Raw genomic sequence first — 648836 nt, forward strand, 5'->3', positions numbered from 1 at the left:
CCTTGCTCCCACACGCAATCCCGATCTTGCCGCCGCGCGATACGAGCTGGTGAAGGGATCGATGGTCGCTGCAGGATACATCACGCAGGAAGAGGCGGACGTGATGCGAGTGCCCGAACTGGACGTGCGCACTCGCAATGATCTGCCGACGGGCACTTACTTCGCCGACTGGGCACTGCCTGAGGCGCGCGAACTTTCCGAGGTAAGCTATTCGCGCCAGACGATCACCACAACGCTCGATTCAGAGCTGCAGAACATCGCCCGCCGCGTGATCGAACGTGCCCCGCTGAGGGATGCGCAGGTCGCGCTGGTGGCCATGCGCACCAACGGGGAAGTCGTCGCCATGGTCGGTGGGCGCGACTATTCACAAAGCCCGTTCAACCGCGCCACTCAGGCACGTCGCCAGCCCGGATCGACCTTCAAACTGTTCGTCTACCTCGCCGCCTTGCGAGCCGGATGGACGCCGGGTGACACGATTTCCAATCAGGAATTTACAGCGGGCAGCTATCGCCCCGGAAACTACGGTGGCAATTACTCGGAAGAGATCGCGCTGCGCGATGCCTTTGCGCAAAGCTCCAATGTCGCGGCGGTTCGCCTGTTCAACCAGGTTGGCAGCGAAGCAGTGATTGAGACCGCGCGCGAGCTGGGTATCACAACCCCATTGCCCGATGGTGATCCCTCTCTGGCACTGGGCACATCGACCATGAGTCTGCTCGAACTTACCGCCGCCTATGCAGGGGTCGCTGGCAATTCCTTTCCCGTCCGCCCGCATGCCTTCCCGCAGGAAGAACCCGGCTGGTTCGACTGGTTGTGGAGTGGGCAGGGCAGTCTGAACTCCAGCGACCATGATGATATTCAGGACATGCTGCGCGCTGCCATCAACAGTGGCACAGGTCGCGCGGCGACGCTTGCGATTGCCAATTACGGCAAGACCGGCACAACGCAGGACAATCGCGACGCGTTGTTCGTCGGTTATGCCGGCGATCTGGTGGTTGGTATCTGGATCGGGAACGATGACAATTCACCGCTTGATGGTGTAACAGGTGGCGGATTGCCCGCACGCATCTGGCGCGATTTCATGCGCGGCGCGCTGGGTGCAGCAGCTGCACCGCCGCGCCCGACACCCTCTCCCGACCCGAGCGGCCCTGTCGAACCGCAGGACGTACCCGATCTTGAGGACATTCCGCTTGGCGACGGTCGCACGCTGACCATCCGCGATGGGGAGGCGGTGTTCAGCACCGAAATCGAAGGCGTCCCGGTGGAGATAGGCGTTGGCGATGGCGGGCTGTCCATGGAAGTCGATGAGGAAGCGGCCGAAAGACGGATCGAAGAAGAAATACGGCGAGACAGGCAGCCTGCGCCCTAACTTTTGAAACTATCCGTGCGGCATGACCAGATACTTCTCACCCGTCTTCATCTGCGAATAGTCCATGATAGCATCTTTGGTGAGCATCTCTTCGAGCCCCACGCGTTCTTTGTAAGAGCTCGCGAATGTCGTTTTCAGGCCGCTGGCAACGCGTTGGCGCAGGCCCATCATCGTTGGTATGTCACAGCTCGCGAGGAATGGCATGAGCAGCCAGCCCGAAACGGTCCAGCCGAAGCCATAGGTCGGCGTGAGGATTGTCGGCGACAGATCGAGGCGACCGTAGATGTACATCTTCTTCGCCTGATCGGAGCCATACCGGCTGTACTCGGTCATCTTCGATGCCGCGACCCGCTCCATCGCGCGCAGGCACGTGTCGGTGGTCTGTCCGCCGCCAATCGGGTCATAGCCGAGATATGCGCCTGTATCGGAAATCGCTTCCGCCAGCTGCCTTTCGAAATCATCGTCCGATGAATTGACCACATGGCTCGCGCCCTGATCCTTGAGCAGCGTTGCTTGCTCTTCCTTCCGGACAATGTTGACGAGGGCCAGCCCATCTTCCTGACAGATGCGGTTTAACATCTGGCCAAGGTTTGACGCTGCAGCGGCGTGGATGATCGCATCATGACCTTCACGCTTGGCGGTCTCCACAAACCCCAGCGCTGTCAGCGGGTTGACGAACGAACTTGCGCCTTCTTCGGAAGAATGATCGCCGAGCGGCAGGCACATCATCGCTTCCGCAATCGCATATTCGCTGAAGGCATTGCCCGGCACACAGGACACGCGCTGCCCCATCAGTGCCTGCGCCATCTCGCCTTCGCCAGCGGCGATCACGGTGCCCGCGCCTTCATTGCCAACCGTTTGCGGCTTGCCGTGGCGCGAAGCCTGATTGGCGGCAATCTGCGGGTGGACCTTCGCGACAATCTTTCCGGGCGAATAATCGGCGTTTTCAAGGTCTGCGCCGGTCACCATCAGGAACAGGTCGGACGGATTGATCGGCGCCGCTTCCATCTTCACCAGCACCTGATTGCCGGTAGGCTGCGGAAAGTCCTTTTCCTCCAGCGCCAGCGTCAGGGTCCCGTCGGCGGTCAGCGTCGACATCAGTTGGCGTCCGGTGGTCATCGTTCTCTCCTCAATCGTCGTCTTCGTAATGCGCGGCGACAAAGTACAGCCCCTCTGGCGGGGCATTCAGGCCGAGCGCTGCGCGGTCTTTTGCTTCCAACGCCTCAGCCACCTGATCGGTCCGCCACTGCCCCTGTCCGACCAGCGCAAGGCATCCGACCATTGAGCGGACCTGATGATGCAGGAAGCTGCGAGCAGCAGCGCGCACGATAATGGCATCACCCTCGCGGCTGACATCGAGCCGGTCGAGTGTTTTGACCGGATCTTTCGCCTGACAGTGCGCGCTGCGGAAAGTGGTGAAATCGTGTACGCCGACAAGGTGCTGTGCGGCCTCGTGCATGGCGCCAGCATCGCAATCGCGGGCGATATGCCAGGCGCGCCCCTTTTCGATCGTCAGCGGCGCGCGGCGATTGCGGATGCGATACTTGTAGCTGCGCCCGACGCAGGAAAAGCGCGCATGCCAGCCGTCGGGCTTAACCTCGCAACCGATCACGGCGACGGGAACAGGGCGAAGGTGCGCGTTTAGTGCCTCCATCAACCGGAACGGCTGGATGTCCTTTTCGATATCCATATGGCTACGCATGGCGAGAGCATGGACACCGCTGTCGGTGCGCCCGGCGCTGTGGAGCGTAATGTCCTCGCCCGTCACCGCGTGTGCGGCTTCCTCGATGGCCTGCTGGACCGAAGGCGAGTGATCCTGCCGTTGCAGGCCGCAGAACGGGCCGCCGTCAAATTCGATTGTGAGCGCAAAACGGGTCACGAAAGCACTGTCCCCGCGTTGACCGGATTACCACGCAGGAACTCCTCACGGTTCATCGAGGGTTTGCCGGCTTTCTGCAGCGTAACAGGGCTCAGCGCGCCTTCACCGCAGGCTATCGTGAACTGATCATCAATCAGCGTACCGGGCTCGCCCGATCCATCGATCACCACGGTACGAAGCAGTTTGACCCGTGTTCCGTTGAGTTCGAACCACGATCCGGGGAAGGGTGCAAAGGCGCGTGCGTCGCGCTCCAGCTCATCTGCGGCTCGCGTGAAATCGAGCTTTGTCTCGGCCTTGTCGATCTTCGGGGCATAGGTGGCGAGGGCATTGTCTTGCACCTCCGGCTCCAGCTCGTCGAGCCGTTCCAGCGCTTCTACCATCAACCGTGCGCCCATTTCGGAGAGCTCGTCATGCAGTTCGCCCGTAGTTTTACGACCAATCGACGTCCTACCTTTGAGCAGCATCGGCCCGGTATCGAGCCCGGCTTCCATCTGCATGATGGTAATACCCGTCTCCTCATCACCCGCCTGAATCGCGCGGTGTATCGGTGCAGCACCACGCCAACGTGGTAGGATCGAACCGTGGACATTCAGGCAACCGTGTCTGGGGGCGTCGAGCACCGCTTGCGGCAAAAGCAGGCCGTAAGCGGCGACCACCGCAACATCGGCCCCAAGCGCGGCAAAGGCCTCCTGCTCGTCCGCACCTTTCAGGCTGACGGGATGATGCACTTCGATTCCATGCTTTGTGGCGCGCGCATGCACGGGGGAGGGCCGCTCCTGCTTGCCGCGGCCCGAGCGGCTAGGCGGCTGCGAGTACACCGCAACCACATCATGCCCCGCCTTCACCAGCGCATTCAGCACTGGCACGGCAAAATCGGGCGTTCCCATGAAAACGATTCTCATCGCCCATCCCCTAACCGCTCGCCCTGAGCTTGTCGAAGGGTCGTTCTCCCTTAAGTCGAGCGGTGAAAAGAAAAGGCGATGCTTCGACAAGCTCAGCATGAGCGGTTAGTGGAAATTCATGGCGTCACAGGAAATCGAAAATCTGGCCTCCGCACTGGCGCGGCTTCCCGGGCTTGGACCGCGATCCGCACGCCGTGCTGTTCTGTGGCTTGTGAAACACCGTGAGACAGCGCTCAAACAGGTACTCGATGCACTGGGTGCGGTGCAGGATAAGCTCGTCGAATGCGACACCTGCGGCAATGTCGATACGCAGAACCCGTGCACGATCTGCGCTGATCCGCGTCGCGATGCCAAGAGCATCTGCGTGGTGGAGGATGTCGCGGACCTCTGGGCACTCGACCGCGCGCGGCTGTTCACCGGCAAGTTCCACGTGTTGGGCGGGCGGCTTTCCGCGCTCGATGGCGTGCGGCCCGAAGACCTGACCATCGACCAGTTGCTTGGCCGCGTGGCCGAGGGCGGAGTGGACGAAGTGGTCCTCGCCATGAACGCGACGCTAGAGGGGCAAACCACCGCGCACTACATCGCCGAAAAGCTGGAGGATCGGCCGGTGCGGATCACCCAGCTGGCGCACGGCCTTCCGGTTGGAGGTGAGCTTGATTACCTCGATGAAGGGACCTTGGCGCAGGCTTTGCGCGCGCGGCGGCCACTATCCTGATTGAAACGTGCTGCCACCTGCACTAAATTACGCCCATGGCTATTCGCGAAATCCTTGAAGCGCCGGATCCCCGGCTCAAAATCGTGTCCAAACCTGTCGAGACTTTCGATGCGGATCTGAAGACGCTTGTCGATGACATGTTCGAAACGATGTACGCTGCGCATGGCATCGGCCTTGCCGCGATCCAGGTGGGCGAACCGATCCGCTTGCTGGTCATCGATCTGCAGGAAGAGGACCCGGACGCAGAACCGGTCGAATGCGAGCACGACGGTACGAAGCACACCCATCCCGCGATTATCAATGACCCGCGCGTGTTCGTGAATCCGGAAATCCTCGATCCGAGCGAGGAGCAGGGCACTTATCAGGAAGGCTGCCTGTCAGTCCCCGATATCTTCGCCGATGTCGAGCGCCCGGCGCGCTGCCGCGTCAAATATCAGGACCTTGGAGGCAACAGCCACGAGGAAGAGATATCCGGTATGCTGGCGACCGTTATCCAGCACGAGATGGACCACCTCAACGGCATCCTCTTCATCGATCATCTTAGCCGATTGAAGCGCAGCATGGCGCTGAAAAAGCTGGCGAAAGCACGCGCTGCCTGACCGGGCAGTCGCAGGTCGCGCTAGTCGGCCAAGGCTTGCCCGACATCCACAAGCTCGATTTCGTAAAACTGGCCCAGAATCTGGTCCAGTGTGCCTTTGTGTGAAGCACCTGTGATGACCAGTACGCGCGCGCCCGGGTCGTTTCCGGAAGCTGCCATGATGTTTGCCGCCATGCGCAGGTTGCGCGTGTGCCACCATGCGAGGTAGCTGCGGCCGGCCGCATCATGCATCTCTTCCGCTGCCACCGCTCCGAAATCGAGAGCAAAAACCATATTCTGAAATTCATCGCTGTTGATCAGCCGATAGTGAGCCAGGATCGTGTCGGGCGATGTCAGCAGCGCATCGGCTTCGTTACGCAAGGCTGGGTCACTCTCGCCTGCGCGGCCCCACACTGTTTGGAGGACTTCGCCCAGACGTTCGTCGGCACCGATGTAGATACTGTCAGCAGTGTGATCGTCCATCGCATACAGACGCGCATGCCCAAGCCGGTTTCCGAGCGCACCGCCAATCGATGCGTTCTCGTTGCGCGATGACAAGCCGCGTGTGAAACGCTCCGCCAGCTCCGTCGTCACGACATCATCTGCAATGCGTTCACCTTCGGCCAATCGGCTCCAGTGCATGAAGGCAGACCAGGCATCGCCATTGGCGAGGAACAGCATGGCCAGGCGACGACGATCAACCGCATCCGTAACGGGTTCTTCGAGTGCTTCGAGCAATGCGACATTCGCTTCGCCTGGCGTCATTCCAAGCGTCTCCAACGCGGGGCTTGAATCGGTGCAGTAATCATCCACCAGCTGATCGGTCAGCGGTGTGTAAATCCGCAACTGGACACATTGTTCGCCTGGTAGGCCTTCATACAAGATGATGTCCGGAGCAAATTGTTCGAGCCTGTCCAGCAATGGTTCCAGCGTCGTTTCGTCGACATCCTCATTGCCCGAGAGGTGGTACGAACCGAGAACCATGATTTGCGTGCGTTCTCCAGCCAATTCAGGCGTGACATCTTGAGCAGTAGCAGCGGGAGAAAATGCCAGCAGGGCCAGCATGGATGCGACAATCTTCTTCATTTCAAGGTCTCTCCCCGCCACAATGTACAATGCACCAAGGCCATGGGTCCTGCCCCGAGGCCGCGGTGGCATGGCTGGCACACTAGGTGCATTGGCTGTGTTGTAAACAGCTATCCCGCGAAGTGCAGGACGCGGGGGATTGGCAAGGATAGGGGCTTTTATAGGACTACTGTTCCAGCTATGTTCCCCACATGGATACGACTGCAATCATTCTCATTCTCGTCGCTTTGGTGCTGGGCGGAGTGATCGGCTGGTTTGTCGGTTCGCGCCCGGCTGCCGAGTGGAAAGCACGCCATGGTGAGCGCGATGCCGAGGCGAAGGAGCTGGACGACAAATTCCGCAAGGCCATCGTTGATCTGGAGAACGCGAGCGTCCGTGCCGCGCGGGCGGACGGGCTGGAGGCGAAGCTTGAGGAAACGCGCGAGGAGCTCACCGGACTAAAAGCGCAGGCTGCGGGTTTTGCCGAGCAGAAGCGCCTGCTGGAGGAAAGCCGCGAGAAGTTGCTCAAGGAATTCGAGAACACAGGTGCGGCAGTGCTGGGCAAGGCGCAGGAAGCATTTCTCGCCCGCGCGAATGAGCGGTTCGAGCATTCAGAGAAGGCGAGTGCGGAGAAGCTTTCAACGCTGCTCAAGCCGGTCGACGAGCGTTTGAAGAAGTACGAAGCGCAGGTCGAGCAACTCGAGGCCAAGCGCGTCGACGCCTTCGGTCAGCTAACCGGCCTGATCGAGAACATGCAGCGCGGGCAGGAAGAGGTGCGGCGCGAGGCGCAGCGGCTTGGCAACTCGCTCACGTCCGGCCCCAAGGCGCGCGGGCGCTGGGGCGAGAGGGCTCTGCAAAACGTGCTCGAGCAATGTGGCTTGTCGCAGCATACCGATTTCGATCTGGAACAGTCGGTCGATACCGAGGACGGGCGACTGCGCCCCGATGCGATTGTGCATGTGCCCGGGCAGAAGAAGCTGGTGATCGATTCCAAGGTCTCGCTCAACGCCTATCAGGCCGCGTTCGAGACCGATGACGACGCCGAACGCAAGCAGCATATGGACCTGCACGCAAAATCGATGCGCAACCATGTCCAACAACTCGGTGCCAAGAGCTACCAGAAGCAGTTCGATGAAGCGCCGGACTATGTCGTAATGTTCGTGCCGGGTGAGCACTTCGTTGCCGCTGCGCTGGAGGCCGATCCGGAGCTGTGGGACTTTGCCTTCAAGAACGGCGTTCTGCTGGCGACGCCGACCAACCTAGTCGCCATCGCCCGGACGGTGGCGCAAGTCTGGCGGCAGGATCAGATGGCCGCTGAGGCGCAGGAGATCGGGCGCATGGGGGCAGAGCTCTATGATCGCCTCCGTGTCGCAGCGGAGCATATGAAGCGTGTCGGCGGCGGTCTCGAAACCGCTGTGGCGAATTACAACAGGTTCGTCGGCAGCTTCGAACGCAATGTGCTGACCTCGGGCAAGCGCATGGCGGACAAGGGGCTCGAAATCAGCAAAGAGATCGAGGACGTTCCTCTGGTTGAGGGCGCGCCGCGTTACACCGGGGCGGACGCATCCGAGGTGCCTGAGGACCTGCTGATTGAGAAAAACGAGGAGGCCGCCGAATGACCTTTCGCCACTGCCTTATTGCCGCGACAGCTTGCCTTGCGGTTACCGCTTGTAGCGAAGCTGAAGAACCTGCGACGCAGACCATCGAGCGTGAGGCGGAGAATTCAGGTGAGCGCGCCAGTGAAACGCTCCCGGCGCGACCCGTGGGCGACTACGCTCCGCGCGATGAATGCCGCGATGTGCCGGGTGCCAGCGAGTTTCTGAACAGCCTCGAACGCGCGGTTACCGCGCGCAATGCCGACGCGCTGCTCGCGCTGACGAAGGATGACGTCTACCTCGATTTTGGCGGCGGTAGCGGCAAGCCTCTGCTGCGCGAGCGGTTGGCGGATAAGGAATACGAGCTTTGGGAAGCGCTGGATGACCTGATGACGCTGGGCTGTGCATCCGATGGTGAGAGTCTTACCTTGCCGTGGTACTTCGCGCAGGATCTGGACCCGATGCACGATGCCTATGGCAGCTATGTGATCATGGGCAACGATGTGCCGCTCTATGCTGCGGTTGACGGTGACGAGCAGCTCCGCACGCTCGATTGGGACATGGTTCTGCTCGCAGCCTTTGCCGGGGATGTTGAGGAAGATTGGGAAGCTCTACGCTGGCAGGTCCAGATGGAAGACGGGACGAGGGGCTTCGTCGCGCAGGATCGAATGCGGTCTTTGATCGATTATCGCATTGGCGTGGTTCGTGAGGATGGCCGCTGGCGCATCCGGAACTTTATCGCGGGCGATTAATTCGCAAGCCCCGCTTGGGTCGAAGCATACTCACTTATTCGCACGGCACACGGCGATATGTGTAAAGGCTCGCATCGGCTGGAACCGGGGCAGGCCGGCGAGCCCGTTCGACACAGATACTCGCCGATTGCCCTTCAACGTGTTCGTATCCTTCAATCGCATCATAAAACAATTCATCGTTTACGATGAGGCAGCGCATGGGGCCCACACCCTCGCACGGGACGGAATGGGCAGAGATTTCGAAAAGCTCGAAGTTGCCCTTAGCAGCACCGGCATTGCCGGTGTTTGCACACCCCGCACAAAGGCCTGCCGCGATGATGGTCAAGAGCAATTTGGATGACATGGATAGCCCCTTCGGAATGGACGCGGATTATCGGATACGAACTGCTCAAGCGCCCCTGACCAAGCCATGAACCGCTCTTGATCGGACGTATCTAGCCGTCGAATGCCGACAGCACCTCGTACCCCAGCACCGCCCCGGCAACGGCAGCGTTGAGCGAATCTGCGCGCCCCTTCATCGGCATGGTGACACGCAGGTCACAAGCCATCTCGTATTCTTCGGGCAGACCGCGCGATTCGTTGCCGACCATCACGAAGCACGGGGCCATATAGGGCGCGCCGCGATAGGGCACGGCTTCGCGTAAGGACGCCGCGACGAGCTGACCGTCGCCACCCCGCAGCCACGGCAAGAATTCGCTCCACTCGGCGCGCGCAATGCCTTGTGTAAACACCGCGCCCATGCTCGCTCGCACTGCTTCGACGCTGAACGGGTCAGCACAGTCATCGATCAGGATCAGGCCGCCTGCTCCGATGGCATCGCCCGTGCGCAGCATGGTGCCAAGGTTGCCCGGATCGCGTAGCGCCTGCGCCACCAGCCATATCTTCGCCGAGCCCCGATCCAGCATGGCAAGCGAGGTATCGAACTCGCCAAACACGCCGACCACTCCCTGCGGATTGTCCTTGCCGGTGATCTTGCTGAGAATGTCCGGCGTCGTGGCGATGATCTCGCCGCCGGATGCCTCGACCGCCGCTTCCAGCGCATCGATCAGCGGATGCGGATCGCGCGCACCGGCCATCACCAGCATTTCGGGCACGCGGCCGCATTCGCGCGCATCGGTCAGCAGGCGCAGCCCCTCGGCGAGGAACTTGCCCTCGCGCTTGCGATGCTTCTTCTCGCGCAGGCTGCGGAGGTATTTGACCGTGGGGTTGGAAAAGCCGGTTATCTCGCGGCGCATGGACCGTTGCCTTAGTCTTCGCCGAAGCCGGTTTCGACCAGCTGCACAAGCTCGGCGAGCCGCGTCTCGGCTTCATCGCCTTCGACCGAAAGCGTTACCGTATCGCCTTTGGCAGCGCCCAGCATCATCAGGCCCAGTATGGAAGTGCCCAGCGCATCATTACCATCCTTGGCGACCTTCACAGTGCTGCCTTCCATCGCACTGGCAGCGGCAACGAATTTGGCACTGGCGCGCGCGTGCAGGCCGCGCTTGTTGACGATCAATACCTCTTTGCAATTGTCACTCATGCCCCGTGTCCCCCCTAGGCGTGTTGACCAAGAAATTCTGACGCGACGGTGATGTAATTGCGGCCCGCCTCGCGCGCGGCCTGTGCGGCGTCGTGCAATGCCATTTCCTTGCGAGCCCCCGCCAGGCGAATGAGCATTGGTAGATTGATCCCGGCGATCACTTCGGTGCGGCCTTCTTCCAGCAACGAAATAGCGAGATTGCTGGGAGTGCCGCCAAACAGGTCGGTCAACAAGATCGCTCCGTCACCCTTGTCGACCGCTTTGATAGCATTGGCAATGTCGCTACGCCGTTCTTCCATATCGTCATTCGGACCGATACAGATCGTGGCGACCTGATCCTGTTTGCCCACGACATGTTCCATCGCGGCAACGAATTCGTCGGCCAGATGGCCGTGGGTGACAAGGATAATGCCAATCATCGGGAATACGTAAAGCTCTTGCTGCGCGACCGGTTCGTTTGCGGGGCGTAATCCATCATCACGGGTGCTGTGTACCTTCAACCAGTTCCGCAGCGCGGGAGCCCAAATTGCGGTGGAGGACCGTGGGCGAAAAGCCGCCATCGCGCAAGACCTGCGCCATCTTCTCCGCGCTGTAGACGCTGCGGTGTCTCCCCCCGGTACAACCGAAAGCGATGTTGACGTAGGCTTTGCCCTGCTCGGCATAGCGCGGCAGCAGTTCGAGCAGCAGCGCGCTGATCTTGGAGAAGGTCGAGGAGAAGACCGCGCTTTGCTCGATAAATTCGCCGACTGCGGGATCGAGCCCGGTCTGCTGTTTTAACCCGGGTGCCCAATGCGGATTGTCGAGATAGCGCATGTCGAACACCAGATCGGCCGTGGGCGGCTTTCCGCGTGAGAAACCGAAGCTGGAAACGGTGACGGTCATCTCTTTGGGGGCGGTCTGGGAGAACTGCTCGCGAATCGTCTGCTTCAGATCGTTGACCGAGAAATCGCTGGTATCGATCAGTACGTCTGCCCAGCGGCGCAGCGGGGCGAGCAGTTCGCGCTCTGCCGCAATGCCCGATGAAACCGGCAAGTCCTGAGCAAGAAAATGCCGGCGGCGGGTTTCGTTAAAGCGTCGCTCCAGTTCATGCCCCGCGCAGTCGAGGAACAGCGTGGTGATAGAGACCTGGTCGTTCTCCACCCAGCCTTTCACCCGCTCGATCACATCATCGGGTACAAATCCGCGCGTGCGGCAATCGAAACCGATGGCGAGCGAAAACGGCTCTGAATCGCGCTTCACCAAGCGATTGAGGAGCCGGATCGGGAAATTGTCGATCGATTCCCAGCCCAAGTCTTCCAGCTCGCGCAAGGCAGTCGACTTGCCCGCGCCGAGCATTCCGGTCACCAGCAATATCCGCTGTGATTTGGAGGCTTTTGCGTCACCCATTAAAGGCGCTGTGCGCTTTCATGCTGCAAAAGAAAAGCCCCACCTTATTCGGTATCGAAATTCTGCCCGTGAATTTCCAGTGCGGCCTCGGCGCGCAAGGGCAGGGCAGGGGTGTCAGGGAACAGATCGACCTGCGGAACCGGCCTGCCGAGCAATAGGGCTTCACCGGTGCCAAGCGGCAGTCGCTCGGCCTCTGGCGTCAGGTTGACTACGATGGCGATAGGCGCGGTGGCGGTGGGCACTTCGAGCAGGCCGACATTGCGGATTTCGATAAGCCCGGCGGTGTTCGGAGGAGGTGAGGCAATGATTTTGTCTGCCTCTTGTTCCAGCGTAACCCCGTCATCACCCACCAGTTCTGCACCACGATCAAGCAGCGCGAGGGCAAGGCTCGACTTGCCGCTGCCGGGTTCTCCCATGATCAGAATACCGCGACCGCGCATGGCGACACAGCTGACATTGGCAAGGAGTTCACTCATGCGATTTCAATCCCTCGGGCAATCATGCTGCGGGCAGTTCCAAAACAAGGCAGGCGCCGCCCAGCTCGGTGCTATCATCGACGCTTAGCGATCCGTCATGCGCTTCCGCAATGGTGCGACCGATGGCCAGACCAAGGCCCGAATGGTTGCCAAAGCTCTCGGTCTCCGGGCGATGCGAATGGAAGCGGCGGAACACCTTCTCGCGTTCGTTATCGGGGATGCCGGGGCCTTCATCGGAAACACGCGCTTCTACGCGGCCATCGACGTGTGCGATTTCAACAATGATCTTGCCGCCATCGGGGGAGAAGGAAATGGCGTTGTCGAGCAGGTTTTCGGCCACACGCTCGAGCCGGATGGGCACGCCCATCACGCGTCCGGGCCGATCAGGGCAGCGCACTTCGACCTCGCATCCGCTTGCTTCGCCGCGATCCTGTTTACGGCTGACGACGTTGGCGAACAAATCGCACAGGTCGACAGGTTCGAAGGTTGCACGGCTCAGCTCTGCATCGATCCGGCTGGCTTCGGAAATTTCGGTGACGAGGCGATCAATCCGGCGCACGTCATGTGCGGCGACATCCACCAGTTGGGCGCGCAGATCAGGGTCTTCTACCTTGGGCAGCGATTCCGTGGCGCTGCGTAGCGAGGCAAGCGGGTTCTTGATTTCGTGCGCGACATCGGCGGCAAAGGTTTCCACCGCGTCGATCCGTTGGCGAAGTGTAGTCGTCATGTCGGAAACGGCGCGGGCCAGTAGTCCGATCTCGTCGCCACGCTTGTGCATACGCGGCACCTCGATGTCACGCTCCCGACCGAGCCGCACCCGCTGGGTAGCCGTGACGAGGCGACGCAGCGGCTGGATGATGGTGTTGGCGAGATAGAGCGAGAGGATGATCGAAACAAACAAGGCCAGCAGGATGATAGTCATCAGGCTGGTGCGTGCGGTGCGCACAGCCTGGGTGATATCGACCGCGTTGCGCGTGGTCAGCAGGCTTGCGCCCTGTACGCCCACAGGCGCAGCCGCGTTGATCACGGGTGTGCCATCGGGCGCACGGCGCAGTTCGATTTGCGAAAGGCCTTGTTGGCGGACGCGTGCGAGCTCCGGCCAACTGTCGGCCATGGTATCGGCAGGCTCGGAATAGTCAGGAGCGCTAGGCGCGCCGACGACCACGTTTACCGCATTGTCCGTCCACCGCGCGAGGTCTTCCAAGAACGGTTCGGCCACCGGATCATCGAAAGTAAAGCTGGGCTCGTCGAGCTCAAAACTGTCTGCGATGAGATTGCCTTCGGCATCGTACATGCGCAGCCGCATGCGTTGTTCGCGCCCGATCTGGCTGAGCAGAGCCTCCTGCCTTTCGGAGGTCGCGCCGGCGAGCGCTTCTGCAGTGATCTGCGCCTCGATCCGGGCGAGTTTGAAGCGTTCATCCAGCAGCTGGCGGCGATAGGAGTCGAGGAAAAACAGGCTTCCCGCCAGTACCAGCAGCGGGATCAGATTGACGGTAAGAATACGGGTGGTGAGCGAAGTGCCGAGCGGGAAGGGCAGGCGTTCCAGCCGCGAAACCGTGTCTGCATCCTTACCCATCGGAAAAACTGTATCCCGCGCCGTAAAGCGTTTCGATAGCGCCAAACTCGCCATCCACCGCGCGGAACTTCCGGCGCAGGCGCTTGATGTGCGAATCTACTGTCCTGTCATCCACAAACACGTCATCGGGGTAAGCGGCATCCATCAGCTGGTTGCGGCTCTTGATCACGCCGGGGCGCTGGGCGAGCGCCTCCAGGATCAGGAATTCGGTCACTGTCAGGCTGACATTGTCGCCACCCCAGGTCACCTGATGCCGCGCCGGGTCCATGCAGAGACGCCCTCGCACGATCATGCCCGTGTCACTTGCGGCAGGAGCGGGAGCGCCATCGGCAGTCGGTTCCAGAGGTGCTGCGCGGCGCAGAATTGTACGGATGCGGGCGAGCAACAGGCGTTGGCTGAAGGGCTTGGCAATATAATCGTCCGCACCCATCGCGAGCCCGGCTTCCTCATCCTCTTCCTGATCTTTACTGGTCAGAAAGATAACAGGAAGGTCGGACGTTGCGCGCAGTCGCTGCAACAGTTCCATACCATCCATTCGCGGCATCTTGATATCGAACACGGCGAGATCGGGCGGATTGCTTTGCAGAGCGGCCAGCGCAGCCTCTCCATCCGAGTAAACACGCGTCGCGTAGCCTTCTGCCTGCAAGGCAATCGAAAGCGTAGTGAGAATGTTGCGGTCATCGTCGACGAGGGCGATGACGCGCTGGTTCTCGGCCCCGCCTTCCGCCTTTACGGCAGCATCATCCTGGTCGGTTTGCGTCATTGCGTGCCTCTCTTGCGACCGGACTAACTTTTCATGCCTGAATACACAACATCCCTGCGCGCTCACGCACCGGAAAACCCGCGCATTACCTATGTGAACGATAACAATGCGGACTCTTCGCTCGAAGGCGAGGGACTCAAATTGACGCATCAGGTCGAGGCCACTATGCGGGCCCCAAACCCAACGCATACGAATGCGCCAACCATGCCGGATTCGGCTTGTTTGAGGAGCAAAGTCTTGTCTGTTTCGCTTTCTGTCCCCCTGTCCGCACAGGGTATTTCGACCTCTGCCACTATCCACGCCAATCTGGATTCCTCCGCTTTGGTGGAGCACGCGCTTGCTAACGGAGAAGGGCGTCTCGCCAAGGATGGCCCGCTGGTCGTCGAAACCGGCAAGCACACCGGTCGCAGCGCGAAGGACAAGTTCATCGTCCGCGATGCGGAGACCGAGAACACCGTTTGGTGGGACAACAATGCCAGCATGTCGCCAGAACACTTCGCCGCGCTGAAGGAAGACTTCATGGCTGCGCTGGGTGACAAAGAGACGCTCTATGTCGCAGACCTGTTCGGCGGTTCACAGCCAGAGCACCGCGTCAACGTGCGCGTGATCAACGAATTTGCCTGGCACAACATGTTCATCCGCACGATGCTGTGCCGCCCGACGGCTGCCGAACTTGACGGTTTTGCGCCCGAATACACGGTCATCGACCTGCCGAGCTTCAAGGCCGATCCCGAACGCCACGGCACCCGCAGCGAAACCGTTGTCGCGGTGAACCTTTCCGAAAAGCTGATCCTCATCGGTGGCACGCAGTACGCGGGCGAGATGAAGAAGAGCGTCTTCGGCATTCTCAACTACCTGCTTCCGGCCAAGGGCGTTATGCCGATGCACTGCTCCGCCAATACCGGCGCGGACGGCAAGACGGCTGTGTTCTTCGGCCTCTCGGGCACCGGTAAGACGACCTTGTCTGCTGATGCCAGCCGCACGCTGATCGGCGATGACGAGCACGGCTGGTCGGACCAGTCGGTCTTCAACTTCGAAGGTGGCTGCTACGCCAAGATGATCCGCCTCGACCCGAATGCCGAGCCGGAAATCTACGCCACCACCAAGATGGCCGGAACCGTGCTGGAAAACGTGGTGATGGACGAGAACGGCGAGATCGACCTCGACGACAACTCGCTCGCAGAGAACACTCGCGGTGCCTATCCGCTCAGCAGCATTCCCAACACATCGGAAGAAAACCTTGGCCCGGTGCCGAGTAATGTCATCATGCTGACCGCCGACGCTTTTGGCGTTCTGCCTCCGATCGCGCGGCTGACGCCTGATCAGGCCATGTATCACTTCCTCTCTGGCTACACTGCCAAGGTCGCCGGAACCGAAATCGGCGTGACCGAACCCGAGGCGACCTTCAGCACCTGTTTCGGTGCACCATTTATGCCGCGTCACCCGAGCGTTTACGGCAATCTGCTGAAAGAGCGCATTGCCAAGGGTGAAGTGCAATGCTGGCTGCTCAACACCGGCTGGACCGGCGGCAAGTATGGCACCGGTAACCGCATGCCGATCAAGGCCACCCGCGCGCTGCTGAACGCTGCGCTCGATGGCAAGATGGACGGTGTCGAGTACCGCAAGGATGCCAACTTCGGCTTTGAAGTGCCCGTCAGCGTTCCGGCACTCGAAGAAGCCGGGATCGACCAGACGATCCTCGATCCGCGCAGCACCTGGGCGGACAAGGAAGAGTATGACCGCACGGCGCAAAAGCTGGTGCAGCTCTTCGTCGACAACTTTGAACCTTTCGCCAGTCATGTTGACGAAGGCGTACGTCAGGCCGCTCCAAGCGCCGCGTGATCGCTGCCGTTCACACAGTTTTACAGCTAAAAAGGGACCCCGCCCGGTTTTTGCCGGCGCGGGGTCTTTATTGTGCCACAAGCCACGCTTAGGTTAGGTGTCAAAGCAATCACTTATGGAGAGACAATCATGAGTATCTTCGACCAGATCCTTGGCGCTGCGCACGATCACCCGACAGTGAAGAACATGGCGGACAAGCTGGGCATCGACCAGGAAACCGCCGAAAAGGCGATCGCTGCACTGACGGAAGGTCATCAGGCTGAAGGCGATACGCTGGACGTGGCTGCCGACAAGAGCGGTATCGACAAGGGTGTGCTTGGCCAGGTGATGGAGCATGTTGGCGGAGAAGGTTCGCTCAACAGTTTCATGCAGATCCTGGACCAGGACCATGACGGCAATCCGCTGAACGACATCGCCGGCATGGCCGGCAAGCTTTTTGGGAAGAACTAAATCATGAGCCTAGCACAGATTCTCCAGCAGACCGGCGTCATCGAAAGCATGGCGCGCGAACTCAACATTGACGAACAGACCGCGCGCGCCGGCGCCGGCGCTCTGCTTCCGGCGATTGTCGCGGGAATGGGACGCAGCTCCACCTCGGGCGGCGGTTCCGATCCGCTAGGCGGTCTCGGTGGCCTTGCCGGTGCGATACTGGGAGGTGGCGGAAACAGCGGCGGCGCGGCAGGCGGACTTGGCGGTGCGCTTGGCGGCGGACTGCTCGACATGGTTCTCGGCCAGCAGCCGACTCCGGTGCAGCACGGCAACGACATCCTCGGCAACATCTTCGGATCGAAGGATGTCAGCCGCTCGGTCGCAGGCGAAGTGGCTGCAGTTACGGGTCTCGACGAGAACCTTCTGAAGCGCATGTTGCCGATCCTGGCGATGGCTGTTGTCGGCTATATGACCCGTCAGGCAGGCGATAGCTCGGGTGCGCAAGGCGGTGGCCTTGGCGGAATTCTCGGCTCGATCGTCGGAGGGTTGGCACGCCGCTAAGGCGCGCCTTCATCTACCAGACAGATTGATCATGTCAGAAAGCGGGCGATGAGGGGCTTGTACTCCATATTGCGCGCACCGGCATTGGTGGTGGCTGCATTCGCAATGGGCGGATGCGCCACCAGCTCTGCGCAAACGATTGAAGAGCCGCCCGAGGCCGCACCGGTCATTCAGGCCGAGCTGCAGCCGGTTGCGTTCTATGATGTCGAGATCGTCGCCGAGTACCCGCATGACGATGCTGCCTTTACGCAAGGCCTGCTGTGGCATGACGGCCATTTGTACGAAAGCACCGGGCGGCTGGGCACATCCACTGTTCGCAAGGTCGAGCTGGAAAGCGGCGAAGTCCTCGCATCACGCGATATCCCTGCCGATCAGTTCGGCGAAGGGCTGGCGCTTTGGAACGATCAGCTTATCAGCCTCACCTGGACGCATGGTATCGTGCACCGCTGGAATCTCGCAGACCTATCTTTGATCGAAAGTACGGGCGCTTTCCCCTTCGAAGGTTGGGGCCTCACCACACTGGGTGACCAGCTTGTATTTTCGGACGGCTCTTCAACGCTCCGCTTTCTCGATCCGGAAACGATGGCGGTCGAGCGCGAAGTCACCGTTACTCTGGAAGGAGACGAGCTTCGCGAGGTCAACGAGCTTGAAGTGGTCAACGGCGAAATCTGGGCGAACGTGTGGTTCACCCGGCTGATCGTAGTGATCGATCCCGAGAGCGGCGTCGTCACCAAGGTGATCAACCTTGCTGATGTTACTGATCGGATGACCACGGTGGACGTCAGCGATGGCGCCGTGCTCAACGGCATCGCCTATGATGCCGAGAATGACCGTATTTTTGTGACCGGCAAGATGTGGCCCAGCCTGTTCGAGATCAGGGTAGTTCCGGTCGAGCTACTGGACCTGTCCGCCCCGGCTGAGGCTCAGCCAGCCACAGGCTGATCAGCCCGGCGGGTTCGCTGTGTAGCGCGCAACATTGTCCGCCAGCACGTCGAGCGGCGCGTTGCCGCCTTCCACCACTGCCATGTTGAAATCGCGCAGGTCGTATCGACTGCCGAGTGCCTGACGCGCCAGTTCGCGCTGGCGCAGGATTTCCAACTTACCAACCATGTATCCGCAGGCCTGACCCGGCCAACTACAATAGCGGTCAATCTCGTTGGTTGTCTCGGCAACGCCTACGCCGCTATTGGTGTGGAAGAAGTCGATACACTGCTGACGGCCCCAGCGTTGCGCGTGGAGACCCGTATCCACCACCAGTCGCACAGCACGATAGGCGGCGGCCTGATAATAGCCGAGCCGCCATGCGGGATTGTCGTCATAAGCGCCCAGCTCGTCTGCCATTTGTTCCGAATAGAGCGCCCATCCTTCGCTGAAGGCATTGAAGGCCAGGATCGCGCGGATCAGCGGCAACTGGTTCGAGTATTCACCTTCCCACACGTGGCCGGGTATCGCCTCGTGATGCGTGAGGGTGACGAGATCGTAGGTTCGGTGCAGATCGGTATCGCGCAGGTTGATCCAGAAGGTGCCCGGGCGCGAGCCGTCAACCGCAGGCGCACCGCCATAGGCAGTGGGTGCGCCCAGCTCTTCATTGGGCGGAATGCGCTTAACCTGCACCGCCGGATCGACCACGCGGCGGAAAGCGCGCGGCATCTCGCCACGGATCCACTCGATACGGTTCTCGAGGAATTCGATGATCTGCGCGCGGCCTTCATCGCCTTCGGCAAATTTGAAGCGATCATCCTGCGAAAGCTGGATCATGCGCTGGCCGGGATTGCCTTCGGTATAGCCAAGGCTGCGCAGGATCGGGTCCATCTCGCTGTGGATCTGTGCCAGCGTATCGAGGCCCAACTGGTGGATCTCGGCAGGCGTCATGGAAGTCGTGGTCGAGCTCTTGAGGCTCCAGCGATACCACTCGTCACCCTCGGGCTGGGCATCCATTCCTGGCGCGCTTCCTGCCAAGCCGCGCTGCACGCGGAGTTCGGCAAGCTGTGCTTCGAGCGCCGGCGCGATCTGGCCTGTCACGATGGCGCGGGCTCGTGCATCCCAGTCTCCGCCGATGCCTTCTGCAGCGGTGCGGCGGACAATCGATTCGACGAGCGAACCGCCCTGCATCGCATCGGCCAGCTGGCGTTCCATCTGGTTGAGTGCGCGGTCGAGAAGGAAATCAGGCGGGATAACGCCCATCGCGCGGCCCGACTGCATCCGGCCGAGCTCTCCAGCAAGGACACCGGGATAGTCCTCCAACCGTGAAATGTAGGCTTCGGCATCAGCCTCATCACGGATCGGGTGATCGCTATCGAGCGCGCGCGGCAGATCGATATAGGCGCCGACATTCTGGATGACGGGGTAGGGCGCTGTGCGCCAGCTGCCCACCGGGATGTCGCCATAGGGCAGAGCGAAGCCTTCTACGGCGGTTTCATATGCGCTTTCGACCACGGCGAAGCTGGTGCGTGTGGCATCGTCCAGACCTGCTTTGGGGAACTGGCGCGCGCGTTCGAGGTCGGCAGAGAGCGTAGCGGCGTAGGCATCCTGTCCGGCCTGCGTGGCATCGTGCAAACGGCTGCGCAGTCCGGCGTGTTCGCCCACATCAACGCCCATACTGGTGGCGCGCGTCGGCTCATGCTGCAGCAGGTTCCACGCGAACTCTTCCAGCAATCGCTCTCCGGCTGCCTGACCGGCTGGCGGCGTCATCGCGCTGGTAAAAGGCTCGACCGTTGTAACCTGCGTTCGCGCGCAGCCGGGCAGAACGGTAAGCGCGGAAGTGGCCCCGAGCGCCCCGATAAAGGAGCGGCGGGAAAGCGATGCGTTGGTGTTTTTGTCCATAATGCGAGTGGTCGCCCAAGGGCGCGCTTCCGTCAAGCCGGTAGCCGCGCTAGAACGCCGTGATGTTCGATTTCATCGTCTCGCTCGTTATCCTTGCTGCCATCGCACTCGCTGCAGGTGGCTTCGTGTTGCTGCGCAAGGGCAATCGCAAACAGGCCGTGCTGATGTGGCTGCTCGCGGGCGTCATGGTGGCCAATGTCGCGATCTGGCTGGTGCCGACAGAAAGCGGCGAGTCCTTGGCAGACGTCGCTGCTGACGGTGATTGAACAAAGTGGAGAGCGAACCCGAAGGCCCGCTCCCCTGGTGACGTAGTTCTGAACTTGGGATTATTCAGGGATCTGCCAGGTCACCGTTCCTGTGTAAGTGCCAACAACCTCTTCACCGCGATTGTTGGTCGCCGGATCAAAGCGCGCACGGCGCTGGATCAGACGACAGGTCGCGCGATCGAGCGAGCCGTGCCCGGTGGAGCGGGTGACTTCACATGCGTCCACTCGGCCATCACTGCCGACAACAAGGCGATAGCTCGCCGTGCCTTCATTGCCCCGCGTGAGGTCGCGGCGCGAATAGTCGTTGGTCGTGATCCAGCTGCCCATCGCGTTGGATGGACGCGGAGGGGTGGGGGTATAGGTAGGGACCGGCGGCTCGACCGCGATAGGTCCATCATTGGGGATGACATCGGGAATGGTGCGCGTCACCGGTGGGAGATCGTCGGTGACATTGACGACGTTGATCGGATTGTCGCGCGGAATGGGCACTGGCGGGATCGGTGCCGCTGGCGGCGTGTAGGGCACCACCGTGTCGGGAGGAACGTCGGTCGGCTCTGGCGGAGGGGGTGGTGGCAGTTCGATGAACACGCCCTCGACCTTGTCATCATCCGGCTCGATAATCGTTGCTGTCACCGCGAGACCGGCAACCAGACCGAACCCAATCAGTGCGTGCAGGCCGATAACCGATGCAGCGGCTTTTGCCCTTTCTGCAGGGGTAACTGTGGCGTTGGCGTATGACATGATCTCTCTCCTTCCTCTAACCCAATGGGAGTCATGTTATACTGTAACATACATGAGGCATGAGGAATGGCAAGGGCTTGGTTTAACCTTGCTGTGACTCCAGTGGAAAAGCACCCCAGCGAGCGAGTGTGAACGCGCACTGCAATCGGGCGCTGAGAGCGACCGACAGCCCGCGACTGCGGGCCAACCGGTAGGCCGAAAGCCAAGCGGCGCGGACCCGCCCCGTCCGGCGCCTGAGGGACAAACAAAAAGGGCGCTCGAACCACCGTCCGAACGCCCTTATTGAGAACGTTGCGACCCGATCAGGTGATCGGGCAGCTCGGGTCGAGGCGGAAGTCGAGATAGTTGTCGACCGACTTCATCAGCTCGTCCTGCTCGTTCTCGAAGAAGTGGTTGGCACGCGGGATCTCATCGTGATGGATCGTGATATGCTTCTGCGTGCGTAGCTTGTCGACGAGCTTCTGCACCGCGGTAGGCTGGACCACTGTGTCTGCCGTGCCTTGGATAAAGATGCCCGAGGCTGGGCAGGGGGCAAGGAAGCTGAAGTCGTACATGTTTGCCGGCGGCGCGATGCTGATAAAGCCGCGCACTTCGGGGCGACGCATCAGCAACTGCATGCCAATGAGCGCGCCAAACGATACGCCCGCGACCCATGTCACCTGCGCTTCGGGGTGGATCTGCTGCACCCAGTCGAGCGCGCTTGCGGCATCGGACAGTTCGCCAATACCGTTGTCAAAGCTGCCCTGGCTCTTGCCGACACCGCGGAAGTTGAAACGCAGCGTGGCAAAACCACGGTTCACGAAAGTCTTGTACAGCTGCTGGACAATCCGGTCATTCATCGTGCCGCCGCCCTGTGAATGCGGGTGCAGGATCATGGCGACCGGCGCGCGCGGGCGCGGACCGGGAGAGAAACGACCTTCAAGACGGCCTTCGGGGCCGGGAAAAATGACGTGCGGCATGGGCGGTATGGGCCTTGGCAGAATGGTTGACACGCGCGCCACTGGCGCTGCGCAAGTGGGCGGCTATATAGGCATTATGCGCAATTTCGCAATTATTCTCGCCAAAGTCCCGGCATGAGCCGTATCTATCTGGATCACGCTGCCACTTCTCCGCTGCGCCCTGAAGCGCGGGCGGCGATGGAGGAGGGCTTTGCGATATGGGCCAATCCCAGCTCTCCGCATGCCGAAGGCCGCAAGGCCAAGGCCGCGCTGGAAGATGCGCGCGAGCGGTGCAAACGCGCCCTCGGATGGGATGGCGAGCTGATCTTTACGAGCGGGGCGAGTGAGGCGGCGCGTCTTGCATTCGATCAAGCGGACGTGATGCACGAGGCGGTGAGCGCGATAGAGCATGACGCGATTCACAACTTCGTGAAAGAGCGCGCCGTTGCCGAGATTCCGGTTGGGGTTGATGGCCAAGTCAACTTGACGTCTGTGGCAAGAGAGGCCGGACCGTCCGCCGTTGCAGGCGAGGTGGTTGAGAACCGCTCGCTCATCGCGATCCAGCACGTCAATTCCGAAACGGGCACAATGCAGAACATCGGGCAAGTTGCCGAAGTTGTTCACAGTTCCGGCGGTCTACTTCTCGTTGATTGCGCGCAAAGTGCGGGGAAGATGGAGATTCCAAAAGAGGCGGACATGGTCATTGTCGGCGCTCACAAATTTGGCGGCCCCATTGGAATTGGCGCTTTGTTAGTAAAGCAGTTCAACATGCTCACACCATCTGGTGGGCATGAGCGTGGCTATCGGCGCGGGACGGAAAACATGCCGGTTGTGCTTGGCATGGCGGCCGCGTTGGAAGCTGAGCCTTGGCCGAGTTTGGAATTTTCACATATCAGCTATTTTGATGAAAGGTTTGAGGAGACCCAGCCTGCAACCGGCCATAATCATGCCCATCACATCTTGGCACTCGAGCATCGCACCATGTCCGCACAAGCGCTTTTGATCCGCCTCGACGCAATGGGCTTTGCCGTTTCGGCAGGCAGCGCCTGTTCGTCGGGCACCCTGAAGAAAAGCCGCGTGCTCGATGCCTTTGGCGTTGATGATGACACCGCCAGCCGCACGATCCGTGTATCGCTTGGCTGGAGCACAACGCCCGAAGAACTCGACGCCTTCGCAGAAGCGTGGAACTCACTGACATGATCTATCTCGATTACCAGGCCACCACTCCGCTCGCGCCAGAGGCGCGCGATGCGATGTTGCAATGGCTCGACGGGCCGGATGGCACCGGGTTTGGCAATCCGCATTCGCCGCATCGCATGGGGCGTACCGCGGCGGCAGCGGTCGAATTAGCGCGCGATCGGGTCGCTGCGCTGATGCCGCCCGGCGGGCAGGTGCATTTTACCGGCAGCGCGTGCGAAGCGATCAATCTCGCCATGCGCGGTTCGGTACTGAAGGGCGGCAGTAAGCAGGGCCGTGTTGCCATTTCAGCTATCGAACATGCCGCCGTGCGAGACACCGCCTATGTGCTGGATGAGCCGCACATTATTCCGGTGGATCGGAACGGCATTGCCGACACCCGCAGCAATCTGCCCGGCGATACTGCGCTCGTCTGCGTGATGCAGGTGAACAATGAAATCGGCACGCTCCAGCCTGTTGCCGAAATTGCCTCGCAGGCAAAAGAGGCAGGCGCACTGATGTTGTGCGATGCGGTGCAGGGAATGGGCAAATTCGCCGCCCCCGGCGGTGCTGACATGATCGCAGTGTCTGCGCATAAGCTTTACGGCCCCAAGGGCATCGGCGCGCTTTGGGTGCGAGACGGGGTGGAGCTTGACCCGCAGATTACCGGCGGGCTGCAGGAAAAATTTCGGTCGGGTACGCTCAGCACTGCGCTTTGTGCAGGGTTTGGTGCCGCTGCCCAGCTCGCTGGTGAACGGATGCAGGCAGACAAAGATCACGCGAGAGACCTGTGGGATCGCGCTGTCGAACTGTTCGATGGGTGGGAGATCAATGGCAGCACTGAGGCGCGTAATCATGCCAATTTCAGTGTGCGCCGTGACGGTCTTGATGTCGCGCGCTTGATGAGCGATTGCCGCGAAGTGATGTTTTCCGCCGGTTCGGCTTGTGCCAGCGGATCGGGCAAACCGAGCCACGTGCTCAAGGCTATTGGGCTGACCGACCAGCAAGCAAAAAGTACCATCCGGATCGGCTGGGGCCGCTACACAACCATGGAAGAGCTTGAAGAGGCGGCGCAAAAGCTTATCAATGCTGCACTGCAGCAGATTTAGGGCAACAAGGACAGCGAGCATCAAAGTCACGTTTCTCACCCGCGATGGCGACAAGATTGAGGCCGAGGCTTCGGATGGCGATCGCCTGCTCGAAGTCGGGCAGGCTGTTGGCATGCCGCTGGAGGGAACGTGCGAGGGACAGATGGCTTGCTCCACCTGCCATGTGATCGTGGCGCGTGAATGGTTCGGCAGGTTGCCAGAGGCGGTTGAAGAGGAGGAAGACATGCTCGACCTCGCTTCCGATGTGCAGGCGACAAGCCGCCTCGCTTGCCAGATCGTGCTGGTCGAGGAACTGGACGGACTGACCGTGCAAATCCCCGATGACAGCGTAGACGTTCAGGGATTTTGACCGCAAAAGCAGCGGCCAAGGCATTGGGGCAAGGAACCTTCCAAAGTGCGTGAAAAGGTCAGGCAGCTTGTCGAATCGAGCCGGTTCGAAAAGGCGATTATCGCTGTCATCATCCTCAACGCCATCGGGTTGGGCATGGAAACATCGCCCACAATCATGGCGCGCTTCGGTGATATCGTTGGCGCGCTGGACAAGATCGCGCTGACAATCTTCGTCGTCGAGCTGTTGCTCAAGTTCTTCGCTTACCGCCTTGCCTTCTTCAAGAACGGCTGGAATGTCTTCGATCTGGCGATTGTCAGCGCGGCGCTTTTCCCCGCATCACAAGAACTCTCTATCCTGCGTGCGCTGCGCATCCTGCGTGCGCTGCGGCTTGTCTCGGTTGTGCCCAGCATGCGCAAGGTGATCGCCGGACTGTTCAGCGCCATTCCCAGCATCGGCACGGTAATCGTTATGCTGCTGCTGTTGTTCTATATTGCCGCTGTCATGGCGACGACGCTGTTCGGGGAGGCTTTCCCCGCATGGTTCGGCAATATCGGGCTGTCGCTCTACTCGCTGTTCCAGATCATGACGCTGGAAAGCTGGTCCATGGGCATCGTGCGCCCAGTGATGGAGGTCTACCCCTACGCTTGGGCCTTCTTCGTGCCTTTCATCCTGCTCACCAGCTTTATTGTGCTCAACCTGTTCATCGGTGTGATCGTCAACGCAATGAGTGAAGCGACCAGCGAAGAGGCGCATGGCGAACGCGAGCTGATCATGAATGAATTGCGCGGATTGACTGCGGAAGTTGCCGCGATGCGGCGCGAGCTGGAAGCGAATGGGAAGAGGGGCGAGCGCTAGACCCGCCCCACTCGTCCCGTCAGGCTTCGACTGCCGAGCGACTGTCTAACCAGCGCAAGAAGCGGCGAGTGCCCCAAATGGCTCCGCCCACAGGCAACGCGATGCTGCCGAGAACAATGAATGCGGCAAGCAGGTAGCCTAGTATGCTGCCCAAGCTAGCGAAGGCAGTGCCGACCGGACCGAAGAAGTCGCTCGCCGGGGCATTGGCGGTGGAATAGGACACGTTGATGCGTGTGAATGCCACACGGCCGCGCATTTCTTCCAGCCAGCTGCGTGCTTGATCGATTTCTTCGTTGATCCGCGCAACCTGGCGTTCCGCTTCTACAATTTCCTCTACGCTGCCCTGCCGCGTGCGCAGGACTTCCATCATCCGGTCGCGCAGTGCCACACGGCTGCGTAGGCGCGCTTCGGTGTCGACCATGCTGCGGGTCAGATCTTCGCCCGTAATCGCGGCGGTAATCTGTTCGCCCCCAGCATTGGTCGTAGCCGCGCTAAGCCGCCCGCCAAAGTCGCGCGCCTGATCGGCCACCACGGCCAGTTCCAGCCGCCCGGCCGCATATCCGTCTTCGACATTGCCGGAATGGCTTTGCGAGACAATCTGGCAAACATAGGGGCCTGCTGCAGCGCACATGTCGGCGTGCCGTTCCTGCATGGAAGCGATGTCGGCGGCATCCATGCGGAAGCCATAGTCATAGGTGTAGGCCATGCGCGGCAGATTAATCGAGACATCCGGCGCGGAGGGGGCAGGGCTGGGCGCCAGCACCTCGTCGGATGTCGTAATGGCCTCCTCATTGTCCGCCACAATCTCCGCAGAACCTGCTTCAAATGTGGCATCGCCTTCCACCATTTCGGCAGATTCGGTGTAATCCGCCGACTCGCTACACGCTGTCAGAGTTATACATGCTACTGAAAGTACTAGATAAAATCCTCTCTTACGCATTATTGCCTCCTTTTGGCCTTATTGCTGCCATAATTTGGCCATAATTGAGGCAACTTGGCAAGAGGCAACGAAAAGGCCCCGCTTCGCTGCAGTGACGGAGCCTTAAAATTGGCCGGCCTGGATAGGCGGAAGAGTATTGTCATGCGGCTTCGAGGCTACGCTCTTCGCGCTGCGGTTGCTCCTCAAGCTGGTTGATGAACGCGGCGCTAAAGGCCGGAATGTCGCTTGGATTGCGGCTGGGGAAACGCCGCCGTTCCGTGCTGTCCGCTGGGGCGAGGCAGTGATAGGGCGATCGACATGGTCACCCCTGAAGACACTCCTGATTCTGAAAACGGCATCACGCGCCAGCCGTTCGATAGCGCGCTGTCGGAACGTTACCTTGTCTATGCGCTCTCCACGATCACAGCACGCTCGCTGCCCGATCTGCGGGATGGACTGAAACCGGTCCACCGCCGCCTGCTGTGGACAATGCGCCAATTGAAACTCTCGCCCGACAGCGCCTTCAAGAAGTCGGCCCGCGTCGTGGGTGATGTGATCGGCAAGTACCACCCGCACGGCGATACAGCGGTCTACGACGCGATGGTCCGCCTCGCCCAGCCGTTCACGCTGCGGTACCCGCTGGTCGAGGGGCAGGGGAACTTCGGCAATATCGACGGCGATAACGCTGCTGCCTATCGCTACACCGAAGCGCGGCTGACGAAGACCGCGATGCAGCTGATGGCGGGTCTGGATGAAGGCACCGTCGACTTCATCCCGACCTACAATGGCGAGGAAGAAGAGCCCGAGCTGATGCCCGGGCTGTTCCCGAACCTGCTTGCCAATGGCGCGAGCGGGATCGCGGTCGGCATGGCGACCTCCATTCCCAGCCACAACGTTGCCGAAGTTCTCGATGCGGCCGAGCTGGTGCTGTTCAACAAGGATGTGACGCACGAAGAGCTGATGGGCGTGTTCCACGGCCCGGACTTTGCGACGGGTGGCCTGATTGTTGACGGGCCGGAGGCGATTTCCAAGGCCTATGAAACCGGGCGCGGGAGCTTCCGTGTGCGGGGGCGCTTCTACGCGGAAGAGTCGGAGAACGCGGAGGATCGCGATGCCGGGATCGAGCGGCAGAAGGGCGGCGGGTATCAGCTCGTCATTTCCGAGATCCCCTATCAGGTGCCCAAGGGCAAGCTGATCGAGCAGATCGCGCAGGCGATTGCCGACAAGAAGCTGCCGATCCTCGATGACGTGCGTGACGAGAGCGACGAGAACATCCGCATCGTGCTCGTCCCGCGCAGCCGCAATGTGGACCCCGATCTTCTCAAGGAAAGCGTCTACAAGCTCACCGATCTGGAAACGCGCTTCGGCCTCAACATGAACGTGCTCGATCACACGCGCACGCCGATGGTCATGGGACTGAAGGAATTCCTGACGAACTGGATCGTCCACCAGATCGAGATCCTGCAGAAGCGCACGCAGCACCGCCTTGCGAAGATCGCCGACCGACTGGAGCTGCTTGAAGGCTATATCATCGCCTTCCTCAACCTCGACCGCGTGATCGAGATCATCCGCTACGAGGATGATCCCAAGGCCGAGCTGATGAAGGAATTCAAGCTCACCGACCGGCAGGCCGAAGCGATCCTCAACATGCGGCTGCGCAGCTTGCGCAAGCTGGAGGAAATGGCGCTCCGCACAGAGAAGGACGAGCTTCTGAAGGAGCAGGAGGAGCTGGAGAAACTGCTCGCTTCACCCGCACGCCAGAAGACGCGCCTTAAGAAGGACATGGCCGCTCTGCGCAAGGAATATGGCGAGGATACCGCGCTGGGAGCACGCCGCACGACCATCACCGATGAAACGCCTGCGGTGGAATTCGATCCGAACGCAATGATCGAGAAAGAGCCCGTGACCGTGGTGCTCAGCCAGAAGGGCTGGGTGCGCGGCGCGAAAGGGCATGTCGATCTGGGCAAGGATCGCTGCGGCGATTTCAAGTACAAGGAAGGCGACGGGCCTGCCTTCGCGGTTCATTGCCAGACAACCGACCGCGTGCTGCTCGCCTGCGATGATGGCCGCTTTTTCACGCTGGGTGCGGACAAGCTGCCCGGCGCACGCGGCTTTGGCGAGCCGGTGCGCAATACGCTCGATATAGATGCCTCAGCCAACGTGATCGCGGTTGTGGTGCACGAGAAGGACAAGCAGATCCTGCTCGCGAACACGGTGGGCAAGGGCTTCGTTGCAGTGACCGACGAGCTGCTCGCCGAAACGCGGAAAGGTCGCCAGGTCGTGAACCTCAAGGGCGACGCTAAACTTACTGTCGCGCGAGCTGTGGCTGCCGCGCATGACCACGTCGCCGTGGTTGGCGAGAACCGCAAGCTTGTCGTCTTCGCGCTCGAAGAGATGCCCGTGATGACGCGCGGGCAGGGCGTGACGCTACAGCGATACCGCGATGGCGGCCTGTCCGATGCGACGACCTTCACGCTCGAGGAAGGCCTTAGCTGGGCAATGGGCGGCAAAGGCGATCGTACCCGGACCGAGACCGAGATCGGTATGTGGAAAGTGGCGCGCGGTGCCGCCGGACGTTTGCCGCCACAGGGATTTCCTAAAACGAACACGTTTTAGGATTGTTTGTTTTTCGAAAGCGCCTCCGCGCTTTCGTCCTCGGTGCTATTCGCTCCGCTTCGCTGCGCGGCACCTGCGGTCGCCCGGTCGGGCTCTGTCGTGCGCTAGTCGCGCCCGATATCAGCTCAACCACCCGCCTTTTCGCGGAGTACGGGCCGCGGGCCCGCAAGGGCGACCGCCCGCCCGCAGCCGCCCTGAAGCGTAGCGGAGGGATTCAGGCGAGGATAGCCAAGTGAGCGGACGCGAACGCCGGCGCGCGAGGCCCAAAAAAAGGCCCGATGGATCGCTCCACCGGGCCCTTTCTCTCAAATATCTGTGCCCGGGTTAGCGGACCCGCGTATCATTTACGGCGGCCATGATGTCGGCGTGATTTGCCATCACAACCACCGCGCCGTCTGCATCGAGCGCGAAGAGGGTTTTTGGCAGTGTGACCAATGCATTAGCTTCGCTTGCGATCACAACATGCGTTTCGTTGACACTTGATACAGTGCCAAGAGCCATGGCGTCGGCCGAGGTGACTTCCGCACCTTCAACCATTGCGGCGGCCAGAGCGACGGCAGCTTCGGCTTCGGCCTGTGCCAGAACGTTTGCCCATGCCGCTTCGAGATCGGTCTTGGTCATGTTCATCGTCCACACGCCTTCACGCTCGGCAAAGCTCTCCACCGGAAGCGGGATTTCATAGGTGCCGGTGTTGAGGACGGCATTGGTGCCATCGTTGGAATCAATGGTGCCGATCACGACATCGTCATTGCCGACGATCTCTACGCCAGCATCCTGTGCCATAGCGGGGGTGGAGAAAGCGATTGCTGCAGCGGCGGCAGCGAAAGCGATACGCATAGTACAAAAATTCCCTTCATTCGGGCGGCGGGTAAGCGCCACCCGGCTGTTCAAAATTCTTCCGACAAGGCCGGATTTCAAAGCGGGCGGCACACCCCGTCCGGGGTAGACACACGGCGCACCAGAAAGTGCGCACCCGTTATTGAAGGTAATACATGAAACCTTCTGAACGCTCCCTGTCTGACTTTACAACGCGTATCAAGGGCTGCCTTGCAGATGCGAACAGGGTGGCTTCAGCATGCGAGTTCTTCCTCGAGCATGCAGAGCACTGCCTCTCGGGCCGGGAACCGTTCTTCGATCCAGCGGTTTTCAATTGCCTGCAGGATCCGTGCAACTTCCGGACCGGCAGCAACACCGTGAGCAACGATTTCGCCACCTTTGAGTGGGAATTCAGGAGCTTCCCAGCCCTGAAGGGGGGAAGTGTCTGCCCCATCTATCAGCAGTTTATCGATAGCTAGCGAGTTGCCCTCGCGGTAAGCGAGCGCGCGCGCCGCGTCGGCTGTATCAACCTGGGCTGCATCCAGCTCGGCGAGCCTAACAAGATGTTTGCGCTGTACGTTGGACAGACGCAGACGTGCGGCAACCTGTTCGCGCACTTTCGCATCGGCTGGCAAGAGCGCCGCCATCCGGCGTATTTCCACCGGCTCGAAGCCTTGCTTTGCTTCCTCATCCACCAGGCTGCTGAAGCGCGCAATGTCCTCTGCACTTACCTCTGGTAAAATGACCTGCAGAACGCCTTGATCATGCATACGTGAAAGCGTTGCAGGAGCTGCGGCGGTCTTGAGCAGGTTAAGCAGTTCCGAGGCCACGCGTTCACGGCTCAGCCCTTTCAGCGTCGAGGCCAACTCTGCACAGGCCTCTTCGGCCTTGGCATCAAGCTCTGCCCCGAAGCGCGACTGGAAGCGGTAGTATCGCAGGATGCGCAGGTGGTCTTCGCGGATACGTTCACACGCATCCCCGATGAAGCGCACACGGCGTGCTGCCAGATCATCGAGCCCGCCGAAGTAGTCGGAAATCTCGAGCGTTTCAGGGTGGGCGAACAGCGCGTTGATTGTGAAATCACGTCGCGCAGCATCGTCCTTCCACTCGCTGGCGAATGCCACGGTCGCGCGGCGGCCATCGGTGGCGACATCCTTGCGCAGCGTGGTGATCTCGACATTGCCTTCGGGCAGGACGGCAGTAACCGTTCCGTGGTCGATTCCGGTGGGGACCGGCTTGATGCCCGCCGCCTTCAGCCGTTCCATCACCTCATCAGGAAGAAGTGTGGTCGCTGTATCGACATCGTGAACGTCCGAACCGAGCAGCGTATCGCGCACGACACCGCCCACCCAACGCAGGTTCTCTGCGCCGAGTATTGCGACGAGCTGCGCGAGGTCTGCGCGCTTGGTCCAGTCAGCATTTGGCAGCTTAGCCACCGATCAATTCCTCCCACACCAGCCGGTGCGACAAGTTGGCAATAATCCCGGCGGTGATCCCCCAGATGCGATGCCCCTCCCACATAATCTCGGTGTAGGGCAATCGCTGCGTGCCGAACATGCCCATTTTGCGCGTATGATTGCGCCGGTCGAGCACGTGGCGGAGCGGTGCTTCGAACCAGCCATCGACCTCACGCGGATCGGGTGTGATTGGCAGATCGTGTGGAACGAGGCCCAGAACCGGGGTGAGGTTGAATCCGGTTCCCGTTGCAAAGGATTCCGCATGTCCTACCACGCGTACCTGATCGGGCGGAATGGCGAGCTCTTCTTCTGCTTCGCGCAGTGCCGCACTGATCACATCCTCCCCCGGTTCCAGTTTGCCGCCCGGAAAAGAGACCTGACCCGGATGGTTCGCCATTGTCTGTGGACGGTGCGTGAGGAGCAGGCCGGGTTCTTCGCGGTCGGTTACCGCCATCAGAACGGCGGCATCGCGCAAGGGAGAGCGAGCCCAGCTGCTGTCATCGCGTATACCTTCGATGCCGACATGCTGGGTGGCATCGAACAGAGCGGAGAGGCGGTCGAACAGGTCGCTCATTCCGGCACCAGCGGGAATTTGGTGCCCTGACTGGTAACGGTGAGGTCTTCGTCTTGCGTCAAGGCGATCTCGACCAGCTGCAACCAGGTCGAGCGGTCAAGCCGCGCCTCGCATCCATGCCGGACCGCAAGATAGATGGCGGGGGCTTCAGGATCGCCTTCTGCGCGTAATGGGTTGTCCGGCCCTGCGAGCACCAGTTCATCTGTATTGAGTCGAAAGACAAGGGCATCGTCTTCTGCCTTTACATCGACTGCAACGAAGGCTGCGTCATCCACCGCGATGCTCTGCTTGTAATGCGGTGTGACAAGGAAGTAGCGCCCGTCCGCCTCGCGCCGCAGCAGGCTGGCGAAAGCGCGCACCATCGCCGGGCGATTGATCGGGCTGCCATCGTGAAACCAGGTTCCGTCTGCTGCCACACGCATCTTGCTGTCGCCATCTTCAGGAGGGTCCCATTGGTCAATCGGAGGCAACTTGCAGTCCGCGACCTGCTCCGCAATTTCGGCGAGCGACAGTCCGGCAAGTTCTGGGGGCGGGGTGTAGGGCATTGGTGTGTATCCGATGCCAGAGCCGGTCAGCCAATCCAAGGGCCAAGCGTGCCTTCATCGGGGAGCACGCCCGGATTTGGCGCGCGGACCATCAGGCGATGCTTCTCGTGCGGACCGGGAAGAGACCAGCCTTGCGTTGGAGCCGAGATAAAGCCGAAGCGTTCGTAGTATTCGGGATCGCCGATCAGGACTTGCGGCAAGGCAGCCTGCGGATCGAGCGCACTGGTCATCGCCGCCATCAGCGTATGGCCGAACCCCTCGCTCTGCCGCTCGGGCACGACCGCGACAGGCCCGACCATCAGCATGGGATGGCGGCGACCTTGGCTGTCTGTGAGTGCTAGAGGCCAGGTCTGGATCGTGCCCACCAGCATGTCGTCTGCATCAAGCGCGGCAAAGCTGAGCGCGGGCAGCCAGTCGACACCCTCACGGACTTTGTACGCCGTCTTGCCTTGCCGGTCTTCGCCAAAGGCACGGTCGAGCAGTGCCTCGATCATGGCGGGTTCGACCGCTTCTAACGGGATCAGTTTGGCAGCATCATGCGTCACCCGCGCGCCGATAGGGCGGGGCGGCGCCACACGCAATCACTTCCGGCTTTGGCGTGTGAAACTAACCCTTGGGCGTCAAGCGCAGGAGGCGGCCATCTTCGCCATCCTCGATCACCCAGATCGCACCATCAGATGCGATCTCGATATCGCGCAAACGCGTCGGGAACGTGTAACGACCCAGTTCCTCTGCACTGTTGTTTGCAGAATCGGTCGAGAGATGGACAATCGAGCGGGTCGTCAGAGCGGCAACAAGCAGCTGGCCCTCCCAATCGGCGAACATGTCGCCGGTATAGAAATCCATGCCACCGGGGCCGATCACGGGAGTCCAGTGGATCGCGGGCTTGGTGAAGCCGTCATCTTCTGTGTGGTCGGGGATGTCGACGCCGTTGTAATTGTCGCCATTGGAGCGGGTGGGCCAACCATAATTGGCACCCGCGACCACGAAGTTCAGCTCGTCACCACCTGCGGGGCCGTGTTCCAGCTCCCACAATTCGCCATCTTCGCGCATGGCGAGACCGAGGAGGTTGCGCTGGCCGTAAGACCAGATCTGGTCGGTCGGAGAGCCCTGATCGACGAAGGGGTTGCCGGCTGCGGGCGTACCATCAAGGTTGAGGCGAACGACTGCGCCAAGGTTGTTGCTGAGGTCCTGTGCTGGATCCTGCTCCTGCCGATCTCCGCTCGATACGAACATGTACGCGCCATCGGGTGAGAACACGATGCGGTGCGAGTAGTGCCCGCGGCGCCCTCCTGCCATGCTCTGGTGCCAGATCTCCTGCAGATTATCGATGCGGCACTCGTCGGCTACTTCGCAGACGAGCGTTCCCCTGCCGATGGTGGCGAAGGTACCGTTCCCGCCATCGCTTTGCGCCCAGCTAAGGTAGATCATTCCGCTTTCGGCGAAGTCTGGCGCAAAGGCGAGATCGCCGAGGCCGCCCTGACCTTCGTATGCCACTTCGGGCAGGCCTGTGACGGTGCCCAAGCGGCCGCTTTCCGGTTCATAGAACTTCATGGTCCCGGCTTTTTCGGTGATGAAGACGGTGCCTGTCTCAGGATGGACTTTAACGGCCCAAGGCTCGGCAAAATTGCCATGCGCTTCGGCAGCGAAAGGCGAACTTTCTTCAAGCTCAACCGGTTCACCGGGAGTGACCACCAGTGGCGGAGTTTCCCCCGATTGCGCGAAGCTGCAGCTTGCGAGTGCGAGTGCGGCGGAGGATAGGGCGGATGCGAGGACGAGTTTTTTCATGCTGTCAGGTACGCCTTCTGCTGATTTTTGTGCCCGTTTGGGTGACGCGCCGCTTGTCGCCGGGGTGGACGAGGCGGGGCGCGGCCCGTTGGCTGGCCCGGTTGTGGCCGCTGCCGTGCTGCTATGCAAGCCTACGCCTAAGGGCGTGAACGATTCCAAAAAGCTATCCGCCAAGGCGAGGGCAGAGGCCGAAGCGCGCATTCGTGAAAGCTGCGCATTCGGCATTGGCGTGGTCGATGTGGAGGAGATCGACCGGCTTAATATCTTCCAGGCGACCATGCTGGCGATGAGCATTGCGATGGAGCGCTTGTGTGAGGCTGTAGACGAGACCGGTTTCGCCACCCTGATCGACGGCAATCTGACGCCGGATGGCCGCTGCGATCGCTGGCAATGGCCCGCAACGCCTATCGTCGGCGGGGACGGGAAAGAGGCGTGCATCGGTGCTGCCTCGATCCTCGCCAAGGAATATCGCGACCGGCTGATGGTTGAAGCGGCAGAGCGCCATCCCCACTACGGTTGGGAACGCAACAAGGGCTACGGTTCGAAGGAACATATGGAAGCGCTGCGCATCCACGGTCCAACACCCCTGCACAGACAGTCTTTCGCCCCTGTCGCACAAATGGAGCTGAGCCTGTAAGGGCGCCCTCATGCTGATCCTGATCGCAACCATCATCGGCGGCCTGGTGGGCCTGTTTGTCGGCGGAGAACTGCTTGTGCGCGGAGCAGTCGCTATCGCGCACCGCCTTGGCATTTCGCACCTGGTGACAGGACTGGTGATCGTCGGCGCAGCCACCAGCATGCCCGAAATGGTGGCGAGCGTGCAGGCGGCGCTTGCAGGTTCACCCGGCATTGCATGGGGCAACGTTGTGGGGTCCAACCTCGCCAACACACTATTGATCCTTGGCGCGACTGCGCTGGTCTCGCCCATTCTGTTGCACGGCGTGGGCAAGCGCGATGCGGTGGTCGCTTTGATCGCCACGCTGGCGCTATGGGCACTCGCCTTCAGCCAGCTCGGCTCGCCGTGGCTGGGCGCGGCACTGCTGGCGGCACTTGTCGTCTACATAGTGTGGCGAGTGAACCACCCGCCAGAGGATCGCGAGGACGAAGAGGAAGGCAAGGAGCCCGGCCTTGCGTTGGCGGGGCTGCTTTTTGTCGCTGGTGTCACCATCCTGATTTTCGGCGGCGATTTACTGGTAGGCGGAGCGATCGAGTTGGCGACGCTCGCCGGCGTGTCCGAAACCGCAATCGGTCTAACAGTCGTTGCGGTCGGCACGTCGCTCCCCGAACTGGCCGCAACGCTTGCGGCCGCGCTTAAAGGCCGTTCGGACATGGCGGTCGGCAATGTCGTGGGCTCCAACATCTACAACCTGCTGCTGATCGGTGGTGCGACAATGACCATTGCGCCGATCCCCATCCCGGCAGACCTGCTCGATATCGAGCTGCCGATCCTCGCTGCATCGGCGGTATTGATGCTACTCTTCTGCCGCTACGCCCACTCCATCGGGCGCGGTCTGGGAGTGGTGCTGCTTGCCGCCTTTGCCGGAACCGTGGCGATCCAATTTGTCTGAATTTGACAGGCGAGTCATTCACGCCACACCACAGGATCATGAGTCCTGCTTAGGCAAAGAGACTCAACATCTTGTAGTAGACTCGTTTTGTTCCCCTCTAGCGGTTGCGGTGCGGCGTAAAATTGCTGCTTGACCGGGGAGTCCCGCGGACTCTACCCCCTGTGGATAACTTGAGGGGAACCCTGTGGGCCAGCTGACGAAAATCCGTACCGCCAAGGCGAAAACACGCGCACCAAAGGTCAATAAGGCGGATCTGCCTCTGGGCAAGATCCTGGCAGGCGACTGCGTGGAGGAAATGCGCAAGCTACCCGACGCGAGCGTTGATCTCGTCTTTGCGGACCCGCCGTATAATCTCCAGCTGGGCGGTGATCTCAATCGCCCCGATGGCAGCCATGTCGATGCCGTGACCGACGACTGGGACCAGTTCGATAGCTTCACAATTTATGACAATTTCACAAGGGATTGGCTGACAGAGTGCAAACGCATCCTGAAGCCTGATGGCGCGCTGTGGGTGATCGGCAGCTATCACAATATCTACCGCGTTGGGGCGATCCTGCAGGACCTTGGCTTCTGGATCCTCAACGACGTGGTGTGGCGCAAGACCAATCCGATGCCCAACTTCCGCGGCACTCGCTTCACCAATGCGCACGAGACGCTGTTGTGGTGCTCGCAGGGCGAGAAATCGAAGTATCACTTCAACTATCGCGCGATGAAGACGCTGAATGACGAGCTGCAGATGCGCAGCGATTGGACCTTCCCGATCTGCTCGGGCGCGGAGCGTTTGAAGGATGACGAGGGCAACAAGGCGCACCCGACGCAAAAGCCCGAGGCGCTGCTCTACCGCGTGCTGCTGGCGACGACCGAAAAGGGTGACGTCGTGCTCGACCCGTTCTTCGGCACCGGAACCACCGGCGCGATTGCAAAACGCTTGGGCCGAGAATGGATCGGCTGCGAGCGTGAGGCAAGCTACCGCAAGGTCGCCACAGCGCGGATCGAGAAAGAACTGCCGCTAGACGAAAGCGCGCTCACCACGATGCAAAGCCGCAAGACCCAGCCGAGGGTAGCGTTCGGCGCGGTGGTTGAAGCAGGACTGCTCAAGCCCGGTACCGAAATCTTCGACAAGAAACGCCGCTGGAAAGCGACCGTCCGCGCCGATGGCAGCATCGAATGCGGCAAGGAAGTCGGCTCGATCCACGGTGTCGGCAAGACGATCCAGAACGCGCCAAGCTGCAACGGCTGGACCTTCTGGCACTACGAGGCTGGTGGTGAGGTGAAACCGATTGATGCTGCGCGCGGGCTGTACCTGCTGGCAGCTGAGGATTGATGTACGAATGATGTTGGACTGTGCAAGTTGGCATCGAATTTAAGATTACGACGGGCTTTTGTGGCTCACGAAATTCAGTTCGCTGCGTCTTGTAAGATACTGAGTGCTCTTAAGACTGATGCGTGTAACTTGCGAACAGTCGATACAACTTCCTTACCTTCAAAAGGCTGTCCGTCACCAAAACAAATCTTCAAAGCTTCTCGAAGATCACCTCGGCACACGGCCCCATGAGGACCAAAATTAAAGAATTCCTGACCTTTTCCGGGCTCCGGCATACCTAGATGCCCGTCTATTGTAACTTTGCGCCCGCTTGGTAACCCCGATGCATCAAGCAACTCTATCGTAATTCCGCCTCCGAGGAACGCGCTTGTAGGAATCAAGACGAGGTGTTTGTCAGTGATGTCGAGTTGATGCAGACCATACAGATTTAGGGCACCTGAAGGGTAAGGTTGGATTTCGTCTAATATCGCTCTAATTACTTTGTTGCTTGGCGTGGTGCCCTGCTTTTGATACCCGTTCAGCGAGCCCTTTAGAGACTCCTTGTCCCCGCCAAACGGGAACCGGCGGTATGGGTTGAACGTGGCCCCGTTTTTTTCCGCAACAATGTGGTAGGCGTGGTCGAGAGCGACCCGCAGATTATGGATAGCATCACCTAGTGTTGTTGAGGTGTGCCTTGGAAAAGTCGCCGGTTCTTTTCTTGATACAAGCCTATTTCGCTTCGGACGCATGCGCTGCGCATTCCGACGAAGGTAATCACGTGCAATCGCCTCTAGGGCATGAATGTGATGTTCCGCTCTTTCAACTTTGAGCTGCGGCCCATAAAAATCGACGTTAGCCACGAGAGCTCCAAAAAATAGAGTGATGTCGTTCATCGCAAGGAGAAGGCTTGCTTTCTGACGTGAATAGTCCGCAACACTGATTGCACAAGGTTTGGCTTAACGTCCGACCTCAGCAGAACGACAGTGTGTGTGTGTGTGTGTGTCGAAACTGCCCTTTCACTTTCCTACAATCCTCTCCCTATGCTCAATCCCGTGCATGACCTTTACCAGCCCCTTGATTGCGGCTCGTTTGCGCGCTTCAACAGCGCCAAAATCGCTGCCTAAGAATTTCTTCGCCAGGACACTGTCACACCTGTCACACCCTCCCGCTAACCCGTTGAAAGCAAAGCCATGAGCCAGTCCGTCTACATCCAGCCGATTACTACGGTCACCGGTCCGCAGGCGGTTGAGGGGGATGCGGTGCGGCTGGCGGGTGGCATGGTCTATGCGCGCGAGTTCGCGGTGGTGGTGCGCGAGGGCGGGGTGGTGACCTCTCGCCGGATCGCGACCAAGGCGACGATGGGCGAGGTGATCGGTGGCTTGCCTGACGCGCTGGGCGGCGAGGCGGAGGCGCAGTGGGTGGGTCTTGCCAAGGTACACCAGCCGTTGGAGCTTGGCGGGCGCACCGTCCGGCTCGATCAGCCGCAGGTGATGGGGATTCTCAACGTCACGCCGGACAGCTTCAGCGACGGCGGCGAGTTCATGGACGACCCCGAGACGATGAAGGCCCACGCCGCGAAGATGCACGAGGCGGGTGCGGCGATCATCGACATCGGAGGGGAGAGCACGCGCCCAGGCGCAAAAGCAGTGTGGGAAGGCGAGGAGGTCAAGCGCGTCGTCCCCGCTATCGAGCATTGCGTTGCAATGGGCGCGGCTGTGAGTGTCGACACGCGGCGACCTGCGGTAATGGAAGCGGCGCTGGAGGTAGGCGCGCATGTGATCAACGACGTATCAGCCTTGCGCTACGACCCGCGCAGCCTCGAGTTCGCGGCATCGAGCGGCAAGCCGGTGGTGCTGATGCATGCGCCGGGCACGGGTGAGGATCTGCATGCGGATCCGGACTACACTGCAGTAGCGTTCGACGTGTTCGACATGCTCAAAGACGCTCGCGACCGGGCGATTGGTGCTGGCATTGCGGCAGACCGAGTGGTGCTCGATCCCGGTATCGGCTTTGGCAAGACGCTGGCGGACAACCTCGCGGTGCTCAACGCGCTGCCTATGTACCACGCACTCGGCTGTCCGTTGCTGCTGGGTGCAAGCCGCAAACGTATGATCGGTGCACTGAGCAACGAGGTAGCGGCGCACGAAAGGGTAGGTGGCTCGCTCACACTGGCACAGCTCGGCATGGACGCAGGCGTGCAACTGCTGCGCGTGCATGATGTGTTCGAGACGGTGCAGGCAAGGAACGTGTGGCGCGGCCTGAGGGATGCGGCGTTGACGGACTTCGGCGGGTTGGAAGCTTAGGGCTTTCCTACAGGTTTGGATCACCGCCAACGTCCTTCGACAAGCTCAGGACGAACGGAGATTAGGTGCAAGGAAACCGAACCGAAGGTGAGGCAAGGCCGACCGGCCGCCCGAGCTTTTGTGAGGAGCCAAGCGCACGGATGTGCGTGCCCGGCGCTTGAGGGACTACAAGCTATGCAGCGTTGTCTATGCCCAGATCGCTCAGCTTGCGGTAGAGCGTCGAGCGGCCAATGCCGAGGCGGCGGGCGACTTCGGTCATACGGCCGCGGTAGTGGCCGATGGCGAGGCGAATGACGTCGGCTTCGATGTCCTCGAGCGAACGCAGGTTGCCGTCTTCGCAGTAGAGCTGAACTCCGGCACTCTCACGCATCGGAGTGGCAGGCGCTTCGCATTCGCCGACGATCTCCTTGAGTTGCGGGAAGTCTTCGGTGGTCAGTGCATCGCCATCGCAGAAAACGGCAGCTCGGAAGAGCACGGCTTGCAGCTGGCGGACGTTGCCCGGCCATTCGAAGGCGGAAAGGAGGCGTAAGGCGTCATCGGTGATACCCAGCGGGCGCAGACCCGGCTGATCGCCGATGCGGCCAAGGAAATGGCGGGTAAGCGCGGGCACGTCCTCGCTACGCTGGCGAAGCGGTGGCAGCAGGATGCTGGTGCGCGAAAGGGCGGAGAGCAGACTCTCGCGGAAGTGCCCTGTGGCGACAAGGTCTGCCAGCGGAAGGTTGGAGGCGGCGATGATGCGGACATCGACCTTGAAGGCGTACTGCGCACCCAGCGGCTTCACCTGTCCGGTCTCGATCACCTCGGCAAGGCGATCCTGCAGGTCCATCGACAGGCGGTCGATCTCGTCGAGGACGAGCGTCCCACCGTCGCAATGCTGCAAAGCGCCGACCTGCTGGTCAAATGCGCCGGGGAAGGCACCCTTCTCGTGTCCGAACAGCACGCTCTCGAGGCTGCTTGCCGGCACACCGGCGATGTTGAGCATGCGGAAAGCGGTCTTGGCGCGGGGGGAGGCGGCATGCATGGCGCGGACCAGCATCTCCTTGCCGGTGCCGCTTTCGCCTTCGATCAGGACGTGGCCGTGGCCGCGCGCAGCTTTGGCTGCCTTGGCCAGGGCGTCGCGGAACGGGGTGGCGGTACCCACCATCGCGTCGAAATCGAGATCGGCATCGAACTTCTCGGCCAGCGGCGTCAACTCGTCCTGCGGCGTCTCGCGCGTCGTCGCATTGCGCATTGCCTGCATCAGGCGGTCGGGAGCGACGGGTTTGACGAGGTAATCGGTAGCACCGGCACGCATGGCCTCTACGGCGAGCTGCGGGCTGGTGCTTGTGGTGAGCATCAGGATCGGCAGCGCGGGGCGGCGTTCCTTGAGCTCGGCGATCAGTTCGCAGGCGCGGTCCCCTGGCACCCACTGATCGAGGATAATGGCGGAAAGCTGCATGCCCTGCCGTGTGCCGAGCGTGGCAATTGCGGTCTCCGAGTCGCTGACAACGAGTGTGCGCCATCCCTCACGCCCGGCGAGCGCGGAAATGAGCCGGCTTTGCGCCGGTTCGTCGTCAATCAGCATCAGCAGGCGCTGTTCAGCCTCGGCCATGCACTCTCACCTATGCGACCCGCACAATGCGGGTGTGAAGCGGTTGGAGTAGCAGCGAGGGGTAAAGACCCGATTAAGCGCGTTTACAAAGCTTGTGCGGGGGGCTTGAGCGCGGAGCTTTGCGTCGATAGAGATATGACCAACACATATTCGCCAAGCAGAAGGGCAACATAGAACAATGGGCAATCCGCACGACATGAAAGCCGCAAATGGCACGTACGATGGCTTTATCGGCATGCTGAAATGGTCGATCCCGCTGATCCTGGTGATCGTTGCTATCATTGTCGTGCTGATCTCCTGATTGCTCGCGGATGCGGATAGCGGTTCTTAAAGAGCAGGCAGCAGGGGAAACCCGCGTTGCCGCCACTCCCGAAACGGTCAAGAAACTGAGCGCTCTGGGCGCGACGCTGGCCGTTGAAACAGGCGCTGGAGAGAGTGCCGCAATCTCCGATGATGCATTTCGCGACGCCGGGGCAGAGCTTGGCTCCGCCGCTGCTGTCGTGAAAGATGCTGACATTGTTATGGGTGTGCAGGCGCCTGACGTCAGCGCGCTTGCCGGGGCGAAGAAGGGCGCGTGGGTTGCCGCCGTGTTCGATCCCTTCGGCCAGGCTGATCGGGTGAAGGCCTATGCCGATGCCGGTTACGAAGCGCTGGCGATGGAATTCATGCCGCGCATCACCCGTGCGCAGAGCATGGACGTGCTCTCCAGCCAGTCCAACCTCTCAGGCTACAAAGCGGTGATCTCTGCTGGCGATGTCTACGGACGCGCCTTTCCGATGATGATGACCGCTGCCGGCACAATCAGCGCTGCAAAGGTCTTTGTGATGGGCGTGGGCGTTGCAGGGCTGCAGGCCATCGCAACCGCCAAGCGTCTCGGCGCGCAGGTGAGCGCGACAGACGTGCGCTCTGCCACCAAGGAGCAGATCATGTCGCTCGGCGCAAAGCCGGTCTTCGTCGAAAGCGTCGAAGGGATCGAGGGCGAGGGCAGCGGCGGCTATGCCACCGAAATGAGCGAGGAATACCAGAAGGCGCAGGCCGAACTGGTGAGCGCGCATATCGCCAAGCAGGACATCGTCATCACCACCGCGCTGATCCCGGGCCGCGCAGCACCTCGCCTCATTTCCGACGCGCAGATTGCGACGATGCGGCAAGGCAGCGTGATCTTCGATCTCGCGGTTGCGCAGGGTGGCAATGTTGAAGGCAGCGTTGCCGACCAGATCGTAGAAAAACATGGCGTGAAGATCATGGGCTATTCTAACACCCCCGCGCACTTGGCCGCCGATGCGAGTGCACTTTTCGCGCGCAACTTGTTCAACTTCCTCAATGCCTTCTGGGATGCAGAGAGGAAAGCACCTGAACTCGACGAAGAGATCGGCGATGCGATCCGGCTGACCAAGGATGGGGCCATAGTGAACGAGAGGCTGAAGGGATAATCATGGACTTCATATCAATCCTCTCGATCTTCGTGCTGGCGTGTTTCGTCGGCTATTACGTGGTCTGGTCGGTTACGCCGGCGCTGCATACGCCGCTGATGGCTGTGACCAATGCGATCTCCTCGGTGATCATTGTGGGCGGGCTCGTCGCCGCGGCTGAAGCCGAGAGCGATGTTGCCAAGTGGCTGGGGCTGGGCGCAGTGGTGCTCGCCAGCGTCAATATCTTCGGCGGGTTTGCGGTCACAGAGCGGATGCTCGCGATGTACAAGAAGAAGGAGAAGTGACGATGACTATCGCTCCTCCAGATCGCGGCTCGCTCGAGCAATGCACGCCGGAAATGACTGCACGCGAATGCAATGAATTGATTGACTGGTTTGACGGCACCGGCGCTGAAATGGCCGAGGGTGCAGCAGCGCATGGCTCGGTAAACCCGTGGGTTGCACTTGCATACCTCGCGGCGGGTGTGTTTTTCATCCTCGCGCTGCGTGGCCTTTCGAGCCCGCAAACGAGCCGTACGGGCAACCGTTTCGGCATGATCGGTATGGCGATTGCAGTCGTCACCACACTGGTAACGCACGATCTGGCAACACTCCCCGAGATCGGGATTGCTATGTTCCTTGGCGGCGTCGTGGGCGTCACCGTTGCGCGTAAGATCGCCATGACTTCGATGCCCGAGCTGGTGGCGGGTTTCCACTCGCTGGTTGGTCTTGCCGCTGTGCTGGTTGGCTGGGCTGCCTATCTCGATCCGGGTGCGTTTGACCTGTTGGTGGGCGATGCTATCTCTCCGGTTTCGAAGGTCGAAATGGGTCTCGGCATTGCAATCGGTGCGATCACATTCTCGGGCTCGGTTATCGCCTTTGCCAAGCTGAGCGGGAAGATGAGCGGGTCACCGATCCTGCTGCCCGCGCGCCATGTGATCAATCTTGGAACGCTGGCGGCAATTCTGGTGCTGACGGCGATGTTTGCGCACACGCCCGGTATGGAAGCGAACCTGCCATTCATCATTGCGCTTACCGTCCTCGCCTTCATCATCGGCTTCCTGCTGATCATCCCGATTGGCGGCGCGGACATGCCGGTCGTTGTGTCGATGCTCAACTCGTACTCGGGCTGGGCGGCAGCGGCGATGGGCTTCACGCTCGGCAACACTGCAATGATTATCACCGGTGCGTTGGTCGGCTCTTCGGGTGCGATCCTCAGTTACATCATGTGCCGCGCGATGAACCGCAGCTTCATCAGCGTGATCGCAGGTGGCTTTGGCGCTGACGACAGCGGCGGCGGTGACGGAGAACCGCGCGAGCAGCGGCCATACAAGCAGGGCAGCGCGGCAGATGCGGCCTTCATGCTCGAGCAGGCCGAAAAGGTCATCATCATCCCCGGCTACGGCATGGCGGTAGCGCAGGCGCAGCATGCCTTGCGTGAGATGACCGATATCCTCGAAGAAAAGGGTGTCGAAGTGAAGTTCGCCATCCACCCTGTTGCAGGGCGTATGCCTGGGCACATGAACGTTCTGCTCGCCGAAGCATCGGTCGACTATGACAAGGTGTTCGAGCTGGAAGACATCAACAGCGAGTTCGCACAGGCGGACGTAGCCTTCATCATCGGTGCGAACGACGTGGTCAATCCGGCTGCGAAGACGGACAAGTCCAGCCCGATCTACGGCATGCCCGTGTTCGATGTAGACAAGGCCAAGCAGGTCTTCTTCATCAAGCGCAGCATGGGTGGTGTGGGTTATGCCGGTGTGGACAACGATGTGTTCTATATGGACCAGACCATGATGCTGCTGTCCGATGCCAAGAAGATGGTCGAGGAAATCGTGAAGGCGCTCGACTAGGTTAACCTGCTGGATTTGTTAGTATAGCCTCGCTACCCTCAACCTGAGAAACTGGAATGGGGGCACTTGGCTTTGCGTAAACTTGGAATGATTGGCGGGATGAGCTGGGTTTCGACCCACCGCTATTACGAACGCATCAACCGCCAGATCCAGCGCGAGGTCGACCCGAAGGCGTCAGCTCCCTTGCTAATCGAAAGCCTCAACTTTGCAGAGATCTATTGCCTGGAGAGCGATGAGGACTGGGAACGCGCGGTGGGGGTTCTGTCCGACGCGGCCAACCGTCTTGCCGATGCGGGGGCTCAGCAGCTCATCATTTGCGCGAACTCGATGCACAAGGTCTATCGCGAGGTGCAGGCGCGCGTCGAGGTGCCCATGCTCCACATTGCCGAATGTGTGGGCGAGCGCATGAAGGCGGACGGAATCGAGCAGGCAGCGCTGATCGGATCGCGTAATGTGATGACGGAAAGCTTCTATCGCCGGAGGCTCATCGCACATGGCGTGCGTCTGTTGCCTCCTGAAATGAGCGACGTCGATGATCTCAATCGCATCATTTATGATGAACTGATGGTCGGCAAAGCGCGCAAGGATTCCGAGCGTGTGCTCAAATCCATGCTGACGCGGTACGAAAGCAACGGTGCCAAGGGGATTGTGCTCGCAAATACCGAGCTGGAGCTGATCGTTGATGTGAATGCCAACGTTCTGCCGATCTACGATTGCATGCGTATCCACGCCGATGCGGCGGCGAAGTGGATTATCGGCGGATAATCGCGCCCAAATGCGCCTCTGAAGCGTCAATTCTGCGGCGTTCTCCCCCTGTTCCCGTTGTCACGGCTTAGTCTCTGACTTAGCCAGCATGGCCATGTCCCGCGCGCCTTTTGCAGCTGACCCCGCCAAGAGCCGCGGGCGCGAATTCGATCAGCCCGGCCATACCGCGCGCGGCCCTCGCAGCGCCTTCCAGCGGGACCGGGACCGTATCATCCATTCGATCGCCTTCCGCCGCCTTGCTGGTAAGACGCAGGTCTTCATCGCGCCTGATGGTGATCACTACCGGGTACGCCTGACGCATAGCCTTGAGGTTGCGCAGATCGGCCGTGTCATCGCGCGTGCTCTCGGATTGGACGAAGACCTGACCGAGGCACTGTGCCTTGCGCATGATCTGGGTCATCCGCCGTTCGGCCATTCGGGGGAGGACGCACTTGATGCCGCGCTCGCCCCGCGTGGAGGGTTCGATCACAACGGACATACACTGCGCACCATAATGCGGCTCGACAGCCCATATTGTGACATGCAGGGGCTCAATCTCAGCTGGGAAGTGCTGGAAGGGCTCGCCAAGCACAATGGCCCTGTGACGCAGCCCAAATGGGCGATGGCAGAGCTTGATGCAGCCTTTCCGCTCGACCTTGCCAAATGGTCCTCACTGGAGGCGCAGGTCGCTGCGCTGGCGGACGATATTGCCTACGACAATCACGATATCGACGATGGCCTGCGGGCGGGTTTTCTTGATCTGGAAGACCTGCTCTCGCTCGATTTTCTGGCCGAACTCTGGCGCGAGGTCGAAGGGCGCTTCCCGCGTGCGACCAAAGAACAATTGCTGCGCGAGTTCACCCGCACCCAGATCGGTGTAATGGTGAACGACCTGCTCGAAACGACTACGGCGAACCTGCATGGCATCACCAGTATCGATCAGGTGCGTGGCGCGGGCGGGGCGATTGCCGCGTTCTCTACCGAGATGGCGGCGCGCGAACGACGACTGAAGGCCTTCATGTACGAACGGCTGTATCACCATGAAGAGCAATTGCGCACGGCCAACCTGGCCAAGGACGTGATCGCGCAGCTGTTTGCTGCCTACGAGCAGAAGCCAGACCTCATGCCGGGCGAGTGGGTCCATCGCTTGCCGGAGGGAGAGCCCGCGCGAGGCCGCCATATCGCAGACTTCATTGCCGGGATGACGGACAGGTATGCGATGCGCCAATATGCGAAAATATTTGGATCGGTGCCCGAAGGGCTATCCAATGTGTAAAGTGACGCATGGCTGATCAATCCATACCACGCAGACGAGTTTTGCTGGTCGGCGCGACCGGTCTGGTCGGGCGCAGTGTGATTGCGCGTACCGCAGACCTTCCGCAGCTGGTATTGCAGGGTCTCGCGCGGCGGGAAATGCAGTTTCCCGAGGGCGCGCGGATGGAGCTGGTGCTGGCTGATACAGAGGACTGGGGCGAAGTCGTCTCTTCCATTCAGCCAGAAGCTGTCATTTGCGCTTTGGGCACGACGATCAGAAAGGCTGGCAGTCAGGAAGCGTTCCGCAAGGTCGATTATGATCTGGTGATGCAGGTAGCACGCGCTGCCAAGGAAGCCGGAACGCGAGGGTTTGTGCATGTTTCATCGGTCGGCGCGGAGACGGGCACCAAGAACTTCTATCTGCGCACGAAGGGAGAGGTCGAGCGCGACCTGAAGGCGCTGCATTTCAAACGGCTCGATGTGCTGCGGCCCGGTCTGCTGCGCGGGACGCGCGAGGGCGATGTTCGTTTCCTGGAGGGCATGGGGCGGTTGCTTGCTCCTGTCGCCGATCTGTTCCTGCAAGGAAGCTGGACCAAATACCGCTCTATCCGCGCAAGCGACCTGACCACCGCCGCGCTGCAATGCGTGTGGGAGAAAGCGGACGGACAGTTTGTTCACGAGCACGAGGGGCTACAAAGGCTGATCACCAAGTTTGAGAAAGCACAGGCCGCAGCGAAGGAGAATGCGCAATGAGCTGGGACACGATCTTCTCCATTGCCAACGGTTGGGCGCTGCTGATGTGGATCGTGCTGATCGCCCTGCCGCGAACCCAATTGGTGCAGACTTTCGTATTCTACGCGGGTGTTGGCCTGCTGTGCTTCGCCTATGTGCTGACGATGGGGTTGGTGCTGGGCGACTTTGTTGATCCGGCGCCGGTGGGCGAAGGCGGTGGCGGGGGTACTTTCACCAGCATCGCCGGAGTACGCGCGCTGTTCGCCTCAGACGGCGGTATCGTGATCGGGTGGATACACTACCTTGCCTTCGATCTGTTCGCCGGAATCTGGATCGCGAAAGACGCGGATCACAAGCATTTCTCGCGTCTGGTTCAGGCGCCAGTGCTCTTGCTCACGTTCATGGCCGGGCCGGCGGGGTTGCTCCTCTGGTTCCTGATCCGCGAACGGCGTGCGCGGGCGTCCGCCGGACCGCGACGCGTCAATTGAAACGCCACGCACCCGCTACCGAGCGTAACCGCAAGCCCATTGCAACGGTCCTGGAGCTTGAACTGCCTGCTAACGGGACGGTACTTGAGATAGCCAGTGGTTCTGGCGAGCATGCAGTCTACTTTGCGGAACGGTTTCCGCAGTTGATATGGCAGCCGAGCGATTGCGAGCCAGAGGCGATTGCCTCGATCTCTGCCTATCGGGATGAGGTCGGACTGCCCAACCTTGCCGAGCCGCTGGAGTTCTTCACTGTCGATCCGCAATGGCCGATTGATGCGTGCGATGCGATCTTTTGCGCGAACATGATCCACATCAGCCCGTGGGCATCGGCTCATGGCCTGTTTCACCACGCGGGCAACCTGCTCGCACGCGGAGCCCCGCTTATTCTGTACGGTCCGTTCTTTGAGGATGGGACCGCGACCGCCGCATCAAACCTTGCGTTTGACCAAAGCCTCAAGGCGCGTAATCCCGATTGGGGCATTCGTCACATCAACGATGTGGATGCTCTGGCCGAGGAAACAGGTTTCCAGCGGGCCGAGCGTTACGAGATGCCTGCGAACAACCTAACGCTGGTCTATCGCCGCTGCTGATACAAGAAGCGCCCACCAGCGGGGCTGATGGGCGTCTTGTGTGCAGCATTGCACAAGGTTCAAGTTTCGTCGTCGACCGCGTCTGCAGCTGAATCGAGGTCGGCAGCGATGCCGCGGACAGTGTTGCAGGCTGTCGTGCTCAGTGCGAGGACGCCAGCCGTAATTGCGATAACAATCTTACGAGCCATGGTTCATTCCTTTGCGACACCGAGAGCTAGCCCGGTCATGGAAGAGAAACGAAGTGCTAAGCCTCAGGTTCCTGCGGCAGGATGTTCTGCGGCGAAGCGTTCTTTGCGCAGGACATTCTCCCTCCAGGCGATGATGATGCCAGCCGCGATGATCAGTGGTGCTCCGAACCACAGATAAGGCGTTGGCAACACGGCAAAAAACAACCAACCGTAGAGCGTCGCCCAGATCAGGCTGGAATAGTCCATCACGATGACGGTGGAGACCTTGCCGTAACGCAGGGCGACAGTGATGAATACCTGTCCCCAGGTACCTGTGAGTCCGACCCCGAGCATCAGAAGCCATTGTCTGGTGGAAAGCGGTTCATGCACAACAAGCAAGACGGGCAGCATGACAAGCACGGTCGCAAGGCTGAACCAGAACACGATCACCAGTGGTTTGTCCGTCCGCCCGAGGTCGCGGATCTGGATCGAGATCAGCGCGATCATGAAGGCTGCGCCAAGGGCCACCAGCGCGCCATCCAACGGGATGGTACCGCCGCCCGGCTGCGCGATGATCACGATCCCGGCAAAGCCTGCTAAGACGGCGGACCAGCGCCAGATGCCGACGCTTTCCTTGAGCAGGATGGTGGAGAGGATCACCGCAAATATGGGCGCGGAAAAGCCGATTGTTGTCGCTTCGGCGAGTGGCAGCATCACCACGGCGCCGAAGTTCAGCACCATGCCCACTATCCCGTAAATCGCGCGGACCGCGTGGGCTCTTGGTCGCTGGGTAGCCAGCCGCCCGAGCCCTCCCGTGGCGAGGGCGAATCCGATCAGCAGGGGTAGCGATACAGCCTGCCGCCAGAAGACGATTTCGAGCAGATGGACGCCGCTTTCGGAAGCGAGCTTTATCAGCGCTGCCATCAGGGCGAATCCGGCGATGCCGAACAAACGGATGGCAAGCGCCATTAATGGCCTGTCGGTTGCATCTTCGCTCACGCGAATGGCCATAGGCCAGAGTGGTCGCAGATCAACTATTGTCGTTACAATGTGCGCTCGCCATATCGCGCGACATGCACTGGCCCAATTTCATTCTGCTTGCGAGCGATGCCACCCGTTACGCGCTGGCAGGTGGAGCATTGCTGCTGATTTCGGGCATTGCCATAATCGGTGACAGACGACGCTCGCGCCGCAAGGATCCCGATGCAGTCGGGATCATGCCCTGGCGTGACATCATCGCGCTCAGCACCTTTGCCGGGTTGGCACTATTGGCCTACGGCGCGGTCGGCTGGTTGAAGGGCTAGTTTGTTTTTCGAAAGCGCCGAGGACGAAGCCGCGGAGGCGGCTTTATGCGACAAATTACAAACACGCCTCAAGATAAGCCTGGTCGAAACCGAACTGGCGGGCCTTTTCGAGCGTATAGGGGCGCAGACCGGACGAGCGGTGCTCGCCGATGATCTTGCCGTCATCACCTTCATCGAGGTATTCGAAGGTGAACAGTTCCTGCGTCACGATCACGTCGCCTTCCATGCCGATCACTTCAGTGACGTTGGTCGTACGACGCGAACCATCACGCAGACGCTTCACCTGCACGATCAGATCAACCGATTCAGCGATCTGGCGCGAAATGGCTTCCTTCGGGATCTTGATGTCGCCCATCAGGATCATGTTTTCCATACGGCCCAGGCACTCACGCGGTGAGTTGGCGTGGAGCGTACACATGGAGCCATCGTGGCCGGTGTTCATGGCGGCGAGAAGGTCGAAACACTCAGCGCCACGAATCTCACCCAGGATGATGCGGTCAGGACGCATACGCAGGGCGTTCTTCACAAGGTCGCCGATGGTAATGGCACCCTGGCCTTCAAGGTTCGGTGGACGGGTTTCCAGCGGCAGCCAGTGTGGCTGCTGCAGGCGAAGCTCGGCGGCGTCTTCAATCGTCAGCACGCGCTCGCCCGGATCGATCATCTTCGACAGGGCGTTGAGCATGGTGGTTTTACCCGAACCCGTACCGCCCGAGATAACCACGTTCATCCGGCACGCACCGGCGATTTTCAGCGCGGTACACATCTTCTCGTCCATCGAGCCCCAACCTTTAAGGTTGTCGAGCGTGATGGGCTTTTCGGAGAACTTACGAATAGAGATCGCGGTGCCGCGCAGCGACAGCGGGGGAACGATGACGTTCACACGTGAGCCGTCTTTCAAACGGGCGTCGGCCAGCGGCGTGGTCTGGTCGACGCGGCGGCCGACCTGGTTCACAATGCGCTGGGCAATCTGGAAAAGGTGAGCCTCGTCGCGGAACTTGATCGGTGCGACAACCAGCTTGCCGCCTTTTTCGATATAGGTCTGGTCGGGACCGTTGACCATGATATCGGACACGTCGGGGTCGCCGAGCAGCTCTTCGAGCGGACCGAAGCCGAGCAGCTCGTCGATCAGCACCTTTTCCAGCGCGAATTGCTCGCGGCGGTTCAGGGTGACCTTCAGCTCGGCGAGCACTTCCATGATGATCGGGCGGAATTCCTCGCTCAGCTCTTCCTTGGAGAGCGTTGCAGCCGCTTCCGGATCGACACGTTCGAGCAGGCGCGGCAGCACCTGTTCCTTGATCTTGTGGACACTGGCTTCAAACCCGCCAACTTCCTGCTTTTCGTGCACTGCATCGGAACGCTGTTGCAGGCGATCAAGCGCATCTGCGTTCTTGTCGGCGCCTGGGCTTGCGACAGGGGTGCCTTCGGCAGGGACGGGCGGGAACTGCTCGCCGCCGGCGTCTGCAGCCTTGTCGGCTTCAGGAGCGGCACCGCCGCCACCACGCATAGGCTTGGCCACGCCGAAACTCGGGCGTGCGCCCTTGTTCATGCCGCCAGGTCCGTTCTTGCGTCCGAAAGCGCTCATTCCATGCCTCTCAATTCATCCCACGATGCGGATCTCAATAGGGATACCCGCCAAGTTGAAGAACGGTGTCGCCGAGTTTGGTAAATATTTCGCAAACCTTTTGCATTTTTGCCGGTCTGTTTCGGATGGGAGCAGGCAATTCCTGAATCGCGCGTTCACCATTCTCGACAAAAAAGTTGCGTCGTCAGACCTTGGCTTCGATCAGCAACCGCGCCTGCAGCCATTTTCCCAGAAAAGGCAGGTGCGAAAGCGGGTGGAGAAAGCGCAGCACATTGTAATGGGCAATGTACCGCACCGTGATCCCCGCCTCGGGAAAACCCGCTGCCACCAGCATTGCAACCGTGTCCTTGGCATCGCGGACCGCGATATGCTCCGGAAACTGTGCAATAATGCCCTTGTCTTTCGCCTGCTCAAGGAAGAACGCTGCGTTGGGAGTGTGGAGGTAGAGTTTTCCGCCGTCCGCTAGCGCACTCCGGATAGCGGCATAGATCGGCACCGCCTCTGCATCACTAACGTGCTCGGAAAAATCGAGCGTACAGGCGACATCGAACTGTTTCTGATGCTCGCCGCAAAAGTCGACAACATCCGCGCAGTGGAAACGGTAGTTCTTCCGGCCCTCACGCTCTGCCCAGGCATTGGCGGAATCGATGAAATCGGCGGAGAAATCGACACCCTCATAGGTGCCTTCACGGTCCCCTAAAGCGTGCAGTAGCATGCCGTTACCACAGGCGAAATCGGCGAGTCGCGTGTCACTTGATATGTCCATCATGCTGACAAGGTTTCGCACCCGATCGAGCGGTTTGCGGTTGTAGCGCTCGACATAGTCGCCGCTGTGCAAGGACAGGCTATCAGTCATGGACGGCGACCTTGGAAGTAGAATGGAATTTGAGCTCGACGAATGGCGCCAGCAAGGCAGTCCCCAGAAATTGTGAGATGCGATTGATGGCTACTGCAAGGAAGGCGATCTGCGGTGCGCTTCCCAGAGTCTCTGCCATCAGCGCGCCTAGGGCCTCGCTGATGCCGAGCCCGCCGGGGGCAATCGAAGACGCAGAGCCTGCAATGGCTGCCAACACATAGGGGAACGTGGCTGAGAGCGGCAGAATGGCCTTGAGGACGGCAAACGCCAGCCACAGCCTCACCGAAGCAAGGGCTAGACCCAAGATTCGCAACAACAATGCAAGCCAGGCGCTCAGCCATCCGCCTACCGCAGTGAGATAAGCAAACGCTCCCAGCGAGACTGCTCCGCCCCCAAGGAGCAGAGGCCATGCAGCGGCGGGAACAGCGGTAAGCATGAACAGGCCCGCAGCAAGGCACGCGAGGGCAATCCACATCATGGCGGAACTTATGATCAGCGCAGCGCCTCTGGAGACCGAGCATCCGGCTGAAATCAGGGCCGCAGACCGCACAATCGCTCCGCCCGGGATGGGTAAGGCTTCGGCCATCTGCGCATGAACAGAAGTGCGCATGCCTTGGACAAAGCTCATGCGAACCTGCGCGATGCGCGCGAGGACCATGAGTGAAAGAGCGCTGTAGGCAACCAGCACAAGGCCCATCGGTACGGTGAGCGCAAGCAACGCTAGGAAATCGAGATCACTTACGTCGAGGCTAAGCGAGACGAATGACCATACTGATCCGCTGATGAACAGTAGCACGGCCAGTACCAGAAGCAGCTTTTTGAACGAACCGGTGCTGGAAGGGCTTTGCGCAGGTGCGGGTGCAGGACTGCTATCAGACTCAACATAGGCCGCATACGTCTCGCGTGCGACGCGCTGCCAGCTGAATTGCTCCCGCGCGCGGTTTGTCGCAGTTTCGGTGAAATCACGCCGTTCCGCGTCGGACCAATTGGCAACTCTCTCAATGGCTGAAGCCCACGCGGCGGCATCTCCGCTTGGCAGCAGCAGCCCCGTTTCCCCGTCGAGAACCGCATCAGTCAGACCGCCATGATTGGCTGCAAGAACAACACCGCCTGCTGCTGCAGCCTCCGGCGCGACAAGGCCGAAGCCCTCGTACTCGCCATTCCCGGCATCGATGTTGGGCACCACGACGCACAAAGCGTTAGCATAGCGCTGCGCGAGTTCTCGCTGATCGACCGAGCCGAGGAATCGGACGCGTGGATTGTCCAGCGCAGCACGCTCGCTCTCGTCCCAGGCGGTGCCTGCTACGTCGAGCGTGATGTCTTGCGGCAAGAGTGGGAGGGCATTCTCAATGAACCACGCGCAGCCTTTGCGGCGCACCAGCCTACCCGCGAATAGGATCGTTCGGGATCCCGAGGTTGCGGTTTGTGGCGCGGGTAGGTCGCTCGCGAGCGGAACGATTTCGATGTGTTGCCAGCCAGTCTCCTGCGTGACAGCCCTGGTGGCGTGCGAATTGGCGATGATCGTGGCGCGCCTGTTCAGCAGCCGCGCGCCAAGACGCAGATAGGCGCCATAGAGCGTCCCTGTGATGCCGCCACGACGGTGAAACGCCACATCAGTACCATGTGCGGACAGGATCAGTCGCGTTTCGGGCCAGAGCCACGCAACCAGTCCGAGAGGCCAAATCGCCATGTCGGCCAGATGAAGGACGTGCGGGTTGTTTACACGCTGCAAGCTCGCGGCGAGGAAAGTGAAGGGGAAAAACAGCAGCGCCAGCAGACCGGGCGGCATACCGTTTGCATGCCCGGGCAGGGCGATGACCTGCACCTCGCCATGCTCGTCCAGAGCCTCGGTCAGGCGCAGGCAATAGGTCTCCATGCCGCCGGTGGCTGGGGCCCATTTGCGGGTGACAAACATGATTGGGGCACTACGTTCACTCATCAGAACTGCACCCAGATTGGGCCTTCGGGAGGGGATGCAGAAGGTGGTGCGATGTTGTCACCCCAGATGATCCGACTATCTGCTTGCCAGCCCTCGAGTACATAGGTGCCGCGACCTAGTTGTACGGTATCACCAGCGCGAACGAGCTCACCATCAATCGACATGCCTGCACCTGTGACGGTGAATGCTCCAGGGACCAGGTTTTTGTAGATGACCGTCGATCCGGCAGGCACGTGGCGTCCGGCGATCCAGAGTGGTCCCCAGAAGCGCACATAGTTGCCTTGCAGCGCGGCACGGTCTTCAGGCGCAAGCCACACGTCTTCGCGATCCGTGAGCACAGACGTCAGGATAAAGTTGTTTTCGATCACCAGCGGAACAGGCTCTGCCTGCATGGCGGGTTCGATCATTGTCAGACCGGCATTATCGTGGATCATCACTGTCAGGGGCGACATGAAGGGGTTGGCTTTGCCTCGCGTACCCAGGAAGCCGGGGAAGTCGAAGTAGCGCACTTCGTCGCCGAAAGTGGCGATCGTCACCTCGTGTAGCGCACGTTGCTGATCGAGCGGGCTAGGCTCTTCTGTGATCAGCGTCACAACGGTGCTTGCGCAGAGGATTGCTGCGATCAGCGGTGCGGAAAGGCGTGTTAGGGCTGCACTCATCACCGGCCCACAGGCGGCCAGCACGGGTGCGAGCATGAAGACGAAGTAGTAGGGTGCTGTATTGACGTAGATAATCGGCGTCAGCGCCACCGTGAACAGTCCTCCCAGCGCGAGCTTCTCGGCCGGCCGCCTTTCTGCTTTGGCAATGACGAAGGGGAAGGCTGCCACCACCAGCGTGACGAGCGGATTTGTTGTCGCCGCACGCAAAATGCGGCTCCAGTTGGGATTGTCGAAGAAGGTGAAGACAGCGCCAGCGGCGCGGCTGGTGGTCGCAGTGTCCTCTGCTCCGGCAGGGCCTGCAATCCACTGTGAAAGCAGCGCAAACAGGGCTGCGAATGCCGCAAGCGCCACAGCCCCGATGACCGCAAGTCTCAGAGGTGTCTGGCTGGTGAACCCATCATCTGCCCAGCGTAGGTAGGCGACCCCGGCAAAAGCAGGCGCGTAAAGCACAGCCTTGATCGAAATAAGCGGAAGCAGCGCGACGAGCAGTCCGGCGCCGACAATCACCTTTGCATCCAGCCTTGCGCTCAAGAACAGCCAGAGTAGACCCATAAGCGCAGCGGTGAGTGGCGGGTCGTAGCGGAAGGATGCACCGTGCTGGAACACGTAGCTGAATGAAATGTAGGCGAGGCCGCAAAGCAATGCGGGGGTGCGCTCCGCAAAGCGCGCCGCAATGCCGACTATCGCTGCCAGGGCCACCATTTCGCAAGCGAACATGAACAGGCGGATCACGATGATGTGGTCAATCGGGCTGCCGGGCAGGGCGGTCACCCAGCTGTAGGCGAAGGCGTGGAAGCGTTGCAGGACCTGCGGCAGAGTGCCTGCATGGAGTTGAACGATATGGTTGTAATGCCCGAACTCGTCCCAGTTGATCGATCGGGTAAAGACTTGCGCAAATTGCAGTGCCGCCACCGCGACGATGGCCAGCTTCACCCACGTCGCGGCTGCGATGCGGGGAGTGGCTGTGTCAGCAGGCATGGTGGGGGCAGCGTTGGTCACGCAGCGTCCTGTCGCTTGCGCTCCTGCTTGGCGGGGGCATCGGACTGCAGCTCGGCAATGCGATCCTCTAGCGCTCGGGTGCGGCGCAGGTTTTCCTCGATCAGCTTGCGGTTCGCGGCAACAAGGTCTGCCACCATGCCCATGATCGCGACGAGCGTTCCGAGCACTAGCAATGCGCCGCCGATGACCAGCGACTGGATATGTCCCGTCCCGTCACCCTGGGCGAAGAACCACAGGAACCGCAGGATCGGCAGCAGTCCGATAAAGGCGATGAGTGATCCCGTGCCGACAAAGGCGCGCAGTGGCTTGTGAGCGGTGAAGGCGCGGATCATCGTGATGCCGGTCTGCGAGATGAAGCGCGGGATCGACTTGAACAGCCGGCTGGGGCGGACAGCGGCGTGCGTGCGCACGGGCACCGTCAGGATCGCCATGCGCTTGCGCCCGGCCTGGATCAGCATATCGGTGGTGTAGGAAAATTCGGTGGTGATATTGATCCGCTGCGCTGCATCGCGGCTGATCGCACGGAAACCGCTGACGGCATCGGTCACCTTCGTCCCGGCGAGCGATTGTACGACGCCTGATCCAATGCGCTGCATCAGGCGTTTGGGAACGGAGAAATGGGCGTTATCGGCAACACCGCGATCGCCGATCACGATATCTGCGCGGCCTTCGACTACCGGCGTCACCAGGGCAGCGATATCCGCGCCTTCATACTGCCCGTCCCCATCGGTGTTGACGATGATGTCTGCGCCCTCGGCCAGCGCCTTGTCGATGCCCGAGCGAAAAGCTGCGGCAAGGCCGCGGTTGCGGCGATGTGTCTCCACGTGATGCGCGCCATGGCGGCGGGCGACGTTCGCGGTATCATCGCTGCTGCCATCGTCGATCACGAGGAATTCGATCACATCCACGCCATCGATCCGGCGCGGCAGGCGCGCCAGCGTTTCAGGCAGGCTCTCCGCCTCGTTAAGGCAGGGGATCTGGATGATCAGTTTAACCACGCACACTCCGCGCAAATCGGCCTTTGAGTGGGCCAGGATAGGCTTCTGTTAAGCATGACCGTTTAAGGCTTCGTAAACTTCGACAGCAGGCGTTAAAGCGATTGCGGCAAGGGCGCTGCGCCCCTAAGCGACCCCGACACACCGCGTGAGGGGCTTTCACACATGCAACAATCAGATCGGGCAGGACTGCTCTTCGCGCTGACGGGTTTTGTCCTGCTGTCGGTTGGTGATGTGATAGTGAAGGGCATCTCGGACGAGTGGACACCCACCGCACTGGGGGCATTCCGGTATTGCCTCGGCGCGGCGGTGCTCTCGGCCTTGTTGCTCGCGAAAGAAGGGACTGCGCCCTTCCTGAACGTACCAAAGCCCGGGGTGCAGGCTCTGCGCGGGCTGGGCGTTGGCGTGGCGACGCTCACGTTCTTTGGCAGTGTATGGCTGATGCCGCTGGCCGATGCCGTGGCGATTACCTTCACCCAGCCGATGATCACCGCGATCCTGGCATCGGTGTTCCTCGGAGAAAAACTACGCCCGAGCACTGTGGTTGCTACGGTAGTAGCCTTCATCGGGGTGTTAATCGTACTGCGACCCAATTTTGCGGAGATCGGCTGGGCAGCGTTGCTTCCTGTCGTCTGCGCATTCGGCATGGCTACGCTGATGACTGCCAACCGAGCAGCACGGGGAGCGGGGAGCGCGCTGGCGGCACAAGTTTACGTTGCGATCGGAGCGTCGGTCGTCCTCGTGATCGGCGCGGCGATTGGCGATGCGAGCGGTGTTCAAGGTGCCGAGTGGTACTGGCCCGAATGGCATGTGTTGGCGCGCACAGCGGTGGTCGCGTTTACTGCCACAACGGCGCATTGGCTGATCTTCAAGGGTACGCAGCGGGCGGGTGCGGCGACGGTTGCTCCGATGACATACGTGCAGATCCTCGTCGCGGCATCGCTTGCATGGATATTCTTTGGCGAGGCGCCCGATGCCATCGCGATGGGCGGTGCTTCGCTGATTATCGGCGCCGGGCTGTGGCTCTGGTACCTCGGTCGCAAGCGCGACATTCTCGCGGAGCACTAGTCGCGGCGGATCCACGCGGTGAGCGTGCGGTTGTGCATTTCGACCGAGAGGCGTTCCTCGTAACTTTCGGCGAGTGCCGCTTCGACCAGCGCCGTCGCCTCGGCATTCTGCAGTGTCATCGGGCGGCTGGCAGTGACGATAGCTCCCGGCTCACCCGCCAGAATGCGCGCGACTTCCTCTACCTGATCGACTTCGAGCGCATTGACCTCAAGCGCATTGTTTAGGTGATCAGGATAGACATAGCGCGTCGGCACGCAGCTGCCTGTCATGCGGTAGAGCGCGGTTGGGCCATCCCACAGCCACAGGCAATTGTCTTCGGCATCAACGTGCGGCGCGATCACTTCTGCCAGAGCATCGGCGGCGGAGCGCTCTTCCAGAGAAACCTCGCGCCTGTCGGGGAGGGACAGGAGCGCGAAGAAAGCGGCGACGATCAGTAGGCCGGGGAAAGCCTTGGCAGGACTGCGGCTGTCGAGCAGGGGCAGCGCCACCAGCGCGCACGGTGCGGCAAGCGCGGCATAGTAGTAGAGGTAGACCGTACCGGGCAGCAGAACGCTCGCGAGCGTGGATGCGGCCCAGCCGACGAAGAACAGCCAGTCGCGGAACGGTTCCGGACGGCGCATGCGGAAGGCAGCGTAGGTGCCGGTAATCACCAGCAGAGCCAGTGGCGCAACGCCCAGCGCGTGCTCGCTCGCCCAGCGGCCTTGCGGGGCGGGCATGCGGTCGAAGAAGGAGAGGAAGTTGGCGAACATGAAGGCGTTGAACTCGCCCGCAGCCGCGTAGAATGCCGCCACCGCCAGCGTGGGCAGCAGGCCAAGGAAAGCGAACAGCGCGCCCAGCGTGGCAATGCGCGGTAGCCTGGCTCCGCGCTTCCACTCCACCCACAGCGCGTAGAGGCCGAAGAACATGCATTGCGGCACCACCGTGTATTTGACCTGCAGCGCAATGCCACCCAACAGCATCGCCCACATGGCGCGGCGCGTGAATTGGGGGTGGTCGGAATCTATCAGCAGCATGACCATGCCGAGCATGAGCGGCAGGAAGAATACCTCGCTTTGCCCCGAATAGCTGGCGTAGGCACACAGCAGCATGGTGGAGATCGCCGCCGCCATCCATGCCGACAGAGGGCCGACAAGGCGGCGCGATAGCTTGTAGACCATCACCGCTCCGGCAAAAGCGAACAGCGTTGCAACGATCTGGTAGGCGAGGGGGCCGGGACCGAACAGCGCGTGGGCCACGCCGAAGATAGCGAACAGGCCAAACGGTTTGCGGTCCCACCAGTCGACAAAGGGCAATTCGCCCTCGCTCATGCGCCAGCCGATGAAGCTGTAGAGCTGCTCGTCGAAATCGGCGACGGGATCGCCAAACCAGATGCCGCGGGTGACGAGCACCAGCATCGCGAGCACGGCAAGCGGCAGCGCATCGCCGCGCATCAGCGCCGCAAAGCCCCCGGTCTTGTCCGTATCTGGCATGGCTGCCACTGTCGTCATCGCGTCAACACGCCTCCTGTCGGCCCCGCTTTGCGCGAAACATGGTTAAGGAAGCTTTATGAAATCGGCGGAGGAGCAAATTTGCTGGCTGTGTGAGAGACCGCTCGGGAAGCGCGTGCAGCATCATCACGCGGTGCCCAAGTCGAAGAAGGGGCGCGAGACGGTGCCTGTCCACCCGATTTGCCACCGCACGATCCATGCGCACTTCACCAATGCTGAACTGGTGCGGCTGGATGGCGAACGTGAGCCCCTGCTTGAGAACGAGGAGGTGGCCAGGTTCCTGTACTGGATTGCCGACAAACCACCCGATTTCCACGCGCCCACGAAAAAGGGCGCCAAGCGGCGCCCTTGATCATGAGTTGATGCCGGAAGCGATCAGCCTTCGACGTGTTCTGCCAGAACCGTCAGGCCCTTTTCGCCCACTTCGGCAAAGCCGCCGCGCACTTCGATGCTTTCCGGCTCTCCGCCTTCGGTCTTGTAGACCTGCACCGCGCCGTCGCGGATCGTGGACATGAAAGGCGCATGGCCTTCCAGCACGCCGAATTCGCCTTCGCTGCCGGGGACGACCACCATGTGGACTTCCTCGGAACGGACGAGCTTGCTCGGCGTGACCAGTTCGAAGTGAAGTGCCATGGTGATTAGGCTTCCTCAGCCATCTTCTTGGCTTTCTCGACGGCTTCGTCGATGCCGCCGACCATGTAGAAGGCTGCTTCCGGAAGGTGGTCGTACTCGCCGTCAACAACGGCCTTGAACGACTTCACCGTGTCTTCCAGCTGCACGAACTTACCGGGGATGTTGGTGAACACCTCGGCCACGTGGAACGGCTGGGAGAGGAACTTCTGGATCTTGCGGGCACGCGCCACGGTGAGCTTATCTTCTTCCGAAAGCTCGTCCATGCCGAGAATGGCGATGATGTCCTGCAGCGACTTGTACTTCTGCAGGATTTCCTGAACCGCACGGGCGGTTTCATAGTGCTCTGCACCCACAACGCGCGGCTCAAGAACGCGGCTGGTCGAGTCCAGCGGGTCCACTGCCGGGTAGATGCCCAGCTCGGAGATAGCGCGGTTCAGCGTGGTCGTTGCGTCCAAGTGGGCAAACGACGTTGCCGGTGCCGGGTCGGTCAAGTCATCGGCAGGCACGTAGATGGCCTGCACCGAGGTGATCGAGCCCTTGGTGGTCGAGGTAATGCGTTCCTGCAGGTTACCCATGTCGGTCGACAGGGTCGGCTGGTAGCCCACAGCCGAAGGAATACGGCCGAGCAGGGCGGACACTTCCGAACCCGCCTGGGTGAAGCGGAAGATGTTGTCCACGAAGAACAGCACATCCTGGCCTTCCTGGTCGCGGAAATATTCCGCCATCGTCAGACCCGAAAGAGCAACGCGGGCACGCGCGCCCGGAGGCTCGTTCATCTGGCCGAAGACGAGCGCCACCTTCGAACCGTCCGAAATGGCGTTGCCATCATCGTCCTTGGCGATAACGCCAGCGTCGAGGAACTCGTGATAAAGGTCGTTACCTTCGCGGGTACGCTCACCCACGCCGGCGAACACGGACACGCCGCCGTGACCCTTTGCGATGTTGTTGATCAGTTCCTGAATGAGCACGGTCTTGCCCACGCCGGCGCCGCCGAACAGGCCGATCTTTCCGCCCTTTGCGTAAGGCGCGAGAAGGTCGATAACCTTGATGCCCGTCACCAGAATGTCGGCTTCGGTCGACTGGTCGACGAATTCCGGCGCTTCTGCGTGGATCGGTGCGGTCATGTCGCTGCCGATGGGGCCGCGCTCGTCGATCGGCTCACCCACAACGTTCATGATGCGGCCGAGCGTCTTCGGGCCAACCGGCACAGAAATCTGCGCGCCGGTGTTGATCACTTCCTGACCGCGGGTCAGGCCGTCCGTGCCGTCCATCGCGATGGTGCGCACGGTGTTCTCACCAAGGTGCTGCGCCACTTCGAGGACGAGCGTCTGGTCACCATTCTTGGTTTCCAGCGCGGAGAGGATGGCGGGAAGTTCGCCTTCGAAAGCGACGTCGACAACGGCGCCGATGACCTGGGCGATGGTGCCGTTGGTCGTCTTGTTCATTGCGGGTGCGGTGGCCATGTTGGTTTCCTGTGGCGTTCTAAAGTGTTGAAACTTATCTAATTACTGGGCGCAAACGGCTTCTGCGTCGACGATCATCCAGTTCTCACCGGTGTCATCGACGGCAATCGTTGCGTCATTGCGGAGAAATTCGTCTTCGCCGAGGCCGTACTCGCAAAGCGCCTCGTCAGAGCCCATTGCGCGGCGGCAAATGGCGGTGTTGACCGGCTCTGCATTGGGGCAGGCATTGGCCAGCAGCTCGGTGAAAAGTGCCTGATCGGGAGCAGCGAGCTCAACCACGGGCTCCGGAGCAACGGTTTCCACCGGCTCGGGCGCGGGTTCTTCACCGCAAGCAGCGAGAGCGAGGATCGGGAGGAGGAGGGGGGTAAACTTCTTCATGATGTCTCTCTCGGCCTTACAGTGCTTCTGCACCGGCGATGATTTCAATGAGCTCGGTGGTAATCGCGGCCTGGCGGCTGCGGTTGTACTGGATGGTCAGCTTGTCGATCAGCTCACCCGCGTTGCGCGTGGCGTTGTCCATCGCGGTCATCGAGGCGCCTTGCTCTGATGCTTCACGCTCGAGTAGAGCACCAAACAGCTGCGTCTTGACGTAACGCGGGAGCAGTTCGGCGAGGATTTCTTCCTCGTCGGGCTCGTATTCCACGGCGGCGTCCGATTCTTCTGCCGTTTCGGGCGAGGGAACTGGCAGCAGTTGAACCGTCGTCGGGTCCTGCGCCAGCGCGCTCTTGAAGATCGGGTAGACGAGGTGGGCAACGTCGAATTCGCCAGCTTCGAAACGAGCGACCAGATCGTCTGCAATACCTTCGGCTTCGTCGAAACCGATGTTCTTCACCGTGCTGGTGTCAAAGTGGTGACCGATGCGATCGGCGTAATCACGTTTGATCGGCGCGCGGCCCTTCTTGCCGACGAGGTAGAAGACCACGTCCTTGCCTTCGGCGATCAGCTTGGCAGCCTGCTTCTTGGCTTCCTTGACCACGTTCGAGTTGAGACCGCCGCAGAGGCCCTTGTCGGTGTTCACGACCACCAGCAGGTGCTTCTGGTCGCTACCCGTGCCGCGCAGCAGCAGCGGGGCGCTGTCACCGCTCACCTTGCTGGCGAGCGAGCCCATGACGTCAGCCAGGCGATTGGCATAGGGGCGCGCAGCTTCCGCCGCCGCCTGCGCCTTGCGCAGCTTCGCAGCGGCGACCATCTGCTTCGCCTTGGTGATCTTCTGGGTCGATTTAACCGACCCGATCCGATCCTTGAGTTCCTTCAAAGAGGCCATGGTGGCTCCCTAGTCGTCTCGTTTGCGGCCTTAAGCGAACTGCTTGGCGAATGCGTCGAGCGCGCTCACCACAGATGCCTTGGTGTCGTCTTCGAACTTGCCCGTGTCGCGGATCGTCTTAAGGACGTCTGCGTGCTCGTTACGCATGAAGCTGAGCATGGCGGCTTCGTATTCGGTCACGCGGTCAACGGCGACATCATCGATGTAGCCATTGGTACCGGCGAAGATCGACACAACCTGCTCTTCCATCGGCATCGGCGAGAACTGGGCCTGCTTCAACAGCTCGGTCAGGCGTGCACCGCGGTTGAGCAGGCGCTGGGTCGAGGCGTCGAGGTCCGAACCGAATTGCGCGAAGGCAGCCATTTCGCGGTACTGCGCGAGGTCCAGCTTGATCGAGCCCGCGACCTTCTTCATCGCCTTGGTCTGGGCGGCACCGCCCACACGGCTAACCGACAGGCCGACGTTAATAGCCGGACGGATACCCTGATAGAACAGGTCGGTTTCGAGGAAGATCTGCCCGTCGGTGATCGAGATCACGTTGGTCGGAATGTAGGCCGACACGTCACCAGCCTGCGTTTCAATGATCGGCAATGCGGTCAGCGAGCCGCCGCCGTTGTCGCCGTTCATCTTCGCCGCACGCTCAAGCAGGCGGCTATGGAGATAGAACACGTCACCCGGGTAAGCTTCACGGCCTGGAGGACGACGCAGCAGCAGCGACATCTGGCGGTAAGCTACGGCCTGCTTGGAAAGGTCATCGTAAACGATCACGGCGTGCATGCCGTTGTCGCGGAAGAATTCACCCATCGCAGCGCCGGTGTACGGTGCGAGGTACTGCAGCGGAGCGGGCTCCGAAGCGGTAGCGGCCACAACGATGGAATATTCCATCGCGCCGTTTTCTTCGAGCTGCTTCACGATCTGCGCAACGGTGGAGCGCTTCTGACCCACGGCGACGTAGATGCAGTAGAGCTTCTTGCCTTCGTCATCGCCTGCGTTGACGCCCTTCTGGTTGATGAAGGTGTCGATGGCGACAGCCGACTTACCGGTCTGGCGGTCACCGATGATCAGTTCGCGCTGGCCACGGCCAACGGGAACCAGCGCGTCGATGGCCTTGAGGCCCGACTGCACAGGCTCGCTGACCGATTCACGCGGGATGATGCCGGGTGCCTTCGATTCCACGCGGGCGCGGGTCACGTCGGTCAGCGGGCCCTTGCCGTCGATCGGGTTACCCAGAGCGTCAACCACGCGGCCGAGCAGGCCCTTGCCGGTCGGCACGTCAACAATGGTGCCGGTACGCTTCACGCTGTCACCTTCGCGGATTTCGGCGTCCGAGCCGAAGATCACGACACCGACGTTGTCGGCTTCGAGGTTCAGCGCCATGCCTTCAACGCCATTGGCGAACTTGACCATCTCACCGGCCTGGACCTTGTCGAGGCCGTGGATGCGGGCAATACCGTCACCCACCGAGAGAACGGAGCCGACTTCGCTCACTTCGGCTTCGGTACCGAAGTTGGCGATCTGGTCCTTGATGACCTTGCTGATTTCTGCGGCGCGGATTTCCATGTCTATGCCTTTATATATAGTGGGAGCGCGCTCAGGCGCTCTTCATGGCTTGTTCAAGCGAGTTGAGACGGGTGCGGATCGAGCTGTCGATGCGCTGTGATCCAATGGTGACGACGAGCCCGCCCAGAAGGTCGGGATCGACGCGTGATTTCAGTTTGACGGTGCGGCCTTCGCGGGCGCGCAGTTTTGTTTCGAGCGTGGCGATCTGCTCTTCGCTCAATTCGTGCGCCGATGCGACTTCGGCCTGCACTTCGCCGCGCTGTGCAGCAGCGATGGTGGCGAAAGCGCGGATCATTCCGGGCAGGGCAGAAACGCGGCGGTTTTCCGCCAGCACGCCAAGGAAACTACGGGTCAGCTCGGACAGGCCAAGATGATCGCCGAGACCGGCCATCACCGAAGCGATCTGGCCACGGCTGATTTCAGGGTTGCGGATGAGCGCCTTGAGTTCGCTCGATTCGCCCAAGGCGACATCAAGCTTGTCGAGATCGGACTCGACGGCACTCACCGTGCCAGCTTCACTGGCAAGATCGAAAAGGGCACTGGCATAACGTCCTGCCAGGCTGGCCTTGATACCGGCGGAAAGCTCCACGCGTGATGGTCCTTCTAGGTCCGAGAAACGGTAAAATTCGGATGCGATGGAATCGGATGCACGAAGCACCCTGCCAAAGCTGGCGCGCGCCTAGCATCGGGTGGCATGGGATGCAAGCCGAGTCCGGGCGGGTTTTCGCCACCTTCTGCCCTTAATGTTAAAGTGCGCGAGTAAGCCAGCTGAGAGACAATGTCGCCAACCCGGCGAATCCCACTGCCACAAGCCACCATTTCCGGGCAAAGAACAGGAACACAAAGGCACAAAGGCCGAGCATGTCTCCTGAGATCAATTGGACAAACTGGCTAATGTTTTCAGCCCGCCGCATGGAATAGACAAACCAGTTTACGCCCAGCGGCAGGAAGAAGAGGATATAAAGGCCCCACATGTAACGCTGATTGGCCTGATAGTATTCGGCCAGGTCGATGCCTTCCTCGGGGATCTTGTCGGGCAGAGCGACTGCAGCAAGCAGGTTCAGCATCACCAGCCCCCACATGATAGGCATGAATCGGGCAAGTGTCATTTCCCCTTCGATTTCTCGTCCGGCGATCATCCACCATATCGACATGATCGAAAGCAAAACAAAGAATGCGAAAAGCGGCTGCGCCCAATGCCACCTGATATTGGGTGCGCGAAGCAGCTGGTGGAGGTGCTGCAGCTCAAAGGCTACGGCAATGCCGAGGACAATTGAGGCGAAGACGAGAGCTTGTTCCATGTATGTTACTCTGCTGGCTTTGGCGGGCCCAGCTCACACCGGTATACCAGCCGCTCGTTCGGGCGGTCGGGAAGGGCGGAGGTGATGGCGATTTGTCGGCTGCCGAGCTCACGGGCGGCCTGTTCGCCCACTCCGCAAGACGGGGCCTGATACTCGCCACGTGCACTGCGGGCAGCGGTCATTGGAGCGCGCGACAGCAGGTAGCGTTCCATCACAAATTCGCCCTCTGCCGGATTGAATGTGTTCACAGAAACCGCAGCCTCGCTTCCGGGCACAAACACGCGGGTCCAGCTGCCGTTGTCGAGGCCGTATTGGGTGCGACCGTTGACGCAGCCTTCGTCAGTCCAACCGAGGGTCATGTCTTCCTGTGGATCACCGACAAAGCGACTGCGATCTGTTTGCAGGACACAGGTGTACTCGCCGGCAGACGTGCTCACCGCGATGGGCCCGGCGTTGCCTTGTCCATCATCCACGCCCTCACGCAATTGCTCTTCGACGCGGGTATCGATCTCGGAGAAGGCGGGGCGGGTGAGCCATGCCACCAACGCGCCGACCACTGCGACCAGTGCCACACCGCCGGCGATTGCGCGCATGCGATAGTCTTTCGACTGGTGCGCAAAAGCAGCCGTGCCACCCGCGCCGCTGGCGATCAGCAGCAATAGAAAAGAGAGGGCAAGCTTGTTGGAGCGTTCGTCCATCACTTCATAAGTGGCGTTGCGGCGCAGCTCAGCAGTGCGCTGTTCCAGCGCCTCTGCCTCGGCCTCTGCGCGGCGTTCCTCGGCTTCGCGTTCGGCATCTTCGCGAGCACGCTCTTCGGCGTCGAGATCGGCAATGCTGCGGCATTCTGACGAATTGAGACGCGGGGACACGTTGTTGGCGCGCAAGAAGGGCAGCAGCTCGCGCGTCGAAACAGCGAAGAAGAACTCGGCATCCGATCCCTGGCTTTCAGCACCGAAGGAATTGACCCCCATCACCCGTCCGCAGGCGTCTACAAGCGGGCCACCGCTATTGCCCGCAGCAATCGGCGCGGTGTGGAGCAGCGTATCGAAATCGCGGCTCGGGCGACGACCCGAAAGGAAACCGGTAGCTGTAACCGGCGGCTGGGCGCGGAACATGTCGGAGAAGGAAAGACCCTGCGCGCGGTCCACATTCATCGGGTAACCGATAGCGGTCACTTGCCCGTCCTGTTGCGGATTTCCGGCGATGGTGAGCGGAGGCAGACCGAGAGGTTCGGTCGTCGCCAACAGCGCGAGGTCGTTGCGCGTGCTGACGGTGACAATGCGGGCGTAGACCGCCTCGCTTCCGTCTGCGGGGACAATGCCGATGGCCAGGCGATCATCACGCACCGCTTCGGCCACGACATGGGCGTTGGTAACAATCCGCTCTCCACCCACCGAAAAGCCCGTGCCGTGCGAAATAGGGAAGATCTCTGGCCCGTCATTCCCGATGATGACCACGCGAACGACGCCGCGCGATGCGGCTTCGATGTCGGCGGGATCGGCGAGAGCCGGGGCAGGGCGCAACAGCGTTACGCACAGCGCCAGAGCGAAGAGAGCGAGAATCCTTTGCATTGCGCACAATGTCTACCGTGGATTGCATTGACCGCAAGCTTCGGGACGCGCAGCAATGTTGTTTGTGGTTGAAAGCGTGGCATGACGAAATCAGACAAACTCACCGATGATGATCGTTGGCAGATTACGCTGGCAAAGGATCGCCGCTTCGATGGCGTCTTTGTAACCGGCGTGCATTCGACCGGCATCTATTGTCGTCCCAGCTGCCCCGCGCGCGCTCCCAAGCGGGAGAATGTGCAATTCTACGCCACGCCTGAAGCGGCGGAGGCCGCGGGACTGCGAGCGTGCAAACGTTGCGCTCCAGACCAGCAAAGCCGGGACGAGGCTGCGGTGTTGCAGGTAATTGCAATGGTCCGCGAGGCAGACACTCCAGTTTCGCTCGACAGGCTTGGTACTGCCACCGGATACTCCCCCGCCCATTTGCAGCGCGTATTCAAGCGGGCGGTCGGCATGTCCCCTGCGGCCTATTTCCGCGCCTTGCGGGAAGAACGGGCCAAACACGCGCTTGGCGAAGCGGAGCGCGTGACCGATGCGATTTACGATGCAGGCTATGAAGCGCCGAGCCGCTTTTACGAAGCAATGGAGGGAAAGATGGGCATGACGGCCAGTGACTGGAAGAATGGCGGGGCGGGCCGGGTGGTCCACTATGCTCTGATCGGCACAACGCTCGGCGACATGCTGGTTGCGGCGACAGAGAAAGGCGTGTGCTGCCTCAGCTTCAACGAAGGTGTAACGGAGTTACAGGCACGCTTCCCGAGAGCTGAACTGGTCGAAGGCGGTGAAGAATTCCGCGCGCTGTTCGAGCGGGTGGCGTCAGCGGTCGAAGATCCGGCCTCTCCTGCTACCGCCGAAATACCGCTCGATGTGAAGGGCACCGCATTCCAGCAGAAATGCTGGCAGGCTTTGCGTGAAATCCCGCCTGGCGAAACCCGGTCCTATGGCGAGCAGGCGGCGATGCTAGGTAATCCCAAGGCCAGCCGCGCGGTCGGCAGCGCCAACGGAGCCAATAATATTGCCGTGCTGATCCCTTGCCACCGTGTCGTGCCCGCAAGCGGAGGCGTGGGAGGGTACGCCTATGGACCAGAAATCAAGGCAGAACTGCTGCGGCGGGAAGGAAACTAGAACGATGACCGAACAGGGATTTGCAGCCTTGCACAGCAGTGTCGATCCGCTGGTGCTGTTCAACATCTGGGATGCGGGCAGTGCGCGAGCGGTCGCCAAAGCGGGGGCAAAGGCAATTGCGACAGGCAGCCACTCGGTTGCCGGAGCGCAGGGTTTCGATGATGGCGAATTTCTTCCTTGGCCATTGCTGGTGCAGACCGTGCGCCAGATTGCGGAGGCTGTGGACCTGCCGCTCACCGTCGATATCGAAACTGGTTATGCGGAGGATTGTGAGGCGCTGGCAGCCAACGGCCGCGAGCTGGCCGCGCTGGGCGTTGTCGGCTGCAACCTTGAAGACCGGCTGTTTTCGGGCGGAATGCGTGATGCTGGGGAACAGGCAGAGCGTATCGGGGCGCTGTCTTCGACAGGCTTGTTCGTCAACGCGCGGACCGATGTCTTCCTCGGGCCACTGATGGAGGGTGACAATCCCAACCGGCAGGAACTGGTCGATCATGCGCTCGAGCGTGCGGCGGTCTATGCTGATGCAGGCGCGGGTGGCTTGTTCGTTCCCGGCCTCAGCGATCCGCAGATGATAGCGGCCGTTTGCCAAGCGACGCCACTGCCGGTGAATGTGATGCATTTGCCGGGGATGGTAGGTAATGCCGAACTTGGCCGATTGGGCGTGGCCCGCATCAGCCACGGGCCGTGGCCGTGGAAGAATGCGATGTCGGCGCTGGAAAAGGCCGCGCAAGAAGCCATGCAGAGCTAACGGCAGTGTCGGGCTGCTAATCTATCCACGCAAACCTGCCTTTACCCCCTTGTCACTCCTTACTAGGCACCTGATGCAGGACTCTGAGAAAAGGCGGAGGCGTAAGTGGGTGCAGGAGATGTGGAAGAGGTAGCACAGGATAAGGCTGTGCAAGCGGAGAGCCGCCCTATCTGGCGCAAGGTATGGGAATTCCCGCTGGTGGCGATGGTCGTGGGTGTGGCGCTGATGGTTGGCGCCATCTATCTCGCGTCGACAATCATGCAATTGCTCGTTCTGCCGCGAGTCGAAGCGCCTTGGGATGACATCATTGGCGCGGTGCTCATCGTCCTGATCAGCGGGCTGACATACAAGCTGCTCGTCACACGGCTTGGTCGAAAAAGGCACGATGATCTGCCGTTCGATGGCCGCATGTTGCGCGATACTCTGGCGGGCTTTGGTGTCGGCGGACTGCTTATCTCGATCTGCGTTGCCCTCGCGGCTCTCTTTGGCGCCTATACCATTTTGGGTGGTGACGGATTTGGCGACTGGCCGATGATCATTTTCGTTTTCGGCCTCTACGCGGGTTTCTTCGAGGAAGTCGTGACCCGCGGAATTATCCTGCGCTGGCTGGAAGAGTTTGCCGGCACGTGGATTGCCCTTGCTCTGAGTTCGCTGTTCTTCGGTTTCATGCATGCCAGCAATGACAATGCGACCTTCTTCTCCTCGCTTGCGATTTCGATCGAGGCGGGCATCCTGCTCGGTGCGGCCTATATCCTTACCCGCTCACTATGGCTGGCCATCGGCATCCACGCCGGCTGGAATGTCGTGCAGGCGTTGTGGGATATCCCAGTTTCCGGCAATCCGACCGAAGGCCCTGTTGCCGCCACGCTGGAAGGCCACTGGCTGCTGGCCGGCGGCGGGTTCGGGCTTGAAGCGACGATCTTCGCACTTGTGGTAGCGACAAGCGCGGGGATCTGGATGCTATGGAAAGCCGCCAAGGCGGGCCGCATCGTTAAACCGATGTGGAGCCGCAAGGGTGAAGGCATTACCGCCTACTGATCGCGTTCGAGGAACCGGAACAGTTGATCGTAGATCGCGTCGGCGGATTCGATCTTCACCTGGATGCTCGCAATGACTTTTGGGGCACGCGCTTTTTCTTCGGGGCCGTAAATGCTTGCCTGCGCTTCGATCAGCGCGACCGTGTCTTCCATATCGGCACGAAACTGCTTGCGCGCCCGGATTACGAGCTTGCGCAGTTCGTCTTTGATATCGGCATCTGTGAGTTCGCGTGTGGCCATCGGGGGCTGGGCTCCATTGCTTTGCCGGACCCAATGGCTATTGCGCCCGTTACAGCAACGGCTTGTCGATCAGCGGGACTACGCACTCTGCCAGCGACGTGTCGGTTCGACGAACGACTACCCGGCGCGTGCCCAGCCTTTGTTGGCGGGTGTTAGCGTGCCCAGAAAGGCCTCTGCAGAGTCGAGATATTCGCGCTGCTTGTCTTCTCCCATGCGATCCCAGGTCGAGAAGATGCGACCCACACGCGGGTTTGCTTCCAGCCGTTCGCGGTGGCGATCCATGAAGCGCCAGTAGAGCGCGTTGAACGGGCACGCGCCTTCGCCTGTCTTCTTGCTGACCGAATAGGCGCAATCGGCACAATAGTTGCTCATCTTGTTGATGTAATTGCCGCTCGCCGCATAGGGCTTGCTCGCCAGCTTTCCGCCATCGGCATAGAGCACCATCGCAGCGACATTGGGCAGCTCGACCCATTCGAAGGCATCGGCATAGACCGCGAGATACCAGTCCTGCACATCGCGAGGGCTGATCCCTGCGATAAGAGCGAAATTGCCGAGCACCATCAGCCGCTGGATGTGATGGGCGTGGGCGTTCGCGCGCGTCGAGCGAATGCTGTCTGCAAGGCAGCGCATGTCGGTTTCGCCGGTCCAGAAGAATTCAGGCAGGCTGCGCTGCGCATTCAATGCATTGTCGCTTTCAAGCCCGGGCATGAAGCGCCAATAAAAGCCGCGCACATATTCGCGCCAACCGATCAGCTGCCGGATGAAACCCTCGACAGCGTTCAGCGGGGCATTGCCCTTATTGTATTCTTCTTCGGCGCGGCGGCACAGCTCTACGGGATCGAGCAGGCCTACGTTAATGCTGGTGGAGAGCATCGAGTGGAAGAGATCGTCCTCCCCGTGCACCATCGCATCCTGATAGTCGCCGAATTTGGGCAGTCGCTCTGCAAAGAAAGCATCGGCGGCTTCTTCTGCCTGATCGCGCGTGACCGGCCAGCAGAAGGGTTCGAGATTGCCAAAATGATCGCCGAATTTCTCCTCGACCAGATCGAGCACCTCGCGTGTCACGTCGTCAGGCTCGAACAGCGGGCGCTGCGGGGCTGACAGTCCGTCCTTGGGTGGCTTGCGGTTTTCGCTGTCGTAGTTCCATTCGCCGCCTTCGGGCTTGCCTTCATCATCGACAAGAATGCCCGTCTTACGTCGCATTTCGCGGTAGAAATACTCCATCCGCAGTGTCTTACGGCCCTCTGCCCAGCTGTTGAATTCGGCCTTGGAGCAGAGGAAGCGGTCATCCGGCTGAATGTCGATCTCGCAGTCGAATTTGTCGGGCCATTCTTCGATAGCTTCCTGCACCCGCCATTCGCCTGCCTCGACCACATGTATCGCACGCGGGGAATGGCGCTCGACAGCGCGCGCGACTTCGCCGGTGAAGCTGTGTGCGTTGTCTTCATCGGTCAGCCGGACGTAGTCGACCTGCCACCCCGCCTGTCCCAGTTCGGCAGCAAAGTGGCGCATGGCAGACAACACCAGCGCAATCTTTTGTTTGTGATGTTTGACGTAGGTCGCTTCGTCCCAGACCTCCATCATTAGAATGACGGTATCATCCTTGGTGCGCCCGCGCAGGGATGCGAGATCACGCGTGAGCTGATCACCGAGGATCGGAACGAGAATGGGGGAGGCCATGCATTCCCAATGCGTAAAGACGCAGCCGTTTCCCGATCTATTGATGAACACAACTCCGCTACACATTTCTGCCAACTGCAGTTGGGGTCAGACGAGTGCCGTTGTCCGGGCGAATGCCCCGCACCATCTCCGCCAAGAGTACGACTGAAAAACCATCCGATTGGCTGATCAGAGAAGGCCATCGGCGAGAGTGAAAAGCGAACCAAATTGGCCCGCTAATGTGGCCATGAAGCAGGAGGGGGTTCTGTGCAAAACGAAAGAGAAGATGATCGCGGGGCTTGGTTGAAAATCTGGCATTTTCCGCTTGTCACGATGTGCGTCGCCGCAACGGCCATGATCGCCGTGCTTGGCCTTAGCGAGTGGGTCATGCGGTTCGTCCCGGAAGGCCTGGACAGAAATGTGGATGTCATCGTCCGCTACGGTTTCACAATTCTGGCGGCGATCCTTGTTTACAAGCTCGTGATTCCTCGTTTGGGCGCGCACAAGCACGATGATCTGCCAATGCGCGGCGCGATATCCGGCATGTCTCTTGGTCTGGGCGCAGGAATAGTAGTGTTCAGCTGTGTCATCGCGGCTGCGGCCATTGGCGGTTATTATACCATCGTTGGTCCGGGCAGCTGGGTTGATTTCATCGAGATACTGATGACCACTGGTCTGGCTGCGAGCGTGATAGAGGAAATCCTGTTTAGGGGTATCCTATTCCGTTGGCTTGAAGAGTTTTCCGGTAGCTGGATTGCCCTTTTCCTGAGTTCGGCCATTTTCGGCTTCATGCATCTGCCTTCGGACAACCCCAATCTACTGATCGGTGTGATCATCGCGTTGGAGGGCGGAATGCTCTTGACTGCAGCCTATATGCTGACGCGCAATCTGTGGCTTGCCATCGGTCTTCACGCAGGCTGGAACATCGCGCAGGCATTCATCTGGGGGGTCCCGATGAAGGGGTTTGAATTCGAAGGCTTGGTGCAAGGGCAAACAAGCGGACCCGCATGGCTTTCCGGCGGCACGTTCGGCATGGAAATGTCCGTGTTCGGCGTCGTGGTAACCGTGACGGCAGGGCTATTGCTATTGCGAGCTGCCTACCGGAAAGGCCGGTTTGTGCCCCCGATGTGGAAGCAAGAACGCAGTTGAATGGATTGTCCTGAGTAAGGGGCGAGAACGGGGGTGTGGATGATGCCATCCCCGTTCAAATGACTCTGGGCGGCGCATGCTTCTGTCTTCCGACAGAATTCATGCGCCGCCCAGACATTTTCAGGCAGCAGGTTGCCGCTAGGGATCAGTCGTCGATTTCGCAGCCGTATTCTTCGGCAGCTGCCTCGAACTCTTCACGATCTGCTTCTCGGCGTGCCTCGCGGGCATCTTCATCGAGGTATTCGCCCGGGTGATCGGGGCGGGCAGCTTCCATCAGCGGCTCGGTATCACCCTGTTCGAATAGGTCGAAACGCGCGCGTGTGACGCAGGCACGGGTGCTGTTGCCCGACAGGTATTCGGCCCCGACAACACGTGCTTCTGCCACGCGGTTTTCCATCAGGAGATGATAGACCAGCGTACTCCGCACGCCGGCGTCAAACGCGGCATAGCGGAAGGCCTGTTCCAGCGCTGCGCGCGCACCTTCTGGCGGCTCCTCCAAATTCTCGTCGAAGAGAAATGTGAGGTAGTAGCGATACAGTGGATAGGCGTGATCGTTCTCCATCAGGTTGGCATCGATGAAGCGATCACGCGCTACTTCCAGTTGCGATGGATCGGTGAACGACCGGCGAAATGCTGCTTCGGCATAGTAGATCGCCGCCTCTGTCGATTCAGGATCAATCGCAAGCACGCGCTGCGCCAGTTCTTCGACTGCATCGTAATTGCGGACATCAAGCTCGGCCTCTGTCGCGGCGAGCAATACTGCGGCACTGTTCGGGTAACTCTCGACAAGACGGCGCGCTTCACGAACCCACCGTTGTGCCTCGTCCTCGTCCACACCGGCCTTGGAATTGATCATGAGCCGCATGCGGGCCTCTTCGGCCTCGTTCAGGCGATGTATCTCTACCGGCGGGTCGGCTTCAACCACGTAGGGCACGCGCAATGTGCGCGCTGCGCCCTGACGAAACTCTTCCAGTTCCTCGTGCAGCACGTCCAGATCGCCAAAGGCCATTTCGGCGGCTTCCATCGGCGGGTGCCCGGCAACAATGGCCTGGATATAGGTTGCCATCTGGCCGCGGCGATCGGGGTTGAGATCTAGGTGGCTCGCAATCAACCAGCCGTGGGCGTAGGTGCGCCCGGTGGTGTAACGATCCCGCTCGCGTGGCGGATCAAAGGTCGCTTCCAGATCGATCGGAATGGTGGCGAGTGACGCGCTACGCCAAGTCGGCACGTCACCGATTACGAAGCCGTCTTCCTCGAACCGGAGATTGGAATAGAGCTCTGCATAGCCCTCGCTGTACCACAGCGGGTAGGGCGCATCGCGATGCTGGAACATGAAGTAGTGGACATACTCATGGAACAGAATGCCACGCGGTTCGAGCAACATTTCCGAATCCACATCCTGCTGGCGGCTGCGCCCGCGGCGGACATTGAATTGGCGTGGCACGAAGGCAACGGCGCCTGATGCGCGAGGAATAAAGAAACCGCCGATACCGGCGTTACGATTACCGACAGCAAGCACTGCCATGTCGCTTGTCTGGCCATAGCGGAAGACGGTGACCTTGGTGGACTCCGGCAATGCTTCGTCCGAACCCACGCCGGTCATGAAGCGCAGGACTTCGTCCAGCCGCTCAAGATCCTGCACAAACTCGCGTGTGTTCTGCTCGGTATCTTCCGAATAGACGATGAAGTGGGCGCTCTCTGCCCGATACCAGTCGCGCGCCGCCGCCGTTTGTGCGGTCAGCCCGATTGAAAGGATGATGACGGCAAAACCGCCGAATATACGCTTAAACATTCCAGTGCCCGTCCCGTTAGCTTTCTGGTGAGATTCGCCACAATATTGATCCACCGCCGCGATGCAAGTGGGCGGAGTCCCTAATCCAGGTTGGGCCGCAGCCAGCGTTCTGCCGTTTCCAGATCGACACCGCGCCGCTTGGCGTAATCCTCCAGCTGGTCCCGGCCTATGCGCGCGACGCCGAAATACTGGCTTTCGGGATGACCAAAGTAGAACCCGCTGACCGCAGCGGTGGGCAACATGGCAAAGTTTTCTGTCAATTCCAGGCCAGCGTTCTTCTCCGCTTCGAGGAGTTCGAACAGGATGGGTTTGAGCGAGTGATCGGGGCAGGCAGGATAGCCGGGGGCAGGTCGGATGCCGCGATATTCTTCCTTGATCAGCGCCTGGTTGGTCAGCTGTTCGCCCGGCGCATAGCCCCACAGATCGGTGCGGGTGTGCTGGTGCAAGCGTTCGGCAAAGGCCTCGGCGAAGCGGTCTGCCAGCGCCTTCAGCAGGATGTCGGAGTAATCGTCCTTGTCCTCCAGGAACCGCTTCGAATACGGCTCGATGCCATGGATGCCGACAGCAAACCCGCCGATCCAGTCGCCGGCGGGGTCGATAAAGTCGGCAAGGCACATGTTGGCCCGGTCGCGTGATTTGCGCACCTGTTGACGCAGGAAGGGTAGAACGATGTGCTCCTCGCGCTTCACGCGGTGGATGGTCACATCGTCGCCATCGCGCGCGCATGGCCAGAAACCGGCGACGCCCTTTGCGGTGAGCCATTTCTCGGCGATGATCTTATCGAGCATCGCGTTGGCATCGGCGAACAGCTGGACTGCGGTTTCGCCGACGACTTCGTCCTTCAGGATCTTTGGATAGGTGCCGTGCAATTCCCACGCGCGGAAGAACGGTGTCCAGTCGATATATTCGCGCAGGTCCGCAAGGTCCCAATCGTCGAACACGTGCAGCCCGGGCTTTTCGGGCGGGGCGGGTTTGTCCGACAGGTAGGCGTCGTAATAGTTATCGCGCGCTTCTTCGAGAGAGAGGAGCACGCTGGGCGTTTTTCCTTCCCGTGCGAGACGGGTTTTCTCGTATTCCGACGCTGTCTCACTGACGAATTCTTGCCTTTGCGTATCCGATAGCAGGCGTGAGGCGACACCCACCGCCCGGCTCGCGTCGAGAACGTGAATGACAGGGCCTTCGTAAGCCGGATCAATTTTGAGCGCGGTGTGCACCTTCGAAGTTGTCGCCCCGCCGATCAGCAGCGGAAGGTCCATTTCGGCGCGTTGCATTTCCTCGCCAACAGTCACCATCTCATCGAGAGAGGGGGTGATGAGGCCCGACAGGCCGATGATGTCCGCCTGTTCTTCGCGCGCCGTTTCGAGGATTTTGGACCACGGCACCATCACGCCAAGGTCGATCACCTCGTAGCCGTTACACTGCAGCACGACGCCGACAATGTTCTTGCCAATATCGTGCACGTCGCCTTTCACGGTCGCCATCACGATCTTGCCCTTGGACTTGGCGCCTTCTTCCTTCTCGTCCTCGATGAAGGGAATGAGGTGCGCGACCGCTTTTTTCATGACGCGGGCGGACTTCACCACTTGCGGCAGGAACATCTTGCCGCTGCCGAACAGGTCTCCGACAACGTTCATGCCATCCATCAGCGGGCCTTCGATTACGTGGATCGGCTTGTCCGCCGCCTGCCGCGCTTCCTCGGTGTCCTCGACGATGTGCGCGTCGATGCCTTTGACGAGCGCGTGTTCGAGCCGCTTGGTGACGGGGAGCGAGCGCCATTCCTGCGCGGCCTTCTCGTCCTTCTCGGTGGCGCCGCGATAGCTTTCGGCCAAGTCGACCAGCCGCTCTGCCGCATCTGGGCGGCGGGCGAGAATCACGTCTTCGCACAGCTCGCGCAGCTGCGGATCGATCGTGTCATACACGTCGAGCTGGCCCGCATTGACGATGGCCATGTCTAGGCCCGCAGGGATTGCGTGGTAGAGGAACACCGAATGCATCGCGCGGCGCACCGTCTCGTTGCCACGGAAGCTGAAGGAGAGGTTGGACAGGCCGCCGCTCGTTTTCGCATGCGGGCAGCGCTTCTTGATCTCTTCAACCGCCTCGATGAAGTCGAGCCCGTAGCGGTCATGCTCGGCAATGCCGGTGGCGACTGCAAAGATGTTCGGGTCAAATATGATGTCTTCGGGAGGGAAACCGTTGTCCACGAGCAGCTTGTAGGCACGCTCGCAGATTTCGACCTTGCGCTCTTTAGTGTCTGCCTGACCGACTTCGTCGAAGGCCATTACCACCACGGCAGCGCCATAGTCGCGGCACTTTCGTGCCTGCTCGAGGAATTGCTCTTCGCCTTCCTTCATCGAGATCGAATTGACGATGGGCTTGCCCGAAACGCATTTCAGGCCCGCTTCGATCACGTCCCATTTCGAGGAATCGATCATCACCGGAACGCGCGCAATGTCCGGCTCGGCAGCAATCAGCTTAAGGAAGGTCGTCATCGCCTTTTCAGCGTCGAGCAGGCCTTCATCCATATTCACATCGATGATCTGCGCGCCGTTCTCGACCTGCTGGCGCGCGACTTCGACGGCGGTCGCATAGTCATCGCCCATGATGAGCTTCTTGAACCGCGCAGAGCCGGTAACATTGGTGCGCTCGCCGATATTGACGAAACGTGCGGAGGTGTTGGTGGTCATTTCTTGGCCCATCGTCCGGGGAAATCTTCTGGCAGTCCGCCGAGTGCGTTGATCAGTCTTCGCGCCTGATCGCGGATGCCGCTCCAAGTGGCATTGGTTGCGGTGGGATCGGCCCAAGCATCGTCTTCGATTTTTGGGAGGGACTTTTCGTATTCGATATAGCTCTCAATTGCTGCCTGTTCGTCCGGGTCAAAGAGTGACTTCCAACCTGTGTTGTAGTGCAGATCCATCTCGCCCGTCTGATCTGTCAGGATCGAGGGGTGCACTCTCTTCTCTCCAATTCGAGCGGCATCGAGCGCCTCATCCGGATCGAGCGCGAGTTCGTGGACCAACCCAATAAAGTATCGTCTTGGGTAGAGCGGATCATCGAAAGGCGGCTTTCTGTCCATCACGCAGCCAGCACAAACGGTTCGAGGCCTGCAAGCCGCATCGTATTGTCGCCCTCGGGCACCTTGCGCGGTGCCTTGCCTTTCACGCGTGCCGCAATCGCGGCGATATGTTCGGGCGTCGAGCCGCAGCAGCCGCCGAGGATGTTCACGCGGCCATTGTCGGCCCAGATGCCGGTGAGCTCTGCGGTCGTTTCGGGCAGCTCGTCATACTCGCCAAGCTCGTTGGGCAGACCTGCGTTCGGGTATGCGAGAAGCAGCGTGTCGGCGATGTCGGAAAGCACCTGCACATGCGGACGAAGCTGGTCGGCGCCGAAGCTGCAGTTGAGGCCAATGGTGACAGGGTTCGCGTGGCGCACTGCGTTCCAGAACGCCTCGACCGTGTGGCCTGACAGGTTGCGACCCGACAGATCGGTCAGCGTCATAGAGACCATGATCGGCACTTCACGGCCCAGCTTTTCGGAAAGCTGCTTTACCGCCATGATCCCGGCCTTGGCGTTGAGCGTATCGAAGATCGTTTCGATCAGGATGAAATCCGCGCCGCCTTCGACCAGCGCCTCGGCCTGCTCGAAATAGACCTCGGTCAGATAGTCGAAATCGATCTCGCGAAAGCCTGGATCTTCCACGTCAGGGCTGAGTGACAGCGTCTTGTTGGTCGGCCCGATGGCTCCGGCAACGAAGCGCGGCTTGTCGTCCTTCGCCGCATACTCGTCGGCCAGTTCGCGCGCGATCCGGCCCGATGCCACGTTGATCTCTTTCACCATCCCTTCGGCGGCATAATCGGCCTGCGAAATGCGATTGGCGGAAAAGGTATTGGTCGAAACGAGGTCCGCGCCAGCATCGAGATAGGCGCGCGTGATATCGGCGATCACATCAGGGCGGGTAAGGGCGAGGATATCGTTATTGCCCTTCTGGTCCGCACCAAGGCCCAGATCACCTGCGTAATCTTCTTCTGTCAGCTTACGGTCCTGGATCTGCGTGCCAAACGCACCATCGAAAATCAGCACGCGTTTGGCTGCCGCTGCGTTGAGTTCTTCGCGCTTGCTCATGCTGATTGCTCCTTTGGACGGCGGCCCAGCATATGGCAGATCGCATAGGCCAGATCGGCCCGGTTCAATGTGTAGAAATGGAAGTCGCGTACGCCGCCAGCGTAAAGGCGGCGACACAGTTCGGCGGCCACCGTCGCGGCGACCAGTTGGCGTGCGGCGGGGCGCTCGTCCAGCCCTTCGAACAGGCCATCCATCCAGTCAGGAATCACCGTGCCGCATTGCCCGGCGAATTTGCGCGCCTGCGCCACATTGGTGACCGGCAGGATGCCCGGCACCATCGGCGCATCGATACCTGCCGCAACGCATTTGTCCTGGAAGTCGAAGAATTTTTCGGCGGAGAAGAAGAACTGGGTGATGCCGCGCGTCGCCCCTGCATCGATCTTGCGCTTCAGGTTGTCGAGATCGCTCTGCGGGCAATCTGCGTCGGGATGTGTTTCTGGGTAGGCCGCGACCGAAATCTCGAAGTCAGCCACCTCTTTCAGGCCTGATACGAGCTCCGCGGCGTTCCTGTAGCCTTCAGGGTGCGGCACGAACGGCGCGCCCGGCTCCCCCGCATCACCGCGCAGTGCGACAATATGGCGAACACCCGCTTCCCAATATGCCTCGGCGATCTTCTGCGTCTCCGCCTTTGTGGCATCCACGCATGTAAGGTGGGCGGCGGCTGGAATGCCCGCTTCCCTGATCAGCCGCGCGACTGTGTTGTGGGTGCGCTCGCGGGTCGAACCGCCCGCGCCATAGGTGACGGAGACGAAATCCGGCGAGAGCGGCGCGAGTTCCTGCACGGCTTCCCACAGTTTGGCTTCCATCTTCTCCGTCTTGGGCGGGAAGAATTCAAAGCTTACGGCAATATCGCCCGGCAAGCCGCTGAAAAGCGGTGTTTCGCGGGAGCGGCGCGCCTCTTGTGTGGCGTCCAGTGGTACTGCGCCGGGGAAGGGGGCAATGGGAGGGGCGGAGCTCATCAGGCGATTTCTCTTTCTTGTGGAGCGGGGTGCTGGGCGCGCGTTGCGGACCAGATCTTTACGGTCAATTCACGCCCCGGAACTTCGACCGGGGCGGCCGGATCGAAACCGGCTTTGGAAAGCAGTTTGTTCATGGTGTCATCGGCAAAGCCCAGCCGCGCATGGGCGTGGCGGGTACGCAGCTCGTCCAGCTCGTGCCGCGCCAGATCGACCACCGCAATACGGCCACCGGGGCGGGTGACGCGGGCAGCTTCCTTGATCGCGAGCGCCGGATCCTGCGCGAAATGCAGAACTTGATGCAGCAGCACCGTGTCAAAGCTCGCTGCAGGGAAGGGCAGGTTGGTGAAGTCTCCCTGTGCCAGCTCTACCTTTTCAGGGGCCAGCGCTTGCAGGCGCGCACGGGCAACGCGCAGCATATCGAGGCTCTTGTCGAGCGCGACGATGTGTTCGGCGTGGGGTGCTAGCAGTTCGGCAATGCGGCCAGTGCCGGTGCCGATATCAAGCAGGCGACCGGGCGGCGTATCGGAAAGCAAGGCAAGAAGGGCTTCCTCGCTGGCTCTCTCCGGCCCGTGGATTTCGCGCAATGTGTCCCATTCGTCAGCATGGCGGGCAAAATAGCGGTCAGCTTCCTTTTCGCGCGTATCGCGGATTGCGGCGAGGCGGTTGCGGTCGGTTTCGGATTGCTCGGCAAAGGCGGGGTCTTCGCGCTCGGCTGTTGCAAGAAGGCGGGCAAAGGCGTCACCCAGTGGGCAAGGTGCGGCTTCGCGAAGATAAACCGAATTGCCTTCCTTGCGCCTTTCAACCAGCCCTGCATCGACAAGGCGCGCGACGTGCTGGGAGACGCGCGGCTGGCTCTGACCCAGTACTTGCGCGATCTCTCCCACCGACAATTCCATCTGCCCGACCAAGCGCATCACGCGGAGGCGCGAGGCATCGGAAAGGGCACGAAGGGCAGGTTCGATCTGCATAGATATAAGCATATAACGAAATTGTTATATGCTGAAAGAGGGTAATGCGGTTTCTTTGGAAACCGGTTTTGGCAAAGTTGCCAAATCGCTGAGCGATTAGACGAAACTGTATGGATCGATATCCACGCCCACGCGCACGCCGGGCGGATGATCGATCCTGCCTAGCCAGTCGCGGATCACAGCTTGCAGGTTGGCGGTGCGTTTGGCGTTGATCAGCAGGCGGTAGCGGTAGCGATTGCGCAGGAGTGCGAGCGGTGCAGGAGCAGGGCCGAGGATCATTACATCGTCCAGATGCGGACGGGTGTCTCCGATGCGGTTGGCGGCTTCGCGGGCTTCCTTGTCGTGTTCGGAGGAAACGATGATCGCGGCCCAGCGGCCGAACGGTGGAGCACCCGCATGGCGGCGTGCGTCGGTTTCGGCTTCGTAGAAGGCATCGCGATCTCCCGCTTCGAGCGCAGCGATGACGGGCGCGTCGGGGTGGCGAGTCTGGATCAGCACTTCGCCGGGTTTTGAGCCTCTCCCCGCCCGCCCGGCGACCTGTGCGACTTGCTGGTAGGTGCGTTCGGCAGCGCGCAGGTCTCCACCTTCGAGGCCGAGGTCGGCGTCTATCACCCCCACCAGCGTCAGCTCGGGGAAATGAAAGCCCTTGGTTACGAGCTGCGTGCCGACAATCACATCAATCGCTTTGGCTTCCGCCATCGCGACGAACTCCGCCGCCTTCTCGGGCGAATTGAGCGTGTCCGACGTAACCAGCGCCACCCGCGCATCGGGCAGGACTTCGGCAACCTCGTCCGCGATCCGCTCCACGCCGGGGCCACAGGCGACAAGGCAATCGGGCTCGCCGCATTCGGGGCAGACTTCGGGCGGCTTGGTTTCGTGCCCGCAGTGGTGGCAGGCGAGGCGGCGCGAAAGGCGGTGCTCGACGAGCCATGCGCTGCAATTGGGGCACTGAAAGCGGAAGCCGCAGTTGCGGCACAGCGTCAGCGGCGCATAGCCCCGGCGGTTGAGGAAAAGCAGCGATTGCTCGCCTTTCTCCAGCCGGTCCTCCAGCGCGGCGCGCAAGGGGGCCGCAATCCATGCGCCACGCCCGGGTTGCTCTTCGGTCAGGTTGATCAGTTTGATCGTGGGCAGTGTCGCGCCACCATAACGGCTCGGCAGCACGAGTTTTTCGTAAGTCCCGCTATCCGCCATATGCAGGTTTTCGAGCGCAGGCGTGGCGCTGGCGAGCACCACGGGGATCGCTTCAAAATGCGCGCGCATCACCGCGACATCACGAGCGTTGTAGCGCACGCCGTCTTCCTGCTTGAAGCTGATCTCGTGCGCCTCGTCGACCACGATCAGGCCGAGGTTGGCATAGGGCAGGAACAGCGCCGAGCGCGCGCCGACCACCACCTGTGCTTCGCCACTGGCAATGGCGCGCCACGCGCGGCGGCGCTCGGTCGATTTGAGGCTGGAATGCCAGACGATGGGCGGAGTCCCGAAGCGCGCCTCGAACCGGGAGAGGAACGCCTCGGTCAGCGCGATCTCGGGCAGCAGGACGAGTACCTGGCGATCCTGTCGCAGCGCCTGCGCTACCGCTTCGAAGTACGTCTCCGTCTTGCCCGATCCGGTCACACCATCGAGCAGGAACGGCGCGAACTCCTCGGCTTCTACTGCCTCAACCAGCCGCGCGGACACCTCTTGCTGGTCTTCGGAGAGGTCCACCGTCGCATGGCCCGGCTCGGCGCGGGGGTAGGGGCGGTCGACATCGACCTCCACCGGCTCCAGCACGCCCTGATTGACGAGGCCACGCAGCACGCCTTCGCTCACACCCGCAATCCCCGCCAATTCGCGGATCGTCGCTTGCTCGCCTTCAAGCGCCTCAATGGCGACCTGACGTTGCGGTGTCATGCGTTCAGGCACTCCGCCGGACAGGCGATATTCGGTCATCGTTGCCGGACCGCGCAGCGCGCCGCCGCTCGAAATCACCATCCGGGCCACTGCGGCCATTGGGGCGATGTAGTAGTCGGCCGTCCATTCGATCAGCCGCCGCAGCTCATTGCGAAGGGGCGGCACGTCGAGCATCGCCAGCAAGGGTCGCAACTTCGCATCGGGAACCGAATTGGCGGGAAGCTTCTCTTCCTCCCACACAATGCCCATCACCTGCCGTGGCCCGAGCGGTGCCATCACGACACTGCCGTATTCCACCGCCATCCCGTCGGGCACGCTGTAGTCGAGCGGACCAAGCGCGGCGTTCATCACCAGTAGTCGGGCACGTTTTATAGGCATTGATCGTTATATGGGCACCGCGCTATCGGTGCGGCAAGGAGAGGAATGGGATTATGACCGAATTCGACATCGAAAAGGCGCGCACCAGCCGTCGCAAGTTCATCGCCGGGGCCGGAGCGAGCACCGCGCTGCTCGTGTTACCGGGTTGCGAGAGCCTTGGTGGCTTCAGCCTGACCGATGCGGTGCGCCGCCTGCTCTACCTCTCCAGCGAACGCGCCTTTGTCCGCATGCTGCAGCCCGGCGGCTTCTGGGACGAACAGGTCGCGGCAATCGGCCTGGAAAACCTGATCGGTTCGCGCGGCGGTGTCGTCGGCTCCATCCTGACTTCCAGCCTGTTCAAGGATCGGCTGGAAGGTGCCTTCGCCGATGTTGCGATTGAAGGTGCCGAACGCGCCGCGCCGATCGTGACAGACGCGGTGCGCGTCATCGGCATCCAGAACGCGGTCGCTCTGATCAACGGCGGTCCGCGCGCGGCTACCGGCTTCCTGCGTGACAATATGGGAACGACGCTGGTCGAGGCCATGGTGCCAGAGCTTGGCCAGGCTATGCGCGTGGCCAGCGAACCCTTGGTAGGAGAGCTGCTCGCAGGGCTCACCGGCATTGACGTGCGCGGTGTGGCGCAGAACGTCTCCACCCGTGTCGACAATGCCATCTGGAACGAGATCGGCTTTGAAGAAGCCGCCATCCGCGCCAACCCGCGCGAAACGGGTGATCCGTTGCTGATCGGCGTGCTGGGCGGGGGCAGCTTGCTGTAACGGGCATGTCTCCCCTTGCGCCGCGCGCTGCGTGCTTTAGCTAGCCCCAGCAGATGGCAGACGAATCTCCTCTCGATAAGTTCAAGCTTGCGCTGACCGGCGCGGCGCGTGCCATTGCGCGTGACGAAGAGGTGGAGGTCGGTTTCACCGCCGATGCTGCGAGCGAGCAGGGCAAGACCGCGCGCGTGCCCATGCCATCGCGCAGTATTCCTGCGGCCGATGCTGAGCTGGCGCGCGGCTATGCCGACAGCTTCGCGTTGCGCCTGCGCCACCACAATCCCGCGCTTCACATGCGCTCCCGTCCGGGCGAACCCGATGCACGGGCCTGCTATGACGCTATCGAGCGCGCGCGTTTCGAGGCTATTGGCGAGAACAACTTCGCCGGCATGCGCGGCAATCTTGCCGCCATGCAGGAACGCCGCATTGCCGCGAGCGAAATCTCGCGTGCTGAGACTGCCGATGACGTGCCGCTGCATACCGCGCTCGGGCTGATGCTGCGCGAAAAGCTCACCGGCCAGCCGATCCCCGAAGCCGCGCGGGACGGTGTCGAAATGGTGCGCGAGTTCATCGAAAGCCGCACCGGCGATGATTTTGAGCGGCTGAGCGAGCAGATCGAAGACCAGTCCGCCTTTCAGAAGCTCGGCCTCGACATGCTCCGCCATCTCGACATGGTGCCTGCCGAAGTGGACCCTGAAGACGGATTCGACGATGACGAGGGCGAGGATTCGGACGGCAGCGAGGAAGACGACAAGCCTGAAGACGAGGACGGCGACAACGACGCCACCGACCAGCCCGATGCGCGCGCTGAAGGAGCTGAAGGCGAGGAAGGCGAGGCCGAGGATCAGGACGAGGCAACGGGCGACGAGAACCTGGCCGAAGGTGATCCGGGCGACGATGGCGAGGAGTTCATGCTCCCGCAGCGCCGCAACGCGCCGTGGCAGGACTTGCCGCAAACGTTCGATTACCAGCCGTTCACCACCGAGTTCGATGAAGTCGTGGAGGCCGAAGACCTCTGCGATGTCGAAGAGCTGACACGGCTGCGCGCCTATCTCGACAGCCAGCTTGCCGGGCTGCAATCGGTGGTGACGCGGCTTGCCAACCGCCTCCAGCGCCGCCTGATGGCGCAGCAGAACCGCAGCTGGGATTTCGACCAGGAAGAGGGGCTGCTTGATGCCGCACGGCTTGCGCGCGTCATCGTCAGCCCTGGCCACTCGCTCAGCTACAAGCAGGAGCAGGAGCAGGACTTCAAGGATACTGTCGTCACCCTGCTGATCGACAATTCCGGCTCCATGCGCGGCCGCCCGATTTCCATCGCGGCGATCAGCGCCGATATCCTCGCGCGCACGCTCGAACGGTGCGGGGTGAAGGTGGAGATTCTCGGCTTCACCACCCGCGCTTGGAAAGGCGGGCAAAGCCGCGAAAAATGGCTGGGCGATGGCCGCCCGCAAAACCCCGGCCGCCTCAACGATCTGCGCCACATCATCTACAAAAAGGCAGACGAACCGATGCGCCGCGCACGCCGCAGCCTCGGCCTGATGATGCGCGAGGGCCTGCTGAAGGAAAACATCGACGGCGAGGCACTGCTCTGGGCGCACGAACGCCTGCTCGCCCGCCCCGAAGACCGCCGCGTGCTGATGGTGATTTCAGACGGCGCGCCGGTCGACGATTCAACGCTCAGCGTGAACACGGCGGGATACCTCGAGGGGCACCTACGCAAGGTGATCGAATGGATCGAAAAAGCCTCGCCCGTGCAGCTCGTGGCGATCGGTATCGGTCACGACGTGACGCGTTACTACAAGCGCGCGGTGACGATCATGGATGCCGAGCAGCTTGGTGGGACGATTATCGAGCAGCTGGCCGATTTGTTCGAGGTGGAGTGATGGGTGATCTCAGATCAAGCTCGCACGTCGAAGGCTTTCTTCTAACTCCCAACCAATCTGGCGAACGCTAAAGTGTTCTAAGCCCATCATGTTTTGAGGTGGCTGTCCGTCTTGCTCATAAATCCAATGTGCCGTGCGCGACAACTTCACATATGCGTCGTTTGATAGTTGGGCGTCCACATGTCCCCCTCCATCTTGGTTACGTACGGAGGCTATGAGTTCTTTCCGCGTGAGCGACCAAGACATTTGGGGGCCAGCAGCGATCTTCTCTTGTTTCCACCACCTGTTAAAGTTCACCGTTCGGAGAAATGGACCGTCACCTAGAAATGCGAAGTAGCCGTTTCTCGCTCCGCCCATAGTTATCCCCACCAAGTCATGGCTCACCATCAGATTATTTGGATTAAGTGGCATTACCGTGGTGACAAAATCGATAGAGTTTCTGACACCTTTTTGAGTCAACAGCGAAGTAGTGCGGCCAGCGTCATGGCAGAGTATATGGATCGCTGACGCTATCCTAGGGGCCTCCCACTCTTCGCCTTCGTCAAATCCCCTGCAAGAGCTTTGCAATGCCCTGACTTGTCCTTCGAAGGCCCGGTCAATTTCCAATGGAGTTTTTTGATATGTCATAGACATCATGTAGTTGCCTACGCTTGTCTTGCAATTGAGATCCATCATGAAAAAACTCCTCACCCTCATCCTCCTCGCAGCCCTCGCATTCGGCGGGTGGTATTTCGCTTCGCCGTGGTGGGCTATGAAGTCGCTGGCCGATGCGGCGCAGGCGGGGGACATGGCGGCGCTGGAGGAGCGGGTGGACTTTCCTGCTTTGCGCGCTTCGGCAAGCGAGCAATTGGGTGATGCCGTGCAGCGGCAGCGTGATGAAGGCGGTATCCTTGGCGAGATTGGCGGGGCAATTGCGGATCGGTTGGGTGATGAAGTTATCGACCGGACGGTGACGCCCAATTCAGTCGGTGCGCTGGTCGCCTCAGGCGCCTTCGTTGTAGGAATGCTGCCCGAACGTCTGCGCGGTCAGGAGCTGAGCTGGGATGTGGAGCGCGAAGGCCTCGACAACTTCCGCGCGCACGGCACCTTCGAAGATGGCACGCGCGGCCCGACGCTGATTTTCCGTCGCGAGGGGCTGGGCTGGGTGATGACGGGGTTTGAACTGCGTGACCCGAATGAGCCCACAAACGAATTCGGGTCTTTCTGATTTCACTTTCCTACAGGCGGGCGAAATGCGCAGCTTCGCGCCATGTCCGACCACCCGCCAAGACCCGCAGAAATCCGCGCCTCACAGCCTCAATTCTCGCCGCAAGAATATTCCGCTCAGGACACTGTCACACCTGTAACACCTTGTAGGAGTTGCGGCCTTTCGCCAGCCGCTCTAAGCGCCTTTCCAACATGACCGACCTCAAGCTCTTCAACTCGCTCACCCGCCAGATCGAGCCGTTCGTGCCCGTCCATCCCGGCGAGGCGCGCGTCTACACCTGCGGGCCGACGGTCTACAACTACCCGCACGTGGGCAACATGCGCGCCTACGTGTTTGCGGATGTGCTGGGCCGCACGTTGAGCTGGAAGGGCTACAAGCTCACCCATGTCATCAACATCACCGATGTCGGCCACCTGACCGACGATGCCGATGCGGGTGAGGACAAGATGGAGAAGATGGCTGCGGAGAAAGCGCAGTCGATCTGGGACATCGCGCGGCACTATACCGAGGCCTACTGGGCGGACGTGGAGGCGCTGAACATCCGCCAGCCGGCGAAGTGGTCGGTGGCGACCGACTACGTCGAAGAAATGCTCGAGTTCGCAAAGAGCATTGCGGACAAGCACTGCTACGAGCTCGAAAGCGGCCTCTACTTCGATGTCTCGACCGTAGAGGACTACGGACGACTGGCGCGTGCTGTCACCGAGGAAGGCGAGGGCCGCATCGACACGGTCGAGGGCAAACGCAACGCCGCTGACTTCGCGATCTGGCGCAAGACACCTGCGGGCGAAAAGCGACAGATGGAATGGGGCTCGCCCTGGGGCAAGGGCGCGCCCGGCTGGCATCTCGAATGCTCGGTGATGGGCGAGAAGCTGCTCGGCTTCCCCTTCGACATCCACACCGGCGGCATCGACCACCGCGAGATCCACCACCCGAACGAGATCGCCCAGAACCAGGCCTTCTGCGGTTGTGGTGGTCTGTCAGACGCGACCAACTCGGGCGCGAAGATGTGGATGCACAACAACTTCCTCGTCGAACGCTCGGGCAAGATGAGCAAATCGAGCGGGGAGTTCCTCCGCCTGCAATTGCTGATCGACAAGGGTTATCACCCGCTCGCCTACCGCATGATGTGCCTGCAGGCGCATTACCGCAGCGAACTCGAGTTCAGTTGGGAAGGGCTGGAAGCGGCGCTCGTACGGCTGAAGCGGATCGTGATGCAGGTCGAGCGGATTACGGATACAGAAGCGCAGCCCGAGGCGGAACACCCCAAGTTTACGCCAATGCTCGCCAAGTTCGACGATGCCATGGCCGATGACCTGAATACGCCGCTTGCACTGACCGCGCTCGAAGAGGCGCTCGCGGTCAAGAAGGTCGATGCCGGCATCAAGCGCGCCGTGATCGAAGGGATGGACGAGGTGCTCGGTCTCGACTTGTTCGGAATCGACCGCAAGGCTCTACGCATCCGCCCGAAGGCCGCGCAGATCACCGAAGCCGAGATCGAAGACATGCTCGCCCGCCGCAAGGCCGCGCGGGCGGAGAAGGACTTTGCAACGTCCGATGCCCTGCGTGACGAGCTCGCGGCGAAGCGCGTCGAGGTCATGGATGGCGATCCGCTTGGCTGGGAGTGGAAGCTCGTGCAATAGTCGCGAGTTGTCGGGGGGAAACCGGAATGGCAAAGATCTATCTGAGCGTCGGATCGGGCTTAAGTGCGGAGCAGGAGGCATTCGTTCAGGCATTGGAAAGCCGGGTGCAGGCGGCCGGGATGACCACGCACACCGTTGGCCGGAACGAGTTTTCGAGCGACACGCCGCTAAAGGCCGTGATCGCACTAATGGACGAGTGCGACGGCGCCATCGTGCTTGCGCTTGAGCGTCTGCGTTTCGAAAGTGGTATCGAGCGCCCGTCGAGCGAGAAGGAACAGGTGCTCGGCCCCACGTCGCTGGCAACATCATGGAACCAGATCGAAGCGACGCTGGCATACGAGCGGAAACTGCCGCTTCTTGTCCTTGTGGATGACTGCCTGCGTCAGGACGGTATGCTTGAGCCCAACAATGACTGGTACGTCGAGAACTTACAGCTCGATCCGGGACAGCTGGACAGCAAGGAATTCATCGGCCGGTTCAGGCACTGGCTTTCCAAGGTAGAGCACTTCGATGGCCAAGCAACCGCGATGCAGGAAGCGGGCCAGACTGATGCGGACATCGCTTCCCGCAGCATTGGTGACTGGCTGCGCACGTTTACACCCGCACAAGCGTGGGGAATTCTAGCCTCTCTGGCTGCCGCAATCGCTGGCTCTTTCGCCTTGGGTCTGTGGTTGGGCAAGACAATCGGCGGCTGAACGTGTAGTGGGCACATCTTGTTTGCCCTCCACCAGCATGTCTGGTGCAAGTTGAAGCAGGACACTTTGCAAGCCGCCTGCTAGGGCGGATTAATCAGAACCGGCTGTAACCGGTCGATAAGGTCGCAGCGAATGGCATGGGGCAAGCGCCAAGGCGTTGCCCAAACAGGGGAATAGCGACTGTGACCGACACCAAGAAAGCATCAGACCTGTTCATCGAATGCCTGGAGGCGGAAGGTGTCGAGTACATCTTCGGTGTTCCGGGGGAAGAGAACCTCGACTTCCTCGAGAGCCTGTCCGACAGCAAGCAGATCAAGCTCATCCTCACGCGGCATGAACAGGGCGCCGGCTTTATGGCGGCGACTTACGGCCGCCACACGGGCAAGACCGGCGTGTGCATAGCTACGCTCGGCCCGGGTGCGACCAACTTCGTAACCGCGGGGGCTTACGCGCAACTCGGCGGAATGCCGATGATGATGATCACCGGACAGAAGCCGATCAAGAAGAGCAAGCAGGGCCGCTTCCAGATCCTTGATGTGGTCGAGATGATGGGGCCGATTACCAAATACGCGCACCAGCTGGCGGCGGGCGAGAACATCCCCAGCCGCGTTCGCGAAGCCTTCCGCCTGGCAGAGGAAGAGAAACCCGGCGCGGTACATATCGAGTTTCCTGAAGACATCGCCGAAGAGCAGTGCACCTCCCGCCCGATTCCCGCATCGGTTGCGCGCCGCCCGTCTGCGGAAAGCAAGGCTGTACGGCAGGCGGTGGAGGCGCTTGAGGCGGCAGAACGACCAGTGCTGGTGATCGGTGCTGGCGCCAACCGGAAGATGACCAGCCGCATGTTGCGCCAGTTCATCGAGAAGACCGGCATTCCCTTCGTCACCACACAGATGGGCAAGGGCGTGATTGATGAACGTCACCCGCTGTTCCTCGGCTGCGCGGCGCTCTCTGCCGGGGACTTCGTTCACCGCGCGATCGAGGCGAGCGACTGCATCGTAAACATCGGGCACGACGTGATCGAGAAACCGCCCTTCTTCATGGATCAGGGCGGGGCTACGGTGATCCACGTCTCGACCAAGACGGCAGAGGTAGACCCGGTCTACTTCCCGCAGATCGAAGTGATCGGCGATATCGCCAACGCTATCTGGCAGATCAAGGAAGACATCGTCCCGCAAGGCAAGTGGAACGCCGATGTTCTCACCCAGTACCGCCGTGCAGAAGAGGAGCACGCTGCCAGCCTCTGCGACGACGCGCGCTTCCCGATCTTCCCGCCGCATCTCGTCAAGCAGGTGCGCGAAAGCATGCCCGAAGATGGCATCATCTGCCTCGATAACGGCGTCTACAAGATCTGGTTTGCGCGAAACTACACCGCTTACCTTCCGAACACCGTGCTGCTCGACAACGCGCTCGCCACGATGGGGGCAGGGCTGCCCAGCGCGATGATGAGCGCTATGCTCTATCCAGAGCGCAAGGTGATGGCGATCTGCGGCGATGGCGGCTTCATGATGAACAGTCAGGAGATGGAAACCGCGGTGCGCCTCGGCCTCAACCTCACGGTATTGATCCTCAATGACAGCGCCTACGGCATGATCCGGTGGAAGCAGGCCAACATGGGCTTCAAGGACTGGGGACTGACCTACAACAACCCCGATTTCGTCGCCTACGCCAACAGCTACGGTGCGACCGGTCACCGCGTGGAAAGCAGCGATCACCTGCGCGAAGTGCTCACCCACTGTCGCGATACGCCAGGTGTCCATTTGATCGATTGCCCGGTCGACTATGCCGAGAACGACCAGATCCTGAACCATGATATCAAGGAACTGAGCCAGAAGCTTTGACTTGATAGAGCAGGAGGTTTCATGCCCACTCTCAAAGACACGTACCCGCTCTATCTGAACAACAAGGCCGCGCAGCCAAACACCGATCTGGAGGTGATCGACAAGTACACCGGAGAGGTTGCGTTCCGCACGGCTCTCGCGACGCCTGACGTGATCGAGGAAGGCATCGCCGGAGCAGTCCGAGCGACTGAACCGATGGCGAAAATGGCGAGCTTTGAGCGGCAGGCCGTGCTCGAACATTGCGTGTCGCGCTTCCGTGAACGGTTTGACGAGCTGGCCTACGCTTTGTGTGTCGAGGCTGGAAAGCCGATCAACGATGCCGAGGGCGAAGTCACCCGGCTGATCGACACCTTCAAGATCGCCGCCGAGGAAGCGACACGCAACTATGGCGAGGTGCAACCGCTCGACATCTCGGCGCGCGCGAAGGGGTACATGGGCATGTGGAAGCGCGTGCCGATTGGTCCGTGCAGCTTCATCTCACCCTTCAACTTCCCGCTCAACCTCGCCGCGCACAAGATCGCGCCAGCGATAGCCGTGGGTTGCCCGTTCGTCATGAAACCGGCGAGCAAGACGCCGCTCGGCGCGCTGATCATGGGTGAGATTCTGGCAGAGACCGACTTGCCCGAGGGCGCCTTCAGCATCCTGCCCGCCAGCCGCGATGGCGCGGATCTGTTCACCGAAGATGAGCGGCTCAAATTGCTCAGCTTCACCGGCTCGCCCGGAGTGGGCTGGGCGCTCAAGGCCAAGGCGGGCAAGAAGCCTGTCGTGTTGGAACTGGGTGGCAATGCGGCGGTGATTGTCGACAAGGATGCCGATCTCGACCACGCGCTGGAACGGATCATCTTTGGTGCTTTCTACCAGAGCGGTCAAAGCTGCATCGGCGTACAGCGTATCATCATCCATGAGGATGTCTATGACCGCTTCAAGGCCATGCTTGTCGAGAAGACCGCTTCGCTTGTTGCTGGTGACCCGAAGGACCCCAAGACCTTCATCGGTCCGATGATCTCCAATGGCGAAGCGAGCCGCCTCAAAGGTTGGATCGACGATGCGGTGGCGAATGGCGCGACGCTGCTGTGCGGCGGCGGGCTGACAAATGGCAACATGCTTGAGGCGACTCTGCTAGAGGGCGTGCCGCGCAATTGCGATGCCAACACCGAAGAAGCGTTCGGGCCGCTGGCGAACCTGTCCAGGTTCTCCGACTTCTACGAAGCGCTTGATCAGGTGAACGACAGCAAGTTCGGCCTGCAGGCGGGTATCTTCACGCGCGATATCCATCAGGTGCTCGATGCCTGGGACACGCTCGACGTTGGCGGCGTGGTGGTGAACGATGTCTCGTCTTACCGTGTCGACAACATGCCCTACGGCGGGGTGAAGGACTCAGGGCTGGGCCGCGAAGGCATCCGCTTTGCGATGGAAGACATGACCGAAATCCGGAACCTTGTAATCCGGCGCATCTAACCCTCCTCCAGCAGCAGTATCTCGCACGTCACCGTCAGGCACGGCGGATCGAGAACTGAATCTACCTCCACGACCGCAGCATCCGCCACCAGTTGGCCGGGGATGGCGAACTCGTGCTCCGGCAGGAAGGCGATGAAGCATTCGCCTGCTTCGACGGCTTCCCTGCCTTCGAACCGCATGACGACGCGGTGCCGCGCACCGGCAAAGGTGATGCTGGCCCAGCTGCGTTCTGTATGCGTAGTAACCGTACCAAGCCCCTTGGCGAGTTCGGCCAATGCTTCTGCAAGCTTCTCACGCGGACCCTTGCGTCGTTTGCGCAGAGGGTTCCTCATCGGCTTTGGATCAGTATGCACCAGTCGTCTCCCGATATTCGTTCATGAAATGTTCTACTCGTGCTTCCATTGCAGCACGGGGCATGCGGCCATTGCGCAGATCTAGCACAAAGCGCGGATCGCTGGCGGCGAGGCGGCCGAACTTGGTCGGCGGCATTCTGGTGTGGCGAAGGAAGACTTCGATCTTGCGGATGAGCATGCGTGTGACCCCTCACAGCTGAAGTTGGACCATTGGTGCGAGCGACTCGGCGTTGAAACTCCAGGCCGACTCGATGGATGTAAAACAGCGCGTGAAATCCTACTTGTCTAGGAAAAATACATCGGGTAGGAAGTTTTTGGTAACTACAGGTAGGAAAACTGCATGGATCCGCGCGAGAAACTGATGCTGGCAGCGAATGGTCATGGTAGCAGTCTAGCTGCCCTGTCGCGCATGATCGGAAGAAATCCAACCTATCTTCAGCAGTATATTACTAAGGGAAGTCCCAAGAAACTTGAGGAAGAAGACCGGCGCAAGCTTGCGCAGTACCTCGGTATTGATGAGGCAGATCTGGGTGGTCCGCAGGATAAATCCTACGCTCCGAATCGAAAGGGTGACTGGATCGATGTGCCGCGTCTGGAAGTGGATGCATCTGCCGGACCGGGTGCCATCCCGGCAGAGGAGAAGGCGTTCGACGCCTTCCGCTTCTCGCGCAAATGGCTTTCCGAGCAGGGCCTCGACGGCGCGCAGCTTTCCGCCATTCGCGTTGTGGGCGATTCGATGGAGCCTCTCCTGCGCGAAGGTGACGAGGTGCTTGTCGACCGCCGTGAACAACCCTTCCGCGATGGCGTCCACGTAGTTCGGCTGGACGACAGCCTGCTCGTCAAGCGCGTCGCAAATCAGGGGGCAGGGCGCTTTAGCCTGCTGAGCCAGAACTTGGCCTATCCACCGATCCAGGTGAACGCTGAAGAGTTTGACGTGATCGGCCGTGTGGTTTGGAAGAGCGGGCGGGTTTGAAGATGCTTGCCTTGCGTGGCCTCTGACGCCATCTGGCGCGCATGAGCAATCCAGTCCCTATCAACGCCGCCATCGTGCCCGTCACGCCGTTCCAGCAGAATTGTTCGCTAGTGTGGTGCACCAAGACGATGCGCGGGGTTCTGGTCGATCCCGGGGGTGAGTTGGACAAACTCAAGGCCGCCGTCGCCAAAGCCGGTGTGACGCTGGAAAAGATCATCCTCACCCACGGCCACGCGGATCATTGCGGGCAGGCAGGCATGCTCGCGAAGGAGCTGGGGCTGCCCATCGAAGGACCGCATGAGGCGGACCGGTTCTGGATCAGCCGCCTTGACGATGATGGTCCGCGTTTCGGCATGGAATGCGAGGTTTTCGAGCCCACGCGCTGGCTCGAAGATGGGGACACTGTCCGCTTTGGCGAAGTCACGCTCGAGGTTATTCACTGCCCGGGCCACACGCCTGGCCACGTGGTTTTCTTCCACCGTGAAGCCAATTTCGCTTTCGTGGGTGACGTGCTTTTCAACGGTAGCATCGGCCGTACCGATTTCCCGATGAGCGATCATCAGAGTCTGCTCGATGCGATTACGCAGAAGCTTTGGCCGCTGGGCGATGGTGTCACCTTCGTGCCTGGTCATGGCCCGACCAGCACTTTCGGCAAGGAACGCCAGAGTAATCCCTTCGTGGGTGATGCTGCGATGGCGCGGGGTTAGATTAGCTTTACCCCCGCAAGGATAGCGGCGATTGCCAGCCCCAGGGTGGGGATAAGCGTGCACATCATGCCGATCATTCGCAGCATGCCGGGTTTGTCTGCATCCAGCCCGATGGCGTGCAGAATGCGTCCGATCAGAAATAGGCCAGCAGCAACGCCCAGTAGCCAGCCGGAATGTCCGGTTATCTCCAGTGCGAAAACCAGCAGCAACAGAAGCGGGGTGTATTCGATAAAATTGCTCTGTGCTCGCATCGCCCGCTGCAAGGTGACATCGCCGCCATCACCGTGGGCGATCTTGCCTTTGGTTCGCGCGCGTCCGCAACGCATGGCAAGCCACAAGTTGGTCAGTGCCGCGATCCCCGCACTAAGCAGCGTAATGTGTAAGTCAGGCATACAATCTCCCGATTCGGTCCGGAATGATGCCTAGGCCTGGTCCACAGCGCTTGCAACGCGCGGAAAAGTCGGTATAGCGCGCGCCTTCGCCGCACCAGCGAGTTAGTTCGCCACCGCGCTTGCGCGTGGGTGAGCCTTCGCCTAGGGCGGCACCCAACAGTTTTTATCAGTTTACAGGATTAGGTGCCGAGATGGCTGTCCCTAAGAGAAAAGTTTCACCGCATCGCCGGGGCAATCGCCGGGGTCATGATTCGCTCAAGGTCGAGGCGTTCCACGAATGCTCGAACTGTGGCGAACTCAAGCGCCCGCACATGCTGTGCAATGCCTGTGGTCACTACAATGGCCGTCAGGTAATCGAGCCCAAGGGTCTCTAAGACTTCCGCATTGGATAGGAGCGCTAACGCATGACTCTGCCGCGTATCGCGATTGATGCGATGGGCGGGGATGAAGGCGTGCGCGTGATGGTGCATGGCGCTGCCGAGGCGCGCCGCAACCACGACAGGTTCCGTTTCCTGCTTGTGGGTGACGAAACGCGGATCAAAGCCGCGCTCGATGAACACCCGGGCATGGCATCTGCCAGCGAAATTCTGCATTGCGACGAGGTTGTGGCGGGCGACGAAAAGCCCAGCCGCGCGCTTCGCCGTGCGAAAACCACCAGCATGGGCCTGGCTATCAATGCGGTGAAGGAAGGCGAATGTGCTGCTGCGGTGAGCGGTGGCAATACCGGCGCACTGATGGCGATGAGCAAGCTCGCGCTGCGCACAATGCCTGGTATTGATCGACCGGCTTTGGCGGGTCTCATGCCCTCACTGGGCGATAATGATGTCGTGATGCTGGACCTTGGCGCCAACACCGATTGCGATGCCCGCAACCTGGTGCAGTTTGCCATTATGGGTGCCGCCTATGCACGGATTGTGACCGGCAAGCCGCAGCCGCGCGTACGCCTGCTCAACATCGGCACGGAAAGCATCAAGGGCACAGATAATTTGCGTACCGCCAGCCAGCTTCTGACCGATGCAGGGCTGGCCATGGAGTTCGACGGCTTTATCGAAGCGGACAAGATCAATCGCGGTGAAGTGGACGTGGTGGTGACCGACGGATTCTCGGGCAACATCGCGCTCAAAGCCATCGAAGGCTCTGCGCGTTTCGTGACCGATTTGCTCAAAACCGCGTTCTCAAGCTCGCTGCGTTCCAAGATTGGCTTCCTTGTCAGTCGTCCGGCTACCGAGCTGCTGCGCCATCATCTCGACCCGAACAATCACAACGGCGGCGTCTTCCTCGGCCTGAACGGCGTGATCGTAAAATCGCACGGCAGCGCCAATGCCAAGGGCGTGGCGAATGCCGTGCATGTCACCGCGCGCCTGTTGGAAGACGACATCACCACCCGCATTGCCGCAGATCTTGCGGAGCTGGGCGAGGATGCCTTGCGAGACAGTGGCCAGCCAGCTTCCAACGGAGAAGAGCAAAGCAAATGATCCGTTCGGTTATTCTGGGATCGGGTTCGGCCCTGCCGAAGCGCTGCGTCAGCAATGACGAGCTTGCACAGACGGTCGACACTAGCGACGAATGGATCCGCGAGCGCACAGGCATCACCCAGCGCTATATTGCAGGAGAGGGTGAAACGACCGGAACACTCGCCACAGCAGCAGCACAGGCAGCTATGGCCGATGCGGGTGTCACCATCGAACAGATCGACCTGATTGTTCTCGCCACGGCAACCCCTGACAACACCTTCCCTGCCACCGCCACACAGGTCCAGTCGGCCCTTGGCGGCAGCGGCTTTGCGGCCTTCGATGTTGCGGCTGTTTGCTCCGGCTTTCTCTACGCAATGGGTACTGCAGATTCGATGATCCGGTCCGGTATGGCGAAGCGCGCCATTGTGATTGGCGCCGAAACCTTCAGTCGTATCCTCGATTGGGAAGATCGCACTACCTGTGTGCTTTTTGGCGACGGGGCAGGGGCGCTTGTTTTGGAAGCGCAGGAAGTGGCAGAAGATGGCCCAGGTGTGCTCGCAACGCGTTTGCATGCAGAAGGTGAGCACTGCGAAATGCTCTATGTCGACGGCGGGCCTTCGACCACTGGTGAAGTGGGCAAGCTACGCATGAAGGGGCGTGAAGTCTTCCGTCATGCGGTGACCAACCTTTCCAGCGTTCTGGGAGAGGTTCTGGATGAAGCGGGCTATGTGCCTGCGGATATAGACTGGGTCGTACCGCATCAGGCCAACCAGCGCATCCTGGATGCAACCGCCAAGAAACTCGGCCTGCCCAAGGAAAAGCTGGTTGTGACGGTGGCGCAGCACGCCAACACCTCGGCTGCCTCGGTTCCGCTCGCTTACGACGTTGCACGTAAGGACGGACGGATCAAGAAAGGTGACCTCATTGCGCTTGAAGCAATGGGTGGAGGCTTCACGTGGGGCGCAAGTCTCCTGCGCGCGTAGGATTTTTCCCGCAAAAACAGCGTAGCTCGCTTGCTTTCCCTATCCTCTCGCTTCATAAACCATCTGTGGGTCGGCTGATTTTGGAGGATTAGGAATGGATTCCATGCGATCCGTTGGAACTTTGACACGTGCCGATCTGGCAGAGACGATCAACCACAAGATGGGTTTTTCCCGTGCGGAAAGCCTTGATCTGGTCGAAGCGATCCTTGCCAAGATGTGTGATGCCATGGCCGATGGGGAGAACGTGAAGATCTCCGGCTTCGGCAGCTTTATCCTACGCGACAAGAAAGAACGCATTGGCCGCAACCCCAAGACGGGCGTTGAAGTGCCGATCACGCCGCGCCGGGTGATGACCTTCCGCGCCAGCCACAAGCTGAAAGACCGGATCGCCAAGGCCTGATGGGTATGGAAAACTCCCCGGGGCCGCTGTTTGATGACGGCAAGGCTGAAGGTGCGATGCGCACCATCGGGGAAGTTTCCAGCGCATTCGGCATCAAGGCGCATGTCCTGCGCTATTGGGAACAGCAATTCCCTTCACTCCAGCCATTGAAGCGGAGTGGAGGGCGCAGGCTTTATCGCGCCGAAGATGTGGCCATGGTCGAAACAATCAATCGGCTGGTCAATCAGGAAGGCTACACGCTGAAAGGCGCAAAAAAGGCGATTGCTGCCGGCGCATCCGGCGCCATCAGCCAGCTTGCCGAAACGGCTACGACTGTTGCGCCTCCTGTGGCTGAAACGACCGGATCACCTCCACCTGAAGTGACCCAACAATTGCGAGCGATCCGTGATCGCCTTGCTGCGGCGCTGGACTAACAGCCTCGCTAACCCACTTCTGATCGGGCGTGTCTAGCCCATTGTCTGCGGGCCAAGATTCGCATCAAGGTCGCGCGGGCGGGCGAAGTGGACGAGCCTGCCGCACTCCGGCGCAAGATCGCTCCAGTCTTCGATTTCGAGCTCGAACATTGCAAATGCAGCGGTCGGGTACTTCCGCATCACATTATGAAACAGGTCGTTCTCGTCTTCATGCGCGACCAGGTTGAGCGCCAGCTCCTGCATTCCCGGGTTATGGGCGATGACCAGCACCGCATCACTATTACCGGCATGTCTGCTCACCAGTGTCATGAGAGTGGAGGCGTCTGCAAGGTATGCCTTTTCATCGAACGTAACGGGCAGATCGAGTTCGCTTGCGTCCAGTGTCCGCTTTACCCGTTCCGCCGGACTGGCAATGGCCATGTCCCAGTTGGCGCCATATTCACGGATATAGTCGCCCATCAGCTTGGCACCGCGTCTGCCACGATCATTCAGGCCGCGATCGAAATCCCGCAGGCTGAGATCGTCCCAATCGGATTTGGCGTGGCGCAGCAGGCCGAGGCGTTTCAAACTGGTGTGTCCTCTTGTCTTTCGTCCGCAACGCACGAAACACCGCTGGCCACGCGTTGTAAAGCCTCATCAAGCGAAAGCCGGATAATCGGCACACCTTTGGGAAAGGCGCTTAGTAACCGGCTGGGAAAGGCGGAGGAGAGTACAATGAAATGGCCCTTGTCATTACGGCTGCGGATCAGGCGTCCGAAGGCTTGCGCTAGTCGCCCGCGAATGATCCGGTCATCGTAGGCGCTGCCTCCTTGGGCTGCGCGGCGGGCGCGGTGGAGAATGCTGGGCTTGGGCCATGGAACCTGCTCCATGACCACACAGCGCAGACTCTCGCCCGGAACGTCCACGCCATCGCGCAAGGCATCGGTACCCAGCAGACTGGAGCGCGGATCGTCGCGGAAGATATCGACCAAAGTGCCCGTATCGATTGGGTCGACGTGCTGGGCGAACAAAGGCAATCCGGCGCGGGCAAGCCTGTCGGCAATGCGCCCGTGCACTGCACGCAGTCTTCTGATCGCTGTGAACAGGCCGAGCACCCCGCCGCCCGATGCCTCGATAATCCGCGCATATGCTCCGGCGAGCCCTGCAAGGCCGCCCTTTTTCACATCGGTGACGATCAGCACCTCGGCGTTGTTGGCGTAGTCGAACGGGCTTTCGGCCTCCGTCACACGCGGCTGGACTTCGATATGCGGCGCGCCTGAGCGGGCTATAGCGGATTCCCAGTCACGCCCTTCGGCTAGCCGGTCTGTCAGCGTGGCGCTGGTCAGCATGACGCCATGCGCGCCCTCCAGCACGGTGTTGGCAAAAGGCTTCATCGGATCGAGGAAGTGGCGGTAGAGACCGATGTCGAACTCGCGCGTATCGTTGCGGTCAACCGCCAGCCAGTCGACAAATTCGGGATCGGCGGGGCCGCCAAGTCGCCCGAGCAGTGCTTCCCATGCCGCCAACGTATCGATCCGCCAGCTGAGTGAGAAGCGCGCGCCGTCGATGCGTGCTCTGCCTTGGCCATCGAGCCAGTCGGGTGCCTCTTCCAGCATAGCTTCCAAGCGGACGCCCAACTTGATCAGAGGAATACGGATTGCAGACAGGGCCTGGGCTGCATTTTGTGCGAGCTCGATAAAGTTGCCTTCCAGTCCGGCCGCTTCGGTCTCGATCCCGTACCCTGCGTCCGCTGCGCCGCTTTCATCGCGAGCATAGGTCACCCCGCGAACGGCAGCGAGCAGAGTTTCGATCTCCCCTGACGGCGCATTCTCTGCGATGCGGCCTAGCCAGCCATCGGAAGGAAGCGCGAGCGCGGCATCGCGTGCCGCCTCAATCGCTTCGCCGCCCGCCTCGTCATAGCTGGCAACATCGGCGAGACGGGCAGAGAGTCCGCGCCTGCGGCCCTTGGAACCACGTTCCGGCCCAATGATCCAACGGCGAAGTTCGATGGCCTCCTGTCCGGTGAGTGCGGCAGAGAAGGTACTGTCGGCTGCATCAAAAACGTGGTGCCCCTCGTCAAAAATGATGCGGGTGGGACGTTGCGCATGGTCTCGCCCGCGCGCCGCATTGACCATTACCAGTGCATGGTTGGCGATCACCAAATCAGCCTGCGCGGAAGCTCTCGCAGCGCGCTCGATAAAGCACTTCCGGTAGTGCGGGCAGCCTGCATAGACGCATTCACCGCGCTGATCGGTGAGCGATTTGATAGCGCGGTTGCGGAACAGCGTGCCCAGCCATCCGGGAAGGTCTCCACCGATCATGTCGCCATCGCGGGTAAACGCCGCCCACCGCGCCACCAACTGCGCGACGACTGCCGCGCGGCCGCCAAAGCCGCCTTGTACAGCATCTTCCAGATTGAGCAGGCAGAGGTAGTTCTCTCGTCCCTTGCGAATGATCACTGGTCGTGACCCGTCTGCACGCTTCTCCGGCCATGCACGGCGGCTTTCGGCACGCAACTGGCGCTGCAGGTTCTTAGTATAGGTACTTACCCAGACCGTGCCCTTAGCTTCGCGCGACCAGAGTGATGCCGGGGCGAGATAGCCCAGTGTCTTGCCGATGCCCGTACCCGCCTCGGCCAGTAGGACGTGCGGTCGCGCATGCTTCTCGCGCGGGGCAAAGATGTTTCTGACTGCGCCGGCATAATTGCGTTGGCCTTCGCGCCTTTCCGCGCCCTCTCCGGTCAGATATTCAAGCTCATCAAGGATTACAGCCTCAGGAAGATTTACTTGTCCCGGCTGCGGCCGCTCGGGTACTTCCTCCCACTCAGGCAGGCGGGCAAAGAGCCATCGCTCAGCTTTTTCCGGCTGGCGAATGTGCGGCGCGAGGACCGGTGCCCACGGCCAGCGCAGCTTGGCGAGCGATTGCAGCACGCTCCATGCACCTTCACGCTCGGCCCAATCCTCTTTCTCACAGCGCGCAAGCAGTTCGCCTGCCGCCAGTTGCAAAAATTCCGGCACATTGGATCCATCAGCAGGCTCGTCCAGCCCAAGCGCATGCGCCAGCCCTTTGGGCGTGGGCACACAGAACTTCGCGGGATGGATGAAGGCGAACAGCTCGAGAAGGTCGAGGCCCGAGAGGTCAGGGTATCCCAAACGCGTCGCGATCAGTGGGGCGTTCACGATAAGGTGCGGCGTATCGGCCGCTGACATCACCGCCTCACCCTTGGAAATCCCGTGCGTTTCACAATTCACAGCGCGCGCCCAGCTGCCCGCATGGCTGGCGTGCAGAGCGGGAAGGGGGAGAGGATGCGCAGCCATCGGTGCCACTATCGCGCATGAGAACGAAATGTAAACATCGAGGGCATTCGCCCCAACAAATATCCCCGCCAATCAGGCGGATCCGTGGTACGCGAGGAGAGTTACGGCTTTGCCGATGGCAGTGAGTAATGCTGCACTGTCTCTGCTATATGGTGTCAAACGGTCAGGTGTCGTGCGTAATTGTGAGCCATCGCGGCGCGTGAATTCGGCATATTTCCGCCATAATTGCGCTCGCCTCACCGCAGCGCGCATTCTGTTCGCCTGATTTCCAATCTCTCAAGATATTGAAATATAAACATTAAAATTTTGACTGAACGATTGTTCAGGAAACTCGACGAAAATGTGGCGCGTTGGTTGGGTGTTATGAAGAAAACATACACACTCGCTCGTTGTGCCACTTCCGCGATTGCTGCGGCAGTGGCCTTTGGTTCCACGCAGGCGGCCGCTCAGGACGCATCTGGAGAGGCTCCGCAAGCTGCGGAATCCGGTACAGTTGCCCCTGCCGAGCAGCCGATCCTGCTCAACCCGATCAATCCGGGGCAGCCGGTCATTGTGACGCCGCTTCCTCAGGAGGCGACGGAGCCTGCGCCGGCTGCGGAGCAGAGCGCTACACAGCGCAACATTTCCGCGCCCGTGGTGCAAGAAGCGCCGATTGAAACCGCATCAATGGCGGACGAGACCGCCGCAACCGAAACCGCTGACGCGACCGCTCCCGCTACGTCCTCAGCAACCCGTGCGACTGCAGCCCAGAGTCAGCCGACGATCGCGACACCTGCGTCTGCGGACACAAGTGAAAGTGCCCTGATCGGCGATCGCGTTGAGGCTCCGCTCGATAGCGAAACCGCTGTTCTACCACCAGTTCCAGCCCAATCGGTGAGCGACATTGCTGCAGCGTCTGACAATGCTGCCGCTAGCGGTACTGCCACCCTGATGACGCCCGAAGCGCGCTATTTGCTGTTGGGCGGCGGTGGTCTCGTGGTTCTAATCCTGCTCGGCATTCTCGTTGCCCGTAAGCGTCGTGTGCCCCCTGCAAAGCAGGCGCGCATTGCAACGATGCAGAATGCTAAACCTGCAACCGCAAAGCCGGTGATGGCAGAGTCGCTGCCAGCGACTACGGCAACCCACATTGCTGAGCCGGTGGTATCGGCTGAAGAGGCGGACATGGCTTTCGTGACCCCCGGCGCGGAAAAGGAAGCGGTGGCAGTGTCAAACGTAACGCCAATGGCGACTTTCACTCCTAAAGATAAAGGCACCGAAGGGCCCGCGACCGCAGGCGCATCCACACCGCTTCCGCGCAGCAAGCCTGCAACGTTGGAAGAGCGCGTGGCGCTGATCGATCGCATCGCCAATGCGAAGCCGGACCGGGCCAATCCCTTCAGCTCGATGAAGGCGCGCCGTCGTCGGGCAAGGCTGATCGTGCAGTCGCTCGATCGCAAGTTCCGCAATGGCTCGTTTATCGACTTTAGTCAGTATCCGTCGAATTGGCCGCATCTTGCGCGCCGTGAGGAAGCAATTGCGGCTTAGGCTCGCAATCGATTGACCTGGCTATGGGAGAGGCGGTGTGTCTGAGGGCATGCCGCCTCTCTTTACTTGCGATTACAAGGTTGAGCGAGCCGGCAATCCGACCGCAAAATGCAGCCGTTTCGTCGCAGCTCGGGCAATGCTGTGATGCATTCTGAACAATTGTTCAGGCGGGCGTCACGCAAGATGCGTATGGGCTTTGCCGATGTCGTCACGCCAAATTGCACTCGCCTTGGTTCTTCTTATGGCGCCCGCTTCTGCCGCAGCGCAGGATACGGGCACGCCTGCGCCCGTACCGACGCCGATAACGCCGGTGCAAACGATCCCGAGCGACTTCAGACTCGATCCGGGTGAAGGGGAGCAGGCGCCTCAGGAGCCTGGTCCAGTGCCAAGTTCCACAGCATCGACAACGCCCCAGCCAGCGGCGACCTCGGCACCCGTTGTTCAATCTGTTCCTGAGGATGCTGGAGCGACACCTGCTCCACAGCCTTCAAGCCGGACGGGGCGGACGCAAGATCCGGCTACATCGGTTGGTCCACAAGTTACGCCGCAATCGCCTCAGCCAACTGCAACAGAGGGTTTGAATCCACAGGTAGTCCCTACCGCAGAGGCTCCTGGCGCGACTGCCGGACCTTCGATCAGCCGTACACAAGATGGCGTTCCTTCATCTGATGCACCTGAAACGCAGGGCGAAGGCTGGGGCTACTGGCCAGCGATGCTGGGCGCGTTGCTCGCCGCCTTGCTCGGTAGCTTTGTGTGGTTCAGGCGTCGCCAGAGAGAGGATGCCGAAACCTTGGTAGAGCGGCCGCAGGTGATCCAGGCAGAGCCTTCCAAGGCACCGGAAATGCCGAACTCCTCGACCGGATCGCTCAGTCCAACGAGCCAAGACAAGGTGGCCGACACTACCATCGGATCGCTCGTCTCCGCAGGGTCGGTCAATCCCGCGACGCTCGTTTCGACCGGCCAACCGCGAAACCGGCAGATGCTCGGGCATGGCGAGCCTACTCCGCAGACCCCGCCTTCGTCCGCTCCTACAGGCATGGTCACAACCAATCTTGCCGCCAAGCGCCGGGCCGAGGCCGAAGCTATCGAGAAGGCCCGGCGGGAAGTGCAAGAACGGCAAAAACAATCACAGGTCAGGATCAACCGAAGCATCAACTTCGACTGGGGCTAAATCTGCGCGGTAAGGTCAGTCGATTGTCTGCTGTTCGACGCGCAGGGGCTCGGGAAACATGTTGGTGACGATGGGGAACGGGATTTCGATGTCTGCTGCATCGAGGCCCTTTTTGATCGCCTTGATCGCCTCGCTCTTGGTTTCCCGGAGATCGCGAGATGAGGATTGCGCATACCAGCGGACGAGGAAATTGATCGAGCTGCCTCCAAATTCGTCTGCAAAGACATCTATCGGACGATCCTGGACCAGGGCATCTACCGTCTGCATCGCTTCACGGATTACCCGCTGCGCCAGTTCCAGATCGGCATCATAGCTTACGCCAACGACCACTTCGTTGCGGCGTACCGTGTCGTCTGTCAGAATTTCGACCGCGTTCTTGAATAGTATGGAATTGGGCATGACTGTCAGCTCGTTCGATAGCTGACGGATGTAGGTTTCGCGCAGCGTGATCTTTTCAACCTTGCCCAGCACTCCTTCGCACTCGATCAGATCGCCAATACGCATTTTCTCGCGGAGCATGATCAGTACCCCGGCGAGGAAGTTCTCGAAAATATCCTGAAATGCAAAGCCGATGGCGAGTGCGCCGATTCCAAGGCCAGCGATCAACCCGGCTGGCGTAAAGCCGGGTATCGCCACGATCAGCGCGAGCATGATGCCCAGAATCCAGACCGCCAATTTGGCGAGCGTATGAATCAACTGTCGCAGGGATGGGCGCAGATCCGCTTTGCCGACGATCTTGTCGGCAATCTTCGTCGCAAAGTTGGCCACAAGGGCGGTCAGGATGAGGACAACCAGCGCGATCGCCAGGTTGGGCAGCATGGCGATCAAACCTTGCCACATGTCGAAGACCTGACGCTGCAGGGTCTCTATGTAATTCAAAACGTGCTCCGTCCATAAAATGGGTTTGCTTTGCCAACGGCAGGGGAAACGCCTTGTTCCGAAATGTCTTCGCACTTGCGAAATGGACGTGCTTGGGCAAAAGGCGGCTTATGACATTCAGCACCGAACTCATCGAAGCAGCTCGCAATTCCAAGGCCTGGCCCTTTCAGGAGGCCCAGAGGCTGTTCAAACGCTATCGGGACGGAAAGCCCGGTGGCGAGCCTGTGCTGTTTGAGACGGGCTACGGTCCGAGTGGTCTGCCGCATATCGGCACGTTCCAGGAGGTCTTGCGTACGACCTTTGTGCGCCGTGCCTATGAGATCGTTGCTGCCGATGCGGACGGCAATCCCGCGTCGACGCGGCTTGTTGCATTCAGCGACGATATGGATGGTCTGCGCAAAGTGCCTGACAACATCCCAAACAAGGCTGTGCTGGAAGAGAACCTGCACAAGCCACTCAGCCGCATTCCCGATCCATTCGAGAAGTACGAGAGCTTTGCCGCGCACAACAACGCAATGCTGCGCGAATTCCTCGACCGCTTCGGCTTTGACTACGAGTTCGTCGCCTCAAGCGATCGCTACAATTCGGGTGCGTTCGATGATGCTCTGCGCGGTGTGTTGCGTAATAATCAGGCGATCCTCGACATCATGCTGCCCACACTGCGGGCGGAGCGTGCGGCAACCTACTCGCCGATCATGCCGATCAGCCCGGCGACGGGGCACGTTTTGCAGGTCCCGGTCGAAGTGGTGGACGCCGACGAAGGCATTGTTCGCTTCACCGATGAAGACGGCAGCGTTGTCGAGCAGAGCGCGCTGGGCGGCATGTCCAAGCTGCAGTGGAAGGTTGACTTTGCGATGCGCTGGGTCGCGTTGGGCGTCGATTATGAAATGTATGGAAAGGACCTGACTGACACCGGCGTGCAGTCGGGTCGGATCGCTAAGGTGCTTGGCGGGCGCAAGCCTGAGGGGCTGATTTACGAGCTGTTCCTCGATGCCAATGGGGAGAAGATATCCAAGTCGAAGGGTAATGGCCTGACGATCGAGGAATGGTTGACCTACGGTAGTGAAGAGAGCCTTGGCCACTACATCTACGCCAATCCCAAGAGCGCGAAGCAGCTGCACGTCGGCGTGATCCCGCGCGCGGTTGACGAGTACTGGCAGTTCCGCGGCAACATTACCGATCAGCCGGTCGACAAGCAGATGGGTAACCCCGCGTGGCACCTGTTGCGTGCCAACAGCGGCGGCACCGCAAATCCACCTGCGGGTGCTGGTGATACCCTGCCCGTGACCTACGGCCTCCTGCTCAACCTTGTCGGTGTGCTCGGGGCGGAGGCTGATCGCGATCAGGTCTGGTCCTACCTTGGTAACTACGTGGAAGACGCACGGCCAGAGGCGCATCCGGCGCTCGATGTGCTTGTGGAGAAGGCGCTCGCCTACAACCGGGATTTCATCGCCCCAACGCTCGTCAAGCGCGCGCCCGAAGCGAACGAGGCAGCGGCACTCAAGGCGCTCGATGCGCGGCTGGCAGAGGTTCCTGCGGATATGCCTGCCGAGGACTTGCAGACCATCGTTTACGAGATCGGCAAGGATGAGACCTTTGCATTCGAGTCCCTGCGTGACTGGTTCAAGGCGCAGTACGAGACGCTGCTCGGTTCTGCACAGGGCCCGCGTATGGGTAGCTTTATCGCGCTGTATGGCGTCGAGAATACGCGCAAGCTGATTGCCGAGGCACTCGCTCGCTAAGCGCGGTCAGTTCCAGCTCTTCGTCCGGTACCATTTGGTGATGATGTACTTGCTGCCCTGCTGAACGGGGCGGCCGGCGTGCATCGTCATCGTGTTGGTAATGCCATCGGGCTTGGCGTTGTTCCATGCGAGCAGGACGCCCGGCTTGGGTTCGATCGAGATGCCGATATCGGTGAACTCGGTCGCGCCGCCTGCTTCCACGTCATTGAGGAACACCATCGTCGTGTAGCTGCGCTGGCCGCCACGGCCCATTTCCAGATCCCAGTAGCTGGTGTTCGGATGGAACCAGTCATGATGCGGCTGGAATTCCTGCCCCGGCATATAGCGCTGGCCCTGCACGGTCTCGCCAAAGCTGGAATCTACGCCGAGCAGATCGTCGATCCGGCGGCTGATCTTCTTCACGAAGGGATCGTGCGGATCGACATCGCCCGAATAGCTGGTGCGGTATCCCGCCGAATAGTCGATATCGAACACCTGGCTTGGCCGCGCGGTGGCATCGATCAGCTCCATCATCTTGCGGCACTCGTCCGCCGTCATGAAGTCGCCGACAGCGTAGAGCTCTACCTCGTCACTCGGCACTTTGTAGGCGGCGGGATTGTCGGCCAGTCGTTCGCGCACGCGTTTGCCGACGCTCTTCAGGCCCGCCTGATCGGCATTGGGCGGAAACTCACTCTTCGTTTCGGTGCTCATATGGGTAAGAGCTTTTCCACCCGATCAGCCTGTAGGCAAGCCCCTTTTGCCCAGCTACGCCAAAACCCCCCGCCAACAGGGCGACGGGGGGCCATTACCGGCCACTCGCTCCGGCAATGTGAGGAGAGCTGGCGTTACCAGAAGAAGTCGTAGATCACGTCCACCACTTCGCCGGTGTAGATATCGACCAGCAAGACATCGTCGTAATAGCGCACCCAGCGATAGGGGCCGTAGACCTCTGGCAGGCGGTAATGCCACGGGTCATTGATCCAGTACCGGCTGCCGAAGAACACGTTGTCCAGGTAGAAGCCGATGCTCAGGCGGCGATAGCTGTAATTCCGATAGGGCGAGTAATAGCGGCCCAGACGGAACACGTTGCGGTTGTTATAACGATAGCGGTTCCAGTTGTAGCGGTTGTCGCGACGCCAGTTGTGGCGATCCCAGCGGCGATAGTCGCGTCGCGCATCACGGCGGCCTTCGCGATAACCTTCCCGATAGCGGCTGCGGTCGTGCGAGCGGTAGTCACGCCGCGCATCGCGGCGGCCCTCACGATAGCCATCGCGGTACCGGTTGCGGTCACCATCACGGTAACGGCGGTCACGATCGCGATCACGATAGCGCCGATCGCGACCTTCATAGGAGCGGTTGCGATCACGGTCGCGATACTGGCGACGATCCCGGTCGCGGCTGCCATAGCTGCGATCCCGATCACCCCGCCAACGCTGGTCGCGGTTACGCTCGCTACGCTCACCCCGGTTGCGATCAGCACCACGGTTCCTATCGCGGTTGCGGTCTGCACCGCGGTTCCTGTCACGATTGCGGTCTGCACCGCGGTCCCGATCACGGTTCCGATCAGCGCCGCGATTGCGGTCACCACGCTCGGTCCGGTCTCGGCGGTTCTCGCTGCGATCACGGCGGCGATCCTGTCTGGCAGGCGTGGCGCGCGGCGGTGCAACCATAGCCGGGCTAGCATCCTCCCGGTCAACCGCGCGGCGACCACCACCATTGCTATCCGAACGGGTTTGGCGACCACGGGCGCGTTCATTGCGACGTTCTCCGCGCGAGCGCTCACCGCGTTGGCGGCGGTCTTGTCGGTCTGCGCGATCACCCCGGTCTTGTTCCAATGCGCTATCGGCGCCCGCATCGGCAGCGACAGCAGGCGCGCTAGGCGCGAGCATGAAGGCTGCGATGGCGGCGAGGCCGCTTGATTTCAGTAAGTGTGCGAGTTGCATTGCAACATCTCCCTATGTTGACCAATGCCGCCCGAGTGATGCGGCCCAGTACGCTGTAATGTCGCAAGATGTAACGAGTCGGCATGAGCGTTAACTGAACCGCCTTGCTTGCTTAACGTTAAGGTTCGGGGTGACTTTGCTGAACCAATTGTGTGCTTCGCGAGCCGTTCTCCCAAGTGGAGCGGCGAACCTGTTACACCTGTTACACTGTCCTGAAGCTAAATCTCTCGCATGCAAAAAGGCGCGCCTAACCGTCCGATCAAGCGCGCCTTTGTGTGTGGTCTAAGCTCATAGCCGCCGCTGTGAAGCAGAGCAGGGCCTGTAGGAAAGTGTCTCAGGCCGCAGCCTTGATTGCACGCAGCGTCACATCGAAAGTGATGTCTTCGCCGGCGAGCGGGTGGTTGCCGTCGGCCTTCACCGTTTCCTCGCCCACTTCGACGATGGTCAGCACAACTGGCTGGCCGTTGGGCCCTTGTGCCTGCAATTGCATGCCCGGCTGCGGAGCGGGTTCTGCGGGCAGCTGGGTGCGCGGGATATCGACAATCGCCTCGTCACGGCGCGGGCCGAAGGCATTGTCGGAAGGCACGGTGACAGACTGCTCGTCTCCCACCGCCATATCGGCGAGCGCGGCCTCGACCTGCGGGAAGATCTGGTTCTCGCCCAGCTTCACCTCTTGCGGGCCGGTCTGCTCGGTATTGCCGACGACGGTGCCGTCACCCTTCTTGACGATATAGTCGATGGTCACGGTGTCGCCGCTGTTGGGAGTAGTCATGGAATTCCTTGGAAGTTGAGTGTTCGCGGCGCGAGCTTGCGCGCCGACCGGTACACGCGCCCGCGTGTCGAGCGCCTTGCGAGGCTATGTGGGGACCGGGGCGGGGGGAGTCAAATTTCTGACGCTGAACATCTAGAAAGGTGTTCTGGGGAAAACTCCGGCTTGCGTGTTGCTAATTTGTTCCGGAAGAGGCATGGTGATGCTTCGATCCTCATTGAAGCGTTTGGTAAGCGCCCATCAAGTTGAATCGAGATTGGCGGGTGGCAACCCCAGTCCCCAAACTGTCCGATGGGCAGTCGGATTGGCTCCACACACCAGACCGCCAGACTGAAGCAGATGCATATGTGGACGTCAGCCCGGAAGCCACCGACGGGGGTCAATCCGAAACGTGGCCGCGAATTCCGCTAACCTTTCAGGTCAGCGGCGCGCCGCGACCTGGGAGATCGGTCATGCCGAAATTCCAAGTCGAGGTGAAAGTTGAGACGAGCATCGACATTGCTGCCATCATCAGGTGGTTTGCGGTCGCGATCTGGCTCTTGACTTAACCGGGGGGCGGGGAAACCCGCCCCTTTTCGCATCAGCCACTAATTTTGGAATTTGCCGGGACGCTGTCCCATGTTGTTATCGACAGATTTTGTGGGGTAAGATGAGCGACGAACCTGACTATTTGCCGGACGAATGGTTGATAGAACTAGGGAAGGTAGTGAAGGCTTGGGCAACATTCGAGAGAATGTTCGATCTGATGCTGCAGAAGCTCGCTGGTTATAATGACCCGATCGATCCTTTTTTCACGATCCTTACAATCCACTCAAGCTTCCCCCAACGTCTCGACATGTTTGCGTCACTCTGCGAGGCGCATCTCCACGAAAGGCCGCACTTGGCCGAGTATAAGGCGACATTGAGAGACGTAAAGGAAGCTCAACGCCTCCGGAACATGTTCATGCACCAGCAAATTGGGCCGTACGAAAATGACCAGATGGTGATCAGCAAGATGTCCGCTAGAGGCAAGCTGAAAATGGAGTTGCGACCAGTCGAGTTATCCGAAATCACAGAGGCACATGAGAAGATCTTTCTCGCGGGACGGTCAATCTACAAGCTCGTATTGAACGCCGCTCCGTGGGAAGATGGTCTCACCTAGTCAGCTTCTTATACTGCACCCGGCTCGGACGATCCGCTGCGTCGCCAAGACGCCGCCGCTTATCTTCCTCGTAAGCCTCGAAGTTCCCCTCGAACCACTCCACGTGGCTATCGCCTTCAAACGCAAGGATATGCGTCGCAAGCCGATCCAGGAAAAAGCGGTCGTGCGAGATGACCACGGCGCAGCCGGCGAAGTTTTCGATGGCGTCTTCCAGTGCGGAGAGCGTTTCCACGTCGAGGTCGTTTGTCGGTTCGTCCAGCAGCAGCACGTTGCCGCCTTGCTTCAGCATCTTCGCCATGTGGACGCGGTTGCGTTCGCCGCCGGAGAGTTTGCCGACGTTCTTCTGCTGGTCCGGGCCCTTGAAGTTGAATGCGCCCACGTAAGCACGCGTGCTGGTGTCGTGGCCGTTGACCTTCATGTAATCGAGCCCGTCGGAGATTTCCTCCCACACGTTGTTCTTCGGGTCGAGGTGGTCGCGGCTCTGGTCGACATAGCCTAGGCGCACGGTGTCGCCGATTTCGACGGTGCCTTCGTCGGGCGTTTCCTTGCCGGTCAGGATCTTGAACAGCGTCGATTTACCCGCGCCGTTGGGGCCGATCACGCCGACGATGCCGCCGGGGGGCAGCATGAAGCTGAGGTTTTCGAATAGCAGCTTGTCGCCGTATGCCTTGGTGATACCCTTGGCCTCGATCACCTTGCCGCCAAGGCGCTCGGGCACCTGGATGACGATCTGCGCCTTGCCCGGCTTGCGGTTGCCCATTTCCTCCTGCAGCTGGTCGAACTTGCGGATACGCGCTTTCGACTTGGTCTGGCGGGCGGACGGGGTTTGCCGCATCCATTCGAGTTCGCGGGCGAGGGCCTTCTGCTTGCCCGATTCCTCGCGGCTTTCCTGCTCGAGGCGCTTGGCTTTCTTCTCGAGATAGGTCGAGTAATTGCCTTCGTACGGGTAGTAGGAGCCGCGATCGAGCTCGAGGATCCATTCCACCACATTGTCGAGGAAGTAGCGATCGTGGGTGATCATCAGCACGGCGCCGGCATATTCCTTGAGGTGGTTTTCGAGCCACTGGACGCTTTCGGCGTCGAGGTGGTTGGTCGGTTCGTCCAGCAGCAGGATGTCCGGCTTCTGGATCAGCAGGCGGGTGAGCGCGACGCGGCGCTTTTCACCGCCCGAGAGGTTCTCGACCGAGGCATCGGACGGCGGGCAGCGCAAAGCTTCCATCGCCACCTCGAGCTGGTTGTCGAGCGTCCACCCGTCCACCGCGTCGATCTTGTCCTGCAGCTCGGCCATTTCCGCGCCCAGCGCATCGAAATCGGCGTCGGGCTCGCACATTTCGGCGCTGATAGCGTTGTAGCGATCGACGAGGTCGGCGGTCTCACGCGCGCCGTCTTTCACGTTTTCGAGTACGGTCTTGCTCTCGTCGAGCTCGGGCTCCTGCTCAAGATAGCCGACGGTGATGTTCTCGCCCGGCCAGGCTTCGCCCGAGATATCCTTGTCGATCCCCGCCATGATCTTGATCAGCGTGGACTTACCCGCGCCGTTCGGGCCCACGATGCCGATCTTCGCGCCGCGATAGAACTGCAGGTTGATGTTCGACAGCACCGGCTTTTGCGCACCGGGGAAAGTCTTGGTCATGTCCTTCATGACAAATGCGTATTGAGCGGCCATCGGGCGGGTCCTTCGTATTCGTAATTCGGTGGGAATCTGTTGGCAGCGCAGATAGGGCGTTGCGACGCTATGGGCAAGGCACTTGGCAGATGGCTTGGCAGCCGGGAATACATGGTTTAGCCCTGCCATCCATGAACAAGACCATCCTTGCGCTCGCCGCGCTTTCGCTTGCCATTCCCACCAGTGCCGCTGCCCAGCGCTACGACCATCGTTATTCGCTGGAACCCGGCGCGCATGATGAAGTGGCATGGGATTTTCTGGAAGGCATCACCACCGAAGTCGGTCCGCGACTTGCCGGTACGGAAGATGAAACGCGGGGTCGCATCTGGGCGATAGATTGGCTGCGCAGGCACGGCTTCCAGAACGTTGCGGACGAGCCTTTCATGCATAACACCTGGGTTCGCGGGGAAGAACGCGCGCGGCTGATCGGCGCGGGCGCGCAGCCACTGATCCTCACAGCGCTGGGCTATAGCGGCGCGACGCCAGCTGAGGGCATCACCGCAGGGATTGTCCATTTCGAAACGGTCGCAGACCTGCGCGAAGCAGACCGCAGCGAAGTGGAAGGCCGCATTGTCTACATCGGCAACCCGATGCGCGCAGCACAGGATGGATCGCATTACGGCCTGTTCGGCTCGCCGCGCCGTCAGGGACCGGGCATTGCTGCGCAAAAGGGTGCTGCGGCCATCGTGATCCGCTCCATCGGCACCGATAATGACCGCCTGCCGCATACCGGCGCAACCAGCTGGCCCGATGGCGTTACGCCCATTCCCGCCGCTGCACTGAGCAATCCAGATGCCGACAATGTCGAGCGTCTGATCGAGCGCGGCGAGACGCTGACGATGGAGCTGGTGCTGACGCCGCAGTTTCTTGGCATGACGCAGAGCGGCAATGTGGTGGGAGAAATTGTCGGGCGCGATCCTTCGTTGCCGCCGGTCCTGCTCGCATGCCACCTCGACAGTTGGGACAATGGCACGGGCGCGATTGACGATGCCTCAGGCTGTGCAATTGCTGCTTCGGCCGCGCTCCATGCTGCCGAGGGTGGCCAGCCGCTCCGCACCATCCGTGTGCTGTTTGCGGGAGCCGAGGAAACCGGCCTCTGGGGCAGCCGCGCCTATTCCGAAGCCCATGCAGGCGAGGAAATCGGCGTGGGTCTGGAAAGCGATTTTGGAGCGGGCCTTATCTGGCGCCTGGAGACGAATTTCAGCCGTAGCAACCCGGCGCTGTTCCAGCAGCTTGCCGATGCAACGATGCGCTATGGCGTTCTCCCGGCGCCGCAGATCACCGCGACCGGCGGTGCAGACCTGAATATCGTGCGCGATCAGGGTGGGGCGATTATCGACCTGCAGCAGGATGGTAGCCGCTATTTCGATCTGCACCACACCGCCAACGATACGCTCGACAAGGTCGATCCGGGCGAGCTGGCGCAAAATGTCGCGGTATGGAGCGCGGTCACACGCGTTCTGGCGAACCATCAGGGCAGCTTCCTTGGCGCAGAACCGTTGCTGGGCGATTGAGACCGCTTGCCGAGCGGCGCAGCACCCATTAGGGGCAGCTCCGCACGAAGGGATGGTTGGGGCCTGTAGCTCAGTTGGTTAGAGCTGGCCGCTCATAACGGCTAGGTCGCGGGTTCGAGTCCTGCCGGGCCCACCACTCCTTTCGTGTGATCTCAGACAGACCGCGATGCGGCGAGGGCGGGGCAGTCTGCTGCCACCAGTCCGTCATCATCCCACCGTTCGACATACCACGCCTGCCCGGCTGCGAGCTGTGCGCAGGCGACGTTGGTGCCGCTTGCGTAAACAACGCCGAGCGTTCTGCCGTAGCGATCCTCTCCCAGCCGGATGATGGTCAGATCCGCGCCTTCGACGATTGCCTCCATCGTGCGCGTAGAAGCGTGCCCGTCCCCTTCCACGCAGCGCCTGCCCGCGCGGCAGGCCCGCGTTTCGGGTGCGTCGATGCCGGTAATGCGGATGCGTTCGTCACCACAGCGGATCGTATCACCATCGGTGACAGTGCAACCGCTGACGGGCGCGGCAGTGAGAGTGAGGGCGGAAGCGATGATGGGGATAAGCATGGGCGCGGCCTAAGCGGCTTTGCCCGGGGAGTACGCGGCCATGCATGTCCAAAGCGGAGGCATTGGAATAAGGGAAAATACGTAGGGATTTGCGTTTTACCCTGCGGATTGCGCTTTTAGGACTTGCACCAGTGCGGAGCAAAATCTAGGGGCCTCTGCGGTCCGGGGAGTGGCGCAGCCTGGTAGCGCACCTGTTTTGGGTACAGGGGGTCGCAGGTTCAAATCCTGTCTCCCCGACCAGCTTCCAAATTTTTGGAGGCACAACCGTGATAGCGAAGGGCGAGACCCAATTAGCCCTTCGCCTATCCCGGCTTCTTCACGCTTTGCCGTTCTACCAATCGCACCGGCGCGCGAGGGCGCGTGCCTTCTGCGGTTTCGCCGAGAGCAAATTCGACCAGCAAAACGCCTGCGCGGGCGAAGTCCGGCTCGATTGTCGTGAGTGGCGGGCTGGAATGTGCGCCACTGCCGAGCCCGTCGAAACCAATCACACTGACATCGTCTGGAACCGCGAGGCCTTTCTCGCGCAGAACTTCGAGCACGCCGAAAGCCATCGCATCGCACGAGCAGAAAATGCCGTCGAACTTGCGCCCGCTTTCAATCAGGCTGCGCGCTGAACGGCGGCCTTGCGCGGCGCGGGTTTCACCTTCTTCGAAAATGGCAGGACCGCTTTCAAAACCAAGCTCGTCAGCCAGCGTACAATAGGCATCGTACCGTTCGCGGAATTGTGGTTGGGATTCCCGGGTGTCGCCGATGAAGGCTATCTTGTGGTTGCCGCCGTCCAGTAATCGCTGAACAGCGACGCGCGCACCTTCACGATTGTCCGAATCGACGCGGCGATGGTCGACATAGGGAGAGCCCCAGCAAGCGACGTCTTCGCGGTTCAGAATGGCATGATGATGCGCCCAGGCGGCGTCATTGGTGCTCGTCCCGATAAGAACAACCGCATCTGCCTGCCGCGTCTCGACAAAGTCGCTGTAGAACTGTTCGGACGAGGATTGGAAAGAGACGAGCGCCTGATAGCCTTTGTCTGATGCCGCTGCGCAGACACTGCCAAGCAGATTGTAATGAAACGGATTGATGCCGGTCGCCTCGACGCCGGGTTTGGTGATGACCACGATGGCAATGGTACTGGTCTTTCCGCTGCGAAGGCGAGCGGCGCGTGAATCCACGCGATAGCCGAGTTCGTCAGCGGCCTGACGCACTTTTTCGCGCGTGGCGTCAGTGATGGATGTGTCGCCCGATAGTGCACGCGATACAGTCGACTGATTGACTCCGGCGCGCTCTGCTACCTCGAAAGATGTGACCCTGTGTGTGGGTGGTGTCTGGTTCGGCATCCCTGTCCTGCACTTGCTGTTTTCAGCCTATGGGTACTGCATAAGACAGCTTCGCACGTGAAGCGAGGCCCAAGAGCAGATCTATCTTTCGATGGATAGCATCACGTCTTTCACGCTCGACGATTTGACCCCTCGCTGACGTAGATAGGCGAGCACGCGGCGCCACCAGTCGTACAGATTGTCGAGATCGTTTTCGGTGCGCACATAAGGCGTATCGCCCGGGCGCAACGACGGACTGTGGAATGAAAAGACCAGCAGCGGGGCCCCGTCATCCAGCGCCATATCGATCCCGCGAATAGCCTCTTCTACGCTCACCCCTTCGGGCGTGAGTGGTACGCGTTCGAGCATGCCGAGTTTGGACAAGACGCCGCGCATAGAAGGCATCCGCCAGAGCCGGGGGTAAATGAAATCGCCCTGGTGCCGCAGCATCCCCCAGAAGGTTGAAGTAAGTGGGAGTTCGAGCAAGGTGTGCTCATCGTCCACCCAGTACGGATGGATGGGAAACCCGCGATAGTCCGGCCCGCCGGCAGAAGAATAGTCGAACTTCGGCCGAACCGAGCTGTCAACGGCGATACCTTGCTCTGCCAGCAGTTCGGCGGTGTTCGCTCCGGCTCCGTAGCGACCTGCACGATAGATCAGCGGTGCAATCCCGAAATTGTCTTCAATCGCGTCACGCAGTTTGGTGAGCTTTGCTCTTTCGAGCTCGCGCGGCAGATTGCCGGCGAAGGAATTGGTCTGCGTCACATCTTCATCATAGGGCGGATTGACCCACGGATGCAGCTGGACACCGATTTCGGCACGGCCATCCGCCAAGGGCGCACAGAGTATCTCGCGAGCCAGTTTGGAATTGGCGATGGGCCAATCGACCAGGTAGATCGGGACGATACCCTGGCGTTCGCAAAACTCCTGGAACTTAGACAACCTGCCCACGTGGTCGACGCCATGCGTGTCCCGCGAAAGCGGCTTGTTCCAATCGAACTCTTCTTCTGTATCGACCGTGAGCAAGCAGCGGGGAATGCGGTCGCGAAACCGCGCATGGCTGCTAACCGGTGGCGGATCGAGCAAGCTCCGCATCGGCACGTCTTCTCCCCTGTTAGGCGGTCTTTGAATCGCCTGTGCGTCCCGAACCCGCGCTATGGTCACCGGCTGTGGCGGTCAAGGCAGGAAGCAAGAGTGTTACACGATCTTTTTTACATTTAAGAGTCCCGCCTGTCGCTTCGGCTTCGGCTTGCGCCAGTTTGAAGGCGAAGTCGGGTCCGAACATACCTGCACTAAGTGCCCTCTCGCGCGCGGGATCGCCAGATGGGCGTTGGCCAGTAGCGGATTTTACAAGCAGCGATTGCGGTACTTTCAGGCGCAGTTTTACACGTTTGCCATTGCCGGACAGGCGCAAGGCGATCTGCTCTCCGGGGCCGAGCGCGCCTGCAGCTGTTGCCAGAATACGCCAGCACAGCGCCATCGCTTCCGGACGAGCCATCGCAACGTCGAACGGCGATCCTTTCACGCGTAGATCGAACCCGGCGTTGCGCGGGCGCAGCACTCCCTGCAACCGTTGTGTCGTTTCCGCGACCACGCTGCGCATGTCGGTTTCGCCATCTTCCAGATGCATGGCACCGGAATCAAGTTTCACCAGCCGGTCCACCTCGTCGAACGCTGCAAGCAACTTGGCCGCGTCGACCGAGATTCCTGCGGCATGGGCGCGGTATTCGTGTGGGGCAGGGCCGAACAACTGCTGCTGGATGATTTCGGCAAACCCCTGGATGGCGTTCACCGGCGTACGCAATTCGTGCAGGACCTGCCGCATCTGGTCTCCGGCGCTGTCCTGCTCCGATTCTGACTGTGCAATCACCGGGCGGCGCAGACACCCGCGATAGCCGTTGAAACGCCCGTTGAGTGGATCGAACAGCGGAGCCGCATCCAGCCGCCAATCACCGCTGATTTCCGGCGCGGCGTCAAGAGTGACGGGTGCAGAATGGACGGGTTGCCGGTCTGCAAGATCGCGCGCAGTTGGCTCGCCCATTTCCACCAGCATGCCGGGGCGCGGTGATGTCAGCATCAGGCCAACGACCAGCGGAGCAATCGGTCCGCTCGCCCAGGTTACAGCGCCTGACGCATCGCTGGCGAATTCGAAGCCAAGGAGCGGGGTGTGCTGGATATCGTCTTCGCCAAGCGGCAATCGCGGTGCAACGGGGCGGGTGCGGCGATCCTCCCGGAACTGTTCGATCCGGCGCAACAGGGCGCCAATGCCTTCGTCTTCCTTTGCTTCCACCGGAACAGGTGCCGCTTCGATCGGCGAGGCAGCCTGAGACGGTGCGGGAGCAGGGGCCAGTGTCGGGTCTTGAACCAGCGGATCAGGCAGCACCAGATCCTGCACGCCCAGTCGAGACAGCAGCGCCTTCACTTCAGTGGACAGGTCCCTGCGGTGCCGCAGGAAGCCGCGCGCATTCACGGGCAGCGTCGGAATAAGCTCCAGCCATTGCGCCTCGGTGAGTCTCGCGGTCGCCATTGCGGAGGCAGCGGGCTTCGCATTTCCATCCGCTAAAAAGGCCACCAGCTCGCTGTTGCGTAGCCTCAGGCCCGGTTCGCGCAGGATTCGCGACTGCTCTTCCTGCGGCAATTTCTCCATGATCTCGCCCAACCGGGCATAGGCTTCGTCAGCCAGTGGGCTGTCGGTTTCCTCGCGGGATGTTCCCAACAGGTCAAGTAACTGCCTGAATTGCGTGCGCAATCCGCCTTCGCTGTCCGTGCGCATGCGCAGCACAGTGGCAAGGCGATCATCGAACTGCATTCAGACTCCAGCTTGGCGAAGGTTAAGGAATTCCTACCTCGCCTTAGCGGGAGTACGCCGCAGGCACATGCACACAGCGCAGCGCGTTGCAAAAAGGGACAATTGCGTTCATACACAACAATTGTTCCGACAGTTGTTGTATTACGTGCCGGATATTGCCTGCTTCGGTAAGCAGGTTGCACGAAAAGCACGTGTAAGATTCACATGGGGGCTGACTGATGTCGACGCTCGATTCGATTGATCGCAAATTGCTTGCGGAGCTGCAGGCAGAGGGGCGGGTAACCAACGTGGATCTGGCGCGGCGCGTCGGACTGACCGCACCGCCATGTTTGCGGCGGGTTCGCGCGCTCGAAGACGAGGGCGTCATCCGCGGCTATCACGCTGACTTGAACGCTTCCAAACTGGGTTTTGCGATCACCGTGTTTGCCATGGTTTCACTGCGCAGCCAGGCAGAGGAAGACCTGAAAGCGTTCGAAGAGCATATCAACCTGCTCCCCGAAGTGCGGGAGTGCCACATGCTCAACGGCGAAATCGACTTCATCCTGAAGATCGTCAGCCGTGATCTTCAAAGCTTCCAGGAATTCCTTACCAGCAAGTTGACCCCTGCACCCAACGTGGCGAGCGTGAAAACTTCGCTGACGATCCGCACTGCGAAATACGAACCGGGAGTGCCGCTGGGATGAGCGGCGAGCAGTTGCAAGGCCATTGCCTTTGTGGCGCGGTGAAGATCACACTGTCCGATCCCAAGGATCACGTCGAGTATTGTCATTGCGACATGTGCAGACATTGGACCGGCTCAAACTATCCGGCGTTGGAAGGCGCGTCGTTTAAACTTTCCGGCGAAGAACACATCGCCACCTACAAATCGAGTGAATGGGCCGAGCGTGCCTTCTGCAGCAAATGCGGCAGCAACCTCTGGTACAAATTCCTGCCCACCGGCAATCGCAGTTTCCTTGCCGGCCTGTTCGACGGAGCGAGCGATCTTCCCGTCGGCCGTGAAATCTTCGTAGAAGAAAAGGTCCGTTGGGGCGAGATCCCTGGTGAACATGATCGTCTGACCGGAGAAGAGGTTATCGCAGAGGCAAAGGCTGCCGGCTTCAGCTTCGATTGACGTTTTCCGGTTCGTTCGCGTTCTTCACAGGGGCCAATTGTAACCATTCGTCGCATTATCGCCTCGCGCGGACGCTAGTTGGCGAGGAGCGTGGAACCGTTAATCGTTACGCGAAGTTTGGCTCTTCATCGGGGCGGCGTGTTACAAAATTTACGTTTCACGCCCTCTGTAGACGGGGATGAGTTGAGAATGGCTTGGCAGGTCGCGACTGGGCCTGCCGGGACTGGAGGAGTACAGTAATGAAGACGTTTTCCAACATGCGCACGGGCGTTGCTATGTTCGCTTTGCTCGCGGTGCCTGCCACCGGCAGTGCTGTCGCGCAGGAGCTGGAACCGGCACCGGTGACGCAGAATATCAATGTTTATGGCAGCTTGCCGACAGACCTTTCGGGCCTCCCTGCGGGACCGGAATTTGACGGTTTCATCTCGTCGCGAACAGGAAACGAGATCGAAGTCACCAGTGCAGACGGCTCGGTTACGAGCTTTGTCGTTGGTGCGATCACCGACATCAAGGCGCGCGGCGGTTTCCTTGGTCTTGGTCGCAGGGAACTGACCACCGCATCTCTCTACAATGGTTTGCCTGTCAGCGTGCAGACGGTTCAATGGGAAGATGGACTGCTGGCCAGCGAGATCCGTTTCTCCGCCAGCGACTATGAAACTGCGCAGATGGTTCGCAACGGCACCGAACAGCGTTTCGCCAACAACGAAATGGCGATCGAAGAGAACGCTGCGGCGGCAGAAGCCCTGCGTGGCCGGGTTGCCAACATCGACCAGTACAACGTCATGGGCGTGACCAATGTCTATTTCGACACCGCCCGCCACAATATCTCGCCGATTGCGCAGCAGGAGCTCTGCCAGTTTGCGACCGAGGCTGCAGCGGTTGATGGCGCGCAGCTGATTGTCGTTGGTTACACCGACAGTGTCGGCAACCAGGAATACAATCAGGCGCTGAGCGAACGCCGCGCTGAAGGTGTGGTCAACTATCTGCAGCAGGAATGCGGCTGGGCGCCGTGGCGCATGATGACGCCGACGGGCATGGCCGAATCTGATCCGGCAGCCGACAACACCACCGCAGCCGGCCGCGCACAGAACCGCCGTGTTTCGGTCAACATGCTCGTGAGCAAGGCTCTCGACGAAGGCATGGGCGGCTGAGCCGTTTGAAAGCGAAGCATAAACGAAAAGGGCGGGCCAACTACGGCCCGCCCTTTTTCATTTGAGCTAGCAAAATCCGGTTTGCCTACTCGCCCTTTGCCTCGCGCGCGGCCAGCCATTCTTCAAGCCACTTGATCGTATAGTCGCCGCTAATCACGTCCGGCTGGTGGATAAGCTCCTGGTGGAGTGGGATCGAGGTTTTGACACCTTCGACTACCATTTCCTCCAGCGCGCGGCGCAGGCGCATCAGGCAGCCTTCGCGGTTGCGGCCGTATACGATCAGTTTGGCGATCATACTGTCATAGTAGGGCGGGATCGAATAGCCGGCGTAGAGCCCGCTATCGACGCGGACGTGCATGCCGCCAGCCGGGTGGTAATAGCTGATCTTGCCCGGGCTCGGGGTGAAATTGAACGGGTCCTCCGCATTGATGCGGCACTCGATCGCGTGGCCGGTGAATTGCAGGTCTTCCTGCGCCACAGAGAGCGGTTTGCCATCGGCGATGCGGATCTGCTCGCGCACTAGATCGAAGCCGGTGATTGCTTCGGTTACGGGATGCTCGACCTGCAGGCGCGTGTTCATCTCGATAAAGTAGAACTCGCCGTCTTCCCACAGGAATTCGATCGTGCCTGCACCGCGATAACCCATGTCGGCCATAGCTTTCGAGACGATGCTGCCCATCCGCTCGCGCTCTTCGGCGTTGATCACGGGGGAAGGGGCCTCTTCGAACACCTTCTGGTGGCGGCGCTGGAGCGAGCAGTCCCGCTCGCCCAGATGGATGGCATTCCCGTTACCGTCACCGAAGACCTGGAACTCGATATGCCGCGGATTGCCGAGGTACTTTTCGAGGTACATGGTGTCGTCACCAAACGCGGCCTTTGCCTCGCTCATGGCGCGCTTCACCAGCGGTTCCATCGATTCCGCATCGGGAATGACCTGCATCCCGCGTCCGCCACCGCCGGCTGCAGCCTTGGCGATGACTGGATAGCCGATCTCGTCCGCAATCCGGCGCATGTCGTCGAAGTCGGAGATCGCGCCGTCCGAACCCGGTACTAGCGGGAGGCCGAGCGCGCCGGCGGTCTGCTTGGCGGCGACCTTGTCACCCATGGTGCGGATATGTTCGGGCTTGGGGCCGATCCACTTGATGTCGTGCGCTTCTACCACGTCTGCGAAGTGGGCGTTCTCGGACAGGAATCCGTATCCCGGGTGGATCGCATCAGCATCGCTGATCTCGGCCGCCGAGATGATCGCGGCGATGTTGAGATAGCTCTCGCTCGCGGCGGGCGGGCCGATGCAGATGGCATGGTCAGCCAGCCGCACGTGCATGGCATCGGCATCGGCAGTGGAGTGCACCGCGACTGTTTCAATGCCCATTTCATGCGCCGCGCGGTGGATGCGCAGGGCAATCTCCCCGCGATTGGCGATTAGTATGCGCGAAATGCCCATGTGGTCAGCAGCCCCCTCAGGCGACGACGACGAGCGGCTGGTCGAACTCGACCGGAGAGCCGTTCTCGACGAGTAACTGCTGCACCTTGCCATCGGCGGGCGCGGTGATAGGATTCATGACCTTCATGGCCTCTACGATCAACAGAGTGTCACCCTTCTTCACGCTGTCACCGACCGACACGAAGTTAGGCGCGCCAGGTTCGGGAGCGAGATAGGCAGTGCCCACCATCGGCGATTTTACCGCATTGGCGGCGTCCGAGCTGTCGCCAGCATCGGCCGGAGCCTCTGCCGCAGGCGCCGGGGCTGCTGCTGCCGGAGCCGCTGCAGGAGGGGCGGCCACCGCTGCCGGGGCAGGCGCCGCTGCAGCGGTTACATTGCGCGCCACTCGGATGCGCTTGTTGCCTTCTTCCAGCTCGATTTCGGTGAGGCCGGTGTCGGCCAACATCTCGGCCAGTTCGCGAACCAGCTTCGGATCAACAGTCATGCCGCTTTTGCTAGCGGCGCTTCCCTTCTTCTCGGGCATGCAATCCCCAATGCATTGTGAATGTGAGTGGCGTGGGGGCTAGACCCGCTTTGAGGCCAAAGCAAGGCTTTGCGCGGGTTTTCGACCCCACTCGATTTTACAGTTTTGCGGCGGCGTCCAGTGCCATCTCGTATCCGTATGCACCAAAGCCAGAGATAGAGCCGACAGCTCCCATCGCGACATAGCTCTTGTGGCGATAGGCCTCGCGCGCAGCGGGGTTGGAGATGTGCACTTCGATCACCGGAGTACGTATCGCGCGGATCGCATCGTAGAGCGCCAGGCTGGTGTGGGTGAGGGCGCCGGCGTTCAGGATGATCGCCTTGGCACCATCGGCCTGGGCTTCGTGCATCCAGTCACACAGGTGGCCTTCATGATTGGACTGGCGCATTTCGACTTCGAGTCCGAGCGCCTTGGCCTTTTCCTCGCACCGCGTGGCAAGATCATCGAGCGTTTCCGCGCCATAGACTTCGGGCTCGCGCACGCCGAGGAGGTTGAGGTTCGGGCCGTTCAATACGAATACTGTGTCAGTCATGCGCTGCCCTTAGCCGCTGATGCGGGGCAGGGCAAAGGGCAAACGCATGCTTTTGTCGGGTCTTTTGCGGGCAGGGGTGTGACAGGTGTGATAGTGTCCTGAGGCTATTTCTCCACGCCCTTCACTTTGCCCCACTGGCGCGCGGCGGTGTAGCCGAGATAGCCGGTGCCAAATAGCGCGTAGAGCGGCTCGGGAAGGCCGCCGAGATAGGCATTCATGCCCGTGCCGATATCGCGCGCGATCACCGGGTTGAACGCGGCCAGCACGCCCATCGGCAGGGCGAACAGGATCATCGTGTACATGACATAAAGGAAGCTCGGCCGCGCGCGGCTAGTCCACGGATCGTGACTGTTCGCCTCGGCGATAATTGCTGACAGCCGCGCTTCGATCATCGCCATATCCTGCGTTCCTTCGAGCTTGATCAGCTCCAGCTTGGCTCGCTCGCGCGCCTCTTTGTCGGGAATGATCTTGTCGATGATGCTTGCGATCGGGCCGATCAGGGATTCAAGAATTGCCATAGGGGGTGCTCCGTTGCGGTTGGATTCGCAGACGGGCGTGGAGGAAGGCGAATGCTGTAGGAAAGGGTCGTCTGCGCTAGATAATCCTGCAAATTCCCCTTTTGCTCGCTGACGGAGGTGCCTAGGGTGCGCCGATGGCCGACCACCGTCCTTCTTACGACATTTCTGCGCCGTCTATCCGCCCATACGTTCAGGAATTGTGGCCGGGTGGACTGGCGACGCCGTTCGATACGAAGGATGAGGAAGGTCGCAGCCTGAATCTGGCCGACGATCATCTTTCGGGCCGCTTTATCCTGCTGGCTTTATTGAGCGATCCGCACGCTACCCAGACGGCAGCACTGCTGGAGTCGCTCGCCGGACTTGAGACGCGGCTCGATGCGGCCAATGCAACAGTCATCGCCGTCAGCGCATCGAGCGATGCTGCGCAGAACAAGGCGATGAAACGTGCTGCTGGATTTCCATGGCCGGTCGTGTGCGATTCTCCGGGTGGCATTTTTGCTTCCTACGGTCTGCACAAAGGTACCGACCGGACGGCCCGACTGGTGGTGGTCACGCCATATCGGCAAATCCGGACGTGGTTCGATCTGAAAGAGGATGCAGACGCAACGCTGAGGGTAGTTATGGATTTGTTGGAAAACGCACAGGCCGTTGAAGAAATGCGCTGGAGTCCACCACACGCGCCGGTCCTTATCGTGCCCAATGTGCTGTCACCAGAAGAGTGCGCCAAACTGGTCGAGTCGGTGGAGACGGATACGCCCTTCATGGTTCGCAGACCGCAGCCGGGCGAGATTGCGGGCAACTACAAGATGCCCGTTTACGAACACCATCGGCAGGATCGCGTCGACATGGTGATCAAGGACAAAAACACGCTGGCTTTTCTGGACGAGCGGGTGTTTGGCCGGGTGGCGCCTATGATCAAAAAGGCGTTTGCTTTCGACGTAACACGACGTGAAGACCTGCACATCGCCCGCTATGTCGGCCGCCGTGAAGGGATTGAGATGGGCCATCGTGACAACACCAGCCCAGCAGGTGCACATCGGCGCTTCGCGCTATCGATGAGTCTGAATGACGATTACGAAGGCGGCGGAGTTGCGTTCAAGGAATTCAGCCCGAAAGGCTATCGCGTTCCAGCGGGTACGGCGATGGTGTTTTCATCGTCATTGCTGCACGAGGTGCAGGAGACCACATCGGGCGTCCGCTACAATCTGATATCGCACCTGTTCAACGATCAGGCGCTCGCACGATAGATCGCGCGAAATCAATCCGAATTGCGGTGAAAACCACTGGTCGGGAAGACAGGATTCGAACCTGCGACCCCCACACCCCCAGTGTGATGCGCTACCAGGCTGCGCTACTTCCCGAGACCAGTGGAAGCGCGCCTATAGAAAGGGCGGGGCTTGATAGCAAGCGCCTAAGAACTTGTGTCGTACGTCTTGCAAAACGGCCTCTGATTGCCACCTATCCGCAATGCTGCTAGGCGCGGCACCCACACGTCGGGGGAGACAAGGCAAGGCGCGGTTCAGGCCGTTCCCGCCAGCATCGTATTCCGGCTTTTCGTTTTGATTTCAACGCTCCTGAATGGAACGCACACATGCTTGATTTTCTCGCGGCCGCCTCTGGCCAGGCAGCCCCTCCGGGATGGGTCCAGTTTCTGCCGATCGTCGGTATGATTCTCATCTTCTGGTTCCTGCTTTTCCGTCCGCAGATGAAGCGGCACAAGGAACACCAGACCAAGATCGCAGGGATCAAGAAGAACGACAAGGTTGTGACCGCAGGCGGTATCATCGGCAAGGTAACCAAGGTGGATGATGACTATGCCGAGGTGGAGATTGCGCAGGGCACGCGGATCAAGGTGGTAAAGTCCACCATCGGCGACATTCTGCCTCCGGGCGGCGGCAAGCCGGCCAACGACTGACAGGTATAGGTTCGAAGGCTGCACGCGATGCTCGATTTTCCCCTTTGGAAGCGCATTTCGCTTTGGGCGGTGACACTGCTGCTGGCAGTGATGGCGCTGCCTTCCATTGCTTCGCTGACGGGTACCGCGCTGCCCGATTTCCTCGAGGATTCGCCAGAGATCAACCTGGGTCTGGACCTTGCGGGTGGCAGCCACATTCTGCTGGAAGCCGATCCGGCGCAGGTGGCCGATCAGCGGCTGGAAACGGCTGAAGAAACTGTCATCCAGCTTATGGGCGATGCCGAGCCGCGCATTGCGATTGGTGAACTGACCACGCTTGGCGGCAACGTCTCCTTCATGCTGCAGGACTCGTCCGATATTGATCGTGCGCGGGAAGAGCTGCGCGACTTTATCAATGGCACCGGCATCGTGGCCGAGTGGAGCCTCGAGGTTCTCGATGGCAACCGCATGGTGCTGACGCAGACCGAGCAGGGGCTCGAAACCGCGGTGGACAACGCGATGGAAAGCGCCACCGAAGTGGTGCGCCGCCGTATCGACGCGCTTGGTACACGCGAACCGACGATCATCCGTCAGGGCGACAACCGCATCGTGGTGCAGGTACCTGGCCTGGAAGATCCGCAGGCCTTGAAAGACCTGCTGGGTGAGACCGCCAACCTCGAATTCAAGCTGGTCCACCCCAGCCGCCAGAACGAAATGACTGAAGAGGCCGCACGCGCCGATCCGATCCCGGGCACAGAAATCGTGCCCTATGCGGAAGAGGCCGGATTGCCCGGCATGGTGATGGTGGTGAACCGCCTCGGCGGTATTCAGGGTGACTCGCTCACCGGCGCGCAGCAGGGCTTCTCACCCGAAACGAATGCTCCGGTTGTGAACATCCAGTTTGACCCGTCGGGAGGCGCGATCTTTGCGCGACTTTCGACCGAGAACGTTAATCGTCGCTTCGCTATCATCCTCGATGATGAGGTGATTTCGGCACCGAGCTTCAACGAACCGATCCTGGGCGGTTCAGCACAGATCTCGGGTAACTTTACCGTTGAGAGCGCCAACAACCTTGCGATCCAGCTGCGCTCTGGTGCGCTGCCGGTTGACCTGACTGTGATCGAGGAACGCACCGTGGGGCCGGACCTTGGCCGAGACTCCATCGTAAAGGGCGGCATCGCGATGGCCATCGGTTCGCTGCTCGTCGTCCTGTTGATGATCGCAAGTTACGGCCGCTTCGGCATCTACTCGACAGCAGCGCTGGTGCTCAACGTGCTGATGATCCTTGGCATCATGGCCTTCATGAACACCACGCTCACGCTACCGGGTATTGCCGGTTTCGTGCTGACCATCGGCGCGGCGGTGGATGCCAACGTGCTGATCAACGAACGCATTCGTGAAGAGCGCAGGCGAGGACGGCGCGTCGTTGCCGCCGTGGAAACGGGCTATAAAGAAGCCAGCCGCGCGATTTACGATGCCAATATCACCAACTTCATTGCAGGTGCTCTGCTGTTCCTGTTCGGGTCCGGTCCGGTTCGCGGTTTTGCTGTCGTTCTGATCATCGGCCTGTTCACCAGCGTGTTTACCGCAGTGACGCTCACCCGCATGTGGGTTGCCGGATGGCTGAAAGCCAAACGTCCGACCGAAATCACGATTTGAGCGGGAGGCAGGACCAATGAAACTTCTCAAGCTTGTCCCTGAAACGACCAACATCAAGTTCCTGAAATGGCGCGTGCCGTTCTACGTGGTCAGCCTGCTGCTGATCGCCGCGAGCTGGGCGCTGGTGATGACCAAGGGGCTCAACTACGGCGTGGACTTCGCCGGCGGTCAGGAAATCACCGGTACATTCCAGCAGGAAGCCGAAGCTCCCGTGGCGGAGCTGCGCGAAACGCTTTCGACGCTCGACTATGGCGAGCCGGTGATCCAGCGCTTTGGCGATGCGAACCAGGTCTCCATCCGCGTCCGCTTGCCGGAAAGCGCGGAAGGCGACCCTGCCGCTGCGAATCGTATTGCCGAAGAAATCATCTCGACCGTGACCACGGCGCACGAGGATTTCCGCGTCGACAGCAACAACACGGTATCGGGCAAGGTCTCGGGCGAATTCCGCGAGAAATCGGTCTACGCGCTGCTCTTCGCGATGATTGCGATCAGCATCTACATCTGGATCCGGTTCGAATGGCAATTCGGTGTAGGTGCGTTGTTTGCGCTGTTCCATGACGTATCGCTGACGCTGGGCATGTTCGCGCTGTTTCAGCTCGAATTCTCGCTCCAGATCATCGCCGCGATTCTTGCGATCATCGGTTACTCATTGAACGACACCATCGTTGTCTATGACCGTATCCGTGAGAACCTGAAGAAGTATCGCAAGATGCCTTTGCCCGAACTGCTCGATCTGTCGGTGAACGAAACGTTGGCGCGTACGGTGATGACCAGCCTGACGCTGCTCGTTGCGCTGCTGCCGCTGCTGTTCTTCGGACCCGCCAGCCTGTTCGGTCTGGTGGCTGCAATCGTGCTGGGTATCTTCGTCGGTACCTACAGCTCGGTCTACATGGCCGCGCCGATCCTCGTGTGGCTGGGTGTGACCTCGGACAGCTTCGTGCCCGAAGAAACCATCGCGGACCGTCAGGAAAAGAAGGCCCGCGGCGAGATCTGATCAGTCGATCAGTCCGGAGTAATATTCCGCTAAAGCCGCTGCATTGGCATCCCAGCTGAAGCGCGCGGCATTGGCGGCGACCTCTGCCTGTGCGTAATTCGCGGCCAACACTTCACGTGTGGCCTTGGCAAAGGGTTCGGGATCGAAGTCCGGATCGTAGGGTACAAGCCTTCCGGCAGTGTCGCTCTGCACCAGCTCGCGCGCTCCGCCGACGTCGGTGGTCACAACGGGAGTGCCGCAGGCGAGCGCTTCCACCCATGCATTCGCCAGGCCTTCGCTTGCCGAATTGAGCGCCATCACATCGCTGGCGGAGAGCACCACGGGTAGCTCGGTATGATCGAGCCCGCCGAGGAAATGGACGCGCTTGCCTACGCCCAGCTGTCTGGCCTCTGCCGCGAGCATTTCCCTGTCTTCCCCGCGGCCAACCAGTGCCAGATGTGTGTCTGGCATATCGGCGATCATGGCGATCAGGAGCGCCTGACCCTTACGCGGAATAAGCGCGCCGACCGAGGTAACGAGCTTTTCCTCCGGCCCGAGCGCAACCTCGAACTGTTCTGCCAGATGCGCGCGACATTGATCCCGATCCAGTGGTCTGAACAGTGAACGATCAAGCCCGGTGTAATGGACGGTGATCTTCTCCACCGGCAAGCCGATGTCACCCATGTCGAGCCGCAGCCTTTCGCTCACGGCCAAGACACCCGCAGCGCTTTTTGCCGCCTCGACCATCGCGGATCGACTGTAGTCGATCTCCCCCCAGTGCGAGATGTCGGCCCCGCGCGCTTTTATGCTGAAGGGTAGGCCAAGCTCCCGTGCTATCCGGGCCACGGCCGGTCCATCAGGATAGAAGAACTGTGCATCGAGCACGTCGAACGGCCGCTCCGCATGTAGCTTCCAGGCGAGGGGTAGTACCTTTCGTGCGATCATAGCCGGGTTGAAGCGACCGCCGATCTTGGGAAATAGCGTGAAACGTGGGCGATAGACCTGGACGCCGTTCTCCAGTCCGTCACACGCGGCCTTCGCCAGCGGGGCATAGCGGCCAGCGGCGATGGGCGGGACGCCGATGGGGTTGATGACTGTCACGTCCCAATCGGGGCGGGCGGCGAGTGCCTCCATCTGCCGCGCGACGAAAGTGCCGAAGCGCGGCGTATGCGCGTTGGGGAAGAGGGTGGAGAGCGAGAGGACGCGGGGCATGGGCCGGTTCGCCTAGAGCTTGCGTACCAGCATCTCGGCCACAGCGAGCCAAGCCGGATTGTCGATCACGATCTGCCGTTGGCCGATGCCGGGAGGAAGAAGTCCGACAAGCGAGCCCTGTCGATCAATCAGCCGCCCGAAGGCGAACCGCCCGCCCGAACGCGGAGCAAGGACATCACGGTTGATCAGATTGGCTGCGTCCTCGACCTTTACCTGCCGCATCCACAGCTGGTCCCCAGCGCGATATTCGCCCTGACCACTTTCGATCTCGAGACAGACAAGCGTACCTCCTTCGAGCAGCTCGGTTGGCAGGATGGCATCGCGCGGACTGGTAAGGCTTTCCGCGCCTCCTTCGGTCAGCCGGGCGATAACCTGCGGTTGTTCCTCATTCTCCGCCTTCACCAGTGTCTCGGGATCGACGCCTAGCGCAGCACCGATGCGGTTCATCCACGCGAGCGAGAGGTTGCGCATTCCCGTTTCCAGCCGCCCGATGGTTTGCGCTGTGGTCTGCGGATCGCAGGCGGCGGCCACTTCGGCCAGCGTCATGCCCTTTTGGCGGCGGATATCGCGAATGCGGTTGATCATGCGGATCGCCCCTCAATTAACCGAATTGGTTTCAAAAACCGCTTTCCTACAACCGATTCGATTTTGCAAGAGTCTCCTGCACGCGAAAAGGGGAAAAGCATGGCGCAACGCAAACTGGTCGAACGCGAACTCACACCCGAAGGTCCGAAGCGCAAGGGAGGCGTTTCACGCCGCCGTAGAAGCGTCACTGTCAACGTGGGAGAGAGTCCACTCGGGTGGTTGCACGCGCACGGCCACCTGGAAGATCGCCTGTTCGATGCCGGAGAGCGCCTGCGCGCCGATTACGAACGATCGCAGCTTGGCCCTAATGTGACGATGCGGTGGGACCCGGTGCGTGTGAAGAGCACTGGCGATGCGGGGCTGACTCCAACCGAGCGACAGATCGCTGCGAAGGATCGCTTCGATGGCGCGCTCCAGCAAGCGGGTAAGGGCCTGCAAGACATTCTCTGGCGGGTCGTGTGTGGAGGGGAAACGCTTCCGGTGGCGGAAAAGGCGCTCGCCTGGCCAGCACGTAGCGGCAAGCTTGTGCTCAAGCTCGCGCTTGACCGCGTGGCTGACTTTTACCGGATTACCTGAAACCGCTTAGCCGAACAGGCCGCGCAACCAGTTCCAAAAACGCATGACGATAGAGTTGCCTCGCGCGGCCTGCCGCTGGGCTTCCAGTTCGGCCTCGCGGAACAGCTTTGCGCGAAGAGCGCTTTGTCGGCCCTTGGGCGTTGCCGCAATCGCTTCACGTCGTGAACGCGGATCGCGCATGAAGGCACAGCCATCGACGCTATCATCGTCTGTGTAGGTTACGCTGTCGTCGGAGACGGACGCTTCGACTGGCGCTGGCGCGGCATAGTCTTCTTCGGCGACTAAGACCGGCTCTTCTTCGATCTCCATGGGAGCCTCTTCATGCTCGGCAATGCGTTTGCTCGCTGGTACGAAGACGAAGTCGTCATCGTCTTGCGGTCTCATGACATTCGGCAGCGGCGCATAATCTTCGACAGCCGGTTCCTCCGGCGGTTCATCGACGAACTCTTCTGCTGCGGACAGATCGCGTGGTGGATTGCGCTCCTCGAATGGGGGAATGTCGACCGTATTCGTCGCCGGATCGGAGGGCGACGGTGTCTCTTCAGCTGGCTCTTCAATAGCCGGGGTCTCGTCAACGGGAGGCTCGATAACTTCGTCATCGCTCCAGTTCTCGTCCCGCCACGCATGGATTTCGCGCGCTTCGACTTCATCCTTATCGAGATCGAACCAATCTTTCTTGTGCCGTTCACGCAGCTCTTCCGCGCTTTCGGGAAGTGGCTTGAGATCGGGTTCCGGCTGATTGTCTGCTGTCTCGGCAGCATTATTGTCCTGCTGCTCACGATAGCGCTGCGCAATCCGGTCTTGCAGCGCTTCGATCGGGGGCAGCGGCGCCTCGATCGGTTCGCTTGGCATGCTTGAGACCTCAGGCTCGGGTGCCTTTGAAATCTCGGTTTCAGCCGGGGCCATATCCTGCGGTTCAACAGGTGCAACGTCAGCCGGCAGGTCTTCCAGCTCTTCCTCAGCTGGAATAGGCATTTCTTCAGCTGCAACAGGCTCGGCGGCCTCAGGCTCATCCTGTTCGCCCAGGTCCGGCTGGATCGGCAGCGACGGGAAGATCCGGTTTTCGAGGTCGATATCGTCCTGCTCGGGGCCATCGGGATCGGCATAGCCGTAATCGCCAAAGCCTTTGGCGTTCATGTCTATATCGTCCAGGCCAAGACCGCTCTGATCGATAACAGGAGCGGCCTTGCGCCGTGTCAGGCTGAGAACGGCTTCGGCGTCCGGCTGACTGTCGTCACCATCGTCCTCGATCTCGTCCGACTGTCCCAGTTCATCGGGATCGTCATCTTCCATCGGCGCGAGGCCAAGGATCATCGCAGGCTTGGGAGCGCGTTCCACCTCTTCGCCGAGCAGATCGGCAGAGGCCTCGTGGAACATGGCATGCGCCTTTTCCAGCTCCTCCGGATCAAGCACGAGAACGGGCTTTTTCTTGAGCTTTTTGGGGCCGCCAAGCGTCTCCAGGCTGCCATAGGCAGGCCCGTCGGCAGCGTTTTCGTCACGCAATGCGGATGATGCGGCAATGCCCATAGAGGGCCTGTCTGCCGCGCTTTGGTGCAAACGCTGTAAGTGAACGTGGTTAACAGCGCGGTAATACCTTGGACCAGATTCTACCCTTCAACCTGCTCAGCAATAGAGAGCCAGCGTTCCTCGGCTTCGTCCTTTTCATTGCGCGCCAGTTCCAGTGATTTGCTGATCCGCGCGAACTTGTCTGGGTCTTTGGCGTAGAGGTCCGGGTCGGCAAGAGCCGCTTCGCCTTTGCCGATCAGTGCTTCAAGTTCTTCGATGCGCGCGGGAAGCTGCTCATAATCACGCTGGTCCTTGTAGGATAGCTTGGCCGATTTCGGTGGCGGAGGAGGGGGAGGGGGAGGGCTTGGCTTGGCCTCGTCCGTGGCTCGTTTCTCTTTCTTCGCCGGGCGCTTCTTTCGCTTGGCCTCCCAATCCTCGTAGCCACCCGCGACGATATCAACCGTCCCGCTGCCATCGAGGCCGAGCGTGACTGTCACCGTGCGATCAAGGAAGTCGCGGTCATGGCTCACGATCAGGACGGTGCCTTCGTAGTCGGCGATCACTTCCTGCAGCAGGTCGAGTGTTTCAAGGTCGAGATCGTTGGTCGGCTCGTCCAGCACAAGCAGGTTGGACGTGCGGGCAAATTCTCGTGCCAGCAATAGGCGTGATCGTTCGCCGCCAGAGAAGGTGCCGATTTTGGCATCGACCAATTTGGGATCGAACAGGAAGTCCTTGAGGTAGGCCTGCACGTGTTTGCGGTTGCCCCGCACGTCGATCCAGTCGCCGCCTTCTGCCAGCACCTGGCGCACGGTCAGTTCGGGCTTCAAGAGCGCGCGCTGTTGGTCGATCATTACGCCGGACAATGTGCGGGCATGGGTGACCGAGCCGCTATCTGGTGCCAGCTCCTTGGTGAGCATCTTGAGCAGCGTCGTTTTTCCCGCACCGTTTGCACCAACGATACCGATCCGATCACCGCGCTGGATGCGCAAGCTGAAGGGCTTGATGACTTCGCGCCCGTCATAGGTCTTGGAAATATCCTCAGCCACGATCACCGACTTGCTCTTGAAGTCCTCGTCACTCGCCAGCTTAAGCTTGGCAGTACCGCCGGGGGTGATCATGGCAGCACGCGCGGCACGCATTTCCCAGAGCTTTTCGAGCCGGCCCATGTTGCGCTTGCGCCGCGCGGTGACGCCGCGTTCTAGCCAGTGCGCCTCTATCTTCAGCTTGGCATCGAGCTTTTCGGCAGCGCGCGCTTCCTCGGCATAGACCTGCTCTTCCCACGCCTCGTACCCGCCGAACCCGACTTCCTTGCGCCGCATATTGCCGCGGTCGAGCCACAGTGTCGCGCGGGTCAGCCGTTTTAGGAAGGTCCGGTCGTGGCTGATGACGATAAAGGCGCCCTTGAACCGGTCGAGCCAGCTTTCCAGCCAGTCGATGGCCGCAAGGTCGAGGTGGTTGGTGGGCTCGTCAAGCAGCAGGAGGTCGGGCTCCTGCGCCAGCGCACGGGCAATCGCCGCACGACGCTTTTCGCCGCCGCTTGCGGTTGTTGCCTCGGTGGCCATGTCGATGCCGAGCTGGCCAGCAATGGACTCCACCGCATGCTCGGCTGGTGCGCGGTCACCTGACAATGCGAAATCCATCAGCGTTGCGTGCTGCGAGAAGTCGGGCTCCTGCTCCAGCCATACGATGTTGGCGTGGGGCTTGACCTTGCGCACGCCGCGATCGGCTTCGATCTCGTCGGTAATCAGGCGGAGCAGGGTGGTCTTGCCCACACCGTTGCGCCCGATCAGCGCCAGCCTGTCCCGCGGGCCGATGTGCAGGTCCAGTCCTTCGCCATCCGAAGGGTCACCGAACAGCCAGCGTCCGCCTTGTTGCAGGCCGATGCCTTCGAGGGAGAGGATGGGTGGTTCGGCCATGATGCGCGGCAGTTAGTCGGCAAGTGTCGGCGTGGCAAGGAACGTAATGCTTCATCCGCGCGTAATGGGGGAAGGTGCAAAGTGACCGCACATTTCTGGAGATCGAAAATGCCGAAGTATGCTCTTGCCCTTGCTGCTACTCCCCTGCTGGCCTCACCCGCGTTGGCGCAGGTGCAGGTTGAATCCTCGGGCCCCATCGTGTCGCTCGGAATCACTGAGAATGTCTCTCTCGATCCCGATATCGCCAACCTTGGCGCTGGTGTGACGACCGTTGAGCCAACCGCTGTCGAGGCCATGCGGGCCAATGCGCGGACGATGAACCGTGTGGTGGGCCAGATCGAGGAACTGGGCATTGACCGCGATGATATCCAGACGAGCGGAATCTCGCTCAACCCGGAATATCGCTACAACCAGCCGACCGGGCAGCAGGTCTTTCAGGGCTATCGCGCATCGAACCGGGTCAATATCGTCGTGCGCGATATAGATGAAGTCGGCCGCGTGCTGGACGCCCTGGTCGCGGTCGGAGCGAATGATATCGGCGGTATCGGCTGGTCGGTCGATGATTCTTCGGAAGCGATAGAACAGGCGCGGCAGACCGCATTCCGGACCGGGCGAGAGCGGGCGCTTGATTTTGCGCGCATGGCAGGCTTCAGCAATGTGCGCCTGCTGGAAATCAGCGAGAATGTGCAGAACACCCGGCCCATGCACTACGCCAACGAAATTGCCGTAACTGCTTCGGCGGTATCGCGGGATCAGCTCGCCCCGGTCCGCCCCGGGCAGGTGCAGGTCGGTGTGAGCGTCAATTTCACCTACGAATTGGTGCAATAGACAACGTTTTGCGATCCTGAACGGTAATTCATGGCGCAATTCACACCTTGTTCAACGGCGCTGGTTTAGGCAGATAGCCACTATGAAAAAGCTGAGTGCCATTTCTGCTGCGGTTTTTGCTGCCCTGATGCTGGTGGGAACGCCTGCATCCGCGCAGTCTTTCGACCGGGAGCGCGGTGATCGTGACCAGAACTCTGCTCGCGCGGAAATGCAGGCTGGCCGTAACATGCCGATCCGCGAGATCGAGCGTCGCATTATCCCGCAAATGCGTGATGATGACGAGTATATCGGCTTTGAATACGATCCTACAGCACAGGCATACCGCCTCAAATTCATTCGCAACGGGCGGATGATCTGGGTCGATGTCGATGCGCAAACGGCGCGCGTCCTGCGCGTTTCGCGCTAAGGGCCGCGACAATCCTCTCCCCACCGGAAACCTGCCACTCGCTTGACGCGTTCATGTTGTGAGCGCAACAATTCAGCACGATATTATACAGGGAATATTCGATGCGTATTCTGATCGTTGAGGACGAGCCTACACTCGGGCAGCAACTCAAATCGACACTTGAACAGAACGGCTATGCCGTGGATCTGTCTACTGATGGTGAAGACGGCCATTTCCTTGGCAGTACAGAGGAATACGACGCTGTCGTGCTTGATCTGGGCTTGCCGGAAATTGACGGGCTGACCGTGCTAGGAATGTGGCGCAAGGAGGGGCGCAAGTTCCCCGTACTTGTACTGACCGCGCGTGACAGCTGGAGCGACAAGGTTGCTGGCCTCGATGCCGGTGCTGACGATTACCTAGCTAAGCCATTCCAGACCGAAGAGCTGATCGCTCGCCTGCGCGCGCTTATTCGCCGTGCCTCGGGCAACGCTTCGTCAGAGCTGACTGCAGGACAGGTTCGCCTAGACACCCGCTCAGGCCGCGTGACGCTGGATGGAGAGCCGGTGAAGCTGACCGCACAGGAATACAAGCTGCTTAGCTACCTGATGCACCATAAGGGCAAGGTGGTTAGTAGGACAGAGCTTATCGAACATATTTACGACCAGGATTTTGATCGCGATTCCAACACGATCGAAGTCTTCGTCACCCGCATCCGCAAGAAACTTGGCGCAGAAGTGATCACGACGATCCGTGGCCTCGGTTACAGCCTCGACGACCCCGCAGACGCCCCCCGCGAATAGCGGCAGCGACACTGGAGAAGTCACTCCGCTGGAGGAGGCAACGGCCCAGGCCGAAGAAACAGTCGTGCCCGGTGATGTGTCGGTAGAAGAACAGGTAAGCCATACCGGCAGCCTGTCCCGCCGCATGATGATGATTGCAGCGGGCTGGATCATCATTCTGCTGTCGCTGGGCGGCGTCGCGCTGGATCGCATCCTGACCAGCCAGATAGAGGCGGAGTTCGACAACCGCCTGCTCATTCCGCTCAATTCGATGCTGCGCTCGGCGGAGGTGGACCCGGAATGGGGCATCCGCTTCAACTCGATCCTCGGCAACCAGTCCTATCTCGAACCGGGTAGCGGGTCGTACTGGCAGATCAGCGGCGAGGGGTACGAGCCGTTTCCGTCCAACTCGCTGTGGGACGATCGGCTTGTCGTGCGAGACGTCGTGGCATTGGAGCCGATCTTCTACGACTCGGTACAGTTCCGCGAGGAAACGCTGCGCATGGCCCAGCGCACGGTGCAGTTGCCCGGTAGCGACGTGCAATGGCAATTCGTGGTCGCGCAGGATCGCGAAGTCATTGATAACCAGATCAGGCAGGTTCGCTCGACGCTCGTGTGGTCGTTCGCGATCCTTGGCATTGGTCTGTTCCTGATGGCGATGGCGCAGACCTGGTACGGGCTGGGCCCGCTGCGCCGCGTGCGGCAGGCCATCGCGCGCATTCGCACAACCGGTACCAACCGCGTGACCGAGCCGCTGCCGCTCGAAGTGTTGCCGATGGTGGATGAGCTCAACGCACTGCTCGCGCATTCGGAGAAGCAGGCAGAAGAAGCGCGCACCCATGCGGGCAATCTTGCCCACGCGCTGAAAACGCCGCTCACCGTTCTCAACAACGCTGCCCATGCCAAGTCGCCCGACCTTGATGACACGGTACTGCGCGAGGCGGACGTGATGCAGCGCCATGTCGATCACCACCTCGCGCGCGCGCGCGCCGTGGGCCGCCGGGCAACGGGTCTTTCGCGTGCCAATGTGTTGGACAGTGCACAAGGCGTCGAACGCGCCGTATCACGGCTCTATCAGCATGTCCGCTTCGACATTGACGGCAAGCCAACCGATGTCGCGATTGAGCGGCAGGATCTTGACGAGCTGCTCGGCAACCTGATCGAAAATGCCGCCAAGTACGGTGGCGGCAGCGTGTTCATCACTATCGACGCGGAGCCCAAGGCCAAAGACTGCGTGATCTGGATCGAGGATGACGGACGCGGCATTCCAGAGAAAGAACGCGATGCTATCTTCGGTCGCGGCGCGCGGCTGGATATGTCCAAGCCTGGCACCGGCCTCGGCCTCGCCATCGTGCGCGATGTTGCACAAATCTATGGTGGTGAGGTGGCGCTACACGAAAGTGAGGATCTGGGTGGCTTGCTGGTGAAGCTGACGCTGCCGCGGGCGGGGTAAGTCTGAGATGCTAATTGTTCATCTAAAGTGCGCGAAACCTTTCAGTTTGCTGACACGGCCGGTCAGCATCAATGCACGGCCTGTCTGATACAAATAGCGACAGTTCTTAATTCCAGGGGATTTTCCGATGGCCAATAGGGTCTTCAAAATCATGTTTGCCAGTGCAGCAGCGTTAGGTCTGTCTGCCTGCGTCACCTATGGCGGCGTCGGTTACAGCACCGGCGGCTACTATGATGACGCCTATTACGATGATTACGGCTATTACGACTATGACGATGGCGCGCGCTATTACGGGTGGTACGACGACTTCTACTATCCGGGGGTAGGCGAGTACATTTACGACCGGTACGGGCGTGAGTATTTCTGGTCGATCCGTCACCGCGACTACTGGTACGGGCGCCGCGGCGGTTACAACGATTTCTACTTCAATTTCAGCCGCTATGGCTATCGTGTGCCGCATCGCTATCGCAGTTGGCACCGCTATAACCGCGACCACCGCTATCGTGATCGTCGCTGGGGCCGCTACGACCGTGACTGGCGCTATGATCGCCACAGCCGCAGCCGCGAAAGCAATCTTGTGCAGGCAGTGAGCGATGCAGTGGAACAGCAGTATGACCGCCGCGAAGACCGTCGTGACCGGCGCGGGGACCGTACGGGCCGCCGCGATCAGCGCGGGGAAAACGTTGTACGGCAGCCGCGCCGTGATGATCGTGCGGGGCGTTCCGAACGCCGGGGTGACCGGGTAACGCGCCCGCCGCGCCGCGATGACCGTGCAACGCGCCCGACGCGCCGTGATGACCGGGTGGCTCAACCGCCACGCCGTGAAGACCGCGCAAACCGTCCTGCCCGTAGGGTTGATCCGGTTGCGCGCCTTCCGCGCGAGAACGAACGAGGCGAGCGCCCCAATCGCCGTGATGATCGCACGGCGCGTCCGCCGCGCCGCGATGACCGTGCCCAGCGTCCTGATCGGCGCAATGATCGTGCCCGGCAGCCCGACCGCCGGAACGATCGCGCGCAGCAGCCGCAACGCCAGCCGCGCGGACAGGCCGAGCGGCAACGTCCACAGCAGGCGGAACAGCCACAGCGTCGGCCGCGTGCAGAGCGCCGGCAATCGAGGCAAAACCCCGAGCGTAGCCAGCGCCGCGAGCGTGGTCAGCGGCAGGAACGTGAACCCGATTGATTGCTGAGGCAAACAGCCTCGGCCATGACGGGGGTGAGAAGCGCAGGAAGGCCTAGCTTTCCTGCGCTTTTCTGTGGTGGCGGATCACCTCGTCGATAATGAACCGCAGCAGCTTCTCGCTGAACTCTGGATCCAGATCTGCCTCCACTGCCAGCGCGCGCAGACGGGCGATCTGTTCCTTCTCGCGGTCGGGATCGGCTGGGGGAAGGTCGCTCTTTGCCTTGTGCTCACCCACGGCCTGCGTGATGCGGAAACGCTCGGCCAGGATGTGAATAAGCGCCGCATCGATATTGTCGATACTGCGGCGGAATCCGGAGAGGACAGGGTCGATGTGCGGCTCTGTCATGGGGCGATGCTCTACTCTCTTTTCGTTGCGGTCGCTTCGTATGTGCGACCTCGTCGACAATGCGGCAGAAATGCTGACTTGCCAACCGTTCTCACACTCTTCATGGAGGCGGCATGAGCGACAATGTCGTGCCTTTGAAACGCACCAATGGCGAAGACCGGCCCACGCTGGCGCCGATCCTTTCGCTGACGGCGACACCAATGAATGCGGTCAATTCTATCATCCTCGACCGGATGCAGAGCGAGATTCCGCTTATCCCTGCGCTTGCCGGTCACCTGATTTCCGGCGGTGGAAAGCGCATGCGGCCCATGCTTACGCTCGCCGGGGCAGAGGTTGTCGGATACCAGGGCACGCGCCACCACAAGCTCGCCGCCGCAGTCGAGTTCATCCATACCGCCACACTGCTGCACGATGATGTGGTGGACGGCAGCGAAACACGCCGAGGCAAGGAAACTGCGAACATCGTGTTCGGCAATCCCGCCACCGTGCTGGTGGGGGATTTCCTGTTCAGCCGCGCGTTTGAACTGATGGTGGAGGACGGCAGTCTGAAGGTCCTCAAGATCCTCTCTGGTGCCAGCGCGATCATCGCCCAGGGTGAGGTCGATCAGCTCGTCTCCCAGCGCAAGATCGAAACGTCCGAAGAACGCTATCTGCACATTATTGGCGCGAAGACCGCCGCGCTATTTGCCGCCGCCAGCCGCATTTCCGCTGTCGTTGCCGAATGCAGCGAGGAAGAGGAAGTGGCGCTCGATGCTTACGGGCGCAATCTGGGCATCGCGTTCCAGCTGGTGGACGATGCTATCGACTACGATTCCGACGCTGCGGAAATGGGCAAGGACCGTGGCGATGATTTCCGTGAAGGCAAGATGACGCTTCCCGTGATCCTCGCCTATGCGCGCGGGAACGAGGAAGAGCGCCGCTTCTGGCAGGACGCCATCGCCGGTTTCGCAGTCGAGGATGAAGACCTCGCTCACGCAGTGGAGCTGATCCGCAAGCACGATTGCGTTTCCGCCACCCGCGAACGCGCGCGACACTTCGCCCAGCGGGCTTGCGATGCACTCAACATCTTCCCCGATTCCGCCGCCCGCCGCGCAATGGTGGAAGCCGCCCAATTTGCGGTGGCGCGCGGATACTGATCCGGTCGCGTGGCCGCCGATCTTCCCATACATGCTGTATTGCCGGACCTGCTGGCGTCGCTTCGCGAGCGATCAAGCGCGGTGCTCGTCGCACCTCCCGGCGCGGGCAAGACTACTGCCGTCGCGCCTGCGCTGCTCGATGAGGACTGGTGCACCGGCCAAATCATCATCACTTCACCCCGCCGCGTTGCAGCGCGTGCCGCGGCGGAGCGCATGGCGGAAATGCTCGGCGAGAAAGTGGGCGGGCGTGTCGGATACCTGACGCGGCTCGACAGCCAAAAAGGCAGCCGTATCAATGTCGTAACCGAAGCGATCCTGGTGAATCGGCTGCTCGAGGATCAGGAGCTTGAGGGCGTTTCCGCGGTGCTGTTTGACGAAGCGCACGAGCGGCATCTCGATAGCGATCTGGGACTGGCGCTCGCACTCGAGACACAAGGCGTTCTGCGTGAGGACCTGCGCATCTGCGTCATGTCCGCCACCATCGACGGTGCGCGCTTTGCGCAGCTGATGGGGGAGGGCACTTCGGTCATCGAAAGCGAGGGCAAGGCGTATCCGCTCACCGTGAAATGGCTTGGCGCATCGCCGGAGAAACGGTTGGAAGACGCCATGACGTCAGCCGTCCTGACCGCATGGAGAGAGGAGGAGGGCGATGTGCTGGCTTTCCTGCCTGGGGTGGGAGAAATCGCCCGCGTGCAGGAGCGACTGCAGGAGAAGCTGCCAAACACGCCGATCCTGCTGCTCCACGGACAAATGCAGCCACAAGACCAACGCGCTGCCATTCGCCGCGACGCTGACGCGCGACGCCGCATTGTCTTGGCCACCAGCATTGCAGAGACCTCACTCACGCTTGATGGCGTCTCGGTGGTGGTCGATAGCGGTCTTGCACGTCGCGCCGAATACGACCGCGCGGCTGGCACGACGCACCTCGTCACCCAGCGTTCCAGCAGGGCTGCGGCGGCACAAAGGGCAGGGCGTGCAGCACGCCAAGGGCCGGGCGTTGCTTATCGGTTGTGGGAAGAGGCCGGACACGCGGGTCGGCCTGAGTTCGATGTTCCAGAGATACTGAGCGCCGATCTTTCGCCTCTGGTTCTCAGCCTTGCAAAATGGGGCGTTGCCGATCCGGCGAGCCTGCAATGGCTCGATCCGCCGCCCGAGGCATCGATTGACGCGGCCAGAACGCAGTTGATCGCGATGGGCGCTCTTTACGATGACGGGCGTATCACGCCGCATGGCAGCCAGATTGCCAGCCTGCCCATGGACCCGGTGTCCGGAGCTGCCGTTCTGTTCGGGGCCGAAATCTCACAGGCGCTTGATGCCGCCAAGCTGGTCGCATTGGTGCAGGAACGTGGGCTGGGTGGACGCGGCGAAGATCTTATGGCGCGCCTCCAGCGCTGGAGTGGTGATCGCGGTAAACGCGCCGATGGCGCCCGCAAACTCGCCGAGCGATGGGCGAAGGCGGCTGAACGACTTGTTTCGGGCGCGGAACTGAATCGCGCACTCGATCCACCGCTGTTCCTCGCGATGGCGCGACCAGACTTTATTGCCAAGCGGCGCGATCATTCGGGCGAAAGCTGGATTTCCGCTGGCGGACGCGGCTTCACGCTTGATCCCGCGTCGCCACTGGCACGGGCAGAGTGGTTGGTGATTGCCGATGCGCAGGGACAGGCTAAGGGCGCGCGGATTACGGCGGCTGCGGAATTGACCCAGCAGGACATCGAAAAGCACTTCGCACACCGGATTGTCACGACAACGCAGGCCAAGTGGAACGAGAAGGAGGGCCGCGTTGAAGCGCGCAGCCAGAAGCGGCTCGGCGCAATCACCATTGCGAGTGGTCCGGACTCTGATCCCGATCCACAGGCGCTTGTTGATATCCTTGTGGAAAAGGCGGTGGAACGCCTGGGGACATTGCTTCCTCCCGGACTGCTGGCGAGGGCGCGGTTTGCGGGTGTGGACGCACTCAGCGAAACACAGTTGACCGAGCGCGCCGAGGATTGGCTCGCGCCCTTGCTGGCAGGCCGTAGGGATCTTGATGTGCCGCAAGGCCGAGTGGCAGAGGCGGCGCTGAACCTGCTTAGTTGGGACGAGCGTCAGCAACTCGACAACCGCGCGCCACGCCATTTCACCAGCCCGGCTGGCACGACTCACCCCATCGACTACGCAGGTGAACATGCGCCCAGCACCGAGGTCCGCGTGCAGGCGCTGTTCGGGCTCGACCAACACCCGATGATCGGCAACACTCCGCTGCTCATTCACCTGACGAGCCCTGCTGGCAGACCCATTCAGGCGACCCGCGACCTACCCGGTTTCTGGCGCGGCAGCTGGGCCGACGTGTGCAAGGATATGAGAGGGCGATACCCCAAACACCGTTGGCCGGAAGAGCCGTGGACCGAAAAGCCGAGCCTGAAGACAAAGAACGCCTTTAAAAACGCGGGCGGGTGAATTAGGGGAACGCTATGGCAGAAGCACGTATCTACAAGCGCCCGCAAAGCGCGATGCAATCCGGCAAGGCTCTCACCGATCAGTGGGTGCTCGATTTCGTTCCGGCAGAGGCGAAGAAGCCCGATCCGCTGATGGGCTGGGCCGGCAGCGGCGATACGCGCCAGCAGGTGCAACTAAAGTTTCCGAGCTGCGAGGCTGCGCAGGCCTATGCCGAAAAATACGGCATAGGCGCGCGCGTCCATACGGTGCCGGCGAAGAAGCTGAAAATTCAGGCCTACGCCGACAACTTCCGTTAATTCTCCATTGCTTCCGCTTCTTCGAGCGTAATGCCGTATTCAGGCGTTGCGGTTGCGCCCTGCCAGCGCGCTTCACCTGATTCGACCGCTGCCCGGCAATCGCTTGCATCGTGGCCGATGTCTTCATGCATATAGAAAAGATTGCTAGCATAGTCGCCGGTGAAGCGGATATCATCGCAGTCGCCATCGTTGGGGTAGTTCCCGGCATCATCGCCATAGACAATGGCGTCGGTGCTTGCCGGTTCTTCGAACAGCGGATTTAGCGTGATTGTGCCGGCGTCAAAAGCTGCGATGCAATCGGCGGCGTCCTGCCCAATGTGATCTGTATTTCGTTCGTCGGCACCGGGCATCGCACTGCCTTCAAAACGAACATCATCACATTCGCCATCGTTGGCATACATGCTGGCGTTGGTGCCGAAATCAATTCCGGAGGCTTCCGCCGCTCCACCGGCTGCAGGGCTGCCTTCGCCGCAGCCGGAAAGTGCCAGCGCCAAAGTAGCCGCGCCGAGTGAAAGTGTCGAAATTTTCATGGAGTTCCCCCTTGGTTGTTCGGCGCCGTTATGCGCGTTTCCGGAACACTTGCAATCCCATAATCCTGGCCCCATATGCGCTGCGGGAGTCGGGTGGACGTTCGCGTTTGCTCACCGGGTCAGGTCCGGAAGGAAGCAGCCCAGGTAAATGGCAGCGGGTCGCTCGGCTCCTTTTCACAACATCATCCGACATGTGCGATGACAATCGCGTGAGCAGCGCCTAGTCTCATTGCCATGAGTGATTCCCCGGAGAATTCTGACACGCCACCTTGGGGTGATAACGCGCCTGAGCAGGAGGAGGAGAACCAGCCTTCCGCTGCCGAGCTGGAGGCTGCGGGTCAAAATTCGATGTTTGGCGGGGAGCCTGCAGAAGCCGCGCTGGAACCGACAGTGGAAGAAACACCAGTTACTCCTCCAGCGCCGGCTCCTGCACCTACAACTGACGATACGGCGCAGCCCTATCGCGTGCTCGCGCGGAAATACCGCCCGCAGACATTCAGCGGATTGATCGGGCAGGAGCCGATGGTGCGCACGCTCGGCAACGCGATAGAGCGCGACCGGTTGGCGCATGCCTTTCTGATGACGGGCGTTCGCGGGGTCGGTAAGACGTCGACTGCGCGCCTGATCGCCAAGGCACTGAATTGCGTCGGGCCAGACGGGCAGGGCGGACCCACTATTGATCCGTGCGGCGAGTGCGAGCCGTGCCAGGCGATTGCCGAGGGGCGTCATATCGACGTGATCGAGATGGACGCGGCAAGTCATACCGGTGTGGATGACGTGCGCGAGATTATCGAGGCGGTGCGCTATGCCGCCGTTTCGGCGCGCTACAAGATCTATATCATTGACGAAGTCCACATGCTGTCTCGCAATGCTTTCAATGCGTTGCTGAAGACACTTGAGGAACCGCCTGCGCATGTGAAGTTCCTCTTCGCCACCACCGAAGTCGACAAGCTGCCTGTCACGGTGCTCAGCCGGACACAGCGTTTTGACCTCCGACGCATCCCGTCCGACCTGCTGCAAAAGCATTTCGGCTGGGTGTGCGGTGAAGAAGGTGTCGAGGCCGAGGACGAGGCGCTGGCGATGATTGCGGCGGCGGCGGAAGGTTCGGTGCGAGACGGGCTGTCGATCCTCGATCAGGCGATTGCCCATGCCGATATGGAAAGCGGCGATGCGGCGACTGTCGTGCGTGCGCAGAAGGTGCGCGACATGCTCGGCCTTGCCGATCGCGGTGCGCAGCGGCGGCTGTTCCAGCACGTGCTGGAAGGCGAGCCGCAAAAGCTGCTCGAGGCGATTGCCGAACAATATGCGCTGGGTGTCGAGCCGCTATCGCTCATGCGCGCGCTGATGGAGTTCACGCACCGCGTGGCTGTCGCGCAGATTGGCGAACCCGACGCACCTACCGAGGAAGAGCGCGCCGCTACCGCCGAGTGGGCGCAGCGCCTTTCGGCGGGGCAGGTCCATCGCCTGTGGCAGTTGCTGCTGAAGGGGCATGATGAGGTGCGCACCGCTCCCGATCCACTGGTGGCTGCACAAATGGCGCTGCTGCGCGTAATGCATGCCGCCGACATGCCCGATCCGGGCAAGCTGGCGAAGCAGCTCAAGGACTTTACGCTTACGGGCGCGGTATCTGGTGCGACCGGTAACGCTCCGGCAGGTGGTGGCGGTGGCAATCCGGCGGCGCACTGGCGCGATATTGTCGACCAGATCGACCATTCGCATCTGCCCAACGCCATGTCGCTCGCCACCAAGTTGCGCATGCAGATCCGCGTCGTCTCGCTTGAACCCGGCAAGCTGGAATACACCCAGCCGAAGAATTTCGACGAGGATATGGCGCCTGAGTTGCGGCAGGCATTCCAGCAGGTGTTCGGCACCAAGTGGGAGATTGCAAAGGTCGATGGCGAAGGAGCGCCTACTCTGGTCGAGCAGGATGAGGCGCTGCGCAAGGCTGAGAAGGACCGCATTCGCAACCACCCGCTGGTGGAGGCTGCATTCGCCGCATTCCCCGACGCGCAACTGATCGAGGATCAGGAGCCCGCACGCGGGCGCGAGGACTGGAGCCGCAGCGCCTGAACGCAGCGCTTGAAATCTGCCTGATGCTCCCAAGGTAGGAGCAGGGATAAATTACGCATTCTTTGCCGAGGAACGACCTATGCAGAACATGGAAGAAATGATGAAGGCCGCGCAGGAAGCGGCGAGCAAGATCCAGCAGCAGATGCAGGATGCGCAGGTCCAGCTCGACAATATCGAGGTGGAAGGCAGTGCCGGTGGCGGTCTTGTGAAAGTTCGCGCCAGTGCTCGCGGCCGCATCATCGGTGTCTCCATCGATGAAAGCCTGTTCAAGGAAGAGGAGAAGTCGATCCTCGAAGACCTCGTCACTGCAGCCTTCAACGACGCGCGCGACAAGGCCGACCGCAAGGCTGGTGAGCACATGGCGGAGATGCAGCAGGGGCTGGGACTGCCGCCGGGGTTCAACCTGCCCGGGATGGGGTGACAGTAACCTCCTTGATCGCGAGAACGGTTGACAGTGTCGCATGGCTGAGAGATTTTGCAGTAATGGACTGTCTCGTTGAAAAAGCGGCGTTTTCACTTGCTGCGTTCGCTCTCGTTGTTTCTCCGGTGGCTGCACAGGATGACGATGCTTACCGGCTTGCGCCGGCATCGCATTGGCACCTTGATATGGCGGAAGAGAGCTGCGGTCTCCAACGGGTGTTCGGACAGGAAGGTAACCAGGTTTACCTGCAGCTCCGGCAATATGCGCCGGATGACAGCTTGACCGTCACGGTTGCCAGTGATGACGTGCGCCAGCGCTCGCGTCTCAGAAATTTCGCTGTCACATTTCTCCCCGACAGCGAAGCAAACGAATCTGTGCGGCCAATGGCGGTCAGTTCGGATGCATTTGGTGATGGCGTTCTGTTCTCGGCCTCTCTCCTTTCAGCGGAAGACCGGGCTCGACGGGACGAAGCTGACGAGAGCGACGAGCCTTTCACCGTGCCGGAAGATGCGCGCAATGCCAGAGAGCAGGCCATCGAGAGCGTTTCGATCCGCGGCCAGTTCATGCGTGAGGTCGTGCTTGAAACCGGCTCGCTGCACCCGGCAATGACAGCAATGCGCGCTTGTATGGATGATCTCGTGGAAAGCTGGGGGATCGATCTGGAAACGGACAGCACTCTCAGCCGCAGGGTACAGGCAGTCGATATGGATCGCTGGACGCGCCCCATCACCGCCACCTATCCTATCAGGTCAGTGCAGAGGGGGCAGCAGGGCTACATCCGTATCCGTCTCATGGTGTCCGACGAAGGCCGAGCCACTGATTGTGTTGTTCAATCGGCGTTCAACGATCGCGCGCTGGACGAAGCAGCGTGCGAAGGCTTGCTTCGGCACAGCCGTTTTGAGCCTGCACTGGACGCGATGGGTTCTCCGGTCGCAAGCTATTGGACGACCGTGGTCATCTATACGTTAGGATAACAACCCGCAGGAGCATTACTGTTCCAGCGCCCATCCACACTTACTAATCCACACCCGTTGCACCTGCGGCGTGGCGCTCCCATATCTGGGGTCAAGTGAACGCGGCGCTATCAGGTGACCGCCAGACCAACGGATATGTACATGAACGCCTACCCCCTTCTTCCCCTGCGCGATATTGTCGTGTTTCCCGGCATGGTCGTCCCGCTGTTTGTCGGACGCGACAAATCTGTGGCGGCGCTGGAAGCCGCTATGGAAGCCGATCGCGACATTTTCCTCGTTGCGCAGCTTGATCCCGCAACCGATGATCCGGTGCGCGAAGACCTGTATGACATCGGCACGGTCGCTCAGGTGCAGCAGATGCTCAAGCTGCCCGATGGCACCGTGCGCGTGCTGGTTGAGGGGAAGGTCCGCGCGAAGATGAGCGATATGCGGCTGGATGAGGATTTTTACCTCGCGCAAACGGCGGCTCTCGATGAAACCACCGCAAGCGGCACGGAAGTTGCTGCGATGATGCGTAGCGCGCTCGAGCAGTTTGCCGACTACGCGCGTACCAACAAGAAGCTGCCCGAGGATATCGAAGGCGATCTGGCCGAGATCGACGATGCCGGCCGTCTGGCAGACGGGATCGCAGCGGCGCTTGCGGCCAAGGTGGACACCAAGCAGCAGCTGCTCGCCGAAACCGATGCGCTGAAGCGCCTCGAAATGGTGTTTTCCGTGATGGAAGGCGAGATTTCGGTCCAGCAGGTAGAGCGCAAGATCCGTGGCCGCGTGAAGCGGCAGATGGAAAAGACGCAGCGCGAATACTACCTCAACGAACAACTGAAAGCGATCCAGAGCGAGCTGGGCGGTGGCGGCGATGGTGAGGACGGTGACGAGATCGCCGAACTCACCAAGAAGATCGCCGAAACCAAGCTGTCCAAGGAAGCAAAGGCCAAGGCCGAGAGCGAGCTGAAGAAGCTCAAGTCCATGCAGCCGATGAGCGCCGAGGCGACCGTGGTGCGCAACTACCTCGACGTGCTGCTCGGTCTGCCATGGGGCAAGAAGAGCAAGCTCAAGAAGAACATCGCCAAGGCACAGGAAGTGCTCGATGCCGATCACTACGCTCTCGATAAGGTCAAGGATCGCATCATCGAATACCTCGCCGTGCAGGCGCGCACCAACAAGCTGAAGGGGCCGATCCTTTGCCTCGTCGGCCCTCCCGGTGTCGGCAAGACTTCGCTCGGCAAGAGCATCGCCAATGCGACGGGGCGTGAATTTATCCGCCAGTCACTAGGCGGCGTGCGGGACGAGGCCGAGATCCGTGGTCACCGGCGCACCTACATCGGCTCTATGCCGGGCAAGATCGTGTCGAACCTGAAGAAGGCCGGCACGAGCAATCCGCTGTTCCTGCTCGACGAGATCGACAAGCTGGGGCAGGACTTCCGCGGCGATCCGGCATCGGCGCTCTTGGAAGTGCTGGACCCCGAACAGAACAACAAGTTCCAGGATCACTATCTGGAGCTCGATATCGACCTCAGCGACATCATGTTTGTGACGACTGCGAATAGCCTCAACCTGCCGCAGCCACTGCTCGATCGCATGGAGATCATCCGGCTCGAAGGGTACACAGAGGACGAAAAGGTCGAGATCGCGACCCGTCATCTTATCGCCAAGCAGGTTGAAGACCATGGCCTGAAGGAAGGCGAGTTTACGCTCACCGAAGAGGGGCTGCGAGATCTGATCCGCTATTACACGCGCGAGGCGGGCGTGCGCACGCTGGAGCGCGAAATTGCCAACCTTGCGCGCAAGAGCCTGCGCAAGATCCTCGAAAAGGAAGTCGAAAGCGTCACCATAACCGCAGACAATCTCGGTGACTTCGCGGGCGTGCGGAAGTTCAAGCACGGCATGGGTGAGGAAGAAGCTCAGGTGGGTGCCGTTACCGGCCTCGCCTGGACGTCTGTCGGCGGTGAACTCCTCACCATCGAAAGCGTCACCACTCCCGGCAAGGGCGAAGTGAAGACGACGGGTAAGCTGGGTGAAGTGATGAACGAGTCCATCGCGGCGGCCTTCAGTTTCGTGAAGGCGCGTGCGCCTGCCTATGGCATCAAGCCGAGCATCTTCCAGCGCAAGAACGTGCACATCCACCTGCCCGAAGGCGCGGTTCCGAAGGACGGGCCGAGCGCGGGTATCGGCATGGTGACCTCAATCGTTTCCACGTTGACCGGCGTATCGGTGCGCCCTGATGTCGCGATGACGGGCGAGGTCACGCTGCGTGGCCGCGTGCTGCCTATCGGCGGGCTCAAGGAAAAGCTGCTCGCGGCGCTTCGCGGCGGGATCAAGAAGGTCCTCATCCCCGAAGAGAACGAGAAAGACCTCGCCGAGATTCCGGACAATGTGAAGGAAGGGCTGGAAATCGTTCCGGTCAGCCATGTCGATCAGGTTCTGGAGCATGCGCTCACCGCCATTCCGGCGCCGATCGAGTGGACCGAAGCCGATGATTTGGCGAGCCAGCCGCAGGGTCAGGCAGGTGGAACGCCGCCGGCGACCACGGCTCACTGATTCGCATTCTTGCGAGCCAGCCTGCGCGTCTCGCCCGGCATCACCATCGTGGAATTTCGGCAGAGGCGCGCTTCGTGCAACTTTCGACCAGTGGTGCGGTCGATTGCTTCATCTCGCCCCAAAAAAGACCCGCTTTGGTAAGGATTGCCTTTGACAGAGCGCAGTAAAATCGCTCAATTCGCGTCTTCGCGTTGCGAGTCCAGCGACATAAGAATTTCAAGGTTGAGGGGGTTCTCCAAAAAATGAACAAGAACGAACTGATCGGCGCTGTTGCAGATACCAGCGGCCTCTCGCGTAATGATGCGACCAAGGCTGTTGAAGCGGTGTTTGAAACCATCACGGGAACGCTTTCCAAGGGTGATGAAGTGCGACTGGTTGGCTTCGGCACGTTTTCCGTGGCCAAGCGTAAGGCGTCCACGGGCCGTAATCCGCGCACGGGTGAGCCGATGAACATTCCGGCCTCCACGCAGCCGAAGTTCAAGGCCGGCAAGGGCCTGAAAGACGCGGTCAACTGATCACAATGGGAGGGGCATCCGGCAGCGCATGGCGCGCCGGATGAAAGAAAGGGCTGCCCTTCGGGGTGGCCCTTTCATTTTGTAGATTGATAGAAATTCAGCTGCGCGTGGCGATAGCGTAGAGTGCGATGGCGCCAGCGTTGGATACGTTGAGGCTTTCCATCGCATCGCTGATCGGCAGCTTGGCGAGCGCATCGCAGTGCTGCGCCACATTGTGCCGCATGCCTTCGCCTTCCGCACCCAATACCACAGCGACCGGACCGGCAGGCAGCGCTTCGGCAAAGCTTGCCTCGGCCTCACCCGCCATGCCGATACGCCAGTATCCTGCCTCTGCGATCTCCTCCAGCGCACGGGCGAGATTGACCACGCGCACCCACGGCACGCTTTCCAGCGCGCCCGATGCGGACTTGGCGACCACGCCGCTTTCGGGCGGAGCATGGCGATCCTGCGTCACGATGGCTGCGGCATTGAAGGCCGCAGCTGATCGGAGCAGGGCGCCCACGTTATGAGGATCGGTGACTTGATCGAGTACAACGATGGGACGTGACGGGTCACCGCTCAGAACGTCGGACAGGTGAAGATCATCGAGCGGTGCGCATTCGAGCACGAGGCCCTGATGCGGTGCGTCTTTGGCAACCAGACGACCAAGGTCGGCAACCTCGGCGCGTTCCAGTGGAAAATCGGGCGGCAGCTCTCCGTCGAGCGAATCGATCCCGTCCAGCGTAGCCCACAACTTGTGGTGCTGGCGGCGTGGGTTCTTCAGTGCAGCCTCGACAGCATGGCGGCCCCAAAGGCGCACGTTTCCCTTGCTCGCGCGGCCCGAACCGCGGCCGCCCTGCATACGCCCCGCGCGGCCCCGCAGTGCCTTCTTGCCTTTGCCTTTTGCCATAAATACTCGCTCGCTGATCGGTTTATGCGTGCCTCCTGCCAGCCCCCCCATTGACAGGCAAGCGGTGCTTCGCCAAAGGGGCGCTTCTCGGCTGGAAGGCGTGCTTTGCTTGCGCCTCAGACCGCGGGAGAAATCTCGCAATCCGGCACCGGTGTGGACAGGTGGCCGAGTGGTTAAAGGCAGCAGACTGTAAATCTGCCCGCGCAAGCGTACGCTGGTTCGAATCCAGCCCTGTCCACCACCGAGCCGCCAGCTTTCATCGCTGCCGATAGGTCCATCACATGGTGCGCTATGAACCAGCGTTTCGTGCGCAGCACGGATGCGCTGGGGCGGAATCGGAGCGAAGCGGAGATGGCCAGAGCGTAGCGGCGGCCCATCCAGCCCTGTCCACCACCGAGCCTGTAGCTTCCACCTAGCGGTTCTGCCGCCCCTCAATGAGTCGGTCGACCAGCGATGGGTCGGCAAGCGTCGAGGTGTCGCCAAGTGATGCGTAGTCGTTCTCGGCAATCTTGCGCAGGATACGTCGCATGATCTTGCCGCTGCGCGTCTTGGGCAAGCCAGCGGTGAAGTGCAGTAGGTCTGGCGTGGCGATAGGGCCGATTTCCTTGCGCACCCATTGCCGTAGTTCAGCCGCGAGCTCGTCGGAGCTCTCCTCGCCTTCCATCAGCGTGACGTAGCAATAGATGCCTTGTCCCTTGATATCGTGCGGGTAGCCGACGACCGCTGCCTCAGCGACTTTGGGGTGGAGCACGAGCGCGCTTTCAACCTCGGCGGTGCCCATGCGATGGCCGGATACGTTGATCACATCGTCCACGCGGCCAGTGATCCAGTAGTATCCGTCTTCATCGCGGCGGCATCCGTCTCCTGTGAAATAGCGTCCGGGGAAGGTGCTAAAATAGGCTTCGATAAAGCGATCATGGTCGCCGTAGACGGTGCGCGCCTGTCCAGGCCAGCTGTGACTGATGCAGAGGTTGCCCGAGGTTGCGCCGTCCAGCGGCTCGCCTTCGTTATCGACCAGCAGCGGCTGAACGCCGAAGAAGGGCTTACCCGCGCTACCCGGCTTCATGTCGTGGGCGTAGGGCAGAGTGGTGATCATGTGGCCACCCGTTTCGGTCTGCCACCAGGTGTCGACGATCGGGCAGCGCGAACCGCCCACAACTTCGTAATACCAGCGCCATGCCTCGGGATTGATCGGTTCGCCCACCGTACCGAGAATCCGCAGCGAGGAGAGATCGTGCTTCTCCACCCAGCCATTGCCTTCTCGCATCAGCGCGCGGATCGCCGTGGGGGCGGTGTAGAATAGCTCGACCTTGTGCTTGGCGATGACTTCCCAGAAGCGACCGTGGTCGGGATAGTTGGGCACGCCTTCGAAGACCAGGCTCGTCCCGCCATTCAGCAGCGGTCCGTAGGTGACATAGGTGTGCCCGGTGACCCAGCCTATATCGGCGCTGCACCAGAACACTTCGCTGGGCTGGTAATCGAAAGTGTATTTGAACGTGGTCGCCGCCCAGACGCCGTACCCACCAGTAGTGTGCATCACGCCTTTGGGCGTTCCGGTCGAGCCCGAGGTGTAAAGGATGAACAGCGGGTCTTCCGCATCCATGTCCTCGCATGGGCAGTGATCATCACTTGCGAGATCAGTGAACCAGTTATCACGTCCTTCGGTCCAGGCGATGTCGTTGCCCGTGTGCTTGAACACTAGCACGCCATCGACCTCGACATCGGGCAGAGCGAGAGCTGCATCGACATTGGCTTTGAGCGGAATGAGCTTCGTGCCTCGCGTGCCGCCATCGGCAGTGACGATAAAGCGGCTTTTGCAGGCCTTCACTCGTCCGGCGATGCTTTCCGGAGAGAACCCGCCGAAGATCACCGAGTGGATCGCGCCGATGCGTGCGCAGGCGAGCATGGTTGCGGCGCCCTCCACGATCATGGGCATGTATATGGTGATGCGGTCGCCCTTCTTTACGCCCATCGCCTTTAGCGCATTAGCTATGCGGACGACTTCGCGGTGTAACTCGGAATAGGTGACTGTGCGGCTTGGTGTGGCCGGATCATCGGGCTCGAAGATGAAGGCGGTCTGGTCCGCGCGCTCGGGCAGGTGACGGTCCACAGCGTTGTGGCACAGGTTGAGCGCGCCATCGGCGAACCATTTGATATCGACCGAGTCGTAGGACCATTCGCCGCCCGCGCTGGGGGAAGTCGACCAATCGAGCGCCTGCGCCATCTCCAACCAGAAGCCGTCGGGATCGGTGATAGAGCGCTGGTAGAGCGTCTCGTACTGCTCAGGCATGCAATGGGTGGCGTGGCTGGCGTTGGGGCGGGCAATGATATCGGTCATGCCGGCAATCCTAAACCGATCCGCTGGGCGGACAAGGGGAGAGTGTCAACGCTCCGCTTTCGCCCGTGCCCGCGCGCAGTGAAGCACCGGCTCGGTATATCCCGACGGTTGCTCGGCACCGCTGATGATCAGCTCGCGTGCCGCGGCCACCGCAATGCTGGTGCGTATGTTGGGAGCCATCGGAACATAGGCCGGATCGCCAGCGTTCTGTGCATCCACCTTGGCAGCCATTTCGTGCAGTGCCTCGTCAATCATCAGGCGGTCGACAATGCCGTGCTGGAGCCAGTTGGCGATGTGCTGACTGGAAATGCGCAGCGTCGCGCGGTCTTCCATCAGGCCGACATCGTGAATGTCCGGCACCTTCGAGCAGCCGACGCCTTGGTCGATCCAGCGCACCATATAGCCGAGAATGCCCTGCACATTGTTGCGCAGTTCTTCGGCGATCTCTTCGCGCGTCCAGTTCGTGTGTTCGGCGAGCGGCACGGTCAGCAGTTTGCCCAGCGGCACAACGGTTTCCTCCTTACGCTCTCGCTGCCGCTCGCTCACATCGCAAGCATGGTAGTGCATCGCATGCAGCACGGCGGCGGTGGGTGAGGGGACCCACGCGGTGTTTGCCCCACTCGCAGGATGGCCGGATTTCTCTGCCAGCATCTGGTGCATCCGGTCGGGTGCCGCCCACATGCCTTTGCCGATCTGCGCCTTGCCCGCGAACCCGCAAGCGAGGCCGATTTGCACGTTACGATCTTCGTAGGCGGCGATCCACTCGGCCTGCTTGATCTCCGCCTTGCGCGCCATCGGCCCCGCTTGCATCGATGTGTGGATTTCGTCTCCCGTACGATCGAGAAAGCCGGTGTTGATGAAGAAAATGCGGTCCTTCACCGCATGTATGCACGCGGCGAGGTTGGCGCTCGTGCGCCGCTCCTCGTCCATCACGCCGACCTTCACGGTGTTGCGTGGAAGGTCGAGCATATCTTCGACCGCATCGAACAGGCCATTGGTGAAGGCGCATTCCTCTGGTCCGTGCATCTTCGGTTTGACGATATAGATGCTGCCGGTCTGGCTGTTGCGACCCTTGTCATGCATGCCGATGAGCACTGTGATCGCTGCGTCGAGAATGCCCTCTGGCATCTCATTCCCGTCCGGAAGGAGTACGGCTGGCGTCGTCATCAGATGGCCGACATTGCGCACCAGCAGCAGGCTGCGCGTGCGCAACGGCTGGGTGTTGCCGAGCATATCGGTGTAGGTGCGATCCGCATTAGCGGTGCGCGTCTGCGTCTTGCCGCCCTTGATGAAAGTCGCTGAGAGATCACCGCGTATCGCGCCGAGCCAATTGCGGTAGGCAGCAACCTTGTCTTCAGCGTCGACGGCCGCGACAGAGTCCTCCAGATCGACAATCGTTGAGAGAGCCGCCTCGAGACGAATGTCGGCAATGCCTGCGTGGTCGGTCCTGCCGATAGGGTGGTCGGGATCGATCACCACCTCGATATGCAGGCCGTTGTTGCGCAGGATCAGGTTGTAGCCTGAGGTGCCGAGGAACTGCGCAGGATCGGCAAGCGCAGGGATACCTCCCTTCCAATCTGCCCAGGACCCGAAGACCAGCGGAACCGCTTCATCAAGAAACGCCTTGGCCTTGGAGATGACCTGCGCGCCGCGTGCTGTGTTGTACTCACCGGCCGAAGGTACTTCGCCATCCAGAGCATCGGTTCCGTAGAACGCGTCATATAGGCTGCCCCAACGCGCATTGATCGCATTAAGCAGGAACCGCGCGTTGAGGGCCGGGACCACAAGTTGCGGCCCGGCGATACGAGCAATTTCATCGTCAACATTCGCGGTGCCGATGGAGAAGGGCTGCGGCTCTGGCGCGAGATAGCCGGTCTCGCGTAGAAAGTTCTCGGGAGTGCCGCGACCCGCATCGGGATTGTCGCGGTGCCAGCCATCAATCGCTTCCTGCAAGTGCGCCCGCTTGGCGAGTAGATCGCGGTTACGCGGTGCAAATTTCGCCGCAATGTCGGCGAGGCCCTGCCAGAAGTTCGCAGCGTCGATGCCCGTACCCGGAAGCACCTCGTCCTCGACAAAAGCTGCAAGCTCGTCGGCGACCCGCAGGTAGGAGCGAAGGGCGCAGCCTTGCTCGCTACCCTTGTTTGGGGAGGGGCGCTCGATCTCTGCCAGGGCCGCCCGACAAGAACTCATTGGGCTCATCGGGCGAAACGCCCCAGGCGGTGGTGCAGGTTCACGAGCTTGCGTGTCTCTGCATTGTCCTCACCGTTGCGGATGGCGACGGCGATGGCGTTGCGGATCAATCCGAAGTCCTCGGTGGAGAACACGGGGCGGGCCAGGGTTGGTGTTGCCATTGTACTTGCTCCTTCTTCGATACCGCGACGGTTAAGCCGCAAATTGGTTCATAGTGTTGTCTTTACCGCCTGCCTTGAGGGCAGCTTCACCGGCGAAGGCGTCCTTGTGATCATCGCCAATGTCCGAACCGGCCATGTTCTGGTGCTTTACGCAGGCAATGCCTTGGCGGATTTCCTCGCGCTGGACTTGCTTGACGTAGCCGAGCATTCCGTCGTCACCGAAGTAGCGCTTGGCGAGGTTGTCCGTGCTCAGCGCAGCCGTGTGGTATGTCGGCAGCGTGATCAGGTGGTGGAAGATGCCCGCACGCTTGGCGGCATCGGCCTGGAAGGTACGGATCTTCTCGTCCGCTTCCTTCGCCAGATCGCTGTCATCATAGTGCTGGCTCATCAGACGATCGCGATCAAAGTCTGTCAGGTCGCGGCCTTCTTCAACCCACTTATCATAGACCTGCTGGCGGAAGTTCAATGTCCAGTTGAAGCTTGGCGAATTGTTGTACACCAGCTTCGCATGGGGCACGACAGCGCGGATGCGGTCCACCATTCCGGCGATCTGCTCGACATGCGGCTTCTCGGTTTCGATCCACAGCAGGTCTGCACCATTCTGCAGCGAAGTGATGCAATCGAGCACGCAGCGGTCCTCTCCTGTACCAGGACGGAACTGGTAAAGGTTCGAGGGCAAGCGCTTGGGGCGCAAGAGCTTGCCCTCGCGGCTGATCAGCACCTCTCCATTGCCGATCGCCTCAGGGGTGACTTCATCGCAATCGAGGAAGGCATTGTACTGGTCGCCCAGATCGCCCGGCTCTTTGCTGAAAGCGATTTGCTTGGTCAGGCCAGCGCCGAGCGAATCTGTTCGCGCGACGATGATGCCTTCGGGAACACCAAGCTCGAGGAAGGCGTACCGAATTGCGCGGATCTTCTGCAGGAAGTCCTCGTGCGGAACGGTAACCTTGCCGTCCTGGTGGCCGCACTGCTTCTCGTCCGACACTTGGTTTTCGATCTGCAAGGCGCAGGCGCCCGCTTCGATCATCTTCTTGGCGAGCAGATATGTCGCTTCGGCATTGCCGAAGCCCGCGTCGATATCGGCAATGATCGGCACAATGTGCGTCTGGTGGTTGTCGATGGCTTGCTGCGCAGTTGCCGCAGCGGTCTCGTCACCCGTTTCGCGGGCCTTGTCGAGATCGCGGAACAGGCCGCCCAGTTCACGCGCATCGGCTTGGCGCAGGAAGGTGTAGAGCTCTTCGATCAGCGCAGGAACGCTTGTCTTCTCGTGCATCGACTGGTCGGGCAGAGGGCCGAATTCGCTGCGCAGCGCGGCAACCATCCAGCCCGACAGGTACAGGTACTTGCCCTTGGTTGTGCCGAAATGCTTCTTGATGCTGATCATCTTTTGCTGACCGATGAATCCGTGCCAGCAGCCGAGCGACTGGGTGTAGGCCGCCGGATCCTTGTCATAGGCATCCATATCGTCGCGCATGATCTTCGCGGTGTAACGCGCGATATCGAGCCCGGTCTGGAAACGGTTCTGCACCCGCAGGCGGGCGGCGAATTCGGGGTTAATCGCTTGCCAGTCCTTGCCGTTCTGCTGCTTGATGCCGGTCTGGCGGTGAATTTCTGCAAAATACGTCATGTGGGCTCCATCCGGGAACTTTGTTTGTGATGGAGCTGGTTTTGCATTGCATTCATGCGCCGTCGTGCAATTCGGTGTAATGTTGTCAAACTTTACAAGAAATGTGTGTAATGCTGTAAAGGTGTGTCCGATACGGAGGGATATATGGCTGGTAAAGCGCTCTATCTGGGGCCGAGACTGAAGAAACTGCGTCGCGATCTGGGCCTCACCCAGGCGATAATGGCGGACGATCTGGACATCTCGCCCAGCTACATTGCGTTGATGGAGCGCAACCAGCGCCCTGTTACGGCAGAGATGCTGATCAAGCTCGCGACGACTTACCGCATCGACGTGGGAGAGTTGGCCGATGAGGATGCAGACGAAACAGCGAAGCGCCTTCAAGGCGTGCTGAAGGATCCGATCTTTGCCGATATCGCTATCGAACCGCTCGATATCGAGGATATTGCAACGAGCTACCCCGGCATGGCCGAGGCACTTCTGCGATTGCATACTGCCTTTGGTGAAGAACAACTCGCACTGGCCGAGCGTCGCGAGAGCGCCTCGCCTTCGTCAACCGATACCGATGGCCCGAGCGATCCGGTGGGCGAGGCACGTGCCTTCCTCGCCGCACGCCGCAACTGCTTTCCCGAGCTCGATGACAGTGCTGCGCGGGCCGCACGTCAGCTCGATTCCTACGAGGCAATGCGTGATCACCTGAAGGACAAGCACGGACTTGAATTGCGGCTGACCGACGATGGACTCCTGCGCGGTGCGCTGCGCTGGCACGATTATCACCGTCGCCGCATCTATATCGCTGAGCGGCTCGATCATGCCGGGCGGCGTTATCAGGCCGCTTTGCAGATCGCGATCCTCGAGCAGGAAGCTGCGATTACGGATTTGCTGGCCGACAGCCGGATCGCCAGCGACGACGGTAAGCGCCTCGTCCGGCGCGCCTTGCAGAGCTATTGGGCGGCTGCTGTGCTCATGCCTTATCGCGCGTTCTTGAGGGCGGCTGAGGACCTGCGGTACGATATCGAGGCGCTGTGCGCCCGCTTTTCTGTCAGCTTCGAACAGGTGGCGCATCGTCTCACGACATTGCAGAAGCCGGGCGAGGAGGGCGTGCCGTTCTTCTTCTTGCGAGTGGACAGGGCAGGCAATGTCTCCAAGCGGCTCGACGGAGCGGGCTTCCCTTTTGCGCGGCATGGTGGCGGGTGTCCGTTGTGGAATGTCCACCGCGTGTTTGACAGGCCTGCCGAAGTCGATGCGCAGCTGATCGAGTTGCCCGACGGTGAGCGCTACGTGTCCATTGCACGTATGGTCCGCGGCGGCGGCGGCAGCTTTGGGGCGGCCAGCGTCAATCGCGCAGTCGCAATTACCTGCTCGGCCAGTCACTTCGACCAGCTGGCCTATGCCGACGCGCTGAAGGATGCGGAGCCCACGCCCATCGGCGTGGCATGCCGGATGTGTCACCGCCCGCGTTGTGTCGCGCGGTCTGCGCCCCCGATGGGACGCGAAATCACACCCTCGCGCTTCCGTGAAAGTGGCGTGCCGTTTGACTTCTCGGTGGATTGAAATTTGTAAAGCTGTCCCCCGCCGCCGATCAATATCGCCTTGTTAGGCTAGCCGCTTGAGCTTAGGTAATGCGCCATGGCTGGTGAATTGAAAGACAACCGAGGGCGGGGTGATGCGGAGTGGGGATTTCCCGCTATCCACCCCGAAGGTCGCAAGTATGGCGTGATCGCGGTCGGCATATCGCTGATTTTTCTGGTCCTTCTCGATTGGGAGATCATCGGATGGCCATTGTTGGCGCTTTCGGCAGGCGTTTTTGCCTTCTTCCGTGACCCTGAGCGCGTTGTGCCGCAGGGAGAGAAGGTGATCGTTTCGCCTGCCGACGGCCTGGTTTCGCTGATTTCGCAGGTCGAGCCGCCCAAGGAGCTGCAAGGACCCGACAGTGACGGGGGCGAAGGCCTCGGCAGCGGTCCGGTTACACGCATTTCCATTTTCATGTCGGTGTTTGACGTGCACATCAATCGCGCGCCGATTGCGGGAACGGTTAAGCGCATTTTCTATATCCCCGGCGCCTTCATGAACGCCGATCTCGACAAGGCGAGTGAGGAAAACGAGCGCCAGCACGTGATGATCGAGCGAGCCGACGGTGCGCGTATCGGGTTCACCCAGATCGCCGGGCTCGTTGCGCGGCGGATCGTGCCATTCATCAAGCCAGGCGACATAGTGGCATCGGGCCAACGCGTTGGCCTGATCCGTTTTGGCAGCCGCGTGGACGTCTATCTCCCCGCTGGCACTGATCCGAAAGTCTTGCTCGGCCAGAAGGTGGTCGCGGGTGAGACAGTGCTCGCCGAAATGGGCACACAGGGCTTGCTCGAGGGCGTTAGCCAGTGAACGGCGACAATCACGACGATCACGATTTCGATGAAGACGCAACCGCTACGCCCGGTCCGGCATGGCTGGGGCCCAAGGCCAGTGAGGGTGAACACGTAACGCGGTCGCGCGGGGGCAGGGGGCTTTCGGTCCGCGCCGTGGTTCCCAACGCCATTACTGCTGCTGCACTGTGCTCGGGTCTGACTAGCATCCTGTTTGCTGTCAGCGAGCAATGGGACAAGGCGGTGTTTGCGATGATCATCGCGGGCGTGCTCGATATGATGGACGGCCGCGTGGCGCGGTTGCTCAAGGCGCAGTCCCGTTTCGGCGCCGAGCTCGATAGCCTCGCAGATTCAGCAAGTTTCGGCATTGCGCCCGCTCTGGTGCTGTATCTGTGGTCACTGGTGGACATGCCGCGCTTCGGTTGGCTGGCGGCTTTGGCCTACGCTCTGTGCTGTGCTCTGCGTCTGGCGCGGTTCAATGCCCAGATCGATGTCGAGGATCAGCCGCATAAATCCGCTGGTTTCCTCACCGGTGTTCCTGCGCCGATGGGGGCGGGCTTCGCCTTTATGCCGGTCTATCTCTGGCTGGCGACCGAGGAACCGATTTTCCGCGACCCGTTGCTGGTGGGGCCGTGGTTGATCCTCATCGCGTTACTGATGGTGTCCAATATCGCCACACCGAGCTGGAAGTCTCTGCGACCGTCGGGTGACCTGAAGCTTGCCGTCATCGCAATGGCAGGCCTGCTTGTAGGTGGACTGATGTTCGAGACGTGGTGGACGCTGACCCTGATCGGTGTGATCTATCTTAGCCTGATTGCCTGGACGATCCTGCGCTATCAAAAGGTCAAAAACGAGCGGAAGCTCAAGAACAAAGCGCCAGTGCCCGGACGAAAGCCTCTTGCGGTTGACGAGGTTGAACGGTCACTGTCCGAGGGGCGCGATCCATAGCGGCGAGTTCTGCCCGCACAGCGCGATACTGCCTCGCTGCCTTGCGCAGCGACGCATGACACACGGCAAACGACACTGCGGCCACCAGACCGAAGAACAGCGAAATTGCAATTGCGAGTGTCATATCCGTATTTCCTCTTAGTGCCCCGACAGCGCTGTTCGCGGTGATTCGTTCCCGTTGACCCTGCCGATGGGTGGTTTGTTCCATCTCTGTTCTCACCCGTCAAGAACTTTTGTTCCACTTGTGTTCTCATATCGGCAGGCCCCCAAGATATGGGGTTCAATGGGAGAACGTGCGGGGGCGAGCCTTTAATTCGTCGCCCGATAAGCGAATCACCGCACATCACGATTTGGGGTGGATTTCTGCGTTGGGCTCCGCTAACTGCGCGCCCGTCGAGTGAAGACAGGGCGAATCATCGCCGCGTCCGATCCCGGCAAATTCACATGGAAGGCATACATACCGGTGCCATCCGCGGCTAACTTAAGCCGAGGACGGTTCCCCGCTTTCCAGAGGAACAACCGGAAAGGAATTTACCTATGGCGGCACCTACCGTCACCATGCAGCAATTGATCGAGGCCGGCGCACACTTCGGCCACCAGACCCACCGCTGGAACCCGCGGATGAAGCCGTACATCTTCGGCGACCGCAACGGCGTTCACATCATCGACCTGTCGCAGACCGTGCCGCTGTTCGCGCGCGCGCTCGACTTCGTGCAGCAGACTGCCCGCGCAGGCGGCAAGGTTCTGTTCGTCGGCACTAAGCGTCAGGCGCAGGAGCCGATCGCTCAGGCAGCCCGCGCATGTGGCCAGCACTTCGTCAACCACCGCTGGCTGGGCGGCATGCTCACCAACTGGAAGACGATTTCGGGTTCGATCAAGGAGCTCAAGAACCTGGAAGAAACGCTTTCGGGCGACACCAGCCTTCTCACCAAGAAGGAAGTTCTTCAGCTGACGCGCAAGAAGGACAAGCTGGAACTGTCGCTGGGCGGCATCCGCGATATGGGCGGCGTTCCGGACGTGATGTTCGTGATCGATGCCAACAAGGAAGATCTCGCGATCAAGGAAGCCAACGTGCTTGGCATTCCCGTGATTGCCGTGCTCGACACCAATGTCGATCCGGAAGGCATCGCTTTCCCGATCCCCGGTAATGATGATGCCAGCCGCGCTGTGCGTCTCTACTGCGACGCCGTGGCTCAGGCCGCGACGAAGGGTTCGGGTGACGGCGTAGTGGACTCGGGTGCTGACATCGGCGCGATGGACACTCCTCCGGTAGAAGCTACTGCTGAAGAAGCTCCGGCTGCCTGATCTGGCTTACGCCTGATTTTTCTGACAGGCGGGCGATCCGTCGCCTGCCTGTCACAATTCCAATTCATGGCACCGGTCATCCCCCCCAGAGGGCCGGTGTCACGCATCATTTGAAAAGGATCACAGACAATGGCTGCATTTTCCGCATCCGACGTGAAAGCCCTGCGCGAAAAGACCGGCGCGGGCATGATGGACGCCAAGAAGGCGCTTGAAGAAGCTGGTGGCGACATGGAAGCCGCAGTTGACGCACTGCGCGCCAAGGGCCTCGCCACCGCCGCCAAGAAGTCCAGCCGCACCGCGGCTGAGGGCCTTATCGGCGTGGCTGTATCGGGCACCAAGGGTGTTGCCGTTGAAGTCAACTCGGAAACCGACTTCGTTGCCAAGAACGACCAGTTCCAGGACTTTGTCCGCAAAACCACCGAAGTGGCTCTGGGCGTTGACGGCGACGATGTCGAAGCTCTCAAGGCTGCTGCCTACCCTGATGGTGGCACTGTAGCTGACAAGCTGACCGACAACGTCGCAACCATCGGCGAGAACCAGCAGGTTCGCCGCATGAAGACCGTTTCGGTCTCGCAGGGCGCTGTCGTGTCCTACATGCATAACGCCGTTTCGCCGGAAGCACAGGACCTCGGCAAGATAGGCGTTCTCGTTGCGCTTGAAGGCGATGCCAGCGAAGATGTCCTCGCGAGCCTGGGCCGCGATATCGCCCAGCACGCTGCCGCAATGGCTCCACTTTCTCTGGATGCAGACGGACTCGACGCCGAAGTAATCGAGCGTGAGCGTTCGATTGCACAGGTCAAGGCTGCCGAAAGCGGCAAGCCCGAGAACGTGCAGGAGAAGATGGTCGAAGGCGCAGTGAAGAAGTACGCCAAGGAAAACGCACTGCTGAGCCAGATCTTCGTGAAGGACGGCAAGGCGACCGTAGAAGAATACGTAGCCCGCGTTGCCAAGGAAGCCGGCGCATCGATCAAACTGGTCGATTATGTTCGCTACCACCTCGGCGAAGGCATCGAGAAGGAAGAAAGCGACTTCGCCGCAGAAGTGGCTGCTGCCGTTGGCGGCTAATCGCTTCCTCGAAGCAAATTTAGGAAAAGGCCGCTGGAGTTCGCGCTCCGGCGGCCTTTTCTGATTGGCCTTGCAACTCCACGAGCCAGATTTCGCCGCGCGTGCCGAAACGGATGGGAAGCAAGCTCGTCCCAAGTCCAGCGCCAACGATTACCGTCTGGCCACCCTCAACGATCTCGCCACATGCGAACCGATCACCATATGCGGACATGTAGGCAGGTGCCCCGATGAAGGGCAGGCTGATCTGGCCGCAGTGGGTGTGCCCAGCGAGGATCAACGAGATATCGGCAGGCACCTGCGGCGTGATATCGGGACTATGGGTGAGGATTAGGCGGCCACCTTGAAGACCTTCCATACGCTGCAAGACGAGCGAGAGGTCGTCCCGCCGGGTGTAGGCATCGTCCACGCCGCCAATCGCCAGTGGCCCGATCTGGACCGCCTCATCCTGCAGTGTGACGATCCCGTGCGATTGCAGCTCGCTACGCAGGCCTTCCCAGTTGAACCAGTGATCGTGGTTGCCGGGAACCACCACGACGCCGAGCGGCGCGGTGAGGTCGGCGAGTGGTGCAACCACTTCTTGAGGCGTGTAGATATGCGATGCGGTGCGCTTTTCGCTCACGAGATCTCCGGCGATCAGCACGATATCCGGCTCCAGCGCGTTGATCTGCTCGACAATGCGCGCCAGCCGTTCGGGTGGCATATCCGGTCCCGCAACGTGCACGTCGGAAATCAGCGCGGCGGTGACGGGTTCTGCGCCTGCGGGGTAGCCGTTCAACCGGGCCTCTGTACGCAGGACCGAGGGATCGCCCATCGTGTCTGACCATGCTTTCCAGCCAAGGAAGAGCGCGATCAGAACCAACAGCGATGCGACTGTTTTCCAACGCCTGCGAAGAGCGGAGATAATGCGGATCATAACCCGTAAGACTACGCCGAGAGCTGCCATGCACAAGCGCTCACCGCAAAACCGCCGGGGAACACTTGGATTCGTCGCGCACTCATTCTACAGCCGCGCAAACCACGGTTGAGAGGACATTCCGGAACATGCTGCTACCCGACACCAAGCGTATCCTGCTGAAGCTTTCGGGCGAGGTGTTGATGGGGGAGCAGGAGTTCGGGATTGACCCGTCCTACGTCATGCGGCTGGCCGAAGAGGTGAAGGCGGCGAAGGAGACCGGGCTCGAAATCTGCCTTGTCATCGGTGGCGGTAATATCTTCCGCGGCATGGCGGGCGCGGCGCAGGGCATGGACCGGGCGCAGGCCGATTACATGGGGATGCTCGCCACAGTGATGAACGCGCTGGCAATGCAGAGCGCGCTTGAGCAGCTGGGCGTCGATACGCGGGTGCAGAGCGCCATCCAGATGGATCAGGTGTGCGAGCCGGTGATCCGTCGCCGTGCAGAGCGTCACCTCGAAAAGGGCCGTATCGTCATTTTCGCAGCGGGCGTGGGCGCGCCTTACTTCACCACCGATTCCGGCGCCGCGCTGCGTGCTGCCGAAATGCGCTGCGATGCGTTGCTGAAGGGAACCAGTGTGGACGGTGTCTATGACAGCGATCCCAAGGGAAATCCCGACGCAAAACGCTTTGACACCGTCAGCTATGACAAGGTGTTGGCAGACAATTTGAAGGTTATGGATGCTTCCGCCGTGGCGTTGTGCCGTGATAACGACATTCCGCTTGTGGTCTTCTCGATCCGCGAAAAGGGCAATGTCGCACGCGTGCTGGCGGGCGAGGGCGTGCAGACCATCGTACAGAAAGACTGAGTGAGAGAGACAGATGCCAAAGTATGACAAGAGCGATATCGAACGCCGCATGGATGGCGCGGTGGAAAGCCTGAAAGGTGATCTTTCCGGTCTGCGCACCGGGCGTGCGAACACTTCGCTGCTCGATCCGGTTGTGGCCGAGGTTTATGGTGCGATGATGCCGTTGAGCCAGGTGGCTACCGTCTCCGCGCCTGAGCCGCGCATGCTTAGTGTGCAGGTGTGGGACAAGGCCAATGTCAGTGCGGTGGAGAAGGGTATTACCAAGGCCAATCTCGGCCTCAATCCCATGACTGACGGCCAGACGATCCGTCTGCCAATGCCCGATCTCAACGAAGAGCGCCGCAAGGAGCTCGCCAAGCTTGCCGGTGAATATGGCGAGAAGGCCAAGATCGCTGTGCGCAATGTCCGCCGCGACGGGATGGAAGCGCTGAAAGAAGACGAGAAGAAGAAGGAAATTTCCGAAGACGAGCGCAAGCGCCTGGAAGACGAAGTCCAGAAGGCTACTGACGCGCATGTCGCCAGCGTTGACGACGCCGTCGAGAAGAAGGTTCAGGAAATTCTGACGCAGTAAGCGCCAGAGGCTTTCTCCCGTGTCACAGGAAAACTACCCCCGCCATGTCGCCATTATCATGGACGGCAATGGCCGCTGGGCGAAGAAGCGCGGGCTGCCGCGCGCGCTGGGGCACAAGGCCGGCGGCGATGCGGTGAAGAAAGCGGTTCAGGCCGCCGAGACACTGGGTCTCGAATGCCTGACGCTCTACGCTTTCAGCAGCGAGAACTGGAAGCGCGAGGAAGAGGAAATTTCCGACCTAATGAACCTGATGCGCAGGTTTATCGAGGCGAACCTCAAGGATATGATTGAGCGCCGTGTGCGGCTCAGAATCATCGGCGATTACAGCGCCTTCGCCCCCGACATTGTCGAAAAACTTGAAGACGCGCTGGAGCGTACAAAAGACGGCGAGCGCACGCTTGCGGTGGCACTCAACTACGGCGCGCAGCACGAGATTGCCCGCGCAGCGGCTCTTGCGGCGGCTGAGGGAGCGGTGACGCCTGAGAGCATCGAAAAACATCTCTACACCGCCGACCTTCCACCGCTCGACCTGCTGATCAGGACCAGTGGCGAAGTCCGCCTTTCGAACTTCCTGCTGTGGCAGGCAGCCTATGCGGAAATGCTGTTCCTCGACCTGCTCTGGCCGGATTTTGACGAGGCCTGTCTGCGTGACGCTTGCGAGAACTTCGCGACACGGGAGCGACGCTTTGGTGGACGATGAAGACTATGCGGCGATGCCGCCCGAACGCCGCCGCGACAAGATAAAGGCGTTGGCCAGGAAAGCGCTCCCGGTGCCACTGTGGGTGCGCACGAGCGACCTACCCAAGCGCCTCGCCAGCGCAATTGTCATGGTGGCGATTGCGGGTACCGCGTTGTGGCTGGGTGGGCTGTGGTGGAGTACCTTCATTGGCGCAGTGGCGGTCATTGGGATCTGGGAGCTGTTCCGGATATCGCGTCGCTTAAGCACGAACTTCGCCCCACAGGCTGCGGTCTTTCTGATCGGCGCACTCTACATCGGCTATGCGGCCTATTGCCTTGCGAGCCTGCCGGCGGAAGTCATCTTGGGCGTTGTTGCCGTCGTGATCGCTACTGACACGGGTGCCTATTTCTCCGGCCGCGCCATTGGTGGTCCGAAGATCGCCCCAAGGGTCAGTCCTTCGAAAACCTGGGCGGGGCTTGCAGGCGGGGCGACGGCGGCCGCGCTGGTCTCTTTCGCGTTTTTCTATAGCAATATCGGCGAACGAAGCTTTTCCCTGATGGGTCTGGCTGCGCTCGGCATCGGCGCGGTGCTGGCGGTGGTCGCCCAAGCAGGTGATTTCCTTGAAAGCGGCCTGAAGCGCAAGGCGGCGGTGAAGGATTCGTCCAACCTCATCCCCGGCCATGGCGGCGTGCTGGACCGGGTGGACGGCCTTTTGCCCGTAGCCATTGTTGCCTCGCTATTGTGGTATAACGTGCATCCATGACCCGCAGCATTTCGATCTTCGGAGCGACCGGCTCCATTGGCGATTCAACGCTCGACCTGATCCGTGATGATCGCGCGAATTGGGACGTGGTTGCGCTGAGTGCGAATTGCTCGGCGGAGAAGCTGGCCCGGCTCGCCATCGAGTTCGATGCGCAGATCGCGGTTGTGGGTGATGAAAGCTGCCTTGCCGAACTGCGCGAACATCTGTCGGGAACGTCCATCGAAACAGCCGGCGGCGAACAGGCGCTTATCGAAGCCGCGCAACGTCCGGCGGACCTCACCGTTGCCGCAATCGTAGGCTGCGCGGGACTGGCACCCACGATGGCCGCGATAGAGCAGGGCAACACCGTCGCGCTCGCCAACAAGGAAGCGCTGGTCTCGGCAGGTGACGTCATGACTGCGAAAGTTGCCCGGCATGGTACCACGCTGCTGCCTGTCGACAGCGAGCACAATGCGATTTTCCAGTGCTTGCAGGGCAATGATATCAAAGATGTAAGCTGGATCACGCTGACCGCCAGCGGTGGTCCGCTACGAGCCAAGACCATGGCCGAACTTGAAGCGGTGACGCCTGCACAGGCCGTGGCCCATCCCAACTGGGATATGGGCGCGAAGATCAGCGTCGATAGTGCGACGATGTTCAACAAGGGCCTCGAATTCATCGAGGCGCACCACCTCTTCCCGGTCGGACTCGACCGACTGCGGATCATCGTCCACCCGCAAAGCGTGATCCACTCGATGGTAGAATACCGTGACGGATCAACGCTCGCACAGCTTGGCCCGAGCGATATGCGTGTGCCCATAGCTTCCGCACTCGCTCATCCGCGGCGCATGGATACGCAGTGCAAGCCGCTCGATCTTGCATCGATCGGCGAGCTCACCTTTTTCGCACCAGATGAAAGGCGTTTCCCCTCGACAAAACTTGCGCGTGAAGCCGCCTATGCCGGGGGTGGGGCACCTGCGGTGCTCAATGCCGCGAACGAGGTGGCGGTGGCGGCATTTCTTGCCGGTCAGGTCAAGTTCACCGATATTTCGGCAATAGTGGCTAGAACTCTCGACAGCTATGCGCCCGAAGCGCCCGGGAACCTTGAGGCGGTTTTGGCCGTCGATACAGAGGCGCGGGTGCGCGCGAAAGAAATGATGGAGCACGCCTGAATTGGATATCACGTCCCTGCCTTGGTGGATGTACATCGCTGGCTTCCTGCTGATGCTCGGCCCGCTCGTCGTCGTGCACGAGCTGGGGCACTACCTTGTCGGGCGCTTTTTCGGCGTCGGAGCAGAGGCATTTTCGGTCGGTTTCGGGAAGGAAATCGCCGGATATACGGATAAGCGCGGGACACGCTGGAAGCTGTCGGCGCTCCCCTTTGGCGGCTATGTCCAGTTCAAGGGTGACATGAATCCGGCGAGCGTGCCTGACCCGAACAATCCGGGCGAGCCTGACCATTTCCAGAACAAGCCGCTATGGCAGAAATCGCTGATTGTTGCCGCTGGTCCGGTGACGAACATCCTTGTGGCGATTGCGATCTTTGCTGCTTTCTTCATGGCCTTCGGCAAGCCTCTTCCGGCGGACCCGACCCAGGAGAACTTCATCGCGGCGTTCGCTGAAGATTCAGCAGCGCAGGATGCAGGGCTGGAGATCGGTGACCGTGTGATCGCCATCGACGGTGAGGAAATGTCCGACTTCCGTCAGTTGCAACAAACCGTGATGCTCCATCCTTCGCGCACATGGGATGTGACCGTTGAGCGAGATGGTGCGCAGATCGATTTCGAGGTCACTTCACGCCCGTTCGAAATCGAAGACGAATTTGGCAACAAGTCGACCATTGGCCTGCTGGGCATCGAAACCAATCCGACCGAGCGGACCTATCAAGACGTTGGTGTGTTCAGCGCAGTTGGCTTGGCAACGCAGGAAACGGGCAAGATGTTCGAGCTCATCGTACTCGGCATCAAGCAGATTGTTATGGGTGAGCGTTCGGTCAAAGAGCTGGGCGGCCCGGTGACGATTGCCAAAGTCTCTGGTGAAAGGCTCTCTCTGGGGTGGCTGGAATTCACCAGTTTCGCCGCTCTCATCTCAATTAACTTGGCATTCATTAACCTCCTGCCAATCCCCGCACTCGACGGTGGGCACTTGGCATTTTACGCGGTTGAGGCAGTTCGCCGCAAACCGGCCAGTCCCCGCAGTCAGGAGCTTGCGTTCCGTGCCGGTATCGCCATTGTCTTGGCGCTGATGGTCTTCGTGACGTTTATTGATATTGCCAAACTGCCGATATTCGGCAGCTAGGCGGGGAAAGGTGACGGTTTCAGCGTGAATTCCCGGATGGTCGCTTGATTGCTATGCTGGCATCGGGCAAGGGCGCACTTTGCGCCTTTTGGCTAGAAGAGACGACCGGGTTTGTGCCCAAAGGGGTTGGGCTTTTCGGGCTGATCATTGGGGCGCTGTTGTCGACTAGAGTGGACGGATAATGGGTTCCAAAACACGGACAATCACTGCATCGCATTACGCCGCGGCCCTGATGGGTTGCACCATGCTGGCCGGGCTGCCTGTTGCAGTTGCCGCGCAGGACGGCGCTCCGGCGCCGCAGGGTACGCAGGAACAGCCTGCTCCTGCGCCGGTACAGGCCGAGCCGAACATCATCCGTTCGATTGCCGTTTCGGGCGCCCAGCGCCTGGAGCCGGAAACCATCGTCAGCTACATCCAGCTGCGCCCGGGTATGGAATACTCGGCCGCCGCAGCCGACCAGGCGCTGATCGATCTGGCTGGAACAGAGCTGTTTGCCGACTTCGGGATCGACTTTAACGAGAATACCGGCACGATGACGATCTCGGTGGTCGAGAACCCGATCATCAATCGCATCATTCTGGAAGGCAACAATCGCGTAGACGCGGAAGAATTGCTGCCGGAAATCAACCTCGCGCCGCGCCAGATCTTCACTCGCAGTCGTGTGCGTGCAGACGTTGCCCGCATTATCGAACTGTACAAGCGGCAGGGCCGCTTCGCCGCTACGGTCGAGCCGCAGATGGTCATGCTGGATCAGAACCGTGTGGACGTGATCTTCGAGATTACCGAAGGACCCAAGTCCAAGGTTCGCCAGATCAACATTATCGGCAACGAGCAGTTCTCTGACGGTGAACTGCGCGGTGCCATGATCACGCGCGAAGACAGCCTGTTTGCGTTCTTTAGCTCCAACACGAGCTATGACCCGGACCGGATGGCCTACGACCAGCAGCTTTTGCGCGAATTCTATCTGACCGAGGGTTATGCAGATTTCCGCATTGTTTCGGCAGTTGCCGAGCTGACGCCTGACCGCCGTGACTTCATCATCACTTACGTGGTGGAAGAGGGTGAGCGGTATCGCTGGGGCGACGTCGAAGTCGTTAGCCAGCTGCGCGACTTTTCCAGCGAGGCACTGACTTCGCAGCTGACGATTGAATCCGGCGACTGGTTCAACTCTTCGCAGATTGACGACATCGAAGAAGGCCTGGCTGAAACTGCCGGTGCCTTTGGCTATGCCTTTGCCGACGTGCGTCCGCGTGTTTCGCGCAACCCTGAAGATCTGACGATGGACGTCACCTTCACGGTAGCCGATGCGCCGCGCGTCTACATCGAAGCGATCGAGGTCAACGGCAATACGCTGACGCAGGACAAGGTTATCCGCCGCGAATTCCGTATTGCAGAAGGTGATGCGTTTAGCAGCCTGCAGGTGCGCCGTTCGACCGCACGCATCAATTCGCTTGGTTACTTCCAGGAAAACTTCGAAGTCGAACAGGTAGAAGGGTCCTCGCCGGACCGGATCATTCTGCAGGCCAACGTGCAGGAAGAACCTACGGGTGAGCTTTCGCTTTCGGCAGGTTTCTCGAGCCTTGAAAGTTTCATCTTCAGCGGTTCGATCCGCCAGAACAACTTCCGTGGTCGTGGCCAGACGGTTGGCCTGTCGGTCAACTACTCGCGCTTCTCGCAGTCGGCCAACATTAGCTTCACCGAACCCAAGGTGTTTGATCGTGATATCGCGCTGGGCTTCGATATCTATCGCCAGGATTTCAACAACGGCTTCTTTGACCGTGATCAGGCGACTTACGAGCAGACCACGACCGGCATCGGCTTTCGCGTTGGTGTTCCGATCAGCGAGTACATCAGCCTTCTGGGCCGTTACACGCTGAACTATCAGGAAATCACTGTCGATGAGCGCCAGTTCTTCGCCGACTTTGACGGCGACGGCGTCAGCCAGTGTGAGCCGCTGCTTGCAGGCCGTTATCTTTGCGATGCTTTGGGTGATCGCCTGCAGTCGATCCTGGGGGCGACGCTCAGCTACAACACACTCAACAGTCGCCTGCGTCCGACCAGCGGTACCGCCGCCAGCCTGACGGTCGATTTCGCCGGACTTGGCGGTGACACGCAATATCTGCGTGCCCGTGTGAATGCAGCACGTTACTGGAATCTGGGCAGCGGCTTTATCGGTTCGCTGACGCTCGAAGGTGGTTATATCTACGGCTATGGCGACGAGGGCGTGCTGCTGACAGAGCGCTTCTTCCTCGGCGAAGGCCAGATGCGAGGTTTCGACATTCGCGGCATCGGCCCGCGCGTGACCCGCCAGTTCTATGAGCCCGACGGCAATGGCGGCCAGGTCCTGATTCCACTCGACGATGACCGCACGCAGGACGACGCGCTGGGTGGCAATGCCTATTACCTTGCCCGTGCGGAAATCGAGATTCCGCTGGGCTCGGGCGCGCGTGAACTTGGCTTACGCCCGTCTGTTTTCCTGGACGTTGGCTCCGTTTTCGACGTGGATACACCGCAGCTGACGCAAAGCCCGTTGCCCGATGGTCTGTTCATCGCGCAGCGTGACGGTGATGGTAATCCGCTCTTCCTCCAGGCGGTCCGCGATTCTGACGGTGTGGCCATTGGTGGTGAGCTGGTAACCAATCCGATCGCGCCGGATGGGTCGAATAACACCCCTCAGGGAACTATTCTCCCGCCGTTCACCGAGACTTTCCTCGGCAATACACCCAGCCCCCGTGTCAGCGTGGGTTTCGGCGTAAACTGGAATTCACCCTTCGGTCCGTTCCGGATCGACGTAGCCACCACTCTGCTGAAAGAGCGTGGCGACGAAACCAAACTCTTCTCCTTCAATGTAGGAACACAATTCTAATGAAGACCCTGATCAAACCGGCTCTTGCAGCCGTTCTCGCCGTGACTGCTGTCACCGCGCCCGCCATCGCTACGCCTGCAATGGCACAGAGCAATGAGCGTGTGGCCGTGGTAAACGTGCCCGCCATCATCGTTAACTCGAGCGCATACCAGACCGCTCAGACACAGCGCCAGACGACCTATGCTGCACAGCTGCAGCAGGCCGAAACGCGTCGTACGGCCCTGAATGCACAGCTTGAGCCGCTGGTTTCCGCTTTCAATGCCGCGCGTGCGCAACCCAATGCCGATCAGGCAGCTTTGCAGCAGCAGGCAGCGCAGATCCAGCAGTTGCAGCAGACGGGTCAGGCCGAACTGCAGCAGATTCTTGCTCCGGTTGCACTGAGTCAGGCCTATGTTGAAGAGCAGATCCAGGATCAGCTTTCGACCGCAATCGAAAACGCTGCACGGGCGCAGGGCTACACCCTTGTCGTTACGCCTGACGTGGTGCTTTTTGCCGAAGCGAGCCACAATATGAACCAGGCCGTGCTCGACCAGCTCAACGCGCTGATCCCGGCTGCTCAACTGGTGCCGCCGCAGGGCTGGTTGCCGCGCGAACTGCGCGAACAGCAGGCTGCAGCTGCTGCAGGTCAGCAGCCTGCCACGCAGCCCGCCACTTCGGGTCGCTAAGTCACAGGAAACGGGGCAGAGCCATGAGCGAAACATACGACATCACGCGCGTGCTCAAGGCTCTGCCGCACCGCTATCCCATGCTGCTCGTCGACCGGGTCGAGGAGATTGTGAAAGGGGAGCGGATTACCGCTATCAAGGCTGTCAGCTTCAACGAGGACTTCTTTCAGGGTCACTTCCCAGGCCGCCCGATTATGCCGGGCGTCCTGCAGATTGAGGCTTTGGCCCAGGCTGCGGGCATCCTTGGCATCGAGACGATGGACCTCGCCGATAGCGGCAAGCTCGTCTATTTCATGGCGATCGAGAACGCGAAGTTCCGCGCGCCCGTGGAACCAGGCTGCCTCCTGCAACTCGATGTTGCCTTCACCCAGCAGCGCAGCAAGATCTGCAAGTTTGAAGGCAAGGCGAGCGTTGATGGCAAGGTAACGTGTGAAGTGAACTTCACCGCGATGATCGCTGATCCTCCATCTTGATTTGTGAAGCCGCCTCCGCGGCTTCATCCTCGCTAGACATGCAGCAAGCTGCGCCGCTGCGGGCAGGCAGTCGCCTTGCGGACCAATTCGGTCCGTTTGGGCTTGCAAATAGGGAATAGCGCCGTTATCTGCGCGCGACTTCCCAACATTGGAGAGCCGGTCGGAACCGGTTCGCACCATAAAGGACATACCGCCATGAAGGCCGATACGCATCCCGATTACCACATGATCACGGTCAAGATGACCGATGGCACCGAATTCCAGACCCGTACCACTTGGGGCAAGGAAGGCGACACCATGAACCTCGAAATCGATCCGACCAGCCACCCGGCATGGACGGGCGGCCCTCAGCGCATTCAGGACGGTGGCCGTGTTGCCAAGTTCAACCAGCGTTTCGGTGGTATCAAGCTGGGCGGCAAGAAGGCCGACTAAACGCGCCTTCGCGATTGATCAAAAGGGCGGTCCTGCGGGGCCGCCCTTTTTGATTTAGTCGATCAGTTTCTCGTACTTGAGAACGCCGTGATAGTAGTACTGCCCGGTATCAGCGGGATGGTTCTGCCCGTCGAAGACAAGACATTCCTTCAGATCATAGATCGAGCGCCCATCGATACAGGCATAACTCACCGCGACATTGTCCGGTTCGGAGCGCAGTTCCTGCAGCACGTGGATACCGCAATTCGAGCAGAAGTGGTGTTTCGCCACGCCCGACCCGAAGGTGTAGGTGGAGAGCATGTCCTGCCCCTCCGTCACCTCAACATCGGTCTTGGGAACGTCGAGCATCACGATGCCCTTCATCGCACAGATCGTGCAATTGCACCGCCGGATCAGCGGTTCCTCCGGCATAGCAAAGGAAAATCGCACCGCGCCGCAATGGCATCCGCCTGCTTCTGCCTTGCTCATCGCCTCACCCCCACGGCTTTTCCCGATACCACTTCGTAATCACGTACTTCGTCCCCTTACGCACTTTCATCCCGTGGTGCAGCGTCGCAGGGTTGAGTGAGCCATCCTCGCGGCGGTTGTTCCAGCATACCAACTTGCCCACTTCGGGCTGGAACATCTTCTTGAGTACCTTGAACCGTGTCGCGCCGCCGGCTTCGACATGGTTGAGGTAGATCATGAAGGTCCATGTCCGGTTGCCCGAGACCGAGCAGAATTTCTGGAAGTCCGCGCCGTTGGGCTCGAAATAATCCGTATGCGCCTTGAATTCCTGCCCGACGGCATAGCGCTGCCCTTGCACTGGCTCGCCGTGTGCCGGGTCAATCCCATTGAGCGCGAACAGCCGTGCTTCGAGATCCAGCACGGCGGGTTCATCCGCCTCCAGATCGCAGGTCTCGCTGGTTCGGAAGTAATTGTCGCCATTGGCGTCAGCGATGGTCGAAGGGCGGCGATCCTTGTCGATCAGACGGATAAGTTCGATACACAGATCGGGTGGCAGGAATTGCGCGCAGTCCAGCACGATAGCGCGCGGGGAGGGCACGCGGCGCACTCCATGATGTTGCATCAGCAGCTCCGGACTCGTCTCGCCGGGGCCCAACGCCGGATTCGCAAGGTGACTCGCCATCCCGATGGCATAGTCGTGCAGGTGCCTTGCGGGAAGGGTGTGTAATTATCTTTCATTATCGCGGCTCAAACGCACTTTTTGCTTTGCTCGGGCGATGAGTTGTGCAACAGGCTCGCGCCCGCGCTCAATGCCGCTTGACCGGCGAGCGCAGGACCGTAAAGCCGCGTGCTTCGGCATGCGCTTGCGTATGATGTGGCGATCGTAGCTCAGTTGGTTAGAGCGCCGGTTTGTGGTACCGGAGGTCGGGGGTTCGAGACCCCTCGATCGCCCCATTTTCCTCCCGCAGATGCCGAGAAACAGGTGATGAGGGAGCTTGTATGCCAGCTTTGTGGAATGAAGCCGATTGGGACGAGCACGAGCGCGTCGAAATCATTCACGATCGCAACAGCGGGCTTACGGCGATTATCGCCTTGCATTCCACTCACCTTGGCCCGGGCGCGGGCGGCACCCGGTTCTGGCACTATGCAGAGCCTGACATGGCGGTGCGCGATGCGCTGCGCCTGTCACGGGGCATGAGCTTCAAGAACGCGATGGCCGGTCTGCCCATGGGCGGCGGCAAGGCCGTGGTCGTGCTCGACAAGGACGGAACCAAGACTACCGAAATGCTCCATGCCTTTGGCGATGCTGTCGAAGCAATGGGCGGCCAGTATGTAACCGCGGAAGACGTTGGTGCGAGCGTGGCCGACATGGTGGCTGTGGCAACGCGCACTTCGCACGTTTGCGGGCTGCCGGCCGACGAAGGCGATGCCGGTGGTGATCCGGGCCCGTTCACGGCTTACGGCATCTATCTCGGCATCACGGCCGCTGTTGCGCACAAGCTGGGCAAAGACTCTGTTGATGGGGTTCGCATTGCCGTACAGGGCTGCGGTTCGGTTGGCGGCGGCGTGGCTCGTCTGCTGGCGAAGGATGGCGCCAAGCTGATCCTCGCCGATATCAATGCAGATGCCGCACAGGCGCTTGCTGCAGAAACGGGCGGTGAAGTCGCTAGCGTGGATGAGATCATGGCTGTCGAATGCGATGTGCTCAGCCCCAATGCGCTTGGCGCGGTGCTTAATGACGAGACCATTCCCGCGCTGAACTGCGCTATCGTCGCAGGCGGCGCGAACAACCAGTTGGCGCGCCCGCATCACGGGCAACAGCTGCACGATCGCGGCATCCTCTACGCCCCTGATTACGTCATCAACGCTGGCGGCATCATCAATGTCGGCTGGGAATACCTCTATGCCCAGAAGGGCGAGGATTGTGACGTATCGGCGGTGAACGCGCGCATCGCAGAAATCCCCGGACGCCTGCAGTCGATCTGGCAGAAGAGCGAAGCCGAAGGGCGTCCGTCGAATGAAGTTGCCGATGCGATGGCGCGAGAACTGATCGGCCGCGGATAAGGCGTGAGTTCCCCCTCTTTTTTAAAGGAGGGGGTAATGGGTCCTGACCCTAAGCCTCGCCTTGGGCTGGGCAAGTCTCGTTGCCCCTCCTCTGAAGAAGAGGCGAATGGGCTTCGGTTTGGCTTGCCGCCACGCCCTGCAACTGCCAATGATGCGCCCGACTGATCGTAATTGACGAAGCATGCATCTCTACGCCAATCCCGCCCGCTTTTTAAGGATCGCCAAGTGGCTGACGCCGCTGCTGCTGGTGTCCGGCCTGTTGCTGGCTGGTGGCGCGATGCTGTGGGGCTTTTTCAACACGCCGCCAGACCGGCTGATGGGAGACACGGTCAAGATCCTGTACATCCATGTGCCATCCGCATGGCTGGGCATGGGCGGGTGGACAGCCATCGCGATTGCCAGCCTTGTGGAGCTTGTCTGGCGGCACCCGTTGGCCGCCATCGCCGCACGCGCGGCGGCGGTGCCAGGTGCGGTGTTCACGTTCATCTGCCTTGCCACCGGATCGATCTGGGGGCGCCCGACATGGGGCACCTGGTGGGTGTGGGACGGCCGCCTGACTTCGATGCTGGTGCTGCTGTTCCTGTACTTCGGCTATATCGCGTTGTCGGGCTCGCTGGCACGCGAAGGGCAGAGCTCTCGCATCGCGGCGATCTTCGGCCTTGTGGGTGCGATCAATGTACCGATCATCAACCGCAGCGTCGTGTGGTGGAATTCGCTCCATCAGCCGCCCAGCATTACCACTGGTGGAAGCGCGATTGACGAGGTTTTCCTTGTGCCGTTGATGGTTGCCGTGCTGGGCTTTTCGCTGCTGTTCGGCGGTGTGGTGCTGGCACGCATGCGGACCATTCTTGCAGACATCCAGGCAGAGGCTCGCCTACGCCGGATGGCGCAGAAAGCAGACCTGAAGACTTCGGAGGCTGCATCGTGAGAGAAGCGCTCGACCAGATGATCTTCGTCTATGCTGCTTTTGCGGTGACGATCATCTCCACACTGCTGCTGGTTGGCCAGAGCTGGCTCGCCATGCGTAAGGCAGAGGCGCGGCGGGACAAGGTGAAGGGCAAATGACCTCTGCTCTCAAGCCCAAGCATCAGCGACTGGTGCTGATCGTGCTGGCGGTTGCCGCTCTGATCGGCGCGACGCTTCTGGCGATGGTCGCGCTGCGTGATCAGGCGAGCTATTTCTACGTCCCTTCCGACATTGCCGAAAACCCGCCTGAGCCGGGGCAGGCCATCCGGCTTGGCGGAATGGTGGAAGAAGGCTCCATCGTCGAACTGCCGGACGGGGTGAGTGTGACCTTTGTCGTGCACGATGGCGTGGCGCGGGTGCCAGTGACTTTTACCGGAATCCTGCCTGACCTTTTCGTGGAAGGGTCTGGCGTTGTCGCCGATGGCAGCATGGATGTCAGCGGCACTTTCGTGGCCGAGAATGTACTCGCCAAGCATGACGAGAACTACATGCCGCGCGAGCTTGAGGATATGACACCCGATCAGGTTCGCGAAACTATTGCGGAAACGACCGGGTGATCCCCGAAATCGGCCTTGCCGCCCTGTGGCTTGCTGCGGCGCTGGCGGCGTTGCAATTGCTGGCGGGCTTTATTGGCGCGCGGCATGACAATGCAGAGATCGCGAGCCTCGCGCGTCCTGCTGCTTTGTTGCAGGCGATCCTGTGCGGCGTGGCCTTTCTTTGTCTGCTCTACGTCTTTGCCGTGACCGATCTCTCGGTAAAGCTGGTCGCCACCAATTCGCATTCGATGAAGCCGATGATCTTCAAGCTTTCTGGCGCCTGGGGGAACCACGAAGGCTCGATGCTGCTGTGGATCACCGTGATGGCTATAGCAGGCGGAGCGATTGCGCTGATCGAGCGACGCTTGCCCGAAAAGACGATGATGGCGACGCTTTCCGCGCAAAGCTTCGTTGGCCTTGGCTTCTATGCCTTCCTGTTAATCGCCTCCAACCCGTTCGAGCGGCTAACGGAGATCCCGCCTGAAGGGAATGGCCTCAATCCGCTGTTGCAGGATGTGGGCTTGGCCTTTCATCCGCCCACGCTCTACATCGGCTATGTCGGTCTTTCGATTGCCTTCAGCTTCGCACTCGGCGCGCTGCTGACCCGCAATGTGACGCCCGACTTCGCGCGCGTAATGCGCCCCTGGGTGCTTGCGGCGTGGATATTCCTCACCATTGGTATCACTGCGGGATCCTACTGGGCGTACTACGAGCTCGGCTGGGGAGGTTGGTGGTTCTGGGACCCCGTGGAGAATGCGTCGCTTATGCCGTGGCTCGCTGCGACGGCCTTGCTGCACTCAGCAAGCGTTCTGGCTGCGCGCGATGCCTTGCGGACGTGGACGATCATGCTGGGCGTGATCGCTTTCTCGATGAGCATGGTGGGCACATTCCTCGTTCGTTCGGGCATTCTGACGAGCGTCCACGCCTTCGCGGTCGATCCCCAACGCGGTAGCTTCATCCTCGCGCTGCTGGTGCTCTACATTGGCGGCGCGCTGGTGCTGTTCGCTCTGCGTGCCAGCACGATTGCCGAGGGTGAGCGGTTCAGCGTGATGAGCCGCGAGGGCGCACTAGTGGTCAACAATGTCGGCCTGTCCGCCATTCTCGGCGTGGTGCTGATCGGCACGCTCTATCCGCTGTTTACGGAAGCCTTCGACGTGCGCGTTTCGGTCGGCCCGCCGTACTTCAATCCGGTCAGCGCGATCTTCTTTCTGCCGATGATGCTGGTGCTGATGGTTGGTCCGCTGCTGCGCTGGAAAAGCGACAATGCCGGTCGCATCATGAAACCGCTCGCGCTGATCGGTGCAGTGATGCTGACGGTGCTGATCCGCTCGCTTTTCTACGAGGATATCGGTTTGCTGCCTTTCCTTGGCCTCGTGCTGGCTGCTGGTGTGGCCGTCGCAAGTGTCGCGCCGCTGTTCGGTCGCTCGCTGCGCCGTACGCCGCTGGCCATCTGGGGCATGTGTGTGGCGCATCTTGGCATTGCGGTCGCCATGTTTGGCATGGCTGCAGACACGGCATTCCAGAAAGAACGGCTTGTGGCCGCGAATGTTGGCGACATTGTCGAGGTTGGTCCGTGGACCGGGCAGCTCGATACCGTGAACGCGGTTGCTGGCCCGAACTGGACCGCAATGCAGGCGAACCTCACCATGTCCTACGAGGGCGGTCCCGGCCAGGAAGCGCATCCGCAATCGCGCAATTTTTGGACGCCGGTGATGGAGACGAGCGAGGTCGCACTGCTCACCCGGTGGAACGGGCAGCTCTATGTTGCGGTGGGCAACCAGGGGCAGGACGGGCGCTGGCAGTTGCGCCTGTGGTGGAAGCCGTTCGTGACTTTTATCTGGTACGGCGGCTTGCTCATTGCGCTTGGCGGTGCACTGGCCTTGGTCGGACGCGTGGCAAGTGACCTGCGCCGCCGCCGTCATGCGGACGAGGAAGACATGGAAGACGAGCTGGCAGAGGCGACCGCATGAAGCAGCTTCGCATCACGCTCTGGATCGTGGTGGCTATTGCGGCTGCGTTGTTCGCGCTGTTCGCCTACCAGCTCTCGCAACCCAAGGACGATTTCGTCCGGAGCGCGATGGTGGGCCAGCAACTCCCCGAATTCGATCTGGAACCCGCCTTTGCTGACCGCCCGGGGCTTTCCTCCGCCGATTTCGCCAATGGTGAACCTGCTCTACTCAACCTGTTCGGCAGCTGGTGCATTCCTTGCCGTGTCGAGGCTCCGCAACTTGACGCGCTTGAGCGGCAGGGTGCGACAATTCACGCTGTCGCCCTGCGTGACCGGGAGGAGGACGTAGCGCGCTTCCTCGAAATCTACGGCAACCCGTTCACCCGTATAGGGCGCGATGACATCTCCGAAACGCAGTTCGCGCTCGGCGCATCGGGCGTGCCCGAAACCTTCGTGATCGATGGCTCTGGCCGCATTACGTACCAGCATATCGGCATTGTCACCGAAAGCGACGTTCCGCTGCTGCTCGAAGAATTGCGTAAGGCGGGAAGCGGGTCATGAAACGGCTATTCGCTCTTTTCGCACTTTTGGCGGTGTCTTTGCCTACTGCGCTCACCGCCCAATCCAGCATGCCGCCCGCGCCCTATGCCTACACCCAGCTTGAAGACCCTGCACAGGAACAGATCGCGCGCGATCTGATGGAGACGCTGCGCTGTCTGCAATGCCAGAGCCAGTCGATCGCCGATAGCGATGCGCCGGTGGCAGGCGACATGCGGCATCAGGTCCGCACGCGCATTGCCGCCGGGGAAAGCCCGGAAGAAATTCGCGCTTACCTGATCTCGCGTTATGGCGATTACATCAGTTACGAACCGGAGATCAGTGCAACGACCTGGCCGCTTTTCGTGCTGCCGGGTATCCTTGTGCTGCTCGCGCTCATCGTCCTGCTCCGCCGGGTGGGAAGGGTGCGCGAATGACCTGGATAATGGCCATCCTGCTCGCGCTTATCGCCTTTGGTATTGCGGTGCTGCTGTTCCGCATCGAGAAGGCTCTGTGGACCAGTCTTGGCGCGGCGCTGACCTTCGGGCTTGTCGGCTATGCGGTTCAGGCGAGTCCGGACCTGCCCTCCGCTCCCAAAGCGATGGGGGCAGCCAATACCGAAAATACCTTTGATATCGTTGCCGCGCGGCGCGAATTTATCGCCGACGACGAACGCAGCCGTGCCGACGCACTCCTGACCGCCGATGCCTATGCCCAGCGCGGCCGGTATATCGATGCGGCGACCATCCTGGCCGGCATTACCAGCGCCAATTCGGAGGATTTCGAGGCATGGATCGCGCAGGGCAATGCACTTGCCGAGCACGCTGACGGAACGCTGACCGCACCCGCGCTCTACGCCTATCGGCAGGCATCAATCGTCAAGCCGGATCATCTTGCGCCAAACTACTTCCTTGGCGTTGCGCTGGTGAGACAGGGGCGTTTGATGGAAGCGCGGCAGATATGGCGAGAGGCGCTGGACAGCGCGCCTGAAGGTGCTGTTGGCAGGGCTGGGCTGGAAGAACGACTGTCACGGCTTGATACTATGCTTGGCGCAATGGGCGCGATGAATGCCGCGCCGCCGCAAGACAGTGCCGAATAGCAACATTTGTGCACTGCAGCATTGCGGTGCCAGCCGCACACTGCTAGGGCGCGCGCTTCGCCGGACGGGGCGGAATAGCTAATGGGCCTTAAATCCATATGAGCGCAGCCACACAAGACCGCGATTCTGCAAAGCTGAAGCTTGCGGCCGGCGCAATCGGTATCGTTTTCGGCGATATCGGTACGAGTCCGCTGTACGCGTTTCGTGAGACCTTCCGCGGTGCGCATGAAATGCCGATTGATCAGCTGCACGTCCTCGGCGTGGTCAGCCTGATTTTCTGGTCGATGTTCCTGATCGTGGCGATCCAGTACGTCACCATCCTGATGCGTGCAGATAACAACGGGCAGGGCGGCAGTCTTGCGCTCGTGGCGCTGCTTTCGCGCAGTATCGGCAAGACCAGTTACGGCTGGTTGATCGTGCTGCTCGGCGTTTTTGCGACAGCGCTATTCTACGGCGACAGCATGATTACGCCTGCTATTTCAGTGCTTTCCGCGGTGGAAGGACTAACCGTGGTGGACCGGGGCCTGCAGCCCTACGTGATCCCCATCGCACTGGTCCTGCTGGTTGGCCTGTTCGTGCTCCAACAGCGCGGTACAGCCAAGGTGGGGGCCATGTTTGCCCCCGTGATGATCATCTACTTCTCGGTGATCGCCGTGCTCGGTGCGGGGCAGATATTCAACACGCCGGAAATCCTCTGGGCATTGAACCCGTGGTACGCGGTGCAATTCTTCCTTGAAGAGAAGGTGTTTGCCTTCCTTGCCCTCGGCTCGGTCGTGCTTGCAGTGACGGGTGCAGAGGCGCTCTATTCGGATATGGGACACTTCGGTCGCGGCCCGATGAAGCTCAGCTGGTTTGGTTTTGTTATGCCGTGTCTGCTGCTCAACTATTTCGGGCAGGGTGCGATGATCCTTGGCCTGCCTCCTGCAGCTGCCGAAGAAGCGATCATGAGCCCGTTCTTTTTCCTGGCGGACGAGGCTTACCGCCTGCCGCTGGTGATCCTGGCGACCTGCGCGACCTTTATCGCAAGCCAGGCGGTGATCAGCGGCGCGTTCAGCATTACCCACCAGGCGATCCAGCTGGGCTTCGTGCCGCGCCTGTCGATCCGCCACACGTCAGACGAGCATTCGGGCCAGATCTACATTCCGGTGATCAACTGGGCGCTAATGTGCGCGGTGATCGTGCTGGTGCTGACTTTCCAGAACTCGTCCAACCTGGCCTCCGCCTATGGTATCGCCGTGACGGGGGCGGTGACAATCGACACGCTGCTGATGGCAGTGCTGTTTATCGGGGTGTGGAAGTGGCCGAAATGGATCGCCATCCCCGTGGTGCTGTTCTTCCTGATTATCGACGGCGCCTATTTCGCAGCGAACCTTTACAAGGTGCCTTCGGGCGGGTGGTTCCCGCTGGTTGTCGGCGCGATTGCCTTCGCCATTCTCACCACATGGGCGAAGGGGCGCAAGCTGATGCGCGAACGCATGACAGAGATGAGCTTACCGCTCGATATCTTTGCCAAGTCGGCCCGCTCAAGCTCGGCGCGCGTGCCGGGCACGGCGATCTTTATGAATTCCGGCTCCAGCGGAACGCCATCGGCGCTGCTCCACAATATCAAGCACAACAAGGTGTTGCACGAGCGCATTGTGGTACTGACAGTGCAGATCAGCGATGTGCCCTATGTCGACCCGTCCGAACGGTGCGAAATCATGGAGCTGGGCGACGGATTCTTCCGCGTGATCCTGCATTACGGCTTCATGGAAGAAACAGATGTGCCCAAGGCGCTCGCCAGCCGCGAGATGTGCGGCGGGCCGTTCGACATGATGCAAACCAGCTTCTTCCTCAGCCGCCAAACGCTGCTGACATCGGACAAGCCTGGGATGGCCATCTGGCGCGAAAAACTGTTCGCCTGGATGATGCGTAACGCCGCAACACCCATGGAATTCTTCCGGCTCCCGACCAACCGCGTGGTCGAGCTGGGGAGCCAGGTGGAGATTTAGGTTTAGGCGTTAGTCAGCCGCGCGTCGGTCGACGTATTGCGTCATCTGCTTATGCGCTTCGTCGAACATCTCATATCGTGCATCGACGCGGCTTTTGAACCGATCATACTGTTCTTGCAGGCGGGCCTTCATATCTTGAGTTCCGGCTTGGTCCGCGCGGTAGTCCAGCTTTTCAAGTCGGTCCTCGTAATCTCTTAGCCTGTCTCGAACGGCCTTTCGCTCTTCAAAATGCCAATCGTTCAGAACCTTATGCAACAGGCCACGCACGTCGCCGATGTGAATACCTGATTGGTCCATAAGTTCTCTCCTGAGTGTATTATACATATAACACAGCTTAACAGGCGCGGCAAATGCCACGCCCTTGGAGGTGTTTCGCTGCATAGGTGAATCAATACGGCGAGAAAGCGAGGCCGTGGCCCGAAACTCTCTCGCCGTATTGTGCTTAGAATACAGTAATTTGGCGCAGTGTCAAAATGTCACCCCGGCGGAGGGGTGTCGTCGGCTTCGTTGTTTGCTTCCACATCGAGCCCGTGGCGCATCAGCATAGGCACCTGCGTAAAGGTGAAGACGAAGGTCAGCGGCAGGAACAGCCAAAGCTTCATGCCGAGCCACGTTTCGAAGCTCACCCCATAGATCAGCACGGTGTTCAGTGCCCCGAGGAAGATGAAGAACACGCCCCAGTTGCGTGAGAGCTTGAGCCAGCCTTCGTCGTTCAGGCCTTCAAACGCGGCTTCGAGCAGCACCTTGAGCAGTGATCTGCCGCGCGAATAACCAACCAGCAGAACAACCGCGAAGATCGCGTAGACGATGGTTGGCTTCCACTGGATGAAGCGTTCATCCTGGAAATAGATCGTCAGTGCACCGAACCCGACGATCAGCGCGGTCGAGAGCCAGAGCATCGGGCTGACCTTGCCCAGCCGCACCTTGCTGACGATGAGCGCGACAATCGCAGCCACGATAAAGGCACCGGTGCCGCGGACGACCGCACCGATTTCCCCCACCATGTCCCCGCCATCTTCGGGCGAGAAGTACTTGTAGGTCAGGAAGAAAACGAGCAGCGGCCCGTAGTCGACCGCGACATTGAGCCAGCCGCTTTTGGGTTTCTGGGCATTTGTCTCAGTCATCAGGCCACTCCTGCAATCACGCGCGCGACAAGGTCCGGGTCGAAGGGGCGCAGATCGTCGAGCGTCTCGCCCACGCCAATCGCATGGATTGGCAAGCCATATTGCTCTGCCGCTGCCACCAGCACACCGCCGCGCGCGGTGCCATCGAGCTTGGTCATGATCAGGCCGGTGACGCCTGCGACTTCCTTGAAGGTCTCGATCTGCGAGAGCGCATTCTGGCCGTTGGTCGCATCGAGCACCAGCAACACATCATGCGGCGCTTCGGGATTGAGGCGGCCGAGAACTTTGCGGATCTTGGCCAGCTCGTCCATCAGCTCGCGCTTGTTCTGCAGGCGTCCGGCGGTGTCGACGATCAGGGCATCGGTGCCGATGTTGGTCGCCTTCTTCACCCCATCGAACACGATAGCGGAAGGATCGCCGCCTTCAGGGCCCGTAATGATCGGTGCCCCGATACGTTCTGCCCAGATTTTGAGCTGGCCGATAGCAGCCGCGCGGAAGGTGTCGCCGGCCGCCAGCATGACCTCGTAATCGTCCTCCATCAGCCAGTGGCCGAGCTTGGCGATGGTGGTGGTTTTGCCGCTGCCGTTGACGCCGATGACCAGGATCACCTGCGGGCGAGGGAAGGCGGTAATGTCGAGCGGCTTGGCCACCGGACGAAGAATTGCAGCAATTTCCTCGGCGACCGCCTCTTTCAGTTCGCGTTCGGTGATGACCGATCCGAAGCGCTTTTCGGCCAGCTTGTCGCGAATGCGTGCGGCAGCGGAGGGGCCGAGGTCGGACACGATCAGCGCGTCCTCGATCTCGTCCAGCGTCGCATCATCGAGCCGTGTCGAGCGCATAGTCGTGGCGACCTTGGAAACGATGGATGCAGGTTCTGGCTCTTGGGCGGGTGCTGGCGCGGGAGTCGGAGCGGGCTCAGGCTCCTGCACTGGCTCAGGTTCCGCGACTGGTTCGGGCGCAGGAGTAGGCTCCGGCTCTGGTTCTACTTCGGCCTCAGGCTCCGGCTCTGCCACTTCCTCGACAACGGGCTCAGCAGCCTCAACCGCGGCGGAGAGGTTCTCCGACAGGCGGTCAGACGTCTTGCGAAATCCACCGAAGAGCTTTTCGGTCCAGCTTTTGCTCACTTGAGAAGGCCTTCCTCAATCGTAGTCGGGGTAATGGTCAAGATTGTACCTGCGGGTGTGCCGTCGGGCACATCGGCCCGTGCAAAGTTCTCCGCATAACCCGTACCGTCCTTTTCCGCGAGGACGCGCAATGGTGTTCCCACAAGGCTATTAAGCCAGTTCTGGCGGGTTTTGGCGACAGCAGCGCGCAATTCACTCGCCCGCACCTTGATCGTCGCTTTGTCCAACTGCGGCATGCGCGCAGCCGGTGTATTGGGGCGGGGCGAATAGGGAAATATGTGGCCGTGGACGACGGGTAACTCGCCGATGATCGAGATATTATCGGAATGGTGACCTTCGTCCTCGGTCGGGAAACCGGCGATGATATCTGCGCCGATGGCGAGGTCTGGTCGGCGCTCTCGAAGTGATTGTACCAGCTCGACCGCATCGTTGCGGCTGTGGCGGCGCTTCATGCGTTTGAGGATCAGGTCAGAACCGTGCTGCAAGGACAGGTGCAGATGCGGCATCATGCGCGGCTCGTCCGCAAAAAGCTCGAACAGCACGGGATCGACTTCCGCACCGTCAATCGAGGACATGCGCAGGCGTTGCAATTCGGGAAAGGCATTTAGCACTGCGGCAACCAACTCGCCCAACGGAGGCTCACCGGCCAAATCATGGCCCCATGACGTCACATCGACACCGGTCAGCACCACTTCCGGCGCGCCTTGCTCCAGGTGACGCTCCACTTCGAGCAGTACAGCTGGAATGGTGAGTGAGCGGCTCCCGCCACGCCCTTGTGGAATGACGCAGAAGGTGCAGGCATGGTCGCAACCGTTCTGTACCGCGATAAAAGCTCGCGTGTGTTTGGGTAGGGCTTGCTCGGCGGGCTCGGGCACATTCCACGCGCGGGCATCGAGCTTTTGCGTGTTGGGCACCAGTCCATCGACTTCGGGCATGGCGGCAAGCTGGTCGCGCTCGATATCGGCCGCGCATCCCGTCACCAGCAGCCTTGCATCAGGGCGCGCGCGCCGCGCCTTGCGGATAGCCTGACGGGTTTGCCGCACGGCTTCCATCGTAACCGCGCAGCTGTTGACTACAACCACATCGGATTCGTCCGCCACGAGCGTCCGGATGCGCTCGCTCTCGGCGATGTTCAGACGGCAGCCGAGGGAAATGACTTCAGCGCCGCTCATGCGTAGTCGCCCCAGTCAAACTCGCCGCGAAAGGCTTCGGTTGCCGGGCCGGTCATGGTGATGCGGTTGTCTTCACCCCATCCGATCAGCAAGGGGCCGCCGGGAAGGTGCACTGTGACTTCGCGATCCACCAGTCCGCGACGCATGGCGGCGATGGCTGTGGCGCAGGCTCCGGTGCCGCATGCGCGGGTAAGGCCCGCCCCGCGTTCCCAAACACGCAGGCGGATCGTCTCACGGTCTTCCACACTGGCGACATTGACGTTGACGCGGGCGGGAAAGATCTCGTCGATTTCCACTTCAGGCCCGATGATATCGAGGGCAATCGCGTCCACATTGCCGACAAAGAATACCGCGTGCGGATTGCCGACATTGACGGCGACCGGCTGCTCCAGCGCGCCCCAGCCTAATGGCAAGCTCATCGTGTCCATTGCGTAGGCGAGCGGGATAGCGTCCCACTCGAAGCGCGGCTCTCCCATGTCGACAGCCACGCCGCTGTCGGATGGATGGGTTTCGATCACGCCGCCGGCAGTGCTGATTGTCGCAGGTTCGCCAAGCAGCATGCCCACGGCGCGCGAGGCGTTGCCGCAGGCTTCTACTTCGCCGCCATCCTGATTGAATATCCGCATGCGGCACGTTGCCGTCTCATCCGGCTCCAGCACGATCAGCTGATCGCAACCGATCCCTTCCCGCCGGTCCGCCAGTGCGCGCACGGTGGCGGTTGATAGCGCGGGCAGGGGCGTCTCTCGCGCATCAAGCACGATGAAGTCATTGCCTAACCCGTGCATCTTTATGAAGGGAACGCGCATCACCGCCACCTAGGGCGCGTAGGGCGCTTCTGCAATGGCTGGTGGTCGTGAGCAGGCCTAGCCGGCGAGACGGTCCGCATCTGCATCAAGCACGTCTGCGCCTGTTTCCGTGTCGCTGTTACCTTCGACCAGCAGACCAAGCTTGGCGAGGCGTTTGCGGGTCGCATCGGCATTTTCCGGGCGTCCGTAAAGATAGCCCTGACCCTTGATCTCGCCGAGGCCTGTGAGCGCATCAAGTACCTTGCCGTTCTCGATGCCTTCCGCAGTGACCGGAAGCGACAGCCCCTTGCCGAGCGAGACAATCGCCCGCACCAGCTCGCAATTGGCGTTTTCGCCGGCAAGCTCGGTCACGAAGCTGCGATCGATCTTGAGGCGATCAAATGGCAGTGAGCGCAATTGCGAGAGGCTGGAGTATCCGGTGCCAAAATCGTCCAGACTGATGCGGATTCCCTGGTTCTTCAGGCTGGTGACAATTGAACGGACCGCGCCGACATTCTCGTGCAGGCAGCTCTCTGTAATTTCGATCTCAAGCCGGTGCGGAGGAAAGCCGTTTTCGACAAGAATGTGCAGCAGCTTTTGCGCGAACCACGGGTCACGCAGCTGGATCGGCGAGATGTTGACTGACAGCGAGAGGTCGGGGGACCATCCCTTTGCATCGACCAATGCCTGACGGATCAGGCTTTCGGAAAGCGCGCCTATCACGTCGATCTCTTCGGCGATGGAAATGAAGACGTCGGGGTTCACCAACCCGTATTTGGGTGAACGCCAGCGGGCCAGCATTTCAAAGCCAACCAGCTCGCCGGTCTCCAGATTGACCTGCTGTTCGTAGAAGGGGACGAATTCACCCGCCTGCAGGCCTTCACGGATGCCGGTTTCCAGCTCGTTGCGGTACCGAAGCTCGTCTTCCATTTGGCTTTCAAACCAGAAGTACCGGTTCCGACCGCGCTTTTTGGCATGATACATCGCGATATCGGCACGGTGGATGAGCTTGTCTGCGCTTGGTGGATCACCGGCTGTGGTGTGACTGTGCGCAACGCCAAGAGAAATGGTGGCCTCAATCAGAAGGCCTTCATGCTTGATCGGTGCGGAAGCGATCTGGATCAGCTTGTCTGCAAGAGCATCAACACGGTCGCGTGCGCGATATTCGAACGGGATAGCGCAGGCGAACTCGTCACCGCCGATCCGGATCTGCAATCCGTCTGCCGGCAATTCCTTTGCGATGCGCTCGGCGATTGTGGTCAGCACCATGTCGCCGACCTGGTGTCCGTTATGATCGTTGATCTGTTTGAAATTGTCGAGATCGAGCAAAAGGACGGCTACGTCCTCTTCACGCTTGGCCGCTTCAACGCGCATGACTTCGATGGCGATCGGGCCGCTGCGGCGGTTAAGGCAGCCGGTCATCGGATCGCGTTCTGCCAGCTCGCGTGCACGCTCTTCCGCACGGCGACGTACCTCGACTTCGCGATTCAGGTCTTTGTACCGCCGCCAGCCGAACAGCAGAAGCGCCACGTTCAGCAACAGGGCATTGGTCAGCAGCATGTCAGGTGCGCTGCCCTGGCCCATCCATGATCGCACAATCTGCGGCATGACCGTGCCACCGGTTCCGATGAAAAGGATGATGGCGGCAATGGCGATGCCCAACGTGATGATGTCACGCTGCGCGGGCTTCAATGCCGCATCAGCAGTTTTGTTCATGGCTGTTCTGACAGTCAAAACGAGCATTGCCCCCAAGTTTCAATGCTTCCCTATGCAGCAACATGTTCAACAGTCCGTTAATTGCGACTTGTGGCAGGAATCGCTAGGCAAACGCTGACCAACAAGGAGGACGCATTGCCCAATTACTGGCTGATCAAATCGGAACCATTCAAATACTCGTGGGATGACCTCGTCCGCGACGGCGAGACTGTGTGGGACGGCGTGCGCAACCACCGAGCTGCGAACAATCTGAAAGCCATGAAAGAGGGCGACCAGCTATTCTTCTACCACTCCAACAAGGGGCTGGAGATCGTTGGTATTGCAGAGGTCAGCAAGGAAGGCCTGATCGATCCAACCGATCCTGAAGGCAAGTGGCCCACCGTGAATGTAAAGCCAGTCCGTGCTCTCGACAATTTTGTCACGCTGAAGGCGATCAAGGCCAATCCGGAGCTCGAAGGCATTGAGCTCGTGCGCCTCTCCCGCCTGTCCGTGGCGGAAATTACCGCGGACGAGTGGAAGAAGATTCTCAAGATGGCCGAAGGCTGATGCCTATCGGCTGCGGCCTACCTATTACGTAGGCCGCTTACCGTCGCTCCGGCGGCGGAGAGCTGTTCGATATCGGTGATGCAGTGGATCAGGCGAATGCCCTTGCGGCTCGTCGCCTCTTCCAGCGCCTTATCGAACTGCGCGTTGTTCTCGACGCGCGCACCCCATCCGCCATAGCTTTGTGCCATCATCGCGAAATCGGGGTTGGCGAGGTGGGTCGAGGCTTCACGGCCTGGATACTCGCGCTCCTGGTGCATGCGGATAGTGCCGTAGGTGGAATTGTCGAACAGGATCACAAGCAGATCGAGTCCGTATTGCGCGGCTGTCGCCAATTCCTGCGCGTTCATCATAAAATCACCGTCACCTGTAGCGGCAACAACGGTACGATCTGGGAAGCGCCGCGCAGCAGCTACGGCTGCGGGGACGCCATATCCCATCGCGCCTGCCGTCGGGGCTAGCTGCGAGGGGGAGCCCGCATAAGGCCAATAGCGGTGCCACCAGCCCGCAAAATTGCCTGCGCCGTTGCAAATGATGCTGTCTGCGGGGAGCAATTCGCGCGCTTTCTTCATGGCAAGTGCCAGGTCGAGGTCGAACTGCGCTTCGTCACGCGGAGTATTCCACTCCAACCATTCGTCATGCGCATGAGCACCGGCATCGAAGGGAATGGTCTCACCATCTTCCCAGAGTGCGGCGCTCTCGGCGAATTCGGCCATATCGGCACAGATCGGCAGGTCGGCACGATAGACGCTGTTCAGCTCGTTCGCGTCGGGGTGAACGTGGATGACGACCTGATCCGGGTGATCGGGCGTCACCAGTTCGTAACCGTCGGTTGTCGCTTCGCCCATACGCGCGCCGACAATGAGCAGGACATCGGCCTCTTTGACGCGCTTGATGAGCTTCGGATTGGGACCGTAGCCCAGATTGCCTGCGTAGACGCTTGAGGACGGGGGCAGCGCATCTTGCCTGCGAAAAGCCGTCGCCACCGGAATACCGATCCGCTCGGCAAATTCGGTGAAGTAATGCCGCGTGCGCTCGTTCCAACCAGCGCCTCCCACAATCGCTACCGGAGCGGCGGCGTCGCCGATCATTCGCATCATCGTCGCCATCGCATCGGGGCAGGGCGCCTGGGCAGGCTTGGTGACAGCGGGGCGCACGGGTGCTGCGATGTTGTCCTCGTGCAGCATGTCCTCGGGCAGGGCGAGCACGACCGGGCCCGGGCGGCCTGACATGGCCGTTGCCCAAGCTCGGGCGACATATTCGGGGATCCGCTCTGCATGATCGATCTTGGCAGCCCACTTGGCGATCGGGCCGAAGAACGCGGGGAAGTCGACTTCCTGAAAGCCTTCGCGGTCTTTCATTCGGCGGTCCACATCGCCCACAAACAGGATCATCGGCTGCGAATCCTGCATGGCCACGTGCACGCCGATACTGGCATTGGTTGCGCCCGGACCACGGGTAACGAATGCCACCCCGGGCTTGCCGGTCATCGCTCCATCGGCGCAAGCCATGAAGGTAACGCCGCCTTCTTGCCGGCACGTCACCGTATCAATCGCCTCGCAATCAGCGAGAGCATCGAGCGCGGGAAGAAAGCTTTCCCCCGGCACGGTGAAGACACGGTCACAGCCCTGTTCGACAAGGCAATCGATCAGCAGGCGCGACGCGCTGCGAGAGGTGGTTGAGCTCATGGCTGAGGCACTAGCTTCGGCTGGTTGCAGCTGCAACCAAGTTTGCGGGGGAAATTAACCGCGATTTTGCGCATTCGTCCCGTCTTTGGACAGCGCCACCATTGCGATACCCAACATGGTTAGCAAATAGTTAAAGCCGCATCATGAGACGTTCACTTGTTCTTACCGATGAATCGGCCCGCCACCCGTTCCGCGCTTCGCTGCCGCCGCATGTGGTGCATCGCGCAAACGAGATTGAGCGGATGGTGCCCTGGCGCCTGAAGCTGGGTCTGACCCGTCGCGATGTGGAAACGGTTGCGGCCACCTACACGGCAGGCTTTGTCGCGACGCTGACCTTTTTCGGCTGATTTCAGTCCAGCTCTGATTCGCCGGTTTCTGCGCGGTAAAGCATACGGCCGAGCCAGGCGGATACCACGCACATGGCCGCGCTGAGCAGCAATTGTTCCGCAAGCGGAACGCCGATTGCGCCTAATGCAAGCGCGAGCAGTGCGCCGATCACCATAGCTCCTGAATTGACGATATTGTTGGCGGCCACGGCGCGGCTCGTCTGCGACTTTGGCACCTTGGTTGTCAGGAAAGCATACAGTGGCACCACAAACATCCCACCGAAGATCGCCACGAGTAGAAGGCTGGAGAGGACGGCCCAGGCGAGCGGATAGGTGAGGAAGGTGGTGATATCCATCAACGTTTCATCCTGGACCATCACGTTCCACGCCCGGCACACGAAGTAGAACACGATCACCATGATGCCCATCAGTGTGACAGAAATGGGCGAGTAGCGGGCTGATACCTTACCCTTCAGCAGCATGTTCACCGCGACCGAACCGATCGCCACGCCAATCGAAAAGAACACGAGGAAGAGGCTCGCCACTTTCGGGTCCGCATACAGGACATTCTTTGCCAGCGGCGGGAACTGGATGAAAAGGACAGAGCCGATGGTCCAGAAAAAGCTGATGGCGATAATCGCGAGGAAGACCTCGCGCCGTTCCCGGGCTTCCTTGATCAACCGCCATGACGAGGTGAACGGATTGAAATCGATGGCCTCGATCTCTCCTTGTGGCGGGGCCGGGGGCACTTGCCGGGCGACAATATAGCCGAGCAGTGCAAAACCGATGATGGCAAATGCTGCCAGTTCCACCTGCTCCGACATGAAGCCAGCCAGAATGACACCGCCCATAATGGCGATATAGGTGCCGGCCTCGACAAGTCCGGTGCCGGCAAGCACCTCATCCTTTTCAAGATGCTGTGGCAGGATCGCGTATTTGATCGGTCCGAAAAACGCCGATTGGACGCCTGTCCCGAACAGTGTGAGCATAAGGAGCGGGATGGCAACTTCATCCACCGCAACGCCGTTCCATGCCATGAACAACCCGGCAGCACCCACGATCATCAGGAACACTTCGGCAGCCTTGATACGGCGGATCAACATTGCCTTGTCGCGCAGGTCTGCCAGTTGCCCGGCAATGGCCGAGAGCATGAAGAAGGGAAAGATAAAGACGCCCGAAGCCAGACTGGAAAAGATCAGTTCGGTCTCAGCCGATCTGTACACCGTATAGACCACGAACAGGACCATCGTGGTCTTGTACAGGTTGTCGTTGAACGCATTCAGCAACTGGGTGACGAACAGCGGCAGGAAACGCCGGACTTTCAGCAGGTGTCGTGAATCGTACAAGTGATCGCCTCTTTCCCGCTGCCCCAGCGTTTCCGGTTTATAACCGATCTTGTCGCTAGGCCATGCTTTTTCCGGCGGCATTAACAGGCTAGGGCGAAAAAACCATGTGGACCTTGCCCAATATTCTCACGATGTCGCGCATCCTAGCGCTGCCACTGCTCGGCTACCTGATGTGGTGGCCCGGATGGGAGCTGGGCTACTTGCTCGCTTTCGGGCTCTACGCGGCGATGGGTATCACCGACTATTTCGACGGTATGCTGGCGCGGGCCAGCGGCGCTGTGAGCAAGCTCGGCATTTTCCTCGATCCGATTGCGGACAAGATCATGGTGGCGACTGTGATCCTCGTCCTCACCGCAATGGGTGTTTTGCGCGGCCCCTACGTCGGCGACATGCACGTACTGGCCGGGCTGATAATTCTGGTGCGAGAGATTGCTGTATCTGGCCTGCGCGAATTTCTCGGCGGGCTGCAGGTGAGCGTGCCTGTAAGCAAACTCGCTAAGTGGAAGACGACTTTCCAGATCATTGCGCTCGGCGCGCTAATCCTGGGGCAAGGGCTACCGGATTGGAATGTGGTTGCCGGCGGCATCACGCACAATGTGCCGCACACGGTCGGCCTGGTGACGCTATGGGCTGCTGCCATTCTGACGGTGATTACCGGCTGGGATTACTTGCGCGTCGGCGTGAAGCATATGGATTGAGGATAGATCCCCTGCGCAGCCAATAGCTTAGCTAGCCCGCCCGCAACTCTTCAGCCAGCAGCTTGAATTCTTCTGATCGCGGTGAATTCGTCCGCCACACCAGCGCGATCTGGCGGCTGGTCTTCGCGCCTTTTAGTGGGCGGGCGACCACATCGGTTTCGTGCAGGATCCCCGCATCGATCGCCATTTGCGGTAGCATCGTCAGGCCGAGGCCGTTGTCGACCATCTGCACCAAGGTGTGCAGGCTTGTGCCGATCATCGTCGCGCTGCCGCGTAGTTCGGGGCGGTTGCAGGCGGCGAGGGCGTGTTCTTTCAGGCAATGCCCGTCTTCAAGCAACAGCAGGCGGCCTTCGTCGATCATGCTGGCGGGGATTTCGGGCGGAGGATCGCGCGGATCATCCTTCGGGAAAGCAACGAACAGGTCATCCTCACCGATGATTTCGCTTTCCACATCGCCTGTGGCGAAGGGCAGGGCGAGCAGTACGCAATCGGCGCGTCCGTGGTGCAGCGATTCAATAGCGTGGTCGGATGTTTCCTCCCGCAGGAACAGCTTGAGCTGCGGACGCTCCTTGCGCAACCGGGGTAGGATACGTGGCAGGAGGAACGGCGCGATTGTGGGAATAACGCTGAGGCGGACTTCGCCGGACAGAGGTTTGCCCGCAGCCTGAACCAGCTCGGCCAGCTCCTCCGTCTCGCGCAACACGCGGTGCGCCTTGTCGACCACGTTCTTGCCGAGTGGAGTGAAACGCACCACGCGTCGGCTGCGTTCAACCAGTGTGACGCCTAGCAGCGATTCCAGCTCGCGAATGCCTGCCGAAAGTGTGGACTGCGAAACGAACGATGCCTCCGCCGCGCGACCGAAATGCCCATGCTCGTGCAATGCGACGAGGTACTGGAGCTGTTTGATCGTGGGGAGGTATGTGCTCATCTATTCCGCTGCTGCAGCCTCTGCCATTTCGGCCTTGACGTCATCGATATGGGTCATCTTCAGGCGACCCTTTTCTACGGCAAAGGCCAGTTTGCCTTCCACAAGTTCAAGGGCATCCTTGCCAAACACTTCGAAGCGCCAGCCTTCGAGGATCTGCAGCTTGCGAACGCCAGCAGCAAGGGCTTCCAGCTCGTCGGACTTGGTGAGCAGCCGGCTCGCCACTTCGATCTCGCGCGCGCGGATTTTCAGCAGCAGTTTGAGCAGGTCCGCCACCAGTGCCCCTTCCTTGCCTAGAGGCGCACCGCGCTTGGGCTTGCTGGGCATTTCTTCTGCTGGCAGAGGCTCAGCATTCTTGAGCACGCGCATCAGCCGCTTGCCGATATCGTTCTCTTTCCAAGCCTGTGAAAGTCCGCGCACCTTGGACAGATCCGATTGCTTCTTGGGCGGGTGGCTGGCGAGATCGGCCAGCGTTTCATCGCGAATGATCCGGCCGCGCGGGATGTTCTTGTCCTGCGCCTCTGTTTCACGCCATGCGGCGAGGTCTTTCAGGCGGCCCAAGACCTGCGGATTGCGGCCGGGCGCGCGGATGCGGCGCCATGCGACTTCCAGATCGTTGGCGTAGTTTTCCGGATCGGCGAGCTTCTCCATCTCCGCATTCAGCCAATGGCCGCGGTCGGTCTTGATCAGCTTGTTCAGGATCTTGGGGAAGATCTGCGCCAGATAGGTTACGTCACCGATGGCATATTCGATCTGCCGGTCGGTCAGTGGGCGGCGGCTCCAGTCGGTAAAGCGCGCGCCCTTGTCCACTGTGGTGCCCAGCCAGCTTTCGACAAGATTGGCATAACCGATCTGTTCGCTCTGGCTGATTGCCATCATCGCGATTTGTGTATCGAAAATGGGGTAGGGGGTCTTGCCCGTGAAATTGTAGACGATCTCCACGTCCTGCCCGCCGGCGTGGAAGACTTTCAGGATCTCGTCATTCTCGGTCAGCAATTCCCACAGCGGATCGAGATCGATGTCGTCGGCCAGTGGATCAATCGCCGCAGCCTCTTCCTCGTTGCCGACCTGAACCAGGCACAGCAGCGGGTAATAGGTATTTTCGCGCATGAACTCCGTGTCCACGCAGACAAATTCGCCTTTCGCCAAGCGTTTGCACAGCATGGCGAGGTCTTTGGAATCAGTAATTAGGGGATGTATTTTCATCACTCTTCGTTTCGTTTTGGCCGGTTCACCGTGCCTACCGCACTCAGCCTGTCGAGACGCGAATCTTGACAAAGCGTCGTGCATACCCTGTTAGCGCGCGCACAAAGCAAAGCCTTGAGCGCTGCAACGCCGCGCGCCCTTAGGTTATAGCCTCCGAAATGGAAAGAGTCCCGATGCACGCCTATCGTACCCACAACTGCGCACAGCTCAACAAAGAGAATGTTGGCGATACAGTCCGCCTGTCCGGCTGGATCCACCGCAAGCGTGACCACGGCGGTGTGCTGTTCGTCGACCTGCGCGACCATTACGGCATTACTCAGATCGTGGCGGACGAAGACTCTCCCGCGCTTACGCTGCTGGATTCGCTGCGGCTGGAAAGTGTCATCACCATTGATGGCGATGTGAAGGCGCGCGATGCGGAAGCCGTAAATGCCAACCTGCCAACCGGTGATATCGAAGTCTTCGCCCGCTCGGTCACCGTGCAGAGCAATGCGGACGAGCTTCCGCTCATCGTGAACTCGGCAGAGGACTATCCCGAAGAAACGCGCCTCAAGTATCGCTTCGTCGATCTGCGTCGTGAGCGCGTGCACAACAACATCATGCTGCGTAATCAGGTGATCACGAGCCTGCGCCGCCGCATGACCGATCAGGGCTTTTCGGAATTCCAGACGCCGATCCTTGGCGCATCGTCGCCAGAGGGCGCGCGCGACTATCTGGTGCCAAGCCGTCTGCATCCGGGCAAGTTCTACGCGCTGCCGCAGGCACCGCAGATGTTCAAGCAGCTGCTGATGGTTGCCGGTTTCGATCGCTACTTCCAGATCGCACCGTGCTTCCGCGACGAAGACCTGCGCGCCGACCGCTCGCCGGAGTTCTACCAGCTCGACTTTGAGATGAGCTTCGTCACGCAGGAAGACGTGTTCCAGGCCATCGAGCCAGTGCTGGCTGGCGTGTTTGAGGAGTTTGCGAACGGCAAGGCTGTCACTCCTGCGGGCGAATTCCCACGCATTCCTTATGCCGAAACCATGCTGAAGTACGGCACGGACAAGCCGGACCTGCGCAACCCGCTGATCATCAGCGACGTGACGCACCACTTCACCAGCTCGGGCTTCGGCATCTTTGAAAAGATCGTTGGCGGCGGCGGTGTAATCCGCGTGATCCCCGCGCCGAACACTAACGAGAAGAGCCGCAAGTTCTTCGACGAGATGAATGACTGGGCGAAGCGCGAAGGCTTTGCCGGCCTCGGCTACGTCACCCGCAAGGGTGGTGAGTTCGGCGGGCCGATTGCCAAGAACCACGGCCCTGAGAACATGGCGAAGCTCTATGACGAGCTGGGCCTTGGCGAGAACGACGGCCTGTTCTTCGCTGCGGGCAAGGAAAAGGACGCCGCCCGCCTTGCCGGTGCTGCCCGCACCCGTGTCGGCGAAACGCTAGAGCTGATCGAGCAGGATTGCTTCAAGTTCTGCTGGATCGTCGACTTCCCGATGTTCGAGTACGATGAAGAACAGAAGAAGGTTGATTTCAGCCACAACCCGTTCTCGATGCCGCAGGGCGAGATGGAAGCGCTGGAGAATACCGATCCGCTCGAAATTCTGGCGTGGCAGTATGACATCGTCTGCAACGGCTATGAACTCAGCTCCGGCGCCATTCGTAACCACCGCCCGGACATCATGTACAAGGCGTTCGAGATCGCCGGCTATTCGAAGCAGGATGTGGACGAGAACTTCTCCGGCATGATCGAGGCATTCAAGCTCGGCGCACCGCCGCACGGTGGCTCGGCCCCGGGTATCGACCGTATCGTGATGCTGCTGGCAGACGAGCCGAACATCCGCGAAGTCATCGCGTTTCCGCTAAACCAGCGTGCACAGGACCTGATGATGGGCGCGCCCAATGCGGTTGAGCCGCGCGCGTTGCGCGACGTGCATGTGCGGACTGTAGAACCGCCGAAGCAGCCCGGTTGAGGATAGCTTGTTCAGCTAAGGTTGAACTTTACTGAACAAAATGTCACTCCAATGTGCATTCATAGGGGGTGACATGAAGAAATATCTGTTCGCACTGCTCGCTGTTGCGGCGATGGTTCCAGCTACAGCTGCGCATGCCGAGACCTTGCGTCTCTCCGGCATCTACCCGGCCGGGAGCGATGAAGCGGTCCTGGTCGAACGCATTGCGGTTGAGGAGTTTGGCGGCCCCGAAGGCGCACGTCTCTCTTTCATACTGGAAGATCGACTGCGCGATGTCACCATAGGCGGAGAACCGTGGTTCACGGTACTGCCGCCAAGCCTTGCGAATGAAGCTGATGGCATACTGCAAGGCTATGCCGAACCGCGTTTCTCCGAGAGTACATTCCGCGAGACGCGTGAAATCTGCACCGAGCGGGACGAGGATGGCGATTGCATTGCGACGCGTGAAGTCGAAGCGCGCTGCATCCAGGTGAATGTATCGCTTGCCCCCGAAATGCGACTGGTCGGTTATCAGGGAGATGTCATCTGGGCTGGCGCGTTCGAGCGAAACACCAGCTCGCGGTATTGCCCACGCTTTGATGACAAGCCTGATTTCACCGGCACTCTCGAAAGCTGGCTGTCCGACATTGCCAACCAGGCACGGCACACACTTGCGCCGCGATACAGGGTGCAAGACCTTCGCATCATGGAAAGCCGCAACGGGCTGGACCGCGCTCTCCGCGATGATTTTCGTGCCGCTGTGCGCATGACCGACACCGATGAAGCCACTGCCTGCGACATGTTCGAAACGTTGTTTGTAGCCAGTCCCGAAACGCCTTCTCTGATCTTCAACACCGGTCTGTGCGCCGAACAACGCGGTGATTTTGCTCTGGCGGAAGCGAGATATAGCCTTGCACTTGGCAATGATCGTTCGGATGATGAGGGGCAGGAGGGGCTGCAGAGGCTCGAGCAGCGTCGCCGTGCGGACAGGCAACTTGCTGACAGAGAAGCATTTTTAGCTCCTGATGACGCTCCAGAGCCTATGGTGGTCGACGAAGAGATCCGTTAGTCGGCTTGTCAATCGCAACAATCGCACCCACATGATTGTCGCAGACACTTGCGCTTGCCGTGCCCGTTCATTAGGGCGAAAGGGAAGTTTCAAACCCCAATCTTGAGAGGGAATACATGAGCGATACCGCTGACCGCGTGAAGAAGATCGTCGTCGAACATCTCGGCGTGGAAGAAGACAAGGTTTCTCCGGAAGCCAGCTTCATCGATGATCTGGGTGCAGACAGCCTCGACATCGTCGAGCTGGTGATGGCTTTCGAAGAAGAGTTCGGTGTGGAAATTCCGGACGACGCTGCCGAAAAGATCAACACCGTTGGCGATGCTAACAAGTACATCGAAGAAAACGCCGGCTAATCGCTGGCTGACGCTTTGAACTCACCCAAAACCGTGAAGGTGCCTGCAGGGCAGCTTTGACGCGGAAAGGGTATGGAAGGCTCAGCCGTGGTGGCTGGGCCTTTCTTGATTGCGGAGAGAGAATATGCGGCGCGTTGTCGTAACCGGCCTTGGCCTTGTGACCCCCTTGGGCGGGGATGTCGAAACCAGTTGGAAGAACCTGATCGCGGGTGAAAGCGGCATTGGCCCGATCACCAAGTTCGATGCTTCGGACCAGAAATGCACGATTGCGGGCGAAGTAAAGCCTGCCGATCATGAATGGGGCTTCGATGCTGACAAGCGCGTGGACGGCAAAATCCAGCGTCAGGTCGATCCGTTTATCGTCTATGGCATCGATGCCGCTGGTCAGGCGCTGGAAGACGCAGGTCTGACCGAGATGACCGATGAGCAGAAGCTGCGTGCCGGCTGCTCCATCGGATCGGGGATCGGTGGTCTGCCGGGGATCGAGCTGGAATCGCGCAATCTTTACGAACGCGGCCCCGGCCGTGTTTCCCCGCACTTCGTACACGGCCGCCTGATCAACCTGATTTCCGGTCAGGTGAGCATCAAGTACGGCTTGATGGGCCCCAACCACGCTGTGGTTACGGCTTGCTCGACCGGCGCGCACTCCATCGGTGATGCCGCGCGTATGATCCGTGACGATGATGCCGACATCATGCTCGCAGGCGGCGCCGAGGCGACTGTTTGCCCCATCGGCATCGCGGGCTTCGCGCAGGCCCGCGCGCTCAACACCGGCTTCAACGATCGCCCGGCCGAGGCAAGCCGCCCTTACGACAAGGACCGCGAAGGCTTTGTGATGGGTGAGGGTGCCGGGGTTATCGTGCTTGAGGAGTATGAACACGCGAAGGCTCGCGGCGCGACGATTTACGCCGAAGTTGTGGGCTATGGCCTGTCGGGCGATGCCTATCACGTCACCGCTCCGCACCCGGAAGGTGCCGGTGCAGAGAACGCCATGCGCATGGCGCTGAAGAAGGCCGGGTTGGAGCCTTCGGATATCGACTACGTCAACGCCCACGGCACCAGCACTATGGCCGATACCATTGAACTCGCTGCGGTGAAGCGCGTGCTGGGCGATGATCTCGGCGGCGCAAGCATGAGCTCTACCAAATCCGCCATCGGCCACTTGCTGGGCGGAGCAGGCGCGGTGGAGAGTATCTTCTGCATCCTCGCCATGCGTGACCAGGTGGTTCCGCCAACGCTCAACCTGCACAACCCTGATGATGGTACCGAAGGTGTCGATCTGGTTCCGCTCGCCGCGAAAAAGCGCGAAGTCGGCGCAGTGCTCAACAACAGCTTCGGCTTTGGTGGCACCAATGCCTCGCTGGTGATGAAGCAGATAGAAGATTGATATGAAGAAACTGGGCTGCCTTATCGCGGCAGGCTTTGTTCTTTGGATGGTAGCCATGGCCTGGTTTAGCTGGGGCTGGTGGGGCACGTCTGAAGTCGAGGAAGAGGTGGCCTTCATCGTCCCCTCCGGCTCTTCGCTGACATCGGTGGCGGAAAAGCTGGAGGAGGAGGGGCACATCGCCTCTGCCGATGCCTTTCTGCTGCGCGCCAAAATCCTTGGCAGCTCGGACCCGATCAAGGCGGGCGAATTTGCGCTTGTGGCCGGGGCAAGTCCGGCGACTATCCTTGATACTTTCCAGCACGGCACGGCCATTGCTTATCGGATCACCATCCCCGAAGGCACGCCCTCTGTCATCGTGCACGACATGCTGATGGCTGAAGACCTTTTGACGGGTGAGATTCCTGTGCCGGATGAAGGCTCTGTCCTGCCCAACACATATGATTTCCAGCGCGGGGAAGAACGCATTGCCGTGCTCGCGCGAATGCAGCGGGCGATGGATGAGACGCTCGCTGAGCTATGGCCGCAGCGCGGGGCGAACACGGTGGTAAGCTCGCCTGAAGAGGCTGTGATCCTTGCCAGCATTGTAGAGAAGGAAACCGGGGTTCCGAGCGAGCGCGAGATGGTCGCGGGTCTCTACTCCAACCGCATACGTCAGAACATCTGGCTGCAGGCCGATCCGACGATCATCTACCCGATCACGCGCGGTCGCCCGCTTGGTCGCCCAATCTATCAGTCGGAGATCGACGCGATCAACGATTACAACACCTACCAGATGCCCGGCCTGCCGCGCGGTCCGATTACCAATCCGGGGCGTGACAGTATCGCGGCCGTTCTAAACCCGGCGGAAACCGATGCGATTTTCATGGTCGCTGATGGCACTGGCGGGCACGAGTTCAATTCGACATACGAGGCGCACGACGAAGCGGTCGATCGCTGGCGGGCCTTGCGTGCCGAGCGCGAGGCTGCGCAGGACGACAATTGAGCGGGCGCGACAACGCCCCGCTTATCGTCACCGCGCAACTGCCGCCGGACTTGCAGGGCTGGGCCACAGGCCTTCGCCGCGCGCATTTCCCGCCCGAGCGCAACTACCTCGACGCGCATGTGACGCTCTTCCACGCGCTGCCGCCGTTTTGCGAGGCAGAGGCGCGCGAATGCCTAGCCCTGATGGCGCGTGAGTATGCTCCGGTCCCTGCGGAACTCGTCGGTATCATGAGCCTTGGCAGGGGCACTGCGCTCAAGCTGGAAAGCGAAGCCATGCAGCGCCTACGCGCCGAAATCGCCGATCGCTTTCACGGGCTGCTCACCAACCAGGACCAGCACAAGCCCCGCCTGCACGTTACGGTGCAGAACAAGGTATCGAGCAAGCAGGCCAAAGCGCTTCAGGCTGAACTTGGGCCTCAAGTGCACCCGCGCAGCTTCGCCTTTACCGGCTTGAATCTCTATGCTTACCTCGGCGGGCCTTGGGAGCAGCTCGGCAGCTTCGCCTTTCGCGGTCGCGCTGCTCCGTGATATAGGCCGGGCGTGCAAGGGGGGTAAAGCATGGCGTCGTTCCTCGAATTTATCGCAGACGGGGAAAACCTGTTCCTCACGATGGCAGCGCTTGTCCTGGCTTTAGCGCTGCTGATGGGCACGTTGCGCGATCTGCGCATCCTGGTGCTGGTCGCCGGCCTTTTTGCCATCGCGCATTACACCCTTAGGCAGGCAGACAGCGTGGCGCTGATCTGGGTGATCCTTCTCACGCTAGCCAATGCTATTCCGCTTGTGCTGCTGCTCATGAGGTCACGCCGCGGGCTGATGCGCAATGAGGAGCGCGAACTGCTGGAAGAAGTGCTCAAGGTTGAGGACCCCTCGCACCAACGCCGCCTCCTCGATCTGGTCGAATGGCGCGACGTGAGGGAGGGAGAGACGCTGGTGAGGCAGGGACAGGCCCGTCCGCCGCTCGTCTACATCGCCAGCGGAGAGGCTGCCGTTGAGTTTGACGGGGCGCAGGTCGGCGTTGCCGAGGCGGGTGATTTTCTGGGCGAGATGAGCCTTGTTTCGGGCGCCACCGCCTCTGCCAGCGTCGTCTCTCTCACCGCGATGCGCGTGGCCCGGATCGAGCGCGACGGTGTGATCCGTTTGTCCGGTGCCATTCCCGAATTGAGCGGCGCTTTTGATCGCGCCATGAACCTTGGCATGGCCGCCAAAATCGCGCGCATGAACGAAGCTGTGGCAGAGGGCGAGAAATAGTCAATTCCGCAGTTGACCGGGCGCAAAAGCCCACCTAAATGCGCGCCCTGCCTTGCACGCGCAGGGCCATCCCTTTGGGGCGGAGTAGCTCAGGTGGTTAGAGCAGCGGAATCATAATCCGCGTGTCGGGGGTTCAAGTCCCTCCTCCGCTACCAATTCTCTGATATTGAAGAGCAAACTGGTAACTTGGCCAATTTGTCCCGATCAGAAAATTCCGTTTCGAAGCCATCCACGTATGTCTCGGCACACGGGAATCCCGATTTTGAACTCCCCGAGTGGCGGTCGCAAAGCATCAGACATAGCCTATCGTGATAAGCCTTGGACAATGATGTCGATGGCTTCCTCCAAGGGTTTCGACAGGTGGCCTCTCTTTTTCGAAGCTGCCTATTGGTGCTTACAGGCGCCTGTTTCACGATCCAGCTACGGATGTGAACTTTATGGGGGAAATGGAGCGAAAATTGCTGCCCAGTGATTAATACTCTGCACCCCGAATAAATGTAAATTTCGCAAAATCAGGAACTTGTAGTACGCTTAGCATCCAATACTAAAGGGGGGTGTTATGTCGAACTATTTGCTCTTCATGCAGAAGAGGCAGCCGCAGTTAGCAGATCTGGCTCAAACTCTGGCTCACAGTATTCCCCTTATTGATGATGAGTACTCCGAAAGTGCGTACTGTCGGGAATTGATAGCACTAGCGGAAAGTTGCAATGCGGAACGCGGCATTCATCTCGCTTATTCGCGAGCAGTAACAAACCTTGGGAAATTAGAGAATCTTGAGGCAGAAATTCGTCGGCTCGTAGAGGCCCGAAAAGCTAAAGCGCAGAGCGAATACGAGAAGAAAAAGGCGGAGATCGAAGCCAACATCGCAGCGGCGATCGAGTCCATAAACAAACTGAATGACAAGATTGATGCTCTTGATCCGAAAAAGGATCAAGCGGCCATTGACAAGTTGAAGGAGCAAATCGGCCTTAAGAAGTCTGAGGTTGCCTCTCTGCAATCAGATTTGGCTTCGCTGCAGCCGAAACTGCCACGCAAGACCCCGCAACACATACTTCTTTGCACTCTCAGGGATGTAACTGAAGCAGCAACTTTCCTGTGTGATGTTTGTTCGAAAGCAGGAAAACGAAAAGCAAATCACTTCATCGAGAAAAAGATTACGCAACTAAAGGCTCTCAAACGCAATCACTTACGTTCGGCATGGCGCTTTCTCGCTGACCTCCTGATCTCCTTGCGTGTGCTAAAGAAGTCGACCGACTCCCAGTTGCCGGATATCCGATGTTATTTGAAAACTATCCGCGTTCTCGCCTCGGTTATTGAAGAATATGATGCGAACCCAGGTGCTGCGCTGAGCCTGAACGAGGCTTGTGAGATTGCTCGCCGTCCGATTACTTTCCCGGGCTGGGTTGCAAAACTCGACCCATGCTGTGGTTGCAAAGAGGGGCCTGCCGGCGGGGACGAGCGCCTTTCAGACGCTGGGCCGTTAAAGAAGATCGAGCAGCTCAAAGAGTACCGCAAAGGGCTGCAACGGGCGCAGCGATGCCGAGAACAGAATCCAGCTGCGACTTCCGGTTCCGAGTGCGATGGTCCATGCGAATGCTCGTGCGACGAAACTTGCATGCCTCAAAATCCGTGCTGCGCGAAAGTCGATACTTACGTGACTGATTTGATGACGGTTCGCCAGACGCTTGAGTGCTACGAAGCTGCCGAGCTTGCCCACATTCACAATACGATGGCAGGCGAAAGTTTGGTGAGCAAACATACCGTCATGAAAGAGATCGAAGCTTTCGAAGAGACGGAAGAGACCGTCGATCGTTCAGAAGAACAGGAATATGCTTCTACAGAGCAATTCGAACTCCAAAGTGCTGTCCAAGAGACAACAGAAAAGGACTTTGCAGCGGACGCAGGCATCACGACGAGCGCAAAATATGGCATCCCGAATGGTGAGATGGCAGTCAGCGCATCGGCTAATGTTTCTTACTCCAACAGCAAATCAAAATCGCGAAAAGAATCGGAGAGTTTCGCAAAAGACGTAACTGAGCGATCGGTTATGCGGCTGCAGCAGAAAACTCGTGAGCTATCGAGGACGCGCCGCCTAACGCGGACCACTGACAAGAACATACACACAATCGAAGGCGGCGCGGATCATACCAACGCGCAGTTCTTTTGGACCAAGAAGGTATATCGGGCTGAAACGATAAATTGGGGCAAGCGCATGATGGTGCGCAAAGCAATTTTCCATCCCTCGAAGCCATACAAGGCACTTCTCAAGAAGCGCGAGGAAGCACAACCGCTCGACAAGCCTGTCGCGCCTGAAAAGCCAGAGGTGACTCCGGCGGAAATCACGCGCGACAATTACGATGATCTATGCCACACGCACAATGCAGTTCCGATATCACCGCCGGTTGAGAAGAAGCACGGCTTCGCACAGTTCTCGAAGGTTGAAGACCAGAACAAAAAAGCTGCACCGGCAATAGCCGCAAAGGCATCGACGGCGATTGGCATACCTCCTGGGTACCATGCAACGAGCGTCAAATTTGGCGGTGCGACCTATTGGAGCAAATGGCAGAAGAACGACACCGGTGACGTGTACCCCGATGATGCTGGGGCAGAGCCCAATATGGCTACTTTTTCTGCCGGTGGGCAGAATGTTGTCATCTACCGCAACGAAGCGGTGCCGACACTCAATGTGACGATTCCGCTTAGCGATTTACGTTCGGATGAATCTGCCATCGAGATCACCATGATGAGTTTGGGGGTCAACGCATACAATATTAACGTCGCGGCGGAGTTTGTTGTCGATCAGGAAACTGAAGATGCCTGGCGGCATGAGATCTATGATGCGATTATGGCGAAGTATCGCGAAGAGCTTTCTGAATACGAAGATGCTCTGGATGAATACGAAGCTGCACAGGATGACGGCAAGCTATTTGAAATCAAAGGAGAGAATCCCGCTCTGAATAGAGTGCGGGAAAGGGAGGAGCTGCAAAAGCAGATGATCTCCATACTCTCATGTCAGCACTTTGATGACTTCAAATCGGTTCTGTCGAAAGTTGAGCCTTGCGGATACCCGCAGATAGATTTCCAGAAATCGGACCAGGAAGAAGAGATCGCCCTTTTCTACCAGCACGCATTTGAGTGGTCCCAGATGATGTACCTGTTCTCGCCGTACTACTGGGCTGACAAATGTGACTGGCCCACGAACATGAAGTTCGACACCGGTGATGCACTACATAACAAGTTCCTGGAGGCCGGAATGGCGCTCGTAGAGGTTCCGGTAACGCCCGGCTACGAGGCCTTGGTGGCGCATTTGCTAGCGACAGGTGAGATATGGGGAGGCGAGGGGATGCCTGATCTCGATGACACCCAGCCACACTATATCGCCATGCACGAGGAGTTCAAACGGCAGAACGGTACCTTCCAGGATGATCGCCCGGGACTGGTGGACATCGATTTTGAATATAACGACGCGAGCGGAAGTCCGCTTGCGGTTGATCCGTACACCATCGTGGTACACGGCACGGATTACTGGTGGGACTGGATGGGAACACCTTTACCCGGAGAGTTCGGCTCAGAGGACAATACGGCTATCGGCGATGACGTGGACCGGGAGATCATTATCGATCGGACTTCATACCGGATCGTGGACATAGAACTCTATCGAGGCCTGGACGCTGGGCTGACAGATCCTGTCATTCCCACCTTGGCTGCGCAGCAAAATGATCCGGATTTCATTCGTGGAATGAAATGGATCATCACACTCGATAGGCCGGCTTCGCTCAAGCAGCGCCACCCGACAAATCCGCCCCCTCGCAAAAACTGGAAGTATGCGACCGGCGGCATCTACGTGGGCGCGGCCTTTACCGTTGAGGTCCCCGAACCGAACCTGATCTGGCTCCGCCCCACCGAGGATGCCGAGCACCCGTATTGCCTGCCGTGCTATCCGATCGAGTGCTAAGGTATGACCTATGGCGCTCTAAAGACGACCGGGGATCCTTTTGGTAAAAAGGCGCACCATACTGCAAAAAAGCAAACAGCAAGTCAGGGGAAAGCTGCGAAGGCGAATTCAACGCAGGATCAGAGCAAAGACGTTGGTTTCATTGTTCCAAGTGAGACCTATTACGGTTGGGTCTACGATGAGATCCAGTATTTCGCGACACATGACACCGAAATACCAATGGGCTTCGCGCTACGAAATGATCGGATCAAGCTCGTCCAGTACCATCCTGATTGGCGCTGGGCGCAAGTGCAGCTTTTCCCGACAACTGACGTTAGTGACGACACACTCAAAGATGAGCCAGTGTTCGTGCGCCTTGATGCAGGCATCTTCTGGGGTTCAAAATCAGGGCGACGCCTTAAGGGAGGCGATGACCATGATCGAGAAACGTCCGAGACGAGAAGAAGGCGCTTCAAATACATCGTAAATGATCCCGGCGCGATACTCTACAAGACGAAGAAGGGTGATGCGCTAGGAAATATCTTGCAGCAGACACTCCTCTGTCTCGTTTTTGATGAGAACATCTTCATCACCGGAGACGGTCCCCGCGAGAGAACGATCAAAATACTGCATTATGTAGCTCAAGAGAACCGAGATGTTTTCAGAAAAGCTGAGTTTAAATCTATGCAGGAAAATCATTATTTGAAGCTACATAGTGTTGAGTACCTGCAAAAGAACGAAGGTGAATTCCTGTACACGCCGCTCAAAGACACTTGGGCTTATACCGACAGCTACGTCGAGCAGTTACAGAAGGACCTTTCAGAGATTGCCCATATTCTGACGGGTGGAGATGACCCCAACATCATCGAGCAGTTTGGGACGGCACTGGCCGGATTTGTTTCGGGCGTACTCTATGGCTTCTTTGTCAACATCAAAGAATTCGTGACTGGAATCGTTGGTTCTTTGGAGTCTGCTGCCGAACTGATCAATATCTTCTCCCAGTTCACGTGGGATATCGTACGGCAGATTATCGATGCCATGTCCTTTGAGAATATCCTCAACGCGCTGGAGGAAGCTTGGGACCTGATCGTGGCCGAATTCGACGACATGGTGAACGACTTCAACACTGCATGGAACTCGCCTAGTATTTTGGATAATGCCTTCGCAGTCGGGGTTCTTATCGGTTATGTGGTGACAGAAGTCGTACTGATGTTCTTTACTGCGGGCCTGTCCCGCGCAGCGAAGATCATCCTTTCCGTGCTCGAAAACATGCTCGATGTCATCGAACTGCTGCTAATGGGGCTAAGAGCCGCTGTTCCCGATCTCGATAAGATACTGAAACGCGGCGAAGAAGGCTATGCGCCTGCTTTGACTTCAGAGCAGGAGCCGAGAAGCGCCGCGCAGGAAATCCTCCGATCTATCGACGACAATCTCGAAGACCTTAGCAATCCCAATATTATCCCGGTTCCTGTCCTTCAGCCTGCGGGAACCACAGCCAATGGGTAAGAAACGCAGGGAAAAACTGAAGAACAAAGCCAAATCTGCCGACATTGAGAGGAAGATTCGGGAGAACAAGAAGAGGGATAAGAAAAAGATTGAGGGTAGGGCCAAGAATAAGGCCAACGATAAGGACACCTTGGGTAACAAAACACCAGAGCGCGTCCAGAAGGGTTTTCGTACCGATACGACTGACCGCATTTTCAAGAGTGATAAGCTGCCTGGAAGAGCCTATATTAAACGCTCGCAGAAGCGTAATTCACTATTCGCAAAGATCGTGCAGACGGGGCGCAAGAATGCCAAAGGTGATCCCCTTTATGAGATGGAGTACATCTGCGGATCCATCCGCGAGCGGTTCCCGGCTAAAGAGCTCAATGTCAAACCCGACAAGAAAGGGCAGCAAAAGTACCGCAAGGACAACAATCTTGGCAGCGATCATGAGGCTGGGCACGGAGTTGGAAAGACTTATGTGAATGGGCAGACTGAAGACACGCTTTTTAAGCAGGTCTGGCAGCAAAACCGCACCGGCGGTGTCGACAATCCCGGGACATGGAAGTGGTTTGAAGATCAAATCGGAAAGAAGCTAGAAGCGCGTCGCAAGGAGCTGAAAAGGCTAGGGCATAAGGGCGGGGCCAACGTCTCTGTGAATTACAAAATGACGTTCAAAATTGATCCCAACACGCGGGAAGTCTTGGGCTTCAAACTGGACGTCAAGTATCTTGATGAAAATATGTTTTCAACGAGGCTTGGTGAATTTGATTTTGAGAATTCTCCAAAATTCAGACTGGATGAACCGCAACGCACTGAGCTGCTCGATTTTGCGCACTAGCGGAGGCTAGAGAATTTTCTGGGGCTACGTGATACAAGAAAAGCGGCTTTGAATGCCGCAACTTTGAGAGCAGCACCCTTGTATTGATCGTTTGGCCAACATTCCAAAGTCTAAGCTACCTAAACGCGTCTACAACCATTTCGTTCGGGACATACTCCGCGTGTCGGCCGGCTATTCCCTACTCCGCAACCCAGTCGCGGCGCAGCGACGGACCGGCCAATGCCATCAGTATTGCAGCCACAGCGTAAAGACCAAGGGCGTAAAGCATCGAATAGCGAAGGGCTTCCTCCGCGTAGAAAGGCGTCAGGAAATCCGAAAGCGCGCCGAGTGCATATATGCCACCCCCCAGGCCGATGAGATTGTTGATCAGGAGGAACAGGGCGGAGGCGGTCGAGCGGGCGGCAGGGACAACAAGGTGCTGGATTGCCGATAATACCGGGCCCAGCCAGATGTAGGAGAGTGCCTGCGGGAGTAGGAAGAGAATGAAGGCCAGTTGCGCATTGTCACTCGAAATACCGGCAGCAAAGAGCGGTGCGCCAAGAAAGAATCCCACACCCGGCAGCCATGAATAGAATGCGCGGTCCCGTCCGCCGAGACGGTCTGCGAGCAGGCCGCCTGCCATCACGCCTGTCACTCCCCCGATAAGCAGCAATGCACCAAAGAACTGCGAAGCCTGCACAAGATCGAAGCCAAAGCTTCGGATCAGAAGGCTGGGTAGCCAGAATGCGATGCCATAGCCGAGCATTGAGGACATGGCCGCGCCAAAGGAAAGGAACCAGAAAGAGCGCTTGCGGGCGAGTACGGCCGCGGTTTCCTTAAGCGTTGGCTGCGCATGAGCATCCATCGGGGTGTCCGGCACCGCTTCTGGTTTGGCTTTGTCGCGGACAAGAAGCTTAAAAATGGGCACGATGACAATACCCGCGAGCCCGACGGTGAAGAATGCCGTGCGCCAGTCGACCGTTGCAGCGATATATCCGCCCATCAGCACACCGAGGCCCGAACCTATAGGGATGCCGAGCGAATAGACGGACAAAGCAGTCGCGCGCCGTTCGCTGGGGAAATAGTCGCCGATCAGGGCGTAGGAAGGCGCGACGCCGCCGGCTTCACCGATCCCGACGCCAAGCCGGGCAAGGAAGATGTGCCAGAAATTCTGCGCAAGGCCGCACAGCGCCGTAAATCCGCTCCATGCAGCCAGTGAAACCGCAATCACCCAGCTGCGACTGGTCCTGTCTGCAAGTGCTGCAAGCGGCACGGCCATGGTCGAATAGAGCAGGGCGAAGGCAATCCCGCCGAGCAAGCCCATCTCGGCATCATCGAGCTGCAGATCCGCCTGGATCGGGGCGGCCAGGATCGAGAGGATCTGCCGATCAACGAAATTGAAAATATAAACCACCAGCAGCATTACCAACACGGTGTTGCGATGTGGGTCGCGCTTTTCGAAGGGTTGCGTGCTCATAAATAATGCTCGCGGAGAAAGGTCATGATCGCAGTGAGCGCTTCGGGTTCATCCAGCAAGGGGGCATGGCCCCGTTGCGGCACAACTACTCTGGCAAAAGGTCCGGCTTGAAGGTCTTCCATCCGCGATAGTACGTCCGAAGTCAGCAAGTCCGACAATTCGCCACGCAAGACCAGTACAGGTGTGCCTCCCAGCATCTGCCACAACGGCCAGAGATCGGGCTGGGGCGTGTCGCCGATGTCGGCGAAGCCACTGGCAATGGCCCTGTCGTAAGCAAATTCCAGCCCACCGTCAGGAACCTGTCGACAAGTGCGTCTCGCCCATGCGTGCCAATCGGCGTCTTTGAAGTCGGGGAATGCATCACCGTTTATGGCGGCGCAGCTCTTCGCCGCTTCTCCCCAGTCGGCAAACGCTCCGCCGCCGCCGACATAGCTTCCGATCCTTGCCAGGCCTTCTTGAGCGAGTTCCGGACCGACATCGTTGAAGATGATCGCGGGGAATGTCTCTGGCTTCATCGCGTTCATGGCCATTGCGATAAGCCCGCCCATCGATGTGCCGATCGCGCCCGGACCAGCAATTTCCAGCATATCGAGCAGGGCAAACATATCCTGCGCGTAAACGTCGGGCCGATAGTTTGCCGGGTCCGGATCATAGTCCGACAAACCGCGTCCGCGCTGGTCGGGAACGATCAGGCGGTAATCGCCGGCCAGATGTTCGGCCAAAGGTTCGAAATCAGCGCTGTTGCGGGTGAGCCCGTGCATCAGCAGCAGCGGCTTGCCGGTGCCGCCATAGTCGCGTGCGAACAGTTGGAGCCGTCCGCACGCGCTGGCATAGCGATGCTCGCGATAATCGGTCATCGGCTGTCGCCCGATCCGCGGAGGATCAGAATTCGATGGTCGCGGTCAAATACACCTGGCGCGGATTGCCGTAGAAAGCTGTCAGCGTCCCTTCAGTGCCGAGGTTCGGCGTAGGCTGCCCGCCCGTCAGCACCGGAGCGCCTGTAACCGGGTCGATAGCAATGAAGGTGTAGCCGGATGTCCGGTATTCGTGATCGGTCAGGTTTCGCCCGTAAAGGCCAATGCTGAACCCGCTGTCATCGTTGTAGACGATGCTGGCGTCCCACAGTGCATAGCCGTCCTGGTCAAGGAAGGGGTTGGCGATTTCGAATTGCGTCGTCGAACTGCGGAATGAAACCGTATTGCCGAAGTAGAGATCACCGTTTCCAATCGGTGTTGTATACCCGAGGGTGGCGCTCCCGCTCCATTCCGGGGTATTCTGCACTTCGCGGAAGTCCGAGACATCGGTCGGTACGCCGCCGATGTTAGTGACGTATTCGGTATATTCGGCATCGATCCAGCCGAGCGAACCCATCAGGCGAAGTTCGTCACCCTCTCCCAGCAGATCGCGCCCGAGCAGGGCATTTGCCTCGAACTCGAGCCCGTAGAATTCGGCTGCACCGGCGTTGGAAACGATGCCGCAGAAGGTCTGCACACCGCCAACGTTGCAGGCCACCGATCCGGGGATCTGCACATCGGTGTAGTCGGCATAGAATGCCGCCAGTGCGACATAGAGGTTGCCGTCCAGCAGATCGCCCTTGTAACCGAGTTCGTAGCTGTCGACGCTTTCCGGCGCAAAGCTGAGGAAGTCGGCGACTTCTGCGTCGGTAGGCGCACCCGGCGTTGCCGCCGGAGCGTTCACACCCACACCGCGCGGATCGAAGCCGCCACCTTTGAAGCCCTGCGAGAAGCTGGCGTAGAGATTGTGGTCAGGCGTCGGCTGGAAGCTGAGCGAAACGCGCGGAGTGAACTTCTTGAAATCCTCCGAACCGTTGAAGTTCGTGCTGGGCGCTCCGAAAGCGATTCCCGCGCCGCCGAACACTGGTGAGCCGCCACCAAGATAGTTCTGGCGCAGGATATTCGCTGAGCGCTCGTCCCAGGTGTAGCGGCCTCCGACGGAAAGGCTCAACTGCTCGGTCAGGTCATAGGTAAAGTCGCCGAAGATCGCGAACGTCTCGGTATCGACATTGGCCTGTGTGAACGCGGTAAAGCCCGCGAAAGTGGTGAACAGGCGCACGTCGAAGGCGGTATCGGCTGCCGCGTCGAGGTAATATGCGCCAAGCAGGCCCGTGAAGGGGCCGCCATCATCCCAGATGAGCTGGAGTTCCTGGCTGACCTGCTCGTTCGAATAGAGCGCCGGGACGTCAAGATCGATTGCGGGGAGGGCATCGAAATCGATCGGAGAGGCACTGTCATCGGTGCGGTAAGCAGTGATCGAGCGCAATGTCAGTGCATCGCTGAGATCGTAGCGGAAATTGACCGCGATGCCGTATGCCTCGACATCCTGTGCGGGATCGACAAGACCGCCACGGGTATCGAACACATTGTCCAGTACAGGCGCGCCGGAGGCTACGCCGGGGATCAGGCGATGGCCGCCGCGGGCGTTGCTGCGATCATGCGTGTAGTCGCCGGAAACGCGCAACAGGTAAGGAGCGCCGTTGCCACCGACTTCCAGCGTGCCGCGAACCGCCCAGATATCTTTGTTGTAATTGTCTTCGTCCGTGGTCAGATTGTCCCCGAAACCACCGCGCGAGAGGCGCGCTACGGAAGCGCCGATGCGGACATCATCTGTGATGGGAGTTGAGGCTGTTACAACACCCTCGGCGCGCTCGTAGGAGCCGACGGTTCCGCGAAGGCGGATGGAGGTTTCGTCCGGCAGTTCGCGGGTGACATACTTAACCGCACCGCCAATCGTATTGCGACCGTAGAGCGTTCCCTGCGGCCCGCGCAGCACTTCGATCCGCTCCACGTCATAGATGTCGAGCACTGCCGCTTGCGGGCGATTAAGGTAGACATCATCAAGATAGATGCCGACGCCCTGTTCGAAACCGGAAACCGGATCCTGCTGGCCGATGCCGCGAATAAAAGCAGACAGCGTAGAGTTGGTGCCGCGCGATTCCTCCAGTGTGGTGTTGGGGGTGATCTGCGCAATATCTGTCAGGTCGACCGAACCGCGGCGCTGCAGCTCTTCCTCGCCAAAGCTGCTGACAGCCACCGGCACATCGACCAGCCGTTCATCACGCCGACGCGCTGAAACGATGATAGAACCGCCCTGCAGTGGCTCTGCCTCGGCTTCCTGCGGCGCATTGTCCTGCGCGTAAAGCGGGGTCGCGAATCCACCCAGAACGAGAGCAGAGACAGTGGTGCGCCAGAGAAGAGCCTTCGACATCGATATTCTCCCAATCAATAATCTTACGGGAGGCTCAATATTGAAACATGAACCACCTTTCAACTTTTTTCTTTGCCCAATAGGAAAAATCCGGTTAGCCACCGTTGTATGGCATCCAGACAGACCAATTTTCAGACCGATTCCGGCAAGTCACCGCGAACGGAGCGTGGCAGGCAAACCCTGCGAAAATTGCTCGACGCTGCTGCAAAGGAGTTTGGTGAGAAGGGATTTCACGAAGCCTCGATCAGCGGCATCACCCGCCGCGCAGGCACTGCGCTGGGTAGCTTCTACACCTATTTCGACAGCAAGGACGCGATATTCCGGGCGCTTGTTAATGACATGAGCGCCCAGGTCGCCAGCCATGCACACGAAGGTGTGAGAGGAAAGACCGAAGCCTTCGAAATCGAGCGTGCCGCGTTACATGCCTTTCTCGATTTTGCCCGGGAAAACAAAGAAATTTACCGGATCATCGACGAAGCCGAATTTGTCGATCCGGACAGCTTTCGCCAACATTATGAGACCACCGCCACACGCATCTTCGACAGGTTGAAGCATGGCGAGGCCAAGGGCGAGTTTCGTGAAGGGATGGAGGAAGCGCATGCCTGGGCGTTGATGGGCATGAATGTCTTTCTGGGGCTGCGATATGCGGTGTGGTCCGAAACGTCCGACTCCGATCGTATCGCAGGCCTGGCGAATGATATGCTTCGCGCCGGTATTGGACGCGATTGAACCACTGGAAAGATTTGCGAGCCGCGTCTCTGACCAGGAGCGCTAGATCATCCGCGAGGGTGCGGTGCCCAGTACAGGTTCTTCGGCCAGATCGGTTATCTGTGCCCGGCGCAGGTGCCGGGCGCGCGCTTCTCGCGAGCGCAGGACCTGCCTTATCCGGAATACCAGCATCTTTTCGCTGAAGGGCTTGCGGATATAATCCTGCGCGCCGTTGTAATAGGCCACCTGTTCATCCTTGATGCCGTGCACGCCGGTGAGCATCACGACCGGGATATCGTAGAAGCGGGGGCTGTTGCGCAGGCGGCGCAGCATGGTGGTGCCGCTTTCACCCGGCATATTCTGGTCGAGCAGGATAAGATCGGGCTTGCGGTGTGAAAGCACCTGCAGCGCCGCCTGCGCATCGCTGACCCAGCCGCAGGCGTGGCCGGCATTGATCAGAACCTGCGCAGCATGTTCGGCGACGATATCATCGTCATCGACAACGAGTATGTAAGCCATATTGGTCCTCCTCGGGCCAGCTTGCCATTGATATTGCAGCAAACCTGTCGAGGAGGCGTGGAAGGTTACCTAGTCAGTAATCCTTAGAAGAATGCAACGGCTGCGAGCACGATCAGTGCGATCTGTAACAGGCCGGAAAGCGCGAACAGGAAAAAGCGCAGCTCGATCTTGTTGATCGTTGCCTGAACCAGAGAATGGATGACGCGAAGCCCGACATAGGCCCAGCCGAGAGTTGCAGCCAAACCGTTGCCGGCATCAAGCAGAGCAAGCGCGATTGCCACTGCATAGAAGATAGTCGGCGCTTCGTGCAGGTGATTGTAATTGTGCGCAATCCATTGGATTTTTGGCTCAAGCACACCTTCAAGCGTCGCATTGGGCGTGCGCACGATCTTATCGTAATCTGGCTTGATTGCGTTGAGCGCCGGTAGTCGCGTTGCATACATCCATAGCCACATCACCATCGTCCAAGCGGCCAGAGCGATAACGGGTCCGAGAATATCCATCAGATCGTCACCAGCAGAGCGCGGATGGACATCACCAGCAGGATGACGCTGCCCACGGTGAAAATCATCAGGCGGATGGGAATTGTGTTCACCAGCACTTGCCACAGCGAATGCACCACGCGCAGCCCGACATAGGCCCAGGCGAGCCAGACGTCGATCTGTGCGGCTCCGGCGAGAGCAAGGATTACCACAACCGCATAAAACACCGTCGGCTGCTCCATCAGGTGGGTGTAGTTGTGCGCCTTCCAGTTCACTTGGTCGGGGATCAGGCCCTCAAGGTCTTGCCCGCGTCCTCCGGCCTTGGATTTGCTCACCATGCCGCTACTGCCCTTGGCTTCGCGCATCTTCTTCATGGCGGGGAAGCGTGTTCCTGCCATCCAGAACAGCATGATCATGGACCAGATGGCGAGCGCCGCAGCGGGCGCGAGAATTGCCGTGTTCATCACAATGTCCCCTCAATTGATGTGGGGACGGGGTGCCGCAAGTAAATTAGATTGTCAATTGCAACCTATTTCTTATCCGGCAAGAACGGCGGCAAAGGATGCGGCATCCACATTGCCGCCGGTGAGCATGACAGCGGTTGATGTGTCGACTTCGACCTTGCCGCTCAGGACTGCGGCGAGGGCAGCGGCGCCGCCCGGCTCGACCACCAGCCGCAGGTGGGAGAAGGCAAAGCGCTGCGCATTGCGAATATCCTCTTCGGAAACGCGTGCCCATTCGCGGCAATGTTCCTTCATCACTGCGAAATTGATCGGGAAAGTCTTGAAGGTCTGGATCGCATCGCAAGCGGTGGGGGGAGGGTTGTCACCCACGCTGTGGATCTCTCCGGTTTCCAGGCTGCGGCAAACATCGTCCCACCCTTCGGGTTCGCAGGGAACTACGCTAGCATCGGGGCAGGCGAGGGCCAGGCCCGCTGTCAGACCACCACCGCCGCAGCATGCGACGATCTTCGAGACCGGCTGGTTGGTCTGCGCCATCATCTGGTCGGCGATTTCGATACCGGCGCTGCCTTGTCCTTCGATTACCCACGGGTCGCCATAGGCATGCGCGTATGTCGCGCCTTTCTCTGCGGCAATGCCTTTGGCGATCTCCTCGCGGTTTTCGGTCATGCGGTTATAGGTGACGACGCGTGCGCCATAGCTGGCGGTGCGCCCCAGCTTAACGCGCGGGGCATCCTGCGGCATCACGATGGTGGCTTCAATCCCCAGTTCGCGAGCGGCCCATGCGATACCTTGTGCGTGATTGCCGCTCGATACGGCCACCACACCGCGTGCCTTTTCCTCGTCCGATAAGTCAGACAGGCGATGCCATGCCCCGCGAATCTTGAAGGCGCCCATCGGTTGCAGGCAATCGGCTTTGGCATAGACCGTCTTCCCTTGTGCCTCGAACGGAAGCAGAGGGGTAGGGGGCAGGATAGCGGCGATCTTGTCGGCCGCGCGGTTCACGCCTTCGCGGGTGGGCTTTCGAGTGTCTGTATCCATCGTCACAATGATTTGCCGCTTTCCTACAAAAAGGGGAAGGTGGCAGAGCCTTTTGCCATGATGATCTCCACCGATTTTGTGCCTCTATCCCGCGCTGACGGCGGCTTTGCGGCGCGCCGGATTTTCACTCTTGGACACTGTAACAGGTGTAACAGGTTAGCCGATTAGGCTTCCCTTTTACGCCATTTTGGGGAAGGGAAGCCGCGCAGCCCGCTAAGCAGGCAAACCGTATAGGAGTAGACGCCGCCATGAGTGACAAGCCCATCAACGATACGCGCAAAGCCGAACTGCTGAGCACTGAGGTCGAACACATCGACATCACCAGTTTCGACGCGCGACCGATCATCGATTCGATGAAGAAGATGAGCTTCACCAGCCGCGATCTCGCCAATGCGACAGGCATCTACAACCAGATGCTGGCCGACAAGGATTGCACGGTGTTCCTGGTGATTGCCGGCTCGACCAGCGCGGGCGGTTGCATGGACCTCTATGCCGAACTGATCCGCAACAACATGGTCGATTGCGTCGTGGCCACGGGAGCGACGATTGTCGACATGGACTTCTTCGAAGGGCTGGGACACAAGCACTATCAAGCGCTGGAAGTGCCCGACGATGATACGCTGCGTTCGCTCTACATCGACCGCATCTACGATACCTACATCGATGAAGAGCAGCTGCAGGACTGCGATTTCACGATCAACAAGATCGCCAACTCGCTGGAACACCGTGGCTATTCCAGCCGCGAGTTCATCCGCGAGATGGGTAAGTACCTCGTCGAGCACGGCAAGAAGGACAACAGTCTCGTCAAACTCGCATACGAGCACGACGTGCCGATCTTCTGCCCGGCCTTTGTGGACTCGTCCGCGGGTTTTGGTCTCGTGAAGCATCAGGTCGACCAGATGGAGAAGGGCGAGCCCTACATGATGATCGACGCCGTGGCCGACTTCCGCGAACTGACCGACATCAAGATCAAGGGCGGCGAAAGCGGCCTGCTGATGGTCGGCGGCGGGGTTCCCAAGAACTTCATCCAGGATACCGTCGTCTGCGCCGAGATTCTCGGCCATGAAGATGTGAGCGTGCACAAGTACGCGGTGCAGATCACCGTTGCCGATGTGCGCGACGGGGCGTGTTCGTCTTCTACGCTGCAAGAGGCGGCAAGCTGGGGCAAGGTCTCCACCGCTATCGAGCAGATGGTGTTCGCCGAGGCTGGTTCGGTCATGCCACTCCTTGCTTCCGACGCCTATCACCGCGGCCACTGGAAGACTCGCGAGAAGCGCCGCTGGGCGAAGCTGTTCGAAGGCTAAGCGCCAGTCAGCGGTTCGCGCGAGTTAAGCTCTCTGGCAAGATCGGCAATGCGGCCAAACTGGTCGATGGTACGTTGCATCCGGTGCCGGTCATCTCCGGCATCGATGCTGCCGCTTTCGAACATGTTGCCGGTTTTGAGTGTCACAACCAGGCTTCCTTCGTGGAAGATGGTGGCGATCCCTTCACCGCGATAGCTGTGCTCCAGAGCGATCAGGCGCTCTACATATAGCGGGTCGATCAGGTGCCGCGCCTCGACCTGATCGCTGGTGTAGATGTCGAAGCGATCTTCAAAGTCGGGATGAGTCATCTCGGCATAATCGAGCTGCATGCCTTCTACCTTGATGCTGTCCCGCTTGCCGCCCCAGAACTTGCGGTGGGCATTGTCACGCACAAGCAGCGTCGTCCCGTGGAACCGATGCTTGTAGCCGACGCTCATGATCAGGCCGCGAAATACGGTCACCCAGCGGCGATTCTTGCCCGATCCGCGCCGCTCTTCAAGCTTGGCCTCGTGGATCATGAAAGGGATATCGCCGATGTTGCCGCTCCACCGGTCTTCAAAGCTCGCACGGTCGTGGCTGGGCACCAGCTTGCAGGCCTTCGCCAACTGGAACGGCATGCCCGCTTCTGCATCGATGCTGTACTCGATGTCCAATGCGCTGGCGATGGCATCATTGATACCGACCTTGACCGTCTTGACCGCCTTGTTGACTGGAATCTGCGCCCAGGCGAAACCGCCAATGCACAAAAATGCACCGCCCCAGATAATGAAGCCCAGATCCAGGCGGAATGCGATCAAAGCAAAAGCAAGTAGTGGCAGGACGATAATCAGTACGGTAAAGCGCCGATTCCATGTCTTTTTCTGTGCGGCTTCACGCACATGCGCCTGATCGGCCAGCCATTGCCCCAGTTCGCCTGCCAGCAATGCTTCGACATCCAGCCGTTCAATCATTCACGGTGCCCCTTTCCCTCTTTGTAAAGTGATGGCACACATTCCCTTAACAGGGGAAGAGTAGGACACAGTTTTATGGAATTCGTATTGCTCGGGATCGTTATCGTTCTCGTCGTGCTCGGGATCGGGATCTACAACAAGCTTGTCGCTCTGCGGCAGAATGTGAACCAGGGCGTGGCCGATATCGACGCGCAGCTGCGCCAGCGCCACGATCTCATCCCCAATCTCGTCAACACGGTGAAGGGTTATGCCAGCCACGAGCAAGAGACGTTGGAAGGCGTGATTGCCGCCCGCAACCATGCGGCGAGCGGCGCCATCAATTCGGCTGATGAGCAGACGTTACGAGTTGCGCTGGATAAGCTGCTCGCGCTGGGTGAAGCCTATCCCGATCTGAAGGCGAGCAGCAATTTTCAGGAACTTCAGCGCGAGCTAGCCGATGTAGAGGACAAGCTTGCTGCTGCTCGGCGTGCACTCAATGCTGCTGTTTCTCGCTACAATACCGGGCGCGAGAGCTTTCCGGCGGTTATGTTCGCGGGAATGCTCGGTTTCGAACCGGCGGACTTCCACCGGCTGGATGACAGCGAAAAAGGTGTTGTTGATCAGGTGCCAAACGTCGATTTCTCCTGAAGGAGACACCGCCGTTTTCACTTGCAGTTCAGCGAAAGCGATTTATATGCGCGCCTTCGCTGCCCCATGGGACACCCACCGCAAGGCAGCTTGCTTTGAGCTTACTGGTTTAACGCCTTAGGGGGTCCCTTGAATTGCAGCAGTTTTCCGACGCCAAGGCTGTAGTCCGCGCCATAGAGCCGGATGAACCCGTGATCCTCACGCGTCCGCATGCCGCGGCGCGTGCTGCGCGTTTCTTTGTCGAAAAATTCCCCGGCACCTCAATGTATGCGGTGAAGGCGAACCCGTCGCCCGACCTCATCGAGATCCTGTGGGATAATGGCGTCACGCATTACGATGTCGCCTCAATCGGCGAAGTGCGATTGGTTCGTGGACTGCTGCCCGAAGCGAAGCTGTGCTTCATGCACCCGGTAAAGACGTCGCGCGCGATCAAAGAGGCCTATTTCCAACACGGCGTGAAGACCTACAGTCTAGATACGTTGGAAGAGCTTGAGAAGATTGTTGCTGCGACAACGGATGATCGAGGCAAGGCTGCCGAAGATTTGAGCCTGCTGGTTCGGCTGCGTGTGTCGTCAGAGCACTCCCAACTTTCGCTTGCTTCCAAGTTCGGTGTTGATCTCGCCGATGCTGCACCGCTGCTGCAGGCAACCCGTCAGCATTGCGATGCGCTCGGTGTGTGCTTCCATGTCGGAAGTCAGGCGATGACACCGTTTGCCTATGTGCAGGCACTGGAGCGTGTTCGCGCCGCGATTGCAGAGGCCGCGGTAACGGTCGATATCGTTGATGTGGGTGGAGGCTTCCCCAGCATCTATCCCGATCTCGAGCCGCCCCCGCTCGAAGACTATTTCGCGATGATCCATCGCCACTTTGAATCGCTGCCGATTTCCTATTCGGCAGAGCTGTGGGCGGAGCCGGGGCGTGCGCTGTGTGCAGAGTACTCCAGTATCATCGTGCGTGTTGAAAAGCGCCGCGAGAACGAGCTCTACATCAACGATGGCGCCTACGGCGCGCTGTTCGATGCTGCCCACGTGGACTGGCGCTTTCCGGTGCGCGCACTGGAAGACGATCTGATCAAGCCGCTGGCTGAATTCGCGTTCTATGGCCCGACCTGTGACGATGCCGACTATATGGCAGGACCTTTCTTGCTCCCTGAAGATATTCAGGCGGGTGACTATATCGAAATCGGCATGCTTGGTGCCTATGGCGCGGCAATGAAGACCGACTTCAACGGCTTCGGTGCAACTGAGGGTGCAATCGTGATGGATGAGCCGATGTCGAGTCTCTATCGCGGCGATCGCCCTGATCCGCGCGCCAGCGATAATGTGGTGAGCCTGCGCTAGCCTGGTTAGCTGCGCGTCACTGTAACCTGCATGAATTGCGGCTGGTTCTTCGGCTGGCCTTCGTCACCCAGCGATAGCGGGTAGTTGCCCGGAGGCAGGGCAGCAAGCGGCATGCCGGCTGCAGCAAGGGCATAGGGCGAGACGCGGTGACGTGTTACCAGACCGCCGGCGCCATCGCTGACAAGCGGTGTTTCGAATTCGACGGCGAAGGTCGAATCCTTGGATCGGGCTACGGTGCAGACCACCAACTGGCCTCCGCCAAGATCGAGAACCAGTCCGGTGCCCTTGGGGATACCCACAAGGCCTTCGATCAGCGATCCTGTTTGTGACAGGTCTTTCATGACCGCTTCATAGCGATGATCTTCGTGGATCACGCCGATCCGGCGGAAAACGCTGCGGCGCTCGCGGCGGTAGGTTTCCGGCCCGTCAGGTTCGATGGTGAAGCCGCCGGTTGCGATACCGTCCAGGATCTGCTCTTGCGGAAGGGCCTTGGAATAGATCCAGCCCTGCACGTACTCCGCGCCCTTGCTACAGACGATTTCAAGCTGGTCGAAAGCTTCCACGCCTTCCACGGTCACTTCCATGCCGAGGGCCTTCGACAGGCCAATGATCGCGGTGATAATCTTGGAGCTGTTCTCGTTTTTTTGCGTGCATGAATCGACAAAGCTCTTGTCGACCTTGATCTTGTCGAACGGGGCAGAGCGCAGGTAGCTGAGCGAGGAATAGCCAGTCCCGAAATCATCGAGTGCGAGGCGAACGCCAAGGCCCTTGAGCGCCTCGAACGTCGCATCGGTTGCATCGGTATCGCCCATGAACACTGTTTCGGTGAGCTCGAGCTCGACACGGTCCGGGTCGATCCCGGACTCTGCCAGCGCCTGAGTCACAATGGTGGGGAAGCCCCTGTTTGCGAACTGCTTGGCCGAAACGTTGACGGCAACGCGTGCCTTTTCCGGCCATCCCATCGCGTCTTCGCAAGCCCGGCGAAGCGCCCACTGGCCGAGCTGATTGATCAGATCCGATTCTTCGGCTGCCGGGATGAACACGGCAGGGCTTACCGAGCCGCGTTCGGGATGTTCCCAACGCATCAGTGCTTCGAAACCGACAACGTGGTTATCCCTGGTCCGTACAACCGGCTGATAGTGCAATTCCAGCTGGTCGGTCGCCAAGGCCTCGCGCAGATCGTCAAGCAGCTCAGCACGTTCGCTCTCGCTGTCTTTCAGATCCGCCGAATAGAAGCGATAGGTGCCGCGTCCGCTGTTCTTGGCAGCATAAAGAGCCAGGTCGGCGTTGTGGATGATCTCTTCGGCCTCTACCCCGTCATAGGGCGCGACAGACACGCCGACAGAAGCGCCGATGATCGCGCGTTTGCCGTCGATCTGGTAGGGTGAAGACAGCATCTGGATGATCTTGTCGGATAGGTCGCCCAGCGTTCCGCGATCATCCTCATCGGGCAGCATTACCTGAAACTCATCGCCGCCAAGCCGCGCAATTTCGCCGCGCTCACCGATCACGGCTTTCAGGCGGTCTGCAACCTGCCGCAGTAGATCATCGCCCGCCTGATGCCCGAGTGTGTCATTGACCTGCTTGAATTTATCGAGGTCCATCATCAGCAAGGCGCACGACCGCTTCGCCGACTTGTAGGCGGCAAGCGTCGATTCCAGCTTGCGGTTCATGCGGTGGCGATTGGCAAGTCCGGTGAGAGAATCGTACTCCGCCAGGCGAGAATCCTCACGCGCCCGCTGGTATGCCTGTGTCACGTCTTTCGCGCTGCCGCGATAGCCCAGGAATTTGCCCGAATTATCGAACTTGGGATGTCCTGAAAGCGACCACCAACGTTCCTTGCCCGGCGGAAGGTGCCGTTCGGACAGGAGCCTTACGGGCAGGTCGGCAATCTTGTTGCGGGCCTTGAGCTGGAAATTGAGCGGGCGATCAGATCGGTCGCCGTTATCCGGATCGATCTCGAACAGATCGGCTAGCGGATTGTCGAGCAATGTCGCCAGACCTTCTTTGAGATGGTCTTCCGCGCTTGGCGAGAAATAGATCAGGCGATCCTCCTGATCCGTCGCCCAAATCCATGAAATACCCGTCTGTTCGAAGTCATCGAGGACTTGCAGGCGGTTCTGGGTGTCTTCGGCAGAAATGACACGGCTTTCACCGCCCGTCGATGCCGAGCTGCCGAAGCCTTTCAGAAGATTACCAACCGCCATTGAATGCCCGCGTTATCCCAGTTTGCCGGTCTTCCGGCCTTTCAGGACACGCTATGGGGTAATCTTGGTTACCATCGACTTAAAATCGGGCAGGAATTGCCGCGCGTTTTCAGGCCGCAGCGCGCAGTTCCAGATCCAGCCGGTCCCAGATCTCGACAAGTGCCTTGGTTAACTCGGCCATCATTTCCTCGGTATGCGCCGGCCCTGGCGTGAAGCGCAGGCGTTCGGTACCACGCGGCACGGTGGGGAAATTGATGGGCTGAACATAGGCGCCGTACTCGGCCAGCAGGATATCGCTGATCTTCTTGGCACGGACAGGATCGCCCACCATCAGCGGCACGATATGCGTAGTGCTATCCATCACCGGAAGCCCGGCTTCAGCGAAATGACGCTTGAGCGCAGCTGCACTTCGTTGCTGGGCTTCGCGCTCGAGAGAGCTGGACTTCAGATGCTTCACGGCGGCCAGAACGCCCGCGACGAGGGCAGGGCTGAGCGAGGTCGTAAAGATGAAGCCGGGAGCGTAGGACCGGATGCAGTCGATCACTTTCTTGCTCGATGCAACGTATCCGCCCATCACGCCGAATGCCTTGCCCAGCGTTCCTTCGATCAAGTCGATCCTGTGTGCGGCCTCATCCCGCTCCGAAATGCCTCCACCATGCTCTCCGTACATGCCGACGGCGTGAACTTCATCAATGTAGGTGAGGGCGTTGTACTTATCCGCCAGATCGCAGATCGCGTGAATCGGTGCGATATCGCCGTCCATCGAATAGACACTCTCGAAGGCGATAACCTTGGGCGTGTCGGCGTCTTCGGCGGCCAACAATTCTTCGAGATGCGCCATATCGTTATGGCGGAACACGCGCTTTTCGCAGCCCGAATTGCGGATGCCGGCGATCATGCTGGCGTGGTTGAGCTCATCCGAGAAAATGACGCAGCCAGGAAGCAGCTTGGCAAGCGTACTGAGCGTTGCATCGTTGGAGACATATCCGCTGGTGAACAGCAGCGCGGCTTCCTTCCCGTGAAGGTCGGCCAGCTCTTGCTCCAGCTCCACATGGTAGTGTGTATTGCCGCCGATATTGCGTGTGCCGCCAGACCCTGCGCCAACATCGTGCAGTGCTTCTTCCATCGCACTGATGACCTTGGGATGCTGACCCATCGCGAGGTAATCGTTCGAGCACCACACCGTAATCGGCTTGGGCCCGTTGTGGCCGGCAAAGCAGCGCGCATTCGGGAACGCACCCTTGTTGCGCAGGATATCGATGAAGACACGGTACCGGCCTTCGGAATGAAGGCGGTCAATCGCGGAATCGAAGACCTGATCGTAGTTCATCGTTTTTCCAAACGCTGTGCAGCATCGCCATCTCGCGGCGACCGGAAAGTCCGCGCGGCTTAGTCAATCGCGGCGCAGGTTTGAAGGCAAAAGTTTGCGAAGAATTCTCAATAGAGTGATCGTTAAAGCCGCTCGATAACCGAGAGGCCATAGGGTTGAAGCGCGTGCGCTAACGTCTGGTCAACCGGGCCGGTCACGATAGCCAGGCCGGGGCCATCGCGTTCGAACGCCTGATCCTGCGTAAGATGGGCCACGCGGTGGGCAATGCCTGCTGCACCGTCTACGAATCGCACTTCCTGGCCAAAGGCAGCGCGCAGTTGTGCTTCAAGCAGAGGGAAATGGGTGCAGGCCAGCACAACCGTGTCTATCTCGGCGTCGCCTGCTTTGCTGCGCAGATCATTCGCCACTTGCTCGAAAATCGCAGGGTCTGGTGTGCCGCCACGAAGCAGCAATTCGGCAGCGTGCACCAGTTCGGGTGCGGCGTACCGGATAAGCTTCTTATCCGTAGCAAATTTGGCTTCCAAATCGTCGACATAGCCCTGCCGAATCGTGGCAGCGGTACCAAGCAGGCCGATGACACCCGTCTTGGTTAGAGCCGCTGCCGGCTTGATCGCAGGGACTGTGCCGACAATCGGAATTTCCAGCACATCGCGCACCATGCCCAGTGCAATGGTGCTCGCAGTATTGCAGGCGATGCAGATCAGGCGGGGCTGATACCGCTCGGCAAGGCGACCGAGCAGCCCTGCAACCCGCGCCGCAATCTCCGCCTCGGTCTTCTCGCCATAGGGCAGTCCGGCAAGGTCTGCAGCATAGATGACCGGCGCATCAGGGAGCGTTTCCCTGACCGCTGCAAGCACCGACAACCCGCCAAAGCCGGAATCGAAAAGCAGGATCGGGGATTGTGCGGAAACGATCATTTGATCGCAGCGCCTAGAGCCTTCCTCCATTTTCGACAAGGTTGGGCGTTCCCAAGAGTTTGCGAAGGGGCTAGGGTCTCCGCATGGACTTCTTGCTCGCACTCCTGCTCGGTTACGCGTTTGGTTCGGTGCCTTTCGGCTTGCTGCTCTCCAAGGCAGCGGGGATGGGGGACATCCGCAATATCGGATCTGGCAACATCGGCGCGACGAACGTACTGCGCACGGGGAATAAGGGTTTGGCAGCGGCGACGCTGTTGCTGGACTTCGCCAAAGGGCTGGTGCCGGTGCTGATCGCTGCGTGGATATGGAGCTACATCCGGCCTGCTGATCTAGTTTGGCAGTGCATGTCACTCGCCGCTCTCGGTGCGGTTCTGGGGCACTGCTTTCCGGTCTGGCTCAAGTTCAAAGGCGGCAAAGGTGTTGCGACTAATGCCGGGGTCAGCTTCGGGCTCGCCTGGCCTATCGGGCTCGCATACGCGGTGGTCTGGGTCGCAGTGCTGGCGATCGGCCAGATTTCCTCTGTCGCCGGGATGAGCGCCGTGGTGGCAGCGGCGATTGCGGCATATGCTCTCGGTTTCCAGCAATTTGTGCCTGTCCTTGCGCTGATCGCTGTGCTGATCATCTGGCTGCATCGCGCGAATATCGGGCGACTGATGAAGGGTGAGGAGCCAAAGGTCGGCAGCAAAAAGTGAGCGAGGGCGGGGGCACCACCACAACTTCGATTTCGCAGGAGGAGGCGTTTGCGCGTATCCGCCTGCTGCGCTCCGCCAATATCGGCCCTGTTTCCTATGCCCAGCTGTTGCGGCGTTTCGGCAATGCGATCGCCGCACTAGAAGCGCTGCCTGATCTCGCGAGGCGTGGGGCGAAACGGGATTACAGGCCAGCTGCCCGGTCTCGCATTGAGAATGAGGTGGCGGCGGCGCGGGAAGAGCGCGCGCGATATGTGTTTCACGATAGTTCGGACTATCCCGCCTTGCTCGGCAAAATGGAGGGTGCTCCGCCGATCCTGACCGTGCGTGGGGATATGGCGCTGGCCGCAAAACCCTGCGTGGCGATGGTCGGTGCGCGCAATGCTTCTGCAGCTGCGGTCAAGCTGGCGCGCGACTTTGCGCGGGAGCTAGGGCAGGGTGGGTTCACCGTCGTTTCCGGGCTCGCGCGCGGGATCGACGGAGCCTGTCACGAAGGCGCGATGCCGCACACCATCGGTGTAATCGCAAGCGGGATCGACATCGCCTACCCGCCGCAGCATGCGAAGTTGCAGGAGCAGATCGCGAGCGACGCCCTGCTGATCGCCGAGGAGCCGCCTGGCACCCAACCGCGCGGCCAGCATTTTCCCAAGCGCAACCGCATTATTGCGGGGCTGGCCGGCGGAACGCTTGTGGTGGAGGCGGCGACAAAGTCCGGCTCGCTCATCACGGCGCGGCTGGCGGGAGAAGCGGGACGCGAGGTGATGGCTATACCCGGAAGCCCTCTCGAAGCACGTAGCCAAGGTTGCAACCACCTGATCCGCGAAGGCGCGGTTCTGGTGCAATCGGCGGACGACGTGATGGAGCTACTTTCCGGCTACGACGGCTCGCCGCTGTCATCATTCCACGAGCCCGTCAGTCCCACGGATTACGGAGATTTTTCGGAGGATGAGGCCGCCAATGGTGCAGACATTGCCGACCTTCTGACTACCGCTCCTGTTGCAGTGGATGAACTGATCCGCCAATCAGGCGAAAGTGCCGGCGCTGTGCAGATGGCGCTGTTAGAGCTTGAGATTGCGGGTAATTTGGTCAGACATGCGGGCGGAAGGGTTAGCCTAGCAGGCTGATCGATAGATGAGAAAGCACACATGAGCTTCGTCCAGCAAAAGCGCGCCAATGTCTTTGACCTGCTCGCCGGAGCATTTCGCGAGCTGTCAGAGATCCGCAAGGAGCTGGCGATCTACTTCGTCATCTTCGCCGCGTTGCTCTTGTTTCCGACTCGATGGATCGGTCTGGGTTCGAGTCTTGTAAGTTCGTTGGTGCTGTTCCTCGGTTATTTCGTGGCGCAGTATTGGCTCTACCAAGCAATGTTGCGCAAAGCCGGCATGCTGCAGGATGGTAAGTGGCGGATCGTCGAATTCTTTGTAATGGCTCTGGTGCTGATCGTGCCGATCTCAATCGGGCTCAACCTGTTTGTCATCCCCGGCCTGATCCTTATCGCCAAATGGATCATGGCACCCACCTACCTGGTCGCACAGAAGCGAAACCTTATTCAGGCTATCGGGGAAAGCTGGAGTGCCAGTTCGGAAAACAGCGTTGCTCTTACTCTCGCTGCTACTGTGATATGCGTAATTTGGGGCCTGTCGTTTGGCCTCGCCGCGGCGCTTATCGGGCTGGCGGATGTGATGGACGTGGTGGCCGGGGATGATCTCTTCTGGCTCTGGGTGTATTTCCTGCCAGTACTGCTCGCGGGTCTGTCCATGTCGGCCTATCGCCAGCTGAGCGATGAAACCGCCTCGCTGACCGAAGTCTTTGCTTGATTTTGCACGTCCGTGTCTCCACCCGCTTGACGAAACCGTGAAACCCGCACCACCCTCGCGCGTACGTACACGTGTAGGGACACCCATCGGAATATTATGCAGCTCGTTATTGTTGAGTCGCCCGCCAAGGCGAAAACCATCGAGAAATATCTGGGCAAGAACTTCAAGGTTCTCGCCAGCTACGGCCATGTGCGCGATCTGCCGCCCAAGGATGGCAGCGTTCGCCCGGATGAAGATTTCGCGATGGACTGGGAAGTCTATGCCGACCAGCGCAACCGAAAGCAGGTAAAAGCTATTGCCGATGCGGCAAAGGATTCGGATCGCCTGATTCTGGCAACTGACCCTGACCGTGAAGGTGAGGCCATCAGTTGGCACGTGCTGGAGCTGCTGAAGAAGCGCAAGGCTTTGCCTTCCGCAGTAGAGCGCGTGACGTTCAACGCGATCACCAAAAAGGCGGTGACCGACGCGATGAAAGCGCCGCGCGAGCTCGATCAGGATCTGATCGACGCTTACCTCGGGCGTCGCGCACTCGATTATCTGTTCGGGTTTACGCTCTCGCCTGTCCTGTGGCGCAAGCTGCCCGGCGCAAAGTCCGCCGGCCGTGTGCAATCGGTCGCCCTGCGCCTGATCTGCGAACGTGAACGTGAAATCGAAGTCTTTAAAGCGGACGAATACTGGTCCGTTGTCGCCAAGATGGAGCACGACGGGACGGCCTTTGATGGTCGCCTTGTCCGCTATGACGGCAAGAAGCTTGAGAAGCTCACACTCGGTAACAAGGGCGATGCTGATGCTGCGAAAGCCGCTGTCGAGCAGGGCCGCTTTACCGTGGAAGAGGTGGAGACCAAGCCACTCAAGCGCAGCCCGGCACCGCCGTTCACTACCTCGACCCTGCAACAGGAGGCCGCGCGCAAGCTGGGATTCTCGGCCAGCCACACGATGCGCTGTGCTCAGTCGCTCTATGAAGCGGGAGCGATCACATATATGCGTACCGATGGTGTGCAGATGGATATGAGCGCCATTATGGCGGCGCGTGATGCCATCGCGGACCGGTTTGCCGAGGATTACCGTCCCGAAAAGCCACGCTTCTACCAGTCAAAGGCGAAGAATGCGCAGGAAGCGCACGAGGCGATCCGTCCGACAAGCTTCAAGAAGGATCGCGCCGGTTCGGGAGACGAGGCGAAGCTGTATGACCTGATCTACAAGCGCGCGATGGCGAGCCAGATGGCGACTGCTCAACTTGAGCGTACCACTGTCACCATGCGCGATCCGACCGGCAAGCATGAGTTGCGCGCTACCGGGCAGGTTGTGAAATTCCCGGGCTTCCTGGCGGTTTATTCGGAAAGTTTCGACGACAAGTCAGACAATGACGATGACAATCTGCTGCCGGTGATGCGCAGGGGCGATGCTCCGGCGAAGAAGACTGTCGAGGCGACCCAACACTTCACCCAGCCGCCGCCGCGTTTCTCCGAAGCTTCGCTGGTCAAGCGGCTCGAAGAACTCGGCATCGGGCGCCCGTCAACCTATGCTTCCACCATTCAGACGTTGCGTGATCGTGATTACGTGCGGATGGAAAAAAATCGTTTTTTTGCAGAAGATTCCGGACGACTTCTCACAGCATTCCTTGAGCGTTTCTTCCCCCGCTACGTGGCCTATGACTTCACGGCAGAGCTGGAAGAGGAGCTGGACGATGTTTCCGGCGGGCGAGCAGAATACAAGGCGTTGCTGAGCACTTTCTGGCGTGACTTCAAGCCGAAGAGCGATGAGGTGATGGAACGCCAGCCTTCGGAAGTGACCGAGGTGCTGGACGAGTTTCTTGCCGACTTCCTCTTCCCGGAACGCGAAGATGGGAAACCACCACGCTGGTGTCCGCTATGTGCCGAACAGGGCCGCGAGGGCGGCGAACTGCATCTGCGCGGCGGCCGATATGGCGCCTTTATCGGGTGCGAGAACTATCCGGAGTGCAACTTCCGCCGCAAATTCGGCCAGCCTGGCAGCGATGATGGATCGGACGATGGCGCGATGGGTGAGCACCCTGAAACGGGCGAGACGATTGAGCGCAAGTCAGGCCGCTTCGGACCGTACGTGCAGATGGGTACCGGAAAAGATGCCAAGCGTGCCTCCATCCCTAAGGATATCGACGATTTCGATCTCGAATGGGCGGTCAAGATGCTCGGGCTTCCTCGCGTGATCGGGCCACACCCGGAAACGGGCAAGGATATCGAGGCCGGTTCATGGCGCTATGGCCCCGCTGTCCGTCATGATGGCACTTACGGCAAGCTGCAGAACACCCGCGAGATCTTTGAGATCGGCATGAACCGCGCGGTTGACCTGCTGGCAGAAGCTGCATCGCAAAAAGGCGGGCGAGGGCGTGGCAGCCGCGAACCGCTGAAGGTGCTCGGCAAAACCGAGGCTGGTGACGATGTGAAGCTGATGGACGGACGTTATGGCCCCTACATCACCGACGGAAATGTCAACGCGACGATACCGAAGGATAAAGACAAAGGCGCTCTCACACTGGAAGAGGCGCTTACTCTGATCGCGGAGAAGGCAGCTAAAGGCCCGGCGAAGAAGCGCAAGCGCAAGGCTCCTGCCAAGAAGAAAGCGGCTCCGAAGAAGAAGGCTGCGGCCAAGAAATAGGCGTGTTTGGCAGCGTGTTTCGAAAGCGCATTGTTTGTTGGTAAATAATCAAGAAATGCCCGCTAGGCAGGGGCCTTCAATCGAGGACCTGTCTAGTGATCGAGATCGAAATTCAGAACGAGACGCACCAGACGCAACAGCGTCTGCGCTTTGCATCGGTGCCGCGCATCGGTGAAGGTATTCGCCTGCGCGAAGAGAGCGGTGTTTACGAGCAGTATGACGTGCTCGACGTGTGGTACCAGAAGGCCGAATTCGGCGATGTCTGGACACCTTACATCCATGTCCGCGCGGCTTCCGCCGCTTCGGTGACTGCTGTCGCTGGCGGCCGGTTTTAAGGGGACGCGACGATGCAACATCTGATCAAACGCCGCACCGGTCCGCATGCCGCAGACAAGAGCATGACGCTGGCTGAACGCCTCGCCGCGAACCGCAAGGCCTCGCAGGACGTGGCCGCCGAAGAGATGCTGGAGGAAGCGGTTGAGGTAGAAGCACCCGAAGACGTGCTTGAGCTGACCGATCTCGCACCTGAGCCGATAGCCGACGAGCAGCCGACCGATCCGACCGAAGCGATTGTCCAGGCGGCCAAGGCCGCGCGCGATGGCTCTGCCAAACCCGCAGCTTCAGGCAGGACCTGCCTTGTCGTCGATGACAGCCGCGTGATCCGCAAGGTTGCCAGCAGCATCGCAACCGGGCTTGGTTTCATAGTTGTCGAAGCCGAGAACGGCGAGGAAGCGCTTGTCCGCTGCAAGGCCGCGATGCCCGATCTTGTGCTGACCGATTGGGACATGCCGGTGATGGACGGCCCGACGTTCGTTTCCTCCTTGCGAGAGCTTCCCGGTGCGAGTGCGGTCAAAGTCGTCTTCTGCACCTCAAAGGGCGAAGCAGACGATATTCACAAGGGTATCGGCTCTGGCGCAGACGACTACGTGGTGAAGCCGTTTAACGATGCGACCCTGACGCCAAAGCTGCGCAAGCTCGGCGTTATCTGACCCAGTCGAGCCCCATCTCCTCGTAGACCTCGCGGTTTTCGGACCAGCGATCGTCCACCTTCACGTGGAGGAAGAGGTGGACTTTCTGGCCCAGGATTGCTGACAGTTCCTTCCGCGCTTCCTCGCCGATCTCCTTGATCCGGCGACCCTGTTTGCCCAGCACGATGGGCTTCTGGCTGTCGCGCGCGATCACGATCTGCTGGCGGATCTCGACCGAGCCGTCTTCGCGCTGCTCGTAGCTCTCAGGGCGTACTGCGGCATCGTAGGGCAGTTCCTCATGCAGCTGGCGGTAAAGCTGTTCGCGCGTCACTTCGGCGGCGAGCAGGCGTTCGGAAGCGTCCGACACCTGGTCTTCTGGATAGTGCCACGGTCCCTCCGGCATCATCGCGGCGAGCCGTTCTTTCAGTTCTGGCACGCCATCGCCGGTGAGGGCAGAGACGAAGTAGACCTCACCGAACTCGGCGATCTGAGTCAGCTCCTGTGCCAGCGCGAGCAGCGGCTCTTTTTTGCTCACATCGACCTTGTTCAAGACGAGGATCTTGCGTTCGGGGCGGTCTTTCAGGCTTTCCAGCAGCGGCATCAGCTCGTGCCGACGCTGCTTTACGGGATCGACCACCAGCAGCACCGCATCAGCCGCGGTCGTGCCTTCCCATGCCGCGCTCACCATTGCGCGATCGAGCCGGCGTTTGGGTTCGAAGATGCCGGGCGTATCGACCAGCAAGATCTGCACGTCATCGTGCAATGCAATGCCGAGCAGGCGTGCGCGCGTCGTCTGCGCCTTGGCGGAGGTGATCGCGACCTTCTGACCAACGAGCTGGTTCACCAACGTGCTCTTGCCCGCATTGGGAGCGCCGATCACGGCGACGAGGCCGCATTTGGTTTCGGCTTCGCTCATCCGAACTTCTCCATGAACAGCTTGGCCGCCTCTGTCTCCGCATCGCGCTTACCGCTGGCAGTCGCTTCAACCTCGCCGACCTTATGCACGCTCACCCGCACGGTGAACTTGCGCGCATGGTCTGGGCCCTGGATGTCGACGACTTCGTAGTCTGGCGGCCTACGGTCATTGCCTGCGGCCCATTCCTGCAGCGCGCTCTTGGGATGCTTGCTCTGCCCGGTCTTGCCCTTCAGTGCGCCGTCCCACAGTTGCCGGATCAGCGCTTGCGTAGCGTCAAAGCCGTTTTCGAGGAAGCTCGCGCCCAGCAACGATTCCATCACATCGCCCAGCACGTTGTCGCTGTCGTGCGCGCCGTCCTCGCGGGCTTGCTTGCCCATGATGACATGCGGGGAGATGCCGATTTCGCGCGCGCGGTCGGCGCAGGCCTGCTTGCTCACCAGAGCGTTGAGGCGTTGCGCCATGCGGCCTTCATCGCTGCGGCCGTTTTCGAACAGGTAGTGCGCGATGGTGAGGCCAAGCACGCGGTCACCCAGGAACTCGAGCCGCTGGTAATCGCGAGCCTCGCCAGTGCTGCCGTGGGTCAACGCTTCGCGCCAAAGACCTTCGTCGCGCACGGTGAAGCCGGTCTGCTCCAGCCAGCCGCGCGTATCGCCATTCAATGCACTCAAATGCCGTCCCCGATGCGGCTCCAACGGGCGGCAGTGAACCACGTCCACGGGAGCGCCCATTCGGCATGGCCATCGGTGGACCAGTACATGAAGCTCGCTTCGGCGACGAGGTTGTCCTGCGGGACAAGGCCGATGCCGCGGTTGGGCTCTGCCGGGAAACGGCTGTCGAGCGAGTTGTCGCGGTTGTCGCCCATCAGAAACAGCATGCCTTCGGACACGATCACGGGTGCGGTGTTGTCCTGCCCGGTCACACCAAGGTCGATGATGTTGTACGAGACGCCACCGGGCAGTGTTTCGCGGAACTGGGTGTAGGTGCACATGCGTTCGCCATCGGGCGAGGTGCTGGCCATGCCGCGGCAGCCTTCACCGGGGCGCACAGGGATCACGAAGTCCTCGATCCGCTCCATGCCGACAGGTTCACCGTTCAGGTTGAGTACGCCATCGACCATCTGCACCGTGTCACCAGGGACGCCGATCACGCGCTTGATGTAGTCCGATTCGTCGATTGGGTGCTTGAAGATCACGATATCGCCGCGATCAGGTTGGCTGGCGAGGAAGCGGCCATCGCCAACGTCGATGTCGAACGGCAGCGAATAGCGCGAATAGCCGTAGGACCACTTCTGGCTGAACAGGTAATCCCCCACCAGCAGGCGGGGCATCATGCTCTCGGACGGTATGTTGAAGCTGGTGAAGAAGAAGGTGCGGAAGATCAGCACCACGATCACCAGTTTGACCAGGAACCAGCCGAAGCTGCCCCAGCTCTCTTCTTTCACGTCCTTCTCGTCCGCCTTTGCCTTGGGGGCATCGGCGGGCTCGTCGATCTCTCTGATATGCTCTTCACTCATCGCTGCAGAGCCTTGTTGCGCCGCGCCGCGAAGGTCAAGCGTGGTGATCGTTTTGACCGTGTTTTCCGGCGCTTTTCAACGCCCACGGGGGAACCTGTTACACCTGTTACACAGTCCTGGGGCAAATTCTGCCGCTCCGCGTCGGGCAGTCTGAAAAGTGCCATCGTGCATAGGTATTTGCGGTTTGCAATCATGGCCGAAGCGCCTAGCGATAGAGCGATATTGTAGGAAAGGATTTCCCGTTGACCCTCAGCCGCGATGACGCCTGGAAGAAAATTGCTCTCCACCCTGATCCCACCCTGGAAGAGCTGTTTGCCGCCGATGCAGATCGCGTGGACAAGCTGGCGACACGGTTGGAGCTGACGGCAGACGGGCTGGGCGTGCTGTTCGACTGGTCGAAAACGCACCTGACCGATGACCTGCTGGCCGATTTCGAGGCCCTTGCCGAAGCAAGCGACTTCGATGGAATGCGCGACAAGCTGTTCGCAGGCGAAGTGGTCAACCCGACCGAAGGTCGCGCCGCCGAACATTCGGCACTGCGCGGCGTGGGCAAGGAAAGCTCGATCGAAGAAGCAGAGGCCTTGCGCGAACGCATGCGGCTGCTCGTCGGCGCGCTGCACGAAGGCGCATTTGGCGAGATCAAGCACCTGATCCACGTCGGCATCGGCGGCAGCGCGCTAGGGCCGGACTTGGCAGTGGACGCCCTCGCGCGCGACCTGCCGCTGGTGGATGTGCATGTTGTTTCCAACATTGACGGTGTGGCGCTGGAAGAGGCGTTTGAGGCCTGCGATCCCGCGACGACCTTCATCGCGGTCGCCTCCAAGACTTTTACCACGATCGAGACGATGACCAACGCCCAGAGCGCGCTCAAGTGGCTCGCGGACAATGGCGTCGCCGATGCCTCGGGCCGCGTAATTGCGCTCACCGCCGCGCCCGAAAAGGCGGTGGAATGGGGTATCGACGAAACGCGCATTCTACCCTTCGCCGAAAGCGTTGGCGGGCGCTACTCGTTGTGGTCCTCCATAGGTTTCCCCGTTGCGGTGGCCGTGGGCTGGGAAGATTTTCAGGCGATGCTCGACGGTGCAGCGCGCGTGGACGAGCACTTTCGCGACGTGAACGGGCGCGACAACCTACCGCTGTGCGCGGCCTTCGCCGATCTGCTCTATGCTCGTATCAAGGGCGCGCAGACCCGCGCCGTGTTCGCCTATGATGAGCGGCTGCGGCTGCTGCCCGATTACCTCCAGCAGCTGGAAATGGAATCGAACGGCAAGAGCGTGACGGTCGATGGCTCACCCAGCGGCCCGACCGCGCCGATCACATGGGGCGGGGTAGGCACCGACGCGCAACACGCGGTGTTCCAGCTGCTCCACCAAGGCACGCATCTGGTGCCGATAGACTTCATCGCCAGCATTGAAGCGGGCGACACGCTCGACGCCGCGCACCACACGATCCTGCTGATGAACTGCTTCGCCCAAGGCGCGGCCCTTATGGCAGGCAAAAGCTCGGACGATCCGCACCGCTGCTACGCTGGCAACCGTCCCTCCGCGACGATCCTGTGCGACGATATCGACGCGACGACCTTCGGCGCGCTGATCGCCTTCCACGAACACCGCACCTTCGCGAACGCCGTGCTGATGGACATCAACCCCTTCGACCAGTTCGGCGTCGAACTGGGCAAGGAAATCGCGAAGAAGATCGAAAAGGGTGGCGAGCGGTTCGATGCAAGCACCGAGGCGCTACTTAAGGCGGCCGGGGTGGGGTGAGCCAGCGTATGCTCGATTACAACTTTGTAATCTTGAGCGTATTTGGCGCCAAAAATTTGACTTCTCGCACACATCTGCAAGGCTCTCCCTCAGAGCAATTCTGAGGGGGAAATTGCGAAGAACTGTTGCCTTTCTGGCGCTTATCGGCGCCCATGCGTTTTGTTCAGGCTGCACTGTCGTGCGCGTTGAAGGAGCGCAGGCGACAACATCTGTCGGCTTTGGCGTGACCGAGCTTTCCCCTCAAACAGATGCTGATGTGATTGCTTATCGGCTGACCGGCTTTGGCCTCGTGCCCGGTTTGGACAGCACGACGTTGGGCTACCGCTCGGAAGAAGTAGTGATTGTGCTCGACCAGTCGGCCTGCAGCGTGGTGATTTTTGAAGCTACTGATGAGCAAATAGAATTACTGGAAGAGGCGTTTGGAGAAAGTTCAGGCAAAAGTTCAATTTGTTATTTGGGGGGTGAAGAATGAAAAAGCTGGCGATTGTTGCGATATTGGTGGTGCTGGGTGGATGCCAATCGATTGAATCCGTTCCGCTCGTTTACGTGTCTTCGAACAAGGTTGGCGTAGATGTTTCTGTTGGCACGGCAGATAGCCCAGGTGCCAATCTTACGATTGGGGCAAATACGACTGACGCGGCATATGTTCCCGTAGCTGTCGCGCGGAACTGCAATTCTGTAAATGGGACAACAAACTCGGGCTGCGAATCCTTTGGGTCCGATATCATGCGGCTATATGGTGGTTCGTCCCCTGTAACGAGGCTCGAAGACTCGCTTGCTCAGATTGCAGGCGATAACGGCCAGATCAGCGGCATTCCCGTAGAAAAGCTGCTTGCAGGATTTTCCGACACCGATTCCGATCGAAGTGATGCACTTTCGGTTTTCGGAAGTTTCGAAGCTCGTGTCGGAGGCAACGCCGGCGCTCAGAACAGTGCAGGTGCCAGCCTGGGCTTTGGTAAGCTATTTGCCACAGGTGTGGCTGCGCAGAACCTGTCAGTCGGAGTGGACGATGTGGCTGTTGCACGCGCAGGAGCCAATTGCCTTGTCAGTATGAACTCAATCCTTTCGGGCCTTCCTGAAGCGGAACGAACCGCCGGTGTTGTAAGCGCACTCGCGCAAGTTTGCGGCCTTGGAGATATGGAACAAACTGCGGGCTATGGGGGCGAAACCCCTCCAGGTACCGAAGCACAGCCTCCTGAAGGCGAAACTGAGCAGCAGCCTGAAGGCGACGCTGGTGAAGAGATCGTGCCTGATCCGGAAGAACCGAACACGCAAGTATAAGACTTCTCGTTGGTTTTGAGGAGATCCTGCGCGTATTGTCGCAGGATCGACTTCAACGTCCCTTTGCGCCTTCTATTCCCAGTTGGGAGAGTTGCCATTATGGCTGTCAACTGGCTTTGCCGACCTCGTATGGGCCAGTTTCTAGAAGGTGGTCACTTGGAAATCGTCCGGCTCAGCAAGCTGTTCGGCGGAGCGGGTTAACGCTCTCGCATTGACTTTTTGCACTGCAGCATCCACATGCCCCCCATCGAAGTGTGCGCCAGCGTGAAGCGGCGGTGGTAGAAAACCATCAAGCCCCGGCAGCCCTTCGGTCCTTTTACCTGAGACTTCCCTTTTCACGCGGGTCGTTTTGACACCCGCGCCGCGCTCGGATTCCGTTTCGGATTCCGGATAGCGTGCCGCATATATTGCGAGTTTAGATACACATAATGACTATCAAATTTTCCGATCTCGGCCTGTCGCAACCTGTCATGCAGGCGCTCGACATGCAGGGGTATGACACGCCGACGCCGATCCAGGCGCAGGCCATTCCGGCGGTTCTTGAAGGCCGCGACCTCCTGGGTATTGCGCAGACGGGCACGGGCAAGACCGCTGCCTTCATGCTCCCGAGCATCGATAACCTGCGCAAGGCGGACAACCAGATCCCGTTCAAGTCGTGCCGCATGCTGGTGCTTGCGCCCACGCGTGAGCTGGCCGGCCAGATCGCCCAGAGCGCCAAGGACTATGGAGCGTTGGCGGGTCTGAAAGTGCATTCCATCGTGGGCGGCACCTCGGTCAACAAGGATCGCAACAAGCTGCACCGTGGAACTGATATTCTGGTTGCGACACCGGGCCGTCTGCTCGACCTGATCGACCAGAAGGCATTCAACCTCTCCGGCCTCGAGGTGCTGGTGCTGGACGAGGCTGACCAGATGCTCGACTTGGGCTTCATCCACGCGCTGCGCCGCATTCGCGAGCTTGCCCCGGCGGATCGCCAGACACTGTTCTTCAGCGCGACCATGCCGAAGCAAATCAAGGAACTGGTCTCCGGCTATTGCAACAATCCGGTGCAGGTGAGCGTAACGCCCGAAAGCACGACGGCGGAGCGGATCGACCAGTACCTGTTTATGGTGCAGGCGAACGAGAAGCAGTCGCTGCTCGAAATGATCCTTTCGGGCCGCCATCCGGTCCCGGGCGAGTTTGAGCGTGTACTCATCTTCACGCGCACCAAGCATGGTGCGGACCGCGTCGTGAAGAAACTTGGCCAGGTCGGCATCGCTGCGAACGCCATTCACGGCAACAAGAGCCAGCCGCAGCGCCAGCGCGCGCTCGACGAGTTCAAGCGTGCCAAGGTGCCTGTTCTGGTGGCGACCGATGTGGCTGCACGCGGGATCGACATTCCCGGCGTCTCACACGTCATCAACTACGAGCTGCCCAACGTGCCCGAGCAGTACGTCCACCGCATTGGCCGCACCGCGCGTGCGGGTGCTGATGGCGTGGCGATTGCATTCTGTGCCGAGGATGAGCGCGCATATCTGAAGGACATCAGCAAGCAGACCGATGCTGAGTTTGATCGCCTGCCGCTGCCGGAGAACTTCCGCGCAGTTGTCGAAGGCGTCGGCCCGACCAAGCGTGCCCACCCGAACCAGACGAAGATGAAGCGCGTTAAGCCCAAGCCGCGCGGTGCCTCTGCCGACATGCGTGGCGGAGTGAAGTCCGATGGTCCGCCGAAGAAGAAGCACCCCAATCGCAAGGGCAAGCCGAGCGGTACAGGGCAGGGTGGCAAGCCCGGCGGTCGCCCTCAAGGCAACCGTGGCGGAAAGCCTGGTGGTCGCCCCGGCGGCAAGCCCGGTGGTCGGCCTGGTGGCGGTCGTAGCTTCCAGAAACGTCGTAGCGGTGGTGGCGGTGGCCAGCGTCGTGGCGGTGGAGCTTCGCGTCAGGGGTAAATCGGCCTAAGGCTAGCCAAATCTTAAGCATGTCGCGCTTAGCCTCGCGCGCATGATCAGAACCAAGACAACACTGGTCGTGGGCGCGGGTGCGTCTTGCGAGCTGCAATTTCCTGACGGACGGGAATTCCTGGCGCGTATTGCGGCGGGTTTCGATTTCCAACGCCTCGGCGGACCACTCGAATCGCCCGATATCAAGGCGATGGCGGATCATATCGCTGATATCGCCAAGAAAGCCCGGGTGAAGAAAGAAGCGCTGATGGAAGCGGGTCAGGTAATCCGCTCTGCCGCGCGTATTTCCGGTTCGATCGATGCGATTCTGGAGCAGCACGGCGACAATCCGATGGTGCTGGCCGTCGGCAAGCTCGCCATCGCGCATTATACACTGGACGTAGAGCGCCAGTCTCCTCTGGGAGAAGAGCCCAAGGATCCGGGCGACCTGCCCGTGCGCGGTACCGAGAACTGGTTGTTCCAGCTGGCTCGTGCAGTGGTGAACGGTGTCCCGCGGTCAGGGGCGGAGCGGTGCTTCGACAACCTCTCTATCATTTGCTTCAACTACGACCGTTCCATCGAGCATTACCTGCCGTGGACGCTGCACATGGCTTTCGGCATGAGCCTGACCGAAGCACGCGCTCTGGTGGCGGAGAAGCTCAAGATCATCCATCCCTACGGCACGCCCGGAAAGCTTGATTGGCAGAACGGCAAGATGCCCACGGCCGATTGGGGCGCGGAAGAGCTGGACGATCTTCCGTCAGTGGTCGAGCAGATACACACCGTCTCAGAACGCGCCGGCCAGCGTGGTTTTCAGCGCCAGATCCTCAGCGAAGTCATGCAGGGCAAACGGCTCGCCTTCCTCGGCTTCGGCTTCGATCCGATGAACTGCGCGATGCTGTTCGATGCTCCGTTCGAGCACAATCCCGATGTGCTGGTGACGCTGCCGCGCGCCAGCGAAACGCAGCGCGCCGCCGTGATGCGGCTGCTCAAGCGGCAGGCGGGTATCAAAGATGACAGCATGATTACCATCGAAGATCTGCGCGCATGGGAACTGATGCGCGATTACGCACCATTCCTGGAAAGCTGACGTAACCGCCGGCTGTTGCCCCGCGAATGCTGTTGGACCATAGCGTTCAGACAGCAATTCAAGGGGCACACTCCATGGGCCAGCAATACGACTACGATCTCTTCACCATCGGCGCAGGTTCGGGAGGCGTTCGTGCCAGCCGTGTTTCTGCAGCACACGGCGCAAGGGTAGCCATTGCCGAGGAGTATCGGGTTGGAGGAACCTGTGTGATCCGCGGGTGCGTCCCCAAGAAAATGCTCGTTTACGGCGCACACTTCGCTGAAGACCTGGAGGACTGCCAGAGCTTTGGCTGGGAGATCGAAGGCAAGCGTTTCCACTGGCAGAAGCTGCGCGATTCCGTGATGAGCGATGTCGACCGGCTTGAGGGTCTCTACGGAGAGACGCTCGAAAACCACAAGGTCGAGATTTTCCGCGAACGTGCCGAGATCACCGGTCCGCATGAAATCACTCTCGCAAGCGGCAAGGTCATCACTGCCAAATACATTCTCATCGCCACCGGCGCGCGCCCGGCGTTGCTTGATTTTCCCGGCAGCGAGCACGCGATCACCTCGAACGAGGCATTCCATCTCGATGAATTGCCCAAGCGGGTGATGATTGCGGGTGGTGGCTATATCGCCAACGAATTCGCCGGCATCTTCAACGAATTCGGCAGCACGGTTTGTCTCGTCAATCGCGGTGACCAACTGCTACGGCAATATGATCAGGCGCTTCGTGACCGTCTGCTGCAGATCAGCCTGATGAAAGGCATCAATTTCCATTTCAACACGACCTTCAAGTCGATCACCAAGAACGATGACGGCTCGCTCCATGTCGAGCTGGATGGCTCTCCCGACATAGATGTCGACTGCGTTATGTTTGCCACCGGCCGCGTGCCCAACACCGAAGGGTTGGGACTTGAAAACGCGGGTGTCGAGGTCGGCAAGAAGGGCGAGGTCGTGGTCGACCGTTTCAGCAAGACCAATGTGGACCATATCTATGCTGTGGGCGACGTGACTGACCGCGTGCAGCTGACCCCTGTAGCCATCCGCGAAGGGCAGGCCTTTGCAGACAGCGTGTTCGGCAAGGTGGAACCCTATGCCGTTGACCACAGCTGCATTGCCAGCGCGGTCTTCAGCCATCCGCCTATTGCAGCGGTTGGCCTGACCGAAGGTGAAGCGCGCAACTCGCTGGGTTCGATCAAGGTCTACCAGTCCGATTTCCGCCCGATGAAGAACGTGGTCGCGGGTCGGAACGAGCGTTCGTTGATCAAGATGATCTGCGATGCGGAGGACGAGCGTATTGTTGGCATCCACATGATCGCGCCCGAGGCTGCCGAGATGATGCAAGCCGCAGCCGTCGCCGTGAAAGCGGGCCTGACCAAGGCCGATTTCGACGCGACAACAGCCATTCACCCGACCATGGCGGAAGAACTCGTCCTTATGCGGTGAGATATATAATTTACGTAAAACATAAAATAACTGTTGCGAATCGCAAAATATGAGCGCATAGGCTCCTCCAGCAGAATTTGGAGGAAGACTATGAGTGCGAAGAGTACGAAATGGACGCGGCGGTTTGTGGACCTGCTGATAGGATTGTTTGTCATCGCAGGGCTGGCTGCGTTGATTCAGGCATTTGGCGCATACAGCGAGGGCAAGTTTCACATGGTGAGCTATCCCGCGTCGAGCGAGAACATCGAGATGATCGTTCTTGATCCGGGGCCTGATGCTGACGCATTCTGGCAGCTGAAGGAAGGCACGATCCGCGTTGACAATCACAGCTGGCTTCGCGCGACACGCCTACTTGGCCGATTGGCTGTTTTAGGTTTGCTGATCGGTGTGTTCTGGCAACTTCGTGGGATGCTAACACGAGTGGGACAGGGCGACGTGTTCAATGACGAAAACATCGCGTCATTGCGCAACATCGGGAAGTTCCTGCTGATCACGAGCATCTTGTCGATCTCGATCACTTTCATGACGCAGTATGCCATCCTTGATGCGATCCCGCCGCTGGAGGATCGCCACATTCACCCCTCGATCAGCTGGAATAAACCCGACGTGGAGAATATCTGGCTTGAATATTCACCGCCCATCGTGCCGATGCTTCTGGCAATGGTAGCATTCATTACGGCCGGCGCGTTCAAATCGGGCAAGCAGTTCCGCGAAGACAGCGAGAGTGTGGTCTGATGGCGATTATCACCAACCTTGATGTCATGATGGCCACGCGCAAGATCAGCCTGAAAGACCTGGCCGAGCGTGTCGGCATCTCCGCCACCAACCTCTCTTTGCTCAAGACGGGCAAGGTCAACGGAGTGCGATACCGCACGCTGGATGCCATTTGCCGGGAGCTTGATTGCCAGCCGGGCGATATCTTCGAGTATCGGCCGGATGATGGGGAGGAAACGGACAGTTAGCGCCGTTCAGCGCGGGGTCAGCGGCAGAGGCGAAGAATAGGAAGCAAGGAGAAAACCATGCGTATTCCTGTACTTCTGCCTCTTGTCGCGCTCACCGCGTGCGGCGCGAACAATGGAGATACTGGTGTGACCGGGCCTGTAGAAAGCGGCTATGCCACGCAGCTTGAGGCACCGGCACCCGACTATGCCCGGATACTTCGCGAGGCGCCACCGCAGCAGTTCGACTTCGAGTCATTGCGGCGCGAGGGCACGGGCTCGCCACCCGTAAATGCGAAGCAGGTCGGCGAGACGTGGCTGCAGCGTTTGCAGGCGCTGGATCTGGTTGATGGCTACGGCCTGTCAGGCAAGGATGACGATACCCCGATCGCCAGTTTCGACCTACGTCTGACTGCAGATGACTTCGATGCCTGGGTAGAAGAAAACGGGTGGGAGGTTCCGCCCCACTTGCGGTGGAGCTTCGTGCCACCGCTCACAATGCCGCGAGTCAGTGAGGCTGCGGCAGAAGGCATTCGCATCTGGCCGTCATCGGAGCAGCGCACTGGCCTGCAATTGCAGGCGGCGGGCGGTGGCCGGATTTTCCTGCGCGACGGGTGCTTCTACGTGCAGCGGCGCGGACAAGATGAGCAGCAGCTTGCCTGGTTCCACACCGAAACGGGTCTCGATGTGGATGATGAGGGCTACTACGTCCTCGTGAACCGCGTGTCCGGTGAGGTGGAGGGGAGACTGGGTGAAGAGTTCATCTGGGCCTCGCCCAACCCTATTACTCCAGGAGGTCCCTCGATGGAGGAGCTTCGCGAGGCCTGCGGCGACGGCGAGGTGTTCGGGGTCGCCAACCCCTCCGCGGAAGCGAAGATGAACACCAGGTACCCTCCCAGCGCACCGGATGCGATGCCTCCACCCGGCATTGAGTAGGGGCTTGCTCAAGCTTCCCCTTGATCTTCACCCGCGCCTGGCGGCATGAAGGTTTCAACAATACAAATGGGGCCGTTCCATGAAGCATCTGCTGCGCATTTTCCTACCGCTCTTCGCAATCCTGCTGCCAACCGCCATCGCGGCGCATGAGGTTGAGCAGTCCGACTGGTCGATAGCCATCCACGGCGGAGCGGGGACGATTGCACGCGAGTCCATGACGCCCGAGCGTGAAGCGGCCTACAACGCGGCCTTGCAGGGCGCGCTTGATGCGGGGGCGGCTGTGCTGGCAGAAGGCGGAACGGCGGAAGATGCCGTCATCGCGGCGATTACCCTTCTTGAAGACGACCCGCTCTTCAACGCCGGGCGCGGCGCGGTGCTGACGTGGGAAGGGCGGGTATCGCTCGATAGCTCGCTGATGCTGGGACATGACCTGAGCGCCGGTGCGGCGGCGGGCGTAAGCAATGTGCGCCACCCGATCCTGCTGGCACAGGAAGTGATGCGCGATGGCCGTCACGTACTGCTGAGCGGTGAGGGTGCAGAGATCTTCGCCGCCGACCGCGGGCTGGAGCAGGTCGAAGAGGAATGGTTTATCACGCCGCGTCGACTCGAATCGCTCGAGCGTTTCCGTGCCAATGCTATCGCAACGCTGGAAGATGACGAGCACCGTTACGGCACCGTGGGCGCCGTTGCGCGCGACACACACGGCAATCTGGCGGCGGGCACGTCCACCGGCGGTATGACCGGCAAACGTTGGGGCCGCATCGGGGATTCGCCGCTGATCGGTGCGGGCACCTATGCTGATAATCGCGCCTGCGCTGTCTCGGCCACGGGGACGGGCGAGTACTTCATCCGTGCAAGTGTGGCGCGCGCGATCTGCGATCTGATGCGCCTGTCCGGCATGGGGCCGCAAGAAGCTGCCGACAACCTGATGACCGAAGTGCTCGAACTGGGCGGTACGGGCGGCGTGATTGTCGTCTCGAACATGGGGCAGACGGCATTTTCGTTCAACACATCGGGCATGTACCGCGGCCGCGCAGACAGCACGGGTGTGAACGAAGTCGCGATCTACGGGGACTAACCTGCCGGTCTATCCCTTAGCGGGTTAGTCGGCGGTCAGTTCCTCGTTCAGAAATTCCGCCACATCAGCGAGGTCGACTTCGTTGTCGACAAAGGCCTCTCCGATTCCGCGCAGTAGGATGAAGGGCAAGGTGCCCGCATCCATCTTCTTGTCGTGGAGCATGTGTGCCACAAGTTGTTCGCCAGTGCAGGTCCCCTCGAGCCGCCAGATATCGGTCCTGAGATCAGAGATCCCTATGGCGGTTGCAATTCGCTCCGCTTCGCGTTGATCCATTAGGCCACGCCGTACCGAATACCGGGCAGCCAGAGCCATCCCGATGGCAACGGCTTCCCCGTGGAGTAGCCTGTCCGAATAACCGGTCTCTGCCTCCAGCGCGTGGCCGAATGTGTGGCCGAGGTTGAGCAGCGCACGCGCACCGCTTGTCTCGCGTTCGTCTTGCGCAACGATACGGGCTTTGGCCTGCACGCTGGTCGTTACCGCATATTCAAGCGTTCTCGGAAGATGACTCAAGATCCCGGCAACATTGCTCTCGCACCATTCGAAGAATTCCCGGTCGCCCAGAATTCCGTATTTGATGACCTCGGCGAAGCCACAGCGCATCTCGCGGGGCGATAGCGTTGAGAGAGCATTCGTGTCGGCCAGCACAAGCGACGGTTGATGAAAAGCGCCAACAAGGTTCTTGCCCGCCGCAACGTTGATCGCGGTTTTCCCGCCAACCGAGCTATCGACCTGCGCAAGCAGTGTGGTGGGCACCTGGATGAAGCTGCAACCCCGCTTAAGCATGCTGGCGGCAAACCCCGTGAGGTCCCCGATCACTCCGCCACCAAGTGCCACAATGTGATCGCCGCGCTCGACTTCTTCGGCCAGCAACCATTCGACAGTACGGGAGAGCCCGTCCCAGCTCTTCGCGCTTTCGCCCGCTTCGTGAACGAGCCAGCGCGGCTCTTTGCCTGCAGCGAGGAGCGAGGCTTCAAGCGCGTCACCCCATGCGGCACGTACATTGGCATCGGTCACGATCGGCACGCGCTTCTTGCGCAGCAAATCACCGCACTGATTGGCAAAGTCAGCGATCAGCCCGCGATCAACGCGCACCTGATAGCTGCGCCCGGCAAGATCGACCTTTACGTCAGCCATGTGTCGAGACCTTCCAGAATGCGATTCACGGTGAAATGGTGCGGGCCGCTGTCGCTTTGCACGTGGATATGCGCCTGGGCATAGATCGGTTCGCGCGCGGTTTTCATCGTGGTGACTTTCTCCTCGATATTCCCCGTGCGCAAGAGCGGGCGGCGCTTGTTGCGGCTGACCCGTTCAACCAGCGTATCGATCGAGGCATCGAGCCAGATGGCCACGCCTTCCTGCAGGATCAGCTCGCGCGTTTCGTCTTCGAGAAAAGCACCTCCGCCAGTCGCCAGCACACAGCCCGCGCCGCTGTTTTCCATCAGCCGCGCGATCACGCGGCGTTCGCCATCGCGGAAGTACTCTTCACCGAATTGATCGAATATTTCAGCAACGGACATGTTCGCCGCCTCGACAATCTCCTCATCCGCATCGGTGAAGTCCATATCGAGCACATTGGCGAGCCGTCGCCCGACGGTGCTCTTGCCAACGCCCATCATGCCCACAAGCACCAGGGGCTTGTTCAGGCGCTGCTTGATCGCACGCAGCGTGGCTTCATCGGGCACTGGCTTCGACATGGTCATTGCCGCAAGGCCTATAGATAGGCTAACCGCGCTGGCAAGGTCGGCTGTGCAGTTGCGCGCAGCGAAGACGTGTTAGAACGGGAAGTGTCGCAAGGTGTCGAAGCGCCTGATGGTCATGCTCACAATGTTTGCTATTCTGCTGCTAGTGCTCGGCGTCGCCTGGTTCGATGGTGGGCGTGAAGAGCAGCGTATGATTGTGGAGCCCGTGGAATTGCCGGAGAGAAATTCGTGAAGCGATTAGGTTTGCTGCTGGGCGGCGCGACATTGGCGCTGTCTTCATCGCTGGCAATGGCTGTGGGGCCGGAAGATCTGCTTCCGCCTGCTTTCCGTGATCCACCTCCGCAGGCAACGCCTACTCCGACGCAAGCACCGACACCAACACCGACCAGCACGCGTCCGACGACGCCCGGAGCACCTTCTGCGCCTGCGCCGGGTGGCACACCTGTTGTGCAGCCGCTTCCCGACGGTGGTGGAGGCGGTGGTGCTCCTGTTACCTTGCCGACGGATTTCCCTACGCTGGAAGAGCTAGAGGCGATGGAGGCTTCGCAGGTCAACGACCTGTTCGGCTTGCGTCCGAGATTCGATATTCCCGCAGCGGCACGCCGCGCGACCGAAGAGATCGGCGTTCTGAGCCTCGCCGAAGGCGGTTTCGCGTCGGCCTCGCTCGTCAACCAACCCGCCGCTCTCGTACGCGCGGCACTCGAGGCCAGCGATGGTCCTGTGGTGTCACGCTGGGGCCATATCCTGATGCGCCGTGCGCTGGCGAGCCGCCTCGACGCGCCGCAAGGCATGGATCCGGTGCAATTTGCTGCCCTGCGCGCCCAAGCGCTCAACGCGATGGGTGAAAGCGCAGTGGCCCGCGCCTTGGTGCAGGATGTCGATGGCAGCAACTATAACCGGGGCCTGACCGATGCCGCCTTCGACGCCTACCTCACGACAGGAGACATTCTCGGCATCTGCCCGGTAGCCCGCCTGCAAAGCGATGTGCGCGAAGACGGTGAGTGGCAATTGCTGCAAGCGATTTGTTCTTCTTACCTTGGCGAAAGTCGCAGTTCCGAGCGTGATCTGGATCGTGCGCTTGGCACCGGTGTCGCGCCCGAGATCGATGTGCGGCTCGCGCAGCGCTATGCCGGGGCTGCCGGTGATGGTGGCCGGGCGGTCAATATCGAATGGGATGGCACTGAGGAGCTTACGCCGTGGCGCTTTGCGCTGGCGCGTGCGCTTGGCGTTGAACTGCCGGATGGATTGCGACCAGACGGATACGCTGCGCAGCACTATGACATTTCCGATGTGATGATCCCCGCTACGCCTTTGCTGGACCGCGTAAACGCAGCCGATACTGCCGGTGCGCGTGGCGTGCTCTCTGCAGCGGCAATGGTCGATCTCAACGCACTGTTATGGGCAAGCGATGCCTATCAACAGAACGAGAAGGCCAATGCGGAACTGCTGCGCGAAGCCTATTTGGCGTCGAGTGCCCAGGGACGAATTGCCGCCATGCGGCAGCTGTGGGAAGGCGATGAAAGCTACGGTCGCAAGGTCATGACAGCTTACGCTGCCGCCCGCGTGCCTGTGAGCGCGGAAAATCTGGATGACGCTGCAGGGCTCATCGCATCCATGCTTGCTGCCGGGCTTGATCGTAATGCCATGCAGTGGGGCGGTGTAGTGCCCTCTGGAAGTGAGGCCTGGGGTCTGCTCGCGCTGGCTCAGGAACAGCGCAACGGCAATGTCGATGCAGGTGATGTCGATAGCTTTATCGACAATGACGGGAGCGACGGGCAGCGCAAATCGGCCTTTCTCGTGGCTGGTCTCGCCGGGCTCGACAGGCTCGACCAGAGTGATCTCGCCGATTTTGGCGACCAGCTGGGTATCAACTACACGCGCGAAAGTGCCTGGAGCAGCAAGATCGAGGCGGCTTCTGTCTACCGCAATCAGGCGCTGGTAGCTCTGCTCGCAGGACTGGGGATGCAGGGGGTGAGCTGGGAACAGATGACGCCGCGCCACCTCTATTTCATCGTGCGCTCGCTCAACCAGGTCGGACTGTCTGCCGAGGCGCGGATGATCGCGGCGGAGGCCGTCGCGCGCGGATAGGAGTGCTGCTGGATGTCGACAGCAATCGACAGCTTTCTAGCCATGATGGCAGCCGAACGCGGCGCTGCGCCCAATACGCTTGCAGCTTATCGACGCGATCTGGAAGGCAGCGAGGATGCGGTTGGCGATCTGCTTGCCGCTGGACGTGATGACCTGCTTTCGTTGAGTGGCGAGTGGGCGAGCCTTGCTCCGTCCACGGTTGCCCGCAAGATTTCCGCGCTACGGCAGTTCTACGGGTTTTGCGTCGACGAGGGGCTGCGCAAGGATGATCCGGCTACCGCCTTGCCGCGACCGCAAACGCGCAGACCTTTGCCCAAAGTGCTCTCGCACGACGAGGTCGAGCGCATGTTCACGCAGGTTGAGAAAGAGGCGGGCGAGGGCAAACCCAATGCAATCCGCCTGCTGGCGCTGTTCGAGTTGCTCTACGGCTCCGGCCTTAGGGCGAGCGAGCTGGTTTCACTCCATGTCAGCGCGGTGCCGCGCGATGCTCCGTTTCTGACGATTACCGGGAAGGGCGGGCAGCAGCGCATGGTCCCTGTCTCCCGGCGCGCCCAGTCGGCGATTGCCCGGTGGGTGGAAGTCCGCCCCGATGGCAGCAAGCATCTCTTCCCATCGCGTACGGGCCATATCAGTCGGATTCGCCTCTACCAGATGGTGAAGGAACTGGCGGCGAGGGCCGATATCGATCCTGCCAAGGTCAGCCCGCATGTTTTGCGCCATGCTTTCGCCACGCACTTGCTGGAGGGCGGCGCTGACCTGCGCGTACTGCAAACGTTGCTTGGTCACGCCGATATCGCGACCACGCAAATCTACACCCATGTCGATTCCGCGCGGCTTGTGGCTCTCGTAAACGAGCGACATCCTCTTGCAGGCGGACAAAGAGGGGGCTAGCGCGACCACCATGGTTTCATTCCTCGAATTCGAAAAGCCTGTTGCCGAGCTGGAAGCAAAGATCGCCGATCTTCGCGGGGCTGCCGGTGAAGATGGCGATATCGACATTTCCAATGAGCTGCAGCGGCTGGAGCTGAAAAGCGCGAAGCTGCTCGAAAGCACCTACTCCAACCTTTCCCCGTGGCAGAAAACGCAGGTCGCCCGGCATCCTGGCCGTCCGCACTTCCGCGATTATGTGGCGCACGGATTCGACAACTTCATCCCGCTGGGCGGTGATCGTCTTTATGGAGATGATCAGGCGATCATGGGCGGTCTCGCTACGCTCAATGGGCGCAAGGTCGTTCTGATCGGGCATGAGAAGGGTCACGACACCGAAAGCCGGATCAACCACAATTTCGGCATGGGTAAGCCAGAGGGCTATCGCAAGGCGATCCGCCTTATGGAACTCGCCGACCGCTTCGCGCTGCCGGTTGTAACACTCGTCGATACCTCGGGCGCGTTTCCCGGGATCGAAGCGGAAGAGCGTGGGCAGGCAGAAGCCATCGCCCGCTCCACCGAAGCATGCCTGTCGCTTGGCGTGCCAATGGTCGCTGCCATTGTGGGTGAGGGCGGCTCTGGCGGAGCTGTCGCACTTGCAAGTGCCGAACGCGTGCTGATGTTTGAACATGCCGTCTATTCGGTCATCTCGCCGGAGGGGTGTGCATCGATCCTCTGGCGCACCGCAGAAAAAGCACCACAAGCGGCGGAAGCGATGAAGCTAACCGCGCAGAATCTGCTCGAGCTCGGTGTGATTGATCGTATCGTCCCCGAGCCGATGGGCGGCGCACAGCGAAATCCGCAGGCTGCAATTGCCTCTTTGGTGAGCACGATTGACGATGAATTGGAGGGTCTTGAAGGCTTTTCGTCAGCCGAGCTGCGGCGCCAACGGGACGAACGATTCCTCAGGATCGGCCAAAGCCTCCGTTAATTTACAAGTTTTTGCTGACCGCAAGGCGGCGGGAACATTGTTTTTGTTCTACGGTTTGTGAACATAGACATTTGGCGTCATGATGCGCCGCAATTATCGTGTTGGAGGAGGACCGCATGTCGCAATCACTATACCCTAAGCTCAAGGTGTTGGCTTCTGCTAGCATTGGGGCAATCGCGCTTTCGGCATGTGCCTCTATCCCCGGCGCCAACGTTGCCCCCGGTTCCCCGATTACCGCTGAGGAAGCGCAGCTGGGTGCGCAGTATCACGAGCAATTCGTGGCCCAGTTTGGCGGCGAGATGACAGGTCCGCAGGCCCGCTATGTCGAGCAGGTCGGCCAGAACATTGCTGTGCAGTCTGGCCTGGCGACTACACCCGGTGCATTTGATGTGACGCTGCTCAATTCGAGTGTGAACAACGCTTTCGCGGTGCCGGGCGGCTACGTTTATGCAACGCGCCAGCTCGTCAATCTGATGAATAACGAGGCTGAACTGGCCGCTGTGCTGGGTCATGAAGTCGGCCATGTGGCAGCGCGCCATTCGGCTCGGCGGCAAGCCGCAGCGCAACGCAACCAGCTTGGCGGCGTAGGTATCGCTATTCTCTCGAGTATTCTGCTTGGCGATAACCCGCTCGGCAACACGATTTCGCGCGGTGCCTTGCAAGGCTCGCAGATGCTGACGCTCAGCTATTCGCGCAATCAGGAACTGGAGGCCGACGCGCTTGGCGTCCAGTATCTCAACCGCGCCGGTTACGATCCGCGCTCTATGGCCACGCTCCTTCAGAGCCTCGCCGCGCAGAACCAGCTCGATGCGCAGCTGCAGGGGCGGCAGAATGCGACGATCCCCGAATGGGCCTCGACCCACCCCGATCCGGCGAGCCGTGTGCAAAATGCGGTGCAGCTCGCGGGTGGCGGTACGGGTGTGACCAACCGCAACACCTTCCTCTCCCGCATTGACGGGATGATCTACGGTGATGATCCCGAGCAGGGCGTGATCGAAGGACGCCAGTTTATCCATCCGATCCTGCGCTTCAGCTTCACCGCGCCGCAGGGCTTCTACATGGTCAACAGCCCGCGGGCTGTGTCGATCAATGGTAATGGCGGCCGTGCGCAGCTTACGATGGCGCAGTACGACGGGAACATGGATAGCTATGTGCGCAATGTGTTCCGCGCGATTGGCGGAGAGCAGCAGCAGCTCGCCCCGCAAACGATCGAACGCACCACGGTGAACGGCCTTCCGGCGACTTATGGCTTCGCGCGAGTCAACAACGGGCAGAGCCAGGTCGATGTGACGGTTTTCGCCTATGACTTCGGCAACGGTCAGGCCTATCACTTCCAGTCGATTACTCCGGCAGGACAGGCTGGCACGTTTAATTCGCTTTACCAGTCGATGCGGCGGATCTCGTCGCAAGAAGCTGGCAGTGTGGTTCCGCGCCGAATCGATATTGTGACCGCCGGGCGCAGCGACACTGTCGCAAGTCTGGCGCGTAGGATGGCCTATACTGACGGACAGGAAGCGCGCTTCCGTGTGCTCAACGGGTTGTTCGGAGATGCTCGTGTGGTGCCCGGGCAGCAATACAAGATTGTCGTGCGGTCGAACTGACGCTGCACTGATCCAAACACAAAAAGGGCCGCCCCATTGGAGCGGCCCTTTTTTGTGTGTCGGTAATCCGACAGGCGATTTTCAGCTCCGGGCAAAAAGAAAGGGCGGCAGGTTTCCCTGCCGCCCCACTTTTTCGCTTTGAAGCTAAGGCTTAGATGTTAGCCTTGTTTGCTTCGGTCAGCTCGGTCTTCACGTTGTTGAAGGTCGTGCTGAGTTCGTTGCCGAGCGACTGCATTGCAGTGATAGCAGCAACGGCGATCAGAGCAGCGATCAGGCCGTATTCAATAGCGGTTGCACCCTGCTCGTCGCGGATCATGTTCTTGAAGAAAGTCATTACGTAGTCTCCTGGTTTAAGTCTTCGGTACCCGGCTCTCTCGGGTTTCCCTGATTGAGCTCAGCCCTGATTACGGGGCATTTCTGAAGAAAATCCTAAGATCGTGCGGAAGAACTTGCGTCTTCGACCTTGGTCTCGACACTGTTCCACATGTCGACCGTTGCCGTGGCCATGCCCTGCAGCGCAGTGATCATGGCAATCGCAATCAATGCGAGGATGAGGCCATACTCGATGGCTGTCGCGCCCTGCTCATCACGCAGCAGGTTGTTGAATAATGTCTTCGTCCGCACTGGATTGTCCCCTAGATAAGAGCGCGATGAAGCGAGATTTTACATCCAGGAGTTAACGGGTAGTGGGGAGCATTGGTTAACGTGGAAAATATTCCGACATGGCTGCCGGTGGTCGCTCTGGCCCTGTGCGATGGGGAAGGGCGGATTCTCCTGCAACAAAGGCCGGATCACAAGCATCACGGCGGGCTGTGGGAATTCCCCGGTGGCAAGGTGGAAACCGGCGAATCTCCGCAGGATGCACTGCTGCGAGAGATTGGCGAGGAGCTGGGGATCGCGCTTGCCGCAGACCAGCTAAGGCCAACATCTTTTGCAGAGGAAACGGGCGAGAAGCACATTGTCCTTTTTCTTTACACCTCCCGCGAGGCAGTGTCGGAGCCTGTGGCGCACGACGGGCAGGCGTTCGGCTGGTTCACCCATGAAGAGGCAAGCCAGCTGCCACTCGCGCCGATGGACCGCGATTTGCTGGCAAGAGTTTCGTTTTAATCCCTTGCCAAGCTGATCAGGCCCCCTTATGTGGCCGCCTCTACCGCGCGCCAGTAGCTCAGCTGGATAGAGTACCTGACTACGAATCAGGCGGTCGGAGGTTCGAATCCTTCCTGGCGCGCCAAAAAAGGGACTGGCCCGAAGGGTCGGTCCCTTTTTTGGTTCTGGGGCGAGAGAAAGCGCGGGATGGAACACAATGCCTGTCTCGCCATTCTCTTGAGCAGGGCGTGGTAATTTCCGCCTTTCCAGCCTATTGGACCTATCCCGCAAGTTTCTGAGCAGGGGAGCACAGGTATTTCTATGAGTAATGATAACGGTGCCGTGGCAAAGTCACCGCCGCCCAAGCCTCCCGTCCCCGACGATGTGCAGGATGCGATCCGCACGCTGATCCGCTGGTCTGGCGATGATCCGGAGCGGGAAGGGTTGCTCGATACGCCAAAGCGCGTTGCGCGCGCCTGGAAAGAGTATTGTCAGGGCTACGCTGAAGATCCGTCTACCCACCTGGCCCGAACCTTTGAAGAAGTGGGCGGCTATGATGAGATCGTGCTGTTGAAGGACATCCCTTTTCAAAGCCATTGTGAACACCATATGGCGCCGATCATCGGGAAAGCGGCGATCGCCTATCTGCCGACCGATCACGTGGTGGGCATTTCCAAGCTTGCCCGGGTGTTGCACGGCTATGCTCGGCGATTGCAGATCCAGGAACGGCTGACGGCAGAGGTCGCACAGGCGATCTGGGATGGTCTCAATCCGCGCGGCGTTGCAGTTGTGATCGAAGCGAGCCATGCCTGTATGACCGCGCGCGGTGTTCGTACTCCGGGTGTGGGAATGGTGACCAGCAAGGTGATGGGCACCTTCCGCGAAGATATGAAGAGCCGCAAGGAAGTGCTGGCTTTGATGGGATACTCCTGACGCTGCCAACGCGTCTGTGACAAGGGACTAAGAATGACGGCATTATATGTGAGGGGCGGCCAGAAGCTCGAAGGCAAGATTGATCCCTCTGCCAACAAGAACGCGGTGCTTCCGGTTCTGTGTGCCACATTGTTGAGCGAAGCGCCGATCATGCTTCGCAATGTGCCGGACATTACCGATGTGCAGCGCATCCATGCCTTCTTCACCGACCTTGGCAGCACGATCGAGTGGGATCACGATGCCAAAACCTTTGCCATCGATCACTCAACTATCCCGAGCAGTGCCAAGGCCAAGCTGCCCCAGGCGATGCGTGCATCGATCATGATGATCCCCGGCCTGCTCGCCCGTCTCGGCGAAGCGCGGCTGGAGCATGAAGTGAAGGGTTGCACACTGGGCGCACGCGAGATTGATCCGCACGTGCAGGTGTTCAAGGCGTTCGGGGCCGAGGTGTCATACGAAGGCAAGGACATAGTCTTCCGCAAGAGCGGGAAGGGCGAGGGCACACGCATGTGGCTCGAATATGCCTCTGTCACGACGACCGAGAACTTCATCATCAGCGCGCTTGCCTCGAGCGGTACAAGCCAGATCGTCAACGCCGCGTGTGAGCCGCATGTGCAAGAGATGTGCACCTTCCTCGAACAGATGGGTGCCACAATTCGCGGCAAGGGCACCTCGATGGTATCCGTCGACGGATGCGATGAGTTCAAGCCGGTCGACTACACTTTCGTCGAGGACTTCCACGAGATTGCCACCTTCCTTGCGCTCGCTGCGGTGACCGGTGGCGACATTTCGGTGCGCAACACGCAGCCCGAAGATTTCATGCTGATCGATCGCACGTTCGAGAAGTTCGGCGCACATGTGGAGCATAAAGACGGCTGGTCACGTCTCAACGCGCCCGAAGAACTCGTGGTGCAGCAGAACTTCACCAGTCACATTACGACCAAGGTCGAAGCCGCGCCGTGGCCCTACATCCCGGCCGACCTGCTGCCGATCTTCATTGCCCTGGGCGTGAAGGCCAAGGGTCAGACGATGTTCTGGAACAAGGTCTACGAAGGCGGCCTGACCTGGCACACCGAGCTGAGCCTGTTTGGCGCGCACACGCTGCTGTGCGATCCGCACCGACTGATCACATTCGGTGGTGACAAGCTGCGCCCGGCGACGGTGACCAGCCCCTATATCATCCGCGTCGCCATCGCGATGCTGATGGTGGCGAGCAGCATCGAAGGCGAGAGCACGATCCTCGATGCAGATCCAATCCGCCGCGCACACCCCAACTTCACCGACAATATCGATAGCCTCGGCGTCGATGTAAAATGGGTGGATTGATCAGCCACTGATCGTAGACAAAAAAGGGCGCCGCAACGGGCGCCCTTTTCTTTGTTCGGTAATGTTTTGCCTCAGAGCTGGCCGAGCATGTGGTCGGCGCTTGATACGGCGAATTCGCCCGGACCTTCCACGTTCAGCTCTGTCACCACGCCATTATCGACGATCATCGAATAGCGGTTGGAGCGGCTACCCATTCCGTAACCGGAGAAATCGACATCCAGACCGACAGCCTTGGCGAAATCGCCGTTGCCGTCCGCCAGCATGGTCACTTCGCCAGCATCGTTCGCGTCTTTCCACGCGGCCATGACGAAAGCATCGTTCACACTGGTGCAGGCGATCTCGTCGACGCCCTTGGCCTTCAATTCAGACGCCTTTTCGACAAAGCCGGGAAGGTGCTTGGCAGAGCAGGTCGGAGTAAAGGCGCCGGGCACTGCGAACAGCGCGACCTTCTTGCCAGCAAAGAACTCACCCGTCTGGACTTGCTGCGGGCCCTCACTGGTGGCCTTCGCCACGGCTACGTCGGGTAGGGTATCGCCTTTAGAAATCGTCATAGTCTTCTTGTCCTCCATGGGGGCTTTCGCCTTCAGATAGGGTGCAAACGCTGCGGCACAAGAAATGTGCCCATGAAAGCGTCAAACTCCGCAGGGGTTTACGCTGCGGCTCTACCCCCCTATGTGGCGCACCATTATTTGGCGTTGCATGGAGCCCCGGCGACGCTTCACCCGAATCTACAGGAGAAGTGCCCGTGGCAGACGCCGCTTTCACCGACTATATCGTCAAAGACATTGCACTGGCTGACTATGGCCGTGCCGAAATCAACATTGCCGAAACCGAAATGCCGGGCCTGATGGCCACGCGCGAAGAGTTTGGTGCATCGAAGCCGCTTGCTGGCGCGCGCATCACAGGTTCGCTGCACATGACGATCCAGACTGCCGTTCTGATCGAAACGCTGGTTGAGCTCGGTGCGGAAGTACGCTGGGCAACCTGCAACATCTTCTCGACGCAGGACCACGCTGCAGCTGCCATCGCCGCTCAGGATATTCCCGTGTTCGCGGTGAAGGGCGAGAGCCTGGCTGAGTACTGGGATTATGTCGGCAACATCTTTGACTGGGAAGACAACGGTGACGGCCAGACTGCCAACCTGATCCTGGACGATGGCGGCGATGCGACGATGTTCGCGCTCTGGGGCGCTCGCCTCGAAGCAGGCGAAGAAATGCCGGAACCGACCAATCCCGAAGAAATCGAGATGCAGCGCGCGCTGAAGGCCTTTATCGCCAAAAAGCCGGGCTACCTGACCGAGACGGTCAAGAACCTGAAGGGCGTTTCGGAAGAGACCACCACCGGCGTTCACCGCCTCTACCACATCGCCAAGCAGGGCAAGCTGCCCTTCCCGGCGATCAACGTGAATGACAGCGTGACCAAGTCGAAGTTCGACAACCTCTACGGCTGCCGCGAATCGCTGGTCGACGCGATCCGTCGTGCAACCGACGTGATGCTTTCGGGTAAGGTCGCTTTCGTTGCCGGTTACGGTGACGTCGGCAAGGGTTCGGCACAATCGCTGCGTGATGGCGGTGCCCGCGTTCTGGTAAGCGAAATCGATCCAATCTGCGCCCTGCAGGCCGCGATGGAAGGCTTCGAAGTCACTACGCTGGAAGACGCAGTGACCCGCGCCGACATCTTCGTCACCACAACCGGCAACGAAGACGTGATCACTGCCGATCACATGAAGGCGATGAAGCCGATGAGCATCGTCTGCAACATTGGTCACTTCGACAGTGAGATCCAGATCGGCGCGCTCAGCAACTATGAGTGGACCGAACTCAAGCCGGGCACCGACCTGGTGAAGTTCCCTGACGGTAAGGAAATCATCGTGCTGGCCAAGGGTCGCCTGGTGAACCTCGCTTGCGCAACCGGTCACCCCAGCTTCGTGATGAGCTGCTCCTTCACCAACCAGGTGCTGGCGCAGATGGAACTGTGGAACAACGCTGACAGCTACAAGAACGACGTCTACGTGCTGCCCAAGCACCTCGACGAGAAGGTTGCTGCGCTCCACCTCGACAAGCTCGGCGTGAAGCTGACCAAGCTCAGCCAGCAGCAGGCCGATTACATCGGCGTGCCGGTGGAAGGCCCGTTCAAGCCGGAGCACTACCGCTACTAAGCGGTTCGCTTCCAATCGGAGCAACAGTCGCCCCGGCCATTGGTCGGGGCGACTTGTTTTTGGGCGTAGCTTCGCTTCTGCCGTTGCATCGAAGCCCCGCGTCACATAGCTGGAAAAGCGATGGAACTTTCGCCTTCCGCACTGGCACTGCTCGGCCTGCTTCTGGCTGCATGGACGGCGACGGCCGTGTGGTTGGTGGTCAGCTCGCTCCAGCGGTCGCGCGCGGCCAAGCAGAGCCGGATCACGGTGCGTCGCCTGACGCGGATGATCGACGATTCTCCGGCGATACCGCTGCTGGTGAAAGCGGACGGGAAAATAGAGGGTCCGGACAGGCTCGCCGCATGGCTTGGCCTTGATGCGCTTCCGGGCTTCCTGAGTGAGCTGGCCGACAGCGAGGGCGGTCTTTCCGAAGGTGATCTCGAACAATTGCGTGAAGCCGTGCGCCGGACGCAGAAAACCGCTGCACCGTTCCGCATGGTCATAACGCCGCGGAAGTCGGAAAAGAGCCTCGCGTTGCGCGGCCAACTCGCCAATGCTTCGATTGCCAGCGGCGGTGCTGCGCTGATCTGGTGGTTCGATTTCTCCGAAAGCCAGGGAGAGCTTTCGCACCTGCGTGCCGAAACTGCACGCGCGCGCAATGACTTTGCGGCGCTTGTAGGGCTGATCGAAGCGGCTCCTATGCCGATGTGGTTCCGCGGGAACGATCTGCGATTGCAACTCGTCAACTCCGCCTATGTGGATGCAGTCGGTGCGAAGAACGCAGCAGAGGTTGTCGACAAGCAGGTAGAACTGATCGAGCGTGTTGACGGGCTCGATGCGGCGCAGATCGCCAAACAGGCCAAGGATCAGGATCGCCCCGTCGAACGCATCGTGCAGGCAACAGTCGGCAGCCAAAGGCGGACCCTGCGGGTCAGTGATCTACCGCTCGGTGTGGAGGGCGTTGCCGGATACGCCATCGACATCGAAGAGCTTGAGGAGCAGGGCCGTTCGTTCCGCGCTTTCCAGGCTGCGCAGCGCAGCATGCTCGATCAGCTCTCGGTCGGCGTGGCGCAGTTTGATGAGGATCGCCGCCTCACGTTCGCCAATCAGCCGTTCCAGCGGATTTTCGAACTTCCATCGTCTGTGGCAATCGAGCCCCCGCGGTTCGAGCGTTTTCTCGATATGGCGCGCGACAGATCGCGTCTGCCCGAAGTTCGAGATTTCCCCGAATGGCGGACCGAACTGGCGAGCTGGTTCGTGGCCGATGCGCCCGAAGAAGACCAGTGGACGCTGCCCGATGGCACGCACCTGCGCATCGTGGCCCAGCCTATGCCCGATGGCGGACTGGTGATGGTGGCTGAAGACCGCTCCGAACAGCTCGCCCTTTCCGCCACGCGCGATACGTTGCTGCGGACGCGGACTGCGACTTTCGATTCACTGTTCGAATCGTTGGCCGTGTTTGCGCCGGACGGACGGATGCAGCTGTGGAACCGCAGTTTCCCGGCGATCTGGGGTCTTCCGGAAGAGTTTTTTGATGAGCATCCGCATGTCGACCAATTGCTCGACCGGATTTCGAACCGACTTGCTCGCCCCGCACAGCGCAAGGCCATCGGTGAAGTGGTTATGGCGGCGACGCTGGACCGGAGAGAAAAAGGCGGCCGCGTCGTGCTGTCGGATGGTCGCACTCTCGAATTCGCAGGCGTTCCGCTGCCCGATGGCAATGGCCTGCTGACCGTAATGGACGTGACCGATTCGACGAAGGCGGAACAAGCTCTGCGTGAACGCGCGACCGCGCTGGAAGAGGCGGATGCGGTAAAGACGCGTTTCCTCGCCAACATGTCCTATGAATTCCGCACTCCGCTCACATCCATCGGCGGGTTTGCAGAGCTGCTGCAATCGGGTGTGGCGGGTGACTTGTCCGATCAGGGCAAGGAATATGTCCACGCGATCCTTGCCTCGGTGGAGCGGCTTTCCACCCAGATCGAAAGCGTGCTCGACCTCACGCAGAGCGAGGCAGGGCTTCTGCCCATTGCGCGCGAAGACGTCGACCTGTTCGAATTTACCACCCATCAGGTGCGGAGCCGGGAAGAGGCGATTGACGCCAAGAACATCACGCTCGATTTGCGCGGAGACAAGGGCGCGGGTTCGGTGAAGGCGGATCGCCGTCAGCTGGGCCGTGCGATTGGCAACCTATTGGATAACGCCATTGCGGCGACACCGCAGGACGGACGAATTCTCGTTGCTCTGTCGCGTCGCAAGTCGGGCGCGCGTATTGTAATTTCGGACAATGGCGAGGGGATGAAGCCCAGCGAACTCGCGCGGGCAATGGATGGCTATCGCCTCAAGGGCAAGGACGGGAACGATGGCAAGCGCGGCCTTGGCTTGCCGCTCGCCAGGCAATTGATCGAGGCGCATGGCGGGAGGCTGGAAGTCCAGTCCGAAAAGGGCGCGGGGACAACCGCAACGGTGCTGCTCCCCTGATGATCGATTTGCCAGACCTGGAAGCCATGCATGGCTTTGGCGGACGCATTGCGGAGCAGTTGCGCGTTGGCGATGTAGTGGCGCTTTCCGGAGGGCTGGGTACTGGTAAGACGACGCTGTCACGCGCGATCCTTCAGGCGCTCGGCCATCAGGGCGAAGTGCCTTCACCAACCTTCACCATTATCGAAATGTACGACCATCTCGATCCGCCTGCCGTGCATGCGGACTTCTACCGACTCGAAGACCCGTCAGAGGTAGAGCAGCTGGGGCTGGACGACTACCGCGAGGGCGCCGTGCTGCTCGCTGAATGGCCCGATCATGCGGGCGGATTCGCGCATGAGGCGGGGTGCCTGCAAATCACGCTCGAAATCAGTGGGAAGGGTCGTAAGGCGATTGTCGAAGGCGGTGCCGATTGGCTAGGGCGAATGCCATGAGCGAATTTCCCGACGGCATGCACCAGTTCCTCGCTTCGGCAGGTTGGGACGATGCGCAAATCCACGCAATTCCCGGCGATGCGAGCTTTCGTCGTTACTTCCGTTTGAACCGCGACAGCGGCGAAAGCGCGATGTTGATGTACGCACCGCCGCCGGAGGAGGACCCGAAACCCTTCCTTCATGTTGCCAGGTGGCTTTCGGACAATGATATGCGCGCTCCTGCCATCTTTTCCGAAGATGCAGCGCAAGGCTGGGTGCTGACCGAGGATTTCGGTGATGACCGGATGAAGGAATGGATCGAGGCCAATCCTACGTGCGAGGTGGGCGCCTATGCATCCGCGATTGACGCGATCGGTCAGCTGCACCGCCGTGCACCGGGGCCTTTTCCCGCCTATGACATAGCGGTGTACCAGCGGGAGGCGGGCCTACTTACCGAGTGGTTCTGTCCCGCAGCAAATCTCGACGTGGACGCAGCGAGTTTCCGCGCGGCCTGGGATGCTGTCCTGGCACCCGTGCTTGCAGAACAGCAGCCGGGCGTGACCGTTCTGCGGGATTATCACGCGGAAAACATCATGATGCTCGACCCTGACGGGGAAGGGCAGGGCGAGCAAGGCATTATCGACTTTCAGGATGCGCTGGTTGGCCATCCCGCCTACGATCTTGTGTCATTGTTACAGGACGCGCGGCGCGATGTTTCGCCCGAACTGGAAGCGAAGATGCTGGGCCTTTACGAGGCCGAGATGCAGCCGGACTGGGATGTCGCAGCAAGCTACGCCGTCCTTGGCGCTCAGCGAAATGCCAAGATCGTCGGCATCTTCACCCGGCTATGGAAGCGCGACGGTAAGCCGCGCTATCTCGGTATGATCCCGCGCGTCTGGGAGGCGATGGAGCGTGACTTGCAGCATCCCGCGCTCGCTCCTGTCGCACAGTGGTTCGATGCCAATATCCCGGGTGAGATACGGGAGAAGAAAGGGGCCGTGCTGGGATGAGCACTCTCGCGTCAGACACCGCGATGGTCATGGCTGCCGGGATGGGCAAGCGCATGCGCCCGCTCACCGCCACCCAGCCCAAGCCAATGGTGCGGGTTGCGGGAAAACCGCTGGTCGATCACACGCTGGACCGTCTCGCCAGTGCCGGGATCACCAAGGCGGTCGTCAATGTCCACTACCTTGCCGAAAGCATTGAAGCGCACCTGAAGTCGAGCAAAGTGCCGGCCATCACCATCTCTGACGAGCGTGAGCAGCTTCTGGAAACGGGTGGCGGTCTGGTGAAAGCGCAAGACCATCTGCCCGATCCGTTCTTCTGCCTGAATTCCGACAACATCTGGCTGGATGGCCCGAGCAATTGCTTTGCCGATCTGTCGCACTTCTGGGATGCGGAGAGGATGGACGCTCTCCTGTTGCTGGTGCCGCACAAGGGCGCACACAATTTCCGCGGCAAGGGCGATTTCCATATCGACGAGAACGGCCGGCTGAAGCGCCGTCAGTCGGGCCGGATTGCGCCCTATATTTACTCGGGTATCCAGCTGGTCGCGAAACGCCTGCTGCGTGATGCGCCGGAGGGAAAGTTCTCCACCAATGTGCTGTGGAGCCGCGCGATAGAGGAAGGGCGATTGTTCGGAATCCCCTTCACCGGGCAATGGTTCGAGGTCGGCACACCCGAAGCCATCGCGCCCACCGAAGCCGCGTTGCGGGATGTCTGAGCGGCCCGGTCTCAAGGTCTATTCCATCGCCGCCCATCGCGGCTTTGCCGATGCTCTGGTTGCCGGATTGGTGCCGCGATATGCCGAGGAGCATTTCGGCCTCGCACGGCTGACACTGCTCCTGCCAAGCGCCCGTGCCGCGCGGACCATGTCTGAAGCCTTTGTACGCCATGCCGGAGAGACAGGCAGCAAGGGCCTGCTGATGCCGCGCATGGTTATGGTCGGCGATCTCGATCTGGATGAGTCGCTGGGCCCGTTGTTCGATTCGCTGGGTGCGGGCGCATCAATCTCCCCTGCTGCCGATCCCACCCGCAGATGGCTCCGCCTCGCCCAGCTGATCCGCGAGGTTCAGGGAGACAGGGCTCCGAAAGGCAGCGCGCTGCTGCGTCTGGCGTTTGAAACGGGTCAGGTGATGGACCGCCTGCTGGTCGAAGAGATCGCGCCCGAGGCCCTGCTGTCCGAGCAGGTGCTTTCAATTTTTGATGAAAAGCTGTCCGAACACTGGCAGTGCAATCTGGTCGATTTTGCGAAACTGCAGCAATACTGGCTCGCCGATCTTGAGGCGCGTGGCGAACTGGATGCTGCCTCGCGCCGCAACGCGCTGTTCCGAACGGCTGCCAAGCGAATGCGCGACGATCCGCCGGCAACGCCCTTCGTCGCGGCAGGTGTCACGAGCGCGGCGCCCGCCTTGGCGAAACTACTGCGGACGGTGAGCGAACTGCCCCAGGGTGCGGTGATCCTGCCCGATCTCGATCTGGCGATGGGTGCGGAAGTTTGGGAAGAGCTTGGCAGCGCTGGCGATCCAGAGGCGGAAACGCCCTTCGGCAAGGGTGATGCCGTCACCCATCCGCAATATCACCTCAAACTGTTGCTCAATCGCATGGGCGTGCGGCGTGACGAGGTCCAGCAATGGCACCGTGCAGGGCTGGGCAAGGGACCGCCGGAGCGCACGCACGCCATATCCAGCGTCTTCCTGCCACCCGAAGCGAGCAAGGCGTGGGTAGAACTGCCTGCCGAGAAGCGTCGCCTCGCTGGCGTCCGCCTGATTGAAAGCGCCAATCCAGAAGAAGAGGCCCAGTCGGTCGCACTGCTGGTCCGAGAGGCCCTGCAAGAGTCTGGGAAACGCATCGCTGTTGTCACACCCGATCGCGGGCTGGCCGGGCGTATCACCCAGCATTTGCGGCGTTGGAACATTGCGGCCGACGATTCTGCTGGTCGTCCCCTATCGCAGACCGCTGCGGGGCGCGTGCTGTTGCTGCTTGCCGAGGTTGCGGCGGATAAGGCAGCTCCGGTGCCGCTGATTGCTCTGCTGCAGCATCCGTTGGCCGGCGATGGGGAAGGGCGTGCGGACTGGCTCGAGGCCGCGCGGAAGCTCGAATACAAGATGCGCGGACCACGCAGCGAACCGGGTCTTGCGCCACTGCGCGCGCTCGCTGCTGAGACCGACATCGCGGAATGGTTCGCCAAGGTTGAGGACATTCTCTCGCCTTTGCTGGAAGAGGTAGAGACGCGCGGCCTGGCTGAATGGCTCGACCTGCTGGCCGAGGCCGGAGAGGCGCTTTGCAGTGACAGTGTATGGGCACGTGAGGATGGTCGAGCACTTTCCGCGTTCGTTGAGGAATTGCGGCAGCAGGCACGCGAAGTTCCAGTAGAGCTGGAGGCGGGAGACCTTCCGCTGGCGTTGCGTGATGCGATGGATCGGGTGGCGGTGCGCCCACCCTATGGCGGCCATCCGCGCGTGACGATCTACGGCCTGCTCGAAGCGCGCATGACCCGCGCTGATCTGGTGATCTGCGCCGGGCTTAACGAAGGCACCTGGCCGCCAACGCCTTCGGTCGATCCGCTGCTCGCACCCGCTGTGCTGCGCGCGCTGGGCGTTCCAGGTTCGGATTTCCGCATCGGCCTTGCTGCTCATGACTTGGCCGGAGCATTGGGCGCGCCCGAGGTGGTCCTCAGCCGTGCCCGGCGCGAGAGCTCGGGCCCTGCGATTGCTTCACGCTTCCTGCTGCGGATCAAGGCGCTGTTGGGAGAGGAATTGACCAAGGCCGCGACTGACACGACGACCACCAATCTTGCGCGGGCGATCGATGAGGGGCGCGGGTTCGACCAAACTCCGCATCCGCAACCAAAGCCCATGCCCGATGCGGCGCAGCGTCAGCAGGCAATCAGCGTCACCAATCTCGACCGGCTGCGATCCGATCCGTACGAATTCTACGCCAAGAAGATCATGCGTCTCGCTGAACTGGAGAAGCTCGATGCCGAGCCGGGCGCAGCATGGCAGGGATCGCTCGCGCACAAGATTCTGGAAGACTGGCACGAGCGCGAGGGTTCGCTTGAGGAACTGGCGGATAAGCACCTCGCCCAGCTTTCCGCGCATCCGTTGCTGCGCGCATTGTGGCAACCGCGATTGCTGAAGGCGCTCGAATGGGTCGAGCTGGAACTAGCTGCTCAGCCCGGACGCGAACCACTCAAGTGGGAGAAGAAGGGCAGCATTGAGGTCAAAGGCATCACCATTCACGGTGTGGCCGACCGTATTGATCGCCTGCCCGATGGTTCGCTCGCGGTGGTTGATTACAAGACGGGTTCCCCGCCCACGGGGAAACAGGTTGAGAACGGCTATGCGTTGCAACTGGGCACAATTGGCCTGATCCTGCGCGATGGCGCGTTCGATGGTGTCTCTGGCCTCGCCACTGGCTTTGAGTATTGGTCGCTGGGTAAGAATACCGATAGCCCTACCGGATTCGGATATGTGGTCACACCGCTGCTGACCGGAGCCAAACGCACAGGCATCCCGCCCGAGGAATTCCTTCCGCGTGCGGAGACCATGCTCCACGATGCACTCGACACGTGGATACTCGGCGATGAACCCTTCACCGCGCGGCCCAATCCCGATGCGCCGGGATACAACACCTATGACCACCTGATGCGGCTTGCCGAATGGCAGGGGCGTGAGGAGGACAAGGCGTGAGCGGCAAGGTCTTCGAGCTCAAGGACAACCAGCGCAAGGCAGTCGCACCCGATGACAGCGTGTGGCTGTCCGCCAGCGCGGGCACGGGCAAGACGCAGGTTCTCTCTGCGCGCGTGCTGCGGCTGCTGCTGACGGACGGCGTGCGGCCTGAAAACATTCTTTGTCTCACCTTCACCAAGGCTGGCGCTGCCGAAATGGCGGAACGCGTGAACGAAGTGCTTGCCAACTGGGTGCGCATGCCCGGAGAGGCTTTGGCGAAGCAGCTTGGTTTTATCGGCGCGGATATGGATCAGGACACGGTGGCGCGCGCGCGATCGCTGTTCGCCAGCGTGCTCGATTGCCCTGGTGGCGGCCTGCGCATCAACACGATCCACGCGTTCTCGCAATGGCTGCTCAGCGCCTTTCCCAACGAAGCGGAACTGATCCCCGGTACAAAGGCGATGGAAGACCGCGACCGCGACCTGCTAGCCGACCGTGTGCTGCGTGAATTGCTGGTAGAATGGCAGGATAGCGATCCGGCTGCGGTGGCGGCGCTTGAGGAGCTCTCTGTTCGCCTCGGGCCCGACCGAGCGCGCGGCTGGCTGATGCGCTGTGCGGGCGCGCACAAGGCGTGGTTTGGCAAGGGCGCATGGCAGCCGCCAATGGAAGGCCGTGTGCGGCAATTGCTGGGGGTCGCGCCAGACGCCGATGCTGCAATGCTTTGCAAGGCGTGCGCGGATGGTACTCCGCTGCTTGAAGCGGTGCGGCAGGTGATGTGGGCCTATGACGAGTGGGGAGCGGGAAGCGGGCAAAAATTCGCTGCGCAGATCGGTGACTGGCTGCTCGGTTCTCCGGAAGAACGGTTTGGCAGCGCAGCCGACCTTCTCGGGCAGCTCTACAACGACAAGGGGCTGCTGAAATACCAGTCAAACCTCGAGAAAAAGGTCGATGGTGCGGCGGCCATTGCCGAGAATGCACGGGCCCAGCTGCAGAGCGTGGCCGAGCAGGCGACGCTGCTCGAATTGGCAGCCGTGCTTACGCCCGCGCTTGAAGTCGGTTACAAGTTCGCGATTGCCTGGGCGGAGGTCAAGAAACGCGAAGGGTTTGTCGATTTCGACGACCTAATCGCCAAGGCTGCAGAGCTGCTCAAGGACAAGGACCAGTCCGACTGGATACGTTACAAGCTGGACCGCGAATTCGACCATATCCTGGTGGATGAGGCGCAGGACACCAACCAGCAGCAATGGGACATCGTCGATGCGCTGGCGGATGATTTCTTCTCTGGTCTGGGTCAACGCGGGGACCGGCAGCGAACGGTCTTTGTGGTCGGTGATTACAAACAGGCAATTTTCGGGTTTCAGGGCACAAGCCCGCAGAACTTCGCCCAAGCCCAGCGGCGCTATGCCGAGCTTCTGCATGCACGGCGTGAACAGGCGGAGAAGGCGCGAGCCAATATCACTGCGCGGGATTTGCAGGACCTCGATCTCGACCGGTCCTATCGTACCTCGCAGCCGGTGCTCGACTTTGTCGATTCTGTCATCGAGGCGATTGGATATGATAATATCGGCCTCAAGAAGAAGCCCGAGCGGCACGAAGGCGATGATCGCGCTGGCCTTGTCACCCTCTGGAAGCCCGTTCCCGCGGAAGAAGAGGATGAAGGCGAGGGCGGCGACGATGGAGCCGAACACCGCGTCTCGCCGTCCGAGCGACGCATGGCCGACAAGATTGCCGAGCAGGTGAAGCTCTGGCTCGACAAGGGTTTCGCGCTTGAAAAGGGTGAGCGTCGCAACGCTAAGCCCGGCGATATCATGATCCTTGTACGTAAGCGCGGCGAGCTGGTGAACCCCATCGTTGCTCGTCTGCATGCTGCCGGGGTCCCTGTTGCGGGCGTCGACCGACTGCGTTTGGGCGCACCGCTGGCCGTGCAAGACCTGATGGCCGCGCTGCGCTTTGCCGCGCAGCCGCACGATGACCTGTCGCTTGCTGCACTGCTTGTTTCACCGATCTTCGGCTGGTCGCAGGAGCAGTTGCTCGAACACGGCTATCGGCCCGCGAAAACCCCGCTGTGGGAGCACTTGCGCAAGAGCACGCATGCTGACGTCATGGCGGCGACGGACATGCTCAAAGGCTTGTTGGCCATTGCCGATTACGAGCCACCGCAAGCCATGCTGCACTGGATGCTGGTGGGGCCGTGGCAGGCGCGCGGAAAGCTGGTCGCACGGCTCGGGCAAGAAGCGAACGATCCGATTGATGAGCTGCTCGGTGCGGCCTTGCAGTTCTCCGCGGCGCATACACCCAGCTTGCAGGGTTTCATCCGCTGGTTCGACGTTGGCGATGGCGAGCTTAAGCGCGAGGCAGAAGGCAGCGGCGGACTTGTCCGGGTGATGACCGTGCACGGCTCCAAAGGCTTGCAGGCTCCCATCGTCATTCTGGCCGACGCATGCAGCGATCCGGACGCTTCACGCGCCTCTGCGCTCGATCTGGAAGAGGAAGTGCTGGGCGAACGCACAGGGCGCGATATCCCGATCCTTCCACTGTCTAAGTCCAACAAGGTCGGCCCGATTTCGGAAGCCGAGGAGAAAGCAGCTGCGGAAGAACGCGAGGAGCACTGGCGTTTGCTCTACGTCGCAATGACTCGTGCGGAGGAGGCGCTGTTTATCGGCGGTGCGCTCAACAAACGCAGCAAGAAGGGGCCCAAACCTGACAGCTGGTACGCGAGAGTGGAACCACTGTTTGGCGACGAATGGGTGGAAGACTCGATCTGGGGCGCGCGGGCTGAGCTTGGCGTTGCCGCGAAGCCGGTTTTGAGCGCCGAGCAGGGTGCTAGGAAGGCGAGGGTGGAGATTCCAACGTGGGCCTCTACTTCGATAGGCCCCGAGCCGAGGCCACCGCGCCCCTTGGCACCATCTTCTGCCGCTGACGAACTGGGTGCCGACCCTCCGCTACCGGCAGCACAGGCTGCCGTTGCCGGGCGCAGGGGCGTGCTGATCCATTCGCTGCTGGAGCGTTTGCCCGATACCCCGTCCGAAATGCGCGAGGCCGGGGGCAGGGCTTGGCTCGAACGCCACGGGCCGGACCTGTCGACAGAAGAGCGCGAGGAAATGCTCTCCCGCGCCATAGCGGTTCTCGATGCGCCCGAGTGGCGCGAACTGTTTGGCCCTGATGCTCTGGCTGAGGTTCCGCTCGCCGCGGTGGTTGGTGATCAGGTGATCGCGGGGACGGCGGACCGGCTGCTCGTCACTGAAACCCGCGTGCTGGTGGCGGACTTTAAGACCGCCCGCCGTCCGCCACGTTCGCTGGAAGATATTCCGCGCACTACGCTGGTCCAAATGGCGTCTTACGTCTCCGCTTTGGAAGTGATCTATCCGGGGCGCACCATCGAGGCAGCCGTGCTCTACACGCAGGTGCCGCAGCTCATCGCGATTCCCGCCGATGTGCTCGCCAGTAACCGACCGGGGCTGAAAGACGAACCCGGCGGGGGATAAACAAAAGCTATCGTGCGTTATCCATTGCGAAAGCGCACTGCATGCCCAGATTGGGTGCAACGCATGAATACAAGACTTCAGGAGAAGCCATAATGGCCACAATCAACGTAACCGATGATAGCTTCCAGGCCGATGTGCTGGATGCCGACAAGCCCGTGCTGGTCGATTTCTGGGCCGACTGGTGCGGCCCGTGCAAGATGATCGCTCCGGCACTGGAAGAGCTGTCTGACGAGCTGGCTGACAAGGTCACCATCGCCAAGATGGACATCATGGAAAATCCCGATGTTCCCGGCAAGATGGGCGTTCAGTCGATCCCGTTCCTCGTCGTGTTCAAGAATGGTGAGCCCGTGGCCCAGCAGATGGGTGCGGCACCCAAGAACGCACTGAAGGACTGGCTCGAGCAGCACGTTTGACGCGCTAGAGCGCGTTGAGGCGCTCCACCATATCATCGTAAAGTTGAGGGCTGGCGGCACCGACCAGCCCTTTTCTTTGCCATTCGTCCACGCGGTAGGGTGACCCGTCGAGCCGCGCGGCCTTGCCGCCAGCTTCGTTGAGCCACAGCACGCCTGCGGCATGGTCCCATGCCAGCGTGCGCTCGAAGATCGATACGTCGTTCGTGCCCAGAGCGAGTCGCGGATATTGCTCGGCGGCGCAGTATGGGATGTCGGTGAGGCGATAGTGCGGGCAGATATGCTCTTTCACCGCTTCGCGCTGCGCATCGTCCATGAAAATGAGCGAGATGGCGGCGACTGGTGGGGTTTCGCCGGTTGGCACAGCGGTGACCTTCTCGGTCCCGATAAATGCGCCTTTGCCCTTGTGCGCGACGCAGAAGCGGCCTGTCAGGCAGTCGTAGATCCACCCGGTATGCGCTTCTCCGCCCGAGGCCATGGCGATGAGCACGCCGAACGGCGGTTCCCCGCTGGCAAAGTTGCGCGTTCCGTCGAGCGGATCGACGATCCAGCAGTCGCCTTTGAGACCTTCGAGCACCTGAGGGTCCGCGTGCGCAGCTTCTTCTCCCACGAATGCGAGGCCAGGGATGATTGCGTCGAGCCCTTCGCGCAACATTTCCTCGGCTTCGCGGTCTGCCACGGTGACAGGATCATCGCCGCCTTTGTCCTCGATTTCACCCGCAGTCAGATTGCGAAAGCGCGGGAGGATTGCGGATTCGCTGACCTTGCGCATCAGAGTTTCGACCGCGTTATGGAAGGCGAGGATGTCGTGGCTCATGAGCGATAGTCCGCATTGATCGAGATGTATCCGTGGGTCAGATCACACGTCCAGACTGTGGCACGACCTGTGCCGATGCCAAGATCGACGGTGATGTCGATATCCTGACCTTCGAGGTGCTTGGCAACTGGTCCCTCGTCATAGTCTTCAACAGGCAGCCCGTTCTTCGCCGCCCAGTGTCCGCCGAATGCGATGGATAGGGTGTCCCGATCCGCCGGTTCGCCCGCTTTGCCGACAGCCATCACAACGCGGCCCCAATTGGCATCGCCGCCTGCAATGGCGGTTTTGACGAGCGGTGAATTCGCAATGGCGAGACCCACGCGGCGCGCGCTGTCGTCGCTATCTGCTCCGGTCACAGTTACGCCGATAAATTTGCTCGCGCCTTCGCCGTCCCGCACGACAAGGTGAGCGAGCTGTCGGCAGACGTCTTCCAGCGCGGCCATGAAGGCATCGGCGCCAGGGTCATCGAAAGAGGTGAGGGACGCGTTACCTGCCTTGCCTGTCGCGAAGGCCAACACGGTGTCGCTCGTTGAAGTGTCGCTATCGACGGTGATGCAGCTGTAGGTGCACTTGTTGGCAGCTGACAGGCACTGCTGCAGGAATTCCGGACTCACCGCCGCATCGGTGAAAATGTAGCCGAGCATCGTTGCCATGTCGGGCGCGATCATGCCGCTGCCCTTGATGATGCCGTTGAGCGTGACCTTGGTCTCGCCAATCATGGCGGTGGCGGTTGCGCCCTTGGTGAAAGTGTCGGTGGTGCCAATCGCCGTGGCGGCATCTTCCCAACCGCATGGTTCTGCGGTCAGCACACTGGCAACGCCTTCACGCGCCCTGTCCTTGGGCAGCGGCACACCGATCACACCGGTCGAGGAAACGAGCACCTCTGCGGCTTCGCAGCCTAGATGCCCCGCCACCTGGCCCATGATCTGCTCCACCGCCTCACGCCCGCGATAGCCGGTGAAGGCGTTTGAGTTCCCGGCATTGACGATAAGCGCCCGTGCGCGGCCCGCAGCCACGCTCTCGCGCCCCAATTCGACTTCGCTCGAGCAGCAGACATTTCGCGTAAATACGCCCGCCAGCGCAGTACCCGCGGCCAGTTCGGCATAGGTCAGGTCCGCGCGGTCCCAATCCTTGTATCGCGCCCGCGCCACGCGCAGTGTCACGCCATCGATGGGCGGCATGTCGGGAAACGGGCGGGCGAGCGGGGAGGTTTCAAGGTCCATGGGCGCCTCTTAAGCGGCTCTCGCAGCGCCGACAACGCGCCTTTTCACCACCTGTTCACGCATTCGCCCATAGACTTCGCAGTCATAATTGCTATCTGACAGTCATCATGCTGCGCCAATTGCTCACCCTGCTTGCCGTTATTTCGGGCCTTACGCTCGCGGCAGAGCCTGTGTCCGCTGCCGAAGGCGCGGTAGTGAGCGTTGCGAGTACGGACCAGAATACGGACTGCCAGCCCATTGTTGCCGCTCCGGCACAGTTTATCCCGGCGCGGCAGATCGGTGTTGGTTCGCCGGATCGCCCGTGCATCAATCGCCCGGTCGTTGTCTCGCCGCCTCCGGTGCAGCTTCAGGCAGACCGCGCGCGCGAATAGCGCCGCCATTCCAGCCCAGACCCCATGTTTTCCGGTCGCGCCGTGATGCGCGGCCATTTTCCATATTTTCAAATAGGTAGCCCGCTATGTGGCAAAAAATTGCCAAATCCGTTTTCGGTTCCGCCAACGACCGTTACGTCAAGTCGCTCGACAAGACTGTTGCGCGCATCAATGCTCTTGAAAGCCAGCTTGAAGACTTCTCTGACGAGGAACTGAAAGCGCAGACGCTCAAGTTCCGCAAGAAGCTGGAAGAGGGGCAGACGCTCGACGATATCCTGCCCGAAGCTTTCGCCACGGTGCGCGAAGCGTCCAAGCGTGTGATGGGCATGCGCCATTACGATGTGCAGATGGTCGGCGGTATCGTGCTTCACCGCGGTGAAATCGCCGAAATGAAGACGGGTGAGGGCAAGACCCTCGTCGCCACGCTCGCCACCTATCTCAACGCGATTGAGGGCAAAGGCGTCCACGTTGTGACGGTGAATGATTATCTCGCCCGCCGTGACGCGGAATGGATGGGGCAGCTCTACAGCTTCCTTGGCCTGACCACCGGCGTGGTTGTGCCGAACCTGCCCGAAGCCGCTCGGCGTGAGGCCTATGCGGCCGACATTACTTACGGCACCAACAACGAATTCGGTTTCGACTACCTGCGCGACAATATGAAGCAGGAGCGCCGCCAGATGGTGCAGCGTCCGTTCAACTTCAGCATCGTGGACGAGGTCGATTCCATCCTGATCGACGAGGCGCGTACGCCGCTGATCATCTCCGGCCCGACCGAGGACAAGTCCGAGCTCTACATCGCGCTGGACGAGCAGGTGAAGAAGCTCGTCAAAGATCAGGAAGCGATGGAGAAGGAAAACGGTGGTCCGTTCGAGGAAGGCGAGGGCTATTACACCAAGGACGAGAAGAGCCGGAACGTCCAGCTGACCGAAGACGGTGTAGAGGAAATGGAGCAGCGCCTGATCGCCGCTGGTCTCCTCGAAACCGACAACCTCTACGATGTCGAGAACACGCAGGTCGTCCACCACATGGATCAGGCGATGAAGGCCGTGATCATGTTCAAGAAGGACACCGACTACATCGTCAAGGACGACAAGGTCGTGATCATCGATGAATTTACCGGCCGCATGATGGATGGCCGCCGCTGGTCGAACGGCCTGCACCAGGCGGCAGAAGCCAAGGAAGGGGTGGAAATCCAGCCTGAAAACCAGACGATGGCTTCGATCACCTTCCAGAACTACTTCCGCATGTATCCCAAGCTGTCCGGCATGACCGGTACCGCATCGACCGAAGCGAGCGAGTTCTGGGACATCTACAAGCTCAACGTGGTAGAAATTCCGACCAATGTCCCCGTCCAGCGCGTGGACGAGGAAGATACGTTCTACAAAAACACGATGGACAAGTTTGCGGGTATCGCAAAAGCTATCAAGGAACACAGTGAGGCAGGCCAGCCAGTGCTGGTCGGCACGGTTTCTATCGAGAAATCAGAGCTTTTGAGCCAGTTCCTCGACAAGGAAGGGGTGAAGCACGAGGTGCTTAACGCTCGGCAGCACGAGCGCGAAGCGCACATCGTAGCACAGGCCGGCCGTATCGGTGCGGTGACCATTGCCACCAATATGGCCGGTCGTGGTACCGACATCCAACTCGGCGGTAATCTCGAATTCCGTATCGAGGACGAACTTGGCGAAATGGAAGATGGCCCGGCCAAGGATGCTGCGGTCGAAAAGCTGAAGGCCGAGGTGAAGGAAGAGAAGCAGAAGGTGCTCGAAGCTGGCGGTCTCTTCGTGCTCGGCACCGAGCGTCACGAAAGTCGCCGTATCGATAACCAGCTGCGTGGTCGCTCGGGCCGCCAAGGCGACCCCGGCCTTTCACGATTTTATCTGTGCCTGGAAGATGATCTCCTGCGCATCTTCGGCCCCGACACGCTGTTTGCCAAGATGATGCGAGCCAACTTGGAAGATGGCGAGGCGCTGGAGCCGTCGCGCTGGATGTCGAAGGCAATCGAAACTGCCCAGAAAAAGGTTGAGGCGCGCAATTACGAAATGCGTAAGCAGGTCGTACAGTACGATGACGTGATGAATGACCAGCGCAAGGTGGTTTACGAGCAGCGCGCCGAAATCATGGATTCAGAGCGTGTTGACGACGTGGTTGAAGACATGCGCCGCGATGCCATCAACGCGATGGTCGTCAACGCCTGCCCTCCGGGTTCTTACCCAGAACAGTGGGATATCGAAGGCCTGAAAGAGAAGATCGAAGACGTTCTAGCGGTCGATGCCGATATCGACGCCTGGATGCAGGAAGAACAGATCGAGCCGGAGATCTTCGAAGAGCGCCTGCTTGAGCTGTCGGAAGGCAAGATGACGGCGAAGATTGCCGAGATTCCCGAAGATGCCTGGCGACGTGTAGAGAAGAGCATCCTGCTCGAACGGCTCGATTTCCACTGGAAAGAACACCTCGCGACGCTCGATGCGCTCCGCCAGGTCGTGTTCCTGCGGGCCTATGCACAGAAGCAACCTATCAACGAGTACAAGCAGGAAGCATTCGGCCTGTTTGAAACCATGCTCGACACGCTGCGAGAAGACGTCACCAAGGTGTTGCTGACTTCGGAATTCCGTCCGGCCGCACCGCCTCCACCGCGCGACCTGCCCGACCTGCCGGACTTCATGACCGGTCATATCGATCCGCTTACAGGTGAAGACAACTCGAGTGATAATGACGGTTCCGCCGCGCAGGCGCCGCTGTTCGGGACGCTGGCCAGCTCTCCCGTAGCGTCGACCGGATCGGGCGGGGCGCAGAAGGAAGACCCGTACAAGGATATGGTGGTCAGCCGGAATGCACCATGCCCCTGCGGCTCTGGCAACAAGTACAAGCACTGCCACGGCGCCCAAGGCTGATTGGCGCAGGGCTGAACTGACGCAAGCTTTTCCTTGCCGCAGCTGGCCTACTGGTTAGCATAGGTGGCAAGGAGAGGTTCTTTGCGCATATCAGAATCACTGGTCGCCATTGTGGCGCTTGCACTCGCGGGATGTGTGTCGAACACGCCCAACGATCTCGCCAATATCCAGCCGACCGAAGAGCTGATGGCTGCGATTTACAGCCCAGCGCGTCCGGCGGAGGATGTCGCGCGCGATGATGCTCGCCTGCCGCTGGAGACGCTGACGTTTGCCGGGGTGCGGCGAGGGCAGGTGATTGCCCAGATCGCCTCGGCTGACGGTTACTACACGCGGATCCTATCGCAGGCGGTTGGTGCCGAAGGGCGTCTTTACGTGCTGCTCGATGATGACATGGACAACGCAGCCGATGCATTCGCGAACCTTGAGGCGATTGCCGGGCAGTACGGGAATGTCGAAATCATCTATGTTGACAGCATGGCTGGCAATAACGTGCCCGAGCCAGTCGATATCTTCTGGGCCGCGGAGTTTTTTCCCGCACTTACAATCGGGGACGGATCCCGCGCAGCTGCTGCATTGGCAAGCCTGAAGCCGGGCGGGGCGCTGTATATTGAAGACACCATCACCGGAAATCTGGGCGCTGCTCGCGATATTCCGGGAATGCGGCCACGATCTTTCGTGCCAGGGTTAGTCGCGGTAGGTTTCGAAGAGCCTGTCCGAAGTAATCATCTGGTTGGAGTTTACTCCGGTGAGGGCACCGGCGAAGCGTTCCTATTCAGGCGACCGGGGTAGAAACGTCCGCTGCAATCCAAAAGTTGGCAAGGTCGAGGATTGTCTTTGGAAACCAATGCGCAGCTTGACAATCGCCTTGCTGGTACGGCTATGCACACCGCAGCACGCAATGCGCAGTAACAATCGTCATCCAATGCCTGCGCCGGTTCGGAGTTAGCCTCTATGCCTCATCCCGTTTATGTTGTTGCCGGACAGAGCAACGCGGGATCGCTCGCGGTCACCGCTTCCTATGCAGCAGCGTCTCAAGCGTCTCCGGACTATACACTTTTCCATGTCCTGGAAGGTGGCGTGTCACTGTCGCCCAATCTTGAAAAACCGGATTGGTACCCTTTCGATGACGGTGATCCCAACTCGGGGGAGTTGTATCGCGAGCTTGTGGCGCAACTGACCACTGTTCTTGCCGAAACGGGTGGCTATTTCGCGGGCTTCATCTGGGTGCAGGGTGAAGCCGATACCGGCAGTTCAGCGCGCGCTGATGCATATCAGGAAAACCTGGAAGCTCTTATTGCGGGACTTCGAAGCGAATTTGGCGACACATTTCAGACCGTGATTGTACCGCTTTCGAGCTACCCCACGGTCATTCCTGACCGGCCCAACTGGTATGATGTGCGTGATGCCCATTTTGCAGTGGCTGCTGGTGACGACAACGTCGCAATCCTTGATGCAGACCTCTACGTCAGCCGTATTGAGGACCCGCAAGACGCCTATCGCGACCATATCCACTACACCTCGGAGTTCGCGGACATCCTGTTCCGTGAGGCGGTGCGGATGCTCGGCGCATCTGAATTGATGGGAGTTTCAGCACCGCAATGGGCCGTTTCGGGTCTGGTTCCGCTAATCGGTGATGAGGGCAGCGACAGCCTTCATGGCACTGTTGGTCGCGATGATTTGCGCGGTGAAGACGGCGCGGACTATCTTTACGGTTATGCAGGACCAGATCGGCTGATCGGCGGCGCCGGTAACGATTTGCTCGATGGCGGATCGGCTCAGGATCGCCTTTATGGTGGCCTTGGCGATGACACTTACCGCGTCAACACGGCACGGGACCAGATCTTCGAATTCGCCGGAGAAGGCATCGACACGGTCGAATCCAGCGGGAACTTTGCCCTGCCGGATCACGTCGAAAACCTGTTGGCAATAGAAGGTAGCGCTGGCCTGCGCCTCACGGGCAATACGCTGGGTAATTCAATTTCAGGCGCGTCCGGAAACGATTTCCTGAACGGCCTGGATGGCGACGACTATCTGCGGGGCAATGATGGCAATGATCGGCTGCTTGGCGGTGCGGGCAATGATGTGCTTGTTGGCGGGAGGGGCAGCAATATCCTTTCGGGTGGTGCCGGTAACGATCGTTATGTGGTGACTTCTGCACAGGACCAGATCAAGGAACTGTCAGGCGCAGGCATCGACATTGTCATCACCACGGTCGACTTTGTCTTGCCGCATTTCGTGGAAGTTGAAAGCCTGGTCGTGCGGTCCAATGCCGGAGATGTGGATTTGACCGGCAATAACTCCAACAACTCGCTCCGCGGTAATGACCGGGCGAACCATTTTGACGGGCGTGGTGGGGACGACTGGCTGCGCGGAGAGGGTGGGAACGACATTCTCTCGGGCGGAAGAGGTGCTGATCGGCTTGAAGGAGGCGACGGTGACGACCTGCTGCTGGACTATGACTTCGGCGGCGCGATCGACCAGCTTGATGGGGGTGCCGGCAATGATACCTTCCTTCTCAAGGGTAATGCCGAAGTCTGGGGTGGAGCCGGGGAAGACGTGTTCAGCTTCCGCTCCGGATTTGGAGAAGTCGTGATTCATGATTTCGAGGAAGGCACGGACCGGTTCGATTTCTCTCGCTATGACAAGAACATAGAGTCCTCTGATCTTGCGATTACGCAGGTTGGCGATGATGTCCGCATTGAAGTCATCGGGTTTGAAGGCGGCATCATTATTCTTGCAGATACGCAGGTGGCTGAGGTCACCTTCGATCACTTCAGCTTCTGAAGTTTTTCAAGAACTGGATTCTCGCAATCAGAGGGAACCGATTGATACGCGCGCGATTGGCGTCATTTTCCAGCGATGTAGGAAAAAATGGCTCCCCGAGTTGGATTCGAACCAACGACCAAGTGATTAACAGTCACCTACTCTACCGCTGAGCTATCGGGGAGCAGCCCGAAGGCAGAACGCGCCTATATTGGGGCAGATTCGGTTTGGCAAGGCCCGAAGTTAGCAATTGGCAAATTGCTGTGAAGAGACCTGTAATTCAGGTGATGAACTGCTCCGCCACGATCCGTTCGTCGAGCGCGTGGCCCGGATCGAACAGCAGTGTCATTTCCCTGTCGGCGGCAATCTCTACATGCACTTCGGCAATATCGCGGACTTCGCGCTGGTCTGCCACCACCGCGACCGGGCGCTTGGCCGGCTCACGCACGCGGAAGGTGACTTTGCTGGTTTCGGGAAGGATAGCTCCTGGCCAGCGGCGCGGGCGGAAGGGGCTGATCGGGGTAAGGGCGAGCATACGCGAATCGAGCGGCAGGATCGGCCCGTTCGCGGAAAGGTTATAGGCGGTCGAACCGACGGGAGTGGACAGCAGCACACCGTCACCCGCCAGCTCTCCGATGCGCACCTTTCCGTTCACCGAAATCTCGACTTTGGCGGTCTGGCGCGTTTCACGCAGCAGGCTGACTTCGTTGATGGCGCTGTGGGTGTGCCGCGCGCCGTCCTGTGTCACTGCTTCCATCCGTAAAGGCCGCACGGCCATCGCTTTCGCCGCAGCGATTCGTGACATAAGATCGCCCGCACCGTGATATCGGTTCATCAGGAAGCCGACTGTGCCGAGGTTGATCCCGAAAACCGGGATGATACGCTCGACATCGAGCATGTCGTGCAGTGCATCCAGCATCGTGCCATCGCCGCCAACCGCGACCACGGCGTCTGCCTCTTCAATCGGTACGAATGTGTGGCGCTCGCAAAGTTCCTTCGCGGCCTTACGCGCCCGGTCCGACTGCGAATAGACGATTGCCAGCCTCTCCATGGGCGCAGGTTCTATGGAGACACGTCCCGATTTGCAACGCGGCTTTTACATGACAAGACAGCAACGAGTGAAATGGGCAGAGAAGCGGCATGTCGATACCCACACAGGTTCATGAAAGGCGGCAACGCGTTGATCGCCGCCGGAGTGAGCCACATCCGATAACCGAAGACCTTGCCGATGCGATCACGGGTGACGTGGTCGAGCTGCTGTTTCAGCCGCAGTTTTGCGCCTACGAGGGCACTGTGACTGGGGCAGAGGCCTTGGTGCGGTGGGAGCATCCCGATCACGGCATGTTGTCGGGTGATGCGCTGGTGGCGATCTCACAAAGCGGCGGAATCGCGCGGCGCCTGTCCCGCCACATTGCGCGCAAGGCTTTTGCCGAGGCGCGGTTGTGGCCGGATCACCTGCGGCTGTCGCTCAATGTCACTGCAATGGATTTGTTTGATCGCACGTTTGGCGAAGAACTGCTCCAGATGCTGGGGGATAGCGGCTTTCCGGCGGAGCGCCTGACGCTGGAAATTACCGAGCAGGCATTGGTGGCAGACCTCGACCGATCGGCGGCGAAGCTGGAAAAGCTGGCCGAGCACGGCATCCGTATCGCGCTCGATGATTTCGGGGCAGGGTTCTGCAACTTTCGCTATCTCAAGGTGCTGCCACTGCATTCGCTCAAGCTCGATCGCTCCATGATAGAGGGCATCGTGCAGGATCCGCGTGACTTGGCGGTTCTGCGGGCAATTGTGGCAATGGCCCGCGCGCTGGAGCTGCAGGTGATTGCAGAGGGCATCGAGACAGAGGAACAGCGCGGCACGGTCGTGCGCGAAGGGTGCCGCATGTGGCAGGGTTTTCTGGGCGGGAAACCTGTCCCCGCCCACGAGTTCGCCAAAGGTTCGGCGTTCTCCTTCGAGTAGACGTTTCGAAAGACTTTATTCCGCAGGTGCCTCCGCATCGCGGACGTGTGTGCCGAACCAGTCGATCATTTCGGCGAGCGTATGCAGCACGCTTTCGCGGCCGCGATAGCCGTGGCTTTCGTGTGGCAGCATCACCAGACGCGCGGTGCCACCGGTTCCGCGGATCGCAGCAAACATGCGCTCTGACTGCTGCGGGAAAGTGCCCGAATTGTTGTCGTTATCACCGTGGATCAGCAGCATCGGCTCGTTGATCTGGTCGGCTGCCATGAAGGGGGAGAGCATGTAATATGTCTCCGGTGTTTCCCAGAAAATGCGGCGTTCCGACTGGAAGCCGAACGGTGTGAGCGTACGGTTGTAGGCCCCCGAACGTGCGATACCGGCGCGGAAGATGTCGCTTTGTGCAAGCAGGTGTGCGGTCATGAAGGCGCCATAGGAATGGCCGCCGACACCGACGCGGTAGCCGTCACCAAAGCCGCGTTCGACCGAGAAATCGACCGCAGCCTGGGCGCTGGAGACGATCTGCTCGATGAAAGTATCGTTTACCGTTTCAGGGTCGTCGCCGATCACCGGCATCGCCGCATTGTCCAGCACCGCATAGCCCTGCGTCAGGAAGAACAGGTGCGAATAGCCACCGATGCGGGTGAAGCGGTAGGGGCTATCACGGTTCTGCGAGGCTGTTGCCGCATTGTTGAATTCACGCGGGTATGCCCACACGACCAGCGGCAGTCTGTCGCCTTCCTGATAGTCTGGCGGCAGGTAGAGCGTTGCGGTGAGTTCGGTTCCGTCAGCGCGGGTGTAGGTCACGAGTTCGCGGCTGATGCCGGTTAGTTCGGGGTGCGGATCGGGGAAGTCGGTGAGCGCGGTCACCGTGTCGCCATCGCGAAGACGGAAATTCCCCGGATTGGTCGGGCTCTGGAAATAGGTGATAAAACTGCTTCCGTCGGCGTCCAGCACGGCCGAAATGCTTTCCAGCTCCTCGGTATTGTTCCGCCAGATCTCTTCGGTTTCCAGCGTGCCGAGGTCAAACCGCCGCAGGAAGGGCCGCAAGCCCTCCGGCGTAGCGCCCGAGCCGGAAAGGAGCAGTGTGCTGCCATCGAAGCGCGCGACGCCGAAGCCGGCATCGGTGGTGGTCATCACCGGCGAGCCCGGATCACCATAAGCGTCCTGGACATTGCGCAGGATCAGCTCGCGCGAGCCGTTTCCACCCGTCACATCGATTTGTGAAATGCGCAGTTCGCGGCTGTCGCGGTCATAATCGTAGGCAAGCACGTCGTCCGTGCCTTCCATCCCCATGAAGCCGGAAAAGCGATCCTCGAATGTCGCGATCTGCGTCGGCTCTCCGGTGAAGGGAGCAGTAAGGCCGAACATTGCATCGCGCACATCGGTCTCGACGCGCGGATCGCCGCCGTCCTGGGCTTCCGCCCAGACGAGCAACGCAGGCTCGGTCGGATGCCAGATGATGCTGCGGCGACCTGTTGGCACCCCTTGCACGGGCAAGTTATCCGCCAGCGGTTGCTCCGCAACTGTCGTGATTGCATTGCCCGATGCGTCCGTCACTACAGACGTCAGCGGGAAGCGCGAGTAAGGCACCTGATAGCTGTATGGCTGCTCGAGATATTCGGACAGGATATACTCCCCGTTCGGCGAAGCAGCGAAGTAGGTGTACATGCGCGGCTCGCCCAGCACTTCGCGCGTGCCGCTGTCCAGATCAAACGCGACAGGCTGGCTGGTGCCCATCCATGTGAACATCGCCTCGTCATGCGGATCTTCGAGCAGGTCCTGATAGGTGCGCGTCTGCGCCTCTTCACCGCCGCTCGCGTCCTGGATGGCAGGGCCAGCAGGGGTGAGCGACTCTTGCGGCATCGGCCCGCGGTTCTCTGGGATCACGAGTGCCAGCAGGCGCCCGTCTGGCATCCAGCGCGGCCCCTGGAAGATCGGGTTGATCCCGCGTTCAAGCACCGTAGTCGCATTACCCGTCGCGGTGTCGAGCACCATCAGCGCCATGCCGTCTGCATAGGTGTTGGTGAAAGCAACGCGCGAGCCATCAGGCGACCAGGCGAGGTCTGACACGTCCGCCTCTGCCGGCAACGCTACGCGTCGCTCGTTCGCGCCGTCCACATCGCGAACGACCATGCCGACAAAGGCGCGCGTGCCATGCCGATCGTTGATTGAGCTATCGAGCCGCAGACCCGCCAGCTTCTCCATCGGTCGCGCGAGATCCGCCACCGGCGGCAGGCTCTCGCGCTCCAGCAGCAGCATCACGTCACCATCGGGCGATACCGAAACCGCAGGCGAGGGCGGGCGCGTAACGATATCGGTAATCTCTGCGGGTGGCTCCTGATACCCGTCCTGCGCAAAGGCAGGCGTGGCGAGTGGCACGGCAAGAGCAATGCCGATAGCGGTGGTGAGCAAATAGCGCATGGGTGAGTCCTCTCCTTTGGCGCGGAGTAAATCGCGAAAGGAGAGGAAATACAACCCGCTGCTTTGGGCTCTATGCCGCTTTCTTCTTCGCCCGCTTCACAATGCCCGAGAGGCCCTTGGTGAGCTGGAACAATCCGTTCAAGCGGCTTTCTGGATCGCCCCACGCACGGTTGATCACCAGCTTCATGTCGGGCCGCAACTTTGCGGTACCTTTCAAGCGATCGACATAGGCGATCAGACCGACCGGGTCGGGGAAGTCATCCCTGTGGAAGGTGACAAGTGTGCCGCGCGCGCCCACTTCGATCTTGGCGATGTTAGCCTCGACAGCCTGCCCCTTGATCGTGATCAGGCGCAGCAGGTTCTTGGTCGGTTGCGGTAGCTCGCCAAAGCGGTCGATCATTTCGGCGGCAAGACTCTCGATTTCTGCCTCGCCATCGGCCTGGTTGAGGCGGCGGTATAGCGCCATGCGCACTGCCAAGTCCGGCACGTACTCTTCTGGGATCATGATCGGCGCATCGACGGTGATTTGCGGGCTGAGGCCGGTCGAATCCGCCTCAAGCCCCGCATCGCCAGCCTTGGCCGCCATGATCGCGTCCTCCAACATCGACTGATACAATTCGAACCCGACTTCGCGGATATGGCCGCTCTGTTCGTCACCCAACAGGTTGCCCGCACCGCGAATGTCGAGATCGTGGCTGGCAAGCTGGAAGCCCGCACCAAGACTATCGAGATCGCCGAGCACCTTGAGTCGCTTTTCGGCGACTTCGCTCAGCTGACTGTCTGCTGGTGTCGTAAGGTAAGCATAGGCACGGATCTTGGACCGTCCCACGCGCCCGCGCAGCTGGTAAAGCTGGGCAAGGCCGAAGCGGTCCGCGCGGTGGATAATGATGGTATTGGCGGAAGGCAGATCGAGGCCGCTTTCGACGATGGTCGTGCTTAGCAGCACCTCGTATTTGCCCTCGTAGAAGGCGCTCATCCGCTCTTCGATTTCACCTGCGCTCATCTGCCCGTGGGCAAAGACGAATTTCACTTCCGGCACATATTCGCGCAGCCACTCGATGACCGGCTCCATGTCCGAAATGCGCGGCACGACGATAAAGCTCTGCCCGCCGCGGTGGTGTTCGCGCAGCAGCGCCTCGCGCACCACCATGTCGTCCCATTCCATCACATAAGTGCGCACCGCGAGGCGATCGACGGGCGGCGTCTTGATCGTTGAAAGTTCGCGCAGGCCCGTCATCGCCATTTGCAGCGTGCGTGGGATTGGCGTTGCGGTGAGCGTCAGCACATGCACGTCGGCGCGAAGCTGCTTCAGCTTTTCCTTGTGGGTGACGCCAAAGCGCTGCTCCTCGTCCACGATCACCAGACCAAGGTTCTTGAACTGCGTGTTCTTGCTGAGGATGGCATGGGTGCCGATCACGATATCGATATCGCCGCTTTCGAGCCCTTCGCGTGTTTCCTTCATCTCGTTCTGAGGCACAAGGCGGGAGAGGCGACCGATTTTGAGCGGGAAGCCGGCGAAACGCTCGGTGAAGTTCTGGAAGTGCTGGCGTGCGAGCAAGGTAGTGGGGGCGACCATTGCCACCTGCTGGCCATTCATTGCTGCGACAAAGGCAGCCCGCAGGGCAACCTCGGTCTTGCCGAATCCGACATCGCCGCAGACGAGCCGGTCCATCGGGCGGCCGCTTTCCAGATCGCGCAGCACGTCGGCAATTGCGGCTTCCTGATCCTCGGTTTCCTCGTATTGGAAGCGGTCGAGGAACTGGTTGTAGCTCGCTTCGTCCGCCGTCAGCACCGGGGCCTTGCGCAGGGCACGGGCGGCGGCGACTTTCATAAGCTCGCCTGCAATGGCACGGATACGCTCTTTCAACTTCGCGCGGCGCTTCTGCCATGCTTCGCCGCCGAGCCGATCCAGCGGGACGGTCTCTTCGGACGAGCCATAGCGGCTGAGGACCTCGAGGTTCTCCACCGGGATGTAGAGTTTATCGCCGCCCCGGTACTCCAGCATCACGCAGTCATGCTTGCTCTTGCCGACCGAAATCGGCTCCAACCCGATGTATTTGCCGATCCCGTGATCCACGTGGACGACCAGATCGCCGCGCGCCAATGCCTGCAGTTCTGCGAGGAAGGCGTCGGCATCCTTCTTGCGCTTCTTGCGGCGGACAAGGCGATCGCCCAGCAGGTCCTGCTCGGTGATTAGCTCCAGCTCGTCATTGGCGAAACCGGTGTCGAGCGGTAGCACCATTGCAGTGGGCTTGCCTTTGGCGGAGGACCCGAGGGCTTCCTGCCAAGTGTCGGCGGTGTCGATTTTGGTGCCAGCTTCCTCGATTATCGAGGTGATGCGACTCAGCGAGCCCTTGGTGTAGGCTGCCAGAAGTGGTCGCTTGCCCGCTTTGCCCAGAGGGGTGAAATGCTTCGCCACCGCCTCATAGACATTGGTGTTCTGCGATCGCTCGGGCGTAAAATCGCGCGCGGACTTGAAGCCGAAGTCGAGCACCGTGTCGCTCTCCGGCTCGGCGAAGATCGAGGCGCGGTGGATGGGCTTGGCGGTCAGCGCGTCCTTGAACTCGCCCTCGGTCAGGTAGAGTGTTTCGGGATCGATCGGACGATAGCTGCCGCGCGATTGCCCAGCCACTTCGCTGCGCTGCTTGCGATAGTCGGCGATGTCGGAAAGGCGCTCTTCCACCGCAGTCATTGCGCCTGCATCGATCACATAGACCGCATCCTTGCCCAAGTGATCGAACAACGTCGCCATCCGGTCCTCGAACATGGGCAGCCAGTGTTCCATGCCCGCGAGGCGTCGCCCGTCGCTCACAGCTTCGTAGAGCGGGTCCTGTGTGGCATCGGCACCAAAAGTCTCGCGATAGCGGCTGCGGAAGCGCTTGATGCTGTCTTCGTCGAGCAGCGCCTCGCTCGCCGGGAGTAGCAAATGGCTGTCCATCGTCGTGGTGGTGCGCTGAGTGCTGGGATCGAACAGGCGCAGGCTCTCCAGCTCATCCCCGAAGAAATCGAGCCGCAGCCCGCCTTCCAGCCCACTTGGATAAATATCGACGATGGAGCCGCGCATCGCGAACTCGCCGGTGTCCACCACCGTATCAACGCGGGTGTAGCCCTGCTTACGCAGCAGGTTCGCGAGGCTCTTATGCCCGATGCTCACGCCGGGTTTGAACTCGCGCACCGCTTCGCGAATGCGGAAAGGGGTGAGGACGCGCTGGAGCAGGGCATTGACCGTGGTGACGACCAGCTGGCTGCCCGGCTTGGTCGTCTGCATCCGGTGGAGTGCTGCCAGGCGCGCCGCGCTGACCGACATGGCCGGGCTTGCACGGTCATATGGCAGGCAGTCCCACGCGGGGAATTCGATCACTTCCAGCTCGGGCGCGAAGAAATGCGCTGCATCCACCGTGGCCCGCATCGCCGCATCATCAGGCGCGATAAACACCGCTGGAGCCTTCGCCGCGCGCGCGATGTCGGCCATCACCAACGGCTGCGCCCCGCGCGCAACCTGGGCGAGGGTGAGCGGCTGTTCGGCTTTCAGGATACGGGCAATATCGGGCATCGTGGACTCAACTGTTGCACACGCAAAGAAGCCCCCAGCTCATTCGAGATGGGGGTGCGGCTGTGTTTCGTGTGGTCTAAATGCGCACGTAATCGAGCTTTAGCAAGGCATCCATTTGGGCGCCCTGCATTTCCGCCGGCACTTCCTGTGTACCCATGGTCCATGCAAGCACGTCCGGGTCCTCAAAGGTCAGCAGCTTTTCGAACCACGCGAGTTCCTCTTCGGACCAGTCGGCATGATAGGTGTCGAAGAAGCAGCCGAAGGTATAGTCCGCTTCCCGCGTGCCGCGATGCCATGCGCGGAATTTGGCCTTGGCGAGACGTGTTGAAAGGTCGGTGGAAGTCATGCGGTGCCTCCTACCGCCGCGCGGCACGATGGGCTAGAGGCAATCCATGCGCCCCGATGCTCTCAACCCCCTGTTTGCCGAGATCGAAACGCTCGATGGTGTCGGTCCGAAGCTGAAGAAGCCGCTGGAGCGCCTTGGTCTTAGCCGGGTGCGGGACGTTCTTTACCACTTGCCCGAACGCTTCGTGACGCGGCGGGCGGTTAAGGATCTCGATGAAGCGGGCGTGGGAGAGCAGATCCTCGTTCCACTTACCGTTGTCGAGCATCGATCCCCTCGCAATCCGGGCCGCGGACCGTACAGGGTGCTGGCGCAGGATGTGCTCGGCAATATCTGCGCGCTGACCTATTTCGGGCGGGCGAGTTACACCGCGAAGAAGCAATTGCCGGTGGGTGAGACACGCTGGGTCGCGGGGCGGCTCGACCAGTACGACCAGACTTTGCAGATCGTGCATCCCGATCATGTTGCGGAGAAAAGCGCCGATGCGATGGGAAAGATGGTGGAGCCGATTTACCGCCTTGCCGAGGGGCTGACCCAGCCGCGTATTGGCAGTTTTGCCGAGCAGAGCATTTCCAAGGCGCCCGAACTGCCCGAATGGATCGAGCCAAAGACCTTCGACCGCGAAGGCTGGCCCAGCTGGCGCGATGCGATTGCGCTCGCGCACAAAGGCGAAAACGGCAAGGCGCGAGATCGTCTCGCTTATGACGAGTTGTTCGCCAATGCCCTCGCGCTGATGCTGGTGCGCCAGCAGAACCGTGCGCGCAAAGGGCAGGCCTTGCAAGGTGACGGACACTTGCGGGACAAGCTGCAACTGCCGTTTCCGCTGACCGGAGCGCAACGGCGCTCGATAGACGAGATTACGGGCGACATGGCGCAGCCGAGCCCGATGCTCCGCTTGCTGCAGGGCGATGTTGGTGCGGGCAAGACCGTGGTGGCACTCGAGGCGATGCTGGCGGCTGTGGAGGCGGGGGCGCAGGCCGCGCTGCTCGCGCCCACCGAACTGCTCGCACGACAGCATTTCGAGACTCTGCGCGCGATGGCCAAACCCACCGGCGTCGAGATCGCCATCCTGACGGGCCGCGACAAGGGCAAGGCACGCGAGTCTATCCTGATGGGACTGCTCGACGGGAGCATCCAGATTGTCGTCGGCACCCATGCGATTTTTCAGGATACGGTGAGCTACAAGAACCTCGGCCTGGTGGTGATCGACGAGCAGCACCGCTTTGGTGTCTCGCAGCGGCTGATGCTGGCGCAAAAGGGCAAGGTCACTCCGCACACGCTGGCGATGACGGCAACCCCTATTCCGCGCACTCTGGTGCTCGCCAATCACGGGGAGATGGAGGTCAGCCGCCTCGATGAAATGCCGCCCGGTCGCCAACCGATCGACACCCGCGTCCTGCCGCTCGAGCGCCTCGACGAGATTGTCTCTGCCGTCGGTCGCCACGTTGAAAGCGGCCAGCAAGCCTACTGGGCCTGCCCGATGGTGCGCGACAGCGAAAGCATGGCCGACGATATCGCCGCCGCCGAAGCACGGTATGCGGCTTTGCGAGAGCGGTTTGGTGATGCGGTGGTGATGGTTCACGGCCAGCTCACGCCCGAACTGAAGGACGCCGCGATGGCCGATTTCGCTTCGGGCAAAGCCAAGCTCTTGGTGGCAACCACGGTGATCGAAGTCGGTGTCGATGTGCCCAACGCCACGCTGATGGTGATCGAACAGGCCGAACGCTTCGGTCTCGCCCAGCTCCACCAGCTGCGCGGACGCGTGGGGCGGGGCAGCGAGAAATCGACTTGCCTCCTTCTGCGAGGCAACGAACTCAGCGAAACCGGCAAGCAACGCCTCGCCCTGATGCGCGAGAGCCAGGACGGCTTCTACCTCGCCGAGGAAGACCTGCGCCTGCGTGGCGGCGGCGAACTGCTCGGAACGCGCCAATCGGGCGAGGAGGGCTTTAACATCGCCAGCCTCGAACAGGTCACCAAATATATCGACATGGCCAATGCCGATGCAAAGCTGCTGGTCGAGCAGGAAGGTGGTTTAGATAGCGCACGTGGCGAAGCCGCGCGGCTCGTGCTGTACCTGCTCGAACGCGATTGGGGGGTTCAGACCCTACGGGGTGGGTAGACTTCCCCGCCAACAGGCCTAGTCTCCCGCGAAACCAGATTCCGGGAGAGACCACATGATCCGCACATTCCTCGCCGCATCGGCGCTTTCGCTTACGCTCGCCGCGCAACCGGTGTTTGCGCAGGATGCCGAAGCCGAGTTCGTCGAGCTGCGGGAGGATGTATGGCAGGACGCGCTCGACCAGTCGCCATGGCTGTCCGAAGGGGTGGGGGACCGTCGTAACGATGGCTCGCTGGGGGATCCCTCGATGGAAGCCTATGATGCGGCGATTGCGCAATCGCGTGAATTTCAGGCGCGGTTGCAGGCTATTGACGTCGATGACCTGCCCGAAAGCCTGCGGATCGATTATGCGCTGCTGGAGCGGAGCTTTCGTGACGGACTGGAATCTGCCGAGCACGATCACAGCCGCTACATCACCTTCACCAACCGTGGCGGACCGCAAGGAGCCATCGCCGGCCTTGCCTATTCCAGTCCTCTCTTCACCGTCGCGGACTATGACAGCTATCTGACACGCCTTGAATCATTCCCTGCATATATTCAGACCTTTATCGCGCGAAGTGAAGGTGCAATCGAGCGTGGCCTGACGCAGCCTTGCGAGCCGATGCAGGGTTATGAAAACTCGATCACAGGGTTTATCACCGATACGCCCGAGGAGTCGGTCTGGTGGCAGGCGTTTGGCGAGCGTCCGGCAACAATTTCGGAAGCCGACTGGAACAATATCGTCGCGCGCGGACGCACCGCCATTACCGATGGCGCATTCGTCGGCCTCGATGCCTTTCGCGATTTCTACTTGCAGGACTTTGCTCCGGCTTGCCGCACTGACGAAGCGCCGGGCATCGGCGGAACCCCGGGTGGCGATGCCTATTACGCCTACCGCGTTCGCAGTTTTAGCACGACAGACATGACCCCGATGGAGGTGCACGAGCTCGGCCTGTCCGAAGTTGCGCGCATCCGCGCAGAGATGGAGGAGGTTGCGGCCGAAGCCGGTTTCGACACGCGCGAGGCGTTTATCGAGCACCTGCGAACCGATCCGCAATATTACCCCGAGGACGAAGAAAGCTATCTCGAGCACACGCGCGCTCTCGCCAAGGAAATCGATGGCTGGATGCCGCGCCTGTTCGGTCGCTTGCCGCGCTTGCCCTATACGGTTGAGCCAATTCCGGCGGCGGTCGCTCCTGGAAATACCACCGCCTATTACGAGCGCGGCTCGATGGCGACGGGACAGGCGGGTATCTATCGCCTCAACCTGACCGAGCTGGACCAGCGCCCGCTGTGGGAACTGCCCGCGCTGGGTGTGCATGAGGCAGTGCCAGGCCATCACCACCAGATCGCGCTTCAGCAGGAGCTCGATATGCACCCGCTGCGCGCCAATAGCAGCTTCTTCACGGCCTTCGTCGAGGGCTGGGGGCTGTACTCGGAGCGTCTCGGTATCGAAATGGGACTGTACGATACGCCTGCCAAGGAAATGGGGCGCCTAAGCTACGAAATGTGGCGCGCGACGCGGCTTGTCGTCGATACCGGCATTCATGCAATGGGTTGGACGCGGCAGGAGGCGGTCGACTACATGCTCGACAATACCGCGCTGTCAGAGGGCAATATCAATGCCGAGGTCAATCGCTACATCACCTGGCCGGGGCAAGCGGTGGCTTACAAGATCGGTGAACTGAAGATCCGCGAACTGCGCACACGTGCGGAAGAGGCGCTGGGTGCGGACTTCGATCTGCGTGACTTCCACGACACCGTGCTGGAAAATGGTGCAGTCCCGCTCAATGTTCTGGAAGCGCATGTCGACCGGTGGATCGCCGCGCAGCTGGAGGAATAGGCTTTCCTACACATCGGCGCCCATTGCATGTCAGGCACATGATACTTTTTGTGTCCAAAATGCTGTTGATGTGTGTGTTTCTTGGTTCTTGGAAGAGGCGGGAATTTTGCTCCAGGACAGTGTAACAGGTGTAACAGGTTCGCCCCTGAACAAGTGTCACGATGGCGGGAAAAGCGCCATTGGGGCTTGCGGTTACGCTTCATCGCAGCGAAAGGAGAGCGTACCTAACGCAGCCAAGACGCAATCCGGAAAGTCGCCTCTGTGATCCTCTCTCCATTCGAATGGTCCATCGCCAAACGCTACATGCTGCCCGGGCGCAGCGAAGCGGTGATTGCGCTGGTGGCGGGTATCTCGATCACAGTGGTCGCGCTTTCGGTCGCCATGCTGGTGATCGTGATGAGCGTGATGAACGGCTTTCGCGGAGAGCTGATCGACAAGATCACCAACCTCAACGGCCATGCCGTGGTGCAGGCATACGGTGGACGTCTGGACAACTGGGAAGAGGTGCTCGCCGATATTGAGGATACGCCGCGCGTCACCGAAGCTTCGCCGCTGATCGAGCAGCCATTGCTCGCCAGCTTCAACGGGCGCGCCGAAGCCGTTTTCGTGCGAGGCAACACGATGGAAGACATCGAGGGGCTGCAGAACCAGGTGGTCGCAGGCGATCTCTCCAGCATCCAGCCCGGCTCGGACAATGTGATGATCGGGTCGGCGTTGCAGCAGAACCTCGGCCTGCGTCTCGGTGACACGATCACCATCATCAATCCACAGGGGCGCACCACGCCATTCGGCACGGTCCCCCGGCAGATAGGCTATACCGTTACTGCGATCTTCTCGGTCGGACTGATCGACTTTGACGAGCGCTTCGTAGTGATGCCGATCCCGACTGCGCAAACACTGACAATGACGGGCGATTCCATCAGCATGATCGAAGTGCAGGTGGAAGACCCTGACGAGGTAAACGAGATACTTGCCCCCGTGGTCGAGGAGCTGGAAGGGCGCGCAGTCGTCTCGAGCTGGCAGACCATGAACGCCTCGCTGTTCGAAGCCTTGCAAGTCGAACGCGTGGCCATGTTCTTCGCGCTTTCAATCATTGTGCTGGTGGCAGCCTTCAACATCCTCTCTTCGCTGGTGATGCTGGTTCGCAGCAAGACGCGCGACATCGCGATCGTCCGCACAATGGGCGCAACACGGCGGAGCCTGATGAAGATCTTTGTGACGACGGGGAGTGTGATCGGCGTGCTGGGTACGGGGGTCGGATTGGCGCTCGGCTTCCTGGTTCTGTACTTCCGCAACGGCATTGTGACCGGCATCAGTTCGCTATTCGGTGTCGAGCTATGGGACCCCAATGTGCGGTTCCTAACCGAGATGCCTTCGCGCACCGATCCGATGGAAGTGCTGATGATCGCCTGTATGGCGATGGGCCTCAGCTTCCTTGCGACGCTCTATCCGGCCTATCGCGCCTCGAATACCGATCCGGTGGAGGTGCTGCGTTATGAGTAATCCTGTCGTTCGCCTTGCAGGCCTTGCCCGTAGCTTCGAACAGGGCGGTGTCACTATCGAAGTGCTGCGCGGTGTCGATCTGGAGGTCGCGCCGGGAGAGATTGTCGCGCTGCTCGGCCCCTCCGGCTCGGGCAAGTCGACCATGTTGCAGGCTGTGGGACTGCTCGAAGGTGGTTTCTCCGGCACGATCGAGATTGCTGGGCAAGACGCCAGTTCGCTGGGTTCGGCTGAGCGCACGACGCTGCGCCGCGATCACCTTGGTTTCGTCTACCAGTTCCACCACCTGCTGCCCGACTTCACGGCGCTGGAGAATGTGGTGCTGCCGCAGCTGTTGCTGGACGTGAAGCGCGCGGATGCAGAGGAACGAGCCAGACAGCTGTTGGAGGCACTCGGTCTCTCGCACCGGCTAAGCCACCGTCCAAGCAAGCTTTCGGGCGGTGAGCAACAGCGTGTGGCCGTCGCCCGTGCGCTCGCCAACAAGCCGCAACTCGTGCTGGCGGATGAGCCGACCGGCAATCTCGACGAGAAGACGAGCGAGCGCGTGCTCGGCGAGTTTCTGGAACTTGTCCGCGGGCAGGGCAGTGCCGCACTGGTCGCCACCCACAATGAGCGACTGGCCGCGCGGATGGACCGTGTGGTAAGGCTGCATGAGGGACGGATCGAATAGGGGATTTGCCGATGGCACTCGTCACAACCGCGCTCGCCACGCTTCTACTGATTCAGGACGCGCAGGAAGCTCAGCCCGCTCCCACTCCGCCGCCGCCTTGTAGCGGTGAAGAGTTCAGGGCTTTCGACTTCTGGGTAGGCGAATGGGACGTATCGCCCAACGGTTCTGACCAGCAAGTTGCGACAAGCAAGATCGAAAGTGTGAGCAATGGCTGCGCCATTCGCGAAACGTGGATGCCTTTGAACGGCGGCGGAGGAACAAGTACTACCGCACTCGATCCGCGCAGTGGCGTGTGGCACCAGCAATGGATCGGCGCGCAGCCCGGAGAAGTGCACTTCCATGGTGGCCTCGTGGATGGGGCTATGATCCTCACCGGATATTGGGGTCGTAATCAGGCAGGGCAGCCCAATTTGGTCCGGATGACCTATACGGTGCAGGAAGACGGAGCCGTGCGCCAGCATGGGCAGGCGAGCACCGACCACGGCCTCACATGGAGTGACAGCTTCGACCTGATCTATCGTCCGCGTGAAGAGTAACCGCCACGCAGGCCAAAGCGAAGTGGCTCGTCAAAAGGAGATACTCGCATGATCGAGGCAATTTCAGACTGGTTCCTGTCGCTCGGCGAGACTTACGGCGTCAATCCGTGGATCTTCGGCGCAATCTATGTCGGTGCAATCCCGTTCTTTATCGCTAGCGTTGGCTGGATCGTGAAGAACGCCCGCTCAGGCGAATCGACCGTTCTGCCGACGATGCTGGCAGGCTTCTTCTTCGTCTCGGCCTACATTTACCTCGCTATCGCCGGTCGAAATATCCCGATCTGGGTGTGGATCTTCCTCGCTGTGCTGATCGTGTATGGCGCGGTTTCGCAAGTTCGCCAGACGCGCAAGAAAATCGCCGAGGCCAAGGGAGACATTGACGTGGAATAACCACCGGGTTTTCCCCAGCGTGGCTTTGCGAATCTGCCCGCCATCACCATAGTGGAAGGATGCCCCACGCTCCCTTCGTTCCACTGCGCGTTATCTCTAGTTATTCGATGCTCGAAGGCGCGATTGATCCCAAGGCGATTGCGAAGCTGGCCAAAGAGCGCGGCTATCCCGCAATCGCGATCTGCGACCGGAACGGGCTCTATGCCTCAACGATGTTCGCAGGGGCCTGCGTGGGCGAGGGCATTCAGCCGATCATAGGGACCCTGCTCGGTGTGCTGCGTGGCGAGGGTGAGCCGGTCGATTACCTGCCGCTCTACGCGCAGGACGAGAACGGGTGGAACAATCTGTGCCACCTCGTTAGCCGTGCGCACCTCGATCGCCCGCTGGAGCTTGAGCCACATGTCACTATGGAAGACTTTGAAGGTCACACCGATGGCCTGATAGCCCTCACCGGAGCAAGCGCAGGTGCAATCACCCGATTGCTCGCGGACGGAAAGGAGCGCCGCGCACACGAACTAGCGGAGAAGCTTTCCGCGCTGTTTCCCGGCAGGTTGTACGTGGAACTGTCACGACGCGGCAATCCGATTGAGCACGCTGCTGAAGAAGGTCTGCTCGATCTCGCCTATGCGCAGGACCTGCCTCTTGTGGCGACCAATCCCGCGAATTTCGCCGAAGCGCACGAGCATAGCGCACACGATGCCATGCTGTGCATTGCTAACTCTTCGCAAATCGACAGCGCGGACAGGCCCACCTCCAACCCGGAAGCCTACGTTAAGTCGGCCACCATGATGGAAGAACTGTTTGCAGACCTGCCCGAGGCCACTGCCAACACGCTGGTCATCGCGCAGCGCTGCGCATTCGCGCCACCGCGCCGCGCGCCGATCCTGCCAAGCCTTGCCGGAGACATGGAAGGTGAGGCGAAGATGCTCGAAGAGGATGCCCGGAAAGGTCTCGCCAAGCGTTTGGAGCAGTATGAGGAGCTCTCCGACGAAGAGTTGAAGGTCTACGTCGACCGTCTCGATTACGAGATCGGAATCATCCGCAACATGGGCTTCCCCGGCTACTTCCTCATCGTTGCTGACTTCATCAAATGGGCGAAAGCGCAGGGTATCCCGGTAGGGCCAGGGCGCGGGTCTGGTGCAGGCTCGCTTGTCGCCTGGGCTCTCACGATCACTGACCTCGATCCGATCCGGCTTGGTCTGTTGTTCGAGCGTTTCCTCAACCCGGAACGTGTGTCGATGCCTGACTTCGATATCGACTTCTGCGAAACGCGGCGCGGTGAAGTGATCCGTTATGTGCAGGATCGATACGGCAAGGATAAGGTCGCGCAAATCATCACCTTCGGTAAGATGAAAGCGCGCGCGGTATTGCGCGATACCGGACGTATTCTGCAAATGCCCTATGGCCAGGTTGATCGTCTGACAAAGATGGTGCCGAACCACCCTACTGACCCGTGGACACTGCCACGGACATTGAATGGTGCTGCCGACTTCAAGCGCGAGTACGATAATGACAATGAGGTGAAGCGTCTCGTCGATCTGGCAATGCAGCTGGAAGGGTTTCCGCGAAACTCATCCACGCACGCCGCCGGCGTGGTGATTGGCGACAGGCCGCTCAGCCAGCTTGTTCCGCTCTATCGTGATCCACGCTCGGACATGCCGGTGACTCAGTTTGACATGAAGCATGTCGAAGATTCGGGTCTGGTGAAGTTTGACTTCCTTGGACTCAAAACGCTCTCGGTGCTTCGCAAGGCGGTCGATCTGCTCGAGCGCCGCGGGATTACAGTCGATCTCGACACGCTGGCTTGGGATGATCCCGGCGTTTATGATCTGATGAAGCGTGGCGACACGGTCGGCGTGTTCCAGCTCGAATCCGAAGGCATGCGCCGTACGCTGACCGCGGTAAAGCCGACCAAGTTCGAAGACATCATCGCGCTCGTCTCGCTCTATCGCCCGGGCCCGATGGACAACATACCGCTGTTCGGAAAGCGCAAGGCTGGCGAAGCGCCTATCGAATATCCGCACGAGAAGCTGAAGGGTATTCTCGAAGAGACCTACGGCATCTTCGTTTATCAGGAACAGGTCATGCAGGCTGCGCAGATTCTAGCGGGATACTCGCTGGGAGATGCAGACTTGCTGCGCCGTGCCATGGGCAAGAAGGTCCAGGCGGAAATGGACAAGCAGCGTGGCCGCTTCTGCGAGGGCTGCAGGGAAGTCTCCGGGATCGAGAAGGATGAGGCCAACCAGCTGTTCGACTTGATCGACAAGTTCGCTGGCTATGGTTTCAACAAGTCACACGCTGCCGCTTACGCCTTGCTCAGCTACCAGACCGCGTGGCTGAAAACGCATTATCCGGAAGAGTTCTACGCCGCATCCATGTGCTTCGACATGCACCAGTCGGAAAAACTCGCGGTGTTTGTCGACGATGCGCGACGTAATGGCATTCAACTTCTTGGGCCCGATCTGAACTCGTCAGAAGCAGAGTTCATGGTGGAGGAGACCGATGAGGGCTGGGCGGTCCGGTATGCACTCGCAGGTATCCGCAATGTTGGCGAAAAAGCGATGGACCAGGTCGTCGCAGAACGCATGGCACATGGTTCGTTCGAGGATCTGGAGGATGTCTTCCGCCGACTTCCGGCCGGATCGATGAACCGCAAACAGCTGGAAGGTCTTGCCGGTGCTGGCGCCTTCGACAGTCTCGAGCCTAACCGCGCCAAGGTACTGGCCAATGCCGATATGCTGCTGGCAGTCGCAGATGCCGCGCACCGTGAGAAGGCTAGCGGGCAGGCGGGTTTGTTCGGTGGAGAGGATCATGCCGAACCGTCGCTCAAGCTGGTCGAGGCTGCCGAATGGAGCCGTGCTGAGCAGATGGCAGTCGAACGCGAAAACTTCGGTTTCTACTTTGCCGCCCATCCGGTGGCCGAGTTCAAGATGATTGCTTCGGCTAACGGCGCGCGCAGCTATGCCGCCCTGATGGAAACCGGGGTGGAAGGCGGACGTCAGCCGGCGGTGATGGCTGCGATGGTGGAAAGCGTGAACAAGGGCCGCACCAAGCGCGGAGCCGAGTTTATCCGGGCGGACTTCTCGGACAGCTCAGGACAATTCAGCGCAGCATGCTTTGAAGAGGGCTTGGTTGAAAGCTTCCAGAAATGGGCTGAGGAGGGCACTTGTGTCTTACTCAATGTCGAACTGGACTCGCCGAATCCCGACGATCCCCCTCGGGTCACAGTGCGAGGCGCGAGGCCTCTGGCCGAAGTCACGAGCTCTCAACGAATGCAGCTGACGGCCGAGATTGCCAGTGCTGCAGCGCTGAATTCGCTGCGGGAGGTGCTGGAGATAGGCAAGGCTGGGCACGGCGAAGTGATCATCACTCTCGACCTTGGCGAAGACACTTGTCCCAACATGTTGCTTGGGCGCGATTTTGCCTTGGGGAGCGACATCCTTGAACAGCTGGATGGCATACCCGGTCTTTCGAATGTTACGCTTAATCCGATCCGTGGCGTTGGCCATCTTAGGCTGGTCGCCTAGAAAGCTAATATGACAGCCGCGCTCGACAGTTTGACCGAGAAGGAACGAGAGGCCCTGCGCCTGCTGCTTGCTGGCCACGATGCGAAGTCTAGCGCGCGGGAACTCGGCATTTCGGTGCACACAGTGAACGACCGTTTGCGGAATGCTCGACGCAAAATGGGTGTGTCGAGCAGCCGCGAAGCCGCAAGAATTTTGAGTGACTCCGAAGGGACGACACCCCAAAGTGTTGCACACAACACAATCGGGGTGGCGGAAAATACCGCTCCCGATGATCCTGCAGACCTCAACAAAACAGCCGGTAAGGGGCCTTCGCGGGCCGTCTGGCTAGCAGGAGGAATGCTTACTATGTCACTCGTAATTGCAATTGCAGCTGTCACGCTGATGACCGACACGCCAATCCAGACCGAAACGGTTGCCGGAGATGATTACACATCTGAAGCCCCCGCTCAGTCCGTTTCGGGCGAGGCGGAATCCATCACTCAGGTGGAAGAATTCATCGCTCTTGTAGATGCTGGCGACTGGACAGGCAGCTGGGATGCCGCCGGTGCCTATTTCCAGGAGCAGACCTCTGCAAGCGAATGGGCTGCTGTGGTTGAACCGGTTCGCAGCCCGCTTGGTACGGTCGAATCTCGCGAAGTTGTTTCTGTCCAGCGGGCCAACTCTCTGCCAGGCGTGCCTGAAGGTGAGTATGAGGTTGTCCAGTTCGCCACCGACTTTGCTGCACGGGACGAGCAGTCGATTGAAACGGTGATCATGCTTGCCACCAACGATGGCTGGCAAGTCATGGGTTACTTCATCCGCTAACCCGGTTAGCCGTTAGGGCCAAGTCGAACTCAACGAACGACAAAGCAATAGCAAAAAGAAGGGCCGGGAGATCGCTCTCCCGGCCCGTTCTGTTTGCCTTGTGAGGTTTGGGCTTAGTTGCCCGAGCCCGGACCGTAGGTCACTTCCACACGGCGGTTCTGCAGTTCGCGAACACCGTCTGCGGTTGCAACGCGCGGCTGGCTCTCACCAAAGGCTTCGCTCATGATGCGAGCAGCCGGGATGCCGCGACCCGTGAGGTAGTTACGAACCGAAGCGTTACGACGCTCGGACAGGCCGACGTTGTACGTGGTCGAACCCGAACGGTCAGCGTGACCGGCGAGCATGACCTGAGCCGAGCCGCAGTTGCCGTAAGCCGTCACAGCCGAGTTCAGCACAGTGGCTGCTTCCGGAGTAATGTCGCTTTCGTCCCAGTCGAAGAACACGATGTAAGGACCCGTGTTGCACTCAACAACCGGCGGCGGAGGCGGCGGTGGTGGAGGCGGCGGAGGCGGCGGCGGAGGCGGCGGAGGCGGCGGAGGCGGAGGCGGAGGTGCTTCCGAGCCACCAAAATTGAACATCAGCGTTCCGAGGATCGAGTGACCACCGACGTCTGCATCGAACGTACGACCAGTTGTATCGGTGTACTCTGTGCCCGTCACACGGTGATACTTGTACTTCAGCGAAACATCGATGCTGTCGCTGACGGGGGCGTAGAGCTGGGCAATCGCCTGCCAAGCGAAGCCGGTGTCATCGACATCGGTGAAAAGCTGAGCGGTCGAAAATGCAGCAACGTCCTCGAGCGAAGTGTTGGCGAAGCCGACGCCACCGCCAATTGCGATGCCGATGCCGTCATTGCCACCAAAGTCGAGCAGCGCATTGAACATTGCGCTCCACTCATCGCCTTGGCCAGCTGCCGGAGACCAGAACCCATTGTTGGTGAATCCCGGAGTGTTAGGAAATGCCAGGTTGCCTGCAGCGTCGGCAGGGACCCCCAGACCGTCACTGTCATCGATCGCATCGATGTCGTATTGGCGGTATGAACCTTCGACTTCGAAACGGAGCGGGCCAGCGTCATAGCCGAGAACAGCTTCGCCTTCCCAACCGTGGTCGAGTTCCAGGTTGATTTCGTCCGTCCCCAGATCGAGGTCGGTATCATCCGGCGAGGTTACGCCGAAACCGGCACCAAAGTAGAATTCGCCGTCACGGGCTGCAGCAGGTGTTGCGACACACGCTGTCCCAGCCAGCAAGGCGATGGTAAGTTTCTTCATCAAATTATCCCCCAAACAACAAGGATCACGAATCGATGCGCAGTCATTGCCAATCGAATGGACAGACCATGCCACACACATGCAAGGCGTGTTAAGCCAAAACCGCATAGAATGCCAATGATTCACAGAAGTTGTAGCTGTCCGTCCACACTTGACGCACGAAAACGGGATGAATCGAGTGTAAAATTACGCTTCACAATGCCGTTTTTGCGACAGGCGATGGCGAATCTTGCGCGGAAGAGCTCGGCCCAAACACCTTTCGGGCGTAATCTTGAAAAGAAATTGGGATCATTGTCCCGGCCGTTACGGATCGACCGGACAATGCCCATCACTTTGTCTGCCCGTTCCGGATAATGGACCTGTAGCCATTCACGAAAGAGCGGTGCGACTTCGTGGGGGAGACGCAGAAGTATCCATCCGCAGCTAGTGACGCCGCGCTTTGCGGCTTGCTCAATGATCGCTTCCATGTGGCAGTCTGTAATTGCAGGGATGATAGGTGCGATCGAGCAATGGGTCGGAACCTTTGCGTCAGCAAGTTTGCCCAGCGCATCCAGTCGCTTGATCGGTGACGCGGCTCTCGGCTCCAGCCTGGAGGACAGGATCGGATCGAGGCTTGTGACCGATATGGCCACGGCCACAAGATTGTGCCCGGCCATTTCCGCAAGAAGATCTATGTCGCGCAGAACGCGGTCCGATTTTGTTGTGATTGTCACCGGATGGCGTGTCTCGAGGCAAATCTCCAACAACTGGCGGGTGATTTTGTAGCGTCGCTCGATAGGCTGGTAGGGGTCTGTATTGGTCCCCATGGCTATAGGCTTCGGCCTATATTTCCGGCGGCCCAGGGTCTCTCGCAGGAGGGCAGGAGCGCTGGGCTTGGCAAACAACTTGGTCTCGAAGTCCAGCCCTGGTGACAGGTCATGGAATGCGTGCGTCGGTCGGGCAAAGCAATAGACACATCCATGCTCGCATCCGCGATATGCGTTGATTGACCGGTCGAAGTTGATGTCCGGTGACTGGTTGAATGAGAGAATGGTTTTCGGATTCTCTTCTGTCACTGTGGTGCGGAGTTTGGCCGGGGCACCGTCCACCACGGAAATTGTATCACGCCAGTCGCCATCTCGCTCGCGATCCGCGAGACCAAATCGTTGCGGCACGGCCGCGGATTGCGCGCCGCGACCCTTGATAGGCGAGGGCTTGTGCATGGAACATAAGTAGAACAAATAACGAAATCAGGCAAGGAGCTTTGAACTCGGATTATGCTCGGCTGCGGAACCTAGCGTTCGTTCAGGCGCGGCATAAGTTCGATAAAGTTGCAAGGACGATGGCGACTGTCGAGCTGATGGGAGAGGATCTTGTCCCACCCGTCCTTCACCGCTCCGTTCGATCCCGGCAAGGCGAAGATATAGGTGCCGCCCGCCAGGACAGCACATGCGCGAGACTGGACTGTCGAGGTGCCGATCATGTCGAAGCTGATCCAGCGGAACAGCTCTCCAAAGCCCGGGATGTCCTTATCCTTCACCTCGTCGAGAGCTTCGGGCGTAACATCGCGGCCGGTCAGACCTGTTCCGCCCGTACTAATTACGGCATCGATCTGAGCGTCCGTGATCCATTCGCGCAACTGATCTGCAATCAGGTTAGTGTCGTCTTTAATGATCACGCGGCGAACAAGCATATGTCCTTTCGCGGCGATCCGGTCTGCGAGGATATCTCCAGAGGTATCATCAACTTCCGTGCGTGTGTCGGATACGGTCAAAAGCGCTATGTTGATCGGGACAAATTCGCGGGCCTCGTCGATCGCCATCAGCGTCGGCCGCTCGACATGTAGCTGCGTCCGTCGGACGAACCGTCCGGGAACATAGGCCATTCGTTCTGTGCGAGCGCCGCGCGTGTCGGCGATGAGGCGTTCGCTTGTCGTTCGTACATCCAGTAGTTGCGCATCACGATAGAAACGTAACCGCGGGTCTCCCAATATGGGATGGCTTCCATATAAAGGAGTGGATCGTTCTGATCGTTCACCTCGGAAACCCAGCGCGTAATGGGCGTCAGGCCGGCGTTGTAGGCTGCCATGATCTGCGGCAGGCGCCCCTGTGTTGAGGAATGTCGCGCAACCATCTGCAAATTGCACTGGCCCAGCGCGAGGTTCATTTCCGGATCGAACACGTCAATTGCTCTCGCTGACCTGCCTACACAGCCCGCATGTTGTCTGAGCGTTGGCGGCGTGATCTGCATCAGCCCCTGCGCATTCGCGGGGCTCACCGCATTGGGCCGGAACACCGATTCCTGCAGGATGTGCGCAAAGGCGAGCGCGGGATCGACTTGCCAGCCATTGAATGGCGCATAGCGCGGCGCAGGGAAGTGTGAGGCCGGGTCTGCCTGCCCTCCTGCTGGTGCATTTAGCGCCATATACATTTGCGTTTGCGGGAAACCGAGAGCGCGAGCGAGCCTTGAGAGTGCTTCGTATTCTTGTGGCGACCCTATGCGGGCCTGATGAATCAGGACTTGGCTGCCCAATACATCGCGCCCGATCTCCGCCAAGGCGACCGAGATGCGCACATTCTCAATCGAGCCAATTGCGCGCCAGTCTGCGTCGGTCAGGTCAGCGGTTTCGACCCGTTCAGGCAGTTCGCGGCCCAGATGTTCGGCAGCGAGCATTCCGTAGAGCACGCGATCATCGCTGGCCGCATTGCCTAGCATGCGTGCGCTCAATTCCGGCTGGCGGCATCGCAAGGCAGCGCGCGATCCCCAATACAGAGCGGCGGCACGCAAGTTGGGACTGTGCGCACCTGCTGCTGCGCGCTGGAAGTACTCGAGCGAAGTCTGGCAATCACCAAGACGCCAGGCGGCAAGTCCGGCAACCCAGTCACCCTCGGAAACCCAGGAACCCGAACCCGCACCGACAGTCTGCGCCATCGCGAATGCTTCTTCATCGCGGTTCTCGATGAAATAGCTCCAGGCGACTTTCTGCCGCCACTCGGCGCGCGCTTCCGGACTGAGCGAGGCGTCGACACCGTCCAGCAGGAGGCGCGCTCCGTCGGGATCATCATCGGAAATGTGCTGGATAATTCCACTGCGAACACTTGAAGGCATGCTGCCATCGTCAATCGAACGCGGACGCGTCCGGCGCGGCATGGCATTCTGGCTGTAGAAGTCGCGGACGTAGGGAAGATCCGGCTCCCTTTCGAGGCCCCGCGTCACTCCAAGGCGACCGAGCTGTTCAGCCTGCGGAAGATTGTAGCCACTCTCCAGCCAGTCGACGATTGCCGGCAATTGCACGGCAGGAGAATTGGCGTGGAGATAATACTCCGCTCGGGCAACATCATGCAGCAGACCGTCGCTGCGCTGCGCCAACAGCGTTTCTACATCAGCCCAGTTTTGCCGGTCTATGGCCGTGAATACACGGTCATAATAGTCCCGATCTGCTGAGCTAAGCTGTTGCGGAACGCCCGAAGAAGCGGTGCGTGCCGAGAAGTAAGTCCGCGTATCAGTATCCTGCGCGGTTGCCGCAATGGGTATTGAAAGCAGAGCGGCGCCAACAGCGGTAAGTTTGGCAAAAAGCGACTTGGGGGGAGTCATGGGTCAGGCAGTCCATTGCAAGAGCCTGTGCCACAGCCGCGCGCGTTGGCGCGGATGATCGAGCAGGCGTTCGGGTGCAAAAGTGGTGAGGGCGGGAAAGCCGCCTAGTTCGGAAAACTTTTCGGGCGGCGCATCTGCATCGTGGCCGAGTAATGCTGGCAGCTTGCTACCGAAAATAAGCAATCGCTGCGGCTTGGCGAGGGCGATGTGGTGCTTAACCGCTTCGCCCAATCCGTCCGCTTTCAACGCGGCCCAGTCAGGCAGCGGCATATTGGCTGGGAGGGCGCTGGCCCAGTAGACAGAGGCCGGATCGACGCCGATTGCCTTGGCAATGTTGCTGATCAGCTTACCCTGCGCTGCGCTGAGTAAAGTTTCACGGTCATCGATTTCGGGCATCGGTGCCAGTATCATGAGCGATGCGTCAACGCCGCCTCGCGGTGCAACCCGCGTTTGCGAACCACCTGGCAGCGGCGTGTCCTTATCGGCCCACCAGCTCTGGAAAGCAGCAAGATCGGCTGGCAACATATCCTTCGTGATGGATGGGGTGTGCGGTGTTTCTTCGGCTTTTTTACCTACCTCTGAGGGCGGCGGAGCTGGCTTGCGAACCTCTTCCGGGTCTTCGAGCCAGCTTTGCGGTTCATCATTAAAATCACAGTCGACGCCAGCGCCACGCCACCAATCAAGGGCAGCAGCGTAGTCGTTCGCCAGCGAATTTTCTGCGTGATTTTGCATATTCGGACCAAAGGTGGTCTTGACCTCAAGCGGGGCGTCGATCAAGCCCCCGATCAACAGAACATCTGCAAAACGGGATGAAATGATGGTTGAACGGGAATCAATGCCCGTAGACGTGGTGATTGTGGGCGGCGGACCGGCTGGTCTGTCGGCGGCTATCCGTCTCAAGCAAATCAATGAAGAGCTGGAAGTTGTCGTACTGGAAAAGGGTTCCGAAATCGGGGCGCATATCCTTTCCGGAGCGGTGGTTGACCCCAAGGCGCTTGATGAGCTGCTGCCTGAATGGCGAACGATGGATTGTTCGATGGCGGAGACACCCGTCACCGATAACTGGCATTGGGTGTTGACCGGTAGCGGGAAAGTGGCCTTGCCGCACCTCGCCATGCCTCCGTTCATGTCGAACAAGGGATGCTACACGGGCTCGCTCGGCAACCTGACCCGTTGGCTCGGTGAACAGGCCGAGGCGCTGGGCGTCATGGTTTTTCCGGGCTTCCCGGCGGCGGAAGTCACCTTCAACGAAGGTGGCGCCGTAACTGGCGTGATCACGCAGGACATGGGCGTTGCCGCCGATGGTTCGCACAAGCCGGACTTTCAGCCGGGAATGGAGATTCAGGCCAAGTATACGCTTTTCGCCGAAGGTGCGCGCGGCAACCTCACTAAGCAGATGAAAGCGAAGTTTGATCTCGAGGCAAACTGCGAACCGCAGGTTTACGGCCTTGGTATCAAGGAATTGTGGGATATCGACCCCGACAAGCATGTTCCGGGCAGGGTGATCCATACGCAGGGCTGGCCGCTTAGCGAGAGCGATACGTGGGGTGGTGGCTTCCTCTACCATCAGGCGAATGGCCAGGTGGCACTCGGTTTTGTGACGGCGCTTGATTACAAGAACCCCTACGTCTCGCCGTTTCAGGAATTCCAGCGGTGGAAGCAGCATCCTGCGATCCGCGAATACCTCGAAGGAGGTACCCGTGTGGCCTATGGTGCGCGCGCCATCAACGAAGGTGGCTGGCAGTCTGTGCCCAAGCTCGCCTTCCCGGGTGGTGCGCTGATTGGTTGTGCGGCTGGCTTTGTGAACGTCCCGCGGATCAAGGGCAGCCATACCGCTATGAAGAGCGGTATGCTCGCGGCAGAAGCCGTCGCGCAGGCTATAATTGATGGCAAAGAGCATACCGAAGTTGCTGAATACGAAGCGAACTTGCGCGAAAGCTGGATCGCCAAGGAACTGAAACTTGTCCAGAACGCGCAGCCCATGGTTGCCAAGTTTGGCAATGATCTGGGGACAGTGCTCGCAGGGATTGACATGTGGACGCGCCAGCTGAAACTCGGCGTGATCCCGGCGATGAAGCACCACCGCGATTACGAGGAGCTGCAACGCGCGGACCTCTACCAGCCGATCGACTATCCCAAACCAGACGGGAAGATCAGCTTCGACCGGCTTACAAGTGTGTCTTACAGCTTCACAAACCATGCAGAGGATCAGCCGAATCACCTGAAGGTGGCGGACCTCGAATTGCAGCATGACAGCGAACTGGAAGTCTTTGGCGGCCCTTCGACACGCTACTGCCCGGCAGGCGTGTATGAATGGCTGGAGCAGGATGATGGATCGATGAAGTTCCAGATCAACTCGCAGAACTGCATCCACTGCAAGACTTGCGATATCAAGGACCCGAACCAGAACATCAACTGGACCACGCCCGAAGGCGGCGGTGGGCCGAACTATCCGAATATGTGACGCATTGCGGCTAACCGAAACCGCCTACGCCAAAATCAATCTCGCGCTGCATGTCCGTAAGCGGCGCGAGGATGGCTATCATGTGCTCGAAACGCTGTTTGCCTTCGTCGATGCGGGTGACGTGCTTACAGCGCAGTCTGCGGAGCAGGACAGGCTCACTACCGTCGGCGAGTTTGCAACGACCCTGAGCGATCCCTTCGGCAACATCGTGGCCAAGGCGCTCAGTGCGCTTCCTCGTCCCGATGGCCTCGCAATCACGCTCGAGAAGAACCTGCCCGTAGCTGCGGGCCTTGGCGGCGGTTCAGCTGACGCAGGCGCTGTCTTCCGTATTATCCGGGACACTTACGGTTTGCCCGAGGATTGGCGCGAGCGCGCGGCAAGGCTTGGCGCAGATGTCCCCGCATGTGTCGATAGCGATATGCACATCGGCCTTGGTGTGGGTGACGAACGGCGCGAAGTCGTCAACGACATGGCAGGTATGGCCGTTCTTCTCGTCAACCCGCGCGTCCCGCTTTCCACTGGAGCGGTCTTCAAGGCGTGGAACGGAAAGGACCTTGGTCCGTTACCGATGGGTAGTGCCAGTGAAATTTCCCGCAATAGCCGCAATGATTTACGCCCTGCCGCAGTGGAGCTTTGCCCGCCCATCGTACACGTTTTGGAGGCGCTGAAGGATACCGATTCGTGGATGTGCGAAATGTCCGGCAGTGGGGCAACCTGCTTTGCCTTGTATGAAGACGTTGCACATCGTGATCGCGCTGCCCAAGTCATTGCGGAGAGCGAGCCACAGTGGTGGCAGATGAAAGGACAACTTCGATGAGCGAACCCGTGTTCCGCATGATTGGCGAGGCTACGCGTGGCGGAATCGTCGCCGTGTGCGACCATGCCTCCAATCGCGTGCCTGACGGGATCGAGCTTGGCTTATCCGCTGCCGCTATGGAAAAGCACATCGCCTATGATCTGGGTGCAGCAGGCGTGACAGAGCGTTTGGCGCGCCGTCACGGCATTGCGGCGATGCTCTCTGATGTCAGCCGTCTGGTGATCGACCATCATCGTGAGGAGGAGTCCAATGGCCTTATCCCGACAACCAGCGATGGCATTCTGATCCCCGGCAACATCGGTGCTGATCGGGAGAAGCGCCTCGAGGACTATCATCGTCCCTATCACCGCGCGATGGAAACCTGGCTGGAGCAGGTCAATCCCGGCCTGATCCTTTCGATCCACAGCTTTACACCAAAGCTGGAAAGCAAACCGCAGGAAGATCGCCCGTGGGAAATCGGCCTGCTCTACAACAACGATGATAGCGCCGCGCTGCACGCAATCCGCTTGTTCAGCGAGCTTGGCGTGACCGTGGGCGACAACGAGCCCTATTCAGGCAGGGAATTCAACGCGACCATGAACCGCCATGCGGAAGCGCTGGGCCGTCCCTATTGCGCTATCGAGATCCGCAATGATCTGATCCTGCAGGAACGTGGGCAGGCGCGTTGGGCTGCAATCATTGCCGATGTGGCTGGCCGCGTGAAGCTGGCGCTCGAGACGGTTTAAGTCTCTCTACCGCACAACAAAGCTTTTCCTGTTGGGGTTTGCGCGGTCCTTCCGTTAGTGTCGGGACCGCAACATAGACCAATGGATAGCTGATGCCCGCCTACCGTTCCCGTACCACCACTCATGGTCGCAATATGGCAGGTGCCCGGGGTCTGTGGCGCGCAACCGGCATGAAGGATGGCGATTTCGGCAAGCCGATTATCGCTGTGGTGAACAGTTTTACGCAATTCGTGCCCGGGCACGTGCATCTGAAGGATCTTGGCCAACTAGTTGCTCGCGAGATTGAGGCGGCAGGCGGCGTGGCGAAGGAGTTCAACACCATCGCTGTCGATGACGGCATTGCGATGGGGCATGACGGCATGCTCTATTCGCTGCCAAGCCGCGATCTGATCGCCGACAGTGTTGAGTACATGGTCAACGCCCACTGCGCCGATGCGATGGTGTGCATTTCAAACTGCGACAAGATCACCCCCGGAATGCTGATGGCGGCGATGCGCCTGAATGTACCATGCGTGTTCGTGAGTGGTGGTCCGATGGAAGCAGGCAAGGTTGTGGTCAAAGGCAAGGAAGTCGCGCTCGATCTGGTCGATGCGATGGTTGCCGCGGCGGACGAGAGTTTCTCTGACGAGGAAGTGACCGCAATCGAGCGCTCGGCCTGCCCGACCTGCGGTTCGTGTTCGGGGATGTTCACCGCCAACTCGATGAATTGCCTGACAGAGGCTCTGGGGCTTTCGCTGCCGGGCAACGGCTCTCAACTGGCGACGCATTCGGACCGGCAGGGCCTGTTCGAGCGGGCCGGTCGCCTCGTGGTCACGCTAGCCAAGCGCTATTACGAAGAGGACGACGAGAGCGTCCTCCCGCGCTCGATTGCGACATTTGAAGCCTTCGAGAATGCGATGAGCCTCGATATCGCGATGGGCGGCTCGACCAACACGGTCCTACACTTGCTCGCTGCCGCTCACGAGGCAGGCGTCGATTTCACCATGCAGGACATCGACCGGCTGAGCCGCACTGTGCCGTGCCTGTCCAAGGTCGCACCGGCAAAGTCGGACGTGCATATGGAAGATGTGCACCGGGCGGGCGGCATTATGGCCATCCTGGGCGAACTGGATCGTGGCGGATTGCTCCATACGGCACTGCCGACAGTGCATTCGCCTACGATGGGTGATGCGCTGGATGACTGGGACATTGTTCGCAATGCCAGCCCCATCGTGCACGATTTCTACAAGGCTGCACCAGGCGGTGTGCCCACACAAACCGCCTTTAGCCAATCACGCCGGTGGGATGAACTTGATCTCGACCGCGAGGGCGGAGTGATCCGCTGCAAAGAGCATGCTTTCAGCCAAGACGGCGGACTGGCAGTGCTCTACGGCAATATCGCGCGCGATGGCTGCATTGTGAAAACTGCGGGCGTCGATGAGAGTATTCTAACCTTCTCCGGCCCTGCGAAGGTCTTCGAAAGTCAGGACGCCGCAGTTGACGCGATCCTTGCTGACGAGGTTGTTGAAGGCGACGTGGTCGTCATCCGCTACGAAGGGCCCAAGGGCGGGCCCGGCATGCAGGAAATGCTCTACCCGACCAGTTACCTCAAATCGAAAGGCCTTGGCGCAAAATGCGCTCTGCTGACCGACGGGCGATTCTCCGGCGGTACATCGGGTCTTTCCATCGGCCATGTATCACCCGAAGCGGGCGAGGGCGGGGCGATTGCGCTTGTCGAGGCGGGCGACCGGATCGACATCGACATTCCGAACCGCACGATCAATCTTGCCATCACCGACGAGGCATTCGTGACACGCCGTGCTGCAATTGAGGCAAAGGGCAAATCCGCATGGCAACCTGCCGAGGAAAGACCGCGCCGTGTAACGCCGGCGTTGAAAGCCTACGCCGCGATGACGACAAGCGCCGCGCGCGGAGCTATCCGTGATGTAAACCAGGTGACCGGAGGAAAGCCTGAATGAGGATTGTTGCCATCGCAGTGCTGTTCGCGCTCGCCGCGTGCACTCCGGGCGAAGACCTTGCCGAAGGCACGCCGATTGAATGCGCGCTGGGCGGGGCGGCGGGTTTCACCGAAGAATGCCTGATGGAACGCCAAACGCGCGAGAACCAACGTCTCCTGATCGTCCGTCACCCTGATGGCGCCTTCAGACGCTTCGAGATTGGTGTGCCGGAACAGGGGTTGATCACTGCGGACGGCGTCGAGCAGGCAATCGTCGATCGCAGCGATGGCTTTGTTGAAGTGCGCGTCGGCCCGGACCGTTATCGCCTTCCGATTGCCGAGTGAGCATGACAGCCAGCAATCAGATCCTCTCCGCCGAGCAAATGCATCTGGCGGAAGAAGCGCTGATTGCGGACGGGGACACTGTCCAGACGCTTATGGATCGCGCCGGGAAGGGCGCGGCGGACTGGATCTGGCGAGTTTCAGGTGGACGCTCTGTCACTGTCCTCTGTGGCCCGGGCAACAACGGCGGCGATGGATACGTGATTGCGCGTGAATTGCAGGATCGCGGCGCCAGCGTGAAAGTGGTTGCCCCTCTTGAGCCCAAGACCGAGGCGGCGCGCCAGGCATGCGAGGCCTGGGGAGATGTTCCAGTGGTGGATGCCGAGGGTGATGTCTTCGTCGATTGCCTGTTCGGAACAGGACTTGGCCGCCCATTGAGTGATGATCTCAAGGTCCTGCTCAACCAGCTCGCCTCCGCCCATTCGTATCGCGTGGCTGTGGACCTGCCGAGCGGGATCGATAGCGATAGCGGCGAGCTGCTCAACGATAGCCTCCCCGCGTACAACCTCACGCTTTCGCTTGGCGCGTGGAAGTTTGCCCACTGGCTGATGCCTGCGATGGAGCGGATGGGTGAGCGCCGTCTTGTCGATATCGGGATAGAACCCATGCGAAGCGCGGCCTATGTCGCTCCAAGACCAAGGCTCGCCGCGCCTACCAATAATGCACACAAGTATTCGCGCGGACTGGTCGCCGTGGTAGCAGGAGAAATGCCCGGTGCGGCCATGCTCGCCGCCGGTGCTGCGCAACATGGGGGCGCGGGCTATGTAAAGGTGTTTGTGCCCGACGACGGGCCGGATATCGCTGCACCGCCGGATATCGTTGTCGAGTATGGCTCGCTATTCGAACAGATACGTGATGGTCGGATCGACGCGTTCCTGATCGGCCCGGGTCTGGGAGAGGGGGATGATGCGCGCACGCGACTGGACTGGGTTCTCGCTTGCGACCTGCCGACAGTCTGCGATGCCAGCGCGCTCGGATTGCTAGCCCCCTCCATGATCGAAGGGCGTGAAAGCCCGCTGATTGCCACACCGCATGCTGGAGAGTTGGATAGCCTAGCCAATGCTTTCGAAGCGACGGGTCTCGACCGGATCGAACTCGCAACCGAGCTGGCGGAAGATATCGAAGGCGTGCTGGTGGCCAAAGGACCGGATACCTTGATCGCCTCTCAGGGTGATCCGCTGTCGGTAATGCCGTCTGCTACAAGCTGGCTAAGCGTTGCCGGATCAGGCGACGTGCTGGCGGGCTTGATCGCCAGTCGCCTCGCAACGGGGGTTTCAGCGCGCAAGGCGGCCGAGCAGGGCTGTTGGCTGCACAAGGAAGCGGCGCGACGGGCAGGCCCAGTGTTCTCCGCATCACAGCTTGTCGATTCGATTCCCGGGGCCTACGGCGCGCTGCTGTGAGCGAAGCAGAAATCATCGAACGGATCGCCGCGAAAGGCGATGGTGTTACGGCAGGTGGCAAACATGTGTCGCTCGCTGCTCCGGGTGACAGCGTTTTGCCAGACGGAACGCTTGAGTATGGCCCGCACCACGTCGAACCAGTCTGCCGCCACTTTGCCAAGTGCGGTGGGTGCCAGTTGCAGCACTGCGACGAAGAATCGCTGGCTAACTATGTGCGCGAGCGTGTGCAGTTTGCGGCAGAATCGTACGATCTGGATCCGCAGACCGTCGCCGAACCAGCCATGTCACCGCCAAAAACGCGCAGGCGCGCCAGTCTGCGAGCGATCAATGGCGGAGGCAGGCCGCTTATCGGATTCAATGAAGCGGGCTCGCACCGCGTATTCGACTTGCGCGAATGCCATGTCCTCGCGCCCGAATTGTTCGCCTTGCTTGAGCCACTGCGGGGTTACTTCAAGCGACTGAAGGGCAAGTACGCCATCGGCATCGAATTGACGCTAGTCGATCAGGGCGTGGACTGCGGCCTCAAGGATTTCCTACCCGATGGCCTCGACGAGACCGAGGAACTGCTCGATTTCTGTCGCAAACATGGTGTTGCAAGGCTCACCTTGGATAACGGCTACGGCCCGGAGAGTTTCTGGGAACCTGAGCCTGTGACGATCACCCTCGGTGGCTATCCGGTCGCTTTTCCGCCGGGTGCATTCCTACAGGCAACGCGGCATGGCGAGGATGCGCTGGCCTCGGCGGCAATCGAGTGGCTGGGGCCATGCCAGAATGTCGCAGACCTTTTTGCAGGGCTGGGCACATTCGGACTGGCGCTTGCAAAGAATCGCAAGGTTCTGACCGCCGAAGCCGACCGCGCAGCGGTGCTCGCTTGCAAGACAACCGCAAACCTCGCACGCATTTCGCTCGAAACAGCGCATCGAGACCTGTTCCGCAATCCGCTACGCGCAGAGGAATTGGACACTTTTGACGGGATCCTGCTCGACCCGCCGCGCGCCGGTGCGCGCACGCAAGTCGAGCAGGTTGCCGCGAGTGGTGTCGGGCGAGTCGTTTATATCAGCTGCAACCCATCAAGCTGGGCTCGCGACTGCGTAATGCTGAAAGAGGCAGGCTACCGTTTGCAGGAGTTGCGGCCTGTCGGGCAGTTCCTCTGGTCCACCCATGTAGAGCTGGCGAGCCTGTTCGTGCGCTAGACACGCAAGGCTGCAAGAATGCGCTCCGCCAGCCATTCCTGCGCGTGCGGTTCGGCATAGGCGTGGCTTGCACCTTTGCAGGTGAGCAATCCTTCTTTCGGCCCATTCCAATCCTTGGCAAAGGCCAGGCCCGTGCGATCATTGCCGGCGATAAGCACGGTGAAGGGCATGCCCAACTTCGCGATGGCCTCGGCCATTTCTCCGGCAAGCGATGATGGTGTTTCTTCGCCACCCATCGATTTGAGGACACCTTTGAGTATGCCGGACAGGTTGACTTTCCCGGTCAGTAGCCGTTTCAGCTCCTTCGGGTTGCGCAGCTTGTCTGCATAGCGCGAACGGATCGCATCACCGGACGGCAGATCATCGTCGCTGTTATCATCGAAGGTCCACGGGTTCGACAAGACCAGTGAGTCGCAGCCTGCTCCTTCGTTGAGCACCAAAGCCGACGCTGCATCGCAATTGCCGAACGCCACGATCCGTTCAAGTTGCGGGCACTCTGCTTTGAAAGCACCGATGGCGGCTGCAAGGTCGGGGCCGGAAGAGCGGAAACTTCCATTCTCGCCCTCGCTGTCGCCGGTTCCGCGCCGATCGAAACGAAAAGCCGGGAAACCTTCCGAAGCGATGCGCTGCGCGAGCGTCGCCTGTCCTGCGAAGGTTCCGGCGCGCAGTTCATTACCACCGGATACGATGAGCAACCCTGTCGTGCCGTCCGCGCTGTCGATAGAGCCGACGAGCTGGACCCCCTCACAGGCAAAGGTCACGTGGCGACGGCTCATGAAAGTCGCTCTACAACAAGTTGGGCCAGTTTTTCTGCCTGCGCGGGATCGTGGTCCGGCTCGGCGCGAAGCCAGAGGCCGGGACCGCCAAGTTCGTTTTGTGCAATATCCGACTTGGTGACCGTGGAAGCGCTGAGCTGGCGAAACATGTCTGCGCCCAGCTGATAGCCTGCGAGTTGCAAGCCCGATTGAGCACCTTCTGCTTTGAGAACTTCGCTCGACGTTTCGTGCCCTGCCTCTCTGTCGGCCAGCACTCGCGCTCGGATCATGCCGCGCAGCAGACCGGCTCCAGCCATAGGCGCATAATGCAACACCGGCACGCTATGAGGCGCACACAGCGCGCCACCGCGCACCGTCAGGCAATGCGTAGCGCCGAACACTTGGGCGGCTGACGTCATGGCGGCGCGCCAACTATCGAGTGATTGTTCGGTTAGCGGGGCAAGGCTCTCGTTCGTCCCGGGCAAGTCAGGCAGCATGCTGTCCACGCCTGCCGCATCGAGCTTGCGCATCATCTCCACGGTGAAATGCCGTAGCTTGTTGGCTTCATCGAACAGCGCCGGGATTACCAGCACACGTGCGCCGCGCCTGTGATCGAAGCGGACGGCATATTCGTCTGCATGGGGAGGGTTGGGGCACATGCCCGCCTGCATGGCCGCTCAGGCGTCCTGTTCCGGTTGCGCTACGTTCTCGCTGCGCTTTGAGACAAGGAATTCCAGCAGACCACCGAACGTGCCAAGCATGTCGCCGTCCACCTCGTCATCCTCGATCAGGATATCGAGGCGGTCTTCCAGCTCGGTCAGCAGTCCGGCGACAGCCATAGAGTCGAGTTCCGGCAGGTCGCCGAACAGGCCCGAGTCCTCGTCAAGCTCGCTCACGCGGTCTTCGGACAGGCCGAGCACGTCCTGCAGCACCTGCCGCAGGGCCAGCTCGGTTTCTACGGGAAGATCGCCAGCCTCTTCGGCCGGCACAGGAAGGTTGCTCGCCATAGTGTTTTTCGCCCTAGCCAGAGCGTTAGCGCCTGACAAGTTTGCGAATGAGCGCTTTTCCCATGATGAGCCAGTTCCGCGGATCACCGGGGCGCACGCAAGTGAGGCGGTATCGGGTGCGAATGTCCTCCATCCAGTCGCGCTTGTAGGGATCATCACCCGTGCCGAAATCAACCATCTTCACATGGTCGAGATCGATCACATGCTGCATGAGAGCGGCGGTCAACGTGGTGCCGGGTGAAACATTTTGTGCCGATTGCCGGTGCGCAAGCTTGTGGATGTAGGCGGTGCCGTTCTCAACTGTCCAGAATTGCGCAGCCACTGGCTTTCCTTCGAGCTTGGCGAGAGCGAACCGGTATCGCCCGGCCGCACTCTCCAACTCTGCGAAGTTGCGGAGCAGGGCCGGATCGCCTTCCTCGGGTTTCCAGCTATCGGCATACACTGCCTCGTACGCCGCCCAATCCTCCTCGGAGAATGTCGTGGCGAGCACTACTTCCACCTTCTTCGCCTTGCGCTTGAGCGTAGTACGGAGCGGCCCCGGCCTGCCGGAAAGATACTCTTCATAGGTACGGCCATTTAGCGAGAGGACGTGGTTCACGTCGCTTTGCTCGCGGATGACGTGCCATCCGGCGGCGAAAAATCCCTGCGACAAGGCACGCGCTGTGACCTCTTCTTCAGGCACCTTGTCCAAGACGATGCGGTTTGTGCGCTTGGCCAGAGCCTTGCCAATCGCCGTTATCATCTCGTGTGGTATGCGTTCTTCTGTAGAAAGCGCTCTCCAGCTGAACGCATACCAATTGGTGAGCGGTTCAAGTTGGCCATCGCCGAATTGTAGCGGCATGGTGAGTGCCTGGTCACCGTCCTGAGCCAGCACAATCAGTGGCGATGCAGCTGTTGTTTCGAGCAATGCAAACCACTCAAGACGTGCAAAAGGACCGCCTCCAGACCAATTCAGGCCTTGCAGATCATTAACCGTGTCGTGATAGCTGACCGCAGTCACTTCGCCCGTAATTCCTATCGAGGTTTAATGTCCACCACGCCAGACCCTATGCCAAGGCCGCTCGATCATCTTACCGAATGCGGTGCGGATAGCGACCCTGCGCTGGTTCTGCGCAAGGAAGTGCTTAGCTGGAAGGACTTAAGAAGCCGTGTTTCTCGCATGGCTACCTGGCTGGCCGATGCCGTCCCCGAAAATGGCGCGCGGGTGGCAACCTGGGATTCGAAGGGAGAGCTGACCTGTCTTATGCCACTTGCCGCAGCGCGGGCAGGGCTGGTGCACGTGCCGATCAATCCGCTTCTGAAGCGCGCGCAGGTTAAGCATATCCTCGGCGATAGCGGAGCAACTATGCTGATCGCCAACAAGGCGCGGCTCGCATCGCTGGAGGATGGTGATGTGCCCACTGGCTGCATTGTGCATCATGAGAAGGACTTTCTTGGCGAGCTGGTAGAGTTTGATGGTGGCTTGGCACCTTCATCACATAATACCAATGATTTGGCGGCTATTCTTTACACTAGTGGGTCGACCGGCCGGCCTAAGGGCGTGATGCTTAGTCATGCAAATCTATGGCTCGGAGCGGTGAGCGTGGCCCATTACCTTGGGCTAGCGCGCGATGATGTGACATTGGCCGTTCTGCCACTTAGTTTCGACTACGGGCAGAACCAGCTGCTTTCGACCTGGTATGCAGGCGGGAGTGTCGCTCCGCTCGACTATCTCACGCCGCGCGATGTCATCAAGGCCTGCGCAAAGCATCAGATTACGACGCTTGCTGCTGTCCCACCGCTCTGGGTGCAGCTGACCGAGCAGGAATGGCCGGAAGAGGCGGTCAATTCCATGCGCCGGATGACCAACAGTGGTGGCGCACTCACCACAGATCTGGTGGGCGATTTACGGCGCATTTTTCCAGAAGCGCGGCTGTTCCCGATGTATGGGCTGACAGAGGCCTTCCGTTCGACCTACCTTGATCCCGACCTGGTTGACGAGCATCCGACATCGATGGGGTGCGCAATTCCGTTTGCGGAAATCCTTGTGGTTGATGCGGAAGGCAATGTCGCTCCGGAGGGGGAGCTCGTGCACTGCGGCCCGCTGGTGGCGCAAGGCTATTGGCAGGATCCGGATCGCACCGCGCAGCGTTTCAAGCCGGCACCGGCTGCGAGCGAATACGGCGGAATGGCGGTCTACTCGGGCGACAATGTACGCCGAGACGATAACGGCTTGCTCTATTTCATCGGCCGTGACGATGCGATGATAAAGAGCGCGGGCAACCGGATCAGCCCGCAGGAGATCGAAGATGCGGCTCGTGCAACGGGATTGGCAGAGGAGGCGGTCGCCTTTGGCATCGCAGACGAGCGGCTTGGCCACGCGATTCATCTGGTTGTGCGAGGTCAGGGTGACGAGCAGAGCCTCCGCGCCGCTCTCAAGCGTGATTTGCCCAACTTCATGCAGCCTGCGGTTGTGCGGAGGGTGGATGCCATGCCACTCAACCCCAATGGCAAGATTGATCGCTCGCGTTTGAAGAGGGAAGCGGAATGAAGCCGGCCGGTCCCATCCCGTCTCATTTCTCCGCGTTGGGCGGAGAGTTGATGCTTGGCGGGCGCACCGCTAGCGCATTGGTAGATGAAGCTGGGGACACCCCGCTCTTTGTCTACTCCCGCGATGCCATCGCCGCGCGAATGGCTGAGCTGCGCAGCGCCATGCCAGAACGTTTGCATATTCATTATGCTATGAAAGCAAACCCTTACGGCCCTCTTCTCGAATTTATGGCAGATCTGGTTGATGGACTGGATATTGCCTCTGTCGGCGAGTTCGAGCAGGCGCGCGAAGCGGGTTACCTGCCACGAGAGACCAGCTTTGCCGGGCCAGGCAAGCGTGATGACGAGCTGTTTGCGGCGATCCGCGCTGGCGTCACCATCAATCTCGAATCCGAAGGCGAAGCAGACCGGGCGCTCGAAATAGCGCGCACTCTCGACGTTAAACCGCGACTAGCGATCCGCGTGAATCCCTCCTTCGAGCTGCGCGGTTCAGGCATGAAGATGGGGGGCGGGGCCAAGCCGTTTGGTGTGGATGCAGACCGTGTGCCGGCTCTGGCACGCAGGTTGGTGGATGCGGATGCAAACTGGCGCGGATTTCACATCTACAGCGGCAGCCAGTCGCTCGATGCGGAGGCTATTGCGGAATCGCAGGCCAATGTGATCGCGCTCGCCTCCGAACTGGCGGCAGAGGCGGATGTCAGCGTTCCGCATCTGAATATGGGCGGCGGTTTCGGGATCCCTTATTTTGCCAAGGATGAGCCGCTCGACATCGAATATATTGGCAGGGCACTGCAACGACAGTTCAACGATCTTCCATCGAACCTCGCCGAGACGCAGTTCGCCATCGAGTTGGGGCGTTATCTGGTTGGAGAAGCCGGTGTCTATCTAACCCGTGTGGTCGACCGGAAGATAAGCCACGGGACGACATACGTCGTTACAGACGGCGGTTTGCACCATCAGCTCGCCGCATCGGGGAACTTCGGGGCGGTTGTACGCCGCAACTATCCCGTTGCTATTGCGAGCAAGTTCGACGCCGAGCCCGTCGAAGAAGTCAACATTGTCGGCTGTCTCTGCACCCCGCTTGATCGGCTTGGTGACGATGTTCACATGCCTCGCGCCGAGGTCGGCGATCTGGTCGCGGTTTTTTGCGCCGGGGCCTATGGTGCGAGCGCCAGTCCGGCGACTTTCCTGGGGCAGGGACCGGCCCAAGAACTGCTCGTTTAAGCACAACCTCTTACATCGTCCCGTTTCGGGACACGGGTCAAGAAAACCCCCATTTCCTGCGGTTTGGGACCGCAAGGCTAACGTAATGTTCACCCTTTTTCGCGAGAAGGACAGCCGGATCCAAAGGGCGAAATGCGTGCGTGGTGATTGAGAGCCGCGTCAGCTGATCGCCAAAGTACTCGCGAAGGACGCATTTCATGCGCACGAAAATTCTGGCCCGTAACCTCCTCGCTTCCGTAAGCGTAGGCATCGCACTTGCCGGCTGTGCCGGTGGGGCAGGTGGCCCGCAACTGGAGCCTGCGCGTTTTGTCGCTCTGCAAGAAGGGCCCGGCGAAGACTATGTCATCGCGCCGCTCGATCAACTGACCATCCATGTCTGGCGCAATGATGAACTGGGCGCTTCCGTCCAGGTGCGCCCTGACGGACGCATATCCACGCCGCTTATCGCTGATATGCCTGCGGTCGGTAAAACGCCGACCATGCTGGCAGAGGACATCCGCCTCCAGCTTTCGCAGTACATTGAAGATCCGCTGGTGACGGTGATTATCAATGAATTCAACGGCAGCGGGAACCAACAGGTCCGAATTGTAGGCGCAACCGCCGAACCTGCCGCCATTCCCTATCGCGCAAACATGACCCTGCTCGATGCGATGATCGCTGTTGGTGGTCTGAGTGAATACGCTGCGGGTAATCGTGCACGGCTCATCCGTTTCGATCGCGAAAGTGGAGAGCAGCGCGAATACAACCTGCGCCTGTCCGATCTGCTTCGCCGTGGTGACAGCGATGCCAATGTGATGCTGCGCGGTGGTGATGTGATCATCATCCCAGAGAGCATGTTCTAAGAGGAGTAGGGGGCTTGAACCAGCTTCTTGAAGAATTGCGCGCCGGACTATGGGCAGTCTGGAACCGTCGCTGGCTCGCTCTGGGCATTGCCTGGGGCGTTTGCCTGCTCGGTTGGTTGGCTGTTGCGCTGATTCCCAACTCGTACGAGTCCGAAACGCGCATCTTTGTGCAGCTGGATGATGTTCTTGCAGAACAGATCGGCATCGGTGCCAATGCACGCGAACGCGATATCGATCGCATCCGCCAGACTCTGGCGAGCGCCGTCAATCTGGAAACTGTCGTCCGCTCTACGCGCATCGGCGATACCGTGACCAATGGTACGCAGATGGAAGCAGCCATCGAGCAGCTGAGTGAAGACGTGCAGGTGGTGAGTGAAGGCGAGAACATCTTCGAAATCACCGCACAGAGCGGCCGCAGCGATCTTTCTGATTCCGAAAACGCTGAGCTGGCCCAGACCATCGCCCAGCGCATGATCGACATCTTCCGTGAGGAGAATCTCGGCGGTGCGCGCGGCGAAATGGCGGACTCGATCGAGTTCCTCAATGAACAACTTGCCCAGCGTGAGGCCGAACTGGCCGCTGCGGAAGAGCGCCGTTTGGCATTCGAGGCTGCGAACCCTGATCTTATCGGTGGTGCGCAGGCGATTGCCCAGCAATTGAGCGCAACCCGGGCAGAATTGCGCAGTGTTGAATCCGATCTTGGCGCTGCCCAGGCTGCGCTTGCCGGTCTGGACGGTCAGCTTGCCAGTACCCCGCGCACGATTGTGGTGCCGGGGTCCGGAAGCCCGCAGTCGACGCTCGCCCAGGCGGAGGCGAACCTTGCTGCTATGCGTGCACGTGGGCTTACGGATGAGCATCCTGATGTTGTCGCCGCCCAGCGCACTGTTTCGGCTATGCGTGAACAGGCGCAGGCTTCGGGCGGTGCAGGTGGTCAGTTGAACCCTGCCTATACATCGCTCCAGAGCATGCGTGTGGAACGCCAGTCAAACGTGATGGCGCTCCAGTCTCGCGCGGCAGCACTGCGTGCCGAAATCGCATCGATCAATGCCAGCGCTGCACGTGAGCCTGGTGCGGCCGCTGAAGCGCAACGCATCAGCCGCGATTACGAAGTGCTGCGCGAACAGTACGATTCGCTGTTGCAAGACCGTGAAGAGCTGCGCCTGCGCGGCCAGGTCGAAAACGAGCGTAGCGCGGTGCAGTTCGAAGTTGTCGATCCGCCGACCACACCGCGGTCTCCCGCCGCTCCCAACCGCCCGCTGCTGATTTTCGGCGTGCTTCTGCTTGGCATCGGTGCAGGCACAGGCACAGCCTTTGCGCTTAGCAAACTGGGCTCAACTTTTGCGACCGCAGGGCAGCTGGAGCGGACTTTTGGTCTGCCGGTGATCGGCACGATTACACACACATTCACCGAAGCCGGGCGCGATTTGCGTCGCAAGCGCTTCAAGTATTTCGCCGCCGCATCCAGCGGCCTCGCGGTTCTTTGCGTCATCCTGCTGGGTGTCGAAATGTTCCAGCGCAGTACGATGGCTTGAGGGAATTGGCATGACAGAACATCGCAAAATCCCGACGCCTTCCAAGTCGCTGTTCGAGCGGGCCGAGAACTTCTTCGGCCTTGGCGGTGATTTCAAACCTGCGCCGGTGCCCAAGAAACTGGCCAATCCGGTCAACCGCCGGATTGAAAAGCGCAAACCAAAAGCGGAACCCGAGGTTTCACTGCGCGAAGCGGCCAACAAGGCGGTGCCGCCACGCAAATACCCCGAGGAGACTGCCGTCGCTCCTGCGCCTGTGCCGGAGCCTGTCTACGAAGATGTATCCTTCTCCGAGAAGGTGCATCCGATCGACCGTGAAGCGCTTGATATGTATGGGCTCATCCAGCCAGAAGGGCATGTCACTGCGCTGCTGGAAGAATTCCGCATCGTTAAGCGGCAAGTACTCAAATCAGTGCGCAAGGCGCGCGAAGCCGGATCGGGCCAGCTTGCCCAGCGCGTGCTTGTCTGTTCGCCGTTGCCCAATGAAGGCAAGAGCTATTGCTCGGTAAACCTTGCCATTGCTCTCGCTGCCGAAAAGGATAGCGAAGTGCTGCTGGTCGACGCCGACTTCGCCAAACCTTCGGTTCTGTCGATGCTTGGCCTGCCTGCCGGGCCTGGCTTCATGGACGTCCTCGCTCGCGATGATATGAATGTCGAGGATTGCGTTCTCGCCACCGACATCGCCGGGCTGCATGTTCTGCCTGCGGGCAATCACACGACGTCTGATAGCGAATACCTCGCCAGTTCACGCACGGCAGAGGTGCTCGATCGCCTTACCCGTGCTGCACCCAACCGGATTGTCATCTTCGATAGTCCGCCCGCTCTCGCAGCCTCTCCGGCTGCTGAGCTCGCCAATCATGTCGGACAGGCGATTGTCGTCGCTCGGGCCGACCGCACAGGCCAGACCGCGCTCGAAGACGCGCTCACTCTGCTCTCGGCCTGTCCCGATCTCAAGCTGCTGCTCAATGCAGCGCATTTCAGCCCCAGTGGCCGCCGTTTTGGCGCCTATTACGGGCAGGAGGACTAGTACGATGCGTACGACACTTACTCTGGCACTGGCACTTGCGGCATTTCCCGCAAGCGCGCTTGCACAGGACATGGAAGAGGCGGGCGAAGAAGCACGTTCGGCCGATCGCGGTGTGGAAATCGCTCCGTATATCGAGGCGGCCCAGGTCGTCACGGCGGAGCTTTCTCCTGGTGACGACGTGGTCACATACAGCCGCGTTGCTGCCGGTGTGGATGCCGGTTTCGGCGGACGCTACTCGTCCGGCTCGGTCTCGCTTCGGTATGAACGTCGTTTTGGCTGGAGCGACAATGTTTCGGACAGTGACACCATTTCGGGCATCGCGCGCACTTCGCTTGCGCTGGCTGGCCCCGCTCTGACGTTTGAAGCGGGCGGTCTGGCATCGCGCACCCGTGTTGAAAGCAATGGCAGTACCTCACTGGGCGATTTCGGGCTGGATGACGATTTCACGACGCAGATCTATTCGGTCTACGCTGGTCCGGCAGTGCGCACCCAACTCGGCCGAGCCGAGCTGACCGGTGCTTATCGCCTTGGTTACACCCGTGTGGAATCTCCCGACGCGTTCCAGCTCGATCCGCAATCGGCTCCGGTCGATCTGTTTGACGAATCCATCACCCACAATGCCAGCGCGCGTATCGGCTTTGCGCCGAACACAGTGCTGCCGGTTGGCCTGGGTGTTGGTGCGGGATGGAACCGGCAAGACCTGTCCAATCTCGATCAGCGCATCGATGATCGCCATGTCCGTGCGGATGTAACCGTTCCGGTCTCTCCCAATGTCGCCTTTGTGGGTGGCGTTGGTTACGAGGAAGTCGAGGTTTCAAGCCGCGATGCCCTCCGCGATATCAACGGTGATCCGGTGATCGGCCCTGATGGCCGCTTCGTTACCGATGAAAGTTCGCCGCGCGAAATCGCCTATGAAACCGATGGCCTGATCTGGGATGTCGGTGTGATGTGGCGACCGAGCAACCGCACCTCGCTCAGCGCAGGTGTGGGCCGCCGTTATGGCTCGACGACTTACTACGGCAACCTGTCCTATGCGCCGAATGCCAACTCGAGCCTCGGTGTGTCGGTCTATGACAACATCAACAGCTTCGGCGGTCAATTGACTGGCGCGCTGGACACGCTGGGCACCGACTTTGCCGCACTGCGCAACCCGGTCACGGGTGATCTGGGCGGTTGTGTTGCCAGCACAGAAGGCCAGAACTGCGGTCTTGCCAGCCTTGGCTCGCTGCGCTCGGGCGTGTTCCGCAGCCGCGGTGTTTCGATCGGCTATGGCGGGACCGCCGGCCGTACGACCTACAGCGTAGGCGCCGGTTATGACCGCCGCACGTTCATCGCCGGACAGAACAGCATTCTTGCCGCGACCGATGGCATTGCCGACGAGACCTTTTGGCTCGCCAGCTATGTTGCCCGTCAGCTTGATCGCAATTCACAGCTGTCCTTCGGCGCGACAGGCTCGCTGTTCGAAAGCGGAGTGGACGGCGTAGGCTCGACCTACGGTTACAGCGTCAACACTGCTTACAGCCGCAACTTCATCGAAGGCCTGACGGCGACTGCCGCAGTCAGCCTTGACGGCATCACACGCGATGATCTGCCCGACTATCAAGCCGCTTCGGCCCTGGTCGGCCTTCGCTACACATTCTGACGGGTCCAAAGGAGAGCAGACCCATGTTTGACAATTTCTACGGCCTTACCGGCAAGCCATTCCAGCTGACGCCTGATCCGGAATTCTATTTCCGCTCGATCACGCACCGCAAGGCGCTATCCTATCTCGGCTATGGCCTTGCCCAGGGTGAGGGTTTCATCGTCATCACCGGTGAAATCGGCTCAGGTAAGTCGACTCTGGTCGCGCACATGATGGAAAGCCTCGACCGCGAGCAGGTGACTGTCGCGCAGATCGTGACGAGCAAACTGGATGAGGAAGAGATCATCCATGTGATTGCTGGCGCAATGGGCCTCGATATCGAAGGGCATGACAAGGCAACGGCTCTTACCGAGATTGAAAGCTATCTCCATTCAGAAGCGCGCGCAGGCCGTCGCTGCCTACTGATTGTCGATGAATCGCAGAACCTTTCGGTTCCGGCGCTGGAAGAGCTTCGCATGCTCTCCAACTTCCAGCTCGGCAACCATCCGCTTCTGCAAACGCTGCTGCTTGGCCAGCCCGAATTCCGCACCGTTCTGCAGAATGACGAAGGTCTTGAGCAACTGCGCCAGCGCGTGATCGCTGCGCATCACCTTGAGCCGATGCAGAAGAGCGAAATCGAGCCCTACATCATCCACCGCCTGGAGAAGGTGGGATGGGAAGGCAATCCGGCTTTCGACCAGCGTGTCTATGCCGAATTGTTTGAAGCATCGGGCGGTATTCCGCGCCGTGTGAACCAGATCGCCAATCGTTTGCTGCTGCTGGGCGCCGTTGAAGAGCGTTCTCGCATCGACGCCGCCATGCTGCAATCGGTCCTCGCCGAGATGGAAGCCGAACGTGCATTCCCGTCTGCGGCCCCTTCGGCTCTGAAGCAGAAAGACCCCGAATTCGAACCGGTCAAAGCCATGCCGACGGTGCCGCGCGTGGATATCGAGCAGTTTGAATCCGCGCTTGCCGAGCGCGACGCGCAGATTGCCGAGTTGCAGCAGGCTGTGGTCGAACTGGCCAACCAGACCGACGAAGCCGCGGTGAATGTCGTGAACCCTGAAATTGAAGCCATGCGCGAACAGATTTCCCGTATCGAAGCACGCTGCTTCGAGCAGGAACGTTCGATCCGTCAGACGCTGACGATGTTGATCGAATGGATCGAGAGCGAGATGGATTCGACCAAGGCCGCTTGAGCGACCTGAGGAGGCATTCGCGGTGAACGCGATCAATCTGGATGGTGAACAGGCAGAAAAGGTCATTGTGAATGGCCTGTCTGTCGACGTGGAAGACTGGTTCCAGGTCGGCGCGTTTGAAGACGTGATCGAGCGGGACCAGTGGGGCGGTCTGGATGATCGTGTCGAGCGTAATGTTCACCAGATTCTTGACCTGTTTGACGAAGCCGAGGCAAGCGCGACATTCTTCACACTGGGCTGGGTGGCCGAGCGGCAGAAGAGCCTGCTGCGCGAAATCGTCGCGCGCGGACACGAAGTCGCCAGTCACGGTTGGGATCACGAGCGTGTGTTCCGCATGGATCGCAAGATGTTCGCCGCCGATATCGAGAAGACCCGCAAGACGATCGAGGATTGCTGCGGCGCCCGCGTTATCGGCTACCGCGCGCCTAGCTTCTCCATCGACCAGCGCACACCGTGGGCCTTTATGGAGCTGGCGGAGCAGGGGTATCTCTATTCCTCCAGCGTCGCTCCGGTCGCGCATGATCACTATGGCTGGGCAGACGCTCCACGTTTCGCATTCAATCCGCTGCCCTGGCACAATCTGGTTGAGCTTCCGGTCACCACGGCGGAATTCCGAGGCAAACGCCTTGCAGCCGGCGGCGGTGGGTTCTTCCGCGTCCTGCCCTATGCCTTCAGTCGTTGGGCGATCCGGCAAGTGAACCGTGATGCCGAAAAGCCGGCAATCTTCTACTTCCACCCTTGGGAAATTGACCCTGGCCAGCCGCGTGTTTCGGGAGCTCCTATCCGCTCGCGCCTGCGCCACTACACCAATCTCGACAAGATGGCGGGCAAGTTGCGCCAGTTGATCGAGGAATTTTCGTGGGGCCGCATCGATGTGATCGCTCACCGCGAAGCCGCGCGTCTCCAGGCCGAAAAGGCTGCCAAGCATTCGGTGACATTGTGAATGCGCCCTTCGCTCTCAGCCGCGAGCATGCCCGCAAGGTAGATCTGCACGAGCCCGACGAGGCGAAGCGGATCGAAGCATTCGTGGCAGAGCAGGGCGGGTCAGTGTTTCATCGTCCAGCATGGCTGCGTGCCGTCGAACACGGCACCGGCAATCGCGCGCTGGGAATCGTATCCGAGAAAGACGGCGCGATCACGGGTTGGCTGCCACTGACCGAAGTGCATTCGCCAGTATTCGGGCGCGTGCTTGCTTCAAGCGGTTTCGCGGTCGAGGGCGGGGTGCTCGCTGATAGCGAAAATGCGGTGCGGATGCTGTGTGATGGAGCGCAGGAACTGGCTGTCCGCCTGTCTTGCCCAAGCATAGAGTTGCGTGGCGGCAATGTCTCTCCCGATTGGCAGGTGCAGACTGAAAGCCATTGCGGTTTCGTGCAGCCATTGGCCGGGGATGACGAGGCGCAACTGCTCCAGATCCCGCGCAAGCAGCGTGCCGAAGTGCGCAAGGGACTGAAGAACGATCTTCGGGTCACAGTTGGTAATGAAGAGAAAGATCACGCCGCACATTATGCGGTATATGCCGAGAGTGTGCGCAATCTGGGCACGCCCGTTTTCCCGCGCAGCCTGTTCGATGCAACGCTGGACCGACTGAATGCTGACATTCTGACTGTATGGCAGGGTGAAACGCCGGTCGCGAGCGTGCTCTCTCTCTATCACGATGGCGCTGTCATGCCCTATTGGGGCGGCGGAACTTGGGCGGCGCGCGGCCTGCGCGCGAACGATCTGATGTATTACAAGCTGATGCTCCACGCGCGGGAGAGGGGCTGTGATCGTTTCGATTTCGGGCGCAGCAAAACGGAAAGCGGCGCTTACTTCTTCAAGAAGAACTGGGGCTTCGAACCAGAACCGCTGAGCTATGCCAGTTGGACAGCGCCGGGGCATGAAAGCCGAGATGCCGATCCTACCAGCGCAAAGCATCAGGCACGCATTGCACTATGGAAGAAGTTGCCGACAGCTCTGACCAATCGTCTGGGCCCGCTGATCGCGCGGGGGCTGGGGTGAACGGTGACATCCTCTTTTTGGCTCATCGCCTGCCGTTTCCACCCGATCGCGGCGACAAGATCCGTTCGCACCATGTGCTGAAGGCCTTGGCGCAAATCGCGCCTGTCCATGTCGGCTGCCTTGCGGAAGACGCGAAGGACGCAGCACACAAAGGCGAACTCGCCGCGATTGCAACAAGCCATTGTATGCCGCGTCGCTCAAAGCAGCTCGCGCTTGCCGGAATCGAGGCACTGGGGCGGGGTGAGCCCGTCAGCTTCTCGGCCTTCCGGTCGAAGCAGTTGCACGATTGGGTGAAGGTCACGCTCGCCGAGAGGAATATCCGCGCGATATACGTTTTCTCAGGTCAGATGGCGCAATATGTGCCGGAAGACTGGAAGCGGCGCTTGATTGTCGATCTCGTCGATGTCGATTCGGCCAAGTTCGAGGCATACGCCGCGCAAGGCTCAGGTTTACGTGGATGGATCGATGCTCGCGAAGGCAAGTTGCTGCGCGCCATTGAGTCAGAGCTTGCCAAGCGTGCCGATGCAACGTTGCTGGTGAGCGAGGCTGAAGCCAATCTGCTGCGTGAACGTGCCCCCGGCAGCCGCAACATACGCGCACTGCGCAATGGGATTGATTGCACGCAATTTGATCCGGATGCTGCGACACCCGCTAGCCAGCTGTCAGATGACGGCCCGCATTATGTCTTCACCGGCCAGATGGACTACGCGCCCAATGTCACTGCTGTAGCACGCATGGCGAAGCAGATCATGCCGCGCGTGCGTAAAGAATTGCCGCAAGCCCGCTTCCACATCGTTGGACGCGCCCCGACTGGCGAGGTTCTGAAGCTTGATGGGTTGAATGGCACCACGGTCGTTGGTGAAGTGCCTGATACGCGCCCGTGGCTCGTGGGCGCGAATGCAGTGGTTGCACCGTTGACCTTAGCACGCGGCGTGCAGAACAAGGTTCTCGAGGCGATGTCCATGGCGAAACCTGTTGTCGCCTCCCCTGAAGCCGCGACGGGGATCGACGCGCGCAATCACGAAGACATTCTAGTCGCTGCCGATGATGCCACTTTTGCTGCGCATCTCCTGCAATTGCATGACGATCCTGCGAAAGCGGCAAAGCTCGGCGAGGCCGCGCGCAATTTCGTAAAGACGGAGATGAGCTGGCCCGCAATGCTTGCGGATTTGCCCACCTTGCTCGGGCTCGCGGATGGAGGCGCCCGCGATGCGGCTTGATCTCGCATCTTCGCGGCAGGCTGCCGTGGTTGACCGTCTTGCGCCGCAATGGCGCGCACCGCTGGCGCAACTGGCATTGGCATGGACGGCTCTGTTAGCCTTATTCGCTGGGGACTGGGCCGAGATGGTGATGCAGTGGTGGAACTCCTCCACCTACAATCACATCCTGCTGGTTCCCCCGATCCTGATTTGGCTGGTCTACCAGCGAGCCTCCGAACTGGCGAAACTGACACCGCAAGCCTGGTGGCCTGGGCTGATCCCGTTTGCCGGAGCACTGGTGATCTGGCTGCTCGGTGATGTTTCGGGTCTGGCCACCGCCAAACATATTGGCCTTGTCGCGGCCATGCAGTCGCTCGTTGTACTGCTGTTCGGTCCGCGCGTATCGTGGGCCTTGCTATTCCCGATCTGCTACGCGGCGTTTCTCGTCCCAATCGGAGACGAACTGGTACCCGCGCTGCAGATGATAACGGCGGATATCACCATTGCCTTGACCGAATCGAGTGGCATTCCCGCGCATATCGAAGGCGTCTTTATCGATACCCCCGCAGGCCTCTTCGAAGTTGCGGAGGCATGTTCGGGCGTCAAATTTCTGATCGCGATGATCGCACTCGGAACGTTGGTGGCGCATGTCTGCTTCCGCAGCTGGACACGCCGGATTGCCTTTATGGCGCTGGCGATTGCTTTGCCGATCCTTGCCAACGGTGTGCGGGCATGGGGTACGATCTACATTGCCCAGTCACAAGGCATCTCTTTCGCTGCGGGGTTCGATCACATCTTCTATGGGTGGATCTTCTTCGCATTGGTTATGGGTGCTCTGCTCGCCATTGGTTGGAAGTTCTTTGATCGACAGGTCGAAGATCCCTTTATCGATGGTGATGCCATTGCGGCTGAACCGCGCTTCGCCCGCCTGGAACAATATACCATCCGTCCGGCGATTGCCCTGGTTGGCGCGGCCGCGATGGCGCTTGTGATCGTCATCTGGTCGTCGCAGTCGCATGTATTGGAGGCGGAGCTTGGCGACAACCTTACGCTGCCAGCTGTGCAGGGTTGGGAACGCACAGAGTATCTGCAGGACTATCCGTGGCAGCCCCGTGCAGGAGGAGCCGATCGCCGCCTGATCGCGACATATGCTGATGCGGATGGTCGTGTGGTCGAAGTGTTCCTTGCGCTTTATTCGTCGCAAGGGGAGGGCAAGGAAGCAGGCTCCTTTGGCCAAGGTGCCTTGCCGCTCGATACCGAATGGCGTTGGCAGTCCGGTACCACCGCTCCTGACGGCGTTGTCGGTGAGCGCTTGCAGGCTTTGGGCTCTTACCGCCGGGTTGCCGAAACCTGGTATCACCGCGGTGACTGGACCGGAGGAAGCAAACTTCGTCTCAAGATCGAGACCCTGCAGGATCGTCTTTTCCTGAATGCGCAGCCTACAGCCATGCTGATCCTGTCTAGCGAGGAGCGTTACGGCGTGGACGCTGCACAGACCATCGCCGATTTCCGGTCTTCCACGGGCGATCTCGGAGAATGGATAGACCGCGCCGCCGCGCTGGATTAACGCACCACCATGTGCGGAATCGCGGGTCTCTTTCACACAGGTACGATCAAGCCGGTTGATCCCGTGCGGGTCGAGCGAATGTGCGACGTGCTCGCGCACCGAGGACCCGATGGTTCGGGCGTCTGGTCCGCGCCGGGTGTGGGACTGGGGCATCGTCGCCTGTCGATCATCGACATCGCTGGATCACCGCAACCGATGCACTCGAATGATGAGCGCGCGGTAATCGTCTTCAACGGCGAAATCTACAATTACCGCGAGCTGCGCAAGGAGCTGACAGAGCGCGGAGCGAAATTCCGTACCGAAGGCGATACCGAGGTCATCCTCGAAGCGTGGAAGCTGTGGGGCAGAGACTGCGTGAAACATCTCCACGGCATGTTCGCCTTCGCGATCTACGACTGTGCGGACCGGACGCTGTTCCTTGCGCGGGACCGCTTTGGCGTGAAGCCACTGTTCTACACCCTGTTGTCTGACGGTTCGCTCGCATTTGCTTCAGAACTGAAGGGTCTGCTCGCGCATCCGCTGTTGCGCCGCGACGTCGATTACCGCGCAATCGAGGATTATATGACTTGGGGCTATGTGCCCGATCATCGCTCGATTCTGCAGGGCGTGCACAAGTTGCCGGCCGCGCATACGCTTCTGTTGAAGCACGACACCGAGGTTGCCAGACCAGAGGTCTATTGGGACATCAGCTTCGAACGTCGCCACAAGGGTAAGGCTGCCGACCTTGAGGCGGAGTTGCTGCACCATCTGCAGCAAGCCGTTGAGAGCCGGATGGTATCCGATGTTCCGCTAGGCGCATTCCTGTCTGGCGGGGTCGACAGCTCGACCGTCGTCGCCTTCATGGCACAGGCGAGCCGCGACAAGGTGAAGACCTGCTCGATCGGCTTCGATGTCGCGAGTGCGGATGAGAGCAGCTATGCCGCCAAGGTCGCCGAGCTGTTCGCTACTGATCATGACAGCCGTCAGGTGAGCTCCGACCAGTTCGATGTCATCGACACCATCGCGGGCATGTTCGACGAACCCTTCGCCGATGCCAGCGCCTTGCCGACATGGCGGGTGTGCCAGCTGGCGCGGGAGAAGGTCACTGTTGCGCTTTCGGGAGACGGGGCAGACGAAGCTTTTGCCGGATACCGTCGCCAGGTCTTCCACGCGCATGAGGAACGGGTGCGGTCATTCATTCCACATGCGGTGCGCCAGAAAGTGCTTGGGCCGCTGGGAGAGTTCTATCCCAAGATGGACTGGGCACCACGTGCCCTTCGCGCGAAGACGACGCTGCAGTCACTCGCGGGTGACGGGGCGGATGGATATGCACGCGCGCTTTCCATCATCCCGCCGGAGATCCGCATGGGCCTCTACAGCGAGGACCAGCGTTGGGTCATGCGCGACTACCGTGCCGAGCACAAGTTGATCGACATGATGGCCAATGCTCCGGCGCGAACGGGGCTCGACGCCGCGCAGTACGCCGATCTCAAGTTCTGGATGCCCGGCGATATCCTGACCAAGGTCGATCGGACCAGCATGGCGGTGAGCCTCGAGGCTCGCGAGCCTCTGCTCGATCACCGCCTTGTCGAGTTTGCAGCGGGTCTTCCCGACGGGCTGCGGGTCAAGCGCTCTCAAGGCAAGTACATCCTCAAGAAGGCGATGGAGCGCTATCTGCCCGACGACATCCTATACAGACCCAAGCAGGGCTTCGTGACTCCGATAGCCGAGTGGTTGCGAGGTCCGCTCGCCGGTCGGGCGAGGGGGATCGCCAAGAGCGCCATGCTCGCGCGGACCGGGTGGTTCGATAACGAGCGGATTGCCGCCATGGCCGAGATGCACATCGGCGGACGATCCGACAACTCGCGCATTCTGTGGCAGCTGATCATGCTCGACCGCTCGCTCGCACGTCTTGGGATCGTTTAAGCGACCTTGCCGTGTCCGAGCGCCATGTAGTCAGCGCTCTGCATTTCCTTGAGGCGACTGACTGACCGTTCGAACTCGAACGCGCCGTCACCTGATGTGTAAAGTGCCTCCGGCTCGGCTGCGGCGGTGGTGAACAGTTTTACGCGGTGTTCGTAGAGCGCGTCGATCAGCTTCGTGAAGCGAATGGCTTCGTTGCGGTTCTCAGGGCCCATCTTCGGGATGCCGACGACGATAACGGTGTGGTACTCACGTGCGATGGCGAGGTAGTCAGACGCCCCGCGATCCTCTTGGCACAACCGTTTGAAGCTGAATACACCCACACCCTTAAGCGATTTGGGCACGAACAACGTGCGCCCGCCGCCAAGGTCAAGCTCCCCAGAAGGTACATTGGCCGCATCTTCAGGCTTGTAATCGGTCAGTCGGAAGAAGGCTTCGCGTACTTGCGCCGTCGCCGCATCGCCCATTGGCGCGTGCCAGTTATCGATATCGCCTAGCCGGTCGAGCCGGTAGTCGGTCGGGCCATTCAGCGGCAACACGTCGAGTTCGGCCTCGATCAGATCAATGAAGGGCAGGAACAGCGAGCGGTTCAGGCCATCCTTGTAGAGATCGCTCGGTGGGCGATTGCTTGTCGCGACCACGGTCACGCCTTCATCCTCGATCAATGCTGTGAAGAGCCGCGCCATGATCGCCGCGTCGGCGGTGTTGGTCACCACCATCTCGTCAAAGGCAAGCATCCGCACGTCCTTCGCAATGCGCGCGGCGACCCGCCTGACGGGGCCCTCGGTCTCCTCCTTGCGTTCCTCGCGGATCAGCTGGTCCACCTCGAGCATGAACTCGTGGAAGTGGACGCGGCGCTTCTCTTCAATGGCGAGGGCTGAGTGGAACAGGTCCATCAGCATCGACTTGCCGCGCCCTACGCCTCCCCACATGTAGACGCCGCGAGGGGCAACGCGTTTGCGGCTGAAGAACTGGCCCAGCAGACCGCCAGGTTGCTCTGCCTCCAGTTCCTTCTGCAACTGGTTCAGGCGTTCTGCAGCGCGGCGCTGATCCGGATCGGGCCGAAGCTCGCCGGCGGCAATCAGCTTTTCGTAACGCGCCAGCACCGACCTAAATGGCGCGCTCGGCCTGCATCTTCTTGATCTCTGCGATGGCGCGTGCGGGGCTGAGACCCTTGGGGCACACGTTCGCGCAGTTCATGATCGTGTGGCAGCGATAGAGGCGGAAGGGGTCTTCCAGATCGTCCAGACGCTCACCGGTCATCTCGTCGCGGCTGTCAGCCAGCCAGCGATAGGCCTGCAGCAGGATTGCCGGACCAAGGAACTTGTCCGAATTCCACCAGTAGCTAGGGCACGAAGTCGAGCAGCAGGCACACAGGATGCACTCGTAAAGGCCGTCCAGCTTCTCGCGCTGTTCGGGCGATTGCAGGCGTTCCTTGCCGCTCGGCGTGTTGGAGACGGTTTGCAGCCACGGGCGGATGCTGGCGTACTGCGCGTAGAAGTGGGCGAAATCGGGCACAAGGTCCTTCACCACATCCATGTGCGGCAGCGGCGTGATGCGGACCGAACCTTTCAGGTCCTCGATCGCAGTCGTGCAGGCGAGGCCGTTTTTGCCGTTCATGTTCATCGAGCACGAACCGCAGATCCCCTCGCGACAGGACCGGCGGAAGGTCAGAGACGGGTCGATCTCGTTCTTGATCTTGAACAGCGCGTCCAGAACCATCGGGCCGCAATTGTCGAGGTCCACCTCGAACGTATCGTAGCGCGGGTTCTCGCCGCTATCCGGATCGTAGCGGTAGATCTGAAAGCTCTTCACCCGACCCGCTCCATCGGCCTTGTGGACCTTGCCAGCCTTGTTGATCTTGCTGTTCTTGGGGAGAGTGAAAGTCGCCATATTCCGTCCGCTTGTTTGCAGGTGTGATCCCCATTTAGCCGCTGTGTCAGTGAGGGCAAGGCGGACCTTCGTTCAAAGCCCGGTTTTTCGCGCGTTTCCGGTGTAAACCCAACTAACCTGATACACTTGATACAGTGTCCTGAGGACGAAAACACGAGCTGCAAACGCTGGACGAGAACTACGGCAGGTTGGAGAGGTTACATCGGCCATCCAGTCCGCGTAGATCGCGCGCAACTCTGTAGGAAAGGCAAAGCGTCATGCGATGGGACTCGGCGGCCATATTTGGGGCAAGCGGCGGTATCGGCGCGGCGATGGCCATGGCGCTGGCTGGCGAGGGCACACAAGTCTTTGCCGGGTCGTGCAGTGGTTACGTTCCGGAGCATGCCAATATCGAACCCTTTCGTTTCAATCTTACCGATGAAAAGAGCATCGAAGTAGCCGTAGAGCCGTGGAAGGACGCGCCGCCAGAACTGGTCGTTGTCGCCAGCGGCGTGCTGACCTTGCCCGATGGCACTGGGCCAGAGCGCAGCTTCCGCCATGTCGAACCAGCCGCGATGGCGCAGATGTTCGCCCTCAATACCGTTGGGCCTGCACTCATCGCGAAGCACGTTCTGCCGCTTTTCCCGCGCGATCGGGCCTCCACGTTCGCGGCCCTGTCCGCACGCGTCGGATCGATCAGCGATAACCGTATCGGCGGATGGCATTCCTATCGCGCGAGCAAGGCGGCACTCAATATGCTGATCCGCAACTACGCCATTGAAATGGGCCGCACGCATAAGCAGGCGATCATTGCGGGACTGCATCCGGGAACGGTCGATACGGCGTTGTCAGAACCGTTCCAGAAGAACCTGCCGGATGGGCAACTGACCGACGCAGATCAAGCTGCGAGCAACCTGATTGGAGTGCTTGCAGGCCTGTCGCCGGAAACCTCGGGTGACGTATTCGACTGGAAAGGCGAGCGGGTGCCAGAGTAGCGAGCGAGTATCCCGATTGTGGATCCGTGAATTTGGACGTATATTCAGAAGCTAGCAATTCGGGAATGCGCTGATGGACCTCGCCAAAATTCTATCCGCAGCAGTGCTTTTGGCCGCAACTTCTGCCCCTGCTAGCGCGCAGGACGCTGCGGCTGAGCCGGTCTTCGGGACAGTGAGTTTCCACGCAGAATCCCGCAATGATCCGCTGCAGCTCAGCGTTATCGCAGGTGGCGTAATCGACATCTATGAAAGCCTGATGGCTCCCTTTGAAGAAGAGGAGCCGAGCGAGGAGTTCTACGCCGCGACAGATATGTGTGATGGTAGTGTCAGCAGTGCGCCCAGCGTTGTGCTGACCTACACCGCTGGGGATGCGATGCTTATCATCTCAGCAGGGTCTGATGGTGACACGACACTTTTTGTCATGGGACCGAACGGTGAGATATTCTGTAGCGACGATGATGGCGTAGGAGCCTTCAATCCATCGGTCACAGTCGAAGAACCGGTCACCGGTAGATACGCGATCTGGGTCGGCTCTTACGATTTTGACGAAAGGCCAGTCGCTGATCTTCAGTTTTCGTCGCGCGAAAGCCTTTAGCCGCTAATCAAACCATTCCGCCGCCAGCACTCCGCAAGAAGTGTTTCGAGCAGATCAGCATGGCTGAAACCAGCCTGCGCAGCCGCTTTCGCCATCACCTTTTCCGACCACAGGTTGCAGTTCAGATTGATCTCGATGAAATTGATGTCACCGGTGTTCAGGTCGACACGGAACTCGATACGGCCGTAGTCGAACGGCAGCAGTTCGCGCGCGTAGGCCTTGGCCATTTCTTCGATCTTTGGTGCCAGTTCGGCATGATCGAAACGCTTTAGTGAGGCCTTCTCGGAGTTCTGGACGAGGTCACGTTTCTCGTAATAGGTCCACAGCTTCTGGGTATTCTCGCGCTCATACCAGAGCATGGGGAGGGCGGTTGGTTCGTTGTCGAGCGTGATGAACGCGCACTGCACGTCGTACCCATCGAGATAGGGCTCGACGATGGCGTCGTGGCCCTGTCCGTGAATGTCCGCGATGGCATTGGTCACGCCGTTCCAGTCGAAGGCATCGGAAATGCCCCAGCTGGCCGAGCTCGCATTGGGCTTGATCACCCACCGGCCATCGGGAGAGGGCGGCAGATCTGCCTCCAGAATAGGTGCGCCACGGCGATAGCAGAACCATGGGGCGGTTGGCACACCGGCGTGGGTCGCAACGAGTTTGGACACTGACTTGTCATCACCCAGGCCGCGCAGGAACGGCATCGCACCCAGATAAGGAATGCGATGCATGTTGCAGAGCGTCGGGATCACCATTTCGCTGTTCACGAAACCACCGCGGTTGAGCAGCGGGAAGACGAAATCGACATCGGGCCGTTCGAACAGCACATCGTAGCTGTTGGCGAACTGCAGGTTGAGACCAAGTCCCTCAAGCGTCGTGCGCACCTCATGGTGATAGATCGCGTGATTGCCATCTTCCGGGTGCATTCCGCCGCCCCACAGCGCGTGCTTCGCCATAAACAGCATGCGCACACGCTCTTTGGCTTCATCCGGAATGCGCAGAGGTTCTATTGCGGTGGTCATCGGCAGTCCCTTGTCCGTGCGATTGTCTGGGCGCGTTTACGCCGGGCCACTTTCACACGCAATGGCTGTTAGGCGTCGGGATCAATTACCGGCTTGGGAATATCCATGCCCAGGCGTTGGCCGAGCACCCATTCGGCGACCGAATAGGTGCGTGCATTGTCGACATCGACTGCCAGCGCTCCGTCTTCGAATATGACCGGTTGAATATCGAGGCCGAAACGCTTGCTGATGCGTTGCAGGCCTTGGGGAAGGGTGATGAGCTTGAGGCCCATTAGGATGATGTTGAACAGGCCGAAGGCGCGGACCATGCGGCCCTTGTTTGACATGAATTGTCCGCCTTCGCGGAAGATCTCTGCCGCATTGACGCTCTTTTGTCCGTTGATCCCGAACAGGTTGCAGCTGGCGTAGCCTGCGTCTTTGAAGTCATAGAAGCCGCGCTGGCCCTGACGGTGCACGGCCCAGACCCGCTCTCGCGTGGTCAGGCTGATGATACCGTCGCATTGTACAAGCGTGGATCGCGCCTGTTCGAAGCCTTCGGGTGTCAGCAGCACATTGTCTGCCGTGGTGATGATGAACGGGCTATCTTCACCCTTCATTGCGCCGATGACGCTTTCGACGATATTCTCGTCCGAATTCATGAGGGTGATGGGTACGCCGCGAGCTCGAAAAGACTCGAGTACGGGATCGACCTGTTCCTGCCCGTCCGGTTCCAGCACCACGCGAATTTCCTCGACCGCAGGTGCAGCGGTGAGGACCTCCAACACATGCGCGATCAGCGGGCGTCCGCAGATCGGTACAATGGCCTTGTGGCTCACGCCTGCGCGCTCAGCGAGGGGGTTAACTACCCCGGTTCGCTGAGCGGCAAGAACGATTACTTTTACTGGAGTTTCAGTCATATCCAGCGGTTACCTAAGTTGCGCGATCACTCGCCAAAAGTGCGCTGCCACCAGCCGCCGCGCTTGGGCTTGCCATCATCATTGCTGGCATCGCCTTCTGCAGCGGTTTCGGCAGGCGCTTCATCCGCCTTTGGCTGCGCCTTCTTGCGCGGTGCACGCTTGGCTTTTGGCTTGGGCTTTTCCTCAGCTTCAGCTTCTGGAGTGGGAGCGTCCTCGGCAGCCGTATCGGCTTCCTCGGTCTTCTTCTTGCGCGTGCGACGCTTGGGCTTTGGCTTTTCCTCGGCCTCTGTCGCAGTTTCTTCTGCAGGAGCTTCAGCTTCGGCCTCGTCCTTCTTCTTGCGAGTGCGGCGCTTGGGCTTAGGTTTTTCTTCCGCCTCGGCTTCTGTAGCAGGCTCTTCGGCGGGAGTGTCGTCGCTCTCGTCATTGCCCTCGGTAACCTCGGCAGCTTTCTTCTTACCGCCACGCCCGCGACCACCACGGCGGCGACGTTTGGGCTTCTCTTCGCCGTCGGACGATTCCTCGTCGTTGTCGGTCGAGTTGTCTTCGTCCGATGCCTCTTCGTCAGAGCTGTTTTCTTCGTTCGCCTTGCGGTTCTTTCCGCGACCACGGCCACCGCGACGACGCCGGCGACGCTTCTTCTTCGGTGCGTCATCATCGTCTTCATCGTTGTCGGCGGGGAGGTTGTCTTCCTCCTCTTCGTCGTCAACAATCGGCTCGAACTTGGGGGCTTCGGTTGGCTTGGGGCCGGACGACTGGACGCGCATCTTGGCGCCTTCGTCTTCGCCTTCGGGCTTCACTTCCACAGTCACGCCATAACGCTCTTCAATCTCTGCAAGATCGGCGCGTTTCGCGTTGAGCAGGTAAACCGCTGCTTCTGTGGAAGCGAACAGTGTGATGACCGTTCCCTTACCCTTGGCAGCTTCATCCTCGATCACGCGGAGTGCAGACAGACCGGCACTGGAGGCGGTGCGGACAAGACCCGTGCCATCACAATGCGGGCATTCGCGGGTAGAGGCCTCGAGCACGCCGGTGCGCAGGCGCTGGCGGCTCATTTCCATCAAGCCGAAGCCCGAAATACGTCCGACCTGAATGCGCGCGCGGTCGTTCTTGAGCGCGTCTTTCATCGCACGCTCTACCTTGCGGACGTTGCCGCTGCGATCCATGTCGATGAAGTCGATGACCACGAGGCCCGCCATGTCACGCAGGCGCAGCTGGCGAGCGATTTCCTTGGCGGCTTCAAGGTTGGTGTGCAACGCAGTCTGCTCGATGCCGTGTTCCTTGGTGGAACGGCCCGAGTTGATGTCGATGCTGACCAGTGCCTCGGTCGGGTTGATCACCAGGTAACCACCCGACTTCAGCTGAACTTCGGGCGCATACATCGCCGAAAGCTGGTCTTCCGCGCCGTATCGCTGGAACAGCGGGACCGGGTCATTATAGGCTTTCACCCGGCGTGCATGGCTAGGCATCAGCAGTTTCATGAAGGCCTTGGCAGATTTGTAGCCCGCTTCGCCTTCCACCATCACTTCTTCAATCTCGCGATTGTAGATGTCGCGGATCGCGCGTTTGATCAGGTCCGAATCCGAATGGATCATCGTCGGCGCGCTCGATCCCATCGTGCGCTCGCGAATCTCGTCCCACAGACGGGCGAGGTAGTCGAAATCGCGCTTGATCTCGGTCTTGGTGCGCGAAAGGCCGGCGGTGCGTACGATCAGGCCCATCGTCTTGGGTAGCGAGAGATCGCTGACAATGCTTTTCAGGCGCTTGCGGTCCGAACCGCTGTTGATCTTGCGTGAAATCCCGCCGCCGTGGCTGGAATTGGGCATGAGCACGCAATAGCGACCGGCGAGGCTGAGATATGTGGTGAGGGCCGCGCCCTTGTTGCCACGCTCTTCCTTGACGACCTGGACGAGCAGTACCTGGCGGCGCTGGATGACGTCCTGGATTTTGTAGCGACGACGCAGTGCCTGGCGCTTTGCGCGCGCTTCGTCGATTTCCTTTGCCCGGCTGCCGCGCTTGCCATTGCCACGACCGCCCTGGCGGCGGCCACGCTGGTGCTTTCCGCGACCGCGACCACCACGCCCGCGACGCTTGGGCTTGTCACCTTCTTCCGAATCGTCCTCATCTTCGGAGGACTCGTCATCGCCATCCTCGTCATCGCCATCCTCGTCATCGTCTTCTTCTTCGGAATCGTCGTCCTCGTCATCGTCTTCATTCGACTCATCCCCTTCGAGATGGCCTTCTTCGATGGTGGCGACGTGTTCCTTGTCGCTGGTGTCGATTTCTTCGAGCGCGACATCATCCTCGCTCACTTCTTCCTCTTCGGGAGAAGCGGTGGTGTCTTCTTCCTCGTCCTCTTCGGCGCGAAGCTTGGCTTCTTCTTCAGCTGCCGCCGCTTCTTCAGCGAGTAGGGCTTCGCGATCCTCTGCCGGGATCTGGTAATAGTCGGGATGGATTTCGCTGAAAGCGAGGAAACCGTGACGATTGCCGCCAAAATCCACGAAGGCCGCCTGCAAGGACGGTTCGACGCGAGTAACTTTGGCTAGATAGATATTTCCTTTGATCTGCTTGTGTTCAGCAGATTCAAAATCGAACTCCTCAATCCGGTTTCCCTTGAGTACCGCCACCCGCGTTTCTTCGGGGTGGCGCGCATCGATAAGCATGCGCGTTGCCATTGAATATTCTCCGGGCAAGTCCCGCCGCAGCAGAGGGGCCGGTTGAAGCCGGTCCGCTTGGAGGAAGTTGCCGATTTGTGTGAGCCCCGGCGGTGTGCCGCGCGGGAATAATGATCGCTCTGCCGCCGTTCTTCACGGATGAAGTCGTGCTGGCAGGGTGACGAAACGTGTCTGACGCGATGCGAAGGCGCAGGATTTCTGACTGCGCTGGAAAAGCCGCAGCCGCCACACACCCTGCGGTGCGCGGAGTGGCTAACTGGCTTGTGCTTTGCATTGCGGCATCAACCTGTAATCAGTCCGGCATATGGCAGGAGGCCTGCCGGATAAGTCTCGGGATACATGGGTATCCGATAAGATTTTGCTAGCATCGGTGGATAGGCTCGGCAACCTTATTGCGCGACTTGGCAAAAATCATTTGGCATGCTGTTAAGGATACCACGCCTTTTCGGATGGCGGATTGCAGGGAAGGGCAACACTCGGGCATGAGCTATCGCATCCAGTTGGGCTTGCTCTTCGCCTTTCCGGTGTTGCTGATCGGTGCGCTGTACGCACTCGGGGCAGCGATTCCCGTTCCCGTTCTGGGGCGTGCTTATGTCATCGAGTTTCCGCTGCCGGAGCCAGGAGCAACCATTGGTCTGCCTGATGTTGCCGGGCCGGACGACCTCACCCGGCCGCTTGTCGTGATTGATGCAGGGCATGGCGGCCCTGATCCGGGCACTGTCGGGGAGGACATCTACGAAAAGACGATCGTACTCGGCCTCGCGAGAGCACTGCGTGACAGGCTGGTGGAAGAAGGCGGCATCCGTGTTGCGATGACGCGCGAGGATGACAGCTTTATCGTCCTCGAGGAACGCGCCGAAATTGCCCGTCAGCTGGGGGCGGATCTGTTCATCTCCATCCATGCCGATTCTGCAGGCGATCAGGAAGGAGTGGAAGGTGCAAGCATCTATACCTTGTCGGACACGGCATCATCCGAAGCAGCAGCGCGTTTTGCCGAGCGTGAGAACGATGCGGATGTGGTCAACGGAGTTGATCTGTCGGGTACTGATGCGGCGGTGAACGCTATTCTGGTGGAATTGTCACAGCGCCGGACTGTCGAGCAGTCAGCCGAATTCGCCTCGCTGATCGAACGCGAAGGGGCAGGGATCCTACGCTTCCACCCACAGACGCGGCGATCCGCGGCCCTGGCCGTTCTGCGCGCTCCCGATGTGCCCGCGGTTCTTTATGAAGCGGGCTTCGTTACCAATCCGGACGAGGCGAGGGCGCTTGCATCGGCAGAGGGGCAGGAGCAGTTTGCCGGAGTGTTGGCGCGCGCCATCCGCATCTACTTTGCCCGCCAATCGGGTGTAGAATAGGCTCCCTCCGGGAGTTCAATCGCGCAAAACGCGGCGAACTGCACGCTTTCGGTATAGCCTGTTTTGAAATTGCCATGCTAAAGCACGCCGTATGAGTGACGATTTCGAAGCCGATCCCGCCACCGGAACAGCCAGTTTCTCCCGCCGCATTTCGCGTGGAGGGCAGGGTGCGTGGGACAGCCTGAAAGAGGCATGGCGCACCCGTAAATGGTTCCGCCGTGGCGGCTATGCGCTTGGCGGCGGTTTGCTGCTGGCCATCATTGGCTGGTTTGTTCTCGCATGGAACCTGCCCGAGGCGGAGACCCTGCGGGATTACGAACCCAACCTTCCCACGGTAGTGCGCGGCATCGATGGTGAAATTGTCCACCGTTACGAGCGGGAACGCCGTATCGAGCTGGAATTCCGCGATCTGCCGGAATCGCTGCTCAATGCCTATGTCTCGGCAGAGGACGAGACCTTTTGGACGCATAACGGTATCGACGCGGGCGGCTTTGCCGGTGCGGTTCTCGACTTTGTCAGCAAGATAGGTTCGGACGAGCGCGCCGTGGGTGGCTCCACCATCACCCAGCAAGTCGCGAAGAATATCCTGCTCAGCAACGAATATTCGGTCGTCCGCAAACTGAAAGAAATGATCCTCGCCACGCGCATTGAAGGTGTGCTGAGTAAGGAAGAGATCATAACGCTTTATCTCAACGAAATTCCGTTGGGGCGCCGCAGTTTCGGGGTGCAGGCGGCATCGCTCGCCTATTTCGACAAGGACGTGGACGAGCTGGAACTGCACGAAGTGGCATTCCTGGCCATCCTGCCGCGCGCGCCAGAGGTATACGGCCGCTCCGCCAATACAGAAGTCGCAACCGAGCGCCGTAATCTTGTTCTCTCCCAGATGGAGGACAACGGATACATCACCGCAGAAGAAATGCGCACCGCGCAAAATATGCCGCTGGGCCTGGTGCAAGGGCGCACAACGCCGCGCTCTGCCGATGCAGGGTACTTCCTTGAAGAAGTCCGGCGCCAGCTGATCGCACAGTTCGGCGAAGAAGCTGAAGATGGTCGCAACAGTGTTTATGCCGGTGGGCTGTGGGTACGCACATCGCTTGATACAGAGCTGCAGGACGCAGCGCGCAATTCGCTACGCGCGGCCATGCTTCGCTACCATGGCAATCGTGGTTTTACGGGGCCCATAGCCACGCTTAATCCGGATAACGGCGATCTGACATCGCAGCTTGCCAGCTCGTTCCTGTCGATCAATTACGACGACTGGCGTATCGGCGTTGTGACCGCGCGGAGCGGTGGCAACGCAACCATCGGCTTTTCCGATGGTGAAGAGGCTCCACTAACGGGCACGCCGGACTCGCTGTCGGTTGGGGATGTGGTCGCCGCTTCGCCAAGCGGTAGCAGTTGGCGTCTACGCGCGGTGCCGGAGGTTTCGGGCGGATTTCTGGCTATGCAGCCGGAGACCGGACGGGTTCTCGCCATGCAGGGTGGTTTCGACAGCCGTCTAGGTGCTTTTAACCGCGCGGTTCAGGCACAACGTCAGCCAGGGTCGACGGTCAAGCCGTTTGTCTACGCGACAGGCCTCGACAACGGCATGACGCCGGCAACCATGATACCCGATTCCCAGTATTGCTATTATCAGGGCAGCAATCTGGGCGAGAAGTGCTTCACCAACTTTGGCGGTAGCCGCGGCGGCGGTGAGTATCCGATGCGCTATGGTCTGGAACAATCGAAAAACCTGATGACGGTCCATATCGCCATGGACGCTGGTATGGAAAACGTGATCGACACTTTCCGCGATGTCGGCCTTGAGCCGGCAGGCATCGAGTACCAGCCATTTCCTGCCTATTCGCTCGGTTCCGGCGAAACGACCGTGGAACGGATCACTGCTGCCTATTCTGCATTGGTCAATCACGGACGGCGCAATGAGCCGACGGTGATCGATTACGTGCAGGACCGTGACGGCAATGTGATCTGGCGTGCGGATCAGCGTGACTGCACCGGTTGTAATATGGAAGAGTATGATGGCTCTCCCATGCCGCGTTTCGGCAGGACCGGGCGGCAGGTGATGGACCAACGCACAGCATTCCAGACGGTGCATATGCTGACAGGTACGGTGCAGCGCGGCACGGCAACGCGCCTGCGTGATCTCGACATTCCGATGTTTGGTAAGACTGGCACCAGCACTGGGCCGACCAATGCGTGGTTCGTGGGCGGTTCGCCGGATATCGTGGCGGGGACCTATCTCGGCTTTGATACGCCGCGCAACATGGGTGGCTGGATCCAGGGCGGGAACACCGCCGTGCCGATCTTCCGCCAGTTCGTGCAGGAGAGTGAAGGCCATTGGAGCGGCCGTCCGTTCTCGGCACCTTCGGGCGTACGTATGGTCCGCATCGATCGCCGCACGGGTAGTCGCGTCTTTAATGGCTGGCCGAGCGATGATCCCAACTCCACGATCATTTGGGAGGCCTTCCAGCCCGATACCGAACCGCGGCGGACCCAGCGTCAGGATGAGATTGACGCAATGCGTGAAATCATCATCGCCCAGCTCCGTCGGCGCGAGCGGGGACCAAGCACGGACGCGGGTTCTGGTGACGAGCCGGAGAGCTTTGCCGAGGAGCAGGGCGGCATTTACTGACGACACCTGTGTCGCAACCACTTTCCCAACGCGCTGCGCTGCGCTAGGCGCACTCGCTTTCTAAGGTCGGAGACATTGCCATGCGTGCCGAAGGGCAGGCCCATATCGACAGGATCGAAGCCGCGCTTGCGCTGGTGAAGAAGTCGCTCGACTGGGAGCATGCGCTGCGCCGGCTCGACGAGCTGGACGCGCGTGTACAGGATCCGGATCTGTGGAACGATCCCAAGCAGGCGCAAGCGATCAGCCGTGAACACAAGCAGCTGAAAGACGCGGTCGAGACCGTGCAGGAAATCTCTGCCGAGATGGGTGATGCCATCGAATTCGTCGAGATGGGCGATGCCGAAGGTGACGATGATGTTGTGCAGGAAGGCCTTGCCAGCCTGAAGGCGCTGGCTGACCGCGCGGACCGGGACAAGGTCAACGCGTTGCTTTCGGGTGAAGCGGATGCCTATGACACCTATTTGCAGATCAACGCCGGCGCAGGCGGCACTGAGAGCCAGGACTGGGCCGACATGCTTCTGCGCATGTATGCGCGCTGGGCTGAGCGGCGCGGGTTCAAAGTCGAGACGGTCGAGTATCAGGCTGGCGAACAGGCAGGGATCAAGTCTGCCACGCTGCTGATCAAGGGCGAGAACGCCTATGGTTACGCCAAGACCGAGAGCGGCGTGCACCGTCTCGTCCGCATCAGCCCCTATGACAGCTCAGCGCGCCGCCACACCTCGTTTTCGAGCGTGTGGGTCTATCCGGTGATTGATGACGACATCAATATCGAGATCAACGAGGGCGATCTGAAGATTGATACCTATCGCGCCTCGGGTGCGGGCGGGCAGCACGTGAACACGACAGACTCCGCCGTGCGTATCACTCACCAGCCCACCGGGATCGTCGTCGCGAGCCAGAACGACCGTAGCCAGCACAAGAACCGCGCCACGGCGATGAACATGCTTAAGGCGCGCCTGTTCGAAAAAGAGATGCAGGAACGCGAGGCTGCGGCAGCGGGCGAATATCAGGAAAAGACGGAGATCGGGTGGGGCCACCAGATCCGTTCCTACGTGCTCCAGCCATACCAGATGGTGAAAGACTTGCGCACCGGCGTCACCAGCCCCACTCCTGACGACGTGCTCGACGGCGATCTAGATGACTTCATCGCCGCCGCGCTTGCGGTGCGCGTGACAGGCGAGACGGTCGACGTGGAAGACGTCGAGTAAGCTTGCAATTCAGCGCGTTAACGGCGTAGCTTTCCCTATGAAAGGGGACTGCCATGCGCGCATACGGGATCGCTCTCACGATATTCGGAGGGCTCACGCCCGCCCTTGCCGCCGCGCAGGATGACACGCGCCCGTCATGGGAGCATCCGCGCGTCGAGGCGCTCACCTGGCCCGAACTCGACACATTCGATAGCGAACGCGAATTCCGTGCTTGGGTGCGCGAGGTAAGGCGGCTTCAGCGCCGCCTGCGCAACGAACGGCGGGCTGAAGTCTTGGGCGACAATATCGTTGTCGCACAGCTCGCCCTAGAACGGCAGGAATGCGATCCTGAAGTCGAAGAATGCATTGAGGAAGAGGATGATAGCGGCGCGCGCATCATTGTAACGGGCGCGCGAATTCAGGCACCAAGCTATAACTCAATCACTCCGATTGCCGTCACAAGCTCCGATGGATCGATCACCAACAATCAGGTCGCCGCGGTGGACGAGGGCGACATCGTCAAACGCATCGGGGATTACCTGCTTGTGCTGCAGGACGGGCGCATCTTTGCCGCCAACTTCCGCGATATGGCGTTGACCGACCGGATCGATGTTTACCGGACGGACGAGGATGGCGAACCTATCGGGGCTGACTGGTATGACGAAATGCTGGTCTACGGCGATCACATCATAATCACCGCATACTCATACGAGGATGAGGCTAGCGAGCTGTCGGTCTTTCGGCTCGATCAGTCTGATGGTTCGCTGGAACGGCGCGGTGTCTTTCTGATCAGTTCGGAAGACTATTACGATACCAGCAACTACGCGACGCGCGTGGTGGGCGATCGGTTGGTGATCCAGACCAGCTACGAGGCCGAAGACATGGTCAATCGGCGCAACCGTCCCGCAGTCAGACGCTGGGTTCCGGGCGAAGAGTTTGCCGAGCCTGAAAGCTCACGCCCCATCTTGAATGCCAGAGATATCTATCGCCCTGCGTTCCCGATCTCCGAGCCCTACGTGCACACCGTTTCGGTGTGTGATCTGGACAGCATCGGAGACAACAACCTCGGCTGCTCTGCAACAGGGTTTGTAGGCAACTACGACTCCGAACTGTTTGTTTCGCAGCAGAATATCTACCTGTGGTCCTATGCGCTTTCGGATCAGGACTTTGACAACTACTTCGATTGCGCGGCGAATTTCGGCGATAGTCCGCCACCAGGCGCCGTCTATCGTCTGCCGCTGGGGAGGGGGGAGCCAGACCTGTTCCCTACGCGCGGTTGGATACCCAGCCAGTTCGCGATGCAGGAAGCCGATGGTCGCTTTCAGGCCATGCTCGCCTGGACAGGTGAGGAATGCCCCGATGATTACGAGGAAGGCGTTCCCATCACAGTCGAGTTGATCAATTCCCCGATGACAGCCTTTCGCGACAGCTATCGCCCGGTTCTCGATGGATTGCTGACACCGCTGCCCGGGCTACCGGTCGACACACAGCAAATCCGCTTTACCCGTGACTGGCTGGTTTACGGACCGATGACCAACCTCGGGCGTCCGCCCCGCGTCGCTGAGCAAGGGGTGCAATTCGGTTATCTCAACGCCGTCCCGCTGGATGATGTGGAAAACCCGCAGCGTCTTGAGCTTAGCCATGACCTGACCCGGCTTGAATCGCTCGGCAATGCCATGGTGGCAACGGGCTATCGTGATCAGAGCGGTCTTAATGTCACCATGGTCGATCTGCGCGGCGGAGCGGCGGTGCGCGGCTCCACACTGCTCAAAAACCGCTTCGAAAGCGAAGGACGCAGCCATGCCTTCAATGCGATGCCCTATCCGGAAGGTAACGGTCTCATGGGCCTGCCAACAGTACGCGCCGCTGAAGATGGACGCCGCTATCCGTGGCGATCTGATGACTCGCAGTTATCCTTCCTCAGCTTTGATAACGACGGGCAACTGGCTGACCTTGGTGCGGTCGATCCGGCAGAGGTGGACCCTGAACTTGTCGAAGAGAGCCTTGATGGGCAGACAACCTATCCGAACGGCTACACTTGCGAAGTTTCCTGCGTGGACTGGTACGGCAATGCCCGCCCGATCTTCATCAATCGCGGGGTCTATGCATTGATGGGAACAGAAATCGTCGAGGCCGAAGTGCGCGAAGGACAGATCGAAGTCGTCCGCAGGCTTGATCTTACGGGGGATTGAGCACGGCGCGCGCTTTGCCGATCATTATGGCAAAGCTATGCCAGACGCCTCAATGACAGGGGGGTCTATGAACGTTCTTCGTGCCGGAACAGCAGGTTTTGCCTTGGTGGCTGCATGCGCCGCGACTTCAGCCCAGGCTGAGATCGTGATTGGCCCGCGCGTTGCTTACTACTTCGATAATTCGAACCTGCGCAGCACCGATCTCAACAGTATCCAGAACACTGACGTGTTCGTGAACGAGGTGTTCCGGGATGAGCTGGAGGCATTTGTTGGTGTACCGGTGAATGTGCTGGAGACCGGCTTTTCGGAATCCCAGCGCGCCGAACAGATCGGTTTCGCCATGTATGGGGGGATGATCAATTTCGGGAATGACCGGGATCGGTTCACCGTTACGGCGATGTACGGCAGCGGAAGCGGTGCGGTGGAAGTTGTTTCCACCCGGTCTGTCGAAGTCACCTTTCTCAATTCACAAATCAACGATCTTGAGGTTCGAACCCTCACTGGTGAAACGCAGATCGATCGGCTCGATATAGAAGCGACGTGGCAGCGGCGGGTGAACGAGAACTTCGCGATCACCGCAGGCGTGCGGTATGAACGGCTCGACCGGACGGATACGGCTGCCTTCAATGCAGTAGCTTCGGATCAAATTGTCACCTTCCTGCTGCAAGACCCGAACTTTACTCTGAACAGCTTTCCCGGAGAATTTGATCTGGTTGCAGAAACCGGTGTCGAAACCTTTACGGCACGGTTCGGCGGCACGGCTTTCGTCCCGATAGACGACAGCATCAATGCCTTCTTCAGCGGTATGGTTCAGGCAGGCTATCAGCCCGACAGTGAACAGCTCCTCAGCACGGCCTTCAACAACGGTGTAACTGCAGGTACCTTCACCGATACGGGTACTGAAACCGGAGAGATCAGTTTCGGGCCCGATATGGCAGTGGGTTTGCAATTCCTGCTCGGGCAGGATGTTGCCATCGACGTGCGGTACCGCGCGGTGGTGATCTTCCCGTTGACGGGGGAGTTCGATTTCAGCGATGCACGCGTCAATCACGGGGTCAATCTGGGGATTTCCTTCAGGCTATGATGCGACTGGTCACTCTTGTCCTTGCTGCCATCCTTGTCGTCCTGCCGCAGACGGTAAGCGCCGAGACCAAGGCGCTGATTATCGCGTCGAACTATGAAATCGCGGACAATCCGGCGATTGAGCTCGCCAATCCGCTGGCGGATGCGATTCTGCTCGAAGCGGCTTTGCGACGAACCTCGGTCAACGATGTTACCGTGTTGCGCGAGCCGACTGCAGAGGATTGGGAAGCGGGCCTGGAAGCGTTTGTCGCGGGACTGGAGCCGGATGATATCGCGCTGTTCTACTACGCCGGTCACGGGTTCCAGGTTGGCGGTGTAAACTACTTCCTCACAGCGGACGGGGAATCGCTCATATCGCTCGATCTGATTATGCAGCGCCTCACTTCTGCGGCGCGCGGGGCGGTGGTGATTGTCGATGCCTGCCGATCCAATCCTTTTGCCATGGCCGATGATATGGAGGAATTCCGAGCGGTTGAAGTGACCGGGTCTACCCGGCAGCTCGTCGCCTTGTCGGTTGATGATCTGGCGGACGCGGCATCGGGCCTTGCGCAGCTGGGCAATCTTCGCGGGCTCTCTGCAGTTGTCCTGTTTTCGACGGAGCCCGGCAATGTGGCGGAGGATGGTGATACGCCAGGACTTGGCAGCCCCTTTGCCAGAGCATTCAGCGAGCAGATCACGCGCCGCCAGTCGCTTGATGAAGCGATGCGGCGCACGGCGGTGGAGGTGAACATGGCGACAGACGGGCGGCAATCACCGTGGCGGCAGGGGGACTTGCCATTCAACGTCTTCATTGCCGGGATGCGGGCACTGCCCATTCCATGATTTACAGCTTTGCCAAGCAGCGCGGCACTCGCTAGAGGCGGCGTGATGAAACGTGGGATTGCCATCCGGATTCTTGCGGGCGTTTGCGCCTGCACAGCGCTGACTGCGTGCGATGTGGCTGACGAGGATCGGCCCGAGAGCTCGCTCGATTTCCCGCGTGCCTATCGCCCGGTATCCGATCTTGGCAGCAATGCTTTCTCCACCGAAACCGCACGCGATGATCGCGGTGAAGCCGAAACCGTGATGGATCAAGCGGCGATTACCGAAGGCATGACCGTCGCTGATATCGGTGCTGGTGAAGGCTATTACACCGTGCGCCTTGCTGCCCGAGTGGGTGATCAGGGCCGCGTGTTGGCCCAGGACATCGATGATGGCGCGTTGCGCCGCCTTGGCAGTCGTGTCGAGCGCGAGCGACTGGACAATGTCTCTGTCATCACCGGCGGGATCGATGACCCGAACCTGCCCCCGAACAGCTTCGACCGTATCTTCATGGTGCATATGTATCACGAGATTACCGAGCCATATGCCTTCATCTGGCGTATGCGGCCCGCGCTTCGCGAAGGTGGCCAGGTGATCGTGGTCGATGTCGACCGGCCCACCGATCAGCACGGAATCAATCCGCAATTGCTGTTTTGTGAATTCGAACGGGTCGGCTATCGCCTCGTGGAATTCATTCGCAAGCCCCAGATCGCTGGCTACTATGCGCAGTTCGAAGTCGTTGGAGAACGACCCGATCCGCGCGATATTGAGCCATGCGTTCAGCCGGGCGATGATACTGAACAGATAACAATCACCGAGACCGAAGGTGCAGAGGATGCGGCTCTGGAAGCCGACCTTGAAGCGCACCAGGGCTCAGACGGGGAAGATAATGGCATTTAAGGGTCTCACACCCATCATGTACGGCGGCAAGGAAGTCTGGCCGCTGATCGAAGGCGGCAAGGGTGTTTCGGCCACGAACCACATGTCGAGTGGCGCTTGGGCGGCTGCTGGCGGTATCGGTACCGTTAGTGCCGTGAATGCAGACAGCTATGACAGCGATGGAAACCCTATCCCGCAAGTCTATCCGCAAGCCACGCGTGGCGAACGGTTCGAGCAGCTTGTCCGTTATGCCATCGACGGTGCGACCGAACAGGTGAAGCGCGCGCATGAGATGGCCAACGGGAAAGGTGCCATCAATATCAACGTGCTGTGGGAAATGGGCGGCGCGCAGCGCGTGCTCGAAGGGGTGCTGGAAAACTGCAAGGGGCTGATCACTGGTGTGACCTGCGGTGCCGGCATGCCCTACAAACTCGCTGAAATCGCCCAGCGCTTTAACGTCCATTACCTGCCGATCATCAGCTCGGCCCGCGCCTTCCGTGCGCTGTGGAAGCGCAGCTATTCGAAGGTGCCCGACCTGATGGCGGCGGTGGTCTATGAAGATCCCTGGCTTGCGGGCGGGCACAACGGCCTTTCCAACGCCGAAGATCCAAAGAAGCCCGAAGATCCCTATCCGCGCGTAAAAGCGCTGCGTGAAACGATGCGCAAAGAAGGCGTTTCTGAAGACACCGCCATCGTGATGGCAGGCGGCGTCTGGTTCCTGCGCGAATGGGAAGACTGGATCGATAATCCCGAACTCGGCAAAATCGCCTTCCAGTTCGGCACGCGTCCGCTGCTGACGAAGGAAAGTCCGATCCCGCAAGTCTGGAAAGACATGCTCCGTACCGTGGAGCCGGGCGACGTGCTGCTGCACAAATTCTCACCCACCGGTTTCTATTCCAGCGCGGTGAAGACGCCGTTCCTCTACGATCTTATGCACCGTAGTGAACGCCAGATCCCGATCTTCAAGCGTGATGAGGAAGAGGGCACGGTGCCGCTGATGGATCACGGTAAGGCGAAATATTTCTTCGTTCACCCGGGCGACCAGCGCAAGGCGCAGGCGTGGATGCACGAAGGTTTTACCGAGGCAATGAAGACGCCGGACAACACGGTCGTATTCGTGACGCCCGAAAGCGCGGAGCAGATCCGCGAAGACCAGCAGGGTTGCATGGGCTGCCTTTCGCACTGCCAGTTCTCCAGCTGGAAGGACCATGACAATCATACGACCGGCCGCCTCGCCGATCCGCGCAGCTTCTGCATCCAGAAAACACTGCAGGATATCGCCCATGGCGGCGATCCTGACGAGAACCTCGCGTTTGCCGGTCATGCGGCATATCGGTTCAAGCAGGACCCGTTTTATTCCAACAACTTCACGCCGACAGTGAAGGAATTGGTGGAACGTATTCTGACCGGCGATTGATGGTAGAGCACAAGCCTTCTCCTCCGCCCATCCGGCGGACCTTGCGAGAGGGCTTGTCGCTTCCCCGTGTTCTCCTCAATCCACTCCGCCTGCCACGCAAGGGGCCGGAGATCGGACGCGGGCGAGCTGTAATTGTCATTCCCGGCCTGACGACGGGCGATATCTCGACCACGCTGCTCCGGCGTACACTCAAAGCGCGTGGGTTTGTGCCTGAAGGCTGGCGGCAGGGTATCAATCTTGGTGCCGACCCGGAGAAGATGGCGCGGTTGCAGGCTCGCGTTGCGCAATTGCACGCTGAAACCGGCCAGAAGGTCGTGCTGGTCGGGTGGAGCCTCGGCGGCCTCTACGCGCGCGTTCTCGCCAATCGCGAGGCCGAACATGTCGACATGGTGGTGACCGTGGCGAGCCCTATCGCAGGATCACGGCGCGGGAATTCGGCGTGGGCGCTTTACGAAGCGATCAATGACCACAAGGTCGATGACACGCCTTTTGACGCCGATCTCGCTTGCAAACCTCCTGTACCAACGCTTTCCGTATGGTCTGCAGTGGATGGCATTGTCGCGCCTGAATGTGCTTGCGGTGGAGAGAGCGACAGCGACCATCGCCTGCAAATCGACGCGCAGCATTTCACTATCGGCACATCCCGAGACTGCATCGAGAAGATCATCGGCAAGATGGCTGAACTGGATGCAGAGCGCGGCTAGATCGTCTTTTCCGCGGGGCGAGGGTTGGGGCCGTAGGGGTTGTTTTCGTCCTTGGGTGGCCAGATGAGCATCACAACTGCCCCTAGCCAGCAGGCGTAGAACAGAAGCTTCATCCCTTCGCGATTGTACCAGAGATCGTTGTCCGGATAGCTCGCTATCGCATCCAGCCACCCGTCATAGAAACTGACCGCCATTAGCGCAAAAACGGGTAGCGCAAGCCATCCGGTCCGGCCCGTGTCATGCAGCCTGCGGACGATGGCAGCGGGCAGGGGCAATACGATTGTCGCGGCCATGACCAGGACAAGCCATTTGGGCGGGTCGGCATTGATCCCCAGGATCGCAAAAAGCGCACTCAAGAGGCTGATCGGGATGAGAGGTAGCACGCTCAACATCGCCAGTTCGGTCCGCGATGATCGGCCTTGTGGGTCCCAGAACAGGCGCCATCCGCGGCGATAGGTCGCTACATCGGCCATGCAGCCGGGCCGCATTCGCAGGTCAGCTTCAGTCATTGGTTGGGCTCAGTCGAAGTTCCAGCTGCGCTCGCCGTGGCTGGCCATATCGAGACCCTCCAGCTCCTCTTCCTCGCTCACGCGCATCGGGATGAACAGGCTCACCGCGACAGCCAGAACGGCTGTGACAAAGGCGCTAAACAGCGCAACGACAACAACGCCCAACGCTTGCACACCAAGCGCTGCGGGAATATCTCCCGCCGCAGTGTAGCCCGTGCCGCCAAGGCCGCTCCAGATGAACAAACCGAGCAGAAGCGAACCGACCATTCCTCCGACACCGTGAACGGCGAAGACATCAAGCGAGTCGTCGATAGCCCATTTGCTCTTCACCAGAACGATTGCCGCGTAACAGACTACGGCTCCTGCCGCACCCAGCAGGATCGCTCCACCAGGTGCAATATAGCCCGCAGCAGGTGTGATCGTGGCAAGGCCGGCAATCGCGCCTGTGGCAAAGCCCACTGTGGTCGGTTTGCCGAACTTTATCTTCTCTATCAGCAGCCAGACCAGTGCGGCCACAGCGGCCGCGACGTGGGTGTTGATGATGGCAGAGGAGGCATCGTCCGTCGCCGTCAGCGCGCTTCCGCCATTAAAACCGAACCAGCCGACCCACAGCAGCATCGCGCCGAGTATGGTGAGAGCGGGCGCATGCGGGAGCAGGGCAGAGGAGGGGAAGCCCATCCGCTTACCCAGCAACAAGGCAACGACGAGTGCCGAAACGCCCGCAGTTGTGTGCACGACGAGGCCGCCTGCAAAGTCCGTCACACCCAGTTGACCAAGCCAACCGCCGCCCCAGATCCAGTGAGCAACCGGAGCATAGACCAGCAGCCCCCAGAGCGCGCAGAAGGTCACCACCCAGCCAAAACGCGCGCGGTCTACCCACGCACCCACCATCAGCGCAGGGGTGATGGCGGCGAATGTCATCTGGAACAGAACGAAAGTGCTTTCAGGCAGCAACATGCCTTCGCGCACGATATCGAGATTGATCAGCATCCACTTGTCGCCATCACCGATCACGCCGCCAACGCTGGGTCCGAAGGCGAGCGTGTAGCCAACGATGATCCACAACACCGATGCCACACCGGCAACGGCAGCGACCTGGAGTGCAACCGAGAGGAAGTTCTTTGATCGGACCAACCCGCCATAAAACAGCGCAAGGCCCGGCAGGGCCATCAGCAGGACGAGCGCACTGGATGTGAGGATCCAGGCCGTGTCCCCGGTTTCATTGGCCGCCACATTGGTCATACCGTCCTGTGCAAACGCTACCTGCGGCAGAGCCATTAATGCGGCGGCGAGGCCCAGTTTGCGAAGCATGTATTTCCCCTCTTATCCGGCACACGGCAGTGCGCTGACCAGGCGTGTAGTTTTGACCAATTCGAAAGGACTAGCAAGAGAGGGTAAGGTAATGGTTGCGGCGACTCTGTGGGCAAGGTTAGTTAGTGGCGCATGACGCGCATTCTTCCATTGCTCTTACCACTTCTTACTGTCGGCCTTCCGACTTCTGCGGCTGCGCAGGATGCCGAGCTGCCTTATTGGGCAAGCATTGCTTCGGAAGAAGTGAACATGCGCACAGGACCTAGCGAACGCTATCCGATCGAGTGGACCTATTACCGTGACGGAATGCCGATCAAGGTGATCCGCTTCCATCAGGGTTGGCGCTATGTTGAGGAGCACGATGGCACGCGCGGGTGGATGTATGCCGAGCTTTTGAGCCGCCAGCGCACAGCGCTTGTTGTCGGAGAGGGGCTTGCGCCCATGCGTGGCGGTCGGTCCGAGAGCGCAGAGCTGTGGTGGAACCTCGAACCCGGCGTGGTTGGCGAGCTGGGCGAATGCCTTGAAGGTTGGTGCAATCTCAACGTTGAAGGCCGCCGTGGCTGGGTTCAGGCAGACCGCCTGTGGGGTGACGGAGAGCCGTAAGCACCCATGAAAAAGGGCGACCCGCAGGCCGCCCTTCTGCATTTTATGGCTCTGGTCTTAGCTGACCTTCATCATCGTGTTTTCTTCACCTTCGGCGTTAGTCACCACAACGCTTCCATCTTCACCAGGCTCGCTGAAGGTATAGCAATTCTCGGTTGCTTCCTCTTCGCCTTCTTGCGGCTGCATCGTGAAGCAAGTCGCGCCTGCTTCATCTGTTCGCCACGTGCCGGAATCGACTACTTCGCCGCCCATTACTATCTCGGTGGTGCCATCTTCATTGATGATGCCGGTCCATTCTTCGCCTTCGTCAGTTGTGCCTTCATAGGTGCCGGCAATGCTGGCCGTTTCTTCAGCCATCGCTTCATCGGCGATCTCGTCGGTGGCCTCGTCTTCTGCCGGTTGAGCACAAGCAACCAGAGCCAGAACAGCACATACAGATACGATTTTACGCATTATTCCATCCCCCCAAGTTGTGGAGCATGGAAGCTAGGCGGCTGTCGGTCATTTGGCAAATCAGCAAAGAAAAAGGGCGACCCGCGGGCCGCCCTTTCGCTACGTTGAAACTGGTGCTGATACAGATCAGTCCGTCTTCGACATCGTCATCGATTCACCGTCGGCATTGGTGACAGTAACCGTACCATCATCAGCGGCTTCGCTGATCTCGAAGCACATCGGCTCGGCTTCTTCGAGAAGGCCTTCTTCCACGATGCAGGTGCCGTTTACATCGTCATGCGTCCAGGTGCCGGTGCGGACAACTTCACCTGCGGACGAATCGGTGAAAGTACCGTCTTCGTTGAACGTCATGGAAAATGCGACGCCTTCCGCATCGGTACCTTCGTAGGTGCCTGCGGTGGTGTCTGTGGCTTCGGCCACAGGTTCTGCGATTTCGGCTTCAGCCGGCTCATCCACTTCACTGCCGCCACATGCGGCCAGAGCGAATACGCCTGCTACTGCGATAATCTTCTTCATGAACTTACTCCCTCAAATTAATCTAACCTACGCTGGTTTAGTCCCCCAACGCACAGATGGGCGGGAAGGTCCAATAAACCTGCGCGCCCGTCAACACTTTACCTTGTAAACTTTGTAACTCAGGCCAGCTCCACCGCAACGGCTGTCGCTTCACCACCACCGATGCACAGGCTGGCAATGCCGCGCTTCTTGCCTTGCTGCTTGAGTGCATTGACGAGCGTAACAATGATGCGCGTGCCGCTGGCTCCGATCGGGTGACCCAGTGCGGTGCCGCCGCCGTTCACGTTGATCTTGTCATGATCGATGCCGATGTCCTGCATGGCGAACATGGCGACGCAGGCAAACGCTTCGTTCACTTCCCACAGGTCGACATCATCCACACTCCAGCCGGTCTGTTCGAGCAGCTTCTGGATCGCGCCGACCGGAGCGATGGTGAACTCTTCCGGAGCCTGCGCGTGGGCGGTCATGCCAACGATGGTTGCGACCGGGGTCTGGCCCTTGGCGTCCGCCACGCTCTTGCGCGTCAGGACAACAGCGGCCGCACCGTCCGAAATCGACGACGAGGTTGCAGCGGTAATGGTACCATCCTTTGCGAAGGCAGGGCGCAGCTGCGGGATCTTGTCCGGGCGGCCCTTGCTCGGCGCTTCGTCGGTGTCGACAGTCACGTCGCCACGACGGGTAGAGAATGTGACGGGCACGACCTCATCGGCGAATGCGCCGCTTTCGATAGCCTTGTTGGCGCGGTCGAGCGAGGCGATCGAGTATTCGTCCATCGATTCGCGGGTTAGCTGATACTTATCAGCCATGTCCTGCGCAAAAGTGCCCATTGCGCGGCCGGGCTCGTAAGCATCTTCCAACCCGTCGAGGAACATGTGGTCGTAAGCCATGTCGTGGCCGATGCGCGCGCCCGAACGGTGTTTCTTGAGCAGGTATGGCGCATTCGTCATGCTTTCCATGCCGCCTGCAATCACGGTGTCGACCGTTCCGGTGGCAAGCGCCTCAGCGCCCATGATCACCGTCTGCATGCCGCTGCCGCAAACCTTGTTGACTGTGGTTGCCTGCGCGCTGAGCGGAAGGCCTGCTTTCAGAGCTGCCTGACGGGCAGGGGCCTGGCCCAGACCACCGGGCAGAACACAGCCCATGTAAACCCGGTCAACGTCCTCGCCTGCAACACCTGCGCGCTCGACAGCAGCCTTCACTGCTGTCGCGCCGAGATCGGTCGCGGCTACATCAGCCAGCGCGCCCTGCATGGCGCCCATCGGCGTACGGGCGTAGGAGAGAATGACAATCGGATCGGATTCATTGAAAGCGGGCATTGATTGTTTGCCTTTCGGTCACAAAGTGATGTTCGTTATGGCGCGCTATTTAGTGGTGCGGTGCAACAAAAGCAAACGCCGTGCATTGGACATATGTATGCGTCCGATGACTGGACTGAGACTCAGAAGGGGCATCTATGCCGACTAAAAAGCCGACCCAGCAATGGCTCACTGAACTGTTGGACGCGCAGCGCGCGGCCTTTGTAGCAGCACGCCCCGAACCGTTGTCTGTACGTCAGGACCGGCTAGATCGCTTGCTATCGCTGCTGACCGAGAACGATGCCGCGCTGTGCGATGCCATGAATGAGGATTATGGCAACCGCTCTGAAGTGCAGAGCATGATTACCGATGTGATGGCCGCGATCACCTTCACCAAGTATTGCAAATCGAATCTGCGACGTTGGGCCTCGCCCGAGCGCCGGAGTGTGCAGTTTCCGCTAGGCCTGGTGGGCGCGAAGGCGGAGCTTCGTTTCGAACCCAAGGGCGTGATCGGCATCATCAGCCCGTGGAATTTTCCCGTGAACCTCGCCTTCGGTCCGCTCGCGCAGGTTCTGGCTGCGGGCAACCGCGCGATGATCAAGCCGAGCGAGTTTACACCCGTCACCAGCAACCTGATTGCCGAACTGGTCGCGCAATATTTCTCTGAAGACGAAGTGACCGTCGCCAACGGCGGTGTCGAAGTGGCGCAGGCATTTTCGTCGCTTCCCTTCGATCATCTTGTCTTCACCGGATCGACAGAGGTTGGACGCCACGTGATGCGTGCGGCTGCGGAAAACCTCGTGCCGGTTACGCTTGAATTGGGCGGCAAGAGCCCGACGGTGATCGGTCGCAGCGCCGATCTGGAGCAGGCCGGGTCCCGCATCGTGACGGGAAAGATGATGAATGCCGGGCAGATCTGCCTCGCGCCCGACTACCTTCTTGTCCCTGAAGAAATGGAAGACGGCATGATCGCTGCGCTCGAACTGGGCGCGATGGATCAGTATCCCGCACTACGCGACAATCCCGACTACGCCAGCGTGATCAATGATAAACAGTTCGCACGGCTGCAGGAGATGGTTGCCGATGCGCGTGAAAAGGGCGGCGATGTTATCGAGATCAATCCGGCGGACGAGGATTTTTCCGCTGGCAACCAGCGCAAGATGCCGCTGACCGTTATTCGCAATCCCAGCGACGACATGCAGGCCATGCGCGAGGAGATTTTCGGCCCCGTGCTGCCCGTCCTGACCTACAGCCACATTGATGAGGCGATTGAGCGGATCAACGGTCGTGATCGCCCGCTTGGCCTCTACTACTTCGGCGAGGATGTAGGCGAGCGCGAGAAGGTGCTCAAGCAAACCATCTCGGGCGGCGTTACAGTGAACGATGTGATCTTCCACATCTCGGCCGAAGACATGCCTTTCGGTGGCATCGGTCCGAGCGGAATGGGCTGCTATCACGGCCCGGAAGGCTTCAAGGAATTCAGCCACGCGCGCAGCGTCTACACGCAGCCCAAGCTGGATGTCGCAGCGCTTGGCGGATTGAAGCCGCCCTATGGGGCGCGGGCGAAGAAGCTGCTCAGTTTCATGGCGCGCAAATAGGAAAAGCTGCCGGGCAGGGGTGACAGCAGACTGTGTGCGGGATTATCACGCGCACATGCTTCGACCTATTTTCCTGCTCGCCGCCGCTCTCTCAACTTCTGCATGCGCCTCGCGTATTGAATTGCCGGGAACGGTGCTGCCGCCCGAAGAGGCAGCGATTGCGGTAGAGGGTATGGGCGCTCCGGTTGAATGGCGGGCGGTGGATGCAGGAACCGCGCGGATCGCGGATACAGCAGGGCTTGAGTTGCTCGGGGAAGATTTTCCGGACTCATCTTCAGTCGCCCTGCGACGTCTGACCTTGCACTTTCGGCAAGAGGACTGGGAGGCAGTCGGATTACACGCCGAATGGCATCTCGACCGCGGCTACCGGCTGAGCGACGGTGCCTTGGGCCAGATCGGCGGCAATCTGGGAGAAGAAGCACGCGTGAACGCTGCTGCCCTTGCTGCCAGGCTTGATGCCGAGGCGGAACTGTTGGGGGATTCGAGTTCGCCATTTACCGAAATACCCGGATCGGTGGCCTTGCCGGAAAGCGTGTTGCGCGACGAGAGTAACCAGCGGACGCTCGCTACAAGCATCGTATCGCGCGGACTGTTCGTTCAGGATGACGGCGAGGCTTGGCGTGAGGTGGCTATCGAGAATGCGGGCAGCCTCGCCGGGATCGCGCTCGATGCACCGCGTGGACTGATATGGGTCGGCTCGGGCGTAGTTGACCCGACACCCGATCCCGAAACGGCGTTCCGTGGCGTGATCGCCATTGACCGCATCACACTTGAAGAGCGTCGCCGTGTTCCCGCTCCAGAAGGCGTGAGCATCTCCGACATCGCCGTCGGCCCCGATGGAACCGTTTACGGCAGCGATCCGATAGGTGGTGGGATCTACATGGCCGCGCTGGGCGATGCGACGATGCAGACCTTCATTGCGCCGGGCACCTTCCGCTCACCGCAGGGCATTGCCGTTCGGCCGGACAATGCGGCGCTCTATGTCAGCGACTATCGATACGGCCTTGCACAGGTCATGATCCGCAGCCGTACTGCCTACCGTATGCGTGCGGCCGAGCCGATGTTGCTCGATGGCGTTGATGGTCTCTGGTTGAGAGGCAACGAACTGATCGCGGTGCAGAACGGTGTTCAGCCCCACCGCATCACCGCTTTCACGTTGGGGCAGGGTATTGGCGTGATCGCATCGCACCGTATTTTGGAGATGGCCAATCCGGCGTGGACCGAGCCACTCGGTGGCGCGGTTACGGGCGACTCGTTGTACTACATCGGGGGCGGACAATGGGACATTTACGGCGAGGGCGGAGCGCTCAACGAAGGAGCATCACCACGGTCATCCAGCGTACATCGCCTACCGTTGGTGGAAACTCCCCAAGAATAGCCGACATTTGGCCCTTATGCTGCCTTGCATCACGCGGAGGCATTGCCTAGACGCGCCCACGGAACCTCTAGCTATTACGAGTCCATCTTGGTCGATCTTTCTCAATATCTGCCGATCCTGCTGTTTCTGGCGATCGCACTGGGGCTTTCGGTCCTGTTCGTATTCTTGCCGATGGGCGTTTCCCGCCTCACAGGAATTCACAATCCCGATGCCAACAAGTTGACCGAATACGAGTGCGGCTTCCCCGCCTTCGAAGACGCGCGCAGCCGGTTTGACGTGCGCTTCTATCTCGTCGCGATCAGTTTCATCATCTTCGACCTTGAGGCGGCCTTTCTGTTTCCGTGGGCGGTGAGCCTCGACTCGACAGGCTGGACGGGATGGATCGGCATGATGGTGTTCCTCGGCATCCTTGCCATTGGCCTTGCCTATGAATGGAAGAAGGGAGCTCTGGACTGGGAATGAGCAACTCGACCATCATTACTCCGCCCAATGCTCTCCCTACCGCCGCCCAGGGTGGCGAGGTGAAGCAGCCCGATGCGGACTTTTTCAACGCGCTTCAGACCGAAGTGAATGACAAGGGCTTCCTTGTTACCTCGACCGAAGAGCTGTTCCAGTGGGCCCGCACCGGCTCGCTGTGGTGGATGACCTTCGGCCTCGCGTGCTGCGCGGTGGAGATGATCCACGTCAACATGCCGCGCTATGACATGGAGCGCTTCGGCATCGCCCCGCGCGCCAGCCCGCGCCAGTCGGACGTGATGATTGTTGCTGGGACCCTCTGCAACAAGATGGCCCCTGCGCTGCGCCGCGTTTACGACCAGATGTCCGATCCGAAATACGTGATCTCGATGGGCAGCTGCGCAAATGGCGGTGGTTACTACCACTACAGCTATTCGGTGGTGCGTGGCTGCGATCGCATTGTGCCTGTCGACATCTACATCCCGGGTTGCCCGCCAACTGCTGAAGCGCTGCTCTATGGCGTGATGCAGTTGCAGCGGAAGATCCGCCGTGTGGGGACGATCGAGCGATGAGTCCTGAACCCCGCCAGATTGGTGCGGCCGCTGCTTGTCTACTCGTACGCGATGTGCGTGTGGCAGCGGACTATTATGCTGAGAAGCTCGGTTTCCGAACTCCGCAGTTCTATGGGGAACCGCCGACCTTCGCTATCCCGCAACGCGATGGGCAATCCATCATGCTTGCCCGTGCGAATGAAGGAAACTCAGTTCATGCCAACTCTACCGATTTCGGCATGTTCAGTGCGTATTTCTGGGTTCGCGACGTAGATGCTCTGCATAGCGAGTTCACGGCAAACGGTGCCGACATCGCTCAGGAACCACAGGACCGCGAATACGGCATTCGTGAGATCTATGTGCGCGATGCCGATGGCCACCTGATCTGCTTTGGCAGTGATATTGAGGAGTCGACCCACTAATGGCTGTCCTGCACTCCGCCCCCAAGTTCGCGTCGAATGATGGCGTGATGGATGCGCTGACCAAGGCGCTCGGCAAAATGGTTGTCGAGTGCGTCGAGGCGCATGGCGAGATCATCATCACCGTGAAGCGAGACAGCATCGAGGATGCGTTGCGTCTGCTGCGTGATGAGTATGCCTACCAGCAGCTCGTCGAGATTGCGGGTGTCGATTACCCCGACCGCGCCGAGCGGTTCGAGGTGGTCTACATGCTGCTCAGCCTCACCAAGAATCACCGCGTGATGGTGAAGGTGTCGACCGACGAGGAAACGCCTGTTCCCACCGTCACAACACTGTGGCCGGTTGCCGGTTGGCTCGAACGTGAAGTGTTCGACCTTTACGGTGTGACCTTTGAAGGCAACACCGATTTGCGTCGCATCCTGACCGACTACGGCTTTGAAGGGCATCCTTTCCGCAAGGACTTCCCGCTAACTGGTTACACTGAACTGCGCTATTCCGAAGAGGAAAAGCGCGTTGTTTATGAGCCGGTTGAGCTGGCGCAGGATTTCCGCAGCTTTGACTTCACTTCTCCGTGGGAGGGCGCGGACTACGTGTTGCCGGGCGATGAAAAGGCGGATGTACCGCCGGTCGACAAGCCCAAAGTCACAGAAAGTCCCAAGGATACAGGCGCGGGCAAGAAGACTGAAGAAAAGTCAGAAGAAGGCACCAAAGCCGACCCGCCTGCGATGAAGGATAAGGAGGACGACAAATGAGCGGCCTCGTCAAAGAAGAATCGCCGACCACCGGCGAGTATGAAATCAGTAATTACACGATCAACTTCGGCCCGCAGCACCCTGCGGCGCACGGCGTGCTGCGTATGGTCATGGAGCTGGATGGCGAGATCATCGAGCGGATCGACCCGCACGTCGGCCTGCTGCATCGCGGCACCGAAAAGCTGATCGAGTACAAGACTTACCTGCAGGCGTTGCCGTACTTCGACCGGCTCGATTACTGCTCTCCGCTGGCGCAGGAATACTCTTACGTTCTTGCTATCGAGAAGCTGCTGAACGTCGAGGTGCCAGAGCGTGCGCAGTATCTTCGCGTGCTGTTCGCCGAGCTGACGCGCATCTGCAACCACATGCTCAACATCGGCGCGCACGTGATGGATGTGGGCGCGATGACGCCCAACCTGTGGGTGTTCGAGTTGCGCGAGGACTGCCTTAACTTCTTCGAACGCGCTTCGGGCGCGCGCATGCACTCGGCTTGGTTTCGCCCGGGCGGCGTTCATCAGGACGTGCCGCTGAAGCTGCTGACCGACATTGGCGACTGGGTCGACAACCGTCTGCCCAAGCTGTTCGGCGATGCGATGAGCCTGGTGCAGGACAACCGCATCTTCAAGCAGCGCAACGTCGATATCGCCGTGGTGAGCAAGGAAGACGCGATCAAATGGGGCTTCTCCGGCCCGATGATCCGGGCTGCCGGCATCCCGTGGGATCTGCGCAAGTCGCAGCCGTATGACGTCTATGACCGCATGGATTTTGAAATCCCGGTCGGCACCAATTCGGACTGCTACGACCGCTTCATGGTTCGCTGCGAAGAAGTCTACCAGTCCGCCCGCATCATCAAGCAGTGCTTGGCAGAAATGCCCGAAGGCCCGATTGCGAGCGACAACAAGAAGGTTTCCCCTCCGAAACGCGGCGAGATGAAGCAGTCGATGGAAGCGCTGATCCATCACTTCAAACTCTACACCGAAGGGTTCCACGTCCCTGCGGGCGAAGTCTACGTCGCGACCGAAAGCCCCAAGGGCGAATTCGGCGTGTACCTGGTGGCAGACGGCACCAACAAGCCATACCGCTGCAAGATCCGCCCGACCGCGTTTTCGCACCTGCAGGCAATGGATTTTATGTCCAAAGGCCACATGCTGCCCGACGCAACCGCGATCCTCGGCGCGATTGATGTGGTGTTCGGGGAGTGTGACCGGTAATTGCCATGATCCTCCGCGAACTCTTCACCCTTGTCGCTGCATTCGCCGCCTTCGCATCGGCGGTTGCGGCCTATCTGGCGGTCTTCCACGGGGAAGCACCGCTCAAGGACATTTTCTCGACCGCAGCTGCTGCGGTGATCGGCCTTTACGTGGGCCGCTATTTTGAACGACGGAGACTGGCACATGGCCGGTAGACATATCGCTCCCGATACGCCCGAACTGCGCGAGCGGTGGGATGGCTTTGCCTTCACTGCGGCGAACAAGGCCGCGGCGGACAAGCATATCGCGAAGTATCCAGAAGGTCGGCAAAAGAGCGCTGTCATGCCGCTGCTCGACCTTGCCCAGCGCCAGGTGGGTGAAGAGACCGATACGCAAGGCTGGTTGCCGCTTCCGGTGATCGAATATGTCGCTGAATACCTGAGCATGCCGGTGATCCGCGTGCTCGAAGTCGCAACCTTCTATTTCATGTACAACCTTGTTCCGGTGGGCAAATTCCACGTGCAGGTCTGCGGTACAACACCGTGCATGCTGCGCGGTTCGGACGATATCATCGCCGCCTGCAAGAAGCGCGGGATGGACTTTGGCAAGGTGTCGGAAGACGGCCTCTGGACGCTGACCGAGGTCGAATGCATGGGCAACTGCGCCACCGCGCCGATGGTCCAGATCAATGACGACAACTACGAAGACCTGACCGCCGAACGCCTCGACGCAGTGCTCGATGCGCTGGCTGCGGGCGAGCAGCCCAAGGTCGGCACGCAAGAGCCGGGTCGCCACACCAGTGAACCCGCCAATGCGCTGAGCTCGCTCAAGGAAATGGTCGACGCCAACCACGACTATCGGGGAGACTGGTGATGACCGATCAAATTATTCCGATCGTCATTGCGCTGATCCTCGTCGTGATCGCGTGGAAGGTGCTTAAGGGTATTGTGAAGACGGTGGCACTTGTGGCTATCCTCGCTCTGGCGGCAGTGTTCGTGTTCGGAGGCTTCGCATAATGCTCGCTGACAAGGACCGCATTTTCACTAACGTCTATGGCTTCCAGGATTGGGGCCTGAAGGCTGCGCAGGCGCGCGGCGATTGGGACGATACAAAAAAGCTGATGGAAGTCGGGCAGGACTCCATCATCGAAGAGATCAAGGCATCCGGCCTGCGTGGTCGCGGTGGCGCCGGCTTCCCGACGGGTATGAAGTGGTCCTTCATGCCCAAGGAAAGCAAGGATGGCCGCCCGAGCTTCCTTGTTATCAATGCTGACGAGTCCGAGCCCGGTTCATGCAAGGATCGTGAAATCATTCGCCACGATCCGCACAAGCTGATCGAAGGCGCACTGGTCGCCGGTTTCGCCATGCGGGCGAGGGCGGCCTACATCTACATTCGCGGTGAATATATCCGCGAGGCAGAGGTGCTGCAGAAGGCCATCGACGAAGCCTATGACGCGGGCCTGATCGGCAAGAATGCCGCCGGATCGGGCTACGATTTCGACGTGTTCATGCACCGCGGTGCAGGTGCCTACATCTGCGGTGAAGAGACCGCGATGATCGAGAGCCTCGAAGGCAAGAAGGGTCAGCCGCGTCTCAAGCCGCCGTTCCCGGCAGGTGCAGGCCTCTACGGCTGCCCGACCACGGTGAACAACGTGGAATCGATCGCGGTTGTGCCGACGATCCTGCGTCGCAGTGCCGCATGGTTCGCCAGCTTCGGGCGCGAGAACAACAAGGGCACCAAGCTCTTCCAGATCAGCGGCCACGTGAACAATCCGTGCGTCGTCGAAGAGGCGATGAGCATCACCTTCGAAGAGCTGATCGACAAGCATTGCGGCGGTATTCGTGGCGGGTGGGATAACCTGCTCGCTGTAATTCCGGGCGGTTCCTCGGTTCCGCTGGTTCCGGGCGAACAGATCCGCTCTGCGCACATGGACTTCGACGGGCTGAAAGAACTCGGCTCAGGACTCGGTACCGCAGGCGTCATCGTGATGGACAAGTCTACCGACATCGTCCGCGCGATCAGTCGCCTCAGCTATTTCTACAAGCATGAGAGCTGCGGCCAGTGCACGCCTTGCCGCGAAGGCACAGGCTGGATGTGGCGTGTGATGGAACGCCTCCGCCACGGTGAGAGCAGCAGCGAAGAAATCGACATGCTCTATCAGGTCACCAAACAGGTGGAAGGGCACACGATCTGCGCGCTGGGTGACGCCGCTGCATGGCCGATCCAGGGCCTTCTTCGCCACTTCCGCCCTGAGCTCGAGCGCCGGATTGAAGAGCGTGAAGCCGCGATGCAGGAGGCTGCGGAATGATGCGTACTCTTGCCATCGCCGTCGCTACAGCAATCGGCCTGCTCGCAACTCAGGCCACTGCACAGGACTATCCTGACAACAACTCGGGAATGCAGACCGGCACCCGCTTCCTGCGCGAACCGGAGAATGCCACCGCAGCCGAAGCCCGTTGGATGCAGAAACGCGTGGTCAATTGCGTCTGGAACCGCAACGAGGATGAAGTCCGCGATCTGCTGGCCAACAGCGACTTTTACCAGATCGACTGGGATGCGATCGACATGACGCCTGACAGCGCATTCGATGATCTGGAGGTCACCTATTGCATCGGCCGCCTGATGCGCGGCGCGGCCAACAATGTCTACCAGACCTATATGCGGATACCCTTCTCCACGCTGCGCAATGCGCTGGCGGAAGAGGCCTATCTGGGCGATTTCGACGGTCCTCCGATGATCGCACCCAACCATGTTGTTGACATCTACGCCCGCTTCAATGGTGAGCGCGTACATCCGCAAGTTAGCACGATGGCCGCGATGGCCGATTGCATTGTCTACAATGCGCTGGAAACCTCACACGCGCTGATGCGCGCACGTCCGGGTTCTGATGGTGAGGGAGAAGTCATTGAGCAGCTTGGCCCGGTCGTAGCCGCCTGTGCCAACAGCAGCGAAGACGAACTGTCCGTTCAGAACGGCCTGGTGCGCCAACTCGTTGCCGATGGTTTATGGTCGCGCAGCCATTACGGCTCGAACACCGCGCTGGAGGCCGAATGACCGTCCGCCTCCTCCTTACTACTCTAGTAGTTATGTTGGGCGCTGTGCCGGTACAGGCACAGCTTGCGCCGGGGTACTCCGGCTATTCCAGCGCGCCGCGGCAGGGTGTGGACGAGCTTTATTGGCGTTTCCTCGACCAGGTCGGCCCATGTCTGGCGAACCAGAAGCCTGAAGATTCGGAAGCGTTCATAGATACGGCCATCAGTTCCGAGGCCGAGGAGCAGGCGTTCGACCATTTGTTCAACGTCGGTCGCAATCGCCGCAACAACTGTCTGGGGCGCTTTTCCGGAGTGTACGGGGCGCAACGCGCGCACCTCCGAGCGTCTGTGGCAGAGGGGCTTTTCGAGAAGCTTTCCGACGAAACAATTGAGGCCCTGATTGCTTCGCCTCCGGCAGCCCCGGTGGCAATCGCATCACTGCATGACATAGCCAGTTGCTATGTCGCCAATCACGCGGCAGAGGCACGTGAGCTTTTGCGCCGGACGGACATTGCGACCGAAGGCGAGCTCCAGTTTATCAGCGAACGTGTGGAAGACTTCGGCGCCTGCTTCCCGGCTGATCGGGAGCTTTCACTGGATGCGACAACTATTCGCATGGCGGTTGCAGAGGCGGCGTACCGCGCCGCCACCGGGCGCCCTGTAGCGACGATTGAAGGTAGGGATTAATGCCTAAAGTCACCGTAGACGGTAACGAGATCGAAGTTCCGGACGGCGCGACCGTGCTGCAGGCCTGTGAGCTTGCCGGCAAGGAAATTCCGCGTTTCTGTTACCACGAACGTTTAAGTATCGCCGGTAACTGCCGAATGTGCCTGGTAGAAGTGAAGCCGGGGCCGCCGAAGCCTCAGGCCTCTTGTGCGCTGCCCGCGACCGAAGGGCAGGACATCCGCACGGACAGCCAGATGGTGAAGACCGCGCGCGAAGGCGTGATGGAATTCCTTTTGATCAATCACCCGCTCGATTGCCCGATCTGCGATCAGGGCGGCGAGTGCGACCTGCAGGACCAGGCCATCGCCTATGGCCGTGGTGGCTCGCGCTATGAAGAAAACAAGCGCGCCGTCACCTCCAAGAACATGGGGCCGCTGATCAAGACGATCATGACCCGCTGCATCCACTGCACCCGCTGCGTGCGCTTCTCTGAAGAGATCGCCGGTGTGGACGAAATCGGCGCGCTCTACCGCGGCGAGGACATGCAGATTACCACTTACCTTGAACAGGCGGCCAAGCATGAGCTGTCCGCCAATGTGATCGACCTGTGCCCGGTCGGCGCGCTCACCAGCGGTCCGTATGCCTACGAGAGCCGCCCGTGGGAGCTCAAGAAGACGCTCGGCATCGACGTTTCGGACGCTGTGGGCGCGAATATCCGTATCGACAGCCGTGGCCGCGAAGTGCTGCGCGTGCTCCCGCGCGATAATGACGAGGTCAACGAAGAGTGGATCTCCGACAAGGCGCGTTATCAGGTCGATGGCCTGACCCGTCGCCGCCTCGACAAGGTGTTCCTGCGCAAGCGCGGCAAGCTCGTCGAAGGCAGCTGGGATGAAGCTTTCAAGGCTATCGCCAAAGCCAAACCGGGCAAGAGCATTGCTGCTATTGCTGGCGACATGGTCGATTGCGAAACGATGTTTGCGGCCAAGGCCCTGCTCAAAGCATCGGGCAGCGGCCTGATCGAAAGCCGCCAGACTGGCATGACATACGATTGCAGCAACCTCGCTGCGATCAACTTTAACAGTACGTTCGCGGGGATCGAGGAGGCTGATGCCGTCCTGATTGTTGGCAGCCACGTGCGCTGGGAGGCACCGTTGGTGAACGTGCGCCTGCGCAAGGCGACCAAGCGCGGAGCCAAGATCTTCCTCGTCGGGCCCGAGTGGGAAACCACCTATCCGGCGGAATTCCTCGGCAGCGATCTTTCTGTGCTGGATAATCTGCCTTCGCACGTTGCGGATGCTCTCAAGAATGCCGAGCGTCCTGCCGTGATCATCGGCGGTGCAGGGCTGGCAGGCGGCGCCCATGGTGCGGCACTCAAAATCGCACACGATTTCAACATGGTGAAGGATGGCTGGAACGGCTTCAACGTGCTGCACTTCTCCGCTGCTCGCATGGGCGCGGTGATGCTAGGCTACGCGCAGGAAGGTGGTATCGCCGATCTGGTAGCTGCTAAGCCCAAGGTCGTACTCGCGCTAGGGGCGGACGAGGTGGACTGGAGCCAGTTCGATGGCTCGCTCAAGGTCTATATCGGCCATCACGGTGACAAAGGCGCGCATGCGGCGGATGTGATCCTGCCCGCAGCAGCCTACACCGAGAAGCCCGGCACCTATGTGAACACTGAAGGCCGCGTGCAGATGTCCGACAAGGCGATATTCGCTCCGGGCGATGCCCGCGAAGACTGGACGATCCTGCGCGCGCTCGCCGATGCGCTGGGCGTTTCGGTCGGCTTTGACAGCTTTGACGAACTGCGTGCTGCCATGACGTCAGAAGTACCCGCACTGGGCAACGAAGGCATGATCGCCGATTACGGCGCGCTGCCTGACTCCATCGGAGACGGCTCTTCCAGCGGCGAAATCAAGGGTTATCCGGTGCAGGACTTCTACCTCACCAACCCCATCGCCCGTGCCAGCACGGTGATGCAGCAATGTTCGGCAGAACTGCTCCACAGTGACGAGCTGAAGGAGGCTGCGGAATGACCGAGTTCTTCCAATCCCTCGGCATGACTTACGAGTGGGCGTGGTTTGTCGCGACCATTTCGGGCATCTTGCTGATCGCGCTGCCGGTGATGCTCGCCGTGGCGCTCGTGATCTACATGGATCGCAAGGTGCTCGGCGCTGTGATGATGCGTCGTGGCCCGAATGTGGTCGGCCCGTTCGGCATTCTGCAGAGTTTTGCGGACGGACTGAAGGTCTTCCTGCAGGAAACGATCATTCCGTCGGCCGCCAACAAGGGCATTTTCCTCCTCGCGCCGATCATCACCTTTACCGTGGCGCTGCTGGCCTGGGCGGTGATCCCGTTCGATGCGGGCGTGGTGCTGGCGGACATCAATGTCGGCCTTCTTTACGTTCTCGCGATCAGTTCGCTGGGCGTATACGGCATCACCATGGCGGGCTGGGCGAGTAACTCCAAATACCCGTTCTTCTCCGCGATGCGCGCCGCAGCGCAGATGATTTCGTACGAAGTATCGATCGGCTTCATCCTCGTCTGTGTGCTGCTCTATGCGAATTCGGCCAACCTGTCCGTCATTGTGGAATCGCAGCGCGGACACGGCTTCGGAATGGTCAACGGCTATTTCTTCAACCTGCTGCTGTTCCCGATGTGGGTGGTGTTCTTCATCAGCTCGCTCGCCGAAACGCAGCGCGCTCCGTTCGACCTGACAGAGGCGGAATCGGAACTCGTTGCGGGCTACCAGACAGAATACAGCTCGATGGCCTTCGCACTGTTCTGGCTGGGTGAGTATGCCAACATCCTGCTCATGTGCAGCCTCAACACGCTGCTGTTCTTTGGTGGCTGGCTGCCGCCACTGGACATCCCGATCCTCTACGCGGTGCCGGGCTTCATCTGGTTCCTGCTCAAGACGGTATTCTTCTTCTTCCTGTTCAGCTGGATCTGGGCGACCGTGCCGCGGTACCGCTATGACCAGCTGATGCGCCTTGGCTGGAAGGTCTTCCTGCCGATGAGCCTGCTGTTCGTCGCGCTGACGAGTGGTTGGCTGATGCTTACACGTTACGGAGGTGCGGCATGACCGCCGTTGCTCAATTCGTAAAGTCGTTCACCCTTTGGGAATTTCTGAAGGCGCACGCGCTGACGCTGAAGTATTTCTTCAAGCCGAAGGTGACTCTCAACTATCCGTTCGAGAAGAACCCGCTTTCGTCGCGTTTCCGTGGAGAGCATGCGCTGCGTCGCTATCCCAACGGCGAAGAACGCTGCATCGCCTGCAAGCTGTGCGAGGCCGTGTGCCCCGCGCAGGCCATCACCATCGAGAGCGAACCGCGTGACGACGGCAGCCGTCGCACCACGCGATATGACATCGACATGACCAAGTGCATTTACTGCGGCTTCTGTCAGGAAGCCTGCCCGGTTGATGCGATCGTCGAGGGGCCGAACTTCGAATACGCGACCGAAACGCGCGAAGAGCTGCTCTACGACAAGGCGAAACTTCTGGCGAACGGGGACAAGTGGGAGCGGGCGATTGCCGCGAACCTTGAAGCCGACGCGCCGTATCGATAGGGGCCGCGCGGAATTATCATGCTAGTCTTTGCCTTCTATCTCTTCGCGGTGCTCGTCATTGCCTCTGGCGCGATGGTAATCGTGTCCAAGAACCCGGTGCATTCGGTGCTCTGGCTGATCTGCGCGTTTTTCAACGCCGCCGGCCTGATGGTGCTGGTGGGCGCAGAGTTCCTCGCGATGCTGCTGGTCATTGTTTATGTTGGCGCGGTCGCTGTGTTGTTCCTGTTCGTGGTGATGATGCTCAACATCGATTTCGCCGAGATGCGCGCGGGCTTTATGAAGAATGCGCCGCTTGGGCTTGCCATTGCGATCATCCTTCTGGCCGAACTGGTTCTGGGCATCGGCGCCTATCGTGCGGGCAAGCTGGAATTGGGCACACCGCTTGGTGATGCAGCTCCGGTGGCGGGGGCCAGCAATACCGAGAACATCGGCATGCTGCTCTACAGCGATTACATCTTCCTGTTTGAAGCCGCGGGCATCATCCTGCTGGTCGCGATGATCGGTGCGATTGTGCTGACCCACCGCGAGCGCCGTGCGACGCGCGGTCACCAGAACATCGCCAAGCAGAACGCGCGTCGCCCGGGCGATGCTACCGTCAATGTGAAGCCCGAAGTGGGGCAGGGGGTCGAGCTGTGATCGGTATCGAACACTATGTGGTGGTCAGCTCCATCCTCTTCGTGATGGGCGTGCTGGGCATCTTCCTCAATCGCAAGAACGTGATCGTCATCCTGATGGCGATTGAGCTGATCCTGCTGGCAGTGAACATCAACCTCGTCGCATTCAGCGCCTTCCTTGGCGATCTCACCGGACAGGTCTTTGCCATGTTCGTGCTGACCGTGGCTGCGGCAGAAGCGGCCATCGGGCTTGCCATTCTCGTCGTCTATTTCCGTAACCGCGGCACCATCGCTGTCGACGATGTCAACCGGATGAAGGGATAAGTTCCTTGAGCACCTCTATCCTCATCATCGTTTTCGCGCCGCTGCTGGCTGCCATTATTGCAGGCCTCGGCAACCGCAAGCTGGGCAATACGGTTGCCAAGTCGATCACGACAGGCGGCCTTTTCCTTGCCTGCGCGCTAAGCTGGCCGATCTTTATCGGCTTCCTGACAGGTAGCGAGACTGCCACGGTCGTTCCGGTCATGAAATGGGTCGAAAGCGGCGCCATGAGCTTCGACTGGGCGCTGCGTGTCGATACGCTGACCGCGGTCATGCTGGTGGTGATCACCACCGTATCCGCGCTCGTCCACCTCTACAGCTGGGGATATATGGAGGAAGATCCGGATCAGCCGCGCTTCTTCGCCTACCTCTCGCTGTTCACCTTCGCGATGCTGATGCTGGTGACTGCCGATAACCTCGTGCAGATGTTCTTCGGTTGGGAAGGCGTGGGCCTTGCGAGTTACCTGCTGATCGGTTTCTGGTTCAAGAAACCAAGCGCGAATGCCGCCGCGATCAAGGCCTTTGTGGTCAACCGCGTGGGCGACCTGGGCTTCATGCTCGGTATCTTCGGCACCTTCCTGGTTTTCCAGACGACGAGCATTCCCGAGATCCTCGAGATGGCTCCGGCCATGCAGGGCGCGAGTACGATCGGCTTCCTTGGAATGCAGTTCGACACGCTGACGATCCTGTGCATTCTGCTTTTCGTCGGCGCGATGGGCAAATCTGCACAGCTCGGCTTGCACACTTGGCTGCCCGACGCGATGGAAGGCCCGACGCCGGTTTCCGCGCTGATCCACGCCGCCACCATGGTGACCGCAGGCGTGTTCATGGTCTGCCGCCTGTCGCCGATGTTTGAAGCTGCACCTGCGGCACTGATGTTTGTGACCTTCATCGGCGCTGCCACCTGCATCTTCGCTGCGACTGTCGGTATGACGCAGTGGGACATCAAGCGGGTGATCGCATACTCGACGTGCTCGCAGCTCGGCTACATGTTCTTCGCGGCAGGCGTTGGCGCATATGGCCCTGCGATGTTCCACCTGTTCACGCATGCTTTCTTCAAGGCGCTGCTGTTCCTTGGCGCGGGTGCGGTGATCCATGCCATGCACCACGAACAGGACATGCGCTATTACGGTGGCCTGCGGAAGCACATCCCGCTCACATTCTGGGCTATGATGATGGGTACGCTCGCCATTACCGGTGTTGGTATCTATGATCTGCACGCAGGTTTTGCCGGGTTCTGGTCGAAAGATGCGATCATCGAGGTGGCCTACGCCAAAGGCACCGGCATGGCGATGTTCGCCTTTGCAATGGGTGTTTTTGCCGCACTGCTCACCAGCTTCTACAGCTGGCGCCTGATGTTCCTTACCTTCTGGGGCAAGCCGCGCTGGATCGAGAGCGAGCACATCCAACACAGCGTCCACAAGACGCCCGAAGAAGCTGGCGACGACACCACAGGCGGTTATCATCCACATGAAAGCCCGTGGGTCATGCTTGTGCCGCTTGGCGTGCTGTCGATCGGCGCCGTGTTTGCCGGACAGGTATTCGCACCCTACTTCCTCGACAGTGCTGATTTCTGGGCGGGTTCTATCGCCTACAACGAGCACCTGATGCACGCGATGCACGAGGTTCCGCATCTGGTGAAATACGCGGCCTTTATCGTCATGGTGCTCGGCTTCGTTGGGGCATGGTACGCCTATATCCGCAAGCCTTCGCTGCCGGCGGAAACGGTCAAGCAGCTCGGCCCGATCCATTCATTTGTCTATAACAAGTGGTATTTCGACGAGCTGTATCATTACCTCTTCGTCGTGCCCGCATTCTGGCTGGGCAAGGTGTTCTGGCGGAAGGGTGACGAGGGTACCATTAACCGCTTCGGCCCTGATGGTGCCGCGTGGGTGGTGATGCAGGGCTCTGCCTTCGCCAAGAAAGTTCAATCCGGCTATTTGACGAGTTACGCGCTGATCATGCTTATCGGCCTTGTCGCCGCTGTCACATGGGTGTTGTTCTGATGGGCGGCTTTCCTATCCTTTCGCTGATGCTGGCCGTTCCGCTTGTCGGCGCGATCGCCTGTCTGTTCCTTGATGCTAAACCCGCGCGCCACGTGGCTCTGGCGGCGACGCTGATCAATCTCGGCCTCGGCATCGTACTGTGGATGAACTTCGAGATTGGCGGCGATCAGTGGCAGTTCCAGGAATATCACGAGCTGTTCGCGGGCTTTGCCTATGCGCTGGGCATCGATGGCATCGCGCTGATGCTGATCATGCTGAGCGTATTCCTGATGCCGATCTGCATCGGCGCCAGTTGGGATGCGATCCAGAAGCGCGTGGGCGAATACATGGCCGCCTTCCTGTTCATGGAAGTGCTGATGATCGGCGTTTTCGCCGCGCAGGATCTGTTCCTGTTCTACATCTTCTTCGAAGCGGGCCTGATCCCGATGTACCTGATCATCGGCATCTGGGGCGGGGATAATCGCATCTACGCCAGCTATAAGTTCTTCCTCTACACGCTGCTCGGCTCGGTCCTGATGCTGATCGCGATGTTCTGGATGGTGAACCAGGCGGGCACGACCTACATTCCCGACCTGATGATGACGGATTTCGCAGCCGAGGCGCAGACCTGGCTGTGGCTTGCATTCTTCGCCAGCTTCGCGGTGAAGATGCCGATGTGGCCGGTCCACACCTGGCTTCCCGACGCGCACGTTCAGGCGCCGACAGCAGGCTCGGTCATTCTGGCCGGTGTGCTGCTGAAGCTGGGTGGATACGGTTTCATCCGTTTCAGCCTGCCGATGTTCCCCGATGCCAGCGCACAATTCGTGTGGCTAATCTGGGGCTTCAGCATGGTTGCGGTGGTGGTCACCAGCCTGATCGCGCTCGTCCAGCACGATATGAAGAAGCTGATCGCCTATAGCTCGGTCGCTCACATGGGCATTGTGACCGTTGGCCTGTTCGCGTTCAACGTGCAGGGCCTGGAAGGCGCAATGATGATTATGCTCGGCCACGGCCTCGTGTCGGGCGCGCTGTTCCTTTGCGTAGGCGTGATCTACGATCGCCTGCATACCCGCGAGATTGACCGTTACGGCGGCCTCAGCATCAACATGCCCGCCTATGCGACGCTGTTCCTGCTGTTCACCATGGCGAGTGTCGGTCTGCCGGGTACCAGCAACTTCGTGGGCGAGTTCCTTGCGCTCGCGGGTATCTACCAGATCAACAGCTGGGTCGCCTTCGTCTGTACGACTGGCATCATCCTTGGTGCGGCTTACATGCTCTACCTCTACCGCCGCGTGTGCTTCGGCGAGCAGAAGAACGCCGATGCTGCCGCTATGCCGGACCTTTCGATGCGCGAATACCTGTTGCTCGGCCCGATTGCGGCTGCGGTGCTGTGGATGGGTGTCTATCCTGAAAGCTTCCTAGCGCCGATGCGTGAAGACATTGCCTGGCTCGACCAGCGCCTTGCCGAAGCCGAGCCGGAAAGCGACGCACACCTTACCATGACTGATGCACCAGCTCAGGAAGAAGTTCGTACTATGACGGGTGATGAGATGATGGAGGCCTCTTTGGATGGTCCCCCACCGGCACCTCCTGAAGGGGAGGCGCAATAATGGACCTCATGGCTTCACTCGCAATCATTACGCCCGAAATCATCCTGACGGTTACGGGCCTTCTGTTGCTGCTCGCAGCCGCATGGGGTGGTGACCGCGCCTCCCGCATGATCAGCATCGCCGCAGCTGTTTCGCTCGGCAGTGCCTTCGCTATCGTGGCTCCGCGTGTGTGTGCGGGTGCTGCTGGCATGGACACGATGGCTTTTGGCGACCTTTTCCGCGCTGACGCGTTCGCCGGCCTTGCCAAGTTGATGATCTTTGCAGCTGCCGGTGCGACAATCGTCATCGCGCCGCGCTTCTTTGACCGTGTCGCCAATATGCGCGCCGAATATCCGATCCTTGTGGTGTTCGCTGCGCTGGGCATGAGCATTATGGTCTCGGCGACGAACCTCATGACGCTGTACATCGGGCTCGAGCTGAACTCGCTCGCCGCATATGTCCTTGCGGCATTCCTGCGCGATGACGAGCGGTCTTCCGAGGCCGGTCTTAAATACTTCGTCCTTGGTGCACTGGCATCGGGTATCCTGCTATTCGGTATGAGCCTGGTTTACGGGTTTGCGGGCACGACCAACTTCATCGGGATCGCACAGGCAGTGAAGGGTGATCTCTCGACCGGGATGCTGTTCGGGATGATCTTCATGTTGGCAGGTCTTGCCTTCAAGATCAGCGCCGCGCCGTTCCATATGTGGACGCCCGACGTGTACGAAGGCGCACCGACGCCGACGACAATGTTCTTCGCCAGCGCCCCCAAGGTTGCTGCCGTGGCATTGCTTGCCCGTCTGATGATGGAAGCTTTCGGCACGCAAATCGATGCTTGGCGTCAAGTTGTGATCGCCGCTGCATTGCTGTCGATCATCATCGGTGCACTGGGCGCCATCGGACAGAGTAATGTGAAGCGCCTGCTTGCGTTCTCCTCGATCAACAATGTCGGCTTTATCCTGATCGGCCTTGCAGCTGCGACCGTTGCCGGAATCAGCGCCATGCTGGTCTATCTCGCGATCTACGTTGTGATGACAGTCGGCAGCTTTGTAGCCGTGGCGCTGATGCGTGATGCGGACGGAAATCCGCTCGAAGGCATTTCGGACCTCGCAGGTCTCTCGACCACGCGCCCGGTGCTTGCTGCGGTCATGGCCATGCTGATGTTCAGCCTTGCCGGTATTCCACCGCTGTTCGGCTTCTGGGGCAAGTTCGTAGTGTTCCAGGCCGTGGTGGAGGCAGACATGCTTGCGCTCGCCGCCATCGGTATTGCCGCCAGCGTGATCGGCGCGTTCTACTACATCAAGATCGTCAAGGTGATGTACTTCGATGAGCCTGCGGGCACGGTCACTGGCGAGGGTGACACACCGCACTGGGCACTTCTGGGCATCTGTGCAGTGATCATTTCTCCGCTCGGCTACATCCTCACACCTTGGTTGGGCAATCTGGCAGATATGGCGGCGGCATCGCTGATGCTGCCAGCCTGAGGCGGCGCGCTTGATTGAGATAGTCGAGGAAACCGGTTCCACTAACGCTGACTTGTTGGAACGCCTACGCAAAGGCGAAGATATCCCGGAAGGCTATTGGTTGCTCGCCGAACGCCAGACAGGCGGAAGGGGACGCGGTGGCCGCGGGTGGGAAAGTGCCGCGACTAACCTGCATGCGAGCACGGTTATAAGGTTGCGAAAGCATGATCATCCCGCGCACACGCTATCGCTCACAATCGGGCTTGCGGTTTACGAGCAAGTATGTGGCGCGATGTTTGACTATCATCGGGACAAGGTTGCGCTCAAGTGGCCAAACGATGTGCTGATTGATGGTGCGAAAGCGGCCGGCATTCTCCTTGAGCGGCACGAAGATACTGTGGTTGCGGGGATCGGGATTAATCTGCACAGCGCACCACGAATAGAAGACCGTAAAACGACACACCTGTCTCAATGGAACTCGAAGCACGAGGCCAGTCAGCACCATGCACTAAAGCACTTGGCGCGGTGCGTAGAGAACGAACTCGATCTGTGGCGCAATGAACGCACGGAGCAGGTGATAAACCGGTGGTGCGCTGCCGCACATCCTGTCGGCACCATTCTTTCTGTGCACGATCACGAAGACCATGTGGCAACGGGCGAATTCGCCGGTCTCAACGCTGATGGAGCACTCATCCTCCGTTTGCCCGATGGAGAAACCCGTGTCATTCACGCGGGCGATGTAATGCTGGAGAATTGACGATGCTGCTCGCAGCCGATGTCGGAAATACCAATGTGGTCTTTGCCCTGTTTGAAGGGACAGACATTCGCGCCCGCTGGCGGATAGCTACTGACGGTAGGCGCACGGGTGATGAATATGCTGTGTGGTTGCTGCAATTGCTCGCCATCGAGGGGATCGAGCGCAGCGCCATTACCCGCATCATCTTCTCCTCCGTGGTGCCGCGCGCCGATCACAATCTCACCGTCTTGGCCAAGAAGTATTTCGGCATTGATCCGCTGTTTGCTGGGCAGGGGGCCGCAGCGTGGGACTTCGAAATCGACGTCGATCAGCCGCACACGCTGGGTGCTGACCGCGCGCTCAACTGCATTGCCGCGCATGAGCTCGTTGGCGGGGACATGATCGTGGTCGATTTCGGCACCGCCACAAAGTTTGAAGCGGTCGATTTCAACGGGGCGTACAAGGGCGGAATAATCGCGCCGGGGATCAACCTCTCGCTCGATGCACTGGTGGGCAAGACCGCCAAACTGCCTCGTATCGCAATCAGGGCGCCGGAAACCGACAGTGTTATCGGGCGCAATACCGAAGACCAGATGCTGATCGGCGTATTCTGGGGCTACGTCGCGATGATGGAAGGGCTGATCGAAAAGATGCGGGCCGAATTTGGTCGTCCGGTCAAAGTCGTTGCCACCGGCGGCCTTGCCATCCTGTTCGACAAGAAGACCGATATTTTTGACGTGATTGACGCAGACCTGACCATTCGCGGCCTGCAAATCCTGGCGGATCGCGCGCAACCGGAATGAAGAAAGACTACACTCCGCAAGACGAACTGCTGTTTCTCGCGCTCGGTGGCTCGGGCGAGATCGGCATGAACGTCAATCTCTACGGCTGTCAGGGCAAGTGGCTGATGGTCGATCTCGGTATGAGTTTCGGCAGCAACGAATACCCGGGTACCGAGCTAATGTTTGCCGATCCCGAATTCATTGAAGACCGCGCAGACCAACTGCTCGGAATCGTGCTGACCCACGGGCATGAGGACCATATCGGCGCGATCCCCTATTTCGCTGCTGACCTGAACGTGCCGCTCTACGCCACGCCGTTTACTGCGGAGCTGATCCGGCGGAAGCTGGAAGAGGCGGGACTCACCCAAAGTGTAACGCTCAATGTCATCGACGATGACCACGGCAGCTTCGATCTTGGCCCGTTCAACATCACCTACCTGCCGCTGGCGCACTCGATTGCGGAGGGCAACGCGCTTCTGATCGAGACGCCGCATGGCACGGTGTTCCACACAGGCGATTGGAAGCTGGACGAGGAGCCGATTATCGGTGAGCCAACCACCGAGGAAGAACTCACCGAAATCGGCGATGATGGCGTGCTCGCTCTCGTCTGCGACAGTACCAACGTGTTCAACCCGGTCCCTTCGGGCAGCGAAGGAGCGGTCTATCGCGGCTTGCTGGAAGAGGTGCAGAAACATCAGGGCAAGCGGGTGCTTGTCACCACCTTCGCTTCCAATGTTGCACGGCTCCAGACTCTTGGCGATGTAGCGAAGGAAACCGGACGCCAGCTTTGCGTTGCAGGGCGCTCACTCGATCGCATCATCGCTGTGTCGCAAGCTAACGGATACTTGCAGGACTTCCCCGAGCCGGTGAATTTTGACCGCGCGATGGATCTTCCGCCGGGTGATGTTCTGATTCTCGCGACAGGCGGGCAGGGAGAGCCTCGTGCTGCGCTCAGCCGTATCGCGGAGGACAACCATCCGCTCGGACTTGATGAAGGCGATGTCGTCTTGTTCTCGAGCCGGGTCATTCCGGGGAACGAGCTTTCTATCGGCCGTGTGCAGAACATGCTTGCAGAGCGTGGCATTGTAATGGTCACCGACCGGCAGAGCGAAATCCATGTTTCAGGCCATCCCGGGCGGCCGGAGCTCGAGGCGCTTTATGGCTGGTTGCGGCCCGATATCCTTGTGCCTGTGCATGGCGAAGTGCGTCATATGCAGGAGCAGGCGCGCCTTGGTGCTGCAAATGCCATCCCCCACAATGTGTTCCAGAAGAACGGCGATATCATTCGCTTGGCTCCCGGTGCGCCGGAGAAGTTAGCCGAGGTCCGTACCGGGCGCCTCGTGCTTGATGGAGACGTGATTGTTCCGGCAGATGGCGATGCAGTGACGATGCGACGCCGCCTGTCACGCGATGGTATGCTGATTGTCATGCTGGACGGGAAAGGCGGTGTAGTGATCGAGGGGATTGGTCTGCCGCTAGATGAAGACTACGACGCCTTTATCGAAGAAGCACAGGCCGATGTTGTCCAGGCACTCATGAAGCTGCGCAAAGGTCGCCGCGATGATCGCGATGCCATTCTTGAGGCTGCACGCCTTGCCGCACGTCGTGCGGCACAGCGCTGGAGTGGGAAGAAGCCACAAACGCGCGTGATTTTGATGGATAGTGAATAGGTTACGGCGTGCAGATCACATCGATTATTGCAATATACTTCCTCTTTTGGGTCATGAGCGCTTTTGTTCTTCTGCCCTTCGGTGTGCAGACTTCGGACGAGGCCGGGATCGCAAAAGTCCCAGGGCAGGCCGATAGTGCTCCCGCCAATTTCCAACCGTGGAAGGTGGTAAGGCGCGCGACAGTACTCGCAGCCATCCTGTGCGGCCTCTACGTCGCCAACTACATCAACGGATGGGTCACGGTGGACGATATCAACATCTTCGGCACACCGCCGGGGTTTGAGGAAGCGGCGAGCTAGTCCCGCAGGCGATCGATTGCCTGTGCAAGCGCAACGTAGAGCTTGCCGTGATCGCTCGAGAGCAGGGTAACCGCCAAAGCATTGCCGTCACGGGTGGAGAGCACTTCGCGTAGCATTGCCTCGAAATCATGGATGAAGCGGTTCACCGTTTCGCGGAACTCGCTGTCTTCGTTGTAGATATCGACCACAGCTCGGGTGTCCGGCTTGTCGAGCAGGCGTACCGCCCGGCGGGTAAAGATGCCTCGGTCACCCTTCAGGTAATGCGCCCACTGGGTATCTGAGACTTCGTTGTCAAATGCCTTCGAAATGTCGATGGATGAAGAATTCAGCGCCTCTGTGATCAGCGCCATGCGGCGTGAGAAGTCGCTGTCGACTTTCTCCTCCGCGCGTTCTTTCGCATAGGCGATGCGCTGTTCAAGGTTGCCGGTCAGTTCGTTGAGCTTGGCGAGTTGGTTGCGCAGTGTAATCGCGGTGTCGCGACCATTCTCGGAAGCGCGCGAGATTGCAGCTTCAAGCTCGCTGATCGTACTGGCTGCTTCTGCCTTGATCGCTTCTGCAACCTTGTCACGGCTTTCAGCCGCAATCTTGGCGGCGATCTCGTCCAGCACGGCACTCTGGTTGGTGCGTAGATCCTCAAGCGCGGCATTTGATGAATTGGAAAGCAGCTCCAACGCCTCGCGCAACTCGGAGCCCGTCCGCTCTGCCAGTGTATCGCTTTCCTGTGAAAGTGTCCTGATCTGCTCTTCCATCGCGCGAAGATGTTCTACCGAGGTAGAGCCGCTTTCGCGCGCCTGTTCGATGTGACCGTAGAGCGTTGCGCTGCGCGTTTCGGCATCTTCGATCAGGCCATGCAGCCGGGTGGCTTCATTGGCGAAGTTGGACAGTCGTGCCTCTGCCTGACTGACCGCTTCGGACAACGCACCTTCGGAATGTTCCGCGCTTGCGCGGATGATTTCCAGCAAACGGACACTGTCATCCGTCACCTTGGCAACGAAACTGCTGCTTTCTTCAAGCGTGGCGCGGCTGTTTTGCAACCTGTCGGACAGCAACTGGGTCGCTTCATTCAGGGCATTGCCTGTGTCTTCCCCCTGCGAGGACAGTTCGGCAAGCTTCTGGTCGAGCGCACCCAATCGCGTAGCCAGCGCATCGCCGCGATCGGCGAGGCCGGCAATGTGTGCGTTGTGCTCTTCCTGCCGCGCGGCGATCCGCTCGTCGAGATTGGTAAGCCGTGCTTCCAAGGCTGCGGCCTCGGCTTCCTGCTGCTCGGCAAGTTCACCGCGACGACGTTCCATATCGCTATCGAATGCGGCGATAGAGGCGGCCGTGTGGTTGTCGATCCGCTCGGCTTCTTCAGAAAGAGAAGCGAGGCGATTGCGCGCATTTTCCATTGCCGCTTCGTCTACGCGGGTGATCTCGCCAATGGCTTCGGCCATGCGCGTTTCCAGAGCGGAAATTGCCTCGCTCCAGGTACGGGCGGCTTCCTCGCGCCCTTCGCCCATGGCGCTGAGCAGACGGTTGCCTTCTTCGGTCACTTCCGCGATGCGGCTGCGCATTGCGGCAAGAGCTTCCTCTTCCATTTCCTGCTGCGCATTGGTCTGGGTGGTAAGTTGAAGGGAAAGTTCTTCCGATCGCTTCTGAATCGTTGCAAAGGCTGCATCTTCGGATTCGACAAGGTCTGCGCGGAAGGCATCGCTGACATCACGCAGTCGGCGGAAGCGTGCCTGAGTGACTTCTCCAATCGAGGCAACCTGGCGGTCGAACGCCTCAAGAGTTGACGTCACGGCGTCATTGACCTGCGACACATGGCCTTGGCCCAGTTCGCCAAACTGGTTCAGCCTGTCAAAGGCCTCGACCAGAGATGCAACCTGCGTCTGCGCGACATTGCCGGCATTCCCGATCTGATTGCTCATATCGCGGGCGGCAGATGTCAGCACCGGCAACTGGTCACGCAGGCTTTCCATATTGCCCAGCGCGGTTTCGCTCACACCGCTAATCGATTCGAGTTGTGTACTGTTATCGTGGATCAGCGACTGCAGCTGGTTCGCGTTGGTGGAAAGCCTTTCGGTCGCAACGCGGCCAAGAGATTCAAGATCGCGCGATTGTGAGGCGATGAATTCGCGCGCCAGGCTCAGCTCGCGATTGACCACGACAAGGCGCGATTCGAGCTCGGCAGATTCTTCCGAAAGCGTGCGGGCAACATTTCCGAAACGCACCGCTTCGCTGCGGCTGTTGCGCATGGCGAGCAACCATAGGCCGATGATCAGCAGAACGGGCATCGACCATGCGACAATCCATTCCGACCACTGTTGAGCTGTAGCCGCGGCGAGCATCTCGGCTTGGTGAACCCAACCGAAGAATGCTGTCCAGACCAAGGCAGCAAGAACCGCCAGAGTGGGTACGACCCAGCCAAACCGCGATGGCTGATAGGCAGCCTCATAGTCCACATCGGTCAGAAACGGCTCGTGCTGAGCTTCTTCCGACAGCTCAACATCGGCGGCGTCTTCCTGGATAACAGTCTGATCCTCAAGGGTTTCAGGCTGCTCATTGTCCTCTACGGACATCAAAGGGCGGCGTCTGGTCATGTAACATACCTAACACACCCTTAATCAGTTGAAACCCCAAGTTAACAGGTTCTCCGCTATCCGCGCCGCCATGGCCTATGCGCACGGTGATTTCGAAATGGCTTTGACAGCCGCTGCAGGGGAGGATCTTGCCCTCCTGGCAGAGCTGCGTACGAGCTTTGTCGAAAGCATGAGGGCGCAGCTCGATCTGCTGAGCCGGTCGCGGTGTGACGCGAACTGGAACATGGCAGCACAACGCATGCGCGGCCTGGGCATGAGCTTTCATGCCAGTGAGTTGGTGAAACTCGCCGATGAAGCGTTAGACGGCGCCCCGGGCGACCCGGCAGTTCTCCGCAAACTGGATGCCCTGATCGAGGGTTTTTCCTCAGAGTGACACAATGCCCGCTTGGCAGTGCGCCAACGGCTCCCTAGCTTGCCCCTTCGTGTCCATTCGCAAGGGAAGCACCAATATCGTGCGAGCCGCACTGATCAGTCTACCGCAGCCTGGGGAGAGGGAGCAGCCCAGCATTGCAGGCAAGTCCATAGCGCAGCGACAGCTGCTGTTTGCGCGCGAATGCGGGTGCACAGCGGTGATCGCCTTTGGAGGCGGTGCATCGGATCAGGCGATTGCTCTGCGCCACGCGGCTGAAAAGGCGGGTATGCGCTATCAGGTGATCTCCAATGCTCACGCTTTGCCCGGTGCGATCAAAGACGAAGACAGCCTGCTTGTTCTGCAACCGGGAATGCTTCCCGAGGCGCGTCAGGCGCTCGACTTGCTCCGGTCAGAAGGTGATCGCATGCTTGTTGTGTCGGCAGGGCCAGGAACCTCTGCGGGTTTTGAACGGATCGATCTGGATCGCGCATGGGGCGGGGCCCTGACCATGCCCGGCGCATGGCTCGGTCGACTGACCGGGCTGCCGGAAGATACTGCTCCACATGCCGCCTTGCTTCGGATCGCGCTTCAGCAACGCTTACCCGAAGCGCGCATTTCTGAAGACTTGCTCGATGACGGGCGCTGGATGGTGGTTGCCGATGATGCAACTGCGCAGAAGCGCGAGACGGGGTGGATGCGATCGCATCTAGGTGAAAGCTCGCCCGCTTCGCCTTCGCGCTGGTCCGCCACACAGATTGTCAGCCGGGCTGGCAGTTGGCTCCTTGATCGGGCGTGGGCTAAACCAGCGATCCTGGGGCTTGCCGCCTCTTTTCTTGGCGGTGCGATTACGGCTGCGATCTACGAGATGCCGGTACTCAGCTTTGCCTTGGCGGCTTTGAGTGCGCCAACGCTGGAAGCGTTCCTGGCGCTATCTTGCCTTTCGGTCGCGCCGTTCGGAAAGGTGAAGCGTTGGCCATTCATGCGTCGGGCCATTGATGCGACCATTCTGGCGAGTGGCTTCATTATTATTGACAGTCTGTGGTATCGTGCTGCTTTTCCACCATTTGTTCTGGTAGCTGCACTGCTGCTACTGGACCGTGGCAAAGTACGGTCCGCAGTCGAACCGTTCCATGATCGGGCGCTGGTTGCGGGCGGCTTGGCGGTGCTTTCGGCCTTTATTGCGCCAGAGGTTGCGTTGATGCTCGTCGCAACACTCGTTTTGGCTGCGAAACTGGTGCCTGACACTGTAGAAAGCGGCTAACGCGGAATTAACGCTGTTGGGCTATGCCGCACGCATGAGCGAGCAAGATCAGTCCGGTGCAACGCCAGAGGCGGTTGAAGCAACCCTGCGGCAAGAGTTGGCGCATGGCGATGTGGTCATCGCGACCGCCAAGCCCATTCTACGGCATTTGCTGGCCAACGTTGACCAGGCGCTTTTCAGTGACGAGGTGACCGCAACGATCCGCGGCATGATGCGTGACCTGGCACGGCAAATGCTGTTCCATCTCGCTGAAGTTAGCGATGGAGGCAGCGATCGCGCTGCATTTGCAGAACAATATCAGAATGATCTGTCGATCGATCTGCTCGATCATGCAGAGTTCCTGGCCCATGCGCACGCCATCACAATCGAGGCGCATATCGCAACGCGCCTGAGCCAACGCAGCGGGATCGACCCCGTGCTCTCCCCGCTCTTGCAGGAACTTGCGGCCTCGAACGATGAAATCGTTGCCGCCGAAGCGATGAACGTGCTCGCAGCACAGGCGCGCTTCATGCAGCAACAGCGCCGCATGGAGCTGCCGCTAACGGAATTGCCAGTAGAATTGTTCGAACGCGCAATGCAAGTGTTCGACGACTTCTGCGTAAGGCACGCTATGTCAGGCGCATCGGCTGTACATGCCATGCGCAACAAGCACGACCCAGAACAGCGCCGTGTCGCACGGATCAAAAGACTGGTGTCCAGCATGCAGCACAATGCCAAACGTGCGCTGGAAGTGGACCATGCAGGTCTCTCAATATTCGTCACCGCTCTTGGAATGGCTTCGGAACAGGCCCGCGAGACTGCAATCCTGTCGCTTGGCGAGAACCAGTGCGCGCGCCTTGCTATCGGTCTGCGCGCGGCGGGGTTGGGCCAGAGTGCCGTCGAGGAGCAATTTCTGTTCCTCCACCCGGAAATCACCTTGCCCGAGGGATTCGACGCGCTCCACACAGATCGTGCCATCGCCATCTTGAGCGAAGCGCGTATCGAAGGCATCCAGTGACCTGATGACGTCCGCCCACATCATTTCCGCCCGCGCGCGCACCGATGCTGATGATCGCTTGATCGAGGCAGAGGAGCCTCTGGCAAGCTTCCACCTGCGCTCCGGTGGAGAACTGCCGGGTCCGATCGTCACGCCTGCGTTGCTCGATCTGGTACGCAAGGCCCGTAAGACCGGCAAGCGCATGTCTCGGGCCATTCGTGCGCAGGACTCGCTCGAACAGATCTCCGCATGGGCGGAGGTGGTTCCGGGTAAGGCTGGTACAATCATTACAATCAGCACGTGGGAAGCAGAGGATGTTGTCCAGACCACCGGTGCCGAGGAAAGGGCAGGGCATCTTGCCCTTGTTCGCCACCTTTCGGGCCTGACCGCGCGACTGGACACAAAGCAGAACCTCCTCACGGTGGACTGGACCGCGCGGGACATGGACGAACTGGGCGAGGCCATGATGGCGGGTGTCGGGCAACCGTGGACCGACTTTGCGGGACCGGAAGGATCGAACCATCGGCAGCCTTTGCATTGGCGACTGCTGGACGGTGCTCTGGTGCAGGTTGCCGGCAGTAGTCGGGAATGGGCCGCGCAACTTGTTCCGCTGGGTCACGCCGAACCGGGCAGCGAGGGTTTCGAGCTCTACCTGGTGCCGGACCGTCCGCTGGAAGAGGCGCCCGCCAAGGAGTCGCGGCGCCCTGACCGTAGTGCGGGTATTGGCAGGGAAATCGCTCCCGTTCTGCGTCAGCCGGTTAGCCGGATTATCGCCAACGCGGAAACCATCCGCACTCAGCTCGCGGGGCCGCTAGCGGACGAATACAGCAACTACGCCGCTGACATCGCTTCCGCAGGAGAGCATTTGCTCGCGCTAATCGACGATCTGACCACACTGGAAATGGTCGAAGACGAAGACTTTGCACCTGCTCCGGACAATATCGACCTTGCCGATGTTGCACGCCGTGCAGCCGGTATTCTTGGCGTTCGTGCGAAAGAGCGCGGCATCGTGCTCGATGCACCGAAGGACGGTGAAAGCGTGCCCGCCATAGGTGAATTTCGGCGAACCCTGCAGGTTCTGCTCAACCTGGTCGGCAACGCGATCCGCTATTCGCCTGAAGGCGGACAGGTATGGATCCGTGTCGAGGAAGTCGATGGGCGCGCGCGCGCTATCGTCGCGGATCAGGGCGAAGGCCTCGATGAAGATCAACAGGCGAAGGTGTTTGCCAAGTTCGAACGGCTAGGGCGCCAGGGAGATGGGGGGTCGGGCCTAGGCCTTTACATCTCGCGCCGCCTGGCCCGCGCCATGAATGGCGATCTGACTGTCGAGAGTGCCAAGGGGCAGGGTGCCCGCTTCACGCTGGAAATCCCGGCCGATCCTGACACATAAGAAAAACCCCCGCCGAAGCGAGGGTTTTCCTATTAGAGTATGATCGGGTCTCAGCGTTCGCTGACCGGCACGTAATCGCGCTGCGTCGGCCCGGTGTAGAGCTGACGCGGGCGACCGATAACCTGACCGGGATCGGAGATCATTTCGTTCCACTGCGCGACCCAACCCACGGTGCGGGCAAGGGCGAACAGCGCGGTGAACATGGTGGTCGGGAAACCAATCGCTGACAGGATGATGCCCGAATAGAAATCCACGTTCGGGAACAGCTTCTTCTCCTGGAAATACGGATCGTTGAGGGCGATCTCTTCCAGCTGAAGTGCGGTTTCGAACACCGGGTCTTTCACCTGCAGCGCATCGAACACTTCGCGCACAGTCTTCTGCATCACCGTCGCGCGCGGATCGTAATTCTTGTACACACGGTGGCCGAAGCCCATCAGGCGGAACGGATCGTTCTTGTCCTTTGCACGCTCGATGTAGTGCGGGATGCGATCGGGCGTACCGATTTCACGCAGCATGTTGAGCGCCGCTTCGTTGGCACCGCCATGTGCCGGGCCCCAAAGGCAGGCAATACCCGCAGAGATACAGGCAAACGGGTTTGCGCCCGACGAACCGGCGAGGCGCACAGTCGAGGTCGAAGCGTTCTGTTCGTGATCGGCATGGAGGATAAAGATCCGGTCCATTGCCTTCTCGACCGCCGGGATCACCTCGTACTCTTCTGCCGGCACACCAAAGGTCATGCGCAGGAAGTTGCCCGTGTAACTGAGTGAGTTATCCGGCTGCATGAAGGGCTGGCCAACAGCATACTTATATGCCCAGGCCGCAATGGTCGGCATCTTGGCAATCAGGCGGTGGCTCGAAATTGTGCGGTGCTCGGGGTCCGAAATATCGGTGCTGTCATGATAAAACGCCGAGAGTGCGCCTACCACGCCGCACATGATCGCCATCGGGTGGGCATCACGGCGGAAGCCCTGATAGAACTGCCGCATCTGATCGTGCAGCATAGTGTGATAGGTGATCGTCTGAGTGAAATCGTCCAACTCCGCCTGATTGGGAAGTTCACCGTTCAGCAGCAGATAGCTGACTTCCATGAAGCTGGAGTGCTCGGCAAGCTGGCCAATCGGATAGCCGCGGTGGAGCAGAACGCCTTCGTTACCGTCGATAAAGGTCAGCGCGCTTTCGCAGCTTGCGGTGCTCTTGTAACCAGGATCAAAGGTGAACTTGCCCGTCTGTCCGTACAATTTGCGAATGTCGATGACATCCGGGCCAACGCTGCCTTCCAGTGTCGGGAAGGTGTGCGTGTCGCCACCAATATTCAGTTCCGCCTGCTTGTCAGCCAAAGGGCTTCTCCTTCAAAAATCACACTTCTGGACGGCTTGGTTCAAGCCGCACCCTGCGCGTCGATGCGCGCCAGGCTCTCCTCCCGTCCGAGAAGGACCAGTACGTCAAAAATTCCGGGCGATGTTGTCGTCCCTGTCAATGCCGCGCGAAGCGGCTGTGCAAGTTTGCCAAGGCCAAGGCCCAGCTCCTCCGCATAGGCCTTCAGATTGGCCTCCAACGCCTCGATTGTCCAGTCCGTTTCTGCCTGCAACCGGCCCGAAATCGAAGAAAGTAGGCTACGCGACTCGTCTGTGAGCAGGCCGGCAGCTTTCTCGTCCATTTCGAGAGGGCGCTGCTTGAACAGGAAGGCTGCTCCGGCAGCCAACTCGTTCATATCGCGAGCGCGCGTTTTCAATACTGGCATCGCTTCGGTCAGCAGGGCTTCGTCAGCATGATCGCCAATCAGCTTGGCAGCCATCGTGGCGAGGCGCGCATCATCGGCTTTGCGGATGTAATTGCCGTTCATATTGAGAAGCTTCTTCATATCGAAGCGGCTCGGCCCCTTGTTGACCGCACTGACATCGAAAAGGCTGATAGCCTCTTCCATGCTGAACTCTTCCTGGTCACCATGGCCCCAGCCAAGGCGTAGCAGGTAATTGAACAGCGCTTCGGGCAGAATTCCCATGTCTCGATAGTCGCGCACGCCGAGCGCGCCGTGACGCTTGGAAAGCTTGGCCCCGTCATTGCCGTGAATGAGGGGTACGTGCGCGTATGTCGGTTCTTCCCAGCCTTGCTCCACACCCTGCATGGCACGAATTACCTGAATCTGGCGGAACGCGTTGTTGAGATGGTCATCACCACGAATGATGTGGGTGCAGCCCATGTCCATGTCGTCGACCACGACTGCGAGCATGTAGGTCGGCGTGCCATCGGCGCGAAGCAAGATGAAGTCGTCGATCTCATTGTTCTTGACCGTGACACGGCCCTGGACAGCGTCGTCAATCGCGGTCTCGCCCTCGGTCTCGGACTTGATGCGGATCGTGTAGGGAGCACCTTCGGGCGCTTCTGAGGGATCACGGTCACGCCAGCGACCGTCATAGCGCATCGGCTGCTTGTTGGCGCGCTGCTGCTCGCGCATCTCGGCAAGCTCTTCAGGGGTAGCGAAGCACTTGTACGCGCGGCCAGCGGCCAGCAGCTTCTCGGCAACTTCGGCATGGCGATCGGCACGCGTGCTCTGGAAGACAGGCTCGTCATCGAATTCGAGGCCCAGCCAGCCAAGTCCGTCAAAAATGACGTCTATGGCTTCCTGCGTGCTGCGTTTCTTGTCGGTGTCTTCGATACGTAGCAGCGCTTTGCCGCCAAAGTGGCGCGCATAGAGCCAGCTAAACAGGCCCGTGCGGGCATTGCCGATATGCAAAAAACCGGTCGGACTAGGCGCAAACCGCGTCACCACAGGGCGATCATTGCCAACATTTAATCCGGTTGCGCTTGCCATAAACCGTTGTTTCCTGTCCTGTAATCCTCATGGCAACGCGGCAGCCGCCTTTGGTTCCGCTGGGGGAAGACGGGAGCGATGCTGCGCCGCAGCAGACGCCTTGGCGAAAGCGTGCCTCTTTGTCCAGCGCGGCGGACGTTATCGAGCGATTTCTAGGGCGCGCCGGATTCGACCGCGGCCCGTGGATGGCGGTGGCTATGGCTGCGGGGATCGGTGCGTGGTTTGTCCTGCCCAATGCGGCGAGCTGGGTGGCCTGCATTGGGTTCGGCTTGCTAGTCGCACTGGCTGGCATCGCGAAATGGCGGCATCGGGATGACCGGGTGCATGTGGTAAGCGCTCTCGCTGCAGTGGGACTGCTTTTTGCCTTTGGCACCGGACTGATCTGGGCACGCTCCGAAATGGTGGGTGCGCAGGCCTTCGACCGCCCGATGTTCGAAGAAATTGAGGGACGCATTCTGGAGCGGATCGAGCAACCCGCGCTCGACAGGGTGCGGCTCGTGCTTGCAATCAGGGCGCCGGAAACGGACGACCCAGCAAAGATCCGCGTGAACGTGCCGCTTGAGGATGCGCGGGAAGCGATGGCCGAGGGAGCACTCATTCGCGCCAATGTGCGGTTGATGCCACCTGCAGCACCGATGCTGCCCGGAGGATACAACTTCGCCCGAGCCGCGTGGTTCGATGGTCTTTCTGCCACAGGCAGCGTTCAGGGCAAGATCGAGGTTCTCGAAGAGTCGGTCGGAGAGAACGCACCCATCGCCCGATTGCAACGCATGTTGTCCGGCCATGTACGCGGCGAATTGGATGGCTCGGCAGGAAGTATCGCAGCGGCATTTGCCAGCGGAGATCGCGGAGGGATTTCCGAAGCCGATGAAGACGCTATGCGCGATGCTGGACTGACCCACTTGTTGTCCATAAGCGGCTTGCATGTGAGTGCGGTGATCGCTGCCGGATATCTGCTTGCTATCAAATTGCTGGCGCTCTGGCCCTGGTTCACTTTGCGCATGAGGTTGCCCGTTGTCGCCGCCGGGATTGCGGCCCTGGCGGGCATTGGTTACACTCTGCTGACGGGAGCGGAGGTTCCAACGGTGCGCAGCTGTATCGCCGCGCTACTTGTCTTGGTCGCGCTGGCTCTAGGCAGAGAGCCTCTGTCTCTCCGTATGGTCGCGATTGCGGCGATGGCGGTGATGCTCGTCTGGCCCGAGAGCCTTGTCGGACCAAGTTTCCAGATGAGCTTTGCCGCCGTGATTGCCATTGTCGCGCTTCACAATGCTGAACCGGTGAAGCAGTTTCTGGCCCCGCGAGAGGAAGGGCGCCTCGCGTGGCTAAGCAGGCGGACAATGATGCTGTTGGTCACTGGCCTCGTCATCGAGATCGCGCTCATGCCGATTGTGCTGTTCCACTTCCATCGGGCAGGGGTCTACGGCGCGCTGGCCAATGTGATTGCCATACCGCTGGTGACCTTCATTTCGATGCCACTGATCGCCATCGCATTGCTCTTCGACGTGATAGGACTGGGAGCACCGTTTTGGTGGTTGGCAGGCAAGTCGCTCGACCTGCTGATCGGCATTGCCCATTTCACTGCGAACCAACCGGGTGCAGTTAAACTGATCCCGCAAATGACCTTGGGCACTGTACTGCTCTTTGTGGCTGGAGGCTTGTGGCTTGGGCTGTGGCGGGGAACGGCGCGGTTGCTAGGCTTTGTCCCTGTCGGGCTCGGTGTAACTGCGTTAGCGCTTACGCCCATTCCTGATGTTCTGATCTCAAGCGATGGCAGGCACGTTGGAATAACGGGGGAGGATGACCGCTTGCTGGTCCTGCGCGATACGCGGAGCAGCTTTACCCGCGACAACCTGCTCGAATTGGCAGGAGTAGAAGGTGAACCATTGCCTATCGCCGAATGGCCGGGAGCCGAATGCTCCCCGGACTTTTGCGCGATCACCGTCAACAGAGGCGGGCGAGACTGGCATATCCTGATGAGCCGCAGCCGCGATATCGTGGCCGAGAGGGCCTTGGCCGCAGCATGCGAACGCGCGGATATCGTAGTTTCAGATCGTTGGCTTCCTCGTAGCTGTGCACCGCGTTGGCTCAAGGCCGATGGAAGGATGCTATCGGAGACCGGCGGACTTTCGGTAAACCTTGCCGATCAGACTTACCGGAGCGTTGCGGCGAGCGAAGGCCAGCATGGTTGGTGGCGGGGGCGAAGCGACTAGCGCCTCAGCCCCCACATTCGCGTCGAGGCAATCAGTGTCGATGTGATCAGTGATAGCGGCGCAGGAGACCTGCAAGCTTGCCCTGAACTTCCACCTGGCTATCAGCATAGACCTGCGGGTCGTAGGAGGCGTTGGCCGGATCGAGGCGGATATTGCCGCCATCGTGGAAGAGGTACTTCAGCGTCGCTTCCTCGCCATTCACCAGCGCGACCACGATATCGCCATCGCGCGCAGTGTTCGATTTCTTCACAAGCGCGAAGTCACCATCAAAGATGCCTGCTTCGATCATCGAGTCGCCGGAAACTTCGAGCGCATAGTGCTCACCCGAGCCAAGCAAGGCGGCGGGGACTGGCAACGTCTGACTGTCTTCCAGGGCCTCGATCGGAACACCTGCCGCGATTCGCCCGTGCAGCGGGATCTCGATCACGTCGTTTGCTGCTTCGGGTTGCTTAACGGGAGGCGTCGTTGCCTTGGCAACCGGATCGTTCGCCACGTTCTCCGGCATCTTGACCACTTCAAGTGCGCGCGCACGATTGGGCAGACGGCGGATAAAGCCGCGCTCTTCCAGAGCTGAAATCAGGCGATGCACGCCGGACTTGCTCTTCAGGTCGAGCGCTTCCTTCATTTCTTCAAAACTGGGGGAGATGCCCGATTCTTCGAGCCGTCGGTTGATGAATAGCAGCAGTTCGTGTTGCTTCGCGGTCAACATGTGCCTGTTCCTCACTCAAATGTTCCATTTCGGGAACGAATAAAGAACAATTATGAAACAGATTCGCTTAAGTCAAGCGATACCGCCATTTTGGAGGAGATAGATTGCGACTCTCTCGTTGGCGAAGAGCGTATAGCAATCCATTGCTGAAGTGTCGGAAGGCGCGCTGAAAGATCACCGCGCTTGGGAAACAGTGGGGGGCATATCCGCAGTCCATTCGCCACTCTTGCCGCCTGTCTTGCTGATGAGCCGCACTTGCTCGATCACCATGCCCTTTTCCAACGCCTTGGCCATGTCGTAGATTGTGAGGAGAGCAATTGATGCTGCCGTGAGCGCTTCCATCTCGACGCCTGTCTTGCCGGTAAGCGATGCACGCGCAGTTACGCGAATAAAGCTGTCTTCAAAGGTAAACCCGACAGTGACACTGTCCAGCGCGAGCGGGTGGCACAGCGGGATGAGTTCGCCGGTCTTCTTCGCTGCCATAATCCCGGCGAGACGCGCCGTGGCCAGAACATCGCCCTTGGGTCCACTGCCATCGCGAACGGCCTGCAGTGTTGCGGGTGACATTGAGATCCGTCCCTCGGCAACGGCCTCTCGTGCGGTCTGTGCTTTGCCGCCCACATCCACCATGCGCGCGGCCCCTTGCTCATCCAGATGGCTCAAAGAAGTCATGCCGGGCGATCTATCGCAGATCACCCGGCATGTCAGTATGCTTAAAATTTCAGAGCGAACTTAGTCGCGAAGGGAAGGGGGTACCTTGCCACCTGCTTCGGCGATCTTGGACATCAGCTGCTTGTGCAGCCAGATGTTTTCCTCGGCCTTGCCCGAGTAATCGGTGTCGCCCAGTTCGGTCGCCAGTTCCTTGCGGTTTTCGTAGCTGGGATCGATGCCAACCAGCGTCATCAGGTCAACGATCGACGTACGCCAATTGAGCTTGTCCGCGCCTTCCTTCGCATCAAGCGATGCCTCTACATCGACTTCGCTGACCGAATCGGCACTCTTACGGCCAAACGGGGTTGCACCTGGCTTTGCGTTCTTTTCTTCGGTTTCGTCGTCACCGAAAATGGCGTTCTTAATCGTGCTGAAAATACCCATATGAAATTCCTCCAAAGTTAAAGTCCGATCTGAAGTGACCATACACGATTTCAACGGGTGACAAGCAGAAAGGTTCTGTAAAATTCAGTTTCCTAGCAGCGATCGCGTTGCTGAAGTGACATCGGTTTGCCTCATCAGGCTTTCCCCCACCAGGAAGCACCGCACACCACATTTGCTGAGGCGGGTACAATCGCCATGCGTCGCGATGCCGCTTTCGCCGACCAGAAGGCTGCCTTCGGGAGCTAGCGGTACAAGGCGTTCCGTCGTCGCCAGATCTGTGGTGAAGGTTTTGAGATTGCGGTTGTTGACGCCGATCAGCCGGGACGAAAGGTGCGTTCCGGCCCGCTCCATCTCCTCCTCATCATGGACCTCGACAAGCACATCCATACCCCGATCCAGAGCAGCGGCTTCGATCTCTGCCATCTGAACGTTGTCGAGCGCAGCCACAATGATCAGGATAGCATCCGCCCCTATCGCGCGGCTTTCTGCAACTTGCCACGGATCAACCATGAAATCCTTGCGCAAAACAGGAAGCTCACAGCTGGCACGCGCTTCGATCAAGTAATCCTCGTGACCCTGAAAATACCTGGCATCGGTTAGGACGGACAAACACGCCGCGCCGCCAGCTGCGTAGTCCATTGCATGCTGGTGAGGGCGGAAATCGGCTCGGATAAGACCTTTGGACGGGCTCGCCTTTTTGATCTCGGCGATCAGACCGAAGCCCTTTTGTGCCTTGCGTTCGAGGGCGGCTTTGAAGCCGCGAGGTGCGCTAGCCTCCTCCGCGCGCCGGTCACAATCTTCCAGCGTGTGAAAGCCCTTGCGCGCCGCCACTTCTTCCCGCTTGAAGGCGCAAATCTCTTCGAGTTTGTTCATTACCGGGCCGTATTGATCCAGCAGTCGAGGAGGGCCTTGGCGAGACCCTTGTCAATCGCTTCTGCAGCCTCTTCCACGCCATCGCTCCAGCTTTTGACTTCGCCCGCTACGATCAGCGCGCCGGCCGCGTTGAACAGCACGGCATCGCGGTATGGGCCTTTCTCGCCCAGCAACAGCGCCATTAGCGCCTTGGCATTAAAATGAGCATCACCGCCGCGAATGTCTTTGACCGAAGCGCGGGGAAGGCCAGCATCATCGGCATCGACACGGCGCATGCGCACTTCGCGCCCAAAAATGTCGGCGACTTCGTTGCCTTGGTCGAGGCTGAGCTCATCAAGACCTTCGTCCCCCGAAACGATAAAACTGCGCTCTGTGCCAAGCCGCGCCATCGCCTCTGCGTAGATCGGAACATAGGCCGGGCGGGCAATGCCAATGAGCTGGCGGCGCACGCGTGCAGGATTGGCGAGCGGCCCCATGAGATTGAAGATCGTGCGTTTGCCAAGCTTCTTCCGGATAGGAGCCATGTGTTTAAGTGCAGGGTGGTGATGCTGGGCAAACAGGAAACAGATGCCGATTTCGGAGAGTGTCTTCTCGGCTGTGCGCCCGGCGGCTTCCATGTCGAGCCCCAGAGCCTCAAGCGTGTCTGCGGCACCGGACTTGGAGCTCGCCGCGCGATTACCGTGTTTCGCCACAGGCACGCCGCACGCCGCGACTACGAGAGAGACGGCAGTCGAGACATTGAGCGTGTGGTGCCCGTCACCGCCTGTTCCGCACACGTCGATGGCATTGTCCGGCGCTTCAATCGGTATCACGCGATCGCGCATGGCGCGGGCGGCCCCGGCAATTTCAGTGGAGACTTCGCCACGATCCGAAAGGTCGGATAGGAAACGCTCGATATCCGCATCGCTCGTTTCGCCATCCAGCATGGCGCTGAAGGCGGCTTCAGCCTCGGCTTCGGTCAGCGGCACGTCGGTTGCGGGCAGGGACGTGGTCATGCTGGCAACGTCGAATCGATGCCGCAAATGCCAAGGAAATTGGCGAGCAGCTTGTGGCCATGTTCTGTCGCAATGCTTTCCGGATGGAACTGCACACCATGGATTGGCAGCTCCTTGTGGCGGAAGCCCATTACGCTGCTGCCGTCCAGCCCGGGTGTCTCGCTCGTCGCATTGACATGCAGGCAGTCGGGAATGTTCTCGACAATCAGCGAATGATAGCGCGTGGCCATGAAGGGCGAGGGCACGTCTGCGAAGACTCCGCTTCCGTCGTGCGTCACGGGCGAGGTCTTGCCGTGCATCAGACCGCCACGCGTTACCGTTCCGCCAAAGTGCTGCCCAATGGATTGGTGACCGAGACATACTCCGAGAAGCGGCATCTGCGCATCGGCACAGGCAGCGACAAGATCAAGCGAAATGCCCGCTTCATTGGGTGTGCACGGACCGGGAGAGATCAGAATGCCTTTCGCACCGCGAGACAGGGCTTCAGCCGCGCTCAAGGCATCATTGCGCTCAACAACAACATTCGCACCCAGCTCCATCAGGTAATGGACCAGGTTGAAGGTGAAGCTGTCGTAATTGTCGACAACGAGAATGTCGGGGGGCGTGCTCATGAATGTGCCTTTGCCTGACGCGCGGATGCAATCAAGCGTCTAGTTCCTTTACTTTCCCGTCAGTTCGTCGGTCGCGCGGACAAGACCGTCGGTTATACCCGGCTCCATCGCGCTGTGACCGGCATCGTCGACGATGCGCAGGTCGACCTCCGGCCAGGCCTTCTTGAGCTCCCAAGCCGAGACCGGCGGACAGCAGATGTCATGGCGGCCCTGCACGATAATACCCGGTATGCCTTTGAGCTTGTCCGCATTCGCCAGCAGCTGGCCTTCTTCCATGAAGAAGTCTTCGAGGAAGAATTTGGCGCAAATGCGGGCAAAGGGCACTGCCTTGGAAGGATCCGCGAAGCTTGCGAGCAGATCGGGGTTGGGCAGCAGCGTAGCCACTGTGCCTTCCCAAAGCGACCACTGCTCCGCAGCTGCGAGCCGGGTAGCTTCATCATCGCTGGTCAGCCGGTCATAGTAAGAGCGCACCAAATCGCCGCGCTCGCTTTCGGGGATAAGGCCGATGAACGAATCCCACTGTTCGGCCATGATCTCGCTGGCGCCGCACTTGTAGAGCCACGCTTTTTCCTTCTGGCGGCCAAGGAAGATCCCACGCAGGACAAGCTCGCTCACCCGCTCGGGGTACTTCTGCGCATAGGCGAGAGCGAGAGTCGAACCCCAGCTACCGCCAAAAACCTGCCATGTCTCGAAGCCGCACATTTCGCGCAGCTTCTCCATGTCTTCCACAATGCGCCAGGTGTCGTTGTTGTCGATCTCAGCAAAGGGAAGTGACTTCCCGCAGCCGCGCTGGTCGAACAGCAGCACGTCATAAAGCGCCGGGTCCCATTGGCCGCGCAGCGTCGGACTGACCCCGCCACCTGGTCCGCCGTGGAGCATCACCGCAGGCTTGGCGCCTCTGGTGCCCACGCGCTCCCAGTACAGCGAGTGGCCTTCGCCAACGTCGAGCATGCCGCTCTCGAATGGTTCGGTAATCGGATAGTGCTGGCGATATTCGCTCATGAAGCGTCCTCTTGCATGGTGACGACAATTAGTGGGCCGATGGGCTGCCCGGTATCAAGCCGCCCGTCAGCCGGGTCCCACATCTGCGATACGGTCCCGTCTAGATAGAGTGCATTGCGCACGTTCAACACATCGCGGAAGTAACGGGCGAGCTTGCCGAAACTCACAGGTGCCTCGCTCATCACGAAGTGCGCGCGGCCAAAGCCGTCCACGCCCACTGCATTGCGGATGCGAAGCGATGTCCCGTCCGGATTGATCTGCGGGTGCAGTTCTCCGTTCACAACAAGCATCGGGCCGGATTGCGTCGCGAAATAGGGGCGCTCGCCACGCTCGGCAAAACTATCGGTATCCATCACATCCCAGGGTCCGGTCGGGCTTTCGCCGAAGAACACCCCGTTCGGGAGCAGATGGAAATTGCCAGGGCCTTCGTTCTGGTTGAGCACGGTCAATCGATGGCCGTGCTCGACAAAGTATCCGATAGGCATGCCATCATCATCGAACATGCCGCCGTTGGTCGCAAACACGATGGGTGGCGTTTCAAAGGCACGGTCGCTCTCCGAAAGCGCCCTCAGCGAGCGGAACGGGGCATCCTCGCCCTCTGCCCGCAGGTCCATGTCGATAGCGTGTTGCGCCGGGTCGGCGGTGCATTGCGTAAACGGCACTTCCTCGAACATGACCGGTGAGCAGATCGACGTAAGGTCTTCGGCCGCATCGCGTTCAAAGTGGATGTCGCAACCGGTCAGGGCCGCTATCAAGGCTAGTGAAAGCAGGGTGCGCCCGTTCACTGGCCGAATTCCGGTTCGCTGGCGATGTGCATCGCCTCCTTTGCAGCCGCGATCAGGGCGCCTGCCTTGTGGCGGCACTCCTCGGCCTCGTAGGCTGGATCGCTGTCGGCAACGATGCCCGCACCCGCCTGAACGTGCATCACACCGTCTTTGACCACAGCGGTGCGAAGTACGATGCAACTGTCAACCGACCCGTCGGGCGCGAAATAGCCAACGCCGCCAGCATAGGCGCCGCGCGTCTCGGGCTCGAGTTCGGCGATGACCTCGCAGGCGCGAATCTTGGGGGCACCGCTGACCGTGCCCGCCGGAAAACCTGCAAACATGGCGTCGAGCGCATCCTTGTCATCGGCAAGTTGCCCTACGACATTGCTGACAATGTGCATGACGTGGCTGTACCGCTCTATAGTAAAACTGTCGGTCACGGTCACGGTGTTACCTGCTGCCACGCGGCCAACATCGTTGCGCCCCAGGTCGAGCAGCATGAGGTGTTCAGCGCATTCCTTGGGGTCAGCCAGAAGTGATTTTTCGTTCAACCGATCTTCACTTTCCGATGCCCCACGAGGGCGGGTGCCGGCAATCGGGCGGATGGTAACTTCCCCGTCGCGCACACGGACCAGAATTTCCGGGCTGGAGCCGACAACGGCAAAGCCGGGCATGTCGAGGAAGTAGAGGAAGGGTGAGGGGTTCACCCGCCGCAATGCACGATAGAGTGCGATGGGTGGCAAGGGGAAGGGGCAGGTGAAGCGCTGGGCCAGCACAACCTGGAAAATGTCTCCCGCGGTGATGTACTCCTTCGCGCGCAGCACCATGTCGGCATAAGTGGCATCGTCCAGAACAGGCGTGAGTCCCGCTACCGGAGGAGCATCCAGCCGAGAGGCGTCAGGGACTTTCTCGCCGAGCTTTCGCAGGGCTTCGTCAATCCGTTCTGCTGCCCGTTCGACCTTGCCCGCCGGCTCACCCTCATCAGCCCAAAGAGGGGCGATTACAAAGAGCGCATCTGTAAGTCGGTCAAAAACCAGTACCAGCGCCGGGCGGGCGAACAGCATGTCGGGCACTTGCAGCGTGCTCTGCGGCGCACGCGGGAGCTTCTCGACAAGGCCAATCGTCTCGTACCCGAAGTAACCGACGAGACAGGCGAGGGCCGGTGGCAGTTCTTTCGGAACATCGATCCGGCATGACTGCGCGAGTGCGCGCAACTCCTGCATCGCGTTACCATCCATCTTGTCGAAGGCAGCACGGTCATGCCGCCAGTTGCGATTGACTTCGGCCGCATCCCCGGTAGCGCGAAAGATCAGGTCGGGATCGAGCCCCAGCAACGAATAACGTCCGCGTATTTCGCCACCTTCGACCGACTCCAGCAGGAAGTCCCCGCGACCTTCTTCAATCAGCTTGAGTGCGCCGCCGATTGGAGTCTCTGTATCCGCAACCACACGCCGCCAGATGAGCGTGTTACGGCCCTCTGAAAGCGCAGCCCGCGCTTCTGGCGCATTGTTCAATCCCGCGGCCAGATCGGCCTCCTGTTCGCTCAGGGTGCTGTGGTATTTCCGGTCAGCAGATCGCGAACCGCGTTGATACCGTCCTCATTCCGCTCGATCTCGATCGCGCGCTGTGCCGCCTCGACAAACTGTTCGACGTATTCCTCTCCCATTGCGGCAGAGAGCTGCGCAGCCGTGTTCGCAATAAATTGCTGACCTTCTTCGTCCGAAAGCTCGGCCGTTTCGATCTCGTTCAGCTGGACAACAAACCAGCTGCTGGTCTCGTTCACCGAAACGCGCTCGGTCGTCCCTTCGGCCATCGAGAAGAAGAGGATTGTTGCGCGATTTACCTGGCCCGACGCAGCGAGTTCCTGCCGGTTAAGGCGCAGTGTTGTCGGCGCATCGATCGAGGCATCTTCCTCTGCCACAGCGGCGGCAAGCGAAGCTCCGCCTTCAACGCGGTCGAGCACCCGGCGTGCCGCTGCAGCCGCGCCTGCCATGCCTTGCTCACGTCGCCATGCCGCGGTGACTTCATTGCGGATCTCGGCGAGCGGTGCAGCCGCGCTGCGGGTGATCTGACCAACATCGAAAATCATGTAGACAGTGCCCGCCACGATTTCTGTAATCTGCGGCTCCTGCTCGTTAATCTGGAATGCAAAGTTGACGACGCGCGCCAGTTCCTCTGGAGGAGTGGCCGGCTGCCCGTACACCTGGCCGTTGGCCAGCAATGGCGGTGTTGTCTCAATCTCGACCCCAAGTTCTTCAGCGGCCTGTGCCAATGTCTTGCCGCGAGCGAATTCGTTCTCGAACCGCTCGGTCAGCTCGTTCATAGCTTCGCGACGACGCTCCTGCGTCAGCGTTTCGCGAATCTCGTCGCTCGCCTGTGCCAGCGACCGCGCAGGCACTTCCTCGACATTCGTCACACGCAACACGTACCAGCCAAGTGATCCGCGAACCGGCCCGACAAGGCCATTGGCAGGAGCATCAAATGCAGCTTCTGCCACGGCTTCCGAGGCCGTCGTTGCAAAGTCAGGCTGCTCGACATCGCTTACAGTCGTTGTGGCGAGGCCTTTCGACGTAGCCGAAGCATTGAGCGACATGCCGCCGTTCACTTCATCAATCACGGCCTGGGCCGCAGCCTGCGTAGGGACGACAAGCTGGGTGAAGCTGCGGCGCTCTGTCGCGCGATAGAGCACGGCGTCGGCCTCATAACGGGCAGCGATCTGCTCATCGGTCACAGCCGGCAATTCGCCCAGCGCGCTATCATCAAAAGTGGCATAGCGAATGGTCCGGCGTTCCGGTCGGATATATGCTGCCTGATTGGCCGCATAGTATTCCTGCAATTGCGCATCGCTCGGGCCCTCTGCCGGCGCAAATGCCTCTGCCGGGAAACGAACGGCCGTGCCGATGCGCGTTTCGTTGAGCAGTTGGGCATAGGTACGCGCGAAGCTTTCCGGCATGCGGGTCTGGTAAGAGAGCGGTACTACCGTCTGGCGGGCCATCAGGCTCAGCGCCAGGTCATCGCGGACGATAGCTTCCGAAAGTCCACGCTGGCGAAGCATGTTGCGGAACAGTTCCGGGTCGAATTCGCCGCCTGCGCCCCGGAAGCTCGGTTCGTTGGTGATTTCGCTATTTACCAGCGTGCGTCCGGCACGAAGGCCCAGCAATTCGCCAAATTCGGCAATCGCACTACGACTGATCAACTGTTCGATCACATCTGCCAATCCGCCCTGTTCGATGAAAGCTGGCATCGAAAGTGTGGGATTGTTCTGGCGAGCCTGCTCCAGAGCGTTGTTGGCATTCTGTGCAAGTTCGGATGTCGAGATCGTGCGATCACCCACAACTGCAACGCGGTCACCACCCGCAACCCCGCCAAACGTACTGTTGTTGGCCACATCCGAGCTGGCAAAGGCAACCGCGATCAGGCCTAGAAATGCCAGCGTCACAATGATGCCAACCTTGGATTTGAAGAAGCTGCGGAAAAGCTGGAGCATGAAGATCAATTCTGTTGTGGCCGGAGCCAGTGGAAATTGGAGGTCAAGTGCCTCTTTGCAATACGAGTGGCGGCTTTATCGCGGCTGCGACTATGCCGCAACAGGCTCGATATGCTTTCCCGCAATGTGTAAAAGCAGCTTTGACAAGCAGGCAGGGTGGCGATAGCGCGGTTTGACATTACATAAGGCGGTAAGCGCTTCCGTCTGTTACAATTACTTGAAATATCGGATTATTAATGAGCAACCGTCCTTACATCGTCGGCAATTGGAAGATGCACGGCACCCGTGCAATGCTGGCCGAAGCTCGGGCAATTGACCGTGCTGCTGAACGACTCATCAAGGTTGAAGTAGCGGTCGCTCCGCCATTCACCCTGATTCACGCCACTCGCAAGGAAGCGGAACTGATCGGCATTGGCGCGCAGGATTGCCATCCCGCAGAAGGCGGCGCGCATACCGGTGACATCTCGGCGGCAATGGCAAAGGATGCTGGCGCCAGCTTCACTATCGTTGGCCATAGTGAGCGGCGTGCCGATCACGGCGAAAGCAACACTCTGGTCAAGCAAAAGGCCGAAGCTGCAATCGAAGCCGGAATGGGCGTGATTGTCTGCGTTGGCGAAACACTGGATGATCGCGAAGCCGGAAAGGCAGAAGCCACCGTCGGACGTCAACTCAAGGGTTCGCTGCCCGAGGGTGAAGGCGTCGCCGAACAGGTCACAGTTGCCTATGAGCCTGTCTGGGCTATCGGCACGGGCAAGACCCCTACGCCTGAAGACATCGTGGCTATGCACAAGCATATCCGTGCAAAGCTTGTTGAAGTCTATGGAGAAGACGGAGCGGCCATCCGCATCCTTTACGGGGGTTCCGTGAAGCCCGAAAATGCCGCCGAGATCCTCTCGGGTAAAGAGGTGGGCGGCGCGCTGGTCGGGGGTGCAAGCCTGACTGCGGAGAGTTTCCTGGGCATCATTATCGCTGCGGCGGGTGATGGCGAGGAATAAGCGCCAACCGCATCTGCACTTGTGGATCGGGGCAGTGAAGACTACATGCGCCGTCCGGCACGGTGCCGCAATTGATAGACAGACTGTACTGACATGACCCTTTTTCTGTTCCTAACCGTAATCCAGGCCATTGTGGCTGCCGGCCTTGTCGGCCTTGTTCTGATGCAGAAGTCTGAAGGCGGCGGATTGGGAATCGGTGGCGGCGGAAGCCCGGGCGGTCTGATGTCCGCACGCGGCGCTGCTGACGTGCTCAGCCGCGCAACCAAGTGGTTCGCCATCATGTTTGTAGCCCTGTCGATCGTGATTGCAGCAGTTGCCATCGATGCTTCGGGCGGCGGCAATGACTTTGGCGATTCGCTCGATCGTTCGACGACAGAGGCCAGCGAAGATCCTGCCATCCCCGCAATTGGCGGTGAGGGAGATTCCGCACCAGCTGATGAGGACCCGCTGGCTGACGTCGCCGAGTAACAATTTGCCGGCCACTGCGCTGCAATACGCTAGGCTGGGGACAATCTTACAAAATCCGCGCAAAACCGTCGCAATTCGCTTGCGCCGAATCCGTGTGTGAGCTTAAGGCTCAACTCCCATGGCGCGGTATATTTTCATCACCGGCGGCGTGGTCTCCTCGCTCGGCAAAGGTCTCATGGCAGCCTCTTTGGCAGCCCTTCTGCAGGCGCGTGGCTACAAGGTCCGCATTCGGAAATTCGATCCTTATCTGAATGTCGATCCGGGCACGATGAGCCCGTATCAGCATGGCGAAGTCTATGTCACCGATGACGGGGCAGAGACCGATCTTGATCTCGGGCACTATGAACGTTTCACGGGTGTGTCAGCGCACCAGAACGACAATATCACCTCGGGACGCGTCTATCGCGACATCATCGCCAAGGAACGGCGAGGGGACTACCTCGGCGCCACCGTGCAGGTGATCCCGCACGTGACCGATGCGATCAAGGAATTCGCGCTGGCAGACCAGGGCGATCACGACTTCATCCTGTGCGAAATTGGCGGCACCGTGGGCGATATCGAGAGCCTGCCGTTTATGGAGGCCATTCGCCAGCTGCGGAACGAGCTGGAGCCCAATCAGACGCTTTCGGTCCATGTGACCCTCGTACCGTACATCGCGGCGGCAGGCGAACTGAAGACCAAGCCCACGCAGCACTCGGTGCGCGAACTGGCATCGCTTGGCATAAAGCCCGATGTACTGCTGTGCCGTTGTGAGCACCCGCTGCCCGATGGCGAGCGACAGAAAATCGCCAATTTCTGTAACGTGCGCAAGGAATCGGTCATTCCCGCGCTTGATGCGACAAGCATCTATGCGGTTCCGCAGCAGTATCACGAAGCAGGTCTCGACGGCGAAGTCCTGCGCCATTTCGGCATGCTCGGCACCAGCAATCCTCCCAACATGGCACGCTGGGAAGACGTTGTTGACCGCTACGAAAAGCCCGAGGGTGAGGTCACAATTGGCGTTGTCGGCAAGTATGTCGGTCTGCCCGATGCCTACAAGTCGCTCAATGAAGCGCTGGTGCACGGCGGCATGGCCAACCGCACGAAGGTCAACATCCGCTGGATCGATGCCGAGATCTTCGAAAAGGATGACGCCGACATCACCGCCGAACTGGAGCCGCTGCACGGGATCCTGGTCCCCGGAGGCTTTGGGGATCGCGGTAGTGAAGGCAAGATTGCCAGCGTCCGTTTTGCTCGTGAACGCAAGGTGCCGTTCTTCGGTATCTGCCTCGGTATGCAGATGGCCTGCATCGAAGGCGCGCGAGATCAAGGAGTTGTAGCAGCTTCTTCAACCGAATTCGGGGAAACTGCTGAACCTGTCGTGGGCATCATCACGGAGTGGATGAGCGAAGAAGGCCTGCAGCAACGCTCTGCCGAGACCGATCTTGGCGGAACCATGCGCCTGGGCGCTTATGACGCCAAACTGGCCGGCAATTCACACGTTTCACAAATCTACGGCGGTGCGACAGAAATTTCCGAGCGCCACCGTCATCGCTACGAAGTTAACTCGGCCTATATCGACCGGCTCGAGAGTGGCGGACTGGTGTTCTCGGGCATGTCGCCGGATGGTTTGCTGCCGGAAATTGTTGAACGGCCAGATCATCCCTGGTTTGTCGGCGTTCAATTCCACCCTGAATACAAGAGTCGACCGTTTGATCCGCATCCCCTGTTTTCGGGATTTATCGAGGCAGCATTGGCACAGTCACGGCTCGTTTGAGCCATGGTTACGATCGCTTCAACCAATCGCGAATTTGTGCTTGCGCAAACAGGGCGCTCGGGCCTAGTCGAAACGTACGGGCATAGGGGTGCACCCGTCTATTGGCTTGCATGACGTCATGACGTCAGCAGCAGGCGCCAATCCCCCTATAGGTTTGATCCTTTAGCTTCACGCCCTGCGTGTAAGCACGGATACTACGATCTTGCCAACGAAGCTGGCTGTCTTTTGCGACCCGGATAGCCTGTTTCAGAGGCTGGTCGGCGTGCAAACGTCGAGGGGGCGGGCTTTAGCGGGCCCGCCCCCATACGTTTTACCAGGAATGTGGTGTGGAATTATGCAGCGTTTGCCGCATCATCCTTCTTGTCGCCTTCAACAACCTTCAGTTCGCTGTCGCCGATCGAAATCTTCTTCGGCTTCATCGCGTCAGGAACTTCACGCAGTAGGTCGATCACAAGCAGGCCGTCCTTCAGATCCGCATTTTCGACACGGACATAGTCTGCCAGCTCGAAGCGGCGCTCAAAGCCACGGTTGGCAATGCCGACATGCAGCATTTCGCCATCGTTCACTTCGTCGCGCTTGCGGCCCTGTACGGTCAGCAGGTTCTGCTGGGCGGTGATATCGAGGTCAGCGGCGGTAAAACCGGCAACAGCAATGGTGATGCGGTAGGCATCTTCATCGCGACGCTCGATATTGAAGGGGGGATAGTTGTCGCCAGAGTTGCGAGCATTGTTTTCGAGCAGGTCGAAAAGACGGTCAAAACCAACTGTGGAACGACGATATGGGGTAAGGTCAAAACGGTTCATTTGAAACAAATCCTCTTTTGAGCAATTTGACAATTAACGTGGACCCATGATTGGCATCCACGAAACATAGATGGGATCGCCTGACGGGCTGTCAAGCACCTGTCAGACACTTTGAAAGCGAGATTACTGTGAGCGAAGTCAAGGTCGAGATGTACTCAAAGGCGTGGTGCCCGTTCTGCGTGCGCGCCAAGAGCCTGCTCAAGAAAAAAGGCGTCGAAATCATCGAGTATGACATCACCATGGGCGGGCCGAAGCGCGAAGAGATGATGCAGCGCAAGCCAGACGCGATGACAGTGCCGCAGATATTCATCAATGATCAGGCTATTGGCGGATCGGATGACCTTGCTGTGCTTGATCGCGAAGGCAAGCTAGACGCGCTGCTGGGCCTATAATGCCGAAAATCGCGCTCCTTCAGATGACATCAGGCATTGATCCGGCTGCCAACGCGGCTGCGATTTGTGATGCAGCGGCAGAGGCTGCGGAGCAGGGCGCATCAATGCTTTTCACGCCGGAAATGGCCGGGCTGCTGGATAAGGATCGAGCCCGCGCCTCAACGAACATCGTTCCGGAAAGCGAAAGCCCAGTTCTTGAGAAGGTTTCCACCGCAGCATCGCAGCACGGAATCTGGATCAACCTGGGTCTTCCCGTGGCCCTGGAAGACGGCCGCTGGGCAAACCGCATGGTGGTGATTGATCCGGCGGGCAGGGTTGCCGCGCGATATGACAAGATCCACATGTTCGATGTCACTCTGGATACGGGTGAGAGCTGGCGCGAGTCCGCAGCCTATGCTCCCGGAGAGCAGGTGGTGGATGTCGCGGATACGCCCGTTGGCCGTCTCGGGCTGTCGATCTGTTACGACTTGCGTTTTCCGGCCTTGTTCGAAGAGCTGGGGCAACGACACTGCGATGCAATCTCTATACCCGCTGCCTTTACGAAACCGACCGGCAAGGCGCATTGGCATGTACTCCAGCGTGCGCGGGCGATCGAGGCCTCTGCTTTCGTGATCGCGGCAGCACAAGTGGGCCAGCATGAGGACGGGCGCGAGACCTTCGGTCATTCGCTTGTTGTTGACCCGTGGGGCGAGGTGCTGCTCGACATGGGTGGAGATGGGGCAGGGCTAGGTTTCTGCGACATTGATCTCTCACGCATAGCCGAGGTTCGCAGCCAGCTTCCCAGCCTTGCCAACAAGCGTGAAATCCCTACATCGCGCAGCCAATGATTGTTTTCGATCTTTCCTGTGACAGCGGCCACCGTTTCGAGGGCTGGTTCAGCTCATCTGAGGACTATTCGCGTCAACTGGCGGAAGGTCTGCTGTGCTGCCCGACCTGTGGCTCAGGTGCGGTTGATAAGGCGCCGATGGCTCCATCAGTGGGGAAGAAGGGCAATCAGCAGACCGCCGCCAAACCTGCTGCGCAAACGCCAGAGCATGGACAAGGGGAGGGCGCTCGCCCGGTTTCCAATGCTCCGATGTCGCCGGAGGTCAAACAGGCCCTCGAGAAGCTGGCTGATGCGCAGAAGAAGGCGCTTAAGGACAGCAAGTGGGTCGGCAAGAGCTTCGCCGAAGAATCCCGCGCCATGCACTACGGCGAACGCGATCATCAGGCGATCCACGGTGAAGCCAGCCCGGAAGAAGCCAAAGAGTTGATCGATGAAGGCGTCCCCGTCGCGCCGCTGCCGTTCCCTGTGGCACCGCCCGAAGACTTGAACTGATTGCCAGACTGAATTGCTTTGCTATGGCAGCCAACGGCGCGCCCGTAGCTCAGTTGGATAGAGCATCAGATTCCTAATCTGGGGGCCACAGGTTCGAATCCTGTCGGGCGCACCAACAAAAAAGGGCGAGCCGCGTGGCCCGCCCTTTATTGTTGGCGTTGCGCACGAATGCTTACTCGGCAGGCTCAACCTCGAGCGTACCGCGTTTGATCTGGTCGCGTTCCATGCTTTCGAACAGCGCCTTGAAGTTGCCTTCGCCAAAGCCTTCGTCACCCTTGCGCTGGATGAATTCGAAGAACACCGGACCAACCTGTGCTTCCGCAAAGATCTGCAACAGCAAACGTGGCTGCCCGCCTTCTGTCGTACCGTCGAGGAGAATGCCGCGCGCCTTCAGCTCGTTCTCTGGCTCGCCGTGGCCGGGCAAACGCTCGGACAGCATATCATAATAGGTTTCGGGCGGTGCAGTCATGAACGGCACGCCGAACTCCTTCAGGCGATCCCAGCAGCCGAGCAGGTCGTCACAGATCAGTGCAATGTGCTGGATGCCTTCACCGTTGAACTCCTTCAGGAACTCTTCGATCTGGCCCTTGCCGCCTTCGCCTTCTTCGTTGAGCGGAATGCGGATCTTGCCATCGGGCGCGGTCAGCGCCTTCGAGGTCAGGCCGGTATACTCGCCCTTGATGTCGAAGAAACGGATCTCGCGGAAGTTGAAGAGGGTTTCGTAATAGTCCGCCCAGTACGCCATGCGGCCGTTGTAAACATTGTGCGTCAAGTGATCGATCACGTTGAAGCCTGCGCCCACAGGCCACTTATCGACGCCTTCGATGTATTCGAAGTCGATGTCGTAGATCGACAGGCCGTTCTTGTTTTCATCGGTGTAGCGATCGATCAGATAGACAATGGCACCGCCGATGCCGCGGATCGCGGGGATGTAGAGTTCCATTGGGCCGGTTTCGACGTCCACAGGCTCTGCACCGCGCTCGATCAGCTCATCATAGGCCTTCGCCGCATCTTTGACACGGAAGCCCATGCCACATGCCGATGGGCCATGCTCACGCGCGAAATACCATGCTGCGCTGCGTGGTTCGTAGTTCAGGATCAGGTTGATCTGTCCCTGACGCCATAATTGCACGTCTTTGGAGCGGTGGTTGGCAACGTGGGAAAAGCCCATTGCCTGGAATACAGGTTCAATCACGCCCTTCTCGGGCGCGCAGAACTCGACGAATTCAAAGCCATCAAGGCCGATCGGATTTTCAAAGAGGTCAGTCATAGTTTCATATGTAACCTTTTTTGCACCTGCTCGCAAGACGCCAATTGGTGTAACATCAGCGCATAGACCTGCATTATGCTTGAAACCGTGGCGGCACTGTGATTCAAGGATCGGATGAACAGGCCGATCAACAAGAAAGACGCCGTGCGAGAGAAGGTGGTCAACGCCGCTGCCTTGCTGGTGCTCATCCTGATCGGACTTCTGGCCTTGATCGGCCCTTCCGGCCTGCTGGCGTGGAGCGATCAGTCGAGCCAGCTGGAGGCTCATAAGGAACGTATTGCAGAGCTTGAGGAAGAGCGCGCTGTGCTGGAAAACCGCGTCGATCTTCTCGATCCTGACAACGTCGACGAAGACCTTGCGGACGAGCTCGTTCGTCGTGATCTGGGTGTTGCGCATCCGGACGATCTGGTCGTCGAACTGGACGAAGAAGAGTAGTCTCTTTCGCGCCACTGGTTTCCCCAAAAAACCATTCTAACCACATTGGCGAAATTCGTATGCGGAACGTTGCCAGTGGCGTGCAGTTGAGCCTATAGGCCGCACAACAATAAACTGCTTGAAAGCTCTGTCAGACAGAGCCGCAAAAGGGGAAATGCCTTGGCAAAAGCCTCCACCTCCGGGAAGAAGAAAACCCCGGTCAAGAAGACGAATACGCCTGCAGCAATGGACGATGCCTTCGCGCTCAAATCGCTTCAGGATGCGCTGGACAAGAAGAAGCGTTTCAAGCCCACCAAGGATCAGCTTCTCCATTTCTACGAGCAGATGCTGCTTATCCGCCGTTTCGAGGAAAAGGCTGGCCAGCTTTATGGTCTTGGCCTGATTGGCGGTTTTTGCCACCTCTACATCGGACAGGAGGCGGTCGCGATTGGCCTGCAATCCGCACTCGATAACGACACTGACAGCGTGATAACCGGTTACCGCGATCACGGTCACATGCTCGCCTATGGCATCGATCCCAACGTCATCATGGCCGAGCTGACGGGCCGCGCCGCCGGTATTTCCAAGGGGAAGGGCGGCTCGATGCACATGTTCAGCACCGAGCATAAATTCTACGGCGGCCACGGCATCGTGGGTGCTCAAGTGGCGCTGGGCGGAGGCCTCGCGCTCGCCCATCAATACAACGAAGACGGCGGCCTGTGCCTCGCATACTTTGGCGATGGTGCTGCGAACCAGGGCCAGGTTTATGAGACCATGAACATGGCCGCGCTGTGGAAGCTGCCGATGGTCTTCGTGGTCGAAAACAACCAGTACGCGATGGGTACCGCGGTGCGTCGCAGCTCGGCTGAAACCGAGTTCTACCGTCGCGGTGCTGCCTTCCGCATTCCAGGCATGAAGGTGAACGGCATGGACGTGCTCGAAGTGCGTCAGGCTGCAGAAATCGCGTTCAAGCATGTGCGCGAAGGCAATGGCCCCGTCCTGATGGAATGCGAGACCTATCGCTATCGCGGGCACTCGATGTCCGATCCTGCCAAGTATCGTACGCGTGAAGAGGTGCAGGACCAGCGCGAGAAGAACGATCCGATCGAACGCGCCAAGGCTGATCTGATGAAACTGAAGGTGAAAGAAGACGCGTTGAAAGACATCGACAAGGCCATCCGCGCCACTGTCGCCGAAGCCGCCGATTTTGCCGAGAAATCGCCCGAGCCGGAGCCGAGCGAACTCTACACCGATGTTCTGGTGGAGGAGTATTGAGCCATGGCTATTGAACTCAAGATGCCCGCGCTTTCTCCGACGATGGAAGAAGGCACACTCGCCAAGTGGCTCGTCAAGGAAGGCGACACCGTTTCCGCCGGTGACGTGCTCGCCGAGATTGAGACCGACAAGGCTACGATGGAGTTCGAGTCCATCGACGAAGGTACCGTTGGCAAGATCCTGGTTGCAGAAGGCACAGAGGAAGTGAAAGTCGGCACCGTCATCGCCATTCTGGCAGGCGAGGGTGAAGAGGTTTCCGATACCGCTCCCGCTGCCCAAGAAGCTGTTCCCGTTGAGGAAAGCACTGGCCCCGAAGTTGCTGCCGCTGAAGCTGCAGAAAAGCCCGAAGCTAAAGAGCGTCCTGCCGATCCGGACATTCCTGCTGGCACCAACATGGTTTCGCTCACCGTGCGTGAAGCCTTGCGTGATGGCATGGCCGAGGAAATGCGCCGTGACGAACGCGTGTTCGTGATGGGAGAGGAAGTTGCCGAGTACCAGGGTGCCTACAAGGTCACTCAGGGCCTGCTCGACGAATTCGGTCCCAAGCGCGTGATCGATACGCCGATCACCGAATACGGGTTCGCCGGCATCGGCGCAGGCGCGGCGATGGGTGGCCTTCGCCCGATCGTAGAGTTCATGACGTTCAACTTCGCCATGCAGGCGATCGACCACATCATCAACTCGGCTGCCAAGACGAACTATATGTCGGGCGGTCAGATGCGTTGTCCGGTCGTGTTCCGTGGCCCGAACGGCGCTGCAAGCCGCGTTGGCGCGCAGCACAGCCAGAATTACGGCCCGTGGTACGCCAGCGTCCCCGGCCTGATCGTGATCGCGCCCTATGACGCGCAGGATGCCAAGGGCCTGATGAAGGCGGCAATCCGAACCGAAGATCCGGTCGTCTTCCTCGAGAACGAGCTGGTCTACGGCCAGAGCTTCGAGGTCGCACAGCTGGACGATCACGTGCTGCCAATCGGCAAGGCGCGGATCATGCGTGAAGGTTCAGACGTTACAATCGTATCGTACTCGATTGCCGTTGGTGTCGCGCTGCAGGCTGCAGAAGAGTTGGCAGAGCAGGGCATCGACGCCGAAGTCATCGACCTGCGCACGCTGCGTCCGCTCGATAAGGAAGCCGTCCTGACGTCACTCGCCAAGACCAATCGCGTTGTGATCGCCGAAGAAGGCTGGCCAACGTGCTCGATTGCATCGGAAATCGTCGCGATTTGTATGGAGGAAGGCTTCGATAACCTCGATGCACCTGTCCTGCGCGTATGCAATGAAGACGTACCGCTACCCTATGCCGCGAACCTCGAAAAGCTGGCGCTGATCGACAAGGATGGCGTGATCGAGGCGTGCAAGAAGGTCTGCTACGCCGATTGATCCGATGAAGACACCGGTCCGTCCCTAGAGAGTCGGGCCGGTGCTTTAGAGATCGTAAAAAGAGCCGCCAAACTGGTCGCAGCTCGCAACCGGGTCGGGTGCGTTAGTGTCTCGCTGGTAAATTCCTGACAGATCGCGATCATCACGGACGATATAGCTGGCAATAGCACTCACATCCTGCTCGCCGAAGGTGAAGGGGTCACCGATCAAGGGCTGGTAGGTGTAAGCGATTTCAACGAAGATGACGGCAGCTTCATCGAACGCCATGACTTTCGCGTCGGCTGGCCCCATGCCGGCAGCCACATCTGACCGCGCACCATCTACGGTACCGTACTGGCTGGTGTGGGCGAGCGTCCCTGCACAGCGTTGCCAGTGGATATACTGTTCGCCAGTATCCTTATCCACCTGCAGGCTGCTCATGATCACACGGCCATGGGTGAAGATATCAATCCCTTTGCCGCTCTGGATATGCGCGCCGTAGAACAGGTCATTGATGTCATCTTCATAGATCTTGCGATCTTCCAGAACGCCGGCTTCGCCAATACGCGACCCGTTATCGGCGATTTGCATCGCAAGCTGAGAAACTTGCATTTCAATCAATGCCCGATTGGCTGTTTCAAGGCCCATCAAACCAACACCCAGAATGAAGGGGAAGGCGAGGGCGAATTCGGTCATGGCGACGCCAGAGGTGTCGCGAACCAGATTGCGAATGGCAGAGGCAGCCTTGGTGATCATGCGCAATTTCCGACTGCTTGTACGTCGGCAGTGGAATTGAATGGCTGGTTACGCAAGACCGTGCGGGCCGTGACAGTCACCGTGTCTTCAAAGCCGATAAGTTCGGCCATCGGGAAGGGCCGGTCATAGCTCGCATTGACCTCGTACAAAACTGCATCGCGCGCACCATTGGAGTCGCTGAGCTCACGCGACTGGTCCCATGAGCCGTTGCCATTGGCATCAACGAAAGGTTCGTTTTCGTTGCAGGTGCCATCACCGTTGGTGTCGGTAAATTCTTCCGCGCGACCAAAGTCAGAATAGCGCGAGTAAGCAGACCGGTCGAAGGTCACCGTCGCCGACGGCACCACATTCTGGACTGCATTGCGCACCCGGGTGTCGAGAGCGGTTCCGTTACCGGCATATGCTTCAAGTGTAGAATCGCGCGCAGCCTTCTGGATCGCGCCTTCGATCATGGTCTCCGCATAGAAGTTGTACGAAAGATCGAACAACCCCATCAACGTTAGAACGAGCACAGGCGAAATCAGGGCGAACTCCACAATCGTGGCTCCCGTTTCGTCCCGAAAGATATCAGCAAAGAGCCGCGGCATCATGAGGAAAGCCTCAGTTCGCTCATGGAACTCGCAATATCCATGAAGGCCTGGTTGAGTTCTTCGGCATTGTTAGCCTGGAACGTGCGGCCCGGCCCGCCACATTCTTCCATGATCGGGTTCAGGCTTGTGCCGAAGGCAACAACCCACACAGTGATGTTGCGGTTCTTCACCTGCTGGCAGGCAATACGGAAACGGTTCTCGACGACCGAGGTGAGAGTTTCCGTGCCATCCGGATCCCATCTGCGCTGATCCAGGCCTTCGATACCATACGAGCTGTAAGAAATGTCGTAAGGTTCGGTCTGGCCGTCCGTCAGCCAGATCAGGTGGCGACCGCGCGTATCATCCGGACCGCTCGAGTTCTCCGATGCGTACAATCCTGTGGGTGAAAGCAGGCGTCCACCCCAGATCATGCCAATATCATGGTGTGTCGAGCCATAAGGCACGAGAGTATCGAGGTAGGTATTGAGTTCGTCAGATGTCATCGCCGTCAGCTTCGCTGCCGCAGGCGGACAGTCCGATGACCACCATGTGCCCGAATTGGCGAATTCGGCAGTCGTGCGAATGTTTCTCGGCGTGAAATCACCCGTGCCGGAAGTGTCGAGCGAGCGGGCGTAGCTGTTGTCGGTGTAACGCGGACGCCATTGGGTTGCAGAATTGCCCGAAGACGGCACCAGGTCGATGTCCAGATCAAGCGCCCGAGAGAAGTCGACGTTGTCGTAGTCATCGATGATGTATGTACCGCGTTCCTCGATGCAACCATCCGTTTCGGTACGCCAGTTTGATACATCACGCGAAATCGGCTCATAGCTCCAGAGAGTGTGATCTAGGGACGGGAGAACCGTCACTTCCTCAAACGTCTGGATATAGTTCGTGTCCGTGCTCGCTTGAATCTCGCAGGTATCGCCGTTCAGCACTGTTTGATAGCGCGTGCCATTGTGGACCTTTTCGCCGTCTTTAATCGTGACAATTGCCGGTGGATTGAACTGCACCTCGGTGCGCGCGGAATCGTCATCGATGGTTGTGGTAGTATCCCAGGTGTTGCTCGGCTGTGCACCTTCGCATGAGTACCAGCCCGGCTGATCGGGATTGGGTGATTCGTTCCAGGTTGCCGCATAGGTGGACTCTGCGGTCCAATCAGTGCGGGTACCCGATACATACTGCCAGTTGCGGTAATAGGTGTAGCTGATGTCTTCACCCGGAAGAGCAAGCCCCGTGTCGCGGCGCCCCTGATAGGTCCAGCTGTCTACTACCCAACTGTCCTGCAAAAGGTGCCCGACATTGACGTTGGCATTGTACGGAACGAACCCGTAACGGATAGTAGTCGCAGGCCCTTTGCTGGCATCAAGGGTAGTATAGAAAGTCCTGATGACCGATTTGAGCGATTCCAGTCGGGACTGACTATCGCCAGCGTTGGTGTGACGCATCGAGCCAGTGACGTCGAGCGCCATCATAACGTCCAGATTCGGGAACGTCTGGATGGAAGAGCAATCAACCGTAACTTCCATTTCATCGAAGCCGAACACGCTCATCAGCGTGGTCGGCACATCGACGGAAGCGGATGCCCTGATGGAGAAATCGCCTTCCAGCTGCATCGAAAAGTTGCGGTTTTCGGTGCCATATGCGCCGTCACGGAAGTTGAGATCAAAGAAGCGGTGCCCTGTCTCGGCCACGTCGCTCGGCATCGTGCCATCAACCGCGGCCTGGTTTCCCATGCGATTTCGCGCGGCGAGGGTACCCGCATCGCAGGCAGCCTGCAGGCGGGTCTTGGCCAGGTAGCCGCGGCCCATGTCAACTCCGCCGCCGACCAGCGCGATCAACGGGAAGATCGATGCAGCGATCATGGCCATGACGTTACCCGACGGATCCCGCGCAAGGCGCGTTAAGATTCCACCGAAATCGTGGCGAGAAAGGGAATGCGGAACTCTCATTGCACCGCATTTACGCATAATGACTAAGCCGAATCCCAACAGGATTGGTTAATATATTCATTAATTGTAAAAGGATCTGATCGCCGTGATCAGGTAGCAGTCGCCGCGCTATCATCCAGCAGGAATACAGGACGCTCGAAATCCAGTGTCGGGCCATCGATGTCGATGAATTCCAGCACACTGGTAATGCGATAGGTCACTGTGATCGTCAGCTCCTTTGCCCCCGCAACACGTTGGGTGTCAGCATCGGCAATGGTCATACCAAGACGATCAGGGTCCATCAGGTAAGGCGCACCCTGCGCGTGGTTACGCCCCCAGGTCCGCAACTGCGAATTCGAGATCGTGTTGCCCGTCTGGTACTGAACCATCGCGTAGCGGGACACATCGGCAGACAGATTGCGCATCGCGTTGTAACTTTGCAGCCCCATACCAACCTGCAGCACGCCAAGGATCATGACGATAAACGCAGGGCCAATCAGCGCGAATTCAATCGCGGCAGCGCCAAGCGTGTCCTGGCGGAGGCGGGAGATGAAGGCGCGCATTGTCGGTTATCCGATCTGAATTGTACGGCTGACGTTGAAGTCGAAGCCCGAAGTGACGCCGAACTTGGTCCAGACAGGCGTGTAGGTATCGCTGATGTCGACCTTGATAAACTTGTACTCGGTTGCAGAACCGCAGCTATCGGCCTCGGTTGCGTAGTTCTCGGCCGTTCCGCAGCGGTAGATCTCGTTGACGGTGATTTTCTCGCTCGAAATTCCGGTCGAGGTCGCCAGAATGTCTCGCACAGTGGCGCGCTGCTCTGCGGTTTCAGGGATCGTGGCGCGTACAACGGCCGCAGCCTCGGCGGCAGCGCTTTGCAGCTCCGTCTGGCGGGCAACCATCGAACTGACTTCGAACCCGCCAAGCGCCAGAACCAGCAGGATAGGCGCAACGAATGCGGTCTCGATAGCCATCGAGCCGTTTTCATTGCGCTTGATCCGCGCAAGCCGGGCGAGGGCACGCATCATGCGACGAGCCTCACCTTCGCAGCAGTCGATACAATCGTGGTATCTTCGGAAGAACCACCGGGGCAGAAGGTCGACATATTCGTCGTACCGGTGATGGTGATGGTTGCCGAAGCAATCATCAGACACTGGCTGGTCACGCCGATCGTGCCGGCGAAGTCCACACCACTGGTCGGGAAATACAGCGCACCGTTGAGCACGGTGTTGGCATTGCCGTTGAACTTGGTCTTGTTGCTGCCTTGCGAGCTGCGATCTTCAAACACCAACATGCCGGCAAGCTCGTTGGCGTCTTCCTGAGAAACGCCCACAGCCATCAGGTCCGACGCCTGCATGGCGGTCAGGTTCACGTCCGAGCCACCGGTGACGTCGATATAGGCACCATCATACAGCACGAACATGACGGCAGAGCCGGTCACTTCGTACTGCCCGGGGATCTTCAGACCGCCGCCAACAATGTTGTAGACGCCAGGAGCGAATGCGGTGTCACACGAAATCTGTAAATCGGAGTAGGTGCCCGGACGGACGCTTCCGGCCTGCGCGCCCGGGGTGACGATTACGTTATCGTAAGTCGTATAGACCGTGGTTGTAACGCGCTCCCACTTCTTGTTCTGGCCGCTACCGCCAAGTTCGCGCCACTGTACCGAGCGGGATTCGACAGTTCCTTCGACTGTTCCGTTCGGCACGAGTTTCGCCGCCTCGTAGGAAGGCTCGGTGCGGGTATCTTCCTTGCCCGCAGTATTCGCCCATCCTGTCGCGTTACGCGTGTTGGAACCCTGATAATAATCGTACTCCACCGCAGTCACAGTGGTGACGTCAGCAGTGGTCGAATCGGGCTCGGCCGAACAGCTGTAGGTCCGTTCAACCTGCGTTTCATCAGGGTTCGGCGGCTCCAGTTCACCAAACGGGTCGTAGAGACCTTCCATGTTCTCGAGGATCACGTCGTCGGTATTGTCTTTGAGCCACTGGTCGACGCCTCCTGCTGCGAGAATCCACCCGGCATCCACCGTTGGGTTACCGTTCACGGAAATAGCTTCCTCTGCGGTAGACAGCGCGGCCAGTCCACAACTCGCAGTGAGGACCGAGTTACCGCCGATGGTCAGCGCACCGGTTTCATCTTCGTCCAGTGCAACCAGGCAGCTGGTGAAGGTCGCGCCTTCTTCAAAGCTGGCCTGCGCATAGGCGTAAATCGTAGTGCTGCCACCCATCAGGAAGTTGGTGAAGGGTAGGGTCTTTGTTGCGGTTGCCGACACGGCGACCGAATTCAGATTGCCGCCGGCATAGTCTGCCAGGCTGATGTTCGGCGCATTGTTAAAGTCATCGGTTGCCGAAAGGTTGGCGTTGAATTCCTGCAAAGCGCGGCGCTGGTATGTGTTCTCCGTCTCTTCGTCTGCGCGTGCCCAGGCACCGGCAATCGCCGACTGGTCCACTGCAAACTGCAGCTCACGTTTCCACATGTACCACTGGGTCATGTCGACACCGAGACCGGCACCCCCGATAAGGACGGGCATACCGAGTGCGACGAGAAGAGTGGCGTTGCCGCTGTTGCAGCCCGCCATCTTGGCAATATGTCGACGGATACGAGTGATCATAGTTGGGCCTGCTTTTTGCAAAAATTGTTATGGCTTTGTGCCGAACTAGCGAATGTTTGGTTTCCGGTGTGTAAAGCGTCAGGGTTAACAATCCGTCCACCATCACAACCGAGCCGTTGCGCGGAGTGTGAAGAGAAGAAGGTTTGCCGCCCGCACTGAACATGGCGCATCGCGCCCTTACGCAGTCGGGGTTCTTGATCAGAATCGGGCGACAAACACTTCTCCATGCGTGTGGCCTCTACCAATGCCCCATCAACACAATCGCAAGGAAAGGGGTAAATTTGCTCCTACCTGCACGCGTCATGTGCACAGGATCGCTTGACGCAAGTGAACGATCACGGCACCCGCGCGGCGATGACCGAAGCGCTTCTCGATACCTTGCCCCTCTCGCATCGCCTTGCGCTCAGCTATGCGCCGGCGAGGGCACGCGATACTGTGCTTGGCTTGATGGCACTCGATATGCGGTTGGCTGGCATCTTAGCCGGTGATGGCGAGCCGATGATCGCGCAGATCAAGCTCGCCTGGTGGAGAGACCGGCTTTCCGAAGATACGAGCGACTGGCCCACCGGCGAACCCTTGCTCGCTTTGTTGAGCACCTTCCCGGGGGATCTGAAAAGGCTCATCCCGCTGGTCGATGGCTACGAAACGCTGCTGGGCGAAGCATTCGATCGCCCCGCTCTCGCGACCTATCTGCGCGGTAAATCGCAGGCGTGGGCTGCGGTGGCCGATGGTGTTGGCGACGACAGTACGCTTGCCCCCGTTGAACAGGCGGCAAAGGAAGTTGCGCTCCATGATCTCGCCAACCGCTTGAGCGAGGAGAGCGAGCTGGCACTGGTCAAACAGTCACTGCAGAAGCAACTGTGGAGACGTGCAGCTTTATCGCGCTCTATGCGCTCGCTCGCGGTGCTCCATGCGCTCTGCAAACGGGCCCGGAACAAAGATCAGGCAGAGCTGCTTGATGGTCCGGGCGCGATGATCGCGGCAATGAGGGTTGGCATTACAGGACGTTAGCGTAGAGTGCGAGACTTGGAGGCAAGCCATGAACCGTATTCTGCTTGGCGCATTTGGCGCTCTGGTGCTCGCAACGCTCGGTCTGTTCTGGATGCAGGGGAGGGCGCAGGTCGAACAAGCAGCTCCGCCACCCGATCCCGAAGTCGTCGAGGTGGAAGACCCGGATGCTCTTCCGACTGCCGATGTTGCTGACATGGAGGGCCCGGCTCCGCCTGAAGCGAGCGAGCTAACGCGCGAGCAGCGCCGCTTCTTCCGCTATGATCGCAATCGTGACCTCAAGATCACGCGAAACGAGATGCTTTCGACCCGCACTGACGCGTTCCGCAGACTAGATGTCGATGGTAACAATCTGCTGACATTCGAGGAATGGGCGGTCACAACCTCGAACCGCTTCGAAGAGATGGACGGCAATGACGATAACGAGCTGACCCAGGCTGAATTCGCAACCAGCGCACCCGCACCGCGCCGCAGTTCAAGACCGCGGTGCAATTGTTAGGCGGGGACCGTTTCGAGGCCTGACAGCCAGACGCCAAAGTCTTCTTTGGCGCGGGTAGTATAGGCTTCCTTACGCTGTTTCTTCGGCACGCGTTCAAGGGTCGGGAAAAGCCCGAAATTGACGTTCATCGGTTGAAAGGAGCTCGCCTCCGCATCACCCGTGATGTGGCCAAGCAAGGAACCCATTGCGGTGGTGGCCGGAGGCGGCGTGAAATTCTCGCCGCGTAGCTCGCTTGCTGCCATCAGGCCCGCCATCAGGCCCACGGCCGAGCTTTCGACATAGCCCTCACACCCGCTGATCTGTCCGGCAAAACGGATGTGCGGCGCGCTCTTCAGCCGTAATTGCCGATCCAGCAACGTGGGTGAATTGATAAAAGTATTGCGGTGCATTCCGCCAAGACGTGCGAACTCGGCATTCTCCAGCCCCGGAATGGTACGGAACAGATCCACCTGCGCGCCGTATTTCATCTTGGTTTGGAAGCCGACCATGTTCCATAGCGTGCCCAGCTTGTTGTCCTGCCGTAGCTGCACCACGGCATAAGGCCACTTGCCCTGCGGGTGCTCCTCGCTCGTGTCATACGGATTATCGAGCCCGACACCCTTCATCGGTCCGTAGCGCAGGGTTTCCACACCGCGTTCCGCCATCACCTCGATCGGCATGCAGCCATCGAAATATGGCGTGTCTTTCTCCCATTCCTTGAACTCCCCCTTTTCGGCATCCATCAGCCCCTGGTGGAAGGCAAGGTACTGCTCCTTTGTCATCGGGCAGTTGATGTAGTCGCCGTCTTCGTTGGAGGCATCGGTGCGCTTGTTCCAGCGCGACTGGACCCACGCCTTGCTCATATCGATGGAATCGCGGTGCACGATGGGTGCAATGGCATCGAAGAAGGCGAGGCGATCTTCACCCGTGGCTTTGACGATACTTTGTGCAAGCGATGCTGCTGTCAGCGGTCCGGTGGCCACGATAGTGAGACCTTCGGCGGGAAGCTCTTCCACCAGTTCGCGGACAATCTCGATGTTCGGATGGTCTTCCAAGGCCTTTTCGACTTCTGCGCTGAACACGTCGCGGTCCACCGCCATCGCACTGCCTGCGGGCACACGAGCCTTCTCGCCGGCGGCCATGACAAGACTGTCAAGCCGTCGCATTTCGTGGTGCAACAAGCCAACCGCGTTCTTGGTGTCATCGTCCGAGCGGAAGGAGTTGGAACAGACCAGCTCTGCAAGGCCATCCGTCTGGTGCGCATCGGTTGACCCGCCGCCACCGCGCATTTCGGACAGGCGAACCTTCACACCACGCTGCGCGAGTTGCCACGCCGCCTCGCTGCCTGCGAGGCCGCCGCCGATGATGTGAACCTGATGTGTCATGCCTGATTTTCCATTTGCCGCGCAGATAAGTGCGTTTGCCCGCTGGTGCAATCACCGGCTCATCGCTAGGCAGCAGAAATGCCCCACCGCGCGCTTGCAGAAAAACGACCTTATCTGGTGCTGAGCCTCATTGCGGCTTTTGCCTATTACTATCTGCAGGTGAGTGATCTGCCTGGACTATTTCTGGTGCCGATCAAGGGAAGCGCAGTCGCGTTTCTCGCCATCTATGCCTGGATGCGACACAGCAGCAGGGATGCGCATATGCTGGCGCTCGCGCTGGTGTTTGCCTCGCTCGGTGACATGCTGATCGCGTCTGCGAGCGGCCTTGTCGATGTCATCCTGCCGGGGCTGGCACCCTATCTCCCGCTCAATTTCGATCTGATCGCCGGAGCCGTAGCTTTTGTCGGCTTCCACATAATTGCGTTGCTGGTTTTCCTGCGCAACAAACGAGAGGCACTGGAAGGGCGGGACAGCCTGATGTTCCTCATCCTGCTGCTTGGTACGCCGCTGGTCGCCTATTTCCTTCCATACGAAGAAAGCATGCGGCCGCTGGTCGCGCTTTACGCGCTGCCGCTTGGCATGATGGCCGCAGGGGCATGGGCGAGCGATTTCCCCCGGTTGAAAGTGGCCGCCGGCGCAATCCTGTTCGTGATCTCCGACTGGCTCATCTTCAGCGAGCTTGGTCCGTTCTCGGGAACCCGTATCCCTGAACTGCTGGTCTGGCCGATCTACTACCTCGGCATGTTCCTCATCACCGTTGGTGTCATAACCACTTTGCGCAAACGCGATCCCGAACTGAGCGTGGTGCAGGGCGGATTGGAGAACACACAATGATTTTGCTGCGTACAATCATCCTTTGCGCACTGGCGCTTTCCCTTCCGGCGACTGCGCATGCACAGATGGGCGAGGGCGCTCCACATGTCACGGCCACCAGCTACACCGTGCAATCGGAAGTTCTGGGTGGCGAACGCATCGTTACCGTACGCTTGCCGGCGGGTTATGAAGAGCAGCCCGATATGCGTTTTCCCGTAATCTATCTGCTCGATGGCGGGCCCGAGCAGGATTTCGATCATATTGCCGGGATCGTGCAAAGCCGCGACATGAACTGGAGTTTCGAACGCTTCATTCTCGTCGGTGTCCAAAGTACCAATCGGCGTCATTTCTTCGCTCCGCCAGCGGCCGATCCGCAGCCCTATGTCGAGGCGCTAGGAGCAGAGCCGGGCGGATCACCGACCTATCGCCGCTTCTTGCGTGAAGAACTGATGCCGATGGTCAATGCGCAGTTCCGTACCGATGGCCATGATGCGGTCATCGGGGAATCGCTTGCCGCGCTGTTCATCGTCGAAACGCTGCTGGAAGACCCGACGTTGTTCGATGACTACATGGCGATTTCGCCAAGCATGTGGTGGGAGCAGATGAAGTATGGCCGGGAGGCCGCGCGCATGCTCGCCGCGCACCCTAACGATGGTATGCAGAGGCGGTTGTACCTGACGGTAGCCAACGAGGGCGTATGGCACCGCGAAGGGACAGAGCGACTGGTCGATGCGCTACGCGCAGGCGCTCCGGCGAACCTCTTGTGGACATTCGTTCCGGTCGAAGACAGCGAAACACACGGCAGCATCTTTCACCCCATGGCACTCGATGCCTTTCGCACGCTTTATGGCACCGCAGAGCGCGAGTTTCCCGCACGGCCCCTGATCGGCGGAACATTCGATCGGGAGCTTACCGCCGAAGAGGAGGTACTTGTGGAGCAGGAATGTACGCGCGAAGAGAGTCTGCGCACCACGCCCGGCGCCGTAGAGCAAGGTCGCGAAAGGCTGCAGTTCAAATGCGTGTTGCTGGACCTCGGCCCGACGCCGCGTGAAGGCAACCTAGGCGACTAGAAAGAGGAGGCCAGTGCCTAATCGGCGTCTGGCTACCCCCCGATATCGTCATCCGACTGCGCGGTGGTGTCCGGAGCAGTCTCGTCACCGCCGCCGCGTCGTTCGAGCATTTCCTCAACAACAGCCTCTTCAGCCTCGTTCTCCGGGCTCTCGTCTTCATCGATCAGCGCTGCACCAACGATGGTTTCGCCCTTGGAAACGTTGAAGATTCGCACGCCTGAAGAGCTGCGTCCGTAGACCGAGAAGCCCTTGTGCTCCTCGAAACCACCTTCAACCAGATGGCGGAAATCAATGGGAAGGCGGATGAGCTTGGCGCGATCCGTCACCAGCATCAGCTGCGATCCGTGTTTGACCGGGAAGCTGGCAACAACCGGCCCGTTGCGATCTTCGTCACTCGGTGTGCCGATGTTGGCGAGGCCCTGTCCACCGCGCCCAATGGTGCGATATTCGTAGGCAGACGAAATCTTGCCATAACCATTCGCGGTAAGGGTCAGGATGAACTCCTCGCCCTCTGCCATTGCCTCGATCTGATCAGCGGGGAGGGTGGCTTCGGCATCGTTGTTCTTCCACGCCGCAGCACGCAAGTAGGCTTCACGCGTTTCCATATCGGCATCAAGCCGGTCGAGAATAGCGAGCGAGACAACTTTTGCGCCGTCTTTCAATGCCATACCGCGCACACCTATGCCGGTACGGCTCTTGGTTTCGCGGGCATCGGTGGCGGAGAAACGGATGGCCTTGCCGGCATCGGAGGCGAGGAATACTTCCTGCTCCTCCGTCAGCAGCTCAACGCCAATCAGGCGGTCATCGCTGCCTTCGACAAAGCCCATCGCATATTTGCCGTTGCTCGGTACATTGGTGAAGGCATCCATCGAGTTACGGCGAACCATGCCTTGCTCGGTAGCAAAGATGATGTTGAGTGCTTCCCAATCCGCCTCGTCCTCGGGCAGCGAGAGTACGTTTGTCACGCGCTCATCCTCGCCCAGCGGCAGCATGTTCACCATCGGGCGGCCCTTGGTCTGCGGGCCTCCCTCGGGCAATTTCCACACTTTCAAGCGATAGACTCGACCTGTATTAGTAAAGAATAACACAGGATTATGCGTCGATGTTACGAACATTTCGACAACAGCATCTTCATCCTTCGTCGCCATCCCGCTGCGGCCTTTGCCGCCGCGCCCCTGTGCACGGAAGGTGTCGAGCGGTGTGCGTTTGATGTAGCCGCCGTGGGTCACGGTTACGACCATCTCTTCACGCTCGATCAGATCTTCATCCTCGATCCCGTCCCAAGCAGGCGCGATTTCGGACATGCGTGGGGTGGCGAACTGGTCTCGCACTTCCTGCAGCTCGTCACGCATGACGCCGTAGAGCTTCACGCGATCGGCGAGGATCGAGAGGTAGTATTCGATTTTCTCGGCAAGCTCTTTCAGCTCGTCACCGATTTCATCGCGGCCTAGCGCGGTCAGGCGGTGCAGGCGCAGCTCGAGGATGGCACGAACCTGGCGCTCGGACAGCTGGTAAGTACCGCCCGCTTCATCAGCAGTCGGCTCGATGGCCTCAACCAGCTGAATATACTGCGCAATGTCGCCAATCGGCCATTCCTTGGCGAGCAGCTTTTCGCGCGCAATCTGCGGGTTGGACGAGCTACGGATCATCGCCACAACTTCATCGAGGTTCGAAACCGCCACAACCAGGCCGAGCAAGACGTGCGCACGGTCACGCGCCTTGTTCAGCTCAAACTTCGTGCGGCGTGTGATTACCTGCTCGCGGAAGTTGATGAAGGCCTGGATGAAATCGCGCAGCGTCAGCGTTTCGGGGCGTCCACCGCGGATCGCGAGCATATTGGCCGGGAACGAGCTCTGAGCCGGGGTATGGCGCCAAAGCTGGTTGAGCACGACTTCGGGTGTGGCATCGCGCTTCAGATCGATGACAACCCGCACGCCTTCACGGCTGCTTTCATCACGGATGTCCGAAATGCCCTCGATCCGTTTTTCCTTCGCGGCCTCGGCAATCTTCTCGACCAGGCCAGCCTTGCCAACCTGATAGGGAATGGACGTCAGAACAATGCTTTGCTTGTCATTGCGCCCTGTTTCGATCTCGTGCCGGCTGCGCATCAGCACGCTACCACGACCCGTGGTGTAAGCCGAGCGTGCGCCCGCCTTGCCAAGGATCAACGGCGATGTCGGGAAGTCCGGCCCGGGAATAATCTCGTGCAACTGCTCCGACGTAATACCCGGATCGTCCATGTAGGCGAAGCAGCCGTCGATAACCTCTCCAAGGTTATGCGGCGGGATGTTGGTCGCCATGCCGACCGCGATACCGCCTGCGCCGTTGACCAGCAGGTTGGGGAAACGTGCGGGAAGAACCGAGGGTTCCTGCTCGCTACCATCGTAGTTATCGACGAAATCGACCGTATCCTTGTCGAGATCATTGAGCAGCGGCTCTGCGGCCTTCGCAAGACGGCTCTCGGTGTAACGCATGGCCGCGGGCGGATCCGGGTCCATGCTGCCGAAATTGCCCTGACCATCGATCAGCGGAACGCGCAGCGACCACGGCTGCACCATACGGGCGAGCGCATCATAGATCGCGCTGTCGCCGTGCGGGTGATAGGAGCCCATCACTTCACCGACGATTTTCGCCGACTTGCGGTAGGGCTTGCTGGCAGTGTAGCCGCCAACCTGGGCGGCATAGAGAATGCGGCGGTGGACCGGCTTAAGACCATCACGCACGTCTGGTAGAGCGCGGCTCACGATCACGCTCATAGCGTAATCGAGATAGCTGGTTTTCATCTCGTCGACGATGTCGATCCGCTCGTAATCGTCGGAAGGCGCTGCCGGGTTCAGATTATCGGTTTCATCACTCACGAAGAATGTATGTCCATCGCTGTTTCAGATATGCCAGAAATTTAGGGGAAGGGGGCCCGAAAGGCCAATTCCTGCCCCCTGCAAATGGGGGAGAAACGGCGGTTTTCCACACCTCACAGCGTTTTTTCGACCAGCGGCGGGTTACGGCGTTTTACATTTGCGTTCAATCGTCATTCAGCGCCATTTTTGTAGGACATATTTGCAATCTCGGGCGTTGTATGAATAACCGCCCTACGAACGACGCGGCGGCAAAAGGCTGCCACAAAGAAGTTTTTCAGGAGAAGACATTGATGTTTCGCGCTTTGAATTCCGCTCGCCGGAAATCCTCGCATTTTGCACTCGCTATCGCACTCGCTAGCGGAGGCGTTGTGGCCACCGCTGCTGTGCCGGCGACTGCCGCTGCTCAGGAAGAAGTCGAAGCCTCCAGCGGCTTCACAACCGTCGTCAACCAGGTAATTCCCCTGATCCAGGGCGAAAGCCAGGATTTCCCGGCCGCGCAGGCCATGATCCCGCAGCTGACGGCGGCAATCGAAAATAACCGCGACCGCGAGCTAGCGGGCCGCGTTATCCTTGCCATCGGCAATGGCGTCAATGATCGCCAGTTGCAACGTCGCGGTATCGCGATGCGCCTTGAAAGCGGCCTGGCAGAAGCCGACCAGATCGGCGTTCTCAACTGGTACGCAGGCAATTTCGCGCTTGAAGTCGATGACTACGCTGCATCGCGCCATTACCTCACGGCGGCGCTTCAGGCCGGGTATGTCCCCGAGCAGACCGACTTGGTCAACCTGATCGCTCGCACCTATACGGAAGAAGGCAATGATCGCGGTTCGTACGATTTTCTGACCGGCGCGATTGCAGAGGCTGATGCGGCTGGCAATCCGGTGCCCGAGGCATGGCTGCGCAATACGCTGCAGTTTGTCTACGAAGAAGACATGCTGCCGGAAACGACCGCCAACATTCTCCGCCTCATTCGTGATTATCCGGGTGAACGCTCCTGGAGTGACGGCCTCCGGATCATGGGCCAGATGCTCGATGCATCGGATGATGCACGTGTCGATCTTTACCGCCTGATGGCGCTCAAGGGTGCTCTCGTCGATCGTCCTTACATGACCGACTACATCGAGACGATCGATCCGCGCCTCATGGCAAACGAAGTGCTGGATGTCCTGCGCATCGGTTTGGAACAGGAAGTATTCTCCACAAGTGGTGATACGTACTTCGATGAGGTGAACGGTATCGCAAATACGCGCGCATCGGCTGATCGCCGCGGTATTGGCCAGATTATCTCCGAAGGCCGCAACGGTGACGGTCTTGACGCGAAGAACGCGGGTGACGTGCTTTATTCGCTCGACGATTACGCTCAGGCTGTGGAGTTCTACACGCTTGCCCGTGATCGCGGCTTCGACGCCGATACGGTCAACACACTGATCGGTATCAACGAAACTATGCTCGGCAACTATGACGCTGCGCTAGCCAGCTTCGCTGCAGTCGGCGGCGAGCGTGCCCCGATCGCGGCTCTCTGGACTGCACATGTCGAGGAACTGCTGGTAGGCTCGTAAGGCCCGACACATTGCCCAGAAAACAGGGGCGGGAAGCGGATTGCCGTTTCCCGCCCCTTTCTTGTGCACCGGGTGGTAATGTGTCGCTGCTATGGGCCATTGCATGCTGAAAGCACTTGCAGCCTTTCTGATCGTTCTGGCCACGTCGCCCGTGTCTGCCAGCGCCCAAGGCGTGCCGGTGGATGAGATAACTCCGCGCGGTGGCACAATTGCGCTGCCAGATGCGCAGGCGCAGCTGGAATTGGGCGGACGCTACGACTTTTACGGTCCGGCTGATGCGCGCACGATTATCGTCGATATCTGGGAAAACCAGCCAGAACAGGCAGAGGGCGTGCTCGGCGTGATCTTGCCCGCCGGTACTTCACCGAGAGACGAGGGCTGGGGCGGTATCGTCACTTATCAGGCGACCGGATGGGTCTCCAACGAAGATGCCCGTAGCGCAGACTATGATGCCTTGTTGCGCGAAATGCAGGATCAGGCCCGCGCGGACAATCTGGATCGCCGGGCGCAAGGACTTCCCGAAGTGGACGTAGTAGGCTGGGCGCAGGCTCCGCAATACGATTCAGTCAGTCATGCGCTGATCTGGGCAAGGGAGCTGGATTTCTCTGACAGCGAGAGCAATGCGCTCAGCTATGATCTGCGATTGCTAGGCCGCGAAGGTGTGCTGAGCATCAACTTCGTCGCCGATATCGACAAGCTGCCCGCTATTCGCTCCTCTGCGCGCGAGCTTTCCGAGCTTGCGAGCTTTGATCCGGGCGCACGCTACGAAGATTACGAAGAGGCGAGCGACGATGCGGCCGGTTATGGCCTCGCCGGGCTGATAGCGAGCGGTGCAGGTCTTGCCGTTGCAAAGCAGCTGGGCGCATTCGCCTTGCTGCTGAAATTCGCCAAACCACTGCTGGTTGGGCTCGGCATTGCGCTTGCACTCTTCTTCACGCCGATCAGGCGGTTCTGGAAACGACGCAAGGCGAGGGCAAAGCCGACTAAACGTTGAACTTGAAGAGCATCACGTCGCCATCCTGGACCACGTATGCCTTGCCTTCCTGCCGAAGTTTGCCAGCGTCCTTGGCACCCGCTTCACCTCCCAAAGATATGTAATCGTCGTAGGCAATCGTTTCGGCGCGGATAAAGCCCTTCTCGAAATCGGTATGGATTTCGCCCGCGGCCTGCGGTGCGGTTGCTCCGTCCGGGAATGTCCAGGCTCGCGATTCCTTGGGGCCGGCGGTGAAAAAGGTCTTGAGTCCGAGGAGTTGGTAGCCGGCGCGGATAACACGGGCGAGGCCGCTTTCCTCAAGGCCGAGCTCGGTAAGAAATTCGGCGCGGTCTTCCTCATCCATCGCCACCAGTTCTGATTCGATAGCCGCTGAAACAACCACGGCCTGAGCACCCTCGGCAGCCGCCTTCTCGAACACCTTTGCCGACAGGTCATTACCGGTCGAAGCTTCGTCCTCGCCGACGTTGCAGACGTACAGAACAGGCTTTGCAGTGAGAAGTTGTGCCTGACGGAAGGCCTTTGCCTCCTCGTCATCCTTCGGTTCGGTCAGTCGCGCGGGCTTGCCATCGCGCAGCAAATCCAATGCCTGACCCAGTACGCTGGCGAGGATCTTGGCATCCTTGTCACCTGCCGTGGCGCGCTTGGCCGCGTTATCGACCCGCTTTTCCAGGCTTTCGAGATCGGCGAGCATCAGCTCGGTCTCGACCACCTCGGCATCGGCGAGAGGATCCACCTTGTTGGAAACGTGCTGGATGTCGTCATCTTCGAAGCAACGCAACACGTGAACAATTGCGTCCACCTCTCTGATATTACCGAGAAACTGGTTGCCGAGGCCCTCGCCAGCACTGGCACCCTTCACGAGGCCGGCGATATCGACAAAGCTCAGCTGTGTCGGGATGATCTTGGCACTCTTGGCAATGGCCGCAATCTTGTCGAGCCGCGCATCGGGAACGGACACCTGCCCGACATTGGGCTCAATCGTGCAGAACGGATAGTTTGCCGCTTCCGCCGCCTGTGTTTCGGTCAGTGCGTTAAAAAGGGTGGACTTACCGACATTGGGTAGACCAACGATCCCGCAACGGAATCCCATGTGCATTACCTTTGAAAATGGTGTTCGTTTGGAGGGCGCCTTAGCCGCCACCGCGCTACATTGCCAGCGCCAGAATTATCGGGGCAGGATAAACCGCATTTCAACGAGTTTCGGATAGGCACTGCGGTATGAAAAATGCCCTGAAATCCGTTTCGGTCACCGCCATGGCACTTGCTCTCGCCGCTTGCGGGCTTTCACCCGAAGAGCGGATGGATCGCGCCGAGCAGGCTTATGCCGATAACCGCTTTGCCGAAGCCCGGCTCGACCTTGCCAGCGTGCTGCGGGAGGACGCAGACAACGTTGCTGCGCTGGAGCTTTTGGCAAGAGCGCAACTGCAGGGCGGAGACGGGGAGGGTGCAAACTCTTCACTCGCACGGTTGGGTGCGCTTGGCGCACGGCCCGGCGACTATGATGTGCTGATGGCAGAGGCCACTCTGCTACGCGGCGATTTCGAAGAGGCGCTTACTGCCGGCGAGCAGCTCGGCAGCGCCGAAGGTGCGCGGATTGCGGCGCTGGCGCATATCGGCCTCGGCGATCCGCGCGCGGCGCAAACTTCGTTCGAAGGCGGATTGGACATGCCGGGCGATCGCTCACGGCTGTTGTCTGACTACGCGATTTTTATGCTCAACGCCGGCGATACACAGGCGGCAGACCGGCTCGCCGCACAAGCACGCGTGGCCGATGAAGACGGTCTGGACCCGCTGGTTGCCAGCGCCCGCGTTGCGCAGGCTCGCGGCGATCTTAACGGCGCACTGGCATACTACACCGCAGCGGTCGGAGAATGGCCCGAAGCACGCGTGGCAGTACTCGGCCGCATCGGCGTGCTTGGTGATCTTGGTCGCATGGACGAAGCACGCCCGCTAATCGCCGATCTGGCGGATCGTCTGCCAAATGACCCGGATATCACCTATCTGCAGGCTCGCCTGGCTGCCGAGGAACAGGACTGGGAAGCAGTTCGTCAAATGCTCCAACCTATCGAAGGGCGTGAGGTTGCCAACCAGCAATTGCTCTATGCCCGCGCGCTGGTCGAGCTCGATCTGCCGGAACAGGCTTTGCCCCGCCTCAACACATTGCTGCGCCGATCACCCAACAGTGCCGCTGTGCGCCGCCTCCTGGCGCAGGCCCAGCTCGACACGGGCGATGCCGATGCGGCCTACACCACGATACGGCCACTGGCGGTCTCCGCCATAGGTACGGCGCAAGATCTTGCGTTGTTTGCCGATGCCGCCCGAGCAACCGGGCGCTCGGGCGAGATAGACCAGGCACTCGCGTCAGCGCCCCCTTCAGAGCGCGTTGGAACGCTGCTCGCCCAGGGCGACAACGCCCTTCGCAACGAGAACTGGCGGGCGGCTATCGATGCCTACGGCGAATTGCGCCGCTGGACCGGCGACAGCAACGCGCTGGTGCTCAACAATCTGGCCTACGCGCACGGACAGGCCGGCAATGTGGATGAGGCAATCCGCGTTGCAGAAGTGGCGCACGACATCGCGCCCGATCACGCATCGATCATGGACACGCTTGGCTGGTTGCTGGTTTCGACTGAGCGCGACCGCTCACGAGGTCTACTCCTGCTTGAGCGCGCGGCAGAGCTTGATCCGGACAACGCGGCAATCAACAGGCACCTTTCCGAAGCGCGGGGCGGCTAGGCCGCTAACTCTTTTCCATTCAAACGAAAAAGGGGCGCTGCACCAGGATTGCGACGCCCCTTTTTGGGTACCTATGAAAACTGCGCCTTAGGCGAAGGCAGGCTGCGGCTGTGCAACTTCGCGACGACGACGGAAGAAACCGAGCGATGCGAGGGCGAGGGCCAGCAGAGCCAGCATGCCAGGGGCCGGAACAGGTGTTCCGCTGGTTGAAGTCGTGGTGGTCGTAGTGCCACCCGGAGGTGTCAGGCCGCTGGTCGAAGTCTGGCCGCCTGTAGCGGAGCCTACACCGCCTGCGCCAGTGATGCCCTGATAACGCACGAAGAAGTTGTCGAGCGTGATTTCGCCCGGCGCGGTAGGATCGAAGAACAGCGAAAGCGTGCCGCTGCCGCTGTCGCCTTCAGCGACACCGCCACCGTTGGAGCACGAGCCGCTATTCGCTGCCTTAAAACAGACATCCACGGCGCCGACCTGGTTCGGATAACTCGGGTCGTTGGCGCGCCCGTCCGTCACAAAAGTATAGCTGTATGCGCCGTCAACACTTGCGCCGGCAATGTCCGGGTCGACGTTGAATGCGAAACTTGAGATGTTCGACGACAGGTCCCCACCTGTCGTGTTGAGCATCTGGTACGAAAAATTGTAGGTATCGCCACTGATGCTATCGAGCGTCAGGATCAGGGTAGCCGTGAGATCGCTGATGGTGTTCGAGCTATCGCCCGAAAAGCCATCATAATCGATTTGGAAGCTGCTGCCGACATCATCTGCGCTGAGCGAGATCGGTTCCGCCACTGCAGGTGCGGCAAACGCCGTGGCTGCCAGTGCAGCCAGTGCGGTTAGAAGCTTTTTCATCGTCTATTGACCTCAAAATCCTTGGTTGACGCCAAACAAAGCAACCCCCGTGCCAATCCCTGAAATGCGACGTTTCAGTGGTTAATAGGCGGCAAGAATTCATGAATCTGTCAAGGAAACCGACGCTTCACCGAAAATTTGCAGATTTGTAGTAAAGCGCTTTTCATGAAGAGAATTCTCCTACCTCTGGCGCTGATGGCGGGGTTGCTAGGCGGGTGTTCCGTGTTCGGCTCCGACCCGATGGAGGAAGCGCGTGAAGCCCTGGCCGAGCAGGACTATTTCGCTGCCCGCGATCATGCCCTGGCCGCACTGCAGGACGAGGCCGGTAATATCGATGCGCTGTCACTGCTGGCCCAGATCCAGCTGACGATGGGGCAGGGTGGGGAAGCCCTGCTGACCCTGGATCGCCTGGACGAAGCTGGAGCTAGCAGCGATGAAATCACCCGCATCCGGGCCGAAGCGCTGCTGCAGACCGGAGACTTTGCACGAGCCTTCAGCATCCTCGGGAACGACCTGAGCGCCGAGGCATGGCGCCTGCGGGCGCTTGCTGCTGCAATGGCCGGAAATGACGAGGAAGCCGCACAACATTTCCTCGCCGGGCGCGAAGCGGAAGGGGACAAACGTAAGCTCTTTACCGCGGCGGCCAGTTTCCACCTCGCACGCGACGATGCCGATGCTGCACGATATGCGGTGGGGCAGGCGCAGCAACTCGCACCCGATACGGTTGAGACATACTTCGTGTCTGCACGTCTGGCCGAACTTGATGGTCGACCTGATCTTGCATCGCGCGCCTATCTCGCCATTCTGGAACGGACGCCCAATGATCGTCCGGCATTGCTCGGGGCCATTCGAGAGCTCGACAAGCTTGGCCGTATCGATGTGTTCGCTCCGCTAATCGCACGTGGCCGGGAAGCCTATCCGACAGATCTGGAGTTCATTTACCTCGACGCCAGCCTGATGGCATACGAAGGCAACTGGGCGGGCGCGCGCGACCTGTTGCAGCAGCGCGAAAGCGATATTGCGGACTATGATGATGCACGCGGCCTTTATGGTCAGGCATTGCTTGAGCTGGGTCAGTTCGAGCAGGCGCGGGCACAGATAGCTCCGCTCAACCGTGGCGACCCGAACAATGCTGCCTATGCCCGCGTTTTTACCCGGATCCTGCTTGAGCTGGGTGAATTCGCACAGGCACGGCGCGTGATTGCCCCTATCCTGCGCGGCCCCGATGCGGCCGAAATTGATCAAGAGCTCGCCGAGCGCGCTGCCAACGGTTAGAGCCCAGCGAGCCACTCGTCGGTTGCTTGCGGCAATGTCAGGCGGATGACTTTTTCCTCATAGTGTGCGAGCAAAGCTTCGGTTCTCGGTCTTGCATTGCTGTTCCAGCGCGCAACATACCACAGGAATTCCGAATCGAAGCGCTCGGGGCAACCCTCAGGCATGTCCGGCCGCGAGCGACCACGATATTTCCACCACCTTCTGACGATACGAGTCAGGCAAAGTCGGATCGGATAGTCGAGATAAACAATCGTATCCGCACGCGGGAGCCGATCTGGCATAGTCGAGCCGTAATTCCCTTCGATCAGCCACCGCTCCTGCGCCACGATGGGCCGAAGCAGTTCGCGCAACTCTTCGTTGGGAGTGTCGACCCAGCCTTCATTCCACGCGAGCTTGTCCATGTGGAACAATGGCAGTCCGGTGCGCTCGGCCAGTTCAAACGCCAGCGTGGACTTGCCCGCTCCGCATGGGCCAATGATCATCACGCGCTTCACCGCGCGGTTACTCCTGCATACGCAGGGCAACATCACTCATGAAGCGTGCATCGTCACCCTTGGCGAGCCAGTCCGCTTCGGCGCTCACGGCAGCGAGCATTGTAGTCAGGTCGTCCATTTCTGACTTGGCATAGTTGCCCAGCACGTGGGCGTGCACCCGGTCCTTGTGCCCGGGGTGACCAATGCCGATACGGATACGCCGAAAGTCCGCTCCGCAATGGCGATCGATGGACCGCAGACCGTTATGCCCGGCATGGCCGCCGCCGATCTTCACTTTCACCTTGAACGGTGCGAGGTCGAGCTCGTCATGGAACACTGTGAGGTCAGCTACTTCCAGCTTGTAGAAGCGCATCGCCTCACCCACGCTACGACCACTTTCGTTCATGAAGGTGGCAGGCTTGAGGAACAGGATCTTTTCGCCACCGATGCGACCTTCCTGAATCCAGCCCTGGAACTTCTTCTGGACGGGGCCGAAATCGTGCATGTCCGCCATGACGTCACACGCCATGAAGCCGACATTGTGCCGCTGCATCGCATAGCGCGGACCGGGATTTCCAAGGCCTACCCAAAGTTGCATGCCGCTCATCTAGCCACGAAGCCCCCAAAAGCAAACGCCGACCCGTCGGGGCCGGCGTTCACGTGTTTCCAAAGCGGAAGCGAAAGGGCGATTACTCGCTCTTGTCTTCCTGCTCTTCTGCAGCGTCGGCATCTTCGCCCTGCTCGGTAGCGGGCACGCCATCTGCATCGACTTCTTCCTCGTCGCCTTCTTCTTCGCTTTCCGAACGCTTGAGAGCGGACGGAGCAACGACGGTTGCGATGGTGAAGTCGCGTTCGATGTTGTTCTCGGCACCTTCAGGCAGCGTGACTGCGCTGACGTGGATCGAGTCGCCAACTTCGAGGCCGGTAACGTCGATTTCGATCTCGCCGGGGATCTTGTCCGCTGCGCAGCTGAGTTCGAGTTCGTGACGAACAACGTTAAGAACGCCGCCCTTCTTGAGGCCGGGGCTATCGTCTTCGTTGACGAAGATAACCGGAATGTTGACGACGATCTTCGCGTCCTTGGCAAGGCGCAGGAAGTCGACGTGCTCGGGACGATCGGTAACCGGGTGCAGCGACACGTCCTTCGGGAGCGTGCGGTGGGTGTCACCGTCGGCATCGATCATCACGATGGAGTTCATGAAGTGGCCGGTGCCCAGCAGCTGGACCAGGGCCTTTTCTTCCACGTGGATCGTGGTGGGTTCTTGCTTGCCGCCATAGATTACAGCGGGGACGCGGCCTTCGCGACGCAGCGCACGGGAGGCTCCCTTGCCAGCCCGTTCGCGCAGCTCGGCCGACAGTTTAAGAGCGTCGCTCATAATACGTGCCTTTCGAAATGCATGTTATGCTCCCCATCAACCACGCCTCCAGGGATGACCATGGCAGGGGAGGCGCGCGTTTAGCAGCAATCCGGTGAAATGCAACTACTGGATGCGGGTCACGGTGTACCCGCGCTCTTCGAGGAGGGCGGGGAGACCATCGAAGCCAAGCATATGCCCTGTACCCACGGCGACAAAGGGCTCTTCCCCAGCCTCTACCATCCGGACGAGTACTTCCAACCAGGCGAGATTGCGCCGCGTTACCAGCACCTGACGCAGCTCCGATCCTTCCGGCAGATCTTCGAAGGTCTCCTGCTCGATCGTTTCAAGATCACCAGTCAGCCAGTCTTCTGTCAGCGCGTCAGGATTCTCGTTGCGGGCACGCTCTGCTACGTCAAACAGTAGGTCATTTTGTGCTTCAAGCGAGAGACCGTCAAACAGAGACAATTGTCCGCGATAGGTCTCGAAGCCCACAACCGGAATGTCGCGATCCTCGGCTTGCGAAATGAGAATGAGATCAGCGCCATTTTGCGGCTCGCCCACCGCAAGGGCATTGTTGAGCGAAAGCGCAACTGCCCAGCTCTCCCATTCGGCAAAGTCACGATCAGATACACCTATCCGCTGCATCAACTCGATAAGAGCGGGTCGCTCGTCTGGTTCAAGCCGTAGAGAAAGCCTTGGCTGATCCGGCGATAGGGCAAGCTCGTAGAAAATCTCGTCTGCTTCCGTCGGTTGGAGATCGACAATCTCAACTGCAAGAGAATCCGCTGCCACAAATGCCGCCGTGAACTCCGCAGTTTGCCATTCCAAGCCATCAGGAAGTGAATGCATGGTCCCGAACAGCCAGCCTTGCTGACCCTCCGGGGATGTCACCTCCCAAAGCGCAGGGGAGGGCTCGGGCCACTCCCGCTGCGGTTCGGATGCGCCAAGGACGCCGCAGCTTGTCAGCCACAGCGCCCCCAGCGTTACGAGAAAAGAACGGATCAGTATTGGACGCGCTCCGCTGCAATCCCGCGCTGTTCGAGGAAGTCCTGTACGCTGTACTCACCGGCAAGGTGGCCCGCGCCGACCGCGATGAAAACGGTGCCGGGCTGGTCAAGGCGCTCGTCAATCCACTCAGCCCAGGCGTAATTACGCTGGGTGAGCAGGTTGTAATAGAGATGCGGATCTTCGCTCATCGGCTCGTTGATTAGGGTTGCGAGGCCAACGGGATCTCCTTCGATCCACTCGCCCACCATGGCGGAGAACATTTCGTTCATCGCGTCCATGTCTTCCATGCCGTCAGTCAGGAAAGCGATTTGCGATTGCAGGGGCAGTGTGTCGAAGAAGGTCATCTGTTGTTCGATCGTCTCCAATGCACCCCGCTCCTTGCCTTCGATCAGGTGATCAAGTCGGCGCTCCACACCGTCGCTAGGATCGAGACCCGCTTCCTGAAACATAACCTGCATCATGTTCATTGCGACAAACCACGGCTCGAAACCATCAAATGCCGCCACGGGAATGCCAAAACGCTCCATGCTGGCTTCATAGGTCGCGCGCTGCTCGTCATTCATCAGGTCGCGCAGGGTGCCGCCGGTTGTCAGCTGCGCCATCTGCGCCTGCATCTGGGCGATCTCGATAAGCTCGGGCGGCGGCGGATTACCGGACGCCGGATCATAGTCCGGGATCAGGCTGGTATTGATTTCCGACACGAACTGGTCCGAACCTTCCAGCGCTGCTGTGATGGTCGGGTTCATGAACTCCGTGCCTTCGGGCAGGATGTGCACGGTGCCGAACAGGTAGATCGTGGTGTCTTCATCGCTGACAGTCCACATAGCCGGGGTTGGTGCGGCGGCTTCATCCTGAGCGTGCGCAACATTTGCAAAAACGCCGATGGCGAGGGCAGCAGCCGAAGCGGTTGTGAGTATCTTACGGATCATATTGAGTCTCCTAGGGGGGTAGATGGGATGGGTATGTATCTCAGCGCAAGCCGAGTTTTCGTGCGAGATAGGTGAGTGTGCCCACGGCAAGGGTGGCGATGTAGAGTGTGGTGGCGTGAGGCTCCGTGACCATTCCAAGGTCGTGGAACATGTACCAGCTCGGGTACGCGACTGCGTAGAATACGAACGCCACGAGAGTTGCGAACATGTTGTCCTGCTTGTCCAGCTCGTCAACACGGCGGAAATACTCGATGTTGAACCAGATGAAACCGATCAGAGCCAGCGCCCAGAGAGCGATCACGCCCCAGGCGGGCAATGTCCCATCTTCGTAAAGCGCGCCGACATATCCGGTTGAAAATCCGGCAATCATGGCGACGGCACACCCCAGCGTCGTGAACAGTACGATACTCTTGCGGCGTGAACGCAGGCGTTCTTCACCGCTCATCTGTGCGTCAGTCTTGTCCGTCATCGAAGATCTCCTCGATAGGCATTTCAAAAAGGCGGGCGATACGAAAAGCGAGGGGGAGCGAGGGATCGTGCTTGCCCGTCTCAATCGCATTCACGGCCTGCCGCGATACATCGAGCCGTCCGGCGAGTTCCGCCTGGCTCCAGTCACGCATGGCGCGCAGGACTTTGAGCTTGTTGTTCATGATGCTGTTCCACGAATGCGGTAGGTGAAGTACCCGATCGCCCAGGAGCCAAGCATGACACCGATCAGGCTGTCGGCGCTCATTTTTCCGAAGACGCTTCCGAACAGGAAGCTCTGACCGAAGAAGAAATGGAACAGCAGGCCGGTCATGACCGCAATAATCGCGGCATGGCCGATCAGCCCATAGGTATATTCTTCCGAACAGCGACGGTCGATGTCAGCAAATCGTGCAGCCAGAAAGCTGAGGATCAGCATGAGCACGATGGAAACGCCTGCGGCGACCAAGGGGCGCTCCGGTGCGGCAACCGCTTCAAGATCATCAAAGCTTTCCGCCACAAGCATCACAAGCGATGCGATGGCGAGAATGCCGAAGCAAATATCGGCTTTGAGGACACGCCAGTCTCTGGGATTGGTGTTGCTCATAATAGCTTCCTTCAGAACGAGCCGGTCAGGCGCTTGATGTTGAAAGTCAGGTAGAAGGCCAGCAGGGCGACAAAGCCACCAGCTTCATGGGGAAAGTCCAGTTCGCTTTCGCTGCCGCTGTGGGCTGAATTAAAGCCGTCATAAACGCCTTCCAGAAAGGGCGCGAAAAGCATCCAGAGAACGATCGCGGCGAAAGCGGCGTTCGCACCAGAGCTCCATAACGAAAGCGTATATTCGTCACTCTTGCGGGTGAACCACATGAACGTGAGGATCGCGATCAGGCTCACAATGAGTGTCGCAGAAATCGCGATTGGCGCCCCCATTGACGCGGCGACACACACACCGATTGTCACGAAGAGACCGGCAACTCCCATCATGAGATTGGCCGGAGCCCTGTTTCGAGAAGTCTGCGATTGTGAGTTTGTCACTAGTCTTGTCCCGTATTCTAGATCTGGTGCTCGTTATTGCCCTTGGGGGATGGCATCGAAGGTCGGGGGGAACCTTTGGGGGGTGACGCCATCCCCGCGCGACAAGTCATTATGCCTTGATGCTGAATTCCAGCGCGGCGTAGGTTTCGGAACCGGCTTCACCGATGGCGAGGGCAACCGGGCCTGCGAATTCTGCACTCAGGCTATCGCGGCAGGCTGCTTCGGCGCGGCGCGAGGCGAGGTCGCGGCCACCGCTACGGCAAGCACGGCTGATTGCTGTGTCGATGCGGTTGTTCAGGCGATCCTGATCGGCGGTATTTGAGAGGTCGAGATCGGAAGTCTGGACCGAGATGGTGATAGTTTCTTCTGCGCTCTCATGGGCCGCTGCAGGAGCAGCGATCAGGGTGGCGGCAGTGGCGAATGCAATGAGGGTTTTGCGCATTGTCTGTGTCCTGTTGTCTAGTCGTTTTGTCTTACCAACCTTCCTTCATGTCAGGTTGCCCTTACTTTATGTCGATAGAACTTTCCTATGTCAACAAGACCTGACAAAAAGAAATGGAGACACGACTTTTGCGTAATATGTAGGTTTAAATTCAATATGTTATATGATCGCTGTAGCGTGGTAGAGACCGGCTCGAGAAACCAAATCTGAGGCAATCGAAGCGAATCATAACGAGCGAATCGGTCGATTCGGCCCGGATTCGATCAGCGAATCCTTGCCAAGTTCCGCGTTAGTTGATTCGCTCGAATCCGATGCCACGCTCGCGCAGCTTCACCAACAGCGACACGTCGCCTTCAAAATGACCTGCGCCTACCGCCACAAGCGTTGTGCCCGGCTGCTCGAGCCGTTCTTCCAGCCACTGTGCCCATTCGGTGTTGCGACGGTCCAGCAGCAGCTCGTCCAGCGCATCACCAATTGCGCCTTCGCCAAAGCCCAGGCTGAAATCTTCGGCAACCTCGCCGCGCGCCCAAGCGTGTTCGGCTTGCCAGTAATCATTGCCCGTGCGTTCTTCGAACTCGGAATTGTAGAAATAGCCAATCGGCTTTCCGTCCCATGCAATCAGGCGGGCTTCCAGATCCTCGATGATCTCTGCATTCTCGAGCCGCAGCAGCCTGTATGTGACTGCGCCTGAATCCTCGATCACTTCGATAGGGCGGCGGCGAGCGCGGAATTCCCTCTCCAGTATCGTCTCCACACCGAACGCGCTCAGCGACGTACCCGATCCATCACCCGTCGACCCTAGGCTGAGGAGCGCGAGCATAACCGGCATGGTGTCTATCGATTCAAACGGAAAGAAGGACTGTTCGACAAGATTACGCCAATGCGCAGCTGCAGCCGGAGACAATTGCTGCGATGTCGGTTCCCGCCGCGCGATGCGGCCGATCAGTTTGGTGTCGGCATTGATAGCATCGGGCGCCTGGGCATATTCGCTGGTTTCCACAACCAGCACATCCGATTCCTCGATCACTTCGTTGATCCGCGGACTGCGCCAGCGAAAACCGCGGGGCAGGGCGTGGATCGTGCCGAGCATGTAGATAGTCGTGTCGTCATCACGGATCACCCAGATCGCCGGATCGGGCGCATACTCCTGCGTGAAAGCATAGCGATCAGCAGCGGCACTATCGCTCGATTGGGCAGCTGCGGGAACGGCAGCGAGAAAAGCGAGCGGGGCAAGCAACAATGCACGCGAAAACCTGACAATCATGGCGCGCATTTGAGGAGGCAATCGTGCCGCATGTCAAGCGCTTCTGATTGCAGCGTGCATCGGCGGCATTGACGCCCCGCATGGCTTGAGCCATTGCCCGCCGCAAATGACAGACACACCCGCCCGTAACCCGCAAAAGAGCTTTCAGGACATGATCCTTGCGCTCCACGATTTCTGGAGCGCCAACGGCTGCCTGATCCTGCAACCCTATGATATGCGCATGGGCGCAGGCACATTCCACACCGCGACCACGCTGCGAGCACTGGGTCCGGAACCGTGGAACGCTGCTTTCGTGCAGCCGTGCCGCCGCCCGACCGATGGCCGCTATGGCGAAAACCCCAACCGGCTGCAGCACTATTACCAGTACCAGGTGATCCTGAAGCCAAGCCCCTCCGACATTCAGGAGCTCTACTTGAAGAGCCTCGAAGTGATCGGCATTGACCCGCTCAAGCACGATATCCGCTTTGTCGAGGACGATTGGGAAAGCCCCACGCTAGGCGCCTGGGGGCTAGGCTGGGAAGTCTGGTGCGACGGGATGGAAGTTACCCAGTTCACCTATTTCCAGCAGATGGGCGGTTTCGACTGCAAGCCCGTGGCGGGCGAGCTGACCTACGGACTGGAACGCCTCGCCATGTATATCCAGGGCGTCGACAACGTCTACGATCTCGACTTCAACGGGCAGGGCGTAAGCTACGGAGAGGTTTTCCTCGAGAACGAGAAGCAGATGTCGAAGTGGAACTTCGAGGTCGCCGATACCGATGCGCTGTTCGACCTGTTCAACAAGGCAGAAGCCGAGTGCAAACTCAGCCTCGCCAACGATGTGCCGATTGCCGCCTATGAGCAGGCGATCGAGGCGAGCCACCTGTTCAACCTCCTCCAAGCGCGCGGCGTGATCAGCGTGCAGGAACGCGCAAGCTATATGGCCCGCGTCCGCGACCTCGCGCGCGGTTCCTGCGAGAAATATGCCGAGCTGATGACCCCGCAATGGCAAGAAAAATTCCCGGAGTGGTCGCTATGAGTGATTTCCTCCTCGAACTGCGCTGCGAAGAAATCCCTGCCCGCATGCAGGCAGGCGCACGGGCGGAGTTGGAAAAGCTCTTCCGCCGTGAAATGGATGCGAGCGGCGTTGCTGTGGGTGAGCTTACCGTATGGTCCACCCCGCGTCGCTTGGCGCTGATTGCGCGCGAATTGCCCGAGGCGACTGAAGCCGTATCCGAAGAAGCTAAAGGCCCACCCGTTGGCGCGCCCGACCAAGCGGTAGACGGGTTCTGCCGCAAGAACGGCGTGACGCGCGACGATCTGGAAGTGCGCGATGTGAAGGGCCGGGAGACCTATTTCGCGGTGAAGAACATTCCCGGCCGCGCGATGAGCGATCTGCTCGCCGAAGCGATCCCCGCCATCATTCGCGACTTCAGCTGGCCCAAGTCGATGCGCTGGGGCGCTGCCTCGCTTTCGACTGAAAGCCTGCGCTGGGTGCGTCCGCTTTCGGGTATCGTCGCAATGCTGGGTAGCGATGTCGTGAAGTGCGAGGTCGATGAATTTGTCAGCGGTCGCTACACCAAGGGCCATCGCTTCCACAGTCGCGGGCTGATCGAGATTTCGGATGCCGACACCTACGCCGGAAACCTGCGCGAAGCGAACGTGATCGTCGATCATGAAGAGCGCGCTGCGATTATCCGCAAGGGCGCAATGAAAGCGGCGGAGGCTGCTGGCCTCAAGCTGGTCGAGGATGAAGGACTTGTCGTCGAGAACGCCGGCCTGACTGAATGGCCCGTGCCGCTGCTCGGCCGTTTCGATGAAGACTTCCTCGGCGTGCCGCCCGAAGTCATCCAGCTCACCGCGCGCGTGAACCAGAAGTATTTCGTCTGCGAGGACGCGGACGGAAAGCTCGCCGATGCCTTTATCTGCACCGCCAACATTGAAGCGGTCGATCCGGCCGTGGTGGTGGACGGCAACCGCAAAGTCCTCGCCGCCCGCTTGAGCGATGCGCGCTTCTTCTGGGAACTCGACAAGAAGACCCCGCTGGAAGAGCACGCGAAGAAGCTCGAGCGGATTACCTTCCACGAGAAGCTGGGCACGGTTGCTGACAAAGTTGAGCGCGTGGCGAAGCTTGCGCGGTGGTTGGTTGAAGAGGGAATTGTTGGTTCAAATCCCACTCCCGCAACCAAGTCGTCCGTTCGTCCTGAGCCTGTCGAAGGGCGAGATGGCGAAGCAGGTCAGGTTCGTACTTCGACAAGCTCAGCACGAACGGTTGAGGAATTGGCCGACCTCGCCGAACAGGCTGCGCGGCTATGCAAGGCAGACCTCGTCACCGAAATGGTCGGTGAATTCCCCGAATTGCAGGGCCTGATGGGCGGCTACTACGCCCGCGCCGAGGGCCTGCCGGACGAAGTCGCCGACGCGATCCGCGATCACTATAAGCCGGTGGGGCAGGGCGATAATGTTCCGACTGCTCCGTTGACGGTGGCAGTGTCGCTGGCGGATAAGTTGGATACGATGTTCTCGTTCTTCTCGGTCGAGTTGTATCCTACGGGTTCGAAAGACCCGTTCGCCCTTCGAAGGGCGATGCTGGGCATCATCGCGACGGTGCTTCAATCTAAGCTTCGTGTGCCGATTACGCAGATCGCACGGGCGCACTACGACTTGGCCGATGGTCCGCTCGCTTGGTTCTTGGATTTCTTGGATGAGCGCCTCAAGGTCCAACAGCGCGAGGCAGGCGTTCGCCACGACCTGATTGACGCAGTCTTCGCGCTCGGCGGGGAGGACGATCTCGTCCGTCTGCTCGCCCGTGTCCACGCGCTCCAGGCCTTTATCGAAACCGACAACGGCACCAATCTCCTCGCCGGGTACAAGCGTGCGGCCAACATCCTCAAGAAGGAAGAGTGGGACGCAAACGCAGAGCTTTCCTACACGCCAGAACCCGCCGAAAAGGCGCTGATCGACGCGCTGGATGTTGCGGAACCGCAGGCGGCCACGGCTATCGAGGCAGAAGACTTCGCCGCCGCCATGTCCGCTCTCGCCAGCTTGCGTGCGCCGATCGATGCGTTCTTTGAGGAGGTGACGGTCAATGATGACGATGCAAACAAGCGTAACGCGCGGCTCGACCTGCTTGCACGCTTCCGTGCTGCAGTGCACAATGTCGCCGATTTCTCGAAAATCGAGGGGTGAGACATTTGTCTTCAGGACACTGTCACACCTGTCACACCTTGTAGGAAAAGCCACCTGATATGACGCAAACGGTCTACACCTTCGGCGGAAATGCCCCGCATGACGATCCACGCCAGAAGGACAAGACCGTTACCGGCGGTAAGGGCGCCAATCTGGCGGACATGGCGGGCATTGGCCTGCCGGTGCCGCCGGGCTTCACCATTACCACCGAGGAATGCGTCCGCTACCTCAACCAGGGCGAGGCGTTCTCCGATGAACTGCGCGCCAATGTCGCGACTGCTCTGACCCACATCGAAAGCGCAGTGGGCAAGAGCTTCGGCGATGCAGCCGATCCGCTGCTCGTCTCGGTCCGTTCGGGCGCGCGCGTCTCCATGCCGGGCATGATGGACACCGTCCTCAACCTCGGCCTCAATGACGCAACGGTGCAGGGCCTTGCCGCCACCAGCGGAGACAAGCGCTTTGCATGGGACAGCTACCGCCGCTTCATCCAGATGTACTCGGACGTTGTCCTCGGCCTCGATCATGGCCTGTTCGAGGAAGCACTCGAGATCGCCAAGGAAGACAAGGGCTACTTCAGCGATACCGAGCTGGAAGCCGAAGACTGGGAAGCCCTCGTCAGCGAATACAAGGCCATCGCCGAGCGCGAGCTGGGCAAGCCGTTCCCGCAAGACGTGACCGAGCAGCTGTGGGGCGCCATTGCTGCCGTGTTCGACAGCTGGGACAGCGACCGCGCCAAGGTCTACCGCCGCCTCAACTCCATCCCCGGCGAATGGGGCACCGCGGTCAACGTGCAGGCTATGGTGTTCGGCAACATGGGTGACAGCAGCGCGACGGGCGTTGCCTTCACCCGCGACCCCTCGACCGGCGAGCGCGCCTACTACGGCGAGTGGTTGGTCAACGCGCAGGGTGAGGACGTGGTTGCTGGCATTCGTACTCCACAGTACCTGACCAAAGAAGCGCGCGAGAAGGCCGGGGCCGACAAGCCGAGCATGGAAGAAGCCATGCCCGAAGCCTATGCAGAGCTGGCGCGCGTGTTCGACCTGCTCGAAGGTCACTACAAGGACATGCAGGACATCGAGTTCACCGTGCAGCAGGGCAAGCTGTGGATGTTGCAGACCCGTTCGGGCAAGCGCACCGCCAAGGCCGCGCTCAAGATGGCAGTGGACATGGTGAGCGAGGGCCTGATCGACGAGGAAACCGCGATCCTGCGCGTTGACCCGATGGCACTCGACCAGCTGCTCCACCCGACGCTCGATCCCGATGCGACGCGCGACGTACTGGGGCGGGGGCTTCCCGCCTCTCCCGGCGCGGCGAGCGGTAAGATCGTACTCGATGCTGACACGGCAGAGGAATGGGCCAAGCGCGATGTGCCAGTGGTGCTGGTGCGCGTCGAAACCAGTCCCGAAGACATCCACGGCATGCACGCGGCAAAGGGCATCCTAACCGCACGCGGCGGCATGACGTCGCACGCGGCTGTGGTGGCTCGCGGGATGGGGCGCCCTTGTGTGTCTGGTGCCTCGGCAGTGTCGATCGACATGGCGAGCCGCACCCTGCGTATAGGTGGGCGCGAGCTGGCTGAGGGTGATCTCATCACTCTGGATGGCGCGACAGGCGAAGTGATGGCTGGCGAAGTGCCGACCATCGAACCCGAACTCGCGGGCGACTTCGGTGTGCTGATGGAATGGGCGGACAAGCACCGCCGCATGAAGGTCCGCACCAATGCGGAGACACCTGCCGACTGCAAAACCGCGCGCGGTTTTGGCGCGGAAGGCATCGGCCTCTGCCGAACAGAGCACATGTTCTTCGATGCTGACCGCATCAGCGCCGTGCGTGCGATGATCCTTGCCGAAGACGAGGCTGGCCGTCGCGCTGCACTCGAACGTCTGCTGCCCGAACAGCGCAGCGACTTCATCGAGGTCTTCCGGGCCATGGCAGGGCTGCCGTGCACAATTCGTCTGCTCGACCCGCCGCTGCACGAGTTCATGCCGACCCGCGATACCGAGTTCGAAGCGCTGGCCGAAGACCTTGGCGTGGGCGCAGATCACCTCAAGCGCCGTGCGGACGAGTTGCACGAGTTCAACCCGATGCTCGGCCACCGTGGCTGCCGTCTCGGCATCACCTTCCCCGAGATCTACGAGATGCAGGCGAGGGCGATCTTTGAGGCTGCCTGCGAGGTGACGGGCGAGGGCGGGGAAGCCGTTGTGCCCGAAGTCATGGTTCCACTAGTGGCAACCAAGCGTGAGCTGGCGATCCTACGAGAGCTGATCGACCGCGTGGCGGAAGAGGTGTTCACCGAGAAGGGCACCACGCTCGACTACATGGTCGGCACGATGATCGAACTGCCGCGCGCTGCGCTGATGGCGGGTGAGATTGCAGAGGAAGCCCGCTTCTTCAGCTTCGGCACCAACGACCTGACGCAGACCGCGCTGGGCGTAAGCCGTGACGACGCCGGACGCTTCCTTGCGCCGTATGTCGAGAAAGGCATCTACAGCCGCGATCCCTTCGTAAGCCTGGACGTCGATGGCGTAGGCCAGCTGGTCGAGCTCGCGGTAGAACGCGGCCTCTCGACCCGCGGCGACATCAAGCTGGGCATCTGCGGCGAGCATGGCGGCGATCCGGAAAGTATCGCTTTCTGCGAGCAAGTCGGCCTCGATTACGTCAGCGCCTCACCCTACCGCGTGCCCATCGCTAGGCTCGCTGCAGCACAGGCGGCGCTACGTCCCGGCAAGTGAGCGGCGACCGGTAAGTGTGATGATCTCGAAGGTCTCGGTGACCTTCCCGTCATCATCGGCCATCGCCATGAACGCTTCGCGTGCCTGAGAGAGACCATCCCGGCTAACGGGCGGTGCGGCAGAGGCAAGCACATTGCCCATCGCCATGTCGCGCAGGTCCTGAACGAGCCGGTCCATCGAAGGGTACCGGACTGAGAGCGGATAGCTGTCCACAACCGGATGAGCCCACCCGGCACGGGATAACAGCTGAGGGCAAGAGCGGGGATCGATGAGAGGATGCACGCGGGCAGCAGGCCGATTCCCATCAGCTTCCAGCATCGCCCGGCGCAGTTTGGTCAGACTGCCGCCACCAACGAAGCACGCGATCGCAACTCCACCGGGAGCGAGAGCATTGCGCATGTGGAGGAGAGCGCCGGGCAAATCGTTGACCGTGTCCAGCAAGCCAAGATTGGCGATGAAGTCGTATCCATCGAGTGGATAGGGCTCCTCCAGATCGATCTCCATGTGATCGGAGGAGCCCACGATATCGGCGAGAGTGCAGCCGTCAGGCGCGAGCTGTCTGCCCAGCTGCCTCGTATGGTCGCCCACCACAAGCGGCTTTGCCGGTTCGAGCCGCATGAAACCGAGCCGATCTGTAACCTCTTCGATCATGTTGTCGATGATGAAACGCGGTCCGTCATCGCGCCCAAGCACCCGCAGTCGCCGTGCCATACGTCGCTTGTCAGAGAAGATACGGGGAGGTCGGGAACTCATCGGCGCTTGCCTACAGCCGCGCTCGCATGCAGCATAGCCCCAATGTCGGTTTCCCGCACCCTGTCAGAGACATTCGCGCCCCTTGTAGACCTCGTCTACCCACCACGCTGCCCGCTATGCGGGGACGGGCTCGCCGAGCAAAAAGGGCTGTGCACCTCGTGCTGGAGCGAACTGGTCATTCCCGGCGAGCCGTGTTGCGATAGGTGCCATCGCCCGTTTCGGGATGATGGGCCGGAACACGGCCTGACCTGTGTTGTGTGCATGGAGAATCCGCCTCGGCATGACGGCATTGCCGCTGGTACGCTGTACAATGACACTGCGCGTAAGTTGGTGCTGACCTTCAAGCACGGGCGCAAGATCGCACTCGCACCAATGCTCGCCGGTATGATGGCGTCGCGGCTCCAGATGCTAGGTGACGATTGGCTGACCGTGCCCGTTCCGCTCCACCGCTTCCGGTTGTGGCAGCGTGGTTTCAACCAGTCCGCCTTGCTCGCACGTCAGATTTCGGACAAGACCGGAACGGAATTGCTGGTCGACGGGCTCCTGCGCACGAAATCGACCCCTGCGCTCGGTGGGCTTGGCAAGAAGCAGCGAGCCAAAACGCTTCAGGGCGCTATTGCTGTAAATCCGAAACACAAGGAGCGGATCAAGCAGGCAAACATCCTGCTGGTCGACGATGTGCTCACCAGCGGCGCGACAAGCAATGCCTGCGTATTTGTTCTGAAACGCGCAGGAGCAGCAAAGGTGAAGATCGCGTGCTTCTCGCGCGTTCTCGATGAAGCAATCTAATCCCTAAAGGCAAAACGCCCGGGAGGTTAGTCCCGGGCGTTCGCGTGACGATATCGCTGGAACCTCGCATCACCCCCCAGTGAACGCGTCAGTTCCAAACCCTCATGATCCGCTGTGCCACTTGGCAGTCCCGGAACCTCCCATCCCTTGACCGGAATGGTAGACGGCTCGTCCAGCCGAAGACGCGTTCATCCCACTGAAAGGTTGAAAAGCAAACCGTGTTGTCGGGCAGTGATAGATTTTGAGACGGTATTGTGATTATCGTGCAACAAAACAGTATGCACATTGCAACTGACTATACTCTTCGAAAAGGGCACCCACCATCTCAACGATTGATAAAGAGCGCGAACAAGGCACTGCCTTCATGCCAAGGTTCGATGCGGCGGGGCTGATGAGCGCCATCGTCCAGGACGCGGCCAGCGGCGAAGTACTGATGGTGGCCTTCATGGATGCCGAGGCACTTGCTGCGACGCGAGAGACAGGTGTTGCACACTTCCACTCTCGCAGCCGGGGCAAGCTTTGGAAAAAGGGCGAGACATCCGGAAATGCTTTGCGAGTGCAGGAAATGCTCGTCGACTGCGACCAGGACGCCATAGTCCTGAAGTGCGAAGCAGCGGGCCCCGCATGCCACACCGGCGTAACCAGTTGCTTCTATCGTAAGCTTGAAGGCGAAAGTCTTAAACCCGCTTAGCGCGCCTGCTGCTCGGACTCCTTGTAGGCTTCTTCCCATTGCCCGAGTTCTTGCCGTGCTTCGGTGACGAACGGACTGCGACGCAGATACCATTCAAATCCGCGTGCCAGCCACGTCCCGGGCGCCTTGAGCGGTCTACCCACCTGACACAGCAGAATGATCCGGGGCTCATCGGTGCGGTTCCAGACTTCATGTTCGTAAGTATCGTCAAAAACGGTCCATTCACCCTCCCGCCAATGTACGTACTGGTCCTCCACCTGCATGACGCAATTCTGATGATCATCCGGCACGCACAGGCCCAGGTGGGCGGTAAAGAAGCTCTTGGAGACACCGCGGTGACGAATGATATGGGCACCGGGAGCAAGGATCGAGAAGAAGGCCGAATTGAGTTGCGGAATGCGCCGGACAAGTTCCGTCGTCCGTGGAGCGCGCGCAATGTTTTCCTCTACGGCGTTGCCATAGCCAATCAGGAAGAAGCTGCGCCATCCATCATCGGTTGCTATCCGGCGATGGTCAGCGGAAATCTTCCGAAGGGGAGGGATGGCATCTCGATGCTCGTAGATAGCCAACGCCTCGTCACGGATGGCCTCCCAGTGCACGGCTAGTTCCCGGGCCCAATCGAATTGCGATGGATCTAGCACTGGATCGTTGGGAATCAGCGAAAAACGCGCTGCAAGATCATTCAGCTTGAAGCGATACTTCTTTAGCAATCGGTACAGCAAAGGCCGTGTTGGCAACACCTGGCCGGATGACATGTCGGTTCCCCCTCGAACACCACAATCTGCGACCCACGACACAAGTGTCGCCGCATTTGCGGAGCTTGGCAAGCCCAAGCCTCCAGACAGCAAGGGCGCGACTACTGCCGCGCCCCCTATGATGCCAGTATGGCGGTTGTGTTACTCGTTCGGAAGGAAATCCGGCACGCTCAGATAGCGTTCGCCGGTGTCATAGTTGAACCCTATCACGCGTGATCCGGCGGGAAGGTCAGGCAACTTCTTCGCTATCGCTGCCAGCGTTGCGCCCGAGCTGATGCCCACGAGCAATCCCTCTTCAGCGGCGCAGCGGCGTGCCATCGCCTTGGCCTCTTCCGCATCGACCGGAATCGCCCCGTCGATTGACTGGGTGTGCAGGTTGCCGGGGATGAACCCTGCTCCGATTCCCTGGATCGGGTGAGGACCGGGCTGCCCGCCCGAGATAACCGGTGAAAGTTCCGGCTCGACGGCATAGGCCTTCATGCCGGACCAGCTGCTCTTGAGCTCTTCCGCACAGCCCGTCAGGTGCCCGCCGGTACCAACTCCGGTAATCAACACATCGATGGGCGCATTGGCAAAATCGGCGAGAATTTCCTTCGCCGTCGTGCGCGCATGCACTGCCGGGTTAGACCCGTTTTCGAACTGTTGCGGCATCCATGCATTGTCGAGCTCATTCACCAGCTCCTCAGCGCGCTCCAGCGCGCCCTTCATGCCCTTTTCTTTCGGCGTGAGATCGAACGTCGCACCATAGGCAAGCATCAGGCGGCGACGCTCAAGGCTCATGCTTTCCGGCATCACCAGGATCAGCTTGTAACCCTTGACCGCCGCGACCATCGCAAGGCCAATGCCGGTGTTGCCGCTGGTTGGCTCGACAATCGTGCCACCGGGCTTCAGAGCGCCCGAGGCTTCCGCATCTTCCACCATTGCCAGCGCAATACGATCCTTGATCGAACCACCCGGGTTCGACCGTTCGCTCTTCACCCATACCTCATGGTCGGGGAACAGGCGGGAGAGGCGGATGTGCGGCGTATTGCCGATAGATTGCAGAACGTTGTCAAACTTCATGGGTCAGGTCCCTTCTTTGGCGGACTCTTGGTTAGATTGTGTGTGATCCTCTTCTTGCAACTCCTCAGGCGGATCGAAGGTCCGCGTGGTGCGCAAAACAGGGAAGAGCCAGGCCCACAGGCCAACGGTCAGCACGGCTCCTGCTCCGCCGATTGCAACGGCGGCCACAGGCCCGAGCAAGAAAGCAAGGCTGCCGGAGAAGAAATCGCCGAATTCATTGCTCGCACTGATAGTGAGATGGGAAACGGAGGACACCCGGCCACGCTTCTCGTCAGGTGTATGCAGAAGGATCAGCGACTGGCGGATATAGACAGAGAACATATCCGCCGATCCCACCACGAAAAGCAGCCCAAGGCTGAGCACCATCGAGCGCGAAAAGGCAAAGCCGATCGTGGCAAAGCCGAACACCGCAACCGCGATCAGCATCAGGGGGCCAACGTTGGTCTTGAGCGGCCGAAAGCTGAAGAAGAGCGCAGTAGCAGTTGCACCAACCGCGGGTGCCATTGCCAATTGGCTGAGGCCAGTTGCCCCGACTTGCAGGATATCTCTTGCGAACACCGGAAAAAGCGCTGTGGCACCGGCGAGGAATACGGCGAAGAGATCAAGCGTGATGGTGCTCAACACCATCTTGTTGTGGCGTACATAAGCGAGGCCATCGCGGACCTGCTTGACCGGTGATTCCTTCGGCGCAGGTTCCCGCGGAGGCAGGTTCCTGATGAGCGTGATGCCGATCAGCGCGATCACGTAAAGCCCGCATGCGACAGCATAGGGAAGGGCGGGCGATACGACATAAAGATACCCGCCCAGTGCCGGCCCGATTATGCTGCCCGTTTGCCAGGCGATCGAGGATAGCGCGATGGCTTGCGGAAGCAATTTGGCCGGCACGAGGTTTGGGGCGAGGGCGGAATAGGCTGGCCCGGCAAAGGCGCGGACCACGCCAAGCACTATCGCGACGCCGTAGAGCAGCGGGAGAGTGATTCCATCCTGCCATGTCGCGAAGGCAAGAACGCCAGCACAGACGATTTGTCCGAGGACCGTGAGCCGTGCAAGATTTCGTCGATTGAACAGGTCTGCAACCAGCCCTGTAACCGGCGTCAGGACGAACAAAGGCACGAACTGCAAGAGGCCGATCAGCGCGAGCTGGCCCGACGCCTCGCCCACGCTCATCCCGCCATCGCGCGCCAGATTGTAGGTCTGCCACCCGATGATCAGCATCATCGCATACTGCGCCAGCATCGCGGAGAAACGCGACGCAACATAGGCGCGGAAATTGGCGATGTGGAAGGGGTGGGTGGGCTCGCTCACGCAAAGCCCAATGGCAGCGCACGCAGCGCTTGCCAAGCTAGCTTCAATTTAACGGTGTAAAGTTCAGCCGCGACGGCGCAATGCTGGATTCGGCTGCATTTCCTGGATCATTGTCTGGAAATCATCGAGGCGGATGATCCGTTCGAACTGGAAGCCAGCTCGGTCCTCGGTCACCCATATGCAATAGGCTTCGATGCGACCTACGGCAGGCAAGCGGATAATCAAACGATCACCACGGCCGATATTCTTGATCTCATCAATCATAAAGCCGTGCGCGGAGATGTTGGAAACGTGCAGTTTCACATCACCATGCATCAGGTGTTCGGCGATAACCGAATAGTCGACCGGATGCCGCGAAGCGCGGCGCATGTCGGTTACTGATAGTTGTGCGCCCCCAGCCATATGCTGCTGACCTCCCGATAGTTCGTTAGGAGACCCGTTTGCCAGCAAATGGTGGATTTTTTGTAAAATCAGCCCGATTGCAGGATCGCGTGCTTCTTTTTTCCGAGACTTAGGCGGAATTCTGCGTCTACGTCGGCAAGAATTAGAAAACCCGGATCTGACACGGTTTCACCGTCCAACTTCACCGCACCTTCGGCAATTTTGCGCTTTGCCTCACCATTCGATGCGGTGAAACCGAGCTCGGTAAGTACCGCACCGACACGCATGCCTTCTGCCGGAATGGCGAGCGTTGGCAGGTCTTCTCCCTTGCCGTCACCAGCAAAGGTCTGTTCGGCAGTCGCCCGGGCCGAAGCTGCCGCTTCTTCTCCGCGCACAAGCTTCGTCACTTCATCGGCGAGAATGATCTTTGCCTGGTTGATCTCGCTGCCCTCTAGCGCTTCGAGGCGGGCAATCTCATCCAGTGGCAAGTCCGTGAAAAGCTTCAGGAAGCGACCGACATCACGATCATCGGTGTTGCGCCAGAACTGCCAGAAGTCATAGGCGGGCAGCTGTGCTTCATTGAGCCATACCGCTCCAGCGGCGGTCTTGCCCATCTTCGAACCATCGGCAGTGGTGAGTAGCGGAGTCGTCAGACCATACAGCTCCCGGCCTTCCATACGGCGACCCAGCTCCATACCGTTGACGATATTGCCCCACTGATCGCTACCGCCCAACTGCAACTGGCAGTCGTAACGCCGTGCCAGCTCGACAAAGTCGTAGGCTTGAAGGATCATGTAGTTGAATTCGATGAAGGTGAGCGGTTGTTCACGATCAAGCCGCAGCTTCACCGAATCGAATGTCAGCATGCGGTTCACGGTGAAATGCGGACCCACATCGCGCAGCAACTCGATGTAGCCGAGCTGGCTCAGCCATTCGTCATTGTTGACCATCACCGCATCGGTCGGGCCATCTCCGAATGTCAGCAGACGCTCGAATACCGTGCGGATACCGGCGATGTTGTCGTCGATATCCTGCTCGGTCAGCATTTTCCGGCTTTCATCCTTGCCGGAGGGGTCGCCGATCTTCGTGGTGCCACCGCCCATGACTACGATAGGCTTGTGCCCCGTTTGCTGGAGTCGACGCAGCATCATGATCTGCACGAGCGATCCGACATGCAAAGAGGGGGCCGTGGCGTCAAAACCGATATATCCGGGCACGGTTTGTCGCGCAGCGAGGGCATCCAGTCCCTCTGCGTCGGTCATCTGGTGGACATAGCCTCGCTCATTGAGCAATTGCAGCAAATCGGAATCAAACGTCGTCATATCGGGGGAATTGGCGCCTTGGTTGTTGGACTGTGGGGGCGCGTAGCACGGGGAACTCTGCTTGCAAACGCATGAACTGGCTTACCACGCCGCACACCCGCCACTGGCCATCCGCCGTGTCGAAGCGCGGGTGCTTTCTCTTACAGATCAGTGGCTCCGCGTACGCTGGCGCATCGATGGCCCGGGAAAACTCGTAATTCCCCCATTCGCAGGGAGAGGACGGGCCGACAATCTCTGGCAAACGACATGCTTTGAACTCTTCATCATGCCGAAGGACGGGACGCCGGGCTATTCCGAGTTCAATCTCTCCCCTTCGGAGCGTTGGGCCGCCTACGATTTTACCGGCTATCGTGAAGGAATGAGCGAACGCGATTTTGCGCGCGAACCCGATTGCACCATGCGCACAGGGCAAGCGATGGCGATCTTCGATGCTTCGTTGCCGCGCGTCCAGATGCCGGGTCCGCCATGCGCAATCGGCCTCGCCGCCGTGCTGGAGGAAGAAGGCGGAGTGAAGAGCTACTGGGCGCTCTCCCACACAAAGGACAAACCGGATTTTCACGATCCCTCTTGCTTCACAGCCGGACTTGCGCGAACCCGCGCTGCATGAAATTCGGAATTGATCGTCTCCTGACAGAACCCGATCTGCGCGCGAAGCTGGATGGCAAGCGCGTGGCTCTTGTCGCCCATCCTGCATCGGTGACCGCCGATCTGACGCACAGCCTTGATGCGCTGATTGCAGCGGGCGTGAACGTCACTAGCGCGTTCGGCCCGCAGCATGGGCTCAAAGGCGATAAGCAGGACAACATGGTGGAGACTGCGGACGAGACCGATCCTGTCTATGGCATCCCCGTGTTCAGTCTTTATGGAGAGGTACGACGCCCGACCGGACAGATGATGTCGAGCGCGGATGTCTTCCTGTTCGACCTGCAGGACCTCGGCTGCCGCATCTACACCTTCGTCACCACACTGCTTTACCTGCTGGAGGAGGCCGCGAAGCACGGTAAATCAGTGTGGGTGCTCGATCGCCCCAATCCTGCGGGCAGGCCGGTGGAGGGCACTCTGCTTTTACCGGGGCACGAAAGTTTCGTCGGCGCGGCTCCCATGCCCATGCGGCACGGTTTGACGATGGGCGAAATGGGTCACTGGTTCATTCGCCACTTCGGTCTCGATGTCGATTACCACGTCGTCACCATGCATCACTGGCTACCCGAGGGGCCAGGGCATGGCTGGCCGGAGAGCCGCATCTGGATCAATCCCAGCCCCAATGCCGCGAACGTCAACATGGCGCGCGCCTATGCCGGCACGGTTATGATAGAAGGCGCGACACTGAGCGAGGGCAGGGGGACTACCCGCCCGCTCGAGGTGCTATTCGGTGCACCCGATATCGATGCCAAGACAGTCTTGGCCGAAATGGAGCGCATTGCGCCAGAATGGCTGGCCGGGTGCGCTCTACGCGAATGCTGGTTCGAACCGACCTTTCACAAGCACTCAGGCCAACTGTGCAGCGCATTGATGGTTCACGCAGAGGGCGCGCATTACGATCACGAGGCCTTCCGGCCCTGGCGCCTGCAGGCCCTGGCATTCAAGGCTATCCGGTCACTCTATCCTGACTACGAAATCTGGCGCGGTACGGATTTCAGATACGAATACACCAACAATGTGCTGGCGATAGACGTCATTAACGGTGGTCCAGCCTTGCGCGAATGGGTGGACAACCCCAACGCGACCCCAGAAGACTTGGATGCAATCGCATCGTCTGGCGAGGCAAGCTGGCGCGATCAGGTAGCCGACCTGCTCCTCTACTGACAGCATACCACTCAGCAACCGCGGTTAACCCTCTCTTGCGCAATTTCGGCTATGCGCGAGTCCATGAGCGAGCAAACCGCCATTGCGGCCGAGAACGGCCTGAGTGTTCCCTGCAATCTGTGCGGGGCGAGCGAGCACGAGCACCTCTTCACCAAGAAAGGCTATCACCTCGTTCGGTGCAACAGTTGCGATCTCGCCTACATTGCCAACCCCCCAGACGCAGAGGGGATCAAGGCGATCTATACCACCAGCTCGAATTACCACGAGCAATTGCTCGATTCGGGTTCGGAAGAATACCAGCGCCAACGCCGTGCTGCGCATCAGCATATGCAGATGCTACGCCACTTCCGACCGGACACGTCGGGACAACTCCTACTCGATATCGGATGCTCCTCCGGGATATTCCTCGGAGAGGCTCGTTCGACCGGGATGGTCTGCATGGGCGCCGAGCTCTCGCCAGAGACCGCCGACTTCGCCCGGCGGCATTTTAGCTTGCCAGTTCATCAAGGCGACTGGCGCGATGCTGACTTCGCCGATGAAAGCTTCGATGTCATCACACTGTTCGACGTGATCGAGCACCTTCTCGATCCGCAGCAAGAACTCAAAGATCTGCTCCGGCTTCTGAAACCGGGCGGATTGCTGTTGCTCTCGACGCCGGACATCGATGGGCTCTTCCCGCGCGCGTCATACCCTTTGGCAAAGAAGCTCGACTACTGGCCGCACCCGGAGCCGCCGCATCACCTGTTCCAGTTTTCGCAAAAGACCCTGTCGGCGATGGTTGGGAACGCGGGCTTCAATGTCGAAGGCGCCAAGCACACCTCGATTGATCTCAGCTACAATTTCGGCACTCCCGAAAGCTGGAAGCAGAGCCCGAAGATGCTCGCCTACGCCGCGCTGTTCGCTCCGATAGCAGTGCTGGGACAGGCGATTGGGAAAGGTGACTGGCTTTACCTCGCTGCCACAAAACGCTGAAGCTGATTACTGGCCCGCTGCCAGACCAATTGCCCTAGTCGAAAGCAGATCAAATTGGGACTGCTCCAGGCTGGCCTCGGGATTGTTCCAGCCCATCGAGACGACCCACCACTCACCGGCTTCATTGCGCAGCAGCCAGCTAAGGTTGAGCACTCCGGGTTCGGAGCCTCCCTTGAAGCCAACGTAGTCCCAGTTCTCAACAGCGCCTGCATTCAGTGAAGGGCTGACCCCCATCACACCAAGCAGCGTATCGTCGTTCGCGGACACAATGCGCTCGAACAGGCGTTCGATATCTTGGGCCGAAGCAAACCATTCGATATCAATGGCATTTGGGCCGCCGGTGAATGCGGCCATCATCTGACCCAGATCACGCTCGACACCATCAAGCGCCGCCAAAGCGGTACGACGTTCATCTTCGTCCATTGCGCGAAACGCTTCGACGTCAGCCTCGTCGCCGGACTTCAGCAGGAACATCTCGCGCGTGAACATCATCGGGAATGTCGCAGAGGGCTCGGAGTGTCCCGTGGCGACCACTTCTTCCTCGACCGTTTCACGGCCAAGCTCTGCCATCAATTGATCGGTCGCCGTGTTGTCGCTGATCGAGATCATCAGTGTTGCAAGGCTGTGCAGGGTGATCGGTGAACCCTCTGGCCAATCCTGCAACATGCCGCTCGGAAAACTCTCCTGATCGAGCGCAACAACATCGTCCCACGACCGCTCGCCTGCAGCGATGGACTGCGCAAGGGCAGACAGAACATAGAGTTTGAAGGTGGACCCCAAAGCCATCTGGCTGTCGGTATTGTGCGCCAGCAGCGGCTCATCGGCGCCAAGACGCGTGATCAGCAGATTGGTCTCGCCGGGCAGGGCCTGAATATCCGCAAGCAGGCTATCCGCATCATCATCAACGGGCTGAATATCGTTGAGCAGGAAACCCGTAACTGCATGAGGTTCAGCTTCCTGCACGCTTACGTTGCCGCCAACCAGAGCCCGTTCAAAGCGGAAGCGAACGCGTGCGGCGGTGGGGGAAAGCGCCTCGACAGAATCCACTCCCAGATAGCTTCCGAACTGGCCCTCCAGCTGCCCAAAAATGGTCAGGAATTGCGCCTCTGGCACCGAACTACGGAAGACATCTGCAAAAACATCCGCATAGGGCAGGTCGCCACGCATAGCGGGGATCAGATCATCAATGCGTTCGACAACAGGTTCAGACGCACTCGTCGCTTCTTCCTGCGCATCCTGAGCAATGGCAGTGGCGGGAACAAGGCAAAATGCCGAAGCCGCAAGCAGAGTACGATACATGATGGAAATCCCCCAGATTTGGCCGGTTTCGGAGGAGCTTGAACGCTGTCAGGCGCAGGGTCAATTCGGCAATCGCCAAACAACCAAGAGATTCAGACGGACTTCTTACGCACGGACCAGACGAAGCCATCATACCAGAAGTGCAGCAGCGAGCAGGCGAGGAATGGCACCAGCATCAGGCGCGAATCCATCTTGGTTGCCAGATCATAGCCGAGCGCAATCACCGCAGTGAACAGTACGAATGCTGCAAAGGCCGCGCGGGTCGAAAGGCGGGTGAATTCGGTAATCCGCTTACCTTCCTGCACCCACACGATCACATAGTACTGGACCGCGTGGTGGATGTTGATCGTCGCAAAGGCGATCAGGGGTGGGAGGAAGCCCCAGGCGAGGAACGTCACCGCACCTGTCCCGGCTATCAGCGCGACTTTGTGCGGCGGGATCTTGTATCCCTGTCGTACGGCATTTCCGTAATTCACTACAGCCCAGACAATCCCGACAGCCCAGATGCCAAGAGCGATGTTGCGCAGCGGAGCATGCCCGGCCTCAAGATAGCCCGGAGCAGTCGCAAGAACTGTTAGCGGAGTGTCGGCAAAACCGGAAAGCTGGTCTGCATGCAAAACGAAGGACGCGCCGACAAAGATCGGCCCGACGTAGAGCATCCAGTTGAGCAGAAGGTCCGTCCGGCGGAGAAAGGTAGGTCCGTTACCCGCCTTGAAGTCGTAGATTCGGGCGATACCAAACGTCTGCATGGCAGAGTGGTGCACGTCCCAGAAGAAAGCCACGATCCCTGCAATGATGAAGACGGTCGGCGAAACGGCCAGCGCCGCGATCAGCACAACGGGGACCACCGTCAACCGGAAGCGATTGGCTGAAAAAACGTCCTGATTGAGGTAGGCGCGCGGCACCACGGCAACCAGATGGCCGTACGTGATCATCGTTGCGAAAAGAAACGCATAGACCGCGACTTCGGAAGAGCTGGCGCCAAGCGCAAGCTCGGTGCCTTTCAACCACAGCGCAAGGAAGCACAGTACAGCAACCGGAGCGCCCCAAAGGAGGAACGCGTCGGCGAAAGGCGTGGCAATCGCGCGTTTCGGATCGGCAAGCTTCGCAAGTGTGCGCTCTGCTGTCGCACCGTCCTGATTGTCGTTCTCGAATGGCCGCGATGCCATAATCTCTCACCCCCGGTGAACCAATCACGGTTGGGGATAGGCAGGTTTGGTAAACAGAGAGTTTATATTTAGCTTCGCTCATCAGGTGCCTGCGGACGCGAAACGAGTGTGACGAGCACGAAAGAGATAAACATCAGCAGTGCCCATGACCCGAATTTGGCGACCGAAACCATCTGCCAACCGTCTTCCTGATCGGGATAGGCCCAGGCATTGGCAAAGGTGGCGATGTTCTCCGCAAACCAGATAAACAGTGCGACCAGCAACCAGCCTATGATCAGCGGCATCCAGCGCGGTTCGCGCCATACCGTAAAGTAAATGCGCGAACGCCAGAACAGCGCCCCGATAATGCCGAACAGCACATATCGCATGTCCGGTATGTAATGATGGGCAAAGAAATTGACGTAGATTGCTGCAGCAATCGCCCAGGTCATCCATGTTGCCGGGTAATGGGTGAACCGGAAGTCGAATATGCGCCAAACGCGGGCGATGTAGCTACCCACGGCGGCATACATGAAGCCCGAGAACAGCGGGACTCCGCCGATCCGCAGCATCGCTTCCTCCGGGTAAACCCATGATCCCACAGCCGTCTTGAATATCTCCATCACCGTGCCGACCACGTGAAACGCAAGGATAACCTTCGCCTCGTCCCAGGTCTCCAACCGGAAAGCCAGCATCGCAATCTGGATGCCAAGCGCGGCGAGGGTCAGGAAATCGTAGCGGTGAAGCGGCGCATCGTCCGGATAGAACAGATGCGTCGCCATCAGCAGCGCGAGCATCAGCCCGCCAAACAGACACGCCCACGCCTGCTTGAAGCCGAAGAGCAGGAACTCGTAGAACCAGCTCGCAGGGCCGCGGGAGGGCTCGAAAGCCTCAAGCCGCGCACGGATGGCAGCGAAGCGGGTGTGCGACGGCCTTGCGTCTTCAACCGTCACGCGTCGATCATTTCGCGATCAATCTCACCTGCACGGTTCTGGATGAAGTTGAAGCGGTGCTCGGGATTGCGGCCCATCAGCTGGTCGACAAGTTCCTTCACTGCGAAGCGCTGTTCGTGCTGGTCGGGCAGGGTGATGCGGATCAGGCTACGGGTCGCCGGATCCATCGTCGTTTCGCGCAATTGGCCGGGGTTCATTTCGCCGAGACCTTTGAAGCGGCTGACTTCAACCTTCTTGCCCTTGAACTGGTTCGCCTCGATCTCTGCACGATGTTCGTCATTGCGGGCGTAAAGGCTCTCCTTGCCTGCCGTAAGGCGGTAGAGCGGCGGCTGTGCGAGATAGAGGTGCCCACGGCGCACCAGCTCGGGCATTTCTTGAAAGAAGAAGGTCATCAGCAGCGTCGCGATGTGCGCGCCATCGACATCGGCGTCGGTCATGATGACAATCCGATCATAACGCAGCTGCTCTGGATCGCATTCCTTCCGCGTGCCGCAGCCGAGCGCGAGTGAAAGGTCGGCGATTTCGCTGTTTGCGCGGATTTTGTCAGCCGTAGCGCTGGCGACGTTCAGGATTTTGCCGCGGATTGGCAGGATCGCCTGCGTTTTGCGGTTGCGCGCCTGCTTGGCGGAGCCGCCTGCCGAATCCCCCTCGACGATAAACAGTTCGGTTTCACCTTCGCCGTCACCCGAGCAATCGGTCAGCTTCCCAGGCAGGCGCAGCTTCTTCGCATTGGTCGCGGTCTTGCGCTTGATCTCGCGTTCCTGCTTGCGCTTGAGCCGCTCTTCCATGCGCTCCATCACCGAACCGAGCAGCGCCTTGCCGCGCTCCATATTGTCGGTAAGGAACTGGTCAAAGTGATCGCGCACCGCGTTCTCGACGAGACGAGCAGCTTCCGGCGAAGTCAAGCGGTCCTTGGTCTGGCTCTGGAACTGCGGATCGCGGATGAAGACGCTGAGCATGATCTCTGCGCCCGTCATCACGTCGTCAGCAGTAAGACTGTTCGCCTTCTTGACGCCTGTCAGCTCGCCGAATGCACGCAGACCCTTTGTCAGCGCCGCGCGGAGGCCCGCCTCGTGGGTGCCGCCATCGGGCGTGGGCACCGTGTTGCAATACCAGCTCGTCGAGCCATCAGACCACAGCGGCCATGCGACGGCCCATTCGACACGGCCTTGTGAGGTGCCATCGTTCTCGGGAAAGTCCTGCGTTCCGCTGAAGAAGTCTGCAGTGACGCATTCGCGGTTACCGACCTGCTCCTTCAAGTGATCGGCCAGACCGCCGGGGAACTGGAATGTCGCCTCTGCGGGCACCTCTTCAGACGCGAGCGAGGGTGCACATTTCCAGCGAATTTCGACGCCTGCAAACAAGTAAGCCTTGGACCTCGCCAGCTTGAACAGCCGCGCCGGCTTGAACTGGCGATCCCCGAAAATCTCGGTGTCGGGAATGAAGGTAACGCTCGTCCCGCGGCGGTTGGGTGTGTCGCCAACCTTCTCGATCTTACCTTGCGGCTGACCTTTGGAGAATTCCTGCGCAAAAACTTCCTTGTTACGCGCGACTTCGACGCGGGTAAGGCTGGAGAGCGCGTTCACGACGCTCACACCCACGCCGTGCAGGCCGCCTGATGTTGCGTACGCCTTGCCCGAGAACTTGCCGCCCGAATGCAGCGTGGTGAGGATCACTTCGAGTGTGGATTTGCCGGGAAACTTGGGATGCTCGTCCACCGGGATGCCGCGACCGTTATCGGTTATCGTCAGGCGATTGCCCTCATCCAGCACCACTTCGATACGGTTGGCGTGGCCTGCCACGGCTTCGTCCATCGCGTTGTCGAGCACTTCGGCCGCGAGGTGGTGGAGCGCGCGATCATCGGTGCCGCCGATATACATGCCGGGGCGCCGGCGGACGGGCTCCAGCCCTTCCAGCACCTCGATTGAGGAGGAATCGTAATCACCGCCGCCCTGTGGCAGCTCTTCAAAAAGATCGTCGCTCATGCCTTCTGCTATAGGCGCTCGGAATCGCGCGCTTCAAGCGGGTTGCAGCGAGTTATCCGCCCTCAGAACCCTCTGGGAGCGGCATCGACCACGGTGAAGACGCCGTTGCCGACCTGGCGGACTTCGAACGCGCGCTCGCCAATGCCATTCGACATGAAGCGGAACGGACCATCGAGACCGAGGAAACCTTCGCTATTGGTCAGCAGGCCATCGGGTAGATCGCGGCCCGGTCGCCAGTCGCGCGTCAGGCGGAGAGTCAGAAGAACGGCATCGTAGCCTAGCGTCGCAATGCGGAAAGGCTCGCCACCAAAGCGGCTCTCATAACTTTCGGCAAACTGCGCATAACGATCATCCGAAACGCTGGAGAACCATGCACCGCGCAAGGCGTTGCTGCGGGTCAGCTCAGCCTCGCGGCTCCACAGCTCGGTACCGATGATCGAAGGAAGCGCATCGCCTGCATCCTTCAGGCGCGGAGCGGCCATAGTGGCAAGCCGCGCGCTGTCTGCAATCAGCACTGTGTCATAACCGCCTTGCTGGGCAAGCCTGTCCGCCGCGCTGATAATCGAAGTGTTGTTGCGGTCATACCGTTGGACATCCACCACCGAGCCTCCGCGCGCGGCCACTGCACGCTCCGCTGCGGCAGTCGTACGGTTTCCGTAGTCCCCGCGAGGCGCAAGAATGGCGAAGCGACGGGCGCCCTGATCAACCGCGAAACTCACGGTCCGTTCAACCGACTGTTCGGGAATATGGCCCATCACGAACACATCGTTGCGCGCGACAGTCGTGTCGTTGGAGAATGTGATCAGCGGCACATCGGCATCGCGCGCCTGCTCCAGAACGGAGCCGACATTGTTGCGCACCAGCGGGCCAAGGATCAGGCGATTGCCATCAGAAATGGCACGGCGGGCAGCATCGCCGGCGCCGCCAGCGGTATCATAAGTCGTGATGCGCAGATTCTCTGCACCGGTATCCAGCAGAGCCATAGTGGTGGCATTGGCGATAGACTGACCTACCTGAGCATTGGTGCCACTCAGCGGAACCAGCAACGCCACACGGTGACGTTCGGTATCCTGCGGCAGGACATCGGCGCTGGGGCCCGCGACAGGCGTATTATCGACCGGGGTCGATCCGGTATCGGCCAAACCGCCATTCCCGTTGGGGATGACCTGACACGCAGTGAGCAGAATACTACCCATTCCCACCGCGAGCAGGCGCTTGAAATTACCGAACATGCTTGCTGTCTCCATTGAACCTGGTCCAAGGATGTACGCGTGACCCAGCGCAGCGACCCTCTTTCACCCGGCCTCTACATCGTTGCCACCCCGATTGGCAATCTTGGAGACATTACCATGCGGGGAGCCGATGTTCTGGCACGGTGTGACGGGATCGCCTGTGAAGACACGCGCGTAACGCAAAAGCTGATCCGGCATCTGGGCATTTCCAAGCCCCTGTGGCGGTATGACGACCATTCCGCCCCCAATGATCGTGCACGCCTGGTCGAAAGCATGCGTGAAAAAGCGGTGGCACTGGCAAGCGACGCCGGAATGCCGCTTGTGAGCGATCCGGGGTATCGTCTTGTTATCGAAGCAAAAGAGGTGGGAGTTCCGGTGACCGTCTTGCCCGGCGCGAATGCTCCACTCACGGCACTGGCGCTGTCTGGCTTGCCCAATGATCGCTTCATGTTCGCAGGATTTCTCCCACAAAAGGAGAAGGCCCGCCGCGACGTGCTGGAGGAGCTGGCGCACGTCCGCACTACGCTGATCTTCTTCGAAACATCGCCGCGCCTCGTCAAAAGCCTGACCGCTATCGGCGAACTCTTCCCGGATCGCGAAGTCTCGGTCGCGCGCGAACTGACAAAGCTTTACGAGGAATGCCGGACAGGAAGCGCTGCGGCGCTGGCAGAGCACTACACCGCGCACCCGCCCAAGGGGGAGATCGTCCTGCTTATTGGTCCTCCGGTCGAACGCGAGGCGAGCACAGACGATGCCGAGGCGATGCTGCGCGAACTGCTCGAGACCGAGAAGGCTTCCAAAGCGGCGGCGCAGGTCGCCAAGGCAACGGGTCTCGACCGCAAGACACTCTATGCCCGCGCAATGGAGATCAAGGACGAATGAAGCGCCAGATTGCCGAGAAACGCGGACGGCAGGGAGAGGGAAGGGCTGCCGCCTGGCTGCAGCTCAAAGGCTGGCGCATTCTCGGCAAACGTGTGCGCACACCTGCAGGCGAAATCGACATTGTCGCCAAACGCGGCAACATAATCGCCTTCGTCGAGGTCAAATGGCGCGCGAAGAAAGCCGATCTCGATCACGCTATCGACGAATATCGACTGTCGCGAGTGGCAGCGGCAGTGGAAGCCGTGGCGCACACCTATGCCACCCATGGCGAAGATATCCGGCTTGACGTAATCCTCCTTGCACCAGGCAGCATGCCACGCCACATCGTCAACGCCTGGCAGCCTTAAGGAATTTCCATGTCTCTACGCGTCGCCGTCCAGATGGACCCGCTCGAAAGCATCAACATCGCGGGCGACTCCAGCTTTGCCCTGATGCTCGCCGCGCAGGAGCGTGGACATGAGCTGTGGGAATACCATGTCAAAACGCTGAGCTGGGAAGGCGACAAGGTCTGTGCATGGGCGCGCCGTGTAACGCGGGTCGAGCGCAAGCAGGGTGATCACTTCACCGCCGGCGAACTGCGCAAGATCGACCTCGGCGAAGATATCGACGTAATCCTGATGCGGCAGGACCCGCCATTCGACCTTGGCTATATCAGCGCAGCACTGATCCTCGATCGGCTGAAAGGCAAGACGCTCGTCAGCAACGATCCGCGCGAAGTCATCAATGCGCCTGAAAAGATGTACGTTCTCGACTACGCACGTTTTATGCCGCCCACATTGATTACCCGCGTGCTGGATGACGTTCGCGCTTTCCAGAAAGAGCATGGCGCAGTCGTGGTGAAACCGCTTCATGGCAATGGCGGCAAAGCCATCTTCAAGATCGATGCAGAGGGCACCAACATTTCCGCGCTGTTCGAGGTGTTCAACCAAACCTGGCCTGAACCGCATATGGTCCAGCCCTTCCTCCCGAGCGTGTCCGAAGGTGACAAGCGTATCGTGCTGGTCGATGGCGTGGTTGCAGGTGCTATCAACCGCAAGCCGGGCGAGGGTGAGTTCCGATCCAACCTTGCGCAAGGCGGCTCGGCAGAGGCTACCGGATTGACCGACCGCGAGCAGGAAATCTGCGATGCAATGGGTCCGGATCTGAAGCGTCGCGGCCTGACATTCGTCGGCATCGATGTGATTGGCGGCGAGTGGCTAACCGAAATCAACGTGACCTCGCCCACCGGCATCGTTGCCATCGACAAGTTCAACAATACCGACACCGCCGGAATGATCTGGGACGCACTTGAGGCACGCCACGCCGCAATGTGAGCGAACAAACGCACGACCTGCGCGTTGATCAACCATGGACGCAATCATCATCGATTTGATCGCCCGCGGGGGCTATCTCGGCATCTTCTTTCTGATGGTGCTGGAAAATGTCGTCCCGCCTGTACCCAGCGAAGTCATCATGGGCATCGGCGGCGTACTGGTCGAACGCGGCGAGATGGCATTCTGGCCGCTGTTGTTGATCGGGACTGCGGGCACCGTCACCGGCAATTACTTCTGGTACTGGCTCGGTGACAAATACGGATACGAGCGCTTGCAGCCCATCGTCGACCGATGGGGCCGCTGGCTGACCGTCGACTGGGAGCATATCGAGAAAGCCCAGGCATTTTTCTCGCGCCACGGGCACTGGGTCGTCTTCTTCATCCGTATGAGCCCGTTTCTGCGTACGATTATCTCGCTTCCCGCCGGACTGGTTCACATGCCGAAGTGGAAGTTCTTCGCCTTCACTTTCGCCGGATCGCTGGTGTGGAATGCCGCGCTGATAGGCGGCGGAGCATGGCTGGGAAGCCAGCTGCGTGAATCGCAGGACATGCTCGGCTGGATCATCATTGGCCTCACCGTTGCGGCGGTAGCCGGCTATCTCTACCGCTTCTTCACCTGGAAGCCGCGCGAGCAGCAGACCGACTAGTCGTTTTCGCGCGGGTGGGCGGAGCGATAGGCTTCAAGCATCTTGGCCGCATCTACCTTGGTATAGATCTGCGTCGAGCCAAGGCTCGCGTGGCCAAGCAGTTCCTGCAGACTGCGCAAATCCGCTCCTGAGCCGAGCAGATGGGTGGCAAAGCTGTGGCGCAGGGCGTGTGGTGTCGCAGTGCTCGGCAACCCGAGCGCCTTGCGCGCCCGCGCCATCGCCTTTTGCACCATGCCCTGAGACAGCGGACCGCCTTTGACGCCGCGAAACAGTGCGTCATCCTCTGCCAGATCGAAGGGGCATGCGGCCGCATACTTCGCCACGGCTTCTCGCACGATCGGGATTAGCGGCACGACGCGCTGCTTGTTGCCCTTGCCCGTTACGACCAGCGTTTCGCCCAGCGGCAGGTCGCTGGCTTTGAGCGACAGAGCTTCGGCAATGCGTAGCCCTGCGCCGTACATCAGCAGCAGCACGGCAGCATCGCGCGCACCGGTCCAGTCCTCTGCCGCCATGTCGGACACAGTCTCGACCATATGCGTGGCCTCATCAGGCGTGACGGGGCGGGGCAAGCCCTTCTTGATACGCGGACCACGAATTCGGGGCGCGGCGCCGGGATCGGCGCCCACCTTGTCCCGCGCAAAGGCGACAAAGCCTTTGAGTGCTGAGAGTTCTCGCGCGGCAGAAACATTACTGATGCCTTCCGCACGGCGGCTGGCCAGCTGCCCGCGCAAGTCGCGAGTGCTGAGAGCCGCCACGCTTGCCCAATCGCGCAGGTCGAGCCGCTCAACGAGCCGTCCGGCAGTCGTGACATAGGCACGCACGGTATGAGAAGATCGACGACGCGCGATAGCGAGGTGCGCTTCCCACTCGTCGAGAAGGTCGGGCATGCTGCTCATGCGCCTACCAATCCATCGGTGACAAGACGCGGGAGGAGGGCGTCGAGCAATGGCATTCCTGCGGGTGTCACTCCCAGTCGCTCATCCGTTCGCCACAGGAAGCCGAGGTCCTGATGCCGTGTGATCTCACCCGGGTCGAGCAGCTGCGATGACTCCATGCCAAAACGGCCTGCCAAGGCAGCAAGGTCCATCCCTTCGGCAAGCCGCAGCCCCATAAGCAGCGCTTCGGATGCCTGCTCCTCGACACCAAGCACCCGCTCTTCCTGCGAGCCGTGCCCGTTGCGCTCGACAGCGGCGAGCCAGTTCTCCGGTTTCTTGTGACGTGTCGTCGCCATACCACCACGCCGCCCGTGTGCGCCGGGGCCGATGCCGGCATAGTCCTGATACCGCCAGTAAGTGAGGTTGTGCGCGCTTTCATGGCCGGGCCGCGCGTGGTTGCTGATCTCGTAAGCCGGCATGCCCGCTTGTTCGGTCAGTTCGCGGGTGATGGCGAACAAGCCTGCTGCTTTGTCATCGTCGAGCGGCACAAATTCCTCCCGCCGCACCATGCTTTCAAACCGCGTGCCGGGTTCGATGGTTAGCTGGTACAGCGAGAGATGATCGGTGCCGAAACCAAGTGCGCGCGTCAGCTGATCGCGCCAATGGTCGGGCGACTGATCGGGGAGGGCATAGATCAGATCGAAACTGACCCGCTCGAATGCCCTCTGCGCGGTTTCGAGTGCTTTCAGTCCCTCTTCGGCATTGTGCAATCGTCCGAGGAACGTGAGAGCATCGTTATCAAGCGATTGCAGCCCCAGAGACACGCGATTGACGCCTGCCGCAGCTAGATCAGCAAATTTCGCCGCCTCCACCGAGGAGGGGTTAGCTTCAAGCGTGATCTCGATGTTTGGCGAAAAACCCCACAATTTTTCAGCTTCTTGCAGCAGGGTATTCACAAGCTTTGGAGGCATCAGCGAAGGTGTGCCACCCCCGAAGAAAATGGAGTGTAACGCCTCTCCACCCGCCAGCTCTGCCTCATGCCGCAAGTCCGCCAACAGCGCGGCTTCCCAAGTGGCGTGATCAATCTCATCCCGGACATGCGAATTGAAGTCACAATAGGGGCATTTCTTGAGGCAAAAAGGCCAGTGAATGTAGAGCGCGCGCGCCATGATCCGCGCAGCCTACCCGCCGAACTGGTCTGCCACCAGCTTTGCGAACGCATCGGCGCGGTGGCTCATCGCGTGCTTCTGCTCGGGCTGGAGCTCGGCGAAAGTCTGCTCGTGGCCACTGGGCACAAAGACCGGATCATAGCCAAAACCCATTTCTCCACGAGGAGGCCATGTCAGAGAGCCGTCAACGCGGCCTTCAAACACCGCATGCTCGCCATCGGGCCACGCGAGCGCCAAGACGCAGGAAAACCACGCATCGCGCGGTGTATCGGGTCCCTTCGCCTGCAACAGCCCCTCGACCTTACCCATTGCCATGTACCAGTCACGGCCCGGCTCGCCTTCAAACCATTGCCGCTCGGCCCAATTAGCGGTGTACACTCCGGGCCGCTCGCCCAGCGCAGCAACCGACAATCCACTATCATCTGCGAGGGCAGGGAGGCCCGACGCCTCTGCAGCCGCCCGCGCCTTGATTAGCGCATTGGCGACGAAGGTCTTGCCCGTCTCGGGTGGCTCGAGAAGACCCAGCGAGCCTGCCGAAATGCAATCGAGCCCGTACGGTGCAAGGAGGGCGGAAATCTCCTTCAGCTTGCCCGCATTGTGCGTGGCAATAACCAGCTTTCCGCCCCCTAGCTTACGGCTCATTTTACCGCCTCATCCTGTGCCTTGAAGATCTCCGCACAGCTCATCTGCGCGAGGCGGAGCAGGCGCAGCAGGCCTTCCTCGTCATAGGTCGCGCCTTCTGCGGTGGCCTGTACCTCGGCGATCTGGCCGCCTTCGATCAACACGAAATTAGCATCGGCATCGGCGTTAGAATCTTCGGCATAGTCGAGGTCCGAAACCGGCGTGCCCTGATAGATACCACACGAAATCGCCGCGATCTTTGCGGTAATCGGATCTTCCTTGATCGCACCCTCTGCCATCAGCTTGTTGACCGCGAGACGCAGCGCCACCCATGCCCCCGAAATCGAGGCCGTACGCGTTCCGCCATCGGCCTGGATCACATCGCAATCGAGCGTGATTTGCCGCTCGCCGAGCTTCTCCAGATCGACTACTGCGCGAAGGCTCCGCCCGATCAGGCGCTGGATTTCCTGCGTTCTCCCGCTCTGCTTGCCGCGAGCTGCTTCACGCGAGCCACGAGTGTGCGTTGCCCGCGGAAGCATCGAATATTCGCCGGTGACCCAGCCCGAGCCTTTGCCACGCAGCCACGGCGGAATGCGTTCTTCCACAGAGGCCGTGCATAACACCCGCGTATCGCCAAAGCTGATCAGGCAGCTGCCCTCTGCATGTTTGGTAAAGCCGGTTTCGATGGTGATAGCGCGCATTTCGTCGGGCGCGCGGCCGGAAGGTCGCATAGAAAACTCCTTTGGATTACCCTGTCGCATAGGCTAATCTGGGGCACGATCAAGCGCTGCTGCGAGGAAGATGCCATGATGTCCAGATTGAGCCCTATTCTCATCGCATTCGCCTTGTCTGCGTGCATGCAGGATGGAGCGGTTACCGAACCGGCATCCGATGCTCCTGCAACTTCCGAAACCCCTATTGCATCCGGCGAGCGGATCGCGTTTTCACTAGAGCCCTGCTTCGGCTTCTGCCCCGACTTCGAACTTGAGATAGACGGGTCAGGTCGAGGCACCTATGACGGACAGAATTTCGTTCTTCAACGCGGCCGACATGACTTTTCTGCAAGCGCGGAAGAAGTCGCCGCATTCGCCGAAAGGCTCGCCCCATTCCGTCCGGCGCAGGACACCAGCTACGGATACGATAACTGTGACGTTCCGGTCTACACAGATGCGCCGAGCGTGCGGATCACCTGGTTTGGCGAAGACGGCAACCGAACCGAACTCAACTGGTATCTGGGTTGCAGACAGCCGGGCCTTGTCGAACATGAAGGGACGATCACCGAGGCATGGGAAGAACTTCCCATCGGACATCTTGTCGGGTCTGATGAAGATCGGGCCAGCTACCGCGACCGTTGATTGCATCAGATCCTTGCTGACACCATAACGCTTCCCATGCCCAACACGCCGATCGCAGAATTGACGGACCGCGCCCGCGATATCTTCCGCCTGGTGGTGGAAGATTATCTGGCGAGCGGGCAGCCGGTTGGATCAAAAGCGCTTGCCCAAACCGGAGGGGTAAACCTCTCTCCCGCTTCTATCCGTTCGGTCCTTAGCGAGCTCGAGCAACTCGGTTTACTCGCTGCACCGCATACAAGCGCCGGAAGGATGCCCACCAACAGCGGGCTACGCATGTTTGTGGACGGCATTATGCAGGTGGCAGAACCCACCGCCCAGGAGCGTGCGGCAATTGAAAAGCAGCTGGCCGAGCCGGGACCGATCGAGGCTGCGCTGGAGAAGACCAGCTCTATCCTGTCCGATATCTCCGGTGCCGCGGGAATGGTCATGGTGCCCAAGCGAGAAGCGAAACTGGCCCAGATGCGCTTAGTAACGCTAGACGCGACGCGCGCGCTGGCCGTGCTGGTGGATGAGGATGGTCATGTCGAGAACCGGGTACTCGATCTCGGGGCGCAAGCCTCTCCCACCAACCTGGAGCAGGCGGGTAACTACATTTCCGCCCATCTTGCCGGACGCACGCTTGCAGATGCGGCGCAGGCGATGCGACAGGAAATATCATCGGGTAAAAGCGCACTGGACGAAGCGTCGGCTAGCCTTGTGGAAGCCGGGATCGCGGTCTGGAGCGAGGATTCGGCCAAACGCCCCGTGCTGATCGTGCGCGGGCAAGCCAACCTCCTTGATGAGGCGGCTCTGGGCGATATCGAGCGGGTGCGCTCGCTGATCGATGACCTTGAGAACAAGCAATCGGTCGCTGAACTGCTCGACAGCGCGCGCGAAGCGGGATCAGCACGGATTTTTATCGGGTCGGAGAACCGGCTGTTCTCGCTGTCGGGTTCGTCAGTCATCGCATCGCCCTATCGCGACCGCGATGGAAAAGTTGTTGGCGTTCTGGGCGTGATCGGGCCAACGCGGTTGAATTACGCGCGTGTCGTTCCCATCGTGGACTTCACAGCCCAGTCGCTGGGCAAGAGATTAGGTTAGTTGGGGTACCATGTCGGATAAAGACGAAGCCAAGAACGAGAACGGGCACGACGAAGCGGTCGAAAAAGAGCTGGAGGGCGTTCCCGAGGAATTCCTGAGCGATGATGACGGTGAAGACGAAGCGGGCGAGGGCGGCGTTGAAGAAGCGCTGGAGTCGCTGAAGGCTGATCTCGAAACCGCCAAACAGGAAGTGCTGTATGCCAAAGCAGAAGCACAGAATGTCCGTCGCCGGTCCGAAAAGGAAGTTCAGGACGCGCGCAACTATGCCGCAGCAGGCTTTGCCCGCGACATCTTGGGCGTGGCAGACAATCTGAAGCGCGCGATAGACGCTGTCCCGGCGGACTTGCGCGAAGACGACAAGTTCAAAGGGCTTGTCTCCGGTATCGAAGCAACGATGCGTGAACTGGACAAAGCCTTCGCCAACCATGGCATCAGCAAGATCGCTGCAATGGGTTTGCCACTCGATCCCAACCAACACCAGGCGATGTTGGAAGTGCCTACGGACGAGGAAGAGCCGGGCACCATCGTGCAGGAAATGCAGGCCGGATACATGATCCGCGACCGGCTGCTTCGCCCGAGCATGGTTGGCGTAGCCAAAAAGCCGGATTGATCCGTTTCAGATTGACCAGAAAAAGGGGCGCCCTCCACAATGGAGAGCGCCCCTTTTCTTTCAGCTTTTGCCGGAGCTATTCGCTGTAGAGCTCCGAAATGTTGAGCTCAGCCGCGTTGTTATCGGTACCGCCGTAGGTGCCGACCCAGATCTCGTAACGCCCCGAGAGCGGCGTGTTGAAGCTGATTGACGGGTTGAGGCCTTCGCCACCGTCATCGTTGCAATACCATTGGCCGTTCGGCGCATTCACGACCAGCGTCGTATCCGCCATTGAATCGACCGAAATGTAGAGCGGCACAGTGCCCGCTTCATAGTTGAGGCGAACATCTGGCGCATTGGCGATATAGCCGCGGCACTCGTCACCAAGCCCAGTTGCATCGTTTACCCCGCCGGACTGCAGGTTCACCAGATAAGGATCGGGCACGAAGCCGGCACTCAGATTGACTGTTTCGTAGATCGGATCAGCATTCACATCCGGACCACTGGCACTCGGTTGGATCATGGCTGTCTGGCCGCTGCCGGTGATCATTTCTCCATCACCGCCATACAGCTCGGAGATGGCTAGCGTGGCATCATGCGTATCACTGCTACTGTAGGTGCCGACCCAAATCTCGTAACGGCCAGACATGGCAGGATCGAACACATACTGCGGGTCAAGGCCTGGACCGCTATCATCGTCACAGTACCAGCTGCCGTCAGGCGCATTGATCACAAGCGTGATGTCAGCTTCCGATGCAGCGGAAATGATCAGCGGCAATGAACCGGCTTCAAAGAACAGGCGGACATCAGGCGAAGTTGCGACGTAGCCGCGACATTCGCCACCCAGATCGCGCGCATTGTTGACGCCGCCAGAGCGGAGCGAAACGTAATAGGGATCAGGCGTAAAACCAGAGACAAGCTCAACGGTTTCGTAGATCGGATCGGCGCTGACATCCTGTGCAGCGGCAGGCGCCGGCATTGCTGCGACGCCCAACAGCGCAGCAGCAGCACCAAAGGCGTAAAACTTCTTGTACATATGACAGATCCCCCTTTTCAAACACGATATCTCGTTTCGGTGCGACCCGCCTTGTTCAGCTATTCAACCCCTGAGCTGAACGAAAAGTGTATCCAATGTCTTGCTGCATGCAGGCTATCAAATCATGCGGGGTAGGCATAGCCCACGCGAATTCCGCGCGGCATCAAATCAACACATACAAAACCAAATAGCGCACAATCAGAGCGACCAGCAGCACCGCCTGAACATGTCGATTGCGGAACACCATGGCTGCACCCATCATTGCAACGAAGAAGAGCGTTAAGCCAACGCTCGCCGGAGTAAGCAGAGCTTCGCGGACTTCGTCGAGCGACAACAGATAGGCCCACTGGACAAACACCAGCGCGATCAGGATCCCGAAGATCGTGCGCGAAACACGAAAGTAATGCGTATCCAGGTTGCGGAACCGTTCGGGATCACTTGGAAACACTAGCCTCGCCGCAAGGTAATAGGCGCTCGCAAAGCCCATCACCCCCAGCAACATCTGTGGTGACACGTTGACAAGCGGGCGCACGGTCCAGGCGAACATCCAGAAGCTCATCAGATCGACCATCACGAACACGGCCATGAGCGGCGTGAGCCAGCCGATCACGAACTGATCGTCCTTCCCCTCGGCATCGCGGGCGAATTCATATTCCAGCGCACGCCCCAATCCGCCCAACAATTCGACGAGCGAAAGGCCAAGAATTAGCGCGTAGAGCACGAAGATGAATTCGAAATCTGTCATGCAGGGGCTGCTCCAGGGAAATTCACCAGAGCGTCATAGGCGCTTTTGTCGGCAACGCCGGGCAACACCCGACCTCGTCGCAGCAAGAAGGCATGTTCCACGATCCGCGCCTGCTGCTCGATGCCGTACTTCTCCAGCGGCCACCCGGGTTTGAGTGAATAGTCATACCGCGCCCACGGCATTCGACGTGTAACCAGATACCACTCTCCGAGCGTCTGGGTTTGCCAGACATGCGTCATCTCGTGGATGAACAGCCCTTGCCGATGGAGCGGGGCCGTCGAGAAGTCCTCGCAATAGACCTCGCCCAGCGGGTGGAAGTGGATGTGTCCGCGCGGGGCCATCGTCACGCGTTTGGGTTGGAAGAATGCCCATTTACGGCGACGGATCAGGACTTTGGAATAGTCGACCGCACTACCGAACATGCTTCGGGCAAGGTCAATCTCGCCCGGGGTGAGGGGGCGCTCTCCGCCTACCGGACAGGCTAGCACCCCGTTATCGCTCAACCTTCTTCTGCCTCACTCTCGCGCGGATCGGTACCCGCAGGATAGAGCGTCACAGGGAAGCTGCACTTGTCACCGCCCGCAAAGGTCAGCGTCAGCTCGCTCTCGGCGCCAGCTTCCATCTCTTCGCTCAAGCCCATCACCATCACGTGCGTGCCGCCCGGCTCGAACTCGAAAGTCGCCTCTGGTTCCACAGTGACACCGCCGGCGACTTCCTGCATCTGCATTTCGAAGTCGTATTCGACGGTCATGTGAAGTGTCGCGCTTTCCGATCCGACCATGTTGGCCGCCCGAACGTAGATCGTGCGATCCGTGCCGTTCGTGATGGTGAAATAGGCGGCAGCCGGATTTCCGGCCACCGCAGGCATTGCCAACCAGCCATTCTCTACCGTGATACCCGGAGGGCAATCACCTGCGGCAATTTCTTCAACCGGAGCATCGGCTTCGCCGTCACAAGCCGCAAGAGCGAGCGCGCTCAACGATACAGTGAGAGCCGAAAATACCTGTTTGCTGTTCATTGTGTTCCCCTCTTGGACGTTGCGAATTTTCTAGGGGCTTGCTTCCCTTGTGCCAAGCAAAAGCGCACCTATATCCGCCCTCGTTACACAGCTTTTTGAGCTGCGGCACGGGCTTCGCCGGGACTAGGGGAGCCGACTTCGCAGCGTCCAATATGAAAGAGATGGGGAATTATGAGTAAGATTATCGGTATCGACCTGGGTACGACCAACAGCTGCGTCTCCGTGATGGAAGGCGGCAAGCCCAAGGTCATCGAGAATTCTGAAGGCGCGCGCACCACGCCGTCTATCGTGGCATTCACCAAGGATGGTGAGCGCCTGATCGGTCAGCCTGCCAAGCGTCAGGCCGTGACCAACCCGGACAACACTTTGTTCGCGATCAAGCGCCTTATCGGCCGCCCGTTCAACGATCCGACGACCAAGAAGGACATGGACCTTGTCCCTTACGAGATCGTCAAGGGCAAGAACGGCGATGCATGGGTCAAGGCCGGTGGCGACGAGTATTCGCCTAGCCAGATATCTGCCTTCATCCTGCAGAAGATGAAGGAAACCGCCGAGAGCTACCTCGGCGAAACCGTGACCAAGGCGGTTATCACCGTTCCTGCATACTTCAACGATGCGCAGCGCCAGGCAACCAAGGATGCCGGCCAGATCGCAGGCCTTGAAGTAGAGCGTATCATCAACGAGCCGACTGCGGCCGCGCTTGCCTATGGCATGGATAAGGAAGACGGCAAGACCATCGCCGTTTATGACCTTGGCGGCGGTACTTTCGACGTGTCCATCCTCGAAATCGGAGATGGCGTGTTTGAAGTAAAGTCGACCAACGGCGACACCTTCCTGGGCGGCGAAGACTTCGACAACGCGATTGTCGAATACCTTGCCGACCAGTTCAAGAATGCCGAGAACATGGACCTGCGCAAGGACAAGCTGGCCCTGCAGCGTTTGAAGGAAGCCGCCGAAAAGGCCAAGATCGAGCTTTCCAGCAGCGCGCAGACCGAAGTGAACCTGCCGTTCATCACTGCACGCATGGAAGACGGCACTTCGACCCCGTTGCACCTTGTTGAAACCATCTCGCGCTCGAAGCTCGAGCAGTTAGTGGGCGACCTGGTGAAGCGCACGCTCGACCCGTGCAAGAAGGCACTGGAAGATGCTGGCGTTTCCAAGGACCAGATCGACGAGGTTATCCTCGTCGGCGGCATGACCCGTATGCCTAGGGTCCGCGAAGTGGTGGAAGAGTTCTTCGGATCCAAGCCGCACACCGGGGTCAACCCCGACGAAGTTGTTGCTATGGGTGCTGCCATCCAGGCTGGCGTTCTGCAGGGCGACGTGAAGGACGTTCTGCTGCTCGACGTTACCCCGCTTTCGCTGGGTATCGAAACGCTGGGCGGTGTGTTCACGCGCATGATCGACCGTAACACAACGATCCCGACCAAGAAGACGCAGGTCTATTCGACGGCTGAAGACAACCAGAACGCCGTGACCATCCGCGTTTTCCAGGGCGAGCGTGAAATGGCCGCAGACAACAAGCTGCTCGGCCAGTTCGACCTTGTCGGCATCCCGGCTGCGCCGCGCGGTGTTCCGCAGATCGAAGTGACCTTCGATATCGACGCCAACGGCATCGTGAACGTGTCCGCCAAGGACAAGGGCACGGGCAAGGAACAGCAGATCCGTATTCAGGCCTCGGGCGGTCTCAGCGATGCTGACATCGACCAGATGGTTCAAGATGCCGAGAAGTTTGCTGACGAAGACAAGAAGCGCCGCGAAAGCGCCGAAGTCCGCAACAACCTCGACAGCCTCGTCCACGCGACCGAGAAGCAGCTCGAAGAAAACGGCGACAAGATTGACGCCGCGATCAAGAGCGATGTCGAAGCTGCCGTTGCCGAAGCCAAGACCGCGCTTGAGGGCGACGATGTCGAGGTGATGAAGGAAAAGAGCCAGAAGCTCACCGATAGCGCCATGAAGATGGGCCAGGCTATCTACGAGAAGACACAGGCCGAAGGCGCCGATGCTGCGGCAGATGCGGCAGCGTCGGGTGACGACACCGCCAAACCTGCCGAAGAGGAAGAGGTTGTCGAAGCCGAGTTCACCGAAGTGGACGACGAAGACAAGTCCTAAGCGGACGATGGAAAAGCTGACCGCCACCGATGCACCAGACGTCGGTGGCGGCAAGCTTTGGGGACACAGCTATGTCTGCGGGTGAAACCGACCTTTACGAAATCCTCGGCGTATCGCGCGGAGCCGATGGGGCTGCGATCAAATCCGCCTATCGCAAGCTCGCGATGAAGTATCACCCGGACCGCAACCCGGGCGATGCCGAGGCCGAAGCGCAGTTCAAGGCGATCAGCGCCGCCTATGACATTCTCAAGGATGATCAGAAGCGCGCCGCCTATGACCGCTATGGCCATGCCGCCTTCCAGAACGGTGGCCCCGGTGGAGGCGGAATGGGTGGCCAGGATTTCAGTGATCTTGGCGACATTTTCGAAACAATCTTCGGCAGTGCATTTGGCGGTGGTGGACCGGCCAGTGGTCGTGCGCGGCCACGTCGCGGCGCCGACCTGCGCTATGACATGCAGGTCAGCCTGGAAGAAGCTTTCCACGGCAAGGAAACGCAGATCGAAGTCGAAGTCTCGAGCACTTGCGAAACCTGCTCGGGTTCGGGCGCTGAGCCGGGCACGTCACGCCGCCGGTGTGAACTGTGCCACGGCGCAGGCAAGGTCCGCGCCAAGCAGGGCTTCTTCGTTATCGAACGCCCATGCCCCAACTGTCATGGCGCAGGTGAAGTCATTGAAAGTCCTTGCAGACCATGCCGCGGTGAAGGCTCGGTCGACAAGCTACAGACCCTTGATGTCGATATCCCGCCCGGCGTCGACAACGGCACCCGCATCCGCCTCTCCGGCAAGGGTGAAGCCGGACCGCGTGGTGCTCCTTCGGGCGATCTCTACATTTTTGTGCATGTGAAGCAGCATGCGGTGTTCGAGCGTGAGGGAACCTCGCTGTTCACCCGCGTTCCGGTGAGCTTCACCACGGCAGCGCTGGGTGACACGATCGAAATCCCCGGTCTCGATGGTGAAGTGCACGACATCAGCATCCCGGCAGGCATCCAATCGGGCAAACAGCTGCGCAAACGCGGAGCAGGCATGCCGGTGTTGCAGGGCAGGGGGCGCGGCGATCTTGTCGTCGAGGTGCAGGTCGAAACGCCGACCAAGCTTTCGGCCCGCCAGAAAGAGATCCTGTGCGAATTCCGTGAGACCGAAACGGGTGAAGAATGCCCCGAAAGTCGCGGATTTTTCGAGAAAATTAAGGAAGCGTTCGGAGGGTAGGGGTTACCCGAGCTTCTCCAGAATTTCCTCTCGCAGCCCATCAATCAGATGCCGTCGGCATAGTCCGCGCGCCTCTTCTTCGTCGCAGATCGCCAGAAAGGCATCGCGCTTGAAGGCGAGACATTCGTTATTGTCGAAACCACCCGGGACGGTCGAGCAGACCAAGTCGATCATCCGCTCTGCCCCGTGGAAGCGTCCCCACAGATAATCGTTCTCGCGGTAAAAGCGGCTGAAAAAGGCACCGAAATTGAAGAACTCTGTACCGCGCAGCGTTGCCTCTGCGCCGCCATCGCGGATGGAGGTCGCGTCATCAGGACTGATGCGGTCGACTTTCACCGGATCGAATTCGGTCAGACCTTCGTTGCGCAGCAGCGGCAAAGTGGCGACGTCGTAAAACGGGAAGCCCAGGTAAGCGAAGAGCACGCGTCGCCGCAGGTCACGCGGCATCGCTTCCAGCGCATCGGCTAGAATAGCTTCTGCCTCCACATCGGCTTCGCGCAGGGATCGCCGCTGCGCCAGCGTGTCGAGCAATAGTTCTGGCTGGCGCAGAGCGTCCTTGGCGATTGCAGCGAAATCTGCACCCAGATTGGCCAGATCTTCACGCTCGTAATAGAGCGCCAACGCGCGGTAGACCTGCTCGCGGGCGACTTCGAGATCTTCGTCCGGAATGTCCGGGTCGGCATCCCATTCGCGCGACAAACGCCGCGCTAGCAACCGTAAACGCCGGATGCGGAACGCCAGATCGTGATCCCGGAGGAAGGTGATCGCGGCTTCGCTCGCACCCTTGCCGCCATCGCTCAAATTAGCGAGGCCACGCGCTTCTATCGCCTCGCGCAGACGGGCCGCGATCCCGTCTGCATCGGGATGGTCGGGCTGCGGGGCAACGGCGTGCACCAGCTCGGCAATGCGCGCGATAATGCCCGCCATCTTCGCCTGAGCGTAGGAATGGAAGGCATAGCCGGCCCGCTCTGCCGCAACCTGCTGGGCTTTCGACCGCCATTTCCCGAGCCGAGCAGGCGTTGGCTTGTCGAGGAACAGCGTCCGGCCGAACAACTTCTCCACCACCGCCTCGACCTCGGGGCGCAGCCCCACGACCATCTTCTGCAAATGATGCGCTTCACGCGATTGCGCCTCGAGCGTCTCCAGGTTGTCGCGGATCGGCTGTTCGCGCGGGATTGTTGAGAGCGAACCGACGATCGCCGAGAAGAAACCTATGGGCCGCACTTCCTCACCGCTCTTCGCGAGACGGCGGCGCGGGGTCGGGTCTATATAGACAAAACGCCGGTCCACCTCGCGCTGGGCAGGCCGCGCATTCAGCCCTGCCATCGCACCTTCAAACGGAGCGTTCACAAGCACCGATCCGTCGATCAATGCGACATGCTCGGTCGTGCCGCGTTCGACATGGGTGGGCATGATGCGCGAGAGGAAGTCGTGCCGGCTGGGCCAGCTATCCTCTTTCAGGCCATCAATCTCGGCCACCTCGAGCGGAGGGAAAGCGCCGGGAAAACTCGCGGTCGCGCGCGCTGCGAAGGTCAACTCCCGCAAGTCAGCCAGATCTTGTCCTCCGGCATCCGGCACGTGAGCACGGAAACCGATGGGCATGCGATGCTCGCTCTCCTCCACAAGGGGAGGGCTGTTGAGGCGCAGCAATTCACGGTGCCCGCGATAGTCGGTGGCAGTTACCAGCAGATCGAGCGGATGATGTGGTGGGAGAAGTGGCGTATCCGCTTCCATCGTGCTCATCGCCTGCAAGGCATCGTGGAGCAGCCGGGTGAAGCCGGGGCCGGAAAATGGAGGCTCAAACCAGCGCCCGCGCACCAGGCCGGAGATCTTGCGCCGCACTTCCTCGCGCGTTTCCACCGCTACGCTTTCATTCACGGCGTTGCCGGGGCGATTGGTGAGATACCAAACGAGGGGTCTCATCCACGGCTTGGCCGCGATGTCTGACCACGGCCGCGCTTCCTCCGCCACCAGCTTTTCAACGTCGGCGTTCTTCAGCCAGAGTTCGGTCAGCGGCTCCAGACTGCGTCCTGAATGAACCGCCTGCGCCAAAAACACCGCATTGATCCCGCCTGCACTCGCGCCGGTGATAATATCGGGCAGCATGCGCAGCCGAAGCGCATGATCGCCTTCAATCTTCCGCAACAGAGATAGATAGACGCCCTCGACACCCGCCTGCTGCTCGAGACCGTCACCATGAAACGCACGGCTGGCGCGGGCCAGCTTCCATATCTCTTTTGTGACCCCGTGCATGTACACGGCCAGACTGACCCCGCCGTAGCAGACAAGCGCGATCCTGAGTTCCTTCTGCCGCATGGCGCAGTTCTGACAGATGGGGCGCATATTTCAAAGAGCTGTGCGCAAGCTATCCTCTGCGTTGAACAGGACTTGCGTTCCACTTCTGTTCCGCATAGTGGAGCAGGTATGGCCAAGCCCAAAAAGCGCTTTATCTGTACCGAATGCGGCAGCGTTTCGACGCGCTGGCAGGGGCAGTGCCCTGACTGCAGCGAGTGGAATACATTGGTTGAGGACGCGCCTGAGACTAAATTTGCCGCCAAACATGACTTGTCGAGCGGAGGCAGGGCCATCGCCTTCGAGAGCCTTGATGCGCCGACCAAGCCGCTCGACAGACGTAGCACGGGCCTGAAAGAATTTGACCGTGCATTGGGCGGTGGACTGGTGCCCGGGTGCGCGATCCTGATGGGTGGTGAGCCTGGAATCGGCAAATCCACGCTCCTGCTGCAAGCGGCTGCGGCGATCTCGCGGACCGGCGGCGATGTGGTCTATGTAAGCGGTGAAGAGGCGACCGGACAGGTCCGCATGCGCGCCAAGCGGCTGGGTTTGGCCGATGCACCGCTCAAACTGGCAGCGGCCACCTCGGTCCGCGATATTCTGACTACGCTCGGCAAGAACGGCGCTCCCGATATGCTGGTGGTGGATTCGATCCAGACCATGCATTCGGACATGATCGAGGGCGCACCCGGAACAGTCAGCCAGGTTCGTGCGAGCGCGTTCGAGCTGATCCGGTACGCCAAGGAAACGGGCACCTGCCTCGTTCTCGTCGGCCACGTCACCAAGGACGGCAATATCGCCGGGCCACGCGTGCTGGAGCACATGGTCGATACGGTGATGAGCTTTGAGGGTGAGCGCAGCCACCAGTACCGCATTCTGCGCAGCCTGAAAAACCGCTTCGGCGCGGTGGATGAGATCGGCGTGTTTTCGATGGAAGGGCAGGGGTTGGAGGAGGTTTCCAACCCTTCATCACTGTTCCTTTCCGGTCGCGAAGAGCCCATTGCAGGAAGTGCCGTCTTTCCCGCAATCGAAGGCACAAGGCCCGTACTGGTCGAGATTCAGGCGCTTATCGTACGCTTGCAATCAGGCGCGACCCCGCGCCGTGCGGTAGTCGGCTGGGACACTGGTCGCCTCGCCATGCTGCTTGCGGTGCTGGAATCGCGCTGCGGGCTGAGTTTCTCGACAGCAGAAGTCTATCTCAACGTTGCGGGTGGCTATCGCCTGTCCGATCCGGCTGCGGACCTGGCCGTTGCCGCAGCACTTGTATCAGCATTGGCTGATAAACCATTGGCAGCAAATCATATCTGGCTCGGCGAAGTGGCACTTTCAGGCGAAGTGCGCCCGGTGGCACATTCGGCACTGCGCTTGAAAGAGGCGAGCAAGCTGGGCTTTACACATGCGAGTGGCCCGGCGGACGGCGGGCAGGGCGTGCCCAATTTACGTTACACAGATGTTGGCGGCGTGGCGTCACTCGTTGACCGGGTGATGGCATCTACCTAAAATCGGCGCTGCAATGACGGGATTTGATATCATCGTGCTCTTGCTGGTCGGGGTGGGAGCAATTGGCGGTTTCATGCGCGGATTCGTGCAGGAAGTTCTTTCGCTCGCTGCATGGGTTCTGGCGGTATTTGCCATCCGCTTTCTGCATACAGACCTGACGGCTGCGATTCTGGAATTCATGGGATCGCCCGTGACGGCAAGCATTCTGGCATTCACCATGCTGCTGCTCATCCCCTACGCTGCAATGAAACTAATCGCGCGGATTGCAGGGCGCACCGCGCGTAATTCCGTGCTTGGACCGATAGACCGAGTGCTTGGCTTTGGCTTTGGCGCAGTCAAAGGCGTCATCATCGTGATCATCGCATTCTCGCTGCTTGCCTTGGGTTATGACACTGTTTGGGGAGCGCAAGGCCGTCCGCCGTGGATTTCTGAAGCCCGGACCTATCAGCTGGTCGATTCCGGTTCGCGCGCAATGGTGCAGATCATTCAGGAGCGGCGTGCACGCCTTTCCGATGAAGACGCTGAGGCCGAGTGAGCGCGGACAAGCTCTACACGAGCGACATGCTGGCAGCGGCAGTCTCGCTTGCCGCATTTCCACCTCTCCCTGATGCTGGGCGACACGCAGAAGCGCGTTCCCAAACCTGCGGCTCGACACTACAGATGGATGTCGATCACGATGCAGAGGGCCGAATTCGCTCGATCGGCATGAAAGTAAACGCTTGCGCCGTTGGACAGGCATCTGCCGCGATATTCGCGAAGCATGCCGGGGGTTTCGGGCTGGAAGAGCTCTTCCGCGTAAAATCTGCCCTGGAAGCGTGGCTGGGCGGGGAGGGTGAGCTGCCCGATTGGCCCGAAATCGAGCTGGTGGCTGCTGCCAAAGACTATCCGGCCCGGCACGGCGCTATGCTGCTATCGTGGAATGCGGCGATATCGGCTCTTTCCAGCACCGAACCTTCGGGCTAATCCCGCCGAAACGACATTTCGGGGGAACGCATGGCCGACGCAGCCGCAGCAGAACATCAGCCCAGCGCGAAGGAAATTCGCCTTGTCATCGGCGCCAGCTCGGCGGGCACGGTGTTCGAGTGGTACGATTTCTTTATCTACGGAACGCTTGCCTACATTCTGAAGGACGCGTTCTACGACGTCGATAACGATACACTGGGGCTGTTGCTGGTGTGGTCAACCTTTGCCGTCGGCTTTGCTTTCCGTCCGATTGGCGCAATCCTGTTCGGCTATCTGGGCGATAAGCTGGGGCGCAAATACACTTTCCTTGTCACCGTGACGCTGATGGGCATCGCGACTGCCGGGGTGGGCTTTATACCGACCGTGGCCACCATAGGCGTTGCCGCGCCGATCATCGTGATCTGCTTACGCGTGTTGCAAGGCCTTGCACTCGGCGGGGAATATGGCGGAGCGGCGATTTACGTAGCCGAGCACGCTCCGGCTGAAAAGCGCGGGTTCTACACTAGCTTTATCCAGGCGAGTGTCGTTGGCGGCTTTGTACTGTCGATCATAGTGGTGCTGATATGCCGCGCGCTGATTCCGGAACAGGACTTCGTTGAATGGGGCTGGCGTATTCCGTTCCTGCTGTCGATCCTCCTGCTTGTGATCTCGCTCTGGATGCGACTGAAACTGTCGGAAAGTCCGGTGTTCAGGGCGATGAAGGAGGCAGGCGAAACCGCAGGCAACCCGTTCGTCGAGAGCTTTACCTATCCGGGGAACAAGAAGCGTATTTTCATTGCCCTGTTCGGGGTGACCGGTGTGCTGACCACGATTTGGTACACCGCCTTCTTCTCCAGTCTGTCGTTCCTGCGCGGCCCTATGCGGCTGGATGCCGGGCTGGTGGAATGGATACTGCTGATCGCCGGTGGCCTGTCGATGGCGTTCTACGTCATGGTAGGCAAATGGTCGGACAAGGTCGGGCGCAAGAAGCCGATAATCATCGGCGCGGTAGCCTCGCTCGCATTGCTGTTCCCGATATTCTGGACGATGGGATCACTCGCCAATCCCGGACTGGCACAGGCATCGCAGGAAAACCCCGTTGTCGTCAGTGGTACCCAGTGTACCACCGATCCGTTCGCTGATCTGTTCGATCGTGCGCAGAGCGATTGCGGCAAGATTCTCGAGACATTGACCGCCAATGGCGTGAGCTATTCGGTTGAAGAGGGCGGCGAGCTTGGCTTGTCCGTATCGGGCAATGCTGTTCCCATTGGTGCCGACTGGCTCGAAAGCGGAGACGCCCGCCGCGATGGCATTCTTGCAGAGCTGGGCACTCGCGGTTTCAACTTTGAACGTCAGACGCCGCCGATGGCCAACATTCTCGGTATTATCGGGCTGCTGCTAATCCTGGGCATGCTGTCCGCACTGACCTATGGCTCCGTAGCGGCGCTGTTGACCGAGATGTTCCCGGCCAAGATCCGCTACAGCTCGATGTCGATCCCCTACCATATCGGTGCCGGTTACCTTGGCGGTTTCCTGCCACTGATTGCCGGCATCATCGTAGCGCGGACGGGCAATGTCTATTCGGGACTTTGGTATACCATGATCGTCGTTGCCTTCGGCGTTATCGTCGCTTGGTGGGGCCTGAAAGGCGGACCGCCGCAAGAATTCAGCGATGACGATGCCTGACACGCCCGCTGCCAGCCTCCGCCTGCGGGTAGACACCGATGCGCTGGCGGCAAACTGGCGGTATCTGGACAGCCAATCCGGCGCGGCGGCGACCGGCGCGGCAGTAAAGGCCAATGCCTACGGGGTAGGCGTGAATAGAGCGGTTCCTGCACTGCTAGCCGCTGGCGCAAGGCATTTCTTCCTCGCCCACTGGAGTGAGGTTCCTGCGATCCTGCCGTACGTCGAAAGCAGTATGGTCAGCGTACTTCACGGCGTGCGCAACGCCGAAGAGGCAGCCTTTGCGAAAGAAACCGGTGTCCTGCCGGTCATCAATTCGGTGCGTCAGGCAGCGCTGTGGGCCGGGAGCGGCGGCGGACCATGCCATCTGATGATTGATACCGGGATCAACCGCCTCGGTGTGCGTCCCGGCGACCTTTCCGATCCCGCCATAAGTGCTCTGGATGTGAGCATCGCAATGTCCCATCTCGCCTCGGCAGACGAGGACAGCGCGCAGAACGCCAAGCAACTGGCGGCATTCCAGTCCGCGGCGGCGCACGTAGAAGCGCGTCATCTGAGCCTTGCCAACAGCGCCGGGATCATGCTCGGCAGCAACTACCATTTCGATCTCACGCGGCCGGGCATCGCGCTGTATGGCGGAACCGCGCATCCGGCGATGGCGGGCAAGATTGCACAAGTCGCCTACCCTGAAGCCGCAGTGATACAGATCCGCGAGCTCTCGCCGGGCGATAGCGTGGGTTACAATGCCCTATGGACCGCAGACAAGCCATACCGCGCCGCAACCGTCTCCATCGGCTACGCAGACGGGTTTCTGCGCATGATGGGGCCAGGCGGTGCGCTGCACCATCGTGGCGCGCAACTGCCCGTTCTGGGCAAGGTCTCGATGGATATGATCGTGGTCGATGTTTCGGGCGTCGAAGTGAAAGAGGGCGACTTCCTATCCGTACCCCTTGATTTGCCCGCAGTTTCCGCCCGATCCGGCCTGTCACAATATGAATTACTAACCGTCCTTGGTCACCGTTTTGACCGGTCTTGAGACGTAGCCTATCTCGCAATTGCAAATCTCGTGTTGCGGGTGCTAAGACGCCGCAGCGCAATACCTAGGGAGTGGGCCGTTTCATGGCTGAGAAAAACAAGACGGAAAACGGGACCGTCATTATCAAGAAATACGCCAACCGGCGCCTCTACAACACCAGTTCTTCCAGCTATATCACGCTAGACGATCTTGCCGGCATGGTCCGAGATAATGTCGAATTCCAGGTTCTGGATGCCAAAAGCGGCAATGACATCACCCATTCGATCCTGACCCAGATCATCATGGAAGAAGAGGCGAATGGAGAGCATATGCTGCCCGTCAGCTTTCTGCGCCAGCTGATCGGCATGTACGGCAACTCCATGCAGGCGATGATGCCACCGTATCTCGAAGCGGCAATGGCCAACTTTCAGGACAATCAAAGCACGCTGCAGGATGCGTTCAAGAACAGCATGGGTGCCGACGCGCTAACCAAAATGGCCGAGCAGAACATGGCCATGTTCCAGGCCGCAGCCAGCGCCTTCATGCCGGGCGCCCAGACGGCTCCCGCTAGTGCTGAAGAGCCCAAGGACAAGAGCGAGATTGACGCGCTTCGCGACCAGATGGCCGCAATGCAGCGCAAGCTGGACGAACTGGGCGACTAATCGAACCCAGCTTTTTGCCTGACATGGGGCCGCGCCGGGGCCACGTTACCTGTTCATTTTCACATTCACTCGAGACCATTGCCACATGTCCAACATCCGCCACGCCCTCACCATCAAGCGCGAAGACGATTTTGCGCAGTGGTATCAGGAAGTCATTTCCGCAGCCGACATGGCAGAGGAATCGGGTGTTCGCGGATGCATGGTCATCAAGCCGTGGGGCTTTGGCGTGTGGGAGCGCATGCAGCGCCTGCTGGATGACCGGATCAAGGCGGCGGGCATCCAGAATGCCTATTTCCCGATCTTCATCCCCCTCAAGAATTTCGAGCGCGAGGCCGACCATGTGGAAGGCTTTGCCAAGGAAATGGCAGTTGTCACCCACCATCGGCTGATTGCAGATGGAAAGGGCGGCCTTGTCCCCGATCCTGAGGCGAAGCTGGAAGAGCCGCTCGTCGTGCGGCCGACTTCCGAAACGATTATTGGCGACGCGATGGCGCGCTGGGTGCAGAGCTGGCGTGACTTACCGCTGAAGCTCAACCAGTGGGCCAACGTCGTGCGCTGGGAAATGCGCACCCGCATGTTCCTGCGCACGAGTGAATTCCTTTGGCAGGAAGGGCATACCGCCCACGCTGACGAAGAAGGCGCTCGCGAGGAAACCATGCGTGCGCTGGAGATGTATCGCGCCTTTGCCGAGGAAGATGCGTCTATCCCTGTGATAGCAGGCGAAAAGCCGGAGAACGAGCGTTTCCCGGGTGCCGAGGAAACCTGGTCGATCGAGGCGATGATGCAGGATGGCAAGGCACTGCAGGCCGGCACCAGCCACTACCTTGGCACAAGCTTCGCCGAAGCTGCGGGTATTCGCTTTCAGGATGCCGAGGGTGGGCAGGCGCTCTGCCACACAGTGAGCTGGGGCATGTCCACGCGTATGGTCGGCGGTCTGATCATGACCCACGGCGACGACGATGGCCTGCGCGTTCCGCCGAAGCTGGCGCCGCATCAGGTCGTGATCCTCCCCATGCTGCGCGGCAAGGACGAAGATGATGCGCTCATCGCCTATTGCGAGGAACTGCGCGCCGCGCTGGCAGAAAAATGGTCGCTCGGCGAGCCGGTCCGCGTCCTGCTTGATACCCGTCCGGGTAAGGCGGCAGCCAAGCGCTGGGACTATGTGCGTAAAGGCGCCCCTGTCATCATCGAGGTCGGTGGGCGTGATATGGAAAGCGGCGTTGTCTCGATGCTGCGCCGCGATGCTCTGTGGAATTCGGACAACGGCAAACCCGCATTCGCTGCGCCAAGCCGTGAAGACGCTGCAGAAACGATCCCGGCTTTACTCGAGGATATCCAGACTGCCCTGTTCACCGAAGCAGCCGAGCGCCGCGACGTTAACATCACCCGTGGTATCGACAGTATGGATGCTCTGGCAGCGTTCTATACCGAGAACACTCGCTATCCCGGCTGGGTCGAGGTGCAGTGGTCCAAGCCGACCGGCGAGGCACTGGAAAAGGTGGTTGAGCAGTTGAAAGCGCTCAAGCTCACCTTCCGCAACGTTCCTATGGATCAGTCTCCGGCGGACGGCACCTGCATGTTCACAGGTGAACCTGCGAAAGAGCGGATTTACGTCGCGCGCGCCTATTGATACTTCCCCCTGCGAGACGGGGAGAATTTCATGATCGCAGCGGTCAAACACAATCTGGGCAACCTCACCAATTTCAACGGGCGCGACGGACGACCGACCTTCTGGTGGTACGTCCTGTTCCTGGTGGTGGCGCAATATCTGGTAGGCATCGTGGCAACGATCCCGATGATGGCTGGGGTCATGACCACCGCGTTTGATGCCGCACAAGCTGGCGTCGACCAGACGCAGATGCAGGAAACCATGTTCGCCGGGATGGCTGACTCCATGCGCAGTGTTATGTGGGTTGGTGTAGTGACCAGCATCGTCTGCGCTCTGTTGATCCTCGCTTCGTTTGTCCGCCGCCTGCATGACAGCGGCAAGTCGGGCTACTGGGCCATCATCCCGATGGTGACCCAAGCAGTAGCGATGTACTTCAGCGTGCAGATGATGGGGCAGATTGATGAGATATTCGCTGCAGCGTCCGATCCGGAGCAGATGCAGCAAATCCAGCGCGAAATGATGATCCAGGGCGGCGGCTTCGTCGGCTACATCGGCTATCTGTTCGTGATCGTCATGGGGGTACTGAAATCTGACGAAGGCCCCAACCAGTATGGCGATGCGCCAGTCAGCTTGAGCTGACGACTGGGCGACACTGATCACACGGCCATAGGTCTGCTTGCCAATCGCGACATTTTGCGCGAGTTCTCTGCCTATGCGCAAATTGTCTTTGATCGCGGCACTGGCCGCAACTCCGCTCGCTCTCCTCTCCGCTGCACCTGCCAGCGCGCAAGAGGCAGACAATGATCCCGGCCTCGAAGTATCCGAAGAGCGGCTTCGCGCCGACATGGACACCATCGTCAGCTTCGGGACGCGGCACACCCTCTCATCGCAGACCGATCCCGAGCGCGGCATCGGAGCTGCGGTTGACTGGGCGCTCGCAGAATTCGGTCGGATTGGCGATGCCTGCGGCGGTTGTCTGGAAGTCTTGCCGGTGGGACGCGTTGTCGAGCCCGATGGCAGGCGTATTCCCGAACCCACGCTGATCCGGAATGCCGTCGCGATCCAGCGCGGTACCGAACGCCCGAACGAAGTGATCATCGTGCAAGCGCATTATGACAGTCGCGTCACCGATCCGCTTAACGGCGTAGACGATGCTCCCGGAGCGAATGACGATGGTTCGGGCAGCGTCATGGTGCTCGAAGCATCGCGCATCCTTTCACAGAACGAATATCCCTCCACGATTATCTACGCCCTGCTGACGGGCGAAGAGCAGGGACTTTTCGGCGCCGGTATCCTCGCGGATTGGGTGACCGAGCAAGGCATGACGGTGAAAGCCGTGCTCAACAATGACATGATCGGCAATTCGTGCGGATCGGACGGATTTTGCGATCCGGAGCACGTGCGCGTGTTCTCCGAAGGGCTGCGTGCCGATTCCACCGCAGAACTGCGCGCCCGCCAGCGCCGCTTCGGGGGCGAGAACGATAGCCCCGGTCGCAATCTCTCCCGCTGGCTGGCCGGAGTGGCAGCCGACTATCCTGACGGAATGCAGGTTCGGCAGATTTGGCGGACAGACCGCATGGGCCGCGGCGGGGACCAGATTCCGTTCCTTGATCGTGGCTATCCCGCCGTTCGCGTGACCGTCTCTGTCGAAGACTATGAACACCAGCACCAGGACCTGCGCGTTGAAGATGGAATTACTTATGGCGACACCGTGGACGAGATCGATTTTGATTACCTCACCCGCAGCAGCGTGCTGAATGTGCGTGCACTGGATCGGCTGGCGCGCGCACCAATGCCGCCTGTCCTGAGTGCGAATGGTGCAGTGCGGACGGACACGTCACTTGAATGGGATCATGTCGAGGGTGCAGATTACTACGTCATCGCGAGGCGACGGACAGACGCGTCCACCTGGCTTGAGGACAATCGCTCATTCATGCATTTCGATGAGACGCCAACGGGTACAAATGAACCGCCTGTAGGCACATCAATCGAATATGTTGACGGACGTCGGGCAGATGATTGGCTTTTCGGAATTCAGGCGTGCTCCGCTGACGGAGCCTGTAGTCCCTTTGCCACTGCCGTCCCGGGCGGCGCTTTCTATCCGCTAGAGGTCGACAGCGAGGACTGAACCGCGCATAGGCCGCGGCAATGGCAAAACGTCCCAATACCCGCAAATTTCAGGGCCTTCCGAGCAAGGATCAGGTTCTTGAGTTCATCAAGACTGCCGACGGCCCCGCCGGCAAGCGCGAAATCGCGCGTCATTTCCGCCTGAAAGGTCAGGAAAAGATCGCCTTGAAGGCGCTGCTGAAAGACATGGCCGAGGAAGGCCTGATCGACAGCAAGAAGAGCGCATTCCACCGCATGGGTGGGCTGCCCAAGGTCACCGTACTGCGCATTGTCGAGATCGACGAGGGCGAGCCCGTCGCCATCCCCGAAAGCTGGCAGCCGGACGATGCCACCCCGCCGCCGCGCTTACGCGTGATCGAGCGCAAGAAGCAGGCCGCGCTCCGCGTCGGCGACCGCATCCTCGCGCGCACCGAGGAAGCGGGCAGGGGGCACATCGCCCATCCGATGAAGAAATTGCCCGCCACCGAAGGCGCGATGCTCGGCGTGATCGAGATCGACAAAAGCGGGCAGGCGTGGCTGGCTCCGGTCGACAAGAAAATCCGCAACTCGGCCAAGGTCAGCGATGTTGGCGGCGCGGAGAAGGGCCAGCTTGTGCTCGCCGAACCCGCAGGGCGTGGGCGCAATTCCAGCGTCAAGGTGATCGAGGTGTTGGGCGATCCGCTTGCTCCGAAGAGCTACAGCCTCATCGCCATCCACAAATACGGCATCCCGCACACATTCCCGCAGGAAGTGCTGGACGAGGCGGCACTCGCCGCCAAAATCCCGCTTAGCGAAGACAAACGCGAGGACCTGCGTTCGCTTCCCATCGTCGCGATCGACCCAGCAGACGCGCGCGACCATGACGATGCCATCTGGGCCGAACCGGACGGGAAGGGTGGCTTCGACGCGCTCGTCGCGATTGCCGACGTCTCTTTCTACGTGCGCTCCGGCAGCAAGCTCGACCGCGAGGCAAGGAAGCGAGGCAATTCGGTCTATTTCCCTGATCGCGTCGTGCCGATGCTGCCCGAAGTGCTTTCCGCCGACGTGTGCTCGTTGCGGCAGGACGAGGACCGCGCGGCGATGGCGTGCCATCTCAAGATCGATAAAAGCGGCAAGGTTACTGACTGGCGCTTCACGCGCGCCTTGGTCCGCATCCACCACAATATACCTTACGAGAAGGCGCAGGAGGCTGTCGACGGCGGCGACGCGCCCGAATTCCTGCGCAACCTCTGGGACGCATGGAAGCTACTGGCGAAGGCGAGGGCGGACCGCGACCCGCTCGATCTCGACCTGCCCGAGCGCCGCGTGGTGCTCAACGACAAGGGCCAGATCGAAGAGATCGCCGTGCGCGAACGCCTCGATGCGCACCGCGTGGTCGAGGATTTCATGATCGCCGCCAATGTCGCCGCGGCCAAGGCGCTGGAAAGCAAGGCGCAGCCGGTGGTCTATCGTATCCACGAGCCGCCAACGCGTGAGAAGCTGATCGCGCTGCGCGAATATTTCGACTCGATCGGCAAGAAGCTCGCGCTCGGTCAGGTCATTACACCGGGCCTGTTCAACCGGATGATGAAGGACATCACCGATCCGGGCGAAAAGGCACTGGTGCAGGAGGCAGTTCTGCGCAGCCAGACGCAGGCCTATTACGGGCCGAAGAATGCAGGCCATTTTGGCCTCGCGCTAGGCTCCTACGCGCATTTCACTTCGCCTATTCGCCGGTATGCCGACCTGCTGGTGCACCGCGCGCTAGTCGACGGGTTCGGGCTAGAACAGCCAGCTCCCAAAGGCAGGATCCCCGACACAAGCGGGCTAGACGAGCGTGATCGTGCCGATATGTCGAAGATCACCGACGCCATCAGCGTGACCGAGCGTCGCGCAATGGAAGCCGAGCGCGACACGGTCGATCGCTACGTCGCCGCATGGCTTTCAGGCCGCGTGGGCGAGGTGTTCTCCACCCGCATCACCGGCGTTACCGGCTTCGGTTTCTTCGCGACCATTGTCGGGCTGGGTGGAGACGGTCTGGTGCCGATCAGCACGCTGGGTCGCGAGTATTTCCGCCACGAAGAGGGTGCTCAGGTGCTCGTCGGAGAGGACAGCGGAACACGTTATGCGGTCGGCGATGTTCTCGATCTACGGTTGGGTGAGGCCAACCCGCTCACGGGCGCACTCAAGTTTGAGCTGCCCGAGGGCGGCGGTGGGGGCCAGAAAGTCGAACCGCGCGGACGGCGTCCGTACAAGAAGCCGCGCAAGGACAAGAAGGGCAAGCACCAAGTCGGCAGGCGTGGTCGCCCGGGCAATATCCGCCATCAGGGGCGTAAGCGCTAACTCAACCTATCAATCTCGTCCTGCGACAGACCACCGGGAATCACGAACAGCGGACAGCTCAACCCACTTGAATTGGCCGAGAAATGCGACACCAGCGGCCCAGGTGCGCCATCGGCGGCGGCCCCCAGCACCAGTGCGGCCACTTCGGGATGCTCTGCCAGGTATTCGGAAACGACCGCTTTCGCGTCACCTACCCGCACTGCGATCTGCGGCATCTTGCCGCTTTCGTAGGCAAGCTCACCTGCAGCACTGCTCGCAAGGGCTTCCGCGCGATCCCGCGCCTCTTCCTCGATTGTCGCCTGCACCCCGCCAAAGGCGTTGAACGCCTGTTTCGGTACCAATGCCAGCAAGTGGACCATGCCCCCCGTTTTGGCCGCACGGCGTGAAGCAAATCGCAAGGCGACCTTCGCCTCGTCCGTTTCGTCAATAATCGCCAGATAGACGCGCATTCGTATTTCCCCGTCCCAAGCGTTGGATAATGCGTGAAATCGCGGCATTAGCAAGTCTGCCTTGCCCCGCGCGGGCAAATTGGCCAATGGTCGCCTGCACGAAACTGCGCGCAAGAACAGATTTACAGGGAGTCTTCTCCGCACATGCCGATTGCCATCAAGATGCCCGCCCTTTCGCCCACGATGGAAGAGGGAATCCTCGCCAAGTGGCTGGTTAAAGTGGGCGATACCGTGTCCTCCGGCGACATCATGGCCGAAATCGAAACCGACAAGGCGACGATGGAATTCGAAGCCGTGGATGAAGGCGTGATCGCACACATCCAGGTGGACGAGGGCACCGAAGGCGTGAAGGTCGGCACCGTGATCGCAACGCTTGCCGAAGATGGCGAAGATGTGGGCGATGTGCAGCCCGCTGGCGGCGGAGATGCTGCACCTGCACCTGCTCCGGCTCCGGCTGTTGAAGAGGCTGCTCCCGCGCCAAACCCGGCACCTGCAGCCCCCACAGCGGCTCCGGCCCCAGCTGCATCATCCGGCGACCGCATTATCGCATCCCCGCTAGCCAAGCGCATTGCCGAACAGAAAGGTATCGACCTGTCCGGCGTGAAGGGCTCCGGTCCCAATGGGCGCATCGTGAAAGCGGACGTTGAGGGTACGCAGCCCGGTGCGGCCGCTCCGGCATCGGCTCCCGCCGCGACGCCCGCGCCTGCCGCAGCCCCCGCAGAGGCACAGGACTTCGGCATTCCGCACGAAGTCGAAAAGCTTTCCGGCATGCGCAAGACCATCGCGCGCCGCCTGACCGAGTCCAAGCAGCAGGTCCCGCATATCTACCTTACGGTCGATATCCGCCTCGACGCGCTACTCAAGCTGCGCAGCGAATTGAACGCCGCGCTTGAACCGCAGGGCGTAAAGCTCTCAGTCAACGATCTGATGATCAAGGCGCTGGGCAAGTCATTGGAAGCCGTGCCCGCTTGCAACGTGCAATTCGCCGGCGACTCCATGCTCAAGTTCAGCCGCGCAGATGTATCGGTGGCGGTAAGCATTCCCAACGGCCTTATCACCCCCATCGTAACCGATGCGGGCAGCAAGGCGGTGAGCAAGATCAGCACAGAGATGAAAGATCTCGCCACCCGCGCCAAGGAAGGCAAGTTGGCGCCCGAGGAATACCAGGGCGGAACGGCAAGCCTTTCCAACATGGGCATGTTCGGCATCAAGCAGTTCGAAGCCGTCATCAACCCGCCGCAGGGCATGATCATGGCCATCGGCGCGGGCGACAAACGCCCCTATGTCGTCGATGACAGCCTCCAAATCGCCAGCGTCATGAGCGCCACCGGCAGCTTCGACCACCGCGCCATCGACGGCGCCGACGGCGCGCAGCTGATGAAGGCGTTCAAGGAGATGATAGAAGCACCGCTGGGGCTGGTGGCCTAAGGCGGCACGATGAGCCGCAACCCAGCCATCCGCGTCACCGCCATGCCTGCCGATGCCAACGCATACGGCGACATTTTCGGCGGCTGGCTGATGAGCCTGATGGACTCCGCCGCAGGCCTTGTCGCTGCTCGCCGCGCGAAGGGCAGGGCGGTAACAGTCGCGATGGATGCGGTCGAGTTCCACAAACCGGTGAAGGTGGGGGACGAAGTCTCCGTCTATGCCGAGATCACCAAGGTCGGCCGCACCAGCATGGTGATCGCCACCGATGCCTATCGACGCGAGCGCCATTCGGAAGAAGAAGAGCTCGTCACCTCCGCCAAGTTCACCTTCGTTGCGGTGGATGAAAGCAATAAGCCCCGCCCGGTGGATGCAGCATGATTGTACGCTTTCCTACAACTGCAACGCCGCGCGATATGGGCTGTATGAACAGCCCTTTCGTCTCGTCCGCAAACGCAATTCCAGGCGTGAAATCAGCCCCGGAGAAATTCCTCCCTTGGACACTGTCACGCCTGTCACACCTTGAACAGCAAACCATTGAAAACAGGACATACCATGTCTGACAACTCCTACGACGTCATCGTACTCGGTTCCGGCCCCGGCGGCTATGTCGCGGCAATCCGCTGCGCGCAGCTCGGGCTCAAGACCGCGATTGTGGAACGCGAGAACCTGGGCGGTATCTGCCTCAACTGGGGCTGCATTCCGACCAAGGCGCTGCTGCGTTCGGCAGAGATCCTGCACTATGCCCAGCACGCCAAGGATTACGGTCTGAAGATCGCGGGCGCTATCGAGGCGGACCTTGAGGCAGTGGTGAAGCGTAGTCGCGGCGTTGCCAAGCAGCTCTCCAGCGGCATCGCGCACTTGATGAAGAAGAACAAGATCACCGTGCATATGGGCGAGGGCACACTGACCAGCCCCACCAGCCTGACGGTAAAAGGCGAGAAGGGTGAAGAGAAGCTCTCCGCCAAGCACGTGATCGTCGCCACCGGCGCGCGCGCGCGCGACCTCCCCTTCGCTCCGGCAGACGGCAAGAAGGTGTGGACCTACCGCACCGCCATGACCCCGCCCGAAATGCCCAAGAGGCTGCTTGTCATCGGATCGGGTGCCATCGGCATCGAGTTCGCCAGCTTCTACAACGACATGGGCGCCGATGTGACCGTGGTCGAGATGCTCGACCGCATCGTGCCGGTCGAAGACCACGAGGTCTCTGCCTTCCTTCAGAAGAGCCTCACCAAGCAGGGCATGACCATCATGACCGGCGCGGGGGTCGAGGACCTGAAGGTGACCGGCAAGGGCGTAACCGCGAAGATCAAGGACAAGGACGGCAAGGTCCACACGAACGAGTACACCCACTGCATTACCGCCATCGGCATCATGCCCAACACCGAGAACATCGGTATCGACAAGCTGGCCGAGCTCGATCGCGGGTTCATCCAGATCGACCCGTACGGACGCACCAAATCGAAGGGCCTGTGGGCCATCGGCGACTGCACACCGGGCCCGTGGCTGGCGCACAAGGCGTCGCACGAAGGTGTTACCACCGCAGAGGCCATCGCGCAGGAGCTGGGCAACAAGGAAGTGCACCCGCACCCGCTCAACCGCTCTGCGATCCCGGGCTGCACCTACTGCCACCCGCAAATCGCCAGCGTGGGCATGACCGAAGCCAAGGCGAAGGAAGCCGGCCACGAGGTGAAGGTCGGCGTGTTCCCTTTCATCGGCAACGGCAAGGCCATTGCACTGGGCGAGGCCGAGGGCTTCACCAAGACGGTGTTCGACGCAAAGACCGGCGAGCTGCTCGGCGCGCACATGGTCGGCGCGGAAGTAACCGAAATGATCCAGGGCTACACTATCGGCATGACGCTGGAGACGACGGAGGCGGAGCTGATGAACACAGTCTTCCCGCACCCAACGATCAGTGAGTCCATGCACGAGGCGGTCTTGGGAGCGTACGGACGGGCGCTGCACATCTGATCGAGAGGAAATAGTATGGAAGGCAAGGGCACCCACTCCTACGTTCCCGATCCACGCAATGCGGACATCGTGATCTGTGTGAATGGCGAGCATTTTGCGCGTGACGAAGCGAAGGTCAGCGTCTTCGACTCCGGCTTCATGCTGGGTGATGGGGTGTGGGAAGGGTTGCGGCTGCACGAGGGCCGGTTCGCCTTCCTCGACCAGCACTTCGATCGCCTGTGGCGCGGGGCGAAGGCGATCCACATGGATCTCGGCGTCACGCGGGAGGAGCTGGAGGCGCGGCTCTACGCGGTACTCGATGCCAATGGCATGACCGGTGATGGCGTGCATCTGCGGCTGATGTGTACGCGCGGTGTGCGCTCAACGCCCTATCAAGATCCGCGCGTGGTAATCAGCCCTGCAACCATCGTGATCGTCCCCGAATGGAAAGAGGCTGCACCCGAAACCGCGACGCGGATGCTCGATCTGTTCACCGTCCATGTCCGGCGCGGCTATCCCGATGTGCAGGACCCAATGCTGAACTCGCACAGTAAGCTCAACTGCATCACCGCATGTATCCAGGCAGCACAAGCGGGCGCAGACGAGGCGCTGATGCTCGATCCGCATGGCTTCGTGGCAACGTGTAACTCGACCCACTTCTTCATCGCTAAAGATGGCGAGATCTGGACCTCGAGCGGCGACTACTGCCTTGACGGTATCACGCGTGGGACGGTGATCAGCGTGGCGCGTGAGGCGGGCATCACGGTACACGAACGCAACTTCTCGCTCACCCATGTCTACGGCGCGGACGAAGCCTTCACTACCGGCACGTTCGCCGGCGTGGCTCCGGTTGGAACGGTAGACGGACGCGTGCTTGGCACAGAACGCGGGCCCATGGTGGAACGGCTGCAGCAGCTCTACCTCGCGCGGCTAGCAGGTGACGTACAGGGCAGGGGACGACCATGACTATCTGTATCGCCATGTGGTCGGGACCGCGTAACATCTCGACCGCGATGATGCGCAGCTTCGGCGCGCGCGCAGACTGTGCTGTCTCGGATGAGCCGTTCTACGGCGCGTTCCTGAAGAATAGCGGAGAGCAGCATCCGATGGGCGCTGAAACCATCGCTGACATGGATTGCGACTGGCAAAGCGTACTGGCAGCCCAGTCCGGCGAGGCACCAGATGCCAGGGCACTCTGGTATCAGAAGCACATGCCGCACCACATGGTCGGTCCGGTCAGCATTGCGGACATGCCCGATCATCGCCATGCGTTTCTGATCCGCGATCCGCGTCGCGTTGTGGCCAGTTACCGTAAGAAGAACGAGCTGCGCCGTGCCGAAATGCTCGGCTTTGCGCAGATGCGCTCATACTTTGAACTGGAGCGGGAGCGTAGCGGCTCGATCCCGCCAGTTGTCGATAGCGATGCAATTCTCGCTAATCCTTCTGGCGTGCTGGAAAAGCTGTGTGAGGGGCTTGGCATTGCATGGGACCCCGTGATGCTTTCCTGGGACAAAGGGCCGCATCCGGATGACGGGATCTGGGGAGCCCATTGGTACGACAAGGTCAATGTGTCGACCGGCTTTGGTCCTCCCCTCGGGGAAATGCCCGAATTGGACGGCGCGTATGCCGAGGTTGCCGATGCTTGCAGAGCTGATTTTGAAGCACTCGCCGAGCACACTATTACTGCGTGACGGATAATCTTTCCTACAGAATGGATTAAACGCGACAGCCCACTCGTTCTCCTGTTGAAACGGCCATCGGGGCCGGAATTCAATTATCTAGGAGACGCCACATGAAGACTTTTGCAATCACCGCCGCCGTTGCCGCGCTCACTATCGGCAGCGCCGCCAATGCCAACGCCCCCAAGCTGTACGAAGAGCAACTGGCGATGGAGGAAGAAGCCCGCATTCTGCAGCAGCCGATTGCCGGTATCTACAACTCGTTCTGGTTCGATTACCGTATCAACGTAGTCGAAACGCAGGAAGAGCTCTATTCCGACCTGCGCCGAGCGAGCGACATCGAGGATATGCGCGATGCCTGGGAAGAATATGCCCACGAACTGCGCGATAACCGCATGGACTACACCCGCGAAATGGCTGAGCGTGGCTACCGCGCGACTGTTACGGGTACCGTCACGTTCGAAGACTGAGTCAGGAGAAACCCAGCGCACAGACCTCCTGCCCCAAAAAGGCGGGAGGTCTGCTGGCGGATGGGGTGGGATTCGAACCCACGAAGGGCTTGCACCCTTGCCGGTTTTCAAGACCGGTGCATTCAACCGCTCTGCCACCCATCCGACCGAGCGAAGGCCAGCTAGCGCGTTTATCATGGCTTGTCACCCATGCATTCTGCCGCACAATCGACTCAACTGGGCGCAACCGTGAAAACAGGGGATTCCCAAGCACGCCAATGCTGTCATAGAGTGGAAGCATGATCACCAAATCCCTCCGCCATCTCGGCATCGCCATTTCCGCCTGCTTGCTCGCCACCGGACCTGCTCAGGCGCAGAACCAGTCATTCGACAGCTATCTGGACGATGTTGCCGAACGGGCGAGGGCGGAAGGTGTCAGCCAAGCCACTATCGACCGCGTCTTCGCCGGCTTAACCCCGCACGCACGAGTACTGGAACTTGATCGCGAGCAGGCCGGCTCTGGAGGGAACGTCAATCCGGCGACAGGCTTCGCGTGGATGAGCAGCTATATCCGTCGGCACAACAGCAGCTCGCGGATCAGCGGCGGGCACCGCACACTTTCACGCATCGGTCCGCTCGCTGCCGAGATCGAGCGCGAATATGGTGTTCCCGCAGAAATCATCGTCGCGATATGGGGGCATGAGACCGCCTATGGCGCGGTTATGGGCGGGTTCGATCTGCCGCGCTCGCTGGCCACGCTTGCATGGGATGGCCGCCGCCGCGCGTTGTTCGAGCCTGAGTTGATCGACGTGCTAAAGATGGTCGACATGGGTGTTCCGCGTTCGCAGCTCGAAGGCAGCTGGGCGGGTGCATTCGGCAATGGCCAGTTCCTGCCGAGCGTATACCTTCGCCTCGCAGTCGATGGAGACGGTGACGGAGACCGCGATGTCTGGAATTCGGATGCCGACACCGTCCATTCAATCGCTAATTATTTCCGCGATGCCGGATGGCGAACAGGTCAGCCCTGGGCGGTGCGCGCCTATGTCCCCAACAGCGTTGATCGCACCGATATCGAGAACCACACCGCCGCGCCTGTTTGTCCGCGTGTACACGGTCGTCACAGCCGCTGGATGACGGTGCGCGAATGGCGTGAAAGGGGTGTCGAACCGCGTGCACCGATTGCCGATGACGTCATGGCTTCGCTGTTCGAACCGGACGGTCCGGCAGAACCCGGCTACCTCTTAACTCAGAATTATAGGGTTATCCTCGAATATAACTGCTCGAACTATTACGCGATGAGCGTGGGGTTACTTGCAGATGAGATCGCCAGATAAGAACAGAATTGCACGCCTTTCCAAAGGCGTAGCCACACTTGCACTAGTCGCCGGGCTCTCGGCATGCGGAACGGTTTCGGGTGGATCAGGTGATTCGTCCTTAACGGTTGTACCGCCTGCCCAGCGTGCAAACGGGCCGAGTGCGGACTATCCGATAACCATAGGACAGCCTTATTTCGTCAACGGGACAGAGTATGAGCCTGCTGACGTAATGAACTATGACCATGTCGGTTATCTGGCGTTGGATGCCGGAGCCACGGGCTATTCCGGTTCGCATCACACGCTGCCATTGCCGAGCTACGTCGAGGTCACCTCGCTCGAAACCGGTCGGACCATACTTGTCCGTCTGGAGCGTCGCGGACCGATGAACAGCAACGATCTGCTTGCACTTTCGCCCGCCGCGCTGACTCAACTGGGCGCGACGCCAGACACACCAGTTCGTGTGCGCCGCGTGAATCCGCCAGAGGAACATCGTTTCCTGTTGCGCGCGGGCGAAGCGGCACCTCTTCGTATGGATACACCGGCGTCGCTTTTGACAGTTCTACAGCGTCGTTTGCCCGAAACGGGCACCGCTTCACTGAATACAAACCGTGCTGTGTCGGAGTCCGGTAACACTATCCAAGCGGTCGACGTTGCTGCATCCACCGTTGAGGCGCCGCCCGCGAATACGGTGCCGATACAACAAGAATTGCCTGCCTTGGCCCAAGCACCGGCTGCCCGCGCCTCTGCAAGCGAGACGACAGAGGGCCCGCCCGCATTGCCACCGCTCGATGGACCACGACCGGTCGCAACCAGTCCGACACCGGCAGCAGGAGCCTTTGCCGCGGCATTTGGCGAGAGGTCTGCGCCTGCAGATGACGCCAATGCCACACCAGCGCCAGAGACAGTGCCGGCCACGCAACCCGCCCAGGGCCGATTTGTCGTCCAGGCAGCTGCCTTCTCGACAGAGGAACGTGCTGACCGGGTTGCTGGGACACTTGATGGCTTCGTAATGCAGGCAGGCCGCTACTGGCGCGTCCGTACCGGTCCGTTTGCAACCCGTGGAGAAGCCGAGGCGAGCCTCGCCAATGTCCGGCGCGCGGGTTATAGCGATGCCCGAATCCTAGACGGCGGTTAGGGTCAATCTACCCTCTGCCGCGCAGTGTGGCAGATGGGCGTGCATCGACTGACAGCAACAGCACTGGCAATGGCGGCGGCATTGTTGCCGGCAACGCCTGTTGCATCAGCAGATGCGCCGGTTCCAGAGGAGATACCCGTCGGGCTGCTGGTTGACCTATCCACCGGCCAAACCCTGTTTTCGCGCGAGGCAGATCGTCGTTTCGTGCCCGCCTCCGTCACCAAGGTTATGACCGCCTACACCGCTTTCAAGCTGGTGGAGGAGGGTGAATTGCGACTGGACATGCCTTTCCTCTACAGCGCAGCGCTTGAAGAGGAGTGGTATGCCGAGGGTTCTAACATGTTCCTGCGTGCAGGAGAGCGACCCACAATCGCGCAGCTGCTGCTCGGCATCACAACCGTATCGGGCAACGATGCCAGTGTTGCATTGGCGATTGCCGCGACTGGGTCGCTTGAAGACTGGATCGCGCTGATGAATGCCAATGCGCAAGAGCTTGGTATGCGCAATACACATTTCGGGTCCGCCAATGGCTTTCCCGATGGCGGCCAAACCTACACCACTGCGAGCGATCTTGCGCTCCTGGGGCAAGCGATAACGCAGCGTTATCCCGGCCTCTATCGACGCTATTTCGGGCACCGCACTTTGCGCTGGCGAGACATCACGCAGTCCAATCATGACCCTGTAACAGGCCGCGTGGAAGGTGCCGACGGGATGAAGACGGGCTACACGAACGAAGCCGGTTTTACTTTCCTCGGTTCCGCCGAACGCAACGATCACAGGCTTGTCATGGTGCTTGCCAGTGCACCGACAACGGAAATTCGCGATGACGCGGCACGCGCTCTTCTCGAATGGGGTTTTGCAAACTTCGAACGGGCAACGCTGGCCGAGGCAGGCGCGATTATCGGATCGGCCGAAGTGCAGGATGGCAGCGCGCAGCGTGTAAATCTGCGTCTGGAACACGATTTCGCCGTGGCCCTTCCAGTAGGCAGCACGCCTGAGCGCTGGGACGTTGCCATAGTCTATCGCGGCCCGATTGAGGCACCTGTTGCAGCAGGAGAGATAGTAGCAAGGTTGCGACTGTCTGTGGATGGAGAGATAGCACTGGAAGCGCCTCTGCTAGCGGCAGCCGACGTGGAAGAGGCCAACGTTTTAGAGCGGATTTCTAACGCATTCGGGAGCTGGATCGGATGACTCGCGGACGATTTATCAGCTTTGAAGGCGGGGAAGGCGTTGGCAAGTCAACGCAGGCATCCATGCTTACAGCACTGCTACAGGCCCGTGGCCTGGCTGTCCTGCAAACACGCGAGCCCGGCGGTACACCTGGTGCCGAAGCCATCCGTGCACTGCTGCTAGACAAGCAGTACGATTGGGACGCCGCAGCCGAAGCCCTGCTGTTCGCCGCCGCACGGTCGGACCATGTCGACCACGCCATCCGCCCAGCGCTTGACGCAGGCGAATGGGTCGTATGCGACCGCTTCATTGATTCCTCCCGCGCCTATCAGGCCGGCGGGGATGACCTGTCGGACGATGCGATCCTTTCGTTGCACACCATCGGTTCGCACGCTCTGATGCCAGACATCACGTTCCTGCTTCAGGCCGATGATGCCGAGGTCGCTGAAAGGCTGACTGCTCGCGACGGTGACAATTCGGACCGGATAGGTGGGCGATCTCCCGAGTATCACGCCCGCGTGGCACAGCGCTTCCGAGATCTTGCGGTGATGGATCCTGAGCGGTTTGTGATCATCGATGCAGCAGGTTCCCCCACAGATGTTCATGAGCGCATTCTCCGCGCCATAGCTCCGCTGCTAGGAGAAGGCGGGTGAGCTATATCGGCCACGATGACGCCTGGGCCGAGTGGCGCCGCGCGCTATCGGGCGAACGGATGCATCACGGATGGATTCTTTCGGGGCGCAAAGGTGTTGGCAAGTCGGCCTTCGCTTTGGCCGCCGCGCGTGAACTGGTCGCCGAAGAGGGCATATCGCAGCCGGAAGGTGACCACCCAGATGTGCTCTACATCTCGCATCCTCCAAAGAATGATACCGAGGCGAAAAAGCGAGCGGATGGAAAGCCGTTTGAACTCGCGCGCAATATCAAAATCGAACAGATCAGGCAGCTCCAGCAACGGCTGACAACGCGACCAACGCTTGGTTCGCGCCGTGCCGTGATCATTGATCCTTCGGACGATATGGAGGCTCCCACTGCCAACGCTCTTCTGAAGAGTCTTGAGGAGCCTCCTGAGGGCACCTTCTTCCTCCTGATTGCCCACCGCATCGGGCGGCTGTTGCCGACGATCCGCTCGCGCTGCCGGGTGCTGTCGTTTCCGCGCGTTTCCGATGCCGATATGGAGGCAGTACTTGCACGCGAAGCTCCGCAGGCCAGCGGTGAAATGCGCGATGCTGCAATTGCCGCCGCGAGCGGTTCTCCCGGCGCGGCCATAGATTTCGTCGAGCTGGATCTCGGCAAAATTCACACGCTCATGCAAAAGATTGCGGTCAACGGCGATCCGGACTTCGCCATGCGCGGCCAGTTGGCTGCGGCGATGGGAGCGCGCCCGAAGCGCGAGAAGCAACTGGCAGCTGTCGAGCTGGCAAGGGCTGTGGTTGCCGAACGTATGGACCATGTTTCCCATGCAGATATCCCGGCCATGGTAGACACGCATCAGGAGCTGGTCCGGCTTGCCGCGCAGGCGCCCACAGCCAATTTCGATGCTGGTCTTTTGATCATGGAAATCGGGACATTGCTCAGCAAGCTTGCAGCCTCACGGAGCGCCGCCTAGGGATGCGCGCAAATGGCTGATCCTTTCTATCTTACCACCGCGATTCACTATCCCAACGGCAAGCCGCACATCGGCCATGCCTACGAGACAATCGCTGCCGACGTTTTGGCACGCTTCCACCGCCAGATGGGCCGTGATGTGCGCTTCCAGACGGGTACCGACGAGCACGGTCTGAAGATGGCACAAAAGGCGCGCGATCTGGGTGTCACTCCGCGCGAGCTGGCGGATGAAATGTCCGGCTATTTCCGCGACCTGTTCGACAAGCTCGATATTTCCTACGACCGTTTCATCCGCACCAGTGAGGACGTACATCACACGGCGAGCCAGGAAATCTGGCGGCGGATGGAAGCGAATGGTGACCTCTACCTGGATCGTTACGAGGGATGGTACTCGATCCGTGACGAAGCCTATTACGACCAGAGCGAACTCGTCGAAGGGGAGGGGGGCGAAAAGCTCTCCCCGCAAGGCACACCAGTCGAGTGGACAGTCGAGGAAAGCTGGTTTTTCCGCCTGTCAAAGTATCAGGAGCCCCTGCTCGCGCTCTACAACGAAAACCCAGATTTCATCCGTCCTGACAGTCGGCGCAACGAAGTGATGCGCTTTGTTGAAGGTGGACTGCGCGATCTCTCGGTAAGCCGCACCAGCTTCGACTGGGGCGTGAAAGTGCCCGGCGCGGAAGATCACGTCATGTACGTGTGGGTTGATGCGCTTACGAACTACCTGACCGGGCTTGGCTTCCCCGAAGAAACCGAAAACATGGGCAAGTTCTGGCCGGCAGACCTACATCTGATCGGCAAGGACATCACCCGCTTCCATACCGTCTACTGGCCCGCCTTCCTGATGAGCGCCGGTATTGAGTTGCCCAAGCAGGTTTTTGCGCACGGCTTCCTGCTCAACAAGGGCCAAAAGGAAAGCAAATCACTCGGCAATGTGACTGATCCGGCAGAGCTGGCCGATCTCTATGGTGTGGACGTGCTTCGATACTTCCTGCTGCGCGAGTTCTCCTTTGGGCAGGATGGAAGCTATTCCCATGAAGCTATTGTAAATCGGTCAAATTCGGAACTTGCGAATAGTTTCGGCAATCTGGCGCAGCGTACGCTTTCATTGATCTTCAAGAACTGCGAAGGCGACCTTCCGCTACTGGCGGATCTAGCCGGCGCTGATGCCGAACTTCTCGATCAAGTGAATTCGGTCTGCAAGAGCGATCTGCCAGACGCTTTCGAGCGCCTTGCGTTCGCGCAAGGCCTTGAGGCTTGGATGGGCGCCGTCTTCGCTTGCAATGCCTATATCGACGCGCAAGCTCCTTGGGCACTCAAGAAGACCGATCCTGATCGAATGAAGACAGTTCTGGCAACGCTCTATGTCTGCATTGCGCAGCTAGCCACCGCCGTTATCCCGGTGATGCCGGGATCAATGGCCAAGCTACGCAGCACGATGGGCGTGGGCGAGGGCGCTGTTGACACTGACTGGTATACAGAACTGGCATCTAGCGATTTCTGCCTCGATAAGCCGCAAGGTCTCTTCCCACGGCTCGAACTGCCCGAAGCGGACGAGGGCGAGGGCGCGTAGTGCTGATCGATAGCCACTGCCACCTCGTCTACGAAGGCCTCGCCGAACGACAGGATGAAGTTCTGGCCAGCGCACGCGCAGCCGGCGTTAAAGGCTTCCTCAATATCTCGACCCGCGAGCGGGAGTGGGGCGATGTCATTGCCGTTGCAGAGCGCGAGAGCGATGTCTGGGCGACTGTCGGTATTCACCCGCACGAGGCGGACCAGCACGCCGACCTGGGCCGTGATATCCTGCTCGAAGCCTCTCAGCACGAGCGCGTCATCGGACTCGGTGAAAGCGGGCTCGACTATTATTATGATAAGTCGGACCGGCAGGTGCAGCAGGACTTGTTCCGCATGCACATCGGTGTCGCGCGCGAAACTGGCCTGCCGCTGGTGATCCATACTCGCGATGCGGACCAAGATACTGGCGACATCCTGGAAGACGAGATGGGGAAGGGGGCCTTCCCCGCTCTAATCCACTGCTTCACCGCTTCGCCCGAATTTGGTCGCCGCGTGCTCAACATGGGCCTCACGATCTCGCTTTCAGGGATTGTAACCTTCAAAAACGCCGTCGAACTGCAGGAATTCGCGAAGGAAATTCCTGATGATCACCTGTTGGTAGAGACCGACAGCCCGTTTCTGGCACCCGTACCGCATCGCGGCAAAACGGGTGAGCCGGCATTTGTGCGCAACACTGCCGAATTCGTCGCCGAACTGCGTGGTGTCAGCGTTGAAGCTCTTGGCGCAACAACAACCGCCAACTTCTTCAAACTATTTAATAAAGCGAACCCCGCGTGAAGCTGATCGTCCTCGGCTGCGGGACAAGTACCGGTGTACCGCGGATCGGCAATGACTGGGGCCTTTGCGACCCCAACAATCCGAAAAACCGCCGCACTCGCGTGTCGATTATCGTCGAAAGCAATGCGGGAAGCCGACTGCTGGTCGATACCTCGCCCGATCTGAGGCAGCAACTCCTCAGCAACAATATCGACAAGGTAGACGCGGTATTCTGGACACACGACCACGCGGACCATTGCCACGGTATCGATGACTTGCGGCCGCTGCGATTTGGCCGAACCTCGGGAATACCCGGATTTGCTTCTGAAGCGACTGTGAAACGCCTGAAGCCGCGGTTCAGCTACGTTTTCACCGGTGAGCACGGGTACCCGAACATCGTAGAGCTCAATACGCTTGGCAACCTTCGTATGTTCGCCGGGTTTGGCGTAGAAACACTCGAAATGCCGCATGGCCCGATCACAACTACTGCCTATCGGTTCGATACAGACGAAAAATCAATAGGTTATGCCACAGACTTTAGTCAGGTTACTGACAAGATGGTGAGCTTCTTCAAGGATGTGGACGTGCTTGTAACCGATTGCCTCCGACGCGAACCGCATCCGACACATGCCAATCTCGATATGGCCTTGAAGCTGGCCAAGCGGAGCAAAGCGCGCAAAGCAGTGCTGTCACATCTCGACAAGAGCATGGATTATGCGACTTTGAGTGCCGAGGTGCCGACAAACGTCCTTGTCGGCTATGATGGTATGCAACTGGTAGCTTGAAGGAGACCGCAACATGGAAAGCATGAGTTCGGTTCAATGGGTATCGATCATCGCGTCGCTCGGATGGCTGGTGCTCGTGCTTGGAGCCTATCGATCCTACCAGGTCGACACATCCAAAACTATCCGCATGGCGCTGACGTGGGCAGCAATCTTCACTGGTCTCGCTGTATTCTTCACTCTGCTGACGTAAGGTAGACATTACATAGGCTTGACCGATCTGGAGAGTGCCCGATAACCCAAAATGGCATGTCTATTACTTAACATAATATATATTATCATTCCAATATCTATAACCCGATAGACGTAGAGATCCGACCTCCCCATCATGTCAGAACAACTCAATCGACTGCTCTCCATCATGGCGCGCCTGCGCGACCCTGACCATGGTTGCGAATGGGATGTAGCGCAAACCTTCGAAACGATCGCGCCGTACACTCTAGAGGAAGCCTACGAAGTCTCTGACGCCATCGAGCGCGACGATATGGACGATCTGCGCGGCGAGCTTGGCGATCTGCTGCTGCAGGTCGTCTTCCACGCACGCATGGCTGAGGAAGCTGGCCACTTCGCCTTTGAAGACGTCGCGAAGGCAATCTCGGACAAGATGGAAGCGCGCCACCCGCATATATTCGGTGACGAAGGCGGTGTAATGGACGGAAAGCGCTGGGAAGACCTGAAGGAAGCGGAACGGAAGTCTTCGGGCTCGGACAGCGCGATGGATGGCGTGGCAAAGGCACTCCCGGCGCTCTTACGCTCTGAGAAGTTGCAAAAGCGCGCTGCACGGGTCGGTTTCGAGTGGGAAGATGCACGAGGTCCACGCGATAAACTGCTGGAAGAATTACAAGAACTGGATGAGGCTTCCGAAGAAGAGAAACTAATGGAGGCCGGCGATGTGCTGTTCGTCGCGGTGAATATCATTCGGCGTTACGGCGTGGATGCAGAGCAGGCGCTCAAAGCATCCAATGCCAAGTTCGAACGTCGTTTTCGCGCGATGGAGGAACTTGCCAAGGCAGATCACCAAAACTTTGCTTCGCTGTCTCTGGATGAGCAGGAAGAGTACTGGCAGCGCGCCAAAAGAACCGTGGGCTAGGAACCCAAGGCCTCGAAACGGCCGAATTCCTTATCGGTCAAGCGAACCTCTATCCGGCGTAGCGGGCCGCCCTCACCCTCACCTGCATCCGCTTCGGCGAGAACTTCTCCGTTGGCATGGAGCCAGGCGATCCGTTGGCCGTCACTTGCCAGAATTTCGAGCGCATAAGTCTTGGCGCCCTCGGTCAGAACCGCGCCAAGCCGCTGCTGAAGGCTGTCCAGACCATCACCGGTAATGGCCGAAATCGCGAGAACACTGTCGTCCGATGCCGCGATGCAGCCTAGCTCCTCGCGAGCGTCTTCATCGAGCAGATCCCACTTGTTCCATACCTCGAGTACGGGGGCGTCCACGCCCTCCCCCGCCTCATCCACCACTCCAAGGTCGTGGAGAACGGCAAGCACTTGCCGCTTCTGCTGCGCGCTATCCGGATTGGCAATGTCGCGGACATGCAGGACGATGTCAGCGGCGGTTACCTCCTCCAGTGTCGCTCGGAAAGCGGCAACGAGTTGCGTCGGCAAGTCAGAGATGAAGCCCACAGTGTCAGACAGGATAGCCTTCTCCACGCCGGGCAGGCCGATTGCGCGCATGGTCGGATCAAGCGTGGCGAACAGCAAGTCCTCCGCCATGACGTCAGCACCCGTCAAGCGATTGAAAAGTGTTGATTTTCCAGCATTCGTATAGCCGACGAGCGCAATAACCGGCCACGGTGCCCTCCCCCGTCGCTTGCGATGCAGTTCGCGCGTCTTGCGTACCTGCTCCAGTTCACGGCGCAGCTTTGCCATGCGATCGCGGATCATCCGGCGGTCAGCCTCGATCTGCGTCTCACCCGGGCCACCCAGGAAGCCGAAACCACCGCGTTGACGTTCAAGGTGGGTCCAGCTGCGCACCAGACGGCTGGCCTGATAATCGAGGTGTGCAAGTTCGACCTGCAAGCGACCTTCGGCCGTTGCCGCTCGTTCTCCGAATATTTCGAGAATCAGACCTGTGCGGTCGATCACCTTGCGGCCGATCTTCTCTTCCAGATTACGCTGCTGGATCGGCGTAAGCGCTCCATCCACGATAACCAGCTCGGCTTCGTGCAATTCGCAATCGGTCTTGATCCGCTGCACCTGCCCTTCCCCGAAAAGGGTGTTAGGGCGGATATCGCGGACGTTGAGGATGAAGGCCTCTGCAACGACAATGCCGATCGCCAGCGCAAGGCCTTTCGCTTCTTCAAGCCGGGCTTCAGGGTCTTCCCCACTGCGCTGGCCGCGAATATCCGGGCACACGACAAGGGCACGCGCACCGCGTGTGACCTCGCCTTCGATGTCGTCATCTACAATCAGGCTGCTTCGCCCTTAGTCTTCGTCTTCATCGCTCTCGCCAAACCCGTCGTCGGTCAGATCGACGTGGGTGGCGGGCTGGATGGTCGAGACGGCGTGTTTGTAAGCCAGCTGCACATAGCCTTCACGCTCGAGCAACATGCAAAACAGGTCATAAGCGGCAATGCGGCCTTGCAGCATCACGCCATTGACGAGGAACATCGTCACCTGAACCGCTGCATCACGCACACGACTGAGGAAGATATCCTGCAACAGACGCTGCTTGCGATTTCCGTCAAAGCCGGTGTCGAAGCTGTCTGCGTCTACAGGGTTGCTGGGCATGATGGTGGAAACGGCATGTTTGTATACCAGCTGCGATTGGCCATCACGGCGCAGCAGGATCGAGAAATTGTCGAACCAGGTGACGATGCCTTGCAGCTTCACGCCTTTCACCAGGAACATGGTGACCGGCATTTTTTCTTTGCGCAGGTGGTTGAGGAACAAGTCTTGCAAATTGCCGACTTTCGGCGCCGTATTCGTCGAAACCTGCTCTTCCTCTACTGCCGGACGCGGCCTTGCGGAGAGGGTACCCTTGGCCATTGATCTGACTCCATTTTTGTTGGTGACCGGTGCCCCGATCACAGTCAGGCGCAAGAATTGCTCTCACACCGGATCCATTGTGCTGTGCAGAATGACACAGAAACATGTAATCTTCGAGACAGATATTTGGGTGTCGCAACCTGATTGCGCAAGGGTGCAAGCTAGTCGCCCGAATCCGCCTTTTCGTTCCGGTCATTCATGCCGAGCAGCTTCAGCTTACGGTGCAAGGCAGACCGCTCCATCCCGATAAAGCCCGCGGTTTTTGAGATATTGCCCGAGAAGCGACGAATCTGAATCCGCAGGTACTCGCGCTCGAAGCTCTCGCGCGCTTCACGCAGAGGTACGCCCATCAGGTTGGTCATACCCGAACCGCTATCAGATGATGCACCGGTGATCTCTTCGGGCAACATTTCGGGCGAAATCGTCTCGAACTCCTCGCGCGGCGCAAGGATGACCGTACGCTCGATCACATTGCGGAACTGGCGCACATTGCCTGGCCAGTCATAGGCCTGCAGCGAAGCCATCGCCTCTGGCGCCACAGATGGCGGATGAAGCCCCTGTTCGCGCGCATATCGCGTGAAGAAATGCTCGGCCAGGGCCGGAATGTCATCGCGCCGCTCAGCCAGCGGCGGGATTTCAATGGGCACCACGTTCAACCGGTAGAACAGGTCTTCGCGGAACCGCTTCGCCTCGATTTCTGCGAGCAGATCCTTCGCGGTGGAGGAGACCACGCGCACATCAACACCGATCTGACGGTTGCCCCCTACGCGCACGAAGCTCTGATCGGTGAGAACACGCAGGATGCGGGCCTGTGTGCTCTCCGGCATATCTGCGACTTCATCGAGATAGAGCGTTCCGCCGTCCGCGAGTTCGAGCAGACCGGGGCGGACAAGCTTGCCGTCCGCTTCCTCGCCAAAAAGCTCCGGCTCGAACCGCTCTGGCGTTATGCGCGCCGAGTTGACCGATACGAAGGCCTTGTCTGCACGCGGGCTCCAGGCATGCAGCAGCCGCGCGGCGACTTCCTTGCCTGCTCCGGCCGGGCCGCTGACCAGCACCCGGCTTCCGGTATTGGCGACGCGCTTCAGCGTCGCGCGAACATTGTTGATAGCCGAGGAGTTACCGGTGAACTCGTCGGGTGACGTCATGCCTTCGCGCAGACGTTCGTTCTCGCGCCGCAACCTTTCGGTCTCGGTAGCGCGCTCGACGAGGTGCAACAGCTTTCCAGCCTCAAACGGCTTTTCGATGAAGTCCATCGCGCCGCGGCTGACAGCGGAAACCGCGGTATCGATATTACCGTGGCCGGAGAATATCAGCACAGGTAGACCGGGCTCGCGCGCCTTGATGGCATCGAGCACTTCCAACCCGTCGCGCGGCGAGCCGTGCAGCCACACGTCAAGCAGCACCAGGCTCGGGCGGCGCTCGTCAACCATCGCGATGGCTGTCTCGCTGTCGCCAGCGGTACGGCACTCATAGCCTTCGTCGCTCAGGACGCCGGCCACAAGATCACGAATATCCCGTTCGTCATCGACTACGAGGATGTCGAGTGCCATTCAGTATTCTCCTGTCTCAATCATTGCCCGCCTCTGCCGCATCAAGGTGATCACCCGGATGAACGGCGAAGCGGAGTGTTGCGCGGGTACCCTCACCTTCGCTCCCCGCAGCGAAGGCGAGTTCTCCGCCGTGTTCTTCGACAATCTTTTTCACGATAGCGAGGCCGAGCCCGGTGCCCTTCTCCCGCGTCGTAACGTAAGGCTCGATCACGTTGACCCCGCCTTGCGGCAGACCCACGCCATTATCTTCGACTTCGATCTGCATGAATTCACCTTTCATGCTGACCGAGAGCGCGATCTTGCCACGCCAATCCGGTTCCGCATCGCGGCCGCGTGTGTCGATGGCCTCCGCCGCATTCTTCAGAACATTGGTCATGGCCTGACCAAGCTGGTGCCGATCGCATTCGATGGGCGGAACGTCGCTGTCGGTGGTAAAGCGATAGGTGATCTCAGGGTGCGCGACCTCTTGCAGGAACAATGCCTGTCGCACCAAATCAACCGCGTCTTCCTGCCGGAAAACAGGCTTGGGCAAACGTGCAAAGCTTGAAAATTCGTCCACCATCTTGCGCAGGTCACCCACCTGCCGGATGATCGTACCGGTCAGCTCGTCGAACAGCTCGCTATCTTGCTCGATCTGCTTGCCATAGCGGCGCTTCAATCGCTCGGTCGCGAGCTGGATCGGGGTGAGCGGATTCTTGATTTCGTGCGCGATACGGCGCGCAACGTCCGACCAGGCAGCCTGTCGCTGGTCGAGCAACTGGCGGGTGATATCCTCGAAGGTAATCACCATGCCCTCGGTCGCAGGCGAGAGCTGCACGGCGAGCGTAAGAAGATCGGTGCCACGGTTGTACTGGATGATTTCGCTGAGAGATCCGTCTTTCACCAGCTGTGCCAGCTGCGGCACAGCATCGCCCAGCTTCTCGCCAACGAGGTCGTGATCCGCCTGCTCGAACAGCAATTGCTGTGCCGAGCTGTTCATCAGCGCAATACGCCCTTCCCCGTCGAGCGAAATTATGCCCGCAGTAATGGACTCAAGCACCGCTTCCATAAACGCACGGCGCTCGGCGAGCTGGTGGTTGGCACCAAGCAATTCGTCCGTCTGCCGCTCGATCTGCGAGGACATGCGGTTGAAGGCACGGCCGAGAAGGCCAATCTCGTCCTGCTTTCCGATCCGGCCCGATACACGCATGGCATAGTTACCGCTGCCGATCTCTCCCGCTGCATCAGCAAGTTCAGCAAGAGGCTTCACCTGACGGTCAGCAAAGCGAAGAGCCGCCCACACAGCGATGCCGACGAGTGCGAGACTGACGAAGAAGAGGGCGACATTGAATTGGAGCTGCAGGACACGGGCGCGGTCGGTAAAATCGGCATATGATTCGACCGTATCTTGGGCCTGTAAGTAGAGGCGCGTCGCTTCAGGTTGAGCATTTCGCGCTACATAAAGATACGCGTCCGACGCCCGGTCCAATAGGGTTATAGCTTCAATCTGCTCCAGGTTCGCGCGAGCAACAAAAGCCGTACCCTCGTCAAGAGCTTCCATGTCTTCGGGAGTTACACGCAAACGTTCGCGGTCATCCTCAGGATCCAGCATGAATACCAAACGCGCATCACCATCTTGTGATCGGCGATAGATACTCGCTTCACTCAATTCGCGCGTATAGGTTTGTTGCAAGACTTGATTGTAGAACTCCGGGCTTACAACCGACATTCTTTCAAGGAAAAATCGCACGTCGCTGGACATTGCCACGGCATTCATGCCGACTGTGCGCTGATTATCGTTATAGTAGCGCTCGGCGAGCTCGCCCGCATCTTCGATCACACCCCGCGAGCTACCAGTAAACCAAAAATCGACGCCCGACTGGAATAGAATCGACGCAAACACCGCTACGAATAGAGTCGGAATCGCGGCGATGAGTGAGAAGAAAAAGACGAGGTTCACGTGCAAACGGGAGGTTGCGCTCCCAGCCCTCTTAATCGCAATCCGACGGCCCCAAAGCACAACAATACCAAGCGCAGGAATAAGCGTGCCAAGTAGAAGCGCTGCGGCCTGCTCTGACGGCATAAGCTCAATGCTGTTCGTAAGAGCCGCAATCGTCACGTAGGCGGTAAATGCCATCACCACGAGCGTGATGACGCAGAGCACTTCAAGCCAAAGGAACAGGTTCATCTTCCGCCCAGCAACCTGCGCGCGCCGCCACCAGCGCGATCTCTTCTGGGTGGAATTCACCGTATCAGGGGCAGTCGTGCTGGCCACGTTGCAAGCTTACAACAACACTGTTGCAGTTTTGCAAGGGCTTTCTGGTGATTTGTCCTCATCCGCCGCTGAACTGCTCGGGATCGATATCCATATCCTGCAATCGCTTGCGCAGCGTGTTGCGATTGATACCCAGCAATTGGGCGGCCTTCAGCTGATTGCCGTTCGTGCGTGAGAGCGCGTACTGGAAAACTGGACGTTCCAACTCTGCCAGTGCGCCGTGATAAAGCTCACCCTCGGCGAAATCTTGACGCGCGAGCCATTGGGATACGGCCTCTCCCACCGATCCTTCGCTATTCGCGGCGGTAGGATCGAGGCCATCACTCAAGAGGCCAGTCAACGCCTGTGCATCGATCACATCCTCTCGTGCAAGCAATGCCGCACGAAAGATCACGTTGCGCAATTCGCGCACGTTCCCGCGCCAAATATGCGAAGCGAGAATGTCGACAGCGCCGGCCGACAATACCCGTGACGGCAGCCCCTCCTGCGAAGCGACCGCAAGGAAATGCTTTGCCAACGGCTCTATGTCGGTCGCGCGATCACGCAACGGAGGCAGCTGGATGGGGACAACGTTCAGCCGGTAGTAGAGGTCTTCACGGAAGCTCCCATCCGCTATCATCGGGGCGAGATCCTTATTGGTCGCCGCGATCACGCGCACATCGACTGCGATTTCCTGACTGCCCCCGACACGGCGTATCCGGCCCGACTGCAGGGCACGGAGTAACCGGGTCTGCGCCTCGGCAGGCATGTCGCCGATTTCATCTAGGAAAAGCGTGCCGCCATTCGCCGCTTCAAACTTGCCGATATTGCGCGCGGTCGCGCCGGTGAAAGCACCCTTCTCGTGCCCGAATAGCTCGCTTTCGATCAGCTCGCGCGGGATAGCGGCAGCGTTCACGGCGACGAACGGGCCAGTTTTGCGACTGCCGAGCTGATGGATAGCCTCGGCCACCAGCTCCTTTCCCGTCCCGCTCTCACCCAGAACGAGCACGGACAGGTCATTATTCAGTACGCGGGTGATCAGGCGGTAAACCTCCTGCATTGCTGGACTACGTCCGATGAGCGGCAGCCCCTCTGGCGGTAGGTCTGGAGCCTCGCCTCCCTTCCCCTTCGAATTGGATGCCTGCACCGCCGCGCGCAGAACTTCGTCCAGATCAAAGGGCTTGGGGAAGTATTCGAACGCGCCGCGCTCGGTTGCCCGCACGGCGGTGTCGAGCGTGTTTTGCGCCGACAGAATGATTATCGGAAGCTCGGGGTAGAGATCACGCACCTGCCCAAGCGTTTCGATCCCGTCACCATCAAGCAACATGACATCGGTCAGCATCACATCGTAGGTCTGACCCGCCAGCGCATCATCCCTGCCCTGCACCGTGTCGGTGGCGTCGACATGGAACCCCTCCGCCTCCAACCCGGCACGAATTACGGTGGCGATGGCGTTGTCATCTTCAACCAGAAGCGCGCGGCGTGTCATGCAGTGTCCTTTGCGTTGGCGATCGGCAGATGGATGCGGAAATGGGTCCATCCGCCCTTCTCGTCTCTCTCATGGCTCACACGGCCATGCATGTCGCGAACCAGCTTTTGAACAAGCGCGAGACCGAGCCCCTGCCCATTCGGCTTGCTCGAAACAAAGGGTTCGAAGATGTGATCGTGCAGTGCTGGGTCGATGCCCTGCCCGTTATCGCTGATGCGGATCTCGACCGCCAACCTTACCGGTCGGCCGAGGCGGATCACGTTGGTGACGAGCCCGCTCACAAACCTTGTATGAATCTGCACCTGCGGCTCGGCATGTGACATGGCAGCGTCGCGTGCATTGGCCAACAGGTTGACCAGGACTTGCACCAGAGCGCCCTCACTGGCCAGAACCGGGGGCAGCGAAGGGTCAAACTCCTCTTTCCATGACAAAACGTCTTCCGATGTCAGCTTTACCGTTGCCAATGCCTGGTGAATGGACTGGTGCAGGTTCACAGGAGCTAATGGCTCGGCCTGTTCGCGACCTAGCCGCTGCATGCGATCGAGCAGCTGTACGATGCGATCGACTTCGCTGACCACCAGCTCGGTCAGGGAGGCCTCTGCCTTGCTAACTTTGCGCTCCAAGAGCTGCGCGGCGCCCCGAATTGCTGCCAATGGATTCTTTATCTCGTGAGCTAACACCGCTGGTCCGCGCAGAGCGGGAAGCCGTTCAAGCTCCTCCATCAGGTCACTCTGGCTGGCATCGGACAGGGTCACGACCCGCCACCCGGGAAATGCAGCTATTGCGGATACGGTCATGTTGCCTCGCCACTGCTGATCGTTGATTGCGAGATCGAGCCCACGCGCCACAAACTGCGAATCCGGTTTGCTCAGCTCTTCAGCCAAGCGGGGCTGCTCGACCTGAACGACATCAAGCAAGTTCTTCCCCACCAGGCGCGGAGCACTGGCGCCAAGAAGCACTTCACCCGCCGGATTCACTTCTTTGATTCCCATGTCTGCTGAAATGAGAAGCATCGCGAAGCTTAGCCCCGCAATCTGTTCACCCGGTCCCGGCTGCGGGATTGGCACGCCAGAACCCTGTTCGTTCACGCCGCGCGTCGCCGGATAAAGGGCTCGTAAAAGCGCTCAAGCTCACCGCGAACCTGATTGGCGTCATCAATGAAATTGACTTTGTTGCGGAAGTCAGCGCTGCCGTGCAGACCCTTGGTATACCAACCCAGATGCTTGCGGGCGATCTTCACGCCGACATCCTCGCCGTAATGCTCCAGCATTCCGTTGTAGTGCTCGATCAGCGTCTCATACTGCTCGGCAAAGCTCGGGCTTTCGAGAACTTCGCCGGTCTGCCACCAGTGCATGACCTGACCGAGTAGCCACGGTTTGCCGTAGGCACCGCGTCCGATCATCAGGCCGTCCGCACCCGATTGTTCGAGCGCTTTTGCAGCATCCGGGATGGAGCAGATATCACCATTGACGATGACCGGAATATCGACCGCGTCTTTCACAGACTTGATGAACGACCAGTCGGCGTTGCCCTTGTACATCTGGTTGCGCGTTCGACCGTGAACTGTGACAAGCTTCACGCCCAGATCTTCAGCAATATGGGCGAGCTCAGGCGCGTTGAGGCTTGCATGGTCCCAGCCCATCCGCATCTTGACCGTAACTGGGACGTCGACAGCTTTTACCGTCGCTTCCATCAGCTTGGTGGCGAGCGGAACCTCCCGCATCAGCGCGCTGCCGGCGAACTGTCCTACGACCTTGCGCACCGGGCAACCAAAGTTGATGTCGATGATCGCCGCTCCCTGATCTTCGCTCAGCTTGGCAGCATCGGCCATACTCTGCGGATCGCAGCCAACGAGCTGCATCGACACAGGGTCTTCGCTTTCGTGCCAGCGCGCCTTCTGGATCGATTGGCGCGTTTCGCGGATCGCAGCCTCGCTCGCGATCATCTCGGTCACATTGAGCCCGCTGCCATAGCGTCGCACCAGTTGACGGAACGGCATATCCGTCACGCCCGTCATCGGGGCAAGCACGACCGGGCAGTCGATCCGGATCGGACCAACTTCGATCGGCGTGACCGGTGGAGGAGGAGGATTCAGCGTGTCGCTCATATGTGTGCCTAATATTTAGGCAGCCGCATAGTGGATTGCGGGGCGCGGCTCAAGCAGCTAGCGCGCTTTGCGTCATGCATAGCAATTCGGGCCAAGTCCCGCCTTTCTCTGCGATTATCGTTGCTGCCGGCAAGGGCTTGCGCGCAGGTCAGCCGATTCCGAAGCAATTTGCCGGTTGGAATGGCAAGCCCGTGGTACGCCATTCCGCGGAACACTTCGCCGCAGCTGGCGCAGCAGAAATCATTGTCGCCATTCCCGAAGGCGCAGATGAAGTTGCCAGCTCGTGCCTCAGCGGGATTGCGAGTGTTCGACTGATCACCGGAGGAGCCACGCGACAAGAAAGCGTCAGAATTGCACTAGAAGCGCTGGAGGAAACCACGCCAGACACGGTTCTGATCCATGACGCTGCCAGACCTGACCTGCCCCAACCGGTGATTGAACACCTGCTCGCAGCCATGGAAGAGCATGAGGGAGCAATTCCCGTGCTTCCGGTGGTCGACAGCATGGTCCGAGCAGAAAACAATCGTATGGCGGGCGATGCGAAACGTGATGAGCTGCGTCGCGTTCAAACGCCCCAGGCATTCCGGTATGGATCCATTATGGCGGCGCACCGGGCTTGGATCGGCGAAAGCACTGCCGGAGACGACGCACAGGTGCTCGTTGCCGCAGGAAAAGAGGTCGCGCTGGTTGTGGGTGACGAGCGGCTCAAGAAACTGACTTACGCAGAGGACTTTATGGCTCCACAAGCCCCCTTCCCCGCGCTCCGCATGGGCACCGGATTCGACGTCCACCGGCTTGCCGAGGGTGAAGAACTCTGGCTGTGCGGAATCAAGATCGATCACGACAAGGGCCTTGCCGGACACAGCGACGCCGATGTCGGCCTACACGCAGTGGTGGATGCAATCCTTGGTGCCTGCGCGCAAGGTGATATCGGAGACCATTTTCCACCAAGCGATCCGCAATGGAAGGGAGCGCCTTCCTCTCGCTTCGTCGAACACGCCGTCAAAGTCGCTGCTGATGCCGGATGGGCAGTCAGTAACGTTGACCTCACGCTCATCTGTGAAGCCCCGAAGATCGGCCCGCATCGCGAAGCCATGCGAACACGGCTTGCGGAACTGCTTGGTCTTGAAACGAACCAAGTAAACGTCAAAGCGACTACAACCGAGAAGCTCGGTTTCACCGGACGCGGCGAAGGCATAGCTGCGCAGGCGGCGGCAACATTGATGGCGAGTGCCCCATGAGCGAAAGCATTCTCCCCGAACAAGTGTTCAAACTCGCCAAGCGGGTTGTCGAAGAAAACACCAAGGCTGGCCGCAAGATCGTACTCGCGGAAAGTTGCACCGGCGGGCTTGTGGCCGCGGCTATAACCGAGATAGCCGGCAGCTCTGCCGTGCTGGATCGCAGCTTTGTCACCTATTCCAACGAGGCGAAGCAGGTCGATCTTGGCGTGCCTTCGGATATCATCGAAGCGTTTGGCGCTGTCTCGATTGCCACGGCATTCGCAATGGCGAAAGGCGCGCTTGATCGCAGCAATGCCGATGTCGCCGTAGCGATTAGCGGGATTGCTGGCCCCGGTGGTGGATCAGACCTGAAGCCCGTCGGCACAGTCGTCTTCGCTCGGGCTATTCGCAGCGAGGAAGAACCCATGGCTGACGAGCGTCTGTTCGAAGGCGAGAATCGCGCCGGAGTTCGGCGTCAAGCAACGTTGGTAGCGCTGGAGCTATTGCTGCCGTAGAGGTCGGCGGCACGCGCCTCGAACGCGGCTACCATCTTGCGGAAGGCACGGTCGATATACTGGCCAGCCAGCGTTTCAAACATGAGGTTCTTAAAGGTGAAGTCGACGCAGAAGTCGATCTCGCAGGCCCCCTCACCCACGTTGCGGAAAGTCCAGTTGTTGTCGAGATCGCGCAAAGGACCATCGACGTAGTGCACGTTGATCGTGTTCGGGCGATCTTTGACTACCTTCGAAGTGAACTTCTCTCGCAGCGCCTTGAAACCGACAAGCATGTCGGCAGTCATCTCTGTGTCGCTATCCTTGCGAACACGTGTTGCGACAACCCACGGGAGGAACTCGGGGTACTTGTCCACGTCGGCAACAAGGTCGAACATCTGTTCGGCCGTGTAGGGAAGCTGCCGGGTCTCGCGGATTGAAGGCATCAGGCGGTCTTGGCAGCAGCTTTCGCCAGCTTGGCTTCGCGGGCAGCCTTCATTTCGGCGAAATCGTCACCCGCATGATAGCTGGAGCGCGTGAGCGGAGTTGAAGCAACCTGCAGAAAGCCCTTCGCTCGCGCAATCGCACCATAGGCATCGAACGCCTTCGGCGTGACGAATTCCTCGACGTTCGCATGCTTTGGCGTTGGCTGCAGATACTGACCCATCGTCATGAAATCGACGTCAGCGCTGCGCATGTCGTCCATCACCTGGTGGACTTCGAGCCGCTGCTCACCCAGCCCAAGCATGATGCCGGACTTTGTAAAGATCATCGGATCATGGCTCTTCACTTCCTCGAGCAGCCGCAGCGAAGCGTAGTAGCGAGCGCCGGGACGGATCGTCGGATACAGGCGCGGCACAGTCTCGAGGTTATGGTTGTAAACGTCTGGTCCAGCCTCACAAATCGCCTCGACAGCAGGACGCATCTTACCGCGGAAATCGGGCGTCAGGATTTCGATCGTCGTATCCGGCGTCTCACGGCGAAGCGCCTTGATCACCTTCACGAACTGGCCCGCGCCGCCATCGGGAAGATCGTCACGATCAACGCTGGTGATGACAATGTGTTCGAGCCCCATCTTGCCCGCAGCAACCGCTACGTTTTCCGGTTCCATCGGATCAACAATGCGCGGCATGCCTGTTTTCACATTACAAAAGGCACAGGCACGCGTGCAGACGTCCCCCAGAATCATCACGGTGGCGTGCTTCTTAGTCCAGCACTCGCCGATATTGGGGCACGCAGCCTCTTCGCAGACTGTGTTGAGATTGAGGTCGCGCATGAGCTTGCGCGTCTCGTGATAGCCCTTCGAAACGGGGGCTTTCACACGGATCCAGTCCGGCTTACGCTGACGCGCCGGACGTTCGCCCTCGGGCTGCGGAGGATTGGACAGATCAGTCATTTCGCAGCCCACTTAGTGAACAGTCAGGATAACCGCAATGGGGGTGCTTGCCCTCATTCGTGTGCTCGCATAAGTGAGCGCACATGGACGCGATGGGCATACAGGCACTGACCTCTCCGGTAGTGCTCTTTTTCGTACTCGGATTGCTTGCAGCTTTTGCCCGATCCGATCTCGCCATCCCGGAAGCAATTGCAAAGGGCATGTCGCTCTACCTAATGGCTGCGATCGGTCTGAAAGGCGGCATTGAAGTCGCCGAGTCCGGCTTGGATGGAACGGTCCTCGCAGCTCTAGCAGCGGGTATTGGTGCCGGCTTTATCATGCCGCTGTATGCCTATTGGATACTCAAGGGCTTTGGGAAGCTGGATCGAATCAATGCCGGCGCGGTCGCTGCGCATTATGGTTCAATTAGCGTTGTAACGTTCGTAACGGCCATCGAGATCTTTGAACTGCAGGGAAATCCACCCGAAGGATACATGGTCGCGGTTATGGCGACGATGGAAAGTCCTGCAATTCTTGCAGGTCTTCTTCTCGCCAGGGGCGCTGGTTCGAACGAAGATCAAAGTACCAAAGAGCTGCTGCACGAAGTGCTGTTCAATGCCTCGGTGGTGCTGTTGCTCGGTGCATTCGCGATCGGCTGGATCGCTGGACCAGAAGGCTTCTCGGACGTGGAGCCATTCTTCGGCGCCATGTTCAAGGGAGTGCTCTGCATCTTCCTCCTCGACATGGGCTTGATAGCAGCCAGGCGAATAATGGACTCGCGTGCACTCACCTGGAGACTGGTGGCAATCGCAATTGCCCTTCCCTTGGTAAACGGCGTGATCGGCACAGCATTGGGCGCAAGCATCGGCCTCGATACAGGTTCAGCAGCAGCGCTCGGAGTGTTGTGCGCCAGTGCAAGCTACATCGCAGTTCCGGCGGCGATGCGTATGGCGCTGCCCGAAGCGGACCCGGGCGTCTACCTCACCATGTCGTTATCCATTACATTTCCCTTCAACGTCCTTATCAATATCGGATTGATTGGCGCGCTAGCGGTGATGATGACCGGTAACGGAGCAGCGGTACCATGATCGAAACAGTCATCCGAAAACGTATCGAAATCCTGGCCGACCAGGCGCAGGCCAAGCACGTGACGCAGGCCATCGATGACGCCGGGATTACAGGTTGGACAATTACTCCCGTCACCTCCGGCAAAGGCCGCGAAGGTCGTTGGCGCGAAGAGCGGGTTATGGGAACCGACAAGGTCTTTATCCTGACGATCGCACCACAAGAGAAGGCGATGGCCTTGGCAGAGGCGCTCGCACCGGTGCTGACACAGCGTGGACTCTTGCTGACTATGTGGGATGTTGAAGTCATTCGCGGTGAGCGCTTCTAATGCCCGAGTTTCGCGAGCTATTGCACGGATATCGTCGCTTTCGTGAAGAAGGCTACCCGAAACAACGCGCCCGTTACGACAAGCTCGTTACCGAGGGCCAGCATCCAAAGCTGATGATCATTGGCTGTTCGGATAGCCGAGTCGACCCCGCGCAGATATTCGATGTTGATCCCGGTGAAATCTTCGTTGTGCGCAACGTTGCGGCGCTGGTTCCGCCGTATGAAATAACTGCCGGTCAGCACGGAGTATCAGCGGCCGTTGAATTTGCCGTGCAATTTCTCAAGGTCCGCCAAATCGTAGTGATGGGCCATGGCATGTGCGGTGGCTGCAAGGCGGCACTAACGCAGGACCTTCAAGGCAATGAGGCTGGTGCAGGCGGCTTTGTCGCAAACTGGGTGCATTTACTTGACGAAGCTCGAGAGCCCGTGGCCGCAAAGTTCGGAACGGAAAGCCGCGAGGCGGAACGCGAAATGGAGCTGGCGGCGGTCGGCGTGAGTATCGACAACCTGCGAACCTTCCCTTTCGTTCGAGACGCGGAAGAACGCGGCGACCTAAAACTACGCGGCACGTTCTTCGCGATTTCCGAAGGCGTGCTTTACCTTCGGAACGAAGAAACACGCGAGTTCGAGGCAGTCTGATAAAATTGCTATTGCGAATTATTCGCAAGACCGATAGGCACCTCCGACCAACTCAAGAGAACACCCCATCAAGGATCCCTCAATGCGTAAAATTACCCTTGTTTCAACCGCCACCGCTTTCGCCCTTGCCCTAGTAGCCTGCTCGCCGGCGGCTGAAGAGGCTCCTGCTGAAGAAAGCACCGAAACTGAAGCGGCTGACGAGACCGCTGTAGCTGGCGTTCTTGACGCCAGCACCGCAACTGCAGCAACTCTTGCTGCTGTTGAAGGTGTGTCCGAAGAACTTGCCGCCGCGATCGTGGCAGGCCAGCCTTACGCCTCGGTTGCCGACTTCAATTCTGTCCTCACCGCAACTCTTTCTGAGGAAGAGGCTGCGACAGTTCGTGCCAATGTGTTCGTGCCGATTGATCTCAACACCGCAACACGAGACGAGATCAACCTCGTGCCCGGTATGACGGACCGCATGGCGCACGAGTTCGAAGAATATCGTCCTTACGCCGAAATGAGCGATTTCGACCGCGAGATCGGCAAGTATGTCGATGAAGCAGAAGTCGCACGCTTCCGTCAGTACGTGACGATCAGCGACGCTGCAGAATAATCCTGACGATCTCGATGGCGGCCAGAATCCCCAAGTGGATATAGGCCGTCATCGGATCGAAAGCGGTCAGCGCCCAGTGCACGAACACAAGAATCGCTGCCGGATAGACCAGACGATGCAACCTCTTCCAGGCCCGCTTGAGCGCGCGCATCGACACATCATTTGATGTGATGGCGAGTGGCAGGAACAACGCCAAAGCAATCCAGCCTGTCAGATATTGTGGCTGCAGCGCCTCTGCCGTGATGTTCTCAAGCAAACCCTTGCGCCACAGATAGATAATCGTGTGCTCCATCGCGTAGGCAAAACTTGCGACACCGATATCGCGCCGTCTGCGCATCAACCATTGCACCCATCCCGTCTTGCGGAAAGCGAGGCGCAGCGGCGTGACGGCGAGGGTCACAAGCAATAGCCACGCAGCCCAGTCCCCGCTTTCGGCAATGGCATGACCGTAACCGTAGTCCTGCGGTGTCAGCCCCCAGCGCAGCAGCATCAACGCACCGGGAACGGCAAGGACGAGCCAGAGAAACGGTCGCGATTTGAGCAAGGACATGACGTTCCAATCGCCGAGCACTTGTGCTCCGTCAATCACAAGCTTGTCTTGCATCCCCTGCCCTCGCCCTCCATCTACGCGGCATGCCAGAAGCAAATCTGAAAAACATCGCCCTGCTGATTGATGCGGACAACGCCAGTCATGCAGGCATCGACCCCGTGCTCACCGTTTTAGCCGAGCTGGGCCAAGTGAATATCCGCCGTGCTTACGGGAACTGGGCCAAGCCTGCGCTTTCCAACTGGAACAAGATCACCCACCGCTTCGGCATCCAGCCGATGCAGCAATTCGATCTGACCAAGGGCAAGAATGCCACCGATATCGCAATGGCGATCGATGCAATCGACCTCCTCAACGCAGGCAAGGTCGATGGGTTCGGGATCATGAGCAGCGACAGCGACTTTACGCCACTGGTCACGCGGCTACGGCAGGATGGCCTGATTGTTTACGGGTTCGGCGGCGCAAAGGCTCCCGAAGCTTTCCGCTCTGCCTGCACACGTTACATCGATGTCGACCAGCTGATCCGGACCAATTCGCGCGACGACAAGACCGAGAACAATGACGCGATCGATCAGGAGTTGATCGAACTGCTGGGTGAAGCTTGGAAAGCAGCGAGCCGTGATGATGAAGGCTTCGCTCGTCTGCACGAAGTAGGACAGATTGCCGGAAATCGCTCCAGCTTTGACGTGCGCAACCACGGCTACAAACGCCTGTCCGAAATGATGCGCGCGGCGAGCGACAACTTCAAGATGGAACGACGCGACGACAAGCAGCTCTATGTGAAGCGCCTCAGGTAAGCCCAGATCGCAAAGCCCTTATTGAGCGTCCGTTGCGGCGTCCGGGATAGAATCCGCGCATTCTTCAGCGGAACCTTCGCAGCGCACAGTCCTGGAGTTTGGTTCTCCGACCCCATCGGCGGGAGCAGTGACTTCTTCGAATACAGTCACCTCGCGGGGACCAAATAGGGCCCACGCCACCGCAGCAATAAGCAAACCTGCAAGCAGCCCCGCCGCAAATGCGTATCGGAGCGCGACTGCCGGATAGGCCTTTTCCGACTGGAGTTCGGGTGAGCGCAGCGCAGTTTCCCTCGCATCCACAGGTAAAGCTGCGGGAACAACCGTCAATCGATAGCCCTGCCTTGGTTCGGTGCGAATAATCTCGCGGTTGCCCAATGCCTGTCGTAGCTTTGATACTGCTTGAGTGAGCGCCTCATCACTCCCCTCATCACCCCAGACAGCATCGAGCAGCGCGTCACGGCTGACAATTTCACCGGCATGTTCGGAAAGGTGGTCCAGCAACCCCGCGATTCGGGGCTCAAGCCGGTACTCTGCACCGTCACGCATCACCAACCTTTCGTGAGGCTGATACCGCGCATCGCCGATGGCATAGTAGCCATGCGGTACAAGTGCCGTTGAATTCATTTTGAAACCTCTCGAAACACTGAACGCAGGACCCGTGAGGCCCTTTTCCCGCAACATGACTTCCGATGACAAACGTAGTCAATATGGAAGGATAGAAAATGGAATCTACGCGAACGATCCTTGCAGCGGCGCTTTTAACCGGCTGCGCGCCTGCAGCAATGGCGCAGGGAGTTTCAAATGAAACAGTGTCCGCAAGTCAGAGCCAGCAACCTGCCGAGCTCGTCGAACGGCTGACTCAGGCAACAGCCGAGCTGGAAGAAGCCGGTTTCTCGGGATTTCTTGCTGTGGCTCAACCCGGAATGGCTCCGGTTCTGGTCAATGCTGGCGCGGCCGATCCTGCGACCGGACAAGCATACGACCTCGAAACGCAATTCGATATCGGATCAATCACCAAGCCCCTGACCGGGCTCGCCGCATCCATGCTTATTGCGGATGGCAGGTTGGACCCAGAGGCGACGCTCGCCGACTATTTCGATAATGTTCCGGCAGACAAGGCGGGCATCACGGTGCACCAGATGCTGACCCATTCTGCCGGGTTTGAAGATGCACACGGCTTCGACCGCCGCCCGCAATCGCGCGATGAAATGGTTGCAGAAGCATTTGCCCACACCCTGCAGTTCACACCCGGCGAGCGGTATGCCTATTCTAACACCGGGTACTCGCTCGTGGCGGCGATTATCGAGGACGTGACGGGTAAGGATTATGAAGATTTCATGGTCAGCGATGTCCTTGAGCCTCTTGGCCTCACCTCGACCGGCTATCACCGCGTGCTTGATCCTACACGCACCGACGCAAGCGAAGAATTTGGTCCCATGGCGGAAGCGAGCTGGGGCAATCTCGAGCCTGTCAGCTGGGCGCTGACCGGCAACGGTGGTATGGCGAGCAGTGCAACTGACCTGCTTGGGCTGGGTCAGATGATCGTCAATGGTGGACTGCCCGAAGACGTACTCACAATCTGGACCACACCGCGCGTTAGCGAAGGTGGGGATACCGAATACGGTTACGGAATGGGAACGATGCGGATCGACGGGATTGGCACCGTCGTCTGGCACAACGGCGGCAACCCCGCCTTCCAGACCGAATGGTGGACAATACTCGAAACGGGCCAGACGATCCTCGTCCACCGCAACGGCGGGCCGCCTCTACAGCGGGCACTGAGTGCAGCGCTAGGCGCGGCTACAGGAATGGAGCTTTCGTTAGGCGGTCCAGACGAAGACATTGATTTGACCGAAGGGCCACTCCCTCCTGGGTCAGCACAAGCCGAATTGGTCGAAGCTTTCATCGCCGCCATGGACAGCGAACAAGACTGGAGTGCTTTCGTGCTGGCCCGCATGAGCGCAGCTCTTCTCGAACAAATGCCGTTGGAAGAGCACATGGCTCACTACTCTGGACTCAGCAGCGGTTTACGGTCGGCGGTGGTTGAGGCTCACGCAATAACGGATGGGCAAATCATCACCCATGTCAAAACACCGGATGGGCAAACAACGATACTGGAATTGATGCCAGTACTCGAAGACGGGATGCTCAAGCTGATCGGTATCGGGATCAACTAGTTTGCAACAGGCTGGTGAGGGCCGGCGTGGTTACACTCCGCAATTGGTAGTGCCAGTGCCTGTGTAGACCACCCGGTCCTGCCGATCGTAAAGCCACATTGTTCCTTCATAGGTTGTGTCTTCAATCTCGCCCTCTGCGATCACTTCCTCGATCGCAAGTCGCAGTGAGTACTCGCGACCATTGTAAAGGGTACGCGTGTTGGCAGGGAGTTCGCGTGAGCCCGGATCGGCGGCGAAACGGACCATTTCACCATCGATCTTCATGAAGGCATCGGTTTCCCGAGCGATAACGCGCACACCGAGGCTTGTGCCCGGAGCATAGGCGCATGCGAGGCCTAGCAGATCATTGGCTTCCATGTCGGGATAGGAAATGGTCTCGGGCACTACCTCCTCAATAGGTGGCCCTGCATCGTTGGCCTCACGTACCTGATCGGCCATTACCGCATCTTGCTCGGCTTGCTGTTCCGAAGTGAGCGAGTCACCGCAGGACGCCAGCGCAAGAGCCATCGCCACAACCATCACCCGCTTCATCAATGTCTCCCGAACAGCTTTTCGACGTCTTCCATCGACAGCTTGACCCATGTTGGACGACCATGATTGCACTGACCGGAACGCGGTGTCGACTCCATTTCCCTTAGCAGCGCATTCATCTCCGCCACATTGAGCGTGCGCCCCGCCCTGACCGATCCGTGGCACGCTATTGTCGCCAGAACGTGTTCGATCTTCTCGGTGAGAAGCAATGAAGAGCCGTGTTTGGCGATGTCGTCAGCCAGATCACACAGCAGTGCTTTCGGATTGGCCTTTTTGAGCACGCCAGGGATTGCCCGCACGAGCATGGCATTGGGGCCAAAGCGTTCGACCATCAGCCCGAGCGAGGCGAATTGGTCGATATGCTCTTCGAGCCGATCGCAGTCGGCCTCTTCCAGCTCCACTACTTCGGGAATGAGCAGCGCTTGGCTCGCGGCAACTTTCTCACCGGCGCCGGCCGCGCGCAGACGCTCCAGAACAATCCGCTCATGCGCGGCATGCTGATCGACCAGCACCAGTCCGTCGGCTGACTCGGCGACGATATAGGTGTTCGCAACCTGCCCGCGCGCGATCCCGAGCGGATAGTCCTCTACATTTTCCGGTAGTGCTTCGGCTGTCTCCGCCCGACCCTGCGGCTCAGCGAGAGTTTCCGTCTCACCCGCCCAATCCACGCGTGGCTCCGTCACGTTCGACCTTGCAGCCGGAGCCCAGTCACGGCCAGCGAAGATTGACCGTAAGGCCGGCGAAACTTCATCCTGAACAGGTTCCGCCCGCCATCGCCCCATCGCTCCGCTATCAGGGGCCTGCGCGCTGCGGCGGTCTCCGGTCGACAAGGCTTGCCGCAAGCCACTCACGATAAAACCGCGCACGGCTGCGGCATCGCGAAACCGCACCTCGGTCTTGGCCGGATGCACGTTCACGTCAACATCAGCGAAGGGAATGTCGAGGAATAGCGCCAACACAGCGTGGCGATCGCGCGCCAGCATTTCCGCATAGGCGCCGCGCACCGCGCCGGTCAGCAAGCGATCTTTCACCGGCCTACCGTTGACGAAGAGATACTGATGATCAGCGACGCCGCGATTGTAGGTTGGAAGCCCGGCCACCCCGGTCAGCCGCATCACACCGTCACCACTGGGCCGCTCAAGATCAATTTCGACACCGTTCTCGGCAAGTTCACGCGCGACAATCTGGGCAACACGGACGGCTGCAGTCTGCCCGCCCTGTACAGCAAATATGCGCCGCTCCCCGTGCTCGAACGTGAAAGCGATATCAGGCCGCGCCATTGCCAAGCGGCGTACGACATCATGGCACGCGCCGTATTCGCTGCGCGGTGTGCGGAGGAATTTGCGTCGCGCCGGGATCTTCGCAAACAGGTTCTCCACCCGCACGCGCGTGCCTGGGGGCAGCGCTGCGGGGCCCTCTTCCACTAGCGCTCCATGATCGACAACCCGTTTCCAGCCTTCTGCGCTATCACCGGGACGACTTTCGATGGTGAGCTTGGCCACGCTGCCAATCGAAGGGAGTGCTTCCCCGCGAAAGCCAAGTGTCGCCACCTGCTCGATTGCGTCATCGGGCAATTTCGAGGTCGCGTGCCGCTCCAATGCGAGCGCCATCTGATCAGGCGACATACCGCAGCCGTCATCGGTCACCTGGATTGAACCGAGCCCTCCTTCCACAATTGCCACCGTGATCGAAGTCGCACCGGAATCGATGGCATTCTCGACCAGTTCCTTCAGCGCGGAGGCTGGGCGTTCGACCACTTCTCCTGCAGCGATACGATTTACAAGGGTCTCTGGAAGGCGGCGAATTTGCGGCATCGCACCACCCTAGAGGCCGGTTGCCGCAATTTCGAGGCGAACCGGGGCAAAACTGGTGGATTTTGGACAAATTTTTTGGCGTTTCACGCGTGGGCGCGTTAAGGGGCGCTACTTTCCGCATTTCTGATCGAGTCAGCGCGGATTCGCGCGAGCTTTGCGGCAATTCAAATTACAGGTTTTTCGATGAGTTCTTTCTTCACCAATCTCTTCAAATTCGGATCGCAGAATATGGCGATCGACCTCGGCACGGCAAACACGCTGGTCTATGTTCAGGACCGTGGCATCGTGCTGAATGAACCTTCTGTTGTCGCCATCGAAACAATCAACGGCGTGAAGCGTGTGAAGGCTGTTGGTGACGATGCGAAGCTGATGATGGGCAAGACACCCGACAGCATCGAAGCCATTCGCCCACTGCGCGATGGCGTGATTGCCGACATCGAAATCGCCGAAGAGATGATTAAGCACTTCATCCGCAAGGTGCACGGCAAGCGCACACTGCTGCGCTATCCCGAGATCGTGATCTGCGTCCCATCGGGTTCCACCTCTGTTGAAAAGCGCGCCATTCGTGACGCGGCAAGCAATGCCGGCGCTTCCGAAGTGTTCCTGATCCTCGAGCCTATGGCTGCAGCTATCGGTGCCGACATGCCAGTGACCGAGCCGGTTGGCTCGATGGTTGTCGATATCGGTGGTGGCACAACCGAAGTCGCGGTACTCTCGCTGCGCGGCCTGGCCTACACCACCTCGGTTCGGACCGGCGGCGACAAGATGGACGAAGCCATCGTCTCTTACGTACGCCGACACCACAACCTGCTGATCGGCGATTCCACGGCAGAGCGGATCAAGAAGGAATATGGCGTTGCCATGGTCCCCGATGATGGCGTTGGTGAAACCATCGTGATCAAGGGGCGCGATCTGGTGAACGGCGTTCCCAAAGAGATCAACATCAATCAGGCCCACGTGGCAGAGGCCCTTTCAGAACCAATCGGTGCCATCGTAGAGGGCGTGCGTATCGCACTGGAAAACACCGCCCCCGAACTCGCCGCAGACATCGTCGACCAGGGTATCGTGCTAACCGGTGGCGGCGCGCTGATCGGTGGGCTCGACGATCATATCAAGGAAGAAACCGGATTGCCGGTTAGCATTGCCGAAGACCCGCTCACCTGCGTAGCAATGGGTACGGGCAAGGCGATGGAGGACCCGATCTATCGCGGCGTCCTGATGACCGCTTAAGGGAGCAACTCCAGAAGAAGGGAGCGGGCCGCAATGGCACCGCCTTCGGCACAAAGATCAGGTTCGAACAAGAAGGCGCAGCTTGGCCGCTTCGCCGGCTATGTCTTTGCGAGCCTTGGCGCCACAATTGGCGCGTTGCTCTTGATCATCTCGCTCTGGCGCCCAGAAACGTTCTACGGTTTGCGCAGCATGGCGACAGATGCAGCTGCGCCTGTTGGTGAAGCCGGAGCGACGGGACGCGTTGGCTCACGCAGTTTCTTCGAAGCCATCGCCGGGTATTACGACGCGGGCTCCCGCAATGCCGAACTGGAGCGCGAGAACGAAGTCGCGCGCGTGCGGCTAGCCGAAATGCGCGCGCTGGAGCAGGAGAACGAGCGGTTAAAGGCACTTCTCGGGCTGAGCGAAGGCGAAATCACACCCGTTGCCACGGGCCGACTTATCGGTTCGAGTGCGGCAAGTACCCGGCGGTTCGGATATCTTGCGGCTGGTCGTGATCAGGGTGTGGCGGTGGGCATGCCGGTTACCTCCCCAATGGGCCTTGTTGGCCGCATTCTAGAGGCCGGAAGTGATACATCGCGCGTACTTCTCCTGACCGACGTCGAAAGCATCGTCCCCGTCCGCCGGGCGACCGATGATGTCGTCGCATTTGCGGAAGGCCGCGCTGACGGTTCGCTGCGCATCCGGTTGATCAATCTTGGCATCAACCCGCTTGAACAGGGTGACATCTTTGTCACCTCTGGCGCGGGTGGACTTTTCCGCCCCGGAGTAGCCGTGGCCGTGGTAACCGAAATCACAGACGATGGTGCAATTGGTCAGCTCTTGAGCAATCCGGCTGCCACCGATTTCGTGATCGTCGAGCCGATCTTCGAGCCGGAGGCGATTGAAGCTGCAGACGCCCCTCTGCTCTCAGAGCAGGTCGCGGAAGACTGATGGAGCGGCTTAACCCCAATTCGCGCAGGGATCAGTTCGGTAGCAAGATCAATCGGGTGCATTCGCCCGTTTTGGCCTATGGCGTTCCGTGGCTGACGATCCTCTTGGCTTCGCTGGCACCCATGTTGCCTCTGATTGCCTCTGCTCCGCTTTTTCCGCCACTCGGATATCTCTTCCTCCTTGCCTGGCGCGTGCTGCGCCCCGGAATCCTGCCAATGTGGGCCGGACTGCCGCTGGGGTTTTTTGACGACCTCTACTCTGGCCAACCGTTAGGTTCAGGTATCCTGTTGTTCTCGCTTACCATGATTGTGCTCGATTTGATTGAGTTACGCTTCCCCTGGCGTGGCTTTTGGCAGGATTGGGGCGTCGCAGCGGTCTGCACGGTAACCTACCTGATCCTTGCGGCGATGTTCTCCGGGGCGAGCCTGCCTTGGATTAAGCTGCCGCTCATTCTGCCGCAGATAGTGCTTGCCATCATGCTGTTTCCGGTAGTCGCCCAGATCGTTGCCCTGCTCGATCGCTTGCGCCTGCGCCGCGTCAAGAAGATCGGTTGAGGCGATGGATCGCAAGAACACTTCCAGCTCGCTTCGGCAAACCTTTGGCAGGCGGAGCTTCATCGTGGGCGCAATCCAGGGTGGCATTGGCTGCCTGCTTGCCGCGCGCATGGGCTACATCGCAGTGGCCGAGAACGAAAAGTACACGCTGGAAGCGGAGAGCAACCGCGTCAATTTGAGCCTGATCCCGCCGCGCCGCGGCTGGATTCTGGATCGCAATGGCTCACCGCTCGCCTCCAACCGCGCGGATTTCCGGGTCGACATCATCCCGGAACGGGTGCGCGATCCTGACGCCACCGTCGATCTACTGAGCGAGCTTCTCAATTTCTCCCCCGACGAAACAGAAGACCTGCGCTTCCGCCTTGAAGAGAGCCGCGGCTTTGCAGCTGTTCCGGTTGCCAACGGACTCGAGTTCGACAAGTTTGCGGCTGTGAGCGTCCGCTTGCCGGAATTGCCCGGCGTTGTGCCGCAGCGCGGATTTTCGCGCTTTTACCCCACCGGCGCATCGGTCGGGCACCTGCTCGGGTATGTCGGTGCGCCAAGCCGTGAAGAGTACGAAGCAGAACCACAACCGCTGTTACTCACCCCCGGCTTCAAGATGGGTAAGGATGGCATTGAGCAACAGTTTGAGGCCGAACTGCGCGGCATCCCCGGTGCGCGCCGCGTGGAAGTCACCGCCTCTGGCAGAATCGTGCGCGATCTGGAGACGCGTGACGACGTGCAAGGGGACGCTGTCCAGCTGACAATTGACGGACCGCTGCAGGACTATGCCGCGCGCAGGCTTGGTCTCGAGTCCGGATCGGTGGTCGTCATGGATTGTCTGACCGGCGACCTGCTCTGCATGGCCAGTATGCCGAGCTTTGATCCGAACAGTTTTTCAGACGGTATCGGGCGGCTCGAATACTCAATGCTCAGCGAGAACGAGCGAGTGCCGCTGCGGAACAAAGTATTGCAGGGCCTCTATCCTCCAGGATCAACGGTGAAACCCACTGTCGGCATGGCACTGCTCAGCCAAGGCATCGATCCTGACGAGACGGTTTTTTGCGGAGGCGGTCTGCGGGTCGGAAACCGCGTATTCCGGTGTTGGAACCGCAGGGGGCACGGCCATACCGATCTCGGCAAGGCGATTTATCAGAGCTGCGACGTGTACTTCTATGCGATGGCACAGCGCACCGGTATGTGGCCCATTGCGGAAGCATGCAAGCAATACGGAATGCAGCAGCAGTTCGATCTGCCTGTAGTCAGCCAGTTCTACGGCACGGTCCCCGACCCGGACTGGAAGCTGGAAAAGTACGGACGCGAATGGGCCGCATTCGATACCGTCAATGCAACCATCGGCCAGGGCTATATGCTTGCCAGTCCGCTTCAGTTGGCGGTGATGGCAACCCGCCTCGCGACATCCGAAATGGTCACGCCCCGCTTGTTGATGCGCAACGACAGGCCGCAATTTGCGAGCATGGGGGTCAGCAGCGAATACAAGACCTATGTGCGACAAGCCATGAGCGATGTTGTCAACGGCCCGGGCACAGCAGGCCGGGCACGCCTGCCGGTCGAAGATGTGCTTATGGCCGGTAAAACGGGAACCGCACAGGTCGTTGGGCTGAACATTTCGGACGGTCGCAGCGGCCCGTGGCGCTATCGTGACCACGGCCTGTTCATCTTCTTCGCTCCGTTCGACAATCCGCGCTACGCTGGCGCGGTCGTGATCGAGCATGGCGGCGGTTCGGGCGCAGCCTATCCCGTGGCGCGCGACGTCATGACCTTCCTGCTCGATCCGCAAAGAGGTCTCGATGCGCTTCATGCGCTGGAGGCTCAGTGGGGTGGAACGGCACAGCAACGGCTTGACCGGCAGTATGCAGCCTACGCTGCAGCTCAGGGTGTGGATCTTCCTCCTGCCCCGCCTCCGGTCACTCTCGCACGGCAGGTTGATGCAGAGGCACGCGCTGCGGCGGCGGAACCCGACGAAGCCACGACCGAAGCGGTCACGCCTCGCGATGAGGCCAACCCGCGTTCGCAGGATTCAGTCACGTGAAGGGTCAGATCACACTTCCGGCGCCAATTGCCGACTTTCCCTGGCGGGTGGTAATCCCGCTGACACTGCTCGTCGCATTTGGCGCCGCGGTCCTTCACTCGGCAGCCGGTGGGTCAATGGATCCTTACGCTTCATCCCACTTGATCCGCTACGGCGTGTTTCTGGTCGTTGCACTGGTAATCTCATACTTCCCCCGCGAATGGGCAGGTTATGTCGCCATCCCAGCTTACATCGCCATTCTCGTCCTGCTGGGAGCGGTTGAAGTGGCAGGTCAACTGGGAGGCGGAAGCCAGCGTTGGCTCGAGTTGGGATTCATGCGGCTGCAACCGTCAGAGGTCATGAAGCCGGGCATTGTGCTACTGCTGGCGGCCTACTTCCACAGCCTGCCGGCCGCGATGATCGGGACCTGGCGTGCCATTTTGGTGCCGTTGGGACTAATTGCGCTGCCTATGGCATTCGTCCTCTTGCAGCCCGACCTCGGCACATCGCTCGCCATCGCCTTTGGCGGTGTGGTGGTAATGTATCTCGCAGGCATCCCGCAGAAATGGTTTATCGGCGGCGCTGTCGCAGCGATCGTGGCTACACCACTACTCTACCTTTTTGCCCTGCAACCCTATCAACAGCGGCGCGTCACGACCTTCCTTGATCCCACACAAGACCCACAGGGTGATGGCTATCACATCATCCAGTCGCAGATTGCGATTGGATCAGGCGGAATCTCGGGCAAGGGGTTTGGCGAAGGATCACAGAGCCAGCTCGACTATCTGCCCGAACCGCACACTGATTTCGTTTTCGCAACGATGGCAGAGGAATGGGGGCTGATCGGAGGCTTGTTCGTCTTGCTAATCTTCGGAATCGTGTTGCGTTATGGAATGCTGGTGGCACGCGATGCAAAGGATCGCTTCTCCCGCCTCCTTGCCGCCGGTCTTACCGCGACGATTTTTTTCTACGTAGCCGTCAATCTGCTGATGGTGATGGGCTTTGCACCGGTGGTCGGGATTCCCCTTCCCTTCATGAGCCACGGCGGGTCTTCCATGATGACAAACATGCTCTGCGTAGGCGGCCTGATGATGGTCGAGCGATGGAACCGGCAGACCAATACGGTGATTTAGGCAGGCCGCTGCAATCTCCCTCTTTTCAGCGCGGAGAAACCCGCTATATGAGCGCCTCCCCGCGATTCGTCGCCGGGATCGCCAGCATTATTGCCGGTATGGACGCATAGCTCAGTTGGTAGAGCAGCTGACTCTTAATCAGCGGGTCCTAGGTTCGAGCCCTAGTGCGTCCACCATCCCTTCTCACTCAACTGCTGGCAGATGCCACGAGCTTTGGCGTGCGGTCGCCTTTGCCGATTTTCGGCGCCACGCGGACCTGGTTCTTACCTGCATCCTTGGCAACATAGAGTGCAGCGTCGGCGCTGGAGAGGAGCTCTGCCGATGCGAGCGCGCAGCCAGGCATGGTCGAAACACCGATCGATGCAGAGACCTGGCAGTCGTGAGTCTGGGAAAGCGCCGCAATACGTGACCGAACATTCTCCGCACGCTCCGCTGCTTCACGCAGGTTGCACTCCGGCAAGATCACGAGCAATTCCTCACCGCCATGACGGCATACTATATCGGAAGGCCTGACCGCCCCGACCAATTGCGCAGCAACATCCTTCAACACGGCATCGCCTTTGGCATGGCCATGCTCATCGTTCAGCTTCTTGAAGTTATCGAGATCGATCATCATGGCCGCAGTCGACTGTTCCTTGCGCCGCGCCATCGCCGCAAACCGCTCGAGAGCGTCTTCCATATAGCGTCGGTTGTAGAGGCCCGTCATCGGATCGCGCAGTGACTGCGTACGCAGCTGCTCGCGGAGCGATATATTGGACAGGGCGAGAGAGGTGGAATCCGCCAAGGCACGGGCAATCTTCCGCGCACGATCAACGTTCGTACAATTCCCTCCGCGATCGGCCAGTATCAGCAGCCCGTACACCGTACCGCGTGCAATCATCGGCACTTCGATACTCGCCACTTCGCCTATATAATGGGAGCAGCACAACGCCTGGTCATGGCATTCGTTCAGATGGTCCTTGCCGCGCTTCAAAGCCCAACAGTTTGCCGGAGTGAGCGAAGCCACCGGGTCGTATCCTTCCGGCATGTCCCATGCATTCACAAGATCAAGGCGATCACGCGAATTGTTGAACGCATAGAGCGCCCCGCCACAACCGGGGAGGAGACGACGGCTTGTCGCCCTCAGGACATGGGCGGCGTCGTCATTTGTGTCCGCGCTTTGCAATGTGTCTGTCAGACCGAATAATTCTTCGACCTGCTCTCTCGATTCTTCCATTCGAGCTGCCGCACCTTCCTGATCTGCAATCTCCGCCTGGCGCAGCGATGAGAGAAGGAAGGAGGAACCAATTGCGACCATCAAACTGAACAAGGTCGAGGCGAGGGCGATGGTGAGCAGGCTCCCGTCCACAAGATACTCCATCAAGGAACCGACAACCGCTACGAATAGCGACATGCGCAGCGCCATCCGCGCGTAGACGATAAGTCCGCCTCCGATGATCTCTCTCAAACTCTGGATAGCGTTAGTGTGCACAAAGCTCCCCTTTGGGATCACTCATAGGCGCAGGACATGAACATCACCGCGCAGTTGCACAGGGAATTGTACCTAACTCCTCATACGCACATTATTTGCGATACCGCCTCGACTAGACTCCCAAGCTGATGCATGCCTTGAGAATGCTTCGCATCCTGCACTCTTTCTTGTTGACCCTGCTTTTGCTCATGCTGTCGCCGTCCACAGCAGTTGCCCAGACAGCAGATGATTGGGCATTGGTTGAAGCGCAAGATGTACGACTTGGGCGCATTGCCGGACTCATCATGACCGCAAACGCTTCGCTTTGCCGCGATCTGATGCCGGGGACCGGCATGGTCCTGCACAGTCGGGATCAATATCGCTCGGATGGCGCGGATCGGCGGTTTTCCAATGGCGCAGTTGCCGTTTCGGCGGTGGTGCCGGGCTCTGCGGCTGCACAAGCTGGTGTGGCGCGCGACGACGGGTTGATAGCGATCAATGGCCGGGCAATCAGCGAACTACCTCAACCCGAGACAGGGAACCTGCGGGAACTCGTGTTTGATCTGCTTGCCTCACATCCCGTGGATCAACCACTCAGTCTGACTATAGCACGAGCGGGGGAGCAAAGAACTGTGACGATATCTGCTCCGCCCGCATGCCGAAGCCTTGTCGAAATCCGTCTCGGCAATGGTCCGCGTGCGATTTCTGACGGACGGGTGATCCAGATCCGTTTCGACTTTGCCCGGTCTGTGAGCGATGAAGAACTTGCAGTCATCTTTGCACACGAGCTGGCGCACAGCGTCCTTGAGCATCGCCGCCGGAAGGAAGATGCCGGAATTGCTGTCGGTTTCATGGGAGAATTAGGCCGCAACCAGCGTGCCAACCGACAGGCCGAGGTCGAGGCGGATCGGCTTTCGGTGCATCTCCTCGCCAACGCGGGTTATGATCCGGGGGCGGCTCCGGTTTTCTGGCGCACAGGTAGTGGGCGCGAGTTGGGGGGCGGCCTACTCGGCAGCACTATCTATCCTTCGAACACGGCGCGCGCCGAATTGCTCGAAAACGAGATCGCTATGTACCTGCCGCTAGGGCGCGGGCCAAGCTGGCCCGGTCACCTACTGATCATGCGCGATCGTTCATTCAGCTTGGATTGAGCAATCACCCTACCCGCGCCGCGCCTTCTCCGGCGCCTCGCTGATATCGATGTAATGCCTGTCGAAGTAGGTAAGCGGCGTTGCATCCTCGCGGTGGCTCGCGGCGATGAGCTCTCCCACAAAGATTGTGTGGGTCCCGAAAACGTGTCGATTCGCAACCGAGCAAATCAGGCTCGATTGGGCAGTTTGCAGCACCGGGACGCCATGCTGCTCCTCCCAATCGCCAACCGAAAAACGATCGGCCTCAGGGATCATGAAGTGATCCGCCACATCGCGATTGGATAGGCCAAGCACGTTCACGCAGAACCGCTCCGCCTCTGCCATCGGATCGTGCAGCGAGGCACCACGATTGATGCATGCAAGAAGCGAGGGGGGCGAAAAGCTCAGCGAACTCACCGCAGTGGCAAGAATGCCGTAGGGTTTGCCATCATTGATTGTCGTGACAGCATAGACAGTCGCCGCAACATGGCGCATGGCCTCACGGAAGGAATCTGTCAGCTCGGCTTCGCCTTTTCCTGTCTCCGTCATTCTTGCTCATTGGAGGTGGATTCTTCTTGGCGCAAGAGGCAATTCCCAGAAGGAATGTGATGAATTGCACTTGCGATCACATTTTAATGTGATATGCGGTTTACATGAGCGATATTATCATAGAAAAAGTCCGCAATATCATAGACTCCGGCAAAATGACTCGTGCCGGGCTGGCCCGGGCAGCTGGGCTGCATGCCAATACTCTGCGCGATTGTGCCGAAGATGGGTGGAATCCGACGACTGAGACTCTCAACAAGCTCGATCGCTTCCTCTCCGAAAATGACGATACGCCAGTACTTGTCGGGATTGAGGAGATCATCGACGAGGCTCGCAATGGCCGGATGTACATCCTGGTCGATGACGAAGATCGGGAGAACGAAGGCGACCTGATTATCCCGGCGCAGATGGCAACACCCGCCGCCATCAATTTCATGGCGACTCATGGACGTGGCCTCATCTGCCTCTCACTTGATCGCGCGCGGGTCGACACACTCGGCCTGGAGCCGATGAGCCGCAACAATCGTGAAAGCATGCAGACCGCCTTCACCATCTCCATCGAGGCGAAGGAAGGTGTGACCACCGGCATCTCCGCCGCAGATCGTGCTCGCACTGTCTCGGTAGCGATAGATAGCGGCAAAGGGCCGGACGATATCGTGACACCGGGCCATGTCTTCCCGCTCACCGCACGCGATGGCGGTGTCCTTGTCCGCGCTGGCCATACCGAAGCAGCGGTCGACATATCGCGGCTCGCCGGCCTCAACCCCTCTGGCGTGATCTGCGAGATCATGAACGAAGACGGCTCAATGGCGCGGCTTGATGATCTGATCGCCTTTGCCCGCCAGCACGGGCTCAAGATCGGCACTATCCGCGATCTGATTGCCTATCGCATGCGCAACGATCACCTTGTAGAGCGCGGCGACGAACGCGCTTTCGAAAGCGATTACGGCGGCAGCTGGCGGATGATCACGTACCGCAACAAGGTTTCCAATAACGAGGCCTATGTCCTTCAAAAAGGACATGTTATTCCCGGCGAGCCCACCCTCGCCCGTGTCCACCCGATCTCGGTCTTTGATGATGTACTGGGCGAACCGGGCCCGCGCAAACGCACGCTTCAGCGCGCAATGCAGGCCGTGGGAGAGCATGGTTCGGGCGTCATCGTCATCCTTACCGGGCGCGTCGGTTCAAGCACAAACTGGACCTCGGAAGACGAGCTACGCAACGTCGGAATCGGTTCGCAAATCCTGGCCGATCTGGGCGTGCATGATATGATCCTACTCACCAACTCGCAGCCGAATGTCGTTGCAATCGAAGGTTATGGCCTGAATATTGTCGGCCACCACCCGATACCGGAGTAACATACCCGATGGCCCATTTCCTGATCGTCGAAGCGCGGTTCTATGCGCATCTGAATGACATGCTGATTGCTGGCGCCAAAGGCGCTTTGGAGGCGGCTGGCCATACAGTGGATGTTATCACCGTGCCCGGAGCGCTTGAAGTACCGGGTGCGATTGCGCTCGCAGCGGATAGCGGCAAGTATGACGGCTTCGTCGCCCTCGGCGTGGTGATCCGTGGAGAGACTTACCACTTCGAAATCGTGGCTGAAGAAAGCGCGCGAGGCATCATGGCACTGACGATTGACGGGATCGCCATCGGCAATGGTATCCTGACGACAGAGAACGAGGAGCAGGCGATTGTTCGCGCTGATCCGGCGCAAAGCAACAAGGGCTCAGGTGCTGCCGTGGCCGCGATGCGGTTGCTGGAGCTGCGCGGACAGTTCGGGTGATTTTGCACCACCGCAACCCGGCCATGTAATCACCCCTTCCCCAGCAACCGGAATGTTCCTATTATGTTCCGATGTGCGACAAAGAATCACATCCGGCAGACAAGCAGGCGATCAGTGAACAGAGACCGGGGGCGCAGGCAGCATTCCAGCTTGCCCCTGCTCCTGATCTCGTGCGTTACATGTTCATCGACTTCAACTCCTATTTCGCCAGTGTCGAGCAGTATGACGACCCGTCACTAATCGGAAAGCCGGTCATCGTTACCCCGCTGGATTCCGAACATAGCGGTGCCATCGCTGCCAGCTATGAAGCCAAGCGGCTGGGTATTTCGCGTGGCACCTCGACACTGGAAGCGCGCAAACTCTGCCCTGCCATCGCTATCCGCCCTGCACGCCATGACCGCTACGTGGAACTGCACCTGGAACTGATGCAAGAGATCAACCGGCACCTGCCAGTCACCAGGGTGCATTCTATCGATGAGTGCGTTTGCAAGCTCAGTCGGGAGGAATGGTTTATCAATGGAGCCGAGGCGATTGCACGGAAAGTCAAAGCCGGCATTGCCGCTCGCTTCGGCCCGGCGATCCGCTGCTCCATTGGGCTTGCCCCTAGTCCGATGCTGGCAAAGCTGGCCAGTGATCTGAAAAAACCGGATGGCCTGACCGCTCTCCCGCGTTCCTGCCTTCCGGACAGGCTGCTGGACATGCCCTTGCGTGCCATCCCCGGAATAGGTGCCGGAATAGAGCATCGCCTCAGGAAGGCTGGTGTCAGTGATTTCGCCAGCCTGTGGAACCTGGATCCGCGCCATGCGCGCAAGATTTGGGGATCTGTAGCAGGAGAGCGTTTTCTGTATGGCCTGCACGGCCACGATCTGCCGATCATTCCCGAACCGCAGGAAAAGCGTATGATCGGGCACAGCCGTGTTCTGGGCGGTCGCGACAGGCAACTCGGCCGCGCCCGTATTGTAGCCCGCGCCCTGCTGCTGAAAGCGGCGAGCCGGTTGCGGCTATGCAATCTGCACACCACCGGACTGCATGTCAGGCTGAAGCTCTATCCCGGCGGTTCCGTCGGGCAGGACATACCTTTGCGCGCAACGCAGAATAGCTGGCGATTGCTGCACGCTCTGGATACCGCCTGGCGTGACATGATGTCCGGGCTGCGCGATCACACTGTCGGCAGCAGGCCCAAGCTGGTAACCGTCTATCTCTACGGCCTGTCCTCCTCTCCACCCGATCCGGACCTGTTCGTTCCCGATACCGTGGACCTGCGCGATGCCTGCGAGGCCGACATGTGGCGCAGGATCGATGATCTCAACCGGCGTTACGGTACGGCCAAGGTGATGCTGGCATCACAAAGCGATCTCGATCTGAACTATCTGGGCGTAAAAATCGCCTTCAGCCGTATCCCGGACATGGCAGAATTCGCCGACATCGGGAAAGTACCGTCGTCAAGGCCGCCCTGATATTGAGTAGAAGGGCAACATCGCCGTTTATCGAGTACTGCAAAGCTAGCAGATGGCACGGCGCCTGCAGCCCCCTGCAATGAATCTACAATGGCAATATCAGAACAGTAGTCCGATCCGATGCCTCGACTGCTCCGGTCCCATACACATCTTGCACCAGTGGCGCGTCACATTCGATCACATCGAAATGTGCCGTTGTTGGATTCGGATGCCTCGATCAGTCCCCGGTATTGAATTTCAAAAGCCGCTGAAAGGCTTCGAGCGGCTTCTAACCCTCAGCCAAGCTTGCCGAAGCAGCTCCTACCGGCATAGCGCGCGCTGTCACCCAGTTCCTGCTCGATGCGGATCAGCTGGTTGTACTTCGCCAGGCGATCCGAGCGGGCCAGCGAACCGGTCTTGATCTGGCCGCAGTTGGTCGCGACCGCAAGATCGGCAATCGTGGCATCTTCGGTTTCGCCCGAGCGGTGACTCATCACGGAAGTGTAACCGGCGCGGTGGGCAATATCGACAGCTTCCAGCGTCTCGGTCAGAGTGCCGATCTGGTTGACCTTTACCAGCAGCGAATTGGCGAGGCCTTTCTCGATGCCCATTTTCAGGCGTTCCGGATTGGTCACGAACAGGTCGTCCCCCACCAGCTGGACCTTGTCGCCCACCATGTCGGTCAGCGCTTTCCAGCCTTCGAAATCGTCTTCACCCATGCCGTCTTCGATCGAGAGGATCGGATAGTCGTCGCAAAGCTTGGCGAGATACTCGGCCATTTCGGTGGGGCTGAGTGAAAGGCTTTCGCCCGAAATCTCGTACTTGCCGTCGCGGAAGAACTCGGTCGAGGCACAGTCGAGCGCGAGCACCACGTCATCGCCCGGTGTGAAACCTGCCTTCTCTACAGATGCCATGATGAAATCGAGCGCGTCGCGCGTGCTTGCAAGGTTCGGTGCAAACCCGCCTTCATCACCAACCGAAGTTGCGAGCCCCTTTTCGGAAAGGCCCTTCTTCAGCGTGTGGAAAATCTCGCTGCCCCAACGGACGGCTTCTGCCAGTGTCGGCGCGCCGACCGGCATGACCATGAATTCCTGCACATCGATGGGGTTATCTGCATGCTCACCGCCGTTGACGATGTTCATCATCGGGGTCGGGAGCACGTGCGCTGATACGCCGCCGATGTAAGCCCACAGGGGCATGCCACGCGCCGCAGCAGCAGCCTTGGCCGCCGCCATGCTCACGCCGAGGATAGCATTGGCACCCAGCTTGCCCTTGTTGCTCGTGCCGTCGAGTGCGATCATCGCCATGTCGAGATCGCGCTGGTCTTCGGCATCAAGGCCCAGCAGCATGTCAGCAATTGGGCCATTAACCGATTCAACTGCTTTGGTGACGCCTTTGCCCAGATAGCGATCTTTGTCGCCGTCGCGCAGTTCAACCGCTTCGTGCGCGCCCGTGGATGCGCCTGAAGGCACGCCCGCGCGGCCCATGCTGCCGTCTTCCAGCAGCACATCGACTTCCACCGTTGGGTTGCCGCGCGAGTCCAGAATTTCGCGGCCGTGAATGTCGATGATGGCGGTCATGTAAAAGCTCCTAAAATGCGGTTCAGCAGCCTCCTATATCTCGGAACCTTGCACTGCAACATTCGTTGGTATCTTGAACGTGGGTGTGTTATACCCATAATACATTATAAGGGCCGGTCATTCTGCTCGGTCCTCCAAACTGGAAAGAGACCAAAGCTATGCCTGCCAAGAAGACTGCCAAGTCAACGGCCGCGTCGAAGAAAAAGCCGGCCGCTGCCGCAAAGACCACTACCGAAACCACTGCCGCAACGGACGAAGCGAAGTCGCGCTTTAATGCCGCCATCGAAGAAGCGAAAGCCGGTGGCAAGGCGCTGACCGATGAAGCCAAGCTCCGCGCCGGAGAATACCGTGATCAGGCCAAGGCCCGCGGTGAAGACTGGGCGAGTGACGCCAAGGTCAAGGCCGGTGAGCTTGCTGTTGAAGGCAAGAACAAGGTCAGCGAAGGCCTGACGGGCCTCTCGCGCGTGATCGACGACAATGCTTCCGCACTTGATGAGAAGCTGGGCGCCAAATACGGCGACTATGCCCGCAGCACCTCGCGCGCTTTGCAAGAAAACGCGCAGAAGCTGGACGAGAAGAGCCTTGAAGAACTGGCTGATGACACGCGGGAATCGATCCGCAAAAGCCCGGTTGCCGCTGTTGGCCTTGCCGCAGTCGTCGGCTTCTTCTTCGCCCGCCTGTTCCGTTAAACCACGGTGCAGGTAAGGGACGAGGACATTGCTGTCCCGCCCCCGGCGAGCGATACTCCGCTGACGCCGGACACCGCAGGGGACGAACTGCCCCCGGCAGACACCGCCAGTGATGGCGGCGCTGCCGGGCAGCGTTCGTTTTTCGACGATGCCGAAGCACTGATCGATGATGCCCGCACCTACTGGGAAGCTGAAGTCAGTTACCAGAAATCGCGCGCCGGGTTTGTCGGTAATCGCCTCAAGAAAGCCATCGCCTTTGGCGCGGTGGCGGCGTTCTTCGCCGTGCTGGCGACCATCGGCTTGACCGTCGGGCTGATCATAGCGCTCACGCCGTTTATCACAGCCTGGGGTGCCACGGCGGCTGTTGTGATCGGTTTGCTGCTGATCGCATACCTGCTGGTTCGTGGCGCCGGAAAAGCCTGGGCTGATCTGTCCGAAGCGTTGAGCGAGAAAAGGGATGATGCTGATGGCTGATCTGAAAGACCGTCTGCGCGAAGATCGCGCCATGCGTGATGCGGCCAAAAGTCTCGTCACCAACGACATCGCCAATCTGCGCGGCGATCTGGACGAAAAAGGGCTTGCAGCCCGTTTCGCGTCCCGGATGAAAGAGGGCGCCGAGGGCGTCGTCGAAGAAAGCACGGCCTTTGCGAAGGAAAACCCGAAGCGCGTCAGCAGCGGTTTTGCCATTGGTCTGGGTCTGCTTCTCGCGTGGATCTTCCGCGAACCGCTCGCGAAATTCCTCGATCAGCTGATGCTGCGGCACTGGGACGAGATGCAGACTTCGGATCAAATCGAAGTAGAGCCCGAAAACAATGCGGAAAGCGGGGCAGCAGAACTCGCTTCCCCTTCCCCCCCAATCCGAAACCGGAGACACTCATGAGTGATACCAAACGAGAAGAAATCAAAGCGCGCATCGCTGCGGCGCAGGCCCGCGAAGAAGAACGCGCAGGCACAAGCCTGGTCGTCCGTGCGCAGGAAACCGCCAGCGATGCGACCGATGCATTCACAGGCTTTGTGAAGAAGCACCCGGTCGCTGCTGCAGCGGGCGGTGTGGCCGTCGGCATTCTGATCGCCAGTATGTTCAAAGGCCCGCGCCGGGCCGCCGTCCGCGGTGGTCGCAAAGCAGCCGACTTTGCCGCGATGGGCGCAGAGGTTGCCAGTGGCTTTGCCGCGCAGATGATTGACGACGCCGCATCGCTGGGTCGTGAAGGCGCCCGCCGCGCGGAAGATGTTGTCGATACTGCCGGTGACAAGGCCCGTTCAATCGGTCGCTCTGCCAGCCACAAGGTGGGCGATGCGACCGACGCCGCACGGATTGCCCGCCGCGAAACCGGCAAGGCCATCGCCCGTGCGTTGGGTCGCCGCTGATCGAAAGAAATTATGACAAGCACCTTGCGCGTCCTGCCGGCATTTCCGATAGGGCGCGCAATTGCTATTGAGCCTCCGGGGAACACACATGTCCGAAAATCACGAAAACCAGCTTCTTCACATGGTCATGGGCGGCCGCGTGGTCGATCCGCGTGGCGCTGAATTCCAGGACCTGAAAGATATTCACGTGGTTGGCTTCTACGCCAGCTATGCCGAGGCCGAAGACGCATGGCGCGGCTGGGCACAACGCACCGTGGACGATGCCGAGATGAAGTACGTGATCGTGCATCTGCACCGTTTGCTGGAGCCGGATCTACCCGGCGCCTGATCGTCTAATCGCACCAACAAAAAAGCCCCGCTCCGGCGGGGCTTTTTCGTGCTCATCTACGAAATCAGATCAAACGAATTCGATCTTCTCGACCAGATAGAACTTGTCACCGGCGGGCACGGTCACTTCGACTTCGTCACCCTTGCTCTTGCCGATCAGCGCGCGGGCCAGCGGGCTCTCGTACGAGATACGACCAATCTTGGCGTCGCTCTCTGCCTGGCCGACAATCTGGTACTTCAGCGGCTTGTCGTCTTCATCAAGCACGGTCACGGTTGCACCGAACACGATGCGGTCGCCCGAAAGCGATGCGGGATCGATAATCTGCGCGCGGCTGGTCTTGTCTTCCAGCTCGGCGATCTGCGCTTCGACCTGGCCCTGACGCTCCTTGGCGGCGTGATATTCGGCGTTCTCCGAAAGGTCGCCATGCGCGCGCGCCTCTTCAATCGCATCCACGATCTTGGGGCGCTCTGCCCGCAATGCCTTGAGATCAGCCGTCAGCTTCTCATAGCCCTCGGCCAGCATCGGCACTTTCTGCATCGTATTTCCTGTCTCTTCCTGTGCCACCCGTCAAAACGACCCTGCCCGCTACGAAAAGCGGAAGAAAATGGTCGGAATTGGTGGGAGGGTATTGTCTCTATTCGGCGCTATAATAGTCCTGAAGACTGCGAACTTCAAGATCATCCGCAGAAACCGAGACAATCGCGTTCGCCGCCGCGGCCGAAGCAGCCGCCGTTGTGTAGTACGGAACCTTCATTTCCAGCGCGGATGCGCGGATGGATTGGCTATCCTTGTGGCTCTGCCAACCTTCCGTGGTATTGAAGACAAGCGCGATTTCCCCATCCGAGATCATGTCAACGATATGGCGTCGCCCTTCGGCAACCTTGTTGACACGCTCGACCGTCAGGCCCTGTTCGGAGAGGTAGGTCTGCGTCCCGCCGGTAGCGACAACCTTGAAACCGAAGTCGAGCAGCTGTTTCACGGGCGCGACGATGTGCACCTTGTCGCTGTCTTTCACCGAAACGAAGACCGTGCCTTCTTTCGGCAGATTGGAGCCTTCGGCAATCTGCGACTTGGTGTAGGCGGTCGCGAAATCGCGATCGATACCCATCACCTCGCCGGTCGACTTCATTTCAGGCGTCAGCACGGGGTCGGAGCCCGGGAAGCGGTTGAACGGGAACACCGCTTCTTTCACCGCCACATAGTCGAGCTCGCGCTTGACCTTGGGCAAGCTGGCCAGTTTCTCACCCGCCATGACGCGCGCAGCAATCTTGGCGATTTGCGAGCCTGTCGCCTTGGCGACGAAGGGTACGGTGCGGCTGGCCCGCGGGTTGACCTCGATCAGATAAACTTCGCCATCTTTCACTGCGAACTGCACATTCATCAGGCCGCGCACCTTGAGCGCGATGGCGAGTGCTTCGCCCTGGCGTTCCAACTCGGCCACAATCTCGTCAGACAGGCTGTACGGCGGCAGTGAGCAGGCGCTGTCACCCGAGTGGACGCCCGCTTCCTCGATATGCTGCATCACGCCCGCGACGACCACGTCATCGCCATCGCACAAAACGTCGACATCGCATTCGATGGCATCGCGCAGATACTGGTCGACAAGCACGGGGCTGTCGCCTGAAACGTCCACGGCGGTGGCGATGTAGTTATCGAGCTGCGCTTCGCTGTCGACGATCTCCATCGCACGGCCACCGAGCACATAGCTGGGACGCAGCAGTACCGGATAGCCGATGCGCGCAGCCACGGCCGCAGCTTCATCGCGGCTGTAGGCAATGCCATTGTCGGGTTGCTTGAGATCAAGCTGGTTTACCAGCTTGGCAAACCGTTCACGGTCTTCGGCTAGGTCGATGGCGTCGGGCGATGTGCCGAGGATCGGGATCCCCGCCTCTTCCAGCGCGCTCGCCAGCTTGAGCGGCGTCTGCCCCCCGAACTGCACGATCACGCCCTTCAGCGTACCCTTGCTCTGCTCGACCCGCAGGATTTCCAGCACGTCCTCCGCAGTCAGCGGCTCGAAATAGAGGCGGTCGGAAGTGTCGTAGTCGGTCGAAACCGTTTCCGGGTTGCAGTTGACCATGATCGTTTCATAGCCCGCGTCCGCCAGAGCGAAGCAGGCGTGGACGCAGCAGTAATCGAACTCGATACCCTGCCCGATCCGGTTCGGTCCGCCGCCAAGGATGACAACCTTTTCGCGGTCGGACGGGTCAGCCTCGTTCTCCGGCTCGCCAAAGCTCGGCGCTTCGTAGGTCGAGTACATGTACGGCGTGATCGCTTCGAACTCGGCGGCGCAGCTATCGATCCGCTTGAACACGGGCAACACGCCGAGCTTCTGGCGCAGCTCGCGCACTTCCTGCTCGCTTGTGGCACCCGCCATCGCGCGCAAGGCATCGTGCAGCAGGCCAGAGCGGCGCGCCTGCGTTTCCGCCAAGCCACCCGCAACACCGACAGAGCGCACCGCCAACGTGGCGAGGCGCTTGTCCGAGAAGCCCATGGCTTTCAGGCGACGCATTTCATCGGCAGTGTTGGGAAGCCCGTCCTCACCGATGCGCTTTTCTTCGGCGATAATCTCTTCGATATGCCGCAGGAACCACGGATCGAAGAAGGTGATCGCCTGCACTTCCTCGACAGTGAAGCCCTCGCGGAAAGCCTGCGCGATGTTGAGGATGCGGTCCGGCGTGGGTTGCGACAGCGCTGCCGTGATGACTTCGCGGCTCACGCCTTCAAGGCGCGGCACGCGGTTGAAGCCATCAAGATCGGTTTCGAGGCCCCGCAGCGCCTTCTGCATCGATTCCTTGATGTTGCGGCCGATAGCCATGACCTCGCCCACCGACTTCATCGCGGTGGTGAGCAAGTTGTCGGTGCCCTTGAACTTTTCGAAAGCGAAGCGCGGGATCTTGGTCACGACATAGTCGATGGTCGGCTCGAACGAGGCAGGTGTCGCACCGGTAATCTCGTTGGTGATCTCATCCAGCGTATAGCCGACGGCCAGCTTCGCCGCGACGCGCGCGATGGGGAAGCCGGTGGCCTTCGATGCGAGTGCCGATGAGCGCGAGACACGCGGGTTCATCTCGATCACGATCAGGCGGCCATCCTTGGGATTGACTGCGAACTGTACGTTCGAACCACCTGTTTCCACGCCGATTTCCCGCAGCACATCGATGCTGGCGGTGCGCATTATCTGGTATTCCTTGTCGGTCAGCGTCAGCGCCGGCGCGACAGTGATGGAATCGCCTGTGTGGACGCCCATCGGATCGACATTCTCGATCGAGCAGATGATGATGGCATTGTCCGCCTTGTCGCGAACGACCTCCATCTCGTACTCTTTCCAGCCGAGCAGGCTTTCCTCGATCAGCACCTCTGTCGTGGGGCTGGCATCGAGGCCGCTCCGCACGATCCGCTCGAACTCGGCCTTGTTGTAGGCGACGCCGCCGCCGGTGCCGCCCATGGTGAAGCTGGGGCGGATGATCGAAGGCAATCCGGTCCGCTCGAGGATCTCGTAAGCCTCGTCCATCGTGTGCGCCACGCCACTGCGCGCGCTTTCCAGCCCGATCTTGTCCATCGCCGCGCGGAAACGCTGGCGGTTTTCGGCCTTGTCGATCGCATCCGCCTTGGCCCCGATCATCTCGACACCGTATTTCTCCAGCACGCCCTGCTCTTCGAGCTTGAGCGCGCAGTTGAGCGCGGTCTGCCCGCCCATCGTGGGCAGCAGCGCATCGGGCCGCTCCTTGGCGATGATCTTGGCGACGATCTCGGGCGTGATCGGCTCGACATAGGTCGCATCGGCCATGTCCGGATCGGTCATGATCGTGGCCGGATTGGAATTGACGAGCACCACCCGATACCCGTCCTCCTTCAACGCCTTGATCGCCTGCGTGCCCGAATAATCGAACTCGCACGCCTGGCCGATAATGATCGGACCAGCGCCGATGACGAGGATGGAGGAGATATCAGTACGTTTGGGCATTTAGAGGCCGCCTAAAATTAGCTGCAAGATTGCCATCGCATTCAAAATGGCGCTGAAGTATCGGTTGTTGAGGAGATCGACTATAACTTCCCAAGGCGGATCTGGCGCTTCGACCAGTTTTGAAATCGCCTCAGCGTGGGCAATAGCGTTCTTCTTTTGACGCTCAGAAAGTTCAGATTGCTGGATCGCAGGAATGAGTTCTGAGATTCTTGCGCGAATGTCCTCATGCTTTTCGGCATCAATGGACTTAGAGACCGTTTCCCAATCCACCTCTGACTTCTGAATGCCAGCAAGCGGATTGAGATCATCTTTTGCGCTCTCAAGAGAAACTGGAAGCTCAATCTGTGTTCGATAACCTGCAAATACGTCAGTGTAGAACCTTTGCCCAATTCGCGATTTCGCTTTGTATGCCTGACTTTCTTGCAGGGCTGCCGACCTAAACGGCTGAACCTTCTTGTCATCCACTTTGAAGTAAGTGCCAGCAAACTTTTCTGTTTGCTCAATCAAGACATCGCTGGCGAGAAGCTTCTCGAATAACTCCTCTGCAAGTGCGTCTAAGTTGACGACCCCAGTGAGATCGTATGGCGCGAGATAATTTTCGAAATTGTCACGAATGACTGCTTCAATCTCGCTACGTCTAAAAAATCCAGTTGGGAGACCAAGATCGTTCAACTTCTCTAGTACGATAGCCTCAGCATAGGGGTATAAAGGCAGACTCACCCCAACATCCCCACAAACTTCTCGAACAGGTAGAAGCTGTCCTGCGGGCCGGGACTTGCTTCCGGGTGATACTGCACACCGAATGCCTTCTTGCCCGTAATCGCGATGCCGCAATTCGAGCCGTCGAAGAGCGAAACGTGGGTCTGCTCCACGCCCTCTGGCAGCGTGTCCGCATCCACCGCGAAGCCGTGGTTCATGCTGGTGATCTCGACGAGGCCAGTGCTGTCGCCCCAGCCCTCTCCCACGCGCTGGACAGGGTGGTTTGCGCCGCGGTGGCCCTGGTGCATCTTGGTCGTCTTCGCGCCCGCTGCCAGCGCCAACATCTGATGGCCGAGGCAGATGCCGAACAGCGGCACATCCTTGTCCAGCAGCGCCTTGATCACCGGCACGGCATATTCGCCCGTCGCCGCCGGATCGCCGGGGCCGTTGGAGAGGAAAACGCCATCGGGTGAGAGCGCCATGATGTCTTCGAGCGAGGTCTTGGCGGGAACAACCGTCACTCGCGCGCCTGCGCGAACGAGGTTGCGGAAGATATTGTCCTTCGCGCCGTAATCGATCGCGACCACGTGCGGCTTGGCATCACGCGCGGCACGGCCGTAACCGTGGCCCAAGCGCCAATAACCGCCTTCCCAGCTTTCCTGCCCGTCCCGCGTTACGCGAACGGCCAGGTCCATACCTTCCAGCCCCGGCCATTCCTGCGCGCGCTGCAGCAGCGCGTCGATATCGAAATTGCCGTCCGGCTCATGCGCAATCACCGCGTTGGGCGCGCCTGATTGGCGTATGCGGCGGGTGAGCGCGCGGGTATCGACGCCAGAGAGGCCGACCTTGCCGTGCGCCTTCATCCACGCATCAAATTCCTGCTCGCTGCGGAAATTGCTTTCGCGCGTCACATCCTCGCGCACCACGCAGCCTACGGCAGCCTCGACCTTGTGGCTCTCCACATCTTCGGCATTGGTGCCGACATTGCCGATATGCGGGAAGGTGAAGGTAACGATCTGCGCGGCGTAGGAGGGATCGGTCATCACCTCCTGATACCCCGTCATCGCGGTGTTGAAGCAGACCTCGCCCACCGCAGAACCGGTTGCGCCGAAGCCCTTGCCCCAGACGATTGTTCCGTCCGCAAGAACAAGGACTCCTGTCGCACCTTTAGGCTGCGCAGACGAAGAGGCGAGAAAAGCCATAGGGGCTCCCGTGAATCAGTGGACCGGCGATGTGTGCTAAGACACGGCGGCTATAGCGGACCCGCCCGCGCGTCAACCTGTGCAGCGAAGGAAAGTTGCGATATTGCAAGTCATCACCAGCTTTGCGCAAAAAGCGCATACGACAGAAGGATTGGGGGACACGCGATGGGTTATGACGAGGCGCTGGCGATCTACGAACGCGTGGTTGCGGATTATCCTGATCTGAAGGTCAAGGGCAAAGCCAACCGCTATACTTCAATGAACGGCAACATGTTCAGCTTTCTCGACAAGAATGGTGAGCTCAAGCTGAGATTTTCCGAGGCCGAGAAAAAGGCATACAACGAGACGTACGGTACCGGTGATGTCATCCAGCACAACTCGGTGATGCGAGGATACATCGGTGTTACGCCGGCGATCATGGCGGACGAAGAAACGCTCAAGAAGCTGTTCGCCAGCTGTGTTGCTCACGCAAAGACCTTGAAACCCAAGGCAACCAAGAAGACATAGCACTCGACTAATGCAATCAGGGAAAACTCATGCTCCGCGACACTATCAAGACCGAAACCGTCACCGCCATGAAGGCTAAGGACAAGGAACGCACCGCCGCGCTCCGTCTGATCGGCGCGAAGATCAAGGACCGCGATATCGAGCTGCGCACCAAGGGCCCGGTCGATGATGACGACGCACTGGTGATCGACGTGCTCCAGAAGATGGCCAAGCAGCGCCGCGAGAGCATCACCATGTACGAAGACGGTGGTCGCACCGAACTCGCCGCCCAGGAAAAGGCCGAACTTGCGGTAATCGAAGAGTTCCTCCCGCAGCAGATGAGCGAAGCTGACACAAAGGTCGCCATCGAAGGCATCAAGGCCGAATTGAATGCCGAGGGCATGAAGGACATGGGCCGCGTGATGGGCGAGCTGAAAAAGCGCCACGGCACCGAGCTCGACATGGGCAAGGCCAGCGGCTGGGTGAAAGAAGCTCTCAGCTGATTGCTACGCCGCGGTTAACCATCAAAATGGTGCCGGGCTGGAACAAGTGCGTGTATTTGCGGGTTTTCAGGCCAAACACCTGTGCACCATCCGGCGCGCAGCCAAGGAGGTTATGACCTATGAAACGCCACTATGCCCTTCCCGCACGCCTTTCCATCACCGTGTCCGCACTTGCACTCGCTCTTTCCGCTTGTTCGAACGAACCGGAGGTAGATGAAGGCACCGATCTCGCTGCCGAGGACGAAGAACTCGAAGTCGCGATGCAATCGCGCGAAGTAACGGACTTCATGGATATTGCACTCGGCGCGAAAATCGTCGGGCCGCAAGGTCCCGAAGTAAAATCACGCATGGCGAATGCAGAATCCGCTTTTGCCGACATCACCAGCTACGTCACCTGCCCTGCCGGTATGGATCCGTGCGATCCGGCCACAGCGCCCGAAGGCACTATCTTCACCTATGTCCATATCGTGTACCCGGGCGAGGATAACGACCCCACCACCGGCAGTGGCGACGGCAATGACAGCAGCACCGTCGAAACGATGGAAGCCTTTCGTATGACCATGCCCAGCCATGGTTTCACCGGAGTGGCAGGGTATTCCGTCGCTGAAGCAGGGGTTGCCCTGGGTGATGTTGGCACGATCATCATCACCTGCCATGAAGATGGTATTTCCTGGACTGTCGAGGAAGGCGATGGTGGCGACCAGTGGGAACAGGCCGAACCGATCACTTTCTTCTGGCAGAGCACCCTCCCCCCGGCAGGCCCATCCGAAGCCTATGAAGTGTTCGCCAATTACACTGCCGCACAAGGCCCCGGTCCTTATCCGGCGGCTGACGAAACCGTGACAAACGCCTGCGCCACGGGTTGATGGAATCGCGCCATGCGCCCAAAGGTGGCGCATGGCGCTTTCCCCGCAATGGCTGGATGAACTCAAGAGTAGGATCACGCTGTCCACGCTCATCCAGCGCGATGTAAAACTGCAGCGTGCGGGGCGCGAGTGGAAGGCCTGTTGCCCGTTCCACAACGAGGCGACGCCCAGCTTCTACGTCAACGACCAGAAGGGTTTCTACCACTGCTTCGGCTGCCAGGCCCATGGCAGCGCGATCGACTGGATGATCGAGCAGCGCGGGCTGCAGTTCATGGACGCCGTGAAGGAGCTGGCGGCTGAGGCAGGGATGGACGTCCCCGCCCCCGATCCACGCGCCGCTGAACGGGCTGAGAAGCGGGCCTCTCTACATGACGTCATGGAGGCAGCGCAGAACTGGTTCGTCGCGAGACTACAATCCGACGAAGGCGTGGGAGCGCGGCGCTATCTCGAGCGGCGCGGCATGTCGCAGCGGATGATCGAGCATTTCGGCTTCGGCTACGCGCCTGATGATAAGCAAGGCATCAAGAAGGCACTCAGCCAGTTTGATGAGAAGATGCTTGTCGAGGCGGGCTTGCTGATCGAGGTCGAGGACAAGATCCCCTATGCGCGGTTCCGAGGCCGCCTGATGCTGCCCATTCAGGATGCGCGCGGGCGGGTGATCGCATTTGGCGGTCGCATTCTCGAAAGCCGCGATGGCGTCGCCAAGTATCTCAACTCGCCCGACACGCCGCTGTTCGACAAGGGGCGCAATCTCTACAACCTGCACCGTGCCGGACCCGCTTCACGCAAGACTGATCGCGTAATCGCTGTCGAAGGCTACATGGACGTGATCGCCCTCGCCCAAGCCGGTTTCGAGGATGCCGTTGCTCCGATGGGCACCGCGCTTACCGAGCATCAGGTCGAATTGCTCTGGCGTATGGCGGACAAACCCGTCCTGTGTTTCGACGGTGATGCGGCAGGCAAGCGCGCGGCGATGCGCGCAGCCGAACGTACCCTGCCCCTTCTGCGCCCGGGCCATTCGCTGCAGATTGTCCAGCTTCCCGCCGGGCTCGATCCAGATGACCTGATCAAGGAGAGCGGCCCCAAGGCGATGGAGAAATTGCTCGCCGAGCCGAAATCACTACTCGATCTGGTCTGGGAGCATGAGCAAGCCGCACAGCCGCTCAATTCGCCGGAGGACAAGGCGGGGTTGAAGGCGCGGCTGATGGATCATGTCGATACCATCGAGCATCCCGATATAAAATCGCTCTATCGCCGCGAACTGCTCGACCGCTACGGCAACTTCGCCTTCCCCAAACGAGATTTCCAGAAAGGCGGGTTTCAGCGCGGCGCGCCCTTCGGCAAACCGCAGATACAACGCGCTCCGCCTGAGGTAGCGAGCCGCCTCCGCCGTGCTGCTGGTGGCGCATTTCGCGATATGCTGACACAGGCCGTGCTCAACGGTCTCCTCCGCCACCCGAGCGAAATCCATCGCCATGCCGATGCCCTGCTGAGCCTCACCAAGAGTGATGCCCAAATCGCACCCGCTGTGGATTTTTTGCTCGATAACGCAAACACGCTTGAAGCTGGCGGCGAATTGCCCATATCAGCTCAAGACATCCTGCCGCCGCCGCCGGATAAAGCCCGTTTCTCCTTCCTGATGGAAGGCCATGATCCAGGCGCCGCGAGGGAGGACCTGGCCGAAGCCGTTTCGTTGCTGGTTGAAAGACCGGCGCTCGATGCGGCTATTGCCGCGGCCACCCAGCGTTTCGATACCGACCCGGAAGGGGCTTTTGCCGAGCAGCAGCGTCTGCGCAAACGAAAGCTGGAAATCGATGTGCGTCTGGGGCAAATGGCAAGAAAACGTGCTGCCGAGCAGGCAGAAGAGAATTATCCGTCGGACGGGGGCGAGCCCGAAACCGGCGAACAGGAAACGGACTGACAATCTGATATGGCTTCGACCGCGAAAAAGAAAAAGCAGGCAGACGACGCACCGCTGATCGATCTGAACGGTTCGGCGATCAAGAAGATGATCGCGAAGGCAAAGCGCAAGGGCTACATCACCTATGATGAGCTCAATGAATCGCTGCCCTCCGGCGAAATGAGCTCGGACCAAATCGAGGACATCCAGTCTGCGCTTAGCGACATGGGTGTTCAGATCGTCGAAAGCGCTGAGGAAGCCGAAGAGGATGACGACGGTCCGGAGGAAATCGCTCCGACCGGTTCGGGCTCACAGGCAGCCGACGCCAAGAAAAACGTTCCCGAGAAGAAGAAGTCCACCGCCGGCGAAGGCCGCACCGATGATCCGGTGCGCATGTACCTGCGCGAGATGGGCGCGGTCGAGCTGCTCAGCCGTGAAGGCGAAATCGCCATCGCCAAGCGTATCGAGGCCGGTCGTGACACGATGATCATCGGCCTGTGCGAAAGCCCGATCACTTTCCATGCCATCATCATGTGGTCCGAAGCGCTGAACAGCGAAGAAATGCAGCTGCGCGAAATCCTCGATCTCGATGCCATGCTTTCCAAGGAACCTCCTGTCGATAAGATGGAAGAGGAGAACGAGGACGACGACGGCGAAATTTCGGAAGAGACCGCCGGCCCCTCCATCCGCGACGATGATGATGATGACTCCGATGATGAAGATGGTGACGACGAGGACGGCGAAGGTTCGTCCAAGAAGGATGATGACGAGGACGAGGACAACACCATGTCCCTCGCGCAGATGGAAGCGGCGCTAAAGCCCGATGCCATCGAGCGCTTCGCGCGCATCACCAGCCTGTTCAAGAAGTTCGAAAAGCTGCAGGCGGAACGTGTCGACGTTCTGGGCGCTGGCGAAGCCTTCCCCAAGGCGAAGGAAAACCGCTACGAAAAGCTGCGTGAAGAGCTGACCGCCGAAGTCGAAAGCGTGCAGTTCCATGCAACCAAGATCGAATATCTTGTCGACAATCTCTACGCCTTCAACCGCCGCCTGATGGCGCTTGGCGGACAGATGTTGCGCTTGGCCGAACGCCACAAGATCAAGCGTGCCGACTTCCTTGAATCCTATGTCGGCAACGAGCTCGACGATGCCTGGCTGAAGGACAAGATCAAGAAGGACAAGAAGTGGGCCGCCTTCTCCGAGAAGGAAGGCGACGCTGTCGATCGGATCCGCGCCGAAATCGCCGATATCGCCAGCCAGACGGGCATGAGCCTCGTCGAATTCCGCCGCATCGTGAACATGGTGCAGAAGGGCGAGCGCGAGGCGCGTATCGCCAAGAAGGAAATGGTCGAGGCGAACCTGCGCCTCGTGATTTCCATCGCCAAGAAATACACCAACCGCGGTCTGCAATTCCTCGACCTCATTCAGGAAGGCAACATCGGTCTGATGAAGGCGGTCGACAAGTTCGAATACCGCCGCGGCTACAAGTTCAGCACCTACGCCACATGGTGGATCCGTCAGGCGATCACACGTTCGATTGCTGACCAGGCACGCACGATCCGTATCCCGGTCCACATGATCGAAACGATCAACAAGCTGGTCCGCACGAGCCGTCAGTTCCTGCACGAGCAGGGCCGCGAACCGACGCCGGAGGAAATGGCAGAACGCCTGTCCATGCCGCTCGAGAAGGTTCGCAAGGTGATGAAAATCGCCAAGGAGCCGATTTCGCTCGAAACGCCGATTGGTGACGAGGAAGATTCACATCTCGGCGATTTCATCGAGGACAAGAACGCCATTATCCCCGTGGATGCAGCGATCCAGGCAAACCTCAAGGAAACCGTCACCCGCGTGCTCGCCTCGCTCACTCCACGTGAAGAACGCGTGCTCCGCATGCGCTTCGGCATCGGCATGAACACTGACCACACGCTGGAAGAAGTCGGCCAGCAGTTCAGCGTGACCCGCGAACGTATCCGTCAGATCGAGGCGAAGGCGCTGCGCAAGCTGAAACACCCGAGCCGTTCGCGGAAGATGCGTTCGTTCCTGGATCAGTGACCCGAGATCAAGGCGGGGCACCCGCATGTCCCGCCTGATCCTTTTCAACAAGCCGATGAACGTGCTGTCGCAGTTTACCGACCGCGGCAGCCCGACCAAGCGCGCCACGCTTTCCGACTATATCGATGTGCCCGGCGTCTATCCCGCAGGCAGGCTCGATCGGGACAGCGAAGGACTGCTGCTGCTCACCGATGATGGGCGCTTGCAGGCGCGGATTGCTGACCCGAAGTTCAAGCTGGAAAAGAGCTATCTGGTGCAGGTCGAGGGAGAGCCATCAGCCAGTGCCGTTGAGCAGCTCGCGCGTGGAGTTGACCTGAAGGACGGACGCACCCGCCCTGCCCACGCCGAGACTATCGACGATCCGCAGCTCTGGCCGCGCGATCCACCCATCCGGTTTCGGAAGAACGTGCCCGACAGCTGGCTTCGTCTCACGATCCGCGAGGGCAAGAACCGTCAGGTCCGCCGGATGACGGCTGCTGTCGGGCACCCGACGCTACGACTCGTCCGCTGGAGCATCGGCGATTGGTCGCTGAATGGTATTGCGCCGGGCGATTGGCGTGAGGTTCCGGTCTAGTCTGCCGTCAGACGTAACACTTGCGCTTCGCCGTTGCGGGACACCGTGATTTCACGCGCGGCAGAAAGTAGCCCGCCATCGGTCATGGCGACCATAGCCTCGCATCGTCCAGCCGCATCGCGTCCGCCAAACTCGAATGAGTCAATCGCTAGAACCTGATCACCTAAGCGCACACCAGCACTTTCTGCGGCACTGCCATTGAACAACTGCGAAACCACCGCGACGTCTTCACGAAAGCTGATGCCGAACCCTGGATGCGGCCGCGTATTGCGCGGGTTGGGCAGTGGATCGAAGATGGCATATCCTGCAGGGTAATTGAGCGTCACGCGGTATCGATCGAGCAGAGCAGTACCCAGAAGCGTCGGCGGGATGGCGCGATTTTCACCCGGAACACCGGTCAACCGGTCCCCGCCCAGCTCAAGCGCATCGAAATCGAACCGCAGCAGAGCGGTCTCGGCCCCTTCCCCACCGGCGGACGTGCCCATCGATCCGCGCCCTTCACGCAGACTTCCCGCGTCAACGCCGCGTGCAACGTCAGGATTCTCAAGCAAATCGTCAAACAGCGAGATGCCTGCGCCACTTCCCGTATCGAACAGGGCGCGGTCAGCCACGCTTCCGATGCGGTATTCCACTATGGGAGCATGCGGGTATCCCGCATCAAGCAGCCGTGCAGAGAAACGGCCGCTCGGCGTGTAGGATGGTGTATTCTGCGGTGCACTGATCCTCAGCTCGTTTGCCACCATGTCAAACTGCCAGATCGAATTGGGAAAGATCTCCGACCCGATATGTCCGCCATCGAACACGCAGTCACCCATCGGGGTCTGGCTGAAATCATAGATAAGTACCGGCACATCGTGGAAGGTTACTCCACCCAGTGTAATCGTTTCGGCGACGGCAAATTCCATCTCCACCACAGTGCCATTGGCATCGCGGCCGCGGTTGGTTGCAACGGTTTCCAGCCCCAGCTCATCGGCCAGTTCGCGCGAAATGACCGTGGGAGAGCCGGTGTCGAAAAGGAAAGACCGCTCTACCCCGTTGACAGCCGCAGTGACATGTAGCTTGCCAAAGCGCCGCTCGACGGGGATCACGGTCGTGTCTTCAGCCCTTTCGATCTCTACTGGTGCCTGCAGAAGTGTGGCCAGATCGGCATCCTGCGCGAAGGCTGAGCCGGCCAAAGCAGGTACTACCAATACGACAATCGATAGTCTGCGTTTCATGTATCCCTCCCGTCAGATCACGATCATCGCTTCAGGACGTGAACGCAGGATGTCCAATACGCCGGACGACTAGATCCAGCGGCGCACGCGCGCGCGGTATTCGCGAAACTGATCGCCAAATTTCTCCGCCAGAGCCGCTTCCTCCGGTTTGATCTGGAACTGCGTGATGTAGGCGACGAACAACGCGACACATGCCACGCTGCCGAAATTCTCCTGCCATAGGCCCCAGGCGAGCGCCATCAGCGCCATACCGAGATACATCGGGTTGCGCGTAAAGCGGTAAAGGCCGCTCACGACCAACTTCTCTGTTTTCTCGGGCGAAAGCGGATTCACCGTCGTCCCGATCTTTGCAAACGCCCCTGCCGCAGTCAGATCTATAAGCAAGCCTGAAAGTCCGATGATCCCGGCGATCCATTGCCGTGCGGGCAGATCAAACCCCAAGGCTGGCACATGGCGCGCGACAAGCCATGCAATGGCCAGCACGACAATTCCGACGAGCGGGGGCGGGATGCGGTTGTTCATGCCTGTTCTGGTCCTTTGGCGGGTGGTTTGCAGCCATTGCCTACAGCAATTCGCGCGTCCGTGGGAAATTGCCGTCAAAAGGGTGGAGAGAATCGTTTGCACTCCCTATGTGAACCTGCATGCGTATTGCCATTGCCTCAGACCACGCCGCGACCGACCTCAAGGCCGAGCTTCGCGACTGGCTTATCGAACAGGGTCACGAAGTGGCCGATCTTGGCCCCGATAAAAGTGAAAGCGTCGACTATCCCGATTACGGCTTCAAGCTGGCCGGTGTGGTTGCAGACGGCACGGCAGAGCGCGGCATCGCGCTGTGCGGTAGCGGTATCGGCATTTCGATGGCGGTCAATCGCAACCCCGCCGTGCGTTGTGCGCTCGTGTCAGAGCCGCTTTCCGCCGTGCTCTCGCGTGAGCATAACGATGCAAACTGCCTCGCCATGGGTGCGCGGCTGACAGGCGTTGAAATGGCCAAGGCCTGCGTCACCGCCTTCCTCGAAACCGAATTCGCCGGCGGCCGCCACCAGCGCCGCGTGGACAAGCTCGCCAACTCATAAAGGCTTCCCCGACATGGCAACCCAAGACGTGACCGCGCCTGATATGACGCGTTTCTGGAACGACACTTTGGCCCAGGCCGATCCCGAGATCGCGGCCGCAGTGGACAATGAACTCGCCCGCCAGCGCGACAAGATCGAGCTGATCGCGTCAGAGAACATCGCCTCCAAGGCCGTACTCGAAGCGGCGGGCACCGTCTTCACCAACAAGTATGCCGAGGGTTATCCGGGCAAGCGCTACTACGGCGGTTGCGACTATGCCGACGTGGTCGAAATGCTCGCGATCGAGCGCGCGAAGGAGCTGTTCGGCTGCGAATTCGCCAACGTGCAGCCCAATTCGGGTTCGCAGATGAACCAGGCCGTGTTCCTCGCGCTGTTGCAGCCGGGCGATACCTTTATGGGTCTCGATCTGAATTCGGGCGGTCACCTCACCCACGGTTCGCCGGTCAACATGTCGGGCAAGTGGTTCAATCCGGTCGCATATGGCGTGCGCAAGGAAGACGAACTGATCGACATGGACGAAGTCATGGCGATCGCGAAGGAGCACAAGCCCAAGCTCATCATCGCCGGTGGCACTGCCTACAGCCGCGTGTGGGACTGGGCAGCCTTCCGCAAGGTTGCAGACGAGGTGGGCGCCTACCTAATGGTGGACATGAGCCACATCTCCGGCCTTGTTGCCGGCGGTGCCCACCCCTCCCCCTTCCCGCATGCCGATGTCGTCACCACCACCACGCACAAGAGCCTGCGCGGCCCGCGTTCTGGCGTCATCCTGTGGAATGACGAAGAACTGACCAAGCCGATCAACATGGCCGTTTTCCCCGGCATGCAAGGCGGCCCGCTGATGCACATTGTCGCCGCCAAGGCCGTAGCCTTCCGCGAAGCATTACGCCCGGACTTCAAAGACTATGCCGCCGCCGTGGTCGAAAATGCCCGCGCGCTTGCCGCCAGCATCGAGGAAAACGGTCTGCGCGTCGTTTCGGGCGGGACGGACAATCACTCCATGCTCGTCGATCTCACGCCTATGGATGTGACCGGCAAGGCAGCAGAAAAAGGCCTCGATCGCGCCTATCTCACATGCAACAAGAACGGCATCCCGTTCGACACGCGTAGCCCCTTCATCACCAGCGGCATCCGCCTTGGTACGCCCGCAGGCACCACTCGCGGATTTGGACCTGACGAATTCCGCCAGATAGGTGCTATGATCGTACAAGTTGTCGAGGGCATGAGTCGCAATGGCGATGATGGCGACGCCCAGATTGAAGAGCGCATACGCCGCGAAGTCGGTGAGCTGTGCGCCAGGTTCCCGGTCTATCCCGGAAGGTAAAAGAGCAATGAACGACCCCCAGAAGAAAAACGAGATCGACCGCTTCATCCTGCGCGATGCAGTGGATGAAGCCAAGGCAATGGGCCGCGAAGGGATGAAGCATCCGTCGACCAAGCCCGTACTTATCGGCGGCGCTGTTGGCGCAGCCGCAGGCGGTCTGCTGCTTGGCGCTTGGCCGCTTGGCCTCATCGCTGGCGCAGGCGTCATGCTGTACAAGCGTGTGCGCCCGTAACCCACAATGAGATGTCCGTTCTGCGCGCACGATGACAGCCAGGTCAAAGATTCGCGCCCTACAGAAGACAACACGGCTATTCGCCGCCGCCGCCAGTGCGAAGGCTGCGGCGCACGCTTCACGACATTCGAGCGCGTGCAGCTGCGCGACGTATTCGTCCTGAAATCAGGAGGCCCGGACGGCGAACAGCGGCGACAGCCCTTTGACCGTTCGAAGATCGAACAATCGGTGGCCCTCGCCTGCCGCAAGCGCGACATCGATCAGGAACGCATCGACCAGCTGGTTTCGGGTATCCAGCGTCAGGTGGAAACTGCAGGCGAAAGCGAAATCCCCGCAAGCCGTATTGGCGAAATGGTGATGGACGGCCTGCGCCAGCTCGACAGCGTCGCCTATATACGCTTCGCCAGCGTCTATCGCGATTTCAGCGAGGCCAAGGATTTCCAGGAATTTGCCAGCACGGTTCGCGATGTCGGAGGCGAGTAGTCAGCCTGTCATCGTTCTGGTCCGCCCGCAACTGGGTGAGAACATCGGCAAGGCCGCGAGGGCCATGCTCAATTTCGGACTAACCGAAATGCGCATCGTCAATCCGAGGGACGGTTGGCCCAATCCCTCTGCCGGACCGGCAGCGTCCGGAGCGGATGTTGTACTGGAAAACGCGCAGGTTTTCGAAACCACGGCAGAAGCGGTTGCCGACTGCGCGCATGTCTATGCCACCACCGTGCGCAAGCGCGGCGTGACCAAGCCGGTTCTCACGCCGGAAGCAGCCGCGAAGGAAGTGCCGCAACAATCAGGACGCAGCGCGTTTCTGTTTGGTCCCGAACGTTCAGGCCTGGAAACCGAAGACGTGTCACTCGCCCGCACCATCGTAACGGCGCCGATCAATCCCGAATTCGGGTCCCTCAATCTCGCGCAGGCAGTGATCCTTGTCGCCTATGAACTGTCGAAGACCGCAGAGCTTGCGATCCCCACAGAGGAAGAGCTTTTGCCCCCTGCCCCCCAGGCCGAGCTAGAAGGCTTGATTAGCCATCTTGAGGGTATGCTTGACGAGAAGAACTATTACTTCCCCGAAAGCCGCCGTGAAGCAACGCAACGAACCCTTCGCGGCGTTATGACTAAACCCGGCTGGAACCACCTTGAAGTAAGAACCCTGCGAGGCGTTCTTTCCGCACTGGAGCGCCCACCGCGCAAAACCGACTGATCGCGGTTCGCATCGTTCCAAGATTTATGATACCTCCTTGTTTAAAGGAGAATTGACGTGCGAAGCATTCTGACCGGCGCCGTGGTTCTGGCATTTTGGGCATCACCTGCGGTTGCCCAGGACACACAGGAGCCTGCCGAAGCGACCGAGGAGACCAGCAACGACGACGAAATCGTGGTCACTGGCGAAATTGACGAGGATGACATCGAACGGTGTCGATACGTCCAAGTCACCGGAACACGTTTTCGCGAGCGTGTCTGCATGAGTCAGAATGATCTAGATGAGCAGAGGCAAAACCATCGCGATGTCATCAACGACAATCGCTATGAAGGCGCTCCCATCAGCGAGACTGACAGCAACGGGTTTCCTGTCGTTCCTCCCATCTGATTTTGGCTCGAGCAGGTCGGGCCGGGACAACCTCGACCGGTGTACGTGAACGGCAAGTCTTGCCGGTAGCCCCCACAATCCCGGTGCGCTTGCGCGCTGACACCTTCTCCGCTTGACTTTACGCCTCGCGCAGCTAAATGCGCGCCTTCGCGACAAATTGGCCCCGCACCCCGGTGAAGCGGTGGCCGCATCATGGATTTCGCCATGGTGGTGCGATGCCGGGTTGAATGGTCGCCACACGGGCGATCCAGTGAATTGAAAGGAATCGACTTATGTCGAAGCGTACACGTGCGAAGCACAAACTTGACCGCCGGATGGGTGAAAACATCTGGGGTCGCCCGAATTCCCCGGTCAACAAGCGTTCCTACGGTCCCGGCCAGCACGGCCAGCGCCGCAAGGGCAAGATGTCGGACTTCGGTCTGCAGCTGCGCGCCAAGCAGAAGCTGAAAGGCTACTACGGCGACGTGACCGAGAAGCAGTTCAAGGCGACCTACAAGGATGCGAGCCGCATGAAGGGCGATACGGGCATGAACCTGATCGGCCTGCTCGAGCGTCGTCTCGACATGATCGTGTACCGCGCCAAGTTCGCGCCGACGATCTTCGCGGCGCGTCAGCTCGTTTCGCACGGACACATCAAGGTCAATGGTGTGAAGTGCAACATCGCATCGCGTCGCTGCGACGTGGGTGACGAAATCTCGCTGGGTGACAAGGCCAAGGAAATGGCACTCGTCATCGAAGCGCAGAGCCTGCCCGAGCGTGAAATCCCTGACTATGTCGTGGTCGATGGCAACGATAAGGTGAGCTTCAGCCGCGTTCCTTCGCTGGATGAAGTTCCTTACCCTGTGCAGATGGAACCGAACCTCGTGGTCGAGTTCTACTCGCGCTAACCGGAACAATCCGAGCGATACAAAAGGGGCGGTCCTTCGGGGCCGCCCTTTTTCGTTTCGGTTGGTCGCATTTCAGGGAACTTGGCCCCGATTTCGGGTATTTAAATTCCAGTATGACCCAGTATCGTTTCGTGACGAAAGAGCGCAAAGGCAAATGGTATGATCGCCTTGCACAGGCACAGGCCTATGCGCAACGTATAGGTGCCGGCTTTCTCGATGCGAAAGGTCGCTTTGTCGCCTATCGGGGCACGATCCTCGAAATGCGGCAGAAGCCCACAGCAGCCTGAACCATCAGCTTAGTTGCGAATACGATCCCACTCGACAAATTCGTACGCAATCGAACCTTCGACCAGCGTCTCCCAGATATCGCCGATCACGTCTTCGGGAATACCCGCTTTGCGCGCCTCTTCCTTGGCGGCATTGATAACCGATGCCTTGCGCTCCTCGTCGCGCACAACCTCGCGGCTCGGCTTTATACGTGCGGCTGCGCGCATGTAGCCAAAGCGCCGTTCAAGCAGGGAGATCAATTCGCGATCGGTAGCATCAACGCCTTCGCGCACGTCGAGCATGCTGGCGCAATTGTCCGGAGCTTTTGGCAAGTGGGAGAACCCTGTTCGTTTCCAGTGGAACTATTCGCCTAGATGCTCGCCAAGGAAGGTGTCAATCTGCAGCAGCATATTCCCACGCACTTGTCCGTGATCGAGGTAGTGATCGAAGCCATCGTATTCGACATAGGTCACGTCCGCGCCAACATTTTCCAGACGGCTTTCCATCCGGCGTGACTGTTCATGACCAACATTGACGTCGTCGGTCCCGTGGAACAGCAACACAGGGGCCTGGAACCGATCAGCATTCTCGGCCGGGCTCCCTTCATCAATATGCGGGCCACTCCCGATGAAGCGACGCATAACTTGATAGTTCGTGTAGTCACGCCATTGCTCTGTAAGCAATTCAAGATCGGTCACCGGAGCGATGCCGACCACGGCCTTGTACAAGCTTGCATCAAGCACTTGGGATTGCAGCGCAGCATAGCCGCCATAGGACCACCCAACGATGCCAAGACGTTCGGGATCAGCAATACCCTCTGAGATCAACCAGCGCCCGGCGTCATTCACATCACCAATCGCTGTTTGCCATTCCTGGAATCCATTGCGACCAAACCATGCTTCACCGTAACCGGTCGAACCTCTGAAGTTCGGCTGCAGAACCGCATATCCACGCGCAGCGAAGAATTGGACCATCCAGTCAAATCCCCATTCATCGCGCGCACCAGGCCCGCCATGCGGCATGACGATTGCACCGATTGGCCCCTCGGCACCGTTCGGCATCGTCAGGTAGCCGGGAATTTCGGTCCCGTCCGCCGCAGGAAAGGTGATTGGCTGCATCTGCGCCATAGGCAATTCTGCGACATGGTCACGCACCGGAAGTAGCGGAGACATCGACATCGTATCGAGCTCCAGCAGATAGGTCATACCGGGATCAACATCGCTCGAAGCAACGATGAGCAGGGTCCGCTCGTCAGCCGAGGCATCCACAATGTTGATAAGCGGCCGCCCCGGAAGCGCGTTTTGGAGTTGTTCGGCAAGTTGGGCAAATTCTGCATCAAGATATTCGATCTGACGCTTCTCAGTCGCGTAAGTCACACCGACAACCCGGCGCTGGCGACCAACCCGAATAAGACCGTCAACATCCACATCACTTCTCGCCAACACTAGTTCAGCGCTGGAACCTTCGGATAGCGGAGCACGGTAGAGGGCAGTGAACCCGTCACGATCTTGGAAGCCATAGGCTACGTTACTCGCCGCATCCACGGCCACCGGGCGAAATGCGGAGAGGTTACCATCGAAGGAGTTCCAACGGTTACCTCCCGACTCGCGATAGAAATACTCACGTTCGCCGGTCAGGCGGCCATTCACGTCTCGTGGACTGCGAACCTTAAGTCGAATCTCCCCGTTGTCGTCTGCAATGTACCGTGAGGCATACTCATCCGGGTCTTCGACCGTGCGACGACGATTGCGACTGACATCGACCATTTCGACGCCCAGCCCAGTCTCCGTATTGGCGAGACGTGTTCCACGAGTGTCCTCGGCAAGGAACTCGCGGGTCATCAGGATCCGGTTTTCCTCACCAGGAACATCCAGCGCCACGACCGATCCACCATCCTGCATCGAACCATAGGCTCTCGTCGAACGACGCGACGTTAGCAAACGCGGATCGTCTTCTTCGGATGTCGGCACCGAGATCATGCGATTGTAGTAGATGGGAACACTGCCATCGGCGCGAGTGAACCCAACGATCTCACACACCAGCCAACTATCATTTGCCCAGTCACAACCCGTCAGCTCGGCATCGGGCTCACCCAGGCTTGTGAGCGCTTGCGGCTCTGCCGGACCGTTGAGGTTAATCACATAGAGAACCTCGGCGGTGCCGTTGTTCGATGTGATGTAGGCAATCTGGTCTCCAGACGGCGACAGACTGATATCCAGAACGGATGGCCTCGCGCCGAAACGTCCAGCCAGCTCTTCAGCACTCATTTCCTGCGCAACCGCAGCACTCGAAACCGCCATTGCCGAAACAGCAACTGTGGCGAGCAAAGCCTTGAAAGTCATACAAGTCCCCTTTGGGACTCAGATTAATGCGCTAACCCTTCGAATCAAGGTAGCTGGCGCGAAGTTCCTTCGCAAAGGCGGCAAAGCGTCCCTCGGCAATCGCATCACGCATCGCTCCCATCAACTGCTGATAGAAACTAAGATTGTGCTCGGTCACCAGCATGGCGCCGAGGATCTCGCCCGACTTGTGCAGATGGTGGAGATAGGCCCGTGAATAGCTGGTACAGGTCGGGCATGGACACTTGGGATCGAGTGGCCCAGTATCTTCCTTGTGCGCGGCATTGCGCAGATTGACTGCGCCGGTCCATGTGAAAGCCTGCCCGTTACGCCCGGATCGCGTCGGTAAGACACAGTCAAACATATCGACCCCGCGCTCGACCGCGCCGACAAGGTCATCAGGCTTGCCCACTCCCATCAGGTATCGCGGAGCATCCTCGGGCAGCATTCCAGGTGCATAGTCGAGCACGCCAAACATGGCTTCCTGCCCTTCCCCCACAGCAAGGCCACCAATCGCGTAGCCATCAAACCCGATAGCGCGCAGTGCCTCTGCCGAGCGGCCGCGCAGCTCTTTATCGAGCGCACCCTGCATGATGCCGAACAGTGCAGAGCGGGATGCGTGCTCCTGTCCGCTGTCAAACCCGTCACGGCTCCGCTGCGCCCAGCGCATGGAAAGCTCCATGCTTTCCTCGATCTCTTTGAGCGGACGGTCCGCGCGCGGGCACTCGTCGAAGGCCATCACGATGTCGGAGCCGAGCAGCCGCTGGATCTCCATGCTACGTTCGGGCGTGAGCATATGCTTCGAGCCATCGATATGGCTGCGGAACTCCACGCCCTTCTCGGTCAGCTTGCGCAGCTCTGACAGGCTCATCACCTGATAGCCGCCGCTATCTGTCAGGATCGGACGGTTCCAACGCATGAAATCGTGCAGACCGCCCAGCTTGGCGACGCGCTCTGCGCCGGGTCGTAGCATCAGGTGATAGGTGTTGCCGAGAATGATATCTGCGCCCGTCGCGCGCACATCCTCGACCTTCATCGCCTTCACCGTCGCAGCGGTGCCGACGGGCATGAACGCAGGCGTCCGGATCGTGCCGCGACGCATTTTGATCTGGCCGGTGCGCGCCCGGCCATCGGTGGCCTCTACCGTGAAGCGGAAACGTGGTTTGTCAGAAGCCATAGATCAGCGTGAAGCGCGTGATGGTATCGGTGCTGACAGAACCGGCAGGCGGATTGCTGTCATATTCGATGGCCCAGGCGAGTCGGGCCGTCAGGCTGTCGCTGATACCGGCCTCCACGCCGGTAATCGCGGAAAGACTGGTGTTGGTGCTGTCGACGATCAGAAGCGCCTCACTACCGGTTTCCACGGTCGAGTTCGCATCCTGCGTCAACTTGATTGAGTCGCTCAGCTGCCAGTCGAAATCGAGCCCGAACAGACCCGCCAGTCGGCTGGTGCTGGTACCGTCGACAAATTCGGTCACCCTGTATGCAGGGCCGGCCTTAATGGACAGATCCATAGTGTCAGTATCGATCAGCTTGTAACCAAGTCCGCCCGAAACCGCATAACGTCCGGAGAAGCCCTGCCGCGTATTGCGTTCGTATTGCGCCAGGCCAAATGCGAATAGGCGCTCATTGATCTGGTAACGCGGTTCATAGCGGGCGAGAAACTGTTCACGGCTGGTAACACCATCTGTACGGCGATAGTCGGCTGAAGCACGCAGACGGTGTTCCCAGTCGATCCCTTCGCGGTTGAGTTCCAGTGCTGCGGAAATGCCGATTTCGTCACTATTGCCAGACGCCTGAAAACCGCCGATCTGGCCCTGCCCGCTCCAGTTATCGAACAGTCCGGCTTGGCGAATTTCCGCCTCCGCAGCCGCAGCCTGCTCCGCGGCGAGCGCGGCCTGCTGGGCCTGATACTCGCTCCACACGGTATCGATCTGCGTCGCGCTGTCAGGAAATGCCGTGCGCGCGGCATAGACCACCGCTTCCACATCGTCGGCATCGCCATCGGCAATCGCGGCATTGATTATCGCACGCGCAGCCTCTGGCATCGGTGCATCCTGCGCGATTGCAGGTGAAGCCAGAAGAAAAAGCGGTGCAGCAAACAGGCATGCGTTTCTCATGCGCGTTCCGCTAGCGTCTCGTACCACCGTTCGCCACCCCAAAAGCAAAGGGCCGGCCCCGCACACGGCGGAACCGGCCCCTTATTACGTGTTTGCGATCCGCTTAGAAGCGAAGGCCAAAACCGGCCGTGGCACGTGCGGAATCGAAACCGATCGTATCGAGGTTCACGCGCAGGAAGGTCGATTCACCGATCGGGAATTCGGCACCGGCACCGACCAGCCAATCGCCAGCCGTATCGTCGATACCGTCAAAATCGTCATCGGTCAGGGTCGTGCCGGGGATTTCGATGATGTTCACGAAGTCGAGATTGACCTCCTGATAGCCGCCGCGAACGTAATACTTCGCGCCACCGGCATCGCGGATACCGAAACGGGCCGAAGCGCCATATTCACTATCCACGGCATCGGTGCCGAGGTGGAAGTTGGCTTCCGCACCGATGAACAGCTGCTCACCCAGCGGCGCATCGACACCGGCAAAACCACCGAAAATGAGGCTGCCGTCATTGATTTCAACGCCGGGGAAGGCATCTTCGACTTCGCCGTCAACAGCGAGATCGTGATAACCGCCGGACACGCCGACGAAGACTTCGGCCTCCTGCGCCTGCGCGGCGGAGGGAACCGCGATAGCTGCAACAGCAGCCAGAAGAATGGTCTTTTTCATATTGCTTATCCTGCAATGTTACTTGCCCGGAAAGTCGGACGAGATGCCCAATGCGCCTGTTATTCTTGCCTGATTCTGAACAGTTTTTTCAGGTCGATTAAACGTTCCCACAGGTCGACGAATGACCATGATTACGGGATCAGCAAGCTGGAATCGCCGTAACTATAAAAGCGGTATTTCTGCGCGATGGCATGCGCATAGACCGCCATCATCTGCTCTCTCCCCATAAGCGCGCTCACCAGCATCATCAGCGTGCTCTTGGGAAGGTGGAAGTTGGTCATCAGCCCGTCTACCGCGCGGAAGCGGTAGCCTGGTGTGATGAAGATGTCGGTGTCCGCTGCGAAGGGACGGATGATACCATGCTCGTCAGTCGCGCTTTCCAGTGTGCGCAGGCTGGTTGTCCCCACCGCGATCACACGCCCGCCATCAGCGCGCGCTGCATTCAGCCGCCCGGCAACATCGGCGGTAATACGACCCCATTCGCTGTGCATCCGGTGATCGTCGGTATCGTCTGCCTTTACCGGCAGGAAAGTACCTGCGCCAACGTGCAGAGTAATGGTCTCACGCCCGATGCCGCGATCATCCAGTGCCGCGATCAATTCCGGAGTGAAGTGCAATGCCGCAGTAGGAGCTGCGACTGCGCCATCCTCCTCGGCAAACATGGTCTGGTAGTCTTGAGCGTCCTGTTCGTCGGTCGCTCGCTTGCCTGCAATGTAAGGAGGCAGAGGCATGGTCCCGGCCCTGTCGAGCAGCACTTCAACCGGTTCAGACCCTTCAAAGGCAAGCGTGAACGCCCCATCGTGATGACGCGCTTCGGCAATGGCGGTAACTCCGCCGCCAAAGGTAATCTGATCACCTTCGCGCACTCGCTTGGCATTGCGGATAAACGCCTGCCAGCGTCGCAAGTCGATGCGCTTGTGCAGAGTCGCGCCAATCTTCGCCTCTCCGCGCTGCCCTTCGAGCTGCGCAGGGATAACGCGTGTATCGTTGAAGACGAGCACATCGCCCGGCTCCAGCAGTTGCGGCAGGTCACGCACGCCGCGATCTTCGAAGGGTGTATCACCGCGTGCCACGAGCATTCGCGCTGAATCGCGCGGGCGCACAGGTCGCAAGGCGATCAGCTCTTGCGGCAGGTCAAAATCGAACAGCTCAACTTTCATGGGTGGTGGCGCCCCTCCACCGGACCGTCAGCTCTCAAAGCTCCCCGTTGAGCATGTCGAGCGTGATTTCCTCTTCTTCGACTTCCTCCTGCGCCGACATCATCTGCGGGACATTGTCCGCCGCAATCGATGCTTGGAGGATCATCGTCGGGTTTGCAGGCGGCTCGCCACGCGCAATCGCATCGACGGCCGGCATGTTGGAAATCACGCGACCAAAGTTCGTGTACTGACGATCCAGAGCAAAGGTCGGATAGAAGACGATAAAGAACTGGCTGTTCGCACTGTCATTGTCATCCGGCAGGCGGGCTGCCGATACCGATCCACGGACGTGCGGCAGGAAATTGAACTCGTTTTCCAGATCGGGAAGCCCGGATTCGCCCCGCCCAGTCTGCGCCATGAAACCGTCGATCACGCGGTGGAACGGCACGCCGTTGTAGAAACCCTGCCTCGTCAGCATCTTGATTCGTTCGACATGGTTGGGCGCCCACTGCGGGACCAGACGGATGGCAATGCGCTCTCCGGTCGACAGATCCAGCAACAGGATGTTCTCGCGATCCTGCGTCATGTCGAAATTGGCACGCAGCGGAAACTCGCTCGCCTCCGCGTTGGCATTTTCGGTGTTGGTCACAGCAGGCTGAAGGTCCTGCTCCTGAGCCAATGCAGGCGTTGCGGTGAAGAATGCTGCGGCGGCAGTCGCCAGCGCGAATTTGCGAAACATGTTGGTCCGTCCGGATTGAATTTCTGAGTTGGCAGCGGTTTAGAGAGGCAGGGCTGACAGTTCAATGAACATGTGGGGCCTGACGGTGGACTGGCCGGGCCTCAGTAGTCGCCCTTGCGGCCGATTTCGGCCACACGCGCCTCGACCAGTGCCTTGACCTGCGGCGCGACAAACGGGGCAATATCTCCACCGTAGATAGCGATTTCCTTCACCAACTTGCTGGCAATGGGCTGGAGCGAAATGTCCGCCATCAGAAACACCGTCTCGATCGAGGCATCGAGCTGCTGGTTCATACCCGCCATCTGGTATTCGTACTCAAAGTCCGCCACGGCGCGCAGCCCGCGGATGATGACACCCGCGCCAACATGCTTGGCAAACTTCATCAACAGAGCATCGAAACCCTGGATCTCGACATTATCGAGGCCCAACCGCGCAATTTCGCCGCGCATCATCTCCATCCGCTCATCCGGCGTGAACATCGGATTTTTGCTGGGATTGGTGGTGACGCCAATTATGAGCTTGTCGACCAGCTTCGCCCCGCGCCGAATGATGTCGGCGTGCCCGAGCGTTACGGGGTCGAAGGTGCCTGGATATATGCCGATGCGTTGGGTCATTACCTGTCCCGCTCCACGATAAACCTCGCCAATGCGCGAAGCAGATCCGCCTCGCTGCCGTGCTGCGCCAAATGCCCGATCGCCTGCTCCGCCAAAGCATGGGCCTGCGCGCGGGCATCGTCCACACCCATCAGACTTACAAAAGTCGCCTTGCCCATATCAGCATCCTTGCGCAGCGCTTTACCGGCCTTTTCCTCGTCGCCTTCTTCATCGAGCAGATCGTCGGCAATTTGGAACGCGAGGCCGATATCGCGGGCATAGGCGCGAAGGTGCGCGCGGCCTTCTTCCGGAACCTTGCCGATGATCGCGCCCATTTCCACTGCGGCGCCCAACAGCGCGCCGGTCTTCAGTTGTTGCAGGCGGGTGATGGTGTGCAGGTCAAAATCCCTGCCAGCCGTTTCGGCAGCGATATCCATCATCTGCCCGCCCGCCATGCCTTTGTGTCCGCTGGCACTGGCAAGCGTGTAGACAAGTTCTGCACGAACGAACGGGTCTTCGCTAACCTTGTGTCCGCCAAGGATTTCGAACGCCAAATCGTGCAGCGAATCCCCCGCGAGCACAGCAATCGCCTCCGAAAACTCCTTGTGCAGCGTGGGCTTGCCGTGGCGCATGTCGTCATCATCCATGCACGGCAGATCATCGTGGATCAGCGAGTAGACGTGGATCGCCTCCAGCGCGCACCCGGCATAGACCGCCGACGCTCGGCTGGCGCCGTACATCTCCGCCACTGTCGCAACGAGCATGGGGCGAACCCGCTTGCCGCCACCAATCGCGGCGTAACGCATCGCTTCCACCAATCGCGCGGAATTGTCATCCGGCACCGGCAGCAAGCTGTCGAAGGCGTCGTCAATCTCGCGCTGGATCCTCTGTAAGCCTTGCGAGAGAATTGAATCACCGGCGAGTTTCAGACCCATGGCGGATCAGCCTGCGTCAAAGGGCTGCGTGCCCTTGGCGGCGCCGTCAGGTCCGGCAACGATCTTCTCGATCCGCTCCTGCGCTGCATCCAGGCGCGCCTGGCAATGCTGGCGCAATTTCTCACCGCGCTCGTACAGATCTATACTTTCGTCCAGCTTGGCCTCGCCGCTTTCCAGCTTACGAACGACATCTTCAAGCGCGCGCAGCGCGTCCTCGAAGCTCATATTTGCGATATCGGGGGCCTGTTCTGCCATGCGCGCAACCATTGACGCTGCCAGAGCACAGGGTCAAGCTGGCACACGTACAGGAGATGCCAATGAAGTGGATTATTGCCTATGTCGCCGCCGCTGTGGCCTTCGGAATTCTCGACAGCTTCTGGCTGCGCTGGGCCGGACCAAACCTCTACCGCCCGGTGATTGGCGAGATACTGGCAGACAGCTTCCGCATGGGCCCTGCCCTTGCCTTCTACGCCATCTACATTGCCGGTATGGTCTATTTCGGTGTTCGCCCTGGCATCGAGAGCGGCAATGTGATGCAGGCGCTTATTAACGGCGCACTGGTGGGCGGGCTTTGCTATGCCACTTTCGACCTCACCAGCCAGGCGGTAATGAAGACTTGGGCAACGCATATTTCCATTGCCGATATCGCCTGGGGCACCTTTGCAACCGGTATCGCTTCGGCAGTCTCATGTTGGGTAGTGCTGAAATTCACATCTTAAGGGGGAAATTACGCCTGTCAGGACTAGCGGCGAAACCCCCTCCCCGCTAAAGGGCGGCGCATGTCAGAAATCACTCCCGAAGTCGTCGAGCAGCACGGTCTCAGCCCCGAAGAATATGAGCGCGTGCTCGCCGGTCTTGGCCGCGAGCCGAATCTTGTGGAACTGGGCATCTTCTCGGTCATGTGGTCAGAGCATTGCTCCTACAAATCGAGCCGCCTGCACCTGAAGAAACTGCCGACCGAGGCACCGTGGGTGATTTGCGGCCCGGGCGAGAATGCTGGTGTTATCGACATTGGTGACGGGCAGGCTGCCATCTTCAAGATGGAGAGCCATAACCACCCGAGCTACATCGAGCCATACCAGGGCGCAGCAACGGGCGTTGGCGGCATCCTGCGCGATGTCTTCACAATGGGTGCGCGCCCGGTGGCGAATGCCAATGCACTGCGCTTTGGCCGCCCCGAGCATCCGAAGATGCAGCACCTCGTCAAAGGCGTGGTTGCAGGCATCGGTGGCTACGGCAACTGCGTGGGCGTGCCAACCGTGTGCGGCGAGACCAATTTCCACCCGGCCTACGACGGCAACATCCTCGTCAATGCGATGACCGTGGGTGTCGCGGACGCGGACAAGATCTTCTACTCGGCGGCAACGGGCGTCGGAAACCCCATCGTCTATGTCGGCTCCAAGACCGGGCGCGACGGGATTCACGGCGCGACCATGGCCTCTGCCGATTTCGAGGAAGACGCCGACGCCAAGCGCCCCACGGTGCAGGTTGGCGACCCCTTCACCGAAAAGCTGCTGATCGAAGCCTGCCTCGAGCTGATGGCGACCGATGCCATCGTCGCGATTCAGGACATGGGCGCAGCGGGTCTCACCAGCTCCAGCGTCGAAATGGCGACCAACGGCAAGGCGGGCATTCGCCTCGACATGGACAAGGTTCCGTGCCGCGAAGTGGGCATGACGCCCTACGAAATGATGTTGAGCGAAAGCCAGGAGCGGATGCTCATGGTCCTGAAGCCCGGCAAGGAAGCCATGGCGCAGGCCATCTTCGAGAAGTGGGAGCTTGATTTCGCAGTCATCGGCGAAGTCACCGATACGCAGCATATGGTGCTCGAATTCGGCGGCGAAGTCGTGTGCGACATTCCGCTCGGTCCGCTTGCGGCAGACGCGCCCGAGTATGATCGCCCCTACCTCTCGATGGACGATTACATCGCATGGGCCGGCATCGCGCCGATGACGGATCGCCCTGACACGAGCGACATCGGCGGCGATCTCCTCAAACTGCTCGCCAGCCCCAATCTCGCCTCTCGCGGGTGGATTTCAGAGCAGTATGACAGTCAGGTCGGTGCCGATACGCTGCAGACGGGTGGCGATGCCGGCGTTGTCCGCGTCCACGGCACGAAGAAGGCGCTAGCCATCAGCACTGACTGCACCCCACGCTATGTCCACGCCAACCCCTACGAAGGCGGCAAACAGGCAATTGCCGAGGCCTATCGCAACCTGTGCGCAGTGGGCGCGCGTCCTCTTGCGGTGACCAATTGCCTCAACTTCGCCAACCCGCAGCGGCCAGAGATTATGGCACAATTCGTCCACGCCCTCGAAGGCATGGGCAAGGCGTGCAAGTATCTCGATTTCCCGATCGTGTCGGGCAATGTCTCGCTTTACAACGAAAGCAAGGCGACCGGCGGCGGCTCTGCGATCCTGCCTACCCCCGCCATCGGTGGTGTCGGCATCATCGATGACTATGACACGATGATGACAATGCCGTTCAAGGCCGAAGGCGAAGCGATCTACCTGATCGCGCCCGAAGCTTGGGCAACGGCAGACCCGGAACGGTCGCATCTCGGAAAGTCGCTGTGGCTGAAGGAAGTGCATGGCCGCGACGAAGGCCGCGCACCACCTGTTGACCTGACCCTTGAGAAAGCAGCAGGCCGCATCGTGCTTGAACTGATTTCTGACGGTCTGGTGAGCGCCGTGCATGACGTTTCCGATGGCGGCCTCGCCGTGGCTCTCGCCGAAATGGCGATGGCTGGCGGCATTGGTGCCGATATGCACGAAGGCCATTCCGACTATACCGACGCGCAATGGTGGTTCGGCGAAGACCAGGGCCGCTATGTCATCACCGTGCCCGATACGCAGGCGTTCAACGAGGCGCTCGCCAAGGGCACCGAGAATGACGAGACCGCTGCTGTCGGCTTCACCCGCATCGGCACGACGGGCGGCGACACGTTGTTCGGCAAGTCAGTTGAAGACATGCGCGAGGCACATCGCAGTTTCTTCAGGGACTGGATGGAGGGCTGATGCCCGCCGGATACTCCGCCACTCCGCTCGCCAAGAAGCTGAACCTGCGCGACGGCATGCGCGTGTGGTTCGATGGCATGCCGGAAAGCGTGGCGGACGAGATCGGTGAATATGCGCTCGACCTTATCGGTGTCGAAGGGCCTGATAACGAGGTCGACGGAGCGCACATCTTTGTAACCGAACGGGCGCGGCTGGCGGACTTGCTCGCAAAGCTGCGTCACACCATTGCGCCAGCCGGGCAGATCTGGGTCAGCTGGCCCAAGAAATCTTCCGGCGTTGAAAGCGAAGTGACCGAGGATACAATCCGCGAGATCGCTTTGCCGCTGGGTCTTGTCGATACCAAGGTCTGCGCAGTAGACGATGTGTGGTCAGGCCTGAAACTGGTCATTCGAAAGGAACTACGTTGACCGAGAAGCACCACCCCTTCCCGCCTTTGCCCGAGCTTTCGGACGAAGAGCGTGTCGCGCGCGCCAGCGAAGCCTACGAGCACCTCAAAACGCGCCATTCCTGCCGTGATTTCTCCGATACACCCGTTCCGCGCGAAGTGATCGAAAAAGCGATATTGGCAGCGGGCACCGCGCCCAACGGGGCCAACCACCAGCCGTGGCATTTCGCCGTCATCTCTTCTCCGGAAAAGAAGAAGGCAATCCGCGAGGCAGCCGAGGAAGAAGAACGCCGCTTCTATGGTGAGGACGGTGACAAGCCCAAAGCATCGGATGAATGGCTGGATGCCCTCGCCCCCATCGGGACAGATGCGCACAAGCCTTTTCTCGAATCCGCACCGTGGTTGATCGTCTGCTTTGCGCAGCGCACCGGCGGGATCGAGGAAGACGGCAAGACGCAGAACTACTACGTCAACGAAAGTGTCGGCATCGCCTGTGGCATGCTGATTTCCGCGCTGCATTCGGCCGGTCTCGCGACACTGACGCACACTCCATCACCCATGGGATTCCTGCGCGACCTGTGTGGCCGCCCGAAGAACGAAAAGCCGCTGATGATAGTTGTGGCCGGCCTTCCGGGCGAGAACGCGACCGTGCCCGATCACGCGATCAAGAAGAAGCCGTTGAGCCAAATTGCGAGTTGGCTTTAGGCCACCCAGTCCATCTCGGGAATTTCCAGCAGCTTGAGCAGGCTCGTCAGATCTCCGCGATCAATCCAGCCGTTGCTTGCGGCGCGCGCCTTGGGCTTTGCGCGGTAGGCAATGCCATAGCTTGATGCCTGCAGCATAGGAATGTCGTTCGCCCCGTCTCCTGCAGACATGCTGACAGCACTCTCGCCCAGCGCAGCCAGTTCTTCGAGCAACACCGCCTTCTTGGTGGCGCTATCGACAATCGGGCCGTCGAGGCGACCTGTCAGTGCGCTATTTGTGACCTCCAGGCGATTGCCGACCACCCGGTCAAACCCGAGCTGTTTGGCAACAACGTCCGCAAAGTGATGGAATCCCCCGGTCACCAGCACAGTCTTGCAGCCGCGTGACTTGAGCGTTTGCACCAGAGTGCGTGCCCCCGGCGTGGACGTGATGCGTTCTTCGAGGCAGCGCGTGATGGCGCTTTCCTCAAGCCCAGTGAGCAGGCCGACACGCTCGGTCAGCGCGCTTTCAAAATCGAGTTCGCCCTGCATGGCCCGCTCGGTAATGTCGGCAACCTTGTCCTTCAGTCCGGCAAAATCAGCGAGTTCGTCGATGCATTCCTGCCCGATCATGGTCGAATCCATGTCGGATACGAACAGCTTGGGCACTTCTATAGGCGCGCTGGAGATGATCGCATCACACTCGGAAAAATGCTTGTCGAGAGCCTCCCGAAGTACAGCCCTGTCATCTCCCGGCGATTCGACCTGCAGCACGTCCCCGCAAAAGTCGAGTATCGCCGCATGCGCCACCGGTACCGATGTGTTGGCCAGCTCTGCGGTCATCGTATCGAGCCGGGTTTCCAGTGTGGCGGGGTCTGCTATCAGCCGGGTAATGAGAATGAGAAATACTCCTGATCCGCTCGCGCTCATTGCAGGGCCGACCGCCAGCGGCAAGAGCGATTGCGCGGTGAAGCTGGCAAAAGCGCTGGAGGAGCGCGGCAAGAGCGCGGTCGTGATTAACGCGGACAGCGCGCAGGTCTACGCTGATCTGCAGGTGCTCTCGGCTCGCCCGGACGAGGAAGAGATGCAGGGTGTACCCCATAGCCTGTTTGGAACATGGGACGGGGCGGAGCCATGTTCGGCGGCAGATTGGGCAGCGGCGGCGAAGGAGGAGATTGCCGCGGCGCATGAAGGCGGAGCGGTGCCGATCCTCGTCGGCGGCACGGGCATGTACATGTCGACTCTGCTCGACGGGATTGCGCCGATCCCCCCCATTGATCCAGACGTGCGCCGCGAAGTGCGCGCGCTTTCAACCGATGATGCCTACTCCGCCCTGCAGGATGCTGATCCAGAGCGAGCCGACATGCTCCACCCCAGCGACAGCCAGCGCATTGCCCGTGCTCTGGAGGTGGTTCGCTCCACGGGGCGTACGCTGGGCTCGTGGCAAGAACACAAGAGCGGCGGCATTGGCGACCAGGTAGATCTCGCCCCGCTGATCCTGCTTCCTGACAGGGAGGCACTGTATGAGCGCTGTGACACACGGTTCGCGGCGATGCTCGATCAGGGCGCTGTCGAAGAGGTCGAGGCGCTGCTGGCGCGTGGTCTGTCTTCCGAGCTGCCGGTCATGCGCGCCATTGGCGTTCTAGAGATTGCCGGATGGCTGCGCGGCGAATGGTCGCGTGAGGAAGCGATCGAGCGCGGAGCCCAGTCTACGCGCAACTACGCCAAGCGTCAGTACACCTGGTTCCGCAACCAACCTCCGCAAGACTGGTTGCGCGAGAAACCGGAAAATATCGTGATTGATGACATTTTTGAAATTTTATTCCGCCAAGGCTGTTGACACGCGCAAAACCTGTCCATAGACGGGCGATATGCGCTGCGATGCAGCATTCGAACAGGACCCGAAACCATGATTGCCCTTATCGTCGTCATTCTTGCGGAGAGCGCAGGCTGATAGGGTAGTCTTCATGTGACCACTTCCGATCGGCCTGATGCACCCCGCATCGGGCCTTTTTTATTGCGTAGGAGAAAGACATTGGCGCAGCGCTCCGGAGCCGCCCTGTTGGTAGACTGCCTGGTCAGGCAAGGGGTCGAACACGTGTTCGGCTATCCCGGCGGCGCGGTCCTGCCGATTTACGACGAGCTTTTCGGTGACGAGCGTATTCGCCACATTCTTGTGCGGCACGAAGCCGGCGCGGCCCATGCAGCAGAGGGTTATGCACGTTCAACCGGAAGGCCCGGTGTAGTGCTGGTGACCTCCGGCCCGGGCGCGACCAATGCGATTACCGGGATTGCCGATGCTTTCCTCGATTCCATCCCGATGGTCGTGATTACCGGGCAGGTAGCGACCAACCTGATCGGCACAGATGCTTTCCAGGAAGCCGACACCGTTGGCCTCACCCGACATTGCTCGAAGCACAATTACCTTGTCAAAGATCCTGAAGACCTTGTTGCAACTATCGAGGAAGCTTTCGAAATTGCTACATCGGGCCGACCCGGCCCGGTGGTTATCGACATTCCCAAGAACGTGCAGGTCGCCACGGCTTCGGACAAGCCAAAGGAACGTCGCAAGCGCTATGTGCCGCACACCGTGGGCGCAGCGGACGAAATCGCCGAAGCGGTCGAGATGATCGCTTCCGCAGAACGCCTCGTGTTCTACACCGGCGGCGGTGTGATCAATGCCGGGCCGCGTGCTAGCGAGCTACTCCGACAATTGCAGGACCGTACCGGGGCGCCGCTCACCTCCACCCTGATGGGCCTGGGCGCCTTCCCCGCCGACCATCCTGACTGGCTCGGGATGCTGGGTATGCATGGCACCTATGAAGCCAATATGGCGATGAACCAGTGCGATGTGATGGTCTGCGTGGGCGCGCGTTTCGATGACCGGGTGACCGGCCGCCTTGATGCCTTTTCGCCGCACAGCAAGAAGATCCACATCGATATCGACCGTGCGAGCATCAACAAGATCGTCCCTGTGGAGCTAGGCATCGTCGGTGATTGCGCCGCAGTGCTGGAGCAGATGCTCGAATGCTGGGGCACACGCAAATCGCGCGATCTGGGCGAATGGAAAGCACGCATCACCGGTTGGCGTGCACGTGACAGCCTCGCCTACCCACCCCGCGCGAGCGACGGCGGTAATGCCATCATGCCGCAGCTCGCTGTGGAGCGGCTGTTCGCGCTCACCAGGGATCGCGATCCGATCATCACCACCGAAGTCGGCCAGCATCAGATGTGGGCGGCACAATATTTCGGGTTCAACGCACCCAACAAATGGCTCACCAGCGGCGGCCTCGGCACGATGGGCTACGGGCTGCCCGCCGCTATCGGCGCGCAGATCGGCAATCCCGATGCGCTGGTGATCGATATTGCCGGTGAAGCGAGCATCCAGATGAACATTCAGGAGCTCGGCACCGCGAGCCAGTATCGCCTGCCGGTGAAGGTGTTCATCCTCAACAACGAATACATGGGCATGGTCCGCCAATGGCAGGAGCTGACCTATGAAAGCCGCTACTCGAACTCCTATTCGGATAGCCTGCCCGATTTCGTACGGCTCGCCGAAGCCTATGGCTGGAAGGGCGTCCAGATCACCGAGGAAGCGGGGCTCGATGCTGGCATCGAGGCGATGCTCGACCATGACGGCCCGGTGATCGTCGATTGCCGCGTGGCGAAAGAGGCTAACTGCTTCCCGATGATCCCCAGCGGCGCGGCGCACACCGAAATGCTGCTCTACGGCGACATGGTCGAAGGCACGATGGAAGACGAAGCAAAGGCCTTGGTGTAATGAAAATCGAACATCGCGCAGCAGAGCGCCATGTGCTCACCGTCACCGTAGACAACGAGCCGGGCATCCTCGCCAAGATCACCGGCCTGTTCACCGCGCGCGGATACAATATCGACAGCCTGACCGTGGCCGATATCAGCGAAGATCACGCGATCAGCCGCATTACCGTTGTCACCAACGGTCCGCCACAGGTAATCGACCAGATCATGGCGCAGCTCGAGCGGCTGGTGCCTGTTCACCGCGTCACCGACCTGACCGATGAAGGCCCGCACGTGGAACGCGAACTGGCGCTGGTGAAGGTACACGGCACCGGCGACCATCGCGTCGAAGCTCTTCGCATAGCCGACGTTTTCCGCGCCAATGTGGTGGACACCACCACAGAAAGCTTTGTGTTCGAGCTGACAGGTGCCACAGACAAGATCGATAGCTTCATCGCGCTGATGCGCGGGCTAGGTCTTGTCGAAGTAGGCCGGTCCGGCGTCGTCGGGATGATGCGCGGAGCTGAAGGAGCTTAGTTCACGTGGAATACCTCAACCCGACATTCATGCTGCTGTGGGCAGCGGCCATTTGTGTAATCACAGCCGGAATTCACTCAGTCGTTGGCGAGCGGCGGCTCATTATCCCGGCACTCGCGATTGACGCGCCGCTGATGAACAGCCCGCTCGCTCGCGCAGTGTTCCGCTTTGCCTGGCATTGGACAACTGTGATCTGGGTCCTCGTCGCTGCCGTTCTGGTACTGATGGCCTATGGCGATATCGACATTCCAATGCTTCTGCTGGGCATCGGCGCGACTCATCTCGCGGCAGGCCTGATCAGCGCGATCTGGTCGCGCGGCCAGTTTATCGGCGCACCGCTCATCACACTGGCGGGCGTTCTCATCCTTCTCGCCTATTACGTAACAACTTCGACAACGACCTGACGACAGATCAAGACAGGGAATATCATGAAAGCCTATTACGACGCCGACTGCGACTTCGATCTCATTGCCGACAAGACGATTGTCGTGCTCGGCTATGGCAGCCAGGGCCATGCCCATGCCCAGAACCTGCGTGATAGCGGGGTGAAGGACGTTCGCATTGCTCTGCGTGAAGGCTCTGCGACGGCGAAAAAGGCCGAAGCTGCTGGCTTCGAAGTCCTGTCCAACAGCGAAGCGGCCAAGGTTGCCGATATCCTCATGATCCTTGCGCCTGATGAGACGCAGGCGCAAATCTGGGCGGATGACCTGAAAGGCAATATGAAGCCGGGCGCGGCAATTGCGTTCGCCCATGGCCTCAACATTCATTTCGGCCTGATCGAGCCGACCGACGATATCGACGTCATCATGATTGCTCCGAAGGGCCCCGGCCACACTGTGCGCAGTGAATACCTGCGCGGAGCGGGCGTTCCATGCCTGATCGCCATCCATCAGGACAAAAGCGGCAACGCGCATGACATCGCGCTTGCCTATGCCAGCGGTATGGGCGGCGGCCGCAGCGGTATTATCGAGACCAACTTCAGGGAAGAATGCGAGACCGATCTGTTCGGCGAGCAGGCCGTCCTTTGCGGTGGCATCAGCCACCTGATCATGGCCGGTTTCGAAACGCTGGTGGAAGCCGGTTACGCACCCGAAATGGCCTATTTCGAGTGCCTGCATGAAACCAAGCTGATCGTCGATCTGCTGTACGAAGGCGGCATCGCCAACATGCGCTATTCGATCAGCAACACCGCCGAGTATGGCGACTATCACACCGGCCCTCGCGTTATCACCGATGAAACCAAGGCGGAAATGAAACGCGTGCTGGACGATATCCAGCGCGGCAAGTTCGTGCAGCGCTTCATGCTCGATAACGCCATCGGCAATCCCGAAATGAAGGCGGCGCGCAAACGCCAGGCCGAACATCCCATCGAGAAGACGGGCGCGCAGCTGCGTGCTATGATGCCATGGATCACCGCCAACAAGCTGGTGGACAAGGAAAAGAACTAAAGGGGTAATCCGATGGCAGAGCACAAAGTCTTTTCGATGAGCTTTGCCAGCATCTACCCACACTACGTCAACAAGGTCGAAAAGAAGGGCCGCACCAAAGACGATCTCGACAAGGTGCTGCGCTGGGTGACTGGCTATTCGCAAGAGCAGCTGGACAGCCAGATCGACAAGAAAATCGATTGCCGCACCTTTATCGAGGAAGCCCCACTCAATCCGGACCGCACGCTGATCAAAGGTGTGGTCTGCGGCGTACGCGTGGAAGAAGTGGAAGACCCGCTGATGCGCGAGCTGCGCTACATGGACAAGGTCGTCGATGAGCTGGCGCGGGGCAAGAAGATGGAGAGCATTCTGCGCAAGCCGGAATGAATGAAGGTCGCGTCACCATTGCTGTTCTGGTCCTGTGCGCTGCATTGTGGGCGGGCATTGTCCTACGCCAGTCCAGCGAGAACCTCGGTAACGAGATTTACGAGCGTACGGCCACAGATGCTCAGGTGCAGCAGGCCGCACGCGAACAGCTCAGCAATCTGCAACAACAGAGCTTTGCCGAAGACACCGAGTATTGCGGATTGCTGGCGGAGAACGCTGATGGCGAAATCGTTAGCCGGACGGTGATCGTGGGCGATCATGAAAGCTGCGACATCACCTATTTCGACGTACGCACGCTTTACCCGCTCGCGACCTATCACACCCATGCTGGCTTCAATACCGACTACGACAGCGAGGTGCCTTCCACTCTCGATATCGAGAGTGACATGGCAAGCGGGATGGACGGTTTTGTCTCCACTCCAGGCGGGCGGTTCTGGCATATCGATGCGGAGACTGGGACAGCGACACAGGTGTGCGGAGAGGGATGCCTGCCCAGCGATCCGCGCTATCGGCCGTGTAATGGAGCAGCTCCAGAGGAGAGCTATACGCTGGCGAGCCTGCGGGCGCGGTTTGGCAGTCTTTTGCCATCCTGCTGAACATCAATTCATGGTTCCAAAAGAAACCACATTCGCGGGTGGACGGGGCTTGCGAATGCCGATAGCACCACATCCCATGAACACAGGCACACGCCTTATTCTGCTTCGACTTACGCGCCCTTAGGCGCGCCGTTTATCCTGCCCCAGAGCAGGCACCCGCCTAAGGGTCTCTCCATTCCCCAATCTGGCAAGTCGAAGAAAGCCACATCCTATGCCCATGCTGAGTGATCCCAGCGCCAAGTACCGCCCGTTTCCGCAAGTCGATCTGCCCGATCGCCAGTGGCCCACGCGCACCATCACTGCGCCGCCGCGCTGGCTTTCCACCGACCTGCGCGATGGCAACCAGTCGATCATCGACCCGATGGACCGCGCGAAGAAGACCCGCTTCTTCGATCTGCTGGTGAAATGCGGCCTCAAGGAGATCGAAGTCGGCTTCCCTGCCGCAGGTGAAACCGAGTTCGACTTCATCAGCTGGCTGGTAAATTCGGACAAGGTGCCCGACGACGTGGTGGTGCAGGTGCTCACCCAATCGCGTGAGGATCTGATCAAGCGCAGCTTCGAAAGCCTCGAAGGTGCACACTCGGCAATTGTCCACCTTTACAACGCCGTCAGCCCGGCATGGCGTGACATCGTGTTCCGCATGAGTCGGGAAGATGTGAAGAACATAGCGGTCAGAGGCGCGCAATTGCTGGTGGACGAAGCGGAAAAGCGCCCTGGCACCGACTGGCACTTCCAGTACTCGCCCGAGACCTTCTCGACCGCAGAGCTCGATTTCAGTCTGGAGGTTTGCGAAGCAGTGATGCAGATCGTCGGCCCCACACCGGATCGTCCGATCATCCTCAACCTGCCTGCGACGGTCGAGGCGGCCACGCCCAACATCTACGCCGACCAGATCGAGTACTTTTGCCGCAATCTTTCGAACCGCAATGCGGCGGTGATCAGCCTCCACACACATAATGACCGCGGAACCGGAGTAGCCGCCGCTGAGCTCGGCATGATGGCGGGCGCAGACCGCGTGGAAGGATGCCTGTTCGGCAACGGAGAGCGAACAGGCAACTGCTGCCTCGTGACCGTCGCGCTCAATATGTATACGCAAGGTGTCGATCCGGGGCTCGACTTCTCCGACATCGACAGCGTCATCGAAACGGTGGAATACTGCAACGAATTGCCCGTTCACCAGCGGCACCCCTACGGCGGAGAATTGGTCTACACCGCCTTCTCCGGCAGCCACCAGGATGCGATCAAAAAGGGGTTCGAGGCGCACGAAGCGCAGAACCACAACGAATGGCGCGTGCCCTACCTGCCCATCGACCCCGCCGATCTCGGTCGCGATTACGAAGCAGTGATCCGCGTCAATTCGCAAAGCGGCAAAGGCGGCTTTGCCTGGGTGCTGCAGCAGGATCAGGGTCTCAAGCTTCCCAAACGCCTGCAGGCTCACTTCTCCAAGCATGTGCAGTTTACGGCCGATGATCAGGGCCGCGAGCTGGGCGCTGCCGATATCTGGGAATGCTTCCGCCAGACCTACTACTTGCAAGTCGACAAACGCCGCTTTGCATTGGTCGATTATGAAGAAAGTCGTGCTTCGGACGGGACACGGATCTTCACCGGCACAGTGGAGGTGGACGGAGAGGCGCAGCGCGTTTCCGGGCGAGGCAAAGGCCTCATCTCCTCAGTGCTTGCGACGCTACGCGAGGGGTTCGACGTTGACCTTGAAGTGACCGACTACTCCGAGCACGCGCTCGACTCGGGCGTGGATGCGAACGCAGCGGCCTATATCGAGTGGTCAACGCCCGATGGTCGCTCCGGCTGGGGTGTCGGCGTGGACGAAGACGTGGCAACCGCCAGCGTGCGCGCTTTGCTCAGCGCAGCCAATGCAGCATCGCATGGGCCAGGAACACCGCGTCTTTAACGCTTTCCTACAAGCCCAATACGCACGCAAGCGGAGGGCCCTGGTCGGCCAATGCTATCGAACAGTATGTAGGCATCCGGTCCATGACCTATCTGATGGATGGACCTATGTTCGGGTATCTTCTGGCCGCACTGGCCATCGCCATCGTCGCGGTGCTGGCATGGCTCAACCGCCGTCTCCGCTCCGAGCAGAGCGAAGATGAACAGGACGCGCTGAGCTTCGTCACACTTACACAGGTAGCCCCCGCGGGCATCTGGCGTACCGATCCGTCCGGCAATTGCCTTTTCGTCAACCGCAATTGGGAAGAAGCCACCGGCATTTTCGGCAAGGAAAGATGGCAGGGCACAGGCTGGGCGGACGCCCTGCATCCAGGCGACAAGAACCGCGTCTTTGCCAATCTGATGAAGAGCGTGGCGACGCATGAGCACTTCGAAGACGAATGGCGCTGGGTTCAACCGGATGGCACATCGGTCTGGGTAAAGGGGCTCGGCGCTCCCGAATATGACGATGATGGCACGCTGGTCGGCTATGTCGGGATCAATATCGATATCCAGCGATCAAAGGACCTTGAGGCTGAGCTGCTCGCCGCGCGAGAGCGTGCCGAACACGAGGCGCAGAGCAAATCCACCTTCCTAACCAATATGAGCCACGAAATCCGCACCCCGATGAACGGCGTGATCGGCTTCACCGAATTGCTGCTAGAAAGCGACCTGAATGAGCACCAGAAAGCGCAGGTCCAGCTCATCGCCGAGAGCGGCCATGCAATGATGCAATTGCTGAATGACATCCTCGACCACTCGCGGATCGAGTCCGGCCAGCTACAGATCGCCATGGAGCCAACCGACCTGCGGCACAAACTGAAGCATTGCACCAAGCTGGTCGAACCGATGGCGCGCGCGAAGGGGCTGTCACTGGGAATGTGGATCGATGACGCGGTGCCGCCACTGCTGCTTTTAGACAAGCTGCGCGTCCACCAGGTCATCCTCAACCTCATCGGTAACGCGGTCAAGTTCACCGAGGCGGGCGGCATCGATGTCGAAGCGCGCGTCGAAAACTCCAGCGACGGGCAATCATTGCTGCTGGCAGTAATCGATACCGGGATCGGGATCGATGAAGACCGGCTGGAAGCCATCTTCACACCGTTCATGCAAGAAGATGGATCGGTGGCCCGCCGATACGGTGGAACCGGGCTTGGCCTAGCGATCTGCAGCCAGCTGGTCACCATGATGGGCGGCCATATTACGGTGCATTCAAAGCGGGGCGTGGGCACCCAGTTCACAGTCAGACTGCCACTCGAACCGGTCAAGGAAGTGCTGCCACCTCCTGCAGATCACGCCCCGAGCGAAAGCGAAGTTGCCTTCAAGCTTGAAGGCGCGCGGATACTGATTGCAGAGGACCATGCGATCAACCAGCAGCTGGTTCTGGCCATGGCACAAGCACTCAAGCTGGACGTCAAGCTGGTGGAAGACGGCGAGCAGGCTGTGAACGCGGTGATCGAGGCGGATCAGGACAACACTCCCTTCGATGCGGTGCTGATGGATATGCAAATGCCCGATGTGGATGGACTCGAAGCGACCCGCCGCCTGCGCGCCCTGGGATTTGACGCCGCCGCCCTGCCCATCATCGCGCTGACGGCAAATTGCTATCCCGATGATGTGGCTGCGTGTCAGAAAGCCGGAATGCAATCGCACCTCGGCAAGCCCGTTACCACGGTTGCGCTGGCGCGCGAGTTGACCCGCTGGCTTTCGCCTGGATCGGGCATCGGCGAGTTCAGCCCAATTGCGGCAAACGAAGGTAAAGTGGCAGATCTTGTCACCACTCCTCCTGCCGCGATGGCTGCTCTGGAAGAGCGGTATCGCACACGCCGTGATTCGATCGTTGCAGATCTGAAGCAGAGCCTTTCCGCAACGCCTGCGGATATCGATTGGCAACGCCTTGCCGCAGAACTGCACAAACTGGCCGGCGTCGCGGCCAATTTCGGAGAGCCCGAGCTGGGAGAGGCTTCACGCAGGCTCGAACACTGGCTCAAGGCAAACGACCGGCCAGACGAATGCGTCAAGGCAATCAAACGCGAATGGCCCCATTTCGAGAAAGCCGCCTAGGCGGTTGCCGACCAGAGCGCTTCTACCATGGCGTCCAGCTCGGCAAAATCGACACCGGCGCGAAATGGATCCTTCCTGTTGAGAAATAGAGAACGGTTTTCGCGCTGCATCAGCCGCTTGCGCAGCGCCCGCTGCAGGAGCCGCAGCCGCATCAGCGCCTCAACCCGTGCGTGCGAAGCATCGCTGGGGCATTGGCACGCCCATCGGCGTTCAATGCAGCCTACACGCTCCTGGACCAGTTCGTTATATTGACGGTGCGGCCCGCAATGCAGCGGCAGACCTGTCCGTAATGCAGATTTCGCAATCGATGGCAGCAGCAGGCCGTTGGCACGAAAATCCTCGAAGCCGATCGCGAGCCTGCCGATCTGATCGAACATTGTCGCGAAGCATCGGACCTTCATGATCTGGCGCGGCAGCAAATGATGGCGCTGCATCCCTGCGTCATGTGCGGGAGTTCCGCGGCGATTGACTGCCCTGAATGGCAGCCCCGCGCGCACGTCGCCTCCAGCCGGTCTGGCTAGGTCCCCTGGTGTGTTCCCCCCCACACGCGCAGGATGCCTGAGTTTTCCACAGGTTCAAGCTGAATCGGTTCACCCGAAGGCCCTGTAAACGTGACACTTTGCTCGATTCGCCCGTGCTCGACAAGCCAGTTGAGCAGGCGAAGAGCGACCTTTGCTCCCTCAGCCTCGTTATCCGCAATACTGGCCGGGATCAGTAATTCCTGCCCGGTAAACAGCATCAGCCCTTCGCTTTGCATGCTCCCGTCTTGCTTGGTGGCAAGTGCCGTTAGGCCGAGGCCGGGGAAAGCTCCGCCCTCGATCCAGCCCATAACTCCACGTTGGAAGTATTGCGGGTGGCTGGCCGCACGGGCAGCGTGCCAGGCTATACCTCTTACGCTCGCAAGCGAGGCCAGTTGAGCTGACAGGAGGGCTAGCCCGCGCACGACCGGAAACATGGTGCCTCCGGCAAGCAAATGCGGTCCCGGTACGAGGGTAATCGCTTCCAGATCAAGCTGATCGAAGTCCGATTGCAAACCGTAATGATAGGCAACCGGAGGTGGTTCACTTCCGGCAAATGGGGCAAGTCCGGTCAGATCAAATGTCAAACCGTTGGCGAGAATCTCGACCCACCCTTCATCAGCATTTCCGTCTAGCGAAGGATCAATGCTGATCGAGAAATTGCCATCGCTTTCGGCAAGCTTGCGGATATCAGCGGCGCAAGGGCGATCGCCCGCTGCGAACAGCAATGATGCGGTTGCCACAAGCCTATTGGTATCAAGGCGCTGCGCGCTCGCTATTGAACATCCCCCGAGATCGTTCTGAATTACTGACAATATAGCACAGGCGCGTCGAGTCCTAGCGACGGCCCTATCTCACAATCATTACGATTATGGATGTAAAATCCTTTGCCCTTTCGACTGGTGAGAGTGCCCCTGGCGCTCTTCCCCAATCGAAACCGAAGCCGTACTGTGCACGACATGACCACTTCTATCTGTGTTCTTGGCATCGAGAAGTCGCTTTCCGGCAAGTCCTGGCGCTGGCGAGGAGGCAATATGGAGCTTGCATCCGGCATCCACGGACTGGAGCAGGATATTGCCACCCAATTGTTGCTGTCACGTGGCGTACCGCATGAAGAACTGGACATGCACCGCCAGCCGAACTTGCGGTCATTCCTGCCGGATCCATCCGAATTTGCCGACATGGACCGCGCGGCGGAACGGATTGCAGAGGCAGTAATCGCGCGTGAGACGGTGACCGTTTACGGTGACTATGACGTGGACGGCGCAACCAGCTCTGCCCTGCTCATCCGCCTGATCCGCATGCTCGGGCACGATGCATTGCATTACATTCCGGACCGTCTGCTCGAAGGATACGGGCCAAGCGGCGAAGCATTGCTAAAGATCGGTCAGCAGGGTTCCAGCCTGATTGTCACAGTCGATTGCGGCGCAATGGCGCATGAAGCGCTGGGCATGGCCCACGATGCGGGCATCGACGTGATTGTGGTAGACCATCACAAGTGCGCAGCCGAGCTTCCCCGTACCTATGCCCTCGTCAATCCCAACCGTCTGGACGAGAACGATCTGGCTGCATCGCACGGACACCTCGCTGCAGTGGGTGTCGCCTTTCTCCTCGCTGTCGCAGTCGTCCGGACCCTGCGCCAACGCGACTACTTTGCAGATCGAAAGGAGCCTGACCTTCTCTCGCTGCTCGATCTTGTCGCATTGGGAACCGTTGCCGATGTTGCGGCGATACGCGGTCTCAACCGTGCATTTGTGGCGCAGGGCCTCAAGGTCATGGCGAAACGCGACAATACCGGCATGGCGGCACTGATTGATGCCAGCCGTCTGAAGGCTGCTCCGGCTGCAAGCGATTGCGGTTTTGCCCTCGGTCCGCGCATCAATGCCGGTGGCCGCGTGGGCGAAGCGACGCTGGGCGTACGCCTGCTGACGACAGAAGACCCAGACGAGGCGCGCGCCATTTCCGAGCAGCTGTCCCGCCTCAATGAAGAACGACGCGCAATCGAAGCTGCCGTGCAGGAAACCGCAGAAGAGCAACTCGCCGCTCAGCACAACCGCGCGATAGTCGTGTGCGCAGGTGAAGGCTGGCATCCGGGCGTAATTGGAATCGTTGCCGGGCGTATCAAGGAGAAGGCGGGAAGGCCTGCCGTCGTTATCGCGCTCGACAGCGAGACGGGTGAAGGCAAAGGATCGGGCCGCTCGATACCTGGTGTCGATCTGGGCGCGGCGATTATCGGGGCAACCGATTCGGGCTTGCTGGTGAAAGGTGGTGGCCATGCGATGGCGGCGGGCCTGACGATTGCGGCGGACAAGCTTGATGCCTTTACCGAATGGATGGACGAACGGCTGGCAGGGCCTGTTGCTTCGGCCTCCGCCGATCAGCACATGACGCTCGACCTTGCGCTCGCTCCGCGTGGGCTGACGCCAGAGCTTGTCGAGACGCTGGACAGCGCAGGCCCTTACGGTGTCGGCTGGCCCGGGCCACGTGTCGCAGTGGGCCCTGTGCAACTGGTGAAAGCCGACATTGTGGGAACCGATCATCTCCGCGTAATTGCTGCCGGGCAGGATGGCGGCCGGTTCAAGGCTATAGCCTTCCGCGCCGCAGAGAGCGATATGGGGCAGGCGATCCTTCATGCATCCAAAGGGCGTCGACTGTGGCTGGCTGGCCGTGCCAAGATCGATGACTGGGGTAACAAACCAGCAGCAGAACTCCATTTGGAAGATGCCGCCTGGGCCGATTAGCCATTTTCTTTGCAAGATGGTGCAGAACAAGGCTTGACCTTCGCAGCGGACACACCTAATTGCGCCGCTCCATCGCAGGATGGCCCCTTCGTCTAGCGGTTAGGACGCGGCCCTTTCACGGCTGAAACACGGGTTCGATTCCCGTAGGGGTCACCAGCGATGCGCGACACTCTTCGCGCTACCTGTTCCCATTACATGCCGGCTCGTCACACTCCGCTTTGGCTGACAAACAGTCGTGCACGGCGCTTATGACAAATTTTTGTCGCACACCTTCTGGAAAATGTCACAAAACTGTGGCTTAGCCCACGACCATGCAAGCGCACTACACGCCCGTTGCCGGAATCGTGCTGGCCGTTACGTGTGGTCTGGTATTGCTGATCGCCGGCATCGACTTCTGGATCGTGCTCGGCATCCTGTTCGTGTGGATTGGCTCCTTCTGGCTGGCCGCACCGCCCCCGCCTCCCCCCGCACCAGCTGAAGTTGACGGGCTGACACTTTCGCGATCCGGTATGCGCGACCTGATCGAGCATTCGGGCCTTCCGGTCCTGCTGATCGATAGCAACCGCATTATCATTGCCAATGCTCAGGCGCGCGAGGAGATCGGCAAACACGTTATCGGACAGGATGCGCGTGTCGCCCTGCGTCACCCGGCAGCGATTGATCTGTTGTCGCGGCCCGAAGGTGGCAGCACGACCGTTCAGGGCCTGACCGGCCCGCGCAGCAATTGGCAAATGACTGTCCAGCGCATCGATGAACGCTATAGTCTTGTCGAGCTGATCAATCGTACGTCCGAAGCCGATGTCAGCCGCGCGCACACCGATTTTGTCGCCAATGCCAGCCATGAATTGCGCACACCCCTCGCCTCGATCATCGGCTATATGGAAACGCTGGAGGATGGCGGTGAAGACATTCCGCCGGCACAGGCGCACAAGTTTTACGGGACTGTGTTGCGCGAGTCGCGTCGGCTGCAAGGTCTGATCGATGATCTGATGAGCCTCAGCCGGGTTGAGGCAGAGAAACATGATCAGCCGCGCGACAAGATTGATCTGCCCAAACTGGTGCAGCAGGCGGCGCGTGATGGAGCCGGTCCGGATCATATCGGCAGACTGGATCTCAGCCTTCCTTCAAACACTCTGGAAGTGCGCGGAGACAGGAATCAGCTGGAGCAGCTCATTCGCAACCTAGTCGATAATGCCATGAAGTATGGTCACGCGGACAAGCCAGTGTCCATTTCGGTCTCCTGTGGCGAGCGGGCCATGGCTGTGATCAAGATCACCGACTACGGAGAAGGGATTGATGCGGAGCATTTGCCGCATCTGACCAGGCGATTCTATCGCACCGACCCCGGTCGCAGCCGCGCGGCTGGCGGTACCGGTCTCGGATTGGCCATCGTCAAACACATCGTTGAACGCCATCGCGGTCGCCTCGACATCGATAGCGAGATTGGCGAAGGGACAACTGTAACGGTACGAATTCCTTTTGTTACATAGACTTGGATGACCACCTGCCGGTGCTTTGCGCACTCTTTCCACAGGCGATTTTTCGCTGTCACACAACTGTAATGTCACAAATCTAGAGGCGCTGTCACATCTTGGTCATATGACAGTTGTGAGACATAATCTATGCGCGCTTTCGCTACACTCCCGCTTGCCGCTCTGGCGATGATTTCCACCCCGGTACAAGCGCAGGACAGCAAGTCCGGCGATGATACCGAAGTCGAGGCTCTCCGCGCCCAGGTTGAGGCGCTGACCGCCCAGCTTGCTGCGGTGACCGAACGTCTTGATGAACTTGAAGACACTGACGCAATTTCGCCTGCTATCGTGTCTCCTGCACCCGCAAGTGCTACCACAGCACCAACCGTCACTGCATCGGTCCCGACCGAAATCAGCATGGGCGCGGCCGCTGAAATCGAAAGCGAAGACGGGTTTTCGTTCAAGCCCTTCGGCCGTCTGATGGTCGATGCGGGTTGGACTGCCCTGCCCGACGGTCTCGGTCTTTCGGACGGGTTCGACGCAGAAGCACGCCGGGCGCGCCTTGGCGTTTCGGGCGATATCCCGGGTGGCTTCTCCTACAAGTTCGAAGTCGATTTCGCCGGTAACGAGGTCGATATAACCGACGCGCTGATCGAGTATGGCGCGGGTGACTTCGACATCATGGTTGGCCAGTTCAACAACTTCCAGTCGATGGAAGAGCTGACCAGCAGCCGCTTTACCTCCTTTATCGAACGTGCCGCTTTTACCGATGCGTTCGGCTTTAGCCGCCGTGTTGGCGTAGGGATCGAATATGGTTCTGGCAACGTCCTGATCCAGGGCGGCCTCTTTGCCGATAACCTTGACGACATGCCCGGCAGTGATCGTTGGAGCGTTGACGGCCGTGCAGCATTCTTCCCGGAAGTCGGCGATACGCAACTGCACTTTGGCGGCTCGATCCACTATGCTGAGATCGGTGAAGGCGAAACTGTCCGCTATCGCCAGCGTCCGCTGGTCCACTTCACTTCCGAACGCCTGGTCAACACAGGCCGTTTCGATGCCGAAAGCGAATTTGGTCTTGGTCTGGAGCTTGCCGCCGTAAACGGACCTTTCCACTTCCATGCTGAGGGTTATCGCCAGGAAGTTGGTGGTTTGCCGACAATGCAGGATGCCGTGTTCCATGGCGGTTTTGTCGAGGCAGGCATCTTCCTGACGCCGGGCGACAGTCGCGGCTATCGCGGTGGCCGTTTCAACCGCACCCGCCCTGCCCGAACCGTTGCCGAAGGCGGCATCGGTGCAATCCAGCTGAACCTGCGCTATGACTTCCTTGAACTGAATGACGCCGATGCCGGTATCATGGGCGGTTCCCAGAACGCCTTGTACGGATCGCTGATCTGGACGACCACTGATCACACACGCTTCCAGATCAACTACGGTCGACTGGAATATGATGATGCACCGATTGCTCTGCCATCCGGAGAGCAAGACTACGGTGCCGACGTGATCGGTGTTCGCGCCGAGTTCGATTTTTGAGCCAACACATGCAAACCGGCCCTGTTAAAAAATAAGTCCGGCATGTGACGCAAATCTGTCGCATGACCGAAATATGGGCCCCCTAATTCAACACCAGAAATGAGGTCACAGACCATGAAAAAGCTTTCCATCGCATTCGCAGCACTCGCTGCCACCAGCCTGACCGCTTGCGGTTCTGGTGACAGCGCCAGCGGCGACAGCCGTGAAGGTATCCACGCCGTGGGTTCTTCCACCGTCTATCCGTTCGCCACGCGCGTCGCTGAAATCTTCAGCCGCGAAAACCCGGACTTCGCATCGCCAAACATCGAATCTATCGGCACCGGCGGTGGCATGGCCGATTTCTGTGACGGCGTTGGCTATGATCACCCCGACTTTGCGCAGGCATCGCGCCGTATGAAGCTGAGCGAGTTTGAAACCTGTCAGGAAAACGGTGTCGAGAACATCGTTGAAATCCAGGTTGGTATGGATGGCATTGCTATCGCCAGCGCACAGGGCGGCATCACTATGGCTCTGACACCGGAGCTTGTTTACCGTGCACTCGCCGCCAACCCGTATGGTGAAGAGCAGACGGCCACGAACTGGTCGGATGTCGATGCGTCGCTGCCTGATCTACCGATCCTGGTCTACGGTCCGCCGAGCACTTCGGGTACCCGCGATGCTCTTGCCGAGCTGATCCTTGAAGCAGGTTGTGAAGCAGGTCCGCTGCCGGAAGGTCTGGAAGAAGACGCGCAGGATCGCATTTGCACCGAAGTCCGTTCGGACGGCGCCTATGTCGACCAGGGCGAGCAGGACAACCTGATCGTCCAGAAGCTCTCCACCAACCCCAACGCAGTTGGCGTGTTCGGCTATTCCTATCTGGAAGCCAATGCCGACCGCGTTCAGGGCCTCTCGATGAACGGCGTGGAGCCGACTTTCGAGAATATCTCCAACTTCTCCTACCCTGGCGCGCGTCCGCTCTTCATTTACCTGAAGGCCGATCACGTGGGCGTTATCCCCGGACTTGAGGAATTCCTTGCAACCTGGGTTGCAAACTGGGGTGAAGACGGTCCACTGGCAGAAATCGGTCTGGTTCCGAATCGTGGTGAAGTCATGGAAGCCATGACTGCTGCGACGACGGAATTCCCGACGCTGACCGCAGAAGACCTTCAGTAGGGACTTGAAACCGCACCATGTCACCAGTCTTACCGCTTCTCCTTGCCATCGGGCTCGGGCTTGCCGGTTGGCTGGTGGCACGGGCGCGGGCGTGGACCTTCAAACGGGCCGCGCCTCACGGGCGGATAGCCGCCCTTCCCAGCTATCACGCGTGGTACGCCGCGCTTTGGATCGTTGTCCCGCTGGTGATCTGGTTCCTTGTCTGGAACGGAATCCAGGGACAACTGGTCCTTAATTATGTGCTCGCCAGCCCCGAAGCACAGGCACTGCCTGAATTCGGGCTACGCCGCGATGCGATGTTGATCGAGGCACGCAATATCGCCAACGGCATTGACGCTCAGGTGATGAATGACGGCGCCTATGCGCTGGCAGAACCGTTCCGGCAGGCGCAGTCACGCTACGGACTGATCGGTCTGGCCGTCAGCGTCATCATTGGCGGAGCTGGTGCCGCCTGGGCATTTCTGCGCCTGACGCCTGACTTTGCGGCCCGCACCAAGGTAGAACGGCTCGTGCTCGGTGCACTGCTGCTGGCCTCTCTTGTCGCCATCCTGACGACATTCGGCATCCTCGTGACGCTGGTCTACGAGACAATTCTGTTCTTTGGAAAAGTCTCGCCGATAGATTTCCTGTTCGGCCTGCAGTGGAACCCGGACCCGATGAGCTCCGGCGCCGTCGATGGCGACCGTTATGGTGCAATCCCGCTGTTCTGGGGTACGCTTTTTATCGGTGCGATCATCGCCATGATCGTCGCCATCCCGCTGGGCATGATGAGCGCCATCTATCTGACGCAATATGCCCACCCGAAGCTGCGCGCCTGGGTGAAACCCGCGCTTGAAGTTCTCGCCGGCGTACCGACCGTTGTTTACGGATACTTCGCCGCGCTCACCATCGCCCCGTTCATCCGCGATCTCGCGGTTTCGATGGGAGCAAGCAACGCCTCGAGCGAGAGTGCGCTGGCGGCCGGCCTAGTGATGGGCGTGATGATCATTCCGTTCGTATCCTCAATGGCTGACGATTCAATCGCCGCCGTGCCGCAGGCCATGCGAGACGGATCGCTGGCCATGGGTGCGACCACGAACGAAACGATCCGCCGCGTGCTCGTGCCCGCTGCCCTGCCCGGCATTGTCGGCGGTGTGATGCTCGCCATTAGCCGCGCCATCGGTGAAACCATGATCGTGGTGATGGCGGCTTCGACCGCCGCCAACCTGTCCGCTAACCCCCTCGAATCGATGACCACGGTTACGGTTCAGATCGTTGCCCTGCTCACCGGTGAGGGCAGCTTCGATCACCCCGCCACTCTGGCAGCCTTTGCGCTGGGCTTTGTGCTGTTCATGGTCACGCTGGCACTCAACTTTATCGCCCTGCGCGTCGTGAAGAGGTTCCGTGAAGCTTATGAGTGAGCGCGTTACCCCTACCCGCACTGCTGCCTTCGAAGCGCGGCTGAAGAAACGCTACGCGGCAGAGCGCCGTTTCAAGGCCATCGGCCTTTCGGCAATCGTGTTTTCCGTGGCCGTGCTGCTGTTCCTGCTTGCGACCATGACGATCAACGGGATCGGCGGCTTCCAGCGTGCCGAGCTGCGCCTTGATGTCGACTTCCCCCAGATGGGCCTTTCGCTCCCGCCGGAAGAATTGACAGTCATCGAAGCGCAGCAGCGCCTTTCGGGTCAGGGTTTGCGCGAAGTCGTGCAGTTCAGCGCTGAACAGACGATGGGCGCAGAAGGCGCAGCACAGCTCAATGGTGAGGCATGGCGTCTTGTGGCGGAGCAGATCCATGCCAATCCCGGCATCCTCCAACGAGAGGCAAGCTTCTGGCTGCCAACGACCGAGGACCTCGCCAGCGCCTATGCCGGAGACGGCCAGCTTGAACTGCAGCCGCTGGCACAAGACCTTGCCGAACGCGGTTTTCTTGAAGACAATTTTGATGTCGGCTTCCTGACCCGGGCCGATGCAACCGACCCGCAGCTGGTCGGTATCTGGGGTGCGCTCAAGGGATCGATGCTGACGATGATCGTCACGCTTCTGCTCGCCTTCCCGATTGGCGTGTTGGCCGCGCTCTATCTTGAAGAATATGCACCGAAAAACCGCTGGACCGACTTTATCGAGGTGTCGATCAACAACCTTGCGGCGGTCCCCTCCATCATCTTCGGCCTGCTGGGCATGGCAGTGTTCCTCACGATTTTCCCGAGCATGCGGTCTGCCCCGCTGATTGGCGGTATGACACTGGCGCTGATGACCATGCCCGTGATCGTGATTTCGGGACGCAATGCGATCAAAGCGGTTCCGCCGAGTATTCGTGACGGTGCACTCGCGGTGGGTGCATCGCCAGTGCAGGTGGTGTTCCACCATGTGCTGCCGCTCGCCCTGCCCGGCATCCTTACCGGTACGATCATCGGCATGGCCCGCGCGCTGGGTGAAACGGCGCCGTTGCTGCTCATCGGCATGCGCGCTTTCGTCGCCACGCCGCCTTCCAGCTTCACCGATAACGCCACCGTGCTGCCGATGCAGATCTTCCTGTGGTCCGATGAAATCGACCGCGGGTTCGTCGAACGCACCAGTGCGGCGATTATTGTGCTATTGATATTCCTCCTGCTGATGAATGGCCTGGCCATCTATCTGCGCAACCGCTTCGAGAAGAAATGGTAATGCACGACACAGCCCAATCCCCGCTGGCCGAACAGGCCCAGTCCAATGAAGCGGCCGAGAATGTCGAACCGACCGCGGTGAAGATGCGCGCGCGCGACGTGTCCGTTTTCTACGGCGACAAGCAGGCAATCAACGGCGTTGATATCGACGTATACCAGGAATTCGTGACCGCCTTCATCGGCCCGTCCGGCTGCGGCAAATCCACTTTCTTACGCGCGCTCAACCGCATGAATGACACGATCCCATCGGCCAAGGTTACGGGGACGATCGAGCTGGACGGTGAGGACATCTATTCCAGCGGAATGGACGTGGTGCAGCTTCGCGCCCGCGTCGGCATGGTGTTCCAGAAGCCTAATCCGTTCCCCAAATCGATCTACGAGAACATCGCTTACGGCCCCAAGATCCACGGCCTGGCCGAAGGCAAAGGCGAGCTTGACGCGATTGTCGAGAAGAGCCTGCGCCGCGCTGGCCTGTGGGACGAGGTGAAGGATCGCCTGCAGGATTCGGGCACCGCGCTTTCGGGCGGCCAGCAGCAGCGCCTGTGCATCGCACGCGCCATAGCGGTCGACCCCGAAGTCATCCTCATGGACGAGCCGTGCTCTGCGCTCGACCCCATCGCTACGGCAAAAATCGAAGAGCTGATCGACGATTTGCGCGGCAACTACGCCATTGTGATCGTGACCCACTCGATGCAACAGGCCGCGCGCGTTTCGCAGCGCACCGCCTTTTTCCACCTTGGCAACCTGGTAGAATACGGTCACACTTCGGACATATTCACCAATCCTACGCAACAACGCACGCAGGACTACATCACGGGCAGGTACGGATAAGATGGACCATACCGTAAAAGCATTCGACGAAGACATTACCCAGCTGCGCGGCCTGATCGCGGAGATGGGTGGCCTGGCAGAGCTGGCGATCAGCGAAGCACTGACCGCACTTGTCACCGGCGATGAAGAACTTGCCCGACAAGTGGTCGAACGCGACAAGAAGCTCGACGAGCTGGAAGCGCAGGTCGATGCCATGGCAGTACGCGTCCTGGCACTGCGCGCACCAATGGCGGACGATCTTCGCGAGATCGTTGCCGCCCTGAAAATCGGCGGGATTGTCGAGCGTATTGGTGACTATGCCAAGAACATCGCCAAGCGCATTGGTCGCATTGAGGGCCGCTCAACGTTTGAGCCTCTGACATTACTGCCGGCAATGGGCGAGATCGCCGCCGAGATGGTGCACGATGTCCTCACCGCTTTCGCCGCCCGCGATCCGATCATGGCGCGCGAAGTGATCGAACGCGATGACAAGGTCGATGCCTTCTACGACAGCATTTTCCGCAATGTGGTGAGCCACATGGTCGAAAACCCGAAGACGATCAGCAGCGCCGCGCAGCTACTCTTCGTGGCCCGCAATATCGAACGCATCGGCGATCACGCAACGAATGTGGCCGAGATGGTCCACTATTCGGCCACCGGCACCTATCCTGGCGACGCAGAGGCCTGAGAGTTGTGCAATCACCGTGCGTGATTGCAATAAAACTGCCAAGAAAGTGTCATATGGACTGGCGTGAGGTACCCGATTGGCGGGTCCCAGTCTGGAGAGACAAATGTCCACTCCCAAGCTGCTCCTGGTAGAAGACGATTCTGCCCTGGCAGAATTGCTCGAATACCGCTTTCAGAGCGAAGGTTATGACGTCCGCGCCACTTCCGATGGCGAGGAAGCCATGATGCTGGCGCTGGAAGACACGCCCGATCTCGTCATTCTCGACTGGATGATAGAAGGCGTTGCCGGGATCGAAGTCTGCCGCCGTTTGCGGCGCGAGAAAAGCACCGCGCACGTGCCGATCATCATGCTGACCGCGCGCGAGGCAGAAGATGACCGTGTTCGCGGGCTGGAGACCGGAGCGGATGACTATGTCACCAAGCCCTTCTCTCCGCGTGAGCTGCTTGCCCGCGTTGCTGCCGTATTGCGCCGCGTACGCCCTGCCTTGGCGGGCGAGACAATCGAAGTTGGAGACCTGAAGCTCGATCCGGTTGCACATCGTTTGGAGCGTCGGGGGCAAGAACTTCAGGTCGGTCCGACCGAGTACCGCCTGATAAAGTTCTTCATGGAGCATCCGCGGCGCGTGTTCTCTCGCGGCCAGTTGCTCGATGCAGTCTGGGGTACAGGCAGCGAGATCGAAGAGCGTACTGTCGATGTTCATATTCGTCGGCTGCGCAAGGCCATTGCGCTAGACAACCAGCCTGATCCGATCCGTACAGTGCGGTCTGCCGGATATGCTCTAGAGCCGGTGTGATACCGCCGGGAACCTTATCGCAGGTGCAGCATTGATAAATGCTACAGTTGTAAATATGGGATTTACAACGAAATTTGTTGCCCATCGGCAACGTTCCACCGCTTTCCTGGCTCATTTCGGGTCAATTTTACGAGTTTCGCCTTCACATTATTCCGCATGTGCGTTACGTCCGCATCCAAGTGAGAACACCCCCAATTAATTGAGGATATTTATGAAGAAGATCATCACCAGCGCAGTCGCCGCCAGCATCATGCTCGGCTCAACTGCATCCGCTGCAGCTCCGGCATTTGATCGTGAAGCTGCCCCGACCATCGCGGCTGAAGGCCTCGACGGCGAAAACGGCATTCTGATCGCTCTGCTCGCAGCAGCTGCCATCATCGCCGGCATCATCCTCATCGAGGAAGGTGAAGACGAAGATCCGCTGCCGACCAGCCCGTAAGGCTTCGCGACAGCATTAAAAGATTGACCCCCGCTTCGGCGGGGGTTTTTCTTTGCCTGAAATCCTGATCGCATGCTGCGCGCAGGAAGCGGACTTTGGCATCATCACCTTTTTGATCCACCCTACTACGGTCTTTGGTCCAGTTCAGGAAAAAGCCGGAACCCGCCCAGCAATCGCGCGTCTTACCTATGCGTACCGGGCCCCTCTGGCGAGCACATGCTCGTGATGTCGGACGTATCAAACAGCGGGGCGTCTCAAGCCTTTGCTGTAAATGATTTTGATTTGGGCTCTGCCCAGAAGGGAAGACAATGAAGAAGACACTGATGATCTCTGTCGCAACTGCCGGCGCTTTCGCACTGGCTGCATGCGGTGAAACCGCCACCAGCCAGACCGAAGGTGAAGCGGCAAACCCCATCACCGCTGAAGAAGTCGCTGCCGCGCAGCAGGCCTGGGGTGACGGCATCGTCGCCATCGGCCAGGTCTTCACCGACGAAGGTGATTACAGCGCTCGCGCGCAAGAGCACATCGACACGCACTATGCCTATGGTGACGGGCAGACGATCCTGTTCAAGCCGACTCTGGCTGCTGAAGATCAGTTCCGCGAAACTACCGAAGAAGCACTCAGCTACTTCGTCGGTACCGAAGGCACCGAAGATGGCGGCTTTGCCATCGCTCCGTACACGGCGGTTCGCTGGGAAAACAACGGCACCGTAATCAGCGAAGATGGCACCATGGCAGTCGCTATGGGCAACTATTTCTTCACCGGCACCGATGGCAATGACACGAAGGTGGAATACTCCTTCGCATATGAGCGCGGCGACGATGGCGAACTCGACATCGTGCTGCATCACAGCTCTTTGCCTTTCAGCGCATCGTAATCACGAAGCTGGAAATTCAGAAAAGGCGCGTCCTGCGGGGCGCGCTTTTTTGTTGGACGAGACTGGCGTGCTTAACTTCATATCAACCATGAATGGTAACCCCGGCTTAACCAGCTGCGCGCGACGCATAGGCGAAACACAACACGGGACCTGTCATGAAGCTGTTCGCGCGCGAAAATCCAAAGCCTGTTCCAGAGCGCCGTTCCAGCCCCCGCACCCGTGTCGATTGCATGGTGACGCTCAACATGCCGAGCGGCAATGTGCCTGGCCGATTCTTCGATATTTCCGAAAGCGGCGCGCGTATCACGGCGGAGAACCCGCCAAGTAAAGGCTGCGCGGTGATCCTCGAATGGCCTTACGGCGAAGCATACGGCTTTATCAGCTGGTCCAAGCCCGGCATGTGCGGCCTACAATTCGAACGTGCGATCCCTGTGAAGATGCTGGAGGAAACGATCGAGAATGCGCCTGCCGGGCCAAGGCTGGTACATTCTGCCGAAGGGAGCGATGCGGTCACTGGCGGCGGATTAAAGAACGGCGCCCCGCCACGGTTGTTTTGCTGAGGCCGCTGCGCTCGAAGCCAATCAGGGAACCGGTACATCCTCGCGCGGGGTGCCATTGACCGTGTACAATCGTTCCGCCGGCAATTTGAACAGGAAGCCTGTGCGGTCGGTACGCAAGTCATAGATTGCACCAAGCAGGCCCGCCATCGGACCACCTTCCAGCCTTGCGCCCTGCGCCTGCATCCCGATGGCCAGACCTTCGCCCATGCTGCCGGTCCAGCGGCCCACACGAACCGACACATCGCCCGGGAAATGCTTGCCTTCTCTTGGCACGACTTGTTCTACCCAGCGCCTGACGATGCCTGTCTGCAGCTCTTCTGCAACCCATTCATGGATCTGGTAAGGGGAGATTTCATCCACGAACCAGCCCATAATCCCGCGCGCAACGGTGGTGTTGCCGCCACCTGGTGTATCGGTCAGGTCGAGCACGATACGTTCGGCATCGCCTGCCTCTGCCATGATGGCATCGAAGGCAGCTATGGTGGCGTTGTTGCCGAGCGAATCGTTGAAGCGGACAATCAGGGTTTCACTATCGTAGTGTGCGGTAACCAGCTCCCTTGGCGAACTCTGCTCGTCGTACATGCTGGGCAGTGTTGTGCTGAACGCCCCCGCTTCACCCTCGAAACCTAGGTCGCGTGCGCGGTCCCTCCGTCCCGCAGACAGAATGCGCGCCGCAAATTCCCGACTCATCGCGTCGGGGGCTGTTTCACCCTGATCGTTCCAGAAGGCCTGTACAGCCTCATCAACGGGAACCTCGCCGATATGCGTCAGACGCAGACCCGGCAAGATTCCAGCGCGTTCCGCGGGCGATCCTTCGCGCACGGCATCGACCACGTATTCGCCATCAGCAAAGGTGATCCACAGGTCGGCATAGCTCGGGACAAGCGCCCAGCTATCCGAAAAAGCGCTGCCGGTAATGGCGTGGTGATCACGCAGGGCGAACAGCATCCGCTCGGTAAAGCGCAGCAGGGCCGCCGCGCTATCGACTGATTCCGCTTCCTCCTGCAGGGCCGGATTCAGCGGTATCTCATCGTCGGGAAATCGATCAAGATAGGCGTAGTTCTCTTCGATCAGCTCGATCACCTGAAGGGCATCGGCTTGATAATCTTCGGCAGTCTCCTGCGCCTGTGCGGACGTAGTGAGGAGGGCGAAAGGGATAAGCAGGTGTGATAACTTCATCGCGGCCTGCTGAGGCAAGATGACCGGAGCGTCAAGGTTTGCCCTTTCCTACAGTTTAGCTTTTCCGCCAGCCTTGGCGCATGGCCTGGAAGTCCAACATTACCAGCACGCTTCTAACCGTATTTGCAGCGTTTTCGCACACCCTGTTCAGTGCCGGATTTTCTTCTCCAGGACACTGTAACAGGTGTTTCAGGTTGCCCCCCATGCAACACGGGTACTCACGCGAACACGCCTTGCAGGAGCCCTTAGAGTGCGACGCCTTAACCGGCAGGCGTAATCAGTTCGGGGAACAAGCCAAACAGCAGCACAAGGCCCACAGCAATCGGGCAGACGAAGGCGACCAGGAAACGCCACAGCATAAACATGCCATCCGAAAGGCCGGTCTGTTCCTGCACAAGGCGGCGATCCGCAAACCAGCCGACGAAGACCGATACAAGGAACGCACCCAGCGGCAGCATGATCTTGCCGGTGAAGCCATCAATGCTGTCGAGAATGTCGTTGTTTTCGAAGATGTCCCAGAAGCCGAGCGGGCGAACATCGGACCACACATTGTACCCGAGAGCACAGAGCACACCGATCAGGAAAGCAACGCCGCCCACCAGGATCGCAGCCACGGGGCGACGGAAGCGGAAACGGTCGATCACCCATGCGGTCGGTCCTTCAAGCAGCGAGATCGAGCTCGTCAGTGCAGCAAAGAAGATCAGCGTGAAGAACACAAAGCCAACCAGCGCGCCCGCAGGCATCTGGTTGAACGCAATCGGCAGCGACTGGAAGATCAGCGCCGGACCGGCAGCCGGATCGAGGCCAACCGAGAACACGATGGGGAAGATCATCAAGCCGGCAAGGATAGCCACTGCTGTATCGGCAAAAGCGATCATGGTGGCTGTTGGAGCCAGGTTCACATCACGCGAAACATAGGCACCATAGGTCAGCAAGCCGCCCGCTGCGAGACTGAGCGAGAACAGCGCCTGTCCAAGCGCTTCGTTAAGCGCGGTTGGCGTCAGCGCACTGAAATCGGGCGTGAACATGAAAGCGACTGCATCACCAAATTCGTCGGTCGCAATCGCCCCATACAGCGTAACCAGCACAAGGAGGACGAAGAACGCGGGCATCAGCCATTTCGCGGCCTTCTCGATACCGTCATGAACCCCGCTAGCCACAATCCAGATCGTCGCCGCCATGAAAATGGCGTGAAGGCCAATCAGCAGCCCGGGACTGGCAAACAGCTCTCCCATACGGCCGGTGATCGCGTCCTGCTCTTCACCGGCAAAGGCACTGGCAAAGGGATCACCGCTAAACAGCGCCCCGAAGAAGTCTCCGCCAGACACGAACACATAATTGATCACCCATCCGGCCACGACCGAATAGAACGAGAGGATCAGGAAACCTGCCGTAATCTGCAGCGCGCCGATGCCTTTCCAAGCCTCCGAACGTTTCGAATGTACGGCAACATTGCGAACAGAACCGATCGCATCTTCACCGCCTGCGCGGCCCAGCAGGATTTCCGAGAGGACCAGTGGCAGTCCCAGCAGGACCACAAAGCCGATATAGACAAGGATGAAGGCACCCCCGCCATTCTCGCCTGCAAGTGTTGGAAAACGCCAGATATTGCCAAGGCCAACGGCCGCGCCAACAGCTGCAAGAATAAAGGCTGTCCGTGAAGACCAGCCGTCCCCCGAGGTAGTCCCCGCTTGGGTAAGTGCCATATGATGTATCCTCTCGACCCGAAGGTTCGCGCCCTTTTGCATGGAAACAGGTCTCGCGTCGAGAGGGCATTCTGCTAAAGGAGGCCCATGTCCACGACCTTTACACTCGATACGTCGACCAGCCGCGCCAACCCGACACCTGCACCGATGAAGCGCCTGACAGTGCCGAAGATCCGTGCGCGCAAGGACAATGGCGTCACCGAAGAGCCAATTGTGATGCTGACCGCCTACACCGCGCGGCAGGCACAGCTACTTGATCCGCATTGCGACCTGCTGCTGGTTGGGGATTCACTGGGGCAGGTGATCTACGGCCTCCCCTCCACCATTCCCGTCACGATGGAGATGATGGCAAACCACGCAGCTGCAGTCGTCCGCGGCAGCTACCACTCGGTAGTAGTAGTAGACATGCCCTTCGGCGCTTACGAGGCATCGCCCGAAGACGCCTTCGATGCGGCAGCCCGGTTGCTGAAGGAAAGCGGTGCGGCTGCAGTCAAGCTGGAAGGCGGAGAGGCGATGGCGGAAACGGTCGCCTTCCTCACACAACGCGGCATCCCGGTGATGGGGCACGTCGGCCTCACACCGCAGGCAGTGAATGTACTCGGCGGCTACATGGCGCGCGGGCGCAGCGATGCGGAAGCGGAGAAAATCGTCAGCGATGCCAAGGCGCTGGACGAAGCTGGCGCGTTTGCCGTCGTTGTCGAAGGCGTGATTGAACCCATTGCCATTGCCGTAACCGAAGCGATCGGGTGCCCGAGTATCGGCATCGGCGCCTCTCCCAAGTGTGACGGTCAGGTCCTTGTGACCGAGGATATGCTTGGTATGTTCGAACGCGTGCCGCGCTTTGTAAAGAAGTACGGCGATATCGCTTCGACCATTGCCGACACCGCTGCGCAATACGCCGCCGAAGTGCGTGATCGCAGCTTCCCCGGACCCGAGCAGCTTTACCAACCCAAGAAATAGCAACCTCACGCGCTACCCACTCTCATTCTCAGGATCACCTGCATGGCAACGCTGCTGCGCTATTACACCTTCTCGTTTGTCTTCACCGCCGCCTGTCTCGGCCTCGGCCTGTGGTATGCGATTGCCAGCACCGACACCTGGGGCGCGGTGCTGCAGATCATGTGGATTATCCTGATCCTCTCGATCCTCGAAGTTTCGCTTAGCTTCGACAATGCGGTGGTGAACGCGACCGTCCTGCGAGAAATGGACCCTGTCTGGCAGCAGCGCTTCCTCGTATGGGGTATTGCGATTGCGGTGTTCGGGACGCGCATTGTCTTCCCGCTCGCCATCGTCGCCATTGCGGCGAACATCGGACCTATCGAGGCTGTGAACCTGTCGCTCAACGATCCCGAACGTTACGAGGAGATCGTCTCGGGCGCGCACATCGGTATCGCAGGGTTCGGCGGCGCATTCCTTGCGATGGTTGGCCTCAAGTTCTTCTTCGATTCAGACAAAGACGTGCACTGGATCCGTGTGCTCGAGCATCGCCTGACCAAGGTTGCCGCCCTGCCAGCCATCGAGATCGGTCTGCTGCTGGTGGTGATCTGGGGCATCTCAACGCAGCTCTCCGATACCGATGCACTGACTTTCATTACGGCAGGCCTGCTGGGTCTCGTCACCTACATCGCGGTGGACGCGCTAGGCGAATGGCTCAACATGCGCGAAGAAGCCAAGAAGGCCAGCGGCGCGGTGGTGCGGTCGGGGCTTGGCGGGTTCCTGTACCTCGAAGTGCTAGACGCGAGCTTTAGTTTCGACGGGGTAATCGGGGCCTTTGCTCTGTCCAACAACATGATCGTCATCGCTCTTGGCCTTTCGATTGGCGCGATGTTCGTGCGGTCGATGACGATCCACCTGGTGCGCAAGGGCACGCTGGCCGAGTATCGCTATCTGGAGCACGGCGCGTTCTGGGCGATCATCGCGCTTGGCACGATCATGCTCACTTCTGCGGTGTTCCACATCCCCGAAGCTATCACTGGATTGATCGGTGTGGTGCTAATCGGCCTGAGCCTGTGGTGGTCCATCCGCCACAACCGCACCGAGAAGGCTGCCGAAGCTACCGCGACGGATTGAAGCGGCTCGCCAGCGGTGCCGAGATCACCAGCTGGAGCAGGTGATAGATCAGCACGGGCAGCAGCACGAGCCCGGCAATCTCGGGAGGAAACAGCACCGCAGCGAGTGGTGCTCCCATGGCGATGCTCTTTTGCGCCCCGGCGAAAAGGAAAGAAATCCGGTCGGCTCTGCACAAGCTAAGCGCTCCGCTGAGCCACCATGCGCCAAAAAACCCAACTGACAGCATTAAGCCAACGAGGCACAGGAAGACGCCCCACTCGCTCAGGGAAATCAAAGCCCACAAGCCCTGCTCGACCGCAGCAGAAAAGGCGACATAAACGGCAATCGCAATCGCAATCCGGTCCATCCAGCTGAACAACCGCTTCTTATCCGCCACCATCGGGCCCAGCCGGCCTTGCAGGAGCTGGCCGAGCAAGAACGGTAACAACAGGATCATGCCAATGCGCTCCAGCGCTCCCAGATCGATGCCTTGCCCGCCGCTGCTCGCAACTATCGCCATGACCGGCGCGGTGATGAAGACGCCCAGAATGTTGAGCACCGCGGCGGCAACAACCGAGTTGGCTACGTTCCCGTCTGCAAGCGAGGTGTACGCCGTAGCCGATTGAACGGTTGAAGGCAGCACTCCGAGGAAGATGAAACCCAGCGCCACGCTTGCCGGCAATTGGTACTCGGCCAGTGCCGAAACCGACCAACCGGCCAGCCCCATTGCTCCGAAGACAAAGACGGTCAGCGGAAGCAGAAAGCGCAGGTTCTTGAGACCCGCAATCACCTGCGCACGTGGCAGACGCAGACCGTTGAGCAGGAACAGCAGGAAGATCGCCGCGTCAGACACACTACGCGCAATCGCTCGGCCCTCGCCCGTCACGGGCAGCACGCTGGCGAGGAGGATTGCTACCAGCAGCAGCCGCACCAGCGGATCGAACAGTGTCAGGATGCGCCCCATCATGGTCGCGCGGTGTGCCGCGTGCCGATCAGGCGTGCAAGTCGTATTGCTTGAGCAGATCGTAGAGCGTCGGGCGACTGATACCGAGCATCTTGGCTGTGCTCGAGATATTGCCCTCGGTTCGCGCCAGTGCGTGGCGGATGACCTTGCGGTCCGATTGCTCGCGCGCGCTCTTCAGATTGAGAACGTCTGCGGCTTCCTCGTCATCTCCCGTCAGGTCGAGATCTTCCGCACCCACCAGCTTGCCGTCAGCCATGATCACCGCGCGTTTCACACGGTTTTCCAGCTCACGCACGTTACCTGGCCAGCCCCATCCATCGATTGCCGCCAGCGCGTCGGGCGCAAAGCCGGTCACAGCGGGGTTCATCTCGTTGGCAAATCGCTTGAGGAAGGCTTTTGCCAGCAGCGCCGCATCACCCGGACGCTCGGCAAGCGCGGGGATCTTCACAACGATTTCGGCAAGACGATAGAACAGGTCTTCACGGAAACGACCGTCCGCCACCATCGCCTCAAGATCCTGATGCGTTGCACAGACGATGCGCGTATCAACGGTAATCGAGCTACGCCCGCCAATCCGCTCGATTGTGCGTTCTTGCAGAAAGCGCAGCAGCTTCACCTGCAAGGGCAGAGGAATATCGCCCACCTCATCAAGGAAGAGCGTGCCGCCATCGGCCATCTCGATCTTGCCTTCGGTAGTCTTTACTGCGCCAGTAAAAGCACCCTTCTCGTGACCGAAAAGTTCGCTTTCGAGTAGGTTTTCAGGGATCGCCGCACAGTTGATGGCAACGAAATTGCCGCTCCTGCGATCGCTCGCATCATGCAGCCCCTTGGCGAGCAGTTCCTTGCCCGTCCCGCTCGCGCCAAGCAGCATGACCGAGACATTGGTGTTCGCCACACGCTCGATTGTGCGCGCCACTTTCACCATTTCGGGGGCCGAGGTGATCATGCCTCCGAGCACCGTATTGCCCTCGCCCGCTTTGGCGGCGAGTGCACGGTTCTCTTCTTCGATCTCGTGCAGTCTGTATGCCCGGCGAACGATCAAGCCCAGCTGTTCGATATCGACGGGCTTCTGGTAGAAATCGTAGGCGCCGTGCTCGATAGCATTGAGCGCACTTTCGCGTGCGCCGTGACCAGAAGCGACGATAACCTTGGTATCGGGCTTCAATGCCATGATCTCGTCGAGCACCTTGAACCCTTCGGTTGTGCCATCGGGATCGGGCGGCAGGCCAAGATCGAGCGTTACAACCGGCGGTTCTTCTGCGCGCAGCGCGGCAATCGCGCTTTGGCGGTCACCAACGATCACCACGTCAAAGTCCTCGTATGCCCATTTGAGCTGTGCCTGCAGGCCCTCATCGTCCTCGACGATCAGCAATTTGGGTTTGTGTTCGGCCATCACGCCACCTCTTTGGAGTTATTCTGCATGTCGCGGATCAGATCGGCTGTTCCGCTGAGCGGAAGGCGGATGACAAAGCGCGTCCCCAGCCCTTCCCTTGATTCGACGTCCAACCGACCACCCATTGCGCGTACGAGCTCGCGTGCCTCGAACGCGCCGATGCCGAAGCCGCCGGGCTTGGAGGACTGGAACGGCTTGAACAGCCGGGTCCGGATGAATTCGGGCGACATCCCGCCGCCGCCATCCACAATCTCGATCACTGCATTGCCCGGCTCGACGAGCAAGTTGAGGAAGACCGGTGAACCATTCTCACTCGCTTCGACCGCATTCTGCACCAGATGGACAAGGGCCTGTTCAAGCGCCTCTTCGTCACCCCGCACAATGCAGGCGGCGTCTTCGACCAGACTGACTTCATGCTGGCTCTTGTACTGCTCGCAGATACGTTTCAGCATTGCTTCAAGCGCGAATTCGCCGTGCTCCTTGCCGCCAAGGCTGCCATAACGGCTCAAGCGTGCAAGCAGCGCCTGTAGCTTGTCGGTCGAGTTGCGTAGTGTCAGGATCATGTCTGCGCGGAATTCCGGCTTGTCCGCGTGCTTTTCTGCATTCTTGGCCAGCAGCGAGAGCTGGCTGGCAAGGTTCTTGATATCGTGCATGACGAAGGCAATGCGGCGGTTGAATTCATCAAACCGCTGCGCTTCACCCAACGCATCCTGACTGGTCTGTTCGGCCAGGTAGCTCGCCAATTGGCGACCCACAATCCGCAGCAGGTCAAAGTCTTCCCAATCGAGCTGACGGGCAATTACCGGACGTGCGAGCACGACAACACCCACCAGCCGCTCGTAATGCAGCAGCGGGACCATTGCCCAGCTTTCAGGGTTGGACAGCAACCACTGCGGGCACGCCGCAGCAGGAATGCCTTCCTGCCGATCACGCCGCAGGTCATCGAGATCGAGGATGAACTGGCTCTGCTCAAAGAACCGGGCACCTTCCGCGCTCAGCGCATCGCCGGGCACATCGAGCTGCTGCCACTGCCAGCGTGCAGCCAGAGCGAGCCCGCCTTCCTCGCGCGGAGTCAGCAGCAAGCCTGACGGGCTGTCGGTAATATCCGCAACAGCCTGCACGGCGCGCTCCAACAGTGGTGCCGCCTGCGCCCCGGCGCGACCGATCGTATCGGTAAAGCGAAGCCATTCAGACCGGTAATCGTAGCGGTGCTGGAACAGGTTTTTCGACATTACGACACGCAGCCAGCCCCGCAGGCGCTTCGACGGCAGCACCGTGAGCGCAACGACACTGGCGAGCAGGACAAAGCCCGTTTGCAACATGCGACCATAGTCGCTGCCGACGTAGGAAAGGCCCTGCGCCACCACGACCATCACCACAAGATAGGCGCCGATCAGCAGCAACGAGAAGGACTGGAAAGCGAAACTGCGCGAAGGTCTGAAACGCAGTTCGTTCTCGTTGCGCACCAGCCCCATGGCCAGAAGCACCACCGCGACGAGCAGGACCACCGACCGCAGATCTGCTAGCAGGTCAGGTGTCCCGCTGCCAAGATAGGCAATCGTGTAATAATTGAGGTCAAACAGGAACAGCGCACCCAGCGCAGCCGCGGGCCATTTCAGTGTTACGCGGGCTTGCTGCGCCGCACCGGCATAAAGATTGTGCAGCAGCACGAGCGTACCGATGCACAGCAACAGCCGGAATGTGATCCCGAACTGCATGATGAGCTGCTGCGCGTCAGGTTGCAATTCATATTGCAGACGCGCGCCGATCAGAGCGAATTGCATCAACTCGACAAAGGCCAGCGCCGCAACCACGGGACGGATGGGGCCAAGGCTTTTGTCACGATCATCATGCCCAAACAGACGATAGAGCATCCACAGCAGCGCGAGGTAGCTCATCACCTGCAAAAGCTCGGTGACCAACATGTCTGCCCCGAAGCCGGCAACAGAGAATGCCCAGGCAGCGCTAAAGCCAAGCGCGGCCGCCGTTGCGGTAATCGCAGGGCCTTGCGCACGCTGATTGGTCGCCAGCCACAGTGCCAGCGCCACTGCAGAGCCGGCCGCCGACAAATAGGCCAGATAGACTACAAGATCCCAGGCAACGCCCATTATCGCGCGCCCTCCGGCCACAACACAACGCGCAGTGTCTGCAACATGATCAGAAGATCGAGGAAGGGCGTGTAATTTTTCGCGTAGTAGAGATCGTATTCCAGCTTGTGCCGCGCATCCTCGATACTCGCACCATAAGGGTAATTGATCTGCGCCCAGCCGGTGATGCCGGGCTTCACCATATGGCGCTCCGCATAATAGGGCAGCTTGTCGTCCAGATCCTCGACAAAGGTTGGAACCTCGGGCCGTGGCCCAACGAAGCTCATATGGCCGCAGAGCACCGTCCATACCTGCGGAAGCTCATCGATCCGAACCTTGCGGATGAAGGCACCAACACGGGTGATGCGCGGGTCATTCTTCTCGGCCCATTTGGACCCATCCTTCTCCGCATCGTTGCACATGGAGCGCAGCTTGATCAGTTCGAAAGTCTGGCCGTAAAGCCCTACCCGCTTCTGGCGGAAGAATGCCGGGCCCTTGCTTTCAAGCTTCACGATGGCGGCAAACAGGAGAATCACCGGGAAGGTCAGCAACAGCAGCAGGCTGCTGGCAAGAATGTCGAACGCACGCTTGGCGACACTCGAAATTGCCCTGCCCGACGAAAATCCGTCCGAGAAGATGAGCCAGCTCGGGTTGAGCGTATCGAGATCGACACGGCCTGTTTCGCGCTCCAGGAAGCTGGAGAACTCGTTCACATGTACGCCGGTCGTTTTTACCCGAACCAGATCCTTGAGCGGAAGCGAATTGCGGCGTTCTTCTAGCGCCAGCACGACCTCGCTTGCGCCGAGATTGGCAACATGCCCGGACAGATCCTTGATCGCCGAGCGATTGATAGCCTCGGGCACAACCGGCAGCGCTTCGGACATGTTGACGTAACCGACAATGGTGAAGCCGCTTTCCGGCCTTTCACTCAGCTTACGGAGGCGATCGGCGCGATGCCCTGCGCCTACCACAAGCAGACGACGCCGGAAGGCTGACGTTCCGAGAATTCCACCTACGATCACGCGATTAAGGACCAACAGCGTGATGGCGAGTATCATCGCAAACAGCAGGATCGAACGCCAGTATGTCTGCCCCGGCAGCACGAAATCAATCAGTGCCAAGGCCAGAATCGCAAGGCTCACTGCTACCAGCAGCCGTGCACATGCGAAGCGCATGGAGCGTAGTGCCTCTGCCCCATAGACGCCGACTGCGATCATTGCGGTCAGCGTGGTCACGGCGAAACCAAGCAGCGCCAACGCGCGATCCGTCAGCAAGCCGGGATCAATGCCGATCTGTGCAGCCCGCAACTTCCATGCAAGATCACCTGCAATCAGCAGCAGCACGAAGTCCAGCAGCCCGAGCAGGAGCACGGCATGCGGGATATAGTGTTTGAAGAGACGAATCATCGCTCCGACCGAAAAACCTGCCCGGAGGAAGTTCCGGACGGGTCTTGCGTTAACCGCGACATGTGAAATGTCGGTAAATTTTACACCAGACTGTAAAATACGGGCAATTCCGGGGCCTCCAACCGCATGCCCAACGCTCCAATTTCATGGCTGAGTAATCCGGAATTAACCCCTTTCCGGCTCGGCCCATTAACGCTTCTGCGCGTATGAACGTCCTATGGCCAAGCTGTCCAAGCCCCCTATCCCGCTGAAGCTCTACAAGCATTTCGCGATGGCTACGCTCGCCCTCACGGCGACGATCGCCATGTTTGCCGATAGCGACCAGCGAGAGGCGCGCGCTGAGCAGGCAGGCATAGAGGAGGAGCCTGTCACCGTCGCAGAAGCTGCGGACAAGGTGGAGGCACAAGCTCCTCGCCTGATTGGTGCCGAAGAAGTGCGCACCAGGGGCTCTTTCGGCGACGAGGGCGGCGGATCCTACGGCGCTCCTACGGTCTCTTCATGGGGAACCGGAGGCAGCGCGGACTATGCACGCGCCGAGCCAGCGGGACGCATTTCGGTCAGGGGCTATGACCAGGCCTGGATCGACGCCATGAGCGAAACCGAATACAGAGCCTTCCTCGAAGCCCTTCCTCCTGAGATGCGCAATGGCGAGTCCGATGCTGACCGTGCTCGCAACTTCCAGCGGGCAACCGAAAGCCGTAGCGGCCATCGCGGCGGCAACGGTGATGCGCCTGCCTGATCGCTACATGTCGTAGGTCGTCACCAACAGGAAACTGAGCGTAGTCACCATGATCAGCACGAGCGGCACCCCGGTCTTCACATAGTCGCCGAACTGGTAGTTCCCTTCCGCCATGATCAGCATGTTGGTCTGGTAGGCGATGGGTGTTGCGTAACACAGGTTGCACCCGAACAGCACAGCCAGGATCAGCGGTTCTTGCGGCAAGCCCAGCTCGGTCGCGATGGCGAAGGCGATGGGCGTGCCCACTGTGGCCGCTGTCGCATTCGAGGCAAAGTTCGTTAGGATCGTAACGAAGATCATGATCGCCATCAGCACACCGGCCGGTGGCAGGTATTGCAACCCAAGCGCGAGTGACTCGCCAAGCCAGCCCGCGGCACCGCTATCAAGTACGAAACGACCAATAGCGATACTCGCCGCCACCAGCACGATCACCTGTGCTGACAGGGCACGGCCCACGCGGTCAAACTTCACGCAACCTGTCAGGAACATCAGGATCGCGCCGCCCAGCGACGCGATGGCAATCGGCACTAGTCCGACAGATGCGAAGCCGACCGAGACACCCATGATGGTTGCAGCAAGCAGAGCCTTTGAACGGCGCGGCACTTCGCGGGCGCCTTCCAGCTGCAACAGGCTGTCGCTCTGGGCGAAATCATTGAGCGTGTGCGCAAGTCCCATCACCAGCAGCACGTCACCTTCGGCGAGGCGCTTTTCCCCGTGCAGCAATTCCGGGTCATCATAGCGGAGCGGGCGATCAGGCGTGTGTATCCCCAGCACACCTACTCCGTAGCGGTCCGCAATGCCGGAGGTTGCCAGCGTACGGCCAATCAGGCGCGAGTCAGCGGTCACCACCATCTCGACCACATTGATGTCCGCACCGTGCTCCTGTGCCTCACGCTGGACACTATCGACCACCCAGCCCGGAGCGATCTGCCCCTGGAGAACGCGCACCGCGTCTTCCAGCGCATCGTGCGTCCCGGCGACCTTCAGCTTCTGACCCGCGGCAAACGGACCATCAGGACGTTCTTCAAAGCGGAAGTCTTCGGGCAGCATGCCCACGACTTCATCGAAGTGCTTGCCGATAAGATTGCTGCCCGGCGGAACGCGCAAGCGCGTCACGAACCAGCGTTCCTCTTCCGCTTTAGTCGGCGTGTTGTCCTTCATCATGCGCGGCATGACAAGCCAGATGTATGGCAGCGCCACGAGCGAGGCGAGCAACACAATCGGGGTAAAGTGGAACACACCCATCGGTTGCATGCCGAGATCGATGGCAATCGCCACCACAAGGATGTTGGTCGAGGTCCCGATGGTCGTTGCCAGACCACCCAACAGAGACGACGCATTGAGCGGCATCAGCGTTTTCGATGCCGGCATCGCGCCCTTGGCGGCCAAAGTCACGAAAATCGGGATCAGCAGCACCAGTACCGGCGTGTTGTTCACACCCATCGACAGTGCAAAAGCGATCAACAGCGAGAGCAGCAGGCCTAATTGCAGGTTGATCTTGAAGATCCGCCCGAGGAAGCGGGCTGCTGGTTCCAGCGCGCCGGTAACCACCAATCCCCTACCCATCACCATGAGCGCGCAGATGGTGATCAACGCGTAATGTCCGAAACCGGAGAAAGCGAGCGCCAGACCGTCGGTCTGCTGCGTATGCGGCATGGGATAGAAGTACAGCCCCACCGCAATAATCGCGATGGCCAAGAGCGACACGATCTCGATCGAGATGCGGTTGCGCACGAACATGTAGAAGACGATGACGGTTAGCGCCATCGCAGCAAAGGCATGGGGAGATGGTGCTTCAATCATTCGCGACAGGGGTTCTCAAAGCTTGGCCTCTTTTGCAAGCGTGTTTCGCAGTGCGGGGCAATGTGAAACACCGACATGGGATCTCAGCAAAACAGTGTTTTTACCTCTCCAAGGCGTAAATCGGCTTATTCGGCGTGCTAAGTGCCACCTTCCGGTTCAGCTGTCTTGCGAGAGTAAAATGCTGCAATTTTCATGAATCGCAGTCGAGTACACAACAGTCTCTGTAGGAAAGACCGGATCACTCGGTCGGGGCCAGCACCCAGGTAAAGGTTATCCCGGGAGCATCGGGCTCATTCTCCTCCCACATCAGTTCCGCCATCTGCTCCAGCAAGGCATTGAACCGTTCGAGCCGTTCGGCGTCCATGCGAGAGACCAACCGTGCGAAGCCCAGCGTCTTGTCAGGACCTTCAACCGCGGCACCGGGCAGCTTTTGTCCGGCGACAAAGTCCCGCTCAGCCTGGCGCAGCAGAGCACGGACGTGGTCACGCATGATGTCAGCGTTGGCAGGATCTGCCAGCGCTTTGCGCAGTCGCATCCGGCGTGACGGGGTGCGATAGAGCTTCTCCACGCGGCGATTCACCGTCCGTGTACCGTCTTCGAGCACCAGGCCGTGTGTCAGCAGTTGCCGCATGTGGTGGTAGAGCGAGCTTGGCTCCCTCCCTAGTGCCTTACCCAGCTCACTGATCGACATGGTGCCGTGTCCTGCAAGCTGGTCAACGATATCGAGCCGCGCGGCTGATGCGAGACATCGCAGCTGCACGGGATCGAGGATCCACATCGTCTCGCCCTGATCATCCGTTTCGCTTGCTGACTGCTTCAACCTATCCATCCTTTTTGCGCACTCTCAGAATAGCAATCTGGGCATAGAGCACAAACTTTCTATTGAAATATGACTCATTTTTTGAATAAGAAAGCGCGGGACGAAAATTCGGCGCACCTTCGGGCGTAGCCGATCAGGGGTATCACGATGGGCATCGTCCGCTTCCTTCTCGCATTCTCGGTTCTGCTGTCGCACCTTCCACCTGCGACCTTCCACTTCATTTCCGGGGCTTTGGGGGTGCAGGCGTTCTATATCGTGTCCGGATTCTACATGGCACTCATCCTTGATGAGAAATACGCCGATACGCGGTTGTTCTACTCCAATCGCCTGTTGCGTCTGGCCCCTGCCTATTTCGCCGTCATGCTGATCGGTATTGTCGTTCTGATCGCATTCAACATGACTGTCACATCGAGCGCGGGCATTTTTGAAGCGGCATTGTCCAACCCGCTGACCGCTGTGGTGATGCTGTTCGAGAACATTTTCGTGATCGGCCAACACCTGCTCTACTGGTTCTCTCTCGAGGGCGACGGGAGCCTGGTTTTCGATCCTGAAGGCGGCCTTCCGACCGAGACGACCGCGGTCGCATGGCAGGCGCTGATCGTGCCGCAGAGCTGGAGCCTTTCGATCGAGCTGATGTTTTACGCTGTCGCCCCTTGGCTGGCGCGCAAGCAACTGTGGGTGATTGCCGTCATCGCTGCTGCCAGTATCGGTTTGCGCATTGCCGGATACTGGATTCCGGTGGAATTCGGGCTGTGGCAAGGCCGCTTGTTCTCCACCGCGCTCTTCATGTTCCTGTTCGGCATGATCGCCTATCGCGCGCTGCCGCTGGTCGAAGACCTGCCGAAATGGCTACACGGCGCGGTGCTCGCTGCAATGGTGGTGCTGATCGTGTTCCTGCCACAGACAGGAGCCGGTTATCAGGTGCAAGCTTGGAGCGTGTACATCGGCATCGCTGCGGGCGCGCCGTTCGCCTTTGCTCTCACGCGGAACATCAGCTGGGATCGCTGGATCGGGGAAATGAGCTATCCCATCTATCTGACGCACCTGATCGTGGTGGCTGGGGTACTGATATATGAAGTGCCTTACCCCGTGTGGTCGGTGATCGGGATCACCCTCACGGTTTCGGCTCTGCTGATGGTATTTGTAGAGCGCCCGGTGGACAAATGGCGGCAGGCGCGCGTGCGTCGCCGCCAGATCGAGCGCGAAGAAGCTGCAGCAATAGTCGCTTAAGAACGCTTGGTACCTCTGGCCGGACTCGAACCGGCACTTCGTTAGAAACTCGATTTTGAGTCGAGCGCGTCTACCAATTCCGCCACAGAGGCCCGAAGCGCGGGAGGCGTTTAGCCTCTACTTGAGAGCGTTGGCAACAAGCTTGTGCAAGCGTGAATGCAGTGGGTCGTTCGCGGCGATAACCTGCGCGTCGCAGATCTGCTCGGAGCGGCCGCGATAATCGGTCACGAAACCACCCGCTTCGCGCACCAGAAGACAACCAGCCGCCGTATCCCACGGGTTGAGGCCGCTTTCCCAGAAACCGTCGAAACGGCCTGCAGCAAGCCATGCAAGATCGAGCGAGGCGGCACCGAAACGGCGGATACCCGCCACTTCCGGGCCCACAGCGCCGAAAATACGGCTCCATTCGCTAAAGTCGCCGTGCCCCTGAAACGGAGTGCCGGTGGCAATCAGTGCTTCAGACAGATGGCGACGGCCCGATACGCGCAAACGGCCATCGTGCAGCCAGGCGCCACGCGTTTTCTCTGCCCAGAATGTCTCGTCGGTGATCGGCTGGTAAATAACACAAGAGGTGACTTCGCCCCACTCGTCGCTGCCCAGCTTGCGTTCTTGCACGGCAATCGAAATCGCGAAGTGCGGAATACCGTGGAGGAAATTGCTGGTGCCATCCAATGGGTCGATGATGAAACGCGGCATGCCTTCGTCAGCGGGAAGCTCGCCCGCTTCTTCCATCAGGAACCCCCACCCCGGACGCGCGACCTTTAGCTCATCCCACAGGATACGCTCTGCCGCACGATCGGCCTTGGAAACGAAATCCGCAGGCCCCTTGCGGCTGACCTGCAGGTGCTCGACTTCATTGAAGTCACGACGCAACCGGCCACCCGCCTTGCGGGCAGCCTTTTCCATCACGCGGACAATTGCTGGGACTGCAGCCATTTTACGAAAATCTCTTCTTTGCAACAAGCGCGAGTGTGCTCGCGGCGATAAGCATGTATCCGCCCGGGTGAGTAGGAGCGACATAGGTGGCGAGTGGAATCGCAACAGCGAGTGGAATTGCGGCTGTGACCAGTGTCGCGGACCAACTTGGCGTTTCGCCAGAAAATGCGTGATAGGTCCAAAAAGCGGACACGGCCATCCATCCAATTGCCGGCGCTATCCATAACGCGGTGATTGTCCGTCCCTGCACGCCTTCCATCCAGCCACCGACCATGGAAAGGCCGGTGAGGTGGAAAATGGCCGTTGCCAAAAGCAGTAAACCTGCAAGGAGAAAGAAAGGGGATCGCACCCTTAACCAGCCTTGCCGACGTAGGTCTGCTCGTAAACGTCCACCACGATACGCGTACCACTTTCGATGTGCGGGGGTACCATGATACGAACGCCGTTATCGAGCACTGCCGGCTTGTAGCTGGAAGAGGCCGTCTGCCCTTTCACAACCGCATCGGCCTCGACAATTTCGGCTTCGATTTGCTGCGGCAGCTGCACGCTGATGGGCTTTTCTTCCCACAGTTCCAGCTGGACAGACATGCCATCCTGCAGAAACGGGCGTGCATCGCCCAACAGGTCGCTCGGCAAGTTGATCTGCTCGTAGGTATTGGTGTCCATGAACACGAGCATGTCGCCATCTTCATACAGGAACTGGTATTCCTGCGTATCGAGGCGCACCTTCTCCACCGTGTCAGCGCTGCGGAAGCGGACGTTGGTTTTGCGGCCATCCTGCAGGTTCTTCATCTCAACCTGCATATATGCGCCGCCTTTACCCGGCTGGGTGTGTTGGATCTTGGCAACTTTCCAGATGCCGCCTTCGTATTCGATGATATTGCCGGGACGGATGTCCACACCGCTGATTTTCATGGGAGTGCTCGTTGGTTCAAATTGTCAAAGATTGCCGCGCGCCCTAGCTGCAAGTGCGCTCAACGGCAAGCTGCGATGCACAAGGTTCATGACGGCGTCAGCAATGGCTGCTATGGCTGCGTCCATGAAACAGGCTCTCTTCCCGATTGTCATGCTTGGCACTCTCGCCGCTGTACCCGCCTTGGCGCAGGGGCAGATCGGCACTGTGGAGCGTGGTCGCTATGTTTGCGAAATGCCCGGCGATGCCGGCGGCGCGGTAGGCATTGAGCAACCGGAAGAGAACTTCACCATCCGCAGCGCCTCGCGCTATTCCTCCCCGCAAGGCAACGGAACCTATCTGCGCCGCGGCAACACGCTGACGATGACCAGTGGCCCGCGCAATGGTGACCGCTACCGCATCCAGTCGGATGGATTCTTGAGAAAAATCGTCGATGGAGAGCCTGGTCGCCTGCGCTGCGTACGCTCGGGCCGCTGACTATTCGCCGAACAGCCAGAAATGGTGCATGAAGTAGACCTCGCGCGCGAGGAACTGTGCTTTCGGCCAAAAGCTGCGATAGCGGGTGGTCGGGGTAGCGCTGGCCTGCACTTGCATTCCCAAGGCGTCGGCCATTTCGGTTGCGCGGCGCATGTGGAGCGGGTCGGAAACGATCAGGGCGCTATCAAGGCCGGCATCCCGCATCAGCAATTGCGCTTCAACGAGATTGTGCATGGTTGTGCCGGATTCGGTTTCGATCAGGATCGCCTCTTCCGGCAAGCCTTCGGCAAGAGCCATGTCGCGTGCCACTTCGCTCTCGGCTAACGCATCTTCTTCACTGCGTCCGCCAGTGAAGATCAGGCGCTCCACACGGCCTTCGTTGAACAGGGTAATGCCGTGCGAAATCCGTTCACGGAAAACGGGTGACGGTTCAGAGCTATCCACCGCGGCACCGAGCACGATGGCGACGTCAGCGCTGGCAGAAGGACTTTCCGGCGGCCCCGCGCCAATCCAGTAGGCAATCGCGCCAAGCCACCCGACCAGTGCAGGCAGAATCGCCCGGCGGAGCTTCTTCACCTCGTTGCCTTCCGGAAGGCCTCGATTGCTACGACTTCATCGCCGCCCCAGACCGCGTGTGACACAGCGAGGAAATCCGCGCCTGCCTCAACCAGCGGCCTGCAGTTGCCCGGTGTGATACCGCCAATCGCGACGCACGGGATTTCGAACAGATCGCTCCAGAACTCGAGCAGTTCAGGCTCGGGCCGGTGTTCGCTGGCCTTGGTTTCGCTGGGGAAGAATGCACCGAACGCGACATAGTCCGCCCCCGCCTCGCCCGCTTCCATCGCGAGGTGGCGGCTGGCGTGGCAAGTCACGCCGATCTGCATTTCGCGGCCGAGTTCTTCACGCGCCTCTCTCACGTCTCCGTCACCCTGCCCCAGATGCACGCCATCGGCCTTGAGCCGCCGCGCCAGCGCGACATCGTCATTCACGATAAAGGCTACGTCGCGCGCCTGGCAGATTTCGAGCAATGGCTGGGCAAGCCGCGCCGCCTCGTGCTGATCCAGGCCCTTCACGCGGAACTGGAAAGCGGTAACCAGCCCCTCCCCCGCTACCAAAGCACGGTCGAGACGTTGGGGAAAGTCCCCACCCACGTCGAGCGGGGAGATCAGGTAGAGCTGGCAGTCGGGCATACTGCGCTTAGGCGACCGAAGCCTCACAGATGGAATCGATCGCGGTACCGAGCGCGCCGTCGAATTCTTCGTCGCTCTGCTGATGGCGCAGGTCTTGCAGCAGACCGCGGCTGAAGCTTGCGATCATGCCGCTGTTCTTGGCGAGCTCGCGGCAGGCTTCGTCAGTCGAGTAACCGCCCGACAGCGCGACAACCCGCAGCACCTTGGGGTGCTCGACCAGCTCGCGATAGAGGTTGCCCTTCACCGGAATCGAGAGCTTAAGCATCACCTGCTGGCCTTCGGGCAGCGCGTCTAGGCCCTTCAGGATCTCGGCCTTGAGGATTTCCTCACCCTCCGCGCGGTCACTTGCGGTGATGTCATACTCCGGCTCCAACATCGGCATCAGGCCCGCAGCGATGATCTGCTTGCCGACTTCGAACTGCTGCGCAACGTTGGCCGCGATACCTTCCGGGTTCGCCGACTTGATGACAGAGCGCATCTTGGTGCCAAACATGCCCTTGGCGACCGATTTTTCGAGCAGCGCCGGAAGCTTGTCGAGCGGCTTCATCAGCTGCACGCCGTTATCTTCATCGGCGAGGCCCTGATCGACCTTGATAAAGGGCACCACGCCGCGTTCTTTCAGCGCATCGGGCGTCGGCTTGCCGTCGACCTGACCGTCCATGGTCTTTTCGAACAGGATCGCGCCGATTACCTTGCCATTGGCAAAGCTGGGCGCGGTAATCACGCGGCTGCGCATCTTGTGGATCTCGGCAAACATCTCGTCATCACCGTTCCACGCATCGTCTTCCACGCCATACCCGCGCAGGGCCTTGGGCGTTGAACCGCCGGACTGGTCAAGCGCAGCAATAAAGCCTGCTCCGGTAGCGATACGAGTGGTCATTTCAGCGGTGTTCATGCGGTGCTCCTCAGCGCAGAGATTTGTTTGCATGTGCTCCTATTGCGCGCGTTTGAGGAGCGCAACACCAGGGGAGCGGAATCAATGCGGTTTCTTCAAACCCGTCGACAGATTGATCGCCACCGAAATCCGCGTTCCCTCTCCATAAAAAGGGCGAACCGCATGCTGGAGCCAGCTGGGGAACATCACGATCATGCCGGTCTGCGGGCGGATGGAGATTTCGTGCGCTTGCGCAGCGCCGCTCGCGTCCTTCATCCGTAGATCGGGCGCGGTCATCTGCACCATAGGGCTGCGCGGATCGAGCAGCTGCAGCTCTCCGCCCAGCGTCGGATCGTCGTCACCCTCATACCCGTCATCAACATAGGCAACGATCGACCAGAAGCTGCCAGGATGGGTGTGATACTGGTTGGCGTTGCCCTTTTCGCTGACATTTGCCCACAGCTCTGCGTGCCAGCCAAAGCGGCTCGCATCGGGGCTTTTCACATCTACACTGGCCTCTTCCGCCATCGTGATAGCCTTGAACACCAGCGCCTTGGCCGCCTCCCCGCCCCATTCGAGCATTTGCGTGTTGGAATGCCAGCCACCGATATTGCTGATGGAGACACCCTTCCGGTCGCGATCCATCTCCGCAAAGATCGCGTCGCGCAGCATGGCGATCCCCGCTTCACTCTGCAGGCGGTCGATGACGAAGGGCGTGGCGAAGAGGTGGTTGGTATCCGCCATCGAATCAGGCGCTGAGCGCCGCGACGCCAGGCAGTTCCTTGCCTTCCATCCATTCGAGGAAAGCACCGCCTGCGGTCGAGATGTAAGTCACATCGTCAGTCACACCCGCATGCGCGAGCGCGGCCACGGTGTCGCCGCCTCCGGCAACTGACGTCAAGGCGCCAGCCTGCGTCAACGCAGCAGCGGTTTTTGCCAGCGCTACGGTCGCTTCATCGAACGGCGGGGTTTCGAAGGCACCCATCGGGCCGTTCCACACCAGAGTGGCACAGGTTTTGAGCACATCGCCCAGAGCCTCGACCGCCTGCGGACCAACGTCGAGGATCATCTCGTCCTCAGCCACTTCATGGACGTTGCAGGTGCGCAGGCTCGGCGGGTTGGCGGCGAATTCCTTGGCCACCACCACATCATACGGCAGGTGGATCGTGCATCCGGCCCCGTCCGCTGCATCCATGATGGCACGCGCTGTATCGGTCAGGTCGTGTTCGCACAGGCTCTTCCCGACATTCACGCCGTTCGCAGCGAGGAAGGTGTTGGCCATGCCGCCGCCGATAATCAGGTGCTGGACTTGGCGAGAGAGGTTTTCGAGCACAGCGAGCTTGGTGCTGACCTTCGCTCCGCCTACCACGGCGGCAACCGGTGGATTGGGAGTGCCAAGCGCAGCATCCAGCGCCTTCAGTTCTTTTTCCATCGCGCGGCCGGCATAGGCGGGCAGAAGCTTGGCGAGGCCTTCGGTCGAAGCATGCGCACGGTGTGCGGCGGAGAAGGCGTCGTTCACGTAGATATCGCCATTCTCGGCGATAGCCCTGGCGAATTCGGGATCGTTGGCTTCCTCACCCGGCCAGAAGCGGGTGTTTTCGAGGATTCCGATGTCGCCATCGCTCAGGATGCCGACCGACTGTTCCACCACCGGCCCGGTGATTTCGGGAATGAACATGATCTCACGCTCTATCACCCGCTCGACATCGCCCAGAACGTAGCTCAGGCTCATAGTCGAATTGCGCTCGCCTTTCGGGCGACCGAAATGCGCGAGTAGCAGCACCTTCGCACCACGATCCGCGAGTTCGAGTATGGTAGGTGCAACGGCAGTTACACGGGTCAGGTCGGTCGCCTGCCCATCTTTCATCGGCAGGTTGAGATCGACCCGCACCAGAGCACGCTGGCCGGTCAGATCCTGCGGCAGATCATCGAGGGTTTTGAAGCTCATTTTGACACTCCCATTCCCCTCCCGTTCACGGGAGGGGCAGTGAGACTTGGCAGCTTGTCTGCCTAGTCGCAGCGGGGTGGGCCTTGCAGGCCCATGCCCACCCCCGGCCCCTCCCGCAAGCGGGAGGGGAGTTAGATCAGAGGAACTTCGCCATTGCGCCCGCAGTGTCGATCATGCGGTTGGAGAAGCCCCATTCGTTGTCATACCAGCTCACCACGCGGCACAGCTTGCCTTCGAGCACAGCGGTTTCCAGCGAGTCGATCGTCGAGCTTGCCGGATGGTGGTTGAAGTCGCTGCTGACGAGCGGCTTGTCGGTGTAGTCGAGTACTCCCTTCATCGGGCCTTCGGATGCAGCTTTCAGTGCAGCGTTCATCTCGTCTGCCGAGGTTTCACGCCCTGGGGTGAAAACAAGATCAACGAGCGACACGTTCGGTGTCGGCACGCGAACCGAAGAACCGTCCAGCTTACCGGCGAGTTCGGGCAGCACCAGGCCAACCGCACGGGCAGCGCCGGTGGTAGTCGGGATCATGTTCTGCGCACCGCCGCGAGCACGGCGCATGTCGCTGTGCATCTGGTCCAGCATGCGCTGATCGTTGGTGTAGGAGTGGATCGTGGTCATGAAGCCACGCTCGATACCCACCAGATCGTTCAGCACCTTGGCAACCGGAGAAAGACAGTTGGTAGTGCAGCTGGCGTTGGAAACGATCACGTCATCCGCAGTCAGAATGTCATGGTTCACACCGTAAACAATGGTCGCGGTCACTTCTTTCGCCGGTGCAGAGATCAACACACGCTTGGCGCCTGCATCAAGGTGCGGCTTGGCGGCAGAGTGACTCTGGAAGAAGCCGGTGCATTCGAGCACGATGTCCACGCCCATTTCGCCGTGCGGCAGATCGCCCGGGTTGCGCTCGCTCGTCACCGCAATGCGCTTGCCGTTGACGACCAGGTTATTGCCGTCGACTTCCACCGTGCCGGGGAAGCGGCCGTGCGTGCTGTCGAAGCCGAACAGCAGGGCATTGGCGTTGGTGTCGGCCAGATCATTGATCGCCACCAGCTCCAGATCGTGATCATCACGCTCAAGAATTGCGCGCGCAACCAGACGTCCGATACGCCCGAAACCGTTGATCGAAACCTTCGTCGCCATGTTAAAAACTCCTGCTTATCCGTTGATCTTGTTCAAAACTTGCGGCACAATCTGGTCCGCGGTCAGGCCAAACTTCTTGAACAGCTCGCCCGCTGGTGCCGAAGCGCCAAAGCGGTCAATTCCGAAGTTCAGGCCATCGGTGCCCGTGTATCGCTCCCACCCATAGGTGGTCCCGGCTTCAATCGAAACCTTGCAAATATCTGCGGGCAGGATGTCTGCCTTGTACTCGGCGCTCTGCGCATCGAACAGCTCAGTACAGACCATCGAAACAACGTCTGCGCCGATGCCCTCTTTCTCGAGCTTTTCAGCACATTCGAGCGCAAGCGACACTTCCGAACCGGTCGCCACCAGCACCACACCGCGCTTGTTGCCCGCACGCTTCAGGCGATAGGCACCGTGCCAGCACTGGTCGGTCTCGTCGGGCGAATTGCGCACCTGCGGCAAGCCCTGGCGGCTCAATGCGATCACGGTGGGGCGATCAGTCTGGCGGAGGGCAATTTCCCAGCACTCGGCGGTCTCGACCGCGTCGGCCGGGCGCATCACCAGAATGTTGGGCATGGCACGCAAGCTCTGCAGATGTTCGATTGGCTGGTGCGTTGGTCCGTCTTCGCCCAGCCCGATACTGTCATGCGTCATGACGTAGACGACCGGGCACTGCTGAAGCGCCGAGAGGCGGATCGCCCCGCGCGCATAGTCGGTGAAGATCAGGAAGGTGCCGCCATAGGCGGTGATCCCACCGTGCAGCGCCATGCCGTTCATCGCTGCAGCCATGCCGAATTCGCGGATGCCGTAATAGACATAGCGGCCCGAATAATCCTGCGCGGTCATCGGCCCGATGCCGCCCGCCTTGGTGTTGTTCGAACCGGTAAGATCAGCACTACCGCCGATGGTTTCGGGCAACTTGGCGTTGATCTGGTCAAGCGCCATTTCGCTCGCCTTGCGGGTCGCGACCTTTTGCGGCTCTGCCATCAGGCGCTGGGTGTAATTGTGGAGCGAGAAGTTCTCAGGCAGCTCACCCGCCATACGGCGCTTGAATTCGGCTTTTTGATCGCTTGCCTCAAGGCGGCCCTGCCATTCAGAATGGGCTTGCTTGCTACGTTCTCCGGTCGCGCGCCAGTCAGCCATCACCTCGTCCGGGATCACGAACGGATCATGCTCCCAGCCAAGTTCCTTGCGCGCAGCGGCAATCTCGTCATCGCCCAGCGGAGCGCCGTGCACCGCGCTGGTGCCACCCTTGTTGGGCGCGCCCTTACCGATCACCGTGGTGCAACGGATCAGCGAGGGCTTGTTTGTTTCGGCAAGCGCCTCATCGATAGCCCGACGGATCGAGACTGGATCATGACCGTCGCAGTGCGCGACATGCCAACCCGTCGCTTCATAGCGCGCGGGGATGTTCTCAGACGAAGACAGGCCCACTTCGCCATCAATAGTGATGTTATTGTCGTCCCACAGCACGATCAGGCGGCCGAGGCCCATGTGGCCGGCAAGGCCGATCGCTTCGTGGTTGATGCCTTCCATCAGGCACCCGTCACCCGCGATGACCCAGGTCTTGTGATCGACCAGCTCGTCTCCGAACACCGCGTTCAGGTGACGCTCCGCCATGGCCATGCCGACCGACATGGCAAGCCCTTGCCCCAGCGGACCGGTTGTTGCTTCAACGCCAGGAATCAGGAAGTTTTCAGGGTGCCCGGCGCACGGGCTGCCAACCTGACGGAAGTTCCTGATGTCCTCCATCGTCGGACTATCATAGCCCGACAGGTGGAGCAGCGCGTAAATCAGCATCGAGCCGTGGCCTGCCGAGAGCACGAAGCGATCGCGATCCGCCCAGCCCGGTGCTTCCGGATCGAACTTCAGGTAATCGGACCACAGCACCGTTGCGACATCGGCCATACCCATCGGCATACCCGGATGCCCCGAATTGGCGGCCTGCACTGCGTCCATCGAAAGGGCGCGAATGGCATTGGCCATATTGGTGAAACGGGTCTGCTCGTCGCTCATGCAATGCTCCATGCGCTCGCCACACTTTTCGGAGGCGATTCGGTTAGAGGCTGTGTGGTGGGGGCCGCCTCCAAGGTCAAGCAAAGCTCCCGGTGAACCGGGCATTTGGCGCAATTTTGCGTGAGGATTATTCACAGCTTTCGCGCCCATCACTTTGCTGCGGCGGCAATATTGGTTAATTTGGTTGTATGGAGACAAATGCGATCTCTGAGCGCGTGACTGCAGCGCTTGCCCGGATAGAAGCGGCGACGGGTCGTATTGAAGCGGCTGCGCGCAATGTTGCTCCCTCTGGCGGCCCCGGATCGGACCCCGAGCTGGAAGCCCGCTATGCCGAACTGCAGCGCGAAGCGGGCGAGGCGTTGCAGCAGATCGATCGCCTGATCGGAGCGCTGGAGCGATGAGTAACGTCACTCTTGAAATCGCCGGGCGGAAATACACCATTGCCTGTGCCGAAGGTGAAGAGCCGCATATCGAAATGCTCGGCACTTCGATCGACGCCAAGCTCGCGGAGCTCGACAATCTTCACGGTCAATCACCCGAACGCGTATTGCTCTACGCCTCGCTTTTGCTGGCTGACGAATTGCACGAGGCAAAGACAGGTGCTCCCACGCCGGATCCGTCCGAATTGGATGTGGCGACAGCCGAAAAGCTGGAGGCGATGGCCGATCATCTCGAATCTCTTGCAATGCAGCTTGAGACCGGAGCCATCACCTCCTAAGTAGATCGCGGCGGGACTGCCCGGCACGAGCCAGGTGCGAATATCCCTGAGGCTATAAGCAAAAATAGGGAGCTGTCCCTGCCCGACGTACCGGTTCGGCCGTGGCGTCGGTGCATATGGCGCCCACCTGACGTTTAGGCGTCAGAGGATTTCCCGGAAAACGACCCATGGTGGTTCCGCCACATGATTTGACGCCCTACCGCTTCACTGCTTGAGGGCGCCATTTCTTGCCCTAACGCTTCGCTGCTTGAGGGCGGGGTTTCCCCGAAAGGCAACAGCGCCTAGATCATCGGCATGAACGACATCACCGCCTATAAGAGCGTCAAGCGCATTGAGCTTCGCAAGGCCCGGCGCGAGCATGCCGCAGCCTTGCCGCCCGAAGTCAGCGCGCTGGTCATGCGCCGCCCGCCTGCTCCCGTGCTTGGACTGGTGCCGGAGGGCGCGACCATTGGCCTCTACCGTGCAGTCGATGGCGAAACACCAGCCGGCGGCTACGCGCGCTTTTTCATGGAAGCTGGCCACCCGATTGCTCTCCCCCGGATCGAGAATATGGATGGCGACATGACCTTCCACATCCACACCGATCCCTATGGCGAGAGCGATCTCGAGGAAGGCCCCCAAAGCTTGATGCAACCTGCCGCAAGCGCGACGATGGTAACGCCGCAAGTGCTGATCGTGCCGCTGGTCGGCTTTACACAGGACGGTGCCCGGCTTGGCATGGGCGGCGGCTTCTATGATCGGTGGCTGGAGAAGAACCCTGCAACCATTGCCATCGGCCTCGCCTGGGATGTGCAGAAAGTCGACTCCCTTCCCCGCGAGGCGCACGATGTGCCGCTGACCGCCGTGGTCACACCCACCCGCATCTACGGACCTTTCGAACAATGAGAACCGAACCCACCTGGCGCATCCCTGTCGGCGTGCTTGGCCTGCTAGCCGCGCTGCTCGTCTATGGCGTGGTCATTGCTCGCTATGTCCCCGGACTGATCGGCGGATGGCCGGGCCTGTTGCAGGCACTCGTCTACCTTGTGCTCGGCCTTATATGGCTACTGCCGCTACGCAATTTCCTGATCTGGATGGAAACCGGCAACTGGGGCGAGAAGTAGCTTAGCCTTCCGGAACACGTTCGGCGTAGATCGCTTCCAGCTCCTGGTCGCGGATCCAGAAGTCGGTTGTGCGATCCCCCACCAAAACCTCGGCAAGCAGGTCGAAATGGCCGTGCCAGCCTGCGAATACCCCGATCAGCATGTCACGTCCTACAAGACCAGTGTGGACGAGGTGCAACTCGGTCTGTCCGTCTTCCGTCGCGGTAAAGCGCACATCGACTTCGCTCGACATGTCGCCCTGCGATTCGAACCAGGTGAAGGCGAGGCGATGTGGCGGATCCCAGGCTAGAATGCGGGCATTGTGCTCGGCCACTTCTTCGCAGGCGTATTTTTGAGGCGGCGGACTTTCCGAAAGGCGCGTGTGATCGAAGGCGAAGACCAACTCGCCACCCTCGCGGCCATCAGTTGATCCGCCACAGAACCACAGTTTGCGCTTTTCGGGATCGACCCAGAATTCCCATACCTTCTCCGGCGGCGCAGGAAAGATGCGGCGGAATTCCATCGTGTCCAGCGTAACCAGTCTGCCATATTCACTCATCGTCTTCCTCCGCATTGTCCGCCCTCAGTGCAGCATCGAGCGCATTGAGCCGCGAGTCCCAGAATTCGGCATAGTGCGCGACCCAATCGCGCAATTCGCGAAGAGCATTCGGACGCAGGGAGCACACGCGCTCCCGGCCCCGCCGCTCGCGGGTAATCAGCCCCGCGCTTTCGAGCACCCCGACGTGCTTTGATGCACCCGCAAGCGACATGGAAAGCGGCTCCGCCAGTTCGCCGACTGTCCGCTCCCCCTCGCTCAACCGCTGGATCATTACCCGTCGCGTAGAGTCGGCGAGTGCCTTCAGGACATCATCGAGTGCTTCTTGCTCAACCATATGGTTGAGCAATGGAGTGATCAGTTGGAAAAGTCAACCGTTTGGTTGAGTAACGTCAGGTCAGCCCATCCAGCACTGTGCGCCAATCCTCGGGCAGCGGCACAGGTCGGCGCGTTTCACGATCAACGTAGACATGAACAAAATGCCCCTCAGCCGCCGGTTCATCGCTTCCTTGGGCGAAAATGCCTACCTCGTAACGCACGCTCGATGTGCCGAGCTTTGCCACCCGCACACCGGCTTCCACCGTCTGCGGAAAAGAAAGCGGAGCGAAGTAGCGGCACTGGGTCTCCACCACGAGACCGATGATCGCGCCCTGTTCAACATCGAGCACGCCGCGCTCGACCAGTTCGGCATTCACCGCCGTATCGAACCAGGCGTAGTAGGTAACGTTGTTGACGTGGCCGTAGACGTCATTGTCCGCCCAACGTGTCGGGATCTTACGGAAGGCTTTGTAGGCACTCCGGGGCTTGGGATCTGGTCGATTGCTCATAGCGCTGCCTCATACATGCGCCGCGCATCGTCGCGGGTGATTTCTACCATGTTGTTCACCAGCAAACGCTCCTGCTTCATCGCCTCGTCGGCGAGTAGATCGAGATCATCCGCGCCAATGCCCACATCTGTGAGCCGGGGCGACAGGCCTGCTTGCAACGCGAGATCGCGCATATATTCGACGAAAGCCTGCGCCCTCGCCTGCGTTCCGAGCAAAGCGCATCCGGGCTGCATCACGACAGCAAGCTCGGCGTAAAGGTCGCGCGCTGCGGACATCGTGTGTGCGAGAACCTGCGGCAGCATCAACGCATTGGAAAGTCCGTGCGGTACGTGGAAATGACCGCCAAGCGGATAGGCCAGTGCATGTACCCCCGCGCAAGGCGCATTGGAAAAAGCCACGCCCGCCAGATAGCTCCCGCGCAGCATGGCATCGCGCGCATCGAGGTTGTCCGGCTCTTCACATGCCGTAATCAGATTGGCGGAAAGCAATTGCAATGCCTCCTTCGCCAGCGCGTCCGAGATCGGGTTCTTCAACCGCCGTGTCGTGTACGCCTCGATCGCATGGACCATCGCGTCGATACCCGTTGCGGCAGTCACGTGGCGCGGCAGGCCTGTGGTTAGCGTCGCGTCAAGCAGCGCGTAGTCTGCGTAAAGGGCATTGCTGACGACGCCTTTCTTCGTGGTCTCGCCGACGGTCAAAATCGAGATATTGGTCGCTTCCGAGCCTGTGCCTGCAGTAGTTGGAATGAGCAGCAGCAACGGCGCGCGCCGGCCCAAAGCCATGCCAACGCCATAGATGTCCGCGATACGCTCGCCACTCCCGAGCAGGTACGCCACCGCCTTGGCCACATCCATCGGCGAGCCCCCGCCGAAGCCGACCACGCCTGTGGCGCCCATTTCCCGGGCCATATCAAGCGCCGCGAGCACGCTCGCCTCATGCGGGTCTTCCTGCACATCGTCGAACACGCTCACCTCGTGGCGCTCACGCAGGCTGGCAAGCGCGCGATCAGTCAGGCCGAGAGCACGCAAATTGGCATCGGTCACGAACAGGATCGGGCCTTCGGGCACGTAGGGATCGAGATCGCCGCTGGCGCCCAAGCCGCTGACCACCTGCGGGCCGTAGTGGAATTTGAATCTGTTCATCGCGGCCATGCATGCCGCCGCGCGGGCGTGCGCGCAAGGGCGCCCAACCGGCTGATGTCCAGCGATGTAAGAAATGTCCCAAGTGGCGCGAGTGACGGGACTCGAACCCGCGACCCTCGGCGTGACAGGCCGATACTCTAACCAACTGAGCTACACCCGCGCATTTAAGCGGCCTAGCGCCTCTTGGGAGACGCGCATCTAGTGGAGGGCCGATTGGCTGTCAACACACTCTGCGCGCCTTTTTGAACTCTTTTTCTACCCCGCCAGAATGCGTGCCGGAGCCTCGATCATTTTCTTGATCTCCTGCACGAATGCAGCAGCATCGTAACCATCGACTACGCGGTGATCGCAGCTGATCGAGATGTTCATCAGCTTGCGCTTCTCGACGCGCTCGACACCGTCGGGACCGGTCACGAACATCGGGCGCTCGACAATACGATTCGGGCCGATGATGGCGACTTCCGGACGGTTGATGACCGGCGTGGTCGCGACACCGCCGAGCGGACCAAGCGATGTGACGGTGAGCGTCGAGCCCGACAGCTCTTCCGACTTCGCCGTGCCATCGCGCGCCGCATTGGCAAGGCGCTGGATGTCACCCGCAAGCTGGTACAGGTTCTTGCCCTGCGCATCGCGGATCACCGGGACCATCAGGCCATTATCGGTCATGGTCGCCATACCCAGATGCACACTGCCGTGACGGGTGACGATCTTTGCTTCATCATCATAACGCGCGTTGATCATCGGGAAGTCGGGCAGCACCTTGCAGATCGCAGTGATCAGCAGCGGCAGCATGGTAAGCTTCGGGCGATCACCGCGATTCTCGTTAAGCTGCGCGCGGGTGCGCTCAAGCTCGGTCACGTCGCATTCTTCAACGTAGGTAAAGTGCGGGATGTTGCGCTTGGCGGCGGACATGTTCTCGGCGATGCGCTTGCGCAGGCCGATGACCTTGATTTCCTCGTCCGCGCCAGCCTTGCTGGCACCCGAGAAGCCACCCGAATAGCTGATGAAAGCATCGAGGTCGGCGTGGCGCACGCGACCGTCCTCAGCGGGCTTCACCTGGCCGAGGTCGATGCCGAGGTCCTTCGCGCGGGCGCGCACTGCAGGGGTTGCGAGAACCTTGCTGCTGGCCGCTGGCGCAGGAGCCGGAGCGGGCGTCGGTGCGGGAGCAGGTGCAGATTCGGGAGCCGCAGCAGCCGCATCTTCCTGATCGCTCGCATCAGGGTTCTCTACCTCGATACGCTCTTCGAATTCTTCCGACTTCGGAGCGGGAGCAGCTTCGGCAGCCTCCTCCGCCACATCATCAGGCACTTCGCCTTCAACTTCGACAACCATCAGCGCGCTGCCGATGGCGACCATGTCACCCTCGCCGCCTGCAATCTCGACAATCGTACCGGTCACCGGGCTTTCCAGCGGGACGGTGGCCTTGTCGGTCATCATGTCGACGAATTCTTCGTCTTCCTCGACACGGTCGCCGACGGCTTTGTGCCACTTAACGATCTCCGCCTCGGTGATGCCTTCGCCGATATCGGGCATGGGGAATGTGAACTTTGCCATGGCGGTCAGTCCTGCAGAATCTTGTCGATGGCCTCGCCGATGCGGACGGGACCGGGGAAATATGCCCATTCAAGGCTGTGCGGATATGGGGTGTCGAAACCGGTAACGCGTTCGACCGGAGCTTCCAGGTGATAGAAGCAGCGTTCGGTAACCAGCGCGGAGAGCTCAGCGCCAAAACCGGATGTACGCGTTGCTTCGTGCACGATCAGGCAGCGCCCTGTGCGTTCAACAGATGCCTCGATGGCTTCGATATCGAGCGGGACGAGCGTACGCAGGTCGAGGATTTCGGCCTCAACGCCTTTGTTCTCACACACCGCCTGCGCAACATGCACCATCGTACCGTAAGCAAGGATGGTCAGCTGGTCACCTTCAGTGACCTTGCGCGCCTTACCGAGCGGAATCTTGTAATAACCTTCCGGCACCTGCGCATCGTCACGGCCCTTCCAGCTCTTGGCAGGCTTGTCGTAGTAACCGTCGAACGGGCCGTTGTAGATACGCTTCGGCTCGAAGAAGATCACTGGATCATTGTCTTCGATGCAGCTGATCAGCAGGCCCTTAGCGTCATAGGGCGTCGCCGGAATAACCGTCTTCAAGCCAGCAACGTGGGTGAAGATCGCCTCAGGGCTTTGCGAGTGCGTCTGCCCGCCGAAGATGCCGCCCCCGAACGGGCTACGCACCGTCATCGGGGCGATGAATTCGGCAGCCGAGCGATAACGCAGACGCGCCGCTTCGGAGATCAGCTGGTCGAGGCCAGGATAGATGTAGTCGGCGAACTGGATTTCGGGCACCGGGCGAAGGCCGTATGCCCCCATCCCCACCGCGACGCCCACGATGCCGCATTCTGAAATCGGAGTATCGAAAACGCGGGTCTTGCCGTACTTTTCCTGAAGGCCAGCCGTGCAGCGGAACACGCCGCCGAAATAGCCGATGTCCTCGCCGAGAAGGATAACATCGTCATCCTTCTCAAGCATCACGTCGAGCGCGGAGTTGATCGCCTCGATCATGTTCATGTGCTTTGCGTCGCCAGTATCGCTGGCCGTAGCGGTATCGGTCATCGCCCCATTCATTTCCTGGCTCATTTCTTGAGGCCCTCCGGAAACTTGATTTCGCGCTCACGGATCGCCTGGTCGGCCTGCTCCTGCAGGTGCCACGGCAGATCTTCGTACACGTCTTCGAACATGGTATGGAACGGATGGTGCAGACCGTGACCGAGAATGCCGTTCTTCTCGGCATCCTTCTGTGCGTCCTTCACCATCTGGTCGAGCTCCGCGTCCTGCGCTTCCTGCTGCTCTTCGGACCATTCGCCCATGTCAATAAGGTGATCCATAAGGCGTTTCACCGGATCGCCCAGCGGCCAGGCCGTGCCTTCCTCCGCCGAGCGATAGGCACTCGGGTCATCCGAAGTGGAGTGCCCTTCTGCGCGATAGGTAAAGTGCTCGATCAGCGTCGGCCCGCCGTTGGATCGCGCGCGGTCCGCCGCCCAGCGTTCGGCGGCATATACGGCAAGCGGATCGTTGCCATCGACACGCAAACCAGCAACGCCGTATCCAATCGCACGTGCAGCAAAGGTCGCCCGCTCCCCGCCGGCAAAGCCGGAGAAAGAGGAAATCGCCCACTGGTTGTTGATTACGTTGAAGATCACTGGCGCGTTGTAGACCGTCGCGAAAACAAGTGCGGAGTGGAAATCACCTTCCGCCGTGCTGCCCTCGCCCACCCAGGTTGCGGCGATGCGGCTGTCACCCTTGCTGGCGGAGGCCATCGCAAAGCCCGTCGCCTGCGGAAGCTGCGTCGCCAAGTTACCCGAAATCGAGAAGAAGCTCAGCCGCTTCGAACAGTACATGATCGGCAGCTGACGGCCTTTCAACTTGTCTGCCTTGTTCGAGTAGATCTGGTTGATCATTTCGACCGGCTCATACCCGCGTGCGATCAGGCAGCCCTGCTGGCGATAGCTCGGGAAGATCATGTCATCGGCGGCGAGAGCATGGGTGGCGCAGACGCTGGTAGCCTCTTCACCCGTGCACTTCATATAGAAGCTGGTCTTGCCCTGCCGCTGGGCGCGGTACATGCGGTTATCGAAAGCGCGCACCAGCGCCATTTCGCGCAGCATGCGGCGCAGGGTATCGGCATCGAGTCGCGGATCCCACGGCCCGTGCGCCTTGTTGTCATCACCCAAAACGCGGATCAGATCGTCACACAGCGGATGCGTTTCCTTAGCATCACAAGCCTCGTCCGGGCGCGGCGCTGAACCCGCTTCGGGCACGACAATATGGCTGAAATCCGCTTCGTCGCCAGGGCGATAGTGCGGTTCGGGCACATGGAGCGCGAGCGCAGGGCGGTTGCTGCCCTTCTTGTCGCCAGCTTTGGCCATCTACGCTCTCCCAAATTGCGCCCACTTTACCGAGAGGCGCGTTAGATTGTTATACACCCGCGTATTTATATTAGTTTCTCGCGAAACCGTCAATCCGCGAGCAATGCACTACACCGCCACCGGCGCACGCAGAATACCCTGAGGTTCGTAGTCATAGACCTCGAAATCTTCGAATGCATAATCAAAGATCGTTTCGGGCACCCTGTTAATGGCAAGCTTTGGCGCGCCTTCGGGTTCCCGCTTCAACTGCTCTTCAATCAGGTCGGTGTGGTTGAGGTAGAGGTGCGTATCACCCCCGCTCCACACCAGCTCGCCCAGATTGAGTCCGGTCTGCGCCGCCATCAACCGTGTGAGCAGCGCCGCGCCGAACAGGTTGAACGGCAGGCCAAGCGCCACGTCGCAACTGCGCTGGAACAGCATGCAGTTGAGACGCGCCTCGTCGCCCTCCCCGGCTACATGGAACTGATAGGTCTTATGACACGGCGGCAGCGCCATCCGGTCCAGCTCTGCCACATTCCATCCCTCGATAATATGGCGACGGCTGCCAGGATTCGTCTTCAGACTTTCGACCACCTCGGCCACCTGGTTGATGCCCGGGCCCTTGGTATACTTGCCATCCGGTCCATACTGGTAGGTCGGCCAGTCGACCCACTGCTTGCCATAGACCGGGCCAAGATCGCCCCATTTCTTGGCAAAGGCCTCGTCCTCAACAATCCGTTCCTCGAACGCCTTCTGATCGATGTCCTCGCCCGAAGACTGGCGATATTTCTTTAGCGGCCAGTCGGACCAGATCGTGACGCCCTGTTGCAGCAACGGGCGGATATTGGTCTCGCCGGTCAGGAACCAAAGCATTTCCTTAGCTGCAGCCTTCCAGAACACCCGCTTGGTGGTGAGCAGCGGTACGCGATCATCGGCCAGATCGAAGCGCAGCATGGTACCGAAGACAGAGCGCGTGCCAACGCCCGTACGGTCCATGCGCTGGTCGCCGTGTTCCCAGATATGGCGCATCAGATCGAGATATTGCCATTCGGGATGGCGGGGTGATTCACTCATGTGAGCTGAGCTAGCACCGCGGCGCAATTCGCGCCACTCTCACGCGCCAGTATACTCCCGATACCACTCCACAAAACGAGGCACGCCTACATCAATGCTGGTGGTGGGAGCATAGCCAAGATCGCGCTGGATCGCCTCGATATCGGCATAGGTACGCGTCACATCGCCCTTTTGCATCGGTTGCCAGTCGATTGCGACCTCACGCCCGCAAGCCTCGCCAATCAGCTCGATCAAGCGTGTCAGCTTTTCCGACCGGTGATTGCCGATGTTGTAGAGCGCATGCGGTTTGGATGAGCCCCCCGCCTTCACCTTGCCATCATCCGCAGGCGGATTGTCAAGCGCGGCGACGACGCCTGCGATAATGTCATCGATATAGGTGAAATCGCGCCACATCTCGCCCTTGTTAAAGACCGGGATCGGCTCTCCCGCGAGGATCTTCCTGGTGAAGATCCACATCGCCATATCGGGCCGCCCCCACGGACCGTAGACGGTGAAGAAGCGCAGTCCGGTCAGCGGAATGCGGTAGAGATGTGCGTAGCTTTCGCTCAACATTTCGTCCGCGCGCTTGGTCGCGGCATAGAGGCTTACTGGGTGGTCCGCGCGATCATCTACGCTGAACGGCAGTTTCTCGTTGCCGCCATAGACGCTTGACGAACTGGCATAGACCATGTGCGCCACCCCGCGATGCCGCGCCACTTCCAGCATGTTGGCATGTCCCACCAGATTGCTCTGTACATAGGCGGCCGGGTTTTCTAGCGAATAGCGCACACCCGCCTGCGCCCCGAGGTGGACGATGGAATCAAATTCCGCGCCACCAAGTGCCGCTTCCACCGCGGCCATGTCGGCAAAATCAAGCTGATGGAACGTGAAATCGCCGCCATTTTCCCGAACGCGCGCGATACGGTCAAACTTCAGTGCGGGATCATAGTAATCGTTGCAGTTATCGATACCGATAACGCTATCACCGCGCGCCAGCAGCGCGTCGGCCAATGCCGCCCCGATAAAACCCGCTGCTCCGGTGATAAGAACTCGCATTCTGGCCCCTGAAATCCACGCATTGTACGCCTGCCTGTTACTGGCATCGCAACCGCTGCGGCGCAATGGCATGCGGCAGGTTACGGTCAAGTGAAATTGCGCGCGCCGGCACCCGCAAACTGTGCTTGCCAGCACAGTGCACTCACCCTATAGGGCCGCCTCTGCCTCGCGGGGGAATTCCCTCGCAACGCACCGGTCGGGGAGTAGCTCAGCCTGGTAGAGCACTGTCTTCGGGAGGCAGGGGCCGGAGGTTCGAATCCTCTCTCCCCGACCATTATTCTACAAGCGCGATCCCGTTGGGCGCTATTGAGCACGACCTTGTGCCTGGTTTGGTCTCAATGAAATGTGATCGACCACAATTTGCTCGCCACCGGGAACCTCCCGGGTCACAAACGAAAGCGCCAATTCAATGTGAGCGCAGTCGCCGGGCTCCACAACAGTCGATCCCGAGACCTGCTCGCCGCGCAATTCGATCTCCCCCAGCACTTCAGAGGTCCGTTCGATCGCGGCGCAAGTGGCTTCCAGATCGAGAACTGTGCCTTCCGGCAGCGGATTGACCAGAGAGATACTGAGTGTGGACGGGCCCCGGGCCTCTACAACTCTGCCAGCCACGGTGCCGCGCGCTTCACTTCTGGCATCGATCATCAGGTCATCACTGCCGCGAGGTACGCGGGTTGCAAACGTTCCGCTTGATGCAAACGACCAGCCGAACGGATTTCCGTCATCCCCCTCGACGAATTCGCCTTCGGTCAAAGCACCGTCGCCTGCGCGGAGATCCGGATCCTCCGCAGCAAGCGCAAAAAGGTCATCAAACAGCCGAGCCTCGCGGAGATTTTCGTAGAGTGCGCGGCGTTGATCGGATGAAAGCCGGTCCACAGACAATCCGGCATCGCTCATGAATGTGCGAAAGCCCGGCAGCGCGGTCTGGTTCGACACATATTCATTCCAGAATGTCATTTCCCAATTCGGTCCGCGTCCTAGTGCGCGAGCCATCACATCGTGCGCTCCCGGTTGGGAGAGCAACATAACAAGGCCCGGCATTGCACCATCACGCAGCCGTGCATGCGCCGAAAGTAGCGCATCAAGCTTCGTAATTGCAGCCGCGGCATCCCCGTTCTCGGCTGCATTCTGTACGAGCCAAACTGTCGTAATGGAATCGCGCAGGTCCAGTTCGAACAGGGTGTTCATGCTCTCTTGAGCAAGCTGTTCGTCGCGCGGTTGCACATTCGCCAGTAATAGCACCCTGATGGACTCTGTCGCCAGAGCGTCCACCGCAAACGAGTCTTCCGCAATGTCTACGATCTCGGCAGGCACCGCCACCGGTTGGCCAGGAACCGGGTTTTCCATTGCGGCCCGGTACCCGGCATTTGCTACCGTTTCCAACGCCTCACCATTGATGGAAGACCGCATGAACAGCAGGTTCGGCGCCATCGACGGACGAGTTTCCGACGCAGCATTGATGAACGCCAGCGACGCGACAGCAACGGAAAGAAGTCCGACGCCAACCTTGTAGACTTTTTGCATCATAGCGACAGAGGCGATCAGGAAGTGGATCTGGCAAACGCGGGCGCGCGATCAGCGCTATCGTCATCCTCGTCGTCATCGGAACCGTAGTCATAGCCATAGTCGCCGCCATAACCGTAGTCCGTATTGCGCTGATCCAGCTTGGTGATCACCGCGCCAAGGATGTGCGCATGAGCGTGGCGCAATCTGCCAAGCGCTGCCTGAAGCTGGCGAATCCGCAGCCTGTTGGCTTCAATAACGAAGACGACACCACCTGTTCGCGAAGCAAGAACCGGCGCATCCGACAGCGCCATCACCGGCGGCGCATCGACGACCACATGATCGAATTCCTTCCGCAGCTCTGTGTAGAGGCGATCGATATTGCCGCTGCTAATCAGTTCACCCGGATTTGGCGGAACGGCACCCACGGTGATGACCGAAAGGTTGGTTTCGTAATCACGATGCAGCACCTCTTCCACCGTTGCTTGCCCTGTCAGGATCGCAGAGGTTCCGCTGCTGCTATCGATGTCGAGCCTGTTCGCGATGGAAGGGCTACGCAGATCGAGATCAACCAGGACCGTCTTCTTGCCGGACCGGGCCAGATGGCGGGCCACGGCGTAAGAGGATATCGTCTTGCCTTCATGAGCTGCCGAGCTGGTGAACATCAGCGTCGAAGGAACGCCGTTTGCGGTTGAGAGGTCGAGCATGGTTCCGACCGACAGATAGGCCTCGGCAAGACCAGAACGTGGATCGCGCAGGTCCTCGACAAGGAAATCATGCGACTGGCGTGGCACCGCACCCAGTACTGGAAGACCCAGGTCACGAGGCACGTCGTCGAGATCGCGCAGACTGTGATCGACCTGTTCCTTGGCAAGCAGGACAAGACCTGCCGCAACCGCGCCGCCAAACAGGCCCAGCAGCAAATTCAGGAAAAGGTTCGGACTGGATCTGCCGGTGGGAATGCGGGGCACATCCACCACTGTAACGTTGCTGGCCTCTACACTGGCAACGCCAATCTCCTTGTAGCGCTGCAGAAGAGCGTCATACAATTCACGGTTGGTACTCACCTCACGACGCAGTATGTTGTACTGGATGATGGCGTTCTGTTCAGTCAGATATTCACCCTGCAATCCGCGAACTTGTGCTTCCAATCCCTGTTCGCGAGCAAGCGCCGCCTGGTAGGCGCGCTGAAGATCGCCCTGCGAGGAAGATCGCGCCTCGGCAATTTCCTGATCGAGTTCGGCGATTTGCGCTGTCAGAGCCCGTACCGGAGGATAGCCTTCTTCAAATTGCGTGAGCAAACTTGCCCGCTCGGCTTCCAATTGCGCCTTGCTTGACTGCAAGGTCTGGATCACCGCACTTGGCGCTGTGGGTCCGGCGCGCATCTGGCTTTCTGCCGCGATCCGATCCTGGCGCGCTTGGGTCAACGAGCGATTCATGTTCGAAAGCTCGGTTCCGATCAGGGTTGAATCTGCGGATGCAGTTTCGCTTCCTGTGCCGCCTGCTCCCGCCCCGGAAATCGCAAAGATCCCGGTGTTGGTTGCGTAGGTGACAAGCTGACGTTCGGAATCCTCAAGTCTTTCCCGCAAGTCTGCAAGTCGACCTTCGAGAATTTCGCGCGCTTCGCCTGTAGCAGAATAGCGACGCTCGACATTGGTTTCGATGAATTCGTCCAACCAGGCCCGCAGTATCCGGGCAGAAAGCCGCGGGTCCGGGCTGGTGAAAGTCACATCAACCAGGCTTGAGCCTCTTACAGGTGTAATCTCGAGGCGAGACAGCAAAAGTTGCCCGACGCGCTCATTCGCAGTTGCCGGCTCTCCAACAACAATGGCACTCTCCTCGCTGATCTCGAACGCTTCAAGAAACGCCTCGTCAGCAGGCAGGTTGAGCGATCGCGACACGCGTTCGGCCAGCGACTGTGACTCCAGCAAAGCGTACTGCGTGCTGTAGAATTCATCATAGCGAAGCTGGGCGGCGCTCGCCTCGACGCCTTCGACACTCGATATATTGGCTTCCAATCTATCGATCTGCACCCGCGCTTCGGATGTGTAGAGCGGCGTTGTCAGGAGCGTGAAGATAGTCGCCAGCGCGATTGACACCAGGATAATCGCGAGAACCAGCCAACGGTTCGAAACAACCGTTTGCCAGATCTTGAGGAGCAATGTCGAACGCGAATTCTCGTTGGCAGCGAGATATGTATCGTCCGAACTGACGTATGCGGCATTGTTCTGGTTCAAGAGAAGTCTCGTAACTCACTATCATTGGTACGCAAATTTGTACCGGTTGCGGGCGCGATAATCATGATCTGCAGTAAGCGGCGGGTAATCAAACATCCAGTCTTTAATAGTGATTATCAGTGACAACGATCACTTTGCCAAGCCTAATGATTTGCCCTTCGCATGTCACCCCTAACGGGTGCTGCGCGCCGCGAGGCCTTCGGACTTAGCATGGCCGGCAAGTCTGGCAAACTCGACAGACAGAATGGCGACGAAAACCGCAGAAAGCGGAGCCCGAAGCGGGTAATCCGCAAGACTGGCCAGGAGCCACAGCAAGATACTTCCACCAAAGAATACGCCGTCTGCTTTGATGCGATTACTGGGCTCGCGCAGAACGGCCCATGCACGGCGGACGAACCATACGGCCACCGTAAAGATTAGTAACAAGGCCGGCGCCCCACCTTCGATCAGAATCTGCGCAAGATCATTATGAGCCTGGTTGAGGTAGCGGGTCGAGAGCATTTCCACCGATTCATACGTGCGATAAACGCTTTCGAACGACCCCATGCCGGACCCCCAAGGAAAGAAATCCCCCAGCATCTGCCAGAACAGCGGCAGGAGCTCGGCGCGCTGATCTGCATCTATGTTGCCTTCGAATATCCGGCTGAGCGCAGTCTGCCGATCAGCCGTCAGCAACGCCACCGCAAACACCAGCAATAAGGCGCCGACCCCGATGCCAGCGTATTTCAGGACTCTCAGCCGGCGCTCATGGGCCTTCCCTTTGTCGCTTATATCGCGTTTGAACAGGACACCCGCCAGCCATACCGCCATTGCGGTCGCCGGCAGCACGAGGAGGAAACCGGCACGCGATCCATTGAGGAAGATCAGAAAAATGATCAGAAGATACAAAAAGGCCAACCCCAGATAGGTTGACGTACTGACCTGATTGCGTCCCAGCCATTGCGCCGCCAGCCAGACTGAAGCCGGTATCATCCAGGCCAGCAACACGGCCTGATGGTTTCTGTTGGAGAACAGCCCCACTGGTCTGCCGATGTTCGTGATTTCGTAGAGATAGAGTTGTCTGCTTCCGATCAACTGCATGACACCAAGCGCGAGACTGATCAAAGCAACACAGAACAACAGGCTGAAGACCAGATGGCGCTGTTTCTCACTTACACCGGCAATGATCAGGATCGCGGCAAGAGGGACAAACAGCGCGAAGAAGCTATTCCAGGTGCGGTTTGTATCCAGACTTAGCGGGCGCCAGACGTCGCTCATTCCCAGGGCACCTGACAGCTCCACAATCGCCTCGCGTCCGGGAAGCGAAGTCCAGATCGCCGGAGGAAGCGGGATAAGGTGAAGGAGGCATAACGCCATCAGTGCCAAGACTACAGCTAGCGGCAGCTTCACTTTTTGCACGCAGCTTCGGCCATGCACCACCAAGGCATAGCCGCAGACGAGAACAGCGGCCGGCCTGAGTATCAGCAGGCCATCAATATCACTGCGGGATCCCCCACCTGTAAAGGCAGTAAGCAAGACGAAAACGACAAAGACAATCAACACTGCCCGTTCGTTTGAAAACAAGTCGGAAAGGTTGCCGATGCGCCCACCCAAGTCGATGCTTGCGGAGCGAGTGGTAGTGGATTGTCTGCGTTTTCTCATCGGACTTCGATATTATTGCGACCAGCGAAGCAGCGACATGGCTGCACACTTCAAGTCCCTCAGCGGTTAAGGAGTTGAGCTCTGGGCATTAACAGGATTCATCGGCATGAAAAGCGCAAAGTTCGAGCCAAATGCGTTGTGCGGATTGCACTGGCCACAGTCTTCGCTAAACGACCGGGACCACCTCGCTGGCAGTTAAGGAATTAAGAACATGGCAAATACCATTTTTGACATGTTGAAGGCTATTGGACAGGCCTCTGATGATACACGCGAACTGTTCGCTTCAGGCACGAGGGATGTTGCCGATCTGCCAGTGTGGAAAGATCGTTTGTCTGGCGTCATTTTTGTAGATGATCACTACGTGGGTCAGGAAGAATACGCCTCTGGGTCATATCGGGACTCAGACTTCTACACAGGCCGGGTCGACTTTGAACGCGTGTCTGATTGCCAGCGCCGCGTGTCTTCCTATCAGCAGTTCTATGTGGGCAAAGCGATTGCCGATTTTGGATGCGGGGCAGGCGATTTCCTGCGCGCTGTCCGTGACAATTGCGCCAGTGTGGTCGGAATAGAATTGCAGGAAGACTACGTCGCAAATATGCGTGAAAATGGGATCGATTGCGTGCGCGATCTGGATGACATTGACGACAACAGCCTCGATGTCATCTTCTCATTCCACGCCATTGAGCATCTGCCTGATCCCGTTGCTATCATCACTGCACTCAAACAGAAACTGCGGCCCGGCGGCCGGATGATCCTGGAAGTTCCGCATGCTGGTGATCTGCTGCTTCGGCAAGATCTGGATTGCGAAGAATTTCGAAAGTTCACCCTGTGGAGCCAGCATCTGGTGCTGCATACCCGTGCCTCTTTCGAAGCGCTGCTGCTTCATTGCGGCATGCAAGATGTCATCGTTGAGGGCGTTCAGCGATATCCGCTTTCCAACCACTTGCAGTGGCTCGCAAAGGGGAAACCGGGCGGACACCGATCCCAGCTCACTGCTATGGAAAGCCCCGTCCTGCTCGACGCCTATGCCAACGCCCTGCGGAAAATCGACGCTACCGACACGATTACCGCGATTGCGTCCGTTCCGGCGTAGTCGGCTCTGCTCTACCGTGTAATGCGCGGAAGCGTTCAGTCCAGATCGTAACCGAGGCGCGATGCCTCTTCGCCGACTTCCCTGACAATGGCTGACAGGGCTGCTGCTGGCAACAGCTCTTTCCACGAACTCAGCGAACTTTGCGCGAGAAAAACGTCACCCCCACTCTTGGCTTTCAGCTTGGTGAAATCGAACTCATCGAGCGCTGCCTGCAGTCGCGCACAATCGATCTCTTTCGCGCATCTGGAGAGCGCATCGCTCAAGGCCGGCATGGGTTCCTGCTTGAGATCTTCGAAGCGGATCAGCGGCCACTCGCGCTCCACGCAAGCGGCATAGTGCCGCTTCATCGAAGTCGTTGCTCCGGGGAAACTGGCCATCGTCGCTTCGACAAAGCTCGGGAGGATCTTGCCTTCATTGTCGAAAACGGCCTGCTCGCCAGCGGCACTGGCTGCGCGGGCAGCAGAGCAGATCGCCTCTCTCGGATCTCGCGCCACATAGATAACGTTGGAACCACCCGCAAAATCGATGCTGTGTGTATGCAACAGAGCCCCGCGGGTCTGAAAGCGCACGTCGTTACGACGGTAGTCCAGCCCGAGATAGGACGCGACAACCTGGCTGACCCAGGTGGTGCCGCTCTTCGGGAAACCGGTGATCACCATGTTCCCCTGCCGGCGCGTTTCGCTGCGGAGATAGTTCCGCATCATCACCGAAAAGACAGATGACTTCAATTTTGCGACTTTGGGATTCATTGGGGTGTAGCGTCCTTCGCAAGTCCAAGCATCGATAGCAGTTTGCTGTTGTCTGCCATCACACCAGTTTCAGCGGCGAGATAGATAGCCCTGGAGTCCGCCAACATCTCGCTGTCCAACCAGTCGGCGGCGACAAATTCAGCGGCTTCCCGGTCTGCGTTACGGGTTACCAGACGGTGGACTTTCCGACGCCAGCGCGGCGGCACCTGCCGGCCGAGCCAACCGCCCCTCAGGGCTCCGAGCAATCCTGCAAGTGCGGGATGATATTCCCGATACCCTTCCTTGTGGTTCGCCTTCACCGCCTCGTCCGTAAAGACGGGTGCAACACCCAGCCAGCGTGACAAGCCCGTCATCGAAGTTTCCTGCGATGCAGCGTCCGACAAGTCCTCGAGCTTGGTCACGAATAGCCTATCGGCGGACACATGCTCGAGAATCTCGACAATTGCGCTTCGGAACGCAGTCGACTGGCGCAGTTCCGTGCCGATGCGCCCTTTGTCTTCCACCGGATCCCAGCCACGCCGGACCTGGATATGCCGGAAATAGCTTGCTGCCAGCGCTTCAGGCTCACGCAGACACAAGACGAACCAAGTTGCATCCAGCGCATTGGTCGCCTTGAGGTTATTGAAGACCGTTTGTCGATTGGGACCCATTCCATACTGGGTGCTCATATCGACGAGATACTTCACCTCGGACCCGCGCCTGTAGCCACTCAGATCAATCTTCGCTGGATCACCGCCCAGAAAGTCTTCCGGTTCTTTCAGGTTGTGCACGCTAAACGCGGGATTGGTATCCAGCAGAGCTGCGAGCGTGGTGGTGCCGCATTTGGGCATGCCCATGCTCAAAAGGCGTGCGGGTTCACCCAACTGTTTGGTTAGATTACTCATATTCAGGATCTACCGCACCAGATCGGGTAATGGTTCGCGGCGCGGCGCCTGCCGTCGCATCGCGTTGCGATCCTTCGACCTGGGCTTCTTCACGGGCTGGTCATCGACGTTCACCAACCGGAAGCTAAGCCATTTCTGCGCGACAAAAAGTGCAACTGTCAGAATGATCAACTGCATCCCCAGGCGACCAAGGTCACTGCCCATCATATTGTGGCCGATCATCGCAAGCGGAACGATCGTGATCGGGTGTTTGCGCGCCAGCGCTCCGCACACTGCGAGGATAAGCGCCACCGCCAATATGCCGAAGGCAAAGCCTCCGGGGCCAAGCATCGCCTCGAAATGAGCCGGAACCGAGATGGGAATGCCGGCTCCACCGATACCGTCCAGACCGCCGGTGCCAAAGACCTCGCTGCCGATTGTCGCGCCAACACCGACATCAGGCTTGTCGGGCCAGAAGACGCGCGGAATGAAACCGTAGAACGGTGCAAGCATCATGATTGGCGGCAGGATTGCTCCGCGCATTTCAACATGGTCCATCACCGCCAGATCGCGCAGCGGCGAGTATCCGTTGCCGAGACCGCCCGAAAGCTGCAGAGCGAGCAGGCCAAGACCGTCACCTATGTCGACACCTGCCCTGGTCGAAGTTGTCAGGATCAGAAAGTACAGCGCAACAGGCACTGTCAGACCTGCGGCCACGCCAACCTTCACCCAGTCTGATTCGGTTTTCATGGTAAGCACCCTGATCGCCAGGATGAGCACCAGCGGCACGACGAACAGTCCGCGGTTACTCCCGAGAAACGCACGCAATCCGATGATCACAAGGATCGTGATGCTCAGGAACAGAATGGTCTTCGATTGGCCCTTCTTCCAGAAGGCCACGATACTGACCGAGAACGCAAGGAATAGCGCCAGAAAGCCATCGACAATACTGGCGAGACCACCACCGTCATCATCCGATCTTTTCACGCTTGAAAAGTCGGTAACACCGGCTTGCTGGATCCAGAGAAAAAGAACGGCAAGGAAGGCAATCAGCGCCAGTCCCGCGCGCAAGGGGCCAACCTTGCCGCTGATTAGGGCAAGCTTATCCCACCGGATATTGCTGCGATACAGCATCAGTCCGGCAAGCATCAGTAGCGCAAACCATGTCGCATTGATCGCAAGCGCCTCGTCAGGCGATCGGAAAATCGCCCCCAAGGCAAATTGTCCTGCGAACAGGATGAGCGGCGACTTCCAGTGTACAAAGAAGCCGATCAGTACCAGCGACACGAAGATGTTTACATAGAGCATGTTATCTAGGCTTCAGGATGTCGCGCAAAACCGGATTGGGATGATGGTGATCGAATTCGACACCTTCCAGATACCCAGTGCGGCACAGTGTGTCCAACAATCGTAGCACTCCTGGCCCGTCATCCCGGTCCTGATTGGTCAAGTGATGCTCAAACTCACCATTTTCATTCATCTGCCCCATGTCGGTGCCAATCAGCCCGATCTTCCGGACACCGGCCAGCCAACATGTATCGAGCCAGACGGTGACGCTCCCCCGCCATTGCATTGCCGGACGATTGCGCCGGACGAGGATTTCCGGGTGCTTGGAGGCAAATATTGGCGAAATCTGCCGATGATCGAGAAACGCTGGACTATCGACGCCCCCATCGCGCCAGACTTTGACGACCTGCCGCAGCTCATCAGCCGTGAGCGCGGCTAGAGAGAACGGCTTGATCACCGCACGCGCATGGTCGACCGATTCCAAAGCCGCAAATTGTGTCTCGCGGACATCCGCGTGGCGATATGCAAACTCAAAGGAAAAGACATCGGCTGTTTGAGCTACATTGCGGGCCGAGTTGATCGCGATGGTGTAATCGTAGCGCGGGAGCAGGTCCTCCAGCGCTTCGCGCGAAGCTGAAGGACCCGCGCCGATAATCAAAACACTCGTTGTTGCATCAACTGGCGGCACAAATCGCCGCAAGCCGCTTTGCTCAAGCGAGCGAAGACGTCCCGACTGCCGTCGCATGGACAGAGCATTGCGGATACGACGCAGCATTAATTCCGCCTTCCCACGAGCAATCCGATCGATGGAAACGGCCAATCAATCCCGGCGAATTTGCGCGACAGGAATGTGATGGCCAGCATCCGCAGGAGCGTCGCTATCGCGAAGGCCCACGCGGCTCCAACCGCGCCATAGGCGGGCGTCAAAACAAAGAGCAACAGGACCCCGATGGCGCCAACAACAACCGTTGTATACGACAAGTGACCGGTCTTTCCCGAATAGAGCAGTGGATTGAGTGCAAACAAATATATCCCGTGAAACACGGTACCGAGCACGAGGATCGGCAAGAATTCTACGGCTGCTTCGTATCGGGGGCCGAGAACAATACCCACCAGCAGAGGTGCTGCAACGGCAAGGATTGCACCAAAGCCGATTGTCAGCAGGAAGAGACGGTACATGCCGACCACGACCTGGCGGTCATCTGCCGGGGTCTTCCTGGACAAACGCTCGAACGCCCAGGGCTGGAAAGACTTGTTGATCGAATCGTTGACGACCCGCAGCGCGAACACGAGCTGCATCCCCGCTGCGTAGATCCCCGCCATCGCCAGTCCGGCATATTCTGCGACAAAAAAGCGGTCGACGGAGCCGAGCAGGAACATTCCGACGGTGTGCGGAATCAAAGGTGCGCCGTAGGCCAGTGCATCGTGAAAGCGCTCCTTGTTGAGCGAGAAGGATATGCGCCCGGCCCGATAAAGCGACCAGAGTGACCACAACGCGAATAGGGCAAAGGCGATGGCCATACCGGCAATTCGGCCTTCAGCACTGCGCCAGACATACACTACGAGCGCCAAAGAAAGGGCCGCATTCGTAACGGCGAGCAGGATTTGCATCCTGCCATAGGCACCTGCCTGCTTCCTCATCTGATAATCTGCAAACCGCAGGTCAGTAATGTAACGGGTGGCGGCGAAACCAACGGCAAGGGCGAGAATGCCGAAACCGAAACCGGTCAGATCCTGCAACCAGCCTGATAAAAGCGCCATCAGACCCAGCCCGAGCAGAGCCGTGACGAGCAGCAACACTAGGTTCGTTCCAATGTAGGCAGCGTAGTCTTCCTCTCCCCCACTCTCTCGCTTGTCGAAATAGCGTCGCTTCACCGCCCCGACTGTATTGATACCCACAAGCGCCAATGCGATCTGGAACAGCCCTTGGAACAGAGCGATCTGGCCGAATTCCTCGGGGCTGATCAGCCGCACGAGAATTGGCAGCAGGATAAACGGCACCGCCGCAGCGATCATGTTCGAAACCAGATAGATGCTGGTCGATCGCGCGCCGCTCAAGCGCTGGAGGTGGTGCAGCATCAGTCGCCGCCCGTGCTGTGGGGACGCGCAGGAATACCAGTAACAAAGCCACCCTCGGCGACATCGCCAAGTGCCACTGCCCCCGCACCCACGCGCGCATCCTTCCCCACGGTTACGCGGTCTGAAATCTTTGAGCCAATGCCCAGGAAGGCATTCTGTCCGATCACGCAGCGTCCAGCCACGGCGACGGCAGGCGAGATGGTAGCAAAATCACCCACTTCGCTTTCGTGGTCGACGCTGGCGTTGGTGTTGATGAGCACTCCCTGGCCCAATGCTGCGAGCGGCCCGATCACGACCCCTGCGCATACCATCGAACCATCACCGATCTTTGCAGAAGGGTCGACGACTGCCGAAGGATGAATAAGCGCAGGGAGATTGATGCCTGCATCCTCGCACAGCTTGGCCCATTTCGCGCGAGTCTCTCCGTTGCCGGAAGCGAGGAAGGCCGCGCCGATGCCCTTCTCCGCAAGTTCGGACAGGCCATCGAGCGTGCCTTCAACCTCAACGCCGAGAATCTGCTCACCGATTGAAGATGGATCGGTGTCCAACACGCACACCGCGTGCCATTCGTCGCCAGCCGCGACAGCCGCCGCAACGACCCGGGCATGCCCGCCCGCTCCGATGATGACTGCGGGTTTGCGTGACGATGTTTCGATCACGGCGCCATGCCTCCTTACTCGAACAAGTCGGCGGACACGGGCTCATCAGCTTCCGTCGCCTGCGAAAGCTTGCGACCAACAATCTCGTCGATCTGCGCCGGTGCCATGCCTGCCGCCGGGCGTTTCGCCACGACGTGCTCTTCGCTCACGACGTCACCCGCTTGCATCGCCCCGCGGAAATAGAGACTCTTCTGCATGGCCTGCTTGTTCTGGGCTTCTGCCTCGTTGATCGTTTTTTCGGGTGAACCGAGCGCTGTTTCCACCGCTCGCACCTGGCGCACCAGATCCTCGAACTGCGCTGTGTCTGCCGACGCTCTGTGATCCGGTCCAGGCAGATTCCGATCAGTAGTAAAGTGCTTCTCGATAATCGACGCACCGCGCGCAACGGCCCAAACCGAAGTGTCGTTGCTAACCGTGTGGTCTGAATAACCGACCAGGAGGTCGAAAGCGTTGCGGAAGGTGTCCATCACACGCAGGTTAGCGAGCTCTTCCGGAGCCGGATACTGGGACGTGCACTGGAGCACATACAACGCATTGTTCGCGCGCGTGTTCGGGAACTGCTCAACCGCCTGACGCACTTCGTCCATCGTGCACATCCCTGTGCTGAGGATGACACCGGTGCCAAGTGCGTCCAGCTGCCGCAAAAACGGCAGGTTGGTCGTATCGGAAGACGCGACCTTGATTGCAGCCACGCCCAGCCCGACGAGGAACTTGGCGCTCTCGATATCGTAGGGCGTGCACATGTAGGTGATGCCGCGTGAGGTGCAGTATTCGAACAGCTCGGCGTGCTGGCTTTCGTTGAGCTCGAGCGCTTTGAGCATCGAGCGTTGATCGCTTTGTTCGCTACCGGTCGTTTCCTTCTGGTAGTTCGCCTTCTCTGCGCCCTTCGTGACCAGTTCATCGGTCCGGTAGAGCTGGAATTTCACCGCATCCACGCCGCAGCCGTGCGCCGCGTCGATCATTTCCTTTGCCAGGTCCATGCTGCCGTTATGGTTCACACCTATCTCGGCAATAATGAAACAACGATCAGGACGAACAAGTTCGGTGATCTGCAGGTTGTCGGTCATTCAAAGTGGCTCCAATCAGTGTGCAGCGGGCGTTTCGACCGATGTCGCAACGAGTTCGGCCAGTCGGAAGTCGAACTCGTCATCAATATCGAGCGATCGCTCTCGCGGCATGCAATACAGTTCTATCCCTTCCCGAACGACAGTATCATCGGGAAGGAGGATGGCTTCGCGCGTCCAGCAGTAGACGGCGCCGTTCAGTGCGTAGACTTCGGGTGCCTGTTGGCGGGCACCGAAGCGCCCGTCAACCTGCTTGCTGAGTGCGAGTGACCCATCCCCCGCTCTCTCGAGCATGTTGAAATAGGGATTATCGGGCGCTTCGTGTCCACTCAGGACAACCCCCGCGCCAGTTCTTTCCAGTACTTCGATCGCACCCGCGATGTCCTCATCACTTCGCAGCGGGGATGTCACGGCAAGATCGGTGACCAGTTCGAATTGGGTGCCTCTTTGCTCCTCGCAGTAACGAAACGCGTGCCGGATCGCCGGCAGCTTGGTGACGGTGTGATTGGCCATTTCCGCAGGGCGCTGGATCAGGATGTCTGCCCCTGCCGCTTGAGCGATGTTGAGATATTCCTCACTGTCAGAGCTCACGGCGACGCAGTCGAACAGGCCGCATTCCTTCGCCTGACGAACGCTGCGTGCAAGCAGCGGTTCGCCCGCGAACGGCCGAATGTTCTTTCCTGTCAGTCCGCGGCTCCCGCCGCGCGCCAGAATTGTCGCAAGCCTAGCTGGCACCGGACATTTCACCGCCGGTCAGGCGCTGCACATCAAGCATAGAGAATGCCTGCCGCAGCGCCTTGCAGATGTCGGTGACCTCGGCCTCGGTCAGTTTTGGAGATGCTGGCAGAGCAATGCCGCTGTCGGACGCAGTAACGCTGTTTCGCGCTTCGCCCACAAGCCGCAGCTCTTGGTATGGCGGCATAACATGCATTGGATAGAAGACACGGCGGACGTCGATATTGCGCGTCCGCATGAAGTCGATCACCCGGTCAACGCAATCGTCCGGGAAGCCCTCGCGGAACAGGATGACGAAATTCCAAAAGCTGTGCAGGCTGTCCGGGATCGGCTTCGGCAGGGCGATGATGTCCTCAAGCTCTTTCAGCTCGCCGTAGTAGCGATCCGCAAGCGAAAGCTTGGCATCAAGCAGTGTGTCGATCCGCTCCATCTGCGCCAAGCCGATTGCTGCCTGAAGATTGGTCATCCGGAAGTTGAAGCCGGGCTCCAGATGCCAGTAACGCTTGGCCGGATCCATGCCGTGATCGCGGAGCATGCGCGCGCGCTTGGCCACTTCGGCATCGCGGAAGGAGACCATGCCACCCTCGCCCGTCGTGATCAGCTTGTTCGCGAAGAACGAGAAGGTCCCCGCATCGCCCCAAGTGCCTGAGTGACGACCGTGGAGCCGCGAGCCGAGCGCTTCGGCGGCATCCTCGATAATCTTGAGGTCGTGTTTTGCCGCGATGGCCTCAATTTCTTCCATCCGGCACATCTGCCCGTAGAGATGGACCGGCATGATCGCAGCGGTGCGATCGGTTATCGCCTGCTCGACCAGTTCGGGCAGCATGTTGAGCTCGTGCGGATGAATGTCGACGAGCACCGGGGTGGCTCCGACATGGATGATCGCGTTTAGAGAGGCGGCAAAGGTCAGATCCGGCACGATAACCTCGTCACCCGGACCAATGCCGAGCGACGCCAGCGCCAGTTGCAGCGCGACCGTGCCGTTGGAGACCGACACGACATGCGCCGCTCCGGTGTAGTCGGCGAAGGCCTTCTCGAACGCTGTAACGTAAGAACCTTGCGAAGAAATCCAGCCCGTTTCGACGCAGTCGGTGACATAGGCCAGTTCATTGCCTCCGAGAACGGGCTCGGCCGCAGGAATATAGTTCGGCTTCTTGCGGAACACGAAGTCGGTGGGGCGCCCATCCTCATCAACCAGAGGAACGACCGAGATGCGGTCGCTCAGTCGCGACTGCGCTTCTTCGCCATCGATTGTATGCGGATAAGAAACGAAGTTCCGGTTCATCACTTCCGATGCCGGCTGATCAAGCGTTACGCCGTTCAGCAGCCCACGACGAATGTCTCCGTCCGAGATCGCTCCAACCAGCGCACCACCGCTGTCCGCTGCAAACACAACGCGCAGGCCTGTGCGATCAAGGGCTTGCAGCACCTCTTTGATCGATGCGCCCTCGGCAACAACCAGTTCGGAATTTCCCGCTTCAGGCAACATAGGCTTCACGCACTGCTTCGATGCAGCCTTCTACTTCGTTCCGATCCAGTCTGTAGGCCTCGATCACAACGTAACTGGGGTCAAAATGCCGCATCGCATCAACTATCCACGACGCCTTGTCGAACGGCTTGTTGGAATCGCGGCGACCATTGTTGTCGCTCAAATGCAGGGCCTCTGTGTAGGGAGCCACCATCTTGCAGAATTCGGTTCGGTCGAAGTCCAACGAATTGCTGCTCACATTGGCATGGCCAAGATCGACAAGGATGCCGAGATTGTCGTCCGCCATGCGCTCCATGAACTCGACGATCTCAGGCGCCTCGGCAAGCAGGAGCATGGGGTTCTTACCGTCCACTAGGTTACCCGGCTCAACCACATTGTTCTCGATAAGGATGCGGATCCCGCGCTCCTTCGCATATGCAGAGAGCTCTCGGACGGACTCTTCGAATATCTCTGCCGCGCGGCCTTTGTTCGTGCGCGCCTCTGCCGGAATTTTCACGCCAAGGTGCTCTGGTTTAACCCGTGCCGCAAATCCGGCGTGCACACTGAAGTGCGTCGCGCCAACAGCCTGACTGAGGTCGACAGCGCGGCGGCAATGCGCCCGGCTCGTCTCCAGCACTTCCCCATCTTCCGAAGCGAGATTGAGTACGAATGCCTTTGCCGGGGGCGGGAAGTAATTATGAACCATGAGGTCCAAGTCACTGACTCCAGCGACCTTCTCATCCATATCATCGCGTCGGGACATGCCACCGGTCAATTCGACACGGTCAAGCTGCCATTCCCTGGCAAGGTCCATCGCCTCATCAAAGTCACGCTTTCCGAAAGCTCCGGACGACACATAGATTCTTGGCTGCAAAGGCATTGATTTCCAAGGTTGTTTTCAGCGGGGCTTCCAGCAAAAGCCCATTTCGGTTAGGCGGTGTAGACGGCGGTTGTCGCTATCGGAAACCTCGCCGCTAAACAATAGCTATGTTGTGCTGCACAATTGCAGTGCGTGGAAGTAAGACACAATGCATCCTCTGCGGAACGTCCCGCCGACCTCGCTCGCAAATCGGGCCGCAAGGGGCGTTTGGGGCCTCGTCTGGCTTTTCCTGTATCGCCCCTCACCACGCCCGCTGCACATCTGGCGGCGCATGCTTCTGCGTCTGTTTGGTGCGACCGTAGAGAACGGAGCCAAGCCCTACCCCTCGGCAACCATTTGGGCACCCTGGAACCTGACTATGCGTCAGGGAAGCATACTCGGGGACGCTGTCGATTGTTATTCGGTTGCCCCGATCGAGATAGGTCCGCAGGCAACGGTCAGTCAGCGCGCCTATCTGTGTTCGGCGACGCGCGATCTGGACGATCCCGCCATGCCGCTCGCAATTGCACCTATCACTCTCGGGGCAAAGTCATGGGTCGCGGCAGAGGCCTTCGTGTCACCGGGAGTTGAGCTGGCCGAAGGTGCCGTGGCTGCTGCACGTTCCGTAGTAACGAAGGATATCGCCGAGTGGACAGTCGTAGCAGGCTCCCCCGCTAAACCGCTGCGCGAGCGCAAGCGCTTCTGATCAGTCGGCGAATTCGACAAAACCAGGCGCTTGATCAATGCGTCCTGCGAGCCAATCATACAGTTCGAGATAGTGATCGGTGATCGTATCCCAGCTGTAGTTGGCGACCACCAGTTCACGCCCCTTTTGTCCCATCTCTTCGCGTTTCTCCCTGGGGAGCGCACAAAACGCACAAAGATCGCGCGCAATTGCCGCGACTGCAGGCTCGGTGCGCATGGCTGCGCCCGCGGCAAAGCCCTCTGGCAGGTTGCAGAAATCGGTCATGACAACAGGCAATGCACGTTCCCACGCTTCGAGTACCGAGACCGGTAGTCCCTCGCTGAAGGAAGGCAGGATGAAACCATCAGCATCATCGAAAAAGGCGCGTTTTTCTGCGTCGAATTTGGGGCCCACAAAGGCGATGCGATCCGCTAGTCCGTTCGACCGGACGAGCGCCTCAAGACCATCGAGATGCCCGCCATCGTCCCAACCGGCGATGTCGAGCCGCCACTCCGCCATCACCGCCGGACAATCATCGCTCGCTTTACGCCATGCACGCACGAGCTCTTCCAGGCCCTTTTTGGGATGGATGCGCGAGAGGAAGACCATGCGCTTTTCTTCTCGCGTCGCACGTTCTCCAAGAGGATGGATATCCACTCCGTTAGGGATGATCGCGATCGGGTTCGCAAGTCCGAAGGTACGATAGGAATTGGCTTCCGACCTGTTAAGCGCATGCATTGCAGACGCGCTATCGAGCATGCTGTCGGCATAAACGAAACGCGCCAGTACCTTCTTCCAACGCGAAATAGAAAGCGCATAGGGATCGAGCATGCCATGCGCCGAGACTAGCAGCGGTTTGCCGGTCCGTTTGCGCCAGCGCGCCGCTGCGACGCCATAAGGACCCCACAAACAGCGGAGGTGGACGAGATCGGGCACGGCACTCTCCAGAGCTTCATGCATAGCGTCCGCCGAGAGGAACCCTCCCGGCCCTCTGCGTTCGATCGCCACGAGATCATCGACGCACCATGTTTCCCGCGCCTCTTCGAAGCGCTCGTCGCGCAGTCCGATAACATGAGGTGAACGCCCCTTGGCCGCCATTCTGTTGGCAGGAAGGCGCGCCGAGAAATACAGCCCGCCCGCCAGTGGCGAGAGCGAATCCGTGATCATGGCCGTTTGGGGCGAAGACACTTCTGGGAGCCTTTCCTGCTGCTCAATCGCCGCCTGCGATGGGTTCTGCTTTCATGGTTTCCATGTCGGCGCTGACCATTTCGCGTGCGAGTTCGCGGG

The 648836-nt window shown here is 59.8% G+C and carries 623 protein-coding genes, 15 tRNA genes, 1 other RNA gene and 1 pseudogene (1 of these 640 only partly in view); 366 read left to right on the plus strand and 274 right to left on the minus strand.

The window, feature by feature from the left end:
- Positions 1-1366 carry the 3' portion of a transglycosylase domain-containing protein gene (locus OOZ52_RS00900; protein WP_274696603.1) on the plus strand. 833 nt of this gene lie to the left of the window's left edge, so the window shows 1366 of its 2199 coding nt (coding positions 834-2199); the start codon falls outside the window, past its left edge; it ends in the stop codon at positions 1364-1366.
- A 9-nt stretch (positions 1367-1375) separates the two neighbouring features.
- On the opposite strand, the gene OOZ52_RS00905 is transcribed toward OOZ52_RS00900, so the two are convergent.
- The 3 genes from OOZ52_RS00905 to fmt are packed head-to-tail and all read right to left on the minus strand — an operon-like array spanning position 1376 to position 4147.
- Complete coding sequence (locus tag OOZ52_RS00905; RefSeq protein WP_274696604.1) at positions 1376-2485, minus strand: zinc-binding dehydrogenase; 1110 nt, start codon at positions 2483-2485, stop codon at positions 1376-1378.
- 10 nt (positions 2486-2495) lie between these two features.
- On the minus strand, positions 2496-3245 hold the full coding sequence (truA, locus tag OOZ52_RS00910; protein WP_274696605.1) for a tRNA pseudouridine(38-40) synthase TruA: 750 nt from the start codon (positions 3243-3245) through the stop codon (positions 2496-2498).
- The gene (gene fmt / locus OOZ52_RS00915; RefSeq protein WP_274696606.1) at positions 3242-4147 is read right to left on the minus strand and encodes a methionyl-tRNA formyltransferase; all 906 of its coding nucleotides are present in this window, start codon (positions 4145-4147) and stop codon (positions 3242-3244) included. Before fmt ends, truA begins: the two co-directional genes overlap by 4 nt.
- Positions 4148-4265: 118 nt before the next feature.
- Between fmt and recR the strand changes: the two genes are divergently transcribed.
- Positions 4266-4862 carry a recombination mediator RecR gene (gene recR, locus OOZ52_RS00920; RefSeq protein WP_274696607.1) on the plus strand — a complete coding sequence of 199 codons (597 nt, stop codon included), beginning with the start codon at positions 4266-4268 and terminating at the stop codon, positions 4860-4862.
- A gap of 35 nt (positions 4863-4897) precedes the next feature.
- The gene (locus OOZ52_RS00925) at positions 4898-5461 is read left to right on the plus strand and encodes a peptide deformylase (protein ID WP_274696608.1); all 564 of its coding nucleotides are present in this window, start codon (positions 4898-4900) and stop codon (positions 5459-5461) included.
- A 20-nt stretch (positions 5462-5481) separates the two neighbouring features.
- Here the strand turns inward: OOZ52_RS00925 and OOZ52_RS00930 are convergent, their stop codons facing one another.
- Complete coding sequence (locus OOZ52_RS00930; RefSeq protein ID WP_274696609.1) at positions 5482-6525, minus strand: DUF5694 domain-containing protein; 1044 nt, start codon at positions 6523-6525, stop codon at positions 5482-5484.
- A gap of 191 nt (positions 6526-6716) precedes the next feature.
- Here OOZ52_RS00930 and rmuC point away from each other — a divergent pair, with 191 nt between their 5' ends.
- Positions 6717-8123, plus strand: a complete 1407-nt coding sequence (gene rmuC, locus OOZ52_RS00935; RefSeq protein WP_274696610.1) for a DNA recombination protein RmuC — start codon at positions 6717-6719, stop codon at positions 8121-8123.
- A complete protein-coding gene (locus tag OOZ52_RS00940) occupies positions 8120-8851 on the plus strand; it encodes a hypothetical protein (protein ID WP_274696611.1) in 732 nt (243 codons plus the stop codon). The genes rmuC and OOZ52_RS00940 overlap by 4 nt, the downstream gene beginning before the upstream one ends.
- A 34-nt stretch (positions 8852-8885) precedes the next feature.
- Here the strand turns inward: OOZ52_RS00940 and OOZ52_RS00945 are convergent, their stop codons facing one another.
- From OOZ52_RS00945 to OOZ52_RS00980, 8 genes are all read right to left on the minus strand, one after another.
- Positions 8886-9194: a DUF4377 domain-containing protein gene (locus OOZ52_RS00945; protein ID WP_274696612.1), complete on the minus strand. Its 309-nt coding sequence runs from the start codon at positions 9192-9194 to the stop codon at positions 8886-8888.
- Positions 9195-9285: 91 nt separating this feature from the next.
- Positions 9286-10086, minus strand: coding sequence for a TrmH family RNA methyltransferase (locus OOZ52_RS00950; RefSeq protein WP_274696613.1), 801 nt, complete (start codon positions 10084-10086; stop codon positions 9286-9288).
- An 11-nt stretch (positions 10087-10097) separates the two neighbouring features.
- Entirely contained in the window at positions 10098-10373 is a 276-nt protein-coding gene (locus OOZ52_RS00955) for an HPr family phosphocarrier protein (protein WP_274696614.1), read from the minus strand.
- A 14-nt stretch (positions 10374-10387) separates the two neighbouring features.
- Complete coding sequence (locus OOZ52_RS00960; RefSeq protein WP_274696615.1) at positions 10388-10792, minus strand: PTS sugar transporter subunit IIA; 405 nt, start codon at positions 10790-10792, stop codon at positions 10388-10390.
- A gap of 58 nt (positions 10793-10850) precedes the next feature.
- Positions 10851-11759, minus strand: coding sequence for an RNase adapter RapZ (rapZ, locus tag OOZ52_RS00965; protein ID WP_274696616.1), 909 nt, complete (start codon positions 11757-11759; stop codon positions 10851-10853).
- A 44-nt stretch (positions 11760-11803) separates the two neighbouring features.
- Positions 11804-12235, minus strand: coding sequence for an HPr kinase/phosphorylase (locus OOZ52_RS00970; RefSeq protein WP_274696617.1), 432 nt, complete (start codon positions 12233-12235; stop codon positions 11804-11806).
- A 22-nt stretch (positions 12236-12257) separates the two neighbouring features.
- The gene (locus tag OOZ52_RS00975; RefSeq protein ID WP_274696618.1) at positions 12258-13811 is read right to left on the minus strand and encodes a stimulus-sensing domain-containing protein; all 1554 of its coding nucleotides are present in this window, start codon (positions 13809-13811) and stop codon (positions 12258-12260) included.
- Positions 13804-14574: a response regulator transcription factor gene (locus OOZ52_RS00980; RefSeq protein ID WP_274696619.1), complete on the minus strand. Its 771-nt coding sequence runs from the start codon at positions 14572-14574 to the stop codon at positions 13804-13806. Before OOZ52_RS00980 ends, OOZ52_RS00975 begins: the two co-directional genes overlap by 8 nt.
- A gap of 204 nt (positions 14575-14778) precedes the next feature.
- On the opposite strand from OOZ52_RS00980, the gene OOZ52_RS00985 reads away from it, so the two are divergent.
- The 4 genes from OOZ52_RS00985 (at position 14779) to OOZ52_RS01000 (ending at position 18348) form a co-directional block, all read left to right on the plus strand.
- Positions 14779-16416 carry a phosphoenolpyruvate carboxykinase gene (locus tag OOZ52_RS00985; protein ID WP_446698106.1) on the plus strand — a complete coding sequence of 546 codons (1638 nt, stop codon included), beginning with the start codon at positions 14779-14781 and terminating at the stop codon, positions 16414-16416.
- A gap of 129 nt (positions 16417-16545) precedes the next feature.
- Positions 16546-16866: a hypothetical protein gene (locus OOZ52_RS00990; protein WP_274696621.1), complete on the plus strand. Its 321-nt coding sequence runs from the start codon at positions 16546-16548 to the stop codon at positions 16864-16866.
- A gap of 3 nt (positions 16867-16869) precedes the next feature.
- Positions 16870-17406 carry a DUF937 domain-containing protein gene (locus OOZ52_RS00995; RefSeq protein WP_274696622.1) on the plus strand — a complete coding sequence of 179 codons (537 nt, stop codon included), beginning with the start codon at positions 16870-16872 and terminating at the stop codon, positions 17404-17406.
- A gap of 69 nt (positions 17407-17475) precedes the next feature.
- Positions 17476-18348, plus strand: a complete 873-nt coding sequence (locus OOZ52_RS01000; protein ID WP_274696623.1) for a glutaminyl-peptide cyclotransferase — start codon at positions 17476-17478, stop codon at positions 18346-18348.
- Here OOZ52_RS01000 and OOZ52_RS01005 read toward each other — a convergent pair whose 3' ends face one another.
- Positions 18349-20229, minus strand: coding sequence for a DUF885 domain-containing protein (locus OOZ52_RS01005; protein WP_274696624.1), 1881 nt, complete (start codon positions 20227-20229; stop codon positions 18349-18351). It abuts the gene before it with no gap.
- Between the two features lie 62 nt (positions 20230-20291).
- Here OOZ52_RS01005 and OOZ52_RS01010 point away from each other — a divergent pair, with 62 nt between their 5' ends.
- Complete coding sequence (locus OOZ52_RS01010; protein ID WP_274696625.1) at positions 20292-20495, plus strand: hypothetical protein; 204 nt, start codon at positions 20292-20294, stop codon at positions 20493-20495.
- A gap of 60 nt (positions 20496-20555) precedes the next feature.
- Here OOZ52_RS01010 and OOZ52_RS01015 read toward each other — a convergent pair whose 3' ends face one another.
- Together OOZ52_RS01015 and OOZ52_RS01020 are read right to left on the minus strand one after the other, a co-directional pair.
- Complete coding sequence (locus OOZ52_RS01015; protein WP_274696626.1) at positions 20556-21236, minus strand: energy transducer TonB; 681 nt, start codon at positions 21234-21236, stop codon at positions 20556-20558.
- A gap of 302 nt (positions 21237-21538) precedes the next feature.
- Complete coding sequence (locus OOZ52_RS01020; protein WP_274696627.1) at positions 21539-22195, minus strand: alpha/beta hydrolase; 657 nt, start codon at positions 22193-22195, stop codon at positions 21539-21541.
- A 177-nt stretch (positions 22196-22372) separates the two neighbouring features.
- Between OOZ52_RS01020 and OOZ52_RS01025 the strand changes: the two genes are divergently transcribed.
- Genes OOZ52_RS01025 through OOZ52_RS01040 form a run of 4 tightly spaced genes read left to right on the plus strand, consistent with a single transcriptional unit; the run spans position 22373 to position 25645 of the window.
- The gene (locus tag OOZ52_RS01025; RefSeq protein ID WP_446698107.1) at positions 22373-23374 is read left to right on the plus strand and encodes a cysteine desulfurase family protein; all 1002 of its coding nucleotides are present in this window, start codon (positions 22373-22375) and stop codon (positions 23372-23374) included.
- Positions 23371-24459, plus strand: a complete 1089-nt coding sequence (locus tag OOZ52_RS01030; RefSeq protein ID WP_274697204.1) for a cysteine desulfurase family protein — start codon at positions 23371-23373, stop codon at positions 24457-24459. The genes OOZ52_RS01025 and OOZ52_RS01030 overlap by 4 nt, the downstream gene beginning before the upstream one ends.
- A complete protein-coding gene (locus OOZ52_RS01035) occupies positions 24437-24808 on the plus strand; it encodes a 2Fe-2S iron-sulfur cluster-binding protein (RefSeq protein WP_274696629.1) in 372 nt (123 codons plus the stop codon). The genes OOZ52_RS01030 and OOZ52_RS01035 overlap by 23 nt, the downstream gene beginning before the upstream one ends.
- Before the next feature lie 45 nt (positions 24809-24853).
- A complete protein-coding gene (locus OOZ52_RS01040) occupies positions 24854-25645 on the plus strand; it encodes an ion transporter (RefSeq protein ID WP_274696630.1) in 792 nt (263 codons plus the stop codon).
- Between the two features lie 19 nt (positions 25646-25664).
- Here OOZ52_RS01040 and OOZ52_RS01045 read toward each other — a convergent pair whose 3' ends face one another.
- Entirely contained in the window at positions 25665-26585 is a 921-nt protein-coding gene (locus tag OOZ52_RS01045) for a DUF4349 domain-containing protein (protein ID WP_274696631.1), read from the minus strand.
- 297 nt (positions 26586-26882) lie between these two features.
- On the opposite strand from OOZ52_RS01045, the gene parC reads away from it, so the two are divergent.
- Positions 26883-29180, plus strand: coding sequence for a DNA topoisomerase IV subunit A (parC, locus tag OOZ52_RS01050; protein WP_274696632.1), 2298 nt, complete (start codon positions 26883-26885; stop codon positions 29178-29180).
- Between the two features lie 324 nt (positions 29181-29504).
- Here parC and OOZ52_RS01055 read toward each other — a convergent pair whose 3' ends face one another.
- From OOZ52_RS01055 to OOZ52_RS01080, 6 genes are all read right to left on the minus strand, one after another.
- A complete protein-coding gene (locus OOZ52_RS01055; RefSeq protein ID WP_274696633.1) occupies positions 29505-30017 on the minus strand; it encodes a hypothetical protein in 513 nt (170 codons plus the stop codon).
- Between the two features lie 233 nt (positions 30018-30250).
- Positions 30251-31432, minus strand: coding sequence for a CCA tRNA nucleotidyltransferase (locus tag OOZ52_RS01060; protein WP_274696634.1), 1182 nt, complete (start codon positions 31430-31432; stop codon positions 30251-30253).
- Positions 31425-32027 carry a CoA pyrophosphatase gene (locus OOZ52_RS01065; RefSeq protein ID WP_274696635.1) on the minus strand — a complete coding sequence of 201 codons (603 nt, stop codon included), beginning with the start codon at positions 32025-32027 and terminating at the stop codon, positions 31425-31427. The genes OOZ52_RS01060 and OOZ52_RS01065 overlap by 8 nt, the downstream gene beginning before the upstream one ends.
- Positions 32024-32572 carry a DUF1285 domain-containing protein gene (locus OOZ52_RS01070; RefSeq protein ID WP_274697205.1) on the minus strand — a complete coding sequence of 183 codons (549 nt, stop codon included), beginning with the start codon at positions 32570-32572 and terminating at the stop codon, positions 32024-32026. The genes OOZ52_RS01065 and OOZ52_RS01070 overlap by 4 nt, the downstream gene beginning before the upstream one ends.
- A 26-nt stretch (positions 32573-32598) precedes the next feature.
- A complete protein-coding gene (locus tag OOZ52_RS01075; RefSeq protein ID WP_274697206.1) occupies positions 32599-33066 on the minus strand; it encodes a GNAT family N-acetyltransferase in 468 nt (155 codons plus the stop codon).
- Positions 33067-33178: 112 nt separating this feature from the next.
- Positions 33179-34360 carry a PQQ-dependent sugar dehydrogenase gene (locus OOZ52_RS01080; protein WP_274696636.1) on the minus strand — a complete coding sequence of 394 codons (1182 nt, stop codon included), beginning with the start codon at positions 34358-34360 and terminating at the stop codon, positions 33179-33181.
- Here OOZ52_RS01080 and OOZ52_RS01085 point away from each other — a divergent pair.
- The 3 genes from OOZ52_RS01085 (at position 34359) to OOZ52_RS01095 (ending at position 37252) form a co-directional block, all read left to right on the plus strand.
- Positions 34359-34997 (plus strand): ribonuclease HII, encoded by a 639-nt coding sequence (locus OOZ52_RS01085; RefSeq protein ID WP_274696637.1) that lies wholly within the window; start codon positions 34359-34361, stop codon positions 34995-34997. The genes OOZ52_RS01080 and OOZ52_RS01085 overlap by 2 nt on opposite strands.
- 10 nt (positions 34998-35007) lie before the next feature.
- Positions 35008-35928, plus strand: a complete 921-nt coding sequence (locus tag OOZ52_RS01090; protein ID WP_274696638.1) for a calcium/sodium antiporter — start codon at positions 35008-35010, stop codon at positions 35926-35928.
- Positions 35929-36112: 184 nt separating this feature from the next.
- Positions 36113-37252 (plus strand): DNA methyltransferase, encoded by a 1140-nt coding sequence (locus OOZ52_RS01095; RefSeq protein ID WP_446698096.1) that lies wholly within the window; start codon positions 36113-36115, stop codon positions 37250-37252.
- Between the two features lie 74 nt (positions 37253-37326).
- On the opposite strand, the gene OOZ52_RS01100 is transcribed toward OOZ52_RS01095, so the two are convergent.
- Positions 37327-38124: a hypothetical protein gene (locus OOZ52_RS01100; protein ID WP_274696639.1), complete on the minus strand. Its 798-nt coding sequence runs from the start codon at positions 38122-38124 to the stop codon at positions 37327-37329.
- A gap of 297 nt (positions 38125-38421) precedes the next feature.
- On the opposite strand from OOZ52_RS01100, the gene folP reads away from it, so the two are divergent.
- Positions 38422-39534 (plus strand): dihydropteroate synthase, encoded by a 1113-nt coding sequence (folP, locus tag OOZ52_RS01105; RefSeq protein ID WP_274696640.1) that lies wholly within the window; start codon positions 38422-38424, stop codon positions 39532-39534.
- Between the two features lie 172 nt (positions 39535-39706).
- On the opposite strand, the gene OOZ52_RS01110 is transcribed toward folP, so the two are convergent.
- Positions 39707-41125, minus strand: coding sequence for a sigma-54-dependent transcriptional regulator (locus tag OOZ52_RS01110; RefSeq protein ID WP_274696641.1), 1419 nt, complete (start codon positions 41123-41125; stop codon positions 39707-39709).
- Between the two features lie 311 nt (positions 41126-41436).
- Here OOZ52_RS01110 and OOZ52_RS01115 point away from each other — a divergent pair, with 311 nt between their 5' ends.
- The 8 genes from OOZ52_RS01115 (at position 41437) to OOZ52_RS01150 (ending at position 48197) form a co-directional block, all read left to right on the plus strand.
- A complete protein-coding gene (locus OOZ52_RS01115) occupies positions 41437-42558 on the plus strand; it encodes an NAD(P) transhydrogenase subunit alpha (RefSeq protein WP_274696642.1) in 1122 nt (373 codons plus the stop codon).
- Between the two features lie 2 nt (positions 42559-42560).
- Entirely contained in the window at positions 42561-42842 is a 282-nt protein-coding gene (locus OOZ52_RS01120; RefSeq protein ID WP_274696643.1) for an NAD(P) transhydrogenase subunit alpha, read from the plus strand.
- Positions 42843-42952: 110 nt separating this feature from the next.
- The gene (locus tag OOZ52_RS01125; RefSeq protein WP_274697208.1) at positions 42953-44389 is read left to right on the plus strand and encodes an NAD(P)(+) transhydrogenase (Re/Si-specific) subunit beta; all 1437 of its coding nucleotides are present in this window, start codon (positions 42953-42955) and stop codon (positions 44387-44389) included.
- Between the two features lie 72 nt (positions 44390-44461).
- Complete coding sequence (locus tag OOZ52_RS01130; RefSeq protein WP_274697209.1) at positions 44462-45154, plus strand: aspartate/glutamate racemase family protein; 693 nt, start codon at positions 44462-44464, stop codon at positions 45152-45154.
- Positions 45155-45248: 94 nt separating this feature from the next.
- A complete protein-coding gene (locus OOZ52_RS01135) occupies positions 45249-46409 on the plus strand; it encodes a deoxyguanosinetriphosphate triphosphohydrolase (RefSeq protein WP_274696644.1) in 1161 nt (386 codons plus the stop codon).
- An 8-nt stretch (positions 46410-46417) separates the two neighbouring features.
- Positions 46418-47140, plus strand: coding sequence for an NAD(P)H-binding protein (locus OOZ52_RS01140; protein ID WP_274696645.1), 723 nt, complete (start codon positions 46418-46420; stop codon positions 47138-47140).
- Entirely contained in the window at positions 47137-47607 is a 471-nt protein-coding gene (locus OOZ52_RS01145) for an ABA4-like family protein (protein WP_274696646.1), read from the plus strand. The genes OOZ52_RS01140 and OOZ52_RS01145 overlap by 4 nt, the downstream gene beginning before the upstream one ends.
- Positions 47604-48197 (plus strand): DUF938 domain-containing protein, encoded by a 594-nt coding sequence (locus OOZ52_RS01150; protein ID WP_274696647.1) that lies wholly within the window; start codon positions 47604-47606, stop codon positions 48195-48197. The genes OOZ52_RS01145 and OOZ52_RS01150 overlap by 4 nt, the downstream gene beginning before the upstream one ends.
- Positions 48198-48256: 59 nt before the next feature.
- On the opposite strand, the gene OOZ52_RS01155 is transcribed toward OOZ52_RS01150, so the two are convergent.
- Positions 48257-48385 carry a hypothetical protein gene (locus tag OOZ52_RS01155; RefSeq protein WP_274696648.1) on the minus strand — a complete coding sequence of 43 codons (129 nt, stop codon included), beginning with the start codon at positions 48383-48385 and terminating at the stop codon, positions 48257-48259.
- 63 nt (positions 48386-48448) lie between these two features.
- Positions 48449-49363: a DMT family transporter gene (locus OOZ52_RS01160; RefSeq protein ID WP_274696649.1), complete on the minus strand. Its 915-nt coding sequence runs from the start codon at positions 49361-49363 to the stop codon at positions 48449-48451.
- Between the two features lie 74 nt (positions 49364-49437).
- On the opposite strand from OOZ52_RS01160, the gene OOZ52_RS01165 reads away from it, so the two are divergent.
- Positions 49438-49668 (plus strand): hypothetical protein, encoded by a 231-nt coding sequence (locus tag OOZ52_RS01165; RefSeq protein ID WP_274696650.1) that lies wholly within the window; start codon positions 49438-49440, stop codon positions 49666-49668.
- Positions 49669-49723: 55 nt separating this feature from the next.
- On the opposite strand, the gene OOZ52_RS01170 is transcribed toward OOZ52_RS01165, so the two are convergent.
- From OOZ52_RS01170 to OOZ52_RS01190, 5 genes are all read right to left on the minus strand, one after another.
- Positions 49724-51250, minus strand: a complete 1527-nt coding sequence (locus OOZ52_RS01170) for a CpaF family protein (protein WP_274696651.1) — start codon at positions 51248-51250, stop codon at positions 49724-49726.
- Positions 51251-51434: 184 nt separating this feature from the next.
- Entirely contained in the window at positions 51435-52106 is a 672-nt protein-coding gene (locus OOZ52_RS01175; protein WP_274696652.1) for a class I SAM-dependent methyltransferase, read from the minus strand.
- On the minus strand, positions 52099-54045 hold the full coding sequence (locus OOZ52_RS01180) for a glycosyltransferase (protein WP_274696653.1): 1947 nt from the start codon (positions 54043-54045) through the stop codon (positions 52099-52101). Before OOZ52_RS01180 ends, OOZ52_RS01175 begins: the two co-directional genes overlap by 8 nt.
- Positions 54045-55703: a hypothetical protein gene (locus tag OOZ52_RS01185; protein WP_274696654.1), complete on the minus strand. Its 1659-nt coding sequence runs from the start codon at positions 55701-55703 to the stop codon at positions 54045-54047. Before OOZ52_RS01185 ends, OOZ52_RS01180 begins: the two co-directional genes overlap by 1 nt.
- Entirely contained in the window at positions 55700-56701 is a 1002-nt protein-coding gene (locus OOZ52_RS01190) for a glycosyltransferase family 2 protein (RefSeq protein ID WP_274696655.1), read from the minus strand. Before OOZ52_RS01190 ends, OOZ52_RS01185 begins: the two co-directional genes overlap by 4 nt.
- Positions 56702-56863: 162 nt before the next feature.
- Here OOZ52_RS01190 and OOZ52_RS01195 point away from each other — a divergent pair, with 162 nt between their 5' ends.
- Positions 56864-57766 (plus strand): DMT family transporter, encoded by a 903-nt coding sequence (locus tag OOZ52_RS01195; protein ID WP_274696656.1) that lies wholly within the window; start codon positions 56864-56866, stop codon positions 57764-57766.
- Here the strand turns inward: OOZ52_RS01195 and OOZ52_RS01200 are convergent.
- A complete protein-coding gene (locus OOZ52_RS01200) occupies positions 57763-59253 on the minus strand; it encodes an ArnT family glycosyltransferase (RefSeq protein WP_274696657.1) in 1491 nt (496 codons plus the stop codon). The two genes, OOZ52_RS01195 and OOZ52_RS01200, sit on opposite strands and share 4 nt — an antisense overlap.
- A gap of 58 nt (positions 59254-59311) precedes the next feature.
- Here OOZ52_RS01200 and OOZ52_RS01205 point away from each other — a divergent pair, with 58 nt between their 5' ends.
- On the plus strand, positions 59312-59605 hold the full coding sequence (locus tag OOZ52_RS01205) for an HNH endonuclease (RefSeq protein WP_274696658.1): 294 nt from the start codon (positions 59312-59314) through the stop codon (positions 59603-59605).
- 23 nt (positions 59606-59628) lie between these two features.
- Here the strand turns inward: OOZ52_RS01205 and OOZ52_RS01210 are convergent, their stop codons facing one another.
- The 8 genes from OOZ52_RS01210 to OOZ52_RS01245 all read right to left on the minus strand — a co-directional run bounded on the left by OOZ52_RS01210 (position 59629) and on the right by OOZ52_RS01245 (position 67045).
- Positions 59629-59886, minus strand: a complete 258-nt coding sequence (locus OOZ52_RS01210; protein WP_274696659.1) for an ATP synthase F1 subunit epsilon — start codon at positions 59884-59886, stop codon at positions 59629-59631.
- 5 nt (positions 59887-59891) lie between these two features.
- Positions 59892-61349, minus strand: coding sequence for a F0F1 ATP synthase subunit beta (atpD, locus tag OOZ52_RS01215; protein ID WP_274696660.1), 1458 nt, complete (start codon positions 61347-61349; stop codon positions 59892-59894).
- A 42-nt stretch (positions 61350-61391) separates the two neighbouring features.
- Complete coding sequence (locus OOZ52_RS01220; RefSeq protein WP_274696661.1) at positions 61392-61727, minus strand: hypothetical protein; 336 nt, start codon at positions 61725-61727, stop codon at positions 61392-61394.
- Between the two features lie 16 nt (positions 61728-61743).
- Entirely contained in the window at positions 61744-62613 is an 870-nt protein-coding gene (locus OOZ52_RS01225) for a F0F1 ATP synthase subunit gamma (RefSeq protein WP_274696662.1), read from the minus strand.
- A gap of 30 nt (positions 62614-62643) precedes the next feature.
- A complete protein-coding gene (gene atpA / locus OOZ52_RS01230; protein WP_274696663.1) occupies positions 62644-64173 on the minus strand; it encodes a F0F1 ATP synthase subunit alpha in 1530 nt (509 codons plus the stop codon).
- A 31-nt stretch (positions 64174-64204) separates the two neighbouring features.
- Positions 64205-64762 (minus strand): F0F1 ATP synthase subunit delta, encoded by a 558-nt coding sequence (locus OOZ52_RS01235; protein ID WP_274696664.1) that lies wholly within the window; start codon positions 64760-64762, stop codon positions 64205-64207.
- A 157-nt stretch (positions 64763-64919) separates the two neighbouring features.
- A complete protein-coding gene (locus tag OOZ52_RS01240) occupies positions 64920-65474 on the minus strand; it encodes a hypothetical protein (protein ID WP_274696665.1) in 555 nt (184 codons plus the stop codon).
- A gap of 5 nt (positions 65475-65479) precedes the next feature.
- Positions 65480-67045 carry a S1C family serine protease gene (locus OOZ52_RS01245; RefSeq protein WP_274696666.1) on the minus strand — a complete coding sequence of 522 codons (1566 nt, stop codon included), beginning with the start codon at positions 67043-67045 and terminating at the stop codon, positions 65480-65482.
- Between the two features lie 81 nt (positions 67046-67126).
- On the opposite strand from OOZ52_RS01245, the gene OOZ52_RS01250 reads away from it, so the two are divergent.
- The 3 genes from OOZ52_RS01250 to OOZ52_RS01260 all read left to right on the plus strand — a co-directional run bounded on the left by OOZ52_RS01250 (position 67127) and on the right by OOZ52_RS01260 (position 69953).
- Positions 67127-68167, plus strand: coding sequence for a bifunctional transcriptional activator/DNA repair enzyme AdaA (locus OOZ52_RS01250; protein ID WP_274696667.1), 1041 nt, complete (start codon positions 67127-67129; stop codon positions 68165-68167).
- 4 nt (positions 68168-68171) lie between these two features.
- On the plus strand, positions 68172-68915 hold the full coding sequence (locus tag OOZ52_RS01255; protein ID WP_274696668.1) for an isocitrate lyase/PEP mutase family protein: 744 nt from the start codon (positions 68172-68174) through the stop codon (positions 68913-68915).
- A 105-nt stretch (positions 68916-69020) separates the two neighbouring features.
- Entirely contained in the window at positions 69021-69953 is a 933-nt protein-coding gene (locus OOZ52_RS01260) for a CPBP family intramembrane glutamic endopeptidase (RefSeq protein WP_274696669.1), read from the plus strand.
- Here the strand turns inward: OOZ52_RS01260 and OOZ52_RS01265 are convergent.
- Together OOZ52_RS01265 and OOZ52_RS01270 are read right to left on the minus strand one after the other, a co-directional pair.
- Entirely contained in the window at positions 69947-70192 is a 246-nt protein-coding gene (locus OOZ52_RS01265; RefSeq protein ID WP_274696670.1) for a hypothetical protein, read from the minus strand. The genes OOZ52_RS01260 and OOZ52_RS01265 overlap by 7 nt on opposite strands.
- A 117-nt stretch (positions 70193-70309) precedes the next feature.
- On the minus strand, positions 70310-71872 hold the full coding sequence (locus tag OOZ52_RS01270) for a cryptochrome/photolyase family protein (protein WP_274696671.1): 1563 nt from the start codon (positions 71870-71872) through the stop codon (positions 70310-70312).
- Between the two features lie 246 nt (positions 71873-72118).
- Here OOZ52_RS01270 and OOZ52_RS01275 point away from each other — a divergent pair, with 246 nt between their 5' ends.
- Positions 72119-73000 (plus strand): CPBP family intramembrane glutamic endopeptidase, encoded by an 882-nt coding sequence (locus OOZ52_RS01275; protein ID WP_274696672.1) that lies wholly within the window; start codon positions 72119-72121, stop codon positions 72998-73000.
- A 145-nt stretch (positions 73001-73145) separates the two neighbouring features.
- Here the strand turns inward: OOZ52_RS01275 and OOZ52_RS01280 are convergent, their stop codons facing one another.
- The 7 genes from OOZ52_RS01280 to OOZ52_RS01310 all read right to left on the minus strand — a co-directional run bounded on the left by OOZ52_RS01280 (position 73146) and on the right by OOZ52_RS01310 (position 83100).
- Positions 73146-74792: a hypothetical protein gene (locus tag OOZ52_RS01280; protein ID WP_274696673.1), complete on the minus strand. Its 1647-nt coding sequence runs from the start codon at positions 74790-74792 to the stop codon at positions 73146-73148.
- An 80-nt stretch (positions 74793-74872) separates the two neighbouring features.
- The gene (metH, locus tag OOZ52_RS01285) at positions 74873-77476 is read right to left on the minus strand and encodes a methionine synthase (protein WP_274696674.1); all 2604 of its coding nucleotides are present in this window, start codon (positions 77474-77476) and stop codon (positions 74873-74875) included.
- Complete coding sequence (locus OOZ52_RS01290; RefSeq protein ID WP_274696675.1) at positions 77473-77868, minus strand: hypothetical protein; 396 nt, start codon at positions 77866-77868, stop codon at positions 77473-77475. The genes metH and OOZ52_RS01290 overlap by 4 nt, the downstream gene beginning before the upstream one ends.
- On the minus strand, positions 77865-78911 hold the full coding sequence (locus tag OOZ52_RS01295) for a homocysteine S-methyltransferase family protein (RefSeq protein ID WP_274696676.1): 1047 nt from the start codon (positions 78909-78911) through the stop codon (positions 77865-77867). Before OOZ52_RS01295 ends, OOZ52_RS01290 begins: the two co-directional genes overlap by 4 nt.
- Positions 78908-79870: a methylenetetrahydrofolate reductase [NAD(P)H] gene (gene metF, locus OOZ52_RS01300; protein ID WP_274696677.1), complete on the minus strand. Its 963-nt coding sequence runs from the start codon at positions 79868-79870 to the stop codon at positions 78908-78910. Before metF ends, OOZ52_RS01295 begins: the two co-directional genes overlap by 4 nt.
- Complete coding sequence (locus tag OOZ52_RS01305; RefSeq protein WP_274696678.1) at positions 79870-80838, minus strand: ArsR/SmtB family transcription factor; 969 nt, start codon at positions 80836-80838, stop codon at positions 79870-79872. The genes metF and OOZ52_RS01305 overlap by 1 nt, the downstream gene beginning before the upstream one ends.
- A gap of 96 nt (positions 80839-80934) precedes the next feature.
- The gene (locus OOZ52_RS01310; RefSeq protein WP_274697210.1) at positions 80935-83100 is read right to left on the minus strand and encodes a primosomal protein N'; all 2166 of its coding nucleotides are present in this window, start codon (positions 83098-83100) and stop codon (positions 80935-80937) included.
- A gap of 59 nt (positions 83101-83159) precedes the next feature.
- Between OOZ52_RS01310 and OOZ52_RS01315 the strand changes: the two genes are divergently transcribed.
- Both OOZ52_RS01315 and cobT read left to right on the plus strand, forming a co-directional pair.
- Positions 83160-83861 (plus strand): DUF4197 domain-containing protein, encoded by a 702-nt coding sequence (locus OOZ52_RS01315; protein WP_274696679.1) that lies wholly within the window; start codon positions 83160-83162, stop codon positions 83859-83861.
- Between the two features lie 53 nt (positions 83862-83914).
- Positions 83915-85741: a cobaltochelatase subunit CobT gene (gene cobT, locus OOZ52_RS01320; RefSeq protein ID WP_274696680.1), complete on the plus strand. Its 1827-nt coding sequence runs from the start codon at positions 83915-83917 to the stop codon at positions 85739-85741.
- A 9-nt stretch (positions 85742-85750) separates the two neighbouring features.
- Here the strand turns inward: cobT and OOZ52_RS01325 are convergent, their stop codons facing one another.
- Positions 85751-86416 (minus strand): hypothetical protein, encoded by a 666-nt coding sequence (locus tag OOZ52_RS01325; protein WP_274696681.1) that lies wholly within the window; start codon positions 86414-86416, stop codon positions 85751-85753.
- On the opposite strand from OOZ52_RS01325, the gene OOZ52_RS01330 reads away from it, so the two are divergent.
- The 5 genes from OOZ52_RS01330 to OOZ52_RS01350 all read left to right on the plus strand — a co-directional run bounded on the left by OOZ52_RS01330 (position 86415) and on the right by OOZ52_RS01350 (position 92579).
- The gene (locus OOZ52_RS01330; protein WP_274696682.1) at positions 86415-86948 is read left to right on the plus strand and encodes a DUF2939 domain-containing protein; all 534 of its coding nucleotides are present in this window, start codon (positions 86415-86417) and stop codon (positions 86946-86948) included. The two genes, OOZ52_RS01325 and OOZ52_RS01330, sit on opposite strands and share 2 nt — an antisense overlap.
- Before the next feature lie 191 nt (positions 86949-87139).
- Positions 87140-88588 carry a cysteine--tRNA ligase gene (gene cysS, locus OOZ52_RS01335; protein ID WP_274696683.1) on the plus strand — a complete coding sequence of 483 codons (1449 nt, stop codon included), beginning with the start codon at positions 87140-87142 and terminating at the stop codon, positions 88586-88588.
- A gap of 26 nt (positions 88589-88614) precedes the next feature.
- Positions 88615-89283: a hypothetical protein gene (locus tag OOZ52_RS01340; RefSeq protein ID WP_274696684.1), complete on the plus strand. Its 669-nt coding sequence runs from the start codon at positions 88615-88617 to the stop codon at positions 89281-89283.
- A 137-nt stretch (positions 89284-89420) separates the two neighbouring features.
- The gene (locus OOZ52_RS01345; protein ID WP_274696685.1) at positions 89421-91121 is read left to right on the plus strand and encodes an acetolactate synthase large subunit; all 1701 of its coding nucleotides are present in this window, start codon (positions 89421-89423) and stop codon (positions 91119-91121) included.
- 21 nt (positions 91122-91142) lie between these two features.
- Positions 91143-92579, plus strand: a complete 1437-nt coding sequence (locus tag OOZ52_RS01350; protein WP_274696686.1) for an aldehyde dehydrogenase family protein — start codon at positions 91143-91145, stop codon at positions 92577-92579.
- Here the strand turns inward: OOZ52_RS01350 and OOZ52_RS01355 are convergent.
- Both OOZ52_RS01355 and OOZ52_RS01360 read right to left on the minus strand, forming a co-directional pair.
- The gene (locus tag OOZ52_RS01355) at positions 92576-92911 is read right to left on the minus strand and encodes a hypothetical protein (protein ID WP_274696687.1); all 336 of its coding nucleotides are present in this window, start codon (positions 92909-92911) and stop codon (positions 92576-92578) included. The genes OOZ52_RS01350 and OOZ52_RS01355 overlap by 4 nt on opposite strands.
- 10 nt (positions 92912-92921) lie before the next feature.
- The gene (locus OOZ52_RS01360) at positions 92922-93110 is read right to left on the minus strand and encodes a hypothetical protein (protein WP_274696688.1); all 189 of its coding nucleotides are present in this window, start codon (positions 93108-93110) and stop codon (positions 92922-92924) included.
- A 162-nt stretch (positions 93111-93272) separates the two neighbouring features.
- On the opposite strand from OOZ52_RS01360, the gene OOZ52_RS01365 reads away from it, so the two are divergent.
- Both OOZ52_RS01365 and OOZ52_RS01370 read left to right on the plus strand, forming a co-directional pair.
- Positions 93273-93905, plus strand: coding sequence for a S24 family peptidase (locus OOZ52_RS01365; RefSeq protein WP_274696689.1), 633 nt, complete (start codon positions 93273-93275; stop codon positions 93903-93905).
- Between the two features lie 41 nt (positions 93906-93946).
- Positions 93947-94612: an MBL fold metallo-hydrolase gene (locus OOZ52_RS01370; protein ID WP_274696690.1), complete on the plus strand. Its 666-nt coding sequence runs from the start codon at positions 93947-93949 to the stop codon at positions 94610-94612.
- Here OOZ52_RS01370 and OOZ52_RS01375 read toward each other — a convergent pair.
- The gene (locus OOZ52_RS01375; RefSeq protein ID WP_274696691.1) at positions 94609-95004 is read right to left on the minus strand and encodes an MAPEG family protein; all 396 of its coding nucleotides are present in this window, start codon (positions 95002-95004) and stop codon (positions 94609-94611) included. The two genes, OOZ52_RS01370 and OOZ52_RS01375, sit on opposite strands and share 4 nt — an antisense overlap.
- Before the next feature lie 191 nt (positions 95005-95195).
- On the opposite strand from OOZ52_RS01375, the gene rpmF reads away from it, so the two are divergent.
- The 5 genes from rpmF (at position 95196) to OOZ52_RS01400 (ending at position 98254) form a co-directional block, all read left to right on the plus strand.
- Positions 95196-95378, plus strand: coding sequence for a 50S ribosomal protein L32 (gene rpmF, locus OOZ52_RS01380; RefSeq protein WP_274696692.1), 183 nt, complete (start codon positions 95196-95198; stop codon positions 95376-95378).
- A gap of 30 nt (positions 95379-95408) precedes the next feature.
- Positions 95409-96479: a phosphate acyltransferase PlsX gene (gene plsX, locus OOZ52_RS01385; protein WP_274696693.1), complete on the plus strand. Its 1071-nt coding sequence runs from the start codon at positions 95409-95411 to the stop codon at positions 96477-96479.
- Positions 96476-97441, plus strand: a complete 966-nt coding sequence (locus OOZ52_RS01390; RefSeq protein ID WP_274696694.1) for a beta-ketoacyl-ACP synthase III — start codon at positions 96476-96478, stop codon at positions 97439-97441. The genes plsX and OOZ52_RS01390 overlap by 4 nt, the downstream gene beginning before the upstream one ends.
- Before the next feature lie 103 nt (positions 97442-97544).
- Positions 97545-97841 carry an integration host factor subunit alpha gene (locus tag OOZ52_RS01395; protein WP_274696695.1) on the plus strand — a complete coding sequence of 99 codons (297 nt, stop codon included), beginning with the start codon at positions 97545-97547 and terminating at the stop codon, positions 97839-97841.
- A gap of 5 nt (positions 97842-97846) precedes the next feature.
- Positions 97847-98254, plus strand: a complete 408-nt coding sequence (locus OOZ52_RS01400; RefSeq protein ID WP_274696696.1) for a MerR family transcriptional regulator — start codon at positions 97847-97849, stop codon at positions 98252-98254.
- 33 nt (positions 98255-98287) lie between these two features.
- Here the strand turns inward: OOZ52_RS01400 and OOZ52_RS01405 are convergent, their stop codons facing one another.
- Both OOZ52_RS01405 and OOZ52_RS01410 read right to left on the minus strand, forming a co-directional pair.
- On the minus strand, positions 98288-98821 hold the full coding sequence (locus OOZ52_RS01405; RefSeq protein WP_274696697.1) for a SixA phosphatase family protein: 534 nt from the start codon (positions 98819-98821) through the stop codon (positions 98288-98290).
- Positions 98818-101550, minus strand: coding sequence for an ATP-dependent DNA helicase (locus OOZ52_RS01410; RefSeq protein WP_274696698.1), 2733 nt, complete (start codon positions 101548-101550; stop codon positions 98818-98820). Before OOZ52_RS01410 ends, OOZ52_RS01405 begins: the two co-directional genes overlap by 4 nt.
- 363 nt (positions 101551-101913) lie before the next feature.
- Here OOZ52_RS01410 and OOZ52_RS01415 point away from each other — a divergent pair, with 363 nt between their 5' ends.
- Both OOZ52_RS01415 and OOZ52_RS01420 read left to right on the plus strand, forming a co-directional pair.
- The gene (locus tag OOZ52_RS01415) at positions 101914-103074 is read left to right on the plus strand and encodes a hypothetical protein (RefSeq protein ID WP_274696699.1); all 1161 of its coding nucleotides are present in this window, start codon (positions 101914-101916) and stop codon (positions 103072-103074) included.
- A 577-nt stretch (positions 103075-103651) separates the two neighbouring features.
- The gene (locus tag OOZ52_RS01420) at positions 103652-104245 is read left to right on the plus strand and encodes a hypothetical protein (RefSeq protein WP_274696700.1); all 594 of its coding nucleotides are present in this window, start codon (positions 103652-103654) and stop codon (positions 104243-104245) included.
- Positions 104246-104260: 15 nt separating this feature from the next.
- Here the strand turns inward: OOZ52_RS01420 and OOZ52_RS01425 are convergent, their stop codons facing one another.
- Positions 104261-105124, minus strand: a complete 864-nt coding sequence (locus OOZ52_RS01425) for a mechanosensitive ion channel family protein (RefSeq protein ID WP_274696701.1) — start codon at positions 105122-105124, stop codon at positions 104261-104263.
- A 110-nt stretch (positions 105125-105234) separates the two neighbouring features.
- On the opposite strand from OOZ52_RS01425, the gene OOZ52_RS01430 reads away from it, so the two are divergent.
- A complete protein-coding gene (locus OOZ52_RS01430) occupies positions 105235-106866 on the plus strand; it encodes a lysine--tRNA ligase (RefSeq protein ID WP_274696702.1) in 1632 nt (543 codons plus the stop codon).
- A gap of 6 nt (positions 106867-106872) precedes the next feature.
- Here OOZ52_RS01430 and OOZ52_RS01435 read toward each other — a convergent pair whose 3' ends face one another.
- The 3 genes from OOZ52_RS01435 to OOZ52_RS01445 form a co-directional block, all read right to left on the minus strand.
- Positions 106873-107556, minus strand: coding sequence for a prolyl hydroxylase family protein (locus OOZ52_RS01435; RefSeq protein ID WP_274696703.1), 684 nt, complete (start codon positions 107554-107556; stop codon positions 106873-106875).
- 134 nt (positions 107557-107690) lie between these two features.
- Positions 107691-108788 (minus strand): RcnB family protein, encoded by a 1098-nt coding sequence (locus OOZ52_RS01440; RefSeq protein WP_274696704.1) that lies wholly within the window; start codon positions 108786-108788, stop codon positions 107691-107693.
- 334 nt (positions 108789-109122) lie between these two features.
- Positions 109123-109560 (minus strand): FKBP-type peptidyl-prolyl cis-trans isomerase, encoded by a 438-nt coding sequence (locus tag OOZ52_RS01445; protein ID WP_274696705.1) that lies wholly within the window; start codon positions 109558-109560, stop codon positions 109123-109125.
- Between the two features lie 646 nt (positions 109561-110206).
- Between OOZ52_RS01445 and OOZ52_RS01450 the strand changes: the two genes are divergently transcribed.
- On the plus strand, positions 110207-110698 hold the full coding sequence (locus OOZ52_RS01450) for a hypothetical protein (protein WP_274696706.1): 492 nt from the start codon (positions 110207-110209) through the stop codon (positions 110696-110698).
- Here OOZ52_RS01450 and ettA read toward each other — a convergent pair.
- The gene (gene ettA, locus OOZ52_RS01455) at positions 110691-112364 is read right to left on the minus strand and encodes an energy-dependent translational throttle protein EttA (RefSeq protein ID WP_274696707.1); all 1674 of its coding nucleotides are present in this window, start codon (positions 112362-112364) and stop codon (positions 110691-110693) included. The two genes, OOZ52_RS01450 and ettA, sit on opposite strands and share 8 nt — an antisense overlap.
- A gap of 131 nt (positions 112365-112495) precedes the next feature.
- On the opposite strand from ettA, the gene OOZ52_RS01460 reads away from it, so the two are divergent.
- Positions 112496-113878: a M20/M25/M40 family metallo-hydrolase gene (locus OOZ52_RS01460; protein WP_274696708.1), complete on the plus strand. Its 1383-nt coding sequence runs from the start codon at positions 112496-112498 to the stop codon at positions 113876-113878.
- A gap of 59 nt (positions 113879-113937) precedes the next feature.
- Positions 113938-114014, plus strand: a tRNA-Ile gene (locus OOZ52_RS01465).
- A 16-nt stretch (positions 114015-114030) separates the two neighbouring features.
- On the opposite strand, the gene OOZ52_RS01470 is transcribed toward OOZ52_RS01465, so the two are convergent.
- A complete protein-coding gene (locus OOZ52_RS01470) occupies positions 114031-114435 on the minus strand; it encodes a thermonuclease family protein (RefSeq protein WP_274696709.1) in 405 nt (134 codons plus the stop codon).
- 163 nt (positions 114436-114598) lie between these two features.
- Here OOZ52_RS01470 and OOZ52_RS01475 point away from each other — a divergent pair.
- Positions 114599-114675 (plus strand) — tRNA-Pro (locus OOZ52_RS01475).
- A 62-nt stretch (positions 114676-114737) separates the two neighbouring features.
- Here the strand turns inward: OOZ52_RS01475 and OOZ52_RS01480 are convergent.
- The 3 genes from OOZ52_RS01480 to OOZ52_RS01490 form a co-directional block, all read right to left on the minus strand.
- Positions 114738-115769 (minus strand): LacI family DNA-binding transcriptional regulator, encoded by a 1032-nt coding sequence (locus OOZ52_RS01480; RefSeq protein ID WP_274696710.1) that lies wholly within the window; start codon positions 115767-115769, stop codon positions 114738-114740.
- Positions 115770-115850: 81 nt separating this feature from the next.
- Entirely contained in the window at positions 115851-116849 is a 999-nt protein-coding gene (locus OOZ52_RS01485; RefSeq protein ID WP_274696711.1) for a polysaccharide deacetylase family protein, read from the minus strand.
- A 13-nt stretch (positions 116850-116862) separates the two neighbouring features.
- Complete coding sequence (locus OOZ52_RS01490; protein WP_274696712.1) at positions 116863-118557, minus strand: sensor histidine kinase; 1695 nt, start codon at positions 118555-118557, stop codon at positions 116863-116865.
- 218 nt (positions 118558-118775) lie between these two features.
- On the opposite strand from OOZ52_RS01490, the gene OOZ52_RS01495 reads away from it, so the two are divergent.
- The 3 genes from OOZ52_RS01495 to OOZ52_RS01505 all read left to right on the plus strand — a co-directional run bounded on the left by OOZ52_RS01495 (position 118776) and on the right by OOZ52_RS01505 (position 120819).
- Positions 118776-119240 carry an Lrp/AsnC family transcriptional regulator gene (locus tag OOZ52_RS01495; RefSeq protein ID WP_274696713.1) on the plus strand — a complete coding sequence of 155 codons (465 nt, stop codon included), beginning with the start codon at positions 118776-118778 and terminating at the stop codon, positions 119238-119240.
- Positions 119237-119668, plus strand: a complete 432-nt coding sequence (locus OOZ52_RS01500; protein ID WP_274696714.1) for a GFA family protein — start codon at positions 119237-119239, stop codon at positions 119666-119668. The genes OOZ52_RS01495 and OOZ52_RS01500 overlap by 4 nt, the downstream gene beginning before the upstream one ends.
- Before the next feature lie 239 nt (positions 119669-119907).
- The gene (locus OOZ52_RS01505; protein WP_274696715.1) at positions 119908-120819 is read left to right on the plus strand and encodes an OmpA family protein; all 912 of its coding nucleotides are present in this window, start codon (positions 119908-119910) and stop codon (positions 120817-120819) included.
- Between the two features lie 85 nt (positions 120820-120904).
- On the opposite strand, the gene accC is transcribed toward OOZ52_RS01505, so the two are convergent.
- The 4 genes from accC to OOZ52_RS01525 form a co-directional block, all read right to left on the minus strand.
- Positions 120905-122263: an acetyl-CoA carboxylase biotin carboxylase subunit gene (gene accC / locus OOZ52_RS01510; RefSeq protein WP_274696716.1), complete on the minus strand. Its 1359-nt coding sequence runs from the start codon at positions 122261-122263 to the stop codon at positions 120905-120907.
- Between the two features lie 16 nt (positions 122264-122279).
- Positions 122280-122747 (minus strand): acetyl-CoA carboxylase biotin carboxyl carrier protein, encoded by a 468-nt coding sequence (gene accB, locus OOZ52_RS01515; protein ID WP_274696717.1) that lies wholly within the window; start codon positions 122745-122747, stop codon positions 122280-122282.
- A gap of 136 nt (positions 122748-122883) precedes the next feature.
- Entirely contained in the window at positions 122884-123318 is a 435-nt protein-coding gene (gene aroQ / locus OOZ52_RS01520) for a type II 3-dehydroquinate dehydratase (protein WP_274696718.1), read from the minus strand.
- Between the two features lie 104 nt (positions 123319-123422).
- Positions 123423-123836, minus strand: coding sequence for a holin family protein (locus OOZ52_RS01525; protein ID WP_274696719.1), 414 nt, complete (start codon positions 123834-123836; stop codon positions 123423-123425).
- A gap of 134 nt (positions 123837-123970) precedes the next feature.
- Between OOZ52_RS01525 and OOZ52_RS01530 the strand changes: the two genes are divergently transcribed.
- Positions 123971-125083 carry a redoxin domain-containing protein gene (locus OOZ52_RS01530; protein ID WP_274696720.1) on the plus strand — a complete coding sequence of 371 codons (1113 nt, stop codon included), beginning with the start codon at positions 123971-123973 and terminating at the stop codon, positions 125081-125083.
- Positions 125084-125120: 37 nt separating this feature from the next.
- Here the strand turns inward: OOZ52_RS01530 and OOZ52_RS01535 are convergent.
- Positions 125121-125197, minus strand: a tRNA-Pro gene (locus tag OOZ52_RS01535).
- Between the two features lie 230 nt (positions 125198-125427).
- Here OOZ52_RS01535 and yajC point away from each other — a divergent pair.
- The 3 genes from yajC to secF are packed head-to-tail and all read left to right on the plus strand — an operon-like array spanning position 125428 to position 128383.
- A complete protein-coding gene (gene yajC / locus OOZ52_RS01540) occupies positions 125428-125751 on the plus strand; it encodes a preprotein translocase subunit YajC (protein ID WP_274696721.1) in 324 nt (107 codons plus the stop codon).
- Between the two features lie 27 nt (positions 125752-125778).
- A complete protein-coding gene (secD, locus tag OOZ52_RS01545) occupies positions 125779-127389 on the plus strand; it encodes a protein translocase subunit SecD (RefSeq protein ID WP_274696722.1) in 1611 nt (536 codons plus the stop codon).
- 16 nt (positions 127390-127405) lie between these two features.
- Positions 127406-128383, plus strand: coding sequence for a protein translocase subunit SecF (gene secF, locus OOZ52_RS01550; RefSeq protein WP_274696723.1), 978 nt, complete (start codon positions 127406-127408; stop codon positions 128381-128383).
- Here secF and OOZ52_RS01555 read toward each other — a convergent pair whose 3' ends face one another.
- Both OOZ52_RS01555 and OOZ52_RS01560 read right to left on the minus strand, forming a co-directional pair.
- Positions 128384-129574 carry a glycosyltransferase gene (locus OOZ52_RS01555; RefSeq protein WP_274696724.1) on the minus strand — a complete coding sequence of 397 codons (1191 nt, stop codon included), beginning with the start codon at positions 129572-129574 and terminating at the stop codon, positions 128384-128386. It abuts the gene before it with no gap.
- Between the two features lie 12 nt (positions 129575-129586).
- Entirely contained in the window at positions 129587-130159 is a 573-nt protein-coding gene (locus OOZ52_RS01560) for a helix-turn-helix domain-containing protein (protein ID WP_274696725.1), read from the minus strand.
- Positions 130160-130258: 99 nt separating this feature from the next.
- Between OOZ52_RS01560 and OOZ52_RS01565 the strand changes: the two genes are divergently transcribed.
- Positions 130259-130735, plus strand: coding sequence for a DUF6456 domain-containing protein (locus OOZ52_RS01565; RefSeq protein ID WP_274696726.1), 477 nt, complete (start codon positions 130259-130261; stop codon positions 130733-130735).
- 6 nt (positions 130736-130741) lie between these two features.
- Here OOZ52_RS01565 and OOZ52_RS01570 read toward each other — a convergent pair whose 3' ends face one another.
- The gene (locus OOZ52_RS01570; RefSeq protein ID WP_274696727.1) at positions 130742-132262 is read right to left on the minus strand and encodes a hypothetical protein; all 1521 of its coding nucleotides are present in this window, start codon (positions 132260-132262) and stop codon (positions 130742-130744) included.
- 80 nt (positions 132263-132342) lie between these two features.
- Positions 132343-134157, minus strand: a complete 1815-nt coding sequence (locus OOZ52_RS01575; RefSeq protein WP_274696728.1) for an ABC-F family ATP-binding cassette domain-containing protein — start codon at positions 134155-134157, stop codon at positions 132343-132345.
- A gap of 108 nt (positions 134158-134265) precedes the next feature.
- Between OOZ52_RS01575 and OOZ52_RS01580 the strand changes: the two genes are divergently transcribed.
- The 5 genes from OOZ52_RS01580 (at position 134266) to OOZ52_RS01600 (ending at position 138782) form a co-directional block, all read left to right on the plus strand.
- A complete protein-coding gene (locus tag OOZ52_RS01580) occupies positions 134266-134985 on the plus strand; it encodes an SIMPL domain-containing protein (protein ID WP_274696729.1) in 720 nt (239 codons plus the stop codon).
- Positions 134986-135067: 82 nt separating this feature from the next.
- Positions 135068-135391, plus strand: a complete 324-nt coding sequence (locus tag OOZ52_RS01585; protein WP_274696730.1) for a hypothetical protein — start codon at positions 135068-135070, stop codon at positions 135389-135391.
- Positions 135392-135492: 101 nt separating this feature from the next.
- A complete protein-coding gene (locus OOZ52_RS01590; RefSeq protein WP_274696731.1) occupies positions 135493-136170 on the plus strand; it encodes a response regulator transcription factor in 678 nt (225 codons plus the stop codon).
- Positions 136121-137602, plus strand: coding sequence for a sensor histidine kinase (locus tag OOZ52_RS01595; RefSeq protein ID WP_446698097.1), 1482 nt, complete (start codon positions 136121-136123; stop codon positions 137600-137602). Before OOZ52_RS01590 ends, OOZ52_RS01595 begins: the two co-directional genes overlap by 50 nt.
- Positions 137603-137729: 127 nt before the next feature.
- Positions 137730-138782 carry a hypothetical protein gene (locus OOZ52_RS01600; protein ID WP_274696732.1) on the plus strand — a complete coding sequence of 351 codons (1053 nt, stop codon included), beginning with the start codon at positions 137730-137732 and terminating at the stop codon, positions 138780-138782.
- A gap of 52 nt (positions 138783-138834) precedes the next feature.
- On the opposite strand, the gene OOZ52_RS01605 is transcribed toward OOZ52_RS01600, so the two are convergent.
- The gene (locus tag OOZ52_RS01605) at positions 138835-139128 is read right to left on the minus strand and encodes a chorismate mutase (protein ID WP_274696733.1); all 294 of its coding nucleotides are present in this window, start codon (positions 139126-139128) and stop codon (positions 138835-138837) included.
- A gap of 113 nt (positions 139129-139241) precedes the next feature.
- On the opposite strand from OOZ52_RS01605, the gene OOZ52_RS01610 reads away from it, so the two are divergent.
- From OOZ52_RS01610 to OOZ52_RS01620, 3 genes are read left to right on the plus strand one after another with little or no spacing between them, the layout of a single operon-like run.
- Positions 139242-140264, plus strand: coding sequence for a polyprenyl synthetase family protein (locus tag OOZ52_RS01610; protein ID WP_274696734.1), 1023 nt, complete (start codon positions 139242-139244; stop codon positions 140262-140264).
- Between the two features lie 9 nt (positions 140265-140273).
- The gene (gene hrpB / locus OOZ52_RS01615; protein ID WP_274696735.1) at positions 140274-142703 is read left to right on the plus strand and encodes an ATP-dependent helicase HrpB; all 2430 of its coding nucleotides are present in this window, start codon (positions 140274-140276) and stop codon (positions 142701-142703) included.
- A 14-nt stretch (positions 142704-142717) separates the two neighbouring features.
- Positions 142718-142999 (plus strand): ETC complex I subunit, encoded by a 282-nt coding sequence (locus OOZ52_RS01620; protein WP_274696736.1) that lies wholly within the window; start codon positions 142718-142720, stop codon positions 142997-142999.
- On the opposite strand, the gene OOZ52_RS01625 is transcribed toward OOZ52_RS01620, so the two are convergent.
- Positions 142996-143529, minus strand: coding sequence for a hypothetical protein (locus tag OOZ52_RS01625; RefSeq protein WP_274696737.1), 534 nt, complete (start codon positions 143527-143529; stop codon positions 142996-142998). The genes OOZ52_RS01620 and OOZ52_RS01625 overlap by 4 nt on opposite strands.
- 82 nt (positions 143530-143611) lie before the next feature.
- On the opposite strand from OOZ52_RS01625, the gene ffs reads away from it, so the two are divergent.
- From ffs to OOZ52_RS01655, 6 genes are all read left to right on the plus strand, one after another.
- Positions 143612-143706: signal recognition particle sRNA small type (ffs, locus tag OOZ52_RS01630), an RNA gene on the plus strand.
- 57 nt (positions 143707-143763) lie between these two features.
- Positions 143764-145599: a DNA polymerase III subunit gamma/tau gene (locus tag OOZ52_RS01635; RefSeq protein WP_274696738.1), complete on the plus strand. Its 1836-nt coding sequence runs from the start codon at positions 143764-143766 to the stop codon at positions 145597-145599.
- 79 nt (positions 145600-145678) lie between these two features.
- A complete protein-coding gene (locus OOZ52_RS01640) occupies positions 145679-146020 on the plus strand; it encodes a YbaB/EbfC family nucleoid-associated protein (protein ID WP_274696739.1) in 342 nt (113 codons plus the stop codon).
- Positions 146021-146082: 62 nt separating this feature from the next.
- Entirely contained in the window at positions 146083-146994 is a 912-nt protein-coding gene (locus tag OOZ52_RS01645) for an energy transducer TonB (RefSeq protein ID WP_274696740.1), read from the plus strand.
- A 135-nt stretch (positions 146995-147129) separates the two neighbouring features.
- Positions 147130-149532, plus strand: a complete 2403-nt coding sequence (gene lon / locus OOZ52_RS01650; RefSeq protein WP_274696741.1) for an endopeptidase La — start codon at positions 147130-147132, stop codon at positions 149530-149532.
- Between the two features lie 242 nt (positions 149533-149774).
- Complete coding sequence (locus OOZ52_RS01655; protein WP_274696742.1) at positions 149775-150047, plus strand: HU family DNA-binding protein; 273 nt, start codon at positions 149775-149777, stop codon at positions 150045-150047.
- Positions 150048-150144: 97 nt separating this feature from the next.
- Here OOZ52_RS01655 and OOZ52_RS01660 read toward each other — a convergent pair whose 3' ends face one another.
- Complete coding sequence (locus OOZ52_RS01660; protein ID WP_274696743.1) at positions 150145-150936, minus strand: TrmH family RNA methyltransferase; 792 nt, start codon at positions 150934-150936, stop codon at positions 150145-150147.
- Between the two features lie 155 nt (positions 150937-151091).
- Here OOZ52_RS01660 and OOZ52_RS01665 point away from each other — a divergent pair.
- Positions 151092-151177 (plus strand) — tRNA-Tyr (locus tag OOZ52_RS01665).
- Positions 151178-151348: 171 nt separating this feature from the next.
- Here the strand turns inward: OOZ52_RS01665 and acs are convergent.
- From acs to OOZ52_RS01685, 4 genes are read right to left on the minus strand one after another with little or no spacing between them, the layout of a single operon-like run.
- Positions 151349-153274: an acetate--CoA ligase gene (gene acs, locus OOZ52_RS01670; RefSeq protein WP_274696744.1), complete on the minus strand. Its 1926-nt coding sequence runs from the start codon at positions 153272-153274 to the stop codon at positions 151349-151351.
- 45 nt (positions 153275-153319) lie between these two features.
- Positions 153320-155464 carry a malate synthase G gene (locus tag OOZ52_RS01675; protein WP_274696745.1) on the minus strand — a complete coding sequence of 715 codons (2145 nt, stop codon included), beginning with the start codon at positions 155462-155464 and terminating at the stop codon, positions 153320-153322.
- A gap of 5 nt (positions 155465-155469) precedes the next feature.
- On the minus strand, positions 155470-155625 hold the full coding sequence (locus OOZ52_RS01680; protein ID WP_274696746.1) for a hypothetical protein: 156 nt from the start codon (positions 155623-155625) through the stop codon (positions 155470-155472).
- Positions 155626-155656: 31 nt separating this feature from the next.
- On the minus strand, positions 155657-157252 hold the full coding sequence (locus OOZ52_RS01685) for an isocitrate lyase (RefSeq protein WP_274696747.1): 1596 nt from the start codon (positions 157250-157252) through the stop codon (positions 155657-155659).
- 144 nt (positions 157253-157396) lie between these two features.
- On the opposite strand from OOZ52_RS01685, the gene OOZ52_RS01690 reads away from it, so the two are divergent.
- The 5 genes from OOZ52_RS01690 to tsf all read left to right on the plus strand — a co-directional run bounded on the left by OOZ52_RS01690 (position 157397) and on the right by tsf (position 162930).
- Entirely contained in the window at positions 157397-158803 is a 1407-nt protein-coding gene (locus OOZ52_RS01690; protein WP_274696748.1) for a helix-turn-helix domain-containing protein, read from the plus strand.
- A gap of 75 nt (positions 158804-158878) precedes the next feature.
- Positions 158879-159631, plus strand: a complete 753-nt coding sequence (locus tag OOZ52_RS01695; protein ID WP_274696749.1) for a phosphatidylserine decarboxylase — start codon at positions 158879-158881, stop codon at positions 159629-159631.
- Complete coding sequence (gene pssA / locus OOZ52_RS01700; protein WP_446698098.1) at positions 159628-160560, plus strand: CDP-diacylglycerol--serine O-phosphatidyltransferase; 933 nt, start codon at positions 159628-159630, stop codon at positions 160558-160560. Before OOZ52_RS01695 ends, pssA begins: the two co-directional genes overlap by 4 nt.
- Before the next feature lie 537 nt (positions 160561-161097).
- The gene (rpsB, locus tag OOZ52_RS01705) at positions 161098-161865 is read left to right on the plus strand and encodes a 30S ribosomal protein S2 (RefSeq protein ID WP_274696750.1); all 768 of its coding nucleotides are present in this window, start codon (positions 161098-161100) and stop codon (positions 161863-161865) included.
- Positions 161866-161994: 129 nt separating this feature from the next.
- Positions 161995-162930 carry a translation elongation factor Ts gene (gene tsf, locus OOZ52_RS01710; RefSeq protein ID WP_274696751.1) on the plus strand — a complete coding sequence of 312 codons (936 nt, stop codon included), beginning with the start codon at positions 161995-161997 and terminating at the stop codon, positions 162928-162930.
- A gap of 19 nt (positions 162931-162949) precedes the next feature.
- Here the strand turns inward: tsf and OOZ52_RS01715 are convergent, their stop codons facing one another.
- Complete coding sequence (locus OOZ52_RS01715) at positions 162950-163873, minus strand: metallophosphoesterase (protein ID WP_274696752.1); 924 nt, start codon at positions 163871-163873, stop codon at positions 162950-162952.
- A gap of 98 nt (positions 163874-163971) precedes the next feature.
- Between OOZ52_RS01715 and pyrH the strand changes: the two genes are divergently transcribed.
- The 10 genes from pyrH to rpmE all read left to right on the plus strand — a co-directional run bounded on the left by pyrH (position 163972) and on the right by rpmE (position 173417).
- The gene (gene pyrH / locus OOZ52_RS01720) at positions 163972-164691 is read left to right on the plus strand and encodes a UMP kinase (RefSeq protein ID WP_274696753.1); all 720 of its coding nucleotides are present in this window, start codon (positions 163972-163974) and stop codon (positions 164689-164691) included.
- 13 nt (positions 164692-164704) lie between these two features.
- The gene (gene frr / locus OOZ52_RS01725; protein ID WP_274696754.1) at positions 164705-165262 is read left to right on the plus strand and encodes a ribosome recycling factor; all 558 of its coding nucleotides are present in this window, start codon (positions 164705-164707) and stop codon (positions 165260-165262) included.
- Positions 165263-165320: 58 nt separating this feature from the next.
- A complete protein-coding gene (gene uppS / locus OOZ52_RS01730) occupies positions 165321-165962 on the plus strand; it encodes a polyprenyl diphosphate synthase (protein WP_274697213.1) in 642 nt (213 codons plus the stop codon).
- Positions 165952-166704 carry a phosphatidate cytidylyltransferase gene (locus OOZ52_RS01735; RefSeq protein ID WP_274696755.1) on the plus strand — a complete coding sequence of 251 codons (753 nt, stop codon included), beginning with the start codon at positions 165952-165954 and terminating at the stop codon, positions 166702-166704. Before uppS ends, OOZ52_RS01735 begins: the two co-directional genes overlap by 11 nt.
- The gene (locus OOZ52_RS01740; protein ID WP_274696756.1) at positions 166701-167855 is read left to right on the plus strand and encodes a 1-deoxy-D-xylulose-5-phosphate reductoisomerase; all 1155 of its coding nucleotides are present in this window, start codon (positions 166701-166703) and stop codon (positions 167853-167855) included. Before OOZ52_RS01735 ends, OOZ52_RS01740 begins: the two co-directional genes overlap by 4 nt.
- 1 nt (position 167856) lies before the next feature.
- Positions 167857-168981: an RIP metalloprotease RseP gene (gene rseP, locus OOZ52_RS01745; RefSeq protein WP_342454921.1), complete on the plus strand. Its 1125-nt coding sequence runs from the start codon at positions 167857-167859 to the stop codon at positions 168979-168981.
- Positions 168982-169162: 181 nt separating this feature from the next.
- Complete coding sequence (gene bamA / locus OOZ52_RS01750; RefSeq protein WP_274696757.1) at positions 169163-171847, plus strand: outer membrane protein assembly factor BamA; 2685 nt, start codon at positions 169163-169165, stop codon at positions 171845-171847.
- Complete coding sequence (locus OOZ52_RS01755; RefSeq protein ID WP_274696758.1) at positions 171847-172512, plus strand: OmpH family outer membrane protein; 666 nt, start codon at positions 171847-171849, stop codon at positions 172510-172512. Before bamA ends, OOZ52_RS01755 begins: the two co-directional genes overlap by 1 nt.
- Positions 172513-172535: 23 nt before the next feature.
- Positions 172536-172985: a 3-hydroxyacyl-ACP dehydratase FabZ gene (gene fabZ, locus OOZ52_RS01760; protein WP_274696759.1), complete on the plus strand. Its 450-nt coding sequence runs from the start codon at positions 172536-172538 to the stop codon at positions 172983-172985.
- Positions 172986-173180: 195 nt separating this feature from the next.
- On the plus strand, positions 173181-173417 hold the full coding sequence (rpmE, locus tag OOZ52_RS01765) for a 50S ribosomal protein L31 (RefSeq protein WP_274696760.1): 237 nt from the start codon (positions 173181-173183) through the stop codon (positions 173415-173417).
- 54 nt (positions 173418-173471) lie between these two features.
- Here rpmE and OOZ52_RS01770 read toward each other — a convergent pair whose 3' ends face one another.
- Both OOZ52_RS01770 and OOZ52_RS01775 read right to left on the minus strand, forming a co-directional pair.
- Positions 173472-173885, minus strand: a complete 414-nt coding sequence (locus tag OOZ52_RS01770) for a GFA family protein (protein WP_274696761.1) — start codon at positions 173883-173885, stop codon at positions 173472-173474.
- Between the two features lie 4 nt (positions 173886-173889).
- Positions 173890-174486, minus strand: coding sequence for a prolyl hydroxylase family protein (locus OOZ52_RS01775; RefSeq protein WP_274696762.1), 597 nt, complete (start codon positions 174484-174486; stop codon positions 173890-173892).
- 255 nt (positions 174487-174741) lie between these two features.
- Here OOZ52_RS01775 and OOZ52_RS01780 point away from each other — a divergent pair.
- The 10 genes from OOZ52_RS01780 to OOZ52_RS01825 all read left to right on the plus strand — a co-directional run bounded on the left by OOZ52_RS01780 (position 174742) and on the right by OOZ52_RS01825 (position 183005).
- A tRNA-His gene (locus OOZ52_RS01780) sits at positions 174742-174818 on the plus strand.
- A 45-nt stretch (positions 174819-174863) separates the two neighbouring features.
- Positions 174864-175928, plus strand: a complete 1065-nt coding sequence (locus OOZ52_RS01785) for a Leu/Phe/Val dehydrogenase (protein ID WP_274696763.1) — start codon at positions 174864-174866, stop codon at positions 175926-175928.
- A gap of 181 nt (positions 175929-176109) precedes the next feature.
- Positions 176110-176856 carry a heme ABC transporter permease CcmC gene (ccmC, locus tag OOZ52_RS01790; protein ID WP_274696764.1) on the plus strand — a complete coding sequence of 249 codons (747 nt, stop codon included), beginning with the start codon at positions 176110-176112 and terminating at the stop codon, positions 176854-176856.
- Positions 176853-176993, plus strand: a complete 141-nt coding sequence (locus OOZ52_RS01795) for a hypothetical protein (RefSeq protein WP_274696765.1) — start codon at positions 176853-176855, stop codon at positions 176991-176993. The genes ccmC and OOZ52_RS01795 overlap by 4 nt, the downstream gene beginning before the upstream one ends.
- Entirely contained in the window at positions 176990-177451 is a 462-nt protein-coding gene (ccmE, locus tag OOZ52_RS01800) for a cytochrome c maturation protein CcmE (protein WP_274696766.1), read from the plus strand. The genes OOZ52_RS01795 and ccmE overlap by 4 nt, the downstream gene beginning before the upstream one ends.
- Positions 177448-179400 carry a heme lyase CcmF/NrfE family subunit gene (locus OOZ52_RS01805; protein WP_274696767.1) on the plus strand — a complete coding sequence of 651 codons (1953 nt, stop codon included), beginning with the start codon at positions 177448-177450 and terminating at the stop codon, positions 179398-179400. The genes ccmE and OOZ52_RS01805 overlap by 4 nt, the downstream gene beginning before the upstream one ends.
- The gene (locus OOZ52_RS01810; RefSeq protein WP_274696768.1) at positions 179397-179939 is read left to right on the plus strand and encodes a redoxin family protein; all 543 of its coding nucleotides are present in this window, start codon (positions 179397-179399) and stop codon (positions 179937-179939) included. Before OOZ52_RS01805 ends, OOZ52_RS01810 begins: the two co-directional genes overlap by 4 nt.
- Complete coding sequence (locus OOZ52_RS01815) at positions 179936-180352, plus strand: cytochrome c-type biogenesis protein (RefSeq protein ID WP_274696769.1); 417 nt, start codon at positions 179936-179938, stop codon at positions 180350-180352. The genes OOZ52_RS01810 and OOZ52_RS01815 overlap by 4 nt, the downstream gene beginning before the upstream one ends.
- Positions 180349-181014, plus strand: coding sequence for a tetratricopeptide repeat protein (locus tag OOZ52_RS01820; protein ID WP_274696770.1), 666 nt, complete (start codon positions 180349-180351; stop codon positions 181012-181014). The genes OOZ52_RS01815 and OOZ52_RS01820 overlap by 4 nt, the downstream gene beginning before the upstream one ends.
- A gap of 98 nt (positions 181015-181112) precedes the next feature.
- The gene (locus OOZ52_RS01825) at positions 181113-183005 is read left to right on the plus strand and encodes a potassium transporter Kup (RefSeq protein ID WP_274696771.1); all 1893 of its coding nucleotides are present in this window, start codon (positions 181113-181115) and stop codon (positions 183003-183005) included.
- A 9-nt stretch (positions 183006-183014) separates the two neighbouring features.
- On the opposite strand, the gene OOZ52_RS01830 is transcribed toward OOZ52_RS01825, so the two are convergent.
- From OOZ52_RS01830 to OOZ52_RS01855, 6 genes are all read right to left on the minus strand, one after another.
- The gene (locus OOZ52_RS01830) at positions 183015-183302 is read right to left on the minus strand and encodes a hypothetical protein (RefSeq protein WP_274696772.1); all 288 of its coding nucleotides are present in this window, start codon (positions 183300-183302) and stop codon (positions 183015-183017) included.
- A gap of 179 nt (positions 183303-183481) precedes the next feature.
- Positions 183482-184129 (minus strand): inner membrane-spanning protein YciB, encoded by a 648-nt coding sequence (locus tag OOZ52_RS01835; RefSeq protein WP_274696773.1) that lies wholly within the window; start codon positions 184127-184129, stop codon positions 183482-183484.
- The gene (gene ftsY / locus OOZ52_RS01840; protein ID WP_446698099.1) at positions 184129-185253 is read right to left on the minus strand and encodes a signal recognition particle-docking protein FtsY; all 1125 of its coding nucleotides are present in this window, start codon (positions 185251-185253) and stop codon (positions 184129-184131) included. The genes OOZ52_RS01835 and ftsY overlap by 1 nt, the downstream gene beginning before the upstream one ends.
- Entirely contained in the window at positions 185250-186425 is a 1176-nt protein-coding gene (locus tag OOZ52_RS01845; protein ID WP_274696774.1) for a MiaB/RimO family radical SAM methylthiotransferase, read from the minus strand. The genes ftsY and OOZ52_RS01845 overlap by 4 nt, the downstream gene beginning before the upstream one ends.
- Positions 186422-187231 (minus strand): diaminopimelate epimerase, encoded by an 810-nt coding sequence (gene dapF / locus OOZ52_RS01850; protein WP_274696775.1) that lies wholly within the window; start codon positions 187229-187231, stop codon positions 186422-186424. The genes OOZ52_RS01845 and dapF overlap by 4 nt, the downstream gene beginning before the upstream one ends.
- Before the next feature lie 57 nt (positions 187232-187288).
- Complete coding sequence (locus tag OOZ52_RS01855) at positions 187289-188926, minus strand: putative bifunctional diguanylate cyclase/phosphodiesterase (RefSeq protein WP_274696776.1); 1638 nt, start codon at positions 188924-188926, stop codon at positions 187289-187291.
- A 90-nt stretch (positions 188927-189016) separates the two neighbouring features.
- On the opposite strand from OOZ52_RS01855, the gene OOZ52_RS01860 reads away from it, so the two are divergent.
- Entirely contained in the window at positions 189017-189472 is a 456-nt protein-coding gene (locus tag OOZ52_RS01860; protein WP_274696777.1) for an EVE domain-containing protein, read from the plus strand.
- A gap of 17 nt (positions 189473-189489) precedes the next feature.
- Here the strand turns inward: OOZ52_RS01860 and OOZ52_RS01865 are convergent, their stop codons facing one another.
- Complete coding sequence (locus OOZ52_RS01865; protein ID WP_274696778.1) at positions 189490-191157, minus strand: thiamine pyrophosphate-dependent enzyme; 1668 nt, start codon at positions 191155-191157, stop codon at positions 189490-189492.
- Positions 191158-191300: 143 nt separating this feature from the next.
- Here OOZ52_RS01865 and OOZ52_RS01870 point away from each other — a divergent pair, with 143 nt between their 5' ends.
- Positions 191301-191504, plus strand: coding sequence for a hypothetical protein (locus OOZ52_RS01870; protein WP_274696779.1), 204 nt, complete (start codon positions 191301-191303; stop codon positions 191502-191504).
- Between the two features lie 2 nt (positions 191505-191506).
- On the opposite strand, the gene OOZ52_RS01875 is transcribed toward OOZ52_RS01870, so the two are convergent.
- Positions 191507-192829, minus strand: a complete 1323-nt coding sequence (locus OOZ52_RS01875) for an MFS transporter (RefSeq protein ID WP_274697216.1) — start codon at positions 192827-192829, stop codon at positions 191507-191509.
- 104 nt (positions 192830-192933) lie between these two features.
- Here OOZ52_RS01875 and pgsA point away from each other — a divergent pair, with 104 nt between their 5' ends.
- A complete protein-coding gene (gene pgsA / locus OOZ52_RS01880; protein WP_274696780.1) occupies positions 192934-193527 on the plus strand; it encodes a CDP-diacylglycerol--glycerol-3-phosphate 3-phosphatidyltransferase in 594 nt (197 codons plus the stop codon).
- 31 nt (positions 193528-193558) lie between these two features.
- On the opposite strand, the gene OOZ52_RS01885 is transcribed toward pgsA, so the two are convergent.
- Together OOZ52_RS01885 and rnd are read right to left on the minus strand one after the other, a co-directional pair.
- Positions 193559-194455 (minus strand): hydrogen peroxide-inducible genes activator, encoded by an 897-nt coding sequence (locus OOZ52_RS01885; protein WP_274696781.1) that lies wholly within the window; start codon positions 194453-194455, stop codon positions 193559-193561.
- A complete protein-coding gene (gene rnd / locus OOZ52_RS01890; protein ID WP_274696782.1) occupies positions 194456-195658 on the minus strand; it encodes a ribonuclease D in 1203 nt (400 codons plus the stop codon).
- A 173-nt stretch (positions 195659-195831) separates the two neighbouring features.
- On the opposite strand from rnd, the gene aspS reads away from it, so the two are divergent.
- The 11 genes from aspS (at position 195832) to OOZ52_RS01945 (ending at position 208893) form a co-directional block, all read left to right on the plus strand.
- Positions 195832-197616 (plus strand): aspartate--tRNA ligase, encoded by a 1785-nt coding sequence (aspS, locus tag OOZ52_RS01895; RefSeq protein WP_274696783.1) that lies wholly within the window; start codon positions 195832-195834, stop codon positions 197614-197616.
- A 73-nt stretch (positions 197617-197689) separates the two neighbouring features.
- Complete coding sequence (locus OOZ52_RS01900) at positions 197690-198664, plus strand: hypothetical protein (protein WP_274696784.1); 975 nt, start codon at positions 197690-197692, stop codon at positions 198662-198664.
- A gap of 116 nt (positions 198665-198780) precedes the next feature.
- The gene (locus OOZ52_RS01905; protein ID WP_274696785.1) at positions 198781-199017 is read left to right on the plus strand and encodes an acyl carrier protein; all 237 of its coding nucleotides are present in this window, start codon (positions 198781-198783) and stop codon (positions 199015-199017) included.
- A 124-nt stretch (positions 199018-199141) separates the two neighbouring features.
- Positions 199142-200404 (plus strand): beta-ketoacyl-ACP synthase II, encoded by a 1263-nt coding sequence (fabF, locus tag OOZ52_RS01910; RefSeq protein ID WP_274696786.1) that lies wholly within the window; start codon positions 199142-199144, stop codon positions 200402-200404.
- Between the two features lies 1 nt (position 200405).
- Positions 200406-201386 (plus strand): endolytic transglycosylase MltG, encoded by a 981-nt coding sequence (gene mltG / locus OOZ52_RS01915; protein ID WP_274696787.1) that lies wholly within the window; start codon positions 200406-200408, stop codon positions 201384-201386.
- Positions 201383-201913 carry a 2'-5' RNA ligase family protein gene (locus tag OOZ52_RS01920; RefSeq protein WP_274696788.1) on the plus strand — a complete coding sequence of 177 codons (531 nt, stop codon included), beginning with the start codon at positions 201383-201385 and terminating at the stop codon, positions 201911-201913. The genes mltG and OOZ52_RS01920 overlap by 4 nt, the downstream gene beginning before the upstream one ends.
- Positions 201914-201943: 30 nt before the next feature.
- The gene (locus OOZ52_RS01925; protein WP_274696789.1) at positions 201944-202633 is read left to right on the plus strand and encodes a cyclic nucleotide-binding domain-containing protein; all 690 of its coding nucleotides are present in this window, start codon (positions 201944-201946) and stop codon (positions 202631-202633) included.
- A gap of 78 nt (positions 202634-202711) precedes the next feature.
- Positions 202712-202788 (plus strand) — tRNA-Met (locus tag OOZ52_RS01930).
- Positions 202789-203192: 404 nt separating this feature from the next.
- The gene (locus tag OOZ52_RS01935; RefSeq protein WP_274696790.1) at positions 203193-206588 is read left to right on the plus strand and encodes a hypothetical protein; all 3396 of its coding nucleotides are present in this window, start codon (positions 203193-203195) and stop codon (positions 206586-206588) included.
- 3 nt (positions 206589-206591) lie between these two features.
- Positions 206592-208073 (plus strand): hypothetical protein, encoded by a 1482-nt coding sequence (locus OOZ52_RS01940; RefSeq protein ID WP_274696791.1) that lies wholly within the window; start codon positions 206592-206594, stop codon positions 208071-208073.
- A complete protein-coding gene (locus tag OOZ52_RS01945; RefSeq protein ID WP_274696792.1) occupies positions 208066-208893 on the plus strand; it encodes a hypothetical protein in 828 nt (275 codons plus the stop codon). The genes OOZ52_RS01940 and OOZ52_RS01945 overlap by 8 nt, the downstream gene beginning before the upstream one ends.
- A gap of 178 nt (positions 208894-209071) precedes the next feature.
- On the opposite strand, the gene OOZ52_RS01950 is transcribed toward OOZ52_RS01945, so the two are convergent.
- Genes OOZ52_RS01950 through OOZ52_RS01960 form a run of 3 tightly spaced genes read right to left on the minus strand, consistent with a single transcriptional unit; the run spans position 209072 to position 213574 of the window.
- Complete coding sequence (locus tag OOZ52_RS01950; protein WP_274696793.1) at positions 209072-210349, minus strand: spinster family MFS transporter; 1278 nt, start codon at positions 210347-210349, stop codon at positions 209072-209074.
- Positions 210346-211206, minus strand: a complete 861-nt coding sequence (locus OOZ52_RS01955) for an alpha/beta fold hydrolase (protein ID WP_274696794.1) — start codon at positions 211204-211206, stop codon at positions 210346-210348. The genes OOZ52_RS01950 and OOZ52_RS01955 overlap by 4 nt, the downstream gene beginning before the upstream one ends.
- Positions 211207-211231: 25 nt before the next feature.
- Complete coding sequence (locus OOZ52_RS01960; protein WP_274696795.1) at positions 211232-213574, minus strand: TonB-dependent receptor; 2343 nt, start codon at positions 213572-213574, stop codon at positions 211232-211234.
- Positions 213575-213682: 108 nt separating this feature from the next.
- On the opposite strand from OOZ52_RS01960, the gene OOZ52_RS01965 reads away from it, so the two are divergent.
- Positions 213683-214303 (plus strand): TetR/AcrR family transcriptional regulator, encoded by a 621-nt coding sequence (locus OOZ52_RS01965; RefSeq protein ID WP_274696796.1) that lies wholly within the window; start codon positions 213683-213685, stop codon positions 214301-214303.
- Between the two features lie 42 nt (positions 214304-214345).
- On the opposite strand, the gene OOZ52_RS01970 is transcribed toward OOZ52_RS01965, so the two are convergent.
- From OOZ52_RS01970 to OOZ52_RS01985, 4 genes are all read right to left on the minus strand, one after another.
- On the minus strand, positions 214346-214801 hold the full coding sequence (locus OOZ52_RS01970) for a response regulator transcription factor (protein ID WP_274696797.1): 456 nt from the start codon (positions 214799-214801) through the stop codon (positions 214346-214348).
- 83 nt (positions 214802-214884) lie between these two features.
- Entirely contained in the window at positions 214885-215304 is a 420-nt protein-coding gene (locus OOZ52_RS01975) for an MAPEG family protein (RefSeq protein WP_274696798.1), read from the minus strand.
- Positions 215304-215747: an MAPEG family protein gene (locus OOZ52_RS01980; protein ID WP_274696799.1), complete on the minus strand. Its 444-nt coding sequence runs from the start codon at positions 215745-215747 to the stop codon at positions 215304-215306. The genes OOZ52_RS01975 and OOZ52_RS01980 overlap by 1 nt, the downstream gene beginning before the upstream one ends.
- A 72-nt stretch (positions 215748-215819) precedes the next feature.
- Positions 215820-216785, minus strand: a complete 966-nt coding sequence (locus OOZ52_RS01985; RefSeq protein ID WP_274696800.1) for a threonine ammonia-lyase — start codon at positions 216783-216785, stop codon at positions 215820-215822.
- Positions 216786-217033: 248 nt separating this feature from the next.
- Here OOZ52_RS01985 and OOZ52_RS01990 point away from each other — a divergent pair, with 248 nt between their 5' ends.
- On the plus strand, positions 217034-218089 hold the full coding sequence (locus OOZ52_RS01990; RefSeq protein WP_274696801.1) for a 1,9-bis(guanidino)-5-aza-nonane synthase: 1056 nt from the start codon (positions 217034-217036) through the stop codon (positions 218087-218089).
- Here OOZ52_RS01990 and OOZ52_RS01995 read toward each other — a convergent pair.
- Positions 218086-219039: a DUF3137 domain-containing protein gene (locus OOZ52_RS01995; protein ID WP_274696802.1), complete on the minus strand. Its 954-nt coding sequence runs from the start codon at positions 219037-219039 to the stop codon at positions 218086-218088. The genes OOZ52_RS01990 and OOZ52_RS01995 overlap by 4 nt on opposite strands.
- Positions 219040-219114: 75 nt before the next feature.
- Here OOZ52_RS01995 and OOZ52_RS02000 point away from each other — a divergent pair, with 75 nt between their 5' ends.
- Both OOZ52_RS02000 and OOZ52_RS02005 read left to right on the plus strand, forming a co-directional pair.
- Entirely contained in the window at positions 219115-219666 is a 552-nt protein-coding gene (locus OOZ52_RS02000) for a LemA family protein (RefSeq protein ID WP_274696803.1), read from the plus strand.
- A 134-nt stretch (positions 219667-219800) separates the two neighbouring features.
- Positions 219801-221006 (plus strand): type III PLP-dependent enzyme, encoded by a 1206-nt coding sequence (locus OOZ52_RS02005; RefSeq protein WP_274696804.1) that lies wholly within the window; start codon positions 219801-219803, stop codon positions 221004-221006.
- 5 nt (positions 221007-221011) lie between these two features.
- Here the strand turns inward: OOZ52_RS02005 and OOZ52_RS02010 are convergent, their stop codons facing one another.
- The 3 genes from OOZ52_RS02010 to murI all read right to left on the minus strand — a co-directional run bounded on the left by OOZ52_RS02010 (position 221012) and on the right by murI (position 225460).
- On the minus strand, positions 221012-223213 hold the full coding sequence (locus tag OOZ52_RS02010; protein WP_274696805.1) for a putative bifunctional diguanylate cyclase/phosphodiesterase: 2202 nt from the start codon (positions 223211-223213) through the stop codon (positions 221012-221014).
- A gap of 109 nt (positions 223214-223322) precedes the next feature.
- A complete protein-coding gene (gene hemA, locus OOZ52_RS02015; protein ID WP_274696806.1) occupies positions 223323-224543 on the minus strand; it encodes a 5-aminolevulinate synthase in 1221 nt (406 codons plus the stop codon).
- Between the two features lie 122 nt (positions 224544-224665).
- Entirely contained in the window at positions 224666-225460 is a 795-nt protein-coding gene (gene murI, locus OOZ52_RS02020) for a glutamate racemase (protein WP_274696807.1), read from the minus strand.
- 83 nt (positions 225461-225543) lie between these two features.
- Between murI and plsY the strand changes: the two genes are divergently transcribed.
- From plsY to OOZ52_RS02050, 6 genes are all read left to right on the plus strand, one after another.
- On the plus strand, positions 225544-226152 hold the full coding sequence (gene plsY / locus OOZ52_RS02025; protein WP_274696808.1) for a glycerol-3-phosphate 1-O-acyltransferase PlsY: 609 nt from the start codon (positions 225544-225546) through the stop codon (positions 226150-226152).
- Positions 226149-227273, plus strand: a complete 1125-nt coding sequence (gene dprA / locus OOZ52_RS02030) for a DNA-processing protein DprA (RefSeq protein WP_274696809.1) — start codon at positions 226149-226151, stop codon at positions 227271-227273. Before plsY ends, dprA begins: the two co-directional genes overlap by 4 nt.
- A 21-nt stretch (positions 227274-227294) precedes the next feature.
- Positions 227295-227966, plus strand: a complete 672-nt coding sequence (locus OOZ52_RS02035) for a hypothetical protein (RefSeq protein WP_274696810.1) — start codon at positions 227295-227297, stop codon at positions 227964-227966.
- A 96-nt stretch (positions 227967-228062) separates the two neighbouring features.
- Positions 228063-230603, plus strand: coding sequence for a type I DNA topoisomerase (topA, locus tag OOZ52_RS02040; protein ID WP_274696811.1), 2541 nt, complete (start codon positions 228063-228065; stop codon positions 230601-230603).
- Between the two features lie 95 nt (positions 230604-230698).
- Positions 230699-230938, plus strand: a complete 240-nt coding sequence (locus OOZ52_RS02045; RefSeq protein WP_274696812.1) for a hypothetical protein — start codon at positions 230699-230701, stop codon at positions 230936-230938.
- Positions 230939-230950: 12 nt separating this feature from the next.
- The gene (locus OOZ52_RS02050; protein WP_342454922.1) at positions 230951-231592 is read left to right on the plus strand and encodes a response regulator; all 642 of its coding nucleotides are present in this window, start codon (positions 230951-230953) and stop codon (positions 231590-231592) included.
- On the opposite strand, the gene era is transcribed toward OOZ52_RS02050, so the two are convergent.
- The 3 genes from era to lepB are packed head-to-tail and all read right to left on the minus strand — an operon-like array spanning position 231585 to position 234000.
- Positions 231585-232487 (minus strand): GTPase Era, encoded by a 903-nt coding sequence (era, locus tag OOZ52_RS02055; protein ID WP_274696813.1) that lies wholly within the window; start codon positions 232485-232487, stop codon positions 231585-231587. The genes OOZ52_RS02050 and era overlap by 8 nt on opposite strands.
- Positions 232484-233155, minus strand: a complete 672-nt coding sequence (rnc, locus tag OOZ52_RS02060; RefSeq protein WP_274696814.1) for a ribonuclease III — start codon at positions 233153-233155, stop codon at positions 232484-232486. The genes era and rnc overlap by 4 nt, the downstream gene beginning before the upstream one ends.
- Positions 233152-234000: a signal peptidase I gene (gene lepB / locus OOZ52_RS02065; protein WP_274696815.1), complete on the minus strand. Its 849-nt coding sequence runs from the start codon at positions 233998-234000 to the stop codon at positions 233152-233154. The genes rnc and lepB overlap by 4 nt, the downstream gene beginning before the upstream one ends.
- Positions 234001-234242: 242 nt before the next feature.
- Between lepB and pgi the strand changes: the two genes are divergently transcribed.
- From pgi to OOZ52_RS02115, 10 genes are all read left to right on the plus strand, one after another.
- Positions 234243-235763, plus strand: coding sequence for a glucose-6-phosphate isomerase (gene pgi, locus OOZ52_RS02070; protein WP_274696816.1), 1521 nt, complete (start codon positions 234243-234245; stop codon positions 235761-235763).
- Positions 235764-235875: 112 nt separating this feature from the next.
- Positions 235876-236235, plus strand: coding sequence for a hypothetical protein (locus tag OOZ52_RS02075; RefSeq protein ID WP_274696817.1), 360 nt, complete (start codon positions 235876-235878; stop codon positions 236233-236235).
- Between the two features lie 254 nt (positions 236236-236489).
- Positions 236490-237044: a hypothetical protein gene (locus tag OOZ52_RS02080; RefSeq protein ID WP_274696818.1), complete on the plus strand. Its 555-nt coding sequence runs from the start codon at positions 236490-236492 to the stop codon at positions 237042-237044.
- A gap of 428 nt (positions 237045-237472) precedes the next feature.
- A complete protein-coding gene (locus tag OOZ52_RS02085) occupies positions 237473-238969 on the plus strand; it encodes a DEAD/DEAH box helicase (RefSeq protein WP_274696819.1) in 1497 nt (498 codons plus the stop codon).
- Between the two features lie 52 nt (positions 238970-239021).
- Entirely contained in the window at positions 239022-240050 is a 1029-nt protein-coding gene (locus OOZ52_RS02090; protein ID WP_274696820.1) for a hypothetical protein, read from the plus strand.
- Positions 240051-240124: 74 nt separating this feature from the next.
- Positions 240125-241477, plus strand: coding sequence for a glutathione-disulfide reductase (gene gorA / locus OOZ52_RS02095; RefSeq protein ID WP_274696821.1), 1353 nt, complete (start codon positions 240125-240127; stop codon positions 241475-241477).
- 90 nt (positions 241478-241567) lie between these two features.
- Positions 241568-242212: a DUF2975 domain-containing protein gene (locus tag OOZ52_RS02100; protein ID WP_274696822.1), complete on the plus strand. Its 645-nt coding sequence runs from the start codon at positions 241568-241570 to the stop codon at positions 242210-242212.
- Complete coding sequence (locus tag OOZ52_RS02105) at positions 242212-242439, plus strand: helix-turn-helix domain-containing protein (protein ID WP_274696823.1); 228 nt, start codon at positions 242212-242214, stop codon at positions 242437-242439. Before OOZ52_RS02100 ends, OOZ52_RS02105 begins: the two co-directional genes overlap by 1 nt.
- Before the next feature lie 57 nt (positions 242440-242496).
- Positions 242497-243351, plus strand: a complete 855-nt coding sequence (locus OOZ52_RS02110) for a hypothetical protein (RefSeq protein ID WP_274696824.1) — start codon at positions 242497-242499, stop codon at positions 243349-243351.
- Positions 243352-243430: 79 nt separating this feature from the next.
- Positions 243431-244429 (plus strand): isoaspartyl peptidase/L-asparaginase family protein, encoded by a 999-nt coding sequence (locus OOZ52_RS02115; RefSeq protein WP_274696825.1) that lies wholly within the window; start codon positions 243431-243433, stop codon positions 244427-244429.
- 24 nt (positions 244430-244453) lie between these two features.
- On the opposite strand, the gene aroB is transcribed toward OOZ52_RS02115, so the two are convergent.
- Complete coding sequence (gene aroB / locus OOZ52_RS02120; protein WP_274696826.1) at positions 244454-245563, minus strand: 3-dehydroquinate synthase; 1110 nt, start codon at positions 245561-245563, stop codon at positions 244454-244456.
- A complete protein-coding gene (locus OOZ52_RS02125) occupies positions 245551-246129 on the minus strand; it encodes a shikimate kinase (RefSeq protein ID WP_274696827.1) in 579 nt (192 codons plus the stop codon). Before OOZ52_RS02125 ends, aroB begins: the two co-directional genes overlap by 13 nt.
- 94 nt (positions 246130-246223) lie before the next feature.
- Here OOZ52_RS02125 and OOZ52_RS02130 point away from each other — a divergent pair, with 94 nt between their 5' ends.
- The 5 genes from OOZ52_RS02130 (at position 246224) to OOZ52_RS02150 (ending at position 251676) form a co-directional block, all read left to right on the plus strand.
- Positions 246224-246361: a hypothetical protein gene (locus OOZ52_RS02130; protein ID WP_274696828.1), complete on the plus strand. Its 138-nt coding sequence runs from the start codon at positions 246224-246226 to the stop codon at positions 246359-246361.
- Entirely contained in the window at positions 246358-248217 is a 1860-nt protein-coding gene (locus OOZ52_RS02135) for a hypothetical protein (protein WP_274696829.1), read from the plus strand. Before OOZ52_RS02130 ends, OOZ52_RS02135 begins: the two co-directional genes overlap by 4 nt.
- A gap of 12 nt (positions 248218-248229) precedes the next feature.
- Positions 248230-249108 (plus strand): tyrosine recombinase, encoded by an 879-nt coding sequence (locus OOZ52_RS02140; protein WP_274696830.1) that lies wholly within the window; start codon positions 248230-248232, stop codon positions 249106-249108.
- A 10-nt stretch (positions 249109-249118) separates the two neighbouring features.
- On the plus strand, positions 249119-250075 hold the full coding sequence (locus tag OOZ52_RS02145; protein WP_274696831.1) for an acetyl-CoA carboxylase carboxyltransferase subunit alpha: 957 nt from the start codon (positions 249119-249121) through the stop codon (positions 250073-250075).
- 116 nt (positions 250076-250191) lie between these two features.
- Positions 250192-251676, plus strand: coding sequence for a M48 family metalloprotease (locus OOZ52_RS02150; protein ID WP_274696832.1), 1485 nt, complete (start codon positions 250192-250194; stop codon positions 251674-251676).
- A 151-nt stretch (positions 251677-251827) separates the two neighbouring features.
- Here the strand turns inward: OOZ52_RS02150 and OOZ52_RS02155 are convergent, their stop codons facing one another.
- Both OOZ52_RS02155 and OOZ52_RS02160 read right to left on the minus strand, forming a co-directional pair.
- On the minus strand, positions 251828-252010 hold the full coding sequence (locus tag OOZ52_RS02155) for a Flp family type IVb pilin (protein ID WP_274696833.1): 183 nt from the start codon (positions 252008-252010) through the stop codon (positions 251828-251830).
- 95 nt (positions 252011-252105) lie between these two features.
- A complete protein-coding gene (locus OOZ52_RS02160; protein WP_274696834.1) occupies positions 252106-252300 on the minus strand; it encodes a Flp family type IVb pilin in 195 nt (64 codons plus the stop codon).
- Positions 252301-252381: 81 nt separating this feature from the next.
- Here OOZ52_RS02160 and OOZ52_RS02165 point away from each other — a divergent pair, with 81 nt between their 5' ends.
- The 4 genes from OOZ52_RS02165 to OOZ52_RS02180 all read left to right on the plus strand — a co-directional run bounded on the left by OOZ52_RS02165 (position 252382) and on the right by OOZ52_RS02180 (position 255021).
- On the plus strand, positions 252382-252783 hold the full coding sequence (locus tag OOZ52_RS02165; protein ID WP_274696835.1) for a (deoxy)nucleoside triphosphate pyrophosphohydrolase: 402 nt from the start codon (positions 252382-252384) through the stop codon (positions 252781-252783).
- Positions 252784-252830: 47 nt separating this feature from the next.
- Positions 252831-252907, plus strand: a tRNA-Arg gene (locus OOZ52_RS02170).
- Positions 252908-253083: 176 nt separating this feature from the next.
- Positions 253084-253695, plus strand: coding sequence for a GTP cyclohydrolase I FolE (gene folE, locus OOZ52_RS02175; RefSeq protein WP_274696836.1), 612 nt, complete (start codon positions 253084-253086; stop codon positions 253693-253695).
- Between the two features lie 33 nt (positions 253696-253728).
- Positions 253729-255021 carry a UDP-N-acetylglucosamine 1-carboxyvinyltransferase gene (locus OOZ52_RS02180; RefSeq protein WP_274696837.1) on the plus strand — a complete coding sequence of 431 codons (1293 nt, stop codon included), beginning with the start codon at positions 253729-253731 and terminating at the stop codon, positions 255019-255021.
- Between the two features lie 71 nt (positions 255022-255092).
- On the opposite strand, the gene OOZ52_RS02185 is transcribed toward OOZ52_RS02180, so the two are convergent.
- Positions 255093-255572 (minus strand): peroxiredoxin, encoded by a 480-nt coding sequence (locus OOZ52_RS02185; RefSeq protein WP_274696838.1) that lies wholly within the window; start codon positions 255570-255572, stop codon positions 255093-255095.
- 194 nt (positions 255573-255766) lie between these two features.
- Between OOZ52_RS02185 and ahcY the strand changes: the two genes are divergently transcribed.
- The 8 genes from ahcY to trxA all read left to right on the plus strand — a co-directional run bounded on the left by ahcY (position 255767) and on the right by trxA (position 268620).
- Positions 255767-257179 (plus strand): adenosylhomocysteinase, encoded by a 1413-nt coding sequence (gene ahcY, locus OOZ52_RS02190; RefSeq protein WP_446698100.1) that lies wholly within the window; start codon positions 255767-255769, stop codon positions 257177-257179.
- Between the two features lie 120 nt (positions 257180-257299).
- Positions 257300-259639, plus strand: coding sequence for a PAS domain-containing sensor histidine kinase (locus OOZ52_RS02195; protein WP_274696840.1), 2340 nt, complete (start codon positions 257300-257302; stop codon positions 259637-259639).
- A complete protein-coding gene (gene tsaE, locus OOZ52_RS02200; RefSeq protein WP_274697218.1) occupies positions 259636-260073 on the plus strand; it encodes a tRNA (adenosine(37)-N6)-threonylcarbamoyltransferase complex ATPase subunit type 1 TsaE in 438 nt (145 codons plus the stop codon). Before OOZ52_RS02195 ends, tsaE begins: the two co-directional genes overlap by 4 nt.
- Entirely contained in the window at positions 260070-261062 is a 993-nt protein-coding gene (locus OOZ52_RS02205; RefSeq protein WP_274696841.1) for an aminoglycoside phosphotransferase family protein, read from the plus strand. Before tsaE ends, OOZ52_RS02205 begins: the two co-directional genes overlap by 4 nt.
- Positions 261059-261775, plus strand: a complete 717-nt coding sequence (locus tag OOZ52_RS02210) for a nucleotidyltransferase family protein (RefSeq protein WP_274696842.1) — start codon at positions 261059-261061, stop codon at positions 261773-261775. The genes OOZ52_RS02205 and OOZ52_RS02210 overlap by 4 nt, the downstream gene beginning before the upstream one ends.
- Positions 261768-264743, plus strand: coding sequence for a PD-(D/E)XK nuclease family protein (locus OOZ52_RS02215; protein ID WP_274696843.1), 2976 nt, complete (start codon positions 261768-261770; stop codon positions 264741-264743). The genes OOZ52_RS02210 and OOZ52_RS02215 overlap by 8 nt, the downstream gene beginning before the upstream one ends.
- Positions 264740-268207 carry a double-strand break repair helicase AddA gene (addA, locus tag OOZ52_RS02220; RefSeq protein ID WP_274696844.1) on the plus strand — a complete coding sequence of 1156 codons (3468 nt, stop codon included), beginning with the start codon at positions 264740-264742 and terminating at the stop codon, positions 268205-268207. Before OOZ52_RS02215 ends, addA begins: the two co-directional genes overlap by 4 nt.
- Positions 268208-268299: 92 nt before the next feature.
- Positions 268300-268620: a thioredoxin gene (trxA, locus tag OOZ52_RS02225; RefSeq protein ID WP_274696845.1), complete on the plus strand. Its 321-nt coding sequence runs from the start codon at positions 268300-268302 to the stop codon at positions 268618-268620.
- A gap of 4 nt (positions 268621-268624) precedes the next feature.
- On the opposite strand, the gene OOZ52_RS02230 is transcribed toward trxA, so the two are convergent.
- Together OOZ52_RS02230 and argJ are read right to left on the minus strand one after the other, a co-directional pair.
- Positions 268625-269434: an inositol monophosphatase family protein gene (locus tag OOZ52_RS02230; protein WP_274696846.1), complete on the minus strand. Its 810-nt coding sequence runs from the start codon at positions 269432-269434 to the stop codon at positions 268625-268627.
- Entirely contained in the window at positions 269431-270657 is a 1227-nt protein-coding gene (gene argJ, locus OOZ52_RS02235; protein WP_274696847.1) for a bifunctional glutamate N-acetyltransferase/amino-acid acetyltransferase ArgJ, read from the minus strand. Before argJ ends, OOZ52_RS02230 begins: the two co-directional genes overlap by 4 nt.
- Positions 270658-270764: 107 nt before the next feature.
- Between argJ and OOZ52_RS02240 the strand changes: the two genes are divergently transcribed.
- From OOZ52_RS02240 to OOZ52_RS02255, 4 genes are all read left to right on the plus strand, one after another.
- On the plus strand, positions 270765-271028 hold the full coding sequence (locus OOZ52_RS02240) for a hypothetical protein (RefSeq protein ID WP_274696848.1): 264 nt from the start codon (positions 270765-270767) through the stop codon (positions 271026-271028).
- An 86-nt stretch (positions 271029-271114) separates the two neighbouring features.
- A complete protein-coding gene (gene secA, locus OOZ52_RS02245) occupies positions 271115-273919 on the plus strand; it encodes a preprotein translocase subunit SecA (protein WP_274696849.1) in 2805 nt (934 codons plus the stop codon).
- 81 nt (positions 273920-274000) lie between these two features.
- Complete coding sequence (locus tag OOZ52_RS02250; RefSeq protein ID WP_274696850.1) at positions 274001-274708, plus strand: hypothetical protein; 708 nt, start codon at positions 274001-274003, stop codon at positions 274706-274708.
- A 162-nt stretch (positions 274709-274870) separates the two neighbouring features.
- Positions 274871-276703 (plus strand): sialate O-acetylesterase, encoded by a 1833-nt coding sequence (locus OOZ52_RS02255; protein ID WP_274696851.1) that lies wholly within the window; start codon positions 274871-274873, stop codon positions 276701-276703.
- A gap of 88 nt (positions 276704-276791) precedes the next feature.
- Here the strand turns inward: OOZ52_RS02255 and OOZ52_RS02260 are convergent.
- A tRNA-Asn gene (locus tag OOZ52_RS02260) sits at positions 276792-276866 on the minus strand.
- Positions 276867-276962: 96 nt separating this feature from the next.
- Positions 276963-277733, minus strand: a complete 771-nt coding sequence (locus OOZ52_RS02265) for an NAD kinase (protein ID WP_274696852.1) — start codon at positions 277731-277733, stop codon at positions 276963-276965.
- 89 nt (positions 277734-277822) lie between these two features.
- Here OOZ52_RS02265 and OOZ52_RS02270 point away from each other — a divergent pair, with 89 nt between their 5' ends.
- The gene (locus OOZ52_RS02270; RefSeq protein ID WP_274696853.1) at positions 277823-278641 is read left to right on the plus strand and encodes an EAL domain-containing protein; all 819 of its coding nucleotides are present in this window, start codon (positions 277823-277825) and stop codon (positions 278639-278641) included.
- A 15-nt stretch (positions 278642-278656) separates the two neighbouring features.
- On the opposite strand, the gene OOZ52_RS02275 is transcribed toward OOZ52_RS02270, so the two are convergent.
- The 3 genes from OOZ52_RS02275 to OOZ52_RS02285 form a co-directional block, all read right to left on the minus strand.
- The gene (locus tag OOZ52_RS02275) at positions 278657-281062 is read right to left on the minus strand and encodes a prolyl oligopeptidase family serine peptidase (protein ID WP_274696854.1); all 2406 of its coding nucleotides are present in this window, start codon (positions 281060-281062) and stop codon (positions 278657-278659) included.
- Positions 281063-281132: 70 nt separating this feature from the next.
- Positions 281133-284615 carry a transcription-repair coupling factor gene (gene mfd / locus OOZ52_RS02280; protein WP_274696855.1) on the minus strand — a complete coding sequence of 1161 codons (3483 nt, stop codon included), beginning with the start codon at positions 284613-284615 and terminating at the stop codon, positions 281133-281135.
- 76 nt (positions 284616-284691) lie between these two features.
- Positions 284692-284961, minus strand: coding sequence for an FAD assembly factor SdhE (locus OOZ52_RS02285; protein WP_274696856.1), 270 nt, complete (start codon positions 284959-284961; stop codon positions 284692-284694).
- Positions 284962-285007: 46 nt separating this feature from the next.
- Between OOZ52_RS02285 and recG the strand changes: the two genes are divergently transcribed.
- The 8 genes from recG to OOZ52_RS02325 all read left to right on the plus strand — a co-directional run bounded on the left by recG (position 285008) and on the right by OOZ52_RS02325 (position 296326).
- Positions 285008-287077, plus strand: coding sequence for an ATP-dependent DNA helicase RecG (recG, locus tag OOZ52_RS02290; RefSeq protein WP_274696857.1), 2070 nt, complete (start codon positions 285008-285010; stop codon positions 287075-287077).
- A gap of 55 nt (positions 287078-287132) precedes the next feature.
- Entirely contained in the window at positions 287133-288899 is a 1767-nt protein-coding gene (locus OOZ52_RS02295) for a DUF885 domain-containing protein (RefSeq protein ID WP_274696858.1), read from the plus strand.
- A 261-nt stretch (positions 288900-289160) separates the two neighbouring features.
- On the plus strand, positions 289161-290402 hold the full coding sequence (locus OOZ52_RS02300; RefSeq protein ID WP_274696859.1) for a lipoprotein-releasing ABC transporter permease subunit: 1242 nt from the start codon (positions 289161-289163) through the stop codon (positions 290400-290402).
- Positions 290395-291069, plus strand: coding sequence for an ABC transporter ATP-binding protein (locus tag OOZ52_RS02305; RefSeq protein ID WP_274696860.1), 675 nt, complete (start codon positions 290395-290397; stop codon positions 291067-291069). The genes OOZ52_RS02300 and OOZ52_RS02305 overlap by 8 nt, the downstream gene beginning before the upstream one ends.
- A gap of 11 nt (positions 291070-291080) precedes the next feature.
- Positions 291081-291605 (plus strand): hypothetical protein, encoded by a 525-nt coding sequence (locus OOZ52_RS02310; protein ID WP_274696861.1) that lies wholly within the window; start codon positions 291081-291083, stop codon positions 291603-291605.
- A gap of 48 nt (positions 291606-291653) precedes the next feature.
- Positions 291654-291995 (plus strand): hypothetical protein, encoded by a 342-nt coding sequence (locus OOZ52_RS02315; protein ID WP_274696862.1) that lies wholly within the window; start codon positions 291654-291656, stop codon positions 291993-291995.
- A 59-nt stretch (positions 291996-292054) separates the two neighbouring features.
- Positions 292055-295522 carry a DNA polymerase III subunit alpha gene (gene dnaE, locus OOZ52_RS02320; RefSeq protein ID WP_274696863.1) on the plus strand — a complete coding sequence of 1156 codons (3468 nt, stop codon included), beginning with the start codon at positions 292055-292057 and terminating at the stop codon, positions 295520-295522.
- A gap of 9 nt (positions 295523-295531) precedes the next feature.
- The gene (locus OOZ52_RS02325; protein WP_274696864.1) at positions 295532-296326 is read left to right on the plus strand and encodes a helix-turn-helix domain-containing protein; all 795 of its coding nucleotides are present in this window, start codon (positions 295532-295534) and stop codon (positions 296324-296326) included.
- A gap of 113 nt (positions 296327-296439) precedes the next feature.
- Here the strand turns inward: OOZ52_RS02325 and OOZ52_RS02330 are convergent, their stop codons facing one another.
- The 5 genes from OOZ52_RS02330 to OOZ52_RS02350 all read right to left on the minus strand — a co-directional run bounded on the left by OOZ52_RS02330 (position 296440) and on the right by OOZ52_RS02350 (position 301899).
- Positions 296440-297594: an OmpA family protein gene (locus OOZ52_RS02330; protein ID WP_274696865.1), complete on the minus strand. Its 1155-nt coding sequence runs from the start codon at positions 297592-297594 to the stop codon at positions 296440-296442.
- A 122-nt stretch (positions 297595-297716) separates the two neighbouring features.
- Complete coding sequence (locus tag OOZ52_RS02335; RefSeq protein ID WP_274696866.1) at positions 297717-298796, minus strand: PA0069 family radical SAM protein; 1080 nt, start codon at positions 298794-298796, stop codon at positions 297717-297719.
- Between the two features lie 71 nt (positions 298797-298867).
- A complete protein-coding gene (gene moaB / locus OOZ52_RS02340) occupies positions 298868-299395 on the minus strand; it encodes a molybdenum cofactor biosynthesis protein B (RefSeq protein WP_274696867.1) in 528 nt (175 codons plus the stop codon).
- Positions 299395-301167, minus strand: a complete 1773-nt coding sequence (locus OOZ52_RS02345) for a lytic transglycosylase domain-containing protein (RefSeq protein ID WP_274696868.1) — start codon at positions 301165-301167, stop codon at positions 299395-299397. The genes moaB and OOZ52_RS02345 overlap by 1 nt, the downstream gene beginning before the upstream one ends.
- A gap of 3 nt (positions 301168-301170) precedes the next feature.
- Complete coding sequence (locus tag OOZ52_RS02350; RefSeq protein ID WP_274696869.1) at positions 301171-301899, minus strand: hypothetical protein; 729 nt, start codon at positions 301897-301899, stop codon at positions 301171-301173.
- A gap of 85 nt (positions 301900-301984) precedes the next feature.
- On the opposite strand from OOZ52_RS02350, the gene OOZ52_RS02355 reads away from it, so the two are divergent.
- The 7 genes from OOZ52_RS02355 (at position 301985) to OOZ52_RS02385 (ending at position 310044) form a co-directional block, all read left to right on the plus strand.
- Positions 301985-303631: an electron transfer flavoprotein-ubiquinone oxidoreductase gene (locus tag OOZ52_RS02355; RefSeq protein WP_274697219.1), complete on the plus strand. Its 1647-nt coding sequence runs from the start codon at positions 301985-301987 to the stop codon at positions 303629-303631.
- A 4-nt stretch (positions 303632-303635) separates the two neighbouring features.
- Entirely contained in the window at positions 303636-304448 is an 813-nt protein-coding gene (locus OOZ52_RS02360; RefSeq protein ID WP_274696870.1) for a 4-(cytidine 5'-diphospho)-2-C-methyl-D-erythritol kinase, read from the plus strand.
- On the plus strand, positions 304445-305173 hold the full coding sequence (locus OOZ52_RS02365; RefSeq protein WP_274696871.1) for an N-formylglutamate amidohydrolase: 729 nt from the start codon (positions 304445-304447) through the stop codon (positions 305171-305173). The genes OOZ52_RS02360 and OOZ52_RS02365 overlap by 4 nt, the downstream gene beginning before the upstream one ends.
- Before the next feature lie 92 nt (positions 305174-305265).
- On the plus strand, positions 305266-307131 hold the full coding sequence (gene ilvD, locus OOZ52_RS02370) for a dihydroxy-acid dehydratase (protein ID WP_274696872.1): 1866 nt from the start codon (positions 305266-305268) through the stop codon (positions 307129-307131).
- Positions 307128-307454 (plus strand): hypothetical protein, encoded by a 327-nt coding sequence (locus tag OOZ52_RS02375; RefSeq protein WP_274696873.1) that lies wholly within the window; start codon positions 307128-307130, stop codon positions 307452-307454. Before ilvD ends, OOZ52_RS02375 begins: the two co-directional genes overlap by 4 nt.
- A 2-nt stretch (positions 307455-307456) precedes the next feature.
- Positions 307457-308851 carry an NAD(P)H-hydrate dehydratase gene (locus OOZ52_RS02380; RefSeq protein ID WP_274696874.1) on the plus strand — a complete coding sequence of 465 codons (1395 nt, stop codon included), beginning with the start codon at positions 307457-307459 and terminating at the stop codon, positions 308849-308851.
- Positions 308848-310044 carry a class I SAM-dependent RNA methyltransferase gene (locus tag OOZ52_RS02385; RefSeq protein ID WP_274696875.1) on the plus strand — a complete coding sequence of 399 codons (1197 nt, stop codon included), beginning with the start codon at positions 308848-308850 and terminating at the stop codon, positions 310042-310044. The genes OOZ52_RS02380 and OOZ52_RS02385 overlap by 4 nt, the downstream gene beginning before the upstream one ends.
- Here the strand turns inward: OOZ52_RS02385 and OOZ52_RS02390 are convergent.
- Genes OOZ52_RS02390 through OOZ52_RS02405 form a run of 4 tightly spaced genes read right to left on the minus strand, consistent with a single transcriptional unit; the run spans position 310041 to position 312806 of the window.
- Positions 310041-310820 carry a hydrolase 1, exosortase A system-associated gene (locus OOZ52_RS02390; protein WP_274696876.1) on the minus strand — a complete coding sequence of 260 codons (780 nt, stop codon included), beginning with the start codon at positions 310818-310820 and terminating at the stop codon, positions 310041-310043. The two genes, OOZ52_RS02385 and OOZ52_RS02390, sit on opposite strands and share 4 nt — an antisense overlap.
- On the minus strand, positions 310817-311470 hold the full coding sequence (locus OOZ52_RS02395; protein ID WP_274696877.1) for a hypothetical protein: 654 nt from the start codon (positions 311468-311470) through the stop codon (positions 310817-310819). The genes OOZ52_RS02390 and OOZ52_RS02395 overlap by 4 nt, the downstream gene beginning before the upstream one ends.
- Before the next feature lie 6 nt (positions 311471-311476).
- Entirely contained in the window at positions 311477-311806 is a 330-nt protein-coding gene (locus OOZ52_RS02400) for an acyl carrier protein (RefSeq protein ID WP_274696878.1), read from the minus strand.
- A gap of 25 nt (positions 311807-311831) precedes the next feature.
- Positions 311832-312806 (minus strand): GNAT family N-acetyltransferase, encoded by a 975-nt coding sequence (locus tag OOZ52_RS02405; protein ID WP_274696879.1) that lies wholly within the window; start codon positions 312804-312806, stop codon positions 311832-311834.
- A gap of 27 nt (positions 312807-312833) precedes the next feature.
- Between OOZ52_RS02405 and OOZ52_RS02410 the strand changes: the two genes are divergently transcribed.
- From OOZ52_RS02410 to OOZ52_RS02465, 12 genes are all read left to right on the plus strand, one after another.
- Positions 312834-314336 carry an acyl-CoA ligase (AMP-forming), exosortase A system-associated gene (locus OOZ52_RS02410; protein WP_274696880.1) on the plus strand — a complete coding sequence of 501 codons (1503 nt, stop codon included), beginning with the start codon at positions 312834-312836 and terminating at the stop codon, positions 314334-314336.
- Entirely contained in the window at positions 314333-315559 is a 1227-nt protein-coding gene (locus OOZ52_RS02415) for a pyridoxal-dependent decarboxylase, exosortase A system-associated (RefSeq protein ID WP_274696881.1), read from the plus strand. The genes OOZ52_RS02410 and OOZ52_RS02415 overlap by 4 nt, the downstream gene beginning before the upstream one ends.
- Before the next feature lie 197 nt (positions 315560-315756).
- Positions 315757-316401, plus strand: a complete 645-nt coding sequence (locus tag OOZ52_RS02420) for an XrtA/PEP-CTERM system exopolysaccharide export protein (protein ID WP_274696882.1) — start codon at positions 315757-315759, stop codon at positions 316399-316401.
- 14 nt (positions 316402-316415) lie between these two features.
- Positions 316416-317933 carry an XrtA system polysaccharide chain length determinant gene (locus tag OOZ52_RS02425; protein ID WP_274696883.1) on the plus strand — a complete coding sequence of 506 codons (1518 nt, stop codon included), beginning with the start codon at positions 316416-316418 and terminating at the stop codon, positions 317931-317933.
- Between the two features lie 10 nt (positions 317934-317943).
- On the plus strand, positions 317944-318957 hold the full coding sequence (locus OOZ52_RS02430) for an AAA family ATPase (RefSeq protein ID WP_274696884.1): 1014 nt from the start codon (positions 317944-317946) through the stop codon (positions 318955-318957).
- A 4-nt stretch (positions 318958-318961) separates the two neighbouring features.
- Positions 318962-320599: a preprotein translocase subunit YajC gene (locus tag OOZ52_RS02435; protein ID WP_274696885.1), complete on the plus strand. Its 1638-nt coding sequence runs from the start codon at positions 318962-318964 to the stop codon at positions 320597-320599.
- Between the two features lie 23 nt (positions 320600-320622).
- Positions 320623-321777 carry an XrtA/PEP-CTERM system-associated ATPase gene (locus tag OOZ52_RS02440; RefSeq protein WP_274696886.1) on the plus strand — a complete coding sequence of 385 codons (1155 nt, stop codon included), beginning with the start codon at positions 320623-320625 and terminating at the stop codon, positions 321775-321777.
- Between the two features lie 22 nt (positions 321778-321799).
- Positions 321800-322720 carry an XrtA system polysaccharide deacetylase gene (locus OOZ52_RS02445; RefSeq protein ID WP_274696887.1) on the plus strand — a complete coding sequence of 307 codons (921 nt, stop codon included), beginning with the start codon at positions 321800-321802 and terminating at the stop codon, positions 322718-322720.
- Entirely contained in the window at positions 322717-323775 is a 1059-nt protein-coding gene (locus OOZ52_RS02450) for a FemAB family XrtA/PEP-CTERM system-associated protein (RefSeq protein WP_274696888.1), read from the plus strand. The genes OOZ52_RS02445 and OOZ52_RS02450 overlap by 4 nt, the downstream gene beginning before the upstream one ends.
- A gap of 17 nt (positions 323776-323792) precedes the next feature.
- Positions 323793-324995, plus strand: a complete 1203-nt coding sequence (locus tag OOZ52_RS02455) for a TIGR03087 family PEP-CTERM/XrtA system glycosyltransferase (protein ID WP_274696889.1) — start codon at positions 323793-323795, stop codon at positions 324993-324995.
- A complete protein-coding gene (gene xrtA / locus OOZ52_RS02460) occupies positions 324985-326541 on the plus strand; it encodes an exosortase A (RefSeq protein WP_274696890.1) in 1557 nt (518 codons plus the stop codon). Before OOZ52_RS02455 ends, xrtA begins: the two co-directional genes overlap by 11 nt.
- Positions 326542-326550: 9 nt before the next feature.
- Complete coding sequence (locus OOZ52_RS02465; protein ID WP_274696891.1) at positions 326551-328446, plus strand: XrtA/PEP-CTERM system amidotransferase; 1896 nt, start codon at positions 326551-326553, stop codon at positions 328444-328446.
- Here the strand turns inward: OOZ52_RS02465 and zapE are convergent.
- Positions 328443-329549, minus strand: coding sequence for a cell division protein ZapE (zapE, locus tag OOZ52_RS02470; RefSeq protein ID WP_274696892.1), 1107 nt, complete (start codon positions 329547-329549; stop codon positions 328443-328445). The two genes, OOZ52_RS02465 and zapE, sit on opposite strands and share 4 nt — an antisense overlap.
- A 4-nt stretch (positions 329550-329553) precedes the next feature.
- Positions 329554-330336 carry a succinate dehydrogenase iron-sulfur subunit gene (locus OOZ52_RS02475; protein WP_274696893.1) on the minus strand — a complete coding sequence of 261 codons (783 nt, stop codon included), beginning with the start codon at positions 330334-330336 and terminating at the stop codon, positions 329554-329556.
- 257 nt (positions 330337-330593) lie between these two features.
- Between OOZ52_RS02475 and OOZ52_RS02480 the strand changes: the two genes are divergently transcribed.
- Positions 330594-331310 carry an SDR family NAD(P)-dependent oxidoreductase gene (locus OOZ52_RS02480; protein ID WP_274696894.1) on the plus strand — a complete coding sequence of 239 codons (717 nt, stop codon included), beginning with the start codon at positions 330594-330596 and terminating at the stop codon, positions 331308-331310.
- 73 nt (positions 331311-331383) lie between these two features.
- Positions 331384-331905: a hypothetical protein gene (locus OOZ52_RS02485; protein ID WP_274696895.1), complete on the plus strand. Its 522-nt coding sequence runs from the start codon at positions 331384-331386 to the stop codon at positions 331903-331905.
- On the opposite strand, the gene OOZ52_RS02490 is transcribed toward OOZ52_RS02485, so the two are convergent.
- The 3 genes from OOZ52_RS02490 to OOZ52_RS02500 all read right to left on the minus strand — a co-directional run bounded on the left by OOZ52_RS02490 (position 331902) and on the right by OOZ52_RS02500 (position 336486).
- Positions 331902-332918, minus strand: a complete 1017-nt coding sequence (locus OOZ52_RS02490; RefSeq protein WP_274696896.1) for a D-alanine--D-alanine ligase family protein — start codon at positions 332916-332918, stop codon at positions 331902-331904. The genes OOZ52_RS02485 and OOZ52_RS02490 overlap by 4 nt on opposite strands.
- Before the next feature lie 68 nt (positions 332919-332986).
- The gene (locus OOZ52_RS02495) at positions 332987-333814 is read right to left on the minus strand and encodes an NTP transferase domain-containing protein (RefSeq protein WP_274696897.1); all 828 of its coding nucleotides are present in this window, start codon (positions 333812-333814) and stop codon (positions 332987-332989) included.
- A gap of 26 nt (positions 333815-333840) precedes the next feature.
- Positions 333841-336486: an Rne/Rng family ribonuclease gene (locus OOZ52_RS02500; RefSeq protein WP_274696898.1), complete on the minus strand. Its 2646-nt coding sequence runs from the start codon at positions 336484-336486 to the stop codon at positions 333841-333843.
- Between the two features lie 482 nt (positions 336487-336968).
- On the opposite strand from OOZ52_RS02500, the gene OOZ52_RS02505 reads away from it, so the two are divergent.
- The 9 genes from OOZ52_RS02505 to OOZ52_RS02545 all read left to right on the plus strand — a co-directional run bounded on the left by OOZ52_RS02505 (position 336969) and on the right by OOZ52_RS02545 (position 348736).
- The gene (locus tag OOZ52_RS02505; RefSeq protein ID WP_274696899.1) at positions 336969-337841 is read left to right on the plus strand and encodes an N-acetylmuramoyl-L-alanine amidase family protein; all 873 of its coding nucleotides are present in this window, start codon (positions 336969-336971) and stop codon (positions 337839-337841) included.
- Between the two features lie 91 nt (positions 337842-337932).
- Positions 337933-340473 carry a penicillin-binding protein 1A gene (locus OOZ52_RS02510; RefSeq protein WP_274696900.1) on the plus strand — a complete coding sequence of 847 codons (2541 nt, stop codon included), beginning with the start codon at positions 337933-337935 and terminating at the stop codon, positions 340471-340473.
- An 80-nt stretch (positions 340474-340553) separates the two neighbouring features.
- A complete protein-coding gene (prfB, locus tag OOZ52_RS02515; protein WP_274696901.1) occupies positions 340554-341681 on the plus strand; it encodes a peptide chain release factor 2 in 1128 nt (375 codons plus the stop codon).
- A 53-nt stretch (positions 341682-341734) separates the two neighbouring features.
- Positions 341735-343852 carry a beta-propeller domain-containing protein gene (locus tag OOZ52_RS02520; RefSeq protein WP_274696902.1) on the plus strand — a complete coding sequence of 706 codons (2118 nt, stop codon included), beginning with the start codon at positions 341735-341737 and terminating at the stop codon, positions 343850-343852.
- A 67-nt stretch (positions 343853-343919) separates the two neighbouring features.
- The gene (locus tag OOZ52_RS02525) at positions 343920-344936 is read left to right on the plus strand and encodes a hypothetical protein (protein WP_274696903.1); all 1017 of its coding nucleotides are present in this window, start codon (positions 343920-343922) and stop codon (positions 344934-344936) included.
- Positions 344933-345757 (plus strand): caspase family protein, encoded by an 825-nt coding sequence (locus OOZ52_RS02530; protein WP_274696904.1) that lies wholly within the window; start codon positions 344933-344935, stop codon positions 345755-345757. The genes OOZ52_RS02525 and OOZ52_RS02530 overlap by 4 nt, the downstream gene beginning before the upstream one ends.
- Before the next feature lie 45 nt (positions 345758-345802).
- Positions 345803-346636, plus strand: coding sequence for a class I SAM-dependent methyltransferase (locus OOZ52_RS02535; RefSeq protein WP_274696905.1), 834 nt, complete (start codon positions 345803-345805; stop codon positions 346634-346636).
- Entirely contained in the window at positions 346626-348032 is a 1407-nt protein-coding gene (locus OOZ52_RS02540) for an NAD(P)H-dependent flavin oxidoreductase (protein ID WP_274696906.1), read from the plus strand. The genes OOZ52_RS02535 and OOZ52_RS02540 overlap by 11 nt, the downstream gene beginning before the upstream one ends.
- A gap of 53 nt (positions 348033-348085) precedes the next feature.
- Positions 348086-348736, plus strand: coding sequence for an alpha/beta hydrolase (locus tag OOZ52_RS02545; RefSeq protein ID WP_274696907.1), 651 nt, complete (start codon positions 348086-348088; stop codon positions 348734-348736).
- On the opposite strand, the gene OOZ52_RS02550 is transcribed toward OOZ52_RS02545, so the two are convergent.
- Entirely contained in the window at positions 348733-349245 is a 513-nt protein-coding gene (locus OOZ52_RS02550) for a DUF805 domain-containing protein (RefSeq protein WP_274696908.1), read from the minus strand. The genes OOZ52_RS02545 and OOZ52_RS02550 overlap by 4 nt on opposite strands.
- 9 nt (positions 349246-349254) lie before the next feature.
- Entirely contained in the window at positions 349255-350556 is a 1302-nt protein-coding gene (locus OOZ52_RS02555) for an ammonium transporter (protein ID WP_274696909.1), read from the minus strand.
- A 132-nt stretch (positions 350557-350688) separates the two neighbouring features.
- Here OOZ52_RS02555 and OOZ52_RS02560 point away from each other — a divergent pair, with 132 nt between their 5' ends.
- Positions 350689-351159 (plus strand): SH3 domain-containing protein, encoded by a 471-nt coding sequence (locus tag OOZ52_RS02560; protein WP_274696910.1) that lies wholly within the window; start codon positions 350689-350691, stop codon positions 351157-351159.
- A gap of 57 nt (positions 351160-351216) precedes the next feature.
- On the opposite strand, the gene OOZ52_RS02565 is transcribed toward OOZ52_RS02560, so the two are convergent.
- The 3 genes from OOZ52_RS02565 to OOZ52_RS02575 all read right to left on the minus strand — a co-directional run bounded on the left by OOZ52_RS02565 (position 351217) and on the right by OOZ52_RS02575 (position 353444).
- Positions 351217-351612, minus strand: a complete 396-nt coding sequence (locus tag OOZ52_RS02565) for a hypothetical protein (RefSeq protein WP_274696911.1) — start codon at positions 351610-351612, stop codon at positions 351217-351219.
- 126 nt (positions 351613-351738) lie between these two features.
- Positions 351739-352128 (minus strand): hypothetical protein, encoded by a 390-nt coding sequence (locus OOZ52_RS02570; protein ID WP_274696912.1) that lies wholly within the window; start codon positions 352126-352128, stop codon positions 351739-351741.
- A gap of 119 nt (positions 352129-352247) precedes the next feature.
- Positions 352248-353444, minus strand: coding sequence for a thiolase family protein (locus OOZ52_RS02575; RefSeq protein ID WP_274696913.1), 1197 nt, complete (start codon positions 353442-353444; stop codon positions 352248-352250).
- Between the two features lie 137 nt (positions 353445-353581).
- Here OOZ52_RS02575 and OOZ52_RS02580 point away from each other — a divergent pair, with 137 nt between their 5' ends.
- The 25 genes from OOZ52_RS02580 to OOZ52_RS02700 all read left to right on the plus strand — a co-directional run bounded on the left by OOZ52_RS02580 (position 353582) and on the right by OOZ52_RS02700 (position 376491).
- Positions 353582-355021, plus strand: coding sequence for a coniferyl aldehyde dehydrogenase (locus OOZ52_RS02580; protein ID WP_274696914.1), 1440 nt, complete (start codon positions 353582-353584; stop codon positions 355019-355021).
- A 55-nt stretch (positions 355022-355076) separates the two neighbouring features.
- Entirely contained in the window at positions 355077-356399 is a 1323-nt protein-coding gene (locus OOZ52_RS02585; RefSeq protein WP_274696915.1) for a hypothetical protein, read from the plus strand.
- Positions 356400-356486: 87 nt separating this feature from the next.
- A complete protein-coding gene (locus OOZ52_RS02590) occupies positions 356487-356861 on the plus strand; it encodes an NADH-quinone oxidoreductase subunit A (protein ID WP_274696916.1) in 375 nt (124 codons plus the stop codon).
- Positions 356858-357427 (plus strand): NuoB/complex I 20 kDa subunit family protein, encoded by a 570-nt coding sequence (locus tag OOZ52_RS02595; RefSeq protein WP_274696917.1) that lies wholly within the window; start codon positions 356858-356860, stop codon positions 357425-357427. The genes OOZ52_RS02590 and OOZ52_RS02595 overlap by 4 nt, the downstream gene beginning before the upstream one ends.
- Entirely contained in the window at positions 357424-357828 is a 405-nt protein-coding gene (locus OOZ52_RS02600; protein ID WP_274696918.1) for a VOC family protein, read from the plus strand. Before OOZ52_RS02595 ends, OOZ52_RS02600 begins: the two co-directional genes overlap by 4 nt.
- Complete coding sequence (locus OOZ52_RS02605) at positions 357828-358577, plus strand: NADH-quinone oxidoreductase subunit C (protein WP_274696919.1); 750 nt, start codon at positions 357828-357830, stop codon at positions 358575-358577. Before OOZ52_RS02600 ends, OOZ52_RS02605 begins: the two co-directional genes overlap by 1 nt.
- Positions 358574-359788 carry an NADH-quinone oxidoreductase subunit D gene (locus OOZ52_RS02610; protein ID WP_274696920.1) on the plus strand — a complete coding sequence of 405 codons (1215 nt, stop codon included), beginning with the start codon at positions 358574-358576 and terminating at the stop codon, positions 359786-359788. The genes OOZ52_RS02605 and OOZ52_RS02610 overlap by 4 nt, the downstream gene beginning before the upstream one ends.
- A gap of 5 nt (positions 359789-359793) precedes the next feature.
- The gene (locus OOZ52_RS02615; protein ID WP_274696921.1) at positions 359794-359982 is read left to right on the plus strand and encodes a hypothetical protein; all 189 of its coding nucleotides are present in this window, start codon (positions 359794-359796) and stop codon (positions 359980-359982) included.
- Positions 359972-360640, plus strand: coding sequence for a complex I 24 kDa subunit family protein (locus OOZ52_RS02620; RefSeq protein ID WP_274696922.1), 669 nt, complete (start codon positions 359972-359974; stop codon positions 360638-360640). Before OOZ52_RS02615 ends, OOZ52_RS02620 begins: the two co-directional genes overlap by 11 nt.
- Positions 360640-360783, plus strand: a complete 144-nt coding sequence (locus tag OOZ52_RS02625; RefSeq protein WP_274696923.1) for a hypothetical protein — start codon at positions 360640-360642, stop codon at positions 360781-360783. Before OOZ52_RS02620 ends, OOZ52_RS02625 begins: the two co-directional genes overlap by 1 nt.
- Positions 360783-362075, plus strand: coding sequence for an NADH-quinone oxidoreductase subunit NuoF (gene nuoF, locus OOZ52_RS02630; RefSeq protein WP_274696924.1), 1293 nt, complete (start codon positions 360783-360785; stop codon positions 362073-362075). Before OOZ52_RS02625 ends, nuoF begins: the two co-directional genes overlap by 1 nt.
- Positions 362072-362821 (plus strand): hypothetical protein, encoded by a 750-nt coding sequence (locus OOZ52_RS02635; protein WP_274696925.1) that lies wholly within the window; start codon positions 362072-362074, stop codon positions 362819-362821. The genes nuoF and OOZ52_RS02635 overlap by 4 nt, the downstream gene beginning before the upstream one ends.
- Positions 362818-363486 carry a hypothetical protein gene (locus OOZ52_RS02640; protein WP_274696926.1) on the plus strand — a complete coding sequence of 223 codons (669 nt, stop codon included), beginning with the start codon at positions 362818-362820 and terminating at the stop codon, positions 363484-363486. Before OOZ52_RS02635 ends, OOZ52_RS02640 begins: the two co-directional genes overlap by 4 nt.
- Positions 363486-365498, plus strand: a complete 2013-nt coding sequence (gene nuoG, locus OOZ52_RS02645) for an NADH-quinone oxidoreductase subunit NuoG (protein ID WP_274696927.1) — start codon at positions 363486-363488, stop codon at positions 365496-365498. The genes OOZ52_RS02640 and nuoG overlap by 1 nt, the downstream gene beginning before the upstream one ends.
- Positions 365495-366547: an NADH-quinone oxidoreductase subunit NuoH gene (gene nuoH, locus OOZ52_RS02650; protein WP_274696928.1), complete on the plus strand. Its 1053-nt coding sequence runs from the start codon at positions 365495-365497 to the stop codon at positions 366545-366547. Before nuoG ends, nuoH begins: the two co-directional genes overlap by 4 nt.
- Positions 366544-367032, plus strand: a complete 489-nt coding sequence (nuoI, locus tag OOZ52_RS02655) for an NADH-quinone oxidoreductase subunit NuoI (protein WP_274696929.1) — start codon at positions 366544-366546, stop codon at positions 367030-367032. The genes nuoH and nuoI overlap by 4 nt, the downstream gene beginning before the upstream one ends.
- A gap of 15 nt (positions 367033-367047) precedes the next feature.
- A complete protein-coding gene (locus OOZ52_RS02660) occupies positions 367048-367668 on the plus strand; it encodes an NADH-quinone oxidoreductase subunit J (RefSeq protein ID WP_274697220.1) in 621 nt (206 codons plus the stop codon).
- The gene (gene nuoK / locus OOZ52_RS02665; RefSeq protein WP_274696930.1) at positions 367665-367970 is read left to right on the plus strand and encodes an NADH-quinone oxidoreductase subunit NuoK; all 306 of its coding nucleotides are present in this window, start codon (positions 367665-367667) and stop codon (positions 367968-367970) included. Before OOZ52_RS02660 ends, nuoK begins: the two co-directional genes overlap by 4 nt.
- A 5-nt stretch (positions 367971-367975) precedes the next feature.
- Positions 367976-369973: an NADH-quinone oxidoreductase subunit L gene (nuoL, locus tag OOZ52_RS02670; RefSeq protein ID WP_274696931.1), complete on the plus strand. Its 1998-nt coding sequence runs from the start codon at positions 367976-367978 to the stop codon at positions 369971-369973.
- Positions 369973-371562, plus strand: coding sequence for an NADH-quinone oxidoreductase subunit M (locus tag OOZ52_RS02675; RefSeq protein WP_274697221.1), 1590 nt, complete (start codon positions 369973-369975; stop codon positions 371560-371562). Before nuoL ends, OOZ52_RS02675 begins: the two co-directional genes overlap by 1 nt.
- Positions 371562-373025, plus strand: a complete 1464-nt coding sequence (gene nuoN / locus OOZ52_RS02680; RefSeq protein ID WP_274696932.1) for an NADH-quinone oxidoreductase subunit NuoN — start codon at positions 371562-371564, stop codon at positions 373023-373025. The genes OOZ52_RS02675 and nuoN overlap by 1 nt, the downstream gene beginning before the upstream one ends.
- 10 nt (positions 373026-373035) lie before the next feature.
- Entirely contained in the window at positions 373036-373761 is a 726-nt protein-coding gene (locus OOZ52_RS02685; protein ID WP_274696933.1) for a biotin--[acetyl-CoA-carboxylase] ligase, read from the plus strand.
- 2 nt (positions 373762-373763) lie between these two features.
- Entirely contained in the window at positions 373764-374543 is a 780-nt protein-coding gene (locus OOZ52_RS02690) for a type III pantothenate kinase (RefSeq protein WP_274696934.1), read from the plus strand.
- Positions 374540-376192: a ribonuclease J gene (locus OOZ52_RS02695; RefSeq protein ID WP_274696935.1), complete on the plus strand. Its 1653-nt coding sequence runs from the start codon at positions 374540-374542 to the stop codon at positions 376190-376192. Before OOZ52_RS02690 ends, OOZ52_RS02695 begins: the two co-directional genes overlap by 4 nt.
- Before the next feature lie 8 nt (positions 376193-376200).
- Positions 376201-376491: a DUF1467 family protein gene (locus tag OOZ52_RS02700; RefSeq protein ID WP_274696936.1), complete on the plus strand. Its 291-nt coding sequence runs from the start codon at positions 376201-376203 to the stop codon at positions 376489-376491.
- On the opposite strand, the gene OOZ52_RS02705 is transcribed toward OOZ52_RS02700, so the two are convergent.
- Entirely contained in the window at positions 376488-379073 is a 2586-nt protein-coding gene (locus OOZ52_RS02705; protein ID WP_274696937.1) for an ATPase, read from the minus strand. The two genes, OOZ52_RS02700 and OOZ52_RS02705, sit on opposite strands and share 4 nt — an antisense overlap.
- A 70-nt stretch (positions 379074-379143) precedes the next feature.
- On the opposite strand from OOZ52_RS02705, the gene OOZ52_RS02710 reads away from it, so the two are divergent.
- The 4 genes from OOZ52_RS02710 to OOZ52_RS02725 are packed head-to-tail and all read left to right on the plus strand — an operon-like array spanning position 379144 to position 383052.
- Entirely contained in the window at positions 379144-379446 is a 303-nt protein-coding gene (locus OOZ52_RS02710; protein ID WP_274696938.1) for an Hpt domain-containing protein, read from the plus strand.
- Between the two features lie 49 nt (positions 379447-379495).
- On the plus strand, positions 379496-380686 hold the full coding sequence (locus OOZ52_RS02715; protein WP_274696939.1) for a hypothetical protein: 1191 nt from the start codon (positions 379496-379498) through the stop codon (positions 380684-380686).
- 34 nt (positions 380687-380720) lie between these two features.
- Positions 380721-381683, plus strand: a complete 963-nt coding sequence (locus OOZ52_RS02720; protein ID WP_274696940.1) for a hypothetical protein — start codon at positions 380721-380723, stop codon at positions 381681-381683.
- Between the two features lie 4 nt (positions 381684-381687).
- A complete protein-coding gene (locus tag OOZ52_RS02725) occupies positions 381688-383052 on the plus strand; it encodes a sensor histidine kinase (protein ID WP_274696941.1) in 1365 nt (454 codons plus the stop codon).
- Between the two features lie 50 nt (positions 383053-383102).
- Here the strand turns inward: OOZ52_RS02725 and OOZ52_RS02730 are convergent, their stop codons facing one another.
- Both OOZ52_RS02730 and gltX read right to left on the minus strand, forming a co-directional pair.
- Positions 383103-384389 carry a citrate synthase gene (locus tag OOZ52_RS02730; RefSeq protein WP_274696942.1) on the minus strand — a complete coding sequence of 429 codons (1287 nt, stop codon included), beginning with the start codon at positions 384387-384389 and terminating at the stop codon, positions 383103-383105.
- Between the two features lie 41 nt (positions 384390-384430).
- Positions 384431-385864, minus strand: coding sequence for a glutamate--tRNA ligase (gene gltX, locus OOZ52_RS02735; RefSeq protein WP_274696943.1), 1434 nt, complete (start codon positions 385862-385864; stop codon positions 384431-384433).
- Between the two features lie 29 nt (positions 385865-385893).
- Between gltX and OOZ52_RS02740 the strand changes: the two genes are divergently transcribed.
- Positions 385894-388074 (plus strand): ComEC/Rec2 family competence protein, encoded by a 2181-nt coding sequence (locus OOZ52_RS02740; RefSeq protein ID WP_274696944.1) that lies wholly within the window; start codon positions 385894-385896, stop codon positions 388072-388074.
- Between the two features lie 46 nt (positions 388075-388120).
- On the opposite strand, the gene lexA is transcribed toward OOZ52_RS02740, so the two are convergent.
- The 10 genes from lexA to OOZ52_RS02790 all read right to left on the minus strand — a co-directional run bounded on the left by lexA (position 388121) and on the right by OOZ52_RS02790 (position 397613).
- Complete coding sequence (lexA, locus tag OOZ52_RS02745; protein WP_274696945.1) at positions 388121-388783, minus strand: transcriptional repressor LexA; 663 nt, start codon at positions 388781-388783, stop codon at positions 388121-388123.
- A gap of 174 nt (positions 388784-388957) precedes the next feature.
- Positions 388958-389455, minus strand: a complete 498-nt coding sequence (moaC, locus tag OOZ52_RS02750; RefSeq protein ID WP_274696946.1) for a cyclic pyranopterin monophosphate synthase MoaC — start codon at positions 389453-389455, stop codon at positions 388958-388960.
- Between the two features lie 60 nt (positions 389456-389515).
- A complete protein-coding gene (locus OOZ52_RS02755) occupies positions 389516-389878 on the minus strand; it encodes a DUF3597 domain-containing protein (protein WP_274696947.1) in 363 nt (120 codons plus the stop codon).
- A gap of 84 nt (positions 389879-389962) precedes the next feature.
- On the minus strand, positions 389963-390751 hold the full coding sequence (gene trpC, locus OOZ52_RS02760; RefSeq protein ID WP_274696948.1) for an indole-3-glycerol phosphate synthase TrpC: 789 nt from the start codon (positions 390749-390751) through the stop codon (positions 389963-389965).
- Positions 390751-391746, minus strand: coding sequence for an anthranilate phosphoribosyltransferase (gene trpD, locus OOZ52_RS02765; RefSeq protein ID WP_274696949.1), 996 nt, complete (start codon positions 391744-391746; stop codon positions 390751-390753). The genes trpC and trpD overlap by 1 nt, the downstream gene beginning before the upstream one ends.
- Positions 391743-392357 carry an anthranilate synthase component II gene (locus OOZ52_RS02770; RefSeq protein WP_274696950.1) on the minus strand — a complete coding sequence of 205 codons (615 nt, stop codon included), beginning with the start codon at positions 392355-392357 and terminating at the stop codon, positions 391743-391745. The genes trpD and OOZ52_RS02770 overlap by 4 nt, the downstream gene beginning before the upstream one ends.
- A gap of 48 nt (positions 392358-392405) precedes the next feature.
- Complete coding sequence (gene pip, locus OOZ52_RS02775) at positions 392406-393359, minus strand: prolyl aminopeptidase (RefSeq protein WP_274696951.1); 954 nt, start codon at positions 393357-393359, stop codon at positions 392406-392408.
- Positions 393356-394144 carry a phosphodiester glycosidase family protein gene (locus tag OOZ52_RS02780; RefSeq protein ID WP_274696952.1) on the minus strand — a complete coding sequence of 263 codons (789 nt, stop codon included), beginning with the start codon at positions 394142-394144 and terminating at the stop codon, positions 393356-393358. Before OOZ52_RS02780 ends, pip begins: the two co-directional genes overlap by 4 nt.
- Positions 394141-395640 carry an anthranilate synthase component I gene (trpE, locus tag OOZ52_RS02785; RefSeq protein WP_274696953.1) on the minus strand — a complete coding sequence of 500 codons (1500 nt, stop codon included), beginning with the start codon at positions 395638-395640 and terminating at the stop codon, positions 394141-394143. Before trpE ends, OOZ52_RS02780 begins: the two co-directional genes overlap by 4 nt.
- A 29-nt stretch (positions 395641-395669) precedes the next feature.
- The gene (locus OOZ52_RS02790; protein ID WP_274696954.1) at positions 395670-397613 is read right to left on the minus strand and encodes a peptidylprolyl isomerase; all 1944 of its coding nucleotides are present in this window, start codon (positions 397611-397613) and stop codon (positions 395670-395672) included.
- 236 nt (positions 397614-397849) lie between these two features.
- On the opposite strand from OOZ52_RS02790, the gene tpiA reads away from it, so the two are divergent.
- The 3 genes from tpiA to OOZ52_RS02805 all read left to right on the plus strand — a co-directional run bounded on the left by tpiA (position 397850) and on the right by OOZ52_RS02805 (position 400832).
- On the plus strand, positions 397850-398608 hold the full coding sequence (tpiA, locus tag OOZ52_RS02795) for a triose-phosphate isomerase (protein WP_274696955.1): 759 nt from the start codon (positions 397850-397852) through the stop codon (positions 398606-398608).
- A 93-nt stretch (positions 398609-398701) separates the two neighbouring features.
- Positions 398702-399076: a preprotein translocase subunit SecG gene (gene secG / locus OOZ52_RS02800; RefSeq protein ID WP_274696956.1), complete on the plus strand. Its 375-nt coding sequence runs from the start codon at positions 398702-398704 to the stop codon at positions 399074-399076.
- Positions 399077-399194: 118 nt separating this feature from the next.
- Positions 399195-400832, plus strand: coding sequence for a CTP synthase (locus OOZ52_RS02805; protein WP_274696957.1), 1638 nt, complete (start codon positions 399195-399197; stop codon positions 400830-400832).
- A gap of 332 nt (positions 400833-401164) precedes the next feature.
- Here OOZ52_RS02805 and OOZ52_RS02810 read toward each other — a convergent pair whose 3' ends face one another.
- Complete coding sequence (locus tag OOZ52_RS02810; protein ID WP_274696958.1) at positions 401165-401635, minus strand: Hsp20 family protein; 471 nt, start codon at positions 401633-401635, stop codon at positions 401165-401167.
- 149 nt (positions 401636-401784) lie between these two features.
- On the opposite strand from OOZ52_RS02810, the gene grxC reads away from it, so the two are divergent.
- The 4 genes from grxC to OOZ52_RS02830 all read left to right on the plus strand — a co-directional run bounded on the left by grxC (position 401785) and on the right by OOZ52_RS02830 (position 403460).
- On the plus strand, positions 401785-402027 hold the full coding sequence (gene grxC, locus OOZ52_RS02815; RefSeq protein ID WP_274697222.1) for a glutaredoxin 3: 243 nt from the start codon (positions 401785-401787) through the stop codon (positions 402025-402027).
- Positions 402027-402854 carry a carbon-nitrogen hydrolase family protein gene (locus OOZ52_RS02820; RefSeq protein ID WP_274696959.1) on the plus strand — a complete coding sequence of 276 codons (828 nt, stop codon included), beginning with the start codon at positions 402027-402029 and terminating at the stop codon, positions 402852-402854. Before grxC ends, OOZ52_RS02820 begins: the two co-directional genes overlap by 1 nt.
- A complete protein-coding gene (locus OOZ52_RS02825; protein ID WP_274696960.1) occupies positions 402851-403345 on the plus strand; it encodes a DUF1178 family protein in 495 nt (164 codons plus the stop codon). The genes OOZ52_RS02820 and OOZ52_RS02825 overlap by 4 nt, the downstream gene beginning before the upstream one ends.
- A gap of 38 nt (positions 403346-403383) precedes the next feature.
- Positions 403384-403460, plus strand: a tRNA-Arg gene (locus OOZ52_RS02830).
- Between the two features lie 57 nt (positions 403461-403517).
- On the opposite strand, the gene hppD is transcribed toward OOZ52_RS02830, so the two are convergent.
- Positions 403518-404615, minus strand: a complete 1098-nt coding sequence (gene hppD / locus OOZ52_RS02835) for a 4-hydroxyphenylpyruvate dioxygenase (protein WP_274696961.1) — start codon at positions 404613-404615, stop codon at positions 403518-403520.
- Between the two features lie 114 nt (positions 404616-404729).
- Between hppD and OOZ52_RS02840 the strand changes: the two genes are divergently transcribed.
- The 3 genes from OOZ52_RS02840 (at position 404730) to OOZ52_RS02850 (ending at position 407681) form a co-directional block, all read left to right on the plus strand.
- Complete coding sequence (locus tag OOZ52_RS02840; RefSeq protein WP_274696962.1) at positions 404730-405050, plus strand: FtsB family cell division protein; 321 nt, start codon at positions 404730-404732, stop codon at positions 405048-405050.
- Between the two features lie 159 nt (positions 405051-405209).
- Entirely contained in the window at positions 405210-406304 is a 1095-nt protein-coding gene (pdhA, locus tag OOZ52_RS02845) for a pyruvate dehydrogenase (acetyl-transferring) E1 component subunit alpha (protein ID WP_446698101.1), read from the plus strand.
- A 3-nt stretch (positions 406305-406307) separates the two neighbouring features.
- A complete protein-coding gene (locus OOZ52_RS02850) occupies positions 406308-407681 on the plus strand; it encodes a pyruvate dehydrogenase complex E1 component subunit beta (protein WP_274696963.1) in 1374 nt (457 codons plus the stop codon).
- 45 nt (positions 407682-407726) lie between these two features.
- Here OOZ52_RS02850 and OOZ52_RS02855 read toward each other — a convergent pair whose 3' ends face one another.
- The 6 genes from OOZ52_RS02855 to OOZ52_RS02880 all read right to left on the minus strand — a co-directional run bounded on the left by OOZ52_RS02855 (position 407727) and on the right by OOZ52_RS02880 (position 413527).
- On the minus strand, positions 407727-408416 hold the full coding sequence (locus tag OOZ52_RS02855) for a TadE/TadG family type IV pilus assembly protein (protein WP_274696964.1): 690 nt from the start codon (positions 408414-408416) through the stop codon (positions 407727-407729).
- On the minus strand, positions 408413-409006 hold the full coding sequence (locus OOZ52_RS02860) for a TadE/TadG family type IV pilus assembly protein (protein ID WP_274696965.1): 594 nt from the start codon (positions 409004-409006) through the stop codon (positions 408413-408415). The genes OOZ52_RS02855 and OOZ52_RS02860 overlap by 4 nt, the downstream gene beginning before the upstream one ends.
- Complete coding sequence (locus OOZ52_RS02865) at positions 409003-410853, minus strand: Tad domain-containing protein (RefSeq protein ID WP_274696966.1); 1851 nt, start codon at positions 410851-410853, stop codon at positions 409003-409005. The genes OOZ52_RS02860 and OOZ52_RS02865 overlap by 4 nt, the downstream gene beginning before the upstream one ends.
- 170 nt (positions 410854-411023) lie before the next feature.
- Complete coding sequence (locus tag OOZ52_RS02870) at positions 411024-411476, minus strand: TadE family protein (RefSeq protein WP_274696967.1); 453 nt, start codon at positions 411474-411476, stop codon at positions 411024-411026.
- A 6-nt stretch (positions 411477-411482) separates the two neighbouring features.
- Positions 411483-411941, minus strand: coding sequence for a TadE/TadG family type IV pilus assembly protein (locus tag OOZ52_RS02875; RefSeq protein WP_274696968.1), 459 nt, complete (start codon positions 411939-411941; stop codon positions 411483-411485).
- Positions 411938-413527 (minus strand): TadE/TadG family type IV pilus assembly protein, encoded by a 1590-nt coding sequence (locus OOZ52_RS02880; protein ID WP_274696969.1) that lies wholly within the window; start codon positions 413525-413527, stop codon positions 411938-411940. Before OOZ52_RS02880 ends, OOZ52_RS02875 begins: the two co-directional genes overlap by 4 nt.
- 327 nt (positions 413528-413854) lie before the next feature.
- On the opposite strand from OOZ52_RS02880, the gene OOZ52_RS02885 reads away from it, so the two are divergent.
- The gene (locus tag OOZ52_RS02885) at positions 413855-414538 is read left to right on the plus strand and encodes a hypothetical protein (RefSeq protein ID WP_274696970.1); all 684 of its coding nucleotides are present in this window, start codon (positions 413855-413857) and stop codon (positions 414536-414538) included.
- Positions 414539-414566: 28 nt separating this feature from the next.
- Complete coding sequence (locus OOZ52_RS02890; RefSeq protein ID WP_274696971.1) at positions 414567-415034, plus strand: hypothetical protein; 468 nt, start codon at positions 414567-414569, stop codon at positions 415032-415034.
- On the opposite strand, the gene trmFO is transcribed toward OOZ52_RS02890, so the two are convergent.
- Entirely contained in the window at positions 415031-416398 is a 1368-nt protein-coding gene (gene trmFO / locus OOZ52_RS02895) for a methylenetetrahydrofolate--tRNA-(uracil(54)-C(5))-methyltransferase (FADH(2)-oxidizing) TrmFO (RefSeq protein ID WP_274696972.1), read from the minus strand. The two genes, OOZ52_RS02890 and trmFO, sit on opposite strands and share 4 nt — an antisense overlap.
- Before the next feature lie 78 nt (positions 416399-416476).
- Between trmFO and OOZ52_RS02900 the strand changes: the two genes are divergently transcribed.
- Positions 416477-417232 (plus strand): lysoplasmalogenase family protein, encoded by a 756-nt coding sequence (locus OOZ52_RS02900; RefSeq protein ID WP_274696973.1) that lies wholly within the window; start codon positions 416477-416479, stop codon positions 417230-417232.
- Complete coding sequence (locus OOZ52_RS02905) at positions 417229-418281, plus strand: alpha/beta hydrolase (RefSeq protein WP_274696974.1); 1053 nt, start codon at positions 417229-417231, stop codon at positions 418279-418281. Before OOZ52_RS02900 ends, OOZ52_RS02905 begins: the two co-directional genes overlap by 4 nt.
- A gap of 32 nt (positions 418282-418313) precedes the next feature.
- Here OOZ52_RS02905 and gyrA read toward each other — a convergent pair whose 3' ends face one another.
- On the minus strand, positions 418314-421139 hold the full coding sequence (gene gyrA / locus OOZ52_RS02910) for a DNA gyrase subunit A (protein WP_274696975.1): 2826 nt from the start codon (positions 421137-421139) through the stop codon (positions 418314-418316).
- Positions 421140-421507: 368 nt separating this feature from the next.
- Here gyrA and OOZ52_RS02915 point away from each other — a divergent pair, with 368 nt between their 5' ends.
- Positions 421508-422698 (plus strand): hypothetical protein, encoded by a 1191-nt coding sequence (locus OOZ52_RS02915; protein WP_274696976.1) that lies wholly within the window; start codon positions 421508-421510, stop codon positions 422696-422698.
- A 103-nt stretch (positions 422699-422801) separates the two neighbouring features.
- Positions 422802-423692: a DUF2167 domain-containing protein gene (locus OOZ52_RS02920; RefSeq protein ID WP_274696977.1), complete on the plus strand. Its 891-nt coding sequence runs from the start codon at positions 422802-422804 to the stop codon at positions 423690-423692.
- On the opposite strand, the gene ychF is transcribed toward OOZ52_RS02920, so the two are convergent.
- Positions 423682-424782 carry a redox-regulated ATPase YchF gene (ychF, locus tag OOZ52_RS02925; RefSeq protein ID WP_274696978.1) on the minus strand — a complete coding sequence of 367 codons (1101 nt, stop codon included), beginning with the start codon at positions 424780-424782 and terminating at the stop codon, positions 423682-423684. The genes OOZ52_RS02920 and ychF overlap by 11 nt on opposite strands.
- Before the next feature lie 128 nt (positions 424783-424910).
- On the opposite strand from ychF, the gene OOZ52_RS02930 reads away from it, so the two are divergent.
- Positions 424911-426428, plus strand: coding sequence for a tetratricopeptide repeat protein (locus OOZ52_RS02930; RefSeq protein WP_274696979.1), 1518 nt, complete (start codon positions 424911-424913; stop codon positions 426426-426428).
- Positions 426429-426515: 87 nt separating this feature from the next.
- On the opposite strand, the gene OOZ52_RS02935 is transcribed toward OOZ52_RS02930, so the two are convergent.
- Positions 426516-427274 carry a cistern family PEP-CTERM protein gene (locus OOZ52_RS02935; protein ID WP_274696980.1) on the minus strand — a complete coding sequence of 253 codons (759 nt, stop codon included), beginning with the start codon at positions 427272-427274 and terminating at the stop codon, positions 426516-426518.
- Between the two features lie 165 nt (positions 427275-427439).
- On the opposite strand from OOZ52_RS02935, the gene OOZ52_RS02940 reads away from it, so the two are divergent.
- Entirely contained in the window at positions 427440-428549 is a 1110-nt protein-coding gene (locus OOZ52_RS02940; protein WP_274696981.1) for a tetratricopeptide repeat protein, read from the plus strand.
- Here the strand turns inward: OOZ52_RS02940 and OOZ52_RS02945 are convergent.
- The 11 genes from OOZ52_RS02945 to OOZ52_RS02995 form a co-directional block, all read right to left on the minus strand.
- A complete protein-coding gene (locus OOZ52_RS02945) occupies positions 428546-429043 on the minus strand; it encodes an AAA family ATPase (RefSeq protein WP_274696982.1) in 498 nt (165 codons plus the stop codon). The two genes, OOZ52_RS02940 and OOZ52_RS02945, sit on opposite strands and share 4 nt — an antisense overlap.
- A gap of 7 nt (positions 429044-429050) precedes the next feature.
- Complete coding sequence (gene pth, locus OOZ52_RS02950) at positions 429051-429620, minus strand: aminoacyl-tRNA hydrolase (protein WP_274696983.1); 570 nt, start codon at positions 429618-429620, stop codon at positions 429051-429053.
- A 91-nt stretch (positions 429621-429711) separates the two neighbouring features.
- On the minus strand, positions 429712-430398 hold the full coding sequence (locus tag OOZ52_RS02955) for a 50S ribosomal protein L25/general stress protein Ctc (RefSeq protein WP_274696984.1): 687 nt from the start codon (positions 430396-430398) through the stop codon (positions 429712-429714).
- A gap of 105 nt (positions 430399-430503) precedes the next feature.
- Complete coding sequence (locus tag OOZ52_RS02960) at positions 430504-431271, minus strand: TraB/GumN family protein (RefSeq protein ID WP_274696985.1); 768 nt, start codon at positions 431269-431271, stop codon at positions 430504-430506.
- A gap of 110 nt (positions 431272-431381) precedes the next feature.
- The gene (locus OOZ52_RS02965; protein ID WP_274696986.1) at positions 431382-432317 is read right to left on the minus strand and encodes a TraB/GumN family protein; all 936 of its coding nucleotides are present in this window, start codon (positions 432315-432317) and stop codon (positions 431382-431384) included.
- 40 nt (positions 432318-432357) lie between these two features.
- A complete protein-coding gene (locus tag OOZ52_RS02970) occupies positions 432358-432786 on the minus strand; it encodes a hypothetical protein (RefSeq protein ID WP_274696987.1) in 429 nt (142 codons plus the stop codon).
- Entirely contained in the window at positions 432770-432967 is a 198-nt protein-coding gene (locus tag OOZ52_RS02975) for a helix-turn-helix transcriptional regulator (protein WP_274696988.1), read from the minus strand. Before OOZ52_RS02975 ends, OOZ52_RS02970 begins: the two co-directional genes overlap by 17 nt.
- Positions 432964-433389 (minus strand): hypothetical protein, encoded by a 426-nt coding sequence (locus OOZ52_RS02980; RefSeq protein ID WP_274696989.1) that lies wholly within the window; start codon positions 433387-433389, stop codon positions 432964-432966. Before OOZ52_RS02980 ends, OOZ52_RS02975 begins: the two co-directional genes overlap by 4 nt.
- Before the next feature lie 11 nt (positions 433390-433400).
- On the minus strand, positions 433401-433676 hold the full coding sequence (locus OOZ52_RS02985) for a hypothetical protein (RefSeq protein WP_274696990.1): 276 nt from the start codon (positions 433674-433676) through the stop codon (positions 433401-433403).
- A 250-nt stretch (positions 433677-433926) separates the two neighbouring features.
- Positions 433927-434259, minus strand: coding sequence for a UrcA family protein (locus OOZ52_RS02990; RefSeq protein WP_274696991.1), 333 nt, complete (start codon positions 434257-434259; stop codon positions 433927-433929).
- Between the two features lie 289 nt (positions 434260-434548).
- Positions 434549-435532, minus strand: coding sequence for a TraB/GumN family protein (locus tag OOZ52_RS02995; protein WP_274696992.1), 984 nt, complete (start codon positions 435530-435532; stop codon positions 434549-434551).
- Positions 435533-435629: 97 nt separating this feature from the next.
- On the opposite strand from OOZ52_RS02995, the gene OOZ52_RS03000 reads away from it, so the two are divergent.
- From OOZ52_RS03000 to ppdK, 3 genes are read left to right on the plus strand one after another with little or no spacing between them, the layout of a single operon-like run.
- Positions 435630-436541, plus strand: coding sequence for a glycine--tRNA ligase subunit alpha (locus tag OOZ52_RS03000; RefSeq protein ID WP_274696993.1), 912 nt, complete (start codon positions 435630-435632; stop codon positions 436539-436541).
- Positions 436538-438691 (plus strand): glycine--tRNA ligase subunit beta, encoded by a 2154-nt coding sequence (gene glyS / locus OOZ52_RS03005; RefSeq protein ID WP_274696994.1) that lies wholly within the window; start codon positions 436538-436540, stop codon positions 438689-438691. Before OOZ52_RS03000 ends, glyS begins: the two co-directional genes overlap by 4 nt.
- 59 nt (positions 438692-438750) lie before the next feature.
- Positions 438751-441423, plus strand: coding sequence for a pyruvate, phosphate dikinase (gene ppdK / locus OOZ52_RS03010; RefSeq protein ID WP_274696995.1), 2673 nt, complete (start codon positions 438751-438753; stop codon positions 441421-441423).
- Here ppdK and OOZ52_RS03015 read toward each other — a convergent pair.
- Entirely contained in the window at positions 441406-442176 is a 771-nt protein-coding gene (locus OOZ52_RS03015) for a methyltransferase domain-containing protein (RefSeq protein ID WP_274696996.1), read from the minus strand. The two genes, ppdK and OOZ52_RS03015, sit on opposite strands and share 18 nt — an antisense overlap.
- Positions 442177-442218: 42 nt before the next feature.
- Between OOZ52_RS03015 and OOZ52_RS12825 the strand changes: the two are divergent.
- From OOZ52_RS12825 to hisI, 3 genes and pseudogenes are all read left to right on the plus strand, one after another.
- Positions 442219-442425 (plus strand): annotated as a pseudogene (locus OOZ52_RS12825) (double zinc ribbon domain-containing protein); the annotation flags it as partial.
- Between the two features lie 12 nt (positions 442426-442437).
- Positions 442438-442965 carry a ComF family protein gene (locus OOZ52_RS03020; protein ID WP_342454931.1) on the plus strand — a complete coding sequence of 176 codons (528 nt, stop codon included), beginning with the start codon at positions 442438-442440 and terminating at the stop codon, positions 442963-442965.
- A 331-nt stretch (positions 442966-443296) separates the two neighbouring features.
- Positions 443297-443656: a phosphoribosyl-AMP cyclohydrolase gene (gene hisI, locus OOZ52_RS03025; RefSeq protein WP_274697224.1), complete on the plus strand. Its 360-nt coding sequence runs from the start codon at positions 443297-443299 to the stop codon at positions 443654-443656.
- On the opposite strand, the gene OOZ52_RS03030 is transcribed toward hisI, so the two are convergent.
- The 5 genes from OOZ52_RS03030 to tyrS all read right to left on the minus strand — a co-directional run bounded on the left by OOZ52_RS03030 (position 443653) and on the right by tyrS (position 448481).
- Positions 443653-444411, minus strand: coding sequence for an aspartyl/asparaginyl beta-hydroxylase domain-containing protein (locus OOZ52_RS03030; RefSeq protein ID WP_274696998.1), 759 nt, complete (start codon positions 444409-444411; stop codon positions 443653-443655). The two genes, hisI and OOZ52_RS03030, sit on opposite strands and share 4 nt — an antisense overlap.
- Positions 444412-444552: 141 nt before the next feature.
- A complete protein-coding gene (cysK, locus tag OOZ52_RS03035; protein WP_274696999.1) occupies positions 444553-445473 on the minus strand; it encodes a cysteine synthase A in 921 nt (306 codons plus the stop codon).
- Between the two features lie 3 nt (positions 445474-445476).
- Positions 445477-446778 (minus strand): MFS transporter, encoded by a 1302-nt coding sequence (locus OOZ52_RS03040; RefSeq protein WP_446698102.1) that lies wholly within the window; start codon positions 446776-446778, stop codon positions 445477-445479.
- A gap of 63 nt (positions 446779-446841) precedes the next feature.
- Complete coding sequence (locus OOZ52_RS03045) at positions 446842-447180, minus strand: PilZ domain-containing protein (protein ID WP_274697000.1); 339 nt, start codon at positions 447178-447180, stop codon at positions 446842-446844.
- A gap of 68 nt (positions 447181-447248) precedes the next feature.
- On the minus strand, positions 447249-448481 hold the full coding sequence (gene tyrS, locus OOZ52_RS03050; protein ID WP_274697001.1) for a tyrosine--tRNA ligase: 1233 nt from the start codon (positions 448479-448481) through the stop codon (positions 447249-447251).
- A gap of 61 nt (positions 448482-448542) precedes the next feature.
- Here tyrS and OOZ52_RS03055 point away from each other — a divergent pair, with 61 nt between their 5' ends.
- From OOZ52_RS03055 to OOZ52_RS03065, 3 genes are all read left to right on the plus strand, one after another.
- Positions 448543-449088 carry a DOMON-like domain-containing protein gene (locus OOZ52_RS03055; protein ID WP_274697002.1) on the plus strand — a complete coding sequence of 182 codons (546 nt, stop codon included), beginning with the start codon at positions 448543-448545 and terminating at the stop codon, positions 449086-449088.
- Positions 449085-450287, plus strand: coding sequence for an exo-beta-N-acetylmuramidase NamZ family protein (locus OOZ52_RS03060; RefSeq protein ID WP_274697003.1), 1203 nt, complete (start codon positions 449085-449087; stop codon positions 450285-450287). Before OOZ52_RS03055 ends, OOZ52_RS03060 begins: the two co-directional genes overlap by 4 nt.
- A gap of 63 nt (positions 450288-450350) precedes the next feature.
- Positions 450351-451259: a class I SAM-dependent methyltransferase gene (locus OOZ52_RS03065; RefSeq protein WP_274697004.1), complete on the plus strand. Its 909-nt coding sequence runs from the start codon at positions 450351-450353 to the stop codon at positions 451257-451259.
- A gap of 6 nt (positions 451260-451265) precedes the next feature.
- Here the strand turns inward: OOZ52_RS03065 and OOZ52_RS03070 are convergent, their stop codons facing one another.
- The 5 genes from OOZ52_RS03070 to OOZ52_RS03090 all read right to left on the minus strand — a co-directional run bounded on the left by OOZ52_RS03070 (position 451266) and on the right by OOZ52_RS03090 (position 457876).
- The gene (locus OOZ52_RS03070; RefSeq protein WP_274697005.1) at positions 451266-452558 is read right to left on the minus strand and encodes a serine hydrolase; all 1293 of its coding nucleotides are present in this window, start codon (positions 452556-452558) and stop codon (positions 451266-451268) included.
- A gap of 92 nt (positions 452559-452650) precedes the next feature.
- Positions 452651-453727, minus strand: coding sequence for a hypothetical protein (locus OOZ52_RS03075; RefSeq protein ID WP_274697006.1), 1077 nt, complete (start codon positions 453725-453727; stop codon positions 452651-452653).
- Positions 453728-453795: 68 nt separating this feature from the next.
- The gene (locus tag OOZ52_RS03080; RefSeq protein ID WP_274697007.1) at positions 453796-454659 is read right to left on the minus strand and encodes a DUF817 domain-containing protein; all 864 of its coding nucleotides are present in this window, start codon (positions 454657-454659) and stop codon (positions 453796-453798) included.
- Positions 454656-456644: a DNA topoisomerase IV subunit B gene (parE, locus tag OOZ52_RS03085; protein WP_274697008.1), complete on the minus strand. Its 1989-nt coding sequence runs from the start codon at positions 456642-456644 to the stop codon at positions 454656-454658. Before parE ends, OOZ52_RS03080 begins: the two co-directional genes overlap by 4 nt.
- 62 nt (positions 456645-456706) lie before the next feature.
- Entirely contained in the window at positions 456707-457876 is a 1170-nt protein-coding gene (locus OOZ52_RS03090; protein ID WP_274697009.1) for a penicillin-binding protein activator, read from the minus strand.
- A gap of 39 nt (positions 457877-457915) precedes the next feature.
- On the opposite strand from OOZ52_RS03090, the gene rsmI reads away from it, so the two are divergent.
- From rsmI to OOZ52_RS03110, 4 genes are read left to right on the plus strand one after another with little or no spacing between them, the layout of a single operon-like run.
- A complete protein-coding gene (rsmI, locus tag OOZ52_RS03095) occupies positions 457916-458758 on the plus strand; it encodes a 16S rRNA (cytidine(1402)-2'-O)-methyltransferase (RefSeq protein WP_274697010.1) in 843 nt (280 codons plus the stop codon).
- Entirely contained in the window at positions 458755-459105 is a 351-nt protein-coding gene (locus OOZ52_RS03100; RefSeq protein ID WP_274697011.1) for a YraN family protein, read from the plus strand. Before rsmI ends, OOZ52_RS03100 begins: the two co-directional genes overlap by 4 nt.
- A 9-nt stretch (positions 459106-459114) precedes the next feature.
- On the plus strand, positions 459115-460071 hold the full coding sequence (gshB, locus tag OOZ52_RS03105) for a glutathione synthase (protein WP_274697012.1): 957 nt from the start codon (positions 459115-459117) through the stop codon (positions 460069-460071).
- Between the two features lie 34 nt (positions 460072-460105).
- Positions 460106-460717: a DedA family protein gene (locus OOZ52_RS03110; protein ID WP_274697013.1), complete on the plus strand. Its 612-nt coding sequence runs from the start codon at positions 460106-460108 to the stop codon at positions 460715-460717.
- Here OOZ52_RS03110 and OOZ52_RS03115 read toward each other — a convergent pair.
- The 4 genes from OOZ52_RS03115 to rph are packed head-to-tail and all read right to left on the minus strand — an operon-like array spanning position 460714 to position 464113.
- The gene (locus OOZ52_RS03115; protein WP_274697014.1) at positions 460714-461613 is read right to left on the minus strand and encodes a tyrosine recombinase XerC; all 900 of its coding nucleotides are present in this window, start codon (positions 461611-461613) and stop codon (positions 460714-460716) included. The genes OOZ52_RS03110 and OOZ52_RS03115 overlap by 4 nt on opposite strands.
- Positions 461610-462761, minus strand: a complete 1152-nt coding sequence (gene hemW / locus OOZ52_RS03120; protein ID WP_274697015.1) for a radical SAM family heme chaperone HemW — start codon at positions 462759-462761, stop codon at positions 461610-461612. The genes OOZ52_RS03115 and hemW overlap by 4 nt, the downstream gene beginning before the upstream one ends.
- 12 nt (positions 462762-462773) lie before the next feature.
- Positions 462774-463403, minus strand: a complete 630-nt coding sequence (gene rdgB, locus OOZ52_RS03125; protein ID WP_274697016.1) for an RdgB/HAM1 family non-canonical purine NTP pyrophosphatase — start codon at positions 463401-463403, stop codon at positions 462774-462776.
- Positions 463400-464113 (minus strand): ribonuclease PH, encoded by a 714-nt coding sequence (rph, locus tag OOZ52_RS03130; RefSeq protein WP_274697017.1) that lies wholly within the window; start codon positions 464111-464113, stop codon positions 463400-463402. The genes rdgB and rph overlap by 4 nt, the downstream gene beginning before the upstream one ends.
- Positions 464114-464200: 87 nt before the next feature.
- On the opposite strand from rph, the gene OOZ52_RS03135 reads away from it, so the two are divergent.
- From OOZ52_RS03135 to grpE, 3 genes are read left to right on the plus strand one after another with little or no spacing between them, the layout of a single operon-like run.
- Positions 464201-464737, plus strand: a complete 537-nt coding sequence (locus OOZ52_RS03135; RefSeq protein WP_274697018.1) for a DUF6438 domain-containing protein — start codon at positions 464201-464203, stop codon at positions 464735-464737.
- Between the two features lie 36 nt (positions 464738-464773).
- Positions 464774-465817, plus strand: coding sequence for a heat-inducible transcriptional repressor HrcA (hrcA, locus tag OOZ52_RS03140; protein ID WP_274697019.1), 1044 nt, complete (start codon positions 464774-464776; stop codon positions 465815-465817).
- 10 nt (positions 465818-465827) lie between these two features.
- Positions 465828-466427 (plus strand): nucleotide exchange factor GrpE, encoded by a 600-nt coding sequence (gene grpE / locus OOZ52_RS03145; RefSeq protein ID WP_274697020.1) that lies wholly within the window; start codon positions 465828-465830, stop codon positions 466425-466427.
- A 76-nt stretch (positions 466428-466503) separates the two neighbouring features.
- Here the strand turns inward: grpE and OOZ52_RS03150 are convergent, their stop codons facing one another.
- The 4 genes from OOZ52_RS03150 to OOZ52_RS03165 all read right to left on the minus strand — a co-directional run bounded on the left by OOZ52_RS03150 (position 466504) and on the right by OOZ52_RS03165 (position 469205).
- Positions 466504-467442 (minus strand): hypothetical protein, encoded by a 939-nt coding sequence (locus OOZ52_RS03150; protein ID WP_274697021.1) that lies wholly within the window; start codon positions 467440-467442, stop codon positions 466504-466506.
- A gap of 163 nt (positions 467443-467605) precedes the next feature.
- Positions 467606-468187 carry a hypothetical protein gene (locus OOZ52_RS03155; RefSeq protein WP_274697022.1) on the minus strand — a complete coding sequence of 194 codons (582 nt, stop codon included), beginning with the start codon at positions 468185-468187 and terminating at the stop codon, positions 467606-467608.
- Positions 468184-468690: a vgr related protein gene (locus tag OOZ52_RS03160; protein ID WP_446698103.1), complete on the minus strand. Its 507-nt coding sequence runs from the start codon at positions 468688-468690 to the stop codon at positions 468184-468186. The genes OOZ52_RS03155 and OOZ52_RS03160 overlap by 4 nt, the downstream gene beginning before the upstream one ends.
- Positions 468687-469205 (minus strand): copper chaperone PCu(A)C, encoded by a 519-nt coding sequence (locus OOZ52_RS03165; RefSeq protein ID WP_274697023.1) that lies wholly within the window; start codon positions 469203-469205, stop codon positions 468687-468689. The genes OOZ52_RS03160 and OOZ52_RS03165 overlap by 4 nt, the downstream gene beginning before the upstream one ends.
- Before the next feature lie 171 nt (positions 469206-469376).
- On the opposite strand from OOZ52_RS03165, the gene dnaK reads away from it, so the two are divergent.
- Positions 469377-471317, plus strand: a complete 1941-nt coding sequence (dnaK, locus tag OOZ52_RS03170; protein WP_274697024.1) for a molecular chaperone DnaK — start codon at positions 469377-469379, stop codon at positions 471315-471317.
- A gap of 71 nt (positions 471318-471388) precedes the next feature.
- The gene (gene dnaJ, locus OOZ52_RS03175) at positions 471389-472522 is read left to right on the plus strand and encodes a molecular chaperone DnaJ (protein ID WP_274697025.1); all 1134 of its coding nucleotides are present in this window, start codon (positions 471389-471391) and stop codon (positions 472520-472522) included.
- A gap of 3 nt (positions 472523-472525) precedes the next feature.
- Here dnaJ and OOZ52_RS03180 read toward each other — a convergent pair whose 3' ends face one another.
- Positions 472526-474838 (minus strand): patatin-like protein, encoded by a 2313-nt coding sequence (locus OOZ52_RS03180; protein WP_274697026.1) that lies wholly within the window; start codon positions 474836-474838, stop codon positions 472526-472528.
- A 108-nt stretch (positions 474839-474946) separates the two neighbouring features.
- On the opposite strand from OOZ52_RS03180, the gene radA reads away from it, so the two are divergent.
- From radA to rnr, 10 genes are all read left to right on the plus strand, one after another.
- Complete coding sequence (gene radA, locus OOZ52_RS03185) at positions 474947-476314, plus strand: DNA repair protein RadA (protein ID WP_274697027.1); 1368 nt, start codon at positions 474947-474949, stop codon at positions 476312-476314.
- A 13-nt stretch (positions 476315-476327) separates the two neighbouring features.
- Complete coding sequence (locus OOZ52_RS03190; RefSeq protein WP_274697028.1) at positions 476328-476849, plus strand: CvpA family protein; 522 nt, start codon at positions 476328-476330, stop codon at positions 476847-476849.
- A complete protein-coding gene (locus OOZ52_RS03195; protein WP_274697029.1) occupies positions 476846-477277 on the plus strand; it encodes an iron-sulfur cluster assembly scaffold protein in 432 nt (143 codons plus the stop codon). The genes OOZ52_RS03190 and OOZ52_RS03195 overlap by 4 nt, the downstream gene beginning before the upstream one ends.
- 30 nt (positions 477278-477307) lie before the next feature.
- Positions 477308-478942 carry an MFS transporter gene (locus tag OOZ52_RS03200; protein ID WP_274697030.1) on the plus strand — a complete coding sequence of 545 codons (1635 nt, stop codon included), beginning with the start codon at positions 477308-477310 and terminating at the stop codon, positions 478940-478942.
- On the plus strand, positions 478929-479975 hold the full coding sequence (alr, locus tag OOZ52_RS03205) for an alanine racemase (protein WP_274697031.1): 1047 nt from the start codon (positions 478929-478931) through the stop codon (positions 479973-479975). Before OOZ52_RS03200 ends, alr begins: the two co-directional genes overlap by 14 nt.
- Before the next feature lie 83 nt (positions 479976-480058).
- On the plus strand, positions 480059-480616 hold the full coding sequence (phaR, locus tag OOZ52_RS03210) for a polyhydroxyalkanoate synthesis repressor PhaR (protein WP_274697032.1): 558 nt from the start codon (positions 480059-480061) through the stop codon (positions 480614-480616).
- An 85-nt stretch (positions 480617-480701) separates the two neighbouring features.
- Positions 480702-482246: an aminoacyl--tRNA ligase-related protein gene (locus tag OOZ52_RS03215; protein ID WP_274697033.1), complete on the plus strand. Its 1545-nt coding sequence runs from the start codon at positions 480702-480704 to the stop codon at positions 482244-482246.
- Between the two features lie 30 nt (positions 482247-482276).
- Positions 482277-482864 carry a DUF805 domain-containing protein gene (locus OOZ52_RS03220; protein ID WP_274697034.1) on the plus strand — a complete coding sequence of 196 codons (588 nt, stop codon included), beginning with the start codon at positions 482277-482279 and terminating at the stop codon, positions 482862-482864.
- A 73-nt stretch (positions 482865-482937) separates the two neighbouring features.
- Positions 482938-484353 carry a M28 family peptidase gene (locus OOZ52_RS03225; protein WP_274697035.1) on the plus strand — a complete coding sequence of 472 codons (1416 nt, stop codon included), beginning with the start codon at positions 482938-482940 and terminating at the stop codon, positions 484351-484353.
- 20 nt (positions 484354-484373) lie between these two features.
- A complete protein-coding gene (rnr, locus tag OOZ52_RS03230; protein WP_274697036.1) occupies positions 484374-486653 on the plus strand; it encodes a ribonuclease R in 2280 nt (759 codons plus the stop codon).
- On the opposite strand, the gene OOZ52_RS03235 is transcribed toward rnr, so the two are convergent.
- On the minus strand, positions 486650-487102 hold the full coding sequence (locus OOZ52_RS03235) for a universal stress protein (RefSeq protein WP_274697037.1): 453 nt from the start codon (positions 487100-487102) through the stop codon (positions 486650-486652). The two genes, rnr and OOZ52_RS03235, sit on opposite strands and share 4 nt — an antisense overlap.
- A 144-nt stretch (positions 487103-487246) precedes the next feature.
- Here OOZ52_RS03235 and OOZ52_RS03240 point away from each other — a divergent pair, with 144 nt between their 5' ends.
- From OOZ52_RS03240 to OOZ52_RS03265, 6 genes are all read left to right on the plus strand, one after another.
- Positions 487247-488530 carry a pyruvate dehydrogenase complex dihydrolipoamide acetyltransferase gene (locus OOZ52_RS03240; RefSeq protein ID WP_274697038.1) on the plus strand — a complete coding sequence of 428 codons (1284 nt, stop codon included), beginning with the start codon at positions 487247-487249 and terminating at the stop codon, positions 488528-488530.
- Positions 488531-488539: 9 nt separating this feature from the next.
- Positions 488540-488908, plus strand: a complete 369-nt coding sequence (locus OOZ52_RS03245; RefSeq protein ID WP_274697039.1) for an acyl-CoA thioesterase — start codon at positions 488540-488542, stop codon at positions 488906-488908.
- A gap of 174 nt (positions 488909-489082) precedes the next feature.
- Positions 489083-490498 carry a dihydrolipoyl dehydrogenase gene (lpdA, locus tag OOZ52_RS03250; protein ID WP_274697040.1) on the plus strand — a complete coding sequence of 472 codons (1416 nt, stop codon included), beginning with the start codon at positions 489083-489085 and terminating at the stop codon, positions 490496-490498.
- Between the two features lie 15 nt (positions 490499-490513).
- Positions 490514-491443 (plus strand): aminotransferase class IV, encoded by a 930-nt coding sequence (locus OOZ52_RS03255; RefSeq protein WP_274697041.1) that lies wholly within the window; start codon positions 490514-490516, stop codon positions 491441-491443.
- Positions 491440-492168, plus strand: coding sequence for a sulfotransferase-like domain-containing protein (locus OOZ52_RS03260; RefSeq protein ID WP_274697042.1), 729 nt, complete (start codon positions 491440-491442; stop codon positions 492166-492168). Before OOZ52_RS03255 ends, OOZ52_RS03260 begins: the two co-directional genes overlap by 4 nt.
- A gap of 101 nt (positions 492169-492269) precedes the next feature.
- Positions 492270-492626, plus strand: a complete 357-nt coding sequence (locus OOZ52_RS03265; protein WP_274697043.1) for a hypothetical protein — start codon at positions 492270-492272, stop codon at positions 492624-492626.
- Positions 492627-492680: 54 nt separating this feature from the next.
- On the opposite strand, the gene OOZ52_RS03270 is transcribed toward OOZ52_RS03265, so the two are convergent.
- Positions 492681-492770 (minus strand) — tRNA-Ser (locus tag OOZ52_RS03270).
- A gap of 134 nt (positions 492771-492904) precedes the next feature.
- Here OOZ52_RS03270 and OOZ52_RS03275 point away from each other — a divergent pair.
- The 10 genes from OOZ52_RS03275 (at position 492905) to mazG (ending at position 502031) form a co-directional block, all read left to right on the plus strand.
- On the plus strand, positions 492905-493939 hold the full coding sequence (locus OOZ52_RS03275; RefSeq protein WP_274697044.1) for a lytic murein transglycosylase: 1035 nt from the start codon (positions 492905-492907) through the stop codon (positions 493937-493939).
- 211 nt (positions 493940-494150) lie between these two features.
- Positions 494151-495056 carry an SPOR domain-containing protein gene (locus OOZ52_RS03280; protein ID WP_274697045.1) on the plus strand — a complete coding sequence of 302 codons (906 nt, stop codon included), beginning with the start codon at positions 494151-494153 and terminating at the stop codon, positions 495054-495056.
- A gap of 69 nt (positions 495057-495125) precedes the next feature.
- The gene (locus tag OOZ52_RS03285) at positions 495126-496247 is read left to right on the plus strand and encodes a D-alanyl-D-alanine carboxypeptidase family protein (protein WP_274697046.1); all 1122 of its coding nucleotides are present in this window, start codon (positions 495126-495128) and stop codon (positions 496245-496247) included.
- A complete protein-coding gene (tmk, locus tag OOZ52_RS03290) occupies positions 496244-496879 on the plus strand; it encodes a dTMP kinase (RefSeq protein ID WP_274697047.1) in 636 nt (211 codons plus the stop codon). Before OOZ52_RS03285 ends, tmk begins: the two co-directional genes overlap by 4 nt.
- Positions 496876-497832 carry a DNA polymerase III subunit delta' gene (locus OOZ52_RS03295; RefSeq protein ID WP_274697048.1) on the plus strand — a complete coding sequence of 319 codons (957 nt, stop codon included), beginning with the start codon at positions 496876-496878 and terminating at the stop codon, positions 497830-497832. Before tmk ends, OOZ52_RS03295 begins: the two co-directional genes overlap by 4 nt.
- Positions 497833-497844: 12 nt before the next feature.
- Positions 497845-499401 (plus strand): methionine--tRNA ligase, encoded by a 1557-nt coding sequence (gene metG / locus OOZ52_RS03300; RefSeq protein WP_274697049.1) that lies wholly within the window; start codon positions 497845-497847, stop codon positions 499399-499401.
- A complete protein-coding gene (locus tag OOZ52_RS03305; protein ID WP_274697050.1) occupies positions 499401-500180 on the plus strand; it encodes a TatD family hydrolase in 780 nt (259 codons plus the stop codon). Before metG ends, OOZ52_RS03305 begins: the two co-directional genes overlap by 1 nt.
- The gene (locus OOZ52_RS03310; protein WP_274697051.1) at positions 500177-500944 is read left to right on the plus strand and encodes an MBL fold metallo-hydrolase; all 768 of its coding nucleotides are present in this window, start codon (positions 500177-500179) and stop codon (positions 500942-500944) included. The genes OOZ52_RS03305 and OOZ52_RS03310 overlap by 4 nt, the downstream gene beginning before the upstream one ends.
- Positions 500945-500957: 13 nt before the next feature.
- The gene (locus OOZ52_RS03315; protein ID WP_274697052.1) at positions 500958-501134 is read left to right on the plus strand and encodes a hypothetical protein; all 177 of its coding nucleotides are present in this window, start codon (positions 500958-500960) and stop codon (positions 501132-501134) included.
- Positions 501135-501269: 135 nt separating this feature from the next.
- Positions 501270-502031 carry a nucleoside triphosphate pyrophosphohydrolase gene (mazG, locus tag OOZ52_RS03320; RefSeq protein WP_274697053.1) on the plus strand — a complete coding sequence of 254 codons (762 nt, stop codon included), beginning with the start codon at positions 501270-501272 and terminating at the stop codon, positions 502029-502031.
- On the opposite strand, the gene hflX is transcribed toward mazG, so the two are convergent.
- The 7 genes from hflX to dusB all read right to left on the minus strand — a co-directional run bounded on the left by hflX (position 502028) and on the right by dusB (position 511311).
- Complete coding sequence (gene hflX, locus OOZ52_RS03325) at positions 502028-503299, minus strand: GTPase HflX (RefSeq protein ID WP_274697054.1); 1272 nt, start codon at positions 503297-503299, stop codon at positions 502028-502030. The two genes, mazG and hflX, sit on opposite strands and share 4 nt — an antisense overlap.
- 69 nt (positions 503300-503368) lie before the next feature.
- Positions 503369-503932, minus strand: a complete 564-nt coding sequence (gene hfq, locus OOZ52_RS03330) for an RNA chaperone Hfq (protein ID WP_274697055.1) — start codon at positions 503930-503932, stop codon at positions 503369-503371.
- Positions 503933-504093: 161 nt separating this feature from the next.
- Complete coding sequence (ntrX, locus tag OOZ52_RS03335) at positions 504094-505482, minus strand: nitrogen assimilation response regulator NtrX (RefSeq protein WP_274697056.1); 1389 nt, start codon at positions 505480-505482, stop codon at positions 504094-504096.
- 16 nt (positions 505483-505498) lie between these two features.
- The gene (locus OOZ52_RS03340) at positions 505499-507649 is read right to left on the minus strand and encodes a sensor histidine kinase (RefSeq protein ID WP_274697057.1); all 2151 of its coding nucleotides are present in this window, start codon (positions 507647-507649) and stop codon (positions 505499-505501) included.
- 145 nt (positions 507650-507794) lie between these two features.
- Entirely contained in the window at positions 507795-509204 is a 1410-nt protein-coding gene (locus OOZ52_RS03345) for a sigma 54-interacting transcriptional regulator (protein ID WP_274697058.1), read from the minus strand.
- Positions 509201-510292 (minus strand): two-component system sensor histidine kinase NtrB, encoded by a 1092-nt coding sequence (locus tag OOZ52_RS03350; protein WP_342454925.1) that lies wholly within the window; start codon positions 510290-510292, stop codon positions 509201-509203. Before OOZ52_RS03350 ends, OOZ52_RS03345 begins: the two co-directional genes overlap by 4 nt.
- Entirely contained in the window at positions 510289-511311 is a 1023-nt protein-coding gene (gene dusB / locus OOZ52_RS03355; RefSeq protein ID WP_274697060.1) for a tRNA dihydrouridine synthase DusB, read from the minus strand. The genes OOZ52_RS03350 and dusB overlap by 4 nt, the downstream gene beginning before the upstream one ends.
- Before the next feature lie 74 nt (positions 511312-511385).
- Here dusB and OOZ52_RS03360 point away from each other — a divergent pair, with 74 nt between their 5' ends.
- A complete protein-coding gene (locus OOZ52_RS03360) occupies positions 511386-512552 on the plus strand; it encodes a bifunctional 2-C-methyl-D-erythritol 4-phosphate cytidylyltransferase/2-C-methyl-D-erythritol 2,4-cyclodiphosphate synthase (RefSeq protein WP_274697061.1) in 1167 nt (388 codons plus the stop codon).
- The gene (locus tag OOZ52_RS03365) at positions 512549-513046 is read left to right on the plus strand and encodes a CinA family protein (protein WP_274697062.1); all 498 of its coding nucleotides are present in this window, start codon (positions 512549-512551) and stop codon (positions 513044-513046) included. Before OOZ52_RS03360 ends, OOZ52_RS03365 begins: the two co-directional genes overlap by 4 nt.
- Here OOZ52_RS03365 and OOZ52_RS03370 read toward each other — a convergent pair.
- Both OOZ52_RS03370 and lipA read right to left on the minus strand, forming a co-directional pair.
- A complete protein-coding gene (locus tag OOZ52_RS03370) occupies positions 513007-513468 on the minus strand; it encodes a type II toxin-antitoxin system RatA family toxin (RefSeq protein ID WP_274697063.1) in 462 nt (153 codons plus the stop codon). The two genes, OOZ52_RS03365 and OOZ52_RS03370, sit on opposite strands and share 40 nt — an antisense overlap.
- A complete protein-coding gene (gene lipA / locus OOZ52_RS03375; protein ID WP_274697064.1) occupies positions 513468-514418 on the minus strand; it encodes a lipoyl synthase in 951 nt (316 codons plus the stop codon). Before lipA ends, OOZ52_RS03370 begins: the two co-directional genes overlap by 1 nt.
- 83 nt (positions 514419-514501) lie before the next feature.
- Between lipA and OOZ52_RS03380 the strand changes: the two genes are divergently transcribed.
- The 4 genes from OOZ52_RS03380 (at position 514502) to OOZ52_RS03395 (ending at position 517023) form a co-directional block, all read left to right on the plus strand.
- Positions 514502-515485 (plus strand): sodium-dependent bicarbonate transport family permease, encoded by a 984-nt coding sequence (locus OOZ52_RS03380; RefSeq protein ID WP_274697065.1) that lies wholly within the window; start codon positions 514502-514504, stop codon positions 515483-515485.
- Positions 515482-515790, plus strand: coding sequence for a P-II family nitrogen regulator (locus tag OOZ52_RS03385; protein ID WP_274697066.1), 309 nt, complete (start codon positions 515482-515484; stop codon positions 515788-515790). The genes OOZ52_RS03380 and OOZ52_RS03385 overlap by 4 nt, the downstream gene beginning before the upstream one ends.
- Complete coding sequence (locus OOZ52_RS03390; protein WP_274697067.1) at positions 515790-516428, plus strand: carbonic anhydrase; 639 nt, start codon at positions 515790-515792, stop codon at positions 516426-516428. Before OOZ52_RS03385 ends, OOZ52_RS03390 begins: the two co-directional genes overlap by 1 nt.
- Before the next feature lie 82 nt (positions 516429-516510).
- On the plus strand, positions 516511-517023 hold the full coding sequence (locus tag OOZ52_RS03395; protein ID WP_274697068.1) for a hypothetical protein: 513 nt from the start codon (positions 516511-516513) through the stop codon (positions 517021-517023).
- Here OOZ52_RS03395 and OOZ52_RS03400 read toward each other — a convergent pair.
- Positions 517004-517627 carry a sulfite oxidase heme-binding subunit YedZ gene (locus OOZ52_RS03400; RefSeq protein ID WP_274697069.1) on the minus strand — a complete coding sequence of 208 codons (624 nt, stop codon included), beginning with the start codon at positions 517625-517627 and terminating at the stop codon, positions 517004-517006. The genes OOZ52_RS03395 and OOZ52_RS03400 overlap by 20 nt on opposite strands.
- Before the next feature lie 29 nt (positions 517628-517656).
- Between OOZ52_RS03400 and OOZ52_RS03405 the strand changes: the two genes are divergently transcribed.
- A complete protein-coding gene (locus tag OOZ52_RS03405; protein WP_274697070.1) occupies positions 517657-518367 on the plus strand; it encodes an NYN domain-containing protein in 711 nt (236 codons plus the stop codon).
- Positions 518368-518385: 18 nt separating this feature from the next.
- Here OOZ52_RS03405 and OOZ52_RS03410 read toward each other — a convergent pair whose 3' ends face one another.
- On the minus strand, positions 518386-518991 hold the full coding sequence (locus OOZ52_RS03410) for a winged helix-turn-helix domain-containing protein (protein ID WP_274697071.1): 606 nt from the start codon (positions 518989-518991) through the stop codon (positions 518386-518388).
- A gap of 98 nt (positions 518992-519089) precedes the next feature.
- On the opposite strand from OOZ52_RS03410, the gene OOZ52_RS03415 reads away from it, so the two are divergent.
- Positions 519090-520544 (plus strand): serine hydrolase domain-containing protein, encoded by a 1455-nt coding sequence (locus OOZ52_RS03415; RefSeq protein ID WP_274697072.1) that lies wholly within the window; start codon positions 519090-519092, stop codon positions 520542-520544.
- A 30-nt stretch (positions 520545-520574) separates the two neighbouring features.
- Here the strand turns inward: OOZ52_RS03415 and OOZ52_RS03420 are convergent, their stop codons facing one another.
- On the minus strand, positions 520575-521075 hold the full coding sequence (locus tag OOZ52_RS03420) for a hypothetical protein (RefSeq protein ID WP_274697073.1): 501 nt from the start codon (positions 521073-521075) through the stop codon (positions 520575-520577).
- Positions 521075-522889 carry a DNA mismatch repair endonuclease MutL gene (gene mutL / locus OOZ52_RS03425; RefSeq protein ID WP_274697074.1) on the minus strand — a complete coding sequence of 605 codons (1815 nt, stop codon included), beginning with the start codon at positions 522887-522889 and terminating at the stop codon, positions 521075-521077. The genes OOZ52_RS03420 and mutL overlap by 1 nt, the downstream gene beginning before the upstream one ends.
- A 183-nt stretch (positions 522890-523072) precedes the next feature.
- Between mutL and OOZ52_RS03430 the strand changes: the two genes are divergently transcribed.
- From OOZ52_RS03430 to OOZ52_RS03455, 6 genes are all read left to right on the plus strand, one after another.
- On the plus strand, positions 523073-524119 hold the full coding sequence (locus OOZ52_RS03430; protein ID WP_274697075.1) for a rod shape-determining protein: 1047 nt from the start codon (positions 523073-523075) through the stop codon (positions 524117-524119).
- A 33-nt stretch (positions 524120-524152) separates the two neighbouring features.
- On the plus strand, positions 524153-525049 hold the full coding sequence (mreC, locus tag OOZ52_RS03435; protein WP_274697076.1) for a rod shape-determining protein MreC: 897 nt from the start codon (positions 524153-524155) through the stop codon (positions 525047-525049).
- Entirely contained in the window at positions 525049-525603 is a 555-nt protein-coding gene (locus OOZ52_RS03440) for a rod shape-determining protein MreD (RefSeq protein WP_274697077.1), read from the plus strand. The genes mreC and OOZ52_RS03440 overlap by 1 nt, the downstream gene beginning before the upstream one ends.
- Before the next feature lie 4 nt (positions 525604-525607).
- Positions 525608-527635 (plus strand): penicillin-binding protein 2, encoded by a 2028-nt coding sequence (gene mrdA, locus OOZ52_RS03445; protein ID WP_274697078.1) that lies wholly within the window; start codon positions 525608-525610, stop codon positions 527633-527635.
- Entirely contained in the window at positions 527632-528747 is a 1116-nt protein-coding gene (gene rodA, locus OOZ52_RS03450) for a rod shape-determining protein RodA (protein WP_274697079.1), read from the plus strand. The genes mrdA and rodA overlap by 4 nt, the downstream gene beginning before the upstream one ends.
- Positions 528748-528847: 100 nt before the next feature.
- Positions 528848-528923: transfer RNA gene (locus OOZ52_RS03455), tRNA-Lys, on the plus strand.
- Between the two features lie 11 nt (positions 528924-528934).
- Here the strand turns inward: OOZ52_RS03455 and OOZ52_RS03460 are convergent.
- On the minus strand, positions 528935-530218 hold the full coding sequence (locus OOZ52_RS03460; RefSeq protein ID WP_274697080.1) for a sensor domain-containing diguanylate cyclase: 1284 nt from the start codon (positions 530216-530218) through the stop codon (positions 528935-528937).
- A gap of 284 nt (positions 530219-530502) precedes the next feature.
- On the opposite strand from OOZ52_RS03460, the gene OOZ52_RS03465 reads away from it, so the two are divergent.
- Positions 530503-531348, plus strand: a complete 846-nt coding sequence (locus OOZ52_RS03465; protein WP_274697081.1) for a M48 family metallopeptidase — start codon at positions 530503-530505, stop codon at positions 531346-531348.
- Positions 531349-531357: 9 nt separating this feature from the next.
- On the opposite strand, the gene OOZ52_RS03470 is transcribed toward OOZ52_RS03465, so the two are convergent.
- Positions 531358-531876, minus strand: a complete 519-nt coding sequence (locus OOZ52_RS03470; protein ID WP_274697082.1) for a flavin reductase family protein — start codon at positions 531874-531876, stop codon at positions 531358-531360.
- Between the two features lie 104 nt (positions 531877-531980).
- Here OOZ52_RS03470 and ribB point away from each other — a divergent pair, with 104 nt between their 5' ends.
- From ribB to OOZ52_RS03485, 3 genes are all read left to right on the plus strand, one after another.
- Positions 531981-533231, plus strand: coding sequence for a 3,4-dihydroxy-2-butanone-4-phosphate synthase (gene ribB, locus OOZ52_RS03475; protein ID WP_274697083.1), 1251 nt, complete (start codon positions 531981-531983; stop codon positions 533229-533231).
- An 8-nt stretch (positions 533232-533239) separates the two neighbouring features.
- Positions 533240-533659, plus strand: a complete 420-nt coding sequence (ribH, locus tag OOZ52_RS03480; RefSeq protein ID WP_274697084.1) for a 6,7-dimethyl-8-ribityllumazine synthase — start codon at positions 533240-533242, stop codon at positions 533657-533659.
- Between the two features lie 71 nt (positions 533660-533730).
- Positions 533731-535116, plus strand: coding sequence for a Y-family DNA polymerase (locus tag OOZ52_RS03485; protein ID WP_274697085.1), 1386 nt, complete (start codon positions 533731-533733; stop codon positions 535114-535116).
- A 275-nt stretch (positions 535117-535391) separates the two neighbouring features.
- Here the strand turns inward: OOZ52_RS03485 and eno are convergent, their stop codons facing one another.
- Positions 535392-536675, minus strand: coding sequence for a phosphopyruvate hydratase (gene eno / locus OOZ52_RS03490; RefSeq protein ID WP_274697086.1), 1284 nt, complete (start codon positions 536673-536675; stop codon positions 535392-535394).
- 158 nt (positions 536676-536833) lie between these two features.
- Between eno and OOZ52_RS03495 the strand changes: the two genes are divergently transcribed.
- The 5 genes from OOZ52_RS03495 (at position 536834) to OOZ52_RS03515 (ending at position 539060) form a co-directional block, all read left to right on the plus strand.
- Entirely contained in the window at positions 536834-537364 is a 531-nt protein-coding gene (locus OOZ52_RS03495) for a hypothetical protein (RefSeq protein ID WP_274697087.1), read from the plus strand.
- A 6-nt stretch (positions 537365-537370) separates the two neighbouring features.
- Positions 537371-537838 carry a phage holin family protein gene (locus OOZ52_RS03500; protein WP_274697088.1) on the plus strand — a complete coding sequence of 156 codons (468 nt, stop codon included), beginning with the start codon at positions 537371-537373 and terminating at the stop codon, positions 537836-537838.
- Positions 537831-538244: a hypothetical protein gene (locus OOZ52_RS03505; RefSeq protein WP_274697089.1), complete on the plus strand. Its 414-nt coding sequence runs from the start codon at positions 537831-537833 to the stop codon at positions 538242-538244. Before OOZ52_RS03500 ends, OOZ52_RS03505 begins: the two co-directional genes overlap by 8 nt.
- Complete coding sequence (locus OOZ52_RS03510) at positions 538241-538732, plus strand: hypothetical protein (RefSeq protein WP_274697090.1); 492 nt, start codon at positions 538241-538243, stop codon at positions 538730-538732. The genes OOZ52_RS03505 and OOZ52_RS03510 overlap by 4 nt, the downstream gene beginning before the upstream one ends.
- An 88-nt stretch (positions 538733-538820) precedes the next feature.
- Positions 538821-539060: a DUF4170 domain-containing protein gene (locus OOZ52_RS03515; RefSeq protein ID WP_274697091.1), complete on the plus strand. Its 240-nt coding sequence runs from the start codon at positions 538821-538823 to the stop codon at positions 539058-539060.
- 69 nt (positions 539061-539129) lie between these two features.
- On the opposite strand, the gene greA is transcribed toward OOZ52_RS03515, so the two are convergent.
- The 4 genes from greA to carA form a co-directional block, all read right to left on the minus strand.
- Entirely contained in the window at positions 539130-539597 is a 468-nt protein-coding gene (greA, locus tag OOZ52_RS03520; protein WP_274697092.1) for a transcription elongation factor GreA, read from the minus strand.
- 97 nt (positions 539598-539694) lie between these two features.
- Positions 539695-543024, minus strand: a complete 3330-nt coding sequence (carB, locus tag OOZ52_RS03525) for a carbamoyl-phosphate synthase large subunit (RefSeq protein WP_274697093.1) — start codon at positions 543022-543024, stop codon at positions 539695-539697.
- Positions 543025-543696 carry a hypothetical protein gene (locus OOZ52_RS03530; protein ID WP_274697094.1) on the minus strand — a complete coding sequence of 224 codons (672 nt, stop codon included), beginning with the start codon at positions 543694-543696 and terminating at the stop codon, positions 543025-543027.
- A 44-nt stretch (positions 543697-543740) separates the two neighbouring features.
- Positions 543741-544925, minus strand: a complete 1185-nt coding sequence (gene carA / locus OOZ52_RS03535) for a glutamine-hydrolyzing carbamoyl-phosphate synthase small subunit (RefSeq protein WP_274697095.1) — start codon at positions 544923-544925, stop codon at positions 543741-543743.
- Between the two features lie 165 nt (positions 544926-545090).
- On the opposite strand from carA, the gene OOZ52_RS03540 reads away from it, so the two are divergent.
- The 6 genes from OOZ52_RS03540 (at position 545091) to OOZ52_RS03565 (ending at position 551303) form a co-directional block, all read left to right on the plus strand.
- Complete coding sequence (locus OOZ52_RS03540) at positions 545091-545432, plus strand: hypothetical protein (protein WP_274697096.1); 342 nt, start codon at positions 545091-545093, stop codon at positions 545430-545432.
- A gap of 29 nt (positions 545433-545461) precedes the next feature.
- The gene (locus tag OOZ52_RS03545; protein WP_274697097.1) at positions 545462-545914 is read left to right on the plus strand and encodes a GatB/YqeY domain-containing protein; all 453 of its coding nucleotides are present in this window, start codon (positions 545462-545464) and stop codon (positions 545912-545914) included.
- 119 nt (positions 545915-546033) lie between these two features.
- Positions 546034-546780: a hypothetical protein gene (locus OOZ52_RS03550; protein ID WP_274697098.1), complete on the plus strand. Its 747-nt coding sequence runs from the start codon at positions 546034-546036 to the stop codon at positions 546778-546780.
- A 31-nt stretch (positions 546781-546811) separates the two neighbouring features.
- On the plus strand, positions 546812-548701 hold the full coding sequence (dnaG, locus tag OOZ52_RS03555; RefSeq protein ID WP_274697099.1) for a DNA primase: 1890 nt from the start codon (positions 546812-546814) through the stop codon (positions 548699-548701).
- Positions 548702-548710: 9 nt separating this feature from the next.
- A complete protein-coding gene (rpoD, locus tag OOZ52_RS03560; RefSeq protein ID WP_274697100.1) occupies positions 548711-550729 on the plus strand; it encodes an RNA polymerase sigma factor RpoD in 2019 nt (672 codons plus the stop codon).
- A 25-nt stretch (positions 550730-550754) separates the two neighbouring features.
- Entirely contained in the window at positions 550755-551303 is a 549-nt protein-coding gene (locus OOZ52_RS03565; protein WP_274697101.1) for a pseudouridine synthase, read from the plus strand.
- Here the strand turns inward: OOZ52_RS03565 and OOZ52_RS03570 are convergent.
- Positions 551300-552520: a retropepsin-like aspartic protease gene (locus tag OOZ52_RS03570; RefSeq protein WP_274697102.1), complete on the minus strand. Its 1221-nt coding sequence runs from the start codon at positions 552518-552520 to the stop codon at positions 551300-551302. The genes OOZ52_RS03565 and OOZ52_RS03570 overlap by 4 nt on opposite strands.
- Positions 552521-552589: 69 nt before the next feature.
- Entirely contained in the window at positions 552590-553042 is a 453-nt protein-coding gene (locus tag OOZ52_RS03575; protein ID WP_274697103.1) for a methyltransferase family protein, read from the minus strand.
- Positions 553043-553161: 119 nt separating this feature from the next.
- Between OOZ52_RS03575 and rpiB the strand changes: the two genes are divergently transcribed.
- From rpiB to OOZ52_RS03615, 8 genes are all read left to right on the plus strand, one after another.
- Positions 553162-553593 carry a ribose 5-phosphate isomerase B gene (rpiB, locus tag OOZ52_RS03580; RefSeq protein WP_274697104.1) on the plus strand — a complete coding sequence of 144 codons (432 nt, stop codon included), beginning with the start codon at positions 553162-553164 and terminating at the stop codon, positions 553591-553593.
- A gap of 13 nt (positions 553594-553606) precedes the next feature.
- Positions 553607-554914: a serine hydroxymethyltransferase gene (gene glyA / locus OOZ52_RS03585; protein ID WP_274697105.1), complete on the plus strand. Its 1308-nt coding sequence runs from the start codon at positions 553607-553609 to the stop codon at positions 554912-554914.
- Positions 554915-554921: 7 nt separating this feature from the next.
- Complete coding sequence (locus tag OOZ52_RS03590) at positions 554922-555146, plus strand: hypothetical protein (protein ID WP_274697106.1); 225 nt, start codon at positions 554922-554924, stop codon at positions 555144-555146.
- 6 nt (positions 555147-555152) lie between these two features.
- Positions 555153-555629, plus strand: coding sequence for a transcriptional regulator NrdR (gene nrdR, locus OOZ52_RS03595; RefSeq protein WP_274697107.1), 477 nt, complete (start codon positions 555153-555155; stop codon positions 555627-555629).
- Positions 555613-556344 carry an RNA methyltransferase gene (locus tag OOZ52_RS03600; protein WP_274697108.1) on the plus strand — a complete coding sequence of 244 codons (732 nt, stop codon included), beginning with the start codon at positions 555613-555615 and terminating at the stop codon, positions 556342-556344. Before nrdR ends, OOZ52_RS03600 begins: the two co-directional genes overlap by 17 nt.
- Positions 556345-556401: 57 nt before the next feature.
- Positions 556402-556731: a hypothetical protein gene (locus OOZ52_RS03605; RefSeq protein ID WP_274697109.1), complete on the plus strand. Its 330-nt coding sequence runs from the start codon at positions 556402-556404 to the stop codon at positions 556729-556731.
- A 272-nt stretch (positions 556732-557003) separates the two neighbouring features.
- Complete coding sequence (rpsD, locus tag OOZ52_RS03610) at positions 557004-557618, plus strand: 30S ribosomal protein S4 (RefSeq protein WP_274697110.1); 615 nt, start codon at positions 557004-557006, stop codon at positions 557616-557618.
- A 113-nt stretch (positions 557619-557731) separates the two neighbouring features.
- Entirely contained in the window at positions 557732-557905 is a 174-nt protein-coding gene (locus OOZ52_RS03615; protein ID WP_274697111.1) for a hypothetical protein, read from the plus strand.
- Positions 557906-557914: 9 nt separating this feature from the next.
- On the opposite strand, the gene OOZ52_RS03620 is transcribed toward OOZ52_RS03615, so the two are convergent.
- From OOZ52_RS03620 to OOZ52_RS03665, 10 genes are all read right to left on the minus strand, one after another.
- On the minus strand, positions 557915-558187 hold the full coding sequence (locus tag OOZ52_RS03620; RefSeq protein ID WP_274697227.1) for a chorismate mutase: 273 nt from the start codon (positions 558185-558187) through the stop codon (positions 557915-557917).
- Between the two features lie 60 nt (positions 558188-558247).
- Positions 558248-560227, minus strand: a complete 1980-nt coding sequence (locus OOZ52_RS03625) for an alpha/beta hydrolase family protein (protein ID WP_274697112.1) — start codon at positions 560225-560227, stop codon at positions 558248-558250.
- 31 nt (positions 560228-560258) lie between these two features.
- Complete coding sequence (gene tgt, locus OOZ52_RS03630) at positions 560259-561401, minus strand: tRNA guanosine(34) transglycosylase Tgt (RefSeq protein ID WP_274697113.1); 1143 nt, start codon at positions 561399-561401, stop codon at positions 560259-560261.
- The gene (locus OOZ52_RS03635) at positions 561391-562344 is read right to left on the minus strand and encodes a DUF481 domain-containing protein (RefSeq protein WP_274697114.1); all 954 of its coding nucleotides are present in this window, start codon (positions 562342-562344) and stop codon (positions 561391-561393) included. The genes tgt and OOZ52_RS03635 overlap by 11 nt, the downstream gene beginning before the upstream one ends.
- A 103-nt stretch (positions 562345-562447) precedes the next feature.
- Positions 562448-563005: an outer membrane beta-barrel protein gene (locus OOZ52_RS03640; protein ID WP_274697115.1), complete on the minus strand. Its 558-nt coding sequence runs from the start codon at positions 563003-563005 to the stop codon at positions 562448-562450.
- A 131-nt stretch (positions 563006-563136) separates the two neighbouring features.
- Positions 563137-564165 carry a tRNA preQ1(34) S-adenosylmethionine ribosyltransferase-isomerase QueA gene (gene queA, locus OOZ52_RS03645; RefSeq protein ID WP_274697116.1) on the minus strand — a complete coding sequence of 343 codons (1029 nt, stop codon included), beginning with the start codon at positions 564163-564165 and terminating at the stop codon, positions 563137-563139.
- Between the two features lie 34 nt (positions 564166-564199).
- Positions 564200-564883, minus strand: coding sequence for a peptidylprolyl isomerase (locus OOZ52_RS03650; protein WP_274697117.1), 684 nt, complete (start codon positions 564881-564883; stop codon positions 564200-564202).
- A gap of 101 nt (positions 564884-564984) precedes the next feature.
- Positions 564985-565497, minus strand: a complete 513-nt coding sequence (coaD, locus tag OOZ52_RS03655; RefSeq protein ID WP_274697118.1) for a pantetheine-phosphate adenylyltransferase — start codon at positions 565495-565497, stop codon at positions 564985-564987.
- Complete coding sequence (locus tag OOZ52_RS03660) at positions 565497-566411, minus strand: polyprenyl synthetase family protein (protein WP_274697119.1); 915 nt, start codon at positions 566409-566411, stop codon at positions 565497-565499. The genes coaD and OOZ52_RS03660 overlap by 1 nt, the downstream gene beginning before the upstream one ends.
- Before the next feature lie 6 nt (positions 566412-566417).
- Positions 566418-566666: an exodeoxyribonuclease VII small subunit gene (locus tag OOZ52_RS03665; protein WP_274697120.1), complete on the minus strand. Its 249-nt coding sequence runs from the start codon at positions 566664-566666 to the stop codon at positions 566418-566420.
- A gap of 62 nt (positions 566667-566728) precedes the next feature.
- Here OOZ52_RS03665 and OOZ52_RS03670 point away from each other — a divergent pair, with 62 nt between their 5' ends.
- Genes OOZ52_RS03670 through OOZ52_RS03685 form a run of 4 tightly spaced genes read left to right on the plus strand, consistent with a single transcriptional unit; the run spans position 566729 to position 570518 of the window.
- The gene (locus tag OOZ52_RS03670; RefSeq protein ID WP_274697121.1) at positions 566729-567130 is read left to right on the plus strand and encodes a DUF2177 family protein; all 402 of its coding nucleotides are present in this window, start codon (positions 566729-566731) and stop codon (positions 567128-567130) included.
- A gap of 60 nt (positions 567131-567190) precedes the next feature.
- On the plus strand, positions 567191-569428 hold the full coding sequence (purL, locus tag OOZ52_RS03675; protein ID WP_274697122.1) for a phosphoribosylformylglycinamidine synthase subunit PurL: 2238 nt from the start codon (positions 567191-567193) through the stop codon (positions 569426-569428).
- On the plus strand, positions 569428-569835 hold the full coding sequence (locus OOZ52_RS03680; RefSeq protein WP_274697123.1) for a DUF3052 family protein: 408 nt from the start codon (positions 569428-569430) through the stop codon (positions 569833-569835). The genes purL and OOZ52_RS03680 overlap by 1 nt, the downstream gene beginning before the upstream one ends.
- Positions 569832-570518: a nitroreductase family protein gene (locus OOZ52_RS03685; RefSeq protein ID WP_274697124.1), complete on the plus strand. Its 687-nt coding sequence runs from the start codon at positions 569832-569834 to the stop codon at positions 570516-570518. The genes OOZ52_RS03680 and OOZ52_RS03685 overlap by 4 nt, the downstream gene beginning before the upstream one ends.
- Here the strand turns inward: OOZ52_RS03685 and serB are convergent.
- Complete coding sequence (gene serB, locus OOZ52_RS03690) at positions 570515-571426, minus strand: phosphoserine phosphatase SerB (RefSeq protein ID WP_446698104.1); 912 nt, start codon at positions 571424-571426, stop codon at positions 570515-570517. The genes OOZ52_RS03685 and serB overlap by 4 nt on opposite strands.
- Here serB and miaA point away from each other — a divergent pair.
- From miaA to OOZ52_RS03735, 9 genes are all read left to right on the plus strand, one after another.
- Positions 571389-572336: a tRNA (adenosine(37)-N6)-dimethylallyltransferase MiaA gene (miaA, locus tag OOZ52_RS03695; protein WP_274697125.1), complete on the plus strand. Its 948-nt coding sequence runs from the start codon at positions 571389-571391 to the stop codon at positions 572334-572336. The genes serB and miaA overlap by 38 nt on opposite strands.
- 195 nt (positions 572337-572531) lie before the next feature.
- On the plus strand, positions 572532-574277 hold the full coding sequence (ilvB, locus tag OOZ52_RS03700) for a biosynthetic-type acetolactate synthase large subunit (RefSeq protein ID WP_274697126.1): 1746 nt from the start codon (positions 572532-572534) through the stop codon (positions 574275-574277).
- The gene (ilvN, locus tag OOZ52_RS03705; RefSeq protein ID WP_274697127.1) at positions 574277-574792 is read left to right on the plus strand and encodes an acetolactate synthase small subunit; all 516 of its coding nucleotides are present in this window, start codon (positions 574277-574279) and stop codon (positions 574790-574792) included. Before ilvB ends, ilvN begins: the two co-directional genes overlap by 1 nt.
- Before the next feature lie 5 nt (positions 574793-574797).
- Positions 574798-575196 carry a hypothetical protein gene (locus tag OOZ52_RS03710; RefSeq protein WP_274697128.1) on the plus strand — a complete coding sequence of 133 codons (399 nt, stop codon included), beginning with the start codon at positions 574798-574800 and terminating at the stop codon, positions 575194-575196.
- 24 nt (positions 575197-575220) lie between these two features.
- Positions 575221-576240 (plus strand): ketol-acid reductoisomerase, encoded by a 1020-nt coding sequence (gene ilvC, locus OOZ52_RS03715; protein WP_274697129.1) that lies wholly within the window; start codon positions 575221-575223, stop codon positions 576238-576240.
- Positions 576241-576252: 12 nt separating this feature from the next.
- Positions 576253-576606, plus strand: a complete 354-nt coding sequence (locus tag OOZ52_RS03720) for a DUF2200 domain-containing protein (RefSeq protein ID WP_274697130.1) — start codon at positions 576253-576255, stop codon at positions 576604-576606.
- Positions 576603-577202 (plus strand): DUF4329 domain-containing protein, encoded by a 600-nt coding sequence (locus OOZ52_RS03725; RefSeq protein ID WP_274697131.1) that lies wholly within the window; start codon positions 576603-576605, stop codon positions 577200-577202. Before OOZ52_RS03720 ends, OOZ52_RS03725 begins: the two co-directional genes overlap by 4 nt.
- 211 nt (positions 577203-577413) lie before the next feature.
- Positions 577414-579111 (plus strand): 2-isopropylmalate synthase, encoded by a 1698-nt coding sequence (leuA, locus tag OOZ52_RS03730; RefSeq protein ID WP_274697132.1) that lies wholly within the window; start codon positions 577414-577416, stop codon positions 579109-579111.
- A gap of 83 nt (positions 579112-579194) precedes the next feature.
- Entirely contained in the window at positions 579195-581213 is a 2019-nt protein-coding gene (locus OOZ52_RS03735; protein ID WP_274697133.1) for a PAS domain-containing hybrid sensor histidine kinase/response regulator, read from the plus strand.
- Here the strand turns inward: OOZ52_RS03735 and OOZ52_RS03740 are convergent.
- Positions 581210-581758 carry an AHH domain-containing protein gene (locus OOZ52_RS03740; protein ID WP_342454929.1) on the minus strand — a complete coding sequence of 183 codons (549 nt, stop codon included), beginning with the start codon at positions 581756-581758 and terminating at the stop codon, positions 581210-581212. The two genes, OOZ52_RS03735 and OOZ52_RS03740, sit on opposite strands and share 4 nt — an antisense overlap.
- Positions 581731-582474, minus strand: coding sequence for a hypothetical protein (locus OOZ52_RS03745; protein WP_274697135.1), 744 nt, complete (start codon positions 582472-582474; stop codon positions 581731-581733). Before OOZ52_RS03745 ends, OOZ52_RS03740 begins: the two co-directional genes overlap by 28 nt.
- Positions 582475-582690: 216 nt before the next feature.
- Between OOZ52_RS03745 and recJ the strand changes: the two genes are divergently transcribed.
- The 13 genes from recJ to OOZ52_RS03810 all read left to right on the plus strand — a co-directional run bounded on the left by recJ (position 582691) and on the right by OOZ52_RS03810 (position 595436).
- Positions 582691-584472, plus strand: a complete 1782-nt coding sequence (recJ, locus tag OOZ52_RS03750) for a single-stranded-DNA-specific exonuclease RecJ (protein ID WP_274697136.1) — start codon at positions 582691-582693, stop codon at positions 584470-584472.
- An 81-nt stretch (positions 584473-584553) separates the two neighbouring features.
- Positions 584554-584628: transfer RNA gene (locus OOZ52_RS03755), tRNA-Glu, on the plus strand.
- Between the two features lie 155 nt (positions 584629-584783).
- The gene (locus OOZ52_RS03760) at positions 584784-585962 is read left to right on the plus strand and encodes a sensor histidine kinase (protein ID WP_274697137.1); all 1179 of its coding nucleotides are present in this window, start codon (positions 584784-584786) and stop codon (positions 585960-585962) included.
- Between the two features lie 132 nt (positions 585963-586094).
- Positions 586095-587474 (plus strand): porin, encoded by a 1380-nt coding sequence (locus OOZ52_RS03765; RefSeq protein WP_274697138.1) that lies wholly within the window; start codon positions 586095-586097, stop codon positions 587472-587474.
- 114 nt (positions 587475-587588) lie between these two features.
- Positions 587589-588626: a substrate-binding domain-containing protein gene (locus OOZ52_RS03770; RefSeq protein WP_274697139.1), complete on the plus strand. Its 1038-nt coding sequence runs from the start codon at positions 587589-587591 to the stop codon at positions 588624-588626.
- A gap of 17 nt (positions 588627-588643) precedes the next feature.
- Positions 588644-590026, plus strand: coding sequence for a phosphate ABC transporter permease subunit PstC (gene pstC, locus OOZ52_RS03775; RefSeq protein ID WP_274697140.1), 1383 nt, complete (start codon positions 588644-588646; stop codon positions 590024-590026).
- Positions 590019-591269, plus strand: coding sequence for a phosphate ABC transporter permease PstA (gene pstA / locus OOZ52_RS03780; RefSeq protein WP_274697229.1), 1251 nt, complete (start codon positions 590019-590021; stop codon positions 591267-591269). Before pstC ends, pstA begins: the two co-directional genes overlap by 8 nt.
- 83 nt (positions 591270-591352) lie before the next feature.
- Positions 591353-592099: a phosphate ABC transporter ATP-binding protein PstB gene (pstB, locus tag OOZ52_RS03785; protein ID WP_274697230.1), complete on the plus strand. Its 747-nt coding sequence runs from the start codon at positions 591353-591355 to the stop codon at positions 592097-592099.
- A gap of 1 nt (position 592100) precedes the next feature.
- Positions 592101-592766 carry a phosphate signaling complex protein PhoU gene (gene phoU, locus OOZ52_RS03790; RefSeq protein WP_274697141.1) on the plus strand — a complete coding sequence of 222 codons (666 nt, stop codon included), beginning with the start codon at positions 592101-592103 and terminating at the stop codon, positions 592764-592766.
- 103 nt (positions 592767-592869) lie between these two features.
- On the plus strand, positions 592870-593559 hold the full coding sequence (gene phoB, locus OOZ52_RS03795) for a phosphate regulon transcriptional regulator PhoB (protein WP_274697142.1): 690 nt from the start codon (positions 592870-592872) through the stop codon (positions 593557-593559).
- 211 nt (positions 593560-593770) lie between these two features.
- A complete protein-coding gene (locus tag OOZ52_RS03800) occupies positions 593771-593998 on the plus strand; it encodes a hypothetical protein (RefSeq protein ID WP_274697143.1) in 228 nt (75 codons plus the stop codon).
- A gap of 308 nt (positions 593999-594306) precedes the next feature.
- Positions 594307-594876, plus strand: a complete 570-nt coding sequence (locus OOZ52_RS03805) for a phosphoribosyl-AMP cyclohydrolase (RefSeq protein WP_274697144.1) — start codon at positions 594307-594309, stop codon at positions 594874-594876.
- A gap of 155 nt (positions 594877-595031) precedes the next feature.
- Positions 595032-595436 (plus strand): PilZ domain-containing protein, encoded by a 405-nt coding sequence (locus OOZ52_RS03810; protein WP_274697145.1) that lies wholly within the window; start codon positions 595032-595034, stop codon positions 595434-595436.
- A 21-nt stretch (positions 595437-595457) separates the two neighbouring features.
- Here the strand turns inward: OOZ52_RS03810 and OOZ52_RS03815 are convergent, their stop codons facing one another.
- Positions 595458-596615: a S41 family peptidase gene (locus OOZ52_RS03815; protein ID WP_274697146.1), complete on the minus strand. Its 1158-nt coding sequence runs from the start codon at positions 596613-596615 to the stop codon at positions 595458-595460.
- 260 nt (positions 596616-596875) lie between these two features.
- Positions 596876-598321, minus strand: a complete 1446-nt coding sequence (locus OOZ52_RS03820; RefSeq protein ID WP_274697147.1) for a sodium-dependent transporter — start codon at positions 598319-598321, stop codon at positions 596876-596878.
- Between the two features lie 87 nt (positions 598322-598408).
- Between OOZ52_RS03820 and panB the strand changes: the two genes are divergently transcribed.
- Both panB and OOZ52_RS03830 read left to right on the plus strand, forming a co-directional pair.
- Positions 598409-599281: a 3-methyl-2-oxobutanoate hydroxymethyltransferase gene (panB, locus tag OOZ52_RS03825; RefSeq protein ID WP_274697148.1), complete on the plus strand. Its 873-nt coding sequence runs from the start codon at positions 598409-598411 to the stop codon at positions 599279-599281.
- A gap of 42 nt (positions 599282-599323) precedes the next feature.
- Positions 599324-600391, plus strand: a complete 1068-nt coding sequence (locus tag OOZ52_RS03830) for a DUF475 domain-containing protein (RefSeq protein ID WP_274697149.1) — start codon at positions 599324-599326, stop codon at positions 600389-600391.
- Here OOZ52_RS03830 and OOZ52_RS03835 read toward each other — a convergent pair.
- From OOZ52_RS03835 to OOZ52_RS03850, 4 genes are read right to left on the minus strand one after another with little or no spacing between them, the layout of a single operon-like run.
- Entirely contained in the window at positions 600375-601337 is a 963-nt protein-coding gene (locus OOZ52_RS03835; protein ID WP_274697150.1) for a bile acid:sodium symporter, read from the minus strand. The two genes, OOZ52_RS03830 and OOZ52_RS03835, sit on opposite strands and share 17 nt — an antisense overlap.
- Positions 601338-601362: 25 nt before the next feature.
- Positions 601363-602727, minus strand: coding sequence for a PEP-CTERM-box response regulator transcription factor (gene prsR, locus OOZ52_RS03840; RefSeq protein ID WP_274697151.1), 1365 nt, complete (start codon positions 602725-602727; stop codon positions 601363-601365).
- Positions 602727-604835, minus strand: coding sequence for an XrtA/PEP-CTERM system histidine kinase PrsK (gene prsK / locus OOZ52_RS03845; protein WP_274697152.1), 2109 nt, complete (start codon positions 604833-604835; stop codon positions 602727-602729). The genes prsR and prsK overlap by 1 nt, the downstream gene beginning before the upstream one ends.
- On the minus strand, positions 604835-606220 hold the full coding sequence (locus OOZ52_RS03850) for a TIGR03013 family XrtA/PEP-CTERM system glycosyltransferase (protein ID WP_274697153.1): 1386 nt from the start codon (positions 606218-606220) through the stop codon (positions 604835-604837). The genes prsK and OOZ52_RS03850 overlap by 1 nt, the downstream gene beginning before the upstream one ends.
- 217 nt (positions 606221-606437) lie before the next feature.
- Between OOZ52_RS03850 and OOZ52_RS03855 the strand changes: the two genes are divergently transcribed.
- Positions 606438-606959 carry a hypothetical protein gene (locus OOZ52_RS03855; RefSeq protein WP_274697154.1) on the plus strand — a complete coding sequence of 174 codons (522 nt, stop codon included), beginning with the start codon at positions 606438-606440 and terminating at the stop codon, positions 606957-606959.
- A gap of 3 nt (positions 606960-606962) precedes the next feature.
- Here OOZ52_RS03855 and OOZ52_RS03860 read toward each other — a convergent pair whose 3' ends face one another.
- Together OOZ52_RS03860 and OOZ52_RS03865 are read right to left on the minus strand one after the other, a co-directional pair.
- A complete protein-coding gene (locus OOZ52_RS03860) occupies positions 606963-608762 on the minus strand; it encodes an SLC13 family permease (protein ID WP_274697155.1) in 1800 nt (599 codons plus the stop codon).
- Positions 608763-609000: 238 nt separating this feature from the next.
- Entirely contained in the window at positions 609001-609582 is a 582-nt protein-coding gene (locus OOZ52_RS03865) for a winged helix-turn-helix domain-containing protein (protein WP_274697156.1), read from the minus strand.
- A gap of 147 nt (positions 609583-609729) precedes the next feature.
- On the opposite strand from OOZ52_RS03865, the gene OOZ52_RS03870 reads away from it, so the two are divergent.
- Positions 609730-610812, plus strand: coding sequence for an acyltransferase family protein (locus OOZ52_RS03870; RefSeq protein ID WP_274697157.1), 1083 nt, complete (start codon positions 609730-609732; stop codon positions 610810-610812).
- 7 nt (positions 610813-610819) lie between these two features.
- Here the strand turns inward: OOZ52_RS03870 and OOZ52_RS03875 are convergent.
- The 4 genes from OOZ52_RS03875 to efp all read right to left on the minus strand — a co-directional run bounded on the left by OOZ52_RS03875 (position 610820) and on the right by efp (position 612663).
- Positions 610820-610904, minus strand: a tRNA-Leu gene (locus OOZ52_RS03875).
- A gap of 25 nt (positions 610905-610929) precedes the next feature.
- Positions 610930-611748 carry an inositol monophosphatase family protein gene (locus tag OOZ52_RS03880; protein WP_274697158.1) on the minus strand — a complete coding sequence of 273 codons (819 nt, stop codon included), beginning with the start codon at positions 611746-611748 and terminating at the stop codon, positions 610930-610932.
- A 1-nt stretch (position 611749) separates the two neighbouring features.
- On the minus strand, positions 611750-612058 hold the full coding sequence (locus OOZ52_RS03885) for a hypothetical protein (RefSeq protein WP_274697159.1): 309 nt from the start codon (positions 612056-612058) through the stop codon (positions 611750-611752).
- 41 nt (positions 612059-612099) lie between these two features.
- On the minus strand, positions 612100-612663 hold the full coding sequence (efp, locus tag OOZ52_RS03890) for an elongation factor P (RefSeq protein WP_274697160.1): 564 nt from the start codon (positions 612661-612663) through the stop codon (positions 612100-612102).
- Between the two features lie 124 nt (positions 612664-612787).
- Between efp and OOZ52_RS03895 the strand changes: the two genes are divergently transcribed.
- Positions 612788-613138, plus strand: coding sequence for an elongation factor P (locus OOZ52_RS03895; RefSeq protein ID WP_274697161.1), 351 nt, complete (start codon positions 612788-612790; stop codon positions 613136-613138).
- On the opposite strand, the gene OOZ52_RS03900 is transcribed toward OOZ52_RS03895, so the two are convergent.
- From OOZ52_RS03900 to tkt, 7 genes are all read right to left on the minus strand, one after another.
- Entirely contained in the window at positions 613139-613714 is a 576-nt protein-coding gene (locus tag OOZ52_RS03900; protein ID WP_274697162.1) for a YdcF family protein, read from the minus strand. It abuts the gene before it with no gap.
- Entirely contained in the window at positions 613711-614328 is a 618-nt protein-coding gene (gene thiE / locus OOZ52_RS03905) for a thiamine phosphate synthase (RefSeq protein ID WP_274697163.1), read from the minus strand. Before thiE ends, OOZ52_RS03900 begins: the two co-directional genes overlap by 4 nt.
- Before the next feature lie 7 nt (positions 614329-614335).
- Entirely contained in the window at positions 614336-615223 is an 888-nt protein-coding gene (locus OOZ52_RS03910) for a fructose bisphosphate aldolase (protein ID WP_274697164.1), read from the minus strand.
- 81 nt (positions 615224-615304) lie between these two features.
- Positions 615305-615946, minus strand: a complete 642-nt coding sequence (locus OOZ52_RS03915) for a 2OG-Fe(II) oxygenase family protein (RefSeq protein ID WP_274697165.1) — start codon at positions 615944-615946, stop codon at positions 615305-615307.
- Between the two features lie 4 nt (positions 615947-615950).
- Positions 615951-617150, minus strand: a complete 1200-nt coding sequence (locus OOZ52_RS03920) for a phosphoglycerate kinase (protein WP_274697166.1) — start codon at positions 617148-617150, stop codon at positions 615951-615953.
- A gap of 136 nt (positions 617151-617286) precedes the next feature.
- Positions 617287-618294: a type I glyceraldehyde-3-phosphate dehydrogenase gene (gene gap / locus OOZ52_RS03925; RefSeq protein ID WP_274697167.1), complete on the minus strand. Its 1008-nt coding sequence runs from the start codon at positions 618292-618294 to the stop codon at positions 617287-617289.
- Between the two features lie 15 nt (positions 618295-618309).
- Positions 618310-620292, minus strand: coding sequence for a transketolase (gene tkt, locus OOZ52_RS03930; protein ID WP_274697168.1), 1983 nt, complete (start codon positions 620290-620292; stop codon positions 618310-618312).
- A gap of 215 nt (positions 620293-620507) precedes the next feature.
- On the opposite strand from tkt, the gene OOZ52_RS03935 reads away from it, so the two are divergent.
- The 4 genes from OOZ52_RS03935 to OOZ52_RS03950 all read left to right on the plus strand — a co-directional run bounded on the left by OOZ52_RS03935 (position 620508) and on the right by OOZ52_RS03950 (position 622113).
- Positions 620508-620693 carry a hypothetical protein gene (locus OOZ52_RS03935; RefSeq protein ID WP_274697169.1) on the plus strand — a complete coding sequence of 62 codons (186 nt, stop codon included), beginning with the start codon at positions 620508-620510 and terminating at the stop codon, positions 620691-620693.
- On the plus strand, positions 620690-621010 hold the full coding sequence (locus OOZ52_RS03940) for a cell division protein ZapA (RefSeq protein ID WP_274697170.1): 321 nt from the start codon (positions 620690-620692) through the stop codon (positions 621008-621010). The genes OOZ52_RS03935 and OOZ52_RS03940 overlap by 4 nt, the downstream gene beginning before the upstream one ends.
- Before the next feature lie 294 nt (positions 621011-621304).
- Positions 621305-621895, plus strand: a complete 591-nt coding sequence (locus OOZ52_RS03945) for a 5-formyltetrahydrofolate cyclo-ligase (protein ID WP_274697171.1) — start codon at positions 621305-621307, stop codon at positions 621893-621895.
- Complete coding sequence (locus tag OOZ52_RS03950; protein WP_274697172.1) at positions 621892-622113, plus strand: DUF2842 domain-containing protein; 222 nt, start codon at positions 621892-621894, stop codon at positions 622111-622113. The genes OOZ52_RS03945 and OOZ52_RS03950 overlap by 4 nt, the downstream gene beginning before the upstream one ends.
- A 1-nt stretch (position 622114) precedes the next feature.
- On the opposite strand, the gene OOZ52_RS03955 is transcribed toward OOZ52_RS03950, so the two are convergent.
- The 10 genes from OOZ52_RS03955 to OOZ52_RS04000 form a co-directional block, all read right to left on the minus strand.
- Positions 622115-622651, minus strand: coding sequence for an SRPBCC family protein (locus tag OOZ52_RS03955; protein ID WP_274697173.1), 537 nt, complete (start codon positions 622649-622651; stop codon positions 622115-622117).
- Complete coding sequence (locus tag OOZ52_RS03960; protein ID WP_274697174.1) at positions 622644-622985, minus strand: ArsR/SmtB family transcription factor; 342 nt, start codon at positions 622983-622985, stop codon at positions 622644-622646. The genes OOZ52_RS03955 and OOZ52_RS03960 overlap by 8 nt, the downstream gene beginning before the upstream one ends.
- Positions 622986-623040: 55 nt before the next feature.
- A complete protein-coding gene (locus OOZ52_RS03965) occupies positions 623041-623475 on the minus strand; it encodes an acyl-CoA thioesterase (RefSeq protein WP_274697175.1) in 435 nt (144 codons plus the stop codon).
- Positions 623472-624617 carry an iron-containing alcohol dehydrogenase gene (locus OOZ52_RS03970; RefSeq protein WP_274697176.1) on the minus strand — a complete coding sequence of 382 codons (1146 nt, stop codon included), beginning with the start codon at positions 624615-624617 and terminating at the stop codon, positions 623472-623474. The genes OOZ52_RS03965 and OOZ52_RS03970 overlap by 4 nt, the downstream gene beginning before the upstream one ends.
- A gap of 83 nt (positions 624618-624700) precedes the next feature.
- Positions 624701-624777 (minus strand) — tRNA-Asp (locus OOZ52_RS03975).
- A gap of 95 nt (positions 624778-624872) precedes the next feature.
- A complete protein-coding gene (locus tag OOZ52_RS03980) occupies positions 624873-626171 on the minus strand; it encodes a dihydrolipoamide acetyltransferase family protein (RefSeq protein ID WP_274697177.1) in 1299 nt (432 codons plus the stop codon).
- A 5-nt stretch (positions 626172-626176) separates the two neighbouring features.
- Positions 626177-627226, minus strand: a complete 1050-nt coding sequence (locus tag OOZ52_RS03985; RefSeq protein ID WP_274697178.1) for an alpha-ketoacid dehydrogenase subunit beta — start codon at positions 627224-627226, stop codon at positions 626177-626179.
- 20 nt (positions 627227-627246) lie between these two features.
- Positions 627247-628539, minus strand: a complete 1293-nt coding sequence (locus tag OOZ52_RS03990; protein ID WP_274697179.1) for a 3-methyl-2-oxobutanoate dehydrogenase (2-methylpropanoyl-transferring) subunit alpha — start codon at positions 628537-628539, stop codon at positions 627247-627249.
- Positions 628540-628647: 108 nt separating this feature from the next.
- Positions 628648-629592: a thymidylate synthase gene (gene thyA / locus OOZ52_RS03995; protein ID WP_274697180.1), complete on the minus strand. Its 945-nt coding sequence runs from the start codon at positions 629590-629592 to the stop codon at positions 628648-628650.
- A gap of 39 nt (positions 629593-629631) precedes the next feature.
- Positions 629632-630627, minus strand: coding sequence for an SDR family NAD(P)-dependent oxidoreductase (locus OOZ52_RS04000; protein ID WP_274697181.1), 996 nt, complete (start codon positions 630625-630627; stop codon positions 629632-629634).
- A gap of 197 nt (positions 630628-630824) precedes the next feature.
- Between OOZ52_RS04000 and OOZ52_RS04005 the strand changes: the two genes are divergently transcribed.
- Positions 630825-630901 (plus strand) — tRNA-Pro (locus OOZ52_RS04005).
- A gap of 29 nt (positions 630902-630930) precedes the next feature.
- On the opposite strand, the gene OOZ52_RS04010 is transcribed toward OOZ52_RS04005, so the two are convergent.
- From OOZ52_RS04010 to OOZ52_RS04020, 3 genes are all read right to left on the minus strand, one after another.
- Positions 630931-632154, minus strand: a complete 1224-nt coding sequence (locus OOZ52_RS04010; protein ID WP_274697182.1) for a hypothetical protein — start codon at positions 632152-632154, stop codon at positions 630931-630933.
- Positions 632155-632168: 14 nt separating this feature from the next.
- Positions 632169-634367 (minus strand): GumC family protein, encoded by a 2199-nt coding sequence (locus OOZ52_RS04015; RefSeq protein ID WP_274697183.1) that lies wholly within the window; start codon positions 634365-634367, stop codon positions 632169-632171.
- 171 nt (positions 634368-634538) lie between these two features.
- On the minus strand, positions 634539-635960 hold the full coding sequence (locus tag OOZ52_RS04020) for an O-antigen ligase family protein (RefSeq protein ID WP_274697184.1): 1422 nt from the start codon (positions 635958-635960) through the stop codon (positions 634539-634541).
- A 259-nt stretch (positions 635961-636219) separates the two neighbouring features.
- Between OOZ52_RS04020 and OOZ52_RS04025 the strand changes: the two genes are divergently transcribed.
- On the plus strand, positions 636220-637101 hold the full coding sequence (locus OOZ52_RS04025) for a class I SAM-dependent methyltransferase (protein WP_274697185.1): 882 nt from the start codon (positions 636220-636222) through the stop codon (positions 637099-637101).
- Between the two features lie 35 nt (positions 637102-637136).
- Here the strand turns inward: OOZ52_RS04025 and OOZ52_RS04030 are convergent, their stop codons facing one another.
- The 10 genes from OOZ52_RS04030 to OOZ52_RS04075 are packed head-to-tail and all read right to left on the minus strand — an operon-like array spanning position 637137 to position 646861.
- Positions 637137-637850: a hypothetical protein gene (locus OOZ52_RS04030; protein ID WP_274697186.1), complete on the minus strand. Its 714-nt coding sequence runs from the start codon at positions 637848-637850 to the stop codon at positions 637137-637139.
- Complete coding sequence (locus OOZ52_RS04035) at positions 637847-638734, minus strand: hypothetical protein (protein ID WP_274697187.1); 888 nt, start codon at positions 638732-638734, stop codon at positions 637847-637849. The genes OOZ52_RS04030 and OOZ52_RS04035 overlap by 4 nt, the downstream gene beginning before the upstream one ends.
- 9 nt (positions 638735-638743) lie before the next feature.
- Positions 638744-640021: a hypothetical protein gene (locus OOZ52_RS04040; RefSeq protein ID WP_274697188.1), complete on the minus strand. Its 1278-nt coding sequence runs from the start codon at positions 640019-640021 to the stop codon at positions 638744-638746.
- Between the two features lies 1 nt (position 640022).
- Positions 640023-640775, minus strand: coding sequence for a hypothetical protein (locus tag OOZ52_RS04045; protein WP_274697189.1), 753 nt, complete (start codon positions 640773-640775; stop codon positions 640023-640025).
- Positions 640775-642079 carry a lipopolysaccharide biosynthesis protein gene (locus OOZ52_RS04050; protein WP_274697190.1) on the minus strand — a complete coding sequence of 435 codons (1305 nt, stop codon included), beginning with the start codon at positions 642077-642079 and terminating at the stop codon, positions 640775-640777. The genes OOZ52_RS04045 and OOZ52_RS04050 overlap by 1 nt, the downstream gene beginning before the upstream one ends.
- A complete protein-coding gene (locus tag OOZ52_RS04055; RefSeq protein ID WP_274697191.1) occupies positions 642079-642738 on the minus strand; it encodes a NeuD/PglB/VioB family sugar acetyltransferase in 660 nt (219 codons plus the stop codon). Before OOZ52_RS04055 ends, OOZ52_RS04050 begins: the two co-directional genes overlap by 1 nt.
- 14 nt (positions 642739-642752) lie before the next feature.
- Positions 642753-643805 (minus strand): N-acetylneuraminate synthase, encoded by a 1053-nt coding sequence (gene neuB / locus OOZ52_RS04060; RefSeq protein ID WP_274697192.1) that lies wholly within the window; start codon positions 643803-643805, stop codon positions 642753-642755.
- Between the two features lie 15 nt (positions 643806-643820).
- A complete protein-coding gene (locus tag OOZ52_RS04065) occupies positions 643821-644537 on the minus strand; it encodes an acylneuraminate cytidylyltransferase family protein (RefSeq protein ID WP_274697193.1) in 717 nt (238 codons plus the stop codon).
- Positions 644527-646026, minus strand: coding sequence for an aminotransferase class I/II-fold pyridoxal phosphate-dependent enzyme (locus tag OOZ52_RS04070; protein WP_274697231.1), 1500 nt, complete (start codon positions 646024-646026; stop codon positions 644527-644529). Before OOZ52_RS04070 ends, OOZ52_RS04065 begins: the two co-directional genes overlap by 11 nt.
- Positions 646016-646861, minus strand: a complete 846-nt coding sequence (locus tag OOZ52_RS04075) for a sugar phosphate isomerase/epimerase family protein (RefSeq protein ID WP_274697194.1) — start codon at positions 646859-646861, stop codon at positions 646016-646018. Before OOZ52_RS04075 ends, OOZ52_RS04070 begins: the two co-directional genes overlap by 11 nt.
- Positions 646862-647156: 295 nt before the next feature.
- On the opposite strand from OOZ52_RS04075, the gene OOZ52_RS04080 reads away from it, so the two are divergent.
- Positions 647157-647570: a putative colanic acid biosynthesis acetyltransferase gene (locus tag OOZ52_RS04080; RefSeq protein ID WP_274697195.1), complete on the plus strand. Its 414-nt coding sequence runs from the start codon at positions 647157-647159 to the stop codon at positions 647568-647570.
- Here OOZ52_RS04080 and OOZ52_RS04085 read toward each other — a convergent pair whose 3' ends face one another.
- Complete coding sequence (locus OOZ52_RS04085) at positions 647571-648647, minus strand: glycosyltransferase (RefSeq protein WP_274697196.1); 1077 nt, start codon at positions 648645-648647, stop codon at positions 647571-647573.
- Between OOZ52_RS04085 and OOZ52_RS04090 the strand changes: the two genes are divergently transcribed.
- Positions 648637-648836, plus strand: a 200-nt coding sequence (locus OOZ52_RS04090) for a hypothetical protein (protein ID WP_274697197.1), incomplete at its 3' end; no start/stop codon positions are given. The genes OOZ52_RS04085 and OOZ52_RS04090 overlap by 11 nt on opposite strands.

Origin of the sequence: Aurantiacibacter sp. D1-12, from assembly GCF_028858515.1 — a bacterium.
Lineage (GTDB): Bacteria > Pseudomonadota > Alphaproteobacteria > Sphingomonadales > Sphingomonadaceae > Alteraurantiacibacter.

What these genes read in the sequence shown, in the direction of transcription:
- OOZ52_RS03150 (WP_274697021.1), bottom strand. Translation starts at nt 467,442, where the DNA reads ATGTACAAGAAGTTTTACGCCTTTGGTGCTGCTGCTGCGCTGTTGGGC.
- OOZ52_RS02285 (WP_274696856.1), bottom strand. Translation starts at nt 284,961, where the DNA reads ATGACTTCCACCGACCTTTCAACACGTCTCGCCAAGGCCAAATTCCGC.
- fabF (WP_274696786.1), top strand. Translation starts at nt 199,142, where the DNA reads ATGCGGCGCGTTGTCGTAACCGGCCTTGGCCTTGTGACCCCCTTGGGC.
- OOZ52_RS03180 (WP_274697026.1), bottom strand. Translation starts at nt 474,838, where the DNA reads ATGCGGCAGAAGGAACTCAGGATCGCGCTTGTCTGCTACGGCGGGGTC.
- pip (WP_274696951.1), bottom strand. Translation starts at nt 393,359, where the DNA reads ATGAGCGAATATCGCCAGCACTATCCGATTACCGAACCATTCGAGAGC.
- OOZ52_RS01395 (WP_274696695.1), top strand. Translation starts at nt 97,545, where the DNA reads ATGCGATCCGTTGGAACTTTGACACGTGCCGATCTGGCAGAGACGATC.
- nuoN (WP_274696932.1), top strand. Translation starts at nt 371,562, where the DNA reads ATGGACCTCATGGCTTCACTCGCAATCATTACGCCCGAAATCATCCTG.
- OOZ52_RS03100 (WP_274697011.1), top strand. Translation starts at nt 458,755, where the DNA reads ATGAAGCGCCAGATTGCCGAGAAACGCGGACGGCAGGGAGAGGGAAGG.
- OOZ52_RS02565 (WP_274696911.1), bottom strand. Translation starts at nt 351,612, where the DNA reads ATGCGTAAAATCGTATCTGTATGTGCTGTTCTGGCTCTGGTTGCTTGT.
- OOZ52_RS01390 (WP_274696694.1), top strand. Translation starts at nt 96,476, where the DNA reads ATGATCCGTTCGGTTATTCTGGGATCGGGTTCGGCCCTGCCGAAGCGC.
- OOZ52_RS01295 (WP_274696676.1), bottom strand. Translation starts at nt 78,911, where the DNA reads ATGAGCAAGCGCGAAGAACTCAACGCAGCGGCAGCCAAACGCGTGCTG.
- OOZ52_RS01145 (WP_274696646.1), top strand. Translation starts at nt 47,137, where the DNA reads ATGAGCTGGGACACGATCTTCTCCATTGCCAACGGTTGGGCGCTGCTG.
- OOZ52_RS02505 (WP_274696899.1), top strand. Translation starts at nt 336,969, where the DNA reads ATGAGCTATCGCATCCAGTTGGGCTTGCTCTTCGCCTTTCCGGTGTTG.
- OOZ52_RS03810 (WP_274697145.1), top strand. Translation starts at nt 595,032, where the DNA reads ATGAAGCTGTTCGCGCGCGAAAATCCAAAGCCTGTTCCAGAGCGCCGT.
- aroB (WP_274696826.1), bottom strand. Translation starts at nt 245,563, where the DNA reads ATGGCTGACGTAAAGGTCGATCTTGCCGGGCGCAGCTATCAGGTGCGC.
- OOZ52_RS03045 (WP_274697000.1), bottom strand. Translation starts at nt 447,180, where the DNA reads ATGGCTGGGGGCGCACAACTATCAGTAACCGACATGCGCCGCGCTTCG.
- OOZ52_RS03465 (WP_274697081.1), top strand. Translation starts at nt 530,503, where the DNA reads ATGACCGCAAACGCTTCGCTTTGCCGCGATCTGATGCCGGGGACCGGC.
- OOZ52_RS02865 (WP_274696966.1), bottom strand. Translation starts at nt 410,853, where the DNA reads ATGGCCATGATCGCTGCATCGATCTTCCCGTTGATCGCGCTGGTCGGC.
- OOZ52_RS02675 (WP_274697221.1), top strand. Translation starts at nt 369,973, where the DNA reads ATGGGCGGCTTTCCTATCCTTTCGCTGATGCTGGCCGTTCCGCTTGTC.
- OOZ52_RS03235 (WP_274697037.1), bottom strand. Translation starts at nt 487,102, where the DNA reads ATGCGCGTCTATCTGGCGATTATTGACGAAACGGACGAGGCGAAGGTC.
- OOZ52_RS03370 (WP_274697063.1), bottom strand. Translation starts at nt 513,468, where the DNA reads ATGCCTTCAATCCGCGAGACCCGGCAGCTTCCCTACACGGCCGAACAG.
- OOZ52_RS02955 (WP_274696984.1), bottom strand. Translation starts at nt 430,398, where the DNA reads ATGAGCGACGCTCTTAAACTGTCGGCCGAGCTGCGCGAACGGGCTGGC.
- OOZ52_RS01205 (WP_274696658.1), top strand. Translation starts at nt 59,312, where the DNA reads ATGAAATCGGCGGAGGAGCAAATTTGCTGGCTGTGTGAGAGACCGCTC.
- OOZ52_RS02355 (WP_274697219.1), top strand. Translation starts at nt 301,985, where the DNA reads ATGGTTGAACGGGAATCAATGCCCGTAGACGTGGTGATTGTGGGCGGC.
- OOZ52_RS03615 (WP_274697111.1), top strand. Translation starts at nt 557,732, where the DNA reads ATGACCCAGTATCGTTTCGTGACGAAAGAGCGCAAAGGCAAATGGTAT.
- OOZ52_RS00930 (WP_274696609.1), bottom strand. Translation starts at nt 6,525, where the DNA reads ATGAAGAAGATTGTCGCATCCATGCTGGCCCTGCTGGCATTTTCTCCC.
- OOZ52_RS03760 (WP_274697137.1), top strand. Translation starts at nt 584,784, where the DNA reads ATGCAAGCGCACTACACGCCCGTTGCCGGAATCGTGCTGGCCGTTACG.
- OOZ52_RS03880 (WP_274697158.1), bottom strand. Translation starts at nt 611,748, where the DNA reads ATGGCTGCAGTCCCAGCAATTGTCCGCGTGATGGAAAAGGCTGCCCGC.
- OOZ52_RS02390 (WP_274696876.1), bottom strand. Translation starts at nt 310,820, where the DNA reads ATGAGCCGTCGCCACGTGACCTTTGCCTGTGAGGGGGTCCAGCTCGTC.
- OOZ52_RS03515 (WP_274697091.1), top strand. Translation starts at nt 538,821, where the DNA reads ATGTCCGAAAATCACGAAAACCAGCTTCTTCACATGGTCATGGGCGGC.
- ilvN (WP_274697127.1), top strand. Translation starts at nt 574,277, where the DNA reads ATGAAAATCGAACATCGCGCAGCAGAGCGCCATGTGCTCACCGTCACC.
- OOZ52_RS03545 (WP_274697097.1), top strand. Translation starts at nt 545,462, where the DNA reads ATGCTCCGCGACACTATCAAGACCGAAACCGTCACCGCCATGAAGGCT.
- OOZ52_RS02635 (WP_274696925.1), top strand. Translation starts at nt 362,072, where the DNA reads ATGATGCGTACTCTTGCCATCGCCGTCGCTACAGCAATCGGCCTGCTC.
- recG (WP_274696857.1), top strand. Translation starts at nt 285,008, where the DNA reads ATGCGCCCCGATGCTCTCAACCCCCTGTTTGCCGAGATCGAAACGCTC.
- metG (WP_274697049.1), top strand. Translation starts at nt 497,845, where the DNA reads ATGGCTGATCCTTTCTATCTTACCACCGCGATTCACTATCCCAACGGC.
- OOZ52_RS01165 (WP_274696650.1), top strand. Translation starts at nt 49,438, where the DNA reads ATGCACTGGCCCAATTTCATTCTGCTTGCGAGCGATGCCACCCGTTAC.
- OOZ52_RS03965 (WP_274697175.1), bottom strand. Translation starts at nt 623,475, where the DNA reads ATGAGCAATCGACCAGATCCCAAGCCCCGGAGTGCCTACAAAGCCTTC.
- OOZ52_RS01825 (WP_274696771.1), top strand. Translation starts at nt 181,113, where the DNA reads ATGAGCGCAGCCACACAAGACCGCGATTCTGCAAAGCTGAAGCTTGCG.
- OOZ52_RS02420 (WP_274696882.1), top strand. Translation starts at nt 315,757, where the DNA reads ATGCGCACGAAAATTCTGGCCCGTAACCTCCTCGCTTCCGTAAGCGTA.
- topA (WP_274696811.1), top strand. Translation starts at nt 228,063, where the DNA reads ATGCAGCTCGTTATTGTTGAGTCGCCCGCCAAGGCGAAAACCATCGAG.
- tyrS (WP_274697001.1), bottom strand. Translation starts at nt 448,481, where the DNA reads ATGACGACGTTTGATTCCGATTTGCTGCAATTGCTCAATGAGCGAGGC.
- OOZ52_RS02880 (WP_274696969.1), bottom strand. Translation starts at nt 413,527, where the DNA reads ATGATCACTCGTATCCGTCGACATATTGCCAAGATGGCGGGCTGCAAC.
- nuoG (WP_274696927.1), top strand. Translation starts at nt 363,486, where the DNA reads ATGCCTAAAGTCACCGTAGACGGTAACGAGATCGAAGTTCCGGACGGC.
- OOZ52_RS01625 (WP_274696737.1), bottom strand. Translation starts at nt 143,529, where the DNA reads ATGAAAATTTCGACACTTTCACTCGGCGCGGCTACTTTGGCGCTGGCA.
- OOZ52_RS02615 (WP_274696921.1), top strand. Translation starts at nt 359,794, where the DNA reads ATGATCCTCCGCGAACTCTTCACCCTTGTCGCTGCATTCGCCGCCTTC.
- OOZ52_RS03260 (WP_274697042.1), top strand. Translation starts at nt 491,440, where the DNA reads ATGACTATCTGTATCGCCATGTGGTCGGGACCGCGTAACATCTCGACC.
- rmuC (WP_274696610.1), top strand. Translation starts at nt 6,717, where the DNA reads ATGGATACGACTGCAATCATTCTCATTCTCGTCGCTTTGGTGCTGGGC.
- OOZ52_RS03955 (WP_274697173.1), bottom strand. Translation starts at nt 622,651, where the DNA reads ATGAGTGAATATGGCAGACTGGTTACGCTGGACACGATGGAATTCCGC.
- OOZ52_RS01480 (WP_274696710.1), bottom strand. Translation starts at nt 115,769, where the DNA reads ATGCCGAACCAGACACCACCCACACACAGGGTCACATCTTTCGAGGTA.
- fabZ (WP_274696759.1), top strand. Translation starts at nt 172,536, where the DNA reads ATGAGCGAAACATACGACATCACGCGCGTGCTCAAGGCTCTGCCGCAC.
- OOZ52_RS02395 (WP_274696877.1), bottom strand. Translation starts at nt 311,470, where the DNA reads ATGCAGGCGGGCATGTGCCCCAACCCTCCCCATGCAGACGAATATGCC.
- OOZ52_RS02525 (WP_274696903.1), top strand. Translation starts at nt 343,920, where the DNA reads ATGAACGTTCTTCGTGCCGGAACAGCAGGTTTTGCCTTGGTGGCTGCA.
- OOZ52_RS02825 (WP_274696960.1), top strand. Translation starts at nt 402,851, where the DNA reads ATGATTGTTTTCGATCTTTCCTGTGACAGCGGCCACCGTTTCGAGGGC.
- OOZ52_RS03245 (WP_274697039.1), top strand. Translation starts at nt 488,540, where the DNA reads ATGAGCCGCAACCCAGCCATCCGCGTCACCGCCATGCCTGCCGATGCC.
- OOZ52_RS01030 (WP_274697204.1), top strand. Translation starts at nt 23,371, where the DNA reads ATGATCTATCTCGATTACCAGGCCACCACTCCGCTCGCGCCAGAGGCG.
- OOZ52_RS01685 (WP_274696747.1), bottom strand. Translation starts at nt 157,252, where the DNA reads ATGACGTATTTTGCAGAAATTCACCGCCAGACCGGCATCAAGCAGCAG.
- OOZ52_RS01010 (WP_274696625.1), top strand. Translation starts at nt 20,292, where the DNA reads ATGTTCGATTTCATCGTCTCGCTCGTTATCCTTGCTGCCATCGCACTC.
- greA (WP_274697092.1), bottom strand. Translation starts at nt 539,597, where the DNA reads ATGCAGAAAGTGCCGATGCTGGCCGAGGGCTATGAGAAGCTGACGGCT.
- OOZ52_RS03720 (WP_274697130.1), top strand. Translation starts at nt 576,253, where the DNA reads ATGGCAGAGCACAAAGTCTTTTCGATGAGCTTTGCCAGCATCTACCCA.
- OOZ52_RS02050 (WP_342454922.1), top strand. Translation starts at nt 230,951, where the DNA reads ATGCAACATCTGATCAAACGCCGCACCGGTCCGCATGCCGCAGACAAG.
- OOZ52_RS03600 (WP_274697108.1), top strand. Translation starts at nt 555,613, where the DNA reads ATGTCGGAGGCGAGTAGTCAGCCTGTCATCGTTCTGGTCCGCCCGCAA.
- OOZ52_RS03400 (WP_274697069.1), bottom strand. Translation starts at nt 517,627, where the DNA reads ATGCAAGACAAGCTTGTGATTGACGGAGCACAAGTGCTCGGCGATTGG.
- OOZ52_RS01350 (WP_274696686.1), top strand. Translation starts at nt 91,143, where the DNA reads ATGCCCACTCTCAAAGACACGTACCCGCTCTATCTGAACAACAAGGCC.
- OOZ52_RS03280 (WP_274697045.1), top strand. Translation starts at nt 494,151, where the DNA reads ATGAACTATGACCATGTCGGTTATCTGGCGTTGGATGCCGGAGCCACG.
- purL (WP_274697122.1), top strand. Translation starts at nt 567,191, where the DNA reads ATGTCAGAAATCACTCCCGAAGTCGTCGAGCAGCACGGTCTCAGCCCC.
- OOZ52_RS01180 (WP_274696653.1), bottom strand. Translation starts at nt 54,045, where the DNA reads ATGAGTGAACGTAGTGCCCCAATCATGTTTGTCACCCGCAAATGGGCC.
- OOZ52_RS03800 (WP_274697143.1), top strand. Translation starts at nt 593,771, where the DNA reads ATGAAGAAGATCATCACCAGCGCAGTCGCCGCCAGCATCATGCTCGGC.
- OOZ52_RS03895 (WP_274697161.1), top strand. Translation starts at nt 612,788, where the DNA reads ATGAAACAGGCTCTCTTCCCGATTGTCATGCTTGGCACTCTCGCCGCT.
- hppD (WP_274696961.1), bottom strand. Translation starts at nt 404,615, where the DNA reads ATGACTGACCTCTTTGAAAATCCGATCGGCCTTGATGGCTTTGAATTC.
- OOZ52_RS01340 (WP_274696684.1), top strand. Translation starts at nt 88,615, where the DNA reads ATGGCAAAGATCTATCTGAGCGTCGGATCGGGCTTAAGTGCGGAGCAG.
- OOZ52_RS03940 (WP_274697170.1), top strand. Translation starts at nt 620,690, where the DNA reads ATGAGTAACGTCACTCTTGAAATCGCCGGGCGGAAATACACCATTGCC.
- OOZ52_RS02720 (WP_274696940.1), top strand. Translation starts at nt 380,721, where the DNA reads ATGAGCGAGCAAGATCAGTCCGGTGCAACGCCAGAGGCGGTTGAAGCA.
- OOZ52_RS02995 (WP_274696992.1), bottom strand. Translation starts at nt 435,532, where the DNA reads ATGCGCGCCATGATTGTCAGGTTTTCGCGTGCATTGTTGCTTGCCCCG.
- OOZ52_RS03680 (WP_274697123.1), top strand. Translation starts at nt 569,428, where the DNA reads ATGCCCGCCGGATACTCCGCCACTCCGCTCGCCAAGAAGCTGAACCTG.
- OOZ52_RS02860 (WP_274696965.1), bottom strand. Translation starts at nt 409,006, where the DNA reads ATGATGCCGCGGCTCTTTGCTGATATCTTTCGGGACGAAACGGGAGCC.
- OOZ52_RS03415 (WP_274697072.1), top strand. Translation starts at nt 519,090, where the DNA reads ATGGAATCTACGCGAACGATCCTTGCAGCGGCGCTTTTAACCGGCTGC.
- OOZ52_RS01360 (WP_274696688.1), bottom strand. Translation starts at nt 93,110, where the DNA reads ATGCTCATCCGCAAGATCGAAGTCTTCCTTCGCCACACCAGAATGCCG.
- OOZ52_RS03915 (WP_274697165.1), bottom strand. Translation starts at nt 615,946, where the DNA reads ATGGCGGATACCAACCACCTCTTCGCCACGCCCTTCGTCATCGACCGC.
- OOZ52_RS02150 (WP_274696832.1), top strand. Translation starts at nt 250,192, where the DNA reads ATGTCGCAATCACTATACCCTAAGCTCAAGGTGTTGGCTTCTGCTAGC.
- OOZ52_RS01375 (WP_274696691.1), bottom strand. Translation starts at nt 95,004, where the DNA reads ATGCCTGACTTACACATTACGCTGCTTAGTGCGGGGATCGCGGCACTG.
- OOZ52_RS03420 (WP_274697073.1), bottom strand. Translation starts at nt 521,075, where the DNA reads ATGAAGCGGGTGATGGTTGTGGCGATGGCTCTTGCGCTGGCGTCCTGC.
- carA (WP_274697095.1), bottom strand. Translation starts at nt 544,925, where the DNA reads ATGGCTTTTCTCGCCTCTTCGTCTGCGCAGCCTAAAGGTGCGACAGGA.
- OOZ52_RS01820 (WP_274696770.1), top strand. Translation starts at nt 180,349, where the DNA reads ATGACCTGGATAATGGCCATCCTGCTCGCGCTTATCGCCTTTGGTATT.
- OOZ52_RS04010 (WP_274697182.1), bottom strand. Translation starts at nt 632,154, where the DNA reads ATGATGCAAAAAGTCTACAAGGTTGGCGTCGGACTTCTTTCCGTTGCT.
- OOZ52_RS02570 (WP_274696912.1), bottom strand. Translation starts at nt 352,128, where the DNA reads ATGAAGAAGATTATCGCAGTAGCAGGCGTATTCGCTCTGGCCGCATGT.
- OOZ52_RS00960 (WP_274696615.1), bottom strand. Translation starts at nt 10,792, where the DNA reads ATGATTGGCATTATCCTTGTCACCCACGGCCATCTGGCCGACGAATTC.
- uppS (WP_274697213.1), top strand. Translation starts at nt 165,321, where the DNA reads ATGGACGGCAATGGCCGCTGGGCGAAGAAGCGCGGGCTGCCGCGCGCG.
- OOZ52_RS01870 (WP_274696779.1), top strand. Translation starts at nt 191,301, where the DNA reads ATGAGACGTTCACTTGTTCTTACCGATGAATCGGCCCGCCACCCGTTC.
- OOZ52_RS02990 (WP_274696991.1), bottom strand. Translation starts at nt 434,259, where the DNA reads ATGCGCAAAACCCTCATTGCATTCGCCACTGCCGCCACCCTGATCGCT.
- OOZ52_RS01055 (WP_274696633.1), bottom strand. Translation starts at nt 30,017, where the DNA reads ATGCGTATCGCTTTCGCTGCCGCCGCTGCAGCAATCGCTTTCTCCACC.
- secF (WP_274696723.1), top strand. Translation starts at nt 127,406, where the DNA reads ATGAAACTTCTCAAGCTTGTCCCTGAAACGACCAACATCAAGTTCCTG.
- OOZ52_RS01525 (WP_274696719.1), bottom strand. Translation starts at nt 123,836, where the DNA reads ATGGCAATTCTTGAATCCCTGATCGGCCCGATCGCAAGCATCATCGAC.
- OOZ52_RS01770 (WP_274696761.1), bottom strand. Translation starts at nt 173,885, where the DNA reads ATGAGCAAGGCAGAAGCAGGCGGATGCCATTGCGGCGCGGTGCGATTT.
- OOZ52_RS01605 (WP_274696733.1), bottom strand. Translation starts at nt 139,128, where the DNA reads ATGACAGAGCCGCACATCGACCCTGTCCTCTCCGGATTCCGCCGCAGT.
- OOZ52_RS02855 (WP_274696964.1), bottom strand. Translation starts at nt 408,416, where the DNA reads ATGATCACCAAGGCTGCCTCTGCCATTCGCAATCTGGTTCGCGACACC.
- OOZ52_RS01950 (WP_274696793.1), bottom strand. Translation starts at nt 210,349, where the DNA reads ATGAGCACGCAACCCTTCGAAAAGCGCGACCCACATCGCAACACCGTG.
- OOZ52_RS03430 (WP_274697075.1), top strand. Translation starts at nt 523,073, where the DNA reads ATGAGTTCTTTCTTCACCAATCTCTTCAAATTCGGATCGCAGAATATG.
- OOZ52_RS02620 (WP_274696922.1), top strand. Translation starts at nt 359,972, where the DNA reads ATGGCCGGTAGACATATCGCTCCCGATACGCCCGAACTGCGCGAGCGG.
- carB (WP_274697093.1), bottom strand. Translation starts at nt 543,024, where the DNA reads ATGCCCAAACGTACTGATATCTCCTCCATCCTCGTCATCGGCGCTGGT.
- OOZ52_RS02805 (WP_274696957.1), top strand. Translation starts at nt 399,195, where the DNA reads ATGGCGCGGTATATTTTCATCACCGGCGGCGTGGTCTCCTCGCTCGGC.
- OOZ52_RS02905 (WP_274696974.1), top strand. Translation starts at nt 417,229, where the DNA reads ATGATTTTGCTGCGTACAATCATCCTTTGCGCACTGGCGCTTTCCCTT.
- frr (WP_274696754.1), top strand. Translation starts at nt 164,705, where the DNA reads ATGCCAAAGTATGACAAGAGCGATATCGAACGCCGCATGGATGGCGCG.
- OOZ52_RS03495 (WP_274697087.1), top strand. Translation starts at nt 536,834, where the DNA reads ATGCCTGCCAAGAAGACTGCCAAGTCAACGGCCGCGTCGAAGAAAAAG.
- OOZ52_RS02010 (WP_274696805.1), bottom strand. Translation starts at nt 223,213, where the DNA reads ATGGCGGTTGGTAATCTTCTGAAAGGCTTCGGCAGCTCGGCATCGACG.
- OOZ52_RS00995 (WP_274696622.1), top strand. Translation starts at nt 16,870, where the DNA reads ATGAGCCTAGCACAGATTCTCCAGCAGACCGGCGTCATCGAAAGCATG.
- OOZ52_RS00955 (WP_274696614.1), bottom strand. Translation starts at nt 10,373, where the DNA reads ATGAGTGACAATTGCAAAGAGGTATTGATCGTCAACAAGCGCGGCCTG.
- plsY (WP_274696808.1), top strand. Translation starts at nt 225,544, where the DNA reads ATGGACTTCTTGCTCGCACTCCTGCTCGGTTACGCGTTTGGTTCGGTG.
- OOZ52_RS02410 (WP_274696880.1), top strand. Translation starts at nt 312,834, where the DNA reads ATGTCCACCACGCCAGACCCTATGCCAAGGCCGCTCGATCATCTTACC.
- OOZ52_RS02365 (WP_274696871.1), top strand. Translation starts at nt 304,445, where the DNA reads ATGAGCGAACCCGTGTTCCGCATGATTGGCGAGGCTACGCGTGGCGGA.
- OOZ52_RS02240 (WP_274696848.1), top strand. Translation starts at nt 270,765, where the DNA reads ATGCTGCGCCAATTGCTCACCCTGCTTGCCGTTATTTCGGGCCTTACG.
- dnaE (WP_274696863.1), top strand. Translation starts at nt 292,055, where the DNA reads ATGCCCCACGCTCCCTTCGTTCCACTGCGCGTTATCTCTAGTTATTCG.
- dapF (WP_274696775.1), bottom strand. Translation starts at nt 187,231, where the DNA reads ATGCGCGTTCCCTTCATAAAGATGCACGGGTTAGGCAATGACTTCATC.
- OOZ52_RS02475 (WP_274696893.1), bottom strand. Translation starts at nt 330,336, where the DNA reads ATGGCGACTTTCACTCTCCCCAAGAACAGCAAGATCAACAAGGCTGGC.
- metF (WP_274696677.1), bottom strand. Translation starts at nt 79,870, where the DNA reads ATGAGCTCCGCCCCTCCCATTGCCCCCTTCCCCGGCGCAGTACCACTG.
- OOZ52_RS02375 (WP_274696873.1), top strand. Translation starts at nt 307,128, where the DNA reads ATGAGGATTGTTGCCATCGCAGTGCTGTTCGCGCTCGCCGCGTGCACT.
- OOZ52_RS04030 (WP_274697186.1), bottom strand. Translation starts at nt 637,850, where the DNA reads ATGAATCCCAAAGTCGCAAAATTGAAGTCATCTGTCTTTTCGGTGATG.
- rpoD (WP_274697100.1), top strand. Translation starts at nt 548,711, where the DNA reads ATGGCTTCGACCGCGAAAAAGAAAAAGCAGGCAGACGACGCACCGCTG.
- OOZ52_RS01155 (WP_274696648.1), bottom strand. Translation starts at nt 48,385, where the DNA reads ATGGCTCGTAAGATTGTTATCGCAATTACGGCTGGCGTCCTCGCACTG.
- mrdA (WP_274697078.1), top strand. Translation starts at nt 525,608, where the DNA reads ATGGATCGCAAGAACACTTCCAGCTCGCTTCGGCAAACCTTTGGCAGG.
- lon (WP_274696741.1), top strand. Translation starts at nt 147,130, where the DNA reads ATGTACATGAACGCCTACCCCCTTCTTCCCCTGCGCGATATTGTCGTG.
- OOZ52_RS02600 (WP_274696918.1), top strand. Translation starts at nt 357,424, where the DNA reads ATGAGTCCTGAACCCCGCCAGATTGGTGCGGCCGCTGCTTGTCTACTC.
- OOZ52_RS04080 (WP_274697195.1), top strand. Translation starts at nt 647,157, where the DNA reads ATGCTTCTGCGTCTGTTTGGTGCGACCGTAGAGAACGGAGCCAAGCCC.
- OOZ52_RS02145 (WP_274696831.1), top strand. Translation starts at nt 249,119, where the DNA reads ATGGTTTCATTCCTCGAATTCGAAAAGCCTGTTGCCGAGCTGGAAGCA.
- OOZ52_RS03735 (WP_274697133.1), top strand. Translation starts at nt 579,195, where the DNA reads ATGACCTATCTGATGGATGGACCTATGTTCGGGTATCTTCTGGCCGCA.
- OOZ52_RS01210 (WP_274696659.1), bottom strand. Translation starts at nt 59,886, where the DNA reads ATGGCACTTCACTTCGAACTGGTCACGCCGAGCAAGCTCGTCCGTTCC.
- dnaG (WP_274697099.1), top strand. Translation starts at nt 546,812, where the DNA reads ATGGCGCTTTCCCCGCAATGGCTGGATGAACTCAAGAGTAGGATCACG.
- OOZ52_RS01975 (WP_274696798.1), bottom strand. Translation starts at nt 215,304, where the DNA reads ATGGATATTCTCGGACCCGTTATCGCTCTGGCCGCTTGGACGATGGTG.
- OOZ52_RS01580 (WP_274696729.1), top strand. Translation starts at nt 134,266, where the DNA reads ATGCCGAAGTATGCTCTTGCCCTTGCTGCTACTCCCCTGCTGGCCTCA.
- OOZ52_RS02110 (WP_274696824.1), top strand. Translation starts at nt 242,497, where the DNA reads ATGCGTATTCCTGTACTTCTGCCTCTTGTCGCGCTCACCGCGTGCGGC.
- OOZ52_RS02585 (WP_274696915.1), top strand. Translation starts at nt 355,077, where the DNA reads ATGCTTCGACCTATTTTCCTGCTCGCCGCCGCTCTCTCAACTTCTGCA.
- OOZ52_RS03970 (WP_274697176.1), bottom strand. Translation starts at nt 624,617, where the DNA reads ATGAACAGATTCAAATTCCACTACGGCCCGCAGGTGGTCAGCGGCTTG.
- OOZ52_RS02705 (WP_274696937.1), bottom strand. Translation starts at nt 379,073, where the DNA reads ATGACCAGACGCCGCCCTTTGATGTCCGTAGAGGACAATGAGCAGCCT.
- OOZ52_RS01645 (WP_274696740.1), top strand. Translation starts at nt 146,083, where the DNA reads ATGGACTGTCTCGTTGAAAAAGCGGCGTTTTCACTTGCTGCGTTCGCT.
- OOZ52_RS01585 (WP_274696730.1), top strand. Translation starts at nt 135,068, where the DNA reads ATGAAAAAGCTGAGTGCCATTTCTGCTGCGGTTTTTGCTGCCCTGATG.
- OOZ52_RS01495 (WP_274696713.1), top strand. Translation starts at nt 118,776, where the DNA reads ATGTCGACGCTCGATTCGATTGATCGCAAATTGCTTGCGGAGCTGCAG.
- OOZ52_RS01325 (WP_274696681.1), bottom strand. Translation starts at nt 86,416, where the DNA reads ATGATGGATCTCAATTGCAAGACAAGCGTAGGCAACTACATGATGTCT.
- OOZ52_RS01490 (WP_274696712.1), bottom strand. Translation starts at nt 118,557, where the DNA reads ATGCAGTTCGATGATCGCCTTGCCACTGTGCTGCGCATGCGCACGGAC.
- OOZ52_RS03805 (WP_274697144.1), top strand. Translation starts at nt 594,307, where the DNA reads ATGAAGAAGACACTGATGATCTCTGTCGCAACTGCCGGCGCTTTCGCA.
- rpsD (WP_274697110.1), top strand. Translation starts at nt 557,004, where the DNA reads ATGTCGAAGCGTACACGTGCGAAGCACAAACTTGACCGCCGGATGGGT.
- OOZ52_RS01445 (WP_274696705.1), bottom strand. Translation starts at nt 109,560, where the DNA reads ATGACTACTCCCAACAGCGGCGACACCGTGACCATCGACTATATCGTC.
- OOZ52_RS02740 (WP_274696944.1), top strand. Translation starts at nt 385,894, where the DNA reads ATGGCAACGCGGCAGCCGCCTTTGGTTCCGCTGGGGGAAGACGGGAGC.
- OOZ52_RS03815 (WP_274697146.1), bottom strand. Translation starts at nt 596,615, where the DNA reads ATGAAGTTATCACACCTGCTTATCCCTTTCGCCCTCCTCACTACGTCC.
- plsX (WP_274696693.1), top strand. Translation starts at nt 95,409, where the DNA reads ATGACTCTGCCGCGTATCGCGATTGATGCGATGGGCGGGGATGAAGGC.
- OOZ52_RS01250 (WP_274696667.1), top strand. Translation starts at nt 67,127, where the DNA reads ATGACGAAATCAGACAAACTCACCGATGATGATCGTTGGCAGATTACG.
- gltX (WP_274696943.1), bottom strand. Translation starts at nt 385,864, where the DNA reads ATGGCAAGCGCAACCGGATTAAATGTTGGCAATGATCGCCCTGTGGTG.
- hemW (WP_274697015.1), bottom strand. Translation starts at nt 462,761, where the DNA reads ATGGCGCGCGCGCTCTACATTCACTGGCCTTTTTGCCTCAAGAAATGC.
- OOZ52_RS03670 (WP_274697121.1), top strand. Translation starts at nt 566,729, where the DNA reads ATGAAGTGGATTATTGCCTATGTCGCCGCCGCTGTGGCCTTCGGAATT.
- OOZ52_RS01450 (WP_274696706.1), top strand. Translation starts at nt 110,207, where the DNA reads ATGAGCGACGAACCTGACTATTTGCCGGACGAATGGTTGATAGAACTA.
- pyrH (WP_274696753.1), top strand. Translation starts at nt 163,972, where the DNA reads ATGCTGCTACCCGACACCAAGCGTATCCTGCTGAAGCTTTCGGGCGAG.
- OOZ52_RS01740 (WP_274696756.1), top strand. Translation starts at nt 166,701, where the DNA reads ATGACCCGCAGCATTTCGATCTTCGGAGCGACCGGCTCCATTGGCGAT.
- OOZ52_RS01680 (WP_274696746.1), bottom strand. Translation starts at nt 155,625, where the DNA reads ATGGCAACACCAACCCTGGCCCGCCCCGTGTTCTCCACCGAGGACTTC.
- OOZ52_RS01810 (WP_274696768.1), top strand. Translation starts at nt 179,397, where the DNA reads ATGAAGCAGCTTCGCATCACGCTCTGGATCGTGGTGGCTATTGCGGCT.
- OOZ52_RS02940 (WP_274696981.1), top strand. Translation starts at nt 427,440, where the DNA reads ATGAAGAGAATTCTCCTACCTCTGGCGCTGATGGCGGGGTTGCTAGGC.
- OOZ52_RS01440 (WP_274696704.1), bottom strand. Translation starts at nt 108,788, where the DNA reads ATGCAACTCGCACACTTACTGAAATCAAGCGGCCTCGCCGCCATCGCA.
- ccmC (WP_274696764.1), top strand. Translation starts at nt 176,110, where the DNA reads ATGCATCTCTACGCCAATCCCGCCCGCTTTTTAAGGATCGCCAAGTGG.
- OOZ52_RS02205 (WP_274696841.1), top strand. Translation starts at nt 260,070, where the DNA reads ATGAGCGAATTTCCCGACGGCATGCACCAGTTCCTCGCTTCGGCAGGT.
- OOZ52_RS03540 (WP_274697096.1), top strand. Translation starts at nt 545,091, where the DNA reads ATGGGTTATGACGAGGCGCTGGCGATCTACGAACGCGTGGTTGCGGAT.
- OOZ52_RS01815 (WP_274696769.1), top strand. Translation starts at nt 179,936, where the DNA reads ATGAAACGGCTATTCGCTCTTTTCGCACTTTTGGCGGTGTCTTTGCCT.
- mfd (WP_274696855.1), bottom strand. Translation starts at nt 284,615, where the DNA reads ATGCCCGATATTGCCCGTATCCTGAAAGCCGAACAGCCGCTCACCCTC.
- OOZ52_RS03030 (WP_274696998.1), bottom strand. Translation starts at nt 444,411, where the DNA reads ATGTCATCCGGCCAGGTGTTGCCAACACGGCCTTTGCTGTACCGATTG.
- thyA (WP_274697180.1), bottom strand. Translation starts at nt 629,592, where the DNA reads ATGAGTGAATCACCCCGCCATCCCGAATGGCAATATCTCGATCTGATG.
- prsR (WP_274697151.1), bottom strand. Translation starts at nt 602,727, where the DNA reads ATGGCCGAACACAAACCCAAATTGCTGATCGTCGAGGACGATGAGGGC.
- xrtA (WP_274696890.1), top strand. Translation starts at nt 324,985, where the DNA reads ATGCGGCTTGATCTCGCATCTTCGCGGCAGGCTGCCGTGGTTGACCGT.
- ychF (WP_274696978.1), bottom strand. Translation starts at nt 424,782, where the DNA reads ATGGGATTCCGTTGCGGGATCGTTGGTCTACCCAATGTCGGTAAGTCC.
- OOZ52_RS01315 (WP_274696679.1), top strand. Translation starts at nt 83,160, where the DNA reads ATGACCGAATTCGACATCGAAAAGGCGCGCACCAGCCGTCGCAAGTTC.
- tpiA (WP_274696955.1), top strand. Translation starts at nt 397,850, where the DNA reads ATGAGCAACCGTCCTTACATCGTCGGCAATTGGAAGATGCACGGCACC.
- OOZ52_RS01530 (WP_274696720.1), top strand. Translation starts at nt 123,971, where the DNA reads ATGGCCGACCACCGTCCTTCTTACGACATTTCTGCGCCGTCTATCCGC.
- OOZ52_RS03990 (WP_274697179.1), bottom strand. Translation starts at nt 628,539, where the DNA reads ATGGCCAAAGCTGGCGACAAGAAGGGCAGCAACCGCCCTGCGCTCGCG.
- OOZ52_RS02555 (WP_274696909.1), bottom strand. Translation starts at nt 350,556, where the DNA reads ATGCTTCGCAAACTGGGCCTCGCCGCCGCATTAATGGCTCTGCCGCAG.
- OOZ52_RS00985 (WP_446698106.1), top strand. Translation starts at nt 14,779, where the DNA reads ATGCCGGATTCGGCTTGTTTGAGGAGCAAAGTCTTGTCTGTTTCGCTT.
- OOZ52_RS00950 (WP_274696613.1), bottom strand. Translation starts at nt 10,086, where the DNA reads ATGCGCCGCGAGATAACCGGCTTTTCCAACCCCACGGTCAAATACCTC.
- OOZ52_RS02695 (WP_274696935.1), top strand. Translation starts at nt 374,540, where the DNA reads ATGAAGAAAGACTACACTCCGCAAGACGAACTGCTGTTTCTCGCGCTC.
- OOZ52_RS03385 (WP_274697066.1), top strand. Translation starts at nt 515,482, where the DNA reads ATGATCGAAACAGTCATCCGAAAACGTATCGAAATCCTGGCCGACCAG.
- OOZ52_RS02195 (WP_274696840.1), top strand. Translation starts at nt 257,300, where the DNA reads ATGGAACTTTCGCCTTCCGCACTGGCACTGCTCGGCCTGCTTCTGGCT.
- glyS (WP_274696994.1), top strand. Translation starts at nt 436,538, where the DNA reads ATGAGTGATTTCCTCCTCGAACTGCGCTGCGAAGAAATCCCTGCCCGC.
- OOZ52_RS03950 (WP_274697172.1), top strand. Translation starts at nt 621,892, where the DNA reads ATGAGAACCGAACCCACCTGGCGCATCCCTGTCGGCGTGCTTGGCCTG.
- tsf (WP_274696751.1), top strand. Translation starts at nt 161,995, where the DNA reads ATGGCTGCATTTTCCGCATCCGACGTGAAAGCCCTGCGCGAAAAGACC.
- OOZ52_RS01955 (WP_274696794.1), bottom strand. Translation starts at nt 211,206, where the DNA reads ATGACCGATTATCGCGAGCATCGCTATGCCAGCGCGTGCGGACGGCTC.
- OOZ52_RS01090 (WP_274696638.1), top strand. Translation starts at nt 35,008, where the DNA reads ATGCTGATCCTGATCGCAACCATCATCGGCGGCCTGGTGGGCCTGTTT.
- OOZ52_RS01245 (WP_274696666.1), bottom strand. Translation starts at nt 67,045, where the DNA reads ATGCAAAGGATTCTCGCTCTCTTCGCTCTGGCGCTGTGCGTAACGCTG.
- OOZ52_RS02595 (WP_274696917.1), top strand. Translation starts at nt 356,858, where the DNA reads ATGAGCAACTCGACCATCATTACTCCGCCCAATGCTCTCCCTACCGCC.
- OOZ52_RS02810 (WP_274696958.1), bottom strand. Translation starts at nt 401,635, where the DNA reads ATGAACCGTTTTGACCTTACCCCATATCGTCGTTCCACAGTTGGTTTT.
- OOZ52_RS02305 (WP_274696860.1), top strand. Translation starts at nt 290,395, where the DNA reads ATGAGTAATCCTGTCGTTCGCCTTGCAGGCCTTGCCCGTAGCTTCGAA.
- OOZ52_RS02215 (WP_274696843.1), top strand. Translation starts at nt 261,768, where the DNA reads ATGTCTGAGCGGCCCGGTCTCAAGGTCTATTCCATCGCCGCCCATCGC.
- OOZ52_RS01655 (WP_274696742.1), top strand. Translation starts at nt 149,775, where the DNA reads ATGAACAAGAACGAACTGATCGGCGCTGTTGCAGATACCAGCGGCCTC.
- OOZ52_RS02980 (WP_274696989.1), bottom strand. Translation starts at nt 433,389, where the DNA reads ATGAGCAACACCAATCCCAGAGACTGGCGTGTCCTCAAAGCCGATATT.
- OOZ52_RS01980 (WP_274696799.1), bottom strand. Translation starts at nt 215,747, where the DNA reads ATGAACACGGCAATTCTCGCGCCCGCTGCGGCGCTCGCCATCTGGTCC.
- OOZ52_RS03510 (WP_274697090.1), top strand. Translation starts at nt 538,241, where the DNA reads ATGAGTGATACCAAACGAGAAGAAATCAAAGCGCGCATCGCTGCGGCG.
- OOZ52_RS02605 (WP_274696919.1), top strand. Translation starts at nt 357,828, where the DNA reads ATGGCTGTCCTGCACTCCGCCCCCAAGTTCGCGTCGAATGATGGCGTG.
- OOZ52_RS04025 (WP_274697185.1), top strand. Translation starts at nt 636,220, where the DNA reads ATGGCAAATACCATTTTTGACATGTTGAAGGCTATTGGACAGGCCTCT.
- OOZ52_RS01330 (WP_274696682.1), top strand. Translation starts at nt 86,415, where the DNA reads ATGAAAAAACTCCTCACCCTCATCCTCCTCGCAGCCCTCGCATTCGGC.
- OOZ52_RS03440 (WP_274697077.1), top strand. Translation starts at nt 525,049, where the DNA reads ATGGAGCGGCTTAACCCCAATTCGCGCAGGGATCAGTTCGGTAGCAAG.
- queA (WP_274697116.1), bottom strand. Translation starts at nt 564,165, where the DNA reads ATGAAAGTTGAGCTGTTCGATTTTGACCTGCCGCAAGAGCTGATCGCC.
- OOZ52_RS03015 (WP_274696996.1), bottom strand. Translation starts at nt 442,176, where the DNA reads ATGAGTTCCCGACCTCCCCGTATCTTCTCTGACAAGCGACGTATGGCA.
- OOZ52_RS01845 (WP_274696774.1), bottom strand. Translation starts at nt 186,425, where the DNA reads ATGAGCGGCGCTGAAGTCATTTCCCTCGGCTGCCGTCTGAACATCGCC.
- OOZ52_RS03570 (WP_274697102.1), bottom strand. Translation starts at nt 552,520, where the DNA reads ATGAAACGCAGACTATCGATTGTCGTATTGGTAGTACCTGCTTTGGCC.
- OOZ52_RS02710 (WP_274696938.1), top strand. Translation starts at nt 379,144, where the DNA reads ATGGCCTATGCGCACGGTGATTTCGAAATGGCTTTGACAGCCGCTGCA.
- OOZ52_RS02035 (WP_274696810.1), top strand. Translation starts at nt 227,295, where the DNA reads ATGAGCTTCGTCCAGCAAAAGCGCGCCAATGTCTTTGACCTGCTCGCC.
- OOZ52_RS01225 (WP_274696662.1), bottom strand. Translation starts at nt 62,613, where the DNA reads ATGGCCTCTTTGAAGGAACTCAAGGATCGGATCGGGTCGGTTAAATCG.
- atpD (WP_274696660.1), bottom strand. Translation starts at nt 61,349, where the DNA reads ATGGCCACCGCACCCGCAATGAACAAGACGACCAACGGCACCATCGCC.
- phoB (WP_274697142.1), top strand. Translation starts at nt 592,870, where the DNA reads ATGTCCACTCCCAAGCTGCTCCTGGTAGAAGACGATTCTGCCCTGGCA.
- OOZ52_RS04070 (WP_274697231.1), bottom strand. Translation starts at nt 646,026, where the DNA reads ATGTTGCCTGAAGCGGGAAATTCCGAACTGGTTGTTGCCGAGGGCGCA.
- OOZ52_RS01640 (WP_274696739.1), top strand. Translation starts at nt 145,679, where the DNA reads ATGCAGAACATGGAAGAAATGATGAAGGCCGCGCAGGAAGCGGCGAGC.
- ilvC (WP_274697129.1), top strand. Translation starts at nt 575,221, where the DNA reads ATGAAAGCCTATTACGACGCCGACTGCGACTTCGATCTCATTGCCGAC.
- OOZ52_RS01565 (WP_274696726.1), top strand. Translation starts at nt 130,259, where the DNA reads ATGGCGCAACGCAAACTGGTCGAACGCGAACTCACACCCGAAGGTCCG.
- ribB (WP_274697083.1), top strand. Translation starts at nt 531,981, where the DNA reads ATGAGCGATATTATCATAGAAAAAGTCCGCAATATCATAGACTCCGGC.
- ribH (WP_274697084.1), top strand. Translation starts at nt 533,240, where the DNA reads ATGGCCCATTTCCTGATCGTCGAAGCGCGGTTCTATGCGCATCTGAAT.
- OOZ52_RS03765 (WP_274697138.1), top strand. Translation starts at nt 586,095, where the DNA reads ATGCGCGCTTTCGCTACACTCCCGCTTGCCGCTCTGGCGATGATTTCC.
- OOZ52_RS01120 (WP_274696643.1), top strand. Translation starts at nt 42,561, where the DNA reads ATGGACTTCATATCAATCCTCTCGATCTTCGTGCTGGCGTGTTTCGTC.
- ilvD (WP_274696872.1), top strand. Translation starts at nt 305,266, where the DNA reads ATGCCCGCCTACCGTTCCCGTACCACCACTCATGGTCGCAATATGGCA.
- OOZ52_RS01270 (WP_274696671.1), bottom strand. Translation starts at nt 71,872, where the DNA reads ATGGCCTCCCCCATTCTCGTTCCGATCCTCGGTGATCAGCTCACGCGT.
- OOZ52_RS02230 (WP_274696846.1), bottom strand. Translation starts at nt 269,434, where the DNA reads ATGAGCCACGACATCCTCGCCTTCCATAACGCGGTCGAAACTCTGATG.
- radA (WP_274697027.1), top strand. Translation starts at nt 474,947, where the DNA reads ATGGCCAAGCCCAAAAAGCGCTTTATCTGTACCGAATGCGGCAGCGTT.
- OOZ52_RS01265 (WP_274696670.1), bottom strand. Translation starts at nt 70,192, where the DNA reads ATGGCCACACGCGAACTCACAGATGCCGATATCAAAGACGAACTGCGC.
- OOZ52_RS02850 (WP_274696963.1), top strand. Translation starts at nt 406,308, where the DNA reads ATGGCTATTGAACTCAAGATGCCCGCGCTTTCTCCGACGATGGAAGAA.
- OOZ52_RS01035 (WP_274696629.1), top strand. Translation starts at nt 24,437, where the DNA reads ATGCTGCACTGCAGCAGATTTAGGGCAACAAGGACAGCGAGCATCAAA.
- rnr (WP_274697036.1), top strand. Translation starts at nt 484,374, where the DNA reads ATGGCAAAACGTCCCAATACCCGCAAATTTCAGGGCCTTCCGAGCAAG.
- OOZ52_RS02295 (WP_274696858.1), top strand. Translation starts at nt 287,133, where the DNA reads ATGATCCGCACATTCCTCGCCGCATCGGCGCTTTCGCTTACGCTCGCC.
- OOZ52_RS01400 (WP_274696696.1), top strand. Translation starts at nt 97,847, where the DNA reads ATGGAAAACTCCCCGGGGCCGCTGTTTGATGACGGCAAGGCTGAAGGT.
- trpD (WP_274696949.1), bottom strand. Translation starts at nt 391,746, where the DNA reads ATGACCACGTCCCTGCCCGCAACCGACGTGCCGCTGACCGAAGCCGAG.
- prfB (WP_274696901.1), top strand. Translation starts at nt 340,554, where the DNA reads ATGCGTGCCGAAGGGCAGGCCCATATCGACAGGATCGAAGCCGCGCTT.
- OOZ52_RS01135 (WP_274696644.1), top strand. Translation starts at nt 45,249, where the DNA reads ATGTCCCGCGCGCCTTTTGCAGCTGACCCCGCCAAGAGCCGCGGGCGC.
- OOZ52_RS02640 (WP_274696926.1), top strand. Translation starts at nt 362,818, where the DNA reads ATGACCGTCCGCCTCCTCCTTACTACTCTAGTAGTTATGTTGGGCGCT.
- OOZ52_RS02105 (WP_274696823.1), top strand. Translation starts at nt 242,212, where the DNA reads ATGGCGATTATCACCAACCTTGATGTCATGATGGCCACGCGCAAGATC.
- OOZ52_RS03075 (WP_274697006.1), bottom strand. Translation starts at nt 453,727, where the DNA reads ATGGCATCGCGGCCATTCGAGAACGACAATCAGGACGGTGCGACAGCA.
- OOZ52_RS02440 (WP_274696886.1), top strand. Translation starts at nt 320,623, where the DNA reads ATGTTTGACAATTTCTACGGCCTTACCGGCAAGCCATTCCAGCTGACG.
- OOZ52_RS01140 (WP_274696645.1), top strand. Translation starts at nt 46,418, where the DNA reads ATGGCTGATCAATCCATACCACGCAGACGAGTTTTGCTGGTCGGCGCG.
- panB (WP_274697148.1), top strand. Translation starts at nt 598,409, where the DNA reads ATGTCCACGACCTTTACACTCGATACGTCGACCAGCCGCGCCAACCCG.
- OOZ52_RS01970 (WP_274696797.1), bottom strand. Translation starts at nt 214,801, where the DNA reads ATGGCTTACATACTCGTTGTCGATGACGATGATATCGTCGCCGAACAT.
- pstA (WP_274697229.1), top strand. Translation starts at nt 590,019, where the DNA reads ATGAGTGAGCGCGTTACCCCTACCCGCACTGCTGCCTTCGAAGCGCGG.
- OOZ52_RS02335 (WP_274696866.1), bottom strand. Translation starts at nt 298,796, where the DNA reads ATGCACAAGCCCTCGCCTATCAAGGGTCGCGGCGCGCAATCCGCGGCC.
- rnd (WP_274696782.1), bottom strand. Translation starts at nt 195,658, where the DNA reads ATGAAAATACATCCCCTAATTACTGATTCCAAAGACCTCGCCATGCTG.
- OOZ52_RS03985 (WP_274697178.1), bottom strand. Translation starts at nt 627,226, where the DNA reads ATGACCGATACCGCTACGGCCAGCGATACTGGCGACGCAAAGCACATG.
- OOZ52_RS00970 (WP_274696617.1), bottom strand. Translation starts at nt 12,235, where the DNA reads ATGAGTGAACTCCTTGCCAATGTCAGCTGTGTCGCCATGCGCGGTCGC.
- OOZ52_RS03625 (WP_274697112.1), bottom strand. Translation starts at nt 560,227, where the DNA reads ATGACTTTCAAGGCTTTGCTCGCCACAGTTGCTGTTTCGGCAATGGCG.
- OOZ52_RS04050 (WP_274697190.1), bottom strand. Translation starts at nt 642,079, where the DNA reads ATGCTGCACCACCTCCAGCGCTTGAGCGGCGCGCGATCGACCAGCATC.
- rpmE (WP_274696760.1), top strand. Translation starts at nt 173,181, where the DNA reads ATGAAGGCCGATACGCATCCCGATTACCACATGATCACGGTCAAGATG.
- rpmF (WP_274696692.1), top strand. Translation starts at nt 95,196, where the DNA reads ATGGCTGTCCCTAAGAGAAAAGTTTCACCGCATCGCCGGGGCAATCGC.
- murI (WP_274696807.1), bottom strand. Translation starts at nt 225,460, where the DNA reads ATGATCGTTTCCGCACAATCCCCGATCCTGCTTTTCGATTCCGGCTTT.
- OOZ52_RS01785 (WP_274696763.1), top strand. Translation starts at nt 174,864, where the DNA reads ATGCCAGCTTTGTGGAATGAAGCCGATTGGGACGAGCACGAGCGCGTC.
- rph (WP_274697017.1), bottom strand. Translation starts at nt 464,113, where the DNA reads ATGCGACCTTCCGGCCGCGCGCCCGACGAAATGCGCGCTATCACCATC.
- rapZ (WP_274696616.1), bottom strand. Translation starts at nt 11,759, where the DNA reads ATGGGTGACGCAAAAGCCTCCAAATCACAGCGGATATTGCTGGTGACC.
- OOZ52_RS01045 (WP_274696631.1), bottom strand. Translation starts at nt 26,585, where the DNA reads ATGCGTAAGAGAGGATTTTATCTAGTACTTTCAGTAGCATGTATAACT.
- OOZ52_RS01560 (WP_274696725.1), bottom strand. Translation starts at nt 130,159, where the DNA reads ATGATCAACCGCATTCGCGATATCCGCCGCCAAAAGGGCATGACGCTG.
- prsK (WP_274697152.1), bottom strand. Translation starts at nt 604,835, where the DNA reads ATGGGCGTTGCCTGGGATCTTGTAGTCTATCTGGCCTATTTGTCGGCG.
- OOZ52_RS01940 (WP_274696791.1), top strand. Translation starts at nt 206,592, where the DNA reads ATGACCTATGGCGCTCTAAAGACGACCGGGGATCCTTTTGGTAAAAAG.
- OOZ52_RS02690 (WP_274696934.1), top strand. Translation starts at nt 373,764, where the DNA reads ATGCTGCTCGCAGCCGATGTCGGAAATACCAATGTGGTCTTTGCCCTG.
- OOZ52_RS01660 (WP_274696743.1), bottom strand. Translation starts at nt 150,936, where the DNA reads ATGGCAAAAGGCAAAGGCAAGAAGGCACTGCGGGGCCGCGCGGGGCGT.
- OOZ52_RS02540 (WP_274696906.1), top strand. Translation starts at nt 346,626, where the DNA reads ATGGCATTTAAGGGTCTCACACCCATCATGTACGGCGGCAAGGAAGTC.
- OOZ52_RS01715 (WP_274696752.1), bottom strand. Translation starts at nt 163,873, where the DNA reads ATGGCAGCTCTCGGCGTAGTCTTACGGGTTATGATCCGCATTATCTCC.
- OOZ52_RS01195 (WP_274696656.1), top strand. Translation starts at nt 56,864, where the DNA reads ATGCAACAATCAGATCGGGCAGGACTGCTCTTCGCGCTGACGGGTTTT.
- OOZ52_RS02325 (WP_274696864.1), top strand. Translation starts at nt 295,532, where the DNA reads ATGACAGCCGCGCTCGACAGTTTGACCGAGAAGGAACGAGAGGCCCTG.
- OOZ52_RS03255 (WP_274697041.1), top strand. Translation starts at nt 490,514, where the DNA reads ATGGAAGGCAAGGGCACCCACTCCTACGTTCCCGATCCACGCAATGCG.
- OOZ52_RS02610 (WP_274696920.1), top strand. Translation starts at nt 358,574, where the DNA reads ATGAGCGGCCTCGTCAAAGAAGAATCGCCGACCACCGGCGAGTATGAA.
- OOZ52_RS02500 (WP_274696898.1), bottom strand. Translation starts at nt 336,486, where the DNA reads ATGGCAACGCGCATGCTTATCGATGCGCGCCACCCCGAAGAAACGCGG.
- grxC (WP_274697222.1), top strand. Translation starts at nt 401,785, where the DNA reads ATGTACTCAAAGGCGTGGTGCCCGTTCTGCGTGCGCGCCAAGAGCCTG.
- glyA (WP_274697105.1), top strand. Translation starts at nt 553,607, where the DNA reads ATGGCAACCCAAGACGTGACCGCGCCTGATATGACGCGTTTCTGGAAC.
- OOZ52_RS02210 (WP_274696842.1), top strand. Translation starts at nt 261,059, where the DNA reads ATGAGCACTCTCGCGTCAGACACCGCGATGGTCATGGCTGCCGGGATG.
- OOZ52_RS02080 (WP_274696818.1), top strand. Translation starts at nt 236,490, where the DNA reads ATGCGGCTATATGGTGGTTCGTCCCCTGTAACGAGGCTCGAAGACTCG.
- OOZ52_RS03020 (WP_342454931.1), top strand. Translation starts at nt 442,438, where the DNA reads ATGGAGAATCCGCCTCGGCATGACGGCATTGCCGCTGGTACGCTGTAC.
- OOZ52_RS03395 (WP_274697068.1), top strand. Translation starts at nt 516,511, where the DNA reads ATGCGTAAAATTACCCTTGTTTCAACCGCCACCGCTTTCGCCCTTGCC.
- OOZ52_RS01960 (WP_274696795.1), bottom strand. Translation starts at nt 213,574, where the DNA reads ATGTCGAAGGCTCTTCTCTGGCGCACCACTGTCTCTGCTCTCGTTCTG.
- OOZ52_RS02270 (WP_274696853.1), top strand. Translation starts at nt 277,823, where the DNA reads ATGTCGATACCCACACAGGTTCATGAAAGGCGGCAACGCGTTGATCGC.
- OOZ52_RS02510 (WP_274696900.1), top strand. Translation starts at nt 337,933, where the DNA reads ATGAGTGACGATTTCGAAGCCGATCCCGCCACCGGAACAGCCAGTTTC.
- OOZ52_RS03565 (WP_274697101.1), top strand. Translation starts at nt 550,755, where the DNA reads ATGTCCCGCCTGATCCTTTTCAACAAGCCGATGAACGTGCTGTCGCAG.
- folE (WP_274696836.1), top strand. Translation starts at nt 253,084, where the DNA reads ATGAGTAATGATAACGGTGCCGTGGCAAAGTCACCGCCGCCCAAGCCT.
- OOZ52_RS03660 (WP_274697119.1), bottom strand. Translation starts at nt 566,411, where the DNA reads ATGGGTCTGAAACTCGCCGGTGATTCAATTCTCTCGCAAGGCTTACAG.
- OOZ52_RS03220 (WP_274697034.1), top strand. Translation starts at nt 482,277, where the DNA reads ATGATCGCAGCGGTCAAACACAATCTGGGCAACCTCACCAATTTCAAC.
- nrdR (WP_274697107.1), top strand. Translation starts at nt 555,153, where the DNA reads ATGAGATGTCCGTTCTGCGCGCACGATGACAGCCAGGTCAAAGATTCG.
- OOZ52_RS01355 (WP_274696687.1), bottom strand. Translation starts at nt 92,911, where the DNA reads ATGAGGAACCCTCTGCGCAAACGACGCAAGGGTCCGCGTGAGAAGCTT.
- lpdA (WP_274697040.1), top strand. Translation starts at nt 489,083, where the DNA reads ATGTCTGACAACTCCTACGACGTCATCGTACTCGGTTCCGGCCCCGGC.
- OOZ52_RS03000 (WP_274696993.1), top strand. Translation starts at nt 435,630, where the DNA reads ATGACAGACACACCCGCCCGTAACCCGCAAAAGAGCTTTCAGGACATG.
- OOZ52_RS01020 (WP_274696627.1), bottom strand. Translation starts at nt 22,195, where the DNA reads ATGCCGCACGTCATTTTTCCCGGCCCCGAAGGCCGTCTTGAAGGTCGT.
- mltG (WP_274696787.1), top strand. Translation starts at nt 200,406, where the DNA reads ATGAAGAAACTGGGCTGCCTTATCGCGGCAGGCTTTGTTCTTTGGATG.
- OOZ52_RS02530 (WP_274696904.1), top strand. Translation starts at nt 344,933, where the DNA reads ATGATGCGACTGGTCACTCTTGTCCTTGCTGCCATCCTTGTCGTCCTG.
- OOZ52_RS00975 (WP_274696618.1), bottom strand. Translation starts at nt 13,811, where the DNA reads ATGGGTAAGGATGCAGACACGGTTTCGCGGCTGGAACGCCTGCCCTTC.
- pgsA (WP_274696780.1), top strand. Translation starts at nt 192,934, where the DNA reads ATGTGGACCTTGCCCAATATTCTCACGATGTCGCGCATCCTAGCGCTG.
- OOZ52_RS03830 (WP_274697149.1), top strand. Translation starts at nt 599,324, where the DNA reads ATGGCAACGCTGCTGCGCTATTACACCTTCTCGTTTGTCTTCACCGCC.
- OOZ52_RS02330 (WP_274696865.1), bottom strand. Translation starts at nt 297,594, where the DNA reads ATGAAGAAACTTACCATCGCCTTGCTGGCTGGGACAGCGTGTGTCGCA.
- OOZ52_RS03090 (WP_274697009.1), bottom strand. Translation starts at nt 457,876, where the DNA reads ATGTTCGGTAATTTCAAGCGCCTGCTCGCGGTGGGAATGGGTAGTATT.
- pth (WP_274696983.1), bottom strand. Translation starts at nt 429,620, where the DNA reads ATGCAACTTTGGGTAGGCCTTGGAAATCCCGGTCCGCGCTATGCGATG.
- OOZ52_RS02315 (WP_274696862.1), top strand. Translation starts at nt 291,654, where the DNA reads ATGATCGAGGCAATTTCAGACTGGTTCCTGTCGCTCGGCGAGACTTAC.
- trmFO (WP_274696972.1), bottom strand. Translation starts at nt 416,398, where the DNA reads ATGACACATCAGGTTCACATCATCGGCGGCGGCCTCGCAGGCAGCGAG.
- OOZ52_RS03855 (WP_274697154.1), top strand. Translation starts at nt 606,438, where the DNA reads ATGGCCAAGCTGTCCAAGCCCCCTATCCCGCTGAAGCTCTACAAGCAT.
- OOZ52_RS03725 (WP_274697131.1), top strand. Translation starts at nt 576,603, where the DNA reads ATGAATGAAGGTCGCGTCACCATTGCTGTTCTGGTCCTGTGCGCTGCA.
- OOZ52_RS01115 (WP_274696642.1), top strand. Translation starts at nt 41,437, where the DNA reads ATGCGGATAGCGGTTCTTAAAGAGCAGGCAGCAGGGGAAACCCGCGTT.
- OOZ52_RS03390 (WP_274697067.1), top strand. Translation starts at nt 515,790, where the DNA reads ATGCCCGAGTTTCGCGAGCTATTGCACGGATATCGTCGCTTTCGTGAA.
- OOZ52_RS02935 (WP_274696980.1), bottom strand. Translation starts at nt 427,274, where the DNA reads ATGAAAAAGCTTCTAACCGCACTGGCTGCACTGGCAGCCACGGCGTTT.
- parE (WP_274697008.1), bottom strand. Translation starts at nt 456,644, where the DNA reads ATGAGCGACGATCTTTTTGAAGAGCTGCCACAGGGCGGCGGTGATTAC.
- OOZ52_RS03225 (WP_274697035.1), top strand. Translation starts at nt 482,938, where the DNA reads ATGCGCAAATTGTCTTTGATCGCGGCACTGGCCGCAACTCCGCTCGCT.
- OOZ52_RS01200 (WP_274696657.1), bottom strand. Translation starts at nt 59,253, where the DNA reads ATGACGACAGTGGCAGCCATGCCAGATACGGACAAGACCGGGGGCTTT.
- cysS (WP_274696683.1), top strand. Translation starts at nt 87,140, where the DNA reads ATGACCGACCTCAAGCTCTTCAACTCGCTCACCCGCCAGATCGAGCCG.
- OOZ52_RS01935 (WP_274696790.1), top strand. Translation starts at nt 203,193, where the DNA reads ATGTCGAACTATTTGCTCTTCATGCAGAAGAGGCAGCCGCAGTTAGCA.
- OOZ52_RS01755 (WP_274696758.1), top strand. Translation starts at nt 171,847, where the DNA reads ATGAAGACCCTGATCAAACCGGCTCTTGCAGCCGTTCTCGCCGTGACT.
- OOZ52_RS03860 (WP_274697155.1), bottom strand. Translation starts at nt 608,762, where the DNA reads ATGATTGAAGCACCATCTCCCCATGCCTTTGCTGCGATGGCGCTAACC.
- OOZ52_RS00905 (WP_274696604.1), bottom strand. Translation starts at nt 2,485, where the DNA reads ATGACCACCGGACGCCAACTGATGTCGACGCTGACCGCCGACGGGACC.
- OOZ52_RS02265 (WP_274696852.1), bottom strand. Translation starts at nt 277,733, where the DNA reads ATGGAGAGGCTGGCAATCGTCTATTCGCAGTCGGACCGGGCGCGTAAG.
- OOZ52_RS03165 (WP_274697023.1), bottom strand. Translation starts at nt 469,205, where the DNA reads ATGAACAGCAAACAGGTATTTTCGGCTCTCACTGTATCGTTGAGCGCG.
- OOZ52_RS04035 (WP_274697187.1), bottom strand. Translation starts at nt 638,734, where the DNA reads ATGAGTAATCTAACCAAACAGTTGGGTGAACCCGCACGCCTTTTGAGC.
- OOZ52_RS01075 (WP_274697206.1), bottom strand. Translation starts at nt 33,066, where the DNA reads ATGATCGAGGCACTGCTCGACCGTGCCTTTGGCGAAGACCGGCAAGGC.
- OOZ52_RS03945 (WP_274697171.1), top strand. Translation starts at nt 621,305, where the DNA reads ATGAACGACATCACCGCCTATAAGAGCGTCAAGCGCATTGAGCTTCGC.
- OOZ52_RS01065 (WP_274696635.1), bottom strand. Translation starts at nt 32,027, where the DNA reads ATGAGCGACCTGTTCGACCGCCTCTCCGCTCTGTTCGATGCCACCCAG.
- OOZ52_RS01985 (WP_274696800.1), bottom strand. Translation starts at nt 216,785, where the DNA reads ATGGATACAGACACTCGAAAGCCCACCCGCGAAGGCGTGAACCGCGCG.
- coaD (WP_274697118.1), bottom strand. Translation starts at nt 565,497, where the DNA reads ATGACCCAACGCATCGGCATATATCCAGGCACCTTCGACCCCGTAACG.
- yajC (WP_274696721.1), top strand. Translation starts at nt 125,428, where the DNA reads ATGCTTGATTTTCTCGCGGCCGCCTCTGGCCAGGCAGCCCCTCCGGGA.
- OOZ52_RS01575 (WP_274696728.1), bottom strand. Translation starts at nt 134,157, where the DNA reads ATGGCCGAACCACCCATCCTCTCCCTCGAAGGCATCGGCCTGCAACAA.
- OOZ52_RS01170 (WP_274696651.1), bottom strand. Translation starts at nt 51,250, where the DNA reads ATGAGCGCTTTCGGACGCAAGAACGGACCTGGCGGCATGAACAAGGGC.
- metH (WP_274696674.1), bottom strand. Translation starts at nt 77,476, where the DNA reads ATGACCACCAACACCTCCGCACGTTTCGTCAATATCGGCGAGCGCACC.
- OOZ52_RS04045 (WP_274697189.1), bottom strand. Translation starts at nt 640,775, where the DNA reads ATGCTGCGTCGTATCCGCAATGCTCTGTCCATGCGACGGCAGTCGGGA.
- OOZ52_RS03575 (WP_274697103.1), bottom strand. Translation starts at nt 553,042, where the DNA reads ATGAACAACCGCATCCCGCCCCCGCTCGTCGGAATTGTCGTGCTGGCC.
- OOZ52_RS01900 (WP_274696784.1), top strand. Translation starts at nt 197,690, where the DNA reads ATGAAGAAATATCTGTTCGCACTGCTCGCTGTTGCGGCGATGGTTCCA.
- OOZ52_RS02755 (WP_274696947.1), bottom strand. Translation starts at nt 389,878, where the DNA reads ATGGGTATTTTCAGCACGATTAAGAACGCCATTTTCGGTGACGACGAA.
- moaC (WP_274696946.1), bottom strand. Translation starts at nt 389,455, where the DNA reads ATGACTTCTTTGAGCCATCTGGATGAGCAAGGGGCCGCGCGCATGGTG.
- OOZ52_RS03870 (WP_274697157.1), top strand. Translation starts at nt 609,730, where the DNA reads ATGGGCATCGTCCGCTTCCTTCTCGCATTCTCGGTTCTGCTGTCGCAC.
- OOZ52_RS03155 (WP_274697022.1), bottom strand. Translation starts at nt 468,187, where the DNA reads ATGACAGATTTCGAATTCATCTTCGTGCTCTACGCGCTAATTCTTGGC.
- OOZ52_RS01865 (WP_274696778.1), bottom strand. Translation starts at nt 191,157, where the DNA reads ATGAGCTCAACCACCTCTCGCAGCGCGTCGCGCCTGCTGATCGATTGC.
- OOZ52_RS03505 (WP_274697089.1), top strand. Translation starts at nt 537,831, where the DNA reads ATGGCTGATCTGAAAGACCGTCTGCGCGAAGATCGCGCCATGCGTGAT.
- OOZ52_RS01885 (WP_274696781.1), bottom strand. Translation starts at nt 194,455, where the DNA reads ATGAGCACATACCTCCCCACGATCAAACAGCTCCAGTACCTCGTCGCA.
- cysK (WP_274696999.1), bottom strand. Translation starts at nt 445,473, where the DNA reads ATGAAGTTTGACAACGTTCTGCAATCTATCGGCAATACGCCGCACATC.
- OOZ52_RS01635 (WP_274696738.1), top strand. Translation starts at nt 143,764, where the DNA reads ATGAGTGATTCCCCGGAGAATTCTGACACGCCACCTTGGGGTGATAAC.
- ccmE (WP_274696766.1), top strand. Translation starts at nt 176,990, where the DNA reads ATGACCTCTGCTCTCAAGCCCAAGCATCAGCGACTGGTGCTGATCGTG.
- OOZ52_RS02255 (WP_274696851.1), top strand. Translation starts at nt 274,871, where the DNA reads ATGCCTCATCCCGTTTATGTTGTTGCCGGACAGAGCAACGCGGGATCG.
- tmk (WP_274697047.1), top strand. Translation starts at nt 496,244, where the DNA reads ATGACTCGCGGACGATTTATCAGCTTTGAAGGCGGGGAAGGCGTTGGC.
- OOZ52_RS01695 (WP_274696749.1), top strand. Translation starts at nt 158,879, where the DNA reads ATGGCTGGTGAATTGAAAGACAACCGAGGGCGGGGTGATGCGGAGTGG.
- pstB (WP_274697230.1), top strand. Translation starts at nt 591,353, where the DNA reads ATGCGCGCGCGCGACGTGTCCGTTTTCTACGGCGACAAGCAGGCAATC.
- OOZ52_RS01600 (WP_274696732.1), top strand. Translation starts at nt 137,730, where the DNA reads ATGGCCAATAGGGTCTTCAAAATCATGTTTGCCAGTGCAGCAGCGTTA.
- OOZ52_RS00945 (WP_274696612.1), bottom strand. Translation starts at nt 9,194, where the DNA reads ATGTCATCCAAATTGCTCTTGACCATCATCGCGGCAGGCCTTTGTGCG.
- OOZ52_RS01345 (WP_274696685.1), top strand. Translation starts at nt 89,421, where the DNA reads ATGGGGCAAGCGCCAAGGCGTTGCCCAAACAGGGGAATAGCGACTGTG.
- OOZ52_RS03115 (WP_274697014.1), bottom strand. Translation starts at nt 461,613, where the DNA reads ATGAGCAGCATGCCCGACCTTCTCGACGAGTGGGAAGCGCACCTCGCT.
- OOZ52_RS01005 (WP_274696624.1), bottom strand. Translation starts at nt 20,229, where the DNA reads ATGGACAAAAACACCAACGCATCGCTTTCCCGCCGCTCCTTTATCGGG.
- dusB (WP_274697060.1), bottom strand. Translation starts at nt 511,311, where the DNA reads ATGAGCGACACGCTGAATCCTCCTCCTCCACCGGTCACGCCGATCGAA.
- alr (WP_274697031.1), top strand. Translation starts at nt 478,929, where the DNA reads ATGACGATGCCTGACACGCCCGCTGCCAGCCTCCGCCTGCGGGTAGAC.
- OOZ52_RS01500 (WP_274696714.1), top strand. Translation starts at nt 119,237, where the DNA reads ATGAGCGGCGAGCAGTTGCAAGGCCATTGCCTTTGTGGCGCGGTGAAG.
- OOZ52_RS03665 (WP_274697120.1), bottom strand. Translation starts at nt 566,666, where the DNA reads ATGGCAGAACAGGCCCCCGATATCGCAAATATGAGCTTCGAGGACGCG.
- lipA (WP_274697064.1), bottom strand. Translation starts at nt 514,418, where the DNA reads ATGACTGATCTGTCCAATCCTCCGCAGCCCGAGGGCGAACGTCCGGCG.
- secG (WP_274696956.1), top strand. Translation starts at nt 398,702, where the DNA reads ATGACCCTTTTTCTGTTCCTAACCGTAATCCAGGCCATTGTGGCTGCC.
- OOZ52_RS02000 (WP_274696803.1), top strand. Translation starts at nt 219,115, where the DNA reads ATGGAATTCGTATTGCTCGGGATCGTTATCGTTCTCGTCGTGCTCGGG.
- OOZ52_RS04085 (WP_274697196.1), bottom strand. Translation starts at nt 648,647, where the DNA reads ATGGCGGCCAAGGGGCGTTCACCTCATGTTATCGGACTGCGCGACGAG.
- OOZ52_RS01505 (WP_274696715.1), top strand. Translation starts at nt 119,908, where the DNA reads ATGAAGACGTTTTCCAACATGCGCACGGGCGTTGCTATGTTCGCTTTG.
- secD (WP_274696722.1), top strand. Translation starts at nt 125,779, where the DNA reads ATGCTCGATTTTCCCCTTTGGAAGCGCATTTCGCTTTGGGCGGTGACA.
- phaR (WP_274697032.1), top strand. Translation starts at nt 480,059, where the DNA reads ATGGCTGAGAAAAACAAGACGGAAAACGGGACCGTCATTATCAAGAAA.
- OOZ52_RS02725 (WP_274696941.1), top strand. Translation starts at nt 381,688, where the DNA reads ATGACGTCCGCCCACATCATTTCCGCCCGCGCGCGCACCGATGCTGAT.
- era (WP_274696813.1), bottom strand. Translation starts at nt 232,487, where the DNA reads ATGAGCGAAGCCGAAACCAAATGCGGCCTCGTCGCCGTGATCGGCGCT.
- rpiB (WP_274697104.1), top strand. Translation starts at nt 553,162, where the DNA reads ATGCGTATTGCCATTGCCTCAGACCACGCCGCGACCGACCTCAAGGCC.
- OOZ52_RS01570 (WP_274696727.1), bottom strand. Translation starts at nt 132,262, where the DNA reads ATGGGCATTGCCGCATCATCCGCATTGCGTGACGAAAACGCTGCCGAC.
- nuoI (WP_274696929.1), top strand. Translation starts at nt 366,544, where the DNA reads ATGACCGCCGTTGCTCAATTCGTAAAGTCGTTCACCCTTTGGGAATTT.
- OOZ52_RS01610 (WP_274696734.1), top strand. Translation starts at nt 139,242, where the DNA reads ATGAGCGACAATGTCGTGCCTTTGAAACGCACCAATGGCGAAGACCGG.
- OOZ52_RS03275 (WP_274697044.1), top strand. Translation starts at nt 492,905, where the DNA reads ATGATCACCAAATCCCTCCGCCATCTCGGCATCGCCATTTCCGCCTGC.
- mazG (WP_274697053.1), top strand. Translation starts at nt 501,270, where the DNA reads ATGTCAGAACAACTCAATCGACTGCTCTCCATCATGGCGCGCCTGCGC.
- mreC (WP_274697076.1), top strand. Translation starts at nt 524,153, where the DNA reads ATGGCACCGCCTTCGGCACAAAGATCAGGTTCGAACAAGAAGGCGCAG.
- OOZ52_RS03410 (WP_274697071.1), bottom strand. Translation starts at nt 518,991, where the DNA reads ATGAATTCAACGGCACTTGTACCGCATGGCTACTATGCCATCGGCGAT.
- OOZ52_RS01675 (WP_274696745.1), bottom strand. Translation starts at nt 155,464, where the DNA reads ATGAGTTCTTGTCGGGCGGCCCTGGCAGAGATCGAGCGCCCCTCCCCA.
- OOZ52_RS01280 (WP_274696673.1), bottom strand. Translation starts at nt 74,792, where the DNA reads ATGTTTAAGCGTATATTCGGCGGTTTTGCCGTCATCATCCTTTCAATC.
- OOZ52_RS01590 (WP_274696731.1), top strand. Translation starts at nt 135,493, where the DNA reads ATGCGTATTCTGATCGTTGAGGACGAGCCTACACTCGGGCAGCAACTC.
- OOZ52_RS03910 (WP_274697164.1), bottom strand. Translation starts at nt 615,223, where the DNA reads ATGAACACCGCTGAAATGACCACTCGTATCGCTACCGGAGCAGGCTTT.
- OOZ52_RS03485 (WP_274697085.1), top strand. Translation starts at nt 533,731, where the DNA reads ATGTGCGACAAAGAATCACATCCGGCAGACAAGCAGGCGATCAGTGAA.
- tkt (WP_274697168.1), bottom strand. Translation starts at nt 620,292, where the DNA reads ATGAGCGACGAGCAGACCCGTTTCACCAATATGGCCAATGCCATTCGC.
- OOZ52_RS03110 (WP_274697013.1), top strand. Translation starts at nt 460,106, where the DNA reads ATGGACGCAATCATCATCGATTTGATCGCCCGCGGGGGCTATCTCGGC.
- trpC (WP_274696948.1), bottom strand. Translation starts at nt 390,751, where the DNA reads ATGAACAAACTCGAAGAGATTTGCGCCTTCAAGCGGGAAGAAGTGGCG.
- OOZ52_RS03215 (WP_274697033.1), top strand. Translation starts at nt 480,702, where the DNA reads ATGTCCAACATCCGCCACGCCCTCACCATCAAGCGCGAAGACGATTTT.
- OOZ52_RS02380 (WP_274696874.1), top strand. Translation starts at nt 307,457, where the DNA reads ATGACAGCCAGCAATCAGATCCTCTCCGCCGAGCAAATGCATCTGGCG.
- OOZ52_RS03070 (WP_274697005.1), bottom strand. Translation starts at nt 452,558, where the DNA reads ATGTATCGTACTCTGCTTGCGGCTTCGGCATTTTGCCTTGTTCCCGCC.
- gap (WP_274697167.1), bottom strand. Translation starts at nt 618,294, where the DNA reads ATGGCGACGAAGGTTTCGATCAACGGTTTCGGGCGTATCGGACGTCTG.
- thiE (WP_274697163.1), bottom strand. Translation starts at nt 614,328, where the DNA reads ATGCCCGACTGCCAGCTCTACCTGATCTCCCCGCTCGACGTGGGTGGG.
- OOZ52_RS03770 (WP_274697139.1), top strand. Translation starts at nt 587,589, where the DNA reads ATGAAAAAGCTTTCCATCGCATTCGCAGCACTCGCTGCCACCAGCCTG.
- argJ (WP_274696847.1), bottom strand. Translation starts at nt 270,657, where the DNA reads ATGGACCTTGAAACCTCCCCGCTCGCCCGCCCGTTTCCCGACATGCCG.
- OOZ52_RS01175 (WP_274696652.1), bottom strand. Translation starts at nt 52,106, where the DNA reads ATGACTGATAGCCTGTCCTTGCACAGCGGCGACTATGTCGAGCGCTAC.
- OOZ52_RS01925 (WP_274696789.1), top strand. Translation starts at nt 201,944, where the DNA reads ATGGCGTCGTTCCTCGAATTTATCGCAGACGGGGAAAACCTGTTCCTC.
- miaA (WP_274697125.1), top strand. Translation starts at nt 571,389, where the DNA reads ATGAGAATGAGAAATACTCCTGATCCGCTCGCGCTCATTGCAGGGCCG.
- dnaK (WP_274697024.1), top strand. Translation starts at nt 469,377, where the DNA reads ATGAGTAAGATTATCGGTATCGACCTGGGTACGACCAACAGCTGCGTC.
- OOZ52_RS02310 (WP_274696861.1), top strand. Translation starts at nt 291,081, where the DNA reads ATGGCACTCGTCACAACCGCGCTCGCCACGCTTCTACTGATTCAGGAC.
- aroQ (WP_274696718.1), bottom strand. Translation starts at nt 123,318, where the DNA reads ATGACTGACACAGTATTCGTATTGAACGGCCCGAACCTCAACCTCCTC.
- OOZ52_RS01690 (WP_274696748.1), top strand. Translation starts at nt 157,397, where the DNA reads ATGGCTGGTAAAGCGCTCTATCTGGGGCCGAGACTGAAGAAACTGCGT.
- lepB (WP_274696815.1), bottom strand. Translation starts at nt 234,000, where the DNA reads ATGAGTGAAGAGCATATCAGAGAGATCGACGAGCCCGCCGATGCCCCC.
- OOZ52_RS01555 (WP_274696724.1), bottom strand. Translation starts at nt 129,574, where the DNA reads ATGCCCCGCGTCCTCTCGCTCTCCACCCTCTTCCCCAACGCGCATACG.
- dnaJ (WP_274697025.1), top strand. Translation starts at nt 471,389, where the DNA reads ATGTCTGCGGGTGAAACCGACCTTTACGAAATCCTCGGCGTATCGCGC.
- OOZ52_RS03635 (WP_274697114.1), bottom strand. Translation starts at nt 562,344, where the DNA reads ATGAGAAACGCATGCCTGTTTGCTGCACCGCTTTTTCTTCTGGCTTCA.
- OOZ52_RS01995 (WP_274696802.1), bottom strand. Translation starts at nt 219,039, where the DNA reads ATGATTGAACGGCTGGATGTCGAAGCATTGCTGGCAGGCGAACTGGGG.
- OOZ52_RS02490 (WP_274696896.1), bottom strand. Translation starts at nt 332,918, where the DNA reads ATGACCACCGCAATAGAACCTCTGCGCATTCCGGATGAAGCCAAAGAG.
- OOZ52_RS02870 (WP_274696967.1), bottom strand. Translation starts at nt 411,476, where the DNA reads ATGCGCGCCTTCATCTCCCGCCTCCGCCAGGACACGCTTGGCGCTGCC.
- OOZ52_RS02415 (WP_274696881.1), top strand. Translation starts at nt 314,333, where the DNA reads ATGAAGCCGGCCGGTCCCATCCCGTCTCATTTCTCCGCGTTGGGCGGA.
- hemA (WP_274696806.1), bottom strand. Translation starts at nt 224,543, where the DNA reads ATGAACTACGATCAGGTCTTCGATTCCGCGATTGACCGCCTTCATTCC.
- OOZ52_RS03365 (WP_274697062.1), top strand. Translation starts at nt 512,549, where the DNA reads ATGAGCGAAAGCATTCTCCCCGAACAAGTGTTCAAACTCGCCAAGCGG.
- OOZ52_RS02495 (WP_274696897.1), bottom strand. Translation starts at nt 333,814, where the DNA reads ATGACTGAAACTCCAGTAAAAGTAATCGTTCTTGCCGCTCAGCGAACC.
- OOZ52_RS01620 (WP_274696736.1), top strand. Translation starts at nt 142,718, where the DNA reads ATGGCAGAAGCACGTATCTACAAGCGCCCGCAAAGCGCGATGCAATCC.
- OOZ52_RS01255 (WP_274696668.1), top strand. Translation starts at nt 68,172, where the DNA reads ATGACCGAACAGGGATTTGCAGCCTTGCACAGCAGTGTCGATCCGCTG.
- secA (WP_274696849.1), top strand. Translation starts at nt 271,115, where the DNA reads ATGTGGCAAAAAATTGCCAAATCCGTTTTCGGTTCCGCCAACGACCGT.
- OOZ52_RS02140 (WP_274696830.1), top strand. Translation starts at nt 248,230, where the DNA reads ATGTCGACAGCAATCGACAGCTTTCTAGCCATGATGGCAGCCGAACGC.
- OOZ52_RS02930 (WP_274696979.1), top strand. Translation starts at nt 424,911, where the DNA reads ATGAAAAATGCCCTGAAATCCGTTTCGGTCACCGCCATGGCACTTGCT.
- OOZ52_RS03620 (WP_274697227.1), bottom strand. Translation starts at nt 558,187, where the DNA reads ATGCTCGACGTGCGCGAAGGCGTTGATGCTACCGATCGCGAATTGATC.
- OOZ52_RS01905 (WP_274696785.1), top strand. Translation starts at nt 198,781, where the DNA reads ATGAGCGATACCGCTGACCGCGTGAAGAAGATCGTCGTCGAACATCTC.
- folP (WP_274696640.1), top strand. Translation starts at nt 38,422, where the DNA reads ATGAGCCAGTCCGTCTACATCCAGCCGATTACTACGGTCACCGGTCCG.
- OOZ52_RS01015 (WP_274696626.1), bottom strand. Translation starts at nt 21,236, where the DNA reads ATGTCATACGCCAACGCCACAGTTACCCCTGCAGAAAGGGCAAAAGCC.
- OOZ52_RS03405 (WP_274697070.1), top strand. Translation starts at nt 517,657, where the DNA reads ATGCCAGAAGCAAATCTGAAAAACATCGCCCTGCTGATTGATGCGGAC.
- OOZ52_RS02520 (WP_274696902.1), top strand. Translation starts at nt 341,735, where the DNA reads ATGCGCGCATACGGGATCGCTCTCACGATATTCGGAGGGCTCACGCCC.
- trxA (WP_274696845.1), top strand. Translation starts at nt 268,300, where the DNA reads ATGGCCACAATCAACGTAACCGATGATAGCTTCCAGGCCGATGTGCTG.
- OOZ52_RS03380 (WP_274697065.1), top strand. Translation starts at nt 514,502, where the DNA reads ATGGACGCGATGGGCATACAGGCACTGACCTCTCCGGTAGTGCTCTTT.
- OOZ52_RS03065 (WP_274697004.1), top strand. Translation starts at nt 450,351, where the DNA reads ATGAGCGAGCAAACCGCCATTGCGGCCGAGAACGGCCTGAGTGTTCCC.
- OOZ52_RS04040 (WP_274697188.1), bottom strand. Translation starts at nt 640,021, where the DNA reads ATGCTCTATGTAAACATCTTCGTGTCGCTGGTACTGATCGGCTTCTTT.
- nuoF (WP_274696924.1), top strand. Translation starts at nt 360,783, where the DNA reads ATGCTCGCTGACAAGGACCGCATTTTCACTAACGTCTATGGCTTCCAG.
- OOZ52_RS03240 (WP_274697038.1), top strand. Translation starts at nt 487,247, where the DNA reads ATGCCGATTGCCATCAAGATGCCCGCCCTTTCGCCCACGATGGAAGAG.
- ettA (WP_274696707.1), bottom strand. Translation starts at nt 112,364, where the DNA reads ATGGCCGCTCAATACGCATTTGTCATGAAGGACATGACCAAGACTTTC.
- OOZ52_RS02535 (WP_274696905.1), top strand. Translation starts at nt 345,803, where the DNA reads ATGAAACGTGGGATTGCCATCCGGATTCTTGCGGGCGTTTGCGCCTGC.
- OOZ52_RS01125 (WP_274697208.1), top strand. Translation starts at nt 42,953, where the DNA reads ATGGCCGAGGGTGCAGCAGCGCATGGCTCGGTAAACCCGTGGGTTGCA.
- OOZ52_RS02580 (WP_274696914.1), top strand. Translation starts at nt 353,582, where the DNA reads ATGCCGACTAAAAAGCCGACCCAGCAATGGCTCACTGAACTGTTGGAC.
- rdgB (WP_274697016.1), bottom strand. Translation starts at nt 463,403, where the DNA reads ATGAGCCGTAAGCTAGGGGGCGGAAAGCTGGTTATTGCCACGCACAAT.
- cobT (WP_274696680.1), top strand. Translation starts at nt 83,915, where the DNA reads ATGGCAGACGAATCTCCTCTCGATAAGTTCAAGCTTGCGCTGACCGGC.
- OOZ52_RS03550 (WP_274697098.1), top strand. Translation starts at nt 546,034, where the DNA reads ATGAAACGCCACTATGCCCTTCCCGCACGCCTTTCCATCACCGTGTCC.
- OOZ52_RS03265 (WP_274697043.1), top strand. Translation starts at nt 492,270, where the DNA reads ATGAAGACTTTTGCAATCACCGCCGCCGTTGCCGCGCTCACTATCGGC.
- OOZ52_RS02560 (WP_274696910.1), top strand. Translation starts at nt 350,689, where the DNA reads ATGACGCGCATTCTTCCATTGCTCTTACCACTTCTTACTGTCGGCCTT.
- OOZ52_RS02485 (WP_274696895.1), top strand. Translation starts at nt 331,384, where the DNA reads ATGGACCTCGCCAAAATTCTATCCGCAGCAGTGCTTTTGGCCGCAACT.
- OOZ52_RS02345 (WP_274696868.1), bottom strand. Translation starts at nt 301,167, where the DNA reads ATGACTCCCCCCAAGTCGCTTTTTGCCAAACTTACCGCTGTTGGCGCC.
- OOZ52_RS02975 (WP_274696988.1), bottom strand. Translation starts at nt 432,967, where the DNA reads ATGAACAACAAGCTCAAAGTCCTGCGCGCCATGCGTGACTGGAGCCAG.
- OOZ52_RS03920 (WP_274697166.1), bottom strand. Translation starts at nt 617,150, where the DNA reads ATGAGCTTCAAAACCCTCGATGATCTGCCGCAGGATCTGACCGGCCAG.
- OOZ52_RS02575 (WP_274696913.1), bottom strand. Translation starts at nt 353,444, where the DNA reads ATGCCCGCTTTCAATGAATCCGATCCGATTGTCATTCTCTCCTACGCC.
- accB (WP_274696717.1), bottom strand. Translation starts at nt 122,747, where the DNA reads ATGACTGTTGATCCGAAGCTGGTTCGCGAACTGGCCGAGATGTTGGCC.
- OOZ52_RS02820 (WP_274696959.1), top strand. Translation starts at nt 402,027, where the DNA reads ATGCCGAAAATCGCGCTCCTTCAGATGACATCAGGCATTGATCCGGCT.
- recR (WP_274696607.1), top strand. Translation starts at nt 4,266, where the DNA reads ATGGCGTCACAGGAAATCGAAAATCTGGCCTCCGCACTGGCGCGGCTT.
- OOZ52_RS02350 (WP_274696869.1), bottom strand. Translation starts at nt 301,899, where the DNA reads ATGCAAAATCACGCAGAAAATTCGCTGGCGAACGACTACGCTGCTGCC.
- OOZ52_RS01775 (WP_274696762.1), bottom strand. Translation starts at nt 174,486, where the DNA reads ATGCAACATCATGGAGTGCGCCGCGTGCCCTCCCCGCGCGCTATCGTG.
- OOZ52_RS01370 (WP_274696690.1), top strand. Translation starts at nt 93,947, where the DNA reads ATGAGCAATCCAGTCCCTATCAACGCCGCCATCGTGCCCGTCACGCCG.
- OOZ52_RS01460 (WP_274696708.1), top strand. Translation starts at nt 112,496, where the DNA reads ATGAACAAGACCATCCTTGCGCTCGCCGCGCTTTCGCTTGCCATTCCC.
- OOZ52_RS03470 (WP_274697082.1), bottom strand. Translation starts at nt 531,876, where the DNA reads ATGACGGAGACAGGAAAAGGCGAAGCCGAGCTGACAGATTCCTTCCGT.
- OOZ52_RS01080 (WP_274696636.1), bottom strand. Translation starts at nt 34,360, where the DNA reads ATGAAAAAACTCGTCCTCGCATCCGCCCTATCCTCCGCCGCACTCGCA.
- OOZ52_RS01830 (WP_274696772.1), bottom strand. Translation starts at nt 183,302, where the DNA reads ATGGACCAATCAGGTATTCACATCGGCGACGTGCGTGGCCTGTTGCAT.
- atpA (WP_274696663.1), bottom strand. Translation starts at nt 64,173, where the DNA reads ATGGAAATCCGCGCCGCAGAAATCAGCAAGGTCATCAAGGACCAGATC.
- OOZ52_RS01085 (WP_274696637.1), top strand. Translation starts at nt 34,359, where the DNA reads ATGCTGTCAGGTACGCCTTCTGCTGATTTTTGTGCCCGTTTGGGTGAC.
- phoU (WP_274697141.1), top strand. Translation starts at nt 592,101, where the DNA reads ATGGACCATACCGTAAAAGCATTCGACGAAGACATTACCCAGCTGCGC.
- OOZ52_RS03590 (WP_274697106.1), top strand. Translation starts at nt 554,922, where the DNA reads ATGAACGACCCCCAGAAGAAAAACGAGATCGACCGCTTCATCCTGCGC.
- grpE (WP_274697020.1), top strand. Translation starts at nt 465,828, where the DNA reads ATGTCGGATAAAGACGAAGCCAAGAACGAGAACGGGCACGACGAAGCG.
- OOZ52_RS04000 (WP_274697181.1), bottom strand. Translation starts at nt 630,627, where the DNA reads ATGCGAGTTCTTATCACCGGAGCAGCGGGTTTTATCGGGGCGGCATTG.
- OOZ52_RS00925 (WP_274696608.1), top strand. Translation starts at nt 4,898, where the DNA reads ATGGCTATTCGCGAAATCCTTGAAGCGCCGGATCCCCGGCTCAAAATC.
- OOZ52_RS02400 (WP_274696878.1), bottom strand. Translation starts at nt 311,806, where the DNA reads ATGGCGAGCAACCTTCCTGTGCCGGCCGAAGAGGCTGGCGATCTTCCC.
- OOZ52_RS02900 (WP_274696973.1), top strand. Translation starts at nt 416,477, where the DNA reads ATGCCCCACCGCGCGCTTGCAGAAAAACGACCTTATCTGGTGCTGAGC.
- OOZ52_RS01430 (WP_274696702.1), top strand. Translation starts at nt 105,235, where the DNA reads ATGACATTCAGCACCGAACTCATCGAAGCAGCTCGCAATTCCAAGGCC.
- efp (WP_274697160.1), bottom strand. Translation starts at nt 612,663, where the DNA reads ATGAAAATCAGCGGTGTGGACATCCGTCCCGGCAATATCATCGAATAC.
- OOZ52_RS00990 (WP_274696621.1), top strand. Translation starts at nt 16,546, where the DNA reads ATGAGTATCTTCGACCAGATCCTTGGCGCTGCGCACGATCACCCGACA.
- OOZ52_RS01470 (WP_274696709.1), bottom strand. Translation starts at nt 114,435, where the DNA reads ATGCTTATCCCCATCATCGCTTCCGCCCTCACTCTCACTGCCGCGCCC.
- OOZ52_RS01100 (WP_274696639.1), bottom strand. Translation starts at nt 38,124, where the DNA reads ATGAACGACATCACTCTATTTTTTGGAGCTCTCGTGGCTAACGTCGAT.
- OOZ52_RS01435 (WP_274696703.1), bottom strand. Translation starts at nt 107,556, where the DNA reads ATGAGCACCGAAACGAAGAGTGAGTTTCCGCCCAATGCCGATCAGGCG.
- OOZ52_RS02770 (WP_274696950.1), bottom strand. Translation starts at nt 392,357, where the DNA reads ATGAGCACGCCCCCCGACATTCTCGTTGTCGACAATTACGACAGCTTC.
- rpsB (WP_274696750.1), top strand. Translation starts at nt 161,098, where the DNA reads ATGGCGGCACCTACCGTCACCATGCAGCAATTGATCGAGGCCGGCGCA.
- OOZ52_RS00940 (WP_274696611.1), top strand. Translation starts at nt 8,120, where the DNA reads ATGACCTTTCGCCACTGCCTTATTGCCGCGACAGCTTGCCTTGCGGTT.
- OOZ52_RS01110 (WP_274696641.1), bottom strand. Translation starts at nt 41,125, where the DNA reads ATGGCCGAGGCTGAACAGCGCCTGCTGATGCTGATTGACGACGAACCG.
- OOZ52_RS02465 (WP_274696891.1), top strand. Translation starts at nt 326,551, where the DNA reads ATGTGCGGAATCGCGGGTCTCTTTCACACAGGTACGATCAAGCCGGTT.
- OOZ52_RS02430 (WP_274696884.1), top strand. Translation starts at nt 317,944, where the DNA reads ATGACAGAACATCGCAAAATCCCGACGCCTTCCAAGTCGCTGTTCGAG.
- OOZ52_RS03285 (WP_274697046.1), top strand. Translation starts at nt 495,126, where the DNA reads ATGGCGGCGGCATTGTTGCCGGCAACGCCTGTTGCATCAGCAGATGCG.
- OOZ52_RS01410 (WP_274696698.1), bottom strand. Translation starts at nt 101,550, where the DNA reads ATGGCTGCGCATCCTCTCCCCCTTCCCGCTCTGCACGCCAGCCATGCG.
- OOZ52_RS01025 (WP_446698107.1), top strand. Translation starts at nt 22,373, where the DNA reads ATGGAGGAGGGCTTTGCGATATGGGCCAATCCCAGCTCTCCGCATGCC.
- OOZ52_RS02090 (WP_274696820.1), top strand. Translation starts at nt 239,022, where the DNA reads ATGATCAGAACCAAGACAACACTGGTCGTGGGCGCGGGTGCGTCTTGC.
- moaB (WP_274696867.1), bottom strand. Translation starts at nt 299,395, where the DNA reads ATGGCGATCGACGAGGCCCGCGAATTTGTCCCGATCAACATAGCGCTT.
- OOZ52_RS02970 (WP_274696987.1), bottom strand. Translation starts at nt 432,786, where the DNA reads ATGACGGACAAGACTGACGCACAGATGAGCGGTGAAGAACGCCTGCGT.
- OOZ52_RS01365 (WP_274696689.1), top strand. Translation starts at nt 93,273, where the DNA reads ATGGATCCGCGCGAGAAACTGATGCTGGCAGCGAATGGTCATGGTAGC.
- OOZ52_RS03820 (WP_274697147.1), bottom strand. Translation starts at nt 598,321, where the DNA reads ATGGCACTTACCCAAGCGGGGACTACCTCGGGGGACGGCTGGTCTTCA.
- neuB (WP_274697192.1), bottom strand. Translation starts at nt 643,805, where the DNA reads ATGACCGACAACCTGCAGATCACCGAACTTGTTCGTCCTGATCGTTGT.
- OOZ52_RS03190 (WP_274697028.1), top strand. Translation starts at nt 476,328, where the DNA reads ATGACGGGATTTGATATCATCGTGCTCTTGCTGGTCGGGGTGGGAGCA.
- recJ (WP_274697136.1), top strand. Translation starts at nt 582,691, where the DNA reads ATGACCACTTCTATCTGTGTTCTTGGCATCGAGAAGTCGCTTTCCGGC.
- OOZ52_RS01070 (WP_274697205.1), bottom strand. Translation starts at nt 32,572, where the DNA reads ATGCCCTACACCCCGCCCCCAGAACTTGCCGGACTGTCGCTCGCCGAA.
- parC (WP_274696632.1), top strand. Translation starts at nt 26,883, where the DNA reads ATGGTCACCCCTGAAGACACTCCTGATTCTGAAAACGGCATCACGCGC.
- OOZ52_RS02125 (WP_274696827.1), bottom strand. Translation starts at nt 246,129, where the DNA reads ATGACCATGTCGAAGCCAGTGCCCGATGAAGCCACGCTGCGTGCGATC.
- gorA (WP_274696821.1), top strand. Translation starts at nt 240,125, where the DNA reads ATGGGCCAGCAATACGACTACGATCTCTTCACCATCGGCGCAGGTTCG.
- OOZ52_RS02875 (WP_274696968.1), bottom strand. Translation starts at nt 411,941, where the DNA reads ATGATGCGTGCCCTCGCCCGGCTTGCGCGGATCAAGCGCAATGAAAAC.
- pstC (WP_274697140.1), top strand. Translation starts at nt 588,644, where the DNA reads ATGTCACCAGTCTTACCGCTTCTCCTTGCCATCGGGCTCGGGCTTGCC.
- serB (WP_446698104.1), bottom strand. Translation starts at nt 571,426, where the DNA reads ATGAGCGCGAGCGGATCAGGAGTATTTCTCATTCTCATTACCCGGCTG.
- OOZ52_RS01220 (WP_274696661.1), bottom strand. Translation starts at nt 61,727, where the DNA reads ATGAAGAAGTTTACCCCCCTCCTCCTCCCGATCCTCGCTCTCGCTGCT.
- fmt (WP_274696606.1), bottom strand. Translation starts at nt 4,147, where the DNA reads ATGAGAATCGTTTTCATGGGAACGCCCGATTTTGCCGTGCCAGTGCTG.
- OOZ52_RS01305 (WP_274696678.1), bottom strand. Translation starts at nt 80,838, where the DNA reads ATGCAGATCGAACCTGCCCTTCGTGCCCTTTCCGATGCCTCGCGCCTC.
- OOZ52_RS03850 (WP_274697153.1), bottom strand. Translation starts at nt 606,220, where the DNA reads ATGATTCGTCTCTTCAAACACTATATCCCGCATGCCGTGCTCCTGCTC.
- OOZ52_RS02435 (WP_274696885.1), top strand. Translation starts at nt 318,962, where the DNA reads ATGCGTACGACACTTACTCTGGCACTGGCACTTGCGGCATTTCCCGCA.
- OOZ52_RS02155 (WP_274696833.1), bottom strand. Translation starts at nt 252,010, where the DNA reads ATGACTTTCTTCAAGAACATGATCCGCGACGAGCAGGGTGCAACCGCT.
- ppdK (WP_274696995.1), top strand. Translation starts at nt 438,751, where the DNA reads ATGACGCAAACGGTCTACACCTTCGGCGGAAATGCCCCGCATGACGAT.
- OOZ52_RS02480 (WP_274696894.1), top strand. Translation starts at nt 330,594, where the DNA reads ATGCGATGGGACTCGGCGGCCATATTTGGGGCAAGCGGCGGTATCGGC.
- accC (WP_274696716.1), bottom strand. Translation starts at nt 122,263, where the DNA reads ATGGGCATTTCGCGCATACTAATCGCCAATCGCGGGGAGATTGCCCTG.
- OOZ52_RS01965 (WP_274696796.1), top strand. Translation starts at nt 213,683, where the DNA reads ATGGCATCCAGACAGACCAATTTTCAGACCGATTCCGGCAAGTCACCG.
- bamA (WP_274696757.1), top strand. Translation starts at nt 169,163, where the DNA reads ATGGGTTCCAAAACACGGACAATCACTGCATCGCATTACGCCGCGGCC.
- OOZ52_RS02625 (WP_274696923.1), top strand. Translation starts at nt 360,640, where the DNA reads ATGACCGATCAAATTATTCCGATCGTCATTGCGCTGATCCTCGTCGTG.
- OOZ52_RS02100 (WP_274696822.1), top strand. Translation starts at nt 241,568, where the DNA reads ATGAGTGCGAAGAGTACGAAATGGACGCGGCGGTTTGTGGACCTGCTG.
- OOZ52_RS01855 (WP_274696776.1), bottom strand. Translation starts at nt 188,926, where the DNA reads ATGAACAAAACTGCTGATGCGGCATTGAAGCCCGCGCAGCGTGACATC.
- OOZ52_RS03060 (WP_274697003.1), top strand. Translation starts at nt 449,085, where the DNA reads ATGAAATTCGGAATTGATCGTCTCCTGACAGAACCCGATCTGCGCGCG.
- leuA (WP_274697132.1), top strand. Translation starts at nt 577,414, where the DNA reads ATGCCCATGCTGAGTGATCCCAGCGCCAAGTACCGCCCGTTTCCGCAA.
- OOZ52_RS01990 (WP_274696801.1), top strand. Translation starts at nt 217,034, where the DNA reads ATGAGTGACAAGCCCATCAACGATACGCGCAAAGCCGAACTGCTGAGC.
- OOZ52_RS03640 (WP_274697115.1), bottom strand. Translation starts at nt 563,005, where the DNA reads ATGAAAAAGACCATTCTTCTGGCTGCTGTTGCAGCTATCGCGGTTCCC.
- OOZ52_RS02550 (WP_274696908.1), bottom strand. Translation starts at nt 349,245, where the DNA reads ATGACTGAAGCTGACCTGCGAATGCGGCCCGGCTGCATGGCCGATGTA.
- tgt (WP_274697113.1), bottom strand. Translation starts at nt 561,401, where the DNA reads ATGGCTTCTGACAAACCACGTTTCCGCTTCACGGTAGAGGCCACCGAT.
- OOZ52_RS00980 (WP_274696619.1), bottom strand. Translation starts at nt 14,574, where the DNA reads ATGACGCAAACCGACCAGGATGATGCTGCCGTAAAGGCGGAAGGCGGG.
- gshB (WP_274697012.1), top strand. Translation starts at nt 459,115, where the DNA reads ATGTCTCTACGCGTCGCCGTCCAGATGGACCCGCTCGAAAGCATCAAC.
- OOZ52_RS03360 (WP_274697061.1), top strand. Translation starts at nt 511,386, where the DNA reads ATGCATAGCAATTCGGGCCAAGTCCCGCCTTTCTCTGCGATTATCGTT.
- mutL (WP_274697074.1), bottom strand. Translation starts at nt 522,889, where the DNA reads ATGCCGCAAATTCGCCGCCTTCCAGAGACCCTTGTAAATCGTATCGCT.
- OOZ52_RS02965 (WP_274696986.1), bottom strand. Translation starts at nt 432,317, where the DNA reads ATGATCCGTAAGATACTCACAACCGCTTCGGCTGCTGCCCTCGCCATC.
- OOZ52_RS03650 (WP_274697117.1), bottom strand. Translation starts at nt 564,883, where the DNA reads ATGTTTCGCAAATTCGCGCTGGCGACTGCCGCCGCAGCATTCTTCACC.
- OOZ52_RS02890 (WP_274696971.1), top strand. Translation starts at nt 414,567, where the DNA reads ATGAACCGTATTCTGCTTGGCGCATTTGGCGCTCTGGTGCTCGCAACG.
- aspS (WP_274696783.1), top strand. Translation starts at nt 195,832, where the DNA reads ATGCACGCCTATCGTACCCACAACTGCGCACAGCTCAACAAAGAGAAT.
- acs (WP_274696744.1), bottom strand. Translation starts at nt 153,274, where the DNA reads ATGACCGATATCATTGCCCGCCCCAACGCCAGCCACGCCACCCATTGC.
- OOZ52_RS02840 (WP_274696962.1), top strand. Translation starts at nt 404,730, where the DNA reads ATGAACAGGCCGATCAACAAGAAAGACGCCGTGCGAGAGAAGGTGGTC.
- OOZ52_RS02180 (WP_274696837.1), top strand. Translation starts at nt 253,729, where the DNA reads ATGACGGCATTATATGTGAGGGGCGGCCAGAAGCTCGAAGGCAAGATT.
- OOZ52_RS03960 (WP_274697174.1), bottom strand. Translation starts at nt 622,985, where the DNA reads ATGGTTGAGCAAGAAGCACTCGATGATGTCCTGAAGGCACTCGCCGAC.
- OOZ52_RS02085 (WP_274696819.1), top strand. Translation starts at nt 237,473, where the DNA reads ATGACTATCAAATTTTCCGATCTCGGCCTGTCGCAACCTGTCATGCAG.
- ntrX (WP_274697056.1), bottom strand. Translation starts at nt 505,482, where the DNA reads ATGGCACTCGACATCCTCGTAGTCGATGACGAACGGGATATTCGTGAT.
- OOZ52_RS03980 (WP_274697177.1), bottom strand. Translation starts at nt 626,171, where the DNA reads ATGGCAAAGTTCACATTCCCCATGCCCGATATCGGCGAAGGCATCACC.
- OOZ52_RS02185 (WP_274696838.1), bottom strand. Translation starts at nt 255,572, where the DNA reads ATGACGATTTCTAAAGGCGATACCCTACCCGACGTAGCCGTGGCGAAG.
- lexA (WP_274696945.1), bottom strand. Translation starts at nt 388,783, where the DNA reads ATGTTGACCGCGAAGCAACACGAACTGCTGCTATTCATCAACCGACGG.
- OOZ52_RS01945 (WP_274696792.1), top strand. Translation starts at nt 208,066, where the DNA reads ATGGGTAAGAAACGCAGGGAAAAACTGAAGAACAAAGCCAAATCTGCC.
- OOZ52_RS01835 (WP_274696773.1), bottom strand. Translation starts at nt 184,129, where the DNA reads ATGACTGAGACAAATGCCCAGAAACCCAAAAGCGGCTGGCTCAATGTC.
- OOZ52_RS02920 (WP_274696977.1), top strand. Translation starts at nt 422,802, where the DNA reads ATGCTGAAAGCACTTGCAGCCTTTCTGATCGTTCTGGCCACGTCGCCC.
- nuoH (WP_274696928.1), top strand. Translation starts at nt 365,495, where the DNA reads ATGACCGAGTTCTTCCAATCCCTCGGCATGACTTACGAGTGGGCGTGG.
- OOZ52_RS03835 (WP_274697150.1), bottom strand. Translation starts at nt 601,337, where the DNA reads ATGATGGGGCGCATCCTGACACTGTTCGATCCGCTGGTGCGGCTGCTG.
- OOZ52_RS02275 (WP_274696854.1), bottom strand. Translation starts at nt 281,062, where the DNA reads ATGCGCTATTTGCTCACCACCGCTATCGGCATTGCTCTTGCCGTGCCA.
- OOZ52_RS02790 (WP_274696954.1), bottom strand. Translation starts at nt 397,613, where the DNA reads ATGCTCCAGCTTTTCCGCAGCTTCTTCAAATCCAAGGTTGGCATCATT.
- OOZ52_RS03340 (WP_274697057.1), bottom strand. Translation starts at nt 507,649, where the DNA reads ATGAACCTGTTCCTTTGGCTTGAAGTGCTCTGCGTCATCACGCTCGTG.
- OOZ52_RS01415 (WP_274696699.1), top strand. Translation starts at nt 101,914, where the DNA reads ATGAAGAAAACATACACACTCGCTCGTTGTGCCACTTCCGCGATTGCT.
- hfq (WP_274697055.1), bottom strand. Translation starts at nt 503,932, where the DNA reads ATGGCCAAGGGTACCCTCTCCGCAAGGCCGCGTCCGGCAGTAGAGGAA.
- eno (WP_274697086.1), bottom strand. Translation starts at nt 536,675, where the DNA reads ATGACCGCCATCATCGACATTCACGGCCGCGAAATTCTGGACTCGCGC.
- OOZ52_RS02115 (WP_274696825.1), top strand. Translation starts at nt 243,431, where the DNA reads ATGAAGCATCTGCTGCGCATTTTCCTACCGCTCTTCGCAATCCTGCTG.
- hrcA (WP_274697019.1), top strand. Translation starts at nt 464,774, where the DNA reads ATGCCCAACACGCCGATCGCAGAATTGACGGACCGCGCCCGCGATATC.
- OOZ52_RS03345 (WP_274697058.1), bottom strand. Translation starts at nt 509,204, where the DNA reads ATGACACGCCGCGCGCTTCTGGTTGAAGATGACAACGCCATCGCCACC.
- OOZ52_RS01240 (WP_274696665.1), bottom strand. Translation starts at nt 65,474, where the DNA reads ATGGAACAAGCTCTCGTCTTCGCCTCAATTGTCCTCGGCATTGCCGTA.
- OOZ52_RS03200 (WP_274697030.1), top strand. Translation starts at nt 477,308, where the DNA reads ATGGCCGACGCAGCCGCAGCAGAACATCAGCCCAGCGCGAAGGAAATT.
- OOZ52_RS03315 (WP_274697052.1), top strand. Translation starts at nt 500,958, where the DNA reads ATGGAAAGCATGAGTTCGGTTCAATGGGTATCGATCATCGCGTCGCTC.